This is a genomic window from Ruminococcus sp. NK3A76 (assembly GCF_000686125.1).
GTDB lineage: Bacteria > Bacillota > Clostridia > Oscillospirales > Ruminococcaceae > NK3A76.
The window spans coordinates 922743-1845488 of sequence record NZ_JMMA01000002.1; the positions used below are offsets into that span (position 1 = coordinate 922743).

Genomic DNA, 922746 nt, shown 5'->3' on the forward strand with positions numbered 1-922746 from the left:
GGTGCAAGCGTTGTCACGTCCTTTGCCTTTTCAACGTGCAGCTCTCTCGGCTTGCCGTCCTTGCCGACTCTGCCGTAGTCATATATGCGGTAGGTGGTGTTGGAATTCTGCTGTATCTCGGCAATGAGTATGCCTTTGCCGATAGCGTGCAGAGTGCCTGCCTCGATGAAGAACACATCGCCCTTGTGAACCGGAACGCTCTGTGTGACCTCAAGCAGCGTGTTGTCTGCTATGCGGGAAGCGAACTCGTCCTTGCTTATCTCGCTTTTAAAGCCGTAGAGCAGCTCTGCGCCCTCGTCGCAGTCAACTATGTACCACATCTCTGTCTTGCCGTATTCGCCCTCGACACGCTGAGCGTATTCGTTGTCCGGGTGGACCTGAACAGACAGGTTGTCCTTTGCATCTATGAGCTTGATAAGGATAGGGAAGTTCTCAAACTTCTCGCAGTCAGTACCGAGCACGCCCTTGCCGTGTTTTTCGATGTACTGTGCAAGAGTCAGCCCCTTGTCCTCGCCGTCAGCAACGACAGATGCACCGTCCTTGTGGCAGGAAAGCTCCCAGCTCTCTGCTATCTTTTCAAAGTCACACTGCTTGCCAAAATCGTCCCTGAGCCTTGTTCCGCCCCAGAGATAATCCTTGAAAGCAGGCGACAGCCTGAATATTGCCATAAAATTACATCTCCTAAATATAATTATTCAATTTATTATACCATAAACTATATTATAATGTCAATTACAATTTGGTATAAATTTATAAAAAAACACCCCTTTGCATGATACAAAGAGGCAGTTGCTATTAAGGCAACACCGCCGGGCCACCGGCCAATGCCTTTGTATGCCATCTACTTGCAAATTTTTATGTCATATCACCCAAATACTCCTTGTCTTGCGTCAGCAAAACTTCGTCGCATTTGGGCAATCTGACGAAAAATTTGACGTTTCAGCTTTGCTGAAACAATGTATACTGACATACAATGGTCGTGCGGTATTGCCTTAAAATGTCAGGCTTTGCGCAAAGGCCGTCAGCTCGTCAAGGGTCGTGTCCTTGGTTATCGAGCTTATCTCGGCTCTGAAACCGTCGGGGGTGAGTACATCGACAGTGTATTCAAAGTATATGCTCTCGGTGAAGTGCTCTATCACGGCGCTGTCGGTGATGTCTATCCAGTCACGGGTCAGGTCTGTCGTATCTGCTGATACCTTGTCGTAGAGCGACTGTAAGCTGTCGTATCTGTTATCAAGCATTATTACGACAGAGAACGTCCTGTTAGTGTCGGGGGAGTTTATGTCGCCCTTTACCATGCCGCAGTTGATGCTCGTAAGATTTGCTGCACCGCCCATGTCGCTGACACCCTCGGGGCACTTAGGGATAAGCCTTGACTTGTCAGCGCCGTACCTGCTCTCGTAGTATGCGCCCCAGACTGACTTCCCGATGTCCTGACAGTTGGTGAAGGTCTCGTAATCCTGCACCCACTCGTCGCTGTTCTGCTCTTTCTGTTTCTCGACCTCAAATGGGTCTACCTTCGTGTCGGTGTATTCATAGCTCTGCGGCTGCTCTGTTTCTGCCGCCGATGAGCTTTCCCTGCCTGCTGTCGCCTGTGCTGCCGATGAGCTCTCGGCAGTCTTGCCTGTCTCCTGTGAGCTTATATCATCGCCGCACCCTGTCAGCAGCACAGCCGCCGCCAAAAGGGCAAGTATATTCCTTTTCATATTGTTCTCCTTGTTTTGTTCTTTTTCTACGGCAATATTATAGCACACAGAAAATGATATGTCAACAGCGAATAATGCAGATATATAGGCAACACTGCACAAAGACCGCCTGAAGGCTTTGTACGCAACTTACTTGCATCTTTTCCGTCATATTACACATTTTTTCCTTGAAATACGGTAGTATTCCTTCGGAAAATCTGTGCAATCTGACGAAAAAGCTGACTGCGCAATTTGCGCACAATCTTCGTGCGGTGTTGCCTATAAAGAAAGAACAGACAGCCCGAAGACTGCCTGCTTGTATACTTTATGATGAAAGCCCCATTACATTTATGAGCAGTATCCAGCTCATGCCGTAGTAGGTCACGACTGCCACAAGGTCGTTTATCGTGGTTATCAAAGGCCCTGATGCGACTGCCGGGTCTACCTTTATCTTCTTGAAGAAAAGCGGTATCAGCGTGCCTGATGCACTCGATATTATCATGGCAAGCAGCAGCGATACGCCTATGCACCCCGAAACGGCATATGCAAACCCGAAAGGCCGCCCCTTGAAAAGCATGATGTAAAGCCCTATCAGCCCGAAGGATATGCCGCCTAAGATGATGCCGTTGAAAAAGCCTATGCGCATCTCCTTGCCGACAAGGTGCAGCTTCTGCCCGAAGGAAAGGTTCTCATCGGTAAGCACCCTGATAGTCACCGCAAGCGACTGTGTGCCGACGTTACCTGCCATGTCAAGTATCAGCGACTGGAAAGCCATAATAAGCGTCAGCTGTGCGACCACCTTTTCAAACACGCCCACAACGCTTGAAACGGCGATGCCTAAGCCTAACAGTATAAGCAGCCAGGGCAGGCGCTTTTTCATGCTGTCCTTCAAAGGCTCTTTGAGGTCTTCCTCCGCAGTAAGACCTGCAAGACGTGCGTAGTCTTCGCCCATCTCGTCGTCAACTGCTTCTATGATGCTCTGCGCCGTGATAACGCCGAGCAGCTTGTTTGAATTGTCAAGCACGGGTATCGTGCTCTCCGAGTAGTCCTTCAGCCGCTCTATGCAGTCGCCTATGTCTTCCGTTGCATACACATAGGGGAAAGATGTCGCAATAAGCTCTGACAGCTCGTCTGTGCTGCGTGCGGTGATAAGGTCTTTGAGGTCTATCGCCCCGTAGAACTCCTCGTTCTCATCTACCACGAACAGGGTGGATATGTTGTCGTTGTCCTTTGCCTGCGATATAAGCTCGGTCATCGCCTGCTTTATCGTCAGGCCGTCGCCTATGATTATGCAGTTGGTGGTCATTCTGCTGCCTATCTCGTCCTCGTCAAAGGAAGCAATCAGCTTTATCTCCTTCTGTATCTCGGGGTTGATAAGCTCGATTATGAGCGAGCGCTTTTCCTTTTCGACCTCACGCAGGATATTTACTGCCGTGTCTGTGTCAAGCTCGCTGACAAGGTCGGCAGCCTTCTTGATGTCCATATCGACAAGATATGTGCCTGCGTTGTCCTCGTCGATGAATTCAAATATCCCGGCAAGCATCTGTGCCGGGCAGATGCGGCAGAGCTTCTTTCTTGCCGCAGGATCGAGAGCTTCAAAGGCCTGCGCTATGTCGTTCTCGTGATAATCCTCAAGTGCAGCGAGCACTGCCTTTGGCGAGCGGTCGCTCGTGATGATGTCTGTTATCTCCGATATGTAATCGGGTCTTACGTTCTCGACCGTTTCGGTCATTACTGTTTCTTCCACTGTTATCCCTCCGCTTCGTAAAAATGCAAAGGGTCACAAAAGCAAAAACCCACGGCCTATGAGCCGTGGGGGAAAGCTGTTCTTTTATATGCTCACAGCAAACAAAGCGCCGCACGTTTTAGCACAGCCGCCGTTGTGAGTATATGAAAAAATACGTTTTCGCCCTTCCGACCCATAACTGTCACCTGCTGACACTTCGTTCACCTCCTGTGTTTTTGGTTTACATATATATTATACCACCACGCCTATCAATTGTCAATAATTTTTACAGATTTTCAGCGTTACTTTTTTGCTTTTTGTCCGCTTGACTTGATGTATCAAAAGTGCTATAATCAAACCATACTATATATAAAGGATTGATATGATGAAGATAATGGCAGTAGATTACGGCGATGCAAGAACAGGCCTTGCAGTCTGTGACAGGACAGAGTTCCTTGCTTCCCCGGTCGGTACTATAGAAGAAAGAAATATGCAGCTTCTCGCTATGAAGGTGTCGCATATGGCAGAGCAGTATGAGGTGGGCGAGATAGTTGTAGGCCTGCCGCTCAATATGAACGGCTCGTTCGGCCCGAGGGCTGAAAAGTGCAGGCAGTTTGCCGATATGCTCAACGAGATCGCTCCCTGCCCTGTGAATATGTGGGACGAGCGCTCGACGACCGTTTCGGCGCATAATATCTTAAACGAAACAAACGTCAGAGGCAAAAAGCGCAAGGCGGTCGTAGATACCGTGGCTGCTACTCTGATACTGGAGGGCTATCTTGAATACAGAAAAAACAAAAAAGCCGCTGAGCAGGAAACGTAAGATAGCTTATGCTATTATCCTCGTCTTTTTCCTGCTGCTCGGCGGTGAGATGGTAAGGTCAAATACTGTTATTCAGGTCGAGGACTTTGAGTATAAGAGAGATTCTGTCCCCGACAGCTTTGACGGTGTTAAGATAGTCTCTGTGACCGACTACCACAACCACGGCGGCAGCTATGAAGACAAGCTGATAAAGACAATAAAAGACCAGTCGCCTGACTATATCTTCCTTGTCGGCGATATTACCGACCGCCACAGGACAGACCTTGATGATGTCGGGCGGTTTTTCAAAAAGTGCGTTGACATAGCGCCCTGCTATCTTGTCTACGGCAACCACGAGCTTGCCTTGCAGCAGAAGTCGGGCGAGTTTGAAAGGTATAACGAAAAGGCAAAAGATGCAGGCGTTACCATACTTGCAGGCGATATCATTGAGCTTGACCGTGGCGAAGACAGCATTTACCTCGCCGGCATTGATACTATCACATCGCTCAATGACCTTGATGAGCAGATGGAAGGCCTTGACACATCAAAGCCGCTGCTCTGGCTGCACCACTACCCGGAGAATTTCGAGCAGCTTACGGCTTATGCAAAAGACCACGGCTTTAAAGACACGCTCTTTTTCTGCGGCCACGCACACGGCGGGCTGATAGAGTTGGGGCCAACCTATATAGGCCTTTATGCACCGGGGCAGGGGATATGCCCGAAATACACCTCAGGTGCCTACTACAGCGGCAGCAGCGAGATGCTCTTAAGCCGTGGCTGCGGCAACAGCGGCTATACGCTCAGGGTGTTCGACCCGTTCCACCTGATAGTATGCACGCTGAGAAAATAAAAAAACAAAAGAGGTATCGCATCTTATCAGTATTTGCCGATAAGATACGATACCTTAATAATTTATTATTATAGTGGCGGCACTGCCGCTGTGCTCAGTTATTCATCATAAAGGTTTTCAAGGAAAGCCACAGTGCGCTCGTCAAACACGATGTCCTGCGCTGTCATGTCTTCCTCAAGCTGCCAGAGCTTTGATACTGCAAACACCGATGCAGTCGGGAAAGGCTGCGAGTTTAAGTATGCAAGAGTTATAACAGCCGGCGAATAGCCTGTCTTGTCGGATAAGCGCTTTACCTTTGCGAGCCTTGCTAAGTTGGCAGTCGTCGCATAGCTGCTCTCGAGCTGATTGGTCGCGCTCTGCCCTGCTGCGAGCTTTGAGAAAAAGCCCTTTGCCTGCGGCGAGAATGCCATGACAGGGAAGTGGTTCTTCTCGTACCACATATACTCCCTCATGTCCATGCTGACCTGTGTGTCGTCGCCTAATATGTCAGCGCTCGAATGTGCAAGGCTGTAGTTTATCTGGCTCACCGAGAAAGGTGTCAGCCCGTTTTTGAGTGCGAACTTGTTTGCCTTTGCTATCCTTGCAGCCGACCAGTTTGAAGCCCCCAGTATGTGTACCTTGCCGGACTTGACGAACTTGTCAAGATACGGCATTATCTCCTCGACAGGTACCGATGTGTCATCTCTGTGGAGCATATATATGTCGGTGTAGTCAGTCTTTAGCGCTTCGAGCGACTGCCCGAGGTCTTCCGTCACGGACTTCTCGTCTATGCGGTGGATAGTTTCTTCCTCTGTGAAATACGGGTGGCCGCCCTTTGTTGCGATGAGAATGTCAGAGCGGTTGCCCCTTTTCTCCATCCACCTGCCTATAACCTGCTCGCTCGCACCGTCGCCGCCCTCAATCCAGTTGCAGTATACACGGGCGGTGTCAAGACAGCTGCCGCCAAGCTCGCAGTATCTGTCAAATATCTCAAAATAGCCCTCGTCATTGTCCTGTCTGTCGATGTTTGCCGTGCCGAGGACGAGCCCGGGCATCTCGATAGAGTAATCGTCATTCTTTAAGGTGTACTTTAACATTTGTCTTCCCCTCGAAGTATTCATTATTTATTATAACTATATTTTCTAATAGTATGATTATATTATATTGTATCATATTTTTCTAATGATAGTAATAAATTTTTTGTAAACAAATATATTTTGTGAAAAAGCACTTGACAAGTCGGGAAAAATGTTATATAATACATAAATGTAAAGTATGATAGCTTTACAGCTTGTAAAAAATTTGTCGTTTACTTATGTAAGGCGGTGTGCTTATGTCAAAAAATCTTGAATACGGTATACTGCTTGATGTTTACGGCTGTCTGCTGACGGATAAGCAGCTCGAAATGATGGAGCTTTATTATAATGAAGACCTTTCGCTCTCCGAGATAGGTGAGCAGTTCGGTATTTCGAGGCAGGGCGTTCATGACAGTATAAAGCGCTCTGAGCAGGCTCTTGATGAATTCGAGTCAAAGCTCGGTATCCTTAAAGCAAGGCAGGAGGAGATAAATGCGCTCCTCAGTGTCAAGAGCGATGCGCTCGAAGCACTGGAGCAGTGCAGGAAGGTGTCCTTCGGCAAGAATATAGCAGATAAAGTGATAAATACGCTTGAAAATATAGATTCCCGCCTGGCAGAGCTCGGTGAGGAGCAGGAATAGAGGGGGTAAGCACATGGCATTTGAAGGTCTTTCGGATAAGCTCGGTAAAGTATTCAAGGGCTTGAAAAACAGAGGTAAGCTCTCAGAGGCTGATGTAAAGGCAGCTATGCGAGAGGTAAGGCTCGCACTGCTCGAAGCAGATGTAAGCTATAAGGTCGTTAAGGACTTTATAAATAAAGTAACAGAGCGCAGTATCGGTGAAGAGGTTCTTAAGAGCCTGACCCCCGGCCAGCAGGTGATAAAGATAGTTAATGAGGAGCTCATAAGCCTCATGGGCGAGTCGAACTCCAAGATAAACTTCCCCAATAAGCCGCCTTGTATCATCATGATGTGCGGTCTCCAGGGCTGCGGTAAGACTACACACTCTGCAAAGCTCGCAAAGTATTTCAAGGCACAGGGCAAAAGGCCGCTGCTTATCGCTGCCGACGTTTACAGACCTGCTGCTATCGAGCAGTTAAAGGTAGTCGGCGAGAGAGCTGATGTTGCAGTTTTCGAGATGGGTCAGATCGACCCCCGCAAGATAGTAAAAGAAGGTATCAGGCACGCCAAGGATTACGGCAATGACCTTGTTATCATAGATACAGCAGGCCGTCTGCATATAGACGAGGAGCTCATGCAGGAGCTCAAGGACATAAAGGCTATAGCTGAGCCTAACGAGATAATGCTCGTTGTCGATGCTATGACCGGTCAGGACGCTGTAAACGTTGCGGCTGCATTTGACGGTGCGCTCGGTATCGACAGCGTTATCTTGACAAAGCTCGACTCTGACACCCGTGGCGGTGCTGCACTGTCTGTACTTTCAGTTACAGGTAAGCCTATCAAGTTCGTCGGTATGGGCGAAAAGCTCGACGAGTTCGAGCCCTTCCACCCCGAGAGAATGGCTTCCCGTATCCTCGGTATGGGCGATATGCTCACACTTATCGAGAAGGCAACAGCATCTGTTGACGAGGAGGAGGCTAAGAAGCTCGCAGATAAGATGGCTTCCGAGGGCTTTGACCTTAATGACCTGCTCGAACAGATGAAGACTCTGCAGAAGATAGGCAACGTCAAGAGCATTATCAGAATGCTCCCCGGCGCTAATAAGATAAACGATGAGCAGATGGAGCAGGGCGAAAAGGCGCTGCGCAAGACCGAGGCTATGATAAATTCCATGACCAAGGCCGAGAGAAGAAAGCCCTCTATCATCGACCCTAAGAGAAAAAGACGTATCGCTGCCGGCTCAGGCACTGAGGTGGCTGATGTAAACCAGCTGCTTAAGCAGTATGAGCAGATGAAGAAGATGATGAAGCAGTTCGGCATAGGCGGTAATCTGCACGGCAAGAAGCAGCGCAAGGCAAGAGCCAACCTGCTTAAAGGCCTTGGCGGCAACGGCATGAACTAAAGCATTACCTATGGTATTTTCGCTTGTGCGATGATATACAACAAATATATTATGGAGGTGAAAGAAAAATGGCAGTAAAGATCAGACTGAGAAGACTCGGTGCTAAGAAGAAGCCCTTCTACCGTGTTGTTGTTGCTGATTCCAGATACCCCAGAGACGGTAGATTTATCGAGGAGATCGGCTACTATGATGCTACTAAGGAGCCTTCCGTTATCAACATCGATCAGGAGAAGGCTAAGAGCTGGATAGCTAACGGCGCACAGCCCACAGAGACAGTAAAGGCTCTCCTTAAGAGGATCGAGAAGTAATTATCGTGTGATGTAATATAAAGGCGGCGTACATATATAATGTACGTTTGCCTGATGATTACAGCTTACCGGGGCTTACGGCACTTATCCTGCAAGATGCGCTGTAGGCTTTTTATTTTTCAGGAAAAAGAGGTAAATTAAATGAAAGAATTACTCGAAGCAATAGTAAGCGAGCTTGTTGAAGACAAGAGCGCTATCGTTATCACTGAGGACGACCCCGATGAGGAGGGCGTAATAACCTTCCACCTGCACGTTGCCGAGCCTGATATGGGCAGAGTTATCGGCAAGCAGGGCAGGATAGCAAAGGCTATCAGAACTGTTATGCGTGCATCGGCATCCCGCCAGGATCAGAAGATAATGGTCGAGATAGACTGATATAATAAAAAATACCCTTTATACAGCTTTTATCGGCTGTATAAAGGGGTTTTTTGTTTGTATTCAAACAAAATGACTTGTTTTTCATCATTATTGCCGTTTTCAAAGCTGTGCAAATGTGGTGAGATGCAGTTTTTTGATAAGATTTTTTTACCATTCTATGCTAAGTATAACTAAAGCGGAATCGTTTCCGAAAAATCCGGTAGCATTGATTTTTCCGATAGGTGTATTTTCCCAGCAGCAACTAAGATCTGTAGCATTGCTTGTTATTGCTTTGAGTACATCCTTTGTTATAGTATCACCCTCATTCCAGGAATAAACCTCGGGCTCATAATATATTCCGCTATTTGTCGCTTTAGGCTCTCCATATATGTCAATAAGTGCAGTTACTATTTCGTAGTAGTTGTCGGCAGAGATCTTTTCCATTGCCCGAATTCCGTCGTAGTCATCACCTTCGAGAGTACTTGCGAAAATATTTGTCATTTCCGGTTTGCTGGGTGAAAATTCGTATTTATAAGTTTTTCCGTAAAAATTGCCCGTGTTGCCGTTAGCTTTGCTGTATTGATCAAAGCTGTAAGAAAAAGATAATCCATTTGCCGATTCACCATATCCTATACTTGAAAGCTCACGTCCGAATAATAGCGGTACGGTATCATTGTTTTCGGTGTAGTGAAAGGGAATTGAAAAGTATTTTTGTTGAGTTATGTATGAATCCGTTTCTGATGTCGGATAGTTTGATAAAGTATTGTTTTCCAAAAGCTCGTCAAAGAGGGCGGATCCGGAGTCGGGTTCAAACAGGAAATTCTTGAATGCCGATTCAAGATAACTCTTTCCGCCTTCATAATCTGTGGCTTTAAGATTATTAACTATCTCCTCTAATTCCTTCATTCCAAGTTCCTTTTCAAATGCCGACACGCCGGAGACAGATGTGTCATTTTGTGATTCTTCTGTCATAGTTTCGGAACTGCTGTCTGTCACAGCATCGGTTGTTCCCTCATCTGTTGATGAAGAACTGCTCTCGCTCTCCACCACCGAGCTTGAATCCGCCTTGTCTTTCTTTGACTTGCTCTTGCTGCTGCCCTCGCTGTCACCGCAGGCGGTGAGTGCAAGCATTGCCGCTGCTGCAAGAAAGCTTATTAGTCTTTTCTTGTTCATATTGTTTTCCTCCAATCATAACATATATGAACTAGTATAGTTTATATGTATATATATACTGTTAAGAAATGATGAACGCGCCGTAAATCCACAAAATGTAAGCTCATACAGCAAAAAAAGAACCTCCCAAAGGGAGGCTCTTAAAGCAAATGCTTTTTAATAATAACTAACCGCCTTGCCGCCGCACGAGAAAAGAAAACCCGCACATATGCAGGTGGGTGCCAGCCCAACAGGTTCACGCTCCCTTCGTCCGTAGCCGTGATCAGCCCAAAGGGCGGTCATGGTCGGGAGGTCTGCAATCCGCTGCCGGAGATAACCCAGCTCCCTATTAAGAAGTGTTGGATCATAATGCCCGTGCTTTATCGGACAAGGCAGAAAGAAATCAACTTTTCTTTACTGATATCAGTATACCACATTACAAGCAAAAATGCAATATGTATTTAATACAAATAGATGTTCCAAAATTTGTACATTTCACTAAAATCAAGCTGTTTTGGGGAATGGGGGAGGTTATTCGTCCTCATCGTCGTAGTCAAACATTTCCTCCAGCTTCTTCATGAACACCGCACCGACTCTGTCGTATTCCTCATCGTCGTCGATAGTCACCATTATCTCTTCCTCGTCGGTGTATTCGCTCTTTAAGATTATAACAGCGCCGCTGTCCTCCAGCTGCTCCTGCCCGTCTTCATAATAAGGTGTAAGTGCATAGTATGTCTCGCCCTCGAATTCCATTGAATCGAGCAGCTCGAACATCTGCTCCTTGCCGTCCTCATCTGTAAGCGAATAAAGATCAGGTCTGTATTCCTCGCTCATAGCCTCAGCCTCCTTAAGTCAAAACAAGCAGCGCCCAAAAAACCTTTAAGCACTGCAACACTATAATTATACTACAATAACAAACAAAAGTCAAGCGCCTTTTTGTAAAGGTAATGTTAAATAAAAAAGTTGAAAAAAATTCAAAAAAACTATTGACAAACACCAAAAAGTGTGCTATACTGTATTCAAGGAAAGAGGAAAGGGGCTAAACGAAAGGGGCAGCTCGATACAGACCGCTGGTAAGAGGCCGGGTCGATAAGCTGCAGATCGTGGTCAGATGCCCAAGAGGTCATAGCAATGATCTCCGGAAACGTATATTTCCCTTCCTTATCTAAAGTGGTTCGGAATCAGGCCGGTGGTGGAAGTGAGTCCACTTAATTTGAAAAGTCTGCCACGGTCCCGTTAACATACTTTAAATCTACTGAAAGGAGCTTGAGCCCATGGACAATTTAGAACCAAAGAGCATCCGAAGGCTCGGCGACACAGGACTTGTTTAAAGTGGGGCATAAAGACCCGGGTTTATAGACCGGCTGGCCCAAGTGAATGATAAGAATTTAAGTCTGTCGCCGATACCTTCACAGCTTTCCCACCAATCGTTTATGATGCGGGGTGCTCGAAGTATCAGCGATATTTTTATATCCTTTTTACAACTGAATATTTGAAACTTTTATATAAGGAGTTGGTTTTTATATGATCAGCTTAACGAGGTTTCAGAAAACATTTTAGAATGGAGTGAGTCCCATGTACGACTTAAGTGAGGTTTCGCATAATCTATAGAAATAGGTGAATCCAATGGAACTTTAGTCAGCTCACAGTTTGATCTGAGTCTTCAGACTTGGATCCGGTGTGATAAAATTTAATAAGAATTTCTAAGCGAACCTTTTGAAGGGAGTGGTGGATATGAGTAGTATGATTGTCCACAGGATTTCTCTGAATATCTGAAAGTTAGGGGTGATTCCGCCGAGAAATTCAGCTTGGCGCCTGGAATGACGGGGCGCATAGGATCTAAATTTACACGAAAGGTTTGAGTCCAATGGCATAGCAATTTGGCTTTTAACAATGACCAAATACTTTAAGAAAGGGTTGTTTCCGATGGCTTGACGTAAACGCAGGCTGATGATTTTAAATACGACGAAAGGAAACTATTCCAATGGCTATGTAAATTTTTTCTCGACTAAATTATTATCAAGTAGGAGTGGTGCATATGTTACGGTTTAAATGCACATTAACGAATATCTGAAAGATTGGAGTGAGTCCACCCGAAAGTTTAGTCAGGTGCTAAATGCGGCACAGGAAAATTTGTAAATTCGAGGCAGGCCTTAATTATCTGGTGCCTGCCTCTTTTAATTGCCTTTCACGGCCTTTGATGTGAGTCTGTAAGACCGTGAGTGGCCGCTTTGCTTAACTTTTAACACAGTGTGCGCCTTCGCATATAATGTTCTTACAGGCACGGCCCTGCGAGGATATAGCGATGAAAGTGTTTATCAGTGAGCAGTATTTTCGGCGGCCGCCTGATAATATAAATATCAGCCCGGGGTCTGACCTCGGGCTTTGGTTTTTTTATGAGTTTTTGTTCTTTGCGTTTTCGAGCTTTATCTCACGGCGTATCCTGTCGGCTACTATGAATATGAACTCTGAATTTGTCGGGCTGCTCTCTAAAAGCGTTGAATGAACGCCGAAGTATTTCACCTTTATCTCGGGCGATACCTTCTTCCAGCTGCGGCCTATCGCCGTCCTTACACCACGCTCGATGCAGGAGGGCTTTGCACCGTGTATCTTTGCTACCTTCGGGTAAACAGTCTTTGATATTCTTCTTACCATGTCCGGCTCGCTTATAAGAAGGATAAGTATGCTCCTGAGATATCTGTAGCCGCAGTAGTTGGGCGTTATGCCAAGCTCGCATAAAGCGTAGCTCACCCTCTCGTATAGCTCGCTCTCGTAGCTTATCCTGTGCCCCATGCTGGTGCCCAGCATCTTTTCAAGCGAGTTTATCACGGCCTCAGCATTAGCATCTGCCGGTAAAACTGCATCAGCACCGGTGCTTAAGTACCTGTCTCTCTCGCTGCCGCTGCCGTGCGCTAAGACTATAACCTTAGCCCCCGTGCTGCATTTCTTCGTCTGCTCTATATAGTGTATAGTTTCTTTTACTGTCAGCTGCTCGTCAATGACTGCTGCGTCCGGCTTGAACGTTACGTCCGCCTTATATATCTCGTCTGCGTGCGGGTCGGTGCATTTCACACGCTGGCCGGACATCGCAAGACGGTCTGTCAGTTCATTTTTCGTTAAAGTTTTTGTCGGCAAAAGAAATTTGTAGCTTTGCATTTTACTTCTTACTTCCTCTCGTAACTTGAAATTTTGCGAAAGGTATTATATCACAAAATTTGCCTTTTGAAAAGTGTTTTTCTGAAAAATCGGATTTGTGTTAAAAAATCGGCGGCGCTGTTTGTCGAAATATCAGCTACTTTTTATTTCTGCCGAAAGTATTCTTTGAAAATGTGATGTGCAAAAGCTGTGTAAAAGAATTCATAAAATAGTTATTGACAAACGGGGAATTATGTAATATAATATTTGTGTTATATCAAAAAGGCATTGACGGAGATAGTAGGCGTGTAAAATAAAGCCTCAGCGAGCTGCGGAGAGTGTGAGCGCAGCGCAAGTAGTTGCACGGTGAAGATCACTCCCGAGCTGCAGCCCGAAAGGTGACGAGTAGGCGCTGTCGTATTCCCTGCGTTAAGGGGTGGCATATGATGGTATGTGAAATGGTGGTAATAAGCGTAAGTTTTCCTTGCGTCCGTTTTCGGGCGTGGGGTTTTTATTTTGTAGAAGGAGTGTGTTGTAAGTGTACAGAAAGGTCGAGAACAATCTTAACTTCGTGCAGAGAGAAAAGCAGATAGAGCAGCTGTGGAAGGATAAGGATATCTTCAATAAGAGCATGGATACAAGAAAGAAGGGCGAGAGCTATGTCTTCTACGACGGCCCCCCTACAGCTAACGGCAAGCCGCATATCGGCCATGTTCTTACCCGTGCTATAAAGGATATGATACCGAGATACAGAACTATGAAGGGCTATATGGTGCCCCGTAAGGCAGGCTGGGATACTCACGGCCTCCCTGTTGAGCTCGAAGTAGAAAAGATGCTCGGCCTCGACGGTAAGGAGCAGATAGAGGAATACGGCCTCGAGCCCTTTATCACAAAGTGTAAGGAATCCGTCTGGAAGTATAAGGGTATGTGGGAGGATTTCTCCGGCACTGTAGGCTTCTGGGCTGATATGGATAACCCCTATGTAACATATCATAATGACTTCATCGAGTCTGAGTGGTGGGCTTTAAAGCAGATATACAATAAGGGTCTGCTCTATAAGGGCTTCAAGATAGTTCCTTACTGCCCGAGATGCGGAACACCCCTTTCGTCTCACGAGGTGGCTCAGGGCTATAAGCTCGTAAAGGAGCGCTCGGCTGTCGTTCGTTTCAAGATAGTAGGCCAGGACGCATACTTCCTCGCATGGACAACTACCCCCTGGACTCTGCCCTCAAACGTTGCGCTCTGCGTTAACCCCGACGAGACATACTGCAAGGTAAAGGCTGCTGACGGCTATACATATATCATGGCCGAGGCACTTCTTGATACGGTTTTAGGCAAGCTCGCTGAGGAAGGCGAAAAGGCTTACGAGGTGCTTGAAACTTACAAGGGCTCTGACCTTGAGCATATGGAATATGAGCCGCTCTTTGACTACACAGGCAAGGAAGCAGAGAGACAGAAGAAAAAGGGTCACTATGTAGTAATGGACTACTATGTAACAATGTCTGACGGTACAGGTATAGTTCATATAGCTCCTGCATTCGGTGAAGACGATAACCGTGTCGGCAAGAAGTATGACCTGCCTTTCGTTCAGTTCGTTGACGGCAAGGGCAACATGACTAAGGAAACTCCCTACGCAGGCACATTCGTAAAGGACGCTGACAAGCTCGTGCTCGTTGACCTTGACAAGGCAGGCAAGCTCTTTGATGCTCCTAAGTTCGAGCATGACTATCCTCACTGCTGGAGATGTAATTCTCCGCTTATCTACTATGCCCGTGAGTCCTGGTTCATCAAGATGACAGACGTAAAGGACAGGCTCATAGCAAACAACAACACAATAAACTGGATACCTGAGAGCATAGGTTCAGGCCGTTTCGGCGACTGGCTAAAAAACGTTCAGGACTGGGGCATCTCCCGTAACAGATACTGGGGCACACCCCTTAATATCTGGGAGTGCGAATGCGGCTGCCGTCACTCTATCGGCTCTATCGAGGAGTTAAAGTCGATGTCCGACAACTGCCCTGATGAGATAGAGCTCCACAGACCTTATATAGACGCAGTAACTATCAAGTGCCCTGAGTGCGGCAAGCAGATGAAGCGTGTTCCCGAAGTTATCGACTGCTGGTTCGACTCCGGTTCTATGCCTTTTGCACAGCACCACTATCCTTTCGAGAACAAGGAGCTCTTTGAGTCGCAGTTCCCGGCTGACTTTATCTCCGAGGCTGTTGACCAGACAAGAGGCTGGTTCTATTCGCTGCTCGCTATCTCGACACTCCTTTTTGACAAGGCACCATACAAGAACGTTATAGTTTTAGGCCTTGTTCAGGACGAGAACGGCCAGAAGATGAGTAAATCCAAGGGCAACGCCGTTGACCCGTTCGAGGCGCTTGAAAAGCTCGGCGCAGACGCTATCAGATGGTATTTCTACACCAACTCACAGCCCTGGCTGCCTAACAAGTTCCACGATAAGGTGGTCATCGAGGGTCAGAGAAAGTTCATGAACACTATCTGGAACACATATGCATTCTATGTGCTCTATGCTGAGATAGACCAGTTCGACCCGACAAAGCACAAGCTCGAATACGACAAGCTCTCGGTAATGGACAAGTGGCTGCTCTCCAAGATGAACTCTATGGTAAAGGCTGCTGACGATAATCTCTTCAACTACCGTATACCCGAGGCTGCAAAGGCTATGCAGGACTTCGTTGACGACCTCTCCAACTGGTATGTTAGACGTGGCCGTGAGCGTTACTGGGTTCAGGGCATGACACAGGACAAGATAAATGCCTATATGACCCTCTACACAGCACTCGTTACACTCTGCAAGTGCGCAGCACCTATGGTGCCGTTCATTACAGAGGAGGTATATCAGAACATCGTGGTGACTGTTGACAAGGACGCTCCTGAGAGCATCCACCTCTGCGATTACCCGACAGTTGACGAGTCGCTTATCGACCTTAAGCTCGAAAGCGATATGGAGGAAGTTCTTGATATAGTTGTTCTCGGCCGTGCGGCAAGAAACACAGCCAACATCAAGAACCGTCAGCCTCTTTCGGTTATGTATGTAAGCGCTGACCACGAGCTCGACAGCTTCTATGTTGATATCATCAGAGACGAGCTCAACCTTAAGGAAGTTAAGTTCTCTGATAACGTATCAGGCTTCGTTTCATATAAGTTCAAGCCGCAGCTCAAGACCTTAGGCCCCAGGTACGGCAAGAACTTAGGCGAGATAAGAAACCTCCTCTCAGAGCTTGACGGCCACAAGGCTATGGCAGAGCTTGACGAGACAGGTGAGCTGAAACTCACTATCTCGATAGGTGAGATAGCTCTTTCCAAGGACGACCTGCTCATAGAGACAGAGCAGAAGGAGGGATACTGCACTCTCACACAGAACGGCGTTACAGTCGCTATGGATACAAACCTCACAGAAGAACTCATAAGCGAGGGCTTTGTGCGTGAGATCATCTCGAAGATACAGACAATGCGTAAGGATTCCGGCTTCGAGGTAATGGATCACATCGAGGTAGCTATCGACACAGACGAAAAGCTCGCAGCTGTTATTGATGCAAACAAGGCGCAGATAAGCACCGATGTTTTGGCAAACAGCATAACCTGCGGCGCTGCCGACGGCGGCAAGGAATGGGATATAAACGGCGTAAAGGCTGTTATATCTGTAAAGAAGGCATAATAGTATTCTTGACAGAGGTCTGCAATGCAGGCCTCTGTTTTTGTATGTGAAATTAGACAACCTGAAAACTGTGCAGCGGTCAAAATTGATTTTTGTCACAAATCGTTGTTTCCAAGTTGTCATATTTCTTGAAAACAAGCTAAGAATATGATATAATATCATCGCAGAAAATGATAAAAGGTGATATAAAATGGAACTCAGGATATATTTATACAACAAGCCCGTGTCAGATGTCAGAGCGCTTCATAACGAGGTGTTCGCTGACGAGCTGGGGGCTGAAAACTCATTTGATGACAGCATAGACAATGCGACCTATGTGCTCATATACGACGGAAAGACGGCTGTTGCGACCGGCAGGCTCGTATCTTCAGACGGTGAGCGCTTTGACATAGCCGGTGTGTGCGTAAAGAAAGCCTACCGTGGCAAAAAGCTCGGCAGACGTGTGCTCTCAGCCCTTGAAGAAGACGCAAGAAAAGCCGGCGGCAAGACTGCCTGCGGCGTTGTCAGCGAAGATGTAAAGCCGTTTTTTGAAAAGGCAGGCTATACAGCAGATGAAAGCGGCAAGGCAGGCATTTCAATGGTAAAGAAGCTCAGATAAAGAAAAATATAAGCGAATAAAGCGCTTGCTTCTTTTTTCAAATTTTATTATCTGATTATTGGTGCTTTGTGAAAAATGAATGAAAAATCACCTTAATTCTTGACAAATGCGCTAAAAAAGATTAAAATGTAAAGGTAGAAAAAACGATAACACTTGTTATATAGATAAAGGAGATATTATGGAAAAGGTAAAGGTCATGCTGAAGAGCATACCCGGCAAGATAAAGGGTTTTTGCTCGACGCATATGCTTTTTATACTGTTTGTGTTCTCTGCACTTGTCAATTCCTTTGTGCTCAGGGCATTTACGGTAAAGTTTACATATAATTTCGTAAAGCCTATACTTGCCGATGTTGCGGCAGTCCTGATAATAGGCACATTCGGCTTTCTGATAAAGCCAAAGCGCAGGATAATCTATTATATGATATTCAACTGTATATTTGTTTTCCTGTGTATAACAAACTCTATCTACTATACCAACTATAAGTCATTCGCATCGGTGTCGCTGCTGTCTACGGCTTCCCAGCTCGGCGGCGTTATGGACGCTGTAACAAAGAATATCATGGAGCCCAAAGACCTTTTGTTCCTGTGGTCGGTAGTTGCTATGATAGTTCTCAGCATCTTCATCAAGAAGAAAAAGCCTGACTACTACGAAAACCTTGCCAAGAAGAAAAGGGGCAAGCGGTATTTCCTGTGTACCCTTATCATCGGGCTTGCGTTTGCAGGCACGGCAGCGCTCATGTTCACCGGAACTGACTACAGCCGTCTTAGAAAGCAGTGGAACAGAGAATATACCCTTGCTACATTCGGCCTTTATACCTATCAGATATCTGACACCGTGCAGAGCATCTACTCAAAGGTAAACCTCATGTTCGGATATGACGAGAGCAAGGAGCAGTTTACAAACTTCTACACCGACAAGGACACCAAGGACGCAGTCAGCAAGCAGAACGACTACAGCAATATCTTCAAGGGCAAGAATATGCTCGTTATACACGCAGAGAGCATACAGGGCTTTACACTAAGCACCTGCATGAACGGCGAGGAGGTAACGCCTACCCTCAACAAGCTCGCAAGCGAGGGGCTTTATTTCTCCAACTTCTACGCTCAGGAGAGTGTCGGCACGAGCTCTGACTCGGAGTTTACATTCTCCACCTCGCTGATGCCTGCATCTACAGGTACAGTCGCTATCAACTATTGGGACAGGAATTACACCTCTATCCAGAAGCTCATCAAGGAAAAGGGCTATTATGTGTTCAGTATGCACGGCAACAACGGCTCCTACTGGAACAGAATGAACCTTCATAACTCTCTCGGTTATGATAAGTTCTTTAACTACTCTACGGATTTCGATATCGACGAGACGATAGGCCTGGGTCTTTCCGATAAGTCATTCTTCAGGCAGGCAGTGCCGAAGATAAAGGATATCGACCAGAACAACAAGAACTGGTACGGCGCACTTATCATGCTCACAAACCATACGCCGTTTACCGATATCGAGCGTGTCAGCGATTTTGATGTTGACTTCAAGTATAAGAAGATAAACGAGGAGACAGGCCTTTATGAAGAAGTCTCTGCACCATTCCTTGAAGGCACAAAGCTCGGCAGCTACTTAAAGAGCGTTCACTACGCAGACGAGGCGCTCGCACAGCTTTTGCAGGATATGGATAACGAGGGTCTGCTCGATGATACAGTCGTTATCATCTACGGCGACCACGACGCAAAGGTCAAGGAGGAGGAGTACGACCGCTACTTCAACTACAACCCCTTTACCGATTCAGTGCTTGAGGAGGGCGACCCGGGATATATCCCTGTTGATGATTTCTACTATAATATCAACAGACAGGTGCCTTTCATAATCTGGGAAAAGGAAGCAGATTTTGAACCCAAGGAGATAACTACTGTCATGGGTATGTATGACGTACTGCCCACACTTGGCAATATGTTCGGCTTCAGCGACCCCTATGCGCTCGGTCACGATATCATGTCGATAGACTCTGACAAGGAAAATGTAGTTATCTTCCCGAACGGCAACTTCGTAACAGACTCGATTTACTACAACAGCCAGAAGGATATCTACTTCGACCTTAAGGACTACAAGAACGTTGCTGAGTGTGTCTCCTGCAATCAGAAGTATAAGGATATGCCGATACCCATTTACGACGAAACGAGGGACGGCATCTTCAAGGCCATCGACGACGAGGATTACTCCGAGGCGGCCTGCGAGGCCAGGAAGGACGACGGCGTGGTAGACGAGGCGTATATCCAGGCATACTCGGATTACGCAGAGCTTAGGATAAGTATCTCGAACTCGATAATCTACTACGATATGATAAACAAGACCGCCGACGGCTTCTCAGACCTCGAAGTGAGCGACGAGCCTTATGAGCAGGAGGACGATGAATACTCTGTATTCGCACCGCCTTCCTACCACAAGAAAAAGCATATTAATGCGGCGTAAGCGCTGAAACAAAAGAATAATGATAAAAAGATATGACCGGTTCTGGTCATATCTTTTTTTGTGCCTGCATAAACTTAATCAGAAAACGCTTGTGAACGTGTTTTTTACAGTACATAAGGAGGATGAATGATATGCAGGTAAGTGAACTCAGACAAAACAGCATAAGCCTTGAAAACCTTGTGAGCATATTTGACGAGGGGGTCGAGCAGCTTGTGGAGAAAGACTTCGTGCTGCCGGACTACTGCCCGGATATTTTCAGGGTGCTCAAATGCCGCTGCTGCCCGAGGGTGCTCTCATACAGCCTTGTCGGCAAAAAGCTCAGCTTCGAGCTTTCGGTCACGCTTAAGCTGATATATGAGAGCGAGGGCAGCGCAAGGCTTGGCTTTACCGAGCAGAAGCTGCAATACTCAAAGTCAGTCGAGCTGCCGCAGGAGGCAAAGGACGCATTCGTGCGGCTTACCCCTTCGTGCGATTACGTTGACCCGAGGGTGGTGAACAAAAGGCGCATTGATGTCAGGGGTGCTGTCACAACAAAGGTCAGCATAATGACAGGCGAGCAGATAAGCGTGATAAGCGACTGCACAGGTGCCGGCATAGAGCTCAGAACAAGGAGCATCGCCTGCCCTGCCAAAAGGATAGCGCTCGATAAACGCCTGACTATAGTCGAGGAATTCGAGCTTGGCGAGGGCAAGCCGCAGCCGGCAGCGATAATAAGGAGCGATTGTGCCGTTATCAAGGGCGAGCAGAAGACAGTGCAGGGCAAGCTGGTGCTCAAAGGCGATGCCGAGGTCACGGTGCTCTACAGCACAGCAGAGAACGAAAAGGAAGGCTTTGACACGATACGCTTCACAGTGCCGTTCAGCAGGATAATAGATGCCGACGGGATAGACGACAGCTTTGATGTGTGCTCAGAGATAAGCTGTGCCTCCTGCGAGATAATGCCAAAGAGCGACAGCGCCGGCACTCTTGAATGTGAGATAGTGCTGCTCGCTGAGATAAGCGCAGTCAAGCAGATGACTGCCGTTGCCGCAGAGGACGCATATTCGACTAAGTTTGAGACAGAGGTCACAGCCGGTGATGTCAGGGTCGAGGGCATACCTTTGATGATAGACAAGAGCGTTTCAAAGACGGCATCTGTGCGCTCGGCTGACGAGCAGATAAGCAAGGTCTATGATTGCTGGGGCGAGCTTAACGGGCTGAACACACACTTTGATGACGACAAGAACAGCTGCACGCTGCTCGGCAACATAAGGCTGTGTATGCTCGGGCAGTCTGACAGCGGCAAGCCGCTCTATCTTGAGCACGAGGAGCCGTTTGAAGCGCCGCTCGACGGGGGAGAGTGCGTTCTGGCACAGAGCAGGGTGTATGTAAACGCCTTTGTCAGGAGCACGTCTTTCAGGCTGACAGAATCCGACTCAGCAGAGCTGACAGCGCAGATATGCATAACAGGCCATATCTCCGAATGCCGCACCTACAAGCTGCTGACCTCTGTGAGCGTTGATACCGACAGGCCGAAGCAGAAACAGTCAGGCTGTGCCGTCAAGCTCTGCCGGTGTGATGAGAACACGGATATATGGGATATAGCAAAGAAATATTCCACCTCGGCAAGTGCTATAGAGCAGGAGAACGACCTTGCCGAGATGACTGCCGGCAAGGGCACGATGCTGCTCGTGCCGCTTATATAAAAAGGGAAGGAGAGAACATTATGAGCGATATATACACTGATATTGCCAGGAGAACGGGCGGCAATATCTACATAGGTGTCGTTGGACCTGTCAGAACAGGCAAATCGACCTTTATAAAAGAGTTTATGGAGGAGGCCGTTATCCCCAATATCGAGAGCGACTATATGAAGGAGCGTGCTATCGACGAGCTTCCGCAGTCGGCAGGCGGCAGGACGATAATGACCACCGAGCCTAAGTTTATCCCCGAGGAGGCGGTGAGCGTCACAGTTGGCGAGAGCGCAAAGATGAACGTGCGCCTTATCGACTGCGTGGGCTACATAATCCCCTCGGCTATCGGCTATATCGAAAACGAAGCCCCACGAATGGTAAAGACACCGTGGTTTGAAGACGAGGTGCCCTTTAACATGGCAGCCGAGGTCGGCACACAGAAGGTCATCACCGAGCACTCGACGGTAGGCCTTGTGATAACCACCGACGGCTCTGTGACAGGCCTGCCCCGTGAGGAATACGAGGAGTGCGAGGAACGCATAATCGACGAGCTAAAAGCCATAGATAAGCCCTTTGCTATAATCTTAAACAGCACAGACCCCACAAGCGACGAGGTGCTTGCCCTTGCTGACAGTATGTCGCACAAATACGGCAGGCGTGTGATACCCTTAAGCTGCGCAGAGCTCACTGACAAGGACATAGCAGGCATCATGACCGAGCTTTTGTATTCCTTCCCGGTGCAGGAGATAAATATCGAGATGCCCACCTGGATAAACGCTCTCGATAAGGAGCACTGGCTGCGGCGTGAGATATTCAGCCAGATAAAGACCGCCGCTATGGGCGTATCCAGCCTGCGTGATATGGAGGGCTTTGCCGAGAGGCTTGCAGGGTGCGAACATCTGACACAGAGCGTGCTGAGCGGTATGTCACTCTCGGACGGCACGGCCACAGTATCGGCAAAGATACAGGACAGCCTGTTTTTCAAGATAATAGGCGAGTGTACCGGCCTTGAATGTGACACCGAGAGCGACCTCATGCCGCAGATACTTGCCCTCACCGGCTTTAAAAAGCGTTTTGAGAAGTTCTCATCAGCCCTTGACGATGTCGAGAAAAAGGGCTACGGCATAGTAATGCCGTCTATTGACGAGCTGAGTCTTGACGAGCCGGAGATAATCAGGCAGGGCGGCAAGTACGGCGTGCGCCTTAAGGCCTCAGCCCCTGCCATACATATAATGAAGACCACCGTCAATGCCGAGGTCGCCCCTATAGTCGGCTCGCAGAAGCAGTCGCAGGAGCTTGTGATGTACATGATGAGCGACTACGAGAACGAGCCCGAGAAGATATGGCAGTCAAACATCTTCGGCAAGAGCCTGCACGAGCTTGTAAACGAAGGCCTTATCACCAAGATGAACACCCTGCCCGACGATGCACGCCGCAAACTGCGTGAAACAGTCGAGCGCATGATAAACGAGGGCTGCTCGGGGCTGATATGTTTTATATTGTAGTACAAAAAAAGAGACCGTTTTTAAGCGGTCTCTTTTTCGTGTGTATTTTAGTTTTGTTCTGCCGTGTAGGTCTTGCCATTGAAGGAAACTGATGCGATGTTCTTTGTATCTGTCAGCTTTCTTAAATACTTGACTGTTGCATAGCCGTACTTGTGTGTGCAGTATGCCACAGCTGAATTTGAAAGCTCGCTTTCTTTTATGTCCCGGCTGTAGCTTATCGTCTCAGTCCTGCCGTCGGTGTAGGTTATCGTCATATCAGTCGTGATGTCGTCACAATCAAGGCGACATGCAGTTTCAGGGTCTTTCTGAGTGTTTTCGATGTATACTGCATAGTCGGATAAGTGGATAAGCTCGCCCTTTTCGTTTTTGAGCGTTACAGGCTCAGTGTTTTTCTTTATGTCAAACTCAATTGCCGATATATTCTCAGTGCCGCTCATCATGTTCTCAAACAGCACATCTGAGTCAAGCTCTGCCTGTGCGGTAACGGTATCATCGCCGATATCAGCAAATGATGTGAATGCGATGTATTCAACAAGACAGCCGTTTATACGCTTTCTGCCTATCTCCTCTTGGCAGGTGCCTATCATTCTTCCGTCCTTTGCCTCTATCGTGCTGTTGCCAACGTCTATCTTTCTCGACATACTGATAATTCGCTCGCCCTCCTGGTCAAGCGGCTCTATCGTCAGTATCAGCAGGCCGTTCTCGCCGTCAAATAAAACCACTTCATTCGTCAGCTTTAAATGCCCGTTGTCTGTCTTGATGTTTTCGCCGACGTAGTAGTCCTTGCTCCCGATGTCGTCGCCGAGCACTGCCTGAACTGTCTCGTCGTGTTTTGTGCTGTTATTTTTGTAAGCCGCAACTGCCCCTGCCGTTGCAGTTATCCCCAGCGCTGCCACAAGTGCCGCTGTAATTGCGATTTTCTTTGATGATGCAGTCTTTTTCATTTTTCCATGCCCCTTTCCGTCAAACAGACCTGTGAGGTCGGGCTGCTCTGCGCTCTCTAAGGTGATGTCACCTATCAGCCCGTCAAGCTCTGTTGTGTCCATATCGTCAAAAAGTCTTGTCAGCTTGTTTTCTGTGTCTGCCATTTATGACACCTCCTCTATCTGCTCAGCGAGTTTTTTCAAAAGCCTCTCGCAGCGCTTTCTTGCCGCCGCCTCACTGATACCGAGCGAAGCCGCTATGTCCTTGTATGCCTGCCCGAAGTAAAACCTGCGCATGATAAGCTGCCTGTCATCGTCCGGCAGGGCTCTGAGCCTGGCTATAAGCTCTTTCTTTGTCAGCTCATTATCGACACTGAAGCTGTCCGCCGTGAAGTCGCTTATAAGCTCTAACGGTATCACCTTCTGCGCCCTTGCAAGCTGCTCACGCCGCCGCAGGCTGACACTTTTTGCAAGTACGCAGATGTAGGCTTTCAGGCTGCCTTTTGAGAGGTCTATCTTGTTTCTGCTCTGCCATAGCCTGACAAAAATATCCTGCACTGTCTCCTCGGTATCCTCATCAGAAAACGCCGATAGCTTGTCCTTTACTATGGCATAGACATATCCGCTGAACTGCCTTGCTATCTGCTCCATGCCTGCCTGTGCGTCCTTTTCGGTGAGTGCTAAAAGCTCGCTGTCGGTCATAGCTGCTTCACCTCCTTTGCTTTGTTGAAAGTATTATGATGCATCGTTTGCTTTCTGCAGGTCTTTAAGGCAACACCGCACAAAGACCGCCTGAAGGCTTTGTACGCAACTTACTTGCATCTTTTCCGTCATATTACACATTTTTTCCTTGAAATACGGTAGTATTCCTTCGGAAAATCTGTGCAATCTGACGAAAAAGCTGACTGCGCAATTTGCGCACAATCTTCGTGCGGTGTTGCCTTAATGATGACCTATATATACATATACACCAAATCTTGTTTTGTGACAAGTATTTTTTTAGTTTAAAAATTTACACTTGCAAAGCTGCGCCATTTATGATATAATAATATTTGATTTTGGAAAAATACGGCTTAGTTTATATGTAAAGGAAAGAGGCAGCTATGGCAAAGAAAAAATATACAGATGCGGATATTCAGTTACTCAAAGGTGCTGACAGAGTAAGAAAGCGCCCGGCAGTTATCTTCGGCTCGGACGGTATCGAGGGCTGTAAGCACTCGGTCTTCGAGATACTTTCAAACTCTATCGACGAGGCTCGTGAGGGACACGGCAATAAGATAGTTCTTACTGTCTTTAACGACGGCTCTATCGAGATAGAGGATTTCGGACGTGGCTGCCCCGTTGATTACAACACAGTCGAAAAGCGCTATAACTGGGAGCTCGTTTACTGCGAGCTGTATGCAGGCGGTAAGTTTGACAATAACTCGGGCGATAATTATGAGTATTCCTTGGGTCTTAACGGTCTCGGTGCCTGCGCTACACAGTACGCTTCAAAGTATATGGACGTTACCGTTTACCGTGACGGCTTTAAGTATTCGCTTCACTTTGAAAAGGGCGAGAATATCGGCGGCCTTACAAAGGAAGAATTCAAGGGCAAACGCACAGGCACAGTCACACGCTGGCTGCCCGACCTTGATGTATTCACAGACACGAATATCGAGCGTGAGTATTTTGAAGACGTGCTCAAAAAGCAGGCGGTAGTAAACCCGAATGTAGAGTTCATTCTTAAGATACAGCGTGAGAACAACTCCTTCGAGGAGATAAAATATCTATACGAGAACGGCATCGTCGATTATGTAAAGGAGATAGCAGGCGAGCAGACGCTCTCGTCTGTGCAGCTTTTCACAGGCGACCGCAAAGGACGTGACAGAGAGGACAAGGACGAATACAAGGTAAGGCTCAATGTTGCTTTTACCTTCTCGAATAAGGTGGCAACTACCGAGTATTTCCACAATTCGAGCTTCCTTGAACACGGCGGCTCACCCGAGGACGCAGTAAAGCTCGCATTCACAAACCAGATAAGCACATATATCAAGGACGCAGGCAAGTATTTAAAGAACGAGAAGGCTATCAAGTTCGAGGACGTGTCAGACAGCTTGGTGCTCGTGTCAAGCTCATTCTCGACGGTGACGAGCTACGCCAACCAGACCAAGAAGGCTATAACAAACAAGTTCATCAAGGAGTGCATGACAGAATTTTTAAAGCACAACCTTGAAGTGTATTTCATAGAGAACCCCGACGAAGCAAACCGTATCGCAGAGCAGGCGCTTATCAACAAGCGCTCCCGTGAGAAGGCTGAAAAGTCGAGGATAGACATAAAGAAGAACCTCCAGGGCAAGATAGACCTTGCAAACCAGGTGGCTAAGTTCGTTGACTGCCGTTCAAAAGACCTTGCAAAGAGAGAGCTTTATATAGTTGAGGGTGATTCGGCTCTCGGCTCTGTAAAAATGGCAAGAGATGCCGAGTTCCAGGCTGTTATGCCGGTGCGAGGCAAGATACTCAACTGCCTTAAGGCCGACTATGACCGTATATTCAAATCTGAGATAATCACCGACCTTATAAGAGTTCTCGGCTGCGGTGTTGATGTCAAGACCAGCAAGAACAAAGACCTTTCATATTTCAATATCGACAACCTGCGCTGGAACAAGATAATAATCTGCACCGATGCCGACTACGACGGCTTCCAGATAAGAACGCTCATCTTAGCTATGCTCTACCGCCTGACACCACGTCTTATCGACGAGGGCTATGTGTATATCGCAGAGACACCGCTTTTTGAGATAACCGCAAAAGAGGGCAAGAAGGAAAAGAAATACTTTGCCTACGACGAGCCCGAGAAAAACGAGATACTAAGCAGGATAGGCGATGCAAAGTATACTATCCAGCGTTCAAAGGGTCTTGGTGAGAACGAGCCCGAGATGATGGCGCTCACGACCATGCACCCTGACACACGCCGCCTGATAAAGGTCGAGCCGACCGATTCGGAGATGACCGAGTGGATGTTTAATATCCTGCTCGGCGACGACCTTGCAGGAAGAAAGGAATTCATCACCAATAACGGCGCTGATTACCTTGATATGGCTGATATCAGCTGATACAAATACTTAGGATAATAATATAAAGGAATAAGAACTATGCCAAGAAAAAAGAAGACAGAAGAACCCAAGCGCCCAGTTAACGCTATGGACGCATATATCGCAGGCGCAGGACAGGTCGCTTACGAGCCTATAACACAGACGCTTGAAAAGAACTATATGCCCTACGCTATGAGCGTAATAGTTTCACGAGCTTTCCCCGAGATAGACGGCTTCAAGCCCTCGCACAGAAAGCTGCTGTACACCATGTACAAAATGGGGCTTATCACCGGCGGGCTTACAAAGAGTGCTAACATCGTCGGCCAGACTATGCGCCTTAACCCCCACGGCGACCAGGCTATCTATGATACAATGGTGCGTCTTGCAAGGGGCAACGAGGCACTGCTGCACCCGTATATAATGAGCAAGGGCAACTTCGGTAAGGCGTATTCTGCAAATATGGCCTGCGCTGCCCCCCGTTATACCGAGGCAAAGCTCGAACCTATCTGCAACGAGCTTTTCAAGGATATCGACAAGAACACAGTCGATTTCGTGCCTAACTACGACAACACCATGCAGGAGCCGCTGCTTCTGCCGGCATCTTTCCCCTCAATTCTTGTAAACGCAAACGTCGGCATAGGCGTTTCTATGGCGTCGGCTATCTGCCCCTTCAACCTCAAAGAGGTCTGCGAGGCGGCTATCGCACTTATGCGTGATAAGGACACAAACCTCCTTGAAATAGTCAAGGGCCCCGACTTCCCGGGAGGAGCTTTCATGCTCTACGACGAGGCCGAGCTTGACAAGGTATACCGCACAGGCCGTGGCTCTATAAAGCTGCGTGCTAAATATGAGTATATCAAGGACGGCAACCTTATCGAGATAACCGAGATACCTGCTACCACGACTATTGAAGCGATAATCGAGAAGATAGTCGCACTTGTCAAGGCCGGCAAGATAAGAGAGATACAGTATGTGCGTGACGAGACTGATATCACAGGCTTAAAGATAGCAATTGACCTTAAGCGCGGCACAGACCCCGACAAGCTCATGCAGAAGCTCTACCGCCTGACCCCCTTGCAGGACGCATACCCCTGCAATTTCAACGTGCTCGTTCACGGCTACCCGAAGGTTATGGGTGTGTACGAAATTCTGGACGAATGGATAGCCTTCCGCACCGACTGTGTCAAGAGACGCACAGCTTACGATATCGAGCGCAAGAAGGAAAGGCTGCACCTGCTCAAAGGTCTTGGCAAGATACTTCTTGATATCGACAAGGCTATAAAGATAATCCGTGAGACCGAGGAAGAATCGGAGGTCATCGGAAACCTTATGATAGGCTTCTCTATCGACGAGGTGCAGGCTGAGTATGTCGCAGAGATAAAGCTGCGCCACCTGAACCGTGAGTATATACTCAAAAAGACTGCCGAGACTGACGAGCTCGAGCATGACATTGCAGAGCTTGAAGATATCTTAGGCAGCGACAGAAAGATAAAGAAGCTCATCAAGAGCGAGCTTGAAGAAGTCATCAAGAAATACGGCCAGGAGAGAAAGACACAGTTCTACTACTCGTCAGATGTTGAGGAGGTCGAGGAGGAGGACGACACCCCCGATTATCAGTGTACATTCTTCATGTCGCAAAGCGGCTATTTCAAGAAGATAACCCCTCAGTCGCTTCGTATGTCAAGCGAGCAGAAGTGCAAGGAGGGCGACTTTATCAGCCAGACAGTCGAGGCTACAAACAAGACCGAGATACTTTTCTTTGCTGATAACGCCACAGTATTCAAATCCCGTGGCTCTGACTTCTCAGACACAAAGGCAAGCACGCTTGGTGACTTTATCCCTGCAAAGCTCGGCTTTGACGAGGGCTCTAATGTAGTCAAGATGATAACCACGACTGATTATTCAGGCTATCTTATCTTCGTGTTTGAAAACGGCAAGTGCGCTAAGGTGCCGCTGTCTGCATACGCTACAAAGACCAACCGTAAGAAGCTCGCCAATGCCTACGGCACAAAGGCAAAGCTCATTGATATATTCTTTGTCGAGGAGAACGGCCTGCTCATGCTGCGCTCGTCAAACGGCAGAATGATAATCTTTGACACAGCGCTCATAAACCCCAAGGCTGCAAGAGACACTCAGGGCGTTCAGTGCATGACCCTCAAAGCCAAGAGCCTGCTCGATAAGGCGTTTATGGTGGACGAGCAGACGGCAGGGGAGCTCTCAAAGTATGTCGTCAAGAATATCCCCGTTGCCGGCAGCTTTGCAAAGGACGTTGAAGACCCCGACCAGCTGCATTTTTAGTAATGGTTATTGCATACTTTTGTGATGTAATATTATAAAAGATGAGAGTAATGCACCTGCAAGTATTACAGCTGTTAATGCAACGCCGATAAATAAAGAACGAGGCTAAGGTTTAGCTTATGTTTTATACTTGAATGAGGGGATAATATGAGCGATGCTAATTCATTTAAAGAAATGATTTTCTTCTTTTGCACGGTGATAAAGCCTTTGACGAAAAATACGGAACAAATACAGTTGAAAGACTTAAAGATCCGCTTGTGAAGGACAACCGTAAAATCTGCCCATATTGTGAAGGCAAACTATATAGATTAAAGAATGAGTATAATGGGAAGTCATATCAATGTACTCGTTGTTATAAGTATTATTAAAAATGAGCAAGAATAGCCCATTCATTAGGGGCTATTCTTGCTTTCTGAAATATATTTGACATTTTTATCTTTTTGTGCTATTATAAGATTGAGCATATATATGCCGTGATATGTGCGGCTATGAACGGGGGATAGGAAATATGGAATGTCCGAAGTGTCATAAGACAGTCGGCGATAACGATGCCGTCTGCAAAAACTGCGGCCTTGTGCTTAAGGAAGACAGCGGCAAGTCAAAGGTGTCGCTCTTTTCGCCGAAAAAAAGCAGCGAGCGTAAAAAGGAACGCACAGAGCTCTCGCTTTTTGGCAGGTCAAAGGGCTCGCTGTCATCGTCAGGCGAGGCTGCGTCCGATAAGGGGCAGCTGCTCAGAAAGCTGAAAATATTCGGTATAGCTGTCGGTGCTCTGGCGATAATTATACTGATAATCGTGATAATCGTCAAGGTCATGGGCGGCGGCGGTGAGAAGACTGCCGAGAAGATAGCCGAGTATATCAATAAGCCTGTCACGACCGCTGAGGACAAGCTCGACCTCCACCTGAAAGAGGAGTCGGATTTCGACGGTGTCAACTATGCCTTCGGGTTTGACTATATCTATGAGTCTGAGGACGATGTAAAGGTAGATGAGGTCAAGTACCCCGAATGGGCTATCACAGTCAGCGTCGATGATGATAATGATATCACCAGCGTTACCTATACAAATATCAAGCTGCTCGAAAAGAACCATAAGGGTGTCAAGACCGACGGCAAGATATCCATAGATAACTTTGACGAGGGCGACAAGCTCTCAAAGGTGCTCGATACTCTCGGCATCGACCCCTACAGCATAACCTACCGTATCCTCGGCAAGACCTATGTCTTCAAGTATTACTACCATGCAGACAACGGCGACAGCTGGGCGGTAGTCATCACGGCAGTGTTTGACCCTGATGATAAGCTCGAATATATAACCTCCGCCGATGTTTTCCCGACGGATATGAGCTTTTCGTGATATAAGATAAGTAACAGGCACTTTTGTCAGTCGTATGGCAAATGTGCCTTTTTGTATGCGGTATTATGCGAGCGTATACGGTCGTATGTTTTCGTAGTACGAAAAAGTACGAAACGATACTGATAATGTAAATGATAATGTAAATGATAATGATAATGCTAATGACAATGTGAATGAAAAAGATAATGAAAAGGAAAATGATAATGACAATGGAAATGAAGAAGACAAGGTAAATGACTTATTGTCTTCTTCTTCGTCTTTGTCGTCTTTGTCGTCTGTCTTGTGAGTACAGTGTCTTTTTCGTTTCCTTTATATGGATACAGTTTATCATTTGTTCAAGAATTACAAAAATGCTACAAATTATTGCTCAAATCTCACAAATGACGGGTTTTCCTTGACTTTGTCAGGGATTATTGGTATTATAGTATTGTGCGATATTTTGTAAAGAAAGGGGTGGGCGTCAATGGAAAGAGCAATAAGACTCTGTATGGGCTGTATGAATGAGCTCGATGAGAACGGCGTGTGCCATTATTGCAAATATACCGATGATGCAGCCTACCTGCGTTCCTACCTTGCACCTCGCACGGTGCTCGATAACAGATATATCATAGGCAAGATGCTCTCATATAACGGCGAGGGCGCTTCGTATATATGCTATGACTCGGTGGCTAAAGAAAAGGTAGTATGCCGTGAATATATGCCCGATACCCTCTGCGAGAGAGACAGGGGCAGCAATAATATCATAGTCAATTCCGACTGCCTGGCTAAGTATAAGACCTTTATGCAGGAGTTTGTCGAGACGAACAAGGCTCTCTCACGCATGAGGAACCTCAATCACATGGTCACAGCCAAGGATATGCTCTATGAGAACAATACGGCTTACGTTATCCTTGAATATATCGAGGGCGTATCTTTAAAGAAGTTCTTGCAGTCAAATACAGGCTTCCTCTCGTGGGAGCAGGTAAAGAAGCTGTTCGTGCCGGTGTTCACGACGCTTTCTATAATACATAACGCAGGGATAATCCACAGGGGGCTTTCTCCTGAGAATATAATCGTAACTATAAACGGTGAGCTCAGGCTCACAGGCTTTTGTATAAGCTCGATAAGAACCTCGAATACAGCGCTTTCGCCTGAGTTCTATTCAGGCTATGCCGCTCCCGAGCAGTATTCCTCGCTCGACTGGCAGGGCACATGGACAGACGTTTACGCTATCTCGGCAGTGCTTTACAGGATACTTACCGGCACTGTGCCGCTCGATGCGCTGACCAGGATAAACAACGATACCATGCCCGAGCCTGCAAGGGTCAACCCGCAGGTGCCGCCGAGAGTATCAAAGGTGCTCATGAAAGGCCTTGCTGTAAGAGGCGAGGAGAGGATACAGACTATCACCGAGCTCGTGACAGCGCTTTTCGAGCAGCCTGAGTATGTCGAGCACAGAAAAGGCCAGACGCAGACTATTCCGATAGCCAAGGCAAACGCCGAGGTGAGGAATTACAGAAACAACAACGAAAGACCCAGACAGCAGGCAAGGCAGCAAAAGGAAGAGCCTAAAAAGCCCAGCAATAAGGTAGTCATAGCAGGCTTTGTGGGGCTTGTGGCACTTCTTGGTGTGGCGCTGGTGCTGCTTTATCAGATAATGTCAAACGACAACGGCAGTTCATCGAGCCTGGCCGACAGCAACCCGGCAGTCAAGACGACTGTTACCTCGGAGAAGATCGCAGAGCCCGACAGCAGCTCGGAAACACCTGAAGAATCATCTGACAGCGGCTACGGCACGGGCGCATTCATGCCTGACCTTGTGGGCTACAGATATGACGGCGTGACCGAGAAGCTCGGCAATTCGTTTGAGGTCATAGTTGAGCCTTTCTATTCTGACGAGTATGACGCAGGCATAATAACCGAGCAGAGCATACCGGCTAATACCGAGTATGACCCGACAAAGCGCCATAAGCTGACCCTTAAGGTGTGCCAGGGCTCAGAGTATTCAACCGTTCCTGATTTTGCAGGCTATACGCAGGAGAATTATCTTAAGCTGCTTGGCGAGCTGAGGATAAAGTATAACGTCGTTGAGACTGAGAGCAGCGAGTCAAAGGGCAGCATCGTAAAGCTCAGCAAGAATGTTAATGACCAGATAAACGTCAAGAACGGCGAGGAACTTATAGTATATGTCTCTACCGGCGAGCAGGAGACCTCTATCGTGACGACGACGACCGAGGAGGAAACTACCACCACCACCGAGGAGACGACGACTACGACCGAGCCTGAGACGACAACTGCCCCCGAGGAGACCGAGCCCCCTGAGGAGACGGAGCCTGACAACGAGGAGCAGGATAATGAGTAAACAACACACTCGCCCCGCAATGGGGCGATTTGTGCGTGTCGGGGCAGGATTTATATAGTTTAAATAAAGTGTAAAATAAATTTTAAAGCCTTGACATCGCACCTGCTTTGTGTTATGATATAACTTGGTGATTAAGAAAACGTTTGCGTAAATTGTATAACAAAGGCTTGCTTTGGTTATGGAAAATGTCCAAATCAAGGCAGAATCTTCGTAAAAGGATGGAGAATGATTATGGCAAAGAAGATCGGTATTCTTACAAGCGGGGGCGACGCTCCGGGAATGAACGCCGCAGTAAGAGCGGTAACAAGATCAGCTCTTACCAAGGGTATTGAGGTAATAGGTATACAGAGAGGTTATGTAGGCCTTCTCAATAAGGAATTCGTTGAGATGAACGCAAGGACTGTTTCCGGTATCATCCAGCGTGGCGGTACCTGCCTTTATACAGCAAGATGCCCTGAGTTCCGCAATATGGAAGGTGTTATGAAGGGCAAGGCTGTCTGCGATGAGCTCGGCCTTGAAGGTATTGTTGTTATCGGCGGCGACGGCTCTTTCAGAGGCGCCGGTGACCTTTCAAACGCAGGCATTCCCTGTATCGGTCTTCCCGGTACTATAGATAACGATATACAGTGTACAGAGTATACTATCGGCTACGACACAGCTATGAACACAGCTATGGAGATGATAGACAAGCTCCGTGACACAACTCAGTCTCATGACCGCTGCTCGGTAGTTGAGGTAATGGGCAGAAAGGCAGGCTATATAGCTGTCAATGTCGGCATCGCTGTTGGTGCTGAGGCTGTTATCACACTTGAGCGTGAGTATGACCTTGATGCTATCGCTGCCAAGATGGTAAAGGTAAAGAATTCCAAGAACGGCAAGCACCACTTCATCATCGTTGTTGCTGAGGGCGTTGGCCAGACTGAGAATATAGCCAAGTCTCTCCAGGAGATGACAGGCATCGAGTCAAGAGTTACTATCCTCGGCCACGTTCAGAGAGGCGGCTCGCCTACACTTCGTGACAGAGTTCTTGCTACTGAGATGGGCTACCATGCTGTTGAGCTGCTCGAACAGGGCATAGGCAACAGGATCGTCGGCCTTAAGGACGGCAAGGTATATGACATCGACCTGCAGGAGGGTCTTGCAATGAAGAAGCCCTTCCTTGACCACAGGTATGATGTATTCTATGATACAGCATATTGATATTTCAGGATATTGATATAAAAAAACAGAGTAGAGCTACGAGCGTCAAGTGCCGTCGGAACGGGGAGTTGTCCGTCGGACGAAAAAGCAGATGATATCTGCCTTTGCGGTTCGTAACTCGCATCCCGCTGAATGTATTAACAAGGCTTTATTGCGGCTTTGCGTTCATTTTCGGGTGATCGCAAGGCCGTTTTACTTTGTTATCTCAGCATGACACAAAGGAAGGAAGATGTGTAATGAAAAACTTTTTCAAGATGTTCGCTGATTCTGCTAAGGAATTCAAGTCGGTAAAGACTATCACCGTGACGGGTATGTTTATCGCCCTGTCTATGATAATCGAGATGTTCTCGATCGATATCGGCTATGCAAAGCTCAACTTCGCATTTATCGCTATCGCAGTTATAGGAATGCTCTTCGGGCCTACTGTGGGCTTCGGCGCAGGCCTTGTGTGTGACGTTGTGGGCTATATCGCTCACCCGACAGGCGCTTTCCTGCCGATGTATACACTCGTTGCAGGACTCCAGGGTCTTATCTACGGCATATGCCTCTACTACAAGCGTGAAACTCCTATGGAAGTAAAGGGCAAGGATATCTCCCTCTTTGTCAAAGCAACTGTAGCAAGACTGCTTGATGTTATCATCATAAACCTGCTTATCAACACAAAGCTCAATATGCACTACGGCTTTATCCCTGCGGCTGCATACAGCACAGCTATCAAGGCAAGAGTTTTAAAGAACCTTATCGAGCTTGCAGCCGATCTGCCGCTGCTGTTCATACTTCTCCCCATATGCCTTGCAGCATACAAGCGCACATCAAAAAGCAGTGCTAAAGCATCATAAATAACACATAAAAGCCCCGAGGAAAAACCTCGGGGTCATTCTTTATTCTGTATTCTGAATTTTTCAGCATACGAAGTATGCGCTGCTTACCTCTTGTCGCCCATAAAGAACAGTGCTATCGTTCCGGGGCCTGAGTGTGCGCCTATTACTGCACCTGTGTAGCAGATGTTGACCTTTGTCTTTTTGCCGAAAAGCTCACGCATCTTGTCAGCACAGTATTCTGCGTCCTCAATGCAGTCACCGTGGCAGATGCATACCTCGCTGTTGTCCCAGTCGCCGCAGCGCTCCTTGATAAGCTCTATCAGCTTGTTGAGCGACTGCTTTCTGCCCCTTATCTTGCCAAGGGGGATAAGATGACCCTCGTTGTCAACGTGCAGCACGGGCTTTATGCCGAGTATTGACCCTGCAACGGCAGCAGTCCTCGAAACACGGCCGCCGCGCCTCAGATATTCAAGGTCATCGACTGTGAATACATGGCAGGTGTGGAGCTTGTTCTCCTCCAGCCACTCGCCGAGTTCTGAAAGCCCCATGCCCTCACGCCTCAGCCTGTCAGCCTTTATCAGCAGCAGCCCCTGCCCGGTGGAAGCACACAGCGAATCTACCAGCACTATCTTTGCATCGGGGTATTTTTCAAGCAGATTGTCCCTTGCTATGCAGGCCGCCTGATAGCTGCCGCTAAGACCCGATGAAAAGCCGAGGTGCAGAATGTCAAAGCCTTCGTTTATGCACCTTTCAAACTCCTCCTCATAGGTCTGAGGGGATACCTGCGAGGTCTTTGTCATAGCGCCGTTTCTCATGGCGTTGTAGAATTCAGGCAGGGTCATCTCGTCACCTATATATGTTTTCCCGTCTACCTCAAAGGCGAGGTTGAACAGCTTGACGTCCATTGTGTCAAGTATCTCCTTTGAAAGGTCACAGGTCGAATCCGAATAGAGCCTGTAGCTTATATCACTCATTTTAATGCCCCCAAATCGTAGATTATCCATATGATTATACATATGTATAAAAATATTATAGCATATTTTTAGACATTTGTATAGTTCTTTGAGAAGTCAAATGTAAATTTTATGTTAACTTGGGAATAGTTGCATAAAAGCCCCTGAAAACACGCTGCTGCGACGCAAATATAGATAAATTACTGTACGCTGTTTTGTATGATGTGACAAATTGTAATATTGCTGTAATATTTAGCTAAATTTGCTTGACAAAGTGAATTTTTTGTGATAAAATATTTAGTATGAATGAATGAAAATAGGTGAGCTGTGTCCTGATGCAGCCTGCGTGTTTTTGATTCAGGTCAAATTTTTTATGTGAAAGGACTGTTTATAAGTTGAAGAGTATTAAGAGAACTATGGCAATGTGCGCAGCTGCGACCCTCGTATTCTCCACTATGGGCGTAATGCCTGCAGCCGCTGCCGGCGATTCCGTTGACGTAAAGCTTGTCGCTTCAAAGACAGTTGTTGAACCCGGTGATGAGATCACCGTTACAGTTGATCTAACAAACACTACCGGCGGTCTGGGCGGTTTCATGTTTGATATCACATATGATGATAAGGCACTTGAATTCGTTCCTACAAAGGATACTGAGAATGGTACATATCCTTATATCGAAGTTCCGTCTGACATCACTTCTGCTTCCAAGAGAAATAAGTACATAGCTGATAAGATGGATGAGTTATATGACGAAGGCAGATTCATGTTCGGCCAGATAACCGGCCCTAAGGAAGCTACTTCAGGCTCTGCTCACTTCCTCTGGATGCCTGATCCGGATGACGGCAACTACACTGATTCAGGTGATGTCCTTGAGGTAACATTCAAGGTAAAGGAAGGCGCTTCTGCCAAGACATATTATATCGACCTTGACAAGGTTCAGTTCGAGCAGCTTATCCCTGCATCTGAGGGCGGCGGTTCCAAGACTGTTGATGCTAACGTAACAGCTGCTTCCGTTAAGGTAAATGCCGCTGAGGTCGCTGTTAAGGACGTAACAGTTACTCCTTCTATCATCGAGTTTGCAAAGGCAGGCCTTACAAAGGCTATCTCTGCTGTAGTAGATCCTGATAACGCAACTGACAAGACAGTTACATATAAGAGCGGCAATACAAAGATCGCTACAGTTGACGCTTCCGGCGTTGTTACCGCTGTTGCTGAGGGTGTTACAAACATCACAGTTACTGCCGGCAAGGTTTCCAAGACAGTTAAGGTAACTGTTGCTCATACACATACTCTTACTAAGGTGGACGGTTATGATTCTACCTGCACAGAGACAGGCATCAAGGAGCACTATGAGTGCAGCGACTGCGGCAAGCTCTTTGCTGATGCTGAAGGCAAGACAGAGCTTACTGAGGCTGATATAGTTATACCTAAGAAGGCACATGACTTCACCAAGAAGGACGTTTCTGCCAAGTACCTCAAGACAGAGGGCACCTGCACAGAGAAGGCTGTTTACTACTACAGCTGCTCAATATGCGGTGAGAAGGATACAGAGACATTCGAGGGCGAGACATCTCCTTCCAACCACGTTCATACAGAGGTTAGAGACGCTGTAGAGCCGGGACTTTTCAAGGAAGGCTACACAGGCGATACTTACTGCTCTGACTGCGGCGTTAAGCTCAAGTCCGGCGATAAGATCGAGATGATCCTTCCTGATCGTGTAGAGCCTAAGGATCCTACTTGCACAGAGGACGGCAACATCGAGTACTACAAGTACGGCGAGAAGCTCTATGACAGCAACGATCCTGCAACTGCTAAGGAGATAACACTTGCTGCCGTAACTATCCCTGCTACAGGCCATGACTACTATGAGCCTACATATGAATGGGGCGCAAACAACAAGACCTGCACAGCTAAGAGAGTCTGCAAGAACGATTCTACACACGTTGAGACTGAGACAGTTGACGCTGTAGAGACAGTTATCACAGAGGCTACATACGAAGCAGGCGGCGAGTCCAAGTTCACCGCAACATTTACAAACCCTGCATTCGCAGAGCAGACAAAGACTGAGGCAACTGCTGCTAAGAACCATACATATGAGGCTGTTGAGGCTAAGGATCCTACCTGTGAGGAAGACGGCAACATTCTCTACTATGTAAGAGACGACGGCAAGCTCTTCAAGGATATGGCCGGCACTGAGGAGATAACTGAGGAAGACACAGTTGTTCCTGCTATAGGCCATGACTGGGAGCTCGATGAGGAGAGCGTAACATTCAACGACGATCACACTGCTTGCAAGGCAACTCTTGTCTGCAAGAATGATCCTTCTCATACAAATGATCTCGAAACAACTGATATCGAAGTTGTTGAGTCTGTAGATGCTACCTGCACAACTGACGGTTCTGTAACATACCTTGCTAAGTTCCAAGACGGCTTCGAGGCTAAGGTCACAGAGACAGTTGAAGCTACCGGCCATGACTGGGGCGAGTGGGAAGTAACTAAGGAAGCTACAGAGGACGAGGAAGGCGAGAGAACCCGCACCTGCAGCATCTGCGGCGAGACTGAGACAGAAGTTATCCCTGCACTCGGCAGCGAAGATGAAGACGGTGAAGGCGACGACGGCGATGCTGACGCAGACGGCGACGAGGACGGCGACGAGGACGGCGACACAGACGGCGACAAGGACAGCAAGTCTGACGGCGGCAAGTCCAACGGCGGCAAGTCCAACGGCGGCAACAACGGCGCTACAACTCCTTCTACAAGCAACCCTGTAACTGGTGCAGCTGCAGCATTCGGCGCACTTGCAACAGCTATCGGCGCACTTGCTATCTTCAAGAAGAGGAAATAATGTAAAATAGCTTTTTAGCTTGATAAAAAAGCAGCAGGGCTCGCTCTGCTGCTTTTGTTATGGTGATATTATGTTTAAAAGATTTTTCAGCGCGGCAGCGGCTGCTGCACTTGCCTGTGCTTGTGTGCCGTGTGTGAGCGCATATGACGGGCTGTTCTCCGTCTCCTCGGGGTCTGTCAAGGCAGGCGACGAGGTGACTATAGATGTAAGTGTCAGCGACAGCACAAAGCTCACGGCTGCAAGGCTGTTTGTAAAGTACGATGCTTCCGTATTCACGCTCACGGATGCGCAGGAGGTCGATTTCAGCGGCGTTGTAATGGGTAATAAGGACTACGAGCCGTTTACCTTCCTGTGGATAGACCCGTCAGGTATGGGCGTGGCTGATGAAGGCACATTTGCAAGGCTTACATTCTCGTGTGACAGGGACGCAGTTTCGGGCGACTATGATTTCTCGCTTTTCTATGAGGAGGAGGACTGTATAGACGCTTACGGCTATCCGCTTGACTTTGATGTGTCAGAGGGCAAGGTGACTGTCACCGGCGGAAAGTCTGCCGAGACGACAAAGCCTGTTACGACCACCACGTCAGCCGATACGACCACTGCAAAGGAAAAGAAGACGACGACCAAGGCCGTGACCACAAAGGGCAAGGATACAGATACAACGACTACCAAGCCGAGCGAGACGCAGTCTCAAACGAGCAGTACGTCGTCTGAGACAAAGAAGTCCGAGTCTACCACCAAGGACAAGGACGACTCGTCCGAGCCTGATAAGACGAGCAAGACTACCAGGACATCAGACTCGCAGACCGAGACTGTATCTACAGATGTGACGGTAACAGAGCCCGGCGACATATCAGATACTACAACGACCACCGTGTCTGCTGCGGCTTCGTCTGACAGCTCCTCATCGCCTGATGATAAGGATACCGGCAGCAAGAAAGGCATCATAGCAGTGCTGGCATTTGTCGGCCTGTGCGGCATCGTGCTCGCTGTGTGGCTTGTGTTCAGAATAAAGAAAGAAAAATAATACTAAAGGCAACACCGCACGACCCGCGGCTAACGCCTCTGCACATCATCTGCTTGCCAGCTTTCCGTCATATTACCCAAATTCTCCTTGACTTGCGTCAGCAAGCCTGCGTCGAATTTAGGCAATCTGACGAAAATCTGGACGGCGCATCTGATGCACAGGGGTCGTGCGGTGTTGCCTAAAAGGTCTGTGCGTGATGCACAGGCCTTTTTTGCGTAAAAATAAAGGCCTGCAATATGCAGACCTTTAGGTTTATTTTATTCTCTTGCCTTTTTTCTTTGGCTTTTTTTCTTCCTCGATAGGTGCTTCCTTGCCGCCCATGTCCTCAAACAACGCTTCTTCGTCGTTTTTGAGATAGTCAAACTCAGGATTGTCCTCGCCGAGCTTGTCGTAGTAGGGCTGGATAACGTATTTTCTTATTACCGGATAGCAGTTGAAGCAGGTCACAAAGCATAAGAAGCTCGATGTCCAGAAAAGCATGATAAACAGCGAGAAGGGCAGCATGGTTATCATCATAAATGATATCATCAGCCATACCAGCAGCGTAACGAGCGACTGCTTAAGCCCGAGGCTGGTTAAGAAGAATGCGTTTTTGAATATCTGACGCAGGCTCAGTGTCGTTGATACTATCATCAGGTAGATGTAAAAATGCATCATAAAGAAGACGATAACGCACATAAGACACATCACAAAGGGGATATACATCATCTTGTTCTGCTGCGCCCATATGCTGTATGAAGGCACTGCTACTATGAATGCCACCACGAAGATAATGTCTATCAGCCCCATGATGAAGCTCTGCTTGAAGTTTTTCTTGAAGGCCTCCCAGAAATCCTGCCATACAAAAGCGTGGCGCTCCTGCGAGTAGTTTCTTGCGACCTTGGTCATGCCTGCGGTCGCAGGGCCTATGGTTATAATCGGTATGCAGGCGAGCAGATATATGAGGTTGAGCCCCATGAGCACCCACATCCTGCGCCCGTAGACTTCCATAAACTTGAAAAGCCCCACCTTTTCCTGCGGCGCCTTAGGCACGCCGGGGCCTGCGCTGTTGTAGTTTGAGAATAATCCCATAATTTCACTTTCCTTTGTTGTTTGTAATGCCGCTATACGGCAAATATCATTTTATATATTATTGTTATCACGCTCTGCAAAAGAGCTGCCGCCCCTGTGCATGAGAGAAGTACGAGCATCTTTACCGAGTAGAGCTTTGTGATGTCGCACAGCTGCCTGTCGGTCGTGCTGCCGGTAAGCGTTTTGAAAACTATGCCCGACATGGATATCGACTCTCTTGCAGCGAGAATGAGTATCATAAGCCCTGCTGCGCTCTCAGGCAGAAGCAGGAACGAGAAGACTTTAAGCCCCTCCTTGCCGTATGCCGAGAACACCGAAGCCGCCGCCGCACCTATGCCGACCGCCCTGCAAACGAGCACCAGCACAGTAAATGGCTGCCCCAGAGCACACAGCCCGAGCAGGAAAACCGCCGCCATGAACAGCGCCCCTGTCCCGAAAGACTTGAGTATCATAGGCCCGAGCCCGGAGCTTAGCCGTGAGCTTAGAAAATCATCATTTATCAGCCCGAGCGAGCGCTGTGTATCATCACTTGCATAGCAGCAGACAAGCGTGCCGAAAAGCACACCTAAAAGTGCCGCCGCCATGAGGAACACGAACATATCGAGCCTTGCGTTTGAACGCCTTTGCATATATATCACCCCGAAAATATCTATAGATAATATATATGCTTACTTGTCCGCCTGTATTACTTTGAAAGCTCGTATGCTCTCTTTGTGCAGGCCTTGCAGCAGTCGTCAACTGCCTTTTTGAGGTCGTTAGCTCTCAGCTGTTCAAGCCCTGCGATAGTCGTGCCGCCCTTTGATGAAACCATTGTTATGAGCTCATCAAGTGTCTTGCCGCTGTCGGTTATCATCTTTGCAGAGCCTATGAGAGACTTTGCAAAAAGCTCTGTTGCAGCCGCAGCATCAATGCCCACGCTCTGCGCATACTCTATGAAATACTGTGCGTAAAGGTAGATAAAAGCAGGGGAGGAGCCGTTGATAGCGATGATCTCCTTCATCTTGTCCTTGGGAACGACCGAGTAGATGCCGCCGGAAGCGAATACCTTGCACACAAGCTCAAATTCCTCGTCAGTCACGCTGTCAGAGTGTGAAAGAGCTGTAGCACCCTCTCCGAGCAGAAAAGGAGTGTTGGGCATAACGAGCACTACCTTTGCGTTTTCAACAGTTCTCTTTGCGTAGTATTCGTCAGTCACGCCTGCAAGTATAGACACGATAACAGTGTCGCTGTCAACCTCGGAAGCCACCTCGTCGAGCACCTCGTCGAGCTGCTGCGGCTTTATTGCAAAGAACACATACTTGCACTGCTTAACAACGTCCTTTGCATCGCCTGTTGCTGTAACACCTGCTGCCATAGCCCTGTCAAGTGCAGCCTCTGACTTGTCAAATGCGAAGAGCTTTACATCATTCTTCATATCACTTGAAAGAATACCCTTCATTATGGCATAGCCCATGTTTCCTGCACCAATAAATCCTACATTTGTCATATTATCAAGTCCTTTAATTCTTATCTATTTTTCCGAGCGAGAGGTCTTTGAGGTATGCGTTTATGAACCCGTCAAGGTCGCCGTCCATAACTGCCTGTACCTGTGTAGTCTCATAGCCTGTTCTTGTGTCCTTAACAAGGGTGTAGGGCATGAATACATACGAGCGTATCTGCGAGCCCCATGCGATCTCCTTCTGCACGCCCTTGATGTCGGATATTTTGTCAAGGTGCTCCTGCTCCTTTATCTTAACGAGCTGTGCTGTCAGGAGCATCATAGCGTATTTTCTGTTTTGCACCTGCGAGCGCTGTGTCTGGCAGGAAGCGACCAATCCAGTCGGGATATGTGTAAGTCTTACAGCAGAGGAGGTCTTGTTGATGTGCTGACCGCCGGCACCGGATGAACGGAAAACGTCCATCTTGATATCCTCAGGACGTATCTCTACCTGGATGCTCTCGTCTATCTCAGGCATAACATCAACTGCCGAGAATGAGGTGTGTCTGCTTCCCGAGCTGTCGAAAGGCGATATACGCACAAGCCTGTGGATGCCTGCCTCGCTCTTTAAATAGCCGTAGGCGTTCTCGCCCTCAATGAATATAGATGCGCTCTTGTAGCCTGCATCGCCGCCTTCGAGGATATCCATCACCTGCACCTTGAAGCCGTGCTTGTCTGCCCAGTGGGTGTACATTCTGTAGAGCATCTCTGTCCAGTCCTGCGCCTCTGTGCCGCCTGCACCTGCGTGCAGCGTGAGGATACAGTTGCGGCTGTCATACTCGCCCTTAAGGAGAGTTTCGAGCTTTATCTTTTCAAGCTCCTCGCCGAGCTTTTTGAGCTCCTCGTTTATCTCCTCCACCATAGAGTCGTCGTCTTCCTCAGCGGCCATTTCTATCATGACCTCTATGTCATCTACGGCAGCGGTGAGCTTGTTGTATTTTTCGACCTTGTTCTCCAAGCTCCTTGTCTGCTGGAGCACCTTCTGCGAATTCTCCGTGTCGTCCCAGAAGCCCGGCTCGGCTGCTTTCTCGTGCAGCTCGTCTATCTTTTCCTTAGCATTCTCGATGTCGTAGACCGAATACAGCTCCTCGACCTGCGGCCTGTATTTTTCAAGCTCGGACTTTAAGTTTTCTAAAAATACCATAACTCTCTCCTTATTTCACATAAAAATATACCATACCATTATATTATATAACAAACTTAGAAAAAAGTAAAGAAAAATTTGTGAAAACTCTTTCCTTTTTTTATAAAGTATGGTATAATAGATATCTAAAGTGTTTTTATTGTATCATTTTACAAATAAATATCTTTTATTGAGCTAAGATATTAAAAATGAGGTCTGTTATAATGCAATGTCCTGTGTGCGGTGCAGAAAATCTAACTGAAAATGCTAACTTTTGTACCGGGTGCGGTGCGCCGCTCGGCGGCTATGCTTACAGTCGGCCTGCTGCCCCGGCGGTGAATGAGCAGATGCTCAGACAGCTCGGCAACGATATGGGCAACTACTGCAAGGTAAAACGTGTTCCTAAGCTGGGCGTAGCGCCTGTTCTGATAGTCCTGTTTGAGTTTGCTGCGATATCTGCTTTATGCATCGTGGCGGCCGGTGTTGCCGCAGGGCTTTTTATAGGAGCTTTCTTTGGCGGGGTGTTTGCACTTCTCGTGTGGCTCGTTTACAGGCTGCGTGTCGGGGCATCAAAAAGGCTCAACACATACTTTGGCACAGACGGCGAAGTGAACGTGCTGCTCGATTTCGCATCGGCAGAGCCCTTTGTAAATGACCAGTTCAGGCTCGGTATGAAATATCTTTTTATCAGAAACAGCGCAGTGCTGCGGTTAGTCAATATAACCGATGTAAGGATAATAGTGCATCATTACCGTATCATTCCGACAGGCTTTCACCTGACAGCTATTGTAGACGACGAGAACGGCAGTCTGGCTTTTCCGCTGTGCAGGCTGCATATGTTTAAATTCAGGCCGGAATCAGAGCAGGTGATATCAACTATTATGCAAAGGCGTGACTTTGCGAGAAATAATATGAGACAGATATAATACCATAAGAGACATAAAACGAGACAGAAAATGAAAGGAGAACTGTATAGTGGAAGTAAACAGATTTTACGGCTCACGCTGTATATCCTGCAAGGAAGAGTTCAGGCATGGTGACGATATAGTCGTTTGCCCCGAGTGCGGTACTCCTTATCACAGAGAGTGCTATAAAAAAGAGGGCAGATGCATAAACGAGGCTCTTCACGCTTCAGGCTACAGCTGGAAGCCCATAACCGAGGAGGAGGCAGCAGCTGCCAAGGTGAGCGAGAGCGGGACTATCCGCTGCTTCCGCTGCGGCGAGGAGAACCCGTCGGATATGCTGTTCTGTACAAAATGCGGCCTGCCGCTTCATCAGAACGAGCCGCCCGAGCGCCCCTTCAACAATATGTACACCCCCAACCGCTATCCGGATATGAACAGCACAGGCCAGCAGCCCGGCCAGCAGCAGGGCGTGCCGCCTTTTACCAACACGATAATGCTTGACAAGAATTCCGAGATAGACGGCATCACGATAGAGGATTACGCTTGCTTTGTCAGGAGCAATCCGATATACTTCATAACGACATTCTTCCGCTTTTTCAAGCTGAAGACCAAGATATCATTCAACTTCGGAGCAGTGCTGTTCCCTGAGTTCTATATGCTATACCGCAAGATGTACGTCAGGGGAATGATAATGCTTATCCTGAGCTTCCTGCTCTCGGTGCCTTCGTATATCTACCTCGGCACGCAGGAATTCATGGGTCAGGTGTTCATCAAGAGCGCCCCGTTCGTCGAGGGCAAGACCTTCCAGCTGATATATCAGGCTTCCTATTACGCTTTCTGGGCGATAAGGCTGCTGCTCGGCTTCTCGGTCAACTATATGTATTATTCCTCGGTCAAGAAGCGGATACGCCGTATCAAGGCCGAAAACCCCGATAATATGCAGGCCCGGCAGATAATGGCTCTTGCAGGCGGTGTCTCATGGCCGGCTGTGATACTTGGCGGAACGCTCATGTTCGGGCTGTTCACAGGGCTGATGTTCCTGATAAATAATGTCATCGCATAACGTGAATTTACAGAAAATTTACAATATATCAGATATCAAGGTTGACAAAAAGCTCGGCCTGTGATATAATAATTAAGTTATCCTTGCTTGTGATAAACACAGGCGAAATCCAAAGGGAGGTGCATTTAAAATGGCAAAGTTAACTGAAAACTACGAGGCAATGGTCGTATTCAGTCTGAAGAAGGAAGAGGAGGAGATCAAGTCCCTCATCGAGAAGTTCACAGGCATGATCAATGCTGAGGCTGAGGATGTTACAACAAACGAGTGGGGCAAGAGAAAGCTCGCTTACGCAATCAACTACGAAAACGAGGGCTACTATGTTCTCTGGAACTTCACAGCTAAGCCTGAGTTCCCGGCTGAGCTTGAGCGTGTACTCGGCATCACAGACGGCGTTATTCGTTTCCTGATAACACTTAAGTAAGCTAAGACCCTTAAAGAATGGAGAATGTTTAGATGCTTAACAGAGTTATTATAATGGGCAGGATCACACAGGATCTTGAAGTAAAGCAGGCAGGAAGTCAGCCTGTTCTGAGTTTTACCGTGGCAGTTGAAAGAAACTACACTGACCAGAACGGCCAGAGACCTGTTGACTTTATTGACTGTGTTGCATGGAGACAGCAAGCTGAATTCATAGGCCGATTCTTTGGCAAAGGTAGAATGATCTGTGTTGAAGGTGAACTTCGCAAGAGAGATTATACCGATAAGAATGGTAATAAGCGCTATGTTACAGAGGTTTATGTTGACAGTGCTTATTTCACCGGTGAGCCTAAGAGAGACGGCGGCAACGGCGGCTATGGCAACCCTTATCAGGGCGGCAACAATTATAACAACGGTTATAATAACAACAGCTACCAGCAGAACAGCTACCAGCAGCCCCAGCAGAATAACTACCAGCCTCAATACAATCAGCCTCCGCAGCAGGACAATATGTCCATAGGCGGAATGGAGGATTTTGAGGAGATAATAAGCGATGACGGCGTTCCGTTCTGACAAAAACGTAACATTCGATACAGTTAGGAGGATAGATCAATGGAAAATCAGAGACCTGCAAGGCCTGTAAAGAGAGGCCGTAAGAAGGTATGTATGTTCTGTGTTGACAGAGCTGAAACTATAGACTACAAGGATATAACAAAGCTCAGAAAGTGCATGACAGAGAGAGCTAAGATTCTCCCCAGAAGAGTTACAGGCACTTGCGCTTATCATCAGAGAGAGCTCACAAAGGCTATCAAGAGAGCACGTCACGTTGCACTCCTGCCTTATGTAGCTGACTGATCAATATAGTCTATCAAGCGGAGATATCCTTTTTCGGGTGTCTTCGCTTTTTTATTATTTTCCAGTATCCAAGCCTTAAATTAATACTTGCAAAATCCCTTGAAATATGCTATTATAATATATACAATATGTGACGACCAACTATGGAAAGGAGAACGGTTTTATGACTGAAATAAAGATAGAAAAGGATAAGCTCATTCCCTGCGTGCCTACAAGAGACCTCGTGGTGTTTGAGGATATGACCGTTAATTTCGAGGTCGCAAGAGGCTTCACTATAAGCGCTGTAAAAAAGGCAATGAACGGTGACGGCTTTGTCTTCCTTATAGCACAGAGAAGCGTTGCTGTTGAGGAGCCTGAGAAGAAGGACCTGTATAAATACGGCATACTCGGCGAGGTAAGACAGGTCATCAAGTCGCCTAGCGGCGTTTACAGATGCCTGGTGCACGGTATATCAAAGGGCAAGCTGTTAGACCTTGTCAAGGTTAGGGACAATTGCCTTTATGCATCAATAAAGCTCGTGAATATTGGCCGTGAAAAGGTCAGCGAGGTCGAGCTCACAGCACTTATGCGCCAGGTGAGCGAGGCTTTTGAGAACTATCTCGAGGTGATACCCCGTATTCCCAAGGAGCTCTACTACGATGTTGCATCAGCCGAGACTCCTAAGGAGCTTTTTGAGGCTATAGCATACAATATACCCCTGCCGACAGACGACAAGCAGATAATGCTCGACCTTAATACATACGGCGAGCGCCTTGCTTACCTGCTCTCGACCCTCAGCCATGAGATAGAGGTGAGTATGCTCGAGCGTGAGATCCACGAGCACGTTTCTTCAACTATAGATAACCAGCAGCGTGAGTATTTTATCCGTGAGCAGATAAGGGCTCTGCATAACGAGCTCGGCGACGGCGGCGATGTTGACGAGAGCGATGAGGCTCAGCAGTATCTTGCAAAGATAGGCGAGCTGTCTGCAAGCGACGAGGTCAAGGATAAGCTCACAGCAGAAGCAAAGCGCCTTGTCAAGATGCCCTCGGGTACTCAGGAGGCTGTCGTTATAAGAAACTACCTCGACACCTGCCTTGCTCTCCCTTGGAGCGAGACTACCGAAGACAGGCGTGATATAAAGAAGGCAGAGAGCATACTTGAAAAAGACCACTACGGTATGAAAAAGGTCAAGGAGCGTGTGCTTGAAAACCTCGCAGTAAGAATGATGACCCCTGATATCAAGGGTCAGGTGATATGCCTCTACGGCCCTCCCGGTGTCGGTAAGACATCAGTCGGCAGGAGCATCGCAAGAGCGCTTGACAGAAAATATGTCAGAGTTTCTCTCGGCGGCGTAAGAGATGAGAGCGACATAAGAGGCCACAGAAAGACCTATGTCGGCGCTATGCCCGGGCGTATAATAGACGCTATGAAGCAGGCAGGCACCAAGAACCCTGTGATACTCCTTGATGAGATAGACAAGATGAGCAACGACTTCCGTGGCGACCCTTCAAGCGCTATGCTCGAAGTGCTCGACGGCGAGCAGAACTCAGGCTTCAGAGACCACTTTATCGAGCTGCCGTTCGACCTCTCGGAGGTGCTGTTCATAACCACCGCAAACTCGCTCGACACAGTTGCACCCCCTCTGCTTGACAGAATGGAGGTCATCGAGCTTGCAAGCTATACAAGAGAAGAAAAATTCAACATCGCAAAGCTGCACCTTATCCCCAAGCAGCTCAAAAAGCACGGCCTTAAGCCCTCTCAGATGAGGATAAGCGCTGATGCGATATACTCGCTGATAGATTTCTACACAAAGGAAGCCGGCGTCAGAAAGCTCGAACGCTCGATAGCTTCTCTTTGCAGAAAGGCTGTCAAGCAGCTGCTTGAAAATGAGGACGACAAGAAGATAGTTTTCAAGGCATCAAACCTTGAAGAATACCTCGGCCATAAGAAATACCTGCCTGACCTTGCTTCTGAAAAGGACGAGGTGGGTCTTGTAAACGGCCTTGCGTGGACATCTGTCGGCGGCGTGCTCATGCCGCTCGAGGTGCTGGTGCTTGAGGGCAAGGGCAAGGTAGAGCTTACAGGCTCGCTCGGCGACGTTATGAAGGAATCGGGTCAGATCGCTGTAAGCTACTGCCGCAGCGTGTGCGACAAGTACGGCATCGCTCCTGATTTCTACGAGAAGAAGGATCTGCATATCCACGCACCCGAGGGCGCTGTTCCCAAGGACGGCCCTTCTGCCGGTGTTACTATGGTAACGGCTATGGTGTCGGCACTTTCGGGTATACCGGTAAGAAAAGACATTGCCATGACAGGCGAGATAACGCTTCACGGCAAGGTGCTGCCGATAGGCGGCCTGCGTGAAAAGCTCATGGCAGCTTACAAGGCAAAGATAAAGACTGTTATCATACCTGCCAAGAACAAGGGCGACCTTGACGAGGTAGACGATGTGGTAAAGAACGGCCTTGAAATAATCTTCGCTGACAACTTAGCCACAGTGCTTGAAAATGCGCTTGTCAAGGTAAACAAGCCTGCAAAGCCCGTAAGGAGCGCCAAAAAGCGCAAAGAGGCCGTGCTGACGGCTAACTGATAACAAAGGACATAATATGAATTACCAGAACGCAAAGTTTTATACATCCTTCGGCAGGCTGTCGCAGATGCCGAAGTCTGACAGGATAGAGATAGCATTTGCCGGCCGCTCGAATGTCGGCAAATCATCGCTTTTAAACAAGATACTAAACCGCAAGGCGCTTGCCCGTGTAAGTGCCATGCCGGGAAAGACAGTCACGATAAACTTTTTCAGTCTGGAGAATGTTTACTTCGTTGACCTTCCGGGCTACGGCTACGCTAAAGTCTCAAAGCGTGAAAAGGAAAAGTGGGGCGAGCTGATAGGCGGCTATCTCAATGACGGCGAAAGGCGGCTGGAGCTTGTTTTCCAGCTTATCGACATACGCCACGCACCGTCAAAGGAAGATATCATGATGATAAACTTCCTGATAGACAACGAGATACCCTTCGTGATAATCTTCACAAAGGCCGATAAGCTGAAGCCCTCCAAGCGTGATGAGAGAATGCAGGGCTTTTCGCAGGAGATACCGTGCTTCTCGCAGATAACGAGCATCGTGGCCTCAGCCGAGACTGGCGAGGGGATAGATGAGATACGCTCTATCATCGAGGAGGTCGCCGACGGTCAGGAGGTATACCACCTGCCGCCCGATGCAAATGACGATTACGAGGATTTCTATGACGAGCCTGAGGACGACGAGCCGCAGGCAGGCTTTCAGGGCGGATATCTGCGCCCTAACAGCAAATAACAAGAGGTGAGATAAAATGCTCGGTGTGTGCTTGCTTTTTGTGGGCATCGTGCTGATAAACAACGGCGCCTGTGCGCTTATGAAGGTGAATCCGAAGTCCGCCGCCGTGATGGATATTTTTGTGGGTGCGCTCTCGGTATTCATAAACTTTGTAAGCCTTGTCAGGGGCGAATACTACGCCGCAGGCACAGGTCTGCTGTTTGGGTTTACATATCTTTTTGTGGCGATAAACAACATCTTCTCGCTCGACACCAAGCCTTTTGCGGTGTTCTCATGCTTTGTGGCGGTCAATGCCGTTATCTTCGGCATTGTTGAGGGCATCACGGGCAGCGAAGCTCTCGGCATCACTGCCGACATCAGGTGGGCGCTTATCTGGTGGGCGTGGGCTGTGCTGTGGGGGAGCGCATTCTTCACGGACATATTAGGCAAAGACCTTAAAAAATTCGTTCCCTGCCTGCAAATAACCGAGGGTATACTCACCGCATGGATACCCGGCGTGCTGCTGCTTCTCGGGGAATGGTGAAATAGTTTTCAAAGCCACGGCTTCTCTGACCGGTTCGGAGAGCTGTGGCTTTTTTGTGAAAATGCTTGAAATTATTTTTTCGATGTGGTATAATCATATCAGAATGCTAAGGCAACACCGCACGAAGATTGTGCGCAAATTGCGCAGTCAGCTTTTTCGTCAGATTGCACAGATTTTCCGAAGGAATACTACCGTATTTCAAGGAAAAAATGTGTAATATGACGGAAAAGATGCAAGTAAGTTGCGTACAAAGCCTTCAGGCGGTCTTTGTGCGGTGTTGCCCTAAACAAAGGAAGTGTTTTTATGCTTAAAAAGATATTATCAGCAGCCCTTGCACTGTGCATGGTTTTCGGCACTGCGGCTGTTCTGCCTGAGGGAGCAGCATCTCTTGGCTCGCAGATAAATGCAAGTGCGGAGGACTATGATTCCGGCGAGGACTTTGATTGCACCGTATTGGATGACGGAACAGTCGAGATATTCAGATATGTGGGCGGGGATACGCAGGTGACAATACCGTCTGTTATTGACGGCAAGAAGGTCACAGGCATTGGCGGCGCTTCATTTCTTAGCTGCGGATCCATTACAAGCGTTACCATACCCGACGGCGTTACAAGCATTGGTAATTTAGCGTTTGCTAATTGTTCAGCTCTTACAAGCATAACCATACCCGGCAGCGTTGAAAGCATTGATTATAATGCATTTGAGAGCTGCAGAGCTCTTAAAAGCGTAAACTTGTCAAACGGCGTTAAGAGCATTGGCTCAAGTGCATTCATGAATTGTACGAGCCTTGAAAGCATAACGATACCTGACAGTGTTACAAGTATTGAAGATGATACTTTTTTGGGTTGCACAAGCCTTACAAGTATAAATGTAGGTAAAAATAATACACAGTATTTATCGGTCGACGGAGTGTTATATAATAAGGATAAAACAGAATTAATATACTGTCCCCAGGGGAAAACAAGTATAACGATACCTGACAGTGTTACAAGTATCGGTGATAGTGCATTCTATAGCTGCACAAGCCTTACAAGTATAAATGCAGGAAATAATAATACACAGTATTCATCGGTTGACGGAGTGTTATATAATAAGGATAAAACAGAATTAATATGTTGTCCACAGGGGAAAACAAGCATAACGATACCTGACAGTGTTACAAGTATCGGTGATATTGCATTCTATAGCTGCAAAAGTCTTACAAGCGTGACCCTGCCTGACGGCGTTACAAGCATTGGCAATAGTTCATTTGCCGACTGCACAGGTCTTACAGGCATAACTATTCCGGACAGCGTTACATATATCGATAGTTGGGCATTTGATGCCTGCGCAAGCCTTAAAAGCATAAAAATACCCGACAGCGTTGAAAGTATTGGTCATGGTGCATTCAATGACTGCGCAAGCCTTACAAGCATAAAAATACCCGACAGCGTTACAAGTATTGATTATGGTGCATTCTATTATTGCATAGGATTAAAGAATGTGATCATCTCAAACAGTGTTCAAAGCATTGGAGACGATGCATTTAGATTTTGCGAAAGCCTTACAAGTATAACTATTCCTGACAGTGTTAAGATCATTGGTTCTGATGCATTTGAAAGCTGTGCAGATAGCTTTACAATAAAATGTCGCAGCGGCTCTTATGCCGAAGGATATGCAAAGTCGAATAATATCAAATATGAGATCGTAGAGAATACCGACCACATCCACTCCTACACCTCAAAGGTGACAAAAGCCACCTGCACAGAGGACGGTGCGAAGACCTTCACCTGCTCGGTTTGCGGCGACAGCTACACCGAGACGATCAAGGCAACAGGCCACAAGTACACCTCAAAGGTAACAAAGGAAGCCACCTGCACAGAGGACGGTGCGGAGGCCTTCACCTGCTCGGTTTGCGGTGACACTTATACAGAAGCGATCAAGGCAACAGGCCATAAGTATGTTGACAAGGTCGTAAAGCCCACCTATGATGCACAGGGCTATACTCTCCACACCTGCTCTGTATGCAGCGACAGCTACAAGGATAACTATACCGATAAGCTCGTCAAGCCCCATACCCACTCCTACACCTCAAAGATAACAAAGTCAGCCACCTGCACGCAAACAGGCACAAAGACCTACACCTGCTCCTGCGGTGATTCATACACCGAAGTCATACCCATGACGGCGCACAAGTACACCGCCAAGGTCGTAAAGCCCACCTATGACGCACAGGGCTACACCCTCCACACCTGCTCTGTATGCAGCGACAGCTACAAGGACACCTACACTGCCAAGCTGACACGCACAAGCATTGCAAAGGCAGCAGTTTCGGGTCTTTCAAGCAAATACTACACCGGCAAGGCTATAACTCAGAAGCCGGTAGTCAAGCTCGGTTCAAAGACATTAAAGAGCGGCACAGATTACACCGTTGCTTACAAGAACAACAAGGCAGTAGGTACTGCGACAGTCACTATTACCGGCAAGGGCGCATACACAGGAACTGTCAGCAAGACATTCAAGATTCTCCCGAAGAAGACTACACTCAAAACTGCCAAGTCGCCCAAGACCAGGCAGCTCAAAGTGACCTACAGCAAGGTATCGGGTGTTACCGGCTATCAGGTGACATACTCGACATCTTCTAAGTTTACCAAGGCAACGACAAAGTCTGTCAATGCAAGCGGCACCTCCAAGACGATAGCCAAGCTCACCAAGGGCAAGACCTACTATGTAAAGGTGCGCAGCTATAAAACAATCGGCAAGACCAAATACTACAGCGGCTACAGCGCTGTTAAGAAGGTCAGAATCAAGTAAATATCATGCAAAGACTAAAGCCTCCGCTATACCGCGGAGGCTTTTTGCATCAACTGCCAGTCATGTCAGAGGATAACTTCACTTGCAGCGCTCTCGATAGTCGAGCCGGGCATCCGGCAGGACTTTGCCCCGAAGAAAAAGGTGCTTTTATCCCTTAAAGACATTACAAAGGAATTCCCCTCAGGAGAGAGAACAATACAGGTGCTTAAAGGCATAAACCTTGATATATACGAAAATGAGCTTGCTCTGCTTTATTCTATTGAGTTTGATCGGCTTTTTCTGATGATCTGATAATAAGACTATATATTTCGTACAGTTTCTTTCAAAAAATGTAAATAAATTCATTTATCATTGACAAATTAACTAAGCTGTGATATAATATTATTATTAAATTGAGAATTGTACGCAAAAAGAGGTGATGATATGCTGTTTGGCAGGGATAAAAGCCCGGATGAAAGATGTGCCGAGTGGCGCAGAAGGATAATCCGTATACTTTTGTCGGAAATGCAGGCGTCGGCAAAGTCGCATCAGCTTGAGAGTGTATTTGATATACCGCAAGAGGTCAGCGGCAGCTATGAGATAGAGGAGATACTCAATATCCCGTATATGAACCGCCACGAGGTCGCACTCGGTATGGATATCTATAAGCCGGTGATGCCCGAGACTGCCGAGATGCCGGTCATAGTCACGCTTTACGGCGGAGGGCTTGTGCAGGGCGACAGAAAATCATCACGCCCGTATGCAAGGGAGCTTGCAAGCAGGGGATATCTCGTTTTTGCTATCGAATACAGGCTTGTGCCAAAGGTCAACTGCACCGAGCAGTTTGATGATGTGTGCGCAGGGCTTGACCTTGTAGGGCGAAAGCTCATTGACTTCAATGTCGATTTTTCAAGGCTGTTTCTTACCGGGTCGAGCGCAGGGGCGTTTCTGGCGCTGTATGTCGCAGCTATGAAGAAGTCGGAAAAGCTGCAAAAGGCTATCGGCCATAAAGCAAGCAGGTTCAAATTCAAGGCAGTCGGGCTCGACTGCGGAATGCTATACACCAATAAGCAAGATCCCGTAGGGCTGCTGCTTGCCGACCTGTTTTACGGCGAAAAGCGAGACGACCCCGAGTTCTTAAGATACACAGACCCCGAAAATCCCGAGATTATCGACAACCTGCCGCCTGTGTTCCTTAACACATCAAGGGGCGATTTTATCAACAAATACACGCTTACCTACCACAAGGCGCTGAAGAAAGCCGGCAAGCCGAGCAAGCTCGTCTACTACGGCGATAAAGGCCTTTTCCACGCATTTGTCGGCTCGTTCCCCTGGCTTGACAAGAGCCGTGATGCGATAGACAAGATGCTTGCCTGGTTCGAGGAGCAGGCAGACATAGCAAGAGAACGTTCATGGGAAGAAAAGCCCTCTGATAAATAATAAGTATACTAAGGCAACACCGCACAAAGACCGCCTGAAGGCTTTGTACGCAACTTACTTGCATCTTTTCCGTCATATTACACATTTTTTCCTTGAAATACGGTAGTATTCCTTAGGAAAATCTGTGCGATCTGACGAAAAAGCTGACTGCGCAATTTGCGCACAATCTTCGTGCGGTGTTGCCCTAAAACTTTCGGAAGGAGTTGTTTAATTATGAAACGCAGAAAACTACACTTAGCACCGTTTGGCTTTATGAGGCAGTTCGCACCGCCACGCAAGGGCAAGGGCAAGGGCAGAAAGCCTAAGATGCCTAAGCCGCCTATGATGATGCTGCCCCCTCCGCCTAAGCCGAGAAAGGGCGCTCGCAGGCCTGTGATGCCTGTGTTCCCGCCTCCGCCGTTTATGCCACGCCCGAGAAAGGGTGCGCCGATGCCTTTTATGCCGCCGATGCCCTTCCCGCCGAAGCGCAAGCCACGCAGACCCGGCAAGCCCGGCAGACCTGCCCCTTCAAGCGCTTTAAATAAGCATACACGACTGAAAGGAATGTTTGACAATGGCTACTGAAAAGAATAAACAGACTACAAAAAAAGCTACCAAGCCCGACAGTCTTGAAGCACGCATAGAGAGCGGAGCAATTACCGAGCAGAGACTAAGCAGCATGATAAGAGAGCTCAATTCCCAAAGCCCTGAGCGCCTTAATGCTATAGCTATATCTGACGGTATCCGTGAATATACATACAGGCAGATGTTCCGCCAGTGGGATAAGTATGCCGAAGTCTTCTCGGCACTTGACATCACAGGCGAGAACGGCTCCCGTGTATTGCTTTCACCTTTGCCCACATCTTCGGTGATATTTTCTGTATATGCTCTGAATATGACGGGTGCATCTGTTTCTATGATGATAGAGACAAATCTTATTGACTGGAAGGAGCTTAAGGATACTATCCGTGTTGAGGGTATAACTGATGTCATACTGATGGATATCGCTATTGTACCCGAGCTGTATTTTAAGCTCATACGAAATCAAAAAAAGCTCGGGATACGCAATATCATAATCGTACACTCAGACAGGCATATGCCTTATGCTATTCCTCAGATAAGGGAATATGCAAAGATCAGTCAGGCGTTTATAAGACACCGCAAGGACTGCCTGTTTATGGACGAGCTTATCGAAAAATACGAAGCGACCGAGATAAAGGGCAATGTGGAGACTTCCGAGAATGCCGCTATAATACTGCACACGAGCGGAACTTCAAACGGCATTCGCAAGCCCATACCCTTTACCGACAAGGCGATAAACGAAGCTGTCGCAAAGTTTATGCGTGTTCCCAAATACCGTGAGATGTTTGAGGGAACGGCCGTATGCGTGAGCGGTCTGCCGCTGTGCGCCTGCTACGGCTTTATCGACCAGACGACTCTGCCGTTAGTTTTCGGCGGAAAGCTGATACCGCAGCCGCTCGTCGAGGGTTCGCCGTTATATGCAAAAGCACTGTCAGATTATAAGGCTACTATAACCTTCGGTGCTTTCTCTAACAGCATACTGGAAAACAAGGATAAGAGCTTAGACCTGTCGTCACTTAAAATGATATGCATTGGCGGTATGTATTTTTCGCCGGACTTTATCGAGAAGATAAACAAGGCATTAAGGCGAATGGGCATGGAGGGCGAAGGCTGCTCTATGGGCTACGGCCTGTCAGAGGTAGGCGGTGCCTGCTTCCTTGCTCCGCCCGGTGTCAATGATGAATCCTTTGGCTACCCACTGCCCGGTGTCAAGGCTAAGATATATGACGAGCAGGAGGACAAGTTCTTTGAGCTGACCGACGGCGAGCACACAGGTGCGCTGTTTATCAGTACACCCTCGCTCAGCAGCGGCAAGATAGGCGACAAGACATTCTTTGAGCTTGATAATATTGACGGCGAGGCATATTACAACACCAACGACCTTGTTCATGTCAACGCAAACGGCAGCCTTTCATACGTCGGCAGAACAAACAAGTTCTTTGTCAACAATGACGGCGTGCGCTATGAATCGAGCATCGTCGAGCGTGATGTTTCGGCACAGAAGGGCATAGTTGCCTGCGGCATAGTCGGCGAGTATCTTAAGTCAATAAGAGATACTGTTCCGATACTCTATGTCAAGACCGACAAGAAGTGCGGCAGGCCGGAAGAAGTGTTAAGAAAGGCTCTTAAAAATATCTTCGTCACCGAAAAGCTGCTTAGCGAGAACGATCTGCCTTATCAGTGCGTTATCGCTGAGATGCTGCCGCTCAACACAATGGGCAAGGTAGATACCAACAAGATAAAGAGCATGAAGCTCGGCGGCCTGAGATTTGACATCAGGCTCATAAAAGACGGCGACGAGCCCAAGGACTTAAAGCTCAGGAAGGGCACTATAATAAGGAACGCACCGCCTGTAAGACTTGGCCGTATGAATATATTTGAAATGCCGGATATGCTTGGCCAAATAGCTGGCAATTCAGGAAAGAAACCTGATGATCCGAATAAGAAAAAACGCCCTCCCTTCGCAAAAGAAATGCCGTTCGGAAATGCTATGCCGTTCGGTATGCCTATGCCGGACTTCGGCGATATGCCGCATTTCAAGGGCTTTGACGGTAAGCAGATGCCGTTTATGATACCATGCATTCCTGTGATGATGCCGTGTATGGCTATGCAGCCCTTTGGCGATATGAGTAAATTCCGTCCGCCGTTCTTTGACGATGATGACTACGACGAAGACGATGAAGATGCAGACGAAGACGACTGCGATGAGCGCAGATGTCACGGCTTCCCTCCGTTTGGCAAAATGGGAAGTTTCCGTCCGCCGTTCTTTGATGATGAGGACGATGAAGACGATGAAGATGCAGACGAAGACGACTGCGACAAGCGCAGATGTCACGGCTTCCCTCCGTTTGGCAAAATGGGAAGTTTCCGTCCGCCGTTCTTTGATGATGAAGACGACGAAGATGAAGATGCAGACGACGATGAATGCGACGACGAAGATGATGACGATATGCCTCCCTTTATGCAAATGGGCAGGCACGCACCCCCCAGGCCGCCGTTTGCCAAGGCTATGAAAAAACGCAGGTCCGGCAAAGCCAAAAAGCCTGAGAATATGAACAGCCCCTATGAAATGCTCGCTGACAGCCCTATAGGGCAGATAATTCGTAAGATGTTTGACGCAAGCGAGTGTGACGAGGATTACGAGGACTAATAAAATAAGGCTTTCCTCTCATTATCAAAAGAGGGAAGCCTTATGTATTTTTATACAGCCTTTAGTTTCCACTTGCCCTTGAAATAGCGGTGACAGCTCACAGCGGCAGTCACCACCCAGGTGATGCTGGTGGTTATCCATATGCCCCAGAAGCCTACTGCGGCAATGTTTGTAAGGATAAGCGAGAAGCCTATCCTGCTTATGACCTCGGAAAGGCCGTTTACTATCGCATAGGCCGTGTCTCCGGCACCGTTTAAGAAGCCTCTTACAGTGTGTATCATGCCTAACGGTATGTAGAATGCACCGGTCAGTATCAGCGCTTTGCCGGAGATAGAGATAACGTCCTGCCCTGAGACAAAGAAGGCGGAAATGTTCTTGCCAAGAATCAGGAACACCACAAACATCATAACAGCAAAAACGGAAGACAGCATCACACCCGAGCGCAGGCCTTTAACTGCTCTGTCCTGCTTGCCTGCGCCGATGTTCTGGCCTGTGAATGTTGAGATAGCGGCGTTCATCGAAGCAAACGGCTGCTGTACGAACTGCTCTATCCTCATGGACACGGTATATGAAGCCATTACAGTGTTGCCAAAGCCGTTTGTCACCCTCTGCAAGGCTATCATCGAGACAGATACAAGACCGTTCTGAATGGCTATCGGAATGCCCATAGTCATGCACTTTTTCATAAGCACAGCGTCAGGTCTGAATTCATCGCCTTTGGGGCGAATGTTCTTGTTTGAGCCAAAGCAGTAGACAATGCACCCGACAGCCGAAAGCCCCTGAGCCATTATAGTCGCTGCCGCAGCACCTCCTACTCCGAAGCCGCAGACCATGACAAACAAAAGGTCAAGCCCTATATTGAGCACAGTCGATACGCCAAGGAATACCAGTGGAACAGTCGTGTTGCCGAGAGCTCTCATAATGGCGTTTATCCAGTTGTAGGCCGCAACGCAGATAGTTCCAGAGCAGGCTATACGCATATACGTCACCGAGCGCCCGAGCAGGTCAGGGGGGACGTTTAAAAACTGCAAAACAGGCTTTGCGGCAACAGCAGAAACTATGCTGACAACGACACCGAATATCGCCGTGACTGCCCCCGAGCTTATTATCGAGCGGCGGAGCCTTTCAAGCCTTCCTGCGCCGAAAAGCTGTGCTGCGAGTATCCCCGAGCCGATAGACAGGCCGATGCAAAGTGTGTAAAAGAAATATGTTATCGAGCCTGTTGCCCCGACAGCCGCAAGAGCGTCGTCTCCTAAGTATTTGCCGACTATCAGCGTGTCGGCGGCATTGTAGGTCTGCTGCAGCAGATTGCCTGCAAGCAGCGGCAGCGCAAACCGTATAAGATGCTTAGTCTCGCTGCCTGTTGTCATGTCTCTGGTCTTTATCATCTTGTCTTGTGTGTCTCTCCTTTATTTGTTCCTGCGCCTTTTTCTTATTATGACAGCCGCCGCACCTGCCAGAGCTAAGCCTGAAGCCGCAGCAGCTATCGCCTTTGAAGATAAGCCCTTTTTGCCGCTGCTATCTGAGCTGTCAGTTTCTTCTTTTTCTTCGGCTGCTTGGTGTTTTTCATTTAAACCAAACACTTCAAGCGCATCAAGCTGTATCTCGCCCTGCTTGACAGTGATGACCGCCGTGTGCTCGCAGTCTTCAAGGCCGTTTGTCAGGCAAACGATACCTCTTGCATCGCAAGACGGTGCGGTAAGCTCTTTTGCCTCACCGCCGTCGATGCTGAGAGTTATGACAGACGAGTCCTTGTTATCCCCGGTCAGAGCAAAGCCTGTGCCGTTTAGCTTTATCGTCACCGAGCAGCCGTCAACGCCCTTTGAAATCGTCCTTCTGTAATTTGTAAAGCTGCTCATGCAGTTATGCTCCCAGCTGCCGTCGTAGGTGAGCAGGTCGTCTGTCTGGTCGTAGCGTGTTATGCAGCTTTGATCACCAAGCGGCTCGATGCTCACGTTATCAAAGCAGTTGTTGTCAAATGAGCTGTAAAGCGCCGCCCTGCCTGCCGAGCCGACATATTCATCGTCTGAGTGGGTGTATTCAGCAAGCTGTTCGCCGTTTAAATAGACCTTGATGTTGTTCCAGAGCGCTTCTATCTTCACCCTGTTCTTCTCAGGCGAGAAGTTAGCAGTCTTGCCATTGGCAAGGCTTTTTCTGTTTAAAAACAGCTCCCAGCTGCCGTCTTCTCTTACCACAAACCTGTAACCGCTCTCGCCCTTTGCGCCGACATTGTACCGAAGACCTACGCCTGCGTAGTTCTTGTCGGGTGTGTCGGAATGAACGAGCATTATGTCTGCGCTCACCGAATAATTGAACCACCTGTCATCACCGAAATTGGTGGTGGGGGAGGGTGTCCTGCCCCAGTCGTCGGCCTTGATGTCACGGGTTATCTTTTGCATGAGCACCTTGCCGCCGTCTTTGCTTACCACCTCAAAAGCGCCGCCCTGGTCGGTCGTGTAAAGCGGTGCGCCGCCCCTCTCGGCAAGAAAAGCATCGTCATACTCAAAATCATCACTATACGGCAGACTGAGAAGCGTGCTCTCTCTGCTGTTTGAGTAGTCCCTCTCCTCGCATTCAAGAGTTGTAACAGTCACAAGCGAGTATGGCTTGACAGTTACGCTGTAGGTATATCTGCCGCCCTTTTCGGTCGGGGTGATAGTCTCAGTCTTTTTGAAATAGTTCTCATCATATGTACCGCCCTCAGGGCCTCTTGTTTCCCAGACGCAGACTTGGCTGTTTGCCTTTTCAAGGTTCTCGACCTCGAATTTATATGTTATCGGCTTGTCTGTCGTGTTTGTCAAGGCTGTCGAATAGTCGCCTGTCTTGGTGTCTGTCGCCGTCATGTAAGTGTAGGTCGCATCAACAACAGCGTGGCCGTCGCCGCCTGCGACACCGTCTGCAAAGCACGCATCATCAATGAACGCCCAGCCCTTTTTGAAAAACTGCGAGAAATGCAGCCCCATAAAATAACCCGTGTCAAGCAGATAGTATCCGCTCCACGGCTCGTCGGCTCTTATAAGCTGCTTCTGCGTGTACTGCGCACCGCTGTAATATGCCGCAACGGCAGGCTGATATTCGTAAAGCGTCATATGTCCGCCGGGATACATCGTGATAAAGCGGTTTGCGACATCGAGCATACCGTTTATCTCGCTAAGGCCTGTTTTTGTCGCATCGTATTTGTATGTTCCCTGCGCATACTCCATAGGCGGGCAGGCCTCGCTGAACCACAGCTCCTTGCCGAATCTGTCAGCAAGCCCCTGCGCTTGCTCTGTTGACCAGCTCGTGTAATGGCTGCCGATGACATCAATTGCGTTTCTCAGCTCCTTGTCTTTAAGCATCTCATCAGCGCAGTTCCATGTCGTCACTTCCTCGCCGGCGACTATCTTTATCTTTGAATAGTCGTATGCGCAGTCCTTTTCTTCCTTAAGGTTTTTTGAGAGATACTTTATCCAGTCGTTATCGGCTGCACGCTCGTTTCTTGTGGCGCTTACATAGTCAAACACAAGGCCGTATTTCTCATAGGCCGCATCAAGCGTTTTCTTGTACCACTTGTATCTTGATGCATATACGTCTTCCGAATCCGTCACCCACTTAGGCTCGCTCCAGTAGAGCATATCAAGCGTAAGGTCGGGGTTAACAGCCTTCGCATCGGCAGCAAGCATGAACCCTGCCCCCCTTGTGACATCAGGCTCCTCGTCCTCTGTGCGCATAATGCATGGCTCAGTGCCCGATGATGAGTTTACATCGCTTCCCATTTCTATCTTAAGATGATTTATCCCAAGACCGCCCTCGCCGAAAAGATGCTCCAATATCTCCTGATAAGCCTCGGGCGACTGGGTCTTGTAATCCATGAGCAGCCTTGAAGTGTTGTTTGCAGACACCATGCCGCTGCCCCTGTAGAGCATATTCTCTTTTGTGTTTGCCTTGCTCCCGTCGATAGTTACCTTTCTCACATCGTTCACCGCCCCTTCTGCATATACTCTGTTGTCTGTGAGACCTGCCGCTGCACACAGCGTCATCAGCGCAGCCGTTACCGCTGCTGTTATCCGTCTTATTCCTTGCATAATTGACCTTACGTTGTTACTTAAGGCAATACCGCACGACCACCGGCACAAGCCTTTGTACGCCATACACTTGCAGATTTTCCGTCATATCACCCAAATTCACCTTGAAATACGATAGTATTCCTGCGGTTAATTTGGGCAATCTGACAAAAAATCCGACTGCGTGTCTGACGCACAATGGTCGTGCGGTATTGCCTTGACGATAGCTTATGTATACATACTATCATATACAACGGAGGTATTCAATCTGATATTTATGTCAAACTCTTACGATTTGAAACTCAGCTGCGGCGCTGCCTGAATTCTCTCGGCGAAATGCCGGTCGCTCTCCGAAACACTATGCCAAAGTAGTTATTGTCCCTGAAACCGACCTTTAGTGCTATGTCCGTTATTATCATGTTTCCTGAAACAAGCAGCAGCTTTGCTTCGCTGACTCTTTTATTATTGATATATTCAACAGGCCGCATACCCGTGCAGCCATGAAACACCCTGCAAAAATACTGCGCCGACACACCCGACAGCTCCGCCAGCTCGTCAAGTGCTATATCCTCGCTGTAATGCTTGTCGATATAGCTTATCGCCCTTTCGGTCATCATGTTTTTGATGTCATCAGACGGCCCTGTGAGCATATGCTCTCTTGCAAGCATGATGAATTCATACAGCAGCGGTGATGACCTTTCGCCGCCGTTTACAGGCTCTTTTGCGCAGCTCATTATCTGCGAAAAGAGATTAGTCATTCTTTCACTTACAGGCGCATCACATACCACACAGCCGTCAAAGCCCATGCGCTTCATCATATCATCAGCGTGCCCGCCACGAAACACCAGCCATCTGGTGTTCCATTCAGCGCTATGCGGCATATACTCATGCGGCAGGGCGGGGGGGAGATAAAAGATGCTTCCCTCTTTTAGGATATACTCACTGTCGTTAACCTTAAGGCAACACCGCACATAGACCGCCTGAAGGCTTTGTACGCAACTTACTTGCATCTTTTCCGTCATATTACACATTTTTTCCTTGAAATACGGTAGTATTCCTTCGGAAAATCTGTGCAATCTGACGAAAAAGCTGACTGCGCAATTTGCGCACAATCTTCGTGCGGTGTCGCCTTAAGCCTTCCGCAGCCCGAGGCAGTTATAAGAAACTGGTGCGACACAAGCCCCTGCGGCCTTGAAACATAGTATTCAGGCACGCAGATACCTATCCCCGAAACATAAAACGGAAGCACCGTCTGCTTACCGAGCACAGGATAAACAGCTTTCAGCATAGTATCACACCTCCCTTTCATTGATAATACTGATTATATCACACAACAGCGGATTTGTAAAGAAAGACATGATATTACCCCTGCTGGTTAGCTGCTGAGGATAAGGCGGCCGGCTGATAACAGTAAAAGCCTCCGCAGCAAAGGCGGAGGCTTTTAACCTAACTGTCAGTCAGATCAGTGGTTGCCCTGTGTCTTGTAGGAATCTATCATCTTCTTGATGATAGGGGCAGAACAACAGTACATATTAAGGCGCCAAAGTATGCGTAATTACGGGCATTTTGTGGAATACACTATTTTTGCTCAAATGGGAATTTAAGGAAGATCTATATGGTTTTTGGCCGAATTTTGCCTTTTATAAGGAGTAGCTAAATAAATCATTATGATACCGTGACGATTGCCTTTCCAACCAGCATTCGATAAAAGTATATGTAAATGATAATCAAGAGAAAGAGTATATTTCAGATCTGTACCTGTTTTATTCGACTTTTCATTTGCCTCTATATCCTGATTATAGCACAAACGGCGGTATATTGCAATGGAAAAGGCGTGAAAAAGTGTGTGGAGATTGACTTTTTCGGGGTGGTTTGGTATAATAGTGTGATAGTTGCGATCTGTATTATGAGTGAGGGTGAGAATAATGGAATTAAATGAAAAAGATCTTAAGCTGATAGATGAGTGCTTGGGATGGATTTGCAGGCACAAAACAACTTCTATATTTATGGATGATCTTAAAGGTTTTTCACAAGGGCGAGGTATCGCCGGTGAGATGTGCCCTGCAAATATACTTTTATTAAAAGCTGAAACGATGGACGAAGAGGAGATCGAACTGTATGGCGGAAAAAGGTTCGATGGAGTAGTCTTTGATGAAGGGTGCGATGTTTTTGATACTACCCCTGTTATCCTCACTTATCAGGAGTTTTACGACTTTTTATGTAAATACGTTGAGGAAACAATTAAAGATATGGACGCTGAGTTTCAGACAGAAGCAAGGAGGTATCTGCTTCTGTTCAAGGAAAAGTATAGCTTGAAATAACCTTATAACTCTAATATTTCATGCAAACACAGATAGCCCCATAGATTGACTTTTTCAGGGCGGTTTGGTATAATATGGGCAAGAGAAAGCATTGCAGCTTTCTTTGCAATTCAGAAACAGGGGTGCTGAAAATGAAAGAAGCGCTATTGAATTATAAACAAAAAACACTTAAACGTGGACAGTTTTGGCTGCCTGATGATTTTAGTGATGTAATTCTAGAAATGGCAGAGGAATTCAAAAGAAATTTCCTTATTCCAAGAACAACCAATACCGATTTTTCGCCGTTCAGAGATCGTTTTGGATATGAATTGCCTGATGAAATCAAGGAATATATGAGCCTATACTGGCATCCGTGTGTAAATGGCGCTTATGATTGTATGCAACAGAATGAAAAAGGATATTATAAGCTTGATGATAGTATCGTGCTGTTTTCTGTGATGAAGAATAACAATGAATCTGATGACGATGTTCTTTTTCATAAGTATGGGATAATTGATCTTACTGAGGAATGGCTCAAATCGTGTAAAGAAGATGCTGAGTCTCAGCCAGAGCTTGCAGAATTTGCAAAAGAAGCTATTGACTATATCCCGATCGGGTGGTCAAGCTATTACGCTTACGATATACTATTCAGAAGATCAACAAAGAAGATCTATTTGGGAGCAGATAGCGCAGACAGATTTGTCTGTGAAGAACCCATTGCCAATTCACTGCCCGAACTGATAAACGGATTATATTTTTATAACCATTGAATACACTCAAACACGGATAACCGTCCTCATCAGACGGCTATCCGTTTCTTATTATTCCGCATACCCTGGGTCCGTAACGGTCAGCTCGGTATGCTCGCTGTCCTGCGGATCATAAATATCATAAATCACTGAACTGCACCCCATAGACTTGCAAAACTCTGTTGCCTTGTTCAGAACATCAGACGGTTTTAAATAACTGTCGATATGGTACAGCTTTTGTTTAAAAGGAGTTGTAATGGCAAAGGAAACAACGATATGAACGTAGAAGACTCCCCCGCCACCGACCACTGTGCTTATGTACGAAAAAGCGTACTGTTTAAAGCTTGAGCATTTACAAAACATTTTATTTCACTTCCTATTGATTTTAACAAGCAAATATGGTATAATATATTTAAAGAAAAAAAGGGGTAAGCTATGGACAGACAGAAAATTGAAAACGCCATTGACAGAATGACTTTATGTGCCAGGTCTTTGATGAAAACTACGCAGGGGTCGAGCTGGTGCTGAGTATCATACTCAAACAGCCTGCGATCAAGGTCAAAAAGATAACCGTTCAGCACGAATACAGAAATCTCAAAAAGCGCTCGGTAAGGTTAGATATAACCGCCGTGGACTCGGCTAACAGAGTTATGGACATTGAAGTCCAGCGTGATAATGACGGCGCTGATATCCGCAGAGCTCGCTACAACAGCAGTATGCTCGATACACGTCTGCTTGACAAGGGGCAGGCGTATTCCGAGCTTGTTGACAGCTACGTTATTTTCATAACCGAGCATGATGTGCTTGGGCGTGACCTGCCGCTTTATCACATCACAAGAAGGATAGAGGAAACAGATGAGCCATTTGGTGACGGAACACATATTATTTATGTAAACGGCGAACACGACAAAGAAAACACACCGCTTGCAAAGCTGATGCACGATTTTAAGTGCCTTAAATCGCAGGATATGAACTATCCTCAGCTTGCCGAGGGTGTAAAGTATTACAAGGAAACAGAAGGAGGTCGGGAGAAAATGTGTAAGATAGTTGAAGAATTAAGAGATGAGGCCAGAAAAGAACATATGATAAAAACCGCTCAGGCGATGATCGAGCTTGGAAAGCTTTCCTATGAGGAAATTGCCATTTGCTCCGGTCTTAGTCTTGACGAAGTAAAGGCGCTTGCCGAGGGCAGGCCTGCATAGTGTAAAAAAACAGCTCGTTCCGTATTTGGGACGGGCTGTTTTTAGTTTGTATGACGGCCAATAAATATACAGTTTAATCATCGTTTTAAAGCTTTTTACATAAGCCAAATATATGCGGCGTGTAGTTTTGCTTGCGGTTATCATTGTTTTTGACTTATTATATGATGATTGATGTTCTTTTGCTTTGTTTATTTGCGGTTAGTTTCGCATTTGACCGTCATTTATTATCGAAACGGCTCAGCTGCTGCCCGGGGCAGAGCTTTTCACTCAGATAGTTACCGCCGCCGATAAGGGTGCAGCTTGGATAAGAGGAATTGTAAGCAAGCGCAAGGACTACATCAGAAAAATAGATAAAATGAAACCCGCCGAGATACTTGAATGGCTCCCCGCATTCTTTTGTGCCGATATGGCTGATAATCTGGAGGACAGCAAGAAACCCTTTGTTATTTTTCTTGACACCTACGAGAGCTTTGTCAACGAGCTTAATTCTGTAGGTATAGCTTCACAAAAAGATGAATGGCTAAGAGGAAAAAACGGACCCTTGACTGCGTGAGCGAGACTGCCGCCGCCGATATGAGAGCAGCATACAAGGTTGGCTTCAAGGACGGTGTATCTATGATGCGAGAGATTCAGGAATAAAGCAAGGATAGCTGATGCCAACAAAAAGCTAAACGGGCTTTATTTCAGAATCGGCGGTCTTAAGGCAGCACTTGTTGATTCGTTTGATTATGACAACTTGGATAGACCTTGCTATTCTTGGTGACCCCGAATACACCAAAAAGTACATTGGCGATTATAAGAAGAAAGAGCAATGGAATGACCTTTCAAACGCTATCTATGATAGCCGCAAGGATTTCAAGAGAATGTTTGATAACTGCAAGGACTGGAAGAGCCTTGTAGACCTTAGCAAAAAGGCACTTTCACCCTCGGCACTCGAAATGTCCTTTGAGCTTAAGAGCGTAGGGCAGAAGCTGGAGATTGAGGAGCAGACAAGCATCAACATCGAGGCGCAGAAAGCCATTGAAGCACAAAAGAACAACGGCTTGAACAAGGGCGAGAAATAAGGGCAAGGGTAATCTTCTAAATCACCCTTTTAACAAAAGTGTTCATAAGATAAATAAAGCATATACTGTTTAAGGGCTTGCACCGTTTGGCACAAGCCCTTAGCTATGTGTTCATTATCAAAGCTTACCCATAATACTTAAGCCCCAGCATCGTTAAGTCGTCAAATTGTTCTGCGCTGCCGACAAATCCGTTTACGGCGTTCTTGACAGCTGCAAGAATAGCTTCTGTGTCCTTTTCCATATTTGCGTTCATCGCTTCAAGCAGCCTGTCTGTGCCGAAAAGCTCCTCAGCAGCATTTGTGGCTTCGGGCACACCGTCGGTGTATAGGAAGATCATTCCGCCCTTTTCAAGCCGGAACTCATAATCCTTGTACTTAGCGCCGGGTAGACCGCCTATGACAAAACCGTGCTTATCCCTGAAAATCTCAAAATCGCCGTTGGCCTTTCGTATAATGGGGAACTCATGCCCCGCATTTGCAGCGGTTATCCTGCCTGTGGAGATCTCAAGCACACCGAGCCAGACAGTTACGAACATCTCCTCCTCATTGTGCTCGCAGATCACATCATTTGCAAGCTCGAGCGCCCTGCATAGCGTAGTTGCCTATGAGGTTTTTTGACATCATCATAAACAGCGCCGCAGGCACACCCTTTCCGCTGACATCTGCCATTACCATTCCAAGGTGGTCATTATAGATCAGAAAGAAATCGTAGAAATCGCCGCCGACCTCTTTTGCGGGAGTCATTGATGCATAAATGTCAAACTCTGTCCTATCTGGAAAGGGCGGGAAGATAGCAGGAAGAGAGTCAGCCTGAATCTTTCGTGACAGATCCAGCTCCACGTCAATGCGTTCCTTTGCTTTTGCAATAAGCGTTATGTTGTTGAGTGTGATAAGGTAGCCCCGCCTATTGCCCGTTTCGTCCCTTTCCTCTTCGATATGTACACCGTAGCGCTGCTCACCGATAGTCATATACCCCTCGCCCGAATCCGAAAGCTCTTTTTTGATATATTCTGTGACCGTGTCGGGGTTTTCGTCATAGAGCCATGGCAGCAGCCTTTTTGCGCTGTTATTTGCGTAGGTGAAATGGTACCCCCTATCAAGGATAATAATGCCGTTTTCAGCATATTCAACGGCCTGCTCTTTGATCTGCGGTGTCGTCACCGTGATATCATAGCGTATCATAAGTATCATGATAAGGATACATTGCAGCATATATGTCATGTGATTCAGGATAGAACCGTCAAACAGATCGAGAATGTGAAGTATCTGCATACTCAGGTGAATTGCAGGCAGTATGATTATAATACGTATTATCTCCATTTTTCTGCCCTTTTGGTGAACGATCTTGACAAGCATATGCAAAATTATAAATGAGAAGAACACAACCCCGTATACACTCAAAGCATAGTACATCCATGCCTTCTCGGTCTCATGACTGTACAGCCCCGCCCCCACATCTATCGGCACCACCTTGACGTCGGAATAAAACCACTTGTGTAAGCCTATAGTAAGGTTTACTATACAGTAAAAATGGGCAAAAAAGTAAACTGACCTGCGAAACCTTTGCGACAACGATATCCCGCATACCTCATAGAGCCCAAGCAAAAGCGATATATTCATCCACATAAGCGAATCATATTTTAATTCCTTGGTGTACATATAGATTCGTACAGTCATGGCATGACACATAAAGATCTCTGAGATCATATACAGCATTGCCCCGACAGAGGAACCCATAAACCATTTCTGTGTTTCCGAGCTGTGGCTGCGCATCACGACCGCACACGATATAAATGCGACCAGTAAGCCTACTATCAAAACATAATATTCAGTCATATTTCCTCCATTAACAGTCAATAGCTTTCATTAGGGCGACACCGCACGGTATTTCCATAAGTCTAAATTTTATGCTTTTAATGCAATTATAAAGATAAATCAAAAAAAATTTGCACCCAATATGCAAGATGCAGGGTATTATATATAGAAACCAAAAAATAATAAAGCTATGGAGGAATTAATCATGCCAATCAAAACATATCAGCAGTTTATAAAGGATACCAATAATAAAGGTCTTTCTACGGAGCAGATCGACACGCTCACTAAGTTCAAAAATAATATGAGTAATATCTGCAATAACGCTCTTTCATATAATCCACCCGGTAATAGTATGGCTTCTTTGCAAAACCATCTGTGGGGCAATACGATAACCCTCAATATGCTCAATAAATTTGGCAAACAAGAAGAAATATCAAAGAAGTCAGCGGAAGAAATAGCAAGTGATGATAATACCTTCCGGGAGCGTGCAAATCACATAAACAATGTATTTGCCGATCTTGCAAGCCCCGATCTCATGCCTCACTTTATAAAGGGCGTTTTAGGCGGTAAGAAGCCGATCGAAAACGGCGAAAAGCTGCTTTTAGATACTATTGCTATACTCAATGTTATGTATGGCATGAATATTGATATAAACGCTTTCCAGAAGGCAATAGATAAAGAAAAGAAGATAGAACAGCCGCAGATCGATGAAAACGGCCTTACACCCGCAGATAAGGCAGTCCTTAAGGTGGAGCAGGACAGCTTTTCGGTACAGCTTGACGGTGTATCCGCAGGCCTTAGCACAAAGCACAGAACAGGTCTTGGCTTTGGCGTTGGTACGACATCAGACGAGCTTCAGGCAACAAAGGATGCCCTTGCTGACTACAAGGCTTATTTAGCTGATCCCAAGAACCCGAAGTTTGAGGGCAAGAGTGAGCTTGATATGCTCACAGCCCTTAAAGGTGCTGCCGATAACTATATGACTATAAAGCGTCAAAACGGCAAGGGAGATACTTCATCACCAGACTGGCTGCCTAAAACAAACATGGGGCAGGAAAGGTTCAAGGCTAACAAGAGTATATCGGAGCTTGCAGGCAAAAGAATAGCCGAGCTACAGGAAAAGGCAAAAGCATTGCAGGAAAAACAGGCCGCCGAAAATATGACTGTAAGCGAGAAAATAAATGATATTTCCAAGAATATTGATGAAAACAGTATAAATATCGTAAATCCCGATGAGCAGAAGAGGGCACGTGAAAGATATGTAAGAAATGCCACAGCCGATATGCTTGCGTGGAAGGCACTTGAGAAAAAGCATGGGAAAGAACCCTTTAAGAACTTTGAACAGCTTCATGCGCAGGAAAAGGAAAAGATCATGGGCACTAAGGCGTTTGAGGCATTACAGAATAATCTTAAGGATCTAAGTGCGATAGAACGTGAGCGTATACTGAAAAAGCCCGAGGAGCTTGCCGGCATTTACACAAGAAATGAAGCTTTTTATGATGATATAACAGCAAAAATAAACAATGCCCCCGAAGGCTCTATAGCTCGTATTCAGTACGAATTATCGGAGAATTACCATAAGAGTAACGTTTATTCATATGGTGACATAAAGAGATGTATCGCTCTGGAAATGTACAAGCAGGAGGCGGGCGCAAACACAAAATTCAATAATTCGGAATTAGAGAAAACCTATTTGCCGCTTGTTGACGAGCAAATAGTAAAAACTATGATGAATGGCAAGACACAGAAGGCACTTGAAGCCTATCTGTCCGATCCGTCAGAGCTGCTTTATGACTATGATCAGACTTTGTCGAAAACATTTGGCAATAAGGTCAATGACGAAAAGCAGAACCAAATGCCCGGAAGCATTTCAGAGTATCAGGATAATATAAGAGATCTTATTAACGAAGAACCGCCGGCAGAGGATTTTGAATACGTAAAGAATGAAATAATGCGCAACACTGCCCGTATAATCGCTACAAGAAGTATTTGGCCCAAAACCGATACACGAACCGAAGAGGAGATAAAGATTGACCTTGGCAAGAATGTCATGGGAATAGATGACGTGTCAGGCGAGGGAAAGCTATTTGGTAAAAATACCAAAGAGCTGCCTGAAAGTATAAAGGGTAAAAAAGCTAAAGTGAACTGGAATAAAATGTCCTTAAAGGAAAAGGCGATAGCATACGGCGAAGATGTGTATGACGGCTACAAGAAGGATCTGGGTAATAAGATACAGCAGCGTGAAGAAATTGCTCAGGAGCTATATTCTGAAAGAGATGACTTCCAGTATATGTTTGACAAGGCAAAGACCTGGAAGGACGTTGTTGATCTTTCAAAAAAGGTGCTTGCCCCGAATACCAAGAGCGTTATGCACGAGCTGTACAGGTCATCAAAAGAGCTTAAAAATCTTAAAGAACAGTCAGCCAATGCGGACAAGAGTATTGCTAAGACCAATGTAGTTGAAAAGAAAGGCGCTGTAATACAGTAACTTCGTGAATAAGCCTTTTCAAAGAACTCCATACTTCCTGGCTTACTATCATCAAACTTTAATAAAGATCTGCCACCACCTTTTGTGTGGTGGCTTTTTTCTGCTGTCTTATCCTTGTATATATGATTTCTTCTTATAACTTCAATTGATTGACTTTGATCCTGAAATATAGTATAATAAATTAATAAGCTGCTAACGGGTCAATCGGTATCGATCTTGGAAAGGAAAAATATGTCATCAATCAATAAAAAAGCAAAACGTTGGGCGTTGGTGGATCAAAGCTTTCTGTCACTGTTCATCACTTTTTCTCTTATTGAACTTACAAATATCGGAGCAGGTATCATTGACGGACTTGTAGTAAGTAATTTTTTCGACCCAGACTCTCTGGCGGCGGTCGGCATAGCAAGCCCGATGTTCAGTATCAGCGGCATCATCAGCGGTCTGTTTGCAACAGGTATGCAGACAATGTGCGCCCAGGAGCTTGGAAAGGGTAATATCAAAGCACTTAACAGGGTCTTCTCGGCAGTATTCTATATCAGTATTGCTGTATCACTTGTATTTATGACAGCAGAGCTTGTATTTGCACCGCAGCTTGCATTTCTGTTCGGAGCTTCCGGCAATGGTGCAGGTCTTGCAGAGCTTTCATCTCAATACATAAGAGGATTAGCGATAGGTTTCCCTGCGATCGTGCTTTCTGTTGTTGTTTCGGCATGCTGTCAGCTTGACAGCGACAGGAAAAGAGTCATGCGTGCCACTATCGTTTATTCGGTCGTTAATATCATTTCCGATCTTATTGTAGTTGTGCTGAAACTTGGAGTTTTTGGTATAGGTCTTGCAACATCTATTGGCATTTATGTGCAGCTCGGGTATCTGCTGCTGCATTTTAAGACTAAGGACAGAATGATCCGCCTGACAAAGCTCGATACAAGCTTAAAAGAAATGCTTGAGATCATGTCACTTGGAACAGAAAAGGCTTTGCGGCGCATAGGAAATGTCATTGCCCCTGTTGTTGTAAACAAGATGATGATACATTACGGTGGTCTACTTGCTATGTCTGCAATGGCCGTTCAGAATAATGTGATGGATTTTGTAGATTTTATGGCAATAGGTCTTGCTGATGCGACTGCTTTACAGGTCGGGGTATTCTATGGCGAAAAAAATGACGAGGCTATCAAAGAAACAGTAAACTGTATTCACCGCAATGCCGTATTATTTCTCGGCACATTATGTATCATTTTACTGATACTTTCAAAACCGATAACCTCTATTTATATTTCCGAGCGAGGAGAGCTTTTCAATATGTCACTATTCGGTGTATATATGACAGGCTTGCTCGCTGTACCGAATGCATTAGTCAGAACAAGAATATCTTATTTGCAGTCTGTACACAAAACAAAAAATATGCAGGCAATGACCTTTCTATTCTTTATCGTTTTTACTATTTTGTGTGCCCTGATACTCGGTAATTTGTTCGGTGCCTACGGTATCCTCGGAACAAAGCTGTTTTCAGCTATACTCACACTTATAACAGTGTGGCTATTCTATGCTGTAAAATGCAAAAAGCTGTTCCCCTCACGGGACAACTATCTGGCACTGCCCGACAGCTTTAAATTAAGCCCCGGAGATGTCATATCTCTTGACATACAAGACACTAATGACGTAATTATTGTTTCCGAGCAGATACAGCTTTTCTGCAAGGGTCACAAGACGGACAGCAAAACAGTAATGAGTGCAGCACTGTGCTTTGAAGAACTGGCTATCAATATCATAAACTTCGGTTTTCCAAAATGCAAGCGCAAGCCCTGTATCGACCTTCGTCTTGTATTTTCAAAAGATGAAATGGTCATGCGTCTGCGTGATAACTGCCCGATGTTCGATGTTGAGCGGTATATTGCCCAGGCTATAGACAGGACGGATAAATCTACTAAAAAAAGGTTTGGCTTGAAAATTATAAGCGGTTTAGCAGACAATATCAGTTATGTTCATTCACTTGAAAATAATAACGTAATTATCAGATTTCCAAATCATTGATATATCGGATAAATATATGAAAACTGCCCCCCCGCTCCTGCCTTTATGGTAAGAACGGGGGCTGAATTTTATTATATGGTTATATATTTAACGCACCATTTAAAGACGAAGCCCTCCCCCGTCCGTTATCTTCTTCATTGTCACGGCTCTCACCCCGTCAATAAGACCTATAATGACAACTCTGTCGCCTTTTTTAAAGCTATTGGCAGCATATTCTGCCGTTTCCTTCCATGCTGTGCAAACGACCACGTCATTCCTGCCGTTTCGTTTGAGATACAGATTAAAACGTGTGAACGTTATCCCGTTTTGTGATTGACGCAAGGTCACATCAGTACATATGATGCCCTCGACCGTGATAGGGGTACTGAATCTCTTTTGCGTACTCAACTGCACCTTTACTTCATTTTTTTCATTAGCAAGCTCCCTGCGCAGTTTGTCAATTTCCTCGTCCTTGTACTCTATGATAGACTTCAGCGCATCTATATATTTCCATGTGGCATCAAGGCTCATTCTTTCACGGAACTGTTCCTTCCATTCATGGGGCATATTCTGAAAGGATTGCAGCTGCATAAGAGTGTCGTATGCAGAACTTACTATCGTTCTGTCAGCCTCTGCCGAGGCTGTGACATATTCCGATACACCTACAGACTCAAAGCGCTCGGGCTTCTCTGCGGCACCTGAGAACAAGGCATTCATTCTCCTGTCGAATTGATCTGCCTCGTCATCACTTAACGGCGTTGAAAATGTAAACTCACTCATAGAATTTTCCTCCTTTTGATACTCCATTCCTTTCGGTCAGAACTGTCTGATTTTCAGCGTATCTATCAGCTTTTATAATTCTTCAAGGTTTTCATCACTCTTGCTGCCGAATTCTTCAAGCCCGAAATTCACACTTATGCCCTCATCAATAATAATGTAATAGCGTGTGTAATAATCGTTGCCCTCGGGCTCTTCGGGGTATTCATAGGCGTAGTTTATTATAACTGTTTCATACCCGTTAATTTTCGTAGTTTCGGTGCTTTTTACTTCAAGTCCGCCGTGAGGTGCGAGTGCGTCTGCATTTATCAAAAGATGATCTGCGTAGGAATCGCCTGCAAGCCTTGTTTCAATACCACCGTTGTTTGAAACAGCCATTGATATTTGCGTGCAGGACGCCGATCGCAGCACTCCACCATATTTTGAAAACGGCGTAAAATCGCCGTTTCCTTATATACTGAATTTCACCTCAATGCCATTTTCATCACTCACATAGACCGCTTCAAGCATAACCGCCGCAAGCTCGTGCTTTTCAGGAATGGAGAGCTTGTCCCAATGCTTCATCGGCTTTTCCAAAGGCGCGGTATCAACCGTCCTGCGCTTGCGAGCCTTAGCTTGCATCTTTCGCTCCAGAGCCGACTTCTGTTCGTGTAGCTCATTGACCGTGTTTTGAATATACTCAAACAGCACCGTATCGGCATCACCGAGCTTTTTCATCAGCTTGCGAATTTCTTCATCTATCTTGATTATCTCAGCCCTCAACGCTTCGGTGTCGGCATCGGGAGCGTCTGCACTTCGCTTTGCGATAACAAGCCGATCGATACGGTCACGCATCGCCTGCAGGGCAGCACTCTCGACTTCTTCGGGACGAAGTTTCAGGAACTTTTTTACACAACCTTTCTTACGGTATGCTCCCGAATCTCTGAGGTATCTGTAACGCTTTCCGCTGTTAGCATTGTCATAGTAGTGAATTTCCAAATGATAGCCGCAGTGACCGCATTTCAGAAATCCCGTCAGCCACGAATGATTGGCGTTCGCATTGTTCGGGATACGCTTGTTATGGGCTTTCTTGTCCTGAACGGCAAGCCATACGCTCGCATCGACCAGCCCCTCATGATACCCGACCTTAACAAAAGTCACTCCCGAACTTCTATGAATAAACACCCCGTGAATACCGTCATACGCTTCAATATCATCGAGTATCTCATAGCCTTTGGAAACGAAAAAAGCGTATACCTCTTTGTCGGCTCTCACATACAGCGGACTTTCAAGAATACGGCTGATGTGACTTCTGTCCATATTGTCTTTTACTTCGCCGTTATGCTTAGAAAGCGTGTAAATATCGTTCTCCTTGAAGTATTCGATCACATCTTTCAGCGAGGTTGACGGCTTCTGATACAAGTCGTAGGCGATCTTTACCGACTCTGCCTGCTCCGATGGGACAAGCACCGAGCCTGTTTTGCAATTCACCGTTCTGCGCTCGGAGGTAAATCCATAGTAGGTCTTACCACCCTGATAGAAGCCTGTTTCCCTTGCTCTTGTGCTGTACGCATCAGCGACACGAGCGGCGATAGTTTCACGCTCAAACTCCGCAAAATTCAGCAGATTGTTTCGCATCATACGCCCTTCTTTTGTCTCCGTATTGAAAGGCTCTGAAAGAGAATAAACGGTCACACCATAGCGGTCAAGTTCGTCCGTGATATTCAAGTATTCCCTCATATTTCTGCTGAAACGGTCATACTTCTTCACAACAATTCTGCTGATAAGACCGTCACGGGCGTCCTGCATCATCTGCATAAATGCGGGACGGTGCTGAACATCTTTTCCCGATTTTCCATCGTCACAATATACCTGATATTCGCAGTCTCCAACGAACCTGATACATTCCTCCCTCTGTGCGGAAATGGACAGCGAATTGTTGCCCTTATCCTTGTCGCTCACGGAACGGCGGACATAGATTGCCGTAATTCCGTTATTGTTAGTTGTTGTCTTTTTCATATTATCGACCTCCGATTAGTATCAACTTGTTGATACGGCAATCGTACAGCCGATATTGCGGTATCTATATTGTAGCGCATATCGGCTGAGATTGCAAGTTTTTTTCAAAATTTTACTCAGCGATATACTTTGTGAGAATGTCATAGATACGGTTGATCTTCGCTACCCGAATCGTTTCGGGGACACTCTCGGGACAGGTGACTTTTACTTTAAACGCCTTGCCCTTATCGGAGATCATAGTACCTGCCTTCTCTCTGTCTACGGCAGTAGTTGTCTCTTTCAAATTTTTCCTTTCCGCCTGCGATATTTTTCTCTCTACACGCAATGGCTTTTAGTTGCAGGGTCGTTACTCCTGCACGGAACGTTTTGTTGTCGGATATATATTTAATCCGAGTAAGGATCATTCTTCTCAAAGAAAGAAGTCTGACCGAGCATTTCTTCCTCGTCATCATCATCGGCATAGCTGTTATCCGACACAGGTTCATCATCAGCACCGGACGTAGCCGCCTGCTCGTGTTCTCTTGCAATCATATCCGCAAGAGCCTGTCCCTCACAGCTATACTGTTTGCAAAGCGACTGATAGATCAGCAGAGCTTTCTGCTCACTCAGTTTTTCACATTCAGCCGTATCAGTCTTGATACGCTCTTTCAGCTTGCCGATCTTCTCATCGAGCTTCATGATCTTCTTTGCGATGTCAGCCATATCATCACCACCGTTCATTTCGATTTCGGGATTATACCCGATGATAATATTATAGCGCGCAATACCTTACTTTGTCTATTGGCAGTGCGCATGAACTTTGGTGTGCCAGATGAGTTTTGCGTTCGACAAGTTGTTATGGGGAATTTGATTTTATCACGAAGTCGCATAGCTCCAAACGTTCTAAGGAGTGACTATGCGACTATGAGAGTTCGCTCAGAAATATTTTCACGAAAGCGATAAAAATAAACCATTCCGACCTGAACGGTCGGAAGAATATCAAAATCAAACCCAGCAAGCTCTGCATATTGTGTACACAAGTTCACAATATGCGCTGGCTTTCAAACCCAGCAAGTAGGAACGCCCAAATGGAGACGTGTCATTACATTTATACTAATGCGTTCTGTTTGTTTGAAAGTGCCTTGTCAAGGAACTTGTAATAGATATGGATTTTTCTCGGCGTGTTACGGTTGTCAGGAGCATCTTCAATTGTGATATACTCCACAAGGTCGAGAATCATTTCACGGGTGAGAACCTCAAAGCCTGCATACTTTTTCAGTCGGCGGATAAACTCGTCAACATCTCGTTCGTCCTGATTATTTGCTTCAAGGCGTTCATGTATAAAGTCAAGCTCTGCCTGCAAGGTCGTGTTTTCTTCCTGATACTTGTCTATCAGTTTAACGCATACCTCTTCGGGTACTTTGCCGAGAACCATGTTTTCATAAACGCTCTGCGTAAGTGTGTCAAGCTCTGTGATACGATGCTCAATCTCACGCTTACGCTTGGTGTCAATAGCTGTCTGCGAGGTACGATCTCCCGACTTCTTTTCGATGAACTGTTTCCTCGCCTTATCCTCATCAATAATAAGGTTCAGTTTGGACTGAATATCGGCAATAACAAGTGTTTCAAGAACCTTGCCGTTTATGGTATGTGTCGTGCAATAGTTACTGCCGTAACGTGCGTGATAACCGCAGGTGTATCCCGTGCCGTGTTCCTTATTCCTGCGGTTCACCCATATCTGCTTCATCTTGTAACCGCAATCGGCACAATAGAGCAGACCTGAAAATGTCGGAACAAAACCTCTGCTGTCTTTCTTTCCTCGGCTTACGGATTTTTCATACTCACGAACCTTATCCCACAATTCCTGAGAAATAATCGGCTCATGGTTGTTTTCAATTACGATCCAGTCCTCTTCGTTTGTAGGGATACGCTTATGGTTTTTGTAGCTGACGGTCGGTCTCCGCTGCTGTGCGAGTGTTCCGATGTAGATCGGATTCCTGAGAATATGATAAATACACTCTTTGCTCCACAGGTGTGTCATAGAGATTGGATTTGTCTTGCCGAGTTTCTGATAAAGATAATCAGAGGGCGGCAGGATTTTTTCTGCATTGAGTATCTCGGATATTTTCTTTGTGCCGATCCCCTTTGCTCTCAGCTCAAATATACGGCGGACAACGGCAGCGGCTTCGGGGTCAATGGTAGGTGTATACTTTCCGTCATCTGCTTTGGTATATCCGTATGCTGCAAAAGAACATTTGTATTTTCCAGCCTTTGCTCCTGCTTCTGTGACAGCACGGAGTTTCTTGGAAGTGTTGGCGCTGTGCCATTCGTTGAAAATGTTCATGATAGGCATCATGTCCATTCCTGCACTCTGCGAATTAGCGGTATCCACATTATCCGTGAGAGCTATGAAACGGATATTATACATTGGAAATATGTAGTCCGTGTACTGCCCCACTTGGATATAGTTGCGTCCAAAACGAGAAAGGTCTTTACACAAAATCAGATTGATCTTGCCTGCCTTTGCATCGTCAAGCATACGCTGTACGCCGGGTCTGTCGAAGCTCACGCCCGAAATTCCATCGTCGATATACTCGTCATAAATCGTCCAGCCCTGTTCCGAAACATAGTCGGTAAGTATCTTTCTCTGGTTGTCAATGGAGAGTGATTCTCCTGCGCGTTCATCATCTTTGGAAAGTCGCATATAGATGCCCACGTTGTAATTATTCTGCTTTGGTAACATATAACTCCTTTCTCCCAAAGCAACTACTTTTGATATATACTATTATAGCATAGATCATCAGAAGAGTCCAGTGCTTTGGAAGCTGTTTTTCTTTTGTTCTGTATTTTTTTCAGGCGTGAAGAACTTCGTCCATTGCCTGATTGTAGGCGTTCCTGTATACAACTTCATCGAGGTCTTTCTTGCCCGTGTAATGGCTGATGATTATATATTTTCTCCCCTCGATTTCAAACTCCTGTTCCTGTGTCGGGCAGTCCTTGTACTGCTCGTTAAGCTCTTTTGCATTTGTAGTTTTCATTGTAATGTTCCTTTCTATCTCTCTATAGGATTACAACTTATGTTTATGGCGTATAGGCGTATATCTGCCTTTGTTACGGGGTTTTCGGCGTATATGCAGGGCGTATGATTTTGATAACGGCGTATTTTTATACGCCATTTTGTAAGGCATACGCCGTTACTATACGCCGATTATCCTTATTCTATGGGCTTTATACGCCTATACGCCGTTTTTGACGGTCGGCATATTATTGGTAGCTGAACGTAAGAGCGATACCTTTGAAACCTCTGACATTCCTGCCATTGCTTACAATATTCGTGGAATATGCGATGCTGTATTTATCCTCATTCTGCTTTACCCATGAAATGAATGTCTCACGTTTCAAAGCAGTCAGAGCGTTATCCTCGCACCAACGATTGTAACTGTCATACAGTGCCGATGATGTAACGCACAGCTTTTCACCATAGTTCACACGGCTGCTGTCTGAAAGATAATCGGGGATATTACAGCTATCCTGCATTGTCTCCTTGACATTCAGCTTTGCCTTGTCCGAGATCGTGAAGCGGTAATTATTCGCTACCAGTCTGCGGAGACCGTCGAACATCCAGCAGAATATTTTGTCTTTCTCTGCGATAAACTTGTCTGCGATGTGCGGATCAACAACACGGTTCTCAGGCGGTGTCAGCGTTGTGAGAATGATCATTCGGCGTGAAAATCCCTGACTCTTATCATAGAGCGCTTTCGGGCTGCCGTTGCCGAAACATAACAGACGGGTGTATAACAACGCCTGTTCCGACTGCTTGCCTTTGGCTTCAACATCTATCGGTATCTCTGCTGTTACAAGGTTTTTGATGTACCCCGTGGACGGTAATGCCGACATCTGCATATCATCATCGACCATGAGGAGCTTATCTTTCAGATTGTAGCGGAAAAAGCGGTCGTTTTCGATACGCTGAAAATTGCCCGTTATCATGTTATCCCCGAATATCTCACGGAGAACGATTGCTATTCGGGACTTGCCCTCGCCGCCCTGCCCGATAATGAACATCATCTTCTGTCCTTTGGTGGACGGTATCAACAGATAGCCGAGATACTCCTGCAAGGTATTCACATCTTCGGGCGTGAGAAGCTCCAGCAGGAACGTCAGGAACTTTTCTGGGTAATATGCACCACTGTTCCATATTTCAGGCTTGTACCACACATTCAGGCGGTTGATGCAGAATTCCTTTCGTGGATAGAAATTGCCGTTCAGGTCGAGCTTTCCGTTCAGCAGATGTATGTACCGTGTGTCGGGCAGAAGCGGTTTGCTGTAACAATAGTGACGGAGGGTGTCCATGATGAGCGTTACCTTTTTCGGCAGTCCGAACCATACCGCCTGTCTGAGCATTCTGTATATCTCATTGCCCAGTGCGTTTTCATCAACAAGCCCGTCATAATCATAGAACCGTCCGCCGATACATTTCAGAGGGTGTTTCTCCGTGAACATCTTGCAAAACTTCATCTCGTTGATCGTCAGCTTGTCCACCATCCAGTCAGGTAACTCACGCTCCTGTTTTTTCTTTTCAGCAGGTGGTTCGGGAAGCGGTGCATCATTTTGAACTTCATCAGACGGCATTGCTGCAATATCCTGTTCCATTTCTGCTTCGACCTCTGCCCGCAGTCTTTCAAGCTCCTGTTCTTCATTCTCCCCATTCATCAAGAATTCGTTTGTATTCTCGCTCAATCCTGTCTACCTCCATCTTTATTTCTTGCTGCCCCACCACATCGGTGCGGTTGAATGTTTCAAGCAGATACTCAGCATAGCCGATATTCTGCAAAGCGTATACGAAACGCTTGTCCGTTTCCTCATCGGGAGAAGTCGGAACATAGAGCATTCTGTACTTGTCCAGCAAAGTAAAGTACCTGAGCAGAACATCATACATATGCTCCACCCTTGCTTTCTCTGCCTTGCGTTCGGCGATCTCCCTGCGCCGTCTGTTGACTGCTTCCATATCGGGCGGTTTGTCCACGTCCAGACCAAGCCCGAAATCGGAGTTGAGCTGTTTCACCGCTTCGATCGGTTTCAGCCCGAAAAGCTCCTGCACGAGCTTAATAACATCGCCGTGTGCCTGACAGCCGAAACAGTAATAATGGTCGTCATACAGCTTGCAGGACGGGTGGCGCTCCATGTGGAACGGACAGAGAGCCATGTTGCCACGGTGTAATTCAACACCATAGTGACGAGCTGCTGTCGGAACATCGACAAGCTCTTTTACTTCTTCAAAAATAGTCATGTTTTACCTCCCTATGACTTGAAACAAATAGCGCTTTATGCTATAATATATTTTGGAAAATTATGCGACAGGAGTGAAAGCTATGTACTGTGATTTTAGTAATGTAACAGACATTCTTTATCGAAACAGAAAGTCATCTAAATACATTACCTACAACAATATCGTCAATACATTGTTCGGTACATATTTAAAGGATAATAATATCTATGAATTTCCTGATTATACGCTTACTAAACTCCATAAAGGCAGCATCGGAGTATCTCCTGAGTTAAAAGACTACTATCAAGATGCCGCACCTGATAAAATGAAAGAAAATATCAAGTCTGCACTGGAATATATTTTCGATAAGCCAAATACTTATCATGAATTATACCGTCTTATTCAGTATGACGATACACTTTCATCTTCCATGCGCCGTAGTATTTTAAGCAGTTTTTCTGTAGACTTCACTGATGACTCTGCTCTGATTGACCTTATCTATGAATCAATCTATATCGCTGTGACTCGTCTTTATTACAAAGACGAGGGCATTGTTGCAGCCAAATACTTTTACGATGATCTCATAGCAGTTGATGATGTGCTTTTTAAAAATAACGAATATGTCCCGCCCTGCAAGCATTTCTGCGGACGTTCCAAAGAACTGGACGAACTTCATGCTGTTGTATCTGATAATTCTACCGTTATCATAACGGGCGTTGCAGGCATTGGTAAGAGCGAGCTTGTCCGTGCCTACGCCAAAGATCACCGAAAAGAGTATCAGTATTTTGGGTACTACTTTTACGGTGGCAGCCTGAAAGATATTATTGCAAATGTTGTTCATGATGCTCTGGCTACGGAATCAGACCTGAATACCCGTTATCAGCGTAATCTTGAATTGCTGTCCTCTCTCGGAGAAAAGGCATTGCTGATCATCGACAACTACAATGTTACTCCCGATGAAGATGAATGCTTCGATGATGTATGCGACCTGAAATGCAAGGTGATCTTCACATCGCATATGCGTTTCGAGGACTATGCAACATATGAACTGCGGGCATTCCGTCATGCCGATGATGTAAAGACGCTCACAAAGTATTTCTATCAGTATAAGGAAGATGAATGGAAATGCTTGTTGCAGATATACGGCGTTTTCGATATGCATACATTCTGCGTTGAGCTGTGTGCAAAGGCATTTACAAAGGGTGCGTTCTCTCCGAAAACACTGTATAAGAATCTCAAATCTTTTAAAATCAGGGATTTTGCCGAAAAGCTGTCAGCAAAAAAGGATAAGCACCCAAAAAAGAAAACATATTTCGATCATATCAGAGAACTGTTCAATTTGTTGGGGCTTCCTGAACGCCATAAGCAGGTTTTAAGGGTCATGGTATTTGCTCCTGTTTTTGGGTTCAGAAAAGACTTTCTTGCTAAGATCATGAACCTGAAAAATATGGTGATAGTTGAAGACCTGATAGATGTTGGTCTACTCTATGAGAACTATAAAGGCAGGGTCAATATTCAGTCTGTTGTTGCGGAGGTTGTCCGCTCGGAACTGGAAACCAATAATGAGACCTGTTCCGATTTTATTGAGACAGTTCGTGCGCTTTGCCTGAATGAAGAAAACACGATCAAGGCTGGCGAAAGAACGATCTTGCAGATGGTCGCTGCTGTTTTTTGGAGTATGGATTTTAGCGATACCGATTTTCAGCTCCGTTTTGTCCATGATTGTTTCAAATTTACGGAGCATATGGGAGAAAGCAGTCTGAATGATGCGATGATCGCTTTTGAGCAAAACAATCACAGAGAGTCTCACGAATTAAAAACGCTGTATCTTTCCGATGCTGCAGCATATGAAATGATAAAAAAGCATTTGGATAATGCAATTTATTATCAGATGCAAGCCGTAGAATGTTCAAAAAACTGCGATAATAATGTTCTATTACAAGCAAATACCGTGAACACCTACGGCTATTATCTGAACCTTGCCGACCGGAAGGAAGATGCGTTAAAGGAAATGCAGATAGGGCTTACCCTGTTCGATCAGCTTGACGGTGACGGCGTGTTTTATTTTGATAAGTATCGTGCAATCATCAATTATGGTGATCTGCTGTTCTCTCTCGGTTATACCGATGAAGCTATAAAGCAAGTATCCGCCGCCGTAAGCTCATTGCGTGAATTGGAATTGCAGGATACAGAGGTCTATGCGGATTGCATTTATTCCCTCGGTCTGTATCATGTTTGTGTGAATGATACCTCAGCAGGTGATGAGCTTGTGAGTGCATTCCGCATTTTCATTGACCTCTACGGCAGGGATTCCGACTTCGTGCAGACAAGAGCTGCGGAGCTTCTAAGCTACATCGAAACTGCTCATATCAACCTTACTGACTATGAGCCACTAAAGCAACTACTCGGAGAATAATGTCTACTGCCACAAGGACAGGAGAAGCATAGTACAGTAAATCCTTGAAAGTCTTTACTTTGCGGAAACGCTCCACTGACCTGGCAATCTTTCTTGAAGCCTTTTCCGCCGCTTCGGTTGCGTTTTTCACATTTTCGGTGCAGGAAGTTATATCCTTCTCCATCTGATCGCTGTTCGCCTGCACATATTGCATCAGCTCGTTGATGGCTTCTTTCTCCTGCACCTTGACCTGATGATAGATGCTGTAAACGCTGTCAGCGACCTCTGTCCTTACGCTTTTTGCGTACTGCTCTTGCAGGCTCAGGTTCTGCATCTGATGTTCGGACAACCTTTGTATTTCGGCGTTTATAGCTGTCGAATAGTTCTTCAAAAGTTGGCACATCTTTAACGTTGCCGTTACCAGAAGGAGAACCCTCTCGTCCCTCTGTGCGTCCACCGAGGATACTCCGATCTCCTCCGCCATTTCCCGAACTCTCGTTTCTATTGCGTTCAGTTCCGGAAGCGGTGTTTCCTGCTTGTGCGTTTTCTGAGATTCCATTACTGCTGCCCCCTGTCTCTGTGCTTTGAGCGAGCGTTCGTACTCCCTGTGGATACGCTCCGCTTCTTTTATCATCTGTTCCCGTGTGAAGAGTGCTGTTTGCTGTTTGGGTTCTGTCGGTGGTTTGCCTTTTGCCTCTTGTGGTAACTTCTGCGAGGTCTCGTTCTTCATGTCCTCGCCAAATCTTGGTAAGCTCATAGTTGATTCCTTTCACTGTGTATTTATCACCCAGCTTACTGCCTCTGACCGAGACAAGTTTACCGTTCTTGTCGGTAAAATTCGGGTGACGGTAGGATATGGTGTTGCCCTTGACACGGCACTCCACATGATAATGCTTCATCAGGGCAGCTACTACATCTTCTAAAGTCTTGTTGTTCGGGTCGGCGCACTCGATACGAATAACCTCCCGAAGTTCATCTTTGAATGTTTCCTTGCCCTTGGCTTTCATCTGTATCTCTGCAAAGGTTTCCTTGTCACGGTCAGGATTTTCATTGAAATAATCCTTGCGGACGGAGTTTACAAGCCCTCGCTTCATGCATTGCTCTCCGAAAAACTCACACATATCATAAAGGTCACGCTGGTTGCGGCGGTATGCTCTGCCTGTCTCGATATGACAGTTGCCTATCAGGAAGTGAACGTGCTTGTGCGGTTTATCAGTATGAACAGCAAATAGCACCTCATATCCCTGAAAATACTTATCAGCGAACTCCTTTGCGATGCGAAACACTTCATCGTAAGTGAGCTTGTCGTTATCATTGGGAGAGAAGGATATTGACATCTTGAAAGCAAGATTATTCTTGCCGTTCGGACGTTTACCAAACAGGTTCCTTGTCATGAGAACATCACGGGCGTAGTTATCACGGTCGCAGCCCATGCCCCAATAGAGGTTGGGGGCAGTCTTTACCACTCCGTCCCGTATCTGCTCAGGCAGTCTGCCCAGCATATAGTCTGCTGCCTTTTGAAGCTGAACGGCTGTTTTGCAGGGCTGATAATCGACATTGACGTTCCCGAACATTATTTACTGCCCTTGATACTGAACATCGGGTCGCTGATGAAGTCGGCAAGCTGTGCCATGACCTTATCATTAGTACGGCGAATAGCTCCGATCTCGGCTCTGACCTTATCGTCCTGTCCGATGTTTGAGAAGTAGGCAAGCTGATTGAGGTTTGTACCTATCTTCCTGATCTCATGGATAAGAGGATTGATGCTCTCTTCGATGGAGTAAATACGCACCTCACTGTTGCGTATTGCCTGCATCAGATAGTCGGTCTTGCTCAGTCCACTTGCCTTGTGCTTGGTATTCCAAAGCTGAAGCTCCTCGTCAGTTAGTTTCAGGCTGATAGAGTGATAGCGTTTGCGATTAACCATTGTCGCTCCTTTCTGCCGCTGTGCGGCTCTTGGGGGAAGGTCTCGGAGGGGGAACGTCTCTGAGCAGGTAGCCGATGTGTCACTACATCGGTCCTACCTGCCCGGCGCAAATCCGAGCCGGACTCTCGTCTTGTTCCTACAAGACTTTCGATCTTAAGTATCGAATTTAAGCCTCGCTCTTCTGAGCGTTAGGCGCTCGATCCTGCAAATTCTTCATGATATTTGCAGGATTTCTTTTTACGCATAAAATGCTATCAGGCATTTTTGCGATATGCACCTTACTTTTTCATCATATATCATTTCACTTCCGAAACAATATTCCCCGATATATGTTTGTGTGTATTAGTAAATCAACCGCCGATAAAACCGAAGTCGATGGCAGAATAGTCCACATTATCGCCGTTCTCGGTGTTATTATTACTTTCTGTCACTGAGGAAACAGCAGTCTGCGGTGTCGGTATAGGATAACCTGCACTGAGACCGAGCATCAGACTTGCAAGGAACTTTGGCATTTCAGCGATAAACGCCTTGCCGACCTCGCTGACGATCTGCTGAACGAAACGCTCCTCACGCTGTCGGTTCTCGAAATAGGGATCATCCGAGAGTTTCTGCATACGGTCGAAATACTCGTTGACTGCCTTGACAACGGCGGTGTTGCCCGACTTCACCTTATCCTTATCAATGCTGTGCAGATATTCCCACGCCTTAGCGTGTTCGGGATTGTCAAGGTTGAAGCGAAAACAGGTCATCTTCACCATATTACTTGCCCTCCTTCCTGAGCTGTGCAATAGCAAACTCCTCGTAGCCCTTAGCCGATGCACATATATCTCCGATGATCGTCACACGGTCATGCTCGTATGTACCGAAGTTCTCAATGAGCTTACCGCCGCCGCCCGTGATGTAGAGCCGCATTAGCTTCGGGTCATACTCATACTTACGGAGCAAAGAGAAGATGCCGTCAGCATAATCCGAGATAGCCTGTCTGAGAATCTCGGCATACTCGCTGTCAATATCAGCGTTTCCATAGCGAATCATGCTCTGAATGATTGTCTCGTCTACGGTTACACCGAGCTTGTTCATCATGGCATTGGATGCAGCCTTGACACACTGGTTCACGCCCATTTTCTCGGTGTAGCTCTGCGTGGTGATCGGCTTGCGGTTGTTGATCTTCATGATGTTGACTGTGCCGTTGCCGATGTCTGCGAGCATATTCAGCCCTGTCATGTCTTTCAGATACGGAACAACAGCGGCATAGCCCTGCGGAAATACGGAACAGCCCACAATGCGGACGGAGTAGAGCTTGTCCTCATACTTGAAGTCCACGCTCTCCCTCTGGAGCATATACTTGCGGAAGTCCTCTCTCTGACGATTAACCCAGGTTAGCGGCAGTCCGACTGCGAGATGTACGTCTGCGGAAGCGATGCCCTCACGGTTCAACTCACGAGCGATGCCCATAAGAGTAAAAAGGTAGTTGTCATTGTCCTGCCACTTGTCCGGCAGATACTCCTTGTGTCCCTCACCAATCAGATAGTAGCTGCCGTCATAGTACAGCGTGTTCTTTGTGAAGGTCGGTGCGGCATCGAGCTTCGTGATGCCTGTGGGTGTGACCGTGTTGGCGGTCTTGATGTTTCCGTAACCGTGGTCAATGCCTACGATCAGGAAGTTGTTGTATCTTTTCATTTGATACCCTCCGTATATAAATGTTGTAGTCGGCTCTGAGATATTGTCGCTATCTCTTGAACCTGAAACCATTATATATCATTTCGGCGGTCTTGTGCTTGCACGGCACTTGCACAGGACTTGCACGAGAAACGTGAAAAAAATATTCAAGAAGAATTATGACATAAAAAAAGCACCCACAGAACAGTGTTTCTGTTCTGCGAGTGCAAATATCTGTATTCACTTACTGTATTTTTTGAAGTTTTCCGCCTGTTCCAGCACTTCCTTGTACACATCATCAATGGTGACCGGGGGATAATCAAACTCATCAAGCAAAAGAATCAAGTCAACTTGCAGATTTGCTTTGATATCTTCACGGGTTGCCCAATCAGTATACCTCGCCTTATCATCTACAATGATTTTTATACGCTTTGAAAGCTCTATCATTTTATCTTCGGGATATTCAAACTCATACTTCTTGGCTACGGAGCTTAGAATATCATAGAACGCTTTCTCCTCAAAGTCAATCCCCATATCCATAAAGGAATTTTTTTCGTTTTTTAACTCTGAAAGGAGTTTGGCGAGCTGATCGGCAACATCGTCAAGGACTTCGTTGGCATATGCTTCATCACGCCTGCGGTTATTATAGTCATCAACAACCTGTTTAAGACGTTCGGAGAATTCTATACCTTTGATCTTATTGACTTTCTTGTATTCCTCTATTGCCTGAGACAGTAATCTTTGCAGTATTTTTATCTTGGTGTTCTGAAGCTGAATAGCATTGATCCTGTTCATGTATTCATCGCTGAATATATCAACTTCAATATGCTTGCCCGATTCAAACAGTTCCTCAATACCGTCAGACTGAATCGCACCCTCCAACAGTTCACGAACACGGGCGTTCATCTGAGAAATATCGGGAGCATCGCCTTTGGTCAATTTGAAGAGTATAGAACGAACAGCACAGTAAAAATGAATATAATCTTTATCCTTATCCATGAACTTTTCGCTTGAGCTGCAAAGATTGAAAGCCTGCTTCATTCTTCTGACTGCTGCCATGAACCTTGTTTCAAGTTCATTGGATAGCTGAACATATTCTACCGCTCTGTTTATGCAATCAAGCTGTTGCTTTGGAGTACCTATAAAGAAATCATCGCTATTGAAATTATGGAACATCTGACCGAGAACTTCGAGTTGGTCTTTGACTATTTTCACAGACTGCTCTATTCCCTCAAATTCGTCACATTCAAAATTGGTGTACTTCTTCAGGGCGATGTTCATGTTCTTTTTTATGCCGATATAGTCAACGATTAAGCCTTTATCCTTGCCCTCGTATACACGATTGACACGGGAAATAGTCTGTATCAGTGTATGCTGCTGAATGGGCTTATCTATATAAATAGTGTCAAGTGCAGGAACATCAAAACCTGTGAGCCACATATCTACTACAATGGCGATCTTGAAATTAGACTTGACGTTTTTGAATTGGCGGTCAAACTCTTTTCTATCGTCTTTTGTTCCGAGCATATCATACAGCTCAGGCTCATCGTCTTTGTTTCGTGTCATAACGAGCTTTACCATTTCGATAGGTTTAAGCTCTTTCTTGTCTTTCTCTGTCAGCTCCGTTCCGTCAGGACATAGCTTCTTTTCAGTCCATTCAGGTCGAAGCTCTTTTATTATTTTATAGAAACGATATGCAATATGCCTGTTGGAGCATACGAACATAGCTTTTCCTGCTACAGTAGCGCTCTCTGCAACACGGGTCTCATAGTGATTGATAAAATCTTCAGCGACAGCTCGAAGGCGGTCAGGATCACCGATAATAACATCAAGTTTTGCAACTGCCTTTTTGCTTTCTTCTATCTGGTGTTCATTAGAGCCTTCCTCAGCACACTGATCGTAATAATCCTCTATTTCCTGAACTTTTGCCTGATTGAGAGTTACCTTAGCTGCACGTCCATCATATACAAGATTTACAGTGATACCGTCCTCAACAGCTTCTGTCATGGTATAGGAATCCACAACAGCACCGAAGACCTCTATTGTAGCATCAATAGGCGTTCCTGTGAAGCCTACATAAGTGGCATTAGGCAGGGAGTCATGAAGATATTTTGCAAAGCCATAAGTCCTGTTAACTCCCTCAGTAGTGATTCTCAGCTTCTGGTCAAGGCTGACCTGACTTCTGTGTGCTTCATCAGATATACAAATCACATTACTGCGGTCGGTCAGCAATTTAATGTCCTCTGTGAACTTTTGAATTGTTGTAAGATATACGCCGCCGCTTGTTCTGCCCTGCAATTCCTCTCGGAGCTTTTCACGGGACTCTATGCTGACAACGGTATCATCACCGATATATCGCTTGGAGGATAAGAACTGCTTGGAAAGCTGATCGTCCAGATCGGTGCGGTCTGTGATTACAACAATAGTCGGGCTGTGCAGAGATCTTGACTTCATCAACATACGGGTAAGAAACAGCATTGTATAGCTCTTACCGCAGCCTGTTGCGCCAAAATATGTACCGCCTTTACCATCTCCGTCGGGGCGGAGATGTGCCTTGATATTTTCAAGCAGCTTGGTAGCAGCGAAGAACTGCGGATAACGGCATACTATCTTTACATCTCTATCCGAGTTATCGGGGAAATATACAAAGTCTTTGATTACAGCTAAAAGGCGATCTTTTCGGAACATACCTTTTACCATTGTCAGCAAGGAGTTGATGCCGTTAAGTTCTGTATCGGTTGCCTCGATCTTTCTCCACGCATAAAAGAAATCATACGGTGAAAAGAAAGAACCATACTTATTATTTGCACCGTCACTGATAACCACAAAGGCATTATACTTGAACAGTTCGGGAATATCTCTGCGATAGCGAACAGTCAATTGAGTATATGCGTCCATAATTGTGGTATCTTCACGGACAGCATTTTGAATTCAAAGACTACAACAGGGATACCGTTTATAAAGATAATGGCGTCAGGTATGCGTGTCTGATTATTCATGCCGGAAATCTCAAACTGATTAACGATTTTGAATATATTCTTCTCAGGTGCTTCAAAGTCGATAAGGCTGATATACAGGTCTTTCTGTAATCTGTCCTCACGGTTAAGGATAAAGCCGTCACACAAGAGCTTATATACCGCTTTGTTTGCTTCATATATCGTTCCGGAAATACTGCGGAGATTGAGAATGATTCCGTCGATCTCGCTGTCGGTGATGCCTTCAGAAGAATAACGGTCATGCAAATATTTCCGCAGATCATCGGCAAGAAGAACATCAGACTTATCCCTGATAATACTTTCTCCGTTTATGTAGGTGTATTCCTCGTCTTGGAAAAGCTCCATAATGGACATTTCTAAGGCGTGTTCGTTGAAAAGTTGCATTTAATCACCTTCTGTCATCAGGCTATTAATTGTTGATATGAATGTATCTCTTTTCTTTTCCCAACGATTTGAAGGGACTGAAATGCCAAATTCATTTGAAATAATATCTTTTAATTCTCCAAGTCTTACCTTCAATTCGTCAATATTGTCATTGTCAAGTTTCAAAGATATTTGAGTGGGATTAACTGCACCCTTAATAGCAGAGAAATCAAATTTAGGCAGTAAAACAGTAGAGTAACGCTTTCTTAAAACCCATGAAGCTCCCATCTCATTCAAGCAAGCAGCACTTTGGTAGTAATTATCAGACAACATAAAGACCACATGAAAATCATAGTTGTCAAACAAACTCTTTAGGTAATCATAAATATCATTATCCATTGGGATATGATAATCAGGTACGGATGAACAGAACATTGTCTCATTGTTCAGCCCTATATCTGCTAACAGTTCAACGAGCGGTTGTACATATTTTATATCAGCAGAAGCATGACTGATAAACAACATAGGTTTCTTCATTGTAAAATCTCCTTTTGAACTTGATTCAGAATAATACCTGTCTGCGTTTTGCGCAATTATATTCAAGGAACTTTTCAGTTTGTTGAATAGTTCGCGCTCGTCGCCACTCTTTCCATTGAATTTGTGTATAATACCTGTTGGATTAATAATATCCCATACATACTTATCATTTGATTTATCATATATATCTTGCAGTACATATTTGATATTTTCTAACCAACTAATAAAATCGGGATCATTATAAATCAAATCGCACTCGGGAATAATCAGACCTTTTGATGGTGTAAAATGTTTGAATCTTGCTTCAATTCTCGGTATGTCATCAACAAGATGAATCAATTTTTCTTTCATAGGATTAATTATACTCCTATCTTCTAAATCATTTTTGTGGTTGGTAGGAATTTTCACAATTTTTTTCATCTTCACCTGGTAATGAGGAGGAATACCATGACCGCTTCCGCCACAATATCCGTTATCTGTTACAATATAGTTTTCAACTAATCCATTTGGTAGAATACGAACAATATAATCGTTTTCCTCAATAACTATCGTAGCGTCTTCAATTAAAGCTGTTGAATCACCAATTAACGCATCAATTTGGCAGAGCTTTTTTCCATTCTGTTTTATTATGTCAATTTTTTCTCTTGGAAATCCAGACATCATTTTGAACACTAACCACACCTCTTTTCATTGTGATTAACACTTTTTGTTTACTTATTCTTCTTTGGCGATTTTACTGGTGGCATTGGCGGCTTTTTCTTCGGCGTAGGTATATTAGAACCTCTTGAATATGTACTACTTGGCTCTTTTCTGGCATTAGATGAACTATTATTGTTATTCACATCAGGCATATTTATTTTCCTCCATATTGACGTTCAAAGTATAGCATCATTTTATCTTCAGCATAATCGTAGCATTTTTTATTTTGCGGCAGTGAATCCTCTTGGAAATATTTATCATCAGCTTCATTCCATTCTTTTTCAAATTGAAATAATAGATCATTTATTTCGCCTTCCGTCATATTTCCGTTTGAAACATTAAGCCACTCTTTTTCCATTGACAAGAAAATTACTGACCATTCAGATTTAAGGCTTGAAATATCTTCAATTCTTTTTTGGTAAGGTAAATACTCGTTTATAACTCCGACTACTTGGGAAATTGCTATAATAACGCCCCATACAAAAGCAAGTTGTTTCCATATAGCCCAGGCAGCAATGGAAGAACATGATGCTATTGCCATGATGATTTTTATTGTTCTATTTATCTGTATCGACTTTGCGAAATGAGCATCGATATAATACAAAGCAAATTTCTTATCTGTCAATGAAGACCAATATCTTTCTTGAATAAAAGATGATTTACTCATTATACACCTCCGACTATTTTGAGTAATCAAATGATAATTTAGCTGAAACTGAGCAAGTAATGTTAAAGAAAACGACCTCAACAGAAGATACTTCATTAATATCTCTCGGAGATATAGTTGAATTTATCGATGGCGATAGAGGAAAAAACTATCCGACCTATGATGAATTTGCAAAAGAAGGATATTGTTTATTCTTAAACGCTTCAAATGTCACTGGTATTGGATTCGATTTTAGTGACTGTATGTTTATAACAAAAGAAAAAGATGAACTAATGAACAAAGGACATTTGGAAAGGTTCGATATTGTACTAACATCTCGTGGAACTCTTGGAAATGTAGCGTTCTACAACAACCATATTCCTTATGAGAATGTAAGAATAAACTCTGGAATGCTTATAATACGCAGTAAATCCGATAAAATCAAGTCTTACTACCTATATGCGCTACTAAAAAGCTCTTATATGAAGTCAGCTATAGAACAATATCGCTCAGGATCGGCACAGCCGCAATTACCGATTAAAGATTTACAGAAAATATCACTTAATATTCCAAACTCTGAAAGCGTTCTTGAAAAAATCAATGCAGATTTCAGGCGAATTGAAAACATTATATCACAGAATGGCAATGAGATATCTAATCTTAAAGCTCTACAATCCGTCTTACTCTCAGAATTAAGCCGCTAAATTATCATTTATCCGCTGTTTCAATGCTATTCTATCGGTAATAGTCTTATAAGCCTTAACGATCTTACGCTGTTTTTCTATATCAGGAATAGGCAGTTCAACAGCGCACATCTCATCCCACCCGAAAATTTCTCTTACACTACCATGAGAACGGTATCTTGCATATCTGTCAAATTCGGGTCGGCTGAACCATAACATCAGATATTCAGGCTCAAGTTCATCTTTGCGTGTCACCTCAAAAACAGTGTACGAACTTGAGATAATACAATCTTCTCCGTTAAGTAAAGCAATAGAAATCTTCTCACCGTTTCTTGAAGTAACCGGACCGTATGCGAATTGTCCGTTCTTCACGACCTTATAATTTGACAGGTCGGTTCCGACAATGTTCGCAATAGACGGGATAAAACGTTTTTCAATGCTTACACCGAGAAGATTGGTTATCCCTAATTCTCTATTTCTAAGGTCAACAGGATTTATATAATCTCCTAAAACCTTGTATTCCATATAATCACCTCAACCAATATATTTGCGGTGAGCAATCTTGACATTGCTCTGATTAACCATAGCATAATGCATAGTTGTTTCTATTTTCTGATGACCGAGGAGCCGCTGAACCTGTTCAATCGGCATTCCTTTGTCAATAGCTCTTGTTGCCAATGTTCTGCGGAACTTATGCGGATGCACCTTTGTGATTTCAGCCTGTTTCCCCAGTGTGCGGACTATCCGCTGTATCGCTCCGATAGTGAGCCGTGTGTGCGGAGCATTCTTTGACACGAACAAGGCAGGATCGCTGTCTGTCCGCTGTTTAAGGTATTCCTGCAAATGCAGTTTTGTCCTTGCATCAAAATAGACCTCTCGCTCCTTATTACCTTTACCGAGGACAATGCAGGAGCGTTCTGTAAAGTTGATGTCTGCTTTGTTCAGTTTTACAAGCTCTCCCACACGGACACCCGTGGAGGTGAGCATCTCAATAATAGAAAGATCACGAATATTATCACAAGTATCTCGCAGCACTTCCAGGTTTTCATCGGTCAGTGTATCCTTTACGACTTTTGCAGTTTTAACTTTATGTATCCTGCGGACAGGGCTTTTTACGATATAGTCCTCATCCTCAAGCCATGAAAAGAAGCTCGACAATATACGGCGAACATTGTCAACTGTCACCTTGCTTGCGTTGTTCTGCTGTTGGTATTTCGCAAGATACAGCCGAAGATCATCGGTCGTGATTTCTTTTATCCATTTGCTTGTAGTGGATAATAGTCTCTCTATCGTTGTCTGATAGTATTTCAATGTATTTTCGGAACAGCCCTCAACACGTTTTGCTGAGATAAACATTTCAAGAAAATGGCTGTTCTCCTGCCTATTCTTTTCAGAGGTATCTGCGCTTTCTGTCATATCCACGCTTTTCAGCCTTGTTTCAAGCACAGAACGCAGCTCGTCCAACTGCCTGCTATCAAGAAGCCCTGCAACATCATGTAATATCTCCCGTATTATCGTTTCCTTCATCATTACTCGCTCCGATCTATGGTATATTTCTATAATTATAGCATAGATCGGTGCTAAATGATAATTTAGCGGCTTGAAATCGTCATAAGGATAAATTCTTGCATCTTTTGCAGTTGTTCAATCTCAGTGTTGTTCTTTTCCATAAATACGATGAGTTTCATAATTTTTTTGGCGAAAGATTGCTGCAATTCAAGAGGTGGGACAGCAATAGGATAGGCATGGACATCGTTCCGATTTAGTGTGGGTACAGCACTTCCTCCAACAAAACCATCATAGTTTAGATTTTTGAGCAAATAGAATATCCAAATGCACTCAGCATTAAAAATCTGCTTAACATATAGGGATGTATTGTGTGTCCAACAATCACAAAGGTATAATCTTGGATTTCCTATATTTCCGCTTCGCCCCATTACAATTACTGGTGCTTTCGCTGTATATTGATTATGATAACCTATTGTTCCTGTTGAACCTGCAACCGGATATTCTCCTCCAAGCATTTCAGCTCTTGGGAGATCATGTCCCCTTTGAAGTTGTAATACATCGCCAACTGTTCCTTGTTTCCATGAATTGTTATCTGCCCTATCAACAAACACTTCTTGGTACAGTGATTGTGCAGTTGCTTCTAAATTATCATTTATCCGCTGTTTCAGTGTAATTCTGTCGGTAATTGCTTTATAGCTTGAAACTATTCTTAACTGTTCATCCAATGGCGGTACGGGCAATTCTATACGGCATATATCGTTCCATGTTATACCACCTCTGACGCTGCCGTCTGTTTTAAGCCAACATATTCTGTCAAACTCAGGTCGGCGAAACCACATCATAAGAAATTCTTCGTTGAGCTTCGTATTATCAACTACCTCGAACATAAAATATGCAGGAGATACGATTGCAGGAGTATCATCAGTATACAAAGCTACCGGAAGGCGCTCATCACGTCCGACGTGCATAGGATTACAAGCGAACAAGCCTTTGCTGATAAGCTTATATTTGCTCAAATCTGTTCCGATAACATTAGCAACAGAAGGCATAAAAAACTTATCAATATTTATTCCCAGCACCTTATCACTTACAAGATCACGATTGCGATAATCTACAAGACGGATATGATTTCCTAAAATATCATAACTTGATTTCATACCCCAACTCCTTAAACACATCCAGCAGATCAGCCTTAGACTTTTCTTCTTCGATCAACAGCTCTTTCAGTTCTGCCTGTAAGCCTTTCATCTTAGTATCGAAATCTATGTTTTCATCACGGTTTACGAACTCGATATATCGGCTCGGTACAAGAGTGAAGCCCTTTTCAGCAACTTCATCGTAAGAAGCACTGTAGCAAAACTCAGGAATATCCTGATAGTTTTCTTCATAGCCTGTCTGCTGCCAAGCATGATATGTAGCTGTGACTTTGGCTCTGTCTTCCTCGGTCAGCTCCACATATTTCTTTTCAAACGGACTGCCCATCTGACGCAGATCCATAAACAGTATTTCACGCTCACGGTCACGATAATGAATAGTCTCGCCGTTTTTTTCAACATCACGGGCTTTCTTGTTTTTATTCAGTATCCAGAGCGTAACGCTTATATCCGTCGTATAGAACAAGCTTCTCGGCAGAATAATAATAGCTTCAACAAGGTTGTTGTCAATGAGCTGCTTTCTGATTTTCAGCTCCGTGCCGTCATCAGATAAAGCACCATTGGCAAGCAGGAAACCAGCAACACCATTCTGAGACAGCTTTGATACGATATTCAGGATCCAGCCATAGTTTGCATTGCTGGTAGGCGGTACTTCATATCCATTCCAACGGGGATCATCGACAAGCTCGTTCTCAGCTCTCCATTCCTTCTGATTGAATGGAGGATTTGCCATGATGTAATCTGCTTTCAGATCTTTGTGCTGATCGTTAGTAAAGGTATTCGCAGCCATTTCGCCCAGGTTAGCAGAAATACCACGGATGGCGAGGTTCATCTTAGCAAGCTTGAATGTAGTGTTGGTATACTCCTGACCGTAGATAGATACTTTCTTTTTGTTGCCGCTGTGGGCTTCAACGAATTTTATTGACTGTACGAACATACCGCCTGAACCACAACAAGGGTCATACAGTATGCCGTCATACGGCTCTATCAGCTCGGCAATAAGATTAACGATACATTTCGGAGTATAGAATTCGCCCTTGCCTTTACCTTCTGCGAGAGCAAACTTGCCGAGAAAATACTCATAGATACGCCCGATAATATCATTCTCGGAATCATCGGTATTGATCTTATCAATCTCATCAAGCAGCGATGCGAGTTTGCTTGTATCTATATGTAAACGAGAATAGTAGTTATCAGGGAGTGCGCCTTTCAGTGCAGGATTTGTTTTCTCTATCGTAAAGAGCGCGGTATCTATTTTCAGTGCAATATCATCCTGCTTTGCATTTTCCATGATAAAGCTCCAGCGGCTCTCGGCAGGAAGATAGAAAACATTGTCTTTCGTATAGAAAGCAATATTGTCTACAAATTTATCCCCATATTTCTCAACGATCATTTTACGCTGAGCTTCAAATTTATCACTTGCGAATTTCAGGAAGAACAAGCTCAGAACAACGTGCTTATACTCAGCAGGCTCAACAGAGCCACGGAGCTTGTCCGCAGATTTCCATAAAGCTTCTTCCATTGAAACAACTTTTTTCGGTTTAGCAGCTTTTGCCATGTTATGACCTCCATGCCCCTCAAATGTTTCAGGGTATTATCTTATATATTATACCACATTCCGCAATGTTTTTCAATGGGGAAACTACATATTTTTATATCTTTCTACTAAATTAGACCATATTATCATTCGATAAACTACAAAAGCCGAACTCCTCAAAAACTGAGAGTACGGCTTTTGTATTGTTGTATATGATTCAGCTCTTTTTATTCATCAGAACACTCATCAAGACCATGTAGAAGTTGAATATAAACACACTCCGCACGGTCACGTTCCTCGCCATCGGTGGTCATCATGAGTTCAAGGTAATACGCTTTAGCCTGTTCGTAGTCCGTCCAGACTTCACGTATGCCGTTATAGACCGTAGTGACTGTATTTGATTTTGGCATTGCCAATTCAGGTATAGATAACATATGATTTACCTCCATTATTCGATTACGATATAGTCCTTCTATTAGTGTTATATCAAAGGTAGCTGTTTGGGCTGAGGTCTCCATAAGAAATACCTAATAAGCACGGTATTCATGGGGTACATTTTGAAAAATGACCACCCTGAATACAGGAGCTTGTCAGAGGTTTTTGCACCCCTAAGACCCCGCTTGAAAAATAAAAGAAAAAGTGATATAATTGATAATGAAAATGGGCGAATACTAAGATTTTGGAGGTTTGTCTATGAACGTAAAATCAGACGAGGAACGGAAGTCAAAGGTGCTGAAATTCCGCTTGAATGACAGGGAGTTTGCCAAGCTGAAACAATACAGGGAGGAGAGTGGTCTGCGCTCAATGTCGGAGTATATTTACAATTCGATTCTTGCCACTCCCATAATCGAGATCACGGACGAAGAGCTTGCACCCGAAAAGGCAAGATTCAAAGAGATTGCCGACCGCATAAATTCCATAGCAATTCAGGTCAATCAGACGGGGAATATTTATCCCGAAGATATGCAGGAAATACAGCAGGGAGTTGAAGAAATTTCGGCAAGGCTTGCAGAGTACCAATCAAAGTTGGAACGCTTGCTGTGACACCGCAGACGTTCAGAGCGATAGTCGACAAGGCTCACGAGGACGTGAGAAAATAAGGGAAAAAATGCACCAAGGAAAATGCTTTTATTGCTGCGCCCTGAACAAGAATTATTACAATTATTTCGCAGAGCTGGACTCCGAAAACGGAATAGGCTATAATAAACTTACAATACTTTTTGGAGGTGCAAGATATGTTAGCAATTCCCGAATTGGCAATGCCGAGAACAAACAAGGTCACGACCGTATGCAACGGCAGGCGTGAGGTCTGGACGGACTACGAACAAGCAAAGGCATATTTCCTTGAACTCATGATGACCGCCGAGGGCGAGGAACATGTCCGAGCGGAGTGCGTTTATATTCAGCTATTACACGGACTTGACGAGTGCAGTGATGAGGACGAATAATCAAAAAAGGCTTTGCAGAAATGTAGAGCCTTTTGTTATGTCCTCAGACGAACGGAAACGTGCTTCAGAGCCGTCCGAACTTAACTAATTGCCTGAAAAGAAAAGACCTGAGAAATGCTTGTATGAGCAAATCTCAGGTCTTTGTCTGCTATTCAGGCAGTTATTTCGTTGCACGCCATAATGCCGATCTGAACATCAGCGTAACGGAAAGGGAGTGTGTCATTAGACTTTTGGCTAATGGAGCATCATTATTTTCATAATTTGCATTATGAGAAGTTCTCCGACGGCACGGTAAAGTGTATTGAAGATGAGATACCGTTTGAGCTGCCTAACGGGTGGGTTTTTCTAAGATTGCAATCGTTTGTATCATTTATAGGTGGTAATCAGCCTCCAAAAGCAACATTTGAATATAAACAAACGCCTGATAACATACGATTGATACAAATTAGAGATTATAAAACGGATAAATTCAAAACATTTATCCCTAAAGATAAAGCAAAACGCTTGAGATATACAAAGTTTTTTACCCGCACCACGAAGAAAATATGGCTTATCCAAATCCTCCAACAGCGGTTTATTATATTTCTTAAATATAGCTTTTATATAATCCTTATAATATTCCCTGCGTTCAGGATTTGCCTTTATATCCGCTAAGATCCTGTTATATTCATCAATTGCACAAAGCGCCCTTGCGTGATGAAGGTCAGCATCGTGGTTCATTTGCTCTTTTGAAAGCACAGTTTCCCTACCGTCGGCAATTGCCTGACGCATATATTTATTCAGAATATCGCCGTATAGGGTGCGTATAATCGACCACATATTCACCCGTTGCCTTACATACAGCCGCAAGCTTTAAGTTTATAGTGTTCGGTGAGTCGCCTTTGGTTATAAGCGAGTTAATATATGGTTGTATATATTTAATGCTGTCAGATATAGAAACCCTGCTTGTACCCGTCTGTATATATACGAAATTCGCAAAATCCCTAACAAAACGTATATAATTCTTCATCGTGCTATAACTAAAGATTTTATCTTTGGCAGCGTCTATATGTAAAATCTCTTTATATATATCTGACTTTGAAGCGCCTATATTTATAAGTTCTCTATATGCTCAACAAGAGAGTTCATTCGTGTTAACGGCTCCAATACTCCAACCGATGTTGTCAGAGCTCAATTTCTTAAGCTCAATAACGACAATATCCAGCATATCCTCACTAATCTTAATGACCATGCTGTAGATGTTACAAATGTAAGAGCATATATAATCACTATGCTCTATAATGAAATAACAACCCGCAATATTGCAGATTCAATCGAATTTAACGAGTAATATGAACAGAAAGGAGCATTCATATGTCATACACACCAACCTCACTTTCTCGCCTTATCTGGTGCCGTATCAGATTTTTCCAACGTCTTAATGAGGTAAGCAATGAGAACCTCGCCAAAACCCTCGGCGTAATGCCGAGGACGCTCTATACATACGACAAAACAGCCGGAAATATAACCTTGAATCAGCTTGAGAGCTTTATCGACGAATACTCGCTTTCTATCGAGCAATTAATATCAATTTAGGGAATAGACCAATACATTTTGGCCAATACTCAAAATAAAACGGAGGCAGCCACCATGACAAAAACCAACAAAACCGCCGAGCTTGCCCTAAAGAAAGCTACCCTCGAAGCGTGGGCTCGCATTCTCTATAACGAGGGCATGATCGACCTGAAAAGATGCAATATGATGATCGCCCACATACAGAAGCTTTCATCATGATCCCGACAGGACTGCTGCTTTAAGGCAGCGGTCCTTGATTTTTAGTGCTTCAAGCTTGACAGCAAAGCAGACTCTATGCTATAATAATTATAATCGGTATGGAATCATAATTAGTTTAATAAAAAAGGAGATAATAATGGATATATACAGCGCAGCCAACAAAATGAAAACGGAAGGGAAAAATATTTTTGACCTGGATATTCGTGTTACCTTTTACGCCCGAGTTTCCACCACCCGTGAGGAGCAGGAAAACTCTATCGACAATCAGATAAACTTCTTTACCGAGTATATAAAAAGCAACCGCCACTGGACGTATGTTGAGGGCTATGTTGACAGGATAAGGGGCGAGTCTGCCGAAAACAGAACTAACTTTATGAGAATGATAGCCGACGGCAAGGCAGGTGTTTTTGACCTCGTAATAACAAAGGAAGTCAGCCGTTTTGCAAGAAACACTATCGACAGCCTTACCTATACAAGGGAGCTTTTAAGAGCAGGTGTCGGTGTGTTTTTCCAAAACGATAATATAAACACTATCGACACCGACTCGGAGCTTAGGCTTACCATAATGTCATCTATCGCAGCAGATGAGGTAAGGAAGCTTTCCGAGCGTGTGCGCTGGGGTCATAAGCGTGCTATCGAAAGCGGAAATGTCTTGGGCAACAGCCGCATTTTCGGCTATGATAAAAATGACTGCAAGCTCGTCATCAATGAAGAGGAAGCCAAAATGGTAAGAATGATCTTTGAGCTTTATGCAACGGGCGATTACAGCTCACGAAAGCTTGAAAGGGAGCTTTACGAGCTCGGCTACCGTGGGCGTGAGGGTACAAGGATACATCACAACACGATAAACGGCATAATCCAAAACCCAAAATACAAGGGCTGGTACTGCGGCAATAAGGTCAAGATAATCGACTACCGCACAAGAGAGCAGCGCTTTCTTCCCGAGAGCGAATGGATAACTTACAAGGACGAAAGCGGCGAGGTAGTTCCTGCGATAGTTAGTGAGGAGCTTTGGGATAAGTGCAACGAGATCTTCAAGGAGCGCAGCACTGCAATCAAAAGCCGAACACGCTCGTTCAAGGATAAGAGCGTGTTCACAGGAAAAATATGGTGCAAGGCACACGATGTTCCATATTGGCGGACAAGCTACTCTAACTCCTCCACAAAGGGAAAGCCCGTTTATCAATGGATATGCTCCGAGAAAAGGCGCAACGGATCACATAGCTGCTCGTCATTCTCGATAATGGAAAGCGATCTTTACAAAATGCTCTCCGAGCAATTTAAGAACGTGGCGGGAAATATTGAAGAATATGTCAGCGACTTCCTTAAGGTGTATGACGAAACAGCCTTTGAAAACAATACCGCAGCACAGCTCGGTGAGCTTCAGGCAAGGCTTGAAAAAGAAAGAACTAAGCGTGAAAAGCTGCTTGACCTTTACACCGAGGATATTATAACCCGTGCGGAATTCAAAAAACGAAACGATAATCAAAACGTTCTGATCGAACAGCTTGAAGAGGATATCAGAACACTTAAGCAGTCGGCAGCAGATAAGCAAGACTATGCAATGGAGCTTAAAAAAATAGAACAGTACTTCAAAACGATGTACTGCCCCGAGGGTGATATGACAAAAGAACAGGTCGATGAGCTTGCAAAAACGATCATCGACCATATAGACGTTATACCTGTAAACGATACGACGATGAAGCTTGAAATAAAGCTCAAAACCTCGCATTCTACGGACTTTTCCTATGTTAGACACGGCAGCGGAAGATACGGCTGTCGTTGTGGACACATCATATTGACCATCTGGCCGCCGATAGAGCCTGCCTCACGGGATGTGAGGTCGCCGTTGTAGCCCTGCTTGAGGTTTACGCCTACTTCGTTGGCTGCTTCCATCTTGAATCTGTTAAGAGTATCTCTGCCCTGCTGTGTTGTTAAACCTTTCATTTTTAAGTCTCCTTTGTTTGAAATTGTATCTTAACGGGCTTGCGATTATATTTTGCGCAGCATCTTCCTTTGTATGTGTGGGAATTTTTGGACAGTTTGATGATAAATGCATTTTAGGCAACACCGCACAACCACCGGCGGATACCTTTGCACGCCATCCACTTGCAAATTTTCCGTCATATTACCCAAATTTACCTTGAAATACGTTAGTATTCCTGCGGTAAATTTAGCCAATCTGACGAAAAATTTGACTGCGTGTCTGACGTACAATGGCCCAGCGGTGTTGCCTTTATGATAAAGCATTTTCTTTATACATTCAGCAGATTTGTGATATAAATGTATCTGCGTTCTGCTTTAGTGTTGTGATAACGCCTATAATGTGTAAAAATTGTTGACTTTTCGCTTGTGCTGTGATATAATATCTGTGTATGTGAAATTTTGTATAATTCGAGGAAAGCGGTCGGTAAAATGATAACTGATGTGATAAAACAGCTTGAAAAAACAGCTTTGAAATACCCCGATAAGAGAATGTTCTCTGATGAGAACGGCTCGCTCACATTCTCGCAGGTGAGGGATAAGGCAAAGAGCCTTGCTTCGGCGCTTATACCGCTTACCGAAGGGAGGAGCCCTGTTGCTGTCATGAGCAGCCGCTGCTCGCTCACGCCGGCAGTCTTTTTGGGAATAGCTTATGCCGGGTGCTTCTATGCGCCTATGGATTCTACTCAGCCGCAAAAGCGCCTTGAGGGTATCCTCGGTGTGCTTGACCCGAAGCTGCTTATAGCCGACAGAGAAAACGCCGAGCGTGCAAAGTCGATGGGCTTTAAGGGCGAGGTGCTCATAGCCGAGGAACTTTTTGAGACTGAGGTAAACGAGCAGGCGCTTGCAGACAGGCATAAGACCGCCTGCGTTGATGACCCGCTCTATGTGATATTCACCTCCGGCTCGACAGGCGTTCCCAAAGGCGTTATCACGAGCACACTGTCACTTTGCAGCTATATAAACGCTTACCGTGACGTAATGGGAATAGATGAAACAGACGTGCTCGGCAACCAGTCGCCGCTTGATTATATCGCAGCGATAAGAGATATCTACCTGCCTGTGTTCACAGGTGCATCTACATATATTATCCCCAAGCAGTGCTTTGTGATGCCGGCTGAGCTTTTCAAAACGCTTAACGAGCAGAGGATAACTGCTGTCGGCTGGAGCGTTTCGGTGTTCACTATCGCTGTGAAGGTCGGCGCATTCGAGGGCGGCAGGCCTGAGTATCTAAAGAAGATATGCTTCTCAGGCTCAGTAATGCCCTGCTCTGTGCTCAGAGTATGGCAGGAGAACCTTCACGATGCTAAGTTCGTCAATCAGTATGGTCCTACCGAGTGTACAGCTTCCTGCACCTGCTATGAGGTGACTGAGAAGGTAAACGATGAAGACACGCTACCGATAGGCAAGCCCTACAGCAATTACCGTGTGTTCCTGCTTTCCGAGGACAACACACCCACTCCGCAGGGCGAGATGGGTGAGATATGCGTCAGCGGCCCTGCTGTCGCACTTGGTTACTATAACGCACCCGAGCTCACAGCCGGGACCTTTGTGCAGAACCCTCTCAACAAGGCGTTCTGTGAGCGCATCTTCAAGACGGGCGACTACGGCACTATGCGTGAGGACGGCGTGCTGCTCTTTAACGGCAGAAAGGACAGGCAGATAAAGCACCTCGGCCACCGTGTCGAGCTCAGCGAGATAGAGGCGGCAGCTTTGAAGCTCGATACCGTGTCTGACTGCTGCTCGATGTACTGGAAAGAAAAGGAGCTTATCTACCTTTTCTACACAGGTGATGCGACAGTCAAGGAGCTTGCAGGAAGCTTAAGAGGCGTTCTCCCGGGCTTTATGGTGCCGAGAAAGTTCGTGCAGCTTGAAGCTATGCCGCACCTTGCAAACGGCAAGATTGATATGCAGAGCCTCAAAGAATACTATTAATTCAGTTAACAGTTAACAGTTAACAGTTAAGGTGTCGTATCTTATCGGCAAAGCCGATAAGAAGAAAGTTTTGCTATGCAAAACATTTCCCTTCGGCGGACTTATGGCCATTCGGCCTTTTATCAAATATGCATTGATGTTCGGTGCTTCTTATGTGAAATGAATACAAATCAAAAAGGAATTTTAAGGAGGAAAACAAAATGAAAGAACAGCTTATGGAAATACTCGAGGAGCTTCGCCCTGATGTTGACTTTGAGTCGGAGAAGCAGCTTATAACAGACGGCGTGCTCGACAGCTTTGATATCGTGTCGCTCGTCGGCTCTCTTAATGATGAGTTCGATATCGAGATACAGGTAGGCAACCTTGTGCCTGATAACTTCAACAGCATCGAGGGCATGATGGCGCTTATCGAAAAGCTCCAGGACGAGGATTGATATTAAATGAACAAAAGCATTTTAAAAGAGATAACAACAAAATATCAGACGCCCTGCTATGTCTTTGATACAGATATATTTGAAAAGCGTGCAGGCAGGGTCAGGCAGGCTTTCGGGGAAAAGGTCGGTATATGCTATTCGATAAAGGCCGACCCGTTCATGACCGAGTTTTTGCCTGATGTGTTTGACTATATCGAGGTCTGCTCGCCAGGTGAGCTGTCGGTCTGCGAGAAGGTCGGCGCTGATATGGGCAGGATAATCTTCTCCGGCGTCAATAAGACCAAGGAAGACGTTGCCCGTGCTTTTGCCGACGGCGTGGCTGTTTTCACCGCCGAGAGCAGAAAGCATCTTGACCTCGTAAACCAGGTCTCCGCTGAGAACGGCGCTGTTTCAAAGGTGATACTCCGCCTTGCACACGGCAGCCAGTTCGGTATCGACAGGGGAGAGCTCTGTGAGCTCATAAGCCGCAGAGATGAATATAAAAGTGTACATATTATTGGTCTGCACTATTTTACCGGCACCCAGAAGACCAAGGCTAAGACTATAGAAAAGGAGCTCACTCTTTTAGACGAGCTGCTTTGCGAGCTTAAGGATAAATACGGCTTTGAAGCCTCGCACGTTGAGTACGGCACAGGCCTTGCTGTTGAGTATTATAAAGACCCCGGCGAAGATACTGAGCTGTCGCTCCTTGACGAGGCGGCTGAGTTTGTGCGCTCCTTCGGCGAAAAATACCCCCTCACAGTCGAAATGGGCAGGTTCTTCGCAGCTCCCTGCGGCTTCTATCTCACATCGGTGAATGATATAAAGACCACAGATGATATAAACTACGTTATATGCGACGGCGGTATCAACCAGCTCAACTACTACGGGCAGAATATGGCCATGAAGGTGCCGCCCATTGAGCTTCTTGACGATAAAGAGGGAGAAATAACGGACTATTGCCTCTGCGGCAGCCTCTGCACCACGGCGGATATCCTTGTCAGAAAGGTCAGCCTGCCAAAGCTTACTATAGGCGATACGCTCGTCTTCTCAAAGTGCGGTGCATACTCGGTCTGCGAGGGCATAGCGGTGTTCCTTTCAAGAAAGCTGCCGGCGGTGTGCGTCTACAGCGAAAAGGAAGGCTTAAGACAGCTCAGGCCGCATCTTGATACATATATGTTAAACTGCGGAGGTGTCGGCTCTTGACTTACACCTCTGTCAGCTTTTTATTTTTTACACTCGGCTGTATGCTCGTTTATTACTGCACCCCGAAGCAGCGCCGCTGGTGCGTGCTTCTCGCAGCGAGCATGGGGTTCTATGCGATAGTATGCCTTAAGTATATCGCATTTATCCTTCTCACAGGTGCGACGACATACGGCGGCGGTATAGCCCTCGGGCGCTATATCGACAAGACAGACGGCATACTCAAACAAAACAAAAAGACCTGGGACAAGGCGCAGAAGGACAGCTTCAAGGCAAAAGTCACCCGCAACAAGAAGCTGATATGTGCGTCTGTGCTGGTGCTGAATTTCGGGATACTCTCGTTTCTGAAATACTATAATATGTTTGCGCTGACCTTCGGCGCACCGTCTTTAAAGCTCTTTTTGCCGCTCGGTATCTCGTTTTATACCTTCCAGTCTATGGGGTATATAATAGATATCTACCGCAAAAAGTTTGCCCCTGAGAAAAATCCCTTGAAGCTGCTGCTCTTTGTCAGCTTCTTCCCTCAGATAGTACAGGGACCTATCAGCTTTTATTCAAACCTCTCAGGTCAGCTCTATGAAGGGCATGACTTTGACTTTGATAACCTGAAACAGGGCGTGCTGCTCGTGGCGTGGGGCTTTTTCAAAAAGCTCGTCATCGCTGATACTCTGGTCGGCGGCATAAACCTCGTCGCTAACGACCATAAGAGCTATTCCGGCACCTATGTGCTCACAGTTGCGCTTTTCTATGCATTGCAGCTGTATGCCGACTTCTCGGGCGGCGTTGATATCTCCCGTGGCGTGTCGCAGATGTTCGGCATCGACCTTGCCGAGAACTTCAGGCGCCCCTATAAGTCACGCAGTATCTCTGAATACTGGCGCAGGTGGCATATCACCCTCGGCGCATGGCTCAAGGAATACCTTTTCTACCCGATAGCCATGTCAAAGACCTTTATGAACTTCTCCAAGTGGTTAAAGAAGCACTTCGGCATGAAGATAGCAAAGGTGCTGCCTGTCAGCATAGCATCGCTTATCACCTTTATCATAATCGGTATCTGGCACGGCGCTAACTGGAAATACGCAGCCTTCGGTATCTGGAACGGCGGTATCATAATGTTCTCGACACTTCTTGAAGAACGCTTCGGCAAGTGGAAGCAAGCCCTTAAGATAAAGGATACCAACAGGCTTTTTATAGCATTCCAGGTGATAAGAACGTTCCTGATAGTGCTTGTAGGCTATTATTTTGATATAGCGCCCGACTTCGGCTCGGCACTCGATATGATGGCCAAGAGCATCACAGACTTCCATTTCACAGAGCTTATGCATACAGAGTTTTATAGAACGCTGCTGATATCCTTCAGAGAGCTTTTAATGGTAATGGCAGCAGCAAGCGTGCTCGCAGTTATCTCGCATATGCAGGAAACAAGCACAAAGACTGTCAGGGAGCGTATTTGCGCAAAGGGCTTTATTTTCGAGTCGGCAGTTTTTGTCGTGCTCGTGTTCTCGGTCGTTGTGTTCGGCCACTACGGCCCCGGAACGAACCCTGCCGACTTCTACTATATGCAGTTTTAGGGGGTGAGAGGATATGACAAAAAAACGTGTTAAAAAGCTGCTCATACTGGCTTATGTTATGCTCGTCGTGTATCTGTTTCTCTCATGGTTCCTGATCAGGACGACGACCTCGTGTGAGTCGCATATCAAGAAATTCTTCAAAGAGCCAAAAAACTCTATGGACGTAGCATTCATAGGTTCGAGCGAGATGTATGCAGATTACTGCGCACCGCTTGCCTATGACAAATACGGCTATACCGGCTATAACTTATGCTATGAGGGCGCACCCGGCCAGCTTTATCCTGCGATGATAGAGACATATCTCAGCCGTCAGGAGCCTCAGCTGTTCGTTATCGAGATAAACGGCTATCTCTACGGCGACGATGACTGCCTGCATGATGCGAATTACCGCAGGCTGATAGATAATATCCCCATGTCGTCTCTTAAGATAGACCTTATCGAGAAATATGCCCCCGAGGACGACAAGCTCAGCTTCTATGTGCCGCTTATCAAGCACCATGAGAACTGGAAAAGTCTGTCTTACCAGACCTACCGTGCCGGCAGGCTTATAATGTCTGACCTCAGCGGCCCGGCAAGGCTCAAAGCATTCAGCACAAGAACGACTACAGACTCAAAGGTGTCAACGATCAGAAAGCGTAAGCCTGCAAAGCTCAGCAACGTCGGCAGGCAGGCGCTCTACGATACAATAGAGCTCTTGCAGGAGAAGGGTGTAAAGAATGTGCTTTTTCTGCGTGCGCCGCATAAAAATCCACTGTCTGAGGAAGCCTCGGCCGAGGTCGCAAAGGCTGCTGCCGATGCTGGGTTCGACTACCTCGACTGCTCGGATATTTCTGACACAGAGATAGGCATCGACCCAAAGACAGATTACTATAACAGAGAGCACTTAAACTCTATCGGCTGTGAGAAGTTTACCGATTTTCTGGGCGGCTATATCACCTCGCACTACGATATATCGACCGACCATTCCGATGATGTCGATGAAGAGTGGAAGGAGTCGGCAGATTTTGCCAAGGAGCTGTTTGTTGACCTCAAAGAGCGTACCCTTCGGGAGGAGGACGAGTTCTACTTCGAGGGCGACTTTGAATACCGTGACAAGATAGACTGATAGTTAAGGCAACACCGCACAAAGACCGCCTGAAGGCTTCGTGCGGTGTTGCCTTAAAACCAATATGTCTTTTAGCCTCCTCGATCCCGGGGAGGTTTTTTATGTATTTTATGTTAATATGTATTGACTCTCTTGGCGAAATGTGCTATAATATACTAAAATAAAGCAATTATTTTATAAAGGAAGTATAGATATGCTGGTAAAAAATCTTAAAATGGGTATAGTTATCTGTATATGTATAGGCCTTGTGTCGCTTTTGTGCATGACAGGCTTTTATCTTGTGCTCAGAAACAGCGTGTCAAATGCTGTTGAAAAGCAGGCAGAGGATAATATGCTCACCGTTATCGACGGGCAGACAGAGCTTATCGACCTTTTTGTTAAGGACTCCGAGACGATGATGCGTGAGTATGCATCGGCCGATGAGATAAAGGCTCTTATAAAATCCCCCGATGATGAAAAGGCAGTAAAGCGTGCCCAGATATACACCGAGAAGTATTATTCCCAGCTGAATAAATGGGAGGGTGTTTATCTTTCCGACTGGAATACAAAGGTGCTCGCACATTCTAACCCCTCGGCAGTAGGCATGGTAACAAGAAAGGGCGATGAGCTCGACCCCTACCGCCAGACAATGACAAACAGCACTGACGGCTTCTATAACGGCGGTGCGTTCGTATCCCCGGCTTCAAAGATGCTGATTCTCAACCTCCGTATGGCAGTCTATGACGACGACGGCAGGACACCGATAGGCCTTGTAGGCGGCGGTCCGTTCCTTTCGAGCCTTAATGACCTGCTTGCCCAGCAGAGGACCACCAGCTTTGACAGCGAGCAGTATGCTATACTTGACACCAATGCAAAGATATATACATATCACTCCGACAACGACATGATAACCAAGGAGATAGAGGATTCACGCCTTCTTGAGATACTTGACAAGGTCGGCGATGATGATATGGCCGGCATCTATACCGACGGTGATTTCACCTACGCCTATAGCTATATGCCCGACCAGCACCTTGTCGTAACTATGCGCTGCGATACCGATGAGCTGCTTGCTGACAGCTATAAGATACAGCACAGCTTCATCGTTTTCATTATCATAGCAGAGCTTATCATAATCATAGCCACAGTCGTTGTATCAACTATCATCACAAGGCCGCTCAATAAGGTCACATCGGCTGTTGATAAGCTGTCTAACCTTTCACTGGTCGGAAGCGACAGTATTGAAAAGTATAACGGCAAAAACAGCGAGGTCGGCAGGATAGCAACGTCTGTCAGCTCGCTTACCGGCACATGGCAGGAGATAATGTCCACCCTTTCAGGCTGTTCTGAACAGCTCGGCGACGGCTCTGAAAAGATGATAGTCGCAGTTAATGCTCTTTCAGGCTATGCAACAAATAACACCAAGACCACCCAGCAGCTTGCAAATGAAGCACGCTCGGCATCGCAGGCGCTTCACTCTGTGAGCATGGAGATAGACGGCATTTCCGAGATAATGGATCAGAGCAAGATATCAAACAACGAGCGTGTTGAGGACGCAAAGGAGATGCTAAGAAGCGCTGATGAGATGTTTGATTCTGTTTCTCAGAAGACCGCCGAAACGGAAGAAAACATCAAGACATCTGTCGGCTACCTCGATGCACTGTCTGATATCAACGAGAATGTTGAGCTCATAGGTCAGATAGCCAAATCAACGAACCTGCTCGCTATCAACGCATCTATCGAGGCATCAAGGGCAGGCGACGCAGGCAAGGGCTTTGCAGTCATCGCATCAGAGGTAAAGACACTCTCTGACAACACAGCGAGTGCTGCTGCGAGCATAGCAAGAGTATGCGACGAGATGAACGCAAATGTTTCAAACATCAAGCATTGCCTTGATGATATCATACTCTTTATCAAGAATGATATCACGGGTATATTCAAGGATATGCACACGATATCCGACAAGCTGTCTGATTCGATAAACGCCGCCAATGACGACATCGACTCCATGACGACTATCCTTGGCAGGATAAGGGGAGAGACAGGCAGGCTCGATTCGATAGTCGGCAAGAACGAGGAAGGTGTGCTCGACATAAACGGCAAGGCACACACCACCTACGAGCTTGTTTTGGAGCTGAACGAATACATCGAAAAGAACCGCCAGACCGCCGAGGACATAAACGAGATAATCTCACGGTTTGAAAAGTGATGAAAACAAAAAAGGCACGGCTGTAAGAAGTGCGCCGATAAAGAAGTATTTAAGATTTTAAGATGAGGTTGCGTAACTGCCTTGGTTACGCAACCTTTCTCTTTTTGTCGTACTTCATACTGTCAGCGACCGCAGTCGATACTGCGACATCGAAGCGATAATAAATGTCGATCTGCTGTGTATGGTGACCACTGCTCTTGTCAGGAGTGTGAACGACGATTTTTTCGATAAGCTCATGCATGATTTCAGGTGTCAGCTCCGTGATATGCTCATACTTCTGTACTGCCCTGATGAAAGCAGTCACATCGGAGGACTTCTGCTCTGCCGTTTCGATGAAGTCAGTAAGCTCTGCTACGGTTGCCCTGAGCTTTTTCTGCTCGTTTTCATATCCTGCCGACATTATGGCAAATCGCTCATCGGAAATTTTCCCTGATATATTGTCCTCATAAAGCCTTGTGAACAGCTTGTCAAGCTCAATGATACGCGCTTCAGCCTGTTTCAGGGCTTTCTTTGCTTTTGTAAGTTCCGAGGACTGCTTCTGAACGGAATTGTCCATAGCCGCCTGCACAAACTCGTCCTCATGTTCCTTAACCCTGACAAGTAGTTTGTTCAGCTCGTTCAACACGATTTCATTCAGCACAACAGTTCTGATGAAGTGGGCAGAACAAGCGTCCTTGTCTGAGGAATATGTGGAACACTTCAAATGTTCCTGATCGACGGTCAGACTTGTTGCTCGGCACAGATACATCTTCTTTCCGCAGTCCGCACAGTAGACCATACCCGAAAATGGATTGACTTCCTCATGTTTGGTTGGGCGGCGCTTGTTCTTACGAAGCTCCTGCACCAGATCAAACTCCTGCTGGGAGATAATTGCTTCATGGGTATTCTCGAAGATCAGCCAATCCTCTTTTGGGTTATCCACACGCTTCTTGTTTTTGTAGGACTTCACATGAGTACGGAAATTCACTGTATGACCTGCGTATTCGGGCTTTTCAAGAATACCTGAGATTGTTTCCATTCCCCAGCGATTGAGGTTAGCATTCTTGTGACCGTTGTCTCTGCCTTGCGAAAGTGCATAGGCTGTCGGTGTTGGGATACCTTCTTCCGTCAAAATGCGTGCAATCTGCGCTGGACCATATCCTTCAATGCAAAGGCGGAAAATCTTGCGAACGACTTCGGCTGCTTCATCGTCAATCACCCACAGGTTCTTATCCGTTTCCGAGTGCTTGTAGCCATAGATCGGATTGGAAAGATGCTTACCCGATTGTCCCTTAGCCTTGAAAACGGCTCTGATCTTCTTCGACGTATCCCTGGCGTACCAGTCATTAAAAATGTTCTTGAAAGCCATCAGCTCATTCTCGGATTTGAATGTATCCACGCCGTCATTGATCGCAATGTAGCGGACATCGTAATCGGGAAATATGATCTCGATGTACTCGCAAGTTTTCAGATAGTCACGACCTAAACGGCTTAAATCCTTAGTGATAACAGTTCCGACTTTTCCTGCTTCTACGTCAGCCATCATAGCCTTGAAGCCTTCACGATCAAACGTCGTACCCGAAACTCCGTCATCGACATAATAAACCGTATTGCCAAAGCCGTTATCATCGGCGTACTTCTTGAGGATAGCCTTCTGGTTGGTGATACTGTTGCTCTCGCCCTGTAACATATCGTCCTGGCTCAGACGACAATACAATGCTGTGATCTTGTCTGTCATAATTTACCTCTCTTTCCGACAGATACAGCAAGCTATGTTATCATTATAGCGCGCACCGAAAATAAATACAATGCGCCGATATTCCAAAGTTACACAGCCTGCTTCTCGGGTTCTTGTCCGGATTCACCGAGGAGTTTTTCGCTCTCCCTGATGATCAGCCTTTTCAGAGTATCCGAAAGGGTTTCCTTTGAAGCAGGGTTGAACACGGTTGTCACCGTGTAAAGGGTATGTCCAATTTTGTATTCGGACGTTGTATTAAAAGTTGTCTCTGCCTTTTCTTTCTCTACGGCAGTATCATTTTTATTCATAGCGAATTTTACTCCTTTAGCTTCTCTTTCTCTATGCTTTAGAGTCGAGGGCTTCGCTTTCTATCTCTCACCCTCATAATAGCCGTAAGATCGGCTCAGTGTTTTGAGCCGACTGAGTATTTTACGGCTACACTTTTTGTTACCGGATAGTTTTAATCCTCATAGGGATTCGCTTTGTCCGTAAAGATCATCTGCTGACCGAAGTCAGTGGCAAGATCGGCGGAATTGCTTTTCTCATTCTCAGAGTTTCCGCCTCCGACCAGTTTCAACAGCTCGTCATCGGACAGACCGCTTGCACGGAGTTTCTGCAACAGCGAATGCTCCGAGGTGATGATCTCATCAAGCTCACGGGGCTTGCAGTTGTACTCCTCCGCCATCGCCAGACGAGAAACTTCTTTCAGCTTGTCCTCCAGAGTTTTCTTCTTAGCCGTATCGCTGGCGATACGCTTTTCCAACCCTTTGATCTTCAGGGTGAGCTGATCTCTCTTTTCTGTATAGATGCCCATAGAAAAATCACAACCTTTCATTTTTTGTTCTCAGCAGGCAGAGCCGAGTGACCGAAGCTCAACTGCCATGATCCAATTATAGCGCGCTCTACATTTGAAATACAAGCCGCATTGCGCACAAACTTTTGTTCATACTTTGTTAACAAATGTCCGGGGAATTTTTAGATTCAAAAAACTGAAATCACGCTATTACACCATTTACGCTATCCGGGCATTTTGACGAAGCGATTTTGAGCGAACATAAAAAATCTGAAATTTATTATTGACGTGATCGGGAAAGTGCGCTATATTGATTATGGGGAGCGACGATATAGAGAAAGTCGCACAGCTCCAATTCTCGGAATCGAGAAAAAAGACCGAGCTGAAATGCTCGGAAATGACATTCGCTCCACAGGGGCGAAACTCTACCAGCAAGCACGGTGAAGTGTGGGCGCAAAATGCGACTACACACACTTCACAAGGCTTGGCAGAGGGCGCTGCCCCTACGACCCCGAATTGAGAAAAATAAAAATGGAGAATAAAAGAAATGAAAGACGAAAAGAAGCGTACACTGTACCTGAAAGTCCGTGTCAGCCCCGAAGAAATGGCGGCTATCAAGAAGAAGTTTGCTAACAGCTGTATGAGCAGTCTCAGTGGATTTGTAAGAGCCATGATCTTCGAGGGTTACATCGTCCATATCGACGAAAACGAGCTAAAACGGCTCACTGTACTTGCGAATAATATCGCAAACAATATCAACCAAATTGCCCACCGAGCAAATGTCACAAACAAAGTTTACAAGGAAGATATTGAGGAGATCAAGGAGCTTGGCGATAAGCTCTGGCGTCCGTTGATGTTTCTGCAAACAAAGGTGGCTCAGCTAAAGCATTGAGCAGAAATTGAAAATCGCCGTCAGGATAATTCCCGACGGCGATTAAATACGATATGTGCGCTATGTACCGGACTGGCTTTTGAAATTGCTGCGCACTTCACAAGAATGGTTACAATTATTCCGCAGAGCTGGCCCCCGAAAGAATTATGGTATATACTGTATCTACAATATTGATTTGGAGATCAGCACGACAGTCACAGTTATCACACCTTTGTCAGCCTTTGCAGAGATCTCCCCGCCGTGCAGTTCAATGATCTTCTTTGCTATCGCAAGCCCAAGACCTGCGCTGTCGGTGTCTGTCCTTGACTGATCGTCACGGTAGAAGCGGTCAAACATATCCTCGGTGCTGACCTCTGCCCCTTTGCGGATCGTGTTGGACAGCGAAATGCTGATACTGCCCGTGCCGACCTTGCTTTCAAGCCTTACATCGGTGTGAGGCTCGGCATATTTTATCACGTTCGCAAAGAGGTTTTCCATGACCCTTGCCAGCCTGTCAAAGTCCACTTTTGTGATGAACGGCTCATCATCAATGCGAGTTTCAAGATTCAGACTGTTCTGATGCAACAGTGCTTTCATTTCATAGCCGAATTGCTTGATGAAAGCCGTCACATCGCCCTGCTCTGTATTCAGGCGGAAGTCGGGCGAATCCATTTTCGTCAGCTCAAACAGCTCATTTATCAGTCCATTCAGACCTTTTAGCCGCCTGTCAGTGACCTCAATATACTCGGAAAACTTCTCGTCGTTGCGGTCGCTGTAACCTTTCAAAAGCTGAACATAGCCCATGATAGATGTCAGCGGACTTCGCAGATCGTGGGATACATTTGAGATCAGTTCGTTCTTCTGCTGTTCGGCTTTCTGCTGGCGGAGCTTGTTTTCTTGTAAATCTGCGTTCATCTGGTTGATGCTTCGGCTGAGGACTGTCAGCTCGTCATTGCCTTTTTCTTCCACATGAATATCCGCACCGTTTTCAGCTATCCTGCTGACATCATCGGAAATTTTCCCGATATACTCCGACTTGTGCTTTGTTATCAGCCCGAATATCACAACAAAAATAATTATGCTCACAAGCAATATACCGTATAAAACGATAAGCCCGAACACGCTGTTCTGCTCATCTGAAGAATACTTTGCCAGCTTTGTGATAAGCCCCTCGCCCACACCTAAGACAATTCTTGTCAGCACGATAAGCGAGTCGAATGCCAGCACAGCAGACAGCAGATAAAAGTTTTTCAGCGTCTGAAAACGCTTTCTTGACACGATAAACTGTATCAGTGCAAACACCCCTATTGCTGCCAAAACGAAGGGTATCATCATCAGGCGGCTGTTATAAATGCTCATGCAGGCAGAACCCAGCGACAGGAACGGCGTTGCCGCCAGCAGTCCCGTCAGGATACCGCCGATCAGGAAAACAGGCTATTTCTTCATATTTTGTAACCCCGTCCCCAAACCGTCTTGATGATGTTTCTGCCCGACTTGTCGAAGTCCAGCTTTTTGCGTAGGTTTGCAATGTGCATCATCACGGTATTCTCTGCACCGATGAATTCCTCGTGCCACACCTTTTCATATATCTGACCCATTGACAGCACATTGTTTCGGTTGCGGAGGAGAAGTTCAAGTATTTCATACTCCTTGAACGTGAGCTGTATCTCCGTGCCGCTGACCCATACCCTGTGTGTTTCGGTGTTCAGCGTAATGTCATCATATTGCAGAGTGTCGGGCTTGTCGGCAGGGGCGTTGTATTGCTTGAACCGCCGGATCTGTGCTTTCACTCTCGTCATCAGCAGAACGGGGTCAAAGGGCTTTGTGACATAATCATCGCCGCCCGACATCAGCCCGTTTACAATATCCATATCCTCGGCTTTTGCGGAAATGAAAATGATCGGTGCGTTGGTTTTCTCCCTTATTTTCATGCAGGCGGAAATGCCGTCCATCTGCGGCATCATCACATCAAGAAGTATCAGCACGACCTTAGACTTATCAAGCACATCGAGTGCCTTCAAAGCGTTGTCGCATTTGATATAGCTGTATCCCTCGTTTTCAAGGTAGATTCCCAGCAGATTTCGTATATCGCTGTCATCGTCAACTATCAGTATGTATTCATCAGACATTTTTCTTCCTCAAATATATAAAATTTTCTTTAGGTTTTGAGCCTTACTTCTTATAATTATAACATATACGGCGGTTTTCGTCAATTCATCGGGCTTTTTGTAGGCTTGACAACGAATGAAATAATCTGATATACTTTTAATAGTACAGCACGAAAGGAGAACACCATGGCAAAGAAAACTGATACAGAACAAAACCGCAAGATAAAAGCGGTCGTTGATATGATGTTTGACGACATTCCCTATTCCGAGGAGGTCACGCAGGCACAGGAAAAGATTGAATCTGCTCTCAATTCGGAGTTTGACAGGATAAAGGCTGACCGCCACGAGGACGAGGCTTTGGAGGAGCTGCTCGGCAGATACGGCAAGCTCTCGCAGATGGCAGAGCTTGCAGGCTACCCTGCGGACAGTGCGGAAAAATGGCGCGGCGAAACGCAGGCTGTTGATATTCGTCCGCTGAAAAAGGAGATATGGAAACAGCGTCTGAGGATATATTTCACTTCGGCATTTGCGGTGTTTGCGCTGCTGCAAGTGTTCTGGCTGATCTACAACATCACAGCTAAACCCATTGCCGTCATTGGAAATGTGTTTGTTATATCAGTAGATCTATTTATCGCATCATTTCCGTTCCGCAAATATCTGAAAACCGAGAAAGCCGCCGTGGGGAGCAAATACGACACCGATTCCTACAAATATCTCCGTACCCGAAGTGACAAGTACGCAAAGCGTCTTCTCAACGGAATTGCGCTGCTGTTTGCAGTGGTGTTCGTGTTTGTGGCATCAGAACTGAGCTTTTACTTCTTCGGCAACTCCAAATCGGCAGAGTTTGCGGAAAACTTCTTCAATAACAGCATCGTTATCGAAATTCCCGTATTTCTGCTGATAAAAAATATCCTCAGCCTTAAAATGATAAGGCGGAGGATAAACATTCCCGATAAGGGCAAGTACAAAAAGCACATCATTGGCATAACGATATTTTCGGCGGTCTACTGGCTTGCCGTGACAGCATTTACGGTCATAAAGAGCAAGGATATCGCATACCCCGGAAATGTGTTTATGATCGCAGGGATATTCTTCGGACTGCTCGTTATAGTCTATGATTTCACATTAAGACGCAAGGTCACATTCAGAAATATCGTCATCAACAAGCCGAGAATAGCGGTATATACGGCAATTGCAATTGCGGCATCGGGCTTTATGATCTTACAGCAGGACACATGGTACACCCAAAACTACATCAATTCCGTTCCCGTTGTCGAGCATAACACTCACAAGATAGAGTACAATGACGAAACGGGTGTTTACACTATAACCAAAACCACCGATGATTTCAAGATACTCCACCTTACCGACATTCACATCGGCGGAAGTCTGTACTCCTACCGCAAGGACATAAAGGCGCTGAAGGCTTGCTATGCAGAGATAGAGCATACCCACCCCGACCTTGTTGTGGTCACGGGTGATCTGAGCTTCCCGATGGGGATAATGTCCATGTCGCTGAACAACACCGCACCTGTGGGGCAGTTTGCGGCATTTATGCGAAATACCGGCATTCCGTGGGCTTTCACCTACGGCAACCACGACACGGAATCTCTGGCATCTGCAAACAAGCAGGAGCTGAATGAGGTATACAAGTCGCTGTCTTTCAAGACCTCGGGCAATCTGCTTTACCCATATACCCAGCCCGATGTCATGGGCAGAAACAATCAGCTGATCGAGATAAGAAATGCTGACGGCTCGCTGAACACGGGGCTTTTCATGATAGACTCAAACGCCTACACGGGCGAGGGCATCAACGTCTATGACTATATCCATGACGATCAGGTGGACTGGTACGCCGATGAAGTCAGGAGAATGAATGCTGAGGCAGGTCACACGGTAAACTCAATGGTGTTTTTCCATTTCCCATTGCAGGAGTACAGGACTGCGACGGAGCTTTACAACGAGGGCAGCGACGAGGTCAAATATTTCTACGGTGAGAACCCCGGCGATCACGGCGGTATCACCAATTACCTTGTGTGCTGTTCGGACTATCCGAGCAAGATGTTCGATACCGCCCTTGAACTTGGCAGCACGACGGGATTCTTCTGTGGTCACGACCACTACAACAATGCGTCTATCGAATATAAAGGTATCCGCCTGACCTACGGCATGAGCATTGACTACCTTGCAATGCCGGGCATTGAAAAAGAGACAAAACAGCGCGGTGCTGAACTGATTACCATTCACGCCGACAGCACATGGGAGTCAGAGCAGATCCCGCTTGAGTCTATAACATAGCAAAAAGCAGATGCTTTCACGGTAGAAAGCATCTGCTTTTTTATAGCTTGCTGTAAAGGTCTTGTATATAGTAGTTTGGAAAACTTCTATGTGAGCGCACTTTTTATTGGCCGTGTCTTTTTTATGCAGTAAAAGTAGCAATAAAAAACGCCCCGTATCAAACAGGGCGTTGGAGCTACTAACCGGATTTGAACCGGTGACCTCGTCATTACCAATGGTTATGGATAGAATTTGTTAAATCTTGTAATGTCGAGTTTTGCCCTATAATACGCCATTTTATGCGTTCATAATTTAATAATATTTAGTAATAAAAGCTTGCTTTTTGTAAAGTTAGTGTACAAATAGTGTACAAAATTGCAGTACATATTATTGTACAAAAGAAGAAAAGCAGGCTTTTTACGCCTGCTTGACCTCTTTATCGGAAATATCATTTGTTTTATGTGTGATAAGCATATTTTGTAAAATATTGGCACTTTCGCTGTCGGCTTCTGCTATGTAGTGCAGATATTTGTTTGTAGTTTCAATATCACCGTGACCTAAACGCCCCTGAACCTGCTTGATACTTGCACCGCCGTATAATAAAAGTGTAGCTGAGGTATGCCTCAGACTGTGGAATTTGCGGTGTTTTAAGCCGTTTTTTGCAAGAAACTTTTCAAACCACTTTGTAGGTGTCATAGGGTTCATTATTTCACCGTTCCATTGTGTAAAAATCCAGCCGCCCTCTATCCATTGATCGCCGAGCTTTTCAGCCTCTTGCTCTTTTTCCGTTTTAAGCTCTTGTATAAGCTCTATGCACTCAGTCGGAACAACTACCGATCTGACCTCATAATCCTTCGGGGGCTTGGTGGTTATCGGCTGACCTGTCAGCTTTACGGCTGCACGTTCTATTGTTATGCGCCCTGTATTATAGTCAATATCAGAGAATTTGAGAGCTACAAGCTCACCTCTGCGTGCGCCAGTCATTATTGCAAGCTGTACTAATACTTTGAACTGTAAAGGTTCATCTTCAAGGCATTCAAGCATTTGTGCCGCCTCTTGTTTGGTGAATATCTCAACCTTTGGAGTGGCTGCTTTGGGGATTGTCAGCTTTTCAGCCTTTGCAGGGTTATAGGGTATTATTTCGAGCTTTACCGCTTGATTGAGTATTGACTGCACAATAGCAAGATAACGCCTAACTGTTGAGGCTGACGGCTTTTTACCCTGCTTTTTGGTTTCACCGTTCTTGAAAACAAATACACATTCACTTTCTGACAGGTATTTGATAAAATTCTGTATGTGTATAGGTTTTATAGCTGTCAGCTTTAAATGTCCGAGCTGTGAAAGCCCTGAGTATATCCTTTGGGACAGCATATCACGCCCATAGACAAAGCACAAAGCCCTCTGACGGCTTTTAGGTCAAAAAGTGATAAACTACACCCCCATATATAAAAACGCCTGAAACGGGCGTTATATTTGCAATTTAGGCATAAGAAAACCCCTCAATTGGTCTGAGGGGCTGCTTATGTTCTTTTTATTATTGGGAAAGTATTATCTCATTAGCTGTGTGGCTGCGTGAAAGACTGCTCTGAATGCAAGCTGCTTTTCATCATATACAACGGATATAAAATCTTCTACAAGGTCATCTTTTCCTGTCTGCTTTTCGTCTTTTTCAAGCGTTCTTTCGTATTCGTTCCAATGTGAGGAGCAATCGAAAGAGTTTTCCGCATATTCACGGTAGATAACATTGATAAGTGTTTCATAGTTTAAATCTGTCATTTTTCAAAACCTCCATTTAATATTGTATAGTGTTTTGCAATAATCTTTATTGCTATTTAATATTATACACTCAAAATAGGTGTATGTCAATTAGTAATGCTATACAAAAGTTATATTATAATAATGTGCATATTATACACTTGAATTGTGTGCATATATATGTTATAATGGTGTCTGAGGTGATGATATATGCCGATAAGGTATAAAATAGATATTCTGTCAGCCTTGAAAGATAAAGGCTATTCAACATATAGGCTCAGAAAAGAAAAGATAATGGGGGAGCGAACTATTCAGAAATTCAGAAACGGTGAAATAGTTTCAAGTGATAACCTTGCACTTATCTGCAAGCTGCTTGAATGTCAGCCGGGTGATATATTAGAGTATGAGGAATAAAAAAGCGGCTGATCGTTCGACAGCCGTTTACTCATTTATACCCATTTTTGGTGTACAATTTCTATCATAGTGTACAAATAGTGTACAAATCGCTTTTCAGACGTTTATAATAAAAACACCCGACCTCACGCAAACAGCGTAAAATCGGGCATTTTCTATGGAGCTACTAACCGGATTTGAACCGGTGACCTCGTCATTACCAATGACGTGCTCTACCTACTGAGCCATAGTAGCTTTTTTTTATTGCTTATATATTATACACTATTTTGAGGGCTTTGTCAATAGCAAAAAAGAAATTTTTTCTTCTTATTTGTTTAAAAAATGTTCATAACTTTTTGGCATAATAAATGCAATACATGAGTGAAAGGAGGGAGCAGTGTGGATGAAAACAAGCGCTTGTTTGAAACAATATATAACAGAACAAAGGAAAACACATACAGATTCATAACCGCAAAATGCTATAATATCGATGATATCGACGATATTTACCAGAATACATATATCAGTGTATATGACGCACTATGTAAGAAGGATAGCGAGCCGGAAAACTATGAGGCTTTCGTGATACTTATCGCAAAGCGGGAACTGTTCCGGTACTACGGTCTGATAAAAAAGCTCACCGCTCACTTTAAAAATGCTCCGCAGCCCGAGGAGATAAAGGAGGATGCAGATACCTTCGACCTTGAGGACAGCGTTGTAAATAAAGAACTACTTGAAAAGGTGAATGAACACCTGTCGAGAATGGATCTCACTACTCAGAAGATATTTTTTATGTATTATTATAAAGGGTATACATTATGCGAGATATCAGGTCTATTGGAAATAGGTGAGAGCAGCGTCAAACGTAAGCTCTACGGTGCGCTTGGCCGGTTAAGGCGGATCTATGGAAAGGAATGATAACTTATGAAGGAGAAAGATATGCTTAAGAATATGTTTGAACAGGAACACAAGTCCACCGCCCTTGATCTGAGCGCAGATGAGGTGTTGAATGCCAGGCTCGGCAAAGGGGCAAGAGTAAAGTCACATACTGCTGCTATCGTAGCAACGGCTGCAGCAGCTATCCTTGCAGTGGGTATAGGCGTTTATGCGCTTAACTCAAACCTTGAGACTGCTGACCCTGAATTTACAGCAACTAATTCTTCGCAGGCGGAGACAATAACTACAACGACCAAGTCAACAGACGGCAGCTCGTCTGGTGCTGAGACCACAACAGTAACAGAAGACGGCACTTCAAAGGAAACTGACAGCACCACAAAGATCACTGACGGTTCGTCAGATGATCCTGATAATGCTAAAGTCACCACTTCGGTAGTAAAATATCAGACAACACCGAAGACAGAAGAAACATACGGTGATGATATTCAGATCGCTCTTTTAAACAATGCCGGCGTGACCTGCGAGTATGATATAACTGACAGCGATATCCTCAGCAGGCTCTGGGCTTATGCAGACGGCTTTATTAAAAAACCGTATTCTGATTATAAGGCATCTGATGTCGATATGGCTTCGTTCAATGACTGTAAAATAACTTTTCGTGACAAAAAGAATGACAGAGCTTTTCTTGTAAGAATGAACAGCAGCAATGTTATCGAGATACATTTCGCTCTCGGAGACGAACAGAGTGATGATTATTATATCGACGGCAGCAAGAACAAAGAGCTTTACGATATCATCGCAGAATGCAAAGAAGCAGGCAGCAAGAAGCTCGATGAACAGAACAGGGTCAACCCGTATAATCTGAGCATCTATATTTATAATGAGGGTGATTATATCACCAATGTAGATCTTGATAAGTGCGGTATTGATTATTCTGATGTGACCGGCAACATCGAGGCTTTCTATAATGCCTACAAGGCCGGCGAACTTCCTGAAGATGTAGACGTAAGTGAGGAAGAAGACTGGGATCCTTATGATAACAATCACGTTGTTGCTATTTCTATCGGTAATGCAAAGCTCAGATTCGATATCGGCAGTGAAGAGAATGCGACTCTGTATATGTTAGAGACCGTTTATGATGGTGCAACCTACAAGAGTATGTCAGGATACTCGATATCTGACAATGCCGAGATCTATAAGTATCTGAAAGATATGTGGAGCAAGGTCGGGAATAAGAACAAGACACCGGAAGAAAAGACCGTTACATCTGACGAGGATACGACCACTACCACAACTCAGCAGACAACAAAGAAGACCACTACAAAGAAGAAAACAACTACAAAGACAGCAAACAACACGGCTAAAAAGACATCTAAGGTGACTACTGTATCATGGACACCTGATATGAAGTATTCTTCCGACGAGATAAAGCCCCTTTCGTTTATAGATAACTACCCCGAGGATATGACGGTAGTGCATTTCAGGCGGCCAAGAGATACGGAAAACTCGCAGTCAGCCATGAGCTTTGAGCTTATTGATGAGTATGAAGACCTCATCAAGGGCGTGTATGATTCATACAAGTCAGGCGAGATAAAGCCTGCCGAGACATTTACTCCTGTCGATGATCCGCTTACAAAAACATGGGGCACGATGATGTACGTTTTCTGGTACGACGAAAGCGACGGTGGTTTAGTCCAGCTTTTAGGTGCTAATATAAACGAGGATGCAGCTTTTATCCGCCTGACAGACCTTGACAGCCGTGATGACGACTGCGAGACCGGCAACGTATTCTATTTCGACAAGCAGAGCGAAGTTTACAAGCAGATGAAGGCAATATGGGATTTCTATTATCCCGTATATGAAAGTGTTAAGTGATACACTGATTGCAGAACAAAAGATAAAGATATAAAGATAAGCCCCTGAACGATCAGGGGCTTTTCATTATGTTCTCGTAAATTTTCTTCGTCACAACGATGTTCTTGCCGTTTTCCTTGCCGCAGTAGAGATAATCGTCTGCAAGGTTTATGCTTAGCTCATAGTCCTTGTTTATGTCTGCCAGAGTAAGCCCGAAGGTCATCGAGATGCTGAATTCCACACCGTGTGATGTAAAACGCAGACGGCAGATGTCATTTCTTATCTGCTCGCTGATTATCGCTGCACGCTCCTCACGGCAGTCGGGGAGTATGTAGAGTATCTCCTCACCGCCCCAGCGGCATATGTAGCCCTCGCTCGGCACAAGTGAGCTTATCGTCGAGCTTACCTTTTTGAGCACCTCGTCGCCTATAGAGTGGCCGTAGTTGTCGTTTATCTTCTTGAAGTTGTCGATATCCGCCAGAATTATCGCATACGGCCTGCCGGTATCCTGCGCTGATTCGTGAACTGACTTGATGTACTCGGTCATGGCACGCCTGTTGAAAAGCTGCGTCAGCGGGTCGATAGATGCAAGCTGTCTGAGCTCCTCGTTTTTCTCGTTCATCATCTTCTTGCTGATGATGCTCGATATAACGTACATCATAGCTATGAATACGAGCATGAATGATGTTATCACGACATTGAGTATGCAGACCTTTGTCATCTGGTCGTTGTTGTCTATGCGGTGGGTTATCACCTCAGGGTCGCTTACATAAAGCCTTGTGAGCACGAACGACACCGCTATCACAATTCCTGTGAACACAGAAGCCGACAGCTTTGCCTCCGGCATGAAGAACGGCGCCGGGAGTATTACCATAAGGTACAGCGCAAAGCCGCATTCCCAGCCTACAGCCACAGTCGAGACTATCGAAAAGACCATTACCTCGCCGAGAACTATGTCTAACATCGATAGCGTCTTTTTCTTCACAGCCGTGACAGCTACCAGCAGGCTTATGTAGAACAGCACCGAGCCGATGTTGTAATACATCATCACATCTACTCCGTAGCCGTAGAACAGCATAACCATGATAGAATGTATGACTATGCAGGCGGCATAGATTATCTGCTGACAGAGCCGTCCGCTCAGCGCCTTCATAAGGTCTGCCTGGACTTCCTTGCTCTGGAAGTAGAATTCTATCGACTTTATTCTTTTTGAAAGGTATTCTTTTATCGCTGCCGCCCCCTTTCACAATGGCATAATATCTCATAGTACATATCTATTATACACCAAAACGTCAACGATTGCAACACCTTTTCTTAATATTTTGTATGTTTTTGTTTCTTTATCCTGCGACATCCGGCACTAAACTGTTAAAATAGCTATTGAAAAAGTATTGAATATATGGTATAATATTATAATGTGAAAATATGCATTGATCGAAGGGTTTGTTAGAATGAATGAGATAAAGAAGGTTGCCGCTATACAGGATATCTCGGGTGTCGGGCGCTGCTCGCTCACTGTGATAATACCTATCCTCTCGGCAATGGGCATACAGGTCTGCCCGGTGACTACCTCGGTGCTGTCGGCGCATACCGGCTTCGGCGAGTTTGTCAAGCGTGACCTTACAGACTATATGCTCCCGGCACTTGAACACTATAAAAAGCTCGGGGTAGAGTTTGACTGTATCTACAGCGGCTTTTTGGGCTCTATAGAGCAGATAGACCACTGTCTTGAATATTTCACGACCTTTGACAAGGCGCTCAAGATAGTTGACCCGGTAATGGGTGACGACGGCAGGGCGTATAAGACCTATACCAAGACTCTCTGTGAGAGAATGGGCGAGCTTGTGGCAGTTGCTGATATCATCACCCCCAATCTCACCGAAGCGGCTATCCTGCTCGGGGAGGAATACCCCACAGCACCTATGCGCCACAGCGAGATAAAGTCATGGCTCGTGCGGCTCTCTGAAAAGGGTGCGGGCATAGTGGTCATTACAAGCGTGCATCTCGGCGGCGGTGAGATAGCTACTGTCGGCTATGATAAGGCAACGAGCACCTTCTGGAAGGTCGCAAATGACTATGTGCCCAAGAGCTATTCCGGCTCGGGCGATATGTTCGCAAGCGTGCTCGCAGGCGGTGTTTTAAACGGCGACAGCCTGCCGATAGCTATGAACAGGGCTGCGTCTTTCACCGAGCTTGCTATAAAGACGACCTACAGCTACGGCACCTCATGGGAGGAAGGCATAATGTTTGAAAAACAGCTGCCGTGGCTTATGAGCTATCAGGTGCTCGACGATTATGTCAGCTTTTGATGCAAAGAGGAGATAATAATGCTTAATATAGTTCTTGTCGAGCCTCAGATACCGCAGAACACCGGGAATATCTCCCGTACCTGTGCGGTCACAGGGGCGGCGCTGCACCTTGTTAAGCCCTACGGCTTTGTGATAACGGATAAGCAGCTAAAACGTGCCGGGCTCGATTACTGGGATAAGCTCGAAATATATGAGTACGAAAATCTGGACGAGTTTTTTGAAAAGACCGAGGGCGTGTACTACTATTTCACGACCAAGGGCAAAAACGTTCATTCGCAGATAGACTATCCCGAGGATAAAAACGTGTTTCTGGTCTTCGGCAGGGAGGATAAAGGCCTTCCGGAAGACTTGCTGTACAAAAATGGGGACTTCTGTTCCCGGATACCCATGCGTCCCACACTCAGGAGCCTTAACCTCTCGAACTCCGTCGCAATAGCGACCTATGAGGTGCTCAGACAGTGGGATTACCCTGACCTCGGGCGAGAGGGCAGGCTTACACAATATGAATGGTAAAGGAGATGTTGATATGGCTAAAGTCATTATTATGACTGATTCGGCAAGTGATATAACAAGGGAGGACGAGCAGATATACGGCATAAGAGTGCTCAACTTCAAGCTCGCAGTCGGTGAAAAGAGCTATACTGCAAGAGTCGATTTTGATAACGAGGGGCTTTATAAGATACTTGACGAGTATGACGGCATACCCTCTACTTCGCAGATAACAAAGTTTGACTTCTATGACGAGTATAAGGCGCTTTACGAGGAAGGCTATACCGACGTCATATATGTATCTATCAACTCAAAGGGCTCGGCTACATATTCAAACTCAGTCCTCGCAAAGGAGGAGCTATATGAGAACCACCCCGAGATAAAGGATAAGATGAATATCTACAACATCGACGGCAGGAGCTATACAGGCGGCTACGGCTTCCCGGTGGTTCAGGCTGCTGCAAAGGTGCAGAAGGGCGCATCGGCTGATGAGGTAGTCGCATTCATAAACGACTGGGTGGATAACTGCGTTATCTTCTTTGGTATGTACAGCCTTAAGTACGCCAAGAAATCCGGCAGGATACCGGCTGCTGCGGCATTTGTCGGCGAGGTGATGGGTCTTCGCCCTGTTTCACGTATCCAGCATAATCAGATAACCACAGAGGCCAAGGTCAGGGGAGATAAGACACTCGTTCCCAAGATACTCGACCTCACGGTAAACGAGATGATACCCAAGACACCCTACTGCATAGTATACGGCAGCGACGAGAGCGTGTGCGAGGAAATGAAGGCCGCTATGACCAAGAGTGTCGGCTATCCGCCTGAGATGACCTTCCGCATAGGTGCTGAGATAGCTGTAAATGCAGGCCCCAAGGTTGTCGGAGTAATATTCAAATCACAGAACAAATAATAGTTTTACTGCTCATTTCTCATTATTTATCTAATTGTTTTTTATCTAAATAAAGAGGAGATGTTTTACTATGAGAGCTGTTTTTAAGAAAATGTCCGTTATAATGCTGATAACAGCGCTTCTTGCTGTGTGCTTTTGCAGCTGCGGCGAGACCTTCACCAAGAAAGAGGACGTAAAGCTCAAAACGGTAATGGAGACTAAGGACTATATAAAAAAGAACCTTCCCGGTGCGAATTATGTAAAGACCGAGGAAGAGTCGGACGATAAGGTAGTCTACACCTTTATGGACAAAGAATGCGGCTTTAAGTTTCAGGTGACGAGCGAGAAGTACCGTAAGGAAATGGAGGGCGCTGACCTCGGCTATGCTGAGAAGACGACAGATAACTGGGCTAAGGCGTACAACGAGTATATCCAGAGCAAACTGTCCGAAAAAGAGGACGAGTTAAAGGAAAGCATGGGCTTTGAGTATGAACACTACGACGGCCTTGACAGCGACGTGTTTATGGCTGTCTTCACAGATAAGCCTGCAAGCGATATCGAGGCATCTGTCAGGGAGCTTGCCGATATCATCAAGCAAGCCGACAAGCACAAAAAGCTCACCGACAAGGAGATATGGTGCTGGAAGGGCGAGAAGGACGACAACTACGATAACCTCACCGGCTGCTATCTGCTTGCTGAGAACAAGATCGTTGATAAGAAGACAAGAGACGAGCTTGTAAAGGATAAAGACAGTTCAAGTAAATAATCATACACCGCCCTGATGCTCCGGGGCGGTTTTTTCCTGCCTTTGTGAATAAACCATATTTTTCCGCCAATAATATAATCACAAAACATTAAGGAGGCGGTTGACTATGACCGATAAAGAGCTGCTTTATATCGAAGACGTGCTCGGCCACGAACAGTTTATCAGACAGATGTGTAACGACGCATCGCAGAGGGTGCAGGACGAAAGGCTCAGAAACATGATAAACGACTGCGAGCGCAGACACGCAGAGCTTTTCTCGCACTTTTACAGTCTTCTGGGCAAGTAAGGAGGTATCACTATGAATATGCAGTCAAATGATGATAAGACGATAGCTACAAATCTTCTCAACCTCGAAAAGGGCGTGTGCGACCTTTATATGCACGGCGCAGTCGAGAGCGCTACCGACAGTGTGAGGAGCGTCTTCAGCTCCGGGCTCAACGAGAGCCTGAATATGCAGAAGAATATCTATGAGACAATGTCCTCGATGGGTATGTATCAGATGTGCAGCGCCCCTCAGCAGAAGATAGACTCAGTCAGACAGAAATTCTCGGCCTGAGAGCAGCCTTGCCTCCCCGCTTAAGGGGAGGCTTTTTTGTGCAAGTGCTGCTCAGTATTTGGGGGAATTCTAAGGTCGTGGGGCGAGCGCAAAGCCCTACATTGCAGCGCAGGATAGCGAGAGCGCCCGCTTGAAGGTAAGCCTCCCGGTAACACGTCCGAATGAGCCTGCGTCTGCAAAGCCGACACCTTAATTATGTATTATGCATCCTGCATTATGAAATTTTTAAAAACCTCTTGATTTTTCCGGCAAAGTATTATATAATAGTATTTAGAGTTGTTAAACCATTAACAACATGACGTAACCGATTTATCGGAAATAATTTATGAGAGGTGTCAGATTATGGCAGGTTTAAACAAGGTAACAGTTGAGGATCTTAATGTCAAGGGCAAGAAGGTCTTAGTCAGAGTTGACTTCAACGTTCCGCTCAAGGACGGCGTTATCACAAACGATAACAGGATCACAGCAGCACTCCCTACTATCAATAAGCTCACAGAGGGCGGCGCAAAGGTAGTTCTCTGCTCGCATCTCGGCAAGCCGAAGAACGGCCCTGAGGCTAAGTTCTCCCTTAAGCCGGCAGCAGACAGACTTGCTGAGCTCGTTAAGACAAAGGTTACATTCGCAGCTGACGATACAGTTGTAGGCGACAACGCTAAGGCAGCAGTTGCAGCTATGGCTGACGGCGAGATCGTTGTTCTTGAGAATACACGTTTCCGTGGCGACGAGGAGACAAAGAACGGCGAGGGCTTTGCTAAGGAGCTCGCAGATCTCGTTGACGACGAAGTATTCGTAATGGACGCTTTCGGTTCTGCTCACAGAGCACACGCATCAACAGCAGGCGTTACAAAGTTCGTTAAGGAGACAGCAGTAGGCTATCTTATGCAGAAGGAGATCAACTTCCTCGGCAACGCAGTTGAGGATCCGGTTCGTCCTTTCGTAGCTATCCTCGGCGGCGCTAAGGTAGCTGATAAGCTCAACGTTATCAATAACCTCATCGAGAAGTGCGATACACTTATCATCGGCGGCGGTATGGCATATACATTCCTTAAGGCACAGGGCAAGGAAGTCGGCACATCTCTCGTTGACGATACAAAGATCGACTACTGCAAGGAAATGATCGAAAAGGCAGCAGCAAAGGGCAAGAAGCTCCTTCTCCCTGTTGACACAACTATCGCTAAGGCTTTCCCTGATCCGATAGATGCTGAGATCGCTGTAGAAATAGTAGACGCTGACAAGATCCCTGCTGACCAGATGGGTCTTGATATCGGCACAAAGACAGCAGAACTCTATGCTGAGGCTGTTAAGAGCGCTAAGACAGTTGTATGGAACGGTCCTATGGGCGTGTTCGAGAACCCTGTACTTGCAAAGGGCACAATAGCAGTTGCTAAGAGCCTTGCTGAGACAGACGCTACAACTATCATCGGCGGCGGCGACAGCGCAGCAGCAGTTATCCAGCTCGGCTTCTCTGATAAGATGAGCCACATCTCCACAGGCGGCGGTGCTTCCCTTGAATACCTCGAGGGCAAGGTTCTCCCCGGCATTGATGTAATAGCTGACAAGTAATCATGCACTTTCAAAGAGGTGAGAGGTGAGAGCCTCTTGCCTCTTTTTTCGTGTACGATTGACATCGTATGAGTTTCACATCATTTGCGCCCGAATGTGCATATCACCGGCGCATACGATACAATGACCGTTAACTCTTAACTGCAAATAAGGGGGGGTATATCGTGACCAAAAACTCAATAAAATATGCATCTATCATCGTATTCGGCTATAACGCCGTTCTCGGTATCATCTTTGCAGTATTCTGCTCGCAGGACGAGCAGTTTGACTATAAAACATTCAGGACCTGCCTTGCTATGTTTAACGGCGTGGGCGCTGCGTTTATTTTTGCGTGGATTGTAAAGATAATGTTTGTCCAGCGTGAGTCTTTGAAGATATTCAAGGCAAAGGGTATATGCCCCGAGTATGTCGATGCTCTGCGAAAGCAGTTTGTAAAGAATAAACTATCAAATATCCAGCTTGTCAACTACGCAAACGCCCTCTGCTTCCTTGAACGCTACGATGAGGCGGAGCAGGTGCTTAACAGAACGCCCGGTGAGTCTCTCCAGGGGCCGCTGTCAAAGCCTTGGTACTATAAGACCTATATATGGCTCTACCTCTGTACAGGCCGCTATAGACAGGCGCTCGATATATTCGATGCGAGCCGTGGCCAGCTTGAAAAGTTCTTCTGCGGCGAGGGCGGCAGTGCCTGCTCTTTCTATGATGATGCCGCACTCTGCTCAGCGATAAGACGTGATTTCCAGACTGCCGAGGGCTTCCGTATCAAGGCGGCTGAGGCAGCAGCGGCTCACCCCGACCGTGCTCACAGCCCTTATATGATAATGGCCGAGCTGTTTATCCTTGACGGCAACGAGTTTGAAGCACAGCGTGCTATCGAAGCTGCTCGCCAGGCTGCAATAAACTGCCAGAAGTATAAATACCCCTGGCAGCGTGACAGCGTGCTGCACTCGCTTGATATCAGCTTTGCCCTTGCAAGAAAGATAAGACACGATGTCTTTGAGTCACAGATGCAGTAGGCTCTGCCCCTTTATCAATACCAATAAATATGCTCTCCCGGACGGCTCTCTTATGCTTTGACCGCCGCAGGGGGAGCTTTTTGTCTGCCTGGTGTGTCTGAGCACCTGAAAAGATTAATGTGTGCGTATTAAGACTTTAGTTTTTATTGACTTTTTCATTTGATTGTGATATAATTTTACTATGAGTAATTATAGGCAAAATCATAAGGAGAGTGACCCATGCGACGTGTAGGTAAGACAGCTGCTTTAATAGTGTCGGCAGCGATGACGCTTGCTCTTAGCTCGTGTACGCTTACGGGCTTTTCGGCTGAGGGCGCACTTACAGCACCTAAGCTCTCCGAACAGCAGAGCCTGATACATAAGGCGCTGATAAACAGCGTCGGCGGCAGTATAACGCTCAAATACCCCCGAAACGGCGACAACCGCTCGGCGTATGTTATCGCCAATATCGACGATGAGCCTGATAACGAGGCGCTGGTCTTCTACCAGTATACCTCGATGATTGACGGCTCTGAGGGCATACGCTTAAACCTTCTCGATACCGACGGCGAAGGCAACTGGTATTCGGTAAAGGAGCTTGCAGGCGCAGGCACAGATGTTGACAGGGTAATGATATCCAACGAGGGCGCAAGCTCTGCTGCAAATATAGTCGTCGGCTATCAGAATATCGGTACTGCTGATAAGTCTCTTGAAATATACAGGTATAAAGACGGCAGCTTTGACCGTATCGGCTCAGACAGCTATACGATACTCGAATCTGCCGATATAGACGGCGACGGGTATAAGAATTTCATAACAGTCAAGTCATCAACTGACGAGAACGGCTCTCCGTCCGGCGCATCGGCTTCCTTGCTCAGGATAAGGAATAACGAGATAGTCAGCGAGGGCAGTATCTCGATGTGCGATAACATGGTCGATTATGTCAGAAGCTCGGTCGGCAGGCTTGAAGACAGCTCGTATGCTGTGTATGTTGACGGCATAAACTCCAAAGGCGAGCTCCAGACAGAGCTGCTTTTCTACCGCTACGGCTCGATGCAGGACCCTGTAGCGCAGAGACAGTCAAAGCTCGCACCGCATACTGTCAGGCTTCCGGGCTACTACAGCGCTGATATAGACGGCGACGGCGTGGTCGAGGTGCCGCATACAACGGTCATGAAGGGGTATGAGAGTATCTCTAACGAGGATAAGCTCTACCGCACCGAATGGTATGTTTACAGAGATTTCTATAACTTCGAGCAGAAGTATTCAGGCTTCTATTCGCTGTCTGACGGATATTTTCTCAACTTCCTCTCACGCTGGGGCGATGAGGTGACAGTCAAGAAGGACGCTTTGTCAGGCGAGTATGTATTTTGCCGCTATACAGGCGATATATCGAGCGATATGACGGAGCTTATGCGTATTGCAGTGCAGTCGGAAAACGACAGCGAGAAATTCATTGACAACGGCTATGAGATAATAGCAAAAAAGGGTCAGATGAACTACCTCGTCAAGCTGCCGACAGTAAGGCGTGAAAAGCTGATACCGACAGTCGATGAGGTCAAAAACAGCCTGCTGATAATAAGCTGATGAAGCTGTTTGCAAACAGCAGGGAAGTTGTTTATCATTATGTATTGTGGAAATAACAGCAAAACGAATGAAAGGCAGGTAATTCTTTATGAAAAAGGTTCTTGTTTGCGAGGATGAGGATTCAATAAGAGAGTTCGTCGTCATCAACCTCAAGCGCAGCGGCTATGAGGTCGTAGATGTCAACTGCGGCGAGGAAGCTCTCAAGGTCTTTGAGGAGCAGGGAAATTTCGATGTAGCTCTGCTCGATATAATGATGCCCGGCATCGACGGTATGAAGGTGTGCAAGAAGATAAGAGAAAAAAACACCACAATGGGTATCATCATGCTTTCTGCCAAGAGTCAGGAAATGGATAAGATATCGTCTCTTATGATAGGCGCTGATGACTATATCACAAAGCCCTTCTCTATCTCCGAGCTTATCGCAAGAGTTGACGCTGTGTGCAGGAGAGTGGGTATGTCTCACGTCAAGCCCGAGGAGCAGTCGCTTCTTACATCAGGCCCCTTCACACTTAACCTTAAGAGCAGGACAGTGTTCAAAAACGGCAAGCAGATAGACCTCACACAGGTCGAGTATCAGATAATGGAGTATTTCTTCAAGAACCAGAATACAGCGCTTGACCGTACATCTATCCTCAACCATATCTGGGGCGAGAGCTACTACGGTGATGATAAGATAGTAGACGTAAATATAAGAAGAATAAGAATGAAGATAGAGGACGAGCCTTCAAGCCCGAAGTATATCCTGACTATATGGGGCTTCGGGTATAAGTGGAGCGCTATGAATTGAGTGTGATATAGTTTTGAAAGCATTTAAGGCAGGCAGAAAAAGTATAACCACCCACTGGCTGATAAACGGCGTGGGCGTTATAATAGCTGTGCTCATAATCATAGAGATACTGCTTATCGTGTCGATAAGGAGCTATTACTACAGCTCTGTCAGACAGTACCTGAGCTCCAAGATGAACGTCATCACAGGCTCTATCCTCAATGAGAAGGAACAGTCGGTAAACTATAACTCCGAGATACGCTCGCTCGTTGCAGGCTATGCCGATAAGGATAAGATAGAGCTTATGGCGATAGACCAGAAGGGCGAGGTGGATATCACCTCCTCAGGCTTCAAGCCGGTGGAGAAGACCTTTGCCGACTACGAGAGCGCTAAGGCTTCATCAACAGGCAGCGGCTATGAGGTCTACAGAACATCGACCGGCGAAAAGGTGCTGGCTTTCACGACAGTCTTTTCGGTCAAGGGCTGTGAGTATGAAGCGCTCAGAATGATAGTGTCACTCAGCGAGATAGACCGTAAGGTGCTCAGCTTTGCGGTCATTATCACGCTCATAGGCGTGCTTATCATTCTTATAGTCTTTTTCTCGGGTATGTTCTTTATCAAGGGCATAGTTCACCCTGTTATCGAGATAGGCGACGTTGCACGACAGTACGCAAAGGGCGACTTCTCAAAGCGACTTGAAAAGCAGACCAACGACGAGCTCGGCGAGCTGTGTGATTCGATAAACTATATGGCGGACGAGCTGTCAAATACCGAGCAGATGAAAAACGAGTTCATCTCCTCAGTCTCGCACGAGCTCAGGACTCCGCTCACGGCTATCAAGGGCTGGAGCGAGACGATGATGAGCATAGACGACAGAGAGACATTCATCAAGGGTATGCGTGTTATCACCAGCGAGACAGAGCGCCTTTCGCAGATGGTCGAGGAGCTGCTCGACTTCTCCCGTATCCAGGACGGCAGGCTGTATCTGCAAAAGGCTAAAATGGATATCCTTGCCGAGCTTGGCGAGACGGTGCTCATTTACCAGCAGCGTGCCAAGGCTCTCGGCATTACTTTAAACTACTACGAGCCCGAGATGCTGCCCTTTATCTACGGCGACAGAAACAGGCTCAGACAGGTGTTTATCAACATAGTCGATAACGCCATAAAGTATTCCGACAAGGGCGATACCGTGTCGGTCGAGGCTTACCAGCAGGGCGATATGATAGTCATATGCGTGTCTGATACAGGCATCGGCATAAGCAAGGAAGATCTGCCGAAGGTAAAGCAGAAGTTCTTTAAATCAAACCAGACAAGACGTGGCTCGGGCATAGGCCTTGCCGTGGCTGACGAGATAGTGAGGATGCACGGCGGCTCGCTCGATATCAGGAGCGAGGAGAACGTCGGCACGACTGTTATCATGGAGCTGCCCTTTATAGACGAGGGCAAGTCGTCAGGCGCTGACAATGAAAAGGTCAATGTTGAGATAATCTCGACCGAGAACAGCGGCGAGTTATAAAGTTTATACATACAGATAGAAAGAGGACAAAAGATATGAGCAATCAAAGCTCTAACGAGAAATTCAAAGCTAAAACAGGCGGCCAGGCGGTCATAGAGGGCGTTATGATGAAAAGCATCAAAAAAGAGGCTATGGCTTGCAGGCTCCCGAACGGCGAGATAGACCTTGAGGTGTGGGATCTCAAATATACACCCGATAATATGCCGTTTTACCGCAAGGTGCCTTTCCTTAGGGGGATATTCAACTTCCTCGACAGCCTGATCGACGGCTATAAGTGCCTTTCCAAGTCGGCCGACAAGCAGATGACGGACGACGACGAGGAGGAAATGACAAAGTTTGAAAAATGGCTCACAGAAAAGCTCGGCGATAAGCTGATGCCGATAGTCTCGGGCTTGTCAATGGTGCTGGGGCTTGGTATCGCCGTGGTGCTGTTTATGATATTCCCGGCATTTATCTCAAAGCTGATAGATAAGCATATCATATCCCTCTCACCGTTTGCTAAAAACTGTATCGAGGGCGTTCTGAAGATAAGCATTTTCCTTGCATATACAAAGCTGACATCGTTTATGAGCGATATAGCGACTACCTACCGCTACCACGGTGCAGAGCATAAGACGATAGCCTGCTACGAGAGCGGCGAGGAGCTGACAGTCGAGAACGTCAAAAAGCATATCCGCTTCCACCCGAGGTGCGGCACAAGCTTTATATTCCTTGTGCTGTTTATAAGCATTTTCGTGTTCACCGTTGTGGGCGTGCCGTGGGATAATATATTTGTGAGAATGCTATTTAAGCTCGCACTCCTGCCGGTCATCGTGGGTATAGCCTATGAGCTTATAAGGCTTGCAGGCAGGCATGATAATATCGTCACACGCATTATCTCAGCCCCCGGCCTGTGGATACAGCGCATAACCACAAGCGAGCCGAACGACGGCCAGATAGAATGTGCCATAGCCGCACTTAAAGCAGTCGTTCCCGAAGATACGGAGGAAGACCGTTGGTAAACAAGGATATTTTGGAAAGTGCCGTCAAAGCCCTTGAAGACTGCGGCAACGATAACGCAAGGTTTGATGCGGCACAGCTCTTTGAGAAAGCATTCGGAGTAAAATATGAGCTCACCTGTAAAAGCGCCCCTGCCGATGAAAAGGCGGCAGGGCTTTTTAATGAGTATATAACTAAACGCTGCGAGGGTTATCCCTTGCAGTATATTTTAGGCGAGTGGGAGTTTTACGGCCTGCCTGTCAAAGTGGGCGAGGGCGTGCTTATCCCAAGACAGGACACCGAAACTCTTGTCGAGACTGTGATAAGGAAAAACCGCACCCCTGACCCTCTTATCATCGACCTGTGCTCGGGCAGCGGCTGTATTTCACTTGCTCTTGAAAAGGAGCTTTCGGCAAAAGAAGTCCACGCAGTCGAGATAAGCGAAAAGGCAGCAGGATACCTTCGTGAGAATATCACACTTAATAGATCAAATGTCAGACTTACAGTCGGTGACTGCCTTGACAGCGAGGTGATATCCCATCTGCCAAAGGCTGATATAATAGTCTGCAATCCGCCATACCTGACAAAGCAGGATATGGAGCAGCTTCAAAAGGAAGTCACGCACGAGCCGGCACAGGCACTTTTCGGCGGCGAGGACGGGCTTGACTTTTACCGTGACATCACACGAGCCTATAAGACACGCCTGAATAATAACGGTATGCTTGCCTTTGAGGTAGGGCACACCCAGGCCGAGGAGGTCATGGAGATACTTATTCAGGCGGGTTTTGAAGACGTGCGCTCGTTCGTTGACTACTGCGGCATAAAGCGTGCAGTGATAGGCTTTTATGTTGAGGGAACTAATGTTAAGGTCTACTGACAATGCATAATTGTTGTGCGCCTGCATTTAAAATCCGTCCTGCGAAGCAGGACACCTTCATTATGCATTATGAATTATGCATTATGCATTAAATTTTTGCTGTCCAAAAAAAGTTACCCACTTTTTTGAAAAGTATGTTATAATATATATGAGGCAAGGGGAGAACCCTTAGCAAACACCGAAAGGAGAAAAAGATATGGCTATCGACAAGAAGAAGAAGGAAAAGGAAAAGGTCACTAAAATAACCGACGAGGCTGAAAAGAAAAAGGCGCTCGACTCGGCGATATCAGTAATAGAAAAGCAGTTCGGCAAGGGCGCTATCATGCGTCTCGGCGAGGATAAGGCTATGGACGTTGAGGCTATCTCAACAGGCTCGATGACGCTCGATATGGCGCTTGGTATAGGCGGCGTTCCGAGAGGCAGAGTTATCGAGATATACGGCCCTGAGTCTTCCGGTAAGACGACTGTTGCGCTGCATATCGTTGCTGAGGCTCAGAAGCTCGGCGGCAACGTTGCATTTATCGACGTTGAGCACGCTCTTGACCCGGTGTATGCAAGAAAGCTCGGCGTCAATATCGACGATATGCTCGTTTCGCAGCCTGACTGCGGCGAGGACGCACTTTCGATCGCAGAATACCTCGCACGCTCCGGTGCTGTTGACGTAATAGTTCTCGACTCGGTCGCTGCTATGGTAACAAAGGCCGAGATAGACGGCGAGATGGGCGATGCACACGTCGGCCAGCTTGCAAGACTTATGAGCCAGGCTATGAGAAAGCTCACATCAGTTATCAGCAAGTCAAACTGCGTGGCTGTGTTCATCAACCAGGTAAGAGAGAAGATAGGCGTAATGTACGGCAACCCCGAGACTACCCCTGGCGGCAGAGCGCTCAAATTCTACGCATCTGTCCGTATCGAGGTAAGACGTGGCGAGCAGATCAAGGACGGCTCTGAGGTCATAGGCAACCGCACACGCTGCAAGGTAGTCAAGAACAAGGTCGCACCGCCGTTCAAGGAGGCAGAATTCGACCTGCTCTACGGCAAGGGTGTTTCCCGTGTCGGCGAGATACTTGACGCAGGCGTTGAGCTCGGCTTTATCAAGAAGGGCGGCGCATGGTTCAGCTATGAGGATAACAAGCTCGGCCAGGGCAGAGAGAATTCCAAGGAGTTCCTGCTCGCACACGAGGATATCATGAACGAGATACTCCATAAGATAATGGACACTGTCAAGGATTCGGACGACCTTGTTTCAAGAGACGACGAAAAGAAGACAGAGCTCGAAAAGCGTGCCGAGGCTGCTGCGGCTGCTGCACCTGCTGCTGAGAGCAAGCCGGCAGGCAGAGCTTCAAAGGTCGATGTGACAGTTTCGGCCGATGAGGATTTTGAGGAGTTTTCGCCTGTTGATGTATAAGGAGCAGTTATGCCAAAAATAACCGACATCGCCCCCTACAAGGGCAGCACCGTCAAGGTGGAGCTTGAAGACTGCGAGCCGCTGTTTTTAAACAGCGAGGTGGTGTATTCCGCCAATATCAAAAAGGGCATGGATATCCCGCAGGCGGCTGTTGACCAGCTTATCCACGACAACGACCTGCGCAAGGCCAGAGAGCGTGGGCTGTATCTTATGGACTACGGCGATAACACCTACGTTCAGCTTTTTGGCAAGCTGCGCCGCAATTATTCCGAGGATATCTGCTACGAGGTTTGCGATAAGCTCGCCGAGATAGGCGTTATAAACGACAGGCGCTATGCCGAGAACTTAGCACGCCGTCTGGTCGAGGTCAAGCTCATGGGGCGCTACAGGGCAGTGAATGACATGAAGCAGAAGGGTCTGCCAAAGAGCCTGATAGACGAGGCCTTGGAGCCCTACGCTGACGGCTACAGGGAAAGGCTCAGACAGCTGATAGAAAAGAAGTATATGTCTAAGCTCGACTATGAAGACCGCAACCGCAAGGTGACAGCCTCGCTCGTGAGATACGGCTACAGCTTTGATGATATCAGGGCTGTGCTGAAGGAGATAGAGGAAGAAATCGGCTGATAACATCAGACACGCCCTTGGATAATGCCCCCTTCACGAAAAGTATTCAACACATACCCCCTTGCCGAGCGGCAGGGGGGCGTTTTATGCCTGCCCTTGCTTAAGGCAACACCGCACAAAGACCGCCTGAAGGCTTCGTGCGGTGTTGCCTTAATAATGCTCCCAAAAGGCTTGACAAACCGCCTGTTATAGTGTATAATTATATTTTGAGATATTGTCTTAAAATCTATTTAGGAGTTGATAAATATGGCAGAGAATAAGGGTCGTACAGTATCTAAGGCAGGTTATGCGAAATTACAGGAAGATCTCGAATATCTTGTTACCGTCAGAAGAAGTGAGGTGGCTCAGAAGCTGAAGGAAGCCCGCTCTTTCGGTGACTTATCCGAGAACGCTGAGTACGATGAAGCTAAAAACGACCAGGCTATACTTGAAGCAAGGATCAATGAGCTTGAATATATCATCGCAAATGCTAATGTTGTTGACGATGATGATATCTCTGTTGATGAGATAGGCGTAGGCTCTGTTATCAAGCTGCGTGACCTTGAGCTCGACGAGATAGAGGAGCTCCAGATCGTTGGTTCTACTGAGTCTGATCCCGACGAGGGTAAAATTTCGGACGAGTCGCCTATAGGCAAGGCAGCTCTCGGCAAGAAGCTCGGCGAGGTGTTCGAGGTAGAAGCACCTATGGGCACTATCAAGTTTGAGGTAATAGATATCTCTAAGTAAGCTACGCTTACAATGCATAATGCATAATTGAGGTGTGCGCCTGACGGCGCAGGGATTATAAAAAGTGTTTCGATGGCATTGTGTAAATCAAGTGCATTGAAAATAATCAGATCACAGCAAAGATCAGAATTAGTTGACATAGTTCGGTTTGAACGCCCGAATGGGCATCTGTCCTGCGCTGAGCAGGACACAATAATTGTGCATTGAAAAGGACAGGTGTAAAACAATAAATGAGTGAAGAAAAGAAGGTAAATGCTGCTCCCGAGGAGGAGGCAGAGCTTACCGCTGAGCAGGTAAACGGCCTGCGTCAGGTAAGGATAGACAAGTTAAATGACTTAAAGGCTCAGGGCAGAGACCCGTTTGAGATAACAAAGTATGACGTAACTGCAAGCTGCGCTAAGGCAAGGGCTGACTATGAGGCTCTCGAAGCAAGACTTAAGGACGAAGCAGGCGACGACGAGGAAAAGCTCGCACAGCTGCTTGAAGAAAACAAGGTAGAAGTCAGCATCGCAGGCAGAGTAATGTCAAGAAGACTTATGGGCAAGGCAGGCTTCTTAGACCTTCGTGACAAGTCAGGCAAGATACAGTCGTATGTCAAGCGTGACGATGTAGGCGTTGAGGCTTTCCAGGACTACAAGAAGGGCGATATCGGCGATATCATAGGCATAAAGGGCTTTGTTTTCCGTACAAGAATGGGCGAGATATCCGTTCATGCGCAGGAGATAACACTGCTCTCCAAGTCGCTGCTCCCTCTTCCTGAAAAGTGGCACGGCCTTAAGGATCAGGACACACGCTACAGACAGCGCTACACAGACCTTATCTGCAACCCCGAGGTAAAGGACACATTCATCAAGCGCTCAAAGATAATCTCCGCTATAAGAAGATATCTTGACGAGCTGGGCTTTATGGAGGTCGAGACTCCTATGCTCGTGTCCAATGCCGGCGGCGCTGCTGCAAGGCCTTTTGAGACACACTACAACGCTCTTGACGAGGACGTTAAGCTGAGAATTTCCTTAGAGCTCTATCTTAAGAGACTTATCGTCGGCGGCTTGGAGCGTGTTTACGAGATAGGCAGAGTTTTCAGAAACGAGGGCGTTGATGCAAGGCACAATCCTGAGTTCACACTTATGGAGCTCTACCAGGCATACACTGACTATCACGGTATGATGGATTTGACTGAGAATATGTTTCGTTATCTTGCCGAGACTGTATGCGGCACTACAAAGATAATCTACGGCGAGAACGAGATGGATCTCGGCAAGCCTTTTGAGCGTCTTACAATGACCGAGGCTGTTAAGAAGTATTCCGGTGTTGATTTCTCACAGATAAGAGACCTCGAGGGCGCCCGTGCTGCTGCAAAGGAGCATCACATCGAGTTTGAAGAAAGGCACAAGAGGGGAGACATCTTAAATCTCTTCTTTGAGGAGTTCGTTGAGAAGCACCTCATTCAGCCGACATTCATCATGGATCATCCGATCGAGATATCGCCGCTTACCAAGCGCAAACCCGACGACCCCGATCATGTTGAGCGTTTTGAGCTGTTCATGAACGGCTGGGAGATGTGCAATGCATACTCCGAGCTCAACGACCCGATCGACCAGCGTGAGCGTTTCAAGGCTCAGGAGGAGGCTCTTTCGCAGGGCGACGAGGAAGCAAACCGCACCGACGAGGACTTCCTGCGTGCTCTCGAGATAGGTATGCCCCCCACAGGCGGCATCGGCTACGGCATTGACAGACTTGTCATGCTGCTTACCAACTCGCCTGCTATCAGGGATGTGCTGCTGTTCCCGACGATGAAGTCGCTGGATTAAAACACCCCCTATTTTCAAGGCTTTTGAGCACACGGCACGGTGATTTGACACCAATCTGACACCAATTTTTTGAAAATTGCAAAAAGGGTCTTGGTATAACATAATATAATTAACTCCCGAAGTTGACTTGTGGTGTCAGCTTCGGGAGTTATCTTATATGTATTAGTTTTCATCTGCAAGGTTTACTATCTTCTTGCCTTGTTTCTCAGCGTATTGTATCGTGCGGTATGCTCCACCGCTTTTGTGTTGAATACAGCACACTATAAGGTCTGATCGGTCAATCATGCTCCGATTGCGGACTTGGATAGCAGACTTTGGGTGAGCTTCGGACGATTCGGTACACACCTCGACTTCATCATAATAGTCAAGGTACTCCTTTTCGTTGTCACGGTACTCCGCTTTCATGTATGGCAGAACGAGCGTAAAATGGGTATTGCCGTACCCGTAACTGCGGATAGCTCGCTTAATGGCAGCAGAAGCAAGCAAATCAAACTCTCCGTCCCGTCCGATCAGGAAGTCAACATACTCCTTCTGCGTTATCAGGTCATGCAGGAGCTTGTCAAGGCGGCTTTCTATCTCCGTTCCACGCTCTATGTATCTATGGCCGAAAAAGCTGACGGTGTAGATGTTCATGGTTATCCCTCCAAATTGTCTTTTATCTATTATAACGCAAAATAAGTGCATTTACAACGCTATACAGCACTTATTTTTTGCGTGGTGCTGTACTATAATAGATAAAGAGAGGAGATGAGCCTGATGGACATAGCAGAGCGGCTGAAAAAAGCCCGAACAGCAAAGAATTTGAGCGTATACAAGCTGTCCCAGATTTCGGGAGTATCGGAAACGCACATAAGAGATTTGGAGCGTGGTGATCGCAATCCCTCTTTCGATACGCTTAGTCGCTTGGTAAAACCTTTGGGGTTATCTCTTGCGGAGATGTTCAGAGACTCGGAAGATGTGTCCTACCTGAACAGTAACGAGAGGGAGCTTGTAGAGTGCTATCGTATGCTTTCCGATGAAAGGGCAGAAAAGCTCCTGCAATTCTTGAAAACGCTTGTCTGAGTGAATAATGGCAAATCAAAGGCTATTGCGGAATGCGATAGCCTTTCGTTTTATCTGCCGAAATCGTATAATTGCGAAAAATCCCCAGTGAAAAATATAGATTTTTCGCTGTCGAATCATTGACTATTTGTGCAGATTGTGCTATAATATAATGGATAATACCTCGCTGTAAGCGTAGGTTTAAGAGGTGTAAATACTATGGCTGAAAAGAATACCGCCAATATTGGCTTTGAGAAGCAGATTTGGGATGCTGCCTGCGTGTTGTGGGGGCATATTCCGGCTGCCGAATACAGAAAAGTTATCGTGGGACTTATCTTCCTGCGTTACATATCAAGTGCTTTTGAGAAGCGTTATAACGAGCTTGTGGCTGAGGGTGACGGCTTTGAGGACGAGCCTGACGCATACCTTATGGACAATATCTTCTTCGTGCCTGAAAAGGCACGGTGGTCTGTGGTGTCTGCTGCCGCCCATACGCCTGAGATTGGCTCGGTCATTGATGATGCTATGAGAGCTATCGAGGAAGAAAACAAGACCTTGAAGAATGTTCTCCCAAAGAACTATGCAAGCCCCGATCTCGACAAGCGTGTTCTCGGTGATGTGGTCGATTTGTTCACCAATATGGATATGACCGACACGGAGGACAGCAAGGACTTGCTCGGTCGCACCTACGAATACTGTATTGCTCAGTTTGCAGCCTATGAGGGCGTTAAGGGCGGTGAGTTCTACACGCCTTCAAGTGTTGTTCGCACACTGGTTGAGATACTGCGCCCGTTTGAAAACTGCCGTGTTTACGATATAAAAACACCGAGATTGATACAATTTAATTATCCCTCCGCCGATTTTGCCGCTTGAGGGGTAAGTTGGCGTTTGAGGGGTAAGTTGTGGAAGTCGGTGTGTCCCGGCTGTTTTTATCAGTAGAAATGTTCATACATCGTCGGTATAATAGACGACAAGAAATCGGGATTTCTCTTAGAGATATTTGATGGACGAGAATTACCAGAGTATATGACAATGAATAAGGGGAAGATATGTGGCTGATCATGGCGGCTTTGTCCGCGCTCTTTGCCGGACTTACGGCGATACTTGCGAAATGCGGGATCAAAAAGACTGATTCAGACGTGGCGACTGCTCTGCGGACGGTCGTTGTACTCCTTTTTGCCTGGATCATGGTGTTTATCGTTGGCTCTGCCGGAACGATCACGGAAATATCGGCAAAATCTATCCTCTTCTTAATTCTGTCCGGCCTTGCGACAGGAGCCTCGTGGATCTGCTATTTTAAAGCCCTGTCCGTCGGCGATGTGAACAAGGTCGTTCCCGTCGATAAATCCAGCACGGTTCTGACAGTGCTTCTCGCAATCATCCTTTTCAGTGAGACAGAACATCTGGCGGTCAAGCTGATCGGTACTGCGCTTCTTGCGGCAGGCGTGTTTCTGATGATCGAAAAGAAGAAAACTGAAGCAAAGGACACAAAGCGCACGTGGCTGCCCTACGCAATCGGTTCCGCTGTTTTTGCTACCCTGACCTCTATTCTGGGAAAGATTGGCATAACGGATGTAGAATCAAATCTCGGGACGGCGATTCGTACAGGTGTTGTTCTTGTTATGGCTTGGCTGATCGTTTTCGTTAAAGGCAAAGGTGCTGAACTGAAAAATACTGATTCCAAAGAACTTGTATTCATAGCTCTGTCCGGGATTGCCACAGGCGCATCATGGCTCTGTTACTATTACTCCATACAGAACGGCGTCGTCAGCGTTGTCGTACCGATCGATAAGCTCAGCATTATCGTTTCCGTCGCTTTTTCCTATTTCGTATTCAAAGAAAAGTTGAGCAGAAAGGCGCTTGCCGGGTTGATTCTGATCGTTGTCGGCACTTTGGCGATGGCAATCTGGGCATAGGAAACAAATAACGGCAAATTCTAGTTTAACGAGGTGACCGCCCATGAAGCAAATCACAAATAAGGAATACGAAGTGTGGCAGAAATACAAAGCGGAGAAAGCAAAGGGCCACATCCTTTTGCCGGATACAGTTCGGTTCATCTGCGAGGCAAACGGATATGACGCAGAAAAGATCGGTCAGCACTTCCTTGAAATCCTGCCGAATCCTGCCGAAGATCTGTCCGCCTAAGCAGAAATAACAAAACGCCTCCGAGCCGATGTGGTTCAGAGGCGTTTCTCTGTTTCGGTGATATATATTATTCATTTATCTGGAAGAGTGTTCACAGTTTATCCATTGACAAAAACACTCCTATATAGTAGAATTATAGAAACTACGATATAGGAGTATCTGTGATGAATGGTGGATTTTTAGTAACGAAAATAAAACAGCTTGGGGACAGGGTTTTCGAGCGGATTTTATTAAAAAAAGGCATCGACGCCTTCAATGGCGCACAGGGACGTATTCTTTATGCGCTATGGCAGGAGGACGGTGTGCCAATCAAAACCGTGTCGGAAAAATGTGGTCTTGCCATCACATCGCTTACTACCATGCTTGAAAGAATGGAGAAAAGCGGCCTTATCCGCCGTGAACAGGATCAGCAGGATAAGCGAAAAACACTTCTCTATCTTACTGAAAAAGCACATAAATTAAAAGTTGATTATGACGATGTCTCTGCCGGAATGGGCAGGATCTATTATAAAGGCTTTTCGGAAAACGAGATTGTGCAGTTTGAGTCATATCTCGAACGCATTCAAAAAAATCTTGAAGGGTGGCGTGAAGAATGAGCGTTTGTATAAAGGACCAGATACAGAACATGAATCTGGTCATCGGCTGTACTGTTGGCTGTCAATACTGCTACGCCCGTAACAACGTGAAACGCTGGCATATGATCGATGATTTTGCCAAACCGGAGTTTTTTCCGGGGAAGCTCAAAATGATGGAAAAAAAACGTCCGCAGAATTTTCTGCTAACCGGTATGAGCGATCTTGCCGGTTGGCAGGATGAATGGCGGAACGAGGTGTTTGCGAAGATACGTGAAAACCCACAGCACCAGTTTCTCTTTCTGAGCAAGCGACCCGATTTGTTAAATTTTGATACAGACCTTGATAATGCGTGGTTCGGAGTGACGGTAACGAGAAAGTCAGAACTATGGAGAATCGATGCTCTTCGGAAGAATATCCGGGCAAAGCATTATCATGTGACATTTGAACCGCTGTTTGATGATCCCAGTGAAGTAGACCTTTCCTGCATTGATTGGCTCGTTGTCGGTACCATGACCGGAGCGCAAAGCAAGAAGGTGCGTACCGAGCCGGAATGGGCATGGTCACTTACGGATCAGGCACACGAAGCCGGAATTCCCGTTTTTATGAAGGAAGATCTTGAACCTATCATTGGGGATGAAAATATGATTCAGGAGCTGCCGGAGTCTTTTAATAAGGTATTGGAGGAACAAAGAGCATGGCACAGATAAATATGGACGGCGTTCTCATCGGTGAGGTCGAAACAAAAAATATCATGACAAAATCCAGTCTGCCCGTGGGCGGATATTCTGTGAATCCCTACGTGGGATGTACCCATGCCTGTAAGTACTGCTATGCTTCATTTATGAAACGCTTTACTGGACATGCTGAAGAATGGGGAACCTTTCTCGATGTTAAGCGTTGGCCTAAAATAAAAAATCCGAAGAAGTATTCCGGTCAGCGAGTGGTAATCGGCTCGGTCACTGACGGATACAATCCGCAAGAGGAGCGGTTTGGCAATACAAGAAAGCTGTTGGAGCAGCTTATCGGCAGCGGTGCGGATATCCTGATCTGCACGAAGTCCGATCTGGTAGTGCGTGACATTGATCTGCTGAAAAAGCTGGGACAGGTTACCGTTTCGTGGTCGATAAATACGCTTGATGAGAATTTCAAAAACGAAATGGATGCCGCAGTCAGCATTGAACGCAGAATTGCCGCCATGAAAAAGATATACGATGCAGGTATCCGCACAGTCTGTTTCGTATCTCCCGTATTTCCCGGCATCACAGACTTGGAAGCCATTTTTGAGCGTGTGCATAATCAATGCGATTTGTTCTGGCTTGAGAATCTGAATCTGCGAGGCGGCTTCAAGAAGACAATTATGGATTATATTGCCGAAAAGCGTCCTGATCTTTTGCCACTTTATGATGAGATATACAACAAGCATAATCGCAGCTACTTTGAAGCATTGGAGAAAAAAGCGGAAGAAATGGCAAAGACATATGACTGTCCGTTCGTGGATAATGAAATGCCATATGGCAGGGTTCCGCAGGGGCATCCAGTAATAGTGGATTATTTCTACCACGAAGAGATCAGAGGGTCGGATAATACTGGAAAACGAAATAAATTAGAAATATAACGTAGAAACGCATCCGAGCCGATGTGGTTCAGAGGCGTTGCTGCGTCTGTTGGGTTATGCTTTGATCTCGGTGCCGTCCTTGAAGGTCACCCGGATGTCGTCCTTGCTGTGAACGGTGATGTAGTCCACCATCGCCAGCCAGTCTGTTTCCCGGAACTCCGTCACTCTCGCTGTGTTCCTCTATCGCTGAGGAAGATGAACGTGAAGAAGCCGCATTCTTTGAAGCGGTGCGTGTTCTGCTGATGCGTATTCTCAATCAGGGCGGCGGCAAAAAGCTCTCGCTCCCTGAGATAAATGCTAAGATCAATGAACTGTTGAAGCAGAGCATCAAGAGCGACGGCGTTATCAACCTTTTCTCCGACAAGGAACAGGACTTCTCGCTGTTTGATCCGAAATTCTTGGAGGAGATCTCCAAAATGAAGGAAAAGAACCTTGCTGTTGAGCTTCTGAAACGCCTGATTGCTGAACAGGTGCATATCTACAAGCGGACAAACCTTGTAAAATCGGAGAAATTCAGCGAGATCATGCAAAGTGCTATGAACCGCTATCTCAACGGTATGCTGACCAATGAGGAAGTCATTCAGGAAATGCTCAATCTTGCAAAGCAGATCAGAGAAGCCCAAAAAGCAGGTGAAGATCTCGGTCTGACTGCTGATGAGCTTGCTTTCTACGATGCACTCACCAAACCGCAGGCGATAAAAGACTTCTACGAGAATGAGGAACTTATCGCTATCACAAAGGAGCTTGCCGATAAGCTTCGCCGTAATCGAACGATCGACTGGCAAAAGCGTGAGAGTGCAAGAGCCAGAATGCGTATGATGATAAAGAAACTTCTGAAAAGTCATCGCTATCCGCCGGAGGGAATGGACGATGCGGTGGCAACAGTTATGAGCCAGTGCGAATTGTGGGTAGATAATAGCTTTTTTGCAGAAAACAAGCATTACTAATAATCATTATGTAGGTGTAGATTATGAAAATAGGAAAACTTCAAGAAGTAGAGATTAGGGACTTATGGCATTATGAGCAGTATGACTTCTCCGCTTGGCTTGTTAAGGACGATAATATTGCCCTGCTGAACGAAAAGCTCGGTTTAACGCTCGTTGATATTAACACCGAAGCCTACGTCGGAGCATATAGATGTGATATTGTTGCCGTTGATGAAACAACAGGTATCAAGGTAATTATCGAAAATCAGCTTGAAAACTCAAATCATGATCATCTCGGTAAGATCATAACATACGCTTCGGGGCTTGATGCAAAAGTCATTGTATGGATCGTAAAGGAAGCAAGAGATGAACATAGAAGTGCTATCGAATGGCTGAATAACAACACTTCAAAGGATATAAACTTTTTCCTGATCGAGCTTCACGCATACAAGATCGGGGACTCTGATCCTGCACCAATGTTTCAGATCATTGAGCAGCCCAATGATTTCATCAAAGAGTCCAAAAACAACAAATCCGCTGATGCTATGAATAAAAGGCAGTCTGAACGAGTTGAATTTTGGACTATGTTTAATGAGCATATCATTGATCGTGGAAAACCGTTTAGTGTAAGGAAAGCCACAACAGACCATTGGTATGATATTGCAATTGGCACAAGTGCCGCACATATCAGCGTAACTCTTGTAAACAAGGATTCATATGTAGGTGTGGAACTCTATATCAATTCCAACAAAGCATTATTTGATAAGCTATATGAAGATCGGGAAGAAATAGAAGAACGGCTCGGTTTTAAGTTAGATTGGCAGAGGCTTGATAACGCAAAGGCAAGCCGAATACTTTATAGGATAGACGGCTTGAATTTTGATGACCATAGCAATTATGATGCTCTAATTGACGAAGCGATAGATAAGGTTATCAAGATGAAGTCGGTATTTAAGGATAGAGTGAAATAATAATTTACAAACCATTAGTCTATTGGCACATCTATAAATAGTTCAACACATATTAGTTTTGTATTTTTTACGCATACCACGATAACAACATACTCTATTTTATCAGAATAACAATGAAGCCCTAAGATTTGCTTGAAGCATTTCTCAGGGCTTTTCATTTTGGACGACAAAAAATCCAATTCGTAAGAGAGCATGCTCAAGAAATTCTGACATAACAACTCACATTGTTGGTTATTCGTTATCATCACTGCACTTGTAAAGCTCCTCATATAAATGAATATAAAGCTAACAGGACGCTGGGTTCGCAAATGAACCAGTGGCCTGTTTCTGTTTTATTAGGGTGGAATTCTGTTGTAAATCTAAATATTTTGTGAACGATGCTGATTTTGCCTTAACTTTTTGCCCGAAATCCTAGGTATAAGTGAGAGGCTATTATTTTCGATGAATATTTATCTTTATCAAACCGCTAGAGCCCTCTTTAATCAAAATGCTGTGCAAGTCGCACATTTTCCATAGGGCTGATTTGTTGAATACAGAGAATTTGTATCGTGAGAGCAAAATATCACTTAAAAATATGCTGCATTATGTAGTGTCTTATGAAGAGTAGTCTTACTAAGTCACGATAAAGACCATGTTCAGAAAGGTGGGGCGACTACTCCGCAGCAGCTATATGCAAACCATACATTTTTCGCAGGGCGGATTTGTTTAATACTGAGATAATTATTACAATTTTCTCGAAACCGCTTATATAATCGGCTCAAACTGTCCTTACTATTGGAAAGCAGTTTAGTCACGGCTGCATACGCAGCAAAGAATGCATATCAATCAACATCCCATACGGGCAAAGCAGTTATTCAGGAGGTTTTTCCAATGGTCATTTGAAATGACAAATCATAATGCAATAATCAAAATTCAGCCCTATCGGGCAAAGGTATAGCTGTTTGAAAAATCGCATTTTTACCCTAATTTCACAGCTATCAGATAGCAAGCATAGATTTTTCCGTACACCGAAAAAATCCGTATCCCGATTTTGCGATACCCTCGCAAAATCGTTGTTTAGGGAACCCGCCGCCCTAAACCGAAAGCCCTCATTCGAGGGGAACACAAAGAAGATCACCAAAAGAAAGGATTGATAAAAATAGCAAGAAAATACAAACAAGTAAAACGCAAGGAACTGACATTTGACCTTAGTGACTGGGAGAAAATCGAGCGTCGGGCTGAGGCTTGTCACACCGACACAACGAAATATCTCCGCAGAATGATACTTGACCATGAGCCGATCTTTTACGATATGAAAAATGTCGCACCGATGATAAACGGAATGCGAACTATCTCACGCAACATCAACCAGATTGCAAAAAAGGCGAACGAAACAAACACGCTCAACGCTGAGGACTACGAAACTTTGAGAAAAGAGGTGGAATCGCTATTCCGTACTGTAAATCTATCGCTCTCCACGCTACTGTCGAGAAAAGTCTGAGGTACATTCTCAACCCCGACAAGACCGAGGACTTGCTTTACACGGCATCGGTAAATTGCATGACCGACGCTGAATCCGCTTACTTGCAGATGCGGCTGGTCTATGACCAATTTGCCAAAGACCATTTTAACAGCCCTCCGCCGCTGCAAGGCAAAGGCTCGGTAAAAGCTATCCACTATATACAGAGTTTCGCTACTGATGACAATGTCACGCCCGAACTCGCCCACAAGATTGCAAAAGCATTTCTCCGCAAGGCTTTCGGTGATGATGTGCAGGCGGTCATCGCAACGCACGTTGACAAGGATCATCTTCACAGCCATATCATCATAAATTCCTATTCGCTGTCCGGGAAGAAATATTATGCGAACCGCAAGTCTTTGAAGAGAATCCGTGAAATATCGGACGGAGTGTGCAAGGCATTTAGCATAGACATTCACCCCAACCTCACAGGCAAGGACAAATCAATAAACCATAAAGAATGGGAGCACAAGAAGAACGGCACCTCTTGGAAACAGCAAATTCGTGATGAGATCGACAAGCTGATACCTACTGTCAATTCGCTTGACGAACTCTTGCAGATGCTCGAAGAACATGGCTATGAAGTCAAGCGTAGCAAGTATATCTCAATCAGAGCTCCCGGGCAGGAACGCTTTGTAAGAACGAAAACGCTGGGCGATGAGTACACCGAGGATAGCTTGAATACCCGCATTCGCTATCGTGAGGTGGGTGCTGGAAATACGCCCGAGCAAACTGAAAACTCAAAGTTGCAGGCTGCCTATGTTGCTATAATTGGTGACGTTCGCATACTTGCCGCCCAACGAAAGAAAGTCCCTCGCAAGAGAATCGTCACAGCTGCATACTCTGTTGAAAATGATCTTGATGTGTATAAGTTGTCGGCACAGATTGCGGTAATAAACAAGGATAATATCAAATCCGTTGGTGACCTGCAAGGGAGAATTGCTAAGCTGCGTGCTGACTATGAAAAACAGAGGAGAGAGATCAATAACTATATTGATGCACACAACAGGCTTGTAAGCCTATGGGAGCAGGCACAGCTTTTTGATGAATTATCATCTAAGGACAAGCTGTTAGACGCCGAGCAGCTTCAACTCACAATTTGCAGGCAGGCTATGGAACAGAATAACATTCACAGCAAGGCAGACATTGACCACCTGCGTAATCAAACCTACAGCCTGCAAACAAAGATCAATGCCCTAAAAGATACGCTTGAAAAGACTCGCCAGCGCTATGACGTGTACTGCGATATTGCCAAAACCTATGGGGAGATTTCAAAGGGTGACTATATCAGCAATCTTGTCGAAGAAGAAAAGCATCGCAAAACACAGACAAACAAAAAGAAACCACACAGATAAAGAATAGCAGAGAAGGTGATAGAAATGCACTATTTCAATTGCACCAATAAGAGAGAATAACTATTTATAAGGGGGAAGATATTTGAACAAAAAGACAACAAACGAAGTGCCAATTTGGGAGAAAAGTAATCTAACGCTCGCTGAAGCCGCACTCTATTCCGGTATCGGGATAAATCGGCTGAGAGTGCTTTCAGATGAAAAGAACTGTCCATTCGTGCTGTGGGTCGGCAGTAAGAGGCTCATCAAGAGAAAGAAGCTGGACGAGTTTCTTGAAAGGCAGTTTTCTATATAAAAAATATGTGTAACTATTTCAAATCGGGAACCGGTGTGCTATAATACAGATATACCAAGTTTCCTTTTTGCATTCATGAAAGGAGTATAAAAATGCAGAAAAGGAAAGATCATAAAGGCAGAGTTTTGAAGGATGGCGAATCCTACCGTAATTCCGAAAACAGGTATTCCTACCGTTGGACCGACAAGCAGGGTAAACGTCACAGCATATATTCGCAGACGCTGGAAGGACTCCGCAAAAGAGAAGCTGAGATCACGAATGATATTTATGAGGGTATCCGCACCGACTCAAGAAACATCACGGTGAATGATATGTTTCAGGCATGGAAAAATGATAAAAAGGGTCTGCGCTCCTCCACAAGAGGAAACTACACTTATATGTATGAACAGTATGTCAGGGACGGATTTGGAAAGACTAAATTGAAAGATGTACGCAAGTCCGATGTCCGCAGATTTTATAACGAGCTTCACGATACACGAAATTTATCTTTCAATACTATCGAGATCATTCATAATGTGATACATCAGTTGTTTGCACTCGCAGTCGATGATGAGTATATCAGGAACAATCCGACCGATATGGCATTAAAGGACTGCAAGCTGGCTCACAACTATCAGCGGCCTAAGCGTCACGCTCTCACGATACCCGAACAAACAGCGTTCATCGAGTACATAAAGAACGATCCCAAGTTCAGGCACTGGCTGCCGCTGTTCACGTTCTTTCTCGGTACGGGCTGTCGTGTGTCGGAGGTCATCGCACTTCGCTGGGAGGATATTGATTTTGATGATGGTATTATCAACATCAATCACGGTATCACATATTATCAGCGTGAGGAGAACAAATGCTATTTCAGCATTTCCGAGGACACCAAGACCGAAGCAGGCAAAAGGATAATACCTATGCTTTCAGAGGTCAGGCAGGCGCTTCTGAACGAGCGTGAGTACCAGAAGGAAGCGGAGATCACCTGTCAGGTAACTATCGACGGTTATACAGATTTTGTGTTTCTTAATCGCTATGGCAATGTTCACAATCCGCAGACGATAAATCGGGCGATCAGCCGGATAGTGCAGGCACACAACATTGAAGAGATAGAGCTTGCCGAAAAGCAGAAGCGTGAGCCGGTCATCATACCTCATTTCTCCTGCCACAATTTAAGACACACATTCGCCACTCGCTACTGCGAGAATGAGAACAACATCAAGGTCATTCAGGAGATCTTAGGTCATAAAGACATAGCGACTACGATGGACGTATATGCTGAAGCCACAAAGGACGCTAAGAAAAAATCGTTCACCGAGCTTGACGGCAAGATCAAAATAACCTGATGACACCACCGCTGACACCAATTTGACACCAATTTTTATAAACGAGCGTAGATCAGCGTAGAGATATGTGTCAGGCGGTATTATAAAAAGCTTGAAAAATAGAGCGTTGGAGAGCTGTGAAGGGTTATGTTATGATCTGAAAAGCAATCCCGACGATGAAGTCGCTGGATTAAGAAACGGCGTAAATACGCAGATTTTTTGACCTGATGGACGAGATTTACGACCAATTTACGACCGAATTATTGAGGACACGTTTGATATGAAACAGAATACCGAAGCTGACGAGGAATGAAATGCTCCCCTTTTGTTAGACAATGTGGTATAATAGAAACATACCAATTAGGAATCTAACGAAAGGGGAGCATTTCAGTGGTCGGCTTCGGGATTTTTTTGTAATATGTATTTTTGGCGATATTCGTTGATATGCATTTATCTTTCATTTCTTACTCCCTTCAACTTCTCCAGCGCATCATACACCTTGTGATACTGCTGCTTTATGTTTGCGAAGGCAAGAGCCTTACGGAGATATCTGCGATCAGGGATTCCAATGTAATGCGCATAAAACAAATCCTTGACAAATCCGAGCGTATAATTAAGTATAGAATAAAAAACATCGGCAATAAGTATATAAGCGACGATCTTGACAGAACGGAGGACAACGTATGAAATCTTTTTTGCTTGACATACTCGTCACCCTGTGTTAAACTAAGAATAACAACACCCAAAACGGAGGAAACCCAAGCAATGGTTGTTTTAGAATAAAGGGGGAGAGATAATGGGCAAGGTAATGACAAACAAGGAGCTTGCTGCAAAGCTGATCGACATAGTAAAAAACTATAAAACGCTGTATATCATGGGCTGCTACGGCGCACCGATGACCGCCGAGAACAAGAAGATATATATTCCCAAATACAGCTTCAATATGCGCCCCGACAGGGTCGAGAGGATAAACGCTGCCGATGACGAGACTTTCGGCTTTGACTGCGTCTGCCTTATCAAGGGCGTTCTGTGGGGCTGGTCGGGCGACAAGACGCACATTGACGGCGGAGCTGAGTATGATTCAAACGGCGTGCCTGATATCTGCTCTGATGTTATGATAACCGTCTGCGAGGAGCTGTCTGAGGATTTTTCTCACATCGAGATAGGCGAGGCCGTGTGGGAGCTCAACCATATAGGCATATACGTTGGCGACGGCCTTGTGGTCGAGTGCAGCTCACGGTGGGAGGACGGCGTGCAGCTGACCGCCTGCAACCGGGACATAGAGGGCTACCCCCGGCGTGACTGGGTCAAGCACGGCAAGCTGCCGTATATTGAATATCTATAGAAGAAATAACCGGCTGCTTGACGAGGGCAGCCGGTCTCTTATGTCTCGAAATACCAAAATCTAACTTTCATATCCTTACATATATGTTAATAAAAATGAATATGTTGCAGAAAACCATTGCAATATGTATTTGTTTGTGGTATAATAAAACCATATACTAATGATGAATTAATATTTTTCCATAAACTGTATATAACAGACTACGAGTTGGGCATATGAATGATACTAACCAAAATACAGCCCTTATCAAGGATCTGACACTTTTCTTCGGCGGTTTTCTGCTGTTTACTGATGTATTCTTTCTTTTATCCGGTATGTGATATATGTAAAGCTCGTTGTAAACACTTCAAATATCTACCTGATACTGAAAAAGCACTATCTTATATCCACGCTGATAATCTATACCGTGATACTTGCGATGATGATAGCCGGTGTTGTGAGTATGGGTACACGGCCTGCGTTTCAGATATATGCGCTGGGTATGCTCGTTTGTATAAGCTATAACAGCTATATGCATAAACGAGTGCTCAAAAAGTAGCTGCCCTTCGTGCCTATACTGGCAGTACACGTCCTCGCTTACGCAGGCGTATATGCCTATGCAAGAAATAATGAGCCGCTTTACGATGTGCCTCAGAGTGCGGTGGATATACTTGTGCCGTTTAATTCGGTAGCTTGTTCAGTATAGTTATGCTCTATGTGTGGATGTTCCATAACGTTGCTATCAGGTCGGAGGAGAAGCTCGAAGAAATGGCTATGAGAGATAATCTCACAGGGCTTTATAACCGGCATTTCCTGCTGGGTACACTTGATAATATGAGTATAGGTGCATCTAAGGAGCGCTGGCTCGCACTGCTTGATATTGACGATTTCAAGAACGTCAACGATACCTACGGCCATAACTGCGGCGACTACATACTCCATAGGGTCGCAGAGATAGCTCAGGAGGTGTGCAGCGGCTGTATCATATGCCGCTGGGGCGGTGAGGAGTTTATTATCCTTTCCTCAGTAAATGACAGCACAGGCCTTGTAGAATCGCTCAGACAGAGGATATCCGACGAGGAGTTCAGCTACGACACGACAACGCTGCATATAACTGTTACTATCGGTGTGGCAAGCTATGATGAGGAAATGACTAACGACGGCTGGATATCAAAAGCCGACGAGAGGCTCTATTCAGGCAAGAATAAGGTCGTGACATAAAAGCGCAGCCGATGAAATAAGAAATAATAAAGAAGATAGAATAATGAAAAATAGAGGTATCGTCTTTGTCGATGATTTTAAATATCATCGTCTGTGGGACGATACCTCTGTTTTTATTATTTATTCATTTGGCAGGCAAACTACATAATTGCGCCTGCGCTGTGCTTTCGGGTCTTGTTGTTTATCATTTATCGGCAACTTCCTGCTTTTTGCGTCTCAGCGCAAGTATGTATACTATAAACGCTGCAGCCGAAGCGGATATACCTGCTATGACTGAAACATTGTAGTCAAGCCCGAAGCCTTCTTTGGCGGTGAGTATGTAGGTCAGGCTCACAGCGGTCATAAACGATGCCGGCAGGGCTGTAAGCAGCGAGCCGAAACGGTATTTGCCCTGCTTTAAGAGGTAGGCTGTTGCAGTCCATAGCGCAACCATTGCAAGCGTCTGATTGCTCCATGAGAAATAGCGCCATACCGTCTGAAAGCCGTTGTCGTTTATCACCGCGAACCATGTCAGCAGTCCGCCGATGATAAGCAGGGGAATAGTTATGAGCAGGCGGTTCTTTATCTTCTTCTGTTCAAGGTTGAATGTCTCGGCGATTATGAGCCTTGCGCTCCTGAATGCAGTGTCACCCGATGTGATAGGGCAGATAACCACGCCTGCAACGGCGAGTATGCCGCCGAAGGTGCCGAGCACGCCTGTTGAGATGTCATATACGACGTTAGATGCGCCCTTTGACAGCGCTTCACTGAGCAGCTGTGTGGTGCCGTAGAATGACACGCCTGCCGCCGCCCACACGAGAGCAATGACCGACTCGGATATCATAGCGCCGTAGAACACCTTCCTGCCGACCTTCTCTGTGGTGATGCACTTGGCTATCATAGGAGACTGTGTTGCATGAAAGCCCGATATCGCACCGCAGGCGACCGTGATGAACATATAAGGCCACACCGGCGTGCCGTCAGGGGAGATGTTTTTGATCGACAGCTCAGGGATAGTGTATTCTCCGCCCGAGAATACGATGCCGCCGATGACTGCCCCTGCCATGACTATGAGCAGCACGGCAAACACCGGGTAAAGGCTGCCGATGAGCTTGTCTATAGGCAGCAGAGTAGCAAGTAGGTAGTATGCAAGTATGATTACAGCCCACACTGTCGAGCTCATCCAGTCGGGGGTGAGCTTGTCAAGAAGACCGGCAGGGCTCGTGACGAAGACGGTTCCGCACAGCACGAGCAGCACGACCGAGAACACACGCATGACCCACCTTGCACCCTTGCCGAGATATGTGCCGGACAGCTCGGCTACAGATGCGCCGCTGTGGCGTGAGCTTATCATACCGCTCATATAGTCATGTACAGCTCCGCCGAGTATCGAGCCGAAGACTATCCACAAAAACACCACCGGCCCGAACACAGCCCCCATGAGTGCCCCGAAGATAGGCCCCGTGCCTGCAATATTTAGCAGCTGCACCAAAAACGCCTTCCAGGTCTTCATAGGCACGCAGTCCACGCCGTCGTTTATTGCGACAGCCGGTGTCTGCCTGTCATCAGGCGAGAACACCCTCTCAGCAAGTCTGCCGTATATCAGATATCCCACTATCAGCACAGCAAATGAAACAAGCAGCGATATCATCATAAAACCTCCTTTATTATTCGTTGATATAAGTATACCACAAATTGTAAGAGTTTTCAAGAGGCGCGTTATAGGGGAGCAAGGGGACAGAAAAAGCCCCGAAGCGTAAGCTGAACCGCTCAGGGAAAAAACGTACAATGACAAAAAAGACCTCCTATGGTAAAATAGAAACCATAGGAGGTTTTGTTATGGAAAGAAGTTACAGACACATGGCGCATTTGTCATGCCTAAGAATAGCAAATCTATAATTCTTTTTGCCTTCAATCTATTATTATAAATACAGGAGTGCTACCGTCAGGTTTTAAGCAGTTTCCAGCGTGATTTTCATGCATAAAGAAAACCTCGCAAACGTGGTGTTTACGAGGTTTTTCGTTGTTTTTGATAAAAATACGTTCGGGAATGATTATCTCTTGCTGAACTGCGGAGCACGTCTTGCAGCCTTGAGACCGTACTTCTTTCTTTCCTTCATTCTGGGGTCACGAGTGAGGAAGCCTTCCTTTTTGAGGACAGCTCTGAACTCGGGATCAGCCTGAAGAAGAGCTCTTGAGAGGCCGTGTCTGATAGCACCAGCCTGACCGGTAACGCCGCCGCCTGCAACAGTGCAAACGATGTCGTACTTGCCGTTAGTGTCAGTAACGCCAAAGGGCTGACGAACGATGAGCTTGAGAGTTTCAAGACCAAAGTAATCATCAATGTCTCTGCCGTTGATGGTTATTTTACCTTCGCCCTCGTAAACACGAACTCGTGCTACAGAGTGCTTTCTTCTTCCTGTGCCGTAGAAGTAGGGCTTCTTAGATTCGTACATTTAAAACTCTCCTTTCATTAAAGCTCGTATTTCTCAGGCTTCTGAGCAGCGTTGTTGTGCTCAGCGCCGATGTATGTTCTGAGTCTTGTAGCAGCCTTTCTGCCAAGAGTGTTGTTGGGGAGCATACCCTCAACAGCGATCTTCATAGCTCTGTCAGCCTGCTTTTCCATGAGATCCTTGTAGCTGATCTCCTTAAGGCCGCCTATCCAGCCTGTGTGCCATCTGAAATACTTCTGCTCGAGCTTCTTGCCTGTGAGAACAGCCTTCTCGCAGTTGATGATGATAACATGATCACCGCAGTCAGCGTGGGGAGCATAAGTTACCTTGTGCTTGCCTCTTAAAATGTGAGCAGCCTTAGCAGCAACTCTACCGAGAGACTGGCCTTCTGCATCGAGGATGTACCACTTGCGTGCATCAAGATCAGCGGCCTTGGGCATATATGTTGCCATAGTTTATTCCTCCGTTTCTTATTGTGACATACTGTAAAATGTATGCCTTTGGGTCATCAGGCATAAAGCCTGCGTTTTCACAACAAAGCCTATTATACAGTATTTCTCCACGCTTGTCAATAGTCATTTTGCCTGAAATTTAATTTATATCCCTCAATCTCTTTAATTCTCTTTAAATCTCTGCGTTTTTCTCTCGTTCTCGTCTGTCATTCCAGTTTTGCATTTTTGGTGAAAATGCCCCGAAATGTCGTGCTTTGTTATCCTAAAGGTGTTAAATTTTACCCAGAAGATTTGACAAGAGATCAGATTTGTGGTATAATAACTATATCATTTGTTGAAGATGATGTAATGTTATTTTACGCAGCAGGGGAGTGGAGCTATGGCTCATGAGCATTTAAAAGCAGATATCAATGCAATTGACAGTAAAATGCCTGTCGAGGAGGAGGTTCTTGACCTCTCGGAACTCTTTAAGGTGCTCGGCGACCCTACCCGTATCAGGATACTCTGCGCCCTGAAAAACGGCGAGCTCGGCGTTTCTGATATTGCTGCACTTCTTGGAGTTACCCAGTCGGGTATATCACACCAGCTGCGTGTTCTCAAACAGGCAAGACTCGTGAAATACAGACGTGAGGGTAAGGCAGTCTACTATTCGGTATCGGATGACCATGTGCATACTATTATGTCTATGGGTCTTGAACATATCAATGAATAACTGCCTGCTGTGTGAATACTATAATTATATATAGGCGAAGTATCGAAAGGAAGATAAACTATGCAATGGCGTGAGATAGAGATATTTACTACCAAGGAGGGTCTTGAACCGCTTACAGGCTGCCTGGAGCTTCTTGGTATCAATGGCTTCGTGATAAACGACAGCGAGGAATTCAAGGCCTTTACAGAGGATAAGTCGGCTAACTGGGATTATATCGACGATTCGCTCCTCGGCCTTAAGAATAAGGAAAACAGCGTTACCTGCTACCTGCCTGAAAATGAGCAGGGCGAGCAGATGCTTAAAGACCTCGGCGCTGAGCTTGCGGCTATGAAGCAGCGTGATACTGAGGGTAAGTTCGGTAAGCTCGAATATGTCGAGAAGACTGTAAATGAGGAAGACTGGGCAAATAACTGGAAGCAGTATTTCAAGCCCTTCGCAGTCGGTGAGAGGATAGTCGTCAGCCCCTCGTGGGAAAAGGTCAACGTCGCTCCCGACAGGAGAGTTATCTATATCGACCCTGAATCCAGCTTCGGTACAGGCCAGCATGATACTACTAAAATGTGCCTTGACCTGCTTGACGGCAGAGTGTGTGAGGGCGATAAGGTGCTCGACCTCGGCTGCGGCAGCGGTATTCTGTCTGTGGCTATGGCAAAGCTCGGTGCAACAAAGCTCACGGCTGTCGATATCGACCAGAACTCGGTCAAGATAGCAAGACAGAACCTCGAAAAGAACGGTATCCCTGCTGAGAGCTATGAGCTCTACTGCGGCAATATCTGTGAAGACGAGGAGCTCAGGAAAAAGATAGGCGGCGGCTACCAGCAGGTGTGCGCTAATATCGTGGCTGATGTTTTGATAGCTATGAGCGACTATTTTGCAGATTTCCTCAGCGATGACGGCGTGCTTATCGTGTCAGGCATCATAAGGGAAAGGGCAGAGGAAGTCCATAAGGTGCTAAAGTCAAAGGGTCTTATCTCCTGCGGCGTGAGAATAAGCAACGACTGGGTGGCAGGAATGTTCACCACCCCGAGAAACCCTAATCTAAGTGACTATACCGAAGATGATGAGGAAGAAGGCTAAGGCGTAAAAAAGCGGAAATGAAAAATGATGGAGGGAGTTACAAATGCAGCTGCTATTTATAATCATAAAGAGAACGGAACTGCTTGACGATATAATGAAGTCTCTTGCAGCTTCCGGTATACATGGAGGCACAGCGCTCGATTCAACGGGCATGGCAAAGTCTATCTCGGGTATGGATAACCTGCCGGCTATATCGGTGCTGCGTGAGATACTTAAAGGCAACGACGAGGCTCAGAAGGGCAAGACTATCTTCGTCGCAGTGCATGATGACCAGCTCGATACAGCTATAAAGGCAGTCAAGAGCGTGACAGGTGAGTTCGATAAGCCCAATGCAGGCGTGCTATTTGCACTTCCTATCACCTATTCTGAGGGACTTAATTGAGCAGATTGTACAAAATTTTAAGGAATTATAAAAAATCCTGAAAACCCCTTGCATTTTCCGGGGATAAATGTTATAATATATTTTGTTGTGAATATTAGTTAATCAGTTATTTTTAAGAAGGGGGTGCAACCTAATGGCAAAATGTGATATTTGCGGAAAGGGTGTAACTTTCGGTATCAAGGTATCTCACTCACACAGAAGAACAAACAGGACATGGAAGCCTAACGTAAAGAGAGTTAAGGCAGTAGTAGCAGGCTCGCCTAAGCATATCTATGCTTGCACAAGATGCTTACGTTCAGGTCTTGTTGAGAGAGCTTGATAACAAGTAGTAACACAGATAATATTGACCGTTCACTTTGATGTGTGCGGTCTTTTTATTTTGTGTGTAAAGGCGTGAAATGGTATTTTGTAAAAATATTTGGCAACGTTGCATAATTGCTTAAACGTTTTTTGTGCAGCTTTACAAGTGTGGTTACAGTTGTGTAATAATGTCTTGCAAAAATCATCATGAGCATTTATAATGTTTTCAGCGGATAAAAATTAAAGGGAGGTATCGGTCATGAGAAAGTATGTTATAACAGCCGCAGCATTCGTTCTGGCGTTCGTTGTCGCCGCATATTCTGAGGAGGCTGAGTCTCAGCCCGATAACACCACGCAGAACTATCAAGTGGTTCAGTTCCTCTGATATGAGATAAAAAACACCTGCCGTAAGGATAATAAGCTCCTTGCCGGCAGGTTTTTCATTTTCAGTCTTCAAGCGATGCCCATTCGTCCATCTTCTCATCAAGTGATGCCCTGGCAGCATCAAGCTCGCTGCACTTTTCGCTCATCACCTCAAAATGAGAGGATATCTCAGGGTCGGCTATCTCGTTTTCAAGCTGGAATATCTTTACTTCAAGCGCTTCTATCTCCTTTTCAAGCTCGGAGATACGCAGGCGTTTTTTTGCACTCTCGGCTCTCTGCTGCTTCGAGCGGTACTGGTTCTGCTTCTTCTGCTCGTATTCAGCCCTCTGCTGCTGCTCACGCTTTTGCTGCTCGGTCATCGCCATAGCCTGCGCTGCGAGCTTCTTCTGCTCAAAGTAGTCGTCGTAGTTGCCCTCAAACTGTTCTGTGCCGTCTTCTGTCACCTCTATGACCTTCGTTGCGACCTTGTTTATCAGGTATCTGTCGTGCGATACGAGGATAATAGTACCCTCAAACGCCGCCAGTACGTCGTCAAGCACTTCCTTTGTCGCAAGGTCAAGGTGGTTGGTCGGCTCGTCGAGAATGAGCACGTTGCCCCTTGTGAAAGCCATTATCGCAAAGCATAGCTTGGCTCGCTCGCCGCCGCTGAGCACTGATGTAGGCTTTGTCACGTCCTCAGCGCCTATCAGAACGGCTGCTAAGGCGCTCCTTGCGTCCTTCTCAGTCAGCCTCGGGAAGCGGTGCATTATCTCGTCAAGCACAGTCGAGTGCGGGTTGAGTGTCGTGTTCTCCTGCTCGAAGTAGGAGAGCTTTACGTTTCCGCCCCAGCGTATAGTGCCGTTCTCGTGCGGTATTATGCCCTGTATCACTTTGAGCACAGAGGTCTTGCCTATGCCGTTTGCCCCGACAATGGCTATGTGCTCGCTCCTTCTGACGTGCAGGTCAAGACTCTTTATCAGCTCACGCCGTTTCTCGCCCTCGCCTACAGCGACCTCAACGCCCTTTATGTCGAGTACGTCCTTTACAGGCTCTATGTCGTATTCGAGCTTTATCCTCGGCGGCTTCTGATACATCAGCGGCTTGTCTACTATCTCCATGCGGTCGAGCATAGCCTGCCTGCTCTTTGCCATTTTTGCGGTGGAAGCCCTTGTCTTGTTGCGTACTATGTAGTCTTCGAGCTTGGCTATCTCCTTCTGCTGTGCCTCGTATTCCTTTAGCTGACGCTCGTTCTGCATCTCCTTCTGTACAAGATACGCCGAGTAATCGCCCTTGTAGCTTGTGAGAACACAGTTTTCTATCTCGCATATCCTTGTGCAGAGCTTGTTTAAAAAATATCTGTCGTGCGAGACTATCAGCACGGAGCCCTTGTAGCCCTTTAAATGGTCTTCCAGCCAGCCGAGCGTTCTGAGGTCAAGGTGGTTGGTCGGCTCGTCAAGTATCAGCAGGTTGGGCTCTTCAAGCAGCAGCTTCGCCATAGCAAGCCTTGTCTTCTCGCCGCCCGACAGGGTAGATATTATCCTGTCCTTGGGCGTGTTCTCAAAGCCCATGCCGTTAAGTATCGTGTTTATCTTGACTTCTATCCTGTAGCCGTCTCTTGCCTCGAAGTAAGCCGACAGTTCAGCATATCTCTCTGCCGCCTCGTTCATCTCACCGTCAACCGACATCACCTGTTCGAGCTCTTTCATCTGCTTCTGTATGTCAATAAGCTCCTTGAAGGGGAGGTGCATCGCCTCATCTATCGTGGAATCAACGTCAAGGCCGCTGTTCTGCTGTAAAAAGCCTATAGTCGTCTTGCCCGATATGTTCACAGAGCCCTTGCCGTCAACTGTCCTGTCAAGCTCCTCCATGCCGGTGATTATCCTGAGCAGCGTGCTCTTTCCGCAGCCGTTTCGCCCCACTAAGCCGACTGTCTCTCTGTCTTCTATTGTCAGGCATATATCTTTGAGTATCAGATTTCCGTCAAAATACTTGTATACGTTCTGAAGATCTATCAGCATTTTGTTTTCTCCTTGCGCTAAGTGTCTTATGTTATACTTTTATTATACATTATATCCATTTATTTTTCAAGATGATATTAATATTAAAATAATAATCTGCTCAAAAAATCAAGTACAAAAAGCTACAAATTGAAACCGTTTCATTTGTGTATTTATACAATAATTATGAAATTATGAATTTTTGCTCATTTACCCCTTGAAAAATACAGTGAAATGTGATATAATTATGAATAACAAAAGAATTGTTCGAGGAATGGGGTGTCTGCGTTGTTTGGAATGGGTAAGAATGAAAACTATGATCCTTCGTATAAATATATGACTGCTGCCTGCACCGGTGTGGTTATCCCTATCTCCGAGTTGGGCGACACGATATATTCTACAGGTGTCCTCGGAGACGGCTATGCGGTAACTACCGAGAGCGATGAGGTGTTCAGCCCTGTGAGCGGTATCATCGAGAAGATATCGAATAACGGGCATTCGTATAATATCATATCCGACGACGGCATGAAGGTGCTCGTCCACGTCGGGAAGGACAGTAAGTGTGACTCTATGCAGCCGTCGACCCCTCATATAGTCGAGAAGGAGACTATAGCCCAGGGGCAGCGGCTCTGCGTGATAGGCTGTAAGCAGCCTGATGAGGATAATAAATGCACAGTCGAGGTAGTTGTCAGCAACAGCGATAAGTTTGATACCTTCGAGCTTTTGCCGCAGAAGGTGCTTGATGTCAAAAGCTCCGTGCTGCGCTATAAATAATTGAAAAGCTTTGTTTTTATATTAGAATGAGGCCTGCAGGACCTGAACCACCCTGCAGGCCTTGCTTTTTTGTAAAAAAAGTCTTAAAAGGACTATACATTTTCATAATTATATGTTATAATATATCGTATATACGATAAATATGAAGGGGCGGGATGTTTAACATGGAACAGAAGCTGACTCTTTATGGGTTCAATAATCTCACCAAAACACTGAGCTTTAATATATATGATGTCTGCTACGCAAAAAGTGAGCGTGAGCAGAAGGATTATATTGCATATATAGATGAACAGTATAACAGCGAGCGTCTGACTAAGATACTGTGCGATGTGACCGAGATGATAGGCGCAAGGGTGCTCAATATCTCAAAGCAGGACTATGATCCTCAGGGTGCATCGGTAAACGTGCTCATAGCCGAGAAGGAGCTTGATGAGAGCTCTATTGATATCTCCTGTAACCAGGGCAACTATAAGGCAGCACATAAGTCAGTACACGCTCACCTTGATAAGAGCCACGTTACCGTGCATACCTTCCCTGAATACCACCCGGATAACTCTATATCCACCTTCCGTGTCGATATAGACGTTTCCACCTGCGGTATGATATCACCGCTTAATGCCCTCAATTACCTTATCGCCAGCTTTGACAGCGATATCATCACTATCGACTACAGGGTAAGGGGCTTTACGAGAGATGTGCTCGGCAAGAAGTATTTCATCGACCACGATATAAAGTCTATCCAGGATTATATCGACAGGTCAACTCTCGAGAAATACGATGCAATTGATGTTAATGTGTATCAGTCAAATATATTCCATACCAAGATGCTCATAAAGGATATCGAGCTTCAGAACTATCTCTTCAATAAGGACGTGTATGAGCTCTCGCCCAAGCAGAGGCTCGATATCACAGACAGCCTCAGGCGTGAGATGATAGAGATATTCAGCGGCCAGAATATATACTGATAAAAAAGGAGCATTTGATAAATTGGGCAAAGACCAGAACACAGCACCGATATATGATGCACTTAAACGCCACCTGAGAAACAGGGTGGTAAGGCTCGATGTCCCCGGTCATAAGGGCGGGCGTATGAATAAGGAGCTTCGGGACTTTCTGGGGGAGAACTGCCTTAAGGTAGACGTAAACTCCATGAAGCCCCTTGATAACCTCTGCCACCCGGTCTCTGTTATCAAAGAGGCTGAGGAGCTCGCAAGCGAGGCCTTCGGCGCAGAGCATACGTTTTTTATAGTCAACGGCACAACAGCTGCCGTGCAGGCAATGGTCTTCACAGCCTGTAAGGCAGGGGATAAGATAATCATGCCCCGTAACGTCCACAGAAGCGCTATAAATGCGCTCGTTGTGTGCGGCGCTGTGCCTGTTTATGTTAATCCCGGTACGAATAAGCAGCTCGGTATCCCTCTCGGAATGAGCGTAAGGGACGTTGAAGCTGCTATCCTTGCAAATCCCGATGCCAAGGCGGTGCTTGTAAATAATCCGACCTACTACGGTGTCTGCTCGGATATAAGAAAAATATGCGAGATAGCCCACGCCCACGGTATGCTCGTGCTCGCTGACGAAGCGCACGGCACCCACCTTTATTTCGGCGAGGGGCTGCCTGTCAATGCTATGGCGGCAGGGGCTGATATGGCGGCTGTTTCTATCCATAAGACAGGCGGCTCGCTTACACAGTCTTCATTCCTGCTTTGCAGTAAGAGCATCAGCGAGGGCTATGTTAGACAGATAATCAACCTCACCCAGACGACCAGCGGCTCATACCTGCTCATGGTGTCTTTAGACCTTGCAAGAAAGAACCTCTGCTTAAACGGCAGGGAGATGTTCAGAAAGTCGGTCGATTACGCCGACTATGCAAGAGAGGAGATAAATAAGATAGGCGGCTACTACGCCTTCGGCCGAGAGCTTGAAAACGGTGATGATTTCTTCGCATTCGACAGCACCAAGCTGTCCGTCCATACAAGAGAGGTCGGGCTCGCAGGCGTTGAGGTGTACGATATTCTCAGAGATGACTACGATATTCAGATAGAGTTCGGCGATATAGGCAATATCCTCGCTATCGTCTCGGCAGGCGACAGAGAGCTCGAAATAGAGCGCTTTATCTCCTCGCTCGGCGAGATAAAAAGGCTCTACGGCAAAGACCCCTCGGGAATGTTCGACCACGAATATATAAACCCTCAGGTAGTCCTTGCGCCGCAGCAGGCTTTCTACAGCGAGAAAAAAAGCGTGCCTATAGGCAGCTCGGAGGGCATGATATGCGGAGAGTTCGTTATGTGCTATCCGCCCGGAATACCTATCCTTGCCCCCGGCGAGAGGATAACAGGCGATATCCTCGACTATATAGCCTACTGCAAGGAAAAGGGCTGCTTCCTCACAGGTACAGAGGATCTTGAGATAAACAATATCAACGTTGTAATATAAGGGAAGGCACATTATGGATCTTTGGTTTACAGAAAAGCATACAGATGATGTCAATTTCACTATCAAGGTGAAAAAACAGCTTTACTCGGGCAAGAGCTATTATCAGGATATAGATGTGTTCGATACCTATGAGTTCGGCAGAGTGCTCGTGCTTGACGGGTTTATAATGCTCACCGAAAAGGACGAGTATATCTACCACGAAATGGTGACGGCTGTTCCTATGGCTGTCAACCCGGATATAAAGAATGTTCTCGTTATCGGCGCAGGCGACGGCGGCACGATAAGAGAGCTGACACGCTACCCGACTATCGAGCATATAGATATGGTCGAGATAGACAAGCAGGTGGTCGAGGTCTGCAAGCAGTACCTCCCTCAGACAGCCTGCAAATTCGACGACGAGAGGGTCGAGCTCTATTTTGAGGACGGGCTAAAATATGTCCGCAGAAAGCAGAATGAGTATGACCTCATAATCGTTGATTCGACTGACCCCTTCGGCCCGGGCGAGGGTCTTTTTACAAAGGAATTCTACGGCAACTGCTTCAAGGCGCTCACAGATACAGGAATACTCATAAACCAGCATGAGAGCACCTACTACGACAGCTATGTCGATATGGTAAAGCGCACACATAAGCGTATAGGCTCGGCTTTCCCGGTGACAATGGTCTACCAGGCGCATATACCGACATACCCTTCGGGGCACTGGCTCTTTGGCTTTGCATCAAAGAACCTGCACCCGGTGTACGATATGCAGGCTGAGAAGTGGGAGCAGTTCGGCCTTAAGATGAAATACTATAACACAAAACTGCATCAGGGCTGCTTCGCACTCCCGAATGATGTGCTGGAGGTGCTTGAAGATGCTTGATAAGAATGTTTCGACCTTTATCGGGTGCGACTGCGAGTATGAGGACGCAAAGATAGTCCTTTTCGGCGCTCCCTTTGACAGTACGACCTCTTTCAGACCCGGCACACGCTTTGCGTCAGCTGCTATGAGGAGCGAGAGCTTCGGTATAGAGACTTTTTCTCCCTATCAGGAGAAGGACCTTCTCGATGTCAGGGTGTTCGACAGCGGTGACCTTGAGCTGCCATTCGGTGAGCCGACACAGGCTCTTGCCGATATCGAAGAAAGAACTGCGACGATACTTAATGACGGAAAGATACCCTGCATGATAGGCGGCGAGCATCTTGTCACCCTCGGCGCTGTAAGGGCGGTTGCTAAAAAGTACAGTGACCTGCATATGATCCACTTCGATGCCCATGCAGACCTGCGAGATGACTACCTCGGTGTCAAACTCTCACACGCCTGCGTGCTGCACAGATGCCACGATATAGTGGGGGATAATAAGATATTCCAGTTCGGCATCAGGTCGGGCGACAGAGATGAGTTTGAGTTTGCAAAGGCTCATACCACAATGCATAGATTTGACCTTGAAACGCTTGATGAGGTCGTCAAAAAGCTAAAGGGCAAGCCTGTTTACTTCACGCTTGACCTTGATGTGCTCGACCCCTCGGAGTTCCCCGGCACTGGCACTCCCGAGGCAGGCGGTGTCAGCTTCAAGGAGCTTCTGAAGGCCGTTATAAGCCTTTCAGAGCTTGATATAGTAGGCTTTGATGTCAACGAGCTTTCCCCTGTGTATGACCAGACAGGACGCTCGACAGCCCTTGCCTGCAAGATACTAAGAGAAATAATACTCAGCTTTATAGGTTAGAATATAATAGAAAGGAATGATGCTAAATGTCAAGAGCACTTATAATCGGTGCAGGCGGCGTTGCAGGTGTTGTAATACACAAGTGCTGCCAGAACAGTGAGGTGTTTACCGATATCTGTATCGCAAGCCGTACAAAGGCAAAGTGCGATAAATTCAAGGAGGAGCTCCAGGGCAAGACTAAGACCAATATCACTACTGCACAGGTAAATGCTGATAATGTCCCTGAGCTTGTGGCTCTTATGAAGGAGTATAAGCCTGATATATGCATAAACGTTGCACTCCCGTATCAGGATCTGCATATAATGGACGCTTGCCTGGAATGCAAGGTCGATTACCTTGACACAGCAAACTATGAGCCCGAGGATACAGCTAAGTTTGAATACAGCTGGCAGTGGGCATACCGTGAGAGATTTGAAAAAGCAGGCATCACAGCCGTGCTTGGCTCAGGCTTTGACCCCGGCGTTACAGGCGTGTTCTGCGCTTATGCTCAGAAGCATTATTTCGATGAGATAAACTATATAGATATCCTCGACTGCAACGGCGGCGACCACGGCTACCCGTTTGCTACTAACTTTAACCCCGAGATAAATATCCGCGAGGTTTCCGCTAAGGGCAGCTATATCGAGGACGGCAAGTGGGTAGAGACAGAGCCTATGGAGATAAAGAGAGTATATAACTTCGACCAGGTGGGCGAGAAGGATATGTATCTTCTCCACCACGAGGAGCTTGAATCTCTCGCTCTCAATATCAAGGGCATCAAGAGGATACGCTTCTTCATGACCTTCGGCCAGAGCTATCTTACACACCTTAAGTGCTTAGAGAACGTCGGCATGACATCTATCGAGCCTATCATGTACGAGGGCAAGGAGATAGTTCCGCTCCAGTTCTTAAAGGCTGTTCTGCCTGACCCTGCATCTTTAGGCCCCAGAACAAAGGGCAAGACCAATATCGGCTGTATCTTCCAGGGCAAGAAGGACGGCAAGGACAAGACCTACTATGTATATAACGTCTGCGACCACCAGGAATGCTATAAGGAGGTCGGCTCGCAGGCTATATCCTACACCACAGGCGTTCCTGCAATGATAGGCGCTATGATGGTGCTCACAGGCAAGTGGAAGAAGCCCGGCGTTTATAACGTCGAGGAATTCGATCCCGATCCGTTCATGGAAGCGCTCAATAAGTGGGGCCTGCCCTGGACAGAGAATTTCGATCCCGTGCTCGTAGACTGATGAGAGGAGTTTTATATCATGACTTTATTATTGGATGACGCTATTTTTCAGAATAAGGATAATTTTTTCTATTACATAAACAATAACTTCGGCGACAGAGATGTGTTTGATACCGATGCTTTATTCAACGTTCTTTCCGATGATGACCCGGATATCGAGGTCATTCTGAGCGATTTTGATGATCTCAAAGGCGAGGCAAAGGAGTTTGCAAGTGAGATACTTAAGGTATTATACGATGCAAAGAATGCAAACCCCAACCTTAAGATTATAAATATGAGCGTTAAGAGCATCAACTCAAAAATGGAAGTACCTAACGACTGATGAAAACGGATCTTTATGATAAGGTAAAAACCCCATGCTATGTCATAGATAAGCAGCTGCTTGAAAACAACTTAAAGATTTTAAAAGATGTCAGAGAGCAGAGCGGCTGTAAGATACTCCTTGCGCAGAAGGCTTTCTCGATGTACAGCGTGTATCCGCTTATCATGCAGTATCTTGACGGTACTGCCGCAAGCGGCCTGTATGAAGCCATGCTCGGCCGTGAGGAGGCAGGCGAGGGCGAGGTCCACGTCTACAGCCCGGCGTTCAAGGCTGATGATATGGCAGAGCTTGTCAAGATATGCGACCATATCGTGTTCAACAGCCCTTCGCAGTACAGAATGCATAAGGACACTGTCTTGCTAAGCGGCAGGCATATCTCCTGCGGCCTGAGGGTCAATCCTGAGTACAGCGAATCAGAGCACGAGATATATGACCCCTGCGCCCCCGGTTCAAGGCTCGGCACAGTTGCGGCAAATCTCACGGAAGCTGACCTTGAAGGCATAGAGGGGCTGCATTTCCACTGCCTGTGTGAGCAGGGCGAGGACGTTTTAGAAAGAACGCTTCCGCACTTTGAGGAAAAGTTCGGAAAATATCTTAGCAAGCTCAAATGGGTCAACTTCGGCGGCGGTCACCATATAACTAAAGAGGGCTACGACACAAAGGCTCTAATCGGGCTTATCAAGCGATTTAAGAGCAAGTACGGCGTCGAGGTGTATCTTGAGCCGGGCGAGGCTGTTGCGCTCAATGCAGGCTTTCTTGTCTGCGAGGTGCTCGATACCCTCAAAAACGGCATGGATATCGCAATAGTCGATACCTCCGCTGCCTGCCATATGCCCGATGTGCTTGAAATGCCATACCGCCCGAATATCATCGGCGCCGGCCAGCCGGACGAAAAGAAATACACCTACCGCCTTGGCGGCCCTACCTGCCTTGCAGGGGATATAATAGGTGACTACTCCTTCGATGAGCCGCTTAAGCCCGGCGACAGGCTGGTGTTCTGCGACATGGCTATCTATACGACAGTCAAGAACAACACCTTCAACGGTATGCCGCTCCCGTCTATTTATCTCAGTGATGAAGATGGTATTAGGCTTATAAAGAGCTTCTCATATAAGAATTTTAAATCAAGAATTTGAAAAAAATCAGCCTTTCCCCGGTCAGCTTCGGGGAAAGGCTTTTTTGCATATCCTATGTTTATGATGCATAAAATCAAAAGAGCAGCCACTTAGTTGACCGCTCTTTGTAATACATTTATTTGCTTGCATTCAGTTCTTTGATACAGTGTGCGCATACCATCTTGCCCTTGTATTCTGTAAGGCCGTCAGTTGAGCTGCAAAATACGCAGGCCTGCTGAAACCTTTTAAGAATAATGGCATCGTTGTCTGTAAAGATCTCTACGGAGTCCTTTACGTTGATACCAAGAGTACGCCTCAATTCTATTGGAAGAACTATTCTGCCAAGATTGTCAACATCACGAACTATGCCGGTCGATTTCATAACTATGCTTCTCCTTCCATTGATCGTTATGGCTATTTTGGAACTTTTTCCAATTAAATTATACATAAAACACCACAAAATGTCAAGAGTATATACAATTATTTTACAACTCGATATAAATATATTAAACAGCAGAATATGCAAATTGCAAAACGCGGAATTGAGAAAATGTGTAAAATGTTTTATTGTCACACAAAACCCATTAGAATGGTGATATATATGCAAATGAGGTGGTATATGATGATAGGTAAACTGACGTGCGGAATTATGGTATTTTCTGTGATTTTTTCAGCCTTTTACGGTACCCTTGACAAAGTCTGCGAGAGCGCTCTTGGCAGTTGTGATGACATTTTGCAATTGTCATTGACACTTTGTGCCGTCATGGCGTTCTGGGGAGGAATAATGAATATAGCCCATAAAGCGAAGCTGACAGATAAGATAGCGTATCTTCTCTCGCCGGTGATAAGGCTGCTTTTTCGTGGTGTAGAGCGTGGCAGCAGGGCGTATAATGCGATAAGCATGAATATCACAGCTAACCTCCTTGGCCTCGGAAATGCTGCAACACCGCTCGGAATCGAGGCTGTCAAGGCACTCGATGACAACAGCCGCCACTCACGCAGGAATATCTCTATGCTCGTTGTTATAAACACAGCATCTATCCAGCTTATCCCTGCAACAGTCGCAGCTATACGCCTTTCTCATGGCTCGCAGCACCCCTATGAGATAATCCCGGCGGTGCTGCTTACATCTCTTGTCTCTGTCATGGCAGGCTGTGTCATGACTTGCATTATGTACCCGGGGGAGAAGCGTCATGACAGGTGAGTTATTTGCAGTAGGCGTGATATGCTTTATCTGTATCTATGGCCTTGCTAAGGATAAGGATATCTTCTCCGCCTTCACCGAGGGTGCTAAGGAAAACGCCAAGGCCGCTTTTGATATCTTCCCGGCACTGCTTATGCTGCTCACAGCCGTTTCAATGCTTCGTGCAAGCGGCGCTATCGACTTTCTGGCAGATAAGCTGTCATTAGTCTTTGCAAGCATCGGCTTTCCGGCCGAGTGCCTGCCGCTTGTTATGATAAGGGGCATCTCCGGCAGCGGCGCTCTTGCTGTGCTCGGCGATATCTTAAGCGATGTCTCGCCCGATTCGTTCACAGGCCGTGTGGCAAGCGTTATGATGGGCAGCACCGAGACTACCTTTTATACTATAGCAGTTTATTTCTCAGCAGTAAAGCTCAGATGCACCGGCAAAACTGTTATCCCGGCTGTCACGGCTGATATCTTTGGCTTTATCTTCTCGGTCATATTTGTAAGGCTTTTATTCTGAAAAAAGAAGACTGCCGAACCCGACAGTCTTCCATGTTTTCCTATTATTCGCCCAGAAGGTCTCTGAACGTGTTCTGTGCAAGCTGCACCCTTACAGAATCGGTTATCTTTTCAAATACCTTCCTGTAGCAGCAGCCGTCAGAATTGCCCATAGTGCATACCGACTCGTTCTGCAAGCATTTCGAGAAGCGGTATGTACCCTCTATCGCCTCGATGACTTCGAGCAGGGTAGTCTCCTGCGGCTCCTTGGCAGCGATGTAGCCGCCGTGTGTGCCCTTGAATGACTTCACCAGCCCTGCCGATACGAGCTTTCTGAGTATCTTGAGTGTGAAGCTGGGCGTAACACACGCACGCTTTGATATCTCGCCGGCATCAGTCCTGACATTGCCTGCTTTGCAAAGCACCTGCATTATTCTTACTGCATAGTCGGCTTCAAGTGTCAAATGCATATCATGCTCCTGTTCATTATCAGTCGAGATAATCTCTTACTCTGTTGCTTCTGTTGGGGTGGCGGAGCTTTCTCAGAGCCTTTGCCTCTATCTGTCTTATACGCTCTCTTGTTACCTTGAACTGCTGGCCTACTTCTTCGAGAGTTCTCGATCTGCCGTCCTCTAAGCCGAAGCGCAGTCTGAGCACCTTTGCCTCTCTGTCAGTAAGAGTAGAGAGCACCTGGTTTATCTGCTCCTTAAGAAGTACGAGCGATGCAGCCTCAGCAGGTGCAGGAGCGTCCTCATCAGGGATAAAGTCGCCGAGGTGTGAATCCTCCTCCTCGCCGATAGGTGTTTCAAGTGAAACAGGATCCTGAGCTATCCTCATTATCTCTCTTACTCTCTCAACAGGCATCTCAAGCTCCTCAGCTATCTCCTCAGGTGTAGCATCGTGGCCGTTCTTGTGGAGAAGCTGGCTCGATACCTTCTTTACCTTGGTTATAGTTTCTACCATGTGAACAGGTATTCTGATAGTTCTTGCCTGGTCGGCTATAGCTCTTGTTATAGCCTGTCTTATCCACCATGTAGCATATGTCGAGAACTTGAAGCCCTTTGTGTAGTCAAACTTCTCAACAGCCTTGATAAGACCCATGTTGCCTTCCTGTATAAGGTCAAGGAAGCTCATGCCTCTGCCGACGTATCTCTTAGCTATAGAAACAACGAGCCTGAGGTTAGCCTCTGCAAGTCTCTTTCTTGCAGCAGCGGCCTCTTTTTCGTTGCCGCTCGACATCTTCTCAGCAAGCTGTATCTCCTCCTCAGAGGTAAGAAGCGGAACACGGCCTATCTCCTTAAGGTAGATCTTTACCGGGTCATCAATAGCGATGCCGTCAGTCGAGAGGGATATGTCGTCCATATCAGGCGAGAGCTCCTCCTCGCTGGTGGTAAGAAGATCAAGCGGATCCTCAGGGATAATGTCGTCGATTATCTCGATGTTGTATTCTGTGCAGTTGTCGTAGAATGCGTCCATCTGCTCGACATCGTAATCGACCTTTTCAAAAGCATCGGTTATCTCCTTGGCTGTGAGCTTACCGGTGGTCTTGCCCTTTTCCATAAGGTTTTCCATTACAGTCTTTTTGCTTTCATTCATTAGCTTTAACACTCCGTTCCTTTTTTCAGCCTGTGAAAAGGGGAGAATGACCCCCGTTTGGCAGATGCTGATATATATTGTTATTTATCCTTATATTCCTTTGGTAGAATAAAATGCCTTTAAAAACTCGTCGTCTGAAAGCTCACTTGCTTTCTTTTCCCGCAGCGAGCTGAATTTCTTGTTTATAACAGCCGCATAATCCTCAGCGACCTCGAGCGTTATGCCCATATCGTATCCTGAGCTGAGTATCTCGGTTATTTTACCCATCTCATCGGGAGAAAATTCACCGTTGAAGGCCGACACCGAGAAATCCTCTCCTGAGTTTATCTTGTCAGTCAGGCTTTTGTATATCCTGCGGTTGAGCTCTGTCACAAAACACTCAGGCGGTATCAGCGCCATTATCTCTTTGGTGTCGTCAGGGTTGTTGAACAGGTAATAGATTATTCCCTGCTCAGCTATGACCTCTTTCGGGTAAAGATAAGCATCCGGATTGAGCGGGTCACGGGTCCTGTCGGTAAAAGTCATCAACTCACGGTCGGTCTTTTTCTTCTGCTGCTTGCGCCTTGAATTGATTATTGAGTTTACCTCTCTTGTGATGCTCTCGGTCGAGATGCCTTCTTCTCGTGAGAGCTTGCCGATGTACACCTCACGCTCTGAGGGCGACCTCAGCTGAGATATCACCTGGTAGGCCTTTTTGAGATACTCTACCTTGTCAGTCTCCGTTTCAAGGTCAAGCCCCTGCTTTGCGGTCTGTAACTTGTAATTCACAGCCCCGTCAGCCTTGCCGAGCAGGTTCTTGAATGCCACCGGCCCGAACCTCTGTATGTATTCATCAGGGTCCTTAGCCTTTTCGATTTTTATAACTCTCGGCTTTAGCCCTGCGTCTGTCAGTATTGGTATCGCCCTGTTGGTCGCCTTCTGGCCGGCCTCGTCAGAGTCGTAGCAGATTATCACCGTGTCGGCGTAATTCGAGAGCAGCTTTGCCTGCTCAGGCGTGAGCGCCGTTCCGCAGGAAGCCACAGCATTCTCTATCCCTGCCTGGTTAAGCGATATAACGTCAAGGTTGCCCTCGCAGAGCACTATCTCTCTCGTTTTCACGCTTGCGTCCTTGGCGAAGTTCATGCTGAAAAGAAACCTGTTCTTGTTATACCCCACAGTGTCCTTTGAGTTCAGATACTTGCGCTTGTCATCGCTGCTGAGCGCTCTGCCGCCGAAGCCCACGATGTGCCCTGTCAGGTCAATAAACGGGAAAACTGCCCTGTTCATGAAAAAATCGTATGTCTTCTTGTTCTTCTCGCTCCTAAACAGCAGCGAAGCATCAACAAGCTCCTTTTCGCTGTACCCCTCTGCAAGCATATAGTCCTTAAGTGCTGTGAAGCTGTTTTTTGCATAGCCCATGCCGTATTTCTGTATGGTCTTGCTCGTCAGCCCACGCATTTTAAGATACTGCCTGCACGGCGCACCCTCTGGCGAGCGCAGGTTCTCAAAGAAAAACCTCGCTGCTACCTTGTTTATCTCATACAGCCGCTTTTTTTGCAGCCCCTGAGGCTTTCTCTGCGAGTATTCGTCCTCAGGCATAGTGATGCCGCCCCTCTCGGCAAGCATCTTTATAGCCTCGACATAGTCAAGGTTGTGGTATTTCATTATAAATGTTATCACGTCTCCGCCTGCGCCGCAGCCGAAGCAGTGGAAGTATTCCTTGTCAGTGTGTACATGACAGGAGGGTGTCTTTTCATTGTGGAACGGGCAAAGACACACAAAATCTCTGCCGCTCGATTTCTTCAAAGACACATATGAGCCTATAACATCGGCTATAGGGTTCGCTGTTTTCAGCCTGTCAATAAACTCGGCCGGAAAAGCCATCGTGTATCAGCTCCGTTTTTATATCTATATCTAAGGCAACACCGCACTAATTGAAATACTGCCAGCCCTTCGGCACGAAGATATCCTCAAACACCTGTGTTGCATAAACGTCTGTCATGCCGGCTATGTAATCGCACACAGCCTGGTCGATGCCGAACTGGTAGGCGAGGTTCATGTACAGTGCAGGCAGCTTTTCAATGTGCGCCGAGAAATGCTTGTAAAGCTCGGCTATCATCGCCTGCGCCTTTGTTTCCTCCGATTTGCACTTGGGGTTTGTGTATACACTGTCAAACATAAACCTGTGCAGCGTCTCAAAGGCCTTGCTTATCTCATCATCTTTAATGGATATAGTCTCAGCGCCGCCGTCTATAACAGCGCTTACGAGATTTGTTATCCTCTCGCTCTTTGAATGTCCTAAAACATCAGTGATGCTTTTTGGTATGTCAGCCTCGGTGATTATGTTTCCTCTCACCGAGTCGTCAATGTCGTGGTTGATGTAGGCTATCACATCAGCTATCCTGACTATGCAGCCCTCTCTTGTAAGTGCAGTCTGGTTGGTGTGCTTAAGTATGCCGTCTCTTACCTCATATGTAAGGTCAAGCCCCTTGCCGTCCTTCTCGATAAAGTCAACCACCCTTAAGCTCTGCTCGTAGTGGTGGAACCCGCCGGGGGAGAGCTCGTTTAGTATCCTTTCTCCTGCGTGCCCGAAAGGCGTGTGCCCGAGGTCGTGCCCTAAAGCTATAGCTTCCGTCAGGTCTTCATTGAGCCTCAGCGCCCGGGATATTGTCCTTGCTATCTGCGCCACTTCAAGCGTGTGGGTAAGCCTTGTGCGGTAATGGTCGCCGGCAGGGCTTAAGAACACCTGCGTCTTGTGCTTCAGCCGCCTGAAAGAATTGCAGTGTATTATCCTGTCACGGTCACGCTGGAATTCTGTCCTGAGCTTACACTTTTCGTCAGACCTTTTCCTGCCCTGTGTGTCCTTGGAGAAAAAAGCATACTCGCAAAACAGCAGCTCTTCATTCTTCTCGGTTATCTCTCTCGGAAGCATAGCATCACCCTTTTGTATTTTGTCTGTACTATAATATACAATACAGCTTCAAAAAAGCCTTTTTTTATACGAAAAAAATATCCTGTCAGGCAAAATCTTCCCACAGCCCGTCAGTTTCGTCAATAACTATCCTGCCGTTTGTAAGCTCTGTCAGTTCCTTTTTCAGCTCATCACACTGCTCGGCCTTTACAAAGAAGCTGAGCTTGACATTCTCCTCAAACAGCTCGTCTTTCATCTTAACGCCGAATTTCGGCAGCAGGAAAGAGAGCTTTGAATACATATTGTAGTCAGTCACAGCCTCAATGAGCGAGCATTCGCAGAATTCCTGCCGCTGTGCCGAGTCAACTGCTATCTTGCAGGCATGAGAGTAAGCCCTCACAAGGCCGTTTGCACCGAGCAGCACGCCGCCAAAGTACCTCGTCACGACAACGCATACATCGACAAGGCCTTCCTTGTTAAGCACATCGAGCACCGGCACGCCGCCCGTGCCCTGCGGCTCTCCGTCGTCCGAGTAGCGTGAGAGGTTAGATGCCCTCAGCCTGTAGGCGTAAACATTGTGCCTTGCCTTTCTGTTCTTTGCCTTTATGGCATTGATGAAGGCCACAGCCTCCTCCTCGCTCTCGACGTGGCAGATATATCCTATGAATTCTGACTTTTTCTCGGTAAAGCTGTCAGATGAATGTCCGCTGACGGTCAGGTATCCCATATCTATACTCCTAATAGTCTCGTTTAGATAAAAATAAAGGGCGGAATAACCGCCCTCTTTGCCGAAATTGATATCAGTCCAGCTTAAATCTCTTCTTGAACTTGTCTACACGGCCGCCCACGTCGTTGAGCTTCTGCTTACCTGTAAAGTAAGGGTGGCACTTGGAGCAAACCTCGACCTTGATATCCTTCTTTGTTGAACGAGTCCTGATAACATTACCGCAAGAGCAAGTAATAGTTGTCTCCTCGTATACAGGATGTATACCTTCTCTCATCTTGAAACGTCCTCCTTTCTGAAATTGGCTTATGACTCATAGAAGCCCATCATCCTAACTTCAGACAGTAGTTCTATGTAGTATTCTTAATTGTATGATTTATCATACCCAAATATTATATCAGATTTGCCCTTATTTGTCAATACCTTTTTGCAAATTTACGCAGGAATTTGTGATTTGTACAATTTAAAAAGTTACAGTTTGGTGAAAATCATTAAAATTACAAAAAAACTGATGACAAATCTATAAATATATGATATAATATGCTTTGGAAGTGAATAAGCTAATATGTGTTTTTGCGGAGGTGAATGAATGACATATAAAAGAATATTGCTCAAAGGTGCAGCGCTGATGCTCTCGGCTTCTATGCTTGCGGCCACAGGCTGTGACAGCTCAGACAGCAGCGGCAGCTCGGACAGTGAGCCTAAGGTCTATTCCGAGTGCGAAAAGGCTCAGAAGGCGGTCGATAAATTCGGTGCCGGCTGGAATCTCGGCAATACCCTTGATGCCACAGGCGGCAGCCGTGACGATGTCTTTTCCTGTGAGACCTCGTGGGGCAACCCGGAGACGACCCAGGAGATGATAACGCTTGTCAAGGAGTCGGGCTTCAACGCAGTCAGGGTGCCTGTCACCTGGAACAACCATATCGACGAGGACGGCACAGTCGATAAGGAATGGATGGACAGGGTGCAGGAGATAGTCGATTATGTTGTTTCGGAAGACCTTTACTGTATCATAAACGTTCATCACGACGGCGGCGAGAACGGCTGGGTAAAGGCTACCAACGAGAGCTATGAAAAGTATGGCGACCGTTTCGGAAAGATATGGGAGCAGGTGGCTGAACGCTTTGCTGACTACGACGAGAAGCTGCTCTTTGAATCTATCAATGAGATACTTGATAAGAGCAATAACTGGAACGGCGGCGGAAGAGGCGAGTCGGTCGAGGCGCTTGCCAAGTATAATCAGAAATTCGTCGATACCGTCAGGGCAGGCGAGGGCTATAACAAGACAAGAAACCTTGTTATCATGACCTATGCCGGCAGCTACGGCAAGATAAAGAACCTTGAGCTCCCGAAGGATACCGCTGACGGCCATATGCTCCTTGAGGTGCATGACTACGACCCGCAGGGCTTCTGCTGGAAGAATGCCTCGTGGACTAATATGACTGATGAGTGGGGCTCTGATGAGGATAAGCAGGCGATAGACGCTTCTATGAAGCAGATAGCAGACGATGCTAAGGAAAAGGGTCTGCCTGTCATCATAGGTGAGTACGGCTCGCAGGATAAGGGCGGCAATGAGGACGCAAGAGCGTTACACGCAGGGTATTTTACAAAGGCCGCCAAGGACAACGGCATCAAGTGTTTCTGGTGGGACTGTGAAGCATTTGCGATAATCGACAGGACGATGCTTGAACAGAAATGCCCCAAGATAGTCGAAGCTATCATCGAGGCAGTAAAGTAAGGATTATATCAGGCGACTGATAGGATATATTTAACAAAATTGGAGGAATCAATAATGTTATTGAAAAGATCACTGACAGCTTTAGGCGCAGCAGCTATCCTTGCTGCAACAACGGTAATGCCTGCATTTGCAGACGAAGAGCTCCCTGTTCCCAAGGCAGATGAAAACGGCGTTTACTGCCAGGCAGGTATCATCTGGCAGATAAGAGACCAGTGGGATCACAAGACCGAGATTGACCGTGAGCCTACCGACGAGAAGGAGACCGTAACTCTTGACGGTACCTACAAGAATGTTAACATCACAGGTAACGGCGAGTACACTGTTGAGATGAGTGGTTATCACGTTGAAGATGACTGGATCGAAGCTGGTATCCAGGTAGGTTATCTCGGCGTTGAGCTCAACCTTGACTTTGATACATACTCTGATGTTGAGGAGCACAAGGGTGTTCTCTTCGAGATAAAGAAGGCTACTATCGACGGCGTTGAGTACACATTCACAAACGAGAAGAACGAAGAGGGCGAATATCCTCAGGTATTAGAAGACCCCGAGAACACAACAGACGGTCAGAAGGTAATCAAAGTAAAGAACAGCTGGGGCTGGACTGAGCCGCCCGCTCACATCACACCTGCAATGACAAATGATGCATGGACAACTACCGATCCTATCACCATTACATTCGAGGTAACAGGTCTTCCTACCGATAAGATAGAGGGCTATGAGAACGAGTTCTATGAGCAGGTTTACGGCAACGGCACAATAGATGCTGCCGGCGGCGATGACGCATCAAGCGAAGAAGAGGCTTCCTCCGTTGAGGAGAGCAAGGCTGATGAGTCTGTTGCAGAGTCTAAGGCTGCTGATTCTTCCAAGGCTGACGCTTCATCTACAGCTTCATCTTCTTCTGACAGCAGCTCCAAGTCTGACAGCAAGGACAGCAACATAGGCCTTATCGCAGGTATTGCCGGCGGCGCTGTACTGGTAATAATCATAATCGCTGTTATAGTTAAGAAAAAGTCCTGATAATTCAAGACAATGAATAACAAAAGCCCGGGCATCTGTCCGGGCTTTATCTTTTGTGAGGATATAAACAAAGCCCGGAACAGACTTCCGGGCTTTTTGTGTATATCACATCTTTTCAGGAACAGTGACCTTCAGCATAGTGAGAATGTTGAATATCAGCTGCTTTACAGCAAGACAAAGTGTCAGCCTTGCCTGCATTATCTCGCTGCTCTCGCCGATTATGCGGCAGTTGTTGTAGAACTTGTGGTAAAGTGTCGCAAGCTCTATGACATAGCGTGTCATTCTTGCCGGGTCGTAGTTTTTAGCAGCATCGTTTACCGCATCGGGAAGAGTTGCTATAAACTTTATAAGCTCCTGCTCGTCAGATGTGCTGAGTACGGAAAGGTCAGCGTTGCTGCCTATCTCAATGCCTTCTTCCTTTGCCTTTGCAAGGATAGAGCATATCCTTGCGTGAGCATACTGAACGTAGTAAACAGGGTTCTGTGAGCTCTCTGATGCTGCAAGGTCAAGGTCAAAATCAAAGTGTGAGTTTGCCTCTCTTAAGTTGAAGAAAAATCTTGCTGCATCTATCGGCACCTCGTCAAGCAGCGTTGCAAGTGTTATAGCCTTGCCGGAACGCTTTGAGAGCTTGTAAACCTCGCCGTCACGCACAAGCCTTACCATCTGCATGATGACAACATCGAGCCTGTTCTCGTCAACGCCGAGCGCTTTGAGGGCAGCCTTCATTCTCGGAACATAGCCGTGGTGGTCAGCACCGAGCACGTCTATAGCCTTGTCAAAGCCTCTTGTCACGAGCTTGTTATAGTGGTATGCGATGTCGGGAACAAAGTATGTAGGCACGCCGTTTGCACGCACGAGCACTCTGTCCTTCTCGTCGCCCAGCTCAGACGACTTGAACCATAATGCCCCTTCGAGCTCGTAGGTGTAGCCGCTTTCCTTGAGCTTTTCAACTATTTCCTTTACAGCGCCGCTTTTGTGCAGCGAGCTCTCTGTGAACCACTTGTCGTAGTTTATCCTGTACTTGCTAAGGTCGTCATGGAGCGTCTGTATGTTCTTGGGAAGCGCAAAATCGCACAGCGCCTGCCTTCTCTCCTCGCTGTCAGCATTGACATACTTGTCGCCGTATACCTCGTTGAAAGCCTTTGCGTGCTCAACAATGTCCTGACCCTGATAAGCGTCCTCAGGAAGCTCAGTCTCGGGCTTGTATATCTGTAAGTATCTCACTTCAAGAGATGTCTTGAATTTCTCTATCTGGTTGCCTGCGTCGTTGACGTAGAACTCTCTTGCAACATTGTAGCCTGCCTTTTCAAGTACAGCCGACAGACAGTCGCCTATAGCGCCGCCTCTTGCGTTGCCTATGTGCATAGGCCCTGTGGGGTTTGCAGAAACGAACTCAACGAGCACGCTCTTGCCCTTGCCAAGCTCTGTGCTGCCGTAGTTCTCCTTCTCATCAAGCACAGCCTTTACGACCTCGCCGTACCAGCTGCTCGCAAAGAAGAAGTTTATAAATCCAGCCCCTGCTACCTCGCACTTTTCAAAGTATGTCTCGCCTAAGTCTATCTTAGCGACTATCTCCTCTGCTATCTTTCTCGGAGCGCTTCTGAAAGCCTTTGCGCATACCATTGCAGCGTTTGTCGAAACGTCGCCGTTTTTAGGGTCAGCCGGCCTTTCAACATTGAATGGGTTTATCGGCTCAGCCGGGAATATCCCGTCACGGATGCATACTCCGAGGGCATTCATAACAAGCTCTCTTACCTGCCCGAATGCGTCCTGAATAAGATTTGCCATACTTTTATCTTCCTTTCTTTTGTCAGGCTGTTGGTGTCACGTTTACAAATATCCTGAAATCACCGACAAAGCTCGAATTGATGTCTATTACATACGAAAAATCGAGCTGGCCGCCCTTTGAGTCGAGCTCCTTCTTTATGGTCTTGGTGTTCACACCCACCATAAAGTCGCCGTAAGGCGTGCCGTACTGGCAGTGATGCTTGATGCCAAGCTCTGCGATAAGAGTTGACTGCGTAGCGCCTGTGCGCTCCATAGCTATCTTCGTGCCGCTGTCAAACGCCCTTTATCTTGGTGGTCGAGCCGGCATAGCCCGTAGCCTCTGTCTCGTCGTATTCTATTATATAGCCGTCCTTTTCACGGCCGTATTTTCCTCTTGTGATAAGCTCGGTAGACTCGCTTTCCTCGCCGTCGTTCTGAGTGCTTATCAGCTTTATCAAAGCATCCTTCACAATACTGTCCTTTCACGTTTTAAGTATACATTTTGCGATCTGTGCATTGTTGTCCTTGCCTAAGAATGTCGCCGCTGTCTCGGTGAAAAGCTCGACACTGTCTGTGCAGTAGAGCTTTCTTTGCCCCTCTGTCTGCCTGTCGCTGAGAGCATTATCACGGGTCAGCGCATCTACAGCGAACCTTGCAAGCTCAGCGCCAGAGGATATCAGCTTTACATCACTGCCCATAGTGTCCTGTATGATGTCATGCAGGTGAGGGAAGTGCGTGCAGCCGAGTATCAGCGTATCGACTTCGTTTTTCTTCATTATTTCAAGGTATTCCTCAGCTATCAGCTTTGTTACCTTGCAGTCTCTGTCAGTGTAGCCGTTCTCGACGAGCGGTACGAACATAGGGCAGGCCTTTGATGTTACCTCTATCCCGGGGTCTATCGCCTTAATGGCGTTTGCAAAGCTCTGGCTCTTGACAGTAGCACTTGTGCCTAAAACGCCTATGCGCTTGTTCCTTGTAGCCTTGCAGGCAGCCTCGGCAGTCGGTAAAACAACGCCGCTGTAGCTGACAGTCACGTTTTCAAATATCGGCTCGTGCATCATGGCAGAGGATATCGTGCCGCAGGCAACGAGAAGCATCTTTACATCATGCCCGAGCAGAAAGTTTATATCCTGCTTGGCGTATGTGGCTATAGTCGTGCTGCTCTTTGTGCCGTAGGGAACTCTTGCTGTGTCGCCGAGATAAACTATATTCTCGTGCGGCAGCAGCTTTACAAGCTCCTTTACAGTCGTAAGACCGCCGACACCCGAATCGAACACGCCGATAGGATCATTATTCATAGTCAACGTCAGCCCTTTCAAAAGCGTATCTTATGAGCTTTTCCTCCTGCTGCTGCGGAGAAAGCCCTGCATTCTCCATGAGCTTGGGATACATACTGATAGGTGTGTGCCCCGGGAGAGTGTTTATCTCGTTGAGCACAGGCTCATCGCCCTTGCACAGGAAGAAATCCACCCTTGCAAGACCCGAGCAGCCCATAGCCCTGTATGCCTTTATAGCTGTTTCTCTTATCTTTTCGATAGCCTCGTCGCTTATCCTTGCCGGGATAACCGTCTTTGAAGCCTCGTTGTTGTATTTAGCCTCAAAGTCGTAGATGTCCTCATTTGCAGAGCATATCTCGCCGACAGTCGATGCAAACGGCTCGTTGTTGCCCATTACAGCGCATTCGCATTCAAGGCCTGCGATGCCCTGCTCAACTATCACCTTCGAGTCGTGAGCAAATGCGAGCTTGATGCCTGTCTTTAACTGCTCAAGGTCGCAGGCTCTTGAAACGCCCAGCGACGAGCCGCAGTTTGCAGGCTTTACGAACATCGGGTATGAGAGCTTGCTCTCCATCTCAGCGCATCTTTCATCGAGCTTGTCGAGCTCGCAGTCAAGTATCGGCACATAGGGTGCTGTCTTTATCCCATGGGAATCGAGCACGATATGTGTCAGCTCCTTGTCCATGCAGTTAGCCGAGGATATGTGGTCGCACCCTACAAAGGGTATCTGTGCCAGCTCAAAAAGCCCCTGCACAGTTCCGTCCTCACCGTTCTTGCCGTGAAGCATCGGGAATATGCAGTCAACCTTTATGTTCTGATAGCCGCCGTCCTCATCAAGAGCGATAAAGCCCTTGTGCATCGGGTCAGGGGAGAGTATGCACCTTACGTTGTCGGGGTGCTTTACCCACTCGCCGTTCCTTATATTCTCTGTGCTGCCGATATATTTATACCAGCTGCCCTTCTTTGTGATGCCGATGCAGTAAACATCGAATTTATCCTTTGGTATGCTGTCGATAACATGAGCTGCCGAAACAAGCGAAACATCATGCTCGTTTGATCTTCCTCCGAAGATAACAGCGACTTTTAGCTTTGCCATTATTATCACCCTTCCGTACCGATTTTATCATTGACCGGTACAACATATTATTATAACATATTTTATAAAGAATTGCAATTACAATTTTTCATCTTAATTGCGTGAATTTAGTGTATTTTCACCAATTCAGTCATTAAAGCGGCTGCACACTTCTTCAAAACTGAGGCTGCCCCCGAAGATATCGAGTGCCGAGCCTATCGTGTAGTCTGATCTTGACTGTGATATGTCACGCAGCTTCTGAATATCCTCAAAGGAATGTATACCGCCTGCATATGTCACGGGTATCTCGCTAAACGCCCCTATCAGCCCTGCTACATAGTCCTCTATGCCGCTTGCCTTGCCCTCGACGTCTACAGCGTGGATAAGGAATTCATCGCACCACTCGGAGAGCTCCTTCATCGTTTCAAGGGTAAGCTCCGTGTCGGTGAACTTCTGCCACCTGTCAGTCACGATGAAATATCTGCCGTCTTTTTTCCTGCATGAAAGGTCAAGCACCAGCCTCTGCCTGCCTACGGCTTTGTTTATCTTCCCGAGATTGTCGTAATTGATGATACCGCCCTTGAAGACAAAGCTCGTGACGATGACGTGGCTTGCCCCCTTGTCAAGGAACCTGCCGGCATTGCCGTCGTTTATCCCGCCGCCGATCTGCAGGCCGCCGGGGTATTCTTTTAAAGCATCGTATGCCGTTTCAAGGTCTGCACCATAGTATTCCGAGCCCTCGGGGTTGAGGATTATTATGTGGCCGCCTTTAAGCCCGTGCTCCTTGTAAAGGGCTGCGTAATATCCGCCGCCTTTTTGTGATACGAAATTATCCTCAGCCTTGTTTCCGGCATCACTCAGCGACGAGCCGACTATCTGCTTTACGCTTCCGTTGTGTATGTCTATGCATGGTCTGAATCTCATTTTAAACCTCTCTTATGACAGTCTTCTGTATATTATAAGTACAGTCTCACCGTTTATCCTTGTCTTTGCAAACTCCAATACCAGGTCCGGCGCGCCCGTGAGCGCAGCATTTATCAGTATATCAGCATTCTCATCAGCGTCAAAGCTGTAGTCATAGCCCTGCGTCTGTGAATGGAACCTGAGGTTTACCCCAAGCTCACTGCCGGGTCTTATGAACGCCGGGAATTTCTTGCCGCTGGCTGCCATGTCTTTTATCAGTGCTTCGCATTCCTCGGCACTGTTTATCTCAGTCAGCTCGTGCGCAGCGTATGTGTCGCAGTCGTCAGCAGTTTCCGGGCAGTCTTCGTATGGCAAATGGTCGTATAAAAGCTGCGTCTTGTTTATCAGGAAGAATTTGTATCTGTATTCGTCAAGCTCCCTGTCGTCCCAGGTCACATCGACGTAATACCAGTTGCCGCCTATCTTTATGCTGTCGTAAAGATGATCTATGTCATCATTGCCCTGCTCATATTCGTAAACAAGCTCGCACTCGATGCCGCACATATTGCAAAGCAGCTTGAAAGCCGTCGCATACCCCTTGCAGACCGATTCATTCTCTATAAGCACGCCGTAAGGCGACCCTTCATCGACCGTTGACTGTGAAACAGCACTCAGCGCCTCGTCCTTATAGGCGTTGTTCAGGCAGATGTAATCGTGAATGGCCTTTGCCTTGTCGTAGTCGCTCATGCTGTCGGTGATGATGTCAGAGAGTATCTCCTGAGCCTTTACAAGCACTTCAAACTGCTTGTCTGTAAGCTCCGATGTGTCGCCGCTCATGTGAGCCGAGACAATGGGCATAACGTCGTATGGCAGCTCCCTGCCGCTTGCGTCACGTTCAGGCTCGGTGGGCTCTTTTTCCCTGATAATTATTATCTCTGACGAGCTGTCGCCCTCAGATGAGCTCTCTCCCTGCGAAGAGACACTGCTGTCTTTGCCTGATGAGCTTTTTTTGCTGTCAGACACAACAGAGCTGCTCTCGCTGCCGCATATTATAGACGTGTTTGCCGCTGCTATGAATCCTCCGCCGATTGCAAAAGCCGTGAGGACTATTATCAATGATATCTTGTTTATACTCATTGCCGCCGCCTTTACTGTTCTCCTGTTCAAATCAATACTTATGAATATTATACCATTTTATGCATACCTATGTCAAGCAAGGAAACTATTGTTATCTTAAATAATTAATTAAAAAGCTATTGCACTTGGCGTGATTATGTGTTATAATAGTTAAAACTATCATTTTTTAACGAAAGGACAGTGAATATGGAGATACTATTCGGGCTTGCCGTTTTGCCGGCGTTTTTGCTTATGATCTACATACGCAGGAAGGATAAGATCGAGAAAGAGCCGAAGGGTCTTGTTGCCTCGCTCTTTGCGCTCGGCGCACTTACGGTCATATCAGCAGCTTTGCTTGAGGTCTTGATAGATTCGTTTGCTAAGGAGATAGTCGATGAGGGAACGCTTGTCTATGCCTTTATCGAGGCTTTCTGTGAAGCGGCACTTATGGAGGAGCTTGGCAAATTCATAGTGCTTAAGCTGCGCACATGGAAAAACAAGGAATTCAACTACACCTTTGATGCTGTCGTCTACGCAGTTGCCGTATCGCTCGGATTTGCGACGCTTGAAAATATTCTCTACGTTATGGGCGGTTCGGTATATGTTGCCGTCATGAGAGGTATCCTCTCCGTTCCGGGTCACGCTATAGATGCGGTGTTCATGGGCTATTACTACGGCCTTGCCAAGAGATGTGATTCGCTCGGCGATACTGCCGGAAAGAAAAAGAACCTGCGCAAGGCTATCTTCTCGGCAGTGCTGATACACGGCTTCTACGACTTCTGCCTTATGGCTGAAAGAGAAGAGCTTATTGTCGTGTTCTTCATCTTCGAGATAATCATAACCATTGTTTCGGTAAAGAAGGTAAACAAGCTGTCAAGAGAGGATTCTCCTATCGGCCCGCCTATGGGTGTCGGCTTCAACCAGTACGGCAGCTACTTTGCTAATAACCCCTACTATTACGACCCCAACGGCTATTACAGACGCTACGACAACACCGCAGCAGGCTACAACCAGAACGGCTACGGTTATTACCAGCAGCAGGGCTATCAGCAGAATTATCAGCAGCAGGCTTACCAGCAGCAGACCTATCAGCAGCCGACCTACCAGCAGCCTGTCTACCAGCGCCAGTCGTATCAGCGTCAGTCTTACCAGCAGCCTGCATATCAGCAGCAGACATATCAGCAACCTACCTACCAGCAGCAGACTTACAGTCAGCAGGCTGACCCTAACAGATATAACTACAACAACTACTATCAGCAGACACCGAACAACAGCCAGTACAGCGGCTATACGCAGCAGACTGCACAGCAGAGCTCCGGCATTGATTATAACAGCTACTACGGCGGCTCAAGCTCAAACACCGGCTACTACAGCACATCTAACAGCAGCAACAATAACAACAGCTACTATAACCAGTAATAAAGATCAAAAAAGCTCTTGACAAATATACCCCCATATGGTATACTGTATATACCGTATGGGGGTATGCTTTATGGAAAAATATACCGTTACAGGTATGACCTGCGCTGCCTGTCAGGCGAAGGTCGAAAAGGCCGTGAAGGCTGTCGGGGGCGTTGAGTCCTGCTCTGTCTCGCTGCTCACCAATACTCTCGGTGTCGAGGGCAGTGCAGATGAAAAGGATATAATCAAAGCCGTTACCGCTGCCGGCTACGGCGCTAAAAAGCAGGGCGGCGCTGCCGATGCTTCCCCTCAGGACGATTACAGCGCATTGCTTGAAGACCGTGAAACGCCTGTTTTAAAGCGCAGGCTGATATTATCGGCAGGCTTTTTGCTGCTGCTCATGTATATATCTATGGGTCACGGAATGCTTGGCCTTTATCTCCCGGCTGCTCTGTCAAACCCTGCGGCAGTGGGGGTATGTGAGCTCATGCTCGCATCGGCCGTTATGCTTTTCAACAGAAGGTTCTTTGTGTCCGGCAGCAAGGCGCTTTTTAAACGCTCGCCGAATATGGATACCCTGGTGTCGCTCGGCTCGTCGGCGGCTTATATTTATTCGCTCGTGCTGCTTTTTGTGATATTTGATAGGCTGAGCAAGGGCGATACCGGTGCGGCGGCGGATATAGTTATGTCGCTCTATTTTGAGACGGCTGCTATGATACCTACGCTCATAACAGTCGGCAAGCTGCTTGAAGCCATATCAAAGGGCAAGACCACCGATGCGCTCAAAGGCCTTATGCGCCTTTCTCCTCAGACTGCGACTGTAGTAAAAGACGGCAAGGAGCAGACTGTCGATATCTCGCAAGTCAGGGTGGGGGATATAGTTGCCGTCCGCCCGGGCGAGAGAGTGCCTGTTGATGCCGTGATAGTTTCCGGCAGCACTGCGATAGACGAATCAGCCCTTACCGGCGAATCAGTCCCGGCTGATAAGGCAGAGGGCGATGAGATATACGCCGCATCTGTCAACTGCTCCGGCTTTATCACCGCAAGGGCCGAAAGGGTCGGCAAGGACACGGCGTTATCAAAGATAATCGCCCTTGTATCCGATGCATCAGCCACAAAAGCCCCTATCGCCCGAATAGCCGATAAGGTGAGCGCAGTGTTCGTGCCTGCCGTTATAGGCATAGCACTGCTTACCTTTGTGGTATGGCTTGCAGCCGGCAGGGAGTATTCCTACGCTCTGTCAAGGGCTATAGCAGTGCTTGTTATTTCCTGCCCGTGCGCTCTCGGCCTTGCAACGCCCGTTGCGATAATGGTCGGAAGCGGTGTCGGGGCTAAGAACGCTATACTCTTTAAGACCGCCGAGAGCCTTGAAGCCGCCGGCAGGATAAATGTCTGTGCGCTTGACAAGACAGGCACTATAACCGAGGGCAGGCCGCAGGTAACTGACGTTATCCCTCTTGACAGCTGCGATGAGGAGAAGCTGCTCGGTATTGCGTTCTCGCTTGAAAGCCTCTCTGACCACCCGCTCGCAAGGGCTGTAAGCTCATGCTGCGAGGAGCGGGGAGCTTTGAAAACAGCTCTTTCAGACTTCTCGGAAAGACCCGGCAAGGGCGTTACTGCCATAGCTAACGGGGCAAGGGTCTTCGGCGGCTCGGTTAAATATATCGCAGAAGCTGTCGGAGACGATGACCGGACTGCCAAGCTCTGCCGTCAGCTGTCGCAGCAGGGCAAGACGCCGATGCTTTTTGCATCTGATAAAGAGATACTGGGCATAATAGCTGTGAGCGATACGATCAAACCCGATGCTGTGGGCACAGTGAATGAGCTTGCCGGCATGGGTATAGATGTAGTTATGATAACAGGCGATAACGAGCTTACGGCGCAGGCTGTAGCAAAGCAGGCAGGGATAGATCATGTTATCGCAGGCGTTCTTCCTGACGGCAAGGACAGCCGGATTAAGGCTCTGCGCTCTGAGGGTATAACAGCTATGGTAGGCGACGGCATAAACGATGCCCCTGCGCTCACCTCGGCAGATGTCGGAATAGCAGTCGGCGCAGGAGCTGATATAGCAGTCGATGCGGCAGATATCGTGCTTATGCGCTCGGAGCTCAAAGACGTCGCCGCTGCCGTAAGGCTAAGCCGTGCAGTTGTCAGGAATATCCACCAGAACCTTTTCTGGGCGTTTTTCTATAATATCATCTGCATACCGCTCGCAGCAGGCTTTTACTCGGCGCTGTTCGGGCTCGGTTTTGAGATGAGCCCTATGGTGGGCGCTGCCGCTATGAGTCTTTCGAGCTTTACCGTTTGTATGAATGCTTTGCGTATCGACCGGGTGGATATCCACGACCCCGGCCGTGACAAAAAGCTCAGTAATAGACCGGGGAATGATAAAAAGGAGTGTATGACTATGGAAAAAACAATGACTATCGAGGGCATGATGTGCCCCCACTGCGAGGCCGCTGTAAAGAAAGCTCTTGAAGCGCTTGACGGTGTTGCATCTGCACAGGTGAGCCATGAAAAGGGCACGGCTGTTGTTTCGCTCTCGGCAGAGGTAAGCGACGAGGTACTTACAAAGGCAGTAGAGGATAAGGATTATACCGTCAAGGGTATAGCCTGAAAGGTGGCGCTATGTCAGAATGCTGCTGTGAACGTAAAAAGCACAAAGCAAGAACGCCCGAGGAGGTCAAAGCACTGACTGTCCGCCTCAACCGTATTGAAGGTCAGATAAGCGGCATAAGAAAAATGATCGAAGAAAACCGCTACTGCCCGGATATTCTTATTCAGGTGAGCGCTGTGCAGTCGGCTCTCAATTCCTTTAACAAGGAGCTTTTGTCATCGCATATCCGCTCGTGCGTGGTCGATGATATAAGAGGCGGCAATGATGCCGTCGTCGATGAGCTTTGTGAGCTTTTAAAAAAGACTATGAAATGAAAAAAGATCAGGAAGTGCTGCCACTTCCTGATTCTTTTTATATCTTTTTTATCTTAGCAAAGTTTGCCATTATTTTCTTTGTGCCCTTGCTGTCAAAGGCTATCTCAAGCAGCGTGTCATTTGCGACCTTTGCTGCCGAAACGACAGTTCCCTCGCCGAATATCTTGTGAGATACCCTGTCACCGGGGGCGTATTCCTCGCCGCTGCCTGCTTTGTTTGCACGCTTCATGGCAAGCTGCTGCTGTAAGCTCATAGACCTTATGTCACCGAATGCATTGGTTTCGGCTGCTTTCTGTGCGGCAACGTCAATGTCGGTGAGCTTGACCTTAAGCTCGGGCGGCACTTCCTTGACAAAGCGTGATGTCCTGTTGCGGTCGGTCTTGCCGTATAGCATACGCTCTGTTGCTATGGTGAGGTAGAGCTTCTTTCTTGCTCTTGTGTATGCAACGTATGCAAGCCTGCGCTCCTCCTCCAGGTCTGCCTCTGACTCCATGCTCCTTGCCGAGGGGAAAAGGTTTTCCTCCATGCCGGCTGCAAATACATAGTCAAATTCAAGACCCTTTGCCGAGTGCATGGTCATGAGCGCCGTGTAATCGCCGTTCTCGTCGAGATTGTCAATGTCCGTGTAAAGCGCTATCTCCTCCAGAAAGCCCGATAAGCTCGGCTCCTCAGCCTGCTCCTCGTAGGTTATCATGGTGGACTTGAGCTCGCTTATGTTTTCAAGCCTTGTAAGCCCCTCATCACCCTGATCTTCAAGCTCTTTCTTGTAGCCCGAGCGTTCAAGCAGCTCGTCAAGCAGATCACCGAGCGGCATATTCTCAGACATCTCGCTTAAGTCACAGAACATCTGCGCTACGTTTTTGAGCTTGCCTGCTCTCTTTTCAAGCGGAACATATTCGCCCGAATTCTGCATAACTGTTATCGGGTCTTCCCCGAGGTCTGATGCTATCTGTTCAAGCGTTGCGACAGTTGCATCGCCTATGCCACGCTTTGGCTCGTTGATTATGCGCCTTAGCCTTAGCATATCGCTGTGATTGTTTATAACTGCGAGGTAGGAGAGGATATCCCTTATCTCCTTGCGGTCGTAGAATTTAGGGCCGCCGAATATCCTGTAGCTTATTCCTGCTCTGATAAGAGCCTGCTCTATAGTGTTTGACTGCGCATTTGTCCTGTAAAGAACAGCATAGTCATTGTATTTTCCGCCGTCTTCAACGCCCTTCTTTATCGTGTCGGCAATAAACCCTGCCTCGGCACGCTCGTTTGAAGCCTTGAATACGGTTATCTTCTCGCCGTCGCCCTTGTCAGTCCAGAGATTCTTGCCTTTTCTGCCCTGATTGTGGCTTATAAGCTCGTTTGCGGCTGAGAGTATGTTCTGTGTCGAGCGGTAGTTCTGTTCGAGCTTGATAACGTCAGTCTCGCTGCTGCATTCAAAGCTCTCCTCGAAAGAGAGGATGTTCTCGATAGTAGCGCCCCTGAATTTGTATATGCTCTGGTCGTCATCGCCGACAACGCATATGTTGTGGTATTTATCGCTCAGCAGCTTGATAAGCCTGAACTGTACCTTGCTCGTGTCCTGATACTCGTCTACCATTATGTATTTGAAAAGATTCTGATAGTGGTCGAGCACGTCCGGGAACTTCTCAAAAAGCTCGACAGTGTGGCAGATTATGTCGTCAAAGTCCATGGCATTGGCACTTCTGAGCCTCTGCTGATAGGTCTTGTATACCTTGCCCATTACGAGATATCTGTAGTCGCCTGCGGCATTCTCGATGTATTCGTCAGGTGTCATCATGTTGTCCTTTGAAGCCGATATCTCAGACATCAGCAGCTTCGGGGGAAACATCTTTTCATTAATGTCAAGGTCGCTGAGTATAGCCTTTATGACACGCCTTGAATCATCGGTGTCATAGATAGTGAAATGCTGCTCAAAGCCTATATTGTGAGCCTCACGCCTGAGTATCCTCACGCACGCCGAGTGGAAGGTCGCAGCAGTAATGCCCTGCGCCTTTTCGCCGAGCATCTTCTCTATCCTTGCCTTAAGCTCGTTGGCTGCTTTGTTGGTAAATGTTATTGCGAGTATGTTCCAGGGCTTTACACATTCATATGCAACTATGTCTGCGAGCTTCTCACCGTCAGTTTCCCTGCCGGCTGCGTAGTCTTCAAGGTATTTAAGCTCGTCAGCCGTAGCATTGCCGTAGCCGTTCTCGTCAGCATAAGCATTGCCGAAATGTATCATGTTCGCTATCCTGTTTACAAGCACGGTCGTCTTGCCGCTGCCTGCGCCAGCAAGTATTAAAAGCGGCCCTTTTATCTTGAACACAGCCTTTTGCTGCTGTGTGTTCATTCGCTCAAAATATTTTTCAAGTGCTTTGTTTTTAAGGGTGTTGTAATCCATTGCCATAATAAACATCCTTTCGTAATGTATACAAGGATATTATACCATATAAGCGGAGCGCATATGGTATAATTGCCCGATTGCAGGGAGCAGATCTCAAATCTGCGTATCTGCAAGGGCATAAAGATAAAATATAATGAATGCATCGCATTCATTATACCATAAAAACAATATTTTGAAAAGGCTTAAAATTCAATTTTTTATTTAATTGTAAAATAAAAAAGCAAACAAAATATCCCGCATAATAGCGCTGTCTTTTTCCTATAATGATAATATAAGTATTTTTACTTTCAATTTGCTTGACATTTTATCCTAAATGGAGTAAAATAGTTATAGGTATTTTTTGTTCGTGAATGGAATATCACGGCAGTTGTGCCGTGCTTTCCTTAGATGGAGCGGTATATCCGTTCCATAGCAGCGTGCTTTTGTCTGATAATTTGTCTATGCTAAGGCCTGAACGCCGGGCATTGCTGCTTTAAACAAAGATCTCGTGATATATTATCCGCCGGTGTGCATATGCGCAGTCATTTGTGCTGCGTTTTGTTTGCTGTGCGGTGTTTGACAGAAACTAAGGAGTAATCAATGAGTACAAAACAAAACATCAAAAACAGAAGAAACGCCAAATCAGGCCGCTTTGTCGTAATGAAAAGCGATAAAAGGCTAAAGGGCGAAAAGGTCGCAGAGAATAAGAGAAGACCCGGCAATGACCAGAAAAGAAGCGACCAGCAGCGTCTTTCGCCAAACGGCCGTCAGGCAGAGAACAGCGTGAGAACAAACCAGCCGCACAGAAGGACACCCGTTCGTATAATCCCTCTCGGCGGCCTTAACGAGATAGGCAAGAACTTCACAGTCATAGAATGTGCAAACGATATGTTCGTTATCGACTGCGGCCTTGCTTTCCCTGACAGTGAGATGCTGGGCGTTGATATAGTTATCCCGGATTTTACCTATGTTGAGCAGAATAAGGATAAGCTCAGGGGCATAGTTCTGACACACGGCCATGAGGATCATATAGGCGGCCTGCCGTATTTCCTCAAAAAGGTCAATGTGCCTGTTTACGGCACTAAGCTCACCCTCGGCCTTGTCGAAGGCAAGCTCAAAGAGCACGCCCTTCTCGGCGATGTTAAGCTTAATGTGGTAGTTCCGAGACAGACTGTTAAGCTCGGCTGTATGGCTGTAGAGTTTATAAGAGTCAACCATTCTATCCCCGATGCTGTAGGTATGGCTGTCCATACCCCAGCCGGTGTTATTATCCATACAGGTGACTTCAAGGTAGACTATACGCCTATCGAGGGCGGTATAATAGACCTTGCAAGGTTCGCAGAGCTCGGCAACAGGGGAGTTTTAGCCCTTATGTCCGACTCTACCAACTCCGAGCGCCCGGGCTATACCATGAGTGAGCGCAAGGTAGGTGAGAGCTTTGAAAAGCTCTTTGCAAGAGCCGAAGGCAAAAGGATAATCATTGCGACCTTTGCTTCAAACGTACACAGGATCCAGCAGATAGTCAATAACTGTGTGACTCACGGCAGAAAAATGGCTATCTCGGGCAGGAGCATGGTAAATGTTATAGGCAAGGGCATCGAGCTTGGCTATCTTAAAGTTCCCGACGGGCTGCTCATAGATATCGACATGGTGTCAAGGTATACTCCTGAACAGGTTTGTATCGTTACCACAGGCAGCCAGGGCGAGCCTATGTCGGCTCTTACGAGAATGGCCTTCAATGAGCACAGGAACGTTTCCATAACCCCCAACGATTTCATAATAATATCCGCTACGCCTATCCCCGGCAACGAGAAATATGTCACAAGGATAGTAAACGAGCTGCTTCGTCTCGGCGCAGAGGTCATATATGAGGCAATGTACGATGTCCATGTGTCCGGCCACGCCTGCCAGGAGGAGCAGAAGCTGATACTCTCGCTCACCAAGCCGAAATACTTTATCCCTGTTCACGGCGAGTATAAGCACCTTACAAAGCACGCACAGTCGGCTATGAGCGTCGGCATACCCGAGGAGAATATCATCATAGGCGCCAACGGCCGCATTATAGAGTCTGACGGCGTGGATATGAAGATATCGGGCGAGGTTCAGGCAGGAAATATCCTTGTTGACGGCCTTGGTGTCGGCGATGTAGGTGCTATCGTCCTGCGTGACAGAAAGCACCTTGCTCAGGACGGTATCATTATTGCAATAGCCACTATCGACAGAGACTCCGGTATAATCCTTTCCGGCCCCGATATAGTGTCAAGAGGCTTTGTTTATGTAAGAGAGAGCGAGGAGCTTCTTGAAGAAGCAAAGAGCATTCTTTCGGATACCCTGCAAAAGTGCCTTGACAGCAATATAAGAGAGTGGAACGCTATAAAGACAAGGCTCAAAGACAAGCTGTCGGATTTCATATATACAAAGACACAGAGAAACCCGATGATCCTTCCTATCATCATGGAAGTCGAGATATAATGAAGCCGAGATATAATGATGAATAAAGGCAACACCGCACAAAGACCGCCTGAAGGCTTTGTACGCAACTTACTTGCATCTTTTCCGTCATATTACACATTTTTCCCTTGAAATACGGTAGTATTCCTTCGGAAAATCTGTGCGATCTGACGAAAAAGCTGACTGCGCAATTTGCGCACAATCTTCGTGCGGTGTTGCCTAAAAGAAAAAATCTTTTCAGTAATGAAAGGGGATGTGCCCTCTCAGGGCGAGCATTATGAAGATGAATTCAAACGGAGGAATGCAGCTTCTTATCCGTATAACCACGCTTGTGCTTGCTGTCTTTTCGCTTATCGCAGCGTTTGGCTACAGCAGCAGGGCAGGCACGGGCTTTTCGAGAGCTATCATAATTATCATGATACTGCTCATCGTGTTCCTGGTGCTTGAAAATATATCCTACGGCAAGCATCTTAAGCGGACAGTCTCGAAGCTCTCCTCGATGATAAAGAACAACGAAAAGGAATCAATGCGCCATTTCCCGGCACCTGCTGTCATTATAGACGCAGATAACGATATTATCTGGGCTAATGACTTCTTCAAGGACAAGCTCTTTGGCGATACCAACCTTTTCGGCGCAAGGCTCGATTCGCTCATGAATATAGATATGCATAATGTCTATTCCGAGAACGGCGACCTCGTGTGTGTCGGCGGCAGGTTCTATAACGCTATGGCTGTCCACAGCGACAGGACTAAGACGATGACCATGATATATTTTAAGGATACGACAGATTTTGTTGAGCTTGACTACGAAACGAGACAGGCGCATAAATCCGTTATCATTATCCAGATAGACAACTACGACGACCTTGTGAGGAACTCCCTCGAAAGCGAGAAGGCTCATACAATGGTCGAGCTTGAATGCCTTGTCGAGAATTTCGTCAAGGATACGAATTCTATCTCAAAGAAGCTCTCGAATGATAAGTCCTTCGTTATCATGGAGCAGAGATACCTCTCAAAGATAATCGAGAACCGCTTCAAGATACTTGAAGACGCAAGAAATATCAAGGTCGGCGGCAGCCAGAGCGTCACTCTCTCGATAGGTGTAGGCACCTGTGCTGATGACCTTGCGCAGAGCGAGAGCTACGCCAGAGCAGCACTTGATATGTGCCTCGGCCGTGGCGGCGATCAGGCAGCTGTAAAGACCGAGTCAGGCTATGAATTCTACGGCGGCGTATCAAAGGGCAGAGAAAAGAACACCAAGGTGCGTTCAAGACTTATGGCAAGCAAGCTCGCTGAGATAATGCAGGGCAAGGATAAGATACTCGTTATGGGCCACCGCTTCGGCGACCTTGACAGTATCGGCTCGGCAGTCGGCCTTGTGGGCGCTTTCAGGAGCATCAGCAAGGAAGCGTATGTCGTTGTCAATGAAGAAACCTGCCTTGCCAAAAGTCTTATAAAGTATATCAGCGACCATGATATATCAAAGAACTTCATCTCACCGCAGGAAGCACTTAACAAGATGACGAACAATACGCTGCTTATCGTGGTAGATACACATAACAGCGAGATAGTCGATTCAAAGGAAGTCCTCGATGCAGCGAGAGAGATAGTCGTTATCGACCACCACAGACTTATGGTCAAGGCTATCGAGGGTACAGCGCTCTTTTTCCATGAGCCAAACTGCTCCTCCGCCTGTGAAATGGTCGCAGAGCTTTTGCAGTATCTTGATAACGGCATCAAGCTCTCTCCGCTCCACGCAGAAGCGCTGCTGTCAGGTATTATGCTTGACACCAAGAACTTCATCATGCGTACAGGTGTAAAGACCTTCGAGGCTGCGGCTTATCTTAAGAGCTTAGGCGCTGATACGGTAGAGGTCAAGAAGCTCTTTGCAAATTCGATAGAAACATATCAGGAAAAATCGGCACTCATCACAAAGGCTGAGATATACAGAAAGTGCGCAGTTTCGTGTACTACCGAGTCATTTTCCAATATCCGTATAGCTGCTTCGCAGGCAGCTGACGAAATGCTCGGTATCACAGGTGTCAATGCGGCATTCGTTATCTACGGCGACGAGAATAACGCCAATATCTCCGCAAGGAGCATGGGCACATATAATGTCCAGGTGCTTATGGAGGCTATGGGCGGCGGCGGTCACCAGACAATGGCGGCTACCCAGCTTAAGATGTCTGTTTCAGAGGCTAAAAAGAAGCTTTATGAGACTATAGATGATTATATCAGAAATAATACTTAAAATTATAGGAGGAAAAAATCATGAAAGTAATTCTTATACAGGACGTAAAGGGAAGCGGCAAGGCTGGAGACGTGCTCAATGTCGCTGACGGCTATGCAAGGAATTTCCTGCTTGCAAAGGGTCTTGCTGTTGAGGCAAATGCTAAGAACCAGAACGACCTCGCAGGCAAGAAGGCATCTGCTCAGCATAAGCTCGATGTCGAGAAGGCTGAGAATGAAAAGGTAGCTGCCGCACTTGAAGGCAAGAAGGTGACTATCAAGGCTAAGGCAGGCCAGGGCGGCAAGCTCTTCGGCGCTGTCACAGCTTCCTCTGTTGCTGATGCTATCAAGCAGCAGTATCAGCAGAATGTTGATAAGAAGAAGATAAATCTCAACACCGAGATAAAGAGCTTCGGCGATTTCAGCGCTGTTATCAAGATGACACAGGGCGTTTCCTGCAAGATAGATATCAGCGTTGTCGAGGAATAATAGTTTTACCGAAAGGAATTGTTTAAAATGGCTGGCACTGATTCTCTTGAAAAATTATTAGAGGTAGCAGAGATAGATCCGCCTTTTTCAAAGCTGGCCGAGAGATCTGTGCTCGGCGGAATGCTCAGATCCCCTGAGGAGGCTGTGCCTACAGCTATTGAGAACCTTAAGGCTGAGTATTTCTATGTGCCGCTGCATCAGCAGATGTTCTCGCTCATTGTCAATGCATATTCGGATAACAAGGGCTTTACGGTCATTGATATTATCGACGAGCTTGTAAAGCGTGGGCTCTTTACAAATGAGGAAATGGCAAAGACCTTTATCATGGGTCTTTCGGATTTTGTTGCCTCGGTAAAGAATATCGAGAACTTCTGTGATAAGATCATTGAGAAGTATAATATCCGTAAGCTCTTAAGCGTTGCTGTCGAAATGATAGATAATGTCAGGGAGGGCGTGCTTGATTCAAGGTCTATGCTCGATATCGCCGAGCAGAAGATATACGATATCCGCCAGGGCAAGGAGATAGACGGCCTTACAAGGCTCGATTCTATTCTTGTCGAGACATATACCCACCTTGAGGAGATATCAGGCCCCGAAGCCAAGGAGCACCTCGGTGCAAGAACAGGCTTTGCTCAGATAGATGAGATAACTACGGGTCTTAATAATACCGACCTTGTTATACTTGCGGCGAGACCGGGTGTCGGAAAAACGGCATTTGCGATAAATATGGCCACGAATGTGTGCAAGAAGACTATGAAGGATGTAGTTATCTTCTCTCTCGAAATGGGTAAGGAACAGCTTGCTGCCCGTATGCTCTCGACTGAGGCGCTTGTAAACAATACAGCACTTCGCTCGGGCAAGTTTGAAAAGAAGGACTGGGAAAAGCTCGCCGAAGCAACTATAAGGCTGTCAAAGCTGCCTATGTATGTTGACGATACCGGCAGCGTTACCGTGCCGCAGATGAAGGCAAAGCTCAGGCGTGTCAAAAACCTCGGCCTTGTCGTAATCGACTATATACAGCTTATGGAATCGACAAATAAGGGGCAGGGCAGAGTTAACGAAGTGTCTGAGATAACCCGACAGCTAAAGCTCATGGCTAAAGAGCTCAATGTCCCTGTTATAGCGCTTTCGCAGCTCTCCCGTGCTGTTGAAAAGAACGAGAGAAAGCCTATGCTCTCTGACCTGAGAGATTCAGGTTCTATCGAGCAGGACGCTGATATCATCATGTTCCTGCACAGAGACTACTACGGCAACAATGAAGAACGTGCGCAGTCAGAGGCTGACTGTATCATAGCCAAGAACCGTCACGGTACTATGGCAACTGTAAAGCTTGCCTGGATAGGTGAGTATACACTGTTCAGAGGAATGGATATCAGACATGATGACGGATAAGGTAAGTGAGACTATCAGGCGCTATGACTTGATATCAGAGGGCGAGAGCGTTCTTGTGGGGCTCTCGGGCGGCGCTGACAGCGTTTGCCTGCTTCTCTGCTTAAAAGACCTCGGGTATGATGTATCGGCATTTCATGTCAATCATAATCTCAGGGGCGATGAGAGCATAAGGGATAAGAACTTCTGTATAGCCCTGTGTGAAAGGCTCGGTATAAAGATATATACCGCAGATATCGACGTCACAGGCTACTGCGAGAAAAACCATGTCTCTGTCGAGGAGGGCGCAAGAGAGCTCAGATATAAGGAGCTTATGAGTATCGGCGCTGATAAGATAGCCACTGCGCATAATATCAACGACTGCCTTGAAACAACAGTTTTCAACCTTGCAAGGGGCACAGGCCTTAAGGGGCTCTGTTCTATTCCTCCAAAGCGTGATAATATTATTAGACCTCTTATCGAGTGTACAAGAGAGGAGATAGAAGGCTACCTCGCCGAAAAAGGGCAGGATTTCGTTACTGATTCTACCAATCTCGAAGACGAGTACACAAGAAACAAGATAAGGCATAAGGTCATACCTGTGCTTATGGAGATAAACAGCTCGCTCTATTCGTCTTACTCCGCTACAAGAGCTCACCTGACGGACGATGAGCTGTATCTTGATTCCTGCGCCGAGGAAAAGCTCAGCCAGGCTTATATCACTGATAAGACATATGATGCAAAGGCGCTCAGACAGTGCGGCCTGCTTACACCACGGGTCGTGGCAAAGCTGCTTGCTCAAAACGGTATTTCCGTTTCGGCACTTCGCATCAATAATACATCGGATATCATTAAAAACGGCGGAAAGCTCAATATCTGCGGCGATATCCTGATAAGCTGCGATAAAGGCGTGCTTAAGATATCATCTCTTGCGAAAGAGGAGACACCTAAGGTAGAAATGCCTGTCAGCGCTGTCCCAGGCGTATATGATTTCTTCGGCAAGAGCGTATCCCTTGAAAGACGTGATGATATCGTCTTTTCAAAGGGTATCCACAGAGAGTATAATGGTTATATTATAGATAAAGACAAGCTCTGCGGCGGCCTGACACTTCGCAACAGGCGAAACGGAGACAAGATAGCCCTTGCAGGCAGGGGATTTACCTCCAGACTTAAGGTGCTTTTTAATGAGAGCGTGCCAAAGGAGGAGCGTGAAAGGGTAGCCGTGCTCTGCGATGATGAGGGCATCATCTGCGTTGAGGGCTTCGGCGTTGATGAGCGTGTCAAGGTGGATGAAAACACCAGAAGTATAATAATTATAGCTATATCATAAATCTGTCACAATAGTAGGTTATAATCTATTCTGTCAGTTTATATAAATTTTTAATAGAAGGTTGTGATACATTGAAGAAAAACAGCGGTTTCAAAACGCTGCTGCTGTATCTTGTGATATCGGCAGTTGCTATACTCGGTCTTGTCTATGCTCTTATGTCAATGAGCTCAAATCAGGACGAGACTGAATATTCAACAGTTATGCAGTATTTTGATGACCTGAGAATAAAGGAATACGAGTTTGACCTCAATAACGGCAAGCTCACCTATATCCTTAAAGGAGAGGACGAGAAACAGACCTATACCGTGCCGAATGTCTCGCTGTTTGTCAACGAGGTGCTTGGCGGTGATGAAGGCGAGAACTACCGCAGAAGGTATAACGCCGAAAACCCGGACGAACCTCTGAAATATGACCTTATACCTATTTCAGACAACAGCTTCTGGCTAAATCTCTTGCCGACTGTGCTGATGATAGGCGTGATGATATTCTTCTTTATCTTTATGATGCGTAACGCAGGCGTCGGTAAGACCGCCAACTTCGGTAAGGTCAATACCAAGCCGAGCAATAAAAAGGCCACCTTTGACGATGTGGCAGGCGCAGATGAGGAAAAGGAAGAGCTTCAGGAGATTGTCGAGTTCCTTAAGGATTCGCAGAAGTATAATGATATAGGTGCCCGTATACCTAAGGGCGTGCTTCTCGAGGGCCCTCCCGGAACAGGTAAAACGCTCCTTGCAAGAGCTGTTGCAGGCGAGGCAAATGTTCCTTTCTTCTCTATCTCGGGCTCTGACTTCGTTGAGATGTTCGTCGGTGTCGGCGCTTCCCGTGTAAGAGACTTATTCGAGCAGGCTAAAAAGAATTCACCGTCTATCGTGTTTATCGACGAGATAGACGCTGTCGGCAGACAGAGAGGCGCAGGCCTCGGCGGCGGCCACGATGAACGTGAGCAGACTTTAAACCAGCTCCTCGTTGAGATGGACGGTTTTACTGCTAACGATTCGGTAATAGTCATGGCTGCGACCAACAGGCGTGATATCCTTGACCCCGCACTTCTCCGCCCGGGTCGTTTTGACAGACAGATACTTGTCGGTCTTCCCGATGTCAAGGGCAGAGAGGAGATACTCAAAGTCCATACAAGAAACAAGCCCTTGGCCCCCGATGTTGACCTTTCAACTATCGCAAAGACTACAGTAGGTTTTACCGGTGCAGACCTTGAGAACCTTGTAAACGAGGCATCTCTCCTCGCAGCAAGAAAGAACCTTAAGGCTATCACCAAATATGATATCGAGGAGGCTTCTCTTAAGGTCGTTATGGGTCCTGAGAAGAAATCAAGGCTCGTTACCGACGAGGAAAAGAAGCTCACCGCATACCACGAGAGCGGCCACGCACTCTGCCACTACTACTGCCCGACACAGGATAAGGTACACTATGTTACTATTATCCCGAGAGGCCAGGCAGGCGGCTTTACAATGGGCAGACCCGAGAAGGATCAGTCCTACGTCAGCAAGAAGCAGATGGCTGAGAGCATTATCGTGCTTTTAGGCGGCCGTGTCGCTGAGAAGATAATCCTTGATGATATCTCAACAGGTGCATCAAATGACCTTGAACGTGCTACATCTACAGCCCGTAAAATGGTCACAAGATACGGCTTCTCCGATAACCTCGGCCCTGTGGTCTATGGCCACGATGACAGCCAGGTGTTCCTCGGCAGAGACTATAACTCTACACCGAGCTATTCTGACGCAGTCGCTTCCGAGATAGATCACGAGATAAGAAACATCATCGAGAACTCCTTCGAGACCTGCGAGAGCATTCTCAGAGAGCATATCGACAAGCTCCATGAGCTTGCACAGTATCTTATCGAGAATGAGAAGATCGACGGTGAGACCTTTGATATGCTCATGAAGGGCGAGCTCAAAAAGTCCAAGGCTATAGATGTTCAGCCTGAAGAAAAGGCTGCGCTCCCTGAGTCTGAGGAGCCGGCAGAGCCCTTACAGACAGCTGAGGAATACAGCGATGAAGACTATACCGAGCAGACTGATGATAACGAGTCTGACAAGACAAACGCCACCCCGGAGGAAAACCCCGGAGAATAAAAAAATATCAGGAGAGACAAGCTCTCTCCTGTTTTTTTAGGCAATGCTGCAAGATGATTGTACAGTGTTGCCTTTATATGGAAGGGAAAACAATATGAATCTGCTGTTTTTAGGTGATGTCGTAGGCGACATGGGCTGTGATATTCTTGAAAAGAAGATGTATTCGCTCAAACAGAAGTATAAGATAGACCTTGTCGTTGTAAACGGCGAGAACTCAGCCACAGGCAACGGCCTGACACGCTATTCCTACCAGAGGCTCGTTTCTGTGGGGGCTGATGTCATAACCACCGGCAACCACTGCTTCAAGCGCAAGGAAGCGCTTCCACTTTATGACGAGAACGATACGCTCCTCCGCCCGGCAAATTTCCCCAAAGGCGTTCCTGGGCATGGTTATACGACCCTCGACCTCGGCTATTGCCAGATAGCTGTGGTAAACCTTATGGGCACTACCTATATGGAGCCGCTCGATAACCCTTTCTTCTGTATCGACAGTGTGCTTGATGAGATAGATGCCAGGAATATAATGGTCGATATCCATTCAGAAGCCACATCTGAGAAAAAGGCTATGGGCTTTTACCTCGACGGGCGTGTCACAGCTGTTATCGGCACGCATACCCATGTGCAGACCGCCGATGAGATGATACTTCCCAAGGGAACAGCTTATATCACAGATGCCGGCATGACAGGCCCCGAGCTTTCCGTTCTCGGTGTCAAGAGCGAGCTTGCTATTGAAAAAATAAAATACCACGCACCCGTCAAGTTTGAAGAAAGTGAAAATCCTTGCTTTATTAATGGAGTGGTAATAGACTTTGATGAAAACAGTGGCAAAGCTAACAAAATTATAAGAATAATTGAGCGATAATGCACAAAAATATTTAAACGTATTGAAAATGTAAACAATTTGTAGTATAATAATACCATAGCAAAATATGGGAGGTATTCTTTGTGGAAGTATTAAAGGTTTCGTCCAGAAGCGTTCCGAACATGGTTGCAGGAGCTATATCCGCAGTTGTTCGTGAAAGCGGTTGTGTTGAAGTCCAGGCAGTAGGTGCCGGCGCAGCCAACCAGGCTATAAAGGCAGTTGCTATTGCAAGGGGCTATCTTACCCCTGTTGGTATCGACATGGTATGTCTGCCTGCCTTTGCAAGCGTTCAGATAGACGGCGAAGACAGAACAGCTATAAAGCTTATCTGCGAAACAAGATGATCTTGTTTGAAAATATCACCCCCGACAGGTCGTTCTGATTAGACCGTCGGGGGTGTGTTTTTTTAGCTGATTATCCATACAGCGCCCTTGTCATTCGGGTCAAAGCGCCGTATCCTGAGTGCGCCGCTGTTGTTGACTGTTAAGACCTTTTTGTATTTGGTGCCCTGTGTGGTTATCCTGTAGCGCTTGTTGCCGAGCGCTGCCACACGAAAGCCTATCGCCTTGTCCTTGCTCTCGTAATTTGTAAAGCGCCTGAATTTCTTGTCAACATAGCCCTTGTCCTTCATAATAAGTGTAACAGAGCCGTCGCTCTTTAAAAGCAGCGTGAATTTCTGCTGTAAAGAGTCATTTGCCGCATCAAGCGCAACGCCCTTTCCTGTCACGGTGAGCAGGCCGGCAGTCCGCTCGTTCTTTACCGAGTATTCCTTGTTATCAAGCAGATAATTGCCGTTTTCGCCCTGTATGTCGTTGTAAAACCTTATCATGATCCCTGCCGTGTACTGCTGGGCGGTCGGCAGAGTGCTCCTGCAGACCTTGTCGAGCACGTCTTTCTTGACCGTCAGTACGTCAGCTGCGTATTTTGACGAGAATGCTGCGAGCCTGTTGACCGCCTGCTCGATGCTCGTGTCGCAGGCTTTCTTTATCTGCTTGTTTATAGCCTTAGGTGCTTCTATCTCGCTGTAGACTGACTGCGCATACGACTCAAAGGCGTTGTGTGGGTTTTTCTCCCTGTCCATGTACATTATCCCTGAGGAGTGTACAGTGCAGCCTATGTCCTGAATAAAATGCAGCGCCCTGCCGAGCTGATGTATCGCCGCTCTTTCCTCGCCGCTCTTGTAAAGCGACAGCGCCATTGTGTAGTTTTCTTCAAGCATCGTGCGTGCTGTTCTGTTGTAGCGCCTGAGCCTGTTTGCGTAGTATCCGTTGTTTGGCTCTATCTCTCTGCCCTTTCTGTTTGCAGCGCAGTAGTAGTGCAGACCGCTGCCCCTGTCGGTGTCGCCCTTGCAGTCAGGCTCGGTGCAGGCTTTGAGCAGAACGTTTTTGTAGTCTATGTAGAAATCGTAATAGGTCTTGTCGTCAAGGCTGCCAAGAATCACAAGCGCCTTTTCCAAAATGTCCATGTGTGTCTTGCCAAACCATGCGTGTGCTGTTTTGTGTGTTATCGCTGCCCCTGCCGCCATTGCCGCAGAGAATATCAAGAGCTTTTTCATCTGCCTTTTCTCCCTGAGCTGTTTTTGTGCTTTTTCTTCTTTTTCCTGACAGAAAAACCAAATCCGCCAAGCCTTTTGCCCAATGCAAAATAATCTCCGTGAGCATATGCGAGCAGCCCTGCCTTTTCAAGACAAAGCCTGCCGTTTGCATCAATGAATTCCTCCGAAATATCAAGCGCCACAATGTCCGCCATGAACATATCGTGTGAGCCGAGGTGTATTATCTCTCTCACCCTGCATTCTATGTTCACAGGCGACTGCGCTATCAGGGGAGCGTTCACAGCCGATGCATCAGCTGTGATAAGCCCGGTCTTTTCAAACTTGTCAGTATTTCGTCCGCTCCTGACACCGCAGAAGTCAGCCGCAAAGGCAAGCTCCTCGGTGGTGAGGTTTATAACAAATTCGCCGCTTTCCTTTATCATGCCGTATGAATGCCTTTCAGGCCTTACGGAGATATAGGTCATCGGCGGCTGGGTGTTGAGAGTGCCTGTCCACGCCACTGTGAAAACATTTATGCTCTCACCGCTTTTGCAGGTCACAAGCACCGGCGGCACGGGCGATGTGATAACGCTCGGCTTCCATATCTGCTTTTTGTAATTCTTTTCTTCCATTTTCCTGCCCTGTGTCATATGTATTTATAGCTTGTACTGCATGAAGTTTTTGTTCTTTTCAAACCCGAAGTCAGTGTATAGCAATACTCCCATGTCTGATGCAGTTATCTGAACGGTGCCGCAGCCTCTTTTCCTTGCTTCGTCTACCACTCTTGCAAGCAGCTCCTTTGCAATGCCCTTACGCCTGTAGCCGGGGTCAGTGAACATACTTGACAAAAGCCCTATCCTTCCGCTCGGGCAGCCGAAATATGGCGGCTTTTCAACTATCGACATACCGCTTGTTGCGATTATCCTGCCATTGTCTTCGGCTATCCACGATACGAACGTCCCGTCTGCCATGTGTCTGGTGTAGTATTCTCTCAATGCAGGGCGGAGGTCGATGTCTTCCTTTGCCCCTTCCTCACGCAGCTGAGATATCCGCATCTCTATAAACGTTTCAAGCTCATCCGCTGATAGCAGCCTGTATTCTATGCTCATAAATATCACCTAATTTATCTCGTCAAATGATGAGAGCCTTTCAACTATCCTGTCATAATCCTTGTAAAGCGCCTGTGTCTGGTTTTCAAGGAAGTAGTAGTGCTTGATGTAGGGAATCAACAGAGCAAGCAGCAGCACTGCAAGAGGAATAAGCGTCAGCTCGTGCGTTACGGCTATGCAGATTATCGTGCCGCAGGTAACTATCGCAAATAAGCACATGACTATCAGATGAATGAACCTCTCATGCTGGAAAAAGCCGATCTTGGTCTTGTGTATCTTCAAAAGCTCCTCAAGATCAGTGCTCTCATCTTCAAGAGCCTTTGCGATAAAAGCTCTGTAGCGTTTAAAATACTCTGTCATGATAACGCCTCTTAAAGTGTAATGTCTATCGGTTCAGCCTTGTGTATCTTTATGCCCTGCTCACTTTCGATCTGTTTTTTCTTTCTGTGTGCAGAGTATGCAGTCAGGCTGCTGTTTGCAAACTTGTAGTTTTTAGCAGTCCTCTGAATGAAATTTTTTCTCTTTGAGGGCTTTTTTTTCTTGCCGTCAAAAATGATCGCAAGTATCGCTGCAACAGTCGTCAGTATCACAAACTTCTGAGCCTGCTGCTCTGAGCCTGCCTCAGCGTAGAATTGCCTGTAAGCCATAAGATCACCCCTTTTTTCATATGTAATCATTATAACATAACTGCAAGTTTTTTTCAAGTGCGGGGTGTGAGCTTTTTTGAACAATAAAGCAGTAGTGAAAAATTTTTTTTGAAAAAGGGCTTGACAAATAATAAAAAATGCTGTATAATGCATAATCAGTAAGCGCAGGCCTGAATGCTTATAAGTTTTTAAATTTACAGAAAGGACGGTGAGTCTTAAGATGAAACAGTTTATCAGTTTTTATTATCAGATCATCACAACAGAATATACTACAAACCTGAGTCAAGAGATTTGCCGCAGAAATAAACGTTGATCTTTAGCTGCGTAGTTTACGCAGTTTTTATATCAGCTTTTTTGGCGCACTCTCATTCATCGGGGGTGCGCCTTTTTGCGTCAATTTATAAAAATAAGGAGAAAAAATATGATAGAATTAAACGGAAGATACGGCAGCGCTAAGGTCTTCACAGATATAATAGACCAGACTGCCGTTTCACAGATAATAACTCTGCTCAATCAGCCTATGGCAAAGGGGCAGAAAATCAGGATAATGCCTGACGTACACGCAGGCGCAGGCTGTACGATCGGTACGACCATGACGATAACAGATAAGGTCGTTCCTAACCTCGTAGGCGTTGATATCTCCTGCGGAATGGAGACGGTAAAGCTCAAGGAGACACATATCGAGCCTATGAAGCTCGATAAGCTCATCTATGCAAAGATCCCTGCCGGCTTCAATATAAGGGAGAAGCCCCACCACTACGCCGAGCAGATAGACCTGACAGAGCTTTACTGCTATGATAAGATAAACCCCATAAGGGCAGAAAAGAGCATAGGCACGCTTGGCGGCGGCAACCACTTTATCGAGGCCGATAAGAGCGAGGACGGCAGTATATATATCGTTATCCACTCAGGCTCACGCCACCTCGGCGTAGAGACAGCCTCCTACTACCAGCTCGAAGCATACAAGCGCTTAAACGGCAGCTCCAAGGAGGACGCTGACAGGCTTATCAAGGCGCTTAAGGAGGAGGGCAAGCACAAGCTCATAGAATCCGAGCTTAAGAAGCTCTATAATACCAAGCGCACCGACGTGCCCAAGGCGCTTGCCTATGCGCAGGACGACCTCTTTGAGCAGTATATCCACGATATGAAGATAGTCAGCCGCTTCGCAGAGCTCAACAGAAAGGCCATGATGCACGAGATAGTAAAGGGCATGGGCTTCCATGTCACAGAGCAGTTCACGACACTGCATAATTATATCGACACTGATGAGATGATACTCAGAAAGGGTGCAGTCTCAGCCAGGGAAGGGGAGATACTTCTTATCCCTATAAATATGCGTGACGGAAGCCTTATCTGCCGTGGCAAGGGCAACCCCGACTGGAACTATTCAGCCCCTCACGGCGCAGGCAGGCTGCTTTCAAGAGGCGAGGCAAGAAACACCCTTACAGTCTCCCAGTTCAAGAAGGAGATGAAGGGCATCTACACTACCTCGGTAAGCTCCGCAACACTTGACGAGAGCCCTATGGCATATAAGAACATGGAGGACATAGTAAACAACATCACAGATACGGCCGAGATAGTAGATATCATCAAGCCTATCTATAACTTCAAGGCAGGTGAGGAGGAGAAATGAGAGTTTTTGTTTCCTACGACAAGCTGAGCAAGAAGGAAAAGCGCAAGGCTGACCTTAAAAACCGTGGCAGCTGGGGCAGCGTCAAGCCCGTGGATATAGCACACAAGAACAAAAAGGCCTATACCAGAAAGGTAAAGCATAAGGCTGTGATATACTAAGTCCAAGGCATAGCAAAAAGCCCCGGAGCTTTTCCGGGGCATAATATGCTGTTATCTGACTATGTAAACGCCGTCTTCTTTTTCTACATCGCATATATCAAGGACACACTGACCCTTTTTCTTCCTGAGCGTGAAGTAATACTCTTTTTTGAAATCGAGCAAGGTCTTTTTCTCAAATGCCTTTTTCGCATCAGTCGAGATACTTCCGTTTAACAGGAAAGCATTGAGCCGCAGGAATACATCTGCGATGTCGATATAAAAAGTAGCTATCTCTTCAAAATAAGACGTGATGTTGTAGTGCCGCTCGCTTCTCAGGTCATTGTTGACAGAGAATCTTATCTGCTGTTTCCCGACAGAGGGGAGATAAAAGTAGGCTATCTTGTTAAGATCGACCCTGTAGTGGATATCTATCGGCGGCTTGTCACTCTTTTGCAAAAGGATCCTTGCGTTTTTGAATCTTGGAGTGATATCATCGCAGAACCGGATAACGAGGTCGCTGTTATTATACGCCCATTCTTTGAGCAGCCTGTAAGCTGTGTCATCAACTGCGAATATTATCATACCAAGCCCGGCCTTTCATGTTATTTGTTAGATTATACCACAAATGCCGGAGATAGTCAATAAACGGCCTGTGAACATAAAAGAATAAATTTTTTTCAAAAAACTATTGACAAACGCCTGAAAATATGGTAAAATAATTAAGTCGTGAAAATGATATTGTTTTGGACAGGTGTCCGAGTGGTTTAAGGAGCCGGTCTTGAAAACCGGTGATACGGCAACGTACCGTGGGTTCGAATCCCACCCTGTCCGCCAATTAAATATTTATGCGGATTTACCCAAGTGGTGAAGGGGCTCCCCTGCTAAGGGAGTAGGTCTCGAAAGGGGCGCGAGAGTTCAAATCTCTCAATCCGCGCCAAACGTCCGAAAGAACGCACTTTCGGGCGTTTTTATTATGCTCTAAAATTTTCTTATGTTTTTAAAAATTTCATTCTATTACTGAGCCGGTTACTTATTTTTTTTATAATTCAAAGATTACTGCTATAATCTAATTTAGCTTACAATATAGACGGTGACTAAGCCCCTACTCAACCGAGCAGGGGCTTTATCTATACATTTTTAACAAGTTTATTTCTTCGGCTTTGTGCAGCTATACAAAAATGCACGCTTGTTTAAGTGCATATACACCTATCTTACTTATCGTAAGTACCTAACACGTTTCTTTCTGCTCTGTCCTCAACTCTGCGGTTCATCCACATCAGAGCTTCTTCAATGTGGGTAAGAGCACAGGCGTTTTCTCTGCAACTGAAATCTCCAGACTGGAACCCTTTCAGGCGGTCTCTTACTATTTCAAGAAGGTCAACATCAAGAACGCCTCTTGTGCTTTCAGGATCCATGCGAGGTCCTTTCTGAAAAGCTATGACAACAGGCTCATCATCACACTTGATGAAATAAACATGATTTGCATTGCCGGGGCCTGTTTCATCTGCTGCATATACTTCATTGAGGTTGTTCCTCTTCTGTATTGTACTAAGTTCTCTCATAATATACACCTTTCTTTATTTCAGCTTCGCAATCTCTTTCTTGAGCCGCTTGATGAGATTAGCTCCGGCAATACCTGTCTGCTTATAACCCCATTTCTTTAAGAGCTCGTTGGTCGCCTTCTCTGTACCTTCGCCAAAGCACTCGTCTTCTTTGACCCCCTGCTTGATATATCCCTTTTCCTTGGCATATATAAGCCATTCCTTGTAGGCCAGTACGCCCGGTGTTTTCTTGCCGAGAGTGTAGCCGCTCTTGTCGAGTACCGGCAGTGCCTTCGCCGCCGTCTCGGGATATCTGAGTACCACGTTCCACGGATAATTGTAGTAAGAGCGTGTCGCTATCTCATACCCCGTCTGATCGCCGACCTTGCCGCCGCTGATGCCGCCCTTCTCGTCGATGCTTGCCTGAGCAAGCTGAGAGGTGGATATCATCATAGCCGTGTGGTTCTGATGATTAAGCAGCACATCGCCTGCGATAAGCCCCGAGCCGGTCGCAAGATTGACCTTGTTCGTCACGTCCTTGAAGCCGCACTGTAAGAACACCGAGTACATATTCCCGGTGTACGTTGCGCCTTTGTCTTTGACCGGTATGCCTGCGGCCTGATATGCAGATATCACAAGCGAGCTACAGTCGTAGTCGCTCCATGTGTCAGGATTGCCATTACGGTTTGTCTGCGAGTAGCCGTGCTTTGGGTCATTTGCGACCTTTACCATGTATTCAACGGCCTTGCTTACCTTACTCATTATCATTTCCTCCCTTATCTTCAATATTTTTTTGTAGTTTTTTAATGCCCTTTATCAGAAACGTTGGCAGCGGTACGCCGAGCTCCCCGAGGTTTTCGAGTATTGATATGCACTCGTTGATGATGAGCCATATCGTGACTATAAGGCCAAAGTAGTACGAGCCGTCGAAGCTCACGCCCACGCCCTTTAGCCCTGAGTATATCAGCCAGTCAAACACCGCAGCAACGATGACTACTCCCATGTAGCCGACTTTTTTGACGATGCCCCTGAGCCCGACCTTGCTGCTCCACTCACCCTTCGTGAAGGCATTAGCCACGCCTGAGGCATAGTCGATGAGCATCACGACAACCAGCAGCGCCACCGGCACGGCTATTACCTTAAAATACGCCGTCAGCCCTGCCACAACGGCAGAGCAGAGGGCTTTTATTGTGTTATGCTTGTCCATACGGCTCACCCACTATCATTTCATACTCCTCCGCCGTTATCCAGCCTTTTGTTGTGCTATGCTTGCTCATACGGCTCACCCCTCCAGCGCATTTCGTATCTGCTCTAAGTCCTCATCAGTCAACTTCGGATAATCAGCAGCTACTTCATCAAATGTTTCACCTGCTGCCATTCTCCTTGCAAAAACAGATACCATTAACTTTAATTTAGCATTGCTCATTATCATTCACCTCCATACAACATATCAGCTAAGACTTCTTCTACATCAGCTACTTGTTCATGCAAAAGAGCTATATATTCATTTTTACTTATCATAGCTTCATCATAGTGATATTCTGTGCGTGTTTCTTCTCTCTCTGGGTCAGTTACTTCCACCTCTGTTACATTTTTACGGAGATACACAGTAGTAGGAGAAGAAGTTATATCTACTAATATAGGATAATCATTGCTTATTGATTTTTGATATTGCATATTTTATACCTCCTTTTTATGGTGCGCTATAACAGGGCGAACCGCCTCTATCCCAATAGTTGCTGTTGGATGCATAGACCAGAGTCCAATAACGACCAACTGACAGTTTATCGTTGGCATTACCACCAAACTGAGCAAGGGCTGTACTATATATATTTTTATAGAAATTGTTGGCAAATCCAGTAGTGCTACTTGCACCAACTTCTGTTGGAACATCACCATATATTCCAGATGACACATTTTTTAGCCAACCAGTTGTACTTGATGGAGATGATACGCTAAGAGTTGTATAAGTGCTATCACTATCAAGAGCATAAGGAGGTGTCATCTTAACTTTATATTCATCGCTTACAAGATTAAATCCTAAACACCTATCATTTCTATTGCCCCATAAGTCTTCAATATAAAAAGCTATCATATGATGCTTACCGTAACTTGTAATTTCTGTGCCTTCATAACCGTAAAACTGAGCATTAGCAGAACGTGTCGAACCATCAGTTTCATAGCCTGATTTCATCATGCCCTTATAAGTATCAGATGATTTATAAGTATTACAGTCACCATTACCTATTTTGGCTCGGCAATTTGTGGATTTTGTAATCAAAACAATTAAATCCATTATAAGGTCTATTTTAGCCTTATCCCATAATTGCCAGCCACTACCGCAATTATTTACATAACTTACTTCGAGTGAAGCAGTCGTGTTTCCTGCGGGATAAGCACCCATAAGAGAACGTAACTTGCTACTTCTATCCACACATCCTTTAAACATTGGTAAAAAAATGTATGAATTTACAACGCCATTAGCATTAGTATGTGCTTGAGCAAGATAATCACTATCAATTTGGACTTTACTAAATGCCAAAGGAAATGTACTCGTAAACGGAACTGACTATACAGTATCTTACAGTAATAATACTAATCTAGGACAAGCGACCGTTACAGTAAAGGGCAGGGGCAAATACTGCGGCAAGATAACTGCTACTTTCAAGATATACCCCCAAAAAACGACTCTTAAGAGCGTTACCTCGCCCAAGACCAAGCAGATAAAAGCAACTTACAGCAAGGTGTCCGGTATTACAGGCTATCAGATATCCTACTCAACATCAAGCAAATTTACCAAGAAGACCACTAAGACAGTAAATGCTACAGGCACATCAAAGACAATAAAGAAACTCACAAAGGGCAAGACTTATTATGTAAGAGTTCGTACTTACAAATCCGTTGCAGGTGTAAAGATTTGCAGCGGCTGGTCAGAAGTGAAGAAAATCAAGGTCAAATAATAGTTAAAGGCACGCCGATAATTGACGTGCCTTTTTGGCTCTGCGAAAAAACTCTGTAAAAACCGAACTGTGATATTACAAGAGCGACAGTGAAAAAGACGCTCCGAGTTTTACAGTATATAATGGATATTGTAATTTGTAAAAAATACTAAGATTATCACAATAAGAATTATGAGATTATCTTTTTTGATAGCTAACTATCTCACTTCAAAGACATCACATAGATCTGACAGGGAGAGCCTCTGAAAAAAAGTCTGTAAAAAGTCAGCAAACTGTGATAAAATAGAATTAATATCACAGGAGGCTGATTTTTTATGGCAAGAAGAAAAAGAGAACCGATGAGCGAGGGCAAGAAGAACATCATAGGAATGCTGCTTGAGGAATACGACATCAAGTCGGCTAAGGATATTGAGGATGCCCTGAAAGACCTTCTCGGAGGAACAATTCAGGAAATGCTTGAGTCCGAAATGGACGAGCATCTTGGATATCAGGAATATGAGCGTTCCGACAATCCCGACTCTCGTAATGGTAAGAAAACCAAGAAGATCCGCGGAAACTTCGGAGAAACCGAAATAGAAGTGCCGCAGGATCGTGACGGCAGTTTTGAGCCAAAGGTCGTAAAGAAGCGTCAGAAGGACATCTCAGGGATTGAGCAGAAGATAATAGCTTTGTATGCTAAAGGAATGACCACACGCCAGATAAGCGAAACTATCGAAGATATCTACGGATTTGAAGTCAGCGACGGTATGGTATCAGATATCACAGACCGCCTTCTGCCGCAGATAGAGGACTGGCAGAAACGTCCATTGGACGAAGTATATCCGATAGTATTCATCGATGCAGTACACTTCTCAGTGCGTGATAACGGACAGATCAGGAAGCTTGCCGCATATGTGATCCTTGCTGTCAGCATGACAGGTCACAAGGAAGTTCTTTCAATACATATCGGTGAAAACGAGAGCGCCAAGTACTGGCTCGGCGTTCTGAACGAGCTGAAAAATCGCGGAGTTAAGGATATTCTCGTCATCTGCGCAGACGGTCTTACAGGCATGAAAGAAGCTGTATCAGCAGCTTTTCCGCAAACTGAGCTACAGCGCTGCATCGTTCATCAGGTAAGAAATACACTGAAATACGTCGGAGAGAAGAACAAGAAGGAGTTGGCAAATGACCTTAAAACGATCTATCATGCGCCTTCCGAGGACGCTGCTCTGGAAGCTCTTGATCGCATTACTGAGAAATGGGAGGACGATTATCCTAACGCTATGAAGAGCTGGTACAAGAACTGGGACGTAATATCACCGATCTTCAAGTTCTCAGCTGATGTCAGAAAGGTGATTTATACCACCAACGCTATAGAGAGTCTTAACAGCGGCTATCGCCGTCTGAACAAGCAGAGAAGCGTATTTCCAAGCGATACAGCGCTCCTGAAGGCTCTGTATCTTGCAACGCATGAGATAGCTAAGAAATGGACCATGCCGCTGCGAAACTGGGGCAAAGTCCTGGGCGAGCTTGAGATCATGTACCCCGACAGGATCGGCTGATATCCAAAGAACCTTGACAAATTACAGTATCTATTGTATACTGTAAAAAAATCGGAGCGGCTATTTTCAAGCCGCTCACAACTTAACGTTTTTATCACAGTTTTTGAATTTACAGAGTTTTTTTCGCAGAGCCTAATTTGTAAAAAATACTAAGATTATCACAATAAGAATTATGAGATTATCTTTTTTGATAGCTAACTATCTCACTTCAAAGACATCACATAGATCTGACAGGGATTTGCCTCATCCCAAAGGAGCGGAAATACTTCTAATTCCTTGAAACCACAGCTTATGTAAAAATGATTTGTCCTGTCATAGTCCTCATACATTCCCATCTTCACAGTCTTAACCTGCATAAATTCGTATCCGTCAGCCATCGCCACTTCTTTAGCCTTCTCTACAAGCTTATGACCAACACCGTTTCTATGGTATTCCTTCATTACTCCCATAACAGCAAGTTCAACAGTGGCGTTTCCTGTTTCCTTTAGGCATAGAAATCCTATTATAGTATCATCGTTCTTAGCTGCTAAGAAAATCCAGTCAGCACAGTCCCGGATATAAGCTTCACGGCTATCTTCGACCTCAAACCATTCCGTAAGGGTCTCAAGCACCATTCTTGCAATCATTCTTTTTTCATTCGGATCGTTTATAGCTATGACCATTGTTTTCTTCTCCTTTTCTTATTTCTGTGTTTCATCGGGATAATCCCAGAAACCGCCGGTATGAAAATTTTCATTTCCCAGAGGAATTGCCGTCAGTCTGAAAAACACGCAGCCATCTGGACACACAACTGTTTTTATGTGCTTTCCATCACCGCCGACTCTGGTAAGATCGCCACCGCTTCTGACAGCTTCCATCAAAGGATATAACATCATCATTGTCTTTGAACAGATACCGTATCCATCCTCATTGACCGGACATCAATAGGTGCATTTATAAACATCACCGATTTCTTCACCATTATGGCAATATCTTTCTGTATTTTCTCCATGCAAAAAGTTAACTACCTCCACCGAGAATTCATATTCTTCGTCATAGCATTTTTTCATAATCTCTCACCATCAGTCAGCTAATATAGCATAATTGGTCAACATATTCTGATTTACACGAGCAAGTCGAGTGCTTACTCTCACTTTTACATTATACTACACCGCAACCGAAAAAGCAACCCCAACTTTCTTCAAACTGCCACCCAAACTGCGCCGTACCAGTTTACAATTTCAAGAGTGATGATATAGAGAGCATCACGCAGGAGCGTGAGCGAATATGACCGCCGACCAAAGCGGCGTCGGAGATAAGTCGCTGTCGCTCCAAATTCGATGACAAAGCATCGAAAGCCTGAGCGGAAAGAAACGCTCAGGCGAGAAAAAATGCGCCATAGCGCAACAAAAATAACAAGCATTGTTTTCGTATGCAGCTTTTATGTTATTATTTTCTAAATCGCAAGTCGCTGTAAATTCAAGTAAAATGTTATCCCTGTTGCACCCGAAAATCTTATTGACCGTATATTCCCATGATTTCCGGTTATCTTCTTCTTCCGATGAGAGTTTTTTCTTTGTATCTACATTAAGGTGGTGTGCTTCGTCGGAGATAAGAACAACTTTTTGACTTTCAAAATCATCAAATGATACACTATTCTCTTTTGTACCCCACATATCGCTATGTAGCCCTTGTCCTAAAACTTCTATATTAGTACCGACTTGACTGTGTCAGGGCATTTTTTCTGAAAAAGCTAAAATGACAACACACATATCTAAGACGTGTAACAGACAGTCCTGCAGCGGCTCTCCTGACCCGAGATGATGAAAATCACCGCCGTTTCAAAAGAAACAGCGGTGGTTTTTAGCTATTCAGTTGTCATGCCGTCTGGCAAGAGATCATCAGCTCCTGCTATCAACATAAGCCTTTGCAGCTGTGTAGTAAGAATACATAGCCTTGACCATGTTCTTAGCATCTGTGGTCTGCTTGTTGCTGCCTGCAACAGCCTCGCAGTAGTCGATGACGTTGTAGTTTTCGATGCTGATTGCATTTTCGCTGTCTGCTGTTTCAGCACCTGCGAAACCGTAAACAACTATCTTGTCATTCTCCTTGTCAAGCTCGTATGCAAGCTCGGGAGACATTTCACAGTAATAGCCTATGTTGTTCTTTTTGAGCTTAGACATCGAAATGGGGGCATTGTCGCCGACCTTTACCATAACTGCATTAAGTTCCGAAGCAGTCATGCTTGAATCAACTGTGAAGTAATGACGTACATACAGATCACTTGTTGTCATTGCAGTCGAGCCCTTGTATGTGACCTTTGCACCGTTGGTGGCTGTGGGTCTTACAAATGTTGTAGCGCTCTTGGGTGCTACACTTGATACATCAACTGCTATGCCTTCACCACTATTAGCGAGGAGAGCGGTGTTATTGCCGAGTGCCGTCTGAGTATAACCACCATAATTGAGCATTGCCTTAAGAACTTCTGCACCGTCGAGGTTGGATTTTATTGCTGCCTCGGCGTAGTTCTTTATGCTTCTTGTCTTGGTATCGACAGGCTTATCAAGTGTCGGGAGGTAGAGTTCAGCCTTGATGTCGATAGCCATTTCAGAGGCTGTCAAAGGTAATCTAACTCTGTAGTACTTTCCGTTCTTGTCTTCCTTGTTGATAGGCTTCTTGACTGTCATCTTTTCACCGTAGTGGTCGTATGTGAAGACTACATATGCGCCCTCTACTGTGTCTGCATCTGTAGCTTCCACGAGGAAGTTGAACTCCACTTTCTCCTTGAAGCTGACTGTATTGCCTGCTGCGAACTTAGCGCCCTTGATAGTGTACTCTACAGATTCGAGCTTTGACGGGTGTGTATCATCGCCGGCAGCTGTTACCCATATGAGATAATCGCCCGGCTCGGTGGGAGCTTCGCTGAGCATAACGCCGGCAGATGTCAGGTATGTATATGTCAGATCGCCGTAGGCTGTGCCGTTTATTGTCGGCTCGTGAGCCGTGCCGTCGTACTCGTAGCTGTCCATTGTGAGCGTCCAGGTCTGTGCCGTAATGCCAGGAGAAACAGTTACTGTAATTGGTTTTGCTTCAACATCTTCATAGTTTGCAGTGCCTGTCACTTTGTACCATACATAGAAAGTGCCGGACTTATTTGCTGTGATCTTGGTAGCATCTGTTTCCCAGCCACTTGTGGGAGCAGTTGTTGCATCTGTTCCGAGTGCATACTCGATCTTGCAGCCTTCCTCTACCTCGCCTGCATTGATAAGCTGAACTGCACTGCTGTAGTAGGTCGGGTTCTTGGAGGACGGGGGAGTTTTCAGAGGATCGCCCTTGGCGATCGATACGCTGAGCGGTTCAGCCGGCACATAATCATTGTGGTTTGCATCGCCGATGAACTTGTATTCGATGGTGTAAGATTTTGCATCAGTTCCCTGCGGGATTTCAGTTGACCAGCCCTCTGTTGCGGACGAGACAAGCACCGCTGTTATGGTTTGGGAATTGTTATCAATTGCTGTAATTTTTAATGCATCTTTAGATGAAGGAAATTCTACAATAATATCTCCATTTCCATAACATAATCCATTTTCTTTTTTGCAGATGTTCAGTACGCCGCCTGCCGCTGGAGTGATTGTCTGTAAAAATTCATCGATATTAGTGTACTGGAGTTTATAATTCTTATATTTTTCCGAGAAGAAAATACCTTGTTCATCTATAGGATTAAGAATATCTCCAACTTTAATATCGCAAGTTCCGGTATGAACAAGCTTGTCGTTATACTTCAACGTACCGCCTGTCGGGGCAGTTGTCGGAGCAGTCACAAGCGCCTGTGCATTTCCGTTATAGGTCGGATTTGTGCCTGTAGGCTTGTTGGCATCTGCAATCGTCAGATTTGCCTTGGCGATGGTGAATTCCTTCGTAACGCCGGTTGTCGGGAGCTTGTAGTTGCCTGCCTTGTCGCCGGTCAGACCGCTTGCCGTTGCGGTGTAAGCGGTATCGCTGGCATTGGTCTGTCCGCCGGTAACGGTGATCGAAACCTGATCGCCATTGACAAGAGAACCTGCTGACGGTGTCGCAGTCGGAACGTGAGATTCACCGTCATAGGTGAAGTGTGTTTCGCCCCAGGTAATGCCGATCTCCTTTTGCTCAACGGTCAGTGTGCCGGAGTTGAATGTGATGTTATAATTGGGATTCGCATTTTCCGTCTGACTCGGCGTGATATTATAGCTGCCAACATTGCTGTACTGTGCATAGCTACAGCTATAACTGATACTTGTCAGAGTATCGTTTCCGACCAGACCGTTTTCACTAACGGTGTATTCGTAAGTCGGAGCAGCATCGCCGTAAGTAACCGTTGCATTATTTGCGGTCACGGTGATCGGCTTTGCGGTGATTGTGAACTTCGGAGCGCCCGCTGCGAGCGAAACCGTATAGTTCGGGTTTGTAAGTTCGCTTACATCGAAATCATAGCGGCCAGCATTTTCACCTTCTGCACGGATCAGCGCACCGCTTAGCGAATCGCCCTCGCAAAGATCGGCTGTTGTGTAAGTAAATGTTGTCGGGTCAGCAACGCCGTAAACCTTGCTTTGATTTTCGTTCGGTGTAATCGTTACAGCCTTCGGTGCAATCGTCACTGTTCCGGCAGAAGTTGCAGAAATATTCGCATAATTATCTCCGCCGTCAACCTTATACCACACATAGTATGTGTTGGCATTGGTCGCCTCGGCTGTAGCTCCCCACGCCGATTCGTCCGTGGGTGCTGTATTGGTTGTAGTGACGGCATATTTCATGGTGCAGCCTGTTGGTACAGAGCCAGTTGAAACTAACAGATTCTTGGATTCTTTGGAGTAGGTAAGATAGGTAGAATCGGAAGCAAGTGTCGGAGGAGTTACACCGCTGGCTGCTGATCCTTTTCCAATCGCAAAGACCCAGCTATTATCATGCAGAACAGGCGTTGTGACAGCGCTGTAGTTAGTGCCCTCTGCAACTGTAATGCCTACATAATATGTGCCAACATTAGTTGGTGCCGTTTCCGTCCAAGTATTGCCGCCATCGCCGGAATAATTTACAGTGATATTGCCCATTCCGGACAATGCGTCTGAATTCGAATTAAATCCAACTGTTGCCGGCTTTGCATTGCCGTCATAGGTCGTACTTCCCGGAGCTGTGAAATTGAAATTGGCTGCGGCAGGTGCTGCCTTTGCGATAGTAAACGCCACGCTTGCGGTCTGCTCACCCCATGTGATCTGCGCAACATAGTTGCCGGCATTCGTCGGTGCGCCGGAAAGAGCCGAACCGCTTGGGGTGGTGCTGCCTGTGCCGGTGGATGCGAAATAAGTGATCGTTGACGGTTCTGCTTCAAGCCCTTCGGGTACGGTATCAGGATAGCCGCTGATCGTTGCTTCCTTTGCCATGCCGTCATAGGTCAGGCTTGTGGGCGCAGTGAGGGTGAGGGTCACCTTGTTATCCGTCAGGTCGCAGGTGCCTGTGCCGCCGCAGGTCGCAGTGATGGTATTTGCATTATCGCCTGTGCCGGCTTCGTAGGTGAAGGTGTGGGTGTGGGTTTCGGTTGAGCCGCCGCCGCTGCCGCTGTCACTTACGGGAACGACAGCAACATCATCAAGCTTGTATCCGCCGCCATATTTGCCATCCGCATAGAAGCCGAACTGCACATTATCCGCTCTCGCTCCGTCCGGCAGAGTGATCTCCGCCTGTGTCCAGTCTGCATGCGCTTCTGTCGTGGTGAAGATCTGTGTCCACTCACCATTGTCCACTCTGTAACACACTTGCAGTTGGTCAACATTTGAATCAGAAGCACAATTCTGATACCAGAACGTCAGCTTAGCGCCATCAGATGCAGAGAGGTTGATCTTGGGCGTAACAAGATATTCACTCCAAGGATATTGTGAATGTACAAGATAATTAGTACCTGTATTGCCCTGATATACATTGCTTCCATCAGCTTCTGTGTGCCATGTGAACATTGTACTCGGCATATGAGTAGCTTCGATTGTCCAACCGGTGGGGAGGTAGTTTTCTTTCACATAGTTTGCATCGTAGCCGAGTGTGAGATTACCGTTTTCATTCTTTACAAGTGTAAAGCTGCCTCCTGCTTCTGGCAGTTTGAAGCTATACATAGGATCAGCATCAACATTTATGAGACCTTCGTAGCTTTCATAATTGAAATGCCTCATTTCAACAGCATCATTGGGAAGAGTAAAATTACCATTTTTACATTGCTCCAAACTGTTGTCAAAAGTAATGGAGATAGACCCAGTCGATGACGGTCCCTCTTGATCCATAGCTGACGATCCCTCAGTATTCATCTCAACATGGCTATAATCAGCAAGATGATATGTTGTGCCTGGAACCATTACGCCGGGTTCACCTGACTCACCGCTGTACCTAAGATTATCACTGCTCAAACCAGAATCACCGGTATAAGCCGTCGCCGATTCAAAATCTTCGGAGAAAAGGGTGGGGGCGGCAGGGGCTGTGAACTGCACCTTTTTGTAAGATAATAATTTCTGCCCAGTAGTGTTGACTGCAATCACCGTTCCGCCACTTGTGTCTGTAGCATTAGTCCAGCCTTTTCCGGGAACTGCATTTTTTACCAAGCCCCCTATAGCCTGATTATTTCCAATTGCAGTAACAGATGATTTGTTGTCAATAATTACATTGCCGGACCACGAAATTCCATAACCCGTCCCTTGTGCGTTTAATGTGCTGCCATTAACAATAATATCGCTATCTGAATTAGAACAAAAGATGCCAATATATGCACCACTGATATCTACTGTTGCACCCTCACTGATAGTGATATCTCCTCCATGGTCAGAATCTTCGTCTTTCATAAAAATACCAGATTCGTCTGCTCCTAAACCTGTATTTCCTATTATTGTAAGAGAACCTGTTCCAGTTATTTCTATAGGTGCTGTAGAATGGATACCGCAACTACCGCCTGCGGAAAAATCTATTTTATTTTCGCCTACCAATACAATTGTCAATTTATCAGTTCCACTATAATCAATGGCTTTATAACTATCATCGCTACCTGTAAAATTCGCACCATTCAAAGTTAAGGTGGTATTATCTTTATTAAATTCCCATGTCGTATTGTTTACTGAACCATTTACAGTACCGCCCTCGATTTTAAGATCGCCGAGACGGTAAGCCGCCTTCGCCACTATCGCCGTACTGTCAAAAAGCCCACCTCCGTCAACGTTTGCAGGCAACGAGCCTGCTACGCAGAGAATAGCCAGCACACCGGCGAGCGTGCGCTTTAAAATGTTTGTTTTCATTCTCTTTTCCTCCTTGAAAATTAAATTTATTGTGATTTTTAACAGCAAAAGCGCACCCTACGCAAAAACGCAGAGTACGCTTAAATAAACATATTTTTTAAAAAGGGCGCAGTTATGCCTTGCTTGCTTGCTTGCTTGCTTGCTTGCGCAATTGTACCGCATAGCCATAACCTTGTCAACTCTTTCTTCCAAAAATTTGCAAAGATTTTACATTTAACAATTTACGCTCTGTAAATCCTTCTAATATTGCTATTATAGCACAAATTCACGGAAAAGTCAATATTTTTATGACATTATATGTGGTTTTGCGCTGAGGAGATTTAAGATTTATTTATACTTTCGGTGAATTAAGCAAGCCCTGTTTTTGTGAATGAACAGGGCTTGCTGTACTTTGTTTAATTATCATCAAGTCTTTGAAACTCATCTATGCGAAGCTCACGTTTCAATTCAAAAGGACGCTGGAGTTCAGGAAGACCAAGCTCACCGGTATCTATTTTTTCAATCAGCTGATTAACTGTTAGTGTTGTAGGACTAAATATCTCTGACATTATATATCATCTCGTATTTTTATTAGACTATATTCGATATTAGTTGTCAAATCACATATCTTCAGTATTATATGTATTTACCGTCTTCACGCCCTTGCTCAAAGCGTACTTTAACGCTTTGTAAGCCCCTCCGGAGTTGTTTTTGACATAACATACCACAAGATCGGAACGGTCGATCAGAGAGCGATTACGCAGCCGTATAGCGGCTTTAAAATGAGCTGATGCGGATTCACTGCAAACATCTACCTCATCATAATACTCCAGATAATATTCTTCGTTATCCCTGTATTCTGCCGTCATATATGGCAGCACAAGTGACAGGTGAGTATTTCCGTAGTCAAGCTCTTTACATATCCAGCGTATTATACCGGCAGCGATCCGGTCAAATTCACCCTCCCGTCCGATAAGAAATTCTACATATGACCTATTCTTAACGAGCTCACATATTATGGGTTCTAACTTGTTTTCAAGCTCAGCAATACTGTCAATGCGCCTATGACCAAATAAGCTGACAGTGTATATTTCCATTGTAACACCCCCATAATAATTATACTATGGTGTCATAGTGGTGCCAATATGGCAGAATACAAAAAGGTGTCATAGTGGTATCATATTTACAAAGGAGGTATCACTATGGCTGTACTTAAAACAAGATTTACACTGCGCCTTGATCTCGAAGATCATGCAAAAATCAAAAAGATTGCTGAAAAGCAGAACCGTTCTATGACAAATATGATCGAAACGGTCATCAAACAGACAATAAATAAGTATGAGGAAGAAAACGGCGAGATAAAACTTACCGAAGAAGATCTATCAATAGAATAAAAATAAGCGGTTACAGATAACTGTGATCGCTTATTTTATAGAAAATCATAAATATTTTAGTAAATGTATTGCAATCTGCGATACAATGTGGTATAATAGTATCAGAAAGGTGGTCGATACTATGGCAACAAGAACCGCAAACGTTACTGCAAGAGTTGAACCGGACATCAAGGCTCAGGCAGAGGCTGTTATGGCAAAGCTGGGTATTCCTGTTTCTACTGCGATAAATATGTTTTACAGGGAGATCATTCTCTGGAACGGGCTGCCGTTTCGCCCGTCTGTGCCTGTAAATGATCTTAAAGCCCGTGACGAGATGACCAGGGAGGAGTTCGATCAGAGAATGGCAGTCGGGCTTGAACAGGCTAAGCAGGGAATGACTTCTTCGGCTGATAAGGTATACAGCAAACTGATAGGAGAACTCGGCGATGAATAAATACGAGGTCGAGGTCACTGCCTTTGCAGAGAATTCTGTGAGGGCAATAGCGTTCTATATCAGAAATGAGCTAAAAGCACCGCAGGCTGCCCGAAACACTGTCAAAATGATCTTTGATGCTATACTCGGGCTTGATACATTTCCAAACAAGGTCAGACTGACAGAAGACGAGCCGTGGAAAACGCTTGGTATCCATCAGATGACGGTCGGCAATTACTATGTCTATTTCTGGATCAATGAGCCGGAGAAAAAGGTCATAGTGACAGATGTTATTTATGCCAGACGAGATCAGGTGGACGCTATGGCTGATATGCCGATGACGTGAATAACATGATCCGGCAAAGTGTTGATTTTATAATCTTAGGGTGTTATTAGGGTGTTATGCTATACCAAAATAGACCTAAATGGGCGTATTCTCACTTCACTGCAACTTATCGAAAACGGCGTAAAATCGAGCTATTCTTAACTACGCCAACCTGCACTAAACCAGCTCCCTATATTTCAAATCTCTCAATCCGCGCCAGCAAAGCACACATTGCGCACGTTAGCGTGATGTGTGTTTTCTTATACCCACTTGTGTATAACAAAAAGCCGACCCCGTAAGGCCGGCTGTGTATTATCAGTTACCTGTTTATCTGTAGGTCGGAAATGTTGAGCCCGTATTTCTCAACGTATTCCTGAGTCGATTTTTCTATCATGTTGTCTCTTACCTTAAGCGACTGCTCGCCGGTAAGATGTATGTGATAGCTGTCAGCTTCGACTTCGAGCATCGCCATGATGATCTTCGAGCTGTGAACTGCTATTCTTTCAAGGTCTGTCAGAAGCTCGCCGTAATCAGAACCCTGCTTGAGTGAACATTCACCCGCCTGTAACCTCTTGACGTGGTTCATCTCAGCTCTGCCGCATAATGCTCTTATTACCTGTGTCAGAGCCGCTACACGACCGTCAGGCTTCCAGCTCTCGTCCATGAATGAGTTCACAGTCAGATCCATGTTCTCAATAACAGCGCTGATTATCACCTGTAAGTCCTTGCCTGCCTTCTGAGAGTAGACGATGTTCTCTTCCTTGTTGTTCTTTGCGATGTAGGCTATGCTCATGCAGTGGTCGGTTATTCTCTCAAAGTCTGTCAGAGTGTGCAGGAACTTGAATACATCAGCATTCTCGCTTTCCTTTAACTCGTTCTGTGAGAGTCTCATCAGGTATGTGCCTATGTCGTTTTCGTACCTGTCAGCAAGGTCTTCGTATCTCTTTACCTTCTCGAATAACTCGTCCGAGTATTCCTCCAGCGCCGTAACTGACTTCTTTACGCTCTTTAAAGCGGTCTTTGCCATGTCGTAGATAGCACTGCGGCTCTGCGATATCGCAAGTGAAGGGTAGGGGATAAAACGTTCTTCGAGCTGTATCTGATTGATGTCCTGCTCGTCGTCGGGGTGCTTGTCCCGTATAAGCGTGCAGGTCAGCTTGTCAAGTGCGCCGATAAACGGCATCAGTATGATGACATTTGCAAGTCTGAACAGCGTGTTGACTGCCGCAATGGTTATGGGGGTCATCTTAACACCCATAAATGTGAAGCCTATCACGGCATTGAGTATGTAGAATACAGCGCCGCATACAACAACGCCAATGATTGATGCGAAAAGATATATGAAAGCCGTTCTCCTGCCTTCAATGCTTGCCTGTATGGCAGAAAGAAGAACAGGAACAGCCGCACCTATCGAGATACCTAAAAGTATAGGTAAAGCCGTTTTGAAGTCGATAGCGCCGGTCGCAGTCAAAGCCTGTAAGATACCGACAGCCGCCGATGCACTCTGTAATACCGCTGTGAATAAAGTACCGACAAGTATGCCGAGCAGCGGATTCTGGAACATAGTTAAAATGTTTATGAACTTTTTGCTTTCCTGTAAAGGTGCCATAGCCGAGCTCATGCTCGAAATACCGACCATAAGCACTACAAAGCCCAGCATAATATCGCCTATGAGCCTGTGCTTTTTGGAAAACGACCTGAGACAAAAGCCGGCAACGGCTATAATACCGACCATCGTGGTAGTCGATAATAAAGACATCCAGCCGCCGCCGCCCTGCACCTCGGAAAGAGCGATTATCCAGCCGGTGATAGATGTACCTAAGATAGAGCCTAAGATGATGCCTATCGACTGGCGGAATTTCATCATTCCCGAGTTAACGAAGCCGACAGTCATTACCGATGTTGCCGAGGAGGACTGAATAACTGCCGTAACACCTGTGCCGAGCAGTATTCCTTTTAATGGGGTGTTTGTTAGCTTTGCAAGCAATCGTTCAAGCTGAGCGCCCGCAGCTCTTTTGAGCCCGTCGCCCATAAGTGACATACCGAACATAAACATAGCCATTCCGCAAAGGAGTTCAAACAGGTTACTGATATCCATATATAATTGCCCTCATTATATTTTTCTCTTATTTATCCATACTATCTCATTATGCGTGTTTAGTATACCATAAATCAGCCCCTATTGTCAATAATCATAATAGCACAAAATAGTCCGCAATTCGTCAAAAAATATGGCGAATTGCGGTACATTTTTAAACAGATAGTGTTATGGTCAGCCGCCCGTTATCAAGCTCTGCACTTAGCTTTGCTCCGGCTCTTGCGGCGAGCGTCTTTGCTATGGAAAGTCCGAGCCCGGTAGATGCTCTTGCATCAGTTACGGTATAGAACCTGTCAAACAGCTTTTCTACCTCAGTTTCGGTAAGAGAAGCCCTGTTTGAAAAGCTGATGCGTCCGCTGCTGTCCATAATAACGGACAAATCACCCTCGCTGTACTTTATCACGTTTGACAGTATGTTTGTAAATATCCTCTCTATCGCCTGCTTGTCGGTAAAGCGGACTACCTTCTCCTTAGTAATGTCTATCTCAGGCGTTATGCCCTTCTCGGTCAGTGCGGCGTACATGGCGGTGATGCTTTCTTCAAGCAGCCGGTTTATGTGTACTTCCTCGGCCTCACTGTCTTCTTTTTTGGACACTATCACCGAGTATTCAAACAGCTCATCAGCCAGCGCCTTCATGGCATCTGTTCTTTCGGCGATTATCCTTACATACTCGGCAGCATCTTCGCTCATATCTTCCTTTTCAAGCAGCCTCAGATAGCCGTTTATCGCCGTCAGGGGAGTGCGTATGTCGTGGGAAATGTTGGTAATGGCAGTCTTTAGCTCGTTGTCGCCCTGCTCAAAGCGTATCTGCCGCATTCTTATCTCGCCAAGCTGCTCGTTTATGCTTAAGGTGAGCTTCTGCATATCCCTGTCTGCTGACGATATGCCGATAAGGGCGTTCGTATCACTGCCGAGCTTTTCCTTAAAGCCTTTGCTTATCTCTCTTGCCGAGCGTTTTAGCAGATATATTTTTACGCACAGCAGGGCTATTACAGCCGTAAGACCTATTATCGCAGCCAAAGCCTGCCATAGCATAAAACCAACTCCTTTATTTAAGATCTGCCTTGTTGAATATCGCCAGCCCGCCTGCTGTAGATGCTGTAGTTAGTATAAGCGAGTAGACTATCTTCCTTACCGGTTCTTCCACTGCCGATACATTTGTAAGTGTCATCAACTGTGCCGAGGGCAGCCATTTGGCGACATCTTTTACCCATTCATACGGTAAGTCCGGCTCTATAGAGAATATGCCGAACGCCATGCTCGCATAGAAGAACATAAATATCGCCAGCGTTCCTGCATTGCTTTTTACTGTCATGCCAAGAAATACTACTATAGAAGCTACAGCTATGAGCATAGGTATGCAAAAGAGCATATTCTTTGTCATTACGTCATAGTCAAGGTTCTTGTCGTCTATCACAGGCACGCCTATGCCGATAGCAACGCCCTCATACAGCAGTATCATGATAAAAAGATAAGCCGTAATGCATATCAGGTTTGAAAGGTATATGTTCACCCTCGTGTGCCCGACTATCAGCTTGTTTCTTATGGTGTTGTGCAGATAATCATGCGCTAAGAATGTGCCTGCCAGCACGCCGAACACCATAGGTATAAAATACAGCCCCTCGATATTTACCGAGCCGTATTCTGTGACACGTGGGTTGTTTTTGGCAAGGATAATGTGTATAGCTGGCTCGGCAATAAAGAAAAGCAACGCAATCTTGAGTATGAACGAGCGTCTCATTCTGACGATATTATCATATAACAGCCTACTCATTTGCCTCACCCCCTATAAGGTTTATAAAGAAGCTCTCCAAGCTCTCTTCTCTCTCGCTTATGTGAAGCACCTCGCAGCCCTTGCTGTCAAGGGTCGTCACGAGCTCGTTTATCCTTATCTGAGAGTAAATGTCTGCACTGTTGTCGTTGGCTATCCTGTAATCAGCACTATTGCTTTCAAGATACTCAGTCAGAGCGCCCATGTCAGACACCGTGACCGATAAACACTTCTTGCACTGGTCTTCAAGCTCCTCAGCGCTCATTTCCTTTACTATCCTGCCCTTGTCGATAAAGCCGTAGTGTGTTGCCAGCCTTGACAGCTCGTCAAGTATGTGGCTCGATATCAGCACGGTGATGTGCTTTTCACGGTTCAGCTTTATTATCAGCTCTCTTATCTCGATAATGCCCTGTGGGTCAAGGCCGTTTATCGGCTCATCAAGTATAAGCAGGTCAGGCTTGTTGCAAAGCGCCATTGCAATAGCCAAACGCTGCTTCATGCCGAGCGAGAAGTTCTTAACTCTTTTCTTTCCGGTGTCGCCAAGCCCTACAAGGGTCAGCAATTCCTTTATCCGCCCGTCTTTTGGCAGCCCCATTATCCTGTACATCGACAGCAGGTTTTCCTCGGCTGTGCAGTCAAGGTGTATCGAGGGCGTTTCGACTATAGCCCCCATTCTTGCCCTTGAAGCATATATCTCCTTAGTGCTGCCCTTAGCGCCGAACACCTCATACTCTCCCTCGCTCTGCGGCTGAAGTCCTGTAATTATCCTTATCAGGGTAGTCTTTCCGGCGCCGTTTCTTCCTACAAAGCCGTATATCGCACCCTTGGGGACATTCATCGTCAGCCCGTCAAGAGCTGTGAATTTCTTGTATCGCTTTGAAAGCGACTGTGTTTTCATTACATATTCCATAGCATTCTCTCCTTTGCTGTTTTCTTTATCCTAAGTATATCATATAAAGGTCAAGAAAGCGGTAAAGAAAACAGTAAAGATTAGGTAAAGATTTCTATTATTGTGACAATAATTGCTTTGCTAAGCTAAATCGGAATTTGCAGGGGCGCAGCCGCTGCAAATTCAGGTAACAGGTAACAGGTAACAGGTAACAGTTGAGGTGTCCGCCTTTGGCGGACGATATGTCCATTCGGACTCTCAACCTAAGTATTTTGCTCATAATAAGAAATATCGTCACCCAAACAGCCCGAATGGGCATCTGTCGGCGCAAGCCGACACATTACCTGTTACCTGTTACCCGTTACTTGTTACCTGTTAAGATAAATTCCGATTTATACAAATAATTTCCCGTAAAAGTCCACACTATAATGAACTATCTCAGCTTGAACCCTATCCCCCAGACAGCCTCTATCCTGTCCTGCCCGTCGGCGGCTTTGAGCTTCTTTCTTAGATTGCTTATGTGCTGCTTTAGCGAGCTTTCGGTGCAGTCGGGGGTGTCCTCGCTTATCCTGTCAAGAATTGTCAGCTTCGCTATCACCTTGTCAGGGCTCTGCATAAGCAGCTTTAGTATCGCAAACTCAGTCCGTGTCAGCTTTATGGGCTCGCCGTCGGCTGTTACCGTGTGCGCCTGTGTGTCAAGTGTCAGCCCTTTGCAGCTTATTATGCCGCTGCCGCTCTCGCTGTGCTTTCTGAGGGCTACCGTTATCCTCGCAAGCAGCTCGCTTATGTCAAAAGGCTTTGTTATGTAATCGTAAGCCCCTCCGAGCAGCATATCTACCTTTGTCGCCGGGTCGCCCTTGGCGCTCATCACTATCACCGGGGTGTCCTTTATCCTGGGAAGCAGCTCTTCACCGCTTAGCCCCGGCAGCATAAGGTCAAGCAGTATCAGAGCAGGCTTTGTTCTGTCAAGCAGCAAAAGCGCCTCAGTACCCGAATAAGCCCTGCACGTTTCATAGCCTTCGTTTGTCAGCGTCTTTTCAAGCATATTGCCAATGCTCGTGTCGTCCTCTATGATAAGTATCTTTGTCATTCTGATTTCCTCTCCGTGTGGTGTACTATATGTATTGTCGTGCTGCTGCGAACTATTCAGTTAACAGTTGAGGTGTCCTGCTTCGCAGGACGGATCTTAAATGCTTTTTCATAGGCTGAATGTGTAGGGCGTATAAGCCTTAGATAGGTTTGCAGGGAGCTTTTATCCCACGCTGCCCGAATGGGCATACATCGCCCGTAAGGGCGATACATTCATTATGCATTTTGCATTATGCATTTTGCATTGAGTTTTATTCAGCACTATAGCAAATAGTCACTGTATTTTAGTATATCATATATTCCTCCATTTTTCAATACACCTACCTGTTGATGATAAAGGGAATGTATATTCTATATATGGTGTTGACAAAATAATATGTATGTGCTATAATAATAAAAAGGAACAAATGTTCTTTATCGTATAATAAGGGGAGGTGTGCCGTATGCAGAAACAATATATAGCAATTGACCTTAAGAGCTTCTATGCTTCTGTCGAGTGCGTTGACAGAGGGCTTGACCCGCTCGATACCAACCTCGTCGTCGCTGATATCAGCCGTACTGAAAAGACTATCTGCCTTGCCGTCACCCCCACGCTCAAAGCATACGGTATCTCCGGCAGGGCAAGGCTGTTTGAGGTCATCGCTGAGGTGACTGATGTCAATAAGATAAGAGAGCGCAACGCCCCCGGCAATAAATTCACAGGCAGCTCGTGTAAGGCAAGCGAGCTTGCAAAAGACCGTTCCCTGAAGCTCGACTATATCACCGCACCGCCGAGAATGGCGCTCTATATGAAAACGAGCGCTGATATCTTCCGTATATACCTCAAATATGTCGCCCCGGAGGATATACACGTCTATTCTGTCGATGAGGTGTTTATCGACGCTACCGCTTACCTTGCTGCATACGGCGGCTCGGCTCATATCATGGCTATGACGATAATACGGGATATCCTTAAAAACACAGGCATCACCGCTACGGCCGGCATAGGCACTAACCTTTACCTCTGTAAGATAGCTATGGATATAGTCGCCAAGCATATGCCTGCCGATAAGGACGGTGTCAGGGTCGCAGAGCTTGACGAGCAGAGCTACCGCCGCCTTTTGTGGGAGCATAAGCCTATAACCGATTTCTGGCGCATAGGCGCAGGCTATGCAAATAAGCTCTCGGCAAACAGGCTGTTCACTATGGGCGATGTCGCAAGGTTCTCCATGAGCGAATACGGTGTTAAGAAACTTCATAAGCTGTTCGGTGTCAATGCCGAGCTGCTTATCGACCACGCATGGGGCTATGAGCCGTGTACTATGCAGGATATCAAGTCATACCGCCCGGGCAGTAATTCCTTAAGCTCCGGCCAGGTGCTCTCGCAGGCTGCTGATTTTAAAACAGCACGCCTTATAACCTGGGAAATGGCCGACCAGCTCGCTCTTGACCTCTCGGGGAAGGGGCTCGTGGCGAAGAAATTCACCCTCACTGTCGGCTATGATATAAGAAACCTGCGTGATGTCAATATCAGCAATTACTACAGGGGAGAGATAAAGAAAGACCACTACGGCCGCCCTGTGCCCAAGCACGCACACGGAACGATAGATACCGAACAGTTCACCTGCTCGGCAAGAATGATAACGCAGGCTGTTGATGAGCTTTTCTGCCGGATATGTGACAGCGAGCTATATTCAAGAAGGCTCTGCATAACCGCCTGCAACGTGATAAAGGAAAAGGATATACCGCCCTCTCAGCAGTATGAGCAGCTCGACCTCTTTTCGCCGATACTCAGCGCTGAGGAGTATGATAATAAGCTCGCAGCTGTCGAACGTGAAAAGGCGCTTCAGGCAGCTATGCTCAGGATAAAGCGCAAATACGGCAAGAACGCCGTGCTCAAGGGCAGCAATTTCCTTGACGGCGCTACAGCTATCGAGCGCAACAGCCAGATAGGCGGACATAAAGCGTAGGTGATATTATGGGTATGTACGATGATATAATAAATGTTGATTATAAAACAGCCGTGCAGCAGGAACATATGACACTGCATGACAGGGCTGCGCAGTTCGCACCGTTTGCGGCACTTACAGGCTTTGATGTGATAATCAATGAGCAGGCACGCTATACCGATGCAAGGCCTGTGCTCTGCGATGACGATGCGGCAGAGCTTGACCGCAGCTTTGGTGAGCTTTTAGAATGCCTTTATGAGCAGCCGCTCGTCAGGCTTACATATTTTGTCAAGGATAAGTATAAGGAGGGCGGCACTCTTTTTGACAAGACAGGCACAGTACGCCTTGTAGATACAGTCAACAGGGAGTTTATCTTTTACGATAAGCAGTCAGTCCCGATAGATGATGTCGTGGCTATAGCCATACTTGAAAAAACATCTGCCGGTATATGAAATGAGGTGTCATCTGCCGCTTGTGCTCAGGTGATGCCTCTTTTTGTGTCTGTAAGCCGGGCGTGAGATTATCCGTTGTTGACATTTTATTAAAAAAGTAGTATAATTTTAGTAAATATACAATGCAATACCACGAGTTTTACACAATTTAAGTATAATATAAACGGAGCGGCATCTATGTTTGGCTATATCAGGGCTTTCAAGCCATATCTCAGGATATGTGAATACGAGACATATAAAGCTATATACTGCGGCCTTTGCAAGGAAATGGCAAAGCGCACAGGTCAGCTCTCACGTCTGACACTCAGCTATGATATGACCTTCCTTGCGGTGATGAATATGGCTGTAAACTCCGTCCCCGTAAAGGCAAGGAGAGAGCGCTGCCCTGTTCACCCGGTTAAAAAGCAGCTTTGTGTGTATGATAACAAGGCACTGAGTTTCCCGGTAGATGCAGCAGCGATACTTGTTCACTATAAGCTGTGCGACAGCATGACAGACGGCTCATTCGCCGAGAGGGGAGCATCGATTGCGGCTATGAGAGCCCTTAATATAGGCTATTACGGCGCAAAGAAGCGCTATCCTCAGCTTGATAAGGCGATAGCAGAGCAGATGAAAAGGCAGCTTGACTACGAGAAAGAAAAGACAGCCCTTCTTGATAAGGCGTGTGACCCTACAGCTAAGATGATGCAGGCTGTGTTCTCCTCGCTTTCGCAGGATAAGGAAAAGGCTGAGCTGCTTGGAAGGTTTGGCTATCATCTCGGCAGGTTCATCTATATCACAGATGCCCTTGATGATGTCAGGAAGGACTGCAAAAAAGGCAGCTATAACCCTCTGCTTCTCATGGAGGGGATAAGCACACGCTCAGGCTTGCTTTCCGCTGATGAGTATAAAAAGATAGCTGAATACTGCGAGTCCTCCGTCCGGCTGACGCTCGGCGAGCTTGCAGACTGCTATCAGCAGCTCGGTATCGTTATGTACCGTGCGACACTTGATAATATAATATATGTAGGCCTGCCGAATGTCTTTGACCTTGTCAAGAAAGGCAGATTCAATAAAAACAAAAGAAATAAGGAGAAGCAATATGAATAAAGACCCATATCAGATACTCGGAGTTTCCCGCAATGCGTCAGACGACGAGATAAAAAAAGCATATAAGGAGCTTGTAAGGAAATACCACCCCGACCAGTATCAGGACAACCCTCTCTCAGATGTCGCTGAGGAGAAAATGGCTGAGGTCAATGAGGCTTACGATGAGATAATGAACAGCCGCCGCTCTGGCAGCGAAAGCTACAGCTACGGCTATAGCAGCGGCAGCTCGTCTTCCTCGTCAAACGGTGTCAGCTACGGCGAGGTAAGACAGATGATACAGAGCGGCCGCATCACAGATGCCGATATGAAGCTCGACAGCGTTCCGGAAAACAGCAGGAATTCCGAGTGGTTCTTCCTTAAGGGCTCGGTGTGCTATTCAAGGGGCTGGCTCGGCGAGGCATCGAGGTATTTCGGCATCGCAGCTCAGATGGAGCCTAATAACCCCGAATACAACGCCGCAAATAACCGCATGAATATGAACAAGAACGGCAACATGAACGGCAGCAGGAACGTCTACGGTGCATCGCAGACATACCGCAGCTCCTCTGATGACTGCTGCGACGGCCTTTCTGCTCTCTGCTGTGCCGACTGCTGCTGCGAGATGATGGGCGGCGACCTTATTCCCTGCTGCTGACAGGGGACAGCGTATGAAAGATAAGGCTTTCAAGGTCTCGCTGTGCGGTGTCACTAGTGCGCTTGCGCTGTTTATAATGTTTCTAAGCGGCGTGTTCCCGATGCTTGACTATGCGCTGCCTATGTACGCAGGCTTTACAATGGTCGTCGTGATAGTCGAAGCTGACCGTAAATGGGCGATCATGACCTATATCTCGGTCAGTATCCTGTGTTTGTTCCTGACACCCAACTATCAGGCGAGCCTTCTGTTTATTCTGTTTATGGGCTATTATCCGATACTTAGGTATTCTCTTGAAAACATACCCATTCGTCCTATAAGCTTGCTTATCAAGTTTTTAGTATATAACGCCGCTATCATCGTATACTATAATATCTTCACAAAGCTCTTTACCGGCGTTGATTTTACAGAAGACCTCGGCTGGCTGGGGGAGTATTCGATATACGCCATGTGGGGCTTTGCTAATGTCCTCTTTGTGGTGTATGACTACCTTCTCGGTGAGCTGACCGGGATATATATGAACTGGTTCCGTAAAAAAATACTCGGGAGAAAATAAAATGGACAAAGAACAAAAAACGGCAAGGAGAAGGCGGATAGTCAGGATCATGAGCCTTGCGTTGTTTTTGGGGCTTATCGCTTTTGTGACCGTTCTCATTTACCCCTATACCAAGGAAATGAAGTCTGCCTCGGGCAGAGAGCAGATCATCGAGATGTTTGATAAGTTCGATACCTTCTGGAGCATCGTGCTGTTTATAGTTATCCAGGCAGTCCAGGTCATCATAGCTGTTATACCGCCTGTACAGATAGTCGGCGGCATGATGTTCGGCTGGCTGTTCGGTGCGGTATTCTCTTTTGCAGGTATCATGCTCGGCACATTCGTGATCTTCGTGCTCGTGCGCTTTCTCGGGCAGCCGCTCGTCGAGGCGTTTGTGGATAATAAGCATCTGGAGAAATTCAGCTTCCTCCACGATGAGGAAAAGCTCATAAGGGTGCTGATAGTGCTCTATCTTATCCCCGGTGTGCCGAAGGACGTGATCTCGTATATAGTTCCCCTGACAAAGGTCGATAAGCGTGATTTCTTTATGTATGTCATGCCGTTTCGTATACCGGCAGTGCTTATGTCAACCGTCTTCGGGCACAGTATCATGACAGGCAGCTATGTGCTGACCTTCGTGCTCATAGGCGTGTTCATACTGATGGCGGTGCTCGGCTTTATTTTCAGGGAAAGGATCATCTCATGCTTTCGTTCAAGAAAGCATCACAGCGATCAATAAGCGGCAGCAGTATTTTTAGCCTGCCGCTTTTTTTTATATCAAAAACCGAGCGGTTTTTATGTAAACCAAATGGTTATCAATAAACCAAATGGTTTTTTTAAAAACCAAAAAAACCAGATATAGAGAAAGACATAGATAAAGACATAGAGAAAGAAAAAGACATAGATAAAGACACAGACATAGAAGAAGACAAAGAAGAACAGTCTGTCGTCATGTCGTCGTCTTTCATGTCGTCGTCTTCTTTGTCGTGTAAGAAATATCTTTTCTTGTCTTCTATTGACAGCTTCTTTTTGTTTACTGTGCTTGACAAATACTTCGCTTTTTGATATACTAAATATGATAAGTTCCCTCACTTATGGGGGGCAGGAACGGAGGAATAACTATGGCTAATTTCAAAATAACAGATTCTGTGACCTATGTAGGTGTCGATGATAAGGATATCGACCTTTTCGAGAGCCAGTATGACGTGCCTAACGGTATGGCATATAACTCATATATCATCTTCGATGAGAAGATAGCAGTAATGGATACCGTAGACGCAAGAAAGACTGATGAATGGCTCGCAAATGTCGAAGCAGCCCTTGACGGCAAGACCCCTGACTACCTTGTTGTAGACCATGTCGAGCCTGACCATTCGGGCAGCTTTATGGCTATCGTTGAGAAATACCCCGATATGAAGGTGGTAGGCAATGTCAAGACCTTCATGTTCCTTTCGCAGTTCTTTGAGAATATGGACATTGACGACAGAAAGGTAGTAGTAGCTGACGGTGACGAGCTGAGCCTTGGCTCGCATGACCTTAAATTCATCTTCGCTGCTATGATACACTGGCCTGAGGTAATGGTGACATTCGAGCAGAGCGAGGGCATACTCTTTGCAGCTGATGCTTTCGGTAAGTTCGGCGCTCTTGATACTGATGAGGACTGGGCTTGCGAGGCAAGAAGATACTACTTCAATATCGTCGGCAAATACGGTCTTCAGGTGCAGGGTCTTCTCAAAAAGGCAGCAGCTCTTGATATAAAGAAGATACTCCCTCTACACGGCCCTGTACTTACAGAGAACCTCGGCTATTATATAGACAAGTATCAGACATGGTCGTCATATACCCCTGAGGATAAGGGCATCACTATAGCTTACGCTTCTATCCACGGCAATACAGCCAAGGCGGCAAAGGAGCTTGCTGATATGCTGGAGAAGAAGGGTGCTGAGAAGGTGTCTCTCTTTGACCTTTCAAGAGACGACGTGGCAGAGGCGGTTGAAGACGCATTCAGATACGACAGGCTCGTGCTTATGTCTTCCTCATACGATTCGGGCGTTTTCCCGGCTATGGAGTATTTCCTTGTCAAGCTCAAGGCCAAGACCTACAGAAAGCGTACTATCGCTATAGTCGAGAACGGCTCGTGGGCTCCCTCGGCAGGCAGAGTCATCAAGTCGTATGTTGACCAGTTCAAGGATATCGACCTTATCGAGCCTATGGTGACTATCAGGTCATCGCTTACAGCCCAGTCAAGAGAACAGCTTGAAAAGCTCGCAGACAAGCTCGTGAACGCCTGATAGTAGATAATAACCTATAAATTTGTATTCAAAACAGCATCTTTTAATATAGATGCTGTTTTTTGTTGCAATTTTATAATTTCACTGTCGGCGCTATTGACAATTTTGTTATAATATGATAAAATATAAAAGGATATATACTGGGTATATATGTATGTTGGAGGTCACGCAGATGTATATAGATAATATGTCAGGAAAAAAGTATAAAATAATAGGTATATGCGTTTGCGGTATCCAGGAGGAGAATTGTCACGATATCGTCAAGAGCATATGCAGGAGTGCCGAAAAATGCGGTTTTAAGGTGCTGCTGTTCTCGACATTTGACGATATGTACAACGATACTCTGTTCACAAGAGCCGCATCGAGCATATTCGGGCTTATCAATACAGGCCTTCTTGATGCGCTTATAATACTCCCTGAGTCTATCAAGTCTGACAGAGTGACTGAGAAGATAATTGGTGACGGCAGAGCGCTCGGAATACCTGTTATCAGTATAGATAAGGATATCGAGGGCTGTTCGAGCATTACCTTTGATTATGCAGATTCGTTTGAGAAGATAGTGCGCCATATTGTTGAAGACCATAAGTGCAGGAGAGTAAACTTCGTTGCAGGCTTCAAGGGCAACCACTTCTCCGATGAGCGAATTGAGGTCTATAAGAAAGTCCTTGCCGATAATGGTATAGAGTTTGATGAGGACAGGTTCGGCTACGGCGATTTCTGGAGCGGCCCTGCCGAGAAGGTCGTTGAGGGCTTCTTGGCATCTGATAAGGAGCTCCCCGAGGCTATAATCTGCTGTAACGACATCATGGCTATAACCGCTGCACAGGTGCTCAGAAGACATAATATAAAGGTGCCTGATGAAATGCTTGTCACAGGCTTTGACGGCATAGCCCTGCAAAAATACTATGTCCCCAATATCACCACGGCTTCTCCCGATATAGCCAAGGTCGGCGAAAAGGCGCTCAAAATGATAATAGCAGCGCTTGACGGCGACAATACGGTATTCAAAGAGGTGATACCCTATAAGGTGCACCCCTCGGAGAGCTGCGGCTGTATGGAGCGTTCAGATGACCTTGCAGGCAACAAGATAGTCGAGCTTTATGATATGATAGCTTCCTATGACGGGCATGAGAAGACGATGTTCAATTACCTGTCAAAGGCTATGGACTGCCGTGATATAGACGATATAACGGCACTTCTCGTCGAGCACGCTGAGTATTACTATACATGGTGCTGTATCAATTCAGACTTCCTGACGACAAAGAAAGACCCTCTGCTTTGCTATGAGCATTTTACGAGCAGAATGATAATACTTGCCGAGATGAACGGTATCAACAAGCGTGACGAGCAGTCGCAGTTCCCTGTAAACGAGCTGCTGCCCGAGCTTGGCTATGCACTTGAAACGCATACGGCGATAATGTTCTCGCCTATGCATTTTATCGGTGAGGTCATAGGCTATATCGCTGTCGATTTTGACGATGATTCGCTTGACCTTAAGAATATGCACCGCTTCATCAGCAACACCAACCAGATACTTGAAAACTATAAGAACCGTGTCAACCTCGAACACGCAAACGAAGTGCTCGAGCAGATGCATATCCGTGATGCTCTTACCGGCATATTCAACAGGCGTGGCTTCTATAAGTATTCAAACCAGATGATAAAGAAGCTGCGTATGCGCAAAAGAGATGTCATAATCTTCTCTATTGATATGGACGGGCTGAAATTCATCAACGACAACTTCGGCCACAGCGAGGGCGACAAGGCTATAAAGGCCGTGTCTGATACGCTTGTCAAATGTGCAGGCGAGGACGGCATATGCGCAAGATTCGGCGGCGATGAGTTCGCTGTTATCATGGAGTCTGTCGGCAGCAATGCCGGCGAGAGCTTTATGGCTGACCTTGAAAACGAGCTTGCACGCCTTAACTCAAAGGGTCGCTACCCGTATACTATCGGCATGAGCTGCGGCTTTGAACAGATAAGCTGCGACGGCAGCGACAGTATAGACGAGGCTCTGCGTAAGGCTGACATCAAGATGTATAAGTCAAAGCGCCTTAAGAAGACAAGAACTGTCACAGAGACAGCCCGTACTCCTATGCCCGGCAGCTTCCGCAACCGTCTTACACAGCTGCTTCTCAATGATACCAACGAGATATATTTCTATATCAACTATGCATCAAATACATGGGTGACTGCTTCCAACAGCCACCTGCTTCCCGAGATAGATTCCTCAGAATATGACCCTGTGACTGCTCTGTCAGAGAGCGGCGTGATACTTGCTGAGGATATGGCAGGCTTCAGAGTGTTCTCGCAGCGTATTTTGCAGGGTGTTGGCGAGGGTACTGAAGACACCAAGCTGTCAGTTTCGTTCAGGGTCGCAAGGGGCGGCGACAGCGAATGGTTCAATATAAAGGTGCTTCTTGTAAAGAACGAAGGCCGTATAACCGAATTGGTAGGCCGTGCGCATAAGCTCACAGAGCGTGAGGTAATGGAGCACAGCATACTGACTAACGCATCGAGCGACACCGAGCCGCTTGCCCTTGAAAAGGCATTCACCCAAAGATTGCAGCAGAATGACGACAAGCTCGCACTGGTGCAGTTCGATATCGCTAAATTCAAGGCAGTCAACGAGCTCTACGGTGTTGAGGCAGGCGATGAGATACTCAGCTTCATCACCAAGTCTCTTTCTACCTTCTGCAATGAAGATGAGCCTTTTGCAAGGCTTGCCGCAGATGTTTTCATAATGCTTGTCAAGTATAACGACAAGTCTTATATCATAGACCTTATCCGTGAGCTCGAAAGAGGCATCAAGGACTATAAGGGCATGAAATATTCCTTTATATTCGGTGTTTATATGATATCTGACAGGACACAGTCTTTCAGATATATGTCTGACTGTGCGACTATCGCAAGAAAATCCGTCAAGGGCAATGCTATAGACAATATCGGCTTCTACAGCGATGAGCTGAAGCGCTCGATAATCCTTCGTAAGTCTATCGAAGACAATATGCACGCTTCCCTTGAAAATGGCCATTTCAAGATGTATCTCCAGCCCAAGTATGATATGCGCACCGACAAGATAATCGGCTCGGAAGCTCTTATCAGGTGGGAGCAGGAGGACGGCTCGCTCATGCAGCCTAACGACTTCATACCTATCTTCGAGCAAAACGGCTTTATCGTAAAGATCGACGAGTATATGTGGGAGCAGGCGTGTATCAACATCAGCAAGCGCCTGAGATCCGGCAAGCATACAGTGCCGATATCCGTCAACGTGTCAAGACTGCATCTTTCGGATAATGCTTATCTTGATAAGCTGAATGGCCTCTGCCGCAAGTACGGCATCGACAAGAGATATATCGAGCTCGAAATAACTGAGACTATCGAGAACGTCAATTCCAACGAGGCTATACAGGCCGCCAAGGCCGAGGGCTTCAAGCTGCTCATGGACGATTTCGGCTCGGGCTATTCGTCACTCGGCACGCTTAAGAGCACGCCGTTTGACGTGATCAAGATAGACACCAAGTTCCTTTCAAGCTCTATGACGAGCGAACGAGGCAAAAAGATAATCGAGCATATAATCTCGATGTCCAAGGACATTCACCTCGAAGTCATTGCCGAGGGCGTTGAAACACAGGAGCAGGCCGAATTCCTTAAGAAATGCGGCTGCGATGCGGCACAGGGGTTCTTCTATTCAAGACCCGTTCCGCCGGAGGTGCTCGGTGCTATGCTTGAGAGCGAATACAGTGTTATCTGGGAGTAGGGTAAATGGATAAGAATTTTAAAATGACATTCGGTGTCGGCTACGATCAGGCCGATACTCTGATACAGATCGACCAGCTTGAAGCAAGGAAAGAAAGGCTGAAAAAAGCTATTGACGACAAAGCTGCCGGCAGGCCTTATGATATGCTGCTTTTGCAGCCGGCTTTCTTTCCGCCGATAAAGAAATGCAAGCCGGGGTTTGATATCGGTCAGGTAGACAGCTTTATGGACGCACTGCGCAAGGAAGTAAAGGCGCTCGAACTAAAGCTGGTCTGACTATAATAGAAATAACAAACAGCCGCACGGTCTGATGCGGCTGTTTTGCATTACATTGAGGCAACACCGCACAACCACCGGCCCCAGCCTTTGCACGCCATCTACTTGCAAATTTCCCGTCATATTACCCAAATTTCCCTTGACTTGCGCCAGCAAACCTGCGGAAAATTTAGGCAATCTGACGAAAAATTTGACTGCGTATCTGACGTACAATGGTTGTGCGGTATTGCCTTGAAAGGGAGAAATATATGAACAAGCTGAGAGTTGCGCTTTTGCAGACAGAGCCGACAGGCACACTTGAAGGAAATCTTAAGAAGGGGATAGACTACTGCCGTCAGGCCGCAAAGAACGGTGCTGATATTGCAATATTCCCGGAGATGTACAGCATCGGCTATGACATCTACGGCCGCCCTGCCGAGGATTGGACAAAGCAGGCGATAGGAGCAGATGATGCGTTTGTAGCTGCTTTCCGTGACATTGCAGCGGAGCTTGAAATGGCTGTAGGCATAACATTTTTAGAAAAGCACGACCCTGCGCCTTTGAACACGGTGATTCTCTTTGACCGGAAGGGTAGGCAGGCGTTAAAATACTCAAAGGTTCACACCTGTGATTTCAGTGCCGAGGCAGCACTCAGCCCGGGGGAGGAGTTTTATGTGTGCGAGCTTGACACAAAAGCAGGCTTAGTGAAGACCGGTTCGATGATATGCTTTGACAGGGAGTTCCCCGAGAGTGCGAGGATACTCATGCTAAAGGGCGCAGAGCTTATCCTTGCGCCAAATGCCTGCCCTATGGAGATAAACCGTCTCAGCGCACTCAGGACCCGTGCCTACGAGAATATGCTGGCTGTCGCCACCTGCAATTATCCTGACACCGTGCCCGACTGCAACGGACACTCTACTGTGTTTGACGGTGTTGCATGGCTGCGTGACGAGCCGGGTGTGCGTGATATGTGCATTCTCGAAGCCGACGGCTCAGACGGGATATTCTATGCCGACATCGACCTTGATATGCTGCGCAGTTACCGTGAGAGTGAAGTCATGGGCAACAAATACCGCAGAGCCGGAGTTTATGGTATACTTACACGGTGAGTGGACAGGCAGCAAAAAAGACCTCTGAGATATCAGAGGTCTTTGGCGGAGAAGGAGGGATTCGAACCCTCGATGAGCTATCAACCCATACACGAGTTCCAGTCGTGCGCCATAAACCGGGCTAGGCGACTTCTCCATATATAAGTGCCTGCCGAAAAGACAAGCACTATGGGGTGGATAATCGGATTCGAACCGATGGTCTTCAGTGCCACAAACTGACGCGTTAACCAACTACGCTATACCCACCATATTTTGTTAAAAAATTACCCCCGTACCCGAGGGTAAATGGCGCGCCTTACTGGACTCGAACCAGTGGCCTACTGCTTAGAAGGCAGTTGCTCTATCCAGCTGAGCTAAAGGCGCATTGGAGCAGGTGATGAGAATCGAACTCACATGACTAGCTTGGAAGGCTAGGGTTCTACCACTGAACTACACCTGCGAAGTGAAAGTCAAGTGACTGTCCTCAATCGACTATGCTATTATATCATATTTTTTTTGCCTTGTCAAGCGTTTTTTTGAAAAAAATACAGAAAGTGTGAAAATAATTTCTTAATGATGATAAATATACCTATAAACAAAAATCCCCCGACATAAAACTGCCGGGGGGAGATGGTGGAGCATACCGGACTTGAACCGGTGACCCCCACACTGCCAGTGTGATGCGCTACCAACTGCGCTAATGCCCCAAAATATAAGCCCCTGCACAAAAAGCACAGGGGCATCTGGCGGAGACGGTGAGATTCGAACTCACGAGCCCGGTTAAGGACTAACGCATTTCGAGTGCGCCCCGTTATGACCACTTCGATACGTCTCCGTTAGTTGTGAGCTGCGATGCTTTGCTACATTAAACAGCTTTAATATTATAACATATATCATTATAAAAATCAATAGTTTTTTGTGGAGTTTATAAAAAATTAATATCTTTACAATTCGTTAAAAACTATTGAAATTTGATTATATTTGTGATATAATAATTGATGTAGAACAAAAATCATAACATATGGTTTATCATTAAGAAAGGAGAAAAAAATGAGCGGAACAATGTTAATAGTCGCATGGGCAATAGCTTTTGCATTTTTTGTGATCGTTGAAGTAGCAACACCGGGTGCGCTTGTATCGATCTGGCTTGGTATCGGTGCGCTTTTTGCTATGTTCTGTGCAGTCGGAGAGCTGCCATTCTGGGTACAGCTGCTCGTGTTCGTCGTTTCATCGACTGTCCTTCTGATAGTCACACGGCCTTTCGTCAGGAAATTCCAGGGCGAGGTCAAGGAAACGAACTATGAGCTCAATGTCGGTAAAACGGCTATCGTTACTGAAGATATAGATAACGAGAAATGTCTTGGCCGTGTCAACCTTGACGGTACTCATTGGGCTGCAGTTTCAGCAGACGATGTGTTTATCCCTGCCGGGACGTCCGTTACTGTCCGTGAGGTGAGCGGTGCAAAGCTCATCGTTGCAAAACAATTATAATCAATAAGGAGAGAAATCAAAATGGGAGTTGGCGGTTATATTTTATTGGGACTTGCGATATTTGTTATCCTTGTTATTATAGGTAATATCAAAATAGTTCCTCAGGCTTATGTTTATGTTATTGAAAGACTCGGTGCGTTCCATGCAGCATGGAATACCGGCCTTCACGTTACAATACCTTTCTTCGACAGAGTTGCCAAGAAGGTATCCCTTAAGGATCAGGTGCTTGATTTCAAGCCCCAGAGCGTTATCACAAAGGATAACGTATCTATGCAGATAGATACTGTTGTCTTCTTCCAGATAACCAACGCTATGCAGTTCACATACGGCGTTGAACGTCCTATCTCTGCTATCGAGAACCTTACAGCTACTACACTCCGTAATATAGTTGGTAACCTCGACCTTCAGCAGACACTTACATCAAGAGATATCATCAATACAAATATCACTAAGATACTCGACGAGGCTACTGACCGTTGGGGTATCAAGGTTCAGAGAGTCGAGCTCAAGAATATCCTTCCTCCCCGTGAGATACAGGAGGCTATGGATAAGCAGATGAAGGCCGACAGAGAGAAGAGAGAGAAGGTAACTCAGGCAGAGGCTGAGAAGGAAGCTCAGATACTCGTTGCAGAGGGTGAAAGAAACGCTAAGATCCTTCGTGCAGAGGCTGATAAGCAGGCTCAGATACTTAAGGCAGAGGCTGAAAAGCAGACACTTATACTCCACGCAGAGGCTGTAAGAGAGCAGAAGATGCGTGAGGCAGAGGGTGAAGCTCAGGCTATCAATATGGTTCAGCAGGCACTTGCTGACAGTATCGTTAAGCTCAATGAAGCTAACCCGAACGAGCAGGTCATCCAGCTCAAGAGCCTTGAAGCATTCTCTAAGGCTGCTGACGGTAAGGCTACAAAGATCATTATCCCGAGCGAGATACAGGGCCTTGCAGGTCTTGCAGCAGGTTTAAAGGGCACTATCGCTGACGGCGGTAATGTCGTAAATACAAGTGTAAGGCAGTAACTTTTTTAAGGGGCAATGCATATTGCCCCTTTTTGTAAATCATCATCAGAAAACGATTGGGGAAATTCTCTTGAAAAAGATCATTTGCCTTGCATTGTGCCTGCTTGCCATGGTGCTGCCGGCCTGTGAGAGTGCTGCGTCATCTTCCGGCTCTGCAAAGTCAACTGACAGCTCGTCGGGGCAGACTTCATCAAAGAGCTCTGCTGACAGCTCAGAGCAGGACAGATCCACAACTGCCACAAAGCAAGAAACACAAGCCCCTGCCGGCGATACTGAGACGGATACCAATACCGCATCACAGGCGGAGTATGACTCTGAGAACTACGTTCTTCCTGCCGATGCTGTGAAGATAGACTTTACAAAAGCTGACCCTTCAAATGACGAGATAAAGTTCTTGTTTGATGAAGAGGGCAGGGTGGTCTCGTATAAGTACTCAGCCAAGGGTAATGATATCATAGTTACGTATAGCTATAAAGAAAACAAAGTAAATGTCTATAGCTTTATAGACGATAACGTCTATGCTTACGAGGAATTCAAGCTGCCTGAATATGATAATAACGGCGGCTTCTGTGAGTATAACGGGTATTATTTCAAAGGCTATTCCTTTGAATGACCATATATTCTGATACCATGTCCTTATAATAAGGGCTAATAAAATATTAGGAGGTATATTTTTATGAATGTAGAAGTTAAGGGTACTCCGTTGCCGGTGGCTATCTGTCACCTCGCATCGGGCGAGCAGATCATCACCGAGAAGGGCGCTATGAGCTGGATGTCTCCCAATATGCAGATGGAGACTAAGGGCGGTGGCCTCGGCAAGATGTTCTCCCGTGCTCTCCAGGGCGAAGCAATGTTCCAGAATATCTATACCGCTATGGGCGGCGAGGGTATGATCGCTATGGGTTCGAGCTTCCCCGGTGATATCATGGTGCTCGACGTTTCCCAGACACCTATCATTGCACAGAAGTCCGCATTCCTCGCAAGTGAGTCAACTGTTGTTCAGGAGATGCACTTCAAGAAGAAGCTCGGCGCCGGCCTTTTCGGCGGTGAAGGCTTCATCATGCAGAAGTTCTCCGGCACAGGTAAGGTCATCCTCGAGATCGACGGCTCTGTTATGATGTATGAGCTCCAGGCCGGTCAGTCTATGCTTGTCGACACAGGCTGTCTTGCTCTTATGGACGCTACAGTTAATATGGAGATCGAGACTGTCAAGGGTCTTGGTAACAAGCTCCTCGGCGGTGAAGGCTTCTTCAATACTAAGGTAACAGGCCCTGGCCGTGTATGGCTCCAGACAATGCCTGCAAGCAACCTTGCAAGCGTAGTTGCTTCTTATATCACGACAAGCAGCTGATAAACTGATGATACTTTGCAGCGCTGCTCCTATTTGTGGAGCGGCGCTGTTTTTTTTTGCGCCCTGATACTTGAAAAAAAAATCCGTTTGTGGTATAATAATAGTGTATGATTTATTATTGAAAGGACTGTGTTTTTTAATGGAATTCAAGTTTTCTGAAAAGGTCGCACATCTCCAGGCATCAGCTATAAGAGAGATACTTAAGCATTCAGCCGATCCGGCTGTTATATCCTTTGCCGCAGGCTCTCCTGCACCCGACGCTCTCCCCGTAAAGGAACTGGAGCAGATCTCAAAGGAGCTTATCGCCGAGGAACCTAATATAGTATTCCAGTACGGCGTTACCGAGGGCTATACCCCTTTGCGTGACGAGGTAAAGAAGATACTCGCCAAGAAGGGCGTTTATAACCCTGAGTATGACGAGGTGATGATCACAAGCGGTGCTCAGCAGGCGAATGAGCTTTCTGCAAAGGTTCTCTGCAACGAGGGCGATACTCTCCTTGCTGAAAAGCCCAGCTTCATCGGCTCGCTCAATGCTTTCAAATCCTACCATGTTGACCTTCAGGGCGTAACACTTGAAGACGACGGCATAAATATCGCAGAGCTTGAAGAAAAGCTCAAAGCCGGGAATGTAAAGCTCGTTTATCTTATCCCTAACTTCCAGAATCCTACAGGCAATACAATGTCCTGGGAAAAGAGAAAGGCTGCATTTGAGCTTTGCAAAAAGTACGGCGCAGTTATCCTTGAAGATAACCCCTACGGCGACCTCCGCTTTGCAGGCGAGGATATAAAGAGCATCAAGACTCTTGACACCGAGGGCAGCGTTATCTATTCCGGCACATTCTCAAAAATTCTTTCACCCGGTATAAGAGTAGGCTATGTATGCGCTCATAAGGATATCGTTCAGAAGATAGTTGTCTGCAAGCAGGTGGCTGACGTTCATACTACCATGTGGTCGCAGATGCTCGCTTACAGGTTCTTAAAGAAGTATGACCTCGATGAGCATATCGAAAAGCTCCATAAGGTATATGAAAGAAAGACAAACCTTATGCTCTCCGAGATAGCCAAGAACTTCTCATCTAAGATAACATATACAAAGCCCCAGGGCGGCCTGTTCATCTGGTGTACTCTCCCCGAGGGCGTGACAACACAGCAGATGCTTGATTTCTGTACAAAGGCTGTCAAAGACTATAAGGTGGCTATCGTTCCCGGTACTGCCTTCTATATCAATGAATCTGACGAGACACGCTCGTTCAGGCTCAATTTCTCAACACCTACAGACGAGAATATCGTAAAGGGTATTGAGATACTCGGCAAGCTCTCAAAGGAAATGTTCGGTGACTGATTAATAATAAGATGAGGTTGTAAATGCAGAGTGCAAGATATCGTGACCTGTTCCGTGAGATAAGAAAGTCTTTCGGAAGGTATTTTTCAATAATGCTGATAGTTGCGCTCGGCTGCGGCTTCTTCTCGGGCATCAAGGCAACTATGCCTGATATGGTAGACAGCGCAAAGGAATATTTTGATGAAAACAACCTTATGGATTACCGCCTTATGTCGTCTATCGGCATCAAGTTTGAAGATGTTGATGCCGTGCGTAAGGCTGAGGGTGTCAGCGGTGCTGCCCCGGGCTATGCAAAAGATGTGTTCTATAACTACGACAACAAAAGCTGTGTGCTCAAAGTCATGTCCTATAGCAACACTATCAAGCCCGACAGCAATAATTACCTGAATTCCCCGGTAGTCCTTGAAGGCCGCCTGCCTGAAAAGTCGGGCGAGTGCGTTGTTGAGAAAAAGCTCTCCTCGCCGTCAACATTTGTTGTCGGCAATACCCTTAAGCTCGAATCAGCCTATGAGAATGAGGATATCCTTTCAACATTCAAGACGGATACATATGAGATAGTAGGTATCATAACTTCACCCCTGTATATCGGCTATGACCGTGACGCTACAGATGTCGGCAGCGGTGAGGTGCTTAGCTATATAATGGTGCCTGAGACTGATTTCGTGGCTGATTACTATACAGAGATTTTCATAAGCCTTGAAGGCCTTGAAGATATGGAGCCTTTCTCTGACGAGTATAAAGAAGCTGTCAGAGAGAAAAAGCAGGCTGCGTATGAAGCCTTTTCAAAAAGCGTTAAAGAGCGGTTCGATGTCCTCAAATCAAGGGGCGAGCGTGATATCACAGTCTTGGAGCGCAATATCAGCGCCCTTGATACAGCGCTTTCTATGTCACAGTCTGACCTGAAAGCTGCCATGCAGAATTATGAAGCACAGCTCTCGCAGCTTGATAAGGATATACAAAAGGCTGATGCTAACGGCCAGAGCTCGCTGCTTCTTAAAGGTCAGCGTGCGCAGATACTAATGCAGTATACTGTTGTAAGCGATATCTGCTCCGGCGATAAGGAGAAGATAGAAAGCTATCAGAAGCAGGCCGATGAACTCAAAGCCCAGGCTAAGGAGTATCAGGAAAGTCTTGCAAATGTCAGTGAACCCACTATCTATGAGTTTGACCGCTTTGATTCAAGCGAGGACTACAGCTCGTTTTATAACGACAGCCAGAAGATCGATAAGCTCTCAAAGGTCTTTCCTGTGTTCTTTATCCTTGTTGCAGCGCTTGTCTGCCTGACAACTATGACCCGAATGGTCGATGATGAGCGTATGCTTATCGGCACATATAAAGCGCTTGGCTATTCAGGGCGTGCTGTGTGCTTTCGGTATCTTTTCTACGGCCTTAGTGCAGCGCTGATAGGCTCTGTCGCAGGCACGGCAGTCGGTATGCAGGTCTTCCCGAAGATAATCTACCGCTGCTATAAGATGATGTATAATATGCCGAGCATAAATACACCCTTCAAGATAGATTACTGTGTCTACTGTGCAGCCGTTTCTCTCGGGTGTGTGGCAGTCTCTGTGCTGTGGGCGTGCTGGGTGTCGCTTCGGTGTGCTCCCTCTGAGCTTATGCGTCCGAAAGCGCCTCCTCCCGGCAAAAGAGTCATCTTTGAAAAAATGCCGCTTATCTGGAGCAGGCTCGGCTTTCTGTCAAAGGTCACAGTGCGTAACCTGTTAAGATATAAAAAGCGTTTTGTCATGACCATAGTCGGTGTTGCAGGCTGTGCGGCTCTTATCATGACAGGCTTCGGGCTTAAGTATTCGATAAGCTCTATGGCGTCACTCCAGTTTTCTGATATATGGCTGTATGACGGGGTGATAGCCTATGATTCCACAAAAGGCTATACCTCTGAGCAGTGCTTTGAGGCGCTTGATGATTACAAGCAGATAACCGATAAGATGCCCTCTCGTAAATATATGTCCCAGTGTACTGATGAAGAAGGCGTTATGCATACAGCCGACCTTGTAATAGTAAGCGAGCCGGATAATTTCGGCAATTTTGTAGAAATGACATCAATTGACGGCAACGTCACGCTTAACGATAATGAGGTGATTATCACCGAGAAGCTGAGCCAGCTGATGAATGTCAGCGTGGGTGACACTATCGGTATCAACATCACCGAGCTTGGCCGCTGTAATGTCAGAGTAGGCGGCATCATGAAAAACTATATCATGCACTATGTCTATATGACGCCTGCGTTTTTTGAAAACACATACGGCTTTATACCTGAGTATAATATGGCTTTCTTCAAAGCAGAGGAGGGCTGCGACACAGAGGAGCTCAAAGCAGACCTTATCAGGGATAAGCATTTCCTCGGCGTTTCGTTTAAGGCGGATTCGTCAGAGGGATTTGTAGATTCGCTGTCATCGCTTGACGGTGTGGTAGTTATGCTGATAGTCTGTGCCGGGTTTTTAGCGACTGTCGTGCTTTATAATCTTGCCAATATCAATATCACAGAGCGCCGGCGTGAGCTTGCGACGCTTAAAGTCCTTGGCTTTTACGACACCGAGACGAGCGCTTATATCTACCGTGAGAATATAGTCGGCACACTGCTTGGTATCCTTGCAGGCTTCATTCTCGGGGCGGTGCTCCACCACTTTGTTGTCATTACCTCAGAGGTCGATATGGTAATGTTCAACCGCTCGCTCGTGTGGTATTCCTATGTATATTCTGCTGCGATAACAATAGTCTTCGCAGTGCTTATAAATATTCTGATGCACTTCAAGATAAGGCGCATCGACGAAGTTGAATCACTTAAATCTGTTGAGTAAAGGAGTTTATTAAAATGGAAGAAAGATTTGAAGATCACAAGATCATGGTACCTTATTTCTGGCAGTGCCTTGCAATGTTCCTGCTGGGTATAATCGTAGGCTTTATCGTTTCACCTGTTAAGAACGGTGTCAGCATCGGCAATAACAATCATATCGTCGGCAATGATGACGACGACGATATCTGCGGCATCGAATGTGATGACGAAACAGAAGAAATTTGATATGGAAGGAAATCATAATATATGAAGTTAGGTATGGTAGGTCTTCCCAATGTCGGGAAGAGCACACTTTTTAATGCACTTACAAATGCAGGCGCTGAGTCGGCAAACTATCCGTTCTGTACTATAGAGCCCAATGTGGGCATAGTATCTGTCCCTGATGAAAGGCTCGATAAGCTCGCAGAGATGTATCACCCTGTAAAGTTTACCCCTGCAACACTTGAATTCGTTGATATCGCAGGCCTTGTAAAGGGCGCATCCAAAGGAGAGGGTCTTGGCAATAAGTTCCTTGCAAATATCCGTGAGGTAGATGCTATAGTTCACGTTGTAAGATGCTTTGAGGACGATAATATTATCCACGTTGATGGCTCAATAAACCCTGCAAGAGATATCGAGACTATTGACCTTGAGCTCGTTTTTGCAGACGTTGAGCTTATCGAGCGCAAGCTCGACAGAACAAAGAAGGCTATGAAAGGCGATAAGTCGCTTGCTCCTATAGTTGATTTCCTTGAAAGGCTCAAAGCTCACCTTGAAGAAGGCAAGGCTGCCCGTGGCTTTGAAATGACCGACGAGGAAAGGGAAGCTCTTAAGGAAACGCCCCTGCTTTCTCTTAAGCCTGTGATCTACGCTGCAAACCTCTCTGAGGACGATTTCAGAAATAATATCGACAACAACGCAAACTATAAAAAGGTCTGCGAGATAGCAGCAGCTGAGGGCTCGGCAGTTCTGCCAATCTGCGCTCAGATAGAAGCCGAGATATCCGATATGGGCGATGAGGATAAGGCTATGTTCCTTGATGACCTCGGCCTTGAACAGTCCGGCCTTAACAGGATCATCAAGGAAGGCTATGCGCTGCTCGGCTATATCTCGTTCCTTACAGCAGGCGAGCCTGAGGTAAGAGCCTGGACTATCGTTCGTGGCACAAAGGCTCCCCAGGCAGCCGGTAAGATACATACCGACTTTGAAAAGGGCTTTATCCGTGCCGAGGTAGTGTCATTTGATGACCTTATGGCCTGCGGCAGTATGGCAGGCGCTAAGGAGAAAGGCCTTGTTCGCCTTGAAGGCAAGGACTATGTGATGCAGGACGGAGATATCGTTCTTTTCCGCTTTAATGTGTAAGGAGCATTCTGATGAGAGAACTTGAAACGCAGCGGCTAAGGCTTCGGTATATCACCGAGGAGGATACACAGCAGATATTCAGCTGCTGGGCGAGTGACCCCGAGGTCGCAAAATATGTGACCTGGAAGGCTCACAGAACAATCGATGACACCAGGGAGATCATGCACTACTGGCTCGATGAGTATAAAAAGCCTGACCGCTACCGCTACGGTATCGAGCTTAAAACAGACGGCACGCTTATCGGTATGATAGATGTCGTGGGCTTTCATAACGGCGCACCTGTCGTGGGCTATTGCATGGGCAGGGCATACTGGGGCAACGGCTATATGACCGAGGCTCTCGGCGCAGTTGTCAAAGAGCTTTTTGAAAACAGCTTTGATACTATAGTTATCGAGGCCGTTGCTGATAATATCGCCAGCAATAAGGTGATCTTAAAAAACGGCTTCAAGCTCGTCGCAGAAAGGGAAGATGCTCTTTCACCTCAGAAGCCTGATGAGAAAGTCAAGATAAACTCCTACAGACTCTATAAGCAATAAAATACACCCGGGAGGCTTTACAATTAAGCCCCTCGGGTGTTTGCTTTTATTACTGTCTTAAGTAAACGCCGTTTTCTTCGATGTAATCCTCCATGTCCTGCTTGTATTCAAGATCAAGAGGGTCGTTGTGCAGCGCCTTGAGCGCACGCTGGCCGATGTCGCTGCGGTGATGCTCGTCCTTCCAGCTTATCTTCTTTACAGCTTCGTAGGACTTGTCAAGCGCACCCTGTAATGTCAGCGCATTGCAGGTAACGCCCAGTACTCTGCCGCCGTTTGTCAAGAACTTTCCGTCAGAGAGCTTTGTGCCTGCGTGGTATACAAATGCGCCTTCTACCTGACCCTTGTCATCAAGGCCGCTTATCTCGATGCCCTTTTCATACTTTACAGGGTAGCCGCCGCTTGCCATAACAACGCAGGTGCAGCAGCCGCTCTTCCACTTTATGTCAAGGTCTGCGAGCCTGTGGTCGTATATCGCCTCGAATATCTCAGCAAGGTCATGATCAAGCATCGGCAGCACTACCTGTGTCTCCGGGTCGCCGAAACGGCAGTTGTACTCAATCACCTTAGGCCCCTTGGGTGTGAGCATAAGGCCGAAATACAGACAGCCTTCAAATGTTCTGCCTTCCTTGTTCATGGCATTTATGGTAGGCAGGAATATCTTCTCCATGCATTCCTTTGCAATGTCCTCTGTGTAGTAGGGGTTGGGAGCAACTGTGCCCATGCCGCCTGTGTTGAGACCCTCGTCGTTGTCGAGCGCTCTCTTGTGATCCATAGAGGATATCATAGGAACAACAGTCTTTCCGTCAGTGAATGAAAGCACAGATACCTCAGGCCCTGTGAGGAATTCCTCGATAACGACAGTCGAGCTGCTATCTCCGAACTGCTTGCCGTCTATCATCGACTTGATAGCCTCAACAGCCTCCTCCTCGCTCTGTGCGAGAATTACGCCCTTGCCGAGTGCAAGACCGTCTGCCTTTATAACAGTAGGGTAGGTGTTCTGCTCTTTTACATACTTGATTGCGCTCTCGCTGTCAGAGAATACCTCGTATCCTGCTGTGGGTATCTTGTATTTTTTCATGAGCTCCTTTGAGAATACCTTTGAGCCCTCGATTATAGCTGCATCCTTCTTGGGGCCGAAGGTCCTGAAGCCCTCTGCCTGAAGTGCATCTACCATGCCTAAAACGAGCGGATCGTCAGGCGCAACTACTACCATGTCAGGCTTGAGCTCCTTAGCGAGCTTTACAACGCCCTCAATGTCAGTAGCACCTACATTAAAGCACTCAGCATATCTGCTGATGCCGCCGTTACCCGGTGTGCAGTAGAGCTTGTCTACCTTGGGGGACTCTGCGAGCTTCATGATTATGGCGTGCTCTCTGCCGCCGCCGCCGACAACTAATATATTCATAACATTCCCTCTTTTCAGATGTTTATAATGTTACCCTGCCGTATGACAGGGTAACCATTTTCTTACGATACCTTGAATGTTGAGAACACCTTTTCAAATTCAGGCTTTATCTTTTCAAATACCGAAGATTCAGAACCGTAGCTTATTATGAAAGCAACACCGCCCTCAGCAATAACTATCTGGTTCATTATCATTTCCATGCCGCTCTTTGTAACAGTCGTCTCGACCTTGTAAGCATCATAGCCGTTAAGAGTTATCTCCTCACTGTTTGAGATGTTGTAGCCGAGTGTGGAGTATTCATCCTTTATAACATCAACAAAATCGGATACCTTTGCATCGCCTATGCCTGTCTTGATGATTATGTTGAAATTAGCTGTTGCATAGTACGGGTCAGAAGTGTCGCCTATGTATGAGTAAGCAACATTCACCAGTGAGTTTTTGGTGTCCGCTGCGGATGAGTCAGCACTGTCAGCAGAGCTGTCGTTGCTGCCGATGTTGTTTGTTATGTTCTTCCAGATCTTTTCATCAACATCAACGGTGTAGCCCTTTACTTCTTCTTTCTCATCAGCCGAAGAAGCATCGCCTTCGCTTGAAGCACCTGAAGAAGCATCACTGCTGCTTTCCGAGCTTGATGAAGAGCTGCTGTCTTCACCGATGAGCGAGCACGAAGCAAGTGAAAATACCATTGATATAGCTAAAAGAGAAGCTAAAAGTTTCTTCATCGTTTTTCTCCTTTGATATGTTCTTTGTTTTGCTGTTTTGTTTGTATATTAATGGTGGAAAAGTCTCATTCCTGTAAATGCCATAGCCATGCCGTATTTGTTGCAGGTGTCTATAACATTGTCGTCTCTTATCGAGCCGCCGGGCTCAGCTATGTACTTAACGCCGGACTTCTTTGCTCTCTCGATGTTGTCACCGAACGGGAAGAAAGCATCAGAGCCAAGGCATACGTCTGTGTTCTTTGCAAGCCATTCCTGTTTTTCTTCCTTTGTGAGAACATCAGGCTTGACCTTGAACAGCCTCTGCCATTCGCCGTCTCTTAATACATCTTCGTATTCGTCAGAGATGTAAACGTCGATAGTGTTGTCTCTGTCAGGTCTTCTTATGTCGTCAACAAACTGTAAGCCCATAACCTTGGGGTGCTGTCTTAACCACCAGTTGTCAGCCTTGCTGCCTGCAAGTCTTGTGCAGTGAACTCTCGACTGCTGGCCTGCACCGATGCCGATAGCCTGACCGTTCTTTACATAGCATACGCTGTTTGACTGTGTGTACTTAAGTGTGATGAGCGAGATAACGAGGTCTTCCTTCTTGTCGTCAGGAATGTCCTTGTTCTCTGTTACGATGTTTGTGAGAAGGTCGTTGTCTATCTTGAACTCATTTCTGCCCTGCTCGAAGGTAACACCGAACACCTGCTTTGTCTCGATAGGAGCAGGAACATAGTTCTCGTCTATCTTGATGATGTTGTATGTGCCCTTTCTCTTTGACTTGAGTATCTCAAGAGCCTCGTCTGTGTAACCGGGAGCGATGATGCCGTCAGATACTTCACGCTGTATCATCTTTGCTGTGGGAACATCGCAGACATCAGAAAGTGCGATGAAATCACCGTAGCTCGACATTCTGTCAGCACCCCTTGCTCTTGCATAAGCGCAAGCCATAGGGGAGAGCTCGCCTAAGTCGTCTACAAAGTATATTTTAGCCTCAGTCTCAGTAAGCGGTCTGCCTACAGCAGCACCGGCAGGAGAAACGTGCTTGAAGGAAGTTGCAGCACACATACCTGTAGCCTTCTTAAGCTCCCTTACAAGCTGCCAGCCGTTGAATGCATCAAGCAGATTGATGTAACCGGGCTTGCCGTTCAGTACTTCGATAGGAAGGTCTTTTCCGTCCTCCATAAAAACTCTTGACGGCTTCTGATTAGGGTTGCAGCCGTATTTGAGTAACATCTCGTTTGCCATTGTAATTACCTCCAGTTTATAAATTATTAGTCACAATCAATATAAAGAAAATGCTTTTTGCAGTGCAGACACCTAAATAAATAGCCCTGCATACTGCCCCCGTTTTGAAGATTTTTCTTTATGTCCTCAAATTCAAAGTAATCAAATTTCTTGTCATAGGTCTCTTCAATTTCCTTTTCAAGCCCCATATCTACTATTTCTTTCCAGCCCACATATCCTACAAAAGCGCAGTAATCATCACAATGAGCCAGCCAGAATTCCTGCTGCCAGCCCATATAACCCGGTGTGCGGTGGATAAGCTCGTCGATCTTTTCAGACTCTAATTTCTTTTCTAATGAAAAGTCGTCTTGAAACATACCGTCAAACTTTTCGGCTGCCTTTCCGCTTGCGATACATTCAGGGCAAAGACATTCTATTTCCTCTTCGCTATAAAACGGGCCTTCATACCAGATCTCTGTTTCTTTTCCGCAGCACTGACAGGTCTGTATCTCACCTTTTATAAATGCACCGGTCCCTATCGGGTCAGGGTGGTATTTAAAAGCAGGAAGCATATTAATTATCTCCTTACTTGCTGTACTTGTTAACTACCTTAGAAACAGCCTTGCCTGTCTCGATGTCGATAAACCTTACAAAGAGCGATACCTTGTTGTCCTCGTTGAGTGCGTCCCAGAGCTTAGCTGTGAACTCGTCAATGTCGTTGGGTATAGCTACCTTCTTAGGCTCGCCCTCAAAGCTCGGCAGGGGAGAACCGTCGCCCATGTATGTGTGTATGAAGTGACCCACACCGCTTAACGGGTCAGAATATGTGTAGGTAAATCTCTCAACACAGTCAGGGTTGCCGTCAGCAGATTTGAGAATGCTCATAGCGTAGTTGTACTTGCCCTCGCCGACGTGCATGATGCCGGAAATTCTGGGTGTGTAGTTGGGAGCATCGTCCTCATACTCTCTTGTTCGCAGGCTCTGCTCAAATGTCTGCTGCTTGTCCATAAGCTCATAGATAGTGTCAGTCTGGTCGCCGTTTGTAACGATAGTCTTGTTTCCGAGTACCCTTACAGGCGAGTATATTATAAGGTGCGGATCTGTCAGCTTGCTCGGGTCAGCAGCCTCGGTCTTTATGCCGTCCTCAGTCTCGGTAAATACTCTGTTTCTCGAATTAACGCTCCTGCCCATGATAAAGTAAGCAGTAACAGCGTTCTTGCCGTCCTCCGACTTTCCTATAACTATGCCTCTGCCGGGGTAGGAGTTGTTTTTAAGCTCCTCGTAAATGTCAAGCTGTTTCATCAGATTTCCTCCTTGTTTTCAAATATGTATTCCATTTCATAAAGGCCCCACTTCTCATCTTTAAACTCAAAGCAGTCCTTGATGTGCTCAGTTACCTTGAAGCCGCTTGAAAGATAGCAGTTGTATGCCGCCTCGTTGTTTTCAAAAACGCCCAGTGTCACTCTGTTTACACCCAGTATGTCATGAGCGAAGCTTACAGCCTTGCACACTATTTCCTTGCCAAAGCCCTTTCCACGCTTCTCGGGTGAAACTATAATAAAACCCATGTGTACACTGTTCTTTTCAAAATCGAGCATTCTGAATATAAAATGCCCCGATACTCTACCGCTTTCATCAAGTGCTGTCATCATAAAAGCATCATTTTCTCTTTCAAAGCCGTAATGCCTTGATACTATCTCCTCAGCCGCTAAAGGATAGTTATATCTGCCCGCTGTGAACATCATGAAGGCCTTTTCGTCTTCACCTATCCAGCGGCAAACCTCGTCAGCATCCTGCGGCTTGAAAGGTCTTAGTCTAACCATTTTTCATACCTCACAGGTCAACGTAAGCCCTGCCGTCCTTTATCGTTATCCTGCCCTCACAGAAAAGCGATACAGCCTTCGGCAGAAGCTTCCATTCAACATTTTCCATAATTCGCCTTTGTAATGTCTCGGGCGTGTCGTCGTTTTTTACATCGACAGTTCCCTGTAATATTATCGGCCCGCCGTCGCATACTTCTGTTACAAAGTGAACAGTAGCGCCCGATACCTTAACGCCGCTTTCAAGCACGGCCTCGTGAACGTGCAGCCCATAAAAGCCCTTGCCGCAGAAGCTCGGTATAAGCGCCGGGTGAACGTTCATCATCTTGTAAGGGAACGCCCTGCATACCTGCTCGTCAAGTATAGTCATAAAGCCTGCATAGACCACAAGGTCTGCCTGCTCCTCGGTAAGTGCATCTTTCATTGCCTTTGAATATTCAGCAATGTCGCTGTATTCTTTCCTTGCGAGCACTCTTGTTTTGATGCCTGCATTCTTAGCTCTCTCTAAAGCATAAGCTCCTTCTTTTGAGGAGATGACACAGGTTATCCTGCCGCCTTTGATATCGCCCCTGTTCTGTGAGTCGATAAGCGCCTGCAGATTAGTTCCGCCGCCCGATACCAGAACAACGATATTCTTCATATTTTCACTCATTTTGAATACTCCTTAAAACCCAAGCAACACCATACAGCTTGCCCGTATAGTGTCGCTAAAAGTATTATCAGCAGATTATTACGCCTTCTTCGCTCTCTACAAGCTCGCCGAGAACATAAGCGTCCTCGCCGGCTGCCTTTATAGCAGCGATGGCAGCGTCAACATCATTCTTGTCAACTACGACTGTCATACCAACGCCCATGTTGAAGGTGTTGAACATATCTCTCTCAGGAATGTTGCCTGTCTTTGCGATAACATCAAATATCGGGAGCACCTGTACGGCATTTCTCTCGATCTTTGCACTTAAGCCGGTGGGGAGAGAACGTGGTATATTCTCGTAGAAGCCGCCGCCTGTGATGTGCGAGATGCTCTTTACATTGACCTTGGAAATAAGCTCCATAACAGCCTTGACGTATATTCTTGTAGGTGTCAGCAGTGTGTCGCCGAGAGTCTTGCCAAGCTCGCTGTAGTGTCTTGCAAGATTCTGCTCGTTTACTGTGAATACCTTTCTTACCAGCGAGAAGCCGTTCGAGTGAACACCGCTCGACTTGATAGCTATCATAACGTCTCCGGACTTCTGCTTCTCGGGGTCGATTATCTTGTTCTTGTCTACAACGCCTACAGAGAAGCCTGCAAGGTCGTATTCGTCCTCGGGCATAAGACCCGGGTGCTCGGCTGTCTCACCGCCGATGAGCGCACAGCCTGCCTGAACGCAGCCCTCAGCCACACCCGAAACGATGCTTGCTATCTTCTCGGGGATATTCTTTCCGCAAGCTATGTAATCAAGGAAGAACTGCGGCTTTGCACCACAGCATATTATGTCATTTACACACATTGCAACGCAGTCGATGCCGACTGTGTCGTGCTTGTCAAGCAGGAATGCTATCTTGATCTTTGTGCCGACACCGTCTGTGCCGGAAACGAGAACCGGCTTCTCAATGCCTGTAAGATCAAGCTCAAAAAGTCCGCCAAAGCCGCCTATGCCGCTGAGAACACCGTTTGTCATAGTCCTCTTGACATACTGCTTCATAAGCTCTACCGACTTGTAGCCTGCTGTTACGTCAACGCCTGCGTCCTTGTAGCTGTCTGAAAAACTCTTCATAGATCTACCTCACTTTTAGTTTCTGCCCTGTTAAGAGCGTATTGAAAGGATCACATCTGCCGCCATATCCGGTGTGTCCACGATATAGTCAGCCGAGTGAGCCTTGAACTCATCATCATTGCCGTAGCCGTATCTTACGGCTATGCATTCCAAACCGAACCGGTGTGCTCCGTCAATGTCATTTGACCTGTCACCGACCATTATCACCTTGCTTTTGTCCTTGATACCGAGCTTGTCGAGCGTGTATCCCAGGACTGCTATCTTGTCGTGCCTGCTCTCGTCAAACGTCGCCGCACCGATAAAGTCAAAGTAATCAATAAGCCCGAATTTCGTAAGTATCCTTACCGCATAATCCTCAGGCTTGCTCGTCGCAGTCGCTAAACATATGCCGGCTTTTTTCAGCCTTTCAAGCATCTCGACAATACCGTCATACGGCCTGTTTTCAAAAAGCCCTGTGTCAGTGTATCTTACCCTGAATAGCCGTGTAGCTTCCGCTGCCTGTTCCTTGTTCATGCCGCACTGCTCCTGAAAGGAAACTATCAGCGGCGGTCCGAGGAACCTTGCGAGCACTTCGTCAGACGGGATATCCCATTTCATCTGTTCAAGCGCATATCTTGCGGATCTGATTATCCCCTCCGCCGAGTCAGTCAGCGTCCCGTCAAGGTCAAAAAGCGCCGTGTCGTATCTGTATGTACTCAAAGCTCTTTTATCTTCTCCTGCATTGCAGCGTCCTTCTGCTTTACGCCTTCGAGCATCTTTGCCTTTTCAGCTTCGAGCTTTTCAGCAAGTCCTTCATCGGTTATCGCAAGCATCTGAACTGCGAGTATTGCAGCATTCTTTGCACCGTCAACAGCAACAGTCGCAACAGGTATGCCGCTCGGCATCTGAACAGTTGCGAGCAGAGCATCCATTCCGTCAAAGTTTGCGCCCTTGCAGGGGATACCTATTACCGGCAGGGTAGTGTGACCTGCCACAACACCTGCTAAGTGTGCTGCCATTCCGGCTGCGCAGATGATAACACCAAAGCCGTTTGCCTTTGCGTTCTTTGCATATTCAGCAGCCAGCTCCGGCGAGCGGTGTGCGCTCATTACATGACATTCGTACTCAACGCCAAAGCTCTTAAGAGTGCTTGCTGCATTCTTGACAACAGGAAAATCGCTGTCAGACCCCATGATAATAGCGACCTTTTTCATAAAAACATCTCACTTTCATAAATCAAAAAACTGCAACTATATCAGGTTGCAGTCTTTTCCGGGTATTTCAAAGCGCAAAAAGAACAGCCTCTAATACAAAAGCCTTTTGATGAATATCCAGCGCCGCCAAAAGTCATCATCATAGCCGTCGTTCCTTTCGCACTTAATGTGTTCTTTACACTACTAATATTATACCTTAAATCGCTTGTTTTTTCAACCACACAGAGAATAAAATTTCCGGGCGATAAAAAGCGGTCTATTGTATATATTTACTATACAGATTTTACTTCTGCAATTTTCTATGAACGTTTTTAAAACATTCTTATCCGCCCGAAGGAATCGGCCGCATCATACAGCCCGTTGACCCGCCCGTTCATGTCAGTTGCAGCTTCATTTCTTATCCCGGCAAGTGCCTTTAATTCGCTGTTGTCAAGGCTCTCAAAAATGCTCAGCACACTTGGGTTCTGTGCCATAGCCATGCTCAGCCCGAGTGGTATGTCCATGCTCGTACTTCTCCTGGATATCATAGGCAAAGCTCTCATCTCCTTACTGATATTATTTTTGGCATATCCGCTTTTATTATTCATCAGCATACTTGACATTTTTTATTATTTTGTGTTAAAATTATATTACGGAGGTGCGTTATGGATAATCTTTCAAATATAAGCGTTGTCAAGGAGCTGCTGTCAAGGCATGGCTTTACATTCTCAAAAGCCCTTGGTCAGAATTTTCTTGTCAACCCCACAGTATGCCCTAAAATAGCTGAAATGGGCAATGCAAAGCCCGGCTTCGGTATCATAGAGATAGGCACCGGTATAGGCGTTCTCACCAACGAGCTCTGTAAGCGTGCCGATAAGGTCGTGGCGATAGAGATAGATGACCGCTTAAAGCCTGTATTAGAGGAAACGTTAAGTGAGTATGACAATTTCAAGCTCATCATCTCCGACGTTTTGAAGGTCGATCTCCATGAGCTTATCAGGCAGGAATTTGAAGGTCTTGACGTTGCCGTATGTGCAAACCTCCCGTATTATATCACTTCACCGATAATCATGTCTCTCCTCGAGAGCAGACTTCCGATAAAAAGCGTTACAGTCATGGTGCAGAAGGAAGCCGGCACACGCCTTCTTGCGAAGGTAGGCTCCCGTGATATGGGCGCTGTCACTGTCGCTGTCAATTATTTCAGTGAACCCAGGCTGCTGTTCAATGTCTCCCGTGGGAGCTTTATGCCCTCACCGAATGTTGACAGCTGCGTTATAAGATTTGATATCAGAGAGTCTACTCCTGCCGGCGTTACCGATGAGCAGTTTTTCTTTAAGACTGTCCGTGCAGCGTTCTCTCAGCGCAGAAAAACTCTTTCCAACTCCGTCTCCTCGGCAATGGGAATTGATAAGTCTGTAGTTGCTTCTGCGATAGAGGCAAGCTCGCTTTCACCCAGCTGCCGCCCCGAGGCTCTTTCGATGGAACAGCTGATACTGTTCTGTGAAAATCTGAGAAAATTACTGTAACCCCACTCTATAACCGACATTTTTCTCGTTTGCCATATGCTATTATGAATTTGCTTTGCAAATAGTCACGCAGAGCAAATTTTTTATGGCGGTGAAGTTTAAAATGCAGAAGGTCATTTCGAGAGTAAAGGATAAAAGCGAGATAAGAGTGCGAAACCCTGCAATGTGTATCATGGCGTTCTCTTTCGGTATGCTGCTATCAGGTGCAAGACTGCTGGGAGAGCATTTCTCGCTCGGTGTCTGCGCAGCTGCGGTAAGCGGCGGCTGTTCGCCCTTTGCTGTTGCCGGAATGGTCGTCTGCTATCTTCTCTCCGGCGAGCTTATGAAATGCTTTGCAAAGGTGTGCAGCGCACTGCTCGTGTCGCTCCTTGCAGTCTTTATAAGAAAGAGAAACTTCTGTACACCCGTGGTGCTCGGTGTCGGCTCTTGCGTCATCATGCTCCTTGTCAATGTCGCAGAAGCGGTCGGCCTCGGCTTTGACGGCTATAGGCTTGCTTTCAGCGTAGTCGATGCTATGATATGCTCGTCTGCGGTGTTTATGTATTGTATCTTATCTGACGAATATACTGTCACCCGAAAGCTGTCACTCAGCGGCTCAAGGGGCGCTTTCGCAGCAGTCATTTTTGTACTGCTCGTGTGTGCTCTTGCATCTGTGCCTTTCCCGCTTGACCTCGGGCGTGTTTTTGCAACTGTCGTTCTCTTGTATTTTGCTAAGAAATACCGTGCTGCCGGCGGTGCGCTCGTTGGTGTGCTCACTGCGTGTGCAGTGGCTCTCTGCTCGCCGTCGCTTGCATCAAATACACTCATCATGTCATCGTCAGGCCTTATCTGCGGCGCTCTTTTTGCACTCAGCGACCTTGCAGCGATATCATCTTTTATAATCACAGTGCTTGTCAGCCTTGCCGCTGTCGGTGTCAACAGCGATACCTTCGTCATGTTCTGGGACATTGTCGCTGGTGTTGTAATAAGCGTTCTTCTTCCGGCCGGGCTTTTCAAGGCAGGCAGGTCGATGCTCACATCAGCTAAAAGCACAGTCGACCTTGTCGGCCAGACGGCATCCTCAAGGCTTGGCTATGCCGCAAAGACTATCTCAGATGTAAGACGTGATATATCTCTTATCTCCCTAAAAATCGGCGACAGGTATAAGCCGCTCTCCCTTGCTTCAAGGGTCGATTCTTCCGTCTGCTCAAAGTGTGACTGCTGCGATATCTGCCGTAAGAAACGCCCGGTGCATGATAAGGCTCTCTCTATACTTGAAAACATCTACGACAGCTACGGCACAGTGACAGACGAGGATATCATGAGCTTTCTGCCTGAGTGTATAAATAAGCCGGTCGTGAAGGCGGCCTTTCTCAGAGCGGCGGACGAGCTTGCCTTTGAGAAAGCCAACGATATCGCCGTCACAAGAATGCGTGAGCTTCTGTGCGAACAGCTCCTGTCAATGGAGGAGCTTCTTAACGATATGTCCGGCAGGGTAGCCCGTATCAAAGAGGTGGACGAGCTTCTGTGTAAGCGTGCAGGCGAGCTGTTCGCTATAAGCGGCTGTAAGGGCGCAAGGGTCTGTGTCTATACCAACGAGAACCGCCGGCTGTTTGTCGAGGCTTTTGTAAACGGCGGCTTTAAGAGCGACCTTGTAAGGCTCACAGTCCGCCTGTCTGATATAGTGGGCTGTGATATGGAGCTTCCGAGCATCAATGTCATAGGCCGTGTCACAAGGCTTGTCTTTACCGAAAAGCCCGAGCTCGAAGCAAATATAGCTACCTTCCAGGCCTCATGCTCCGGCGGCGAGTATTGCGGCGATACAGTTGATACCATTACTCTCAACGAGAGTGAGCGCTATGTTATCCTCTCAGACGGTATGGGCACAGGCGAGCGTGCAAGGCTTGACTCTATGTTCACGGTAAGCCTTGTCAGAAGATTAATATCATCAGGCCTTTCGATGAGCTGTACAGAGCGGCTTATAAACTCCGCTCTCTGCGTCAAGAGTTGGGACGAGTCCTTCTCTACTCTTGATGTAGTCAGGCTCGACCTGTTCTCGCATACAGCCTCTTTTCTTAAGGCAGGCGCTGCCGCTTCCTATATAATCAGAGAGGGGAGCGTTATCAAGATAGCCAGCAACGCCCTCCCGACAGGTATCCTCACACGCTGTGAGCCTGATGTGACACAGCTTAGGATAAATGCCGGCGATATGATAATAATGACATCTGACGGCGTCGATGAGCAGATACTCACAGACGATGAAGATGTCATTCAGAAGCTCGGCTGCCTGTCTCCCGATGCGGCTGCAAAAATGATAGGCGAGCTCGCTGTCGGTGATGACTGTGCATCTGTCAGCGACGATATCACAGTCGCCGCAGTCAGAATAGACAGCTCTGTGTGACAAATCATATAAAAATATTAAATCTGTTCTTTATTATTTCACGATTCCCTTTTTTCACGGCCAAATCGGTTAAATTCTTTTGTGCAATATTAACAATTGGGAGTGTTTAAATATGTGAGATTATGAGAATAACAACTAAAGCTATTGCAAAATAATTCAAAAAAGTTTAAAATAGATATAGAGGTAAATAAAAAAGCTATAATTATGCCATTTCGCAGAAATAGCCGGCGTTTGCCTTAATAACCGTTTGACGGTATGTAAGGAGGATAACATAAAAATGATAAATGATATCGCCAGTGAATATGAGCTTCCGCTGCATTTGTTCCACCAGGGTAACAATTTTGAAGCGTATAGCTTTTTCGGCTGCCATGAAGGGCAGAAGGACGGCAAAAAGGGCCACTTCTTCAGAGTCTGGGCGCCAAATGCCAAGGCGGTTTCACTTGTTGGAGATTTCAATAATTGGGAAAAGGATGCCGATCCGCTCGAGAAGATAGCCGATACAGAGGTCTGGGAGATCTTCAAGACCGGGCTAAAGCAGTTTGATACATATAAGTACGCTATAGACGGTTGTGACGGAAAGCTGCATATGAAGGCTGACCCGTATGGTACACATATGGAAGTCAAGCCGTCAACAGGCTCCAAGGTGTTCAAGTCTACTTATAAGTGGAATGATTCCGAATGGCTCACAGAAAAGGCAAAGAAAAATGTCTATAAGAGCCCGATGAATATCTATGAGGTACACTTCAATTCGTGGAAGCTGTGTACCGAGGGTAAGTATTTCAGCTACCCGAATTTCGCAAAGAGCATTATCCCTTACCTTAAGGAGATGAGCTATACTCATATCGAGTTCATGCCTCTTGCAGAGTTCCCGTTTGACGGCTCGTGGGGCTATCAGGGTATAGGCTACTTTGCTCCTTCTTCGAGATACGGTACACCCGATGATTTCAAGGCAATGGTAGACCTGTTCCATAACGCAGGCATATCCGTTATCCTTGACTGGGTGCCTGCTCACTTCCCGAAGGACGAGGCAGGCCTTTATGAGTTCGACGGCGGCTGTGTATATGAGTATTCCGACCCTAAGAAGAGAGACCACCTCGCATGGGGTACAAGAGTATTCGACTACGGCAAGAACGAGGTCGTTTCATTCCTTGTTTCAAATGCTCTCTACTGGCTCGAACAGTATCATGTCGACGGCCTGAGAGTTGACGCTGTTGCTTCAATGCTCTACCTCGACTATGACAGAAGGGCAGGCGAGTGGACGCCTAATGTTTACGGCGGCCATGAGAACCTCGAAGCTATCGAGTTCTTCAAAAAGCTCAATGAGAATGTTTTTGCAAGAAACCCCAATGCTCTTATGATAGCCGAGGAGTCAACTGCATGGCCTATGGTAACAAAGCCTGCAAGCGACGGCGGCCTTGGCTTCAACTTCAAGTGGAATATGGGCTGGATGAACGATATGCTCAAGTATATGGCTATGGATCCTATACACAGAGCATTCCACCACGATATGCTCACATTCTCCTTCTTCTATGCATTCTCCGAGAATTTCATTCTCCCGATATCGCATGATGAGGTAGTTCACGGAAAGGCATCGCTCGTAAATAAAATGTACGGCGATACAGACCAGAAGTTTGCTCAGGCAAGGCTTTTCCTTTCCTATATGATGGCTCACCCCGGCAAGAAGCTCCTCTTTATGGGCAGCGAGTTTGCGCAGTTCAGAGAGTGGGATTATGAAAACAGCCTTGAATGGTTCCTGATAGACGAGTATGAGAACCACCGCAATTTCCAGAAGTTCTCCAAGAACCTCAATAAGTTCTATCTCGAACATCCTCAGTTCTGGGAGGACGATTTTTCCTGGGAAGGCTTCAGCTGGATAGCTAATGATGACTATAAGCAGTCTATTATAATCTTCAGAAGATTTGATAATAAGAAAAATGAGATCATCACAGTCTGCAACTTCGTTCCTGTTGAGAGAAGATCATACTGCTTCGGCGTTCCTTATAAGGGCAGCTATACTGAGGTGTTCAATTCCACATCTCCCGACGGCTCACCTGTGACAAACGGAACAGTCAAGAGCGTTGATACTCCTATGCACGGCTTCGAGCAGTCAGTGTGCGTTGATATCCCGGCTTTCTCTGTGATGTATTTCACAGTCAAGAAGGCACCTCAAAAGAAGAAGTCTGATGCAGGCGATAAAAAGTCAGCTACAGTCAAGAAAGTAAAAAAAACAGCTAAGAAAGCTGATAAATAAAGATTAAGTGGGTGAATTACAATGTTTAACAAAAAAGAATGTGTGGCAATGCTTCTTGCAGGCGGCCAGGGCAGCCGTCTATATGCATTGACACAGACAGTTGCTAAGCCTGCAGTTCCATTCGGCGCAAAGTATAGGATAATAGACTTTCCGCTCTCAAACTGCATTAATTCCGGTATAGATACAGTAGGCGTCCTTACTCAGTATCAGCCCCTCGTTCTTAATGAGTATATCGGCAACGGCCAGCCCTGGGACCTCGACAGAGTTCACGGCGGCGTCCATGTGCTCCCTCCTTATCAGAAGGCATCTGGTGCTGACTGGTATTCGGGTACAGCAAATGCTATCTATCAGAATATAGCATTTATCGAGAGATACTCTCCTGAGTATGTCGTAGTCCTCTCTGGTGACCATATCTATAAGATGGACTATAACAAGATGCTCGATTTCCATAAGGAAAAGAATGCAGCAGCTACTATCGCTGTTCTGGACGTTCCCAAGGAGGAGGCATCACGCTTCGGTATCATGATAACCGATAACGATGATAATATCATCGACTTCGAGGAGAAGCCCAAGAACCCCCGCTCGACCCTCGCTTCAATGGGTATATATATCTTTACCTGGAGCAAGCTCAGAGAATACCTTATCGCTAACGAGAACGATAAGGAGGCTTCCAAGGACTTCGGTAAGAATATTATCCCCGATATGAGAGAAGCAGGCGAGAAGCTCGTGGCTTACCGCTTCGACGGCTACTGGAAGGACGTTGGTACTATCGACTCCCTCTGGGAAGCTAATATGGATCTTATCAATCCTAATATCCCGATAGACCTTTATGATCCCAACTGGAAGATCTATTCAAGAAACCCTGCACTTCCGCCTCAGTCTATAGGCAAGAACGCAAAGATACAGAACTCTATGGTAACAGAGGGCTGCGTTATAGATGGCTCGGTAGAGTTCTCTATGATATCTGACGGCGTTGTTGTTGAGGAAGGCGCTGAGATACTCGATTCGATACTTATGCCCGGCTGTGTGATAAAGAAGGGCGCTAAAATAGAGTATGCCATAGTCGGCGAGAATTCTGTTGTCGGCGAGAACGCACAGGTCGGCGCAAGACCTGAGACTATCGAGAATAAAGATGAATGGGGCGTTGCAGTTGTCGGCCATAATATCACAGTGTCCGACGGTGCAAAGGTAGCACCCAAGCAGATAATCTCAGAGAATATATGAATGGCAGGTGAGTAATGATGAACGTAAATATGGGTAACGTCCTCGGTCTTGTTTTTGCTAATATGCATGACATGACTATGGGCGAAATGACTAAACACAGAACAATGGGCTCTATCCTTTTCGGCGGCAGATACCGCCTGATAGACTTCCCGCTTTCTAATATGGTAAACAGCGGCATCACTGCTGTTGGCGTTATAACAAAATCTAACTATCAGTCGCTTCTTGACCACCTCGGCTCTGCAAGAGAGTGGGATCTTGCTCGTAAGAAGGGCGGTCTTTACATACTTCCTCCTTTCGGTAACGAAGGCAGCGTGCTCTACCGTGGCAGGATAGAGGCTCTCTACGGCGCACTCAGCTTCATCAAGCACCAGAGCGCTGATTATGTAGTTCTTTCTGACTGCGATATAGTTACTAATATGGACTATAAGCCGATTATCGAGCAGCATATCAAGACAGGCGCTGATATCACAGTTGTTTCTCATACAGGCAACTATACCAGCGAGGAGATAGCTCTTTCAACTGTTTTGAATACAGATGATGATAATAACGTAAAGAGCGTTCTTATAATGCCCGAGCTCAGCGGCACCTGCACAGCAAGCCTTAATATGTTCGTTATCAGAAAGGATCTCCTTATCGACCTCGTACAGGATTCCTTTGCAAGAGGCCTCCTTTCCTTCGAGAAGGATATCCTTCAGGGCAGAGTGAATGACCTTAAGATAATGGCTTATGAGTATTCAGGCTATTTCAGCAAGATAAGCGGTATCAGCAGCTACTTTACAGCTAACCAGCTGCTTTTGGATCCTGAGAATTCCAATAAGATATATCTCCCCAAGAGAGCTATCTATACCAAGATAAGAGATAATGCTCCTGCTAAGTATGACCTTAACTGCGAAGTCAAGAATTCACTTATCGCAGACGGTTGTATCATCGAGGGCGAAGTCGAGAACTGCGTTCTCTTCAGAGGCGTTAAGGTAGGCAAGGGCGCAAAGGTAAAGAACTGCATTCTCATGCAGGATTCCGTTGTCGGCGATAATGCCGAGATGTCCTATGTCATCACCGATAAGAATGTTACAGTAGGCAGCGGCAGGCTCCTTACAAGCAGCCCCGAGTATCCAATGTATGTAGGTAAGGGCGCTTCACTCTAAATTGAATCTGTATTATCGGGCCCAAATAAACTTTTATTTGGGCTCGATTTGGCAACACCGCACGACCATTGTGCGTCAGACACGCAAGTGTATGGCGTATAAAGGCATCTGCCGGTGGTCGTGAGGTTTTGCCTTAATACCCCAGAAGGAGGGAATCGTATGAATATACTTTACACAGCAAGTGAGGCTCTGCCTTACGCAGCATCGGGCGGTCTTGCAGATGTTGCCGGCTCGCTTCCTGCGGCTATAAATGAACAGGGGCATGACTGCCGTGTCGTTATCCCTTACTATAGCCAGATAAGACAGGAGCTTAAAGACGAGCTTCAGTATCTTACTAACTTCACAGTGCCTGTTGCATGGCGTAATCAGTATTGCGGCGTGTTCGTGGGCGTATATAACGGCGTTACATATTATCTTCTCGATAATGAATACTACTTCGCAAGAAATGGCCTGTATGGCTTCTATGACGATGCCGAGAGATTTATATTCTTCTCCCGTGCCGTTCTTGAACTTCTGCATTATATCGACTTCAAGCCTGATGTCATAAATGCAAACGACTGGCAGACAGCTCTTGTTCCTGTTTATTATGATATCTTCTACCGCTACCAGCCGGGCTATGAGGATATAAAGACAGTCTTCACTATCCATAATATCCAGTATCAGGGTCAGTATGGTCTTGAGCTTATAAATGACCTTATGGGTATCCCGCTCTACCATACCAACCTGCTCTCCTATGACGGTGATGTAAACTTCATGAAGGCAGCAATAGAGGTGAGCGATAAGATAACCACAGTTTCTCCGAGCTATGCCTGGGAGATTCTTGACCCCTGGTATTCTCACGGCCTCGACAGAGCACTTGCCAATAAGCAGTATAAGCTCTGCGGCTTCCTCAACGGTATCGACCAGAAGGTATATGACCCTCAGACCGACCCGAATATCGCACGCCACTATTCCGCAAAGAATAAGGCAGGCAAGGCTTACTGTAAGAAGGCTCTTATCTCCGAGTTCGGCCTTGCAGAGGGCAATGAGCCTATAGTCGGCATAGTTACACGCTTTGTATCTCATAAGGGTCTTGACCTTATAAAGTATGTCTTTGAGGATATAATCAGGATAGGCTATAAATTCGTTATCTTAGGCTCCGGCGAGAAGATATATGAAGACTTCTTCAACGAGATGCACTACCGCTATCCCGACAGGGTAGGCCTTAGGATAGGCTTTATCCCCGAGCTTTCCAAGAGAATATATGCCGGTGCTGATATGTTCCTGATGCCCTCACAGAGCGAGCCTTGCGGCCTTGCCCAGATGATAGCTCTCAGATACGGTACTATCCCGATAGTCCGTGAGACAGGCGGCCTGCGTGACAGTATAAAGGATGCCGGCGAGCCTGACGGTTCAGGCAACGGCTTTACTTTCAAGACCTATAACGCACACGATATGCTCGATGCACTCGTCCGTGCAAGAAGCCTCTACGACGATAAGAAGAAGTGGGGCGCTCTTGTTACCAAGGCACTTAAGGAAGATTTCAGCTGGAAGAAGTCAGCTGAGCTCTATATAGGCCTTTATAAGGATATCCACTAAATAGTATAAGCAGCAGTATCCGCTTCGGGTGCTGCTGCTTTTTTGTATCAAGTATTTAAAAATATTTTTAAATACCCCTTGACAATGCAAGACTTTTGTGGTATCATCTATTTAAAGAAATTTTGAAATAGGTGGGTGCCGATGTCAAAAACAAGTATATTCAAGGTGCTGTCAGAAAAGCAGCGCAGAGATATACTCGAAATGCTCAAAGACGGAAGACTCAGCGCCGGTGAGATAGCCGAGCGCCTGAATGTCACGCCTGCGGCTCTTTCGTATCATCTTAAACTGCTGAAAAGCGCAGACCTTGTTATGGAATATAAAGAGAAAAACTTTGTCTACTATGAGATAAACACGTCAGTCCTTGACGAGCTTATCTTGTGGGCAACGCAGCTTGGAGGAGAAAGAAAATGAAAAAACTTATCACCGCACTATCATTCCTTCCGCTTGTCGCCGCTTCGATATCCGTGCAGTTTATGCCACAAAAAGTGCCGATGCACTATGACCTCTCAGGCAATGCCGACCGCTGGGGGAGTAGGTATGAGCTTTTGCTTATCCCTGTTTTCATACTTGTCATTATGCTCGTGTTTGTCGGCATGATAACACGCTTTGAGAAAAAAGCCGCCAACGCCCCCGATGATAAAGAGCGTGTATCTGCCGAGACAAACCGTAAAGTCGCTGTCGGTATGTCGTTTGGCGTTCTTGTTTTGATGTCGGCAGTTCTCGGCCATACGATCTATAAAATACTCGCCACGACAAACTCCGGCGTCTCGCAGCTGGAGATAGATGACCTTAAATTCACAGCACTTCTCATGGGCTTGTTCTTTATAGTCTGCGGCAACCTCTGCGCCAAGACCAAGAAAAACAGCGGCATCGGCCTTCGCCTGTCATGGACTGAGTATAACGATGTTACCTGGAGCAAGTCAAACCGCTTTGCAGGCAAAGCGCTGTGCATTGCAGGAATAATGAGCATTGTCTCAACATCATTTGCAAACGGTATTCTTGCTATAGTGCTCTTGCTTAGTTACCTCACAGCCTGTGTGATAGTCTCCTGCGCTTACGCTCATAAAGTATATCTTGCTGAGACTTCCAAAGCCAAAACAGAAATGATCTAAAAACCAAAAGCAGCAGAAAGAACGCATAAGTTCCTCTGCTGCTTTACTGTTTATGCTCTTACCATTACATAGTAGTCCGTCTTGCTTCCGCCGAACCGGTAGTCGCCGCTTTTCCATTCGATGATAAGATATTCCTTCCCGTCAAATTCCTTTATCTCGTAGGCGCAGGCACAGCTGTTCCACTTGCGCAGCCAGAAGCCCCTTGTCCAGGTGTGCTTATCATCGCCTTCGATCGTCTCATCTGCGTATACAGCCTTTACCTTGCCGCCCTTAATAAACTCTATCTCCCTGAAATAATCTATGCCGTATTCCTTGCTGCCCTTTGGTGGGTTGCTGTAGGGGATAAAGTCATCCTTATCCAGCATTGCCGAGCCGATAAAGCAAAATGCCTTCCACCTGCCAAGCACCCTTTCATCGGGGATAAAAGGCTTGTTTATGTCGTCTTTCTTAGCTATCTGCTCTCTTGTGTAGTGTTTGCTGTCGAGCTTACGCAGAGCGATGGGTGTTGTCTTGCCCGTCTCGCTGTAGTCCTGAGATTTAAAGCTGATTATCATGTACAGCTCGTCATTTCTCTCCTCCAGACGGTAATCGTTTAAAAAGCGGCTCACGCCGTCGTCGTATATCAGCTTGCCCTTGCTCCAGCTAAAGCACCAGTAAAACTCTCCGCCCGGCAGGAAGTATACTATCTTGTTCCTGTCGCCGATGTTCTCACTGACGGCTTCCCATTTGCCAATTACTCTTTCGTCGTTTTCAAATGCTACCTCTGTGTCCTCGATAAGAGGCTTGAAATTATTGTTCATATTGATCCCTCCAGATCTCTTGCTTAGTCTTTCAAGATCCTGAAGCTGGCTTATAAGCTCTGCTTTTCTGCGCTCAAACAGTGCAGCTGTGCTTTCACCCGTATATAGCATCTGCCTTATCTCAGACAGCGTGAAGCCCACAGCCTTAAGCTCTGTTATCCGCTCAAACACTTCTATCTGCGACTCGTCGTAGTAGCGGTATTCAGTAAACCTGTCTATGTACACGGGCTTAAGCAGACCTTCATTGTCATAGTGCCTTAAAACAGATATCTTTGTGCTGCAAGCCTTTGCAAATTCGCCTATCTTCATGATCTGTCCTCCTTGTTTTTTCCTATAAGGTACCCTATGAACATATTATAAGCCTGAAGTATACTTTAGAGTCAACACAAAAATATAATTCTTTTATAAAAAAGACCGACATTTTACTGTCGGCCTTAAGTTTACGTGTTTTTAGCTCTTTGCTTTCTTGTATTTCCCGGTCAGCTTGCCCTTGAAGTAAGACCCCAGCTCGATCATAGCCGAATACTTGTCCATCATAACTATAACATAGCTCTCCGGGTATTTCGGCAGCTTTACTGTGAGAGGCCACATATGCTTGATGATTATGTCCTCCTCACGCTTGTCCAGTTCAAAGTGCTGCCTGGCATTTTCAAGCGCTTTTTTCGGGTGAGTAAAGCCGTGCGGCAGCTCGCCCTTCTTTCTTTTCTCAACTCTCCAGTCATACAGGAACAGATCGTGCAGCATACCTGCTCTTGCAGCCTGCTTGTAGTTGAGCCCTAATTTCTTGCAGACAACATAGTTGTAGTATGAAACATTCAGGCTGTGCTGAAAGCAGGTCGTGCTGTAGTGATGCCTGAAATTTTTCATTTCTTTAACTATATCGCTGTCGAGCAGATCCTTGACTATCTCGTAGTATTCCTTCGAGGTCTCAGATGACTCGATCGTGTATCTTGAACCAAGTGCTTTTGACATAGATCAGATCTCCTTATTGTCCTAAGGCCGCCTTTGTCCAAAGGCTATCAAACGCATGAACAACAATATATAGTTGTCTTCGCATTCCCGACTACTATCATTATACATCAATATTTTGATTTTGTCAATCGTTCTGGAAAAATGTTACCTTTTTGTCATTAAAAAACTGCGGAATGTATACATCGTCAGCCGATGACCTTTGCTGTATAAAGCCTTCAAACCCGTACTTTTCAAGTGCCTTTATTACAGAGTTGTATTCAAAAGTCGTCGTCCTGCGGCAAAGCTCACGGATGCCTTCGCAGTTCTTCGTCGGTGTAAACTGGCTCATAAGGCTTACAAGCACTTCGTCTTTTTCAAAGTTCTGCCCGATCATGTCCATGAGCTTTATAGAATCATGCCTGCCGCCCGGTAATACAAGATGCCTGATGATAACGCCCTTTTTCATTATCCCTTTGTCATCAAACGCAGGCTTCCCGGTCATGGCAGCCATTTCCTTTACAGCGGCAATGGCGTTTTCAAAATAATCCCTTGCCTTTGAGTATCTGAAAGAGAGCTCGCCGTCATAGTATTTAAGGTCGGGGAGGAATATGTCTATGTACCCATTTAGCAGCCTTATAGTCTCAGCCCGCTCGTATCCGCCGCAGTTGTATACAACGGGTATCATGAGCCTGTCCTTTGCAATATCAAGCGCTGTGAGTATCTGCGGAACAAAATGCGTCGGGTTTACAAGGTTTATGTTGTTTGCACCCTTGTCCTGGAGTTTTAGGAAGATATCAGCAAGCTCGCTTTCGGTTATATCATATCCCGTGCTGCCCTGAGATATCTCATGATTCTGGCAGAAAACGCATTTTAAACTGCACCCGCAGAAGAAGACCGTCCCCGAGCCCTCCTTGCCGGATATGCAGGGCTCTTCCCAGTAATGCCTGCCCCACCTTGCAATTCTAAGGCTCCTGCCCTCGCCGCAGAAGCCCTTGCTTTTTGTCCTGTCAATGCCGCACTGCCTCGGGCATAGCCTGCATTCACTTAGCAGAGTCAGATGATCCGTCATTTTTCTTACCGTTCTGTTTGTCGATCATGTCAGTCGTGAATTTCTGGAAGCTTGCCAATCCATCCTTGACCTTTGATGATGAGAAGGAAATATAACAGTCAAATTCATTAGCCGATTCAGGCACCAGGAAAGTCACGAGCATGATGTATTCGCCGCTTTTGTCATTGCTTGCGGTAACTATGCAATCATACCCGTTGCACCAGCACACCTCACCGTCCTTGTTGAACGCATACAGTACGAGACTGTCAGCATTTGGCAGCTCAGCGCCGTGCTCTCCGGTAATGGTGAATTCAAACATCAGCTCAGTAAACTTTTCTTTGCTCATGTCCCACTCTGAGGAAGGATAGCTTTTATCGTTCGTTTCTTTCTTCTTCGGGTCGATCTTCTTGTCGCCGTACTGATAGTTTGTCAGCTTTATCTTGTATTCGCCATAGTCTGCCACAAGCTCCTGCTGTAAGGGCAGATCTATCTTCGGGTTTATCTTGCTCACATCAACAGCACTGATACTGTTTGAGCTGCTCGCTTCCTGCTTCTTTTCTTCGGAGTAATCAGCTATTTCCTCAAATGCGTTGATTATCAGTATGAATATAGCAACGCATATGATAACAACGCCAACAGCCTTTGAGTTGCTGCCCTTTGCATACCGCTGCTGACTACTCCTGCCCTGGAAGCTTGAAAAGCTGTTGTTTGCACTGTAGCTGTTTGCGCCGGGCGTTTTGCCGCCGTTTATCCCATACAGCATCTGCTGATTTGAGGTATAGCCGGTATTAGATGTGTGATGAGAGTAACGAAAGGTCGATTGATCCGGCGTGTCAACACCTGTTATCCTGCTTCTGAGTGTCGGGTCAATAGAATCAAGAAAGCTGTTTACCTGCTGCGATGATGAACCGGCACGAGACTGCGGCTGCTTGTTGTCGGTGAAAACTCTGCCGGGGTTGGTAGTGTCTCTGCTCCTTCGCTCCTGATAGGCCTGCTTGAAGCTCTCGTTCTTGACGTGTGCGCCCTGCTCTGTGAAGCTCCTTGTCTTGGCTGCATCTTCACGGTCAAGGCTCTTTTTCATCGAAATGTCTTCGTGAAGCTCCTGCCTCATCTCATCTGCAAGAAAGCTGCCGAGCTTCTCCTTGCTGCGACTGCTCCAGAGCTCCTCGCTCTTTCTTGATGTGTCAAAGCTCAGTTCTTCCTCCCTCGCCGTAAAGCATTCCGGGCATAAAGAGCCGTCACCGGCCTTGAATTTGTATCCGCATATTTTGCATTTGTAAGCCATATGCTCACCCCTCTGTAATTATCTCAATGCCTTTGCTCTTGCTTTCGCATAGGATCATCTCTTTGTGTTTGTCCTTAATCGCCTTATAGGCTGCCCCTGCGCTCTCTTTGCTGTCATATATCCCGAAAACCGCCGAGCCGCTGCCTGTCATAAGAACGCCCATAGCGCCGCTCTCTTTCAAGGCATTTTTCGCAGCCGATATCTTGTCATCACTTATCACAAGCTCAAATGCATTGAAAAGCCTGCTGCAAATAAGCTCTGTGTCGCCTTTATTCAGCGCATCAGAAAACTCAGCCATGCTCCTGTGCTCGGGCGATGCCAGCCCGTCGTATGCCTTGTATGCCGCAGGCGTGCTTACAGCCGTGTCAGGCTTTATAACTATCATCGGCAGGGGAGTGTCAAATCCAGTGTCACTCAGCTTTTCGCCTATCCCCTGACAAACGCAGCAGCCGCCCTTTAAGCAAAACGGTACATCAGCGCCGATAGCTGCACCGATATCTATCAGCTCATTCTCACTCAGCCCAAGCTCAAAAAGCGTGTTCAACGCCACAAGAGCCGCCGCTCCGTCAGCACTTCCGCCGCCCATTCCGGCCTGAGAGGGGATGTTCTTATCAACCGTCACCCTAAGCCCTGCATTGCTGCCCGTCAGATATTTATCAAACAGCGCCTTTGCCGCCTTGTATATAATGTTGCTCTCATCAAGCGGAAAGCCTTCCTTATCGCATACTATCTCAATGCCCACAGCATCGGTCTTTTCAAATGTGAGTATATCCGCAATTCCAACGCTCATCATCACACTGTCAAGCTCGTGATATCCGTCATCACGTCTGCCTGTTATGTCAAGAAAGAGGTTTATCTTGGCATTGGCTTTGATCTTTATCATGTTCATTGTATGTCTCCTGTGTATTGCTAAATGATAAATGGAAAGCCCGTTTTATCCTTTAAGCTCATCTAAGAATTCGCCTATCCTTCTTATAGCCTCTTTCAGATGCGCTATCGAGTAAGCATAGGATACTCTTATGAACCCCTCTCCGCAGTCGCCGAAGGCATTGCCCGGAACTACTGCGACCTGCTTTTGCATTATCAGCTTTTCGCAGAATTCCTCGCTTGTAAGCCCTGTGCTCTTTATGCAGGGGAATACATAGAAAGCCCCCTTTGGCGTGAAGCAGTCAAGGCCTAATTTGTTGAAAGCATCGACTAAATACCTGCGCCTTGCATTGTATTCGTTGCGCATCTTCTCAATGTCTGCATCACATTCCTTAAGCGCCTTTATGGCAGCATACTGGCTCACCGTAGGCGATGACATTATCGCATACTGGTGCAGCTTTAACATCTGTTCGATAAGCGGTTTCGGTCCTGCAAGATACCCGAGCCGCCAGCCTGTCATGGCATATGCCTTTGAGAAGCCGTTAACTATTATCACACGCTCTTTCATGTCGCCTATCTGTGCAAGCGAGCAGTGCTTCTCGCCGTATGTAAGCTCGCTGTATATCTCGTCGCTGATAACTGCAATGTTAGTTCCTTCAAGTACCTCCGCTATCTTTTCAAGGTCTTCTCTTGTCATGATAGCACCTGTCGGGTTGTTCGGGAAGGGGAGTATCAGCAGCTTCGTCTTGTCCGTTATTTTGGACTTAAGTTCCTCTGCTGTCAGCCTGAACTCATTTTCAGCCTTTGTCTCAATGGATATCACCTTGCCGCCTGAAAGCTCTGCAATAGGCCTGTAGCATACAAACGACGGCTCGCAGATAAGCACTTCATCGCCCGGCTCAACTGTGCATCTTATCGCCAGGTCGATAGCCTCAGAGCCGCCTACAGTCACGATTATCTGATTTTTCGGGTCATAGCTCAGGCCGAGCTTTCTCTGTGTGTAGGCTGCTATTTCTTTTCTCAGATCAATAAGACCTGAGTTCGCCGTGTAGTTAGTCCTTCCCTTGTCAAGAATGTTTATAGCTTCCTGCCTTACCACCCACGGTGTCTTGAAATCCGGCTCGCCGACGCCTAAGGATATAACATTATCCATAGTCTCTGCCATGTCAAAGTATTTTCTTATCCCTGACGGCTTGGCGCTTTTTATCCTGTTGTTGAGCAGCTTGTCGTAGTCGATCATGGACATACCCAGCTCCTCTCGTCCTTTTCTTCACCGTCAATGATAATTCCGTTGTCCTTGTATGCTTTGAGAACAAAGTGAGTTGCTGTTGACTGCACTGCATCAATAGTTGCAAGCCTCTGCGATACGAAAAGCGATACGTCCCTTATGTTTGACCCGATTACTTCCACGAGTATGTCGTAAGTGCCTGACATAAGCCTTACACTTGCCACCTCGTCATAAGAAGCTATCTGCCTTGCTATCTCGTCATACCCCGACTGTGACTGCGGAGTTACGTTAAGCTCTATAAGCGCAGATACACTGTTCGGGTCATAGCTGCTCTCATCGATTATAGTTGAGTAGCCCTTGATTATACCGTCGTTTTCGAGCTTGGCTATCATTTTCTTTACCTCGTCTGCCGGTTTGCCAAGCATTACAGCAAGTTCCTCATCAGTTATCCTTGCATTCTGTCTTAATAATCTTATCAATTCGTCCATACATATATCCTCCTTTGCAAAGTGCCTGTTATCTTAACCGATAACAGCTTGAATTATTACTGTATATACATAGATATATTATATCACAATATTAACTTTTTGTAAACCCCGGAGAGGGATATTTGCTCTTGCTTTTATAACACTTAATCGAATAAATGTTCCACGTAGAACAAATAAAAAAGCGCCCGGTTTTCCGAGCGCTCTGAGTAATATATTCATGATGTAAGGTTGGAATATACCTTGACTATAAAAAAGACCCACAGTGCAATGGATATGCCGTTTACCACAAAGAAATACCAGTGCTTGGTCTTGTGCCTGAAAGCGAACATACCTGCAAGCCCGCCAAGAGCACCGCCGATAAAGCCTGTCATAAGCAGCGTCTGCTCCTTAATGCGCCATTTGTCTCTCTTTGCACGGCTTTTGTCAACACCGTACATGATAAAGCAAACTATGCTCACTATGCATACATAGCCAAGTACAACAAAAAGAAATATCTTCCCCATGTTTTCTCCTTTTAAAAGCATCGGGGCGATATTCTCGCCCCATACTTAGATTTTTTACTTGAAGTATTTAACGCCGCTCTCAAATATCTTCTGATTCTTGTTACCGGGAACATTCTTGCATACGTTGTCGCCGATACGCTCAGAGTGACCCATCTTACCGAATACTCTGCCGTCGGGTGAGGTGATGCCCTCGATAGCGTCGATAGATGTGTTCGGGTTGCACTGTATGTCAAGCGTCGGGTTGCCGTCAAAGTCAACATACTGTGTAGCTATCTGACCGTTTGCAGCAAGCTGTGCTATCTCGATAGAGGAAGCCACGAATCTGCCCTCGCCGTGAGAAATAGCTATGCTGTGGATATCTCCTACCTCGCAGCCTGCAAGCCAAGGCGACTTGTTTGAAGCTATCCTTGTGTTTACCATCTTCGACTGGTGCCTGTTTATCGTGTTGAATGTAAGAGTAGGTGAGTCGTCTCTCATATCTCTTATCTCGCCGTAAGGCACAAGACCGAGCTTTACGAGCGCCTGGAAACCGTTGCAGATACCGAGCATAAGACCGTCTCTGTTCTTTAAAAGGTCGTGTATAGCATCTGTGAGCCTCGGGTTTCTCAGGAAGGATACGATAAACTTGCCGGAACCGTCAGGCTCGTCGCCGCCCGAGAAGCCGCCCGGCAGCATAACTATCTGCGACTGCTTGATGAGCTTCTCCATTTCAACGACGGATTCTTCTATAGCCTGTGCTGTGAGGTTTCTTACAACGAATATCTCAGCCTCAGCGCCCGCTCTTTCAAATACTCTTGCTGTGTCGTATTCGCAGTTTGTACCCGGGAATACAGGAATGAGCACTTTGGGCTTAGCGACCTTTATTGCAGGTGCAACTCTCTTTTCAGCCTTGAAGGAGTATGTCTTGGGCTCGTCCTCAGGCTGCTTTATCTTTGCAGGGAATACAGGCTCGAGCTTGTCCTCCCAGAGCTTTTCTATTTTTTCAAGGTCAACAGTGTAATCCTCGGTCTCAACAGTGTAGAGCTCAGTTGTCTTACCGATAACACGCTCATCAGTCTCAGTGCCGGCCTTGAGCTCGATAACGAATGAGCCGTAGCAAGCTCTGAACAGCTCGGTAGGTGTTACTCTGCTTGTAAATCTGAAGCCTATCTTGTTGCCGAATGCCATTTTGCATATAGCCTCAGAGATACCGCCGAAAGCAACTGTGCGGCAGGAGAGTACAGCGCCGCTCTTTATAAGCGCTTCAACTCTTGCAAATACATTTTTGAGCGAGTTAAAATCTACTATCCTGTTCTCGTCAAACTCAGGTGTGATGACGATAACGTCACTGCCTGCCTCCTTGAACTCGGAGGATACTATATTATCAGTATTTGCAACAGAAACAGCAAAGGAAACAAGTGTAGGCGGAACGTCGATGTTCTCAAATGTACCGCTCATAGAGTCCTTGCCGCCTATAGCGCCGAGACCAAGCTCCATCTGTGCCTTGTAAGCACCGAGAAGTGCCGATAAAGGCTGTCCCCAACGCTCAGGGTCATTCTGTGTTCTCTCAAAGTATTCCTGGAATGTCAGCCAGCACTTGGTGCTGCTGCCGCCTGCTGCAACTACCTTTGCAACAGATTCAACAACTGCCGAGATAGCACCGTGATACGGGCTCTCGGAAGAAACGAAGGGGTTAAAGCCCCAGCCCATGATAGAAGCAGTCTTTGTCTCGCCGCCGAGCACAGGTATCTTAGCAGCCATAGCCTGATTAGGTGTGTTCTGATACTTGCCGCCGAAAGGCATAAGCACAGTGCCTGCACCGATAGTTGAGTCAAATCTTTCAACAAGACCCTTCTGCGAGCATACATTAAGACTCGAGATCATAGCTTCCCAGCGCTCTGCTGTGTTCTCTATATTGCTCTCGCTGCCGAATATAGGCTCGTTTATAACGATATTTGTGTGCTTCTCAGCACCGTTTGAATTAAGGAAGTCTCTTGAAAGGTCAACTATAGTGTTGCCGTTCCACTCCATTTTGAGTCTCGGCTCTGCTGTTACCATAGCAACGAGTGTAGCTTCAAGGTTTTCCTTTGCAGCCTCAGCCATGAATGCAGCAACATCGTTTCTTGATACTACAACAGCCATTCTCTCCTGAGATTCGCTTATTGCGAGCTCAGTACCGTCAAGGCCGTCATATTTCTTGGGAACTGCGTTAAGGTCTATAACAAGACCGTCAGTCAGCTCACCTATAGCAACTGATACACCGCCTGCACCGAAGTCGTTGCAGCGCTTTATCATTCTTGTTACCTTGGGATTTCTGAAAAGCCTCTGCAGCTTTCTTTCCTCAGGAGCATTACCCTTCTGTACCTCTGCGCCGCAGCTTTCGAGCGACTGGAGAGTGTGGGACTTGGACGAGCCTGTAGCACCGCCGCAGCCGTCACGGCCTGTTCTGCCGCCGAGCAGGATAACAACATCGCCTTCCTCGGGTCTTTCACGCCTTACATTGCTCTCGGGGGCTGCACCTATTACAGCGCCTATCTCCAGTCTCTTTGCAACATAGCCGGGGTGATATATCTCACTGACATGACCTGTAGCAAGGCCTATCTGGTTGCCGTAGGAGGAATAGCCGTTAGCTGCTGTAACTACAAGCTTTCTCTGGGGGAGCTTGCCTGCGATAGTGTCTTCAACAGGAACAAGGGGATTAGCCGCACCTGTGACACGCATAGCCTGGTAAACATAGCTTCTGCCGGAGAGCGGGTCTCTAATAGCACCGCCGAGACAGGTAGCAGCGCCGCCGAAGGGCTCTATCTCTGTCGGGTGGTTGTGTGTCTCGTTCTTGAACATGAGCAGCCAGTCTTCATCAACGCCGTCAACGTCCACCTTGATCTTTACAGAGCAGGCATTGATCTCCTCGCTCTCGTCAAGGTCTTTGAGAAGGCCGTCTTTTTTGAGCTTCTTAGCACCGATGCAGGCAAGGTCCATAAGTGTTACAGGCTTGTCTGTTCTGCCGGCATAGAGCTCTTTTCTTGTGTTTATGTAGTCATCATATGTAGCAGCGATATAGTCAGCGCCGATATCAACGCTGTCGATTATAGTGGAGAATGTTGTGTGTCTGCAATGATCCGACCAGTATGTGTCGATCATTCTTATCTCAGTAATGGTGGGGTTTCTCTTTTCAGTGTTCTTGAAGTAGTCACGGCAGAACTTTATGTCATCAAAGTCCATAGCAAGGCCGAGACTTGTGAGCATGATCTTAAGATCATCATCTGTCGAGTAGATAAAGCCGTCTATGGTGTCAACTGTTGTGGGTATATCATACTTGATATCAAGGGTTTCAAAGGTGTCAAGGCTTGCTTCACGGCTCTCAACGGGGTTGATTATATAGTGCTTTATCTGAGCAAGCTCATCATCGCTGACATTGCCCTTGACTATGTATATCTTAGCGCTCTTTACAGCAGGCCTGTTGCCGCCTGTAAGAAGCGAGATACACTGAGCGCACGAGTCAGCTCTCTGGTCAAACTGACCGGGGAGATACTCTACAGCAAACATCTTCTCATCATTTGCAGTATCGGGCAGGCAGTCATATGTAACATCAACAGCCGGCTCTGAGAATACAACAGGTGTTGCAAGCTCGAAATCCTCTCTTGAAAGACCCTCGGCATCGTATCTGTTGATAATTCTTATAGACTTAAGGCCGCTCATGCCCAGAGCCGACCTGATGTCATTAAGAACAGATGCCGCTTCAACAGCAAAATCCTTTTTCTTTTCGACATAAATTCTGTAAACGGACATTGAAAAACTCCTCCATTCAAAATAATGGTTATAAGCATTCTGCGAGTACACATCAAAAAGAATACTCATACAAATATATTATACTACATTTCCAAACACCTTGTCAACAAAAAAGGCTTTCAGATATTCAAACATTAAACAAACAATTCGTGAACAATAAATTTAATTATTTTACATTTATTTCAACCTGCCAAAGCAGCAGGTGCCGTCATGCCCGGTTATCACGACATCAAGCATCTGCCGTCTGAGCGTAACATCAGGCGATATCCTGTCAGTTTTTACAAGCGTGTAGTTGTCGCTGTGCCCCTGATGATAGACAGGAGAGCTCTCCTTTTCAAACAGCACCCTCACAGTTTTGCCGAGCATTCCTTCAAGAAAAGCGCTCCTGCTCTCGCTTATCACCTGTGACATTTCAAGAGCACGCTTATGCTTGGCGGCTTTGTCTATCTGCATAGGCAGTTTGTCGGCGACTGTACCTTTTCTTCTTGAATAGGGGAAGATATGCCCGTCAGCAAAGGCTATTTCCCTTGCAAAGTCTAAGGACGAGCGGTGGTCTTCATCGGTTTCTCCCGGAAAGCCGACCATTATGTCTGTGGTTATGGCGCAGTTATCAAACTGCTCTCTCAGGTCATTAACGAGCGTTTTGTATAGCTTTGTATCATAATGGCGCTTCATGGCTTTGAGCGTTTTGTCACAGCCGCTCTGAAGTGACAGGTGAAAGTGCGGGCAGAGCTTATTAAGCGCCGCCATGCGCTCGATATCAGGTTTTGTTATCATCTCAGGCTCGACAGAGCTTAGCCTTACCCTGAAATCGCCGTCAAGCAGGCATACGGCTTCTATCGCATCAATAAGCCTTGTGCTGCCCCCGAGCTCACGCCCGTAGCAGCAGAGGTTTATCCCTGTGAGGATCATCTCCTTATGGCCTGATGCGATAAGCATAGCTGCTTCTTTTCTTATTTCGTCTAAAGGCTTTGAGCTGAGCTTGCCCCGTGCAAAGGGGATAGCACAGTATGTGCAGAACATCTCGCAGCCGTCCTGGATCTTTATGTAAGCCCTTGTCTTTGAACTGCCTGAGCTGCTGCACATAGGCTCTATAGTGTTGTTTTCAGGCGAGCCTAAATCAAATATCCTCTCACCGTCGGCGATATAGCGCCTGATTAGCGAGGGGAGAGCAGTTTTGTTTCTTGACCCGACGATAACGGCACATTCGGGCAGGATATCGTTGCTGCCGGCAGTCTGCGTCATGCAGCCTGCGGCGCAGATGATGCAGGAAGGGTTTTCTTTGGATATCCTTCTGATAAACTGCCTGCACTTTGAATCCGCCGAAGATGTTACAGTGCAGGTGTTTATAACGGCTATATCTGCATTCTGATATGTGTCTGTAGTTTCAAAGCCTTCGGCGTTCATAAGCTGTTCTATGCAGTTTGTTTCGTATTGGTTCACCTTGCAGCCGAAGGTCATAAAAAATGCTTTCATATAATTCTCCCAAGTTTATTTATTGATATGATTATTAATGCGGCCAGTAATATACTGTTGCTTTTATACAAATATTCACAAAATATATTGTGCAATATGCTTATAAATCAAAACTGAGCTTTGTTTCTATTGACTATTATACTATATTTTATTATTTTTTGCAAATATCTCTTGACAAATCGAAAAATATGATTATAATAAAAGCTGTAGAGAAAAGAAGACACTACAAAACAAAGGGCAGGTGCCCGAACCTAATGACAGGAGGAATATATTATGACAAAAAAGAAAATCATGCTCGCTTCTATCGCAGACGTTAAGAAGTTCGTAAGCGTTGTATCCATGTACGATTTTGAGGTAGACCTTTCATCAGGCAGATATGCAGTAGATGCTAAGTCTATCATGGGTATTTTCTCCCTTGACCTTTCAAATCCTATTACTCTTACTGCACACACTGATTCCGGTGAGAAGTTCTTCGCAGAGATCAAGGACTTTATCGTAGAGGATTAATAAACTACAAAAACAATATAAGCGGCAGATCTTAAGCGGTCTGCCGCTTTTTTGTATATAAGGAGCTCTGACTGAATAAAATGGTCAAAAAGGGGGCTTGCCTTAATGATAAAAAAGATAGTATGTATAATTGTAACGGTGTTAATGATAGTGACAGGGTACGGCGAAGATGATACGGTATCGGCAAAAGACGACGGATATGAAAGCATAAAAGATCTTATGAAAGCCTGTAAATCAGAGAGCATAGCCGTTTATGAAGCAAATACCGGCACTCTGATAGGCGGCAGGAAGGAGAATAAAAAGAGATACATATCTCACCTTACAAAGCTGATGACGGCGCTGATAGTTTATGATACTATTGAAGCGGGGGATATCGAGCTTTCGACTAAGCTGAAAACATCTGAGCACGCAAACTCTATGCAGGGGGTGCAGATATGGCTTGATGTGGGCGAGGAGATAACAGTTGATGAGCTTGTCAAGGCTATCACAATAAGTAATGCCAATGATGCGGCTGTAGTGCTTGCTGAGGGGTGCTGCACAAGTGAGGAGAGCTTTGTAAAAAGAATGAACGACCGGGCAGCCAGGCTTGGCATGAAAGATACTGTGTTTGCAGACTGCACAGGAATAAGTCATGAAAATGTCTCGACCGCAAAAGATATGGCGCTGCTTGCAGGGGAGCTTGCGAGGAACAGTGTATTTGAGGAGTATTATAAGACGAGAATTGCCGAAGTTGGTTGTAAAGGCTCGCAACTTGTCACACAAAATAGGCTTATCGGTAACTATAAAGGCTGTGTGGGATATAAATTCTGCGACGACGGAGAGGGTGAAATGATGCTATGTGCTGCTTCAAAGCAGCGTGATATGGCGGTTTGCGTCGTAGTGCTTGGTGAAGATGATAAAGATGCTATATTCTCAGATGCGAAAGCTGTAATGGATTTTGCCTTTACACATTGCGAGATATATTATCCTGAGATACCAGAGGAAGCTCTTGAAGAAATAGCCGTTGAACATGGCCGTGAAGTTTCCTGCGGTACCGAGATAGCAGACAGCCGGGATATCATCATCGAGCGTGGGACATACAGGCAGATATACACTCGCTTTACCCGTGAGGAAAAGCTCACTGCCCCTGTGCAAAAAGGCGATAAAGTCGGTGAGCTTGTTTTTTATAATGATACCGGTGAGATACTAAGATGCACTATAGCTGCGGCAGAAGATGTCAAAGAAATGGATATGTTTTACGCTTTCAGGTGCTTGTTGTATAATTTGTTTAATATTTAGTTTTGTATTTTGTTTATATTTCCCAAAACTTTTTCCTTAATAAATAACCCCTTGAAATTTTACCGTTTTTAATGTATAATAAATTCATAAAGTTATATTTGAAAGGATTGACAATCTTGGCTATTAAACTTAATACGAAATACCTCGAAGGATTTATCAGACCTGATGAGTACGAGGGTATGGCTCCTATGATCTCGGCTGCTCATAATACACTTGCAGGCGGCAAGGGTCTCGGAAGCGATTTTCTTGGCTGGACAGATCTTCCTGCTAATTATGATAAGGAAGAGTTTGAAAGGATAAAGGCTGCTGCTGCAAGGATAAAGGAGAAGGCTGATGTTCTTATCGTTATCGGTATCGGCGGTTCCTACCTCGGTGCAAGAGCTGCTATCGAGCTTTTAAAGTCTCCATTCTACAATAATCTTAAGAAGGATACACCTGACATCTACTTTGTCGGCAATAATATCAGCCCCACATATCTTAATGAAGTTATTTCTATATGCGAGGGCAGAGATGTATGCGTAAATGTTATCTCCAAGTCCGGTACTACTACCGAGCCTGCACTTGCTTTCAGGATCTTCAAGAAGATGCTCGAAGACAAGTACGGCAAGGACGAGGCTAAGACAAGGATCTTTGCTACAACTGACAAGGCTAAGGGTACTCTTAAGGAGCTTTCTGATACAGAGGGCTATGAGACATTCGTTATCCCGGATAACGTAGGCGGCCGTTTCTCGGTGCTCACAGCTGTAGGTCTTCTTCCGATAGCTGTTGCAGGCGCTGATATCGACAAGCTCATGAAGGGCGCTGCTGATGCAATGGCAAAGTATGCTGATGATAAGGCTGATAATGACTGCTACAAGTATGCACTTATCAGAAATGTTCTTTATAATAAGGGCAAGAGCGTTGAGATGCTCGTTACATATGATCCTTCATTCACAATGATGGCTGAATGGTGGAAGCAGCTCTTCGGCGAAAGCGAGGGCAAGGATCAGAAGGGTATTTTCCCGTCTTCCGCTACTTTCTCTACTGACCTTCATTCTCTTGGCCAGTTCATTCAGGACGGTTCAAGAATAATGTTCGAGACAGTCGTTGACATCAAGAAGCCCAAGCAGGATCTCTTCCTTGAAGACGACAAGGAGAATCTTGACGGTCTTAACTTCCTGACAAATCAGAATATGTCTGTTGTTAACAGAAAGGCATTTGAGGGTACTGTTCTTGCACATACTGAGGGCGGCGTTCCCAATATAATCATCGAGATGGACGAGATAAACGAGGAGAACTTAGGCGAGCTCATCTACTTCTTCGAGAAGGCTTGTGCGATTTCCGGCTATGCACTCGGCGTTAACCCGTTCAATCAGCCCGGTGTTGAGAGCTACAAGAAGAATATGTTCGCTCTCCTTGGCAAACCCGGCTATGAGTCGATGAAGGCAGAGCTTGAAGCTAAGCTCGGTTAAATCAAAGGATTTTTTTGAAAGCCCAGCTTTCATGAAATTAATAATGCCCCCGGGCAGATTGGAGTTTGAATTATGATCAATCTTATAACAGGTAAAAAGGGTACTGGTAAAACAAAGGTGCTTGTAGAGGCTATAAAGGAGTCTGCTGCTAAGGCAACAGGTAACATCGTTTGCATAGAGAGAGGCATGAAGCTCACTTATGATATCCCGCACAGCGTAAGACTTGCTGATGCTGAGGAGTACGGCGTAAACAGCTTTGACGCACTCTACGGCTTTATCGCTGGCCTTCTTGCCGGCAACTACGATATCCAGGAGATATTCGTTGACGGTATCCTCAAGATAGGCGGCAGAGACTATGAGGCTCTCGGCGCTATGCTCGAAAAGGTAGCAATGCTCACAAAGGATGTCAAGATGACATTCACTATCTCTGCTGATGCAGATGAGCTTCCTGCTAAGGTAAGAGCATTTATTAAATAATTTTAATAGTTTCAAAAAAACTATTGACAAAACCGTTTAATTAGTTTATAATGGAATTTGTGATGTTTGAGGTGTTAAAATGATCTTACGGCTCAGAAGTGTTTTTGAATGCCCCGGTAAGAAGCAGGATTTTGATTATGATATCCTGCCGGAGTCGCTTGACTATCTTACCGACAAGACGTTTTGTTCACCGATAAATGTATCCGGCGCTGCCGAGAACCATGCAGGCGTTGTCCTTCTTAAGGTATGCTGCAGGTTTGCCATGCAGCACGAATGTGACAGGTGCCTGAGTAAGTTTGAAAGGGAGTATGTCAAGGATTTTGAGCATACACTTGTGCTTAAGTCCTATACAGATGATGATGAGCTTGTAGTGTGCGAGCATTCAGAGCTTGACCTCGATGAGCTTGTTATCGGTGATATACTGCTTTCGTTGCCCACGAAAATACTTTGCAGGGAGGACTGTAAGGGTCTTTGCCTGACTTGCGGAAAGAATTTGAATGAGGGCGACTGCGGCTGTGATAACTGACAGCCGGGGCTTCAGGGCAGAATAACAATAGCTTTATAGAGGAGGTGCCACGATGGCAGTACCGAAGAGAAAAGTATCAAAGCAGAGAAGAGATAAAAGACGTTCACAGGTATGGAAGCTCGATGCTCCCGCACTTTCAAGATGCTCAAACTGCGGAGAGCTTACAGCACCCCATAAGGTTTGCAAGAACTGCGGCTTTTACAAGGGTGTACAGGTAATCAAGGTTGAAGAGTAATTGATTACCCGTTTTGCGATAACAGCAAATGCAAGTAGGGCAGAGGGGTAAATGATTTTACCTCTCTGTTTTTTATTGTAATTATTAAGGAGCAATCAGATGTCTGTATTGATAAGTTCCGTCATTAAAGGAAGCAAGGCTGACAGAGCCGGCATAAAAAGCGGCGATATGCTTGTATCTATCAACGGCAATAATATAGAAGACGTTCTTGACTATATGTTCTATATAGCTGTTGAGAAGGTCGTTTTGTGTCTTGAAAGAGATAATGAGCCGTATGAGAAGACTGTCAGAAAGAGCGAATATGACGATATTGGCCTTGAATTTGATACATTCCTTATGGATAAAAAGCGTTCCTGCTCGAATAAGTGTATATTCTGCTTTATAGACCAGATGCCCAAGGGCATGAGAGAAACGCTCTATTTCAAGGACGATGATGCAAGGCTTTCCTTTTTGCAGGGTAATTATGTCACGCTTACAAACCTTGATGAGAAGGATATCGAGCGTATCATCAAAATGCGCCTTAATATCAATGTTTCTGTTCATACCACTAACCCTGAGCTCAGATGCAAGATGATGAATAACCGATTTGCCGGTGAAAAGCTGAAGTTTTTGAAAATGCTTACCGACGGCGGGATAGAGCTCAACTGCCAGATAGTCTGCTGCCCGGGGATAAACGACGGCCCTGAGCTTGTTAGGACGCTTACTGACCTTGCAGGAATGATGCCGAATATCCAGTCGGTCGCTGTTGTGCCGGTCGGGATAACGAAATTCCGTCAGGGGCTTTTCCCGATGAAGATATTTGATAAGGATTCAGCAGGTGCGGCGATAGATGTCATAGAATCTGTGCAGAAGGATTGTCTTGAAAAATACGGCACAAGAATGGTATTTGCGTCTGATGAGTTTTATATAACCGCAGGCAGGCCTATACCTGATACCGAATACTATGAAGAATATCCTCAGTACGAGAACGGCGTCGGTCTTCTTCGCTCGCTAAGCGATGAGCTTGACAGCGCTCTCGATATGCAGGATGATTATGATAGAAAAAGAAAAGTTTCTCTTGCTACAGGTACTCTTGCAGGGGACTTTCACAAAGAATTAACTAAGAGAATAAGAAAAAAGTTTCCGACATTTGAATGTAACGTATACCCTATAGTCAACCACTTCTTCGGCGAGACTATCACTGTTGCAGGCCTTGTTACCGGCGGCGACCTGATAGACCAGCTAAAAGGGAAAGACCTGGGCGAGGAGCTTATTATCCCGAAGGTCATGTTAAAGGCCGATGAGGATATATTCCTTGATGATGTTACGCTCGATGAGGTCAGAAAAGCGCTTGATATAAAGATAACACCCATAGCGAACGACGGGTATGACTACCTCGATGCGCTGCTGGGCAACATATGACGAAAGGTAAGGGATATAAATGGCACTACCGATAGTAGCTGTTGTAGGCAGACCTAATGTCGGCAAGAGCACTCTTTTTAATAAGCTGATAGGCCAGCGCCTCTCTATCGTTGAAGATACTCCCGGTGTCACAAGAGACAGGATATATTCAAAGTGTGAATGGCTCGGCCATGAGTTCATGCTCGTGGATACAGGCGGTATCGAGCCTGATTCTGACGATATCATTCTTTCTCAGATGAGAAGACAGGCAGAGCTTGCTATCACAAGAGCCGATGTTACGATACTTGTAACAGACTTAAGAACCGGCGTTACTGCAAATGACTATGAGGTGGCCTCGATGCTACAGAAGTCGGGCAAGCCGATAGTTCTTTGCGTAAATAAGTGTGACAGTGTCGGCGAGCCGCCTATGGAATTCTATGAGTTCTATAATTTAGGACTTGGTGACCCTATAGCTGTATCATCAGTACACGGTCACGGAACAGGTGACCTGCTCGATGAGGTGATAAAGTATCTTCCTGAAAACGATACTGAGGAATATGACGATGATGTTATAAAGGTTGCTGTAATAGGCAAGCCGAATGTCGGTAAATCGTCTATTATCAACAGGATATGCGGCGAGGAGCGTGTTATAGTTTCTGACATTGCAGGCACAACAAGAGATGCTACCGATACTGAGATAGAAAACGAGAACGGAAAGTTCGTGTTTATAGATACTGCCGGCATCAGACGCAAGTCAAAGGTGCTTGACAGTGTCGAGAAATACAGCGTGCTGCGTTCGTATATGGCTGTGGACAGGGCTGATGTTGCCGTTATCGTAATTGACGCTACTGAGGGCTTTACTGAGCAGGATTCCAAGGTGGCAGGCTATGCTCACGAAAAGGGCAAGGCGTGTATAGTTGCTGTAAATAAGTGGGATGCTATTGAAAAAGAGACGAACACTATGGACGAATACCGCAAAAAGCTCCAGGATGATTTTTCGTTTATGAGCTATGTGCCGTTCGTGTTTATCTCTGCAAAGACGGGCCTCAGAGTGGAAAAGCTGTTTGACTTTATCAAATATGTTGCCGAGCAGAATGCTGTCAGGATACCTACAGGCAGGCTCAATGATGTGCTTGCATATGCTACGGCAAGGGTACAGCCGCCCTCTGATAAGGGCAGGAGGCTCAAGATATACTATATGACACAGGCATCTACCAAGCCGCCTACGTTCATAGCTTTTGTCAACAGAGCTGACCTTTTTCATTTCTCCTATCAGCGTTATATAGAGAACCAGATAAGAGAGACATTCTCGCTCGATGCGACACCTATCAGACTCAAAGTCCGTGAGCGTGATACTAAAGATGTTAAGTAAGGAGTATTATAATTAATGGATTATTTAGCTATACTGTTTACTGTTGTGTTTTCATACCTATTTGGCAGCCTTAATTCGGCTATCATAGTTTGCCGGCTGTGGAAGAAGCAGGATATCCGTGACTACGGCAGCAAAAACGCAGGCCTTACCAATGTTCTGCGTGTTTACGGCAAAGGGCCTGCACTCGCAACGCTTATGTGCGACCTTGCAAAGGGCGTTATCGCAGTCGTTGTATGCCGTATCGTAGTTCATCAGGCTATGGGCGTTGAGTTTTTTGACGACCCGAGGTTTATCGGCTATGTTGCCGGACTTACAGTAATGCTCGGACATTGCTTCCCTGTATTCTACGGTTTCCACGGCGGAAAGGGCGTTCTGCTCGCAGCCACAACACTGCTTGCTATCGACCCTCTCACCTGTGTGCTTTCGGTAGGTGTATTTGCAATTCTTGTGGCTCTTACAAAGTATGTGTCTGTCGGTTCAATTTGTGCCGCAGTAGCATATCCTACATTTACCTTTATCTTACAGAACTTTGTTTATGATGACGGCTATGCTGTCATACCGAATACGATTGTGGCTTTTCTTATCTGCGTGCTCATAATCTACCTGCACAAGCCTAATATCCAGAGGCTTATGGCAGGCACAGAGAATAAATTCGGCTCAAAGAAAAAAGAGCAGGGCAGCAGCAAGGAATAACGGCTTGTAATTATTGGAGGTGTTTTTATGGCAAAGATAACTATTCTCGGCTCAGGCGGCTTCGGCCTTTCACTCGCTGTAATGTGTGTCAGCGGAGGACATGATGTTACCGTCTGGAGCAAATTCCGGGACGAGATCGACACGATAAAAAGATCGGGCGAGCTCAGATCAAAGCTCCCCGGTGTCATGATACCCAAAGAGGTAAAGCTGACCACTGATATTTCCGATGTCAAGGGCTCTGATATCGTTATTCTCGGCATACCTACACGCTTCTGCCGTGAAGTCTGCGAGGAGGCAAAGCCTTTTGTGAGCCGTGAATCTATCATTGTAAACACCGCAAAGGGTCTTGAACCTGAGAGCCTTAAGCTCATGAGCGAGGTCACAGATGAGAGCTTCCCGGATAACAGGACGGCTATCCTTTCAGGCCCTTCGCACGCTGAGGAGATAGGCAGGGGCATCCCGACGACTGTTGTCGTGGCATCTGAAGACAGAGAGGTATCCTACTATGTTCAGAATGCGCTTTCAAACCAGACATTCAGAGTGTATGTCAATGATGATGTTGTGGGCTGTGAGATAGGCGGCTCGTTAAAGAATATAATTGCTCTTGCTGCCGGTGTTTGCGACGGTCTCGGCCTTGGCGACAACACAAAGGCTGCTCTTATGACGAGAGGTCTTACCGAGATAGCAAGGATAGGCATAGCTATGGGCGCTGACAGGAACACCTTTGCCGGACTTACAGGCCTTGGCGACCTTATAGTTACCTGTACAAGTATGCACAGCCGCAACAGGCGTGCCGGCATACTTATCGGCCAGGGAGTAGCGCCTGACGAGGCTGTAAGACGCATTGGAACAGTCGAGGGATACGAGTGTACAAAGAATGCCTACGAGCTTTCAAAGCGCCTTGGCATCGAGCTTCCTATAACCGAGCAGCTTTACGGGATCCTGTTTGGAGGTATATCGCCTAAGGATTCTATAAGCACTCTTATGTCAAGACCTAAGAAAAACGAGACAGAAGACGGCTTCCTCGGGAGGAGATAATATGGTTTACAGCTATACTTTAAAGACCGAGAAGGAAAACTTCTACAATATCACAAGCTATGTAAGGCAGGCTGTCAATGAGAGCATGGTCGAGAGCGGCATCGCTGTTGTATACTGCCCTCACACCACAGCCGGCATTACAATAAACGAGAACGCTGACCCTGACGTAGTGACTGACCTTCTGTATGCACTTGATGCGACATTCCCTGACAGGTATCAGTTCAAGCACGCTGAGGGCAACTCGGCAGCACATCTTAAGTCAAGTGTCATCGGCAACAGCACCACCGTTATCATCGAAGACGGCAGGCTGCTGCTCGGCACATGGCAGGGGATATATTTTACAGAATTCGACGGCCCGAGAACAAGGAACTTCTTTGTAAAGATCATCAAGGGGTGACTGTGAATGACAAGGGCATTAAAGGTCACGGGCAAGGTGCTGCTTATTATCCTTGGCATCGTGATAGCTCTGCTGCTTGTGATATTTGTGTATCACAGGATAATGCTTGCAAAAGAGGAGAGCCTGATCGAAGAGCCTATAGGGCAGATGGTCGAGGTAGACGGCAAGAAAATGTGCGTTTACAGCAGCGGATCGGGAGAGCATACACTTTTGTTCCTTTCCGGTTCAGGCACTGCATCGCCGATACTTGATTTCAAGAGCCTTTATTCACAGTTTGAGGATCAGAGGATAGTCGTTATCGAGAAATTCGGCTACGGCTACAGTGATATATCCGGTGATGACAGATCCTTTGACACTATTCTCCGTCAGGACAGAGAGGCACTTTCAAAAGTCGGTATCACGGGGCCGTATGTGCTCTGTCCGCACTCTATGTCAGGCCTTGAAGCTATACTCTGGGCGCAGAATTACCCTGATGAGGTAGAAGCTATAGTCGGGCTCGATATGTGTGTGCCGAGGTCTTATGACAGCTATGATGTCAAAGCTACCGTGAGGTATGAAATGCTCGGCGCTTTTGCTCGGGAGACTGGCATAATCAGGTTTTTCTATACCGACAGTATGCTGCCGGAAGGACTTTCAAAGCAGGAAAAGAAGATATATAAGGCTATAGCTGCCAAGAAGGCGGTCAATGCCGATATCATGAGTGAGAGCAAAGCCATTGAGGACGCTGTCAAAGAGATAGACAGCAAGCCTGTGCCTGATGTGCCTATGCTGATGTTTAGCTCAGACGGTAAGGAAACCGGCCTTGACAACTGGATCGGTTTGCAGAAGGATTACGCCAAAGGCCTTAAGAACGCAGAGCTTATAGAGCTTGACTGCGGGCATTATGTGCATAACCATGAGCCGGAGCGGATAAGCAGGGAGATAGTTGCTTTTTTAGGCGGTCTATCTGACAAAAAATAACATATGAACATCTGACAGCCGTATGCTTATGCGGCTGTTTTGTTTTTAATAAAAACAATTAAAAAACGGTAAAAGCACTTTACATTTGACAGGAAATATTGTATAATTATAATTGGGTATGTAATAATCAAAAATGAAGGAGTGTTGAGTATGGAACCGAAATATAAGAGGATACTTTTAAAGCTCAGCGGCGAGGCTCTCGCAGGCGATAAGAAGACAGGGCTTGATTACGAGGTGATAAACAAGTTCGGTCAGAGCATCAAGAAATGCGCTGATGCAGGAGTTGAGATAGGTATCGTCGTTGGCGGCGGTAATTTCTGGAGAGGCAGATCGAGCGGTGCTATGGACAGGACAAGGGCTGACCATATCGGTATGCTCGCAACTGCTATGAATGCACTTGCTGTTGCAGACGGCCTTGAGCATCTTGGCCTTGAGGTAAGAGTTCAGACTGCTATATCTATGCCGGCTGTTGCAGAGCCTTATATCAGAAACAAGGCAATGCGTCATTTCCAGAAGGGCAGAGTAGTTATTTTCGGCTGCGGTACCGGCAATCCCTTCTTCTCAACAGATACAGCTGCTGCTCTCAGAGCTGCTGAGATAGAGGCCGATATATTCTTCAAGGCTACTATGGTTGACGGTGTTTACGATAAGGATCCGCACAAGTTTAAAGATGCTGTGAAGTATGACAAGCTCACATTCAATGAGATCCTCTCTAAGGGTCTTAAGGTAATGGACGCTACTGCTGCGGCACTTTGTCAGGACAATAAGGTCCCGATACTCGTATTTGATCTTTCAAGACCTGATAATATATACGATGCCTGCATGGGCAAGGATATAGGCACTTTAGTAATGGAATAACAGAAAAGAGGAGATATTATGAATACAGTTATTAATAAAGCACAGGAAAAAATGGAGAAGTCGATAAACGTTCTGGTGTCTGACTACGGCACTATCAGAGCCGGCAGAGCAAATCCCGGCGTTCTTGACAAGGTAACGGTTGATTACTACGGCACACCTACTCCCATAAATCAGCTCGCTACAGTTTCTGTTAGCGAGGCAAGAGTGCTTGTTGTTCAGCCTTGGGACAAGACGCTTCTCGTTCCGATACAGAAAGCTATCCAGGCATCTGATATAGGTATCAACCCTCAGAACGACGGCTCTGTTCTTCGTCTTATGTTCCCTCAGATGACTGAGGAAGACAGAAAGAAGATAGTTAAGGACGTCAAGAAAATGGGCGAGGACACCAAGGTGGCTGTTCGTTCCATAAGACGTGATGCTATGGATAAGATAAAGAACATGAAGAAGAACAACGAGATAACCGAGGACGATGTAAAGACCGCTGAAGAAAAGATCCAGAAGTTAACAGACAAAATGGTCAAGAAAGTTGACGAGACTGTTGCTGCAAAGGAAAAGGAAGTTCTTTCTATCTGATAAAGGGGCGGTGTTTGTATGGCAAAGCCTATTGTTACCTCTCTGCCTGAGGGGATGACTGTTCCTGAGCATATAGGCATTATAATGGACGGCAACGGCAGGTGGGCAAAAAAGCGTGGTATGCCGAGAAAGATAGGCCACCGTGAGGGTGCCAAGAATTTCAGGACTATCACGAGATATGCCAAGGCGCTTGGTGTCAAGTATGTGACCTACTATGCTTTTTCTACCGAAAACTGGAAAAGGCCAAAGGACGAGGTCGATGCCATAATGGATCTCTTTGAAAAGTATCTTGACGAGGTCAGAGACTTTATCGAGGAGAACATAAGAGTGCGCTTTATCGGCGACCGCTCGATGCTTTCTGAGACCTTGCAGAGAAAAATGAAAAGTGTGGAAGAAGATTCGCTGCATTTTGACTCAATGACGCTCGTGCTTGCTATAAACTACGGCGGCAGAAATGATATATGCCATTCGGTCAAGAATATAGTAAGGCTCGCACTTGACGGTAAGATCACCGAGCAGGACGTTACAGAAGCTCTTATCGAGCAGAATCTTTACACAGAGGACATTCCTGCGGCTGACCTCATAATAAGACCAAGCGGTGAGCAGAGGCTTTCCAACTTCCTTATTTGGCAGTCGGCATATGCTGAATTCTATTACACCAATATCCTGTGGCCTGACTTTAAAGGCAAGGATCTTGAAGATGCGATAATAGCGTTCAATGACAGAAACAGAAGATACGGGGGCATTTGATCTTTAATGAAAACAAGAATAATCTCGGCAGCCGTGGCGATAGTCATCGCTGTTATCGTGCTGGCACTCCATAAGACCTTTATTTTCGAGCTTGCGATAGGCTTTCTTGTGGTCGTGGCTCTTTGGGAGCTGTTCAAGGCTACAAAGCTCGACAAGCTGAAAGTCCAGACTTATATATGCTATTGCTATGGTGCTCTTGTGTGCATAGGGCATATATTTGACTCGGCTTATAAGATAGGGTACAGCCGGCTGATATTCATACTGTTCATACTTGCGATGCTCGTCAGCTTTTTCAGAGAGCATGAGAGCATTAAGTACGAGCAGATATTGCAGATGTTTGCATTCGGCTATTTTGTGCCTTTTGCGTTCGAGTCGCTGCTCAATATGAATGCACACGAAGAATGCGGCCTGTTTATGATAGTTATTACCCTCTGTGGTGCATGGCTCGCTGATTCAGGCGCATACTTTGCAGGAACCTTCTTCGGCAAGACAAAGCTCTGCCCGAAGATATCTCCTAAGAAAACAGTCGAAGGGCTTATTGGCGGCGTTCTTACAAACGGCGTGCTTATGATACTGATAGGCCTTGTGTATGATTATGCACTTGACGGTCCAACGCTCAACTATTTCGTGCTGTTTTTATGCGGTATGCTTTGTGCTCTGCTCGGCCTTGTGGGTGATCTTGGTGCATCACTTATCAAAAGGCAGACAGGCATCAAGGATTACGGCAATATAATGCCCGGCCACGGCGGTGTTATGGACAGGTTTGACAGCGTACTTATCGTTGCTCCGTTTATGTATTACATCTTCGCCATGGGCTGGATAATCTAAATAATTCAGGGGGAGTTCGTATTTCGGGCTGCCCCTTTAAGTGTTATAATGAGGTAATATGATTTTTACTGTAAGAGAACTAAAAGAGCAGGAATACCACCTGTTGTCTGATTTTCTGTATGAAGCTATATTCATTCCCGAGGGTGTAGAGCCGCCGCCGAGAGATATGATCATGCAGCCTGAACTGAGGGTATATACAGATGATTTCGGCAGTGTCAGGGGTGATATGGCTCTTGCGGCTGAGGTTGACGGCAGAGTAGTCGGTGCTGTCTGGGTCAGGATAATGAATGACTACGGGCATATTGATGACGAAACGCCTTCATTTGCGATATCGCTTTATAAGGAATACCGTGGAATGGGCATAGGCACCGAGCTTATGAAAAAGATGCTTGAAAAGCTCAGAAATAATGGTTATAAGCGTGCATCGCTTGCCGTGCAGAAAGAAAACTATGCTGTGAAGATGTACAGGAAAGTCGGATTTGAAGAAATTGATGAGAATGAGCAGGAATATATAATGCTCTGCAAATTAGAATAACAGAAGGATATGATGGTAATGAAAACGATGTCTGTTCTCGGCTCGACAGGGTCGATAGGCACACAGTCATTAGAGGTGGCTAAAAAACATAAAATAAGAGTAGCTGCTTTATCTGCGAACAATAATGTCAGACTGCTTGCAAAGCAGGCCAGGGAATTTGATGTGCAGTATGCCTGCATAGCTGATGAGAGCAAGGCCTACGAGCTGACACAGCTGTTAGAGGGCTCTAATACAAGGGTGCTATCGGGGCATGAAGGGCTTATGCAGATAGCAGAGCTTGACGGCGTTGATATAATGCTCAATTCGCTTGTCGGAATGGTAGGTCTGGAACCCACACTCAGAGCGATAGAGCACGGCACTGACATAGCTCTTGCCAACAAGGAAACGCTTGTTGCTGGCGGCAAGCTCGTTATAGACCTTGCAAGAAAGAAGAATGTAAGGATCTACCCGGTAGACAGCGAGCACAGTGCGATATTCCAGTGCTTGCAGGGGAATAATATCAAAGAGCTGAGAAAGATAATCCTCACTGCATCGGGAGGGCCTTTCTTCGGCAAGAAAAAGTCAGAGCTTGAAAATGTGACTGTTGAGCAGGCGCTCAACCACCCGAACTGGTCAATGGGTAATAAAATAACTATCGACTCTGCTACACTTATGAACAAGGGGCTTGAATTCATCGAGGCCATGTGGCTCTTTGACCTGAAACCTGAACAGATAGAGATAGTTGTTCACAGGCAGAGCGTGGTCCATTCGGCTGTTGAATACAATGACCATTCGGTCATCGCACAGCTTGGTGTGCCTGATATGAAAATACCTATTCAGTATGCACTGATATTCCCTCAAAGGGTCGATTGCCCGACAAGGGAGCTTTCGCTTACTGATTACGGCACACTTACCTTTGAAAAGCCGGATTTCGAGACATTTGATTGTCTGACCGCTTGTATAAAGGCTATCACAAAGGGCGGCAACCTGCCTGCATCAGTCAACGGTGCAAACGAGGAGGCTGTAAGGCTGTTTTTAGAGAAAAAGATAGGCTTCCTTGATATAGGCAGGCTCGTGACCAAGTGTCTGGAAACTACAGAATATAAAGAAATAACATCACTTGATGATGTTCTCGCTGCTGACAGGGCGGCAAGAGAATTTGTAATGGAAAACTACAAAAAGATAAACTGAAAAGAGGACAAATGAATGGGAGCAATAAGTATTGTAATAGCCGTACTGATTTTTAGTATGATAATAGCTATTCATGAATTCGGGCACTTTGCTGTTGCAAAGCTCTGCGGCGTCAAGGTGAATGAATTCTCTATCGGCATGGGGCCATGCCTTCTGAAAAAGAAAAAGGGCGAAACACAGTATTCACTCAGAGCGCTGCCAATAGGCGGCTACTGCGCTATGGAGGGCGAGGACAGCAAGAGTGAGGACGGAAGAGCATTCTGCAACAAGTCTGTTCCAAGGCGTGTGGCTATCGTCGTAGCCGGTGCTGTGATGAACCTTATCCTTGGATTTATACTGCTTATCATAAGCACGGTTGTCAATGCACCTATCACTACAACGCAGGTAAGCTGGTTTGAGGAGAACGCATCCTCGCAGTCTACCGGCCTTGAAATTGGCGATAAGATAATAGAATGCAACGGTATGAGGATATTTACTGACATGGATCTTTCATACCAGTTCCAGAGTGATGAGGACGGCAAGTTTGATTTTGTGGTAGAGCGTAACGGTGAGAAGAAAACGCTTGAAGATGTTGCCTTTGCAAAGAATGACGGTGTGCTGCATATTGATTTCAAGGTCGCCCCTCAGAAGGCTAACCCTCTGACTGTTATATCATACGCAGGCCGCTCGACAGTGTCATACGGAAGGCTGATATATATTTCTCTCGGTGACCTTATAAGCGGCACATATCACCTAAATGATCTTTCAGGCCCTGTTGGTATCGTTAATGCTATCGGCGATGTAATAGAGGACGAGGCAAAAGAGGAGACTATCGACTGGAAGGCACTCTGGAACAAGATGCTTTCTATGGCGGCGTTTATCACTATAAACGTAGGTCTTTTCAACCTTCTTCCGCTTCCGGCGCTTGACGGCGGCAGGCTTATGTTCCTCATCTGCGAGGCTATAACAAAACACCCGGTCAAGCCGGAGCACGAGGGCATGGTGCATTTTGTGGGCATTGTTCTGCTGATGCTGCTTATGCTGGTAGTAACATTCAATGATATCAGAAAACTGTTTTAGAGGGGGAAGCTGTTATGCGTAAATGCAAGCCCGTAAAGGTCGGCGGCCTTGTGCTCGACGGCAAGAGGATTTATATCCAGTCGATGCTGAATGTGCCTTCCACAGATATTGAAGGCTCTGTAAGACAGGCCGAGGCTCTTGAAAAGGCAGGCTGTGAGATAGTAAGGGCAGCTATACCCGATATGGACGCTGTGGCTCTTATCCCTGCGATAAAAGAGAAGATAAATATACCGCTCGTTGCGGATATACATTTTGACTACAGGCTTGCCATTGCTGCTGCACAGGCCGGAATCGACAAGATAAGGATAAATCCAGGAAACATCGGCAGCAGAGACAGAGTACATGCTGTCGTTGACGAATGCAAAAAGCGCAGTATCCCGATACGAATCGGCGTAAACGGCGGCTCGCTCGAAAAGCCATTGCTCGAAAAATACGGCCGCCCCTGTGCCGAGGCGCTGGTCGAGAGCGCTATGGGGCATATAAAGATACTTGAAGAATGTGACTTTGAGGATATAGTTATCTCGATAAAATCATCTGATGTACCTACTATGATATCAGCATACAGGCTGCTTAGTCAGCAGTGTGATTATCCGCTGCATCTTGGCGTTACAGAGGCGGGGACTGAGAGAATGGGGCTTATAAAGTCATCTGTCGGTATCGGTTCGCTGCTCTGCGACGGCATAGGCGAGACGATAAGAGTATCGCTTACTGATGACCCGGTAAAGGAGATATATGCCGCAAAGGATATACTCAAAGCTATCGGCAGGGGCGAGGGGATAAAGATAGTTTCCTGCCCGACCTGCGGCAGAACGAGGATAGACCTTGTGTCTCTTGCAAAAAAGGTCGAGCAAGCGACAAAGGACATAAACAAAGACCTGACAGTAGCTGTTATGGGCTGCGTTGTAAACGGCATAGGCGAGGCCGGCGAAGCTGATATAGGCATTGCAGGCGGAGACGGCTGTGCTGTATTATTCAAAAACGGAAAGAAACTTGCAAAGGTTGATGAGAGCGAGGCTCTGTCAGCTTTGCTCAGTGAGATAGAGAAAATGTAAGTAAGGAGGGCTTCCGCAAGGAAACTGCTATGCCTGATAAAAGACTTATTGACCTCTTTGGCAGATTTGATGATATGATCCCCAAGGAGATCGAGGACGGAAGGATATTAAGGCTCGTATATCACGAGCATGACAACAGGCTTGAGGTGACGGCTGCTTTTGGCAGCGTTATCAGTGCCGATAATAAGGATATGTTTGAATACAGGCTGGCAGATGCTCTGCGTCTTAAAAGCCTGACTCTGCACCCACGCTTTACACCGGATATGCTTACAGCTGAGGTAATGCCGCTCGTTTTCGGGCATCTCAGGTCAAAGTTCCCGTTTGTCAACGGCTTTTTTGATGGCTGCGAGTGTGAGCTTGAAGGGGATAAACTAAAGGTGTCGCTCAGGATAGGCGGCCTCAGGATATTAAAGGAGCACGGAATAGAAAAAGTGCTCCCTGAACTTATCTATGAGCTTTTCGGCAGAAAGATAGAGGTAGGATTTGACGGAGTTCTCGAGCTTGATGATGATGAGCATGATTCACGCCATATCCAGATGGTAAGCGATGCTTCTTCTTCAAATGCGCCGCTTTATACCAATGATGCTGAGAAAAAGCCCAAGGAAAACAAGCAGACCTCCGCACCGGCAGCAAACGGCGCTGAGATAACATACAGAACATATAATGCTGATTTTACAAGGCTCTCGCTGCTTGCTGAGAATGCACTTGTTGTAAAGGGTGCGCCTGTTTCTTCTGATTCAGTAGTTACTCCAATGAAGGAGCTACCTCTTGAACCGGCTCAGAACATAACCGTATGGGGCGATATATTCAGCGTTGAGACTAAGGATACCAAAACAGGTATGCTTATAGCTACTATTATGTTTACTGACTATACAGGTTCTTTTTCGATAAAGCTCATAGGCTCTGTGAAAAAGGGCAAGTATGTCAGATACACAAGAGCTCAGCTTGAAGCAGCTCTTGAAGAACTCAAAAAGGGCAAGACGATAATCGCTAACGGCAATATCGAGCAGGATGATTTCGACCATTCGTTAAATCTTATGGCTGAGAACATTATGGTCGTTAAAAGGATAAAGAAAAAGGACAATGCCGAACATAAGCGTGTTGAGCTTCACTGCCACACCAATATGTCCAGCATGGACGCACTTACCCCTGCGGACAAGCTCGTTAACCGTGCTTTTGAATGGGGTCACAAGGCGATAGCTATAACCGACCACGGTGTCGTTCAGGGTTATCCTGATGCTATGAATGCAACTGCCGATATAAGAAAGAACGACGGCAACTTCAAGACTATCTACGGCATCGAAGCCTATCAGATAAATGATGAGATAGAGATAATGAAAGGCAGCGACAGCAGGAAGCTGACTGACGAGATAATAGTCTTTGACCTTGAAACGACAGGTACTTCTGCGACAACTGAAAGGATAATCGAGATAGGTGCAGTAAAGCTCAATAACCTTGAAGTAGTCGATACATTTAACATTTTTGTAGACCCTGAGCGTGAGATAACACCGTTTATCACAAAGCTGACAGGTATATCAAATGAAATGGTGCAGGGCGCTGACAAGGAAAAGGAAGCACTTGAAAGATTTATGGCATTCTGCGGTGAAAAGCCTGTGCTCGTAGCACACAATGCCGACTTTGATACCGGCTTTATAAGCACCTGTGCTGATAGAAACAATGTGGATTTTGAGTTCTCGGCTATAGATACACTCCCTATGTCAAGATGTATGCTGCCTGAGCTTTCAAGACATAAGCTCGATACAGTTGCAAAGCATCTTCAGGTAGGTGATTTCAACCACCACAGAGCCTGCGACGATGCAGATGTTCTCGGCAGGATATTCAGAAAGCTCTGCGAGCGTCTTATTGCAGAGAACCCTGATGAAACTCTCACCTGCGACAGACTGAACACACTGCTTAAGATAGAAGACCCGAACTCTATCAAAAACAGCTTCCACCAGATAATTCTTGTAAAGAACAATACAGGCCTTAAAAATCTGTACAAGCTCATTTCGATGTCTAACCTTAAGTATTTCAAGGGCAACCCGAGGATTCCCAAGTCTGAGCTTTCAAAGCACAGAGAAGGCCTTATCGTCGGAAGCGCCTGCGAGGCCGGCGAGCTTTTCAGAGCTGTATATGCAGGAAGACCATGGGCAGAGCTCTGCAAGATAGCAAGCTATTACGATTACCTTGAAATACAGCCTGACGGGAACAATATGTTCATGCTCAGAAAGGGAGACGTTTCCAATGTTGAGCAGCTGCATGATTTCAACAGAACGATAATCAGGCTCGGCGAGGAGCTTGGCATACCTGTCTGTGCAACAGGCGATGTGCATTTCATGGACAAGGGCGATGCGATATTCAGAGCGATATTGCAGTCTGCAAAGTATTCTGACTGCGACAATCAGCCGCCGCTTTATCTTAAAACAACTGATGAGATGCTCTCTGACTTTGAGTATCTCGGTAAGGAAAAGGCATTTGAGGTCGTTGTAACTAATACAAACCTCATCGCTGATATGATAGACCCTGATGTAAAGGCATTCCCGAACGGTACATACACCCCGTTTATCGAGGGTGCGGTAAGAGAGCTCCAGGTCATCTGCTGGAGAAGATGCTGCTCGATATACGGTGACTGCGAGCCTGAGAGTATTGAGATACCCGAGGGCGAGGACGTTGATGTATCAAAGTATTTTGAGGGGCATATCCCCGAAATAGTATTCAAAAGGCTCAAACGTGAGCTTGATTCTATTATCAAGCACGGTTTCGCTGTGCTCTATATGATATCCCAGAAGCTCGTTAAAAACTCTAATGACAACGGCTATCAGGTGGGCTCCCGTGGCTCGGTCGGGTCTTCCTTCGTTGCGTCTATGTCGGGTATCTCGGAGGTAAACCCCCTCCAGCCGCATTATGTCTGCCCTAAGTGCAGATACAGCGAGTTTATAGACGACGGTTCGGTAGGATCGGGCTTTGACCTTCCGCCTAAAGCCTGCCCTAAGTGCGGCGAGGATATGCAGCGTGACGGCCATGATATCCCATTCGAGACATTCCTTGGCTTTGACGGTGATAAAGCGCCGGATATCGACCTTAATTTCTCGGGTGATTATCAGTCAAAAGCTCATAAATACACCGAGGAGCTTTTCGGTCAGGATCACGTTTTCAAGGCAGGAACTATCGCAGGTGTTGCTGATAAGACTGCGTTCGGCTATGTAAAGAACTACCTTGAAGAAAGGCACATTTCAGTTCACAAGGCCGAGGTTCAGAGAATGATAAACGGCTGCCTGAACGTCAAGCGTACAACAGGCCAGCACCCGGGCGGCATGGTTGTTATACCGAGCGATTATGAGGTTTATGACTTTACCCCTGTACAGCACCCGGCAGAAAAAGCTGATTCAGATATAGTTACAACACACTTTGACTTCCATTCGCTGCATGATACTATCCTTAAGCTCGATGAGCTGGGGCATGATGTTCCTACAATATATAAGTATCTTGAAAAATTTTCCGATATGGATATAACCAAGGTGCCTATGTCTGACCCGAAGGTGTATTCGCTCTTTACTTCTCCTGAGTCTCTCGGCGTTACACAGGAGGACATCTTCTGCCAGACAGGAACGCTTGGTATCCCGGAAATGGGCACGCCTTTCGTAAGAGGAATGCTTCTTGAATCACGCCCGAAGAATTTCTCAGATCTGCTGCAGATATCCGGCCTTTCGCACGGAACTGATGTATGGCTCGGCAATGCGCAGGAGCTTATAGCAAACGGCATCTGTGACATTTCAAATGTTATCGGTACCCGTGACAGCATCATGACATACCTTATATATCATGGTGTTGAGCCCAAGCTGTCATTCAAGATAATGGAGATAACCCGTAAGGGCAAGGCGCCAAAGCTGCTGACCGAGGAAATGAAGCAGAATATGAGAGACCACAATGTACCCGAGTGGTATATCGAGAGCTGCCTTAAGATCAAGTATATGTTCCCGAAGGCACACGCTGCTGCTTATGTTACGGCAGCTATCAGGCTTTGCTGGTTCAAGGTGCATAAACCGCTGGTATTCTACGCATCTGTGTTTACTGTAAGAGGTGAGGACTTTGATGCCGAGACAGCCGTTAAGGGCGTATACCAGGTAAGAAACAAAATGGAAGAGATAAGAAACAAGCCCAAGGAGGAAAAGACAGCCAAGGACGACGGCGTTCTTGAAACGCTGATGCTTATCAACGAGATGCTTTCCCGTGGGTATGAGTTCCTACCTGTAAATATACATAAGTCGCATTCTAAGATATACCAGATAGAGGACGGAAAGATAAGACTGCCTTTCTGCTCGATAAAGGGAGTGGGCGGTGCCGCTGCCGAGAGCCTTTATGAAAAGGCACAGGGCGGAGACTTTATCTCTGTCGAGGAATTCAGACTGCAAAGCGGTGTTTCGAGTGCAGTTATAGATACACTCGTAGAGAACGGCGCTTTTGGTGATATGCCGCTTGAAAACCAGATGACCCTGTTCTGATAAGGGCATATATAACAAAATATCGGTGGGGTATTAGTATAGTTTGTCTAAAATTGCGTCTTGACAAATGTGTTGTCTTGTGATAATATATTACTATGCTAATACTTTACTACAATAAAGCGAAATGGAGATAAATGATGAAAAGATATGACCTTATAACCCCAGAGGGGACAAGAGATCTTTTGTTTGAAGAATGCCTTGCAAGAAGAAGCGTTGAGAAGAATCTGAAATGTCTTTTCTCGCATTTTGGCTACAGCGAGGTCGTAACTCCGGGACTTGAATTCTATGATGTTTTTTCCGGAAGTACAAGAAATTTCAGAACAGAGAATCTTTATAAAACTTTCGACTCAAAGGGCAGGATAATCGTTATGCGTCCTGACTCGACGATACCGATAGCAAGGCTCGTTGCAACAAGGCTCAAAGATGCAAAGCTGCCGCTTCGCCTTTACTATAATCAGAGGATATATGAAAACAGCGCTCTGCTTAAGGGGCGTTCTGATGAGACGGTTCAGGCTGGCATCGAGCTTATAGGCGGCAAAAACAGCAAGCGTGCTGATTATGAGGTGCTTTGTACAGCAGTTGAAGCACTTGCTATGTTCGATAAGGATAATTTCAGGCTTGAGCTTGGTCATATAGGCTATTTCAAAGAGCTCGTAGCAAAGCTCGGCGCTGATGATGATGTCAGGGAAGAGATAAGAATGCTCATCTCAACAAAGAACTACCCAGCCCTTAATGACCTGCTGATGACCTTCGGCGATAATGACGTTACAAGAGCGCTCAAACAGCTGCCGAGACTCTTCGGCGGTGCTGAGGTGTTTGAAAAGGCTGCAAGCATTTATACAGATGATAAGATAACTGCTATCCTTGATGAGACTAAGGAGGAGTATGAGCGTCTTTCAAGCCTTGGCTATGAGGGCAAGATATCCGTTGACCTTGGTATCGTAAGCCATACTGATTATTATACCGGTATCGTGTTCAAGGGCTATCTGTCCGAGGTTGGCAAATATGTGCTCAACGGCGGCAGATATGATAAGCTGATGAGCGAGTTCGGTTTCGACTGCCCGGCTGTTGGCTTTGGCGTTAATGTTGATGCTGTTGCACGACATCTTACCAAGATAGGAGAAGAATTTGAGCTTAAGACAGCTGATGCAGTTGTTTACGGTGAGAAGGGCTATGTCGTTGAAGCTATAGCTTATGCCAAAAAGCTCACAGAGCAGGGCATGACTGTTGAAAATTCTCTTTTCGACACAGTTGAGGAATCGGCTGAATATGCCAGGAGCAAGGGCATTGCCAAGCTCATAACTGTAGGCAAGGAAATCAAAGAAATAAACGTATAAGGCAGGAATCATGATGAATAAACCGCTTAGGATAGCCCTTACCAAGGGCAGACTTGAAAAGGACACGATAGGTCTTTTTGAAAAGATAGGATTTGACTGCACAGCCGTAAGAGAAAAGGGCAGAAAGCTCATTCTGCCGGTTGACGGCGGCAGGATAGAGGTCGTGCTTGCTAAGGCAAACGATGTTATCACATATGTTGAGCATGGTGTATGTGATATGGGCGTTGTCGGCAAGGATACTATAATGGAGATGCAGGGCAAGTTCTTTGAGCTTGCAGACCTTGGCTTCGGCAGATGCAAATTTGCTCTTGCTGCCAAAAAGGGCGAGAAGTTTTACGGCGGCTACGGCGTAAAGACTATCGCTACAAAGTACCCGAACATTACAAGAAACCATTTTGAGAGCAAGGGTATGGACGTTGAGATAGTTAAGATAGAAGGCTCTGTCGAGCTCGCACCGCTTCTTGAACTCTCTGATGGTATAGTAGATATTGTAGAGACCGGCACTACTCTTAAGGAAAACGGCCTTGAAGTAATAGAGGATATTTGCCCTATCTCTGCAAGACTTATCGTAAATATGGTAAGCATGAAGCTCAGACAGCAGGAGATAGAGGAGCTCGTTGAGCTGATAGATAAGAATTTGAAAAAGGACTGATATTAATGGCACTTGTAAAGAAGATATATGTTAATGGCGTTGATGATGTTCAGTTTTTCAAGACGCTTGAAAAGCGCTCGGGTGAGACTGACAAGAAGGTCACAGCGACTGTTACTGATATAATTGATAATGTAAAGGAAAACGGTGACAAGGCTGTCAATGAGTATACCCTCAAATTTGACGGCAAGCTGCCGCAGTATTATGAAGTACCCAGAGAGGTAATAAACGATGCGCTCACAGAGGCAGATCAGGATTATGTTGATGCGCTCTTAAATTGCGTTGAGAATATCACAGCTTTTCACCAGCGCCAGAAGTCACAGAGCTTTATTGACCCTCAGCAGGGCGGTATAATCCTCGGCCAGAGGGTAAGGGGCTTACACAGAGTTGGCCTTTATGTTCCAGGCGGTACAGCTGCATATCCTTCATCAGTTCTTATGAACGCTATCCCTGCAAAGATCGCAGGCGTTGGCGAGATAATCATGGTAACACCGCCTCTTAAGGACGGCACACCCAATAAGGATATACTTGTTGCAGCTGCACTTTGCGGCGTTGACAGGATATTCATGGCAGGCGGCGCACAGGCGATCGCAGCTTTGGCTTACGGCACAGAGCAGATACCCAAGGTTGACAAGATAGTCGGCCCCGGCAATATATTTGTTGCAACTGCAAAGAAACTGCTTTACGGCACTGTAGATATCGACATGGTTGCAGGCCCGAGCGAGGTGCTTGTTCTTGCTGACGAAACAGCTGACCCGAAGTTCGTTGCTGCTGACCTTATGTCTCAGGCGGAGCACGACAGACTTGCCTCTGCAATTCTCGTTACTACCTGCGAGGAGCTTGCAGACAAGGTGAATGCTGAGTTTGAAAGACAGCTTGAATACCTTGACAGAAGAGATATAATCAGAGAGTCTCTTGAAAACTACGGCGCTATAATGATATGCAGTAATAAGGACGAGGCTGTTGAAATGGCTAACAAGTGTGCTCCCGAGCACCTTGAAGTGCTTTTCGAGAATCCTATGGAATATGTTGGCAGGCTTGACAATGCAGGCTCTGTATTCTTAGGCCAGTATGCTTCCGAGCCTCTTGGTGACTACTATGCAGGCCCCAACCACGTTCTTCCTACGAGTGGCACTGCAAGGTTCTTCTCGCCTCTTGGTGTAAACAGCTTTGAGAAGCGTTCGAGCTTTATCTACTACACAGAAGACGCACTCAGAAACGCTAAGGACGATATCGTACTTGTTGCTGAGAGAGAGGGTCTTACTGCTCACGCTAATGCTATCAAGGTAAGATTTGAGTAATACTTAATGAGGTTTTATGAAAACTGTTATTATCCACGGTCAGAGCCATGAGGGCTCGACCTGTAATATCGCAAGGCAGCTTGCAAACAAGCTCGGCGGTGAGCTCACGGAATTCTTTCTTCCCCGTGATTTTGGTGAACTGTGTCTGGGCTGCACAAACTGTTTTACAAAAGGCGAGAATTATTGTCCGCATCTAAAACGGCTTGATCCGATAACTAAGGCTATTGACGATGCGGATGTTCTGATACTTGCAAGCCCTGTTTATGTATATCATGCAACAGGTGCTATGAAAGCTTTGCTCGACCACTACGGCTACCGCTGGATGCCGCATCGCCCTGATGAGAAGATGTTTTCCAAGCAGGCTGTGTGCATCTCTACTGCCGCAGGCGCAGGAATGAAAAGCACGAACAAGGACATGGCAGACAGTGCATTTTACTGGGGCTGTGCAAAGGTATACACGCTTGGCGTTGCCGTGGCAGCGACCAGCTGGGATAGTGTCAGCGACAAAAAACGTGCAAAGATAGATAGCAAGACCACGGCTATAGCCGGCAGCATCAAAGCAAGAGTCGGCAAAGTCAAACCGGGCTTTAAGACCAGGTTTATGTTTGGCATCATGCGTATGATGCAAAAAAACGGCTGGAATGAGCTTGATATGGAATACTGGCGCAATAAGGGCTGGCTCGATGACAAACGCCCGTGGAAATGACAATATAGGTGATTAATATGAGAACAGGTGAAATAACACGCACAACTAAAGAAACAGATATCAATATACGCCTTGATCTTGACGGCTCAGGTAAGGTGAATATCAATACAGGCATAGGCTTTTTTGACCATATGCTCACAGCACTCGGCGTACACGCAGGGTTTGACCTTGATGTGACTGTCAAGGGCGATCTTGAAGTCGATGCTCATCACAGTGTAGAAGACACAGGCATTGCTCTCGGTCAGGCTTTTGCAAAGGCTATAGGTGATAAAGCAGGTATTGCCCGTTACGGCTCGTTTTTTATCCCTATGGACGAAGCACTTTGCTTCTGCTCGCTCGATATAAGCGGCAGACCTTTCCTTGTGTACAATGCACAGCTTACAAATGAAATGGTAGGGGAGTTTGATACCTGCCTTGCTGAGGAGTTCTTCCGTGCTTTTGCTTTTAATGCTGGGATTACACTGCATATCCGTGAGGAATACGGTAAAAACGATCACCACATAATTGAGGGAATGTTCAAGGCACTCGCTCATGCGCTTAAGGCAGCTGTCAGCCAGACTGGCGGAGGAGTGCTTTCAACAAAAGGAGTTCTGTAAATGATAGCAATAATCGACTATGGTGCAGGAAATATATTTTCAGTAAAGAATGCACTTGATTATCTCGGCTTTGAGAATAAACTCACCGATAAAAAGGAAGACCTTGAAAAGGCAGATGCACTCATACTTCCAGGTGTCGGCGCTTTTCCTTGGGCAATGAATATGCTAAGAGTTAGCGGCCTTACAGATACAATAAAGGTACAGGCAAAGGAAAAGCCTTTTCTCGGCATATGCCTTGGAATGCAGCTGCTCTTTGAAAAGAGCTACGAGTTTGAGGAGTGTAAGGGTCTTTCGCTTATCGGCGGCTATGTTGATAAGATGAATGAGCCCGGGCTTGTTATACCGCATATGGGCTGGAACAAGCTCGAATATAATCACAACTGCAAGCTCTTTGACGGGCTGACTGATAATGAGTATGTGTATTTTGTTCACTCATACAAGGCGTTTTTAGATGACAAGGATCTTTATGCTTACAGCACTTACGGCTCAAAGGTGCCGGCTGTCGTATCTGACGGAAAATTTGTTTACGGATGCCAGTTCCACCCGGAAAAGAGCGGTAAGACCGGACTGAAGATACTTGAAAACTTCGCATCATTATCAAGGTGATAATATGGAAATAACAAGAAACAACATCGACGGCGGTGCTGCCTTTGACTGGGGCAGAGCCTCCGCCGATTATGCAAGATACAGGGATATTTATCCTGATGAATTCTATCAGCGCATAGCTGATATGGGCTTGTGCATTTCAGGCCAGAGCGTGCTTGATATCGGCACAGGCACAGGTGTGCTGCCGAGGAATATGTACAGATTCGGCGCAAAATGGACGGGAACGGATATCAGCGACGGCCAGATATCACAGGCAAAGCAGCTTTCAGAAGCACTTGGTATGGACATAGACTATGCTGTGTCTCCTGCTGAGGAGCTTAAGTTTGCTGACGGCAGCTTTGATGTGATAACAGCCTGCCAGTGCTATTGGTACTTTCTGCATGAGAAGACTGCACCGCTTTTTGCAAGGCTGTTAAAGGACGGCGGCAGAGTGCTTTTGCTGCTTATGAACTGGCTGCCCTTTGAAGACGAGATAGCAAGAAAGACAGAGGACCTTGTGCTGAAATACAACCCAGGCTGGAGCGGCTGCAATGAGACTTTCCATTCACTTGCTGTGCCTGAGGAATATGGCAAGTATTTTGAAATAGAGCGCACTGGTGAATACAGGCTGCCTGTTCGTTTTACCCGTGAAAGCTGGAACGGAAGGATAAAAGCGTGCAGAGGCATCGGTGCATCATCACTTACCGAGGAGCAGAAGGCTGCTTGGGAGAAGGAGCACCTTGAAATGCTCTCTCATTATCCCGAGGAATTTGATATAAAGCACTTTGCAGCATTTGCTGTTTTGAAGAAGAAATAAAGGAGTAACACAATGCTTGCTAAAAGAATAATCCCATGCCTTGATGTAAGAGACGGCAAGGTGGTAAAGGGTGTTAATTTTGAAGGAATAAAAGAGGTCGGAGACCCTGTTGAGTGCGCTTATGAGTATAATCTTCAGGGCGCTGACGAGATAGTATTCTATGATATCACAGCTTCTCACGAGGGCAGGGGTGTTATGCTCGATGTTGTCAGAGAAACTGCAAAGAAAGTCTTCGTACCCCTCACTGTCGGCGGCGGTATCAAAACTGTTGATGATATAAGAGAAACTCTGCGTGCCGGTGCTGATAAGGTGTCGGTCAATTCGCAGGCTGTGCAGAACCCTCAGCTTATCAAAGAGGGCGCTGATATTTTCGGCAGTCAGTGTATATGCGTTGGCGTAGATGCAAAGGCTATCGGGGATAAAAAATGGACAGTTTTCATCAACGGCGGAAGAATTGATATGAAGCGTGACCTTATCGATTGGGTCAAGGAGTGCGAACAGCTCGGTGCCGGCGAGATATGCCTTAATTCTATCGACACTGACGGTGTGCGTGGCGGGTTTGATATAGATATGCTCAAAGCCGTTGTCGATGCGGTCAAGATACCTGTTATTGCCTCAGGCGGTGCAGGCAAGCTCGGAGATTTTGCTGATGCTTTCTTAAAGACCGATTGCTCTGCTGCACTTGCGGCTTCGCTTTTCCATTTCAGAGAGCTTACTGTGCAGCAGGTCAAGGACGACTGCCGTAGCAAGGGTATAATCGTGAGGTAATACTATGAATGATGAGAAAAACGAGCTTGTAGAGAAGCCGGAGGAAACCGATAAGGAAAACACCGACGAAAATGAAAGCAATAACGGCTTGATACTTGGTATGTGCTTAGGCCTGTCTGTCGGTTCGATGATAGGTATCATGAGAGAAGACATGGCTCTGTTTACTGCAATGGGCTTAGGTATCGGGCTGTGCATTGGTGCGGCGATAGATGCTTTAAATCGAAAGAAAAAATCCAGGAGCACTAATAGTGATGATGACAAGGCTACAGACAAAGAGGAAGAATAATGGCTGTTGAATACAAGGATATACATGATTTTTCGGCCAAGGAGCTTGAAAGGCTGTTTCTGTCTGTCGAATGGTCATCAGGGCATTTTCCTGATAAGCTCGTCACGGCTATGAAGAATTACGATACGGTGTTTTCAGCGTGGGACGGCGATAAGCTCATAGGTATGATATGTGCTCTTGATGATGGAGTTATGACTGCATATGTGCATTATCTTCTTGTTGACCCTGAATATCACGGGCAGACGATAGGCAGAACGCTTGTCGATATGGTCAAGGAAAAGTATAAAGACTATCTGCGCATCGTGCTTGTGGCTTATAAGGACGAAACGCATTTTTACGAGAAGTGCGGCTTTAAGATAGAGGATAAATCATTGCCTATGTGCATAACAAGTCTTTGGACGTAAAGGTTTGATACTATGAAAAAATATATGCGTATACAAGGCCGTGAACTTGCTTACAGGACCGGCAAGCCTGTCGGTGTCTTTATACTTAACTGGCGAAGGGTCAGAGACGGTGTATACTCGCAGGAAGACTGTGAGCTTTATGATAAAACAGAAGAATGGTTCAAGCAGCATCTGCCTGAGCCGCCTTTTTACGGCAAGGATAATGAGAACCCTCAGGGCGCTGTAACTTATTTCAAGACTGAAAAGTATGATGATATGCGTGAGAAAGCGGAGATCCTTATGTCGCTGCTTGATAAGTATAATGTGCCTTATGATATTGTATTTACCGATCATGTCGGCAGGATAATCTATGAGGACGATTATCAGGTCGCTGTTGTTGATGAGTAAAGGAGTAATTATGAGTAAGATAAAAGTTGATCTGAATGATCTTGACAAATACTTTGCAAAGGGCGAGCTTATCCCTGCGATATGCTATGAGGTCGATACAAAGACCGTGCTGATGCTTGCCTATATGAACAAGGAGAGCCTGAAAAAAACACTTGAGACTGGCTACACCTGGTTCTGGAGCAGGTCAAGGCAGGAATACTGGAACAAGGGTGCAACGAGTGGTCATCTGCAAAAGGTGATATCAATTTACTCGGACTGCGATGATGATACGCTGCTTGTAAATGTCAGACAGACAGGAGTTGCCTGCCATACAGGTGCTTACAGCTGCTTTTTTAATGAAATGTATAATGAGGAGGAAGAATAAATGACAGTTTATCAGGAAATATTTGAGGTATTAAAGGCAAGAAAGGAACAGTTCGACAAGGGCGAGGCTCCCGAAAAGAGCTACACCTGCTATCTCTACAGCCAGGGTGTTGATAAGATCTGCAAGAAGATAGGCGAGGAGGCTTCCGAGACTATTATCGCAGCAAAGAATAGTGATAACGACGAGCTCAAAAACGAGATAAACGATCTGCTTTATCACGTTATGGTGCTTGCTGTTAATCAGGGTCTTGACTGGGCTGACGTTGAGAAGGTGCTTGACGAGCGCAATGAAAAGATAGGCAACTTAAAGCAGTTCAAGACGGTCGATAAGAACACCTGATATGAGAGGAAAGGGTAATTTCAGCTTTAAAAAGCTCGGTATCGTTGTTATGGCGATAAGCGGCACTGCGATGCTGTTTTGTGTTTTCCTGCTGATATTCGGTATGCGCACAGACGCAGAGCTTACAGATATAAAGGCAAATAAGAATAATTATAGTCTTGTTTACAGCTATACTGTTGACGGCAAGGAGTACAAGACATCAGAGCGAATCAAATCAAGCAAATATAATGAAGCTGATTCAAAGTCGATCGAAGTAATCTGTCTTAAACAGGTGCCGTCTGTCAGATATGACAGAGATCTTCTTATACTTAGTGCTATGTCTTTTGCTATCGGCTTTGGCTTTTTCTATCCTAACAGGACAGTAAAAAAGATAACCGACTGATAAATGCACACAATTAAACCCAAATGAATATAATTTAGAGAAGTAAGAAAAATACTTCTCTATTTTTATTATCAGGAGGGTAAACCTATGTTAGAAAACACCACCAACAGGCAGTTCTCCGAAGCAGTGTGTGTTGATGCTATGAGAGTTTTTGACTCGTGCTCGGCACAGGATTGTCTTGAAGACCTTCAGTTTGTATTCTCCACGGAGGATCAGGCGACAGTAAATGCCGCAGATTACATCAAGTCAAAGGATATCACTATAACAGGTGTTACATTCACGATCGACCCTGTGCCGTTTAATAAGGGCTTCTATACGGTCGATATCACCTATTCATTCAGGGCTGAGATAGATGCATACACCGCCGATGCACCGCTTCCGGACACTATATACGGCACATCTACCTTCAGCAAAAAGGTGATACTCTACGGCAGCGAGGGCAGCACACAGCGCTTTGTATCGAACGAGCCGGCAGCGGCAGTAGCTTCTTCAACAACAAGCGGCTGTGCCTGCAACTGCGACTGCGGCGCTATGCCTGTGGCATCTGTCAACGTTGCATCGCCTATGTGCCTTGATGCTAAGCTCGTGCCTGATACAACGCAGGAGGGTGAGCAGGACGTTCTGATAACTATTGGTATATTCGCCATAGTTCAGCTATCACGCCCTGTGCCTATACTCATTCCGTCGTATGACTATTGTATGCCGGGCAAGGAGTGCTCTACCAACACCGATACGCCGTGCGAGCTTTTTGAGGCGTTGCAGTTCCCGACGAATGAGTTTTTCCCAAGACCTATCAGCCCGAACGGCTGCTGCTGCCAGAATAACAGCAACGATAACACCACCTCCGGCGGCAATACTGACACCGCAAACAGCTCACAGCAGGCTCAGAGGAGATAATCCAAGCTGTAAAACAAGCCATAGCATTTCCTTAAAATGGAAAGGCTGTGGCTTTTTCCATGTTTTTTTCAAAAATATGATGACAAATCAGTTTTAATGTGCTATAATATAGTTATAATGAATAACGGGAGGGGCATATATGAACTACGCTGAGATCAAGAATAATGATATCGCAAACGGCGAGGGTGTAAGGGTAAGCCTGTTCGTTTCGGGCTGCACGCACCACTGTGAAGGCTGCTTTAATCCTATGACATGGGATTTTGGCTACGGGCAGGAGTTTACCAATGAAACTATCGACAGTATATTAGAAATGCTTTCTCCGCCTTATATAAAGGGTCTTACGCTTCTCGGCGGCGAGCCTATGGAGCCCGATAACCAGCGTGCGCTCCTGCCTTTGCTCAAAAGAGTCAGGGAAAGGAATTCTCAGAAGACTATCTGGTGCTACACAGGATATCTGTTTGATAAAGAGCTGCTCTCTCCAAGCCGAGCAAGGTGCGAGGTGACTGATGAACTGCTTAGTATGATAGATGTTTTAGTGGACGGTGAGTTCGTGCTTGCAAAGAAGAACATCATGCTGCAATTTCGTGGCTCTGAGAACCAGCGTATTATTGATGTAAAAAAGTCGCTTTCAAGCGGTGAGGTAGTTATGTATACTCCTGTCAGCGGAAAGCTGTGATAAAAAAAGGCGGGGGATACCCGCCTTTTTCTTATACTTTCCTGAATATCTGAGCCTCTGAAAAAAAGTCTGTAAAAAGTCAGCAAACTGTGATAAAATAGAATTAATATCACAGGAGGCTGATTTTTTATGGCAAGAAGAAAAAGAGAACCGATGAGCGAGGGCAAGAAGAACATAATAGGAATGCTGCTTGAGGAATACGACATCAAGTCGGCTAAGGATATTGAGGATGCCCTGAAAGACCTTCTCGGAGGAACAATCCAGGAAATGCTTGAATCCGAAATGGACGAGCATCTTGGATATCAGGAATATGAACGTTCCGACAATCCTGACTCTCGTAATGGTAAGAAAACCAAGAAGATACGCGGAAGCTTCGGAGAAACTGAAATTGAAGTGCCGCAGGATCGCGACGGCAGTTTTGAGCCAAAGGTCGTAAAGAAGCGTCAGAAGGACATCTCAGGCATTGAGCAGAAGATAATTGCTCTGTATGCCAAAGGAATGACCACACGCCAGATAAGCGAAACTATCGAAGATATCTACGGATTTGAAGTCAGCGACGGTATGGTATCAGATATCACAGACCGCCTTCTACCGCAGATAGAGGACTGGCAGAAACGTCCATTGGACGAAGTATATCCGATAGTATTCATCGATGCAGTACACTTCTCAGTGCGTGATAACGGACAGATCAGGAAGCTTGCCGCGTATGTGATCCTAGCTGTCAGCATGACAGGTCACAAGGAAGTTCTTTCAATACATATCGGCGAAAACGAGAGCGCCAAGTACTGGCTCGGCGTTCTGAACGAGTTGAAAAATCGCGGAGTTAAGGATATTCTCGTCATCTGCGCAGACGGACTTACAGGCATGAAAGAAGCTGTATCAGCAGCTTTTCCGCAAACTGAGCTTCAGCGCTGCATAGTTCATCAGGTAAGAAATACGTTGAAATATGTCGGAGAGAAGAACAAAAAAGAGTTCGCAAACGACCTGAAAACGATCTATCATGCACCTTCCGAGGATGCTGCTCTTGAAGCTCTCGATCGTGTTACTGAAAAATGGGAGGACGATTATCCTAACGCTATGAAGAGCTGGTACAAGAACTGGGACGTAATATCGCCGATTTTTAAGTTCTCCTCCGACGTCAGGAAGGTCATTTACACCACAAATGCCATCGAGAGCCTGAACAGCGGCTATCGCCGTCTGAACAAGCAGAGAAGTGTATTTCCGAGCGATACAGCGCTCCTGAAGGCTCTGTATCTGGCGACGCATGAGATAGCTAAGAAATGGACCATGCCGCTGCGAAACTGGGGCAAAGTCCTGGGCGAGCTTGAGATCATGTACCCCGACAGGATCGGCTGATATCCAAAGAACCTTGACAAATTACAGTATCTATTGTATACTGTAAAAAAATTGGAGCGGCTATTTTCAAGCCGCTCACAACTTAACGTTTTTATCACAGTTTTTGAATTTACAGAGTTTTTTTCGCAGAGCCGAATATCTTAAACTTTATCTCGCCGACAGAGAACTTTTTGCCCTCGATCTTTTCGGAAAGCTCTCTGCTCTCTAAAAACTCACTTGTAACAAGCACAAGGATCTGCTTGTCTGCGTCTTTCACAAGGAAATACTGGTTGTCAATATCATCAAGCTGCTTTATCAGCTTCGGCAGCCCAAAGGACGCACCTGTTCCAAAGCCTATGATATTGTCTATAATGTGGTCTTTTTTGGTCTGCTTGTCGGCGAGCAGGCTGAATATTTCTGCCTGTGGGTATTTATCCTTTATCAGCCGCTCCCTGCGAGTATCATTCAGCTTCTTTTCACCGTAGATGCTCAGGTCTATCTTTTCACGCAGCACTGTCTTGACTGCTGACTGCCCGTCATCGAGCAGATAATCGACAGACACATTCAAAAGCTCCGACAGTGCTTTGAGGTTTTGTATATCCGGCAGCCCCTTGTCTGACTCCCATTTTGTGACAGCCTGCCTTGATATGACCAGCTTATTTGCGAGCTGTTCCTGGGTCAGCCCTGCATTTTTTCTTGCGTCCTTGATCTTTTCTCCGAGTGTCATAATGATTCCTCCTTTTATTCCGGGGTGTTCCCCTTGCTATGTCTTCATCATAGCACACCCTGACCGATAACGCAAGAATTTATCCGTATCATTCATGCAACGCTTTGTAGCATCGCCGCAAATGGCGCAGAATAGGGGAGTTGTGGGTTTAAGGCAACACCGCACAAAGACCGCCTGAGAGCTTTGCGGCACATCTACTTGCAGATTTTCCGTCATATCACCCAAATTCACCTTGAAATACGTTAGTATTCCTGCGGTAAATTTGGGAAATCTGACTGCGTATCTGTACCACAATCTTTGTGCGGTGTTGCCTTAATAAAAAAAGCAGGCTCCTGACGTATCACATCAAGAGCAATAAAAGAAAGCAATAAAAGAATGAACCCCATAGCATAAGCTACGGGGTGTTTCTGGCTGGGGTGGAAGGATTCGAACCTTCGGAATGACGGAGTCAGAGTCCGTTGCCTTACCACTTGGCGACACCCCAATAAAGATGTTATGGTTGGGATAGATGGATTCGAACCATCGAAATGACGGAGTCAAAGTCCGTTGCCTTACCGCTTGGCTATACCCCAGAGTAATGGCATCGCCCATCCATTTTTATTCGCTGTCCTCACAGCTATTATATTATAGCAAATTTCAATGGAAATGTCAATACATATTTCTGAGAGTTTACAATTTATTAATATAAATCGTTTCAAATAATATGACCTTGTATTTCCGGGCGCAATATGATATATTTACGCATTAACGAAAAAGAATCGGCCGGGACTTAGCCCAGCCGATATGTTATATTACTTGGAAAGTGTGCTCTTTCTGTAGATGATATCCTCTCTCTTAGGGCCGTTGGATACCATAGTGATCGGGAAGCCTATCTGCTTTTCAACGAACTCTATGTACTTCTTGCAGTTCTCGGGGAGGTCTTCGTAGTTCTTGATGCCTCTGATGTCGCTGTTCCAGCCGTCAAGCACTTCAAGAACAGGCTTAGCCTTTTCAAGTCTTGTAGTTGTGGGGAAGTCAGTTGTTACTTCGCCGTCTATCTCATAGCCTACGCAAACGGGGATCTTGTCAAGATAACCGAGAACGTCTAAAACTGTGAATGCTACATCAGTTGTGCCCTGGAGTCTGCATCCGTACTTTGAAGCTACGCAGTCAAACCAGCCCATTCTTCTCGGTCTGCCTGTTGTAGCACCGTACTCGCCGCCGTCACCGCCACGTCTTCTGAGCTCGTCTGCTTCTTCGCCGAATATTTCGGAAACAAATGCGCCTGCGCCGACTGCTGATGAATAAGCCTTGACAACAGTAACTATCTGCTTGATCTCATAAGGCGGAATACCTGCACCTATTGCACCGTATGCAGCAAGTGTGGAAGAAGAAGTTACCATAGGATAGATGCCGTGGTCAGGATCCTTAAGTGTGCCGAGCTGACCTTCAAGAAGGATAGTCTTGCCTTCCTTTATAGCATCTGCAAGATAAGCGGAAACGTCGCAAACATAAGGCTCGATCATTTCCTTGTACTGCATAAGGGTATCAAAGATCTCCTGCTCATCGAGCTTTGGCTTGTGGTAGAGGTGCTCTAAAAGAACGTTCTTCTGAACGACCACTCTTGCGATGTGAGCCTTAAGTGCTTCTTCATCAAAGAGCTCCTGCACCTGGAAGCCTATCTTTGCATATTTATCGGAATAGAAAGGAGCTATACCCGACTTTGTTGAACCGAAGCTCGCTTTGCCGAGTCTTTCCTCCTCATACTGGTCAAAAAGAATGTGGTAGGGCATAACCATCTGAGCCCTGTCAGATATAAGTATCTTAGGCATCGGAACACCCTTTGATGTTATATCATTTATCTCACCGAAAAGAACAGGAACATTAAGTGCAACGCCGTTGCCTATAATGCTTGTGGTATGGTCATAGAAAACACCGGAAGGAAGTGTGTGAAGTGCAAATTTACCATAGTTGTTGACAATTGTGTGTCCTGCATTTGCACCTCCCTGGAATCTGATGATGATATCCGACTCCTGTGCCATCATATCGGTGATCTTACCTTTGCCCTCGTCGCCCCAGTTGGCGCCTACGATCGCTCTTACCATTTTTATCCTCCGTTCAAATTATCAAAAAAGTCTATTGGTGATATTTTCAGGCATATCACTTATATATTATATCACAGATGTAGGTCAAGCACAATAGTTTTTTGAAATTTTACATTTTGTATATAATTACCTAAATTCTCGTTTATCTGAAAAAATTCAAATAAACTCTTGACATTGGTGAAAAAAAGAGGTATAATATATATACTGATTTTTGCCGCTGTGGCGAAATTGGCAGACGCAAGGGACTTAAAATCCCTCGGTAGAAATACCGTACCGGTTCAAGTCCGGTCAGCGGCACCACATCAAAGCACGCAGTTTAGCGTGCTTTTTTTATTACACGTTGTGAGGTGAATCCATTGAGATCATCCTTTGAGGAGGAGCTTTTAAAAAACGGCAGGCTTATCTATACCAACAAGGGCGACAGTATGTTTCCATTAATTCTTGAAAACAAAACGCTTCTTATTATAGAAAAAAAGCCGGAGGGCAGGCTTAAGAAGTATGATGTCCCGCTTTATAAAAGAGACAGCGGCCAGTATGTTCTTCACCGTATCCTTGAAGTCAGAAAGAATGACTATGTTATCTGCGGTGACAACCGCTGGGGCAGGGAATACGGCATTACCGACAGGCATATCATAGGCGTGCTTACAGGCGTTGTCAGAAAAGGCAAAAAGATCTCAGTTGATGATCCTATGTACAAGCTGTATGTTCATATATGGTGTGATGCATTCCCGGTCAGGGCATTTATTATCCGTGGCTGGCAGTTTGTTAAGAAGCGTTACAGACGAATAATTAAAAGAATCAAAGGGCAGTCATAGGGCTGCCCTTTGTTTATGCTTATATTCTTTTATCAATATCCGAAGAAATCACTCGGGATATCAAATTCCTCGAAGCCACCGTACTGGTCGCTGCCGCTGCTTCTTCTCTGACGGCCTTCTGACTGATAATTGTTGCTGCTTTCTGTGTCAGCCTTATCAGAGCTGTCCTGCTTTGTCTCGTCAACTATTACGGATATTTCTGTGTATGCGCCGTTTCTGTATACCTTGCACACAAGCTCATCGCCCTTGCTTGATGCCTTGACAAGGCTTATAAGCTCGCTGCTTGACTTTATCTCCTTGCCGTTTACTTCAGTTATGATATCATTTACCTCAAGGCCGGCCTTCTCAGCAGGTGAGTCGTCGTTTACCTTCTTTATTGCAACACCCTCAGGAACGCCGTAATCCTTGACTTCGCTGCTTATCTCTGAAACTGATACACCGATGTATGACTTAACAACATAGCCGTTCTTGATTATGCTTTCGATAAGAGACTTTACATTGTCTATCGGTATAGCAAAGCCTATATTGTCGATAGATGCCTGAGTTGATAAGCCTGAGCTTGAATACTTGGCGTTGGTTATGCCTACGACTTCACCGTACATATTGAAAAGCGCACCGCCGGAGTTGCCGGAGTTTATAGCTGTGTCTGTCTGGATAAGCTGCATGGTGTTGTTCTCGGTTGTGACTGTCCTGTCAAGCGCACTTACAACACCTGCTGTGAGCGAGAATGTGAGCTCGCCTAATGGGTTGCCTATAGCAGCAACATCGTCACCTACGCTGAGGTCAGATGATGAGCCGAGAACAACAGGTGTCAGCCCGTCAGCATCTATCTTTAGTACTGCTATATCATTGCTCTCATCGCTGCCGATGAACTTGGCTTCATAAGATTTGCCGTTGTAAAGTGTTACGGTTATCTTGTTTGCGTCTTCAATTACATGGTGGTTGGTAACGATGTAGCCGTCAGCCGAGATTATAAATCCAGAACCAGAAGCTGCAGCTGTTGTCTCATAACCGAAATAGTTAGTGGTAATAGAAGTATTGATACCTACTGTGGAGTTCACATTTGCCTTGTAGACTTCCGATGCAGTCATAAGGCTGCCTGTGCTTACAGCAGTTTCTGTGATGCCGCTGGCTTTTCTGTTTGATGTTAAAAGAACAGTGTCGTTGTCGCTCTTTGTATCTTCATCATCAGCAGCTGCTGCTGATGATGTATTGTCATTTAAGTATCTCATGCCGGCATATGTGCCGCCTGTGCCTAATGCTCCGCCTAAAAGTGAGAAGCAAAGTGCCATTGCGACCACCTTGCCGCTGCCGCCCTTTTTCTTTGTCTTGGCTGCCGCTGACGGCTGATAGTAAGTATTTATCGGCTCCTGTGTGAGATCCTGTCTGTTATAGTATTCATTCATAATGATTACTTCCTTTCTTTGTTTTGTTATATATATGATAACCCCTTTTCTTTAAGGTAAGTTTAAATGCAGATGAAAACTATGAGAAACGGTTTTCACATAGTTTTAACAATGTGATAAATGCTTACACATTTTGACAAAACTTTTCACAAAAGCTCTGTATGCGATATTGCTATTGAAAATCAAAGAATAATATGATATAATAATCCTTGTAGGGGGCGATGATAAATGTTAGTAAGAAAGGCCGTCAGGGAAGATATCCCGGCTATACTCAGGCTTTTGTCTCAGGTGCTTGAAGCCCATGCGGCGATAAGACCCGATCTTTTCGTCAGCGGTACTGTCAAGTATAATGCAGATGAGCTTGCAGTTATAATAGATGATGAAAAAACGCCTGTGTTTGTGGCACAGGGCGATAACGGTGATATACTGGGTCATGCATTTGTTGTTATGAGTGTTAACACATCGCAGAATATGCCTATTGGCATGAAAAGTATGTATATCGACGATATATGCGTTGATGAAAATGCAAGAAGAATGAATGTCGGCACTGCTCTTTATCAGCACTGTATAGCTTATGCAAAGCAAGCAGGCTGTCACGATGTTTCTCTCAACGTCTGGGAGGGCAATGAAAGTGCTGATAAGTTCTACAGATCTATGGGGTTAAAACCCAGAAAGACTACTCTTGAATATATCCTTGACTAAAACACATAGTCTATAATGAGGAGGTGTGCTTATGAGAAGAATAAAAAGAATCCTTGCGCTGACGCTTTGCGTTTTATGTCTTCTGTGTTCGTGCGCTGAAAAAGACAGCTCATCACAGGCTGAAACAGCAGATACATCTTCAGACAGCAAGACCGAAAGCTCATCAGCAGCACCTGACGATAGTTCAGAACCTGAGCTGTCTTCCACATCTGACAGACCTCAGTTAAAGCAGGTCATCAATGACAATATATCAGATATGAAAGGCAAGATAAAACAGGACGATACTATAACCATAGACAAAGAAACAGTCGGAGAAGACATTGCAGGTATGTATGACTATATCAATCAGACTGGCTGTTATCCTGTGTACAGATGCGAGGGAGTGGAGTATTACCCAATGGGTGAGCTTGCTATTGATGCTATGATCGAGGAGCTTGAAAAAGCCGAGAGCTTTATATTCTTTGAATTTTACATCCTCAATGAGGGCGAGATGTGGGACAGGATTTATGAAGTCCTAAAGAGAAAAGCAGCAGAGGGTGTTGAAGTCAGGGTGATGTATGACTGGCTCATAAGCGGCCTTGATCTGCCGGAGGGCTTTCCGCAGCAGCTTGAAGAAAATGGAATTAAATGTGTGCCGTTTTCCGAGGCCGGCGGAGATCAGTCTTATGACTACAATATCAGAGATCATAGAAAGATTCTTGTCATAGACGGCAAGGTGGCCTTTACCGGAGGCATAAATGTTGCCGATGCATACGTTAACATCACACATGAATTCGGTGTCTGGAAGGACAATTCGATCAAGATCACAGGAAGTGCTGTCAACAGCTTTACACTGATGTGCTTACAGCTATGGAACAGCTGCTCGGGCGATACTGAGGTAGATAAATATCTTACAGCAGAAAGTGATGATGATAAATCCAAAGGCTACATCATGCCGTTTTCTGAGAACCCGTGTGATGAATATCTTGTTTCAAAGAGCCTGTATATGTCGATGCTTGAAAATGCAAAGGACTATATTTACATAATCACACCTTATCTCATACCTGATGAGGAGCTTGAAAAAGCGCTTGCAGATACAGTTGCAAGGGGCGTTGATGTAAGGATATATGTTCCCGGGATATCTGACCTTGTAATGGCTGGGACGCTTACCAAGGCGCAATATCAGCAGATCATTGAAAGCGGTGTCAGGATATTTGAATACAACAAGGGCTTTATCCACTCAAAGGTCGTTGTATGCGATGATAATAAAGCTGTTGTAGGAACGATAAATGTAGACAACCGCAGCTTTATATACGATTTTGAGTGCGGCGTGTACCTCTATGGCAAGGATCTGATAACAGATATCCTCGCAGAGTTTGACAACAAGGAGGATTTTACCGAAGTGACTGCAGAAGACGCATCTTCAAACTCAAATGTCGGAGGGTATATTCTTAAAGGCTTTGAAGGCCTGTTTTAGATAATAACAAAAGGAGCCTTGGAATAGGCTCCTTTTTTATGTATATTCTTTAATTATCTTCCAACTTTCATACAGCCTGTCAAGCGAGCAGGCAGCATTTGCCGGGCTTGTTGACGGCAGCTTTATAGCTTCGATATTTACAGCCGGTCTTATATGCTTGCAGTAAAGATCATAAGCTCTTGCCCCGTTGCAGAATATTGCTTTTATGTCAGCTGTACCGAGTATGATGCTTATATCGTTCACAACGACATCGGTTATGCTTGAATCGCTCGAGCCCTTTATCTCGCAGCTTGCTATCACGTCCCATAAAGCTATCCTGTTTGCTGTGAGAAGAGCTTTTTTCTGCTCCGTTGTCTGAGGGGTGTCTGTGTTATAGATCCTTGCTATCAGCTTCCAGAACCTGTTCTGAGGGTGGCCGTAGAAAAACTTTGCTTCCCGTGATCTGACTGAGGGGAATGAGCCGAGAATCAGTATGCTGCTGTTTTCGTTATACACAGGCTCAATGCTGTGAAACTGCTTTTGTGAATTCATATCAGCCCAAACCTTTCCATCGCCTTGGCAAGTCCGTCGTTGTACAGTGTATCAGTTACGAATTCGACCTTGTCTTTTAATGCGTCAGGGCAGCCGCCCATTGCAGCACTGTGTGCGGCATATTCAAGCATCGGCAGGTCATTCGTGCTGTCGCCGAAGGCATAGCTGTTTTCGTGTTTTATCCCAAGCTCATCGAGCATGAACTTCATGCCTGTCGCTTTGCTGAAACCGTGAGGCACAATCTCGCAGCGCATTATTCCGGGGGAGTCGCCCCTTCTTATTACCTGGAAATCCTTTGAAAGCTCACGCTCGAATATATCAAATCTGCTGTCATCATGCGCCCAGCAGAAAAACTTGTCAAAGTAAAAGCCCTCATCGTGTGCTTCATTAACATTAAACTGCTGTGATCTGAAATGGGTCAGCATATTTTCAAGCTCGGGGTGAATATAAGTATTGCTGTTATATCTCATGCTTTCTGCGCTTTCGTATATCGCAGGGATCTTAAGCTTTTCAAGCAGGTCTCTTATTTTCAGGCAAAGTGCCGGGTCATTTCGGTTTCGCAGAAGCTCTTTGCTGTCAAGTATAATATTCGTGCCGCAGCCGCATACATACCCTGAGAAGCCGAGCTGTTTTATCCTGTCCTCAATGATCAGTATAGTCCTGCCTGTGTTTACCATTATTATATGGCCGTTGTCTCTTGCGGCTTTCAGTGCGGCTTTGGTGCTTTCCGGAATAAACCTGTTCTCGTCCTCCGAGACCACCGTGCCGTCAATATCAAAAAAGAGTATCGATTTATCCATGTATAACTTCCTTTCGTAAACATAGCTATTATATCATAAGCCTGTCTGAATGTAAATATCGCACTCCGGCTTTTGACAAATTATACAGATATTTCATATATGTCATTGACTTTATTGAGAAAAAGTGATATTATATAAATAGTTTTTTTATGAGGAGATAGTCTTATGCATAAGGAATTTTTGATGGGCAATGCCGCTATAGCAAGGGGCGCTGTTGATGCAGGGCTTAACGTTATATCCGGCTATCCGGGTACTCCTTCAACAGAGGTGCTCGAAACTGCCGCTAAAGGCAATGACGGCTCTTTATATGTAGAGTGGTCGGTAAATGAAAAGGCGGCGCTTGAATTATCCGCCGGTGCTGCATACTGCGGCGCAAACAGTATGGTCACTATGAAGCAGGTCGGGCTGAATGTGGCTTCTGATCCGCTTATGAGCCTTGCTTATATAGGCGTTAAGGGTGCTATGGTCATTCTTGTAGCTGATGACCCCGGCCCTATATCCTCCCAGACCGAGCAGGATACAAGGCATTTTGCAGCATATTCTAAGCTGCCCTGCTTTGACCCTTCCTCTGTTCAGGAGGCTTATGATATGATACAGGATGCTTTTGAGTATTCTGCAAAGTACAAGACCCCTGTGCTTTTCCGTCCGACAACAAGGGTTTGCCACGGTTATGCTTCTATCACAGTTAAGGACAAGGAGGAGCGCAAGACAAATACCCCTGAGGGCTTTGTTAAAGACCCTTCAAAGTGGGTCATTTTCCCGAGACTTTCATACAATGCGCATATCCATATAGAAAAGCGAAACGCCGAGCTTTCGCATGAATTCTCTGCTTATAAAAAGAATTTGATAATTCCCGAGGATAAGAAAGGCTGCACCAAGGGTATTGCTACCCACGGTATAAGCTATGCATACACTACAGAGGCTTTAAACGGTAAAGAAGCCCCCCGTATACTTAAGGTATCAACGCCTTTCCCGTTCCCGGAGGCCAAAGCGCTCAAATTCCTTGAAGGGCTTGATGAGGTGCTGTGTATCGAGGAGCTTGACCCTGTTATCGAGCGTGAGCTTATCTACATCTGCGGCAAATATCATCTTGATGTAAGGATATACGGAAAGCTTAGCGGCAATGTAAAGCCTGCCGGAGAGAATACCTGCGGCTCGGTGTATAACAATATAGCAGAATTTCTGGGCTTTGAGCCTGCTGAATCTAAGCCCGATGAAAATGCTCCCGAGCTTCCTGTAAGACCGCCTGTTCTTTGTGCAGGCTGCCCTCACAGAGCGTCATTCTACGCTGTTAAAAAGGCAATGAAGGGTGTCAAGAGTGTTTTCTGCGGCGATATTGGCTGTTATACTCTCGGCAACGCCATGCCGCTCGATATGGTAGATACCTGCCTGTGTATGGGCGCCGGTGTCAATATCACTCAGGGTATCGGCAGGATAGAGCCTGATACAAAGTGCTTTGCGTTCGTCGGCGATTCGACATTCTTTGCATCGGCTATAACAGGTGTTGTAAATGCAGTATATAATCAGGCTGATATGACACTTATCGTTCTTGATAACTCGACTACAGCTATGACAGGCCACCAGCCGCACCCCGGTACAGGAAGGACTATGATGGGGCAGGTAGTGGATAAAGTTGATATCACCGCCGTATTAAAGGGTATAGGTGTCAAGACAGTCGAGACTGTTGACCCGCTCAGACTTGATGAAGCTGTTGAGTGTGTAAAGCGTGTTTGTGCTCTTGACGGAGTAAAGGCTATAGTATTCAAGTCGCCCTGCGCTGTGCTTATCAAGCCTGAAAAGCCTGCCGTTATCGACAGCAGCAAGTGCAAGCAGTGCAAGGTGTGCATAAAAGAGCTTGGCTGTCCGGGTATAGTTTTAAAGGACGGCAAGGTGACTATCGAGCGCTCATTATGCTCTGGCTGTGGGCTTTGCTCGCAGGTATGCCCGTTCGGTGCGATAGGAGGTGCTGATAATGCAGACTAATATCATGCTTTGCGGCGTAGGCGGTCAGGGTATCGTGCTTACATCAAAGCTCATTGCAGCTGCTGCAATGGAGGAGGATATCCCTGTTATGAGTGCTGAGACTATCGGCATGGCACAGAAGGGCGGAAGTGTTTTCAGCTTTCTGCGGCTGGGTGAGGACGTAAGTTGCCCTATGTTTGCCCCTAAGAGTGCTGATATACTCATAGCCTTTGAGCCTGCCGAGGCTGTAAGAATGCTTGGCTATTTAAAGGAAGGCGGAAAAGTAGTTGTCAACACACACGCTATAATGCCTGTGACAGCTGCACTTAAAGGCTCTGACTACAAGGGCGAGCAAATGCTTGAATACTTAAAGTCAAAGGTCGAAGATATTCTTCTTATTGACGGCGACAAGGCCTGTGAGGAGATAGGCTCGCCGAAGGTGCTCAACATGGTAATGCTGGGTGCTGCCATAAGAAGCGGTGTGCTGCCCTTTGACGTAGAGAAGATAGAGCAGACTATGAAAAATACCGTTAAACCGCAGTTCCACGAGCTCAATTCAAGAGCATTAAGATACGCAAAGTAACACTGGAGGTAAAGAATATGCAGATAACACAAAAACAGCTTGAACAGGTCAACGACCGTATTAAGGCGCTTGTTGCATCAAACAGCTTTTACGGCAAAAAGCTCGAAGAAGCAGGGATAACTGAGGTCAACAGCTATGAGGATTTCCTTAAGCTGCCTTTCTCGGAAAAGAAGGATCTTCGTGATGCTTACCCCCTCGGACTTATGACTGCGCCTGAGGAGGAGATAGTAAGGATACATTCTTCATCGGGCACAACAGGCAAGCCTGTAATAATACCATACACAGCAAAGGACGTTGACGACTGGGCTATTATGTTCAAGCGCTGCTATGAAACAGCCGGCATAACCAATATGGACAGGATCCAGATAACCCCCGGCTACGGCCTGTGGACTGCCGGTATCGGCTTCCAGAACGGCGCAGAAAAGCTCGGCGCAATGGTTATCCCTATGGGTCCCGGCAATACTGAAAAGCAACTTGAGATGATGCAGAGCATGGAGAGCACTGTTCTCTGCTCAACATCTTCCTATGCACTGCTGCTTGCTGAGGAGATAGAAAAGAGAGGTATCAAGAAGAATATCAAGCTCAAAAAGGGCGTTATCGGTTCTGAGCGCTGGAGTGAAAAGATGAGAAAGCGCATTTCCGAATCACTCGGTATCGAGCTTTATGATATCTACGGTCTTACCGAGATATACGGCCCCGGTATAGGCATCAACTGTGAGCACAACACAGGTATGCACATCTGGGACGACTATCTTTACCTCGAAATAATCGACCCGAAGACCGGTGAGCCAGTGCCTGACGGTGAAATGGGCGAGATAGTAATAACCACACTCGTTAAGGAAGGTGCTCCGCTTATCAGATACCGCACACACGATCTTTCACGCATTATTCCCGGTGAATGCCCCTGCGGCAGAAGCTACCCGAGAATAGATGTTATCATGGGCAGAACTGATGACATGATGAAGATAAAGGGCGTTAACGTATTCCCGAGCCAGATCGAGGAAGTCCTCGGAACATTCAAAGAAGTAAACAGTGAGTATCAGATTAGGATATCTCACCTTGACGGTAAGGACACAATGCGTATCTATGTTGAGACTACCGGCGATAATGACTTCAATGCTCTTGCACAGCGCATTGCCGAAAAGGTTAAGAGCGTTATAGGCTTTACACCGATTGTCAAGATAGTAGAGGTCGGCGTTCTCCCGAGAAGCATGAAGAAGACTGCAAGAGTAATTGATGAGAGATACGATAATTAACGTATAAGTCCCTCTTGACAATCCTGCATAAAACTGATATAATAACTATATAGTAATGCAACGGTGCTGAACTTGTGTCAGTGCCGTTTTTCTTTTGGGGTGATAGGATGACTGCTAAAGCGCTGCCGCCAATAGGCGGACGTATAATCAAATCATCAGTCTCAGTGGCACTTTGTATGGTGATATATCTTGTGCGCACAAAGCTGCCTGTTGGCAACGGGATTCCATTTTACAGCGCACTTGCTGCACTGTGGTGTTTGCAGCCGTACCATGATACTGCAAGGATAAATGCCGGCCAACGTACAGCAGGCACTGTCGTCGGGGCTCTGTTTGGGCTGTGGTTTTTAGTGATACTTCGTGCAGCCGGGATATATAAACCGGCTGCGGTGTATCTTATTGCATCGGCTGTTGTGATACCTGTGATATACCTGACAGTTCTGCTCAAAAAGCAGAACGCAGCATTCTTTTCCTGCGTGGTGTTTTTAAGTATAGCGCTGACCCATTCTTTTGATGATGACCCATATACTTTTGTGCTCAACCGTGTGCTTGATACATTCATAGACATTGGTGTCGGCTTGCTGTGAATAACTTCCGTCTGCCAGTCCGTCACGACAGCGACACGCTTTATGTCAGCGGAATAGACAGTGTGCTTATACCTGATGATGATTCGGCTATTACATACAGCAAGGTCGAGCTCAACCGTCTTATCGAGGCAGGGGTGAGGTTTACCATATCGACCGTACATACTCCTGCGGTGGTCATGTCGATTATGAAAGGCGTTGACCTGCGCCTGCCGCTTATAGTTATGGACGGGGCTGCAATGTATGATATAAAGGAAAAAGAATACATCGAAGCTGAATTTCTTCCGTCGCAGATAAGCGACGAGGCTGAGAGCATTATAGCAGAGCAGGGGCTTCATTGCTTTGTGAATGTGATGTATGATTCAACGCTGCTGATATTCTACGGTGACTTCAATAACGATGCCGAGCGTGAGCTTTTTTCGTCCTACAAGCACTCGCCGTACAGAAAATATATCCACTCAGCGTGCAGGCGTTTTGATGAGTACGAGAGGATACTTTACATGACAGTTCTTGAAACAGCTGACAATATCCATGCCCTCGAAAAAGAGCTTGATGCCCGATTGGGCAACAGTGTGCGTATCACAGTATCAGATTCGGGGTATGAGGGATATCTGTATCTTAAAGTGTTTTCACCCCTTGCATCAAAGCAGCATATGCTAAAAAAACTCAAAGCGTGTTGTCACATTCGGCAGCATCAAGGGAGAATATGATGTCTATATAGGCGACGGCGGCGGAAATACGACCGTTAAAAAGCTCAAAAAGCTCTACAAAAATGATATATACCGCTAAAATGCGTTTATTTAGTGCTTTAAAGTCGCAAAATTATATGAATATCTCACTTGACTAAAAAAGTGATATATGGTAAAATTTATATATAGGCAGCACCGCACAAAGATTGTGGTACAGATACGCAGTCAGATTTTTCGTCAGATTGCCCAAATTTACCGCAGGAATACTAACGTATTTCAAGGTAAATTTGGGTGATATGACGGAAAATCTGCAAGTAGATGTGCCGCAAAGCTCTCAGGCGGTCTTTGTGCGGTGTTGCCTATAGTAAAGTTTAAGCAAAGGTGCTTGTTCCATACTGGGGCAAGCACCTTTTTTATGTATATGAACGGAGTGGTCGATATGAATGAACTAAAGCAGACGCATTTTACAAAGGCAGTCGGCAATGCAAATGAGATCAACGAGCTGCTGAGAAGATACGGTGTATAATTCGGCATATATAAAAACGGCGTGTTCAATGAACAGTTCTTTCCTTTTGACCCGATACCGAGAGTGATAACGGCGGAGGACTTTGCAAGCATCGAAAAGGGACTTGTTCAGCGTGTTGATGCCCTGAATGAGTTCCTTTTTGATATATATCATGATAAAAGGATAGTCCGTGACGGCATTATCCCCGAGGATTATATATATATAACCAAGGGCTATCTTGCCGAGTGCGAGGGGCTGACACCGAAGAACAGGATATACAGCCATATCTCGGGAATTGACCTTGTTCAGGCAAAGGACGGCGAGTGGTATATCCTGGAGGATAATCTGCGTATCCCATCAGGTGCATCATATCCTCTGATTGCACGAGAACTGACAAGAATTGCCGCACCGCAGGCGTTTGAGGAAAACGAGATAGTCGATAACCGTGGCTATGCACAGCTTTTATAGGAAACTATGGACTATGCAAACTGCGGCGGAATAAGAGCTATTCTCACACCTGGACGTTATAATGCAGCATACTTTGAGCATTCATACCTTGCCGAGCACACAGGCTCGGTACTTGTGCAGAATGATGAGCTGTTTGTCGAGGACAATGTGCTCTATCACCGCACCTATTCAGGCGGCAAGACAAGAATCGGCGTGCTTTATCGCAGGATAGCTGACGAGTATATTGACCCGCTGACATTCCTGCCGGAATCGCTTATAGGCATACCTAATCTTATGGAAGCCTACCGCAGCGGAAACGTCGGCATAATTAACGCCCCGGCAACGGCGTGGCTGACGAGAAGGGCATATACTATTTCGTGCCGAAGATTTCCGTGACTGCGCAATCGACAGAGGCGTGATGTTCGGAAGATACACAAGACAGCTGCAGCTCGTAAGGTCTGTGCTGTCATAAACAGGAAGTGAAAAATATGACACAAACTGTCGCAAGCATACCGCTTGCAGTACATGAAAGCCTTAAGATACAAAAGCGACGCATACAAAACGGCAGCAGCAAAAAGCGCCTGAGCCTTGTAACAGGAACTCATGGCGACGAGCTCGAAGGCCAGTATCTTGCATATATGGTAGGAAGCTACATTGACGAGCATATAGACCGTCTTGACGGCATAATTGATATATACCCGGCGCTCAACCATATGGGTATCGACAGCATAACAAGGGGCATACCTATGTTTGACCTCGATATGAACCGTGTATTCCCAGGGAGCCGTGACGGCACTATGGCCGATGTCGTTTGTGCAGCTATTGTTGACGATATAAGCGGCTCAGACGTGTGTATAGATGTACATTCGAGCAATATATTTTTAAAAGAGATACCACAGATAAGAATGAGTGTGCCGACTGCGCCTGCGCTTTTGCCTTATGTAAAGATGATGAATGTTGATTTCCTTTGGATACACGATGCAGCAACCTTGCTTGAATCGACGCTTGCCCACACTCTTAACAGCAGGGGCACAAAGACCCTCGTTGTGGAAATGGGAGTTGGTATGCGCATTACAAAGGAATACTGCACACAGCTTTTTGACGGAGTTCTTAATCTGATGAAGCAGCTTGGTATGTGGAAAGGCGAGACAGCGCCGGTTCGTGAGCCTGTGATATCCGAGGGGCGTGAGGTCGGCTTTGTAAACTCAGATGCTGCCGGGATATTTGTTCCTTGTGCAAATTTCGGCGATATCGTGAAGCAGGGTGATCATATCGGAGATGTGGTAGACCCGCTGACTTCAAAGGACGTCGAAAATGTGTTTGCTGTATGTGACGGAATGATATTTACGCTGCGTGAATATCCCGTTGTCTACGGCGGCTCGCTGCTTGCGAGGATATTACAGCTGGCAGGAGGTGAGCGTATTTGAAAAAGAAGATACTCTTTTCACTTCGCTCGCCCTACCGTGAACAGCTTGATGTCGTAGGCTACAGCTTCGGGCATGGTGAAAAATCGCTTGCAATAGTCGGCGCTATGCGTGGCAATGAGGTGCAGCAGATGTACGTCTGCTCACGCATGGTGCAGGAACTCAAAAAGCTCGAAAGTGAAGGCAGGATAGCTGATGACAAGTCGATACTTGTCGTACCCTGCGTGAACTATTATTCAATGAACATCGGCAAGCGCTTCTGGGCAATGGATAATACCGATATAAACCGTATGTTCCCGGGCTTTGACCAGGGCGAGACGACACAGCGTATTGCTGACGGAGTCTTCCAAAAATTGCAGGGCTATGAATATGGGATACAGCTTGCGAGCTTTTATCAGCCAGGCAATTTCCTGCCGCACGTCAAGATAATGGACACAGGCTTTACCGACCCTGATATCATGAAAGATTTCGGTCTTGAATTCGGTATCATACGCAAACCCCGTCCTTACGATACTACAACGCTAAACTATAACTGGCAGGTGTGGGAGACAAAGGCTTTCTCGGTCTATGCAAATGCCACTGACGAGATAGACGAGCACGGTGCAGAGGAAGCGGTCAATGCTATTCTTCGCTTTATGAATAACCGTGGTATAGTAAGTGTTAAAACACCGCCCGGCTATATCACAGACATTCTTGATGAGAGCGTTACAAGACAGGTGCGCTCAGAGCACGCAGGGGTGTTTTTCAGTATGACTGAGATAGGCAGGCGTGTCGAGCGTGGTGATCTCCTTGGCAGGATAACAGATCCCTTTGACGGCGAGCTTGTTAGTGAGATACGATCACCAGTTTCAGGAACGGTGTACTTTGAATACCACAGCCCGCTTATCAATGGTAAGACGGTTTGCTTTAAGATAATCACCTGACGGAGGGGAATAATATGGTGTCACTTAACGATTATCTGTTTTCAGGCGATACGGTGCTTAAGATCCTGCACCAGTATTCGGCAGATCTGAAAAAGTCGGCGATAGATACTCATAACTCTGTAGATCTTGCGCACAGCAACTTTCTGATACAGATAACCGAACTGCTTGAGCATAACGACTTCCTTACCTCGCAGTCGCAGAGGATAAAGGATTTTTATAAGTACATGACGCAGGAATATCCCTTTCTTGCCTTTACATTCAAGGGGCGTATAAAGTCGCTTATCAGGGCGGAGGAGAAGTTCAACGGATATATCTTAGATTATATCTACGGATATTACAAGGAACACGGTGAGTTCCCGTCGGAGGCAAAGATCAAGAGTAATCTTATCTGCTTTCGTGACCTCATAGCATACAGGATAGTTATATCTCTGCCAGAATGTCATGTTACTGAGATCGAGAAAAAGAGCGACACCGAGCAGCGCTATCTCTACGAGATAGCAAACACCTTGCCTGCATTTCTTGAAGAAAGGGGCTTTACGGCAGAGCTGTCCGGCTTTGGCGAAGACCAGTATTCCGGCTTGCTCAAAGAGGCTGTAAGGCCTTACTACCGTGACTATGTGACATATCCACGAAGCTCAGGCTATCAGTCGTTGCATATATCTTTTTATGATAACCTTGCAAGGTGTTATACCGAATTGCAGCTGCGCACAAAGGATATGGATGATTTTGCGGAGATAGGCGATGCAAACCACTTTGGCTATGAAAGGTCGCAGGAGGAGAGCCGTGCAAAGCGTGACATTATCCCTGAGGGTGAATGTATCTGCTTTGATGAAGCATACGAGCGCCTTACTAAACTACAGAAGCTGGAGCTTGCAGATATAAACGTGAATATGTTCAAAGCTCTGAACAACCAGCTTATAAACGACGGCTGCGGACTTTTCCGAGGGCGGCAGATCTTGCCTTTTGAGCATCTTTCTCGTTTCCAGAATGACCTGATAGATTGAATTTATAAGAGAAAAAAATGCTGATGTCTGCAAACTGCAAGCATCAGCATTATCTTAATCATTTTATAAACAGCCCTGCTATAAATACAGCAGCGGAAGAAGACAGAGCAACGACTATCAGCGGCAGATCAAAAAACGCAAGCAAAACTGCAACTGCTGTGCCTGCCACCGCAGCTGCCATACTTGAAGTGCAGTAGAAAATGGCAGGTATTGTCATAGCACTCAGTACAGCATAGGGGATATAGTGCAGAAAGCTCCTCACAAAGCGTGACTTTATCTTCCTGGTGAAGAATGTGAAAGGTATCATTCTGATAAGATATGTGGTTATTGCCATTACGGCTATGTATACAGCTATCATCATTCATCTTCCTCCTCATCCTTGACAGGGAAGATTAGTGCCGATATCACCGAAGCGGCAATGGCGCTTAGTATAATGGCAAAGCCCCTTGATACCTGTGTGAACAGATATCTGAACAGTATGCTGAATGCTGCTGCTGCAATAACAGTAATCGCCACGCTGAGGCTCTTGCGTGCAGGCGGTATGATGATCGCTATGAACATTCCATACAGCAGTATACCCATAGCGGAAGTCACCGACAAAGGCAGCAGGTCGCCTGCCGCTGCACCGAGCACTGTTCCGCTCGTCCAGCCGAGAACGGCTACTGATATCATGCCGTACATATACGAGGGCTTCAGCTTTTCTTTCTGTGAAGCACACACAGCGAATATCTCATCAGTGATACCGTATGATGCTATCAGCCTGTGTATCGGGGAAAAGCTCTTGTCGAGCCGTTGTGACAGCGTAAGCGCCATCAGCGAATAGCGTATATTTATCGTTATCTGAACGAGTATCATTTCAAGTATGGTGCCTGATGCAGCGATGACCTCGATGCCTGCGGCCTGCCCGGCAGATGTGACGTTAGTAAGCGAGATCATGCCCGATGCAAACACCGACAGCCCGTACTGTGCAGCCAGAAGCCCGAACCCGAACGATACCGAAAGATACCCGAGCGCAATAGGTATGCCGTCATACATTCCTTTTCTGAAATTAAGTTTCATTATATTACCTTCTTAGATCATTTACAGCATATACCATTCTATCATATCATAAGAACGTTGTCAAGAAAAAGTGCAGACCCGTTAAGATCTGCACTTTATTGTCTTTATTTGCTATTGCCGCCTTTTTGCTTAGGCTCCGGAATACTGTCTGTCTGCTCGCCGTTTATTATTATCGTTCCGCCGTTGTATTCAGCCTTGCCGTCATAGTCAAATGCTGACTGGCAGGATATGTTGATGTAACCGCCGTTTACAACAATATCTCCGTTTGAATCAATACCGTCTGTATCGCCGCTGCCTATCACAAGTGTTAGCTCACCGCCGTTTATCTCAATCAGGGTGCTGTATGATTTGCTGGCTGTTGTACCGTTTAAGCCGTCATCTGTCGCATCAATGTTTATCTTGCCGCCGTTAAGCTGGATATATGTGGCTTCAATACCTTCGTGACACTTTGCTGTGAGCTCACAGTCGTCTATCTCAATTACCGAGCAAGCCTGGAATGCATCGTCCTGCGCTGTTATATCAAATGTTCCGCCGGAAATGTAAATATATCCCTTTTTGTCATCATCACTGTTTTCGCAGTGGAACGCATCGTTGGCATTGATACTAAACTCGCCGCCGCAAACAGCTATCGAATCATTTGCATCAAACGCCTGGCTTGTTGTTGATATGCTGTATTTACCGCCGGTTATCCTGAGGTCGTCCTTTGCAGTAACGCCGTTGTCGGTCGATTCGATATTCAGTGTACCTACTCCGTTAAATGCGATATCGTCCTTTGAGTAAATGACAGCATCTGTTTTGAGCCCCTCTGTTTCTTCAAATGAACCTTTGACTTTGAGCGTGTTCTCACTGTCGGTAGTTGTCACATAGCACTTGTCAGCTGATGAAACAAGAATAGCAGGGGAGCTGCTGTTGGTTATGCTTACCGAATCAAGCACAAGCTGCACTTTTGCATCTTTTCCGGCGTTAACTATCACCGTGCAGTTTTCAGCTGAGCCGTTTATAGTATATACACCTTCTTCGGAAATCGTTATGTTCTTTCCGCTTATAAGTTCGATAGCCGTGGCTGACGATGTGTCGGCTTGCAGTGCAAGCTCACGCTTTTTGAACATATCCTTTATCTCAAGAGCTGAGGTGTACTGGGCATTTGTGTATGATGTGCCATCAGATGCCGTTGTGCTCGATGACTTGTCAGAGCACCCTGCAAGGCTTAATGATGCAGTTACCACGGCTATTGCTGCGGCTGTTATTCTTGTTATTATAGGTTTATTCAAGGTGTTCACCCTTTCATTATAATATATCATATCAGCAATTATAATATGTCAACTTAAATTTTAGTTTAAAAAACTTAAAGAATGTAAGTGAATAAATATTAACATTTTATAAATTTCAAATAAATATTATAAAAACGCTTGCAATCTGTGATAATATGTGTTATAATATTATGGTAAATAAGAAAGCTAACTATTCGTTTTACGATTGGAGGATATTATCGTGGAAATGTGGGAAATAATCGGCGGAATATTGCTCATTCTTTGCAGCATTATCATAGTTGCTGTTGTTATGGGTCAGGAAACTAAGGATCAGGGCCTTACTTCAGCTATCGGCGGCGGCTACAACGAGTCATTCTATGGCAAGAACATGGCACGCACCAAGGATGCAAAGCTCTCAAAGCTCACAAGGAACTGTGCAATACTTATGGTAATAATCACTATTGCTATGAACATAGCATCACAGGTAGTGAAATAATTACAAAAGCTACGCCCTGCCCGAGTGCAGGGCTTTTTGTTATCTCGATAATTAAACCACCTGCTATGCAGGTGGAATGTATAAACTTTAGTAAGAGCATGGAACTGTGGGTTGACAAAAAACCTCCTTGATGTACAATAGTAATAAGGCTACCAACCGTATTACAAATAATCAAGGAGGTACATTAGAATGGAAAACAAATCTAATGATACATATAGTTTATCACACACAAGCTGGAAATGTCAATACCAAATATCATTTAAGGAATACATGGATCCTTTTAAAGACGTAATGAAGTAGAAGTAACAACAAATGCGGTAGGTAGCTTCAGCTTCCAACGTGCCCCTTAAGGGGCGGCTGGTAAAGTGCCCTTTTAGGGCTGTTATAAAACCACCGGCTCTGCCGGTGTGATGTTTATTAAAAGAAAGGAACATAAATGGGAAAGAAAAAACATTCAAAGAAAAAGACAGGCAAGGTCACTTTAAGTGACAAGATACTTGCTGAGATAAAAAGAAACGGCAAAAAAGCTATCAGCTTTAAAGCACTTCTTAAATCCTGCCGGAATTTCAAAGGCTTTGATTTTGATGCTTTTACAAAGTGTATAGATAAGCTCAAAAAGAACGGTAAGATAGAGGAAAACAAGCTGGGATTTGTATGTGTTGATACGGCAAAGCTCACTCCCTGTAAGATAGTAAAACTTAGCAAGACGTTTGGCTTTGCAAGAGAAGACGCAACAGGTGAGGATATCTTTATCCCCGGAAAAAGGCTTATGGGTGCTATGCCGGGTGACAGCGTGCTTGTAAAGATAAGCAAGCATAAGTCCGGCGAGAGCCGTGAGGGCGAAGTAATGAGTATTACTGAGGAGGCTTTTTCACGCTTCTCCGGCGAGATAGTCAATGAATTCGGTGAGCTTAAGATAATGCCTGACAGTCTTTCAAAATTTGCTCTCAGCTTTGATAAGCCGGCCGAGCTTGAACTTCATGAGGGCGACAAGGTAACTGCTATGATAACCGAAAGGGGCAAGAGCCATAAGGATCACCGCTGTGAGATACTTTCAACATTCGGCAGCTCTATGAAAGCGAGTGCCTGTGCGCTTGCTATACTCGAGGTCAACGGTATTATCCCTGTTTTTCCGGCAGAGGTCATAGATGAGGCAAGACGTGTGAGTGATTACCGTCTTATTGAGAAAGAAGCAGAAAACAGGCTTGATCTTCGTGATATGCCTATATTCACTATCGACGGAGCAGACACAAAGGATATCGACGATGCAATATCTGTTGAGCGTGACGGTGACGGATATATATTAGGAGTGCATATTGCTGATGTATCCTTCTATGTTAAGCCGAGGAGCGAGCTTGATAACGAGGCAATGAACAGGGGAACGAGCGTTTACTATGCTAACAGAGTTATCCCCATGCTGCCAAAGGAGCTTTCAAACGGCATATGCTCCCTCAACCCGAATGAGGATAGGCTGGCATTTTCTTGTATTTGTAAGCTCGACGCTAATGCCGAGATAAAGAGCTATAAGTTCGCAAAGACAGTTATCCGTTCCAGGGTCAAGGGTGTTTACAGCGAGATCAATGATTATCTTGACGGTTATAAAACAAAAGAGACCGAGGAGAAATACAAGGAAGTATCTGGCTGCTTTGAGATAATCAAAGAGCTTGCCGATAAGCTCTATAATAAGAAGAAGGCAAGGGGAGTTCCTGAGCTTGAAACTGCTGAGAGCAAGCTGATAATCAACGAGCAGGATATCTGCGTGGGTGCTGTTTCAAGAGAACGTGGCAGAACAGAGCAAATAATCGAGGACTTCATGCTGATAGCCAATGAATGTGCTGCACGCTTCGGTGTGGAAAATGAGCTGCCATTCGTATACAGGATTCATGAGCCGCCTACAGAGCAGAAGCTCGAAACCCTTAAAGAGGGGCTGACAGCGCTCAATATCCCGTTCAATTTCGGTGCTGAGATAACACCCGATAAGATAAGTGCTATACTCGACAGCGTAAGCGGCAAGCCTGAAGCACCTATAATCAATAATCTTGTGCTCCGCTCGATGACAAAGGCGCAGTATTCTACCGAGCCGCTTGGACATTTCGGGCTTGTGCTTAAGGATTATGCTCATTTTACATCACCTATCAGAAGATATCCTGATCTATCTATACACAGGATAATGTCTGATCTCCTTGAAGGAACGCCTGTCAGCGAGATAAAAACAAGATACAACAAATTCGCATTTGCATCTGCTGAAAAGTCAACAGCCGCTGAAATAAAGGCGATGACCGTCGAGCGTGACTGCGAGGATTGCTACAAGGCTGAATTTATGAGCGAGATGATAGGTGAGGAGTTTGACGGTGTCATATCCTCAGTTATGGATTTTGGCGTGTTTGTTATGCTTGATAATACCTGCGAGGGTCTGCTGCCTGTTGAGGAGCTCGGCGAGGGAATGTATGTCACAAATTCATTCATATCGCTTAAGAACATGACAAACGGAAACGAATACCGTGTCGGTCAGCCTATCAGGATAAAAGTCAAGAATGCAAATGTCAATTCCGGCAGGATAGACTTTGAGCTTGCATAATACTATATGTGTATCATAGCACACCTTTTCATTATTGGGAAGGTGTGCTGTTTTGTTGTCTGTTTGTGGTTATGCACAGTTTTATGCACAGAAACTATTGAAAATCACCATGAACCCGTTATAGTCAATATGCGAACTGGCAAAGAATGGGTATACGGCTACCTTTTTATACCATATTCGGGTATTTTTCGGAGAGATATACAAAAATATATTGCTTTTTTCTTCCGAATGTGATATAATAAATATGTTTGTAAAAATATATGAGTAGTGTAAAAACAATTTGGCGTTTTATATCGCCGTTATTTGAAAGTGAGGTAATCAGTTTATGAACAAGCTCATGCTTGGAAACGCAGCCTTTGCAAGAGGTCTTTACGAGGCAGGCTGTACATTCGTATCCTCCTATCCCGGTACACCTTCTACTGAGGTGACTGAGGAGGCTGCAAAATATGATGAGATGTATGCTGAATGGGCACCCAATGAGAAGGTAGCTATGGAGGCTGCTCTCGGTGCATCTATCGCTGGTGCAAGGAGCTTCTGCGGAATGAAGCACGTTGGTCTTAATGTTGCAGCTGACCCGTTATACACAGCCGGCTATACAGGTGTTAATGCAGGTATGGTTATATGCGCTGCTGATGATCCGGGTATGCATTCTTCTCAGAACGAGCAGGATTCACGTCATCATGCTATCGCATCTAAGGTCTGCATGGTAGAGCCCTCTGATTCTCAGGAGTGCAAGGAGTTTACCAAGGCAGCTTTCGAGCTGAGTGAACAGTTCGATACTCCCGTTATTGTAAGAATGACAACAAGAGTCGCTCACTCCCAGTCTATCGTTGAGCTTAACGACAGACAGGAGACAGGCCTTAAGGAGTATAAGAAGGATATCGGAAAGTTCGTCATGATGCCGGGCAATGCTATCAAGCGTCACCCGATAGTTGAAGACAAGCTCGCAAGGCTTGCTGAATACAGCGAGACATCTCCTCTTAACAGAGTAGAGTATAACGATACAAAGATAGGTGTTATCACAAGCGGTATCTGCTATCAGTATGCAAGAGAAGCCCTTGGTGATAAGGCAAGCTATCTTAAGCTCGGTATAGTTGTTCCGATGCCTACAAAGATAATAAAGGACTTTGCTTCAAAGGTAGATAAGCTCTATGTAATAGAAGAGCTTGACCCGATAATCGAGAACCACTGCAAGGCACTCGGTATAGAGGTCATAGGCAAGGAGCTTTTTGGTATGTGCGGCGAGATATTCCAGTCGGGCGTTGCCGAGAAGATACTTGGCGAAAAGAAGACTTTTGAAGGCTTTGATGAGCCTGTTCCGCCACGTCCGCCTGCAATGTGCGCCGGTTGTCCTCACAGAGGTCTTTTCTACTGTCTCTCTAAGCTCGGCGTTTATGTATCAGGCGATATAGGCTGTTATACTCTTGGTGCTGCTGCACCTCTCTGTGCAATGGATACTACTATATGCATGGGCGCTTCCATATCTGCACTCCACGGCTATAACAAGGTAAGAGGCGAGCAGAGCGAGAAGAAGGCTGTTGCCGTTATCGGCGATTCCACATTCATGCACAGCGGTATGACAGGTCTTGTTAATGTTGCATATAATGCTTCCAATACAGTTACTATTATCCTTGATAACTCTATCACAGGTATGACAGGCCACCAGCAGAACCCCACAACAGGAAAGAACCTTAAGGGCGACCCTGCTGCTGCTGTTAACCTTGAAGAACTCTGTAAAGCGATCGGCATTAAGAGCGTAAGAGTCGCTGACCCCTACAATATGGCTGAGACAGAGAAGATAATCAAGGAAGAGCTTGAAAAGGACGGCCCGTCTGTTATCATTTCAAGAAGACCTTGTGCTCTGCTCAAGTATGTCAAGCATAATCCTCCGCTCAAATGCGATAAGGATAAGTGCGTAGGCTGTAAGCAGTGCTTAAAGATAGGATGCCCTGCAATTAGCATACATAATGGCAAAATGGAGATAGACCACACCCTCTGTGTAGGCTGCGGCATCTGCAAGGAAATGTGCAAGCTTGGCGCTATCGGTGAGTAAGTAAATACAGAAAACAACAAGTAACTCTTAAGGAGATATTTTTATGGAAACTAAATCAATTATGATAGTCGGCGTGGGCGGCCAGGGCTCGCTGCTCGCAAGCCGAATAATAGGCAACGTGCTCCTCGAGCAGGGCTATGATGTAAAGCTCTCCGAGGTTCACGGTATGAGCCAGCGTGGCGGCTCGGTAGTCACCTACGTTAAATACGGTGATAAGGTGTATTCGCCTGTCGTTCAGAAGGGCGAGGCTGATATAATAATCAGCTTTGAGCAGTTAGAGGCTGCAAGATATGTCGAGTTCTTAAAGAAGGGCGGCCATATCGTTACATCTACCCAGTCTATCGACCCGATGCCTGTCATCACAGGTGCTGCTGTATATCCTGAGGATGTTATCGGTAAGCTCAGAGCAAAGGATATAGACGTAACTGCTGTTGATGCTCTTACACTTGCAGAGCAGGCTGGTACAGCTAAGGCTTCTAATGTCGTTCTTATGGGCGTAGTGTCCAAGAAAATGGACTTTGACAGAAGCGTTTGGGAAAAAGCTCTTGAGACTTGCGTTCCTGCAAAGTTCTTAGAGCTCAATAAGAAAGCCTTCGAGCTCGGCGAGCAGGCAGCTGTCTGATAATAAATTTTTGTCTTATTACATATTTTGTATTCAGACTTAGTATATATCAAATAATAACAGGAGGATTGTAAATTGGCTAAATACTGGAACGAAGAGATCGAAACTATGGACAGAGAGTCTATGAAAAAGCTGCAGAGTGAGCGCCTTGTTAATCAGGTCAAGCACGTTTATGACAATGTGCCCTATTACAAAAAGCTCATGGACGAAAAGGGTGTCACACCTGATGATATCAAGGGTATTGATGACCTCTATAAGCTGCCCTTCCTTTCTAAGGCAGACCTGCGTGATAATTACCCTGACGGCCTTGTGGCTGTTCCTAAGTCTGAGTGTGTGCGTATCCATGCTACAAGCGGTACAACAGGCAAGCGTGCAATAGCATTCTATACTCAGAACGATGTAGATATCTGGGAAAACTGCGTTGCCCGTGCTATCACAGCAGCAGGCGGCACAAAGGAGGACGTAGTACACGTTGCTTACGGCTACGGCCTTTTCACTGGTGGTCTTGGCCTGCACGGCGGCTCGCATAAGGTCGGCTGTCTTACACTTCCGGTTTCATCAGGTAATACTGAGAGACAGATACAGTTTATGCAGGATCTTGGCTCGACGATCCTTTGCTGCACACCTTCATATGCTGCATATATTGGTGAGACACTTGCTGAAATGGGTCTTACACCTGATGATATCAAGCTCAAAGCCGGTATCTTCGGCGCTGAGCCCTGGACTGAGGAGATGCGTCAGTCGATAGAGAAGTCACTCGGCATCAAGGCATACGATATCTATGGCCTTACCGAGACAAGCGGCCCCGGAGTTGCTTTTGAATGCGAGTGCCAGACAGGTATGCACATAAACGAGGATCACTTTATCGCTGAGATAATTGACCCTGACACAGGTGAGGTTCTTCCCGAGGGCGCAAAGGGTGAGCTCGTATTCACAAGCATAACAAAGGAGGCATTCCCGCTTCTTCGTTACAGAACAAGAGATATCTGCGTGCTCACAAGAGAAAAGTGTTCCTGCGGCAGAACGCTTGTCAAAATGTGCAAGCCTATGGGCAGAAGCGACGATATGCTCATTATCAAGGGCGTTAACGTATTCCCGTCTCAGATCGAGACAGTTCTTCTTAAGGACTTCGGTGCTACACCTAACTATCAGATAGTAGTTGACAGAGTCGGCACTACAGATACATTCGAGATCAAGGTCGAGCTCTCTGACGGTATGTTTGATGATACTATCAGAAGCATCGAGCAGCTTGAGAGAAAGCTCTCTGCTGATATCGTTCAGATACTTGGTATCAAGGCAAAGATCAGCCTTGTTGAGCCTAAGAGCATTCCTCGCTCTGAGGGTAAGGCTGTAAGAGTTATAGACAAGAGAAAGCTCGTGTAAGGGGGTATTCATTATGACAGTTAAACAGCTATCAGTTTTCGCACAGAACAAGCCGGGCAGACTTTCTGCCCTTACAGGTATCCTTGCCCAGAACGGTGTCAATATCAGAGCCGTATCTGTAGCAGATACGAGTGATTTCGGTATTCTCCGTCTGATCGTAAGTGATATAGAAAAGGCAAAGGCTGCTCTTAAGGACAGTGCTGTCGTATCTGAGTCGAATGTGCTCGCCGTTATCGCAGAGGATAAGCCCGGCGGTATGGCAAGAATGATGGAGACTCTTTACAAGGCAAATATAAGTGTTGAGTATATGTACTCTGCTTTTCTTAACCCCTCAGAGTCAAGTGCCTGCCTTATCCTGCGTGTTGATAACAATGAGAATGCAGTTGCTGCACTCACCGAAGGCGGCTTTAAGCTCCTTTCGCAGGAAGATATGGCAAAGATCTGATATGACTAAGCCCTGCCTTAATGGCGGGGCTGTTTGTTAAATATAATTACTTATGACTTGGCAAAAATGAGGTGCTTTTATGACAAATAAGCGTAAAATGCTTGCTGTGCTAATAGTTCTTCTGTCGGTCGCAATGAATTATTATGGCAGGCTGCTGTCAGTGACATTTGATCTCCCGGTGTGGTTTGACACCTATGGAACAGCAATAACCGCATATGCTTTTGGGCCGGTATGGGGTGCGCTTGTCGGTGCAGTCAGCAATATTATCTATGGTATTATCAATAATACCAATGTGATCTACTATTCGCTTACAAATATTGCTATAGGCATAATTATAGGCTTGGGTGCAAGAAACAAACGCTATGAGGATATCTTTGGCGCTATATCTGCAAGCATCATGCTCACTATTGCTTCAGTTGCGATATCAGTTCCGTTCAATATAATGATAAACAACGGCAAGACGAGCAATATCTGGGGAGACGGGGTCATAGACTATTTTTCCGAGAGAGGTGTTCCGAAAAGTCTTTGCTGGATAGTAGGGCAGTTCTATGTTGATTTTCTTGACAAGGTGCTCTTGATGGTTGTGCTTTATCTGCTGATAAGGCTTAAAAATGACTATTTCAAAAGCAGCAGTGAAAAGGCAGAAAAGGCCGAAAAAGCTGCAAAGGTTCTGAGCATGGCAGTTGCTGCTATTATGACATTCTCGCTTTTCGGGATGCTGCCTGCGACGGCTGAAAGTGCGCCTGAAAACGAGCCTGTATCAGCGTCTGAGCTTGATTCGTATATTCAGACGACTTACGGTAAAGCAGAAGGTCTTGAATGCGGCGAGGCAAATGATATAGCTATCACCTCTGACGGTGTAATGTGGATAGGCACATATGCAGGCCTTTATCGCTATACCGGCAAGGAATTCAGGATGGTTGATGAGTATTCTACTGTTAAAAACGTCAACAGGCTCTATGTTGACAGAAACGACAGGCTATGGATCGCCACTAATGATAACGGTCTTGCTGTTGCAAAAGACGAGAAGATACTTGTTACTCTTGATGAAGAAGAAGGGCTCAGCTCGAATTCTGTAAGAAGTATCTCGCAGACTGACGACGGGCTTTATTATGTCGGCACTGCCGGTTCTCTTATGATACTTGAATTTGACAAGGAAAGCGAACTTAAGGTGGTAGGCGAGATTAGTGAAGCTGGTACAGGCGACTGCGTAGCATCAAAAGGAAACAATGCTGCCTGTGTCACAGCATCAGGCACGCTTTTGCTTATGAGCGATAAGAAGGTGCTTGACCAACTCAATCTCGGCAGTGACGAGCTTGAATTTGCCTGCTGCCAGTTTGTCGGAAATGAGCTTTATGCCGGAATGAGTGATAATACTATAAGGGTATATGACATTTCAGGCGGCTCACTTAACGAGAAGGATACCATTGAATGCGGCGGCCTTATATATGTTAATGCTATTGAGCAGGTGGCTGACGGCAGAGTGTTTATCTGCGCAGATAACGGTGCCGGATATATTGACAAGCAAGGCAAATTCTCTCAGATAAACACAAATGCTTTCAATAACTCTATAGACAATATCGAAATAGATTTCCAGGGTAATATTTGGCTCTCATCTTCAAGGCTTGGACTTATGAAGCTGTCTGCATCTGTGTTTACTGATGTTTTCACGATGCATGGCATTAAAAACGCTGTTGTTAATGCTGTTGAGCGTTCAGGCGGCAAGCTGTATTTCGGAACAGACAATGGGCTTAAGATACTTGATGAAAGCACAGGTGAACTGGTAGAGAATAAGCTCACTAAGCTGCTTGACGGTGTCCGTATACGCTGTATAAACACAGATAAGACAGGTAATCTTTGGGTGAGCAGCTACGGCATGGGGCTTGTTCTTTATTCACCCGGCGGCCAGATAAAGGTATATGACGCCAATCACGGCGCTTCCGGAAACTGGGCGAGAGTTACGGTAGTAATGAATGACGGTACTATCGCTTCTGCCGGTGATACTGGTGTTTCCTTTATCAAGAACTATGAGATCACTGATAATATAGGTTATGGTGATGATTTTACTTCTTCGTCTGTTCTTTGTCTGCTTGAAGGCGAGAACGGCGAGCTTCTTGCAGGAAGCGACGGTGACGGCGTGTTCGTGCTCAAAGACGGTAAAGTTGCAGGACATCTTACAAGGCATGACGGTCTTTCTTCAGGTGTTATACTCAGGCTTGCACACTGTTCAAAGGGCGGCTATTTCGCTGTAACAAGCAATGGGCTTTGTTATATCGACAAGGATAACAAGATAAGCACTCTTTCGGAATTCCCGTATTCAAATAACTTTGATATCTGCGAGGACGGCACCGGCAAGCTGTTCGTGCTTGGCAGTGCGGGAATCTATGTCGTTGATGAAGAGGAACTTCTCAGCGGAGAGACACCGTCATACGATAAGCTCGATGCCAAGCGAGGGCTCAATTCCTCGATAACCGCAAACTCCTGGAATTACTGTGATGAAAACGGTGATCTTTATCTCTGCTGCGACAGCGGTGTTTGTGTGTTCAGCATGAAGGATTATCTGCTGAGTGCTGAGCAGTTTAAAATGAAGCTGACAAATATCAAGCTCGACAAGTCACTTGTCACAGTCGACTCCAGTGAGCCTATAGATATTGCAAGAAACGTTCAGAGGATAGACCTTTATCCCGAGGTCATCAACTACTCAGTAGAAGACCCGACGATAAGCTATATGCTCAAAGGCTTTGATTCTGAGCCTACTGTTCTGTCAAACAGTGAGCTTGACAGTATAACATATACCAACCTGCCTGTAGGTAACTACACCTTTGTTCTTAGCGTGCTCGATAACAATGGAGATGCCATTGAGCAGATGAGTGTTACCATAATCAAGCGCAAGGAGATATATGATAACGGCTATTTCAGCGTATATTTAGTAGCTGTTGCTATGCTTGCTGTTGCATGGATCACATGGTACATTGTACGCAGGCAGACCCGGAAGGCATTTGTGCGTCAGAGGATCCAGTTAGAGCTTGCTGAGAAGCAGGTCGAAATGGGCAACCAGACGATCCTCGCAATCGCTAAGGCCGTTGATGCAAAGGACGGCAGAACAAGCAGACATTCATTCAGAGTTTCTCAGTATGCTGTGCTTATGGCGAAGGAACTCGGCTGGTCTGACAGTGAATGTGAAAATCTGCGTCGTGCGGCACTTCTCCATGATATAGGCAAGATAGGTATCCCGGATAAAATACTCAACAAGGATTCACGTCTTGATGATGATGAGTATAAGATAATGAAAACTCATGTTACAAGAGGTGCTGAGATTCTTAAGGACTTTACACTTGTAGATCATGTTGTTGACGGCGCACTGTATCATCACGAGCGCTATGACGGCAAGGGCTATATCAACGGTCTTAAGGGTGAGGAAATTCCTGTTTACGGTAGGATAATCGGTGTTGCTGATGCATTTGATGCAATGACTGCTAACAGAGTTTACCGTAAGCGCCTTGATATGGACTTTGTCAGAAATGAGTTTGCTGAGTGCAGCGGTTCTCAGTTTGACCCGAAAATGGTCGAAGTGCTGCTAAAACTCATAGACAACGGCACTATCGACGTGGAAAAAATATACAATAAGAAAGATTCTGAAGACTGATAGTCTCAGACCGTTCCTTGCAGCAATGTTAGGGGCGGTCTGTTTTATATTATGCCAAAAAATAACGCTCTTTTGTATTGACAGCAGTGTGTAGAATTTGGTATAATATTATAGATGTGTTTGTTTTTTTGAAGTGAGCTATCTTAACGGATAAATGCTCATAAAAGAGCTTTATCATATACCATGAGAGCGGTTGGGGCGCTTATTACCAAAGCCGACCCTGAACTCAATGAAGAATATATCGTCCCTCTGTCCGGGGTAATGGGTAAAATATCAATAGAAATAAGGGAAACGAAATGAAGACTTATAAAATAGCAGACAGATGTTTTGCGCTCGAAGCGATAAATAATGATGTGTATGAACTTTATGAAAAGTTTGCCTATCAGGGCGAACCTGAATTTGTGATAACCACTAATGATGAGGATATATTATTTGAGCGTGAGAAATCAAGGCGTGAACGTGAATTTGAAGGCCTTAAGCCTTATGAATTCAAGGACGGCTATCTTGAAACGCTTGCAGCTTACCGTAAGCTCGCTGTTAAGATGACGGAATATGATACATTTCTTTTCCACGGCTCGGTAATCGCAGTTGACGGAAAGGCGTATCTGTTCACTGCAAAAAGCGGCACCGGCAAATCCACTCACACAAGGCTCTGGCGTGAACTGCTCGGTGAAAGGGCTGTTATGGTCAACGACGACAAGCCGCTTCTTAGGGTAGGCGAGGACGGTGTCACTGTATACGGCACACCTTATAACGGCAAGCACGACCTCGGATGCAATATGTCAGCACCACTCAAAGCCATATGTATAATTGAGCGTGGTGAGCAAAACAGTATTGATAAGATAAGCGCATCTGATGCTTATGATATGCTTCTCCAGCAGGTTTACCGCCCTTCTGACGGGCTTGCATTGTCAAGGACGCTTGATCTTATAGACAAGGCCTGCACAAAGACCGGGCTTTACCGCCTTAAAGCCAATATGGATATTTCAGCTGCCGAGCTGTCATTCTCGACTATGAGCAAATAAAAGAATCACCCCTGTATTGTCTTATATGACATACAGGGGTGTTATGTTCTTATTCTCTTTTTCCTGCGCACCTTGGAAACGGGAGAAGGGTTTCTGCTCATAAAGCTCTCGATTATCATTTTTTCTTTGTCTTCATAATGATAGCTTTTGTAGCTTATCTCGCCGTCAGAAGGCTTGATGAACTTAGGCTTTTCTATCAGCTTTATCGCCGTATGGTGTTCGCTGCTCTTGAAATTGAGCGCTACTATATCACACCCTTCGGGGAGCTTTTTGTAGCCTTCTTCTATTTTAGAATGCAGCTTGATAAGCAGGCTCGCACCCTTTTTATTGCCCTTTTTGATAAGCTGGTCATAAAGCTCACGCTCTTTGCCCGTCATTGTATCTATAACTTGCTTACGGCGTTCTTCAATAGCCTTGCGCTGTTCTTCCTCACGCTGTCTTTTAAGCTCTAAACGTTCACTGAGCAGGCTGTATACCTTTTCACAGCCTATATCAGGCCTTAACGAATGAGAGTATATACATTGCAGAGCCTGTGCATCGACCAGAGCATTATGAAAGCTCCCGTCAGGAACAAAATCAAGTGCTGACGAAAGATCTTTGACATTGATTATATCCTTAGTGCCAAAACGGCTCATGACTATATCCTGAACATTTGTTACAGCCTTTGCTGTGCGTTCTATTGGCGTGCAGTCAAGAGACAGCCTCTCATAATTGCTTACAGTCGCATTGAGCCCTACAACGTCGTAATTGCCCCATACAAGTATATTGTCAATACCGTGCTTATCAAGCATGGCATTGGCTTTTTTGCATACAAAGTGTGCATCAAAAGAAGCGTCAATGATAGTCTGTGTAAGCCCTGTCAGCTTGCGGCACTGTTTTGTGAGCTTGGGGTGCTTTATTGGGCGCACTGTGTCATAGAATGTATCAAGCACATTCTGTGCATCGTCATCGGTTATAACAAGGCCTATGCTCAGTAATTCGACCTTGTCGCCTGTAATATTGCCGCCGCAGGTAAATTCAAAATCCGCAAAGCATAGTGCCATTTAGTCCGCCCTCCTTTTTTATAAACGCTCTCAACAAATGATATTATATCATAAACTGCACTCAGATGTCAAGCTGTGAAACTTATTAGCTAAATATATAAATTATTGTCATAATAACTTGATTTTTTGGTAATTATGTGATATAATATAAATTGGCAAATAACAAATTAATCATAATGTGGTGATATGATATGTTAAAAAGAAAAACTAAGATCAAATATAGGGTAATGAGACTTGGCATCATTTCGGTTATAGTATCATCGGTCGTTCTTACGATCGCTTCAACTATCATTACCCAGGCAATACAGGTGGCGAAGTTTGACGAGGAGCTTGAATCGCTTTCTGATGCTTATGTGACGAATATCTCATCATTGACAAATACTATCAAGATGCAGATAGAAAGCACTGCCGCATATCCTAAGCTCGTTGATACAAGCCTGTCTGATGCCGAGATCAAGAAGATACTTGAAGAACTGGCGACTACTACATATTTCCATGATTTCAGTATTGCAAACCCTGACGGCACTACGATGAATAACACCAATATCTCAGAGCGTGAGTATTTTCAGCGTGCGCTCAACGGCGAGACATTTATTTCAAGCCCTGTTGTCAGACTTACCGACAGCAGTATCACGACTATGGTCGGTACAAAGATGCCTGACGGCCGTGTGCTTTACGGTGCGCTTGAATCAGAGCTATTCTCAAACGGCCTGAAATCCAAGACCGATGATTCGAGACTTGTTCTTGTGCTTGATAAAGACGGTATGGTCATCGCTTCGAGTGACCCTTCGCTTGTTGAGGAGCAGAAGAATTACTATGCAGATAAAGACGAGGTTTACGGCGACCTGTCCGAGAAGATGATAAACGGTGAAAACGGTAACTATAAATTATCCAGAGACGGTGAATCCTGTGGTTCATACTTCCAGACAATAGACAAAAGCAACGGCTGGAGTATCTGTGTCATAGGTTCTTACTCAGATGCTCTCAACGGTGTTTATAAGGCTATCCTTATATCAGCCGGTATGTCTATCCTTCTTATAGTTATAGAAATAATCGTTGCATTCAAGGTGGCCGGCAGGATTACCGGTTCTGTTTCGTATTCTGCTGAAAGACTTAACCTTCTGTCATACGGTGATATCCATTCTGATGCAGAGGTCAAGTATACTAATGACGAGACGGAGGATATGACAAGCTCGCTGTCTCTTGCTGTAAGTAAGCTGCGACAGTATATCAATACTATCACGGAAAACCTTCAGGGAATGGCTAACGGCGACTTCTCGATATCGAACGATATGGAATTCAACGGCGATTTCGTAAAGATAAGCGATGCTTTCTCTGAGATAAACGATACGCTCGGTAAACTCATAACCGAGATAAATATCGCAGCATCTGATGTTCTTAAGGGCGTTCGTCAGATATCTAATGACTCTGCCGCTCTTGCAGACGGTTCTACAAAGCAGTCAACTGCTGTTGAGGAGCTCAACACCACAATGTCAAAGGTCGCAGAGCAGGCTGAGAATGCCGCTAAGAACGCCGAATACGCAGCACATCTTACCGCTACATCTGCTGAGAAGGTCAATCAGCAGGAGGAAGAGATGCAGAATATGCTCTCTGCTATAACCGAAGTTAAGGAAAAGTCAAACGAGATAAGCTCTATCATCAAGACTATCGAGGATATCTCGTTCCAGACAAATATCCTTGCGCTAAATGCTTCTATCGAGGCGGCAAGAGCCGGTGACGCAGGCCGAGGCTTTGCAGTCGTTGCTGATGAAGTAGTTGACCTTGCTAATAAGTCTTCACAGGCAGCTCAGGACTCGGCAGATCTTATATCTCAGACATTAAGTGCTGTTAACAGAGGCTTCAAGGCAGCTAATGAGAGTGCTGCCAAGATGACAGAAGTAAGAAAGATGTCAGAAAAGGTCAGCGAGCTCGTTACGGATATAGCCCAAACTTCTACAGATCAGGCAACTGCTATATCGCAGACAACTGCCGGTATCGAGCAGATATCAGAAGTCGTTGCACAGAACTCTGTTACTGCTATCCATACAGCATCTTCTTGTGAGCAGCTTACAGTTCAGGCGAACTCGCTCAGAGATAAGATAAGTGTGCTTAAGGTATAACAAAGACGAAAGGGTTTGATAAAATGTCAAAAAACATCACAGTATGCTTTTCAGCGAGCGGTGTCACAAAAAGAGCTGCACAGCTGATAGCAGATACACTAAATACCGAGCTTATAGAGATAACTCCTAAAACCGCATATACCAAAGAGGATCTCAACTGGAGAGACAAGAATTCACGTTCAACTCTTGAAATGAGCGATAAGTCATCTCGCCCTGAGATAACCAATGAAAAGGTCGATCTTTCAGGAGTGGATACCGTTTTTCTCGGATTCCCTGTATGGTGGTATATTGCGCCGACGATCGTAAACACATTCCTTGAAGCAAATGACCTGTCAGGCAAGCGCATAGTATTGTTTGCGACCTCCGGCGGCTCGGATTTTGGCAAGACAGTGCAGTTCTTAAAAAACAGCGTAGCATCTGATACAGTGATATCCGAGGGCAGGGTGTTCTCAGGCAGATTTGAGGATAATGATGTAGTTGAATTTGCCAGACAGTATATCTGAGTATGATATTATAACTGAAATGACCCCCACAAAATCTGTGGGGGTCTTGCTTGTTATATTTCAATGTGTGTAAAACATCCGTCTTCGTAGATCACAGCACTGTGAGCTGAGCCGTTCTTTGGTATCGACACCGAGCCGGGATTTACTGCTTTGAAAGTAGAGTGATCCTTGTTCTCGGGAATGTGCGTGTGCCCGTAAAGCAATATATCACCCTTGACAAGCGGCGGGGGAGTATCAGGTGAGAACTTGTGCCCGTGTGTTGCAAATATCCTTACCTTGCCGTCGTATATCCAAGCATATTCGGCCATGATAGGGAAGTCAAGCACCATCTGATCTACCTCAGTGTCGCAGTTCCCTCTTATTGCAAGTATCTTGTCTTTGAGCGGATTAAGAAGCGCTATGACTTCTTTTGGTGCATATTCCTCAGGCAGGTCATTTCTCGGGCCGTGATAAAGAATGTCGCCAAGAAGTATCAGCTTTTCAACTTTGCTGTTTTTGAATGCCTCCAGCATTCTTCTGCACCATTTTGCTGAGCCGTGTATGTCTGATGCAATAAATAGTCTCATTTAGTATCGCCTTTCTGCTTTTTTCTTGTTGCAGCAATAGTCACTGCTGATACACCGGCTGCAAGAGATGCTACAGCTATCGTAGCTATAACGATTATCTTGTAGTCATCATCCTGCTTGTCTTTGCTGCCAGTGCTGCTTTCAGTTTTATCTGCATCTGCCTGAACAGCTTCAGCCTTGGGTTTTTCGACCTTTATTGTAAATGACTTTTGCCTTATAACGCCGTTTATAGTCTCATATATTTTCTTGTGACCGTCAGCATTGGGGTGAATGTCTATCTTTGCGATATTTGTCAGCTTATCGCCCTGCCCGGAAAATGCTGTGAATACATCTGCTATCTCATAGCGTACATTTCCCTGCTCGTCTTTGGCATTGTTGTTTATCTTTTCATTTAGAGTGTCTATCTTGCTTTTTACAAAAGCCATGAACAGCTTGGGCTTCTCTTTTGTATCAACAGGGTTGTAAAGCGTCTGTACTATAACTCTTGCATCGCACTTGTCGTTGATGTAAGTTGTTATATCCTTGATATTATCATCATATGCTGCGAGCTTTTCTTCAAGCACCTTTGAAAGGTCGGTGTAAATACTCATTATTTCGCCGACAGAATGATTTGAGAGAATATCCTTGATGCTTATCCCATAATCGGTATTTTCAGAGAAGAAGCCAAACAGCGTATGAAGCAGATCGTTTCCTCCTATCGAGATAAGAACAAGATCGCAGCCTTCAAGGTCGCTGTCGTATTCACCTTTCTGGAGGTCTTCAAGAAGCTCAGGCGAAGTCTGGCCGTCTATTGCCTTGTTGGTAAAATCTTCTTCTCCTTGCTTAAGCTCTTTCTCAAAGTCTTTCTTAAGCATATTTGCATATGATTCAACGTTTTCTCTGCCGTTGTCATAACCTTCAAGACCATAGCCAGTTGCTATCGAATCTCCGATCACAAGCACTTTCTGAGGAACAGCCGATTCTACACTTTCATATTCAGTATCATCTGCTGCCACACTTATAGTGCCTATCAAAAGCAGTGAAGCGGCGGTTAAAGCTGATGTCAGACGTTTAAAAAGTAAATTGGTGTGTTTCATAACTGACCACCTTTTCTTATTATTGATGTCATATATATTATATCACAGTTTTGCAGAAAATACAATATTATGATACTTAGTTTTATTTGCGTAAAATATTAAAGTAAAACATAATATACACGCTAACCATATACTGTAAATTACAGGCTGTATAATTGTGATAACATATAAATATTCTTTGAATTTTTGTGTGAAATAATAAAAATCAGACAAAAACCCTTGACAATTCTTTGGTGTTGTGTTATTATAAAATAGGACAATATGAAAGCCATTGCAAATAATGCATTGCAGAAAGGGTGAAATATATGACCGATTATTGTTACCCTGTTCTTGGTGAGGAGGCTGGCCTGCCGATGTATGTTCTCGGTGCCGGCGCAAGAGATCAGGAGTTTCATTTTATAAGAGAGGAAGGCTATCCCAATCATCAGATAATATATTGTGTCAGAGGCAAGGGTGTGCTCAAAATAGATGATGAGTCGTTTGAGATCACTGCCGGCACAGGCTTTTTCCTGCCGCAGGGCAAGCCGCATGAGTATTATCCTACAGATGATGTTTGGGAAACTCATTGGGTGACGTTTGCCGGTAATGAGGTGGATAATATACTTGGATTTATCAAGCTCGACAAGGCTCGTGTCTTTACTATCCACGACATCAATCAGCTTGATGCTATATTCAAGAAGATGCTTTACCTTATGAAGACAAATTATTATTATTGTGGTATCCAGTGCTCTGTCTTGCTGTATCAGTTCTTTATGGAGCTTCACAGGGTAGTTAATCTGCAAAACGGTTCTCAGGACAGCCAGAAGCTGAATCAGCTCGCTCCTGTTATGGAATATATCGACAAGAATTATAAGAATGATATTACTCTTGTTGAGCTTGCGGACCTTGTTGATCTTTCACCACAGTATCTGTGCAGGCTGTTCAAGGAATGCCTGAGTATAAGGCCGTTTGAGTACCTTGCAAGAAAGCGTGTTCAGCAGGCGAAGATTCTTCTCCTTGAAGGCAAGTGGAATATCAACGAGATAGCTTCAATGGTCGGTTATAATGATTGCAGTTATTTCTGCGCTGTTTTCAAAAGACATGAGATGCTGTCGCCGGCTGAATTCAGAAGCCTTCACAGAAAAGCCAATAAGTAAACATAAGCCTGAGCGTTATGCCCGGGCTTTTCTTATATCTTTTTAATGGGGTGCCTGATAACTGTCTTTAGCTTTTCAGGTGGTGTTTTTCTTGCATCACTGAGATATATCTCGTGATGAAGCCTTTTATCATTTATGTCATTCTTAAAGCCATTTTCTGCGATAAAACTGTCCATAAGAGCGACTGATGCCGGTTCATCATCATAGCTCCCAACGTGCATTATCTGAACGCACAGCCCTTCTTCAATGGTAATCATCTTTACAGACGAGCAGTCGAGCTTTTTCTTTTTCAGCGCAGTTTCCTTAGCCCAGTCGATATCAGCCTGAGTTATGAAATCAGGTATCCTGATAACAGATATCCAGTTGAACGAGCTCTTATCAGAATAGTCTATTCCCTCAACGCTCTCCTGCCACCAGAAGCCTTCAAGCGGCGGAACGACGTATTCAAAGAACCCTTCGATACAGTGGTCTGTCTTGTAGCTCATTTTGAAGGTATATGCAATAGCGTAAAGCATTTCTATAGCTTTTTTATAGTCGCCGTCTTGTTCGTTCGGGTCGCCCTTGCCTGTAACAGATATATAGTTTGCTTTGGGAACATCTACTATCTGCGGTCTTTCTTTGGGCATATAGAATTCCTTGTATTCCTTCTTGAAGTCAAACGCCATACTTACTCCACCTTTCCGTATTGTTTTCTTATGTAATGGAAAAGATACTGCTGTGCTATGCCCTCGATACCCTTTGTGCAGTCAGGCAGCCCGTTTGGGTAGTATTCACTCAGAACTCGTTTTACCCATACATCAACGGGGAAGGCATCGAGCTTATAAAAGCCGAATAACAACGCACAGCTTGCGACCTTAGGGCCTACGCCTTTGATAGACATCAGCTTTTTTGTAGCATCTTCAAGTGATGCTTGTCTGATGCCTTCGATAGTTATCTCGCCTCTGTACAGCTTGTCTACAGCATCAACAAGGTATTTTGCCCTGAATCCTGCCCTGAGAAAAGAAAGACTATCAGCTGTTTCATCTGCCATGTCATCTATGGAAGGATATCTGCCGTAATGCTCAACAAGCCGCCCGATTATACCCTTTATTCGTGGAATATTGTTGTTCTGAGATATGATGAATGACGACAGAGCCTCCCAGCTGTCCTGCCTTAATATCCTTATGCCATATGCAAAGTCACAAGCCTTGCTTAAAGTCTCGTCCTCGCTGAGCCTGCGCTTTAATTCACTGTAATCAGTTGTGAAGTCAAAATAATCATACCATATATTCAAAAGCTCATCTTCGGAGATGTCGTGGAGCATAAATGTGCAGTCCTTGATATCGACCGTGCTTATTCTTAGCGGCCTGTTAAGATAAGCTCCTGTGAATGAGCCGTCTTCCTGCTGCTCCCATCTAAAGGCCTGTCCGCAGTCAAGCGTCTGAGACAGCTCAAAGTCAGACTGCTTTATGATAATGTCGTTGCCTTTAACAGAATAATCCATAAGAAGTACCTCTTTTTATGTAATAATACTTGAAAAAATCCTTAAAATATATTATACTATATATATTGCAATAATATGTTACTTATTCTTGAATTTTGGAGGTCATTATGAGAGAAAGCATACTTACCATACCCGTAAGCGAGATTTTCGAGCCTAAGTGCGGCTGCCCTATATGTACAATGCGTGATATGCTCGAACAGCGCACGGTAGACTACATAATGGGCGCTGCTATGATGGAGCCTGATGTCAGGATAGAGACTAATAAGCAGGGGTTTTGCAAGACGCATTTTGAGCAGATGCGTGCCTGCAAGAACAGGCTCTCGCTCGCACTTATGCTTCAGACGCACCTACAGACTCTTGATAAGGAGATATTCTCACGCAAGAGTATTTTTGAAGGGAAGACTGCCAAGCAGAAAAAGGTGTCAGTCATAAACAACGACTGCTTTGTCTGCAATAAGATAGAGTGGGGAATGAGCCGCCTCATGGTAACGACATTAGAGCTCTTTTCAAAGCAGGCTGATTTCAGAAAGCTGTTTGCAGAGCAGGAGATGCTTTGCCTGCCGCATTATGACCTTCTTGTTTCAATGAGTGAGAGCGTCGATAAAGCAAGCCGTTCGGCATTTATTGATTGCTGTAATTCACTTGTTAAAAAACAGCTTGATCTGCTTATTGAGGACGTTTCGCATTACTGCAATATGTATGATTACAGGAACTCCGGCAAAGACGGTGACTGGAAGAATTCAAAGGATTCGATTGAACGTGCTATCAAATTTTTAACCACACGGTGATTTTTTGTCAAGGGGTCATCTTGTAAATTTTTCGGCTAACAAATTCATATAGGTCATTTTTCTTGCCTTTTCGGGGGAGAAAAATCTCATCTTATTTTATGGGATTTTTATTAATTGTATATTCATATTTGTAGAGTCATAAAATGATAAAATAGTTGCATAAAGCAATATGCCTATATGATTGATATTGTCAAACACTTCTTTTCAACAAAACGCAAACCGCCGAAAACACTTACTTTTCAACGCTTTCAACAGACTTTTAAACACTTTTGAAGTCTGAAAATTGTCGGAAAGCAGATCTTTCAACAAAAACGGCGTACTTTTCAACACTTTTAAACATTTTTGCATAGTTTTAAACAATCGGGCAATTAAATGGACTTAAAGAAAAATGTAACTGAAAAGCACTTGTGAAATATTAATAATTCATACTATATATGTGAATATAAAATTAAGTTTAGTTTAAAGTTTTGTTTCACATAGGCCGGCTTTTGCCTAAAACGATCATGACATTTTATACTTATTGCAATCCCCCTAAAATGCGAAGAATACAATCATATGTCAGAATATGGCATTTATGTCGGTTAATGTGATATTTTATTTTTGATACTTTTTTATTCCAATATGATATAATCCCTTCTAATGAGGATTATTGAAAAATAATTATAAAATAATTAATTTTAATAAAAACTATTGGCATATCGTGAAATTTGTGGTATAATATAAAATGGTTTATTTTGAACTGTTAGGAGACCAAGATGAAAAGAAATAATGATAGAGAATATAAAGTGCATGAGACCCCCGAGGAGCGTGGGCTCATCGTAGGGCGCAACCCGGTCATAGAGGCACTTAAGGCTGATAAGCTGATAGATCTTATATTTGTCAACCCCGAAGCAGAGGGCTCTGTAAAGCTGATCCTCAAGCTCGCAAGAGACAGGAATATCCCAATAAAACAGGTCAGCGAGCAGAAGCTAACTTCTATGTGTGACGGTATGTCGCATCAGGGGGTTATCGCTATGGGCGCCTGTGCTGAGTATAAGACCCCGGAGGAGCTGCTTGATATCGCAAGAGAAAAAGGGGAGGATCCCTTTATTATCATTTGCGATGAGATAGAAGACCCTCACAATCTCGGCGCTATAATCAGAACTGCTGAAACAGCCGGCGCTCACGGTGTTATCATACCCAAAAGACGCAGCGCATCACTCAACCAAACGGTCTTCAAGACCTCAGCCGGTGCTGCAAGCTGGCTGCCGGTAGCAAGGGTCGCTAATATTGCACAGACTATAGATATGCTTAAGAAAAACGGTGTTTGGATATACGGCACAGACGGAAGCGGTGCGAACTATACTGATGAACGCCTTGAAGGGCCTATAGCTCTTGTCATTGGTTCAGAAGGGTATGGTATGAGCCGGCTTACAAAAGAAAAATGTGACGGCCTGTTATCATTGCCGATGAAGGGTAAGATAACATCGCTCAATGCATCTGTTGCGGCCGGTATATTTATGTATGAAGTTGTAAGACAGCGTGCTTTGAAATAACAGCATACTGCCTTTAAAGGAGTGACTGATAAAGTGGCGGATAAGTTTTCCGTAGAGGATATAATCGAGGAATACAGCTCGAATAATAATAATACTGACGATTCTGAAAAGACTGAGCCGGAAGAAGCTGTAGCACCTGTCATTGCTGATAAGGCTGAGCAGTCTGATAATAAGGAGAGCGAAACTGTTCGTCAGCTTGGTTCTCCGGTCGAAGAACGCAAGGAGATAGGTGATATCAGCTTTGAGGGGCAGAGCGTTACTGTTACTGAGGCTGAGGAGAAGACCGAGGCGGCTGTTTCATCTGACGAGGTTTCTTCTGATGAAATAAAGGAAGAAGCTGCCGAAGCTCCGGCCAATGAAGCTAAAGAAGCACAGGAAGAAAAGAAGCCAGAACCTGTAGCAGAAGAAAAGTTCCAGCCTGAGACAAGCAGAGCAAGTGTTGAGCGCAAGCGCAGGGAAAAGGCGGCAAACTTTGAACTTAATACCGATGCTACGGACGACAGTGAAGATATATCGGAAACTGATAATGAAGATACAGACGATGATGATGATAGTCCTATTGCTCTGGAATATGAGCGATTTGAGGACACACCGAAGATAAAGTCTCATATCAACGCTTTGAAGGATAATCTTAATCTTCGTATGGGTGTTACGGCTGTATGCGGTGCTGTAAGCCTATTCATCACAATGGCGAATGACCTTGGCTGGAAAATGGTTCAGGTCTTTGACAAGAACCTAAGCCCTTCGGCATTCACGTTTACAAATACACTTATGGGGCTTATAGCCATATTTGTCGGCTATACAGTTGTAGTTGCCGGCCTTAAGAACCTTCTTGACAGAAAGCCTGACGGTGACACTATCGCCTCAATGGGAATCGTCGTTTCGGTAATACTTGGTGTGGCAACACTCTTTTCGCCGGATATCGCAAGACAGAATTTCTATAATATATACATTTGCTCGGGTATTCTCGGACTGATGTTCAATACCCTTGGTAAAATAATCATTGCCAAGCGTACTGCTGAGAATTTCCGGTTCGTTTCAGGTGATTTTGAAAAATACGCAGTTACTACGATAAAAAGCAAGGACGCATCTGAAAAGCTCGCTGATTTGCCTTCTCCGAATGTGGTATGTGCAAGAAAGACGGATTTTGTCAGTGGTTTTATGAAGAATTCCTACAGCTCAGATACTGCTGATGAAACGGCCAAGAGGATATCTCCCATGATACTTATTGCTGCCGTGGTTATAGGCGCAGTAACTTACCTCCTGGACAAGAATGGCGCAAACACGACTGAAAAAGTCCTTATAGCTCTTGCAGCTTTTTCGGGAACGATATGTATTTGCTCCTCTCTTTCGATAATGCTTGCAGTAAACCTTCCGCTTCTTCGTGCCTCTCAGAAGGCTACAAAGAACAGCTCAGTCATCCTTGGCTATAATGCCGCTCAGAAGCTCGCAGATACCGACTGCATAGTTACAGATGCAGCAAGGCTTTTCCCGAGAGGAACTGTAGACCTTGTAAATCTTAAGATAACAAGCCGCACATCTGTCGAAGAATGCATACTTATGGCGGCAAGCCTTTCCTTTGCAGCAGGAAGCGTTTTACAGCCTACCTTCTATCGCATGATAAAGGGTAACACTGATATGCTTTATCCTGTTGAGAGCTATGTTATTGAGGACGGCCAGGGAATATGCGGCTGGATACAGAACAAGCGTGTATTGCTCGGTACAAGAGAACTGATGATAAATCATTCAATAGAGGGTCTGCCCACTCTTGCCAAGGAAGCAGAATATGCCAAGAAGGATCAGGTACTCTATCTGTCGATATCGGGTATCGTATCTACATTATTCGTAGTCAGTGTAGAAGCCGATTATGATGTGACTATGGCACTTCGCAGGCTTGAATATGAGAATATACATATCTCTGTCAGCAGCGTTGACGGATTCCTGAACAACTCATTTATATGCAATTTGTTTGGCGTTGACAAGGCTATGGTCTATATGATACCTCACAGTTATAAAAAGACAGCTGAAGAAAACACAGGCTATAAGAAAAAAATTGAAGCCGGCTGCATGACCTCCGGCAAGTTCTCATCGCTGGCATCACTTGTTATAATGGCTCGTAACCTGCGCTCTGTCGCTTCAAGCGGAATGATCTTCCAGTATGCAGCAGCTATTATGGGTGCAGCACTCACTGTGGGTATGCTTATATTCGGCGGCATAGGTGAGCTTTCTGCTACCGTTGTCTGCATTTATCAGCTTATAATGCTCATTATAACGCTAATATATCAGCATTTCAGAACAGTCTGATAATTAAAAAACACATATTTGCTTCATTTTATGTAGCAAATATGTGTTTTGTTTTTGTCATTTTCTGTATGCAAGAGCTTTTGCAGCGGTCAGGTCACTGATAGTTGTGAGCTTTATGTTTGTGTAATCGCCCTCAACAATGTGTATCCTTCCGCCGGTGAGAGTAATTACCGAGCAGGTGTCTGTTATCGAAGCACGTTTTTTATCATCTAAGCTCTCATATGCGCCAATAAGCCCGTCAAGCATAAACGTCTGTGGGGTCTGGGCGTTGTACAGCGTTTTTCTGTTCGGTACGCTGTCAACAGTCAGCCCGTCAGAAGAAATTGCTATCGTATCTGTTGCGGCAACATATGTCCCGGCAAATCCATGTTTTTTGCACGCTGTGATGTTATTCCTTATTATTTCCGGTGTGACAAAAGGTCTTACGCCGTCATGCGTGATGAAAATTTGCCCTTTATCACCGTATTGTTCTTTTATCTTATATGCACACCCGAGGATAGTATCGTTCCTGTCCTTTCCGCCGTCTATGACCTCTGTTTTATCTTCGGCATTGGTCTGTTCCTTTATCATATCTCTCAGATACTGTGCCCAGTCTTTATGACAGCCGATGTATATTTTGTCTATCTCATCGACCTTCAGGAATTGTTCAAGCGTATAGATAATAATGGGCTTTCCACTTATCTTTGCAAATTGCTTAGGAATATCGAGCCCCATTCTGCTGCCGGTGCCTCCGGCTGCTATGCAGGCAAATACCATATCCTCACCACCTTTTTATATTATGTTGTTATGAATATTATAAAACTATTTTTTGATTTTGTCAAGGGAGATATTTCACAAATAGTAAAATAAAACGCTCCTCGTTAAAAGGAGCGTTTTGTTTTATATCAGATCATGTCATACTTTTTAAGAAGGTTCTGTATTTTCTCGTGGGGGTCGATAACTTCGGATATCGACATATCGTGGTTAAGAGTTGTGATGAAGTATGCGATATACTTAGCACAGTCGACCTCATAGAACCAGGGCTTAGCAAGAAGCTCAGGGCTGCGGTAGGTGAGGTTTGTACCAAATACGCCGTCTATCACGCCGTCTTTATATGCCTTGTCGAATTTTTCAAAGCCGTTTGTGAAGATAGCATATGTAGCGTAGCAGTAGATCTTGCCTGCATTTCTCTTTTTGAGCTCTGCTGCGACCTCAAGCATACTCTCACCGGAGGAGATGATGTCGTCTGCAATGAATATATCCTTGCCGGTAACGTCATTGCCCATATACTCATGAGCGACAATGGGGTTTCTGCCGTTGACTACAACAGAGTAATCACGTCTCTTATAGAACATACCCATATCAACGCCGAGAACTGATGCATAATACATATTTCTGTTGATAGCGCCCTCATCGGGAGATACTATCATGAAATGCTCCTTATTGGGCTTGAAGTCGGCGAGGTTCTTAAACATTGATTTGAGCACCTGGTAGGAGGGGATTATGTTATCAAAGCCCATAAGCGGAACAGCGTTTTGAACTCTCGGGTCATGTGCATCAAATGTGAGGACATTTGAAACGCCCATCGACTGGAGCTCCTGTAAAGCAACTGCACAGTCAAGGCTCTCACGGTAGTTTCTTCTGTGCTGTCTGCCGCCGTAGAGAGAAGGCATTATAACATTTATTCTGTAAGCCTTGCCGCTTGCAGCCTGGATTATTCTCTTAAGATCCTGATAGTGGTCATCGGGAGACATCCAGTTCTCATGGCCGAAATAATCGTACTTGATGCTGTAATTGCCCATATCGCAGAGAATAAACAGGTCGTTGCCCCTGATAGTCTGCTTGATAAGACCCTTGCCGTCACCTGATGAGAATCTGGGACAGTCGCTCTCGATAAGGAATGTCTCATTTTCAAAGCCAGCCTCAGCTGCCCAGCGTGAAAGGTAAGAATTAACCTTATCACCAAGCTCGCTCGCACCTCTCATAGCGATAAGGCCGAGGGGAGCTACTCTTGTCGTAACGTCAAAAAGGACCTTCTTTTCATTTTGTATCGACATAAATCTACCTCCGAATCTAAAATATCTGAGATAATTATACTATATTTCGCCCCTGTTTACAATAGCTTACTATGTATGTTTACATTTTTTTATTGATTTTTGGCATTTTATCAAAATAATAAACCTATTTCGCCGAAAATTTGCTTTATTAGTCCATAAAGCCTGAGTTTGAGTAAAAAATATATAAAGCTTTGGAAAAACCCTTGATATTTTTTCCTTTTTATTATATAATAGAATTGATAAACTATGTAACCATAGTAAACGACAATGATTTCTAAACATTCAGCGCTCACGTCTGCATAATGCGCAGCATACGCAAGCGCTGAATGTAGAAATCATATTGTTGTTTACTATGTGAAAAGGAGAAATGATTGTAATGACAAAGGCAATGAAGTTTTTTAACAGCATCAAAGATAAAAGAGTGGCATTTATCGGCGTAGGCGTAAGCCACAATGACCTTATCAAGCTCTTTCTTACAAAAGGTATCAAAGTAGTTATCTGTGATAAAAAGAGCGAAGACGAATTTGACGAGGCTCTTTACGAGGAATTCTCTGCAAAAGGTGCAGAATTCTCTCTCGGCGAGAACTATCTTGATGAGATATTCAACTGTGATATAGTTTACCGTACACCTGGCTTCTACTATAATAACGAAGTGCTTACAAAAGCAAGAGAAAAGGGCATTATCATTACCAGCGAGATGGAGACTTTCTTTGATATATGCCCCTGTAAGATATATGCTATGACAGGCTCTGACGGTAAGACGACAACAACTACCCTTATCAGCGAGTTCTTGAAGGCTGAGGGCAACCGTGTACATATCGGCGGCAACATCGGCAAGGCACTTCTTCCGATAGTTGAGACTATATCTGACACAGATGTTGCAGTTGTCGAGCTTTCGAGCTTCCAGCTTATTTCGATGCGTGAGTCGCCTGATGTTGCAGGTATTACAAATATCACTCCAAATCACCTTAACGTTCACGGTACTATGGAGGAGTATATCGAAGCTAAGACTAATATCTTAAGGCATCAGAATGCTTTTTCAAGGACTGTTCTTTCATATGATAATCAGACAACAAAGGATCTTTCTCCGCTCGTAAGAGGCAGGCTCAGCTATTTCAGCAGATATGATAAGCCAGAGTGCGGTTCGTTCCTTCGTGAGGACGGTATGCTTTGCTATAATGATTATGGCAAGGTGACTGAATTTGTGAATAAGAAGGATATCCGTATACCCGGTATGCACAATGTCGAGAATTTCCTTACAGCCATTGCTATGACATTTGGTGACGTATCTCCTGAGACTGTAGCAAAGGTCGCAAAGGAATTCGGTGGTGTTGAGCACAGAATAGAGTTTGTAAGAGAGCTTGACGGCGTAAGGTATTATAACGACTCTATCGCTTCAAGCCCTACAAGAGTTTTAGCAGGGCTGAGGAGCTTTGACCAGAAGCTCATACTCATTCAGGGCGGCTCTGACAAGGGCATATCCTTCGAGCCTATGGCAGACGAGATATGCCAAAAGTGCAAGATACTCATACTCATGGGTCAGACAAAGGAAAAGATAAAGGATGCTGTGATGTCATCTTCTCTTTATAAAGAAGGCTCTCCGAGGATCGTTATAGTAAACGATATGAAGGAGGCAGTTGAGACTGCTCACAAGCTCGCCGAAAGCGGTGATATCGTATCTCTATCACCTGCGTGCGCTAGCTTTGATATGTACAGAATGTTTGAGGAAAGAGGCTGTCACTTCAAGCAGCTCGTAAATGAATTATAAGGATAATCTGATATGGATACTTTTGATCTTTTAAACAAGCTGTGCCCTGCTTTCGGAGTTTCCGGCGAAGAAATGGAAGCTGCTGAGGCTGCCCTTGAACTTCTGTCGCCATACGGTGAGGGGTACTTCGATAAGAAAACAGGCAACGCAGTTTTCAGGCGAAAGGGTTTTGATGATACAAAGAAAACCGTTTTGCTCGATGCACATATTGATGAGATAGGCTTTATTGTTACATATATAACTGATGACGGCTTTTTGAAAGTGGCACCTGTCGGAGGTATAGACAGGCGTATGCTGCTTGCGAGCGAAGTAACGGTTTTCGGGCGTGAGAAGATAAAGGGTGTTATCACATCAACACCTCCGCACCTTGAAGATGATAACAAAAAACTGCCTGAGGTGAGTGATATTTATATCGACACCGGCATGACAAGTGAACAGCTGAAAAACGTCGTTTCTCTCGGTGATAAGGTTTGCGTGGATAACGCTCCCGTAAAACTGCTTGGCAGCCGTGTCAGCGCAAAGGCTCTTGATGACAGATGCGGTGCTGCGGCACTTATAAAGACAATAGAGCTGCTTAAGGACAAGCCGTTTAGTGTAAATGTAGTGCTCCTGCTTTCCTCAAAAGAGGAGATAGGTGAAGTTGGCGCTAAGACAGGTGCTTTTGACATATCACCGGATATTGCGATAGCTGTCGATGTATCATTTGCATACACAATGGGCGAGGACAAAGAGGAATGCGGCGAGCTTTCCAAAGGCGCTATGATAGGCATTGCTCCCTCGCTTTCAAGAGAGCTTTCCGATAGCCTGATACAGTGTGCAAAGGATAAGAATATACCGTATCAGCTTGAGATAATGAACGGTAAAACAGGTACTAATGCTGACATGATAACTGTATCCAAGGGTGGTGTCAAGACTGTCACAGTTTCGATACCTGAGAGATATATGCATACTCCTGCCGAGGTCGTTGACCTTGACGACATTGATAATACAGCTCTGCTGCTTGCAGAGTATATCGGAGGGCTTGAATAATGGATATCATCACAGAACTTAAGACCCTTTGTAATATCAATGGCATATCCGGCGATGAGGGCGCTGTAAGAGAATACATAATATCGCAGATAGATGACTTATGTGAATACAGTGTCGATGCACTCGGAAACATAATTGCCTTTTGCAAGGGCAAAAATCAGACTGATAAAAAGCTCATGATATCAGCCCATATGGATGAAGTGGGCTTTATCGTGACATATATAACTGACAGCGGACTGATAAAATTCGCTCCTGTCGGTGGTATTGACCCGAGGATAGTTTTCGGAAAACGTGTTGTTATCGGCAAAAACAAAGTCGCCGGAGTTGTCGGCGGCAAGGCTTTACATCATCTTGAAGGCGATGAAAAAAGCAAGGCCGTGCCTTTTGACAAGCTGTATATCGACATAGGAGCTGTCAACAAGGAACAGGCGCTTGAAGTAGTATCACCTGGTGACAGTGTTTGCTTTGATAACAGCTTTATCACCCTGGGCGACAATAAGCTCAAATCAAAAGCTATTGATGACCGTGCAGGCTGCGCTGTAATGCTTGATATGATAAGGCAGGGCGTTTTGTATGATACATACTTTACGTTTGTAGTGCAGGAGGAGATAGGGCTTCGTGGCTCGACTGCCGCTGCATACACTGTAGCTCCTGATTATGCGATAGTGTTAGAATCAACTACCGCCGCTGACATACCTGCAAGCAGTGAGGATAAGCGTGTCTGCGAGCTTGATAAGGGTGCTGTTGTTTCATTTATGGACAGAAGCACTATGTATGACAAGGAGCTCTACAGGCTTGCATTTGATATCGGTGCTGAGAAAAACATACCTGTTCAGACAAAGACTATGGTCGCCGGCGGAAATGATGCAGGGGCTATACATAAGTCGGGCAGCGGCGTAAGAACAGCTGCAATATCTGTGCCGTGCAGATATCTGCACAGCCCGTCATGCGTTATAAGCAAAAGCGACCTGATGAGTGTTAGAGCACTTGCAGGTGAGCTTTCAAAAAGGATATTTGAATTATGATAACACAGATCACTACAATAGATCACCTGATACCTAAAATGCGCAAGGATCACTATTCAAGGCGTATCCGCTCGCATTATCAGGCATACGGCGGAGAATATGATTTTTGCAGGTTTTTTCTTATCAAGAATGATGAGAAGGAGCTTGGGATAGTCGTTCTTTTTAACTCATCAATGCTCGCATCTACTCTTGAAGACTGCGTTTTATCTGATGATGAGATAGCTGAGCTTACTATGTTTATTGCTATGAACAAGCCGCTTTCCTGTGAGCTTGAAAAGGTGTATGTCTCTGCTCTTTTAGAGGGGCTTCCGGAATACAAGACTGATAAGAGAACGCAGTTCCGCTTCAAGCCGAGAGGAGATATGCCCAGGCTCGATGTTGATGATGTTCCGTCACTTAATGACGTATATAAGATACTTGCATCGTCTTTCCCGGCTATTGCTAACAGCTATGAACTGTGGCTGACTGATATGTCGCACAGGGTAAGGCGAGGGCTCGCACAGTCATTTTTGCTCGGTGATTATACAACAGCTACTATACAATATATAATCGACAGAGTGGTGCTTGTCGGCCATGTTGCTACTATTCCTGAGGAGCGTGGCAAGCTGCACGCAAGAAAGCTGCTCTACTGGATAGGTGAGCGACTTTCAAAGGACGGTTTTGAGGTCATACTGTTTGCAAGACCTCACAGAGTATCATATTATAACGAGATAGGCTTTGAGCCTGTTGGCGTTGATCTTGTTTTAGAGAGGAAAAACGAAGGACATGAGTGATTTTTTTGATCTTGACAGCAGAATAGAAGCTCTTGCAGAACAGGCCGAGAATGAGTGCTCGGACAGCTTCCGTGAAATAGAAAGAATAGCACAAAAAAACGGACAGAAAGTGCTTTCTGCTTTTATAAACAACAAAGTCAGCGATGTATGCCTTAAGGGCACAACGGGCTATGGCTATGATGATATGGGTCGTGAGACTATAGATAGGGTCTATGCTCAGGTGCTCGGCGGCGAAGATGCTCTCGTCCGCCATACATTTGCAAACGGCACACACGCTATATCTACTGCTCTTTTTGGCGTGCTTCGTCCCGGTGACACGCTGCTTGCCTGCACCGGAAAGCCTTATGACACGCTCGAAGAAGTCATAGGTATCCGCTATAAGAAAGGCAATGGCTCGCTTCGTGACTTCGGTGTGCTGTATGATGAAGCACCTCTTACAGAGCAGGGGCTTCCTGACTATGAGCTTATAGCTCAAAAGGCTAAAAATGCATCAGTTGCTCATATCCAGCGTTCAAGGGGCTATTCATTAAGGCCTTCATATGATATCGCTGTTATCGAAAAGATCATAAATGCCGCAAGAAGCTCTAATCCGGATATAATAGTTCTTGTAGACAACTGCTACGGCGAGCTTGTCGAGGAACGTGAACCGCTTGCTGTTGGTGCAGACCTTATCGTGGGTTCGCTTATCAAGAATCTTGGCGGCGGTATTGCATCTACAGGCGGCTATATCTGCGGAAAGAGCGAGCTTGTGAATAAGTGTGCTGACAGGCTTTACTGCATAGGCATGGGCAAGGAGATAGGCGCTACACTGTCTATGAACAGGGAGATACTCATGGGTCTTTTCTTTGCACCTGAGGTGGTTGCAGCAGCACTTAAAACAAGCGTGTTTGCTTGCAGGCTATTTGAAAAGCTGGGCTTTGGCACATTGCCTAAAAGTACAGAAAAGCGTACAGATATAATTGCATCAGTCCTTCTTGAAAATGAAGAGAACCTTGTTGCTTTCTGTCAGGGTATACAGAAAGGCTCACCGGTTGATTCATATGTTACTCCCGAGGCGTGGGATATGCCCGGATATGACAGCAGAGTAATAATGGCTGCAGGCGCATTTACTATGGGCGCTTCAATTGAGCTTTCGGCAGATGCACCGATAAGAGAACCTTTTGCTGCATGGCTTCAGGGCGGTATAACATATCCGACCGGAAAAGCCGGAGTAATGATAGCAGCACAGAATATGCTCGATAAGGGATTAATAAAATTATAATAAAGGGAGAAAGAAAAAATGGCAGATATTTTCAGCGTATCAGTAAAAGAGATCGTTGACGAGCACAAGCTCGAGGTCATCTATGCACCCAAGGACATTTCGGAGATACTTGTTTATGACAATGACTGTAACCGTCCTGGTCTTCAGCTTATGGGTTTCTATGAGTATTTTAATGCGGAGCGTATCCAGATCTGCGGCAATATGGAGTTTGCATACCTTGCATCACTTGATGAGGAGGTAAGAAGAGCCCGTATTGAAACACTGTTCAAGACTAAGATTCCGCTTTTTGTTGTTGCAAGAGGCCATGAGCTTTATCCTGAGATGATAGAGCTTGCAAAGGAGTATGAGATACCGATCGTCAGAACTCCCGAGAGCACAACGACTTTTATAGCAGCACTTATTGCGTTCCTTAACCTGCGTCTTGCCCCGAGGATCACAAGACACGGCGTTCTGATAGAAGTCTATGGTGAAGGTGTGCTCATTGTCGGCGAGAGCGGTGTTGGTAAATCAGAGACCGCTATCGAGCTTGTCAAGCGTGGCCACAGGCTCGTTGCTGATGATGCCGTTGAGATAAGGCGTGTATCAAGCATTTCGCTTGTTGGTTCGTCGCCTGATAATATAAGACACTTCCTTGAACTGCGTGGTATCGGAATAATCAATATCCGCCGTCTGTTCGGTATAGGTTCTGTTAAGGTAACTGAAAAGATAGACCTTATCGTAGAGCTTGAGCCCTGGGAGAAGGATAAGATATATGACCGTATGGGTATCGACAACGAGTATACAACTATCCTCGGCGTTAAGATACCGAGCCTGACTATACCGATCAAGCCCGGCCGTAATCTTGCTGTTATCCTTGAAGTTGCAGCTATGAACAACAGACAGAAGAAAATGGGCTATAACGCTGCACAGGATCTTCTTGATAATCTCGGCCTGCAAATGGACACAAAGGATAAAGTCAAGAACTGGGACAGCTTTTAATTGATAAGATCATAAGTAAGAGGTTTTATTTTTGATGAACGAAAAGTATTTTGATATAATTACACTTGCGCTTAAATATGACTGCGAGGTCAGAGAGCGTGAGCCGCTTTCTGCACACTGCACGTTCCGTGTCGGCGGTGACTGCGATGTGTTTATTGAGATGGCTTCAGCCGAGGCATTAAGTGAGCTCGTTCGGTATGCCAATTCGGAAGGTGTACGTTATTTTGTACTCGGAAACGGCTCTAATGTGCTTTTCTCTGACGAAGGCTTTGAGGGCGTTATCCTCCATGTCGGGCAGAAAATGAATAAGATCGAGCTCAGAGACGGAGACACGATATATGCACAGGCCGGAGCAAGCCTTACAAGAGTGTGCAGCTGCGCACTTGATAATTCGCTGACAGGCCTTGAATTTGCGTATGGTATACCGGGCTATGTAGGCGGTGCAGTGTTTATGAATGCAGGTGCTTACGGCGGCGAGATAAAGGATGTTATAGTTTCTGCCGATGCTATAACGCCAAATGGGGATATAATAACAGTTCCTGTGGCTGATCTTGATCTGTCATACCGTCATTCAAGCCTTATGAATAACGGTTGTCTTGTTGTGTCTGCTTTATTCAAGTTAAGCAGCGGAGATAAGACCGAGATAAAAGCCAAAATGGATGAGCTTATGGGCAAGAGAAAGGTAAAGCAGCCTATCGAATATCCCTCCGCTGGCTCGACCTTCAAAAGGCCTGAGGGTCATTTTGCAGGCGCTCTTATCGAACAGAGCGGCTTGAAAGGCTACAGCGCAGGCGGTGCTTGCGTTTCTGAAAAGCACGCCGGATTTGTTATCAATAAAGGCGGCGCTTCTGCAAAGGATATAATGCAGGTCATCAAAGACGTACAGAGAATAGTCAAGGAGAAAACTGGTGTTACACTTGAACCCGAGGTGCGCCTTATCCCTGCAAGAGAGGACTGAATGTCATGAAATTCGTTATAGTAACAGGTCTTTCCGGAAGCGGTAAATCAACAGCGGTTGATGTGCTGGAGGATATAGGCTATTATTGTATTGATAATATGCCTCCTGAGCTTATCGGCAAATTCGCTGAGGTAAGTGCCAAGGCCGGCAGCAAGCTTGAAAAGGTTGCTTTTGTTGCCGATATAAGAGGCGGAGATTTCTTCTTAAAGCTCGATGAGACTATTGCCCAGCTCCGTGCTGAGAATGAGGATATAAAGGTGCTGTTTCTTGATTCGACCGACGATGTTATCGTCAGAAGATATAAAGAAACAAGGCGTAAACACCCTCTCGATGAGGTAACAAACGGCAATATCAGAAAAGCTATCAGCACTGAGCGCAAAATGCTTATCCCGATAAAGGAACAGGCAGACTTTTACATAGACACTTCGCTTACATCTACTTCTAAATTCAAGGAGCGTGTGTATTCGCTGTTTCTTGAATCAGGCGAGGATTTCTTAAGGATAGACGTATGCTCTTTTGGTTTTAAGTACGGTACTATGAACGAGGCCGACCTTATATTTGATGTAAGATGCCTGCCTAATCCTTTCTATATCCCTGAGCTTAAAGAAAAGACGGGCCTTAATAAAGAAGTCTATGACTATGTGCTCAGCTTTAACGAGGCTAAAGAGCTTCTTAATAAGCTCGAAGACCTGCTTGATTTCCTTATCCCGCTTTATAAGAGAGAGGGCAAGAGCCAGCTTATAATCGCCTTCGGCTGTACCGGAGGCAAGCACAGAAGTGTTACCTACGCCGAAGCTATCGGCCGGTATCTTGAAAACAAGCTCGGCAGGATAAGGATAACTCACCGTGACATCGAAAAACATTAAGGAGTGATCTCGTGCACTCATTTTCCTATAATATAAAGGAAGAGATACTATCAGGTATCAATTCAAGAGACAAGGCTGATGCTGCGCTTCTTGGGCTGCTTACCTTTGCAAATGCGCTTGATGACAAGCGTATAATGCTACTTACTGAGAATGAGCTCGTCAAGGATTTCTTCAAGAATAATGCCGAGCGTATCTGCGGCGAGGGCTGTGTAAGTGTCGAGCGAAGCTCAAAGCGCGGCGAGCAGACCCTTTATACTATCGACATCGTAGGCGATGATAACCGTATTGAACTTCTCAGCTACTTACAGATAGATTCAAGCAGACGGCTCGCCGAAGATGATCTTCCCAAGGATAATCTATGCCCCTATGTTATCGCAGGGGCTTTTCTTGCTTGCGGAAGCGTTAATAACCCCATGAAAAAATACCACCTTGAATTTGTTGTCCCGACACTTGATCTGTGCAATGATCTTGGCTTTCTGCTCGTTGAAAAGTACGGTATACTCTGTAAGCACGCCGAGCGTGGGCAGTCAAATATCGTTTATCTCAAAGAGAGCGAGAATATCATTGATATGCTTACCCTTATGGGCGCATCAAACGGCTCTATCGAGCTTATGAACGTCAAGATAGAAAAGGATATGCGCAATAAGATAAACCGTGCAGTCAATTGTGACAATGCCAATATCGAAAAGGCACTCAGGGCTTCTGAAAGACAGATAAAGGATATTGAACTTATCGACAGCACAGTAGGCCTTTCTGCATTATCCGAAAGCCTCAGGGAGATAGCTCTGTTAAGATATGAGAATCCCGACCTTAATCTTTCCCAGCTCGGCGAGCTTGTGACGCCTTCGATATCCCGCTCTGGCGTAAACCACCGCTTTCAGAAGATAGCAGCTCTGGCAGACGAGATACGAAGCAATAAAGGCACAGCGGCAAAATAAAGGAGAAGACCCATGAAGGATTTTGTTCACCTGCATCTTCATACTGAATACTCGCTTCTCGACGGCGCCTGCCGTATCGGGGAGCTTATTTCTCATGTCAAGAATATCGGTCAGAAAGCTGTTGCCATGACCGACCACGGGAATATGTTCGGCGCTATAGAGTTTTATGATGAATGCAAGGCGCAGGGTATAAAGCCCATAATCGGCTGCGAAGTCTATGTGGCACCCGGCTCACGCTTTGAAAAAGATACCAGATATGGCAGGAAATACTATCACCTTGTTTTGCTCTGTGAAAACATGACAGGCTATAAGAATCTTATCAAGCTCGTGTCTCTTGGCTATATGGAAGGCTTTTATGTCAGGCCACGAATAGATTTAGAATTGCTCCAAAAGTATCACGAGGGGCTTATCTGCCTTTCTGCCTGTATGGCAGGTGAGATATCTGTGCTTCTTTCCGAAAACCGATATGATAAAGCCGTTGAGACTGCAAAGCTGTATGAGAGCATTTTCGGAAAAGGTAATTACTATATTGAGATACAGAATCAGGATTTTATCGAACAAAAAAGGCTTTTCCCTCAGCTTATAAGGCTTTCAAAGCAGACCGGCATACCTCTTGTTGCCACCAACGACTGCCATTATATCAAGCGTGAGGACAGCGAGTATCAGCAGATTCTCATGTGTATATCCACCGGCTCGACTATCAAAGACACCGATAAAATGTCTATGCCGACCGACCAGTTCTATGTCAAAAACACAGATGAGATGTACGATGCTTTTCCGGGCTTCGAGGAAGCTCTCGAAAACACTGTAAAGATCGCCGACCGCTGTAATGTGGAGTTTGAATACGGCGTTACAAAGCTGCCCTATTTCAAGCTCGATGGTGTTGACGATAATGAAAAATTCCTGCGTGATATGTGCAGCGAAGGCTTGTATAAGCGCTATAAAGAGCCTACACCACAGGCAAAGGAACGTATGGAGTATGAGCTTTCGGTCATTTCACAGATGGGGTATGTGAATTATTACCTTATAGTCTGGGATTTTATACACTTTGCTAAGAAAAACGGTATTCCCGTTGGCTGCGGCCGTGGCTCGGGCGCAGGAAGCCTATGCGCTTATCTTATCGGCATAACTGATATCGACCCGCTTAAATATGAGCTCCTTTTTGAGAGGTTTTTAAACCCTGAACGTGTGTCTATGCCTGACTTTGATGTTGATTTCTGTATCGAAGGCAGACAGCGTGTCATTGACTATGTTATCAGACGTTACGGCGAGGAGCACGTCAGCCAGATAATCACTTTCGGCACTTTGCAGGCAAAGCAGGCTGTCCGTGACTGTGCAAGGGCTATGGGGCATACTGTTGCTTTAGGTGATATGATAGCAAAGACTGTGCCAAGAACAATAGAGCTTGCAGAGGCAGTAGAGAGTGTAGAGCCTGTAAAGAAACTATATCATTCAAACGCTGATGCTCATGAAATAATTGATATGGCTATTCGTATCGAGGGCTTGCCGAGAAACGCATCGACTCACGCTGCCGGTGTGCTTATCACAAAAGACCCTGTAGTTAGCTATGTTCCGCTATATGCAAGAGACGGGCAGGTGCTTGCGCAATACACAATGACTGCACTTGAACGCCTTGGCCTATTGAAAATTGATTTTCTTGGCCTAAGAAACCTTACTATTATCAAGCATTGCTGCGAAGAGATAAGAAAGACAGAGCCCGGATTTGATATTTCAAGTATCCCTCTTGACGATAAGAGCGTATATCAAATGCTCTCAAAAGGCCGTACTCTCGGCGTTTTCCAGTTTGAGAGCCCCGGAATGACTGCAAATCTTATGAAACTGCGTCCTGAGCGTCTTGAAGATATGATAGCAATGAACGCACTGTTCCGTCCGGGTCCAATGGATTCTATACCGACATATATCAGAAACCGCCATAATCCTTCACTCGTGACATATAAGCACGAAAAGCTAAAGCCTATCTTAGAGATAACCTATGGGTGCATAGTTTATCAGGAGCAGGTCATGCAGATATTCCGAAGTCTTGCAGGGTATTCATACGGCCGTGCTGATATCGTCAGACGTGCTATGGCAAAAAAGAAAAAGTCAGTCCTTGAAAACGAAAGAAAAGCGTTCATCTACGGTGACGCTGAATGCTCCGGCTGTATTGCTAACGGAGTAGATGAAAAAACTGCAAGTGAAATCTTCGATGAGATGTCGTCGTTTGCATCATATGCTTTCAATAAATCCCACGCTGCGGCTTATTCGACTATCGCATATCAGACTGCTTATCTTAAGTGCCACTATTTCTCGTCATATATGGCTGCTCTGATGACATCGGTCATAGGAGACAGCGCTGACAAGCTCTACTCATATATTGAAGAATGCAAAAACAACGGCGTTTCAGTTCTTCCTGTAGATATCAACAAGAGCTTTTCCACATTTACGGCCGAGGGCAGCAGTATCCGCTTTGCGATGCTTGCTGTCAAGGGAGTAGGAGAGGGCGCTATCGAGCATATCGTAAATGAGCGTGAGAGTAACGGCCTGTACACATCTTTTCAGGATTTCTGTAAGCGTAATATATGCTTTGAAGTCAATTCCCGTGCTATAGAGAGTCTTATCAAATGCGGCGCCTTTGATTCTCTTGGCAATAACAGACATGAACTGCTTGATTCATACATTTCTGTTCTTGACAGCGTTGTTGAGCAAAGCAGGAGTGTTATCGACGGTCAGCTTGATTTCTTTGCGCTCTGCGGTGAAAAGACGGCAGATATTATAAGTATCCCTTCAAAGCCCGAATATACAGCACCCGAACTGCTGGAGCTTGAATATCAGTCGCTTGGTATGTATATATCAGGTCACCCAATTGATAAGTATCTTCCCTTTGCAAGTGCAGCCGGGCTTACAGGCCTTTCTGTAGTTTCTCAGATAGACGAGGAAGGTGACGAGCGTCGTGACGGCGAATGGATAAACGTTATGGGAATAGTATCAAACAGGCGGCTATTAAAGACTAAAAAAGGCGACAGAATGGCCTTTGTCACAATTGAAGACAAAAAGGCCGGCTGTGAGCTTATATTCTTTCCCGATACGTTCAGCTTGTATGAAAACCTGACACTTGTCGGCAGCATGATATATGTTACCGGAAAGCTGAATGTCAGAAGCGATGAGGGTGCAAAGATAATCGTCAGCACTTGTGAGACAGCCGAAAAATACGTAAACAGCCTTAAAGGAATAAGACTTTTTATCAGACTCAGGTCTTCTGAAAAAGAAAAAATGCAGCTAATAAAAGAAGCTGCATCTGAATTCTGTGTTCAGTCGGGCGGAAACCCTCTTGTTATCTATTTTGATGACCTGAAAAAGATGACGAACATAAAGGGAATCCCTGCTATAGAGCTTGATTATTCATCACTTTCAAAGCTCATAAGCATTGCCGGAGAAGGCAATGTGTTATTTGAAAAAAAGAAAGGGGGCAGATGATATGGAATCAAGAAGGTATCTCGTAGTGCTTATCAATGGCGATTATGTTCAATTAACAGATATAGAAACAGGTGAGCCAATAACCATAGCTATGGCACTTCTCCCGGAGGAGATAGAGGAAGGCGGCATTGTACTATACGAGAATTTCTGCTATGTATATTTAGGATAAAACAAGAGGCTGTTGTGGTTGCAACAGCCTCTTGATGTTATATGTTATGTATCTGCCAGTTTATTGGTTCTATCCCGTTTGCAGTCAGGAACGAATTGACCTTTGAAAAATGCCTGCACCCGAAAAAGCCGTTGTATGCCGACAGCGGCGACGGGTGAGCCGCCATGAAAACAGCGTGCCTGGGGTTTGTTATAAGCCCTCTTTTTGTTTTGGCGTTGCCGCCCCAGAGAATAAACGCAGTCGGAACATCTCTTTCATTGAGTTTTCTTATTATCTCATCAGTAAGTAGTTCCCAGCCTTTGCCTTTGTGGCTGTTTGCCTGCCCTTCACGAACAGTGAGCACTGTGTTTAACAGCAAGACGCCCTGCTTTGCCCAGTCTGTGAGCTCTCCGTTATTCGGCTCGCTGATGCCAAGGTCCTGATAAAGCTCCTTGAAAATGTTTTTCAGGCTCGGGGGAGGCATAACACCTGCCTTTACCGAAAAGCAAAGTCCATGCGCCTGCCCGGCTCCGTGATAAGGGTCCTGCCCGATAATGACTGCCTTGACATTGTTGTAGTCGGTATATTTCAGAGAATTGAATATATCATACATATCAGGATATATCCTTTGTGTTGAATACTCCTGCTTTAAAAACTCTCTCAGCTTTAGATAATAAGGCTTTTTGAATTCGTCCTTTAGTATTTCGTCCCAGCTGTTGCCTATGTGTACCATATCAGAATGCCATTCCTGCTACAGCAGATGCTACAAGACCGAGCACCATGAGTGCGCACAGTGTGAGTACGAGTATTCTGAGTATCAGGGGCTTCTTGTTGGGGTTAGATACTTTTTTGCTCATTTTGATTATCCTTTCTTTTATCAAAGTCCGTTAGGGTTCTGTTTTGTGAAGGTCCAGCCGTCTCTGCACATATCGTCAAGATCGAACTGCGCTTCCCAGCCGAAAAGCTCTTTTGCTTTCTTGGGATCGGAATAGCACCATGCGATATCGCCTGCACGTCTTGGCATCACCTTGTAGGGCAGCTCCTTGCCGCAGGCCTTTTCAAATGCGTGCAGAACGTCAAAAACGCTTGAGCCCTTACCGGTACCGAGGTTTACTGCTTCAACGCCTTTGTGTTCAAGAACATACTTAACAGCGCATATATGGCCTCTTGCAAGGTCAACAACATGGATATAATCTCTGACACCTGTGCCGTCAGGTGTATCATAGTCGTTGCCGAATACACCTAAGAATTCACGCTTGCCTACAGCCACCTGCTGAATGTAGGGGAAAAGGTTGTTCGGAATTCCGTTAGGGTCTTCACCGATAAGGCCACTGCTGTGAGCACCTATCGGGTTGAAATAGCGAAGCAGTGATATGCTCCATTCATTATCGGCAACAGCTACGTCTTTGAGTATCTGCTCTATCATGACCTTTGTGAAACCATAAGGATTAGTTGATGTGTGTGTAGGCATCGTCTCAACATAGGGAACAGGGTTTTCGTTGCCGTAAACTGTAGCAGACGATGAGAAAACTATCTTCTTGCAGCCATGCTCTCTCATAACCGATATAAGGTTAAGCGTACCTGTGATGTTGTTGTGGTAGTATTCAACAGGCTTGGCAACGCTTTCACCGACAGCCTTAAGACCTGCAAAATGTATAACAGCATCTATCTCATTCTCGGCAAACACCTTTTCAAGGTCTTCTGTGTTGAGCAGGTCGCCCTCATAGAAGCCGAAATCTTTGCCTGTGATCTTCTTTATTCTTTTAAGAGCCTCAGGCTTTGAATTGGAGAAATTGTCAAAAACTACGATATCATAGCCGTTTTCAAGAAGCTCTACGCAGGTGTGGCTGCCGATAAAGCCTGCACCGCCGGTAACAAGTATCTTTCCCATAGTATTATCAGTTCCTTTCAGTTTTGTTGTTTTTGATTATTGCAATAGCACATGGCATCCTTCCGTCAGCAAGCTCATAGCTTATGTCTTCATAGCCTGCCCCTTCAAAGAATGCTTTATAGCAAAACAGGTCAAAGTCCGTCTTGAAATCAACGCCCATAATGCTTAGGATCTTTTCAGCCATCTTAGAGGAGCTTTTGCCGGCATTGACGTATGTCGGGATAATTATAAGCCCGCCCGGTCTGCAAACACGCTCAAATTCCTTAAGAGCTGCATACGGGTCATCAAGCAGGTGTATGACATTTCCTGCCACAACTGCATCAAAGCTGCTGTCTTTGACCTTGAGCGAGGTGATATCAGCTTTTCTGTATATGATATTATCATACCTTCTGCACTTTTTCTCAGCCACCCTGAGCATCTTGCTTGAAAAGTCAGTAGCAACGAGCTTTTTGCATACAGGGGCAATATGAACTGATATAGCACCCGTTCCGCAGGCACATTCCAAAACTGTATCGCTGCTGCCTATATAGCCTGCAACTATTTCGCCTGTGTGCTTGTAAACATCGCCGTTGTATGCATTTTCAAAGACATCATAAACGCCCGAAACTTTATCCCAGAACATATATACCTCCCGATAAAACAATATTCAATAATATTATATCACATTTTGAAAATAATGCAAGCCTAAATAAAAATAAAGTTGCATATTTTGTGCTGTTGTGGTATAATTATCTTAATAAATATCACATTATTGGCAGGTGAGCAGCTTTGAGCGAGCAGTGGCGTGGTGTAAGGGGAGATATAGCAAAATTTTGCAAGGATAATAATATTCCCGAAACACAAATAAAGTTACTTGGGATAACTCAGTGGCAGAATGTATATAAAAAAGTTCTTGACAGCTTTGTTGACCATTCATATTCTTATCATAACGGGCTGCATTGGGCAAATACAAATAACGGCATACGCCGTGATGTGGATATGGTTTTTGCATTTCGTGAGGGAATGCCTGATACTGCATCATACGAGTGGCTTGAAAGGCTTCCTGAGATAGTCGGCGATCAAAAGGTCTACCTGCTTATCGAGGAAAGTTATGATAAGTACTGTATTTGTGAATGTGACAGTTCAGCGGTTTTTCTTGTCATTAATGAAGCGATATATCCAAGGGATTATTATATCACCGATAAAAAGTTCAACTGGCTCATATCTGAAAATCATCATGATGTTGTATTGTTTTTGGGAAACAGCCTTAATGAAGAAAAGATAAGGTCAGTCTGCTGTAAATAAAGGAGGGGCAAAAATGAAATACATCATGTCAATAGACCAGGGCACAACTTCTTCCCGTGCAGTTATCTTTGATAAGGGCGGCAATATCGTTTCTATCGCTCAGAAAGAGTTCACACAGTATTACACAGGTGACGGCTATGTTGAGCATGACGCTGAGGAGATATTCGACACTCAGATAGAGGTGTGCCGTAAAGCTATGGAAAAGCTCGGCATCACGGCTGATGATATAGCCGCTATCGGCATCACCAATCAGCGTGAAACTACCGTTGTCTGGGATAAGAACACCGGCAAGCCTGTTTATAATGCAATAGTCTGGCAGTGCAGGCGTACAGCGCCGTTTTGTAAGAATCTTGAATCACAGGGGCTTACACAGTTTTTCTCATCAAAGACAGGCCTTCTTATCGACCCGTATTTTTCCGCAACCAAGCTGCGCTGGATACTTGATAACGTAGAAGGTGCAAGAGAGAAGGCTTTGGCAGGGGAGCTTTTATTCGGAACGATCGACTGCTGGCTTATCTGGAAGCTCTCCGGCGGAAAATGCCACGCTACTGACTACTCCAATGCATCAAGAACGATGCTGTTTAATATAAATACACTAAAATGGGATAATGAGATACTTGGCCTTCTCGGTATCCCTGCGTCTATGATGCCTAAGGTCGTCGATTCGTCAGGCATCATCTGCGAAACTGAAGGATCTGTTTTCGGTGCGCCGATAGTGATATCCGGCTGTGCAGGGGATCAGCAGTCTGCACTATTCGGACAGTGCTGCTTTGATGAGGGCGATGTAAAAAACACCTACGGCACAGGCGGATTTCTGCTTATGAATACTGGCGATAAGCCTGTCCGTTCAAAGAGCGGTCTGCTCACTACTATTGCATGGGGCATAAACGGCAAGGTGACATACGCTCTTGAAGGCTCGGTGTTTATAGCAGGTGCTGTTGTCAAATGGCTTCGTGATGAGCTTGGTATGGTAAACTCAGCTCCCGAGACCGAGCAGCTGGCGCTCAAAGTTGATGATACGAACGGTGTTTATATAGTTCCTGCCTTTGTCGGGCTTGGTGCTCCTTATTGGGACAGCGATGCAAGAGGCATAATCACCGGCCTTACAAGAGGTGCCAACAAAAACCATATCGTCCGTGCAGCTCTTGAAGCAATCGCTTATCAGACCTGCGATGTGCTCGAAGCTATGGAGAAGGATACCGGCAGTCTTAAAGCTATCAAGGTCGACGGCGGTGCAAGCTCAAATAATTTCCTTATGCAGTTTCAGGCAGATGTGCTGAACAGACCTGTCACAAGGCCAAAGAATGTCGAGTCTACTGCTTTTGGCGCTTTCCTGCTTGCCGGGCTTGGCTGCGGATACTATAAAGATATTGCCGAGGTCACAAGGCTTCTTGGCAGCTTTGAGACATTCAGCCCCAATATTGATGATGCAAAGAGAAAAGCGCTTCTTGACGGCTGGGCAAAGGCGGTACAAAAAGCTAAAAGCGATTGACAATCAACTAAAAATGTAATATAATAAATATAAGAAATATGTCGAAAGGAAGTGATAAACGCTATGGCTAAAAAGTATCTTGAAAACCGTGAGCTTTCGTGGCTCAAATTCAATTACAGAGTGCTTGAAGAAGCAAGGGATAATTCTGTTCCGCTTCTTGAACGCCTTACATTTGCGTCTATCTTCCTTTCTAATCTTGATGAATTCTATAGGGTCAGAGTCGGTGCTCTTGTCAGACAGTCGCTTGATGATGATAACCAGCGTGAAGCAAGAACTGGTCTGCGCCCCTCGACCCAGCTTGAAAAGATATATAAAAGAACAAGAAAGCTGTATGAGCTTTTTGATATCACTTTTTCAGATATTGAGCTCGGCCTTGCAGCAATGGGCGCTGTCAGAAAGACAAGGAAGACCCTTACCGACGGTGAAAAGACCTACTGTTCGTCTTTTGCCGAACACGAGCTCAAACCAAAGCTCAGAATGTATGAGAACGCCAAGAGCTTCTTTGCTGAAAACGGCAGGGTGTATTATGCTGTTATGTGTGATAACGGTATACATATCCTTGACTATACAGGCGATCATTCGCCGATGATAGGCCTTAATGTAACAGACAAAGCCTATATACTGATAAGTGAGCTTGTAAGAAAATATGCAGCCGATATCGTTGGGAGCAAACCGTTGGCATTTTGTACATTCAGAGTTACAAGAAGTGCAGCGCTTGACCTTGATACAGACTATATGGCAGAACGTGACAGGCGTGAGGAAATGCGAAAGCTCGTTCTTCGCCGTAAAAAAATGCCGATAGTAAGGCTTGAGATATGCGGCTGTACAGATAAGTCGTTAAAAGATGCAGTTTGCAGGCTTCTCAGGACAACTGATGATATAACCTTTGAAAGAGTATCTCCGCTTGATTTTGGTTTTGTCGGTGACCTCAGAGACAGATTCAAGGATAACAGCTCGCTTTTCTATAAAAAGCAGCCGCCATGTCAGTCGCCCCTTGTAAGCAGAGATGAGACCATGATGTCTCAGATAGAAAAACGTGATATACTGCTTTTCTATCCTTATGAGGATATCATGGATTTTGTAAGGCTCCTTGACGAGGCAGCAGCCGACCCGAGGGTAAAAAGAATAAGCATTACCCTTTATCGTGCTGCATCTGATTCAGCGATAATTGATGCATTATGTAATGCCGGCAAAAATGGCAAGGACGTTCTTGCACTTGTTGAGCTGCGAGCACGTTTTGATGAAGAAAATAATATATTCAAGGCCGAAAAGCTCGAAGCATCTGGCTGCCGTGTAATATTCGGCCTCCCGGGAATAAAGGTGCATTCAAAGCTGTGTCTTATAGAATACACCGACGGCGATGAGACAAAGTATATAACTCAGATAGGTACAGGAAATTATAACGAGAAGACTTCACGTTTATATACTGATCTCTCGCTTATGACATCAGCGCAGGATATTGCCGCTGATGCTGTTGAAACGTTCAAGAAGCTCGAAGAAGGCAGGCTTGTTGAGAGCTCTGATACACTTATGATATCGCCGCTGTGCTTAAAGAGCAGGATAATCGATATGATGGACGCCGAGATAACTGCTGCCCGTTCAGGCGGTGAGGGCTATATCGGCGCTAAGATCAACTCTCTGACAGACAGTAAGGTAATTAAAAAGCTCGTCGAGTGCTCTCAGGCAGGCGTAAAGGTCGAGTTAGTCGTAAGAGGTATTTGCTGCCTTGTACCTGGTGTCGAGGGAAAGACTGATAATATAAAGGTCATCTCTATTGTCGGCAGATATCTTGAACACGCAAGGATATACATATTCGGCAACAGCTCACGCAGAAAGGTTTATATCTCATCGGCAGACTTTATGACAAGAAACCTATCACGCCGTGTTGAGGCTGCTGCTCCGATAAGAGATGAGGAGCAGAGAGACAGAGTATTTGAGTATTTCAGGACTGAGCTTTCTGATAAGGTCAGAGGCAGAGTTCTTTGTCCTGACGGGATATACCGCCGTGAGAATTATGACGACGGTGACAAGGACAGCCAGCAGATACTCTATGATCTTGCAGTCGAGAATGAGAAAGGCATTACATCAGATGTAATTCTGGAACAAAAGCCGGTTACTAAATCTGAGCCGGCCGTTCAGCCGGAAACTCCTGCTATTGAGCCAAAGGATATCGTTGAAGCTGATATCCCACAAGCTCCTGAACCCGTAAAGCCTGACCCTGCACCGGCAGCTGCTATACCGCAGGCAGATATGCCGATAGTCGTTACACCTGCAGAGCCGATACAGCAGCCAAGAAAAAGAGGCTTCTTAGCATGGCTCAAATCAATATTTTCAAAATAAAACGGGACGCAGCTTTTACACTCGTCCCGTTCATTAACTAATAGGAGTTTTTATTATGTTTGGTCTGTTTAAAAAGAAAGCCCCTGAGGAGACCGCTCTTGAAAAGCGCCTCAGAGACCTTAAGCTGCGTAAAATAAGCTATGTTGATACAGATTTTGATGAATTTACACGCATGATGCGCTCAGATGTAAAAAACTGGCTGAAACTCAAACCTGTCAATTATTATGCAACGAAGCGTGAATACATAATGGGAAGCGTTTATACAACACCTGACTACAGCGAAAACTATGTCAGTTTTGAGCGCTATGAGCAGGAGCGAAGAACGCATAAGAGCGAGATATATCAGATAGAGTTTGACCTGCTGTCAAAGGCTCTTGCCAAGGTCGGCATCATAATCACTCAGCCTGTGTCGGAGGAACAGTAACTGCCTCGTCTTCATTTTCATTGCTGTCTGCTTCAGCAGCTTTGGCTTTTTCAGCAGCCTTCCTCTCGTCACGCTGCTTTAGCTTAGCTATCACTATCTTGTCCATTATTATACCGCAAAAGACTCCTATCGCAGCTCCTGTCAGCACATCGGTAGGGTAGTGGACGTAAAAATACAGCCTTGAAAAAGCAATGAGCACCGATGTGGCAAGTGATATAAGCCCGTATTTCAGGTTGTGCCTTGCTATGACAGTCGATACTACAAAGCTCGCTCCGGCGTGCCCGGAGGGGAAAGAGTAATCGTTAGGCACAGATACTATCGTATCAATAGTTCTGCTTGTATTAGCGTAACAGGGTCTTATCCTTTTGATTATAGGCTTGAGCGTTACGTTCACTATTAAGAATTCAAGCAAGATAGCGGCTGCGGCGCTTATCCCGACACGCCGTGTCTTTGGGTAAGCGATCAGTATTATGACTACTGCTATCCAGAAAATGCCCGCTTCACCAAGCAAGGTGAAAAAGTGCATCAGGTAATCGAGCAAAGTGCATCTGATGTCATATATAGCATCAAGAATGTCAAATTCGTTCAAAAAGTAATTCATTATTTATCATTCCATATTCAAGATTTATTATATTATACCACATCTTTAACAATTTTGCAATAATAATATAAACATAAGTTACCATTTATTTGTTATAATTCTTTGGTCAGATTTAATATATCGGGAGGTGACGGGCTTGTTCAGGCTTGCAAGGTTTTTAAAGCATTATAAGGCGCAAAGCATATTCGGCCCTCTGTTCAAGCTGACCGAGGCTGTTTTTGAGCTGCTCGTACCTGTAGTTATGGCCAGAATGATAGACATAGGCGTTAAGAATTCTGATAAATCTTACATCTATCACAGCGGTGTAATACTCGTTGTTCTCGGTGTCCTTGGCCTTACAGCATCACTTACTGCGCAGTATTTTGCTGCAAGAGCTTCTACAGGCTTCGGAACAGAGCTTCGCAATGCCCTGTTTAAGCATATAAACTCACTTTCTTTCAAAGAACTCGATAAATTCGGGACACCATCTCTTGTGACCCGTATGACTAATGACTGTGACCAGGTACAGACCGGCGTTAATATGATACTAAGGCTGTTTCTGAGAAGCCCTTTTATTGTTGTAGGTGCTGTTGTTATGGGTCTGACTATCAGCGTCAAGCTGACGCTGATCTTTCTGATAGCTTCGCCTGTGCTTGCTGTTATAATACTGCTGATTATAAAAAAGACTGTTATTCTCTATAAGACCACTCAGAAAAAGCTCGACCGTGCATCTACCCTGACCCGTGAAACTCTTACAGGTGCAAGAGTCATAAGAGCATTTTCTCGTCAGGCTGATGAAGTCAAGGATTTTGAAGAAAACTCAAATGAGCTCTATATTCATCAGCTTATTGCCGGCAAAATATCTGCTTTGATGAATCCTTTTACTTATATTGTGGTAAATCTTGCTATTATTGCAATAATATGGTATGGCGGCAAAAGCGTTTATTCCGGCTCTATCACTCAGGGCGAGGTCATAGCGCTTGTAAACTATATGAATCAGATACTGTTGGCGCTTGTTGCCCTTGCTAATCTTATAGTTATTATCACAAAGGCTCAGGCTTCTGCTGTCAGGATAAATGAGGTATTTGAAGTATCGACTTCCGTTTCTGACGGCACGGAAATTGTGAAATCTGATTCTGATATTGCTGTGGAATTCAAAGATGTCAGCTTTTCATATTATTCATCGAGTGATGATGTGCTTGAACATATCTCATTCTCGGTCAAAAAAGGCGAAACTGTCGGTATTATCGGTGCTACTGGCTCCGGTAAATCTACTCTTGTTAATCTTATCCCGAGATTTTATGATGCAGTATCAGGTGAAGTTATCGTCAATGGACAAAACGTCAAAAACCTGACGCTTAAGTCACTTCGCAGCAGTATAGGTATAGTTCCGCAGAAAGCGGTGCTCTTTAAAGGCACTATCAGAGAGAATATGCGCTGGCGTGATAAACAGGCGACAGACGAGCAGATAGAAAAAGCACTTGAAATATCTCAGTCACTTGACTTTGTCAAGGAAAAGCACGGCTATCTTGATCACAAGCTGCTTCAGGGCGGAAAGAACCTCTCAGGCGGACAGCGTCAGAGACTTACAGTAGCACGAGCACTTGTCGGCTCACCTGAGATACTTATTCTTGATGATTCCTCATCAGCACTTGACCTTGCGACAGATGCACGGTTAAGAAAAGCTATTCGCCAGAGCACTGATGATATGACTGTCTTCATCGTTTCTCAGCGTATATCGTCTGTAAAAAACGCTGATAAGATAATAGTCCTTGATGACGGCAGGCTTGCAGGTATCGGAACGCACGCCGAGCTTACAAGCTCGTGTGATGTGTATAAAGAGATATGCCGGTCGCAGGGTCTCGGGATATCTGAAAAGGGGGCGATGTGATGCAAAAATCCAGACTGTCTTCTTCACCGCTTCGTTCTGTTCTTTTGTATGCAAAGCCTCACATGGCGTTTTTGCTGTTCGGGCTTGTATTCTCAGTTATCTCAGTTTCACTGACACTTTATGCACCTATCCTTACCGGCAGAGGTATAGACCTTATCATAGAAAAGGGCAGAGTTGATTTCAAGGCTCTTTCGCCTGTACTTATAAAGCTCGGTGTTATAGCCGGTGTTGTTGCGGTATCTCAGTGGCTGATGTCGCTTTTTATCAATAAAGTAACATATCTTACAATAAGAGATATCAGAAATGATGCTTTCAGGCGGCTTGAATATCTTCCGCTAAAATATATTGATTCAAACCCTCACGGCGATATCCTTTCACGAATGATAAATGATATGGAGCAGATATCTGACGGGCTTATTATGGGCTTTGCCCAGCTTTTCACAGGTGTAGTTACAATATTTGGAACACTTGGCTTCATGCTATCAGTCAATGTAAGGATAACTCTTATAGTTGTTATCATCACGCCGCTCTCGTTGTTTGTAGCAAGGTTCATTTCCAAAAACACCTTCCTGCTTTTTAAAGACAGGTCTGTTACAAAAGGCGAGCTGACATCGATCGTTGAAGAAATGACAGGGGAGCAGAAAACTGTTTCTGCCTTCTGCCACGAAGATGAAGCCTATGAGCAGTTCTGTGAAGTCAACGAAAGGCTCCGCACCATAAGTGCCAAGGCGATATTCTTTTCTTCTCTTACTAATCCGTGTACACGCTTTATAAACGGGCTCGTTTATTCGTTTGTCGGTATATTCGGCGCTCTTGCAGTAATAAGCGGCTCAGGCTTCACAGTAGGTAGTCTTTCATGCTTTCTGACATACGCAAACCAGTATACCAAGCCTTTTAACGAGATATCAGGTGTTATAACCGAGCTGCAAAGTGCAATAGCATCGGCAAAGCGTGTGTTTGAGCTTATTGACGAGCAGGAAGAAATATCTGACAGCGGTAATGCTGTTCTTTCTGACTGCGAAGGCAATGTATCGCTTGAAAATGTATCTTTCTCATATAGCTCAGAAAATCCTCTTATCGAGGGGCTTGACCTTGATGTATCAAAAGGCAAGAGAATAGCTATCGTTGGCCCTACAGGCTGCGGCAAGACGACTATAATCAATCTGCTCATGCGTTTTTATGATGTTACAGGCGGCAGAGTGTGCGTTGACGGAAAAGATATCAGAGAGCTCACAAGAAGCTCGCTTAGGTCACACTACGGCATGGTGCTTCAGGAAACATGGCTGAGGTCGGGCACTATATTTGAGAATATAGCCTATTCAAAGCCCGGAGCTACCCGTGAGGAGGTCATAGCCGCCGCAAAGACCGCCCACGCCGACAGCTTTATAAGACGTTTGCCTGACGGATATGATACAGTGATATCCGACGACGGCTCCAATATCTCGCAGGGGCAGAAGCAGCTGCTGTGCATAGCACGAGTAATGCTCATGGTGCCGCCTATGCTTATCCTCGATGAAGCGACTTCTTCTATCGACACTATGACAGAGATACGCATTCAGCGAGCTTTTACCAAGCTGATAAAGGGCAGGACGAGCTTTATTGTTGCTCACAGGCTCTCGACCATAGTTGAATCCGACTGTATACTGGTCATGGATAAAGGCCATATAATCGAGCAGGGAACACATGAACAGCTGCTTGACAAAAAGGGATTTTACTATGATCTGTATATGTCACAGTTTATTGATGACCAAGGAGGGGCATTATGCTCAAAGCAGTAATATTTGATATGGACGGCCTGCTTGTTGACACCGAAAAGCTCTTGCAGCGTTTCTGGGTCGAGGCGGCGCAGTTTTACGGCTACCCGATGAAAAAGGAACACGTTTTGCAGATACGCTCTATGTCCGCAAAGCTCGCAGGCCCTCTTTTACAGAGAATAGTATGTGAGGATTTTGATTACCCGAAAGTGCGTCTTAAGCGCCTTGAGCTGATGAACGCATACATAGCAGAAAACGGCATCGAAAAGAAAAAAGGCATTGACGAGCTGCTTGATTACCTCGATACAACACCACTGAAAAAAGCTGTATGCACTGCGACTGACGATAAGCGCACAAAGCTCTACCTTGAAAGCATCGGCATTTATCACCGATTTGATGCGCATATCAGCGGTAATATGATAGCTAATGGCAAGCCTGCCCCTGACATATACCTTTATGCCTGTGAGCAGTTAGGACTTGTGCCGGGAGACTGTATGGCTCTTGAGGACAGCCCGAACGGCATTACCTCGGCCTATGATGCAGGCTGTATGCCCGTTATGGTGCCCGACCTCACTCAGCCCGATGATGTGACACGCCCCAAGACTATCGCTGTGTGCCAGAGCCTTGATAAGGTGATAGATGTTATAAAGAATATGCTGTGAAAAAAGCTCTGTACCGTGATTGGTACAGAGCTTTAATACTATTCGTATATACTCTTCCTCAACAGCCCCTTAGCCTCATCAAAATCAATATCCAGTGTCGAGCCAACACCGTCGTGATTGCCGTATGTGAACTTGTCGTCCTCAGGTATTCTCTGCGAAACTATCTCGTATTTCGCAATAAACGGCACTCTGTATGATAAGAAGTAAAGCTCACTGCTCGTGTAGTTGGTAGTAAGGCTTTCAAGGGAAGTCTCGATAAAGCTGTTGAGCTCTATCGGGTTAAGGGTCTTTGCCTTTTCAACTATCTTTGAAATAACGGTGCGCTGACGCTGCGTTCTCTCAAAGTCGGCATTTCCTACATATCTGAGTCTTGCGTATGCAAGCGCCTGGTTGCCGTTGACGTGCATATTCTTGCCGCCTTTTGAGAGGTAGTCAGTGCCTTTTTTGTTTCCGAAGATGTTGTTCTGTTCGCCCATAGGGTCTTCCATGCCCTGTGCTTCTTCATCGGATATGTCAAGCTCAATGCCGCCCACCGCATCAACTATCTTAGCAAACGAGAAGAAATCAACATAGAAATATTTGTCGATGCGTATGTCGAAGTTGTATTCTATCGTGTCGAGCAGCAGCTCAGGGCCGCCGTAGACGTTTGCGGCATTTATCTTGCCCATGTCATCAACACCGTCACCGTCTCTGTCAAGTCCTGGGAATGTGACATAGGTGTCTCTCATAAACGAGGTCATGGTCGTCTTTTTCTTTTTGGAGTCGATAGAGAGCAGGATTATCGAGTCAGTTCTGCCACGCTCTTCCATGCTTCTTGTGTCAGAGCCTACAAGCAGGATATTGAGTACATCATCACTTTGCATAGTACCGCTCGTGTAGTGCCTGTCGCCAGTCTCGACCTTCTTTACATCGCCAATGTATTTCCAGATGAATACCTGTAACAGTATAAACAGTATCAATGCTATAACGAGCAGGATAACAAAGAATTTCTTTACAGGGTTCATCTTCTTTTTCTTTTCCTGCTTGTGTGAACCGAAGTTATTCTTTATGTCATATTTGCTGCTCTTTTTGCTGCTTTTTTTCTTCTTCTGAGGCTGCTTTGAAGGCTTTTCTTTTGAAGGTCTTTCTCTCGATGGCCTTTCTTTAGAGGGTCTGTCTCTTGACGGCCTGTCTCTTGACTGGGAAGGGGGCTCATATTCGGGCTCGTCTGCTTCCCCGTATTCCTCATAGTCCTCGTCAAAATCATCGTAATCGTCATTTTCGTAGACGTATTCTACTTTTTTTCTTCCGCCCTCGGATAATCTGTTGTATCGTTCGAGCTGTCTTCTGTATTGCTCGGCGTAGTCGTTGTTGTCTGCGCCGTCGTATATATCATCGTCATATATTTTTTTGCCCATTTTTAACGCTCCTTGGTATTGTTATTCATTGTCTTTTGATATTATATTATATTTTCCCATAATTGTCAATCTGCTTTAACATATTTGCCTAAAGCATATCGTAAAACAACTTCTTCTTTGTTAAAATGTCCTTATTGAAAATGCGATGGAAATAGTGTATAATTATTATGTATGTAAATATATAAGAATTGAGGTCATAGTTTTGAGCGATATAAACAGCGAGATCAAGAGAAGGCGTACCTTTGCCATTATCTCCCACCCCGATGCAGGTAAGACGACACTTACCGAGAAATTCCTGCTTTACGGCGGTGCTATACAGCAGGCAGGTATGGTAAAGGGCAAAAAGAATATGCGCCACGCCGTTTCCGACTGGATGGAGATAGAAAAGCAGAGAGGTATCTCTGTTACATCGTCCGTTTTGCAGTTTGAATATGAGAATTTCTGCATAAATATACTTGATACCCCTGGTCACCAGGACTTTTCGGAGGACACCTACCGTACACTTATGGCAGCTGACTCAGCAGTCATGGTAATCGATGCTTCAAAGGGTGTTGAGAACCAGACAAGAAAGCTGTTCAAGGTCTGCGTTATGCGTCATATCCCGATCTTTACATTTATAAATAAGATGGACAGGGATTCAAGAAATCCATTTGACCTGATCGACCAGATAGAGAACGAACTTGGCATCAGTACTTACCCTGTCAACTGGCCTATCGGTTCAGGAAAAGAATTCAAGGGCGTTTTTGACAGATTTGAAAGGCATATAATCAGCTTTGAGTCAAATGGCGCTGCGCATCAGGCAGGTGCTAAGATATCAGACCTGACTGACCCGTCACTTGCCGAAACTCTCGGCGAGGAAAACCATAACACACTTATTGAGGATATCGAGCTGCTTGACGGCGCAAGTGATGATTTTGACCTTGACGCTGTTCATAAGGGTGAGCTCTCACCGGTGTTCTTTGGTTCTGCGCTTACTAATTTCGGTGTTGAGCCGTTTCTGGAGAGCTTCCTGAAAATGACTCCTCCGCCAATGCCCCGTATGTCTTCTGAGGGCGAGGTAGATCCTTTTGACGATAACTTCTCAGCTTTTGTATTCAAGATACAGGCTAATATGAATAAAGCTCACCGTGACAGACTTACGTTTATGCGTATATGCTCCGGCAAGTTTGACAAAGATATGGAAGTTCTGCACGTTCAGGGCAACAAGAAGATGCGTCTTTCACAGCCTCAGCAGATAATGGCCGAGCAGCGTGAGATAGTTAACGAGGCTTATGCCGGAGATATCATAGGCGTATTCGACCCGGGCATATTCTCTATCGGTGATACAGTCTGCTCACCTAAGAAGAAATTCGAGTTTGAGGGGATTCCTACCTTTGCGCCTGAGCATTTCCAGCGTGTCCGCCCGAAGGATACGATGAAGCGCAAGCAGTTCGTCAAGGGCGCAGAGCAGATAGCGCAGGAGGGTGCTATACAGATATTCCACGAACCTATGATGGGTATGGAAGAAGTCATAGTCGGCGTTGTAGGTGTCCTCCAGTTTGATGTTTTCCAGTATAGAATGAAGAATGAGTATAATGTTGACCTTGTGATCGAGGGCCTGCCTTACTCGTATATCAGGTGGATAGATAAAATGAATGTATCCGAGCCCAAGGATCTTAAGATAAGCTCTGATACAAAGATAGTACAGGATTTCAGAGGAAACTACCTGCTGCTGTTCTCAAGCGAGTGGAATATCCGCTGGGCGCTCGAACGAAACGAGGGTCTTGAGCTTTCAGAATTCAACAGAGGCGAATTACAGTAAAGGAGAGTCATACTATGAAGGTTATTATAGGTAACGACCATGCTGCACCGCTTTTAAAAAAGTCAGTGTGCGAGCATTTAAAGGATAAGGGTATTGAATATGATGATATGGGTGTCGCTGCCGGCGAGAAGTGCGATTATCCCGATAAGGCGCAGGAGGTCTGCGAAAAATATCTTGCAGGCGGTTATGATGCTGCAATACTTATCTGCGGTACAGGTGTCGGCATGAGCATGGCAGCCAACAAGATAAAGGGCATTCGTGCTGCTTGCTGCTCAGATGTTTTCTCTGCTCGTTTTACAAGACTGCATAACGATGCAAACGTTCTTTGCTTCGGTGAGAGAGTTGTCGGCGCAGGTCTTGCAAATGATCTTGTAGATGTTTTCCTTGAAACACCGTTTGAGGGCGGCAGACACAAGAGAAGAGTAGATAAGATAATGGCTTTAGAAGAGCTCTGATAGTGATATTTCGGCAGTGTTGTTTACGCTGCCGATTATTTTTTAAAAAAATGTGAGTGAAACACACCAATTCTCTCGTATAATTATATGAAGCGGTAAAACGCTTATCTTTCATGAAAGAGTATCCCCTTAAGGAATGGCGGTGAAGATTTTGAGCGATGATGAAATAGCAAAGATGCTTGTTAACGATAACGGCGGACTTGAAGCAGCAAAGGAGAAATACACACCTCTTGTTATGAAAATATGCAAAGGCTTCCTGTTCAGTGATAATGATGCTGAGGAAGCGTGTGCTGATTGTTTTATTAGGCTATGGAAAACACGCAGGCAGATAGACACCGCAAAAAGCTCGCTCAAAACATATATCTGTATGCTTGCACGTCATGCAGCTATAGACAAGGCAAGGGCAGTGGGTAAGACCGAGACTGAAACTCTTGAAGATAATGACCTGGGCATAGATGTCGATTATGAAGACGAGGCTGCAAAGCGTATAAATATGCAGGTCATTGCTAAATGCGTAAGCTCGATGAGCTCGCCTGCCCGTGAGATATTTATTGACCGCTATTATTTTCAGATGTCTGTAAAGACTATAGCTGACCGCTATGATCTTAAGCCTAAAAAGGTAGAAAACACCCTTGCAAGGGAAAAGAAACGGCTAAAGGAAGCATTGTTGAAAGGAGGCATAATTATATGAGAGATATAGAAAAGCTGCTGCATGAGATACCGCTTGACGAGCTTATGGGTGAGACTGATACCGAAATAATGACACAGCCCATTATCTGTGAAGAAGGCGGCAAGCAGCATGGTGCGGCAAGGGTCAAGACACACAAGGCAGGAGCTTTTGTAGCAGTAGCTGCGGCTATGGCACTTGTGGTAGGCGGCGCAGCATACTGGGGCATGAGCCGAAATAAGCTAAATCCCATGAGCTACAACAGCAAAAACGGTGTCAGCAGCCCGACTGAGAACCAGAACCGGTCGCTTATCGAGCAGAATATCGAAAAATGCTGCGGCGACCCTAAGCTCTGGGGCGACAGACTTGTGGCATTTGATAAGAATATCATTCCGCAGTATTATCTTGACGATGTGGAGGATGTTGATTTTCAGATACTCGGCTATACCTATTCGGGGCAGTATGCACAGGTGTATTTCGCTTTTGAGAACAGAAAGGCTGAGTTCTATCTTAGCAAATATGAGGACGACCCCGACAGTATCGAAGGGACAGTTCAGCATTACGAGGCTGAGATCAAAAAAGCCACCGAAGAGGGCGACTATCAGCGTGCCAAGTATCTGATAGAGCATAAGCCCGAGGGTCTTGTAGACGGCGAGATATCTTACACAAGAAGGAGCTTTGAGTTTTCAAAGCTGCAAATAAAAAATAGCTCGGGAGAAATTATCGCGGGAACGAATATCGAAGACAGCTATACGATTTGCAGCTATCAGCAGCTCGGAGATTATTCGGTCTGGTATGAAAATATTGATATGAGCAAGGCGCCCGACAAGAAGCTGACCTTTGAGTGTGAGTTTGGCAACAGGAGCTGCAAGCCAATTACCTTTAAGCTTGATAAGTATGAAAACGACGGCTATACCGAGATAAACTGCGATGCGCCGACAATAGTCGCATTTCAGTCATCAGCAGGCGAGGTGCTTGATGCAAGAGTCAGCAGGATAAGCTACTCTACAGGCAATACCGTCATAGAGCTTGAAACAGACAAAAAGCTTGCAGACAATGAGAAGATAGTTAAGCTCTACGGCAGCTTTATCCACTTGGAGAACGGTGCTATGTTCTCGGGCGATGTGGTAGTTCCCGTATATGATGATAACAGCTCGCCTTTTTCAAATTCTTTCCTGACCTCTTATCAGGAAAACGGGAAGATATATCTTGTATTTGTCAACGCAAGTATGCCTATGGATATTTCAAGGTTAGAAAGCTTTATAGTCGGTACAGCAAGAGTTAATAAAGACGGCACAAGCGTTGCACCCTACGGCGTTTTGGGCGACCCGTCACCTACTATGACAGATTCCTATGCTGATGACCAGTGTGCATTTATAGATAGTATAAACGGCGAGGTCTATTCAGAAAAATACAACGGCAAGGACACCTATTTCATCACAAACGGGCTTGACAAGATACAGTCTCTTGTTGACAGCATTTCTTCATATGATGAGATAGATCCCTCGGGCTTTGAAGCGGTAATACCGCAGACTATGAAGCTGACTGTCTATGATGAGAACGGCAGTATTAAGTATATCATCGAGCAGGTGCTGATGCTTAAAGAATATAACAAGGATACAACAGATTACAGCAATTCGGTAAAGGCAATAAGAATAAACGGCAAGTGCCTTAAGGTATCGGAAAAAGAATATGCGCAGTTCGGAGAGTATATAGAAAAGCTCAGAAAAAACGAGCTGTGAGCAAAAATGTAGAACGTGATTATATATAATGCAGGGCGGCAGACTATCTGCCGCTTTGTTTTTGTGTAATATACGAATTGACAAATAATACTTGGGGTGGTAAAATAAGATACTAAGGCAACACCGCACGACCACCGGCTCTGGCCTTTGTGTGCCATCTGCTTGCCGAATTTCCGTCATAATACCCAATTTCACCTTGTTTTACGCCAGTAAAACTGCGGCAAAAATGGGCATTCTGACGAAAATTCGGACGGCGCATCTGACACACAATGGTCGTGCGGTGTTGCCTTAAGTTAAAAATATATGTTTCAGGGAGTTGTTATAATGGATAATTGTATCATATTAGCAGGCGGCCAGGGCAAGAGAATGAAGACCAATAAGCCTAAGGTGCTTCTTGAAGTGCTTGGCGAGCCTATGCTTGAATGGGTAATAAAGGCCTGTGAAAGTGCAGGGATAGGCAATATCTGTGTAGTAAAGGGCTACGAGGGCGAGCAGGTCGAAGCATACGTTTCGGGCAGAAACGGCAGCGCTGATGTACAGACTGTATTGCAGAGCGAGCGCCTTGGCACAGGTCACGCTGTAATGATGGCAGCTGATTATCTTAAAGAGCGTATCGGCGGCAATACTCTTATCCTCTGCGGCGATGCACCTTTTATCGACAGAGAGACTATAAGCGGATCACTTGCGCTCCATAAGAAGGCAGGCAACGCTGTTACAGTCGTTACTTCCGAAATTGACGAGCCTAAGGGCTACGGCAGGATAATAAGAACAGCTGACGGCATCAGCGGAATTGTTGAGGAAAAGGATTGCACAGACGAACAGCGCAAGATAAAGGAAATAAACAGCGGCTGCTACTGGTTCGATACAAAGGCTCTGCTTGGTGTGCTTGGTGAGCTTAAGCCCAACAATGCACAGAAGGAATATTATCTTACTGACTGTATCTCACTTCTGCTTAGTAAGGGCTTAAAGGCCGGGGCATTCACCTCCGAGAATAAAAACGTTTCTCTCGGCGCAAATGACCGTAAGGGTCTTCTCGCACTTAACGATATCGCAAGACTCGGAGTGATAGATAAGTGGCTTGATTTCGGTATTGAGTTTACCTGCACTGACGGCGTTTCTATAGGCACACAGGTCGAGATAGGTGCAGGCACAGTTATCGACAGCAACGTCAAACTCTCCGGCAAGACAAAGATAGGCGAGGGCTGCCGTATAATGAGCGGTTGTCTGCTCAATAACACGATAGTTGGCAATAATACTGTACTTAATTTTGTACAGGCAAACGATGCAAGAGTGGATGATAATGTCAAGATAGGCCCCTGGGTACAGCTTCGTCCTGATTCTCATGTCCTCAGCGGCGCTAAGATAGGCGACTTTGTAGAGATCAAGAACTCCACGATAGGCGAGGGCACAGCTGTTGCTCACCTGACATATGTCGGTGACAGTGATGTTGGCTCTAATGTCAACTTCGGCTGCGGTGTTGTCACAGTCAACTTTGACGGTGAGAAGAAATTCCGCACAACTATTGGTGATAATGCTTTCATCGGTTGTAACACAAATCTTGTTGCCCCTGTCAAGGTCGGCACAAGCGCTTATACAGCAGCAGGCACAACAGTCACACACGATGTTCCCGACGGCGCACTTGCTATCGACCGTGGCAAGCAGGCAAACATCGAGGGCTATGCCACACGCAAGCTCAAGGCAAGAAATGAAAAGATAGCAATGCAGAAGAAAGCATAATTGAATTTTGTTATCCTTTTAATATTAATAATATAAATGCAAAGCGGCTAAGCTGGATCTTAGTCGCTTTTTTATATAATTATCAGGTTTTGACACATTACATTTGTTATTTTATTGTATTGATGTTACGCTGTATCTATGGTATAATGTTTGTACTATATATATTAACAAAGGGTGATATTGATATGAAAAAAGTATTATCGTTCATGTGCTGCCTGATGCTTTCCTTATCATTATGTACTGGATGTAATTCAAGTGACAGCAGCGAAGACGAATCATCAGCTTCAAGCTCCGAAACCGAGTCTGCTGTAAATGACGATAGCAGCAGTTCTGATACTTCTTCGGATGTAAGTGATAGCTCATCTGAGTCATCAGATAGCGATACAGATCCTAAGGATAGTTCAGATACTGATTCTGATGCAAGCTCTGATGAATCTAAAGACAGCACTGACAGTTCCACCGACAGTTCAGATGCCGGCACTGAAACAGATACCACCGCCGGTACTGGTAGTGGTGGTGATACAGATACCAACACCGGAGTGATATCAAAGGATGACTCCTCAAAGTCAGATTCTACCGGAAATAATAAGACTGATAATAATTCCGGTTCAACTGAGAAAAAGACTGATGTCTCCAAAATAATAGGAAAAAAGACCGTCAAAAAAGTATCTAATGATAAAGTAGATATAAAAGAATACTTATTTAAGGATTCGATAGGCGGATGCAAGTATTTTCTGATAGTTACAAATAATTCTGACAAATCTATCTCATTTAAGGCTGACGGCACAGCTGTTAACAAGAAAGGCGAAAATGCTGATACATCGGCTATGACGATCGATGTGATCGGAAGTCATGAGACATCTATCGGCAGCTTCTACTTTGGCGATGCAAAAGACGTTGAAAAGGTAAAATATGATTACAGCTGCAAGGAAGAAACGACCTATAAGCCGGTAATCAGTAATCTGTCTGTTGAACAGAACAAGAATGATAAAAACGTCACACTTGTTGTAACAAACAAGGCTGATATCCCTGCTCAGTTCGTTCAGGCATATGCTATATTCTTTGATAAGAATAACAAGATCATTAATTGCCAGAGCAAGTTTATTACAGACGCTGACAGCGAGATAAAACCCGGTGCTACAGCTTCTGCACAGATCGACTGCTATGAAAAATTCGATCATGTAGAGATCTATTATACAGGAAGATCTGGTGGTTTCAGTATGTCAAAGAATAATGCAGCATCTTCTGACAAGGACTTCACGATTAAAGAGTATAAGTACGAGAACAACTTCGGAACATACTATTACTTAGTATACACAAACAATTCAAAAGAAACAGTGTCGATCGCCGCAAATGCGACAGCTAAGGACAAGCAGGGCAATGTATTAGGCTCTGCTGATATGAATATATCTGTTCTTGCACCCGGTGAAACATCTATAGGCAGCCTTTCGTTCTATGATGTTAAGGGCGTGGATAAGATCGAGTATCAGTCATCATATAAAGAACAAACAGCAATATATCCTGTTATCAAGGATCTGTCGGTAGAGTACACCAAGAACAAAGACAATATCGCTGTAACAGTAGAAAACAAGGGCAAAAACCCTGCTGAAATGGTTCAGGCTTATGTTGTTCTGTTTGATAAGAACAACAATGTTTTAGCTGTTGAATCAAAGTTCATTACAGATAGCGACTTTGAAATAAAGCCCGGTAAAAAGGAATCAGAAAAGATCAAAACATTCAAGGAATATGATCATGTTGAGATATATCTGACCGGAAAGTATCTGAATATGAACTTCTGATTGGGCTGATATTTGACAATCGAAAGAATAATTTTCTGATTAACGATAGTTCTGTCTTATGTAAAGACAGGGCTATTGTTTTTAATGAATAAAAGGCATAAATAATACCGCAGGCTTTAACAATGAAATGAGCTTGCGGTTTTTATTTGTTTATCTGCTTGTTGTTTGTGCGCCCAAGAATGTAATCGACCGAAACACCGTAAAAATCTGCGAGTATCAGAAGGTGTTCTACGGGGATGGTCAGTACCCCACGTTCATATCTTGAATAAACCGTCTGGCTTGTGAACAATAGTTTTGCAACTTGTGTCTGATTAAGGTCGGCATCTTCTCTTAAATCCCGTAATCTTTGAATATACAAAAATCTCACCTCTGGATTTGTTTAATATATACAAAAAGTGTATTAGTACCATTCGGTACTATTGACTTTACCATTTTTTTTAATGTAAGCGAAGATAATTCTTATGAGTTTAATCTATATGTAACGGAAGATGGTAGTTATGTTACTTTAAAAAAGGATAATATGTATAATATACAAGTTCCAAGAGATATTGCCAGATTAGAAATACATGTTTATTGTGGTATAGTTAATAATCAAGAATTAGCTGATAAAGTAAAGTCCATATCTGTAGGGACCCCTGTTAGAGTAAAAGGTAAAATTGTTAATACATCGGATATAAAACTACCTGAAAGTCGTGAATTTGGTCGAGAGTACTATTATGGAAATATTGCTATTGAAATATGTGATATAGAGTTTTGATGTATAACATTTGACATTCCCCAAAAAATCTGCTATAATATAAAAAAACACACCCCGTCTTTTTGTAAAGGCGGGGCAATTGTGCGTTATCAAAAAAGGAGACAAAGGAGTCATTTTATGAGTATTTGGGACGCTTTTGAGAGAATATCAAAAAAATCGGACAGTATGGGTAAAATAGATTATATAATAGTCGGCCTCGGCAATCCGGGTGTGTCATATGAGAATACACGCCATAATGCCGGATTTATCGCAGTTTCACGGCTTGAAGAAAAGCTTGGCTTTAAGGTCGACAGGCATAAGTTCAGAGCATTAGTCGGTGAAGTGACTGTTGCAGAAAAACGCTGCCTTGTGATGAAGCCGGAGACATTTATGAACCTAAGCGGCGAAGCAGTCACAGAAGCAGCTGATTTCTATAAGATACCGCCCGAGAATATAATAGTGATGTTTGACGATATATCCCTCGAACCCGGTAAACTGCGCATCAGGCGTAAAGGCTCGGCAGGAGGTCATAACGGTATCAAGAGTATTATCGAGTGCCTCGACAGCGAGGATTTCCCACGTATTAAGCTCGGTGTTGGCTCAAAACCGCATAAGGACTATGATCTCGCCGACTGGGTGCTCTCACGCTTTTCGGATGATGAGATGAAGCTCATGCAATCATCGGCGGATAATGCCTGCAAGGCGCTTGAATATATCGTTTCCGGTCAGACTGACAAGGCAATGAATGAATTTAACTAAGGTGAACTATGAATATATTTGATAAGATCTTTAAAAGCCTGCCGTTCTGTGCCGATATCGACAGGGTTGTTGAAGGCGGCTATACTCCTGCCTGTGTGACAGGCCTTTCTTCTGTCCATAAGGCGCAGGCTGCTATGTACCTCGGTGAGAGATCGAAGTGTATTATCCTGTGTGATGATGAAGCCTCCGCTACCAGAATGGCTAATGATATAAACGAGCTCTCACAGCAGGAAATGGCAGTGATTTTCCCTGCAAAGGACTTGAACTTTACATACCTCGAAGGTGCATCAAGGGAATATGAGCACCGCCGTATCGGCGCATTGTCAGCTATCGTCAGCGGCAAAGCAAGTGTTCTGATATGTTCAGTTGAAGCAGCTATGCAGCTTACTATCCCTGCATCTAAGCTCATCGAGCATACATTTACCCTGTCTCAGGGCGATGAGATATCTGTAGATGAGCTCTCACAGCGGCTTATCGGCTGCGGCTATTCTCGCTGCGATCAGGTCGAGGGCGCTGCACAGTTTTCTGTAAGAGGTTCTATAGTTGATATTTTCTCAGTATCAGATAAACAGCCTTTCCGTCTTGAACTCTGGGGCGATGAGATAGATTCACTTTGCTATTTCGATACACAGACCCAGCGCCGCACTCAGTCGCTTGACTGCATCACTATAGCACCGGCCGCCGAGATAATCTGTAAAAGCGATGAACTTATAGACAAGATACACGCCCTTCATTCAAAAGTCAGAGGAAGGCTTTCGGATAAGATAAGATCACTTCTTGAACGTGATATCGACGCTCTGAGCAGCGGCCTTACTCTGAATAATATGGATAAGTACTACAACTCCGTCTATAGCGACAGGACAGGTGTACTTGATTATTTTGATAGCGATGATATCTGTATCATATGCGAGTATTCTAACTGCCTTGAAAAATCAAAGGCACTTACAATACAGCTTCGTGAGGATACAAAGATACTTCTTGAAGAGGGCGTGCTTTTTAACCAGACAGCAGATTATTTCTCAGGCTTTGAGCTTGTCATGAAAAAAGCTCTCGATAAAAAAGCTCTTTTTATGGATACCTTTATGAGAAGCCATAATGATATGAAATTCAAAAGGCTGATCAATACCGACTGCCGCCAGACAGCTGGCTGGGGCGGCGATATGAAAATGCTTCTTGAAGAACTGAATACCTTCTGTGATGCAGGTTACTGTACTGTGCTCCTTGCCGGAAGTGAAAAGACGCTTCCTATACTTGTCCGTGACCTTAATGACAGCGGCATAAACGCTGAAGTATTATCAGAAAACAGCGAACTTATCCCTTCAAAGGTGTATGTAAGAACAGGCTGCGTTTCAGGCGGTTTTGAATATCCCGATATCAAGTGTGCCATGCTCACACAGATGAAAGCTCTCGATTCAAGAAAAAAAGCAAAGCCCAAACGCCCTGAAAACAGCAAGCGTATCAACAGTATCGCTGATATCACATCTGGCGACCTTGTAGTTCATTCAATGTATGGTATTGGCCGGTTTGCAGGCATTCGTAATCTGGAGACAAACGGCGTCAAAAAGGATTATATCACTATAAAATACGCCGGTACTGATGTTTTATATGTTCCTGTAACACAGCTTGACCTTGTTTCAAAGTATGTTGCCCCGGGTGACGAGGAAAGAGTCAAGCTCAGCAAGCTCAATTCAATGGAATGGAGCAAGACGAAATCCCGTGTACGCAAGGCTGTTAAGGATATGGCCGAACAGCTCACTAAGCTGTATGCTCAGAGACAGCTTGCTAAAGGTATAGCATTTTCCGAGGATACCGAATGGCAGACAGAGTTTGAGGAAAGATTTGAATATACCGAGACTGACGATCAGCTTCGTTCGATAAATGAGATAAAGCAGGATATGCAGAAGGCCGTGCCTATGGACAGGCTGCTTTGCGGCGATGTCGGCTTCGGTAAAACAGAAGTCGCTCTGAGAGCTGCATTTAAGTGTATGCTTGATTCTAAGCAGTGCGCTATACTTGTGCCGACTACCGTTCTTGCATGGCAGCATTATCAGACAGCTGTCAAGCGATTTGAGCATTTCCCTGTGAAAGTCGAGCTGCTTTCACGTTTCAGAAAGCCCAAAGAGCAGAAGGATATCCTCAAAAAGCTCGCAAGGGGAGAGATAGACCTTATAATAGGAACTCACCGTATAGTTCAGGACGATGTGACTTTTAAAGACCTCGGGCTTGTTATAATCGACGAGGAGCAGCGCTTCGGTGTGGCTCATAAGGAGAAATTCAAGGAGAAATATAAGAATATAGATGTTCTTACCCTTTCAGCAACACCTATTCCGAGAACTCTCAATATGGCTCTGTCGGGTATCCGTGATATGTCTGTAATCGAAGAACCGCCGCAGGACAGACACCCTGTCCAGACCTATGTTCTTGAACACAATGACGGTGTTATAGCTCAGGCAATAGCCAAGGAGCTCCGCCGTGGAGGACAGGTGTATTACCTCTATAACAGAGTTGAGACTATAGCTCATAAAGCCGCAAAGCTCTCGCAGCTTCTCCCGGAAGCAAGAATTGGTATCGCACACGGTCAGATGAACGAGCGTGAGCTATCAGAGATTTGGCGTCAGCTTATCGAGCACGAGATAGATATTCTCGTATGTACGACTATTATCGAGACAGGTGTCGATGTGTCTAATGTCAACACGCTGATAATAGAGAATTCTGACAGAATGGGTCTTTCACAGCTTTATCAGCTTAGGGGCAGGGTAGGGCGCTCAAATAAGAGAGCTTTTGCTTACTTTACATTTACAAGGGGCAAGGTGCTTACCGAGATAGCTGAAAAGCGCCTGAACGCTGTTAAAGAGTTTACACAGTTCGGTTCAGGCTTCCATATTGCTATGCGTGACCTTGAGATAAGAGGTGCAGGCTCAGTCCTCAGCGGACATCAGCACGGGCATATGGAGGCAGTCGGCTATGATATGTACCTACGCTTGCTGAGTGAAGCTATGGCATCACTTAAGGGCGAGGCTATGCCTCATTCACCTGAGGATTGTCTTGTGGATATAGCTATTGATGCATATATCCCCGAAAAGTATATAGAGAGCCTGCCGCAGAGGATAGATGCTTACCGAAAGATAGCTCTTGTCGTGACTGAGGAAGACAGCAGAGATGTAGTAGATGAGCTTATCGACCGCTACGGAGACCCGCCAAAGGCTGTTATGGGGCTTATAAATGTAGCACTGATGCGAAATACAGCCGCCAGACTGGGTATCAAGGAAATATCACAGAAAGGCGACGGCATCTATTTCTATATCGACAGCCCTGAGGTAACACAGATAACAGCGCTTATGACAAAGTATAAGAGCCGTGTTAAATTCAACGATAAGCAAAAGCCTTATATCTCTGTCACACTTACAAAGCATCAGAAGCCTATGGTGCTGATGAATGAAGTCATAGGTATTATGAAGGACAATGAGACTGAGGCGTAAGTGGTATTTTTTCTGTACTTGTGATGTTTAAATTGCATATATGACGGCACTTTTGCGGCCGTTTATATGTGATATATACCAAATCGAAGTGTGCAAAATCAACAAAATGCACAACGATTTGTATGAAACATTGTGCAATATTTACTTGTTAAAATTTATTGAAATGTATAGTAATTTTTCCATAAATCTGTTATAATATTAGTTGTAAACCGTAAGAATGGCTTTGTGAGCTGTAATAATTTTACAATTGCTGTTTGCGGATTTCAAAAAATCTATTTGGAGGTAGAAAACCAATGGCAAAGAAGTATTGTTATCTTTTCTCAGAAGGCAATGCAAACATGAGAGAGCTTCTCGGCGGTAAGGGCGCAAACCTCGCTGAGATGACAAACATCGGCCTCCCTGTTCCTCAGGGCTTCACTATCACAACAGAGGCTTGCACTCAGTATTATGAGGATGGCGGCATCAGTGATGAGATCATGGCTGAGATCAATGAGTATATCGTAAAGATGGAGGATATCACCGGCAAGAAGTTCGGCGATAAGGAAAATCCGCTCCTCGTTTCTGTACGTTCCGGCGCAAGAGCATCTATGCCCGGTATGATGGATACAATCCTTAACCTCGGTCTTAATGAGACTGTTGTTGAGACTATCGCTGCTAAGTCCGGTAATGCAAGATGGGCTTGGGACTGCTATAGAAGATTTATCCAGATGTATTCTGACGTTGTTATGGAAGTTGGTAAGAAGTACTTTGAAGAGCTTATCGACGAGATGAAGGAGAAGAAGGGCGTTAAGCAGGACGTAGAGCTCGACGCTAACGATCTTAAGGAGCTTGCCGGCCAGTTCAAGGCTGAGTATAAGGCTAAGATCGGCAATGACTTCCCGGACGATCCTAAGGAGCAGCTAATGGGCGCTATCAAGGCTGTATTCCGTTCATGGGATAACCCGAGAGCTAACGTATACAGAAGAGATAACGATATCCCGTTCAGCTGGGGTACTGCTGTTAACGTTCAGTCAATGGCATTCGGTAACATGGGTGATGACTGCGGTACAGGTGTTGCTTTCACAAGAGATCCTGCTACAGGCGAGAAGAAGCTCATGGGCGAGTTCCTGACAAACGCACAGGGCGAGGACGTTGTTGCTGGCGTTCGTACTCCTATGCCTATCTCTCAGATGGCTGAGACATTCCCTGAGGCTTTCGAGCAGTTCAAGAATGTCTGCAAGACACTTGAGGATCACTACAGAGATATGCAGGATATGGAGTTCACTGTTGAGAACAGAAAGCTCTATATGCTCCAGACAAGAAACGGTAAGAGAACTGCACAGGCTGCTCTTAAGATCGCTTGCGACCTCGTTGATGAGGGCATGAGAAGCGAGCAGGAAGCTGTTGCAATGATCGACCCCAGAAACCTCGATACACTTCTCCACCCGCAGTTCGATGCTAAGGCTCTCAAGGCTGCTACACCTATCGGCAAGGGTCTCGGCGCTTCACCTGGTGCTGCTTGCGGTAAGATCGTATTCACAGCTGACGATGCTGTTGAGTGGGCTGAAAGAGGCGAGAAGGTAGTTCTCGTAAGACTTGAGACATCCCCTGAGGATATCACAGGTATGAAGGCTGCTCAGGGTATCCTCACAGTTCGTGGCGGTATGACATCTCACGCAGCAGTTGTTGCTCGTGGTATGGGTGAGTGCTGCGTTTCCGGCTGCGGCGACATCAAGATGGACGAAGCTAACAAGAAGTTCGAGCTCGGCGGCAAGACATACGTTGAGGGCGACTACATCTCTATAGACGGTACAACAGGTAACATCTACGGCGAGATCATTCCTACAGTTGACGCTCAGATCGCTGGCGAGTTCGGCAGGATCATGGAGTGGGCTGACAAGTACAGGAAGCTCAAGGTTAGAACAAATGCTGATACTCCTGCTGACGCTAAGAAGGCAAGAGAGCTCGGCGCAGAGGGTATAGGCCTTTGCCGTACAGAGCATATGTTCTTTGAGGCTGACAGAATCGCAGCATTCAGAGAGATGATCTGCTCCGATACAGTTGAGCAGAGAGAAGCTGCACTCGCTAAGATCGAGCCTATGCAGCAGAGCGACTTCGAGGCTCTCTATGAAGCACTCGAGGGTAATCCTGTTACAATCAGATTCCTGGATCCTCCGCTCCATGAGTTCGTTCCTACTGAAGAGGCTGACATAAAGGCACTCGCAGATGCACAGGGCAAGAGTGTTGAGGATATCAAGGCTCTCATCGATTCTCTCCACGAGTTCAACCCGATGATGGGTCACCGTGGCTGCCGTCTTGCAGTTACATATCCTGAGATCGCTAAGATGCAGACAGCTGCTGTTATCAAGGCTGCTATCAACGTTCAGAAGAAGCATCCTGACTGGACAGTTAAGCCTGAGATCATGATCCCGCTCGTAGGCGATGTTAAGGAGCTCAAGTTCGTTAAGAAGGTAGTAGTTGAGACTGCTGACGCTGTTATAGCTGAGGCTGGTGCTGACCTTAAGTATGAGGTTGGTACAATGATCGAGATCCCGAGAGCTGCTCTTACAGCTGACGAGATCGCTGCTAACGCTGACTTCTTCTGCTTCGGTACTAACGACCTTACACAGATGACATACGGCTTCTCCAGAGACGATGCTGGTAAGTTCCTCGGCGCTTACTATGATAAGAAGATCTTCGAGAACGATCCTTTCGCTAAGCTCGATCAGACTGGCGTTGGTAAGCTCATGGAGATGGCTATCAAGCTCGGTAAGCCTGTAAATCCTAAACTTCACTGCGGTATCTGCGGCGAGCACGGCGGCGACCCGACATCTGTTGAGTTCTGCCACAAGATCGGTCTTGACTATGTATCTTGCTCACCGTTCAGAGTTCCGATTGCAAGACTTGCTGCTGCTCAGGCTGCTATCGCAGAGGCTAAGTAATTTAGACTCTGTACGGTTTTCACAGTGATGTGAATTTCTGAAATGACACTGACCCTTCATAGCTTCGGCTGTGAAGGGTTTTTGTGTATTGACTATTCTGAAGCTTCATGTTGTAATGTTTTACATAAAGATTTATACTCTGAGAGAGGAATATAAAATGACTAACGAGAAACTGACCAAGCTTATGATCGAAGGAATAAAAACAGCTATATCCCATGTTCTTGAAGAATACGGCGAGGAAGATATTTATATCCTCTCGCTCCAGGCTGATAACCATTCGACTCCCGACGGAGATTATACGCTTACGTTTTATGTGAATATAGAAGAAAACCATGCTCAGAATATGGTAGACCCCTGTGACGACCCTTGGTATTATCGTTTCTGCGAATATGAGTGGTATGTAATTGCTGATTCTCCTGAGTATTTTGATAAAGCACTTGAATACATCAATTCTGCTGATGATGAAGTTGACGGCGATGATGTATATGAGTGTATTGTGCAGGCAGTTGTAAAACTGCGTGAAGAATGCTATTATGAATCGGTTTTTCCGCACTTTGTTTTCTTCTCGGTAGAAGCACTGGAGTATTTTGAACCTGATGATATCATTGATATGGTAGTCAGAATGAACGGAAAAGAAAACTGCAAGGATTATATCGAAAATTCAGAAGCATTTCTCTAATTTTCGGTCATGAATAATAAAAAACGCAGGGCAAGAAGTTTTATGCTCTGCGTTTTTGGTTACTGTTCTCTGTTGCAAATATCTGCATATATATCTTCCGGTATCATCGGTGAGCAAATTTTCGCAAACAGATCGTCATCTATCATTCCATTCTCAGCATACTGAATCCCGGCCTGTTTTACAAGCTCTAACCTCGGAATCGTCACTTCTGCTGCTTCGGGTGCATTAAACATCGGGCTTTCCGGTATAGTAATGATAGTATTACTGCTTGGAAACATCAGCCTGAACTGCATAACAGCCGGCTCAAAATTCTGCTTGCTGTTCGGAAAGCCGCAGCCGCATATCATCATAAATCGCTGCTTTGAAATGTCAGTCTGCCTTATATGAACATATCTGTCGCCTTGCTTTTTCATAGCTAAAGTCGAAAGCGGCATTGTACGGTCAATAAATGCTTTCAGCGGCGCAGGCATACCGTAAGCATAAAGTGGAAAACTGAACAGCACAAGATCACTCTCTGTAAAACTATCCAGGAGCACCTTCATATCATCATTGTGTATACACTTTACGCCATTGCGCTTGCAGGAAAAACAGCCGGTGCAGTATTCTATATGCTTGTCAATAATATCGACTGTCCGTATTTCCTGCGGCGCTGATTCTTTCATTCCGTCAAGAAATGCCCTGGTAATGTGCATCGTATCGCTCTTTTCACGCTTTGGGCTGCCGTTTAAGACCAGTATCTTCATGCGATCATCTCCTGTTCGGGCGAATGTCCTGATAGAGCAGACCGCACTGTGTGCAGAACCATACCAGCCGTCCGTATCTGAATAAAGGCATGGTCAGCTGTACATTCCATTCCGGGTATTGCTTGAACATCATTATACTGCTGTCGCTCTGATATGCGATGAACGAAATATAATGCTCCTTTGTCATAGGGTGCTCCGATGAAATGTATAACTCGCCGCCGATATCCTCAACGCTAAGCCGCTCATTTTCCTCAGCCTTTTTAGGTTCAAGAGGGGAGAGTTTGCTTCCGCAGCAGGTTATGGCAGCATCTGATGTTGCAGTCACTATATTGCCGCATTCTTTGCATACATAGAATCTCATTTTCTTCATGTTTCCCACCTCGCTTTCATTTTTGTTTACCTCGCCATTAAGCAGTACCTGAATATCAGTCCCAAATACATCAGCTAATGCCGAAAGTAAAGATATATCAGGGCAGCCGTTTCCACGCTCCCACTTTGATACAGCCTTGTCGCTGACGTTTATTCGCTCTGCAAGCTCTTTCTGTGTCAGCCCGAGCTCACTCCTGAAACGCTTTATAAGCTCACCTGTCTTTGTCTGATCCATTGTGATCACCTCTTTATAGTCTTGTGCGCTGTCTATATATGTATTATATCCTAAATCTGCGATCCCGTCAATCCACGCTCCGTAGAGTTATTGTAATGTCCGCTATTGACAAAGCCTTATATATATGGTATAATATCTATGTTATATGTTTAAAAGCCGTGACGGAAATAAGTAGTATCTATAGCGCTTTTTAAGAGAGTCTGCGTTTGGTGTGAGCAGATATTGTGCATAGTTTAACGAATTACATTCCTGAGCTTGCTGTAAAGAAAGGCCGATGCCAAATACAGCACGTTTTGCATACGTTATAATGCTTAAGAGGTCGGCTCACAGCCGATAAATTGAGGTGGTACAGCGGTATTTCGCCCTCGGGAGCTTTGGCTTTCGGGGGCTTTTGTTATACAGAAGGTGATGTATAGTGCATTTCGGCTTTTCCTATGTCGGGCTTGTTTTTCTGATTATGCTTTTTGTCCCTAATATCATCTGGGGCAAGAACCAGCCGAAGGATTATGAAAAATATGCTGCAAATGAAAATAAGCTGCTTTTGATGTTTGAAAGAACAGGTGAAGTGCTTGTAAGCTCACTATGCCTGATATTCAGTGATTTCAATATCGGCAGTATCAGCAAATGGAGCATTGTATTGCTGATTGCATTCCTGCTTATGGTGCTGTATGAAATCTATTGGATAAGGTACTTTAAAAGTGAAAAGACTATGCAGGATATGTATTCCTCGATAATCGGCATACCTGTTGCCGGGGCGACACTGCCGGTGATAGCATTTTTCATACTCAGTATATACGGCGGCAATATATTTATGCTCGTTTCGGTCATTATACTTGGTATAGGCCATATAGGCATACACTTGAACCACAGAAAGGAAGCATTGGATAATACATCTGATAAAAAATCTGATAAGACCCATTGTGAAAGGTAAAATATAACAAATATAAAGATTTAAAATGGAGAGCCTATCATGAAAGAACTGAGATTCAGAGATTATTACGAAAAAATGCTCGACCTGCTATCGCTTGAGCTGAACTGTGACCCCTCCGACCTTTGTTCAGAGGAAAACACCCTCACACTGCCAGAGTATAAGGAAGGCAGGCGCAGATATCACCCCGGAGTGCCGTTTTTGCAGATGGCTACGGCGGGCAGGGGAGCCGTCTTCTCCGCCGACGGGCAGATACACGATTTCCTGCGGGAACTGGTGAAAGACAAAGAGGGGCACCGTCTTTTCGAGCTGGGCGATCTCGCAAAGATAGACACGGAACTGAGAAAATACGGCTGGGAGCTTCACCCCACGCACCATATGTTCCTGCCATGCCGCCAAACGGAGACGGACGGGCGATTCAAGGTGAAGTGGTTCTTTGACGACGAGATAAAGCCCTTCTATGGCGACGACCGCTTCCCCAATGCCATATGCTACCCCCAGCCCAATCCCGGCACCCCCGACCGCATGATAGTATGTGCTTACGACGGCGATAAGATCATGGGAATGTCCGGCTGCTCCGAGGACAGCCCCGGCTGGTTCCAGATCGGAATTGACGTGCTCCCCGAGTACCAATCTCGTGGCTTGGGTTCCTACCTCGTGGCCCTCGTAAAAAACAAGGTAATCGAGTGCGGCGGTATACCATTTTACGGCACTGCCACTGCCAACGTCTTCTCCCAGAGCATAGCCATCAACAGTGGTTTCCGTCAGGCCTGGGTCGAGACTGACGCTAAACCTATAGGAATTGAGTGAGTGCTAAGGCAGGGGCTCCTTGCCACCAAGCAAAACACCCACTGATTAATCACAGGAAAACTTTAATTAAATGAGATAAAAAGGAGTAATGTAAGATGACAGTATTTGAAGAACTCAAAAGAAGAGGCCTTTTAGCCCAGCTGACTGATGAGGAGGAGATAAAGGAGCTTATCAACACAGGTAAGGCAACTTTCTATATCGGCTTTGACCCTACAGCAGACAGCCTTCATGTAGGCCACTTTATGGCACTCTGCCTAATGAAAAGACTTCAGATGGCAGGCAACAAGCCGATAGCTCTTATCGGCGGCGGTACAGGTATGATAGGTGACCCCTCCGGCAAGACTGATATGAGAAAGATGCTCACAAAGGAAACTATCGAGCACAATGTTGCCTGCTTCAAAAAGCAGATGAGCCGCTTTATCGACTTTTCTGATAATAAGGCTATGGTAGTAAACAACGCCGACTGGCTTTTAGACCTCAACTATGTAGATGTTCTGCGAGAGGTAGGCGCTTGCTTCTCGGTAAACAAGATGCTTGCTGCTGAATGCTACAAGCAGAGAATGGAGAAGGGTCTTTCCTTCCTTGAATTCAACTATATGATAATGCAGAGCTACGACTTCTACAAGCTCTATCAGGATTACGGCTGTAATATGGAATTCGGCGGTGACGACCAGTGGAGCAATATGCTCGGCGGTACTGAGCTTATCAGAAAGAAGCTCGGCAAGGACGCTTATGCTATGACTATAACCCTGCTGCTCAACTCCGAGGGCAAGAAAATGGGCAAGACAGAAAAGGGTGCTGTATGGCTCGACCCTGAGAAGACTTCTCCTTACGATTTCTATCAGTACTGGAGAAATGTCGGCGATGCTGACGTTATCAAGTGCCTCAAGATGCTCACATTCGTTCCTATCGAGGAGATAGAGGAAATGGAGAAGACAATGGAGGGCGCACAGTTCAACAAGGCTAAGGAGCTACTTGCATATGAGCTCACAAAGCTCGTACACGGCGAGGAAGAAGCTAACAAGGCTGACGCTGCTGCTAAGGCTATCTTCGGTGCAGGAAGCGGCGACAGTGCTGATATGCCTTCTACCACATTCAAGGCTGAGGAGCTTACAGACAATAAGATAGGTATTCTCGAACTTCTTGTCAAGACAGGCCTTGCACCGTCCAACAGCGAGGGAAGAAGACTTGTAACACAGAACGGTATAGCTGTAAATGATGTGAAGTTTACAGACCCCAAGGGTATGGTTGACCTCAGCGAGCCTGTTATAATCAAAAAGGGCAAAAAGGTCTTCCACAAGGCACTTATAGGCTGACAAGTAAACTATCTTTACAGGATATTTTGGTGAAATAATATGAGCAAACCTGTTCCATATCATTCCTATGAGCAGTTTTCATTAATGGCAAGAGCTCAGAAAAGGCGTATATATCAGCGAGACAAAAGAATGATAACTTTTCTATCGACTATCCCTGCTATTGTATGTGTTTTTGCCGCATTTGTATATGGTCTTATAGGCTGGTTAAGTGTTGCGGAAACGCTTTATACTCACGAAAGAGCAACAATGAATGTGCTGGGCTTTTTCGACTTTCTCGCATTTGCGATAGCATCGGCAGCAATGTCGGTGCAGGGAGAGAGCAGAATAAAAGTTCCGGCCGCCTTCGGGGTGTATATGATTTTTGATTTTGGCATTCATCTTCAGGTATCAGGTATACTCTGTGGTATGCTTATCTATCTGATACTCGCATCAATCAAAGTCGCAAGGCACGAGGCAGATATCAATATTTTAAAGCAGTTTGAGGATTTCCCTTTTCTCGGTACATCTGAAGACGTCAAGCTCGGTACATACCGTAACGACGACATCATAAAAGACCTTGAAATGGCTGCTGAAAAGAGTATGCGTAACTACGTACCCGAGCCCAAGAAAGAGAGAGAAGAATACACCACAAGACGTTGGTAGCCAATTGAATCCGCCGGGTAAGAGCCCGGCGGATTCTTTATATAACACTATATATTGTGGTCGGGTATTATTCTATAAGCGAGCCAAAACGCCTGTTAGGATATGCTTTTTACTCGTATATGCCTGTAAACAGGGGATATCGAGCCATTAAATACGGTCAGCCTTTCTGAAACGTTTCAGACGGTATATTGTGTTTGTATATACTATCCATATACTATATATTGTGGTTGTAACGTTATTTTTGTAACACTGTATAGTGCAATCTTGTTTATCTCGTACAAATAGAACTAACAAATTTGGGTATTGTGACAAAAAGAAATCCACCCCCTTGAAATTAGTTAAAAACAGTGTTATAATACAATATGTTGTATGTGATATATAAAACAAATACAGCATAGTGTGAAAATATGGGGTAATTAGTTAATCAAAGAGAATTAAAAATATGCACTTTCCAATTAGAATAGGTTCGTGCATTATTTTGACCCTTGATGACGATGAAATAAAGCCAATGAGACAGTCACAAAGAAAAATGACACAACTGGTATTATAGGTGAGAGATCTAAAGGGGGATTTTAAGTGAACATCATCAAGAGAAACGGCGCAGAAGAGACATTTAATATTGATAAGATAGTTAATGCCGTTGCAAAAGCAAATAAAGCCACAGAGAAAAACAAGCTGCCTGAAGAAGAAATAAGAGACATAGCTGAATTTGTAGAGTATAAGTGCAATAAAATGAACAGAGCTGTATCCGTCGAGGAGATACAGGACCTTGTCGAGAACCAGCTCATGGCAAAGGGCGCTTTTGACCTTGCAAGAAACTATGTTAGATATCGTTATAACCGTTCACTTGTAAGAAAGTCGAACACAACTGATAATAAGATACTTTCGCTCATAGAGTGCGCAAACGAGGAGGTAAAGCAGGAGAATTCAAATAAGAATCCTACTGTTAACAGCGTGCAGCGTGACTATATGGCAGGTGAGGTGAGCAGGGATCTTACTGATCGTATTCTTCTGCCGCAGGATATTGTTGAGGCTCATAAAAACGGCCTTATCCATTTCCATGATTCAGATTATTTTGCACAGCATATGCATAACTGTGACCTTGTTAATCTCGAAGATATGCTCCAGAACGGCACTGTTATCAGCGAGACGCTTATCGAGAAGCCCCACAGCTTCTCTACAGCCTGCAATATCGCCACACAGATAATCGCACAGGTCGCATCAAATCAGTATGGCGGCCAGAGCATAAGCCTTACACACCTTGCTCCGTTTGTTGATATAAGCCGTAAGAAGATCAGAGCAGAGCTGCTCGAGGAGATAAAGGAGCTCGGTGCTTCTCCTTCTGAGGAAAAGATCAGAGAGATCACAGAGGAGCGCCTTAAGAAAGAGATCACAAGGGGAGTACAAACTATACAGTATCAGGTTGTTACACTCCTTACAACTAACGGTCAGGCTCCTTTCGTTACGGTATATATGTATCTTAACGAAGCTAAGGACGAGCAGGAGAAGGCTGACCTCGCAATGATAATCGAGGAGACCTTAAGACAGAGATATATAGGCGTAAAGAACGAAGCCGGCGTGTGGGTAACACCTGCATTCCCAAAGCTCATATATGTTCTTGAAGAAGATAATATTTATGAGGGTAGCAAGTATTATTACTTGACAGAACTTGCAGCTAAATGCACAGCTAAGAGAATGGTTCCTGACTATATCTCAGAAAAGGTAATGCTCCAGCTTAAGGTCGATAAGAACGGTGAAGGCCATTGCTATACCTGCATGGGCTGCCGCTCCTTCCTTACACCTTATGTAGATGAGAATGGCAAACCTAAGTATTACGGCAGATTCAACCAGGGCGTTGTAACACTCAACCTTGTTGATATAGCACTTTCCTCACATAAGGATATGAACAGGTTCTGGGAGATATTTGACGAAAGACTCGAGCTCTGCTATCGTGCTCTGATGTGCAGACACAAGAGACTGCTCGGCACCCTCTCAGATGTAGCACCTATACTCTGGCAGTACGGTGCTCTTGCAAGACTTAAGAAGGGTGAGAAGATAGATAAGCTCCTTTTCGGCGGCTATTCTACAATATCTCTCGGATATGCCGGCCTTTGCGAGTGTACTGTCTATATGACAGGCAAACCGCATACTGACCCTGATGCAACACCTTTTGCTCTTGAAGTTATGCAGCATATGAACGATGCCTGCGCAAAGTGGAAGGCTAAAGAGAATATTGACTTCTCGCTTTATGGCACACCGCTTGAGAGCACGACATATAAATTTGCTAAGTGCCTCCAGAAGCGTTTCGGCATAGTAAAGGGCGTTACTGACAGGAATTATATCACAAACTCCTACCATGTACACGTTACCGAGGAGATAGATGCATTTACCAAGCTCAAATTTGAGTCACAGTTCCAGCGTCTTTCACCCGGCGGCGCTATCAGCTACGTTGAGGTTCCTAATATGCAGCAGAATATCCCCGCTGTACTCGATGTAATGAGATTTATATATGACAATATCATGTATGCAGAGCTCAACACCAAGAGCGACTACTGTCAAGTATGTGGCTTTGACGGCGAGATAGTCGTTACGGAAGACGAAAACGGCAAGCTCGTTTGGGAATGCCCCAACTGTCACAATAGAGACCAGAATAAGATGAACGTTGCAAGGCGTACCTGCGGCTACATCGGCACACAGTTCTGGAATCAGGGCAGAACACAGGAGATAAGAGAAAGAGTACTGCATCTTTAATGTAATGCGAAAATACTTTACGCCTGACTTTACAATAAGTCAGGCGTTTTTTGTAATCTTTATAACAATGTGGTTAAAAACATTTACAATGAATGCGTTTTTATTGATAATCTTAATAATATGTGATACAATTTGTTTATCAACATAGAATAATTGTTTTGATTCATGATATTAAAATGCTTGCGGGGAGGTAAGTGTATATGAACCGCATTTTATCAAATAAAGAACTGCTAATATCAATATTTGCAGTTCTTGGAATAATAGTGTTGATTTCGATTTATTTTCTCATTACAATTATTTTAAAGTATTTTTCTCCTGACAAAGAGCCTGCATATGAGTTGATATCAGACCACTACGGCGTGCTTGATTCATCATATAGCTGCGAGTATAAGGGCAAGCTCTATTATGCAGACAATAACAGCGTATATTCCTACCCCGACAAGGCACAGGTCGGCGAGTTTGATTCATACTGCCTGTTGTCAGAAAACGATGAAAGTATGATTATCTATGAAGTGAAAACAGGGCAGTTATATTCCTATGACGGAAGCGCTTTGAATAAGATGTTTAAGATAGAGATACGCTACGATCACATCATAACGCTTGATGATAAGCTGATAGCCGTAAGCAGTGATATGGAAAGCGCAAGGGTGTGCTTTAAAATATACGATCTTAAAACGGGTGAGGATATCGCATTTTCTGATATGACAGGTCAAAAGATTTTTTTTGATGAGAAAAACAAAGACGATCCGTCATTTTATTTGAAACCTGTCAATAATAGATACACCATTATTGCAAAAAAAGACAACACAGAGATGATATTCTTTGAGATCTATGATAATAAAGAGCAATGCCCTGCATTTATCATCTCATTTAATGGGTTTTGTATTTACAGGCTGAATGATAATGGCTTTATCTCGACTGAGTATTTAAACTCTGCCAGCGAAACGATGTGTGAGTATTCTATTCATGATGATGGATTTGCTGAATGCCAAAACACTATTCGCAAAGAAGTAAAGCAAAGCTATCAAGCAAGATACTTTTATACCGATAATGACAAGCTAATAACCATAGGGCAGCCCTCGGCAGACCATACTCACCTGACGGGAAAGAACAAGGCTTTTTCTGATAACACACAGGACTCTATGTATAGCAGTATTTCTGTGTATGATAAAACCACGCTTGATTACAAATACAGCCTTGAGTTCAAGGATAAACTTATAGCAGTAAAAGACGACACATATATTACCTTTATTGATGGTAAGTTGATTTATTTAAACTCTGACAGTGAAAAGACTGCTGAGAAAGAACTTGATGATATTAAAGAGGGCGGAAGCTATGTTTTTGAAATGAACGGTGATTGTTTATTTGTATTTCAAAACTTGGCTCTGCGAAAAAAACTCTGTAAATTCAAAAACTGTGATAAAAAACGATATATGGGAGCGGCTTGAAAATAGCCGCTCCGATTTTTTTACAGTATACAATAGATACTGTAATTTGTCAAGGTTCTTTGGATATCAGCCGATCCTGTCGGGATACATAATCTCAAGCTCGCCCAGAACTTTGCCCAAGTTTCGCAGCGGCATGGTCCATTTCTTAGCTATCTCATGCGTCGCCAGATACAGAGCCTTCAGGAGCGCTGTATCGCTCGGAAATACACTCCTCTGCTTATTCAAGCGGCGATAACCGCTGTTAAGACTCTCTATTGCGTTGGTAGTATAAATGACCTTCCTGACGTCGGAGGAGAACTTAAAAATCGGCGATATTACGTCCCAGTTCTTGTACCAGCTCTTCATAGCGTTGGGATAATCGTCCTCCCATTTTTCAGTAACACGATCGAGAGCTTCCAGAGCAGCGTCCTCGGAAGGCGCATGATAGATCGTTTTAAGGTCATTTGCCAACTCCTTCTTGTTCTTCTCTCCAACGTATTTCAACGTATTTCTTACCTGATGAACGATGCAGCGCTGTAGCTCAGTTTGCGGAAATGCAGCTGATACGGCTTCTTTCATGCCGGTAAGTCCGTCTGCACAGATGACCAGAATATCCTTTACGCCTCGATTTTTCAGCTCATTCAGAACGCCGAGCCAGTACTTGGCACTCTCGTTTTCGCCGATATGTATCGAAAGAACTTCCTTGTGACCTGTCATGCTGACAGCAAGGATCACATATGCGGCAAGCTTCCTGATCTGTCCGTTATCACGCACTGAGAAGTGTACAGCATCGATGAATACTATCGGATATACTTCGTCCAATGGACGTTTCTGCCAGTCCTCTATCTGTGGCAGAAGGCGGTCTGTGATATCTGATACCATACCGTCGCTGACTTCAAATCCGTAGATATCTTCGATAGTTTCGCTTATCTGGCGTGTGGTCATTCCTTTGGCATACAGAGCAATTATCTTCTGCTCAATGCCTGAGATGTCCTTCTGACGTTTCTTTACGACCTTTGGCTCAAAACTGCCGTCACGATCCTGCGGCACTTCAATTTCAGTTTCTCCGAAGTTTCCGCGGATCTTCTTGGTTTTCTTACCATTACGAGAGTCAGGATTGTCGGAACGCTCATATTCCTGATATCCAAGATGCTCGTCCATTTCGGATTCAAGCATTTCCTGGATCGTTCCTCCGAGAAGGTCTTTCAGGGCATCCTCAATATCCTTAGCCGACTTGATGTCGTATTCCTCAAGCAGCATTCCTATTATGTTCTTCTTGCCCTCGCTCATCGGTTCTCTTTTTCTTCTTGCCATAAAAAATCAGCCTCCTGTGATATTAATTCTATTTTATCACAGTTTGCTGACTTTTTACAGACTTTTTTTCAGAGGCTCCAAAACTTAAATAATGATGTATTAAAACTAATTACTGTGATTTGAGTATATAAAAAAACCGGTACACATTAGGTGTACCGGCCATTTTTATACTAAGTATCTGATTACTTGAGCATAGATGCAACCTCATCAGCAAGGTTGTCTTCCTTCTTTTCAACGCCCTCGCCACGCTCAAATCTTGCATACTCTACTACCTTGATAGAGCCGCCGAGCTTCTTAGCAGCGTCAGCAACATACTTGCCAACTGTGCCCTCGAAGATGTCAGATCTTACGAATGTCTGCTCAAGGAGGCAGTTCTCAGAATAGAACTTGCCGATCTTACCCTCAACGATCTTGATCTTTACCTGCTCAGGCTTGTTTGCCATCTTAGGATCCTCAGCCATCTGAGCAAGAAGTACCTTCTTCTCCTCGTCAAGAGCAGATGCAGGAACGCTCTCCTTGTTGAGGTAAGAGGGGTTCATAGCTGCGACCTGGAGTGCGCAGTTCTTACCAACCTCGAATACCTTGTCAGCAGCGAGATCGCTCTCGAGCTTTACCATAACGCCTATGCTGCCGCCGCCGTGAACATAAGGAACGAGGATGCCCTCAAATCTCTTGAAACGACGGATAACCATGTTCTCTCTGATTTTGATGAAGAGCTCCTGGAGAGCCTCGTCAACAGTCTGTGTGCCGCCGCTTATTGTTGTAGCCTTAAGAGCATCAACATCAGCAGGATCCTTCTCTATAACTGTCTTAGCAACTGCAGCAACGAAAGCCTTGAACTCCTCGTTGTTAGCAGCGAAGTCTGTCTCGATGTTTACTTCAACAACAGCACCTACATTGCCGTCAACTACAGCTGTGCAGATACCCTCAGCAGCAACTCTGCCTGCCTTCTTAGCCTGTGTAGCAAGACCCTTCTCACGAAGAATGAGAACAGCCTTTTCCATATCGCCGTCAGCCTCAACGAGTGCCTTCTTGCAGTCCATCATGCCAACGCCTGTAGCTGTCATAAGCTCTTTTATTTCCTTAACGCCTATATTTGCCATTTTAGTTTCCTCCTGTTTTTATCAAAATCAGGGCAGACACAATAAATTATGGTCTGCCCTTTAAAGCTCTTAAATTATTCAGCGTCTGCCTCAGCAGCCTCAGCCTCTTCAGCAGAAGCCTCCTGCTCGCCCTGTCTGCCCTCTATGATAGCATCAGCCATGCAGCCTGCGATGAGCTTTACAGCTCTTATAGCATCATCGTTGCCGGGGATAACGTAATCAACGTCATCAGGGTCACAGTTTGTATCTACGATAGCAACTACCGGTATACCGAGCTTCTTAGCCTCAGATACAGCGATCTTTTCCTTCCTCGGGTCAACTACGAAAAGTGCGCCGGGGAGGTCGTTCATGTTCTTGATACCGCCCATGAACTTCTCGAGCTTCTCGATCTCGAGCTGGAGCTTAACAACTTCCTTCTTGGGGAGGAGGTCGAATGTACCGTCAGTCTCCATAGCGTGGAGCTGCTCAAGTCTCTTGATCCTTCTCTTGATGGTCTTGAAGTTTGTCATCATACCGCCGAGCCATCTTGCGTTTACATAGTGTGCATTAGCTCTTAAAGCCTCTTCCTTGATAGAATCGCCTGCCTGCTTCTTAGTACCTACGAAAAGTACTTCCTTGCCCTCAGCAGAGATCTCTCTTACGAAGAGATAAGCCTCTTCGAGCTTCTTTACAGTCTTCTGAAGGTCGATAATGTAGATACCGTTCCTCTCTGTGAAGATGTAAGGTGCCATTTTCGGGTTCCATCTTCTTGTCTGGTGGCCAAAGTGTACACCAGCTTCAAGAAGCTGCTTCATTGATACTACTCCCATTGTAGTAACCTCCTGTTTTGGTTTATTATTTTGCCCTCCGCATGACCTGTAATACTTGCCTTACCCAGTCGGGAACCACAGGCAAAGAACCATGCGTGCGAATTGCTTTAATATTATATCATATTTCAACACCGTTTTCAAGAGTTTTCATGAAATTGTCTTGACAAATTTTCGACAGTGATGCTTCTTGATTTTGTGCATATCGCCGAGTTCTCAAATCTCACAAGTATAGTGTCCTCGCCGATGACCTCTATATCCTCGCATTTTATAATGATATCGTCATCTCTGCCCATAAGCCCGAAAGCTCTCGGCCTGCCGAATATAATAATTGATGTGACATTTCCTGTGACTGTATCAAATTCAATATCATCAACGTACCCAAGTTTTATCCCTGTCCCGGCGTTGATGACTTCTTTTGTTCTGAGTTCACTGAGCGAACATACCATGGCCTATCGCCTCCATATCATATTATTCAATGATATGTGCTATAGGGGAGCTTTATTACCATTTTGTCATAAAATGCTCTTTGATAGCCTTTCTTTTATCACTGTCTGCTCTTTCTGTAAACTCTGTGTAGTTCTGACGGTATTGCAGTTTGAAATTGTCTGATATTTTCTTTATAAAGTTCGTAGTCGTGTACTTTTTGCTCTTGTCAGCGCTGAGATCCATGTAGTAAAGCCTTATCAGAGTGTCCATTTTATTCTGAAAATCATTCATGCATCTTCTTATCGCCGGCTCTATCTGCGTATATGTAGCATTATACTTGTCTTCAAGCACTTTGTATATGCCTGCCGAGAAGTTCTTTTTGTAATTCTCGTCCGCAAGTATAAGAAGCGACGCCTCAGTTATCCACCTGAACCCTTCGTGTGTTCTGTTTATACCAATGTAACCGCATTCGTAGTTGACCTTTTTCTTTAAAAGGAATAAAAGCCTTTCACAGCTCATTGATCTGTAGTTCTCATACTTTTCCAGTTCCATTATGATACTTCTTTTTTCGCCCGTGGGAAATATATTGTGAAAGAAGCTGTGCTCATTATCCAGTCTGTCAGTAATGACCGACGGATATCCTGGCTCGTTGAATAAAACGGGAATGTGTTTGTCTGCATTCTTCTGAAAATACTTCACTATCTCAACAAGCTCATTTATGTTTTCAAAGTCTTTTTCAGATAGCAGCAAAAGATCACAGTCGGTCATTATAGCCTTGGCAATTATCTCAGAGCCATTTACATCGCAGTGTGTTATGCTGTATCCGAACTCAGAGAGATCCTTCTCATATACCTTGAATCTTTTATTTGTGCTGTTAACGATTATTGCATTCAATTCAAAATCCATCTTATCAAACTCCTATAAAGTTTACTTATACGACTATTATACCATATAATATCCTATAAATCAAAGAGATATTCACTAAATCGGAAAATATTCAGTTTGCATTTTACAGCAAGTAATATTCTGTTAATAATCGCCGAATATAGCGCCCATTTTATGGTAATTCAAATTGCTTTTTGATCTTATTCAGTGCACCTTTCTCCAGTCTTGATACCTGAGCCTGGCTTATTCCGACCGAATTAGCCACTTCGACCTGCGTCTTTCCGAGAAAGTATCTCAGATACAATATATCCTTTTCACGCTGCGGCAGCTTTTTAATAGTTTCCTTTACGCTTATCTCGTCGAGCCAGTTATTAGCGCTGTCTCTGTCGCTCAGCTGGTCAATGACATACAGCGTATCTCCTGCATCTGAGTACACTGGCTCATATATAGAAACTGGCTCGTTTACTGCTTCAAGCGATTGTATTATATCTCTCCGTGGTATCTGCGTTATCTCAGACAGTTCATCTACAGACGGCTCCTTCTGGTATTTCTCAATATAGCTTTCCTTTGCCTTGAACACCTTATATGCTATATCTCTGACTGATCTGCTGACTCTGAGAGCTCCTCCGTCACGAAAGTAGCGCTTACATTCTCCAAGTATCAGAGGAACACAGTATGAGCTGAATTTCACACCCATATCGACATCAAACCTCTCCACAGCCTTTAAAAGCCCGATAGTTCCTACCTCAAATACATCATCAGGGTCATCTCCTCTTGATAAAAACGGCTGTATCGTGCGCAGCACAAGTTTCAGATTGCACATCACCATTTTATCCTTTGCCGCCTTGTCGCCTTTTTGTGCCCGTCTGATAAGTTCTGTCTTTTCTTGCTCTGTCAGCACCTGTATCTTGGAAGTGTTTATTCCTGTTATCTGTACCTTAGAGTAATTCATATAAATAAGCCCTTTCTTTACGGAAAATATCATTTTATGATATTATTCCCATTAAGAAAGGGCATTATACAGCCTATCTCAGCATATCTTCTCTAAGTTTTTTCTTATAGAATTGATAATACGCTTTTCAAGCCTTGATATATATGATTGCGATATCCCCACAATATCGGCTACCTGCTTCTGGGTAAGCTCTTTTCTGCCTCCAAGCCCGAAACGCATCTCCATTATCTGACGCTCTCTGTCATTGAGCTTTTCTATCTCGCTGTTTAAAAGCTGTCTCTCGACTTCGCTTTCTATCCCTGCACCAAGGCTGTCATCATTTTCCCCGAGTATATCAGAAAGCAGCAGCTCGTTCCCGTCCCAGTCAACATTGAGCGGCTCATCTATTGAGATCTCATTTCTTCTGTTGCTCGATTTTCTCAGAAACATAAGTATTTCATTCTCAATGCATCTTGAAGCATATGTAGCCAGCTTTATGTTCTTGTCCACGCAGAATGTCTTTACAGCCTTGATAAGACCTATCGTTCCTATTGATATAAGGTCTTCCATGCCGATGCCTGTAGATTCAAATTTCTTTGATATGTATACCACAAGCCTCAGATTGTGAACGATCAGTAGGTCTCTGGCTTTTTTCTCATCTGTTTTCATAAGCTCAAATACTCTTGCTTCTTCCTCTTTGCCTAGCGGCGGAGGAAGAGAGTCAGCACCGTTTATATAATCGACACTGTCATCAGCCTTGATAAATATCGAAAACAGCCTTAAAATGTACCTCTTTATTCTTTCCTGCATATGACCCATCTCCCTGCTATATTATCAGACTCGGGCTGAATATCGCCCTTGTCCTGTTGCCGCCGCATGATACTATACCGACAGCGCAGTCAATATCCTTCATGCGTTTATCATTGTCAATGACTGTAACGCTTGCCCTGTCAGTCACATTAATTAATCCTTCACCGTTGATAGTCGAATAGGGGATACAGTGAAAGCCCATTTTGCAGGCTATCTCCTCTCTGTCAAGCTCAAAGTGATAATAAAGCTCATCAGATACAACTATAACCACAGGCTTTCCCGTAAACACATCAGTCAGGCTGTTGCCGGTGTCAGCGACTGCCGGCAAGAAGTATTCAAGATGCTCTATCTTAAGCAGTATATGATACCTTTTTACCGGGCTGAAGCTCTTTCTCTGTATGTATTCATAAAGGCTGAGCGCTAAGTATGTCACAGTCGATGCAGCCATTAGCTTACCCAGTGAAATATCAAGATATATCGTCAGCGTGTTTATGTATATGATACGCCCTTTTCCTGTTCTCCACAGCAACACACACAGCCCTGCAAAGAACAGATTTGCTGAAATATATATAACAGAGTATTTTATCAGCTTATCAATAGACTTAGTCTCAAACACTATAAATACACAAAGGAAGATAGTACCGAGCTTTATGAGTGAGAGCAAAACTCCTTCAAAAAAGCTCTCAGCATACAGTATCGCAAGCATAGAAGAAAGTCCGCCGATAAGAGCCCCTGCCGCCATTCTCTTTTTCTTAGGTCTGTTATGAGTAAGCCTTGCAGTGCAAAGAATAAATACAGCAGTCAGACAGATATTGGTTATAACAAGCACATCAAGATATATCTTCACGCTCATCGCTCCTTCCATTAGTATTATAACTCTCAGCCATAAAAAAGACTGTCGATTTGAGCAAACAGGCAAAAAGATATCCGCAGGCTTTAAGATAAGACCTGCGGATGAATACACTATTTAATTACTTATCCTCAAAGAAGCAGAGGAATGCTTTATAACCGTTATATATATCATTCTTGGCAGTTATCTCAAAAGGAGCGTGCATAGAAAGCACAGGAACACCTACGTCGATAACGTCAATGTTAAGGTTTGCTACAAACTGAGCGACTGTTCCGCCGCCGCCTGCATCTACCTTGCCAAGCTCGCCTGTCTGCCAGATAACACCGTTTTTGTCCAAGAGCATCCGTACTCTTGCCACAAATTCAGCAGACGCATCAGATGTGCCGGATTTACCCCTTGAACCTGTAAACTTTGTAACACATATGCCGTAATTCATGTGTGCTGCGTTGTTTTTCTCTGTAGGTTCAGGGAATGTCGGGTCATATGCTGCGTTAACATCAGCAGAAAGACATTCAGAGTTGGATATTACCTGTCTTTCATCAAAGCCGTGTGTTTTGGCAAGGTCAAATATGAAATAGGGAAGATATGAGCTGTTAAGGCCTGTGTTGCCGTCGCTTCCTGTTTCTTCCTTGTCTGTAAGAACTGTAAGAGCAGTCTTTTCGGGAGTCTTGCAGTCAAGAATAGCTTCAAGAGCAGGGTATGCGCATACTCTGTCGTCCTGACCGTAGGAGCCTACAAGGCTTCTGTCAAATCCTACATCAGCAGCTCCGAATGCAGGAACAGCTTCAAGCTCTGCTGAGATGAAATCATCTTCTACTATACCATATTTTTCATTAAGTATAGACATAATGTTGAGCTTGACCTTTTCTGAGATATCATCATCTCTGAAAGGCCTTGAACCGATAAGCACATTGAGCTCCTCGCCCTTGACGATAGCAGGAGCCGGGCGCTTCATCTGCTCGGTAGCAAGGTGCGGAAGAAGATCGGTAATGCAGAATACAGGGTCGTTCTTGTCCTCACCGATGTTTACTGTAACTTCCTCACCGTCAGCCTTGATTATTACACCGTGAAGCGAGAGCGGAATAGTTGTCCACTGATACTTCTTGATGCCGCCGTAGTAATGTGTCTTGAAAAGCGCAAGCTCGTCAGCCTCGTAAAGCGGATGCTGCTTTAAATCGATCCTCGGTGAATCGATATGCGCTACAGCTATCCTTACACCCTCGCTCAGAGGCTTTTTGCCCATAACGCCAAGGATAACAGCTTTCTTTCTGTTGACATAGTAGAACTTGTCGCCGGCCTTGTATTTCTTGCCGTATTCGTATTCTGCAAAGCCCTTTTTCTTTGCCAGCTTAACAGCCTCTATCACAGCTTCACGCTCTGTTTTTGCGCTGTTAAGGAACTTTTTATAGCCCTCGCAGAACTTGTCTGCCTTTGCTATCTCCTCATCGCTCATAATGAGCCCTGAATTCTTCGAGTTTGAGAAGAGCTTATCCTTCAGCTTTTTTGCTTTGCTCTTTTCTTCCTTTTTCTCCATTATTGTTTTCCTCCTTTAAAATAATTTTGTATGCATCATATGCTTTTCTTATCTTATTAATATAGTGGCTCGTCTGGTCGTTTTCCTCAGGTATCTGTTCGACTTTGAAATTCTGAGGGTCGATAGTGCCCTGCTCTATCCAGCTGTCAACAAGCCCAAGGCCGCAGTGATAAGCGGCAGCCGCAAGATCTATAGAGCCGTCGTACTTTTCAAGCAGAAAGCTCAGATAATATGTCCCGTATCTGATATTCGTCTCCGGGTCAAACATCACATCAAAATTGTATTCGCTTTTATCATCAAGCCTGTATTTCACCCAGCTGTATGCGTCCTCCATAAGCTGCATGAGCCCTCTTGCACCAACATTAGAAACAGCATTCTCATCAAATCCGCTCTCTGTTTTTATAACTGCATATATGAATTCCGGCTCAACATTGTATTCTCTGCTGTATTTAAGTACATATTCCTCATACGAGGTAGGGTAGGTGAATTCCTGAGGGCCTATGTATCCTTTCTTTTGATAAAACACATATCCTGCAAAGATAGCAATAGCTATGCATACTGCCAGTATCGCAAGCATTGCACTCTTTGCAGATCCGTTTTTTCTTTTTTTAGCCATTTATCATTGTCCTTATAGTTTCTGTTATTTTTAGTATTTCGCTTATGAGCTCCTGCTCTCCGGCATTGTTGGATATTATGTATCCGCACCGCTTAATGAAAAACTCCTCGTCTCTCTGTGATGAAAACCGCTTTTCTATAAGCGCATCATCTATGCCGTCACGAGCCATTATCCTTTTCTTTCTTATATCTTTAGCAGCAGTAACACCTATAACAATATCACAAAGCCCTTCCATTCCGGCTTCAAATAAAGTCGGCGCATCAAGCACTATGGCCTGATATCCGTTTGAGCTGTAAAGTGATATAAGGTCATTAGTCACTTGAGTAATGTAGGGATATATAATGCCTTCATACAGCCTCAGCTTATCCATGTCTGAAAACACTGTCTCAGCCATTTTTCTTCGGTCAAGAACGCCATCTTCTGAAACAGCCTCCGGAAAATGCTTTCTTATCTCCATATTGCAAAGGCTTCCGTCAGCCGTCACTTGCTTTGCGACCTTGTCACAGTCTATAACTGCAAAGTCCTCCTGTTTTCTCAAAGTGTCGCTGACGGTTGTTTTACCGGCTCCGCTTTGTCCTGTAAGTCCTATTATCATAGCTTTATCACCTGAAAGCCTGCCGCACGCAGCAGCCTGTTATATACAGCAAGCCCTACACCTGTTTTCTCGGGGCAGCGAGCGTAAGCCTTTTTAGCGCCTATCTCATCAAGCTGTCTCAGTGCGTCAAAGAGCTTCTGCGCCTGCTGCTTGCTGTCTGCGCCGTAGTTTATGTATCGAAGTGAAGTCCCTTCGCAATCACTGTCAGAAAACACAAGACAAACAGTCTCACTGTCGCCGTGCTCACTGACATATGCTCTGAACTTGTCAGCATCTGCGTCAATTATCGTAACATCAGCCGTAGGGGAGTAGTGCTTGTATTTCATTCCCGGAGAACGCACAACAGCATCTGCTGAGAGCTGCTCTAAAACGCCCTTGTCTATCAGAACATTGTCTGTTACTTCACAAAGGTCTTCTTTTGAAATGAAGCCGGGCCTGAGTATGCGAATGCTGTCACCCTCAAAGCAGATAACAGTCGATTCAACGCCTACAGCACTCATTCCGCCGTCAACTATCGCCGGGACACGGCCGTTCATATCCTTGAAAACGTGCATCGCCGTGGTAGGTGAAGGGCTCCCCGAAAGATTTGCCGAAGGCGCTGCAATGGGAACACCTGCATAGCTTATTATCTTTCTTGCATATTTGTTTGAAGGCATCCTTATGCCTACCGTATCAAGCCCGCCGCTCGTAGTATCTGGTATTATCGGTTTCTTTTTAAAAATCATAGTCAGCGGCCCCGGCCAGAACTGCTCAGCACATTTTTTTGCAAGCTCGGGTATCTCTTCAACGAGCCCTTCAAGCTGAGAAAGCTCGCTTATATGCACTATCAGCGGATTGTCCTGCGGCCTGCCCTTTGCTTTGAAAATGTCACCTACAGCCTTTGTGTCAAGAGCATTTGCTCCCAGTCCGTATACAGTCTCTGTAGGTATGCCGACGACCTTGCCTTCTCTTAAAAGCCTTCCCGCAAGCCTCAGTGACTCGTCATCGGTGTTTAACAGCTTTGTTTCCATTAGTTTGCGCCTTCCTGCTTTGAGAGCTTGGCTGCCTGGTCTGCTGTGGCCAGAGCATCTATGACCTCATCAAGATTACCGTTGAGAACACTTTCGAGCTTGTATATCGTAAGACCTATCCTGTGGTCTGATATGCGGTTCTCAGGGTAGTTATATGTTCTTATCCTTTCAGAGCGGTCGCCAGTACCTATCTGTGAACGCCTGTCTGATGCTATCTTGTCATCATGCTCACGCTGCGCTATGTCAAGAAGCCTTGAACGCAGCACCTTAAGCGCCTTGTCCTTGTTCTTGTACTGTGAACGTTCGTCCTGACATTCAACGACCATGCCGGTCGGGATATGTGTTATTCTTATAGCAGACGAAGTCTTGTTTATGTGCTGACCGCCAGCACCCGACGAACGGAATACATCTATCTTGAGGTCTTTTTCTTCATTGAGCTCAAGCTCAACATCCTCAGCCTCAGGTAAAACAGCTACAGTTACAGTAGAAGTGTGTACTCTGCCCTGTGACTCTGTCTCAGGCACACGCTGTACCCTGTGAACGCCGCTTTCGTATTTGAGCCTTGAATATGCACCCTCGCCCTCTATCATGAAGGATATTTCCTTAAATCCTCCAAGTTCGGTCTCGTTAGCATTCATTACCTCGGTTTTCCAGCTGCGTGAGTTTGCATACATGGTGTACATTCTGTAAAGTGAGTTCGCAAAAAGTGCTGCTTCTTCGCCGCCAGCCCCGCCTCTTATCTCAACGATAACATTCTTTTCATCGTTGGGATCCTTGGGCAGGAGAAGTATCTTAAGCTCCTCGCCGAAGGTCTGCATATCCTGCTTTGACTGCTCCAGCTGTTCCTGCACCATTTCCTTGAAATCCTTATCCAGACCGCCCTCATCGAGCAGCATAACAGCTTCTTCGTTAGCTTCTTTTGCCTGAACGTATTCCTTGTACTTCTCAACTATAGGAGTAAGGTTTTTATATTCCTTCATAAGCTCTTTGTACAATTCCTGATTATTGACAGTATCAGGCTCGCTGAGCTTCTCACTTATCTCACTGTATCTTTCTTCAAGTATCTTTACTTTCTCTATCATAAATGAACGTCCTTTCGTTATAAATATCAGTCTGTCATATAATTCTGTTCAGTAAACACAGCTATGACTCGGCCGCTTTTATAACGCTCTTGACGTTCTTTTCTGCCTTGTTCCTCGGTATCATAAACTCTCTGCTGCAGCCCTCGCATCTTAATTTGAAATCCATTCCTGAGCGGAGCACAAGCATTCTGTTAGCACCGCAGGGGTGTTTTTTCTTCATAAGCAGAATATCGTTTTTCTCAATATCCATAGTTTATCCTTTCATAAATCAGCTGCCGCAGCATATCCTAAAGCTCTTTTGCAAAGCATACGTTATGTCCATATCCTGTTCTCCGTAAACTATACAAGATAAAAAACCAACTTATATTATAGCATATTATTTGGTTTTTGGCAACTGTTTTTAATAACGATACATATATTATAGCTAAAAACAAATGCTAATTTTAATAATTTTATCTGTTTTTATTAAATTTCTCGTATATTCTTGACGAATTTGCCTGAAAATGTTATTATTATAGTGTATTTTTATTAGTGAAAGGATATGCTTTGTTATGAAAACACCGTTTATCACAAAGGAAAAAGCACAAGAGATCAAGGCTCAGTTCCCGACACCTTTTCATGTATATGACGAAAAGGGTATAAGAGAGAATGCAAGAAAGCTCAATAAGGCTTTCTCATGGAACAAGGGCTATAAAGAGTATTTTGCAGTAAAGGCTACACCCAATCCGTTTATTCTCCAGATACTTAAGGAGGAGGGCTGCGGCGTTGACTGTTCGTCGCTCACAGAGCTTATGATGAGCGAATGCTGCGGTTTCAGCGGCTCTGATATCATGTTTTCTTCAAACGTTACTCCCGAGGAGGATATGAAGAAGGCATTCGAGCTCGGCGCATATATAAACCTTGATGATTTCACACATATCGAATTTCTTGATAAGCTCTGCGGTATCCCTGAGAATATCTGCTGCCGTTTCAATCCCGGCGGTGACTTTGCTATCTCCTCGCAGATAATGGATACTCCCGGAGACGCAAAGTACGGCTTTACAAGAGAGCAGCTTTTCGAGGGCTTTAAGATTCTCAAAGAAAAGGGTGCAAAGCATTTCGGCATACACGCATTCCTTGCATCTAACACTGTTACAAATGAGTATTATCCCAAGCTCGCAAGGATCCTTTTTGAGCTTGCAGCAGAGCTCCATGAAAAGCTCGGTGTAGATATCAAGTTCGTAAATCTTTCAGGCGGTGTCGGTATCGCTTATGAGCCTGACAAGCCTCAGAACGACATCATGGCAATAGGCGAGGGCGTTCATAAGGCATTTGATGAAGTGCTCGTTCCTGCAGGACTTGGCGATGTTGCTATATTTACAGAGCTTGGCAGATTTATGCTTGCTCCTTACGGCCACCTTATCACAACAGTCACCCACTTCAAACACATCTATAAGGAATATGTCGGCGTTGATGCCTGTGCCTGCAACCTTATGAGACCTGCTATGTATGGCTCGTATCACCATATTACAGTTCTCGGCAAGGAAAACGCTCCCTGCGACCATAAATATGATGTTACAGGCGGTCTTTGCGAGAATAACGATAAGTTTGCTATCGACAGAATGCTCCCTGAGATCGAAAAGGGAGATATCCTCTGTATCCACGATGCAGGTGCTCACGGCTTCTCAATGGGCTATAACTATAATGGCAAGCTGCGCTCAGCTGAGATCCTTCTTAAGGAAGACGGCAGCTTTAAGATGATAAGACGTGCAGAAACTCCTGCCGATTACTTCGCAACATTTGATTTCTGCGACATAATGGATAAGTATCTGAATAAATGAATGCACTCGTGATAAACTGCAGCCCCGTCAGAAACGGCGCCACTGCAAGGATAACTGAAGTGATATCAGACGAGCTGTCAAAAAGATATGCTGTTAAAAGTGTATGCATCGACGATTATAGCTTTGCATTCTGTTCAGGCTGCCGTTCATGCCATGAAACTGCAAAATGCATACATAACGATGATATCGACCTGATAATGGGCGAGTTTGAAAAAGCAGACATTATAATCTGTGTTTCTCCGTCATACTGGGCGGATATCCCCGGCCAGTTCAAGGCATTTATCGACAGATGTACTCCGTGGTGTGATACTCACGAGCCGCATCGTTCGCTCAGCAACGGTAAGAAAGGCTATGCTGTTGCGCTTCGTACAGGCGGCAGTATGGGGGAGTGTGAACAGATAATCAGAACGATATCTCATTACTTCGGCCATCTTCATATAGAGCTGTGCGGCAGCAAAGGCTTTTGCAGTATAGAGCACAGAGAACAGGTCGCTGAAATAACACCTGAGATACAAGCTTTCTGCAGCAATATTTAATTTGTAAATAGTTATTTCGGCCGGGGTAATGCTCACCTCGGCCGGTTTTGCTTAAAAAACATAAAATTTTCCTCAAAAACTCTTGCAAATGCCCTGTAAATGTGGTATAATATTAAATTGAGTTAGTTTGTAAACTTGCATTTTTATGAATGGAGGATATATATGGACTTAAATACCGTAAAATACTTAGCCGACCTGAGCAAGCTCGAATATACCGATGAAAAGCTCACTAAAACGGCAAGTGAGATGACAAGCATAATGGAGCTTATGGATACCATTAAGGATATAGACATAAGCTATGATGCATACAAGGATAATCATAATGTTTTCCTTGACGGCTTAAGGCGTGATGAGGTTATGCCTTCTATGCCTACAGAAAAGGTGCTCTCAAATGCAGTCAATTCAAAGAATTGCTTTGTTGTACCTAAGGTCGTTGAATAAGGAGGCATTATAATGGATATCAGTACAATGACAGTTCATCAGCTCAGAGAAGCGCTTGATAAAAAAGAGCTCTCCGCAAAAGAAGCTGCTCAGGGCTATTTTGACAGGATAGAAAAATACGATAGCGAGCTTGACTGCTATATAACCCTTACACAGGAAAAGGCTATGCAGCAGGCAGAAAAGGCTCAGGCAAGGATAGATAAGGGCGAGGCTGCTCCTCTTACAGGTATTCCTATGGCTATTAAGGACAATATCTGCACAGAGGGCGTAAAGACTACCTGCTCGTCAAATATCTTAGAAAACTTCATTCCGCCTTATAATGCAACAGCAATGGAAAAGCTCGATTCGCAGGATATCGTTATGCTCGGCAAGGTGTCTATGGACGAGTTCGCTATGGGCGGCTCAACTCAGACATCCGCTTTCAAGAAGACAAAGAACCCTTACGATAAGGCTTGCGTTCCCGGCGGTTCATCCGGCGGCTCGGCAGCTGCTGTTTCGGCTGACCTTTGTGCAGCAGCACTTGGTTCTGATACAGGCGGCTCTATAAGACAGCCTGCTGCATTCTGCGGCGTTACAGGTATCAAGCCCACATACGGCAGAGTATCCCGTTTCGGCCTTGTAGCATTCGCTTCGTCTCTTGACCAGATAGGCCCTGTTGCTAAAGACAGCTTAGACTGCGGTATCATTCTTAACGCTATCTGCGGCAATGACCACCACGACAGAACAACTTCTCTCGAAGCAGTTCCCGATTTCACAGCTAAGATAGGCAAGGATCTTAAGGGAATGAAGATAGCAGTTCCTTCCGAGTTCTTTGCTGAGGGTATCGACGATGAAGTCAGAAAGACTGTTTTAAAGGCTGCTGACGAGTATAAGGCTATGGGCTGTGAGCTCGTTGAGTGCTCTATGCCGTCACTTAAATATGCTATCCCTTGCTATTATATCCTTGCCTGCGCTGAGGCCGCATCAAATCTTTCGAGATATGACGGCATCAAGTACGGTCACAGAACAGCAGAAGCTGCTGAGAGCTATGAGGAGCTTATAGTAAAATCCCGCTCCGAGGGCTTCGGCGACGAGGTCAAGAGAAGGATACTTCTCGGCAACTACTGCCTTTCAAGCGGTTATTATGATGCTTATTACAGAAAGGCACTTGCCCTGAGACAGCTTATCAGAAAAGAATACAATGATATATTTGAAAAATGCGATGTTATCCTGACACCTACAACACCTTCCGTTGCATACAGGCCTGACGAAAAGGTAGATGACCCGGTAAAGATGTATCAGGCAGATATCTGCACAGTTACTGTAAATATCGCCGGTCTTCCTGCGGCTTCTACGACCTGCGGATATAACGACAAGGGTATGCCTATCGGTATGTCGGTTATCGGAAGAAGATTTGACGAAGCAACGATCTTACAGGTAACAAGCGCATTTGAAAACGGCTTTAAGACCGTTAAGCCCAAGCTTTGAAATGGAGGTAAAGACAAATGAGTGAATACAGAACCGTCATAGGTCTTGAGATCCATGCTGAGCTTTTGACTAAGACAAAGATATTTTGTAACTGCTCTGCCGAATTCGGCGGCGCACCTAATACAAGAGTATGCCCTGTATGTACAGGTATGCCGGGTACACTCCCGATAATCAACCAGACAGCTGTTGAGTATGCTGTCAAGGCAGGCTATGCTCTTGGCTGCGAGATAAATAAGTTCTCTGTTTTTGACAGAAAGAACTATTTCTATCCCGACCTTCCAAAGGCTTATCAGATATCACAGCTTTACTACCCGATAATCGGTGCAGGCGCTGTAACTATCGAGGTAGGCGGCAAGAAAAAGGATATCAGGATAAACCATATCCACCTTGAAGAAGATGCCGGTAAGCTCGTTCACGATGACTTCAACGGCGTGTCTTTAGCAGACTATAACCGCTGCGGTATCCCGCTTATCGAAATAGTTACCGAGCCTGATATGGCATCTGCTGAGGAAGCAATGGCTTTTGTTGAGCAGATATCACTGCTCTTGCAGTATGCAGGTGTCTGCGACTGTAAAATGGAGCAGGGCTCACTAAGATGCGATGTCAATATCTCTATAATGAAGCCTGATGCAAAGGAATTCGGTACCCGTGCCGAGATAAAGAATATCAACTCGATAAAGAGCGTTGGCCGTGCTATCAAGTACGAGGAAAGAAGACAGGCTCTTCTGCTCGACGCAGGTAAGAAGGTCGTTCAGGAGACAAGGCGTTATGACGCTAACCGTGATAAGACTACTTCCATGCGTTCAAAAGAGAATGCTAATGACTACCGTTATTTCCCCGAGCCTGATATTCTCCAGGTAAACCTCACAGATGAGCAGTTAAAGGAGATAAGAGCAAAGCTGCCTGAGCTTCCTAACAGCAGAATGAAGAAGTATACCGAGCAGTATGGCCTTTCGGCTGTTGATGCTAATATCCTTATACAGTCCAAGACTGTATCTGACCTGTTTGAGGATTCGGTAAAGGTCTATAATAACCCCAAGAGCATATCCGTGCTCATACTCGGTGAGTTTATGAGACGTGTCAACTTAGGCGAGATAGACCCTGCAAATATCACCTTCACCCCTGAAGACTTTGCTTCACTTGCACGCCTTGCTGATGAAGAAAAGATATCCAAGTCAGATGTTAAGTCTATATTCAGGATAATGGTCGATAAGGGCGGCAAGCCTGAGGATATCGCAAGAGAAAACGGTATGCTCATTACAGTTGATACTGCAAAGGCAGAAGCTGTTATCGACGATGTGCTTAAGACAAATGAAGCACAGGTCGCTCAGTATATAAACGGCGAGCAGAAGGTATTCGGCTTTATTATGGGTCAGTGTACCAAGGCTCTTAAGGGCGTTGCTACACCTAAGGTCATCAAGGAGATACTTGATTCAAAGCTCAAAGCACTCTCAGCAAGCGTTACTGCCGAGAAGACAGAAGAAGCTGCCGAGGAACAGACAGCCGGTATATCCAAGCTCACCCCTTATGAGAACAAGGATAAGTATGTTCCCGAAGTAAGCGGCAATATGGTAATGGTATCGCCTGAAAAGCTCGTAAAGGAAATAACCATTGCAGATATTCTTGATAATGTAGGCAAGGAAGTTGAATTCAGCGGTACAGTACACAGAGTAAGAAAGTACGGAAGCATATCATTCGTTGTTATCAGAACAGCATTCAGCGTTATACAGACAGTTTACTCTGCTGACACCTGCAAGGACAGCATCGAGGGCGTAAAGGAAGGCCAGTTCGTATTCGTCAAGGGTTCTGTAAAGGAGAACACCAAGGACTATAACGGCGTTGAAGTCGTTCTTTCTGAGCTTAAGCTGATAAGCGCTCCTAAGTATGATTATCCGCTTAAGATATCTCAGGGCAGACTTAACTGCACTATAGACGTTAACCTTGATAACCGCTCAGTTTCTCTCAGAAACCCATATGAAAAGGCAACATTCAGACTTCAGGAGGGTATCGTTCAGGGTATGCATAAGTTTATGCAGGCAAACCACTTTACTGAGATACATTCTCCTAAGATAGTTGCACAGGGCGCAGAGGGCGGCGCTAATATCTTCAAGCTCGACTATTTCCAGAAGAACGCATTCCTTAACCAGTCTCCTCAGTTCTATAAGCAGACAATGGTAGGCGTGTTCAACAGAGTATATGAGATAGCTCCTGTTTACAGAGCAGAAAAGCACGCAACATCAAGACATCTTAACGAGTATATCGGCCTTGACTTTGAAATGGGCTTCATTGACTCGATGTATGATGTAATGGCTATGGAAACAGCAATGCTCAAATATATCTGCGAGTATATAAAGACAGAGTACGCTGACGAGGTTCGCTTCCTTGAAGCAGATATTCCTACTATCAAGGAAATACCTTCTATCAAGTTCATTGATGCTATAACAATGCTCAGAGGCGATAACGGCGGCACAGGCAAGAAGTTTGACCTTGACCCCGAGGACGAGGTAAATCTCTGCAAGTACGCTAAGGAAAAGTATGACAGTGACTTTATCTTCGTTACACACTTCCCGTCATCCAAGCCTCCGTTCTATGCCATGAATTCAAGAGAAGACCCCAGAGAGGCTTATAAGTTCGACCTTCTGTTCAGAGGGCTCGAGATAACCTCCGGCGGCCAGAGAATACATGACTACGATGAGCAGGTGCAGAAGATGATAGACCAGGGTCTTGACCCCAAGGACTTCGAGAGCTATCTTGAAGCTCATAAGTATGGTCTGCCACCTCACGGCGGCCTCGGTATCGGCCTTGAAAGACTTCTCATGAAGATGCTCAACCTCTCAAATGTAAGAGAGACTTCGCTCTTCCCGAGAGATCTTAACAGACTTATGCCTTAATAGTATATCACAGCACCGGTGTCATTTCATAATGATGCCGGTGCTTTTTGTCATAATTCTTTAAAGCCACGCATATGATAAATATGGGTGATAATATATGATGAAACACAGAACTCATCTCAGGCGAATAAAAAGAATAAAGCCCGACCCGGTGCTGCTTATAATACTTGCAGGTGTGGCAGGGTATGTGGTCGTTTTTGCAATGATCACGGTGTTTTCAGCACTTTCTTCAAGAGCATCGCCGGATGATGACTTGATGAGTGTTTTCACAGCGCTTGCTCTGTTTGCAGGTGCATATGCCGGAGGTTATATCAGCGCTAAAAACAGGCATAAGAACGGTCTTTTAATGGGAGTGTGCTGTGGATTATTCATGTTTTTGATAATACTAATAGTAGGAACTGTCATTTCACATCATACAAACGGCTTCGGCGCACCGGTAAAGTTCCTTATAACAGTTGTTGCCGGGGGAGTCGGCGGCCTGATAGGAGTAAATTCAACCACCTTCAGATAAATATTTAACTGCTGTTCATACTTACATAATAAAAATGGTCGCAAAATATGGTATAATGAATAAAATTGATATACGGAGGAATGGATTATGAAACATATCAAGACCATTAATAAGGCTAATTTAAAGGCTACAGCTGCAAAGGGCGGCTGCGGTAAGTGTCAGGCTTCCTGCCAGTCTGCTTGCAAGACTTCTTGCACAGTTGCTAACCAGAAGTGCGAGAAAGAGGCTTGATCTTTAGATCGTGCTAAAAAATGTCATTGTATTAAAGGGGATCGGATTTATCCCCTTTAATTTTTTATTTGTGTAATGAAAGGAATACCCAGAATGATACATAAGTTTAAAATTGACGGATATAATATAGTTCTCGATGTCAACAGTGGGGGAGTTCATATCGTTGATGACCTGACATATGATATCCTTGAAAATGTCGAGCCGCCTTTCACAAAAGAGTGCCCCCCGGAAGTGCTCAAAAAGCTCGGCAAGCTCTATAACCAGCAGGATGTTATCGAATGCTATGAAGAGATAGTAAGCCTTTATAATGATAAGATACTTTTTTCTGAGGATGACTACGAGAAATTTGCTAAAACGGCAGTTTCCTCTCCGGTAAAGGCTATGTGCCTACTTATCTCTCAGGACTGTAATATGAGATGTAAGTATTGCTTTGCATCTACCGGCGATTACGGTAAGGGCAGAAAGCTCATGAGCGTTGAGACAGGAAAAAAGGCGCTTGATTTCCTTATTGAAAAATCTGAGGACAGAAAGTTCCTTGAAGTCGATTTCTTCGGCGGCGAGCCTATGATGAACTTTGACGCTGTAAAGGAAATAGTTGAGTACGGCAGACAGCGTGAAAAGGAGACAGGCAAGGAGTTTCGCTTCACTATCACGACAAACGGCATTATAATGAACGACGAGCAGCTCGATTTCATAAATAAGGAAATGAAAAATGTCGTTCTTTCAATAGACGGCAGAAAAGAAGTCCATGACAGAATGCGCCCGACAGCCAACGGTAAGGGCACATATGACCTCATAGCTGATAATTTCAAGCGTTTCAGAGCAGTCAGAGGCGATAAGGAATACTATGTCAGAGGTACATACACCAAGTATAACCTCGACTTCTCAGAAGATGTAATGCACCTCTATGAAATGGGCTTTGACCAGATATCTGTTGAGCCTGTTATGGCTGATCCTAAAGAGCCGTATGCGATCACAGAGGGTGATCTTGCAAGGATATTCAAGGAGTATGAAATACTTGCTCATAAGATAAGCGAAGTGCTCAACAGCGGTAAATTCATCAACTTCTTCCACTTTATGATAGACCTCGACCAGGGTCCGTGTGCTATCAAGCGCCTCAGAGGCTGCGGAAGCGGTAATGAGTATATCGCTATCTCACCGGACGGTGACATATATCCCTGCCACCAGTTTGTCGGTATCGAGAAGTTCCATATGGGAAATATCCACGAGGGAACATTTGACCTTGATATCAAGAAGGAATTTGCAGGCTCTCATGTTTACTCCAAGCCCGAATGCAAGAAGTGCTGGGCTAAATTCTATTGCAGCGGCGGCTGTAATGCAAATAACTATCTGTATGCCGGCGATATACATAATTCACATAAGCTGTCATGCCAGATACAGAAAAAGCGCCTTGAATGTGCTATCATGATGAAAGCAGTCAAGCTGCTTGATAATGCAGAATAAACATAAATAATTACAGGACACAGAGCTTACTTAAAGTCTGTGTCCTGTTTTTTGGTTTAATATAGATTTGCGATTATCACAGCGCCGAGCTTTTTAATGGGATTGAGCTTCTGACTCGTTTCTTTAACGATAGAAGAAAGAGCCTCTCTGCATTTTGAACTTATGCTCTCATCAGGCTCGCTCTTGCCAAAGTAAGTCGATATCGCATTCTCAGACAGGAATTCAAAGCTGCTGCTCGATTCCTCTGAATAGCCATGATCCTTCATCTTCTCGATTATCTTTGTCAGATCCTTGGAATCGCTCTGATTCTCGCTTTCCTTGATGCCCATAAGGCTCAGATACCTCAGCGATGCATTGTAACAGCTCTTTACAGCCTTGCCCATATCGCTGCTGTTTATTGAACCGTTGAGCTTTTTAAGATTATATGCACGCCTGAGTATTATTATCACGATAAGAAGCAATATGATTGCTATATATATGATTATCATATTGACACCGCTTCCGCCGTCACCGCTGAATGGCCCGCCGATAACACCGCCAGCGCTATCTGAGCCTGAACTGTCCGAATCGACTGCTTTATCGGTAGATACAGCCTTTGTTGTAGTCGAGGCTTTTGTCTCAGAGCCGCCATTGCCGGTCTGCTTTGTCGTAGTTGTTGCAGGCTTTGAATCGGTGTCCTTTGTGTTTTTGGTCGTTGTGGTAGTCTTAGGAGCTGCCGTTGTAGTCGTTGTAGTACTTCCGTCAGGCTTTTTATCGTCTTTCTTGTCTAAGTTCGGGTTAGTATCTTCATATCCAGGAGTAAACTCGATCGGTATCCAGCCAAGCTCTCTTGTGTAGATCTCTGCCCACGCATGAGCACTCTTATCCTGGACTTCGACTTCGTTCATGTTGTCCTCATTGTGCTCTCCAAGTTGGTCAGGGTGGATTATATAACCCTCAACATACCTTGCAGGTATGCCGTAATGCCTGAGCAGCATAACACCTGCCGATGCAAAATATGAACAGTAGCCCACCTTCTGCTCTGATATGAAATAATCAATAAAATCTCTGTCAGATGGTGTTTTGCCGGGGTCAAGAGTGTATTTGAAGTTATCGTCAAAGTAGTTCGATATAGCGTTGACTATATTTATATAGCTTGAATAATTCGCAGAACCGGATTCATATACCGCCTGATAACCCTTCTGACCAAGATAGACTGAATCAATATTATCCACAGCCTCTGCCAGACCGTCAGATTCTGTTACATCAAGGTAAGTATTGATGACATATTCATAGTAATCATACTCATATTTAGTCTCAGTCGCATCTCTTAAGTATTCAGAGTTATAGCACATCCTCAGAAGCCCTGTGTCGGCATTGCCGCCGAATTGCCTTAAGTAAGATGGGGCTTTTGATAAATTATAATAATTCATCAGATAATTTCTCGCACGAAGCCCGACATAGCCTTCCACAGAAGGCTTGCATTTGTCGCTTCCGTCGTTATTATCACTCGCATAGGAAGTAAAATATGGGGCGTAGGCATATTTCTTGCTTGCGCCTTTTATTGTTACTGAGAACTCAGAAGGGGAGTACTTTACATTCTCGACCTTTGTCATTCTTGTCAGCTTGTTGAAACCGATATCCTGGATATAACACTCATTCTCATCTGCAAAGTCCTCAAGACTGTCGCCCGGGTCTATCTCGTCCCATGAATTGTCGTGATAATCACCGGCAACAAAGCCTTTGAGATATATCGGATAATCAGAATCATCTATCGTCACTTCAAGAGCTGTCGAGCCGTTAAAGCTGATCTTATCCACCGTACCGAGCTTGCCGCCGTTCGTGCCGCCGATATTGGTGTTTCCGAGAAGTGTGTCATTAAGGTCGGAAAGCGTGTTGGTCAGCGAACGGTAAGACATATCCTCAATAAAGTTTGAAAGGTCTCTTCTTGCCTGTATCATCTTGTCAGGCCTGTCCTTGCCTACAGCCGAAACGATAGAATACAAGAGCAGCACGATACATACACATATAATGAACATCGAGTATATGTACTTTGTAAAGAAGCCCTTTTTCATCTTGTCAGAAGTGAAATAAAAGGTCTTTTTCCGTGGGTGTATGGCAAAAGTATTCCTTATGCCGGCCTTGTTTGCCGAATAATTGACAAGTTGAAGTGCAAATACCGTTGTCCAGCAAACAAGAAGAAGTAAAAAGCAAAGCGTCGAAGGCTTCCAGCCCCAGTAAGCACCTATCTCAAACAAAGGGAAGGAGAACAGCACCATACACGGCAGGTTTATCTTGTAATAGCAGGAAAATACCATGCCAAAGCAGATTATCAGTGCTAAAAGAATGATAAACAGATTAACGTCAGAGCTTCGCTCAGATCTCGGTATATCCTCCACCATAGCTGAAAGCACCGAGTTTGGTTTGTTTGCTTTTTTCATGTACTCTGAATAGAGTACTATAAACCCGTTGGCTATCTTTCGGTAAAACAGAGCAAACGGTATAATATGCAGCCCGATGACCACAAGGCCTATAAATCTTAAAAAGCTCTCCTCGCTTTTTACTATTGCAAATGAGGTACACAGAACGATTATCGAGAATGACACCAGAGCCAGATTAGCTTCCGTGTCAAAATATGACAGCCCCAAAAACATTGTCGAAAATGCCGCTACAACTGATATAAAAAGCAGCAGCAGCCCGGAATGGTCTTTCATTGGCTTGTCGATATGCAGCAGTATGTCGCCGTCGATCTTCATTCCGTCTATCAGAATGTAGTCACGCTCATGCTTGCGTTTTTTCTTGGTTTTGTTATCTTTTGTCTTGTTCATTTTGTCACCTGTTCATAAACGCCTTTACAGTAGCAGCTCATTTATCGAGCTCTCGATCTTTGAAGGACGAATGCTGATTATATCTATATTGTCATATGTTCCTTCAAATGAATTGTTTTCATCGCCTGAGTAAAGAATCGTATATCTCATAGCTATCTCACAAGATGAGATAAGCTCTATAGTTTTGTCACTGAGTGTATTTGTTATATAAATAAAATGCCCGAACCGTGTGCTTTCACTCGCAGTTGCAAAGTATTCAGTAAGCACCTTGTTATCCTCAGAAGACCTTGCACATTTAAGATAGTCTCTGATGCTGTCAGTATCATCTTCTATTTCCTGCGAGAGCTTCTCTGTGAGCTTTTTGCCAATCTCGTCATACCATATCATTGTATGAGGGCAGGCACTTTCGGAAAGATAAGCACCTATCGCATAGAACGCCTCGATCACAGCGTCGTATTTTTCAAGCTCAGCCGTAGTATTGTTCTTCATGCATACATTGGCCGCAAGACAGATAGAATTCGCTATGGGCAGCGAGTATTCCTTTACATATGTAGTATCTGTCTTGGCGGTGAGCTTCCAGTGGATCCTGCTCATTTTGTCGCCGTATTGATACTCATGTATACCGAATATCTCTGACGGATCATCGCCCTGCTTGTGCTCTGAGAACCTGTCGGATTCGAGCCCGTAATCCGCATAGTTGGTCACGTTGTTTTCAAGAGGTATATATTCCGGAATAAACGTCACGCTCACAGGAGTGCTCTGGAAATTCTTTTTTGACAGCCTTATCCTTGTCAGCTTCATGATATCATACAGCTTGATCTTTTCGATCTTTGCTGAGATAGAGCCGTAATGGTCACTTGTGGCACTTAGCCTCAGAAGCTGTACGTTATTGGAATATATAGGCGTAACGACTTTTATGATCGAGCCTTTGTTGGTAAGCGAATTGATATATCTGATATAAATAACAGCATTGGATATCAGAAATGGTGATCTGTTTTCAAGCCGCAGCATAAACGGGCTGTCATGCCCTCTCGGATAAACCCTGCTGTCGGATTTGAAAGAGACAGTAGTTTTTCTTGAAGATATCAGTATCCTTATAAATCCAAATACCGGCAGCACCAGCAAAAAGAAAAACAGATAGTATGATATCGGCCCTAAATACAGGATATAAAACAGAAAAGCTACTATCAGAAGCAGAAAGTAAACAAAGATCATTTTCTGCCCTCCGTTATCACTGTACCTTGGGAACAGGAACAGTCGAGAGGATATCCTTGAGCACCTGCTCGCCTGTAAGACCGTTTATCTTGGACTTTGACCCAAGGATAACTCTGTGCAGCACGACATCATTAAAGCTGTAGTGTATATCATCAGGGATAACATAATCTCTGCCCTTTAATAAAGCAGTTGCCTTTGTCATCTTAAGAAGTGCTATAGTACCTCTCGGAGATAGACCGAGCTTAAGATACTGGTTGTTTCTGGTAGCGTCTGCAAGCCTTACTATGTATTCAAGCACGGCATCATTGATATAGATAGCATCGACTATCTCCTTAGCCTTGATAAGCTCAGCAGCTGAGACTACCGGCTGAACACTGTCTACCGAGACATAATTCTGCTTGGTCTTAAGCATCTCGACCTCGCTTGAAATGTTGGGATAACCCATTGTAAGACGAACAATAAATCTGTCCATCTGAGACTCGGGGAGCATCTGTGTGCCTATCGAGCCTACAGGGTTCTGTGTTGCGATAACTATGTACGGGTCAGGCAGCTTGTATGTCTTGCCGTCAACAGTCACCTTGCCTTCTTCCATGAGTTCAAGAAGCGCAGACTGTGTCTTTGACGACGTTCTGTTAATCTCGTCCGCAAGGAAAAGATTTGTCATTGCAGCGCCTTTTTTATACTCAAATCTGTTTGTCTCTTTATTGAGCATAGTAAAGCCCACAACGTCTGACGGCAGCACATCAGGTGTAAACTGCATTCTTTTATAGTCAAGGCTCAAAGCCTTGGACATAGCAAGAGCAAGCGTTGTCTTACCGACACCGGGTATATCTTCAATAAGGATATGTCCTCCGGCAAGAATTGATAATAACACCTTGATTATTATCTCGTCCTTACCGATAACGACCTTTCTCACCTCAGATATAACGCTTTGTGAAAGACTTAAAACTCTTGCCTGTTCTCCTGTCAAACTGTTTTGCATTTTATTATCTCCTTTGTTTTTATTTATAATTATATCATATCATATTTTAACATATTTTTCAAGCCTTATTTCAAATATTTATGTATTTTACGTTATATTTTAAACAGCCGTTTCATAAAATGATAATGGACAAACCAAATGGAGTGGATATCCTATGCAAAAAGAGAAAAACAAGTTAAATTTCGCAGCAGATCTGCTTACACCAAGAGTCTCAGCGGCAGTTATGAGCATACCGGAGATCGAAAGACAAAGGATAAACGAGATACGCTTAAGGCTCTCAAAGCCGCTCTCCTGTACGATCTTTTCTAAGGAATACTTTGTGACCCCGACAGGCAGGCTTACAAACTCCCCGCAAGACGGCATTATCATTTCTCAGGAAGATATAGCCGTAACGTATGATAAAGCCTTTGAAAGCTCGCTTCACAGCTATCAGAAAGAGATAAGACAAGGCTATATCACTACAGAAGGCGGCAATAGGGTAGGCTTCTGCGGAACAGCAGTATTGTCAAACGACCGCCAGTCAAGAGTGGAGAATGTCAAGCATATATCTTCAATAAATATCAGGATAGCACGAGAGGTCATAGGCTGTGCGGAATCACTATATAAAAGGGCTTTCGCCGACGGTGCTGTAAGCCTGCTGATAGGCGGCAGCCCATCAAGCGGAAAGACTACTATACTGCGTGACCTGTGCAGGCTTTGCAGCAGAGACTACCGTGTATCACTCATAGACGAAAGGAATGAGCTTTCAAACTCTAAAAACGGTATACCCTGCAACGATGTCGGCAGCAAATGCGATGTCTTCTGCGGTTATACCAAATATGATGCAATAATGACTGCCGTTAAGGTCATGACACCGCAGATTCTTATCTGTGACGAGATAGGTTCAGAAGACGACCTCAGAGCTCTGCGGTATGCGATAAATTCAGGTGTCAAGCTCATAGCGACAGCCCATTGCAGCAGTCTTGACGACCTGAAAAAGCGCCCTGTCGTATCCAAGCTGATAAAGAACGGCTGTTTCGATATGGCTGTTATTCTGAATAACGGTGCTGCCAGCGGCACCGTTAAGAGTATAAGCAAGCTGTAGGTGATATGATTGATTAAACTGTTGGGTATAGGCTGTGTATTCTTGTTCTGTGCATTTTTGGGCAAGTATTATGCATCATCATATGAAAGCGAGTATAAAAGAGTAAGCCTGCTGTGTGATATGCTGTTTGATATCAAGACTTATATAGGCTTTGAGAGCATGACACTATCTGAGATAACAGACAGACTCAGCCAAAAAACCGAGTATAAAGCAATTAGCTTCATATTGACAGACCACAACAAAAAGGATATAAGAAGTAAGATATTATATTCTCTTGAAAGATACCCCATATTCAAAGCAGGGGAGTATAACGAACGATTAACAAGGCTCTTTAGCAGGCTCGGCACAACGGATAAGCAGTCTCAGATAGAGCTTATAACCGGCACAGTCAGCTATTTTGAAGGACAAGCAGATATGCTCAGAAACGACCTTGCCGTTAAGAAACACCTTTATAACAGTCTCGGCATAGCTGCCGGTGCGCTTATATCAATACTATTGCTGTAAAGCGGAGGAATATTATGGAAGTAGACCTTATATTTAAAATAGCAGCTATCGGGATAATAGTATCAGTCCTCAATCAGCTTCTCAAACGTGCCGAAAGGGACGAGCAGGCGATGATGACAACACTTGCAGGGCTCATCGTCGTCCTGCTTATGATAATAAACGAGATAGCCAACCTTTTTGAGACTATAAAATCCGTTTTCGGGCTTTACTGATATGAATATCATTGCAATATGTGCAGTATGCATCATCACGGCTCTGCTGTGCAGAGTGCTGGCAAAGGACGGTGCCGGGTTTTCGGCTCTGCTGTCACTGTGCGCTGTGATAATGATAGGTGCTGTATTTCTCTATAACGCATCAGATGCACTGTCTCTTGCCAAAAGGCTATATGACAGTTCTGTGACTGACAGTAAGTATTTTGACATAATGATTAAAGGTGCAGGCATATGCATCATCACAAAAACAGCATCAGACAGCTGCCGTGACTGCGGTGAAAACGCTCTTGCTTCTGCCGCCGAAACAGCAGGCAGACTTGCTATGCTGATGACGGCAATGCCTCTGTTCAGTGGAGTGCTGTCACTTGTTGAGGAGTTGATTGATTGATAAAAAAGCTATTTTTGATACTGCTGGTATTTTTGCTGTATCAGCCGATAAGCTGTCATGCATACGATGATGATACAGCCGCAAAGGTCCAGGAATACCGTGAGGAGATAGACCGTTCGCTTGAAGGCGCATACGACGATGATACCAAAGAAACACTCGATCAATACGGTATATCCGCCGATAACCCTGCAGCTGCTTCACAGCTGCGGATATCTGATATAATACAAAGCATATGGCAGAGTTTTATAAATGCACTAACCGAGCCACTAAAGATACTCGGCAAGCTGACAGCGATATGCGCATTCACAGTAATGATAAAAAGCGTTGGCGGCGACAGTCCGCTCGGCGATACATATGATACTGCCGGAGTTCTTGTATGCATAATGATACTCTATGACAGTACAAGCAGTGCCCTCAGCTTTGTAAAAAGCTCACTTGAGGATATATCTGTGTTCATGACGACATATATCCCCGTGTTTTCAAGCGTGCTCGCTTCAAATGCCAATCTCTCATCAGCGGCAGGGTATTATTCAGTAATGTTTGTTCTGTGTGAGATAATAAGCTATGCTGCTTCAAATATCCTTCTTCCTTTTTCAGGAATGGTGTTTGCTCTGAGTATAGTCAGCTCGGTAAACGGCGCCTTACAGCTTGACGGAGCTATCAATTCGATAAAAAGTGCTGTAAAATGGCTGCTCACCGCACTTATGACGATATTTACTGCTGTGATATCAATAAAAGGCATCGCCGGAGCAGCGGCGGATTCAGTTGCAAGCAGAACAGTCAGATTTGCAGCATCGAGCTTTATACCTATTGTCGGTGGCTCGGTATCAGAGGCGTATTCCACAATATACGGCAGCCTCGGTATAATACGCTCCGGTGTGGGGCTTATAGGTATTGCCGCTGTTGCAGTAATAGCACTCAGACCGATAATCACAATAGCTGCATTCCGGCTCGTGATAACCATAGCAGGCATCATCAATGACCTTTTCGGCCAGAAGCGGTTTTCGGCACTTCTGAACGGTCTTGGCGGAGTGCTTACTATATCACTTGGCATAATAACAGCCTTGTCTATGATATTCATAATATCCACAGCCGTGATAATGCTCACTTCAATGAATTCAGTGTAGGGGTGTGAAATCCATGGACACATTCAGGCAGATAGTGCTTACAGCCTGCATAGTCGGTATTTCCGACAAGATAGTCAGTATTGTCTGCGGTGACAGGTATATGCCGCAGATGAGGCTGATAACCGCAATGGTAATGATACTCAGCATAGGCTCACATTTAAGCGGAGGAATAGAGCTGCCTGATACATCATATTATGAACAAGAGCTTGAATACGCTGAAAACCGTACAAGCGAGGATTATCTTGATTGCATTGAACAGTCGATATCAAACAGGGTAGGAGAGATATACAAAAATGAAGGGATAACACTTGAAAACATCAGCATAGCAGTCTCATATGATGAATATAAATATATAAACGTAGATGAGATAACTCTTTACACAAGTGACGCTCAGGTAACAGACAAAGAACTGAAAAAGATCATTCTGCCGTATTTTCCGGATTCGGAGATCAATATTATCAGATAAAGGAGGATGTTTATGCTTGGGATACATTGATATTCAAAACAGGATAAAAGCAGCTTTATCAAAGCTCGACAGAAAGAAACTGATAGTATTCATCGGAATAGCCGGTATGCTGCTTATACTACTCTCAGAACTTATTCCTGACAGCAAAAAGGAAACCGGCAACCAGCCCTCACAGCAGGATGATGACCCCGATTCTGAGATATATAAGCAGCAACTTGAAGACGAGCTCGGAACGATACTATCAAGAATCGACGGGATAGGGGATGTGAGCATAATGATAACACTTGACGGTACAACGGAGTACGTTTATGCAGAGGAGCTTGACACAACTACTGACAGCAACGACGGCAAGAAACGTGAGAGCTACCGGAGCAGTATTGTAATAACAGAGAACGGCGGTGATAAAAAAGCGCTTATAAAGAAAATAATCAGACCGCAGGTGACAGGAGTGCTTGTCGCCTGCACAGGAGGTGACGATATAAAGATAAGGGAACAGGTGATAGGCGCAGTCAGCGCTGTTCTCGGGATACCCGCAGGCAGGGTATATGTATCAAAGCTATCACAAGAATAATCTATGAAAGAGGTAACAAATATGAAAAAGCCAACACTTATTATCGGAAAAAAACAGATAATCCTTGCAGGAATGACACTGCTTCTCGGTGCTGCTATATATGCAAACTACGCCGTAACGGCAAGTGAGGGGATAAAGACAACAAAGGTGGTTGACAGCAAGACAGTTAATTACGGCGAAGCTGAGCTTGTCAGCACATCTGATGCGTCAAGCGACTATTTTGCGCAGGCAAGGATAGACAGAATGAAGTCAAGAGGAGAAGCCGTTGAAACGCTCAAATCAATTATGAACGGCGGCGATGCAACAGAAGAAGAAAAAAGCGTAGCATCAGAGCAGGCAGCCAATGTTTCCGGCCTTATTGAGACCGAGAGCAAGGTCGAGGATCTTATAAAAGCACAGGGATTTGATGACTGCGTCGTTTATCTTGACGGGGCAAACGCTAACATTGTAGTAAAGTCTGACGGGCTCGATACAAACGAAGCCGCTCAGATAAAGGATATACTATTGAGCGAAGTCAATGTTGCCAATGAAAATATAAGAATAGTCGAACAAAACTGAGATAATTTACATATAACAGCCGGTGATAGAAGCCGGCTGTTTTTGTTTTTATCAATTAACATAACAACAAAAAATATTTACCAAAAAGGTTGATACCTTGAAAAAAATATGTTATAATAAACTATATATGTTAAATTAATCTCAGGGAGGTCAATATCATGAGCGAAGTACAGTCAAATGCACAGGGCAGCTTAAAGGTCAGCAAGGGCGTTATAGCTGATATCGTATCAAGCTGCGTCAAGGAGACCGAGGGTGTTGCAAGAGTCTCGGGCTCAAACGAGATAGTCAGAAGGCTCGCAGGCTCAAAGAATGAGGAGACTATAAAGATAGCGCTTATCGACGATGTTCTCAGCGTTTCTTTCGGTGTCATAATCAAAAACGGATATAATGCCGTGAAGACTGCCGAGACTATCCAGGAGAATGTCAAGAATGCAGTAGGCTCTATGCTTGGCCTTACTGTTGCAAAGGTCAATGTAAATATCGTAAATGTAGAATTTTCGCAGTAACGCAATTTTAAGGAGTGTTTTGCTTGTCAGTAAACAGAAGAGAAGTCAGAGAATCAGTTTTTATCCTTTCCTTTGAAAAGATGTTCCGTGAGGACAGCACCGATGATATCATCGAGCTGGCTGAGGAGCTTGGTGACCTTACTATCAATGATGAGGTCATACATAATTTCAAGGGGATAGTCGATAAAGCAGACGAGCTCGACGAAGTCATTCAGAAATTCAGCAATAAAAGGACTATCGACAGGATACCTAAGATAAACCTTGCTCTGCTGCGCCTTGCTATATATGAAGCAAGATATGATGAAAAGGTGCCGATAAATGTTGCCATAAGCGAGGCAGTTGCTCTTGCCGGCAAATATGCGCAGGAGGCTGACATCGCATTTATAAACGGTGTGCTCGGCGCATATTCAAGAAGTGACGAGGCGCAGAGTGTCTAAGATATTAGGGATAGATACAAGCAACTATACTACGTCAGCTGCGCTGCTTGATACAGATACTATGTCTGTTATACAAAGCAAGCAGCTTCTGCCTGTCAAGCCGGGAGAAAAAGGCGTTCGCCAGTCAGAAGCGGTGTTTCATCACACAAAGCAGCTGCCCGATGTTATCGGAAAGCTGATGGGGCAGGGGAGATGTATCCCGGACGGTATAGGCGTTTCTGTAAAGCCAAGGCTTGAAGAAGGCTCATATATGCCGTGTTTCCTTGTCGGCGAGGGATTTGCCGATTCGCTTGGCTCGGTGATAGGCGTTTTGCCTGATAAATCGTCACATCAGATAGGACATATACTTGCTGCAATATACAGTTCAGGGCGTTTTGATCTGATAAAAGACAAAAAGTCATTTGCTGCATTTCATGTCAGCGGAGGAACGACCGATCTGCTATACTGCGAGCCCGATGACGATAATATCCTTAAGATTAGCCGTATAGGCGGTTCTGATGATCTTAAGGCAGGGCAGGCGATAGACAGATGCGGCGTTATGCTCGGTCTTAAATTCCCGTGTGGGCAGGAGCTTGAAAGGCTTGCTGAGAATAGCAGCAGTTCTTTTAAGATAAAGCCTTCTGTCAGGGGGCTTGATTGTTCTTTGTCCGGCCTTGAAAACAAATGCAGGGATATGATAGACAAGGGCTGCCCTAAAGAAGATACAGCAAAGTTTTGTATAAGCTATGTGCTTGAAAGCATAAAGGCTATGACAAAAGCGTTTTATGAAAAATACAGCGAAAAGACTGTGATATACGCAGGGGGAGTCATGTCAAACAGCATGATAAGATCTGCCCTTGAAGCCGAGCAGCGTGTATTCTGCGAAGGTGAGTTTTCAAGAGATAACGCCTGCGGTGTGGCGGTCTATTCTGCGATCAAGAGGGGACTGATCTTATAAATGGCATCTGTGCTGAGCGTTTCACAGCTCAATAAATATGTTTCATTCAAGCTCTCCTCGGATATCAAGCTAAAGGGCGTTGCCATAAAAGGCGAGATATCAAATTTCGTATGCCACTTCAAATCAGGGCATATGTACTTCACACTTAAGGACTCAGCATCTCAGGTAAGGGCTGTTATGTTCTCATCAAACGCCTCACGCCTTAAGTTCGAGCCGGAGGACGGCATGAATGTGCTCGCCGTGGGTAACGTTGAGCTTTACGAGCGTGACGGCGCTTTTCAGATAGTTGTTACCGAGCTTGTGCCAATGGGCGGAGGCGCTGTCAGTGACGGTATCGAAAAGCTGAAGAAAAAGCTGCTCGATAACGGCATTATTGACGAGAAAAGCAAAAAGCCCATACCCCGTGTTCCCAAAAAGCTCGCAATAGTCACATCGGCAGATGCGGCAGCACTAAGAGATATACTAAGTATCACCAAGAGAAGATACCCTGTTTGCGATATAGAGATATATCCTGCACTTGTGCAGGGCGCATCGGCGGCCGATTCGATATGCAGCTCACTTAAACAGGCTGACATGAGCGGTGCTGATACGATAATTCTTACAAGAGGCGGCGGCTCGGCGGAAGACCTTATGGCTTTTAACAGTGAAAGCGTCGCTATGGCTGTCCATACTTGTAAAACACCGGTTGTTACAGCTGTCGGCCATGAGACTGATACTACGATAGTTGACTATGTTTCTGATATGAGAGCGCCTACACCGTCAGCTGCGGCTGAGCTCTGCACACCGGATATCAGTGAGGTCATATCAGCTATATCACTTCTCGAACGTAGGCTTAACAAAGCATTTGAGTATATTCTTGACAAAAAGCTGTCTGCACTTAATGAGAGCACATCTATACTTAAAAGTCTCTCACCCGAAAGATGGCTTGAAGCTATTGATAACGAGCTTGCAAGACGTCTGGACAGGTTAAGATATGCTATGGAAAGCAAGCTGACAAATGCCGAGAGCAGGCTGATGAAAGACCATGCAATGCTTACAGCACTAAGCCCCTTCGGAGTTATCGACAGAGGATATTCTATAACTACAAAGGACGGAAAGGTCGTTTACGGCAAGAATGACATAAATGCCGGCGACAGCATAGATATCAGATTATCAGATGCTGTTTTGACAGCCAAAGTAAACACTATAAATGAAATAAAGGACAAATAACATGAGTTTTGAAAAATCAATGAGCAGACTTGATGAGATAATAAGATCACTTGATAACGACAAGCTGCCGCTTGACGATGCACTTGAATTGTACAAAGAAGGCATAGCACTCAGTGCCGAGTGCAAAAAAGCCCTTGAATCTGCTAAACAGCAGGTAAAGATAATTGATACCAATAATTCATCGGAGGAAGAATGATGCAGCAGCATAATATATCAAAGCTCAATGATTATTGCGATACAATTAATAGAGAGCTGATGCAGATAAGCAGCTTCAAGCCCGAGTCATCAAAAAGTGTGTGTGATGCTATGGAGTATTCACTAACGGCAGGGGGCAAGAGGATAAGACCTCTGCTCGCTCTTGAATTTTGCAGGATATGCGGCGGCGATACCAAAAAGGCGCTCCGCTCGGCCTGCGCTCTTGAGCTAATACATACATATTCGCTCATTCATGATGACCTCCCTTGTATGGATGATGATGATTACAGGCGTGGGCGTGAATCGTGTCATAAGAAATACGGCGAAGATATTGCCCTGCTTGCCGGAGATGCGCTCAATTCACTGGCTTTTGAAGTCATTGCCAGCGAAGCAGAAAAGGGCAGCATTTCCTTTGAAACAGGAATAAGACTTATCTCTGTGCTGTCAAAGCGTATAGGTGCTGACGGCATGATCGGCGGCCAGGTCATCGACCTTGAATCCGAGGGCAGAGATATTACTATAGATACTCTTGATGAGCTCCAGGAGAAAAAGACCGGCGCTCTGATAGAAGCCGCCTGCCTTATGGGCTTTGTGCTCTCAGGCAGCGAAGACGAAACAAAACGTGAAGCAGTCAGGAATTATGCATTCTGCCTTGGCAAAGCGTTCCAGATAGTTGATGATATTCTCGATGTAGAAGGCAGCTTTGAGGAGCTTGGCAAGCCGATCGGCAGTGACAAGGAGCAGGGTAAGAACACCTACGTCACATTCCTCGGCCTTGACGGCGCTAAGAAAAAGGCCGCAGAGCTGACAGATAAGGCTCTTAAGTATCTTGATGCATTTGACGATAATGAATTTTTAAAAGAGCTTACAGGCGAGCTTCTTACACGAAAAAAATAACGAAAGGCAGATGATCGGATGTCTGCGTTTGATAAATACAAACTAAGCTCAATGGAGCTGCCAAAAGACCTTAAGAAGCTCAGTACAAAAGATGCTGCCGAGCTTTGCGCCGAGGTCAGAGAGATACTTATAGACACAGTATCCAAAACAGGCGGCCACCTTGCTTCCAATTTAGGAACAGTCGAGCTTACAATGGCGATACACAGGGTCTTTGATTCGCCAAAGGATAAGATAGTATGGGATGTTGGCCATCAGGCTTACACCCATAAAATACTTACAGGCAGACTTGATAAATTCAGTACACTCAGACAAGATAACGGTCTGAGTGGCTTTTGCAGGCCTGATGAATCGGTGCATGATGCATTTATCAGCGGCCACAGCTCGACAGCTGTATCGGCAGCTCTTGGCATAGCGTGTGCTATGAAAGCATCAGGTGACAAACACCATGCATTAGCGGTCGTAGGTGACGGTGCCGCAACAGGCGGCCTTTTCTTTGAAGGGCTTAATAACGCCGGCAAAAGTGATACCAATATTATAGTTATTCTCAACTGCAATGAGATGTCGATTTCCAAAAACGTCGGTGCAGTTGCAAAATATCTTTCTCAGCTGAGAACAAAGGATTCATACCATAAGACAAAGTCAGCTGTTGAGCGTGTGCTTGACAAGACACCGCTTATCGGCTCACCGGTCAAGAAGACTATACGTTCCTCAAAGAACGCATTCAAGGATATCCTGCTCCATAGCACTATGTTTGAGGATTTCGGCTTTGAATTTGTAGGTCCTCTTGACGGACATAACCTCGATGAGCTCGAAAAGGGGCTGAAGGCTGCAAAGTCTATGAACAAGCCGGTCTTCGTCCATGTTAATACCACCAAAGGCAAGGGCTACCCGCCGGCAGAGAAAAACCCCGGCGAATTCCACGGTGTTGGTTCTTTTGAGATAAAGACCGGCAACCCTGATGTTGTCACATCTGACAGCTATTCGTCTGTTTTCGGAATGCAGCTTACAGAGCTTGCAAAAAAGAATAAGCGTATCTTTGCTGTCACAGCTGCAATGAAATATGCAACAGGTCTTCATACCTTTGCAAAGGCTTACCCTGACAGGTTTTTTGATGTCGGTATAGCCGAGCAGCACGCTGTAACATTCTGCGGCGGCCTTGCAGCTTCCGGCATAATACCTGTGTTTGCTGTATATTCGACTTTTCTTCAGCGCTCATATGACCAGATAATACATGATCTGTCAATAACCGATTACCATATGGTTTTCGGCATCGACAGAGCAGGTATAGTCGGTTCGGACGGTGAAACACATCAGGGCATATTCGATGTCGGTCTTCTGACATCTGTCCCGAATACTACGATATATTCTCCCTCATGCTATGATGAGGTCAGGCTGTGTCTTTCAAAAGCTATCAACGAAGACACGGGCATAGTTGCTGTCAGATACCCAAGAGGCAGCCAGAAGCAGACATTCGGAGAACCCACTACAGAGTATTGCCTTGAAGGAAACGGCGCAGATACACTTATTGTCACCTATGGAAGACTAAGCTCAAATGCGGCAAGAGCAAGGGCGATACTCAGCAATAAGGATATAAAATGTGATATACTCAGACTTGTGAGCATTTACCCCATAAGCCAGAAGATACTTGAGATATTTTCAAAATATAAACGGGTAATCTTCTTTGAAGAGAGCTATTTCAGCGGCAGTATCAGCGAAAAATACACTGCACTGTGCTCAAATGTCGTGCCTGTAGCGCTTACAGGCTTTATAAGGCACGCACCTGTTGATGTCCTGCTTGATGAAAACGGCCTCTCTGCTGAGAAAATGGCAAAGAAAACTGAGGATATGATAAATGCGACTTGACAGGATAATAGCAGAAAAAAGCCTTTCACCAAGCAGAGAACAGGCAAAAAAGCTCATAGAGCAGGGCCTTGTCACAGTTAACGGCAAGACTGTCACCAAACCTTCGTATGAAGCAAAAGAAGATGATGATATACAAGTCACCGGTGAGCTTTGCAGATATGTCGGAAGAGGAGGACTAAAGCTCGAAGGAGCGCTAAAGGCCTTTGGCGTTGATGTTTCCGGACTTGTATGTGCTGATATAGGTGCATCTACAGGAGGATTTACAGACTGTATGCTGCAAAACGGTGCAAGCCTTGTGTATGCTGTCGATGTCGGCCACGGCCAGCTTGATAAAAAGCTGCTTGATGACCCGAGAGTAATAAACATCGAAGGGGTAAACGCCAGGTATATCGAGCCGGGTTTGTTTGAAAAAAAGCCTGCACTCATGACCTGCGACCTTTCGTTTATCTCTCTCAGGCTTGTTGTAGATAAGCTGATACCATGCCTTGATGAAGGCGGCAGGATAATAACACTTATCAAGCCGCAGTTTGAAGCCGGCAAATCAGCTATCGGCAAAAACGGCATAGTAAAAGACAAAAAAGCTCATATAAGGCTTTTAGATGAGCTTTCGGCATATTTTTTCGGGATAGGGCTCATTATCAAGACTATTACCCATTCACCGATAAAAGGCGGCGACGGCAATATAGAATACATTGCACTTCTTGAAAAAGCAGGAGACTGTAATGTTATAATGCCTGACAGCAAAAGTATAGCAGATGCTGCATTTTCAAAGCTAAAATGATACAGCTTAACGGAGTATTGATATGAAAGCATATATTTTTCCTAATTTTGATAAAGCCAACAGCAGGGAATACACTGTTGAAGCGTGCAATGTTCTTCACCGAAGCGGCATAGGCATAAGCATCGACTCAGATTATAAAGACCTTATAAGCCTAGAATACGATGTCGAATACGGTGATGAAACCGAGCTGATAAAAGACTGTGACGTAGTAATCGCTATCGGCGGTGACGGCACTATCATCAGGTGTGCAGGTCTTGCAGCAGTCTGCTCCAAGCCGATAGTAGGCATCAACTGCGGCAGGCTCGGATTTATGGCTTCGCTTGAAAGAAGTGAGCTCGGGCTGCTTTCGAGACTTAAAAGCGAAGACTACATAAGAAGCAAGAGAATGATGCTCAAAGCGCTTATCTATAAAGAGGGTAAGCTCAAGGGCAGGTTCCATGCACTCAATGATGTGGTAATATCCAAACGCCACAACAGCAAGATAGCTGATTTTGAGGTCTCAAAGGAAGGTATCGTAATATCATCGCTCAGAGCTGACGGTATAATCTTTTCTACACCCACCGGTGCTACAGCATATTCTATGTCGGCAGGAGGCCCAATAATCGAGCCTGACCTGGAATGCATCGAATTTACGCAGATATGTCCTCACTCTTTATTTGCAAGGTCTATGATATTCTCGGCAAACAGTGAGCTTACAGTCAAGTGTCATGCAAAACTTGATGCAAAGGCCGTTGTAAACATCGACGGTGAGAATGTATTTGAAATAGGTGTCAACGACAAGATAGTCATATCAAGGTCAGAATACTCTATTGAGCTTATTGATCTTGTAGGTGGCAGCTTCTTTAATTCAGTCAATTCAAAGCTCATGCAGCCGCTCAAAGGCACGGGAGAAGGCTTATAATAATGAAAAGCAAAAGACTTAATGATATAGTTGATATTATCCTTTCAAATGATATCGACACACAGGAAACGCTCCTTAAATACCTTAAAGAGCGTGGATATAACGTGACGCAGGCGACTGTTTCAAGAGACATAAATGCTCTGTCGCTTGTAAAGATACCCACCGACAGAGGTTCAAAATACGCTCTGCCGAAGAAATCCGAAGCGCTGCTGCGTGATACAAAGGAGCTGTTTGATGAACTTATAGTATCATCAATGATAAGCGTTGACCATGCGCTTAACACTGTTTGTATCAAATGCAAAAGCGGTATGGCTCAGGCTGTGTGCGCAAGGATAGATATGGCGCAGCCTGTAAATACTGTCGGAACACTCGCTGGTGAGGACACAATATTCGTTCTTATGAGAACAGAAAACGATGCAGCGATACTTACTGCTGAGCTTAATTCACTATATAAGGAAAAAATGGGGAACGTATAATGCTTAAGGAACTTTATATCGAAAACCTTGCTGTTATAGAAAAGGCATCAATAGAATTCTGCGACAAGCTGAATGTCTTTACAGGTGAGACAGGTGCCGGTAAATCTATACTTATAGGCGGCATAAATGCGATCCTCGGGCAGCGTGTCAGCAAAGATATCGTAAGATCAGGTGCAAACAAAGCAGTTGTTTCGGCTTCTTTCTATAATATCTGCCCGGAAGCCGTTTCGTTCCTTAGTGATAACGGCATTGAATGTGAGGAAGGCGAGCTGCTTATAACCCGTGAGATACGTTCTGACGGCGGCAGCACAGCGAGGATAAATTCAAGGCCTGTGAATATCTCTCTTTTAAGAGAACTTGGGCAGATGCTTGTAAATGTTCACGGTCAGCATGATAACCAGATACTTATGACAAGCGAGCGCCATATAGATATCCTTGATGAATACTCAGGGGCAGGGGAGATGCTTGAAGAATACAGAAGATCGTTCCATTCGCTTCAGGCACTTGCAAGAAAAATAAATGAACTGAAAAAACAGGCTAATAACAAGGCCTTCAGAATAAATGAGCTTCAGGATATAATAGCAGATATCGACAGCCTTGACATAAAGCCGGGCGAGGACGAGGAGATAGATAAAGAACTTGACATCTCAAAAAATGCTGTTATCCTTTCAGAAGCTATATACAAAGCACACAGCATCTTAAAAGGCACAGATGATGCCGACGGCACGGTAGTCATGGTTAGCGAAGCAAGGGATTCTGTAATGCCGTATTCCGAGCTTTTCAATGAGCTTGCCCCGTTGTCAGAAAGACTCAGCTCTGCTGTTATAGAGCTTGATGATATTGCACAGGAGCTCAGTTCGCTCTCCGACAAGCTCGATGTTGACCCTAAAAGATATGATTATCTTAACGAAAGATCGACAGCATTAAGGAAGATAAAGAAAAAATACGGTCCTGAGCTTGATGATGTTCTCAGAACACTTGAAGACAGCCGCCGTGAGCTCGATGAACTGCTTTCGGCAGACCAGAGCCTCAGCGAATACGAAGAACAGATGCAGCAAATGCTCTCAGAAGTATCTGTAAAGGCGAAAAACTTGTCAGAATTCAGAAAAAAAGCAGCCGAGAAGTTTGTCTCACAGGTCACTGCCGAGCTTGAATTTCTTAATATGCCGAATGTTAAGCTCGTTGTATCACAGACTGCAGGCAAGCTCACAGTAAACGGCCTTGATACGATAGAATTCCTTATTTCTGCCAACCTCGGTGAAGAACCAAAGCCTATCGCCAAGATAGCATCAGGCGGTGAGCTTTCAAGAATAATGCTTGCACTGAAAAACGTTACTGCCGAAAAGGACAGCATTGATACGCTTATTTTTGATGAGATAGACACAGGTGTCAGCGGCAGAGCTGCTCAGAAAATAGGCCTTAAGCTCAAAGAGATAGGCAAGATCCGTCAGGTGCTGTGCGTCACACATCTTTCTCAGATAGCTGTCATGGCTGATGAGCACCTTCTTATCGAGAAAAACGATATCGACGGCAGAACTGTGACCTCTGTCAAGCCTCTTGATATCGAAGGAAGAAAGCTTGAGATCGCCAGGATAATGGGCGGCGATAATATTGATGAGCTTATGCTTGAAAATGCTGAGAATCTAATCAACACATATAAAGCATAAAATAAAGGCGTAGATATTGACTAAACGCATAAAAAATGGTATAATAGTATAATGATTTGATAAAATAATGAAAGGAAGCTGAAAATGAAAGTCACCCTTATAACTCATACTCCCGAGCCTGAAAAGGTAATAGCCACCGCTGCAAAGCTCTGCTATGCAAGCGCTGACATTGATACTCTTATGGACGGGCTCACACAGGAGAAGATCGACAGCTTCCTTGATATGCTCACAAATATCGGCCATGAGAGCCCGATAGAGCACGTTACTTTTACTTTTGGTATCGAGGGCGTTTCACGTTCTCTGCTTGCACAGATAACAAGACACCGTATTGCTTCTTTCTCTGTACAGAGCCAGAGATATGTCGAGGAGAACAGGTTTGAATTCGTAACTCCTCCTGAGATAGCTGCTGATGAAACAGCTGTTAAGCTTTACAATGAGCAGATGCAGTCTTCTATCGACTCGTATAACAAGCTCGCTGATATCTTAAAGGAAAAGCATTTCAAGACATTTACCGAGCAGGGCGATGATGAAAAGACTGCAAAGCGCAAGGCTCAGAAAAAGGCTATTGAGGACGCAAGATTTGTTTTACCCAATGCCTGTGCTACTAAAATGCTCGTTACAATGAACGCAAGAAGCCTTATGAATTTCTTCTCACTCAGATGCTGCAACAGAGCGCAGTGGGAGATACACGAGCTTGCTGATAAGATGCTCAGGCTGTGTGTAGAAGCCGCTCCTACGCTGTTTGCTAAAGCCGGCCCTTCGTGTGTAAGAAGTGGGCGCTGCGGCGAAGGTGCTATGACCTGCGGCAAATTCAAAGAGGTAGTATCAAGGTATAAAGAGCTTAAGGGGCAGAAATGATGACAGGTAAACCAAGACTTGCAGTTATTGAAGGGCTTGACGGCTGCGGCAAAAGCACACAGTTTGAGCTGTGCTCTAAAAAGCTCGCTGCTGACGGAATTAGTGTAAAGCCTATCAGTTTTCCTGATTACGAGCAGCCTTCGAGTGTGCTTGTAAGAATGTATCTTGACGGCAAGCTGTCAGATTCAGCAGATGATATAAACGCATATGCAGCAGCGAGCTTTTACGCTGTTGACAGATATGCAAGCTTCAAGCAGTTCTGGGAAAAGGATTATCTTGAAGGCAAGTTTATACTTGCAGCAAGATATGTTACCTCAAATCTGATTTATCAGATGAGCAAGCTCGATAAGGAATACTGGGAAGAATTCACCGATTGGCTTTATGATTACGAATATGAGCGTCTCGGGCTGCCGAAGCCTGATAAAGTGCTTTTTCTTGATATGCCGCTTGAAGTATCTCAGAAGCTGCTTGCAGCAAGATATGAGGGCGACGAAAGCAAAAAAGACATCCACGAGGCTGATATGGAGTATATGAAAAGATGCAGAGAGGCTGCATATTTCTCAGCCGAAATGCTCGGTTGGGAAATGATAGACTGCTCTGACGGCAAAGCTCCGCTGCCTGTTGATGTTATAAATGATAAGATCATGAACAAGCTCAAAGGGCTTACTAAATAAAAAGAAAGGAATGTTTTGTATGGTATATGTTTTTCTTGCAGATGGGTTTGAAGATGTCGAGGCTATTGCTCCGATAGATATTCTGAGGCGTGCAGGCGTTAATGTCGTAACAGTCGGTGTTACAGGAAAACAGGTGACTACCTCGCATAATATTCCGATAATTGCTGATATAACCGTTGACGAGATAAAGCTCGGCGATGATCTTGATATGATAATTCTCCCGGGCGGTATGCCGGGAACGACTAACCTCGAAAACAGCTCTGAAGTTCAGGCTGCAATAGATTTTTGCTATGAAAGCAAGAAATTCATCGCAGCAATATGCGCAGCACCGACGATCTTAGGTCATAAAGGTCTGCTCACAGGCGTTAAAGCCACCTGCTTCCCGGGGTGTGAGAGCGCTCTTAAGGGCAGTGCTCATATGCCCAAAATGGTCATTCAGGACGGTATATTTATTACCGGTAAAGGCCCCGGCGCTGCTTTCAAATTTGGTTTTAAGCTCGCAGAGCTTCTCTGCGGCAAGGATAAGAGCCTTGCTGTTGAGTCAAATATGCAGTGCAGAGAATGAACAAGCAGGAATTAAGAGCCCGTATGAAGGCTTACCGTTTGTCGCTTGACAGCGCTGAGCGCAAAATCCTCGACAGAGCCATAGCTGACAGGCTGATAGAGCTTGTTTCGCCTTATGACACAGTGCTTTGTTATGTATCTTCTGAAATTGAGGTAGATACAAGGTATGTGTTAAGCGAGCTTTTTAAGGATAGCAGCAAAAAGATACTTGCCCCGAAATGCGTCAAAGGTACAAATATCATGCATTTCTATCCGATAACGGGCTTTGATGATCTTGAAGAAGGCAGCTTCTCTATATATGAGCCGAAAGATGGCATTTCAATGCAGACTGATTTTTCTGACAACAGCTGCTGTATAGTGCCGGCGCTATGCTATGACAGCAAAGGCTACAGAGTAGGCTTCGGCAAGGGATTTTATGACAGGTTTCTTGCAGAGTTTTCAGGTAAAAAGATCGGCATATGCTACAGCGGCTGTATCGTTGACAAGATAGAACATGATGATACAGATATTAAAGCTGATATAATAATAACAGATAAAGGTGTAAGCTATACATAAATGAAAGGAAGATAAGATCTAATGGATGATAAGGACTTTAAGCTCGATGACATTATAAATCAGTATAGTAAAAAAGCTGAAAAAGTCGAGAAAAGCGCTGAAACCTCCGAGCAGCCTGAGCCGGTTCAGGAGGCTGCTGATGAGATCAAAGAAGAGATCAAGGAAGTAGCAGAGGAAGCGGTCACAGAAGCGGCCGCAGACGAGCCCGAGGAAGAAAAGCCGGCTGAAGAAAAAGAAGAGAAAGAAGAAATAGCCGACATTTCCTTTGGCAGTGCTGAGAATAAGGAAAAAGAAGAATTAGGTGAAGATGAGGATATCTCTCTTGAAGCTGAGACTTCTGAGCCTGAGAGTGACAGTGACCCGATAATCCCTGTCTCTGAAAAAACTCGTGCTGTTATATCTGATAACAGCGAGGACAGAACGAAGAAGACTGAAAATGTCAGACCTACAAAAAGCTATGTCCGTGAAGAAGAGGATCTTAAGATCGTCAGATCGGGCAAAAGCAGTTCTTCAAAAAAGCACAAGAAAAAGAAGCGAAAAAAGTCAGGCTTCAATAACTCAGTATTTGGCGGCCTTATCATAATTTCAGTTATTCTCACTGCGTCGATAGTTATTGCATATAACGGCATCAGACTTGGTATGGAATACTTAGGTATCGGCAAGAACTCAAATGAGATCACATTCAATATCCCTGACGGTGCAACATCAGACGAGGTAATAGATCTTTTAAAGGACAATGATATCATCAAAGAGCCTAAGCTGTTCAAGCTGATAATGAAGATGAAAAATCTTGATTTCTACCCCGGTGATATCACGCTTCGCCCCTCAATGAGCTATACACAGATAATCGAGGAGCTATCAGTCAACCGTGCTAACAGAGAAACGGTATCTATTACATTCCCCGAAGGCATAACGCTGAGAGAAGCTGCTCAGATGCTCGAAGAGAATAAAGTCTGCACTAAGAAAGACTTTATCTTCCAGTTCAATAAAAAGCAGGATTTCGCCTTTGAAAACCTCATTGACGAATCAGATCTTACATTCTATAAAATGGAAGGCTACTTCTTCCCGGATACATATGATTTCTATGTAAACGACGATGCATATAATGTTGCGAGAATAATTAAGGAGCATTTTGCTGAGAAATTTACAAGCAGCATGGAAAGCAAGATGAAGCAGAGCGGAATGACGCTTAATGAAGTAATAACCCTCGCTTCTATGGTACAGAAGGAAGCAGGTACTATCAAGGATATGCCTATAGTAGCAAGCGTATTCCTTAACAGACTTGACGAATCCGACCTTTTCCCGTCGCTTGAATCAGATGCTACATCAAACTATATCAAACACGTTATCAAAAAGGAAGCCGATACCAACGTATCTATCAAGTACTACACAGAAGGCTATGATACATACCACTGTAAAGGCTTGCCAGCAGGCCCGATATGCAACCCCGGCCTGGACGCAATAAACGCAGTGCTCAATCCAGAGCAGACAAACTATTACTTCTTCTGTAATAATCTTGACACTGGTAAGGCATACTATGCTGAAACTCTTAAGGAGCATGAAAAGAACCTTGTCAAGGCGGGTCTGGTTGAGGCTGACTAAGCAAATATAGTTCATTACCTGTGCTTTCCGTTCCGGCGGGAAGCACAAGGTTTAATAGGCTTTTTTCGGAGAGTAATATGAAAACACTTATCCTCAACGGTTCACCAAGAAAAAACGGCAATACAATATCGCTGATACACAGGCTCACCGATAAGCTGAACGGGGATATACTTGTAGTTGATGCCTACAGCGGCGATATATCTCCCTGTATTGATTGCAGATATTGCAAAGACCACCCCGGCTGCGCAATTGACGACGGTATGCAAAAGGTTTACAGATATATTGAAAGCTGTGATAGTATCGTTATAGCGTCGCCTATATACTTTAATGAACTGACAGGCAGACTGCTTGATGTTGTAAGCAGGGCTCAGATGTATTTCTGTGCCTCACATTTCAGAAATGAAAAGCTGATCGTCAATTCAAAAAAGGGTGCTATAATACTGACAGGCGGCGGAATGAATAAGTATAAGACCGCTGAAGAAACAGCTGCTCTTATACTTCATACGCTCGGCTGCAATGAGATATTTGATACTGTGTGCAGCCTTGCTACTGACATTATTGACGCTAAAGACGATGCAAAAGCGCTTGCAGATACTGACAGGCTGGCTGAATATTTAAACAAATAAAGGAACTGATAAATATGAACAGAACACTTGAAATACTTGCTCCTGTAGGTGATATGGAAAGACTGTATGCTGCCCTTGACTACGGTGCAGATGCAGTTTACCTCGGCGGAACGATGTTCGGCATGAGGGCAGGTTCAGCAAAATTCGATGCACAGAGCTTAAAGATCGCCTGCAACGAAGCTCATTCAAGGGGCAAACGTGTATATCTCACCTGCAACACATTGCCGCATAATAACGAAATGCCTATGCTTGAAGGCTTTATTAAAGATGCGACAAATGCCGGTGTTGACGCAATGATAGCCAATGATATAGGCGTTTTCTCACTGATAAAGAAGTATTCACCTGATATGGAGATACATATTTCAACTCAGGCCGGTATCGTCAACTATGTAACAGCTAATGAGTTTTATAATATGGGTGCTAAGCGAGTGGTGCTCGCAAGAGAGCTCTCACTTGAAGAAATAGCCGAGATAAGAGCCAAAACACCTAAGGATCTCGAAATAGAGTGCTTTGTTCACGGTGCTATGTGCGTCAGCTTTTCGGGAAGATGCCTTCTGTCACAGTATCTTGTAAACCGTGATGCCAACCGTGGTGAATGCGCTCAGCCTTGCAGATGGGGTTATCATCTTATGGAAGAAAAAAGGGTAGGGGAGTTCTACCCTATCTTTGAGGAAGAAAAGGGCAGCTACATTCTTAACGCCAAGGATATGTGCATGATCGACCATATCGACAAGTTAGCACAGGCAGGTGTTGACAGCTTCAAGATCGAGGGCAGGGCTAAGTCTTCATACTATGTATCTGTAGTGACTAATGCATATCGTATGGCTATGGATATCTATAAAAAAGACCCTGAAAACTACAAACTGCCTGAATGGATACACGATGAAGTGTTCAAGGTAAGCCACAGAGCTTACTGCACAGGCTTTTTCTTCGGCCACCCCAAGGACTGCCAGTACTATGAAAACAGCGGCTATATCAGAGAATATGATGTTGTGGCAATAGTCGATAAGTGCGAAAACGGCAGGATATATGCCACACAGCGAAACAAATTCAACAAGGGCGATAAACTTGAGGTGCTTGCACCATACAGTAAGCCGGTAGCTCTGACAGCTGATGAGCTTTTTGATGAGCATGACAATACAATTGACACCGCAAATCACGCAATGATGAGATTTTCTATCGCATCTGATCTGGAATTTCCCAAAAACTCTATAATAAGAAAAGAGGTATAAGCAATGCGTGATATTATAGAGATAGTTATTTTTGTATTACTAAATCTCTTGTTTGCCTATATCTGTATTATATGCTCGATCAAAGCGATCAAAAAGCTGAAAGGTCTCAGACATGGCAGTGTTCATAGAATGAGGATAGTCAAATATGAGCGTACAGAAAATCATCTTGGCGGCAGATACAGAGTGATACTCCATACAATAATCGTCAGTTCCGAAGATGATGACCCGGCTGTATTCTTATTGTCAACAAACAGTCATAAAGGCGCACGCTATAAGGATATGGAGTATGCCGATATATACACTTTACAAGGTCAAAAAGAAGCTGTTCTTAAAGAAGACATACCGCATCTCTACTTTGATGCTATTTTAGGGCTTGTTGTCGGTATGTTATGTCTGTTGTTAGTTTTATTCATAGCTCTTGCTCTGATAGATAAATGTATCTATAATTTCGGCTTGTTGGACTCTATTCAAGATCATTTCTATTAAAATAACGGCATACCACATATGCAGGTATGCCGTTATATACCTTATTCATCGTCCGTTTTGGGCGATTTTTCGTTTGTTACTTTTTTAACATTTGCCAGAGGGTTAGCTTCGGCAGCGTTTTTGAGGTTTTCGTTCGATAAATGCGTGTATATCTCGGTCGTGGCAATGCTCTTATGACCTAGAATATCCTTTAAAACAAGGGTATCCACGTTTCCGTGCTGATACATCAGCGTAGCGGCAGTATGACGCAGCTTGTGGGTCGTTATGCCCTTATTTCCAAGCCCTGCATTATTGAGATTTTCCTCAACTATCTGCTGAACACGCCTTTTGGCTATCCTTGTACGGTTAGATGAAAAGAACATGGCGTTCTTATGCTCGGCGAATTTAGGCTTTATCTGATTTCTGACCTGTAGATAATCATTCAGTGCCGATCTGCAAGCATTATTAAGATAAACTATGCGTTCCTTATTACCCTTACCAAGCAGGCGCAGAGTGCTGTTTTCCTCGCTGTAATCATTAATATTCAATCCCACAAGCTCGCTCAGACGCATTCCGCAGTTTAAGAAAAGAACAAGTATACAATAGTCTCTGGTGTAGTTCTTTGAATCCTTGTTCATGTTATCAAGCAGTTCTAAGCTCTCATCAAGTGTCAGATACTTAGGAAGCGCCTGCTTGATACGAGGAAGCTCCAGGTCAGTAAGCGGATCCTTTTCAAGAGTTCCTGATTTTTTATGCAGGAAACTAAAGAACTGCTTCAGCGCAGATGCCTTGCGTGCTCTTGTCTTAGCAGAATTATTTCTTTCATCTTTAAGATATTTTAAATACTGGTATGCATCAGTCAGTTTGAATTCTTTGATCCAGCTTATAGGAACATTCTTGATCTCAATACTTTCAAACTCCACATCAGGCTCAGCGTCATTATGTATCAGCCTAAGATATCTTAAGAACGTTCTAATATCGATATAATATGCTTCTTCAGTTCTGTCCGCTCTGTCCTTGATCACCTTAAGGTTCACCAGAAAGGCCTCCAGGTAATCCGGGCAGTCTTTATAATACTCTTTTTTCATTCCCCTAACTTGCACTAAATTTGTATTTAGTGCAACTCCTTGTATATTCATTCCTGCCCTTACGGTTACAGGTTTATAGGTTGATTTGGTGGTGAGTGGTCGTTCCATTGCTAAAATGTGAGCCACAGAAGGTTGCCATTTGGCAAAACCGAGCCTGAGGTCTCGGTTTTGACTTCGTGAGCCAACGAGTTGTCTCACTGCGCGGCAACAGGAGATTGCCTTGCGAGTCGAAATTGCCCTGAAGGTCAAGTTCTTGCCGCATTTGCAACAGCGCAAATGCTGACGGTCGACCTCGCTACGCGACCCCTTCGGGGCTTTGGGTCTCCAAGGTAGATTTATTTTGAATGGGGCTGCGCCCCATACCCCTTGTTGCCTTACTCTATCAGCTCGGCAGCAGTGATTTGTGCGTCAAGCAGTGTGGTTTTGAGGCATATGAGGACAAGGCGGTGGTTCTCTATGACATATACTCTGTAGAAGTCATGGAAGACGGTGTATGATGACGGTCGTGTTATTCATAGATATCATCTACCACTATACCGTCTATTTCTTTATCATAACGTATTTCTTTTCCGTGTTCGTAGAAATTTGCCTGTATATCATGTATAGCATCTAAACAAGAACGAAGTTCTGATGTTTCGTCTTCGTACACATCAAAGAAGTTCGCATTGTTCTTTTCCAGTTCTTCAACGATGTTGCTTGTACGTCTGAACAGGTCACTCATTCCATTCCAAGACAGCATTTTGTCCGAACGCATATCTCTTGCAAACTCTACACGCTTTTCGGCGTTGTCAAGGTATTCACTCTTGTGACCATATATGTTGAGGTATGAATCGGTGTAGATGTATTCGTTAAGGTTCTGGTCATATATCCTGCACGATATATCCTTATCGTTCATATCGTACCATGTCTTAATACGGCGGTAGAGCTGTTTGATGTCCTCTCCCTCTTTGGAGTAGAAGTTCTTGTACCACTCGTTAAGCGGTTTGACCGAGGTTATTATGAAGTACTGGCAGTTGAGTACCTGGTCAACAAAACGGGCTTTCTGTGTGCTTGACCAGTGGTTATCGAGCATGGTGTGTATCTGTGCAGGCTTGTACACGTCATCTCTCGCATCCGACCATATGATGACATCCTGTCCCATATAGTCGTCAAAGGGTGATTTGTCGTTGTTGCCTGTTGTGAAATACGAAAGACCTTTGTCTTTGCACCATTCTCTCGCAAAGGTGTCTTTACCAACTCCGCTCTCGCCCGATATGAAGATTACTTCCATATTGCGCTCGTTCTTGAGTTTGAGGTCTCTTGTTCTTCTGTTAAAGGCGGTCTTTATAGCTTTGCTGTAGAGGTTTTCTTCGTATGAAGTTATGTGTTCGCTCAGGTTGAACAGGCGTATCTCTCCGCTGGCGATTGCTTCGACGATTTCCTTTTCTCTCCCCTTGTCGGCTCTTAACTGTTTAGCCTGATGTGCGCTCTCTGACTCTAACTGCCAGTCGAAGTTAGAGATAACTTCGGCAGTGTCATAGACGTGTTTCCACGGTTTGTGTTCATCTCTGTGTGTAAGGTAATTGAGAGCAGCAGACCAAGACTTCATTTTCTGTATGCGGTTCTCTGTTATGCAATCGGCAGGAATACCTACCTTTTTGGCTCTTGCGAGTATATTTGATGTATGTACTGCACAGCTGAACCTGAGCATGAGGTGAATGTGAGGTTCTCTCGGTGTTGTGTTATCGTCCTTTTTGTCCTTATCGTGCAGTATGTATGCATAGTCTTTGACCGATGACCAGCCGTCTATGAATTTATGAACGTTTTCGGGTGTCCAGCCGTAACAGCAGTCCTGTGTTATCTCGCAAGTTCTCCATGATTTGTCGGGCATTGTGATTTCTCCTTTCTGGTGGTTTATCTACTTTTTTGGGGTTATATCTACTTTTTTGGGGGTTATATCTACTTTATCTACTTCTGCACGTTCCTTAGACAAGCCCAAGGAACGTGCGTATTTACTTATGTTTTTATATGTTTATACTACATTTACTACATTTACTACATACATTATATACTTTGTTTCGTGATTTGTCAATACCTAATTGTAAACATTCTGTAAATTACATCTAACTCCCTGCGGTGGCAAAGCCACTCGGCAAGGGAGCGATGTATATATATACGGTCTTTCGACCAAGAAAGGAGACGTTGTTTCATTGTTGTAGCTTTAGCCCTGCGCACTAAGGCTCGTCTATACAGCGAGAGCAAGCTCGCTGTATATCCTCAGCGTGCGTGTATTACAGTGGAAGGACGCCAAAGGCGTCTATTCTTTCCAAGGGGTGTAAAGATTTTAGTTTTATAGTGTGTGCCGACAAATAGATTGTTTCTTTAACCTGTTACTGCAAAGGATAATACACTTTCGTGTATTCAGGAAAGGTTATTCAGGGAGTTGACACTATAATATCTGTTTAGTGCAACTTGCAGCCTCCGCTTCGCTTCGGGTATTTTGCGAGTATTTGGGTAAGTACTGCTTTTCTTATGCGCACAGCGCACGGCTTGCGCCGTGTGCAATGTGAGCAGTACTTACTCTGGTTCTCGCAAAAGTTGACACTAAACTTGTTTATATTTAGTGCAACTCCTTTACTGTATTTTACATTGAATATATTATATCACGTTTGCAAGAGCTTGGCAACCCCCCCTGCCTTCATTGCATTTTCGATAGATTAATCAATGGCATTTTGCCAAAAATAAAAGACACCACTGACGGTGTCTTTTAAATAAACCAATATTAGATTACTCACTTCTTAAGCTCGACAATAGTTACGCCATCTTCGCCTTCACCGTATAGACCGGGTCGAGCGCTCTTGACCTGCGGGTGTCGCTTAAGATGTGTTCTTATAGCATTTTTGAGTACGCCTGTTCCTTTTCCGTGGATTATTGTCACAAGCCCTACGCCGGACATAACAGCACTGTCAAGGAAATTATCCACCTCGTAAATGCCGTCATCAGATGCATAACCTCTGATATCGAGCTCAGTGCTGACTCTCCTTGTCATTCGGCTCTCAACGCCCTTTGTGGACACCGAGCCACGTTTCTTGGGCTTCTTTGTATCTTTTTCCTTTTCTACAAGACGCAGCTTCTTTACATCGAGCTTGGTTTTCATAACACCGACCTGCACAAAGCACATACCCTTTGCATCAGGCGGATTAACAACAATACCCTTTCTGCCTGACTCGGCAATTATAACATTGTCACCCTTTTTAAGAGGCCTCGGCAGTACATAGCTGTCATCGTCCTTGGAAATAACAGGGTTTGCTTCTAAATACAGCTTGTTCATTGACGAACGCTGTTTCTGCTTGGCTTCAAGTGCCAGCTTTGAGAAATCCTGGCTTTCCTTTTCCTTGCGAACCTTTTCAAGCTCCTCAACAAGTGCCTGGCTCTCACGTTGAACACGGTTAACTATGTTCTGTGCTTCGGCTCTCGCCTTTTCAAGCTCCTGCTCACGCCTGAGTGCAAGCTCCTGTTTTTCGTGTTCAAGCTCTGCTCTGAGCTTTTCAGCAGTTCTTCTGTCAGATTCGGTCTTGCGCTTGTTTTCCTCAAGCTCAGTCCTCAGCTTGTCAAGGTCGTCAATAATAGCCTCAAACCGGCTGTTTTCATCAGTTACAAGCTCTTTTGCGTGCGCAATAACATCATCAGCAAGCCCCAGACGCTTTGATATGGCAAAAGCATTAGACTTTCCGGGTGTGCCGACTATCAACTTATATGTAGGCATAAGCGTGTTGACATCAAACTCACAGGAAGCGTTCTCGACTCTTTCTGTATCTATAGCATACATCTTAAGCTCCTGATAATGCGTTGTTGTTACAAGTGTAGCACCCTTCTGACGGAGCTTTTCAATTATAGCAACAGCAAGTGCTGCACCCTCTACAGGGTCAGTGCCCGAGCCAAGCTCATCAATAAGCACAAGACTCTGAAAATCAGCCGTATCAAGTATCTCGACTACCCTGTTCATATGCGATGAAAAAGTAGAAAGGCTCATCTCAATAGACTGCTTGTCGCCGATATCAACCAAGATATCATGAAAAACAGAAATCCTGCTGCCGTCAGTTACAGGGATAAGCAAACCGCACATAGTCATAAGAGTAAGCAGGCCGACAGTTTTCAGAACAACAGTCTTACCGCCGGTATTAGGACCTGTGATGATAAGAGATGTGTATCCCTCACCTATTTTGAAATCGACAGGTACAACGCTTTTTGGATCAATAAGCGGGTGTCTTGCTTTGTTAAGGATAATTACCCCGTCATCGCCTATCTCAGGCTTGCAGGCTCTCATGTCAGCTGCAAGATTGGCTTTTGAAAAGTATATATTGAGCTTTACAGCAGCCTCAAAGCTCGACATGAGCTGTTCGCTCTGTCCGGATATCTCAAAAGAAAACTCCCTGATGATCCTTCTTATCTCATCAAGCTCACGCCCTTTGAGTATCCTTATCTCATTGTTGGCTTCAACAACTGCAGCCGGCTCGATAAACAGAGTATTACCGCTTGCAGATGTGTCATGCACCATACCGCTGACGCTTCCCTTATGCTCTGTCTTTACTGGCAGGCAATATCTTCCGTCACGGATAGTTACTATAGCCTCCTGAAGATATTTCAGCGTTGATGCCGAGCGTATCATCTTATCAAGAGTCTCCCTGATCTTCAGCTCTGCATTTGATATCTTTCGTCTGATAGATGCAAGCTCGCTGCTCGCTTCATCGGCAAGATTGTTTTCATCAATTATCGACACATCAAGCCTTTGCTCTAAGTATCTGTCAGGATAAAGCATCTCGAAAAGAAACTCAAGGCTGCATTCCTCCTTGAGCTCTTTATGCCATTCTTCAAGCATTCTTATCTGATAAAGAAAACGCCTTATCTCAATAAGCTCCTTTAATGACAGCTCAGCACCTGAAACAGCGTGCTTTACTATCGGTGTAATATCTGTAAAGTTTATAAAATGCGGTGTTCCGTGCTGTATGGTAAGGCTAAGTGCATTATCTGTCCGCTCGACCTCACGCCTGACGTCGTCTATATCGACCGATGGCGTTATTTCAAGCGAAAGCTGCTTTGATACAGCATTTGAGCACAGATCACTCAGCTTTTGCAGTATTTTATGTAGTTCAAGTGTTTCAAAATATTTATTCATTTATTGCGCCTTATGCGGCACACTCCTTTCAGACAAGGTTGATCATTTTAAAGAAACTGCGGGCGTTGAAATGTCCTTTGAAATAGTAATTTACAAATGATTCCGAAAACTTTGTAAGCCATTTCTGAGCTTTGTCAGATAGTTTGAAGCTGAAAAGCTCATGATAATCACTAAGCGCAATATATCGAATGATATAAAGCATCTGCTTATCAAGGACAAAGTCAAAGCCATTGTTTCTGTCTTCCTCGGAGATGCAGTCATCACAAAGCAGCTTGCCTGTCTTTATGTTGAAATGCATCGAGTCAGACTCATACAGGTAGCAGTTATTGCAGGCTACAAGATTAGGACGAAAGCCAGTCTCGCAGAGCAGACGTATCTCATATATAGATTTTAAAAGCTCCGGCGGCTGCCTGTCCTTATCAAGTGAATAGAAGGTGTTGAGCGTAAGCCTTAGCACCTCGCCGTTATTGCTCTCAGCTATGCCGCAGTAATCAAGCAGCTCAGCAATATAAGCCGCAAGTGCAGAGCTTATCACATCAAGCCTTATACGGTAAAAGATAGTATCAGAGCTGCTGCTGTCAAGATAATACCTTTTCAATCCCTTAGAATCTGTCTTTTCGTCCACACAGAAATCGGAATAGGAAAAAAGCTGTGTAGCGCCGAGGTTTTTAGACTGCGGCTTGAAACCGCCGTTGCAGAAAATGCTTATAACGCCAAGCTCCTTAGTAAGCACAACTATGAGCTTGTTGTCACCTATTCTCTTTTCCTTTATCACCAGACCCTTGAATTTGATTAGGTTCTTCGACATTCCTTTTCTCTTCCTTCAGCTTATAGTTAAGATAATCAGAAACTGCTCCTGTTTTGATAAATTCCTGCCAGTAATCCATAATACATTTTCCTTTGCAATAAAGATATTGTAATAATATTCTTGGCAGAAATCCAGGTATTTATGTATACGTTTATATGTTATTTTAAGGAAAGGCCGAAATTCCTTATCATGCCTTCCCTATTGCGCCAGCCTTCCTTGACCTTGACCCAGAGATTGAGATTAACTTTTATCTGGAAAAACTCCTCCAGTTCTTCTCTTGCATCTGAGCCTATCTTTTTGAGCATACTGCCGCCTTTTCCGATAACTATCCTCTTATGAGACTCTCTCTCACAGAAAACTGTCGCTTCGATATCAAGAATAGCTTCACCGTTTCTTGAATCACGCTCATCAAGCCGCTCAATAGTCACAGCAATTCCGTGTGGGATCTCCTCGTTAAGATTATTAAGTGCCTTTTCTCTGATGATCTCAGCCATGATAACCTTTTCAGGTTGGTCGGTGAGCATATCATCAGGGAAATAGTGAGGGCCGTCTACAGCATACTTTTCAAGTGTTTCCATAACGATATCAAGACCGTCGTTTTCCTTGACACTTATAGGTATCACATCATCAAAATCAGCAATCGAGGAATACTCAGCTATCTTCCCTATAAGATCCTGCTTGTCCTCGATAAGATCTATCTTGTTGATAATTAGTATCTTCTTTGTATTGGCACTGCCTGAATTTGCAGCAAGAGCCTTATCTGTATCACCGAGCTTCTTAGTAACATCAACTACCAGCATAATCGTATCTACATCAGCAGCCGATTCGTTTATAGCTTCTATCATGTGCTCAGACAGTTTGTTCTTGGCCTTGTGCATACCGGGAGTATCCATAAACACATACTGCGTGTCTTCTTTAGTTACAACGCCGGTTATCTTTGTTCTTGTTGTCTGCGGCTTGTCACTTACTGCGGCTATCTTTTCCCCTACCAAAGCATTGAGGAGCGATGATTTGCCGACATTAGGTCTGCCTATTATAGTAACGAATGAGTTTTTTGTCTGTCTTTCCTGCATTTGCTATTATCCTTTCATTTGTCATAAAGCATAAAACGGCATATCATCTGCCGTTTTATAAGAATATTTTATTCGTGTGCGTGCTCGTCGATAACAAAGGTAGCATCTCTTGAAATGCCGAGGCTTTCAAGTATCTCCTCTTCCTTCTCACGCATTATGCGCTCATGAAGGCTGTCCTGCTCATGGTCATAGCCAAGAAGATGCAGCATCGAGTGAACTGTAAGAAAACCTATCTCTCTCTCAAGCGAATGGCCGTAGGCTGATGCCTGTTTAAGAGCCGTTTCAAGAGAAATAACTATATCACCGAGAATATATGCACCTGTCTCATTATTGAGGTCATATTCACCGTTCTCGCCCATCGGGAAGGACAGAACGTCTGTCGGGCGGTCAACATCACGGTATTCCTTATTGAGCTCGTGTATACGCTCATCATTAACGAACGAAACGCTTACCTCGCTGTCGCCCTGAAACTTCTCGCTTTCAGTAACGGCATGGCAGCATTTACGAATAAGCAGCCTTATTCCTACAGGCACCTTGACCTCGGTCTGATTATTCATTATTGATACTTTTACCTTACCCATATCACGCTTTCCTTCCTTCATTATATTTTTCATAAGCCTTGATAATATCCTGAACGAGCTTATGTCTTACTACATCCTTTTCAGTAAACCTATTAATAGAGATATCCGACACATTTTTAAGCACCTTGACTGCTTCAACAAGACCCGAACGCCTTTTATCCGGCAGATCTATCTGTGTGACATCGCCTGTTATAACTATCTTTGAATTGAACCCAAGCCTTGTCAGAAACATTTTCATCTGCTCAGGCGTGGTATTCTGTGCTTCGTCAAGTATTATAAACGAATCATCAAGCGTTCTTCCTCGCATATATGCAAGCGGAGCAACTTCAATAGCGCCCTTTTCTTGCTGCCTTGTAAAGCTCTCAGGCCCTAACATCTCAAACAGAGCATCATAAAGCGGCCTGAGGTAAGGGTCAACCTTGTTCTGAAGGTCACCGGGCAGAAAACCCAGCTTCTCCCCTGCTTCAACAGCAGGCCTTGTAAGGATTATCCTGTTGACCTCATGCGCCTTGAACGCTTTTACCGCCATAGCCACAGCAAGATACGTCTTACCTGTGCCGGCAGGGCCAATACCGATCGTTATCGTGTTTTCCTTTATTGCGCTTACATAACGCTTCTGCCCAAGTGTCTTAGGCTTTACCATTTTTCCGCCGACAGTTATGCAGATACCGTCACTCGTGAGCTTTTCTACCTGATCGGCACTGCCTTCATCTATAAGAGAGAAAATATACATCAGATTCTGTGTGCTGATACGTTCTCCCTTTCTGATAAGACCAATCAGAGAATCTATACATCCAGCCGCCTTATCAACATTTTCCTGCTCACCGGAAACTCTTATATCAGTTCCCCGGCAGAGGATAACAACACCGTACTGCCGCTGTATCAGATTTATATTCTCATCATAATCGCCGAAAACAGCCAGAGTCTCCTCCATGCTGTCAAGGCTGATATTCTTCTCTGTCATTAAACAGCCCCTATTCCTTTGTTTACTCTCCTTTATTATAACACATATTTTAGAAAAAAGCAATTACTATTCTGATAAATTATACAGAAATATTACTCTTTGTTTAAATAAATATCTGCCTGTTCACCAATTTCACCGTATAATGTATATATCAGTTTTACAGTTACACCGTCATCAGCCCTTGAAACAGTTTTCTTTAAATCCTTTATCTCATACCCTGTAAGAAGCTCTGTCTCATAGTTTCTGATACTGCTCTCAATCTTTTCATCTATCTGCTCATCGGTAAAGGTATTGATAGCCTCGGTATATTCGCTGTATTCGACCTTTGTTATGGCAACAGGCAGCTCTATACCAAAAACAGACACAGGTTCCCTAATGGCATTGTAAGTGTATGTGCCTTCAATATCCCTTATAAACAGTGGGATATCCGCATCAAATATATTTAGATAGTTTACTGTGATCTCCTTCCCTGTAGGAGTGTTGATGCACTGCTCATACGGGAAGAAAAACTCCGCCTGCTTTTCAAATGTTCCATATACACGTCCACTTGCACGCATATACTGTGTGACTTCTGTCTCTTTATTGTCCTTGCCTGAACTGATGAGCTTTTTTCGCTCACCGCTTATAAGAATATCCCCTGCCCTTACGCCGCTGCCTATCTTTACATTAAGATCACCGCAAAAAACCTCTGCTTTATCGACCACACAGTCATGAAGTGCCACAACATTACAAGGCAGCCGCTTATTATCGGAAACAGGCTTGGGGATATTATCAATAGTATCAATAACAAGTGTGCTGCCCTGTTCAGATATCCCTACCCAGCTTATCCCATTCACTTTGCGCTTTAGCTCACGTTCGAGCTTGACATAATCAAACCCGTCCTTGAAGCTGCCTATGTGAAGTCCGTTTTCATCGAGCACACTTAGAATATCCGCCCTGACCTGTTCGCTGTCATTTTCAATATTTATTCTCAGTATCATATGAGAAAACACACTGCACAGAATAATTGATATCACTATCCCGACAACAAGCCCCGAATGAAGCATAACATTCTTTATAAGTCTGCGCCTGATGCTGATATGTTTGTCCTGAAGCTGAGTTACGCTGCCATATTTTGCCGCAAGTCTCTCTATCCTCTTTATATTTGATGTGTGGGTCGATATAAACAGCATTTCATTCCTATCTTGTATCTGCTCACATTCAATACCGCATTTGACGATATTGTCTAATAGCTTATATCTTTTTACACCGCTGATCATTAGCACACAGCAATTTTTATCCTTTCTCATAATATCACTTCCCTGAAATACGGCGCTGTTTTTCAAGCTCAATACCGGTTATGTTCCCATTCACTTCAACTATACTGTATTCATAGTTTGAAAGCGTAAGTCCGCTGCCCCACACTTTTATACTGAAACCAGAGGCTTCAATGTTTACATATATCTCATTACATTCAACTATATTCTGCACATTCTCTATAACTGCGCATCTGTCATCAACAATACTGATAAAAGCATTGATAAAAGCAAGATCTCTGAGCTTTTCTTTTAAATGCGATTTCATACCTGCACCCCTCCAGCTTTATATTAGATTATATTAGCCAGAGGACTGACATATACATTATAAAAAAGAAAAGGCAGGTAAACAACATGGAAAACATCAGAAAAGCAGCTGTATACTTTACTGCGATATCATTGTGCGTAATGCTGACAGTTTACGCAGATACTTCACTAACTGCTGCAAAGGAAGCGATCGAGAGATGCCTGAATATACTTATACCCTCACTCTTTATATTTATGGCCGTGTCAGGACTGCTTATCAGGACAGGGGCATACAAGATACTATCCCTCCCCTTTTACCCGATAGCAAGATTTGTCTATAAAATGCCATATGAGCTGTTTTCAGTGATGCTAATATCAAATCTTGCCGGCTTTCCAATAGGCGCATCAATGCTTGGTGAGCTGACTGATAACGGCAGCATTGACAAAAGGACCGCATCAGTTATGCAGTGCTTTTGTTACGCCGGTGGGCCGTCATTCTCAATTGGTGTTATCGGATTGTTTTTATACAACGACAAGCGAATAGGCCTGATCGTCTGGCTAAGCACTTTTCTTTCAAATCTAATTGCTGCACTTATTCTATGCAGGATATTCAGACTAAAACCTGTCAGACAAACTGAGCGAACAGCTTTCAGCTCCGAAGATCTTATAAAATGCACCGAGAACGCCGGAAGTTCAATGCTGATGATATGCGGCCTTGTTATCATATTCTGTGTCTGTATGGCTGATGTACAAAGGCTGTTTGACAGTTTTCTTCGCATAAACTCTCAGAAAAAGTCGCTTATCAAAACTGTATTTGAGCTATCAAGCATTACTTCACTTAATAATGCAAGCTATGAACTCATCCCGATAATAACAGCACTTTTCAGCTTTGGCGGTGTATGTGTGCTTATACAGATGATCTCAACCGTCAAAGGCAGATACCCGCTTACGCTGTTTTTTATCACAAGACTGCCGATATCTTTGCTCAGTGGCTTTATTGCCGGCAGAATGACCGATCACTTTATAGAAAAGGCTGAATACTGCATATCTGCAAGAAAAGATTTTATAGTCAATTTCAACAATTTTATACCGTCGGTTTGTTTGATATTAATGATTTTTTTACTACTTTTCAAAAAAGGGGTAGCATTTTTTCGAGATATGTGATATAATTTACTATGTAAGATTTTAATTACTTTTTCAAAGGAGTTGTATATAAAAATGGCAAAGAAAAAGAATTATTTCGGCAACGAGATCTCTCCCTCGTGCTCATATTGCGCTTTTGGTAATCGTTCAAGAGAAGGTAATAAGGTGCTTTGTGAGAAGCAGGGTCTTGTTGATGCGGATTACAGCTGTAAAAAATGGGTCTATGATCCTATAAAGAGAATTCCTAAGAAGCAGCTCAACATACCTAATCAGGAAGATGATGTAATATAAATATATAAAAACAGACGGTTCATTGGCCGTCTGTTTTCTTTATATTATCTATCTGCTTATTGGCTGTAACAGCTCTTTCACTATCAGTAGGAAATAATGAGATGTAGTTATAGAATGCATAGCCGCTGTATCTTTCAAGCCCTCTGGTGCTGTTTATCTGAAGTGATAGTATATCGCTCTTGTCAATAAACTCCTCATCGGTATATATCTTATATGCTGCAAGGCCGATTATAAGGCTTACACTCTCATTTTTCACAAGCTCGTTCCATTCCTGGGCGCAGCTTTCAAATGGCAGCACGCTGTTTTCAAAACCAAAATATATCTGAGGCGCAATATAATCAATATATCCATTCTCACTGCACCATTTTCCCACATCTGCATACATATACTCGTAGTTATTGTTTATATTTCCCTGAGGAGATATGCCAAACAAAATGCTTTCATCTAAGCTCTTGACTGTTTTATATACTGATGAAACGAGCTTGTTGATGTTCTCAGTCCGCCAGCTTTTAAGGTCACTCTCTCCGGAAAGCTCAAAAGCCATTGCATCAAAGCTCTCGTCTGTCGTGGGATAAAAGTAATCATCAAAATGTATGCCGTCAACATCATAATTATCGATTATCTCTTTTACACCGTCACAGATAAGCGTTATAACATCATCATATGCCGGGTCAAGCCAGTAGTGGTCGTCAGTCGTAACATATTTTAGCCTGTCATCATCGGAATTATACCACTTTGTTATCTGTAGCTCATTGTCAGCTTTATCAAGCTCCTGCTTAGTCTCGCATCTAAGCGGATTTATCCATGCATGAACTGATAATTCATTATTATGCGCAATATCCGTCATAAGCTCCAACGGGTCATAATCTATGTCGCCAAATGTCTTTGTTTTCTGAAATAGCGACGAATCATAAAAGGCATCACCGAATGCTCTGCAATGTATATATAACGTGTTTACCCCTATCGACTTACAGCGGCGGCATACTTCCTCAAAGCCTTGTATAAACTCCTCTTTGCTTTTCTGATAAAACAGTTCATTAAGGTCGATATATGACAGCCATATCGCCTTTTGTTCACTGTAGTTTAGTTTGTCATTGCTTTTGTTCAGCGTTGAGATAGGCGTTATCATTTCATTGCCAAGCTGAGAAAGCATACCTGAATTGTCTTGCAATATCAGCTTATTGTAATTATCTGTTTCACCGATTCGCTCACCGCAGCTGCAAAGTGTCAACGCCAGCAGCACCGGCAATACCTTTATTTTATTATTCATCACTATCCCTCCGCACACTTTTTACTATAAGTATACGCAGGAAAATGAACATATATACAAAAACGGCGGACAACCTGTGTCCGCCGTTTTATGTAGTCAACTACTTATCGTCTTCGTGAGTTGTCAGGTTCTGAGCAATAGCCCATTTCTTAACTCTTATCTTGCTTCTGTCACCGCCGGTCTCGATAACAACAGTGTCTTCCTTGACCTGGAAAACTATACCTACAATACCGCCGTTTGTAACTACCTCATCGCCTATCTCAAGGTTCTCTCTCATTGCCTTGTCTCTTTTTTCCTGGTTTCTCTGAGGTCTTAATATAAATAAATAGAAAAACACAAAGATAAGTGCTAACGGTAAAAAAGTTACAAGCATCTGTGTTGTCGAGCTAGCCTGTGCCTCTGCTAAAATCGCTGCGTTCATTAATAATTCCTCCGTTTCAGTTGTTCTTATGTTTTATATATTCATCAATATGAGCAGCGGCCTTTTTGCCGGCACCCATAGCAAGAATCACTGTAGCTGCACCTGTCACGGCATCTCCGCCGGCATAAACAGCATCTTTTGAAGTTCTCATGCTTTCTTCATCTACCACAAGGCAGCCACGCTTGTTTGCTTCAAGCCCGGGTGTAGTCGAGCGTATCAGCGGATTAGGAGATGTACCTATTGCCATAATTACTGTATCTACATCAAGCTCATATTCAGAACCTTCAACAGCCACAGGGCTTCTTCTGCCGCTCTCATCAGGCTCTCCAAGCTCCATTTTAATGCAGGTCATACCGCATACATTACCGTTCTCATCACCGTCTATCTTGACAGGATTATTGAGTACAAGGAATTCTATCCCTTCCTCCATTGCGTGATGAACTTCTTCCTTTCTTGCAGGCATTTCATCAAGCGAACGTCTGTATATGATATAAACGTGCTCAGCGCCAAGACGCATAGCACTTCTTGCAGCGTCCATAGCCACATTTCCGCCACCGCATACAGCGACCGAGCGGGAACGCTTTATAGGTGTGTCGTAGTCATCAAGATACGCCTTCATAAGATTTATTCTTGTGAGGTATTCATTTGCTGAGTAAACGCCTACAAGGCCTTCGCCCTCTATTCCCATAAACCTGGGAAGCCCGGCACCGGAGCCTACAAAAATAGCCTCATAGCCTCTTTCAAGAAGCTCATCTATAGAAAGCACCTTGCCTATAACCATGTTTGTTTCGATATCAACACCGAGCTCCTTAAGACCGTCTATCTCATGAGAAACGATAGCCTTGGGAAGACGGAATTCGGGTATGCCGTACATCAGTACGCCGCCTGCTGTATGGAATGCCTCAAAAACCGAAACATCATATCCCAGCTTTGCAAGATCTCCTGCACAGGTAAGACCGGAGGGGCCTGCACCTACAACAGCTACTTTATGACCGTTTAAAACAGGCTTTTCTATTGAAGCCGAGGAGCAGTTCTCTCTTACATAGTCAGCGCAAAAACGCTCTAATCTGCCTATTGCAACAGGTTCGCCCTTTACGCCTCTTACGCACTTGCTTTCACACTGACGCTCCTGCGGACAAACTCTGCCGGTGACAGCAGGAAGGCTGTTTGTTGACTTGATAACAGCATATGCTTCCTCAAACCTGCCTTCAACGACCTTAGCAATGAAATCCGGTATCTTTACACCGACCGGACAGCCTGTAGTGCATGGTCTGTTCTTACAGTTGAGGCATCTTGATGCTTCGAGCATTGCTTGCTCTGGTGTATATCCAAGAGTTACTTCCTTGAAATTTCTTGCCCTTACTTTCGGGTCCTGTTCAGTTACAGGGGTCTTGTTAGGTGACATATTCGGCATATTACCTCACCTCCCCTGTAAGATTGCATACATGAGACTTTTCCTGATTCCTGTATGTGCCGTTTCTTCTCATAAGCTCATCAAAATCGACCTTATGGCCGTCAAAATCAGGGCCGTCAACACAAGCATACTTTATCTTGCCGTCAACAGTTACACGACAGCCGCCGCACATACCTGTGCCGTCTACCATGATAGGGTTGAGAGAGACTAAAGTTTTTATTCCATAAGGCTCAGTTACCTTGCAGACGAATTTCATCATCGGTACAGGGCCAATTGCAATGACCTCATCATACTTTGCTCCGCCGTCGATAAGCTCCTGCAGTTTGTTTGTAACAAAGCCATGATAGCCGTATGAACCGTCATCTGTGCAAATATGAAGTGCATCACTGGCTTCTTTCATTTCGTCTTCTATAATGACGATATCCTTACTTCTGAAGCCTGCGATAAGATCAACATAAACTCCCATATTATGCAGCTTTTTAGACTGCGGATATGCTATAGCACAGCCTACACCGCCGCCTACTACTGCAACACGCTTTATATCCTTTTCATACTCAGTAGCAACACCAAGAGGTCCCACAACATCAAGTATATAGTCACCCTCATTGAGTGCAGCGAGCTTCTGAGTCGAGCCTCCTACTGTCTGGAATATGATAGTGATAGTTCCGTTTACCTTGTCACTGTCAGCAACTGTGAGGGGAACACGCTCTCCTCTCTCATCTACTCTGTATATTATAAACTGTCCTGCATCTACCTTAGCCGCTATATATGGTGCTTCGATCTTCATCAATATGACCTGATCGTTAAGAATACGCTTTTGTGCGATCCTGAACATATCTGCGCCTCCTTTATTCCATCATCTTTAAGAATTCTTCCTCGGAAATGACCGGAACACCAAGCTCCTGTGCTTTTACGAGCTTGCTACCGGCTTCTTCTCCTGCAAGAACGTAGCTTGTCTTTTTTGAGACAGAGCCGCTTGCCTTCCCACCATATTTTTCAATAAGTTCCTTTGCCTCGTCACGCTTCATAGTAGGAAGTGTGCCTGTAAGAACAAAGGTCTTTCCTTCAAATCTGTTATCTACACGGGTCTTACTGTATGAAGTGTTGACCCCTCTGGCTTTGAGTCTTTCAACAAGCGAGAGCAAATGCTCATCTCTGAAAGCATTGTAAACACTCGCAGCCATTATATCTCCAAAGCCGTCTATCTCTGCTATCTGCTCAGATGTAGCAGATATTATATCATCAAGGCCGCCGAACCTCTCGCAAAGCAGCTTAGCAGAAGCAGCGCCTATATTTCTTATCCCAAGACCAAAAAGCAATCTGTCAAGCGAATTGCTCTTAGATGCATCAATCGCTTTTATAAGATTATCAGCCGATCTTTCTTTAAAACCTTCCAACGAAAGCAGCTTCTCAGCAGTCAGATCATAAAGATCGGCAATGCCGTTGATCAGGCCGCTGTCAAGCAGCTGTCTAACTATCTGAGGGCCAAGTCCGTCGATATTCATAGCGCCCTTTGACGCAAAATGCACAAGCTGCCTGAAAAGCTGTGCAGGACATTCTACATTTGTACATCTGATAGCAGCCTCGTCCTGTATCCTTTCAACAGAGCCGCCGCAAACAGGGCATCTGTCAGGCAATACAAAATGTGCATCGCCGGATAGTTTCTGGCTTACGCTCAGCACCTCAGGGATAATATCTCCTGCTTTTCTGACAGTGATGATATCACCGACTGATATATTCTTTTCAATGATAAAATCCTGATTATGAAGTGTAGCCCTTGAAACGCTTGTGCCTGCAAGGAATATCGGCTCAAAAACAGCGACAGGTGTCAGAACGCCAGTCCTGCCGACGTTGACTTCGATATCGAGCAGCTTAGTATCCTTCTCCTCGGGCGGGAATTTATAAGCGACCGCCCATTTCGGCACTTTAGCTGTAGCGCCCAGCAGCTCACGCTGAGAAAAGCTGTCAACTTTTATTACCACACCGTCTATATCAAACGGAAGATCAAATCTGTTTTTGCCTATCTCCTCGATACAACTGATGATCTCATCATATGTCTTTACTTTTTTATAATCAGGAACAGTCTTGAAACCCAGTTCCTTGATAAAATCAAGAGACTGCTTATGCGATGTAAGTTCCTCGCCTTTGATCTGCTGGATATTGAAGCAGAAAATATCGAGCTTACGCTTTGCTGTGACCTTTGAATTCTTCTGCCTTAGAGAACCTGCCGCAGCATTTCTTGGATTTTTGAAAGGCTGTTCGCCGTTTATCTCCTGCTCCTCAACGAGCTTTTCAAAAGCATTTCTCGGCATATAGACTTCGCCTCTTACCTCTATAAGAGGAAGCTCTTTTTTAAGTTTGAGCGGTACTGAGCGGATAGTCTTTATGTTGGCAGTAACATCTTCACCAACAAATCCGTCGCCTCTGGTCGAGCCGACTGTAAGCTCGGAATCCTGATACATCAGTGATACAGACAAGCCGTCGATCTTTGGCTCAACAACAAACTCAGGATCACTCACCTGCGAAGCGACTCTCTCAAAGAAAGCTCTGACCTCGTCAAACGAGAATACGTCCTGCAATGAGCCCATCTGCACCCTGTGCTCGACCTTTTCAAAGGAAGATAATGCCATTCCGCCTACACGCTGTGTCGGAGAGTCTTTTCTGATAAGCTCCGGGAACTGTTCTTCAAGACCTCTGAGCTCACGCTGAAGCATATCATACTCATAATCATCTATCTCATTCTGATCAAGGACATAATATAGATATGCATGATGATTTAAAAGCTCAACGAGTTCATCTATTCTATTTTGAGCAGTCTGCTTATCCATAACACACACTCCAAAACACTAATATATTTATTTTACCACAAATCAGTTTTTATTTCAAGTGTTTAAGGGAAAATTAATCATTATTTAAATAAACACCCGGTATTTTTCCGACAATTACCGTCTCAGATATAAGAAACTCCTGGCTGACCTCGATATTTATATCTTTCCCCGGCATCACAGCATTAATCTCTGCTTTAATAAGCAGCTTTAGACAATGCTTTGTCTGGTTGATACCACAGCTTTCAAATGTACTTACAAGCTCAGTCTTTACATCAGATATATTGTGATAGTAAACGTCAATATCAAAACCCTTTCCGCTAAGCACATCTATTCCGCTAAGCGCCCCGACAGGAACAGATGTCTTATTGTCTTTAATACTGTTCAGCGCTTTCGAGATCCTTGACCCGAGATCGCTGTTTATAGCATTTATCCTTACACTGTCTGTAGTTATACCTGTTATTACACCTTCATCGTCATAGCTTATGTGTATAAGCTCACCCATATCACCTTTTTCTTTAAGAAAATCATCAAGCTCATCATATATTATATCACTTGTCTGCTGCGCTGCTGCATCTGTTACGATAGTTCTCAGCTTCCTGTCAAATGCTGTCAACACAAGAATAACTGTAAAAAGAACTACTGCCGCTGCAATAATAAGAATATAAGACAGCCTGAGCCTTACCGAACTGTATTTTCGCATAATTTCACCCCCTGACTATAATATAGCAGAGGGCGTAAAAAAGTGAAAAACGGACAGGCTTTAGAACCTGTCCGCCGATAATTATTTTGCTTTAACTGCGTCTGTAGCTGTCTTAACGATATTGTCAGCGCTGAGACCGAACTGCTTAAGAAGCTCAACAGCAGGGCCGGAATGACCAAATACATCGTTGACACCTATCTTGATTAGCTTTGTAGGACACTTAGCTGCAAGAACATCTGCAACAGCAGAGCCAAGACCGCCGATAACGGAATGCTCCTCAACTGTGAGCACAAGGCCAGTCTTCTTAGCAGCCTCGATGATGATATCCTCATCAATAGGCTTGATAGTGTGGATATTTATAACTGTAGCCTTGATACCGTTTGCTCTGAGGACCTTTTCTGCTTCAAGAGCTTCGTTGACCATAAGGCCGGAAGCGATTATAGCAATATCCTCACCGTCAGCGAGCTTGATGCCCTTGCCAAGTTCAAACTTGTATGTTGCAGGGTCATTGAACACAGGAACAGCAAGTCTGCCAAATCTCATATATACAGGACCATTATGCTGAATAGCAGCCTCAACAGCAGCTCTTGCTTCAACGTCATCAGCAGGATTGATGATGACCATGCCGGGTATAGTTCTCATAAGTGCTATATCCTCATTACACTGGTGTGTTGCACCGTCTTCACCGACAGAGATACCAGCGTGTGTAGCACCTATCTTGACATTGAGGTGGGGGTAGCCTATAGAGTTTCTAACCTGCTCAAATGCTCTGCCAGCTGCAAACATTGCAAAAGTAGAAGCAAAAGGTATCTTGCCTGTAGCAGCAAGACCGGCAGCTACGCACATCATATTGCTCTCTGCGATACCGCAGTCAAAATGTCTCTCAGGGAATTTCTTCTTGAAAATACCTGTCTTTGTAGCAGCAGCAAGGTCTGCATCAAGAACGTAGAGATTCTCATATTTATCGCCGAGCTCAGCAAGTGCGTTGCCATAGCTCTCTCTTGTAGCTATCTTTTTAACATCAGCCATTTGTAAACACCGTTCCTTTCTTAGTTAGCTTCAAGTGCTGCAAGAGCTGCCTCAAGCTCGCTCTTTGCCTGCTCGTACTGCTCAGCATTCGGAGCAGCACCATGCCATGAAACGTTGTTTTCCATATATGATACGCCCTTGCCCTTAACGCTCTTCTGAATGATAGCTACAGGCTGGCCGCAGATCTTCTCTGCTTCGTCAAAAGCCTTCTCGATCGAATCAAAATCATGTGCGTCCATTTCAATAACGTGCCAGCCGAAAGCCTTGAACTTGTCAACTATCGGGTAAGGCGACATAACGTCCTTGATATTGCCGTCGATCTGGAGACCGTTATTATCAACAACAGCGATAAGATTATCGAGCTTGTAGTGAGCTGCAAACATGGCAGCCTCCCATACCTGACCTTCCTGTATCTCGCCGTCGCCAAGAACTGTGTATACCTTATATGTATCGTTGGAAATCTTAGCAGAAAGAGCCATGCCGCAAGCTACAGATATGCCCTGGCCGAGAGAGCCGGAAGACATATCAACACCGGGAATAGTGATGCAGGGATGACCCTGGAGCATAGCGCCTATATGACGCAGCGACTTAAGCTCATCTGTAGAGAAGAAGCCCCTGTTAGCAAGTGTGGAATAAAGCGCCGGTGCTGTATGACCCTTGGAAAGAACAAATCTGTCTCTGCCGGGTTCGTCGGGCTTATCAGGGTAAACATTCATTTTTGCAAAATAAAGATATGTAAGTGTATCAGCTATAGAGAGCGACCCACCCGGGTGCCCCGATTTTGCATTAAAAACACCCTCAATGATCCCAAGACGTACTTTACAAGCCTGAATCTCAAGCTTCTTTTTTAATCCTGCGTCCATACAATAAACCTCCAAAAAATTATTAAAAGCCAAAATAGGCTTCAGCCTAACTGTGAATATATGTAGTCAATAACTGCCGCTATAGCGTTCTCCTCGCATGAGACATCAAGAACGATATCACATATATCCTTGACATCTTTAACTGCATTTGAGGGGCATATACCAATATCAGCAGTTTTGAGCATTTCTATATCGTTGTTGTAATCACCTACTGCGACCACAGTAAAGTCCTGCATTCCGCACACTTTACGCATCGCATCAAGACCGGCTCCTTTTGTGATGTTCTGAGGAAGTATCTCATAATACTCCTTTGCAGAGCGCACAAAATCTATCCCCTGCCAGTTCTTGCTCTCGACATAGCTTATCAGCCGCTGCATTCTCTCCGGCTCATAAGCAAACAGCACCTTATACCAGTTATCAGGTATATCATCAAGATCACACAGCACAGGGTCTACCTTGCAGATGACATTATGCTGCGCCTCGACATCATTCATCTGAGGAACATACACATTGTCAAGCGTTAGAACCTCGCAGCCAACATCAGGATTATCAGCAAGTATCTGCCTTACGATATCCTTGGTAAAAGCCGGCACATAAACATCACTTATCTGCCTTTTGTTATTCATATCATAAACCATGCCGCCGTTGCACATTATAATGGGACAATTCACTTTGAATGCCCCGAAATACTGTGAAGCAGCCTGCAATGCTCTGCCGGTAGCTATCGAAAACAAGCCGCCTTTTTTCTGAAAGCCGGCAATAGCATCAAGACTTTTCTGCCCGGGCTTCTTTGAAGCAGGTAAAAAAGTTCCGTCCATATCAGTTATAAGCAGTACCCTGCTTATGCTTTCAAACATCTGTATACCTCTATCTGATCTTATTTAAAACCCCGGTGAAATAATCGGGAAGCTCACTTTCAAACTCCATATACTCCTTTGTCTGAGGGTGGATAAAGCCGAGCTTTTTTGCATGAAGGCACTGCCCTTCTAACCCCTTGAACGGTTTGCCGTAAACATCATCGCCAAGCACAGGGTGCCCGATATACGCACAATGCACTCTTATCTGATGAGTTCTTCCCGTTTCAAGGATAAACTTCATATATGCATATTTATCATATTGCTCTATTACTTCAAAATGCGTCACAGCGTTCTTGCTGTTTTGCATACAAACACACATTTTCTTCCTGTCACGCTTGTCACGGCCGATAGGCGCATCTACAGTACCGCTTTGCTCGCCAAATCTACCGCAAACGACCGCCCTGTATTCCCTTGTAAAGGAATGCTCGCTTATCTGTTGTGCCAGAAAATTATGTGCATTATCAGTTTTTGCAACAACGAGCAGACCGCTCGTGTTCTTGTCTATCCTGTGGACTATGCCGGGTCTTATCACACCGTTTATCGACGAAAGCCTGCCCTCACAATGAAAAAGCAGCGCATTGACGAGCGTTTTGTCAGGATTTCCGGGAGCCGGGTGTACGACCATACCTTTTGGCTTGTTGACAACAAGCAGCTCATCGTCTTCATAGACAATATCAATTGGGATATCCTGTGCTTCGACATCAAGCTCTTTAGGCTCAGGGATATCTATAAGCACCGAATCTCCATTTCTCAGCTTATAGCTTTTGCCGACAGGTGAGCCGTTTACTGTAACACCACCGTCGTCTATCAGCTTCTGCAAAGAATTCCTTGTAATATCTATTTCCTTTGATATCAGCCATTTGTCTATCCTCGTGCCGACATCTTCGATACCGGCAATAAAACTATAGCTATTCATCAGTCTTTGCCTTTGTATCATCTGTGGCTTTATCTGTCTTCTCTTTCTTATCCTTATCACTTTCCGAGAAGAAAATATAAGCTACAAGCAGTATTTCACCTACGACCACGCATATATCAGCAAAATTGAAGACCGGAAAGTCTATCAGCTTGAAGCTGATGTAGTCAACGACCTCTTTAATGCGTATCCTGTCTATCAGATTGCCGATACCGCCGGCGATTATCATTGATATAGATATCGCCTCTATCTTTTTCAGGCTCTTGCGCCTTACAGTCATATACGCAACGCCGGCAATAAGAACGATTATCGGCAGAACAACAAGAAACCACGTTTTGCCCTGCATGATGCTCCATGCAGCACCGGTGTTTCTTATATGCGTCAGTTCAAGCACCCTTGTGTCGCCGAAAGATATCAGGTTTTTGATCTCTCCGATAGAGAAGTTCTTTACAACGACATACTTGATAAGCTGGTCAACAGCAGTAAGAACAGCTATCAGGACAAATGCGATTATCAGCATCATCAGTTATTCATTCCGAACTTAAGCTCGGAAACATCATTCTTCGGGATAACAGGCTCTACAGAATCAGCACTAAGTGCCTCATCAAGCCTCTGTACACTGTCAGAGAGCTCCTCGTCATCAGATCCGGCATCTACTTCTGCCTCATCTTCTGTATACTCGCCCTCATCATAGTCTTCATACTCTTCATCAAGGTTATCTTCATACTCATCGAGCTCTTGCTCAGTCATTTCAGGTATCTGCATAATGAGCTGGAGCTGCTGCTTGTAAAGCTCGGTAAGATTAGCCTTGAAATATGTCACCTCTGCCTTGAGCTTCTCATAGTTTGCCTGCTCCTCGGCATACTGATTCTTGACATCAACGATATATCTCTGAGTTTCCTCTGTGTTTTCCTTAATAAGTGCAGCACACTTTTCCTTGTGCTCCCTGACGATCCTCTCGCACTCAGCAGAGCTCTCCTCGGATATCCTGATCTGCTCTGTCTTTGCAGATTCGATCATATCCCTTGCTTCAGTCTTGGCATTATTAAGGATCTTGTTAGCTTCCTTCTGAGCTGTAAGAAGTGCGTCCTTGATAGCATCTTCATCAGCTCTGTATTCATTTATCTTTTCAACGAGAGCTACGATCTTTTCTTCGCTCTCTCTGTTTTTTGCTTCAGCTTCTTCGAGTGCAGCAGCAGCCTTCTTTAAAAACTCTGCTACCTCAGCTGTATCAAAACCATATTTTGTTGTCTCAAAGGTCTTTGCCCTTATCTCTCCTGCGCTAAGCATAATAACATCCTCCTAAAGATATTTTTTTACAACAATATTTATCCTGCCCTTTTTGGTCTCACGGCAGCTTTCAAGCTCAAATTTACCGTGCCCCCGGACAGAAAACACTCCTCCGATATCTATTTTTTGAGAAGCGGAGCTTACCTCTTTATGATCAAGGCTGACAAGCGACGATCTGATAAGTGCTGATGCCTTGTCTCTTGAAACACCGGCAGCAGCTGATACAACACCGTCGATCCTAAGCGAGCTGACAGTTGCATTTATCAGCTTAAAGCTCACCAGCGGTACGACAGACTCATCAAAACCCTCAGACACTTTAACACCGACCCTGCCTATCTTGCTGACAGACAATACATCATCTGCAACGGTTTCATAGACAAAAGTGCAGCTCTTTCCATCACCGACGAGTATGTCGCCTATGCACTCACGCTTTATATCAAGCGACATAAGAGCACCAAGTATATCACGGTGCGTAAGCCTGTCCACACTGCGGTATGTAAAGGTCACAGGCTTTAAAGGAAAATCAGCGTTCTCAGGTCTGCTATATTCATCAAACACAGCAAGTATCTTTCTCTGTGCGTTTTCATATCCGCCATAGAAAGAAAAACCTTCCGCCTTTATTGAAGCAAGCACAGTCTGAGCAAGCTGCTGTTTTCTTTCGTCAAGAAAAAATGTATAAAGCGGCCTGTATATCTGCTGTGCCTTCTCGTATTTATCGGTTATGTTTCTGAGAAGTATCTTTTCATCGTCACTAAGCCCGGGAATAAACGAAAAGTCTTTATTCCCCATTAAAAGCTATAGCCGTTATTTTCTATCTCATTGAGAAGATCCTTGCCCTCGAACTTTACGTTGTCAGGATAAATAGCAAAGGTCTTCTGAGCCATCATCTTGATAGTTGCATCGTTGGCATAAGCAACGCCCGAAAGAAAATCAAGTATTCTTCTTGCGTCCTCGCTCTTTACAGTCTCGAGGTTGAGAAGAACAGTCTTTCCGGCATTAACATCATTACCTATATTTGTAACCTCAGAAAAATCATTGGGTCTTGCAAGAACAAGTGCCAGCGAGTCCTTTGTGGAGCTGTTGGAAGTTATCCTTGTCTCTCTTGCCTTAGCCTCGCCGTATGATGTGCTGATAGGTCTTTCCTGTGCCATTTTTGGTTCCTCCTCATAATAATTCTCACTATAATTTCCGTTTTCGTATGCATTATCTTCGGTTTCCGGGTCCGGTATTATCTCACTTCCGAAGAATATGCTCTTGAATGAATTGCCAAAGCCCATTTTTCAATCAACCTTTCAAATAATTTCTTGCGCCGAACAGCTTAGTGCCGATCCTGATAAGATTTGAGCCATGCTTTATAGCCATTTCATAATCGCCCGACATACCCATTGAAAGTATATCCATAGACACATTTTCAAAGCCTTTTTCCTTTGTCAGGCAAAACAGCTCATTCATCTTTTCAAATACATCCTCTCCGGCACCAATGGGAGGAATAGCCATAAGGCCCTTTATCCTTACATTTTCAAGCTCGGATATCTGGGAAACGAGCTCAAAGAGCTGAGACTTGTCGATACCGCTCTTTGATATCTCTTCACCAATATTTATTTCTATAAGTATATCCATTATCCTTGAGACTTTTCCGGCCTGCTTGTTAATCTCATTTGCGAGCTTAAAGCTGTCAACAGACTGTATAAGCGATACGCTGTCAGCGATATACTTGACCTTATTAGTCTGAAGATGCCCGATAAAATGCACCTGAGCACGTTTATCATAAAACTCCTTTTTGGAAAGATATTCCTGAACTCTGTTCTCACCGAGCAGGCAAAGCCCGTTTTCTATTGCGAAGTTTACCTTCTCATAAGGAACAGTCTTAGTAACTGCCATAATGTCAACTTCACCCCTGCCGTATTTTTCACGGGCATTATTTACATTATAGCATATCTCTTTATAATTTTCAAGGATATAGCTAAAATCTTCTCTGTCATTCACTGTTTCCATTTTTAACCGCCTCCAGAAGTATCTGGTCATACAGGAGCAGGTAATCCTCATTTGAGGTGTTCTTAGAAAGGACATAGTCCTCGCCCTCATAGACGATATCTATCTTCTTGAACTGTACGTCCTGCCCGAGAATAACATATACGCCTTTTTCCTTTTTGCTGTTAAAACGTATAGCCTCTCTTGGCACCTTAAGTCCTGTATAATCATCAAAAACAAGCTCTATTCGCTGAACACGCTCGCTTACAAGCGCCGAGTCAAGACTGTCACAGGTGAGTATCACAATGCTCTGCCCGTCTCCTGCATCTTTTACAGACTCAACGTAAACATTGTATGTCTCCTTAGATGCACTGAGCATGGCCTTGAGCTCTATCCCGGACACGACTCTCTCATCATTGTCTATTACCATGAGTATCTTGCACGAATAGTCCTTTAATAGCTTTCCTGCCGAATTCGGCGGCTTAGCAACAGAATCATTGCCTTCGATAATATCAACTATCTGCTGCTTATTAAGATTCACGCATTTTTCTTTATTAAGTATCGCCTCATACCCGTCAGCATAGCTCACAAAATAGCCTGTTTCAGAAGCATCTATCTTTTCCTTGGGCTTTTTGACACTTTTTTTGAGGTCTTTAAGCTCTTTCTTAAGCGAAGCAATCACTGAATCATAGCTGTCTGTAGCATTAGTAACAAGATTGTATATGCTCATTATCTGAGAGATCTCACTCTCATACTTTTTCACGGTATCGAAATCATTATCTATCGAGGCGCTTATCAGCAGCTTGTATTTTGCATCTATCTGTGATTTTAACGATTCCGGCTGTATATAGTCGGTCGTACCCGGCTGCTCGGCTCTTTCAAGCTCTGCAATACGGTTTTCGAGCTGCTCTATACGGTTAACGTTCAGAATATCCTCTTCGCTGGCATAGACATTTGCAACAGTGCTTCCTACAGACACTTTGCTTGCATCAGCGTAGTTGTATTCAAGCACGCCGTCGCCCGAATAGGTTATCACGTTTTCGTCCCTGACAAAAACGCCTCTGGCTGTAACATTATCATTATATGTATAAAGCTCAGCCTCAACGGTATCACGTTTCTCGTTAAAATGATAATAGACCTGATAAGCGACCATAACCACTACAAACAATGACAGCAATACCGTCATTACCTTGATAGTTGCCGATGATCTCATTATCTATTCCTTCTTCTTATTCCTGATTGTTATCTGCGGATTCAAGCAGATTGATATATGCTGCCGGAACTATTGTTGAAATAGCGTGCTTGTAAACAAGATACTGCTTGCCCTCAACATCAAGTATGACAACATAGCTGTCAAAGCCCTTTACAGTACCCTTGAACTGGTAACCGTTTGTAAGGAACATCGTAACAGCTATCCTTTCCTTTCTTGCCTGGTTTAAAAAAACATCCTGCAGATTAATATTCTTATTCATTGTATATCACCTTTCTTTTTGATTATCTTTCCATTTTTTTACACATACTCTTTGCACTATAAGTATCAACTTATATTATATCACAAAAAAATAGTTTTGGCTACAATTTTTTGAACATTTCTTAAAAAATTTTCAAAATCACTGCTTTCAGACGGGTCGACCCAGTTTATACCTTCCATTCTGCGAAACCACGTCAGCTGTCTTTTGGCGTAATGACGTGTCTCCTGCTTAATAAGCTCAACACATTCATCAAGCGGCTTTTCACCTTTAAAGTAAGGGATAAGCTCTTTATAACCTATCGCTTGACAAGCTGTCTCAAGGGTGCAGCTTTCATAAACTGACCTGCATTCTTCTATCAGCCCGTCTTCTATCATAATATCGACACGCCTGTTTATCCTGTCATAAAGCACCGCTCTGTCCTTAAAGCCAAGCCCTATGATACAGCTTTTATAATCGCTTTCTTCAGTTATGCTTTCCTTTCTCAGCTGCGAGAGCTGCTTTCCGGTAAGCATATATGCTTCGATACCCCTTATTACACGAGGCACATTGTTTTCATGAACGCTGTTTGCAGTCTCGGGGTCGATTTCAAGCAGTCTCTGCCACATCGCATGAGCACCAAGCTCCTTGTACTCAGCTTCAAGCCTTGCTCTTAGCTGAGGGTCAGACTTGATCTCCTCAAACCTGACATTATTGATAAGTGAAGAAATATATAGCCCTGTGCCGCCGCATATTATCGGCTGCTTTCCTCTGCTGTATATATCGCTGATACACTCTCTTGCAAGCGGCAGATAATCAGCGACGCTGAATTTCACATCAGGTTCGACAAAATCTATAAGATGATGTGCGATACCCTGCATTTCTTCTGCTGTTGGCTTGGCCGTTGCGATAGACATACCTTTGTATATCTGCATCGAATCTGCCGAAACGACTTCTCCGTTATACAATTTAGCCAGCTCGACAGCAAGTGCTGTCTTTCCTGATGCTGTAGGCCCACAAACAACTATAAGCGGTATCTTATTATCCATAGTTTATCACACTCAGACAATTCTTCTGAATTGCTTCTCAATATCCTTCTTTGTCAGCTTTATCATAACAGGCCTGCCGTGCGGACAATACCTGATATCATTGTTGCCGTATACAGCATTCACAAGCGACTGAAGTTCCAATATATCATTATCATCATTAGCCTTGATAGCAGCCTTGCACGCCATAGAGTGAAACATCTCATCAAAGAGTTCGAGCTTTGGGTCAGCCTTGCAGTCAATGAAGTTCTTAGCAAGCTCAGGTATTATATCCGCCGGGTTCATATCGCCCAACACAAGAGGCATACCCTTGACTGCAACAGTAGGGGCTACATCACACTCGATCTCAAATCCAAGCGTGCGTATCTTTTCTGTGTTCTCAGAAATAGCATCATACTCGTCATACGACAGCAGCACCATAACAGGTTCAAGAAACAGCTGCGGTTCAAGCTCGTCAGCCTTATGGCGTATCTTTTCAAAAAGCACTCTTTCGTGAGCTGCGTGCTTATCTATCATATACATATCATCGCCGGCCTGTAGTATGATGTAAGTCTTGAAGACCTCGCCTATTATCACAGGCTTTACAGGCTCCGGCTCCTCATCTGAGACTATCTCGACTATTGGCTTTTCAAAAGACTTGCCGCTTATAAACTGATACTCGTTCTCATCATTCTCAAAGTCCACAGGTGCAGCACTTGTAATGACCTCATCCTTTTTATCAGATACAGGTATCGGCTCATTGACAGGTTCAGGCTGTATATCAGCCTTTTTCTCAGGCTCAGGTTTTTCATCAAAAACAGGCCTGTCCTTGTAAGGCACACTGTTTATATCCCTCAGGGTCTTTAAAAACAGGTCTTCATGGACATCATTTTTCTGCGCTTTATTATCAACAGGCGGTTCATCATTCTCTATGACGACAGAAGGCTTGTTTCTTGCAGGCTCCTGCCTTAATACAGGCGGAACAGGTATTGCAGCCTTGACAGGTGTCTTGCTTTCAGGAACAGTGCTGTCTGATCTCTTATCATCAAATGAGAATCTAAGCTGCTCACTCTTTACGATATCGTGATCTACATAAAGCTCCTTATCAGTGAAATTGCGTTTTTGCTCAAAGACCATCTTCTCGGTCTTATCTTTTGTCATGAGAGAATTCTTGACAGCAAAATACACAGCCTCTCTTACAAGAGCGTTATCCGAAAACCTGACTTCTATCTTAGTCGGGTGGACATTGACATCTATGATATCAGGCGGAACATCGAGGTATAGCACACACGAAGGAAACCTGCCTACCATGATAGTATTCGTGTAGGCTTCTTCCAATGCATTGACGCATATATCCGACCGCACATATCTGTTATTTACAAAGAAACGCTGAAACTTGCGGTTTGGCTTGCCGCAAAGCGGCTTGCATATATACCCTCCGACATGAACACCGTTATGTGTATAATCCACAGGCAGCAGACCGCCTGCAAAATCTCTGCCGAAAACCGAATATATCGAGGAAAACACCTTGCCGTCTCCGGCTGTGACCAGCTCCGGCTTATTGTCTCTGATATACTTGAACGAAATCTCGGGGTGAGAAAGTGCCAGCTTTGTTACTATCTCAGAGACTTTATTTGCTTCTGAGATGTCTTTTTTAAGGAATTTAAGCCTTGCAGGGACATTATAGAATATATCCCTTATGATAAATGTTGTGCCGTCAGGACAGCCGGCAGGCTCATAAACAGTCTCCTCCGAGCCGCTTATCTCATACCTTGTGCCAAGCTCATCTTCTGCTCTTTTTGTAAGCACCGATACCTTTGCAACAGCACATACAGAAGCAAGCGCCTCACCTCTGAAGCCAAGCGTGCCTATAGCATTGAGGTCGTCCTTCTCAGCGATCTTGCTCGTTGCGTGCCTTAAAAAGGCAGTAGGAACGTCCTCAGAAGCTATGCCGCAGCCGTTGTCTGTTATCCTGATATAAGTTCTTCCGCCGTTTTTTATCTCGACGGTTATGATATTCGCACCGGCATCAATGGCATTTTCAAGCAGCTCCTTTACAACGGAAGCAGGCCTGTCAATTACCTCGCCGGCTGCGATAAGCTCTGAGACCTCACGGCTCAAAACATTTATTTTCGGCATTGTTTATCTCTTTTCTATGTTACAAGTATTTTAAAAGCTCCTTATGGAATTCACGAAGCTCCTCATCGGTCATCTCATCAACATTTGTCCTTTTTATCCTGTTGATGACCTCTTCATGGCCAAGATTGGAAAAACTGAGCTGCGAAGTATCTTCCTTTTTCTCGCTGTTAGCGATAAGTCTGAGGCTTTCCTCTTTCATCTGGTCAAGAAGCTCCTTCGAGCGCTTGATTATCTTGTTAGGAAGCCCTGCGAGCTTAGCGACCTCGATGCCGTAGCTCTCGTCAGTACCGCCCTCGACTATCTTACGAAGGAAAATAATATCCTCGCCTTTTCTCTTTACAGCGACAGAATAGTTCTTTACACCTTCGAGCTCGTTTTCGAGCTCGATAAGCTCATGATAATGCGTCGCAAACAGAGTTTTGCAGCCTAAGCTCCTGCTCTGTGAAATAAACTCACATACACTCTTTGCAATAGAGATACCGTCAAATGTCGAAGTACCTCTGCCCACCTCGTCAAGTATAACAAGGCTGTTCTTAGTTGCGTGCTTGACGATATCAGCGACCTCGCTCATCTCGACCATGAAGGTTGACTGGCCGGCCGTAAGATCATCTGAAGCACCTATTCTTGTAAATATCTGATCTACAACAGATATCCTTGCGTGATCGGCAGGCACAAAACAGCCTATCTGTGTCATAAGAGTAATAAGTGCGACCTGACGCATATATGTTGATTTACCCGACATATTAGGACCCGTGATTATCGACATCCTGTTAGTCGTGGTATTCAAGTAAGCATCATTAGGAACGAACAGCTCGTCCTTCTGCATAAGCTCAACCACCGGGTGACGGCCGCCTTTTATCTCGATATTACCGTCGAGAGCGACCTCGGGCTTTGTATAGTTGTTATTGATAGCAGCTGTAGCAAATGAACACAGCACATCTACCATAGCAACAGCACCGGCAGTCTCCTGAACAAGACGAAGCTGAGTCGAGACAAAGTCTCTTATCTCGCAGAATATATCAGCCTCTAAAGTCTTTACCTTATCGCTTGCACCGAGAATAGTGTTCTCGGCTATCTTAAGCTCCTCGGTGATAAATCTCTCACAGTTAGTAAGCGTCTGCCTTCTTGTATAGTTATCAGGAACAAGGTCATAGTATGACTTTGTGACCTCGATATAATAGCCGTAAGGTCTTGAATAACCGACCTTAAGGTTTTTGATACCGGTCTTTTCTCTTTCCTTTTCCTCTATATCCTTAATGATATCCTGACCGCCGGAGATGATATTTCTCAGACTGTCAAGCTGATCGTTAAATCCGTCTTTGATTATTCCGCCGTCCTTGATATTTACAGGCGGCTCATCAACTATTGCATTTTCAACAAGGTTTGAAATAGCATCAAGTGTTGATATCCTGCTGTTGCAGTCTTTTAGCAGCTTTGTGTCAAATGAGGAAAGGATGCTCTTTATTGCAGGAAGTTTAAGCGCAGTGAGCGAAAGTGATTTAAGATCTCTCGGATTAGCTGTCTTATACATGACCCTTGTCATCAGACGCTCTATATCATAAACACCTGAAAGAAGCTCCTTAAGCTCACCAAGCTCGACAGGAGTAGAAGTCAGCACCTCTACAGCATTGAGTCTTTCGATTATCTTAACAGGATTTATAAGCGGCTGCTCAATGCAGGTCTTGAGCATTCTCTTGCCCATTGATGTCTTGGTGTGGTCAAGCACCCATATGAGAGAGCCTTTTCTCTCTTTATTCCTGAGAGTTTCTACCAGCTCAAGATTTCTTCTTGCTGTAAAGCCTATAGTCATTACAGGGTCACTTTCGTGCTTTTGCAGCTTTGAAAACCTGCCCACGACTGTCTTCTGCGTTTCCTTAATATATGTAAACAATCCGCTGACTGCGCAAGCGCCGACAGAGTTTTCATCAAGCCCTATCATATCAAGGCTATCGACCGAGAACTGCTTGCATATATCATTATAATGTCTTGAAGCTGAGAACTGGCCTTCTTCAAGCAGTGTGACAGATGCCTTTATCTTCTGCTTGATAAATGACATACAGTCCTTAAGTGATAGCACACCGTCATTTATCAGAACCTCAACAGGTGAAAACCTTGCAAGCTCATTTATCGCAGATGTAACGAGCTCCTTGCCCTCCACCTCAAAAAGATGTGCTTCACCGGTAGAGATATCCGCCAGACAAAGCGATGCTTGCTTAGCTTTGACATAAAAGCAGCACAGATAATTATTCGATGTCTCGTCAAGCATACTGTCTTCTATGACAGTACCCGGTGTGATTACTCTTATTACATCACGTTTGACAAGTGTTTTGGTGTTTGCAGGGTCTTCGAGCTGTTCGCAAACTGCGACCATAAAGCCTGTTTCTATGAGCTTTTTTGCATATTCATCGCAGGCGTGGAAAGGCACGCCGCACATAGGCGCACGGTCATCAAGACCACAGTCCTTACCGGTAAGAGTAAGACCTATAGCCTTTGATACCATAACAGCATCATCAAAAAACATCTCATAAAAATCGCCCACTCTGAAAAAGAGAACATAGTCTTTATAATTATCCTTGATATCAAGGTATTGCTTCATCATAGGCGAAAGCCGTGATCTGTCGATATCCTCTATCCTCATCAAAAAGCCTCTTTCTATATGCACCAGTTTGTGCATAACATAAAACTAAAACCTATTACACGCTTATTATCAGCCGCAGCCGCCGCATGAAGCGCATGAGCCCGAGCAAGATGATACAGGCGGCTCGTCAGGAAGCTCCATAGGGTCTTTGCCGTTTGCGCTGTTTGTAATGATGTAATTAACAGCTGTGAGCATCTTCTCAAATGCTTCCTTTGTCTCGTTATATTTTACCATGCAGGGATTAGCCATTATCTCCTGATATATCTCACCTATCTCATCATCAAGAGAGGTAAGTATCTCAGCGCTCTTGTCCTCCTTGCGCATCTGCTCATTAAGAGCACGTCTTTTCATATTGAATACACCGATAAGTCTCTGAAGCTCAGGGTCATTATCGTTAGCTCTTGCTGCATCGTAGAATGCAGTGTATCTCTCGTCCTGCTGTATTATTGCTCCAAGCTCCTTGGCTTTTTCTATAACTGTCATGATCATTCAGTCCCTTTCTTTTATATCAGTTCGCCAAACAATGCCCAGTTGGCGAATTTATTTATCCTGACTGTGACAAAGCTGCCTATGAGGCTATCGTCACCGTCAAATTCCACTATTATGCCTTCGGTATTCCTTGCAGCAAGCTGCATCTGTCTGCCCTTGCTTTCAACAAGAACAGTTATCTCCTTGTCAAGAAATCTTGAAAACAGCCGCTGTGTGTTCTCACGCTGTTCAAGCAGCAGCTCACGAAGCCTCAGGCCCTTTGTTTTATCATCAGTATCATCGGGCATCACTGCCGCAGGTGTACCGCTTCTTCTCGAATAAACAAAGGAATATATATTGTCATATCCCACACGCCTGATAAGAGTCTTTGTCATTTCAAACTCTTCCTGTGTTTCACCGGGGAAGCCGACTATCAGATCGGTCGTAAATGAGAAATCGCTCTTTTTATTTCTTGCATAGTCTATTATCTTAAGATAATCCTGCGCTGTATACCGCCTGTTCATCAGCTTTAATATCCTGTCAGAGCCAGCCTGAACGGGAAGATGAAGATGCTTGCATATATGCTTGCTTTCAAGTATCGTATCAATAAGCTCATGTGTCGCATCTTTCGGGTGAGAAGACATAAACCTTATCCAGTAGTCACCCTCTATCTTATCTATCTCCCTAAGCAGTTCAGGGAAACCATAACTATATGAGTTGACATTCTGCCCGAGAAGTGTTATCTCTTTATAACCTTCCGAGATCAGCTTTCTGACCTCGCTGATGACAGCCTCAGGTTTTCTGCTGCGTTCTCTGCCACGAACATACGGAACGATACAGTAAGTACAGAAGTTATTGCACCCGTACATTATAGGAACAAAGGCCTTTATCCTGCTGTCTCTGATCTGAACAAAATCCTCAGAGATCTCTGATACCCTTTCACTCAGCTCGAAGACACGCTTTTTGCTGTTGATAACAGTATAAAGCATCTCATACAGTCTGTCATAAGCAAATGTACCGAATACAAGGTCTACCTGCCTGTATGATGCCTTTATCTTTTCTGCAACGTGTTCAAGCTGTGCCATACAGCCGCAGACACCTATTATAACGTCCTTGTTCTTTTCTTTCAGATGCTTAAGATCGCCAACTGCACCATAAACAGTGTTCTCAGCATTCTCTCTGACAGCACAGGTGTTGAAAATAATAAGCTGCGCTTGCTCGTTATCATCAGTAAACTCATAGCCTATAAGCGAAAGCTGACCTTTGAGCTTTTCACCGTCAGAAACATTCTGCTGGCAGCCAAAGCTGTATACATATGCAAGCGGCCTGTGCCCGTTTGTTTCAAGATAGTCATCACAATACCGCCTAAGACCTGCCTGAGCATCTGTTTTTACGGTGTTTTCCAAAGCATACAGCCTCCCATTTTACAGTTAGTGGCACTAAATACCCAATATACATTTAATTATACACTTTTTTAAGAGATTTGTCAATATCTTAAATACATACCAACTGCATTCACGCATTTGCACAACACAGAACCAAAATGTACCCTGTTTTCCTCCTTTAGTCACAATCAACAAACAAGACTGCCGAATTTTGTGAGAATAAGCAATTGATTATTTGCGCTAAACAATTTATAATGAAAGCAGTAAAAAAATGGCTGTATTGTCGAAATTCAATCTTGCTAAAGGAGGGTGCGCAATGCCGGAAAAAGCATCAATAATCAAGGCAATATCTCTGATAGCCGCTGCTGGTTTATTTGCAGCGTGTCTTGTTATGTTCTATGTCAAAAACGAACATGAAAGTATCGAAGGCGAGCCGGCCGAGTCTGTACCTGCCGCAATCACATCTTTCAGCAACGAGCACTCATCACATGAGCAAGATAATTCACCTATAGATATAAACAAAGCGACACTTAGCGACCTTATGAACATTGACAGTATAGGAGATGTCACTTCACAGCGTATACTAAACTACCGGACAGAGCACGGCATTATCCATGACATAGCAGAGCTGACCGAGATAGACGGGATCGGTGAAGAAACAGTTTCACTGCTGATGAAGTATTTCTACGTAGATGAAAAAGACTATATAGAGTTCACCACCACAACATTCTCAACTACTCATAAAAGGACGACTACCCACCGCACGTCCACATCCCGCAGAGAAACGACCTCGACCACACGAAAGACTACAACCGCTGCATCTACCACAAAAGCAGCCGTCTTCCCTATTGACATCAACAAGATAACCTGTGACGAGCTTATGCAGATAGACGGCGTGGGTGATGTGCTCGCAGATAAGATAATATCCTTCCGGACAGCAAAGGGCAAGATAACCGACATGGAGCAGCTGCTTGAAATATACGGCATAGGCGAAGGCACGCTTGATAAGCTGTGTGCATATCTCTATGTAGATACGGCAGACTATTCCAAAGCATCGACCACCACCACAACAGTTACAACTTCTAAAGCGACCGAAACAACAGCAAAGACTACGCAGACAGCCACAATTTCAATATCGACCACTGCTCCTGAAAAGCAAAAGCGGCGTGTCAACATAAACGAAGCAGATGCCGCCGAGATAGCCGATGCCTTGCTTATAGACAATGAAGCAGCTGATATGATAGTCTGGCTGCGGGTAAAGATACACGGCTACAGCAATATTCTCGAAGTGCTCTATCTTGAAGAATTTGATGGAAGGTATGATGTTGATTTTTATAATGGGATAAAAGACTATATCTATGTATGATATGTCATTCCTGTAGCTTTATCATATGGGTATTACGGCCGCCTCTGAATATCAGGGGTGGCTTTGTTATTTGCTTTATTGTAAAATCATGCTCCTCATATAGGTATAAAATGTAAATCACAGGAGAGAATAATTGTAAAATTTCTGTCCCGGTACTTGTAACGGAGGTAAATATGTTGTATAATAAAATATATACACGCTTTTGCTCGGTAGATATACCCATGCTAATGTGTTCGTTCGCATTATGCAGCGTGTCGCTGTATTCACTGTATACGCTCAGCATGAACAACAGCATGAACAGGCTGACAGGCGGCGTATCAAGGCAGACTGCACTCACCCAGGCTGTAAGCATACTTATTGGCATAATAGTGTTTGTCACAATTATCCTTGCAGGCAAGAAGACAGCAAAGCGACTCTCCCCTGCTGTGTTTATCATTTGCATTGTACTATGTGCATTAACACTCACTCCGCTCGGAGTGACAGTAGATGATGACAGAGCATGGCTCTCGTTTGCCGGAATATCTTTTCAGCCCTCTGAGCTGTTGAAGATAGGATATATAATGTGTGCATCATTTATTCTCTCATCAGTCGGGAATAAACGAATAAGGTACACACTGTTCTGTCTATGCTCGACAGCTTCAGCAGTAATAATATTCCTTCAAAGGGATATAGGCACTCTGATGATATTCGTTCTTATAGCTGTGTGTATGCATTTCTGCTCAGGCTCAAGCAAAAAACTGTGGGCACTTGGTATACTGCTGTCTCCTGCATTTTTATATATTGTATGGAGAATCATTCTCAACAGCGACCAGCGTGCAAGGATACTTTCAGCAATAGACCCGTCGCTTGACCCATATGGCATAGGCTATCAGCAGATAAGCGCATCAAATGCCATTGCAGAGGGCGGCTTTACAGGCAGGCTGTTCGGACCAAAAGGCAGCTTTGTATATGTATCATCAGCACACAATGATTTCATACTGTCGTTTATAGCTCAGCTTTTCGGAAGCATAGGCATATTTGCAGTGTGCATGATGCTTTGCTTTGTAATTGTAAGATCAGCGCCCAAGTCCGGCATCGGCAGTTATGTGTATTATCTCAGATCAGGAGTGTTCATGATGCTTGCATCGCAGGCAATAATAAACACAGCAATGAACCTGTCACTTTTCCCGGTAGTGGGGATAACACTGCCATTCGTTTCAGCAGGAGGAAGCTCTGTAGTGTCGGCATTTTCCGCACTTGCGCTTATATCCTTGCCTGAAAACAATGAAGCATCACCCGAAGGGGTAATATAATAAAACAATAGAGGAGGAGTAATCATGGCAAAATATACGCTTAGACAAATATATCTTTCAGATGCAGATGCACAGAGAGAAAGATTTTCAAAGGCCATTGAAAAATATGAAAGGATCTTCGGTGAAAAGCCTGAGCGTTTCTTTTCTGCATCAGGCAGAAGCGAGGTAGGCGGCAACCATACAGACCATAACTGCGGAAGGGTGCTTGCTTGTGCAGTCTCACTTGATGTTATCGCCTGCGTTACTCCAAGAAACGATAACATCGTAAGAGTGAAATCAGAAGGTTTCCCGGAGGACGAGGTCGATCTGTCTTCCCTCGAACCCTCACAGAATGAGCTTGGTATATCTTCCTCGCTTATAAGAGGCGTTGCTGCAGCACTCACAAGAATGGGCTACAAAGCAGGCGGCTTTAACGGATATACCACATCAAGCGTGCTCAAAGGCTCCGGCATATCTTCATCAGCAGCTTTTGAAGTGCTGATAGGCAATATATTCAATTCACTCTACAACAACGGCGAGATAGACGCTGTTAAGATAGCTATGGCATCTCAGACGGCTGAAAACGAGTTCTTTGGTAAGCCCTCCGGCCTTATGGATCAGATGGCTTCATCAGTCGGCGGTTTTATCACTATCGATTTCAAGGATCTTAAAAATCCTGAGATCAAGGCTATCAGCTTTGATTTTGCAAAAGCCGGCTACAGCTTATGTATAGTTGACACAAAGGGCTCACACGCAGACCTAACCTCTGAATACGCCGCTATACCTGCTGAAATGAAAAGCGTGGCTGAATTCTTCGCAAAGGACTGCCTTAGAGAGCTTGACAAGAGCACCATACTCAAAAACTACGAAGCACTGAGAAGACGCTGCGGAGACAGAGCTGTTTTAAGAGCACTTCATTTCTTTGATGACAACGACCGTGTGGTAAAACAGGCACAGGCGCTTGAAAACGGCGATTTTGAAACATTCCTTAAGCTCGTTAATGAGTCAGGTTATTCAAGCTACTGCTATTTGCAGAATATTTATGCAAGCTCCGATCCCAGAAATCAGGGCATGAGCTTAGGCCTTTACACCGCAAAGAATGTTCTCGGCGACAGAGGTGCTTGCAGAGTACACGGCGGTGGTTTTGCGGGTACTATACAGGCATTTGTCCCGAATGATCTGCTTGATGAGTTTATCAGCGCTCAGGAAAACCTGTTCGGCAAGGGTGCGTGCTTTGTCCTTTCGATAAGGCCTGTCGGCGGAACCGAGGTAGATCTTACATAATGAAGAACAAGAATAACAAAGGCGGTCTCCTTAACGCCACCCAGCAGAAGCTGATATCGAACATGACCAAAAAGTTTATGGGCAGCGATGTAAAGCTCAGGCTGCTCCCAAACAACGGTATAATGATAAACGGCCTTGAATTTACTGTTATAGGTGAGAGCATAGGGCGTGAATCATCAAAAGGCTTTGCTATCAGCATTACCGGTGATGAGATAGATAAAGACAGGCTTAAGTTTACAACTATCACTATGAAAGCCGGCAGCGGGGCTAAAAACACTGCAATCACAAAACGCCTCACAAGGGCTTTGAAAAGTGACGGAAAATATGCATATCAGGCAAAATTCCCGAACACATTTATCCCCGAGGCGGAAGACCTGAGCGGAATGGACAAGCTCGAACAGCTTATGGCAGGCAGCAGAAATCAATTCGTATTCAAACTCACCCCATATTACGAGGGTGAGAAGGAAACAGAAGTGATGATAGCATTCTACCCGTATGAGAGCGTTCTTACAGGGGCTGCAACGCTTTATAAAAAAGTTACGAGCAATTCAAACTACTATGCTGACAGCTTAAAAAAATAGAACAAAGGAATCAAACGCTATGAGAATGAGAAGAAAAAAGCATCTTGAAGAAAGACTTGAAGCCTGCGGCGACAAGATAATCTTTATGGACAGAGACGACCGCAACTTTGAAGTCAAAACAACAGAAAGCATTCTTGACCTGAAGTCATTATTCGGGAATGATAACCCGATACATATGGAGATAGGCTGCGGAAAAGGCAAATTCGTCTGCGATATAGCAAGACAGAACCCGGATATAAACTATCTTGCTGTCGAAAAAGCAAGCAATGTTATAGTCGATGCAGCAGAAAAAGCTATCGGGCTCGGTATTCAGAATGTTATATTCTTAAGAGGCGGCGCTGAATACCTTGACAGCTATATCCCTCAGCACAGCATCGGAAGGATATATCTGAATTTCAGCTGCCCGTTCCCCAAAAAATCCTATGCATCGCACAGACTGACACACCACAGATTCCTTGAGATATACAAGCGGATAATGCTCCCTGAAGCCGAGATACATCAGAAGACTGATAATATGCAGCTGTTTGAGTTCTCTATCGAACAATTCTCACATTCAGGATTCGGCATAAAGAATGTTTCTCTTGATCTGCATAAGTCTTCTTTCGAGGGCAACATCATGACAGAGTATGAAACACGCTTTGCAGAGCTTGGGCAGCCGATATACAGGCTCGAAGCAGAAATACTTAAATAACAGCAAAAGACGGGACATATAGAATGCCCCGTCTTTTTTATTTCCGCTTAGTTGCAGCCGCAGCCGTTACCACAGCCATTGTTGCCGCAGCCGCAGCCACAGCCGAAGCCGCCCATTGCGATTATGAGGATAAGAATGATTATCCACCAGCAGTTGTTACCACACATAGTATTTATCTCCTTATACTTATTTAAAGCGTCGGGCTTGCGTCCTGCGCTTTATAGTACAGTTTATGTGAGGTGTCTGATTTGTGTTACTGTGCTGTTGTATGCAGATTTTATGAAAGTAAGATTTGTCCTGTGCATAGAATTTATAAAAACAAATATCACCTGATTATTATATCTGTTTTCAGTCAATAATACAGGTGATATAAATATCTGTATAGGCGGTGTTTGATTTGGCACTAACAGGCAAGCAGCCCGATCTTGAGGGTTTTACTAAAAAGGCAAAGGATATAATTAGACAGAGCACACAAAGCGCAGGACGGCTCGGGTGTGAATACATCGGCAGCGAGCATATCCTGCTGAGCATACTTGAAGACGGAACAAGCGGTGCAGCTGCCCTGCTGATAAGAAACGGTGTAAGCTATAAATCCGTTCTTGATGAGATAATAGCAGATACACCTCCCCTGCCGCCTGTAAAGCTCACACTTGCACAGCTTACAATCAACGCAAAGACGATAATATCATCTGCCGTGAGCATTTCAAAGACTATCGACTCGGTGCCGGCATCGACAGAACTGCTCCTTGCTGCTATCCTTGACAGAAAAGAAAGCTATGCCTGTGAGATCCTCTCCACTCTTGGGGTCAACACCTCTGGATTGTTTAATTACCTGACATTAGGCGACAGCAAAGCACTCGGCAAAAAGGAGAAAAGAGTTTTTAAGTCACTTGAACGCTACGGCAGAGAACTCACAGGCAAAGCATCGCTATCATTTGATACAGTAAGTGAGCGTGATGAAGAACTTGAACAGATAATGGAGATCCTCTCACGCAGAATGAAAAACAACCCTTGCCTTGTGGGAGAAGCAGGTGTCGGTAAAACTGCGATAGTTGAATGTCTTGCCAGAAGAATATATGAGGGCAATGTACCTGCCGCACTAAAAAGCACAAGAATATTTGCTCTTGACCTTATATCACTTCTTGCAGGAGCAAAATACAGGGGTGATTTTGAAGAAAGGCTAAAAGCCTGCATTGAAGATGCGGCAAGTGATAAAAACGTAGTACTTTTCATAGACGAGCTTCACGGAATAGTAGGCACAGGGGCAGCCGAGGGTGCAATAGATGCCGGAAATATCCTAAAGCCTCAGCTTGCAAGAGGAGAGATAAGACTTATCGGTGCTACGACCTATTCAGAATACTCAAAGACCATAGAGCGTGACCGAGCACTTGAAAGGCGTTTTGCAAGAGTGGATATAAAAGAGCCTTGCTTGGAAAAGGCTGTAACCATTCTAAAAGCAGCAGCTCCGAAATATGCATCATTTCATAAGCTGGCGATACCTGATGATATCGTTGTATATATCTGCGAAATGGCACAAAGATTTATAACCGACAGGAGCTTTCCCGACAAAGCTATCGAGATACTTGATGAAGCGTGTGCATATGCAAAGCTGAGCCACGAAAGAGACAGATGTCAGCTTAAGATATCAAAACCGCTTGAAGAATACCTTGCAAACAAAATAAGCAGAGACAGGTATATGCAGCTGATAAGCAGCACATCAGATGAGATAAGGCTCAAAAGAGAGCATATAGCATATGTCATATCAAGAAAAACCGGTATCAGATGCATCAATGAGCTGTCAGACAAAAGATCTAAAGTAATGCAGCTTGAAGACAAACTCTGCCGCACTGTCATAGGACAGCAAGAAGCAATAAGACTTGTATGCGCCGCAGTTAAACGCAGCTTTGCAGGGCTTGACAGAGGAAAACGCCCCTGTGCAGGATTTGTATTTGCAGGGCAGAGCGGCGTCGGTAAATCACTGCTTGCTAAAGCATTAGCCTGTGAATTGTACGCCGCCGAGGGCTCACTGATAAGACTTGATATGTCCGAATATTCGGACAGAATGAGTGTATCAAGACTTTGCGGCGCAGCGCCGGGTTATGTCGGATACGAGCAAGGCGGCCAACTGACTGAGAGAGTAAGAAAATGTCCATACAGCGTAGTTGTATTTGACGAACTTGAAAAAGCGCACAGAGATATCTGGAATATCCTGCTACAGATACTCGAAGAAGGTGAACTGACCGACTCGCAGGGAAGACGTGTCAGCTTTACAAATACAATAATTATCCTAACCACCAACCTCGGAAGCACGCCGAATGACAAATCGGGGAAAATAGGCTTTGGTGCATCTGATGCAGACAAGGAAAGGAATAAAATCATAAAAGCAGTTTCTGATTATCTGTCACCTGAGATAATGGGAAGGCTTGACGGAGTTGCGGTATTCAGACAATTAAGCAGGCAGGCTCTCATAAGCATTGCGGAAAAAGAGCTTGGCAGCCTTAAAGAGCGTCTTACAGACAAAGGAATGTGCTTTGATTACTCGCAAGACTCAGCAGCCTTGCTCGCTGACAGGTCACTGAATGACCCTAAGGGTGCAAGAGCTGTGAGAAACCTTATCGAAAACACTATTGAGCCGCAAATAAGCGAATATATCCTTAATGATGCAGAATGTACACTGACATTGACTGCCGAAGGAAACGAATTACTTGTCACCAACAAGATAGATGAATCAGCCGACGAGCTTGAACTCAGCAGCTGAAAAATAGACTGTGCAGATAATACACTGCACAGTCTTAAGTATTTATTTTCTATTCTATCTCTCCGCCGCCAAGCACATGATCACCGATATAGAAAACAGCAGCCTGCCCTTTGGAAACAGCCCTGTGTGGTTTATCGAACCTGCACAGCACCCTGTTATCATCAAGCGGTGATATAACGCAATCAGCCGGGGTCTGATGATATCTTGTCTGAGCCTTGCATCTTACAGACTCATTTAGTTTATCTATCATAATGAAATTGCAGTTTTTAGCTACAAGCTCATCAGAATATACTTCCTCACTCGTGCCGAGAATAAGGGTATTGTTCTCCGTGTCTTTCTTAACAACGAATAAAGGCTGCTCGTAGGAAACACCAAGCCCTTTTCGCTGACCGATAGTGTAGTGGATAAGCCCTTTATGTTCGCCGAGCTTTCTGCCGTCAGTAAGTACGATATCTCCCGAAGGCTGCTTGCCGGCTGATCTTTCGATAAATGCAGCATAATCACCGTCAGGAATAAAACATATATCCTGTGAGTCAGGCTTTCCGGCGTTGACAAGATCATTCTCCAAAGCTATACCTCTGATATCGGTCTTATTCATCTCACCGCACGGGAAAAGTGTATGCTCGAGCTCGTCCTGTGTCATATTGTAAAGCACATAGCTCTGATCTTTTGAAATATCAGGTGAACGCATTAACAGCCACCTTGCTTTGCTTTCATCATATTCTCTCACAGCATAGTGTCCTGTAGCGATATACTCATATCCGAGTATCCTTGCACGCTTTAAAAAGCTGCCGAATTTCAGATGCTTATTACACTCAATGCAGGGATTTGGCGTTCTGCCGCCGACATACGAATCTACAAAGTGTTTGATAACATAATGATCAAAATCCTCTGACATATTAAAAACAAAGTACTCGATACCGAGCTTTAAAGCTGCGAGCTTTGCATCAGTTGTATCATCAAGCGAACAGCAGGTCTTTGATTTATCCTGACCTATATCCTCATTTGAATACAGCCGCATGGTAGCGCCTGCACATTCATAGCCCTGTGAAAGCAGGAGCCTGACAGCAACCGAGCTGTCAACACCGCCGCTCATAGCCACAAGAACCTTTTTATTATCCATTAGTATGTTCCTCTTATCTGTATAGCTTATCTCCTCTGCAGATCTCTTCTTTCTTTATATCTGAAAGAAAAAGCCCCACATTGTCACCCATGCTTGCCGACTGTATAGCCTTGCGGAAGCTCTCGATAGCAACAACATTAAATTTACCGTTTTTCTTACGCCCGTTGAGATTAACAGTATCACCCATGTTTATAGTTCCGCTCTCGATAACACCTGTAACCACAGTTCCTCTGTTTTTTATGGCAAAAACATCTTCAACAGTAAACATGAAGTTTCCTTCGTTGGCATAAGTATAGCTGTCAGCGGCGGTATAATTCTCGCTCTGAGCAGCATCATTGTTTAGTGCTTCATTATCACTGTTGTAATCACACCTGACCTGATACATCGAGTCAAAATCATTCTCATCAGGCAAACCAAACAGTTTTTTCAAAAAACCCATTTTTCTATTCCTTTCATCAAGACAGCTCTCTTAGCCTTTCAATAGCTTTGGGGAGCTTATCAAGTATATATTCTATATCTTCATCAGTATTTTCTTCATTTATAGTTAAGCGCAGCGATCCCTTAGATGCATTGTCATCAAGGCCTATGCTCTTTAAAACATGAGAAGGGTCAAGAGATGAGCTCTCGCAGGCTGAACCTGACGAAGCACAAATCCCTTCCATGTCAAGAAGCATAAGCAGGCTCTCACCTTCTATGCCCTTTATTGATATATTCACGTTGCCATCAAGCCTTGAAGTCATGTCGCCGTTGAGCGTAATATCAGGAACCCGTTCAAAAAGCCCGTCAATAAGCCTGTCACGCATAATACGCACCCTGTCTGTACGCTCAGCTATCCCACTTACTGCATCGCCGATAACAGCACCAAGAGCTGCAATAGCAGGCACATTCTCAGTACCGGCACGTCTGCCCCTTTCCTGAGAACCGCCGTGGATAAGCGGTGTAGTCTCTGAACGCTTGCTTGCGTAAAGAACACCAACACCCTTAGGAGCGTGTATCTTATGCCCTGACAGTGAAAGCATATCTATATTCTGAGTCTTGACATTTATTTCTACATGGCCGAATGCCTGCACAGCGTCAGTGTGGAATGTCACACCTTTTGACCTGCATATCTCGCCTATCTCCGAAACAGGCTGAATCGTGCCTATCTCGTTATTAGCATACATAACAGTCACAAGGCAGGTGTCTTCTCTAATGGCATCAGCTATCTGAGATGGCGAAATAAGACCTTTGCTGTCAGGTCTTATATAAGTCACATCAAATCCCTGTTTTTGTAAAAACTCACAGGTGCGCAAAACAGCATGATGCTCAAATGAAGTCGTTATGATATGCTTCTTACCTGATTTAGCACCTGCAAAAGCGGCAGACCTTATCGCCCAGTTGTCAGCCTCAGAGCCGCCGGATGTGAAGTAAATCTCCTGCACATCAGCACCAAGAGAGTCTGCCACTCTTTTTCTCGCTTCAAGAACAGCTTTTGCAGCATTTCTTCCAAGTGAATACACACTTGAAGGGTTACCAAACTGCTCCCTCAGAAACGGGATCATAGCCTCATACGCCTTCACTGAAAGTCTTGTCGTTGCAGCGTTGTCTGCATATACAATGCGCTTGTCTTTATTATTCATCAGAATTTCCTGCTTTCATTTACAGCAAGAGTGTCACAGCGCTCGTTTTCAGGATGCCCGGCGTGACCCTTCACCCACTCAAAGGTGACCTTATGCTTTTCTAACAGGATAAGCAGCTTTTCCCAGAGATCAGCATTAAGGGCCGGCGACTTGTCAGCTTTTTTCCAGCCCCTTGCTCTCCAGCCGACAGCCCAACCTTTAGTCACACTGTCGATTATGTATTTTGAGTCAGAGTATAGAGTTACCTCACAGCTTTCCTTAAGCGCAGAGAGAGCGGTAATAACAGCTGTCATCTCCATACGGTTATTAGTAGTCTCACGCTCACCGCCGGAGAGCTCCTTTTCAATACCGTTAAACCGAAGTATAGCCCCCCAGCCCCCCGGACCGGGATTGCCGGAACAGGCGCCGTCAGTAAATATATCAACGTGCTTCATAGCATAAACTCCTTTTAAGTAGTAACTATTATTATACTACAATTCACTTTATAAATCAAGGTCTTTAGTATTATATTTTATTGACAAACGATCTATAGTATTATAGATCAAGCAGTGATACTGTAATACATATTCCTATACAATAAGCAGTTTTACATAGGCTAAAAAATGAAACAGCCAAATATAAACATATTATCCTTTGACGGCTATATTAGTTTTTATAAGGGGGAATGCACGATCTGTTGTCAGATATGCACAAAACATAATGCAACAGTCTGTTAAAACAGCAGATTGACAACAAGAGAATTAATTGATATAATATAGATGCAGTAATATGGATACTTATTAAATCAAAGGAAAATATTGATTTTATAAGGCAATATGAAACAGATATCACTATATGGAGGTAAGCAAAATGAAAAGAATAAAGAGAGCTTTTGCACTTACTCTTTCACTAATCACAGCTTTCGGCGTTGCAGCGTGCAGCAATTCTGACAGTTCGTCATCTAACTCAGATGAATCATTTGAAGCAACAGATAACATTGAAGTTGCTGAGAATATGGAAATATCAGCTATTCCTGACGGAGCTGAAAAGACTATCCTATATCTCGGCGAGAACGACCTTAACCCAACAAAGGCAAACCCTGAGATATCGACAGAAATGAAGCTCTTCCAGCAGAAGGGCGGTTCTATCGAATGGCACAGATGCACAAACGAGGGAAGATTTGATGCTCTTGCAAAGGCAATAGCCGCAAATTCTGACGTTCCTGATATATTCAACTACGAATGGCTCTCATTCCCAGCACAGGTAGTCAACAAGATGTTCCAGCCGGTTGACGATATAGTTGATTTTGATACTCCTATGTGGAATAATTCAAAAACCACAGCAGATCAGTTTGTGCTTAACGGCAAGCACTATGTAGCTCCTCTCGGATATGACCCTTCAGCACTTATTACATACGATAAGAAAAAAGTCGAAGAGTTAGGTATGGAAGATCCTTATGATCTTTATAAGAACGGTGAATGGAACTGGGCTAATTTCAAATCCATTATGGATGAGTATGTTTCCGGCGGTTCAGCTGACGATGAAAGATACGGCATCAACGGTTTCTTTAAGCCGCATATCACTCAGCAGACAGGTAAGACACTTGTTTCATTCGATACATCAACATCTACATTTGCAAGCAACCTGAATGACCCCGATATAGAAGCCGCTCAGCAGTTCCTCTATGACATAAAGAAGGAAGGCCTTGTTCTTGACGGCTGGATAGGTTCTGCTTCTGAATGCTTCCAGAAGAATTGCTTCTTCTATGGTATGGGCGCATGGGCTATAAAGCCTGAGGACGGCGACGAGTGGGGCATTGTTCCTATGCCGCAGTATGATAAGGATCCTCAGAAGATAACAACATCTGATATGAAGGCATTCATGTGGGTAAGCGGTTCAACAAAGAAGGACGCTGTAAAGTGCTGGCTCGAATGCTACAAATCAGCAAGAACAGACCCTGAATATGAGCAGACCAATAAGGATAAGTTCTTTGAGAACAACCCCAACTGGACAGAAGAAATGTACGGTGTATTCCAGGACGTTACATCTGATGATTACTTTATGATATTTGACTATGCATTCGGTGTATCCTTCAAAATGGGTGACAGAACTCAGTTTGACGGAAACCAGTGTCTTGTTGATGCACTCTATGGTTCTTCTTCATCTGAGGACGATGACGGCGTTCAGATGACATGGACTCAGGTAAGAGAGACCTACTCCTCGACCGTTGATTCCGAAGTAAGCAAGCTCAATGATGCTGTTAAGAAGTATATAGCAGAAAACAACTGATTATAATTTCAAAGACCGCCTGAGGCTCAATTGCCCCGGCGGTCTGTTTTGTTATTTACTTAGCCTGTCTCTTGCCATCTGTAGGAAGCTCTTTCCCTGATCCTTAGGGTCAAGATCTACGTCCTTGGCGTTGGCTTTCCACTTGCTCGAATCAGGCAGGACAGAATATGCCGTGTTGTGCTGCTCCCATTCATAAGCAAGGTCTTCCGGTGTGCGGTACCCCTCATAATCATTTGTATGTATCGGGTGAATGTCAGATAACGCTTTGCAGATGATAATCATGTCGTTCTTGTTAGTTATCTTGTATGAATCAACTATCTTCCAGTTGTCGGTAGTGTAATATGCATTATAGCTCTCACCCGAGTAGGTAAATGTGTAACTCCCCTCACCCGTTTCGGTAAGACCTATGTCATCAGTGCTGCTCAGCAAGCCGGAATCCTTCTTTCCTTTTTTGCCGGTCTTCTTTGCCGTAGTTGTAGTTGTCACGGTGGTTTCAGACCCGGAAACAGAACCGGTAGGAGACGCAGTTTCAGCAACTGATGATGCAGCAGTTGTATTAGTATCAGCCTGTGTCTGCGAAACAGATATCTCATTTCCTAAACTACACGAGCATACTGAAATTGCAGCAACTAACAGCGCAAATATGCATACTGACCTGAATACAGTTTTCATGTCATATCACTCCGTCAGTCTATGTTCGCCGGTATGCCGTTAATCTCGACCGCAGCATCATCAAGTGCAATAACTATGCATCGCTTTCCGTCAACCATCTGAGTGCGCACCTTATCAACAGCTTCTTTCTTGACATTTACTGTAACGCTCGGCATTGTGATGGTCGTTTTCTTTTCTATAAGATTATACGCAGTAAAAGGCTTTTTCTCCATTGCCTTTTCATATGCCTGCGGCAGCTTTTCAAGGTTTTCCTGACTTACACCTGCCTCCCAGAGTATTGTATTGAGCCGCCTTTCATCAATCTTGGGTATCTCTGTATCATTGGCGTTCTGAGCAGCAAAATCCTGTATCTTCTCATTTACCTTAGTAACTATCTCATAGTCAAGCTCTTCACCAACGACATTATTTATAAGAGCCTTGAAAACAGTCTTCTCGCCCTCGCTTGAAAACTGGAATTCACAGTCAAGCATATCCTGAACAACAGAAGCATTCGGCTTTTTGGCATTTTTTGAATAAACCATAACCGCATTAACATCAGGCATTCTGTCAGAAAAAACAGGGAAAAGAAAACCGTCAGTTGGCAGCTCAACTATCTTATCAGCTGTTGCTTTCTTGATAATAGAATTCGACTCATCATCATATATCAGCCCGTCAAATCGGGTATTCACAGGCGAGATAGCTGTAATCAGGAAATTATAGTTCATCTCGCTTTCTTCTGTAAGCTCATCATTCTTATTCTTTGCAAAAACACTGTATGTACAATGAGCCGAGAATATAGCATAAGTCGATACATAAGCCACCTTTTCAGTTATCCTCTGCAAAAAAGCATCAATAAGCGTTTCATCTTTAAACTTAGCCATCATGTTATCATAAAGCAGCTTCTGAGCTCCGCCCTCAGCATATGAGCTCTGAGGAAAAGCAAATTCATTGAGGTTTTTACCAAGCTGACCACTGAGGACTTTTTTTAGGTTCAGTATTATCTGTTCGCTCTCGTCCTGAGAAAGCGTGCTGTACAGATCTACAGATTTATACTTTATATTCTTCTCACTGTCCACAAAAGCGGACACTACATTGCTTATCGTAAAATATCCGCAGTCGTCAGAGAAGTTCTTTTTAAGCTCGTTTATTTCTTTTTTATTCATCAAAATCTCTCCGTTTGTTTTATTGTTAAAAACTCAGCATTGCCGACAGGTCAACTCTCATGACCCCACAAGCTATAAGAGCAGCCGTTCCTACAGCCCACGCTGCAAGGAAGGCAGCAAGCTCGCTCTTGTTCTTTTTTAGCTTTAATACGGCTGTTATCATAACTATCAGCCATATAAGCATCATAACAAAGCCTATCGGTGATGTAAACATATCCTCTTCATAGTCCTTTGAGTCCTTTGATGTTCCGGGAAATGCAAAGGCATACCCGAGCAAAGCCCAATATGAACCGAAAAAGCCATGCAAAAGACCGAGAAAAGCAAATAGAACCTTTTTCATTAGTTGCTCCTATAACTAAGGGACTGTATTTAACAGTCCCTTTTTATGTGCTTTATACTACGGGATGAACCTTGTTTGCTGCATCGCTGTGCTCGGAATCAACACCGTATTTCTTGTCTCTCCTCTGCTTGAAGAACTTGGGTGCTACCTTCGGGAACATAGCATATGTGAGGATATCCTCCTCCTGCTCTGTCCACTCAGCAGCCTCTTTCTTCATTGTCTCAAACTCAGGCTCGAGCTGGTCTGCCGGACGGCAGGTTATAGGCTCTTCGTCGCCAAGTATCTTCTTCTGGAAGTCCTTATCTATCTCAACAGGTGTCTTACCGTATTCGCCCTTAACAAGACCCTTGAATTCCTTTGTAACGGTCTTGTAGCGCTCGCCCATGATAACATTGAACACAGCCTGTGTACCAACTATCTGAGATGTAGGAGTTACGAGCGGCGGGAAACCTGAATCCTTTCTGACCTTTGGAACTTCTCTTAAAACTTCATCGAGCTGGTCAGCCTTGCCTGCCTGCTTAAGCTGCGAGAGGAGGTTTGAAAGCATACCGCCGGGAACCTGATAAAGCAGCGCATTTGTATTTGTAGCAAGCATCGAGGGGTCAAGAAGACCACTGTCGATATACTTCTTTCTGAGACCCATGAAATAATCTCTTATCTCATTGAGCTTTACAAGATCAAGACCTGTGTCATACTCAGTGTCCTTAAATGTAGCAACTATACTCTCTGTCGGTGCATGAGATGTACCAAGTGCAAGAGGAGACATTGCTGTGTCAACGCCGTCAACGCCTGCCTCAACAGCCTTTATGATGCACATAGATGCAAGACCTGATGTATAATGTGTGTGAAGCTGAATCGGTATCTTGACAACGCTCTTGAGCTCCTTGACCAAAGCCTCTGCCTCATAAGGAGTAAGAAGCGCAGCCATATCCTTAATGCAAATAGAGTCAGCACCGGCATCTTCTATCTGCTTAGCATAGTTCTTGTAATACTCATGTGTAAATACCTCACCAAGAGTGTAAGAGATAGCTACCTGAGCATGGCCGTTTTCCTTCTTTGCAGCCTTGATAGCTGTATCAAGATTTCTTATATCGTTGAGCGCATCGAATATTCTTATAATGTCGATACCGTTAGCAATAGACTTCTGAACGAAATACTCAACAAGGTCATCAGCATAGTGGCGGTAGCCAAGCATATTCTGGCCTCTGAAAAGCATCTGCAGCTTTGTGTCAGGCATTTCCTTTCTGATTATACGAAGTCTCTCCCAGGGGTCTTCGTTAAGGAATCTTATGCAGGAATCAAATGTAGCGCCGCCCCAGCATTCGCAGGAGTAGAAGCCTATCTTATTCATTTCCTGAAGAATAGGACGCATATCGTCCATACTCATTCTTGTTGCAAGCAGTGACTGGTGAGCATCACGAAGCACTGTTTCGGTTATTCTTAGCTTTCCCATTTTATTATACCTCCGTACATCAGCCTACTACTACAAGAACAGCACCTGTCTCAACAGACGAGCCCTTTGTAGTGTTTATGCTCAGTACCTTACCGTCAACGGGCGAGTTTACATCGTTCTCCATCTTCATAGCCTCGAGCACGCATACAGCCTGACCGCTCTTTACGCTGTCACCTACTGCTACCTTGATATCAAGGATAGTACCGGGCATAGGAGCTGTTATCTTAGTACCGTCTGCAACAGGAGCAGCAGCCGGAGCAGGAGCAGCAGCTGCAACAGGTGCTGCAGCAACAGGAGCAGGAGCAGCGCCAGCATCAAGCTCCTCAACAGCTACATCATAAGCCTTACCGTTTACTGTGATATTATATCTTTTCATGATTGATTACCTCCGTTATGTGTTTAAGCATTAAAGCTGTATATTGCTGTGTTTCTTAGGCAGTCTCTGTGAACGCTTGCCTGCCATTATCTCAATGCTCTCTCTGAGAGCGCTGCGGAGCTGTGAAGCAGCTACTACGCCGTCAACTGCACCGTTCTGTGCAGCTGCAAAAGCGGAGCATTCATTCTTGACATACTCATCAGCGAGTGCCTTTCTTGCAGATGCAAGGTCAGCAGCACCGGCGAGCTTGTCATGAGCCATAAACTCAACAGCTGTGAGCGGGTCAAGTGCTGAGATAACTGCGCTGTCAACAGCGAATGTCATATCAGAGTTTGCACCCTTGCCTGCAAGAGCCATAAACGCTGTACCATAAGCCTTGCCGGTAACAGCAGCGACCTTAACAGTTGTTGCCTCAGCATATGCGTGCGAGAGCTTAGCCATTGCCTTAACTGCGCCGCACTTCATAGCCTGCTCGTCGTTCTTGAAGCCTTCTGTATCAACAAGAGTTACGGCAGGTATATTGAAGCAGTCGAGCATTCTTATAAATCTTGCGAGCTTTGCACTGTCGTGAACTGTGAGCTTGTCAGCTGTCTTGTTTGTAGCAAGAACACCTACACAGTTGCCGCCGAGTGAAGCAAGTGCTGTATATGCAGCTTTACCAAAATCAGCGTAGAGCTCCTTAACTGAACCTTCATCAAATATTGCAGCAGCCTGTGAAGCAGCATCTGTACCAAAAGCAGCTGTAGGCTCTTCAAACTCATACATAGGAACAGGAGAAAGGTTGTTCTGCGGAACTCTGCCAAGAAGACTCTTAACAGCTGCAAATGCAGATGCATCGTCGTCAGCAACAAGTGCAGCAACGCCGGTATTGGCAGCATTCTGTGCAAGATCCTTGATGCCGGAGTTAGGAGAAACGTAAAGCTCGCTGTCCTTGGTAACTATAACAAAATCAGCATTAACAGCAAGCATAGCAGCAGCACCTGCACAAACGCCGCATACTACAGAAACTGTAGGAACAACGCCCGAAAGGTTAGCGCTCTTTAATAACAACTCGCCGTATGAAGAAAGAGAAGAAAGAGCATCGGAAACATCTGCGCCGTAGGAATCATAGATACCTACAACAGGTGCTCCGGTCTCAGCAGCAAGCGAATAAAGCTTGCTTATCTTATCAGCACCCTCTTTTGTAAGAGCGCCGCTCTTAGCTGAAATATCCTGTGAAAAAGCATAAACGGGCACTCCCTCAACGTAGCCGAAAGCTGTAACAACGCCCGAAAGAGCATCGCCAGACTTTACAAAACGCCCTGTCTCGGTAAACTTCCCGTCATCAAACAAAAATGTAAGTCTGCTCACTGCCTTCTGTGATGCGCCCGAAAGCGCTTCAAGCTCAGCAGCTGTGCTAAGATTAATAGACATACAGATATCCTCCGTTTCAATTTTGCATAATCATACATATTAATTATACTATTTTTTTTCAAACATATCAAGGGGCGAGCTGTAGTTTCTTCAAATTTTACTTTTAGTTCATAATTTAAAATAACAAAATACAGCCCGGGATCTCCGGACTGTATTAACCAGAATATTACTTAAGCAGCTTCGTTGAATGTAAACTGTATTTCAATTGTATTAACAAGATCACTCTTTTTAAGCGGCATAGGAACAGCAGTTGCATTTTCTGTAGCACCTCTGATATCATCAGGGAGCTCATTCACCCATGCGTTATAGAGATTTACTCTTGTGCAGCTTCCGTCATCTGATGCGGTGTAATAGCCTGTGTCAAGAGTATACTCATTGCCATTTATCAGCACCTTGTTGATAGTGATAGTATTCTTGGGGAAGAGGTCTTCACCGTTTGAGATACCGAGTGCCGAGAAAGCCACACCCTTTGCAGCACCGCAGCCTGTAAAATCGAGCTTTACAGTGTATTCGCCTGAACCTGTTATCTCTGCGTTTGTCGCTTCAAGGCCGGCAGTTGCAGATGTCGGGTCATATTCATCGCCCACACTGTATGTCTTTGAATAATCATTGCTCTGATACATTATCCACGCTATAGCCTTGTTGTCATCAGGCATTAGTACACCACTGTCTGTAAGCTGACCCTGAGCTGCCGCATAAGCATCATCAATTATCTTCTGAGCGTTTTTCTTAATATCATCGTCTGACATATCCTTCTGCTTTGCGTAAGACTTTTCAAGGAAAAGATTCTTCATATCAGCATTGGGCATATCACAGTCACGTCTCTGATAAAGATTATTGCAATCCCAAAGCATAGGGCAGAAGTTATACAGGTCACAGTTTGCAAGGAAATCCGTGTAGAACTTGTCAGTGTCATTCTTCGGCTCTGAGCTGTTTGTCAGAACAGCATACTCACCTATTACCACACCGTATCCTGCCTCAGTGAATTTTGAGAGCTTCTTCATCAGCTCGTTCTGCTCCTCATAATCTTTTACACTGCCCCAGCTGTTGACACCGTCAGTTCCGCAGTAATCCCAGGGAGTATAATAGTGCACTGAGAGCAGCAGCTTATCCTTTGCCGTATCAGTCGGCATCTTGAATTTATCATCACAGGTCATGGTTATATCTGTATTATAACCGGCAATAAGCAGAAAACGCTGTTCATTGTTGCCGCCCGTGCTCCTGATAAGGTCAACGAAAGTCTGGTTTATCTCGTTTGTCTTTTCATAGCACTCGGTCTTTTTGAGCTTGCCCTTTTTGCCGTCTATCTCGTCATTAAGTCTGTCACCAAGCTCCTCGTTAGCAGATTCAAATATCAGCTTGTCAGAGTAATCCTTAAAGCGCTCGGCTATTTGTGTCCACATAGACTTGTACATTTCCATGGCAGCAGTTCTCATAGCTTCGTCTTCAGCACCGAAGCGCCCCCACCAGCCGCCGTCCCAGTGGTCGTTTATGATAACATACATATCGGCATTTATGGCATAGTTGACTATCTCCTCTACCCTGTCAAGATATGCCTTGTCGATATCGTAATTGCCGTCTTCATAAAAGCTCATGGCATTTGTCCATGCGACCGGCACTCGAAGCGAATCAAATCCACAGTCTTTCATGCCCGTTATCATTTCCTGAGTGGTTATCGGCTGTCCCCACGCTTGCTCGCTCTCATCAGGGAAGATATCCTCCTTGCCGTGACTATGTGTGTAAGCCTCCATAGTATTGCCAAGATTTATGCCGTTGCCCATTATCTTTACAAGCTCAAGACTTGTCAGATCCTTGTTAAGAGAGCCGTCGTCATTTGTCTGCACCTTGCTGTCACCTCCGCTGTCAGTCTGAGAAGCCGCCGAACTGTCACCGCTTCCGGCCGATGATGAGCTGCCATTACCACAGGCTGTAAACATCATGCTTATACCCAACAGCGCCGATAAAGCTGATGTAAATGCCTTTTTTCTCCTTTTAAGTATCATAATGCTTCCTCCGTTCAGTAATCAAGGGTGGTCATTTCATAAAAGTAAAATCCAAAAGCTCAAATAAAGATTTGCTGTCAAAATACGGTGCAGTCCAGCCCTCTGTCTCATGTGTGACCTTGAAGAATACAGCGTGCCTGCCTGTAATTGCTTTAACTTTACCTTTGTATACTCCGTCACCAAGCCCCACATTGACCGAGCCTATGACCTCGCCGCTCTCATAGTCATCAATAATCACATCAACTCTCGAATAGCACCCCTGCCCTCTTGTTTTAAGCGCAAGAGTGTATTCCTTGCTTGAAAAGTCATCGCCGAAGTCAAAATACTTATACCCTATCACTGAACCTTTTTTGATGTTGACAATCGGCCTTGTGAAAATATCAAGCTCAGTTATAAAGCACTCGCCTATCAGTACACAGGCTATCTCGGCAGGAGTAGGCTTGTACGGATCAAGCGCTTTTTCAAAGCCGAGAGAGGTCATCTCGACAGGCGATATCGTTCCGTCAGCGAGTATCTCAATAGGCTCAACGCACGCACGTCTTGACATGATAGTGTTATTCGTCATTCTGTGATAGAAAACATACCACTGCCCGTTTATGCAAGCCACCGAGCCGTGATTATTGCCGCCTGGGTAATCAACACCGTTATCTACGATGTAACCCTTATACTCAAAAGGCCCTCTCGGCGAATCAGATATAGCATAAGCAAGACGGCTGCCCCTTCTTGGCGAATATATCATATAATACCTGCCGTTTATCTTCCTTGGCGAGCTCGCCTCAAAGAATCGCTGCTCCTCGGGAGCGTTATCTGTATCATCAATTATCGGGCGCATATATGAGCCGTCGATTATCTCATACATATTTGCAGGATTTATCTCACCAAAATTGCTCTCAGTAAAACCGTAATAGATATACACTCTGCCGTCATCATCGACAAGCACTCCGGCATCATTGAAAATGCCGTCATCTCCTGCATCCTTTTCGTTATATTTATAACGTGAAAGCAGCCTGAACGGCCCCTCAGGCTTTTCGGCAACGCCCACACAGCCCTTTGAACCGACAATGTATGCGTAAAGATAATACTTTCCGTCATTTTCTATAACATCAGGAGCAAAGAGCTCGGCCTGTGTCCATTCCTTCGTATCAGACGGACGGTCAGCCTTGTCCTTTGTAGAAAAGCTCACGCCAGAGCATTTGAAATCATTAAGGTCATTAATGTCTGCATACCAGACCTTTAATCTGAAATCGCAAAATGCATCACACCCAACTCTATCATGTGAGCCGTAAAGATAAACTCTGTCACCGAAGACTCTCGGTTCGCCGTCAGGTATGTATTCCCAAAGCGGTAATATAGGATTAGGCATTATTCAGGCTCCTCTCATTTAGTATTTTTAGTTTCAAGCCTGTATTCAGTCGGCGTTTTTCCGGTCTTGTTCCTGAATTGCCGCATAAATGAATACGAGCTCCTGTATCCGCAGCTCAGGGATACCTCCTCAACGCTCATAGAAGTACCCGAAAGCAAGCGCTTTGCCTTGTCAAGGCGTGAAGTTATGATATCAAAGATAGGGCTAACGCCAAACATCTTCTTATAGCTGTGCTGAAAGCCTGATCTGCTCATGCCTACCTCAGCCGCCAGCCTGTCTATGCTCAGCTCGGCCTCGGGTACTGAGTATATCTTTGTCCTGATATTAGTAAGGCTCTCAGATTTTGCAGAATGCTGTCCCGGTGAAGATTCACTGCTCCTGTGTGTAAGCCTTGCGAGCTTATAGAGCATACATTCAAGCAGGGCACCTTCAAGCTCTTCGTTAAACCGTTCTGTGCTGTAATGTTCATATGCAAGCATTCTGAAAAGCTGTGCTATCTCACCCGATGCATCAATATATACAGGGATATCAATACCTATACCGATGCGTGAAAGCCATTCAAGATCACGTTCATCATAATCAAAATAAAACCAGTCATCAACATATTTTTCGCCCTTTGCACTATACTTTATAGGCGTATCACGCCTGAGCAGGACAAAGGAATTTGCTTTCACGTCATAAGCCTCACCTGCAATAACAAATGATGCCTCTGTTTTTACAAACAGGAAAAGCCCGGCACCGGCTCCGTTAGGCCTGTCCATAACAAAGGAGGAATCATGAGAATAATCACAGCCAATCGAACCGATCTTCATTTTCACATTCCTCCCTTTATTCAGTATTACATTACAGGCTCGTACTCAACTCTTACAGCAGGCAGCTTGTCAATAGTCGTATATGTATTGTAAAGCCCGTCCTCAGTAGAAATATCATTCATACCGCTTGCAGGGGGCGCAAATATACGCATTGTTAGGTCAGCTGCACCATCAAGAGGTCTTTCAAAGAAAGCGCTCATAAGGTCTATCGTCTTAGCTTTGGGTGATTTGTAGAACCACTTGCCGTTTATCTCTATCATAAGATTTAGTTCATTGTCAAAAGTCACCTCGCAGAAGTGAGGGTTCTTTTCAAAATGCATTGGTATCTCCAGGCCCTCAGCATCTTCTGCACCGCCCCAGCGCAGCTTTACAGGGAAAGCAACTTCTTCACCCTTAGTCATAGAAGGCATAAAGAAATCATCATGGATTATCTCCTTGTATGTCTTCATAACAGGCTGCTCGATACCGCAGTCAGGATAATTGGGGTCTTCTATCTCAAGACCGAGCCTGCCCCTGTCACGGAACTGATAGAAAGTAAATGCCGAGAACCATTCCTCCGGGTCAGCCTTCAGCATATCGCAGAAGCCCTTTACCATTTCAGCCTGCTCGTAAGCACCGGTAACATCGCCGTCAGCATTAAACTCACTCATGACCATAGGCTTTCTCACACCGCCGTTTATCTCCTTGAAACGGTTATAGCTCATCTTGGTAAGAGTATAAGTATCCTCGACCGTGCTTCTTCCGTACTGCTTGTTCTCATTGTCCTTAAGCGCCACATCATAAGGCCAGCCCCAGTGAAGCGCCATATACTTGTCAACGCTCCAAATATCAGTTGCCTTTACAGCCTCAGAGAACTCCTTCTCCATTATTATCTCAGTAGCATTTTTGTCCTCGATACCGCCAATGCAGAGAATAGTAGAAACGTTAGGTGCATATTCCTTAAGTATCTTATGGAATCTCACATAGAAATCTGCAACGCCCTGATATGTAGTTCTCTTAGTGAACGAGAACCAGTTGCCGGTAGCCTCATGATTTATCCTGAGCAGAAGTCTGCCGTAAGGACGGAGATCATTTGCTATAGCAATAAGATGTTCATCAGATACGTTAGGGTCGATAGTAAGTGTAAGAGTAACGTCCTGGCCGTGACGGCGGACATCTCTCATATAATTGAAAGGCTCAGCCTCAGTGTCGCCGTTAAGGCCGCCCTTATATGTAAAGTAATCATCATAAGGATAATCCCACTGGAAAGACACCTCAGCATCCTTCATAGCCTCAGATATCCTTGCAGGCCATTGCTCGTCGAGCGGATAGTAGCAGTACATAAGGCTGATGCTTCTGTGAGGTCTGCCGAGCTTATTGAGGATATAATCCTGATTTACATATTCTCCTCTTTCAGAACCGTCACCGAGATCGACAGCGCACTTTGCCTTGCCCATATTCACCTTATAAGCCTTGTATTCATTTGCCATATTATTACTCCTTTCAAGTCAATAATAATTATCACCTATATTAATGCAAGTGACATTTTATGTTCTGCACAAAATTCAACTTACCTCTTATAAAGTAATATAACACAAAGTATATATATTGTCAAGCCTTGCAAAATGGTACAAAACGTGTCTGAAAACCTTTTCACAGCACAAAAGTATACCTGATATAAATGATAATATGACTATATGAAACAGTGATTATTTTATTTACCGAATATTTGTTGATTATCTACAAATAATCATACTAAATTTCGTCACTCATACGATCATATTTTTGCACAAAAAAGCCGCCCTGCATAAGCCGGACAGCTTTTGATACTATTCATAATCTTCGTCATCTTCATCATCTGCAGGACGCTTAACATATTTATGCTGTAGCTTATATATAAACATTGATGTATAAGCCACAAACAAGAATACAATACCGCCAACACAAAGCCTGAACTCCTTTGAGCTGAAAAACGACTTTGCTATTCTGACTTTTTCATCACTCTTTGACCTGTCAACAGAGCTTGTTGCTATCAGATCGACTGACGCCAGCTTTTCGCCTTTGTAGCTAAGTGTAAGTGTTCCGAGCTTGTCGCCCTCATAAACAGGAGCAACTACATTCTCATAAAGCTCTATATCCTTTTTGATATCCTTGAGCTTGATATTGTCAGGCCAGTCACGCTTGAAGCCGTCAGCAGGCTTAAGGTTGACACTGTCACCCTCCTCAGCAAACTCCACCTTGACATCTGTTATCTCAGAATTGACATTGATAAAGTCAGTCTCAACAAGATGATAGAACGCCCATTGATATATAGCCTTATGGTCAATAAGATTATAATACTCCGGTTCCTCTGTGCCTTCTTTGTACAGAGGTGCGCCCATAGTGACCAGCATATAGTTTTTGCCGTTCATTGATGCTGTAGAAACAAGGCACCTTCCGGCATCGTCAAGTGTTCCTGTCTTTACACCCTTTACAGGGCTGTAATAGTAATCAGATGTTTCATCAAGCATCTCATTGGTGTTCACGATAAGCGTGCCGTCAGGGTGCTCGTCTGTCGGAGGGAGATTATAGGTAGGCTTAGAAACTATCTCACCAAACACAGGAAAAGTATCAAGCGCATACTGTGTCAGTATAGCCATATCCCTGCATGAGGAATAATTCTTTTTGGAAAACAGCCCGTGTGCATTTGAAAAGTGTGAATTCTTCATTCCCAGCTTTTGGGCTTCTTCATTCATAAGATCACAGAAATGCGGAATACTGTCGCTGATATTAAGTGCGATTATATTTGCAGCCTCGCATGAAGAAGGCAGCATGAGCGCACAGAGCAGATCATAATAGCAGACATCTTCAAACGGCTGTATATCCGCTGTAGAAGCGCCTGTTCCGTACAGCTCGTCAAATGCAGTATTGTCGCCGTGAACATATTTCTCTTTGAGCTGGTCAGGGTCGTCCTTGAACTGTTCAAGACAAACAACAGCCGTCATTATCTTTGTCAGCGATGCAGGCACCCTTGCTTCATCTGCATTGATATCAACTATCACATCTCCGGTATCAGTGTTTACCATATACACTGCCTCAGAATAGATCTTGATAGGCTTTGTTTCTCCGTCGTCATTGGATACATACGGAGTAAAGTTATAAGCCTCTGCACCAGGCGGAGTGATGCATACAGTCATCATCACAGCACCCAATAAGGCACAGAGGAGTTTTCTTATTCTCATTTATATTATCCTTTCGGTCATTCATTTACAATATAAATAATCTCGTTTCCTTTTCTTCTTCCGACACGCTTTACAGCGCCGACATAAGTAAGTATATTAAGCGTACTCTGCGATAGCTTTCGGTCGATTCCTGCGGCCTTTGCAAAATCGGCAGATGTAAACTCCCCTTCCAGCTGCGGTGGAACAAGCATCATATAATCCTCAGCACATTCAAACCAGTATTCCCCAAGGATATCAACAGGATATCTGTCAAACTTAGTTGAGCCACGCTTTTTATCCTTAGAATAGCCGTCAAGCAGCCGCATATCCTCTGCCTCGATAAGCACAGCCGCAAAAGTAAAACGTGGATTATCAAGCGCATACTTCAGATACATAAGCTCGCCCATAGCTGTATATATGTTGTCTCTTTTGGGAGAAAGCCTTCTTGAAACGACCTCTCCTGTCACAGGGTCTAACCAGTTTATATATTTCTTTGCAATAACCGGGTACACAACTGTAACATGAGTGTATTCAAGAAAACAGTCGAGCTTTTTCCTAAGGCGGTACAAAGCCCTCGTCTGTATCTCGATTATCCCGTTCTCGCCTGCAATATCAGCAACAAAGGAACCTATCTTTATTTCAGTATTGTCCGCCTGAGGCTCAAAATAAGCCTTAAGCGTTGCATGGACAGAACGCTCACCGAGCGTGCCTATACCTTTGATGTCACGCTGCTTGCCGCTGCATTTTTCAACTGCTGCCAGAAAACTCTCCCTGTCCAACAAAAACTTCCTTTCATTGCTTCTCAATGATTATATGCTGCAATATGCAGATCATGCCTTTATAATGTTTTTAACAGCTTCGTATATCCTTTTTGCAACATATGGGTTGTTCATCGTGTAAAGATGTATTCCGTCAACGCCGTTTGCAATGAGGTCGGTTATCTGATCTATCGCATACGCAATGCCTGCATCTCTTAATGCATCATCGTTGAATTCATATCTGTCAAGAATCTTCTTGAACTTTTCCGGCAGAGAAGCGCCGCACATCTTTGTCATGCGCTCGATCTGTCTCTTATTGGTAACAGGCATTATACCTGCCTCCACAGGAACATTTATCCCTGCGATATCACACTTTTCAAGGAATGAATAGAAATAGTTATTATCAAAGAAAAGCTGCGATATAAGCTCATTGCAGCCACAATCGACCTTATACTTCAGATGCTTGATATCCTCAGCAGGAGAAGATGCTTCAAGGTGAGTCTCAGGATAGCACGCACCTATAACATTGAAGCCGCCGTAAACATTTATAAACTTTACAAGGTCACTCGCATATTCAAACTCATTTACAGGAGGCATATCAGGATTAAGGTCACCCCTGAGTGCAAGAATATTCTCAATACCGTTTGCCTTAAGGTCTTCAAGTATCTTTGCAGCATCAGACTTAGTAAGATAAATACAAGGCAGATGAGCCACGCTCTCGATACCGTACTTTGTCTTTATATCAGATGCTATCTGCACTGTAGTGCTGTTATTCACCGAGCCGCCTGCACCAAAAGTCACAGATATAAAATCCGGGTGAACATCAGAAAGCTCATCAAGTGTCGCATATATCGTTTCTATCGACGAAGTCTTCTTAGGCGGGAATATCTCAAGTGAAAAAATAGCTGTATCTTTTTTGAGTTCATTTATCTTCATAGTGTGGTTTACCCCTTTAAAGTATATAGATATATTATACAGCCTCAGTCGGATTTTTGCAAGAGCTAAAGTAAAAATAGTACAAATAACACAAATAAACTGCCACGAAAACATCATGGCAGTTTATTTTAACCAATATTAATTATTGTGGAAACCGCCCTGTGAAAGTGTAAAGTCTTCAATATCAGGTCTTACATCATCACGAACCTTTCTGATAGAGCCGGTAAACTTGATATCCTCGCTCGAATCAGACTTAAGGAAATCTTCAAAGTCATTGACCGGTTCACGCTTGGGTGTAGGATAACTGAAGTTCTCAGCCGACTCATCAGGTCCATTGTTTATTTCCTCAGCCGGAGCATCAAGATGACCGGTGTGATACTTGCTGCTGTTATAATCATCGTCGTCATCATAATCATCGTGATGTCTGTGGCTTGAATGGTGGCTGTGTGCCTTCTTGCGTCTGTGAGCCACAAGGATGAAGTATTCAATTATGAGCAGTATGAGCGCAAGACATACTACAACAATTACAACAGTTATCTTAACTGTATTTTTCTTTGAATTGCTGTCGTCCTCTGTAAGATTACCCTTGGCAGAATCGCTTGATGATTCTTCTGAAACGTCAGTGCCTGCTTCCTCAGATGCAGCAACACTTATCTCATAATAGCCCTTTGAACCGTCTTTATAATTTACGGTCATCTTGCAGGAACCAGCGCCGTTGAGTATTATCCTGCCGTCAGAAACAGATGCCACAGTTTCATCATCAGTTTCTATCGACTTGTAATCAGATATGCCAATACTGTCGAGCTTTATCTCCTTGTCTGAAAGTGAGAGCTTGATAGGGATGTATGTACGTTCCTGAACACCTGATTTAGAATCATCATCACTGTCATCATCATCCTTTACATCAGGTATGGTAATGATAGCATTGGTAGTAGATGCATTGGAAATATCCTTATCCTCTTCGTCTTTAAGAGAATCAATTACAGCCATAACAGCAGTCTGATCAGCGGAAGTCTTTTTCAGCTTGAATTTTACAGTAACATATGTACCGTCAAAGTCAGAACCGCTCGAATTCGTATATTCAAATGTATACCTGCCGTCAGAACACTTATCAGACGAGATACCGCCTGTCTCGTCATCGTTTATCTTGCTGCTTTTGTATTCAAGTATGCTTTCATCAAAGTCCATATAGATCTTTGCTTTGGTTATCATCGCATCAGAATCCATTTTGAGCTTGATGTTTATCTCATTGTCTTCATCAAACCCGGCATGAGAAAGGTCTACACTTGCACTGTGATAGCTTGTCTTATCCTCTTCTTCGGTAGTAGTTGTTGTTTTGTCCTCTTCCGGTTCTTCAGTTACAGCTGTTGTAGTGGTCTTTTTCTTTGTTGTCTTCTTGGTGGTCTTTTTTGTAGTCTTCTCAGTCTCCTCAGGCTCTTCGGTAGTAGCCTCAGTCTCGGTTGTAGCCTTTGTCTGAGTCTGAGTTTTCTTTGTCGGCTTGGTATCCTCTGTATTCTGTGTCACCGGAGCCTCAGTATCAGCAGTAGACTCAGTTTCTGACTCTGTCGGCTGCTCAGGTTCTTCAGTCACCACATTTGATTCTGTTCCTATCTGCACAGCAGCAACACTCATTGCAGTCGGAAAAATCATTGTCAGGGCAGTCATCGCTGCCGCAGCAGAAGCTATTAGCTTTGTTTTGCTCATTTTTAACCTATCTCCTGTTCTTATATATATTTATCTTGGCGTTTGCCTTGTTAATTGCTTTCTTTCCTTTTTTCTCATATACATTCGTTCGTCAGCAAGACTGATTATCTTATCTATCTTGTCAAACGTGCATCTGTCGCTTACGATACCTATACTTGCAGCTATCTCATACGGCGCCTTTGATGCGCTGTTCTGATTTGAGATATAGAGATTGAATTTCTGCTCGAATTCCTCTGCAAGCCCGATATCATATTCACCGGCAGCAATGAATTCATCGCCGCCAAATCGTGCGCATACGCATCTGTCTCCGCAGGCATAAGTAAGTGCAGAAGCGATTATCTCTATTGCCCTGTCGCCCTCGTTGTGGCCAAACTTATCATTTATCTCCTTAAGCCCGTCAAGATCGGCAGAAACGACCATCAACTCGGTATCCTGTCTGCCCGAGAAACGTCTGCTCATTTCTTTAAAGAAACCTCGCCTGTTGAATACACCTGTCATAGAATCGTGTATATACATATTCTCAAGCTGCTCGTTAGCCAAACGCAGATGCTGCTGATTTCTGATAACATCAAACATACTGCAAAGATTCATAGAAAACGTGTACCACTGATCGACAGCCACAGTTGACATGAATTCCCTTGCCATATATCCTATTGTTGCATTCTTGATATGAAGCGGAATAAAGAGAATGCTCTTATTATCCTCAATGCAGTTATCCAGATCAGGAAGAAGCTCCGATGTCGGGAACATATCCTTGCAAGTTGTCGATGTATACACATCTTTATGCATCACAAGCTCCATTTCATCTGAATACTCAGTATTTATATCAATGGTATCAAAGAAGCCCTTGTTGACACATATCCACATTTCCCTGCACCATGCACGCTTGCAATATGAAGCTATCATCGAAAGCGATTCTTCAAACGTAGGCGCAGAAGTCACGTTATTTGAAAAGCGTATCATATGCTTATCAAATGTATTTATAATATCTATCTTGAATGCAAGATCAGTAGCACGCCCGTTTATCCGGCTCTTGATAAGCCCCTCAGAGCAGCAGCCGCATGAATCAGCAAATACGAGCTCATTGCCAAAAACGATCCTATTGCTGACCGGCTTGCCGGCCCATATATCTCTTAACTGATCTATAGCCGAAGCGATCCCCTCACTGTGTTTGAAACGAGCGGTAGTGATCTTTGGAATAAAGCACTCAGCAGATATAAGAGAATCTATTCCCGTCACCTTAACGTCCTCAGGAACTCTGAGCCCATGGTCAAACAATTCATCAGCCGCAGCCATTGCCATATTATCGTTTGCACATACTATTGCATCAAATACCATACCGTCTTCAAGCCAGCGGTCGGTCATTTTCTTGGCACCGCCTGCCCACCAGCCGCCGTCAGCGACTCTTTCAGGCTCATACGGTATGCCATATTTCGACAAAGCACTCTTGTATGATTCAAGCCTTCTGTCAGAAACAGGCTGGCCGGCATTTCCAGCAAGGAAATTTATCTTCCTGCAGCCGTGAACAGTTATAAGATGCTCAGTAATACTCTCAACAGCACCGCAGTCATCAAACACGATATTGCAGGCAGCATCAGACATCTCTTTGTCAAAACATACTACGGGGACATCACGCAGCTTAGCTTCTCTTACGATACCCGAAAGTACCGCAGGATCCTTAATAGTCTCACTAAGGATAATTATGCCGTCGAGCTTTTCGTAGCAAATGAGCTTGAAAATGCTGTACTCACCGTCGTCATGCTGCCTGTTGCCATACTTATTATCAAGGCAGGCAAAAAAGAGCAGACGTATATCCAATGAGCTTGCATACTCTATCAGAGAGTTGATTATCTTGATCTGATATTCCTCGCCTGTGCCGGAAAAACACACGCCGATAGTTCTCTTTTTCATACTGTCAGCCCTCCCCGATCGCATAGATTGTCTATTCTATATAATTATACAATATAATTTATGATTAGTCAACCTTTTTTTAATATTTTTTATCAGGAATATATTACAAAACGATATCAATAAACTATGCATATTTCTCCTTATTATTTCCGGTATATGATCTTACAAAAAACAACTCCCTGCCGGATGACAGGGAGCAGATTATTATTCAACGGTAACGCTCTTTGCGAGGTTTCTCGGCTTGTCAACATCAAGACCTCTTGCAACAGAAACATAGTAGCCTATAAGCTGCAGAGGAACAACAGCAAGAGAAGCAGCAAAATGCTCATCAACTCTGGGAACATAGGTCACAAAGTTGCAGCTATCCTCTATCTCATACTTGCCGTAGAATGTAAGTCCGCACAGATATGCACCACGGCTCTTGCACTCTACCATGTTGCTGACAGTCTTTTCATAAAGATCAGACTGTGTAAGTATACCGATAACAAGTGTGCCGTCTTCAATAAGCGAAATAGTACCATGCTTTAATTCGCCGGCAGCATATGCCTCCGAGTGGATATAGGATATTTCCTTGAGCTTAAGGCTTCCCTCCATGCTAACTGCATAGTCGATACCTCTGCCGATAAAGAACACGTCCTTAGCATTTGCATACTTAGATGCAAACCACTGCAGGCGCTCCTTATCATCAAGGATCTTAGTTATCTTGTTAGGAATAGTCTTCAGCTCATCTATGAAATACTTGTACTGTTCATCATTGATAGTGCCTCTGATCTTGGCAAACTGTACTGCAAGAAGATATCCTGCAATAAGCTGACAGCTGTATGCCTTTGTAGTAGCAACAGCTATCTCAGGGCCTGCAAGAGTATAGAAGCATGAATCAGCCTCACGGGCAATAAAGCTGCCGACAACATTAACGATACCAAGAGTCTTTATACCCATTTCCTTTGCAAGGTTGAGTGCTGCCTTACTGTCAGCTGTCTCACCGGACTGAGAAACTACTATAACAAGACCATTCTTGTCAAGCAGCGGCTTGCGGTATCTGAACTCACTTGCAAGCTCGACTCTTACAGGAATCTTTGCAAGGTCTTCAATTACATACTGCGAAGCAACGCCGGTATGATATGCTGAGCCGCAGGCAACAATATATATCTGCGAGATGCTCTTAATATCCTCATCGCTAAGACCAACATCAGAAAGATCTATCTTTCCGTCCTTTACAACAGAGTTGATAGTATCAGCTATAGCTTTAGGCTGCTCGTGAATCTCCTTCATCATGAAATGCTCATAGCCGCCCTTTTCAGCGCTCTCAGCGTCCCATGTTATCTCAGTTGATTCCTTTGACACTTCATCACCGTCGAGGTTGTAGAAAACAACATCGCCGCAGGAGAGCTTAGCTATTTCAAGATCGCCGATATAATAAACATTTCTTGTATACTTAAGTATAGCCGGTACATCAGATGCTACATAGCTCTCGCCGTCAGCAACACCGATTATCATAGGACTGTCCTTACGGGCTGCCCATATCTCACCGGGGTGATCCTTGAACATGATAGCAAGTGCATAGGAACCTCTTACTCTTACCATTGTCTTTGCAATAGCATCAACAGGACCCATGCCGTACTTTTTGTAGTAGTAATCAACGAGCTTTGTCACTACCTCAGTGTCAGTCTGAGAATAGAATGTATATCCCTTGCGTATCAGCTTTTCCTTAAGCTCCTGATAATTCTCGATTATACCGTTATGTACAGCTGTTACATTGCCGTCATCACTTGTATGAGGGTGAGCGTTTATCTCACTGGGCTCGCCGTGAGTAGCCCACCTTGTATGACCTATGCCTATAGAGCCTTTTATTGCCTTGCCAAAGTCTGTCTTCTCCTTAAGCACCTGGAGCCTTCCCTTAGCCTTGACAACAACGACCTCTTTTTCACCGTCACGGACAGCTATACCGGCCGAGTCATAACCTCTGTATTCGAGCTTTTCAAGACCGTCAAGAAGCACAGGTGCAGCCTGATGCTTTCCACTGAAGCCTACTATACCACACATAATATTTTCCTCCGATTCAAATACTAATACTCATATCAAAATATAGTACAATAAAATGTACTTTAGAACTCGTGGTAACAATATACCATTTAATATTATAACAGATTATCCGTCATTTGTCAAGGAAAAATCATGGATGATCCATATACATAAAACAAAACCGCCCATACAGGACGGTTTTATCATTATTGGTGGAGCTGACGAGAATCGAACTCGTGTCCGAAAGCAGATCCCTGCGAATTTCTACGGGTGTAGTCTGTTATTTCGGCGCAAGCCGTTTCCCCTTGATGCCGCAAGCAGACACGCAGCATTCGCAGGTAGCCCGGTATACATACATAGGCTACGGGCGTACCCTATGCACGTTCACCACTAATCGACGCCGAGACTAAAGCCGTGGTACTCTAAAGCCCGACGAGCGCTGACTTAAGCAGCAGCTAATTCAAAATTAGATTCGTCGTTTATTTTTAAAACGTTCGCCGTTTAAAGAGTGTGCGATCCTCTACCCGCTTATCACACTTCACCACCCCCGTCGAAACCATTGCAGCCCCGGTTTTAATGCATGATGCTTAGCAAAATGCATAATATTTGGGTATAGTGTTTATAAAGCATTTTTTTAGTGATTCCTCTCCTTCATCGCCCTGTCAATCTCCCTCGCAGCAGCCTTGTTTGCCATGTCCTGCCGCTTGTCGTGAAGATTTTTGCCCTTGCAAAGACCAAGTGCGACCTTGACCCTGCTGCCCTTGAAGTAGAGCGCCATAGGTATCAGCGTGAGCCCCTCCTGCTTTACCTTGCCGAAAAGACGCATTATCTCACGCTTGTGCAGAAGCAGCTTTCTGACCCTCATAGGGTCACGGTTGAATATATTGCCTTGCTCGTAGGGAGAAATGTGCATACCCTTGACCCACATCTCGCCGTTGTCTACCGAGCACCACGCATCTTTGAGATTGACCCTGCCCGCACGGATGCTCTTGACCTCAGTGCCGACAAGCTCAATGCCGCATTCTATCTGCTCAAGCACGAAGTAATTGTGCCTTGCCGCCTTGTTATCGGCTATCTGCTTTGTTCCTTTTTTGTCTATTGCCATGATATTATCCCTCTTAATGTGTTTTCATATTATAACACATAGCCAAATGTTTGTCAAGGCGAAAAATGTTATTTGCTGCCTTTCTTGGTAATGGCAGTCCTTATTGCTCTGAGCTCATCAGGCTTAAGGTCACGCCAGTCCCCGGGTTGGAGCATACCGAGCTTTATGGGTCCCACTGATGTGCGCTTGAGTCTTGCAACCTCTAAACCAACAGCCTCGCACATTTTTCTTATCTGCCTGTTTCTTCCCTCGTGTATCGTCATTTGAAGTACTACTCTGCCCTGCTGCTTTTCAAGCACTAAAACAGTACAAGGTGCAGTCTTTCTGCCGTCTATCTCAACGCCCTCAGAAAGCTGAACAAGCTGTTCGTCATTTATATCAGGACGTACAGTTACACGATAAGTCTTTGAGATATGCCTTGACGGGTGCATAACATCATTTGCAAATGCGCCGTCATTCGTAAACAGCAAAAGCCCCTCAGAATTTCTGTCAAGCCTTCCGATAGGGTAAACTCTCTCACCGACACCTTCGAGCAGATCAGTGACAACACGCCTGTCAAGCTCGTCGCTCATGCTTGTAACATATCCTCTCGGCTTGTTGAGCATTATGTAGCGGAAGCTCTTTTTGCGGCTTATGTACAGCCTTTCGCCGTCAACAGTGATTACGTCACGGTTTGGGTCTGCCTTGTCTCCAAGCTTTGCCGGGTGGCCGTTTACCTTTACCTTGCCGTTTTGTATCAGTTCCTCTGCCTTGCGGCGTGAGCACACACCTGCCTCAGCTATTATCTTTTGAAGTCTTATTGGTTCCATAGTACCTCTTTTCTTTATGTAAGCGGAGCAGTCGTCTGCCCCGATCGTCTATCTTGTTATAAACGCTTTGATCTTTTCAAAATAGTATTCTGCCGCACCTACCGACTGGCTGCTCTCGGAATCGACACTGAGCTTTGTAAACACCGGCGATGATGCTATCTGCCTTCCGTTGTAATAGTACCGTACTGTGCCTACCTGCTGTTTCTGCACAACAGGTGCATATACAAAAGGCTTTACAGCAATGACCGAAGTGACACTGTCATTCTCACCTATCGGTAGACTTAGCTTTACATCAGGGCTGTAGCAACCCACCTGCTCGCAGCTTGCTCCTACAACATTGACATTTATATCTTCCTGCCCGAATGAATAGCTCTCGCATTTGCCAAAACATAAGTCATATAACGCCTTATGGTCTGCCCAGTCGTTACGGTCATTAAGAGTTACGCAGATAAGAGTTGCACCGTTTCTTTCACAGGCCGAAACAAGACATCTTCCGGCCTTGTCAGTAAACCCTGTCTTGACACCTATCACTCCGTCAAGAGAAGTCAGCAGCTTGTTTGTGTTAACAAGCCACCTGTCATAGGGTGGGGCACCATAACACAGCTTTGCTCGCTGACAGCCGCATATCTCCCTGAAAACGCCGTTATCAAGTGCAGCTCTTGTCAGTATAGCCATGTCATACGCCGTCGAATAATGCTCATCTGTATCATCATCAAGCCCCGAAGGAGTTACAAAATGAGTATTTCTGAGCCCTAACTGCTTCGCTTTGTCATTCATCAGCTGCACAAATTTCTGTACACTTCCCGATACGGCTACAGCAGCCGCATTAGCAGCATCATTACCGCTTGGCAGGAGCATACCATACATAAGTATCCTTTTTGATACTATGTCACCCTCCTGCAAGCCCATTGACGAGCCCTCGACTTTTATAGCATCACTGTCAACAGTGAACCTCTCATCAAGACCACCGCTCTCAGCAGTAAGAAGCGCCGACATTATCTTTGTCGTGCTCGCCATTGGCAGCTTTTCACCGGAATTCTTTTCATATAACACCTTGCCGGTCTTAAGCTCTATAACAACAGCGCCCTTAGCGGATATATCACAGCTTTCAGCACTTGCCGTTATATCAGCATCAAATGCAAAGCAGCAGATCAACGCCGCTAAAAACAGGCACATCAGCTTTTTCATAACAACGCACATTCCTTTCAAGTGTTTTTTCGCACTTATATAATGTGTCATTATCTGAAAATAAACCAAAGAAAACAAAGCCTGTTTTTGAAAAAAATGAAATATCACATACCCCTTGATGCAAATATTATACCAACAAATATAAAGAAAGCGCCTATCATAAGAAAAGCAAGTGCTCCAAAAGAGACTTTGCCTTTCATTTCCTGTGGAAAATAGAATATATCCGATATCCTCGGGTCAACATATACTATAAACTCCTCACCAAGGCCAAATCTCTCGATATGGTCGGAATAATATACAAATTCGTGATGATATGCCCTTTGCTCGAAACTGTCACCTTTATATACTATCTCTGCCCTGTACATCTTTCTTAAAATACCAGACCTGAGAACAGTCTTTTCCTCCATGGCAATAAGCCTTGCCTCACGGGGTTTGGCGTTTTTTATCCTGTCATTTCTTGCATAGACGACAAAACACCCGGCAAGCACAGATATTATACCCATTATCAAGAAAAACATATATCTCCTCCGGTATTATGCAAACTGCATGATGATGCCGTAAACTATAAGAACAGCAGTAATGGCAAAATATATCTTCGCTTCCGTTGTGTGCCTGTTTATCTCCTCAGGAAGATAAAAGCCCTCTTTCATATCAGGATTTACATATACTGTAAGCTCATCGCCGACATTTCACCTGAACCTGCGACAGACACAGATCTCGCTATATGCGGCACAGTTCCCTGGTGCATCTGGTTTTTCATGAATAGACGGTACAGACCTCTGATAATAAAGGCAATACTTACAGCAATAAGCGTGATTACTCCTCGCTTTCACCGCCGTTTTTCTTCTTGCCGATGAATTCTGTTATTTTGTCAATTACCTCAGGCACCATATTGATAGCGCTGTTGGAAGGTGCAGCCTCCATTGTAAGCTGGAGCAGCTTAACATCACCATTGCAGATAGTGATAAAAGCAACAGGTGTTATAGATATGCCTGCACCGGAACCGCCGCCGAACTGATCCTTGGGGTTCTTTGTAGGCAGATCAGAGCCGCCCGATGCAAAACCTACAGATACCTTTGATACAGGTATTATTGTTGTTCCGTCAGCAGTAGTCACAGGCTGGCCTACAACTGTCTGACAATCCACCATTTCGTGGATCTTTTCCATAGATGCTTTGATAAGGTTTTCAAGATTGTTCTCTGCCATAATGATTACATCCTTTCATATTATTTCTCATGCCGATAATTTTTCTTCTGTTTTCTCGTTTGAAACTATATCCTTTGCTTTATTAGCTTCTTTTTTCTTCCTGTGTCTGAATAACAGGTAGTTTATCAAAACGCACACTGCAATAGCTATGACCGTCGAAGGCCTGAGCCTTACCTTGCAGGCTGCGTGATAATCGAGCTTGTCATCATTGAATTCACATCTGACACCTACGCTTTTGAGTCTTACGGTAAAAATACCGCATATCAGCGCAAGAGCATTATTCAGTGCCAGCTGCAGCTTACCGTAGAACAATGCGCTCTCATACGCATCAGGCTTAGCAGTCACAAGCAGTATATCCGTGTCAGATATGCGAATTGCCTTCAGCAGCTTTTTAAAGTACTTCCACCCCATAGGCAGAAGCGGCTTATAGTAGTTGAATTTGTCTAACAGCCCGCTTTTCTTTTTTGACTTTGGCTGCTTCTTTTTATTATCCCTTGCTTCTTTTTTGGCAGCTTTCTTTGCCTTTTTCTCTTCCTTTTTAAGGGCTTTCTGCAACTTCTTATCTGCCTTTGCCGACTTTTTATTATCAGCCATATTCACAGGCTCTATACTGTCAACAATCTCAGGCAGATCATCTTCAAAAGAATCGTCAAAACCATCAATATCTTCTTTATCAAGCCTTTCGAGCTCAGCTGCAAGCTCTTTTTCATCAAGAGGAACTATTTCCTGCTTTGAATCTTCCTCCTGCTGCTTTTTTTTCTTGCGTTTTTTGGCTTTCCCGGGCTTGGGCTTTCTCGGATATAGTGTAAAGAAAAGATACTTTACGCTGTATTTTATACCCTCTTTGCTGTCTGCCACAACATCAACAGTCACAGATATATGAAGCAAAATGACAATAAAGGCTATAAGCCCCAGTATGATATATAAAGCTATCATTTGTCATTATCACTTCCTTTTATAGCGAAAGTATTATTCTTCCCTTTCCTCGCTGTCTTCGTCCTGCTGCTCACTCAGGCTTTCAGGTGTAATTATCTCCGGCAGGTCATCAAGGCTTGACAGCTTGAAGCAGCGAAGGAAATTATCAGTCGTTTTGTAAGCTATCGGTCTTCCCGGAAGATCAAGCCTGCCGCATTCCTCCAAAAGCTCCTTCTCGACCAGCGAATTGACAACACCCGAGGAATCAACACCTCTTATATTCTCAATAAACGATTTGGTCACCGGCTGGTTGTACGCAGCTATCGCCAGTGTTTCCATTGCCGCATTTGAAAGCGCTGTGTTCTTTTTCTCATCAAGCGTTTTTCTTATATGCTCGCTGTAATCAGTCTTAACAGCTATCTGATATGCTCCGTTTATAGTCAGTATCTCCAGCGCACCGTCTCTGACAGCATATGAACGCTGGAGCTTTCTTGCAGCAGCGTGCGCTTCGGCAGTTGATACCCCGGCGCCTCTTGCAATGCGGTCAGCCGTCACAGGATCACCGTTTGCAAATATTATCGCCTCGGTTATCCTCAGAAGCTCATCGCTTACATCTATCTCAGACATTTCGTTATCCTCTCTTTGTCGTCATGATCTCTTTAGCCGCTACATAAAGCCCTATGCCCACAGCCGCAACACATACTCCTGTAAGCACGCCGTTTATGTACGATCTCTTTCGGTCGGCAGATTTTGCTCTGCGCTTTTTGTAAACAGCTTTAGCTTTTGTCTTTTTAACAGGCCTGGGCTTTTTCTCGGCTGTTTTGATCTCCGGTTCAGTGTTAACAGAGGTTTCTGTTTCGTTTTTCTCAGAGGCCTCGTCCACCTGCTCATTTTCGACCGTAGGCTCGATCTCCGGCTCCGGATCATCAAGTACGATTATATCAAGCGCAGACCTTGGCATGACCTTTTCCATGCTCACCCTCACAGGCATTTCTCTGCGCTGTTCTTTTGTGATAAACGGCTCAAAGACTGCATACTGCTTGTCCTCTGGTATCTCAGGGACTTCTTCATCATCGGGGATAAACTCTCCCTCTTCTTCAAGCAGCCGCTGTTCCTCTGTCTTTACAGTATTCTTTTCAAGAGCACGCTCTTCCTTTGTGCGGCGCTTGAAGTATATGACAGAATTATCATCAGAAAGAGTTATCCTTCCTGATTTTGTAAGTTCAAGTATAGCCAGAAAAGTTGCTATTCGCTCGGATTTCACTTTCATTCCGTCGTACAGCCTGTTCATATCAAAGCTGCCGGTCTTGTATAGCTTCTTAAGTACAAACAGTATCTTTGAAGTAACTGAATATATCTTGTGTGAAACTATCCCGCCAAAATCCTTTGCCTTTATCTGTGGCTCAGGTATGGCCTTTTTCTTTCCGGCGGATAATAGCGCAGTTACAAGCTCCTCAGGCGCATGAGTCAGCTCATATGCCTTTGAGCCTTCTTCAAGCACAAGCTCCTTGCGGACAAAAACACCGTTTTCGATATACATTCCACGCAGCTTATCTGCAAGCTGCTTGCATATAGAGTATTCAAGTATCCTGCCCTGTAATTCCTGTTTGAGCTCCTGGGCTTCCTCAGCCTTTGGAAGAAGTGAGACAGTTTTGATGTATATAAGTCTCGCAGCCATTTCAAGGAACTCGCCGGCGTACTCATAATCCTCATGATCGAGCTGTTCAATATATTCAAGATACTGCTCTAACAGCAGGGATATCTCTATATCCATAATATTTAGCTTGTGCTTTTGTATCAGATGCAAAAGCAGATCGAGAGGCCCCTCGAACATATCAAGCTTGAATGAAACAGCTTCCAATTCTGATTACTCCTTAATATTGCCATAAGGCTTTATAGTATTACCTCCATAAGTGAAGGCACCCAAACAGTCATCATATCAATAATAAAGAATGCACCGCTTCTTAGCAATCCAAGCGGTATATCAAGCAGTCCTGTCATAAGGACAACTATAAATCCGATATAAAAATACATCTGATACTCGTACATCTTATACATCGTCTTGTCAGGCAGGAAGAACATCAGTATCTTCGAGCCGTCAAGCGGCGGAACAGGTATGAAGTTAAACACCGCAAGACCTACATTTATCATAACAAAATAAAACAGTATAAACTGCAGCCAGAAAAGCGCATCATTTCCGGCGTGTATCTGATAGTACGCAGCAGTTGAAAACCCACTTGTGTTTTCTGTTATGTCGGTAATGGAAAAACCAGCCTTTACCCAGTAGCAGCAAAGCGTTATCTTCCAGAGAATAGCACCGAAAAATGCTAAAAACAAATTGGAAATAGGGCCTGCCGCAGCAGTGATAGCCATATCACGTTTGAAATTCTTGAACATTCGTGATTCTACCTGAACAGGCTTAGCCCAGCCAAATCCTGTAAGAAATAGACATACTGCGCCAAACAGGTCAAGATGTGCCAGCGGATTGAGCGTAAGCCTTCCCTTATGATCCTGAGTAGTATCGCCGAGCTTCCGTGCGCTCCAGGCATGAGCAAATTCATGCACAGGAAGACAGAGGAATATTACTATCAGCTTGACTCCGTATTTCAAAATATCCTGCTGTGTCATTCTTTCACCTGCTTACATATAAGTTCAAAAAGATAGTTTACTCATCAGCATTCCCACGAAGACTGAATACTGCCTGAGACATATTCTGAGCCTTAAAAAGATAAGAGCCCGAAACAAGTACATCAGCACCTGCAGCCCTTGCAAGAGCAGCAGTCTGCTCGTTGATGCCGCCGTCTACCTGAACGTGAGTGTCAAGGCCTATCTCCTCGATAAAAGCTCTTGCCTCTGTGACCTTCTTAAGAGTTGCCGGGATAAAGCTCTGGCCGCCGAAACCGGGATATACTGTCATAATAAGTACATTCTCTACTGCAGGTATAAGGCTTTCTATATCATCAACAGGCGTATCAGGCTTGACAGCAATGCCTGCCTTTTTCCCTAGAGCGTGTATCTTGTCGATCACAGCCCTTGGGTTATCAGTTGACTCAACATGAAAGGTTATCATATCGGAACCGAGCTTTGCATAATGCTCAACATAACGCTCAGGCCTTGTTATCATAAGATGAGTGTCAACGAAGCCCTTTGTGCATTTTCTTGCATATTCAAGTATCGGTTCACCAAAGCTGATGTTAGCAACAAATATACCGTCCATAACATCAAAGTGTATCCAGTCGCAGCCGGCTTGCTCTGCACGGCTGATATCTCTGCCCATTTCTGAAAAGTCGCAAGCAAGCAGCGAAGCAGAAATTATCGTACTCATGTATTAAATCCTTTCTATGCCTGTTCATCAAGTGTAAGCCCGTATGCCGGCAGGAATTCCCTAAGGAATTCATCAGCCTCGGCACATTCAAGCCTTTGTATAGCGACAAGAGTAGAGCTCTCTGCCTTTTTAAAATCATTATTGCCCATATTGCGCTCGTCAATGCACTTAATAAGTGCCGATATCTTATCAGCAGCCTTAACAAGCTGCCAAAGTTCCTTTTCCTTTTCCGTAGGAACAAACAGTGGCTCGTATTCGTCCTTAAGATCATCCGGCAGATAGCCAAGCAGCTTGTTCTTGGCATTTTCTTCTATTTCACCGTAAGCATCTCTGATCTCAGGGTTATAGTATTTGATAGGCGTCGGCAGATCGCCTGTTATTATCTCTGTGCAGTCATGATACATCGCAAGCAGCGCACATCTTTCAGGGTCAACATTGCCGCCGTGTCTTTTGTTTCGCATAACAGCAAGAACATGAGCGATATATGCCGTTTCGAGCGTATGCTCACTAAGGTTCTCCTGAATTGTATTTCTCATCAGTGCCCAGCGGTTTATGTACTTCATTCTTGAAATGACTGCAAAAAAATTATTTTTCATATTATTGATCCTTATAAAATATGGCGGATAGAGCTAATTATCCGCCATAATATTTTTAGTGTGCAACTACGCTCAGAAGTACGCCGGCCGCAACTGCAGAACCAATAACGCCTGCAACATTCGGACCCATTGCGTGCATGAGCAGATAGTTTGTAGGAACAGTCTCCTGACCGACCTTCTGTGAAACTCTTGCTGCCATAGGAACAGCAGAAACACCGGCAGAACCGATAAGAGGATTGATCTTGCCGCCTGTAGCAACGCACATCAATTTACCGAGGAGCACACCGCAGGCAGTACCGATACTGAATGCTATAACACCAAGTATGATGACCTTTGCAAAGGAAAGAGTCATGATAGAGCTTGCAGTTGTTGTAGCACCAACAGTAGTACCGAGGAATATAGTGATTATATTCATAAGCTCATTCTGAGCAGTTTTAGCTATTCTGTCGCAGACACCGCTCTCCTTAAGAAGGTTGCCGAACATGAGCATACCCACGAGCGGAGCAGCAGAAGGGATCATAAGAGCTATAACGCAGGTAACAAGTATCGGGAAAAGTATCTTCTCTACCTTGGATACAGGTCTTAACTGACCCATAACTATAGAACGCTCTTTCTTTGTGGTAAGAGCTCTCATTATAGGCGGCTGGATGATAGGAACGAGCGCCATATATGTATATGCAGCAAGTGCTATTGTACCAACGCCGATAGAGTCTTTGTTAGAAAGAAGAATAGACGAAACATAGATAGCTGTAGGGCCGTCAGCACCGCCGATGATAGCGATAGAACCGCACTCAGCAGCAGTCATGCCAAGAGCAGCTGCGCCGATGAAGGTGAAGAATATACCGCCCTGTGCAGCAGCACCGAGAAGGAAGCTCTTAGGGTTAGCAATAAGCGGACCGAAGTCTGTCATTGCACCTATGCCAAGGAAGATAAGCGGAGGATATATCTGCAGCTTTACGCCCATATACAGGATATCCAATAGTCCCCCGTGTTGTAGTATATGCCCGTAATCTATGTAGTGTTCGTTCTCAACACCGTCTTCAATAACGGTCTTATATACCCAGAAATCAGGATGATAAAGCCCTGCCTCGGGAAGGTTTGTCAAAAGCATACCGAATGATATCGGAAGAAGCAGAAGCGGCTCAAAGCCCTTTGCTATTGCAAGATACATAAATAAGAAAGAAATAAGTATCATTACAAGGTTTTTCCAGCCGCCCTCAACGAAGAAGCCGGCAAGTCCGGAGGTATTTGCAAGCTCTGCAATAGTACCCAAAAACTGATCCATTATCTCACTGTCCTTTCAAACACCTGTGATTTGATTAAAACGGTCTTGTAAGCTCTGCTCTTGCAGCAGAAGACCAAGCATTAGCACTGCCCTTTGAGCCACCTGCTCTCTTGATACCGGCAACTCTGAGCTTTTTACCGCTTGCAGCGCCGTAAGCCGATATAGCAGCCATAATGACCGCCACCGTCTCCTCCTCGATGCCGCTTTCTATCTTAGCAGCAGGAGCGGCGGGCTTGGGGGCAGGCTTAGGAGCCGGCTCTTCCTTTTTAACAGCGGCAGCCTTCGCAGCGGCAGCTTTTTCAGCCTTGCTTTTATTCAAGCTTTCAAATATTTTACCATAGAGCATTACGAGCACAATAAGAATAACAAGCCCTGCGAAAACGACACTCATACCCGTAAGCACCACTGCTACTATATCAAGGGCATCATAGTCATTACCGCTGAGCTGCTTGCTCATAACGGATAATAGATTGATATCCATACATTAACTCCTTTTTTGATATTTGTTCCTTCTTTCGTCAGAACACCAATTACTATTATTATACTACAATTCAAAAAAAATTACAAGCCCCTGACGTGTTATTTTTTTAACATAATAAAAACTTTTTTATCTGTTGTTCTTACCGTAAACAAATTCCTATACTAAACTCTGCTTATTTGACTAAAAGTATAAAATGTGTTATAATGTATCCAGCATTATATTATAAGGAGGATCACATCTATGAGCGAAAAGCTGTTAGAAAAAATGCTCTCCTGGCTTGAACATATGGGACCTTTGTTCCTTGAAGCCGCTGTTATACTCTTAGTCGGAAAGATAACCGCAAAGCTCGTCCTTAAGATAATGTCAAAGGGTCTTAAGAATAAGCATATAGATAATACTGCACATACCTTTATGATGTCTATCGTCAAGACGCTTATCTATATATTTGCCACTATCATGGCACTTTCAGCACTTAACGTCCCGATGTCATCTATCGTTGCAACAGTAGGTGCGGCAGGTCTTACATTAGGTCTTGCACTTCAGGGAAGCCTTTCTAATGTTGCCGGCGGATTTATTATCCTTTTCTCAAAGCCATTCCAGTGCGGCGACTATGTTGAGATCAATAATTACGAGGGCTATGTCACAGCCATTTCGATACTGTACACAAGGATACTGACGATGGACAATAAATCTGTTTTCATCCCAAACGGCACTGTATCAAGCTCAACTATCACAAACTACACAAGAGAAAAGCACAGACGTCTTGAGCTGACCTTCTCTATTTCCTATTCAAGCGATTTTGACAAAGCCTGTGATGTTATCAGGCAGGTCATAGAAAGCTCTCCCCTGTCGCTCGATACTCCTGCAAAGCCTCTCATCGTTATGTCTGAACACGCAGATAGCGCAATAAAGATACTCACCCGAACATGGGTCAAGACCGAGGATTACTGGGATTTCAGGTTCTATATGTTCGAGCACGTCAAAAAAGAATTTGATGCAAATGGTATTGTTATTCCTTACAGTCATGTTGATGTTACACTGATAAACAAATAATTACGCACAAAACGGCACGGGGTCATAAATCGACCCGTGCCGTTTATTCATCGTAGTATTCACTTTCGTGATCTTCCTCATACTCATCATCAGCGAGCTTTTTCGGGGTGATGCATATCGAAACACATATTACCGTCTCAAAACCAATTGATTTTAAAAGCCCTGCACATACATCAAGCGTCGAGCCTGTTGTAAAAACATCATCAGCAAGAATACACACCTTATATGAAGGATCTTTTTTCTTATTCCCGAGCATATATGTGTTCTTGGCGGCATCTCTCCTCTCACTTCCTGTCAGCTCGTGCTGTTGGGAAGCGCTTTTTCTGTGTGCGAGCATTCCGTCTGCAACAGGTATTTTCAGCGCTTCGGATAACACCTTTGCATATTCTTCAGCCTGATTGTATCCACGCTTGTATTCCTTCTTAGGATACATCGGCACATATGTGATACAATCCACCTTATCAAGAAGACTGTATTTTTCGAGCTGTTTATAAATATACGGCGCACTGAGCTCTGCAAGGTTAAAAGCATATCTGCGCTTGAAGTTGTACATAGCCTTCTTGCCCTTGTCTTTATACCACATAGCCCCGAAAACAAAGTCATAGCTGTGCTCGCCTTCACATTTATCATCAGGGGCGTGCTTTCTGCCGCATCTGCCGCATAAGGCATCTTCTTTGATAAACGGGATATCCTTTATACAGTCGTCACATATCAGCTTGTCCCACCTGATAGCACGCATACACACCGGGCATCTGTTCGGGAATATCAGGTCAAGAAGAAACCTTTTTGTCTTCTTAGATAATATCTGTTTCATCGCTGTCATGCTCCTTAAGCATATCCTTAAGACAGGTAAACCGCTGATTTCTCACGTTATTGTTTATCATAAACTCAACTCGCTTGCTCGAACCTACGATTATAAGCAGCTTCTTTGCCCGTGTGACGGCGGTATACAAAAGATTTCTGTAGTACAGCTTATCATATCCGGTAAACACAGTTAGAATAACAGCATCAAATTCGCTGCCCTGGCTTTTGTGTACAGTAACAGCATAAGCAAGCTCTATATTTTCAAGCATCTGGTAATTGTATACAGCCACTCGCCCGTCAAAATCAATTACAGCCGTCTTCAAAAACTTGTTTACTGAGACTATTTGCCCGATATCACCGTTGAAGATGCCTGTACCCTGCTCCTTTGTATCATCTGTCTCTCTTGACCAGACGATATCATAGTCGTTCTTGGTCTGCATAACCTTGTCGCCTGTGCGGAAAGTATAAATAAACGCTTTTATCTCGCTCTTTTCCTTACTTGGCGGGTTGAGCTCACTTTGCAGCTTCTTGTTGAGTTCAATAGTCCCTGCTCCGCTCTTTCTTGTAGGCGAAAGCACCTGTATATCAGTTATCGGGTCAAAGCCATATGCATTAGGGAGCCTTTCTTTGCAAAGCTCGACCACAAGCTGCTGTATTCCGGCCTGATCCAGCCTTTGCATAAAGAAAAAGTCCTTGCTGTCCTTGCTCGATAGGTCTATCATTTCGCCGCTGACTATCTTGTGAGCATTTGTGACTATAGCACTCTCTCTTGCCTGACGAAATATCTCAGTAAGCCTTACCACAGGCATAACACCGCTGTCAATTATATCTCCGAGAATGTTTCCTGCCCCGACTGACGGAAGCTGATCACTGTCGCCAACAAGTATCAGCTTGCAGCTTATGGGCAATGCACGAAGAAGCGCTTCAAAAAGCTCCGCATCGACCATAGACATCTCATCGACTATCATCACGTCGCAGTCAAGGAGATTAGACTCTTTGTGCAGAAATATCAGCTTGCCGTCTGTACCATGCCCAACTTCAAGGAGCCTGTGAATAGTCTTTGCTTCATAGCCTGTCAGGTCTGATATCCTCTTTGCAGCCCTGCCAGTGGGCGCTGCAATAAATACAGTCAGCGCCTGCTGTTCAAACAGCGATATCATCGCATTAAGAGTAGTCGTTTTGCCTGTACCCGGGCCGCCAGTAAGGACAAGAAAGCCCTTTGATAATGCAAGATTAATAGCCTCACGCTGTTTTGTTTCATATTCTATGTTGTTTTCCTGCTCGTCGATATCAATTATAGCCGAATAGTCTGTGCCTGTGTCAAAAGAAATGCTGCTCATAACACTCAGTCTTCTTGCTATGTAGTGCTCTGCCGAATAGTATCTCTTAAGCGCCACATAAGTCTTTTTATCCCTTATGTGGTAATACAGCTCTTCATCATCAGTCAGCTCTTCAAGAACGCTCATAAACAGCTCTTCATTTATGTTCAGAAAACGGCAGCTGACCTTTTTGAGCGGCCCAAGCGGAACACAGGTATGCCCTGTAGCTGCGTTCTCCTTAAGCACATACCTGATGCCTGCCGATATCCTGTTTTTGTCATCTGTGCTTACGCCGAGCTTCTCTGCGATATTGTCACACACATCAAAATCGAGCCCGATATCATCATCTGCAAGGATATACGGGTTACTGCTGATATATTCCTTTGCATATTTCCCCCACTGCTTCCACGCCCTTACACTGTATATCGTTTCTACACCGAGTTCGTTCATATACATCATAAGTATCCTTGCAGCAAGGTTTTCCTTAAGGTCTTTGTTTATCTGCTTGGCTTCACGATTTGAGATACCGCTTATCTCGGTAAGTCTCTGCGGTTGGTTTTCTATTACATCAAGCGTATCCTCACCGAATGTATCAACTATCTTTTTAGCAAGCACACGTCCTACACCCTTGATAAAGCCGCTTGAAAGGTATTTCTGTATAGCCCCGAGAGACTCAGGCAGGCTGCTGACACACATCACAGCATTGAACTGCAGTCCGTATTTATAATGCTCAACAAATCTACCCGTCAGCTCGACCGATTCACCCAGATCGACCAGTCCAAGCTCACCCACGGCAGTAACAGGCTCATTGTCAACATCGAGCAGCAAAACAACATATCCGTTATCCGGGTTTTTATACTGAATATCTTCGACTGTACCTTTTATCACAACAAGCTCATCAGATAGTGCTTTGTTCATCTGTCTCTGTCCTTTTTCTTAAATACTCATCAATCTCGCCCATAAGAAGATAATCCGCAAAACCAGTATCATCACACATCTTTGATAACTCCTCCCGGAATATATCATCAACTATAATGATCTTTCTTGCGCCGTTCTTTCCGGCAAGTGATTCTTCGTAGTAGATCTCCTTTATTCTTTTGCCTATCCTCTTTATATCGTTCTCACCAGATACAAGATAAATAATATATTCATCGCTCTGCTTTACACTCATCGAAAACATTCCGAGCACAAAAGCCGATATAAAGAGCACAAACACATAGATGATCAAGACATAAATATAATACATATACATCACCCGTATATTCTATGCAATGTATATGATCTTTGCCAATGCCTTTTATAAAAACACCGCAAGGTTATTATCCCTTGCGGTGTAAGTATTTGATTTATGCGTTCTTCTTTGCTTCGATATCAGCAAGAGCGTCCTTTCTTGAAAGGTTGATCCTGCCCTGATCGTCGATCTCCATTACCTTTACAACGACCTCGTCGCCAACGGAAACAACGTCCTCTACCTTGCCGACTCTCTGCTTGTCGAGCTTGGAGATGTGTACAAGACCTTCCTTGCCGGGTGCGATCTCAACGAAAGCACCGAATGTCATAAGCCTTGTAACCTTGCCTCTGTAGATAGAGCCTATCTCAGGGTCATTGCCGATAGTATTGATTATGGATATAGCAGCCTGTGCCTTTTCAAGATCAAGACCGGAAACAAATACATTACCGTCTTCATTGATGTCGATCTTGACATCGCACTCAGCGCTGATCTTCTGGATAACCTTACCGCCGGAACCGATAACTTCTCTGATCTTGTCAACAGGCACCTTAGTAGTAAGCATCTTGGGAGCCCACTTGTTAACAGTAGGTCTTACCTCAGGAATAGCCTTGAGCATTATCTCATCAAGGATATACATTCTTGCCTTGTATGTCTTCTCAAATGCTTCAGCAATTATATCATATGTAAGGCCGTCTACCTTTATATCGACCTGGATAGCTGTGATACCATTCTTAGTAACGCCAACCTTGAAGTCCATATCGCCGTAGAAGTCTTCAAGACCCTGGATATCTACCATAGTCATGTAGCTGCCGTCTTCCTTGGTGATAAGGCCGCAGGAGATTCCGGCAACAGGATTCTTTATCGGAACACCAGCGTCCATAAGAGCAAGTGTCGAACCGCAGATAGAGCCCTGCGATGTAGAACCATTGGAGGAAAGGACCTCAGATACGCATCTTATAGCATAGGGGAATTCCTCAACAGAAGGAAGAACAGGAACAAGTGCTCTCTCAGCGAGTGCGCCATGACCTATCTCACGTCTGCCGGGGCCTCTTGAAGGCTTTGTTTCACCTACAGAGTAGGACGGGAAGTTGTACTGATGCATATATCTCTTGGAAGTCTCTTCATCAAGACCGTCAAGCTTCTGAGCATCGGATACAGGGCCGAGTGTTGCGATAGTCATTACCTGTGTCTGACCTCTTGTGAACATACCCGAACCATGTACTCTCGGAAGAAGACCAACCTCAGCAGCAAGAGGACGGATCTCGTCAATACCTCTGCCGTCAACTCTCTTGCCCTCATAGAGCCAGTCTCTTACGATAGTCTTCTGGAGCTTATACATTACCTCACCTATTATCTCAGGAAGGTTCTCATACTTCTCGCTGAACTTTTCAAGAATTGCGTCCTGAATAGGAACAAGTCTTGCATCTCTTACATTCTTATCATCTGTATCAAGAGCATACTTAAGCTGTTCACCGAACTCGGAATTAAGCTCATCAAGCATATCATGGTCAAGCTCCTGCGACTCAAACTCAAACTTAGGCTTGCCTATCTGAGCCTTGATATCGTTGATAAAAGCAACCATTTTCTTTATCTCAGCATGGCCGAACTTGATAGCATCGAGCATAAGCTCGTTAGGAATCTCCTTAGCGCCAGCCTCGATCATAACTATCTTCTCAGCAGAGCCTGCAACTGTGAGGTTGAGGTCATTCTTTGCTCTCTGTTCAAGTGTCGGGTTTAAAACGAGCTCGCCGTCAACATAACCTACATTGATAGAAGCAACAGGGCCGTTCCACGGGATATCAGAGATAGAAAGAGCGATAGATGTAGCTATCATACCAGCGATCTCAGGTGAGTTGTCAGGGTCAACAGCCATAACTGTCATAACAACAGAAACATCATTTCTCATATCCTTGGGGAAAAGAGGTCTGATAGGTCTGTCAACGCATCTTGATGTAAGGATAGCCTTCTCGGAAGCCTTGCCCTCACGCTTTGTAAAGCTGCCAGGTATACGGCCTACAGAATACATCTTCTCCTCAAAGTCAACAGAAAGCGGGAAGAAATCAACGCCCTCTCTCGGCTTGGGGCTTGCTGTAACATTGCCGAGTACAACAGTTTCGCCGTATCTTACAAGGCAGGAACCGTTTGCAAGACCGCACATCTTGCCTGTTTCAACAACAACAGGCCTACCTGCGTATGTTGTTTCAAAAGTTCTGAAATTCTCAAACATTTTATAGTCCTCCGTTTTTAATTTCACCGGTCAAGACTTTAGCAATAAATACAGCACACAAGCCCTTATGCACTCTATTTAATGCTAATACCTTTTCCGGCGCAGTTTTTAATAAACACCGAAAGGCAAAGGCGACACTTCGCCCTTGCCTCCCGTGATTATTGCAAAATTAGCCTCTGATACCGAGCTTCTCGATGATTGCTCTGTATCTGTTGATGTCCTTCTTCTTAAGGTAAGCAAGAAGGTTTCTTCTTTTACCGATCATCTGGAACATACCTCTTCTGGAGTGATGATCGTTCTTGTGGCTCTTGAGGTGCTCAGTAAGGTCAGCAATTCTCTTGGAAAGAATAGCTATCTGTACCTCAGGCGAGCCTGTGTCCTTTTCGCTGGTTCTGTTAGCTTCGATAACAGCTGTTTTTTCTTCTTTTCTCATCATGGTGTTTTACCCCTTTTCTTGATTTTCCTTCGTAAAAGGGTACGGCAGGTAAATCTCCCCTTTGGGGCTTGACCCGTACTCTGTTGCGAGGATACTGATTATTGCTGTGTTTTCACAACAAATAATATTATACTATAATAATAAGCACTTGTAAATAGAGTTTACAGAAAGTTTACATTATTTCTTGACCCTACTTATCTGTGTTCTGTCAGTGGTTATTATAATAGTTTTTTATAAAACCCACCTCTGTTACAACATAACCGTTTACAAAACAGTATGTTCAACATCAATAGCAGTTATAAAGAAACTTGATTTAGTTGGGTTTACAAGTGTTTAGCAATTATTTGCACTTATGTTCCTTACCGGCAGTAAGAGTATTCTGCATAAGCATAGCTATAGTCATAGGCCCTACACCGCCGGGAACAGGTGTTATGAACAATGCCTTATCCTTGCAGTCCTCAAAATCAACGTCACCACAGAGCTTGCCGTTTTCATCTCTGTTCATGCCGACATCAATTACAACAGCGCCTTCCTTGATGTATTCCTTGGTTATCATCTTAGCTCTGCCGACAGCAGCTACAAGTATATCAGCTCTTGAACATACCTCAGCAAGGTTCTTTGTCTTTGAGTGGCATACAGTTACTGTACCGTTCTTATGTAAAAGCAGCATAGCCTGCGGCTTGCCAACTATATTGCTTCTGCCGATAACAACGCACTCCTTGCCTGCTATCTCTGTGCCTGTTGAAGCGATAAGCTCCATAACACCAGCCGGTGTGCAGGGCAGGAAGCTGTAATCACCTATCATTATCTTTCCGACATTTACCGGGTGGAAAGCATCAACGTCCTTGTCAGGACGGATATTGTCTATAACGACCTTGTCATTTATGTGCTTAGGCACAGGCAGCTGCACAAGTATACCGTCTACCTTGTCGTCATTGTTGAGCTTATCAACAAGCTCCAAAAGCTCCTGCTCTGTAGTCTCAGCAGGGAGCGCATACTCATAGGAATTGAACCCCACATACTCGCAGGCGAGCTTTTTATTTCTTACATATACCTTAGATGCAGGATCATCGCCTACTATTACTACAGCAAGGCCTATCTCTATACCCTTAGCCTTAAGCTCTGCGACCTCAGCCTTTATGCTGTCCTTAACACTCTGTGAAACAGCCTTTCCGTCAATTATCTGTCCCATATCATTTTCCTCCTGTGACGCTTACTTGCGAGATTTCTTACCTTTTCCTTTGTTATTTCCTTTGTTTTCCTTTTTTGGCTCTGTTTTTTCTTCTGTCTTGTCCTCGGCTTCGGTGTTTTCTTTTTCCTCAGACTCAGAAGGAGCTTCATCTTCTTCCTTGCTGTCGGATGTGCTGTCGTCATTCTTTTCAGTATCTTCCTGCTCGTCCTCATCATCGCCTAAGATAGAATGATACTCAGGATCCTTGCTTTCAGACTTGTCCTTCTCAATGGCATCCTTTTCCTTATCCTTAGCGCCCTTGCCGAACTTCTCGTCATATTCCTTTTCAAGCTCGATAAAGCTCTCGCCCTTTTCCTTGGCTTCTCTTATCTTCTTTTTGAGCTCTTTCTTTTCCTTTTCGTTCTCCTCATATGAATCATACGCCTTAAGCTGCATCTTGGAAAGCTCTGTCTGATAGAAGAACTTATAATCGCCGTCACGCTTTACCATGCTTCTGAAGATAATAATAAGTATGAGCGAAGCCACGAAGCAGGCACCTGCAAGCAGCTGTGAGACCTTTATGTTCATAAGATAGAGACTGTCGGTTCTTGTGCTCTCAATGAAGAATCTGCCAAGACCGTAAAGGCCTGTATACATAAGGAACAGCTCGCCGTCAAACTTGCGGCGGTTTGTATAAAGATGTATTATCACAAAGCAAAGCAGACACCAGAGCGATTCATATAAAAAGCACGGGTGAACAGGTGCATAGCACGAAACACTTACACCTGAGTTTGCTGCAATAGTCTCACGGTTGTCTGCGAGGAAAAACATGGTGTTATAGCTCATCATGCCCCAGGGAGCATCTGTGTTTGCACCAAAGGCTTCCTGGTTAAAAAAGTTGCCCCATCGGCCTACAGCCTGGCCTATCAGGAAGCAGGGAGCTACTACATCGAGCATAGCTGTGAGTTTGAGATTTCTCAGCTTTACAATAATACCGCCGACAAGTATCGCACCGATAATACCGCCGTAGATTGCAAGACCGCCGTCTCTGAACTTGAAGAAGTCCTTGAAGGTCAGGCCTGTGGTGTTAAAAGCGATATAATAAAGCCTTGCGCCGAGTATAGCACCGATAAGTCCGCCTATAACGCCGTCAGTGGCCCTGTCAGGGTCGATGCCGAACTTTCTCATTCTCTTATAGCCATAAATCATAGCCAGAAGTATACCAAGAGCTATAAGGAAGCCGTACCAGTATATGGTAAAGTTCGTGCCAGGTATGGTAAACATTTTTCTGTCAACAGTAATACCGTTAGTAAAGATGTTATCTCCGCCGAGATTAGGGAAATAGACTTTGTCCTTGTTTTCCCTGACCGTCTGCTGCATTTCCTCACTTACGTCCTGAGCTAAAATTGTCGGTAAAAACATTAAGATGCCTCTTTTCAATTAGTTTTGTATAATAGAGACTGAGACCCGTTTCGTATCAAACAATGTATCCAGACTCTCCATAAGATCATTCTCTGTAAGCTCTGCGAGCATATCTATAGTATCAAAAAGGTCAACGCCCATGAGCCCCGAGCCCACAAGATTATTCACACATATCTCCGTGTTGTTGAATTCCCACACAAGAGCACCGTATATCGACTTTTTGATAATCTCAAATCTTTCGCTGTCTATGCCTTCTTTTCTGACCCTCTCGATCTCATCAATTATCATATCACGGACCTTTAACGGCTCATTTGACTCTCCGTCAAATATGCAGGAAAAGTATCCGTCACCAAAGAAGACCTCGCTTGAAAAGGCATTATTTATAAGCCCCTGCTCATACATATTCTTATATAAAGGGCTTGCAGAATTCGATATCAGCTGTAAAAGAACATTCGCGTAAAGCTGCTTCTTTAAAAGCTCTTTCCCACTTGCAGGGTCGCACTTGAAGCCGATATTGAAAAGCGGCATACCTACAGTAAAGCTCTCGGAAACTACTTCCTGAGCAACATCATAAGGCTCATCAGGAAAGCTGACTTCAAGCTCGCTGTCCTTTGAAGGCTTTAAATGCTCATCACAGACCGCAAGCACTTCTCCCTCATCAATATCACCGGCTATAACCAGTATCATATTGTGAAGATCATAAAAAGCATTATAGCATTTATATAAAAGGTCTGCATCTATCTCCTGTATCGACTCAACAGTACCTGCAATATCATATCTCACAGGGTGGCCGGAATACATCGCCTTAAGCAGATTATAAAAGCACTGCCTGTCGGGTGAATCAGCGCACATCTTGATCTCCTGTGCTATTATTCCACGCTCTTTTTCAACTGTCTGCTCAGTAAAATACGGGTCCTGAACAAAGTCAAGCAGTATCGCAAGCGAGTCAAGATAATTATCTGTACAGCTGAAAGTGTATACCGTCTGATCGAATGAAGTGTAAGCATTGCCGTTAGCGCCGGTCTTTGCATAAAGCTCGAACACATCACAGTCTTCATTCTCAAAGAGTTTGTGCTCCAGATAATGGGCTATACCCATTGGCACCGTGACAAATCCTTCATCGTCCGCTGTCTTGAATGTCGTGTTCACAGAACCGTATCTTATCGCAAACGCCGCATTGACAGTCGAAAAGCCCTCCATTTTCATCAGATATATCTTTAACCCGGAGGGGTGTTGAAAGACTGTATACTCTGCGCCTATCTTTTCGTTCTTATAAACTATCTTCTCAGTTTTCATTCTCGCCCTCCGTTATCTGAATCGGGTGAAACAACATATACTGTGTCAAGTCTCATAGCCGCTGCAGATTCTATTATCTGCTCTCTTGTGATCTTGTTCAGTCTTTCACATATCTCCTCAGGCGTACAGTGCTCATTTCTTGTAAACTGAGTAAGATACCATGCCGTCATATCAGAAACAGTGTCGTTGTTTGATTTAAAGCCTGTACATAGCGCAAGCCTTGCATTGTCAAGCTCCTCATCAGTAAAGTCGCCCTCCGCAACGGCTTTCAGCTGAGCGAGTATCTCATCTTTAGCTCTGTCGCAGTTTTTCTTTTCAACGCCGCTGTCAACTATCATAACATTCTTAGTGTCAGCAAAGCCTGCTGCACAGTAATAGCACAGAGACAGCTTTTCCCTGACATTGGTATACAGCTTTGAAACAGATGAAGCACCGTAAAGCATTATCATGAGCTTGTTTACATATATGTCATCATAAGATGTCTTGAAAGCCATGACGAGCTTTGTCTGGTTAACATCAATGCTTTCCTCAAAGAAAGCAGGTTCAGGCTTGATAGGAGAAAAAGACCTGTAGTTGATATCAGGTATATCATCACGTCTGATCTTATCAAACGCATCAAGGATACGGGATACATTCTTTTCAGCATCACTGTGACCGGCGACGAATATCTCAACTCTTGCGGTTCTAAGAAGCTCTTTATACTCCTCAGCCAACGCCTTATTGTCAAGCTTCATCGCTTCTTCAAGCTCTCCGTAAGCTGAATTCTCAGCAGGCTCGCCTTTGTATATCTCTTTTCTTGCCTTTATAAGAGCATAACCACGTTTATCGTTAACGGAAGATTTGACAGTATCAATTACATCCTGCTTCCTTATCCTGAAATACTTTTCATTAAACCCGTTTTCGTCAATATCAGGAGAAAACAGGCAGTCGAGCAGCATATCTGTCACCTTGCCGGATATCTCCTCACCGCCGATCGTGTATTTATCACACAGGCAGCTTGCACAAAGGCCTATCATCTGATGATCCCCCGCCCTTGTAGATGCTACAGCTATCGACGAGCCATATAATCTCATAAGCTCTTTATTAAAAGCTGTTCTTGACTTGATCTTGCTGTTGGAAGTTATCAGCAGCTTTGATATCAGAGCATTTGATGAGATATTATGCTTATCTATCTTTGTAACAAAGAAAACATAGGCGGAAACTGATTTGAACTTATCATCATATATCCTTGTAAGACCTATACCTCTGCCGCATTCCGTCTTGCTGAAGCTAACCGACATAAATAAACTCCTTTTCACACCGGCAGATACCGCCGGACGTTAACATACATCAACTTTATTATTATACCACAACTCAAAGGCTTTTTCCATAGTTTTCACAAAATTTTCATATATTATCGCAGTCTCTTTTTAAAAGGCAGTACAAAATATATACTTATGACCCGAAAGCGGCCAAAAATGAACGCTTACGGGTCATGAAATAATAGTCAGAAGCTATACTCCCTCTGTAATATGAAGCCTGCGCTTATCCTAAAACTATTTCAGCAGCTTCTTAAGATATTGCCCGGTATATGATGCCTTGCATTTGCATATATCCTCAGGAGTGCCGGTGCAGACAACTGTTCCTCCGCCGCTGCCGCCCTCAGGCCCGAGGTCGATTATATGGTCACATACCTTTATGACATCAAGATTATGCTCGATGATAAGGACGGTGTTTCCGCCGTCTGCGAGCTTCTGAAGAACATCTATCAGCTTGTGAACATCTGCCGTATGAAGACCTGTAGTAGGCTCATCAAGGATATATACCGTTCTGCCGGTCGAGCGCTTTGAAAGCTCAGTTGCGAGCTTTACTCTCTGCGCTTCACCACCTGAAAGCGTCGTTGCCGGCTGGCCTATCTTGATATAGCCAAGACCCACCTCATAAAGCGTATCGAGCTTTCTTTTTATCTTGGGGTGGTTGGAGAAGAACTCAACACCCTCCTCGACTGTCATTTCGAGAACATCATATATGCTCTTGCCCTTGTAGCGGATATCAAGGGTCTCCCTGTTGTATCTCTGCCCCTTGCAGACCTCGCAGGGAACATACACATCAGGCAGGAAGTGCATCTCTATCTTGATTATACCGTCGCCCTCGCAGGCCTCACAGCGCCCGCCCTTGACGTTAAAGGAGAACCTGCCGCTGCTGTAGCCTTTCATTTTTGCATCATTAGTCTGTGCAAAAAGGTCTCTTATATCCGTAAAAACGCCTGTATAAGTCGCAGGGTTTGAACGGGGCGTTCTCCCGATAGGCGACTGGTCTATGCAGATCACTTTATCAAGATTCTCGTCACCAAGGATATCATCAAAATCGCCGGAACGTATCTTGGCACGGTTAAGGCGGCAGACAAGCTCTTTATAGATTATCTCATTGACAAGAGACGATTTGCCTGAGCCTGAAACACCTGTAACACAGGTCATTGTTCCAAGAGGTATATCGACATTGATGCCTTTGAGATTATTTTGTCTTGCACCTTTAACTGTAAGATACTTGCCGTTGCCTTTGCGTCTTGTCTCTGGAACAGGTATCTTGCGCTTTCCGCTCAGATACTGGCCTGTCATAGATTCCTTGCATTTCTTGATATCGTCAACTGTTCCCTGGCAGACTATCTCGCCGCCGTGAACGCCTGCTCCGGGGCCTACATCAACGATATAGTCAGCAGCATACATAGTATCCTCATCGTGTTCTACGACGATAAGGGTGTTTCCAAGATCACGCAGGCGCTTAAGAGTTGATATCAGCTTGTCATTATCACGCTGGTGAAGACCTATAGACGGCTCATCAAGTATATACAGAACTCCCATAAGATACGAGCCTATCTGCGTTGCAAGCCTGATACGCTGGCTCTCGCCGCCGGAGAGAGTTCCGCTCGAACGTGAAAGTGTCAGATATTCAAGGCCTACGTTTCTTAAAAAGCCGAGCCTTTCCTTTATCTCTTTGATAATACGCTCGCCTATCAGCTTTTCTCTGTCGGTAATGCTGATATTCTCAAAGAAATCAAAGGCCTCGGAGACTGACAGCTTAGTAAGCTCAGCGATATTTAGTCCGCCGACCGTCACTGAGAGCGATTCTTTTTTGAGCCTGTTGCCCTTGCAGTGAGGGCATTCTTCGTCAGACATATAGTTTTCGATCTCATTCTTTGCATAATCGCTTGCCGTTTCTCTGTAGCGGCGTTCAAGGTTATTGACTATGCCCTCGAACTCTGCATTGAACTGGCCGCTGAAATAGCCGTTCTCTCTTGTCATCGTCAGCTTCTGACCCTGTGTACCATAGAGAAATATATCAAGAGCATCCTTATCCATATCCTTTACCGGCTGGTCTATAGATATGCCGTAATTCTCAGATATAGCCTTAAAATACATCATGGCTATAGAATTATCATCAAGGCTGTTCCAGCCGCTCGCTTTGATAGCTCCTTCTCTGATAGACAGGTTCTTATTCGGGATTATGAGCTCGGGATCTATCTTCTTGAAAACGCCAAGACCTGTACAATGCTCGCAGGCACCGAAGGGGTTATTGAACGAGAACATTCTCGGAGTAAGCTCATCTATAGAGATATTATGCTCGGGACAAGCATAATTGAGCGAGAAATGCATTTCCTCGCCGTCTATAACATCAACAGTGAGAGTACCGCCGGTAAGTGACGTAACGATCTCGCAGCTGTCCGCAATTCTGGACTCAATTCCTTCTTTGATGACAAGTCTGTCAACAACGATATCAATATTATGCTTCTGATTCTTATTGAGCTTGATAGTCTCGGAAAGGTCGTATATTATGCCGTCTATCCTTACTCTTACATAGCCTGATTTTCTCGCCTGGTCAAGTTCCTTGGCATACTCGCCCTTTCTTCCCTTGACTATAGGAGCAAGCAGCTGTATCTTAGTGCCCTTTTCAAGCTCCATGAGCTTATCGACTATCTGGTCTACCGTCTGCTGTTTAATCTCTCTGCCGCATATAGGACAGTGCGGAACGCCTATCCTTGCATAGAGAAGTCTGAGATAGTCATAGATCTCTGTGACTGTACCGACTGTCGAGCGAGGATTCTTTGATGTCGTCTTCTGGTCTATTGATATAGCAGGAGAAAGACCTGAGATAGAGTCAACATCAGGCTTTTCCATCTGCCCGAGGAACATTCTCGCATAGCTTGAAAGCGACTCCATATATCTTCTCTGGCCGTCGGCGTATATAGTATCGAACGCAAGCGACGACTTACCCGAGCCGGAAAGCCCCGTAAAGACGATCAGCTTGTCTCTCGGAATCGTAAGATCTATGTTTTTGAGGTTGTGCTCTCTTGCACCTTTTATGGTGATCTCATTTACCGTCATGTTGTCACTTCTCCCCCTTTAGCTCTGCTATCTTATCACGCAGGAAGGCTGCGTGCTCAAATTCAAGCAGCTTTGCAGCTTCCTTCATCTGTTTTGTCAGCTTATCAATAAGAGCCTGCTGGTCACGCTTGCTCATCTTTGTCTTCTGACGTGCTGAATACTCGACTTCTTCCTTAGTCGATATTTCTATTACATCTCTTATATCCTTGACTATCGTCTTAGGTGTTATACCGTGGTCTTTGTTAAAACGTTCCTGTATCTCACGTCTTCTTGCCGTCTCAGTGATAGCGCTCTCCATTGAGCGTGTGACTGTATCGGCATACATTATTACCTCGCCCTCGGAGTTTCTCGCAGCACGGCCTATCGTCTGGATAAGCGAGCTTTCCGATCTCAGGAAGCCCTCCTTATCGGCGTCAAGGATAGCGACGAGCGATACCTCCGGCAGGTCAAGACCCTCTCGAAGGAGGTTTATCCCGACAAGCACATCAAACTCACCAAGTCTCAGGTCACGGATTATCTCCATACGCTCGATAGTGTCTATATCATGGTGCATATAGCGCACTTTGACGTTCATACCCTTAAGGTATTCTGTAAGATCCTCGGCCATTTTCTTGGTAAGCGTTGTGACGAGCACACGCTGGCTCTTTTCGATACGCTTATTTATCTCACTGAGCAAGTCATCTATCTGACCCTCGGTGGGCTTGACGGTTATCAAAGGATCAAGCAGGCCTGTAGGTCTTATAAGCTGCTCGACTATCTGAGCCGAACGCTCCTTTTCGATAGGGCCGGGTGTTGCTGATACGAACACTGCCTGGTTTATATGGCTATAGAATTCATCAAATGTAAGCGGCCTGTTGTCAAGTGCTGACGGCAGGCGGAAACCATAGTCAACAAGCGTCTGCTTTCTTGCACGGTCGCCTGCATACATTCCCCTTACCTGCGGCAGCGAAACATGAGACTCGTCCACCATTAGCAGGAAATCCTCAGGCAGGTGGTCAAGGAGTGTATAAGGCACAGCGCCGGGCTTACGTCTTGCAAACACACGGGAATAGTTTTCTATACCCGAGCAGAAGCCTACCTCCTCAAGCATCTCGATATCGTAGTTTGTGCGCTGCTCGATACGCTGGGCTTCTATGAGCATATCCCTGTCCTTGAAATACCTGATACGCTCATCAAGCTCCTGCCTTATCTCCTCGATCGCCTCACGCATCTTTTCCTTGCCGACGATATAGTGAGATGCAGGGAATATGACTGTATGCGAAAGGAAAGCGAGCACCTCGCCGGTGATGACATTTATCTCGCATATCCTGTCTATCTCGTCACCGAAGAATTCGACTCTTATAGCAGTATCGGTAGATGCAGCAGGATATATCTCGACCACATCGCCCCTTACACGGAACTTATTTCTTGCAAAGGCTATGTCATTACGCTCATACTGGATGCCCACAAGGTCTGCGAGCAGCTGCTCACGGGATTTTTCCTGACCCTTGCGGATAGAAACACACATCGAACGGTATTCCTCGGGGTCACCGAGCGAATAGATACAGGAGACTGATGCTACTATTATAACATCACGTCTCTCAAACAGCGCAGAGGTGGCCGAGTGGCGCAGTTTGTCTATCTCGTCATTTACCGAGCTGTCTTTTTCGATATAAACGTCCTTGCTCGGGACATATGCCTCGGGCTGGTAGTAGTCATAGTAAGAAACAAAGTATTCCACGGCATTATCCGGGAAAAACTCCTTGAATTCGGAGCAGAGCTGGGCTGCAAGTATCTTGTTATGCGCAAGCACCAGTGTCGGGCGGTTGACACGCTCGATGACATTTGCCATAGTAAATGTCTTACCGGAGCCTGTAACGCCGAGCAGCGTCTGCTCCTTCATGCCGCTTTGAATGCCCTTGACGAGCTTATCTACCGCCTCGGGCTGATCACCTGAGAGCTTATAATCGGAAACGAGCTTGAATCTGTCCACAGCCTTTCTCTCCTTTACAGAATATAGAACAATCGTTTTTATATTATAACATATATATTTTTAAATGTAAAGCATTTTTTATGAACAATGATACCCCGATATTTGACGATTTGAGAAAGATATGGTATAATAATACCAACATATAACAGACAGGTAAACAGGAGAAACTATGAAACAGCTGATAATATACGTTCACGGCATGGGCGGCAGTGCTGATGAAGCGGAGCATTACAAATCGCTTTTCCCGGGCAGTGATGTGGCAGGATTTGATTACAAGTCACAGACGCCGTGGGAGGCAAAGGAAGAATTCCCGGAATATGTCAGAAAAGCAAGCGAGGGGTATGATGATACAATACTTATCGCCAACAGCTTAGGGGCATATTTTTCGCTTATGTCGCTTGGGGGTATCCCGATATCAAAGGCATTTTTAATATCGCCTGTAGTAGATATGGAAAGAATGATAGCAGGCATGATGAAAAATGAGAACATAACAGAAAAAGAGCTCAAAGAAAAAAGTGAGATAAGATGCACGAGCGGAGCTGTGCTTTCGTGGAAATATCTTTGCTATGTAAGGAATAACCCGATAGAATGGGAAATACCCACATTCATTCTCTACGGCAGCAATGATATGCTGGTGGAGGCTGACACGGTGAGGAGCTTTGCTGACAGGACAGGTGCGCCGCTCACCATAATGGAAAACGGCGAGCACTGGTTCCACACAGAAGAACAAATGAGATTTCTTGACAAATGGATAGAGGAAATGATCAGAAATGAAGAATGAACACATACGCCGGGCCACGGCAGAAGATGCAGGCAGGATAGCTGAGCTGATAGTTACAAATTACAGGGTCAATTTCTATCGGTTCTTTAAGAATGATGAATTCTATTTCAAAGAGCTGAATGTGTTAGACACCGCTAAGGAATACACAGAGGAGCCGGGTGCGATAGAAAACACATACGTCTATGACGACGGCGTGGTAAAGGGGCTAATATACATCAACGGCAGCGAGATAGTAAAGCTATATGTCGAGCCGCAGTTTCAAAGCTGCGGGATAGGCAGAGAGCTGCTGAGATTTGCAGTCGAGGACAAGCAGGCAGACTGGCTATGGGCGCTTGAATTTAACAAGCGTGGGATAGCATTTTACAAACGCAACGGCTTTGAGCTTACAGGCGAAAAGATGATAGAGGACGAATGGGTGCCTCTTGTAAAACTCAAACTAAAAAAGGACAGCGTATGAAAGAGTTTATTATAAACAAGAATGACTCAGGGCAGAGAGTGGACAAATTCCTGACAAAGGCTGTGCCGAAGCTGCCGAAAAGCCTTATGTACAAGTATCTCAGGCTCAAAAGGATAAAGCTGAACGGCAAGCGCTGCGAGATATCCACAAGGCTGAATGAAAATGATGTTATGCAGCTTTACATCAATGACGAGTTCTTTGAGAATGACAACACAGAGCAGGTGTTTTTATCTGCTCCGGCTGATATTGATATAGTATACGAAGATGAGAACATTCTCCTTGCAAACAAGAGAGTAGGGCTGGTAGTACACGAGGACGAGAGCGGCACTGCTGACACGCTGATAAACAGGATAACGCACTATCTATATCTGAAAGACGAATACGACCCGGACAAAGAAAGCTCCTTTGCGCCGGCGCTTTGCAACAGGATAGACAGGAATACGAGCGGCATAGTGATAGCCGCAAAGAATGCCGAGTCTCTGAGGATACTCAATCAGAAGATAAAGGACAGAGAGCTTCACAAGAAATATCTATGTGTAACGGTAAGTGTACCTGAGAAAAAGCAGGCTGAGCTGAAAGCCTACATGATAAAGGACGAGAGCACAAAAATGGTCGCTGTATTCGACAAGCCGAATGACAGGACAAAGACCATGATCACAAAATACCGTGTACTCAAAGAGAACACAGAGCTCGGGCTGGCGCTGGTCGAGGTAGATCTCATAACGGGCAGAACACATCAGATAAGGGCTCACATGGCACACATAAACTGCCCACTGTTAGGCGACGGCAAATACGGCTCGAACAGGATAAACAGGCAGCTCGGTGTCAAGACACAGGCTTTATGCGCATACAGCTTAAGATTTGATTTTACGACCGATGCAGGCATACTTGGATATCTGAACGGCAAGGAATTTACGGTAGATAATGTATGGTTTAAGGACAAGCTGTTTTGAATAATGCAACAAGCAGACAAAGTGTGCTGTTAAAAGCAATAAAAATATAACGTCAAATTTGTGCAGGAATTACAATCTTGTGCTTTTTTGACGTATTTTTATGTCATTTTAAATAATTTCTATTGTAATTGGTCAGAAATTATGGTATAATTATTTGTGATATTTTGAATACCTATATAAAAAGAGAGTATTTATACATATCTGATAAGCATATTTCGATTTGAAAGGAGCATTTAAAATGGCAGGAGATCTGCATTGCCACACGACACTTTCTGACGGCTCACTTGGCATAGAAGAGGTAATAGCCCAAGCAAAAAGAGTTGGGCTTGATTATTTAGCAATAACAGACCACGACACACTTTCATCCTACAGCAGGGCTAAGATACTTGCGGAGAGATACGATATTGAAGTTATACCGGCCGTTGAGCTTTCGGCATGGGACAAGAAAAGAAATCAGAAGGTACACATACTTTGCTATGCGCCTCAGAAGCCTGACAGGCTGGAGGGTCTTTGTCTCAAGTCCTGCCAGATAAGAAAAGAATGTGCAAAGGAAATGCTTGAAAAGGTAATGGCGCTTTATCCTATTACCGAGGACATGGTATACAAATATGCAAAGAGCTCAAAGAGTCTTTACAAGTCGCACATAATGAGAGCTCTTATCAACTACGGCTATGCTACCGAATTCTACGGCTCGATAAACGATGAGCTTTTCAAATACCCGGACGGCAAATGCCTTGTACAGAGAGAATATCCTGATGTAAACTTTGTAGTTGACCTTATACATTCCTCAAAGGGCGTGGCTGTAATGGCTCACCCATATCATTTCGGCAATATCGAGCTGCTTGAAGAGCTTATCGCTGCCGGGAAAATGGACGGCATTGAGGTAAATCATCACTCGGCAAACGAGGAGCAGAAGGAATATTTAAAGAAGCTCTGCACTGAGAATAACCTTATAATGACAGGCGGCTCGGATTTCCACGGGCTTTACAATGACAGAGTGACATACATCGGAAGCAATGTATGTGACGATGAGAATATCGACAAGCTCAAAAAGCTGATAAATTTAAATTCACAGAAAGCTTACAAAACAGTCCCTAAATCAGATGAATAATATGGTATAATAGATATTTGTAAGAAATACTGTGAAAGGACGTTTTAAAATGGACATTATGGAAGCATCGCTCAAAAAGCATGAAGAATGGCAGGGCAAGATCGAGGTCATTTCAAGAACAAGGATAAATGACAAGGAAACTCTTTCTCTTGCATACACTCCCGGTGTTGCAAAGCCCTGTTTAGAGATACAGAAAGACCCCGAGCTCTCTTACACATACACAAGGCGCTCAAACCTTGTAGCTGTTATAACAGACGGCTCGGCTGTACTTGGTCTTGGCAACATCGGCGGCATAGCAGGTATGCCTGTTATGGAAGGCAAATGCGCTCTTTTCAAGGAGTTTGCTGATGTTGACGCTTTCCCGCTCTGCATAAAGAGCAATGACACAGACGAGATAGTTAGAACTATCGAGCTTATATCTGACAGCTTCGGCGGAATAAACCTTGAAGACATTTCCGCGCCGAGATGCTTTGAGATAGAGCAGAGACTTAAGGATAAGCTCGACATACCTGTATTCCATGACGACCAGCACGGAACAGCTGTAGTCGTATCAGCAGCACTTATTAATGCTTGCAAGCTCTCGGGCAGAAAGCTCGAAGACCTGACGATCGTTATGAGTGGTGCAGGTGCAGCTGGTATAGCTATTGCAAAGATGCTTCTTGCTATGAATGTCAAGGAGATAATCATGTGCGGAAGCCGTGGCATAATCTGCGAGGGCGAGCCGCAGAAATACTCCACACACGAGGAAATGGCAAAGATAACTAACAGACAGCACAAGAAGGGCACTCTTGCTGATGCTTTTAAAGGCGCTGATGTATTTATAGGTGTTTCTATGCCCGGCCTTGTTACAAAGGAAATGGTAGAGAGCATGAACAAGGATCCGTTCATTTTCGCTATGGCAAACCCGACACCCGAGATCATGCCTGATGAAGCAAAGGCAGCAGGCGCTTACATCATAGGCACAGGCAGATCGGATTTCCCGAACCAGATAAACAACGTTGTTGCATTCCCCGGAATATTCAAGGGCGCACTCAGAGTAAGAGCAACACAGATAAACGAAGCTATGAAGATAGCTGCTGCAAATGCTATCGCAGGCTGTGTAGCTGACGATGAGCTTGCTCCTGAATACATTCTCCCCAACGCATTTGACAGAAAGATAGCTGATGCTGTAAGCGATGCTGTTGCAAAGGCTGCTGTTGAATCCGGCGTTGCAAAGTTAAAAGCATAAAGGAGCAGCATAATGACATACAGCTTTATACCGAGCGGTGTATGCTCACGAATGATAAACATAGAGCTTGACGAAAACGGCGTTATTGAAAAGGTACAGTTTATCGGCGGCTGCAACGGCAACACCAGCGGCATATCTCAGCTTGTAAAGGGTATGCAGGCTGAAGATGTGATAAGCAGGCTCAAAGATATAGACTGCAACGGCAAGGGTACATCATGCCCTGCACAGCTGGCTATTGCTTTAGAGCAGGCACTTGAGGAGATATAGCTTCTTCTCAGACATAGAAAGGAGGGGCTGATAATGAAGGTCACAGATATACACAGTCATTGTTTGCCCGGGATAGATGACGGAGCCAAGGACATAGATGTGTCTTTACAGATACTTGAGACTATGGCCGAGAACGGCATTGAAAGGCTCGTTTGCACTCCGCACTTTTATCCGCATGAGAACACTATAGAAAGATTTATCTACAACAGAAACAACGCATACGAAAAGCTGAAGCCGCATCTGACAAACGGAATGCCCAAGCTCTATCTCGGAGCTGAGGTGCTTTATTCAAGCAAGCTGCTTAGTGACCCGAAAATACATGATCTCTGCCTTGAAGGCACGGATTATCTTTTCCTGGAGATGCCTTACAAAAAGCTCTCGGGCAGATACATTCAGGGTGTATCTCAGTTAGTTGACAACATGGACGTAAAGATACTTGTTGTTCACATTGAAAGATATCTGAACTTTACTGACTGGGACGATCTGATGAATCTGATGTCGCTCGATGTACTGGGGCAAATAAATGCAAAATCGCTCACATCTATGAGGTCAAGGAAATATGCGATAAAGCTGTTCAAGGAGAATTATGCGCAGTTTCTTGGAAGCGATATGCACAACATGAAGCGTGGAGACGTAACTGTTAACAACGCTGAGAAATACTTAGAAAAGAAGGTAGGCAACGGTTTCTACACGCACATTATGCACAACTGCGACAAGCTGTTTGCCAATAAGGACATATACGACATACGTTAAAAGAAAATTTACATTAGATATTATGTCGTATATTGACAAATAATAATCAATGTAGTATAATTTATAATGTTATAAAACATAAGTTTTGTAATACCTTATCAAGAGCGGCGGAGGGAACAGGCCCGACGATGCCCGGCAACCTAACAATTACTGTTAAGGTGCTAAATCCTGCGGAGATCTCCGGAAGATGAGGAATTATTACGTTTAATTCAGGCGTTCCGGTATGGAGCGCCTTTTTCATGCCTAAAAGGAGGAAACAAAATGTCAAGATTTTTATTCACATCAGAATCGGTAACAGAGGGACACCCCGATAAAATATGCGACAGAGTATCAGATGCTATACTTGATGCTATGCTGGAGCAGGATCCCATGTCAAGAGTTGCCTGCGAGACTATAGCCACAACAGGCGTTATCATGTGCATGGGCGAGATAACAACAAAGGCTATTGTTGACATTCCCCAGATAGTAAGAGACACAGTTGTAGAGATAGGCTATGACAGAGCAAAATACGGCTTTGACGGAAACACCTGCTCGGTATTCACAACCATAGACAAGCAGTCGCCTGACATTGCTATGGGCGTTGACAATGCGCTTGAAGGCAGAGAGGAAAATGCCAACGACACCGGTGCAGGAGACCAGGGCATAATGTTTGGTTTTGCGTGCAACGAGACACCCGAGCTGATGCCTATGCCTATAAGCCTTGCTCAGAAGCTCGCTAAGAAGCTGACTGATGTCAGAAAGCAGAAAGTTCTCCCCTATCTCCGTCCGGACGGCAAGACACAGGTGACTGTTGAATACGTTGACGGAAAGCCCAAGAGAATAGATGCAGTCGTTGTATCTTCACAGCATGACAGCGCTGTAACTTTAGAGCAGATAAGAGCCGACATAATCGAAAAGGTAATAAAGACTGTTATCCCGGCTGAGCTGCTTGATGAAAATACAAAGTATTTCATCAACCCTACAGGCAGATTTGTTGTAGGCGGCCCTCAGGGCGACAGCGGCCTGACAGGCAGAAAGATAATAGTTGATACATACGGCGGTTATTCAAGGCACGGCGGCGGCGCATTCTCCGGCAAGGACCCGACAAAGGTAGACCGTTCGGCTGCATATGCTGCAAGACACGTTGCAAAGAACATTGTAGCAGCCGGTCTTGCTGACAAGTGCGAGGTAGAGCTTGCTTATGCGATAGGCGTTGCCAACCCTGTATCAATAATGATAGACACATTCGGCACAGGCAAGGTAGATGATGACAAACTGTCTGAGGCTGTAATGAAGGTATTTGACCTCAGACCTTCGGCAATAATCAAGGCTCTTGATCTGAGAAAGCCGCAGTACAAGGCACTTTCGGCATACGGCCACATGGGCAGAGAGGATCTTGACGTTGCCTGGGAGAAGACTGACAAGACAGCTGAGCTTCTGGAGGCTGTAAAATGATGATGTGCCACAAGATAGGCGGCGGCTGGGTGATAACTCTGCCGGACAGCTTCAAGGCTGAATACGTTGAAAGTGATAAAATGTACCAGCTGACTGATGAACAGAATGGTGTGACAGTAAGGCTTGCGCCGATGTCTGCAAGAAAGGAAAACGGCGAGCTCATACCCAAGGAAGGACTTGGAAAAGCATATGCTCACTCGCTTGATTCGCTCGGCGGAAGGGCTTCGGTAAAGGAAGCTGAGCACGACATAGGCAACGGGTTTCTTTCTATGTCGTTTGAATACACACAGTTTGTAAAGGGCGAGCTTAACTTCTTCATCAGTTGCGGTATCTACTGCGACGGGGCTATCCTTTCGACAAGCATCAGCGGCACTGTAAGAGAAGACTGCGAAAAGGTACTTGAATACATAAAGGAAGTAGTCAGGGAATGATCTTTGCTTTGATAAAAAGGTAGCATGGATCTTCACACAAGTCAATAGCAAAGCATAACAGATTTTCGTCAGACTACTATGCAACAAATGAACAGAACATACAAACACCGCTCGGACAAATAGCCGGGTGGTGTTTGTGCATTATAGCTAAAATTAATTCACAAGCAAGAATAATATTTTATCATAATTTCATTAATTATTAATAGAAATATGTTATAATACTGTAAAGGAGCTGATAATATGAAAAAAATGAACATACAAATGAGCTTACTTATGGCTACAACCATGAGTTTTTTCCTGTCAATGACCGGGCTTTTATCGGCTGGAAAGTTTACAGTACCGGCATTTATAATCAGTTTTATTGAGAGTTTTTTCATAAGCCTTATCATCGGGTTCTTTATTCCCATGAAAAAAATCGGTGATTCTGCTGTTGAAAAGGCCGGCATTGAGCCGCACAGCTTAAAGGCAAGGCTGCTTGAAACTCTGATATCCGATCTGATATACACGCCTGTTATGACATTCTGCATGGTATTCATGGCATACAAACAGGCTTCAAAGGAAGGCACCCCTCCCCCATTCGGGATAATGTTTGCAAAGTCTTTAGTTATTAGTCTGGTAGTTGCTTACATAATCATATTTATTGTACAGCCGATATTCATCAAATTCCTGATGAAGAAAAACGGGATCGGCGGACCGCCGGAAATGGGCGGAAGGCCTCCTATGGGTGGAAGACCGCCTGAGGAATAAGTGTTAAAAAGCCCTTAAGCAAGATACGCTTAAGGGCTTGAGTTTATATTTGGGTTAGTCGTTCTTGGACTTTAATATCGGAGACAACGGCTTATAGATAAGGACAGTCACGAGAGCACAGAGCACGCCCTTGATAAAGGTAAAGGAAAGGTTGAAAATGCAGAGTGCTTCAAATGTCGAATCAGTCGAAGGTCTTATAGCCTTATATGCACCGAGGATAGCTTCTTCACCGCCGTAAGCCTTGAAGTAGATAGGATAAACGATAAAGTAGTTTAGCGGCAGGCTGATAAGAGTGAAGACGATAACGCCCACGATACAGCTGATTACTGCGCCCTTTTTTGTCTTATTCTTAAGATAGATAAAGCCGGCAGTAAGAGCGAAAGCTGCGCTTGTAACGAAGTCAAAGATATCGCCGATACCCATTGTAGTACCGAAGCCCTTGATAACAAGGTGAACTACATTCTTGATAAGGCAGACGGTTATACCAGCCACAGGACCCATTGCAAAACCTGCAAGGAGCGAGATAACATTTGACAGGTCGAGCTTAATGAAAGAGGGCATAAACGGTACCGGGAAGTCAAAATAGTAGACCACTATTGCCACAGCGCTCATCATAGCTGTGATGACCATTTTCCTTGTTGAGAAAAGCGTCTTCTTGTTGTTGATTGTATTTTTGTTGTCGATCGTGTTTGTCATAATTGATTCCTCCTGTTGATACCAAGGAGAAACAGCAGGTGTTTAAAACAAAAAGCCCCCGTAAACGCACGGGGGCTTGGTTGCATAATGCAGCTGTTGCTTCTTCCATCCGGACTATACCGTCGGTTTCGGAATTTCACCGAATCAGCGCATAAAATGCGGTAGAGGACTATCACCTCCGGTGTGGAATCTCACCACCCCTTGAAACAAATATTGATATTAATTAAAAACGAGAATTACTCCTCGTCTTCAAGCTCGGAATAATCGAACTCTATCTTCTCTCCGCAGTTAGGGCAGTCAATAGAGCCAAGCTCTACCATGCTCTCGCCCATACGGATAGAATCGCCGCAGTTAGGGCAGATGCACTCATAGAGAGCATCTTCGTCAAAATCATCGGCAGGATCATAATCGTCATCGTCGATCTCGTCGTAGTCGTCAAGATCATCGTCATCATAGTCATCGCCGAAATAAACCTCTTCCTCAACATCGCCGAGGTCTTCATCTATCTCGTCTATGATATCGACCATTTCATCGACTTCGTCTGCAACGTCCTCAATATAAACTGCCATATCCTCAAGGATATCAGCCATGAGCTTAAGTATCTTGCCCTGGTCGGTAGAATCATCTATCTTCAGACCGTCCATAAGACCCTTAAGATATGCAACTCTCTGTGAAAGCTCCATTTATTACCCCTCCTTACTGAAAGCTGAAAATTGTGGTTTATGCACGCTCCATGTACTCGCAGGTCCTTGTATCGATCCTGATCTTATCACCTGTATTGATAAAGAGCGGAACCTTGAGCTCAGCACCTGTCTCAACAGTTGCAGGCTTTGTAGCATTAGTAGCTGTATCACCCTTGAAGCCGGGGTCTGTATCAGTTACTTCGAGCTCTACGAATGTAGGCGGCTCAACACCGAAAACCTTACCCTTATAGGAAAGGATCTTACATACCATATTTTCTTTAACGAACTTAAAGTTATCGGAAAGCTCGCTGCCGTTTACGGGAACCATATCGTATGTCTCGGGATCCATGAAATAGTAAAGATCGCCGTCAGCATAGGAGAACTCCATATCCTTTCTCTCGATGAAAGCAGTCTCGAACTTAGCACTGGGGTTATAAGACTTTTCAATAACAGCGCCTGTAATAACATTCTTAGTCTTTGTTCTTACAAATGCTGCGCCCTTACCAGGTTTAACGTGCTGAAACTCTACGACCTGCAGAACGTTGCCGTCCTCTTCAAAAGTTACACCGTTTCTGAAATCACCAGCAGTTATCATAAATTTACCTCCAAATCAGTTTTACAGACACTATTACACAGTATCTCTATAGATATTTTATCATATTTTCCATTACATTGCAAGAGCTTTTTCTGCATTTTTTGCATTCTACACGAAAACTTTACAATTACAATATGATAAGCTGTTTCGGAGCTTTTGTCATATTTACGCAGCCGTCATTTTTAACTATCACAAAGTCCTCTATACGCACACCGAATTCATTTTCGATATAGATACCAGGCTCGACTGTCACGATACTGTTTTCAGGCAGCGGTTTATCATAGCTTTTAGCGGCATAGGGCGGCTCATGAATCTCGACACCGACACCGTGGCCGAGAGAGTGGCCGAACTGCTCGCCGAAGCCTTCTGCTGAGATGATATCTCTTGCTATCTTATCAAGCTCACGCCCTGTTATACCTGCTTTTACTGCGTCAAGTGCAGCGAGCTGTGCCTTAAGGACAATATCATACACACGCTTCATTTTTTCAGAAGGCTCACCGACACAGACTGTTCTTGTCATATCACTATGATAGCCGTCTACAACTGAGCCGAAATCAAGGAGCACGAAGTCGCCTTTCTCGATCTTTTTATCACCGGGGACGCCGTGAGGGAGCGAGGTATTCTTTCCAGAGAGAGCTATGGTATCAAATGAGAGTGCTTCTGCGCCGTTTTTTAGCATGAAATAATCAAGTTCAAGCTGGAGCTCACGCTCAGTCACGCCCTCATGGATAAATTCGAGCATATGCTCAAAGCCTGTCTCGGCGATACGCTGAGCCTGTATCATTTTTTCAGTCTCATCAGGGGTCTTTATCATTCTTATTGTATTTATACTGTCAGACAGGTCATCAGATGACACGACCTCGGCTGAGAGCTTATTCTTATAGCTTTCAAGCTGGCTGACAGTCACCGTCATAGACTCGACAGCGATAGTTTCAGCGCCGTGCTTCGCTATAAGGGAATTAATCTGCTCATAGAGCTTATCCTGCAAAACGACCTCGATAAACGGGTCACCGGCGAGGAGATTTTTAGCTTTTTCAATATAACGGAAATCTATTATAAGATATGCCTTATCCTTAAAAAGGAGCACCGTGCCTGCGCTTGACTTCATACCTGTGAAATAGCGTCTGTTTATGTCAGAGGTGATGAGGGCGCAGTCGGTCTTTATCAGCTTTGAAAGGCGGTCAAGTCTGCTCATTTCTTTGCAAGCCCCCAGCCTTCTTCGCCGCCGAAGACCTCAAAGAGCGCTTCTATAGCAAGGAAATATGATGCCTTACCGAAGCCGGCGATAGAGCCCTTACATACAGGAGCTATAACTGACTTATTCCTGAACTCATCTCTTGCGGCGATATTGCTCAGGTGTACCTCGATAACAGGTATCTTGATAGCCTCGATAGCGTCTCTGATAGCATAGCTATAGTGGGTATAAGCACCTGCATTGAGGATAACGCCGTCATAGACATTTCTCGCTTCATGGAGCTTATCAATGATAGCACCCTCGAAGTTTGACTGAAAGATATCGCAGGAAAAATCCTTACGCTCAGCACGGGAAACTATCTGGTTATTGATGCTCTCGAAAGTATCGTTTCCGTAGTGCTTAGGGTCACGCTCTCCGAGAAGGTTAAGGTTAGGTCCATGGATAACAAGTATTCTTTTCATGATCATCACTCCATTATTTGTTTTACAGTATGTTTAAATCCCTGCCAGTACGACAGGGATATAGTTACATCATATTTACAGGCATATTATACCTTGCAACGACTCTGTACGGCTCACACCTGACAAGTGCTGATGATCTGAACCGACAGGAAAAAGGCTCGAAAAAGCCCTTAAGACATTCACGAAGTTCAAGCGCATCTTCATAGCAGGGCTCATAGCCGACAGTGATATAAGGCTTCCAGCAGGACGGAAGAAATCTGCCATTGAAGCCTGCATCAAAGTGTTTGGAAAAGGTAGCATAGGTCTTATAGAAATCAGACTTAAGCCTATCGTCCATAACAGGACTAAGATAGACCGTGCCGTTTTCAAAAACGCCGATATCGGTAAAATCAAGCACGAACGGCTCTAAGATATGAGCAAGGCCGCTATAGAAATCCAGAATGACAGACTCTCTTTCACTCACAAATGCGCCGATATTGATACTCGGGCGTATCTTTTTATTTATGATAGATTCAGAGCTGACATATTCAAGCAGCCTGAGCAAGCCCTTATTATCAGGCTCGAGCAAAACGCAGTACAAAGCCATGAGCTACTCCTTAAAGGACAGATAGCAATTCTTCATTGTAAGTGCATCTTTATCCTGAGTGCCGGCGCTTTCACAGATAAACGTCGGGGCAAGGCCTTTCTTTGCTACAAGCTCCATAAGCGGCTCATAGTCAGGCCCGAAGCCCTGGTTATCATCGAATGTGAGGTGCATTTTCTCACCGCCGGGTATGGTGAACATTATCTTTGAAAAATGGCTATGGAAGACCTTAAGGCGGTCATAGCCGAGGGCGTTCTCTACATCAGAGAGCATCTTCTCATAGTCTTCCTTGCCGTTAATACAGCCGAAGCCTCTTGCATTAAGGTGGCCGAAGTCGATAGTCGGGAGGAATGTATCATCGAGCTTACAGAGCTCGATAACTTCTGCAAGGTCGCCGAGCTGGTTGACCTTACCCATAGTTTCAGGGCAGAAAACAATATCCTCAAAGCCCTGGTCGATAGCAGCCTTTCTTGCACGGGAAAGAGTATCCTTAGCAAGTTCGAGAGCCTGCTCTCTTGTTATCTTTGCGCAGGAGCCGCTATGTATAACTATCCTTTCAGCGCCGAGACGCTTTGCAGCATCGCAGGTCTGGAGAATATAGTTTATACTGTTATCACGCTTTTCCTCCTCAACGCTTGAAAGCGAGATAAAATACGGCGCATGGACTGAAAGGGTTATACCGTATTTTTCAGACTCAGCCCTGAGCGACTGGGCGAGCTTATCTGAAACACGCACTCCCCTGCCGCACTGGTACTCGTAGTGGTCAAGCCCTATCTCATTTAAGTATTTTGGGACATCGACTGTTGATTTATGCGTTTTGGAATAGGCATCACTATTACCGGCCGGGCCGAATTTTGCAAGCATTATAACATACCTCTCTGATCGTTTATAGGACTATTAGCTGTCATCTGCATCTTTTTAGCATAGGCTGCTTCTACGACCCTGGCAAATTCCTTACCGTTTTTAGTCGATGTCGGGACAGATATCGGTGTACCGTCTGAAAGCTCGACACGAAGCGTGTTCTTATTGGTATACATAAGGCTGAATATCTCGTCGTAGCTGACATCACGGGTCTTACCGAAGACATTGGTATAGGAAAAGCCGTTTTCATCAAACTCATACTTTATCATAAAGTACATAAGTATAACAGCTATACCTATAACAGCGCCCAGAATACAGAATATATAATCAGAGTGCTGCTTATTGACATCATTCTCGGAAAGACCGTGTACAAACTCAAAAGCACCAAAGCATAGAAAGAGCAAGCCAAAAAACAGCGAAGCTATATGGCTTCTGACAGTTATTCTCTCATTCATGCCTATCAATTTTTAGTGTCGATAGGATTATTCTTTACATCATCTTCCTCAACGAGCGAGGGAGATACCTTGATAACGAAATCAAGGTTGATATACTGGATATAGCCCTCACAGTTGAGCTTGATCCAGCCGTCATAGACATCGAGCACAAGGCTTGAAGCGAAATAATCGTTAGTTGTTTCGATATCGTACTTACCGCCGATGAATTCTCTCATAAATCTGTTCATAATGATCTTCTCCTTTATATTTTATTTATTTGGGAACTTAGGTAAAAACGGGCGCTCACACCAGCGCTTGAAGCGGAACGGGCGGCTCGTTTCAGGCTCTATAGGGAACACAAAAAGCGAGCGGATACCCTTAAGGTTACAGCCAAGGACATCGGTAAATATCTGATCGCCCACAGATGCAACATATTTTTTAGGGATACCGAGGCGCTTTATTGCCCTTGTATAGCCGAAGGTAAGCGGCTTTTTGCCCTCACATTCAAAATCGACACCGAGCTTATCAGCAAACGGTCTCACCCTTGGGGGGTGGTTATTTGAAACTATGATAAGGGCTATACCGGCTTTCTTCATAGTATTTATCCAATCGAGGCTCTTTTGAGGCACCTCGGGGTTATTATGTGTAGTAAGCGTATTATCAAGGTCAAGTATAAGCGCCTTGATATGCTTATGCTTTAAGAACTCGGGGGTGATATCCCCGACCTTATCAAAAACATAGGTTGGCTTGAATAACATTTAACTCTCCAATCAGACAAAGCAAAAAGCGGACAAGAAACTTGCCCGCTTTTGATCACTTATCAGTATTTACGCTTACGAGCAGCTTCGGATTTCTTCTTACGCTTTACCGAAGGCTTTTCGTAGTGTTCTCTTTTACGAACCTCGGCAATAACGCCGTCCTTAGCACAGGACCTCTTAAAACGCTTAAGAGCTGTATCTAATGTTTCGTTCTTACCAACACGAACTTCTGCCAAAATTATTCCCTCCCTTTGCCACCTTTAACAGAGGTAACAAGTATTGGTGTATCGGAGCTCTCGGTGTTTAGTGAAGGCGCTTGCTGTGCAAACAATATGAACGCTTTTACACGTTCGCTTTTCTCTGTTACTAAAAAGCTCAAACACATTACCCAATATGATTACATCTTATATTATACTATAATTTTATCACAAAGTCAATAGCTTTAGAGGAAAAATTTAAAATTATTTTATGACGATATTAACGAGCTTACCGGGAACGTAGATCTCCTTGACTATGCTCTTGCCTGCCATTGCTGCGGCAACTGCTTCATCAGCCTTTGCCTGGGCTATGATATTCTCCTTAGAGTCATCAACTGCAATATTTATCCTGGACTTGATCTTACCGTTGAGCTGAACAACTATCTCGACGGTAGCATCAACACAGAGAGCTTCATCGAAGGATACCCACTCCTGCTCATCGAGCTTGCCCTCAAAGCCGCAGATCTCATAGAGTTCCTCTGTGAGGTGAGGTGCAAAAGGATAAAGGATAACGAGAAGGTCTCTGTATTCCTTCTTTGTGATAGAGCCTGCCTCATATATCTCATTAAGCAGCGACATCATAGCAGCTATAGCAGTATTGAACTTCATAGCCTCGATATCCTCTGTGACCTTCTTGATAGTCTTATGCATAGAGGAGCGGAGCTTTTCGCTGTACTCATCACCGTCGGTGAGCTTATCCTGGAGAGCCCAGATCCTGTCAGCAAAACGCTTACAGCCCTTGACGCTCGACTCGCTCCAGGGAGCAGCCTTTTCATAGTCACCCATAAAGAGCACATAGAGTCTCAGGACATCTGCGCCGTATTCATTTACAACATCGAGCGGGTCGATAACATTTCCACGGGACTTACTCATCTTTTCGCCGTCAGGTCCTAAGATAAGACCCTGAGCTGTTCTCTTTGCATAAGGCTCAGATGTAGGAACAAGGCCGAGGTCATAGAGGAACTTATGCCAGAAGCGGCTATAGATCATATGTCTTGTAACGTGCTCCATACCGCCGTTATACCAGTCAACAGGCATCCAGTACTTAAGAGCCTCAGCAGATGCGAACTCATTATCATTATGCGGATCGCAGTATCTGAGGAAGTACCAGGACGAACCTGCCCACTGAGGCATAGTATCTGTCTCACGTCTTGCGTCTTTACCGCACTTAGGACACTTACAGTGAACGAAGCTGTCTATTCTTGCAAGAGGGCTCTCACCGTCTGTACCGGGGAGGAAATTCTCAACAGGTGGGAGCTTAAGAGGGAGCTCGTCATAAGGAACAGCTACCATACCGCAGGTATCGCAGTGAACTATCGGTATAGGCTCGCCCCAATAGCGCTGTCTGTTGAATGCCCAGTCCTTCATCTTATACTGAACGCCTGCCTCGCCGCAGCCGAGCTTTGCAAGCTCATCAAGCATACGGGCGATAGCGTCCTTCTTATTAGTGATACCGTTAAGGACACCGGAGTTTACCATTTCGCCGTCGCCTGTATAGGCTTCCTTAGAGATATCGCCGCCCTTAATAACTTCGATGATATCTATACCAAACTTCTTAGCGAACTCATAGTCTCTTGTATCGTGAGCAGGAACAGCCATGATAGCGCCTGTACCGTAGCCCATCATTACATAGTCGGAAATATATATCGGTATCTCTTTATTTGTGATAGGATTGATAGCTGTGAGACCGTCTATCCTTACACCTGTCTTATCCTTAACGAGCTGTGTTCTTTCAAATTCGCTCTTTTTAGCGCACTCTGCCTTATAAGCATCGAGGTCAGCTATATTCTTTATGCTGTCTCTGTACTTTTCGATGACAGGGTGCTCAGGTGCGATTACCATAAATGTTACGCCGTAGAGTGTATCGGGACGTGTGGTATATATCCTGAGCTGCTCGTCCTGCTCTTTGAGCTTGAAGTTTACGAATGCGCCTGTAGACTTACCTATCCAGTTCTGCTGCTGGAGCTTTACATTGGGAAGGTAATCTACTTCTTCAAGACCCTGGAGGAGCTTATCAGCGTACTCGGTAATTCTTAAATACCATACTTCCTTTGTCTTCTGAACGATATCGCTATGGCAGATATCGCACTTACCGCCCTGAGAATCCTCATTTGAGAGAACGACCTTACAGCTGGGGCAGTAGTTGACAAGTGTCTTATCACGAAAAACAAGGCCGTTTTCAAACATCTTAAGGAATATCCACTGTGTCCACTTATAGTAGTTCTCATCTGTTGTATCAACTACTCTTGACCAGTCGAAGGAAAAGCCTACCTTTTTGAGCTGGCCTGTGAACTTTTTGATATTTCTGTCGGTAACGATACGGGGGTGGATATTATCCTTGACAGCAGTATTCTCGGTAGGAAGGCCATATGCGTCAAAGCCTATCGGGAAGAGGACATTATAGCCCTGCATCCTTCTCTTACGGCTGACAACTTCAAGGCCGGAATAAGCCTTGATATGGCCGACGTGCATACCGTGGCCCGAGGGGTAAGGAAACTCAACGAGCGCATAGAACTTCTTCTTTGAGTGGTCATCGCTCGCCTTGAACGTTTCGTTTTCGTCCCAGTATTTCTGCCATTTTTCCTCAATGGCTTTGAAATTGTAATCCTTCATTTATATCATATCCTTTACAATAAATTACTTGAAATATTCTCTTACGTCCTTATTGGCGACAAGTGTGAATGCGCACACGCAGTCGATTGCCGCTTCGGCAAGATAGAGCACCTGAAAGCCCTTGATATTATCCTTGATATGGATAAGCACGATAGCAACAAGAAGAACAGCTGTTATATAGTTTGTCATAGGCTTTTTTTGCAGCATAAGATATGCAAGTGCTGCGAAAACCACAAGGATAACTATATTGCTGAAGCTAAAGCCAAGCACGAGGTTAAGTATACCCTTTATGACAAAATACACACCGCAAAGACCGATAAGGTTTCTGCCGTTAACTGAATGACCCATACGGCATTACTCCTTGACAACAAAGGGAGAAATATCTATCTCCTCGCCGTCTGCCCAGAGGCGCTCTAAGTTATAGTGGTCTCTTGTCTGTGTATAGAACACATGGACAACGATATCCTCATAGTCGAGGACTATCCAGTTTGATGCGCTGTAGCCTTCGGTATGATGAGGATCGACACCGAACTTCTGCTTCATCTGATACTCCACCTCATCGGCAAGAGCCTTAGTCTGAGTTGTGGAGTCACCGTTTGCTATTACAAAATAATCAGCAATAATTGTAAGATCCCTGATACCTATCGCCTTGATATTCTCAGCCCTCTTGGAATCGAGTGCGGAGATTATACATCTGAGCTTTTCATTGGCAGCATCGTTTTTCATTCAACCTGCTCCTTTCCTTGCTTTATCATTTTTTTCCTTTTTTATTGTTTCAGTTAGAAATCTGTTATATGCTTCAAGGGTTGACACGGGGATAGTATTACCCTTTACAACAGAATCAGTTATCGAGAATTTAAGCGCTTCGAGCATTGCCCTTTCAAGGCCGCTGACTGCGAGCTTACGCATACGCTTAACGTCTTTATAATCTCTGTCAGCCGATATCAGGTCAGCAAGATATACGATAGCCGCAAGTCTTGACATATCCCCTGCCGCTACGGTATGATACCTGATAGCGAGGATAACATCCATATCTTCTATACCGAAGACGAGCCTTGCAAGCTCTGCACCTGCGACTGCATGGAAAAGTGCGTGGGAAACTTTTTCCACCGCATCTACATTCAGATACGACTTCAAAACATACTCACGCTGTTTTTCTATCGGCAGCTCCTTTGCAACATCGTGCAGAAGGCCTGCAACAAGAGCCTTATCGGGGTCTTCGCCGTATAGCTTTGCAAGCTCAACAGCTGCATCTGACACATTGACAGAATGGTTATACCTTTTCTTTGAAAGGTTAGCCTTAAGGTATTCCTTATACCTTGTTATCAGTTTTTTATCAGTCAATTCAATACTTCTTTCTGATAGAGTGAATTCTCATATATATATTTTACTACATTTTTATCCAAATAGCAAGATGGGTCATCACCGCTTAAAAACATTTTTCTTATTTCAGATGATGATACCTCTAAAGGCTCGGCATCACAAATAACGACTCTGCCGCCCTTTTGCTCCAGGGTTCGCTTTGCATCTTCAAGTGCTGCTCTGTCGCCGTTAAGGCGGGAAACACACACCAGAGTACAAAGCCTGAGTATCTGCTCATACTCATACCATTTATGAAAATTACAAAGGCTATCGCTGCCGACGATGAAATAGATATCAAAGTCGGGACAGCTTTGATGAAAATGCTGTATCGTAAAGAGCGAATAGCTTTTGCTCTCACGCTTAAGCTCATAGTCAGAAAACTCTGTATTCTCACATGAACCAAAAGCAAGACGGAGCATATTCATTCTATGCTCACCCGATACAAGGCCGGTGCTTTGTTTATGAGGCGGTATGGCATTTGGAATGACGATACAAAGATCAGGCTCAACAGCTGCCCTTGCAGCATCAAATGCATTTTTATGGCCGTTATGAACAGGGTCAAAAGTACCGCCGTATATGAGCAGTTTTTTCATATCACTTATTCTTCAGCTTGATGACAGGCTCTTTTTCATTGCGCTTATAGAGTATAGCTTTTGAGCCGATACACTGCACCACCTCGGCGCTTATACGCTCTGCTATATCTATAGCCGCCTCCTTAGCTGTAAGGAGGGAATTATCGAGCACCTTTATCTTTACAAGCTCATGCACTCTTAAGTAATCGTCTATCTGAGCCACCTGAGCGTCATTGACGCCGCCCTTGCCTATCTGGAACACGGGCTCAATTGAATTTGCTAATGCTTTGAGCTCTGCTCTCTGCTTTGGTGTTATCATACATTTTCCCCTTTATCAAGTTGTTCAAGAAGTGCCTTAAGAGCGTTTGCTCTATGAGACACGCTGTTTTTTACATCGCTGTCCACATCGGCAAAGCTGACACCGTCATACAGGAAAACAGGGTCATAGCCAAAGCCGTTACTGCCGGAGGGAGTGTGGGCGATAGTTCCGTATACCCTGCCCTCGACTGCAAGCTCACGGCCATCGGAATAGATAAAGCAGATAGTACACATAAAGTGAGCACCACGCTTTTCATCGGGAACGTCTTTGAGCTTTTCAAGAAGCAGTGCAGTACGCTCAGCATCGGTAGAAAGGCCGCCGAAGCGTGCGGAATATATACCCGGAGCCCCGTCAAGAGCATCAACGCAAAGACCGCTGTCGTCAGCGAGAACACACTCGCCGCTGAGTTCATGGATAGCCCTTGCTTTAAGTGCTGAGTTTTCGGCAAAGGTAGTGCCTGTTTCCTCGACTTCGACATCAAAGCCTGCCTCCTTTGCAGAGACGACCTCATAGCCGAGAGGAGAAAGCAGCTGAGAATACTCTCTGAGCTTACCCTTATTCGAGCTTGCTATAATAAGTCTCATCATCACACCTCGTTAATGATCTCGCTCTTTCCCTGCGAGAGCTTTTCAAGGAATTTCTTTTCCTTTTCAGTATCCATAGTACCTATGCAGGCCTCGTTATAGATCATATACAGATCATACTCAAAGCCGCCGACTGCTGATGCACCGACAGAGTTGCCGCCGTCAACGCCGCATATCTCGACCTTCTTGACATTACGGGCTCTCATAAACTCACCGAGAGCGTCATTAAGGAAAGCATTAGGCTTTGACTTGGTATACATATTCTTTGAAACGACCTTAAGGCCTGTAACTATATCAGACTCAGCAGCCTTGCCGTTAGGCATATTGCTTTTGAAAAGTCCCTTGGCAACTGTTCTTACATAGAATACTTCCTCAGGAGCATACTTTTCTATACGCTTATTGATATTATCAATGAGCTTTTTACGGTCGTAGTTATACAGATCTTTATTTCTGAATTTACCTACATAGTATTCCTGCATATTGATTATAAGCAAAACGTTATCCATTATATGTTCCTCCCTATATTTCTTATTTAGAATTATTTATTCAAAAAGTGCATTTACAAAATCCTTTGCAACAAACGGCTGGATATCCTCGATCTTTTCGCCGACTGTAACGAGCTTTACAGGGATCTTCAGTTCGTCTGTGATAGAGATTATGATACCGCCCTTGGCTGTACCGTCGAGCTTTGTAAGGATAATACCTGTGATATCAGCGACCTCATTGAACTGTCTTGCCTGGTTGACTGCGTTCTGGCCTGTTGTGGCGTCGAGTGCCAGAAGCACCTCGAGCGAGCAGCCTTCTGCCTGCTGATGAACTATCCTTGCTATTTTTCTGAGCTCATCCATAAGGTTCTTTTTATTATGAAGTCTGCCGGCGGTATCACAGATAACTATATCTGCATTTCTTGCCTTGGCAGCGTTAAGTGCATCATACACAACAGCCGCAGGGTCAGAGCCGGCATTATGCTTGACTATATCAACGCCTGCACGCTGTGTCCAGACTTCGAGCTGGTCGATAGCTGCTGCACGGAAAGTATCTGCTGCTGCAACGATGACCTTTTTGCCCTGCTGAGAGAGCTGGTACGAGAGCTTACCTATAGTAGTGGTCTTTCCGGCACCGTTAACGCCTATAACAAGTATTACAGAAGGCGTTGTTGAAAGGTCAAGAGGCTGATCCTCGCCGAGCATATCGGTTATTACCTCTTTGAGCATATCCTTGATAAGCGAAGGGTCTGTAATCCCCTGCTTCTTGACACGGTCTCTGAGCTCCTCGCATATAGCGACAGAGGTATTGACACCTATATCGCAAAGGATAAGTGTCTCCTCGAGTTCCTCGAACAGCTCGTCATCTATTTTGGTAAAGGAATGAAGAAGGCGCTCTATCTTGCCCATCATAGAGTCCTTGGTCTTTTTTAGTCCTGCTTTGAGTTTTTCAAAAAATCCCATTTAAAAAACTACCTCCGATCATTGTTCATTATCCATATCGTAAGCCTCATCGGGGCTCATACGCAGCAGCTTTGATATACCCTTCTGCATGGTGACACCGTAGAGCACGTCGGCTTCTTCCATAGTACCACGTCTATGGGTAATAGCTATAAACTGCGTCTTATCAGTAAATCTATGCAGATACTGAGCATATCTTGCAACATTGACATCATCGAGCGCTGCTTCTATCTCATCAAGCAGACAGAAAGGCGAAGGACGCAGCTTAAGGATAGCAAAGTATATCGCAATAGCCACAAAAGCCTGTTCACCGCCCGAGAGAGACACAAGGTTCTTGATGACCTTTCCGGGAGGGGCGACTCTGATATCGATCCCACATTCGAGCACATTGTCAGGGTCAGCAAGTATAAGCTCTGCCCTGCCGCCGCCGAAAAGCTCGGTGAATATCGCCTTGAAGCTCCTGTTTATCGCATCAAAGCTCTCAGTGAATATCTCCTTCATCTTCTCGGTCAGGTCATCAATCAGCCCTGCGAGCTGGAGCTTGGAGTTATTGACATCATCAAGCTGCGAAGTCATAGTCTCAAAGCGCTCGCTTACCTCCTCGTACTCCTCGATACTTGCGAGGTTGACGTTACCGAGAGCCTTTATCTTGCCCTTAAGCTCGGAAAGGCGCTTATTTGCCTGTGCGACATCTATTGTCATATCAGCAAGCTCCTGAGCCTGCGAGCGTGTGAGCTCATAGTTATCATAGAGCGATGCAACTATCCTGTCGAACTCGGCAGTTTCACTTCTGACGCTTTCTTCAAGGCGTGAGAGCTGACCCTGGAGGTTCTCCTTCTCGTTGAGCTTTGAGCGCTGCTCGCTTCTGAGCTTTTCTGCGCTGTCGCTGAGGGTTGATCTCTTGACAGATCTTGATGTTATATCATCTTCGATCTGCTTGATAACACCAACGCTGTCCTTAAGAGACTGCTGAAGGCTTGATATCATATCATGCTTATCAGCTATCTGCTTATTCAGGTCGTCTATCCTGTCACGGCTGTCGCTGCTGTCAGCGGCGGAGCGTGTGATAAGCTCCTTAGTCTGCTCGATAGTTGACTTTATCAGCTCGATATCCTTTTGTATCTGTACACCTTCTATTCTAACCGAAGAGAGCTTTTCTGTCAAGTCCTCACGCTGGCGGCGAAGACCTTCGAGCTTGCTCTTTGAGCTTGCGAGCTCGCCCTCACGCTCGGCTATACGGGTATTCAGCTCATTAAGAGAAAGGATAGCCTCGTTTATATCATTATCAAGCTGCTTAAGGCGCTTCTTTGACGAATCTATCTGAGCGTCATATTCATCGAGTTTCTGCTCGCAGTCTTTTCGTATCTCGCAGATACGCTTTATCTCCATATCGAGCTTCAAGGTCTCACCGGAGAGGGTGTTTATTGTTTCACGCTCACCCTCAGCCTGAGCGGAAAGGTTTGCACATTCTTGTCTGAGCTGTGCTGTGCCAGACTTCATATCATTGAAGGATTTTTCAAGTGCTGCGCATTTTGCAGAGAGGTCGTCTATCTCATTCTTTCTTGAAAGCAGGCCGGCTGTCTTTGAAGCAGAACCGCCCGTGAAAGAACCGCCTGCATTTATGACCTGGCCGTCAAGAGTACATATCTTGAAGCGGTAGTTATACTTTTTAGCGATATTTGATGCGAGATCGATATTCTCGGCGATACACACCTTTCCAAGAAGATATCTTGCTATGACATCATATCTGCTGTCGCAGGTGACGATATCGCTTGCAATGGCGACAAAGCCTTCTTCATTTTCAACTCCCTGCGCATCGAGCCTGCCGACCTTGACAGATGTGAGCGGAAGGAAAGTCGCCCTGCCCGCCTTAGTTTCCTTTAAGAACTTGATAGCACGTTTAGCACCCGACTCATCGTCTGTAACGATATTCTGCATTGCTGCACCGAGGGCAGTTTCTATTGCAAGGTCATATTCTTTTCTTGTGGATATTATCTGGGCTACAGAGCCGCAGATGCCCGAAAGCCTTCCCTGCTTTTTAGCTTTAAGGACGCTTTTAACGCTATAGGCAAAGCCTTCCATATTGCTTTCGAGGTCTTTGAGGATATTAAGGCGCTGAGATGTCTGTATAAGCTCACTCTCGGCCTGTCTTATCTCATTCTCCTGTTTTTCGAGCTTCTGGGCTTTATTCTTAAGAAGCAGCTCGAAGCCGGATAGTTTATTCTTATGCTCATTGAGGTTTTCCTCTGCCTTGGCAAAGGCTGACCTTTTAGCTTTAAGCTCATCGGAAAGCTGCTGCTCGTCCTTCTCGCCCTGAGCGAGATCTGCTGTGAGCTTTTCAAGGCTTTCTTCAAGCTCATCAGTAAGATTCTTATTATTCTCTATCTTAAAGCCGAGAGAAGACTTTTCAAGGTAGAGCTTACTGAGCTCGTCGTTGGAATTCTGTAGTTCCTTATCAAAATCCTCTGTACTTGAAAGGAGCTTTGAAAAGCTATCCTCCGTCTTCACTTCGAGTGATTTATTCTCATCGAGCTTTTTCATAAGTGCTTCGAGAGATGCGTTATGCTTAACAAGCTGTTCATCGAGGTAGCCGGCGTTTGTTTTAAAGGCTTCTATCTGCTCCTCAAGCTGTGTTATACTCTCTTTTAGATGCTCGATATCATTTTCACAGACGGCAATTTTTGATGTGGCCTGTGTATTATCAAGCTCTGTCTGGTGTATCTTTTCACGGAGCTCTGCTATCTCCTGCTCACAGGCAGCGCTCTGTTCAAAGGCCGACTGTATCTTATCATCAAGCTCATTGACTTCCTTTTCCAAAACATCATACTGCCCTCTGACAAGAGTGAGCTTTTCATTTGTTTCATCTATACTTTTTGTTGACTTATCGAGTTTCTGCACCCAGACGGATATTTCAAGGCCACGTTTTTCTTCTTCAAGAACGATGAATTTCTTAGCCTTTTCCGATTGGGTCTTTAAAGGCCCGAGGCGTGAGCTGAGTTCCGAGAGGATATCTGTTATCCTTGATATATTATCCTCAGCTGCAACGAGCTTACGCTCGGCTTCTTCTTTTTTATAGCGGAATTTGGAGATACCGGCGGCTTCTTCAAATATCTCACGCCTGTCAGTAGACTTACTCGAAACTATCTCCGCTATCCTGCCCTGACCGATGATAGAATAACCGTCACGGCCAAGACCTGTATCCATAAACAGCTCGACGATATCCTTAAGGCGGACATTCTCGCCGTTGATGATATATTCGCTGTCGCCGTTTCTATACAGCTTACGGGAAACACGAACCACATCGCTGTCAACATTAAGTGCTTTATCTGTATTATCTATCGTGAGTGTGACCTGTGCAAAGCCTACAGACTTTCTCTGCTCTGTTCCGGCAAAGATAACGTCCTCCATCTTTCCGCCTCGGAGCGTTTTAGACGACTGCTCGCCCATTACCCAGCGCATAGCGTCACCTATATTGCTCTTGCCCGAGCCGTTAGGCCCGACAACAGCTGTGATGCCCTTATCAAAATCAAGGGATATCTTATCGGGGAAAGACTTGAAGCCCTGCATTTCAAGACCTCTCAGGTACATTTTCTCACTTCCCTTACTGCCAAATATTTATTACCTGATATTTATCATTGGTATCATCAGAAGGCACGAGCCTAAGTTCAAAGCCTTTATCTGCAAAGTACCCGACGTTGCTCTTTTTCTGGCCGAGTGCTTTACTAAGGTTCTTTGAAGGGACAGCAAATTCTGCGATGCCCTTTGAAAGACCTGTTTTATTTATTTCTGCATCAAATGCCTTACGGTAGCAGACCGCCTCACAAAGCTCCCGGAAAGCCGGGTGGTAGAAGCCGCCGAGCATATCACGCTCAACAAACTCGCTTGCGTGAAGGCCGCATTTGATGACCTTTATATCTGCATTATCAAACTCGGTGAGCATATCTGCACAGAGTTCAACAACATCGTCAAAGCTCATAGTCTGGTATTCACCTGACTGATACAACGAACCGAGCTTTGTGCCCTTTAGTATCACTACGGGGTAGATACGGACTGTCTGCGGGCGGATATCAATTATCTTACGCATAGTTGCAAGCTCTTTTTCACGGGTGCTTTTATACAGGCCGACCATCATTTGCAGGCCAAGCTCAAAGCCATATCGGCGGATAAGTTCACTTGCATCAACAACATCCTGTGCTGTATGGCCACGCTCATTTGCTGCAAGCACTTCATCGTCAAGAGACTGAGCGCCGAGCTCTATTGCTGTAACGTTATACTTTTTCAAAACGCCAAGCACGTCGTCATCAATATAGTCGGGACGTGTTGAAAGTCTTATGCCACGAAACTTACCCTCGCCGACAAACTCATTGGCGGCTTCAAGCAGTGCTGTCATATAATCATGCCTTATAGCAGTAAAGCTGCCGCCGAAGAAGGCTATCTCAGTGTTTTCAGGTGATGATATCTCATCAAGAGCCTGAGCGCATATACGCCTTACATCATCAGGCTTAGGGGCTTTATCCTCACCGCTTATCGTGCGCTGGTCGCAGAATGCACAGAGGTGGGGACAGCCGATATGCGGCACGAAAATGGATATATTACTATGCTTCATTGACGCCCATAAGTGCAAGAGCTTCTTTTGCAGCGGCCTGCTCTGCTGATTTCTTAGAGCGGCCTGTGCCCTCGCCTATCACATTATTATTCAGGAGCACCTGTATAGTGAACTTCTTGTCATGGTCGGGGCCTGACTCGGAGCTCAGATGATACTCTATCTTCTCCTCGGGATTATGCTGAATGACCTCCTGAAGGAGAGTCTTATAATCGTGGAATGCATCTGTGCCCTTCGGAGTGATATCCTCAGGGATAAATGACAGGATATAGGGAGCGACCGCCTCCATACCGCCGTCAAGATATATTGCTGCTATAACTGCCTCAAAAGCATCGGAGACTATCGAGGGGCGTGTTCTGCCGCCTGTCTGCTCCTCGCCCTTACCAAGGAAGATATATGAACCAAGGTCAATTCGCTTTGAAAACTCAAAGAGTGCATTCTCACAAACAAGCGAAGCACGCAGCTTTGTGAGCTCACCCTCGGGGATATGCGAAAAATGCTTGAATATATGGTCAGAGACCACTATTGAGAGCACAGAGTCGCCTAAGAATTCAAGGCGCTCGTTCGAGCAGCGTGCTTTCTTGCTCTCATTCGCAAAGGAGGAATGAGAGAGCGCTTCAAACAAGAGCTGCTCGTCTTTGAATGTATAGTTTATCTTTTTCTGAAATTCCTTCAGAGCTGTATTTTCGTCCATTGCTTACGCCTCTTTACTGCTTTTCATTGATGCGAGAGCTTCTGTTATAGTATCTATAACGCCTGTCTCGGTAAAGATCTTTGCCTGTCTTACAGCGTTATAGAAAGCCTTTGCATCAGAGCTGCCGTGTGCCTTTATTACAGGTTTTGCAGTACCAAGGAGAGGTGCACCGCCGTACTCGGAATAATCGACTTTTTTCTTGAAAGCCTTGACGTTATTCATAACAAGAAGTGCTGCGAGCTTGCTCTTGGCATTAGCAGTGAGGAGAGTTTTAAGCTCACCTGCGAAGAATTTAGCCATACCCTCATAGAGTTTGAGCATGATATTTCCTGTAAAGCCGTCAGCAACTACAACATCAGCATCACCGAGGGGCACCTGTCTTGCTTCGATATTTCCTGTAAAGTTAACAGGAGCAGTCTTTAAGAGCTTATATGTTTCAAGCTCGAGCTCTCTGCCCTTTGACTCCTCAGCGCCTATATTTGCAAGGCATACTCTCGGCTTTTTGACACCGAGCACCTTTTCCATATAAGCAGAGCCCATGATACCGAACTGCACGAGCATCTCAGGGCGGCACTCTGCATTTGCTCCGCTGTCAAGAAGCATAGTTGGTGCGCCTGCTGTCGGGAGGACTGTTGCAAGAGCAGGACGCTTGATGCCCTTAAGTCTCTTAGCGATAAAAGTAGCACCGACAACGAGAGCACCCGTAGAACCGGCAGAAACGAAAGCATCGCCCTCACCGTCTGCAAGCATCTGAAGGCCGACTGCCATCGAGCAGTCCTTCTTGCTCTTGATGACCTCTGTAGGTTCATCGCATATCTCGATGACCACAGGTGTATGCTTTATCTTAAGTGATGATATATCTATAGAATTATCCTTGGCACATTTCTTTATCTTTTCCTCATCGCCGACGAGGGTGACATCTACCTTGAAATCGGCAACAGCATCTACTGCGCCTTTTATAACTTCGAGAGGGGCGTTATCGCCGCCGAATGCGTCCATTACAATATTCATTTTCTGACCTCCTCATATATATTATCAGATACCTTCAAGCACCTTGTCAAGGTCTGCAAGACCACGGGTAGCAAGGGCAAGGTATTTTTCTTTCTTATCCTTTATCCTGTCAGGAAGCATGGGAAGGATACCCATATTACAGCCCATAGGCTGAAAATCAACTACTGTATCATCAGAGATATATTTTGTAAGCGCACCGATCATCGTTGTTGCAGGGAGCGATATCTGCTCTTTGCCGGTGAGCTTTCTTGCAAGGCTGAGGCCTGCGATCATACCGCTTGAAGCTGACTCTATATAGCCCTCGACCCCTGTTATCTGCCCTGCAAAATAGATATTGCTGTGTGAGCGCATATTGAAATGCTCATCGAGCAGTTTGGGGGAATTGATAAATGTATTTCTATGCATAACGCCGTAGCGGATAAACTCAGCATTTTCAAGGCCGGGGATCATTGAGAAAACACGCTTCTGCTCGCCGAATTTAAGATTTGTCTGGAAACCGACGATATTATAGAGCGAGCCCTCGGAATTCTCGGCACGGAGCTGAACGCAGGCGTAGGGTCTTCTGCCGGTCGAGGGGTCTGTAAGACCTACAGGCTTAAGAGGCCCGAAACGCATAGTATCCACGCCACGCTTTGCAAGCACTTCTATCGGCATACAGCCCTCATAGACCTTAAAGCCGTCCTTTGAGAAATGCTCCTTATCAAAATCGTGGAGCGGAGCGCTCTCGGCATTTACAAGCTCGTTATAGAATCTAAGATACTCGTCCTTTTCAAAGGGGCAGTTTATATAATCAGCTTCTCCCCTGCCATAACGTGAAGCAAGGAATGCTCGTGACATATCTATGCTTTCCTTTGTTACTATAGGAGCAACTGCGTCGTTGAAATACAGATAATCGCCGACGAGCTCACCTATCTTCTGAGCAAGTGCGTCACTTGTAAGAGGGCCTGTAGCTATAATGACATCGCCATCGGGGATATCTGTGACCTCGCCCTCGATAACAGTTATATTACTGCGTGAGCGGATACGCTCTGTGACAAGGTCGGAGAACCTTTCTCTGTCGACCGCCAAAGCACCACCTGCGGAGACAGCTGTTTTCTCAGCGCACTCCATAGTGAGAGAGCCGAGCCTTCTCATTTCCTCTTTGAGCATACCGGCAGCCGACTCGATACGGCTTGCCTTAAGTGAATTTGAGCAGATAAGCTCTGCAAAGCCTTTATACTTATGTGCAGGGGTGTATTTATGAGGCTTCATCTCATAAAGCTCGGTTTCAATACCGGCATTTGAGAGCTGCCATGCCGCTTCTACACCTGCAAGCCCTGCACCAATCACCTTAGCCTTCATCGCTGAGATCCTTTTCATAGCCGCAGCCGACCTTATGGCAGACGAGCTTGCCGTTCTTGCCGCCCTTCTGGAAAAGCGAGCTGCCGCAATCGGGACACTTATGCTCTGTAGGGATATCCCACGTCATAAAGCCGCAGGTCGGGTTATCCTCACAGCCGTAATACTTCTTGCCCTTCTTGGATTTTTTGAGCAGCACCTTTTTGCCGCAGTAAGGGCAGTCAGCACCGGTCTCGGTAACTATACGCTTGGTATTTGTACACTCCGGGAAGCCGGAGCAGGCAAGGAACTTACCGAAACGGCCTATCTTTATGACCATAGGCTTGCCACAAAGCTCGCACACCTGGTCAGTCTCCTCATCAGGCACCTTGACACGCTTTCCGTCCATAGCTTCCTCAGCCACAGAGAGCTCGCTGTCAAAATCCTTGTAGAACTCATCGAGAGTCTTGACCCAGCCCTTTTTGCCGTTTTCTATCTTATCAAGGTTTGTTTCCATATTAGCGGTAAATCCCACATCAACGAGCTTGCCAAAGTGGTCGCTCATAAGAGAGTTAACCGTTTCACCTAAAGCTGTAGGCTTTAGCTGCTTACCGTCACGCTCGATATAGCTTCTGGATATGATAGTTGTTATTGTAGAAACATAGGTAGAAGGTCTGCCTATACCTGTTTCCTCGAAAGCCTTTACAAGAGATGCTTCGGTATAGCGTGCAGGCGGCTGAGTGAAATGCTGGTTGCCCTTAAGCTCTTTGAGTCTGAGCTTTTCACCCTTTTCAAGAGGAGGGAGAACGTTCTTTTTCTCGTCGTCGTTATCCTTAGTTTCCTCATACAGAACTGTAAAACCGTCAAACTTGACAGAATAGCCTGTGGTCTTGAACATACAGCCGTTAGCAAGGATATCAACAGAAACTGTATCCATGATACAGTTTGACATCTGGCTTGCTATAAAACGCTCCCAGATGAGCTTATAGAGCTTATACTGGTCGTTTGTTACGCCGCTTTCCTTTACTTCATCAGGGGTGAGCTCGGGGTGAGTCGGGCGGATAGCCTCGTGTGCATCCTGAGCGTTGCCTTTTGATTTATACTTCTTCGGTGTATCGGGGATATACTTATCGCCGTATTTGTCTCTTATGAAATTATAGGCAGCTGCCCTTGCTTCATCAGAGATACGAAGCGAGTCGGTTCTCATATATGTGATAAGACCGGTAGCGCCCATGCCCTTGATATCAAGACCTTCGTAGAGCTCCTGAGCTGCCTTCATTGTACGTCTGCCCTGGAAGCCAAGTCTTCTTGAAGCCTCCTGCTGGAGGGTAGATGTAGTAAACGGTGCAGCCGGGGATTTCTTATGCACGCTCTTTTTTATCTTATCAACAACATAATCAGCGTTTTCAAGTCTTGCAAGGATAGCATCTGTCTGCTCCTTATCAGCAAGCTCGACCTTTTCACCGTCAACTGTTGTGAGCTTTGCGCTGAAGGTCTTTTTTGAGCCCTTTGTATGGAGCTTGGCATCTATCGACCAGTATTCAGTCGATTTGAATGCACGTATCTCCTCCTCCCTGTCGCATATCATCTTGACAGCGACAGACTGAACTCTGCCGGCAGAAAGGCCACGTCTTATCTTTCTCCAGAGGAAAGGTGACAGCTTATAACCGACTATGCGGTCAAGGATCCTTCTTGCCTGCTGTGCATTGACAAGGTTAAGGTCTATTGTACGGGGATTCTCCATACCGGCCTTGATACCGCTTGCAGTTATCTCATTGAATGCAACACGGTTCTTATCATTCATATCAAGGCCAAGGAGCTGTGCAAGGTGCCATGAGATAGCTTCGCCCTCACGGTCAGGGTCTCCTGCGAGATAGACATGATCGGCTGCCTTTGCCTTTTTCTTTATTTCCTTGATAAGGGATTCCTTATCCTTTATATTTATATACTGCGGCTCAAAGCTATGGTCGATATCGACACCGAGCTTTGACTTAGGAAGATCACGAAGATGACCCATTGAGGCCACGACTTCATAATCACTGCCGAGGTATCTTTTTACTGTTTTAGCCTTATGAGGCGACTCAACTATAACAAGATCAGACAATATTTACTCTCTCCAATCAAATGTATTGATATCTGCATCAGAGCAGATAGTAATTCTTATTAACGTCCTGTGCGAGCACGTCTTCAAGCTCAAGTTCTGTTATCTCGTTGACCAGCTCCTGTGCAGGAAGACCGAGTTTTATTGAAAGCTCATCTATGCAGAGCGGCTTGGTATCAAGTGCGAATATGATCGAGCGCTGAGTTTCAGACAGCTCCTCAAGCATCTGCGGTGTGAGCAGCTTATGCTCATAGCGCTTATTCTTTTCCATACGCTTGACCTTTTTCTTGGAGCCTCTTTTCACAGGAGGAACTGTAGGATTATACAGATAATTCTCATTGACATCGAGTATACTCAGATCAACGGCAGAGCTGTTATCCTTATTCTGGCCATAGACGATATCAGCCGAGCTGAAAAGCGGAGTAAAGCCCTTTCTGAGAAGGTCTCTCTGCCCGAAATAGCGTGGATCAAATATATCCCCGGGCGGGACTACATACACACGCTTACCGAGTGCTGTAGCATAGCTTATATTATCAAGGCCCTTGCCCCACTCACCCTCCTGGCAGACGACAAGTGCATCTGAAACGCAGGTCATAAGACGGTTACGCAGGGTAAAAGTCCGTGGCGCATGGAGCTTTGCACAGGGTGCGAACTCTGAGATCACTGCGCCGCCCATAGCTATCTTACGATACTCTGTAAAATCGCCGCACTTATCAAGCGGCTCGGCAAGAAAGACTGCATTATCCGCCATATGCTCTCTTGCAAGGTCATTAGTCAGCTTATCAACACCGGCGGCATATCCCGAGATAAACGAGAAGCCGAGCTTTGCGAGCGGTGCTATAATATTAGGCATTATATCCTTTGTATACTGCGAAGGCGAACGTGAGCCGATAAACTGCAGTTTAGTTTTTTCATCGTTTAAAAAGTCAAGGCTACCGAATGAATACAAAACAGCAGGCGGATTAGCAAGCGCCCTGAGCTTTTCGGGATAGCCCTCACTTTCATAACAATAAATATTTATCTTTTCATTATCGCACAGTTTAAGGATACCGTCTATAAGCTCCTCGGGGAGATTCCTTGCAGCGATCATCTCCTGTTCGGTGGCGGTCTTCTCCTCATGATAATAAAGAGCGTAGAAGAAGTTTTCGGCACTAAGGTGATGTCTGAGCATTTTATATAAACGCTTACTGCCATAGCCGAAAACGAGCGACAGCTTTATCCAGCTGAGGTAATCGCCGTCAGCTTCGATCATCTTAGCACCCCTCCTTGGACATTTCCCACATAATAACTGCTGCTGCAACTGATGCATTGAGCGAATCAAGGCGGCCGTGCATATCTATAGTGACTTTTTCGTCACAGAGTGCGATATGTTCTTCACTGAGTCCCCTGCCCTCGTTACCGATAACTACAGCGCACTTTGGAGCAAACCTGTAACGGCTGAGCAGCTCGCCTTCTCTGACGACTGCCGCAACAACGCAGATGCCTGAATCCTTAAAAGCCGAGCAGACTTTCTCGAAGCTATTCTCGACATAGGTATCAGTTCTGCATATACTGCCCATGGTACTGCGTATGACCTTCGGGTTATAGAGTTCAGCGCAGTTATTTGTAAGGATAACACCGTCTGCACCTACTGCATCTGCTGTACGCAGGATAGTGCCGAGATTGCCGGGATCCTGGATATTATCGAGCACTACATAGCGTTTACCGGAAAGAGACTCCGGCAGAGGCTTATGAACAGCCCTTGCAACGACGAAAGCACCCTGGGTATTGCCTTCAAGAGACACCTTATCTGCAAGCTCCTTAGTTATCTCAAAGCAAGCCGAATTGTCAAAGTGTTCAAATACGTCCTTACCGAGGCGTTCTTCAAGATCATTTTTTGCATCATCAGTAAAGTAAAGAGACTCAACATCAAGCGAACCTTCGAGGCTTTCCTTAAGTGCATCAGCACTGCTTCGCACGCCCTCGACAACGAACACGCCCTCGGCAGAGCGATGCTTTTTACTCGACAGAAGTGCTGCAAGTCTTTTGATTTTCGGGTTATCCTTACTGCTTATAAACAAGATATTCACATCCTAATATAACACAAAACACGCAGGTCTATTAAAACTTGCGTGTCGATGTGTTTAGATCAAAGTGCAGCCTTAGCCTTTTCAACGATTGCGCTGAAGCCTGCGGGGTCGCTTATTGCGATCTCGGAAAGCATCTTTCTGTTGAGTGTGATGCCAGCCTTCTTAAGACCATTCATGAATGTGGAGTAGTTAACACCATTCATCTTGCAACCAGCAGAGATTCTTGTTATCCAGAGTCTTCTGAAGTCTCTCTTCTTCTGCTTTCTGCCGATATATGCGTACTGTCCGGACTTCATTACGGCCTGCTTAGCCATCTTGAAGTGCTTGCTCTTAGAACCGAAATAGCCCTTTGCAAGCTTAAGAGTTTTATTTCTTCTCTTACGAGTCATCATTGCTCCCTTAATACGAGCCATAGTAATTCACCTTTCCTTATCTTTGAGTTAGTTTTGGTTGTTTCCCTATACCTCGATATTATTTGTAAGGGATAAGTAACTTGACATTTGCGATATTTGAAGAATCAGCATATGCAGCGCCTCTTAGTATTCTCTTGCGCTTATGATCCTTCTGCGTAAGTCTATGTCTCTTGTTGGTGTGCTGGAACTTAACCTTTCCTGTGCCTGTAACCTTAAAACGCTTCTTTGCACCGGAATGTGTCTTGATCTTTGGCATGATTTATTTCCTCCTTAATTGTTTTTACCCGGTTTGGGAACGACGAACATCACAAGGCTTCGTCCTTCCATTTTAGTAGGCTTGTCAACAGCTCCGTACTCGGATATCTCTGCCTTGAACTTTTCCAAAAGCTCTTCACCGAACTGAGGGTGAGCAACTGTTCTTTTCTTGAAACGGACTGAAACCTTGAGCTTATCGCCGCCCTTCAAGAACTTTACAGCCTGATTGACCTTTGTCTCGAAATCATGAGTATCGATAGTTGAGGACATTCTTACTTCCTTTATATCTATGACCTTCTGATTTTTCTTTGCTTCCTTTTCACGCTTGCCCTGCTCAAAAACGAACTTGCCGTAGTCCATGATCCTGCACACAGGCGGTGTAGCCGTAGGTGCTATCTTGACAAGATCAAGATCCTTTTCATAAGCGAGCTCGAGCGCTTCCTTGGCTGATATTATTCCGAGCTGACCTCCGTCAACGTCGATAACACGAAGCTCCTTATCGGTTATCTCTTCGTTGATCTGATGTTCTTTCTTTGCTATTTTCAAACACCTCCAAATAAAACTAAAACGGGCACAGACTTAAAGACCCGTACCCGTAATATGCAAATAATATTCTTTCAAATACTATGCTATTTCGTTTTTGACCTTGTCGCTTATCGCTCGAGGTGAGAACGGATCAATGTTCTGCTTTGTTTACCAAAATATTATATCACATAGTTTTTCATTTGTCAATACCTTTTTTGAGATTTTTCAAAAAAATATTTCTCTGCCCTTTCCGAGCCAGAATGAATAGATATAACAGCTCTTGACAGGCTTATCAAGCACGAGGTCAAACGCTGCCTTATAGATGCGAAGCTGCGTCTTATACTTATCCATAGCCTGCTCATTCTCGAAACGGTCTGTCTTATAATCAACTATGACATAGCCGTCATCTTCCTCAAATATACAGTCGGCAATACCCTGAACGCAGGCGTCGGTGCCTTCATACTCCTCAAAGCCCTCGCCGAGCGAAAGCTCGGATATCGTCGCAAGGAAGCTGCGCTCACGCATTATCTCAGTGGATGCAGACATTCTCTCAAAGAAAGGAGAAGCAAAGAACATTTCAAGTGCGCTGACATAGACACCCTTAGCCTGAGCCGGGGTGAACATACCAAGAGATGTGAGCCTTTCAAGCTCATCGGAGACGCTTTGTTTTGCCTTGTCATAGTCTGCAAGCTCCATGAACAGGTGGGTGTAAGTACCACGTTCGGCATGAGACAGCCTGCCTATCTCGTCGTCAAGGCGAGGAAGTCGTGGATAGAACTCGGGGTCTTTATCGCCATAGAGCTTTTCCTGCTCAGCTCTTACTATCTCTGTGACTGACAGCTTTGATATGACCTGAGAAAGAGGGTCATTATCGTCATAGGCAAAGCCTTTGATGAGCTTTTCTGTAAGCACTTTATCAGCCGGTCTTGGTACAAAGTCCGGCAGAGCGTTTTCCCTTGGCTTTATATCAGCCGGGCGGACACTGAGCTTTGAGAGGCTGTAGACAGGTTTTATATCAAACTCGTCTTCGGTATTATCCTCAATAAAATGGACAAACGGAGCGAAGTCCTCATGGGCTGAGAGAGCTGCGACTATCCATTCTGCATAGCTGCCGCAGGAGGATACAAGGCCGCTGTCAACACCGCCGAGGGTCTCGGCTGCGGAAAGGAGCGATGAATACTTGTTAAAAGCGTTGGTCTTTTTACCGACCTTGACAGGCAGTATGATAGTCAGGCGTTCCTTTGCACGGGTAAGCGCAACATACAGAAGGCGCATCTCCTCACTTAGTTCTTTCTTAGCAAGCATGAGTGACATAGCGTCATAGGAAAGGTTAGAGCCGTTTGAAAGGTCATACACATTATGATAGCGAAGGGCTGTACCTATATCCCTGTCGATAATAAACTCAGGAAGGTCGCCTGTTCCCTTGAATTTATACTCCATATCACAGAGTATAACGAACGGGTATTCCAGACCCTTTGAGCCGTGCATTGTCTGAATGATAACACCCTCGCCTGACGAGCTGAGAGCTGCCTGCTTGAAGTCCTTCCCTGCACCGGCTATCTTTTCATAGTAGCGCAGGAAACCAGTCAGACCGCCGCTGCTGCCCGAGCTGTCATATGCTGCTGCATATTCAATGAGCATTCGCAGATTAGCACGCATCTGTGTTGAATTCTCAAATGCTGCCGCTGAAGAATAGAGGTCGGTAAGCTGATAAATCTTACCTATCAACGCTTCAAGCGGCATACTTGCAGCGTAGTAGCGAAGGCTCTTGACAAGAGCTACTGCTTTTCTGCACTTTTCTTCGAGCACGGGATCATCTACATTTATCTTGCCGGATTCACGCTCGTGGGTCTCGTCTTCTTCCTTGGAAACAGCATTCATTATCTGATAGAGCTTTTTGCGGACACCGCTGTCAGATGAATCGCACAGGAGCCTTATCGTTGTGACCTCATCAGCTGTGAAGCCCATGACCTGAGAGAGCATGACTGAAAGCATTGCAACATCATTAAACGGAGAATCAATAACTCTCAGCAGGTTTATGATAACAAGTATCTCACGGGCTCTCATATAGCCGTCGGCTGTTTCGTAGAAGGAATCAAGGCCGACTGTTTTGAGGGCGGCAGCTATCTTTGACTGGACTTTATTTGTCCTGACAAGAATACAGAAATCTGACGGGCGGCAGGGGCGCTGTTTTTTCTCGTCGCTGTCGTAAACAAGTGCGCCGCTGTCAAGCATATCACGGATATGATTAGATGCGGCGATATACTCAGGGGCTATGAAGCTATATGAGGAGCTGTCATTAGCTTGTGAGCCGTCGCTATCATCTGAGTCATCTTCTGCGCTGCTGTCATCGCCATAGGAGAAGAAAAGCACATCTGTCGGGATATCTGCGGCAGGATACTCTGCGCCGAGGTAAAGCATCTCGTCATCATCATAGGTGACATCGCCGACATCTGATGACATTATTACGCTGAATATGTCATTTACAAAATCGATGACATTTTTTCTGCTGCGGAAATTTGTACGGAGCCTGATGTTTTCGAGCTTTGCCTGATTTTCAGGGCGTTGAGTATCAGCTATAACATTTAAAAACAGCTTGGGGTTTGCCTGTCTGAAACCATATATCGCCTGCTTGACATCGCCGACAAGAAAGACGTTTGTACCCATTATGCTTATATCATCAGTCTCGGAGACGGCTCTGAAAATAAGCTCCTGAAGGTCATTTACGTCCTGGAACTCATCTATGAGTATCATTTTATAAAGGCGGCTCTTTACTATATCCTCACAAAGAGGGGTACGCACAAAGCCGGTTTCTGTCTTTTCAACAAGAAGTCTGACTGTCATATCCTCGACATCAGCAAATGAAACTGCGTTGCGTTCGAGCTTTTTCTCCCAGAGAAGCTCTCTTGTTCTGAGTGTAAGATCACATATGCCTGAATAGAGCTCGCCTGCAAAAGCAAGGCGCTGCTTCTGAACCGGGACATTGATATCGAGCATGGTGCCGAGCTTATCTATGAGCTTTTTATAAGCATCACGCTCGGTCTTGAAATGCTCGTATGCCTTATGGTATATCTGGCTCTCGTTGACATCAAAGGTCTTATCTGTCGTCTTATCGGTATAGCCATAGAGTGATGCCCACTTGCGGCCGTCACGCAGCTTATGTATCATATCGGTATCACGGTCACCGACCGCCTGACAAAACTTTGTTACAAAGGTAATATCATCATCTATACAGTCGCAAAGCTTAGGGATAAAGCTGAACGTCCTGCGCATAGCTTCATTTGTAGTCATTGCTGCCCTTGCTCTTGACAGCTTGCTTTCGGCATACTCAAAGAGCATATCTGTATAGTGTTTAAAGCCCTCATCGGTAAAGAAAAGCTCCTTCTGAGCCTGCGCAAACGACTCGGGAAAAGGCACTGAGCCAAGAACATAGCACATTTTCCTGATATGTGCTGAAAGCTGCTCGTCTGTTTCCTGGCAGAGCGAGTCGTTGAGCTTTTTCATCATCTCGGGTGAGTTTTTATAGGCTTCTTCAAGGGCTTCGTCTATAGAGCGGTCGAGCAGAAGGCTCTCGTCATCGGGCTCGATGATCTTTACATCGTCACGGATATCGAGAAGGTTGAAATTCTCCTTGACAAAGTCAAGGCAGAATGCATTTATAGTCTTTATCTTTGCAGCTGCAAGCATAGACTGCTGGCTTTGCAGCCAAAGATCATCAGGGCAGGCAGCTATCCTCTTTTCAAACTCGGAGGAGAGCTTTCTTTTCATATTCGCTGCAGCATCTGTTGTAAAGGTAACTGCGAGCAGTCTGTCAGGGGTGACGTCGTTCGAGGGGTCTGCAAGGATATCTATTACCCTCTCGACCAGAACCGTCGTCTTACCGCTGCCGGCAGCAGCAGGCACAGCTATTCCCTTGCCACGAGCGTTTATCGCCTGTATCTGTTCTTGTGTCCAACTCTGCGGCATCAGTTCTCACCCTTTCTTATCTTTTCAATACGAGCAAGCATAGCCTGCTTATCGTTTTGCTTATCAACAAGCCGGTGCTCCTTTGCAAAAGCGTTTCGGCAGACGCCCTTATAATCACACCAGCTGCACGGTGTGCCTCTGTCCTTATGGGGGTTCTTTACGGTATAGAGAGGGTCAGCCTCTATCCTGCCGTCGATGAGCTTATCGGCAGCCTCAACGAGCTTTTCTCTGGCAAACTCTTCAAAAGCCTTTATCTCCTCCTCGGAGAGCATGAGTGAAGCACCGTATTTCTCGGGAGTTTTTGTCTTTCTGTCAACGGAATACTTCAAGAACCTGTTGCCGGCGGCGTCCATAGCCTTTGTGGTTATCTCGTTATCAACAATAAGTCCGAAGCGCCTGAATTTATTATTACGGTAATCGCTGAGCGATTTTTCAAGATCACCTTTAAGGCCGGCGCTGTATGCCTTATCAGAATCCTTATCGGCGTTGATATGTATAGCCGGCATATAGAGAACACCGGCAGGCTTTACATCGCCTGTGGAATTGAGCTCATTATCATTTTCCGTGACAGCAAGGAGATAGATGAGCATCTGCAGGTTAAGGCCGTTATACAGCTCTTCGAGCTTAAGCTCCTTATAGCCGGTCTTATAGTCGATTATCCTGAGATATTTCTGCTTTTTACCTGTTTCATCTGTATGCTCATAGATATCTACTCTGTCGATACTGCCGTATACATTTATAGTATACTTGCCCTGAGAGGTGATTTGCAGGATACTGCCGCCCCCGGCCTTGCTTAAGCTATACTCAAAGCCAACAGGCTTGAACAGCGTATCAACAAGCTCATCACGGAGGTTCTTTACAACGTAGAAAGCAGACTCCTCCCACCTTTTTGTGATAAACTCAAAACGGCTGGTCTTGCCGAAATCACCGCCGAGGTCATTCTTTACATATGACAGGAAGTATTCATGTATCTTTTCTTTCAGTTCTTTATCGGTAAGAGATTTGAAACTCTCGTCATAGACTATGCTGCCGTCCGGGGCTGTCTTTGACAGTATGCCTTCAAGGCAGCTATGCACGAATGTACCACGGTTTTTAGGGTCTATCTTATTACCGGAGGGCGGAGATATCTTTAGGCCGTATTTACAAAAATACATAAACGGGCACTTATAATACGTTTCGAGCCTTGTGGCTGAAAGGTTGATACTGTCGGCGTTGAAAAGCTGTGCTGCGTGCTTTTTATCGAGCGAGAAGGGCTTTCTTGATGCGATATCAGAAAGTCTGCTGATACGGGATGAATAATCCGGGTCGGTAGACAGGGCTTCTTTAAGTGAGGAAGTAATATCGCTGCGGTCGTGGCAGCGTTCGAGGTATTTAGTATATGCACTGCCGAATGTCGGGCAATAGAAATCCACAGGCATATCCTGAGCCCTTATCTCCGTCTTACCGCCGAGCATTGAATCAACTGAGCTGAGCAATGACGAACGTCTTAAGCGGCTGCCCTTTGAATCAGTCTCATGCCAGAGAAGATACAGGCGCTGAGTTGATGATGTAAGGGCACTATAGCAGACGAGCCTTTCATGGGCAAGGCGTGCTTTGATACCACGGGGAAGCTCGATGCCGTCAGCGGAAAGGCGCTGCTTCTCACGGTCAGAAAACAGGCTGTCGCTCTTGACATCGGAGGGGAAAGCGCCGTCATTACAGTTCATAACGAAGACTGCACGCTTTGAGTTGAGTCTTGAATGAGAGGAATCGACTATCATGACACAGCCGAGCTTCTGAGGAGGAGCGGAGACTGTGATATTTGAAAACATGGTAGATATAAGCTCATAATACTGTCTGAGAGAAAGCACCTCGTCGGGGATATTTCTAAACACTGCACTTATACAGGAAACAGCAAGCTCCCACAGCTGGCGGAACTGTCTTGCAGCTATCTTCATATCGTCATCGCCACGCATAGATGCGGCCACCATTGAATAGGACTTCTGCGACAGCTCAACATCGTCGAGCAGCTTATACAACGCACGGCTTATCTCGCCGGCAGTTGCGTTAACACAGGCTGATTTGAAGCGTTCAAGAGGCTCGATGACCTTTCTTCTGATACCGTTAATTATTTCAAGATAGCGGCTGTTATCGCTTATCCTTTTATCCTTGGCTGTAAATTCATAGAGCCACATATCGCCGTCAACATTCCATTCGGTACAGTATTCTTCAAGCATTGAGGCTTCATACTCATAGCAGTTGGAAAGGCCGGATTTGATACAGCGCATGATATTCTCGGTGTTATAGCTCTTACCGAGGACGCATTTGAACAGACCCTCGAAATACATAACGAAGGAATACTGTGTTATAAGCTCAGGGCAGTCAAAGAATACAGGTATGCCGTATCGCTCAAAGACACTTGACACTGCGCTTTTATATGCGGCAGGGTCTCTTATATAAACTGCACAGTCATCAAACGAAAGCCCTTCCTCACGGGTAAGGCGTATTATCTCGGAGCAGACATATTCGCTTTCCTCATAGATATCGCAGCTTTTGACGATAGTTACATCGCTGCTTTTATCAAGCACCTTTTCAGATGACAGGAATATCCTGTCATTTATCACGCTGATATCCTTTGACACATCAGGGCAGCGGGGGGCTTGTGAATACGAGACATCAATGCCGAGCTGAACAGCATAGCTTTCAAGTTCTCTCCTTGTTTTTAGCGGCTCAGCAAACGGTGTGAGCGGAGAAGCTGCATTAGCCCCCGAGCCTATGAGCAGGCCGACTGTGACATTATCCGCCTGCGAGAGCATGACACGGATAAGTCGCAGCTCATCATAGGAGAAGCTATGGAAAGAGTCGATAAAAATATCAGTATTCTCAAAAAGGCGCTGCTTTTGTGCTATCTCGACTGCACGGACAACGCCATGGGTATTATCGCAAAGTCCTCTGCTTTCGAGCTCGTTCATATAATAAGAATAGAGCTTTGAGATATCTGTCAGCTTTTTAGAAAGCATAGAGCCGCTGCCGTCAACAGCAGCTGACAGCATCTCAGGAGTTATACCGGCAGAGCGCAGCTCCTTGATAAGAGATGTCATCTTACCGATAAACGAGCCCTTTTCAAAAGCCTTTTTATAATAAAGAGCACCGCCCTCATGCCTTAAACGTCTGATAGCAAGATACATAAGTATCATCGAGAGATTTTCATCAGCATTCTCGCCGGCAAATCCTTCGTTTTTACGGCCTATGAGTTCACAGATACGGTTAAAGCCGCCTGTTGTCAGTTTATTGAAAGCCTTGACACCGAGGTGCTTATACAGAGCTTTATCATAGTCAAACGAAAACTGGTCAGGGACTATGACAAGACATTTACGCCCCTGAGAGAGGGGGCTTTTTATTCTGTCTGCCATTGCAGATGTTCTGTCGCACAGCGCATCAGCGCATATAAGATCAAGCACATTATTCACCCGTTTCTTAATAGAGTTTTTACACGTTTGTTTCTCTATATACTATTGTACCACATAATAAAAATAAGTCAATAGACAAAACAAAAGCTGTACGATAAAACGTACAGCAAATCATAGCATCAGTCAAAAAGTTCTTTTATCAGCTCATACAGCTTAAAGCCATACTCCACATCATCGGTATCTTCATCATCGCATTCGCTGCTTGAAGGGATAGTAAGAAAAGAGCATATACAGCCATTACTTATCTCAAGACCCTGAGCACCGGCGGACGGCAGATCAAAGCTGCAAAAAGCAAGTGCAGCGGCAGTGGAAATGATAAACTTGTTCATATAAAAAAGTCAACTCCTTAATAATTTCTTACAAGGAGTATTGACATATCAGGCTAAATTATACAGCGGCATCAGTTACTGCTGTCATCACTATGTGTCACGACCTGGACACCACGCTCGTCATAGAGTACTTCTTCAAGGGTAGTAGACATCATGTAGGCACAAAAAGCAAGCAGGAGCGCAATAAAGCTGACAGCTATAAGCAGCCCCAGGCGGTATTTCATTCTTTTTTGCTTAAGCATATTTCTCACTCCAAAAGTTTTTACAATTATGATTATAACACATTTTAAGGTCAAATTCAAGTGGAGTACTGGTTTTTTGCACGAAAAATTAAACTTATGACAGTATTTGGTCTGAAAAATGGGTCAAAATTGTAGGCTTTGCTATTGAAAAGATAATAAAAATATAGTATAATACTAATAGGGCATACCGCACAATGTCGTGCGGCTGTAGGGTCTGCTTGGCAGACTCTTACGGAGTTATGCCTTTTTTTATTTGAAAGGTGAGGTAATTATGTGCGGATTTGTCGGCTTTACAAATTACATCAATGATAACGGCGACACGCTTGGAAAAATGATGGACAGGATAAGACACCGTGGCCCTGACTCTGACGGAAAGTACATTGACGAGAATGTTGCAATGGGCTTTCGCAGGCTTTCTATCATAGACCTGTCAGACAACGGCAGCCAGCCGCTTTTCAATGAAGACAGAAGTCTTGTACTGACCTTTAACGGTGAGATATACAATTACAGAGAATTAAAAGAGGATCTGCTCAAAGCAGGCCACAGCTTTTACACAAAGACTGACTCTGAGGTGCTCATTCACGGCTACGAGGAATGGGGCGAGGAGCTTTTGCAAAGGCTAAGAGGTATGTTTGCTTTTGTTATTTACGACAAAGCAAAGCGCAAGCTCTTTGGTGCGAGGGACTTCTTCGGCATCAAGCCTCTCTACTATGCTAAAATGGGCAACACATTTATGTGGGGCAGCGAGATAAAGGCATTTCTTGACCACCCGGAATTCAAGAAGGAAGTAAACGAAGATGTACTCGAAACATATCTGACTTTCCAGTACTCCCCTACTGAGGATACATTCTTCAAGGGCGTTAAAAAGCTGCCTGCTGCGCACTGCTTCACATATGAAAACGGCATACTCGATGTAAAGAGATACTGGGAGATCAAATTTGACGCTGACGAAAAGCCCACGCTTGAAGAATGGGTAAACAGGATATCAGACACCTTCAACAATTCAGTAGAGGCTCACAAGATCGCTGATGTTGAGGTTGGTTCTTTCCTTTCAAGCGGTGTTGATTCGAGCTATGTTGCAGCTGCTGCAAATGTTGACAAGACATTCACTGTAGGCTTCGGCGAGGACGAGAGATATAATGAGATAGGCTATGCCAAGGAATTTTCAAAATACATCGGCAAAGAAAACACGAGCGAGGTAATAGACCCGAACGAATACTGGGGTAACCTGCCTATGATACAGTATCACATGGACGAACCGCTCGCAGACCCGGCAGCAATCGCACTGTTCTTTGTATGCAGGCTTGCATCAAAGAGCGTAAAGGTATGTCTTTCGGGCGAGGGCGCTGACGAGATATTCGGCGGCTACACTATCTACAAAGAGCCGACAGATGTTGCGATTTACAACCACATTCCGAGGCCTATCAGGCGTGGTATCGGTGCTGTGTGCGAGAAGCTGCCGCAGAAGAGAGGCGTAAATTTCCTGGTAAGGCGCTCACGCAACCTTGATGAGAGGTTTATAGGCAATGCGTATATGTTCTCTGAAAAAGAGAGAAAGCAGCTTTTAAAGATAAAGACCAATGCTCCCGATGCAATGCAGATAACCAAGCCTTTCTACGACAAGGTAAGAGACAAGGACGCACCGACACAGATGCAGTATCTTGATCTGCACCTCTGGATGACCGGTGACATTCTGCTTAAGGCTGACAAGATGAGCATGGCTCACTCGCTGGAGGTCAGAGTGCCCTTCCTTGACAGAAAGGTAATGGACATGGCAGAGGGAATACCTGTACGCTACAGAGTCAACAACGAGAACACAAAGTATGCGATGAGAATTGCAGCCCTTAAGGACTGCCCTCCTCAGACTGCAAACAAGCCCAAGCTCGGCTTCCCTGTTCCGATAAGAGTATGGCTCAAGGAAGACAAGTATTACAACATCGTAAGAGAAAAGTTTGAGAGTGACATATCAAAGCACTACTTTGACACTGATATGCTCATTAAGCTGCTTGACGAGCACAGAGACGGCAAGTTTGACAATTCAAGAAAGATATGGACAGTGTTCTCATTCCTTATCTGGTATGATGTTTACTTTAACGACAAGTGGGAATTATAAAAAATATCGCCTCACCATAGCGGTGGGGCGATTATTTATTCCTGCCTTTTATCTTATCCCAGTAGGCTTTAGATGCCTGTTCGTTCTTATTCTCACCGTAGGTATAATAGGTCTTATTCTTAAGGCTGTCGGGGAGATACTGCTGTTCGACCCAATGATTTGGGTAATCATGCGGATATAGGTAGTGCTGACCCTTTATTGCAGCACCCTCACCGTCAAAATGCTTATTCTGCAAATGTCGTGGGAAATCGCCTGTGATACCCTTTCTGATGTCAGAGAGGGCAGCATCAACTGCAAGGTAAGCGCTGTTTGATTTAGGAGCGGTAGCAAGCAGCACAACTGCATCAGCAAGCGGTATCCTCGCTTCGGGGAGGCCGAGCTGCATAGCGCTGTCAACACAGGCTTTGACTATCGCAATAGCCTGCGGATAAGCAAGGCCTATATCCTCACTCGCTATTACGAGCAGGCGGCGTGAAAGTGATATTATATCGCCGGCTTCAAGGAGCTTGGCAGCATAGAATATAGCAGCGTCCGGGTCAGAGCCACGGATAGATTTCTGTAGGGCTGACAGCTCATCATAGTGCTCATCTCCTGCCCTGTCGTAGCGCATATTACTGCGCTGAGTAAGGGTCTTGACTGTTTCCATACGCACGGTGAGCGTTTCGCCGTCGTTATCTGCTGAAAGAGCGCAGAGCTCGACAGTGTTGATACTCTTTCTTACATCGCCGCCGCAGCCTCTTGCTATATGCTCGACAACGCCGGGCTCCAGCCTTAGCTTCATACCTATATCATCTGCTGCGAGCTGGAAGGCACGCTTGATAGCAGGAATGATATCCTCAGGGGTCACAGGCTTGAACTCAAACACGGTAGAACGGCTGATTATCGCATTATACACATAGAAATACGGGTTCTCGGTAGTTGAGCTGATAAGGGTTATCTTTCCGTTTTCTATATATTCAAGGAGCGACTGCTGCTGTTTTTTATTGAGGTACTGTATCTCATCAAGGTAGAGCAGGATACCGTTATAGCCCATAAGCGTATCAGTCTGCGAGATGATATCCTTAATATCGTTGACTGAGGCAGATGTACCGTTGAGCTTACACAGCTGCATATTGGCATTCTCGGCGATTATCCTGGCAACAGTCGTCTTGCCAACGCCTGATGAGCCATAGAATATCATATTGGGGATAGTGCCGCTCTCAATTATCCTTCTGAGCGGTCTTCCCTCGCCCAGAAGCTCACGCTGGCCTACGACCTCGTCGAGAGTTTTAGGGCGTATCCTGTCCGCAAGGGGGGCCGGCATTACACGTTCTCCTTCCCTATCATATCAATATCAAACGGAGTTCTCTGGTATACGCAGTAATTGAGCCAGTTTGCATACATAAGGTTTGCCGAGCACGACCAGTTGAATATCGGTTTATTCTCGGTGTCATTATCAGGGAAATAGTTATACGGAAGGTCTATCTTAAGGCCTTTTTTCTTATCTCTGAAATACTCCTTTGCAAGAGTACGCCTGTCATACTCCCAGTGACCGAAGACGTAGAAATTGCGCTCGATCTTATCTGACACGACATGAACGCCGGCCTCGAATGATTCTGCGACAACTATAAGGTCATCGACCTTTTCTATATCCTCACGTCTTACCTCGGTATGTCTTGAATGCGGGCAATGGAAAACATCACCGAAACCACGCAGAAGGAGGCTCTTAGGATATTCGATATGGTGTTTGAAATTACCGAACATCTTAGCTTCGAGGGGGTATTTCGGTATACCGTAGCGGTGATACAGCGCCGCCTGAGCGCCCCAGCAGATATGCAGCGAGGAGAAGACATTGGTCTTAGCCCACTCAAACACATCACAGAGCTCGTCCCAGTAGTCAACTTCCTCAAAGTCAAGCTGCTCGACAGGTGCGCCTGTTATGATGAGGCCGTCATACTTATTCTCACGGACTTCATCAAACGACTTATAGAAAGCGAGCATATGCTCCTGAGGGGTATTCTTTGACACATGGTTCATCTGCACAAGGTCGATGTCAACGTGCAGAGGGGTATTACTCAGAAGTCTGAGCAGCTGCGTTTCAGTGGTTATCTTATCGGGCATAAGGTTGACTATAGCTATCCTGAGCGCTCGGATATCCTGATGAGCTGCTCTGTCATTGGGAATGACGAATATATTCTCCTTCTCAAGTGCCGCAAAGGCAGGAAGATCATTTGGTATCTTAATAGGCATTAAGCATCAGTCCTTGTAAATATAATGTATTATATTATTATAGCATACTTTTTTGCATTCTGCAAGGGGTGAGCAAGCTTTTGAAAAACATCTCATTTCAGCAGATATTCATAAACGAATTCCATAAAGTACCAGTATACAAAAATTCCCGCAATAATAAGCATAAACAGCTTTTTCAGAATACCGAGAAATATCTTTTTCCAGTATCTTTTATCGTAATAGTCACGTTCAAGACAGACTGTTCTATGGTCTTTTCTGTCAACTACTATATCTATCGGCAGGTCTTTTTTAAGTGCTTTTCTGAATGCTATATCATCAGCATCGGCGTCATCATCAAGTATATAGCTGTGTTTTTCCTTATCCTTTGAGGCACCGCCACGAACCATTCTGTCATAGTACAGAACGGGAAAAAGGTCGATACGGGCAAGGTGTCTGCTGTTATCTTCAAGATGATACTCTATACGAAGAGTCATATACTCGGTATAAAGGTAGTTTTTCTCTTTTTCGGGTCTATCCCGGACAATTGCTTTTATTTCAGGGTCTGCAAAATCAACGGAAATGAGCCTGCCTGTAGTTTTTTCTCCTCTTATTTTAAGAAAAAGCGGTCTGATATCCTTTCTGACAAACTCGATAGTATTTCCGAGATATAAAATAAAGCCGACAATATAAAGTATAACATAAAACAGATCAAAAAAAGCGTCGCTATTCAATATTCTGACACGTCCTTTTAAAAATGCTCCCCCGAATGACCGAGGGAGCAGCAAATGTTATAAATTATTCGTAAAGCGGATACTTCTTGCAGATCTCAGTAACGCCTGCACGGATCTCATCAGCCTTATTATCAAAATCAGAAGCTGTGAGGTAAATGAAGTGAGCTATCTTCTCCATATCCTCCTCAACAAGACCTCTTGTTGTAACAGCAGGAGTACCTATTCTGACACCGCTTGTTACGAACGGCTTTTCAGGGTCGTTGGGGATAGCGTTCTTATTGACTGTGATGAACACCTCATCGAGCTTCTTTTCGAGCTCCTTACCTGTGATGCTGAAGGGACGGAGGTCAACGAGCATGAGGTGGTTATCTGTACCGCCTGAAACAAGGTCAAAGCCCTTGGAGAGAAGACCCTTTGCAAGAGCCTGTGCGTTCTTAACTACCTGCTCACCGTAAGCCTTGAACTCAGGCTTAAGAGCTTCGCCGAGGCAGACAGCCTTAGCAGCGATAACGTGCATAAGAGGGCCGCCCTGTGTGCCGGGGAATATTGATTTGTTTATCTTCTTTGCTATTTCCTCATCATTTGTGAGTATCATACCGCCTCTGGGGCCACGGAGCGTCTTATGAGTTGTAGTAGTTACTACATCAGCATAAGGCACGGGAGACTGGTGCTGGCCGGCAGCTACAAGGCCTGCGATATGAGCCATATCTACCATGAAATATGCGCCGACTTCCTTAGCGACCTTAGAGATACGCTCAAAGTCGATAGCTCTCGGATAAGCAGAAGCGCCAGCTACGATGAGCTTGGGTTTATTCTCCTTAGCGAGCTTTTCGAGTGCATCATAATCTATAAAGCCTTCATCTGTAAGGCCATATGAAACGAAGTTATAGTTCTTACCGCTCATATTTACAGGTGAGCCGTGTGTAAGGTGGCCGCCGTCAGCGAGAGACATACCCATTATTGTATCGCCAACCTCGCAGAGTGCGAAATAAACTGCCATATTTGCCTGTGCGCCGGAATGGGGCTGAACGTTTGCAAACTTAGCGCCAAAGAGCTTACAAGCTCTCTCGATAGCTATATTCTCTACAACGTCTACGCACTCGCAGCCACCGTAGTATCTCTTAGCCGGATAACCCTCTGCATACTTATTTGTAAGAACAGAGCCCATAGCAGCCATAACAGCAGGAGAAACGATATTCTCACTTGCGATAAGCTCAAGATTTCTTCTCTGTCTTGCAAGCTCAGCGTCCATTGCCTTGCTTACTTCTTCATCAAACTGGCCTACAAAGCCGATAGTATCAACTATTTTCATTTTATGTACCTATCCTTTCGACATTATTTGAAAAATGCTACCCTTTTATTATAACTTATTTTCACCAAAAAGGCAAGAGGAAAAACAGAAAATTTATAAAAAATATCCGCCCCGAAGGACGGATATAATAATTTATGCTGATTTTCTCTTGCCTCTTACTATCTCAGGCTCTGCATCACCGTTGACGCAGTCCTCAGTGATAGTGATAGAAACTATAGTCTTATCGGCAGGGGCTTCAAACATTATCTTGGTAAGGATACCCTCTACGATAGCACGAAGGCCTCTTGCGCCGGTCTTCTGTTCAATAGTCTTCTTAGCTATAGCTGTCATAGCATCGTCTGTTACATTGAACTCGATACCGTCCATCTTAAAGAGCTTGGTATACTGCTTGATAAGCGAATTCTTAGGCTCTGCAAGGATACGACAAAGAGCAGGCTCGTCGAGTTCTTCAAGCACTGTGATAACAGGAAGTCTGCCGACAAGCTCAGGAACGATACCGAACTTCACGAGGTCATGAGGAACGACCTTTTTGAACACATCGTTATCATTCTTCTTATCCTTGATATTGCCGCCGAAGCCGAGGCTGGAGGAATCTGTTCTCTTTTTGATAACAGCTTCAAGGCCGTCGAATGCGCCGCCGCAGATAAAGAGGATATTCTTGGTATCTATCTGAATGAACTGCTGCTGGGGGTGCTTTCTTCCGCCCTGAGGAGGAACGTTTGAAACTGTACCCTCAACTATCTTAAGAAGTGCCTGCTGAACGCCCTCGCCGCTGACATCACGGGTGATAGAGGTGTTCTCAGACTTTCTTGATATCTTATCTATCTCGTCGATATAGATTATACCTCTCTCGGCAGCTTCTACATCGAAATCGGCAGCCTGGATAAGTCTTGTGAGCACGTTCTCAACGTCATCACCTACATAGCCTGCCTCGGTAAGAGTGGTAGCATCAGCTATAGCGAAAGGAACATTGAGCAGTCTTGCCATAGTCTGAGCAAGCAGGGTCTTACCTGTACCTGTAGGACCAAGAAGGAGGACGTTGGACTTCTGTATCTCTACATCGTCCTCATTGCCTTCCTCGTTGGAAAGAATTCTCTTATAGTGGTTATACACAGCGACTGAGAGGGCTATCTTAGCCTCGTCCTGACCGATAACATACTCATCGAGCACCTTCTTTATCTCGGTAGGCTTAACGAGCTTTATACCGCTCTCTTTAGCTTTTTTTATCTCCTTGACCTTTGCGGGAGCCTTAGCGCCTTTATTCTGCTTTGCTAAAATATCATAGCAGAACATAACACATTCATCGCAGATATGATTATCACCTGCTGAAAACAGGTTCTCGACTCTTGTTTCAGGCTTTCCGCAGAAGTTACATCTTTTAATGTCAGCCATTTTACACCGATCCTTTTTACTGTCTGTTGGTTATTATCTTATCAATAAGACCGTATTCGAGCGACTGCTCAGCAGTCATATAGTTATCTCTCTCAGTGTCGATATTGATCTGCTCGATAGGCTTGCCGGTATTCTGGGCAAGGATACGGTTCATTTTTTCTCTTGTTCTCACGAGGTGGTCGGAGTGTATCTTGATATCGGTACACTGGCCGGAAAGGCCGCCTGAGATAAGGGGCTGATGAATGAGTATCTCGCTGTTGGGGAGCGAGAATCTCTTACCCTTAGCACCGCTCGAAAGCAGGAAGGAACCCATTGATGCCGCCATACCTATACAGATAGTAGAAACATCGCACTTGATATAATTCATTGTATCATATATCGCCATACCGGCTGTTATAGAGCCGCCAGGGCTATTGATATAAAGGTCGATATCCTTATCAGGATCCTGACCCTCGAGGTAGAGAAGCTGTGCTACTACCACGCTTGCAACGTTATCGTCGATAGCATCGCAAAGCATTATGATTCTGTCATTGAGAAGCCTTGAAAAGATATCGTAGCTTCTTTCTCCTCTGCTTGTCTGTTCAACTACATAAGGTATAAGTGCCATATTAGAACCTCCATACATAAAATGACATTTTTAGATATTTCTCTTTATAGACAATTTCGCCCGCAGAGCGAGCGAAACCGGATTATCTTATACTATTAGTCCTGCTTGATAACAGCAGCGTTCTTGATGATATCAACTGTCTTGGAAACAGCAATATCCTTCTTAAGCTCCTCAGAGCCTACGAAAGTCTTAACCTGCTCAAGCTCGAGCTGGTAGTTATCTGCCATCTTCTTGAACTCTTCCTCAATCTCGTCATCTGTTACCTGAACATTCTCAAGCTGGGAGATCTTCTCAAGAGCAAGGCGGAGCTTGACCTGCTTTTCAGCCTGCTCAGCATATGCTTTCTTTACAGTGTCGATAGTCTGGCCTGTATACTGGAGATACATATCAAGTGAGATGCCCTGAGGACGAAGTCTCTGCTCGAGCTCGGAGACCATCTCATTTGTTCTGTTATCGAACATCTCCTGCGGGATATCAGCCTTAAGGAGCTCGATGACCTTATCGAATACTGCGTTCTCAACGTCAGCATCAGCCTTCTTCTCAGCATTTTCCTCGAGCTTCTTCTTAACGTCTGCCTTGAACTCATCAACAGTCTCGAACTCTGTAGAATCCTTTACCATTTCGTCATCAAGCTCAGGAAGCTCCTTCTTGGAGATAGCCTTAAGATTGATCTTGAATACAGCAGGAGCGCCCTTAAGATCCTCTACCTGATACTCCTCAGGGAAAGTAACATTGATCTCGAAGCTCTCGCCGGCGTTATGGCCAACGATCTGATCCTCAAAGCCGGGGATAAACTGACCGCTGCCGAGGTTGAGCTCAAAGTCCTCAGCCTTGCCGCCGTCGAATGCTACGCCGTCCTTAAAGCCCTCGAAGTCGATAACAACGTCATCGCCGAGCTCTGCTGCTCTGTCGTCAACTGTGATTATTCTAACATTCTTTTCTCTGAGCTTATCTACTTCCTTAGCTACATCGTCATCTGTAACAAGAGCAACTTCCTTTGTTACCTCGATACCCTTATAGCCGTCGATCTCTACCTCAGGCTTAGTAACAACCGTAGCCTTGAGCTTTACGCCGACTTCCTTGGATATCTCCTCAACATCTACCTGGGGCTGAGCAACGATATCGAGCTTGGACTCATCGAGTGCGCTGTTTACTACAGGGCCGTAAACGAGGTTTACTGCATCCTCAAAGAAAACATTATCGCCGTATGTCTTTTCGATTATCTTTCTGGGAGCCTTGCCCTTTCTGAAACCGGGGATAGCTATATTCTTTCTTGCCTTAAGATATGCCTTCTGGAGAGCTGCCTCGAACTCCTCAGCAGATATCTCTATTGCAAGCTCATACTTATTTGCCCCAACATTATTTACTGACTTTAAACTCATTTTAGATTTCCTCCATTTATAAATATATCCATAACATTATACCATATCGGGAAAGATTTTTCCAGTATTTTTTTATATTTTGGCACTTTGCACAATATTTGTTATATCAAGTGGTACAAATTTAAGATAATCAGCAGAAACAAGCCGCATTTGTATGCCATTATAAAGGCCATTGACTGATTTTGAGTGTGCCACACCGCCGTGAAGGTGGCCATAGAAACAATACCTGATATTATGTTTCATAAGCACATCGAATATCTCAACATTGACGCTGTCGGCAAATACAGGCGGATAGTGCAGAAAAACCACCGGAACGAGGCCCTGTATCTCCGCTGCCGTGATAGACACTTCGAGGCGCTGAGCCTCACGTTTTAAGACCTTTACATCATCAGGGTCGCCCGTTTCGTTTATCCAGCCACGGGAGCCGCAGATACCTATTCCCTCATACTCAAAGCAGTTATTATGCATTATATGAAGTGTGTCAAAGCCGTTAGCCTGAAAGAAGTCTTCCATTTTCTTACGGGAGTTCCAGAAATAGTCATGATTGCCCTTTGAGATTATCTTACGGCCGTTGAGCCTGTTGATAAAGTCAAAATCAGCTTTTGACTGTTCAAGGTTCATGCCCCATGAGATATCACCCGGGATAACCACTGTATCATCAGGGCTGACAAGGCGCTGCCAGTTTTCTTCAAGGCGCTGCACATAATTATCCCAGCCGCCGAAAATATCCATAGGCTTATCAACACCTAATGAAAGGTGAAGATCGGCAATAACGAACAAAGACAAACAAACGCCTCCTTTTTTGAAAGAATAAAAAGCGAAAAACCGCACACAATACTATCAAGCACGAGTGAAAGGAATGATAACATGGAACACAAGGCACTGAGCGGCGTACACTGTGATGTTGAAAGCTGCATCTACAATCAAAGCGGCAAAAAATGCACAGCAAGCTCTATAAGCGTTGACAGCACAAGCAGAAATGCGTGCAGCTGTGATGAGACAGCTTGCAGGACTTTTTTAAGCCGTGACTGACCTAACAAAGACCCCGACAGCATCGGGGTCTTTATTCTTAATCAGTTATCAGATACCGAGAGTCTTGAAGATGAACTTCTTCATATCTGCCTTGTCGATAGTCTCGTTAAATCTTACTGCCTTATCCTTAAGCTCTGCAAGTGATGCAGGGATAGGGAGCTTAGATACCTCAGCGAGCTTATCTACCTTATCGAACTCGTCCTCGCCTGCCTCAACGCCGATAGCCGAAAGCACGCTGCCGGAGAACTTATAAGGAGAAGCAGTAGATGCGATAACTGTTACTGTATCGTCGCCTGTAGCCTTCTTATAGTCCTCATATACCTTTACTGCAACTGCTGTATGAGTATCGCAGGTATAGGAATACTTATCATATATCTCCTTGATAGTAGCCTTTGTCTGCTCATCATCGCAGAAGCCGGCACAGAATTCCTCAGAGAGAGCCTTCTTGACATCGTCGCTTACCTCATATCTGCCTTCCTTTGCAAGAGCGCCGAACCACTCTCTTATCTGAGCGTCATTCTCGCCGCTGAGGTGGTAGAGAAGTCTTTCAAGGTTAGAGGAGATAAGGATATCCATAGAAGGAGAAATAGTTGTATGGAAAGCCCTGTTCCTGTCATAGACACCTGTATTTATAAAGTCTGTAAGAACATTGTTTGCATTTGATGCACAGATGAGCTTATTTACAGGCACGCCCATTTTCTTAGCATAGTAGCCTGCAAGGATATTACCGAAGTTACCTGTGGGAACAACGATATTGATAGGCTCGCCTACATCTATCTGCTGCTCCTTGATAAGCTGAGCATATGTGGAAACATAGTAGATTATCTGAGGTGCAAGTCTGCCCCAGTTGATTGAGTTTGCAGAGGAGAACATAAGGCCGTTGTCAGCAAGCTCCTTGCCTGTTGCAGGGTCTGTAAAGATAGCCTTAACGCCGTTCTGAGCGTCGTCGAAGTTGCCTTTGATAGCGCACACGCCGACATTAGCACCGTCCTGAGTTGTCATCTGCTTCTTCTGCATTGCAGAAACGCCGTCCTCAGGGTAGAATACAAGGATAGATGTACCCTCTACGTCCTTGAAGCCTTCGAGAGCTGCCTTACCTGTATCACCTGATGTAGCAACAAGGATAACTACCTTCTTGTCTGTGCCTATCTTCTTTACAGATGTAGTAAGAAGATAAGGAAGAATCTGGAGCGCCATATCCTTGAAAGCGCAGGTAGGACCATGCCAGAGCTCAAGCATATATGTGCCGTCGAAGAGATGAGAAAGCTCTGCTATATTCTCTGTATCGAAATTCTTTGTATTATATGCACCGTCAACACAGTACTTTATCTCAGCACCTGTAAAATCGGTAAGGAACTTGGAGAAAACGAAAAGCGCTCTGTCAGCATATGAGAGATCACCCATCTGTTTTATCTCATCAAGTGTGAGCCTGGGAAGCTCGCTGGGAACGAACAGACCGCCGTCCTCAGAAATACCCTGTGCGATAGCCTGTGCTGAGGTAACATTTACCTCACTGTTTCTGGTTGATTTGTAATACATACTCTTTACACCCTTTTCATAGTTTTAAATATATTAAAGGCGTTAGCCTTACTTACTTGCATCAAAGGCAGACACATAGTATCTCACCTTTTTTATCCTGCCGCCCTCATGCTCAGCGACTGCCACATCAAAACGTGCGCTGCACGGCTCACTTAGCTTATCAAGATATCTCTGCGCGGCATATATCAGATGCTTTTTCTTATTATAGTTGATAGCATCTTCACCTGACGTGAGCGGATCATGCTTACGGGTCTTGACCTCGACAAAGGCTATCAGCCCGTTCTTTTTTGCAATAATATCTATCTCGCCGCCTCTAACTGTGAAGTTGCGGTCAAGTATCTCATATCCGTGGCGAATAAGCATATCACAGACAGCCTGCTCACCGATATCGCCGGTCTGCCGCCTGCTCACTTGCCTTCCGCCTTTTTAGCGTAATACTTGACAAGGAAGGAGGGTCTGTGGATAGGCGACTCGCCGTATTCATCTATCATCTGATAGTGCAGCTTAGTACCGTAGCCCTTATGTCTGGCGAACTGATACTCGGGATATTTCTTATCCATTTCAAGCATATATCTGTCCCTTGCTACCTTTGCAAGGATAGATGCCGCTGCGACCGACTGGCTCTTTGCATCGCCCTTGACTACTGTCATAGTTTCAACACCGTCAAGGTCGGGAGCTTTATTGCCGTCAATAAGTGCAAGCTCAGGTCTGACACCGAGCCCTGCCACAGCACGCTTCATAGCGAGCATAGCACAGTTAAGGATATTTATTTCTTCTATTTCGGCAACAGAGGCTGTACATATCGCATAAGCCCTTGCCTTCTCGATTATCTCGTCAAAGAGCTGCTCACGCTTTTTCTCGGTGAGCTTTTTACTGTCATTTATCCCCTCGATAACGGTATCGTCATCAAACACCACAGCCGCTGCATAAACATCACCTGCAAGGGGGCCTCTGCCGGCTTCGTCACAGCCGCAGATAACAGAATGCTCTTTTCTTATCTCTTTATCAAACTCATAAAGTGTCATAGCTTACACCGGGAAAATCTTTTCACACACATTGATCTCTGCGCAGTCTTCTTCCGAAATAAAGATCTCAGCCGACTGCGACAGGTCGTTATCGCAGAACTTCTCGCTCTTTATAAGCTCAATGACCTTTTCGGCAGTCTCTTTAGCGTTCTCGGTATCGAGCCACACAGCAATAACGTCGTTGTCAAGGTAATCAAAGCCGTTATCGCTTACCGCATCGTTTGTATACTCCTCAGCCCTTACGGGAAGGTAGGATATTATATCAAGATCGGGATTTGAGAGCTTGCGTGAATCAAGTTTTATAATTATAGTCTGCATGATATCACCTCGTTATATCACTGGGTCTTTCAAGAGAAAACCTGCCTATCTTACCTCCACGGAACTCGTCGAGCACCATAATTGCTGCACGCTCGGTGTCGATATCGCCGCCCTTGATCTTAAAGCCACGCTTTGCGCCAATCCTCTCAAGTATCTCAAAGCCGACAACACAGCCGGCAGACTCATCATCGTTATCTGGGATATCATCAGTCTCTATCTTATATCTCTCACAAAGAGCCTCGTTATAGCTCTCTCTGAGCATTTCAAGCAGGCGGCAGGCAAGATACTCGGTATCCATTATCTGATCCTTAACAGCACCTGTAAAAGCAAGGCGCTCGCCCACCCTTTTATCTTCAAACTTAGGCCAGAGCACTCCCGGCATATCGAGAAGCTCCATATTATTATCAAGGCTGACCCACTGCTTGCCCCTTGTAACGCCCGGCCTGTCCTCGACCTTGGCACGCTTACTGCCGGCAAGAGAGTTTATAAACGACGACTTACCGACATTGGGGATACCGACTATCATTATCCTGATAGGTCGGCCTGCCATACCCTTAGTATTCCATTTTTCTATATCGTCTTTCAGAAGCTCATTAAGAGATGCGGAAAATTTCTTGACATTTCTGCCGCTGCGGCAGTCTGTTGCCAGGACAGACACGCCTTTTCTTTTATAGTAGTCGATCCACATGGAATTGACTGTTTCATCGGCTGCATCGCTCTTATTAAGGAGCACAAGTCTCGGCTTACCGCCGACAAGGTAATCCATCTCAGGGTTTGAGCTCGAATAAGGTATCCTTGCATCAAGTATCTCGACAACGGCATCGACGAGCTTAAGGTTTGATTTCATAACACGTCTGGTTTTAGCCATATGTCCGGGGAACCACTGTATATCATATACCTCACTCAAATTACTCACCTCCTGATCATTTTACAAAGCCTATACTCTTTTTGCCCTTAGGCGATGCATAGCGCAGTATCACCTTGCCTTCTACATCATTAAGGTCGATAAGGCCGAGCGCCCGGCTGTCGGTCGAGGCGTTTCTGTTATCGCCCATTATAAACACATAGCCTGTCGGCACTGTATAGACATATCTGTTATTATCTTTATCAAAATGCTCCTCGCTGAAAAAAGTTTCGGGGTCTTTGATATCAGACTGCTTAAGATAGCCCTCTGCGAGCAGGTCATTCTGCTCAGGCTCTTTATCATTATCACAGACATAGACCTTGTCGCCCTCATAATCAACGACGACCTTCTGCCCGGAAACTGCAATTACACGCTTGACTATCAGCTTATCAAGTATCTTGGATCTGACGACCACTATATCACCGTTTTTAGGGGTATAGAAGAAGTTCCACATAAGAAGCCTGTCGTCATCATAAAGCGTATCCTCCATACTCTCGCCGCTGACAGTCACCATTTTGAAAACAAAGGTGAATATACAGATAACGATGAGCACAGATGTCACGACAGTTTCAAGTGTATCAAGCACCGAATCAAGAGTGGCAGGCGCATCCTTAGCACGCTTCATCAGCTTACCTTACCTATATTATCAACAGGGTATATCCTGAATACAGCCTTACCGAGGATATCATCAGTATTAACAACACCGACTGCTTCACTTCGGCTGTCAGTGGAATGGTTACGGTTATCGCCCATAACGAACACCTGACCCTCGCCTATCTTCAGGTTATCAATATCTCTGCCCTCACGGCGCAGAGTTATCTCTTTTATATAATCTTCCTTAAGTACCTCGCCGTTAAGTGTAACAGTGCCGCTTGTAAAATCTATCGAGATAGTATCACCCTCAACGGCAATAACTCTCTTGATGATTGTTTCATCAAGGCCGGAGCTATTGAGGACAACTATATCTCCACGCTCGGGGGTATAGTTGAAATGTGTAAGCAGCAATCTGTCGCCGTCATGCAGGGTATCCTCCATTGAAGGACCCTCGACCTCAACGACTCTGACAATAAATGTAAGGACGAGTATGACCATAAAGATAGCGAAAACAAAAGACTCGACCCACTCGATAAGTTCATTTACGATATCAAAGCCATGTTCCTTTTTATTATCCTCAGAAGGCTTATTTTCGCTTTCTGTATTCTTATTTATTTCTTCAAGCTGTTCGCTCATAACAAACATTCCCTTCAAAAATCATAAAGATACTTATATATTATAACAAATCGTGGCGTAAATTTCAAGTGATATTACAAAAATTAAAGCCAAACACAGAGAACGTTCAAGTATTTTTACAGTTTATTAATATATATGCAATGAAAAAAGAGCCGGAAAACCGACTCTTTATCACAAGCTGAATTATCTGATAGCTTCTTTGACCTTAGCTGCCTTACCAACTCTCGATCTGAGATAGTACAGCTTAGCTCTGCGAACCTTACCGGATCTTACTACATCTACCTTTTCAACAACAGGTGAATGTACAGGGAATACTCTCTCTATACCGCAGCCGTGAGCAACTCTTCTGACAGTGAATGTCTCGTTGATGCCGCCGTGCTTCTTGGCAATGATAGTACCCTCGAAGACCTGGATCCTCGACTTGTCGCCTTCCTTGATCCTAACGTGTACTCTTACAGTATCACCAACGTTGAGAACAGGAGCGTCCTTCTTAAGGCTTGAATTTGAAATAAGCTTTAAAGCGTCCACTTTAAATACCTCCTATTATTTTCAGACATTCATACACCAAAGCACAGCCTGAGTGCTTATGGCCAGAGGACTATCCGCTTTAATGTCATGCCCGTTCAGGCAAGGCACTAACTCTCGTCGGACCTTCCGACGGTAATTCAAATGCTTATATATTATACCATAATTCCCATTTTGTTTCAAGAGTAGCTCACATAAAACTTTCAAGGTCTTTTGTCAGGATTTTTGTGCGTGTTGTATAAATAAGCCTGTAATCCTCACCGGAGAAGGCTTTAAAGCCGTCCATAAGAAGTGATGAATTGACGGTCTTATCATTACCTGAGGGAAGTCTTACGCAAAGCCTTGCTAGTTCACCTTCCCTGTCAAGCGAAAGAACTGTGACATCAGGCTTTATATCGACATCGACCATTCCTTTTTTCTTGGAATGCTTTTTGACTGTTATGCTTTCCTGAGAAAGATATTGCTCAAACAGCGGCAGAGGGTCATTTCCGCTTATAAGGCAAAAGCGTATCTCATACTCTGAGAATGCTATCTCCTTATGGTTCATCTGCGGCTTATAGACCTTATTGATATGCATTCCCTCAGGCATAACAGCGTTGACACGCTCCATAAGCACATTATCGTCAAGCGGCTCGGTAAGGGAGATATCCATTATCTCGACATCGCTCTCTGTACCGAGAGCAAGCGCAAGAGGAAACATGATATACAGTCTTGGGTTAAAGCCCTGGGTATACCACACAGGTATCCTTGCACGCTTGAATATACGGGAGAAAGTTCTCATAAGGTCGAGGTGAGAGATAAAGCGTGCCCTGCCTTTTTTGGAAAAGACCATACGGTAATCAAAACGCTCGACACGCAGAGCCATATTCTTGGGCTTATTAATGTTTGCCGCCACAGTAAACACCCCCATAGCATTTATCTATGCCGCAGCCCGAGCAGCCCTCTTTACAGTTGCGTGTAGTCACTGCGTCATGGGCTTTCTTATTCTCATTTATAAGAAATCGCTTTGAGACGAGGTAATCAAGGTGATCCCACGGCATAAGCTCATCATACTCACGCTTTCTGTTTGCATAAAAAGCCATATCAAGGCCGCATTCGTTGAAGGCCTCGCACCATTTATCGAATTTGAAATGCTCGCTCCAGCTGTCAAGCTCACAGCCCTTCTGCCACGCCTTATAGACGACCTTGCTCATACGTCTGTCGCCCTTAGCAAGGCAGGCTTCAAGGATAGAAGTATCGTCCTGATGTGTTGAGAGCTTGATCTTCTTTGATTGCAGGCGGCGGACAAGCAGCTTCTGCTTACGGTCTATCTCCTCTGCTGTTGCCTGCGGCTCAAACTCAAAAGGAGTGAAGGGCTTAGGCACAAAGGTCGCTGTAGAAACAGATATCTGTATAGAGCCGCCCCTGAGCTCTCTCGGAGTTTCAAAGTATGCGTCAAGTATCTTATGTGCAAGCTGAGCTATACCCTCGATATCCTCATCGGTCTCGGTAGGAAGGCCAAGCATGAAATAGAGCTTGACGGTTGTATAGCCGCCGGCGAACGCCGTTTTACAGGTGGAAAGGATCTCCTCCTCGGTGATATTCTTATTGATAACATCACGAAGGCGCTGAGTGCCGGCTTCACAGGCAAATGTGAGTCCGCTTTTTCGGATAGTTTTAAGTCTTTCAAGAAGCTCCTCGCTGAAATTGTCTATTCTCAGCGAAGGGAGTGACAGGCTGACATTCTCATCATCGGTATAGTCGGCAAGTGTTTTTAGCAGCTCGGCTATCTTGGTATGGTCGCTGGTTGAAAGCGACGAGAGAGACACCTCATCATAGCCGGTCTGCTCGCAGAGACACTTGGTCTCATTCTTTATCTTATCAACGCTTTTCTCTCTGAAAGGGCGGTAGATAAAACCAGCCTGGCAGAAGCGGCAGCCCCTGATACAGCCACGGAGCACTTCAACTACCGAGCGGTCGTGGACGATACTTGTATAAGGCACCACGAAATATTCAGGGAAATAGACATTATCAAGATCGGCGATAACACGCTTTTTTATCTTTTCAGGTGCCTCGGGGACATTGGGGGTCATGTTTGCAAGAGTACCGTCGGCGTTATACTCGACATCATAGAACTCCGGCACATAGATGCCCTCGATCTTTGCTGCAAGGCGCAAAAACTCCTGCTTGGTGCCGCTGCGCTTTTTGACCTCGTTATATAGATCCATAAGTTCGAGGTTTACCTCCTCGCCCTCGCCTATTATAAAGATATCAATAAAATCAACGAGCGGTTCGGGATTGCAGACACAGGGTCCGCCTGCGACGACGATCGGGGAAAGGCCTGTCCTCTCTGACTTAAGCACCGGGATATGTGCAAGGTCGAGCATCGAAAGGATATTGGTATATGACAGCTCATACTGGAGAGTGAAGCCTATCATATCAAACTCATACAGCGGGTCAAGGCTTTCAAGGCAATAAAGAGGGATGTCGTTATCTATAAGCACCTGCTTATAATCCTTTTCCGGCATAAAGCAACGCTCGCACCAGAAGTTCTCACGGTTGTTTTTAAGTGCATAGAGTATCTTCATACCGAGGTGAGACATACCAATATCATACACATCGGGAAAGCAGAAGGCAAAACGCACATCAACCTTTGATTTATCCTTTATCACGCTGCCGTGCTCGCCGCCGATATAACGGGCAGGCTTCTGCACGTTAAGAAGCAGCTGTTCTATTTTTTCCTTATTATTCATCAGATTCTCCTTATACTGTCATCTGTCAGAAGGCTTATATTAAAGTAACTGTTCATTACAGGTTTTATCTATTATAACACATATCTGCAATGATTGCAAGCTATACAAGTATCTCACAGAGAGCTATATAAACAAAAGTCACAAACAGCGAGATATTGAGGCCTCCCATAAGAGTAACAGAAAAGACAAGGCAGGCAAACATGAGGATAATGATGTTTTTTACAAGCTCGACTGCGGCTGACTGAGGAAAAAGGATATCCGCTATCCTGCCGCCGTCAAAATAGGCAAGCGGCAAAAGGTTAAAAACTGCACAGAACAAATTATACCCGGCAGCACTACTCAGGCCAAGCAAGGCAAGAAACAGCGCCAATGCCGCATTTGCAGCAGGGCCTGCAAGGAGAATGACACAGTCTGAGAGGTTTGATGAATCAATGGTTTTTTTTCGTCTGATAAGCATTCCGCCGCCGTAGAGAATAACTGCTTCTGCCTTTACGCCAAGAAGAAGCATAGCTGTCAGGTGTCCGAGCTCATGAAAAGCACAGCAGCAAAGACATACGAGCAGCTGACTTCCCAGCTCACCTTTACAGACCGTAAGAAAGCCGACAAGAGCCAGGAAACTGAATGAAACGCCGAACGTCATGCCTTTTATCTTAAGACTATACATACTATCACCCATATGATAATATGCAAAAGGCCGTGCAGAAAATGCACAGCCTTATGATTAAGTATGTTTACAGTTCCTTTTCTTTTTTGATGCCGAAAACAAGTCTCAGAATACCTGATAACGGCTTTGGAGCTTTGACAACTACTATTTTCATAATAACACCTCCGTTGATTCGGGCTATCTGATGCCCTATGGCATAATATGAAAACAGCAGGAAAAATGTTATTGATATTCTATTTATCTTTTAGAGCGGATAACGAGAAGCTCACCGCTTTCAAAAGAGATCTTTGCACCGGAAGATGAAGACACATGATTTGATACGGCAAGAGGAAAGCCGTTATCAAGAGTGATATCAGATGCCTCGTACTCTGCACCTGTTATGGAAAGGTGAGTTACCTTTTCAGAATAGGAAAACAGTGACAAGGAGTATCCCTGCATGAACGGCACCGTGTATCTTCCGGGCGGAAGCAGTGAGATAGTATCCCTCTCGCCTGTCATTAGAGCTTTGCCGCCGTGTTTCACTATGAAGCTGAGTGACTGGATATTACCTATCAGGTGGTCAGCGCTGCCGCCAAGGGCACCGTATATTTGAAAATCCTTAGACCCTGCGTCAAGGGCGTGCTTAATTGCAAGCATAAGGTCTGTATCGTCCTTCTGTGTGGGAAATACCAGTACATCATCACGCTCAGGCTTTGGCGAAGAATCATAATCTCCAAGCACGACATCACACTCGATGCCGAGGTCTTTGGCAAGGTAATAGCCCTTGTCTGCGCCGTACACGACAGATGAAACGATATGCTCCAAATCGAGAACTGCCGCCGAAACAGGCTCACCGCCGACGAAGATAGTACATTTCTCAGACATTTTTAAACTCCCACTCCTTAAGCTGTGAGGCTTCCTCATACATCACCTTGTAGCTGTCGTGGCGTGAACTGGGTATCTCGCCGTTTTTAACAGCTTCGAGCACTGCGCAGCCCTTTTCCTTGATATGGGCGCAGTCGGGGAAGCGGCATTTGCCCTCGTATTTTTCAAACTCAGGAAAGCAGCCTGCGAGCTTATCCTTGAAAATAATATCGTATCTGTTCGTATCAAACGAGGAAAAGCCGGGAGTATCGGCAACATATCCGCCGCCTGGCAGATTATATAGCTCAACGTGCCTTGTGGTATGCTTGCCACGGCCGAGCTTTTTGCTCGTCTCGCCGGTCTTGATATCTATTCCCGGGAAGATATTATTAAGCAGTGAGGATTTGCCGACACCGGTATTTCCTGTAAAGGCACAGAGCTTGCCGGTAAGTGCTGCTGCAAGCTCATCGCTGCCCTCGCCGGTAGTATTATCTATCTCATACACATCAAAGCCGCACTGCCTGTATATGCCTGCGAGCTCTCCCGGCTGCGTTCTGTCTATCTTTGTGAAGACAATGACAGGCTTTATGCCTTTGAACTCTGCAATAGCCGTGAGCTTATCTATGATGAGAGTATTAGGTCTGGGGTCTACTGTTGATGAAACGAGCACCAGCATATCAAGATTTGCAAGAGGCGGCCTTACTATAAACGAGCGACGGTCATATATCTTATCAATAACGGCCGAACCGTCCTGCTCGAAGGATATCTCGACATCGTCTCCGCAGACGGGAGAGATGCCTTTCTTACGGAAGATACCTCTTGCGGTACATTCATATACACCCTCGGGGGCTTCTACTGTGTAGCTGCCCCCGAGAGATCTTATTACTATTGCTTTCATATATCACTGCTCGACCTGTTCGTTTTCGTCGTACTGCTGCTGATCTTCGCCGCCGTCGTCAACAGGGGGCTGAGTCTCAGCCGGCTCTGTATCCTGAGGCTCATCGGGCTCATCAGGCTCGGTCACAGCTTCTGTGGTCGTAGTGGTAGTTGTGGTAGTAGTCGTTGTAGTTGTTGTAGGCGTGATATTTGTGAATTCCTTGGTCTTCTCATCGCCTATCTTCTTGACTGTATTAGTGCTGAAGTCAACGTCGAACTTGATATAGTTCTCAACTGTCTTTCTGCTCTCGTCATTTGTGATATAGATAGCGTATGTTGCTGTCTTCTTGCCCTTGACTGTGATATTTGCAGTACCGCCTGCAACTGTCTCAGCCTTGGAGATCTTCTGAGTTACTGCGATATTACCGTTGAGGTAAACGTCGATCCTGTAAGAGCCATGTGCGCCGGCAGGAATGAGTATAGGAAGTGTTGCCTCAGAAGGTGATATCTCACCTGTCGAGATACCGAGAACGATTATCGTATCCTTAGGTACCCATGTATTCGGGTCTTCGGACTGAGCAACTACCTTGCCCTTATTTTCTTCCATCTCAACTTCGTTTATCTCATACTTGAGCTTATTGGACTTAAGAAGCTTGATAGCGTCGTTCTTAGAAAGACCCTGGCAGTCAGGCACCTTAACATCTGTAGAAACAGGGCCGGTGGAAACAAAGACTGTTACTGTTGAGCCCATGCTTACCTTTTCGCCGGAAGCAGGCTGGGTCTTTATTACTCTGCCCTCTTCGATATTCTCATCGTTCATTGTCACCTTAGCGGAAATAAGGTCGAACTTCTGGAGCTCGTTATCTGCCATATCAAAGGTAAGGTTCTTTACATCAGGAACAGTCGTCTTCTTACTGCCCATACTTACCTTGACGCTCATTTTATAGCCTTCCTTGACTATCTTGCCCTGGGTATCGCCCTGCCAGAATATAACGCCCTCGTCATACTCATTGTTATACTCATTGGAAGTATCGAATATGAGCTTATCGCCGAATTCTTCCTGAACTTCAAGAAGATCCTTACCAACAAAGTTCTGTATCTCGACTGTACCGGTACTGCCGGCAGTGCCGAGCTTATCTATAACGCTCATGGCGATGATAACTGCGGCAATGATAACTACAGCAGCTGTTACACCGAGCATTATCGGAACTATATACGAGCGCTTCTTTACCTCATATTCGTCGTCATCATCGTCGTCCTCGTCATCATAATCGTCTTCATCATCATACTCATACTTAGGCTGAGGCTTTGAAGCCACAGGCTTGAAATACTTGGTAGAAGACTCATTATCAGAATTTCTCTGGCCGTACTTATAGCCAAAGGAAACTGAGCGGTTCATCTTGAAAGTATCAAGATCCTTTATCATATCAGATGCTGACTGATATCTTCTGTCAGGGAATCTCTCCATTGCGTGGAGTATTATCTCCTCTAAAGCCTCAGGGATAGAGGGCATTATCTCTCTCGGAGGGATAGCTGTCTCATCTGTATGCTTTCTTGCTATTGCAAAGGCAGTATCACCGTCAAAAGGCTTTTTGCCTGTGAGCATCTCATAGAACATTATACCAACTGAGTAGATATCGCTTCTCTCATCGGTAGTCTCGCCCCTTGCCTGCTCGGGGGATATGTAATGAACAGAGCCTATAGTCTTATCGGAAAGAGTCTTTCCGTCAACTCTTGAAAATCTTGCGATACCGAAATCCATGACCTTGATAGTTCCATCAGGGAAAAGCATGATATTCTGCGGCTTGATATCCCTATGAACTATACCCTTATCATGTGCGTGCTGGAGAGCACGGAGTATCTGTGTGATGAAATGAACGCCGTCCTTCCATCTGAGAACGCCCTGCTGCTCGATAAACTCCTTAAGTGTGATACCGTCTATATATTCCATAACGATAAACTGTATCTCATCTGAAAAGCCCACGTCAAATATCTTAACGATATTGGGGTGGTTAAGAACAGCTATCGCCTTGCTTTCGTTTCTGAAACGTCTTAAAAATTCTTCGTTGTTGGAAAATTCGTCTTTGAGCACCTTAACGGCTACTACACGGTCTTCCATAATATCGTTAGCTTTATACACATCAGCCATACCGCCTACGCCGATAAGCTCAGTGATCTCATAGCGCCCGTCAAGGCGCTTTCCGATAACAGAATTCATTTAGTATTCACTCCTATAAATATATGTTAAAACAGATAATATCAATTAGCAAGCAGAGCGATAGTTATATTGTCCTTACCGCCCTCAAGATTTGCGTGTGCTACGAGCTTAGAGGCAGCCTCATCGAGGTTCTGACCGTAGACCGTATCATACATGAGCTCATTGGTGCAATAGTTATAAAGCCCGTCTGAGCAGAGAAGTATCGTGAAATTGCAGTCATTATCAAGCTCAAAATAGTCAGTCTCAACGTCCTTCTCAACGCCGACTGCCTTGGTAATGACATTCTTCATATAATGGGTATCAGCTTCCTCACGGCTTATCTGACCCTGCTCAAAGAGCATCTCAACGAGTGTATGGTCGTTGGTTATCTGGTCGATACCGTTAGGAGTCATGATATACGCCCTGCTGTCACCTACATTGGCGACGAAGACCTGCTTGCCCCTTACAAGAGCAGCCACACAGGTAGTACCCATTCCCTTATTCTCCTCGTTGCCTACGCTTTCCTGATAAACAAGGGAATTCGCAGCACTAACAGATGTGAGCAGCAGGTTTCTGATGCTGTTCTCATCGGCGTTTTCACGGTAATTCCCGGCTATCTTATCATATACGGCATTAATTGCGATCTCACTTGCAAGCGAGCCTGAGTTAGCTCCGCCCATACCATCGCATACAACAGCAAGGGCTGAATCATTACCGATCATACCGACTCTGACTCTGTCCTGGTTTTCGTCTCTTTTTTGTCCTATATCGCTTTTATATGCAAGAAACATTGAATCGCTACCGTCCTTTCCTTGTCATATTTCATATTCACGCCTTAGCTGACCGCAGGCGGCGTTTATATCAGCGCCGAGAGTACGGCGCACTGTGGCATTAAGACCACGCTCCTCAAGCATAGCACGAAATCTCTGTGCGCTCTTTCTGTCGGAGGTGTAGTTTCTCTCTTTTATCTTATTTACGGGGATTATATTTACATGGCACACAAACCCTCCGAGAAGGGCTGCGAGCTCATCTGCATTCTTCTGCGAATCGTTAACGCCGTCGATAAGCGCATATTCAAAGGATATCCTCCTGCCGGTCTGCGCAAAGTAGTATTTACACGCATCGAGCAGTTCCTCTATCCTGTATGTCTTATTGACAGGCATTATACTTGATCTGGTTTCATTATTTGTCGCATGGAGGGATATTGAAAGCGTAAGCCCCAGCTTAAGCGAGGCAAGCTCCCTTATCCTCGGCACTATACCGCAGGTCGATAGCGACAGGTGCCTCAGCGACATATTCATGCCCTTTTCATTAGACAGAAGGTCTAAAAAGCACACAACATTATCAAAGTTATCAAGCGGCTCGCCGATGCCCATGAGCACAGCACCGCCTATTCTCCTGCCACTGTCACGCTCTGCTGTATAGATCTGCAGAAGCATTTCAGAGGGCAGAAGATCTCTCCTGAAGCCGGCAATAGTCGATGCGCAGAAATTACAGCCCATTTTACACCCGACCTGAGTGGATATACAGATCGTAGTGCCGTGGTTATAATCCATAACGACGCTCTCAACGTGGTTGCCGTCAGGAAGCCTATATAGATATTTTAACGTATTATCGGTATGAGATTCAAGCCTTTTCACAATAAATAGTGATTTTAGACAAAATAGCTCACCGAGCCTTGCACGAAATTGTGTAGAAAGATTAGTCATTTTATCAAAACTTTCCACACGCTTGACGTGCAGCCATTCATACAGCTGAGCGGCACGAAAACGCTTTTCTCCAGCAGCTATGACCTGCTCACAGAGCTCGTCAAAGCTGAGTGAAAGTATATCTATCCTGCCGTCATCGTCTCTTATTATCATATATCAACCGTTCCTTATCAGCTTTGCGATAAAAAAGCCGTCTGAGCCGAATTTATCAGGGGTTATACTTGCCTTGAAGCTGTCACCGAGAGTGCCGCCTATCGGGCAGGGCGAAAAATCCTTGTTCTCGCTTAAAAACCTGTCAATCACATCATCGTTCTCGGCTCTTGAAAGTGTGCAGGTCGAATAGACGAGCACGCCTCCCTTTTTGACATATCCCGAAGAAGCGGAAAGGATAGCCAGCTGGATATCCGGCAGTCTTTCAAACTCCTCAGGTGATTTATACTTTATCTCAGGCTTACGTCTTATTACGCCGAGCCCTGAACAGGGAACGTCGCAAAGCACTCTGTCTGCCTGAGGCATATCGCTTTTGAATATCTTTGCATCATTAGGCTCTGCTGATATTATATCGAGCCCGAGCCTCTGAGCACCTTTTCTAATTAATCGTACTCTGTTCTCGTGAAGGTCGAATGCGAGCAGGCGGCCTTTATTTTCCATAAGCTCTGCCATTGTAAAGCTCTTGCCGCCGGGGGCAGAGCATATATCAAGGACAGTCATACCCGGCTTCGGGTCAACTGCTGCACAACAAAGCTGCGATGATATATCCTGAACATGGAAAAGCCCCTGTCTATATGCTTCAGTGTTTTCAGGCGAGCCGCCGGTTATCTTCACGCAGCCCTCAGGGAAGCTGACTGTCTCACAGCCGACACCCTCACTTATAAGCAGCTCACACAGCTTTTCGGGAGTTGTCTTGGTAGTATAGACCCTTGCTGTGACAGGCGGTCTGCCGGTAGAAGTCCTGAGCATATCCTTTGCTGTCTTTGCGCCGTATTCATCTGTCCACTTCTGCACGAGCCAGAGGGGGCAGGAATACTCATACATCAGCTTTTCAGCTTCATTCTTACCCTCGGGAAGCGGCTTGCCGTCACGGACAAAGCCACGCATAAGGCCGTTTACAAAGCCTGGCAGAGCAGGATTACGTCTTGTATCGACGAGCTTGACGCTCTCATCTACTGCTGTATGGTCGGGAACACTATCCATATACAGGAGCTGATATATACCTGTTCTGAGGATATTTCTGACTTCAAGAGACAGCTTATCTGCACGTCTTACAAGGCGTGAGTCGATTATTCTATCAAGAGTAAGCCTGCGCTCGATACAGCCATAGAAAAGTGCTGTCGCAAAATGCTTGTCTCGCTCATCGAGCTTATACCTGTCAAGCTCCTTATCAAGGAGTATATTTGAATAAGCGCTGTTTTCATCGAGCTTTGTGAGCAGCTTTACTGCTGCCTTACGGGCGTTCGCCATTTGCACTCCCCTTTATCTTCCGAGTATCGTACCTTTTGTAACCGGCTTGCCTCTGAGGTAGTCGGCAGTCTTCATACGCTTGCCGCCCTCAGCCTGCAACTCGGTTATCTTGAACTTGCCCTGCTTACAGGCAACTACAAACTCCCTATCATCTATTATCTCGCCGGGTGCACCGAAGGAACCGGTCTCATCGAGCAGCGAGGAATGATATATCTTTATCCTCTTGCCGTCAAGAAATGTCACAGCACACGGCCAGTCGGAAAGGCCGCATATCTTCTTATGCACAGCCCTTGCAGAATTATCAAAATCAAGCTCACACATATCCTTTGAGAGCATCTTTGCATATGTTGCCTTGCTCTCGTCCTGCTTGACAGGAGTTATCTCACCCTTATCAAGGAGAGGGAGCGTTTTGACGAGCAGCTCTGCACCCATTACAGCGAGCCTGTCAAACAGCTCGGCAGCAGTCTCATCAATGCCAATATCAGCAGTCTCCTGCAACAGGATATCTCCTGTATCAAGACCCTCACCCATAAGCATTGTAGTAATACCCGTCTGAGCTTCATCATCGAGCACCGACTGCTGTATAGGTGCTGCGCCTCTGTACTTAGGAAGCAGAGAGCCGTGGACATTTACGCAGCCAAGCCTCGGAAGCTCAAGAACTTCCTTGGGGAGTATCTTACCATAAGCGGCAACTACTATAACATCGGGGGATATCTTTTTTAATATGTCAAGGTATTCCTCGGCATCTTTTTTCAGGCTGTCGGGCTGATAGACCGGTGTGCCGTGTTCTAAAGCGAGCACCTTAACAGGCGGAGGAGTCAGCTTATATCCCCTGCCCTTGGGCTTATCAGGCTGAGTGAAAACGGCAGCAACTTCATATCCGTCAGCATACAATTTTTCGAGGGTAGCCACTGCAAAATCTGGTGTACCCATAAAAACTATCTTCAATGCATTCTACCTCTTTAGTCTTTAAGATCTTCGGGGTCTGCCCACTCAACGACGAACTCGGTGAAGATATGGCCGTCAAGGTGGTCGAGCTCATGGCACACAGCCTGCGCAAAAAGCTCGCTGACCTCCATTTCATACCACTCGCCGTTTCTGTCCTGAGCCTTGAAGCGAACTGTAACGGGACGTATAGTATAGCCCCACTCATTAGGACATGAAAGGCAGCCTTCGAGAACCTTATGTGTTTCCTCGGACTTTGAGATTATCTCGGGATTGATAAGCTCGTGTATCCCTGTACCGTCATCAACATCTATGATAACGACTCTTCTGAGCACGCCGACCTGCGGAGCAGCAAGGCCTACGCCCTGAGCCTGCACAAGTGTCTGCGCCATATCGTCAAGAAGAGTATGAAGTCTGTCATCGAACTTTTCAACAGGCTTGCATTTTTTATGAAGTGTTTCATCACGTTTATTGAGTATTTTTCTAAGTGCCATTGTTTATCCTCACAATCCTATATCGCCGTTGATATCGGCATATATCCTTACGTCCTTAAACTCGCTCTTTTTGGAGAACTCTTTAAGAAGCGTGCTTATCATTATTCTGAAATTGTTGTTATTTTTGCATTTTAAGATCATTCTGTAGCGGTAGCGGCCGCCCACTCTTTCCAGAGCACAGGGAGCAGGGCCAAGCACACGCAGGAATTTAATACTATCCTGATTTTTGGACAGATAATCATTCATCATATCCGAAAAGCCCTCACTTGCAAGTATCGCCTTGCTTTCAAGCACTGCCGAAAAGCCTACAACGCATATATCACAGAATGGCGGATATATAAGCGCGTGCCGCAGTGCTATCTCCTGTTCGTAGAACTCTTTATAATCCTGTCTTGAGGCAAGGTCGAGCACATAGTGGTCAGGCACGAAGGTCTGAATAAAAGCAGTACCGGGCTTTTTCCCTCTGCCGCCTCTGCCGACGACCTGTGTTATCAGCGAGAATGTTCGCTCATAGCTTCTGAAATCGCCTGCAAAAAGTGCTTTATCAAGTGATATTACTCCCACACAGGTGACATTCGGGAAGTTTAGACCCTTTGCTATCATCTGTGTACCGAGCATTATATCATACTCGCCGTTTTCAAACGAGAGGAACTTTTCCTCATAGTCATATCTTGTCGAGACCGTATCTGCGTCCATACGAAGTATACGGGCTTCGGGGAATATCCTTGCTATCTCCTGCTCTATCCTCTGAGTGCCGACGCCGCTCGAATAGAGCTTTGACGAGCCGCATTCAGGGCAGGTCTCCGGGAAAGGCATTGAATAGCCGCAGCAGTGACACATCAGCCTGTTATTCTTTATATGATATGTCAGCGCTATTGAACAGTTAGGACACTGGATAGGCTTTCGGCAGCCGCTGCACGAGACATAGGTGTTAAAGCCACGTCTGTTTAGCAGAAGTATCGACTGCTCGCCTTTTTCAAGTGTATCCCTTATGCTCTGTGCAAGCTCAAAGCTGAGCACGCCGTCGTTGCCGTCCTCCTTAGGAGATGACATATCGACTATCCTCACATCAGGGAGCGGAGAATCATTATATCTATGGTCAAGCTCAAACAGGCTGAACCGACCGTTTTTAGCATAATAGTAGCTTTCAAGCGAAGGTGTGGCAGATGCCATGAGCAAAACGGCGTTATTGAATCCGCAGCGCTGGATAGCAACGTCTCTTGCATGGTATCTCGGGCTCTGCTCGGACTTATACGTCTGCTCGCCCTCCTCGTCCATTATGATTATACCTATATCTTTAAGCGGAGAAAAGACTGCGCTTCTTGTGCCGATAACGATAGTCGCTTCTCCACGCATTATGCGTTTATATTCATCCATTCGCTGCCCGGGCGAGAGCGAAGAATGGATAACTGCTATACGCTCGCCGAAATACGAGCCGAATTTTTTAAGCATCTGCGGTGTCAGAGAAATCTCCGGCACGAGCATGACCGATGTCCTGCCACGCTTTTGCATAGCGTTTATAAGCCTGATAAACACCGATGTTTTACCGCTGCCGGTAACACCGTGAAGCAATGCGCCTGCCGGCTTACCGCTGTCACACAAGGCCAGTATACCGTCATATGCCTGCTGCTGCTCGTCGTTAAGTATGATAGTCTCGGGGTCTGTCCTTATCTTCTGCTCGCCTATTGCATTTCTGAGCGCTTCTGCCTTAAAGAAGCTGATGATATTCTTATCACCCATTCTTTTGAGCAGCGAGAGCGTACAGCTTGTCATATAGCAGACTTCCTTCTCGCTGATACAGCCGCATTCATCAAGCAGCTTTACAACGAGCGTCTGCTTTGCTGTAAGTGAAATGCCTGCTCTTGCCTGCAAAAAATCATCGGAAAGCCTTATCATCTTCTGTTCACTGTCAGCAGTCTTACGCCTCAGCTCCTGGGATTCCTCGATAACGCCCTTATCAATAAGGCTCATAACAAGAGCTTTTTTCTTCTTATCGCCTGTAAAGTCGAGGTATTCATCAACGTCACGCTGGGAAGTACAGTTTCTGATATACTCAGCAGCGGCCGTTTCTTCCTCGCTAAGGTCACCCTCATTCTTAGAGTTGACAAGAGCATAGTGCGTTCTGCATATATACCCATACCCGGCAGGAACGACCGACCGGAATGCATCATAATAGGTACAGAAGGTATTCTCTCTGAGATAAGAGATTATCTTCAGCTGTTCTTCACTGACGAGTGGCTGCTCATCAACAAGTCTCAGCACAGGCTTGATTTTTTCAGGCCTTTCACCGAACGTGAGCACTCTGAGAACAAAGCCTATGACACGCTTATTGGCTTTTCCGAACGGAACGAGCACCCTGACGCCCGGCCTGATAAGGCTGCTTATCTCATCGGGGACAAGGTAGCTGAATTCGTTATCAAAGCTATAGCTCGCCGCCGACACGGCGACCTGAGCAACTGTAAAGCGAGCCTGCATCGGGCGAACAGTCCTTTCCTTTGAGACTTATCTTCTGAGCTCGGGGTCTTCAATGAATTTATATTCGCCGGAAGCAAATTCATCAACTGCTGTCTTGACAGGCTTTTCATTAAGGGTGATACCCTTTTCGTTAGCCTCATCAGTTATATCTCTTGCTCTCTTTGCTACTGCGAGCACGAGAGAGTAATAGCTCTCATTATTCTTAAGTATCTGTACGATTGCCGGTCTAAGCATTTTTAAGCACCTCTTCAATAGTTTCTTTCATATTCTCAGCCTTGAATTTATCGGCTCTGTTATCATTTGCCTTTACCGAGCTTACAACAAGCTCAAAATCTCTTATTGCGTCTTCAAGCGCATCATTCATTATAACGTAGTCATATCTGGGCGACTTTTCTATCTCGCCTGCGGCCTGAGCAACACGCTCAAGAATCTTTTCCTCAGTCTCTGTTGCACGTTTTCTGAGCCTTCTTTCAAGCTCCTTTATTGACGGGGGAAGAATGAATATGCTGACACTTTCCGGACGGGACTCTTTTACCTGAAAAGCGCCTTTTGTCTCTATTTCAAGAATAGCATCTCTGCCCTGTGATATCGCATCGTCAACAGGCTTTGCAGGCGTGCCGTAGCTCTTGCCGACAAAGCGTGCATACTCCAAAAACGCATTATCGTCTATCATTTTATCAAATTCGTCCTGAGTGATGAAGTGATAGTTCACACCGTTTTCCTCACCCACACGAGGGCCTCGTGTAGTACAGGATATCGAAAGAAAAGCACCTGTTTTCTCAAGCACTTCAGCAAGAATAGTGCCCTTGCCGCAGCCCGAAGGTGCGGATACTATAATGATCTTTGCATCATTCATGGTCCTTCCCCTCCTCTGAGTCATCAATAAGTCTGCCGCCGACCGTCTCAGGAGAAACGGCACACAGCACCACATGATCGCTGTCCATTATTATAACTGCCCTTGTTCTTCTGCCGTAGGTCGCATCAATAAGGGTGCCCTTATCTTTAGCATCGCTTATGATACGCTTAATCGGTGCAGAATCGGGCGCCACGATAGCTATCAGCCTGTCTGATGAAATCAGATTGCCGTAGCCTATATTAAGAAGCTGCATAGACACCCTCCCTCATTACTCGATATTCTGTATCTGCTCTCTTATCTTCTCTATCTCAGCCTTCATATCGACTACCATTTTTGTGATAGTGATATCCTGGCACTTTGAGCCTATGGTATTCACCTCACGGTTAAGCTCCTGCACGAGGAAGTCGAGCTTTCTGCCGACAGGCTCCTTAGCTTCAAGAAGGCCTCTGAACTGTGCGATATGCGAGCGAAGTCTTACCGTTTCTTCATCAACGGCTGTCTTATCAGCAAATATCGCAGCCTCGGTAAGCACACGCTGCTCGTCGATGTTGGTATCCTGGAGCACCTCCTGCAGCTTTGCAAATAGCCTGTCACGGTATTCATCGTTCACCTTGGGCGAGCGGTCTTCTATCTTGGCAACATTATCCTCGATAGCAGCAAGTCGGGAAAGAACATCATCATAGAGCTTAGCGCCCTCTGTCTTTCTCATTTCAAGGAAAAGTGCAAGTGCGCCGTTTGCGACCTCGCTGACATCACGCCAGATCTCCTCCTCATCGTCCTCAGTCTTGACAACTGTGAAGACATCGGGAAGTCTCATGATGCTGGAAAGAGAAAGGTCATCAGCAAGGGCGAATTCGTCCTTGACACTGCGCAGAGCCTTGATATAGCCCTCAGCGATAGTCTTATTTATTGCTATCTCAGCATCAGCGCCCTCCTGTTTATAGATAGAAACGCTGACCTCGACCTTACCTCTTGTTATCTGGGATTTGAAAAGAGCCTTAAGGCGTTCATCAAGGTAGCCATAGTTACGGGGAGTCCTTGCAGAGAACTCACAGAAGCGGTTATTCACGCTCCTTACCTCGACGATTATCTCACGGTTATTAAGTATCTTTCTTTCACGGCCGAAGCCGGTCATACTGTTGATCATAGACATCTGTGCTCCTATTTTTATTTTACATTTCATTATAACATTTTCAGGCAAAAATTGCAAGTAAATTTAATAGAATGTTCACAATAAATTAGGCCAGGGTTTATATATTCAGAAACACCTCAGTAAGCGAATCTCCGACGAACACATTCGGGTATTCAAGCAGCTTATCTTTAGGGGTCGGGCCGGTAGCGACACCGGCAAAATCTATACCTGCGTTATAGGCCGTCTGAGCGTCGATATAGCTGTCGCCGATATAGAGAACATCTTCCCTGTATACCCCGAGCTTATCTGCTGCAAACAGAAGCCCTGCCGGGTCAGGCTTGGGAGCGCCGACATCGCCGAGGCCGACTATAAGATCTACAGGCATTGATGATGTATGGCATTCAAATGTCTCGACAATACGGTAGCGCATCTTTGACGAAACGATAGCGACCTTTCTTTCAGCAGTTACAAGAGACTGGAGGATACCCAGAGCATCGGGATAGAAGATGCTCTCCTTTGCCATGATACCGTCAGCGAAGGCGACATAGGTCTTACGCATCTCCTCCTTATTCGGATTAGGTGTGATACCCGAAAGGATATCAAATGCATCGGTAAGCGGCAGGCCTATCGTGTCGATTATCGTCTTATCATCGGGAATGTCATAGCCGAAGGTTTTAAGTGTATGCTTGAAGCACTTAACGATAGGTGCTGTTGAATCTACAAGTGTAAGGTCAAAATCAAATATAAAGGCTTTATATCTGCTCATATCATCACTCCGGTAAAGAATAATACTATATCAATTATCGCTTATAAATATTAATAATTCAAGCGGATAAGGCAAATATTAAATTACTGTTAAATTACACAAAAAGGGTAGAAAATCAAGTGAAAAAGTGTTACAATTATACTATACTTTTATTAAGGAGAACTACCTATGGACAAAGCAAGATTAAAAGAAATACTATCATCACTGACACTCGAGGAAAAGGCTTCACTCTGCTCGGGTGCGGATTTCTGGCATACTAAGAAGATAGAGGGCAAGGACATACCCGTTATAATGATGTCTGACGGCCCTCACGGACTGAGAAAAATGGAGGGCAATGACAGCATAAAGGCTGTTTGCTTCCCGGCGGCGTGTGCTCTTGCCTGCTCATACGACAGAGAGCTTGTAAGGGAAATGGGCAAGGCGCTCGGAAACGAATGTCAGTCTGAGGGCGTGGCTGTTCTTTTGGGGCCGGGGGCAAACATCAAGCGCTCCCCCCTGTGCGGAAGGAATTTTGAATACTTCTCGGAGGACCCATATCTTGCATCGCAGATGGCAGCAGCACACATAAACGGCGTTCAGAGCATGGGCGTTGGCTCATCGCTAAAGCACTTTGCGGCAAACAATCAGGAGACAAGGCGTTTATCGGTATCGGCTGAGGTAGACGAAAGAGCTTTCAGAGAGATATATCTCTCGGCATTTGAATATGCTGTCAAGGAAGCCAGACCGCAGACTGTGATGTGCTCATACAACAAGATATGGGGAGAATACTCATCACAGAACAAGAGGCTGCTCACAGACATACTGCGTGACGAATGGGGCTTTGAGGGGCTTGTTGTGAGCGACTGGGGCGCTGTTGACGACAGGCCGAAGGGCGTTGCCGCAGGGCTTGACCTTGAAATGCCGGGCAGCATGGGCAAGAACGACAAGCGAATAGTTGAAGCTGTTAAAAACGGCGAGCTTGACGAGGCTGACCTTGACAAGGTGGTAATGCGTGTGCTCGACCTGATATACAAGGGAGATGAAAACAGGCAGTATGCTGCAAAATGGGACAAGGACAAGGACAGAGCCCTTGCAAGAAAGATAGCAGCACAGTGCATAGTGCTCCTCAAGAATGACAAGAAGCTGCTGCCGCTCGACACCAAGAAAAAGATAGCCTTTATCGGCGAATTTGCAAGCAAGCCGAGATTCCAGGGCGGCGGAAGCTCTCACATAAACGTTGAGCAGACTGCAAGTGCCATTGAGGCTTCCAAGGAATATGCAGATGTAAGCTACGCTCAGGGCTACATAACAAGCGAAGACAAGACAGACGAGGCTCTGCTGACGGAGGCTGTTGCGCTTGCTGAGGAAAGTGACACTGTTGTAGTATTCGCAGGGCTTCCCGATTCATTCGAGTCGGAGGGCTTTGACAGGCAGCATATGAAAATGCCGCAGTGCCAGCTCGAGCTCATAGACAGGATACTTGGCGTCAACAAGAATGTAGTAGTTGTTCTACACAACGGCGCACCTGTTGAGATGCCGTTTGCAGACAAGGTAAAGGGCATTGTTGAATGCTATCTCGGCGGCGAGATGATAGGTGCGGCTGTATGCGATGTTCTTTTTGGGAAAGTCAACCCCAGCGGCAAGCTCGCTGAGACATTCCCGAAAAAGCTGTCGGATAATCCGTCTTTCTTGAATTTCCCCGGCGAGGGCGATGTGGTAAGATACAAGGAGGGCATTTTCGTAGGCTACAGGTACTACGAAAAGAAGGACATGGAGGTGCTGTTCCCGTTCGGGCACGGGCTGAGCTACACCGAGTTTGAATACTCGGACATTACGCTCAGTGCAGACGAGATAAAGGACAGCGACATTCTCACCGTAACTGTGAACATCAAAAACACAGGCAAGCGTGACGGCAAGGAAGCTGTACAGCTTTATGTGAGAGACACACATTCCTCAGTGATAAGGCCTGAAAAGGAATTAAAGGGCTTTGAGAAGGTATCTCTTAAGGCAGGCGAAAGCAAAAGGGTCGTATTCAAGCTCGACAAGAGGGCATTTGCTTACTACAACACCGACATCAAGGACTGGTATGTTGAATACGGTCAGTTTGAGATACTCATAGGTTCTTCCAGTGCTGACATAAGGCAGAAAGCAAGCGTTTATGTCGAGACTGACAATGTGATACCCATGCACTTTGACCTTGACTCATTAGGCGGCGAGGTACTGAGCTTCCCTGAGGGCAGGAAGATATTCGGCGAGGTGCTTAAGCTAATGAGCCTGGGCTTTGATTCCTCACAGGCTGATGATTCTGCACAGGCAGCAGCGGAAGCTATGTTCAATGATATGCCGCTGCACGCAATGGTCAGCTTTATAAGCGACGAGCGAATAACAAGAGAGCTGCTTGAAAGCATGGTTGAAAAGCTAAACAAGGCAGCTATAGAATACACAAAATAAACTAAGACAGCAACGACCGCCGCACATATCATGCGGCGGTCTTATTTTACCGATATAAAAGTGAAACGCCGCAGTACAAGCCATACTGCGGCGTTTCTGGTGAGCTATCGGGGATTTGAACCCCGGACCCTTTGATTAAAAGTCAAATGCTCTACCGACTGAGCTAATAACTCACAACAATAGATATTATACCAGTTTACGAAACATTTGTCAAGGGTATTTTGCAATTTTTTTCAATTTTTATTTTTGACGATGCCAAAACATCACTTAAATTATGCCGGATCTTCTGAAATATCGAGTGCAAGTATCAGCTGCTCGACAAAGAAATCACCCATGAGCTTGGTCTGCTCCTCGCCTATTTCCTGCATACCGAGAGCCTTGAATGCGTTAAGAGCCGTTTCGTTTTTCTTGTCTATCTTTATCTTAACAGTCCTTGCGCCGCCCTCTTTAGCCTTTGTCACAATAAAGTTGAGAGCTTTTTTACAGCAGCCCTTGCCACGCTGCTTTTTGATAACGCCTATCTCGGTTATCTCAACTGCCTCGCCGAGTCTCGGAACATATGCAAAAAAGCCAGCCGGTCTGTTATCACACATTATGCTGTAATACTTATATCCGCCGGAGGAGATACGTTCATTGATAGCGTTGAAGCTGTTGAAGCTGTCGAGTATATAATCTATCTGGGGTCTCGGCATGAGCTGAGTATAGTGCTGGCCGAATATCCTGTTTGCAAGGCAGGTTGTCTTTATTATATCAAGTGAGCCGGATATACTTTCAAATTCTGTTGTCATTACTCTTCGTTTCCTTTCAGATATTCAATAAACTGCTTGGCCGTGCGTGGGCTCCTGCCGCCACGCTGTATAGCAAATGCCTCAGCCTGGGTATGCACTGTATCAAGAGGAGTTTTTATCTGATACTCCTTTGCAAGCTCATCAACGACCTTAAGATAAGTCTGCTTATCAGGCTTCTGGAAGCACACTGACAGGCCGAACCTATCGGAGAGCGAAAGAAACTCCTGGAGAGTATCATTAAGATGCACCTCGTCGCCCTCACGGGAGGAAAACGTCTCTCTGACAAGATGTCTTCTGTTAGATGTAGCATAAATAACAAGATTATCAGCAGCCGCAGCAACGCTGCCCTCAAGGATAGCCTTTAAAGCTGCAAAATCATCATCGTCCTCAGTGAACGAGAGGTCGTCGATGAAAATAATGAACTTAAGCGGATTTTCACATACCGTCTCAGTGATATTAGGAAGCTCATGAAGCTGCTTTTTCTTAAGCTCTATAAGGCGAAGGCCTTTGGAGCGGTATTCATTGGCTATAGCCTTGACAGTAGAAGATTTACCTGTGCCGCAGTCGCCGTAAAGGAGGACATTATTGGCAGGCCTGCCTTTTAGCAGAGCGAGAGTATTATCTATCACCTGCTGGCGCTGATACTCATAGCCCGAAAGCTGTGAGAGCTTTATCGGGTCAGGGTTCTTGACTGGCGAGATAGCGCCGTTTTTTATCATAAACACATGGTATTCAGAATAGATACCGTAGCCAAACTGCGAGATAGCGTATATCCTCTGAGCATACACAGCCGAGAAATCAATACCCTCGGACACGGCATAGTGCGGCAGAAAGCCATCAAAGCCTATCTTTCTTTCAAACTCAGATGCAGGGACTTTTGCTATCTCCTCGATAAGTGCGAGCTCATTAGCAAGGCACTCGTCAAGGAAGAAGCCTGTCTTTTTGCCGGCACCTCTTGTGAGCATGAAAATATTCTCGTTTTCAAGCACGAGCTTAAGTATATATTCAGTAAGGTTATCCGAATGCATATAAAGAGCGGCCACGAAATCACAGTAGCACTCAGCGCTTTCATATTCAAGCGCCATGAGCAGCTTTGAAAAGACTGTTCTCTCCTTCAGGCTCTTGAAGACCACAAGCGTTCTTGCGGCAAGAGCGAGCTTTTTAAAATCGGACATACTATCATCTCCGTCTGATACATTTATTTGATTATATCACAAAAGTGTCAAGTTGTCAAATTAAAGCCCCCGGCTCATTTGCAAAGACACAAAGGCACTATTGCCGGTTTTGACAATAGTGCCCTATAAATTTCTATATTTTACCTGCGTTCGGCTTATACAGCCATTCTTGTGAGCTTTTCGGCAATAATATTGGTTGCCTTTACAAGCTCAGTCAGCTCATCATCAGAGAAAACAGCAAATCTTTCCAGAAAATCCTCATGCATCTCACGCTTGATATGCTCAACGAAATCCTTAGCCTCGTCTGTGAGCTTTATCCTGATTATACGTCTGTTTGCACTGTCGTGCATACGCTCGATAAAGCCTTTTTCAACAAGCTGTGCAACCGCACGGGTAGCCTGCTCATTTGAAGTATTTATCTTTGAAGCGAGCCCTGACATCGTAAGCGAGCCGTTAACGCCGAGGGTAAGCATTATCACCTGCTGTGTTCTTGTTATACCATATTTTTTCTTATCAAAGGTATCAAACACCAGCTTACGGCACACGGGGTATATCCTGAAAAGGCTGTTTATATATTCTTTTCTTTCATTCTCAGTCATATTCTTATATCTCCTGCTATTTTATTATACTAAATAAATTATAGCAGAACATTTACTTAAAGTCAATAGTTAAAACTATCAAATATAACCGTATCATAAGTATATAATTATATACTTTTTTAACTAAGGCAACACCGCACGAAGATTGTGCGCAAATTGCGCAGTCAGCTTTTTCGTCAGATTGCACAGATTTTCCGAAAGAATACTACCGTATTTCAAGGAAAAAATGTGTAATATGACGGAAAAGATGCAAGTAAGTTGCGTACAAAGCCTTCAGGCGGTCTTTGTGCGGTGTTGCCCTAAAGCTCTCCCCTATCAATAGCGGCAAGCGAGTCTCTGAGCCTTTGCAGGCCGTCATTTACATATGACAAAGGGCAGGCGACATTCATTCTGAGAAAATCCTTGCCGTTGCCGCCGTATATCTCACCGTTTGAGAGAAAAAGCCCGGAATGTGAGCGTATCTTCTTTTGCAGCACACCTGACGGAACGCCATAAGCCGAAAGGTCGAGCCAGAGAAGATATGTCGCCTCGGAAGGGTAGAGCCTGACCTTTGGCAGCTCACTTTCAAGGAAAGCCTTTACTGCGAGCATATTCTTATAAACATACTCTCTCATTTCATCGAGCCACTGAATACCCTTTCCGAAGGCTGCTATTGTGGCGGCTATTGCAAAGGCATTCGGTTCGCCGACCTCATCGGTATTGAGCGCACGCCATATCTTATGGCGAAGTGTGCGGTTTTCGGCATAGACAGCAGATGTCTGTATGCCTGCTATATTGAACGCCTTGGTAGGTGCTATACAGGTGACTGAGCACATACGGCATTTTTCACTGACGCTGACAAACGGAACGTACTCCTTACCGGGATATGTGATATCGCAGTGTACCTCATCGCACACTATTATTACTCCGTTATCGTAAGCAAGCTCGCCTATCCTTGCAAGCTCATCACAGCTCCATATAATGCCGGCAGGGTTCTGGGGGTTACAAAGCAGGAGCATCGTAGTCTGTCCCATAGAGAGCTTGGCTTCAAGGTCTTCAAAATCAATATGATAACGCTGCCCATCGTATACAAGAGGTGATTCTATGACATTCCTGCCGTTATTCTTTACGCAGTTATAGAAGATATTATACACCGGCGTCATAAGGCAGACATTCTCGCCTGGGGTAGTGAGCTTTCTTACAGCGCTTGATATTGTAGGCACTACACCTGCACTGTAGACAAGGCCTTTACGGTTTAATGTCACATTATGGCGGCTCTGCCAGTGCGAGATATAGGCTTCATACCACTCATCAGGCACATCGGTATAGCCGAACACGCCGTGCTGTGCCCGCTCAACGAGAGCCTGCGTAACAGCAGGGGCTGTTAAATAATCCATATCAGCCACCCACATAGGAAGCTCGCCGTCTTTTATATCCCACTTTGCTGAATATGTGCCGGATCTGTCAACAGGCTTATCAAATATACTTTCAGACATATACTGCTCCTTTATCAAAAACTTATTCAGTCACCCTGAATTCACGCTCATCTTCCTCGACGGGGATATCCTTTACTTCGACATTGTCTATCCTGATGAACGTTCCCTTCTCTATTGCGAGAAACATTTTATCTATACACTCCTCAGGGGCCTGGACCTCCATTTCAACAGAGCCGTCGCTCAGGTTCCTGACAAAGCCGGTAACGCCGTATTCTCTTGCGGCGTAGTATGCACGGTATCTGAATCCCACGCCCTGCACTCTGCCGTAAATGCGGAAACGCCTTCTGATATTATACTTACTGAGCAGACAAAACACCCCCTCATAAAATCTGCCCGTTCATCGCCGGGCAGAAGTAGTTTATTATTTATTGAATATCTCTTCCTTGGTAACAGGCTTTGAATAGAGGTAGCCCTGGAAGCTGTTTACAAGGAAATGCCTGAGAAAATCTCTCATGCTCTCAGTCTCGACACCCTCAACGCACACCTCAGCGGCAAAGGCATTAGCAAGACCGGATATGAACTCTACAGTATTCTGGTCAGACTCGCTGTTTTCTATATTCTTGACAAACTCTCTGTCTATCTTGACAGTATCTACGGGCAGCTCTCTGAGCACGCCGATAGATGAGAAGCCTGTTCCGAAGTCATCGAGTGCGACCTTAATACCGTTAGCACGCAGCGCCCCGAACATCTTTTTGAGCAGTTCGGTATCAAGAAGCCTGCAACGCTCGGTTATCTCAAGGCAGAGGTTTTCAGGCGGGAAGCCTGTTTCCTTGAGAAGGCTCATCACCTCATTGACGAAATCATGCTTTTCTATCTGAGTATAGGAAAGGTTGACATTGATTATTATACCCGGATAGCGTTTTAAGAGGTCAAGGCCGTCTATCATCGCAGTCCTGAGTATCCATGTGCCGAGCTCATTGAAAAGCGAGTCCTGTTCAAGGATAGGGATAAACTGCATAGGCGGAACAGAGCCGTATTCCTCATTTCGCCAGCGCACGAGTGCTTCAAAGCCTTTGAGCGTCTCATTCTTAGCGTCCATTATAGGCTGATAGCAAAGATAGAAGCCTGAGCAGTTCTGGGTTATGCTGTTTCTTATCACGTTTATCTTTTCAACTGTCTGGCGGTTCTCATCAGACAGGGTATCCTCAAACACCACGAGCTCGCCGAGCTTTTTGAGCTTTGAGCGGTAGTAGGAATACCTGAGACAGGAATACGCTGTTTCCTTGGTTATCTCAAAGTTATCCAAAACTATAGCACCTGCATTGAGTGAAAGGCTAAGGTGCTTGCCGTCAACATAGAAATCGTGTGTATGCTTGTCACGGAGCATCTTATACAGCTGTTCGAGTTCGAGCAGGGTCATTTCGCTTGTCAGGACAGCATATTTCGTGCCGTCCATACGATAAACGTTTCCCCTGCCGGCAAATACGCCCTCCAGATACCTGCCAAGGCTCTGGAGCACACGGTTGCCGAAGCTATAGCCGTATACATCATTTATGTCAGAAAAGCCTGTGATGCCGACAAGCATGATAGTTGACCACTTACGCTGCCAGAAGATGCCCTTTAAGTCCTCAAAGAAGCCGTAGAGGTTCTTAAGGCCTGTGAGTGTATCGACAGTGCCGACGCTCTCGTTATTCTTGATAGAGCCGACGAAAAAATCAGGATTTCCGTCGTTATCACGCAGCACTGTGCCCTTACAGGTACACACAACATACTCGCCGTCTGCACGCCTTGCACGGTACTGCATATCGTGGCCGCTGCCGCTGCCGGCAAATATGGATTCTATCTGCTTATTATATACTTCTTTATTATCCTCATGTATATGCCCTGCCCATATCCCACCGGCATTTACCATATACTTTCCGGGCAGGCCGAAATAATCCACCGCACGCTCGCTCCAGCGTGAGTAGTCATATTTGATATCACAGACATACACATAGCAGCCCTCGGCGATCATTGTCATAGCCTCATAGAGCCTGTCTATCATGTTTTTTCGGATATCATTTTTCTCATTCATAGTATCACCCCGATACTCTCAGCGCCATGCTGGAATTATCAATAGACAACGACCTTGTTCTTGCCGGTGTCCTTAGCTTCGTAGAGAGCATTATCCGCTCTCATGACAGCCGCATCGGCAGACTCGCCGCTTTTAACCTTTGTAAGACCGATGCTGACAGTACGCTTGCCGCAGGACGGGAACTCTGCTTCAGAAAATGTCTTCCTTATCTTCTCGGCAACGTCTTCTGCCTTATTTGCATCTTCATTTTCAAGGAGTATCATAAACTCCTCGCCGCCCCACCTACCGGCTCTGCCGTTTTCGGTCATCGAAGCGAGCGTATCAGTCATGATAGAGCTTATACCTCTTATGACATTATCGCCCTCTTTATGGCCGAAGGTATCATTCACGCTCTTGAAATTATCAAGGTCGAGCATCACGAGAGAAACGGTATTGCCTTTCTTGATGCCGCTTGATATCTGTCTTTGTATCTCACCTCTGTTATAGAGCCCAGTAAGAGCATCTGTAACAGCCATTTTTGCAAGTTTGGCATTTGCTTCTTCAAGCTCCTCAGTGGCAGCTTCGATAAATGTTGCAAGGCGGTTTATCATAGACACCTTACCGGAGAAGCTCTCCTCCTTCATCTCAAAGCTGTCATTATAATCGCCAAGGAGCTCACCCTCACGCATAGCTGCAACGACTAAAGTCACATTATGCTGGTTGACATGACCATCAGAGCGCAGGAACTCGCCCGAGGTATAGAAGCCTGACGTCGGTGCAAGCGTCTGGAACGGAATAGTCTCCTTAGACACCTCGTCCTCCCCCCAGAAGGTACGTCTTGCCGCACAGGAGAAAACGTGTATGACCTCAGGCTGGAATGCTCTAATACCCTCTGCACCGCTTCTTACTGATTCGAGGATAGTCCACGGGTCACCGTACGCTATACGGGCCTTTACGTTTTCCTTGATATCGGCTGTCATTTCAAGCGAGCCGTCAGGCAGACTTGCGACAGGCGCTCTGAGTATGGTTATACCGTTATGGTCATATACAAACGGAAATTCAAGAGTATTCGTAAAGAAATGCTCGTCATTCTTGATATTAAGGTATCTGTAGTAGGTATCAAACGCAGGCTTATTATCGAGCTCATTGAGATAGACGCCCTTTGCACGGGTGACATTGAGCTCACGGCCAAGAGGCTTCCAGCCTGTGATATATGTATTGTCGATATGCAGATCATCGCCGCCGATGAACAGGAAAACAACGCCCCTGTCCATATAGCCCTTTTCACTTGAAAATGCGCAGGCATTATCGCCGAAATCAGGCACGAAAGCACCGCCGCCGAAAACGAGCACATCATCTCTTAGCTTATCGAGCCTATCACAGAAGCCTGTCATAGACAGCCCCCGAATGACAACGAGCATCTCAACAGCCTTTACCCACGGATTAGAATCAACATAGCTGATGACCTCATCAGTAACGCTCACCTCAGTCTCGGGAGTGAGGATAAACTGCTTAAGCGCCATTTTTGTATTTGGGTATTCACAAACGGTACAGGTAACGGCGATATCATATTTTGAAAACTCACCGTTAAGGATATTGCCGTTAGTCGAGCAGCCCATATACAGAGCATCAGGCATCTCCTGCGTGATAAGGTCACATACTTTTCTGAGCTTATCCCTTTCTACTGTCTGGGAATAGATCTGGAAAAGGACAGCCGATGTTATCATCGTCTTCCTCCACTGAGCGAGCTTTCTGAGCTCTCTTACAAATGATGTATCATTAACATAGTTGAATTGGAACTGTTTCAAAGCATGCACCACCCTATACATATATATTCATATATATTATACTATATTTTCACCAATTTGTCAACCGGGAATAAATAATTTTTATAATTTTCAAACAAATGCGGACTTGGTCGAATACCAAATCATAGAAAAGAATGACCCCGAAGCAATGAAACTCCGGGGTTTAGCTTATATTCATTTATTAGTGTGAGCCTTTACCTGACAGTCTGTCATACAGGCCTTTCATTATCACATCACGGGCATGGGCTGCCTGCTCCTTTGAAGCAGGCGGGATATCTCCAAGCGGATACGGGATACCGAGGCTCTGATACTTTGACTTTGCCATAGTATGATAAGGCAGGACATCGAGGGCTTTAAGTGTCTTGATACCGCCTATAAAGCGACCAAGCTCAAACAGAAAATGCTCGTCGTCTGTGACACCCGGCACAAGCACATGGCGTATCCACACAGGAATGCCTTTCTTTGAAAGATACTCTGCAAATGCAAGGATGTTTTTATTTTCATGGCCTGTGAGGGCTTTATGGCGTTCGGGGTCGATATGCTTGATATCGAGCATAACAAGGTCTGTCAAGGATATGAGCTTGTCAAACTTTTCGGTATCATCAGGGGTGAATGTTATACCTGAGCTGTCGATACAGGTGTGTATGCCCTTAGCTTTAGCAAGTGTAAACAGCTCGGTAACGAAATCTAACTGCATGAGCGGCTCGCCGCCGGTGACAGTGATACCGCCGTTTTTTAAAAATTCCTTAAGTGATTCATACTCATCAATTAGGCTCTGTGCCGTGCGCTTCTCCCCCTTGCCAACAGCCCAAGTATCTGGGTTATGGCAGTAAAGGCAGCGCATAGGGCAGCCCTGCATGAACACCACAAAGCGCACCCCGGGACCATCGACTGTGCCGAAGGATTCTGTGGAATGGATATAGCCTGTCATCACTGCACGCCCCCGTTATTTAATGCAAAACGGCGCTCGTTCTCGGCGACCTGCTTTAAAAAGCCGTTTCTTGCAGCGAGTATCGCCTTATCAAAGAACTCATTAGCGGCATAGGTATCGCCTTTCTTGGCAAAGACCCGACCCATGCTCTGATAAGCGGCATATTTAAGCTCTTCATACTGCTCATAGGGCTTGATAAGCGCCTCGCAGCGTGCAAGGTCGCCAATGGCGAAGTAGTACTCAAACACCGAGCCGTCTATCATATAATCTATTGCGGGGTTTCTGCCCTTTGTCGAATTATAAAGCCCCTGTGCCTCACTCATCACCTGCTCACAGGCGGGGATATTGTGTGTAAAGGCGGCTATCTGGATCCTATGCCCGTAGTAGATGACCTGCTCCATAATCATTCCTATCGTATTATACCTGAAAAGCTCGGCAGTATTCACAAGGTCACTGTAATAGAGCGCCCTGTCATAATCGTGAGAGATTATCGCAGCATCGGTAAGGTAGAGGGCATAGCCATTTGCATAGCCTACCTTTTTGCTGTCGGCAGAGACTCTAAGGTGATTTTCGGTCATAAACTGAACGAGCGCAGGGGTATAGCCCTCATCACGGATACGCAAAAGCGTTTCTTTATACGCCTTTCTCTCCTTGCCAAGTATTATCGGGAAAACAAGGCTGAACAGCACTACTTCTATGAATATGCCCGCAAGTGCTGCAAATATAAGTCGGTGGACAGTCCTGTCCGTCGGGTCGGGCTCGGTCTGCTTAGTTACAAAGAGCACTGACAGCACCACACCTGCTGCAAAGCAAATAGTATACCAAAGCGCCCACACCATTATTTTCATCTTCCAGTCATGCTTTATCTCGGGTATCTTCTTCTCCTCCATACAAACGCCCCCTTTTGAATTATTATAGCACAAGTAAACCAACAAGTCAACAAAAAAGCCCCTGAAAACAGAGGCTTGAAATCTTTATCAGAGCTGCTCGTGGAAGGTACGGGATATTACGTCGTCCTGCTGCTCCTTTGTGAGCTTTATAAAGTTTACGGCATAGCCGGAAACTCTCACTGTGAGCTGGGGGTATTTCTCGGGGTGAGCCTGAGCATCGAGAAGTGTTTCTCTGTTGAGAACATTTACGTTCAGGTGGTGGCCGCCCTTTTCTACATAACCGTCAAGCAATGAAATAAGATTATCGATCTGTGCATCTGTTACTGCCATGATAAAAACCTCCTGTTTATTATGTTATCAGTCGTCCTGAGAGATCTCGTTCGGCTGGCAGCAGGCTGTCTGTCTGCCTGTGCAGTCACCTGACTGGCAGGTGCTGACCTTTATCCCCTCGCCGTTTTCATCAACGTCTATAACGAGAGATCCTGAGCCGTCTGCCATGAGCCTGTCGATCATATCGACCAGTTCATCTACCTTGCCGTCGTCTTCCTTTTTACTCATCATTCCCATAAGTGCCGAGCTCCTTCGAGATAGAGTCTATATCTATATCGCCTACGAACACCTGATCCTTACCGAGCGCATCGGGGATAACGGTGAAGGTGTTGGATATACCGTCCTGTGCGTGTCTGAAAGGCAGCTTTGCTACTGACGAGAGCGATGCTGCTGCACCGTGTGTATCACGGCCATGCATCGGGTTTGCACCGGGAGCGAGCGGGATGCCCATCTTTCTGCCGTCAGGAGTATTACCTGTCTTCTTGCCGTATACGACATTTGATGTGATAGTAAGTATGCTCATTGTAGGAACGCCGCCACGGTAGGTGTGGTGCTTTCTTATCTTATCCATAAATGTCTTGACAAGGTCAACTGCGAGCTTATCTACTCTGTCGTCGTTATTGCCGTATTTCGGGAAATCGCCCTCGACCTTATAGTCAACGACAACATTCTTTGCAATGTCGATAACTTCGCCGTCCTTATCCTTTATCTCGATATCCTTACGGATAACTCTTACCTTTGCATACTTGATAGCCGAGAGGGAATCTGCAACGACCGAAAGGCCTGCGATACCTGTTGCGAAGTATCTCTTGACATCTCTGTCGTGGAGAGCCATCTGGAGTCTCTCGTAGCTATACTTATCGTGCATATAATGGATAACGTTGAGGGTATTTACATAAAGCCCTGCGAGCCATTCCATCATATCGTCATATTTTTCCATTACGTCGTCAAAGTCGAGGTAATCACCCTCAACAGGACGGTACTTAGGGCCGACCTGTATGCCGAGGCGCTCATCGACACCGCCGTTTATCGCATAGAGCAGGCACTTTGCAAGGTTTGCTCTTGCGCCGAAGAACTGCATCTCCTTACCAACGACCATTGAAGATACGCAGCAGGCGATAGCATAGTCATCACCGTGTGTAACTCTCATCATATCGTCGTTCTCATACTGAATAGCAGAGGACTTGATAGACATCTTAGCGCAGAAGCGCTTGAAGTTGACAGGGAGCCTTGTTGACCAGAGGATAGTCATATTCGGCTCGGGCGCAGGGCCTAAGTTATTGAGTGTATTGATATATCTGAATGATGTTTTTGTGACCATAGGCACACCGTCTACAGAAACGCCGCCGATAGATTCGGTTATCCATGTCGGGTCGCCTGAGAAAAGCGAGTTATACTCAGGAGTTCTTGCAAACTTAACGATACGCAGCTTCATGATGAAGTGGTCGATATACTCCTGAGCCTGCTGCTCAGTGATAAGACCTCTGTCAAGGTCACGCTTGATATAGATATCTACGAATGTAGATGTACGTCCGAGAGACATTGCTGCACCGTTCTGCTCCTTGACAGCTGCAAGGTAGCCGAAGTAGAGCCACTGGATAGCTTCCTTGGCGTTCTTTGCAGGGCGTGAGATATCGCAGTTATATATCTGGCCGAGGGTCTTGAGTTCATAGAGAGCCCTCACCTGCTCTGCCAGCTCCTCACGAAGCTGGATATTCTTTGAGGTCATTCTCACAAGGGAGGTATCTATCTGATGCTTTTTATCTTCAATGAGCTTATCAACACCGTAAAGAGCGATACGTCTGTAGTCGCCTATGATCCTGCCTCTGCCGTAGGCATCGGGAAGACCTGTGATGATAGCGGCGTGTCTTGCCTTTCTCATCTCGGGGGTATAAGCATCGAAAACGCCCTGATTATGTGTCTTTCTGTATCTTGTAAAGAGATCGACCACGCTGTCGTCAACCTTATAGCCATACTGCTCGCAGGCAGCCTGAGCCATTCTGATACCGCCGAAAGGCTGGAGCGAACGCTTGAAAGGCTTGTCCGTCTGTATACCAACTATCTGTTCGAGCTCCCGGTCGAGGTAGCCGGCATTGTGCGAGGTAATGGTAGAGATTATCTTTGTATCCATATCGAGAACGCCGCCTGCTGCTCTCTCCTGCTCGGAAAGGTCACAGACCTTTGCCCAGAGCTTCTTAGTAGCTTCGGTAGGCCCTGTAAGAAAGCTGTCATCACCGTCATAGGGGGTGAAATTCTTCTGGATAAAATCACGCACATTAACCGAGCCGCACCATTTGCCCTGCTCGAAGCCTTCCCACTCGGGTTCAAAAAAATTCTTCATAGCTATCTCTCCTTACCGTCAGTTTGTCAATTATCACAAAAACAGCGACCCATCACGCTGTATTTCTGTATATAGAGACAACTCTATACATCACATACTATATATTGTGGTTTAGCATCCTTAAACATTATAATACACATAACTTAGAATGTCAACACCGCTGCTTAAACTTTTACAATTGAGTAAATTTTTAAAGCATTTTTGATAAGATTTTAACATAGGCAAGATAAAAAAGGCGCACAAAACTGTACGCCCCTAAAATCTTTCAGACTGTTTCGACCTTGATAAGGTTAGTATTGCCGCTGACACCGAGAGGAACACCGGCAGTGATAACTGTCAGGTCACCGTGGCTGAGCCAGCCGTGCTGCAGAGCACACTCGATAGCCGCTGTCATAAGGTCATCGGTGCTTGTCTGCTCTGCGATGAGCCCTGGGATAACTCCCCACGACATACTGAGCTGTCTGAGCGTGGTCGGGTCGGTCGTTAGGCCGATTATCGGGCAGTCCGCCCTGTATTTTGAGAGCATCCTTGCCGTGCCGCCGCCCTTGGTGACTGTGATTATAGCCTTTGCGTTAAGGTCATTTGCTGTAGTAACTGTTGCATGGGAAATAGCCTCAGTGACTGACTCGCTCTTTGTATCCTCACGCATCTTGAAGCGCTTGGCGTAGTTGATATTCTTTTCTGTCGTCTCAGCGATAAGAGCCATTGTCCTGACCGCCTCGACAGGGAATTTACCGGCAGCTGTCTCGCCTGAGAGCATGATAGCTGATGTGCCGTCATAAATAGCATTTGCAACGTCGGTTATCTCAGCACGGGTCGGGCGGGGGTTATTTATCATGGATTCGAGCATCTGTGTAGCTGTTATGACTACCTTACCGGCGTTATATGCCTTATGTATGATATCCTTCTGGATAGCAGGTATCTGCTCAAAGGGTATCTCAACGCCCATATCACCTCTTGCGACCATGACACCGTCAGAGGCTGCAAGTATCTCGTCGATATTCTCAACGCCGTCCATATTCTCTATCTTAGCGATTATCCTGACGTCATACCAGCCGAGCGACTGGGTGAACTTACGAAGATAAACGACATCTGCACCTGTTCTTACAAAAGATGCTGCGATAAAATCATATCTCATCTTTGCGCCGAATTCAAGGTCATGCATATCATCATCTGATATATAAGGCATAGAGAGCTTGACTCCGGGCACGTTTATGCCCTTATGGTCAGAGAGTGTGCCGCCGTGGATGACTTCACAAGTGATATCCTGTCCCCTGACGCTTTTTACCTTAAGCTCGATGACACCGTCGTTTATAAGTATAGCATCGCCCGTCTTAACGTCCTTAGGAAGATGCTCGAAGGTCACGGAAGCCTGCTTTTCATCGCCTTCGATATCACGGGTAGTAAGAACGAACTCATCACCGTCTGCTATCTCAACCGGCTTATTGTCCTTGAAGTTCTTAAGTCTTATCTCAGGACCCTTGGTATCAAGAAGTGTAGCTACAGGTATATCAAGTTCCTTTCTCAGCCTGTCCACCATTTCAAAGCGCCTTTTATGCTCATCATAGCTTGAATGGGAGAAATTGAATCTCGCAACATTCATTCCGCCGAGCATAAGCTCACGGAGTATCTGCTCATCGTCGGTAGAAGGACCTATCGTACACACTATCTTTGTCTTTCTCATTATTATTTCCCTCACTTTTGTTATTATACTCATATTATACACCCATTTATTCCTGATGTCAACAAACAAGGCCATTGACTTTCCGACACATTATATGGTACAATATAGGCGGTAATATATGGTGGGAGGGCACTAATATGATTGATACAGAGCTTAGAAAGAGCCTTGCGGCAGCTGCGGCGATGTTTGAAAGCAGCCGGCGTGGTATAATGATAACCGACGAAAACTACAGGCTGAAATGGACAAATGACATTGATCTTGCCAAAGGGAAATTCATGCGTGATGCATCAGGCTGCGCAGTCAGGCGGCTGAATGAGACTATCCCCCTGATGAAGACCGAGATAACGCTTGGCGGCGAGCCGTTTTATCTGTTCAGCAGATATGACGAGAATGATCTGCTTTCATACATGAGAAGTGACAAATACAATCAGCTTTACGAAAGCTTCAGTGCGAAGCTGTATGTTAAGGCGGCACATTATCTTGAATTGTCTAAGATAATAACTGACCCGGTAGAAGAAAAGCAGCTGAGTGACGGCATAAAGAAGCAAAACATATCTCTTCTGAGCGGATACATAAACGCCTGCGAGCTGAGAAGGCTTATTGATCTTTCAGATGATCTTGACCTGCACAGTGTGAGGTACTACCTAAGGCCTTTTCTTGATAACACTGCGCACATAGCAAAGAAAAACAGGTATGAGTTTACTTACGAGCTTGAAAAGGAGCTGTTTTTGCGCAGCGATATGAAAGTTCTGCTATGCGTTATCGCCAATCTGATAGCAAATGCATATCTGCACAACAAAAGCGAGAACAAGAAAGCTCACATCAGGATATACAAGGAAAACGGGCGCTTTTGCATTCACATGACAGACAATGGCGGCGGTATAGACATGAAGATCGCAGAACAGACCAAAAAGCCCTTCCTCATTAAGAATGACGGCGGCGAAGGGCTCGGACTGTACATGGCAAGGCTATACACTGCACGCTGCGGCGGAGAGATATCTTTAAGCAATGAAAACGGCGGGCTCAGCATACACATTGCTTTATCACCGGAGCTGACACAGGAGCCAATTGATCTGCGCTCACCGCCGTATATTCACTACACGACACTGCTCGATACGGAATACCTCATTCTTGCAAAGGGGCTTGACACCTTTGAGAGCAACTGCTTTTAGCGGCGTGCGCCTATTATATGGATACACCTCGCTTTCTCATAGGAATAGCTGTAAAGCGGTCTGCCATAGGTATCATTGGTATGGGCAGCGACGTATATCATACCGCCCTGAGTGCTTATTACATACAGTGAGTGATAAAAGCCGGCTTCATTACCAAGCTGGATAACGTCTCCCGGGCGTGCATTATAAAGTGGTGTCAGCTCACCGAAGGGGCCTCTGCCTTTATTGCTGACAATAAAGCGGTAGAAATACTCGACACCAGTCCAGGCGGCCGAGCGGTCGCCGAGTGAAACATAGTACCAGCCGAGGTCGGGGGTATAGTTCATGACAGCACCCTCGGCATAGATACACTGGGAAACGAAGTTTGTACAGTCGCCGCCGAGGTGGTCAAAATCATAGAACACGGGGTTTCTTGAATACGCCCACCTGCGGGCATATTCTACCCCGTTTTTTATATTTAGCGGGTATTCGTAATACATACTATATTATATTACCAAAGGCTCTTGGGTGACACCTGGGAGCTATCACAGCCATTTCATAAAGTTTCACCGCAATTTCACATTTGATTTAGTTTGTTTTAAGTTTAGGCGGTTATAATGAATACAACAGCTAAGGAAAGGGCGGGATAAACAATGAAAAATAACAGATACTTATCTTTAACAGCAGCGGCCATAGCAGTAACAATGATACTTGCAGGCTGTTCGGATACAACTTTAGGCAGCAAGACAGTCTCCTCAGACGGCAGCTCATCGTCATCTGTAACATACACATTCGGCAGCAGTGAAAGCACAACTGACTCGGAGCAGACGATAACTGAGAGCGTAAAGCTCAGTGAGGGCAGCGATAATGTAGCATCAAGTGATGACTCTGTACTCGACACTGGCGATATGTTCACCGACCGTGATCTTGAACAGGCAGCTGATACGGAAGATGCAGTAAGCATAACCGCAGAAGACAGCAAAACAGCTGAGATAACAGAAGCCGGCGTATATGTGATAAGCGGCAAGGCAAGCAACTTCACTGTAAAGGTAGAAGCAGGCGATGAGGACAAGGTACAGATAGTACTTGACGGAGCAGATATAACAAACGACAGCACACCTGTGATATATGTTATTAGTGCAGACAAAGTATTTATAACAACTGCAAGTGACAGCAGCTTAAGCGTGACTGGCAGCTTCACAGCAGACGGCGACACAAACACTGATGCAGTCATCTACTCAAAGGACGACATAGTATTAAACGGCACAGCTTCACTGACGATAAGCTCGACCGGCAACGGCATCACAGGCAAGGACGACATCAAGGTTACAGGCGGAACATACAGCATAACATCTGCACTTGATGCAATAGAAGCAAACGATTCTATAAGGATAGCTGACGGCTGCTTTGTTATAAACAGCCAGAAGGACGGGCTGCACTCTGAAAACAGCGACGACAGCACACAGGGTTACATATACATTTCCGGCGGCTGCTTTGACATCACAGCAGCAAGCGATGGCATACAGGGAACGGCAGTCGTACAGATAGACGGCGGAGAATTCAGGATAAGCTCATCTGAAGGCATAGAGAGCACCTGTGTACAGATAAACGGCGGCAGCATAGACATTTCGGCAACTGACGACGGCATAAACACAGCACAGAAAACAAATGCATACACAGTATGCTTTGAGATGACAGGCGGCGAGCTTTCGATATCAATGAACGGCAATGACGTTGACTGCATCGACTCAAACGGAAACGTAACCGTATCCGGCGGAACTATAAACGTTTCCTACCCTGTTTCGGGACCTTCCGAATCATTTGACTATGACGGCACGACAACATTCACAGGCGGCACAATAATCATAAACGGCGAGCAGGTAAGCGAGATACCCACACCCACTATGATGGGCGGCGGCAGAGGCGGCAACATGGGAGACATGGGCGGCTTCGGCGGCAGAGGCGGCAGAATGATGTGATAAAACACGCTTTTTCATAATCTTTTCCTTCAATAAATTTCCTTCCTAAGAGAAAAACGGCACTCGTGATGAGTACCGTTTTTTTCGTTATATTAATTATTTTAAGAAGCCGTTTATTATCTGTTCCTCTGCCTCCTGCTCGGTAAGGCCTAAAGTCATCAGCTTTATCAGCTGGTCGCCTGCTATCTTGCCGATAGCTGCCTCATGAACAAGCATTGCGTCAACGCTGTTTGCTTCAAGCGAAGGAACTGCAAGGATACGGCCGTTATCCATAATGATAGAGTCACACTCGGTATGGCCGGAGCACTCGTCGTTGCCGAGGATACACATATCGAGCTTCTGGTAGGAATTATCTCTTGCGACTGAACGTGATACGATATCAGCAGACGAGCCCTTGCCGTTAAGGTGAACATTATAGATACTGTAGGCCTTCTGCTCGCCATGGGTCATAAGGCGCTCATGCACCACGAGCTTGGCACCTGCCTTAAGCTCTGCCTTTGTGGTGCGCTCAGTCGAATCAACGCCCTTTATCTGCACCATTTCCATTTCCATAGACGAGCCTTCGTCCATATAGACTTCGGTGACAGGGTTAAGGATACGCTTACCCTTGCCGTCGCCCGAGCCGTAGTGCTTTTCGACATACTTTATCTTAGCATTCTTGCCGACAAAGAAGCGGTGGATTCCGTCATGCTCGCTGTCCTGTGTGCCGCAGTTATCAATACCGCAGCCGGCAACTATGAGAACATCGCTGTTATCGCCGATATAGAAGTCGTTATACACTGTTTCCTTGATACCGCTCTGGCTGAGGACAACAGGGATATGAACGCTCTCATTCTTTGTGCCTTCCTTGATTATGATATCAATACCGGGCTTGTCCTCTTTAGTTTTTATATCTATATTCGCTGTTGTATTTCTGCCGGCGAGGGTGCTGTTAGCCCTGAAATTATATGCCCCCTCGGGGATATCATGCAGGTCTGCGACCTCGCTTATAAGGCGCTTTTGTATCTCATCGAGCTGTGTCATTTTCTTACCTCCTTATCAAGCATCTCGCACGAGGTAACTACCGAATCGGTACCTGTTATCGAGGGAAGTATCTCGTCCTTAGGGCCACGCTTCAAGATAGCGCCGTCTGCAAGGACGATTATCTCATCGGCGATATTGAGTATCCTCTCCTGGTGGGATATTACTATGATAGAACGGCCGCTGACCGTTTTACGCATATTCTCAAATATTCTGATAAGGTTCTGGAAGCTCCACAGGTCTATGCCTGCCTCGGGCTCGTCGAATACTGCTATCTTCGGGTCACGGGCAAGGACTGTTGCAATCTCTATCCTCTTAAGCTCGCCGCCCGAGAGAGATGCATTGACCTCACGGTTTATATAATCCTTAGCGCAAAGTCCCACCTCAGAGAGGAAAGAGCACGCTTCGCTGACCTTGATAGGCTTTCCGTAGGCGATCTTTAAAAGGTCGAGCACTGTAAGGCCTTTGAACCTTACAGGCTGCTGGAACGCAAAGCCTATGCCTGCCTTTGCACGGTCAGTAACAGAGAGGTCTGTTATATCCTCACCGTCAAGAAAGATCTTACCGGAAAGAGGCTTCTGTATACCAGCGATTATCTTTGCAAGTGTAGACTTACCGCCGCCGTTCGGGCCTGTTATGACCGTGAATTTATTATCATCAATAGTCAGGGAGATATCCTTGATTATCTGCTTCTCCGTGCCGTCATTATCGGCGGTGAAGGAGATCTGTTTCAGTTCAAGCATCAAAACTCAACTCCTAAAAGTGTACTATATTAGTATTATATCACAGACATTGACCTTAGTCAATTGACAAACAGTTAACAAACTATTGCCTGCAAAGCGAAAGCCGCACGGGGGCGGCTTTACATCAGCCCTGCTTTTGAACAAGGCTGTACATATTGGTATCATCGGGGTCAACAGGCACGCCCTTGGCAAAGAAAAGCTCAGAGCAGGTGACGAATTCATACCCCTGGTCAAGCAGCTCGGGAATTATCCTTTCAAGAGCCTGCACTGTCTGGAAATTGCCTGCCGAATCGTGAAGCAGGATAACAGCGCCGTCGCAGGCCTGCTCTATCGTCTTTTCATAGCGATAGTCGGCGTTGACCTTTGCATCATAGTCATCACAGCCATAGCCGCAGATAAATGTAAGGTCGATGCTGTCATACATAGTCTTGTTGACTGCGATATACGGTGGGCGGAAGAATTTGGGTGTGATACCTATTACTTCCTTTATCTTATCATTTGTGAACTCTATCTCCGCTTTGATATCCTCCTCGGACATCTTATTCATATACGAGTGGGTCTTTGAATGGTTAGCTATCTCACAGCCCATCTGATAGGCACGCTTTATGTTTTCGCTGCTCTGCTCGGTGATATTATCCCCTATCAGGAAAAATGTCGCTCTGACACCGTATTTTTCAAGCACATCGAGCACCTCACCGGTAGTGGAAGTGTTCGGACCGTCATCAAAGGTCAGAGCTATCACCTTTCCGTAGTCCTCAGCCTTTTCGTGACCAATGGGCACGCTTGTTACGACCTCCTGCGCCTGTGTATCGGGGGCGGATGTTACAGGGCTTTGCTGCTCACTGTCAACCGTACAGCTTGTATGTTCACCGCAAGATGTCATAGCTATTATTCCTCCAAGCATCAAAATAAGTAAAGCTCTTCTTATCATTTTACCAGCCCATAGTATCTTTTATGATAGGTGCTATCTCAGCACAGGCGTTGTCGTGTGATTTTCTTATGGGGTGGTAGTCGGCAACCAAGCCGTCCTTCTCGGCATCATGCTCCTTGAAGCAGTGAGCAAGCACTCTTTCATCGCCTGTTTCAGCCTTATACTCATTGACTGCCATTTCAAGTGCTTTATATATACGTGTACCCATTATGCCCACACCGCAGAAGATGAAGGCATCGGGGTTCTTTTCTCTTACGACTTTAAGGAATATCTTATAGTTATCTGCATAGTCACGCTGTCTGTCCTCATGGTCAAGGCAATAGCTGTCGTCGTTTGTGCCGAGATTTATAACTATCGCCTGAGGGACAAACTGCTTGAAATCCCAGGGGATATCCTCGGGGGCGAGCTTATCGGCAAAGCTCTTATAGGAGAAACCGAGCGTGGGATAATAAGGCGGAACTAACTGGTCGGTTATCTTTTCCTCTGCTGTTCCGGTATAGCCGGAGATTATACCGTAGCCGCTAATCGAAACAAGGCTGTAGTCAGCGTCAAGAGCCCTTGCTGCCTTATATGCGTAAGCCGCTGTGCAGTCCTCAGTCGAGGTCTTGAAATGGTGCAGAGGGTCTTCATCATCTACGCCATAGCCGCAGGTGATAGAATCGCCGATAAACTCTATCTTCCTCTCCCTGACAGGGGCAGGAGTAATTGATGCATCGTCATCAGTTTCAAGGCTGTCTATACCCATTGTTGACATAGCGCACTCGGAGAGCTTGATTATCTGAACTCTTGCCTTGACAGGCTGCTCGCTGTTGATAACTGTGAGCTTTGTTACACGCTCGTTAAGTGTACCCTCACATACTCTTTCACCGTTAACATAGACACCGTATCTTGCAACGTTCTCCTTTGCCTCCTCATCGGCGGACTTATCGGCAAGCAGGGTGACATAAAGGGTCTTACCCTCAAAGTCAAACTCAGCACCTGTACCGGAAAAAGCCGACCAGAGAGCATCTTCAAAATAATAAGTTCTGCCTACGGGCTTGATATTATTATTTGTAAGAGTTAATTTTTTCATATTTATCACCTTCGCAGTTATTATTGTCACTACATTAAAACATATTATATCACACATTTACAGTATTGTAAATAGCAAGGATAAAATATTTATACTATTTCAACAAATAATATTGAAAGAAACGAGAATATGTGATATAATATAAAAGCAAAGATATTTCGGGGAGAGTGAATGAAAATGAGAGAAGAAAGGCTTTTCTGTGACGGGTGGCAGTTTGCCAAATGCACGCTTGGAACAGAATACGGCAGCGCTGAGGGCTTTAAGGCTGTTGACCTGCCGCACGACTGGCTGATATATAACACCAACGACCTGTACGAGACATCTACAGGCTGGTATAAAAGAACGCTTACTGTCCCTGAGGACGGCAGGCGGACATCGCTGCGCTTTGACGGCGTGTATATGGACAGCAAGGTATATGTAAACGGCGTACAGGCTTTTGAATGGAAATACGGCTACACGCCTTTTGAAGCTGACCTGACCGACTACCTGAAAGCTGGAGAAAACGAGATAGCTGTAAGGGTAGACTATCAGTCGCCGAACTCACGCTGGTATTCGGGTGCAGGCATATACAGAAAAGTAACTCTCAAAAGATACGAACAGACACACTTCCTCACAGACGGAGTATATGTGAGCGCCGGCACAGACGGCAGGGTGACAGTCATTTCACAGACAGAGCGTCCTGAGGCTGAAACGGCAGAGCAGCTGAGCGTAAAGACGACAATATATTCACAATCCGGCGGCGAACGTGAGGAGGCAGCGGCTGTCACAAACAGCTGCAATGCATTTGACAAGAAAGCTCTCCCGGCTGAGATAGTAAGAGACGGTTTCAAATACACACAGAACACACAAGTCCTTAGCATAAGCGAGCCTAAGCTCTGGAGCGTTGCTGACCCGCAGCTCTACATATTAAAGGCCGAGCTTTACAAGGGCGAGGAGCTTATCGACACATATGAGTGCGAATTCGGCTTCAGAAGTGCTGAATTTACAACTGACAAGGGCTTTCTGCTAAACGGCAGGAGGCTGAAGATACACGGTTCCTGCGAGCACCACGACCTCGGCGCTCTCGGTGCTGCATTCAACAAACACGCCATGAAAAGAAAGCTTTTAAAGCTGCGTGACATGGGCATCAACGCCATCAGAACGAGCCACAACCCTCCTGCTGAGGAAATGCTTGAGCTTTGCGACAGAATGGGATTTCTTGTGCTTGACGAGGGCTTTGATATGTGGGAGCGAAGCAAGACAGAGTTTGACTATGCGAGGTTCTTCCCTGAATGGATAGACAAGGACATATGCTCATGGGTAAGGCGTGACAGGAACCACCCCTGCGTTATTGGCTGGAGCATAGGCAACGAGATATACGACACACACGCAAGCGAGCGTGGGCAGGAGATAACCTCGATGCTCGCAGCACTTGTAAGAAAGCATGACCCACTCTCAAACGGCGTGGTGACTATCGGCTCGAACTTCATGCAATGGGAAGGCGCTCAGAAGTGCGCTGACATATTAAAGACTGCCGGCTACAACTATGCCGAAAGGCTTTATGACAAGCAGCACGCAGAGCACCCTGACTGGGCGATATACGGTTCTGAGACATCGTCTGTAGTACAGAGCAGAGGGATATATCACTTCCCTCTTGAAGAAGCTATACTCTGTGACGACGACGAGCAGTGCTCGGCTCTTGGCAATTCAGCGCCTGCATGGGCTGCAAAGAACACGCTTGCCTGCATAATACCTGACAGGGACGCTGATTACTGCGCAGGACAGTTTATATGGACAGGCTTTGACTACATTGGCGAGCCGACACCCTATTCAACAAAGAACAGCTACTTCGGGCAGATAGACACGGCAGGCTTTGAGAAGGACAGCTTCTACATATTCAAGGCCGAGTGGACTGACTACAAGAAAAAGCCGTTTATACACATATACCCCTACTGGGATTTCAACGAGGGGCAGGACATTGACATATGCGTAGTATCAAATGCGCCGTTCATAAGGCTATTCCTTAACGGTGTGCTTATCGGCGAAAAGGCGCTCGACCACTATCACGGAAAGAGCCTGATACTCAACGTCAAGCACAAATACGAAAAGGGTACGCTCACGGCTGCTGCATATGACGAAAACGGAAGTGAGATAGCAAGAGACGAGAAATGCAGCTTCGGCGACTCGTATTCGCTTTCACTTGCAGCTGACAAGATGACAGCAAAGGCTGACGGCGAGGAGCTGTTCTTCATACAGATCACTGCTAATGACAAGAACGGCATACCTGTAAACAATGCAGTTGACCGTGTGAATATCCAGGTCAGCGGCGAGGGCAGGCTCGTAGGTCTTGACAACGGTGATTCGACCGATTACGAGCAATACAAGACATCATCAAGGAGATTATTCTCAGGCAAGCTGCTTGCCATAATCGCAGCAACAAAGAATGCAGGCTGGATAAAGATAAAGGCTTCATCACCCGGACTGGAGGGTGCAGAGCTTGAGCTCATGACGATATCCTGCACACCTGACGAGGGGATATCCGCAAACAGCAGTATAAGCACTTACACACCGGACTTTGAAAAGTTTGGTGCTGAGACACCTGTAAGAAAGATAGAGCTGACCGGCGATAGAAAGACATTTGACAAGGAGCATGACACACTCAGCTTTAAGACAGAATGCAAGCCTGGCAATGCCACATACAAGGACGACATAACCTATCGCCTGACGACCGTTTCGGAAATAGACACGAACATCGCAGAAATAACAGAGCAGTCGGCAAACGGTGTGACTATCAGGTGCAAGGGCGACGGCGAGATATATCTCAGAGCACTTTGCAAAAACGGAAAGAAGAAGCCCTCGCTGATAAGCGTGCTTAAGCTCACGGCAGACGGGCTTGGCCAGGCATCGTTCGATGCATACAAAGACATCGTGGGCGGTCTTTTCACAAGAGGTGAAAGCGTTACAACAGGCATCGAGAGGGGCGTAAGCCTCAACGGGAAAGATGCTTATGCGGCATTTGACAATGTAGACTTCGGCAAGCACGGAAGTGACAGGATGATCCTTCCGATATACATGAACAGGCAGACGCCTGTAAGCTTTGAGATATTTGACGGTACACCCGAAAGCGGCGAGCTGATAGGCTCATACGAATACTGCAAGCCTTCACAATGGCTGACATACAACGAGCCGGAGGTATTTGCACTTTCAAAGAAGCTGACCGGTATGCACACGATAAGCATACGTTCGTCAGACGGTTTTGAGATAAGAAGCATCAGCTTTAAAAAGCCTGATGTTGAATTCTCAGAGATAAACGCTTGTCTTTATGAAAACATATACGGCGACAGCTTTACTGTCGGCGAGGGTGAGATAACACACATCGGAAACAATGTCGTTATCGACTACGGCGAGTTTGACTTCACAGAGAAGCAGCCGGGCAGGCTTATCATCACAGGCCGCTCGGAGCTTGACATAAACTCGATTCACTTCAAGTTCACCAATAACGAGACAGCGCTGACTCTTTGCGAATTCAAGGGCAGCAGCGAATACACCGAGAGGGCATTTGACATAAGCGGCATAAGCGGCAAGGGCAGAGTTTCGTTCACTTTCCTGCCGGGAACCGACTTTGACCTCAGGTCATTCAGATTTGAATAAAGCACAAGGAGCACACACTGACGGTGTGCTCCTTTTCTATTGACAAAACCTGTTTTACGGAGTATAATACTATCAAACTTCATTGGAGGTGCAATGTATGGAACAGGGTCAAAACAGCATGACTGCCGGCGGCAAGCTGAGGATAGTATTATTCTGTGCTCTGATATTCTGGTGTATGTATCTTGCACTCGGATACACCTTTGAATTCTCGGGGGTGCTCAGACATACCAATTTCATTGACACAGGCGAGATCAATGACATTTATGCTGACGGCGGTGACATCACCTGGGCGGTAGTTCTAATGGGGCATACAGCAAATGCAATGATAGCATTTACGATGCTTATACTATTTATAGGTGTCAGCCTTGTGACGCTGTTTTTCAGTGTTATCCCCACACTGCTGATGACAGTAATAGGGCTCAGAAAAGGCTGTATCGTTTCAACGTTTGAATACACACTCACAAAAAGACTGCACACAGCAGGTGTTATCCTCTCGCTGATAGCCGGGGTGATAGTTACAAAGTTCACTGCACTGATACCGCTCATACTTCTGACGCTGTTATGGGCGCTGGTATTGCACATATATATGTCCAAGCTAAAGAAAAAAGCCGAGGAAGGGCTCGGCTGAGAAATATCAAAGCCTGCGGAGATGATACCGCAGGCTTTGTGTATTATTATGCAGTTATAAGAGAAACAAGGTAGAACGGAACATTATTATCAGGCTGATCTGTGACCCTTATCTCGACTGTATGCTTTGAAGGCTTGTCTGCCTCGAAGACCTTTGTAAGGCAGATAAGATCGCCCCAATCCTCCTCGAAATTTGCGTCCAAGGTGACAGCGTTCTTCTCGTCGCCGTCGATTATCGCAAGGGCTACAGGTGCCGGGCGTTTTATTGTTCTGCGCCACTGAACGCATATGACAGCAGCTTCGACCTCGGCCTTGAATGACGCACCGTTCTCGGTCGAGAACCAGCCGTTTTTAAAGATATCGGTGATATCCCTCTGCGGCTTGGAGTCAGCTGTGAAGCCTTTTATCTCGGGGGTGAAGTTTCTGTTATCAAAACGCTTTGCATTATCATACCTTGCCTTGGTAAGCGGCTTTTTGGGGAACTCAGCAGGCTCATCGGCAGGCTCGGAAGCTATCTCATCAAGTGCGTCGTTTACAAGCATTGCGATTATCTCCATACCCTTATCGTTGGGGTGAAGACCATCGGCTGTGAGGTCATCACGCTTAAGCTCGCCGCTTTGCAGCCTCGGCCAGTCATAATCACGCACACTGACAGCAGGCACACCATAGTAAGCCGCCGCCTCATTATGTATCTCCTGAGCATTAAAGCCTGTATCATAGAAAAGGTTATTGATGACCATACAAGCAGGCTCGGTCTTATAGGTAAGTATCTTTCTCAGGCAGCTCTCATATGTCTCCTGAAAGTGCTTATCGTTATTATCATCGTTTACCGAGAACTCAACAAACACGATATCGGGGTCAAATCTGAGCACATCGTCATAAAGTCTTGCTGCGCCGAACTGAGATGTGGTAGCGCCTATACCGCCGTTTACGAGGGTCATTTCTGACTTTGGGAACATCTCCTGAAAATGGGCAAATATACGGTTTACATATCTTTTGCTCTCATCACTTGCATTACAGCCCATAGTTATCGAGCCGCCGAGGAAGCCGACTGTGATATCCTCTCCCCTGCCTGCCTTTTCAAACAGCTTTTTAAAGCGGTAATTATTTCCCTTAACAGCGAATTCTGCCATAGTGTATCAGCTCCTTTTAAAAAATCGGATCATACGTCTCTTTGTAATACTAATTATATCACATTCACAAGCCAAAAGTCAACAAAAAAATCGGTGCATAAGCACCGATCATAATCATTATTCATTATCAGCTCTCAAGAACCTTTTCAGCAGCGAGAGTTGCTGCATTTTTGAGCATTTTCTTTGATGCATTGCTGTTATCGGAAAGAGTAAGTGCAGCAGGCTCTTCATCGCCGAGCTCGACCTGCTCATAGTTGCTGCCAACGAGCTTATAGATCATCTCGCCCTCAACAGCCTTGGCAAAATCGCCGACCTTGACGCTTGAATTATCCTCATCAAAGTCATAAACGGAGAAGAGATAGCAATCAGCATCTCCGACCTTTTCCAGACCCTTATAGCCATACTGTCTGTTCATACCCTTTTCGAGGGGGCATATCTTCTTGACAGTGTTAATTATTGTATTGAATGCGCCGTTAGCTTCTTCAGGAAGCTCGCAGAGCTTTGCCCTATCGTCCTTGACAGCGTCTGTGACTACTGCCTGAGCCTTATTTGATGTTTCGTTATCGGAGACCGATCCTTCTCCCTTGAATGCACATGAACTGATCCCGACCATAACGCCTGCAAGTACAAGTGTCGCAACAAGTCTTTTCATTTCTATACTGCCTTTCATTTTTTTATATCTTTTTTCTTTTTTATATGATCTTTGTTTCACACATATCGGCACCTATCTTAAGAAACCTATTAAATTATATCACATTCATCACATTCTGTAAATACATATAATATTTTTGTAACAAAAAATCGCCGTTTGCTAAAATCATCAGCAAACGGCGAAAAAATATTTGTGCAATCAGTACAACAATTAATTACAAAGCTGTAACTTATGACCAAACAAGAATAACAAACATAATTACGAATAATCTACAACATCTATCCAGCGCATAAGCAGCTCCTTCTCCTCGGGCTTGTTCTTTATAAGCTGTGCAGCAGCAACGATAGGCAGCCACTGCTGTACATACATCTTGGAAGTACCGCTCATAAGGCAATACTTATCAAGGTATTTATCAGCTATCTCCGGGTGGTGGAGGCAGAGCAGCATATATGTCCTTGCGACATCAGCAGATGCGTTGCCCTGTCTTGCGTTAGACCAGTTGATAACATAAGTACCCTCATCATTGAAAATGATATTCTTAGGCTCGAAGCTGCCGTGGCAGAGCTTGATATGCTTAGGCATAGAGTCAAGGCGGGTAAGAAGCTCATATTTTTTTATCTCGTCTATCTGGCCTATGCTCTTTATCTGTCTTGCCATTTTATCCTTGAGCTTTGAAAGAAGCGGCATGAACTGTGCGTGTATCTCCATCTGGATATCTATCATACGGGTGATATAGGTATCCATCTTATCAGGGTTTTCAGCCATGAGCTGAGAAAGGGTCTTACCCTTTATCCAGTCATGCGAGATAGCCCATTTACCGTCAACTACGCCGACCTCATGCAGAACAGGCACCTTGATATCAGTATTTACCATTGTAGTCTCACATCTTGCATGAGTAAGAGCTGCATAAAGGCACTTCTCTTTATACTCGGGCTTTTTATACACCCTTATAGATCTGTCGTCATCTTCATAAACATCATAGATATCGCCCTCAGCGATGAATTTTTTAAGCTCCATAGCAATACTCCTTTATATTTTAGACAGTTGTCAAAATAAACAAGGCATTATTCCTTGTTTTGTTATACAATAGTATACTACAAAGCATACAAAATGTCAAGGCTTTTTCGTTAAAATCACTAATGTTTATACTTTGTTAAGATATAATATGCTTATAGGTAATTATTCGGACGGAGATTTATTCATTTTAGATATACAGGATGATATCCTTATGTTGAAGATGCACAAAACACAATCTTTTCAAACGATACACTGATAATTCATTATTTGTTGAAAATCAATAACACCACCATAAAAAAACAGACTAAATGCCGTTAGTTTACTCATTGACAAAAAAATAACAATCTGATATAATACTATTATAAGGTAATGAAACTTACATTATTATATGAGAAGTTAAGGCAATACCGCACAAAGACCGCCTATCGGCTTTGTAAGCATCTTACTATCATTTTCCGCCATATCACCCATTTCGGTCTCCGCATACTTTAGTATACGGAATATACGGTAGTATTCCTGCGGCAGATCCGGGTGATATGACAAAAGATCTGACTGCGTGATCTGCGCACGCTCCTTGTGCGGTATTGCCTGAAAATGCAGTTGTTTATTAACGGAGGTAAATGACATGGCGAAGATAATTGACAATGTTGCGGCTCTCGAAGAAAAGATAGCAGAGATAAAAGCAGCTCAGACTATCTATGCAGAGTACACACAGGAACAGGTGGACAAAATTTTCAGGGCGGCTGCACTTGCAGCAAACAAGGCAAGAATATATCTTGCAAAAATGGCTGTAGAAGAAACAGGCATGGGCGTTGTTGAAGACAAGGTCATCAAGAACAACTATGCTGCTGAGTACATCTACAATGCATACAAGAACGTAAAGACCTGCGGCGTTGTCGAGGAGGACAAGGAGTTCGGCACAAAGAAGATACTTGAGCCTATCGGTATCATCGCTGCTGTTATCCCTACTACAAACCCCACATCTACCGCTATTTTCAAGGCTATGCTCGCTCTTAAGACAAGAAACGGAATAATCTTCTCCCCTCACCCAAGAGCAAAGAAGAGCACTATCGAGGCTGCAAAGATAGTTCTGGAGGCTGCTGTTGAGGCTGGCGCTCCCGAAAACATCATCGGGTGGATAGATGTTCCCTCTCTTGACCTTACAAACACTGTAATGAAGGAAGCTGACATTATCCTCGCAACAGGCGGCCCCGGAATGGTAAAGGCTGCTTATTCGAGCGGCAAGCCTGCCCTCGGCGTTGGTGCGGGAAACACTCCTGCTGTTATCGACAAGTCAGCTGATATAAAGGTAGCTGTTAACTCCATTATCCATTCCAAGACCTTTGACAACGGCATGATCTGCGCCTCCGAGCAGAGCGTTATCGTTGACAAGAGCATATATGCCGAGGTAAAGAAGGAATTCAAGGCAAGAGGCTGCCACATTCTTAATAAGGAAGACACCGAAAAGGTAAGAAAGACTATCATCATAAACGGTGCACTCAATGCAAAGATAGTCGGCCAGAGCGCATATAAAATAGCAGAGCTTGCAGGTGTCAAGGTACCTGAGAGCACCAAGATACTCATAGGTGAGGTAACAAGCGTTGACATAAGCGAGGAATTTGCTCACGAGAAGCTCTCGCCCGTACTTGCAATGTACAAGGCAAACGACTTTGAAGATGCCTGCGAAAAAGCTGACAGGCTCGTAAAGGACGGCGGCTTCGGCCACACATCTTCCCTTTACGTTGATGCAGCAAACGAGCAGGACAAGATTGACTACTTTGCACACAAGATGAAGACCTGCCGCATACTTGTAAACACCCCCTCCTCTCACGGCGGCATAGGCGACCTTTACAACTTCAAGCTCGCACCGTCGCTCACCCTTGGCTGCGGCTCATGGGGCGGCAACTCGGTATCCGAGAACGTAGGTGTAAAGCACCTGCTCAACATCAAGACTGTAGCTGAGAGGAGAGAGAATATGCTTTGGTTCAGAACACCTGAAAAGGTATACTTCAAAAGAGGCTGTCTGCCTGTTGCACTTGATGAGCTCAAAAACGTAATGGGCAAGAAGAAGGCATTCATCGTTACAGACAACTTCCTTTACAAAAACGGCTTCACAAAGCCCGTGACCGACAAGCTCGACGCTTTGGGCATAATTCACGAGACATTCTTTGACGTAGAGCCCGACCCGTCACTCAGCTGTGCTGTTGCAGGCGCTAAGCAGATGAGCGACTTTGAGCCTGATGTTATAATCGCTATCGGCGGCGGCTCGGCTATGGACGCTGCAAAGATAATGTGGGTACTCTACGAGCACCCCGAGGCTGACTTTATGGACATGGCTATGAGATTCATAGACATAAGAAAGAGAGTATACACATTCCCGAAAATGGGCGAGAAGGCTTACTTTGTAGCTATACCGACTTCTTCCGGCACAGGCTCTGAGGTAACACCTTTCGCAGTTATCACTGACGAGAAGACCGGCCACAAGTATCCGCTTACTGACTATGCACTTCTGCCCAACATGGCTATCGTTGACACTGACATGATGATGAGCGCACCCAAGGGGCTGACAGCTGCATCGGGTCTTGACTGCATGGTACATGACTTAGAGGCTTATGCATCGGTAATGGCAACTGATTTTACAGACGGCATCGCACTCCGCTCGCTCAAGCAGACATTTGACAACCTGCCCGAGTGCGTTGCAAACGGCCAGACAGCATACAAGGCAAGAGAGAACATGGCACACGCTGCGACTATGGCAGGTATGGCATTTGCAAATGCATTCTTAGGCATAGGCCACTCGCTCGCACACAAGCTGGGTGCTTACCACCACCTCCCCCACGGCATCTGCTGCGCTCTTGTTATCAACAATGTAATGAAGTTCAACGCATCGGAAGCACCGCACAAGATGGGAACATTCTCACAGTATGAGTATCCGCACACGCTTGAAAGATACTGCGAGGTAGCCAACTATCTCGGCATCTTCGGCAAGGACAACAAGGACACATTCAAGAAGCTGCTTGCCAAGATAGACGAGCTCAAAGAGACTGCAGGCTGCAAGAAGACTATCGCTGACTACGGCGTCAAGGAGGAGGACTTCCTTGCAACTCTCGATCAGATGAGCGAAGATGCATTTGACGATCAGTGCACAGGCGCTAACCCGAGATATCCGCTTATAAGCGAGCTTAAGGAGATATACCTCGCCTGCTACTACGGCACTGAGTACACTGGTGAATAATACTGCAAACATCAAAGCCCCGGAGGATTTTCGGGGCTTTTGTTATTGACAGAAAACATCAAACGTGCTATAATTCACATAGGAGGTAGTTACTTATGAGAGAGCCGGTAATGACTTTATATATTAATATCACAAATACCGTCGGGCTCAGCAGTGACGACCTCTCGGTAAATATGCTGCACTTTCACGCAAGGGCTGAGGGTGAGCTCTTTAGCGGCGAGACTGTCACTGACGGAGTTGACACGCAGATATTCAAGGACGGCAGCTTTAGTCTTTCGGCAAGGTATATGCTTGAAGGAACTGACTTTAAAGGGCAGAAATGCCGGGTATTTATAGAAAACAACGGTACCACCCTGCTTGACTGCAAGCCTGTGATATACACTGACAGCAAGGCACTCGCTTTTCTTATGGACAGAGAGCTTTACGCTTTGGGCGAGACTGATATAGAGAGCGTGATAATCAGGATATACCAGAAAGATCAGCAGCAATGACCGGACATTATACATTAGGTGATGATTACCATTAAAAACAAGAGCTTGATAAAAGACAAGGCCATAAAAAACGGGATGATCTTTTCCTGCATATTACAGGGCGTGCTGTTTGCAGCGCCGCTTATCATAGGGTTTATGGTCTACTCTGCAACAAAGAGCCACACGGCCGTTTCATGGATACAGCTGCTTGTATATCTTACCTGCACCTTCGGCTGCATACCGCTTAAGAAGTATTTCAGCTCGAAGTGCGATGATGACAGGCTTTTTGTATGCACATATGCTTTCATATATCTTGCGTTGTCGATATTTGAAGCTGTGATAATGCTGATACTGCTTGTAAACAAGGGCTCGTTTTTGATAACGATGACGCTTGATGAAAAGGTGCTTTTCGGAGGGCTTTCAACGGCGGCTTTTGCTTTCTTCTATGATTTTGAGGTATGTCTGCTCCCCTTTATATTAGGGCTGCACGACATGGCAAGCAAGCACGAAAAGCTTGGGTATGATTTTGCTACAGTAAGCCTGATAGCGCAGTGTGTGGCAAATATACTGTTTGTAAATTTAATACTGTTTTCAAAGACTTGGTAATATACACCCGGCGGTCTTGCAACAGGCTGTCGGGGATTTTTTATAGGAGGAGAACAATATGCGCACATTAACAGACGAACTTAAAATATACGAACTTTCAACAATATGGAAGGAAGCGGAGTACAACTTTGCATTCTGGGATAAGGTGGATATCAACTGGGACGAGGAGTACAAAAAGGTCCTTCCGAGAGTATTGGCGGCAAAGGATATTTATGTCTATTACAAAGAGCTTATGCGCTTTGTATCTATGCTTTGCGACGGGCACACGGGTGTTACAATGCCTATGGATATAATGCAGGATGCGCAGTATTATTCAATGCTGCCGGTTTTGCTTTTCGGGTTTGACGGTAAGATCGCCGTTATTAACACGACCGAGGAATACAAGGACAGAGTGCCGCTTTACAGCGTGCTTAAAAAGATAAACGGCACCAATGCGGCAGAATACATAAAGGATAACTGCTACCCATACATATGGCACGCAAACGAAGCTGCGTGCAGCTTTTCTGCTTTGAACGAGCTGATGCTTGGCAGAGTTGGCAGCACGCTTGATATGACCTTTGAGCATGAGGGAAGAACGTTTGAAGAAACACTCACAAGAGAAGCCCCCGCACAGATGAAATGGTGCAGCATCGACCAGCCGTTCAAGGACGACATATCAAAGGAGCTTATTGCACAGGGCGGCACTTTCAAAGCAGAGATGCGTGAGGACGGGATAGCTGTTTTGAAATTCACATCATTTGATGATAATAATATGCCAGAAGAGATATACACGCACTTTGACAGGCTAAAGGAAGCAAAGGCTTTTATTATAGATGTAAGAGGAAACATAGGCGGCAACAGCGACAACGCTGACAAGATAGCGGCTATGTTCATAGACTATGACTTTGACAGCTGCGGGGCAGAAGAGCAGATATATGAGCCGGCGCACAAGGCGTGGGGAATTTACAGAGATGACCTTAAAGATATCACACCCGGGGAGCTTGAAGAAAGATACTCTGATGAGGAAAGCATAAAGGATTACAAGATGTGCCGCCACATCTACTACAAGAGAGATATTACAAAGAAAGAGAATCACGCTCCCGGCAGGCTGAAAGCACCGATAGCAGTGCTTATGAACGAATACACCTTCTCGGCCGGTGAGGACTTTATTGATGTTATGAAAGCACACACCGATGCTGTTTTCATAGGTACTAACACCTCTGGCTCATCGGGGCAGCCCTTGCAGATAATGCTTGAAAGCGGCGGTTCTTTCCGCATATGCACAAGAAGATGCTTTGCACAAAACGGTGAAGACATATACAACAAGGGCTTCTCACCTGATATAAAAATAGCACAGACCCTTGAAAGCTACGCCGCCGGGGTTGATAAAGCTATGGAAAAGGCTGTGAACATACTCAAAGAAAAGGTGTGATAATACTCCCCTGCCTGTATGCAAATGCTGCAGGCAGGCTTTTTTGTAACCAAAATATTAACATTTCTTGCTTTTTTGAGTGAAAAGGGTAATTGACCTTGAAATTTGTCTAAGCATATGATATAATAAAATAAGTATAATTATTTTGCCAAAGAGCAAAGTTTAAGGTGATATATATGAAAAACTATGACGTTATTATAGCAGGCTGCGGCGCTGCAGGGCTTTATTCGGCCATAAACTTGCCGAGCAATCTTAAGATACTCGTGCTTTCAAAGAGGGAGCTGACGTTATGCAACTCTGCACTCGCTCAGGGCGGCATCGCAGGTGTTTACAAGAGCCCCGAAGATGACCCCGAGCTGCACAAGCAGGACACATTCGTAGCAGGCGGCTTTGAAAATGACCCTGTTTCGACAGACGTGCTCGTACACGAGGCGGCTATCGACATTGACAGGATAATAAAATTAGGCGTTGACTTTGACAAAAAGCCTGACGGCGACTACCACCGCACTCTTGAAGGCGGCCACGGCAAGCACCGAATATTCCACCACAAGGATTCGACCGGCTTTGAGATAGAGACAAAGCTCCTCGCTTACGTTCAGACACTGCCGAATGTTGAGATATGGGAAAACGCCGTTATGACTGATGTCAAGAAGACAGACACGGGCTTTTCCTTCCACATTCTTAAAGATGAGAAGTTCGTGACGGCAAACAGCCACTTTGCCATTTTTGCAACAGGCGGCATCGGCAGAGTTTACGAATACACCACAAATTCGGCTATCGCCACGGGTGACGGTATAGCACTTGCTTACAAGTTAGGCGCTAAGATCAAGAACCTGAGCTACATTCAGTTCCACCCGACGGCGTTCAACAACCGTGACAAGAGAGAGTGCTTCCTTATCTCTGAGGCTGTAAGAGGTGAAGGCGCTTATCTTAAAAACTGCCACCACGAGCGCTTTATGCACAGGTATGACAAGAGGCTTGAATTAGCCCCCCGTGATGTGGTATCGCACTCTATTATATTCGAGTCAAAGAGAACAGGCTCTGATGAATTCTTCCTTGACATATCTTACAAGGACGCTGACTTTATCAGAAACCGCTTCCCGATGATATACAAAAACCTGCTCGAAGCAGGCTATGACATGACGAAGGATCTTATACCGATATTCCCCTGCCAGCACTACCTTATGGGCGGCATAGATGTTGACACATATGCACGCACTACGGTCGACGGGCTTTATGCCTGCGGCGAATGCTCACACACGGGCGTTCACGGAAACAACAGGCTTGCGAGCAATTCGCTGCTCGAAGCACTTGTATTCTCACGCAGGGCGGCTCACGACATTGCAGAGAAAAACAAGACACACACTCAGGGATTCACAGAGGCTGAGTTTGAGAATGTGACTGATGCTCCGCACATTCCTCACGGGATAAGGACAAAGGTAAGGCACATTATGCAGAGCGCTTACTTTGTTATACCTGATGTTGAAGAAGTATTCAAGGGCTACAGAGACATATGCGAGCTTAAGGAGAGCCTTGACAACGGCCACTACAAGGTTGACCGTGATTATGTTGAAGCGTGCTCACTTTGCACCTGTGCTTACATTATCCTTTCAGACTGCATGAAGATCATAACCGAGAATGCAGAGCTTACCACAAGCGAGGGCGAGGATATGTATTCTGAAGACCAGGAGCTCTCTATGAAAAAGGAAGAGACTGACTATTTATTCTGACAACAAGGAGATTTGATATGGCACTTATGCAGTTTCAGATAGATGAACTTATAAAGACCGCACTAAACGAGGATATCAACTACGTTGATGTGACGACAGACTATCTTGTTGATGCTGACAAGGTATCGACTGCAAGATATGTTGCAAAGGCTGACGGCGTGCTGTGCGGAATTGACATTGCCGTGAGAGTATTCACGCTGCTTGACCCGACGGCTACGGCTGAGGTTTACATCAGAGACGGCGAGAAGGTGAAGAAGGGCGACATAATCGCACGCATCACCTGCCACACAAGAGAGCTTTTAAAGGGCGAGAGAACAGCGCTCAACATTGTTCAGCATATGTCGGGCATTGCAACCATGACAAGAGAATGTGTTGAACTCGTTGCCGGAACAAAGGCATCTATAGCAGACACAAGAAAGACATTGCCTGGGCTTAGGCAGATACAGAAATACGCTGTCACAGTCGGCGGCGGCAAAAATCACAGATACAATCTCTCTGACTGCGCAATGCTTAAGGACACACATCTTGATGCATACGGCAGCATGAGCGGTGCTGTTAAGGCTCTGCGTGAGAAAATGGGGCATACCGTCAAGATAGAGGTCGAGGTGGCAAACCTTGATGAGCTTGGTGAAGCGCTCTCTTTAGGTGTTGAGATAATAATGCTTGACAATATGTCTAATGAGGACATGGCGCAGGCTGTAAAGATAACAAACGGCAAGGCTCTGCTTGAAGCATCGGGCAATGTCACAGCCGAGACTATCAGGGGCATAGCTGAGACTGGTGTTGACATCATATCGCTCGGTGCGCTGACTCATTCCGTCAAGGCGTTTGATATTTCAATGAAGATAGATAAATAATACAAGGGGCTCTGGTTTCAGAGCCTTTTGCACAATACAAAAAAGGGAGAATTATCATGGGAGATAAGGATTTTATTCAGGAGCAGTATGAAGCTGAACAGCGCATGGGCAACAACCAGCCGCTGGGTGGCTATCCGCAGCAAGGATATCCGCAACAGAGATACCCTCAGCAAGGCTATCCGCAGCCGCAGGTATATCAGACGCCGGGCGGCGTGAGCGTAAGGGCGAGCATAAACGGCAGGCCTGCAAACAACAGCGCTGATGCGAGCTTTGTTTTCAAGCTGCTCGGCGGGATATTCATGGGGATCGGCATTATACTGGCTCTTGTATGCATACTTGTATCAAATACCATGAACGACAAATACGACCGCTGCACTGAAACGACGACAGGTGTTGTCATAAAGAACGTTATAAATGACGACGGGGCATATGCTCCTATATTCAGATACGAGGTTGACGGTCAGGAATACGAGGACAAAAGCAGTTTCTCGACAAAGCCTGCAAAATATGATGTCGGCGAAGAAGTCGAGGTACACTACAACCCCGACAAGCCGAAGGAATACTACGTTGACAAGGCCTTAATAATTGTGCAGGTGATACTGTATGCTATCGGAGGATTTTTCTTCGTGTTCGGGCTGATATTCTTAATAGTAGGCATAAACATAAAAAGGAAAGAACAGAGTGTATAAGCAATGGCAAAAAAGATAGTAATAACAGACCCTGTAAAGATAAGAAGGTTCATGCTCATATTCGGGCTGGTATTTATCATCGGCGGTGTGTCAGCACTCGGTCTTGGTATATGGTCGGGTCTTAAAACAAAGGAAAAGAACGACAAATGCACAGCAACAGCCGCAGCGACAGTTATTGACTACGAAACATACACTGAGTATCACAAAAAGAAAACTGCCACAAACAAGCATAGAGCATCTACTGATTACAGACTTGTTTACGAATTCGAGGTCGCCGGTGAGACATATGTCGGCAGCGATAATGATGTAGGCTCAAATCTGAAGCCTTACGCTCTTGGCACAAAGCTCGAAATCCACTACGACCCGAAAGACCCTGACAACAGCTATTTTTACGACACATCAAACGTCAAGATGTATGCAGGCATAGGCGTCGGTGTACTGTTTCTGATAATAGGCATATTAGTAGCAAGCGGCAAACTTAAAAAAACAACTGACTGACGTAAAGTTATCATAACAAAGGAGGCATAAGCTATGGCATCAATTATGGACGGTGAGAGGCAATTTCACATCAAGGCAAAACAGGGAGAGATAGGCAGATACTGCATTCTGCCCGGTGACGAAGACAGGGTGCCGGTGATAGCGGCTTACCTTGAAAACGCAAAACAGATAGCAAAGAACAGAGAATTCAATGTATACACAGGCTACCTGAACGGCGAGATGGTGACTGTATGCTCGACAGGCATCGGCGGGCCTTCGGCGGCGATAGCTGTTGAGGAGCTTGTAAAATGCGGTGCTGACACGTTTATCAGAGTCGGCACGAGCGGCGGCATTGACCTGAAGGTATGGGGCGGCGATCTGGTAATTGCAAGTGCTGCTATAAGGGGCGAGGGCACCACATACGAATATCTTCCGAAGGACTACCCGGCTGTGGCGGACTTTGAGGTTATAGAAGCGCTTAAGAGTTCAGCCGAAACCCTCTCTTCCGACGAGGACGGCAACAGGTATCACATAGGCGTTGTACACTCAAAGGACAGCTTTTACGGCGAGGTCGAGCCTGACAACTCCCCTGTCGGCGAGGACATAAAGTACAGGTGGGACGCTTATCTAAAATGCGGCTGTCTGACCTCGGAAATGGAATGTGCGGCAGTTTATGCAGCATCTATTGCAAGGAGAGCACGCTGCGGCGCTGTGCTTACAGCCATATGGAATGTCGAGCGCTCAAAGGCAGGCCTGCCTGACAACATCACAAACGATTCGACAAGAGCGATAAAGTGCGTGATCGGCGCAATAGAGCGGCTTATAAAAGCTGACAAGGCAAAGAAATAATTATGAAAACAGCAGGCAGAGGAATGACCCTCTGCCTGCATTTTTTGCTCAGAATATCTGAGTGGGCAGTTTTTGTTTCACCTTTGGCGGAAAGCCCTTATCAAAGGCCTCTGCCTCGTCATCAGGAACATAATAGCCCTGCGGTGTAAGATAAACGCCCGTCACATCGTCAAGGTAGCCTGCTTTGAGCTCCTTGCACAGAAAGAACGAAGAATCTGCGTCCTCTGGGAGGTCGTGATATCTGATACCGAAGCGTGACGAATAGTCAAATCCGCTCTTGCCGTAGAAGCCGATATTGCCCTCAAACAGCACTGCGCCGAAGCCCATTTCTGCTGCCTTTTCAAGCGAATAGTCAAGCAGCATCTTGCCGTAGCCACGGCGTTTGAGCTCGGGGGTTATACAAATAGGCCCCATTGTCAGCACGTCAACTTCCCTGCCGTCGTCTGCCTTGATGATAGTCTTCATAAACATATTCTGACCTATCAGCCGGCCGTCCTTAAGCATGACAAAGTCAAGCTCTTTGACAAATGCAGGGTCATTTCTTAAAACGTGGATAACGTAATGCTCGGTACAGCCCGGACGGTAAACGTTCCAGAATGATTCTCTTATGAGGTTTTCTACCTCTCTGTGCTCTGTTTCCTTTTCGATGCGAATTATTATGTCATTTTTATTCATTGTTTTTCCTCCTGAAAAATTGTTGACTTCAACTACTTTAACAAAAGCGGGAGGTTTGTTAAGATCGAATGCAAACCTCCCGGTCAGCAGACAATCTCTCGTGAATCGTACTTTTTCAAACAGCACTCTCCTAAGTTATATAATTTATGGCTCACGCCACAGGTATATTATATACCAAAGGCCATTATTTGTCAAGCAAAACAAGAGGCCCAAGGCAGCAAACGAACACTCAGCTCGTTTACCTCCTTAAGACCTCTTGAATCAATATAGGAGTATGTAATTATCCAAAGCCCGGAAAATGGCACCGGGCTTTATGAAGTATGATCTGTCTGTTAGTCAAAAAGTGCTGTGGAAAGATATCTCTCACCTGTGTCAGGGAGGAGAGCAACGATCGTCTTGCCCTTGTTCTCGGGTCTCTTGGCAAGCTCTGCTGCAGCGTAGAGTGCAGCACCGGAGGAGATACCTACGAGCACGCCCTCAGCCCTTGCAAAAGCAGCACCCTTCTGGAATGCGCCCTCGTTAGGCACCTTGATGACCTCATCGTATACCTTTGTATCAAGAGTATCGGGCACGAAGCCTGCGCCTATACCCTGTATCTTATGAGCACCGGACTTGCCCTCGGAAAGGACAGGTGATGTCTCAGGCTCAACAGCTACAACCTTGACATTGGGATCCTGCTGCTTAAGATATCTGCCGACACCGGAAACTGTACCGCCTGTGCCGACACCTGCGATAAAGATATCTACCTTACCGTCTGTATCGTTCCAGATCTCAGGGCCTGTTGTCTCGAAATGTGCCTGCGGATTTGCAGGGTTCACGAACTGGCCTAAGATAACTGCATTTTCTATCTCCTTTGAGAGCTCCTCAGCCTTAGCGATAGCGCCCTTCATGCCCTTGCTGCCCTCTGTGAGGACAACCTTAGCACCGTAAGCCTTAAGAAGGTTTCTTCTCTCAACGCTCATTGTCTCAGGCATTGTGAGGATGACTGTATAGCCCTTGGAAACACCAACTGCTGCAAGGCCGATACCTGTATTGCCTGATGTAGGCTCGATGATAGTTGAACCTGCCTTGAGCACGCCCTTCTTCTCAGCGTCCTCGATCATAGCCTTTGCTACTCTGTCCTTTACAGAGCCTGCGGGGTTGAAAAGTTCGAGCTTTGCGAGTATCTTAGCATCAATACCCTCAGCTGCTGCGAAGCGTGAAGCTTCAAGAATGGGTGTACCGCCTATAAGCTCGGATACATTTGATTTTACGTTTGACATAGTATTCAGTTCCTTTCTTTATAAAAATTCAGAGACACAGCAATAATTTATTCTGTTTTGCTTTCTGCCTGCTGTCTCTGTATTTCATCTTTACTGTGATTACATAATATCATATTATTCCTACTTTGTCAATAGGATTATATGGAATTTGTCAGATAAAACAAAATGCCAGTGCTATTTAAAGCACCGGCTATGCATTTTATACATATTTTCAGAAGCAATACTCTATTACGCAGCAGCTTTTACCCTGCTCATCAGCTATTTCTGTGACAACGTTGTCATCACTTACCCACGCACGGGCAGCTGCTGACTGCTTTTTAAGGGGCTGCTTATACTCTATCCTTACACGGCGGACCTCTCTCCCCTCTGGGATAAAGTCCTCTGACAGCTCGATATATCTGGCGTTATTCACATGGCCGTACATATCGACAAAGCTGCCATAGACTGCGAGCTGTGAAGTTTTATCAGGCTCGCTTTCCGGGAGAGCGACTTTTCGTGAAGTGTATTCCATATCATAAGCCGGGTGCTTTTCGACCTTATCTGCGAGCTCCTGCGGTATCTTTACAGGGCGTGAGGTCGCAGGGTCGGCAAATGCACCTGTCTCATAAGCGCAGGCACAGACATTGCCCGAGCTGTCGGTAATAATTGTATTACGGAAACCATACATTCTCTTAAGCTCATAGCACCATGTAGATACTGTGAGCTGCTCGCCGTAGACAAGAAAACGCTTTATATCTATCTGTCTTGAAACGAGGAACATTACATTTCCTGTCTGTGCAAAATAGGGCTTAAGTGTAGTGTCGGCCTGCAAATGGTCAAAGGCGCAGTCCTGAAGCATATCAACAAGTGCTGACAGGCGTATATGGCCGTTTTGCGCTATATCACTTACCTCTACTCTGCGTGAAATACTAAGCATATTTATTCACCCACATCACAGAGCGTGCATGAAAAAGACCACACACGCCCGTATTTTTTCATATTACAGGGAGGAGACCGTTATCTCTCCCTCATCGTCTGCCGAAATAGCAGCAGCTGATATCTTATCATCAGAATCAATAAGGATAGATGCGATCTTATCCTCGATATCATTTCTGATAACACGTCTGATATCTCTTGCACCGAGGTGCTTATTGTGGCTCTTCTTAGCTATTGCCTTAAGTGCCTTATCGTCATAGGAGAGCTTGATATTCTTCTCCTCAAGCGGCTCCTTCATCTCGTCGAGCATGAGGGCTGCTATCTTTGCATAGTCCTCCTCTGTAAGAGGATTGAAGACGATGACTTCATCTATTCTGCCAAGGAATTCTGGGCGCAGGAAGTCTTTAAGAGCCTTCATAGCCTTATCGTGAGATATTTCAGAGTCGGTCTTATTAAAGCCGACACCTGTATCCTTATCGGTAGAGCCTGCGTTAGAGGTCATGACGATAACTGTATTCTCAAAGGAAACGCTTCTGCCCTGCGAATCGTTTATCTTGCCCTCGTCAAGTATCTGGAGCAGGATATTCATAACGTCCGGGTGAGCCTTTTCTATCTCATCAAAGAGTATTACACTGTAAGGACGGCGGCGCACCTTTTCTGTGAGCTGGCCGGCATCGTCAAAGCCGACATATCCCGGAGGTGAGCCGATGAGCTTTGAAACGCTGTGCTTTTCCATATACTCAGACATATCAACTCTGATAAGCGGCTCTGTAGCGTCAAACAGCGTCTCGCCGAGCACCTTGACAAGCTCTGTCTTTCCGACACCTGTGGGGCCTACGAAGATAAACGATGCAGGTCTTCTGCGCTTTGCAAGCTGAACTCTTGTACGTCTGATAGCGTTGGAGACTTTCTCAATTGCTTCCTGCTGGCCTATGATACGCTTTGAAAGCTCGTCCTTTAAGCCCCTTATCTTGGAATACTCTGTTGTAGCTATCTTATTTGCCGGGATACCTGTCCATAGCTCTATTACCTTTGAGAGGTCTTCTTCTGTGACTGATATCTCAGCGAGCTTATCCTCGACCTCTTTGAGCCTGTTCTCTATACGGGATATCTCAGCCTTTTCTGTAGCAAGTATCTCATAGTCGGGGTTTTCATTCTCCTCATAGCCCTCAACGAGCTCCTTATGCTTTTTGAGCTCCTCGTTGAGCTTATCGAATTCTGCTATCTCAGGGGTGTTGATGCTCTTTAAAGCGCACGCTTCATCGAGCAGGTCGATAGCCTTATCCGGCAGGAAACGGTCATTGATATACCTCTCGGAAAGCACAGCGCACATCTTAAGAGTATATGCGTCGATATGCACTCTATGGTGCTTTTCGTAGTATTTGCTGATGCCTTTAAGCACCTCTGTCGTCTCCTCGACAGTAGGCTCGGTAATAGTCACAGGCTGGAAGCGGCGTTCAAGAGCTGCGTCCTTCTCGATATACTTTCTGTACTCCTTGAAGGTGGTCGCACCTATGACCTGTATCTCGCCTCTTGAAAGAGACGGCTTAAGGATATTGGCGGCATTCATGGTACCCTCGCTGTCGCCTGTGCCTACAAGAGTATGCACCTCGTCGATAAAGAGTATGATATTGCCTTCCTTTTTAACCTCCTCGACAAGACCCTTACAGCGGCTCTCAAACTGGCCTCTGAACTGAGTGCCTGCAACAAGTGCAGTAAGGTCGAGAAGATATATCTCCTTGCCCTGGAGGTGGTATGGCACATTGCCTGCGACTATACGCTGAGCGATACCCTCAGCGATAGCAGTCTTGCCGACACCGGGCTCACCGATAAGGCAAGGGTTATTCTTCTGTCTGCGTGAGAGTATCTGGATAACTCTGTCACATTCACGCTCACGGCCGATAATATTATCGAGTTTGCCCTCTCTTGCACGCTCGGTCAGGTTAGTACAGAAGTTATTGAGGAATTTAAGCTCCTTTTTCTTCTTTTCCTTTGCCTTTTCGCTGCGCTTATCAGTCTTTGCATCACCCTGTGTCTTCTCAGGGTTGAAAGCATTGCCAAAGAGGTTGCTTAAGAAATTGGGCATAGTATTGCTGCCGCCCATTTCAAAGTCATTACCGTCGGTGATATCCATGAGCTGGTCGCTCATAGCCTGCACTTCCTCATCGGTAATGCCCATCTGCTTCATATAATCCTCGACCTGAGATATGCCGAGCTCTCTTGCACAAACAAGACAAAGGCCCTCATTTTTCTTTGCGCTCGGGTCTTTCATATTCATCTGCGATATAAACACAACCGCAGGACGCTTTTTACAGCGTGAGCACATCATCATAATGTCATCAAACCTTTCTTTCTATATTACAAAAAACGTGTATTCCGGTCAACTGAAAAAGCTGTAGAAGAACTTAAGTATAACAGTGTCTTCTATAGTTTCAAGGTCAAACGGTGAGACACCGCCGCCTGTCATCTTTACAGCAAGGCTTATAAAATAAGTATATATCACCACTGTAACAACACCACTGAAAAAGCCTAAAGCTGCGCCTAACAGTGTATCCGTCTTCTTGACGAGCTCAAAGCGCTTCATAACGCCGCTCGCCATGATTATTATGCTTATGATTATCTTAAGCAGCACAAATATCAGGATGATAAGCCCGTCACGCACAAAGCGCTTGACTATCGGCGAGAGTATATGCTCCTCGATATAGCCTGCTGCCCTGTCCTTATCGTCATCGGCAGCGGCTTTAAGAGCTTCCTTCAGGCTGTCTGTGCTGTCCTTTAGTATCTCGTTGAACTGCTCTCTGTCAATATTATACTTTTCAAATGTTTCATCTGAGATATTCGGGCTCTTTGCAAAGTCGTCAACTATCTTATTGATATCCTTATCTGTTTCGATGCCCTTATCATCAAGGTAGCCCTGAACGTTATCGCCCATTTCGCCGTCCTTGGCTATAGCTTTATTGAGCTCATCAGAATCAATATCACCATCGACGCCGTTGTTTCTGAGCACCTCTTCTATCATAGCACCGGTATCGACCTGTTCGACGAAGTTCTTTGCAAACTGTGTCGTGCCGTCCTTGAAATAGGCATCATACACTGCACTGTGAGCGGCAATGCCCACAACAACTGCGATAATAAAAGCCACGATACTGCCGACAACGCCGAATATCGTTTTGACAAAGCCTTTAAGCGCACAAATAAGAGTTGAGAAAAGAATAATAAGGATTATTGCTATATCAAATATGCTCACAGGCTCACACTCCCTTTATTACGTCAGTTTTTGAATTCTATCTTATTGATATCACGGTAGCCTATGAATATTAGTGAATCTTCAAGGTACACAAAGCCAACATAGTCATTTGAAACGGCTGCCGTAGCGGTGAGATGTGCATCAAAATCATAGCATTCGGCGCTGTGCTCGCTGAGCATGAATACATTGTCGTCATTGCTGACAAGAGCCTTTACCCTGCCGGAAATAAGCTCTGCATCGCCTGAAAGGTCAGCATCGTCGCTGTCCCATATCATAAGCTCGGAAGCCCCACGCTTGACTGTGCTGACTGCAACGCTGCACACATTCTCATTAGATGTATATGCGCAAAGCTCACCCTGATAGTCATATTTATCTATCACATCGCCCGTCTTATCAAGCTTATAGAGAGCCGAGTCACCTATAGCCCAGATATCGTCTGAGGCATTCTGCTGAACACTGAGAACAAGCGTATCGAGCTCATCTGAGACCATTGCCTCACCCTCGGAGGAGAAATCAAGCTCTGTTACAGCGCTCTTTGTCTGGCCGTCCTTTGAGCTGAATGTTGAGATAAAGCAGCCCGAGCCGTCGTCATTTATATCAAGGCTCATTATACGCTTATTTGATGCCCACCTGTAGACCTCATTGCCCTCCTCGTCATACACGGTAAGGCAGGAGTCATACTTCACAGCGTCGGTAACGACTGCTATCAGGTCGTCCTCCATAGCTGCTATGAGAATAGTATCATCGAGTTTCTTTTTATACTGCTCACCCTTGGCATTTACTATCTCGAAGGTATTGCCGCCGTTTTCATAGACGAGCATCTTCTTGCCGTAAACGCAGGCTGACGGGTGAGCAAGGTTATGCTGAACGGTATTTATCAGGTTGCCCGAGATATCGAAAAACTTGACAGCCGAGTCATCGACGGTCACGAACATCTCATCACAGGTATACAGCTTTGCCGTGCCGTTATCAGACAGCGAAAGCGGAAAGTTGCCCTCGGCGAGCTTACCGTCATTGACTATCAGACCGTGAGGCTTATCAAATATACCTTTGAGCTTAGGCACCCACATATTTCTCAGAGCAAACACCACCGCTGCTATTGCGAGGATTACAAACACAACTATCAGCCGTTTCAACAGTTTCTTGCGTTTATGCACCTTTCTCGCAGAGCGCAGATCAGTAGACTCTGCTGTACCCTTTGCCATTTATTATTCCTCCAGTTTTGTTTCTTCCCTTTATATCAGTAAAAGACTCTGTTGAGGTAAAGCCCCTGCGGAGGGACGGTCTTACCCGCCTTTGTCCTGTCTTTTGTAAGAAAGATCTTTTCTATATCCTGCTCTCTGAGCTTACCATCGTTGATAAAAAGCAGCGTGCCGACAAGAATACGCACCATATTATAAAGAAAGCCGCTGCCGCTTATGAGAAATTTCACAAGCTCGCCCTCACGCCTTACGTCAAAGGAATATATTTCCCTGACGGTGTTTTCCTTATCACAGTCAGTCGAGCAGAAGGCTTTGAAGTCATGCTCGCCAACAAATAGCTTGGCTGCGTCGTCAAGGCGCTTTTCATCTATAGGATACCAGCTCTTATACGCCCTGTCAGAAAGAAAGGGGCTTTTTATCTCGCTGTTGTGGATAATATATTCATATTCCTTGCCCTTGCAGTCATATCTTGCGTGGAAATCATCACTGACCTGCTCACAGGTATGCAGAGCTATATCCTCCGGCAGACGTGCGTTACTGCCGAAGATTATACCACGCTCGTTTATCGTGTTCCCGGTATAGAAGTTAAAATAGAACTCCCTTGCATGAACGCCTGTATCGGTGCGTGAGCAGCCGAATATCTTTATATCCTCATTCAGAAGCGAGGAAAGAGCCTTCTCGACGGTCTCCTGCACGGTAACAGCGTTATCCTGTATCTGAAAGCCGTGGTAGTTAGTGCCGAGGTAGCTCATTTTCACCTTGAAGTTTCGTCTCATAAGACCTGTATCTCTTCTATGCTGTCAACTCTTTCGATATAGGTCGAATCACCCTTCTTGCCGTGAATCTGAAGCATGATGAATTCAGCATCGACATCTACGACATTACATCTTTCGCTGTCGAGCTGGTCACTTGAAACTATACACTCCTTGCCTATAAGGCCTTTGAGTATCGGTGATACATACATTTCATTCATTGTTTTTCTCCCCTTATCTTTTTCTTCGTTTAATAAACTGGCGGCAATTACTGCGCCTGTAAGTGTGTCAAGCATTATTATAACACCTCTTTGTGAAAGCTGTATGTTCACAATGAAAAGTCATGTTACAAAACTATATTCAGTGTGATAACGCCTGCCAAAAAGAACGCTGTAAAAGCAAATGCAGCACCGTCAACAGCGCTCATATGCAGCTGCTTCATTCTTGTTCTGCCCTCGCCGCCGTGGTAGCAGCGGCACTCCATTGCAAGTGCAAGCTCCTCGGCACGTCTGAATGATGACACAAACAGCGGCACAAGAATAGGTATCAGCGCCCTTGCACGCTTCATAAGCGAGCCTGTTTCCATATCAGCGCCCCTTGCCTTCTGAGCTGACATTATCTTATCAGTCTCCTCAATGAGCGTCGGGATAAACCTGAGCGCTATTGTCATCATCATAGCGAGCTCATGCACGGGGACTTTTATCTTCTTTAGCGGTGAGAGAAGCCTCTCGATAGCATCTGTAAGGTCTATCGGCGAGGTAGTATATGTCAGCAGCGACGAGCCTATGATAAGGCAGATTATCCTGACTGCCATAAACACTGCCGTATCGACACCCTCATCGGTTATCTGAAATATCTTCCACTTAAAATACGGCTCACCTGTCTTAATAAAGAACAGGTTGAGAACTGCTGTGAAAATGATTATGGGAACTATAGGCTTCAAGCTCTTTAGCATCAGCTTGAACGGTATGCGTGATATCAGAAATGACACCACAGTAAATACTGCGCCGACGAGCAGCCCCCATATGCTCTTTGACAGAAAGAGCATCACTATAAAAACGGCAGTAAGGATTATCTTCACCCTCGGGTCCATTCTGTGTACCGGGCTCTTACCGGGGAAATACTGCCCTATCGTTATATCCTTTATCAAAATTATTCTTCCTTAAATCTATATTTGCGCCATGCCGAGACGTTCAAGCACGAGTCTGACGGCATAGGGCGTTGTGAAAACCTGCTTATCAATATTCAGACCCATTTCTTTGAGCCTTAAGAACACGCTCGTTATCTGCGGAACAGAAAGCCCCATTGACCTCAGCTCGTCAGCCCTTGCGAAGACCTTAGGCGTCTCGTCAAGGCAGAAAAGCGAGCCTTTATTCATAACAAGTATCCTGTCAGCATAGCGTGCGATATCCTCCATTGAGTGAGAAACTATCATAACTGTGCTTTTTGTGGTATCGTGATAGTCTTTGAGCATTGAGAGTATCTGCTCTCTGCCCTTAGGGTCAAGACCTGATGCAGGTTCATCAAGAATCAGCACCTTTGGCTTCATAGCCATAACGCCTGCTATAGCAACACGTCTTTTCTGGCCGCCTGAAAGCTCAAACGGCGATTTATCCAAAAGCTCGGGCTTTAAGCCTACCATTTGAGCTGATTCCTTTATACGCTCATCTATCTCACTGTCTGACAGCCCCATATTCTTAGGACCGAAGGCGATATCCTTATAGCAGCTCTCCTCAAAGAGCTGATACTCGGGATACTGAAACACAAGGCCTACCTTGAAGCGGATATCACGAAGCCTTGCCTTATCCTCCCACAGCTTCTCGCCGTCTATATAAACGCTGCCCGAGCTGGGCTTTAAAAGCCCGTTGAAATGCTGGATAAGCGTCGATTTTCCGGAGCCTGTATGCCCTATGACACCTATTATCTCGCCCTCGTTTATAGAGAGTGACACGTTATCTACCGCCCTTTTTTCAAAGGGCGTGCCCTCACCGTAGACATAGGTGAGCTGCTGAGTCTCTATTATTGCCAAGCCTTATTTCTCCTTTAGCTTTTTTCTCATGACCAAATACACAACAAAATTCCAGCCCATTAGAAAGCTGAGCAGTGAATACACGACTGCCTGCGATGATGTCAGTCTGCCGTTTTTCTTCGCCCTGACCGCTGATGCGATACCGAATACGAGCGAGAACAGATAGAGTGCTGTACAGAACAGCCCTATCGAAAACAGCAGCACGATAAGCGTTGAATTCTTCAGCACGAATGCTATACAGAAGAAAAACAGCAGCAGGCCGAATGTAAACACCAGAGCCAGAAACACCATAAGCGGATTGAAATACGCCATAAAGGTATTTACGAGCATATCAAAATACGGTGCTATGAGCAGTATCATCACGACAAAGCTGACAGCGAACAAGAGCGCTGCGATGATACCGAGCGTCAGAAGCCTTAGTGTACATCTTTCGGAATAATCCTTATCGCTCTCAGTTTCAAGCCTTGCAAGAGGCTTTCTGACTATATGCTGGATAATATATATAAATGCAGCCGCAAACGGCACAAAGAGTATTATCTGCATAATAAGCCGCACAACAAGGCCGCCTCGTGATCTGTCGATAGTAACAAGGTTATCAATGACCTCGCTTTTAAATGTATTAGCCAAAGCCCTTATGATGATACACAGCCATTCATAGATATAAAGACCTACAACAGCGCTGACCGAGATCATCATAAAAATGCTTGCGCCCATATTTGAAAGGTTTATGACCTTCTTCTTTTCAAGTATTATAAGCACAAGCAGAACGACAAAAAGACCGAGCGAGATCATAATGACTTCTCCCCCTTTGAAAGGATATCATAGAGCGCTGCTGCACATTCTTCCTCGGTGATGATATCCTGAGGGATATCTATACCGGCTTTTTTCAGTTCATAGCAAAGCTCTGTGACCTGCGGAACATCAAGTCCTAAGTTGCGAAGCGTCTGCACCTGTGTGAATATCTGCTTCGGTGTGCCGTCGAGCATTATCTCGCCTGAGTCTATGACCACCACTCTGTCAGCCTGTGCGGCCTCCTCCATATAGTGAGTTATCAGCACGATAGTCACGCCGAGCTCTTTATTGAGCATCTTTATCGTCTTCATTACCTCACGCCTGCCTGAGGGGTCGAGCATCGCTGTCGGCTCATCGAGCAGGATACATTCCGGCTGCATAGCGATTATACCGGCAATGGCAACACGCTGCTTCTGGCCGCCCGAGAGCTTATGGACTGCGTGCTCACGGTATTCATACATACCGACTGTTTTGAGCGCTTCATCAACACGCCGTCTTATCTCTTTAGGCTCTACGCCCATATTTTCAAGGGCAAAGGCACAGTCCTCCTCGACAATGGTTGCGACTATCTGGTTATCAGGGTTCTGAAAGACCATGCCGACCTTCTGCCTGATATCGAGAAGTCTGCTCTCGTCAGAGGTATCTATTCCGTCTACATAAGCCTTGCCCTTTTCGGGAAGGTTTATCGCATTGAAGCATTTTGCGAGCGTTGACTTACCCGAGCCGTTATGACCGAGCACTGCAACAAACTCACCTTTTTTTATATCGAGGTCTATGCCCTTAAGGACCTCTGTCCTGACAGGCGGCTCCTCGATCTCGTTTATATATGAGAACCAAAGCCCTTCGGCTTTAAGAAAACTGTCCATTATTTTACTCCGTTAAGAGACAACAGCCAAAGTACAGGGAGGAATGAAACGCCCTCCTGCACCTTAGGCTTACATCTCTGCAATGATTAGTCGTCGTCCTTATCAAACTTATCCTTGATCTTTTCGATAACATCGCCGGCCTTATCCTTGACCTTTTCAAGGTTATCCTTGGAAGCTAACTTCTTAGCCTCGTCCTTTACTGAGTCGGGTATCTTATCATCGACCTTATCAAGGGTCTTTTTGATGTCGTCAAGTCCAAATCCCATGGTTATGACCTCCTGTAAATATATTTCAAAAGCTGACAGCTTTTGCGGACTTAGTTTATTCTCTCCAGATTGCAGTTGAGCCGCAGGGCAGAGGCATTTTGCTGCTCTCGACCTTAAGGCCTATCTCATCTGCCGTGACTTCGCCGCCAAAGCGTGGAGAGAGCACTTCGCTTAAGATATAAGCCATTACTGACGGCGAAAGGCCTGTGGTATAGCTGTTTAAAAGGAAGAACAGCGGCTTGTCAGAGAGCACCTGCGAGCAGAGTGACACAAGGTCATACACGCTGTCTTCGAGCTTCCACACCTCGCCGCCTGGGCCTCTGCCATAGGACGGAGGATCCATAACGACTGCATCGTAGAAGTTCTGTCTCTTTATCTCACGCCTTACAAACTTTTCGCAGTCATCGACAAGCCAGCGTATCGGCTTATCTGAAAGGCCCGATACTGCGGCATTCTCTCTTGCCCAGGCGACCATGCCCTTTGATGCATCGACGTGCGAAACCTGAGCGCCGGCGTTTGCGCAGGCAAGTGTAGCACCGCCTGTATATGCAAAGAGGTTCAGCACCTTTATCGGCCGGCCTGCCCCCTTTATCATATCGCCCATAAGCTCCCAGTTGACGGCCTGTTCGGGGAAAAGGCCTGTATGCTTGAAGCCTGTAGGTCTTATCACGAATTTAAGGTCGCCGTAGGAGATATTCCAGCTCTCGGGGAGCTTTCTGCGGTATTCCCACTCACCGCCGCCCTTTGACGAACGGTGGTATATTGCATCTGCCTTATCCCACTTATCTGTTTTATGCGGTGTTTTCCAGATTATCTGAGGGTCAGGGCGCACAAGCGTCACGTCACCCCAGCTCTCTAATTTATCGCCGCACGATGTGTCTAATATTTTGTACTCTTGCCATTTATCGGCTATTCTCATAATATCTTTTCCTTTGTATATATCAGAAGTTGTTGTACTATACTACCTTGTCTGACTGTCTTTATCGCAGTGTCGATATCGAACCACTTGCCTTCAAGCACTTCGCCGGAAAGTTTGAGGGAGTTTTTATGTACTCTTACCACAAATCCGAGCATCAGCTGGTCACGCCCTTCATAAAAGCAGCTTTTTAGGAAAGTGACGCTATCTGCCGAAAGGCCTGTTTCCTCAGCCACCTCACGGGCAGCCGCAATTTCGGCTGTCTCGTTAGGCTTCATATATCCGGCAACGCCGACATACTTGGCAGTGTCGTGGTAGCTCTGCCTTATAAGCAGCACCTCGTCGTCTTCGCCTACGACAACTGAAAGAACGCAGGTGTTAAAGGTATCAAACCACGGTCTGTCACATTTATCGCACCAGGGTACAAGACCCTCATCGCCTACCGGCTTCTCAGAGAGCTTACTGCCGCACTCAGGGCAAAACTTATATCTCATTACTGCATCTCCTCAACGAGCTTTGCGATATTATTTGCATACTCGGTGATAACGCCTGTGAGCTTGCCCTCTATCATTACTCTTACAAGCGGCTCTGTGCCTGACTCACGCACAAGTATACGTCCGTCATTGCCGAGCTTATCTGAGTAGAGCTTTATAGCGTCCTGAACTGCCTTATCTGTTTCCCACTTGCCCTTCTTATCGGGTGTTATCCTGACATTTACGAGCACCTGGGGATAAACCTCCATACATGATGCAAGCTCAGAGAGCTTAAGGCCGGTCTTCTTCATGACATCGATCAGCTTGACGCCTGTGAGCTCGCCGTCGCCGGTATTTGCATAGTCAAGGAAAATGATATGACCCGACTGCTCGCCGCCGATATTATAGCCGCCCTTTAGCATCTCCTCAAGGACATAGCGGTCACCGACCTTTGTGGTCGCTGTCACGACACCGTTTTCCTTAGCGAAGTTGAAAAAGCCGAGGTTTGACATTACTGTGACAACGCAGCAGTTATGTTTGAGCTCGCCGTTTTCTTTCATAAAGCGAGAGAAGATAGCAAGCAGCTTATCACCGTCTACGAGCTTGCCGTTTTCATCGACTGCAAGGCATCTGTCTGCATCGCCGTCAAATGCAAGGCCTAAGTCACATCTTTTCTCGACAACTGTTTTCATAAGGTTTTCCATATGAGTCGAGCCGCAGTTCTCATTGATATTTGTACCGTCGGGCTCATTTGAAACGAATACACAGTCAGCGCCGAGACCCTTGAAGATCTTCTGAGCAGTCTCTGACGAAGCGCCGTTTGCGCAGTCGATAGCTACTCTCATGCCGCTGAAATTGCTGTCAACTGTGCCGATGATATGTCTTACATAATCCCAGTCAGCATTGCCCTCGTAGTAAACTCTGCCGACATCGCAGCCGTCTTTGAGAGTTATATCCTGAGGACGGTCAAGTATAAGCTCCTCTATCTCCTCCTCGACCTTATCGGGGAGCTTGAAGCCTGTGTTTGAAAAGAGCTTTATGCCGTTGAACTCAACGCTGTTATGTGATGCGGATATCATAACGCCTGCATCTGCCTTATACTCCTTGACAAGAAGTGCAACAGCAGGTGTAGGGATAACGCCTAAGATATGCACATCAGCGCCCACCGAGCATATACCTGCAACAAGTGCTGCTTCAAGTATATCGCCTGATATACGGGTATCCTTGCCTATGAGTATCTTAGGGGTGTGGTCGCACTCCTTTGATAAAACTATCGCAGCGGCCTTGCCTATCTGCATAGCGAGCTCTGTTGTAAGCTCTGTTATAGCAATGCCTCTTGCGCCGTCTGTTCCGAATAATCTGCCCATCGTTATTTCTCCTTATTCATCTATTTATTATCTTAAAAATGCAGCTGGCCGTCATCGCTGCCGAGCGGTATGCCTAAGTGCTTATATGCAAGCTGTGTAGCAACCCTGCCCCTCGGTGTCTTTGAGAGGAAGCCGAGCTGCATAAGATAAGGCTCGCACACATCCTCTATAGTGACAGCCTCCTCGCCGATAGACGCAGCGAGCGTTTCAAGGCCGACAGGGCCGCCGCCGTAGCCGTTTATTATCATTTCCAAAAGCCGCCTGTCGATAGAATCAAGACCTATCTCATCGACCTCCATTCGCTTGAGCGCAAGACGTGCTATCTCCTTGGTTATCCTGCCTTCGCCAACTACCTCAGCAAAATCACGCACACGCTTTAAGTAGCGGTTGGCTATTCTCGGGGTACCACGGGAGCGTCTTGCAAGCTCATGAGCACCCTCATCGTCGCAGTAGACACCCAAAAGCACCGAGCTTCGCAGAATGATATCTGCAAGCTGGTCTTCCGAATAGGGCTCCAGGCGCTGGATAACGCCGAATCGGTCACGCAGAGGAGAAGATATCTGCCCCGAGCGTGTTGTAGCACCCACAAGGGTGAATTTATTGAGCTCTATGCGAATGCTCCTTGCAGCAGGGCCTTTGCCCATGATTATATCAAGTGCGAAGTCTTCAAGTGCTGAATAGAGCACCTCCTCGACCTGCTTGGAGAGCCTGTGTATCTCATCAATGAACAGGACATCGCCCTGCTCTAAGTTTGTAAGTATAGCCGCAAGCTCACCGGGCTTTGCTATAGCAGGCCCCGAGGTCTGGCGGAAATTAACGCCCATTTCGTGAGCGATTATCTGTGCAAGTGTTGTCTTGCCAAGGCCGGGAGGGCCATACAGCAAAACGTGGTCTAAGCTGTCCTGTCTGTTCTTGGCTGCCTGGATATATATGCTCAGGTTTTCCTTGACCTGTTCCTGCCCGACATACTCACTAAGAGTCTTCGGGCGCAGGCTGACCTCAAAATCATCAGTCGTCTCTGCCTTTGTCTCGGTAGGGGCGACTATCCTGTTTTCAAAATCGTAATCGCTTTGTTCTATCATAGCTTACCTCGTTTATCTCATTCCCGAAAGTATCTTAAGTGACTGCTTTATCATTTCCTCGACGCTGAGTGAGGGGTCGAGCTTACCGACTGCCGAGGCTGCCTCACCCTGAGAATAGCCGAGCACGCTGAGAGCACATATAGCCTCTGATGCATTATTCCCGGCAATAGGTGCGACATTGAGCGAAGCCCCACCGCCGCCACGGACAGATATTGTATCCTTGGCTATCTTATCCTTAAGCTCTAAGGATATACGCTGTGCTGTCTTAGCACCGATGCCCTTGACGTTTGTGAAAGCCTTTGTATCTCCTGTTGCTACTGCAAGCGCAAATGCGCTCGGGGTCATAGCAGAGAGTATCGAAAGAGCTGCCTTGGGGCCTATTCCCGAAACGCTTATAAGCATTTTAAAGGCTTCAAGCTCCTCACCCGTTGCAAAGCCAAAAAGCTCGACTGCGTCTTCACGCACGTTCAGGTGAGTAAGAAGCATCACATCTTCCTTGCCGGCTATCGCCTGGAGTGTATTGAGCGTTGTCCTGCACGCATAGCCTACACCGCCGCATTCGACAACGGCTGTAAAACTGTCGGTATGTATTACTTTTCCTCTTACGGAATATATCATTATTTCACCTTATTCCTTATCAAATGCCATGACCATATACTCGTCAGACTCTTTAAAGCCCATAGCTTCATAAAGAGGCCTGCCCTGCTCGGTAGCATCAAGGCATATCTCTGTAACGCCCCTTGCCCTTGCATCGGATATGAGCATATTCATCATCTGTCTTGCTATGCCCTGTCTGCGGTGGCCGGTATTGGTATAGACATTCATTATATGAGCTCTCTTACCTGTAGGGTGAGAGAATGTTGGCATTATCTCTATATACGAAATACTTGCACAGGCAACTGCTTTGCCGTTATCTATCGCAAGGACTGTCATCTGATCGCCTTCAAGGAAATACCTTCTTGAATTGTCTACAAGCTCATCGTCAAACCGGTAGTCTGCGCTCTTGCCGTTTACGATCCTTAGCATTTCAAGGCGTATGCTCATGAGCATATCTATATCATTTTTATCTGCAAATCTTATCTCCATATCATATCTCCCCGTCAAAGCCGCCGGCACCGAGCTTTCTCGATGTGACTGTATAGCCATGAGTTATCGCAAGTGCGGCCGCATCGGCTGCATCGTCAGGCTTTATTATTTTTGAAAGGCGAAGGATATTCTTTGTCATCTCCTGCACCTGTTTTTTCTCAGCCCTGCCAAAGCCTGTAAGCGAGCTCTTGACCTGAAGCGGAGTATACTCAAAGACGGGAATACCGCCACGCTTTGCAGCAAGGAGTATGACACCTCTTGCCTGGCCGACGTTTATAACAGTTTTGACATTGGTGTTAGAAAATAGCTCCTCTATCGCCATCTGGTCAGGGCGGAATGTATCTATAAGCGACACCATATCCTCATATATATCATTGAGCCTTGTTGTAAAGGGAACGCCGGCCTTGGTAGATATCTGCCCGATATTCACAGGTGTGAAGCGGTTTGCCTCATAATCGAGCACCGCATAGCCGACTATCGCATAGCCGGGGTCGATACCTAATATCCTCAAAACAGCCGCCCCCTTCGGGTATACTTTCCCATTGTCATCATTAACAATTAATTATAACATATTTTTTACTCTTTTGCAAGCCCCCAAAAGAAAAAATCCCTTTTCAGGGGGATTTTTTGTACTATTTATAATTTATGCCGCTGTCTGCGACATTTCCGAGGTGGGATATATCGCCGAAGCCATGCAGGCGGAAGTTTACCTTATCGCCGAAACGGTCGTCTGTACACAGCGTAGCTACAGCCGTAGGCTCGGCTGAAAGCCCCTGGAGCATGATCACAGGAGACACACCGAGCAGGTACGATATCATAACACAGGTGATTCCGAAATGGCAGAAGAATGCGATAGTCTTATCGTGAGAGTCCGTTTTTACGTACACACCACCCTCGCGCCTGAGGCCGTTGACAGCAAGCACCTCATCAAGCCCCTCACAGGCAGCAGTATAGCGCTTAACAAGCTCGCTCTGCTTTACGGCAGGTACATCTGCAAAGGCTTTCCTGTCGTAGTATCCGGGAATTTCAGTCCAGTTTTTTGGATACAGATCCCACACAGGCACGGGGTCAGGCCAGTCAGGGTCTGAGACTTTAACATCGAATTCACGCAGCCAGTCACAGGTCTTTGCAGGGATTATCTTACCCTTAAGAAATATCCTGCCTGTCTGCTGAGCCCTGCCCATAGACGAAAGGTATGCAGCAGCAACATTCTCCGTCTTATCAAGTCTTTCACTGAGCTTCTGAGCCTGGATAACACCGTTTTCTGTCAGGCAGTCGTGCTCGTAGTCAGGCTCACCGTGTCTTATAAAAAGTAATCTCATATCATTTCTCTCCGATCTTTACAGCATTTATTTCTGTCCAGGCTGGTCTGAAGCCGCTGTTTAGGGCTATTCGCTGGGAATTGAGGTTGCTCATTGCAGAGCCGTAGAAGGGTATCTGCCCACGCTTTAATATCTCGTTTTTCATAAGCGTCACAAGATATGTGCCGACTCCCCTGCTGCGGTATTTTTCAACTACGTCTATGCCTATCTGGAGCCAGCCGGGGGCGTCCTCAGAGCAGGCAGCCATGCCCATTATCTCATCGCCGTCATATGCGCAGACAGCTATCCTGTCAGGGCGCTCGGGAAGATACTTTTCACATATCGCATGGCTAAAACGCTTATCTCCATAAAAAACGTCTATCTCCCTGTCGTTGAACCACTTTACAGGCAGAACAAGCGCAGGCTCGGCTTCTTTATACGGAAGCAGCATATGGTGTGTAGCCGAGAGCTTATAGTCATATTTTCTGAGCTCGCCGTCTATCTTTACAAGGTCGGGGATATTAAAAAGCCAGTGGCCTTTTGTTTCCTCTGATAGCTTTTGCAAAAAGGGCAGGAGCATCTCGTCAGCTGTAATTACAGTATTCTGGCCGAGAGTACAGGCTGAAAAGAAATACTTCTTTCCCGAATAGTTACGGCTGCCGCTTTGCAGCTTTGATACGGTGAGCACGTTTTCGGTTTTTAGAAAATCGTCCGCATTACAGTTATATTCGAGTGCGAGCAGAGCGCACAGTTTATCAAGACAAGTCTTATACATTTACTATCACCTATAGTTTTATGTTATCTGAGGCGGTATTTTATCTTGCCGCCGTTGTTTTCCCGGACGGCTATACCATCAGATACGAGAGCAGAAAGGAGCTCGTTAGACCTTTCAAGCTCTATCCTAAGCAGCAATGCGATATCCTCAGCAGTACAGTAAGCAAAGTCTGTAAGATACTCTATCACCATTATTCTCTGAGTTTCGTTGCTGTCGGCGGAAGTCGGGGTATATATCGCAGGCGAGGAGCGTTTGTTATCCTTCATTCGCCTTATCACTTCGGAGAAGTTCAGCATCGCCTGCACCTGCTCCTTAGTGCAGTGATAATCACCGTCGCCGTTTCTGCGGTATGTTCCGGTAAAAGGGTCTCCTCCGATATAGACCGGCTTATCCTTTCTGTGAGCACGGGGGACGTTTATAAAAAGAATCTGCTTACCGTCAACTGTTTCTATCTGAACGTCCTGCTCGGAGAGGATATTACAGCTTATCCTATTCTTGTCGCCTAAGATCGCCCAAATCTGTTCAAGCATATAGACAGGGTCATCTATACCGACTGCGTGAAGTGATCTGTCACCAAGCTCCTCAACGCCGAGGAGAATGATGCCGCCGAAGGTATTGGCAAACGCCGAATAGCTCTCCCACAGGCTTTTAGGCAGGCCACCGAGAGCTTTTTTAGCTTCGATACAGTTATTCTCTCTGTATTTGCCGAGCATATTCAGATCTATCATTCACGTTCACCTCACCTGACTGCGCTTTGCATTAGCTATAGGCAACACCGCACAAAGACCACCTGAAGGCTTTGTACGCAACTTACTTGTATCTTTTCCGTCATATTACACATTTTTTCCTTGAAATACGGTAGTATTCCTTCGGAAAATCTGTGCAATCTGACGAAAAAGCTGACTGCGCAATTTGCGCACAATCTTCGTGCGGTGTTGCCTATATTTTATTATAACACAGCCGGTGATGATTGTAAAGAGGGAACCGTCCACCGCATTAAGTATTTACACGGCCGACTGAATATGGTATAATAAACCTGACAGCAAACAACAATTAAGGCAACACCGCACGACCATTGTGCGTCAGACACGCAGTCAGATCGCTTAGATCTGCCGCAGGAATACTACCGTATTTATAGGCAAATCCAGATGACATGACGGAAAATATGGGAGCGTATGGCGTACAAAGGCCTGGGTCGGTGGTCGTGCGGTGTTGACTTAAACATATGAGGTGATAAAAATGCAGGAAAATATGAGCATATTCAGCAATGAGAGCGAACAGCAGCGCACGCTCCTTGAAAAGCTGATAAGAGAAAACGCAGGCAGCATGGATATCATGATACACTATCACATACGCCCGGACGGTGACTGCATAGGGTGTGCTTATGCAGCGGCGTTTTTCTTAAAAGGGCTCGGATACAGGGTGAATGTCGCAGGGCACGACCCGGTGCCGGAGGTGTTTGGATATCTGATAAAAGACTTCACACCTGACGAGGTCGATGAGCAGAACCTGATTCGCATAGCAGTTGATACCGCATCGCCTGAAAGACTGGGGCGGTTCGCAGATGAAAAGATAGACATATGCATAGACCACCACCTCGGCAATTCGATAGATGCAGGCATAAAGATAGCAGAGCCGCAAGCCCCTGCCTGTGCGGAGATACTCTTTATTCTGATGAAAGAGCACTTAGCTAAAAACCCATACCGCAGGCAGATAACAGACCTTTTATACATGGCGATAATAACCGACACTGAAAGGTTCTCGCACGAGGACGTGCGTGCGCAGACTTTTATCGCTGCGGCTGAGCTGATAAAGCTCGGGGCGGACAGTTTCAGGATAACTCAGCGGCACTCGGTCATAAAAAGCAAGGCAAAGCTCGAATACGAGCACAGGCTGGCATCGGGCTACAGGTTCTTAAAAGGTCATCAGATAGTCAGTGCTGTTCTCACGCAGAAAGACGCTCTGGAGATAGGTGTAGGGATAAACGCATTTCCTGATCTTAGCTCAAAGCCGCTTGAGCTTGAGACTGTAAAGGCGGCGATTCTGGTAAGAGAGCTTGAAGACGGGTATTCGAGGGTGTCAGTCAGAACAAGGGGCGACGTTGATGCAGATGAGATATGCCGCAAATTCGGCGGCGGAGGGCACAAAAACGCCGCAGGCTGCACACTCAGAGAACCGCCTGATAGGGTCAGAGAGCTGTTTGAAACAGAGACATTAGATCACATATAACAAAACGGCCCGGCACGATAATGTGTCAGGCCGTATTTTGATTTGATTTACACGCTGCGTCTGTCCTTTTCGGGGTGGCTGCGGTAGAATTCTTCCTTATCCTCATACATTCTTGCATCGGCGGTCTGCATGGCACGGTTGATATCATAGTCACCTGAGAGCCACACTGTACCGACTGCGAAGCTGACATCGTCGGAAGCGTCGGCAAGAGCTCGCAGCTGCGCTGTCTGGCGGTCAAAGTCTTTCTTGGTGATGCCCGGGCAGAACACCACGAACTCATCGCCGCCTGCACGGTATATCTCATGGTCGCCAAAGGCGAGCTTAAGAAGTGAGGCTGCACGGGAAAGCAGTTTATCACCTGCGGAATGACCTGAGGTATCGTTTACCGTTTTAAGGCCGTTGAGGTCGGTAAAGGCAACGCCCATAGTTTCGGGCAGCCTTTCTTTTCCCGAGAGAAGTGCGTCTATACGCTCATTCATGGAATTACGGTTATTTACCTGAGTAAGCTCATCGGTGCTGCTCTTTATCTCGAGCTTTGACATGAGCTGATGATTTGAGACTACTGCACCGATAAGGAAAGAAGTAAGCTCCAGAGTTTCCTTTATATGCAGCATCTTTGATCTATCAAAATTAGCCGCCCAGATAAACCCGACAACAGAGCGGTTAAAGCGCACAGAATAGAGAACTATGCTATGTATATTGAACTTACAGAGCGAATCATACCACTGTGGGTCACGTTCTTTAATAATGCTAAGGTCATCAAGCAGCAGGCAGTCGCTGCCGGCAAGATCCTGCTCCCAGGCAAGAGCTACCTCATAAGGGGTGCGCCCCATATCCTTTGCCATGATACCGAGAAGTTCTCTCTGCTCACCGAACTCACTTATCAGCGAACAGCTCTGTGTTGTCTTATCAACAGTATAAAGCGAGCACAGCTCGGAGCCGCAGACCTTTCTTATCTCCTCGACAGTCTCAGACATCGCCTTGACAAAATCCTGCGTTTTATGGAGCTTGATGCTGATATTTATCACCGCAGCGGAGCTCTCGGCAGAACGCTTTGACATAGAGTCTTCATCGACCTTATCTGAGCGCTCCATAACATACATAAGATAGGCTGTCTTTTTGCCGCTGTTATCAGCTGTCTTCTCGTCTTCGGGGATAGTAAACGGAAGGTAGAAGCCCTTTATCCAGAAGCCGTGTGCATTTACATACGAATAGAGCGGAAGGTTCTCGCTGCCGCATTTATAGCAGAATCTCTCGTGGTTTATCTCACTATAATACGCACGCCAGAGCACACCCGGGTAGAAATCGGGTGTATCCGGGATACTTGCAAGCACACGGGCATTATTCTTATTCACTGCAAGGATACGCAGCTCGCCGAAGCTGCCGTCCGGGAAGATATCGAATGAATAAACACTCGCAAGCCCGCTCATATTTTCAAACATCATGCCAAGATCCATACTAAAGCTCACTCCTAATTAAATGCTGAGATAGTAATAGTTTTTTATTATATCTGCCTCTTATCTAAACCGATATACGCTGATACACAAACTCCCCCCGAAAGCACATCTCCCGGGGGGAAAATCATATTCTGATATTGACCGAACACAGGCCAGCTCACAGTATCTTATCCTCTGCGCCGAAGCCCTTTATCACAACGTTGCTGTGCTCGATACATTCAAGGGATATGCGTGCAAGGTCGTCCTTCTCGATGCCATGTGAGATACGGAACTCCTCGACCTTATCCCAGTCGCCCTTGCCATAGGCAATAACAGCGCCGAGTATCTGGCCGGCGAGGGTATCTTCAAGGCGCAAGCCGCTCTTTATATTATCACTAAGCGGCAGGCCTTCTATAACATCATCAGAGCCTAAGAACTTATAGTCAATAACTATCGACATAAGGCCGCAGAGATACATCTCGTCTATGAAAGGCCTATCATTCGGGCTTATCTGTCTTGCTATCTGCCAGCAGAAATCAGCACGGTAGAAGCCTGTGAGTATTATCTCATCAACGCCGTTCTCGTTGAGTTCGGAGAGCGAGTTGAAATAGATGAATTCCTTGGTTTTATTGAGCCCGGCTATCAGCACTGCCTGATGCACGCTCTGTATCTTCTCCATCCAGTCAAAGCGGATAAAGTTGACAAGCCGCAGGAATTTAAGCGTCAGGCCTGCGTCTGTCTGAATGATATCCGACAAGTCCTTAAGGCTCGTCCTCGGGTCATTGAGCTTTGACACAAGGCGCATAAAGGTCGTCTGCATAGGGCTCAGGTTATTATTTGAAACGACTATCGGCTTTTCATAGAAATACCCCTGGAAGAAAACTGCCCCAAGGCTCTTTGCATAGTCGATATCCTCCTGAGTCTCGACCTTTTCTGCAAGGATGAATATCCTGCGCTCTCTGCATATAGCAGCTGTACGCTCTATCTCTTCCTTTGAGTCACGGAAGTCTATCTTGACCATATAGGCAAAGTTTAAGAAAGCCTCGTTATCAGAATTCACCACATAGTCATCAAGTGCTATCTTATAGCCCGAGCGGTAAAGGTCTTCAAGAGCTGTCAGCACCTCGGGGGTAGGCCTTACGTTTTCAAGCACCTCGATAACGACATGGTCAGCAGGCAGCAGATATGCGATACCGTTTGTTATAAGCTGCTCTGTGAAGTTGATATATATCTTCTTTCCGCCGAAGATAGCCTTCGGGTCACCGCCGAAAAGAGCGGTATTGATAACGCTTACAGATGCGAGGTCGCCGTTAAAAAAGCTATACGAGGTCTCATCAAGAGAATCACGGTACAGCAGCTCATAAGCCACTGCGTCATTTTTCAGATTGAAAATAGGCTGTCTTGCGTAGTAGGAATACATAACTTTTTCCTCGTTTCCCATCAGAGCTGCTTAAGAGTAAAGATATATGTCTCGGGGTGATCGCCGTTCTGCACCATGAGCGACTTTTCGAGATCTTTGGTCTTGGGGTTCTTTACCCAGTCCTTCTGAGTTCTCACCTTCATGCCCTGGCCATTTACCCAAGCGGTGACATATGCATTGCTGTCACGTCTTGCAAAGCCGAGCATATCCGCCTCAAATGTACCATCAGCAGATACATTTGTGCAGGGTGTCATCTCGCTCTCCTGCCCGAGTGCTGCGCCGAGCTTCTGTCTTACCAACAGCTGAAATTTCATAACGTATTCCTCCTCGCACGAATTCTTTAAGGCAACACCGCACAAAGACCGCCTGAAGGCTTTGTACGCAGCTTACTTGCATCTTTTCCGTCATATTACACATTTTTTCCTTGAAATACGGTAGTATTCCTTCGGAAAATCTGTGCAATCTGACGAAAAAGCTGACTGCGCAATTTGCGCACAATCTTCGTGCGGTGTTGCCTTAACATCTATTAATATTATAACACAATTTCGCCGTCAAGTCAATAATTTTAATGTATAATTCACAAATATTGTTAATTCACAAGAGTGATATTGCACATCTTGTATCAGCTGCCGATAAGCGACTGATCGAAAGCAAACAGCGCTTCATTTATCTCAAAGACGTTATAATTATGATTTGTGATGAAGTATTCGATGATTATATCAAACTTGCTCGAATGAGTCAGCGAATAGCCGGCTTTTTCGATAAGCTCTCTTGCCTGCGCCATATCGAGCTCAAGCGCAAGGGCAAAGGCGACGGCTGTAGGCTTTTTGGGGTGATAGTTCACATCAGAGCGTATCTTGGAAAACAGCTTGCGGTCAACATTGGCCTTTTTATAGCACTGAGAATCGGTCATGCCCCTCTCGTCTATCAGGCGAAGAAGCATCTGTGAAAAGCTCTCATCAAGATATTTAAGTCTTTCATCGAGCGTATCGGACACTTCACAGCATTCATCTTCAAGAGCCGGTGCGGCTGCGAAAAAGGCTGCCTGTGGTGCAGCGGCGGCTGCTTCAGATGCGCAGCGTTTGTCTTCATCAGGGGGAGAAGTTTTCTTTGCAGAGTCCGATATCCTCCCCAAAAGCGTACCGAACACGCCGGGAGTATCAGGCTTATCTGCCTGCATAGCCTGCGCACGGAGCTTAGGTGTCGGGTCGATATAGCGGCTGCTGATATATTCTGACAGCCCTGAATACAGCCTGTCACTGAGCTTTAATGCGCCGTTTCCGAAAAAGACTATATACACGAGCATATCATGCTGCTCCAGAAACCCCTTTATTGTTGTGACAGCGACTTTGAGAGCTTCCCTTTTCGGGTAGCCGTATACACCTGAAGATATAAGCGGAAAGGCTATGCTCTCACAGCCTTTTTCAAGAGCTATTTCAAGGCTTTTACGGTAGCAGCTTGCCAAAAGCTCAGGCTCGCCGTTATTTCCTCCACGCCATATAGGGCCTACGGTATGTATTATAAATTTACAGGGCATATTATAGCCGAGGGTCAGCTTGGCGTCGCCTGTGTCACAGCCGCCGAGGGTGCGGCATTCCTGTAAAAGCTGCGGCCCTGCGGCACGGTGAATAGCGCCGTCAACACCTCCTCCGCCAAGAAGCGTATTATTGGCAGCATTGACTGCTGCGTCACATTTCACACGGGTAATATCATCATTGATATAAATAAGCGGCATCAGCTATAACTCCTATTCTTTATCTCAAATGTCACAGGTGCAGGCTTGCCTTTGTACACAAGGTCGCTGACTGTAAGGGTGTTATCTTCATCAAATGGCAGGGCTTTAATTTCTGTATCCTTTTGCTTGTAGAGAAGTATATATCTGCCGTTATCATCTGCAACTACGGCAAAGAACATTCTCGGGATATGATATATTTGCATATGACCGGTAAAAAGCGCACGGCTAAGCGTTTCGTTTATAACAGGCACTGTTATATCAAGGCTTTTGTCCTTGCAGGTCTCTCCCTGCCGATAGCCGCCGTCGGAGAAGGCCTTGTCAAATAACGGGACGGCCTTTTTATAGTCGATATTATCCTTTATCATAAGCGTTATCATCAAAAAGCCCGGGTCGATAAGTGCGAGGAGTGCGAGCCATTTGAGCGGAGTAAGCAAAAAACCGGCAGCGATAAAGACCGCCCCTGTAAACGGCACACCGCTCCTGCCGGCACGCGAAGCGCCGTAGCTCATAACTATAAAAAACAGGCCTATAGCACAAAGCAAGGCACAGACGCCATACATTTCCACAGGCTCACCCCCTATCAATTCTTAAGGCAATACCGCACAAAGATGCAAGCAAGTTGTGTACAAAGCCGGCAGTCGGTCTTTGTGCGATATTGCCTTATAATAAGGATATCACAAGAATGGCGGAAAGTCAACATTATCTTATATGGTGACAGCGACGATACACGGCGCTCATTGCAGTTGATTTGAGGGATAATATACTGCAAATCAGGGCACACAAGATATGCATTATGCATTTTGCAATATGTATTTACACTGTTTTTGTGCAACTTGCACTTTGTTGTTGTTATAATTTCGTTCATAATAACGAAAAGAATATTACAAATTTCTATTGCATTTTATGTGGAAATAGTATATAATTAAGTTATGCGATTTGTGGTTTTTTGTTAAATATATCAAATCGGCGTAAAACCAATCAGACAGGAGAGAAACATAATGAAAAGATACGACAACACTCACATCAAGAATATTGCCCTCGCAGGCCACGCAGGCTCGGGCAAGACATCGCTGTGTGAGGCTCTGCTATACTCGGCAGGTGCGTCCGACAGGCTCGGTAAAGTACTTGACGGCAACACCGTTTCCGACTATACAGGTGAGGAGATAAAGAGAAAGTGCTCAGTCTATACTTCGCTTTCCACATTCGAGAAGGACGGGCTGAAGATAAACCTGCTCGACTCCCCCGGTCTTTTTGACTATGAGAACGAGGCAGCTGAGGCTATAAATGCCAGCGGCTGCGTAATGATAACTGTATCAGGCAAATCGGGTGTAAAGGTTGGTACTCACAAGGCCTATGACCGTGCCCGTGCAGAGGGCAAGCCCACAATGTTCGTTGTTACAAAGCTCGATGACGACAATGCAAACTTCTACAACACCCTTACTCAGTTAAAGGCTGAATTCGGCCCGACAGTATGCCCGGTTGTTGTTCCGGTTATCGCTGACAGAAAGATAGTTTCCTATGTCAACCTTATCGAGATGAAGGCTTACAAATACGAGGGCGGCAAGGCTGTTGAGACAGATATGCCCGACGGCGACGTTTCCGAGAAAATGGAATACAGAATAGACGGTCTGAGAGAGGCTGTTTCAGAGGCTGTTGCTGAGACTGATGAAGCACTGTTTGAGAAGTTCTTCTCAGGTGAGGCTTTCTCACAGAAAGAACTCACAGACGGTATACACAAGGGTCTTAACGAGGGCATCATCACTCCCGTTACCTGCGTATCCGCCACCACTATGGCAGGCATAGATATGCTCATGAAGGAGATAGACCTCCTGCTGCCTGCACCGACAGACAACGACACCAAGACCGGCGAAGACAAGGACGGCGAGCTCGTTGAGATAAAGAACGAAGAGAATGCTCCCGTTGCTGCATTCGTTTTCAAGACAGTTGCTGACCCGTTCGTTGGCAAGATGAGCTTTATCAAGGTACACGCAGGCGTGCTCAAGACAGGTGCCGAAGTTGTCAACGCTACAACCGGCGCTGCTGAGAAGGTCGGCAAGCTCTGCTACCTCGTGGGCAAGAAGCAGATAGATGTTTCGGAAGTTCCGGCTGGCGATATCTGCGTTGCCACAAAGATGAACGCAAACACTAACGACACACTCTGCGATGCTTCAAGAGTTGTTAAGTTTGAGGCTATATCAGTTCCCAAGCCCTGCTACAGCTTAGCAGTAAAGGCTAAGGCTCAGGGCGATGAGAGCAAGATCTCGGCAGCTATGCAGAGAATGCTCGAAGAAGACCTTACAATATCCTACAAGCAGGATGAGGAGACACTTGAAATGATACTTTCAGGTCTCGGCAGTCTGCACCTTGACTCCGTTATCGGCAGGCTCAAAGACGTTTTCGGCGCAGATGTTACCACAGCAGAGCCGAAGATAGCTTACAAGGAGACTATCCGCAAGAAAGTTAAGGTACAGGGCAGACACAAGAAGCAGTCGGGCGGCCACGGCCAGTTCGGTGATGTTTGGATAGAGTTTGAGCCCTGCATCTCTGACGAGCTGGTATTTGAAGAAAAGGTATTCGGCGGCGCTGTTCCCAAGAACTTCTTCCCCGCTGTTGAAAAGGGCTTACAGGAGTGCATGAAGAAGGGCGTTCTCGCAGGATTCCCTGTAGTTGGTGTAAAGGCTATACTCGTTGACGGTTCATACCACCCGGTAGACTCGTCTGAAATGGCATTCAAGACCGCTGCATCTATCGCATTCAAGGAAGGCATGAAGCAGGCAGAGCCCATGCTCTTAGAGCCTATCGGCTCTCTGACAGTTACTGTTCCTGATGAAAACACAGGTGACATTATAGGTGAGCTCAACAAACGCCGTGGCCGTGTTCTCGGCATGGAGCCTGCTGACAAGAAGGGCATGACTGTTGTCACAGCAGAAGTGCCTATGGCTCAGATGTTTGACTTCACACTTGTTCTCCGTCAGATGACTCAGGGCAGAGGCTTCTTTGAAATGGAGCGCTCACGCTACGATCAGCTGCCCCCCAACCTCGTTGCTGACGTTATCGCAAAGAATGCAAGCGTAGAATAACTGATAATGATATACCCCGAGAGGAAAATTTGCTCCTCCCGGGGTATTTTTGTTTTCATTTTTATATCAGACGATATATCTCACGGCTTTTACTACTCTAAGATGCTCGTCGTATTCGGCGAGGTCTTCTATTCGGCAGGGGTGGTCTGTCAGACCGTAGGCTGCTGTGAAGTGTGCCATTTTGCCGCTGCCAAGATACATTGCAACGTGGCCTATGCCGTTATCGACATACAAGTCGTTATCAGATGCACTGTTAGTGGACTCCATGAAAAACAGCAGGTCGCCCTTCATAAGCTCCTTTATGTCTACCCTTGACTCCTCGTCTTTAAGGGTGTATGTCTCAACGCCCTGCGATACGCCGGCAGGTTCAAGGTTATCGTATATCACCTTGCCGTAGTTATTTGCCTGTCTGTCGGCGTAGTGTTCGAGGTAATAGCCTATTTGCAGATACGCAAGCTCTGTAAGCCCTGAGCAGTCGGAAACTGTCCTGTCAGCCGTCACGAGCTCGCCGCTGAGCTGGTAGGTCTGGTCGGGTATCTTTGTCATCATGATAGCATAGTCAGTGACGACCTTTCGCACAGCCGCCTGCGTTTTACGGTTGACTGTCGTATTAGGCTCGTAGGAAACGTAGTATGTCCTGTAGGAATACTGCATCTCACCAAGCTCATTCACGCCGTCGCCTATCGGAAGCTCGGCTCTGAGATACTTGGCTTCGTTCTTTCTTGAAGCACCGCTCAGAGGGTCAAGCTCCTCGTCAGTAAGCACTCCCCTGCATATCAGCTCGCCGTCTGCGGTCATAGCCTCAGTCAGGTCACCGTCAGCCTCTGCATAGAGCTGCGTACCCTGATGTATCACCCAATAGCTATCCTGCGAGGTGGCTGCGTTAACTGAAACGCCCTCGCTGGAGCCGCCGTCGTCATACTCGGCAACAAGCTCTATCTCGTAGCCTGTTGACGGAGTGAAATACTGCTTGCCGTCGTTGCTGATATTTATCCTGCCGGAGGACTTTCTGAGAGCTTCTGATGAAACTGTGCCTGCTCGCCTGCCGCCGACATAAACAGCCATTACAGCGTGTGAGCCGTAGTTTTCGTAATTGTCAACAGCCACTCTCACAGCGTCTGCATACACAGCCATAGTGCGCACCTGCGGCTTTATATGCTCATACACGACAGACGGCTGCTCGTCGCTCGTCTGCTGAGCTTCAGCGCCGGGGATAGCAAGAGTTGACAGAAAGCTGGTGCCTGATGCACAGCTGATAAAAGCTGCAAGCAATGCCAGTGATGCTGCGGCAGTAAGTATCCTGTTATTCATTATGTTATCACTTCTTTTCTCCGCTTTTTAGCTTGATGACGTTGTAAACGAATATTTCAAGTGAGATGAGTGCGATGATTATTATAGCGCCGATTATGACATAGAGCCATATGCCGAGGCCGCCCTCATCGTCCTTGTCCTTGCCTGAGCTGTCGTCAGAGCTGCTGTCTGAGCCCTTGTCGTCGTATTTCTTGACTTCCTCGTTTATCTTGTCCTTGTCATACTCGCTTGATGAGTCTGTTTCGGTCACGGTCTTGGTGTCCTCTGCCTTTTCGTCGGATACATAAACTGCGCCTGTCACGATGCCGCCGTTTTGCTGGCAGATAAAGCTGTCAGCCCAGACAAGTGCTGCGTTCCAGTTGATAGTACACTCATTTACGCACCACGCCTCGATATGGTCAAGGTAACATTTCTGAGGAGCTATCTTGCCCTTCTTCCAGCCGCTGCCTTTTACCCAGGGGTCTTCCATACCGCTGTTGGGGCCGCCTGCAAGAACGCCGTTGGGTGCGAGCGGGAAACCGTCAAACTCCTGCCCCGACCAGAAGCGGTGGTGAGGATATGTTGTCGTATGGCTGCCGTAGCCTGTGACATACGAATAATCTACTGCATTGCGTCCGAGGATATAGTCCATACCGCCGATAACGCCGTTTAAATACTTGTCGTCACCGTTTAAGTCATATGCATAGGCCATGACTATCGAATTATCGAGCACGAAGCTGTTTGAGCCCCAGTTATAGCCCTTATCACTGTCAGCAAAGCCTATAGTGCTCTGGCCGTAGGGCACGCCGTAGCCCTGCTTGCTTTCAAGGGTGATATATTCGTCTGCTGCCGAGGCAAAGCTCTTTTTGAGGGAGTCTTTATCGGAGCTGTCGAGCTTGTCTGAATTAAGTGCAAGTGTCATATTGCCAAGCGCTGCCGTGTGACCCCAGTCGAATGTTCCGAGAGTATCAACGCTCTCGCCGTCATCGAGCTTGGTGGGGACTTTTAGGTAGTGCTTGCTTTTTTTCATATCGTCAAGATACTGCTTGTCGCCTGTTGAGATATAGAGCTCGCAGGCTGCCCAGTAAAACTCGTCCTCGGCGTTGGTGTCGCCGTATGCACCGCCGCCCACGCTCTCATCAAGAGGAGCATACATATCGGGGTGCTTCTTTGCAGCTGCGTAGGAGTTCTTTGCAGCTTCAAGGCACTGGTCAGCAAAGGAGCTGTCGTAGTCCTTCCACAGTCTGTACGACTGAGCTGCACAGGCTGAAAGGTTAAGAGTAGCGCAGGTCGTGGGGGGCTTTATGATACGCTCTAAGGTGTCCTCGGCAGGTGTCATGCCGAGCGCTGTCCACTTGATATCGTGTACCTTATGGTAGACCATATCCTTACAGTCGCCGTCCTTGACCATCATCTTAAGCATAAATTCAGTCTCCCACCTTGCTTCGTCCAGAAGGTCGGGATAGCCGTTGTTGTTTTCGGGGATAGCCATTGAGCCGTCATCAAAGGCCTTTGTGTCGCCCTGCTGCTTTGCACGCTCGTACATATTGTTTAGCAGCCACACCGAAAGGCCGCCATTTACGACATACTTGCCGTGGTCGCCTGCGTCATACCAGCCGCCAGAGACTTCCTGCGTGCCTGATGATGCGGAATAGCCCCAGGTCTGCTCGATAGTGGCGTTATCTGTAGTATGGCCTGCGGCTCTTGCGAGGGCTGACTTATCGCCTGAGGTTATATAGTCTGACTTTATCTCGATAGCCGAGCGGTTCTGATAGTAATAGTTGAGCCCGTCATAGAGCATGGCGCTGTAGCTCTCGGCGTTATCCATAATAGTGAATGTGCGGCTCTTGGCACCGTCGGCTGTTTCTATATAATAGCTGCCCGTCTTGTCAAAGTCTGAGAAATCTATTATCTGCACCTTATCGCCCGAGTCTTCGTCATAGCCGAAGGTCTGTGTCTCGCCCGAGTAGACCTCCTTGCCGCTCTCGTCCTTAAGGGTGAACGATGTTTTTTTATCAGAGTCAGTGATAAGGGTAGCCTTTTTGTCACGCTTTGTGAAATAGCCGAGCTGGTTTGCAGCTATCTCGGCACGCTGATAAGGCTCCTCGCCCTTATAGTCATAGTCGGAGCTGCTGTCGCAGGTAAGCGACATATTATCAAAGGTAAACACAGTACCCGCCGGAACAGTATCGCCGCCGATATGGAACGCCCACTCGACATCGGCTGTTCTGTTTGCTGTAAAGCGGCCGGTGACGTGGGTCTTCTGATTGGCCGAGAGCTGCTTTACGTCCCAGTAGTTATTATACTGGCCGCTGTCGGGCTCGCCGTGCCAGTCCTCGGCATAGGGCTCTGCCATATCGCCTATCTTGGTGTAGTAGGTGCAGTTATTTGATGCTGTGATGTCAAATTCCACCGTATAGCTCTGCCCCGAGACTATTTTAAGGCCACGGTAGCGGAACTGGCAGTCCCACCTGTCCTCACCGCCGTTTGATGCGCCGCCGGGATTGACAATGGTTATCTTGTAAACGCCGTTGTCGATCTCGAATTCCATTTTGCCTGTCATGCTCTCGCAGACGTGCCACGGCAGACCTACGCCGTCATCAAAGTTCGTCTGCCCGAGCATCTGCCCGGCATACACAGGCTGTGCAGGCAGATATGCTGCATTCGCAGCACCGAGCACAAGCGCCAAAGCCACGCTTGCGATACGTTTAGTCAGTTTCTTCATAGCTTCCTCCATTTATGTTTATTGCATAGGATCGTTAATGTTCCGGGGCGGTGCAGGGGTCGTATCGAAATTGCGCATCATTATCACTATCTGAAATGCTATGAACACGACCAACGCCAGACACAGCACCGCTTTTGACTGCTTTGAATAGTTCTTTATCACCGCACTATGCTCATCGGTCAGGATAAGCATATCTTTTTCGACATTAGTCAACTGTATGTCCGTGTCGCTCCCATTTTCAAATGATTTGACATAGATATTGTAAATGCTGTCTTTTTTCAGTTCATCATTCAGTTCTGTGCTTTCAGGAATAACAACATATTCATCAGCCAAAGGCGGACCGAAGCCCTTTGTACGGTTATAGCTGAAAATATAAAACCCGTTTTCATTGCCCTCGTAAGTGCATTTTTTCACCTGCCTGATGTATTCACTTGGCTTGTTTATTCTATAATAACACTCTGTCGCAATAGTAGTCACGGCAGGTACAGCCAATATCAGACAGCTTATCAGAAACATTCTGAGCCGCCTGCGCCCTTTGGTCTTGAAGATATTGTTTATCACAAGCGCTGCGACAAGTATGACCGTAAACAGAACACAAAAAACAACTGTCATCAATACCCCGCCGTCTACGCCGTAAACCGTTGCACCGCCTTTTATTAGTTCAAGCATGGTATCCTCCTATTATATCACAAAATGATACACTCACTTAGCCTTTGCCTTTCCGCTGTTTATCACTGTGATGAAAAACCTCACCGTCTGATAGCCGGCAAAGGCAAGATACAGCCACACTAAAGCATAGAGCATTATCTCTGTAAAACAGGTGCGGATAAGCGTTCCCTCTGGGAGCACGACGCACTCATACTCGCCTATCTTCTCCCACTGGGTATTCTCGCTGAGCTTGTCCTTCGGCACGAGCAGCGAGCATTTAGGGGTAAGGCTCATTCCAAAAGGCATATCCACGCTGTCATCAACTGCGTAGTAGATATCCTCGACCTGCTCGCCTTTGCTGTCAAGGCCGATGATGAAGATATGTCTCCCCTGCTCGTCGGTCTTGTAGAAGGCGCAGTCGTCGTATTCCTTGCCTATTATCTGATAATCGTCCTCATAGCCATCAAGCACAAAGCCCTCTGCCACGCCTGCTGCAATAAGCAGCAAAAACAGGATCACAAATATCAGAACTATTCTTTTTATCCGTTTTTTTGTACTGTCTTTATTGGCCTTTATATTATACACTGCAAGAGGTACAGGCATCACCAAAAAGAAGACAGCGAATATCTTACTAAAACTCATTTGCTTTTATTCCTTGTAAAACTCAGTATAGCTTCTATGAGCTCATAAAGCGCAAAAAAGATAAACGAAAAAATCATTCCACTGAAAGCGATATTGAAATATGCAGCCTTTATCACAGCGTTATCGCTCAACTGCGTACAGCTGCGATGTAAGGGCAGCTCGACAGTTCCTATATAGTCTTCATCTTCATCGGGGACGTATAGGTTACATCCGGAGGAGAGCTTTAAGGCAACACCGCACGAAGATTGTGCGCAAATTGCGCAGTCAGCTTTTTCGTCAGATTGCACAGATTTTCCGAAGGAATACTACCGTATTTCAAGGAAAAAATGTGTAATATGACGGAAAAGATGCAAGTAAGTTGCGTACAAAGCCTTCAGGCGTTCTTTGTGCGGTGTTGCCTAAATATAACAGGAAGCTCTACACTGTCAGGTACGGCATATAAATCATTTGAATTGAACAGCTTTGAGTTTGAAATAATATGATAGCCTTCCTCATCGCCAAGATATTTGCAGCCTCCGAGCAGGCCGTCTTCGGCAACTGTGCAATACTCGGTGTGGTATTTCTTTACATTATGATTTGATATCAAGCCCAGACCAAAAGATGCCGCAAATACTGTGACAAAGACCGCCGAAATAATTATTATCCGTTTTTTTGCACTCCTGTTATTAACCTTGATGTTATATACAGCAAGAGCCACAGGGATGACGACTGCCATTCCAAAAGTAAGATCGTTGATCACAATAAATACACCTGCTTTCAGTTCTGATCTGTCAGTTTGTCGATATCAGACATAGAGCGGATATATTGGCTGCTAAGCGGCACAAGGCTGTATTTTGAAAAGCCTATCTTCATAACATAGCCCCAGAAAAGAACGCCTGTTACAAGCAGGATACATAACGCCCTGCCGTTCAGCCCCATAAAAGTACTGCGCATATTATCGCCGTAGTCTGAAAACATAAGCTCCTTGAAATCCTTGATACAGCTCCATGTCGTCTGATGATCTATTATGCGCTTGGCTGCTTTGTAGTGCTGCTCACGCTCGTCAGGGGTGCAGTGATGAAGGTATTTATACTTGCCTATCAGCTCAGTGTCTCCCTCCACAAGAGCATCGTTGTATGGGTTGCCGCCGTTGTTCTCGCTGTCGCAGTATTCAACTATATACTGCTGTTCGGCGGCGTGCTCTTTGTTGAAATCCGCAAAGAACTCTGCGTGCCAGACGGTATTGCCGGCGGCGTATCCAACAAAGCATAGTATAATATTGAGCACGATAGTTATTATGCAAGGCTTGATACGCTGCGCATACATGATTATTGATGCTATGGATATACCGAAAAGGCCGTCTGCTGACGCTATGAAATAGCCCCTTGACGAGCCTGCTGCATAGCGAGCAGATATAAATACCACAAACGCTGCGATGAGCAGTGCAGGAAGTGCAGCTATGACTTTCGGCTTGTGCCTGTTGAGCAGGGAATTGGTCTTATCAACATCGGAATTGACAAGCACCTCACATTCGGGGCATAGGTTTACGCAGTCATGTGCAAACGCAAACAGCTTTGCAGGCTTATGCTCGCCGCAGGTCGAGCAGCAGGGCTCAAACCCCAGTCCGCTCAGAAGGTCATACAGATGACCGAGCATAACAGCCGCCGAGCCCTCGGTGTCATTATCATCAAGCGAGAGCATGGCAGTCACACGCCCGTCCCACATACGGACGAACGAATACTTCTCGTTAGCCTGCGAAAAACTGTATAGCTCATCACGGGCGCTCTTATCGCTGCAGTTTGCGAATATCCTTATTGCAAGTGCATTATCACGCCTGAAATACATCACAGTTGTGTTAAAGCCGTTTTTCACGCCGAAGATAGTTCTTTTTGACTGAGCCTGCGTAAGTGAGGTCAGCTGAGCGAGCGTGGCTGTATTTATACTCATTTATAGTCTCCTTTATTTCGCTTTCTTTCTGTTAGTCATATATAGTTATTATAACATATTTTATTTATATCTGTCAACCAAAACAGCGTGTTTTCTGTGTATGCTGCACCGTGAACAGTTGCCCTGTCAAAGCCTTGACTAATCTCTATATATATGGTATAATGTTTAAAGTTAGTTTATCATAGAGAGGAAGATGGCTTATGAAAATGTCTGCAAGCAAGGCAATGGTAGAGTGCCTTAAGGCGGAGGGGATAAATACCGTCTATGGTTATCCGGGGGCGGCGATATGCCCGTTCTTTGACGCTCTGCTCGATGAGGAGAAGACTATCCGCAATATCCTTGTCAGACACGAGGTCAACGGCGGACACGCAGCATCAGGCTTTGCAAGAATGAGCGGAAAGCCGCAGGTATGCATAGCAACATCAGGCCCCGGCGCTGTCAACCTTATAACAGCAATAGCTACTGCCCATGCTGACAGCATACCGATAATCGCTATCACAGGCCAGGTAGCTACCGAGCAGATAGGCTCTGACGCTTTCCAGGAGGCTGATATCACAGGCGCTGCCGAGCCGTTTGTAAAGCACAGCTACTTAGTCAAGGACGCAAGCGAGATACCCCACATCTTCAAGGAGGCATTCTATATCGCAGGCTCAGGAAGACCCGGCCCTGTACTTATAGATGTTCCTGTTGATGTACAGAGGGCTGTTATAGATTTTGAATATCCCAAGAGCATAAACATACGCTCCTACAAGCCCACCATAAAGGGCAACGCTATGCAGGTAAAACGTGTTGCAAAGGCTCTTAAGGAAGCAAAGAGACCCCTTATATGCATAGGCGGCGGTGTTTTCGCATCGAACGCTGTCGAGGAGATCAGAAAGCTCTCTGAGGTGACTGATATACCTGTTATAACAACAATGATGGGTATTTCCTGCTTCAATGACGACGACAGACGCTTTTTCGGCATGATAGGCACTCACGGTGTAAAGAGTGCTAACAATGCTGCAAACGACTGCGACACCCTGCTTTTAGTAGGCGCAAGAGTCGGCGACAGAGCGGTGAACAACCCTCTCAAGCTCGAAGAGACCACAACTATAATACACATAGACATTGACCCTGCCGAGATAGGCAAGAACATAGGCACTGACATTCCGCTGGTCGGCAATGCAAAGGACGTTCTCGGGCAGCTATTAAAAGTAGTAGAGCCTATGGAGCACAAGGAATGGATAGAGCACCTGAACGCCTACAAGTCCAAAAGAAAGTACTCAAAGGCCAAGAAGGGCACAGTTGACCCGAGGCAGTTTATCGAGAAGCTCTCAGAGGCAATGCCTGCAAACACTACCGTAGTTGCAGACGTAGGCCAGAACCAGATATGGGCAGCAACAAGCTACAAGCTCAAAGAGGGCGGAAGATTTTTAACATCGGGCGGCATGGGAACCATGGGCTACTCACTCCCCTGCGCTATGGGTGCTAAGATGGCCTGCCCCGACAGAACGAGCTTACAGATATGCGGTGACGGCTCTTTCCAGATGCAGTTTATGGAAATGGCGACCTGCGTTCAGTATGGCATTAATGTCAAGATAGTCGTTATGACAAATCAGCGTCTCGGCATGGTGCGTGAGCTTCAGGACAAGGGCTTTGACGGCAGAAAGGTATCTGTTTTCCTTGACGGCTCGCCTGATTTTGTAAAGCTCGCAGCAGCTTATGGCATACCTGCTATGAGAGTTCACGACACCAAGAGCATGAACAAGGCCATAGAAGCCCTCGCAGGTGAAGACAAGCTCATGCTCGTTGAGGTATGTGTTGATGAGGATGCGCCGACTTTATAATGCATAATTCATAATAATGATGCCCATACGGGCAATTGTGCAGCGAAGCAACATTAACGCAATACCAAATGAATATTCACATAAAGTTAATAGTTTAGTGTTATAATACTTTAGTAGTGTAAAGGAGCAGAATATTATGAAGCATACTATTTCGGTACTGGTAGAGAACCACAGCGGTGTTCTTTCGAGAATATCGGGGCTTTTTTCAAGACGAGGCTTTAATATCGAGAGCCTTGCGGTTGGCCCGACTGAAAATCCCGAGGTAAGCCGCATTACAATAATCGCTGACGGTGACGATCACACTGTCGAGCAGATAGAAAAGCAGCTCAACAAGCTCATTGAGGTAATAAAGGTAAAATCCTTCCGCCCGCAGGACTGCATGGCAAGAGAGCTTATGCTCTTAAAGGTCAATGCAACAGCCGAAAAGCGTCAGGAAATAATGACTATCTGCGAGATCACAGAATCAAAGGTAATCGACCTCACAGTCAACACAATGACTTTGGAGATATGCGACAAGTACGATCACCTTGTCAAGTTCGTAGCTCTTCTTGAGCCGTATGGCATAGTTGAAATGGTTAGAACAGGCACTATAGCTATACAGAGAGGCAACGAGACTATTCAGGGCAAGTAAAGACAAGATTTGTTCTTTGTACCTTTGGTACATTGTTACATAATAAAAATTATATTTGGAGGAATTCAAAATGGCAGAGGCAAAAATCTTTTATCAGCAGGACTGCGATATTAACGTATTAAAGGGCAAGCAGGTAGCTATTATCGGTTACGGCTCGCAGGGTCATGCTCACGCACTCAACCTTAAGGAGAGCGGCATCGACGTAGTTGTAGGTCTTTACGAGGGCTCCAAGAGCAAGGCTAAGGCTGAGAAGCAGGGTCTTAAGGTAGTTTCTGTTGCAGAGGCTGTTAAGACATCAGACGTTATCATGATCCTTATCCCCGATGAGAAGCAAGCTGCAATGTACAAGTCTGACATCGAGCCCAACCTCACAGAGGGCAAGACACTTGCTTTCGCACACGGCTTTAACATTCATTTCGGCTGCATAGTTCCGCCGGCTAATGTAAATGTTATCATGATCGCTCCTAAGGCTCCCGGCCACACAGTAAGATCTGAGTATCAGGCTGGCAAGGGTACACCTTGTCTCATCGCTGTTTACCAGGACGCTACTGGCAACGCTCAGGATATCGGTCTTGCTTATGCAGCAGGTATCGGCGGCGCAAGAGCCGGCGTTCTTGAGACAACATTCAGAACAGAGACTGAGACTGACCTCTTTGGTGAGCAGGCTGTTCTCTGCGGCGGTGTCTGCGCTCTTATGCAGTGCGGTTTCGAGACACTCGTTGAGGCTGGCTATGATCCGAGAAATGCTTACTTTGAGTGCATCCACGAGATGAAGCTCATCGTTGACCTCATCTATCAGTCCGGTTTCGAGGGCATGAGATATTCTATCTCAAATACAGCTGAGTACGGCGACTACATCACAGGTCCTAAGATCATCACCGAGGATACAAAGAAGGCTATGAAGAAGGTCCTCGCTGACATTCAGGACGGCAGCTTCGCTAAGGAATTCCTCCTTGACATGAGCAGTGCTGGCTCTCAGGTACACTTCAAGGCTATGAGAAAGCTCCATGCTGAGCATCCTTCTGAGAAGGTCGGCAAGGAGATCAGAAAGCTCTACAGCTGGAACAACGAGGAAGACAAGCTCGTTAACAACTAATTCTTAAGAACAGTTCAAAGCCCGAGGTCAAGTACCCCGGGCTTTTTGTTGTTGTGTTTATACGCCGCTGCTGCGAAGGGGGCGGCGAAGGCGCAGCCGTAGCAGGGGGGCGACCGCAAAGCCCCCTATCCGTAGCGTAGTAATAAGCAAAGATCTTGCCCTGAGCTGATAACCTTCAAGGCGGCTCTCTCGTCACCATAGGGTACTGCGTGGGGGCTTATACCACACCCATTCGCATTGCAAGCCGTTTTCTTTGTCAGGCCACCCACCCCAACGCAAAAAACAACCGCACCGGCTCATCACCGATGCGGTCATTTTTTTGTACTGCTATGCAAGTATCTTCTTAAGTCTCTCCATAGCCTCGACTGTTCTGTCCTTATCGCCGAAGGAGGTAAGTCTGAACCAGCCCTCGCCGTTCTTGCCGAAGCCTGCGCCGGGTGTGCCGACTACGTTTGCTTTCTCTAACAGCAGGTCAAAGAACTCCCAGCTGCCCATGCCGTTCGGGCATTTGAGCCAGATGTAGGGGCTGTTTTTGCCGCCTGTGTACTTAATGCCCAGCTCGTCGAGAGCTGCTGCGATAGTCTTTGCATTGTTCTGATAATACTCGATGTTTACCTTTATCTGCTGCTGACCCTCAGGAGTGAAAACAGCTGCTGCTGCGCACTGAACGGGATAGCTTACACCGTTAAACTTGCTGCCCTCTCGCCTGTTCCAGAGCTGCTTTAAGGATACCTCGCTGCCGTCAGATGCCTTAGCCTTCAGCTCCTCAGGAACTACTGTATAGCCGCAGCGCATACCTGTAAAGCCTGCTGTCTTTGAGAGCGAGCACATCTCGATTGCACAGGTCTTTGCGCCCTCTATAGCATAGATGCTTCTCGGGATATCATCCTCAGTGATGAAAGCTTCATAGGCTGCGTCGTAGATGATCACCGAGCCGTTTTTGTTTGCGTAGTCCACCCACTCCTTAAGCTGAGCCTTTGTGTAAGCCGAGCCTGTGGGGTTGTTGGGCGAGCAGAGGTATATGATGTCTGCCTTTACGTTCTCATCTGGCATTGCAGCAAAGCCGTTGGACTCGTCACTGTCTGCGAAGATGACCTTTCTGCCGCTCATTCTGTTTGAATCAACATACACAGGGTATGCAGGGTCTGTGATGAGGATAGTGTTATCATCGCCGAAGATATCAACGATATTGCCGCAGTCAGCCTTAGCGCCGTCATTAATTCTTATATCGTCGGCAGGCACGTCAACGCCGAAGCTCTTATAGTAGCCTGAAACAGCCTCACGCAGGAAGTCATAGCCAGCGCCCGAGTCCTCATAGCCCTTGAAGGTCTCCTTGACGCCCATTTCATCTGCGCCCTTTTTCATAGCATCAACTGCTGCCTTACAGATAGGCAGAGTTACGTCGCCGATACCCATTCTTATGATATCAGCCTCGGGGTGAGCAGCCTTATATGCGTTCACCTTCTTGGCAATATTTATGAAAAGATAATTCTTTTCCAGCTTTAAGTAGTTTTCATTTACCTTGACCATTGATATTCACTCGCTTTCTGATGAAATTATACAGTTATCTCGCCCTTGAATACAGTCACAGCATTACCTGTCATATAAACTGCATCGTCAGTTACCTTGATAACAAGGTCACCGCCTTTGAGTCTTACTGTAATGTCGGTGTTCTTCGGGCAGTAGCCGTTTAATACAGCTGCAACTGTTGCTGCGCAGGCACCTGTGCCGCAAGCCCATGTCTCGCCCGAGCCACGCTCCCATACACGCATCTTAAGGGTCGTCTCGTCGATCACCTTGATAAACTCGGTATTGACTCTGTCAGGGAACACGCTGTTGAACTCGAACTTAGGCCCGAGCTTTTCTATCTCGATGCTGTCGATATTGTTCATGAACGTTACGCAGTGGGGGTTGCCCATTGATACGCAGGTAACGTTATATGTCTCACCGTCGATATCGAGCGGCCTGTTGACTACAAGACCGTTGTCGTCCTCAGGGAGTGTTGTAGGTATGAGCGAGGGCTTAAGTATTGCCGCACCCATATTTACTGTCGCACCGTTTACCTGGCCGTAGTGGCGCTGGAGCGATACGCTCATAATGCCGCTTAGTGTTTCTATCTTCATCTCGTCACGGTCAACGATGCCGTTGTCACGCATGAATTTAGCCACGCATCTGATGCCATTGCCGCACATCTTGCCCTCTGAGCCGTCAAGGTTGAATATACGCATCTTACCGTCTGCGACCTTTGACGGGCAGATAAGTATGATACCGTCGCCGCCTATGCCGAAGTGTCTGTCAGACAGTTCAAGTGCAAGACCCTCGGGGTTGTCTATAGTCTGCTCGAAGCAGTTGATGTAGATATAGTCGTTGCCGCAGCCATGCATCTTTGTGAACTCTATCTTGTGCTTCTCGGTTCTCATGTGGTTGATATCAACTATCTCGGTAGTCGATTCGGTGAACTTCGAGCGTATAGAGTCTGCTATAGCATTAGCTGTATCTATAGATGTAAGGCAGGGAATATTCCATTCTACTGTCTTTCTTCTTATCTTAACGGAATCTCTTGTGGGTATCCTGCCCTTGGAAGATGTCGAGATAACGTAGCCCACCTTGCCGCTCTCGATGAGGGTAAGTGTGTTATGGTCGCTCTCGTGGATCTTCGGAACAGCCTCGGCAGGTATGCCGTGCTCTTCAAGCACTGCGGCTGTACCCTTTGTAGCGTATATCTTAAAACCTAAGTCATAGAACTTCTTGGCTGTCTGCGGAATCTCTCTCTTGTCAGAGTCACGGACTGTGATAAACACGCCGCCCTTCTTGCCGAGCTTATAGCCGGCAGCGATAAGGCCTTTATAAAGCGACTCCTCAAGTGAGCTTGAAACCGCAAGCACCTCGCCTGTCGATTTCATCTCAGGGCCCAACTGGTTATCAACGTCTATAAGCTTTTCAAAGCTGAACACAGGCACCTTGACTGCAACGTATGGTGAATTTCTGTAAAGCCCTGTGCCGTAGCCCATATCTGCGAGCTTTTCGCCGAGCATACACCTTGTTGCAAGGTCTACCATAGGCACGCCTGTTACCTTGGAGATATAGGGAATCGTTCTTGAAGAACGGGGGTTGACTTCGATTATATAAAGCTCATCGTGGTATGCGATATACTGGATATTTACAAGACCCTTTGTATTGAGCGCAACAGCGAGCTTGCGTGAGCAGTCAACTATACGTCTCATAAGGCTGTCGGAGACATTCCATGCAGGATATACGGCTATCGAGTCGCCGGAGTGAATACCAGTTCTCTCGATATGCTCCATGATACCGGGGATAAGTATCTCCTCTCCGTCGCAGATAGCGTCTATCTCAAGCTCTGTGCCCATGAGATACTTGTCTATAAGCACGGGGTTCTCGATACCCTGTGCAAGTATTATCGCCATATACTCTCTGATATCGTCATCGGTAAAGGCGATTATCATATTCTGACCGCCGAGAACGTAAGAGGGACGCATAAGAACAGGATAGCCTATCTCATTTGCTGCCTTCAATGCCTCGTCGCAGGTCATTACAGTGTCACCCTTGGGGCGCTTTATCTGGAGCCTTTCAAGAAGCTCATCAAAACGCTCTCTGTCCTCTGCGGCATCTATGCTGTCAGGAGGTGTACCGAGGATATTGACACCCTTGCTTGCCAAGAATTTTGTGAGCTTGATAGCTGTCTGACCGCCGAATGCAACAACAACGCCGTATGGCTTCTCGACCTTGATGATGTTATATACATCTTCATTAGTCAGCGGCTCGAAATAAAGCCTGTCAGCTGTATCAAAGTCTGTAGAAACAGTTTCGGGGTTGTTATTTACGATAACAACGTCAAAGCCCTTTTCCTTTAATGCCCACACGCAGTGAACGGAAGCATAGTCGAACTCGATACCCTGGCCTATTCTGATAGGGCCTGAACCGAATACGATGACTGTCTTATTGCCGCTTGCCTTATCGGCGATAAACTCAGCAGCTTCGTCGTCGTTGTCGTAGGTCGAGTAGAAATAAGGTGTCTGCGCAGAGAATTCAGCAGCGCAGGTATCGACCATTTTATAAACAGCCGAGAGGGGCTTTTCGACCATACAGCCGGAAAGGCGCTCAATAACGCAGTCAGGGTAGCCGAGCTTCTTAGCTTCGGTATAAAGGTCATAGGTAAGTATGCCCTTTGCAAGCTCACGCTCGATGTTGATAAGCTTTGTGAGCTTATAGAGGAACCACTCGTCTATCTTTGTGATGCTATGTATCTCATCAACTGTAACGCCACGTCTTAATGCCTCATAAACAACGAAAAGACGCTCATCGTTGCAGTCATGGAGCTTGTTTCTTATCTCCTCATCAGAAAGAGCTTCAAACTTAGGCGAGATAAGGCAGTCGTGGCCTATCTCAGCACCTCTTACAGCCTTCATGATAGCCTGCTCGAAGGTAGTGCCTATAGCCATTACCTCTCCGGTAGCCTTCATCTGAGTACCGAGCTCACGCTTAGCGTAAACGAACTTATCAAACGGCCACTTAGGCAGCTTTACAACTACATAGTCGAGTGCAGGCTCAAAGCAGGCACAGGTCTTGCCGGTAACGGCGTTCTTTATCTCATCAAGAGTATAGCCGATAGCTATCTTTGCTGCTACCTTTGCTATCGGGTAGCCTGTAGCCTTTGAAGCAAGTGCTGACGAACGTGAAACTCTGGGGTTTACTTCGATCACTGCATAGTCAAAAGTCTCAGGGTCGAGTGCGAACTGGCAGTTACAGCCGCCCTCTACCTTTAAAGTATCTATTATCTTAAGAGCTGCCGAACGGAGCATCTGATACTCCTTATCAGCAAGTGTTACGCACGGAGCGATAACGATAGAGTCGCCTGTATGAACACCGACAGGGTCGAAGTTCTCCATAGAGCAGACGGTGATGACGTTGCCCTTTGAGTCACGCATTACCTCGAACTCTATCTCCTTCCAGCCTGCGATACACTTCTCAACGAGGACCTGTGTTATAGGCGAAAGGTAGAGGCCGTTTCTTGTTATCTCACGGAGCTCCTCCTCGTTGTTGACTATTCCGCCGCCTGTACCGCCAAGGGTGAATGCAGGGCGGATAATGAGCGGATAGCCAATACCGGGCTCGTTTGCAAAATCAACAGCGCTCTCAACGTCATTGACAACGAGCGAAGGTATACAAGGCTGGCCGATAGACTCCATAGTATCCTTGAACATCTGTCTGTCCTCAGCCTTATCAATCGTCTCAGGGTTTGCGCCCAGGAGCTTTACGCCGTATTTATCAAGGAAGCCCTCTTTTGCAAGCTGCATGGACAGTGTAAGACCTGTCTGGCCGCCGAGGGTAGAGAGTACCGAGTCAGGGCGCTCTTTCTTGATGACACGCTTTACCGTTTCAAGTGTGAGCGGCTCGATATATATCTTATCAGCCATGTGGTTATCCGTCATAATGGTAGCAGGGTTGGAATTTATAAGGATAACCTCAAGCCCTTCTTCCTTGAGCGCACGGCACGCCTGTGTACCCGCATAGTCAAACTCAGCTGCCTGGCCTATTACTATAGGGCCTGAGCCTATCACGAGAACACGTTTAATATCTTTATTTAAAGGCATTTAAAAAACCTCCAGTTTCTAAGTTAACAGTTATGGTCTTTATTCCCAAAAGCTACAGCTTAAGGGGCAACAGGGCTTGCAAAAACGCAGCACCTGTAAACGGCCTTAAGGCCTACAAACTTACTTTGCCTTGTCGATAAGCTCCATAAACTCATCAAACAGGAACCCGGTATCAAGAGGGCCGCCGCAGGCTTCGGGGTGGAACTGCACCGAGAATGCCGGCATACTGTCATACTTTATACCCTCGCAGGTACCGTCGTTTGCATTTTTGAACCATATCTTTCCGCCCTCGGGGACACTGTCGTTATCGACTGCATAGCCGTGGTTCTGGCTGGTGATATACACTCTGCCTGTCTCAACGTTCTCGCAGGGCTGGTTAGCACCTCTGTGGCCGTATTTGAGCTTACTGGTCTTAGCGCCCTGTGAAAGAGCGAGCAGCTGGTGGCCAAGGCATATACCGAAGGTCGGTATCTTCTTCTCGCAGACCTTTGCAAGCTCGGCGATTATCTCTACATTCTCTGCCGGGTCGCCGGGGCCGTTTGAAAGCATTATACCGTCAGGAGCAAGCTCGAATATCCTCTCTGCCTTTGTGCCGGCAGGGATAACAGTCACCTCGCAGCCTCTGTTTACGAGCTCACGCTCGATATTAGCCTTAGCGCCGAAATCCCACAGCACTACACGTCTCTTGACGCTGACGGGAGTCTCTGTATGCTCTTCCTTGCAAGTTGTGTTCTTCACGGCATCTTTTATGGTATAGTTCTTAAGCTCTGAAAGGCCGAAGCCCGAGCCTGAGCCCTCTGTTACCACCTTGCCGTTCATAACGCCGTATTCACGCACGATCTTGGTAAGTGCTCTGGTGTCGATACCGTAGATACCGACGATTCCTTCTTTCTTTAAAAAAGTGTCAAGATCACCCTCGCAGCGGAAGTTGCTGGGCTCCTGACACCTGTCTCTGACAATATAAGCCTTCAAATGAGGACGCTCGCTTTCAAAATCAGCGGGAATAACGCCATAATTTCCTATAAGAGGAAATGTCTGACAAACTATCTGGCCATAATAGCTGGGGTCGGTAAGTGTTTCAAGATAGCCTGTCATTGCAGTAGTAAAAACTATCTCACCAACAGCTTCACCGGAAGCTCCGAAGCTCTTGCCCTCGAATATAGTGCCGTTTTCAAGTATAAGATATGCCTTTTGCACTATGCTCTCCTCCTTACATTCATGATATCAACTAATATTATAGCATATAACCCCCTATTTGTAAATAGTACATTTATGAATTTTTTACCCTGCTTTCCTGCAAAACAATGCAATTTTAACAATGCGTGCAAAAGCTTAAAAAGCATTTGCAAATGCCGGTAAGGGATGCATATCGCAAGATCAGGTCCGTCTTTGTACAGGCCATTCGCTCAGAATCACTCCGCTTGCAAACACTGATCGTACACGGAAATCCATTTACCGATTTGTAACCATTGCAGCAAACGCCGTATCAAGACTGCATTTTATACTTACCCTACAAATTTTCGTACTCGTTTGGTGAATTTTATGTGAAAGACCTTGACAAAAATTACATATGGGTGTATAATAATTACAAATTGACAACAATCCAGAAGACGTTTAAATGGAGTTTGATACAATGTATATAAAAGCAAGAATAAAGAAAATAGTCGCTATGGCGGCGGCTTTTCTGATAACAGCGACCGTTATAGGCTCGAACATCAATCAGTCTGTGCCGGTGATAAGCGCAACGCCTGACGAGTACAGGCAGAGGCTCGCAAGGCTCGATGAGAAGCAGGAGGAGCTTGACAAGAAGATATATTCCAAGGCTTCTGATATAGAATCTCAGGTAGAAAAGCTCGACGCTATAAAGGAACAGATAGACACCGTAAACGAGAAGATAAAGCTCGTTGAGGACAATATAAAGCAGACTGAGGACGAAATGGCCACCCTCGCAGGTGAGCTCTACGAGACAAAGCATCAGATAGAGGTAAAGACCGAGGAGATAAAGAAGGGTCTTGACGATTTCAGCGGAAGGCTCAGGGCTATGTATGTTGCAGGCACTGAGAGCTACACTGATGTTATCATGAACTCGGAGGATTTCTACGATGTGCTCATGAGACTGGAGCTTATACAGCGTGTGGCAGAGCATGACAATCAGGTGCTTGATGACCTTATCGCTCAGAAGAACGACCTCGAAGCCAAGCAGGTAACGCTTGAAGAACAGTCGGAAAAGTTAAAGGCAAAGAGCCTTGAATTCCAGGAGCAGAATGACGAGCTGACAGAGCAGAAAACAAAGCTCGATTACTTAAAGGAAGAGTCTGACAAGACCTTGCAGGAGCTGACAGCTGACAAGGCAGAGCTCGATGCACAGGCTGAGGAATTAAAGGCCAAGATATCCTCTGTTTCCGAAGAAGCAAAGACTGCAACTACGACTACAACAACTACCACGACTACGACCACAACGACTCCTCCCCCTGTATACACTCAGGGCTGGGTGGATTATTCTGACGACGACGACGATGACGATGATGACTGGACACCGTCGCCCGGAGTATACACAACGACAACACAGGCTCCCGAGCCTTCACGTCCTGCACAGGAGCTTTTAAACGACAGCTCACGTCAGGAGAAGATAGACATCGTACTTAACTACGCTCTCTCGAATGTAGGCGGTGCGTATGTATGGGCAGGCTCGAACTTCAGAGCTACCGACTGCTCGGGTCTTGTAATGCTCTCATACGGTCAGATAGGTATGTCGCTCCCCCACTATGCTGCATCTCAGGCATACTACGGCACGAGCGTTTCATACAATGATATGATACCCGGCGATGTAATATTCTTTGGTTACGGCTCATATGCATCTATCTACCACGTTGGCATCTATCTCGGCAACGGCAGAATGGTCGAGGCTCAGTGTGAGGAAACAGGTATCGTTATATCGAACCTCTCGAATGTTCTTACATACAGCCAGATAACAGCTATCAAGAGATACATTTAATAATGTATTATAAAGGTAAATACTAAAAGAACACATTAAACAATGATCACCCCCGAGGTTTTAAAACTTCGGGGGTCTTGCTTTTCATTAAAGGTATGGTATCTATACATTATTATATAGACCAAAAGCACCCCGACAGATACTTCCGTCGGGGGCTTTTGCAATATTGGAGGTCGTTTTTTATTTCATCGCCTAAGGCGGACCTCAGCTAAACTAAGCTGATTTAGTCATCGCCGCTGTCCTGAAGGGCATCGTAGCCTTCCTCACCGGTACGGATCTTGATGACGTTCTCGATGTCGTATACGAAGATCTTACCGTCACCGTAGCTGCCGGTGTAAAGTGCTGCCTTGGCAGCGTCTATGACAGTTCTTGCAGGTACCTTGCAGACAACTATCTCAGCCTTTACTTTAGGAAGAAGTGTTGTCTCTACAGCAGTACCTCTGTAGTAGTTCTTGGAGCCGCTCTGCATACCGCAGCCCATAACGTTTGTTACTGTGATACCGGTTATGCCTATCTGATCCATAGCGTGTATGAATTCTGCGAGCTTTGTCTGCTTGAATACTACAACTATCTTTGTGAACTTGTTTGTGTCGATGTCTGTTGTGTAGCTCTCTACCTCTACAGCCTTTTCTACAGGAACTACAGGCTTAGCAGGAGCTTCGACCTTTGTTACGCTCTTAGCGTCGTCCTTTGTATAGCCGTGCATTGAGATCTCACCCATAGAAGGAGCGAAGTCTGCATAAGAGGATACGAGGCCGTGCTCTGTAGCGTCAAGACCTATGATCTCTTCCTGCTCGGAAACTCTAAGACCAAGTGTTGCCTTTATAATAAGGAATGTTATTGTGATAGCTATTGCTGCCCAGCCTGCTACTGAAACTACGCCGAGAGCCTGAAGACCTAACTGCTCAAAACCGCCGCCATAGAGAAGGCCTTCTTCCTTGATGCCGCCTGCTTCAAGCTGGATATGATAGCCGGGTGCAGAAGATGTTGCGAAAAGACCTACAGCAAGTGTGCCCCAGATACCGTTCATCATATGAACTGCTACCGCACCGACAGGGTCGTCTATGTGGAGCTTATAGTCAAGGAGCCATACGCCGAAGCATACGAGAAGACCGGAAACAACGCCGACCATTATAGCACCGAAGCAGTCGAGCACGTCGCAGCCTGCTGTGATGCCGACAAGACCAGCAAGAGATGCGTTAAGGCACATTGAAACATCAGGCTTGCCATATTTGAGCCATGTGAATATCATACATACAACTGTTGCAACTGCAGGAGCCACTGTTGTTGTAAGGAAGATAGAGTCGAGCTGACCTACCTCAGAAGCAGCTGCCGGGTTGAAGCCATACCAGCCGAACCAGAGAATGAAGCAGCCGAGTGCGCCGAGTGTGAGGTTATGACCGGGAATAGCGTTTACTTTGATCTCGCCGTCCTTAGCCTTTGTGAATTTGCCTATACGGGGGCCGACCATCTTAGCACCGATAAGTGCGCAAACGCCGCCGACCATATGTATAGCGCAGGAACCCGAAAGATCGTGGAAACCAAGCTCTGCGAGCCAGCCGCCGCCCCATATCCAGTGTGCTTCTACCGGATAGATGAAAGCTGAGATTACTGCTGAGTATACGCAGTAGGATAAGAACTTAGTTCTTTCAGCCATAGCGCCTGATACTATAGTAGCAGTTGTAGCACAGAACACGAGGTTGAATACGAACTGATCCCATGCGAAGTTGTCGTAGCTTGTGAAGATATCAAAGCCGGGCTTACCGATGATGCCCATTGCATCTTCACCGAGAAGAAGGCCGAAGCCTATTGCTATGAACATTACTGTACCGATACAGAAATCCATAAGGTTTTTCATGATGATGTTGCCTGCATTTTTAGCACGGGTAAAGCCCGTCTCCACCATTGCAAAGCCCGCCTGCATAAAGAACACAAGCGCTACGGCTATCATGAACCACACGCCGTATATCGCCGAGTTGGTCTCACTGATGGCCTCCATGATTTTTTCCAGTTCCATAAAAAGATCCCTCCCAAAAAATAAAGAGCGTATAAGTCGAACCTGAAACTTATACACTCCATTGTGTAACTATATACAGCAGCATTTGCGATACCGCAAAAGGCATACAAGACCCGAGCGTTATTACAAAAAAAGACTGCAAGCCAATTCAAGCTCGCAGCCTCGTTGCTGTCTATGTGCAAATTATAAATCAGCCTGTGCGATTTGTCAAGGGGGTTTTTCGCAAATCGTTAAAAATTACAATTTTTTGCATTTTTGAGATTTGTATTTACGTTCATTTTTCACAAATCTTCGCAAATAGCGCCGGAACACTTGACTTTTCAGACTTTTTATGCTAATATTTGTATAAAGAGCAAAGGCGTTCTTTATGGGTGGTGCCCAAAGTATGCCTTTGCTTTTTTGTTTTACAGCGTCTTGCGGTCTGCCCGTAAGGACGCTTTTTTATTTAGGGCAATACCGCACGACCATTGTGTGTCAGATGCGCAGTCGGATTTTTCGTCAGATTGCATAGAAAATTCGCAGGCATACTACCGTATGGCAAGAATTCTCTGTGTGATATGACGGAAAATCCGCAAGTAGATGGCACACAAAGGTATCCGCCGGTGGTTGTGCGGTATTGCCTTAGTTAACAGTTAACAGTGTACAGTTAACTATAAACTTATCATGAGGTGTTGAAAATGGAAAATTTGAGCAGAGAACTCTATCAGCAGAAGGGTATGTATGACAAACGCTTCGAGCATGACAGCTGCGGTATAGGTGCAGTAGTCAATATAAAGGGAAGGCGCTCTCACAAGGTAGTGTCTGACGCTCTTTCTATCGTTGAGAAGCTCGAACACCGTGCCGGCAAGGACGGCGAGGGCAAGACAGGCGACGGCGTAGGTATACTTACACAGATACCTGATTCTTTATATCACAGAAAGTGCAAGGAGCTCGGATTTGAGATAGGCTCTGACGGTGATTACGGCGTCGGTATGTTCTTTTTCCCGCAGAACGAGCTAAAAAGAAGCGTTGCTAAAAAGATGTTTGAGGTGATTCTCTGCAAGAGAGGTATGCAGCTTCTTGGCTGGCGTGATGTTCCGCATGATGCGGATATCTTAGGCTCCCGTGCAAAGGAGAGTATGCCTTTTATATGCCAGGGCTTTGTAAAGAGACCTGAGAATGTGGAAAAGGGTCTTCCCTTTGACAGGCAGCTCTACATTGCAAGGCGCATATTTGAGCAGGCAAATGAGACAAGCTATGTTTGCTCGCTCTCATCGAGAACTGTTGTATACAAGGGTATGTTCCTTGTAGGACAGCTCAGGAGATTCTACAAGGATCTTCAGGAGAAGGATTATGTATCTGCTATCGCTATGGTACACAGCCGCTTCTCAACAAACACGATACCCAGCTGGGAAAAGGCTCACCCCAACCGCATAATCGTTCACAACGGCGAGATAAACACTATCACAGGCAATGCCGACAAGATGCTCGCCCGTGAGGAGACTATGCACTGCAAGGCATTCGAGGACGATATGAGCAACATCCTCCCTGCTATAAACGTTAACGGCTCTGACTCGGCAAGGCTTGACAATGCACTTGAATTCATGGTAATGTCCGGTATGCCGCTTCCGCTCGCAGTTATGATATCCATACCCGAGCCGTGGAGCAATATGCGTGATATCTCAAAGGACAAGTACGACTTCTATCAGTATTACGCAACTATGATGGAACCGTGGGACGGCCCTGCATCTATACTTTTCTCTGACGGTGAGGTAATGGGTGCCGTGCTTGATCGAAACGGTCTGCGTCCTTCAAGATACTGCATCACAAAGGACGGCTTCCTTATCCTTTCATCCGAGACAGGCTGCATAGATGTTGCACCTGAGAATATAGTAAAGAAGGATAGGCTTCGTCCCGGCAAGATGCTGCTTGCTGACACAAAGGAAGGCCGCATAAAGGACGATGCTGAGCTTAAGAAATACTATTCGAGATTACAGCCCTACGGCGAATGGCTCGACAACGGGCTGGTAAGGCTGCATGATCTGCACATACCCAACAAGCACGTTCCGAGCTACGACTCAAAGCAGCTTGAAAAGATGCAGAAGGCATTCGGCTATACATACGAGGATATAATGAATGTTATACTCCCGATGTCGCAGAATGCTGCCGAGCCTATCATCTCAATGGGCTCTGACATTGCTCTCCCCCAGCTCGACAAGAACGATCCGCCGCTGTTCTCATATTTCAGACAGCTGTTTGCGCAGGTAACAAATCCGCCTTTCGATGCGATAAGAGAGCACATAGTAACAGACACAGCTATGTACATCGGCAAGGACGGCAATCTGCTTGAAGAAACAGCAGACAACTGCCGTGTGCTCAAGGTCGAGAACCCGATACTCACAAGCACAGATATGCTCAAGATAAAGGCGCTCGACAACGACTGGCTGCGCTCGGCTGTAATATCAATTACATATTATATAGGTACAACTCTTGAAACTGCTATAGAGAAGCTCTTTATCGAGGCTGACAAGGCTTACAGAGCAGGCGCTAACATACTTATCCTCTCTGACAGAGACATTGATGAATACCGTGCAGCTATCCCCTCGCTGCTTGCAGTTGCGGCTTTACAGCAGCACCTTGTAGCAACAAAGAAACGCACAGCTGTATCAATAGTATTAGAGAGTGCAGAGCCAAGAGCTGTTCACCACTTCGCAACTCTGCTCGGCTACGGTGCCTGCGCTGTCAACCCGTATCTTGCACAGGAGACTATCAGGGAGCTTATCGACACAGGGCTGCTTGACAAGGACTTCTACGCAGCAGAGAACGACTACAACAAGGCTATACTCGACGGCATAGTAAAGATATCCTCAAAAATGGGTATCTCCTCGATACAGTCCTACCACGGCTCGAAGCTGTTTGAGGCTGTGGGCATCTCGCAGGAGCTCATTGATAAATACTTCAAGGGCACTGTCAGCAGGATAGGCGGCATCAAGCTCGACGACATCAGCTGCAGAACAGAAAAGCTCCACCGTGCAGCATTTGATCCGCTCGGCTTTGAAACACCCAAGGGCATCGAGAGCTCGGGCAGCCACAGACTGCGCAGCGGCAAGACAGAGCATCTTTACACACCTGAGATAATACATCTGCTCCAGAAAGCAGCATGGAACAATGACCAGGCAGCATACGATGAATATTCAAGCAAGCTGACCGCAAAGCAGCTGACTATAAGAAGCCTTCTCGGCATTAAGTTTGACGAGAACGGCGGCATACCGATTGAAGAAGTCGAGAGCGCTGAAAGCATCATGAAGCGTTTCAAGACAGGTGCTATGAGCTATGGCTCAATCTCCAAGGAAGCACACGAGTGTCTTGCTCAGGCTATGAACAGCATCGGCGGCAAGTCAAACAGCGGCGAAGGCGGTGAGGACGCTGAAAGGCTCGGCACTATCAAGGGCTCGGCTATCAAGCAGGTCGCATCTGGCAGATTTGGTGTTACGAATGAATACCTCGTTTCTGCAAGCGAGATACAGATAAAAATGGCACAGGGCGCAAAGCCCGGCGAGGGCGGTCACTTACCGAAGAACAAGGTATATCCGTGGATAGCAAAGACACGTCACTCAACGGCAGGCGTTGGTCTTATCTCACCGCCGCCTCATCACGACATCTATTCGATAGAAGACCTTGCAGAGCTTATCTACGACCTTAAGAACGCAAACGACAAGGCTCGTATATCGGTCAAGCTCGTAAGCGAGGCCGGTGTCGGAACTGTAGCCTGCGGCGTTGCAAAGGCAGGCGCTCAGATAATACTTATCTCGGGCTTTGACGGCGGCACAGGTGCAGCCCCCGGAAGCTCGGTATACAACGCAGGTCTCCCGTGGGAGTCGGGCATAGCTGAGGTACACCAGTGCCTTTGCATGAACGGTCTGCGTTCAAAGGTAACTATAGAAACAGACGGCAAGCTCATGACAGGCCGTGACATACTTATAGCAGCACTCTTAGGTGCAGAGGAATACGGCTTTGCTACCGCTCCGCTGGTTACTATGGGCTGCGTAATGATGAGAGTATGCGACAAGGATACCTGCCCTATGGGTATAGCAACACAGAACCCCGAGCTCAGAAAGCGCTTCAAGGGCAAGCCTGAATACGTTATAAACTTCCTGCGCTTTGCAGCAGAGGAGATGAGAGCTTACATGGCTCGTCTCGGAATAAGAACTGTTGACGAGCTCATAGGCAGGACTGACCTTCTCTACTCGAAGGCTGACAAAGACGTAGACCTTTCAAGGATACTTTTCTACTCGGAGAGCGACAAGCAGCATTTCGTTGATGCTGACAAATACGACTTCGAGCTTGAAAAGACACTTGATGAGCGTGTGCTCAAAAAAGGTCTTGCAAAGGCTTTAAAGAGCAAGGAGAAAAAGAGCATAGATGTTGAGGTATCAAACACCGACCGTGCATTCGGCACAGCGCTCGGTTCACAGATAACCCGTGCTTTCGGCACAGACATCGAGGAAGGTACATTCACTATCAACTGTCATGGCTCGGGCGGACAGAGCTTCGGTGCATTTATACCGAAGGGTCTGACACTCAGGCTGACAGGCGACTCAAACGACTACTTCGGCAAGGGTCTTTCGGGCGGCGAGCTCGTACTTATGACACCTGAGAAGTCGGGCTTTGAGGCTGACGAGAACATCATCTGCGGCAACGTAGCGCTTTACGGTGCTACATCGGGCAAGGCATTCATAAACGGCATAGCCGGTGAGCGTTTCTGCGTAAGAAACTCTGGTGCTACTGCTGTATGCGAGGGTGTAGGCGACCACGGCTGCGAATACATGACAGGCGGCGTGGCTGTTATCCTCGGCACGACAGGCAAGAACTTTGCAGCTGGTATGTCTGGCGGTATCGCATATGTTCTCGATGAGAACAGAGACCTCTACATGAGACTGAACAAGGAGCTTGTAAACTCCACAGAGGTAACAGAAAAGCACGACATAAAGAACCTGCGCTCACTTATCGAAGAGCACCTTGAAAAGACAGGTTCTGCAAAGGCAAAACACATTCTTGACGACTTCGGCAGCTATCTGCCCATGTTCAAGAAGATAATACCGCACGATTATTCAAATATGCACAAGGCAATGATAGAGCTTGAAGAAAAGGGTCTGACACACGAGCAGGCAGAGATAGAAGCATTTGAGCTTATAAAGAAGGAGAAATGACCTATGGGTAAGCCGACTGGTTTTATGGAATATGAAAGGCAGGAAAACACTGCCGCAGCGCCTCTTGACAGAATAAAGGATTTTAACGACTTCCACCGCCCTCTTGACGAGCAGTCAAGAAGGCAGCAGGCGGCAAGGTGCATGAACTGCGGTGTGCCGTTCTGCCAGAACGGGCAGCTCATAGGCGGAATGATGAGCGGCTGCCCTTTAAACAACCTCATTCCCGAATGGGGCGAGTTACTTTACAGAGGCAGGCCTGAGCTTGCACTTGAAAGACTGCTGATGACTAACCCCTTCCCCGAGTTCACATCAAGAGTGTGTCCGGCACTGTGCGAGAAAGCCTGCATATGCGGCGTGAACGACTCGCCGGTAACGGTAAGGGACAACGAGAGAATGATAATCGAATACGGCTATGAGAACGGCCTGATAAAGTCCATAGCCGAGCAGCACAAGACCGGCAAAAAGATAGCAGTCATCGGCTCAGGTCCTTCGGGACTTGCAGCTGCTGATATGCTCAGCCGCAGAGGCCACAGCGTAACGGTCTTCGAGCGTGAGGATGCAGTTGGCGGCCTGCTCATGTACGGCATACCGAACATGAAGCTCGAAAAGGACATTATAAGCAGACGTGTCAAGATAATGGAGCAGCAGGGCGTTGAGTTCAGAACAAGCTGCAATGTAGGCGTAGATGTTTCATCACAGGAGATAGCTGATGAATTTGATGCAGTTATCCTTGCCTGCGGCGCTTCAAAGCCGAGAGACATAAACGCACCCGGGCGTGATGCTAAAGGTGTCAGATTTGCAGTGGATTACTTAAAGGACTGCACAAAGACACTGCTTTCAGGCAGCAAGCCCAAGGAAGCAAAGGGCAAGAACGTGATAGTAATAGGCGGCGGTGACACAGGCAACGACTGTGTAGGCACAGCTGTAAGACAGGGCTGCAAGAGCGTTACACAGCTTGAGATAATGCCAAAGCTCCCTGACGAAAGAGCAGCAGACAACCCCTTCCCCGAGTGGCCTAAGGTATGCAAGACAGACTACGGCCAGGAGGAAGCAGCCGCAGTATTCGGCAGCGACCCGAGGATATATCAGACAACCGTCAAGGAATTCATAAAGGACGATAACGGAGCACTTAAGGCCGTAAAGACAGTCAAGCTCGACTTCTCCTCAGGCAGAGGTGTTGAGGTAGAGGGCAGCGAGCAGACGCTCCCCTGCGAGATAGCACTTATCGCCGCAGGCTTCCTCGGCTGCGAGGAATATGTAGCTGAGGCATTCGGTGCAAAGCTAAGTGAGCGCAACAGGCTCACATCTGAAGGACACCGCATCGGCGGCAAGCTCTTCTGTGCAGGCGATGCACACATCGGCCAGTCGCTGGTCGTAAGAGCTATCCGTGAAGGCATCGACTGCGCCCGTGAAGCTGATGAGTTTCTTATGGGCTACACACTTCTTTAAGGAGGAAACACCGTGACAGGACAGTTACACGAGGAATGCGGCGTTTTCGGTATATTTGACAAGGACGCAGGTACTGCAAGCAGTACCTGCTACGGTCTTTATGCGCTCCAGCACAGGGGGCAGGAAAGCTGCGGCATCGCCGTCTGTGATGACGGTATTATGCGCTGTGAAAAGGATATGGGGCTCGTGTCTGAGGTGTTTGACAGCGAGCGTGTGGCATCACTCGGCTCGGCTCAGATGGCAGTCGGCCATGTAAGATACTCGACCACCGGCGGAAACGAGCAGAGCAACATTCAGCCGCTGTGCATAAGGCACATAAAGGGCAACATGGCGCTCGTTCACAACGGCAACTTAGTAAATGCGGCAGAGCTCAGGTCACAGTTTGAGCTGTCGGGTGCGATATTCCACTGCACGACTGACAGCGAAGCGATAGCCTATGCGATAGTACGTGAAAGAATAAACTGCGGCTCGACTGAAGAAGCTATCGCCAGAGCTATGAAAGAGCTTAAGGGCGCATATTCCTGCATAGTAATGACAGCCACAAAACTGATAGCCTTCCGTGACCCGTTCGGGCTAAGGCCGTTATGCATCGGGCAGAAAGAAAACGGCGCATATGTCTTTGTATCTGAAAGCTGTGCGCTTGATGCAGTAAGAGCAAGGCTGCTGCGTGATGTTGAGCCGGGCGAGATAGTCACTGTCAGCGAAGACGGGCTCTCGTCAATAAAGCTGCCGAAGAAAAAAAGAAGTGTATGCATATTTGAGTACATATACTTTGCAAGACCTGACTCGGTGATAGAGGGTGTAAGTGTTCACCATTCACGAATCAAGGCAGGAAGGATACTTGCAAAGAACTCCCCCGTTGAGGCTGATGTTGTAATAGGTGTGCCGGATTCGGGCATTGATGCAGCACTTGGCTATGCTGAGGAGAGCGGCATTCCCTACGGCATGGGTTTCATCAAGAACAAATACATAGGCCGCAGCTTTATCGAGCCTACACAGGCAGAGCGTGCTGACAAGGTAAGGATAAAGCTCAGCGTCATAAAGGAAACTGTTGCCGGGAAGCGTGTCGTGATGATAGACGACTCTATCGTGCGCGGCACGACAAGTGCAAGGATAATAAGGCTGCTGCGTGAGGCAGGGGCTAAGGAAGTACACGTCCGCATAACTGCTCCGCCGTTTCTGCACTCATGCTATTTCGGAACGGACATCGACAGCGAGGAGAACCTTATCTCCAGCAGACTTCACCGTACAGAGGCCGTAGCCAAAGAGATAGGCGCTGACTCTCTTGCATTCTTCCCGAACGAGAAGCTCTGCGAGCTTGCAGGAGAAGGCTTCTGCGACGGCTGCTTCAGCGGAAACTATCCCCTTGATGTATCCGGCGCCGGCAGGAAAGACAAGTTTGATAAAAAAATACACGAGAGTTGACAAGCAAGCGGCTGATAGTGTATAATTATAAAGACCTGTTTTGCACAACGCTTTTAATATCGGAGGACAGATATGAATTACAATGCAGATGAGATAATACAGTATGTCGAGGAGGAGGACGTAAAGTTCATACGTCTTGCATTCTGTGATGTTTTCGGCAGACAGAGGAATATCTCCATAATGCCTACAGAGCTTGAGAGAGCATTCTCCTCGGGTATAACTATAGATGCTTCATCAGTTGACGGCTTCGGGTCGGATATCTACTCTGACCTGCTGCTCCACCCGGATCCTAACACGCTTTCGGTGCTTCCCTGGAGGCCTGAGCACGGCAGAGTTGTGAGAATGTTCTGCACGATAACACGCTCAGACGGCAGCCCATTTGACTGCGACACAAGGAGCCTTCTTATCAGTGCTGTCAAGGAAGCCAAGGAGCTCGGGCTTGAATTTGACTTCGGCTCGTCTATGGAGTTTTATCTTTTCAAGACTGATGAGAACGGCGAGCGCACATTTATCCCCTACGACAACGCCGGCTACATGGACATCGCCCCCGATGACAAGGGCGAGAACATCAGGCGTGAGATATGCCTTACCCTTGAACAGATGGGCATTTTCCCTGAGTCGAGCTATCACGAGAAAGGCCCCGGCCAGAATGAGATAGACTTCCGCTATGCAGATGCTCTGACTGCTGCTGACAACACCTTTGCATTCCAGACAGTTGTAAGAACTGCCGCTGCAAGAAACGGTGTATGGGCTGACTTCTCACCCAAGCCGATAAACGACAAGCCCGGCAACGGATTCCACATCAACCTGTCGCTTCGTGGCGATGCACTCAACAGAGTGCTGCTCACACACGTTATCGCAGGCATTATGGAAAACATCTCAGGCATGACGCTGTTCCTTGACCCGGACGAGAGATCCTACGAGCGTCTTGGCAGCTGCTGTGCCCCGAAATACATCACATGGTCAAGCGAGAACCGCTCGCAGCTGATACGCATTCCCTCTGCAACTGATCTTGGCAGACGTGCAGAGCTGCGCTCACCCGACCCGCTTGCAAACCCGTATCTTGCATTCGCTCTTATAATCTATGCCGGCATCGACGGCATAAAGAGAGAGCTTTATATGCCCAAGATATGCGACTTTGACCCGGCTAAAGCCCCCGAGGAGCTTACCCATGATCTTACAGAGCTCCCCTCCGATATTGAGGAAGCAAAGGCCGCAGCAAAGAGCAGCGACTTTATATCCTCCCGACTTCCCAAAGCTATCATCGACTCATACTGCACGCTTTGAGGTGACGGGAATTGAACTTAAAGGAACTAAGCTACCGTGTGCTCATAGTCTCGTCTTCAAAGAATATGGCACAGAAGCTCGCTTTGCTTCTTGAAGAGGAAAAGCGCTTTGTGCCCGAGACAAAGAGCAGCGCTGCCGCTGCAAGACGTGTGCTTGCAGAGCGGCAGTATGATCTGGTCATCATAACCGACCCCCTGCCCGACGAGAGCGCAGCAGGGCTCGCAACAGAGCTTTGCAGCGATAACCACACGGTCGTGGCACTGATAACCGACATACAAAACTACGATGACGTATCTGACCATGTTTGCAGGTACGGAGTCTTTGTGATGCCCAAGCCTGCCCCCAAACAGCTTCTTTTGCAGGCTCTTGACTGGATGCAGAGCACCCGTGAGCGTCTGCGGCGGTTTGAGAAAAAGCAGCTGAGCCTTGAAGACAAGATGAAGGAGATCAGAACTGTTAACAAGGCCAAGTGGAAGCTGATATCCTCCCGTGGGATGAGCGAAGTCGAGGCTCACAGATACATCGAAAAAGAAGCTATGGACTGCGGCGTGAGCAAGCTGCTTATCGCCTTACAGATTATAAGTGAAGAAGAATAGAAACGGCGTTGATGATATGTTCAGCGTCGTTTTTTTATGCTGTCTTGCCGAAGCCATACCAAAAGTATAATTGACTTTTTTAATTTTTTGTGATATAATATACATTAATATTTAAAATTTACAGGTGATATAAAAATGATCTATTACTATCATTTCAATGTCATATTCTCAGTACTGCTGTCATCGGTGTTCCTGATCCGCTGGAGAAGGGATATCCCGGTACATTTCCCGATGATATTCCTGCTGATACCGATAATCAACCTCGGCTATCTTAAGGTCGCAACAGCTGAAAACGTCAACGAAGCGCTCCTTGCAAACGGCATAGGCTACTTAGACGGGTGCTTTCTGGAGCTGTTTTTCTTCCTGTACATAATGAGCTTCTGCAAACTGAAGGTGCCGAAGGTCATATCGGGCGGTATGCTTGCCGTCGGGGCGGTGACATTCTTCTTTGCAATAAACACAGCACAAAACCACCTGCTCTACACAAGCGCCGAGCTGCGGCAGATAGACGGGGTATCTTACCTTGTCAAGGAATACGGCTTTGTACACACGGTATACTATGTCATAATCGCATTGTATCTCGTAGCAAATCTTTCAGCTATCACATACAGCTTTACAAGAAAGAACGTCTCAAAGATAAACTCTATGCTTCTGCTGACGATGTATATACTGATAATGGTTGCTTTCCTTGCAGGAAAATTCATCAGTCCCGCATTTGAGCTGCTGCCGCTTGCTTACACGATATCGCAGGCGCTGTTCCTTGTGGTGCTGAGCAAGATAACGCTTTATGACGTGTCTGCCAGCACACTGTCAAACCTTGAAGAAAAAGGCGATATCGGCTTTGCGAGCTTTGACAGGAAAATGCGTTATCTCGGCTGCACAGATGCGGCACTTGAATGCCTGCCGGAGCTTGGCACTATCTACATCGACAAGACACTGACTGCCGAGAATGAGACTTTCAGAAAGATACTTGAATGCACAAGGCGCATAAGCGAATGGCTCGAATTGCCTTCATTCACTGTGACAAGAAACAACACAACCTACAAGGTAACGGTCAGCTTCCTCTATTCAGGCAAAAGGATAAAGGGCTATCTGCTGCGCACCGAGGACAACACGCAGGAGTCAAGAAAGCTCGAAGCCCTGAAGCTGCGTGAGCGCCAGAAGGAGCTTGAAGCAAAGATGCTCAGGCTTGAAAAGACTGAGGCTGAGGCTGCGAATGAAGCAAAAAGCACATTTCTTGCGCAGATGTCTCACGAGATAAGGACACCTATCAATGCCGTGCTCGGCATGAACGAGATGATACTTCGTGAGAGCCGTGAGCCTGGCATAAGAGAATATGCCGCAAACATACAGAGCTCGGGCAAGACACTGCTCTCGCTCATAAACAGCATACTCGACTTATCAAAGATAGAAAACGGAAAAATGGAGATAGTCCCGGCAGAATATGACACTGCCGTGATGATATCCGACATAGCTGCAAGCATCTCGCCAAAAGCTGCCGAGAAGGGGCTTGAATTTGAATGCGTAGCAGACGAAGATCTCCCATGCAGGCTTAAAGGCGATGATGTGAGGATAAGGCAGATAATCTTGAACCTCCTTTCAAATGCTGTCAAGTACACCAAGTCGGGCTCTGTAAAGCTCACTATAGGCATGGAAGACAGCTCCGATGAAGGCAGCATCACCCTTAATGTCAGTGTAAATGACACAGGCATCGGCATACGGCATGAGGACATGGACGGGCTGTTTGAATCGTTCAGGCGGCTTGACACTGAGCACACAAGAAGCATCGAAGGCACAGGCCTTGGTATGCCGATAGTCATAAAGCTGCTGGAGCTTATGGGCGGCGAGCTTAAAGTAGACAGCGAATACGGCAAGGGCTCGGATTTCTCGTTCACACTGACACAACAGATAGCTGACAGCACGCCTATGGGCAACTACAAAGAGCACCCGACAGCAATTGCTGCCGCACAGTCAGCCACGCTGCATCTTTATGCACCGGAGGCAAGAGTTCTCGTAGTAGACGACAACGACATGAACCTTAAGGTGGCCAAGAGCCTGCTTCATCTGTTCGGCATCGAAGCTGACACGGCTGACTCGGGCAGAGCGGCGCTTGACATACTTAAGAAAAGCGATTATGATGTGATATTCCTTGACCAAATGATGCCCGGAATGGACGGCATTGAGGTGCTTGGCGAGATAAGAGCTCGTCACCTCACTGACGAGAGCACTGCCATCATAGCACTGACTGCAAATGCCATAGTAGGTGCTAAGGAGATGTATCTCAATGCCGGCTTTGACAACTACCTGACAAAGCCTATCGAGAGCAAAGACCTTGAAAAGCAGCTAAGGCGGTATCTGCCAGAGGATAAACAAAAGCTGCATTCAGCTGATGAAGACAGTGATCTTGCTGAAACTGATGAGTTGAGCATCATTGAGTTAAAACGCATCAGAGATCTATGTCCGGGGATCAATGCCATGACAGGGCTTAAATACTGCATGGATTCAAAGCAGTTCTGGTTTGAGATGCTCGATACATTCGCTGCCGCAGGCACGGGTAAAGAGCTTAACGATGCATTTGAAGCAAACGACACCGAGCGATACAGGATAGCAGTTCACGCAATAAAGAGCACTGCCCTGAACATCGGTGCAGAGCTGCTGTCAGAAAAGGCAAGGCTTCTTGAAGCTGCGGCAAAGGCTGATGACAAAGAGTACATCAATGATAATCACAGCGGCTTCATAAAGGAATATGACGAGCTGACAGAGCAGATAAGACAAATAGTAAATGCGTAAGACCACGACCTCCTGCGATGTATTCTCCGTCGTTAACGGAGAATACCTGAGGAGGCCGTTTACTGCAAGGGCTGAACTTTACAGAAGAATAGTTATCCATAAAGGAGCTGATACAATGAAAAAGGTTATACTCAGCGCAAAGGGGCTTTGCAAGAGCTTTTCGCAGGGCGGCGAGAAGACTGACGTTCTGACAGGGCTTGACCTTGATGTGTATGAGGGCGACTTTACTGTAATAATGGGCGCTTCCGGCTCAGGAAAATCCACCACGCTGTATTCACTCAGCGGCATGGACAGAGCGACCGGCGGCGAGGTGATATACGGCGGTGAAGACATAGTTAAAATGAGCGAAAAGCGCCTTGCAAAGCTGCGTGCAGAGGATTTCGGGTTCATTTTTCAGCAGATGCATCTGGTAAGCAACCTCACGCTGTTTGAAAATATCACAGTTCCGGCTTACCTGGACAAGAGCCGCACGGCAGCCGAGACCGACAAAAGAGCAGATGAGCTCATGGAGAAAATGGGCATAGCACACATAAAAACTCACCTGCCCGGAAGATGCTCAGGCGGCGAGCAGCAGCGCTGTGCTATTGCAAGAGCTGTTATAAACGAGCCGAAGCTGTTATTTGCTGACGAGCCGACAGGCGCTCTCAACAAGCGAAACACCACTGAGGTGCTTGATATGCTCACAGAGCTCAACAAAAACGGACAAAGCATACTCATGGTGACGCACGATGCAAGGGCGGCGTGCAGGGCTTCGAGGATAATATACATAGAAGACGGCAAGGTCATAGGCGAGCTTTCTTTGTCGCCATACGGCAGCGATGATGAAAAGGCAAGGGAAACTCAGGTGAACTCGTGGCTTGCTTCTATGGAGTGGTGAGGAAAGTGTTATGAGAAGTATACTTAAACTCACCAGAGCAAACATTAAACACGGCAGGGGCGCATTCAAAGGGATAATACTTCTTATGATGCTGATGACCTTTTCATTCTCCGGAACAGTGAGCAATGACGACAGGCTCGAAGAAGCACGGCAGGCAAAATACGACCGTGTTCAGGCGGCTGACCTGACCGTGACGATATATGACGAGCTGCTGACAGACGAGATGATAAGCTCAGTCAAAAACAACAGCCATGTCAAGGACGTAAAGATAAAGGAACGTGTTTCATTTGTAAGCGCACCAAGGTTTGACGGCAAGGAGCTCGAACTTGCACTCACTTTAGGCGGCTGGGAAGACACTGTTCAGGTGTTCACTGACGATGCCGAGGATTTTGTGCAGGATTTCACACTAAAAGACGGCGAGATACTTCTCCCTTACAAGTTAAAGCTCGTTGACGGTGTGTCAGACGGTGCGACGCTTGAGTTCAGAACAAAAAACGGCTATGACGAGACCTTCAAGGTTGCAGGGTTCTATGAAGACGTAATGTTCGGTGCCACCACAATGAGCGAAAACTGCTGTGTGATAACACAGCATGACTTAGACAGATTAAAGTCCGAGAAAACGGACAGTATTATGGGTGCTGACAGATATGCCTTCCACCTTGACCAGCTTTGGATATACAGCACAGGCGACATCTCACAGCTGGAGCTGCGGCGTGAGCTCGGCAAGGAAAGCGACCTTATCAGCTCTTCACTCAGCGCTCCGACAAAGCAGATGTTCATTGACAACATCAGTATGTATTCAAACGTCGGCACGAGAGTTGTTGCGATATTCACAGTTTTCCTGCTCGTTGTCGTGCTGATAACGATGCACAACAGCATAAGCTCATCAATTGAAATGGACAAGGGCGAGCTCGGTATTCTCCGTTCGCAGGGGTTCACGGCAAGAATGATAAGTCTTGTGTACGTTTTTCAGTACACTTTGGCAATAGCTATCGGCTCGGTGCTGGGTATTGCGGTGTCTGTTCCTGCCTGCCGGTATCTTATTTCAATGTGGAAAAACATCACCGGCATGAAGGCGGAAACGGGAGTGTCATTCCTCAAATGCGGCGCACTCAGTGTGGGGATACTCGTTATCTGCACGGTGTTCATATTCATATCAACAGCAAAGATTTCACGCATATCACCTGTAAGCGCTATCACAGGTGCCGCATCAGGAAACGACTCAAAGGTACAGAGCAGCTCACGCATAAGGCCGCACCCATTGCAGCTGAGCCTTGCAGTAAGGCAGCTATCTTCCCGCAAGAAAAGCTATATCGGCATAACGCTGATAGTCACCTTGCTTGTATTCTTTATCGTGAGCATAATGATACTGTCAAAGGGGCTCGACCCTGACAGTCTGTTCTCCGAGATAGGCGGCGACATAACCATCACTGACCTTGGCGGCTTCAGGCAGAGCGATGTTGAAGACATAGAGCAGGAGATAAGAAAGATAGACAGTGAGGCATTTATCGAGACAGAGAGCTATCACAGAATGCTCGTTGACGGCGAGTTTGTTGCAGTTCACGCATACCGCTCACAGGAGCCGGCGTTTGACCCGCTCGACGGCAGCCTGCCGCAAAATGACGACGAGATAATGATAACCGAAGCCGTCTCAGAGCAGTGCGGCAAAAAGATAGGCGACACCATAACTGTCAAATATCTTGACAACGAGAAGGAATTCAAAATATCAGGCTACTTTCAGACGATATGGGAATTCGGCGTTGTTACAATGATGACGCCGCAAGCTATTGCAGATATGGGCAAGAACGATCTTGATGCGGCATATGTAAAGCTATCTGACAGCTCAAAGGAGCAGCAGGTCATAGATATGCTCAATGACAAATATTCAGAGCGGCTGCACGCTGAGAGCTACAAGGAAAACAGCACTGTAAAGACCTACAAGAAGATAATCACCGTGATAATGAGTTCGATATCCTACGCTATGGACACGATACTTCTGATATTTGCAGCGGTCGTGGTATCAATGACGAGCAAGCGTGCCTTTATCCGTGAGAGAAAGGATATAGGCATATACAAGGCTACAGGCTTCACGGTTGGAGCATTAAGGTTACAGTTTGCGCTGCGTTTTGCGCTCGTGGCACTTATCGGCTCGGCAATTGGGTGTATATCGGGGCTTTTATGGTCAAGGAAGATACTCACATATGTACTGCGGATAGTCGGGCTCACTGATTTTACATCGGATAACGAGCCTGTGACCTTCATCATACCGGCGGTGCTGATATGCGTATGCTTCTTTGCGGCGGCATATATAAGCTCACGCAGGATAAAGAGTGTCAATGTAAGAGAGCTCATAACCGAATAAAAGAAACGTTTAAGGCAATACCGCACAACTCCTGTGCGTCAGATGCGACGACCAGGTTTTCGTCAGATTGCCTAAATTCGACGCAGGCTTGCTGGCGCAAGTCAAGGAGAATTTGGGTAATATGACGGAAAACTGGCAAGCAGATGACGTGCAGAGGCGTTAGCCGTGGGTTGTGCGGTGTTGCCTTAAGTTTAATATTCTCCCACGCATAAGAATACGGTTCATAAATAATTTACAGTTATATACTAATATAATTCCATAATTTATATTTTTTCTATTGCATTTTGCGGCGATATGCTTTAAAATATAATCAGACGTGTGCGTTTTTGGGTAAAAAGCCCCAAATGAGCACCAGGCTTTTAAAAACTGATGAAAAATTAAAATTTTTGTGTTTTTAAGGAGGAACTGATATGAAATTTGCTGACGGCTTCTGGCTCAACCAGAAGGGCTATGAGGTAAACTACGCACAACAGGCTTTCGAGGTCGAGCCTATAGAGAACGGCTTCCTTGTTGTAGCTACTCCGTTCGTGGTATACAACCGTGCTCAGATGCTCGGCTCTGCCAATTTAGAGATAGCTTACACCTCAACTCAGGAAAACTGCATTAAAGTAAACATACAGCACTACAAGGGCGTAGTAGACAACGGCCCTCACTTTGTACTTAACGAGGGCAGCTTCAAGCCCGAGGTTACAATAGACGACAAGCAGGCTGTCATCGTTTCCGGCGACACAAAGCTCGTAGTTTCAAAGGAGAACTGGAGCTTTACATACTATTACAAGGGCAAGAAGCTCACCTCCGGCGGCTGGCGCTCGACAGGTGTTGTTTTTGAGAGCGAGTTCAAGAGAAAGGCAATCGCAGAGGCTCAGGCTGACGATACATTCTGGAGCTATCCTCACTCTGACAAGAAGACATATATCAGAGAGCAGTTTGACACAACTGTCGGCGAATACTTCTACGGCTTCGGCGAGAAGTTCACGACATTTGCAAAGAACGGTCAGACAGTTGAGATATGGAACGCAGACGGCGGCACCTGCTCAGATCAGTCCTACAAGTCTATCCCCTTCTATGTATCATCAAGGGGCTACGGCGTGTTTGTAAACAGCTCTGACATGGTATCCTACGAGGTATGCTCTGACACAGTTTCTAAGGTATCTATGACAGTTCCCGGCGAGAGTCTTGAATATTTCGTATTCGGCGGCGCTGACATAAAGGACGCACTTGCAGGCTACACCACACTCACAGGCAAGCCTTCACTTCCGCCGGCATTCTCGTTTGGCCTCTGGCTCACAACATCATTCACCACCACATATGATGAGGAGACTATCACCTCATTCATAGACGGCATGGCGGAGAGAAACATTCCTCTACAGGTGTTCCACTTTGACTGCTTCTGGATGAAGGGCTTTGAGTGGTGCAACTTTGACTGGGACAGATCGCAGTTCCCCGAGCCGGAAGCAATGCTCGCAAGACTTCACAAGGACAAGGGTCTGCACACCTGCGTATGGATAAACTCCTACATCGGCCAGCGTTCAAGGCTCTTTGATGAGGGCGTTAAGGGCGGCTACTTCATAAAGAACCTCGACGGCAGCGTGTTCCAGTGCGACAGCTGGCAGCCGGGCATGGCTATAGTAGACTTTACCAACCCCGAGGCAAGAGAGTGGTATGCATCATACCTCAAAAAGCTCTGCGAAATGGGCGTTGACACCTTCAAGACAGACTTCGGCGAGAGAATACCCACAAAGGGTGTTAAGTATTTCGACGGCTCTGACCCTGTAAAGATGCACAACTACTACACATATCTCTACAACGAGACAGTGTTTAACGTATTAAAGGACTTCTACGGCGAGAACAAGGCGTGCCTGTTCGCACGCTCGGCAACAGCAGGCGGTCAGAAGTTCCCTGTTCACTGGGGCGGCGACTGCTCGGGCAACTACAACTCAATGGCTGAGGTCGTAAGAGGCTGCCTGTCTCTGTGCATCTCGGGCTTTGGCTACACCTCGCACGACATGGCAGGCTTTGAGGCTACTGCAACACCTGATATCTACAAGAGATGGGCTGCATTCGGTATGTTCTCATCTCATTCGAGACTGCACGGCAACCAGAGCTACAGAGTGCCGTGGCTGTTTGACGAGGAGAGCTGCGATGTTCTGAAATTCTTCGTTGACCTTAAGGGCAGCCTTATGCCTTACATCTGGTCGCAGGCTATCTACACTCACAACACCGGCGTTCCGGTAATGAGAGCTATGGTTATAGACTTTGCTGACGACCCGACCTGTCTCACACTCGACAGACAGTATATGTTCGGTGACAACATTCTCGTAGCACCCATTCTCAACGACGAGAGCATGGCTGAGTACTATGTTCCCGAGGGCAGGTGGACAGACATCATCACAGGCAAGGTATTCGAGGGCGGCAAGTGGTACAGGCACAAGTGCTCATACTTCGAGATACCTGCTCTTGCAAGACCCAACAGCGTCATTGCATTCGGCAAGTTCGGCAAGGACATCGAGTATGATTATCTTGACGGCACTACATTCAAGATATTCGAGCTTGAAGACGGCAAGAGCGCTAATGCTGTTATCTACGACACCGAGGCAAACAAGGTATTCGAGTTAAAGGCTACAAGAAACGGCAGCAGCATAGAGTGCGAGTACACTGATACCAACGCCTCCTTCACTATTGAGGTCGCAAACACCGACAAGAAGATCGAGGTATCCCCCAACTACGGCGGCAAGGTAATAATCTCACTCTGATAAACACATTAATAGTATAGCAGACCCCCGGTTTTCACTGTATAACCGGGGGTATTATTATAATGAGACATTTATCACACGGCAACATGACAAATGTAATATCCATATAGTTACATTTCACACTTCAAAATCGTTTTCGGCTGTGATATAATCATATCAGAAACTAAGAACGGAGGTCATCAGATATGGCACAGACTGTTGTAAAGATAGACAAACTCGTAAAAAGATACAAGGAGCTCGTGGCAGTAGACCACTTATCACTTGAAATATTTGAGGGCGAGGTCTTCGGGCTTTTAGGACCTAACGGTTCAGGCAAAACAACGACTATCAACTGCCTGCTCTCGCTGCTTTCTTTTGATAAGGGCGACATACAGATATTCGGCAAGGACATGAGCCCCACTGCCTACGACATAAAGAAAGACATCGGCGTAGTGATGCAGAATGTTGCAGTCTTCGACCAGCTGACAGTATACGAGAACATCGACTACTTCTGCGGCCTTTACATCAAGGACAAGGCAGCACGCAAAAAGGCTGTAGAAGATGCCATAGCTTTCACAGGGCTTGAGGATTTTGTGAAGTTTCGCCCAAAGAAGCTGTCGGGCGGTCTGTTAAGAAGACTGAACATAGCCTGCGGCATAGCACACAAGCCAAGGCTTATAATATTCGACGAGCCGACAGTTGCGGTTGACCCCCAGTCAAGAAACAAGATACTTGAAGGGATAATCGAACTGAACAAGCAGGGCGCTACTATAATATACACCTCGCATTACATGGAGGAAGTCGAGCAGATATGCACACGCCTTGCTGTTATGGACAAGGGCAGAGTGATAGCCTCCGGCACGATAGATGAGCTTAAGAGCAACGTAAAATGCTCGGAGACAGTCAAGGTCGAAGCAAGAGATCTTGATGATGAGACATTCGCTAAGATCGGCGAGCTTGACCATGTATTTGAAAAATCATACGAGGGCAGCGAGCTCACAGTAAAGTACACAGGCGGCAAGCACAATGTGGTAAGGCTGCTTAACACCTTACAGAACAACAACATTCACATAGGCCGTGTTTCCAGCGAGCAGCCGACACTCAACACAGTGTTCTTAGAGCTGACAGGCAAGGAACTAAGAGACAAAGACTGATATCATATTTTACGAGAATAGTGAGGAAAAAGATATGTTCCACAACATAAAATACTACACCCTCGCAACGATAAGGGAGAAGGACGTTATCTTCTGGCTGATGATATTCCCGGTGATACTGGCTACCTTCTTTCATGTATCGCTGATAGAGGTTTACAACAAGGATATAGTATACAACAGCATTCCCGTTGCTGTAGTTGAAAAGCAGGAAAACAAGACCTTCCACGATGTAATGGACAGTGTCAGCGAGGGCGACGATGCGCTGTTTGACACCACATACGCAGACGAAGAAAAGGCGCTTGATCTGCTTGACGGCGGCGAGGTCAAGGGCGTGATAATCGCAGACGGCGAGCTTTCACTCAAAGTAACATCACAAGGCGTTGACCAGACGATAATCAGGAGCTTTCTTGACAGATACAGCGTTACAGAATCGGTCATCATCGAAAACGCTGCAAAAGACCCGACAAGCATAAAGGCGGTGTCGGAGGCCTTCACAGAGGAACTTAATGCCAACGAGAGAAAAGATGTCTCAGACGGCAACATGAACACCTACATGACCTATATGTACAACCTCATAGCAATGGTAAGCATACTCGGCACAACGACGGGCATTAGCATAGCATCAGTGAATGAAGCAAACCTCTCATCACTCGGCATAAGAAACTGCGTCTCCCCCACAGGCAAGCTGTCAAAGAACTTTGCAGGGCTCATCTCAGGCTGCTTTGTACAGTCGATATGCTCAGCGATAGCAGTATTCTTTGTAGTATACGTTCTGCGTGACGATCTTGGAGTAAGCACTCCCATGGCGCTGCTCACAGCGATAGTCGGCAGCTGGATGGGCGTTGCGATCGGCTTCTTCTTCGGAACTATAGGCAAGTTCTCTGAGGGCGCAAGAGTCGGTCTTTCGATAGGCTTCTCGATGCTTCTGTGCTTCCTCTCAGGACTTATGGTCGGCGATATAAAGTCGCTCCTCATGGAAAAGCTGCCTTGGTTCAACAATTTAAACCCCGCAGCTTTGGTATGCGATGCACTCTATGTACTGAACGTTGATGATGATCTTAACAGATACACAGTCAAGATGCTGACAATGGTAGCCTTTACGTTATTCTTTACGATTCTGGGCTTTATAATGACAAGGAGAAAGAGATATGCAAGTGTTTAAGGTTTTTATGAAGATACTACGCTCAAAAATAGGCATAGCAATGATGTATCTTTCGATATTCTTATCAATAGGCATAGCATCTGCAAACTCATCGCAGGAACAGGCTGACTTCACAGAGAGCCGTGCAGGCATAGTGATAAACGACCTCGACAAGTCTTCTGCATCTGAGGCACTGTGCGAATACCTTGCAGATTCAAACGATGTGACCTACGGCGCACCTGATGATAAGGAGATATTAGACGGCGTTTACTACAATGCGAGCCGATATTATCTCACGATAAACAAGGGCTTCTCTGACGGCCTTGCAAGCGGTGAGACTAAGAATATAATCACCCACGCCACGCAAAACGGCTCTTATTTTGAAAACCTTGTTGACTCAAAGATAGATATGTATCTCACCACAGCAAGAGCATACATCGCAGGCGGCAGCTCAACTGAAACAGCGCTTGAGCAGGCAGCCAAGGCTCTTGAGAAAAAGACCGAGGTCGAGATGGTATCTGAAAGCGGCAGCGAATATGCAAAGACAGTTTATTCCTACTTCAAGTTTATACCCTACATCTTCATGGGCATATTCATATTCGCCCTCTGCCCTGTTGTCATAGTTATGACAGGCAAGGAGATAAAGAACCGCACATTCAGCTCAGCGATATCACAAAAGATATTCCTGTTTGAAACAGCGCTCGGTGCAGTAGTTTTCTTAACGTTCATATACCTGCTGGTTGTGATATTCGTTCCGCTTGTAGTATTCCGCTGCGAGTTCACAAGTGAGATAGGCCTTGCAATGCTCAACTCACTTGCGTTCACTGTATTCTGCGGAGCGATAGTGCTCTTTATCTCAAATCTTGTTGACTCAGAAAAGCTCGTTTCACTCATAGGAAACATCGTATCCCTCGGCATGAGCTTCCTCTGCGGCGTGTTCGTTCCTCTTGAATTCTTAGGCGATGGTGTCAAGAAGGTGGCAGTATTCCTGCCGGCATACTGGTACGAGGTACTCAACAGCGCTATTGCCGGCACTGACAGCCAGGTATACTCAGACTCACTTATGAAAAAGTGCATACTCATACAGCTTGCATTTGCAGCAGCACTCGTTGTTGCAACGCTTGCAGTAATGAAGGCAAGACAGGCCAAAGTCGGCGAGAGCGCTTCTAAGGCAGAGCCGCAGGCAGCATAAAGCAATATGACAGTAACATACCCCCGGAAACTGAGTTTTCCGGGGGTGTTTGCTTATTATCGGCTTACAGGAACATAAGCATTTTTTCCTTATCACAGAGCGCTGCAAAAAAGAAGACTGAGTACCTTGTGATATAGACAGCGGCGGCAGTCATTGAGAAGATAACACCGGCGCTGACCACGATATACCTCCTGACCGAGCGCACCATAGCAGCGGCTATGATAAATACACCAAAGCATATTACACAGCATATCAGCCCTCGAAGAAACAGCATGAATATTACCTGCGCAACTGTGGCATTCATGTGGATAATATGGCCAGTACTTGCAAAAGGAGCGGTCATGTAACCACTCTGAAAGCTGCCGGAGATCATCATATCGGCAGCAAAGCTGAGTGTATAAAGAGTAAGTATAAGCACGAGCTGTGATGTAAAGTGCGTTATGTGATATCTGCGCCTGTTTTTAGAGATACTTATCTGCCGGTCGATGCCCTTTTCATAGCCGTCTGCGTTGAGTGAGCCGACAAGGAGCATTACCCACACAGGGCTTATATCGTATGCTAAAAGCCGCATGAGCTTTATAAATGCATCTGTGTCGATAACTGTGGGCGTTTCAAGCGAGGCGTAGGCTTCTCTCTCAGTCAGCAGGTCATCAGGCACGAGCTGGTCGGTAAGGCCACGACCGCTCCTTGCATAGTCGGTTATCCCCTTGCTGCGGTAGCACCCACGCAGGAGCGAGGAATAGCGGCCCACTGCTTCGAGCTTATAGGGCGTGTCGGCTGACTGCGTCTTCTCATTTATAAAAACCAGACGTTCATCGAGCGTCATATCTTTTGAATCATCTAAAAGCAGGTTAAAGTATTCATGCGCCTGCTCTGAGAGATAAGGGCTGTATGTTTCTCTGCTCTGGACATACAGGCACACAGCCTTTGACAGTGCTATCATCAGCAGCACTGTGATCAAAAGCCAAGTGTGCTTTATGAATATGCGGTAAAGCTCAAATCCTGTCATCAGAACTCCCTCCTGAGCGACTGTGCATACAGCGTAATATGCAAGATAACTGACACAAACAACGCCGAGACGATATAAAGGTATACGAACGGGTAAGGTGTATCAGCTATGCGTATATACCCCTCGCCGCTAAGCAAAAATGATACCCGACAGCTTGCAAATGCTGCGATATCGCTCTCAGCCGACATAAGCCCGGACATGAGTACAGGCACGCCAAGGCAGACAAGCCCTGCGATGATATTCCTGCGGCAAAGAAATGAAAGCAGCATTACAGCAGGGCACAGCATCAGCACACACAGCAGCTTAAGCATCAGCGCACAAACACAGAAGCCGCCGAAGCTGAGTGGATATGACGACAGTGCATAGCCCTTTAGATACTGCACAGGCATATCCAGACAGGCAGCACCGCCGGTGAAATACATAACTGCAAAAAGCGAAAGATAATAAACAGCCGCACACACAAGGCATATCACACTATATGCGAGCATCCGGCATAGAATAAAACGCCCTGCACCTGACTTTGTGACAGCAAATGCCGCAAGCCGCCTGCTCTGCCGCTCGCCGCTGAATGATGAAAACAGCAGCAGGAACACCAGTGCAAAAATGAGCTTATCCTGCTCTGCGTATTCGGTAAAGGCGTTGGCTGCCCTTGTGTCGTATAGCTTATCAGCCTTGGCCTGCTTATCGAGCACCTTGTTATAATCCTGCGTCAGCACACCTGAGAGCGCAAGCGAATAATCGTCTGTGACTCCCCTTTTGGCATTGCGTGAAAAGCCTGACAGGCGCTCGTTTATAAGCCTTTCGCTGTCTGCACTGTCAGATAGAGAAACCTGCATGAAAGCATACATCTCACGTTTGTCGGCTGTGCTGTTTTCACCGCCCTTTTGCGCTGCCCTTACTGCCTTGCCGGCAAGCCCGTCTGGAAGAACAACAGGCGGCTCGCCGTATTTCTGGCGTGAGTTGATATAATCATTTATGTCCTTTGCAAGCTCATCGCTCTCGGTCTGAAACTGCGCTGTATTTTCTGCGGCAACTGAGTAGGCGGTGTCATTATCAAGCTGTGAGAACACTTCTTTATATTCGTCATCAAAAACATACCCCTTATAAGCTGCAAAGCACAATAGAACAGCCGAGACGGCACTCACGATAAGTGTGATAAGCAGTGCTGGCCTTAATAGCTTCAAAAGCATAAACCCAAACTCTCTCATATCTCTTTGCCCCCTAACAGGCTGCTGTCAAGCTGGCCGCAGAAATACAGATCATTCATTGTCGGCTCACATAGTATGGCGTTTTGCGTGGGTCTTTGCTTTGATATCGTCTTGCACCGGGTATCTTCATAATACAGCCTTTCGAGCGGCAGCTCCCCCATTTCCTCCTCGGGTATCTCCCACACAAGGCCTTTTATCTTACTGTACAGATTTTTGGGCTCATCATTTGCTATCACCGAGCCCTTGTTGAGTATTATCAGCTCGTCGGTTATCGTGTCGATATCAGAGACTATGTGTGTCGAGATGATTATTATGCAGCGCTTTTTCAGGCTGACCATTATGCGCTTGAACTGCTCACGCTCAAACGGGTCAAGTCCTGCTGAGGGCTCGTCAAATATCAGTATCTCAGGGCTGCCGAGGATAGTCTGCGCAATGGCGAGCCGCTGTTTCATGCCGCCTGAGAATGACTTTATCTTGTCGTTTATGCTGTCTTTTAGGTTAACAAGAGAGAGTACACGCTCTATCTCAGAGGGTATGCCTGCATTGTCGATGCCTTTTAGTATGCACATGAATTTCAGGAACTCATAGGCAGTATAGCCCGGGTAAAACGGCTGCGACTGGAACTGAAAGCTGAGCCTTTCACGGTAGCGCTCGCCCATTCTGAACACGTCCTCGCCGTTATACAGTACCTCGCCGCCCGTGCGCTTTATCACGCCGGATATGCAGTTCATGATAGTTGTCTTGCCTGCCCCGTTCGGGCCTAAGAGAGCGTTTATCCCCGTCTTGAAGGTGCAGCTTATTCCATTTAGTGCCTGCTTTTTGCCGTAGCGCTTTGACAGGTCTTTTACCTCCAGGCTGCTCATGATACCACCTCCGGCATTCCGTCTTTCATCTTTTCAAATGCATCATAATCCCACTCGCCGCTTTGCATCAGCATATTGATATGCAGCTGTTTGTCAACAGTATAGACCTTTGTGTCCATATTCTGATCATATGTGATAATGACAAAAAACTCATCATTTCCCGGGAAAGTGCTAATGCTGTATATATACTCAAACCAGTATTTTTTTCCCTCGTTTAACTCCTCGTCGCCTGTTATCCTTACGGGAGTATTTATTTCATCAAGGTAATACAACACATAGCACCAGAACCCGTCAGGCTTCTGCTCACGGACAAGTATAATCATTCTGCCGTCAAAAACTGTGTAGTAGTAGATACGCTTCTCTCCGTCAAAGCCTGCTATATGCTCACTTTGCTTGCTGTTTATGTCATAGCAGCAGAGGTCATAGTCTTCGTCTGTGTAGTATATGCTGTCACCTGTTGGCATAAACATCACACCGTTGTTGTCTGATATCTGACTACCGACGGTAAGCCCTGTATCAGTTAGCTTGTCAGGCTCCTCCCTCGGGGCATAATAAAGCTGCTCTGTATCGCTTTGTGAATTATAGCGTGTGATGTACAGCCGCTGTTTATCAATGTAGTACCAGTCAGCCTGAACGATGAGTGAAGGCTTTTCCCCCTCATGCATGGAATACAGATACGACTCCTGTGGGGTGAAGTGAGCCTTTTCATATCCGTCTCGCTCGTTAAAGAATATCTCACCGTCAAGTGAAAGCGACATACATCTTATCTCACGGCCGTCATCTGCTGTATAGAGCGTTGTCATCTCATGTGTATTATAGTCTATCCTGATTATGTGATAGCGTGTTATGCCTTCATCAAACATACTGGCACCGGCGATGTATTCAATATACACAGCATATATAAAACCACCGTAGGGTGATATGCATCTCAGCCTGTCACCGAGCTCTGAGATATCTGTACATACACCGCTCTGAGTGTCGCACTCAATAAGCTGCTCTCTGCCGCACAGATAAAAAAGTCCGTTTGAAAAAGCATTACTGATGTCATTCTCTGAAAACAGCCCAACGGCTGACCTCATAAGATACCCGTCCTCGCTGTTTAATGCGGCCGCCGGCTCTGTGTCAGTTTCAGGGACGTTTGCCTTTGCTATAGACCATGTTACAGCAAACACCGCAAATGACATCACTGCGGCTATAAGATACAGCAGAAAAATCTTTTTCATATCATTCACTTCCAAAGACTATTTTTATGCCGCAAAGTGTGCCGGATTTTTCGTCAGGTTCAAAGAATACTCCCTCTATGACCTCACCGCCGTCACCACGCCTGATAAGCGCAGCTGAGCCTTTCCTGTATGCATCAACAGGCCATTCATTCTTAAAGCCGTATGACCTGTAATAGTCCTCGACGATAGAGCCGTATTCATCACCCACGCTTAAATCCATAATGCTTATCAGATCGGAGGCTTTATAGGCGCTGCACACATAAAGTGTCGTCACCCTGCTGTCTGCGTCTGCGCTCTTGGCTGTTGCCTTGAAGCAGATATCTTTTGTGCCTTTTTTGCAGAAAACGACTGCCGTTTCACCGTCTGCCTGCTGAGTATTGTATATATCGGCATACTCGCAGAGCGCCCCTATCGTAAGTGGAAGCGATATGGGCTTGCCGTCTATCCTGAGAGTTGATACAGCTTTGTCAAATCTGTTTTTATGGACAGTTTCGTTAGTCTGTATCTGCACATCTGCCACTGATGAGCTGTCTGTCTTGTTAAGCGCCGATATACCGAGAAATACCGCTGAGAACACTATCACCAATACCGCTGCAGCGCTTACAAATGAAAGTCTCGGCTTTACTCTTGCGCCTGACCTTGCAGTCTTAAAGCTCTCAGGCGGAAGATCAAGTATATCAGCGCTGTGATACGTCCTTACCGCCAGACGGATAAGCTGTTCTGCCCTTTTGTCTGTCATCACTTTTCCTCCTTTTCAAGATAGCGGCGTATATCTGCTATCGCCTTGTAATACTGCGCCTTGACTGCCCCCTCACGCTTGCTAAGAGCCTGCGCTATCTGTGCAAAGCTCATATCAAGGCTGTGGCGCATAAAGAATATCTTCTGCACAAATGCGCTTTTTGTAAGCAGCCGTTTGTTTATCTTAAGCAGCAGCTCACGGTCATTGTCATCTGTTGTCTTATCATTCAGGTCAGGCTCTGATGCGGCGAGTGACCTGTGCCTTCTGGCAAGGAGATAATACTTTATCATAACCCTCTTGGCTATAGACAGCACAAGTGCATTCGGGCTTTTTATCTCATCGCTTCCGTGCCTTAGAGTATACTCATAAACGGCTATATATGTATCCTGAAAAATATCATCTATATCGCCTATACTCCTGCAATGTATACAGATGTATCGGTATATATCATTCTTTGTGTTCTGGTATATGCTTTCAAAGTCTGCGCTCAAAGCCTTCCCTCCTTTCCGGGAGATATCTTCTGAATATATTGTACAGCTTACAGACCCAAAGTTATTACGCTTATATTAACATTTTATAAACATTTCAAGCAAAAAAACAGCCTTACACACAGGTGCATAAGGCTGTTATCACATTAATACTTATTCTGAGCTGATGTCATCTGACATAGAGCCCGTTTTCATTTGCATCTACACGCAGTATTTTATCTTCGCTGATGTCTGCTGCAATTATCTTTTTAGCTATAAGCGTCTCAACGCCCGACTGGATAAATCTCTTTAACGGTCTTGCGCCGAATGCAGGGTCAAAGCCGTGGTCGATGATGTATTCCTTTGCCTTGTCAGACACTTCAAGCGACAGCTGCTTGTCAGCAAGTCTTGCTCTTAGGTCTTTGAGCATCAGGTCAACTATCATAACGATGTTGTCCTTGACAAGCGGCTTGTAGTAAACTATCTCATCGAGCCTGTTTAAAAACTCAGGGCGGAAGTGCTGCTTTAAGAGCGCATCTACCTGTGCTCTTGCATCAGCGCTTATCTCGCCGTTTGGCTCAATTCCGTCAAGGATAAACGGCGAGCCGAGGTTAGAAGTCATGATTATGACAGTGTTTTTGAAATCGACCGTCCTGCCCTGCGAATCGGTTATACGTCCGTCGTCGAGCACCTGAAGGAGAATATTGAAAACATCAGGGTGCGCCTTCTCCACCTCGTCAAGCAGTATGACGCTGTAGGGCTTTCTTCTGACAGCTTCTGTGAGCTGGCCGCCCTCTTCGTAGCCGACATATCCGGGAGGTGCGCCTATAAGCCTGCTGACTGAGAACTTCTCCATATACTCCGACATATCAATACGCACCATGTTCTTCTCGTCGTCAAACAGCGCCTCAGCAAGAGCCTTTGCAAGCTCTGTCTTGCCGACACCTGTAGGCCCGAGAAACAGGAACGAACCTATCGGCTTGTTGGGGTTAGCAATACCTGCACGGGACCTGAGTATAGCCTCGCTGACCTTTGTTACCGCCTCGTTTTGACCTATTACACGCTGATGAAGAATACCTTCAAGCCCCAAGAGCTTTTCTCTCTCGCCCTCCATGAGCTTTGATACGGGTATGCCTGTCCAGCGTGAAACTATACGGCTTATCTCCTCCTCTGTCACCTTGTCGTGGAGCAGAGTGTCGTCTGTCTTGTTTTCTGCCTGCGCTTCAAGCTCTGAAAGCTGTGCCTTAAGCTGCGGCAGCTTGCCGTATTTGAGCTCGGCAGCCTTATCAAGGTCATACGAGCGCTCTGCAAGCTCTATCTGCGAACCTACGGCTTCTATCTCCTCTCTTATCTTTTGCAGCCTGCCGATAGAGTTTTTCTCGTTATCCCACTTTGCCTTCATTGAAGCGAATTTCTCTCTGTACTGTGCAAGCTCCTTCTGCACCTCGGCAAGATGCTCCTGAGAGATCTTGTCTGTCTCCTTTTTAAGTGCGGCTTCTTCTATCTCGTGCTGCATTATCTTTCGTGAGATATCATCAAGCTCAGAGGGCATAGAATCCATCTCTGTCTTTATAAGTGCGCAGGCCTCATCGACAAGGTCAATCGCCTTATCGGGAAGGAAACGGTCGGTTATATACCTGTTTGAAAGGGTCGCAGCTGCGATGAGCGCCGAGTCGTGTATCTTGACGCCGTGGAAGACCTCATATCTCTCTTTAAGGCCACGCAGGATTGATATGGTATCCTCGACTGTCGGCTCGTTTACCATTACCGGCTGGAAGCGTCGTTCCAGGGCTGCATCTTTTTCGATGTATTCACGGTATTCATCAAGGGTGGTCGCACCTATGCAGTGCAGCTCACCACGGGCAAGCATAGGCTTTAGCAGGTTGCCTGCGTCCATTGCACCGTCGGTCTTGCCTGCGCCGACTATGGTATGCAGCTCGTCGATAAAGAGGATTATCTTGCCCTCACTCTTTTTGACCTCCTGCAAAACAGCCTTAAGTCTCTCCTCAAATTCGCCCCTGTACTTAGCTCCTGCGATAAGCGAGCCCATATCGAGCGAGAAAAGCGTTCTGTCCTTAAGATTAGAAGGCACATCGCCCTTGACTATACGCATAGCAAGCCCCTCGGCTATCGCTGTCTTACCAACACCCGGCTCACCTATCAGAACAGGGTTATTCTTGGTCTTACGGGAGAGGATACGCACAGCATTTCTTATCTCCGTCTCACGGCCTATCACAGGGTCGAGCTTGTTCTTGCGTGCAAGGTCAGTTAAGTCCTGGCCGTATTTTTTGAGCACGTCATAGGTATCCTCAGGGTTCTGCGAGGTGACACGGGAGTTGCCACGAACTGTCTGCAAGGCCTTTAAAAACTCCGCCTTGTTGATATTAAACGCCGTGAGGAACTTCTGTGTGTCGCTGTCGGCTTCGTTTAAAAGCCCCAAAAACAGATGCTCTACAGACACATACTCGTCCTTCATCTGCTCGGCTGTCTTTTCGGCGTTGGTGAGTGCCTTTTCACACTCGCTTGATACATACACGCTGTCAGCCGGGCGTGAGCCGCCGTACACCTTGGGCATATTGTTCAGCTGAGTGTAGAGATACTGCTTTGCAGCGGTGGGGTCGATACCCATTTTCTCAAAGAGCTGCGGGATAAGGCCGCTTTCCTCATTGAGCAGTGCTGTCATAAGATGCAGCTGTGTTATCGAATTGTTCTGATACTCGGTCACGAAGCCCTGTGCTGCCTGTATAGCCTCGACCGAGCGCTGTGTCATTTTGTTTATGTTCATACCTCTCATCCTTTCTTTATATTTTATCTATTCCGTTTTTAAGTGCATTGCTGTATATCTCAGATACCGTATGAGCGGCCGCCTCAGGCATATCAGCGCTTGCAAAATAGCCCTTGAGTGCTGCGTCAAAGGCCTTGACATACTCACCTATCAGCTCGCCCAGCTGCTCTGAGCTTATGCTTTTTTCGCCCTTGGGGAAGTATATCTCTCTTACCAGCCTGTCGCTGTCGGCAAAGTATTTGACATCACGCTTGTTATGCTCTCGCTCGCTGCTTATCCATGCATTATAGAATGACGACAATATCTGCATAAATGCCTGCGACCTTGTGCGGAAGGATATCTTAAGATTGCCTATATGCTCACCCTCAGGCGTGCGCAGAAGCTCAACACTGTAGCGCACTGTCGGCTTATACTTATATGCGATAGGGCTCCTGAAAGCAAGGGCTGTGTCTGCCGTCGAGCTGTCCTGTATAAACTGCTCATCAAGCAGGCGGAAGATGTTATCAAAAATATCCTTAATCCTGCGCTCGGGAGTAACGACCGACACACGCTCGGCGAGAATCTGATTTATAAGATTGCTCCTGTTTGTCCCCAGTCTCAGAGCCATCAGATCGACCGCTGCTACCACCTCATCACTCAGGACTATACTGTAAACGCTTTTGCTCATACTGTTCACCTCTCATTTCGTGTTCCTTAGTTTATATAAAGTATAACACACGTTTTATAATTTGTCAAGAGGTTTATATAAATTTCTTTACACGTTTTTTAAAAACAGTAAGACCGCCCGGTGATCGAGCGGTCGTAAGAGCTTATATCTTTCTTTTCCTTATCCTCTTTATCAGCTGGGTGCCAGCCTTGTCGAGCCTTTCAAAATCCATTGCGGCAATGTAATACTTCTCTATTTCATCGTGCGCCTGCTTTGCGAGGGTGAGCGTTTTGGCAGCCTCGTCCATAAGTGTGCGTGCAGCGGAGCGGTTGAGGCGCAGGCGTGGGGCTTTAAGAGCTATCACGTCTTCGTTGTAATACTTCATAAGGTTTACTGCCCTGCCGGTGCGCCCGACATCGGTCAGCTTATTTACAGAGATAAACGCCGCATCAAGCTCGGGTATCATTATATGCTCTGTAACGTCGCACCCGAGAAGCTGTGTCACGCAATTGATAACATCATAGCCCCTCTGTGATGCATACTGCGAGAGCTCATCAAGCAGCAGCGAGGAAGCCGCAAAGAATTCATCTGTGAATCTGTATACTCTGCAGCAGCCAAGCAGTGTGTCGATATATGTCTTGCAGCCGTCCATAGTTACTGCCGATAGCTGCCTTGTCATAAGCTCACCGGTGCCGCTGCCGTGGCCGGTTATCACACGCTTTTCTATGCGGCCTGCAAGCGCCTTTATGCCTGAGCGGTCAAGCGCCTCGCTGCCGAGAGAATATGTGTCAAAAGCTATATCAGACAGCGCACATACATATCTGCCCGAGCGTTTGAGATACGATGAGTTTAGCGCCATAGCGTCCATGACCTGAGCGGAATGCTTTTCAAGCTCTGATTCGTTCCAGAAATCTCCGAGGTTGACTATCACCTGTTTTATAGCAGGCACAACAGGGTCAAAGGTATGCGGCGCTGTGCCGTCAACGACGATAGTCTTATAATCATCAAGCACAACTGCATCGAGCGACCCGGGGTCTGACGAGCAGTGGAAAAGCGTTCTGTTGCCCTCAGTGAGCTCGCTGTTTATGCGCTTCATAAGCGTTGATTTGCCCGTGCCGGCACCGCCCTTTAAGATATAAGTAAACCAGCCCTCCCTGCCGATGATACTGCCAAACGATGTGGTAAAGCCGCTTCTTGTTACAGCGCCGAGAAAGTATTCATCTGTTTTGTGTTGTGTTTTCTGCATATTGTTTCCCCTTTCAGTAAATCTGGTATATCCTATGCAGAAAGCACCTCTTAAGTTACATATATAATTGCAGATACCGTGAGAATAACAAAAAATACTGCGTGCATTTTCAGCACACAGTATTTCTTACTTGCGATTCTTATCAGAACCTATTTATAAAGTCCACAGCAAGGTCTACCCAGCCTTCGCAGGTGGGAACGTTATGCCATTCGCCCATTGCTGTGCTCTCGTTGCACAGCGACAGGCCGTGGCCGCCGTAGGGGTAGATATGCGCTTCAAAGTGGATCTTGTTCCTTGCGAGCGAATCCATATAATAAAGGCTGTTCTCGACAGGCACGCAGCCGTCGTCAGCACAGTGCCAGAGGAATGTGGGCGGTGTGTGCTTGCCCACTCTGTCTTCGAGCGAGAGGTATTCACGCAGCTCGTTGTCCTGCTCCTCGCCTATGAGGTTGAGGATAGAGCCTTCGTGTGTCTTTTCACCGCTCGTGAGCACAGGATAGCAGAGCACTGAGCAGTTTACCTTGATATCCTCAGCCTTGCAGCAGAGCGCATATGTGATAGTCGAGCTGTTCCACATATTAGCAAGGCAGCCTGCAAGGTGACCGCCGGCTGAGAAGCCCATAACGGTTATCTTGTCCTTGTCGATATCGAGTTCCTCTGCGTTGTCACGGATATACTTGACAGCTGCTGCAAGCTCTAAGAGTGCTGTAGGGAACTTCTTTTTATAAACTGAATATCTGAGCACGAATGTCGCAAAGCCCTCGCCTGCAAATCTGAGTGCAACAGGCTCTGCCTCACGCTCCGATACAAAATCATATCCGCCGCCGGGAACAACAACGATAGCCTTGCGGTTTCTTCTGCCCATTTCTTCGTTGTAGCCAGGGGTGATTATCTGTAATGTAGCCTTGCAGTCACGGGGAGATACGCCTACTGCTTTATAATCCGGGGTCAGTTCGATAGTCTTATACATATTCTTTTCGTCCTTTCATTATCAAATGAACAATCAACAGCCTGCTATGAAGCTGTTACTTCTTAGGCTCCTCCACCATGCAGCTTATTATAAAGCCTTCCTTTGCATCACCCGATATGCGGTATTTGAGTTCCTTGTCGCCGTCTATCGGAATAGGCACATTGGTGGTCTTGCTCTTGTCTGCCGGAACATAATACACACAGTATTTTCCGCCGTGAGTATCTGTCAGGATAAACTGGTTCTTGTAGTCGTATTTCTTTATCTCCTCGATGTATTCTTCAAGGGTATAGTTGTTGTCATACATTATCTGAGAATCGGGGTAGCCGACGTAGCGGATGTGGTTCTTGTAAGTCTCGTGCCCTGTGATATCCTCCTTGCCTTCGGGATATCTGAGAATAAAGCCGTAGTGCGACATATTTTCAAGAACCCACGAATACTTGTCCTCGCCTGTGAATTCAGGGAAGCTGCCGTCACCCGGGTAGGTCAGAAGGTCTATCGAAGTACCCAGGAAATGCTCCTCGCAGTTGGTCGTCTTGGTATAGCTGCCGTCCCAGTATTCGTTGTTTTTCGTGTCGTCTGAGTCGGGCACATAGCCGTCAGATATCATAAGTGTCGCAAGACCTGTCTGCCCCTTGAAATCCCTTGCAAGAGAATTGAAATGCTCGGCAGTTTCCTTTGTCAGGTATATCTGTGTGCTGCGAGCATTGATTATCTGTGTGCCGTTCTCGCTGAAAAGATACTCGTATATGCTCACAAGGTCCTTAGGGCGCTCGCCTTTGTATTCTATCTCGTAAGCGTAGGGCGTCAGCAGACCTGCATTTAGCTGAGAATCGCTCCTGACATCTATATACTTGAAATCGGTCGCTGCCTTGCCCCTTGTGTAGGTGTTCCTGTCGGGGATAGTATCCTCAGGCTCGGCAGGCTTTTCCTCGACCTCAGGCTCAGAAGCGGTAGTCTCGGGCTGCGCCTTTTCAGGCTTGATATCGCAGGCAGAGCCTATTGCAAGGATCGCCAGCAGCGAGCAGGCAAGCCCGAAGGCAACGTTTTTGTATTTCAGTTTAGAATAGAATTCCTTTTTTGTCAATTTGAAGCCGCCCCCTTCCTGTAAGCTCCTGCGTATTCTGCAAGCTGCCTGATAAGCCACCTGCCGCAGAGCGAGTTTTTAAGCTTATTAAAGTCTGCGCACAGCCTGATTACCTTTGCGTTACTTTTTTTGTACTCATAGACAAGTGCAAGGTCAGCATTGCGCTCAAAATTATCTATCGTGCGTGCTATGACCTCAACCTCACTGCTGTTGACCTTCTCGCTGCGTGATGCAGTCACGATGTCGTACCAGTCGGGTGTGGTGAAGCGCTCGCTGAGAAAGCTGCCAAGAGCCTTGTGCTTATTGTTTATCATAAGCCCCATAGTGCCGACAGGCCGTGGTTTTTTCATCATATCGGATATAGCCTTGAACATCGGGTAGCACCAGAAGTCGGTGCAGTAGGTACCCTCTATGCTCTTTGATTTTGCAGGCTGGCTGATAAGAAGCACGTTTTTGCCGTCGTCAAGATAGCTGTCCGCTTTTTTGGTCAGCTTTGTGAAAATCTCAACATCATCAAGGCTGCATTCAGGATATGCAGAAATTGTATAGCTGTTTTGTATATCAGTTCCCTTGACGCTAAGGCTAAGAGTATATCTTGATGGGATATCCGTTTTGGGGATATTTACAGCGATATCTGCTATGTCGAAATAATTGCTGCCATTGCCTATTGTATATGTTTGTGAGAATATTTTTGTACAGTTGCTATCGGTGAGAGACACATCACATTCCCTGCCCTTTATACTCTCAGGGCGGAAATATGCAAGCTCTATGTGCGCCTTGAAGTCGTCGCCTGCCTTGCAGATGTAGCTCTCAAATCTCGCCATTATGACTGCATCATTGCAAAACTGCCTGTACTGCCAGGGAGTGATAAGGCCTTTTGAGTCCATGAACGCATCGAGCATACCAACAAGTGCCGTACCCTGCCCCGGGAAATCCTGGAGGTCGAGTATCTGACAGCCTGCGAGCAGCCGTGAGCGGAAAACAGCTTCAAGCTCCTCCTTATAGCAGGCGGCTGCAAGAGCACCGGAGCACTCGGAATAATCCTTATCAAGATGCAGCAGACCGGCCTTTTTCAAGCGCTCTCTGAACACCTCGAAATTGCGTGCTTTTACCGAGCCGGTGTATTTATTTACCTCGTCAAAGTCCGGGAAAGTCTCATACTGCCCTATCTCATGTGTGACCACAGGCACAGTCGGTATAAAGTCAGAATCAGCATCTGTCGCCCTGACAGTCTTCATCGTAGTGCCAAACTGTATCTGCACAGTGCCGTCACCGGATGCCTTTGCTGAATGTGCCGGGCTTTTGGGGCGAATGGCGCTGTCATAATCGGTCATTGTTGAGGGGGCTTTTGTCTGTATATGCCCCTGCGGTGCATCGCACATCGCATACGAGCCTCTTATCAGGCGGTCGTTTGCAAGGCGCACGCCGACAAAGAAATCATCGCTTTCAAGCTGCACAGGCCGCCACTGAAAGTTATTCGACCCCTGCGTATACAGGTGCCTGTTGTCGTGCTTTTTATATGCTCTGAGTATCTCATCGAGTTTTTTCTGAGAGCCCCAAAGCTCATTGCCAAGGCTGAAAAGGCAGAATGACGGGTGGCTGCCATACTTATCAAGTATGCGAAAGCCCTCGTTTATCAGATAGTCAAGCTCGTTTTTGTCGTAGCCCTCCTCGCCTTCTTCGTGGATAGTACCCCAGAAAGGCAGCTGCGGCTCTAAGTATATGCCAAGCCTGTCTGCTGCTTCAAAGCAAGCCTCGGGCGGGCAGCAGGTGTGGAAACGGTAGTGGTTGATGCCGTAGCTTTTGGAGATAGAAAGCACTCTGACCCACTCGTCAACACCTGTCGGTGCATATCCTGTCTTGGGGAAAACAAGCCCGTCATGCTTGCCACGCAGGAATGTGGTATTGCCGTTTATGAGGAATTTCTGGCCGTTGTGGGAAAAGCTCCTCATGCCGACAGTGTATTCGTATTTATCGTCACCGTTTGCTATTGTAAATCTGTATAGCGCCGGGCTGTGCTCGCTCCAGAGGAGAAAGTCTTTGCCCATATCGAAACTCAGGCTGAAAGCCCCTTTGCCGACATCAAAGCTCTGCTGTGCCGGAGTGTGTGTCTTTTCTGTGTTAAAGCTCTCAGCACGGACGCTGAGTCTGCATTTGCTGTCTGCTCTGCCCTTTATCGTGACGATGCCCTTCCTGATATCCGGGAAAAGCCTGATATCTTCAAGGCCGACAGAGCCGGTATACTCTATCAAAAATCTGCCTGTGATGCCGTTCCAGTTAGTCTGTGTGTCCTTTGAGGTCAGGTGGCCGCCGCCTGTCGGGTAGCCTTTGTTGCTGATAAGGATACATATCTCATGCTCGCCGCCGTCAGCATAGCGTGTCACATCATAGATATGCGGTGTGTTCAGGCTGTCATAGCTGCCGCATTTTTCGCCGTCTATATAAAGCTCACTCATGCGTGTACGCTCCATGACGAGGTGGGCTTTACCGCCCTCGGCACTTTCTATAACGAGCGACCTTTTAAACCACGCATTGCCCTCGAATTTATATGTATCTGTCAGAAAGCCTGTCTCACGCCTTTTATTCTCTTTTCCCTTTTTGGCGTTTGAGGTGGTATCGGGCAGGGTGATAGTGTCGTCAAAGCGCAGTTTATCTGTTTTCGCCTTGCACGACTTATCCATATAAAGCTGCCATTCACCTGACATGTCGATAGCTTTTATCATACAAAAAATCTCCCCTTTTTTGTGTGAATTCTTCTTCAATCTACATTATAACACAATTTTAACGGTTTTGCAATAGTATTTGAACAAATTTTTTCCCACATAACAAAAAAGCCCGATATGCTCGGGCAGATAGTGTATGTAATGTATTCAGTCTGTAAAGTCCTCTATCCTCATATCATCAGTAAGATCATACAACCTGAACCAGTGGCACCATTCATTACAGCATGAAAGTACAAAATCGTGGTGATGATCATCATTTTTGTTCCCGGTCTTTTTGTAGAACAGATCAAGCCCCATCTGGTCGGACTTATAATAGCCTTTTTCTTCAAAAAGCTCATTATAAAAAGAATACGAATGTCTTCCTATAAAGCGCCCGCTGTCGTCCACAGAAAAGCCCTCGCTCAGATGAAAATACACAAGCGTTGTCTGCGGCAGCTCTTTGATGCCGTAGCCGTAGCTTTTGAGATAATATAAAATACACGCCTCTGTCAAAACAAAGAATAATGCAATAAGTATCGCTGTCGCTGTCAGTGCTTTTTTTACTCTGCCTGTTTTCATTTTGCCGCCTTCTTTCTTTTTTTAAATTTTAACATGAAAGACTATCAATTGTCAACACGCAAAAAGCCCCTCGAAGCCGAGGGGCAATTCTGTCGTCATTATTCTACAATATACATCACCGAGAACACACTCTTTTTCTGTGCGTCGGTAAGGGGCTTTAGCATTCCCTTATCAAGCAGCTTTTCTATAACTCTCGGCAGCATTGTCATAGCGCCGAGAACGTTCTGGTTCCATACCTTGACAAGACCGTGCATATGCCCCGGGTGTTCCTTGATGTTGTGTGCATAGCACTTGGCATCTACCTCGCTGCACAGCGCCTTTATCTCATCGGGAACGGTTATCCAGCCGTCAAGGTGGGTGGTGAGTATGCCGGAAAGCTCATTTTCGGGAACTCTCACGATAACGGGCTGCACCCTGTCCTCATACAGATAGCCCTTGTCAACAAGGCGCTTGTACTGCTCGGGGGTGAGGTTCTCTTTTCCCTTGCGGATAAATGTAAGGAGAGAATCCCAGTCGGAGTCAAGATTGTCACGCCAGTTGCCCTGTCTGTCTGCATATCGGCAGTCTACCTGCAAGCTTATGCTGTCGGTCTCGGGGTCGCCGTTCATATTATCGCGGGTCATATCACCGCACGACCAGTATTCGTCCTTGGGTATCTGTGTGGTGCTGTCGGTGACTGTCGCATAGGCTATAAAGCAGCCGCCGTCGGGGCGCTCGACCATATACTTTGAAAAGTCTTCGTGGTTGATGTCGTTTCTGAGCTTGCGAAGTGCGAGCATTACAAGGTCGTATTTGAGATAATTTGTATCATCACCGTCACAGGAAAGCCCGAAGTGCGCAGGGTCTGCATCAAAGTCTGCAAATACCTTCGGGAAATACTTGTCAGCAAGCACCTCTGCCGCATCGTTGAGGATAACACGGAGCTCCTCCTCAGACTTCCTGTCGCGCAGGTCGCCCATATACACATTAGTCTGATATTTTGGACTCTTGGAGTTATCTAACTTGTCGATAAAGCCAAAGTCAACAAGCGGTTCAAGCTCACTTGCTGCATATATCTGCGGCACTCCTACCGCACGGGCTATCTCCTCAAGAGTTTTCGGCTCATTGTAGCACGCCCACGCTATGTTCTGCTTGAGCATAGTGTCAAACATATCCTTTGTATCTCCCCTGCTGCCTGTGTAGCCGCTATGTCCGCAGCTTTCAAAATGTATGGGGTTTATCTCTAAGTTCTTATCAAAATTCATATTAATACCCTCTTTCAGTTTTGTCCTCGCATCAGACAAGTGCCATTTGACCGTACCTGCGGATATTCCGAGCTTCTGCGCTATCTCGGCGACAGGCAGCTTGTTGTAGTAGTGCATATAGATCACAAGCCTCTGGCGCTCTGACAGGTAGCCTATCTCACGCTTTAATAGCTCCTGCATCTCCTCATCAGAGGAATTGTCCTCGGGCGCTGCTATCTCCATATCGGAAATATCGTCAAACCGTCTGCCAGTTTCAAGTCTGTGAATGTACTGTGCCCAGACGTTGCGGGCTATACGGTAGACATAGCCGTCAGGATTAGCGATATCGTCACGGCGCAGGAACGAGCGGTAGACCTCAAAGATTATATCCGAGGCAAGCTCCTGAGCCTGGTCGATACTGTGCAGCTTATCAAGTGCAAAGCCGAATACCTTGTCCTTGTACTCAAATATCAACTTGTCTGCTATGTGTTTTTCCATTTTTAAAACCCTCCGGAAGCGTTTTCATATATATAGTGCGGGGAAAAAGTGAAAGGTTGGGGAAGTTTGGAATTTTTTTAAAACTATTTTGGAGCAGTTATTTATACAAGCTCCTTAACAATACTGCCAATCAATTTAAGGCACTCATCATTAGATATTTGGGGTTTTATACTATTTTTACTACAAAGCATCTGTACAAGACCCTTAACCATTTTAATCTGCTCATCAGTCATACCGTATGTTGAGATTTGCGAGTTTTTCTCCATTCCGGATAAATAGTCCATTGACACATTAAAAATTGCCGCAAACGAGCGCACTGTTTCAAATGTGGGGCTTTGCAGATTCTTCTCATACCTGCTGATTATAGAGCTTTCTTTGTTTATCTTTCTTGCAAGCTGCTCCTGTGTCATCTTGTGCTCTTTTCTTAGCTTTTGCAGTATAGCACCGAAATTATATGCAGTTTTCACAAAATATCACTCCTGTTAATTTGATTTATAATCAAATTATACAATGAGTTTCTTGACAAATTTGCAGAATTGTGATATAATTATTGATATAGAAACCAATTTGTGTGCCTAAGGTGGTTTTTATATCAAAAATCTTTGTGAATGGAGGGATTTATTATGAAAAAATATGTAACATTAACTGATTCAGATCGTGACAAAGCACTCATTAAACGCATTGAAAAATACCAAAAAGATAAAAAACTAAAAAGTTTTGTTGAAGCTGTCAGAGAGCTTTGTGAAACTGCATTGGATTTTGAGAAGATAAAGAGAAAGTAGGTGTTGCTATGTGAGAAAAGCATTTATCATATTACTTTCCGCCATTCTGATGTTAAGTATGGTATCTTGTGGCGACACGAACCATCAAACCAACTCGACCAATACAGCTTATGAAACCACTACAACTACCGTCGCAACTACCACAACTACATCAAGCACAGAAAGCAGTTCAGAACCTGATGAAGAGCCAATATTTGTTATTCCAAATAATCAACCTTATATGAAAATAAAAGACCCTAAAATCGTAAAAGATACAGGTAAATTCTTTAAAATAAGATGCGGAATGTCTGTTGAAGAAGTTTTCGATTTGTTAGGAGTTCCTTCTATGAGAGGAGAAGTTGTAAATAGTTTCTACTGGTGTTATAAAAAGCCAAAATCAGTCAAAAATATACCAACCAAAGCAGGCATGATTAATTTGGATGGTCATTATACATATGGAATTTCAGCAGGGGCTTATGTAGATTTCAATGCATTAGGTGAAGTTGATCGTTACGAATATAATATAATTATGGATCCAAATGAACCGAGAGGTCATTTTAATGACATAGTTAATACCTTAATTAAAAACAAGGTCATTAGTGACCAGTTCACTCTTGTAACAGATGATAGTTTTTATAACAAACTATTTGATGGATTTGCTTATGATCCAGAAATAGAATCAATAGATATCGATATTGCTTACGATAGATACGATAAAGATGATAGTTTTTATTCTCTAAATGCATTTGGAATTGATGACGAATATTTTGAGGTGACTTATTCTCCAAGCATTTCAAAAATGGGTTATGATTATCCGCAAGAATTTAGGTTTGAATTCTACAACACAAAGTATTTTGATAGTTATGGCTCAGGCTCTTCTTCCGACGGCAAAGTCGCTGACAATAACGGCGACGGCAAGATCGACGAAGATGACTGGGAAATCGAATGGAGAGACTATTTAGACAAAAAGTTCAATGATGCTGGCGTATAGCACACAAAAACCGCCCTCCCGGTTCGGGAGGGCGGTAAAACTCTTTATTAACGGTTTTGATTAACCAAGCTCTGCGAAGTACTTGATTGTTCTTACCATCTGGCTTGTGTAGGAGTTCTCGTTATCATACCAAGAAACAACCTGTACCTGATAGCAAGTGTCGCTGATCTTAGAAACCATTGTCTGTGTAGCATCGAAGAGTGAACCGAACTTCATGCCGATAACGTCAGAAGAAACGATCTGATCCTCGTTGTAGCCGAAGGACTCAGAAGCAGCAGCCTTCATAGCAGCGTTGATGCCTTCCTTAGTAACTTCCTTGTCGCTCTTTACAACAGCTGTAAGGATAGTTGTGGAACCTGTCGGAACAGGAACTCTCTGTGCAGAACCGATGAGCTTGCCATTGAGCTCAGGGATAACAAGGCCGATAGCCTTAGCAGCACCTGTGGAGTTAGGAACGATGTTAGCAGCACCAGCTCTTGCTCTTCTGAGGTCGCCCTTTCTGTGAGGACCGTCGAGGATCATCTGGTCACCTGTGTAAGCGTGGATAGTGCTCATGATACCGCTCTGGATCTCTGCATAGTCGTTAAGAGCCTTAGCCATAGGTGCAAGGCAGTTAGTTGTGCAGGAAGCAGCGGAGATGATCGTGTCATCCTTTGTAAGAGTCTTCTCGTTAACGCTGTAAACGATAGTAGGAAGATCGTTGCCTGCAGGAGCAGAAATAACAACCTTCTTAGCACCAGCATCGATGTGAGCCTGGCTCTTAGCCTTGGAGCAGTAGAAACCTGTGCACTCTAAAACTACGTCAACGCCGATCTCGCCCCAGGGGAGCTCAGCAGCGTTAGCCTTAGCATAGATTGTAAGTGTCTTGCCGTCAACTGTGATTGTACCAGCCTCATCATCAGCTGTAACAGTGTGGAGACCCTCACCGATCTTACCACAGTAACCACCCTGTGCTGTATCATACTTAAGAAGCTGTGCGAGCATGGAAGGCTTTGTAAGGTCGTTGATAGCAACTACCTCATAACCCTCAGCACCGAACATCTGTCTGAAAGCAAGACGGCCTATACGGCCAAAACCATTAATAGCAACTTTTACTGACATTGGAAAATACCTCCTAATAATTTTTATGTATATATTATACACCATTCCCGAGCATTTTTCAAGTCCTTTTACAAAATATATAAAATTATTTCATATAATGCCCGAGAGCAAGCAACACCGTTTAAAAGCATCAAAAATGCGCTGAATAATCGTAAAAACGGGGCTGTCCTGTCTATTTTATGCATCATTACACTTGCAAGATCAAAAAAATTCTTGACTTTTACTCTATTATATAGTATAATATATAGGTTAAAGAAAAAGACTATTTCTAAAAAGAAAGGAATTGTTATAGTTATGTCTATTAGAAAGAGAGCCGCAGCGCTTGTTACAGCTGCTGCGATCACTGCATCTATGGCAGGCTGCTCTGATACGAGCTACATTGCCAAGGCAGACGGTGAGAATATCAATGCAGGTATCTACATCGATTATATGTTAAGCTCAATGCAGTCACAGATCTATATGTGGCAGTACACAGGCGTCACAGAGGATTTCTTCGACCAGAAGGTCGGCGACAAGGACTTTGCAACATACCTGCTCGACACGGCTATGGAAAAGACCAAGCGCTATGCAGCAGTTGAAAAGCTGTTCAAGGACAGCGAGATGAAGATATCCGCTGATGATATGAAGAGCATCAACAACGACATAAGCGACACATGGGAGAGCGTTTCAAAGCTCTATGAGTCTGAGGGCATCAGCAAGGATTCACTCAAAAAGGTCGCTGTAAACTCCAAGAAAGAGGAAATGCTCTTTGATTACTACTTCGGCAAGGAAGGCAAGGAAAAGGTTTCCAAGGACGAACTTGTCAAGTATATGAACGACAGCTATGTCCGCTTCAAGGCTATAACCATCTACAAGTCCACAAACGAGGACGAGACACAGAAGGAAGCAGAGAACAAGGAAAAGCAGGAGCTTTATGAGAAGTACAGCGAGAAGGCAAAGGACGTAAAGTTTGCTGACTTTGATGCTCTTATAGATGAATACAACACAGAGACTACACCTGCTGAGGAAGACGATACCACAGCCGATGATACAGCTGCTGATGATACAACAGCTGACACAAATGATGACAGCAGCAATGCTGACGAGAGCAGCAAGGGTGATGACAGCAGCAAGGCTGATGATGCATCTTCCGACGCTGACAGCAGCAAGGCTGATGAAAGCAGCGAAAAGGAAGTAACCGAGAGCGTTTCTTCATTCGAGGATAAGGCTGAGGACAGCAGCGTTGCTGATGACAGCAGCGTAACAGACAGCAAGTCTGATGACAGCAGTGCAGCAGACGAGAGCAAGGCTGACGAGAGCAAAGCTGATACTGACAGCAAGGCTGATGAGAGCAATACTGACGACAGCGCAGCTGATGATACAGAAACGACCGGTGAGAGCCTCTCTGACCCTGACGAGACAGAAGCAGACATTCCCGACCCTTACACAAATGAAAGACTTATAAACTTTGCAGAGATAGACGAAGACACTCTCAAGGAAGATTACGGCAAGCGTATGCAGGCTGTAAGAGATGCCAAGACAGATGATATCGTGACATACGAGGACGACAGTGCTTACTACATCATGTCGATAGGCGACGTAACCGAGAGAAGCAGCGAATATCTCGATGATGAGACAAACTTTGACACTGTGCTCCACGAAGCAAAGGACAAGGATTTTGAAGCAAAGATAACTGCTGCACAGGACGCTATGAAGTTTGAGGAGAACAAGGACGCTGTTGACAGATACCTCCCCAAGACGGTATACGAAAAGTACAACGACTATTTAAACAAGAATTCAAACTCCAAGGCAAGCTGATAAAAAACACAAAGAGCTGTTGCACAAGCGACAGCTCTTTTTTTGCATAAAAGGCAGTAATATTTTTTTCTGTTTTGCGGTTGACATTTATGCTGAATGCTGATATAATAAAATTAGATAAAAACAAAAATCCAGATATGGTCATTTTTGGCACTTTTGCAAAATGGCCTTACGGTGCAAAGGGCGGTGAGACGTATGATAGTTATACACGGAAAATCAAAAGCTGATGCCAAGGTAAACGGAACGCTCAGCTTTTACAGACGTGATGTTTTTGAACCGCTCATGGAGCACAGGGACGACCCGCAGGCAGAGTTTGAACGCTTCACTGCTGCAAGGGACACATCAATAACCGAGCTTGACGAGCTGCACCGCATCGCCGCAGAAAAAGCCGGCGAGGAAGCGGCAGGCGTTTTCGACATACAGAAGATGATGATAGAGGACGGGGATTTTTCAGACCTTGTCGAGGGCATAATAAGAAGCCAGCAGTGCAGTGCTGAGTTTGCTGTAAAGTGTGCTTCAAAGACTTTCTCCGACTTGCTTCGTTTTTCGGGGAGCGATTATATGTCGCAGCGCTCGGAGGATATATTCTTCATAAGCGACAGGCTGATAAGAAAGCTCGCAGGTGTCGAGAAGCGGCTGGGGCATTACGACAAGGACGTTATCGTGTGTGCCGACACGCTGTCATCGTCTGACATACTGCTGATGCAGAGCCCGTTTATCGTTGCTATCTGCGTCAAGCGTGATGTTGAGATGTCGCACTGTGCGCTGCTTGCACACGGGTTAGGCATACCGCTCATATCCGACTTGGGCGACAAGCTGGACAGGCACTTTGAAGGAATGCAGGCAACAGCTGACTGCACAACAGGAATGCTGATAATCGAAAACTAACAAAAAAGACCATAGGCCGTGATATGAGGCTTATGGTCTTGATTTTTAATACTGTGAAATGCACATCAGCCGTCTATTGCTCGGAAGAAGTATGCCGAGAACGGTGCAAGTCTTAGTGCGAGCCTGCCGCCGTAGGGCTTACGCCTGCCGTGGGTCATGTTCGAGCCGCTGTATATGTCACGGTCAGAGCAGAGTATCTCCTCAAATGTGCGCATATCACGCACCTTGAGATAATATGTCTGAGGCACGCCGGAGAAGTTGAACACGCAGTATACCTCGCCGCCGTTTATGTCGGAGCGTGCGAATGAGAATATGCTCTGGTTTGAATTATCGGCATCTATCCAGCGGAAGTGTGCAGGGTCGTAATCGCACTCATAGAGTGCCGGAGTGTTCAGGTAGATATGATTGAGCGCCTTGATATATTCATGCAGGCTGTCGTGCAGAGGATAGGTGAGCAGGTTCCAGCCGAGCTCCTTGTAGGGACGCCATTCCATATACTCGCCTATCTCGTTGCCCATAAATCCGAGCTTTTTGCCGGGGTGAGCTATCTGGAATGCATACAGCGCACGGATAGTTGCAAACTGCTCGTTCTGCATACCGAACACCTTGTCGAGCATGGTCTTTTTGCCGTGTACAACCTCGTCATGAGAATACGGCAGAATGAACAGGTCGTTATAGAAATAGCTCATCGAGAAGTTCATCTTGTTGTGGTGGTAGCGTCTGTCATAGGCGGGGGTCTTTATGTAATTTATCGTATCGTTCATAAAGCCTAAATCCCACTTATAGTCAAAGCCCAGGCCACCGAACTGCACGGGGGCAGTCACCTTGGGATAATCTGTCGAATCCTCGGCAAAGAGCATAACCCCCGGGTGCGCCTGACGTATATCATAGTTTGTGTTTTTCAAGAACCATATGCCGCTGTCGTTTATGGCGTTCTCCTTTTTGCCCCAGCGATAGAGCAGGCAGGCCACGGCATCATAGCGCAGGCCGTCAACGTGGTACTTTTCGCACCAGAAGTTTATCGACGATTTCACAAAGCTCAGAACGTGCGGCTTAGTATAGTCAAAGAGTGCAGTGTTCCATTCGCTGTAGCGCTCGTTCTCATAGTCGCTCTCAAAGAGGAAGCCGCCGTCATAGATATGAAGCGAGTAAAAGTCTCTCACAAAATGCACAGGCACATAATCAAGTATAACACCGATGCCTTCCTGGTGGCACTTGTCGATAAAGCGCATAAGCCCGTCAGGTGAGCCATAGCGTGAGGTGGCCGAGAAATAACCCGACACCTGATAGCCCCACGAGCCGTCAAAGGGATACTCTGTCATAGGCATGAGCTCGATATGGGTATAGCCCATATCCTTGACATACGGGATAAGCATCTCGCTCATCTCGTCGTATGAATAGAAGCGGTGGTCTTCGTCGGTATCGGGCTTTATACGCCATGAGCCGAACTGCACCTCGTAGATATTCATCGGGCGGTCGTAGTTCTTTGACCTGTCCTTCATCCAGCCCTCGTCGTGCCACTCATACTTGTCTATATCGTAAACTATAGATGCATTCTTTGGCCTTTCCTCGCTGTAGAATGCAAAGGGGTCTGCCCTGTCGTTTATCTCGCCGTCGGGGCCTTCGATAGCGTATTTATAGATATCGCCCTCGCCCGAATCGTGCAGGAAGATGCTCCACACTCCCCTGTCATCACGGTTCATTTTAAAGCGGTCGCCGTTGCATATTAGCTGCACGCTTTTAGCATGGGGCGCAAATGTAGTATAGCGCACGCCGCCGTTTTCGATATGCGAGCCAAGCTCCTCATATGCGTACATTGTACGGCCTTCGATGAATTGTGTTATTATATCCATATTTATTCTCCTACTCCCTCTATATATCCATTCTCAGAATATGCGAAGCCACACGGAAACCGAGCTTTTCATAGAAAGCCTGTGCATCATTCCCGTCAACGACTTTCACTTCGATCGTGCGGACACCGCTTTGCCTGAACACATCAAGTGCCCAGTTTACAAGAGCACTGCCGTATCCGCTGCCCCTGAGTATTTTGCTTACGATAAGATAATCCAGCTTTCCCTCATCGCCTGTGATATCTATCTTACAAAAGCCCTGGATACCGTCATCATCTTCAATGACTGCGATGCGTGAGCTGCCGCTTTCAAGGGCTTTTTCAAATGAAGCCAGAGTCACAGAAACTTCCCTTTTGGGATATTTCCCCGCAAAGTTTACGGACACCTCATTATGATGTGCTGCAAGCTCTTTTAAAAGGCCTTCGAGCTTTGCTGCCTCGCCTTTGCTGAGTTCTCTCACGATGTAACACCTCACACATACCGCACAATTGATAAAACTATTGATTTTCCTGCAAAAAAGTGCTATAATATATATAACATATATCTATTATAACGGAGGTTACATAAAATGTCAAGTTCCGCAATAACAAAAAACACCTTTGCCGAGTCGCTCAAAAGGCTGGCTGTTAAAAAGAATTACGACAAGATATCCATTTCTGATATAACAAACGACTGCCGCATGAACAGACAGTCATTCTACTACCACTTTCAGGACAAGAATGAGCTTTTAAGCTGGATAATGTACAACGACCTGTTTGTATACATCACCCACGGTGTGCGCTTTCACAACTGGTACGAAAAGCTCGAAGGCTTTTTAAAGAGAATGGAGGAGCAGAAGGATTTTTACTCCCGTGTGCTGCAAAGCGGCGACAGGATATTCCACGACTATCTCTTTGACGTAATGCACGGAATGTTCACCTTCTTCTTTGACAACGCCGTTTCAAAGGAGGAGGGCAACAACATCTCGACTGAGTTCTTTGCCGATTTCTATTCACACGGCTTCTGCGGCGTTATCATCGACTGGGCTATCGGCGGTATGCAGACGACACCGCACCAGGTCATACAGTCCATGAAGGATCTCGCACTTGAAAATATCAAGATCGGTGAGGGCTTCAAGGAATATCTCTGATACAAAACCATTTACCCCCGAGGTTATTATTTCCTCGGGGGTATTGCTTTGTTATATACTGCTTAACGCACTTTGTAGTAGCTGTATGTTGCGCCCTTTAGAAATACTATAATACCGTCCATGGCTTTATTGTATTCAAAGTCTGTTGACTGGTCATTATCAGAGAGCACTGAGCCGATAAAAATGCTTTTAACGCCGTCTGACTTTGTGTCTGCGTAGTATGAAGCACCGCCAAGCGGATAGCAGTCGTCAGCATTAATCTGCTTTTTGATGTTTCCGTTAAGATCAACAGCTGTATAGCCTGTATCAGTTTTGATAAAGGCATATTCATCTGTCAGGCTGCAAAGCGGCGAGTCTATGCCGGTGATATACGCCTGCGAATATTCAAAGGTAAGGTGCTGGGGACTGTATTCGTATAATGCATTGCCGTCAAGATCATACAGTCCGAGACACAAGCGCTTTTCATCAGGATAGTAGCGTGCAGCGACCACACGCCCACGGTCAATATCGTAATCGTAGATATCCTTATATACATCGCCCTCATAGATCGTGCCCGAGATAGCGATGTCTTCGTCTATATCCTCATTGAGCAGCTTCTTAGAAGCATTTTTCGGGAATACCACTTTTCCGCCCTCGCCGTATATCACATAAGACGAGCTGTTATTGAACTCATCACGGCGGGCATATATCTCTTTCGTTATTTCCTTCGAGCGGCCGTTCTTAAACACTACATCTGCCTTGCCGACTTTCTCGGAATGGTATTCTGTTTTCGCAGCGTCAGATGGGCTGGAAGAATCAACGTGGCATACCGTTTCATTGCCAAATGTGGAGGATTTGTATTCCAGCTTTTTAGAGGAGATCTTCTTGCCCTCTGTCGTGAGGTAATACTGATCGTCAAAATCATCAGAATTCGGCGTGTAAAAACCCACCTGACAGTCTGTGCAGACTATCACACCCTTGTCCTTATATGTCAGTTTTTCTGTGTATATTATTGTTGTATAGTATTCATCCTCAGGAGTCACAAGGTCGCCATTTTTATCAACGAGCACCCTGCAGCCCTGCTGATAACCGTATGTAGTCATTGATGCTCTGCCGTTTTCAATGACGATATAATCTCCTATAACAGATATGAGCCTGTACTCAGAATCAAACAGCTTTTCAAGCTCATCATTGCCGCCCAGCTTATCAGGTGTATCAGCATTGACATGGAGCTTGACCGACTCGATAGCCTGATCATAAGACTGCTGACGCTGTATGTCACAGCTTCGCATACCGCCGAATACCAAAGCGAGTATTACTATCGCTGCAAACAAAGGCAGCACCACGAAATACAACACAAGCGCAATCACCACTATCTTGATGCCGTTGTTGCTCTTCTGCGGAGGCGGATAAGGCATACCCTGCTGCGGATAAGGCATTCCCTGCTGATACTGCACACCCTGAGCCTGCGGCACCCCCTGCTGAGGATTGCCGTTATAATACTGCTGCTGTCTCTGTGCCTGCTGCTGGTAGGCCTGCTGTTTTAGCTGCTCATACTTTGGCTTTTTGGAATTGCGAATTATCAATACTATGCCCAGTATCACGCCGCCCACGAGGAAAACACTTATAAATGCGCCGATAAAACCTCTGAGCGACTCGAATATTCCATCAAATCTGTCCAAAAAGTTCACTCCTTGATATAGTAGTCGTACTCGTCACCACGCTTGACGCAGATCACGTCACCTGTCGGCTCAAATACCGAGCCGTTGATGCCGGTGCTGTCGATGCTGCGCTTATCAAATCTTTCAAGTGGGATATCGCTGCTTTTTTCGAGTTCATTTATATCCAACTCCCTGCCGGAGAGTGAGTAGTAGGTACTTACCCCTTTAGCGATTATAGTGCCGTCATCAAGCGATATCAGCCTGTTCTCGCAGACGATGACCGGCTCGTTATCGCATAGATATTTAGTCGAAAGGCCTGCGTAGATATAGTACTCATTGCCTCTTGTCAGCAGCCTGCCGTCACGGCTTACAAGGCAACAGGCCTGTGTGTCTTCGTAATCCTTATGACTGTTGCTGGTGACTTTTGACTTAAGCACTATCACATCACCATACTGCCCATAGTAGGCATACCTGCTTGAAAACGCACGGTCAAGCTGCACGCCCTCGGCTGTTATCCTCTCAGGCGCATCGGCCTCGATAGACACAGGCGGTGTTATACGTTCAAATGGGTATTCCCTGTCGTTCGGGCCTGTAAGTATCAAAAACAACACAGCAAATGCGAGCACCTCGCCGGCATTTATCAGACTGCCCGAACAGAACTCATGCTTGTTTTTGCTTACCCATTTTATAAGGGCAGAGAGCAGCTTTGCAAAAAGCCATAACACACCTACCACTATAGCAACTACGAAGATAAAATAAACCATGATATCACCTTCTTAGAGCGACAGATACCGTTATTGCTTTTTAGTGCTGCTGAGTATCTGCGGAGGTATCTGTGATACATCAAAGCTCGATGCACCGCTCGGAACATAAGTCACATCGGCGATCATCGTGTCGTAATAATACATCATGTTATAATAACCGAAGCCTGTCAGATAGTCCTGCTTGACATACCATTCAGGAGGTACGGGCAGGTATTCCTTATCAATGGTACTGTTTCGGGGCAGGTTTATCTCAAGTGCCTGAGTAAAGGGCAGCATATTGTAAAGATAATCCTTGTCCTTTTCGCAAAGGCTCTTTATCTTATGGGTGTCGCAGGTCTTCATAAAGCGCTCAAAGCCCATGAGCCTGTCGTAAAGCCTTTTACCGTAGTGGCTGCGCACCATTTTGATATCGTTGGCGAATACATTGAGTATCAGTGCTGCCGAGAGTGATGTTACGGCGGCTATATAATGAGGATACATCACATGGCTGTTGGTCGGCATAAAGTAGACCGAAAGACCTATCAGCGCAGCTGCTATCGGCGCCTTGACAGGCTTCGGGAAAAGGCCTATCAGCAATAGCCCGGCTATAATACCGGCGCTTACAAAAGCAAATGTCCAGTAGCTGAAATGCTCGTCATCGCCGTTGCCGATAAAGCTGAGAGGAAGTGCGATACCTATTATCGTAAGCAGATAGAGCACTGCCCTGTAGATAATGCGCATATACTTTCCGCCGGCCGTGAAAAGCGTGTTATAAACAGAAGTCTTGTCTTCAAGAGCATATTCATTGATACGCCCGAGGGTGTAATATAGCCTTCCTTTAAGGCTTGTGTCGTCAACGGATATCGGCTCGTCTGAGTCGGGGGCTTTTTTCTTTTTGCCAAAGATACCCTCGACTATCATTCTTTCATCTGGGTGCATACCTGGCATCTCATCGCTTTTTGTATAGGTATAGCTCACGCTGTTGCGGTCAAGCTTTGTGCCGCCTTTTGATATCTCAGTAACTTTGAAGCTCCCTCTTGCCGCAAGATAAGGGATAAGCAGTGCCATTTTTTTATCAGTCAGCTTGCCGAATTTAAGATATGCAGCTTCGGCAGGGTTTAGCTCCTTCGGCGGATAGAAGTCCATAAGGAACGTTTCCTTATTCCGTGAGCGTGAATACATATAAAGTATCATACAGATAATTGCCATGAGCGTTGTTGCGCCAAGGCTTATAAGCGCCGGGATATCATAGCTTCTTGATGCATCTGAGAAATACCCGTCCGGAAGTCTTAGCCTGAACACGACTGACCTGTTGGCGTCGATATGATAATCCGTCTCGCCTGTTATCTTTGTGCCGTCTACAGAGTATGTCAGGATATCTTCCTTTGACTTATCGCCGCACACGAATGTTATCTCGTCCTCATCAAACGCCTTGGGCATCTGTATCTCAAACTGGCATCTGAGCGTAGGCCTGTCCGCTGACGGGGGTATGATATACAAAAGCGCCTCGTCACGCCCGGACAAAACATCGGGGCCGAGGTCAAGGGTATAGTGCAGCCTGAACTGCTCAAAGCCTTTATAGCTGCTCTTTTCGTCGCCGAGCTTTATCGTTATGTCGCTGTCTGTTTCGGTTATCGTCATAGGCGAATCAGAGGATATGCCGGAATACTCCGGATAGCCCATAGTCTTGACACCGTTCAGGTCGGCAACAGGGTTATATCTGGGAAGCGTGCGTGTTATGCCTGTAGCGGTGGAATGGAAATACACATCGACAAGCTCTGTGACATCATAGACGTTCTTATCGGTGATAGTAACGTAAAAGCTCCTGTTATAGTAGAAGTAGTCTATTTCCTTAGGGTCAAAGTCGCCCTCCTTGGTAAGGCCGAACCTCTCAGCAAACTTTTCCGGATCGGTAAAAGGGTCGAGCTCCTGATTGTTGTTATAGATATCCTCGATAGTCTCCTTCTTTTCCTCGACCTGGATACTTGCTGCATACGCATCATATGAGAAAGCTCCCATACACAGCACACATAGCACAAGGCACATGACCTGTCTGATATATAGCCTGAAATGTTGTTTCATATCGTTTTCCTCATTGTTTCATTTGTTGTCTGTTTTAGTTATATATTCTTTTTTATTATACCATAATTTAAAAAATATGTAAATAGGCAGAAGCATTTTTTTGTGATATTATCGACTTTAAGCAAAAAAACTTTTTATCACCCCTTGCCATTACGGAACATTTTTGGTATAATAGATATGGTATAACTAAAAATTATGACTAAAAGGAAGTTTTGCTTCATGGATAATAATTACAATCCCTACGGCAACCAGTACGGTCAGCAGGGCGGAGACGGCGGATATCTCGGCACGCCCGGACAGGGCTACAACCAGCCCTACGGCAGCGGCGGCCAGTGGGGACAGAATGGCGGATACACCAGCCAGCCGGGCACTTACTACCCACAGGGTCAGCCGGGCGGCAGTTATCCTCAGGGACAGCCCGGCGGAAGCTATACAGGCGGCCAGCAAGGCGGATACTACCCTCAGGGGCAGCCGGGCGGCAGCTACACAGGCGGCCGGCAGGGCGGATATTACCCAGGCTCACAGCCGCAAACGCAAAGAGGATATACAACTCCGCCTGCACAGAATCAGTACAACCCCTATGCTCGGAGCGGCTTTGTACGAAATGACAGGGTCGGCTTCGGCGGCGGATACGCTGTGAGAAATCTGCCGATAATCCCCAATGCGCCGATAAACTACATGATATTCCTGCCGCTTTTCGGCCTGTTTTTAGAAAACTTTGCCCCGTCTTTACCGATAGGCATACTGCTTTGGGGGCTCGTGATAGTATTTCTGCGAATAGCAGCCTACACCGATGCAAAGCGTGCAGTTGAAAAGAACATCGTTCAGGACAGTGCGAAGACCGTAGCTGTGCTCGCACCGGCGGTATATCTTTATATGCGCTGTCAGGGACTTTCAAGAGGGATAGGCAAGTTTATTGCACTATGTGTAACGCTTATTATCGCACTGTTTGGAAACGGCTTCACACAGTCGGCAAGAATGAACTCAAGATCATTCATTGCAGCAGCGCAGTCGGTATATCTCAGCCAGCTCAATGTCTTCGATGACTTGGACAATTACCAGGAAAACTACATCTTAGGTGAAAGAGTTGATTATTATATCGACAATGCCGACTGGAGCTACAGCGAATTCGGCGGCAAGAAATGCGTCATCATCAAAGGCACTCTGAACGACGAAGCACCTGATGATTATAAAGATGCCAAGATCGAGATAAAGCTGCTCTCGAATTTTGACGGCTACAATATCAAGTCTTTGAAGTTTACATTTGATGAATGTGAAGTTGACGGTGAGGAGCTTGAGGATGACGACAAGGAAAAGTTCGTAAAGGGGCTCACCCACGACTGGGAATGGGATCAGACTGAGACTGATGACAAAAACGAAGACAGCAGCAGTGACAGCAAGAGCGACAAAAAAGAATAATCTAAACTACAATACCCCCGGGGATAAAGTCCCGGGGGTAAACCATTATCATATCAGTGTTAAGACATACATCAGCCGCCTATGAGCCAGTCGTACATCTCCTTGTATTTAAGAGCACTTGTCTGCCATGAGAAATCCTGCTCCATGCCACGGAACACTATGCCGTTCCAGTCCTCACGCTTATCCTCATAGATATATTTTGCATACATAAGAGTATTATACATCTCGTGAGCGTTATAGTTTGCAAAGCTGAAGCCTGTGCCTGTGTTGTCAAAGATGTTGTAGGGATAAACTGTGTCCTTAAGGCCGCCTGTTTCTCTTACTATCGGCACTGTGCCGTAGCGAAGAGCCATAAGCTGTGAAAGACCGCAGGGCTCAAACAGCGAAGGCATAAGGAAAGCATCGCAGGAAGCGTATATCTTATGAGCCATTTCCTCGCTGTAGTAGATGTTTGCAGATACCTTGTTAGGATACTTGCCTGCAAAGTAGCGGAACATATCCTCATACTTATAATCACCTGTACCGAGGACTACTACCTGCACGTTCTGCTGGCAGATATTCTCCATCATATAAGCGATAAGGTCAAAGCCCTTCTGGTCGGTAAGACGGCTGACTATACCCACAAGGAAGCGGTTGTCATCAAGCTCCAGGCCAAGCTCTGTTTGGAGAGCACGCTTGTTGTTTATCTTCTTTTTGAAGACTGTCTTCTTGTCGTATTTCTGATTTATCATCATATCCTTCGCAGGGTCGAACTCGTTATAGTCGATACCGTTGACGATACCACGAAGGTCATGCTGTCTTGCTCTCATAAGCCCGTCAAGGCGCTCGCCGAAGAACGGGGTCTGTATCTCATATGCATAGGTCTGCGAAACTGTAGTAATAGCATCTGCATACACAAGGCCGCCCTTTAACATATTGCCGTCCTGCTCTGTTCTGAGCTTATCAATGCTGAAATAGTAATCAGAGAGCCCTGAGAGCCACTTGAATCTCGGCACACCGTCGTTGCCCTGGAACTTAAGGTTATGGATAGTCATAACGCTCTTTATACCCTGATAGAACTCACCGCCTGCAAAGCTGTCGTGCAGGTAAACAGGGATAAGGCCTGTCTGCCAGTCGTGGCAGTGTATCACCTGCGGACGGAAGCCGATAACAGGAAGTGCAGAAAGCACTGCCCTGTCGAAATACATGAACTTCTCGATATCCCAGTGATGCTCAGTATAGGGGCGGTCACCAGTGAAGTAATACTCGTTATCAAGGAAGTAGAACTTCACGCCGTCATACTCAGTTTCGAGCACGCCGACATACTGGCTCTTGCCTGCAAAATCCATATAGAAATGGCAGACATACTGAAGTGCGTTTTTATACTGCTCCTTCATGCAGGAATACTTCGGCAGGAACACCCTGACATCATATTCCTTTTTATCAAAGCACTTAGGCAGCGAGCCTACAACGTCTGCAAGACCTCCTGTCTTGATAAAAGGGACGCATTCGCTGGAGACGAAAAGAATGTTTTTCATATATAATATCCTCCATTTCAGGTAATATTTCGGGTCATATATATCCAATAATATTATACCACATTTTTCCCTAACAAGTCAATCGTGATATTTACCATTTTAGCGCACACAAACATGGCACAATTCACAATTCATTAGCGATTGATATAACCAAACAGCAAAAAATATTCCCCAAGGATATCCTCGGGGAATACAATATTATCTGTACTGCTTTAAAAGGTTTATCAGCCTACGAACTCTGCAACTATACCGGCAGCTGCTGCAAGAGCCTCATCTATCTTAGACTTATCAGCAACACCAGCCATTGCGCTCTCAGGTCTGCCGCCGCCCTTACCGCCAGTAACAGCTGCGACCTTGCCGACTATCTTGCCGGAGTGTGCGCCGCCTGAAACAGCAGCCTTGCCGCTTGCGCATACGATGTTTGCCTTTTCGCCGTCGATGCCTGCTAAGATGACGATAACGCTGTCGTCGTTAGCCTTCATATCGTCAGCCATTTTTCTTAATGCGTCAGGCTTTGTACCTTCGAGCTTGCCTGTGATGAGCTTGAATGCGCCCACCTCAACAGCGCTCTGTGCAAGTGCGCCTGCCTTTACGGAAGCTATCTGAGCCTGAAGCTCGTCACGCTCCTTTTCAAGAGCCTTTATCTCAGCCATTACAGCCTGAGCACGGTTTACTAACTCGCTGCGGTTGTTGACCTTAAGTATCTTTGCTGTGTCAGCTATCCTGCGGCTGTTCTCCTCCATAAGCTCATATACGCTGTAGCCTGTTACAGCCTCGATACGTCTTACGCCGCTTGCAACGGAGCTTTCTGATACTATCTTGAAAAGGCCTATCTTTGCAGTATTGTCAAGATGTGTACCGCCGCAGAATTCGATAGATGCAGCGTTATCACTGCTGCCCATTGTTACTACTCTTACTGTCTCGCCGTACTTCTCGCCGAAAAGCGCCATAGCGCCGAGCTTCTGTGCTTCTGCTATAGGCATCTCCTGCATGGTGATATCAAGGCCTGACATTATCCACATATTAACGATAGACTCGACCTTAAGTATCTCCTCCTCGGTCATAGCAGAGAAGTGAGAGAAGTCAAATCTCAGTCTCTTTGAATCAACGAGCTGGCCTGCCTGATGCACATGGTCGCCGAGCACCTGACGGAGCGCTGCCTGTAAGAGGTGTGCGCAGGAGTGGTTTCTCATAGTGTTGAGACGCTGGTCTCTGTTGACCTTGAACTGTGCCTTTGCGCCACGGGTCAGCTTGCCCTCTGTAACCTTTACCTTGTGAGCGAACTTGCCGCCTACTACCTTCTGGACATCGAGCACCTCAGCCTTGAAGCCGTCACCCTCGATGACACCGGTGTCAGCTGCCTGACCGCCGCTCTCAGCATAGAAAGGAGTGCTTGTTGATACTATGTATACTTCTTCACCCTGAGCGGCCTCGTCAACAAGAGCAGTCTCAGTTGCTATGTAGTCGATAACGCCCTCGTCCTCAAAGCGGTCATAGCCTGTGAAGACAGTCGTCACTTCCTTGTCTATCTGGTGGAACACTGTCTCGTCAGCGCCCATATACTTTGAGTCGCCTCTTGCTGCACGGGCAGTTTCTCTCTGCACCTGCATAGCCTTCTCAAAGCCTTCCTCATCGACTGTAAGACCCTTTTCTTCAAGTATCTCACGGGTAAGGTCGAGCGGGAAGCCGTATGTGTCGGAGAGCTTGAAGCAATCCTCACCTGCGAGCACCTTTTCGCCCTTCTTATCAAGCTCCTCTATCATACCGTCAAGCAGCTTCATACCTCTGTCGATAGTCTGGTTGAAGCTCTCCTCCTCGTTGGTGAGCAGCTTTACGATATAGTCGTACTTTTCTTCAAGCTCGTTGTACTCGCACTTGTTGCAGTCAACTACAGTCTTTACGATATCCTTAAGGAACAGGCCGTTGATGCCGAGCAGCTTGCCGTGTCTTACAGCACGTCTTAAAAGTCTTCTCATTACATAGCCTCTGCCCTCGTTTGAAGGGAGAACGCCGTCGCCTGCCATGAATGTTACCGAGCGGATATGGTCTGTGATAACACGGATAGAAACGTCCTTCTTATACTCCTTGCCGTATTCGCAGCCTGCTATCTCGCAGATCTTGTCTCTTATAGCCTTTACAGTATCAACATCAAAGATGCTGTCAACGCCCTGCATAAGTGCAGCAAGTCTTTCAAGACCCATACCTGTGTCGATATTCTTCTGTGCAAGAGGTGTATATGTGCCGTCCTCGTGGCGCTCGAACTGTGTGAACACGAGGTTCCAGAATTCCATATATCTGTCGCAGTCACAGCCGACACCGCAGGTGGGCTTGCCGCAGCCGTACTTCTCGCCACGGTCAAAGTATATCTCAGAGCAGGGGCCGCAGGGACCGTCAACGCCTGCCTCCCAGAAGTTGTCCTCCTTGCCCATGCGGGTGATACGGTCAAGCGGAACGCCGGCCTTTTCGTGCCATATCTTTTCAGCCTCGTCGTCGTCCTGATAAACTGTTACATAAAGTCTGTCCTTAGGGAGCTTGAGCACCTCGGTAACATACTCCCATGCCCATGCGATAGCTTCCTCCTTGAAGTAGTCGCCGAATGAGAAGTTGCCGAGCATCTCAAAGAATGTGCCGTGACGTGCAGTCTTGCCGACATTCTCGATATCGCCTGTTCTGATGCACTTCTGGCAGGTAGTCATTCTCTTTCTCGGAGGCACCTCCTGGCCTGTGAAGTAAGGCTTGAGCGGAGCCATACCTGCAACGATGAGCAGCAGGCTGTTATCGCCCTGAGGTATGAGCGGATAGCTCTTGTGCCTTAAGCACCCCTTGTCAGCAAAGAACTGTAAATACGACTCTCTTAAGTCGTTAAGGCTTGTCCATTCCATTTTATAACTCCCTTTCATTATTATGATACTTTTTTCGCATGGTGGTTATAGCTTCAGATGCAAAGCGAATGACATCGCACGCCCGAATGAGCATAAACAGCGAAGCCGCACATTAACTGTTAACTAAAAAAAGCCCCTCCCCAAACATGGGAAGAAGCGCATACTCCTTGTTACCACCCAAATTGCACATCTTAGCATAAAACTAAAAAATGTGCCGCTCGAACGCCCTTAACGCAGGCATACGCCCGTGCTTTCACACAGATGCTCGGAAGCAGCAGACTGTTTACCGACACAAAGGCTTTCACCTGCCGCCTTTTCTCTGAACTGCCAGTTGTAAACAGCTATCTTCGTCATAGCTTTTCAAACATATATATTTTAGCACTTTAGGCGTTGTTTGTCAAGTATCTTGCGATAAAAGTTAACATTTTCAGCCTGCTAAATGTATACTTTTATTTGTTATTTGTAATTGACTTGCCTGCGCTGATGTGATATAATCATAGTTGGTGATCTTATGAACGTAAACTACCTTTGCCCCGTATGCGGGCAAAAGCTAAAAAAGGGTGAAAAATCGTACATTTGCCGCAACGGACACAGCTTTGACATATCACGCAGGGGCTATGTGAACCTGCTGACGACCAAGGGCAGAAACCCTGTCAGATCAGGCGATAATAAGGAAATGATAAAGGCAAGGAGCAGCTTTCTCGACACAGGGCTGTATGAGCCTTTAGTGAGAAAAATCGGACAGATAGTATCGGAGCTCACCGCCCCTATCAAAGAGCCAGTGATCATAGACTCGGGCTGCGGCGAGGGATATTACACCTGCAATTACGCATCAGCTGTACCGAATGCAACTGTCATAGGCATAGACATCTCAAAGCACGGCATCGACCATGCAGCATCAAGAGCACGCATAAAATCCCTTGACAACGTGAGTTTTGCAGTTGCATCTGCTTTCTCGCTGCCGGTGCGTGACGAGTGCGCAGATGTTGTGATAAGCTGCTTTGCACCTGTTAGCAATGACGAGTATGCAAGGGTGCTGAAAAGGGGCGGAAGGCTCGTGATAGCCTGCCCGACGGAAAAGCATTTATTAGGGCTAAAAAATGTACTCTACGATACACCGTACCTCAATGAGCCCAATAGCTACGCACTGAACAAGTTCACTCACGAGCAGACAGAGGAGCTTGAATATGACATAGAGCTTAGTTCATCAGAGCAGATAATGTCGCTATTTACCATGACACCGTACTACTACAAAACACCGGCAGAGGCCGTCGAGCGGCTGCGCAGGCTTGAAAGTCTTAAAACAGAGGCCGGGTTTGAGATAAGGATCTACAAGAAGCTATAACACACGACACACAAAGGAGACACTAATGGAACTGATAAAAGGCTACACATGGGGCTTCTACTCCGGCAGCGGAGTATTCAACACAGAAAAAGCAGAGCGTTCAATGGAAAGGCTCGCATCAAACGGGCTCAACTGGATATGCATTCCTGTAAACTGCTTTCAGGAGACATTTTATTCACTCAATGTCTTCTCGCTATTCGGTAGGACACAGACAGATGACGAGGTACGCTTTGCGATAAGAAAAGCAAAATCACTAGGGCTCAAAGTATGCCTGAAACCAATGGTAGACTGCCTTGACCGCTCATGGCGTGCAAGGATAAACTTCCCTACCGAGACACCTGATTACTGGGACAAGTGGTTTGCTTCATACACACGCTTCATGCTCTACTATGCAGCACTTGCACAGAGCGAGGGAGCCGAGATGCTCTGCACCGGCTGCGAAATGGCAGGCATGGACTCACAGGCCGAGCGCTGCGAGCTTATGATAGATAAGGTGCGTGAGGTATACAAGGGGCTTGTGATGCACAACATAAACCACGGCGACGAGCTGCGTTTCCCGTGGCTCGGGAAAGTCGATATAATCGGCATTTCGGCATACTACCCTGTATCAACGCCCGAGGACAATTCACTTAAAATGATGCTTTCAAAGTGGGCTGTTCAGCGTGAGCGTGTAAGGCAGTGTCATGAAAAGTACGGCAAGCCGATAATGTTTGCAGAGATCGGCGTGCGAAACGAGCGTGGCTGCACGATGTATCCGTGGGATTTCAAATACTGCCCCGAAGCGCCTTTTGACGAGCAGGAGCAGGCTGACTTCTACGAATCTGCTATGCAGACGATGTGGGACGAGCCGTATTTCTGCGGCTTCTTCTGGTGGGACTGGAAGGCTGTTCTGCCGCCCGAGGAAAAGGCCGGAGAAAACAAGGACTTCACTGTTTTCGGCAAGAAGGCTGAGGGCGTTTTAAAGAAATGGTACACAAAAAAGGACTGATAATTTGAAAGCGAGACACTTGCCTCTAAAGCCATGCGTAATATACGGCGGCTTTGACGAGACTGAAAAAAACAAGCTCAAAAGCATAAGCATAAGATACGGCATTCTGCCTGTCTGCGCTGATACAAGCATTGGCAATGCAACTGTAAAAAGCATCATAAACGGCAGGCCGGACGATACAAAAGAGCCTGTTGCCGATGCAAAATTCATTCTGATAAACGGGGTCAAACTGTCCGCAATATTGGACGAATTGAAAAAGGCCGGTGTGGAGATACCGCTTCGGGCATTTGTGACGCTCCATTCACAGGAGTGGCCGCTCAACAAGCTCATAGACGAGCTCGAAAGAGAACGGAAGGAGCTTGGCGAAAAATGAAAAAGAACAAATACAAGGCGATAATCTACATCATACTGTCGGCGTTTTCCTTTGCCTTCATGTTCGCATTCGTGCGGATGGCAGGCGAGCTGCCGACATTCCAGAAGGTCTTCTTCCGAAACTTCATAGCGATGCTGATAGCCGTTGCCACACTTATCAAGACCAAAACGCCCTTCAAGATCGAGGGCAAGACCAACAAATGGGTGATTTTTGTGCGTGCAGCAGCCGGCACAGCCGGAATGCTCGGCAACTTCTACGCAATAGACAAGTTAGCTCTTTCTGACGCATCTATGCTCAACAAGATGTCGCCTTTTTTCACGATAGTATTCTCATACATCTTCCTTAAAGAAAAGCTGACACCATTCCAGCTGCTGACTGTTATTGGAGCGTTCATCGGGGCGATGTTCATAATAAAGCCGAGCTTTGCAAATGCTGCCCTGTTCCCTTCTGTTTTGGGATTCTTAGGCGGCATGGGCGCAGGCCTCGCATATGCTTGTGTACGATATTTAGGACAGCACGGCGTGCATGGAAAAGTCATCGTGGCTTACTTCTCGGGATTCTCATGCTTAGTCACTCTACCCTATCTCCTGTTTTTAGGCAAGGAAATGTCAATAAGCCAGATACTCTGCCTCATCGGTGCCGGGTGTGCAGCAGCAGGAGGTCAGTTCACAATAACCGCCGCCTACACCCACGCCCCTGCAAGAGAGATATCCGTTTACGATTACTCGCAGCTGATATTCACAATGCTGCTCGGGTTCTTCCTCTTTGGCGACATACCTGATGTATGGAGCTTCGTAGGCTACTTTATAATAGTTACAATGGGCGTGCTCGTGTTCCTCTACAACAACGTATGGCACGCTGAGGAAAAAGGCGAAAAGCAGCCCGGCTGAGCGGTTTTCGCTTGACAATCATACACTTTTATGCTATAATATATTCAATATATATTTACAGAAAGGAACGATCATAATGACGCTGAATAAATCCACAGAGAACGGCAAAGTTCTCATCGCTGTCGAAGGCAGAGTAGATACTACAACATCAGCTGAGCTCGGCGATATGCTCAATACAGCCGTAGATGAGACTGATGAGATAACTTTAGATATGGAAAAGCTCGTATATATATCCTCAGCAGGTCTGAGAGTTCTGCTAACAGCTCACAAGGCAATGAGCAAGAAGGGCGGTTTCCTGCTTTTAAAGAACGTTAATCCTGACATTTACGAAATTTTTGAGATAACAGGTTTTGCAAACATACTCAACATCTGACAAGATATATTTAAGGATCAGGATATGAGATCAGAAACATATAAGATCACAGGTCTCAAGCCAGGAGATGATCACAGCAAGCTGCTTGTGATACTGAAAGAGACCGAGAGGATAGCTTCTTTAAATGAGCTTGATGCAAAGCGATCTATGCAGCTTCGGCTTATCGCAGAGGAGCTTATGAACATGGTGACGCAGCTGATGGATTTCGGCGAGGGCTCATTCTGGCTGGAGAATTACCTCTCCTGCTATGAGCTGCATTTTCGTGTCAAGCCAAAGAAGATCGAAGCAATAGACAAGTCATCAGAACGCAAGGGGCTTGGCAGGGTCTTCGGCAGAAAGCAGGCAAAGGCTGACAAGAGCATAGAAAAGCATTCTATGATGCGCCGCATAGTCAGTGAGGTCGAAAAGGCCATAAACACTCCTCTGCCCGGCGGCAGCTCCTGGAGCCTTAACAGATATGTGACTGACCTTAAAGTGTCTGACAAGGCACACAAGTCTGATGCGTGGGACGAGCTCGAAAAATCGATAATCGCCAACCTCGCAAACGACATAACAGTTTCCGCCGCCGATGATGAGGTGGAGCTGGTAGTTATTAAAGACTTCAGCATATAGAAATATATGTCTTTGTGTACTACAAGACCGGCTGTGTATCAACTGCACAGCCGGTCATATTTTTTATTCAGTTATCTGACGGATAAGATGCGATGACTTCGCCTGATTTTGACTTGTAATCAACGCTTGTCACGGCACCTTTTTCAAACTTAAAGCTAAGATAGCCGATCTTTGCGCTGTCGCCGAGATTATCTGCCATGAACACCTCAAACTCCTCCTCGCTGTCGGGGCGTGTGGGGCTTGAACCTCCATTAAGGAAGAAATGCCAGACCGACCACTATATCATTATAAAACGGCTGTGCCTTCGGGTGCAGCCGTTATTAATTCAAGTAATATCTTTGCTTATGAGTGAGATAAGTCGCTTTTTTATTCTATTAAATTCTGATGAAATATCACTTATTCTTCTTTGTACGATATAATAATTGATTGTATGGTATTCGTCTAATTCTGGAATATATTCACTGTATGGATTTTGGTTACAGTATTCTTCATATTCTCTAATTGTATCATCAGAGCAATACGGTTTCCCGAGAAGATCTTCATAATAGAGGATCTTATCCCATACATCGTTTTTCCAGCCACCATAACCATCAGGTTCACAATATCCCCTGTAGAACTGCATGATTTCGGATATTTGCTTATCCGTTTCATCAATATACAGAAGCAATGAAGAAAAATCTGTAAGTATTCTGGGGCTACCATTAAAGAGAACGCTCATTTCAGCCTTTGATATTTCTGGATTATCGTGGCTAATCTTTTTTGGACAAATATCAAGTTGATAATCAGGCAGTTCATATTTCTCTATTGCTTTAAGGATGTCTAACTTTCTTGAATAAACTGTATCATTTATTGAATTTGGATTATTATGATTTATTGTTTCTTTAAGTTCTTGTGTGCTGTCATCAATTTTTTGTATAACTTCATCTACCGCCATATTGGTATTTATACGTGTGGTGGTATCAACTTGATTTACATAATAATCATTGATAACCTGTAACACCTGCATAATAATAGAACTAACCATATTTTTCGCACCAGAAGTCTTTGCAGAAGCGTAGTTTGTAGCTTTTATCAAAATGTTTTTTTCAGACTCTTTTCTTTGTTGCTGTGTTCCACGAAAGAACATAGTTAGTTCAACCGACATATTTTCTTTTATATATTCTTCTAATCCCTGAAAATCAAATTCATCAGAAAGAGAAACATTCTCAAATTCTACTCGCTTCTTATTAAGCAATTCATTTATCCTATCGCATAATGCTTTTACTTGATTTTTTATTTTTATTTTATCATCAATACCATCAAAAGCTTTGATGAGAAGCCATGAAATAAAGTTTTCTGTAAACATTATCTTGCCCTTTCTTTGATACTAATAGAGAATTATTGCATTATATTTGCTATATCATCTAACTGCCCTGCGATCTCCTCAAATTCCCGATTAAGATCCAGCGTCTTCGCCCCGATACTATTTCCGCCAATCACAAACGGCTCACCTTCGGGAAACACCTCGTCCTCGGTCTTGGCATAGAGCAGCAGTCCCGAAACATTCCCCGTATTCGCAGTATCCATGTTCTTCACGTAAGCAAATATCTGATACAGGTGTGCCGACCGCAGAGTTTCTTTTGAATAGCTTTGCGCCATTGACTTGCCGTAATACTTGGCATCAATGATAAGCGTCTTATCGCCTTTCTGCAAGGTGATATCAGTCTGCATTTTCGGAAGAAACTGTATCATCGTCTGATCTGGTTCCTCGGTCAGATTCCACTTTACCTGAGCAGATTTCGGATCAAGCTCAGGGTGATGCTGTTTGTAATACTCCAATATAAATTTCTCATAAAGCCGTTCCATGTGTTCATCTGAGAAAGAAAGTAGTTTATAACTGCCGTCCTCGGTGGTCTGGAGCATACCATTCAATACGAGATAACAAATATTCAGCAACAGCTCATAATTGCGGTTGTTCCGCTGGTAGATAAGCCTGTTCCAAGCAATGTGGTCGAGCTGTATCAGTTTCACATTCTCAAAGAATACGCTCACCCGTCTAAGTGCCTGTTTCCTTTCGGGCGCAACATCATCGGCACGAATAAGGCGGTGTATCGTGACTTTCAATATCTGATTATAAAGGTTGTCCTCCGAGAACTCGTGGAATTCACAGGCGAGTTTTTGTTTGTTCTGCACTTTCAGACGAATTGTTTCGCCCATGTTCAGCTTGCCACGCATGACGGAAAGGTCTTCCTGCATCGGGACATACTCGCGGTACAGCCCCTGCTTGACCTGTCGTGATACGCCCTTTTCCAGTATCGCTGCAAACAGGTCGTGTATCTTCTCAAACTTCTCGCCTGCGACCTGCTTGTAGTCCTCCTGCTTCAAGATCTGAAAGGCATAGGACAGCATATAGTAGATGTTCTGGATAAAAACGCCCTTATCAACGGTCATTTTGATCACCTATCACCTGATAGAGAGCCTTTGTCCATTCATCGACCTTCTTATCATCATCGAACCAGTACTCCTCTATCAGCGGAATGATTTCATACTCCACAACGCCACGGACCCATTCATCATTTATATCCGATATATTTTCGGGTGCAAAATAGCTGTGACCGATCTCGAAGCCTTTGCCGAGAGTGCTGTCCTTGCGGATAGTATCGTTTAGCTCTCTGATCTTAGCGATAACAGAATGATAAAGGTCGCAAGAAATGTCCTGTGTATATGCGCCAAACCCGTTCTGATCGGCGTTTTCAAAAGCAGGCTGCATCGTATAAAAGCTGAACCGCCTGCGGAGTGCATAGTCGATCATGGCAAGGCTTCTGTCTGCGGTGTTCATCATGCCGATGATATGCAGATTTTCGGGAATATAGAAAGCCGTTCCGCCGTAAACGAGGTTTAGCTTATGCTTCTCGCCACGCTTATCAGTCTCGATCAGCATCAGCAGTTCACCGAATATCTTGCTGAGGTTTCCACGGTTGATCTCGTCGATGATGAAGAAATACGGCTTGTCGGGATTCTCTTTGCATCTGATACAGAAGTTATAAAACACACCGCTTTGCAGTTCAAATCCGCCGCTATCATTCGGGCGGTATCCCATGATGAAATCCTCATAGGAATAGTTCTGGTGGAACTGCACCATACAGATACGGTTTTCGTTTTTCTCTCCGATAATTGAGTATGCAAGCCTCTTCGCAGAGAAGGTCTTACCTACACCGGGCGCACCCTGCAAGATGATATTTTTCTTTCTGAGGACGAGGGAACGGAGTTTGTCATATTCGGGTTCGGTGAGGAAGACGTCTTTGAGGAAATCTTCTTTTGTATACTTGCGGTCAATCTTCTTTTTATAATGCTTTGAAAGGTCTATTTCGGGGATAGGCTCACCTTTACGTTTGGCAGTATTGATCTTTACCCATTTCATATGGATAAGCCCTGCCAGTTCCATTGTCATATCAATATTCATTCCAAGCTCAGTAAGAGCCCATACACCTTTAGTTCCGCTGCTGATAAATCCCTCATGAGCGAGATCGTTACGAGCAAAGTCGATTTGATTCAATACACGGCTTGCACCTGTCTTTTCGTATGTAACACTAAGTTCTTCCTCGGTGATATCCATAAGCTCAATAACCTTTTCATGAGCTTCTTTTCTGGTTGCACTGCCGCCAAGTTCTTTGATTGCTTGTATTAATGGCGCAAAGTATTTGAGAAATTCCGAGTTGGAAGAAGGGAGTATGTCAATAACTGGAGCTTCATTCTTTTCTGCTGAATGATTATCCCAGTTTTCGATAAGCCACTTAGCAGCATCAGGCTTTATTGCAATACCTGAACCCTGTGGGCTCCATTGCTGATTCGGAAATTGTTGTTTAAGTGTTTGCGGTGATATGATTTCATTTGTTCTGAAATCTATAGCTTTAGTAATAAGCACCTCTGCATATCGTGTGCCGTCTTCAACAAAACTATCGGCAATTATATATCCAGACGCAAAAATGCCTTTAGGCTCGGTGCCAACTCTTACGAAGAACACAGTATCTCCGCATCTTATCTTAGTACTTACACAGCGCCAACTTACATAAAAACCTCTGCCGCTCTTTACGGTCTTAAACATAGTATCAAGACTGTATTCTTTGTCTTCATTCTCCCAATCATAGTTTTTGGGATTCCATGCAAGTAGCCACGATGCTGCACGGGCATTATCTTCCTCGATAGATGATTCTTCATCATAATACCTCGCCAGATAAAATCCAAAATCAATAGTTGCCGTAACAAGCTCGGGGTCAGCATAGCAGGAATCCGTCAGTACAGAATCCAGCATTGACCGTATATCATCGTCTGCAAGCAGAGCCTCCCTTATCTCGTCATACATCTTAAATCCGCCGATAACATTATCCACAGTCCCGTTACCCTTTGGGCGATATGTGTCATCAAGCGTCTCAGCACATTTCTTGAAAAGCTCATACTTGTAGATGTAATACTTGTCGGGATACATCAGCCATAGATATGTACTGATATAATTAGTGTTCTGATAATGCTGTTTCCAAGTGCCGTCATTGTACTTGATTCGCAGTTCCTCAGCGGTATTCATAAACTCGGTCACCCTGTCTGAAAGGTCAAGACTTTCATCAAACAGTCTGCGGAACATTTCACGGACAGCAGTATCATCGGCTTTCGCAAATTCAAGGATCATTCCCCTCGGATATGCATATCCGGAAGCGAGAAGATTGAATGTTTTATCTGTTGCTTTCTTAAACATCGTACCAAAATTCTCGGCTTCAATATCCCAGTTATCCTGAAAATGCTTGACAGCTTCCCATTTATACTTTTCATTCTCCCAATGTTCAGGAAAACACTGTTTGTAGCCAGCTATTATATCATCTAACTTGTTATAATTAATCATAATTACCTCCGAATGACGATGGATTTTGTTATATTATAACATATTAGTTTTAGTTTTTCAACTGTTCTGGGATATCTACTTTTATTTTATGTAATCATCGTCAGGTAATATATGTATTGGAATAAAAAAGCATAATCCCTGAAAACAAGCACTCCCGAAGGTCGTTTGATCTGCGGGAGTACACTTGTATACTACTATTTCTGTTTTAGATGTTTTATTATAGCTCCAATAATAGATAGTCAAGATTTCTTCAGGATGCGGCAAAGATTTTTCGTTCTCAATTTTTTCTATGCGTTCCGGAGGAATTGATTCAAGAATTTCACTTGCTTTTTCTCTTGACAGTCCGAGTTCTTCACGACGAAAATGATAAATATTCTTATGTTCTTTCTTTGACGTTCTACCCACAGCGTATTATTCTCCTTTATAATAACAAACATTACCTCAATTATTCTGTCTTAATAAACTCCACCACATCTCCCGGCTGCATTTCGAGCATTGAGCAGATCACATCAAGATTCTTCAGAGTCAGCGAGGTATCCTTATTACGGATCTTTTGTATCGTTGATTCTGATAGGATCTTATTTTTTCTAAGATATGTGGTGTTGTAGCCATTTTCTTTTAATGCTTTAAGTATATCGATTTTAAAAATGATCATAGAATGCTCACCTGTTTATCGCACTAATATTAGTGTATATTTGACAATTGCGCTGTACTTGTTTGTCGAAAATTCGTGTAAATAGTCAGTTGACAGTTACACGATTATTGGTGTATAATGTATATAGTGAAAAACAGAACAAATTGTCCTTTCATCGTATCAATTATATCATATCAGGAAACAAGTGTCAACCGGATAAGGGGGGATCATTATGATTTAGGATAATAAACGAAGCAGGAAAACAAGAGTCAACAACAAATTGAAAAGGAGAATTAACTATGAAAACAAACAACATTCCAACCAACACCAATCCCGAAGCCATGTCACCCGATGCTCTGCTTATATACTTTGATAAAGACTGCAAAATGAAACTCCTCGGCGATACGGCTGACCTGTTCGCAAACGATCTGTATATAAAGGTATCATTAAAGCAGGGGCTTCTTACGCTCACCACAGCTTACGGACTTGATTTTACTGACGATAGAGTAGCATATTTCCCGCACATACTGGACTGCGAGTTTGAGTCGTTTATGCTCAATTATTGTATTTCGCAGCATGTTCCCGGGCTTTATTTACTTCACACAGGAGACGTATATATTGATATGAAATACTCGACATCAGATATTGAGCAGATTGTAAAAGACCACGTTGAGCTGCCCGATTATGGGAACGATGAACCAAAAGAAATAATAAACCTCACAGACATATATTATGAGTCTGGCGAGTATAACAACAAGGATTACCTTATCAAGTCTACCGATTATGCTATGGAAAAGACGGCAATTGACGGTATGCTCCATAAACTCAAGGAAAACAAATCTCCTGTTGAGGCAGCACAGATAGACGCTCTTGAAAGTCTGTATAGTGATTTGATCGAAACAGTTGCAAGATGTGAGTTCAGAAAAGCATTCCACCTTGCTACAATGCTTACCAGTTCTCTTGTTGCAACCCCCGCAGGCAAATGCAGGATAGATATTTCTGACGAGGAATATGCGGAAATGGAGCAATTAGAAGATTTTGGATTTGATGGAAGTTTTGATGACGATGAATTCTAAATAATACCGATTTTGACCTCTGCGGAGGTCTTTTTTTAACTCTAAATGTAAAACTTTTGTGAACAAAGCTCTTAACAAACCACAATATATTGAATTAAAGGGATTTGTTACACAACATGTTGATTACAGCTGAATAAATACTCTCTTTTTCTCGGTTTTCAGCTTTTATGAAAGTAAGTTTTCTAATATGATCTATACAGAGTTCAATAGTGATAACATGGAGATTACAATATTAAAGATCATCTGCGATGGAGTTATTGTGTTAATGGAGTTTATTTGATTGATGACAGCAGATGATCAGGCGGAGAGCAAAACGAAAAGGCTCGTTTAATATCTCCGCCGCTCATAGCAGTTTACCGTTTCAATTATGAAAGGTAAACAGCTATGTATGCCAAAATGTGATTATTAAGCATCAATAGCAATGTTAATATTCTTGCATTTTGGACGGTTGGGACACGAACGCTCTATAACGTCAAAAAGACGCACTAAGCGTGAATCGGGTGACCGAGAATATGAAAGGAGATGTTTTTATGAGTAAAAACAAAAGCATTAAGAATCAAGTAAAGGGTGAGCTTATGAAAAAGCTTGCGATTGGAGAGTCTCATCATCAGGCAAAACTTGCGAGTACAGAAGGTGTATCTGAAAAGATACATTCGTGGAGCACTTACGAAAATTATGTCAAGCACGCAGTTGCCTTCGGCAAGTGGGTCAAGCCGAGATTTGACATCAAGGATATTAAGGATATGAGACCTTATGTTGGGATGTATCTGAATTTTAGGATCGGTGACGGAGTATCACCGTGGACAGTTGCACTTGATGCGGCTGCACTCGCTAAACTTTATGGCTGCAAGTCAACAGATTTCGGAGTCGAGCTGCCAAAGAGAGAAAGATCAAACGTCAAAAGATCAAGAGGCGAAGTAAAAGGATTCAAGGAAGAAAAGTACAAAGATGTTGTTGATTTTTGCAAAGGCTCGGGTGTGAGAATACATGAGCTTAAGGCTTTAACAAAAGAGGATATTTTCTACAAGGACAAGGCTCTTTATATTCATGTTAAGCAGGGCAAAGGCGGCAAGGAGCGTGAGATACCTGTCAGAAAAGGATACGAGAAAGCGGTATTGAATGCGGCAGCAAAATGCAATGATGATAAGGAAAAGATCTTTAAGGAGAAAGAAATACCTGTAAGATTTCCATGCCACAAGTATAGAGCAGAATATGCAAAGGCTCAATACGAAAGTATAGCAAGAGACATATCTGCGATACCCCAAAAAGAAAAGTACATCTGTCGTAAAGACAAGGCAGGTCAGGTGTATGACAAGGTAGCACTGCACGCAGTATCAGTTATGCTTGGACACAACAGAGAGTGTGTTGTGGTTGACAGCTATTTGCATTAAGCTATTACGGTTTGATAACCGTGTTATACAGATATTCGTCAGAGGCGGGCAAGTCGCCAAGAATATCGAAAAATCCATACTATTATAATAACATTTCTGAAAAGGAGAAACGCAGCAACATATATCAAAAACAGTAATTACATCTCAAAGCTCCTTTGACACTGTAATAACACAGCGATTCAAAGAAGGTGTAGTCTATGAAGACTACAAAGAAGATCACATCCGAGATCACTGACGGAAAGCAGATCATCAGGTTTTCAAACACGCTCGGCAAGACCGAGTATATGATCAGCATTATACTTTCCGCAAGTGGAAACGGAGAAAAAGACATTCAAAACAAACTGAAAGCTTTACTGGAAAAAGAGATAAGCAGACAGCTCAATTATTAACATTCAGATTTGCCAGCCCCGACCGGCAGATCTGAATGTCGGTCGGTTTGGCATATCCTTAGAAAGGAAGGATATTATGCCGAATGGAAAAATCACGGCACTATACTGCCGGCTTTCGCAGGAGGATTATTCCTCTGGAGAAAGTAATAGTATAGAAAATCAGAAATATATTTTGACGAAATATGCCGAAGAAAATGGTTTTACAAACACTCGATTCTATATTGATGACGGTGTTTCGGGAATTAGATTTGACAGACCCGATTTTAATCAGATGATGATTGACGCACAATCGGGTGCAATAGGAACTATTATAGTCAAAGACCTTTCAAGACTGGGCAGAGATCATGTTCAGGTCGGCTTGCTGACAGAGGATAGATTCCCGAGAATGGGTATAAGATTTATAGCTGTAAATGACGGCTATGACACCGCTGACCCAAATTCAAACATCATTGCTATAGCTCCGTTTTACAATATCATAAACGAATTCTGGGTACGTCAGACAAGCCAGAAGGTAAGAGTTACCTACAAGGCAAAAGCTCAAAGAGGCGAATGGGTAGGTACGAAACCTCCCTATGGGTATATGAAGGACCCTGTCGCACCAACTAAGCATCTTGTCACAAATCCCGAAACGGCTCCTGTTGTCAAAAAGATTTATGAATGGTTCACTCAAGGAGCAAGGGTCGCAGACATCAAAGCTAAGCTGGAAAAAGAAAAGATATACACTCCTAATTACTATTATTATCTGAAAACAGGCAAGCAGATCACGCCTGTCGATAAAGAACACCCATACACATGGAGCGGACGTACGATCAATGACATTTTGGACAATCCTGTTTACGCAGGTCATACGCTGTCGCTGAAAACAGAGGTGCTGTCATACAAGATCAATAAGCGGATAAAGAATCCTCCCGAAAAGCAGCACTTCACTCCCAACACTCACGAGGCGATAGTCGATCAGAATACTTGGGATATAGCCCATCAGATAAGGTCAAACAGAAAGAGAGTGACAAAATCCGGCTACAAGAGCATTTTCTCGGGACTTGTATATTGTGCAGACTGCGATTCAAAGCTAACGATAAATACAAGCAAGACAAAATCGGGAGAAAGTCATTATTTCATCTGTTCAAAATACCGCAGAGCCAAGAGTGATAAATGCACTACTCACACTATAGGTGAGAAAACGCTTTACGAGCAAAGCCTTACTGCAATAAGACTTGTAACAGCTCTTGCAGGCGGATTTGAAGTTGAATTCAAGGCTATGATAAACGAGTCTACCGACAAGGAAATGAAAAAAGCAGCCGCTTCAAATCAGAGAAGACTTGCCAAAGCAACTGCCAGAGTGGCTGATATTCTCAGGATAACCAAGTCACTTTATGAGGACAAGGTAAAGGGGATTATTACTGAGGAAGAATTCACCGAAATGAATTCTGACTACGCTAATGAAAGAAAAGCTCTTGATGCCGAGATCGCAAAGCTTGAAGCTGCAATTTCCAATATGAAAGAGAAAGCCACAGGAGCAGACAAGTTCATCAAGTTTGCGAAGAAATACACAGAGATACCCGAGCTTAACTCCGAGATAATGAATACTTTTATCGAAAAGATAATAGTTCACGAGAGGGTTAAGTCAGAGGGTAAGACTATTCAGAAGATCGAGTTTGTGTTTAATGGCATCGGGAAGCTTGAATTGGGTAAGCTGAAAACCTAAAGACCTATCCCTGAAAACAGGAATAGGTCAGAAAATAACTATTAGATTATTAATAATTAGGATTTATTCCTTAATGGAGTGCTTGGGGTCAAACTCCCATACCGAGAATGTCACCGAATCGCCTGCCTCGTCCTTGTCGGTGCAGTATTAAGGCAACACCGCACAACCACCGGCGGATACCTTTGCACGCCATCCACTTGCAAATTTTCCGTCATATTACCCAAATTTACCTTGAAATACGTTAGTATTCCTGCGGTAAATTTAGCCAATCTGACGAAAAATTTGACTGCGTGTCTGACGTACAATGGTTGTGCGGTGTTGCCTTAATTGGCGTAGTTGAATGCGTCCTTGCAGTAGGTCTTGTCGCTCAACTCTTTTATATCATCTGACTGCGAGTCGCTCCCGTTCTTGGATAAGCTGCTGTCTGATGTCTTGCTTCTCTCTGATACCGTGCTGCTCTCGCTCTTTTTACTGCTGCTGTCCTTATCCTCGCAGGCTGTCAGAGCACAAAGTACAATCGCCGCTGCAAGAATAGCTGTTATATTTCTTTTCATAAATGTCTCCTTAAAAGAATAGACCGCCGCAAAACTTACGACGGTCATATTCATTCTTATAATTACTTGGAAGCGATAAATCTCTTGAGCTCGCCGATAGAAAGGCACTTTTCAACGGCAACGTCCATGGAGATCTTTCTCTCCTTAACGAGCTTAGCAAGCTCCTGGTCGAGAGTCTGCATTCCGAACTGCTTACCTGTCTGCATAGCCGAACCGATAAGGTGTACCTTATCGTCACGGATCATAGCCTTGATATTATCTGTAGCGTTAAGGATCTCGCAGCAAGCCACACGGCTTGTACCGTCCATTGTACGGCAGAGGGTCTGTGTACAGATACCAACGAGAACTGAAGCAAGCTGAGTTCTGATCTGGTGCTGCTGGTGAGCAGGGAAAACGTCGATGATACGGTCGATGGTGGAAGCAGCGTCTGTTGTATGAAGTGTGCTCATTACAAGGTGACCTGTTTCAGCGGCGGTTACGGCAGCTTCGATAGTCTCGAAGTCACGCATTTCTCCGACGAGTATGATATCGGGGTCCTCACGGAGGGCAGCACGAAGTGACATTGAGAAGCTCGGTACGTCAGGGCCTATCTCTCTCTGGTTTACCATGCATCTCTAGTGAGTGTGCATATACTCGATAGGATCCTCAACTGTGATGATGTGAGCTGACTTATGTATATTAACGTGGTCGATCATAGCTGCAAGAGTTGTAGACTTACCTGAACCGGTAGGACCTGTTACAAGAACAAGGCCACGGGGACGCATAGCGAACTCACCGAGAACAGGCGGCAGGTCGAGGTCAGCAAGTGTAGGGATATCGTTTCTGAGAAGACGGATAGCGATAGCTGTGTTGCCTCTCTGACGATATACGTTAACTCTGTGACGGAAACCTCTTGTTGAAACGAATGTAAAGTCGGTATCAATATGATCCTTGATCTGCTGACGCTGTCTGTCGTTACACATATCGTCACAGATCTGCTGAATTTCGATCTCGGTCATATCCGGGTAGCTGGAGAGCTTTCTAAGAGCACCGCCCTGTCTTACTATAGGGGGTATACCTACTGTAAAGTGTAAGTCCGAGCAACCCAGTGCACGGGATTCATCAAGTATTTTGTTGATATCAACTGCTGCCATAATTGTTTTCCTCCATTGATTATATTTTCGGGGAGTCCTCTCCCTTTAGAGCATTTTTACTACGCATAAAGCGTGATCTTTTATCTGAATGCCGGCACAGTGTAAACTGCACTCAGCAAGTATCAGCTTAAACCGCATATGTTACACGGATAAGCTCACCGATAGATGTTCTTCCCTGCTGAACGAGCTTAGATACGTTATCACGCAGAAGCAGGCAGCCCTGCTCTCTTGCGAGCACCTGTATCTCAGAAGCTCTTGCGCCCGAGGTTATAAGCTCGGTCATCTCAGGGGTGTTGAGAAGGATCTCATGGATAGCCGTTCTGCCCTTATAGCCCATGTTATTACACTTCGGGCAGCCGACTGCCTCATATATCTGAACCGAGTGGTCTATGCCCATAAGCTCATTATCCTGCTCGGTAGACATTACAGGCTTTTTACATTCGTCGCAGAGGACTTTTGTAAGTCTCTGTGCTACGATACCGATAAGCGATGTTGCTACCATGTATGCCTCAACGCCCATATCAACAAGTCTTGTAACTGTCGAAGCGGCATCGTTTGTATGAAGTGTCGAAAGAACCAAGTGACCTGTGATAGCGGCTCTGATAGCGATGGATGCCGTTTCGGCATCACGCATCTCACCGACCATTATGATGTCAGGGTCCTGACGAAGGATAGAACGAAGGGCTGCATCGAACGTCATGCCCGCCTTTTCGTTTATCTGACACTGGTTGATATTATCTATCTTCTTTTCTACAGGGTCCTCAACGGTGATAACGTTAAGATTAGGCTTAGCGATCTCACCGAGAGCAGCGTAAAGTGTAGTAGATTTACCGGAACCGGTAGGACCTGTAACAAGTACAACGCCCTGAGGAACCTTCAGACAGTCAAGGAATCTCTGATAGTTATAGTCGGTCATACCAAGGTCCTGGATCTTTCTTACCGAGCCGTCACCGGCAAGGATACGCAGAACGACCTTTTCACCGTAGACCATAGGCAGGTTAGACACACGAAGGTCAACGGTAGTGCCGTCGATGACCTGTGACATACGGCCGTCCTGAGGTATACGCTTTTCTGCGATGTTCATGCCGCTCAAAATCTTGAAACGTGTTACCAGCGCATTATGCAGCTGGGGCGACAGTGTCATCATCTCGACCAGGTCTGAGTTTATTCTTATTCTTATCTTAGTCTTATCCTTGAAAGGCTCGATATGGATATCCGTTGTATCCTGGCGGTAAGCGTTCTCAACGATAGCCGTTGCGAGCTTAACGATAGGTGCCGAGTCGATTCTCTCTGCGGAAAGGTCAATCGAGTTGAGGTCGAGCTCCTCCTCGTCCTCTGCAAGCTCCTGCTCAGCCTCCTGAACAACGGCACTTGCCTGACCCTCGGAGTACATTTTACCGATAGCCTTGGTAATAGACGACTTTGTTGCGAGAACAGGGTTGATATTACAGCCCGTAAGAACTCTCAGGTCTTCAAACACATAGAAGTTGATAGGGTCATTAGTAGCGACTGTCATTCGCTTGCCCATTTTGCTTACGGCGATAACAGTATACTTTCTTGCCGTAGCCTCAGGTATCTTCTTGACAACATCAGGGATAAGGTTTGTGTTATCAAGATCACAGTAAGGAACATTCAGTCTCTCAGCGAGAACTTGTGCAAAGCTCTCCTCAGAGATAAAACGCATTTCAGTGATGACATCACCGAATAGCTTGCCCTTTGATTCCTTCTGCTTGGCAAGTACCTGCTGGAGCTGTTCCTCGGTAATGAGATTCTTTTCTACAAGGTACTGTCCGATAGGTCCATTTCTCATGGGTTTATTCTCCTTCTCGCAGCGGGGGATTTTTGCAAAGGCATATCCTAAGCCCGGGAGTGCTGCTGCGGTCACTCTCTTTTTATTAAAAATACTTGATTAGTTTACAAAAATATGTTAAACTATATATAACGTTTATTAAGGAGGATTTTCTATGTCTGAGTTTTTACCCTATTACATAGTGATCTACACATTCGTGTTCCTTTTCGGTGCGTCTATAGGCAGCTTTCTGAATGTCTGCATATACCGTCTGCCGAAGGAGGAGTCGCTTATCAAGCGCAATTCTCACTGCATGACCTGCGGAACCGAGATCAAGCGCCGTGACCTTATACCGATAGTCAGCTGGTGTCTGCTCGGCGGCAAATGCCGTGCCTGCAAAGCACCTATCTCCCCTCGCTACACAATAGTCGAGAGCTTGAACGCTGTACTGTATCTTCTGGTATTTTTATGGTTTGATGTAATGCAGACCCCGATACACGCAATACTTGTCTGCCTCTTATACTCTGCACTTATCGTTGTATTCTTTATGGACTGGGACACACAGCTCATTTCAAACTATGTAGTCATCTTCATCGGCATTCTTGCAGTGCTTGAATTCTTCTTCACTGACAAGCTCGACTATATAACTGATGCTAACGGCTACGGTGTCGATAACCCATGGATATCTCAGCTTATCGGAATGTTTGCAGTAAGTGTTCCGCTGCTGCTCATTGAGCTGCTCTCAAAGGGCAAGGCAATGGGCAGAGGTGATGTTTACCTCATGGTTGCCTGCGGAGCATTCTTAGGTGTCGGCGGAGCTTTGATAGCGCTGTTTATAGCACTTATCACAGGCTCTATCGCAGGCATTATTCAGAAGCACAAGAGCGGCGATTCTGTATTTGCATTCGGCCCGTGGCTTTCTGTAGGCGTTGCGATAGCAGCGATATGGGGGCAGGAGCTCAGCAATCTGTACCTGAACTTCACAGGTCTTGGCATTGAGCAGGCTGCCGTATAACAACAATAATATATCCGCCCCGCACATGGGGCGGTCTTTTTTTGCCTTATAAACTCACCAAAAAGAACCTCTTAGCCAATTTTATTCGGTTAAGGGGCTCTTTTCAGCAGACAGGCACGAGGCCTGTCTGAGAAATGATTATTTAGATCAGTGTTGCAGATACAACTGCGAGAGTAGATGCAGCACCCTGATATTTTTCAGCCTGGCCAAGAACCTGGAAGCAAGATGAATAATACATCTGTCCGGGGTCGACCTCAGAACCTGAGAAGGTGTAAATGATAGTCTTATCATCAACCACGGTGATGCTATGACCGGGTGCAAGATAACCGCAGTTAACAGAGTTCCTTATCGACTCATTAAACTTGATCTGAACCTTATATACAGCAGATGACGAACATTTTGCTGAACCTGTGTTCTTGATCGTTAAACTAAGCTGAATAAGATCACAGACCTTATTCTTGCCGGCTGTATTATCCCAACCTAAATGGTTAGCCCAGCCGCTTGTTGAAACCTGATCCATTTCAAACTTAGCGCCTGAAGAAGGAGGTGTTATAGGAGTGGTGATAGTAAGATACTTCGGTGTGATAACTGTATCGCCGTTGATATTTGCAGCACCGTAATTTGTACCGCCAACTACCCACTCACCTGAAGTCTTGAGGGGATTCTTAGATGCCGGAACAGCTATAAGATTGATCTCACCCTTATTCTTTACATACTGGGTATCAATTACTATGCCGTCTTCATCCTTAAATTCGATCTTGAACTTGTTATAGACTTTTGCGTCGAATTCAAAGGTCTGTGATGTAGAACCGGAGCAGATGAATACGTCTATAGGCTGATGTGTTGATCTCTCGATCCACTCATAATACTGTGTTACGTTATCATATGTCGGTGAAGGAGCATAGGCAGTTGCCTTTTCGTTATTGATCGCTGCGAAATCACCGGGGACAAGAGAACCGTCAGTATCATAGAACTTCAGTGTATGCTCAAGATAGTTAGCATCCTTAGCATATCTTACAGTGAAGATAGTGTCAGTATTGATAGCATATGTGGGGATATCATCCCTTGCTATAACATTACCGTCAACCTCAAACTGCGAGAAGGTGAAACCGGCTCTTGTAGGGATAGTAGGTATCATGCTCTCAGGGAGATAACCGCCTGCCTTGACCTTTTGATCAGAACAAAGCGGCTTGTTCTTCCAGCTTGTTACAGGATCATCAGGTGATACAAGGAACTTGACCATGTAGGACTGATCCTCATTTGTCTTGTTGATCTTGTAGAAGATGTAAGTAAATCTGTTATCATCATTTGTATCGAAGAAGCTCTGCTGCTGTGTTGTAAGGCCCGAAGGAGCAACAACCTGCTGAGGATACTTTGTGTAATCATCAGTTGCAGTAAAGTCAACATCATCTAAGATATTAAATGAATCGTTAGGAAGATTGATATTAACAAGATCAAAATATCTTTCAGCCTTATACTCAGGTTCAGCAGTTTTGACATAGCTGCCGCTGCTTAATTCCATAGGATAGGAAGCTACGCTGAAATTAAGTGTCTTTCTTGCATTGGCAAGTGTCTTTGTACAGCAGCTGATATCATATGAATAAGCGCCGTAAACATCGTCACCTATCGTACCTGTATTGAGCTTTGTAAGGTCAAGAGTACCACTCTCGCCTATCTTGCCAATGGTGTAGATAGTGCCTCTGCAATTCTTTCTTGCAGCAAGGGAACCTGTATCGCCCTGATAATCCGAAAGGCCATAGCCTCTGAGATTATGGTTGTCGATTATGATAACATCTGTAAACTCAACAGATGTATTACCAACTCTTGCAGTACCCTTAGCAGTATTTGCATTTATCTGCGGTACGCCCTTATAGTCTCTGAGAATGAGCATATTGGTAGCATACCTTGTTTTATCCTCAACAAAGCTTATCATTGTTTCGCCGACAGTCTTTGTGTTTACCGTATCGAGAGTATCGTGGTAAACATTTCTTATCGGGTCAATAAGCCTGAGTATCGCACCAAGCATTATTGAGAGAAGTGCGACAACGATAATAAGCTCAACGAGGGTAAAACCTGAACGATTAGATTTTTTCATTTATTACCCTCCTTTTACGATATGCTGAGCTCAGGATGCTTAGTCTTGAATGCTGTTTTGTTATATATACCTTCACCGTCATAGTAGAAGTCGATATAACCTGTCAGTTCATAAGTACCGGGATGTTCTTCCGACTCGATAGACTCTTTATAAGAATCTAAAGCACTTGCAATTACCTCGATCTCGCTGGAAGAAGGAGTATATGTCGGGTCGTTATAGAAATCACTGTTCCAGTTACCTACGAAGAAGATGCTGTCAGCATCTGTACCGGTATAGTGTGAAAGATCAAGTCCGAACTGGAAGGAAACTGCACCAGTTGAGTCGGAAAGATCGAGCTTGGAGTAACGGCTTCCGAGAGAGTTACCGTCCTTACCGAACATACCGATACCGAGCGAGTTGTTGATATATACCTCTCTGCCGAGGTCAACGCTGCTGTAGTTATGGAATCTTACCCACCATTTACCAGCAGAAGGATCAAAGAGGTTAGCATTTTCGGGGTCAAAGAATCTCATATTATAAGCAGCAGTTCTGTCTTCAAAACCGGCATTTGCCTGGTATGCATATACATCGCTGTTTGTAAACGAGAAATCATGACCGGTGCCGGTTCCGTCAGAGGTTGAACCGAAGTTTACCTTTAAAAGCACCTTATGCTTACCGTTTGAAAATCTGTATGGTGCCACTTTATTATCAAAAAGTGACTGCTTATTGTTATAGTTCTCGGCGCTGTTCATCTGCATCTGTATCTCTTCGCCGGCATAATGGTTCTCTTTATTATACTTTAATGCGAAGAGTATAGCTGAAAACAGAACAGCACAGGTGATACCGAACAGACATATCGCCACGAGTATCTCAACAAGCGTAAAACCTTTTTCGACCTTTTTCATTTTCATGATAGTCTACGCTCCTTTCGTCATCAGTGGTGATCGTATCTTAACAGCTTGTAGCCGTAAAGATTATCCTGTCTTGCGCCCTTGGCTATTGCAAGCACGCCGCCGTCCTGAGGTGCCTTGAAGAGGTAAGCAGACTCATTCTTGTTATAGAAGTTACCTGCGATTACCATACCGAGCGAGCAGATCTTCCAAGGTCTGTCACCGTCTGCTGTGTGAACTGTAACACCGTTTACACCCTGTGTTGCTGTTCTGTAGTCAGCATCGGGGCCATAGAATACTGCTTCCATGAAGCTTGCATTCTCAAGCTGGAGAGTATTGCCCTTTGTAAAGAGGAATACTGTGCTTGCAGGCTTAGGAGTATATGTTCCGGGAACTTCCTCAGATGTTGAGTTGAGTATGAAGCCGTCTCTGAAGATACTTGTGCCGTCATCGAGTTTAGTTTTGTCAACGAGTGTACCGCTGCACGAATTGAGTACAGAGTCATTGAACATATTTACATATGTGTAGTAGTCGAACCAACCGCAGTTTTCGAACTTATAAGTTGGCGAATATGGTGGTGCTGTATTAAATCCATTCCAACTGTTTACACCGACCTTATTATGTCCGTCTGCATCAAGCTTGGAGGGATCCTGAGTACCGCTGACACCGGAGTCTGATACGAAGTAGCAGAAGTGCGGGTTATCAGAAGGTGAATCATTCTTAACAACGAAATTCACATTAAACTGAGCATCAGCACCCTCCTGAAGTCTTATAAGGATATCCTCGTCAGTGATATGAACAAGTATCTTGCTGGCATTCTGGCCGTCGCCTGCGTATCTGCACTTTTCAAAGTCGCCGGGAGCAACTGTGCAGGACTCTGTTACGCAGCACTTATACTTGGAAACTACACCGTTCTCATCTGTGTAGGTATAAGGTGTGGTGCCCTGTGCCTGTGCAATACTGCCGAGTGTAAGAGTGTTTACGCCGTTATAAAATGCTGTATACTGATTCTTGAGCATACCAACTGTAGTGCCGTTCTCTGACTTATCGCTCATAAGGAAATCCTCAGGGAAGTACTTGTACTCCATAAGGGTCTGAGTGATCTCAGGTCTCTTTGTTCTGCCTTCCTTAGTGATGCTGTCTACCTTGGAAACGCCGCCTGTTGCCTTAATTCTTACCTGGCCGTCAGAGCTCTTGACTTCTGTAGCGCCGTTAGCGAATGTAAGGTTGGAGTCAACCACGCCGCCCGATGTCCAGTCATAAGCAGAGCGCTTAACATTACCGCATACCTGAACAGTACCGTGAACTGTGATAGCGCCGTTCTGCTGAGAAGCGTAGATATCGCCGTCAACAAATACATCGCCCCAGATCTCCATACCGTTGGAGTTCTGAACTATAAGGTTACCGTTGTTGCCTTCCTCACCGTCGTTACGGTAAACGCAGAGGTTGCCCTGGAGCTTGAAGCTGCTGCCGTTGAACTTAGCGTTATGGCAGAAGATGTCGATATCCTTATTAGCGTTCTTGCCTACTGTTGCAGCTACTGTACCGAATCTTTCGATACCGCCTACCTCAGGCTGAGAGTCGGAAACCGTAAATGTTTCACCAACGTTGAGGTAGTTGTAGCCAAGACCCCAGTCAACTGTTGTCTTGAGCAGGTAGTCATTATTTGTTGTGAAGTCGCCCGAGATCGTGAACGAGCTGCCCATTGCATCCTGTGTACGGCTGGGCATAAGGAAGCTTGTTATAGAGTCGCCGTTTCCTCTTGCGGACATATTACCGTAGAGATAGGAGCTGCCGTATACCTTGAACTGGTTGGTAGCGCTGTAGTTCTGGGTCTTATCGTCACCTCTGAGGGTAGCCATATCGCCGAGAACGTTAAGGTTGTTAAAGTCGCCGCCGCAGTCCTGGCAGATCTCGATAGCGTTTGTGAATGTTGCTCTCTTGGGCTGTGTTTCTGTGTAAACATAAGCTGCGCACTGGTCAGTCTCAGAGCCGAACTTAGCTGTCGAGGTAATGATAATTGTGTTAGCATTGTACCTCGAAACTCTGATGGTGCAGCTGCCCATTCTCTCGATGTCTTTCTTGTTGTTGATAAGAACGTCGTACTCATAACCCTTTCCGCCGTTCTCGTTTGCCAGCTGTTCGAGATATTCGATAGCCTTCTGCTGGCTGTCCTTATCGGTAGCAGTCGCACTGTTGGTATCATTCTCGATCTGCTGTACAAAACTCTCAAGGCTCGATGAAGCAGTCATATAAGCCTGTTCCGCCTGGAAAGTCCTGTAGGTTTTCTGAGTTGTCTGGTTGACGAACAAAATCGCTGCACTGACGAGTATTATCATCATTGTCATGATACACAATACAGTCAGGAGAACCGCACCGTTTTCGTTGCGTCTGAATCTTCTTGTCTCCATAAAAACCACCTTTCCGTTAGATTTTTCATAATTCTATAGGGTCGTTTCCTTTTATCGTGTGATCCATAGCCATTTTATACTATAAATTACACGAATAAAATTTTTAATCAATATATAGCACTTTTCGGCGACGGGTAAACACCCGCCACCTACAAGTGAAATATTATCAAATTATTACGAAGCCTTGGAGGAATCGTCCTTCTTGTCGTCCTTAGCCTCATCCTTCTTATCATCGCCGCCGAGAGCCGAAGGCTTGGGGATCTCAGGAGCCATGTAGTAATTGAAGGTCATGTCGCCCTGGATCTTGCCCTTCTCGTTAACGTCCTCGATCTTTATAGTCTGGATAATGAAGGACTGCTGGTCGGAAGACTCGAGAGAGTCAGCGAATGCGAGGAGCTCGTCAAGAGTACACTCATAGTCGGAGCTGATCTCATATGTGCTGATAGATATAGCAACAGGAACGACCTTATTTGCATTGTTAGCAGCAGCAGCTGCAGCGTTAGCAGATGCAGGGTCGTTGATGAGCTTTACCTGCTCCTCAAGTGAGCTGAGAAGCTCAGTCTCAGAATACTCATAAGGAGTAACGATATTGTTTACAAGGTCATCGATCTTATAGTCTGTGTTAACGATCTTTCTCTTGTTTGTATAAAGGAGTTCTCTTACATTATCTGTAACGTTCTCCTTGGTATCGAGCTTATAGAAATACTCATTAGAGTGCTCAACAGCCTCGTCGTAAGCCTTCTGGAGCTGATCCTTAAGATCCTTCTCCTTATCGACCTTCTGCTGAAGTGTAACAACTTCATTATCGAGTGAATCCTTCTTCTTGGAAGTATCGCTCATTGTTGAGAATGCAGGCTTGATTATCAGGAAGATACCGATAGCCCAGATAATAATTACAACTGCACCTACAAGCATTATTTTATCACGGTATGTCAGTTTCATTACTTAGCTGCCTCCTCTTTTGTATCTTCTTTCTTATCTTCAGCCTCTTCATCAGAAGCAGCATCAAGGTTGATAGTTACCTCCAGATCGCCGAGAGAATACTTATTATCATCATCCTTACTGAAGCCATCAAAGGAAACTGCTGTAAAGAACTTGCCGTCCTTCTTGGAGTCATCCTTAACGTCCTTAAGAGCTCTTACGAGGTCAGTAGCATCTTCCTGCTCCTTAACAGTTACCTCTGTAAGTGTTATCTTACCTTCAGAGAGGTCATATTCAAGACCCTTATACTCAGCATTATTTACCTTCTTGAATGCCTCATCGATCTTCTTCTTAAGGTTATTATCGAACTTAGGCCATGATGTAAGAGCTGCTCTCTCGTCCTTTACAGCTGTATCGTAAGCCTGGATAGCTGTGAGCTGTACCTTTAAGAGCTCATTGCCCTTGAGCTTTTCATTAAGATCATCGATCTGCTTTTCATCTTCCTTGATATCGCTTTCAAGAGATGATGTACGGATCTTTACTACTGCTGTGATAGCGCCGATAGCAACTATCGAAGCAACAGCTATGATACCTGCTGTTACCATAAGCGAGCTTACGCCGCCGCCGGAACCCTTGCCCTGCATCTGGTCAACTTCGAGAAGGTTGATACGCTCGGTATCCTTATTTCTTCTGTAGAGAGCACCGATAGCGTTAGCGAAAACGGTGAACTCGAAGTTCTCGAAACCGGAGATCTGGGCAGGAACGCTCAGAACAGATACCTGAGCTACAAGACCGTCGAGAGCATCAACGACCTTGATATAGTCATCAATAACGCCGTAGAGGATAACGTTGGAAAGACCGCTGCCGCCTCTTGCCTTATTGAACTGCTCCATCTTGAAGATGTTCTCGTTAAGAGCTTCAAGTATATAGTCAGCCGAGCCGTAGTCTTCTTCGGAGATAGGAACATATCTTGCGAATGCCATCTGGCCGTTCTCAAAGAGTGTAAGGCCTAAGAAGTTCTTATCGAGCTGGCAAACGAGAAGCGGCATCTTATCAAGATTCGACTTATCTGCCAGAACTATACGAGCGATAGAGTTACAGCCGATGTTGACCGACTTGAGCTGTATATTAAGTATTGTAAAGAGCTTTCTGTAGCTGTCAACGAGCGAGCTCGGGCAGGCTGTAGCAAGTACCTTTACTGCGCCGGGGTTATCCTCGCCTGCTGCACCGACCTTGGTGTAGGAGATAGAGTAATCATCTGTGATACCCATCTCGTGGCTCATGGTATTCTGTACCATTGTGAGGAAAGCCTCACCCTTTGCGTTAGGAACGATTAGTTCCTTGAAAACTACGTTGCTTGATGAGAACGTAACAACTGCGTCCTTATCCATCATATTCTCAGCCTTAAGGTTTGTGAGAATATACTCTGCAAGACCGGTAAGGTTAATTACCTCGCCGTTGAGGATATAATCCTGATCCTCGGGTATCTCAAGGGTAAACGACTTTTCGATCTTGATCTTATTAGCTGCATTGTCGCCCTTGACGATATTGATCTGCTTATCTGAAACGTCAAATGATAGCATTTATCTATTCACCTCATTAAAAATATTATTAACTTACATCCTTAAGTCCGCCGTAGAGCATCGGGAAGATACCGGCAAGAACAAGACCTATGGCAACACCCATGATAATGATCATTGCAGGCTCCATAAGACCTACGAGCTTACCGACAGCAGAATCTGCTTCTTCATTATAGAAGGCAGCAGTCTTTTCAAGGATCTCATCAAGAGCACCGGACTCTTCACCAACGTAGATGATCGAGCAGAACATACCGCTGAATATCTCCGTCTTGCTTATAGCAGATGAAAGTGACTGACCCTGCTTGACTTCATCAACGACCTGTATAAAGCATTCGTTGATATATGAATTGTTAAGAATCCTTGACGATCTCTCAAGACACTCGACCATCGGGATACCGCTGGAGTAAAGCGAGGAAAGTGTCTCTGCGAACTTACCGGTATAAATTGTAACTATCAGAGGACCTATTACCGGGCATTTGATCTTGAATCTGTCCCACTTGATCCTTACTGACGGTACCTTGAGTGCATAGATACAAGCAATAACAATAATTACCAACGCACCAATAAGAATATACCATTTACTCTTTAAGAAGTCAGATATCGCAAACAGCGCCTTTGAGATAGCCGGCATATCTTCTTCTTCCATCATACCTGCGAATGTAGGCATTACGAATGTGAACATGATGATTACGATAGCAACTACCATTACACCGAGCACGCAAGGATAGATCATAGCACCCTTGACCTTGTTGTTCAGCTTATTGGTGTTATCATAGTAATCACTCAGTCTCTGCATTGTGACATCCAGCGTACCGGCTGTCTCACCTGCATCGACCATCGAGATAAAGAAGTCCGGGAAACAGCCTTCTCTTGCTCTCAGGGCCTCAGTAAAGGTCGAGCCCTTGTTTACGTCCTCATAAACGCCCTGCCAGGCTTCCTGAGGGCCCTTCTTCTCTTCCTGTTTGTAAAGGATATCAAGCGCCTTGACGATAGTAAGACCAGAGGTCATCATCGCTGCAAGCTGACGGCAGCAGTATGACATCTCTTTTGCTTTGAACTTATGGAAGCCTTTCTTTCCAAAGCCGCCGCCCAAAGCCTCGGTATAGCTCACGCAATACCAGCCCTGCTCATGGATCCTGTCGAGAACGTCATTTGCGGTCTCTGCCTCCAAGGTGCCTTTTATAGTCTTACCCGAGGTATCCTTTGCAACATAGGCAAATTTTTTCATTTCTTAAGTTACACCTCCAACTGATGACGTGCCTGTCGATACGAGCTGCACGCCGCAAATGGATTAGCGTAAGCAACCAAAACTCATACAAACACACTTTTTATCATTATAACATTTTTTCACAATTTAATCAAGATTTTATTAAAAGTTTTTTCGGGAAAATATGACGAAAAGTTGACGGTATTTTTGTTACTTTTCCCAATTGATATCCCAAAATTAACAAAATAAGGTAAAAACATCCACAAAATGCGAATATCATTTTATTATTAATTAATTAAACTAAACCGTTATCACGAAACTATCACATAAGGCGGTATTATACCATTTATATATTCCGGATATCAGGAATTTATTTACAGCACATCGTCAGGCAAATTCTCTGTCTCCTCCTCGGGTTCAGTTTCCTGCTTCATAGCTTTAAGGATGGAGGGGTGCTGTTTAACATATATCTTGAATGCCGCAACATATGCGCCGAAGCAGAGAGCGAGCTGAATGCCGTTGCCCACGAGGACTGCCACGGTATACGGCAGGCCAAGGCCTTCGGGTGTTTCGTCCTGATATGTCCTTGTCAGGCCTGTGCCCACGCCGTCACAAAGCCAGCTGAGAGGATAATAGAGCCCGTTATACACAACAGTCATAGTAGCGCTTTCCTTATAGGACTCCCTGAATATCGAAGGAACGAATGCAGCCATGAGCATTATCATCATCACTATAAGAATATTCTCCCAGCTCCATTCCTCATAGGCAGCGTGCTTCTTACCGTCGTCACGGAATATCCACACAAGGATAGCCGTCATGACGATATAGCCTATCACAGAGCCGACTATCGGGTTTGTCAGGAACTGCTTGACCGCTCCCTTACCGTCGGTAGGCATGAACGACGCTATTCCGGGGAAGATGACTCCTCCTACGAACATACCGAACAGATCGAGCATAAGCAGCAGTCCGAGCCGGGCAAAGGTATACAGCATGGCTTTGAACGAATCCATACGATCACTCCTTTTTTATCTGCCTTGGCAGACGTTATATAAATATATTCTTCCGGCAGTCAACGATACAATTATCAGATGATACCTGACCAGATGATATTCTGCACGTTATACAGCGGCTCGGGCGACCAGCCGTCAGCCCCCACATCAAAAGGCACGAACCACGCCGCACACAGCTGCTCGTCAAGGTCGATATCGAGCGATGAAGCGCCTGCTCCCTCGTGCATTATCGTATTGTCAGAATAGCAAAATGACGGTGTTCTTCGTATATCAAAGCCGATACCGTAGAGCCTGTTATCCTCTGTTGCGCCCCAGCACCGGTCGGGGATACCGCTTATCTGCACTTTAGCCATTTTCTCGACGCTCTTGCGTCCAAGAAGCCTTGCACCGTCAAGTCTGCCGCCGAAGATAAAGGCATTTCCGAATCTTACAAGGTCGCTGACAGTAGATGTCAGACCACCTGCTGTGCCGGGTATCTTATCCCAGACGGTCCCGCTCGGTCTTCTGCCGTCAATCTCGCCTGAAGCTATCCCGGCAAGCTGACTTCTGAATTTCTCGTCATAGAGGAACATTCTGCCTGCTGTGTCGGCATTAAGATAAAAGCCTGTGCTGTCAAGTGAGAGCGGCTTTAAAATGCCGTTTTCTATAAAGCTGTGGACATTGACACCGCTTACACGGCTTATTATCTCGCCGAGCAGCGCAAAGGCAAATGAGCAGTACTGCCACTCCTCGCCTGCTTTACGGCGCATACCTGTCGATACCGCAGGGGTTATCCAGTCAAAATCGCCCTTGCCGTCCCAGCCGGCAGAGGCCTTTTCTATAAGCTCCCAAGCTGAGGAGTAATTCTCATCAAAGCAGCCTGCATCGGGATAAAGCCCTGAGGTATGGGTCAGCAGGTGAATGAGCTTTATATCTGAAAACGGCTCTTTGGCAAGCGGAGGGAGGTGTTTTCCGGCAGGGTCATTCAGATTCAGCACGCCGTCCTCGACGAGCTGCATTATCGCCGTTGCAGTGAACACCTTTGTGATAGAAGCTATATCAAACACCGTGTCGGGGCGCATAGGCGTGTTCTCGCCTAAGCTGTTGTTTCTGCCGAGTGCTGCGTGAGCTATGACCTTTCCCTTATGGGATATACAGTAGGACGCACCGTGTATCACACGCCTGTCTATCATATCCGCAAGACGCTCGTTGAGCTTATCGAGCCTTGAAGCATCATAGCCGGTCTCGGCAGGGGCACAGTCAGTCTTTCCATAAATGATATCCATATCAATACCCCAGTTCTTCGTTTACGAGTATTACCTTTATCCTGTCCTTGTCACGCTGGAAGCCTGTGACAACATAGCCGCAGCAGATACGCCTGTCGTTCTTGCAGCCGGAGCACATATTGCCGGTGTTTATCCCAGCACACTCTCCTGTCGATGCACAGGGAGTATCGAGCCCGAGCCTGACTGTATTTGCCGGAGCAGACACACGCTTTACATAGTCGATAGCCGCATTTATATCACGCACGACCTTATTTCTGCCGGCGATGATTATAACACGCCTGGGGCCGAAGGTTATAGCCGCCACACGGTTGCAGTTGCCGTCTACATTATAAAGCTCGCCGTTCTCGGTTATCGCATTTGACGAGGAAAGGTAGGTATCGCAGAAGAATACCTTACGGTATATCTCGCCGGTCTCCTCAGGTGTTGTTGCTTTTGACCTGTCCAGAAAATCGTACTTTCCGCTTTTCATGATATCCATGACACCAGTCTCACTGAGCGTTACTGAGCCGCCGCAGGATATCTGCTCGCCGTCTTTAAGAAGACTGCGGACTATCTCGCACGCCTCCTCGCTCGTATCGGCAACGAAGGCCTGCATATTGTTCTTCTCAAGTGCCTTTGCGGCCTTTTCAAGGTGCTTTCTGTAAGCAGCTTTCAGGTTGTTATCCATATTCATCCTCCTTATATAATAGTCTGAATCAGTTCTGTGACATATCATCTTCAAAGAGCCTGTCTATAAGCTCTCTTAGCCCCTTATTCTCAGGGGTCGTCAGCTTTTCATCACGCCTGAGTATTTCCTCGGCGCAGAGCTGGGCTTTTCTGAGTATCTCGATATCCTCGCTCATATCGGCTATCCTGAGCTTTGGCAGGCCGTGCTGGCGTGAGCCGAAGAAATCACCCGGGCCACGCATTTTCAGATCCTCCTCGGAAATGACGAAACCGTCCGAAGTTTTGGACATTATCTTAAGCCTGCTCCTGCTCTCCTCACTGACATTGTCGGTTATCAGTATGCAGAAAGAGCTGTACTCTCCCCTGCCGACTCTGCCCCTAAGCTGGTGCAGCTGCGACAGGCCGAAGCGGTCGGCATTCTCTATGACCATGACCGTGGCATTAGGCACATCGACACCGACCTCGATAACGGTAGTTGAGACTAAAATGTCCGTTTTTTTGTCCTTAAAATCACGCATGACCTTTTCTTTCTTATCAGGCGGCAGCTTTCCATGCAGAAGCCCCACCTCATAGCCTGAGAATGCCCCCTCGGCAAGCTCCTGCGAGTATTTCTTGACGGAGATAAGGTCGCTGTCGCTCTCCTCTATCATCGGGCAGACTATATACGCCTGCCTGCCCTTGTCAAGCTCGCCCTTGACAAAGCCGAATGCTCTCTCACGGAGCTTTCCTGTGACCGCATATGTCTCGGTCTTCTGTCTGCCCTTGGGCATCTCGTCAAGTATCGAGAGGTCAAGGTCGCCGTATATCATAAGTGCGAGCGTTCTCGGGATAGGCGTTGCACTCATTACAAGGCGGTGTGGGTTCTCGCCCTTATCTGACAGGGCGGCACGCTGTTTAACGCCAAAGCGGTGCTGCTCGTCGGTTATTACCAGCCCGAGCTTTTTAAACTGGGTGGAATTTTGTACTAAAGCATGAGTTCCCACAACGACAGAATATTCGCCGTCGGCTATCTGCTCCTTAAGGGCAGCCTTTTTCTTTGCGGGGATACTGCCGGTCAGCAGAGCGCATTTCACCCCCAGCGGCTCCAGAAAGCCCGAGAGCGTTTCATAATGCTGGGTCGCAAGTATCTCTGTAGGTGCCATCATAGCGGTCTGGAAGCTGTTAAGAAATGCAAAGTAAGCCGCACCTGCCGCAACAGCTGTCTTACCCGAGCCGACATCGCCCTGAACGAGCCTGTTCATAGGGCTTTGCTTACACATATCGGCTGTGACCTCGCCGATCGCACGCTTCTGAGCGCCTGTGAGCTCAAAAGGCAGCGAGGAATAAAACTCTGTGATATCGCACTGCTTCATAACGCAGCCCGACTGCTCACGGCTGCGGCTCTTAAGCAGGCGCATACCGAGGCTGAGAGTAAGCAGCTCATCAAAGACGAGCCTTTTCTTGGCGATAGCGCAGGTATTCATATCCTTAGGGAAGTGGATATTTTCAAGGGCATATGTAAGCGAGCAGAGCTGATACTCTTTCATGACCCACTTAGGCAGCGGCTCATAGATAAAATCGCCGAGCAGACCAAGGGCGTTTCTTTCTGCCTGCCTGAGTGCGAACTGGTTTATCCCCTCGGTGAGAAGATAAACAGGCTCGACGCTCTCGCCGGTGCTCATATCGAGCATGAGCGGAGAGGATATCTCCTTTCTCACAAGGTCGCCTGTGACCTTGCCGTAGAGGGAGTATTCCTGCCCGACTTTCAGCATATCAAAGCCGAATTTATTATTGAACATTATAAGTGTGATATCGCTCTGCCCGTCGGTCATGACAGCCTTGAAGATAGACATTCCCGAGCGCAGCACAGCGGCCGAGAGCTTTTTGACAAGCGTTGCCCTGATAACGCAGGGCTCGTCTCTCGGGGCTTCTGCGATAGGAACAGGGCTGTTGAAGTCAATATACCTTCTGGGAAAATGATACAGCAGGTCATACACTGTCTCTATGCCGAGCTTTTTATAGCTCTCGCTTTTCTTAGGGCCTATGCCTTTGAGATAGGTTATCGGCTTATCAAGCTCGGGGCTCACGTTATCACCTCTGATGCTGTGGATTTAATATCAAGTCTATTATAACACATTTTATATAAAAATGCAAATGTCAGAGATATACAAAAAACGCCGCGGGAGATACCGAAGCGGAAAGATATCGTAGAGCAGGCAGGCCATAAGCCGGCAGACATTTTATCCGATTGTAGACAAATTGTCATTTATATAATAATGTATAAGCTACATTTTGTCAATATGACGATTTTCTTAAAAATCCGCCAAAGGGGTTGTATTTTGTCAAAAAATTTGGTAGAATAATATACAGTATGCAAGAACAATCAATGGAGGAAATCAATTATGCCTACAAAGTATGTATTCGTCACCGGCGGCGTTGTTTCAGGTCTTGGAAAAGGCATCACAGCAGCCTCGCTCGGCAGGCTTTTAAAAGCAAGGGGCTACAGCGTGACTATTCAGAAGTTCGACCCCTATATCAATGTTGACCCCGGCACTATGTCGCCCTATCAGCACGGCGAAGTGTTCGTTACAGACGACGGTGCTGAGACTGACCTCGACCTTGGCCACTACGAGCGCTTTATCGACGAGAACCTGTCTATTAATTCAAATGTCACCACAGGCAAGGTATACTGGAACGTGCTCAACAAGGAAAGACGTGGCGATTACTTAGGCGGCACCGTACAGGTAGTTCCCCACATCACAAACGAGATAAAGGAGCGCCTTTACCGCACAGCTAAGACAAACGACCTCGATGTAGTCATCACCGAGATAGGCGGTACTGTCGGCGATATAGAGTCAACACCTTTTCTTGAAGCTATCAGGCAGGCATCTATAGAGCTTGGCAGAGGCAATTCCGTGTTCATTCACGTTTGCCTGCTCCCCTACATATCCGGTTCAAAGGAATTAAAGAGCAAGCCCACACAGCACAGCGTTAAGGAGCTGCTCTCTATCGGCATACAGCCTAATATTCTCGTGCTCCGTTCGGAAATGGAGATCCCTAAGGATATGAAGCAGAAGATAGGCCTTTTCTGCAACGTGCGTGCTGAGGACGTTGTACAGAACCTCACAGCACCCTCGCTTTATGAAGTTCCGCTCTGGCTTGAGCGTGAGGGTCTTGCAGATATTGTCTGCGAGCACTTAGGCCTGGAAAAGCGCAAGCCCAACCTCGACGGCTGGAAGGCTATGATAGAGCGCATCAAAAACTGCGACAAGAGGATAACTATCGGCCTTGTCGGAAAGTATGTCGAGCTGGAGGACGCTTATCTCTCGGTTGCTGAGGCTCTGCGTCACGGCGGCTTTGACAACGGCGCTGAGGTAGATATAAAATGGATACAGTCTGAGGACATCACAGATGCAAACGCCAAGGACAAGCTCGCAGGCTGCGACGGCATAATCGTTCCCGGCGGCTTCGGCGACAGAGGCATCGAGGGCATGATATCCTCTATCAAATACGCAAGAGAAAACGGCGTGCCGATGTTCGGCATATGCTTAGGTATGCAGATGAGCGTCGTAGAATTCGCAAGGCACGCAGCAGGGCTTAAGGGCGCTAATTCCACCGAGTTCGGCGACACACCAAACCCTGTTATAGACATTATGGACGAGCAGAAGGACATTACAGAAAAGGGCGGCACTATGCGTCTTGGCCTGTATCCCTGCAAGCTCAAGGAAGGCACAGTCAGCCGTGAGGTATACGGCCAGGATCTTATCTACGAGCGCCACCGTCACCGCTGGGAGTTCAACAACGGCTTCCGTAAGACATTACAGGACGCAGGACTTGTTCTGGCAGGCATCTCGCCTGATGAAAAGCTCGTTGAGATAGTTGAGCTTCCCAAGAGCGTTCACCCGTGGTTTGTTGGTGTTCAGTTCCACCCTGAGTTCAAGTCCCGTCCCAATCACCCGCACGTTCTGTTCCGTGATTTCATCAGAGCGGCTGTTGAGTATTCGGGCAAGTAAATAAATAACAGCTATCCCCCGTGATATCGGGGGATATTTTTTGCTTTAGGCGATTTTCTTATTTACAATTTTGAAATACTGTGGTATAATGTAATCACAGGCAAGACCTGATCGCCGGAAGGAGGAATAATATGTTAAAGAAATTATCCGCAGCGCTGGCAGCTCTCACACTGATGATCTGTATGCCGCTCTCGGCACTGGCAGACGAGGAGCCGGCAGCAACAGACACCGACACACAAGCCACCACTGAAACAAGCAGCACCGATGACGAACAGCAGGCAGAGTATGCGCTCTCAGTCGAGATGACATCTGACCCGGAAGAATGCACTGTGGGCGATATCATCAAGATCACCGTCATTGCCGCAAACAGAGGCAACACAGCTCTTACAGGGGTAAAGATCTATTTTGAAGACAATATGCTGATAGAAGATCAAACTCTTGCGCCGTCTGAGACAATTACATTCACCTTCAAGTTACAGGCAGATGAGACCGATGTTGACGGCGGCATAGTATACCTCGGCGCCGAAGCAGCTGAGCTTGACGCTCCGGTAACAAGTCAGCTTTATGTTAAGGTCTCGCCTGCAGAAGAAACTCCTGCCACCGAGGAGGAGACTGCTCAGGAGGAAGAATCGGTTCCGGACGAGCAGGAAACAACATCAGAAGAAACTGACGGAGAAGACACTGACACTACAGCTGATACAGCCGACGCAGAAGCAAGCGACCACACCGACGAGCCGGAAGATGAAGATGCTGATGAAGCAGAAGATGAGGAAGAAGATGCTGACGTGCAGCAAGATACAGAAGCTGAGAGCGAGAGCGCAAAGTCAGGCACTACCTCCAGTCCAACAGCCGGTGCAAAGACTTCCAACCCAAAGACTGGCGGAATATATGCGGCTATGATAGCAGCGGCGACACTTGTGACAACTCTTGGTAAAAAGAAAAACAGATGATATATAAATATCCCACCCTCGATAAGAGAGTGGGATATTGTTTATAATATGTAGTTTCAGACTCAGGATACCAGCCAGCCGTGTATCTCGAAGTTTGTCTTGTCGCCGTCAAGCACGGTAACTGTGACTGTATGCTTGGCAGTATCGTCTGAGCTGTAGATCTCGGTGTCTGCGGTATAGTCGCCCCAGCCGCCGGAGAAGTCGCCGCTTACTACTACGCCCTCGCCGTCATCGACCTTGACCTCAACAGAGCCGCTCTCGCCGTTTACTGTCTTATAGTAAAGCATACCGAGGTTGCGGAATTCCATTTCAAAGGTGATAGTGTCGCCTGCATTTACAGCCGACCAGCCGTTCTGGAAGTTCCAGGGAGTGCTCTCCTCTGCAAAGCCCTTGACGTCCTTGACCTCAAAATCCTTTGTGCTCGTATCGGAGATATGAGCATTCTTATATACATCACCTGTGAGCGATTCGCTCGATTCATCGAAAGGCGTTATCTCGCCTGCCTGATCTGCTGTAGCAGCGACCTTGTCGATGAAGTTCTCGATCATCTGAGCCACCATTGCATGACCGCAGTTGTTCGGGTGGGTGCCGTCAGGAGAAAGGCCGTCCTTATCGCCCGGTCTGCCCTTTGAAGACTTGAAGCTGATATTTCCTGCCTGTACTTCGGGGTAGATAGCATCGTGGTATGAAAGCACGGGCACGCCGTACTTCTCAGCAGGGGGAAGGTGCTGTTCAAGTGCATTTCCGCCGCCGTCAAGAGACATCTCGACAAGAACTACAGCAGGGTTAGACTTATATGCGAGGCACTTTCTGATAAGGCTCTCCATAGTCTTCTCATAGAACATATCGCCCGAGTCGTTTATAAACTCGATGAAGATGATATCAGGATCTTTAGAGAGAACGTCTCTGTCTGCCCTGTGAACGCCGAAATATGTGTTTGTCGCACCTATGCCTGCGTTTGTGATGATAGTCTTCTTGTTGTAATTCTGCTTCCACCATTCGGTGAAAAGGCCTACAAAGTTATACTTTGTGCCTGCTGCCGAGCTGCCGGCAGTAATAGAGTCACCAAGGAAGACGATATTCCATGTCTTGTCGTTCGAGGTATCCTTAGCCTCTTTGAGCTTGTTTGCCAGGCGTGTGGTGTCGCCCTCAGAGAGTATCGAGCGTGTGAGCATATTCTCTGTCATGCCCTGTGTGATGTCGATAGCACCGTCAGCAACAGGTGCCTTAAGGTCGGAGCCTGCATCAGCCTGCGACTCATCGCCGCTTGTGCTCTCGGTTTCTGCGGAGCTGCTGCTCTGTGAGGCAGATGATGACTCACCGCCGGACGATGACGAGCTGCTGTCGCCGCAGGCGGTCAACGCCATACCTGCGAGCATTACCGCAAGTGTCATTGCAATTAGTTTCTTCATAGCTTTCTTCTTTCCTTTCAATCAGCCGTGGCCTGCCCTTCAATACAGGCCTTCCGTATATTTGATTATATCACATTTGAATAAAAAAATCAAGACATGACGCACAAAAGTCATACACCACTGATAAATCGCACTGTCGGATATTGACAACTGACCCGGGCGGTGATATAATTCATAAGGTTTGATAATTGTAAAAGGAAGGGTATAAATGCAGAAGGTAAGGAGTTTTATAAAAGACCAGCCAGTGCTGGTGATAGCATTTATTGCGGCTGCTGTTACGATGATGATCGTTCCGCCTGACAGTGAATACTCAGGCTACATAAACAGAGCTGTGCTCATTCAGCTTTTCTCGCTGATGACGGCTATTGCAGGACTAAGGAGCATAGGAGTTTTCGAGCGGGCAACAGGTCTGCTGCTCACAAAAGCCAATACAACAAGACGGCTGGGGCAGGTGTTCGTGCTGGTATGCTTTTTCACATCAATGCTCGTGACAAATGACGTTGCACTGCTGACATTCGTGCCGATAACGCTAATGACGCTTAAAAAAGCCGGGCAGAAAAGCATAATACTCATCGTAGTGCTTGAAACTGCGGCGGCAAATCTTGGAAGTATGCTCACCCCTATCGGCAATCCGCAGAACCTTTACATATACGACTTCTACAAGCTGTCGGCGCTTGTGTTTATAAAGACTATGGCGCCTGCCGGGCTTGCGAGCATTGTGCTGCTCATGCTGCTGACACTGCTTATACCGAATGAAAAGTGCGCACTCCCTCAGAGCAGCGAGCAGAAGGTCGAGCGCAGGCCGCTTATCGGATACACACTGCTTTTTGTGATATGCATACTCACAGTACTTCGTGCAGTGCCTGATCTTGTCTGCCTGCTTGCAGCGCTTTTGTGTGCACTGATACTTGACAAAAAGCTGCTGACAAAGGTCGATTATCCGCTGCTTATGACGTTTATTTGCTTCTTTGTTTTTGTCGGCAACATAGCAAGGATAGGTGCTGTGAACGACCTTGTCTCAACGCTTATCCAGGGCAGGGCGATGATAATATCAACGCTGCTATCACAGTTTATCAGCAATGTTCCGGCGGCGGTGATGCTCTCAGGCTTTACAAACAACGGCACACAGCTGCTGCTCGGCGTGAACTTAGGCGGCTTAGGCACTGTGATAGCATCGCTCGCATCTCTTATCTCTTTTCAGTTTTACAGAAAGACAGAGGGTTCAGACTCGGTCAGATACATGGCTGTATTCTCGGTCGTGGGCTTTGGTATGCTTATGATACTTCTGCTTTTTGAGATGCTGATACTTATGATATAAAATAACGGCTGTACAATAAAATGTACAGCCGTTTGCTATTATCTTCTGTTGTATAAAACGTCCGAGAGCATAAGTTCACGTTCGAGTGAAATAGGTGTTGTGTTTTTGTCTATCACAACAAGCTCGATGTCCATGATGCGTGCAAAATCACGCAGTGCCTGCTCTGTTATATCGTAGGAAAGCACTGTATGATGAGCTCCGCCTGCTATTATCCAGCATTCAAGGCCTTCAAGGAAGCCCGGCTCGGGGCGCCACATTGTTCTTGCTACGGGAAGATTGGGCATATCCTGGAAAGGCTTTTCGCAGTTTACGTCCTGCGCTATGAGCCTGAGCCTGCCGCCCATATCAACGAGCGAGAGCGCCTTTGCCTTGCCTGCTTTGCCTTCAAACACAAGTCTTGCAGGGGGCTGTCTGTCGCCTATGCCGAGTGGGTGTACCTCTATCTTCGGCTTGTCTGCTGCAATGCTCGGGTCAACTTCCAGCATATGAGCGCCAAGAATAAGCTCGTGTTTATAGTCGTATGTGTAGTCCTCCATGAACGACGATGCGCCGTCAGGATACATAGCCTTGATGATACCCTCCATGCCGGCCGTCTTCCAGTCGCCCTCTGCACCGAAGCCGTAGCCCTTATGCATAAGGTGCTGTGCTGCAAGGCCTGGGAGCTGTTCCATTCCGTAAAGATCCTGGAAGGTGTTCGTGAATGCATGAGCGCCCTCACGAATGAGTATCTTCTCGATCGCTATCTCTTCCCTCGCCTGATAGCGAATGGACTTCTCGTCATCGGTATTGATATCGTACAGTTTTTTGTACTCGTTTACAAGTGCATCTATCTCAGGGGTAGTGACTTTCTCCATCTCTTTAACAAGACTGCCAACAGGCCATGTATTGACCTGCCAGCCCAGCTTTATCTGAGCTTCTACCTTATCGCCCTCGGTAACTGCGACCTCACGCATATTATCACCGAAACGGACTATCTTAAGGTTCTTTGAAAAACGTGCGCCCATGCAGGCTCTCTGCCACTGTGCTATCTTTTCCTGAACTGCCGGGTCGCCCCAGTAGCCTGCAACAACAGTTCTCGGAGCTCTGAGCCTTGCGCCTATGAAGCCGTGCTCTCTGTCGCCGTGAGCCGACTGGTGAAGGTTCATATAATCCATATCTATCTCATCATTGGGGATAGATTCATTGAACTGTGTATGGAAATGCAGCCACGGCTTTTGCAGGAGAGTAAGGCCGTTTATCCACATCTTTGAAGGAGAGAACGTGTGGCAGAAGGTTATTATGCCGACACAGTCTTCATCAAAGTTTGCCTGCTTTACGATACTCTCTATCTCGCCTGCTGTTTTGGCTGTCAGCTTATACTCTACGGAGAAAGGCAGCTTTAAGCCGTCAACTATCTTCTTTGAGTCTTCCTCGACCTTTTTAAGTGTCTCCTCGCCGTAGAGAAACTGCGAGCCGGTTATAAACCAGAATTTCAACATAACATATCGCCTTTCTATATCTGTGCCGCAGCACGCTCTGCTGCAAGGCCTGCCTTGTAGATATCCATGTAAGCCTTGATACCGTCGGTATCCCTGGCATCAGGAGAAACTGTGCTGCCGTCCATAGCTCCGAATACCTTCTCATCAAGGAAGCGGTCAAGCGTCATCGACTTATCCTCTCTTGCAGTGAATGCAGCAAGCAGAGCTATGCCCCATGCGCCGCCCTCGCCTGCCGACTTCATAAGGGTTATATCAGTACCCAGTGCGGCTGCAAGGAGATTCTGGCTCGGAACCGGTGTCTTGAAAAGACCGCCGTGAGCATATATCCTCTCAAGCGAGACTTTTTCTTCCTCGGTAAGTATATCCATACCTATCTTAAGGGTTGCAACTGTCGAATAAACAAGGCTTCTTGCCAGGTTTTCTATTGTGAACTTTGAATCAGGGCTCCTGAAAACGAGCGGCTTACCCGAGTCAAGGCCTGTAACAGGTTCGCCTGCGTAGTAGTTATATGCTATCACGCCGCCGCAGTCGGGGTCGCCCTTTGCTGCGAGCGAATAGATAAGGTCATAGAGCCTGCCCTTTGACATATCGCTGCCGGCAGCGCTCAGCAGCGAGCCGAACATAGCCACCCACGCATCAAAGTCGGTGGTGCAGCTGTTGCAGTGTACCATAGCAACAGGGTCGCCGCAGGGAGTAGTAACAATATCTATCTCACGGTGAACTGCGCTGAGTGCCTTTTCCAAAACTATCATCGAGAAGATAGATGTTCCTGCTGAAACATTGCCTGTTTTGGGAGCAATGCTGTTTGTAGCAGCCATGCCTGTCTGTGCGTCGCCCTCGGGCGGGCAGAGAGGCACGCCGGCCTTGAAGCTGCCTGTCGGGTCGAGCAGCTTTGCGCCCTCCTCAGTAAGAGTGCCGGCATTCTCGCCTACCATAACTATCTCAGGCATGATATCGAGCAGCTTTGCGCCAAAGCGTGTGCCGCCGGTCAGTGCATCAAACTTCTCTGTCATGCCCTCATCATAGCAGCAGTTAACAGAGTCAATAGGGAATATTCCCGATGCATCGCCTATGCCTATGACCTTTTTACCGGTGAGCAGGAAATGAACATAGCCTGCAAGTGTGGTCATGAAAGCTATCTTGTCGATATGCTCCTCATTATTGAGTATAGCCTGATAGAGGTGAGCGATACTCCAGCGCTGAGGGATATTGAACGAAAACTCCTCAGTGAGCTTTGCAGCCGCCTGCTCTGTCATGGTGTTTCTCCATGTCCTGAAAGGCACAAGCTGTTTACCGTCTTTATCAAATACGAGATAGCCGTGCATCATTGCAGAAACGCCCATAGCGGCTGCTGATGTGAGCTTTGTGCCGTATTCCTTTTCTACGTTTTTGCAAAGGTCTGCAAAGCAGTCCTGAAGGCCGGCCTTTACCTCATCAAGAGGATATGTCCACACGCCGTCAAGGAGTGTGTTCTGCCAGTCGTGAACGCCTGATGCAAGAGGCTCGTTGTTCTCGCCTATGAGAACGGCCTTTATTCTTGTCGAGCCGAATTCTATACCGATAGAGGCCTTACCTGACTTTATGAACTCAGTCTGTGTCATGACGCAGCCTCCTTTGGTTTGGGTACTTTGGCATTTGCGAGCTTGATGTTTGACTTCTTACGTCTTGCGATGATGATACTCTGAACTACAAGGAATATGCAGAGCATAGCAGCTATTGTTATACCTGTCCACCATGCCTGGTCAAGACCAACTGATGAAACGATGCTCTGTATAAGTGAGAGTGAGAGTACACCAAAGAGTGTGCCTATGATATTGCCGACACCGCCTGTAAGCATTGTGCCGCCGATGATAGCGGAAGCTATAGCGTTCATCTCTGCGCCTGTTGCGTGAGAGGGAGAACCTGAGCCAACGTGCATGAAGTACACAAAACCGCCTATACCTGCAAGCAGGCTGCATATAACGTGCGAGATGAAAGTTGTTCTCTGAGTGTTGATACCGAGCATGAGTGCACTCTGTCTGTTGCCGCCTACTGCGTAGAAGTTACGGCCGAGCTTTGTCCACTTAAGAACACAGAAAAGGATAGCCACGATAACAAGTGCAACTATAACACCTATCTCGATAGTAGCAGGGATAAATCTGCCTCGTCTTGTTGTAGAGCCTAAGAAATCAGGAAGTGTTATCCTTGTATCCTTCAGCTCAACGAAATCCTTATTCTCAACATTGAAGGGGTTTGTGTGAATGATAGTTGTAAGACCTCTTGCGAAGAACATTCCTGCGAGGGTAACTATAAACGGCTGTATCTTCAGATATGCTATAAGGAAGCCCTGAACGATACCGAATGCAAGACCGATGCCTATTGCAAGGAGCATAGCCATATACACATTGCCGTCGTGCATATCAAGGTAAACTGCACAGCTCATAGCTACGAGAGCTGTAACGCCGCCGACTGAGATATCTATACCGCCTGTTATCATAACAAGGCTCATACCGCACGCAAGGATTATAAGATAAGCATTTGTGCTTATAAGATTGAGCATAGTCTGGGGCTTAAGGAAGCCCTCTTTTAAGAATACCATAGAGCCGATATACATCACGAAGAAAACTGCTATCGTTATTGTAGTAAGCAGATTGGTATCTGAAATTTTACTGTGGGGTGCTTTGAGCTTCCCCTCAGGAGAAGAAACACTTAACATCTAAATACCTCCCTTTCGTGATGTCAGGCTGCCTGAGGCGCCGACTCCTTCTTCTTGAGCTTCTTGCCGAGACGAGAGAGCTTCTCTCTTACGGTAGGTGCGCTCAGAACAACGAGGATTATAACTACTACTGCCTTGTATGCAGGAAGTGCTGTAGCCTTTACCTCGAACTTATAAAGAGTCGTAGTCAGGAACTGGATAACGTATGCGCCGAGAACAGACGAGCTTATGCTGAACTTACCGCCGCTCAGTGCATTACCGCCGAGTGCAACTGCAAGGATAGCGTCCATTTCTATATCCTTTGCAATTACTGAGTAGTTGATGGTGGATATACGGCTTACCTTTATAAATGCAGCGATCGCTACGCAAAGGCCAAGCAGAACGTATGTCATCAGCTTGATAAACTCAGGGTTCAAGCCGTTTAGTCTTGATGTTTTTTCATTGACACCGACAGACTGAACATAGAGGCTGATGTTTGTAAACTTCATAAACAGCCATGTCACTATAAAGCAGACTATAGCTATAAGGAATGGTGTCGGGATCGGTATTCCCGGGAGATAGTTGCCGAAGTATGCAAAGCTCTCGTCTTTGAGATTCGGCAGCTCGTTGTTGTTTATCCACGCTGCTATCGAACGTCCCGCCGTAAACAGTATCAGCGTGGCGACCATAGGTTGTATCTTGAAGAAGGCGACCAGGGCACCGTTGAATGCACCGAATGCCATAGATACGAGGCAAGCGATAAGGAGTGCTACGATTATCGGAGCCTGTATCTTATCAGCTGTTGTCTGACCGCCGCAGAGCACACGGAGCATAACGCTGCCGCTTATAGCTATTGCAGCGCCTACAGATATATCCTGTCCTCCTGAGGCTGCTGTTACAAGGGTCATGCCGAGTGCGAGTATCGCAAGCTCAGAGCCGTTGTCTATGATCGAGATTATGTTGCCGCTGAGTATCTTATACCCTTCGGAATTTTCCTTAAGTTCTATACGGAAAAATGACGGGTCTGCTATAAGGTTAAAGAGTGCGAGCAGCAAAAGCGCTGCTATCGGGATAATTATCTGGTGCCTTGCTATTTTTGCCCAGAGCGGAGTCTTGGGCGGCAGTGCTTTACTTGTCGGCATTTTTCTCACCTCCTGCAATCGTGTTCATTACCGCAGCCTGTGTCAGCTGGTCACCTGTGAGCTCTCCTACGAGCTTTCTGTCTCTCATTACAAGCAGTCTTGAGCAGGTACGCAGCATCTCATCTGTCTCAGACGAGATGAATGTAACGCACATACCCTCTGATGCGAGCTTCAGAACGAGCTTCTGGATATCTATCTTTGTACCTACGTCGATACCTCTTGTAGGCTCATCGAGTATGAGGTACTTCGGGTGTGTCAGCAGCCAGCGTGCAAGTATTACCTTCTGCTGGTTACCGCCCGAGAGCGACTTGATAGGTGTATTTACAGAAGCTGTCTTGATATCGAGCAGCTTTATGTATTCATTTGCAAACTCTGTTGCCTTTGCCTTTGAGAACGGCTTGAAGAAGCCTGTCTTAACCTGAAGGGCAAGAATGATATTGTCTCTTACCGACAGATCACCTACGATACCGTCACGCTTTCTGTCCTCAGGGAGATATGCGATACCGTGCTTCATTGCATCACGGGGCTTGGTTATCTTTACCTCCTGGCCGTCGATCTTTATCTTGCCGCCTGTTACCTTATCAGCGCCGAAGATAGCTCTTACGCTCTCACTTCTGCCTGAACCGAGAAGGCCGGTAAAGCCGTTGACCTCACCCTTATGTATCTCGAAGTTATAAGGCCCGATGCCTTCTGAGCTTGAAAGCCCCTCTGCCTGATATACCGGCGTCTGGCTCCTGTCTACATCAGTCTGTACATCTGTCTTGATATCAGCCATATCATCGAGATCCTTACCGAGCATCTTTGATACAAGCTGTATTCTCGGGAGCGTCTCTATCTCATACTCACCTACGAGCTGGCCGTCACGGAGAACCGTTATCCTGTCGCAAACCTCATACACCTGGTCAAGGAAGTGAGTTACGAAGATTATACCAACGCCCTTCTCCTTAAGCTGACGCATGAGCACGAACAGCTTAGCCACCTCTGATTCGTCGAGCGATGATGTAGGCTCGTCGAGGATAAGCACGCTGCAGTCCATATCAACTGCTCTTGCGATAGCGACCATCTGCTGAACAGCTATCGAGCAGCTTGCGAGCTGCTGAGTTGCCCTTACTGCGATACCCAGTGAATCGAGCAGCTCCTGTGCTTTCTTATTCATGCTTCTCCAGCTGACAAGGCCGCCCTTGCCTCTGGCGATAAATATATTCTCTGCGACCGTAAGGTTCGGGCAGAGCGATATTTCCTGATAAACCGTGCTTATACCGTTATTCTGAGCATCCTGCGGGGAATGGATATTGACCTTGCCCTTGCCCTGCAGCGATATATCGCCCTCGTCCTTGACATGAACGCCGGTAAGCACCTTTATAAGAGTAGATTTTCCTGCGCCGTTTTCGCCCATAAGAGCGTGTATCTCGCCCTTTCTTAGGGTGAAATCAACATTCTGCAGCGCCTTGACGCCAGGAAACGACTTATAGATACCCCGCATTTCAAGCAGCGAATCATCTTTCATAGCGATTTCCTCCTGAAATTTTCCTGAATTTGCCATAGATTCCCTGTATTTGCCATAGATTTTTCATAAAGAAGGTGCGGGGGCATCAGAGCACTTCCCCTTTTGCCTCACCGCACCATCTTTGTAGATCCGTGAAATTTATTATGACGTTTTAAGTATTTAGTTATCAGATGCCGTACTTGTCAACATCGTCCTGAGTTATAGTCGAAGCATCGAAGCCCTTCTCGTCCATAACTATGGTCTTCTGCTCGAGCTTCTCGCCCTTTTCGAGCTTGTCGATAACGTCCTTGATGTAAGAAGACTGGAAGGGGTTGCACTGACCGTCGTAGTTCCACTTCTGGTCAAGGAGTTCCTGAAGAGCCCACTTGTTGCAGTCAAAGCCCATAACTATAACGTCCTTGCCTACACCGTGAGAGATGTTAGCCTTATCAAGAGCAGCAACTGCGCCCTTAGCCATATCGTCGTTCTCAGCGTAGATTACGTTGAACTTCTTACCGGAGTCGATTACAGACTGTACGATCTGCTGAGCCTTTTCAGCGTTCCACTCACCTGTCTGCTGAGCAACGATCTCCCACTTGGAGGAGTCGTCAGAAGCAGCCTTGTCGAGAGCACCCGAACGTCCCTTCTGAGCAGCGGAGCCCATAGCACCCTGAATGTGGATAACCTCATACTTATCGAGGTTCTGACCCTTGAGCCAATCAACAGCTGTCTTGCCTTCCTTTTCCATATCGGAAACGATGGAAGCCTCATAGAGATCCTCACTTGCATCTATTGTACGGTCGAAGAGGATTACTCTTACGCCTGCAGCCTGTGCATCCTTAAGAACGCTGTCCCAGCCTGCTGTATCAGCAGCGGAGATGAGGAGATAATCAACCTCGTCCTGTATGAACTTCTGAGCAGCTGCTATCTGCTCGTCGTTCTTCATGCTGTATGCAAAGTCAGCATCATAGCCGTTAGCCTCAGAGAACGCTTCCTTAAGGTCCTTATCGTTAGCTGTACGGTAGCCGGACTCGTTAGGATCGTTATTGATGATACCTACCTTGATGGGGCCGTCAGAGCCGCCTGCACCGCTGTTGCCTGAACCGGAGCTGCTTGTATCGCCGCAGGCTGCGAACATAGCTGTGCAAAGAGCTGCTGTTGACATAACTGCAAGAATTTTCTTCATTTTCATAATTGTTTCCTCCCTGATATTATTTATCAAAGTTATTTGGGTTCTTCGTTTTTGTTTTCAAACGATGTGTTTAACTTGTACTTACATTATAGCGAAAAGGTGCGTACATTTCTACCTACATATTTACTATAAATGTTCAAAATATTACGATTGATTAAACACCGCTATATTTTCATGCCAAAAGCATCATAATATGCACGCTATGTACGGACATTTGCTACTCTTTGGAACTGTCTCGGTGTCTGGCCGGTGTACTTCTTGAATATCTGCCCGAAATACCTGTAATCCTGGAAGCCCACTTCAAAGGCTATCTCATATATCATCTTTGATGTACAGCAAAGCAGCTGCTTGGATTTGTCTATCCTGACCATATTGAGGTAGTTAGACAGGCACTGGCCGGTCTCCTTCTTGAAAAGAGCGCTGAAATATGTAGGACTTAGCCCCACCTCATGTGCTATGCTCTCAAGGGATATGTCATCACGCATATAGTTTGATTCGATATACTTCTTGGCATTTGAAACAACGCCGCATTTATTCGATCTTGCACGCTCGATGCGCCAGCTTATACACTGCTCTATCATTATGATAAGATATTTTTTCGTCGCCTCGACGGTAGAAAGCTGCTCCTCGATACTGTCTGCATCGCCGAGCAGCGATGTAAAACGCCCGTCGCTTATGCCAAGCTCGTTTGCAAAATTTCTGGCCATAATGTATATGTCCGTACAAACGTAGAGTCTGAGCACCATTGACTTGAACTGATCAAAATGTATGTCGTCGAGCATCTGCTCAAATTCTTCACGGCAGGTATCCGGACACCCGCTGCGAAGAAGGTTGTCTATCTTACCTGCATCAAGACGTGTTACACTCAAAAAATCATCTGATACCATAGTCTGTTTCACCGCATACACCCCCAACTATCATTCCACAAACGCCGTACTTATCACAGCTTTCTTACTGAATCCCTCACTATAAGCTCAGGCTCGAATATCTCGTCCTTACAGCTGATATCCTTATTCTCTATCATGCTTATGAGCATCTTGGCAGCGGTAGCGCCGAGCTTTTTGTGCGGATGATGCACACTTGTCAGCGGCACCTCACAAATTGATGCGTACCTCGAATCATCTATCCCCACAACAGACAGATCCTCGGGCACTCTTATCGCATTTTCCTTACAGAATTTCATAAGGTTTATTGCCACCATGTCGTTATAGCAGACAACGCCCGTTGTCCTGTCAAACAGCTCTAACAGTTTATCCTTGCCAAAGGTGAACATCTTGCTCTTATCGGCTGCAAGGAACCAGAAAACATTCTTCTCGGCATCACTTACATTATGCTCTAAGCAGCTCTGCATAAAACCGCTGTAGCGCTTATGCCCCTGGATATCATCGAGTGCAAAGATGCCTGCGATATCCCTGTGGCCGCAGTCAAACAGATGGTCTGTGACCTTTTTGCCGGCGATCGTATCGTCCATAGCCGCATAAGGAAAATCCGCCCACTGATACTTTGCATTGAAGAATACGAGCGGTATGCCGCTTGTTCTTATCTTGTTGTAAAGCTCGGTATTCGGGTTAGGCAGAGCGCTCTTTGAAGGCTCTACGATAAGGCCGCAAACACCTGAGGAAAGCATATTTTCAAGCGCCTGTGTTTCTTCAATCACCTGGTCGTGAGTGATAGACAGCTGCATTGTATAGCCCCTGTCGCCCAGCACACTTTCAATACCTGTAACTATATGCGGAAAAATATAATCGCTGAAATAGGTCGATATAACGCCCACGCTCTTTTTTGCAGGCGCTGCAGCCGCACCCGGAGCAGCTATGCCTGTTGCACGCTCGGTAACAAATGTGCCGCTGCCTCTAACACGGCTGATTATATTCTCACGCTCAAGCGTCATCATCGCCTGTCTTACAGTCTGTCTGCTGACACCGTGTATGGTACACAGCTCCTTTTCAGTGAGAAAACGGTCATCAGGCTTTAAGCCGTTGGTCTTTATATAGTCCTTTGCCCAGTCAACTATCGCCGTATATTTGAAGTTGTCCATATCTTCCCTCCTTTTTATGTGTTAAATTGTCTTGTAAGCACATATCATATGTGCCTTTGCGTACATCACGCATAATTTGTCTGTATTAGTTATGACAATTATAGCACAACAACTTTTATTTGTAAATACAACTTATCCCGATATTTAAAACTTTGTTCACACAAACAAAATATCCGCTCCAATCTTGTGCAAATTTTACAAATAAAGTTCAGTATCTTTACAAGTTAATATCAAAAACATTGAAATAGTCTGCCAAATATGGTATAATGTGTTTAGCCAAATAATAACACCCTTATATTTCCCGGGTGATATAAAGGAGGACACTATGGATCTTCAGGAATTTGCTGATAGTATTGCTTACGGTGCAAGCATTTATTCTTTTGAGATACTCCCCGACGGCAGCTTCGGTGAGATAATGATAACGGCTGCAAACGACGGCTTCAAGGCTTTTTTTGCCATTAATCCGAATGCCCCGAAGTTTGAGCCCGGTATGCCTTACAGGAAGCTGTTTTACGATCCTAACTTTGAGAACTTCTGCTACCGCTGCGCATCAACTAACGAGCCGCTGTATTCTTATGTAAACGCTCACGGCGCATGGCTCAGCGGAATGTATTTTCCCATTGCATCTGATAAGGAAAATATCGTAAACTGCTGCTACATACTTAAGATATCCAAAGAAGTCGAGACAGATGAGCTTTCAAAGCGCTCGGCAGAGATTGGCGCAGATGTACTTAACATGAGCATAAAGCTGCACAAAAAGCAGGATTTCATCCAGTCGATAGCAGATGCTGTAAGTGATATCAAGAAGATCTGCTCATCACAGAAGTGTTCGATCGTGCTCGTTGACAAAAGCAAGCAGAGCTGCACGTTTATCAATGAGGACGGCAAGAATGATGAATATATGATAAAGCTCGCCATTGAAATGGGAAGAACTCCATATGAAACGGCGGTAGCATGGGAGAAGTCTCTTGCAGGAAGCGACTGTCTGCTGCTTGATGATCTGAGTGTCGTAAAAGAACGTGACAAGCTCTGGTATGATTCGCTTGTATGCAACGGTATTGAAAGCATAGTGCTTTATGCCGTGAAGTTCAACAATGAGCTTGTAGGCTTTATATGGGCTGCAAATTTTGATGTTGCAAACATCATGAAGATAAAGGAAACTCTTGAACTCTCGACTTTCTTTATCGGTGCTGTTATAGCCAACCACCAGCTGCTTGACAAGCTCGAAACTATGAGTATGTATGATATGCTCACAGATGTCAAGAACCGCAACGCCATGAACAACCGCACGGACGTACTTGAAGCCGGATTTATTGGAGGTATCGGCATCGTAGTTACCGACCTCAACGGTCTTAAAGAGGTCAACGACCGTCTTGGCCACACTGCCGGCGACAAGCTGCTGATAAAAGCCGCTTCGCTTATAAAGGCGACCTTTGGCGACTGTGAGATATACCGTGCAGGCGGTGACGAATTCGTTATCCTCTGCCCTGACATAACCGAGGATGAGCTTGAACGCCGCACAGAGGAGCTGCGCTCGCTTACATCCCAGACACCTGACGTAAGGATAGCTATCGGCTCACATTACTGCACCGGAAGCGCTGATATACGCCGTTCCATGCAGATAGCCGATAAAAAGATGTATGCTGACAAGCAGCTTTACTACCGTCAGCACCCTGACAAGCGCCGCAAGGACGCACAGGGGCTATAAAAAACACGAGCCTGCACCGGAAAAGATGCAGGCTCTAATAATGGAGTTGAACTAATGGACATTCAGGTGATACGGGCTGCTGAGACATGGCAGCAGGCAGGAGCATACTATGTACGCATACAGGGCATGGCCAGACAGCACGGCATAACGCTCAGGCAGGAGTTTGACGAGCACGACACGCCCGACACAAAATACATCGTGCTGACTGATGACAGCTTCCCCGTTGCGACCTGCCGGTTATATAGGCTGAATGAGAGCAGCGCCATGATAGGGCGTGTGGTAGTGCTTCCCGAATACAGGGGCAGGCAGCTCGGCAGGCGTGTTATCAATGAAGCCGAGGCATGGCTGAGAGAGCTTGGGATAAAGCGTGCCGTTGTCGAGAGCCGTGATGTTGCGGTAGGGTTTTACGAAAAGCTCGGCTACTGCGTTACCGACAAAAGCATTATCCACGGCGAAACATTTGACTGCATACACATGGAAAAGCAGCTTGTATAATGCTATACACATTTGATACTAAGGAGAGGACATCATGAACATTATAGATGCAATATCCGTAAACGAACAAAGCAGCATACGCATAGAAGCGGACAAGACGATATACTTTGACCCTTATCACATAAGCGGTGCACCGCATGATGCGGATATTATATTTATAACGCACGAGCATTACGACCATTTCTCGCCCGGCGATATATCAAAACTCGCAAACGACGGCACACATTTTGTCGCACCCAGAAGCATGGCAAGGAGCATAAGCGCTCTTAAGATACCAAGCGGTAAGCTGACACTTGTAAGCCCGGGTGAGAGCATTTCAGTCTGCGGCATAGTGGCAGAGGCTGTAGCTGCATACAATACAAAAAAGCCTTTCCACCCAAAGGGGAACGGCTGGGTAGGATATGTTGTGACAATTGACGGAGAGAGGATATACATCTGCGGAGATACAGATGACACGCCCGATGCAAGAGCTGTTAAGTGCGACATAGTATGTGTGCCGATAGGCGGAACATTTACTATGGACGCAGCTGCCGCCGCAGCATTTGTAAACGGACTAAAGCCAAAAGCTGCTATCCCCGTTCATTTCGGAACAGCCGTCGGCAGCCCTGCTGATGCTGACAGGTTTGAAGCTGCTGTCTTACCTGAGATAAGCGTCATAAGAAAAATAATACTCTGAAAGGGCAAAGGGGCTGTTGCAGCCCCATCTTTATTCTTACACAGCTATTATAACACTTATCATCACAGAATGCAAGTTATTTTTCAAGAAAATATCTATTTTTTAAATATATTTATTTAAACAGGGAATAACTGTAAATCCATGCCCGAAGCTCCATATATATTGCATAATTATGCTTGACATAAAATGATAAAACTGTTATAATGTAATAAGTAAAGCAAGCGAAAGATATTCACTTTTTGCTCGTGAATATCTTAAAATTATAAACAAATGAAAGGAACATCTCGCTATGAGGATAGATTACAAAGCCGCAAAAAAGCTCGCCGATGATGCCGTTGCAGAAGCAAACAAAAACGGCAGTGACCCGTATCTCCCCGTGCTTGATTCAAAGCCGGAGATAAACAATTCGCTAAAGGTCGTAAAGCTCGGCCTTATCGAGCTGCCGCTCGACCGTATTATAGGCAACAAGGAGCAGGCAAGGAACAATGCCTTTGCAAACAACTTCATGCCGCTTTTTGAGGAAACGACAGAGTTTGCCGTGAAATGGTCAAACCTGTATGACTCGTTTATGCAGGAGGGCATAAGAGATGCCATAATCGTTTATGAGTACATGAACAATTACTATGTTCAGGAGGGCAACAAGCGTGTATCTGTTGCCAAATTCGGCGGAATGGAATTCATTCTTGCTGATGTAAGGCGTATCCTGCCCGAAAAGAGCAACACCAAGGAATACAAGCTCTACGCAGAGTATCTTGATTTCTACGACTCTACAAAGAATCCTTACATAGTTTTCAAGGAGGTCGGAGCATACAAGCGTCTTGCAAAGCTGCTCGACGAGGAACTGAGCTACGAGTGGGACTACAATGCTAAATCAGACCTAAAATCTGCTTTCTTCAAGTTTTGCAGATACTGCCGCACGACACTTAAGATAACCGACTCCCGTGAATTATCGGATGCATTCCTTATTTACATATCCATATTCCCTATCAAGACGATACTGCGTGATTCAGAGGAGCAGATAATCAAGAACATCAAAATGGCAAGCGCTGAGCTCACTACAGGCAAGAGCCTTTCGGAGACACTGCTGCTCGAATCCGTTCCTGAGGAGCCGCAGCAGACCGGGCAGAAGAACCTTATCTACAGGCTGTGGTCTGCAACAAAGGGCTACTCTGCAAATGCACCTCTGAAGGTCGGATTCATCTACGATGCAGACATAGAGGAATCACGTTGGATAGACAGCCACGAGGCAGGCAGGCTATATGTCGATGAGATGACGGGCAGCAACGTTGTTACAAAGGCTTACCAGTGCGGTAAAAACACCACCCTCGACACTATCGAAGCGGCTGTGAACGACGGCTGCAAGGTCATATTCACCGTGTCGCCCTCGATGATAGATGATTCTATCAAGGCTGCTATAAAGTTCACTGGAGTAAAGATACTCAACTGCTCGTTCGGAAACTCTGCTGCGACTGTTAGGTGCTATTACGGCAAGCTCTACGAAGCGGCTTTCCTTATGGGCATACTCGCTGCTGACAGGCTGCTCACCGATTTCCACACTGAATCAAAACGCCGCATAGGATATCTTTCAAGGAGCCACGACAACACAAGCGCAAGAATACTTAACGCCTTTGCGATAGGCGTATCACTTATAGACCCCGAATGCCGCATATCACTCAAATGCGACCGCCCGAATTCCCCTGAATACTACCGCAGAGAGTGGGATCATGAGGGCGTTAAGATGTTTGCTGACTTTGACTACTCAAACAACCAGGACATAGCAGGTCGTGCAGGTCTTTTCATCATTAAGGACGGCAAGGATGTGCGTCTCGGAAAGCCTTTCTTCAACTGGGGCAAGTACTATGTTCAGATAGTACAGTCGGTACTCTCAGGTATGTGGGATATCAACGAGAAGAACAAGACGCAGAATGCTGCGAACTACTGGTTCGGACTTTCGACCGGTGTGGTTGACATTCTCGTATCAGACCTCCCCTACCAGACAAACAAGCTGTTGTCATTTATGAAAAATGCGATAATCAACGGAAACATCGATCCATTCTCAGGTGAGCTGCACAGCCAGGACGGAATGGTGATCCAGCAGAACAATTCACCGAGCAGAAAAGTATCTGCTGAGCAGGAAAAAATGAAGACCTCAGACATCGCTGAGATAACATGGCTCAATGACAACATTGACGGTGAATTTACTTTCCGATACGCTTAACAAGCGAAGGAGAAGAATATGAAGATACTCATAATAGCCGATGAGGAATCAAAATCTCTATGGGATTTTTACACGCCGGAAAAGCTGGCAGGCGTTGACCTTATAATATCCTGCGGAGATCTCAAAGCAGAATACCTTGAATTCCTTGTGACTATGAGCACAGCCCGGCTGCTTTATGTACCCGGCAACCACGACACCAAATACACCACTCACCCTCCCGAGGGCTGCGAGAACATTGACGGCAAGGTATTCACCTTTGGCGGAATAAGGTTCTTCGGGCTCGGCGGCTCGATGAAATACGGTGTTGAGCCATATATGTACACCGAAAAGGAAATGCGCAAGAAGATATGGCATTCAAAGGTATCGCTGATAAACAACGCTGGCTTTGACGTTCTCGTGACACACTCGCCGGCAAGAGGATACGGCGACATGGACGATCTGCCGCACAAGGGCTTTGAATGCTTCAACGAGCTTATGGAGCGCTGCCGCCCGAAATATATGCTGCACGGCCATGTTCATGCCACATACGGAAGCCGTTTCAAGCGTGTTCTCAATCACCCGAGCGGCGCAAGGATAATAAACGGCTTTGAGAGATACATTCTCGAAATTGACGAGAACAACAAGGCTGATATGACAAAGCGTGAGATAATCACAAGACTTATTGGTGCGTTTCTATAGTCTGACAGACAGCAAAAACCACCGCTTTCATTTGGGGAAGCGGTGGCTTTTTAGTTATTCAGTTGTGATCATGCTCGCTTGTCAACATACGCCTTTGCGGCTTTGTAGTAAGCGTAGAGCGCCTTGACCATGTTCTTGTTGGCTGCTGACTGATTTGCATTATTTGCTATGGCTTCGCAGTAGTCGATGACGTTGTAGTTCTCGATGATTATTGCGTTTTCGCTGTCTGCTGTTTCTGAACCTTCAAATCCGTAAACAACTATCTTGCCGTTCTCCTTGTCAAGCTCATATGCAAGCTGCGGAGCAACGTCATAGTAATAGCCGGTCTTGTTCTTGGGAAGGTCTTTGAGTGCTAAGACTTTATCGCCGACCTGTATTTTCACAGCATTAAGCTCTGCGGTTGTAAGAGTTGTGGCAACTGTGAAATAGTGGCGGACAAATACATCGCTTGTAGTAATAACTGTTGAACCCTTGTATGTGACCTTTGCGCCCTGAGCAGCTATAGGTCTGACAAATGGTGTCTCGCTCTTGGGTGCTACATTTGAAACGTCTGTCAAGATTCCTTCCCCACTGTTTGCGAGCAGGGTTGTGTTGTTGCTGAGTGCCGTCTGAGTATAGCCGCCGTAGTTGAGCATTGCCTTAAGGACTTCTGCGCCGTCAAGGTTGGACTTTATTGCTGCCTCGGCATAATCCTTGATACTTCTTGTCTTTGTATCGACCGGCTTGTCAAGTGTCGGGAGATAGAGCTCAGCCTTGATGTCGATTGCCATTTCGGAAGCTGTCAGAGGCAGTCTAACTCTGTAATACTTGCCGTTCTTGTCTGACTTGTTGATAGGCTTCTTGACTGTGGTTGTTGTGCCATAGTGGTCGTATGTGAAGACTACATATGCGCCCTCGATAGAGTCAACATCAGTTGCTTCTACAAGGAAATTGAACTCTACCTTTTCCTTGAAGCTGACGGTATTTCCTGTTGAGAATTTTGCACCCTTGATAGTGTACTCAGCCGATTCGAGCTTTGAATAATGCGTCTCATCGCCGCTTGATGATACGGATACTCTGTAATCGCCCGGCTCTGTGGGAGCTGTATTTCCTAAGCATACACCGGCAGATGTGAAGTAAGTATATGTGAGCTTGCCGTAAGCAGTGCCGTTTATTGTGGGCTCGTGGGCTGTGCCGTCGTAGACATAATCGGGCATTGAAAGCGTCCATGTCTGCTCTGACTTATTGGTGACGGTCACAGTGCCGAGCTTTGTTGGTGCTACGGCGTTCCAGTCTGTGCCCTCGGCTATTTTGTACCAAACATAGTATGTGCCGGCAGCATCTGCTTTGATGTTGTCGTATGTTGTCCAGCTCTCGGCATCAGCGGCAGGGGCTGTGTCTGAGGTCGTAACAGCGTATTTTACGGCTGTAGCTTCGCCGAACCTGGGTGTGCCGGGGGGTGTGATAAGCGGTATTTCTGTGTCGTCATAATACTGGTCGCTTACAAGGACAGGGGCGGTGTTCCAGCTGTTATCAGCTTTGGTGATAGTTATCGTTGCCGAGCCGGTCACTGTGGTGTAGTTTGCCTTAGTGACCTTGTAATAAACCGTCTGTGCGCCGTTTGTTACACCTTGGAATGTAGGGTCAGTTGCAGAATAGTTCACTCCGTCAGTGCTGTAGGTAATAGTTGCCGCAACAGGAGCTGTGACAGTAATGCTGTGCGGGGCGCCGTCATACTGGCCTGTGAAGCCTGTGGCAGATATGCCTGTAAGTGATGCAGGTTTTATCGTCACCGGCACGCAAGCCGCCACGGACGCTTTCTCACCGTTGACCGCCTTATACCACACATAGTATATGTCTGCGTTTTTTCCTGAAGGGATAGTTGTGCTGTAAGTTCCGATAGCTGCTGTATCTGTACCGAGCGCATAGTATATCGTGCCGCTGCTTGCCGTGCCTGCGCTGACAAGTGCCTGTGCAGAGCCGGAGTAGGTCGGGTTTAATGCCGAGGGTGCTGTGGTAACTGTAGGGGCGGTCTGCGTGCTACCGTTCAGTGCTGCTTTTGCGGAATTGAAAGCAGTTTCGAGAGTTGTATATATTTCTTCTCCGTTCTGATCAAGTGAAGATGCATCATCATAAATACTATTCAAATAAACATCTGCGTTCATAATAGCAATATGCAAAGCGTTAAGCAGAGCTGCGCCGCCATTTACTTCATTTAAAGCCGTTGTATTTGAATCATCTGAATACCATTGATTTGCCGATGTGGATAAGGATCTAAGACCACTGGCAGTATGATTTGCAGCCTTAGCTACAATAGATGTATCCCACAGCGCATCTTCCCAGTTGACATTTGCCGGAACTGTACCGGCCACTATAGCAAATGCCAGCAGGCTGGCTGTCATTCGCTTACATGCATTGCCCATTGTTTCTCCCTCCTTGCTTTTTACCGATATTTATTATATTAGTATTATATCATAAAATCATGCATTTGTCTACTCTATTATATGAGCTTGATTGTAAATTCTTCCGTTTCTGCCCGATTTAACTACGTTTCGAGTGAGGGTTGGTAGAGAATATAAGCGTGAATGCTACTTTTTTTCTACCATTTTTTCTACCAAAATAACACGTTTTTTGATTTCTTTTTCTTGATTCCACTTTCGCTGATTATATTTGTAAGCACCAATTATCGAAGATTTCAATGCAGTCTTTTCCGATAAAACTGTATTTGAAAGGAAATAGTACGATGATTGATGCACTTTACAACTACCGCCAGGGTGAAATTCACTCTGCCGAGTTCTCTGTCGAGTAGGGCAAGCTCTGCATTCCGTTTGAAGATTCGCTGAGCGAGGAGCAGATTGATATATTCCACAAGATACTGGACTGCGTGAGCGAGACTGCCTCCGCTGAGATGAGAGCTGCCTACAAGGTCGGCTTCAAGGACGGTGCCGAGATGATGCGTGAGGTAATGGAGTAAACATACAAGTCTAACGATACAAAATAGAGCAGGGATACACGCTCCGATCATGGAGAATGTATCCCTGTTTTCTTAATTATTACTCTGAACCGATTGACGAAACAGTGAAAATATGGTATGATAATATAGGATATTAGTATTTACAGAAAGGCTGATATTATGGCAGGTAACAAAAGTCTAAATGCTGCTGCAAAAGCAAAGCAGGACGAGTTTTATAAGCAGCTCACGGATATTGAAAAGGAACTGCGTTACTATAAAAAGCATTTCAGGGGGAAAACAGTACTTTGCAACTGTGATGATCCCTATGAGAGTAATTTCTTCCGATATTTTGCAATGAATTTCAATTTCCTCGGTCTGAAGAAGCTGATAGCCACCTGTTACACGGGTTCTCCGATCGCAGTCGGCAGCTTTCTTTCTTTGATGCTGAGGAGGGTGAACCGAATCGCCCATACAAGGCTGTCATCACTACGGTATATGACAAGACAGGTGACGGTGGTGTGGATATGTTCGATGTGGCTGAACTGTTCCGCACGGGTGAGAATGAGCTGACGGAGCTTGAGGGTGACGGTGACTTCCGTTCGCCTGAGTGCCTTGCTCTGCTTGATGAAGCGGAAACCTTCCTCAGAACTTTGATACAATGCCCCGCACATGGAAGTGTAGAAAACGGCTTAAAACAAAGGCTTTCAGCAGATTTGAGTGTTCTGCTGAAAGCCGTCTTTTTTTATGTCTTGAAATGAGACTACGATCACAAGAGCTGTTTGAACCATCCTCCGCAGTCAAAATAAAAAGGTATAGGGAAAATAAAAATGTATATTCCGTTTCTTTACACACATTCTCAATATTTTCATTATTCTTGTAGTCATTTTAGAAATATCATCATGAAAACAATCAACGTAATCAGTACACTGATCATCATTGTGGGAGGATATATTGTTGCCGCAATAATCAGCCCTACTATCTTTACTACTAATTCAAGCACAAGAATTGTCATAACAATGGCAAGTACCGCATCAGTAAAGGCAGATAGTCTCTCCTTATCCATATTTCCCCCTGATCATTACCAATTTTCATACCTTTGACCGGTATTCAGTGATGTCATACTCTGCATTTCAGATTCAGACATCTCAACAGTTTTATCATCCTGCGTCCATGTGCCAAGTCCGATTACCGGCATCTTGTACCCGCTGTTTAAGGCAACACCGCACGACCCGCGGCTAACGCATCTGATGCACAGGGGTCGTGCGGTGTTGCCTTAATAAAACCTCTTTTCCTGATACGCTCTTACTGACAAGGGAATTACTCTCAATCCACGGAGCCAGCATCTCATCGATCTCTTCATCTGAAAAGGTATCGGAGCTGTAGTTTGCCGGAAACTGAATGTCCTTATATTCGCCGATCCGTTCCGCTGTCCTTACCCGTTCCTGAAATCCTTCAGATAGCTGCTCTGCCCGGATCCCTGGCTTGTGCTGAATGGTATGACCGTCTTTTCTGAAAGATCCGTTAATTCCAAATACCGGGCAAGAGGCGTAGAAACATATTTCCAGATCAGACCACCTATGATGACCGTGCTGTATTCTTTCAGATCCGGAAGATCATCTACGATCTCCGGTAGATTTCCGGTACGTCGTTCTTCCTGAGCGATATCCGATGTCTCATATCCGTCCTTCGGGTATGCTTTTACCGTCCTGATCTCATAAATATCGGCTCCGGTAGTTTCCGCAATGCGCTTTGCTATGCTCTTTGTGTTTTCCGACCAAGAATAATAGACCACGATCATACTGCCGCTTGATTCATCCTCGGTGACTTCGTTATCTGCATTCTCCTGTGCAGCCGTTGATGTATCAGGTACCTGAGACTCTTCAGATGTCCCGGCAGTAGCCTGGCATGCCGCCATGCACATTAAGCCCAACACTCCTATCAAAACGATGGAAATGACTTTTTCCAATTCATGCCTATGCTCCTCTCTGAAAAGCCATATTAAAGCAGATTTTATATGCTCTCCATATACGCTCTTATTTCCTTCATCCGATCACTCTGCTCTACCTTACTTACCTTTCTATTTTTGATTGCCTGTCCCCCAACCGTGATTCTCGCCGGCATTTGTCCTTTTGTTCTGTGCCATAACGCCCGCCAATGGATGCGGAACATAAGGTTCTTCCAGATAAGCGATCTCGGAATCCTTAAGCTCCATATCCACCGCCTTTACAGCACCCTCAATATGATGGAGCTTTGTTGCGCCCACGATCGGAGCAGTTACTTTTGTAAGAAGCCAAGCCAGAGAAAGCTCTGTCATCGTCACGCCACGCTTCTCGGAAAGCTCCGCCACACGGGAAATGATCACATTGTCCTGATCCGCCGTGGCATTATACTTGAACTCTGCATAGGCGTCCTCTACGGCACGTTTTGTATCGCTTTCTCCCGGCTTTCTGGAAAGGCGTCCGCTTGCCAGCGCACTGTATGGAGTAAGAGCAATTTTTTCTTCCTCACAATACGGAACCATTTCCCGCTCTTCCTCACGGAAGATCAGGTTATAATGTCCCTGAATGGATACGAATTTTGCAAAGCCTTCTTTTTCAGCAAGTGCATTTGCCTTTGCAAGCTGCCATGCAAAGCAGTTGGAAATGCCTATATATCTTGCTTTCCCTGCTTTCACGATGCGGTTCAGCCCGTCCATCACATCCTCTATAGGCGTATTCCAGTCCCACATATGATAGATATATAAATCCACATAATCCATGCCAAGATTCGCAAGGCTTATATTGATCATGTTTTCAATATGCTGCTGCCCGCTGATTCCGTTTTCAATCTCGTCCGGTGTGCGTGGAAGAAACTTTGTCGCAACAACTACATCCTCACGCTTTGCGAAATCCCGGAGCGCACGTCCGACAAACTGCTCACTTGTACCTCCCTGATAGGCAATCGCCGTATCATAGAAATTCACGCCCAAATCAAGCCCCCGCTTGATGATCTCTCTGGAATGCTCCTCGTCGATCGTCCAGCTATGTTGTCCCTTTGCAGCATCACCGAATCCCATACATCCCATACAGATGCGGGACACATTCAGATCGGAATTTCCAAGTTTAACATACTTCATCTCTCATCCCTCCTCGTCATATTGCCTTTGTTACACGCTCGATCCAAGCATTGATGTCCGCCTGCGAAGTCAGCATATCTGATCCTCCCTGTGAATCAAACTGTATCTTCATGTCAGGAAGAAACCTCGCACCGACACAGCCATTCTGTATATCCTTGATCACATGACCCGGCCATCCGCCATGCGTCATAAACGGTATCACCGTTTTCTGCGACCAGTCATTTGCATTTAGGAATGTCAGCACCGCAGGAGCCATCGTGTACCACCATGTCGGCGTACCTATGGCTACCACATCGTAGTCCGCTACATTTACCGAAAGAGGCTTTATTTCCGGCTGAAAGCCCTCATCCACCTCACGCTGTCCCTGACTTACCACCTTACTGTTAGATCCGCCATAAGCCGGATATGGAGTGACGGTCTCTATCTCCGTATAATCAGCCCTCAGTGCCTGCTGTAACTGCTTTGCGATCATTCTTGTATTACCGTTTGAAAAAGAATAACAAACGACTAATATTTTCTTTCCCATATATTGTATGCCTCCTTATTTTACTTTTTCATGTTCCTTTCCCAAAAATCTATTCTCCAACATCTACCTATAACTTCCCGTCAATTTATTTGCTTACTACTTTGATTTCTGCTGCAATTCTTGAATTCAGCTTGTTTTCCCATGACGGATCCCCTATGATCCTTCCGACAGGCACCTCACGAAAAATATCATGGTAATTCCTGCATACGACAACCAATGCATTATACTCTCTGCAATACATCAGTGCTTTTTCTTTTGCCTGCATGACCGTCGCTTTTTCATCAAAGAATGGTCTTTCAGGCAATTCGGCATAATATTCGATATCCGAATATGCCTGCATAGACAATTTCAAGGGCAGCATCTGTATAATATCCGCAGATGTCTTGTTTTCCGCATACTCCATATCATAGGCTTTTCCGTTTATCAGTATCTGAAACATCATTCACCCTGTCAATTTTTCTCTGCCGCCTTATTTACACAGGCAAGCGCATTCAGACTTCTCGGATAGCTAATAAACGGCAGGCACTGAGAAATTACTTTGATCAGAAATTTCTTGTCATTTCCCACATTCATGTTGGCTGAAGCATGAGCGGTAAGCTGTGGTTCACAGCCACCTTGTGCAGCAATGAAGCAAAAGGTGATCATCTCCCTCTGTGCATAGTCAAGCCCCGTCCTTGTGTAGTAATCTCCAAAACAATTATCCGCAAGCCAGTAATTGATATGCCTTGATTCCTCCGGACCGGATCTCCAGTAGTCTTTCATTCCTTCGCCAAAGATATCTACCTGTGCCTGTGTGCCAAGCTCCCTGCGATTCTCCGGTGTCGTAGTTGCCTGTCCTTCAAGTGGAAGTGTGATACCCTTTTCTTCAAACACCTTGTTCGTTGCATCCAAAAACGGAAGCACCCTCCCAAACCCCAGATATGCAGTCGCCTGATAGACGATTTCCTTGATTTCAATCGGTGTGACATCAAAATTCATAGCCGCCGGCAAAAGCCTCCATTAAAGCCAATGATATCACGATAAAACCGCTGTTCTTCATCCTGCTGCTCTTTGGACGCAACCAAAATGCAAGGGATATTTTTCAATTCCTCTACACTCACACAATCAAGTTTAGCAAGCGGACTATGTGTTGCGATCTCCACATAACATACCGTTTCTGTAAGAACAAGATTCTCGTAGGCATCATGAAATGCTCGTCTCTGATCATGAAAGGAAATATCGATCCTGTCATTTACAAGTCCTTCATACAGGTCTTCATGATTTCCGCTTATCACCTTGATATCTACAGTCGGATATTTCTCCGAAAAAGCTGCTACCGCTCTGTTAAACTGATCACCGCTATAGGTAGAAAGTACCCCCAGTCTTAATTCAGCTGCATCTTTTCTGGCTATCCTTACCGTTTCGTGGCAAAGCTGCTCCAAGTCTGCCGTGATGATCAAGCTCTTTTTATAGAAATGCTCTCCGGCTTCTGTAATGAACTGACCCCAAAAAGTTAGACAAACTTTTCAAAGAAAACTTGTGCAAAGCGACTAAGAGAGATCTTGGTCGCTTTTGTTATGCAGCGTTGAGCCTGTATTCAACAGGTGACATACCATCAAGCTTAAGCTTGATGCGCTTTGTGTTGTACCAAGCGATGTATGAATGTAGTTCTGAAATGAAGTGCTCAACAGATGAGAATTCCTGTAAGTAGAGAAGTTCTGTTTTCAGCAATCCAAAGAAGTTTTCTGCACAGGCGTTATCAAGACAGTTTCCCTTTCGTGACATGCTTTGTCTTATGCCTTTATCTTTGAGCATTTTCTGGTACTGCTTGTGCTGATACTGCCAGCCCTGATCTGAATGCAAAATGAGTCCGGTGTTTTCCGGTATCTTTGCAAATGCTTTATTCAACATATCGGTCACTTGATTCAAATTAGGGTGGTAACTCAGGTTGTAGGACACAACCTCTCCGTTGAAAAGATCGATGATGGGCGACAGATACAGCTTGACACCAAACAGAGCAAACTCTGTCACATCTGTGACCCATTTCTGATTTGGCTTATCCGCTTTAAAATCACGTTCCAGAAGATTTGGTGCTATTCTGCCGACTTCACCCCTGAATGAGTTGTATTTCTTCATGCGAACGCGGCAGAATATACCCATTTTACGCATTAAACGCTGTACCGTCTTGTGGTTTATCATATGCGTTTTTCTCAGTCCTTTCGTTATCCTGCGATAGCCATAGCGTCCTTTGCTTTCATCATATATCCTGCGTATATCCTCCTTGATTGCTGCATACTTATCCGGTTTCGGATTATTGAATCGTTTGCTGTAATAGTAATAGGTGCTGCGAGGGATACCGGCAACATCAATGAGCAGACCTATCTTGTGTTCATGCCTCAGTTCCCAGATCACTTGTGCTTTTTCTCTTGCCGTACCCTTTCGGAAACCAAGGCATTCAATTTTTTTAAGTATGCATTCTCCGCACGAAGACGCTGAACCTCGGCTATGAGGTCTTCTTCGACTTCTTTTTTCAGTTTTGGAGGACGACCTGTTGATTTGCGCCCACGACGTTCAACATAAAATCCTTCTTTGCCTTCTTCAAGATAGATGCGCTCCCACTTCGCAACTGTCTTATCTCCTTGTGGAATGTCAAATTGTCTTGCAGTTTCCATATAACTTAATTTCTCGTTCTGCATTGTTTCAACCACTTTGATCTTAAATTCGGGTGTGTATCTCTTATTGGGTATTCCTTTAGGCATAAAAATGCCCCCCTTTCGTTAGATTCCTAATTGGTATGTTTCTATTATACCACATTGTCTAACAAAAGGGGAGCATTTCATAAGTTCAAAGCTACGGTTTTTTCGTATAATGAGCTTTGCCCCTATTTCATCCTCAAGAGACTGTATAGACCGTGAAATCCCTGACTGCGAAATATGGCATAATTCTGCTGCTTCCGTAAAGCTGTTTTCCTGTATTACGGTTTGAAAATGCTGTATCTGACGAAGCATCATAAGACATCACCTCCGGATTTTTTCTTCACATAGATAAGCCGGATATCATAGCCCAGCTTGTCAAGCATCTCGACAAACACTTTATTGATGATGCCTTCTTTTTTATTAATCAACCTGCTAACATACGGTGCAGATGTTCCGACCATCTGTGCCAACTGTGCCTGTGTGACGCCTTCTTCCAAGCATTTCACCTTAACATCGATTTCAAGATTGTTTTTTATCATGCTTAAGCCCCGTTTCGTGCAATACTATTTCATCAATCGGATAATTTATTATACCACAAATTTATGAACATTTCTAAACCTTTGCACAAAAAAGAGCCTGTGAACACGCCCCAAGCGGGAATGTCCACAGGCTCAGATAAACTCAGATGTTCCTCATTATATACGGACGGTATAGCCGGGCGAAATCCAGCCGACGGTAGAGCCTTTGCCGGACTTGACTTCCACGCTGGTGTACACGCCCACGGGAATAAACTGCGTCCTTGTACACCAGCGTGAGAGTTTTGTCATAGGCAATTACACAATTCATCTGCCAGTACATGAACTAAACGTTTTGCTCCAGCTTGTCACATAAGTCCATGAATTGCCGCTTTTCTTCTGCAGCGTCTGTGTAATAACAACCTTAGTGGCTAAACTTGAATCTCCTCGTACTACACTTTTACAGGAAGCCGTGTTATTAGATATTGACATATCTGAGGAGATCTTATTTGTATACTGATAATCCTCAATTATTTCAACATCAACAGGCGTATCCTCTTCAGGATCAGCATAAGCAGTAATACCCATTCCTAAAGTCATAACTAATGACAACAGAATTGCAATTATGCGCCTCATCATTTATCCCCTTTCCTGCACTTGAATTGCATAGATATTTGTGATATAATACTATCAGAGATCTTTCACCGTATAGAAAGGAGTTTTTATATGCTGACATTTATTATAGGCCTTGTCATACTCGCAGTCGGCGCCGCCGTTTACGGGCGTGTCTGTGAGCGTGTGATAAGACCGACAGATGCCGCTACCCCCGCCGTGCAAAAGCAGGACGGCATCGACTTTATCCCCATGAAAAAATGGAAAAACAGCCTTGTCGAGCTTTTAAATATCGCAGGCACGGGACCTATACTCGGGCCTATTCAGGGCGTGCTGTTCGGGCCTGTTGCCTTTATAACTATCCCTATCGGCTGCGTTATCGGCGGCGCTTTTCATGATTTTATGATAGGTATGATAAGTGTAAGAAACGACGGCGAGCAGATGCCGGGGCTTATCAGGCGCTTTCTCGGCAAGTATATGTATGCGTTTTATAATATCGTCGTCTGCCTGCTTTTGCTTCTGGTGGCTGCGGTGTTTGTCTATACCCCGGGCGACCTTTTCGTCTCGCAGATCCTCTCGCAGGACAGCGGCTAAAAAACCCCACTGTGTGGATAGTTTACGGCGTTATCTTCGCTTACTACCTCATAGCTACCCTGCTGCCCATAGATAAGATAATCGGCAAGATATACCCGATTTTTGGCTGTATACTACTGCTATCGGCGCTGGGCGTTTTCATAGGGCTGTTTGTCAAGGGCTATAAGCTTGATGAACTGTGGGAGCAGTCATCATTCTTCACAAACCCCTTCGGTGAGCGGTTTATACCTATCTTCTTTGTTACAGTCGCCTGCGGCATAACCTCAGGCTTTCACTCCACACAGTCAACTATCATCTCACGCACAATGAGCAACGAGCACGAAGGCAGAATGACCTTTTACAATATGATGATCCTTGAGGGCTTTATTGCTATGGTATGGGCTGCCGCCGCTATGGGTGCGGTGAATTTAAGCCTTGTGACAAATGACACCCTGCATACCCAGGCCACAACGGTAGTCGGCACAGTCGCTAAGGATATGCTTGGTTCTGTAGGCGGAATGATAGCCATTATCGGCGTTATCGTTCTGCCGATAACAACGGGCGATACGGCACTTCGCTCGCTCAGGATAATGGCAGGCGATGCGCTTCATATCGACTCGTCAAAGAAGAAAAACAACCTGCTGCTCGCCCTGCCTATCTTTGCAGTCGTGGCAGGCGTGCTGATATTTGCAAAGGCAAACTCTGATTCATTCGGCATACTGTGGAGATATTTCTCCTGGGCAAACGAAACTATCGCAGTGTTCTCGTTCACACTCATCAGCGTTTATATGTCAAAAAACAAGATGCCCTACCTTATGGCGCTCCTGCCGGGAATGTTCTATATGTACGTAGTGTGCGCCTATATCTTAAGCGCAAAAATAGGTTTCGGCCTTTCCTGGACGGAAAGCTATATCACCGCCGCCGCCCTGACCGCCGCCTATACCGCCGCCCTTGTGACGGTGTGCCAGAAGCGTGAAAAAACAGCATAAATAATTTCGCCGCCGCAGCCTACCATTGGCCGCAGCGGCGTTTTATTATGTGTTCTTGTGTCTGAATATTCCCTTTATGCCGCCCTTTGTGCCGCTTGCTTCACCAAGCATCAGCAAGAGCGCCTGCCTGTCAGCTTCGTTGACGCCGCCCGCTTTCCTGACCTGCTCGGTCATTGATGAGCGGTAGCTTGCCTTGACGCACTTCTCAAATGCAGCTTTCAGTATCTTCTGCACCTGTCTGACCCTCTCGCCCTCGTATGAGGGAACGTGCGCATCATCAAGCGTGAACGCCTCTCTCATTCCGAAAAGTAGCTCGCCCAGGTGCTTTGATTTGGCGTTGTCTTTTAGTATCGTGCTTATAAACGCCTCTGCTGTCTCAGCCAGCGCTTTGTCATCATCGCTGTCAAATAAAAACATAGCATACAGATAAAACAGCCCGTCATTGAACTGCACCGCCGAATCGGTAACACGCAGGAACATATCACTCTTTGTGTAGCCCTGCGGCAGGTCAAAGCGAATCTTGATAAACCTCTCGCACGCCCCAAGCGCAGGCCGTGCAGATGTTATAGTTTCAAGCGTTTCGATTAGCAGCTCCTTTTCAAGCACAAGTGACGATATGCAAAGCCGCTCGCTCCACGCTTCGAGCACGCTCAGAAGTTCCTGCGTCAGCGGCTCTTTCCTTGCAAACAAGCGCTTGTTTAGGTAGATATATACTCGCCGCTGAACGTCCTCATCAAGCCCTGCACGCATGGCCTTGCTTATCACCCTCTGCATCATACCCATGTCGTCTGTCAGCTCTATGCAGCAGCGGTAGAATTCAAGCCCCGTGAAATCCTCATCGGGCATTGCGGCAACAGCACACTCAAATATGCTGTGCAGCTTCTCGTCTACTCTGCCAATGCGCTTTGCATATATGCAGAGAATGCTCTCAATTATGTCAACGCTTATGTATGGCGACTTGAAAAGCCTTGCACAGAGCTTTTCGGGGTCGCTGCCGCTGTAGCGCACCAGCACCTCTAACCACTCACGCCTGCCGTTTGGGTCTGTGCTGCCCATAAACTCTGCGGTGTAGCCCGCAAAGAAACAGAAAAGCTCCTCGCTCTTTGAGAGCGTGTCAAGCATTGCCGTGATAAGCCGCTCATCATCAATGCACCCCGAAAGCAGCGCCCCTGCAAGTATGCAAAGTTCCTCGTGATTTGCAAAATGCTCCACATCAGCAGGCAGACCTTCTATAAGCATATCAAAGAGCACCCTGTCGGTGGCGGCGTCTATCATTGACGAAACGATAACGCACCTTTCAACCCTGCGCTCTGTGAAAAGCCCTCTCATGATGCTCTGGCGAAACGCCTCGCTGCCGTTTTTCTCAAAGGCCGCCCACGAGCGGCAAAGCACACCGCTGCTCTCTGGCAGCCTGTCGCAAAGCTGAGTAAACCTGTCAAGCAGCTTTTCCTCTACCCTGCCCTTTTCGCCCAGCCTGTCGGCAAGTGTCGAATACAAACTCAGCAGCCCGTAGCCCTTCTCCTCGTCCTGCTCAAAGAATCTGCCGTAGCCTGCAAGCCCCGTTTCAAAGAGCTTGCAGTCAAGCGCTTCGCTGCCTGTTGCCCTGCCGCCGATAATGCTCTTAAGGGCAGAATAAACTTCGTCATACCCCTTGCGTGCCGAGCCGAGGTCGGTCAGCAGTAAAGCGTATGCATCAAAAAGCGCCGCCACATCAGCCCCCGCCGTGTCAACATAGGGCAGAAACTCCGAGCAAAACTCGGTGATGTAGCCGTCATGCAAAGCTGCGTGTGTAAAATACTGCCGCTGTGTGTATTCGCCCATGTCAGCTGTGAAGCTTCCCTGTGCAGGGTCTGCTATCTCGTAGTTTGATATGGCGGTCTTTCTTATGCCCGCACTCATGGTGTCTTTCGGGTGAATGCCTGCTATCATGGCGTAGGGCAGACGTTCAAGGGTGTTTATCCTGCTGTCGTATGAGCAGACCGCCCCTGTCTTCTGGTTGACGTAGTAAAACAGCTCGCCGTTTGAGTTGTTGCCCGTTATGCCGCTGATGTTGATGTCAAAGCTGATCTCAAGCGCAATTCTTACAGATACGCTCCTCTCGATCGCCGCCACCCATAGCTCGACGTTCTCGGGCGTGTCTTTTATGAGCAGCACTCTGCGCTCGCCAGCAGGCAGCGTCATCTGCTGCAAGATAAATGCGAGCATCTTAACAAAAAGCTCCTGCCTGTTATCGCTTAGAAAATCATCTATCACCTTGTCGGTCACATAGCCGTCGCCTGCTCTGTCGCTCACCTGTGAAAGATACGGCGGCTCGCTCTTCGGGTCAAGGTCGTGGTAATAATCCTGCTGCAGGCGCTTGTGCGCATCAAACACAGCCGAGCCGAACCACTTGTAGGGGTAGTCACAGGGTCTTCCGATAAGGCATTGCTTTATGTAGTTGCCTGTTCTTATGAGGTTGCCGTTTGCACGCTTCTCGCCCGTGTTCTCTCTTGGCACTTCGTAGGTGAGGGCTGTGTTGCCGCCGCCTAAAGACAGTAATGAGTATGAGCAGACATAACCCGCCGCCCGTGTCTTTGAGCAGTTTTGCTTTCTTATAAGGCGGTCAAGCTTTATCCTCTCGGGAATGCTGCTTATAAGCCCCTCGCTCACCGAGTAAAACCCAAGCCCCTCCTTGTGCATGACCTGTCCGTTTTCAAGACTGCGGCAGGGTAAGCAGCGTGTGTATATGACTTGTTCAAGCATAGCCTGCCTCCTTTCAGCTCATTCCTCGTCGGCCTTGCTTATTATCCCCTCGTTATACATCATCCACATAAGCGGGTCAAGTATCCTGTGAGGGGCTATCTCGTCAAGATGCCCGTCGCTGCGTGGCGCAGCGCCAAAGCTCGATATGCCGAAATACTTCACGTTCTTGTCGATAAAGTTGTTGCTTATGTTCTTTAAAAACTGCACGCCGCCGTTTTTCTCTATCCACGAGCGAATCTCCTCATCGACCACCTCACAGTCTGAAAGCACGAAGCCGCCGCTTTTTAAGTGCGGGCTTTCCTGCGTCACAGTTCCCGTGCCGAATTCATCAAGCACCATGTCAAACTTGGTAAACACCACCGCCACGTTTCAGTTTATCAGCTGATTGGGCTTAAGCTTCATGGCGGCCTTTATGTATGTCGTGATGTCGGTCACAAGCTCTGCCGCCGATTTTCTTTGCCCCTGACCGTATGTGCCCGTTGAAGCTGCAAGCTTTTCAGGGTCCATGCGCTGTGCCACCTTGTCAAGTATCAACGGGTCAAAGAGTATAACAAGCGTGTTCGAGCCGTTGATGTAGTTTTTGATGTCATCGCTCATTGATGTTATGTCCTCGCCTGCGCCGTCAAATATGGTAAGGCTGTAGGTGGGAATACTCGTCCTCGTGCGCTTTTTGCCGTTTTGCAGTATCCATTGTTGAGGCTGCGGCCCCTGCCCCGCAAGCGTGTTGTCAACGGGGCGATGTTCCTTGTAGATAGTGTCCTCATTGTGGTGGAAGTTTTCAAGCGTTTCCTGATCCATGTGTGAGCAAGACCAGTAGGTGCCCTTGCAGTTTTGCAGCTCGTGAATCATCGTTATCAGAAAATTCGTCTTGCCCGTGTCGGTCGCACCAAGCAGACAAAAGCGCATATACTCGTCATAATCGAATATCGACGAGGGCAGCTCACGCCCGCAGATAGGGCATGAGATTATAACGGGCTTGTCTCTGTGCGCTGCGTCGGGGCAGTAGTATTTGCCGTTAAAGCCCTGCTTTGTTATGTCAGTTCCGCAGAATGAGCAGTTGTATTTGGCGCTGTTAGTGCTTATCCTTGCAAGAATGTGTCGACCTTGTCGATAAGCAGCCTTATCTTCGCCCCTGCGGGTATGCTGTCCCATACCTCCTTGGTAAGGGGAATGTCGCTGTAGCCCTTTGTGTTAGCATTTGCCGCCGCAGCTATCGTCATAACAGTCACCGTGTCGCCCGATGCTATGTCGGTAGGCACACCGCTTTTGCTGTATACAAGATACATCTCGGGCAGCGAGTCGCACTCGGCCTTTACCCTTAGGCTGTGTTTGTCGCCTATCAGCGAAGTTCCCAGCTTGTAGCTTATCCTCGCTCTCGGGCTGTTGTTGCGCTTAAGCTTTGCGGGCTGTGAGTATATCACATTCCCGCCCGTGCCGTATTCGCCTATTACGGTAATGTATATGTCCTCCTGCGGAGCGTCTGCCGTTATAGCCCCGCCCGCCGCAAGCTCTGCTGCCGCTATTGCGGTAAGCTTTGATGTGCCTATGTCAGCAGTATCAGCCCATGGCACAGCGCTGCTCGTCTTGGTGAGTGCGCAGTAGTGTACCCTTTCAAGCCCCTCGGGCAGCTCTTTCAGCTTTATTGTGAGTATGTTGTTTTTTATCACCGTGTTCACAGGGTCTATCTGTAAGGGTGCGGCGGTGGATACGCTCATCACCCTGCAAAGCCTTGCCGACGAGCCTGAGCGTGTGATAAGTGCTGTGTTGAGCATTCTGTTTTTCGGCAGAGTAACACCACACCTGCCCGCATCCATGTCTGCCGTAACGTGCGTTTCAAACCTGCCAAGCTTTGCATCAAGCGCTGACACAGCACACACTTCGCCTGCTTCCATAAACACCTGCTTGTTTTCAAGCCGCAGTATGCTTATCTTCACAGAGCTATCGTCTGCTTTCCACTTTGCTTCAAGGGCTGTGCCCTTTTGCTTTATGCTGAGCCCGTCAGGCTCCTGCGGCATAGGCTCGGGGCGCAGCGTGAGTGTTAAACCTCTGCTGTATCTCTCGCCCTTTTCGCCTTGGTATATGCATTGAAGCCTGTAGCCGTAGCTGATAACGTCCTGCACCTGCGTGTCGGTAAAGCCGCTGCCCCGCTGCTCGAAAACTTCGCAGCCCTTGTCGGGTGTTTCGGGCGGCAGTGTGCCCTGCTTCTTTATAACTCTTATGCCTAAGGCGTTTTCGGGCAGCACCCAGCTGAATGTGCATCTGCCGCTGACGCAGCCGTAGCTTAAGCCCTTGTCAAGCTCGCCCAGCACCTCCGCCCAAACTGTTGCAGGCTCGGAGAATACTCCCATTCGCTCGGCAAATACCGCATAGCCGTATTTTATGCCGTATCGCAGGCTCTCGTCTGTGAAGCTTACTCCGCTTACCTCCTTGGCGACCGTCTCACCGTCAGATATCGCAGCAGGAAACGCCCCCTGCTTTCTGACTATCCTGTAGCCCACGCCGAGGTCTTCGCCACGCTGCCATATAAGCTCGCAGCCGTGGTCTGTCACGCTCACCTTAAGCTCCGTGGGCGCCTTAAGCTTAACAGTTGCTATCATATCCAAAGCGGGGCGGTAGTCGGCGCATATGCTCAAAACCTGATAGCAGCTGTTGCCCCTCTGCGTCTCGCTCACTCTCGCTTTGGGCATCAAAGCTGCTGCTTTGTCTATCTGCCCTCTTATGCTATCACGCCTGCTGTCAATGTCAAGCTCCTTCATCTTTGCAGCAAGCTCTTCCGTCTTGCGCTGCGCCGCCATAAACTTTCTGCTGCTTATCAGCGCATCAAGCTCTGCAAGCGGCTTTTTGTAGACAGCCGTCTTGTCGGTGTAAAGCTTTCTTAAATTTGCAAGCTCTTTGTTCTTGGGGTCGGCGCTCTCGATGTTCGAGATGAAATACTCCGCTTCCTTGAAATCGAGCCTGTCTATCGCACTCTGCGCCCCCGTGATAAACGAGCCTATGTGCTTAAGCTTGCCTATCTCAAAGCCGCAGCCGCACTTTTCTGCCGATGCAGGAACTTTCTTGGCACACGAGGGGCAGCTTATGTAAAGCGCCGCACCGCAGGCAGGGCATATAGCCTTTGAAGCCTGCGCCGCCGTGGGGTATTCGCTGTAGCTGCCGCAGCATTCGCACACAACGCCCACCGCCGCTTCCTGCCTTACATACGGGTCACGCCCAAGGCCTGCTTTTTCGTTGTATAGGGCAAGTGCTATGCTGTAGTCGGGGAAATGTGACTGTATGCGCTTTATGCAGTTCTCGGCAAAGTCTCTGTCCTTTTTAAAATCAAGGGGCGCCTGCCGCAGCAGCGAAAAGAACTCGCTAAGCTCTTCCTTTTTACGCTGTGAGCATACCTCTCCCTGTCCTCCTCCGAATCAAATACTCTTGAAGCGCCGATAGATACAAGGTCACGCAGTATCGCCGCATAGCTTCTGCTGCCCGAGTCTGATGCAAGTCTGACCGAAAACTTGTCCATTATGTCCTTTAGGGTCTTTGTGGGCTTTTTGCGGTAAACGCTCACTTCCTTCTCCCTGCCCCCGTCAAGTAAGCAGGCAAGGCTGTATAGATCATCAGCCTTTGCAGCGTTCTCATAAGGCGTGCCCTTTATCCACTTGTCATTATGCAGCTTTTCAAAAAGCTTTTGCAGGTTTTCAAAGGTCGCATCATCAAGAAAAGATTTCTTAAGGTCAGCCGCCTTGCGTGGCTTTATAACCTTTATCCCCTTGCTTTCATAGACCTCTGCCGCCTTGTCATATGGCAGCCCCAGCCGCTGTGCTACGTTTTTCACCTGAACTTCCGTTACGTCGGGCAGCTCGCTTTGGCCGTATGTCTGAATATCAAGCAGCTGTGACAGCTTGCCGCAGCATTTTTCTATCATGTCGGCAGCTTCGCTTCTCCTGCTCTTTTTGTCGAGCATTACAGCCCTTATGCCGGCTTCAAGCGCAAGCTCTGCGTCTATCTGCGCCCGCTTTGCAGGGTCGCCTGCCGCAGCGCCGCCTGCCTTTTGCGATTCGAGCCTGCTATTCCATTTTCTTATGGCGGCTTCAACCATTCCCTCGGGGCTTGTTCCCTCTCGCCCGAACATGGCACGGCGAAGATCAGCTTCTTTTGCAAGCTGCTCCTCTATCTTCAATATTTTTGCCTTGTCGGTCGCCCTCGCCTTGTCGGATATAAGCTTGTCACGCCATACCGTAAGGGCACTGTCTATCATCTTGTCGAGCATATCCGTCCTGCCCGCCTTTGCTCTGCCCTCAAGCGAGCCGTCAAAAGGCAGGCCGAGCAGCTCGTAATAATTCTTTCTGTCCAAAGTTTGTCCCTCTTGTATCAGGTCTGCTCTCCCGGTGCAGGCCATGTTTCACACTCTGTTGGTGGCGTTTTCGAGCCGCCGAAGAGCCGCCTGCTCTTGCCGCCCCTGCCGCCGCCAAGCTCCTGCGCTATCTTGCCGAATGTCGGCGTCAGCTCGTCAAGCTCTACCTTTATTGCGCCTATCTCGCCAGAACTTATGGCCTTTAAAAACTCCTCATCAGCTTCGCCAAAGCCCATGCCTATGATGTTTATGCCCATGGCGGCACAGCGCTTTGCCCTTGTTATCGCCTTGTCACGGTAAGACCATACGCCGTCGGCAAGCACCACGCCTACCTTCTTGCCCCTTGCCACCGCAAGGCGGTTGAGTATCTCGTCAAAGGGGTCAGCCTCGTTGCAAAGCCCCGTCATGCAGACCTCTATCCCGCCTACCTTTTTACGGCACGCTGTAAGATCATTAGTCAGCTCGCATACTACCTGCGTTCTGTCAGATACCGCCATAGCGCCTATCTTCACATCACCCGGGTAGCAGGAGAATTCGTCGATAAAACGGCACATGGCTTTTTTTGCTTCCTCCATCGGCCTGCCCGTCATGCTGCCCGAAACGTCCATCGCCATCATTATCCTCAAAGGCTCTGCCTTTGCCTTGGCAGGCGGTGCGCTTATGCCCTCGTAATATCTGCTCATATCATCGGGTGCAGGCAGCTTCTTTGCAGGCAGGTCTTTGTCCGAGTCGCCCTGCCTTGCCTGAACGTGAACTATCCCGTTTGCGTCATAGCTGTACTGAACTTTGAGTATCGTCGGGTTGTGGGTGGGGTCGTGCTCAATTCCGCTGACTATGTATCGGCAGACGGCAGTGCATTCCCTTACAATCTCGCTGCTGCCTTGCAGCATTATTATCTCGCTCTCGTTGCCGCCCTCGCCCTTTGTGTAAAACTGCTCCGCCACCGCTACCTTTACAGGTATCACCGAATTTTCTCGTATTATTATCTGGTTTTTGTAGCCCGTGCCGTCACGGTTTACAGTCACCTTGCCCAAGGTGTGCGCTACAACGTCCGAAACCGAGAGCTTCTGTAAGCTCTCGACCGCCGTTTCCTTTGCAGGCACGCTGCCTTTTCTGAGAGTTCTTATAACGCTCTCGTCATTGGTTATCTTCTGAACAGCATATGGCTGGGCTTTCAGGTTTGCCATAATGGCCGCACCTATCGCCACCGCCTCGTCGGGGTTGACTCGGCTTAATGGCTCACGCCCGCTCATCTGCTTAATGAATTTCTTTATCTGCGGCATTCTTGTCTAGCCGCCCACAAGCACAACAGCGTTGATGTCACGCCAGCTGAGCTTCATCGAGTCAAGAAGATTTTTGCAAAGCCCCCTTGTCTTTTCACGCAGGTGAACCGTCGCATCATCAAACTCCTCCCTCGTGACCTCTACCGTACAGCTGCCGTAGTCATCAAGCGTAAAGTGCGCTCTTGCTTTCATCGCCGATGAAAGGGCTATCTTGACCTTTTCCGCCTCACGTAAAGCAAGGGTGTGTATGTCGCATTCGGTGTACTCAACGTCCTCCTCTATCTTCTGCACCTGCAGCTTTGCAAGCTCCTCGTCCCAGTTCTTGCCGCCGAGCATACTGTTGCCAATTGTTCTTATAACGTCAACACGGTCGTTCTTTTTCATCTGCACAAGCGTCAGGTCAAAAGTTCCGCCGCCCAAGTCGTAGATAAGCACATTTGCGTTCTCACGAAAATGGTCTGCCGCATAGTTCATAGCCGCTGCAGTAGGCTCGCTCACAAGCTGTCTGACATTCAGCCCTGCGTCCTTTGCAGCACGCAGGGTCGGCTCTCTTTGCAGCTCGCCAAAGTATGCTGGCACGGTAACAACGGCTTCGTCTATCCTCTGCCCCGTGACCTTTTCGGCCTGCTTTTTGAGTTCTCGCAGCATTATTTCCGAAAGGCTTTGCGCTGTGTAGTCACGCCCGTAAAAGCTGCAATAAACGCCGCTTTCGCCCATGCTTCACTTGAAGACTGCCGCACAGCCCTCCTCGCCGTAGTCAAGGGCTTCCTTGGCGTCTGCCCCCACTATGTATGCCCCGTCATCAAAAAACTGTATGACAGAGGGCGTCAGCCGCTCGCCCATTTCGTTGGGTATCACGGCCGCCTTGCCCGTCATCACCTATCATTGCAACGGCGCAGAATGTCGTTCCAAGGTCAATGCCTACCTTAATTCCCATAGGGGTTGCTCCTTTAGTTTATTCACCCGATATCTTTCCGAGTACGTTGGCCGCAGCACCGCCCTCGCCTATCTTGAAGTCTATCTCTGCGGGCACTTCCTCGCCTGTTGTGAGGTTTCTGGCTATCAGCTTAACGCCGTTTGTCGTCACCTTGATGTTAACTTCTATCTTGGTGCCCTTGGGCGTGCCGCTCGGCAGGTCAACTCTCATGTCACCAAGCAACCGTACACCCGTCGAGGGGTCAAACTCCTGCTCGTCGCCGTATGCATCAACGCAGGGGCACACCTCGTCATCTGTCAGCCTGTCCTCAAACACACGCAAAACGATGTGCGAAAGTCCGTCCTCGGGCACACGGTATGTCTCGGTGGCGTCTGCTTCATCGTAGTATGTGCCCATTTTTATAAGGTTGTCAACTATATAATCGCCCTTGCCGTTAAGTACTCCCACACCGAATGAGCTGGGCAGCTGCGGCCTTATAACGTCCTTGCTGGGTACGCTTCCACGGCCTTCGGGCTTGTCTGAGGTTTCTCCCTCGGCTGCCGCTTCGCCCTCTGCCTCTGCGGGCGCATCGTCCTTTGCCATAAGTAATGACGCATAGATAGCCGCACCCTTTGCAATAGCCCTGTGCGGGTCTTCCTGCTGCACCTTGCCGGGGAATCTCGCTTCAACTGCACGCTGTATCATCGGCATCATCGTCGAGCCGCCCACGAGAAGTACAGTATCTACTACCTGACCATTAAGCCTGCCCATAACGTTCTCAACAAAACTCATCGTCTTGTCAACGAGCGCACTTGTCAGGCTCTCAAACTCCTCACGGGTGACGGTTATCCTTGTTATCGAGCCGCTGTAGGGTATTCTCACATCGCAGGAATCCGCACGGCTCAGCTTGCGCTTGGTCTTTTCTATCTGGCTTCTTATCGCCTGCCTGTCCTCAGGCTCAAGGTCAGCAGGCTCAATGCCGTTTTCCTCGCAAAGCACCGATTCGAGCTTCTGATAAAGCACATCGTCCCAGTCCTTGCCGCCCAGCATATCCAAGCCGTCAGAGCAGAGCACTACTGCGTGCTGTACCTCCTCGCCGTCAGCATTCGTGTCAAGCCACATTTTCAGCACCGTAACATCAAACGTTCCGCCGCCTAAGTCGTAGACCATTATTATCTTTTCTTCCTTGAATTTCCTTGCGCAGTAGCAAAGCGCCGCCGCTGTCGGCTCTTGTATAATGTCAACCACTTCAAGCCCTGCCAGCTCGCCTGCACGCCTTGTGGCCTCCTGCTCGGCTATTCCGAAGTATGCAGGGCAGGTTATAACAGCCCTGTCAACCTCGTCGCCCTGCGACTGCACCATCTGACGAAGCCTTTTGAGTATCATCGCACTTATGTCGATAGGTGTGTACTCCACCACGAAGAACTCCCTGCTCCAGCCGTCATTCTTGCCGATGTGGCGCTTGATGTATTCAACGACTCTGTCGCCTGCTTCCTCAACGCTCGCCTTGGCGTTGTCGCCGACGATTATGTTGTCCTCCGACTCAAAGAACACCGCCGATGCGAGAGTGTCCGTCTGGTCTTCAAAGTTCTCTATCACGACGGGCGTGCCGTCCTCGTTGAGCTTTGCTATGCAGCTGTAGGTCGTGCCTAAGTCTATGCCGAATATCTTGTCTGATATCTTAGTTTTCCTCCTCTGTATTTACACTTTCATCCACTTTTTCGGACTGTTCATATACATATATATCCACAAGTTCATGTGCAAGCACCATGCGCTCGTTTTTGACTATTCCGGGTTTCCTGCTCACAGCCACCGTTCCTGCAAGGGCTTCATCATCGGTGGGTATCTGCCTTGCTATCTTTGACATTCTCGGCAGTTCTCTCTTTTCGCCTACAGGTGTGCGGAACACCCTCGCATCATAGTCGAGCAGAATGTCTTCAAGCTGCTCAAACAGACTGTCGAGGTTGCCCCTCGCCTTTGGTGATAACTCCTCATCCTCAAACAGCGGCAGGTAGTCGGAATATATCTGCGCTATCTCCTTTAGCAGCGGGTTGAAAATGTCGACGCTCTCTCGTTTCTGGTATTCCTCCAAGCGCTTTTCCATTCGCCCACGCACCTGCTCACGGTATTCAACATTTTCCTTTATGTATTGCCGCAAAAGCCGCCCAAGTGCTGCGGTGTCTTCTCTTGAAGCCGCAATCTCCTGCTTTATCTCGCCGCCCAGCTCTTCAAGTCTGTCAGGCTCGCTCGGCTCGTCGGCAGTTTCTTCCTGCTCATCAAGCGTCATTTCGTCCGCTTGCTCGTTCTCGGTAATTTCAGCCGTAAGCTCTACAGCTATCTCCTCCTCCAAAGGCTCTGCCGTAAGCTCCGCTATCTCTTCAAAGTCGTCCTCGTACATTTTATCACCTCGTGCTCTATTCGTTTATCACATTATATCAAAGAACTGCTTGTCCTTTTCCTTTAACAGCCAGTAAAACGGCTCGCATACGCCCTGAGGGGTAAAGGCCGTGTCGTCATACCCGTGCCCCATTGAGCTTACGGGGAAAAGCTTTGTATTCGTAAACTGCATATCAAGCTTTCTTAAAGCACTTTCAAGGCCAATGTCAGCTAAAAACTCCCTGCATTTTTGGTCGGTAAACTGCGAAAGGTCGCCCTGCCCGCCGCTGTTTTGATAAGCTTTTGCGACAGCCCCCTCGCCAAGCACTTCTGCCACTTCGGGAACATCCGTCTTTGTAACTATCATCGCAATCGGCACGGTGCAGCGCTCGCCCGTCTTTATAAGCCGCAGGTCAACGAAAAAATGTACAAGGTCATCTATCAGCACCGAGATGTCGTCGCTGCAATGGTCGGGCAGCTGTCCGCCGTTTTCAAGCACTCTGTCGCAGAGTATGCTGCTGCAAAACGGGTCGCACATCACGAGCAGCCCGTCGCAGGTGGTAAGCGATACCATGTTGACCGCCGCATTACTGCCCGAGATAGCCTCGCCCGCTATGTCGTAGACTATCAGCTGACGCTTGACGTCAAGGCTCGGGTGGTCTGCCATAAGGGTATATGTCTGTGCGGTGAATTCCACCGTGTTTGGCACTCTCACCCTGCCCTTGAACCACCTGTCAAGGTCACTGAATCTCTGCTCATACCCCTGCGGAATTGAAAGAGTAGTGTCGCCGCTAAGCCCCTTGACACGCTCTTTGAGCATATGATAAAGTGCTACAAGATACACCGTCTTGCCCGACTCTGTTCCGCCTATCATGTTAACGGTAAATGGCTTTGACAAAGCCGAGGTCAGCGGCGTCATGCAGTAGGGGCAGTAGGCCGATTCACGGTAGCGCCCCGTGCCGTAGGTCGAGCCGAGCTTGGCGCCGCACTCGCAGGTGTGGCGGAATATGCCGTATTTGTTAGGCCGCAGCTCCCTGTGAAAGCGTGTGCTGCACCCACGGCAAACAAATGCTGGCAGCCTTATGCGCTTAAAGTATGAGGGACATTGTGCCCAGACTTTGTTCTTGTGTAAAAACAGCCTGTCGGAAGCAGATGTTATGCAAAGCACCAGCGAATACAGCCCCCATAACAAAGACAGTATCACAGCGTGAAAAACCGTGCAGGCCGCACATAAAGCCGTGCCTGCTATCAGCACAACAAGTGTGGCACTTACCACAAAGAAAAGCCCGCCCAGCTTCAGCGGCCAGAGAAAATACTCATGCAGCTCGCTTCTTGTGAAAGTTATGTCATCACGCATTTCATCAGCCTCGTGAAGCGCCGAAAAATTGCTCGCAAAGGCTTCTTTTACGGTGCTCAGAAACTGCTTGTAGGCGTTGCCGTAGAAATAGCTCCTCTTAGCAGGCTCGTGGTCGCCCACGAAAGATACGGGCTTGAAATCGGTGTTGTAGCGCACAGCACGCAGATAGGAATAAAGCCCCCTGTAAACGCCCCAGACTATACCAGCAGCGATAGATGCAGGGATAAGTATCAGCGCTGCGGCAGGCTTTAAAACTATCCCCAGCACAAACCCTATCAAATGTAACATCCGCAGCACCTCGTTCCCTTAACAATTTAAATAGTATTACACAATTATTTTACCATTTATATATATGTTGTCAAGTATTCTCTAAAGATGTGACAATATTTTTAGCATTTTTAACGATAGAGATGCAGCGCTAATGTGTGTGATTTTCGCCCGACAATAAACAAAAACGACACCCTGATAAAAACAGAATGCCGTTAATTCACATATTTCACGCTGCCGTTTGCGCCCTCTTACCCACAAACTGCACTATTGCATCAACTGTCTGCGAGCGCTGCTGCTGTGGAGTTATCTGCGCCTGCCCGTCACCTTTCTGCTCGCCGTAGCTGCCGAACTGTGAGTGGTTGCCGCCGCTTATGATAAGCTCCTCAGCGCTGTCGGGTAGGTTTTTCCTATCATTTGTGTAATCATCAATGTCAAGCACCTTGTCCTCCGAGCCACGTATAAGCAGCACATCTGCCCCGCTTATCTCCTTGACCGAGTATGACGCAAGCAGAATCAGCCCGTCGATTTTGTCAGAGTATGCCGAGCAGTAATTCGCCGCCGCTATGCCGCCCAGCGAGTGCCCCGCAATGTACCAATACTTGTAGCTGTATTCGCCAATCAGCGCATCAGCCCTGTCGATTCCAAGCAGTGCAACTTCAAATGGCATCTCCACCAAAAAGCAATCAATGCCGCCTGCCGCAAGCTCGCTCAATAGCGGCGAATAGGCTCTCGCATCAACCATAGCGCCGGGGTAGAAAACCAGCGCTGTGTCTGTCCCCTTGCCGTCAAAAAACCAGCCGTTGTCGGTCTTTTTAACCTCAACATCAGCCGACCCCTGCATAGCATCAAGGGCGGTGCTGTCGGCATGGTAGACAACTTTCGTCTCAAATAACGCATACAGCCCCACAGGCAGCGCACCCGCCAGAATCAGCACTATCACAGCAAGGGTGCGGGGTATTTTTCTTTTTCGGGCACAAAGCCGCAGAATAAGCGCCCCCAGCCCCACAAACACCAAAGCCGCTATAATAACAACAACTATTTCCAAAGCATCATCTTCTTATCATTTATCACTCACCGCAAGGCAGATATCTCTACGCTACATTATATCACCCATAGGTGTATTCGGTATTTCAGTTTTGTAAACTTTATCCATATTAGGGGTTGATATTTTTGCGGCGGTGTGGTATGATAGAAAAAAGAAATATCATAGATCGGAGGGAAAACTTATGACTTCAAACATCACAGTCAACACCCAAAACAGCATACGCATAGCCGCAGAGAAGATACTGCGCTTTGACCCCTTCGCCCTGCCCTCGGCAGTATATGACGCCGATATTATTATCCTGACCCACGACCACTACGACCACTTCTCCCCCGAGGATATCGCTAAAACAGCAAATGACAGCACGCTGTTTGTTGCTCCTGCAAGTATGGCTGTTGCTATGAAAAATGCAGGCATTCCGCAATAAAGGGTAACATACCTTACCCCCCAACGAGAGCTGCGAGCTTTGCGGCATAAAAATCGAGGCCGTGCCCGCTTATAATCTTACCAAATCATTCCACCCAAAAGCCAAGGGCTGGCTCGGCTATGTGGTCGAAATCGGCGGCAGCATGGTCTATGTCTGCGGCGACACCGACGACACTCCCGAAGCAAGGTCGGTCAGCTGCGACATAATCTGCGTGCCCATCGGCGGAACATTCACCTGCGACGCCAAAAGCGCCGCCGAGCTGGTAAACGCCATTTCGCCCAAGGCCGCCATACCCACCCACTACGGCAAATATGTCGGCTCCACCGCCGACGCCGATGTATTTGAAAGCGCAGTATCTAAGGGGATTGAAGTTGTGAGGAAGATAGAATTTTAAGTTTAAGGCAACACCGCACAACCAACGGCTTACGCCTTTGTATGCCATATGCTTGAAAATTTTCCGTCATATCGCCCAAATCCACCTTGTCTTACGCCAGTAAAACTGCGGCGGATATAGGCAATCTGACGAAAAATTTGTCAGCGCATCTGACATACAATGGTCGTGCGGTATTGCCTTAAGGAAGCAGGCTTTGCAAACATAACCGGCAGCATGATAATTGGGGGCGACTCTGTGGGCAAGGAGCGCAAGACCGTTTCTTTGAAATTCGGGGACTGTCGGGATTACGATGCGGGCGATCTGTTTGACAGGAATGAAAGCTGTGTTGTTTTCTATCTTGCGAGTTATGAGGATATCAGGCAGGCCGATATGAAGGCTATGATAACCGTACCTCACGGCAGCAGCTACTATGTCACATTTGCATGAAAAGGCCGCCGAGGAGTTTAAAAAGTTGGGATTCACAGCTATAACCGTCAAGCCGCACAAGCGCAGAAAGAAAACGCAGAAGGGCGAGCCTGGCACAGCCGCATCAGTTATGATCGTGGGGCTTGACAAATTCAAAAAGAACAACCGCTTTGAAATGAATGCTGATGTTATCATAGAATATGTCGGCTTGGAAAATGAATGAACGCTGCCTTAACAGTTATTGGGACGTTTGATAAAGAAAAACAGTACAGCGCAAAGCTGTACTGTTTTGTTTTATATATGCTTTTACTGCTTGACCGATGATGTTTTAAGGGGGCTGTCATCGTCTTTTTCCACTTGCGGGGGATCGGCGTCTGTAAGCTTGCGTATAAGCAGGCTCTCGGTCATATTTGCCCAGTAATAAGCACTCATATACTCACCGCGGAAGGAATTGACCGCGATCATATCGCCGTTAAAAAAGCGGTACATATCGCAGGAGAGCTTTTCGGGGATTATGCGCATACAAGCGCTTTTAAGCTCAAAAGTATCTTCGATGCCGTATTCTCTGAGCGTATCACGCATAGAGCGGATAAGCGAATCGAGCTTTTTCTGTGCGGGGCGGTCATAGAATGCGTCCTCAAAGAGCACGGCATAGACCTCAGCACGGGTAACGCTGTTCCCTCTCCTGTCAACAAGAAAAGCAAACAGCTCCTTGCATTTTTTCTGCGCAAACAAAACAAGCCTGCCGTCAACGAATACATCAAAGCCGCCGAAGGTCTGCACTACTATGCGGCGGCTCAGATCCTTAAAGCTGATGAGCCTTGCATAGCTTATCTCCTCTAACAGCCTTTTTTCATCAAGGGGCTTTAGCATATAGCCCGTCGCGTGCACCGTAAAGGCGTCTGCGGCATACTGCGGGAAGGTCGTTAAGAATATTATCGCCGTGGAGAGGCTTTTTTGCTTGATCTTTGATGCAAGCTCTATGCCGCTCATACGGGGCATGGATATATCGAGTATCGCTATATCAACGATATGCTCGTCAAAATATTCAAGCGCCGACACGGGGCTTGTAAAGCTGACCGCCTCATCGACCTGCGCAATTTTTTGGCAGGCAGCGGCGGTGCGCTTTGCGGTCTGCGCGTCATCATCAACACAGATTATCGTCATTTTTACCCTCCCCTGCACATATCTCTTGATAACTATTATACCACCTAACGCACCACAATGCAAGAGCTTTTTTCTTACTTCTCACCCTAAAAAAAGCGCCCAAGGCATTGGCCTTAAGCGCTTTACAGATATTCTTTTGTCAGCTGCCGCTAAGTGCCGCAACTACCTCCTCGAAAGTCGCATCGGGTTCAAGCCCCAGCGCACCCATCATTTGGGTCTTTTCCTCCTTTGATGAGTTGAGGATATTTTTGGCACGCTTTTCGGTGAGCTTTTGGAAAGCTTTATCCTTCTGCTCGGCGGTCAGCGGCTCGTAGGCATTCTCTCCGTCAAGATCGACCTCAACGCCGAGACGCATTACCGCTATCTTTTCGGCCTCCTCGTCGCTAAGCTCTCTGCCGTCATCGCCTAGAGCACGTTCCTCGTTGCGTGTGAGCGCCATGCTCTTAGCCTCGTCCTTTATCTTCTTTGTCTTATCCTTAAGATAGTCATTGAGCACGTCTATCTTCACCGACTGCAAATTGCTCTTATCGGCACCCATACCTTCCTTTACCGTGCCCTTGCCGAAGTTCAAGCCCTTAAGGCCAACGCCTATAATCGAACCGATAGAGCCGACTATGCCGAGCGCCGCCCCGAGACCGCCTGCGTTGCCCATAAACTTTGACGCACCTGTGAGCAGCGACCCTGCAAAGCCGAAGCCGCCGCCGATAGCGCTCAAAAGCCCCTTGGTGTTTTCCTTTGCACGCTGGTTATGTATCATCTCGGCCTGCTTCATCGCATAGAGCTGCGCTTTGGCGGTATGGCGGCTCTGACGGGCGTTTTTAAGATCATTCATTTCAACGCCGCTGAGCTGACTATGATCCTTGTCCTTGAATGCCTTAAGGCTTTTACGGCTCGAATCCAATGCTGCATTGGCAGACCTCTTGGTCTTATCCCTTATCTTCATGGCGTCCTTTGCCGTATCCTTATGATGCTGCTTTTCCTTTTTGTTGGCAACATAATCGAGTATATTCGACACAAAGCCAGTAGTGCCCGAAACAATATCCATAGCGCCGCCTATGCTCTTGCCCGCCGTGCCGTCAACTCTGCCGTTTGAGCCGAACATACCGAGATTAGCGCCGCTGCTAAGCCCCGAGGTAATGCTCTGACCCATAGCCAAAGCGCCCGCCGCGGCTCTGTATTTTGCGACATCTCTTGTTTTGCGGTTTTTGCTCTTTTTGGCTCGGTAGATATTTGCGCCCATTTTAAGACCGCCCGCGACAGTACCGAGACCCGCTGTGGCAACATTTATATAATCCGCCGCATTAAGCGAGCCCTCGCCCTCGCTCATAGTCTTAGAATATTCCTCGGAGCCTGCACCGCCTGTCAACGACGCCGCAACGCCGAGACCCTTCGGCACAGTACCTGCCACAGCCGAAACGACACTTGCGCCCGTAAAACCTACACTTGCGTTATCTATTCTGTTAAGATGCTCAAGGCTGCTCGTATGCCCATTGGCTTTTTCACCCACATCGGCAGCCTTGCTGTTGTCGTCATCTTTTTTCTTTTTATGGTCGGTAACGAGCTTTTTCTTAAGCACGTTTTTTCTTGTTATCTTTATGGTAGTCTCTTCGGGGTCTACTCTCTTGCCGTCATTGTTATCAAGCACCTGCTCGGCTATCTGATCGACGACATTTTTATTTTCCTTGCCGCCCTGCTCGGGAGCATCGTCATTCTTCTGCCCTTGTTGCTCGCCCAGTGCCTCCTTGACTTCCTGCTTTTGGGGAGCGTTTTCCGGCTCCTGCGGCACCTCTGCGGGAACATTCGCCTCGGGCAGCGCAGATGATGCTGCCGCCGGCATACTGTTTCTGCCCGCAGCAACGTCTATATCGGCATTGCTCACAGACGGGCCGACTGGCTCAGACACGCTGTTTCTGCCCGATTCGGCCGCTACCTCCACAGAGTCGAGCATAGGTCTTTTCGGCATATTCAAACACCACCTTTACTAAAGGGAATACGGTCAATCACCGAATTTCAGACCGGTAGCTTTTACAAAGCCCGTCCTTCCCTGATATTCACATTTATACCATACGCCCTTATCACCCTGCTGCGAGCCTAATACCTTCACGGGCGCACCCGGCTTAAGCTCTGCTATGACCGCCTTGTTAAAGGAAGCACCCGTCCTGAAATAAACAGCGCCCGACGATGCTATGACCGTACCGTTGCTCGTATTGACAGTCTGCTCCTGCAGCTGCTCGGCTTCGGGCTGCGCTTCTTCGACAGTTTCCTCTGCCTGCGGCATTACCTCGGTCTCCTGCACGGTCTCCTCGGCCTTTTTGGCTTTTCTCGGCATATCTCTCACTCCTTATGTGTTATGTTATTACACAATAAGACCGCTCGCGTGAACGGTCTTATCGCTTAGCATATAGTTTATGATACTCTTGTCATACCCTCGTGAGCGATCTCTATAGCTTCGATAGCAACTTCCGAAGCAGAAGCGTTGAAATCGGGAGCCGTATATCTCATAGGCCAAGCATTGATGACCTGCCATGAAGCTGCGGGAGAGCCCTCTTCATCAAGCAGAGTTATTGTAATGGTCTTTCTTTCAACTGCGCCGTTCACGCCTGTTATCATCCAGTCATAGATAGCAGTTGAGTCAACTAAACCCTGTTTGAGGGTGATATTGCCATATCTCTTAAGGCCGGGTACCTTTGAAGGTGTTGTTTCCATATCGCCTTCTCTGTACTCTACTACATCAATAGATGCGTCAAAGCCTGTCGCCTCGGAAAAGCCGCCGGCATCTATACCGTCTATCTCGACCTTATATCTGAACCGTGTATGTGGATAAATCATGTTTTAAACCCCCTTCAATTATTCCGAATCGCCGGTCTTCTGTGTGATCCTGAAGATCACAAATTCAGCAGGCTTAACAGGTGCAACACCGATCACGCAGACTAAGCGTCCGTTGTCTATATCGTCCTGGCTCATGGTGCTTCTGCCGATATTTACGAAGAATGCTTCGTCGGCAGTAGATCCGGCAAGGGAGCCGTTTCTCCACATTCCGTTGAGGAATACGCTGATAGTTCTGTGTACTCTTGTCCACAGAGCCTCATCATTGGGCTCAAATACAGCCCAGTTGGTGTTTGCCTTGATAGACTCTTCAAGGAAGATGAACAGACGGCGTACATTGACATATTTCCAGCTCGGGTCGCTCGATACAGTTCTTGCGCCCCATACCCTTATGCCCTGTCCGGGGAACGGACGGATAAGGTTAACGCCCTTAGGATTGAGGATATCCTGCTCGCCCTTATTGAACTGGATATCAAGGCCTACGCATGACCTTACTACCTCGTTTGCGGGAGCCTTATGAACGCCCCTTGCATTGTCGCTTCTTGCAAAGATACCAATGATCGAGCCGGACGGCGGGATAGCGATATTCTTCTTATCGAGCGGATCGAAAACTGTGAGCCACGGATGATAGAGTGCAGCATAGCTCGAAGAGAATATATCTCTGTGAGCAACTATCTCATCTACCTTCTTGGCATCCCTCGGAACATCGAGCACTGCAAATCTGCTGCCGAGGTTCTCGCAGTGAGCTACAAGTGTAAGCTGAACGTTGGGATCAGTTATACCCGGAACAGCCATGATAGATACTACATCATTATCAAGGAAGGACTGGATACCCGTTCTGTTGCCTGCACCTTTATCCTCGCCTATGAACGTGCCAGCATCAACATCAGAGGCAGAGCCGTTGCTGCCGCCCGAGAATTCAACGGCAACTACCGTCTCGTCCTCCGAGCAGAGAGTGCCGAAGGGGTTGGTTATCTCGTTGGTGCCATTATACTGTACTGTTATAAGGTCTGACTTTGCGACCTTCTTGGATATGTAGTTGGGCGACTCGATATTGAACGAGAGATTATCGTAATTCTCTGTCGAATCGTCATACTTTACCTCCATAGAGATCTCACAGGTATAGATGACCTTTGTGGGGAGAAGGTTATTATCGGTTATATCGGCAGAGAAATCATTTGCAAATGTTATAACATTATCCTGATTCTTTTCTACCTTGTTGTATTCGATATTCTCGCCGTCTGTAAACGCAACTATATCACCGGGGATAAAGCCTGCGCCGTTCTTTACTCTGTACTTTCTGTCGCCGACAGCATCGAAGGCCTGTGTCTTGGCCTTTGAAGAGGGAGTAAGCTTAAGGCTTATGCTGTCGCCCCAAAGACCGGGATCCTTTGCTGTAAATTCAAGCTCGCCTACCGCGGCTGCTGCGCACTTAGCGCTTGAAGGTGCAACTCTTGAAATGAATGCACGAGTACCGCCGTTGATAAAGAAATGCTCAACTGCATAAGCTAAGAAGCGGTAATCACCGAACTCGTTCTCGGAAAGGAAACCGCCGTATTTTCTTCTGAAATCCGCAAAATTAGTAACAAGCTGCGGAACGCCGCCTATCGGGCCTTTTTCGGCAAGACCCACAAAACCTGCCGTACTTGTTCCGACACCCTCCATAGGCTTACCGCCGGACTCAAACTCCTCGACATATACACCGGGAGATAAATATTCTGCCATAAAGATCGCTTTTACCCGAGCAACGGGTAAAAACCGTTCCCCCTTTCGTTATTTGATCTTGTTATCACGCTGATTTGTGATTACAACATTATTATAACACCGCATTATAACAAAATCTATAACTCAAACTATAATTCATTCTCGTTATTTTCATTATTTGCATCATCATTCTCATCATCATCATTGTCTGCGGCGGCAAGTTCTTCTTTGGTCACAGTCTGCTGCTCCTGCTCGGCCTGCTCCTTGGCGTAGGTCTTTCTGCGTGCCTTGCGCAGCCTTGCCATAAATCTGTCACGGTACTCGGTCTCCTTATGCACCCGCCGCTCGAGCCGCTCACGCTCGGAATAATTATCGTTCTGTGACCCGCTCATACTGCGAAGCTGAGAAAGCTCAGCCTTATCCTCCTCGAGCCGCAAAAGCGGCATGGCATCGCGCTGTTCCTTTGAGACGCGGCGTTTTGCCATTATCTCAAATTCCCTTATCATACGCATTTCGGAAATATTTCTGTCGGCACGGTATGCAAAAGCGCCATGTCTGTCGGCATAGAGGTTGGTATAGAAGTCACCGTAAGCACCTATCCTCTTTTTGCGGCGTGTGCCTTTGAGCTTTTTCTTGTCGCTGTCAAGAGTCACCTCGCCCGGCTCCTTCACGGTGTTCACCGATATGAGCATCTGCCCGTATTTATCGGCACCCACCGAAACGTTGTCAAATGAGTTTTTGATACCCATGACCTCATAGTATTTCTCGTCCTGCGGGTTAGGCTCATAGCCCTCGACCTTTTTCTTGTCCTGCGTCTCGCTCTCGCGCACGTGCTCTGTGCCCTCGGAGAGGTTCAGCTTTTTATCGTAATTATCGTAATCGTCAAATACCGACAATCCCCCTCACCTCACTCGTCAAGGAAGTAGTAATACTCGCCCGCATCTGCCTTGGTAAATGCCTTGCCGCTCTTTGAATATTCATTTTTGAGTGATGCGATGATATGCTTCATACCCACCTCACCGCTGCCCTCGGCAGCCGCAAGGAAAGCGCTGTGCAGGGCAATGTTTTTGATATTGCTGCCCGACAGCTCGAAATTATCAACAAGATAATCGTAGTCGATACTGCTAAGGGGCAGCCTGTCGGGAAATGCTCTTTTCCACATCTCTCTGCGCCTGTCCGCATCGGGGAACGGGAAATCTATCATCAGCTTCATGCGGCGCTTGAAGGCCTCATCGAAGTTCTGCACAAGGTTGGTAGCAAGAATGACTATGCCGTGATATTCCTCTATCTTCTGCAAAAGGAACGCCGATTCCATATTACTGTATTTATCGTTTGAATCCCTGACCTCGGTGCGCTTTGAAAAGAGCACGTCCGCCTCGTCAAAGAAGAGTATCACCTTGCTTTTCTTAGCATTATCAAATATCTCGTCAAGGTTTTTCTCGGTCTCGCCGATATATTTGCTGACCACGTTTGCAAGGCTTATTCGGTATATCTCAAGCCCCAGCTCGTTAGCTATTATCTGTGCTGCCATAGTCTTGCCCGTGCCGGGTGGGCCTATGAAAATCATAGACACGCTCCTGCCGTAGGCTATCTTATCGGCAAAGCCCCACTCATCATAGACCTTATGCCGATAGCGCACCTGATCGCAGGCGGTCTTTAAAAGCCTTTTGCTGTGCTCGGGCAGCACTATATCCTCCCAGCCGAAAACGCAGTTTATCCTGACCGCCTTGCTGCCCATATCGGAGTTTACCGAGCGGGTGCAGCCTGTTTTTATATCGGCAAAGGTGAGCTTATCGCCCTTTGACAGCATAGCCGCAAAGCGCAGGGCTTTCTTTAAGCCGCCGACCGTGAAGGAATACTCGCTCACAAGTTCGGAGATATCGGCGCTTCCGTCGGTCTGATAAAAGCGCAGCTCATTTTCCCATATCCTGTACTGTTCCTGTGTGGAGGGAGCACCTATGCTTATATTCACCGTCTCGATGAAAGAGCCTTCAAAAGCCTCGCCGCAAACAGCCAAAACCACACCCGTTTCCTGCGCAAGGGCACAGGCAAAGCGCCAAAAGCTGCCGCTGTCAGAGCTTTCATCATCAACTATTACAGCAGCTGCACCGAGCCACATCAGCTTTGTCGAAAGCTCCTTGATACGCCTTATATCACAGCGCTTATCTGGGCGTATGAACACACTGTCGATGCCCACAGCTTTGAGTGCAAGAGCAGCCGCCGTGCGTCTGCCGCTGCCCTCCTCGCCCGTGACTGCAATTATGCGGGAAATGCCATTTTTATCGGCCTTTACGGCAGCAGCTATCTCCTGCTCGGCTGCCTTGTTTTGCGATAGGTCTATATAATGCAGCCCCTCGCCGATATCATTTAAAAACAACTCATCATCTATCTCGCCGCAGGCTATGAAACGTGCGGCAAAGGGCTTGATGGTCATAAGGGCATTACAGCGCGGCGCTGTGCCGTCAAACACGCGATCAAGGACGGTATATTCCGACAGAGATCCGCACACAGGCAAAATATCGCTGACCCCCAAAAACAGCTCACACGCCGCCTCAGGGGTGATGCTGCCCGCCGGCAGGCCGTATAGCCTGAGGAGTACATCTGATGCAGGCCTGCTGAAATTTACAAGTGCGCCGAGTATAACTGTCAGGCTCTCAAAGCCGCTGCACCCGTAAAGAATATCGCAAAGCGGCGTATTATCGGCCTTTGGCAGCATACTTAATATACCCTCTGCCCCCGACTTGTCAAAGCCGTTCTTTTCAAACGCCGCAAGATAAGCGTTCATAGCGCAAAACACAGGCTCATATTCAGAAAACATCTTATCTCACCCCTCGGTCTCATTTGCAAACCCCGAAAGAAACTCGTTTTTGAGCCACCTGCTGGGGGCTATGCCAAGCTCCTTATCTATGGTTTTTGCATATTCGTCATATTTTTTCTTGGCTTTATCGGGCATACCGAGCGCAAAGCAGCACTGTATATAGCTGCACACTATCTGCTCGGAGAACGGGTCGGCAGCAGATGCGTTTTTAAGGCAGAGCAGCTCCTTTTCCCTGTCGCCGCTTTCCTTATATATATCCGCAAGCATCTGTGAGGCGCTGACAAAGCACCTGTCGTAATACTCCTTTTTCTCCTGCGAACAAAAGCTCTCGCTGTCGCCTAAATATCTTCCCCAGTAGCTTTCAAGCACGCCTGCGCGGGCTGTGAGCTTTTTGCGCTCGCCCTTTTCCATGGCCTCGCATACCTCTATTATCTCGCTGTCGTCCGGAACTATCTTTGACACATCGAGCATATAGCACTTGCTTTTATAGCTTATGATGTTTTCAAGCCCGTAGGCCGAAAGCTCACGCCGCAGCCCGTAGATTATGTTATGCAGCACAGCCACGGCATTTGCTGGTATCTCGTCCTTCCACAGGGCGTTCATTATATCAGACCGTGAGACAGGCCTGCCATTGCGCTCGAGCATATAGGCTATAAGCTCGGTGCTCCTGCGGCTCTTGCACTGTATCTCGTTATCGTTCACGGTCAGACGAAGTGTGCCGAACCTGTATATATGCAGCTTGCCGCTGTCATCGCCGTCCTGCTCTATCAGTGCGAGAGTGTCCTTCTCCTTTTGGTGCAGGAAGGGCAAAGGCAGCGAGTTTTCTTTTAAATACTCGCACGCACTCCTTACATTTTCAGCATACATCTCACGGTTGCCCTCATATCGAATAAGGCCGTTATATAGCCTGCGGCAGACGCTGTATCTGTTCTCCTTGCCGAAACGGCTGTCGGCCATATTATAGGCGGCCTCCATTTTCGCAAGAGCACCGCTGTAATAATAATACTGCGCGAGTATCCCCAGCACCTCGGGGTCGGTAGTGCGGCGCTCCTTCTCGATGATATTGCCGCAGTAGCCGATAAGCTCGAACTCATAGTTTTCAAGGAACCTCTCGCCGTGCTCCTTCAGTATGCGCTCCGCAGCAGCGGAGTTGCCGCTCACATCAAAGAGCTTTATCGCCTCGGCAAAGCGTTTACGGTCTATGTAGTAGGCCGAAGCTCTGTCGGTGACGGTCTTTTTGGTCTGTTTATCGAGCATACCCGCAAGCACACAGCGAATGACCTGCGGCAGCACGGCAGCGCCGCTGTCATCACGGCGCAGTATGCCCGCGGTCACTATGCGGTCTTCCCTCACGCCGCTGTCTCTGATACGAAACACCGATGCGGAAAACTCGGGGTCTGAGGAATAGATAAACGACATAAGTTTCAGCTGCTCTGCAAGCCCCTCGTCAAGGTCACTGAGCAGCTCGCAGGAGATATACCGTTCAAGCAGCGTTTTGCCGATGCATTTTTCTATATCATCGGCCGAAACTGCGGCCTTTGCGATCTCACACACCCCCGCACACCAGCCGTCTGTATAGGAATAAAGCGTGTTTACATACTTATCATCATACGCCCTGTCAAGAAGGCGCAGGCAGCAGGCGGTCTCGCTGCGTGTCAGCCGCATATCGTCTATGCCGAAAAGGACAGCCCGCCCGTTCATAAGGTAAGAAAGCATATATGCGGGCACGTCACGGCCTGCCGCAAGCAGCCTGAACCTGCCCTGGGCAGCCGCCTCGCACAAAAGCCCGAGCAGCGCTGACGCCGCCCTGTCGGTGACTTGATCGGCATTGTCTATAAGCAAAAGCCCACCCTGCCCCGAAAGGCTCTCAATAAAAAGCCTGACTGTCTGACAGTCATCAAGCCCGTGCGTGCTATCGCTTATATGCTCCGAAAGCAGCTGTGCGACCGAATGTGTGCTGTTATAAAAGGGCGCAAGCTCTATGTGCACGCTGCCCTCGTTATCTTCGGCAAGCTGCTTAAGGTAAGCGCTCTTGCCATAGCCTGCGCAGCAAACGATAACACCGAGCGTGGCGGTTATCTGCGGCCTTTCACGGCGCACAAGGCGCTCGTTTTTATACTCAAATATCTCACTCATAGGTCAATCAAGCTGTATTATCGAGGTGTCGTCATTCAAAAGCTCGGAAAGCTGCACATCGCCGCCTTTGAGCGACTGCAATATCCACACGCCCTGCACGGCTGTGTCGGCGGCTATCTGCCATGTCATCAGAAAGACCTTCATCATCTGCTCTGTGGGGGCGGCGGTATCGGCAAGATACGAGCAGCCGAAATAAAAATAGCCGCCCTCTCTTTCAAGCCCGAAGCTGCCAATCGTCAGGAACTTATTGAGATACAAAAGCAGCTCGTCTATGCTGTCACACAGTTCACTGTCAAGCTCTGCGCCAAGGGTGAACAGAATATCAACGGCGGCGGTCTGCTCAGTGGTCTCGTTTACCGAGATATTGCAGTCATCAAAGGTATCGCTGCTGTGCGGCTCAAGCACCAAAATATCCCTGCCGTCGATATCCTCATGCAGCACGTTCAGCCCGCGTAAAGAGAAAAACCCCTCGGTCTCGGAAAAAAGGCGTGTCTGAAATTCACTGTTCATCATTCTGCCTCCTTTTAAGCTCCTTAAGCAAAGTGTCGTTGCTCTCGCCGTTAAGAGCACGGTAAATAAAGCTGCCGAGGTCTGCGGCTATCGGCTTCATAGCCTCTATCGTTTTTAAAAGCAGCTCTGTTGCCCTTGCGGCGTCCATATCCTCGGGAAAGACCATGCCCTGACAGAACATCACCGAGCCGTTATCATCAAAGAGCCTAAACGACCCGAAAGCCGAGTAGCCGTTGAGACGGTTTATCAGCCTGCTTATATCACTGTATCTATCGGCGTCTATATCGGTAAAGAGGAATATATTCACCTCAAACACACCGAACATCTCATCTGCCGGCTGCACGGCTATCTGATAAGCGACTTCGGCATTCTCGTCAAAGGGCGATGCGACTGTCACGATAAGTACAGGTCCGTCATCGCTGTCGGCTATCTCGGCAGACTTTGCATTTTCGGCAAATGCGTTCATCAAAAGGCCGAGGTATTGTTTTACGGCTTGCGTATCCATTGAATATGACCTCCATTCGGCTTACAGGGCAAGATAACCGAAATCAGCGTCGGTAAGTATCTTGCCGTATTTTGAAAAATTGAGCTTTACAGCCTCGATTATATGTGCGTTGCGTATGCCCTGCCCCTGCGAGGCGGCAAGAAATGCGGCATTTGTGAGTATCTCCTTTATATTGCTGCCCGACAGCTCAAAATGCTCGGCAAAGAACTCGAAATCTATCGGCTCGTCGGTCTTTGCTGCGGCGGGCAGTATCTTCTGCCAAAGCATCAGGCGTATATCGGGTGTGGGGAACACAAAGTTTATCATAAACTTTATCCTGCGCTTGAAGGCGTCATCTATATTGTTGACATAGTTGGTGGCAAGTATGGTTATGCCCTCGTAGTCCTCGAGCTTTTGCAGAAGGAATGCTGTGTCGGCATTGGCGTAGCGGTCATTTGAATCCTTGACCTCCGAGCGCTTTGCAAACATCGAATCTGCCTCGTCAAAGAAGAGCATGGCGTTTATATTCTTGGCCTTATTGAAAAGATTTGAGATATTTTTCTGTGTCTCACCTATATACTTGCTCGAAAGCTGCGACAGGTCTATGCGGTAGAGGTCAAGCCCCAGCTCGTTTGCTATGACCTGCACGGCCATTGTCTTGCCCGTTCCGGGCGAGCCGTAGAAAAGCGCACACAGCCCCCGCCCATACGGCGATTTTTTGCGAAAGCCCCAGTCCTCGTTTACAACACTTCGGTATTTGACCTGATCGCAGATCATCATCATCTTGCGTTTCTGATCATCGCCTATCACAAGATCGTCCCAGGTGAACACGGCGTTTATCTTTGACGCATAGCCGCCAAGCTGGTTCGATGACTGCTGGCGCACGCTCTTAGAGAGGATATCGTTTGTTATCCCCGACCCTTCGGCTGCTGCGATATGATACGCACCCCGAGCAGCCTTGATTATGCCGTCGGGTGTGAGTATATAGCTGTTTGCAAGCACTGTCGTCTGCACCCCGTCATCAAGTGCTGTGTCCCAGAATAGCTTGCGCTCGTTGGCTGTCAGCATGGGCAGCTCGGTGCTCACCACCTCTGTATCGGTACCGATGAAGGTATCGTCCTTTTGGTGTGTGACCCAAAAGACAAAGTCAAAGAGCGTGATGATATACTCGCCCGCTCTTTTGACTGCCAGAGCGGCAGGTGAGCGCTTTACGTTGCCCTCGCTGTCGGTCTCGGTAAGGGGCGTATCTACGGTAAAACAAGGCACAGCCCCGAGCAGCAGCGTCTCGGTATATATGCGGTCTATAATAAGCCTTATATCGTCTCGCTCACAGCTTATGAGCTTGTAAAGATCAATATCCAAAAGCCGCAGACCCTTACGGCTCACGGCATATTCGGCACAGTATCTTCTGCCTATGCCCGCTGGGCCGCAGATGTTCATGACAAACGGCGTGCCGCCCTTAAAGGCATTGTCGGCAAAGAGCTTTTCAACAAAGGAAAAGGTCTCGTTCCTTAGCCTGATATGTCTGCCGCTGTCAAATGCGGGATATATGCGGCAGTATTCGCTGACCGCTTTATCCATAACGCTCTCACCGAGGATATACGATGCGGCCCTCGTGCTAAGCAAAAGACGCTGAGCGCTCTCGCCGCGGTCTAAGCGCCTTTTGCCCTTGTCGCACAAAAAGCGGCAAAGGGGCGACTCGCCGTCGAGCAGCCCCGCATACCCATTCTCCTTGCCGTAAAGGTATGCATACAATTTCTGCGCAAGCCACTTTGAGGGGTATTGATCGGTGCTGTTATTGTGAAGATAGGTAAACACCGCCTCGTATTTTCTGTCATACTCGACCGAGAGAGCAAGCAGCAGGCAGAACCTCTCGAAATCATCAAGGGCGAACTTGCGGCACACTACCTCAAAGCGTGAGATAAAGCCGTTATTAAGCCCGCGCTTTTTTCTTGCCTCTATATGGTAAAATGCGTTTTCGAGCTGGCTCTTTGCAGCAGCAGACAGGCCGCCCTGTCTCCTCTGCCGCCTGCCCGACATAAGCAGCTCGCCGAGGTCTGAGGAGGACACTGACATACCGAGTGCCGCACCTATCTCATTGCGGGGCGGCATATCGCCCGCTGTCAGTCCCTTTGCACCCGCTGCAAGTGTCAGGCTCATATCGAGCAGCGAGAACAGGTCGTCAAGCTCCTCTTTATCGCTGCTGTATGGTTTAAGTGTTTGTGCGAAATCAAAAAATTCGCCGTAGAGCTTTTCTGTCTGCATAAAGCCTCCGTTATCCGAAATATCTGAATGCCACAACTGCGGTGTCCATTGACACCTCGGCGCTGCCGCGGTATTTTTCAAGGTCATCCTCCAGCGCCTTAAGGGTATCGTTGAGCGCATACACGCTGCCGGATATGCTGTTCATTCTGCCAACGAGCCTTTCAAGGCCGTATTTTTTGCCGTTGTCGTTGCTCATCTCGGTCACACCGTATGAGGTAAACAGCACCGTGCTTCCCTGAGACAGCTGTATGGTCTGCTGTTCAAAGGCTATGCCTCGCATCTGCCCGAGGCAGAAGGGCTGGCTGGCCTTATCGGGAGCATAGTCCTCACCCGGTTTTTTTATGAGAATAGGGGGCATACCAGCATTCACATACCTCATAAGACCTGTGCTCAGGTCGATATCGACTATCACGGCGCCCACAGTCATCTCGCTGTCCTTTTTCTCGTTGCTGCAAAGCTGATTGTTTGTATCAAAGGCTATCTTGCAGGGCGCAGCGCCCGTATTTGCAAAGCTCTTGATATACGATACCGAAAGGATAGAGAACACCATAGACGCAAGGCTGCTGCCAAGCGACTCTCCGAGCACTATGAACAGATGATCTGTCTTTGTAAAGAAATAGTTGAAAAAGCTGCATTTGTTATACATCGTATGCCCGAGGCTTGCGAACATATCAAAATCGCTCCGCTCGGGGAATGCGGGGTAGGTTATCTCGCTCGAGACCACGCGGCGCATCTGGTTTGCCACATCAAGGTCTAATTTCAGCCTTTGCTCCTCCGAGGTCTTTAGCTCTAAATTCTTTGTATAATCAATGACGCTCTGCGCCAGCGAATTGAAATCGTCGGCTATCTGCTCTACCTCGTCATTTGTATGTATATCGGTTATAGGCTCATATTCAAGCGTCTCCTTGTTTGAGACAAATTTATTCATATGAGCCGATATGGTGTTTACGGGCTTGACTACCCGAACCTTGATGAATATATACGCTATCGCCCAGAAGAGGATATAGTTTAGCAGCGTATTGAAGAGGATCACGCTGTAATCTTTGAATACTGCCAGAACTATCCTGAAGGCGCTGTATTCTATGCCCGCGACAGCACACACCGTGCCATCGCTGTACCTGACAGGCGCATACGCCACGAGCACAAAGCCCGATTCGTTTATGGCAGTTTTTTCAAGGGCGACGGCCTCATTCGTCTCATAGACCTTTTTTACCGTTTCAAAGGCTCTGCTCTCACCGAAATCGTCGCCGAGATCGTATTCCGAATCACCATTTTTCGGAACATCCATCACTATCACCATATCGTTTTTTATCTCGCCGTTCTCATCAAGCTTGGGTTTATATATGAATATATCATCATATTCATCCTCTTTTATAGAGTCGGTAAGATTATCTTTGACATAATCATAATGATCGTTCTTGCCGTTTTCAAGCCAGTCATCGACAAATTCGCCGTAGCTGGTCATCTGATCCACCATTTTATTCATCTCATCAATGGACATATCGGAATAGTCTTTGTCTTCGAGAGGCTTTGACAGAGCGGCCTGTATCAAAGACGCATTAATGGTCATGTCCTTACGGATCTCCTCGACCTTCTCATCATAAAACCCCATAAAGATAGCCGTCATAGTTGAGGTTATGGCGATAACAAATATGATGAGCATGGTCACGAGCACCTTTCTCTCGAGCTTGCCACGCTTTTTTATCTTATTTTCCAGTTTTTCCTTATGCTTCAATCAAAACACCTCTGAATCAGCCTTACCATATCTCGAGATACTTCTTCTCATTATCGTCAGTCTCGTCTGCCATACAGTTATCGCACTTGAAAACATACTGCTTTGCCGCCGCATCGTTCCTGTCCGCCTTAAGTATCTCTATAAAATACGTTCTTGCCTCGAGATAAGCGCCCTTCAAAAACAGCTTGACGCCTGTCTCGAAAAAAAGCCTGCTGCGCATCTTGCTGTATTTCGTATCGGCAAGATCGCCGTCATAGACATCATATATCTCCTCGGATATGTCTGCAGACTTATGGTATATCATTCCGAGCCTGCGGCTGTTGAACTGCTTGCTGCCCGAGAGCCGCGCCATAGCATCGCCCGTGACAAGTATGCGGGAGTTATATTTCTGAGCGCTCTCGCTTAAAGCCGTCACGGTATCCATAGTTTCCGACATCATAAGCGGCATACACAGATCCTTATAGCCCACAGTCCCCAAGCAAAGGCTGCCGTAGCCTATGCCTATGCCGATACCCTTGAAAAGCTCTCTGCGCTCTCTGAGTGCTGCGTCCTGACAAAGGGTTATGGCAAACTGCAGGGCATCGTTGCAGTCATGCTCGAACATGGCGGCTATCCCGCGTCTGGTTATACACAAAAGCCTTCCGTTATACTTTTCAAGGGTATGGCCGACGTCCTCGGTCTGCATATTTATAAGGGTGATATGCCCCGCATCGGTGCCTATCTTGATCTTATCTCTGAAAAAGGCCGTCGAAACATTCACTATAACGGTCTCGACCACCTCGGACTTTCCCGGCGCAAAGGGTATGCCATATTGTTGTTTTTCCATTTACAGCGTTTCCTTTCGTAGTGTCACGGCACCATGATATTTGTCGTGCCGGGGTTGGTTATCTGAATGACCCCGCCCCAGTTGCACATGAGCTTACAGTTATTGTCAAGCGCAGGCTGCCCGCCTATTAGCACAGTCGGCGCACCCGGCACCCACGGCGCAGTGGTCACAGGCATACAGGGCATAGGTGTGAGCACGCCCATAGCCGCCGAAGTCGCGGCAGCCACCGTAGGGTTTCCAAGGCATGAGCACATACCGAAGGGCATTATATTGACCATAGGCTTATTATCCATGATATTTGCAAGGGGCATCGAGGTAAGTGTTTTGTTCATCGGCAAAACATTAAAGGTAGAGGGGGCTGCCCCGAATGAGCAGGCAAGCATAGCGCCGCCGCACACTGCAATAGCCATATTATGTTACTTCCTTTCCGTGTTCACTTGACAAGCTCTGCTTTCACATAGGTATCATTACCGATGTCGATGGTTTTTTGTATCAACTTACCGTCAGCCGGGCTTTGAGCCTCGCACACAAGTGTTCCGCCGCCTTTTTTGATGAGCAGCATAAAATTCCCGCTGCTGTCTGCCCTGCACTCACACACCTGAATGACTGCCGTACCTATCTTCGGGTAGTCTGCCGTCAGCTCACCCGAGAGCTTGTATTCGCTTCTTTCCTTATTTACGGCAGCAGTCACCCTTACATACTCGCCCTTATCATCGGATGATGCTATCTTTAACAGCCTGCCCTCGATATTTTCATCGGAGCCTGTATATATGCCTATGACGCCGCTGCCCTTTTTCGCATCATGCAAAAGCTTAAGTGCGCCCGATTTATCGCCGCTCCATACCCTGACTGCTGCATCGGGGAAAGCTTTTCCCTCGATCCTGACCGTACCCAACGACACGGGGTAGAGCTTGTTCGGCAGCAGCCTTATTATAAGGTTGCCGCAGGTCTTATCATCAGCCGTGAAGGGCACCTGCGTCCTTGCATACTGCCCGCCCTCTGCGATAATGGTATGCTCACCCGCAGGCAGGTCGGTGAAAATGCTTATGCCGTCACTTTTCTTTATGGGGGGCTTATGGCCTTCTATCCAGACTCTTGCGTTGCTGCCCTTAACAGGCAGGCCTGTCAGGTCGTCTATAAGCTGCACCGCCGCCGAAACACGAGTTAGTATTCGCCTTGAACGCGAGCCAAACCATTCACTCATCAAAACTCACCCTTCTTACTGCTCATACACCGTTTCGGTCACCAAGCTGACCGAATACGAAATCGGTCTCCTTAACTCTTGTGATCTCTCTGATCTTCTCTGATTCTATCTCTACGGGGTATACCTTATAGAATACCGACAGCTTATAGGGCTGATCGGGGATATTCCATATACGGTGCTTTTCCTCGTTATCGAGATCGAGCATCTCTATGCGCGGGAGAAAATGCATATTTTCAAAAACCTTGCCGTAAAGCTCGGGCTTCATAACGGGGTTGCCCTCGAGCAGCTGCATAGCACGCCCTATCATCTTAGCCTCTTCGAGAGAGCGGAACTTTATATCGCTCGACGAATAGGCGGTTATCATATAATAAAGATCGAGAAAGAACGAAGGAGCCTGCATCTTATCGCTGCCTATGGGTATCTCCTTAGGGTCGATATCATTATTGCGTCTCATATCGTAAAGGGTAATGCCGAGGCTTATATCTCCCCTGTCGGAGGGATGGCAGACACCTATCCCCTCGGAATTGGGTATGATATCAGGCACCATGCCTTCACGAAGCAGTCTGACAAGTGCATCACCTATATCTGAAATGATATTATAATTTGCCATATCAAGCACCTCTCACTTTGTTGCTTTGCTTTCGTCTGTCTTGCTGTCTTGCTTGCTGTCATCGGTCTTTTCTTCCTCGGGGGGCTTTGTGGTATCCTTTATCACATCTCCGTTTTGAGAGTAGAGTATGCCCGCATCGTATTGGCCGAGCTTGAAGGTGCCCTCATATTTAAGCTCACCACTTTGGTAAAACTCACGCCCCTCGCCGTCATACTTGCCGTTATAGAAGCCGCCGTCATACAAAAGCTCTCCGTTTTGGTCAAACAGCTTGCCGCTGCCCTGATACTTTCCGCCGTAGGTCTCGCCGTCATATATAAGCGTTCCCTTAGCGTTAAAGAGCTTGCCTGCGCCCTGATACTTGCCCTGATAGAACTCTCCGTCATAGATAAGAGCGCCGCTTTTATCAAACAGCTTTCCCGCGCCCTGATATTTGCCCTGATAAAACTCTCCGTCATAGACGAGCTTACTGTTTTCATACAGCTTGCCCTTGCCGTCATATTTTCCGTCGGCAATCTCTCCCTCGTATATCTTCCTGCCCTTATTATTATAAACGATACCCGTGCCGTTCTTTTTGCCGTCAACGAAATCGCCAGCATACACGAGCTTACCGTTTGAATAGAGCTTGCCCTTGCCGTTATACTTTTTACCTGTTATCTCACCGACATACTTTATCTTTCCGTTTTCATCATAAAGCGTCGTTGTTCCGTCAACCACACTTCCGTTGCCGATAGTGCCGTTTGATAGCACAGCACCCTTTTTGTCATAGAATGTTCCCGTTCCGAGCGGCTTGCCCATAGAGAAACCGCCGCTGTAATACAGTACACCGTTTTTATAAAGCGAGCCGTTTCCGTTATACTGAGAATCGGTAAACTCACCGCTGTAAACGAGCACGCCGTTATCATACTGCTTGCCTTGGCCGTTGAATTTTCCATCCTCAAACTCTCCCGTATACACAACGCCCTGCTCGTTCATAAGCGTGCCGAGACCGTTATACATACCGTTATCGAAGCTGCCGTCATATACGAGGTTATCACCGCTGTAAAGCTTGCCGCTGCCCGAGTATACATTTGACTTGAATTCGCCGCTGTAAACGAGCTTGCCGGTGCTCGTATCGTAAAGCTCGCCCTTGCCGCTGTATTCGTTATTGACAAAGCCGCCGCTGTATTCAACAGCGCCCGACGAGGCAGAATACTTTTTGCCGCTGCCGTTATATACGCCGTTTTCAAACACGCCGTCATATATGACCTTGCCGCTCTTTTCGTCATAGAGCCTGCCGTTGCCGTTATACATACCGCTTGCAAGCTGCCCCGAATACTTTATATTGCCGTTTTCATAGAAGAGCGTTCCCTCGCCCTCATACATATTGGCATTGAAGCTGCCTGTATATTCGATACTGCCGTCGGGGTAATAGAGCTTTCCGTAGCCGGAGTATTCGCCCTTTTTGAACTCACCGACATATACAAGCTCACCGTCATAGTTATAAAGCGTTCCCTCGCCCTCTATGCTGCCGTTTTCAAGCCTGCCCTCAAAGAGCATATCATCAAGCTGCACGGTAGTATATAGACGCACCTTGCCCGTATAGCCGACAGCGTCCTCACTGTTGACCCACATCGACTTTGTGAAGAACTTACTCACGAGCCACGGCACGCCGAGCTGCACAAACAGCGCAGCACCCAATATCATCAGCAGCAATACTATGTAAACGAGCTTTTTGGCTACCAGCTTATCGCCGACCACATAATACTGATCTATCGACGTAGGCTTTGAGGTTATACCCTTTGATTCCTTTTTTACATCGGTCGCAACCTTTGTGACGATATTCTGCGGATTGAGCTGTCTTAAGACTCTTCGCCCGAACAGCGCGATCGGCGTGATGAATATTCTTTCTATTTTTCTAAGAAATAGCTTAAAAGCGCTGAACAGGTCAAACATAATAAAACACTCACTTGTCCTTATCTATCGTTACGGTGCCTATGCTGTCGAAATTCGGCTCCTCATTTTCGGAGCTTTTCGATTTTTTAATAGCAAACACGAGATATGCCACGGCAGCAGCCAAAAGTGCGATTATCAGCACTTTTTTGAGCACCTTCCAAACCTTCTTTATCTTATCCCACAGCTTATACCATATCGACTTAGGCTCCTCATTTCCTGCATTCCTCTCGATAAGAGCCGTCATCATCATATAATACCTGCTGTAAAGCTCTATCATGCCCGCACCGCCAAGCTCGGACATCTCCTTATAAAACTCAATAAGCTCATCGGGCACCTTGCGCTCTATCTCACGTGCAAAGACAGTTTTGAAAAACTGCTCAGCCCTTTTTACGGGGGCGCACTCCCTCTGACCTGTTATATCCTCAATGGGATAATTAAAGCTCAGGGTCATATCGGGGGCAACTATGATATTTTTTTCATCAAAGCATTTATCGAGAAAATAATCGGGTATATCGAGAAGCACCGCCCGCTCGAGTATCTTACGAAACAGCTCGAGCCGTTCTCTTAAGGGTGCGGCCTCGGTATCGCTCTTATCCGCAAGGGTAATCCCCTGAGTATATTTCATCACTATACAAAGAGAGTTATCAAACATAAAATGCTCTTTATAATCGGTGAACACCTCGGGGTCTACCTGCTCACTCAGCCACGCAACAAGCTCGGGTATCTCCGACTTATCCTTAAGTCTGAGCACTCGGCAAAGTCCGCCGGTCTCTTCATCGGAGCATATATATACATCGTATTTGTCGTTGCTTTCGAAAACACTTGTCACGGGGTACTGATGCCCGTAGGTATATATGACCAACTGCTTCGCCTCCTTTGCTTGATGTTTTTAGTATGTGTTTAGAGAGATAAATCGGAAGTTGTGTAACCCCTCCGTCACGGCGGCGGTGGTGGAGGGGTTTCGCAAAGGCAAGGCTTTCGGGCGGGGGGCTTTACGGTCGCCACCCTAGCCCCCTTCGGACTGCCGCTCACACATCTAACCTCTTACCTCTAACCTCTGACCACTACCATAATGGACGCCTTGACGTCGGGGTAAACGGCGCTCTGAGCTATCACCTCGTAAACGCCCTCGACATTGGGAGCGGTATACATACCGTTTGAGTCTATCTCGCCGCCCGCGGCGGGTGAAACAGACCAGCGCACCGTCTTGTTGGTCATATTGCTGCACACAGCCTCCAGATACTTCGTCTCCCTCGGTCTGATGACAAGTGAGTTGGGCTTTATGGTGATCTTCATATTTCTCTTTTCGGCGGCCTTTTCGTCAAAATCACGGATAGCCGTCCATTTTACATCTATATAGCCCTGAAGGGTCGTCGATCTTGTCTTGACGCCCACTATGAAGCTGCCGCGTGCGGGGTCGAGCTTTGCGGCAAGCTCATACTGCGTTTCCTCCTCGCGGAACACAGAGGGGCTGCCATAGATAGTACCCGATTCTGTCACTGCCGCAAGTATTATCGTCACGCTGCCAAGCCCGATACCGTGGTATATCTCGTCAGAGAAGAACACACGGTTTTTAAGGCTGCCCTCGTTGAGATTTATCCTGCAAACGCCGCTTGCGATCTCTGTCGGCCTATATGTGCGGCCGGGCTTATCATCCACAGCAGCGGCAGGAGAATAGCTGCTCTTTTTGCCGTAGCTTCTTTCGTTCCTGCCCAAAGCGCTCAGAAGCATATTGCTCGTAACATACTGCCCGAAGGGAACATTTACGATACTGTCAATTATAGATGTGCCCACCGAGCTTACAAGGTTTATCCTTGCAAGATAGAGCCTCTGCCCAAGGGTTTTTCGCAGCTCGGTATCCATACTGTGATCGAAACTCTCCAAGGCTATCGCATCATACAGATCCCTGTCGGTTATCTTAACTGACGAGCTGCCCGATATCTCGCCCTCGACGGGGGTCTTATCATAAGCTATCTTAAAGGTCGAGCCGTCGGGGGTGGCCGTTGCGTCGGTGTCGTTAACATTGGCGGCGGTAAGATCATAAGTCAGGGTATATTTGCCCGTCTTTTCAAGCAGCTTTTCATCGAAATTGACCTTGAGCACCGAGCTGCCGTCAGCTTCACAGTTAAGGCACACAAGCTGTATATCGTAAGAAAATGCAGTGAACTGCCTTGAATACGTCTCTATCTCTACTCTGAACGGGAATGAGGTATCGGGGTTTACAAATCTCGGCATAACATGGCGTATGCGCACGCTGCCGTTCCAGAACACCGTCACCGACTGTTCATAGACATTATCGGTGCTGTTTATATCGTCCTCAGGCTCGCTCGTGGTGAGATAAAGGTTATAGCCCTCCTTTATCCTGTCCGAGTTTTCGCCGCTGCCCGAGACTATATTATGTGCAGCACCCTTTGCGCCCTCGCTGTACTCTATGCACAAATACACATAAGCGCTGCTGCCTGTATTTAACGAAGTATCAAAGCCGCTGAGCATACCGAGTTTCTTTGTTACGGGCTTATCGACAACTATCTCGCGCCCCGTGGTATCGAATGCCATGCCGCTCTCTACCGAAATGGTGGTATCGTCAACTCTGACGACGTTTAGGCCGCAGACTACGCCCACACCGTGTACAAGGCGATTTATCAGCCTTCTCTTATCGTCCATATACTTCTGCTCGGAATTGAAATCCTCAACGCTTAAAAGCTTTCCGTAAAAATAATTGTTCCTCTCAAATGGATAAAGCTGTGTGTTTTTCATATTATCTCCTCATTTTTCCTGTTCACCGAGAACAGATAGTGTGATGCGGCTCTTTCCGTCAAGGACCGCATTAGTCGGTCTGTTGATAAACGAATTTATACCGAGATAGGAATTTTGCCCCAGAAAGATATACGGCTCGAGCACGGTTATCTCGGGGTCTACCGTCATTGGCATGAATTCCCTCGCTATACGCCAAAGCGCATCAACGTCATTATCGTTTTTTATTAGCTCGCCCGGCACAAGTATGAACACCTTATACGGGTCCTTGCCGTACAGCGGCACAAGTATCTTTTCATACATCTCGCTGCCCCTGTATTTTTGCAGCGAGAAGTTTTCGATGATAAACGGCCTTTCGCCTATATACAGCTCGATAGCCCTTGAAAGGCTCTCTCTTGTGCCTCTGCTGCGGTAAAGGCTGACTGCCGACATCATAAAGTCTCTTAGCTTATCCTCGCTCCACATCGACCGATCTGCGATATCGAGCCACTCTGCGAGCCATTCGAGAAAGTCGGCATCTGCGCTCTCGGGATCGAACCTGTCGGCTATACGGTCTATCCTGTATTCGACCTCTTCGTAAAGCGTCTGGAAAATGCCGAGAAATCTCTCCAAAAACCTGCTTTCCTTATCGCTTTTGCGGTATATATAGGGCAGTCTGTCTATCCATGACTCGGCGGGCAGATAAAGCATAATGTCATTTATAGCCGCAGGCCTGTCGCTCGTGCCGAGCAGCTCGATATACACCCACAGATACCTTCCGCTGACATCGTGCAGCAATATATCATGCACGCCGCCGATACGCTTTTTCTCAAATTGCGAGAGCATCTGCGTTTTTTCGCGCAAACTTATGCTCTTATCATTTATCACCTCATCTGCCGTAAGGGTCTTACCCTTATAGGTGAACTCCTTATCGTTTGCAGCATAAACTATGATACGAAGATCGTCATCGGAGCAGTTTTCTGTGTTTATCACCAGCCTGTGCCAGACATTTCCCCGCTCGAGCGAATCGAACACCTTGGTCATAAAGCAGCTTATGCCCGAGTGTTTATCCGAGCTATACTTAAGCTTATTGTCAATGACCTCCATATTTTCGTATGCACCGCGCTCAAAGTCATAGGCATTGTTCAGTATGAAATATTTAAGTCTTCCCTTCATCTCATACAGCTCTCCTTTGCTGCCCTTATCAGGTATTTATCATTACATCTATATCGGTGAGATATGCCGCCGCATTTTTCATCAGCAGCAGGTCGCCTTCGCCGGTTCTCTCGGCGTTGCTGCCCTCTGTCTGCATAGTGAGCACATTTATTGAGAAAACGCCGTCAACGCTGTCGATAAGCTCATAAAGCCTGCTGTAGACTATCCTCGCACCGAAATCGTCCTTGATCTCTTCAAAAAACGAGGCTATGGCGTTTATAACTCTTTGCCGCAGATCGTGCGTGTTTCTCGCGGCAGTAATATCTGCATACACCATGACCTGTGCATATTCGGGGCGCACTATCCAAAACTGCGCACCGAGCATCCTGTGAGGCTCGAGGGTGTCAAGAATGTTCTTGACATATTCCTCGCTCGGAATGCCCATGCCGTTCTTGGCATAGGGCTTTACGACTATCGGCGTCACAAAGCCGTCACGCCTGCTGTCTGACTTTATCACCTTGCATTTTTCTATCCTGAGCCCCTGCGTGCTGCTGACAAAACGCTCACAGTCCTCATCGGTCACGATAGTATCGGTAGTTTTCAAAAGTCTCTGCGCTCTGAGAGTACATTCCTCCATAGTCTCCTCATCTGTGCCGCCGTATGACGCACGCTGGTTCTCGATTGTTATCTGTGACCTATCAAAGCCCTTAATCTCGTTTATCTTGCCCTTAGTGACATTCCCCTGTGCGCCGCGTGTGAGCGAGCAGGCGATTATCAGTATCTCCCCCTCGGGCGCCATGCCGTGGATACAGTCACCGAAAGTCACTCTGCCCTTTTGGGTGTCAAGCACATAAACAAAATCATCTGTCCCCGCCGCCGCGAAATCATTCACCTTTCTGCACTCGGCATATTTGCCGCCGCTGCCTGGCAGCTCGGTCATTATGGCGAAGGTCTCATATTCAACGTCCTTTGTTTCAAGATCGTACTCCTGGAAGGGCAGCCCCGTGCCGTAGCCCACGGCACCCTCTGCCGAAAAGGCAGCTGTCATATTCACAACGCGCACGCCTTTTGACACTCTGCCGCCGGGTATATTTAATATGACCTCGCCGCTTTGCCCGTCTATACGCTTTTCAAAGCTTCTTACGGGGGTAAAGCAGCCGTTTTCGTCCTTTAGGAACACTCTCGTCTCACCCGTAACTGCAAGCTCGATATCAAGGCGCAGTTCATCACTCGGGCTAAGATCGGTATACTCTGCCTGCGTGTCTCTCTGAGTTACCGGCAGAAGGTTGAAGCATGCCCTTTTTATGACAGGCAGTGCATCGTATTCGCCGCCGCAAACACGGAACCTTACATAATATGCCTCATGCCCGCCTACGCTCAGGCTGCCGTGCTTACCCGCAAGGGTAAACATGATATTTCCCGAAAAAAGAAAACCGTAGGTCTTGTCCTCCCATTTAACGGGGCGCCAGAACAGCCCGTCATAGTATTCCATACACAGGCTCACAAGAGGCGTAAAGCCTGCGGGGGCGGTGATCGGGTTTCTCTCTATGCCGTCCTCACTTGCTATATCGAGCCACAGTGTATGCAGCTCTTTCTCGGCAAGGGGCTTGTCAAATCCGATATAAAACGCCCCGCCGCCATTTTCGTCAAAGGGCAGCATATGAAGATCGCCGCCGAAACGCACCTGCTCGTGCGCCGCGACATTCATTTCTCCGCCGCGGTCGCACACATACACATCTATCGCCGATGACGAGATATATGTGCGCCTGTCAGCCTCAAAGCATATATCGCCCGCATAAAGCTTTGTGCCCCTTGCAGCCGTTATGTCATCATCAAATATCACCGAAACATCTGTCGATGAGGGGGTCTTTGTGCGTCTTTTAAGACCAAGCAGCTTAAGATACTTGCTGATGTTATCGGGGCCTATCTTGTTTAAGTAATACTGCTGGCTCTCTTTGAGCCATGCAAACATTTCAAGCATGGTCATGCCCGGGTCGTGATAGTTGAAATCAGTCCATTCGGGATAGATGCTTGCTATCGAATTGCGTGCATTGTCAAGTATATCGTCAAAGCATTCGTTATCAAGATTTATATCGGGCAGCAAGCTGTCACCTCCCTTTTAATGTCAAACACCGCTCACACTACCGTTACCGAGATATCATGCTCGCCGCTTTGGGCAAGAAGGTAGCTGTAATCGGCTACTGAATCACTGTCTATCTCCTTCTGGCCGCCTGCGGAAAGCACATACATGGTTATATAAAGCCTGCGTATGAGCACTATATCCTTTAAGCGCATAAGCGCACTCCTTATCTGCTGCTCGTTGGGTATCATGCCGAGCCGCCAGAGATTGTCGCCCTCGGTGCCCGAGAACGCCGCAAAATAATCCTCCAAGCATTTCTGCGCGTTCTTTCTGAGCTCGAAAATGCCGTTTATATCCTTTGTCTGTATCTCGGCTCTGACATTTATTTTCACAAATGTCGGCTCGGTGATATACAGCCTGTCGTTTGATACTATATTCCCGGGGAGCCTGTCCTTAAGATACTCGGCTATCTCGTTTCGTATCCTGACAAACTCCGAGTTCTCGCGCTTTAGCACCACAAGCGTAACTGCACCGCTCTCCCTGCTGCCGGAGGCGTTCCTGCCGCTTATGCATCTAAGCTTTTTGATGTTTCTCGACGCATTGAATGTCAGGCTCTCAAGATCGCGGGCGGTCACGGCCTTGCCCTGTGTGCGAAGCATTACGGCGTTTCTTCTCATCGCCTCGTGTATCGTCTCGGTATCGCTCCCGCCGTAAAAGCTCTTTGGATTGACCGTCTCGGACACAAAGCCGTAGGAGCGTTCAAGCCCCGCTATCTTGCCTGCCGGGATATTTGTGCGCTCGCCGCCGCCTGTTGTGTATATCACCCTTATATTGTTTATATCCGATACGGGCGGTATCCTGCCCTTGCGGCCGTTGCCGAAGGTTATCCTGCCCGTGCTGCGGTCAAGCACATAGCTCCTCGAGGCGCTGTTCTCTGCAGCAAATGAGCCTACATCGTCCCACCTGACCCATATCTCGGAGTCAATGCCGCCGCTGCCGCTCACTCTTATTATGCGGCCGAGCTTTTCAAGCTCCGAAAGCTCTGTTTCCTTGATCGAGTCTATCTCATTGACATACAGCTCAAGCTCCAGTACTCCCGCAGATGCAAGAGTGAACACGGCGTCCTCGCTGTATATATTCATCGCAAAGTATTCCTCGTTATGGCTGTCAACATTTATGACCCTGACCGTGTTGAAATATATCCTGTCGATCACGGGCATACCCGCTCTTTTGCTGCGGTACATATCCTCCTTGTCTGATACGGCTATCCAGTAAAGCTCCTCGCCGAAGAGAGTTCGCTTTGCAAAGCCGTGATTATCCAAAAGCACCGTAGAGCCTGCCTTTGAAAAGCCCTCTGTCTCATCAACGATGTTCACAGGACACCAGCCCTTGTCTGTAAGATATGTCCAGATAAGCTTTGGACGTGCCGACGCGGTGCCCTCCTCTATATCCCAAAGTATGCGCATAGGTCCCTTGTCGGGCGGCGAGTTAAAGCCGAAAAGCACCGTTCTGCCGCCAAAGCCGCTGTGTATGAAGGGCGCATAGCCCTCCTCCGCCGCAAAAACAGGGTCATAGCGCTGCTGCGAAATGTTGTTGTATGCCGTTATATCGGATATGCGGCAGCCGTGAGCCTCATAATGATACTCAAAGGAAAGATTGCGCACAAGGGGCGAAAGATACCAGCCCTTGTTTTTGTAAAGGTTCTCGGCTTTGAGTATCCTTGCTCTTATGTAATACCCCGAGCCTGCGCCCACAAAGGTCTCGGCGATGTCATCGGGGCAGGTGAAGGTCATGCTTTTAAAGCAGCTCGTAACGCCTTCCTTTATGCTGAAAATATCGGCAGCATAGCTGTCTTGGAAAAGCCTGCTCCAGCCTATGCCGTTGAAATACTCCCAGATGACGCTCGTTATCGCTATTTTATATGACTCTGCCTCTTTAAAATCCTTTTTGTTGGCGACCCATTTCCAGTTGATGCCGCCGTCATCTATCTGATTTTCTATCGGCACCTCGACTATACTCATATCAAAGCTCACAGTGATCTTTGCGCCGCACTTAGAAAGCACCTCGGACGAGCCGAGATACACCTCGTCAAAAAGCCCGAATCGCTCACCGAAGGGGTGAAACTCATTTATATCGTATTCTACGTTTCCGTTCTGCACGCTGTCGGGAACTATCGCATCACCCGAGGGAAAGGCCTCCATATGCGTAAAGCTCAGGCTCTGCACCCTTGACATATCCTTAACACTAATGCGTATGCTGATACCTTCCTCGTCGGCGGTCACGGGCGGGCGGTCTGCACCCTTTTGCAGTATAAGCTCGCCGTTTTCTTCCCGCACGCTGTCAAACGGGGTATACCCCGACCTCTCGCCGCCGTAATACTCTATGCTTGCAGTACTCTCTTCGGTAAGCGCCCTTATGCTGTCAGTCACCGAGGCGGTGCCGCCCCTGTTAAACAGCCTGAGCGCTATCTGCCCCTTAGAGCTTATGCCGAAGGCATAGGGGTGAGAAAGGCACATTATATGCTTTTGCAGATTTTCGCGCGGAAGCCCGAAGAGCACTGTTTTCTGCTCACCGAAGCCTTCATACTCGCCGATAAACGAGCCTGCATCATCTACGCAGAAGGCCTTGACTATCTTTGCGGGAGAGACAAGGATATCATCGCAGGTCTCAAAGCGCATTGTGTCGCCCTCTGCCGTATATGACGAAAGCACAGCGCCCTTTGCAACCTCGGTCTCCCCGACATCGTCGGAGGACAGCGAAAAGCTCACATAGCCCTCTGAGGGCGATGCGGGCAGAAGTGATGCGTTCATCATATTGAAAAATGCTATCTTGTTTTTGAGGGGGGTGTTATTGACCTTTTTTATCGTGCCTGCGAGCATCTCGGCATAAACAAGTGCAAGAGCCGCGGCTATATCGGGGTTTTCCGTGTCTATGCTCCACTCGGGGGTATAGCTTTTGGCACGCTCCCTTATCTGTGCGATAATATCCTCTTTGCTGCGGTCATCTACCTTTGCCACGTCTCTCACCTCTTTTCGCTGCTGTTATATGCTCTTATCTTTCCGTATCGCCGTAGCCCTCGTTTATATAGAAGGGATAGACGAGGTTGAAAGGGTTATTTGTTGACCTTACCACATAGCTTACATTTATTATCAGCTTGCCGTTATCGTCGGGTGCAAAGGCCACCTCAGCGTTTATGTCCTTTATGCGCGGCTCCCACATTATAAGCGCATTCTCGACCTCGCGCTTCATCATCATAAGCGTGGTATAATCCGAGCCGCTGAAAGCGAATGAGTTTATAGCGCACCCAAACTCGGGCATCATCGGACGCTCACCGGGGGCTGTGCCGAGTATCAGGCGCACCGATTCGCTTATATCCTCCTCATTTGAGGATGTGCGCACTCTGCCGGTATTCGGGTCTACGCTCACGGGGAACTTAAAGCCCGTTCCGAGAAAGCTCTTATCATACATTACGCCGCACCTGCCTTTTATCCGTTGATCTTCACGAGCGCACCCTTAAGCTCACATACTGCACTCGACTGAGCCTTTATGGTGGCATTTGCCTTTATATCAATGTTTGCGCCCTCTATCTTGGTGGTGGCGCCGTTTGTTTTGAGCGTCTGATCTGCCTTCAGCTCAACGGTGCCCCCCTGCATAGAAAGCTTCTTTCCGCTGCCGTCAAAGGTACCCTTAACGCCGCCTGCATCAAGTGTTATCTTCTTTTCGGCCTTTATAGTTATCTCTCCCGCCTTTGAGTCTATCTTGACAAGGTTTTTCTTATCCTTGTCCTGTATTATCATATTATCGTTTTCTTCGTCCAAAACTATTGTCTTGCCCTTGGCAGTCTTTATCTCTATCTTCTGCTTGTCGGCAGTATCGTTTATGAGCACCTCGTTACCCGCCTTGGTGACAAAGCGCTTTATCATGTTCTTTTCCTCGACAGCGCCCTCGGGCTGAGCGTTCTTGCCGCTCCACAGGCTGCCTATGACTATGGGGCAGTTCCTGTCGCCCATTCTGAATGCGACAACCACCTCATCGCCTATCTCGGGCAGCGCATAGCCGCCGTATTTATTTCCCGCATAGGGTGTCATCACAGGTATCCAGCCGGTGACATTCGTTCCGTCCTCGCCGAGGAAAAGCTCTACCTTCACCCTGCCGGGGTTGTCCTTATCATAGTTTTCCTTTACCGTGCCGGTAACTACGCCGCTTATTATGCCGCTTGACGATGCACCCGGGGCAAAGCCCGCCATATCTCCGAAAAGGCTCATTCTATTCCCATCCTCTCGCCTCAAATGATGTGATAAAGCCCGAACTGTTTATGCGGTGCGTGACCTCGCTAAGATAATACTTGTTATCCGCAAGCTTGTCAACATTCTCCACCTGTAAAAACCGTCCCGGAACTATCTCCGGCAGGCCTATCAGCTCGCCCTCTGCGTAGTAGCTGTTTTGCAGCATTTTCTCAGCTATGGCCGCAGCTCTTATCTTTGCCTTCTCCTCGCTGTCGGCATCGGCATCTATAAAAAACTGCTGCTGCGAGGGTGTCATAACCGGGGTGCTGCTCACAGTCGTCTTGGCCTTTGTCTTTGAGGATACGGCCTTACTGTTAACAGGATCATAGCCTATCACGTTTATCTCTGTGTCGAGATAATCAGCCATAGTGCTCAGTCTCATAAGCTCCCTGCCGAGGTTCACGGTCATGATGGGCGTCTTGTTCTTGCAGGGCTTTCTGAAATACGCCTTATCGTAAAGGATAAAAAATTCCCTTTCAGACTTGCCGTGCCCGAGCAGCTCGTTTCTGACAAAGTTATAGTCATTTGTGCTTTGTGAAACGGGGGCAGTCAGATTATCAGTCGTTGCCTCGGCCTCTATACTGCAAAGCTTTGAGTACCTGCCCATGACCTTTTTAAATATGTCCGAATAGTTCTTATCCTCGTAAAGCTGCTTTCTGATGCCGTTTGTCATCATCAGTTTCCTTGCGTCCATAAGCTTTACCACAAGCATCGGCTCATCGTATATCTCGCAGCCTATGCCCGCCACATAGCCCTTGAACACAGGCGTTGTAGCTGAAAGGTAGCCAAGCTCTATCTCTATGACAGTTCCGAGCTTGAAAAGCCCCTTTACCTTGCTGTCAAAGCTGTGCTTCTCAATGTCATAAACGTCTGCTATCTTTATTATTACCATTCCCGCACACTCGAGCGACAGAGTGACTGTAAGCTCGGTGACGGTCAGCTTGTTTTTTGCGATAAGATCGCTGCCGCTTGATTTTATCTTGAAGGCGGGAACTATGAAATTGCCGTACTTGTTTTCAAGCGAGGAATACTTTGCCGTAGCCGTCATCAGATCGGCCATAAGGGATCACCGCCGTTATCTTTTATTCGTCAATGGAAGGCACTCTGAGCATCTCGCCCACGGGTATGTCGAGAGGGTTCATTATGCCGTTTGCGTCTGCTATCCTGCGCCACTCGCGCACATCGCCGTATTCGTTTTTGGCTATATTCCAGATATTGTTATCTTCCGACATCACCCTTGCCTTTGTACGGTCGGGTGACATCAGGGGGCTTTTCTTCTGTGATGCATTGCCGCTTGTGCCCCTCATCGTCAGATCGACGACTGCACGCAGCGGCTTACCCGTTTTGTCAAACATAGTGTATGACACCACTACGCTTTCGGCAAACCCGACAAACTGTGTAGTGCCCCACACGAACGCCGCATTCGGGGGCTTATGCTTATCGCCGTCTATCACGGTGAGCGAGGTTATCTTATTTATCGTCTTGGTGATATCCTTATCCTCGCCGCCCATTATAGCACTCACAGCTCCCGTTAACATAGACGAGACCGATGTCGGCTCGTCGCAGTCAAAATAGAGCTTAACATTGAGCGTATCAAAGGGTTTGCCCTTGAACACACTGGTCGGCTCGTTTTCTTGTCGGCGTTCTTTTTCGGTAAAGTTGCTCCTGTTGGTTATCCTGTAATCCGAGGGGTTGAACTGAACGGGTATCTGCTCGACATTCCCGCCCGCTATGACTATCATAGCCTTAGCGCTTGCGAACTTGCCCGCTATCTTGCTGCCGATATTTGAAAGTGTGCTGGTAAGACCCATTACGATACCCCTTTCTTACTGCGAGAACCTCGATCTGTCAAAGCGAAGCCTGCTGCGCAGTTTTCTTATCATTTCCTCGGATATGCTGTCCATATCTGACGATCTGAGTGTCTGTGTTTCCATTACACGCTGCTTTTCGAGCAGCTGCTCTATCATTTTGGTGTTTTGCTGCACCTTTTCCTCGGTGCGCTCTATGGCCGCCATAGCATCGCCTATCCCGCGTGTGCCCATATCAAAACTCGGTGTCAGTCCTGCGCTTGCACCCTCTATGAGGTTGCCGAACTGCCTCTCAAGCTCAGCCTGAGTGGGCTGATGAGGCGGGGCTGTGCTTATGTCGTGGGCATTTGCCGCCGCAGGCTCACGGTAATGCAGCGTGACCGTATCGTGTACGGCATCGGGCTTTATCATATCCACCCTTCCCTCATCTGTGCGGGGCGCTGTCAGCGTTTTGCCGTTAAGTATGCTTATGCTTTTGCGCCCGATGATATTCTTTGCTGCGGGCACAAGACCCATGCTTTCTATCAGCGTCTGATAGGTCGGTCGGGTGTGGGTTGTCAGAGTATTATTTGATGTGTTGTATACATCGCCCGACTGCGCCGGCTTTTGCTCGGTGAACCGTTCAAGCAGTTCATTTAGTATGACCCTTTCGCCCGCTTGTCGCATTTGCATTTCGGGTGCGGGCAGTACTTTATCTTCGCTCTGTGAAGTCGGGTGATATTTGTTATTTAACAGGCTGATGCTAAGGTTGTTTATGACATTTCTGCTCAGCGGCACAAGACCCATGCTTTCTATCAGCATCTGATAGGTCGGTCGGGTGTAGGCCGTCAGAGTATTATTTGATGTGCTGTATATGTCACCCGACTGCGCCGACTTTTGCTCGGTAATCCTTTCAAGCAGTTCATTTAGTATGACCCTTTCGCCCGCTTCTCGCATTTGCATTTCGGGCGCTGGCAGTGCTTTATCTTCAATCTGTGAAGTCGGGTGATTTTTGCTGTTTAACAGGCTGATGCTAAGGTTATTTATGACATTCCTGCTCAGCGGCACAAGACCCATGCTTTCTATCAGCATCTGATAGGTCGGTCGGGTGTAGGCCGTCAGAGTATAATTTGATGTGCTGTATACATCGCCCGACTGCGCCGACTTTTGCTCGGTAATTCTTTCAAGCAGCTCGTTTAGTATGACCCTTTCGCCCGCTTCTCGCATTTGCATTTCGGGCGCTGGCAGTGCTTTATCTTCACTCTGTAAAGTCGGGTGATATTTGTTATTTAACAGACTGATGCTAAGGTTGTTTATGACATTTCTGCTCAGCGGCACAAGACCCATGCTTTCTATCAGCGTCTGATAGGTCGGTCGGGTGTAGGCCGTCAGAGTATTATTTGATGTGCTGTATATGTCACCCGACTGCGCCGACTTTTGCTCGGTAATCCTTTCAAGCAGTTCATTTAGTATGACCCTTTCGCCCGCTTCTCGCATTTGCATTTCGGGCGCTGGCAGTGCTTTTTCTTCACTCTGTGAAGTCGGGTGATTTTTGCCGTTTAACAGACTGATGCTAAGGTTATTTAAAATGCTCCTGCTCGGAGGCACAAGACCCATGCTTTCTATCAGCGTCTGATAGGTCGGTCGGGTGTGGGTTGTCAGAGTATTATTTGATGTGTTGTATACATCGCCCGACTGCGCCGGCTTTTGCTCGGTGAACCGTTCAAGCAGTTCATTTAGTATGACCCTTTCGCCCGCTTGTCGCATTTGCATTTCGGGTGCGGGCAGTACTTTATCTTCGCTCTGTGAAGTCGGGTGATATTTGTTATTTAACAGGCTGATGCTAAGGTTGTTTATGACATTTCTGCTCAGCGGCACAAGACCCATGCTTTCTATCAGCGTCTGATAGGTCGGTTGGGTGTAGGCCGTCAGAGTATTATTTGATGTGTTGTATACATCGCCCGACTGCGCGGACTTTTGCTCGGTGAACCGTTCAAGCAGTTCTCTTACAGTTTCAAGGTGATAAGCCGCCCTATGCACCGTGGGGACAGCCGCAGCGGGCGCAGCATCTGTGCCGCGCTCATCATCAATGATAATACTATCCGCATTATTACCGCCCGTTTCAATGCGCTTTGGTTCAATAGCAGTTTCGGGGGGCGCTATACCAAATGTACCAACATTATGCACACCGCGCACTTTTGCGGAAGGGAGAGAAAGCCCCGATTGCAGCACGGCTGATTCTTTCATCATCGGGCCGCGCATATTTGCCGTCTGTATGACCCTATGAAGAATACCCCTCTGTTCGCCGCCAACAGCCGTGAAATACAGCTCGGCAAGCTGCGCAGAAAGCTCGTCCTGCATTTTCGGGTCGCTCACAAAAGCTTTGACCTCGCCGATATTTTTGCCAGAAACAAAAGTGATCAGCCGCTGCCCGACAGCCTCTGTGACAGATTTTTTTTCGTTGACAGCCAAAATGACATTTGCTATCGCCGAGCTTATGCGCTCGGTCATGTAGCGGTCTTTGGCACTCGTGTGAGCCGTGCCGCCGGACTGCGCTTGGTCTGTAACGCTGCGTATCATAAGCGAAAGAGCCTTTGTCCTTTCGGCTATACTCATTTTTTCAAGCATTTTATCGGGAGCGGTCTCCCCGTGCTTGTGACTTTCAAGATAGACCTTTGTAACGGCCGTGTCGTATATCCTGCGCTCATCGGGCGTCAGCTCGGCGCCCTCATCAAGCAGCCTTTCAAGCATTGATACCGCAGCAAGGCTATTACTGTTGCGAGGCCGCTCCTGCACCGCTTTCGCCAAAGGTCTTAGCCTGTGGACATACCTTTCCCCGATCCCGGACATATACTCCGCACCGCCCGAAAGGAAGGTATTCATGATAAGCAGCCCAAGCTCTGCAAGCCCGCCCGCCCTCTCGGCATTACCGACGCCTTCAACCTTGTAGTTCGGGTTTTCGGTGTTGTAGGTGAGGTTTTCGCTGTTGAAATTGTACTCCGCGTCGGCGGTGTTGACAACGCTTTCCAACACGTTATTAACAGTCAAATCACCCTCGTGTGTGACTGTTGTATCAGCCGAGTTTGTGACATATGTTGCCGACGAATTATCGGCGATATTCTGCTCTGTGTTTTCGGTCTTGTAAGTGAGGTTTTCGCTGTTGTAATTGTACTCTGTATCTGCGGTGTTGACAACGCTTTCCGACACGTTATTAACAGTCAAATCACCCTCGTGCGTGACTTCTGTATTTGATGTATTTGTAACAGATGTTGCCGACGAATTATCGGCGATATTCTGCTCTGTGTTTTCGGTCTTGTAAGTGAGATTTTCGCTGTTGTAATTGTACTCTGTATCTGCTGTGTTTACAACGCTTTCCGACACGTTATTAACAGTCGAATCGCCCTCGTGTGTGACTGTTGTATCAGCCGAGTTTGTAACATATGTTGCCGACGAATTATCGGTATAATTCTGCTCGTTTGTTTCGGTCTTGTAAGTGAGATTTTCGCTTTTATAATTGTACTCCGTATCGGCGGTGTTTACAACGCTTTCCGACACGTTATTAACAACCGAATCACCCTTATGTGTAACTGTTGTATCAGCCGAGTTTGTGACATATGTTGCCGACGAATTATCGGCGATATTCTGCTCGTTTGTTTCGGTTTTGTAGGTGAGGTTTTCGCTATTGTAATTGTACTCCGTATCAGCTGTGTTTACAACGCTTTCCGACACGTTATTAACAGTCGAATCACCCTCGTGTGTGACTGTTGTATCAGCCGAGTTTGTGACATATGTTGCCGACGAATTATCGGAGATATTCTGCTCTGTGTTCTCGGTGTTGTAGGTGAGGCTTTCGGCGTTGTAATTGTGCTCCGTGTCGGCTGTGTTAACAACACTTTCCGACACGTTATTAACAGTCGAATCGCCCTTATGTGTGACTGTTGTATCAGCCGAGTTTGTGACATATGTTGCCGATGAATTATCGGTGATATTCTGCTCGCTTGTTTCGGTTTTGTAGGTGAGGTTTTCGCTGTTGTAATTGTACTCTGTGTCGGCGGTGTTGACAACGCTTTCCGACACTTTATTAACAGTCGAATCACCCTCGTGTGTAACTGTTGTATCAGCCGAGTTTATAACAGATGTTGACGATGAATTATCGGTATAATTCTGCTCGTTGTTCTCGGTCTTGTAGGTGAGGTTTTCGGTGTTGTAATTGTACTCTGTATCTGCGGTGTTTACAACGCTTTCCGACACGTTATTAACAGTCGAATCACCCTTATGTGTGACTGTTGTATCAGCCGAGTTTGTGACATATGTTGCCGACGAATTGTCGGCGATATTCTGCTCGTTTGTTTCGGTTTTGTAGGTGAGGTTTTCGCTGTTGTAATTGTACTCCGTATCAGCGGTGTTGACAACGCTTTCCGACACGTTATTAACAGTCGAATCACCCTCGTGTGTGACTGTTGTATCAGCCGAGTTTGTGACATATGTTGCCGACGAATTATCGGCGATATTCTGCTCGGTGTTCTCGGTCTTGTAGGTGAGGTTTTCGCTGTTGTAATTGTACTCTGTATCTGCGGTGTTTACGACACTTTCCGACACGTTATTAACAATCGAATCACCCTCGTGTGTAACTTCTGTATTTGCGGTATTTGTAACAGATGTTGCCGATGAATTATCGGCGATATTCTGCTCGCTTGTTTCGGTTTTGTAGGTGAGGTTCTCGCTGTTGTAATTGTACTCCGTATCGGCGGTGTTAATGACACTTTCAGAGACGTTATTAACAGTCGAATCACCCTCGTGTGTGACTTCTATATTTGCAGTATTTGTAACAGATGTTGCCGACGAATTATCAGTGATTGTCTGCTCTGTATTCTCGGTCTTGTAGGTGAGGTTTTCGCTGTTGTAATTGTACTCTGCATCAGCGGTGTTGACAACGCTTTCCGACACGTTATTAACAACCGAATCACCCTCGTGTGTAACTTCTGTATTTGCGGTATTTGTAACAGATGTTGCCGATGAATTATCGGTATAATTCTGCTCGTTGTTCTCGGTCTTGTAGGTGAGGTTCTCGCTGTTGTAATTGTACTCCGTATCGGCGGTGTTAATGACACTTTCAGAGACGTTATTAACAGTCGAATCACCCTCGTGTGTGACTTCTGTATTAGCCGAATTTATAACAGATGTTGACGATGAATTATCGGTGATATTCTGCTCGTTTGTTTCGGTTTTGTAGGTGAGGTTTTCGCTGTTATAATTGTACTCCGTGTCGGCTGTGTTTGTGACGCTTTCCGACACGTTATTAACAGTCGAATCACCCTTATGTGTGACTGTTGTATCAGCCGAGTTTGTGACATATGTTGCCGACAAATTATCGGTGATATTCTGCTCTGTGTTCTCGGTGTTGTAGGTGAGGCTTTCGGCGTTGTAGGTATACTCTGCGATATCGGTATTTACATTACCGTCGACAATATTCGACACCGCAGGCGGCAAAAAATCATCGGGCTGCGGGGCGTCCGCGCCGACTTCCTTTTTATAAACGAGTTCGGGCGAAGAGGTATGCTCGTATATGCCCGAATAAGCATGACCCTCGCTTTGCAAGCCAAAGAAACGCTCGCTGACAGTCTGCGTATCAACAAATGAATAAATGCTGCCGTCGCCGTTGTCAAGCCTTGTTAAAATAAGCTCGCCGTCAAAATCAGCGGAGCTCTCAATAAAAGTCTTTGCCTCGTTTATCCTTATATATGCGTTGTTGTCGGTCATACGCAGACGCTCGATACGGTGCTCGATGTCACGTGAAACCGCCGCGGCATAGCTCTTGCCCACCGTGGGGTCTGTGAGCCTGCCGTCGACAAGCAGCCTGTGTATTATCAGCAAACGAAGGGTATATGCAACATCATGCCGCACAGCCTGCTCCTCTGAGAGCCTGCTGTCGAGCGCATTTAAAAACACCAGCGCATCGCCGCTTATCGGGAAAGGCTCGGTGCCGCTGTATTTTTCAATTATCCCCGCAGCGAATGAGCTTGCGCCGGAGAGCGCATAGAACCGCTGCCTCATAGGTGATATTATCGCAATGTTTCGTGCTGTCATACGCTCCATAGTATCACCTCACAGCTTAAAGGCTAAAGGGCAAAGCAACCTCGGTCAGACCCGTGTGCGCGATCTTGAGAGTCTGAACCATTACCGTGCTTTCCAAAGCATCGAGGGACGAGAATTCCCGCTCAACGATTATACCGCCCGATGCAAAAAACATTCTAACAATGCTGCCGTTTTTCTTTACCGAAATGGTTATAGCATCTATCTTCTTGCCTACCGAAAAAAAAGAAAACGCCGTGTCGGTAAGCGTAGAATGAAGACCTCGCTCAAACAATAGAAAATCGGGAGTGCGTTTTGGCTTTCTGAGTATCACGGGGGACTCGTTGCTGCCGCCCTCGACAATAGTCTCTATCTCGCACGAGCCTGCAAGATTTGAGACTCTGCTGAAGCTGTAATTGAACCCGTCAAGATTCACCGTAAAAGAATAGCCGGGTATAAAATCCTTTGCGGAGGAAACGCCCACAGTAACACTCACCGCCCTTTATCATCAGATGTTGAAAATATTCTCCGGTTCATCGTTGAGCTTGCTGTTGATGCGGGATATCTCCTTGCACCAGCGCTGACGCTCTTTATGGCTGAAACGCGCTATCTCGCTGTTCTGCCAGTGCATATAGTAACCGATGAACGCCATTTCTTCATATATCTTGTCTGCCGGATATGTTACTATTCTCCGGCTTCCAGAAAATTTACTGGTATCTCGATAGGTTGCCCGCAGTGAGGACACACCGATTTATACACGGGCATCTCCATTGTATTTATCTTTGAATAAAGATCCTGAAGGTATGCAAGATCTATGGTGAAAAGCCCCTCTACCACACGTGTGTCAACCGCGGGTAGAGTTCCGAGGCTCTTGATGACCCTTGACAGTATTATAATAGTAAGATAGCCGGGGTTTTGCTGCACTCTCGGATCCTTGAGCGGTATTATCTCATCGCCTGCATTGGCCAGTCTCATAACGCCCTCGCGGTGCAGATTTCCGTTCATATCCATATAGCCCTTGGGTAAAGTAAAGTTGAATTCCGTTTCAAACATCGTTACTGCTCCTTTCACAAAGTGATCATCATGTCCCGATCTCAGGGCATAATTACTTATTTTTATGATACTTTTTCAACTTATTATAACATTATTTGTCCATTAAATGTCCATTAAATGCTACAGGGCTATTTATGTTTTGTGAATAATTCCTAAATTAAAGCCGCATTTTATGCACATTAAACAAAATGTGCAACTTTAAGGCAATACCGCACGACCATTGTATGTCAGATGCGCTGACAAATTTTTCGTCAGATTGCCTATATCCGCCGCAGTTTTACTGGCGTAAGACAAGGTGGATTTGGGCGATATGACGGAAAATTTTCAAGCATATGGCATACAAAGGCGTAAGCCGTTGGTTGTGCGGTGTTGCCTTAAATAACAGGCTCTTCGGGTATACGCCTCTTACACCCGTGTTGAAGACATACATAAGAATAAGCAGACAGACGTGCTTGTGCGGCACATCTGTCTGCCCTAAAAGTGTGTCATGTGACACACTTTTCTATCGTCCTTTACTCTCTGTTGATAATAGTTTCGATCATTTCACAGTAAGTTATGATTATATGCTGTACGCTTTGTTGTACAGCAAAAAGTACATGGTATTTGACTATTCTTCCCTGTTGTGATATGATTTAGATACACAATAAAAACTTAGGAGAAAGTCAATTGATCAATATGGGTGATTATATCTCCAAGCTGGCAGAGGAAGAAAAACTCCGCAGGGAGAAGGAGCAGAAAAAGCAGCCACACAGAAAGAAACTAAAAAGATAAACAGAACAGGAGACCAGCAGCGTATCTTGACTTTAAATCGTAAAAGTAATATAATAAAAGTGCAGAAATACGCCAATGGTCTCCGAAAGGAGGTAGCCACATGGCATCAATTGAAAAAAGAGGAAACAGTTACAGGATCAAGGTATCCTGCGGTTACAAGGTTGACGGAACACAGGTAGTGCATCGAATGACATGGACTCCCGAGCCTGATATGACGCCCAAGCAGATCGAAAAGGAATTGTAGAGGCAGGCGATTCTTTTTGAGGAGGAGTGCGGTCATGGACAGGTCGCTTCGGCGGTCAAATTTGAGGTACTGTCGGAGGAGTGGTTCGAGCAGTATGCAAAGCTCAATCTGAAAAGCACTACATGCACCAGACAACGCCAACTGACCAAACGTGTCTATAAGGCGATAGGTCATATCCGCATCGACAAGCTGACCGCAAGGGATATCCAGAAATTCATCAACAGCCTTGCCGGGGAAGGAGTAAACGAGCATACAGGCAAGCCGCTGTCACACAAAACAATGGTGCATTACTTGTCGTTCATATCGACGGTGCTCGACTATGGTATAAGAATGGATATGCTGTCGGACAATCCGTGCAGGAGAGTGACCGTCCCGAAGGGCAGCAAGAAAAAGCGGCATATTCTTACAATGGAGGAAACACAGCATTTCTTTACGCTGCTTGACGAGCACGCAACGATCAAATGGAAAGCGTTTTTCACGCTGATAATTTACAGCGGTATGCGTCGGGGTGAAATGTTAAGCCTTGAATGGCACGACATTGATCTTCAAACTGGAGTTATCCACATTGAGCGGACGTCGAATTATACAAAGGCAAGGGAAATCTACACCGATACCCCCAAGACCGAAAGCTCGGTGCGTTTCATAAAAGTTCCGATGAATGTGATAGACGTTTTGAAAGAATACAGAGAATGGCAGGATAGTGAGATCAGGCGACTCGGCAGCAAGTGGAACGAAACTGACCGCCTGTTTACAAAGTGGGATGGGCGACCTATGAATCTTCAATCACCTTATGGCTGGCTGAAGGAGTTTTGTGAGGAACACAGCTTCCCATTTTATGGAATTCACCAATTCAGACACTTGCATACCAGCTTACTTATCGGTGCAGGTATCGACCCCACCACGGTTTCGGGAGTTTTAGGCCATGCCCAAGTTTCTACCACAGTCTTTCTTTAGCGATGATATCTGCATCAGCAGCAAGATTGATCATCAAGCATTATGCCGACTTAAACGGAGGCAATATTAAGATCATATATGACCAAACAGTAATACCTTATTCCCACTGTATACTTGGATTTTGGCTATTCTTCACAATATACAAGCTGCTTACAAGATTTGATTCTCTTTCGGACAAGCTATACAACATTTGCAAAACACTTGACAAGTATTCCTATGAAATATACATATGTCACTTTATGTTTTTAGCAGGTGTTCTATCTATGCGTGATCTGACATCTATTATAGCAATAAACATTATTCTAGCAATTATGGCAACTATATGCTATGCGATCATACTCAACAGAATTTCAAGGTATATACTAAACTGCCTTCACAAGTAACCTCCGCTTAAATAAACAGCCTGTATTTTCCATTTTCCGGAGCTCAGGATAATGCAGGCTTTTTTTTGCACCCAAATGAGCTTTTCGGGGGTATTACTATCGGAAAACCCAAATAAAATATTAGGTGGAATAAACCATGACTGTAAAAGAAAGATTACAGGAATTGCGTGAGCAGATAGCAAACACACCGGGTAAAAATGATAAGAAAGGGCTTTTTATAGAGCTTTTGGCTTACAATAATTATGCCGTTGCAAACGGCGACGACCGTGATATTACTTCCATTAAAGAACTTGACAGCTACTGGAAAAAGCCTATAACCAAACACGGTGTATTTGATAAGATGTATGATGACCTGACTGACGAGCATATCATAAACCACGCTAATGATCCGAAAGGCTTCAAATCTGCACTTGAAAAGGCGCAGGATTAATTCGTAAAAGATAGTCTAAAGGCCGAAGAGGATAAATTCTTTAATACGCATGAAAAAATCAGCGATAAAGAATTTGAAAGAAGAACAACTAAAAACGGCTGGGCATTAAAGCAAGACAGCGTTATAGTAGGATATCTGTATAAGATGGCAAAACAAACAAATGATGAAAAGTTAGTTGCAATGTATGAAAAGTTTCTTTCTACAGATGCAAGGGATCCTGCTGTGCGCAAGCAGATGCTCACCGAGGTGAATGAAGCATTTTCCACATATGTCAAGACAAAATATCTTGTTTCGTTAAATTCTGTAGCAATGCGTGTATTTAAAAATAAGGTAAAGGAAGACCCGACCCGTGAGGAGATAGACAAGGCCTGCAAGGAATATGAAGCAATTGAAAAAAAGAATAAGGAAAGAAGCATCAAGGAAGCTAAGAAAGCAGCCGAAGAGAAGGCGCTGAAAGATCGTGAGGCTAAGGAACAGGCAGAACTTGTTAAAATTCTTGCGAAAAACGGCTGGCCGGAGGCGGATCTGGCAGCCGATAAGTTCTACAGAATACTTGTAAAGTCCATACACAGAAAGTTGACAGAAACAACAGACGGCGTAAATGAATTTTTTGAAAAGCTAAAAAGCACAAAGCTTGAAAAAGGCGCTGAACAAAAGCAGATGAATGAGCTTATTGATGAAGGTGTCGCACTGGCTGAAAAAAAAATAATTGAAATATACAAGAATGACGAGTACTTCAAAGCGAAAAGATATCTCTGCGACGTATTTCGTAATTACAATAAGGAAAAAGAGCAGTTTAACAAAAGGCTAAAAGAAAACGGCTGGTTAGACCAAAAAGAGCACAGAGAGACATCTGCCCTGTATGATGCAACACATATTACGACTGCGAAGGTGACCGATAAAAAGCCCCTTATGGCTTTTTATGACAAGCTGTGGAATACAAAGATCGACGAAAAGTTCCCGAAGGCGCATAAGTATGCTTTAATAAAAGAGCTGACAAAAGCATACAATGCTGTAAAGTGGGATAAAAATGCAAAGGCAAAAGATGCTCCGATAGAGATCAAAAATGCAAAAAAGCTGATAACCGCCGAGGAAGTAGAGAAGGAAAAGGAGAATTACTACGGCCTCGGCAAGCTCAAGAATGAGGAAAAAATCGGCGGCAAGTTTAAGGAGCATGAGATCAGAGGAGATCTGCCGACCTTTGATGACCTTGTTGATGAAGAAAAGATAGCACAGCGCAGGCAGAAGGAAGAACAGAAGAGGCTCAGGCAGGAACAGAAGAGGATACAGCAAAGGATCGAGCAGAAAGAGCAGCTTGAACAGCAGAGATTACAGCTTGAACAGCAGGAGGCACAAAAAGTAAGTACAGCCATTATGAACAAGCTGCGTAATTATAAAACGGATATAAATACAGCACCTGCTTTCTATCAGCGCGGGCATCAGGATTCGGACGAGATAAGCATACTTAAAGAAAAGGCTGCCGCAGTTATCACTACAGTAAACACTGCACAGGATACACATGATAACCTTATGGAGAACGAGCTGTTCAAAAGGCAGCTTTTTGAGGCATATACTGCTGCTGAGGCATTCAAAAGGGCAAAGCGCATTGAGGCTAAAAAAGACCCTTATGACAAGAGCTATATTCCCGGCTCAAACATGGGGCAGGCAAGATGGAGGGCTGCCGATACCATTATTGACCTTGCAAAGACATACATAGGCGATACTATCGCAGAGTATGAGACCTTAAAGGAAAAAATGAATGTAACTAAAGAAACCAAGCCAGAAAACAATGTGGTACAGCAGAAGATAAACAAGGAATATGATAAGATAAAGCAGGATATACTGTAAGATCAATGTTCGTGACAGCAGAAATTCATTCATAGAATTCAATAAGGAAAAAGCAAGCGATAACAAGACATTGGTAAACAATACGGCGGCTGTATTGGCGTTACACATGGTAAACAGCCTTTATCAGACAAATGCTCAGGCAGGCGTTACAGATGATTTTGATAAGGAAGAATTTTCAAATAATGTGTTATTCGCAAAGGGTGAGATGCAAGTCCGTGACGACTTTAAGCGCATGATGGATACAAATACCCCCGATGAAATAATCACAGCAGCCACAACAAACGGCGGCAAGCCGCTTATTGACAAGCTCGCAGCCGCTAAAAAGGCACTCGCAGCAGAGGCACAGCTCGCAAATGCCAACAAGGCAGACAAGAATGGTCTTGAAAATGTCAACGAGATCAATAATAACAGCAATATCATCAAAGATGCTGCAAAGAATAGTTAAAGATTTATAACAAAAAGGCGATCTCTACAAAGAGGTCGCTTTTTTGTTTACTTTCCCTTCCCTTTCGTGATCGGCAGTAATATGTTTTTGCGCCAAACCCCTTATACGTACACAGATCTTGCTAAAGCAAAAAAAAAATAAGACCCGTCTGCACCCAAAGGCTTTGTCACAGGGTATTATTAGTAGGAATAATAATATCAGGAGGTAATGATCATGCCGCTAAAAACCGAAGCGCAGATAAGAGCAGAGATCTCTGCGAAAATGAAAAGACTTTTTGACCTTGGCGATACAGTAGGTATGGCCGATCTGTTTGAGGAGGTATTTGAAAAGTACCTTCCCACAGAAAAAAGCGAAAATTCAAATGACATTGAGGCAAGAGCCTTAAAGGATGAATTTGCAAAGCTGTTAAGGACGCAGGACAAGAAAAAAGGCGCCAAACTGACCTTAGACCTCAGAGACGAGCTTGCAAAAAGAAAGATCAAGCATATTATTGAAGCCGCTCCTGTACTGGATGATTTTGAGGGTAAGATCAAAAACCATGAGATCCCCGAAGCCGAAGCGTATGTCGATGACCCGAAAGCAGTTAAAAAGCTTGCCATAATAGCAACGTTAGGCTCCAAGAGCTTTAATATGGTAAAGGTCGATGAATCAGCAAGCTCAATTGTGGCAAACGCTATACGTGACGTTGACATCGACGAAGACGGTGAATTGATAAACTCCGGGTTTAGTGATGCATATGAAGATGAGCTTGCGTCAAGGCAAAGTCTTGAGGATGTCACTAATAAGGTATGGAACGACAGCGGTCTGCCGCCTGAGCAGATAGACAGGATACGCAGCGATCTTGACAGGAACGTAGTCGATCCCATAAGCTACTATGATTTCTACTTTAACGATTACTATGTTGACGGCTCGCCTGTATTCAAGACAGTTTCCGAAGAATCGACACGCTACCTTAACTATGAAAACGAGAGGTTTGAAAAGCGTATCAGCGATATCGAAAACCAGGTCAAAAATGAAGCTGCGAGCAAGGCAGAGAATGACACATACATAGAATACTTTGAAACCACGCAGAAGCTTTCACAGATCCTCAAACTACAGAAGGATCTTGTAATACCTATGCGTATATCAATGATAGGTAACGAGCAGCAGAAGCAAAGAGCAGAAAAGCTGCTTTATGACCCGATAAGTGAGCTTATAAATGCTGATGAAGTAAGAAAAATGACCCCTGCCCGGTATTCCGAAAAGCTTGAGGAAGTTATTGCCGGCATGGAAAAGAGCATTAAGGAACAGGAAGTTTATGTAAGCGCCTCAAACAGCATTTCTGACATGAGCCATGATATTGCAATAGATAAGATCAGCGGAACAGTCACTTCTGCCATTGTTTCCGATAAACCAACAGAAGAGATAATAAAAGACACAAATCAGGCTATCAAAGAATCATATAACAAAGGCATAGAAAGCGCTAATGAGAACATAATCTTAGCCTGCCAGAAGGATCTTCTTGATAACCTCAAGCAGTGGAATGAAAAGCTCAAAGGCTTTGATAACGAAAGTGTCAAGGAGATAAAGGACGAGCCTTTTTCTGCAAATATAGACAGAAAGTATAAGGAACGTCAGAAGCTTCTTGACCGATCTGAAATAGTACCGGACACGATAGAGTACATAAAGCTTAAGGAAGAGCTTGCAGAAAGAAAAAGGATTAAAGCTGCCGGTGATAAGATAACGGGCTATCTTGAAAGTGACCTTAAAAATATTGAAGAATACCCCTGGCTCTCCTGCACGAGCAGCCTTATAGAGGCGAAGCTTTCCGCAAACGGCGGCAGAGTCACCAAGGCAAAGGAAGACGCAATAAACGGGTTCTTCAACAAGCTTGCCGAGAGAAAATACTTTGAAAAAGGAAACGAAAAATTCATCTCACTTCTCGGCAAGGAGCTGAATGAACGCCAGAACGAAGCAGAAAAGTCGTTTAAAAAGAAAGTGCGGGATATCAAGTCAGATATCCTTTCGGGCAAGGTGCCGGGAGTGTTTGCTGAGAGTGATGAAATGGCAAGGGCTATCGCTTCTGACATAGCTTACCATACCACGGACGAGGGTAAGGTGCTAAAAGCAATACATGACACCAAAAAGCAGATCATCGGAGCCCTTTCAAAGGGAAATGGATGGAGATCTTACATAGCAAACCACAAGGGCGATAAAACAGAAAAAGACCTGAGCGCACTGTATCATGTTCAAAAGAATATAGGCCATGAAGCTGAAAAGTTCGGCTATACCGTAACAGATGATATCACAAAACAGACACCTGGCACGGTATTTGAAAAAATACCTTATAAGTTCCGCAGGATAGCCACTGCTGACAATACGGATCTTTTCAATATGCGTAACAGCTACATCGCCAAGCTCAACGATATCGAGCTTTATGATTCTGTTATCGGGAACATGACAGATTATGCAAACAGTGTACTCAAAGTTCTCGGCGAAACAAACAAAACGAACCACGAGAACTCCAAAACATACAACAAAATGGTAGGTGACCTTAAAGCGATCGCCAAGCTCGGTGAGGGTGAAAAGAGGCTTGAGATATCCACAGAAGAAATAGATACACTGATCGGGAACATTAAAAGATCATCGGAGGCATACGAAAAAGAGCACACCGGTATGTTCGTCGGCAGATCCAAAGGCTTTGGCAAAACAAGACTCAACGCATCAAAAACACTTAAGGCCTTTGCCGATGCTTCTATGAACCAGCTTTCACAGCACAAGCAAATGCTTACCCCCGACAGGCCGATAAAAGCACAGCAGATCGAGCTGGAGCAAGGCATCAATGCCATTGACAAAACAGCCCTTGACAAGGGGTATGGTGCCTATGTCCGTAAACAACTGGACCCGCAGGTCTCTAAACTTGAAGAATTTATCAATAATGCAAACGCTCACCAGCACGTCAAAAACGGCAGCGTGCATTACGATAATGCCATTCACGCCGCATATGATCTGAAAAAAGCATTAGAAAATGGTGATGCATCAGAGATCGAAAATGCCGGCAAAACTCTTAAGGAAAGAGTCAACAACTACTTAAACCATAAGAGAAGACAGGTGTTTGACGGCAAGCTGCCTAATGCGAAGGGGCAGCAAAGAATAAACGCTATGACAGACCTTCATCTTGCAGGCGGCTCAGCTGTGGAATATGCTAAAAACCTTGCTGCTGTAAAGAAAGATATGCAAACACTGCCCGAATACGAAAAGGCTATCCGGCAGGAGAAAGAAAACATTATCAAAAGAACTGAACTCGAACAGCAGAAGATAGACCTTGACAATAAGAATATCCTTCAGGCGCAGGTCGAGCTTGGGAAAAAGGGCATTGATAAAATGATAAGCGAAAACGCAGTGATATATGACAAGCGCAACGCAAATCCTTCCATCAGCGGAATAGACAAGGCTTCGGCAAATGCTGCATATGATGCGTTTAATACGCTTAATATATTAGGTAACTCAGGTGCACTTGACAAGGAATCCATGCAGGATGCCAAGGAGAGTATCGCACAGCTGGTCATCGACAAAATGATCCAGCTCGACCACGGCAGGACGATCCACAAAAAGCTTGGGTCTATGAACGAAGAACAGGTCAAGAAGCAGCTTGGCGAAAAAGCCAAGGAGCTTGCTAAAAGCCCCGCATTTGAGGCGGCTGTTCCGAAAAACATCAACTCTACGTATATCAAGAAGCTCCTTGCAGATTACGACGGCAACGGAATAATGCAGGTAAAAAACTCCATAGAAAGCTACCGTAAGGCTGTAAGAAGCATAAACCAAAACGTAGAAAATGTCACGGGAAAGAATGATAACAAGGTCATAGAAAAAAACATCATCAAAAAAGTATAAGCTTTGCCAAGGCAAAATGATAAGAATAAGGCGTACAGCTGCTTAAAACAGTTCTGTACGCCTTGTTTATTTATGTGCTATACAGTCGGGCACCTTTTGTATATGGATGACCGTGCCGGGAAACAGATAATTATTTTTTATGGTTATATACTTGACACACCAATTAAAATGCCTTAGATAATGGGGTTCGGGGCGAAGCCCCGATGGGTCGGTAACGAGGGCGAAGCCCTCCCCCATACTCTCCCGAGCTCGCTGTGAGCGAATGCTCACACCACGAGCAAAAGCACTGCACGTGGCAGCAGAAGAAGACAAGTTTGCTGTAAACGACCACGAGTATTTTGATGTCAAGCTCCCCACTTCAAGACAGAAGCGCATTGATGAGGCACAGTTCAAGGAGTTCAGAGGAAAATTAGCTGCTAGCGGCTGGAACGGCAGCTTTGACAAGAGCTTTGCTAAGTTTCTTTTCGGCGCCAAGAAATATATCAGCGGCAATGAGAAATATGCCAACAATGAGGAGCTCGTAAACGCCATAGAAAAAGCTGAAAAGTCTGATCCGTCGGGCAGATTCAGTAATTATAACAAGGGCGAGGTCTTCAATGAGCTGGTAGATGTATTTGAAAAGCAGGGTCTGATGAATGATCCCGAATTTGATGATACAAAGAGCATTGGCATAGAGTTCAGCGAAAACCTCGAAAAGGCATATAATGAAAGCAAGAAAGAATACCTTAAAGAAAAGGAAAAACTTGAAAGAGAGCAGAGGGAAAAGGAAGAAGAGGAAAGAAGTATCGAGGAGCAGCGCAAAAAGATAGAAGCGTCACGGATAAAGCGTTATACTGTCAAAAATGATATAGATGATGATTTTATCGTTGAAGGCGACGAGGTCATTGAATACCTGAACGACTCAGATGAAGATTTCTACGTTGAGAACGATTCCCTTACAGAAAACGGATCGTCGGGCAAGCCGGAGGAGAGCACAGACAAAAAGACAGATGATGCACAAAACTCCGAGGTGAAGAATGAAGGGGTGATCCCTCCTACCGAGGCTGAAAATAAAGACGCCCCGGAAAAGCCCGAGATCAAAAATGAGGAGAAAGCGCCACAGACTGAAACTAAGAATAATAAGGTATCGGCTAAAGATGCCGAGGAAAAGAAACTTGATGACAGGATAAATGTAAACGGCACGGAGATAAAGGTCCTGATAGACATCAAAAAGCAGCTTGATACAACTCACAGATTCGGCATAGACCATGATGACTCACAGGCTATCATCAATCTGCGTAAGAGTTTGCAGGATCTGATAGATATCAGGCAGAAGCACTTGACAAGAATAGCTGATGAGCAGCCCGACATTTTAGAGGCGACAGAGCGTGTATGTATTGCCAGCAGAGCGTATATCAAAAAGATCCGTGAAAAGGCACACGTCTCAGACACAAACCGCAAATGGAAGCCCACCTCAAATATGGGCAGGGAAAGATACGGCGGTGCACAGGTCCTTGAGGATATCACGGGCAAGGCGCTGGGCTTTGAGGCTATGGGAGAGCTGTTCCCCGATGCAGTAGATACAGCTGAGCCTGAGATCGTTCAGAGAACCGATTCTCTGGCGGAGATTGAGGATTATGATCCGAGACAGAAGGGTGGAGTCCACGCAAACAAATACCTTGAAAAAACTATGGATAATATACGAAGTGAGTTTGAGAATTCTAAAAATCTGCCTGATGCACAGGGTGCCAATGACAAGCCTGCCATCAATTCACCTGAGCACAAGAAGGATGTTGTAAAACGCCTTATCTCAAAAGCGGTGGCTGCACACTCTGCGGCTGAATGGGAGAAAAACTAAATAGAAAACGGCGGAAAACCTCTTTCACAAGCGGCATTTAACGAATTCACGGATAAAATCGCACGGACACTTCCGAATCACAAGGCATTCAAGGTATATGTAAAAGACCTGTCTGCTACAGAGCTTCTTGAAAGGGCGCTTCAGGACGACGGCAAGAGCCTTTATGCAGGAATAATAAGCTCAAATCAAAAGGTGAAAAAACAGAATAACGTAAAGCCGCCGAGAACTGTAAAATCAAAGACTACAGATGATCTTACAAATGCCAATGTGCTTTCCGAGCAGATAAAGAGGGTAAATACCATTAACTAAAAGAAGTAAATAACGGTGCATACTGCATCACATTAAACCAAAACCACCGGTCAGACCGGTGGTTTTGGTTTCTTTATACAGAAAGCCTGTATTTTTCATGATACGAATTGTAAGCGCCAATAAACTGCTCGGAACGCTGTGCTTTCAGTTCACTCAGATATACATGACTTCTCATGCTCGACTTTGCTATCTGTATGATAGATACCGCTATATTTGAGCAGTGGTCGGAAACTCTCTCGCAGTTTATCAGCAGGTCGGACAGGTAAACGCCAAGCTCAGGGCTGCACTTGCCCTTGCGAAGTCTGTCGATATGCTTATCCCTGATCGCAGCGGTGAGGTCGTCGATGACTTCCTCGAGCGGCTCGACATTCATAGCAAGCTCGGTATCATTATCCGCAAACGCCTTGACAGTAAGACCTGAGATCTCTGTAAGTGCGGCAAAAAGCGTGGAGAAATCGGATTTAGCACTGTCTGAAAAGCTCTGGCTGTTACGTTCCATTTCCTGCGCTATCTGTATCATATTTATAGCGTGGTCGCTGATACGCTCAAAGTCGCTGATCGTGTGCAGAAGCTCGGTGACGGTACGGCTGTCCTCGTCCGTCAGGCTGACTGCGGATAATTCCAGCAGGAACGTGGAGAGCTGATCTTCCATTTCATCAAGGAGCTGCTCCTTTTCCTCCACGCTCAGCACAGCCTTGTCTGAATAATCAAACATTGCCCTGAGTGCTTCATGAAGTGCGTCCTTTGCGCCCTGTGCCATGTCCACCGTCTTTTCTCTGCACTGTGAAACAGCGAGGGGCGGTGTGGCGATAAGGCGCTTATCGAGAAGAACAGAAACCTCGGCTTCTTTGGAATCGGGTATCAGCTTTTTTGCAAGACTAACAAGCTGAGTGGAGAACGGCAGAAGTATCAGCGTTGTGAAAATATTGAAGATCGAGTGCACAGCGGCAATTTCTACTGCGCCTATGGGCTTATCCACAAAGCTGAAGTGAATGAATGCATCAAGTCCGTAGAATACCGTAAGGCAAATGACAGTACCTAAGATATTGAACGACATATGTACAACGGTAACTCGCTTTGCGTTCTTATTGACACCTATGGAGGAAAGCAGCGCCGTAACACAGGTACCGATGTTCTGCCCCATAATGATCGGGATAGCCATTCTGTATGAGATCGTGCCTGTCAGAGAAAGCGCCTGCAGGATGCCGACAGATGCCGCTGAGGACTGTATCACGCCTGTGAACACAGCACCAAACGCAACGCTGAGAAGCGGATTTTTGAATGCCACAAGAAGCTTGCTGAAGCCTTCCATTTCGGCAAGGGGCGAAACCGCATCCTTCATCAGCTCCATACCGAACATCAGCACCGCAAAGCCCACCATGATCGTACCTATGTCCTGACGCTTTTTCTTTTTGCTCATCATTATCATGATGATGCCGATAAGAGCCACGATAGGAGCAAAGTTTTCGGGCTTGAGCATTGAGACAGCTATGCTATCGCTTTTGATACCTGCGGTGCTTAGCAGCCACGCTGTCAGCGTTGTGCCGATGTTTGATCCCATGATAACGCCGACAGTCTGTTCAAGCTGCATCAGCCCCGAATTGACAAGCCCGACGAGCATTACCGTCATAGCTGATGAGGACTGCACAGCAATTGTAATACCGGCACCCAGGGCAAGGCTCTTGAATGGATTGGAGGTCATTTTTTTGAGAGTCGCTTCCAGCTTGCCGCCTGCGATCTTCTCCAAACTCTGTGACATAACGTGCATACCGAACAGGAAGAACGCAAGTCCTCCGCAAAGGGTACATATTGAAAAGATGTTCATTTTATTCTCCTATCTGAATGATACTATTATGCTTGTTCCGACACCCACTGTGCTTTCAACATCTATCTTAGCACCGTGATGCTCTGCGATATGCTTGACGATCGAAAGTCCAAGCCCTGTGCCGCCCTTTGCACGGCTGCGGCTTTTATCAATTCGGTAGAAGCGCTCGAAAATTCGTGGTATGCTCTCCTGCGGTATGCCAAGCCCCGTGTCGGTCACAGTCAGCTTTTTGTCGGCGGTTTCTATTTCGATATTGCCGTTCTCACGGTTGTACTTTATTGCATTATCCACAAGGTTATAGACAAGCTCTGTTATCTCCGTCCTGCTGCCTCGTATGACCGAACCTTCTCCGCTGACAGTTATCCTGATGCCGCGCTTTTCTGCCTGCTGTGAGAGACGCTCCTTACAGTCCTCGGCAACGGCTTTCAAGTCGATCTCATCATCAAGAGGCGTGTCACCGATGCTGTCAAGCTCGGAAAGCCGCAGTATATCGCCGATGAGTGCAAGCATACGGTCAGACTCTTTTCTGATCTTGCCCGCAAACTTCACGCTGTCCTCGCCCTTTGCCATTCCCGACTC

The 922746-nt window shown here is 45.9% G+C and carries 842 protein-coding genes, 14 tRNA genes, 2 other RNA genes, 10 pseudogenes, 3 riboswitches and 1 other annotated feature (2 of these 872 running past the window's edge); of the genes and pseudogenes, 385 read left to right on the top strand and 483 right to left on the bottom strand.

Annotated elements, in window-relative coordinates; translation table 11 throughout:
- From CD05_RS0104290 to mgtE, 3 genes are all read right to left on the bottom strand, one after another.
- Window positions 1-668: the 5' portion of a type I phosphomannose isomerase catalytic subunit gene (locus CD05_RS0104290; RefSeq protein ID WP_028509448.1), read on the bottom strand. 277 nt of this gene lie to the left of the window's left edge; the window shows 668 of its 945 coding nt (coding positions 1-668); it begins with the start codon at window positions 666-668; its stop codon lies beyond the left edge, outside the window.
- A gap of 324 nt (window positions 669-992) precedes the next feature.
- Window positions 993-1706: a hypothetical protein gene (locus tag CD05_RS0104295; protein WP_156947299.1), complete on the bottom strand. Its 714-nt coding sequence runs from the start codon at window positions 1704-1706 to the stop codon at window positions 993-995.
- A 304-nt stretch (window positions 1707-2010) separates the two neighbouring features.
- Complete coding sequence (gene mgtE, locus CD05_RS0104300) at window positions 2011-3417, bottom strand: magnesium transporter (RefSeq protein ID WP_028509450.1); 1407 nt, start codon at window positions 3415-3417, stop codon at window positions 2011-2013.
- Window positions 3418-3796: 379 nt separating this feature from the next.
- On the opposite strand from mgtE, the gene ruvX reads away from it, so the two are divergent.
- Together ruvX and CD05_RS0104310 are read left to right on the top strand one after the other, a co-directional pair.
- Complete coding sequence (gene ruvX / locus CD05_RS0104305) at window positions 3797-4234, top strand: Holliday junction resolvase RuvX (protein WP_028509451.1); 438 nt, start codon at window positions 3797-3799, stop codon at window positions 4232-4234.
- Window positions 4191-5063, top strand: a complete 873-nt coding sequence (locus tag CD05_RS0104310) for a metallophosphoesterase (RefSeq protein WP_028509452.1) — start codon at window positions 4191-4193, stop codon at window positions 5061-5063. Before ruvX ends, CD05_RS0104310 begins: the two co-directional genes overlap by 44 nt.
- Before the next feature lie 98 nt (window positions 5064-5161).
- Here the strand turns inward: CD05_RS0104310 and CD05_RS0104315 are convergent, their stop codons facing one another.
- Window positions 5162-6139 carry an aldo/keto reductase gene (locus CD05_RS0104315; RefSeq protein WP_028509453.1) on the bottom strand — a complete coding sequence of 326 codons (978 nt, stop codon included), beginning with the start codon at window positions 6137-6139 and terminating at the stop codon, window positions 5162-5164.
- A gap of 236 nt (window positions 6140-6375) precedes the next feature.
- On the opposite strand from CD05_RS0104315, the gene ylxM reads away from it, so the two are divergent.
- The 4 genes from ylxM (at window position 6376) to CD05_RS0104335 (ending at window position 8823) form a co-directional block, all read left to right on the top strand.
- Window positions 6376-6759 carry a YlxM family DNA-binding protein gene (gene ylxM / locus CD05_RS0104320; protein WP_028509454.1) on the top strand — a complete coding sequence of 128 codons (384 nt, stop codon included), beginning with the start codon at window positions 6376-6378 and terminating at the stop codon, window positions 6757-6759.
- A gap of 13 nt (window positions 6760-6772) precedes the next feature.
- Complete coding sequence (ffh, locus tag CD05_RS0104325) at window positions 6773-8140, top strand: signal recognition particle protein (protein WP_028509455.1); 1368 nt, start codon at window positions 6773-6775, stop codon at window positions 8138-8140.
- Between the two features lie 68 nt (window positions 8141-8208).
- Entirely contained in the window at window positions 8209-8448 is a 240-nt protein-coding gene (gene rpsP / locus CD05_RS0104330; protein ID WP_028509456.1) for a 30S ribosomal protein S16, read from the top strand.
- A 141-nt stretch (window positions 8449-8589) separates the two neighbouring features.
- Window positions 8590-8823: a KH domain-containing protein gene (locus CD05_RS0104335; RefSeq protein WP_028509457.1), complete on the top strand. Its 234-nt coding sequence runs from the start codon at window positions 8590-8592 to the stop codon at window positions 8821-8823.
- Between the two features lie 150 nt (window positions 8824-8973).
- On the opposite strand, the gene CD05_RS0104340 is transcribed toward CD05_RS0104335, so the two are convergent.
- The 4 genes from CD05_RS0104340 to CD05_RS0104350 form a co-directional block, all read right to left on the bottom strand.
- Window positions 8974-9978: a hypothetical protein gene (locus CD05_RS0104340; protein ID WP_028509458.1), complete on the bottom strand. Its 1005-nt coding sequence runs from the start codon at window positions 9976-9978 to the stop codon at window positions 8974-8976.
- 163 nt (window positions 9979-10141) lie between these two features.
- A non-coding RNA gene (gene ssrS, locus CD05_RS20260) (6S RNA) lies at window positions 10142-10359 on the bottom strand.
- 129 nt (window positions 10360-10488) lie between these two features.
- Complete coding sequence (locus CD05_RS0104345) at window positions 10489-10791, bottom strand: DUF1292 domain-containing protein (protein WP_028509459.1); 303 nt, start codon at window positions 10789-10791, stop codon at window positions 10489-10491.
- Window positions 10792-12351: 1560 nt separating this feature from the next.
- Window positions 12352-13113 carry a sporulation initiation factor Spo0A C-terminal domain-containing protein gene (locus CD05_RS0104350; protein WP_028509460.1) on the bottom strand — a complete coding sequence of 254 codons (762 nt, stop codon included), beginning with the start codon at window positions 13111-13113 and terminating at the stop codon, window positions 12352-12354.
- Between the two features lie 517 nt (window positions 13114-13630).
- On the opposite strand from CD05_RS0104350, the gene ileS reads away from it, so the two are divergent.
- The 5 genes from ileS (at window position 13631) to spoIVA (ending at window position 23011) form a co-directional block, all read left to right on the top strand.
- Window positions 13631-16777 carry an isoleucine--tRNA ligase gene (gene ileS / locus CD05_RS0104355; RefSeq protein WP_028509461.1) on the top strand — a complete coding sequence of 1049 codons (3147 nt, stop codon included), beginning with the start codon at window positions 13631-13633 and terminating at the stop codon, window positions 16775-16777.
- 190 nt (window positions 16778-16967) lie between these two features.
- Entirely contained in the window at window positions 16968-17375 is a 408-nt protein-coding gene (locus CD05_RS17460) for a GNAT family N-acetyltransferase (RefSeq protein ID WP_051588824.1), read from the top strand.
- Window positions 17376-17553: 178 nt separating this feature from the next.
- A complete protein-coding gene (locus CD05_RS0104365; RefSeq protein WP_156947301.1) occupies window positions 17554-19833 on the top strand; it encodes an LTA synthase family protein in 2280 nt (759 codons plus the stop codon).
- A gap of 131 nt (window positions 19834-19964) precedes the next feature.
- Window positions 19965-21518: a DUF3794 domain-containing protein gene (locus CD05_RS0104370; protein WP_028509463.1), complete on the top strand. Its 1554-nt coding sequence runs from the start codon at window positions 19965-19967 to the stop codon at window positions 21516-21518.
- A 20-nt stretch (window positions 21519-21538) separates the two neighbouring features.
- A complete protein-coding gene (gene spoIVA, locus CD05_RS0104375; RefSeq protein WP_028509464.1) occupies window positions 21539-23011 on the top strand; it encodes a stage IV sporulation protein A in 1473 nt (490 codons plus the stop codon).
- A gap of 47 nt (window positions 23012-23058) precedes the next feature.
- Here the strand turns inward: spoIVA and CD05_RS0104380 are convergent, their stop codons facing one another.
- Complete coding sequence (locus CD05_RS0104380) at window positions 23059-24099, bottom strand: hypothetical protein (RefSeq protein WP_028509465.1); 1041 nt, start codon at window positions 24097-24099, stop codon at window positions 23059-23061.
- Window positions 24100-24636: a sigma-70 family RNA polymerase sigma factor gene (locus tag CD05_RS0104385; protein ID WP_028509466.1), complete on the bottom strand. Its 537-nt coding sequence runs from the start codon at window positions 24634-24636 to the stop codon at window positions 24100-24102.
- Window positions 24637-25037: 401 nt separating this feature from the next.
- On the opposite strand from CD05_RS0104385, the gene CD05_RS0104390 reads away from it, so the two are divergent.
- From CD05_RS0104390 to CD05_RS17465, 6 genes are all read left to right on the top strand, one after another.
- Window positions 25038-27029: a toprim domain-containing protein gene (locus CD05_RS0104390; RefSeq protein WP_028509467.1), complete on the top strand. Its 1992-nt coding sequence runs from the start codon at window positions 25038-25040 to the stop codon at window positions 27027-27029.
- A 39-nt stretch (window positions 27030-27068) separates the two neighbouring features.
- Window positions 27069-29306, top strand: a complete 2238-nt coding sequence (locus CD05_RS0104395; protein ID WP_028509468.1) for a DNA topoisomerase (ATP-hydrolyzing) subunit A — start codon at window positions 27069-27071, stop codon at window positions 29304-29306.
- Between the two features lie 508 nt (window positions 29307-29814).
- Window positions 29815-30660: a TFIIB-type zinc ribbon-containing protein gene (locus tag CD05_RS0104405; protein WP_028509469.1), complete on the top strand. Its 846-nt coding sequence runs from the start codon at window positions 29815-29817 to the stop codon at window positions 30658-30660.
- 463 nt (window positions 30661-31123) lie between these two features.
- Window positions 31124-33001 carry a protein kinase gene (locus CD05_RS0104410; protein ID WP_028509470.1) on the top strand — a complete coding sequence of 626 codons (1878 nt, stop codon included), beginning with the start codon at window positions 31124-31126 and terminating at the stop codon, window positions 32999-33001.
- 231 nt (window positions 33002-33232) lie between these two features.
- Window positions 33233-34201: a 6-phosphofructokinase gene (gene pfkA / locus CD05_RS0104415; protein ID WP_028509471.1), complete on the top strand. Its 969-nt coding sequence runs from the start codon at window positions 33233-33235 to the stop codon at window positions 34199-34201.
- 24 nt (window positions 34202-34225) lie between these two features.
- Window positions 34226-34334, top strand: a riboswitch (THF riboswitch).
- A gap of 103 nt (window positions 34335-34437) precedes the next feature.
- Entirely contained in the window at window positions 34438-35040 is a 603-nt protein-coding gene (locus CD05_RS17465) for a folate family ECF transporter S component (RefSeq protein ID WP_051588825.1), read from the top strand.
- 86 nt (window positions 35041-35126) lie between these two features.
- Here the strand turns inward: CD05_RS17465 and CD05_RS0104425 are convergent, their stop codons facing one another.
- The gene (locus CD05_RS0104425) at window positions 35127-35996 is read right to left on the bottom strand and encodes a DegV family protein (protein ID WP_028509472.1); all 870 of its coding nucleotides are present in this window, start codon (window positions 35994-35996) and stop codon (window positions 35127-35129) included.
- A 374-nt stretch (window positions 35997-36370) separates the two neighbouring features.
- On the opposite strand from CD05_RS0104425, the gene CD05_RS19510 reads away from it, so the two are divergent.
- On the top strand, window positions 36371-38818 hold the full coding sequence (locus tag CD05_RS19510) for an Ig-like domain-containing protein (RefSeq protein WP_156947303.1): 2448 nt from the start codon (window positions 36371-36373) through the stop codon (window positions 38816-38818).
- Between the two features lie 70 nt (window positions 38819-38888).
- Window positions 38889-39845: a cohesin domain-containing protein gene (locus CD05_RS0104435; RefSeq protein WP_156947305.1), complete on the top strand. Its 957-nt coding sequence runs from the start codon at window positions 38889-38891 to the stop codon at window positions 39843-39845.
- A 252-nt stretch (window positions 39846-40097) separates the two neighbouring features.
- Here the strand turns inward: CD05_RS0104435 and CD05_RS0104440 are convergent, their stop codons facing one another.
- The 4 genes from CD05_RS0104440 to prfB are packed head-to-tail and all read right to left on the bottom strand — an operon-like array spanning window position 40098 to window position 43537.
- Entirely contained in the window at window positions 40098-40916 is an 819-nt protein-coding gene (locus tag CD05_RS0104440) for a YesL family protein (RefSeq protein ID WP_028509474.1), read from the bottom strand.
- A gap of 32 nt (window positions 40917-40948) precedes the next feature.
- Entirely contained in the window at window positions 40949-41545 is a 597-nt protein-coding gene (locus CD05_RS0104445) for a stage II sporulation protein M (protein WP_028509475.1), read from the bottom strand.
- Window positions 41546-41601: 56 nt separating this feature from the next.
- Complete coding sequence (gene proC / locus CD05_RS0104450) at window positions 41602-42402, bottom strand: pyrroline-5-carboxylate reductase (protein WP_028509476.1); 801 nt, start codon at window positions 42400-42402, stop codon at window positions 41602-41604.
- Between the two features lie 13 nt (window positions 42403-42415).
- The gene (gene prfB, locus CD05_RS0104455; RefSeq protein WP_028509477.1) at window positions 42416-43537 is read right to left on the bottom strand and encodes a peptide chain release factor 2; all 1122 of its coding nucleotides are present in this window, start codon (window positions 43535-43537) and stop codon (window positions 42416-42418) included.
- 203 nt (window positions 43538-43740) lie between these two features.
- Between prfB and CD05_RS0104460 the strand changes: the two genes are divergently transcribed.
- The 12 genes from CD05_RS0104460 to CD05_RS19520 all read left to right on the top strand — a co-directional run bounded on the left by CD05_RS0104460 (window position 43741) and on the right by CD05_RS19520 (window position 57998).
- Window positions 43741-44442 (top strand): zinc ribbon domain-containing protein, encoded by a 702-nt coding sequence (locus CD05_RS0104460; RefSeq protein WP_028509478.1) that lies wholly within the window; start codon window positions 43741-43743, stop codon window positions 44440-44442.
- Between the two features lie 49 nt (window positions 44443-44491).
- The gene (locus tag CD05_RS17475; protein ID WP_051588827.1) at window positions 44492-45484 is read left to right on the top strand and encodes an RING finger protein; all 993 of its coding nucleotides are present in this window, start codon (window positions 44492-44494) and stop codon (window positions 45482-45484) included.
- 130 nt (window positions 45485-45614) lie between these two features.
- On the top strand, window positions 45615-45905 hold the full coding sequence (gene rpsF / locus CD05_RS0104470) for a 30S ribosomal protein S6 (protein WP_028509479.1): 291 nt from the start codon (window positions 45615-45617) through the stop codon (window positions 45903-45905).
- A 32-nt stretch (window positions 45906-45937) separates the two neighbouring features.
- Window positions 45938-46474 carry a single-stranded DNA-binding protein gene (gene ssb, locus CD05_RS0104475; protein WP_028509480.1) on the top strand — a complete coding sequence of 179 codons (537 nt, stop codon included), beginning with the start codon at window positions 45938-45940 and terminating at the stop codon, window positions 46472-46474.
- A gap of 39 nt (window positions 46475-46513) precedes the next feature.
- Window positions 46514-46756, top strand: a complete 243-nt coding sequence (gene rpsR / locus CD05_RS0104480; protein WP_028509481.1) for a 30S ribosomal protein S18 — start codon at window positions 46514-46516, stop codon at window positions 46754-46756.
- A 163-nt stretch (window positions 46757-46919) separates the two neighbouring features.
- Window positions 46920-49328: an endopeptidase La gene (gene lon, locus CD05_RS17480; protein ID WP_051588828.1), complete on the top strand. Its 2409-nt coding sequence runs from the start codon at window positions 46920-46922 to the stop codon at window positions 49326-49328.
- Between the two features lie 16 nt (window positions 49329-49344).
- Window positions 49345-50052, top strand: a complete 708-nt coding sequence (gene yihA / locus CD05_RS17485) for a ribosome biogenesis GTP-binding protein YihA/YsxC (RefSeq protein ID WP_084262098.1) — start codon at window positions 49345-49347, stop codon at window positions 50050-50052.
- A gap of 16 nt (window positions 50053-50068) precedes the next feature.
- A complete protein-coding gene (locus CD05_RS0104495; protein WP_028509482.1) occupies window positions 50069-50575 on the top strand; it encodes an AmiS/UreI family transporter in 507 nt (168 codons plus the stop codon).
- 303 nt (window positions 50576-50878) lie between these two features.
- Window positions 50879-53368 (top strand): leucine-rich repeat protein, encoded by a 2490-nt coding sequence (locus tag CD05_RS19515; protein WP_051588829.1) that lies wholly within the window; start codon window positions 50879-50881, stop codon window positions 53366-53368.
- Window positions 53369-53791: 423 nt separating this feature from the next.
- Window positions 53792-54787, top strand: a complete 996-nt coding sequence (locus CD05_RS0104515; RefSeq protein WP_028509483.1) for an alpha/beta hydrolase — start codon at window positions 53792-53794, stop codon at window positions 54785-54787.
- A 213-nt stretch (window positions 54788-55000) separates the two neighbouring features.
- Window positions 55001-55351, top strand: coding sequence for a hypothetical protein (locus CD05_RS0104520; RefSeq protein WP_028509484.1), 351 nt, complete (start codon window positions 55001-55003; stop codon window positions 55349-55351).
- The gene (locus CD05_RS19520; protein ID WP_028509485.1) at window positions 55341-57998 is read left to right on the top strand and encodes a class I adenylate-forming enzyme family protein; all 2658 of its coding nucleotides are present in this window, start codon (window positions 55341-55343) and stop codon (window positions 57996-57998) included. Before CD05_RS0104520 ends, CD05_RS19520 begins: the two co-directional genes overlap by 11 nt.
- A gap of 50 nt (window positions 57999-58048) precedes the next feature.
- Here the strand turns inward: CD05_RS19520 and CD05_RS0104530 are convergent, their stop codons facing one another.
- The 4 genes from CD05_RS0104530 to CD05_RS0104545 form a co-directional block, all read right to left on the bottom strand.
- Complete coding sequence (locus CD05_RS0104530) at window positions 58049-59386, bottom strand: MATE family efflux transporter (protein ID WP_028509486.1); 1338 nt, start codon at window positions 59384-59386, stop codon at window positions 58049-58051.
- A gap of 21 nt (window positions 59387-59407) precedes the next feature.
- Window positions 59408-62062: a glycosyl hydrolase family 59 gene (locus CD05_RS0104535; RefSeq protein ID WP_028509487.1), complete on the bottom strand. Its 2655-nt coding sequence runs from the start codon at window positions 62060-62062 to the stop codon at window positions 59408-59410.
- Window positions 62063-62343: 281 nt separating this feature from the next.
- On the bottom strand, window positions 62344-63072 hold the full coding sequence (locus CD05_RS0104540) for an AraC family transcriptional regulator (RefSeq protein WP_084262099.1): 729 nt from the start codon (window positions 63070-63072) through the stop codon (window positions 62344-62346).
- Entirely contained in the window at window positions 63060-63329 is a 270-nt protein-coding gene (locus tag CD05_RS0104545; RefSeq protein WP_028509489.1) for a hypothetical protein, read from the bottom strand. The genes CD05_RS0104540 and CD05_RS0104545 overlap by 13 nt, the downstream gene beginning before the upstream one ends.
- A gap of 637 nt (window positions 63330-63966) precedes the next feature.
- Here CD05_RS0104545 and CD05_RS0104555 point away from each other — a divergent pair.
- From CD05_RS0104555 to CD05_RS0104580, 5 genes are all read left to right on the top strand, one after another.
- Entirely contained in the window at window positions 63967-64362 is a 396-nt protein-coding gene (locus CD05_RS0104555; protein WP_028509491.1) for a hypothetical protein, read from the top strand.
- 131 nt (window positions 64363-64493) lie between these two features.
- The gene (locus CD05_RS0104560) at window positions 64494-65111 is read left to right on the top strand and encodes a hypothetical protein (protein ID WP_028509492.1); all 618 of its coding nucleotides are present in this window, start codon (window positions 64494-64496) and stop codon (window positions 65109-65111) included.
- Window positions 65112-65569: 458 nt separating this feature from the next.
- Window positions 65570-66292, top strand: coding sequence for an Rpn family recombination-promoting nuclease/putative transposase (locus tag CD05_RS17500; RefSeq protein ID WP_051588830.1), 723 nt, complete (start codon window positions 65570-65572; stop codon window positions 66290-66292).
- 355 nt (window positions 66293-66647) lie between these two features.
- Window positions 66648-66845 (top strand): hypothetical protein, encoded by a 198-nt coding sequence (locus CD05_RS20530; RefSeq protein WP_156947309.1) that lies wholly within the window; start codon window positions 66648-66650, stop codon window positions 66843-66845.
- Between the two features lie 175 nt (window positions 66846-67020).
- Window positions 67021-67356: a hypothetical protein gene (locus CD05_RS0104580; RefSeq protein WP_028509494.1), complete on the top strand. Its 336-nt coding sequence runs from the start codon at window positions 67021-67023 to the stop codon at window positions 67354-67356.
- A gap of 124 nt (window positions 67357-67480) precedes the next feature.
- Here the strand turns inward: CD05_RS0104580 and CD05_RS19530 are convergent.
- Window positions 67481-69191: pseudogene (locus CD05_RS19530) on the bottom strand (SpoIIE family protein phosphatase).
- 184 nt (window positions 69192-69375) lie between these two features.
- Between CD05_RS19530 and CD05_RS0104595 the strand changes: the two are divergent.
- Window positions 69376-71658 (top strand): hypothetical protein, encoded by a 2283-nt coding sequence (locus CD05_RS0104595; protein WP_028509497.1) that lies wholly within the window; start codon window positions 69376-69378, stop codon window positions 71656-71658.
- A gap of 231 nt (window positions 71659-71889) precedes the next feature.
- Window positions 71890-73689, top strand: coding sequence for an MATE family efflux transporter (locus tag CD05_RS0104600; protein ID WP_028509498.1), 1800 nt, complete (start codon window positions 71890-71892; stop codon window positions 73687-73689).
- Between the two features lie 99 nt (window positions 73690-73788).
- On the opposite strand, the gene CD05_RS0104605 is transcribed toward CD05_RS0104600, so the two are convergent.
- From CD05_RS0104605 to CD05_RS0104645, 9 genes are all read right to left on the bottom strand, one after another.
- Complete coding sequence (locus CD05_RS0104605; protein WP_028509499.1) at window positions 73789-74448, bottom strand: single-stranded DNA-binding protein; 660 nt, start codon at window positions 74446-74448, stop codon at window positions 73789-73791.
- Window positions 74449-74520: 72 nt separating this feature from the next.
- Window positions 74521-74823, bottom strand: coding sequence for a hypothetical protein (locus CD05_RS0104610; protein WP_028509500.1), 303 nt, complete (start codon window positions 74821-74823; stop codon window positions 74521-74523).
- 72 nt (window positions 74824-74895) lie between these two features.
- Window positions 74896-76443, bottom strand: coding sequence for a recombinase family protein (locus CD05_RS0104615; RefSeq protein WP_028509501.1), 1548 nt, complete (start codon window positions 76441-76443; stop codon window positions 74896-74898).
- 112 nt (window positions 76444-76555) lie between these two features.
- Window positions 76556-76726: a hypothetical protein gene (locus CD05_RS0104620; RefSeq protein ID WP_156947311.1), complete on the bottom strand. Its 171-nt coding sequence runs from the start codon at window positions 76724-76726 to the stop codon at window positions 76556-76558.
- A gap of 101 nt (window positions 76727-76827) precedes the next feature.
- Complete coding sequence (locus tag CD05_RS0104625; RefSeq protein ID WP_028509503.1) at window positions 76828-77145, bottom strand: hypothetical protein; 318 nt, start codon at window positions 77143-77145, stop codon at window positions 76828-76830.
- Window positions 77146-77530: 385 nt separating this feature from the next.
- Window positions 77531-79165, bottom strand: coding sequence for a recombinase family protein (locus CD05_RS0104630; protein ID WP_028509504.1), 1635 nt, complete (start codon window positions 79163-79165; stop codon window positions 77531-77533).
- Between the two features lie 109 nt (window positions 79166-79274).
- Window positions 79275-79460: a hypothetical protein gene (locus CD05_RS0104635; RefSeq protein WP_028509505.1), complete on the bottom strand. Its 186-nt coding sequence runs from the start codon at window positions 79458-79460 to the stop codon at window positions 79275-79277.
- 226 nt (window positions 79461-79686) lie between these two features.
- Complete coding sequence (locus tag CD05_RS17510; protein WP_242841230.1) at window positions 79687-81162, bottom strand: phage/plasmid primase, P4 family; 1476 nt, start codon at window positions 81160-81162, stop codon at window positions 79687-79689.
- Window positions 81119-81712: a CHC2 zinc finger domain-containing protein gene (locus tag CD05_RS0104645; RefSeq protein ID WP_028509506.1), complete on the bottom strand. Its 594-nt coding sequence runs from the start codon at window positions 81710-81712 to the stop codon at window positions 81119-81121. Before CD05_RS0104645 ends, CD05_RS17510 begins: the two co-directional genes overlap by 44 nt.
- A gap of 82 nt (window positions 81713-81794) precedes the next feature.
- Between CD05_RS0104645 and CD05_RS0104650 the strand changes: the two genes are divergently transcribed.
- Window positions 81795-84107, top strand: coding sequence for an ATP-binding protein (locus CD05_RS0104650; RefSeq protein ID WP_028509507.1), 2313 nt, complete (start codon window positions 81795-81797; stop codon window positions 84105-84107).
- Here the strand turns inward: CD05_RS0104650 and CD05_RS20265 are convergent.
- The 10 genes from CD05_RS20265 to CD05_RS0104685 form a co-directional block, all read right to left on the bottom strand.
- Window positions 84067-84420 carry a hypothetical protein gene (locus tag CD05_RS20265; protein ID WP_084262102.1) on the bottom strand — a complete coding sequence of 118 codons (354 nt, stop codon included), beginning with the start codon at window positions 84418-84420 and terminating at the stop codon, window positions 84067-84069. The genes CD05_RS0104650 and CD05_RS20265 overlap by 41 nt on opposite strands.
- On the bottom strand, window positions 84362-85660 hold the full coding sequence (locus CD05_RS0104655; protein WP_028509508.1) for a relaxase/mobilization nuclease domain-containing protein: 1299 nt from the start codon (window positions 85658-85660) through the stop codon (window positions 84362-84364). The genes CD05_RS20265 and CD05_RS0104655 overlap by 59 nt, the downstream gene beginning before the upstream one ends.
- A complete protein-coding gene (locus tag CD05_RS0104660) occupies window positions 85660-86013 on the bottom strand; it encodes a plasmid mobilization relaxosome protein MobC (protein ID WP_028509509.1) in 354 nt (117 codons plus the stop codon). The genes CD05_RS0104655 and CD05_RS0104660 overlap by 1 nt, the downstream gene beginning before the upstream one ends.
- Window positions 86014-86363: 350 nt before the next feature.
- Complete coding sequence (locus CD05_RS0104665; RefSeq protein ID WP_037322804.1) at window positions 86364-86771, bottom strand: hypothetical protein; 408 nt, start codon at window positions 86769-86771, stop codon at window positions 86364-86366.
- Between the two features lies 1 nt (window position 86772).
- The gene (locus CD05_RS0104670) at window positions 86773-87693 is read right to left on the bottom strand and encodes a ParM/StbA family protein (RefSeq protein ID WP_028509511.1); all 921 of its coding nucleotides are present in this window, start codon (window positions 87691-87693) and stop codon (window positions 86773-86775) included.
- A gap of 219 nt (window positions 87694-87912) precedes the next feature.
- The gene (locus CD05_RS21280; protein WP_278244763.1) at window positions 87913-90570 is read right to left on the bottom strand and encodes an HsdR family type I site-specific deoxyribonuclease; all 2658 of its coding nucleotides are present in this window, start codon (window positions 90568-90570) and stop codon (window positions 87913-87915) included.
- Complete coding sequence (locus CD05_RS21285; protein ID WP_278244764.1) at window positions 90549-91052, bottom strand: type I restriction endonuclease; 504 nt, start codon at window positions 91050-91052, stop codon at window positions 90549-90551. The genes CD05_RS21280 and CD05_RS21285 overlap by 22 nt, the downstream gene beginning before the upstream one ends.
- Window positions 91053-92240 (bottom strand): toll/interleukin-1 receptor domain-containing protein, encoded by a 1188-nt coding sequence (locus CD05_RS19535; protein WP_051588831.1) that lies wholly within the window; start codon window positions 92238-92240, stop codon window positions 91053-91055.
- 38 nt (window positions 92241-92278) lie between these two features.
- Window positions 92279-92419 carry a hypothetical protein gene (locus CD05_RS20830; protein ID WP_198021569.1) on the bottom strand — a complete coding sequence of 47 codons (141 nt, stop codon included), beginning with the start codon at window positions 92417-92419 and terminating at the stop codon, window positions 92279-92281.
- A gap of 2 nt (window positions 92420-92421) precedes the next feature.
- The gene (locus CD05_RS0104685) at window positions 92422-92934 is read right to left on the bottom strand and encodes a hypothetical protein (protein WP_028509512.1); all 513 of its coding nucleotides are present in this window, start codon (window positions 92932-92934) and stop codon (window positions 92422-92424) included.
- Between the two features lie 59 nt (window positions 92935-92993).
- On the opposite strand from CD05_RS0104685, the gene CD05_RS0104690 reads away from it, so the two are divergent.
- Window positions 92994-93617, top strand: coding sequence for a restriction endonuclease subunit S (locus CD05_RS0104690; protein ID WP_084262103.1), 624 nt, complete (start codon window positions 92994-92996; stop codon window positions 93615-93617).
- Here the strand turns inward: CD05_RS0104690 and CD05_RS0104695 are convergent.
- From CD05_RS0104695 to CD05_RS0104715, 5 genes are all read right to left on the bottom strand, one after another.
- A complete protein-coding gene (locus CD05_RS0104695; RefSeq protein WP_028509514.1) occupies window positions 93606-94121 on the bottom strand; it encodes a restriction endonuclease subunit S in 516 nt (171 codons plus the stop codon). The two genes, CD05_RS0104690 and CD05_RS0104695, sit on opposite strands and share 12 nt — an antisense overlap.
- 9 nt (window positions 94122-94130) lie before the next feature.
- Window positions 94131-95123 carry a site-specific tyrosine recombinase/integron integrase gene (gene xerA, locus CD05_RS0104700; protein WP_028509515.1) on the bottom strand — a complete coding sequence of 331 codons (993 nt, stop codon included), beginning with the start codon at window positions 95121-95123 and terminating at the stop codon, window positions 94131-94133.
- Between the two features lie 65 nt (window positions 95124-95188).
- Window positions 95189-96262: a restriction endonuclease subunit S gene (locus tag CD05_RS0104705; protein WP_028509516.1), complete on the bottom strand. Its 1074-nt coding sequence runs from the start codon at window positions 96260-96262 to the stop codon at window positions 95189-95191.
- Window positions 96246-97817, bottom strand: coding sequence for a class I SAM-dependent DNA methyltransferase (locus CD05_RS0104710; protein ID WP_028509517.1), 1572 nt, complete (start codon window positions 97815-97817; stop codon window positions 96246-96248). Before CD05_RS0104710 ends, CD05_RS0104705 begins: the two co-directional genes overlap by 17 nt.
- A 206-nt stretch (window positions 97818-98023) precedes the next feature.
- Entirely contained in the window at window positions 98024-98230 is a 207-nt protein-coding gene (locus CD05_RS0104715) for a hypothetical protein (RefSeq protein WP_028509518.1), read from the bottom strand.
- Window positions 98231-98489: 259 nt separating this feature from the next.
- Between CD05_RS0104715 and CD05_RS17525 the strand changes: the two genes are divergently transcribed.
- Window positions 98490-98840, top strand: coding sequence for a hypothetical protein (locus CD05_RS17525; protein ID WP_242841231.1), 351 nt, complete (start codon window positions 98490-98492; stop codon window positions 98838-98840).
- 191 nt (window positions 98841-99031) lie between these two features.
- Window positions 99032-99244: a hypothetical protein gene (locus CD05_RS0104725; RefSeq protein ID WP_028509519.1), complete on the top strand. Its 213-nt coding sequence runs from the start codon at window positions 99032-99034 to the stop codon at window positions 99242-99244.
- 366 nt (window positions 99245-99610) lie between these two features.
- On the opposite strand, the gene CD05_RS0104730 is transcribed toward CD05_RS0104725, so the two are convergent.
- Window positions 99611-100063, bottom strand: a complete 453-nt coding sequence (locus CD05_RS0104730) for a hypothetical protein (protein ID WP_028509520.1) — start codon at window positions 100061-100063, stop codon at window positions 99611-99613.
- Window positions 100064-100597: 534 nt separating this feature from the next.
- Between CD05_RS0104730 and CD05_RS0104735 the strand changes: the two genes are divergently transcribed.
- The 3 genes and pseudogenes from CD05_RS0104735 to CD05_RS21055 form a co-directional block, all read left to right on the top strand.
- Complete coding sequence (locus CD05_RS0104735) at window positions 100598-100819, top strand: hypothetical protein (RefSeq protein WP_028509521.1); 222 nt, start codon at window positions 100598-100600, stop codon at window positions 100817-100819.
- Window positions 100820-100873: 54 nt separating this feature from the next.
- Window positions 100874-101017 carry a hypothetical protein gene (locus CD05_RS20535; protein WP_156947314.1) on the top strand — a complete coding sequence of 48 codons (144 nt, stop codon included), beginning with the start codon at window positions 100874-100876 and terminating at the stop codon, window positions 101015-101017.
- 163 nt (window positions 101018-101180) lie between these two features.
- Window positions 101181-102287 (top strand): annotated as a pseudogene (locus tag CD05_RS21055) (recombinase family protein); the annotation flags it as partial.
- A 476-nt stretch (window positions 102288-102763) separates the two neighbouring features.
- On the opposite strand, the gene CD05_RS21060 reads toward CD05_RS21055, so the two are convergent.
- A complete protein-coding gene (locus CD05_RS21060; RefSeq protein WP_084262104.1) occupies window positions 102764-102964 on the bottom strand; it encodes an alpha/beta-type small acid-soluble spore protein in 201 nt (66 codons plus the stop codon).
- Window positions 102965-103432: 468 nt separating this feature from the next.
- On the opposite strand from CD05_RS21060, the gene CD05_RS0104750 reads away from it, so the two are divergent.
- From CD05_RS0104750 to CD05_RS0104775, 6 genes are all read left to right on the top strand, one after another.
- Window positions 103433-104935, top strand: a complete 1503-nt coding sequence (locus tag CD05_RS0104750; protein WP_028509522.1) for an amino acid adenylation domain-containing protein — start codon at window positions 103433-103435, stop codon at window positions 104933-104935.
- A gap of 200 nt (window positions 104936-105135) precedes the next feature.
- Window positions 105136-105369 carry a phosphopantetheine-binding protein gene (locus CD05_RS0104755; RefSeq protein ID WP_028509523.1) on the top strand — a complete coding sequence of 78 codons (234 nt, stop codon included), beginning with the start codon at window positions 105136-105138 and terminating at the stop codon, window positions 105367-105369.
- Between the two features lie 6 nt (window positions 105370-105375).
- Complete coding sequence (locus CD05_RS0104760; RefSeq protein ID WP_028509524.1) at window positions 105376-106554, top strand: diaminopimelate decarboxylase; 1179 nt, start codon at window positions 105376-105378, stop codon at window positions 106552-106554.
- Window positions 106551-108122 carry an MBOAT family O-acyltransferase gene (locus CD05_RS0104765; RefSeq protein ID WP_028509525.1) on the top strand — a complete coding sequence of 524 codons (1572 nt, stop codon included), beginning with the start codon at window positions 106551-106553 and terminating at the stop codon, window positions 108120-108122. Before CD05_RS0104760 ends, CD05_RS0104765 begins: the two co-directional genes overlap by 4 nt.
- Window positions 108123-108135: 13 nt before the next feature.
- Entirely contained in the window at window positions 108136-109227 is a 1092-nt protein-coding gene (locus CD05_RS17535; protein ID WP_051588833.1) for a hypothetical protein, read from the top strand.
- A 193-nt stretch (window positions 109228-109420) separates the two neighbouring features.
- The gene (locus CD05_RS0104775) at window positions 109421-111415 is read left to right on the top strand and encodes a methyl-accepting chemotaxis protein (RefSeq protein WP_028509526.1); all 1995 of its coding nucleotides are present in this window, start codon (window positions 109421-109423) and stop codon (window positions 111413-111415) included.
- Between the two features lie 85 nt (window positions 111416-111500).
- On the opposite strand, the gene CD05_RS0104780 is transcribed toward CD05_RS0104775, so the two are convergent.
- From CD05_RS0104780 to CD05_RS0104790, 3 genes are all read right to left on the bottom strand, one after another.
- Window positions 111501-113132, bottom strand: a complete 1632-nt coding sequence (locus tag CD05_RS0104780) for a recombinase family protein (RefSeq protein WP_028509527.1) — start codon at window positions 113130-113132, stop codon at window positions 111501-111503.
- Window positions 113133-113221: 89 nt separating this feature from the next.
- Complete coding sequence (locus CD05_RS0104785; RefSeq protein WP_028509528.1) at window positions 113222-113440, bottom strand: transposon-encoded TnpW family protein; 219 nt, start codon at window positions 113438-113440, stop codon at window positions 113222-113224.
- A 152-nt stretch (window positions 113441-113592) separates the two neighbouring features.
- Entirely contained in the window at window positions 113593-113967 is a 375-nt protein-coding gene (locus CD05_RS0104790; protein ID WP_028509529.1) for a hypothetical protein, read from the bottom strand.
- Between the two features lie 505 nt (window positions 113968-114472).
- Here CD05_RS0104790 and mobC (CD05_RS0104800) point away from each other — a divergent pair.
- On the top strand, window positions 114473-114817 hold the full coding sequence (gene mobC, locus CD05_RS0104800; protein ID WP_028509531.1) for a plasmid mobilization relaxosome protein MobC: 345 nt from the start codon (window positions 114473-114475) through the stop codon (window positions 114815-114817).
- A gap of 162 nt (window positions 114818-114979) precedes the next feature.
- Here mobC (CD05_RS0104800) and CD05_RS0104805 read toward each other — a convergent pair whose 3' ends face one another.
- Window positions 114980-116155: a HAMP domain-containing sensor histidine kinase gene (locus tag CD05_RS0104805; RefSeq protein ID WP_028509532.1), complete on the bottom strand. Its 1176-nt coding sequence runs from the start codon at window positions 116153-116155 to the stop codon at window positions 114980-114982.
- Between the two features lie 83 nt (window positions 116156-116238).
- The gene (locus CD05_RS0104810; RefSeq protein WP_028509533.1) at window positions 116239-116925 is read right to left on the bottom strand and encodes a response regulator transcription factor; all 687 of its coding nucleotides are present in this window, start codon (window positions 116923-116925) and stop codon (window positions 116239-116241) included.
- A 165-nt stretch (window positions 116926-117090) separates the two neighbouring features.
- Here CD05_RS0104810 and CD05_RS0104815 point away from each other — a divergent pair, with 165 nt between their 5' ends.
- A complete protein-coding gene (locus tag CD05_RS0104815; protein WP_028509534.1) occupies window positions 117091-119202 on the top strand; it encodes a metallophosphoesterase in 2112 nt (703 codons plus the stop codon).
- A 170-nt stretch (window positions 119203-119372) separates the two neighbouring features.
- On the opposite strand, the gene CD05_RS20540 is transcribed toward CD05_RS0104815, so the two are convergent.
- The 3 genes from CD05_RS20540 to CD05_RS0104825 all read right to left on the bottom strand — a co-directional run bounded on the left by CD05_RS20540 (window position 119373) and on the right by CD05_RS0104825 (window position 120957).
- Window positions 119373-119474, bottom strand: a tRNA-OTHER gene (locus CD05_RS20540).
- A gap of 124 nt (window positions 119475-119598) precedes the next feature.
- Complete coding sequence (locus CD05_RS0104820) at window positions 119599-120552, bottom strand: site-specific integrase (protein ID WP_028509535.1); 954 nt, start codon at window positions 120550-120552, stop codon at window positions 119599-119601.
- 177 nt (window positions 120553-120729) lie between these two features.
- On the bottom strand, window positions 120730-120957 hold the full coding sequence (locus CD05_RS0104825; RefSeq protein WP_028509536.1) for a hypothetical protein: 228 nt from the start codon (window positions 120955-120957) through the stop codon (window positions 120730-120732).
- A gap of 189 nt (window positions 120958-121146) precedes the next feature.
- On the opposite strand from CD05_RS0104825, the gene CD05_RS0104830 reads away from it, so the two are divergent.
- A complete protein-coding gene (locus CD05_RS0104830) occupies window positions 121147-121350 on the top strand; it encodes a helix-turn-helix transcriptional regulator (RefSeq protein ID WP_028509537.1) in 204 nt (67 codons plus the stop codon).
- A 158-nt stretch (window positions 121351-121508) separates the two neighbouring features.
- On the opposite strand, the gene CD05_RS0104835 is transcribed toward CD05_RS0104830, so the two are convergent.
- A tRNA-Thr gene (locus CD05_RS0104835) sits at window positions 121509-121584 on the bottom strand.
- Between the two features lie 144 nt (window positions 121585-121728).
- Here CD05_RS0104835 and CD05_RS19540 point away from each other — a divergent pair.
- Together CD05_RS19540 and CD05_RS0104845 are read left to right on the top strand one after the other, a co-directional pair.
- Window positions 121729-122247 (top strand): RNA polymerase sigma factor, encoded by a 519-nt coding sequence (locus tag CD05_RS19540; protein WP_028509538.1) that lies wholly within the window; start codon window positions 121729-121731, stop codon window positions 122245-122247.
- 6 nt (window positions 122248-122253) lie between these two features.
- On the top strand, window positions 122254-124101 hold the full coding sequence (locus tag CD05_RS0104845) for a hypothetical protein (protein ID WP_028509539.1): 1848 nt from the start codon (window positions 122254-122256) through the stop codon (window positions 124099-124101).
- A gap of 52 nt (window positions 124102-124153) precedes the next feature.
- On the opposite strand, the gene CD05_RS0104850 is transcribed toward CD05_RS0104845, so the two are convergent.
- Window positions 124154-125233, bottom strand: a complete 1080-nt coding sequence (locus CD05_RS0104850) for a GGDEF domain-containing protein (protein WP_028509540.1) — start codon at window positions 125231-125233, stop codon at window positions 124154-124156.
- A gap of 298 nt (window positions 125234-125531) precedes the next feature.
- Between CD05_RS0104850 and CD05_RS0104855 the strand changes: the two genes are divergently transcribed.
- The 17 genes from CD05_RS0104855 to lysS all read left to right on the top strand — a co-directional run bounded on the left by CD05_RS0104855 (window position 125532) and on the right by lysS (window position 141940).
- On the top strand, window positions 125532-126389 hold the full coding sequence (locus CD05_RS0104855) for a pyridoxamine kinase (protein WP_028509541.1): 858 nt from the start codon (window positions 125532-125534) through the stop codon (window positions 126387-126389).
- A gap of 18 nt (window positions 126390-126407) precedes the next feature.
- Window positions 126408-126902, top strand: coding sequence for a tRNA (cytidine(34)-2'-O)-methyltransferase (locus tag CD05_RS0104860; RefSeq protein ID WP_198021570.1), 495 nt, complete (start codon window positions 126408-126410; stop codon window positions 126900-126902).
- A gap of 13 nt (window positions 126903-126915) precedes the next feature.
- The gene (locus tag CD05_RS0104865) at window positions 126916-127788 is read left to right on the top strand and encodes a DegV family protein (protein WP_028509543.1); all 873 of its coding nucleotides are present in this window, start codon (window positions 126916-126918) and stop codon (window positions 127786-127788) included.
- Window positions 127789-127858: 70 nt separating this feature from the next.
- A complete protein-coding gene (locus tag CD05_RS0104870; RefSeq protein WP_028509544.1) occupies window positions 127859-128533 on the top strand; it encodes a hypothetical protein in 675 nt (224 codons plus the stop codon).
- A 106-nt stretch (window positions 128534-128639) separates the two neighbouring features.
- Entirely contained in the window at window positions 128640-128819 is a 180-nt protein-coding gene (locus CD05_RS0104875; RefSeq protein ID WP_028509545.1) for a hypothetical protein, read from the top strand.
- 12 nt (window positions 128820-128831) lie between these two features.
- The gene (locus CD05_RS0104880; protein WP_242841232.1) at window positions 128832-129089 is read left to right on the top strand and encodes a spore coat protein; all 258 of its coding nucleotides are present in this window, start codon (window positions 128832-128834) and stop codon (window positions 129087-129089) included.
- 342 nt (window positions 129090-129431) lie between these two features.
- On the top strand, window positions 129432-130652 hold the full coding sequence (locus CD05_RS0104885; RefSeq protein ID WP_028509547.1) for a phosphoglycerate kinase: 1221 nt from the start codon (window positions 129432-129434) through the stop codon (window positions 130650-130652).
- A gap of 164 nt (window positions 130653-130816) precedes the next feature.
- The gene (locus CD05_RS0104890) at window positions 130817-131668 is read left to right on the top strand and encodes a hypothetical protein (RefSeq protein WP_028509548.1); all 852 of its coding nucleotides are present in this window, start codon (window positions 130817-130819) and stop codon (window positions 131666-131668) included.
- A gap of 219 nt (window positions 131669-131887) precedes the next feature.
- Window positions 131888-133234: a hypothetical protein gene (locus tag CD05_RS0104895; RefSeq protein WP_028509549.1), complete on the top strand. Its 1347-nt coding sequence runs from the start codon at window positions 131888-131890 to the stop codon at window positions 133232-133234.
- Between the two features lie 88 nt (window positions 133235-133322).
- Window positions 133323-134021 (top strand): response regulator transcription factor, encoded by a 699-nt coding sequence (locus tag CD05_RS0104900; RefSeq protein WP_028509550.1) that lies wholly within the window; start codon window positions 133323-133325, stop codon window positions 134019-134021.
- Between the two features lie 13 nt (window positions 134022-134034).
- Window positions 134035-135516 (top strand): HAMP domain-containing sensor histidine kinase, encoded by a 1482-nt coding sequence (locus CD05_RS0104905; protein ID WP_028509551.1) that lies wholly within the window; start codon window positions 134035-134037, stop codon window positions 135514-135516.
- Window positions 135517-135551: 35 nt separating this feature from the next.
- Window positions 135552-136517 carry a DUF1385 domain-containing protein gene (locus tag CD05_RS0104910; protein WP_028509552.1) on the top strand — a complete coding sequence of 322 codons (966 nt, stop codon included), beginning with the start codon at window positions 135552-135554 and terminating at the stop codon, window positions 136515-136517.
- On the top strand, window positions 136511-137371 hold the full coding sequence (gene prmC / locus CD05_RS17545) for a peptide chain release factor N(5)-glutamine methyltransferase (RefSeq protein WP_051588835.1): 861 nt from the start codon (window positions 136511-136513) through the stop codon (window positions 137369-137371). The genes CD05_RS0104910 and prmC overlap by 7 nt, the downstream gene beginning before the upstream one ends.
- A 196-nt stretch (window positions 137372-137567) precedes the next feature.
- Window positions 137568-138779, top strand: coding sequence for a recombinase RecA (gene recA / locus CD05_RS17550; RefSeq protein ID WP_051588836.1), 1212 nt, complete (start codon window positions 137568-137570; stop codon window positions 138777-138779).
- A 9-nt stretch (window positions 138780-138788) separates the two neighbouring features.
- Entirely contained in the window at window positions 138789-139403 is a 615-nt protein-coding gene (locus CD05_RS0104925; RefSeq protein ID WP_028509553.1) for a regulatory protein RecX, read from the top strand.
- Window positions 139404-139649: 246 nt separating this feature from the next.
- Window positions 139650-140129, top strand: coding sequence for a transcription elongation factor GreA (gene greA, locus CD05_RS0104930; RefSeq protein WP_028509554.1), 480 nt, complete (start codon window positions 139650-139652; stop codon window positions 140127-140129).
- A gap of 230 nt (window positions 140130-140359) precedes the next feature.
- Window positions 140360-141940 carry a lysine--tRNA ligase gene (lysS, locus tag CD05_RS0104935; RefSeq protein WP_028509555.1) on the top strand — a complete coding sequence of 527 codons (1581 nt, stop codon included), beginning with the start codon at window positions 140360-140362 and terminating at the stop codon, window positions 141938-141940.
- 162 nt (window positions 141941-142102) lie between these two features.
- On the opposite strand, the gene CD05_RS20835 is transcribed toward lysS, so the two are convergent.
- On the bottom strand, window positions 142103-142573 hold the full coding sequence (locus CD05_RS20835; RefSeq protein WP_028509556.1) for a hypothetical protein: 471 nt from the start codon (window positions 142571-142573) through the stop codon (window positions 142103-142105).
- A gap of 123 nt (window positions 142574-142696) precedes the next feature.
- On the opposite strand from CD05_RS20835, the gene CD05_RS17555 reads away from it, so the two are divergent.
- The 17 genes and pseudogenes from CD05_RS17555 (at window position 142697) to CD05_RS21070 (ending at window position 156207) form a co-directional block, all read left to right on the top strand.
- A complete protein-coding gene (locus CD05_RS17555; RefSeq protein ID WP_037322809.1) occupies window positions 142697-143002 on the top strand; it encodes a helix-turn-helix transcriptional regulator in 306 nt (101 codons plus the stop codon).
- 198 nt (window positions 143003-143200) lie between these two features.
- Window positions 143201-143797, top strand: a pseudogene (locus CD05_RS17560) (type I restriction-modification system subunit M N-terminal domain-containing protein); the annotation flags it as partial.
- Window positions 143798-144030: 233 nt separating this feature from the next.
- Window positions 144031-144897 (top strand): EamA family transporter, encoded by an 867-nt coding sequence (locus CD05_RS0104955; RefSeq protein WP_028509557.1) that lies wholly within the window; start codon window positions 144031-144033, stop codon window positions 144895-144897.
- A gap of 43 nt (window positions 144898-144940) precedes the next feature.
- On the top strand, window positions 144941-145126 hold the full coding sequence (locus CD05_RS0104960) for a hypothetical protein (RefSeq protein WP_028509558.1): 186 nt from the start codon (window positions 144941-144943) through the stop codon (window positions 145124-145126).
- A 164-nt stretch (window positions 145127-145290) separates the two neighbouring features.
- Window positions 145291-145722, top strand: a complete 432-nt coding sequence (locus tag CD05_RS0104965; protein WP_028509559.1) for a radical SAM mobile pair system MarR family transcriptional regulator — start codon at window positions 145291-145293, stop codon at window positions 145720-145722.
- Entirely contained in the window at window positions 145719-146408 is a 690-nt protein-coding gene (locus tag CD05_RS0104970; RefSeq protein WP_028509560.1) for a radical SAM mobile pair protein A, read from the top strand. The genes CD05_RS0104965 and CD05_RS0104970 overlap by 4 nt, the downstream gene beginning before the upstream one ends.
- Window positions 146396-147316: a radical SAM mobile pair protein B gene (locus tag CD05_RS0104975; protein ID WP_028509561.1), complete on the top strand. Its 921-nt coding sequence runs from the start codon at window positions 146396-146398 to the stop codon at window positions 147314-147316. The genes CD05_RS0104970 and CD05_RS0104975 overlap by 13 nt, the downstream gene beginning before the upstream one ends.
- 161 nt (window positions 147317-147477) lie before the next feature.
- Window positions 147478-148263: pseudogene (locus tag CD05_RS0104985) on the top strand (DUF3387 domain-containing protein); the annotation flags it as partial.
- Between the two features lie 23 nt (window positions 148264-148286).
- Window positions 148287-149213: a DUF4268 domain-containing protein gene (locus tag CD05_RS0104990; protein WP_028509563.1), complete on the top strand. Its 927-nt coding sequence runs from the start codon at window positions 148287-148289 to the stop codon at window positions 149211-149213.
- 1129 nt (window positions 149214-150342) lie between these two features.
- Window positions 150343-150693 carry a plasmid mobilization relaxosome protein MobC gene (gene mobC, locus CD05_RS0104995; RefSeq protein ID WP_242841233.1) on the top strand — a complete coding sequence of 117 codons (351 nt, stop codon included), beginning with the start codon at window positions 150343-150345 and terminating at the stop codon, window positions 150691-150693.
- Between the two features lie 32 nt (window positions 150694-150725).
- Window positions 150726-152066: a relaxase/mobilization nuclease domain-containing protein gene (locus CD05_RS0105000; RefSeq protein WP_242841234.1), complete on the top strand. Its 1341-nt coding sequence runs from the start codon at window positions 150726-150728 to the stop codon at window positions 152064-152066.
- An 82-nt stretch (window positions 152067-152148) separates the two neighbouring features.
- Window positions 152149-152358, top strand: coding sequence for an excisionase (locus CD05_RS0105005; protein WP_028509566.1), 210 nt, complete (start codon window positions 152149-152151; stop codon window positions 152356-152358).
- Window positions 152359-152450: 92 nt separating this feature from the next.
- On the top strand, window positions 152451-153683 hold the full coding sequence (locus CD05_RS0105010; protein WP_028509567.1) for a tyrosine-type recombinase/integrase: 1233 nt from the start codon (window positions 152451-152453) through the stop codon (window positions 153681-153683).
- A gap of 423 nt (window positions 153684-154106) precedes the next feature.
- Complete coding sequence (locus CD05_RS20840) at window positions 154107-154349, top strand: hypothetical protein (RefSeq protein ID WP_028509568.1); 243 nt, start codon at window positions 154107-154109, stop codon at window positions 154347-154349.
- 109 nt (window positions 154350-154458) lie between these two features.
- Window positions 154459-155007 carry a hypothetical protein gene (locus CD05_RS19545; RefSeq protein WP_051588837.1) on the top strand — a complete coding sequence of 183 codons (549 nt, stop codon included), beginning with the start codon at window positions 154459-154461 and terminating at the stop codon, window positions 155005-155007.
- A gap of 316 nt (window positions 155008-155323) precedes the next feature.
- Window positions 155324-155545, top strand: a complete 222-nt coding sequence (locus tag CD05_RS21065) for a hypothetical protein (RefSeq protein ID WP_028509569.1) — start codon at window positions 155324-155326, stop codon at window positions 155543-155545.
- A gap of 134 nt (window positions 155546-155679) precedes the next feature.
- Window positions 155680-156207 (top strand): GGDEF domain-containing protein, encoded by a 528-nt coding sequence (locus tag CD05_RS21070; protein WP_051588838.1) that lies wholly within the window; start codon window positions 155680-155682, stop codon window positions 156205-156207.
- A 184-nt stretch (window positions 156208-156391) separates the two neighbouring features.
- Here the strand turns inward: CD05_RS21070 and CD05_RS0105040 are convergent, their stop codons facing one another.
- The 3 genes from CD05_RS0105040 to rplM form a co-directional block, all read right to left on the bottom strand.
- On the bottom strand, window positions 156392-157840 hold the full coding sequence (locus CD05_RS0105040) for a carbon starvation CstA family protein (RefSeq protein WP_347495030.1): 1449 nt from the start codon (window positions 157838-157840) through the stop codon (window positions 156392-156394).
- Between the two features lie 400 nt (window positions 157841-158240).
- Window positions 158241-158642 carry a 30S ribosomal protein S9 gene (gene rpsI / locus CD05_RS0105045; protein ID WP_028509571.1) on the bottom strand — a complete coding sequence of 134 codons (402 nt, stop codon included), beginning with the start codon at window positions 158640-158642 and terminating at the stop codon, window positions 158241-158243.
- A gap of 17 nt (window positions 158643-158659) precedes the next feature.
- Entirely contained in the window at window positions 158660-159091 is a 432-nt protein-coding gene (rplM, locus tag CD05_RS0105050) for a 50S ribosomal protein L13 (protein ID WP_028509572.1), read from the bottom strand.
- 379 nt (window positions 159092-159470) lie between these two features.
- On the opposite strand from rplM, the gene CD05_RS0105055 reads away from it, so the two are divergent.
- From CD05_RS0105055 to CD05_RS21290, 5 genes are all read left to right on the top strand, one after another.
- A complete protein-coding gene (locus tag CD05_RS0105055) occupies window positions 159471-159803 on the top strand; it encodes a metalloregulator ArsR/SmtB family transcription factor (protein ID WP_028509573.1) in 333 nt (110 codons plus the stop codon).
- Between the two features lie 60 nt (window positions 159804-159863).
- Window positions 159864-160880, top strand: coding sequence for a 50S ribosomal protein L11 methyltransferase (gene prmA, locus CD05_RS17575; protein ID WP_051588839.1), 1017 nt, complete (start codon window positions 159864-159866; stop codon window positions 160878-160880).
- 43 nt (window positions 160881-160923) lie between these two features.
- Window positions 160924-161262: a hypothetical protein gene (locus CD05_RS0105065; RefSeq protein ID WP_028509574.1), complete on the top strand. Its 339-nt coding sequence runs from the start codon at window positions 160924-160926 to the stop codon at window positions 161260-161262.
- A gap of 133 nt (window positions 161263-161395) precedes the next feature.
- Window positions 161396-161581 carry a 50S ribosomal protein L28 gene (gene rpmB / locus CD05_RS0105070; RefSeq protein ID WP_028509575.1) on the top strand — a complete coding sequence of 62 codons (186 nt, stop codon included), beginning with the start codon at window positions 161396-161398 and terminating at the stop codon, window positions 161579-161581.
- 240 nt (window positions 161582-161821) lie between these two features.
- Entirely contained in the window at window positions 161822-161947 is a 126-nt protein-coding gene (locus CD05_RS21290; protein WP_278244766.1) for a hypothetical protein, read from the top strand.
- 61 nt (window positions 161948-162008) lie between these two features.
- On the opposite strand, the gene CD05_RS0105080 is transcribed toward CD05_RS21290, so the two are convergent.
- Window positions 162009-163943: an ABC-F family ATP-binding cassette domain-containing protein gene (locus CD05_RS0105080; RefSeq protein ID WP_028509576.1), complete on the bottom strand. Its 1935-nt coding sequence runs from the start codon at window positions 163941-163943 to the stop codon at window positions 162009-162011.
- Between the two features lie 276 nt (window positions 163944-164219).
- Between CD05_RS0105080 and CD05_RS0105085 the strand changes: the two genes are divergently transcribed.
- The 8 genes from CD05_RS0105085 (at window position 164220) to nspC (ending at window position 171521) form a co-directional block, all read left to right on the top strand.
- The gene (locus CD05_RS0105085; RefSeq protein ID WP_028509577.1) at window positions 164220-164696 is read left to right on the top strand and encodes a PTS glucose transporter subunit IIA; all 477 of its coding nucleotides are present in this window, start codon (window positions 164220-164222) and stop codon (window positions 164694-164696) included.
- Between the two features lie 155 nt (window positions 164697-164851).
- Window positions 164852-165661, top strand: a complete 810-nt coding sequence (gene speD / locus CD05_RS0105090) for an adenosylmethionine decarboxylase (protein ID WP_028509578.1) — start codon at window positions 164852-164854, stop codon at window positions 165659-165661.
- A gap of 22 nt (window positions 165662-165683) precedes the next feature.
- Entirely contained in the window at window positions 165684-167129 is a 1446-nt protein-coding gene (locus CD05_RS0105095) for an aminotransferase class I/II-fold pyridoxal phosphate-dependent enzyme (protein WP_198021571.1), read from the top strand.
- 13 nt (window positions 167130-167142) lie between these two features.
- Window positions 167143-167991, top strand: coding sequence for a polyamine aminopropyltransferase (speE, locus tag CD05_RS0105100; RefSeq protein ID WP_028509580.1), 849 nt, complete (start codon window positions 167143-167145; stop codon window positions 167989-167991).
- Window positions 167984-168835, top strand: coding sequence for an agmatinase (gene speB / locus CD05_RS0105105; protein WP_028509581.1), 852 nt, complete (start codon window positions 167984-167986; stop codon window positions 168833-168835). Before speE ends, speB begins: the two co-directional genes overlap by 8 nt.
- 26 nt (window positions 168836-168861) lie before the next feature.
- Window positions 168862-170064 (top strand): saccharopine dehydrogenase family protein, encoded by a 1203-nt coding sequence (locus CD05_RS0105110; RefSeq protein WP_028509582.1) that lies wholly within the window; start codon window positions 168862-168864, stop codon window positions 170062-170064.
- An 18-nt stretch (window positions 170065-170082) separates the two neighbouring features.
- Window positions 170083-170385, top strand: a complete 303-nt coding sequence (locus CD05_RS0105115) for a barstar family protein (RefSeq protein ID WP_028509583.1) — start codon at window positions 170083-170085, stop codon at window positions 170383-170385.
- Window positions 170385-171521 (top strand): carboxynorspermidine decarboxylase, encoded by a 1137-nt coding sequence (gene nspC, locus CD05_RS0105120; RefSeq protein WP_028509584.1) that lies wholly within the window; start codon window positions 170385-170387, stop codon window positions 171519-171521. The genes CD05_RS0105115 and nspC overlap by 1 nt, the downstream gene beginning before the upstream one ends.
- Window positions 171522-171636: 115 nt before the next feature.
- On the opposite strand, the gene CD05_RS0105125 is transcribed toward nspC, so the two are convergent.
- Window positions 171637-171882: an AbrB/MazE/SpoVT family DNA-binding domain-containing protein gene (locus CD05_RS0105125; RefSeq protein ID WP_028509585.1), complete on the bottom strand. Its 246-nt coding sequence runs from the start codon at window positions 171880-171882 to the stop codon at window positions 171637-171639.
- A gap of 381 nt (window positions 171883-172263) precedes the next feature.
- Here CD05_RS0105125 and CD05_RS17580 point away from each other — a divergent pair, with 381 nt between their 5' ends.
- Together CD05_RS17580 and CD05_RS0105135 are read left to right on the top strand one after the other, a co-directional pair.
- Window positions 172264-172704 (top strand): nucleoside recognition domain-containing protein, encoded by a 441-nt coding sequence (locus CD05_RS17580; protein ID WP_347495381.1) that lies wholly within the window; start codon window positions 172264-172266, stop codon window positions 172702-172704.
- On the top strand, window positions 172694-173206 hold the full coding sequence (locus tag CD05_RS0105135; RefSeq protein ID WP_028509586.1) for a nucleoside recognition domain-containing protein: 513 nt from the start codon (window positions 172694-172696) through the stop codon (window positions 173204-173206). Before CD05_RS17580 ends, CD05_RS0105135 begins: the two co-directional genes overlap by 11 nt.
- A 43-nt stretch (window positions 173207-173249) precedes the next feature.
- On the opposite strand, the gene CD05_RS0105140 is transcribed toward CD05_RS0105135, so the two are convergent.
- The 6 genes from CD05_RS0105140 to rpmE form a co-directional block, all read right to left on the bottom strand.
- Entirely contained in the window at window positions 173250-173654 is a 405-nt protein-coding gene (locus CD05_RS0105140; protein WP_028509587.1) for an Rrf2 family transcriptional regulator, read from the bottom strand.
- A 19-nt stretch (window positions 173655-173673) separates the two neighbouring features.
- Window positions 173674-174780: an RNA polymerase sigma factor RpoD gene (gene rpoD / locus CD05_RS0105145; protein WP_028509588.1), complete on the bottom strand. Its 1107-nt coding sequence runs from the start codon at window positions 174778-174780 to the stop codon at window positions 173674-173676.
- Between the two features lie 90 nt (window positions 174781-174870).
- Complete coding sequence (gene dnaG, locus CD05_RS0105150) at window positions 174871-176643, bottom strand: DNA primase (protein ID WP_028509589.1); 1773 nt, start codon at window positions 176641-176643, stop codon at window positions 174871-174873.
- Between the two features lie 46 nt (window positions 176644-176689).
- On the bottom strand, window positions 176690-177691 hold the full coding sequence (locus CD05_RS0105155; RefSeq protein ID WP_028509590.1) for a deoxyguanosinetriphosphate triphosphohydrolase: 1002 nt from the start codon (window positions 177689-177691) through the stop codon (window positions 176690-176692).
- Between the two features lie 85 nt (window positions 177692-177776).
- Entirely contained in the window at window positions 177777-178397 is a 621-nt protein-coding gene (locus tag CD05_RS0105160) for a YigZ family protein (RefSeq protein WP_028509591.1), read from the bottom strand.
- Between the two features lie 73 nt (window positions 178398-178470).
- The gene (gene rpmE / locus CD05_RS0105165; RefSeq protein ID WP_028509592.1) at window positions 178471-178671 is read right to left on the bottom strand and encodes a 50S ribosomal protein L31; all 201 of its coding nucleotides are present in this window, start codon (window positions 178669-178671) and stop codon (window positions 178471-178473) included.
- Window positions 178672-178983: 312 nt separating this feature from the next.
- On the opposite strand from rpmE, the gene CD05_RS17585 reads away from it, so the two are divergent.
- The gene (locus CD05_RS17585; protein WP_051588841.1) at window positions 178984-180132 is read left to right on the top strand and encodes a glycoside hydrolase family 5 protein; all 1149 of its coding nucleotides are present in this window, start codon (window positions 178984-178986) and stop codon (window positions 180130-180132) included.
- Window positions 180133-180186: 54 nt separating this feature from the next.
- Entirely contained in the window at window positions 180187-181149 is a 963-nt protein-coding gene (locus CD05_RS0105175; RefSeq protein WP_028509593.1) for a hypothetical protein, read from the top strand.
- 105 nt (window positions 181150-181254) lie between these two features.
- Here CD05_RS0105175 and argS read toward each other — a convergent pair whose 3' ends face one another.
- From argS to CD05_RS0105205, 7 genes are all read right to left on the bottom strand, one after another.
- Window positions 181255-182937: an arginine--tRNA ligase gene (argS, locus tag CD05_RS0105180; protein WP_028509594.1), complete on the bottom strand. Its 1683-nt coding sequence runs from the start codon at window positions 182935-182937 to the stop codon at window positions 181255-181257.
- 22 nt (window positions 182938-182959) lie between these two features.
- Complete coding sequence (locus tag CD05_RS21295; protein WP_051588842.1) at window positions 182960-183190, bottom strand: DUF1934 domain-containing protein; 231 nt, start codon at window positions 183188-183190, stop codon at window positions 182960-182962.
- Between the two features lie 19 nt (window positions 183191-183209).
- Window positions 183210-183374: a DUF1934 domain-containing protein gene (locus tag CD05_RS21300; protein ID WP_198021572.1), complete on the bottom strand. Its 165-nt coding sequence runs from the start codon at window positions 183372-183374 to the stop codon at window positions 183210-183212.
- Window positions 183375-183398: 24 nt separating this feature from the next.
- A complete protein-coding gene (gene murI, locus CD05_RS0105190; protein ID WP_028509595.1) occupies window positions 183399-184214 on the bottom strand; it encodes a glutamate racemase in 816 nt (271 codons plus the stop codon).
- Window positions 184207-185289 carry a D-alanine--D-alanine ligase family protein gene (locus tag CD05_RS0105195; RefSeq protein ID WP_028509596.1) on the bottom strand — a complete coding sequence of 361 codons (1083 nt, stop codon included), beginning with the start codon at window positions 185287-185289 and terminating at the stop codon, window positions 184207-184209. The genes murI and CD05_RS0105195 overlap by 8 nt, the downstream gene beginning before the upstream one ends.
- 126 nt (window positions 185290-185415) lie before the next feature.
- Window positions 185416-186192, bottom strand: a complete 777-nt coding sequence (gene hisA, locus CD05_RS0105200; protein ID WP_028509597.1) for a phosphoribosylformimino-5-aminoimidazole carboxamide ribotide isomerase — start codon at window positions 186190-186192, stop codon at window positions 185416-185418.
- A gap of 12 nt (window positions 186193-186204) precedes the next feature.
- Complete coding sequence (locus tag CD05_RS0105205) at window positions 186205-187308, bottom strand: transglutaminase domain-containing protein (protein ID WP_028509598.1); 1104 nt, start codon at window positions 187306-187308, stop codon at window positions 186205-186207.
- Between the two features lie 186 nt (window positions 187309-187494).
- On the opposite strand from CD05_RS0105205, the gene CD05_RS19555 reads away from it, so the two are divergent.
- From CD05_RS19555 to CD05_RS0105220, 3 genes are all read left to right on the top strand, one after another.
- A complete protein-coding gene (locus CD05_RS19555) occupies window positions 187495-188706 on the top strand; it encodes a YhfC family glutamic-type intramembrane protease (RefSeq protein ID WP_051588843.1) in 1212 nt (403 codons plus the stop codon).
- Between the two features lie 73 nt (window positions 188707-188779).
- Window positions 188780-191305: a heavy metal translocating P-type ATPase gene (locus CD05_RS0105215; protein ID WP_028509599.1), complete on the top strand. Its 2526-nt coding sequence runs from the start codon at window positions 188780-188782 to the stop codon at window positions 191303-191305.
- Between the two features lie 11 nt (window positions 191306-191316).
- Window positions 191317-191619 (top strand): metal-sensing transcriptional repressor, encoded by a 303-nt coding sequence (locus tag CD05_RS0105220; RefSeq protein ID WP_028509600.1) that lies wholly within the window; start codon window positions 191317-191319, stop codon window positions 191617-191619.
- A 37-nt stretch (window positions 191620-191656) separates the two neighbouring features.
- Here the strand turns inward: CD05_RS0105220 and CD05_RS0105225 are convergent, their stop codons facing one another.
- Window positions 191657-194020 carry a UvrD-helicase domain-containing protein gene (locus CD05_RS0105225; RefSeq protein WP_347495038.1) on the bottom strand — a complete coding sequence of 788 codons (2364 nt, stop codon included), beginning with the start codon at window positions 194018-194020 and terminating at the stop codon, window positions 191657-191659.
- Between the two features lie 576 nt (window positions 194021-194596).
- On the opposite strand from CD05_RS0105225, the gene CD05_RS0105230 reads away from it, so the two are divergent.
- The 8 genes from CD05_RS0105230 to CD05_RS0105265 all read left to right on the top strand — a co-directional run bounded on the left by CD05_RS0105230 (window position 194597) and on the right by CD05_RS0105265 (window position 205162).
- The gene (locus tag CD05_RS0105230) at window positions 194597-196468 is read left to right on the top strand and encodes a ribonuclease J (protein WP_084262111.1); all 1872 of its coding nucleotides are present in this window, start codon (window positions 194597-194599) and stop codon (window positions 196466-196468) included.
- Window positions 196469-196724: 256 nt separating this feature from the next.
- Window positions 196725-198698, top strand: a complete 1974-nt coding sequence (locus CD05_RS0105235) for a DHH family phosphoesterase (protein WP_242841235.1) — start codon at window positions 196725-196727, stop codon at window positions 198696-198698.
- Between the two features lie 20 nt (window positions 198699-198718).
- Window positions 198719-199165, top strand: coding sequence for a 50S ribosomal protein L9 (gene rplI, locus CD05_RS0105240; RefSeq protein ID WP_028509604.1), 447 nt, complete (start codon window positions 198719-198721; stop codon window positions 199163-199165).
- A gap of 27 nt (window positions 199166-199192) precedes the next feature.
- Window positions 199193-200557: a replicative DNA helicase gene (gene dnaB / locus CD05_RS0105245; protein ID WP_028509605.1), complete on the top strand. Its 1365-nt coding sequence runs from the start codon at window positions 199193-199195 to the stop codon at window positions 200555-200557.
- Entirely contained in the window at window positions 200544-201863 is a 1320-nt protein-coding gene (gene tilS / locus CD05_RS0105250) for a tRNA lysidine(34) synthetase TilS (protein ID WP_051588844.1), read from the top strand. The genes dnaB and tilS overlap by 14 nt, the downstream gene beginning before the upstream one ends.
- Before the next feature lie 71 nt (window positions 201864-201934).
- On the top strand, window positions 201935-203956 hold the full coding sequence (gene ftsH, locus CD05_RS17600) for an ATP-dependent zinc metalloprotease FtsH (protein ID WP_037322814.1): 2022 nt from the start codon (window positions 201935-201937) through the stop codon (window positions 203954-203956).
- 94 nt (window positions 203957-204050) lie between these two features.
- Window positions 204051-204818 (top strand): TIGR00282 family metallophosphoesterase, encoded by a 768-nt coding sequence (locus tag CD05_RS0105260; protein WP_028509607.1) that lies wholly within the window; start codon window positions 204051-204053, stop codon window positions 204816-204818.
- Between the two features lie 83 nt (window positions 204819-204901).
- Window positions 204902-205162 carry a stage V sporulation protein S gene (locus CD05_RS0105265; RefSeq protein ID WP_028509608.1) on the top strand — a complete coding sequence of 87 codons (261 nt, stop codon included), beginning with the start codon at window positions 204902-204904 and terminating at the stop codon, window positions 205160-205162.
- Window positions 205163-205224: 62 nt separating this feature from the next.
- Here the strand turns inward: CD05_RS0105265 and CD05_RS0105270 are convergent, their stop codons facing one another.
- From CD05_RS0105270 to CD05_RS0105290, 5 genes are read right to left on the bottom strand one after another with little or no spacing between them, the layout of a single operon-like run.
- Window positions 205225-206373, bottom strand: coding sequence for a zinc dependent phospholipase C family protein (locus CD05_RS0105270; RefSeq protein WP_028509609.1), 1149 nt, complete (start codon window positions 206371-206373; stop codon window positions 205225-205227).
- Complete coding sequence (locus tag CD05_RS0105275; RefSeq protein WP_037322815.1) at window positions 206370-206984, bottom strand: flavin reductase family protein; 615 nt, start codon at window positions 206982-206984, stop codon at window positions 206370-206372. Before CD05_RS0105275 ends, CD05_RS0105270 begins: the two co-directional genes overlap by 4 nt.
- Window positions 206985-207008: 24 nt before the next feature.
- A complete protein-coding gene (locus CD05_RS0105280) occupies window positions 207009-207461 on the bottom strand; it encodes a GNAT family N-acetyltransferase (protein WP_028509611.1) in 453 nt (150 codons plus the stop codon).
- 9 nt (window positions 207462-207470) lie between these two features.
- Window positions 207471-207821 carry a hypothetical protein gene (locus CD05_RS0105285; RefSeq protein ID WP_028509612.1) on the bottom strand — a complete coding sequence of 117 codons (351 nt, stop codon included), beginning with the start codon at window positions 207819-207821 and terminating at the stop codon, window positions 207471-207473.
- Between the two features lie 11 nt (window positions 207822-207832).
- Complete coding sequence (locus CD05_RS0105290; protein ID WP_028509613.1) at window positions 207833-208108, bottom strand: hypothetical protein; 276 nt, start codon at window positions 208106-208108, stop codon at window positions 207833-207835.
- 421 nt (window positions 208109-208529) lie between these two features.
- On the opposite strand from CD05_RS0105290, the gene CD05_RS0105295 reads away from it, so the two are divergent.
- Complete coding sequence (locus tag CD05_RS0105295) at window positions 208530-209741, top strand: RNA-splicing ligase RtcB (protein ID WP_028509614.1); 1212 nt, start codon at window positions 208530-208532, stop codon at window positions 209739-209741.
- Window positions 209738-209899 (top strand): hypothetical protein, encoded by a 162-nt coding sequence (locus CD05_RS20845; RefSeq protein ID WP_198021573.1) that lies wholly within the window; start codon window positions 209738-209740, stop codon window positions 209897-209899. The genes CD05_RS0105295 and CD05_RS20845 overlap by 4 nt, the downstream gene beginning before the upstream one ends.
- 51 nt (window positions 209900-209950) lie before the next feature.
- Here CD05_RS20845 and CD05_RS0105305 read toward each other — a convergent pair whose 3' ends face one another.
- Complete coding sequence (locus CD05_RS0105305; RefSeq protein ID WP_028509615.1) at window positions 209951-210460, bottom strand: hypothetical protein; 510 nt, start codon at window positions 210458-210460, stop codon at window positions 209951-209953.
- Window positions 210461-210623: 163 nt separating this feature from the next.
- On the opposite strand from CD05_RS0105305, the gene CD05_RS0105310 reads away from it, so the two are divergent.
- Window positions 210624-210712: transfer RNA gene (locus CD05_RS0105310), tRNA-Ser, on the top strand.
- 13 nt (window positions 210713-210725) lie between these two features.
- Window positions 210726-210815 (top strand) — tRNA-Ser (locus tag CD05_RS0105315).
- 274 nt (window positions 210816-211089) lie between these two features.
- On the opposite strand, the gene CD05_RS0105320 is transcribed toward CD05_RS0105315, so the two are convergent.
- The 6 genes from CD05_RS0105320 to CD05_RS0105345 form a co-directional block, all read right to left on the bottom strand.
- A complete protein-coding gene (locus CD05_RS0105320; protein WP_028509616.1) occupies window positions 211090-211440 on the bottom strand; it encodes a hypothetical protein in 351 nt (116 codons plus the stop codon).
- A 15-nt stretch (window positions 211441-211455) separates the two neighbouring features.
- On the bottom strand, window positions 211456-212181 hold the full coding sequence (locus CD05_RS19560) for a peptidoglycan amidohydrolase family protein (RefSeq protein ID WP_051588845.1): 726 nt from the start codon (window positions 212179-212181) through the stop codon (window positions 211456-211458).
- Window positions 212174-212626: a phage holin family protein gene (locus CD05_RS0105330; RefSeq protein ID WP_028509617.1), complete on the bottom strand. Its 453-nt coding sequence runs from the start codon at window positions 212624-212626 to the stop codon at window positions 212174-212176. Before CD05_RS0105330 ends, CD05_RS19560 begins: the two co-directional genes overlap by 8 nt.
- Window positions 212627-212701: 75 nt before the next feature.
- Window positions 212702-212845, bottom strand: coding sequence for a DUF433 domain-containing protein (locus CD05_RS0105335; RefSeq protein WP_242841236.1), 144 nt, complete (start codon window positions 212843-212845; stop codon window positions 212702-212704).
- A gap of 2 nt (window positions 212846-212847) precedes the next feature.
- The gene (locus tag CD05_RS0105340; RefSeq protein WP_028509619.1) at window positions 212848-213096 is read right to left on the bottom strand and encodes a hypothetical protein; all 249 of its coding nucleotides are present in this window, start codon (window positions 213094-213096) and stop codon (window positions 212848-212850) included.
- A 16-nt stretch (window positions 213097-213112) separates the two neighbouring features.
- A complete protein-coding gene (locus CD05_RS0105345) occupies window positions 213113-213961 on the bottom strand; it encodes a hypothetical protein (RefSeq protein WP_156947318.1) in 849 nt (282 codons plus the stop codon).
- A gap of 202 nt (window positions 213962-214163) precedes the next feature.
- Between CD05_RS0105345 and CD05_RS20850 the strand changes: the two genes are divergently transcribed.
- Both CD05_RS20850 and CD05_RS0105355 read left to right on the top strand, forming a co-directional pair.
- Window positions 214164-214379, top strand: coding sequence for a fibronectin type III domain-containing protein (locus CD05_RS20850; RefSeq protein WP_028509621.1), 216 nt, complete (start codon window positions 214164-214166; stop codon window positions 214377-214379).
- Window positions 214380-214693: 314 nt separating this feature from the next.
- Window positions 214694-215920, top strand: a complete 1227-nt coding sequence (locus tag CD05_RS0105355) for an IS256 family transposase (protein WP_028509101.1) — start codon at window positions 214694-214696, stop codon at window positions 215918-215920.
- A 203-nt stretch (window positions 215921-216123) separates the two neighbouring features.
- Here the strand turns inward: CD05_RS0105355 and CD05_RS0105360 are convergent, their stop codons facing one another.
- The 6 genes and pseudogenes from CD05_RS0105360 to CD05_RS0105385 all read right to left on the bottom strand — a co-directional run bounded on the left by CD05_RS0105360 (window position 216124) and on the right by CD05_RS0105385 (window position 224276).
- Complete coding sequence (locus CD05_RS0105360) at window positions 216124-216582, bottom strand: GNAT family N-acetyltransferase (protein WP_028509622.1); 459 nt, start codon at window positions 216580-216582, stop codon at window positions 216124-216126.
- Window positions 216583-216600: 18 nt separating this feature from the next.
- Window positions 216601-216969 (bottom strand): annotated as a pseudogene (locus CD05_RS21080) (TIGR04076 family protein).
- Between the two features lie 195 nt (window positions 216970-217164).
- Window positions 217165-217575, bottom strand: a complete 411-nt coding sequence (locus CD05_RS0105370; protein WP_028509623.1) for a DEAD/DEAH box helicase family protein — start codon at window positions 217573-217575, stop codon at window positions 217165-217167.
- 225 nt (window positions 217576-217800) lie between these two features.
- Window positions 217801-223200, bottom strand: a complete 5400-nt coding sequence (locus tag CD05_RS0105375; protein WP_156947323.1) for an MBG domain-containing protein — start codon at window positions 223198-223200, stop codon at window positions 217801-217803.
- Between the two features lie 395 nt (window positions 223201-223595).
- On the bottom strand, window positions 223596-223748 hold the full coding sequence (locus CD05_RS20550; protein WP_156947325.1) for a hypothetical protein: 153 nt from the start codon (window positions 223746-223748) through the stop codon (window positions 223596-223598).
- A gap of 51 nt (window positions 223749-223799) precedes the next feature.
- A complete protein-coding gene (locus tag CD05_RS0105385) occupies window positions 223800-224276 on the bottom strand; it encodes a hypothetical protein (RefSeq protein ID WP_028509625.1) in 477 nt (158 codons plus the stop codon).
- Between the two features lie 105 nt (window positions 224277-224381).
- Between CD05_RS0105385 and CD05_RS0105390 the strand changes: the two genes are divergently transcribed.
- The 3 genes from CD05_RS0105390 (at window position 224382) to CD05_RS0105400 (ending at window position 225331) form a co-directional block, all read left to right on the top strand.
- Window positions 224382-224573: a DUF6364 family protein gene (locus CD05_RS0105390; RefSeq protein ID WP_028509626.1), complete on the top strand. Its 192-nt coding sequence runs from the start codon at window positions 224382-224384 to the stop codon at window positions 224571-224573.
- A gap of 121 nt (window positions 224574-224694) precedes the next feature.
- The gene (locus tag CD05_RS0105395) at window positions 224695-225006 is read left to right on the top strand and encodes a type II toxin-antitoxin system RelB/DinJ family antitoxin (RefSeq protein ID WP_028509627.1); all 312 of its coding nucleotides are present in this window, start codon (window positions 224695-224697) and stop codon (window positions 225004-225006) included.
- Window positions 224999-225331 carry a type II toxin-antitoxin system RelE/ParE family toxin gene (locus CD05_RS0105400; RefSeq protein ID WP_028509628.1) on the top strand — a complete coding sequence of 111 codons (333 nt, stop codon included), beginning with the start codon at window positions 224999-225001 and terminating at the stop codon, window positions 225329-225331. Before CD05_RS0105395 ends, CD05_RS0105400 begins: the two co-directional genes overlap by 8 nt.
- Window positions 225332-225629: 298 nt before the next feature.
- Here CD05_RS0105400 and CD05_RS0105405 read toward each other — a convergent pair whose 3' ends face one another.
- The 5 genes from CD05_RS0105405 to CD05_RS0105425 form a co-directional block, all read right to left on the bottom strand.
- Window positions 225630-227408 (bottom strand): Na/Pi cotransporter family protein, encoded by a 1779-nt coding sequence (locus CD05_RS0105405; protein WP_028509629.1) that lies wholly within the window; start codon window positions 227406-227408, stop codon window positions 225630-225632.
- Between the two features lie 154 nt (window positions 227409-227562).
- Window positions 227563-228444 carry a HAMP domain-containing sensor histidine kinase gene (locus CD05_RS0105410; protein WP_028509630.1) on the bottom strand — a complete coding sequence of 294 codons (882 nt, stop codon included), beginning with the start codon at window positions 228442-228444 and terminating at the stop codon, window positions 227563-227565.
- 13 nt (window positions 228445-228457) lie between these two features.
- Window positions 228458-229183 carry an ABC transporter permease subunit gene (locus CD05_RS0105415; RefSeq protein ID WP_028509631.1) on the bottom strand — a complete coding sequence of 242 codons (726 nt, stop codon included), beginning with the start codon at window positions 229181-229183 and terminating at the stop codon, window positions 228458-228460.
- The gene (locus tag CD05_RS0105420; protein WP_028509632.1) at window positions 229176-230090 is read right to left on the bottom strand and encodes an ABC transporter ATP-binding protein; all 915 of its coding nucleotides are present in this window, start codon (window positions 230088-230090) and stop codon (window positions 229176-229178) included. The genes CD05_RS0105415 and CD05_RS0105420 overlap by 8 nt, the downstream gene beginning before the upstream one ends.
- Before the next feature lie 412 nt (window positions 230091-230502).
- Window positions 230503-231159, bottom strand: coding sequence for a response regulator transcription factor (locus CD05_RS0105425; protein WP_028509633.1), 657 nt, complete (start codon window positions 231157-231159; stop codon window positions 230503-230505).
- Between the two features lie 442 nt (window positions 231160-231601).
- On the opposite strand from CD05_RS0105425, the gene CD05_RS0105430 reads away from it, so the two are divergent.
- From CD05_RS0105430 to CD05_RS17625, 10 genes are all read left to right on the top strand, one after another.
- On the top strand, window positions 231602-233107 hold the full coding sequence (locus CD05_RS0105430; RefSeq protein ID WP_028509634.1) for a DNA methylase: 1506 nt from the start codon (window positions 231602-231604) through the stop codon (window positions 233105-233107).
- Window positions 233108-233121: 14 nt separating this feature from the next.
- Window positions 233122-233538: a hypothetical protein gene (locus tag CD05_RS0105435; protein WP_156947327.1), complete on the top strand. Its 417-nt coding sequence runs from the start codon at window positions 233122-233124 to the stop codon at window positions 233536-233538.
- 177 nt (window positions 233539-233715) lie between these two features.
- On the top strand, window positions 233716-234627 hold the full coding sequence (locus CD05_RS0105440; RefSeq protein WP_028509636.1) for a DUF5685 family protein: 912 nt from the start codon (window positions 233716-233718) through the stop codon (window positions 234625-234627).
- Window positions 234620-235261: a J domain-containing protein gene (locus CD05_RS21305; protein WP_037322823.1), complete on the top strand. Its 642-nt coding sequence runs from the start codon at window positions 234620-234622 to the stop codon at window positions 235259-235261. Before CD05_RS0105440 ends, CD05_RS21305 begins: the two co-directional genes overlap by 8 nt.
- 13 nt (window positions 235262-235274) lie before the next feature.
- On the top strand, window positions 235275-235814 hold the full coding sequence (locus CD05_RS0105450; RefSeq protein WP_028509638.1) for a hypothetical protein: 540 nt from the start codon (window positions 235275-235277) through the stop codon (window positions 235812-235814).
- 1 nt (window position 235815) lies between these two features.
- Window positions 235816-236532, top strand: coding sequence for a VTT domain-containing protein (locus CD05_RS17615; protein WP_051588846.1), 717 nt, complete (start codon window positions 235816-235818; stop codon window positions 236530-236532).
- A gap of 382 nt (window positions 236533-236914) precedes the next feature.
- Window positions 236915-238084, top strand: coding sequence for an FprA family A-type flavoprotein (locus CD05_RS0105460; protein ID WP_028509639.1), 1170 nt, complete (start codon window positions 236915-236917; stop codon window positions 238082-238084).
- Between the two features lie 172 nt (window positions 238085-238256).
- Window positions 238257-241844 carry an EAL domain-containing protein gene (locus CD05_RS19565; protein ID WP_051588847.1) on the top strand — a complete coding sequence of 1196 codons (3588 nt, stop codon included), beginning with the start codon at window positions 238257-238259 and terminating at the stop codon, window positions 241842-241844.
- 5 nt (window positions 241845-241849) lie between these two features.
- The gene (locus tag CD05_RS0105470; protein WP_028509640.1) at window positions 241850-242119 is read left to right on the top strand and encodes a hypothetical protein; all 270 of its coding nucleotides are present in this window, start codon (window positions 241850-241852) and stop codon (window positions 242117-242119) included.
- Window positions 242120-242367: 248 nt separating this feature from the next.
- Window positions 242368-243207: a carbon-nitrogen hydrolase family protein gene (locus tag CD05_RS17625; RefSeq protein WP_037323420.1), complete on the top strand. Its 840-nt coding sequence runs from the start codon at window positions 242368-242370 to the stop codon at window positions 243205-243207.
- A gap of 43 nt (window positions 243208-243250) precedes the next feature.
- On the opposite strand, the gene CD05_RS0105480 is transcribed toward CD05_RS17625, so the two are convergent.
- From CD05_RS0105480 to CD05_RS0105505, 6 genes are all read right to left on the bottom strand, one after another.
- Window positions 243251-243343 (bottom strand) — tRNA-Ser (locus CD05_RS0105480).
- Window positions 243344-243376: 33 nt separating this feature from the next.
- Window positions 243377-243453: transfer RNA gene (locus CD05_RS0105485), tRNA-His, on the bottom strand.
- Between the two features lie 40 nt (window positions 243454-243493).
- Window positions 243494-243570, bottom strand: a tRNA-Arg gene (locus CD05_RS0105490).
- A gap of 2 nt (window positions 243571-243572) precedes the next feature.
- Window positions 243573-243646 (bottom strand) — tRNA-Gly (locus tag CD05_RS0105495).
- Window positions 243647-243817: 171 nt separating this feature from the next.
- Window positions 243818-243893 (bottom strand) — tRNA-Ala (locus tag CD05_RS0105500).
- A gap of 37 nt (window positions 243894-243930) precedes the next feature.
- Window positions 243931-244021, bottom strand: a tRNA-Ser gene (locus CD05_RS0105505).
- 215 nt (window positions 244022-244236) lie between these two features.
- Here CD05_RS0105505 and CD05_RS0105510 point away from each other — a divergent pair.
- The 9 genes from CD05_RS0105510 to CD05_RS0105550 all read left to right on the top strand — a co-directional run bounded on the left by CD05_RS0105510 (window position 244237) and on the right by CD05_RS0105550 (window position 253073).
- Window positions 244237-244677 (top strand): NfeD family protein, encoded by a 441-nt coding sequence (locus CD05_RS0105510; protein ID WP_051588848.1) that lies wholly within the window; start codon window positions 244237-244239, stop codon window positions 244675-244677.
- A 21-nt stretch (window positions 244678-244698) separates the two neighbouring features.
- Window positions 244699-245691: an SPFH domain-containing protein gene (locus CD05_RS17630; protein WP_051588849.1), complete on the top strand. Its 993-nt coding sequence runs from the start codon at window positions 244699-244701 to the stop codon at window positions 245689-245691.
- A 70-nt stretch (window positions 245692-245761) separates the two neighbouring features.
- Complete coding sequence (locus tag CD05_RS0105520; RefSeq protein ID WP_028509642.1) at window positions 245762-246304, top strand: hypothetical protein; 543 nt, start codon at window positions 245762-245764, stop codon at window positions 246302-246304.
- Window positions 246305-246367: 63 nt separating this feature from the next.
- Window positions 246368-247042 carry a TIGR00266 family protein gene (locus CD05_RS0105525; protein ID WP_028509643.1) on the top strand — a complete coding sequence of 225 codons (675 nt, stop codon included), beginning with the start codon at window positions 246368-246370 and terminating at the stop codon, window positions 247040-247042.
- A gap of 139 nt (window positions 247043-247181) precedes the next feature.
- Window positions 247182-248384 (top strand): PLP-dependent aminotransferase family protein, encoded by a 1203-nt coding sequence (locus tag CD05_RS0105530; protein ID WP_028509644.1) that lies wholly within the window; start codon window positions 247182-247184, stop codon window positions 248382-248384.
- A 23-nt stretch (window positions 248385-248407) separates the two neighbouring features.
- Window positions 248408-251200, top strand: coding sequence for an FtsX-like permease family protein (locus tag CD05_RS0105535; RefSeq protein ID WP_028509645.1), 2793 nt, complete (start codon window positions 248408-248410; stop codon window positions 251198-251200).
- 14 nt (window positions 251201-251214) lie between these two features.
- Entirely contained in the window at window positions 251215-251421 is a 207-nt protein-coding gene (locus tag CD05_RS17635; RefSeq protein WP_037322825.1) for a hypothetical protein, read from the top strand.
- A gap of 21 nt (window positions 251422-251442) precedes the next feature.
- Window positions 251443-252537, top strand: coding sequence for a redox-regulated ATPase YchF (gene ychF, locus CD05_RS0105545; RefSeq protein ID WP_028509646.1), 1095 nt, complete (start codon window positions 251443-251445; stop codon window positions 252535-252537).
- An 11-nt stretch (window positions 252538-252548) separates the two neighbouring features.
- Window positions 252549-253073, top strand: coding sequence for a GNAT family N-acetyltransferase (locus tag CD05_RS0105550; RefSeq protein ID WP_028509647.1), 525 nt, complete (start codon window positions 252549-252551; stop codon window positions 253071-253073).
- Between the two features lie 49 nt (window positions 253074-253122).
- On the opposite strand, the gene purD is transcribed toward CD05_RS0105550, so the two are convergent.
- The 11 genes from purD to CD05_RS0105605 all read right to left on the bottom strand — a co-directional run bounded on the left by purD (window position 253123) and on the right by CD05_RS0105605 (window position 261679).
- Window positions 253123-254478 carry a phosphoribosylamine--glycine ligase gene (gene purD, locus CD05_RS0105555; RefSeq protein WP_028509648.1) on the bottom strand — a complete coding sequence of 452 codons (1356 nt, stop codon included), beginning with the start codon at window positions 254476-254478 and terminating at the stop codon, window positions 253123-253125.
- 62 nt (window positions 254479-254540) lie between these two features.
- Window positions 254541-255200, bottom strand: coding sequence for a hypothetical protein (locus CD05_RS0105560; protein ID WP_028509649.1), 660 nt, complete (start codon window positions 255198-255200; stop codon window positions 254541-254543).
- A 48-nt stretch (window positions 255201-255248) separates the two neighbouring features.
- Window positions 255249-256430, bottom strand: a complete 1182-nt coding sequence (locus CD05_RS0105565; RefSeq protein WP_028509650.1) for a phosphoribosylaminoimidazolecarboxamide formyltransferase — start codon at window positions 256428-256430, stop codon at window positions 255249-255251.
- A 26-nt stretch (window positions 256431-256456) separates the two neighbouring features.
- The gene (locus CD05_RS0105570; RefSeq protein ID WP_037322827.1) at window positions 256457-256981 is read right to left on the bottom strand and encodes a CbrC family protein; all 525 of its coding nucleotides are present in this window, start codon (window positions 256979-256981) and stop codon (window positions 256457-256459) included.
- Window positions 256982-256994: 13 nt separating this feature from the next.
- Window positions 256995-257711: an IMP cyclohydrolase gene (locus tag CD05_RS0105575; RefSeq protein ID WP_028509652.1), complete on the bottom strand. Its 717-nt coding sequence runs from the start codon at window positions 257709-257711 to the stop codon at window positions 256995-256997.
- Window positions 257711-258232, bottom strand: a complete 522-nt coding sequence (locus CD05_RS0105580) for a GNAT family protein (RefSeq protein ID WP_028509653.1) — start codon at window positions 258230-258232, stop codon at window positions 257711-257713. The genes CD05_RS0105575 and CD05_RS0105580 overlap by 1 nt, the downstream gene beginning before the upstream one ends.
- A gap of 10 nt (window positions 258233-258242) precedes the next feature.
- A complete protein-coding gene (purN, locus tag CD05_RS0105585) occupies window positions 258243-258869 on the bottom strand; it encodes a phosphoribosylglycinamide formyltransferase (RefSeq protein ID WP_028509654.1) in 627 nt (208 codons plus the stop codon).
- 79 nt (window positions 258870-258948) lie between these two features.
- Window positions 258949-259983 carry a phosphoribosylformylglycinamidine cyclo-ligase gene (gene purM, locus CD05_RS0105590; protein WP_028509655.1) on the bottom strand — a complete coding sequence of 345 codons (1035 nt, stop codon included), beginning with the start codon at window positions 259981-259983 and terminating at the stop codon, window positions 258949-258951.
- A 30-nt stretch (window positions 259984-260013) separates the two neighbouring features.
- Window positions 260014-260682, bottom strand: coding sequence for an HAD-IA family hydrolase (locus tag CD05_RS0105595; protein WP_028509656.1), 669 nt, complete (start codon window positions 260680-260682; stop codon window positions 260014-260016).
- Complete coding sequence (gene purE / locus CD05_RS0105600) at window positions 260679-261176, bottom strand: 5-(carboxyamino)imidazole ribonucleotide mutase (RefSeq protein ID WP_028509657.1); 498 nt, start codon at window positions 261174-261176, stop codon at window positions 260679-260681. The genes CD05_RS0105595 and purE overlap by 4 nt, the downstream gene beginning before the upstream one ends.
- A gap of 311 nt (window positions 261177-261487) precedes the next feature.
- Entirely contained in the window at window positions 261488-261679 is a 192-nt protein-coding gene (locus tag CD05_RS0105605; RefSeq protein WP_028509658.1) for a hypothetical protein, read from the bottom strand.
- Between the two features lie 141 nt (window positions 261680-261820).
- Between CD05_RS0105605 and rsmA the strand changes: the two genes are divergently transcribed.
- The 8 genes from rsmA to CD05_RS0105645 all read left to right on the top strand — a co-directional run bounded on the left by rsmA (window position 261821) and on the right by CD05_RS0105645 (window position 272371).
- Entirely contained in the window at window positions 261821-262681 is an 861-nt protein-coding gene (gene rsmA, locus CD05_RS0105610; RefSeq protein WP_028509659.1) for a 16S rRNA (adenine(1518)-N(6)/adenine(1519)-N(6))-dimethyltransferase RsmA, read from the top strand.
- Between the two features lie 103 nt (window positions 262682-262784).
- Window positions 262785-265061 (top strand): PP2C family protein-serine/threonine phosphatase, encoded by a 2277-nt coding sequence (locus CD05_RS0105615; protein ID WP_028509660.1) that lies wholly within the window; start codon window positions 262785-262787, stop codon window positions 265059-265061.
- Between the two features lie 277 nt (window positions 265062-265338).
- Window positions 265339-267312 (top strand): 1,4-alpha-glucan branching protein GlgB, encoded by a 1974-nt coding sequence (gene glgB, locus CD05_RS0105620; protein ID WP_028509661.1) that lies wholly within the window; start codon window positions 265339-265341, stop codon window positions 267310-267312.
- A gap of 21 nt (window positions 267313-267333) precedes the next feature.
- On the top strand, window positions 267334-268536 hold the full coding sequence (locus CD05_RS0105625; protein ID WP_028509662.1) for a glucose-1-phosphate adenylyltransferase: 1203 nt from the start codon (window positions 267334-267336) through the stop codon (window positions 268534-268536).
- Window positions 268537-268550: 14 nt separating this feature from the next.
- Complete coding sequence (gene glgD, locus CD05_RS0105630) at window positions 268551-269681, top strand: glucose-1-phosphate adenylyltransferase subunit GlgD (RefSeq protein ID WP_347495051.1); 1131 nt, start codon at window positions 268551-268553, stop codon at window positions 269679-269681.
- A 159-nt stretch (window positions 269682-269840) separates the two neighbouring features.
- The gene (gene glgA, locus CD05_RS0105635; protein WP_028509664.1) at window positions 269841-271259 is read left to right on the top strand and encodes a glycogen synthase GlgA; all 1419 of its coding nucleotides are present in this window, start codon (window positions 269841-269843) and stop codon (window positions 271257-271259) included.
- Window positions 271260-271400: 141 nt separating this feature from the next.
- The gene (locus CD05_RS0105640; protein ID WP_028509665.1) at window positions 271401-271670 is read left to right on the top strand and encodes an autorepressor SdpR family transcription factor; all 270 of its coding nucleotides are present in this window, start codon (window positions 271401-271403) and stop codon (window positions 271668-271670) included.
- The gene (locus CD05_RS0105645) at window positions 271667-272371 is read left to right on the top strand and encodes a DUF1648 domain-containing protein (protein ID WP_037322829.1); all 705 of its coding nucleotides are present in this window, start codon (window positions 271667-271669) and stop codon (window positions 272369-272371) included. Before CD05_RS0105640 ends, CD05_RS0105645 begins: the two co-directional genes overlap by 4 nt.
- A gap of 50 nt (window positions 272372-272421) precedes the next feature.
- On the opposite strand, the gene CD05_RS19570 is transcribed toward CD05_RS0105645, so the two are convergent.
- The 10 genes from CD05_RS19570 to mtaB form a co-directional block, all read right to left on the bottom strand.
- Window positions 272422-273480, bottom strand: a complete 1059-nt coding sequence (locus CD05_RS19570) for a MerR family transcriptional regulator (RefSeq protein ID WP_028509667.1) — start codon at window positions 273478-273480, stop codon at window positions 272422-272424.
- Window positions 273481-273621: 141 nt separating this feature from the next.
- Window positions 273622-274143, bottom strand: coding sequence for an HD domain-containing protein (locus CD05_RS0105655; protein WP_028509668.1), 522 nt, complete (start codon window positions 274141-274143; stop codon window positions 273622-273624).
- Window positions 274144-274267: 124 nt separating this feature from the next.
- Window positions 274268-275191 carry a radical SAM protein gene (locus CD05_RS0105660; RefSeq protein WP_028509669.1) on the bottom strand — a complete coding sequence of 308 codons (924 nt, stop codon included), beginning with the start codon at window positions 275189-275191 and terminating at the stop codon, window positions 274268-274270.
- Window positions 275163-276455, bottom strand: coding sequence for a hypothetical protein (locus CD05_RS0105665; protein ID WP_028509670.1), 1293 nt, complete (start codon window positions 276453-276455; stop codon window positions 275163-275165). Before CD05_RS0105665 ends, CD05_RS0105660 begins: the two co-directional genes overlap by 29 nt.
- Before the next feature lie 4 nt (window positions 276456-276459).
- Entirely contained in the window at window positions 276460-277344 is an 885-nt protein-coding gene (gene ispE, locus CD05_RS0105670; protein ID WP_051588850.1) for a 4-(cytidine 5'-diphospho)-2-C-methyl-D-erythritol kinase, read from the bottom strand.
- A gap of 45 nt (window positions 277345-277389) precedes the next feature.
- On the bottom strand, window positions 277390-278562 hold the full coding sequence (locus tag CD05_RS0105675; RefSeq protein WP_198021611.1) for an aminotransferase class I/II-fold pyridoxal phosphate-dependent enzyme: 1173 nt from the start codon (window positions 278560-278562) through the stop codon (window positions 277390-277392).
- Window positions 278559-279038: an Lrp/AsnC family transcriptional regulator gene (locus CD05_RS0105680; protein WP_028509673.1), complete on the bottom strand. Its 480-nt coding sequence runs from the start codon at window positions 279036-279038 to the stop codon at window positions 278559-278561. Before CD05_RS0105680 ends, CD05_RS0105675 begins: the two co-directional genes overlap by 4 nt.
- A 215-nt stretch (window positions 279039-279253) precedes the next feature.
- Window positions 279254-279541, bottom strand: a complete 288-nt coding sequence (locus CD05_RS0105685) for a DUF1294 domain-containing protein (protein WP_028509674.1) — start codon at window positions 279539-279541, stop codon at window positions 279254-279256.
- A 54-nt stretch (window positions 279542-279595) separates the two neighbouring features.
- The gene (locus CD05_RS0105690; RefSeq protein ID WP_028509675.1) at window positions 279596-283309 is read right to left on the bottom strand and encodes a phosphoribosylformylglycinamidine synthase; all 3714 of its coding nucleotides are present in this window, start codon (window positions 283307-283309) and stop codon (window positions 279596-279598) included.
- A gap of 177 nt (window positions 283310-283486) precedes the next feature.
- Window positions 283487-284785 carry a tRNA (N(6)-L-threonylcarbamoyladenosine(37)-C(2))-methylthiotransferase MtaB gene (gene mtaB, locus CD05_RS0105695; RefSeq protein ID WP_028509676.1) on the bottom strand — a complete coding sequence of 433 codons (1299 nt, stop codon included), beginning with the start codon at window positions 284783-284785 and terminating at the stop codon, window positions 283487-283489.
- 273 nt (window positions 284786-285058) lie between these two features.
- Between mtaB and CD05_RS0105700 the strand changes: the two genes are divergently transcribed.
- From CD05_RS0105700 to CD05_RS0105885, 38 genes are all read left to right on the top strand, one after another.
- Window positions 285059-285292, top strand: a complete 234-nt coding sequence (locus CD05_RS0105700; RefSeq protein WP_028509677.1) for an HPr family phosphocarrier protein — start codon at window positions 285059-285061, stop codon at window positions 285290-285292.
- 105 nt (window positions 285293-285397) lie between these two features.
- Window positions 285398-286570 (top strand): D-alanyl-D-alanine carboxypeptidase family protein, encoded by a 1173-nt coding sequence (locus tag CD05_RS0105705; RefSeq protein WP_028509678.1) that lies wholly within the window; start codon window positions 285398-285400, stop codon window positions 286568-286570.
- Between the two features lie 116 nt (window positions 286571-286686).
- A complete protein-coding gene (locus CD05_RS0105710; protein ID WP_028509679.1) occupies window positions 286687-288021 on the top strand; it encodes a glucose-6-phosphate isomerase in 1335 nt (444 codons plus the stop codon).
- Window positions 288022-288093: 72 nt separating this feature from the next.
- Window positions 288094-288498, top strand: coding sequence for a hypothetical protein (locus CD05_RS0105715; protein WP_028509680.1), 405 nt, complete (start codon window positions 288094-288096; stop codon window positions 288496-288498).
- 79 nt (window positions 288499-288577) lie between these two features.
- The gene (locus tag CD05_RS0105720) at window positions 288578-289024 is read left to right on the top strand and encodes a DUF177 domain-containing protein (RefSeq protein ID WP_028509681.1); all 447 of its coding nucleotides are present in this window, start codon (window positions 288578-288580) and stop codon (window positions 289022-289024) included.
- 52 nt (window positions 289025-289076) lie between these two features.
- On the top strand, window positions 289077-289259 hold the full coding sequence (rpmF, locus tag CD05_RS0105725) for a 50S ribosomal protein L32 (RefSeq protein WP_028509682.1): 183 nt from the start codon (window positions 289077-289079) through the stop codon (window positions 289257-289259).
- Window positions 289260-289358: 99 nt separating this feature from the next.
- On the top strand, window positions 289359-290660 hold the full coding sequence (locus tag CD05_RS0105730) for a DUF512 domain-containing protein (RefSeq protein ID WP_028509683.1): 1302 nt from the start codon (window positions 289359-289361) through the stop codon (window positions 290658-290660).
- A 19-nt stretch (window positions 290661-290679) separates the two neighbouring features.
- Window positions 290680-292011: a ribosome biogenesis GTPase Der gene (gene der / locus CD05_RS0105735; protein WP_028509684.1), complete on the top strand. Its 1332-nt coding sequence runs from the start codon at window positions 290680-290682 to the stop codon at window positions 292009-292011.
- A 15-nt stretch (window positions 292012-292026) separates the two neighbouring features.
- Complete coding sequence (gene plsY / locus CD05_RS0105740) at window positions 292027-292704, top strand: glycerol-3-phosphate 1-O-acyltransferase PlsY (protein WP_028509685.1); 678 nt, start codon at window positions 292027-292029, stop codon at window positions 292702-292704.
- Window positions 292705-292731: 27 nt separating this feature from the next.
- On the top strand, window positions 292732-293742 hold the full coding sequence (locus CD05_RS0105745) for an NAD(P)H-dependent glycerol-3-phosphate dehydrogenase (protein WP_028509686.1): 1011 nt from the start codon (window positions 292732-292734) through the stop codon (window positions 293740-293742).
- A gap of 1 nt (window position 293743) precedes the next feature.
- Entirely contained in the window at window positions 293744-294139 is a 396-nt protein-coding gene (locus tag CD05_RS0105750; protein ID WP_028509687.1) for a secondary thiamine-phosphate synthase enzyme YjbQ, read from the top strand.
- A gap of 6 nt (window positions 294140-294145) precedes the next feature.
- Window positions 294146-295099 (top strand): alpha/beta hydrolase, encoded by a 954-nt coding sequence (locus CD05_RS0105755; protein WP_028509688.1) that lies wholly within the window; start codon window positions 294146-294148, stop codon window positions 295097-295099.
- A gap of 150 nt (window positions 295100-295249) precedes the next feature.
- Entirely contained in the window at window positions 295250-295957 is a 708-nt protein-coding gene (pyrH, locus tag CD05_RS0105760; RefSeq protein WP_028509689.1) for a UMP kinase, read from the top strand.
- A 15-nt stretch (window positions 295958-295972) separates the two neighbouring features.
- Window positions 295973-296530: a ribosome recycling factor gene (gene frr / locus CD05_RS0105765; protein ID WP_037322831.1), complete on the top strand. Its 558-nt coding sequence runs from the start codon at window positions 295973-295975 to the stop codon at window positions 296528-296530.
- An 18-nt stretch (window positions 296531-296548) separates the two neighbouring features.
- Window positions 296549-297280: an isoprenyl transferase gene (locus tag CD05_RS0105770; RefSeq protein WP_028509691.1), complete on the top strand. Its 732-nt coding sequence runs from the start codon at window positions 296549-296551 to the stop codon at window positions 297278-297280.
- A 6-nt stretch (window positions 297281-297286) separates the two neighbouring features.
- A complete protein-coding gene (locus CD05_RS0105775; RefSeq protein ID WP_028509692.1) occupies window positions 297287-298108 on the top strand; it encodes a phosphatidate cytidylyltransferase in 822 nt (273 codons plus the stop codon).
- Between the two features lie 58 nt (window positions 298109-298166).
- Window positions 298167-298643 carry a GNAT family N-acetyltransferase gene (locus CD05_RS0105780; RefSeq protein WP_028509693.1) on the top strand — a complete coding sequence of 159 codons (477 nt, stop codon included), beginning with the start codon at window positions 298167-298169 and terminating at the stop codon, window positions 298641-298643.
- An 18-nt stretch (window positions 298644-298661) separates the two neighbouring features.
- Window positions 298662-299813, top strand: a complete 1152-nt coding sequence (locus tag CD05_RS0105785) for a 1-deoxy-D-xylulose-5-phosphate reductoisomerase (protein WP_028509694.1) — start codon at window positions 298662-298664, stop codon at window positions 299811-299813.
- A 15-nt stretch (window positions 299814-299828) separates the two neighbouring features.
- Window positions 299829-300872 carry a site-2 protease family protein gene (locus CD05_RS0105790; RefSeq protein ID WP_028509695.1) on the top strand — a complete coding sequence of 348 codons (1044 nt, stop codon included), beginning with the start codon at window positions 299829-299831 and terminating at the stop codon, window positions 300870-300872.
- Between the two features lie 14 nt (window positions 300873-300886).
- Window positions 300887-301924, top strand: coding sequence for a flavodoxin-dependent (E)-4-hydroxy-3-methylbut-2-enyl-diphosphate synthase (gene ispG / locus CD05_RS0105795; RefSeq protein WP_028509696.1), 1038 nt, complete (start codon window positions 300887-300889; stop codon window positions 301922-301924).
- 29 nt (window positions 301925-301953) lie between these two features.
- Window positions 301954-306426, top strand: coding sequence for a PolC-type DNA polymerase III (locus CD05_RS0105800; RefSeq protein WP_028509697.1), 4473 nt, complete (start codon window positions 301954-301956; stop codon window positions 306424-306426).
- 137 nt (window positions 306427-306563) lie between these two features.
- Window positions 306564-307763 carry an ATP phosphoribosyltransferase regulatory subunit gene (hisZ, locus tag CD05_RS0105805; protein ID WP_028509698.1) on the top strand — a complete coding sequence of 400 codons (1200 nt, stop codon included), beginning with the start codon at window positions 306564-306566 and terminating at the stop codon, window positions 307761-307763.
- Window positions 307764-307776: 13 nt separating this feature from the next.
- On the top strand, window positions 307777-308415 hold the full coding sequence (gene hisG, locus CD05_RS0105810; RefSeq protein ID WP_028509699.1) for an ATP phosphoribosyltransferase: 639 nt from the start codon (window positions 307777-307779) through the stop codon (window positions 308413-308415).
- A gap of 5 nt (window positions 308416-308420) precedes the next feature.
- Window positions 308421-309713: a histidinol dehydrogenase gene (hisD, locus tag CD05_RS0105815; RefSeq protein WP_028509700.1), complete on the top strand. Its 1293-nt coding sequence runs from the start codon at window positions 308421-308423 to the stop codon at window positions 309711-309713.
- 16 nt (window positions 309714-309729) lie between these two features.
- Window positions 309730-310419, top strand: coding sequence for an NAD(P)H-dependent oxidoreductase (locus CD05_RS0105820; RefSeq protein WP_028509701.1), 690 nt, complete (start codon window positions 309730-309732; stop codon window positions 310417-310419).
- Window positions 310420-310436: 17 nt separating this feature from the next.
- Entirely contained in the window at window positions 310437-311015 is a 579-nt protein-coding gene (gene hisB, locus CD05_RS0105825; protein WP_028509702.1) for an imidazoleglycerol-phosphate dehydratase HisB, read from the top strand.
- Entirely contained in the window at window positions 311016-311621 is a 606-nt protein-coding gene (gene hisH / locus CD05_RS0105830; protein ID WP_028509703.1) for an imidazole glycerol phosphate synthase subunit HisH, read from the top strand. It abuts the gene before it with no gap.
- Between the two features lie 4 nt (window positions 311622-311625).
- Entirely contained in the window at window positions 311626-312417 is a 792-nt protein-coding gene (locus tag CD05_RS0105835) for a class I SAM-dependent methyltransferase (RefSeq protein ID WP_028509704.1), read from the top strand.
- Between the two features lie 12 nt (window positions 312418-312429).
- Window positions 312430-313185: an imidazole glycerol phosphate synthase subunit HisF gene (hisF, locus tag CD05_RS0105840; protein WP_028509705.1), complete on the top strand. Its 756-nt coding sequence runs from the start codon at window positions 312430-312432 to the stop codon at window positions 313183-313185.
- Window positions 313186-313189: 4 nt separating this feature from the next.
- Window positions 313190-313471, top strand: coding sequence for a hypothetical protein (locus CD05_RS17645; protein ID WP_037322834.1), 282 nt, complete (start codon window positions 313190-313192; stop codon window positions 313469-313471).
- Window positions 313471-313875: a GNAT family N-acetyltransferase gene (locus tag CD05_RS0105850; protein WP_028509706.1), complete on the top strand. Its 405-nt coding sequence runs from the start codon at window positions 313471-313473 to the stop codon at window positions 313873-313875. Before CD05_RS17645 ends, CD05_RS0105850 begins: the two co-directional genes overlap by 1 nt.
- A 12-nt stretch (window positions 313876-313887) precedes the next feature.
- Window positions 313888-314262 carry a hypothetical protein gene (locus CD05_RS0105855; RefSeq protein ID WP_028509707.1) on the top strand — a complete coding sequence of 125 codons (375 nt, stop codon included), beginning with the start codon at window positions 313888-313890 and terminating at the stop codon, window positions 314260-314262.
- 10 nt (window positions 314263-314272) lie between these two features.
- Window positions 314273-314626, top strand: coding sequence for a phosphoribosyl-AMP cyclohydrolase (hisI, locus tag CD05_RS0105860; protein ID WP_037322837.1), 354 nt, complete (start codon window positions 314273-314275; stop codon window positions 314624-314626).
- Window positions 314627-314965, top strand: a complete 339-nt coding sequence (gene hisE / locus CD05_RS0105865) for a phosphoribosyl-ATP diphosphatase (RefSeq protein WP_028509709.1) — start codon at window positions 314627-314629, stop codon at window positions 314963-314965. It begins immediately after the preceding gene.
- 1 nt (window position 314966) lies between these two features.
- A complete protein-coding gene (locus tag CD05_RS0105870; protein ID WP_028509710.1) occupies window positions 314967-315347 on the top strand; it encodes a hypothetical protein in 381 nt (126 codons plus the stop codon).
- A gap of 87 nt (window positions 315348-315434) precedes the next feature.
- Window positions 315435-316244, top strand: coding sequence for a hypothetical protein (locus tag CD05_RS17650; protein ID WP_198021574.1), 810 nt, complete (start codon window positions 315435-315437; stop codon window positions 316242-316244).
- 139 nt (window positions 316245-316383) lie between these two features.
- Window positions 316384-316920 (top strand): anaerobic ribonucleoside-triphosphate reductase activating protein, encoded by a 537-nt coding sequence (gene nrdG / locus CD05_RS0105880; protein WP_028509711.1) that lies wholly within the window; start codon window positions 316384-316386, stop codon window positions 316918-316920.
- A 129-nt stretch (window positions 316921-317049) separates the two neighbouring features.
- Window positions 317050-318276 (top strand): IS256 family transposase, encoded by a 1227-nt coding sequence (locus CD05_RS0105885; protein ID WP_028509712.1) that lies wholly within the window; start codon window positions 317050-317052, stop codon window positions 318274-318276.
- A 109-nt stretch (window positions 318277-318385) separates the two neighbouring features.
- On the opposite strand, the gene CD05_RS0105890 is transcribed toward CD05_RS0105885, so the two are convergent.
- The 4 genes from CD05_RS0105890 to CD05_RS0105905 all read right to left on the bottom strand — a co-directional run bounded on the left by CD05_RS0105890 (window position 318386) and on the right by CD05_RS0105905 (window position 321066).
- Entirely contained in the window at window positions 318386-318982 is a 597-nt protein-coding gene (locus CD05_RS0105890; RefSeq protein ID WP_028509713.1) for a helix-turn-helix transcriptional regulator, read from the bottom strand.
- A gap of 408 nt (window positions 318983-319390) precedes the next feature.
- Window positions 319391-319466, bottom strand: a tRNA-Gln gene (locus CD05_RS0105895).
- A gap of 12 nt (window positions 319467-319478) precedes the next feature.
- Window positions 319479-319554, bottom strand: a tRNA-Gln gene (locus tag CD05_RS0105900).
- 219 nt (window positions 319555-319773) lie between these two features.
- A complete protein-coding gene (locus CD05_RS0105905) occupies window positions 319774-321066 on the bottom strand; it encodes an adenylosuccinate synthase (RefSeq protein WP_028509714.1) in 1293 nt (430 codons plus the stop codon).
- A gap of 213 nt (window positions 321067-321279) precedes the next feature.
- Here CD05_RS0105905 and CD05_RS0105910 point away from each other — a divergent pair.
- A tRNA-Leu gene (locus CD05_RS0105910) sits at window positions 321280-321366 on the top strand.
- A 56-nt stretch (window positions 321367-321422) separates the two neighbouring features.
- Entirely contained in the window at window positions 321423-321881 is a 459-nt protein-coding gene (locus CD05_RS0105915) for a S24/S26 family peptidase (RefSeq protein WP_037322838.1), read from the top strand.
- 32 nt (window positions 321882-321913) lie between these two features.
- Here the strand turns inward: CD05_RS0105915 and CD05_RS0105920 are convergent, their stop codons facing one another.
- Window positions 321914-323287, bottom strand: coding sequence for a trypsin-like peptidase domain-containing protein (locus tag CD05_RS0105920; RefSeq protein WP_037322839.1), 1374 nt, complete (start codon window positions 323285-323287; stop codon window positions 321914-321916).
- A gap of 228 nt (window positions 323288-323515) precedes the next feature.
- On the opposite strand from CD05_RS0105920, the gene CD05_RS0105925 reads away from it, so the two are divergent.
- Together CD05_RS0105925 and CD05_RS17655 are read left to right on the top strand one after the other, a co-directional pair.
- Window positions 323516-323989 (top strand): GNAT family N-acetyltransferase, encoded by a 474-nt coding sequence (locus CD05_RS0105925; protein ID WP_028509717.1) that lies wholly within the window; start codon window positions 323516-323518, stop codon window positions 323987-323989.
- Between the two features lie 31 nt (window positions 323990-324020).
- Window positions 324021-325445 (top strand): phosphatidylserine/phosphatidylglycerophosphate/cardiolipin synthase family protein, encoded by a 1425-nt coding sequence (locus tag CD05_RS17655; protein WP_051588851.1) that lies wholly within the window; start codon window positions 324021-324023, stop codon window positions 325443-325445.
- Between the two features lie 36 nt (window positions 325446-325481).
- Here the strand turns inward: CD05_RS17655 and CD05_RS0105935 are convergent, their stop codons facing one another.
- Both CD05_RS0105935 and CD05_RS0105940 read right to left on the bottom strand, forming a co-directional pair.
- Window positions 325482-325976 carry a DNA-deoxyinosine glycosylase gene (locus CD05_RS0105935; RefSeq protein ID WP_028509718.1) on the bottom strand — a complete coding sequence of 165 codons (495 nt, stop codon included), beginning with the start codon at window positions 325974-325976 and terminating at the stop codon, window positions 325482-325484.
- A complete protein-coding gene (locus tag CD05_RS0105940; RefSeq protein ID WP_028509719.1) occupies window positions 325973-326776 on the bottom strand; it encodes a Cof-type HAD-IIB family hydrolase in 804 nt (267 codons plus the stop codon). The genes CD05_RS0105935 and CD05_RS0105940 overlap by 4 nt, the downstream gene beginning before the upstream one ends.
- 165 nt (window positions 326777-326941) lie before the next feature.
- Between CD05_RS0105940 and iorA (CD05_RS0105945) the strand changes: the two genes are divergently transcribed.
- From iorA (CD05_RS0105945) to CD05_RS0105990, 9 genes and pseudogenes are all read left to right on the top strand, one after another.
- Window positions 326942-328759 carry an indolepyruvate ferredoxin oxidoreductase subunit alpha gene (gene iorA, locus CD05_RS0105945; RefSeq protein WP_028509720.1) on the top strand — a complete coding sequence of 606 codons (1818 nt, stop codon included), beginning with the start codon at window positions 326942-326944 and terminating at the stop codon, window positions 328757-328759.
- Entirely contained in the window at window positions 328749-329321 is a 573-nt protein-coding gene (locus tag CD05_RS0105950) for an indolepyruvate oxidoreductase subunit beta (RefSeq protein WP_028509721.1), read from the top strand. The genes iorA (CD05_RS0105945) and CD05_RS0105950 overlap by 11 nt, the downstream gene beginning before the upstream one ends.
- Window positions 329322-329338: 17 nt before the next feature.
- Window positions 329339-330577 carry a phenylacetate--CoA ligase gene (locus tag CD05_RS0105955; protein ID WP_028509722.1) on the top strand — a complete coding sequence of 413 codons (1239 nt, stop codon included), beginning with the start codon at window positions 329339-329341 and terminating at the stop codon, window positions 330575-330577.
- A 107-nt stretch (window positions 330578-330684) separates the two neighbouring features.
- Window positions 330685-331161, top strand: coding sequence for an FUSC family protein (locus CD05_RS21090; protein ID WP_242841237.1), 477 nt, complete (start codon window positions 330685-330687; stop codon window positions 331159-331161).
- A complete protein-coding gene (locus tag CD05_RS21095; RefSeq protein ID WP_242841238.1) occupies window positions 331158-331868 on the top strand; it encodes an HAD hydrolase family protein in 711 nt (236 codons plus the stop codon). The genes CD05_RS21090 and CD05_RS21095 overlap by 4 nt, the downstream gene beginning before the upstream one ends.
- Window positions 331869-332436: 568 nt before the next feature.
- Window positions 332437-333195, top strand: a pseudogene (locus CD05_RS17665) (circularly permuted type 2 ATP-grasp protein).
- Between the two features lie 92 nt (window positions 333196-333287).
- The gene (locus tag CD05_RS0105980) at window positions 333288-334226 is read left to right on the top strand and encodes a M14 family metallopeptidase (protein ID WP_028509725.1); all 939 of its coding nucleotides are present in this window, start codon (window positions 333288-333290) and stop codon (window positions 334224-334226) included.
- Entirely contained in the window at window positions 334223-335146 is a 924-nt protein-coding gene (locus tag CD05_RS0105985; protein WP_028509726.1) for a M14 family metallopeptidase, read from the top strand. The genes CD05_RS0105980 and CD05_RS0105985 overlap by 4 nt, the downstream gene beginning before the upstream one ends.
- Before the next feature lie 14 nt (window positions 335147-335160).
- Complete coding sequence (locus tag CD05_RS0105990) at window positions 335161-336150, top strand: guanosine polyphosphate pyrophosphohydrolase (RefSeq protein ID WP_028509727.1); 990 nt, start codon at window positions 335161-335163, stop codon at window positions 336148-336150.
- Between the two features lie 58 nt (window positions 336151-336208).
- Here CD05_RS0105990 and CD05_RS0105995 read toward each other — a convergent pair whose 3' ends face one another.
- From CD05_RS0105995 to CD05_RS0106005, 3 genes are all read right to left on the bottom strand, one after another.
- Window positions 336209-336511, bottom strand: a complete 303-nt coding sequence (locus CD05_RS0105995; RefSeq protein WP_028509728.1) for an AzlD domain-containing protein — start codon at window positions 336509-336511, stop codon at window positions 336209-336211.
- A complete protein-coding gene (locus tag CD05_RS0106000) occupies window positions 336508-337209 on the bottom strand; it encodes an AzlC family ABC transporter permease (RefSeq protein ID WP_028509729.1) in 702 nt (233 codons plus the stop codon). The genes CD05_RS0105995 and CD05_RS0106000 overlap by 4 nt, the downstream gene beginning before the upstream one ends.
- A 104-nt stretch (window positions 337210-337313) precedes the next feature.
- Window positions 337314-338480, bottom strand: coding sequence for a carbohydrate-binding domain-containing protein (locus tag CD05_RS0106005; RefSeq protein ID WP_028509730.1), 1167 nt, complete (start codon window positions 338478-338480; stop codon window positions 337314-337316).
- A gap of 226 nt (window positions 338481-338706) precedes the next feature.
- Here CD05_RS0106005 and secG point away from each other — a divergent pair, with 226 nt between their 5' ends.
- From secG to CD05_RS0106050, 8 genes are all read left to right on the top strand, one after another.
- On the top strand, window positions 338707-338955 hold the full coding sequence (gene secG / locus CD05_RS0106010; RefSeq protein WP_037323433.1) for a preprotein translocase subunit SecG: 249 nt from the start codon (window positions 338707-338709) through the stop codon (window positions 338953-338955).
- A 436-nt stretch (window positions 338956-339391) separates the two neighbouring features.
- A complete protein-coding gene (rnr, locus tag CD05_RS0106020; protein WP_028509732.1) occupies window positions 339392-341533 on the top strand; it encodes a ribonuclease R in 2142 nt (713 codons plus the stop codon).
- Window positions 341534-341858: 325 nt separating this feature from the next.
- Window positions 341859-343586: an indolepyruvate ferredoxin oxidoreductase subunit alpha gene (iorA, locus tag CD05_RS0106025; RefSeq protein WP_028509733.1), complete on the top strand. Its 1728-nt coding sequence runs from the start codon at window positions 341859-341861 to the stop codon at window positions 343584-343586.
- A 43-nt stretch (window positions 343587-343629) separates the two neighbouring features.
- Window positions 343630-344208 (top strand): indolepyruvate oxidoreductase subunit beta, encoded by a 579-nt coding sequence (locus tag CD05_RS0106030; RefSeq protein WP_028509734.1) that lies wholly within the window; start codon window positions 343630-343632, stop codon window positions 344206-344208.
- A 75-nt stretch (window positions 344209-344283) separates the two neighbouring features.
- Window positions 344284-345591, top strand: a complete 1308-nt coding sequence (locus CD05_RS0106035; RefSeq protein WP_028509735.1) for a phenylacetate--CoA ligase — start codon at window positions 344284-344286, stop codon at window positions 345589-345591.
- A gap of 13 nt (window positions 345592-345604) precedes the next feature.
- Entirely contained in the window at window positions 345605-346036 is a 432-nt protein-coding gene (locus CD05_RS0106040; protein ID WP_028509736.1) for an ACT domain-containing protein, read from the top strand.
- Between the two features lie 79 nt (window positions 346037-346115).
- Window positions 346116-349682, top strand: a complete 3567-nt coding sequence (locus tag CD05_RS0106045) for an HD domain-containing phosphohydrolase (RefSeq protein ID WP_028509737.1) — start codon at window positions 346116-346118, stop codon at window positions 349680-349682.
- Window positions 349683-349978: 296 nt separating this feature from the next.
- Window positions 349979-350707, top strand: a complete 729-nt coding sequence (locus tag CD05_RS0106050; RefSeq protein WP_037322842.1) for a hypothetical protein — start codon at window positions 349979-349981, stop codon at window positions 350705-350707.
- A 41-nt stretch (window positions 350708-350748) separates the two neighbouring features.
- Here CD05_RS0106050 and CD05_RS0106055 read toward each other — a convergent pair whose 3' ends face one another.
- Window positions 350749-351750: an exonuclease domain-containing protein gene (locus tag CD05_RS0106055; RefSeq protein WP_028509739.1), complete on the bottom strand. Its 1002-nt coding sequence runs from the start codon at window positions 351748-351750 to the stop codon at window positions 350749-350751.
- Between the two features lie 191 nt (window positions 351751-351941).
- Between CD05_RS0106055 and CD05_RS0106060 the strand changes: the two genes are divergently transcribed.
- Both CD05_RS0106060 and CD05_RS0106065 read left to right on the top strand, forming a co-directional pair.
- Window positions 351942-353870, top strand: a complete 1929-nt coding sequence (locus tag CD05_RS0106060; RefSeq protein WP_028509740.1) for a methyl-accepting chemotaxis protein — start codon at window positions 351942-351944, stop codon at window positions 353868-353870.
- 23 nt (window positions 353871-353893) lie between these two features.
- Window positions 353894-354373 carry a flavodoxin gene (locus CD05_RS0106065; RefSeq protein WP_028509741.1) on the top strand — a complete coding sequence of 160 codons (480 nt, stop codon included), beginning with the start codon at window positions 353894-353896 and terminating at the stop codon, window positions 354371-354373.
- Between the two features lie 53 nt (window positions 354374-354426).
- Here CD05_RS0106065 and yfcE read toward each other — a convergent pair whose 3' ends face one another.
- Entirely contained in the window at window positions 354427-354939 is a 513-nt protein-coding gene (yfcE, locus tag CD05_RS0106070) for a phosphodiesterase (protein WP_028509742.1), read from the bottom strand.
- The gene (locus tag CD05_RS0106075) at window positions 354936-356015 is read right to left on the bottom strand and encodes an SGNH/GDSL hydrolase family protein (RefSeq protein WP_028509743.1); all 1080 of its coding nucleotides are present in this window, start codon (window positions 356013-356015) and stop codon (window positions 354936-354938) included. Before CD05_RS0106075 ends, yfcE begins: the two co-directional genes overlap by 4 nt.
- Window positions 356016-356320: 305 nt before the next feature.
- Between CD05_RS0106075 and CD05_RS0106080 the strand changes: the two genes are divergently transcribed.
- On the top strand, window positions 356321-357151 hold the full coding sequence (locus CD05_RS0106080) for an AraC family transcriptional regulator (RefSeq protein WP_028509744.1): 831 nt from the start codon (window positions 356321-356323) through the stop codon (window positions 357149-357151).
- A 32-nt stretch (window positions 357152-357183) separates the two neighbouring features.
- Here CD05_RS0106080 and CD05_RS0106085 read toward each other — a convergent pair whose 3' ends face one another.
- Together CD05_RS0106085 and CD05_RS0106090 are read right to left on the bottom strand one after the other, a co-directional pair.
- Window positions 357184-357816: a GyrI-like domain-containing protein gene (locus CD05_RS0106085; RefSeq protein WP_028509745.1), complete on the bottom strand. Its 633-nt coding sequence runs from the start codon at window positions 357814-357816 to the stop codon at window positions 357184-357186.
- Window positions 357817-357818: 2 nt separating this feature from the next.
- On the bottom strand, window positions 357819-358634 hold the full coding sequence (locus CD05_RS0106090) for a DNA glycosylase (protein WP_028509746.1): 816 nt from the start codon (window positions 358632-358634) through the stop codon (window positions 357819-357821).
- 107 nt (window positions 358635-358741) lie between these two features.
- Here CD05_RS0106090 and CD05_RS0106095 point away from each other — a divergent pair, with 107 nt between their 5' ends.
- From CD05_RS0106095 to CD05_RS17670, 3 genes are all read left to right on the top strand, one after another.
- Complete coding sequence (locus CD05_RS0106095) at window positions 358742-359422, top strand: DUF6062 family protein (protein ID WP_028509747.1); 681 nt, start codon at window positions 358742-358744, stop codon at window positions 359420-359422.
- Between the two features lie 755 nt (window positions 359423-360177).
- On the top strand, window positions 360178-360957 hold the full coding sequence (rlmB, locus tag CD05_RS0106100; RefSeq protein ID WP_028509748.1) for a 23S rRNA (guanosine(2251)-2'-O)-methyltransferase RlmB: 780 nt from the start codon (window positions 360178-360180) through the stop codon (window positions 360955-360957).
- Window positions 360958-360990: 33 nt separating this feature from the next.
- A complete protein-coding gene (locus CD05_RS17670; protein WP_051588852.1) occupies window positions 360991-363261 on the top strand; it encodes a hypothetical protein in 2271 nt (756 codons plus the stop codon).
- 57 nt (window positions 363262-363318) lie between these two features.
- Here the strand turns inward: CD05_RS17670 and CD05_RS0106110 are convergent, their stop codons facing one another.
- Together CD05_RS0106110 and CD05_RS0106115 are read right to left on the bottom strand one after the other, a co-directional pair.
- Window positions 363319-364017 carry an IspD/TarI family cytidylyltransferase gene (locus tag CD05_RS0106110; protein WP_028509749.1) on the bottom strand — a complete coding sequence of 233 codons (699 nt, stop codon included), beginning with the start codon at window positions 364015-364017 and terminating at the stop codon, window positions 363319-363321.
- Window positions 364018-364145: 128 nt separating this feature from the next.
- A complete protein-coding gene (locus CD05_RS0106115) occupies window positions 364146-365297 on the bottom strand; it encodes a ribose-phosphate pyrophosphokinase (RefSeq protein ID WP_028509750.1) in 1152 nt (383 codons plus the stop codon).
- 376 nt (window positions 365298-365673) lie between these two features.
- Here CD05_RS0106115 and murD point away from each other — a divergent pair, with 376 nt between their 5' ends.
- From murD to CD05_RS20855, 11 genes are read left to right on the top strand one after another with little or no spacing between them, the layout of a single operon-like run.
- Entirely contained in the window at window positions 365674-367065 is a 1392-nt protein-coding gene (gene murD, locus CD05_RS0106120) for a UDP-N-acetylmuramoyl-L-alanine--D-glutamate ligase (protein WP_028509751.1), read from the top strand.
- Between the two features lie 12 nt (window positions 367066-367077).
- Window positions 367078-368094 (top strand): M20/M25/M40 family metallo-hydrolase, encoded by a 1017-nt coding sequence (locus CD05_RS0106125; RefSeq protein ID WP_028509752.1) that lies wholly within the window; start codon window positions 367078-367080, stop codon window positions 368092-368094.
- A complete protein-coding gene (locus CD05_RS0106130; RefSeq protein WP_156947329.1) occupies window positions 368094-369119 on the top strand; it encodes a M42 family metallopeptidase in 1026 nt (341 codons plus the stop codon). The genes CD05_RS0106125 and CD05_RS0106130 overlap by 1 nt, the downstream gene beginning before the upstream one ends.
- Window positions 369116-369892, top strand: coding sequence for an N-acetyltransferase (locus CD05_RS0106135; protein WP_028509754.1), 777 nt, complete (start codon window positions 369116-369118; stop codon window positions 369890-369892). Before CD05_RS0106130 ends, CD05_RS0106135 begins: the two co-directional genes overlap by 4 nt.
- A complete protein-coding gene (locus tag CD05_RS0106140) occupies window positions 369885-371153 on the top strand; it encodes a methionine gamma-lyase family protein (protein ID WP_028509755.1) in 1269 nt (422 codons plus the stop codon). The genes CD05_RS0106135 and CD05_RS0106140 overlap by 8 nt, the downstream gene beginning before the upstream one ends.
- 18 nt (window positions 371154-371171) lie before the next feature.
- On the top strand, window positions 371172-372131 hold the full coding sequence (gene hprK / locus CD05_RS0106145) for an HPr(Ser) kinase/phosphatase (RefSeq protein ID WP_028509756.1): 960 nt from the start codon (window positions 371172-371174) through the stop codon (window positions 372129-372131).
- Window positions 372132-372165: 34 nt separating this feature from the next.
- A complete protein-coding gene (gene murB, locus CD05_RS0106150) occupies window positions 372166-373089 on the top strand; it encodes a UDP-N-acetylmuramate dehydrogenase (protein ID WP_028509757.1) in 924 nt (307 codons plus the stop codon).
- Between the two features lie 5 nt (window positions 373090-373094).
- Entirely contained in the window at window positions 373095-373955 is an 861-nt protein-coding gene (gene rapZ, locus CD05_RS0106155; protein WP_028509758.1) for an RNase adapter RapZ, read from the top strand.
- A gap of 11 nt (window positions 373956-373966) precedes the next feature.
- On the top strand, window positions 373967-374893 hold the full coding sequence (whiA, locus tag CD05_RS0106160) for a DNA-binding protein WhiA (protein ID WP_028509759.1): 927 nt from the start codon (window positions 373967-373969) through the stop codon (window positions 374891-374893).
- Between the two features lie 12 nt (window positions 374894-374905).
- A complete protein-coding gene (locus CD05_RS17675) occupies window positions 374906-378367 on the top strand; it encodes a DNA polymerase III subunit alpha (protein ID WP_037322844.1) in 3462 nt (1153 codons plus the stop codon).
- Between the two features lies 1 nt (window position 378368).
- Window positions 378369-378536: a hypothetical protein gene (locus CD05_RS20855; protein ID WP_198021575.1), complete on the top strand. Its 168-nt coding sequence runs from the start codon at window positions 378369-378371 to the stop codon at window positions 378534-378536.
- A 37-nt stretch (window positions 378537-378573) separates the two neighbouring features.
- Here CD05_RS20855 and CD05_RS0106175 read toward each other — a convergent pair whose 3' ends face one another.
- Genes CD05_RS0106175 through CD05_RS0106190 form a run of 4 tightly spaced genes read right to left on the bottom strand, consistent with a single transcriptional unit; the run spans window position 378574 to window position 381028 of the window.
- Window positions 378574-379248: a uracil-DNA glycosylase gene (locus CD05_RS0106175; RefSeq protein ID WP_028509760.1), complete on the bottom strand. Its 675-nt coding sequence runs from the start codon at window positions 379246-379248 to the stop codon at window positions 378574-378576.
- 1 nt (window position 379249) lies between these two features.
- Window positions 379250-379372, bottom strand: a complete 123-nt coding sequence (locus tag CD05_RS21310; protein ID WP_278244767.1) for a hypothetical protein — start codon at window positions 379370-379372, stop codon at window positions 379250-379252.
- 20 nt (window positions 379373-379392) lie between these two features.
- Window positions 379393-380406 carry a UDP-glucose 4-epimerase GalE gene (gene galE, locus CD05_RS0106185; protein ID WP_028509761.1) on the bottom strand — a complete coding sequence of 338 codons (1014 nt, stop codon included), beginning with the start codon at window positions 380404-380406 and terminating at the stop codon, window positions 379393-379395.
- Window positions 380407-380413: 7 nt separating this feature from the next.
- Window positions 380414-381028 (bottom strand): class I SAM-dependent methyltransferase, encoded by a 615-nt coding sequence (locus CD05_RS0106190; RefSeq protein WP_028509762.1) that lies wholly within the window; start codon window positions 381026-381028, stop codon window positions 380414-380416.
- Window positions 381029-381174: 146 nt separating this feature from the next.
- Between CD05_RS0106190 and CD05_RS0106195 the strand changes: the two genes are divergently transcribed.
- The 4 genes from CD05_RS0106195 to CD05_RS17685 all read left to right on the top strand — a co-directional run bounded on the left by CD05_RS0106195 (window position 381175) and on the right by CD05_RS17685 (window position 385946).
- Window positions 381175-381690 carry a DUF6756 family protein gene (locus tag CD05_RS0106195; RefSeq protein ID WP_028509763.1) on the top strand — a complete coding sequence of 172 codons (516 nt, stop codon included), beginning with the start codon at window positions 381175-381177 and terminating at the stop codon, window positions 381688-381690.
- Between the two features lie 13 nt (window positions 381691-381703).
- Window positions 381704-383182 (top strand): glycerol kinase GlpK, encoded by a 1479-nt coding sequence (glpK, locus tag CD05_RS0106200; protein WP_028509764.1) that lies wholly within the window; start codon window positions 381704-381706, stop codon window positions 383180-383182.
- Between the two features lie 63 nt (window positions 383183-383245).
- Window positions 383246-385522: a polyphosphate kinase 1 gene (gene ppk1 / locus CD05_RS17680; protein WP_051588853.1), complete on the top strand. Its 2277-nt coding sequence runs from the start codon at window positions 383246-383248 to the stop codon at window positions 385520-385522.
- A gap of 55 nt (window positions 385523-385577) precedes the next feature.
- The gene (locus tag CD05_RS17685; protein WP_037322846.1) at window positions 385578-385946 is read left to right on the top strand and encodes a hypothetical protein; all 369 of its coding nucleotides are present in this window, start codon (window positions 385578-385580) and stop codon (window positions 385944-385946) included.
- Here the strand turns inward: CD05_RS17685 and CD05_RS17690 are convergent.
- Complete coding sequence (locus CD05_RS17690) at window positions 385918-386547, bottom strand: phosphatase PAP2 family protein (protein WP_051588854.1); 630 nt, start codon at window positions 386545-386547, stop codon at window positions 385918-385920. The two genes, CD05_RS17685 and CD05_RS17690, sit on opposite strands and share 29 nt — an antisense overlap.
- Window positions 386548-386683: 136 nt before the next feature.
- Here CD05_RS17690 and CD05_RS0106225 point away from each other — a divergent pair, with 136 nt between their 5' ends.
- The 3 genes from CD05_RS0106225 to CD05_RS0106235 all read left to right on the top strand — a co-directional run bounded on the left by CD05_RS0106225 (window position 386684) and on the right by CD05_RS0106235 (window position 390833).
- A complete protein-coding gene (locus tag CD05_RS0106225; protein ID WP_028509765.1) occupies window positions 386684-388417 on the top strand; it encodes an ABC transporter ATP-binding protein in 1734 nt (577 codons plus the stop codon).
- Window positions 388418-388479: 62 nt separating this feature from the next.
- Window positions 388480-390195 carry an ABC transporter ATP-binding protein gene (locus CD05_RS0106230; RefSeq protein WP_347495382.1) on the top strand — a complete coding sequence of 572 codons (1716 nt, stop codon included), beginning with the start codon at window positions 388480-388482 and terminating at the stop codon, window positions 390193-390195.
- A complete protein-coding gene (locus CD05_RS0106235; RefSeq protein ID WP_028509767.1) occupies window positions 390180-390833 on the top strand; it encodes an HAD family phosphatase in 654 nt (217 codons plus the stop codon). Before CD05_RS0106230 ends, CD05_RS0106235 begins: the two co-directional genes overlap by 16 nt.
- 38 nt (window positions 390834-390871) lie before the next feature.
- Here the strand turns inward: CD05_RS0106235 and CD05_RS17695 are convergent, their stop codons facing one another.
- Window positions 390872-392230, bottom strand: coding sequence for an LCP family protein (locus CD05_RS17695; protein ID WP_051588855.1), 1359 nt, complete (start codon window positions 392228-392230; stop codon window positions 390872-390874).
- 202 nt (window positions 392231-392432) lie between these two features.
- Here CD05_RS17695 and CD05_RS0106245 point away from each other — a divergent pair, with 202 nt between their 5' ends.
- From CD05_RS0106245 to CD05_RS0106270, 6 genes are all read left to right on the top strand, one after another.
- Window positions 392433-394031 carry a peptide chain release factor 3 gene (locus tag CD05_RS0106245; RefSeq protein WP_028509768.1) on the top strand — a complete coding sequence of 533 codons (1599 nt, stop codon included), beginning with the start codon at window positions 392433-392435 and terminating at the stop codon, window positions 394029-394031.
- Between the two features lie 14 nt (window positions 394032-394045).
- Entirely contained in the window at window positions 394046-394486 is a 441-nt protein-coding gene (gene rpiB / locus CD05_RS0106250; RefSeq protein WP_028509769.1) for a ribose 5-phosphate isomerase B, read from the top strand.
- A gap of 151 nt (window positions 394487-394637) precedes the next feature.
- A complete protein-coding gene (locus tag CD05_RS0106255) occupies window positions 394638-395177 on the top strand; it encodes a sigma-70 family RNA polymerase sigma factor (protein WP_028509770.1) in 540 nt (179 codons plus the stop codon).
- Window positions 395174-396895, top strand: a complete 1722-nt coding sequence (locus tag CD05_RS0106260; protein WP_028509771.1) for a hypothetical protein — start codon at window positions 395174-395176, stop codon at window positions 396893-396895. Before CD05_RS0106255 ends, CD05_RS0106260 begins: the two co-directional genes overlap by 4 nt.
- A 324-nt stretch (window positions 396896-397219) precedes the next feature.
- Window positions 397220-398632 (top strand): bifunctional UDP-N-acetylglucosamine diphosphorylase/glucosamine-1-phosphate N-acetyltransferase GlmU, encoded by a 1413-nt coding sequence (gene glmU / locus CD05_RS0106265; RefSeq protein WP_037322849.1) that lies wholly within the window; start codon window positions 397220-397222, stop codon window positions 398630-398632.
- Window positions 398633-398817: 185 nt separating this feature from the next.
- Window positions 398818-400431, top strand: coding sequence for a hypothetical protein (locus CD05_RS0106270; protein ID WP_028509773.1), 1614 nt, complete (start codon window positions 398818-398820; stop codon window positions 400429-400431).
- Window positions 400432-400573: 142 nt separating this feature from the next.
- Here CD05_RS0106270 and CD05_RS0106275 read toward each other — a convergent pair whose 3' ends face one another.
- Window positions 400574-400789 carry a helix-turn-helix transcriptional regulator gene (locus CD05_RS0106275; protein WP_028509774.1) on the bottom strand — a complete coding sequence of 72 codons (216 nt, stop codon included), beginning with the start codon at window positions 400787-400789 and terminating at the stop codon, window positions 400574-400576.
- Here CD05_RS0106275 and CD05_RS0106280 point away from each other — a divergent pair.
- The 5 genes from CD05_RS0106280 (at window position 400778) to CD05_RS0106300 (ending at window position 409005) form a co-directional block, all read left to right on the top strand.
- On the top strand, window positions 400778-401188 hold the full coding sequence (locus CD05_RS0106280; RefSeq protein WP_028509775.1) for a hypothetical protein: 411 nt from the start codon (window positions 400778-400780) through the stop codon (window positions 401186-401188). The two genes, CD05_RS0106275 and CD05_RS0106280, sit on opposite strands and share 12 nt — an antisense overlap.
- A 117-nt stretch (window positions 401189-401305) precedes the next feature.
- Window positions 401306-401926 carry an aminoacyl-tRNA hydrolase gene (pth, locus tag CD05_RS0106285; protein WP_028509776.1) on the top strand — a complete coding sequence of 207 codons (621 nt, stop codon included), beginning with the start codon at window positions 401306-401308 and terminating at the stop codon, window positions 401924-401926.
- An 8-nt stretch (window positions 401927-401934) separates the two neighbouring features.
- The gene (gene mfd, locus CD05_RS0106290) at window positions 401935-405405 is read left to right on the top strand and encodes a transcription-repair coupling factor (protein ID WP_028509777.1); all 3471 of its coding nucleotides are present in this window, start codon (window positions 401935-401937) and stop codon (window positions 405403-405405) included.
- A gap of 293 nt (window positions 405406-405698) precedes the next feature.
- Entirely contained in the window at window positions 405699-408326 is a 2628-nt protein-coding gene (gene ppdK, locus CD05_RS0106295) for a pyruvate, phosphate dikinase (RefSeq protein ID WP_028509778.1), read from the top strand.
- 157 nt (window positions 408327-408483) lie between these two features.
- Complete coding sequence (locus CD05_RS0106300) at window positions 408484-409005, top strand: DUF4303 domain-containing protein (RefSeq protein WP_198021576.1); 522 nt, start codon at window positions 408484-408486, stop codon at window positions 409003-409005.
- 59 nt (window positions 409006-409064) lie between these two features.
- Here the strand turns inward: CD05_RS0106300 and CD05_RS0106305 are convergent, their stop codons facing one another.
- Both CD05_RS0106305 and CD05_RS0106310 read right to left on the bottom strand, forming a co-directional pair.
- Window positions 409065-409748, bottom strand: a complete 684-nt coding sequence (locus CD05_RS0106305; RefSeq protein WP_028509780.1) for a flavodoxin family protein — start codon at window positions 409746-409748, stop codon at window positions 409065-409067.
- A 4-nt stretch (window positions 409749-409752) separates the two neighbouring features.
- On the bottom strand, window positions 409753-410352 hold the full coding sequence (locus CD05_RS0106310; RefSeq protein WP_028509781.1) for a helix-turn-helix domain-containing protein: 600 nt from the start codon (window positions 410350-410352) through the stop codon (window positions 409753-409755).
- 149 nt (window positions 410353-410501) lie between these two features.
- Window positions 410502-410722 (top strand) — a binding site (T-box leader).
- Between the two features lie 87 nt (window positions 410723-410809).
- Between CD05_RS0106310 and CD05_RS17700 the strand changes: the two genes are divergently transcribed.
- The 6 genes from CD05_RS17700 to CD05_RS0106340 all read left to right on the top strand — a co-directional run bounded on the left by CD05_RS17700 (window position 410810) and on the right by CD05_RS0106340 (window position 418247).
- Window positions 410810-411283, top strand: coding sequence for a hypothetical protein (locus CD05_RS17700; RefSeq protein ID WP_242841239.1), 474 nt, complete (start codon window positions 410810-410812; stop codon window positions 411281-411283).
- Between the two features lie 39 nt (window positions 411284-411322).
- A complete protein-coding gene (locus tag CD05_RS0106320) occupies window positions 411323-412090 on the top strand; it encodes a GNAT family N-acetyltransferase (protein WP_028509782.1) in 768 nt (255 codons plus the stop codon).
- A 95-nt stretch (window positions 412091-412185) separates the two neighbouring features.
- Window positions 412186-413406 carry a tyrosine--tRNA ligase gene (gene tyrS / locus CD05_RS0106325; protein ID WP_028509783.1) on the top strand — a complete coding sequence of 407 codons (1221 nt, stop codon included), beginning with the start codon at window positions 412186-412188 and terminating at the stop codon, window positions 413404-413406.
- Between the two features lie 39 nt (window positions 413407-413445).
- Window positions 413446-414048 carry a hypothetical protein gene (locus CD05_RS0106330; RefSeq protein WP_156947331.1) on the top strand — a complete coding sequence of 201 codons (603 nt, stop codon included), beginning with the start codon at window positions 413446-413448 and terminating at the stop codon, window positions 414046-414048.
- A gap of 576 nt (window positions 414049-414624) precedes the next feature.
- Window positions 414625-416799 carry an anaerobic ribonucleoside-triphosphate reductase gene (gene nrdD / locus CD05_RS0106335; protein WP_028509785.1) on the top strand — a complete coding sequence of 725 codons (2175 nt, stop codon included), beginning with the start codon at window positions 414625-414627 and terminating at the stop codon, window positions 416797-416799.
- A 200-nt stretch (window positions 416800-416999) separates the two neighbouring features.
- A complete protein-coding gene (locus CD05_RS0106340; protein WP_028509786.1) occupies window positions 417000-418247 on the top strand; it encodes a hypothetical protein in 1248 nt (415 codons plus the stop codon).
- 66 nt (window positions 418248-418313) lie between these two features.
- On the opposite strand, the gene CD05_RS0106345 is transcribed toward CD05_RS0106340, so the two are convergent.
- The 14 genes from CD05_RS0106345 to CD05_RS0106410 form a co-directional block, all read right to left on the bottom strand.
- Complete coding sequence (locus CD05_RS0106345) at window positions 418314-419540, bottom strand: IS256 family transposase (protein WP_028509787.1); 1227 nt, start codon at window positions 419538-419540, stop codon at window positions 418314-418316.
- Between the two features lie 182 nt (window positions 419541-419722).
- Complete coding sequence (tsf, locus tag CD05_RS0106350) at window positions 419723-420643, bottom strand: translation elongation factor Ts (RefSeq protein ID WP_028509788.1); 921 nt, start codon at window positions 420641-420643, stop codon at window positions 419723-419725.
- Between the two features lie 74 nt (window positions 420644-420717).
- Window positions 420718-421452 carry a 30S ribosomal protein S2 gene (rpsB, locus tag CD05_RS0106355; protein WP_028509789.1) on the bottom strand — a complete coding sequence of 245 codons (735 nt, stop codon included), beginning with the start codon at window positions 421450-421452 and terminating at the stop codon, window positions 420718-420720.
- Window positions 421453-421589: 137 nt separating this feature from the next.
- The gene (locus CD05_RS0106360; RefSeq protein WP_028509790.1) at window positions 421590-421898 is read right to left on the bottom strand and encodes a YlmC/YmxH family sporulation protein; all 309 of its coding nucleotides are present in this window, start codon (window positions 421896-421898) and stop codon (window positions 421590-421592) included.
- A gap of 55 nt (window positions 421899-421953) precedes the next feature.
- Entirely contained in the window at window positions 421954-422784 is an 831-nt protein-coding gene (locus tag CD05_RS0106365) for a sporulation initiation factor Spo0A C-terminal domain-containing protein (protein ID WP_028509791.1), read from the bottom strand.
- A gap of 151 nt (window positions 422785-422935) precedes the next feature.
- A complete protein-coding gene (locus tag CD05_RS0106370; protein WP_028509792.1) occupies window positions 422936-423715 on the bottom strand; it encodes a SigB/SigF/SigG family RNA polymerase sigma factor in 780 nt (259 codons plus the stop codon).
- A gap of 78 nt (window positions 423716-423793) precedes the next feature.
- Window positions 423794-424513: an RNA polymerase sporulation sigma factor SigE gene (gene sigE / locus CD05_RS0106375; RefSeq protein ID WP_028509793.1), complete on the bottom strand. Its 720-nt coding sequence runs from the start codon at window positions 424511-424513 to the stop codon at window positions 423794-423796.
- Between the two features lie 7 nt (window positions 424514-424520).
- Window positions 424521-425357: a sigma-E processing peptidase SpoIIGA gene (locus CD05_RS0106380; RefSeq protein ID WP_198021577.1), complete on the bottom strand. Its 837-nt coding sequence runs from the start codon at window positions 425355-425357 to the stop codon at window positions 424521-424523.
- Between the two features lie 118 nt (window positions 425358-425475).
- A complete protein-coding gene (locus tag CD05_RS0106385) occupies window positions 425476-426888 on the bottom strand; it encodes an aminopeptidase (protein WP_037322851.1) in 1413 nt (470 codons plus the stop codon).
- Complete coding sequence (locus CD05_RS17705; RefSeq protein ID WP_084262118.1) at window positions 426842-427504, bottom strand: lytic transglycosylase domain-containing protein; 663 nt, start codon at window positions 427502-427504, stop codon at window positions 426842-426844. The genes CD05_RS0106385 and CD05_RS17705 overlap by 47 nt, the downstream gene beginning before the upstream one ends.
- Window positions 427497-428099 carry a dephospho-CoA kinase gene (coaE, locus tag CD05_RS0106395; protein WP_028509796.1) on the bottom strand — a complete coding sequence of 201 codons (603 nt, stop codon included), beginning with the start codon at window positions 428097-428099 and terminating at the stop codon, window positions 427497-427499. Before coaE ends, CD05_RS17705 begins: the two co-directional genes overlap by 8 nt.
- Window positions 428096-429109: an L-threonylcarbamoyladenylate synthase gene (locus CD05_RS0106400; RefSeq protein WP_028509797.1), complete on the bottom strand. Its 1014-nt coding sequence runs from the start codon at window positions 429107-429109 to the stop codon at window positions 428096-428098. Before CD05_RS0106400 ends, coaE begins: the two co-directional genes overlap by 4 nt.
- Window positions 429109-430191, bottom strand: a complete 1083-nt coding sequence (gene prfA, locus CD05_RS0106405; protein WP_028509798.1) for a peptide chain release factor 1 — start codon at window positions 430189-430191, stop codon at window positions 429109-429111. Before prfA ends, CD05_RS0106400 begins: the two co-directional genes overlap by 1 nt.
- 61 nt (window positions 430192-430252) lie before the next feature.
- Window positions 430253-430441, bottom strand: coding sequence for a DUF951 domain-containing protein (locus CD05_RS0106410; RefSeq protein ID WP_028509799.1), 189 nt, complete (start codon window positions 430439-430441; stop codon window positions 430253-430255).
- Window positions 430442-430742: 301 nt separating this feature from the next.
- On the opposite strand from CD05_RS0106410, the gene CD05_RS0106415 reads away from it, so the two are divergent.
- The 8 genes from CD05_RS0106415 (at window position 430743) to scfB (ending at window position 439552) form a co-directional block, all read left to right on the top strand.
- The gene (locus CD05_RS0106415; protein ID WP_037322853.1) at window positions 430743-432011 is read left to right on the top strand and encodes a diaminopimelate decarboxylase; all 1269 of its coding nucleotides are present in this window, start codon (window positions 430743-430745) and stop codon (window positions 432009-432011) included.
- Window positions 432008-432547, top strand: coding sequence for a flavodoxin family protein (locus CD05_RS0106420; protein WP_028509801.1), 540 nt, complete (start codon window positions 432008-432010; stop codon window positions 432545-432547). Before CD05_RS0106415 ends, CD05_RS0106420 begins: the two co-directional genes overlap by 4 nt.
- Before the next feature lie 162 nt (window positions 432548-432709).
- Window positions 432710-432988: an Asp-tRNA(Asn)/Glu-tRNA(Gln) amidotransferase subunit GatC gene (locus tag CD05_RS0106425; protein WP_028509802.1), complete on the top strand. Its 279-nt coding sequence runs from the start codon at window positions 432710-432712 to the stop codon at window positions 432986-432988.
- Window positions 432989-433000: 12 nt separating this feature from the next.
- The gene (gene gatA, locus CD05_RS0106430) at window positions 433001-434455 is read left to right on the top strand and encodes an Asp-tRNA(Asn)/Glu-tRNA(Gln) amidotransferase subunit GatA (protein WP_028509803.1); all 1455 of its coding nucleotides are present in this window, start codon (window positions 433001-433003) and stop codon (window positions 434453-434455) included.
- 17 nt (window positions 434456-434472) lie between these two features.
- Window positions 434473-437346, top strand: a complete 2874-nt coding sequence (gatB, locus tag CD05_RS21385; RefSeq protein ID WP_198021578.1) for an Asp-tRNA(Asn)/Glu-tRNA(Gln) amidotransferase subunit GatB — start codon at window positions 434473-434475, stop codon at window positions 437344-437346.
- A 97-nt stretch (window positions 437347-437443) separates the two neighbouring features.
- Entirely contained in the window at window positions 437444-437857 is a 414-nt protein-coding gene (locus CD05_RS19575) for a TIGR04086 family membrane protein (protein ID WP_051588858.1), read from the top strand.
- An 87-nt stretch (window positions 437858-437944) separates the two neighbouring features.
- The gene (scfA, locus tag CD05_RS20295; RefSeq protein WP_084262119.1) at window positions 437945-438088 is read left to right on the top strand and encodes a six-cysteine ranthipeptide SCIFF; all 144 of its coding nucleotides are present in this window, start codon (window positions 437945-437947) and stop codon (window positions 438086-438088) included.
- Between the two features lie 93 nt (window positions 438089-438181).
- Window positions 438182-439552: a thioether cross-link-forming SCIFF peptide maturase gene (scfB, locus tag CD05_RS0106455; RefSeq protein WP_028509804.1), complete on the top strand. Its 1371-nt coding sequence runs from the start codon at window positions 438182-438184 to the stop codon at window positions 439550-439552.
- Window positions 439553-439608: 56 nt separating this feature from the next.
- Here the strand turns inward: scfB and CD05_RS0106460 are convergent, their stop codons facing one another.
- Genes CD05_RS0106460 through CD05_RS0106470 form a run of 3 tightly spaced genes read right to left on the bottom strand, consistent with a single transcriptional unit; the run spans window position 439609 to window position 444556 of the window.
- Window positions 439609-442359, bottom strand: a complete 2751-nt coding sequence (locus CD05_RS0106460; RefSeq protein WP_028509805.1) for a transglutaminase-like domain-containing protein — start codon at window positions 442357-442359, stop codon at window positions 439609-439611.
- 24 nt (window positions 442360-442383) lie between these two features.
- Window positions 442384-443574: a DUF58 domain-containing protein gene (locus CD05_RS0106465; RefSeq protein ID WP_028509806.1), complete on the bottom strand. Its 1191-nt coding sequence runs from the start codon at window positions 443572-443574 to the stop codon at window positions 442384-442386.
- Between the two features lie 16 nt (window positions 443575-443590).
- Window positions 443591-444556, bottom strand: coding sequence for a MoxR family ATPase (locus CD05_RS0106470; RefSeq protein ID WP_028509807.1), 966 nt, complete (start codon window positions 444554-444556; stop codon window positions 443591-443593).
- A 154-nt stretch (window positions 444557-444710) separates the two neighbouring features.
- On the opposite strand from CD05_RS0106470, the gene CD05_RS17725 reads away from it, so the two are divergent.
- From CD05_RS17725 to CD05_RS0106605, 27 genes are all read left to right on the top strand, one after another.
- Complete coding sequence (locus CD05_RS17725) at window positions 444711-445640, top strand: hypothetical protein (protein ID WP_051588859.1); 930 nt, start codon at window positions 444711-444713, stop codon at window positions 445638-445640.
- 9 nt (window positions 445641-445649) lie between these two features.
- Window positions 445650-446144, top strand: coding sequence for a stage III sporulation protein AB (locus CD05_RS0106480; protein ID WP_084262120.1), 495 nt, complete (start codon window positions 445650-445652; stop codon window positions 446142-446144).
- A 14-nt stretch (window positions 446145-446158) separates the two neighbouring features.
- The gene (spoIIIAC, locus tag CD05_RS0106485) at window positions 446159-446356 is read left to right on the top strand and encodes a stage III sporulation protein AC (RefSeq protein WP_028509809.1); all 198 of its coding nucleotides are present in this window, start codon (window positions 446159-446161) and stop codon (window positions 446354-446356) included.
- Between the two features lies 1 nt (window position 446357).
- Window positions 446358-446744, top strand: coding sequence for a stage III sporulation AC/AD family protein (locus CD05_RS0106490; RefSeq protein ID WP_028509810.1), 387 nt, complete (start codon window positions 446358-446360; stop codon window positions 446742-446744).
- Window positions 446741-447871, top strand: coding sequence for a stage III sporulation protein AE (locus tag CD05_RS0106495; protein ID WP_028509811.1), 1131 nt, complete (start codon window positions 446741-446743; stop codon window positions 447869-447871). Before CD05_RS0106490 ends, CD05_RS0106495 begins: the two co-directional genes overlap by 4 nt.
- Before the next feature lie 13 nt (window positions 447872-447884).
- Window positions 447885-448337 carry a hypothetical protein gene (locus CD05_RS0106500; RefSeq protein WP_028509812.1) on the top strand — a complete coding sequence of 151 codons (453 nt, stop codon included), beginning with the start codon at window positions 447885-447887 and terminating at the stop codon, window positions 448335-448337.
- Window positions 448338-448353: 16 nt separating this feature from the next.
- A complete protein-coding gene (locus CD05_RS0106505; RefSeq protein WP_051588860.1) occupies window positions 448354-448908 on the top strand; it encodes a hypothetical protein in 555 nt (184 codons plus the stop codon).
- 21 nt (window positions 448909-448929) lie between these two features.
- Window positions 448930-449466 carry a SpoIIIAH-like family protein gene (locus CD05_RS0106510; RefSeq protein ID WP_028509814.1) on the top strand — a complete coding sequence of 179 codons (537 nt, stop codon included), beginning with the start codon at window positions 448930-448932 and terminating at the stop codon, window positions 449464-449466.
- Between the two features lie 158 nt (window positions 449467-449624).
- Window positions 449625-449972: an Asp23/Gls24 family envelope stress response protein gene (locus CD05_RS0106515; protein ID WP_028509815.1), complete on the top strand. Its 348-nt coding sequence runs from the start codon at window positions 449625-449627 to the stop codon at window positions 449970-449972.
- Window positions 449973-449995: 23 nt separating this feature from the next.
- Window positions 449996-450409: a transcription antitermination factor NusB gene (gene nusB, locus CD05_RS0106520; RefSeq protein ID WP_037322855.1), complete on the top strand. Its 414-nt coding sequence runs from the start codon at window positions 449996-449998 to the stop codon at window positions 450407-450409.
- Complete coding sequence (locus CD05_RS0106525) at window positions 450402-451346, top strand: peptidase M22 (protein WP_028509817.1); 945 nt, start codon at window positions 450402-450404, stop codon at window positions 451344-451346. Before nusB ends, CD05_RS0106525 begins: the two co-directional genes overlap by 8 nt.
- Window positions 451347-452555 carry an exodeoxyribonuclease VII large subunit gene (gene xseA / locus CD05_RS0106530; protein ID WP_028509818.1) on the top strand — a complete coding sequence of 403 codons (1209 nt, stop codon included), beginning with the start codon at window positions 451347-451349 and terminating at the stop codon, window positions 452553-452555.
- Window position 452556: 1 nt separating this feature from the next.
- A complete protein-coding gene (gene xseB / locus CD05_RS0106535) occupies window positions 452557-452751 on the top strand; it encodes an exodeoxyribonuclease VII small subunit (RefSeq protein WP_028509819.1) in 195 nt (64 codons plus the stop codon).
- Window positions 452748-453647, top strand: coding sequence for a polyprenyl synthetase family protein (locus CD05_RS0106540; RefSeq protein WP_242841240.1), 900 nt, complete (start codon window positions 452748-452750; stop codon window positions 453645-453647). Before xseB ends, CD05_RS0106540 begins: the two co-directional genes overlap by 4 nt.
- Window positions 453648-453665: 18 nt before the next feature.
- Window positions 453666-455510 carry a 1-deoxy-D-xylulose-5-phosphate synthase gene (gene dxs / locus CD05_RS0106545; RefSeq protein WP_028509821.1) on the top strand — a complete coding sequence of 615 codons (1845 nt, stop codon included), beginning with the start codon at window positions 453666-453668 and terminating at the stop codon, window positions 455508-455510.
- Window positions 455500-456291, top strand: a complete 792-nt coding sequence (locus tag CD05_RS0106550; RefSeq protein ID WP_028509822.1) for a TlyA family RNA methyltransferase — start codon at window positions 455500-455502, stop codon at window positions 456289-456291. The genes dxs and CD05_RS0106550 overlap by 11 nt, the downstream gene beginning before the upstream one ends.
- Before the next feature lie 22 nt (window positions 456292-456313).
- A complete protein-coding gene (locus CD05_RS0106555; RefSeq protein WP_028509823.1) occupies window positions 456314-457192 on the top strand; it encodes an NAD(+)/NADH kinase in 879 nt (292 codons plus the stop codon).
- Between the two features lie 2 nt (window positions 457193-457194).
- Window positions 457195-457668 carry a hypothetical protein gene (locus CD05_RS17730; RefSeq protein WP_037322859.1) on the top strand — a complete coding sequence of 158 codons (474 nt, stop codon included), beginning with the start codon at window positions 457195-457197 and terminating at the stop codon, window positions 457666-457668.
- Window positions 457668-459335 carry a DNA repair protein RecN gene (gene recN / locus CD05_RS0106565; RefSeq protein WP_028509824.1) on the top strand — a complete coding sequence of 556 codons (1668 nt, stop codon included), beginning with the start codon at window positions 457668-457670 and terminating at the stop codon, window positions 459333-459335. Before CD05_RS17730 ends, recN begins: the two co-directional genes overlap by 1 nt.
- 84 nt (window positions 459336-459419) lie before the next feature.
- Window positions 459420-460193 (top strand): FAD-dependent thymidylate synthase, encoded by a 774-nt coding sequence (gene thyX / locus CD05_RS0106570; RefSeq protein WP_028509825.1) that lies wholly within the window; start codon window positions 459420-459422, stop codon window positions 460191-460193.
- The gene (locus CD05_RS0106575) at window positions 460193-460867 is read left to right on the top strand and encodes a deoxynucleoside kinase (RefSeq protein ID WP_028509826.1); all 675 of its coding nucleotides are present in this window, start codon (window positions 460193-460195) and stop codon (window positions 460865-460867) included. Before thyX ends, CD05_RS0106575 begins: the two co-directional genes overlap by 1 nt.
- 19 nt (window positions 460868-460886) lie before the next feature.
- The gene (locus CD05_RS0106580; protein WP_028509827.1) at window positions 460887-461432 is read left to right on the top strand and encodes a DJ-1 family glyoxalase III; all 546 of its coding nucleotides are present in this window, start codon (window positions 460887-460889) and stop codon (window positions 461430-461432) included.
- The gene (locus CD05_RS17735) at window positions 461429-461986 is read left to right on the top strand and encodes a 5-formyltetrahydrofolate cyclo-ligase (RefSeq protein WP_037322860.1); all 558 of its coding nucleotides are present in this window, start codon (window positions 461429-461431) and stop codon (window positions 461984-461986) included. Before CD05_RS0106580 ends, CD05_RS17735 begins: the two co-directional genes overlap by 4 nt.
- A gap of 21 nt (window positions 461987-462007) precedes the next feature.
- The gene (mltG, locus tag CD05_RS0106590; protein ID WP_028509828.1) at window positions 462008-463588 is read left to right on the top strand and encodes an endolytic transglycosylase MltG; all 1581 of its coding nucleotides are present in this window, start codon (window positions 462008-462010) and stop codon (window positions 463586-463588) included.
- 77 nt (window positions 463589-463665) lie between these two features.
- Entirely contained in the window at window positions 463666-464214 is a 549-nt protein-coding gene (locus CD05_RS0106595) for a flavodoxin family protein (RefSeq protein ID WP_028509829.1), read from the top strand.
- Window positions 464215-464228: 14 nt separating this feature from the next.
- On the top strand, window positions 464229-465446 hold the full coding sequence (locus CD05_RS0106600; protein WP_028509830.1) for a U32 family peptidase: 1218 nt from the start codon (window positions 464229-464231) through the stop codon (window positions 465444-465446).
- Window positions 465447-465449: 3 nt separating this feature from the next.
- On the top strand, window positions 465450-465932 hold the full coding sequence (locus CD05_RS0106605; protein WP_028509831.1) for a hypothetical protein: 483 nt from the start codon (window positions 465450-465452) through the stop codon (window positions 465930-465932).
- A gap of 41 nt (window positions 465933-465973) precedes the next feature.
- Here the strand turns inward: CD05_RS0106605 and CD05_RS0106610 are convergent, their stop codons facing one another.
- Entirely contained in the window at window positions 465974-466999 is a 1026-nt protein-coding gene (locus CD05_RS0106610) for a tyrosine recombinase XerC (protein ID WP_028509832.1), read from the bottom strand.
- Window positions 467000-467343: 344 nt separating this feature from the next.
- Between CD05_RS0106610 and CD05_RS20865 the strand changes: the two genes are divergently transcribed.
- On the top strand, window positions 467344-467496 hold the full coding sequence (locus CD05_RS20865; RefSeq protein WP_198021579.1) for a hypothetical protein: 153 nt from the start codon (window positions 467344-467346) through the stop codon (window positions 467494-467496).
- A gap of 11 nt (window positions 467497-467507) precedes the next feature.
- On the opposite strand, the gene CD05_RS0106620 is transcribed toward CD05_RS20865, so the two are convergent.
- The 8 genes from CD05_RS0106620 to CD05_RS0106655 form a co-directional block, all read right to left on the bottom strand.
- Window positions 467508-468869, bottom strand: a complete 1362-nt coding sequence (locus CD05_RS0106620) for a Rep family protein (protein WP_028509833.1) — start codon at window positions 468867-468869, stop codon at window positions 467508-467510.
- Window positions 468870-469769: 900 nt separating this feature from the next.
- Window positions 469770-472154 (bottom strand): endonuclease MutS2, encoded by a 2385-nt coding sequence (locus tag CD05_RS0106625; protein ID WP_028509834.1) that lies wholly within the window; start codon window positions 472152-472154, stop codon window positions 469770-469772.
- 28 nt (window positions 472155-472182) lie between these two features.
- On the bottom strand, window positions 472183-472962 hold the full coding sequence (recO, locus tag CD05_RS0106630) for a DNA repair protein RecO (protein WP_028509835.1): 780 nt from the start codon (window positions 472960-472962) through the stop codon (window positions 472183-472185).
- A gap of 158 nt (window positions 472963-473120) precedes the next feature.
- The gene (era, locus tag CD05_RS0106635) at window positions 473121-474035 is read right to left on the bottom strand and encodes a GTPase Era (protein ID WP_028509836.1); all 915 of its coding nucleotides are present in this window, start codon (window positions 474033-474035) and stop codon (window positions 473121-473123) included.
- Window positions 474036-474103: 68 nt separating this feature from the next.
- Complete coding sequence (ybeY, locus tag CD05_RS0106640; RefSeq protein ID WP_028509837.1) at window positions 474104-474616, bottom strand: rRNA maturation RNase YbeY; 513 nt, start codon at window positions 474614-474616, stop codon at window positions 474104-474106.
- A gap of 1 nt (window position 474617) precedes the next feature.
- Window positions 474618-475580: a PhoH family protein gene (locus CD05_RS0106645; protein ID WP_028509838.1), complete on the bottom strand. Its 963-nt coding sequence runs from the start codon at window positions 475578-475580 to the stop codon at window positions 474618-474620.
- Window positions 475581-475672: 92 nt separating this feature from the next.
- Entirely contained in the window at window positions 475673-476869 is a 1197-nt protein-coding gene (locus tag CD05_RS0106650; protein WP_028509839.1) for a sporulation protein YqfD, read from the bottom strand.
- Between the two features lie 4 nt (window positions 476870-476873).
- Entirely contained in the window at window positions 476874-477143 is a 270-nt protein-coding gene (locus CD05_RS0106655) for a YabP/YqfC family sporulation protein (RefSeq protein WP_028509840.1), read from the bottom strand.
- A gap of 86 nt (window positions 477144-477229) precedes the next feature.
- On the opposite strand from CD05_RS0106655, the gene CD05_RS0106660 reads away from it, so the two are divergent.
- A complete protein-coding gene (locus tag CD05_RS0106660) occupies window positions 477230-478285 on the top strand; it encodes a hypothetical protein (RefSeq protein ID WP_028509841.1) in 1056 nt (351 codons plus the stop codon).
- 54 nt (window positions 478286-478339) lie between these two features.
- The gene (locus CD05_RS0106665; protein WP_028509842.1) at window positions 478340-478555 is read left to right on the top strand and encodes a hypothetical protein; all 216 of its coding nucleotides are present in this window, start codon (window positions 478340-478342) and stop codon (window positions 478553-478555) included.
- A gap of 19 nt (window positions 478556-478574) precedes the next feature.
- Here CD05_RS0106665 and CD05_RS17740 read toward each other — a convergent pair whose 3' ends face one another.
- From CD05_RS17740 to miaB, 22 genes are all read right to left on the bottom strand, one after another.
- Window positions 478575-479825 carry a family 10 glycosylhydrolase gene (locus tag CD05_RS17740; RefSeq protein WP_051588861.1) on the bottom strand — a complete coding sequence of 417 codons (1251 nt, stop codon included), beginning with the start codon at window positions 479823-479825 and terminating at the stop codon, window positions 478575-478577.
- Window positions 479826-479925: 100 nt separating this feature from the next.
- Complete coding sequence (yajC, locus tag CD05_RS0106675; protein ID WP_028509843.1) at window positions 479926-480246, bottom strand: preprotein translocase subunit YajC; 321 nt, start codon at window positions 480244-480246, stop codon at window positions 479926-479928.
- A gap of 16 nt (window positions 480247-480262) precedes the next feature.
- Window positions 480263-481660 carry an NADPH-dependent glutamate synthase gene (gene gltA, locus CD05_RS0106680; RefSeq protein WP_028509844.1) on the bottom strand — a complete coding sequence of 466 codons (1398 nt, stop codon included), beginning with the start codon at window positions 481658-481660 and terminating at the stop codon, window positions 480263-480265.
- A gap of 1 nt (window position 481661) precedes the next feature.
- Window positions 481662-482495 (bottom strand): sulfide/dihydroorotate dehydrogenase-like FAD/NAD-binding protein, encoded by an 834-nt coding sequence (locus CD05_RS0106685; RefSeq protein ID WP_028509845.1) that lies wholly within the window; start codon window positions 482493-482495, stop codon window positions 481662-481664.
- Between the two features lie 13 nt (window positions 482496-482508).
- A complete protein-coding gene (gene ligA / locus CD05_RS0106690; RefSeq protein ID WP_028509846.1) occupies window positions 482509-484488 on the bottom strand; it encodes an NAD-dependent DNA ligase LigA in 1980 nt (659 codons plus the stop codon).
- Window positions 484489-484561: 73 nt separating this feature from the next.
- Window positions 484562-485188, bottom strand: a complete 627-nt coding sequence (yunB, locus tag CD05_RS0106695) for a sporulation protein YunB (protein WP_028509847.1) — start codon at window positions 485186-485188, stop codon at window positions 484562-484564.
- A gap of 81 nt (window positions 485189-485269) precedes the next feature.
- Entirely contained in the window at window positions 485270-486217 is a 948-nt protein-coding gene (locus CD05_RS0106700) for a transketolase family protein (protein ID WP_028509848.1), read from the bottom strand.
- Between the two features lie 20 nt (window positions 486218-486237).
- Window positions 486238-487080 (bottom strand): transketolase, encoded by an 843-nt coding sequence (locus CD05_RS0106705; RefSeq protein WP_028509849.1) that lies wholly within the window; start codon window positions 487078-487080, stop codon window positions 486238-486240.
- Between the two features lie 41 nt (window positions 487081-487121).
- A complete protein-coding gene (locus tag CD05_RS0106710) occupies window positions 487122-487937 on the bottom strand; it encodes a Cof-type HAD-IIB family hydrolase (RefSeq protein ID WP_028509850.1) in 816 nt (271 codons plus the stop codon).
- Window positions 487938-487947: 10 nt separating this feature from the next.
- Window positions 487948-488853: an RluA family pseudouridine synthase gene (locus CD05_RS0106715; RefSeq protein ID WP_028509851.1), complete on the bottom strand. Its 906-nt coding sequence runs from the start codon at window positions 488851-488853 to the stop codon at window positions 487948-487950.
- Window positions 488846-489373 carry a signal peptidase II gene (lspA, locus tag CD05_RS0106720; RefSeq protein WP_156947335.1) on the bottom strand — a complete coding sequence of 176 codons (528 nt, stop codon included), beginning with the start codon at window positions 489371-489373 and terminating at the stop codon, window positions 488846-488848. The genes CD05_RS0106715 and lspA overlap by 8 nt, the downstream gene beginning before the upstream one ends.
- A complete protein-coding gene (locus CD05_RS0106725; protein WP_028509853.1) occupies window positions 489373-490140 on the bottom strand; it encodes a DivIVA domain-containing protein in 768 nt (255 codons plus the stop codon). Before CD05_RS0106725 ends, lspA begins: the two co-directional genes overlap by 1 nt.
- A gap of 12 nt (window positions 490141-490152) precedes the next feature.
- A complete protein-coding gene (locus CD05_RS0106730) occupies window positions 490153-490929 on the bottom strand; it encodes a YlmH/Sll1252 family protein (RefSeq protein WP_028509854.1) in 777 nt (258 codons plus the stop codon).
- Window positions 490929-491291: a cell division protein SepF gene (locus CD05_RS20300; RefSeq protein ID WP_242841241.1), complete on the bottom strand. Its 363-nt coding sequence runs from the start codon at window positions 491289-491291 to the stop codon at window positions 490929-490931. The genes CD05_RS0106730 and CD05_RS20300 overlap by 1 nt, the downstream gene beginning before the upstream one ends.
- 133 nt (window positions 491292-491424) lie before the next feature.
- Window positions 491425-492135: a YggS family pyridoxal phosphate-dependent enzyme gene (locus CD05_RS0106740; protein ID WP_037322864.1), complete on the bottom strand. Its 711-nt coding sequence runs from the start codon at window positions 492133-492135 to the stop codon at window positions 491425-491427.
- A complete protein-coding gene (locus tag CD05_RS17750) occupies window positions 492119-493324 on the bottom strand; it encodes an HlyD family efflux transporter periplasmic adaptor subunit (protein WP_037322866.1) in 1206 nt (401 codons plus the stop codon). Before CD05_RS17750 ends, CD05_RS0106740 begins: the two co-directional genes overlap by 17 nt.
- A gap of 16 nt (window positions 493325-493340) precedes the next feature.
- Complete coding sequence (hfq, locus tag CD05_RS0106750) at window positions 493341-493583, bottom strand: RNA chaperone Hfq (protein WP_028509856.1); 243 nt, start codon at window positions 493581-493583, stop codon at window positions 493341-493343.
- Window positions 493584-493663: 80 nt separating this feature from the next.
- Entirely contained in the window at window positions 493664-494608 is a 945-nt protein-coding gene (miaA, locus tag CD05_RS0106755; protein ID WP_028509857.1) for a tRNA (adenosine(37)-N6)-dimethylallyltransferase MiaA, read from the bottom strand.
- Window positions 494609-494620: 12 nt separating this feature from the next.
- Complete coding sequence (gene mutL / locus CD05_RS0106760; protein ID WP_028509858.1) at window positions 494621-496723, bottom strand: DNA mismatch repair endonuclease MutL; 2103 nt, start codon at window positions 496721-496723, stop codon at window positions 494621-494623.
- Between the two features lie 19 nt (window positions 496724-496742).
- Window positions 496743-499361 (bottom strand): DNA mismatch repair protein MutS, encoded by a 2619-nt coding sequence (gene mutS / locus CD05_RS0106765; protein WP_028509859.1) that lies wholly within the window; start codon window positions 499359-499361, stop codon window positions 496743-496745.
- 69 nt (window positions 499362-499430) lie between these two features.
- Window positions 499431-499844: a YlbF family regulator gene (locus CD05_RS0106770; RefSeq protein ID WP_028509860.1), complete on the bottom strand. Its 414-nt coding sequence runs from the start codon at window positions 499842-499844 to the stop codon at window positions 499431-499433.
- 20 nt (window positions 499845-499864) lie between these two features.
- A complete protein-coding gene (gene miaB, locus CD05_RS0106775; protein ID WP_051588862.1) occupies window positions 499865-501235 on the bottom strand; it encodes a tRNA (N6-isopentenyl adenosine(37)-C2)-methylthiotransferase MiaB in 1371 nt (456 codons plus the stop codon).
- A gap of 295 nt (window positions 501236-501530) precedes the next feature.
- On the opposite strand from miaB, the gene CD05_RS19580 reads away from it, so the two are divergent.
- From CD05_RS19580 to CD05_RS17760, 6 genes are all read left to right on the top strand, one after another.
- Window positions 501531-502580, top strand: coding sequence for a helix-hairpin-helix domain-containing protein (locus tag CD05_RS19580; RefSeq protein WP_051588863.1), 1050 nt, complete (start codon window positions 501531-501533; stop codon window positions 502578-502580).
- Window positions 502581-502753: 173 nt separating this feature from the next.
- Complete coding sequence (locus CD05_RS0106790) at window positions 502754-503872, top strand: FtsW/RodA/SpoVE family cell cycle protein (protein WP_084262123.1); 1119 nt, start codon at window positions 502754-502756, stop codon at window positions 503870-503872.
- A gap of 24 nt (window positions 503873-503896) precedes the next feature.
- A complete protein-coding gene (locus CD05_RS0106795; protein ID WP_028509863.1) occupies window positions 503897-505135 on the top strand; it encodes a galactokinase family protein in 1239 nt (412 codons plus the stop codon).
- Window positions 505135-505716, top strand: coding sequence for a hypothetical protein (locus CD05_RS0106800; RefSeq protein ID WP_028509864.1), 582 nt, complete (start codon window positions 505135-505137; stop codon window positions 505714-505716). Before CD05_RS0106795 ends, CD05_RS0106800 begins: the two co-directional genes overlap by 1 nt.
- A gap of 19 nt (window positions 505717-505735) precedes the next feature.
- Entirely contained in the window at window positions 505736-506407 is a 672-nt protein-coding gene (gene trmB / locus CD05_RS0106805; RefSeq protein ID WP_028509865.1) for a tRNA (guanosine(46)-N7)-methyltransferase TrmB, read from the top strand.
- A gap of 397 nt (window positions 506408-506804) precedes the next feature.
- Window positions 506805-509165: an ATP-dependent Clp protease ATP-binding subunit gene (locus tag CD05_RS17760; RefSeq protein WP_051588864.1), complete on the top strand. Its 2361-nt coding sequence runs from the start codon at window positions 506805-506807 to the stop codon at window positions 509163-509165.
- 49 nt (window positions 509166-509214) lie between these two features.
- Here CD05_RS17760 and mnmA read toward each other — a convergent pair whose 3' ends face one another.
- From mnmA to rnhA, 4 genes are read right to left on the bottom strand one after another with little or no spacing between them, the layout of a single operon-like run.
- The gene (gene mnmA / locus CD05_RS0106820) at window positions 509215-510288 is read right to left on the bottom strand and encodes a tRNA 2-thiouridine(34) synthase MnmA (protein WP_037322868.1); all 1074 of its coding nucleotides are present in this window, start codon (window positions 510286-510288) and stop codon (window positions 509215-509217) included.
- Between the two features lie 13 nt (window positions 510289-510301).
- Window positions 510302-510727: an EF-Tu/IF-2/RF-3 family GTPase gene (locus CD05_RS20870; RefSeq protein ID WP_198021580.1), complete on the bottom strand. Its 426-nt coding sequence runs from the start codon at window positions 510725-510727 to the stop codon at window positions 510302-510304.
- A 16-nt stretch (window positions 510728-510743) separates the two neighbouring features.
- Window positions 510744-511907, bottom strand: coding sequence for a cysteine desulfurase NifS (gene nifS / locus CD05_RS0106830; protein ID WP_028509867.1), 1164 nt, complete (start codon window positions 511905-511907; stop codon window positions 510744-510746).
- Window positions 511907-512341: a ribonuclease HI gene (gene rnhA, locus CD05_RS0106835; RefSeq protein ID WP_028509868.1), complete on the bottom strand. Its 435-nt coding sequence runs from the start codon at window positions 512339-512341 to the stop codon at window positions 511907-511909. Before rnhA ends, nifS begins: the two co-directional genes overlap by 1 nt.
- A 415-nt stretch (window positions 512342-512756) precedes the next feature.
- Here rnhA and CD05_RS0106840 point away from each other — a divergent pair, with 415 nt between their 5' ends.
- Window positions 512757-514175, top strand: coding sequence for an extracellular solute-binding protein (locus CD05_RS0106840; RefSeq protein WP_028509869.1), 1419 nt, complete (start codon window positions 512757-512759; stop codon window positions 514173-514175).
- Window positions 514176-514226: 51 nt separating this feature from the next.
- Here CD05_RS0106840 and CD05_RS0106845 read toward each other — a convergent pair whose 3' ends face one another.
- The 30 genes from CD05_RS0106845 to CD05_RS19585 form a co-directional block, all read right to left on the bottom strand.
- The gene (locus CD05_RS0106845) at window positions 514227-514847 is read right to left on the bottom strand and encodes a hypothetical protein (RefSeq protein WP_028509870.1); all 621 of its coding nucleotides are present in this window, start codon (window positions 514845-514847) and stop codon (window positions 514227-514229) included.
- Window positions 514848-514861: 14 nt separating this feature from the next.
- Entirely contained in the window at window positions 514862-515989 is a 1128-nt protein-coding gene (locus tag CD05_RS0106850; protein ID WP_028509871.1) for a DUF4317 domain-containing protein, read from the bottom strand.
- Between the two features lie 25 nt (window positions 515990-516014).
- The gene (locus tag CD05_RS0106855; RefSeq protein WP_028509872.1) at window positions 516015-516329 is read right to left on the bottom strand and encodes a hypothetical protein; all 315 of its coding nucleotides are present in this window, start codon (window positions 516327-516329) and stop codon (window positions 516015-516017) included.
- Window positions 516330-516381: 52 nt separating this feature from the next.
- Window positions 516382-517782: an oxaloacetate decarboxylase subunit alpha gene (locus CD05_RS0106860; RefSeq protein WP_028509873.1), complete on the bottom strand. Its 1401-nt coding sequence runs from the start codon at window positions 517780-517782 to the stop codon at window positions 516382-516384.
- Between the two features lie 19 nt (window positions 517783-517801).
- Entirely contained in the window at window positions 517802-518158 is a 357-nt protein-coding gene (locus tag CD05_RS0106865) for a biotin/lipoyl-containing protein (RefSeq protein WP_028509874.1), read from the bottom strand.
- Between the two features lie 30 nt (window positions 518159-518188).
- Entirely contained in the window at window positions 518189-519571 is a 1383-nt protein-coding gene (locus CD05_RS0106870) for a carboxyl transferase domain-containing protein (protein WP_028509875.1), read from the bottom strand.
- Between the two features lie 170 nt (window positions 519572-519741).
- Entirely contained in the window at window positions 519742-521574 is a 1833-nt protein-coding gene (locus CD05_RS17770) for a glycoside hydrolase family 5 protein (RefSeq protein WP_051588865.1), read from the bottom strand.
- Between the two features lie 31 nt (window positions 521575-521605).
- The gene (locus CD05_RS0106880; protein ID WP_028509876.1) at window positions 521606-522937 is read right to left on the bottom strand and encodes a family 43 glycosylhydrolase; all 1332 of its coding nucleotides are present in this window, start codon (window positions 522935-522937) and stop codon (window positions 521606-521608) included.
- A gap of 14 nt (window positions 522938-522951) precedes the next feature.
- Entirely contained in the window at window positions 522952-523749 is a 798-nt protein-coding gene (locus CD05_RS0106885) for an AraC family transcriptional regulator (protein WP_028509877.1), read from the bottom strand.
- Between the two features lie 26 nt (window positions 523750-523775).
- Window positions 523776-525218, bottom strand: coding sequence for a hypothetical protein (locus CD05_RS0106890; protein WP_028509878.1), 1443 nt, complete (start codon window positions 525216-525218; stop codon window positions 523776-523778).
- A gap of 339 nt (window positions 525219-525557) precedes the next feature.
- Window positions 525558-526949 carry a serine hydrolase gene (locus CD05_RS17775; RefSeq protein ID WP_051588866.1) on the bottom strand — a complete coding sequence of 464 codons (1392 nt, stop codon included), beginning with the start codon at window positions 526947-526949 and terminating at the stop codon, window positions 525558-525560.
- Between the two features lie 17 nt (window positions 526950-526966).
- Window positions 526967-527707 carry a hypothetical protein gene (locus CD05_RS0106900; RefSeq protein ID WP_051588867.1) on the bottom strand — a complete coding sequence of 247 codons (741 nt, stop codon included), beginning with the start codon at window positions 527705-527707 and terminating at the stop codon, window positions 526967-526969.
- A 51-nt stretch (window positions 527708-527758) separates the two neighbouring features.
- Entirely contained in the window at window positions 527759-528622 is an 864-nt protein-coding gene (gene metF, locus CD05_RS0106905; RefSeq protein WP_028509880.1) for a methylenetetrahydrofolate reductase [NAD(P)H], read from the bottom strand.
- 138 nt (window positions 528623-528760) lie between these two features.
- A complete protein-coding gene (locus CD05_RS0106910; protein WP_028509881.1) occupies window positions 528761-530326 on the bottom strand; it encodes a hypothetical protein in 1566 nt (521 codons plus the stop codon).
- Window positions 530327-530356: 30 nt separating this feature from the next.
- Window positions 530357-532237, bottom strand: coding sequence for a GGDEF domain-containing protein (locus tag CD05_RS0106915; RefSeq protein ID WP_028509882.1), 1881 nt, complete (start codon window positions 532235-532237; stop codon window positions 530357-530359).
- A gap of 204 nt (window positions 532238-532441) precedes the next feature.
- The gene (glmS, locus tag CD05_RS0106920) at window positions 532442-534280 is read right to left on the bottom strand and encodes a glutamine--fructose-6-phosphate transaminase (isomerizing) (protein WP_028509883.1); all 1839 of its coding nucleotides are present in this window, start codon (window positions 534278-534280) and stop codon (window positions 532442-532444) included.
- A 189-nt stretch (window positions 534281-534469) separates the two neighbouring features.
- Window positions 534470-534828, bottom strand: a transfer-messenger RNA (tmRNA) gene (ssrA, locus tag CD05_RS20305).
- Window positions 534829-534893: 65 nt separating this feature from the next.
- Entirely contained in the window at window positions 534894-535364 is a 471-nt protein-coding gene (gene smpB, locus CD05_RS0106930; protein ID WP_037322871.1) for an SsrA-binding protein SmpB, read from the bottom strand.
- A 68-nt stretch (window positions 535365-535432) separates the two neighbouring features.
- On the bottom strand, window positions 535433-536173 hold the full coding sequence (locus CD05_RS0106935) for a pseudouridine synthase (protein ID WP_028509886.1): 741 nt from the start codon (window positions 536171-536173) through the stop codon (window positions 535433-535435).
- 48 nt (window positions 536174-536221) lie between these two features.
- On the bottom strand, window positions 536222-537361 hold the full coding sequence (locus CD05_RS0106940) for a D-alanyl-D-alanine carboxypeptidase family protein (RefSeq protein ID WP_028509887.1): 1140 nt from the start codon (window positions 537359-537361) through the stop codon (window positions 536222-536224).
- Between the two features lie 104 nt (window positions 537362-537465).
- On the bottom strand, window positions 537466-537879 hold the full coding sequence (locus tag CD05_RS0106945; RefSeq protein WP_028509888.1) for a DUF3592 domain-containing protein: 414 nt from the start codon (window positions 537877-537879) through the stop codon (window positions 537466-537468).
- Window positions 537880-538177: 298 nt separating this feature from the next.
- Window positions 538178-538567 carry a GerW family sporulation protein gene (gene ytfJ, locus CD05_RS0106955; protein ID WP_028509889.1) on the bottom strand — a complete coding sequence of 130 codons (390 nt, stop codon included), beginning with the start codon at window positions 538565-538567 and terminating at the stop codon, window positions 538178-538180.
- A gap of 27 nt (window positions 538568-538594) precedes the next feature.
- On the bottom strand, window positions 538595-539503 hold the full coding sequence (locus CD05_RS17780) for a hypothetical protein (protein WP_051588868.1): 909 nt from the start codon (window positions 539501-539503) through the stop codon (window positions 538595-538597).
- Window positions 539504-539536: 33 nt separating this feature from the next.
- Window positions 539537-540109, bottom strand: a complete 573-nt coding sequence (gene scpB / locus CD05_RS0106965; protein WP_037322872.1) for an SMC-Scp complex subunit ScpB — start codon at window positions 540107-540109, stop codon at window positions 539537-539539.
- A 4-nt stretch (window positions 540110-540113) separates the two neighbouring features.
- The gene (locus CD05_RS20310; protein WP_084262126.1) at window positions 540114-541343 is read right to left on the bottom strand and encodes a segregation/condensation protein A; all 1230 of its coding nucleotides are present in this window, start codon (window positions 541341-541343) and stop codon (window positions 540114-540116) included.
- 32 nt (window positions 541344-541375) lie between these two features.
- Window positions 541376-542110 carry a site-2 protease family protein gene (locus CD05_RS0106975; RefSeq protein ID WP_028509891.1) on the bottom strand — a complete coding sequence of 245 codons (735 nt, stop codon included), beginning with the start codon at window positions 542108-542110 and terminating at the stop codon, window positions 541376-541378.
- A gap of 37 nt (window positions 542111-542147) precedes the next feature.
- Window positions 542148-542807 (bottom strand): ribulose-phosphate 3-epimerase, encoded by a 660-nt coding sequence (rpe, locus tag CD05_RS0106980; protein WP_028509892.1) that lies wholly within the window; start codon window positions 542805-542807, stop codon window positions 542148-542150.
- Window positions 542808-542821: 14 nt separating this feature from the next.
- On the bottom strand, window positions 542822-543403 hold the full coding sequence (gene yfbR / locus CD05_RS0106985; RefSeq protein ID WP_037322874.1) for a 5'-deoxynucleotidase: 582 nt from the start codon (window positions 543401-543403) through the stop codon (window positions 542822-542824).
- 55 nt (window positions 543404-543458) lie between these two features.
- The gene (locus CD05_RS0106990) at window positions 543459-544688 is read right to left on the bottom strand and encodes a sodium ion-translocating decarboxylase subunit beta (RefSeq protein WP_037322876.1); all 1230 of its coding nucleotides are present in this window, start codon (window positions 544686-544688) and stop codon (window positions 543459-543461) included.
- A gap of 34 nt (window positions 544689-544722) precedes the next feature.
- Window positions 544723-545169: an OadG family protein gene (locus CD05_RS19585; protein ID WP_051588869.1), complete on the bottom strand. Its 447-nt coding sequence runs from the start codon at window positions 545167-545169 to the stop codon at window positions 544723-544725.
- Between the two features lie 240 nt (window positions 545170-545409).
- On the opposite strand from CD05_RS19585, the gene CD05_RS0107000 reads away from it, so the two are divergent.
- Window positions 545410-546222, top strand: coding sequence for a mechanosensitive ion channel (locus CD05_RS0107000; protein WP_037322877.1), 813 nt, complete (start codon window positions 545410-545412; stop codon window positions 546220-546222).
- 43 nt (window positions 546223-546265) lie between these two features.
- Here the strand turns inward: CD05_RS0107000 and CD05_RS19590 are convergent, their stop codons facing one another.
- The 11 genes from CD05_RS19590 to uvrB all read right to left on the bottom strand — a co-directional run bounded on the left by CD05_RS19590 (window position 546266) and on the right by uvrB (window position 562461).
- Complete coding sequence (locus tag CD05_RS19590; protein ID WP_051588870.1) at window positions 546266-547036, bottom strand: ComF family protein; 771 nt, start codon at window positions 547034-547036, stop codon at window positions 546266-546268.
- A complete protein-coding gene (locus CD05_RS0107010; protein WP_028509896.1) occupies window positions 547017-549263 on the bottom strand; it encodes an ATP-dependent RecD-like DNA helicase in 2247 nt (748 codons plus the stop codon). Before CD05_RS0107010 ends, CD05_RS19590 begins: the two co-directional genes overlap by 20 nt.
- Window positions 549244-549591 carry a hypothetical protein gene (locus CD05_RS0107015; RefSeq protein WP_028509897.1) on the bottom strand — a complete coding sequence of 116 codons (348 nt, stop codon included), beginning with the start codon at window positions 549589-549591 and terminating at the stop codon, window positions 549244-549246. The genes CD05_RS0107010 and CD05_RS0107015 overlap by 20 nt, the downstream gene beginning before the upstream one ends.
- Before the next feature lie 100 nt (window positions 549592-549691).
- Window positions 549692-551803 carry a polyribonucleotide nucleotidyltransferase gene (locus CD05_RS0107020; RefSeq protein WP_028509898.1) on the bottom strand — a complete coding sequence of 704 codons (2112 nt, stop codon included), beginning with the start codon at window positions 551801-551803 and terminating at the stop codon, window positions 549692-549694.
- Between the two features lie 169 nt (window positions 551804-551972).
- Window positions 551973-552239, bottom strand: a complete 267-nt coding sequence (gene rpsO, locus CD05_RS0107025) for a 30S ribosomal protein S15 (protein ID WP_028509899.1) — start codon at window positions 552237-552239, stop codon at window positions 551973-551975.
- A gap of 340 nt (window positions 552240-552579) precedes the next feature.
- Window positions 552580-553431, bottom strand: a complete 852-nt coding sequence (gene folD / locus CD05_RS0107030) for a bifunctional methylenetetrahydrofolate dehydrogenase/methenyltetrahydrofolate cyclohydrolase FolD (RefSeq protein WP_028509900.1) — start codon at window positions 553429-553431, stop codon at window positions 552580-552582.
- A 21-nt stretch (window positions 553432-553452) separates the two neighbouring features.
- A complete protein-coding gene (gene lgt / locus CD05_RS17800) occupies window positions 553453-554832 on the bottom strand; it encodes a prolipoprotein diacylglyceryl transferase (protein WP_084262128.1) in 1380 nt (459 codons plus the stop codon).
- A gap of 18 nt (window positions 554833-554850) precedes the next feature.
- The gene (locus CD05_RS0107040) at window positions 554851-556128 is read right to left on the bottom strand and encodes a pitrilysin family protein (protein ID WP_028509901.1); all 1278 of its coding nucleotides are present in this window, start codon (window positions 556126-556128) and stop codon (window positions 554851-554853) included.
- Window positions 556125-557408 (bottom strand): insulinase family protein, encoded by a 1284-nt coding sequence (locus tag CD05_RS0107045; RefSeq protein WP_028509902.1) that lies wholly within the window; start codon window positions 557406-557408, stop codon window positions 556125-556127. The genes CD05_RS0107040 and CD05_RS0107045 overlap by 4 nt, the downstream gene beginning before the upstream one ends.
- Before the next feature lie 255 nt (window positions 557409-557663).
- Window positions 557664-560489, bottom strand: coding sequence for an excinuclease ABC subunit UvrA (uvrA, locus tag CD05_RS0107050; RefSeq protein ID WP_028509903.1), 2826 nt, complete (start codon window positions 560487-560489; stop codon window positions 557664-557666).
- 4 nt (window positions 560490-560493) lie between these two features.
- Window positions 560494-562461, bottom strand: coding sequence for an excinuclease ABC subunit UvrB (gene uvrB / locus CD05_RS0107055; RefSeq protein WP_028509904.1), 1968 nt, complete (start codon window positions 562459-562461; stop codon window positions 560494-560496).
- Between the two features lie 169 nt (window positions 562462-562630).
- On the opposite strand from uvrB, the gene CD05_RS0107060 reads away from it, so the two are divergent.
- The 10 genes from CD05_RS0107060 to CD05_RS17810 all read left to right on the top strand — a co-directional run bounded on the left by CD05_RS0107060 (window position 562631) and on the right by CD05_RS17810 (window position 570623).
- Window positions 562631-563242, top strand: coding sequence for an alpha/beta hydrolase (locus CD05_RS0107060; RefSeq protein ID WP_028509905.1), 612 nt, complete (start codon window positions 562631-562633; stop codon window positions 563240-563242).
- Window positions 563232-563699: a GNAT family N-acetyltransferase gene (locus tag CD05_RS0107065; protein WP_028509906.1), complete on the top strand. Its 468-nt coding sequence runs from the start codon at window positions 563232-563234 to the stop codon at window positions 563697-563699. The genes CD05_RS0107060 and CD05_RS0107065 overlap by 11 nt, the downstream gene beginning before the upstream one ends.
- Window positions 563696-564652 (top strand): RluA family pseudouridine synthase, encoded by a 957-nt coding sequence (locus CD05_RS0107070; RefSeq protein ID WP_028509907.1) that lies wholly within the window; start codon window positions 563696-563698, stop codon window positions 564650-564652. Before CD05_RS0107065 ends, CD05_RS0107070 begins: the two co-directional genes overlap by 4 nt.
- Before the next feature lie 238 nt (window positions 564653-564890).
- Complete coding sequence (locus CD05_RS0107075) at window positions 564891-565763, top strand: PHP domain-containing protein (protein WP_028509908.1); 873 nt, start codon at window positions 564891-564893, stop codon at window positions 565761-565763.
- A 49-nt stretch (window positions 565764-565812) separates the two neighbouring features.
- Window positions 565813-566991 carry an NADP-dependent malic enzyme gene (locus CD05_RS0107080; protein ID WP_028509909.1) on the top strand — a complete coding sequence of 393 codons (1179 nt, stop codon included), beginning with the start codon at window positions 565813-565815 and terminating at the stop codon, window positions 566989-566991.
- A 12-nt stretch (window positions 566992-567003) separates the two neighbouring features.
- Complete coding sequence (locus CD05_RS0107085) at window positions 567004-567258, top strand: TIGR03905 family TSCPD domain-containing protein (RefSeq protein WP_028509910.1); 255 nt, start codon at window positions 567004-567006, stop codon at window positions 567256-567258.
- A 33-nt stretch (window positions 567259-567291) separates the two neighbouring features.
- Entirely contained in the window at window positions 567292-568011 is a 720-nt protein-coding gene (locus CD05_RS17805; protein WP_051588871.1) for a CpsB/CapC family capsule biosynthesis tyrosine phosphatase, read from the top strand.
- A gap of 92 nt (window positions 568012-568103) precedes the next feature.
- Window positions 568104-568205, top strand: a riboswitch (SAM riboswitch).
- 67 nt (window positions 568206-568272) lie between these two features.
- Window positions 568273-569445 (top strand): methionine adenosyltransferase, encoded by a 1173-nt coding sequence (gene metK, locus CD05_RS0107095; RefSeq protein ID WP_028509911.1) that lies wholly within the window; start codon window positions 568273-568275, stop codon window positions 569443-569445.
- Window positions 569442-569876: a hypothetical protein gene (locus CD05_RS0107100; protein ID WP_028509912.1), complete on the top strand. Its 435-nt coding sequence runs from the start codon at window positions 569442-569444 to the stop codon at window positions 569874-569876. The genes metK and CD05_RS0107100 overlap by 4 nt, the downstream gene beginning before the upstream one ends.
- A gap of 240 nt (window positions 569877-570116) precedes the next feature.
- Window positions 570117-570623, top strand: coding sequence for a hypothetical protein (locus CD05_RS17810; protein WP_051588872.1), 507 nt, complete (start codon window positions 570117-570119; stop codon window positions 570621-570623).
- A 54-nt stretch (window positions 570624-570677) separates the two neighbouring features.
- Here the strand turns inward: CD05_RS17810 and CD05_RS0107110 are convergent, their stop codons facing one another.
- From CD05_RS0107110 to CD05_RS20555, 35 genes are all read right to left on the bottom strand, one after another.
- Entirely contained in the window at window positions 570678-571319 is a 642-nt protein-coding gene (locus CD05_RS0107110; RefSeq protein WP_037322879.1) for an ECF transporter S component, read from the bottom strand.
- 93 nt (window positions 571320-571412) lie between these two features.
- A riboswitch (FMN riboswitch) is annotated at window positions 571413-571532 on the bottom strand.
- Between the two features lie 23 nt (window positions 571533-571555).
- Entirely contained in the window at window positions 571556-572002 is a 447-nt protein-coding gene (locus CD05_RS0107115) for a CD1247 N-terminal domain-containing protein (protein ID WP_028509914.1), read from the bottom strand.
- Window positions 572003-572039: 37 nt separating this feature from the next.
- Window positions 572040-572597 (bottom strand): elongation factor P, encoded by a 558-nt coding sequence (gene efp, locus CD05_RS0107120; RefSeq protein ID WP_028509915.1) that lies wholly within the window; start codon window positions 572595-572597, stop codon window positions 572040-572042.
- Window positions 572598-572724: 127 nt separating this feature from the next.
- Window positions 572725-573792 (bottom strand): aminopeptidase P family protein, encoded by a 1068-nt coding sequence (locus CD05_RS0107125; protein ID WP_028509916.1) that lies wholly within the window; start codon window positions 573790-573792, stop codon window positions 572725-572727.
- A complete protein-coding gene (aroQ, locus tag CD05_RS17815) occupies window positions 573789-574253 on the bottom strand; it encodes a type II 3-dehydroquinate dehydratase (protein ID WP_051588873.1) in 465 nt (154 codons plus the stop codon). Before aroQ ends, CD05_RS0107125 begins: the two co-directional genes overlap by 4 nt.
- A 64-nt stretch (window positions 574254-574317) precedes the next feature.
- Window positions 574318-574839, bottom strand: a complete 522-nt coding sequence (locus CD05_RS0107135; RefSeq protein ID WP_028509917.1) for a hypothetical protein — start codon at window positions 574837-574839, stop codon at window positions 574318-574320.
- 3 nt (window positions 574840-574842) lie between these two features.
- On the bottom strand, window positions 574843-575700 hold the full coding sequence (locus CD05_RS0107140) for a TIM barrel protein (RefSeq protein ID WP_028509918.1): 858 nt from the start codon (window positions 575698-575700) through the stop codon (window positions 574843-574845).
- Window positions 575700-576152 (bottom strand): hypothetical protein, encoded by a 453-nt coding sequence (locus tag CD05_RS0107145; protein ID WP_156947341.1) that lies wholly within the window; start codon window positions 576150-576152, stop codon window positions 575700-575702. The genes CD05_RS0107140 and CD05_RS0107145 overlap by 1 nt, the downstream gene beginning before the upstream one ends.
- 5 nt (window positions 576153-576157) lie before the next feature.
- Complete coding sequence (locus CD05_RS0107150) at window positions 576158-576379, bottom strand: hypothetical protein (protein WP_028509920.1); 222 nt, start codon at window positions 576377-576379, stop codon at window positions 576158-576160.
- Between the two features lie 21 nt (window positions 576380-576400).
- Window positions 576401-576889: a YqeG family HAD IIIA-type phosphatase gene (locus CD05_RS0107155; protein WP_028509921.1), complete on the bottom strand. Its 489-nt coding sequence runs from the start codon at window positions 576887-576889 to the stop codon at window positions 576401-576403.
- Between the two features lie 62 nt (window positions 576890-576951).
- Window positions 576952-577125 carry a 30S ribosomal protein S21 gene (gene rpsU / locus CD05_RS0107160; RefSeq protein WP_028509922.1) on the bottom strand — a complete coding sequence of 58 codons (174 nt, stop codon included), beginning with the start codon at window positions 577123-577125 and terminating at the stop codon, window positions 576952-576954.
- Window positions 577126-577350: 225 nt separating this feature from the next.
- On the bottom strand, window positions 577351-579759 hold the full coding sequence (gene leuS, locus CD05_RS0107165) for a leucine--tRNA ligase (RefSeq protein ID WP_028509923.1): 2409 nt from the start codon (window positions 579757-579759) through the stop codon (window positions 577351-577353).
- 24 nt (window positions 579760-579783) lie between these two features.
- Entirely contained in the window at window positions 579784-580107 is a 324-nt protein-coding gene (locus tag CD05_RS0107170; RefSeq protein WP_028509924.1) for a hypothetical protein, read from the bottom strand.
- Between the two features lie 6 nt (window positions 580108-580113).
- Window positions 580114-580485 (bottom strand): ribosome silencing factor, encoded by a 372-nt coding sequence (rsfS, locus tag CD05_RS0107175; RefSeq protein WP_028509925.1) that lies wholly within the window; start codon window positions 580483-580485, stop codon window positions 580114-580116.
- Window positions 580486-581103: a bis(5'-nucleosyl)-tetraphosphatase (symmetrical) YqeK gene (yqeK, locus tag CD05_RS0107180; protein WP_028509926.1), complete on the bottom strand. Its 618-nt coding sequence runs from the start codon at window positions 581101-581103 to the stop codon at window positions 580486-580488.
- Entirely contained in the window at window positions 581100-581714 is a 615-nt protein-coding gene (gene nadD, locus CD05_RS0107185) for a nicotinate (nicotinamide) nucleotide adenylyltransferase (RefSeq protein ID WP_037322882.1), read from the bottom strand. Before nadD ends, yqeK begins: the two co-directional genes overlap by 4 nt.
- Window position 581715: 1 nt before the next feature.
- Window positions 581716-582012, bottom strand: coding sequence for a YhbY family RNA-binding protein (locus CD05_RS0107190; RefSeq protein WP_028509928.1), 297 nt, complete (start codon window positions 582010-582012; stop codon window positions 581716-581718).
- Entirely contained in the window at window positions 582009-582599 is a 591-nt protein-coding gene (rdgB, locus tag CD05_RS0107195; RefSeq protein ID WP_028509929.1) for an RdgB/HAM1 family non-canonical purine NTP pyrophosphatase, read from the bottom strand. Before rdgB ends, CD05_RS0107190 begins: the two co-directional genes overlap by 4 nt.
- Window positions 582599-583102, bottom strand: a complete 504-nt coding sequence (locus tag CD05_RS0107200) for an isochorismatase family protein (RefSeq protein ID WP_028509930.1) — start codon at window positions 583100-583102, stop codon at window positions 582599-582601. The genes rdgB and CD05_RS0107200 overlap by 1 nt, the downstream gene beginning before the upstream one ends.
- Window positions 583103-583138: 36 nt before the next feature.
- Complete coding sequence (ftsY, locus tag CD05_RS0107205) at window positions 583139-584044, bottom strand: signal recognition particle-docking protein FtsY (protein ID WP_028509931.1); 906 nt, start codon at window positions 584042-584044, stop codon at window positions 583139-583141.
- 18 nt (window positions 584045-584062) lie between these two features.
- Window positions 584063-587629, bottom strand: coding sequence for a chromosome segregation protein SMC (gene smc, locus CD05_RS0107210; RefSeq protein WP_028509932.1), 3567 nt, complete (start codon window positions 587627-587629; stop codon window positions 584063-584065).
- A 13-nt stretch (window positions 587630-587642) separates the two neighbouring features.
- On the bottom strand, window positions 587643-588647 hold the full coding sequence (locus CD05_RS0107215; protein WP_028509933.1) for a radical SAM protein: 1005 nt from the start codon (window positions 588645-588647) through the stop codon (window positions 587643-587645).
- Window positions 588637-589338 carry a ribonuclease III gene (rnc, locus tag CD05_RS0107220; protein ID WP_198021581.1) on the bottom strand — a complete coding sequence of 234 codons (702 nt, stop codon included), beginning with the start codon at window positions 589336-589338 and terminating at the stop codon, window positions 588637-588639. The genes CD05_RS0107215 and rnc overlap by 11 nt, the downstream gene beginning before the upstream one ends.
- 3 nt (window positions 589339-589341) lie before the next feature.
- Complete coding sequence (plsX, locus tag CD05_RS0107225) at window positions 589342-590349, bottom strand: phosphate acyltransferase PlsX (protein ID WP_028509935.1); 1008 nt, start codon at window positions 590347-590349, stop codon at window positions 589342-589344.
- Between the two features lie 24 nt (window positions 590350-590373).
- Window positions 590374-591708, bottom strand: coding sequence for a methylenetetrahydrofolate--tRNA-(uracil(54)-C(5))-methyltransferase (FADH(2)-oxidizing) TrmFO (gene trmFO / locus CD05_RS0107230; RefSeq protein ID WP_028509936.1), 1335 nt, complete (start codon window positions 591706-591708; stop codon window positions 590374-590376).
- On the bottom strand, window positions 591680-593770 hold the full coding sequence (gene topA, locus CD05_RS0107235; protein WP_028509937.1) for a type I DNA topoisomerase: 2091 nt from the start codon (window positions 593768-593770) through the stop codon (window positions 591680-591682). The genes trmFO and topA overlap by 29 nt, the downstream gene beginning before the upstream one ends.
- Window positions 593771-593807: 37 nt before the next feature.
- A complete protein-coding gene (locus CD05_RS0107240; RefSeq protein ID WP_028509938.1) occupies window positions 593808-595019 on the bottom strand; it encodes a DNA-processing protein DprA in 1212 nt (403 codons plus the stop codon).
- 1 nt (window position 595020) lies between these two features.
- Complete coding sequence (locus CD05_RS0107245; RefSeq protein WP_028509939.1) at window positions 595021-595827, bottom strand: RNA methyltransferase; 807 nt, start codon at window positions 595825-595827, stop codon at window positions 595021-595023.
- Between the two features lie 68 nt (window positions 595828-595895).
- A complete protein-coding gene (gene rplT / locus CD05_RS0107250; protein ID WP_028509940.1) occupies window positions 595896-596249 on the bottom strand; it encodes a 50S ribosomal protein L20 in 354 nt (117 codons plus the stop codon).
- 58 nt (window positions 596250-596307) lie between these two features.
- Window positions 596308-596505, bottom strand: a complete 198-nt coding sequence (rpmI, locus tag CD05_RS0107255) for a 50S ribosomal protein L35 (RefSeq protein ID WP_028509941.1) — start codon at window positions 596503-596505, stop codon at window positions 596308-596310.
- 14 nt (window positions 596506-596519) lie between these two features.
- On the bottom strand, window positions 596520-597050 hold the full coding sequence (gene infC, locus CD05_RS0107260) for a translation initiation factor IF-3 (protein WP_028509942.1): 531 nt from the start codon (window positions 597048-597050) through the stop codon (window positions 596520-596522).
- Window positions 597051-597254: 204 nt separating this feature from the next.
- Window positions 597255-600995, bottom strand: coding sequence for a UvrD-helicase domain-containing protein (locus CD05_RS0107265; RefSeq protein WP_028509943.1), 3741 nt, complete (start codon window positions 600993-600995; stop codon window positions 597255-597257).
- Entirely contained in the window at window positions 600995-604435 is a 3441-nt protein-coding gene (locus CD05_RS0107270) for a PD-(D/E)XK nuclease family protein (RefSeq protein WP_028509944.1), read from the bottom strand. The genes CD05_RS0107265 and CD05_RS0107270 overlap by 1 nt, the downstream gene beginning before the upstream one ends.
- Before the next feature lie 128 nt (window positions 604436-604563).
- Complete coding sequence (locus CD05_RS0107275; RefSeq protein ID WP_028509945.1) at window positions 604564-604773, bottom strand: hypothetical protein; 210 nt, start codon at window positions 604771-604773, stop codon at window positions 604564-604566.
- A gap of 71 nt (window positions 604774-604844) precedes the next feature.
- The gene (locus CD05_RS20555; protein ID WP_156947343.1) at window positions 604845-605015 is read right to left on the bottom strand and encodes a hypothetical protein; all 171 of its coding nucleotides are present in this window, start codon (window positions 605013-605015) and stop codon (window positions 604845-604847) included.
- A 271-nt stretch (window positions 605016-605286) separates the two neighbouring features.
- Here CD05_RS20555 and asnB point away from each other — a divergent pair, with 271 nt between their 5' ends.
- Window positions 605287-607128, top strand: a complete 1842-nt coding sequence (gene asnB, locus CD05_RS0107285) for an asparagine synthase (glutamine-hydrolyzing) (protein ID WP_028509946.1) — start codon at window positions 605287-605289, stop codon at window positions 607126-607128.
- A 31-nt stretch (window positions 607129-607159) separates the two neighbouring features.
- Here the strand turns inward: asnB and CD05_RS0107290 are convergent, their stop codons facing one another.
- The 8 genes from CD05_RS0107290 to CD05_RS0107325 all read right to left on the bottom strand — a co-directional run bounded on the left by CD05_RS0107290 (window position 607160) and on the right by CD05_RS0107325 (window position 615546).
- Complete coding sequence (locus CD05_RS0107290; protein ID WP_028509947.1) at window positions 607160-608431, bottom strand: replication-associated recombination protein A; 1272 nt, start codon at window positions 608429-608431, stop codon at window positions 607160-607162.
- Window positions 608431-609357 (bottom strand): homoserine O-succinyltransferase, encoded by a 927-nt coding sequence (gene metA / locus CD05_RS0107295; protein ID WP_028509948.1) that lies wholly within the window; start codon window positions 609355-609357, stop codon window positions 608431-608433. The genes CD05_RS0107290 and metA overlap by 1 nt, the downstream gene beginning before the upstream one ends.
- A 92-nt stretch (window positions 609358-609449) precedes the next feature.
- Complete coding sequence (locus tag CD05_RS0107300) at window positions 609450-610067, bottom strand: hypothetical protein (RefSeq protein ID WP_028509949.1); 618 nt, start codon at window positions 610065-610067, stop codon at window positions 609450-609452.
- A 64-nt stretch (window positions 610068-610131) separates the two neighbouring features.
- The gene (gene glyA / locus CD05_RS0107305; RefSeq protein ID WP_028509950.1) at window positions 610132-611379 is read right to left on the bottom strand and encodes a serine hydroxymethyltransferase; all 1248 of its coding nucleotides are present in this window, start codon (window positions 611377-611379) and stop codon (window positions 610132-610134) included.
- A 132-nt stretch (window positions 611380-611511) separates the two neighbouring features.
- A complete protein-coding gene (clpX, locus tag CD05_RS0107310) occupies window positions 611512-612771 on the bottom strand; it encodes an ATP-dependent Clp protease ATP-binding subunit ClpX (RefSeq protein WP_028509951.1) in 1260 nt (419 codons plus the stop codon).
- 16 nt (window positions 612772-612787) lie between these two features.
- Window positions 612788-613378 (bottom strand): ATP-dependent Clp endopeptidase proteolytic subunit ClpP, encoded by a 591-nt coding sequence (gene clpP, locus CD05_RS0107315; RefSeq protein ID WP_028509952.1) that lies wholly within the window; start codon window positions 613376-613378, stop codon window positions 612788-612790.
- A 95-nt stretch (window positions 613379-613473) separates the two neighbouring features.
- Window positions 613474-614760 carry a trigger factor gene (tig, locus tag CD05_RS0107320; RefSeq protein WP_028509953.1) on the bottom strand — a complete coding sequence of 429 codons (1287 nt, stop codon included), beginning with the start codon at window positions 614758-614760 and terminating at the stop codon, window positions 613474-613476.
- A gap of 72 nt (window positions 614761-614832) precedes the next feature.
- Complete coding sequence (locus tag CD05_RS0107325; RefSeq protein WP_028509954.1) at window positions 614833-615546, bottom strand: metallophosphoesterase; 714 nt, start codon at window positions 615544-615546, stop codon at window positions 614833-614835.
- An 81-nt stretch (window positions 615547-615627) separates the two neighbouring features.
- On the opposite strand from CD05_RS0107325, the gene CD05_RS20315 reads away from it, so the two are divergent.
- Window positions 615628-615792 (top strand): DUF1540 domain-containing protein, encoded by a 165-nt coding sequence (locus CD05_RS20315; protein ID WP_084262132.1) that lies wholly within the window; start codon window positions 615628-615630, stop codon window positions 615790-615792.
- A gap of 48 nt (window positions 615793-615840) precedes the next feature.
- On the opposite strand, the gene thrC is transcribed toward CD05_RS20315, so the two are convergent.
- From thrC to CD05_RS0107465, 25 genes are all read right to left on the bottom strand, one after another.
- Window positions 615841-617331, bottom strand: a complete 1491-nt coding sequence (gene thrC, locus CD05_RS0107335) for a threonine synthase (protein WP_028509955.1) — start codon at window positions 617329-617331, stop codon at window positions 615841-615843.
- Window positions 617332-617379: 48 nt separating this feature from the next.
- Window positions 617380-617742, bottom strand: coding sequence for a YraN family protein (locus CD05_RS0107340; RefSeq protein ID WP_028509956.1), 363 nt, complete (start codon window positions 617740-617742; stop codon window positions 617380-617382).
- Window positions 617739-618356 (bottom strand): ribonuclease HII, encoded by a 618-nt coding sequence (locus CD05_RS0107345; protein WP_028509957.1) that lies wholly within the window; start codon window positions 618354-618356, stop codon window positions 617739-617741. The genes CD05_RS0107340 and CD05_RS0107345 overlap by 4 nt, the downstream gene beginning before the upstream one ends.
- A gap of 3 nt (window positions 618357-618359) precedes the next feature.
- Window positions 618360-618674 (bottom strand): hypothetical protein, encoded by a 315-nt coding sequence (locus CD05_RS0107350; protein WP_028509958.1) that lies wholly within the window; start codon window positions 618672-618674, stop codon window positions 618360-618362.
- 4 nt (window positions 618675-618678) lie between these two features.
- The gene (gene ylqF, locus CD05_RS0107355; protein ID WP_347495114.1) at window positions 618679-619590 is read right to left on the bottom strand and encodes a ribosome biogenesis GTPase YlqF; all 912 of its coding nucleotides are present in this window, start codon (window positions 619588-619590) and stop codon (window positions 618679-618681) included.
- Between the two features lie 7 nt (window positions 619591-619597).
- The gene (gene lepB / locus CD05_RS0107360; RefSeq protein ID WP_037322885.1) at window positions 619598-620203 is read right to left on the bottom strand and encodes a signal peptidase I; all 606 of its coding nucleotides are present in this window, start codon (window positions 620201-620203) and stop codon (window positions 619598-619600) included.
- A complete protein-coding gene (gene lepB / locus CD05_RS0107365) occupies window positions 620203-620808 on the bottom strand; it encodes a signal peptidase I (RefSeq protein ID WP_037322887.1) in 606 nt (201 codons plus the stop codon). Before lepB (CD05_RS0107365) ends, lepB (CD05_RS0107360) begins: the two co-directional genes overlap by 1 nt.
- A 183-nt stretch (window positions 620809-620991) precedes the next feature.
- A complete protein-coding gene (gene rplS / locus CD05_RS0107370; RefSeq protein WP_028509962.1) occupies window positions 620992-621336 on the bottom strand; it encodes a 50S ribosomal protein L19 in 345 nt (114 codons plus the stop codon).
- Between the two features lie 187 nt (window positions 621337-621523).
- A complete protein-coding gene (locus CD05_RS0107375; protein ID WP_051588874.1) occupies window positions 621524-622228 on the bottom strand; it encodes a TIGR03936 family radical SAM-associated protein in 705 nt (234 codons plus the stop codon).
- Window positions 622212-624065 carry a TIGR03960 family B12-binding radical SAM protein gene (locus tag CD05_RS0107380; protein ID WP_028509964.1) on the bottom strand — a complete coding sequence of 618 codons (1854 nt, stop codon included), beginning with the start codon at window positions 624063-624065 and terminating at the stop codon, window positions 622212-622214. The genes CD05_RS0107375 and CD05_RS0107380 overlap by 17 nt, the downstream gene beginning before the upstream one ends.
- Before the next feature lie 100 nt (window positions 624066-624165).
- Window positions 624166-624729 carry a hypothetical protein gene (locus CD05_RS0107385; RefSeq protein ID WP_198021582.1) on the bottom strand — a complete coding sequence of 188 codons (564 nt, stop codon included), beginning with the start codon at window positions 624727-624729 and terminating at the stop codon, window positions 624166-624168.
- Window positions 624730-624966: 237 nt separating this feature from the next.
- Window positions 624967-625593 (bottom strand): thiamine diphosphokinase, encoded by a 627-nt coding sequence (locus CD05_RS0107400; protein ID WP_028509966.1) that lies wholly within the window; start codon window positions 625591-625593, stop codon window positions 624967-624969.
- Window positions 625586-626470 carry a ribosome small subunit-dependent GTPase A gene (gene rsgA / locus CD05_RS0107405; protein WP_028509967.1) on the bottom strand — a complete coding sequence of 295 codons (885 nt, stop codon included), beginning with the start codon at window positions 626468-626470 and terminating at the stop codon, window positions 625586-625588. Before rsgA ends, CD05_RS0107400 begins: the two co-directional genes overlap by 8 nt.
- Window positions 626471-626473: 3 nt before the next feature.
- Complete coding sequence (gene pknB / locus CD05_RS17820; RefSeq protein ID WP_051588875.1) at window positions 626474-628666, bottom strand: Stk1 family PASTA domain-containing Ser/Thr kinase; 2193 nt, start codon at window positions 628664-628666, stop codon at window positions 626474-626476.
- A 41-nt stretch (window positions 628667-628707) separates the two neighbouring features.
- On the bottom strand, window positions 628708-629436 hold the full coding sequence (locus CD05_RS0107415; protein ID WP_028509968.1) for a Stp1/IreP family PP2C-type Ser/Thr phosphatase: 729 nt from the start codon (window positions 629434-629436) through the stop codon (window positions 628708-628710).
- A 24-nt stretch (window positions 629437-629460) separates the two neighbouring features.
- Window positions 629461-630507 (bottom strand): 23S rRNA (adenine(2503)-C(2))-methyltransferase RlmN, encoded by a 1047-nt coding sequence (gene rlmN, locus CD05_RS0107420; protein WP_028509969.1) that lies wholly within the window; start codon window positions 630505-630507, stop codon window positions 629461-629463.
- 3 nt (window positions 630508-630510) lie between these two features.
- On the bottom strand, window positions 630511-631815 hold the full coding sequence (gene rsmB, locus CD05_RS0107425; protein WP_028509970.1) for a 16S rRNA (cytosine(967)-C(5))-methyltransferase RsmB: 1305 nt from the start codon (window positions 631813-631815) through the stop codon (window positions 630511-630513).
- Between the two features lie 12 nt (window positions 631816-631827).
- Window positions 631828-632763, bottom strand: coding sequence for a methionyl-tRNA formyltransferase (gene fmt, locus CD05_RS0107430; RefSeq protein ID WP_028509971.1), 936 nt, complete (start codon window positions 632761-632763; stop codon window positions 631828-631830).
- Between the two features lie 14 nt (window positions 632764-632777).
- The gene (gene def, locus CD05_RS0107435) at window positions 632778-633254 is read right to left on the bottom strand and encodes a peptide deformylase (protein WP_028509972.1); all 477 of its coding nucleotides are present in this window, start codon (window positions 633252-633254) and stop codon (window positions 632778-632780) included.
- A 9-nt stretch (window positions 633255-633263) separates the two neighbouring features.
- Window positions 633264-635729: a primosomal protein N' gene (gene priA / locus CD05_RS0107440; protein ID WP_028509973.1), complete on the bottom strand. Its 2466-nt coding sequence runs from the start codon at window positions 635727-635729 to the stop codon at window positions 633264-633266.
- Window positions 635730-635756: 27 nt separating this feature from the next.
- Window positions 635757-635963, bottom strand: a complete 207-nt coding sequence (rpoZ, locus tag CD05_RS0107445) for a DNA-directed RNA polymerase subunit omega (protein WP_028509974.1) — start codon at window positions 635961-635963, stop codon at window positions 635757-635759.
- On the bottom strand, window positions 635956-636585 hold the full coding sequence (gene gmk, locus CD05_RS0107450; RefSeq protein WP_028509975.1) for a guanylate kinase: 630 nt from the start codon (window positions 636583-636585) through the stop codon (window positions 635956-635958). The genes rpoZ and gmk overlap by 8 nt, the downstream gene beginning before the upstream one ends.
- Window positions 636578-636838, bottom strand: a complete 261-nt coding sequence (locus CD05_RS0107455; protein WP_028509976.1) for a DUF370 domain-containing protein — start codon at window positions 636836-636838, stop codon at window positions 636578-636580. The genes gmk and CD05_RS0107455 overlap by 8 nt, the downstream gene beginning before the upstream one ends.
- Window positions 636839-636853: 15 nt before the next feature.
- Window positions 636854-637732, bottom strand: a complete 879-nt coding sequence (locus CD05_RS0107460; protein WP_028509977.1) for a YicC/YloC family endoribonuclease — start codon at window positions 637730-637732, stop codon at window positions 636854-636856.
- Between the two features lie 103 nt (window positions 637733-637835).
- Window positions 637836-638483: an HAD-IA family hydrolase gene (locus CD05_RS0107465; protein WP_028509978.1), complete on the bottom strand. Its 648-nt coding sequence runs from the start codon at window positions 638481-638483 to the stop codon at window positions 637836-637838.
- Between the two features lie 168 nt (window positions 638484-638651).
- Between CD05_RS0107465 and CD05_RS0107470 the strand changes: the two genes are divergently transcribed.
- A complete protein-coding gene (locus CD05_RS0107470) occupies window positions 638652-640913 on the top strand; it encodes a glycoside hydrolase family 3 C-terminal domain-containing protein (RefSeq protein WP_028509979.1) in 2262 nt (753 codons plus the stop codon).
- A gap of 97 nt (window positions 640914-641010) precedes the next feature.
- Here CD05_RS0107470 and CD05_RS0107475 read toward each other — a convergent pair.
- From CD05_RS0107475 to pyk, 14 genes are all read right to left on the bottom strand, one after another.
- Window positions 641011-641086: transfer RNA gene (locus CD05_RS0107475), tRNA-Lys, on the bottom strand.
- 99 nt (window positions 641087-641185) lie between these two features.
- On the bottom strand, window positions 641186-641701 hold the full coding sequence (locus CD05_RS0107480) for a GNAT family N-acetyltransferase (protein WP_028509980.1): 516 nt from the start codon (window positions 641699-641701) through the stop codon (window positions 641186-641188).
- The gene (locus CD05_RS0107485) at window positions 641701-642876 is read right to left on the bottom strand and encodes an ATP-binding protein (RefSeq protein WP_028509981.1); all 1176 of its coding nucleotides are present in this window, start codon (window positions 642874-642876) and stop codon (window positions 641701-641703) included. Before CD05_RS0107485 ends, CD05_RS0107480 begins: the two co-directional genes overlap by 1 nt.
- A 155-nt stretch (window positions 642877-643031) precedes the next feature.
- Complete coding sequence (locus tag CD05_RS0107490; RefSeq protein WP_037322890.1) at window positions 643032-643475, bottom strand: MarR family transcriptional regulator; 444 nt, start codon at window positions 643473-643475, stop codon at window positions 643032-643034.
- Window positions 643476-643774: 299 nt separating this feature from the next.
- Window positions 643775-644950: a MalY/PatB family protein gene (locus CD05_RS0107495; protein WP_028509983.1), complete on the bottom strand. Its 1176-nt coding sequence runs from the start codon at window positions 644948-644950 to the stop codon at window positions 643775-643777.
- A gap of 22 nt (window positions 644951-644972) precedes the next feature.
- Window positions 644973-645266, bottom strand: a complete 294-nt coding sequence (locus CD05_RS0107500; protein WP_347495121.1) for an acylphosphatase — start codon at window positions 645264-645266, stop codon at window positions 644973-644975.
- A gap of 45 nt (window positions 645267-645311) precedes the next feature.
- Window positions 645312-646964, bottom strand: coding sequence for an EAL domain-containing protein (locus tag CD05_RS0107505; protein WP_028509985.1), 1653 nt, complete (start codon window positions 646962-646964; stop codon window positions 645312-645314).
- 38 nt (window positions 646965-647002) lie between these two features.
- Window positions 647003-648751, bottom strand: a complete 1749-nt coding sequence (locus CD05_RS0107510) for a diguanylate cyclase (RefSeq protein ID WP_028509986.1) — start codon at window positions 648749-648751, stop codon at window positions 647003-647005.
- A 181-nt stretch (window positions 648752-648932) separates the two neighbouring features.
- Window positions 648933-649682 carry a pyruvate formate-lyase-activating protein gene (pflA, locus tag CD05_RS0107515; RefSeq protein WP_028509987.1) on the bottom strand — a complete coding sequence of 250 codons (750 nt, stop codon included), beginning with the start codon at window positions 649680-649682 and terminating at the stop codon, window positions 648933-648935.
- Window positions 649682-650572, bottom strand: coding sequence for a hypothetical protein (locus CD05_RS0107520; protein WP_028509988.1), 891 nt, complete (start codon window positions 650570-650572; stop codon window positions 649682-649684). Before CD05_RS0107520 ends, pflA begins: the two co-directional genes overlap by 1 nt.
- Window positions 650573-650659: 87 nt before the next feature.
- A complete protein-coding gene (grcA3, locus tag CD05_RS0107525) occupies window positions 650660-650902 on the bottom strand; it encodes an autonomous glycyl radical cofactor GrcA3 (RefSeq protein ID WP_028509989.1) in 243 nt (80 codons plus the stop codon).
- A gap of 27 nt (window positions 650903-650929) precedes the next feature.
- Window positions 650930-651139 (bottom strand): hypothetical protein, encoded by a 210-nt coding sequence (locus tag CD05_RS0107530; protein WP_037322892.1) that lies wholly within the window; start codon window positions 651137-651139, stop codon window positions 650930-650932.
- The gene (gene pflB / locus CD05_RS0107535; protein ID WP_028509991.1) at window positions 651123-653243 is read right to left on the bottom strand and encodes a formate C-acetyltransferase; all 2121 of its coding nucleotides are present in this window, start codon (window positions 653241-653243) and stop codon (window positions 651123-651125) included. Before pflB ends, CD05_RS0107530 begins: the two co-directional genes overlap by 17 nt.
- A 265-nt stretch (window positions 653244-653508) precedes the next feature.
- Window positions 653509-654927 carry a pyruvate kinase gene (gene pyk / locus CD05_RS17825; protein ID WP_037323499.1) on the bottom strand — a complete coding sequence of 473 codons (1419 nt, stop codon included), beginning with the start codon at window positions 654925-654927 and terminating at the stop codon, window positions 653509-653511.
- 137 nt (window positions 654928-655064) lie between these two features.
- Here pyk and CD05_RS0107545 point away from each other — a divergent pair, with 137 nt between their 5' ends.
- On the top strand, window positions 655065-656099 hold the full coding sequence (locus CD05_RS0107545) for an ATP-binding protein (protein WP_028509992.1): 1035 nt from the start codon (window positions 655065-655067) through the stop codon (window positions 656097-656099).
- Here CD05_RS0107545 and CD05_RS0107550 read toward each other — a convergent pair.
- Entirely contained in the window at window positions 656096-656578 is a 483-nt protein-coding gene (locus tag CD05_RS0107550; RefSeq protein ID WP_051588876.1) for an amidase domain-containing protein, read from the bottom strand. The genes CD05_RS0107545 and CD05_RS0107550 overlap by 4 nt on opposite strands.
- 153 nt (window positions 656579-656731) lie before the next feature.
- Here CD05_RS0107550 and CD05_RS0107555 point away from each other — a divergent pair, with 153 nt between their 5' ends.
- Window positions 656732-658057, top strand: a complete 1326-nt coding sequence (locus CD05_RS0107555; RefSeq protein ID WP_051588877.1) for a carbohydrate-binding domain-containing protein — start codon at window positions 656732-656734, stop codon at window positions 658055-658057.
- Between the two features lie 96 nt (window positions 658058-658153).
- On the opposite strand, the gene CD05_RS0107560 is transcribed toward CD05_RS0107555, so the two are convergent.
- The 4 genes from CD05_RS0107560 to CD05_RS0107575 form a co-directional block, all read right to left on the bottom strand.
- Window positions 658154-659080 (bottom strand): SufD family Fe-S cluster assembly protein, encoded by a 927-nt coding sequence (locus CD05_RS0107560; protein WP_028509995.1) that lies wholly within the window; start codon window positions 659078-659080, stop codon window positions 658154-658156.
- The gene (locus CD05_RS0107565) at window positions 659077-659820 is read right to left on the bottom strand and encodes an ATP-binding cassette domain-containing protein (protein WP_028509996.1); all 744 of its coding nucleotides are present in this window, start codon (window positions 659818-659820) and stop codon (window positions 659077-659079) included. Before CD05_RS0107565 ends, CD05_RS0107560 begins: the two co-directional genes overlap by 4 nt.
- Before the next feature lie 124 nt (window positions 659821-659944).
- Window positions 659945-660703 carry a polysaccharide deacetylase family protein gene (locus tag CD05_RS0107570; RefSeq protein ID WP_084262135.1) on the bottom strand — a complete coding sequence of 253 codons (759 nt, stop codon included), beginning with the start codon at window positions 660701-660703 and terminating at the stop codon, window positions 659945-659947.
- A gap of 49 nt (window positions 660704-660752) precedes the next feature.
- Window positions 660753-661823, bottom strand: coding sequence for an SGNH/GDSL hydrolase family protein (locus CD05_RS0107575; protein WP_051588878.1), 1071 nt, complete (start codon window positions 661821-661823; stop codon window positions 660753-660755).
- Between the two features lie 171 nt (window positions 661824-661994).
- Between CD05_RS0107575 and CD05_RS0107580 the strand changes: the two genes are divergently transcribed.
- Window positions 661995-665453, top strand: a complete 3459-nt coding sequence (locus CD05_RS0107580) for a glycoside hydrolase family 2 TIM barrel-domain containing protein (protein WP_242841242.1) — start codon at window positions 661995-661997, stop codon at window positions 665451-665453.
- Between the two features lie 97 nt (window positions 665454-665550).
- Complete coding sequence (locus CD05_RS0107585; RefSeq protein ID WP_028510000.1) at window positions 665551-666081, top strand: hypothetical protein; 531 nt, start codon at window positions 665551-665553, stop codon at window positions 666079-666081.
- A gap of 46 nt (window positions 666082-666127) precedes the next feature.
- Here the strand turns inward: CD05_RS0107585 and CD05_RS0107590 are convergent, their stop codons facing one another.
- The 4 genes from CD05_RS0107590 to CD05_RS0107605 form a co-directional block, all read right to left on the bottom strand.
- The gene (locus CD05_RS0107590; RefSeq protein ID WP_028510001.1) at window positions 666128-667213 is read right to left on the bottom strand and encodes a GDSL-type esterase/lipase family protein; all 1086 of its coding nucleotides are present in this window, start codon (window positions 667211-667213) and stop codon (window positions 666128-666130) included.
- A 127-nt stretch (window positions 667214-667340) separates the two neighbouring features.
- The gene (locus CD05_RS0107595) at window positions 667341-667865 is read right to left on the bottom strand and encodes a hypothetical protein (RefSeq protein ID WP_156947347.1); all 525 of its coding nucleotides are present in this window, start codon (window positions 667863-667865) and stop codon (window positions 667341-667343) included.
- Between the two features lie 258 nt (window positions 667866-668123).
- The gene (locus CD05_RS0107600; RefSeq protein WP_051588879.1) at window positions 668124-668882 is read right to left on the bottom strand and encodes a phosphotransferase; all 759 of its coding nucleotides are present in this window, start codon (window positions 668880-668882) and stop codon (window positions 668124-668126) included.
- A 396-nt stretch (window positions 668883-669278) separates the two neighbouring features.
- Window positions 669279-669527 (bottom strand): hypothetical protein, encoded by a 249-nt coding sequence (locus CD05_RS0107605; RefSeq protein ID WP_028510004.1) that lies wholly within the window; start codon window positions 669525-669527, stop codon window positions 669279-669281.
- On the opposite strand from CD05_RS0107605, the gene adhE reads away from it, so the two are divergent.
- The 9 genes from adhE (at window position 669508) to CD05_RS0107650 (ending at window position 679206) form a co-directional block, all read left to right on the top strand.
- On the top strand, window positions 669508-672117 hold the full coding sequence (gene adhE / locus CD05_RS0107610; RefSeq protein ID WP_028510005.1) for a bifunctional acetaldehyde-CoA/alcohol dehydrogenase: 2610 nt from the start codon (window positions 669508-669510) through the stop codon (window positions 672115-672117). The genes CD05_RS0107605 and adhE overlap by 20 nt on opposite strands.
- Before the next feature lie 95 nt (window positions 672118-672212).
- The gene (locus tag CD05_RS0107615; RefSeq protein ID WP_028510006.1) at window positions 672213-672608 is read left to right on the top strand and encodes a hypothetical protein; all 396 of its coding nucleotides are present in this window, start codon (window positions 672213-672215) and stop codon (window positions 672606-672608) included.
- 21 nt (window positions 672609-672629) lie between these two features.
- Window positions 672630-673193 (top strand): hypothetical protein, encoded by a 564-nt coding sequence (locus tag CD05_RS0107620; RefSeq protein WP_156947349.1) that lies wholly within the window; start codon window positions 672630-672632, stop codon window positions 673191-673193.
- A 58-nt stretch (window positions 673194-673251) separates the two neighbouring features.
- Entirely contained in the window at window positions 673252-674604 is a 1353-nt protein-coding gene (locus CD05_RS0107625; protein WP_028510008.1) for a S41 family peptidase, read from the top strand.
- 176 nt (window positions 674605-674780) lie between these two features.
- Window positions 674781-676334, top strand: coding sequence for an FAD-binding protein (locus tag CD05_RS17830; RefSeq protein WP_084262136.1), 1554 nt, complete (start codon window positions 674781-674783; stop codon window positions 676332-676334).
- 17 nt (window positions 676335-676351) lie between these two features.
- Complete coding sequence (gene nadC, locus CD05_RS0107635) at window positions 676352-677191, top strand: carboxylating nicotinate-nucleotide diphosphorylase (RefSeq protein ID WP_028510009.1); 840 nt, start codon at window positions 676352-676354, stop codon at window positions 677189-677191.
- 56 nt (window positions 677192-677247) lie between these two features.
- Window positions 677248-677880, top strand: a complete 633-nt coding sequence (locus CD05_RS0107640; protein ID WP_028510010.1) for a DUF3592 domain-containing protein — start codon at window positions 677248-677250, stop codon at window positions 677878-677880.
- Between the two features lie 3 nt (window positions 677881-677883).
- Window positions 677884-678378, top strand: a complete 495-nt coding sequence (locus tag CD05_RS0107645; protein ID WP_028510011.1) for a DUF3592 domain-containing protein — start codon at window positions 677884-677886, stop codon at window positions 678376-678378.
- Between the two features lie 33 nt (window positions 678379-678411).
- Window positions 678412-679206 carry a nucleoside phosphorylase gene (locus CD05_RS0107650; protein ID WP_028510012.1) on the top strand — a complete coding sequence of 265 codons (795 nt, stop codon included), beginning with the start codon at window positions 678412-678414 and terminating at the stop codon, window positions 679204-679206.
- A 48-nt stretch (window positions 679207-679254) separates the two neighbouring features.
- Here the strand turns inward: CD05_RS0107650 and CD05_RS0107655 are convergent, their stop codons facing one another.
- The 23 genes from CD05_RS0107655 to CD05_RS20320 form a co-directional block, all read right to left on the bottom strand.
- On the bottom strand, window positions 679255-679881 hold the full coding sequence (locus tag CD05_RS0107655) for an N-acetyltransferase (RefSeq protein ID WP_028510013.1): 627 nt from the start codon (window positions 679879-679881) through the stop codon (window positions 679255-679257).
- Window positions 679882-680213: 332 nt separating this feature from the next.
- On the bottom strand, window positions 680214-681143 hold the full coding sequence (gene cysK / locus CD05_RS0107660) for a cysteine synthase A (RefSeq protein WP_028510014.1): 930 nt from the start codon (window positions 681141-681143) through the stop codon (window positions 680214-680216).
- Window positions 681144-681354: 211 nt separating this feature from the next.
- Entirely contained in the window at window positions 681355-682059 is a 705-nt protein-coding gene (locus CD05_RS0107665) for a thioesterase family protein (protein WP_028510015.1), read from the bottom strand.
- A 63-nt stretch (window positions 682060-682122) separates the two neighbouring features.
- Window positions 682123-684387 carry an ATP-dependent Clp protease ATP-binding subunit gene (locus CD05_RS0107670; RefSeq protein WP_028510016.1) on the bottom strand — a complete coding sequence of 755 codons (2265 nt, stop codon included), beginning with the start codon at window positions 684385-684387 and terminating at the stop codon, window positions 682123-682125.
- 51 nt (window positions 684388-684438) lie between these two features.
- On the bottom strand, window positions 684439-685305 hold the full coding sequence (locus CD05_RS0107675; RefSeq protein WP_028510017.1) for a hypothetical protein: 867 nt from the start codon (window positions 685303-685305) through the stop codon (window positions 684439-684441).
- A gap of 23 nt (window positions 685306-685328) precedes the next feature.
- On the bottom strand, window positions 685329-686510 hold the full coding sequence (locus CD05_RS0107680; protein WP_028510018.1) for a DUF5711 family protein: 1182 nt from the start codon (window positions 686508-686510) through the stop codon (window positions 685329-685331).
- A 35-nt stretch (window positions 686511-686545) separates the two neighbouring features.
- Window positions 686546-687283, bottom strand: coding sequence for a tRNA pseudouridine(38-40) synthase TruA (gene truA, locus CD05_RS0107685; RefSeq protein ID WP_037322895.1), 738 nt, complete (start codon window positions 687281-687283; stop codon window positions 686546-686548).
- Entirely contained in the window at window positions 687280-687555 is a 276-nt protein-coding gene (locus CD05_RS0107690) for a hypothetical protein (protein ID WP_028510020.1), read from the bottom strand. The genes truA and CD05_RS0107690 overlap by 4 nt, the downstream gene beginning before the upstream one ends.
- Before the next feature lie 50 nt (window positions 687556-687605).
- Complete coding sequence (locus tag CD05_RS0107695; RefSeq protein WP_028510021.1) at window positions 687606-688409, bottom strand: energy-coupling factor transporter transmembrane component T; 804 nt, start codon at window positions 688407-688409, stop codon at window positions 687606-687608.
- A gap of 18 nt (window positions 688410-688427) precedes the next feature.
- On the bottom strand, window positions 688428-689288 hold the full coding sequence (locus CD05_RS0107700) for an energy-coupling factor transporter ATPase (protein WP_028510022.1): 861 nt from the start codon (window positions 689286-689288) through the stop codon (window positions 688428-688430).
- A gap of 3 nt (window positions 689289-689291) precedes the next feature.
- Window positions 689292-690080 (bottom strand): hypothetical protein, encoded by a 789-nt coding sequence (locus tag CD05_RS0107705; protein ID WP_028510023.1) that lies wholly within the window; start codon window positions 690078-690080, stop codon window positions 689292-689294.
- Window positions 690077-690949 (bottom strand): energy-coupling factor transporter ATPase, encoded by an 873-nt coding sequence (locus CD05_RS0107710; RefSeq protein ID WP_028510024.1) that lies wholly within the window; start codon window positions 690947-690949, stop codon window positions 690077-690079. The genes CD05_RS0107705 and CD05_RS0107710 overlap by 4 nt, the downstream gene beginning before the upstream one ends.
- 83 nt (window positions 690950-691032) lie before the next feature.
- Window positions 691033-691212, bottom strand: a complete 180-nt coding sequence (locus tag CD05_RS0107715; protein WP_028510025.1) for a hypothetical protein — start codon at window positions 691210-691212, stop codon at window positions 691033-691035.
- Window positions 691213-691267: 55 nt separating this feature from the next.
- Entirely contained in the window at window positions 691268-692131 is an 864-nt protein-coding gene (locus tag CD05_RS0107720; protein ID WP_028510026.1) for a class I SAM-dependent methyltransferase, read from the bottom strand.
- Window positions 692128-692622 (bottom strand): NUDIX domain-containing protein, encoded by a 495-nt coding sequence (locus tag CD05_RS0107725; RefSeq protein ID WP_028510027.1) that lies wholly within the window; start codon window positions 692620-692622, stop codon window positions 692128-692130. Before CD05_RS0107725 ends, CD05_RS0107720 begins: the two co-directional genes overlap by 4 nt.
- On the bottom strand, window positions 692622-693968 hold the full coding sequence (glmM, locus tag CD05_RS0107730; protein ID WP_028510028.1) for a phosphoglucosamine mutase: 1347 nt from the start codon (window positions 693966-693968) through the stop codon (window positions 692622-692624). The genes CD05_RS0107725 and glmM overlap by 1 nt, the downstream gene beginning before the upstream one ends.
- Window positions 693969-694000: 32 nt before the next feature.
- Window positions 694001-695050 carry a Holliday junction branch migration DNA helicase RuvB gene (ruvB, locus tag CD05_RS0107735; RefSeq protein WP_028510029.1) on the bottom strand — a complete coding sequence of 350 codons (1050 nt, stop codon included), beginning with the start codon at window positions 695048-695050 and terminating at the stop codon, window positions 694001-694003.
- A gap of 12 nt (window positions 695051-695062) precedes the next feature.
- On the bottom strand, window positions 695063-695668 hold the full coding sequence (ruvA, locus tag CD05_RS0107740) for a Holliday junction branch migration protein RuvA (RefSeq protein WP_028510030.1): 606 nt from the start codon (window positions 695666-695668) through the stop codon (window positions 695063-695065).
- Window positions 695669-695677: 9 nt separating this feature from the next.
- Window positions 695678-696136, bottom strand: a complete 459-nt coding sequence (locus tag CD05_RS0107745) for a GNAT family N-acetyltransferase (protein WP_028510031.1) — start codon at window positions 696134-696136, stop codon at window positions 695678-695680.
- A gap of 1 nt (window position 696137) precedes the next feature.
- Entirely contained in the window at window positions 696138-696647 is a 510-nt protein-coding gene (ruvC, locus tag CD05_RS0107750; protein WP_028510032.1) for a crossover junction endodeoxyribonuclease RuvC, read from the bottom strand.
- A 121-nt stretch (window positions 696648-696768) separates the two neighbouring features.
- Complete coding sequence (locus tag CD05_RS0107755; RefSeq protein WP_028510033.1) at window positions 696769-697458, bottom strand: histidine phosphatase family protein; 690 nt, start codon at window positions 697456-697458, stop codon at window positions 696769-696771.
- Between the two features lies 1 nt (window position 697459).
- Window positions 697460-698212, bottom strand: a complete 753-nt coding sequence (locus tag CD05_RS0107760) for a GNAT family N-acetyltransferase (protein ID WP_028510034.1) — start codon at window positions 698210-698212, stop codon at window positions 697460-697462.
- 23 nt (window positions 698213-698235) lie between these two features.
- Window positions 698236-698940, bottom strand: a complete 705-nt coding sequence (locus CD05_RS20320) for an ATP-binding protein (protein ID WP_084262137.1) — start codon at window positions 698938-698940, stop codon at window positions 698236-698238.
- Window positions 698941-699451: 511 nt separating this feature from the next.
- On the opposite strand from CD05_RS20320, the gene CD05_RS0107770 reads away from it, so the two are divergent.
- Complete coding sequence (locus tag CD05_RS0107770) at window positions 699452-700441, top strand: DHH family phosphoesterase (RefSeq protein ID WP_028510035.1); 990 nt, start codon at window positions 699452-699454, stop codon at window positions 700439-700441.
- Window positions 700442-700488: 47 nt separating this feature from the next.
- Here CD05_RS0107770 and CD05_RS0107775 read toward each other — a convergent pair whose 3' ends face one another.
- From CD05_RS0107775 to CD05_RS0107795, 5 genes are all read right to left on the bottom strand, one after another.
- Window positions 700489-701898, bottom strand: a complete 1410-nt coding sequence (locus CD05_RS0107775) for a GGDEF domain-containing protein (protein ID WP_028510036.1) — start codon at window positions 701896-701898, stop codon at window positions 700489-700491.
- Between the two features lie 157 nt (window positions 701899-702055).
- Complete coding sequence (locus CD05_RS0107780; protein ID WP_037322898.1) at window positions 702056-703318, bottom strand: HDOD domain-containing protein; 1263 nt, start codon at window positions 703316-703318, stop codon at window positions 702056-702058.
- A complete protein-coding gene (locus CD05_RS0107785; RefSeq protein ID WP_028510038.1) occupies window positions 703318-703611 on the bottom strand; it encodes a hypothetical protein in 294 nt (97 codons plus the stop codon). The genes CD05_RS0107780 and CD05_RS0107785 overlap by 1 nt, the downstream gene beginning before the upstream one ends.
- A 308-nt stretch (window positions 703612-703919) precedes the next feature.
- The gene (locus CD05_RS0107790; RefSeq protein ID WP_028510039.1) at window positions 703920-705032 is read right to left on the bottom strand and encodes an O-acetyl-ADP-ribose deacetylase; all 1113 of its coding nucleotides are present in this window, start codon (window positions 705030-705032) and stop codon (window positions 703920-703922) included.
- Entirely contained in the window at window positions 705032-705598 is a 567-nt protein-coding gene (locus tag CD05_RS0107795) for a hypothetical protein (protein ID WP_028510040.1), read from the bottom strand. Before CD05_RS0107795 ends, CD05_RS0107790 begins: the two co-directional genes overlap by 1 nt.
- Before the next feature lie 432 nt (window positions 705599-706030).
- On the opposite strand from CD05_RS0107795, the gene CD05_RS0107800 reads away from it, so the two are divergent.
- Entirely contained in the window at window positions 706031-708112 is a 2082-nt protein-coding gene (locus tag CD05_RS0107800) for an elongation factor G (RefSeq protein WP_028510041.1), read from the top strand.
- A 66-nt stretch (window positions 708113-708178) separates the two neighbouring features.
- On the opposite strand, the gene CD05_RS0107805 is transcribed toward CD05_RS0107800, so the two are convergent.
- The 6 genes from CD05_RS0107805 to CD05_RS0107835 form a co-directional block, all read right to left on the bottom strand.
- Window positions 708179-709423 carry an NlpC/P60 family protein gene (locus CD05_RS0107805; RefSeq protein ID WP_028510042.1) on the bottom strand — a complete coding sequence of 415 codons (1245 nt, stop codon included), beginning with the start codon at window positions 709421-709423 and terminating at the stop codon, window positions 708179-708181.
- Between the two features lie 7 nt (window positions 709424-709430).
- Window positions 709431-712127, bottom strand: a complete 2697-nt coding sequence (locus CD05_RS0107810) for a glycoside hydrolase family 9 protein (RefSeq protein WP_028510043.1) — start codon at window positions 712125-712127, stop codon at window positions 709431-709433.
- 18 nt (window positions 712128-712145) lie between these two features.
- A complete protein-coding gene (locus tag CD05_RS0107815) occupies window positions 712146-712796 on the bottom strand; it encodes a hypothetical protein (RefSeq protein WP_028510044.1) in 651 nt (216 codons plus the stop codon).
- A 33-nt stretch (window positions 712797-712829) separates the two neighbouring features.
- Entirely contained in the window at window positions 712830-713417 is a 588-nt protein-coding gene (locus CD05_RS0107820; protein WP_028510045.1) for a hypothetical protein, read from the bottom strand.
- 373 nt (window positions 713418-713790) lie between these two features.
- Entirely contained in the window at window positions 713791-714156 is a 366-nt protein-coding gene (locus CD05_RS0107830; protein WP_156947351.1) for a hypothetical protein, read from the bottom strand.
- Window positions 714157-714173: 17 nt separating this feature from the next.
- Window positions 714174-715343 (bottom strand): hypothetical protein, encoded by a 1170-nt coding sequence (locus tag CD05_RS0107835; RefSeq protein WP_028510047.1) that lies wholly within the window; start codon window positions 715341-715343, stop codon window positions 714174-714176.
- A gap of 200 nt (window positions 715344-715543) precedes the next feature.
- On the opposite strand from CD05_RS0107835, the gene ilvB reads away from it, so the two are divergent.
- The 3 genes from ilvB to ilvC all read left to right on the top strand — a co-directional run bounded on the left by ilvB (window position 715544) and on the right by ilvC (window position 718896).
- The gene (gene ilvB / locus CD05_RS0107840) at window positions 715544-717169 is read left to right on the top strand and encodes a biosynthetic-type acetolactate synthase large subunit (RefSeq protein WP_028510048.1); all 1626 of its coding nucleotides are present in this window, start codon (window positions 715544-715546) and stop codon (window positions 717167-717169) included.
- A gap of 136 nt (window positions 717170-717305) precedes the next feature.
- Window positions 717306-717800, top strand: coding sequence for an acetolactate synthase small subunit (ilvN, locus tag CD05_RS0107845; protein ID WP_028510049.1), 495 nt, complete (start codon window positions 717306-717308; stop codon window positions 717798-717800).
- Between the two features lie 70 nt (window positions 717801-717870).
- The gene (gene ilvC, locus CD05_RS0107850; RefSeq protein WP_028510050.1) at window positions 717871-718896 is read left to right on the top strand and encodes a ketol-acid reductoisomerase; all 1026 of its coding nucleotides are present in this window, start codon (window positions 717871-717873) and stop codon (window positions 718894-718896) included.
- 327 nt (window positions 718897-719223) lie between these two features.
- On the opposite strand, the gene CD05_RS0107855 is transcribed toward ilvC, so the two are convergent.
- The 3 genes from CD05_RS0107855 to CD05_RS0107865 form a co-directional block, all read right to left on the bottom strand.
- A complete protein-coding gene (locus tag CD05_RS0107855) occupies window positions 719224-720426 on the bottom strand; it encodes an LL-diaminopimelate aminotransferase (RefSeq protein WP_028510051.1) in 1203 nt (400 codons plus the stop codon).
- 26 nt (window positions 720427-720452) lie between these two features.
- Window positions 720453-724508 carry a carbamoyl-phosphate synthase large subunit gene (carB, locus tag CD05_RS17840; protein WP_084262138.1) on the bottom strand — a complete coding sequence of 1352 codons (4056 nt, stop codon included), beginning with the start codon at window positions 724506-724508 and terminating at the stop codon, window positions 720453-720455.
- A 120-nt stretch (window positions 724509-724628) separates the two neighbouring features.
- Complete coding sequence (locus tag CD05_RS0107865; RefSeq protein ID WP_028510052.1) at window positions 724629-725708, bottom strand: carbamoyl phosphate synthase small subunit; 1080 nt, start codon at window positions 725706-725708, stop codon at window positions 724629-724631.
- Window positions 725709-726141: 433 nt separating this feature from the next.
- Here CD05_RS0107865 and CD05_RS0107870 point away from each other — a divergent pair, with 433 nt between their 5' ends.
- Window positions 726142-727503 carry a C40 family peptidase gene (locus tag CD05_RS0107870; RefSeq protein WP_037322900.1) on the top strand — a complete coding sequence of 454 codons (1362 nt, stop codon included), beginning with the start codon at window positions 726142-726144 and terminating at the stop codon, window positions 727501-727503.
- A gap of 223 nt (window positions 727504-727726) precedes the next feature.
- Here the strand turns inward: CD05_RS0107870 and CD05_RS0107875 are convergent, their stop codons facing one another.
- Window positions 727727-729520 (bottom strand): ammonium transporter, encoded by a 1794-nt coding sequence (locus CD05_RS0107875; RefSeq protein WP_028510054.1) that lies wholly within the window; start codon window positions 729518-729520, stop codon window positions 727727-727729.
- Window positions 729521-730197: 677 nt separating this feature from the next.
- Between CD05_RS0107875 and gltB the strand changes: the two genes are divergently transcribed.
- From gltB to CD05_RS0107935, 12 genes are all read left to right on the top strand, one after another.
- Window positions 730198-734709 (top strand): glutamate synthase large subunit, encoded by a 4512-nt coding sequence (gene gltB / locus CD05_RS0107880; RefSeq protein ID WP_028510055.1) that lies wholly within the window; start codon window positions 730198-730200, stop codon window positions 734707-734709.
- Window positions 734710-734712: 3 nt separating this feature from the next.
- Complete coding sequence (locus CD05_RS0107885) at window positions 734713-736158, top strand: glutamate synthase subunit beta (protein WP_028510056.1); 1446 nt, start codon at window positions 734713-734715, stop codon at window positions 736156-736158.
- 12 nt (window positions 736159-736170) lie between these two features.
- The gene (gene purF / locus CD05_RS0107890; protein ID WP_028510057.1) at window positions 736171-737583 is read left to right on the top strand and encodes an amidophosphoribosyltransferase; all 1413 of its coding nucleotides are present in this window, start codon (window positions 736171-736173) and stop codon (window positions 737581-737583) included.
- Between the two features lie 72 nt (window positions 737584-737655).
- Complete coding sequence (locus CD05_RS0107895; protein WP_028510058.1) at window positions 737656-738870, top strand: glutamine synthetase family protein; 1215 nt, start codon at window positions 737656-737658, stop codon at window positions 738868-738870.
- A gap of 11 nt (window positions 738871-738881) precedes the next feature.
- Window positions 738882-739466 carry an ANTAR domain-containing protein gene (locus tag CD05_RS0107900; protein WP_028510059.1) on the top strand — a complete coding sequence of 195 codons (585 nt, stop codon included), beginning with the start codon at window positions 738882-738884 and terminating at the stop codon, window positions 739464-739466.
- A gap of 135 nt (window positions 739467-739601) precedes the next feature.
- The gene (locus CD05_RS19595; protein ID WP_051588880.1) at window positions 739602-742256 is read left to right on the top strand and encodes a response regulator; all 2655 of its coding nucleotides are present in this window, start codon (window positions 739602-739604) and stop codon (window positions 742254-742256) included.
- Between the two features lie 115 nt (window positions 742257-742371).
- Window positions 742372-743133 (top strand): ABC transporter ATP-binding protein, encoded by a 762-nt coding sequence (locus tag CD05_RS0107910; protein WP_028510060.1) that lies wholly within the window; start codon window positions 742372-742374, stop codon window positions 743131-743133.
- A gap of 10 nt (window positions 743134-743143) precedes the next feature.
- Window positions 743144-745495: an FtsX-like permease family protein gene (locus tag CD05_RS0107915; protein ID WP_028510061.1), complete on the top strand. Its 2352-nt coding sequence runs from the start codon at window positions 743144-743146 to the stop codon at window positions 745493-745495.
- Between the two features lie 410 nt (window positions 745496-745905).
- A complete protein-coding gene (gene yicI / locus CD05_RS0107920) occupies window positions 745906-748248 on the top strand; it encodes an alpha-xylosidase (protein ID WP_028510062.1) in 2343 nt (780 codons plus the stop codon).
- A gap of 185 nt (window positions 748249-748433) precedes the next feature.
- Window positions 748434-749381 (top strand): ABC transporter ATP-binding protein, encoded by a 948-nt coding sequence (locus CD05_RS0107925; RefSeq protein ID WP_028510063.1) that lies wholly within the window; start codon window positions 748434-748436, stop codon window positions 749379-749381.
- 34 nt (window positions 749382-749415) lie between these two features.
- Entirely contained in the window at window positions 749416-750543 is a 1128-nt protein-coding gene (locus CD05_RS0107930) for an ABC transporter permease (RefSeq protein WP_028510064.1), read from the top strand.
- The gene (locus tag CD05_RS0107935) at window positions 750530-751714 is read left to right on the top strand and encodes an ABC transporter permease (protein WP_028510065.1); all 1185 of its coding nucleotides are present in this window, start codon (window positions 750530-750532) and stop codon (window positions 751712-751714) included. The genes CD05_RS0107930 and CD05_RS0107935 overlap by 14 nt, the downstream gene beginning before the upstream one ends.
- A 64-nt stretch (window positions 751715-751778) precedes the next feature.
- Here the strand turns inward: CD05_RS0107935 and CD05_RS0107940 are convergent, their stop codons facing one another.
- From CD05_RS0107940 to CD05_RS19605, 15 genes are all read right to left on the bottom strand, one after another.
- On the bottom strand, window positions 751779-752723 hold the full coding sequence (locus CD05_RS0107940; protein ID WP_028510066.1) for a hypothetical protein: 945 nt from the start codon (window positions 752721-752723) through the stop codon (window positions 751779-751781).
- Window positions 752723-753931: an ABC transporter permease gene (locus CD05_RS0107945; RefSeq protein WP_028510067.1), complete on the bottom strand. Its 1209-nt coding sequence runs from the start codon at window positions 753929-753931 to the stop codon at window positions 752723-752725. Before CD05_RS0107945 ends, CD05_RS0107940 begins: the two co-directional genes overlap by 1 nt.
- Window positions 753928-754794, bottom strand: coding sequence for an ATP-binding cassette domain-containing protein (locus CD05_RS17850; protein WP_051588881.1), 867 nt, complete (start codon window positions 754792-754794; stop codon window positions 753928-753930). The genes CD05_RS0107945 and CD05_RS17850 overlap by 4 nt, the downstream gene beginning before the upstream one ends.
- Window positions 754791-756017, bottom strand: a complete 1227-nt coding sequence (locus tag CD05_RS0107955) for a hypothetical protein (protein WP_028510068.1) — start codon at window positions 756015-756017, stop codon at window positions 754791-754793. Before CD05_RS0107955 ends, CD05_RS17850 begins: the two co-directional genes overlap by 4 nt.
- A gap of 1 nt (window position 756018) precedes the next feature.
- Window positions 756019-756756: a hypothetical protein gene (locus CD05_RS0107960; RefSeq protein WP_028510069.1), complete on the bottom strand. Its 738-nt coding sequence runs from the start codon at window positions 756754-756756 to the stop codon at window positions 756019-756021.
- The gene (locus CD05_RS0107965) at window positions 756756-757247 is read right to left on the bottom strand and encodes an RNA polymerase sigma factor (protein WP_028510070.1); all 492 of its coding nucleotides are present in this window, start codon (window positions 757245-757247) and stop codon (window positions 756756-756758) included. Before CD05_RS0107965 ends, CD05_RS0107960 begins: the two co-directional genes overlap by 1 nt.
- A 166-nt stretch (window positions 757248-757413) precedes the next feature.
- Window positions 757414-760008, bottom strand: coding sequence for an ATP-dependent chaperone ClpB (gene clpB, locus CD05_RS0107970; RefSeq protein ID WP_028510071.1), 2595 nt, complete (start codon window positions 760006-760008; stop codon window positions 757414-757416).
- A 16-nt stretch (window positions 760009-760024) separates the two neighbouring features.
- A complete protein-coding gene (locus CD05_RS0107975; RefSeq protein ID WP_028510072.1) occupies window positions 760025-760675 on the bottom strand; it encodes a hypothetical protein in 651 nt (216 codons plus the stop codon).
- Window positions 760676-760817: 142 nt separating this feature from the next.
- Window positions 760818-761900, bottom strand: coding sequence for a hypothetical protein (locus tag CD05_RS0107980; RefSeq protein ID WP_028510073.1), 1083 nt, complete (start codon window positions 761898-761900; stop codon window positions 760818-760820).
- A gap of 142 nt (window positions 761901-762042) precedes the next feature.
- The gene (locus tag CD05_RS0107985; RefSeq protein WP_028510074.1) at window positions 762043-762870 is read right to left on the bottom strand and encodes an alpha/beta hydrolase; all 828 of its coding nucleotides are present in this window, start codon (window positions 762868-762870) and stop codon (window positions 762043-762045) included.
- 55 nt (window positions 762871-762925) lie between these two features.
- Window positions 762926-763954, bottom strand: coding sequence for a D-alanyl-D-alanine carboxypeptidase family protein (locus CD05_RS19600; protein ID WP_028510075.1), 1029 nt, complete (start codon window positions 763952-763954; stop codon window positions 762926-762928).
- Entirely contained in the window at window positions 763951-766677 is a 2727-nt protein-coding gene (locus tag CD05_RS17860) for a hypothetical protein (RefSeq protein ID WP_051588882.1), read from the bottom strand. The genes CD05_RS19600 and CD05_RS17860 overlap by 4 nt, the downstream gene beginning before the upstream one ends.
- Before the next feature lie 147 nt (window positions 766678-766824).
- Complete coding sequence (locus CD05_RS0108000; protein ID WP_028510076.1) at window positions 766825-767235, bottom strand: hypothetical protein; 411 nt, start codon at window positions 767233-767235, stop codon at window positions 766825-766827.
- A 98-nt stretch (window positions 767236-767333) separates the two neighbouring features.
- Complete coding sequence (locus tag CD05_RS0108005; RefSeq protein WP_028510077.1) at window positions 767334-768956, bottom strand: sigma-70 family RNA polymerase sigma factor; 1623 nt, start codon at window positions 768954-768956, stop codon at window positions 767334-767336.
- Window positions 768957-769057: 101 nt separating this feature from the next.
- On the bottom strand, window positions 769058-769423 hold the full coding sequence (locus CD05_RS19605; protein WP_051588883.1) for a helix-turn-helix transcriptional regulator: 366 nt from the start codon (window positions 769421-769423) through the stop codon (window positions 769058-769060).
- A 156-nt stretch (window positions 769424-769579) separates the two neighbouring features.
- Here CD05_RS19605 and CD05_RS20875 point away from each other — a divergent pair, with 156 nt between their 5' ends.
- Both CD05_RS20875 and CD05_RS0108020 read left to right on the top strand, forming a co-directional pair.
- A complete protein-coding gene (locus CD05_RS20875) occupies window positions 769580-769738 on the top strand; it encodes a hypothetical protein (protein ID WP_198021583.1) in 159 nt (52 codons plus the stop codon).
- A 10-nt stretch (window positions 769739-769748) separates the two neighbouring features.
- Window positions 769749-770708 (top strand): hypothetical protein, encoded by a 960-nt coding sequence (locus CD05_RS0108020; protein WP_028510078.1) that lies wholly within the window; start codon window positions 769749-769751, stop codon window positions 770706-770708.
- A 60-nt stretch (window positions 770709-770768) separates the two neighbouring features.
- On the opposite strand, the gene gap is transcribed toward CD05_RS0108020, so the two are convergent.
- Entirely contained in the window at window positions 770769-771809 is a 1041-nt protein-coding gene (gap, locus tag CD05_RS0108025) for a type I glyceraldehyde-3-phosphate dehydrogenase (protein ID WP_028510079.1), read from the bottom strand.
- Window positions 771810-772103: 294 nt separating this feature from the next.
- On the opposite strand from gap, the gene CD05_RS0108030 reads away from it, so the two are divergent.
- A complete protein-coding gene (locus CD05_RS0108030; protein WP_028510080.1) occupies window positions 772104-773606 on the top strand; it encodes a hypothetical protein in 1503 nt (500 codons plus the stop codon).
- A 195-nt stretch (window positions 773607-773801) separates the two neighbouring features.
- Window positions 773802-774494: a phosphoenolpyruvate-utilizing N-terminal domain-containing protein gene (locus CD05_RS0108035; protein WP_028510081.1), complete on the top strand. Its 693-nt coding sequence runs from the start codon at window positions 773802-773804 to the stop codon at window positions 774492-774494.
- 65 nt (window positions 774495-774559) lie between these two features.
- Here the strand turns inward: CD05_RS0108035 and glgB (CD05_RS0108040) are convergent, their stop codons facing one another.
- Entirely contained in the window at window positions 774560-776347 is a 1788-nt protein-coding gene (gene glgB, locus CD05_RS0108040) for a 1,4-alpha-glucan branching protein GlgB (RefSeq protein WP_037322904.1), read from the bottom strand.
- Between the two features lie 19 nt (window positions 776348-776366).
- Window positions 776367-776804 carry a GNAT family N-acetyltransferase gene (locus tag CD05_RS0108045; RefSeq protein ID WP_028510083.1) on the bottom strand — a complete coding sequence of 146 codons (438 nt, stop codon included), beginning with the start codon at window positions 776802-776804 and terminating at the stop codon, window positions 776367-776369.
- 108 nt (window positions 776805-776912) lie between these two features.
- Between CD05_RS0108045 and CD05_RS0108050 the strand changes: the two genes are divergently transcribed.
- Window positions 776913-777473 carry a TetR/AcrR family transcriptional regulator C-terminal domain-containing protein gene (locus tag CD05_RS0108050; protein ID WP_028510084.1) on the top strand — a complete coding sequence of 187 codons (561 nt, stop codon included), beginning with the start codon at window positions 776913-776915 and terminating at the stop codon, window positions 777471-777473.
- Window positions 777474-777535: 62 nt separating this feature from the next.
- On the opposite strand, the gene CD05_RS0108055 is transcribed toward CD05_RS0108050, so the two are convergent.
- Genes CD05_RS0108055 through CD05_RS0108065 form a run of 3 tightly spaced genes read right to left on the bottom strand, consistent with a single transcriptional unit; the run spans window position 777536 to window position 781938 of the window.
- Window positions 777536-779134 (bottom strand): hypothetical protein, encoded by a 1599-nt coding sequence (locus CD05_RS0108055; protein WP_028510085.1) that lies wholly within the window; start codon window positions 779132-779134, stop codon window positions 777536-777538.
- Window positions 779135-779139: 5 nt separating this feature from the next.
- Complete coding sequence (locus tag CD05_RS0108060; protein ID WP_028510086.1) at window positions 779140-779877, bottom strand: hypothetical protein; 738 nt, start codon at window positions 779875-779877, stop codon at window positions 779140-779142.
- 30 nt (window positions 779878-779907) lie between these two features.
- Window positions 779908-781938: a DUF2207 domain-containing protein gene (locus tag CD05_RS0108065; protein WP_028510087.1), complete on the bottom strand. Its 2031-nt coding sequence runs from the start codon at window positions 781936-781938 to the stop codon at window positions 779908-779910.
- Window positions 781939-782157: 219 nt separating this feature from the next.
- On the opposite strand from CD05_RS0108065, the gene CD05_RS19610 reads away from it, so the two are divergent.
- A complete protein-coding gene (locus CD05_RS19610) occupies window positions 782158-783357 on the top strand; it encodes a proline-rich domain-containing protein (protein WP_028510088.1) in 1200 nt (399 codons plus the stop codon).
- Between the two features lie 71 nt (window positions 783358-783428).
- On the opposite strand, the gene glgA (CD05_RS0108075) is transcribed toward CD05_RS19610, so the two are convergent.
- From glgA (CD05_RS0108075) to CD05_RS21315, 3 genes are all read right to left on the bottom strand, one after another.
- Entirely contained in the window at window positions 783429-784874 is a 1446-nt protein-coding gene (glgA, locus tag CD05_RS0108075; protein ID WP_028510089.1) for a glycogen synthase GlgA, read from the bottom strand.
- A gap of 224 nt (window positions 784875-785098) precedes the next feature.
- The gene (alaS, locus tag CD05_RS0108080) at window positions 785099-787756 is read right to left on the bottom strand and encodes an alanine--tRNA ligase (protein WP_028510090.1); all 2658 of its coding nucleotides are present in this window, start codon (window positions 787754-787756) and stop codon (window positions 785099-785101) included.
- 228 nt (window positions 787757-787984) lie between these two features.
- Window positions 787985-788110, bottom strand: a complete 126-nt coding sequence (locus CD05_RS21315) for a hypothetical protein (RefSeq protein WP_278244773.1) — start codon at window positions 788108-788110, stop codon at window positions 787985-787987.
- A 157-nt stretch (window positions 788111-788267) separates the two neighbouring features.
- On the opposite strand from CD05_RS21315, the gene CD05_RS0108085 reads away from it, so the two are divergent.
- The 6 genes from CD05_RS0108085 (at window position 788268) to CD05_RS0108110 (ending at window position 792337) form a co-directional block, all read left to right on the top strand.
- Window positions 788268-789101 (top strand): methyltransferase domain-containing protein, encoded by an 834-nt coding sequence (locus tag CD05_RS0108085; RefSeq protein ID WP_028510091.1) that lies wholly within the window; start codon window positions 788268-788270, stop codon window positions 789099-789101.
- A 25-nt stretch (window positions 789102-789126) separates the two neighbouring features.
- On the top strand, window positions 789127-790089 hold the full coding sequence (locus tag CD05_RS0108090) for a hypothetical protein (protein WP_028510092.1): 963 nt from the start codon (window positions 789127-789129) through the stop codon (window positions 790087-790089).
- Between the two features lie 19 nt (window positions 790090-790108).
- A complete protein-coding gene (locus CD05_RS0108095; RefSeq protein WP_198021584.1) occupies window positions 790109-790462 on the top strand; it encodes a DUF3783 domain-containing protein in 354 nt (117 codons plus the stop codon).
- On the top strand, window positions 790459-791352 hold the full coding sequence (locus CD05_RS0108100; protein ID WP_028510094.1) for a DMT family transporter: 894 nt from the start codon (window positions 790459-790461) through the stop codon (window positions 791350-791352). Before CD05_RS0108095 ends, CD05_RS0108100 begins: the two co-directional genes overlap by 4 nt.
- 76 nt (window positions 791353-791428) lie before the next feature.
- A complete protein-coding gene (locus CD05_RS0108105) occupies window positions 791429-791725 on the top strand; it encodes an STAS domain-containing protein (RefSeq protein ID WP_028510095.1) in 297 nt (98 codons plus the stop codon).
- Window positions 791726-791749: 24 nt separating this feature from the next.
- Window positions 791750-792337, top strand: coding sequence for a hypothetical protein (locus tag CD05_RS0108110; RefSeq protein ID WP_028510096.1), 588 nt, complete (start codon window positions 791750-791752; stop codon window positions 792335-792337).
- A gap of 67 nt (window positions 792338-792404) precedes the next feature.
- Here the strand turns inward: CD05_RS0108110 and CD05_RS21320 are convergent, their stop codons facing one another.
- The 6 genes from CD05_RS21320 to CD05_RS0108140 all read right to left on the bottom strand — a co-directional run bounded on the left by CD05_RS21320 (window position 792405) and on the right by CD05_RS0108140 (window position 797865).
- Window positions 792405-792536, bottom strand: a complete 132-nt coding sequence (locus tag CD05_RS21320; protein ID WP_278244774.1) for a hypothetical protein — start codon at window positions 792534-792536, stop codon at window positions 792405-792407.
- A 126-nt stretch (window positions 792537-792662) separates the two neighbouring features.
- On the bottom strand, window positions 792663-793682 hold the full coding sequence (locus tag CD05_RS0108120) for a hypothetical protein (RefSeq protein WP_028510097.1): 1020 nt from the start codon (window positions 793680-793682) through the stop codon (window positions 792663-792665).
- A gap of 32 nt (window positions 793683-793714) precedes the next feature.
- Window positions 793715-794767, bottom strand: coding sequence for a 5-methylcytosine-specific restriction endonuclease system specificity protein McrC (mcrC, locus tag CD05_RS0108125; protein WP_028510098.1), 1053 nt, complete (start codon window positions 794765-794767; stop codon window positions 793715-793717).
- Window positions 794757-797210 carry an AAA family ATPase gene (locus CD05_RS20880; RefSeq protein WP_051588884.1) on the bottom strand — a complete coding sequence of 818 codons (2454 nt, stop codon included), beginning with the start codon at window positions 797208-797210 and terminating at the stop codon, window positions 794757-794759. Before CD05_RS20880 ends, mcrC begins: the two co-directional genes overlap by 11 nt.
- An 81-nt stretch (window positions 797211-797291) precedes the next feature.
- Window positions 797292-797615: a helix-turn-helix transcriptional regulator gene (locus CD05_RS19620; RefSeq protein ID WP_028510099.1), complete on the bottom strand. Its 324-nt coding sequence runs from the start codon at window positions 797613-797615 to the stop codon at window positions 797292-797294.
- 40 nt (window positions 797616-797655) lie between these two features.
- A complete protein-coding gene (locus CD05_RS0108140; protein WP_028510100.1) occupies window positions 797656-797865 on the bottom strand; it encodes a helix-turn-helix transcriptional regulator in 210 nt (69 codons plus the stop codon).
- Between the two features lie 278 nt (window positions 797866-798143).
- On the opposite strand from CD05_RS0108140, the gene CD05_RS0108145 reads away from it, so the two are divergent.
- From CD05_RS0108145 to CD05_RS0108160, 4 genes are all read left to right on the top strand, one after another.
- Entirely contained in the window at window positions 798144-798920 is a 777-nt protein-coding gene (locus CD05_RS0108145) for a hypothetical protein (RefSeq protein ID WP_028510101.1), read from the top strand.
- 530 nt (window positions 798921-799450) lie between these two features.
- A complete protein-coding gene (locus CD05_RS17890) occupies window positions 799451-800311 on the top strand; it encodes a tyrosine-type recombinase/integrase (RefSeq protein WP_051588885.1) in 861 nt (286 codons plus the stop codon).
- Window positions 800312-800508: 197 nt separating this feature from the next.
- Window positions 800509-800700 carry a hypothetical protein gene (locus tag CD05_RS0108155; protein WP_028510102.1) on the top strand — a complete coding sequence of 64 codons (192 nt, stop codon included), beginning with the start codon at window positions 800509-800511 and terminating at the stop codon, window positions 800698-800700.
- Between the two features lie 76 nt (window positions 800701-800776).
- Window positions 800777-802405 carry a recombinase family protein gene (locus tag CD05_RS0108160; protein WP_084262141.1) on the top strand — a complete coding sequence of 543 codons (1629 nt, stop codon included), beginning with the start codon at window positions 800777-800779 and terminating at the stop codon, window positions 802403-802405.
- A gap of 323 nt (window positions 802406-802728) precedes the next feature.
- On the opposite strand, the gene CD05_RS0108165 is transcribed toward CD05_RS0108160, so the two are convergent.
- The 3 genes and pseudogenes from CD05_RS0108165 to CD05_RS0108175 form a co-directional block, all read right to left on the bottom strand.
- Window positions 802729-802959: a hypothetical protein gene (locus CD05_RS0108165; RefSeq protein ID WP_028510104.1), complete on the bottom strand. Its 231-nt coding sequence runs from the start codon at window positions 802957-802959 to the stop codon at window positions 802729-802731.
- A 62-nt stretch (window positions 802960-803021) separates the two neighbouring features.
- Window positions 803022-804092, bottom strand: a pseudogene (locus CD05_RS17895) (type IV pilus twitching motility protein PilT).
- A gap of 127 nt (window positions 804093-804219) precedes the next feature.
- Window positions 804220-805902, bottom strand: a complete 1683-nt coding sequence (locus tag CD05_RS0108175; protein WP_028510105.1) for a GspE/PulE family protein — start codon at window positions 805900-805902, stop codon at window positions 804220-804222.
- Window positions 805903-806056: 154 nt separating this feature from the next.
- On the opposite strand from CD05_RS0108175, the gene CD05_RS0108180 reads away from it, so the two are divergent.
- Entirely contained in the window at window positions 806057-806896 is an 840-nt protein-coding gene (locus CD05_RS0108180; RefSeq protein ID WP_028510106.1) for an A24 family peptidase, read from the top strand.
- A gap of 142 nt (window positions 806897-807038) precedes the next feature.
- On the opposite strand, the gene CD05_RS0108185 is transcribed toward CD05_RS0108180, so the two are convergent.
- The 10 genes from CD05_RS0108185 to recG form a co-directional block, all read right to left on the bottom strand.
- On the bottom strand, window positions 807039-808991 hold the full coding sequence (locus CD05_RS0108185; RefSeq protein ID WP_028510107.1) for a prepilin-type N-terminal cleavage/methylation domain-containing protein: 1953 nt from the start codon (window positions 808989-808991) through the stop codon (window positions 807039-807041).
- Between the two features lie 14 nt (window positions 808992-809005).
- Window positions 809006-809881 (bottom strand): type II secretion system protein, encoded by an 876-nt coding sequence (locus CD05_RS0108190; RefSeq protein ID WP_028510108.1) that lies wholly within the window; start codon window positions 809879-809881, stop codon window positions 809006-809008.
- Between the two features lie 23 nt (window positions 809882-809904).
- Window positions 809905-812271 (bottom strand): hypothetical protein, encoded by a 2367-nt coding sequence (locus CD05_RS0108195; RefSeq protein WP_028510109.1) that lies wholly within the window; start codon window positions 812269-812271, stop codon window positions 809905-809907.
- A gap of 174 nt (window positions 812272-812445) precedes the next feature.
- Window positions 812446-813213, bottom strand: a complete 768-nt coding sequence (locus CD05_RS0108200) for a hypothetical protein (protein WP_028510110.1) — start codon at window positions 813211-813213, stop codon at window positions 812446-812448.
- A complete protein-coding gene (gene pilM / locus CD05_RS17900; protein WP_156947355.1) occupies window positions 813213-814775 on the bottom strand; it encodes a pilus assembly protein PilM in 1563 nt (520 codons plus the stop codon). The genes CD05_RS0108200 and pilM overlap by 1 nt, the downstream gene beginning before the upstream one ends.
- Window positions 814776-814803: 28 nt before the next feature.
- Window positions 814804-816000 (bottom strand): type II secretion system F family protein, encoded by a 1197-nt coding sequence (locus CD05_RS0108210; RefSeq protein WP_028510111.1) that lies wholly within the window; start codon window positions 815998-816000, stop codon window positions 814804-814806.
- Between the two features lie 353 nt (window positions 816001-816353).
- Window positions 816354-816989: a hypothetical protein gene (locus CD05_RS17905; RefSeq protein ID WP_051588887.1), complete on the bottom strand. Its 636-nt coding sequence runs from the start codon at window positions 816987-816989 to the stop codon at window positions 816354-816356.
- Window positions 816990-817063: 74 nt separating this feature from the next.
- Window positions 817064-818254, bottom strand: coding sequence for a serine hydrolase domain-containing protein (locus CD05_RS0108220; protein WP_028510112.1), 1191 nt, complete (start codon window positions 818252-818254; stop codon window positions 817064-817066).
- A gap of 1 nt (window position 818255) precedes the next feature.
- Complete coding sequence (locus CD05_RS0108225; RefSeq protein WP_028510113.1) at window positions 818256-818921, bottom strand: lactate utilization protein; 666 nt, start codon at window positions 818919-818921, stop codon at window positions 818256-818258.
- 28 nt (window positions 818922-818949) lie between these two features.
- Window positions 818950-820986 carry an ATP-dependent DNA helicase RecG gene (gene recG / locus CD05_RS0108230; RefSeq protein WP_028510114.1) on the bottom strand — a complete coding sequence of 679 codons (2037 nt, stop codon included), beginning with the start codon at window positions 820984-820986 and terminating at the stop codon, window positions 818950-818952.
- A 315-nt stretch (window positions 820987-821301) separates the two neighbouring features.
- Between recG and CD05_RS0108235 the strand changes: the two genes are divergently transcribed.
- Window positions 821302-822912, top strand: coding sequence for a CTP synthase (locus CD05_RS0108235; RefSeq protein WP_028510115.1), 1611 nt, complete (start codon window positions 821302-821304; stop codon window positions 822910-822912).
- A gap of 131 nt (window positions 822913-823043) precedes the next feature.
- A complete protein-coding gene (locus tag CD05_RS19625; RefSeq protein WP_028510116.1) occupies window positions 823044-823862 on the top strand; it encodes a hypothetical protein in 819 nt (272 codons plus the stop codon).
- A gap of 62 nt (window positions 823863-823924) precedes the next feature.
- Here CD05_RS19625 and CD05_RS0108245 read toward each other — a convergent pair whose 3' ends face one another.
- A complete protein-coding gene (locus tag CD05_RS0108245; RefSeq protein ID WP_028510117.1) occupies window positions 823925-825274 on the bottom strand; it encodes an SGNH/GDSL hydrolase family protein in 1350 nt (449 codons plus the stop codon).
- A gap of 208 nt (window positions 825275-825482) precedes the next feature.
- Here CD05_RS0108245 and CD05_RS17915 point away from each other — a divergent pair, with 208 nt between their 5' ends.
- The gene (locus CD05_RS17915; RefSeq protein WP_037322907.1) at window positions 825483-826592 is read left to right on the top strand and encodes an SLC13 family permease; all 1110 of its coding nucleotides are present in this window, start codon (window positions 825483-825485) and stop codon (window positions 826590-826592) included.
- Between the two features lie 38 nt (window positions 826593-826630).
- Here the strand turns inward: CD05_RS17915 and araA are convergent, their stop codons facing one another.
- The 8 genes from araA to CD05_RS0108290 all read right to left on the bottom strand — a co-directional run bounded on the left by araA (window position 826631) and on the right by CD05_RS0108290 (window position 836602).
- Complete coding sequence (gene araA / locus CD05_RS0108255) at window positions 826631-828070, bottom strand: L-arabinose isomerase (protein ID WP_028510118.1); 1440 nt, start codon at window positions 828068-828070, stop codon at window positions 826631-826633.
- 14 nt (window positions 828071-828084) lie between these two features.
- On the bottom strand, window positions 828085-829671 hold the full coding sequence (locus CD05_RS0108260; protein ID WP_028510119.1) for an FGGY-family carbohydrate kinase: 1587 nt from the start codon (window positions 829669-829671) through the stop codon (window positions 828085-828087).
- Window positions 829668-830765, bottom strand: a complete 1098-nt coding sequence (locus CD05_RS17920) for an ABC transporter permease (RefSeq protein ID WP_051588889.1) — start codon at window positions 830763-830765, stop codon at window positions 829668-829670. The genes CD05_RS0108260 and CD05_RS17920 overlap by 4 nt, the downstream gene beginning before the upstream one ends.
- Window positions 830766-830788: 23 nt before the next feature.
- A complete protein-coding gene (locus CD05_RS0108270) occupies window positions 830789-831886 on the bottom strand; it encodes an ABC transporter permease (protein ID WP_051588890.1) in 1098 nt (365 codons plus the stop codon).
- On the bottom strand, window positions 831873-833393 hold the full coding sequence (locus tag CD05_RS0108275; protein ID WP_028510121.1) for a sugar ABC transporter ATP-binding protein: 1521 nt from the start codon (window positions 833391-833393) through the stop codon (window positions 831873-831875). The genes CD05_RS0108270 and CD05_RS0108275 overlap by 14 nt, the downstream gene beginning before the upstream one ends.
- Before the next feature lie 166 nt (window positions 833394-833559).
- Window positions 833560-834564: an ABC transporter substrate-binding protein gene (locus tag CD05_RS0108280; RefSeq protein ID WP_028510122.1), complete on the bottom strand. Its 1005-nt coding sequence runs from the start codon at window positions 834562-834564 to the stop codon at window positions 833560-833562.
- 200 nt (window positions 834565-834764) lie between these two features.
- A complete protein-coding gene (locus CD05_RS0108285; RefSeq protein WP_156947357.1) occupies window positions 834765-835463 on the bottom strand; it encodes a helix-turn-helix domain-containing protein in 699 nt (232 codons plus the stop codon).
- A 41-nt stretch (window positions 835464-835504) separates the two neighbouring features.
- On the bottom strand, window positions 835505-836602 hold the full coding sequence (locus tag CD05_RS0108290) for a GntR family transcriptional regulator (RefSeq protein ID WP_028510124.1): 1098 nt from the start codon (window positions 836600-836602) through the stop codon (window positions 835505-835507).
- 325 nt (window positions 836603-836927) lie between these two features.
- On the opposite strand from CD05_RS0108290, the gene CD05_RS0108295 reads away from it, so the two are divergent.
- The 5 genes from CD05_RS0108295 (at window position 836928) to CD05_RS17925 (ending at window position 842377) form a co-directional block, all read left to right on the top strand.
- The gene (locus CD05_RS0108295) at window positions 836928-838310 is read left to right on the top strand and encodes a GGDEF domain-containing protein (protein ID WP_051588891.1); all 1383 of its coding nucleotides are present in this window, start codon (window positions 836928-836930) and stop codon (window positions 838308-838310) included.
- Between the two features lie 54 nt (window positions 838311-838364).
- Entirely contained in the window at window positions 838365-838805 is a 441-nt protein-coding gene (locus CD05_RS0108300) for a GNAT family N-acetyltransferase (RefSeq protein WP_028510126.1), read from the top strand.
- A 34-nt stretch (window positions 838806-838839) separates the two neighbouring features.
- Window positions 838840-839481, top strand: coding sequence for an MBL fold metallo-hydrolase (locus CD05_RS0108305; protein WP_028510127.1), 642 nt, complete (start codon window positions 838840-838842; stop codon window positions 839479-839481).
- A 289-nt stretch (window positions 839482-839770) separates the two neighbouring features.
- The gene (locus CD05_RS0108310; protein WP_028510128.1) at window positions 839771-841699 is read left to right on the top strand and encodes a hypothetical protein; all 1929 of its coding nucleotides are present in this window, start codon (window positions 839771-839773) and stop codon (window positions 841697-841699) included.
- 18 nt (window positions 841700-841717) lie between these two features.
- Window positions 841718-842377: a metallophosphoesterase gene (locus CD05_RS17925; protein ID WP_051588892.1), complete on the top strand. Its 660-nt coding sequence runs from the start codon at window positions 841718-841720 to the stop codon at window positions 842375-842377.
- 68 nt (window positions 842378-842445) lie between these two features.
- Here the strand turns inward: CD05_RS17925 and CD05_RS0108320 are convergent, their stop codons facing one another.
- Window positions 842446-844779, bottom strand: a complete 2334-nt coding sequence (locus CD05_RS0108320; protein WP_028510129.1) for a hypothetical protein — start codon at window positions 844777-844779, stop codon at window positions 842446-842448.
- Window positions 844780-845099: 320 nt separating this feature from the next.
- On the opposite strand from CD05_RS0108320, the pseudogene CD05_RS17930 reads away from it, so the two are divergent.
- The 3 genes and pseudogenes from CD05_RS17930 to CD05_RS21330 all read left to right on the top strand — a co-directional run bounded on the left by CD05_RS17930 (window position 845100) and on the right by CD05_RS21330 (window position 846067).
- Window positions 845100-845330, top strand: a pseudogene (locus CD05_RS17930) (DUF6809 family protein).
- 159 nt (window positions 845331-845489) lie between these two features.
- On the top strand, window positions 845490-845879 hold the full coding sequence (locus CD05_RS21390) for an adenine-specific methyltransferase EcoRI family protein (protein ID WP_198021585.1): 390 nt from the start codon (window positions 845490-845492) through the stop codon (window positions 845877-845879).
- Complete coding sequence (locus CD05_RS21330) at window positions 845792-846067, top strand: adenine-specific methyltransferase EcoRI family protein (RefSeq protein WP_278244787.1); 276 nt, start codon at window positions 845792-845794, stop codon at window positions 846065-846067. Before CD05_RS21390 ends, CD05_RS21330 begins: the two co-directional genes overlap by 88 nt.
- Window positions 846068-846189: 122 nt before the next feature.
- Here CD05_RS21330 and CD05_RS17940 read toward each other — a convergent pair whose 3' ends face one another.
- The 13 genes and pseudogenes from CD05_RS17940 to CD05_RS0108400 all read right to left on the bottom strand — a co-directional run bounded on the left by CD05_RS17940 (window position 846190) and on the right by CD05_RS0108400 (window position 852779).
- Entirely contained in the window at window positions 846190-846372 is a 183-nt protein-coding gene (locus tag CD05_RS17940) for a TMEM175 family protein (protein WP_037322909.1), read from the bottom strand.
- A gap of 369 nt (window positions 846373-846741) precedes the next feature.
- Window positions 846742-847224 (bottom strand): flavodoxin, encoded by a 483-nt coding sequence (locus CD05_RS17945; protein WP_198021586.1) that lies wholly within the window; start codon window positions 847222-847224, stop codon window positions 846742-846744.
- Between the two features lie 162 nt (window positions 847225-847386).
- The gene (locus tag CD05_RS0108355) at window positions 847387-848424 is read right to left on the bottom strand and encodes an aldo/keto reductase (protein ID WP_028510132.1); all 1038 of its coding nucleotides are present in this window, start codon (window positions 848422-848424) and stop codon (window positions 847387-847389) included.
- Window positions 848425-848440: 16 nt separating this feature from the next.
- A complete protein-coding gene (locus CD05_RS0108360) occupies window positions 848441-848950 on the bottom strand; it encodes a flavodoxin (RefSeq protein ID WP_028510133.1) in 510 nt (169 codons plus the stop codon).
- An 85-nt stretch (window positions 848951-849035) separates the two neighbouring features.
- Window positions 849036-849392 (bottom strand): cyclophilin-like fold protein, encoded by a 357-nt coding sequence (locus CD05_RS0108365; protein WP_028510134.1) that lies wholly within the window; start codon window positions 849390-849392, stop codon window positions 849036-849038.
- 8 nt (window positions 849393-849400) lie between these two features.
- Window positions 849401-849943 (bottom strand): annotated as a pseudogene (locus CD05_RS17950) (carboxymuconolactone decarboxylase family protein); the annotation flags it as partial.
- Window positions 849925-850389, bottom strand: a complete 465-nt coding sequence (locus CD05_RS17955) for a LysR family transcriptional regulator substrate-binding protein (RefSeq protein WP_347495154.1) — start codon at window positions 850387-850389, stop codon at window positions 849925-849927. The gene CD05_RS17955 and the pseudogene CD05_RS17950, both read right to left, overlap by 19 nt.
- A 115-nt stretch (window positions 850390-850504) precedes the next feature.
- Window positions 850505-851341 carry an IS3 family transposase gene (locus CD05_RS0108380; RefSeq protein WP_028510135.1) on the bottom strand — a complete coding sequence of 279 codons (837 nt, stop codon included), beginning with the start codon at window positions 851339-851341 and terminating at the stop codon, window positions 850505-850507.
- Window positions 851338-851688, bottom strand: a complete 351-nt coding sequence (locus CD05_RS0108385) for a helix-turn-helix domain-containing protein (RefSeq protein WP_028510136.1) — start codon at window positions 851686-851688, stop codon at window positions 851338-851340. Before CD05_RS0108385 ends, CD05_RS0108380 begins: the two co-directional genes overlap by 4 nt.
- Before the next feature lie 18 nt (window positions 851689-851706).
- A complete protein-coding gene (locus tag CD05_RS17960) occupies window positions 851707-851940 on the bottom strand; it encodes a LysR family transcriptional regulator (protein ID WP_156947365.1) in 234 nt (77 codons plus the stop codon).
- The gene (locus CD05_RS0108395; RefSeq protein ID WP_028510137.1) at window positions 851937-852164 is read right to left on the bottom strand and encodes a helix-turn-helix domain-containing protein; all 228 of its coding nucleotides are present in this window, start codon (window positions 852162-852164) and stop codon (window positions 851937-851939) included. The genes CD05_RS17960 and CD05_RS0108395 overlap by 4 nt, the downstream gene beginning before the upstream one ends.
- A 156-nt stretch (window positions 852165-852320) precedes the next feature.
- Entirely contained in the window at window positions 852321-852458 is a 138-nt protein-coding gene (locus tag CD05_RS20565; protein ID WP_156947367.1) for a hypothetical protein, read from the bottom strand.
- A 9-nt stretch (window positions 852459-852467) separates the two neighbouring features.
- Window positions 852468-852779, bottom strand: coding sequence for a hypothetical protein (locus CD05_RS0108400; protein ID WP_028510138.1), 312 nt, complete (start codon window positions 852777-852779; stop codon window positions 852468-852470).
- Window positions 852780-852866: 87 nt separating this feature from the next.
- Between CD05_RS0108400 and CD05_RS21395 the strand changes: the two genes are divergently transcribed.
- Window positions 852867-853346, top strand: a complete 480-nt coding sequence (locus CD05_RS21395; RefSeq protein ID WP_347495159.1) for a carbon starvation CstA family protein — start codon at window positions 852867-852869, stop codon at window positions 853344-853346.
- Window positions 853347-853357: 11 nt separating this feature from the next.
- Window positions 853358-854314, top strand: coding sequence for a carbon starvation CstA 5TM domain-containing protein (locus tag CD05_RS17965; protein ID WP_347495160.1), 957 nt, complete (start codon window positions 853358-853360; stop codon window positions 854312-854314).
- 45 nt (window positions 854315-854359) lie between these two features.
- Here CD05_RS17965 and CD05_RS0108410 read toward each other — a convergent pair whose 3' ends face one another.
- From CD05_RS0108410 to CD05_RS0108465, 11 genes and pseudogenes are all read right to left on the bottom strand, one after another.
- Window positions 854360-857056 carry a hypothetical protein gene (locus tag CD05_RS0108410; protein WP_028510139.1) on the bottom strand — a complete coding sequence of 899 codons (2697 nt, stop codon included), beginning with the start codon at window positions 857054-857056 and terminating at the stop codon, window positions 854360-854362.
- A gap of 18 nt (window positions 857057-857074) precedes the next feature.
- A complete protein-coding gene (locus tag CD05_RS0108415) occupies window positions 857075-857413 on the bottom strand; it encodes a hypothetical protein (protein ID WP_156947369.1) in 339 nt (112 codons plus the stop codon).
- 12 nt (window positions 857414-857425) lie between these two features.
- The gene (locus CD05_RS0108420; protein ID WP_028510141.1) at window positions 857426-858208 is read right to left on the bottom strand and encodes a hypothetical protein; all 783 of its coding nucleotides are present in this window, start codon (window positions 858206-858208) and stop codon (window positions 857426-857428) included.
- On the bottom strand, window positions 858136-860226 hold the full coding sequence (locus CD05_RS0108425; RefSeq protein ID WP_156947371.1) for a hypothetical protein: 2091 nt from the start codon (window positions 860224-860226) through the stop codon (window positions 858136-858138). Before CD05_RS0108425 ends, CD05_RS0108420 begins: the two co-directional genes overlap by 73 nt.
- A 110-nt stretch (window positions 860227-860336) precedes the next feature.
- Window positions 860337-861395 (bottom strand): hypothetical protein, encoded by a 1059-nt coding sequence (locus tag CD05_RS0108430; RefSeq protein WP_028510143.1) that lies wholly within the window; start codon window positions 861393-861395, stop codon window positions 860337-860339.
- Window positions 861396-861412: 17 nt separating this feature from the next.
- Window positions 861413-862078 (bottom strand): vWA domain-containing protein, encoded by a 666-nt coding sequence (locus CD05_RS21110; RefSeq protein WP_347495383.1) that lies wholly within the window; start codon window positions 862076-862078, stop codon window positions 861413-861415.
- A 48-nt stretch (window positions 862079-862126) separates the two neighbouring features.
- Window positions 862127-863554: pseudogene (locus CD05_RS21115) on the bottom strand (Hsp70 family protein); the annotation flags it as partial.
- A gap of 79 nt (window positions 863555-863633) precedes the next feature.
- Window positions 863634-865295 carry an Hsp70 family protein gene (locus CD05_RS17970; RefSeq protein WP_347495384.1) on the bottom strand — a complete coding sequence of 554 codons (1662 nt, stop codon included), beginning with the start codon at window positions 865293-865295 and terminating at the stop codon, window positions 863634-863636.
- Complete coding sequence (locus tag CD05_RS0108455; RefSeq protein WP_028510146.1) at window positions 865276-865992, bottom strand: hypothetical protein; 717 nt, start codon at window positions 865990-865992, stop codon at window positions 865276-865278. Before CD05_RS0108455 ends, CD05_RS17970 begins: the two co-directional genes overlap by 20 nt.
- A 27-nt stretch (window positions 865993-866019) precedes the next feature.
- Window positions 866020-867615: a hypothetical protein gene (locus CD05_RS0108460; protein ID WP_156947375.1), complete on the bottom strand. Its 1596-nt coding sequence runs from the start codon at window positions 867613-867615 to the stop codon at window positions 866020-866022.
- A 208-nt stretch (window positions 867616-867823) separates the two neighbouring features.
- Window positions 867824-868642, bottom strand: coding sequence for an alpha/beta hydrolase (locus CD05_RS0108465; RefSeq protein WP_051588895.1), 819 nt, complete (start codon window positions 868640-868642; stop codon window positions 867824-867826).
- A 181-nt stretch (window positions 868643-868823) separates the two neighbouring features.
- On the opposite strand from CD05_RS0108465, the gene CD05_RS21120 reads away from it, so the two are divergent.
- The 4 genes from CD05_RS21120 to CD05_RS20575 all read left to right on the top strand — a co-directional run bounded on the left by CD05_RS21120 (window position 868824) and on the right by CD05_RS20575 (window position 870088).
- The gene (locus tag CD05_RS21120; protein WP_051588896.1) at window positions 868824-869066 is read left to right on the top strand and encodes an MBL fold metallo-hydrolase; all 243 of its coding nucleotides are present in this window, start codon (window positions 868824-868826) and stop codon (window positions 869064-869066) included.
- Window positions 869067-869127: 61 nt separating this feature from the next.
- Window positions 869128-869460: an MBL fold metallo-hydrolase gene (locus CD05_RS21125; RefSeq protein WP_051588897.1), complete on the top strand. Its 333-nt coding sequence runs from the start codon at window positions 869128-869130 to the stop codon at window positions 869458-869460.
- Between the two features lie 159 nt (window positions 869461-869619).
- On the top strand, window positions 869620-869886 hold the full coding sequence (locus CD05_RS0108475; RefSeq protein ID WP_028510149.1) for a hypothetical protein: 267 nt from the start codon (window positions 869620-869622) through the stop codon (window positions 869884-869886).
- A gap of 25 nt (window positions 869887-869911) precedes the next feature.
- Window positions 869912-870088, top strand: coding sequence for a hypothetical protein (locus tag CD05_RS20575; RefSeq protein WP_156947377.1), 177 nt, complete (start codon window positions 869912-869914; stop codon window positions 870086-870088).
- A gap of 83 nt (window positions 870089-870171) precedes the next feature.
- On the opposite strand, the gene CD05_RS17980 is transcribed toward CD05_RS20575, so the two are convergent.
- The 30 genes from CD05_RS17980 to CD05_RS0108630 all read right to left on the bottom strand — a co-directional run bounded on the left by CD05_RS17980 (window position 870172) and on the right by CD05_RS0108630 (window position 909248).
- Window positions 870172-871032: a response regulator gene (locus CD05_RS17980; protein WP_051588898.1), complete on the bottom strand. Its 861-nt coding sequence runs from the start codon at window positions 871030-871032 to the stop codon at window positions 870172-870174.
- 139 nt (window positions 871033-871171) lie between these two features.
- Window positions 871172-872995 (bottom strand): hypothetical protein, encoded by a 1824-nt coding sequence (locus tag CD05_RS0108490; protein WP_028510150.1) that lies wholly within the window; start codon window positions 872993-872995, stop codon window positions 871172-871174.
- 33 nt (window positions 872996-873028) lie between these two features.
- The gene (locus CD05_RS0108495) at window positions 873029-873361 is read right to left on the bottom strand and encodes an SH3 domain-containing protein (RefSeq protein WP_028510151.1); all 333 of its coding nucleotides are present in this window, start codon (window positions 873359-873361) and stop codon (window positions 873029-873031) included.
- Window positions 873362-873438: 77 nt separating this feature from the next.
- A complete protein-coding gene (locus tag CD05_RS0108500; protein ID WP_028510152.1) occupies window positions 873439-873861 on the bottom strand; it encodes a phage tail protein in 423 nt (140 codons plus the stop codon).
- An 18-nt stretch (window positions 873862-873879) separates the two neighbouring features.
- Complete coding sequence (locus CD05_RS0108505; protein ID WP_028510153.1) at window positions 873880-875583, bottom strand: phage tail sheath subtilisin-like domain-containing protein; 1704 nt, start codon at window positions 875581-875583, stop codon at window positions 873880-873882.
- A 128-nt stretch (window positions 875584-875711) separates the two neighbouring features.
- Window positions 875712-876458, bottom strand: coding sequence for a hypothetical protein (locus tag CD05_RS0108510; RefSeq protein ID WP_028510154.1), 747 nt, complete (start codon window positions 876456-876458; stop codon window positions 875712-875714).
- Between the two features lie 11 nt (window positions 876459-876469).
- Window positions 876470-878380: an ATP-binding protein gene (locus tag CD05_RS21130; protein ID WP_051588899.1), complete on the bottom strand. Its 1911-nt coding sequence runs from the start codon at window positions 878378-878380 to the stop codon at window positions 876470-876472.
- A 6-nt stretch (window positions 878381-878386) separates the two neighbouring features.
- Complete coding sequence (locus CD05_RS0108520; RefSeq protein WP_028510155.1) at window positions 878387-880516, bottom strand: BTAD domain-containing putative transcriptional regulator; 2130 nt, start codon at window positions 880514-880516, stop codon at window positions 878387-878389.
- A 3-nt stretch (window positions 880517-880519) separates the two neighbouring features.
- Window positions 880520-881026, bottom strand: coding sequence for a hypothetical protein (locus CD05_RS0108525; RefSeq protein ID WP_028510156.1), 507 nt, complete (start codon window positions 881024-881026; stop codon window positions 880520-880522).
- On the bottom strand, window positions 881016-881531 hold the full coding sequence (locus CD05_RS0108530; RefSeq protein WP_028510157.1) for a hypothetical protein: 516 nt from the start codon (window positions 881529-881531) through the stop codon (window positions 881016-881018). The genes CD05_RS0108525 and CD05_RS0108530 overlap by 11 nt, the downstream gene beginning before the upstream one ends.
- Before the next feature lie 21 nt (window positions 881532-881552).
- Entirely contained in the window at window positions 881553-883775 is a 2223-nt protein-coding gene (locus CD05_RS19655) for an ATP-binding protein (protein ID WP_028510158.1), read from the bottom strand.
- Between the two features lie 10 nt (window positions 883776-883785).
- The gene (locus CD05_RS0108540) at window positions 883786-885510 is read right to left on the bottom strand and encodes a SpoIIE family protein phosphatase (protein ID WP_028510159.1); all 1725 of its coding nucleotides are present in this window, start codon (window positions 885508-885510) and stop codon (window positions 883786-883788) included.
- A 22-nt stretch (window positions 885511-885532) separates the two neighbouring features.
- Window positions 885533-886336: a hypothetical protein gene (locus CD05_RS0108545; protein WP_028510160.1), complete on the bottom strand. Its 804-nt coding sequence runs from the start codon at window positions 886334-886336 to the stop codon at window positions 885533-885535.
- 23 nt (window positions 886337-886359) lie between these two features.
- Entirely contained in the window at window positions 886360-886746 is a 387-nt protein-coding gene (locus tag CD05_RS0108550) for a DUF4280 domain-containing protein (RefSeq protein WP_028510161.1), read from the bottom strand.
- Window positions 886747-886769: 23 nt separating this feature from the next.
- Window positions 886770-887540 (bottom strand): hypothetical protein, encoded by a 771-nt coding sequence (locus CD05_RS0108555; RefSeq protein ID WP_156947379.1) that lies wholly within the window; start codon window positions 887538-887540, stop codon window positions 886770-886772.
- A gap of 22 nt (window positions 887541-887562) precedes the next feature.
- Window positions 887563-888150 carry a DUF4255 domain-containing protein gene (locus CD05_RS0108560; RefSeq protein WP_028510163.1) on the bottom strand — a complete coding sequence of 196 codons (588 nt, stop codon included), beginning with the start codon at window positions 888148-888150 and terminating at the stop codon, window positions 887563-887565.
- A gap of 12 nt (window positions 888151-888162) precedes the next feature.
- Window positions 888163-890082, bottom strand: coding sequence for a hypothetical protein (locus CD05_RS19660; protein WP_028510164.1), 1920 nt, complete (start codon window positions 890080-890082; stop codon window positions 888163-888165).
- A gap of 10 nt (window positions 890083-890092) precedes the next feature.
- Window positions 890093-890944 (bottom strand): hypothetical protein, encoded by an 852-nt coding sequence (locus tag CD05_RS0108570; protein ID WP_028510165.1) that lies wholly within the window; start codon window positions 890942-890944, stop codon window positions 890093-890095.
- A gap of 188 nt (window positions 890945-891132) precedes the next feature.
- The gene (locus CD05_RS0108575) at window positions 891133-892839 is read right to left on the bottom strand and encodes a hypothetical protein (protein WP_028510166.1); all 1707 of its coding nucleotides are present in this window, start codon (window positions 892837-892839) and stop codon (window positions 891133-891135) included.
- A 9-nt stretch (window positions 892840-892848) separates the two neighbouring features.
- The gene (locus CD05_RS0108580) at window positions 892849-893991 is read right to left on the bottom strand and encodes a phage tail protein (RefSeq protein WP_028510167.1); all 1143 of its coding nucleotides are present in this window, start codon (window positions 893989-893991) and stop codon (window positions 892849-892851) included.
- Window positions 893992-894019: 28 nt separating this feature from the next.
- Window positions 894020-896074 (bottom strand): baseplate J/gp47 family protein, encoded by a 2055-nt coding sequence (locus tag CD05_RS0108585; RefSeq protein ID WP_028510168.1) that lies wholly within the window; start codon window positions 896072-896074, stop codon window positions 894020-894022.
- Between the two features lie 32 nt (window positions 896075-896106).
- A complete protein-coding gene (locus tag CD05_RS0108590; protein WP_028510169.1) occupies window positions 896107-899067 on the bottom strand; it encodes a baseplate J/gp47 family protein in 2961 nt (986 codons plus the stop codon).
- Window positions 899068-899101: 34 nt separating this feature from the next.
- Window positions 899102-899518 carry a GPW/gp25 family protein gene (locus CD05_RS0108595; protein WP_028510170.1) on the bottom strand — a complete coding sequence of 139 codons (417 nt, stop codon included), beginning with the start codon at window positions 899516-899518 and terminating at the stop codon, window positions 899102-899104.
- Between the two features lie 17 nt (window positions 899519-899535).
- On the bottom strand, window positions 899536-900315 hold the full coding sequence (locus CD05_RS0108600) for a phage baseplate assembly protein V (RefSeq protein ID WP_028510171.1): 780 nt from the start codon (window positions 900313-900315) through the stop codon (window positions 899536-899538).
- A 1-nt stretch (window position 900316) separates the two neighbouring features.
- Window positions 900317-901396 (bottom strand): hypothetical protein, encoded by a 1080-nt coding sequence (locus CD05_RS0108605; protein WP_028510172.1) that lies wholly within the window; start codon window positions 901394-901396, stop codon window positions 900317-900319.
- A gap of 22 nt (window positions 901397-901418) precedes the next feature.
- Window positions 901419-902147 carry a hypothetical protein gene (locus tag CD05_RS19665; protein WP_051588900.1) on the bottom strand — a complete coding sequence of 243 codons (729 nt, stop codon included), beginning with the start codon at window positions 902145-902147 and terminating at the stop codon, window positions 901419-901421.
- 15 nt (window positions 902148-902162) lie between these two features.
- Complete coding sequence (locus tag CD05_RS0108615; RefSeq protein WP_028510173.1) at window positions 902163-908219, bottom strand: hypothetical protein; 6057 nt, start codon at window positions 908217-908219, stop codon at window positions 902163-902165.
- A 16-nt stretch (window positions 908220-908235) separates the two neighbouring features.
- Window positions 908236-908679, bottom strand: a complete 444-nt coding sequence (locus CD05_RS0108620) for a hypothetical protein (protein ID WP_028510174.1) — start codon at window positions 908677-908679, stop codon at window positions 908236-908238.
- 24 nt (window positions 908680-908703) lie between these two features.
- Window positions 908704-908940 (bottom strand): DUF6760 family protein, encoded by a 237-nt coding sequence (locus CD05_RS21400; protein ID WP_347495173.1) that lies wholly within the window; start codon window positions 908938-908940, stop codon window positions 908704-908706.
- On the bottom strand, window positions 908880-909248 hold the full coding sequence (locus CD05_RS0108630; protein WP_028510175.1) for a hypothetical protein: 369 nt from the start codon (window positions 909246-909248) through the stop codon (window positions 908880-908882). Before CD05_RS0108630 ends, CD05_RS21400 begins: the two co-directional genes overlap by 61 nt.
- A gap of 871 nt (window positions 909249-910119) precedes the next feature.
- Between CD05_RS0108630 and CD05_RS20585 the strand changes: the two genes are divergently transcribed.
- From CD05_RS20585 to CD05_RS0108670, 7 genes are all read left to right on the top strand, one after another.
- Window positions 910120-910263 (top strand): hypothetical protein, encoded by a 144-nt coding sequence (locus tag CD05_RS20585; protein ID WP_156947383.1) that lies wholly within the window; start codon window positions 910120-910122, stop codon window positions 910261-910263.
- 69 nt (window positions 910264-910332) lie between these two features.
- On the top strand, window positions 910333-911217 hold the full coding sequence (locus CD05_RS18010; RefSeq protein ID WP_278244791.1) for a site-specific integrase: 885 nt from the start codon (window positions 910333-910335) through the stop codon (window positions 911215-911217).
- A gap of 519 nt (window positions 911218-911736) precedes the next feature.
- Window positions 911737-912030, top strand: coding sequence for a hypothetical protein (locus CD05_RS0108650; RefSeq protein ID WP_028510177.1), 294 nt, complete (start codon window positions 911737-911739; stop codon window positions 912028-912030).
- A 144-nt stretch (window positions 912031-912174) separates the two neighbouring features.
- Entirely contained in the window at window positions 912175-913878 is a 1704-nt protein-coding gene (locus tag CD05_RS0108655; RefSeq protein ID WP_028510178.1) for a hypothetical protein, read from the top strand.
- 106 nt (window positions 913879-913984) lie between these two features.
- On the top strand, window positions 913985-914323 hold the full coding sequence (locus CD05_RS0108660; protein ID WP_028510179.1) for a hypothetical protein: 339 nt from the start codon (window positions 913985-913987) through the stop codon (window positions 914321-914323).
- A gap of 213 nt (window positions 914324-914536) precedes the next feature.
- Window positions 914537-918196: a hypothetical protein gene (locus CD05_RS0108665; protein ID WP_028510180.1), complete on the top strand. Its 3660-nt coding sequence runs from the start codon at window positions 914537-914539 to the stop codon at window positions 918194-918196.
- A gap of 292 nt (window positions 918197-918488) precedes the next feature.
- A complete protein-coding gene (locus tag CD05_RS0108670) occupies window positions 918489-920033 on the top strand; it encodes a hypothetical protein (protein WP_028510181.1) in 1545 nt (514 codons plus the stop codon).
- Window positions 920034-920415: 382 nt separating this feature from the next.
- On the opposite strand, the gene CD05_RS0108680 is transcribed toward CD05_RS0108670, so the two are convergent.
- Window positions 920416-922167 (bottom strand): Na/Pi cotransporter family protein, encoded by a 1752-nt coding sequence (locus tag CD05_RS0108680; protein ID WP_028510182.1) that lies wholly within the window; start codon window positions 922165-922167, stop codon window positions 920416-920418.
- A 9-nt stretch (window positions 922168-922176) separates the two neighbouring features.
- A protein-coding gene (locus tag CD05_RS19670) for an ATP-binding protein (protein ID WP_242841244.1) crosses the window boundary here: on the bottom strand, window positions 922177-922746 show its 3' portion. The gene runs 501 nt beyond the window's last position; 570 of the gene's 1071 nt are visible here — the last part of the coding sequence; its start codon lies off the right edge, out of view; it ends in the stop codon at window positions 922177-922179.

What these genes read in the sequence shown, in the direction of transcription:
- CD05_RS0106665 (WP_028509842.1), top strand. Translation starts at nt 478,340, where the DNA reads ATGGCAAAGAAAAAGAATTATTTCGGCAACGAGATCTCTCCCTCGTGC.
- CD05_RS0108305 (WP_028510127.1), top strand. Translation starts at nt 838,840, where the DNA reads ATGAACATTATAGATGCAATATCCGTAAACGAACAAAGCAGCATACGC.
- ispG (WP_028509696.1), top strand. Translation starts at nt 300,887, where the DNA reads ATGCGTAAATGCAAGCCCGTAAAGGTCGGCGGCCTTGTGCTCGACGGC.
- gatA (WP_028509803.1), top strand. Translation starts at nt 433,001, where the DNA reads ATGGATATCAGTACAATGACAGTTCATCAGCTCAGAGAAGCGCTTGAT.
- CD05_RS0105730 (WP_028509683.1), top strand. Translation starts at nt 289,359, where the DNA reads ATGTCTGTATTGATAAGTTCCGTCATTAAAGGAAGCAAGGCTGACAGA.
- CD05_RS0105950 (WP_028509721.1), top strand. Translation starts at nt 328,749, where the DNA reads ATGCAGACTAATATCATGCTTTGCGGCGTAGGCGGTCAGGGTATCGTG.
- CD05_RS0104780 (WP_028509527.1), bottom strand. Translation starts at nt 113,132, where the DNA reads ATGACAGACAAGATCACAGCATTGTATTGTCGTCTGAGCCAGGACGAT.
- pyk (WP_037323499.1), bottom strand. Translation starts at nt 654,927, where the DNA reads ATGAGAAAGACAAAGATAGTGTGTACGATAGGTCCTTCTACCGACGAT.
- CD05_RS0105920 (WP_037322839.1), bottom strand. Translation starts at nt 323,287, where the DNA reads ATGAATGAATACTATAACAGACAGGATCTCACACAGGAGCCGATAAAT.
- CD05_RS0106645 (WP_028509838.1), bottom strand. Translation starts at nt 475,580, where the DNA reads ATGACAGAGAAGAATATCAGCCTTGACAGCATGGAGGAGACTCTGGCT.
- CD05_RS0107155 (WP_028509921.1), bottom strand. Translation starts at nt 576,889, where the DNA reads ATGTTATTCAAGCCAACCTATGTTTTTGATAAGGTCGGGGATATCACC.
- CD05_RS0107945 (WP_028510067.1), bottom strand. Translation starts at nt 753,931, where the DNA reads ATGAGAGAGTTTGGGTTTATGCTTTTGAAGCTATTAAGGCCAGCACTG.
- CD05_RS0104710 (WP_028509517.1), bottom strand. Translation starts at nt 97,817, where the DNA reads ATGGCAAAAGCTGCTAAACCGAAAAAAGTTGTTTCAATGGAAGAAGCT.
- CD05_RS0106040 (WP_028509736.1), top strand. Translation starts at nt 345,605, where the DNA reads ATGACAGTTAAACAGCTATCAGTTTTCGCACAGAACAAGCCGGGCAGA.
- CD05_RS0107615 (WP_028510006.1), top strand. Translation starts at nt 672,213, where the DNA reads ATGAGAGAGCCGGTAATGACTTTATATATTAATATCACAAATACCGTC.
- hisG (WP_028509699.1), top strand. Translation starts at nt 307,777, where the DNA reads ATGAATAAACCGCTTAGGATAGCCCTTACCAAGGGCAGACTTGAAAAG.
- CD05_RS0107290 (WP_028509947.1), bottom strand. Translation starts at nt 608,431, where the DNA reads ATGCCGGCCCCCCTTGCGGACAGGATACGCCCTAAAACTCTCGACGAG.
- CD05_RS0107705 (WP_028510023.1), bottom strand. Translation starts at nt 690,080, where the DNA reads ATGATCTCGCTCGGTCTTTTTGTCGTTCTGCTTGTGCTTATAATACTT.
- CD05_RS0107940 (WP_028510066.1), bottom strand. Translation starts at nt 752,723, where the DNA reads ATGACAGGATTTGAGCTTTACCGCATATTCATAAAGCACACTTGGCTT.
- rpsB (WP_028509789.1), bottom strand. Translation starts at nt 421,452, where the DNA reads ATGGGAGTAGTATCAATGAAGCAGCTTCTTGAAGCTGGTGTACACTTT.
- CD05_RS17615 (WP_051588846.1), top strand. Translation starts at nt 235,816, where the DNA reads ATGGACAAAGAACAAAAAACGGCAAGGAGAAGGCGGATAGTCAGGATC.
- CD05_RS0104970 (WP_028509560.1), top strand. Translation starts at nt 145,719, where the DNA reads ATGAGCGTTTGTATAAAGGACCAGATACAGAACATGAATCTGGTCATC.
- CD05_RS0104370 (WP_028509463.1), top strand. Translation starts at nt 19,965, where the DNA reads ATGCAGGTAAGTGAACTCAGACAAAACAGCATAAGCCTTGAAAACCTT.
- CD05_RS0105080 (WP_028509576.1), bottom strand. Translation starts at nt 163,943, where the DNA reads ATGCTGATAGATCTTCAGAACGTATACAAGTATTTTGACGGAAATCTG.
- CD05_RS0104730 (WP_028509520.1), bottom strand. Translation starts at nt 100,063, where the DNA reads ATGTGGTCGATTATACGCACCCTATACGGCGATATTCTGAATAAATAT.
- CD05_RS0107080 (WP_028509909.1), top strand. Translation starts at nt 565,813, where the DNA reads ATGGACATTATGGAAGCATCGCTCAAAAAGCATGAAGAATGGCAGGGC.
- hprK (WP_028509756.1), top strand. Translation starts at nt 371,172, where the DNA reads ATGGCAGATATTTTCAGCGTATCAGTAAAAGAGATCGTTGACGAGCAC.
- CD05_RS0107780 (WP_037322898.1), bottom strand. Translation starts at nt 703,318, where the DNA reads ATGGGAAACGAGGAAAAAGTTATGTATTCCTACTACGCAAGACAGCCT.
- CD05_RS19610 (WP_028510088.1), top strand. Translation starts at nt 782,158, where the DNA reads ATGGATAATAATTACAATCCCTACGGCAACCAGTACGGTCAGCAGGGC.
- CD05_RS20320 (WP_084262137.1), bottom strand. Translation starts at nt 698,940, where the DNA reads ATGATAGATCTGAATATGCTCGGCAAATACAGAGAGAATAACTGTATC.
- CD05_RS0104885 (WP_028509547.1), top strand. Translation starts at nt 129,432, where the DNA reads ATGGCAGGTTTAAACAAGGTAACAGTTGAGGATCTTAATGTCAAGGGC.
- CD05_RS0107415 (WP_028509968.1), bottom strand. Translation starts at nt 629,436, where the DNA reads ATGTTTCTTGCATATAAAAGCGATATAGGACAAAAAAGAGACGAAAAC.
- CD05_RS0108100 (WP_028510094.1), top strand. Translation starts at nt 790,459, where the DNA reads ATGAAAAAGAACAAATACAAGGCGATAATCTACATCATACTGTCGGCG.
- CD05_RS0108500 (WP_028510152.1), bottom strand. Translation starts at nt 873,861, where the DNA reads ATGATTTATCCACATACACGGTTCAGATATAAGGTCGAGATAGACGGT.
- rpsR (WP_028509481.1), top strand. Translation starts at nt 46,514, where the DNA reads ATGGAAAATCAGAGACCTGCAAGGCCTGTAAAGAGAGGCCGTAAGAAG.
- CD05_RS0105270 (WP_028509609.1), bottom strand. Translation starts at nt 206,373, where the DNA reads ATGAAAAAGCTCTTGATATTCTCTGCGGCAATGGCGGCAGGGGCAGCG.
- CD05_RS0104670 (WP_028509511.1), bottom strand. Translation starts at nt 87,693, where the DNA reads ATGAAAAGATACAACAACTTCCTGATCGTAGGCATTGACCACGGTTAC.
- CD05_RS0104605 (WP_028509499.1), bottom strand. Translation starts at nt 74,448, where the DNA reads ATGAGTGAGTTTACATTTTCAACGCCGTTAAGTGATGACGAGGCAGAT.
- CD05_RS0105285 (WP_028509612.1), bottom strand. Translation starts at nt 207,821, where the DNA reads ATGACAGAGTATTTTAAACGCTACAGAGCTTTTATCGCAAAGGCTCTT.
- recO (WP_028509835.1), bottom strand. Translation starts at nt 472,962, where the DNA reads ATGTCGAAGAACCTAATCAAATTCAAGGGTCTGGTGATAAAGGAAAAG.
- CD05_RS0104775 (WP_028509526.1), top strand. Translation starts at nt 109,421, where the DNA reads ATGCTGGTAAAAAATCTTAAAATGGGTATAGTTATCTGTATATGTATA.
- CD05_RS0106415 (WP_037322853.1), top strand. Translation starts at nt 430,743, where the DNA reads ATGAAAACACCGTTTATCACAAAGGAAAAAGCACAAGAGATCAAGGCT.
- CD05_RS0107595 (WP_156947347.1), bottom strand. Translation starts at nt 667,865, where the DNA reads ATGAAAAGACTTGTTGCGACACTTGTACTTGCAGGCGTTATGGTCGGG.
- ilvC (WP_028510050.1), top strand. Translation starts at nt 717,871, where the DNA reads ATGGCAGAGGCAAAAATCTTTTATCAGCAGGACTGCGATATTAACGTA.
- trmFO (WP_028509936.1), bottom strand. Translation starts at nt 591,708, where the DNA reads ATGAAAAGGATCTCAGCGATGAAGGCTAAGGTGATTGGTGCAGGGCTT.
- hisB (WP_028509702.1), top strand. Translation starts at nt 310,437, where the DNA reads ATGAGAACAGGTGAAATAACACGCACAACTAAAGAAACAGATATCAAT.
- CD05_RS0105135 (WP_028509586.1), top strand. Translation starts at nt 172,694, where the DNA reads ATGACAGGTGAGTTATTTGCAGTAGGCGTGATATGCTTTATCTGTATC.
- CD05_RS0106115 (WP_028509750.1), bottom strand. Translation starts at nt 365,297, where the DNA reads ATGTCGATACAAAATGAAAAGAAGGTCCTTTTTGACGTTACGACAAGA.
- CD05_RS0107480 (WP_028509980.1), bottom strand. Translation starts at nt 641,701, where the DNA reads ATGACAACAGAATTTGAAAGTATATCCGGCTCACTTGATATAATAAAG.
- CD05_RS0108320 (WP_028510129.1), bottom strand. Translation starts at nt 844,779, where the DNA reads ATGGGCAATGCATGTAAGCGAATGACAGCCAGCCTGCTGGCATTTGCT.
- CD05_RS0108560 (WP_028510163.1), bottom strand. Translation starts at nt 888,150, where the DNA reads ATGGCAAATTATAATATCATTTCAGATATAGGTGATGCACTTGTCAGA.
- xseA (WP_028509818.1), top strand. Translation starts at nt 451,347, where the DNA reads ATGGCATCTGTGCTGAGCGTTTCACAGCTCAATAAATATGTTTCATTC.
- CD05_RS0107925 (WP_028510063.1), top strand. Translation starts at nt 748,434, where the DNA reads ATGGCACAGACTGTTGTAAAGATAGACAAACTCGTAAAAAGATACAAG.
- rpsI (WP_028509571.1), bottom strand. Translation starts at nt 158,642, where the DNA reads ATGTACGAATCTAAGAAGCCCTACTTCTACGGCACAGGAAGAAGAAAG.
- CD05_RS19580 (WP_051588863.1), top strand. Translation starts at nt 501,531, where the DNA reads ATGCCGGAAAAAGCATCAATAATCAAGGCAATATCTCTGATAGCCGCT.
- CD05_RS0106700 (WP_028509848.1), bottom strand. Translation starts at nt 486,217, where the DNA reads ATGGCTGATGTTAAAAAGATAGCTACAAGAGAGAGCTATGGCAACGCA.
- CD05_RS0107665 (WP_028510015.1), bottom strand. Translation starts at nt 682,059, where the DNA reads ATGCTTAGTATTTCACGCAGAGTAGAGGTAAGTGATATAGCGCAAAAC.
- rpmF (WP_028509682.1), top strand. Translation starts at nt 289,077, where the DNA reads ATGGCAGTACCGAAGAGAAAAGTATCAAAGCAGAGAAGAGATAAAAGA.
- CD05_RS0107385 (WP_198021582.1), bottom strand. Translation starts at nt 624,729, where the DNA reads ATGTATAGTCTTAAGATAAAAGGCATGACGTTCGGCGTTTCATTCAGT.
- CD05_RS0105785 (WP_028509694.1), top strand. Translation starts at nt 298,662, where the DNA reads ATGAAAACGATGTCTGTTCTCGGCTCGACAGGGTCGATAGGCACACAG.
- CD05_RS0105790 (WP_028509695.1), top strand. Translation starts at nt 299,829, where the DNA reads ATGGGAGCAATAAGTATTGTAATAGCCGTACTGATTTTTAGTATGATA.
- CD05_RS0105440 (WP_028509636.1), top strand. Translation starts at nt 233,716, where the DNA reads ATGTTTGGCTATATCAGGGCTTTCAAGCCATATCTCAGGATATGTGAA.
- CD05_RS0105335 (WP_242841236.1), bottom strand. Translation starts at nt 212,845, where the DNA reads ATGAGCAATGCTAAATTAAAGTTAATGGTATCTGTTTTTGCAAGGAGA.
- CD05_RS0105155 (WP_028509590.1), bottom strand. Translation starts at nt 177,691, where the DNA reads ATGCTTCCGAGAGAGATAACCGAGAAGAATGAAGAGCTGCTGTTTTGC.
- greA (WP_028509554.1), top strand. Translation starts at nt 139,650, where the DNA reads ATGGCAGAGAATAAGGGTCGTACAGTATCTAAGGCAGGTTATGCGAAA.
- clpB (WP_028510071.1), bottom strand. Translation starts at nt 760,008, where the DNA reads ATGAACATAAACAAAATGACACAGCGCTCGGTCGAGGCTATACAGGCA.
- CD05_RS0107010 (WP_028509896.1), bottom strand. Translation starts at nt 549,263, where the DNA reads ATGAACAAAGCACTATCTGATGAGCTTGTTGTGATAAAAGGTACAGTC.
- metF (WP_028509880.1), bottom strand. Translation starts at nt 528,622, where the DNA reads ATGAAGATAAATGAACTCAAAAAAGATACAGCTATTTTTTCACTTGAG.
- yajC (WP_028509843.1), bottom strand. Translation starts at nt 480,246, where the DNA reads ATGAACGCAGCGATTTTAGCAGAGGCACAGGCTAGCTCGACAACACAG.
- CD05_RS19595 (WP_051588880.1), top strand. Translation starts at nt 739,602, where the DNA reads ATGATCTATTACTATCATTTCAATGTCATATTCTCAGTACTGCTGTCA.
- CD05_RS0105525 (WP_028509643.1), top strand. Translation starts at nt 246,368, where the DNA reads ATGAATGTAGAAGTTAAGGGTACTCCGTTGCCGGTGGCTATCTGTCAC.
- CD05_RS0107550 (WP_051588876.1), bottom strand. Translation starts at nt 656,578, where the DNA reads ATGTATTACGAATACCCGCTAAATATAAAAAACGGGGTAGAATATGCC.
- purD (WP_028509648.1), bottom strand. Translation starts at nt 254,478, where the DNA reads ATGAATATATTAGTTGTCGGCGGCGGCGGCAGAGAGCACGCCATAATC.
- CD05_RS0106090 (WP_028509746.1), bottom strand. Translation starts at nt 358,634, where the DNA reads ATGGATTATTCTGTTAAAGGCAACGACATTATCATAAAGCAGTCTGAC.
- CD05_RS17690 (WP_051588854.1), bottom strand. Translation starts at nt 386,547, where the DNA reads ATGAATTACTTTTTGAACGAATTTGACATTCTTGATGCTATATATGAC.
- CD05_RS0107770 (WP_028510035.1), top strand. Translation starts at nt 699,452, where the DNA reads ATGCAGGAAAATATGAGCATATTCAGCAATGAGAGCGAACAGCAGCGC.
- CD05_RS0107530 (WP_037322892.1), bottom strand. Translation starts at nt 651,139, where the DNA reads ATGGGAATGATGAGTAAAAAGGAAGACGACGGCAAGGTAGATGAACTG.
- CD05_RS0105390 (WP_028509626.1), top strand. Translation starts at nt 224,382, where the DNA reads ATGGCTGTACTTAAAACAAGATTTACACTGCGCCTTGATCTCGAAGAT.
- scfB (WP_028509804.1), top strand. Translation starts at nt 438,182, where the DNA reads ATGATACATAAGTTTAAAATTGACGGATATAATATAGTTCTCGATGTC.
- asnB (WP_028509946.1), top strand. Translation starts at nt 605,287, where the DNA reads ATGTGCGGATTTGTCGGCTTTACAAATTACATCAATGATAACGGCGAC.
- CD05_RS0106135 (WP_028509754.1), top strand. Translation starts at nt 369,116, where the DNA reads ATGATAACACAGATCACTACAATAGATCACCTGATACCTAAAATGCGC.
- CD05_RS0106330 (WP_156947331.1), top strand. Translation starts at nt 413,446, where the DNA reads ATGAGCAAACCTGTTCCATATCATTCCTATGAGCAGTTTTCATTAATG.
- CD05_RS20300 (WP_242841241.1), bottom strand. Translation starts at nt 491,291, where the DNA reads ATGGCACAGGAAAGACCTATCAGCACATCATACGGCGAGGCTAAGGCA.
- CD05_RS0108495 (WP_028510151.1), bottom strand. Translation starts at nt 873,361, where the DNA reads ATGCCGAGAAAAGCCAAAAAGGCCGAGGAGACCGTGCAGGAGACCGAG.
- CD05_RS0105560 (WP_028509649.1), bottom strand. Translation starts at nt 255,200, where the DNA reads ATGAAGAAACTTTTAGCTTCTCTTTTAGCTATATCAATGGTATTTTCA.
- CD05_RS0106740 (WP_037322864.1), bottom strand. Translation starts at nt 492,135, where the DNA reads ATGGAAACAGTGAATGACAGAGAAGATTTTAGCTATATCCTTGAAAAT.
- CD05_RS0106130 (WP_156947329.1), top strand. Translation starts at nt 368,094, where the DNA reads ATGGATATCATCACAGAACTTAAGACCCTTTGTAATATCAATGGCATA.
- yfcE (WP_028509742.1), bottom strand. Translation starts at nt 354,939, where the DNA reads ATGAGACTATTTATTGCATCAGACATACACGGCTCAGCAAAATGGTGC.
- CD05_RS0107680 (WP_028510018.1), bottom strand. Translation starts at nt 686,510, where the DNA reads ATGGCAAAGGGTACAGCAGAGTCTACTGATCTGCGCTCTGCGAGAAAG.
- CD05_RS20875 (WP_198021583.1), top strand. Translation starts at nt 769,580, where the DNA reads ATGAAAAAATATGTAACATTAACTGATTCAGATCGTGACAAAGCACTC.
- CD05_RS20265 (WP_084262102.1), bottom strand. Translation starts at nt 84,420, where the DNA reads ATGCAGAACCTGAGCCTGCAAGAGCAGTACGCAAAAAGCGTAAGGACA.
- CD05_RS0104850 (WP_028509540.1), bottom strand. Translation starts at nt 125,233, where the DNA reads ATGAAGGCGCTGAGCGGACGGCTCTGTCAGCAGATAATCTATGCCGCC.
- CD05_RS0106360 (WP_028509790.1), bottom strand. Translation starts at nt 421,898, where the DNA reads ATGGTATGTTCGCTCAGTGAACTCAGAACAAAAGAAGTCATCAACGCC.
- CD05_RS0106515 (WP_028509815.1), top strand. Translation starts at nt 449,625, where the DNA reads ATGAGCGAAGTACAGTCAAATGCACAGGGCAGCTTAAAGGTCAGCAAG.
- hisF (WP_028509705.1), top strand. Translation starts at nt 312,430, where the DNA reads ATGCTTGCTAAAAGAATAATCCCATGCCTTGATGTAAGAGACGGCAAG.
- lepB (WP_037322887.1), bottom strand. Translation starts at nt 620,808, where the DNA reads ATGAGCGAACAGCTTGAAGAAATAAATAAGAATACAGAAAGCGAAAAT.
- CD05_RS0106940 (WP_028509887.1), bottom strand. Translation starts at nt 537,361, where the DNA reads ATGAAAAAGCTGATGTGCCTGTTTTTAGCGGCGTTGATCTGCTGCTTT.
- CD05_RS0107645 (WP_028510011.1), top strand. Translation starts at nt 677,884, where the DNA reads ATGGCAAAAAAGATAGTAATAACAGACCCTGTAAAGATAAGAAGGTTC.
- CD05_RS0107190 (WP_028509928.1), bottom strand. Translation starts at nt 582,012, where the DNA reads ATGATAACACCAAAGCAGAGAGCAGAGCTCAAAGCATTAGCAAATTCA.
- folD (WP_028509900.1), bottom strand. Translation starts at nt 553,431, where the DNA reads ATGGGACAGATAATTGACGGAAAGGCTGTTTCACAGAGTGTTAAGGAC.
- CD05_RS0107065 (WP_028509906.1), top strand. Translation starts at nt 563,232, where the DNA reads ATGAAGAATGAACACATACGCCGGGCCACGGCAGAAGATGCAGGCAGG.
- CD05_RS0108475 (WP_028510149.1), top strand. Translation starts at nt 869,620, where the DNA reads ATGGTCGTGCGGTATTGCCTTAAGGAAGCAGGCTTTGCAAACATAACC.
- CD05_RS17645 (WP_037322834.1), top strand. Translation starts at nt 313,190, where the DNA reads ATGAATGATGAGAAAAACGAGCTTGTAGAGAAGCCGGAGGAAACCGAT.
- CD05_RS0104785 (WP_028509528.1), bottom strand. Translation starts at nt 113,440, where the DNA reads ATGAATAAAAATGATACTGCCGTAGAGAAAGAAAAGGCAGAGACAACT.
- dnaB (WP_028509605.1), top strand. Translation starts at nt 199,193, where the DNA reads ATGGCTGGCACTGATTCTCTTGAAAAATTATTAGAGGTAGCAGAGATA.
- CD05_RS0107380 (WP_028509964.1), bottom strand. Translation starts at nt 624,065, where the DNA reads ATGAATAATAAGGAAAAAATAGAACAGCTGCTTCTTAACGTGCAGAAG.
- CD05_RS0108155 (WP_028510102.1), top strand. Translation starts at nt 800,509, where the DNA reads ATGAAGACTACAAAGAAGATCACATCCGAGATCACTGACGGAAAGCAG.
- rpe (WP_028509892.1), bottom strand. Translation starts at nt 542,807, where the DNA reads ATGAGTACGATAATTTCTGCTTCGCTGCTTGCTTGCGACTTTTCAGAA.
- CD05_RS0105215 (WP_028509599.1), top strand. Translation starts at nt 188,780, where the DNA reads ATGGAAAAATATACCGTTACAGGTATGACCTGCGCTGCCTGTCAGGCG.
- CD05_RS0107580 (WP_242841242.1), top strand. Translation starts at nt 661,995, where the DNA reads ATGAAAATGAGAGAAGAAAGGCTTTTCTGTGACGGGTGGCAGTTTGCC.
- rpsF (WP_028509479.1), top strand. Translation starts at nt 45,615, where the DNA reads ATGGCAAAGTTAACTGAAAACTACGAGGCAATGGTCGTATTCAGTCTG.
- CD05_RS19655 (WP_028510158.1), bottom strand. Translation starts at nt 883,775, where the DNA reads ATGCAGACAGAAAAGCTCTACGGCGAATTTTTTGATTTCGCACAAACA.
- CD05_RS0106300 (WP_198021576.1), top strand. Translation starts at nt 408,484, where the DNA reads ATGACTAACGAGAAACTGACCAAGCTTATGATCGAAGGAATAAAAACA.
- CD05_RS0108260 (WP_028510119.1), bottom strand. Translation starts at nt 829,671, where the DNA reads ATGACACAGACTGAGTTCATAAAGTCAGGTAAGGCCTCTATCGGTATA.
- CD05_RS0106575 (WP_028509826.1), top strand. Translation starts at nt 460,193, where the DNA reads ATGACAGGTAAACCAAGACTTGCAGTTATTGAAGGGCTTGACGGCTGC.
- rsfS (WP_028509925.1), bottom strand. Translation starts at nt 580,485, where the DNA reads ATGAAAAACGATGCTGCCAATGAAAAGCTCAGATGTATAATCTCCGCA.
- thyX (WP_028509825.1), top strand. Translation starts at nt 459,420, where the DNA reads ATGAAAGTCACCCTTATAACTCATACTCCCGAGCCTGAAAAGGTAATA.
- CD05_RS0107725 (WP_028510027.1), bottom strand. Translation starts at nt 692,622, where the DNA reads ATGAGATATAAGTTTTGCCCTGAGTGCGGCAGTAAGCTCTCTGAGAAG.
- CD05_RS0107760 (WP_028510034.1), bottom strand. Translation starts at nt 698,212, where the DNA reads ATGTATAAGACTTGTCTTGATAAACTGTGCGCTCTGCTCGCACTCGAA.
- mcrC (WP_028510098.1), bottom strand. Translation starts at nt 794,767, where the DNA reads ATGACCGTTGATAAGGGCGTTTTTATCCAGAACATCTACTATATGCTG.
- CD05_RS19555 (WP_051588843.1), top strand. Translation starts at nt 187,495, where the DNA reads ATGGAGATACTATTCGGGCTTGCCGTTTTGCCGGCGTTTTTGCTTATG.
- CD05_RS0108220 (WP_028510112.1), bottom strand. Translation starts at nt 818,254, where the DNA reads ATGGATATCATTTATGGAAAGACTGACTGTGCCCCTGCCGAGACCGGC.
- CD05_RS0105435 (WP_156947327.1), top strand. Translation starts at nt 233,122, where the DNA reads ATGTACGATGATATAATAAATGTTGATTATAAAACAGCCGTGCAGCAG.
- prmA (WP_051588839.1), top strand. Translation starts at nt 159,864, where the DNA reads ATGCAATGGCGTGAGATAGAGATATTTACTACCAAGGAGGGTCTTGAA.
- efp (WP_028509915.1), bottom strand. Translation starts at nt 572,597, where the DNA reads ATGATAACTGCTGGTGATTTCAGAAACGGTGTAACTTTTGAAGAGGAC.
- CD05_RS17905 (WP_051588887.1), bottom strand. Translation starts at nt 816,989, where the DNA reads ATGGATTCGTTCAAAGCCATGCTGTATACCTTTGCCCGGCTCGGACTG.
- CD05_RS0107895 (WP_028510058.1), top strand. Translation starts at nt 737,656, where the DNA reads ATGAATTACAATGCAGATGAGATAATACAGTATGTCGAGGAGGAGGAC.
- CD05_RS0106790 (WP_084262123.1), top strand. Translation starts at nt 502,754, where the DNA reads ATGTTGTATAATAAAATATATACACGCTTTTGCTCGGTAGATATACCC.
- CD05_RS0106075 (WP_028509743.1), bottom strand. Translation starts at nt 356,015, where the DNA reads ATGAAACACACCAATTTACTTTTTAAACGTCTGACATCAGCTTTAACC.
- CD05_RS20840 (WP_028509568.1), top strand. Translation starts at nt 154,107, where the DNA reads ATGCATTTATCTTTCATTTCTTACTCCCTTCAACTTCTCCAGCGCATC.
- CD05_RS0108160 (WP_084262141.1), top strand. Translation starts at nt 800,777, where the DNA reads ATGCCGAATGGAAAAATCACGGCACTATACTGCCGGCTTTCGCAGGAG.
- CD05_RS0104535 (WP_028509487.1), bottom strand. Translation starts at nt 62,062, where the DNA reads ATGCAAGGAATAAGACGGATAACAGCAGCGGTAACGGCTGCGCTGATG.
- CD05_RS0106935 (WP_028509886.1), bottom strand. Translation starts at nt 536,173, where the DNA reads ATGGAACCAATAAGACTTCAAAAGATAATAGCTGAGGCAGGTGTGTGC.
- CD05_RS0104345 (WP_028509459.1), bottom strand. Translation starts at nt 10,791, where the DNA reads ATGAGCGAGGAATACAGACCTGATCTTTATTCGCTTACAGATGAGGAC.
- CD05_RS0105700 (WP_028509677.1), top strand. Translation starts at nt 285,059, where the DNA reads ATGACAAAAAAGAAAATCATGCTCGCTTCTATCGCAGACGTTAAGAAG.
- CD05_RS0108420 (WP_028510141.1), bottom strand. Translation starts at nt 858,208, where the DNA reads ATGGGACAGCATACCCGCAGGGGCGAAGATAAGGCTGCTTATCGACAA.
- CD05_RS0107805 (WP_028510042.1), bottom strand. Translation starts at nt 709,423, where the DNA reads ATGAATAACAGGATACTTACTGCCGCAGCATCACTGGCATTGCTTGCA.
- CD05_RS0104625 (WP_028509503.1), bottom strand. Translation starts at nt 77,145, where the DNA reads ATGGCTGACATCGCAAAGAAGATCATGAAGCTCGATGAGAAGATCGGC.
- mutL (WP_028509858.1), bottom strand. Translation starts at nt 496,723, where the DNA reads ATGCCGAAAATAAATGTTTTGAGCCGTGAGGTCTCAGAGCTTATCGCA.
- CD05_RS0104790 (WP_028509529.1), bottom strand. Translation starts at nt 113,967, where the DNA reads ATGAAAGGTTGTGATTTTTCTATGGGCATCTATACAGAAAAGAGAGAT.
- CD05_RS20585 (WP_156947383.1), top strand. Translation starts at nt 910,120, where the DNA reads ATGGCATCAATTGAAAAAAGAGGAAACAGTTACAGGATCAAGGTATCC.
- CD05_RS0106310 (WP_028509781.1), bottom strand. Translation starts at nt 410,352, where the DNA reads ATGGATCAGACAAAGACAGGTGAGCTTATAAAGCGTTTCAGGAGTGAG.
- CD05_RS17705 (WP_084262118.1), bottom strand. Translation starts at nt 427,504, where the DNA reads ATGGCTAAAAAAAGAAAAAACGGATCTGCAAAGAGTGCAATGCTTGCG.
- CD05_RS0105655 (WP_028509668.1), bottom strand. Translation starts at nt 274,143, where the DNA reads ATGTCAAAAGCACTTGGTTCAAGATACACGATCGAGTCATCTGAGACC.
- CD05_RS0104315 (WP_028509453.1), bottom strand. Translation starts at nt 6,139, where the DNA reads ATGTTAAAGTACACCTTAAAGAATGACGATTACTCTATCGAGATGCCC.
- CD05_RS0104855 (WP_028509541.1), top strand. Translation starts at nt 125,532, where the DNA reads ATGAATGAGATAAAGAAGGTTGCCGCTATACAGGATATCTCGGGTGTC.
- CD05_RS0106095 (WP_028509747.1), top strand. Translation starts at nt 358,742, where the DNA reads ATGAGAGAAAGCATACTTACCATACCCGTAAGCGAGATTTTCGAGCCT.
- rnc (WP_198021581.1), bottom strand. Translation starts at nt 589,338, where the DNA reads ATGGACGAAAATACAGCTCTGAAGGAATTTCAGAAAAAGATAAACTAT.
- CD05_RS0106795 (WP_028509863.1), top strand. Translation starts at nt 503,897, where the DNA reads ATGGCAAAATATACGCTTAGACAAATATATCTTTCAGATGCAGATGCA.
- CD05_RS0106840 (WP_028509869.1), top strand. Translation starts at nt 512,757, where the DNA reads ATGAAAAGAATAAAGAGAGCTTTTGCACTTACTCTTTCACTAATCACA.
- CD05_RS0105450 (WP_028509638.1), top strand. Translation starts at nt 235,275, where the DNA reads ATGAAAGATAAGGCTTTCAAGGTCTCGCTGTGCGGTGTCACTAGTGCG.
- CD05_RS19585 (WP_051588869.1), bottom strand. Translation starts at nt 545,169, where the DNA reads ATGGATATCAATCTATTATCCGTTATGAGCAAGCAGCTCAGCGGTAAT.
- gatB (WP_198021578.1), top strand. Translation starts at nt 434,473, where the DNA reads ATGAGTGAATACAGAACCGTCATAGGTCTTGAGATCCATGCTGAGCTT.
- CD05_RS0105385 (WP_028509625.1), bottom strand. Translation starts at nt 224,276, where the DNA reads ATGGAAATATACACTGTCAGCTTATTTGGTCATAGGCGCATTGACAGT.
- CD05_RS0108065 (WP_028510087.1), bottom strand. Translation starts at nt 781,938, where the DNA reads ATGAAACAACATTTCAGGCTATATATCAGACAGGTCATGTGCCTTGTG.
- CD05_RS0106655 (WP_028509840.1), bottom strand. Translation starts at nt 477,143, where the DNA reads ATGAAATCGCATTTAAAAGAAAAGCTCAGAGATCTTGCTTTTATCAAT.
- CD05_RS0105040 (WP_347495030.1), bottom strand. Translation starts at nt 157,840, where the DNA reads ATGATGATATCGCTGCTTGTTTCATTTGCTGTGCTGATAGTGGGATAT.
- CD05_RS0108400 (WP_028510138.1), bottom strand. Translation starts at nt 852,779, where the DNA reads ATGATGAGGCGCATAATTGCAATTCTGTTGTCATTAGTTATGACTTTA.
- CD05_RS0107600 (WP_051588879.1), bottom strand. Translation starts at nt 668,882, where the DNA reads ATGGAGCTTAAAAAATTCATCGCTGAGGGCGATATCTATGATGTTTAT.
- CD05_RS0105870 (WP_028509710.1), top strand. Translation starts at nt 314,967, where the DNA reads ATGAGAGGAAAGGGTAATTTCAGCTTTAAAAAGCTCGGTATCGTTGTT.
- CD05_RS0107060 (WP_028509905.1), top strand. Translation starts at nt 562,631, where the DNA reads ATGAAACAGCTGATAATATACGTTCACGGCATGGGCGGCAGTGCTGAT.
- CD05_RS0107625 (WP_028510008.1), top strand. Translation starts at nt 673,252, where the DNA reads ATGCGCACATTAACAGACGAACTTAAAATATACGAACTTTCAACAATA.
- CD05_RS0107930 (WP_028510064.1), top strand. Translation starts at nt 749,416, where the DNA reads ATGTTCCACAACATAAAATACTACACCCTCGCAACGATAAGGGAGAAG.
- CD05_RS0108310 (WP_028510128.1), top strand. Translation starts at nt 839,771, where the DNA reads ATGAGGATAGATTACAAAGCCGCAAAAAAGCTCGCCGATGATGCCGTT.
- mnmA (WP_037322868.1), bottom strand. Translation starts at nt 510,288, where the DNA reads ATGGATAATAAAAAGGTTCTTGTGGCTATGAGCGGCGGTGTTGACAGC.
- CD05_RS17830 (WP_084262136.1), top strand. Translation starts at nt 674,781, where the DNA reads ATGAAAAACTATGACGTTATTATAGCAGGCTGCGGCGCTGCAGGGCTT.
- CD05_RS0104295 (WP_156947299.1), bottom strand. Translation starts at nt 1,706, where the DNA reads ATGAAAAGGAATATACTTGCCCTTTTGGCGGCGGCTGTGCTGCTGACA.
- CD05_RS0104615 (WP_028509501.1), bottom strand. Translation starts at nt 76,443, where the DNA reads ATGAAAAAGACAACAACTAACAATAACGGAATTACGGCAATCTATGTC.
- rplM (WP_028509572.1), bottom strand. Translation starts at nt 159,091, where the DNA reads ATGGCAACATATATGCCCAAGGCCGCTGATCTTGATGCACGCAAGTGG.
- era (WP_028509836.1), bottom strand. Translation starts at nt 474,035, where the DNA reads ATGCAGGAAAGACAGACAAAAAACTCATTCGTTACTATAATAGGCAGA.
- glpK (WP_028509764.1), top strand. Translation starts at nt 381,704, where the DNA reads ATGAAATACATCATGTCAATAGACCAGGGCACAACTTCTTCCCGTGCA.
- CD05_RS0108490 (WP_028510150.1), bottom strand. Translation starts at nt 872,995, where the DNA reads ATGCCGAAAAGACCTATGCTCGACTCTGTGGAGGTAGCGGCCGAATCG.
- CD05_RS0106945 (WP_028509888.1), bottom strand. Translation starts at nt 537,879, where the DNA reads ATGTTTTTCTTGATAATGGGTATAATATCTGTGCTTGCCGGGTGTTTT.
- CD05_RS17730 (WP_037322859.1), top strand. Translation starts at nt 457,195, where the DNA reads ATGAAAAGCAAAAGACTTAATGATATAGTTGATATTATCCTTTCAAAT.
- CD05_RS0104735 (WP_028509521.1), top strand. Translation starts at nt 100,598, where the DNA reads ATGTCATACACACCAACCTCACTTTCTCGCCTTATCTGGTGCCGTATC.
- CD05_RS0104630 (WP_028509504.1), bottom strand. Translation starts at nt 79,165, where the DNA reads ATGTTACCAAAGCAGAATAATTACAACGTGGGCATCTATATGCGACTT.
- CD05_RS0107460 (WP_028509977.1), bottom strand. Translation starts at nt 637,732, where the DNA reads ATGATCAACAGTATGACCGGCTTCGGCCGTGAAAGAAAGATACTTAAT.
- CD05_RS0106715 (WP_028509851.1), bottom strand. Translation starts at nt 488,853, where the DNA reads ATGAATAGCTATAGTTTTATTGCCGGTATCGAAGATGTCGGCACGAGG.
- CD05_RS0107400 (WP_028509966.1), bottom strand. Translation starts at nt 625,593, where the DNA reads ATGTCTGAGAAATGTACTATCTTCGTCGGCGGTGAGCCTGTTTCGGCG.
- CD05_RS0105680 (WP_028509673.1), bottom strand. Translation starts at nt 279,038, where the DNA reads ATGGACGAATTGATAAGATTATTAAGACAGAATGCAAGGATAACTGAT.
- gap (WP_028510079.1), bottom strand. Translation starts at nt 771,809, where the DNA reads ATGTCAGTAAAAGTTGCTATTAATGGTTTTGGCCGTATAGGCCGTCTT.
- rpmI (WP_028509941.1), bottom strand. Translation starts at nt 596,505, where the DNA reads ATGCCAAAGATCAAGACACATTCCGGTGCAAAGAAGCGTTTTAAGGTT.
- CD05_RS17780 (WP_051588868.1), bottom strand. Translation starts at nt 539,503, where the DNA reads ATGATAGCTTTATATATCATACTGGGGCTTATAGCCTTTATTGTCATT.
- glgA (WP_028510089.1), bottom strand. Translation starts at nt 784,874, where the DNA reads ATGAAAAACATTCTTTTCGTCTCCAGCGAATGCGTCCCTTTTATCAAG.
- CD05_RS0108630 (WP_028510175.1), bottom strand. Translation starts at nt 909,248, where the DNA reads ATGTTTGAAACGGAATTCAACTTTACTTTACCCAAGGGCTATATGGAT.
- CD05_RS21060 (WP_084262104.1), bottom strand. Translation starts at nt 102,964, where the DNA reads ATGAAAGGTTTAACAACACAGCAGGGCAGAGATACTCTTAACAGATTC.
- nifS (WP_028509867.1), bottom strand. Translation starts at nt 511,907, where the DNA reads ATGAATAATAAAGACAAGCGCATTGTATATGCAGACAACGCTGCAACG.
- CD05_RS0104530 (WP_028509486.1), bottom strand. Translation starts at nt 59,386, where the DNA reads ATGATAAAGACCAGAGACATGACAACAGGCAGCGAGACTAAGCATCTT.
- tsf (WP_028509788.1), bottom strand. Translation starts at nt 420,643, where the DNA reads ATGGCAAATATAGGCGTTAAGGAAATAAAAGAGCTTATGACAGCTACA.
- CD05_RS0105400 (WP_028509628.1), top strand. Translation starts at nt 224,999, where the DNA reads ATGAATAAATACGAGGTCGAGGTCACTGCCTTTGCAGAGAATTCTGTG.
- CD05_RS0108575 (WP_028510166.1), bottom strand. Translation starts at nt 892,839, where the DNA reads ATGAAAAACACACAGCTTTATCCATTTGAGAGGAACAATTATTTTTAC.
- CD05_RS0107875 (WP_028510054.1), bottom strand. Translation starts at nt 729,520, where the DNA reads ATGGAACTGGAAAAAATCATGGAGGCCATCAGTGAGACCAACTCGGCG.
- CD05_RS0106000 (WP_028509729.1), bottom strand. Translation starts at nt 337,209, where the DNA reads ATGAAACTTAATTTCAGAAAAGGAATGTATGACGGCATACCTATTGCG.
- CD05_RS0106610 (WP_028509832.1), bottom strand. Translation starts at nt 466,999, where the DNA reads ATGAAAAAAGAGTATTATAAAGACTGCCCGGATTACCTGGAGGCCTTT.
- CD05_RS0106085 (WP_028509745.1), bottom strand. Translation starts at nt 357,816, where the DNA reads ATGGCGTTTGACTTCAAGAAGGAATACAAGGAATTCTATATGCCCAAA.
- hisH (WP_028509703.1), top strand. Translation starts at nt 311,016, where the DNA reads ATGATAGCAATAATCGACTATGGTGCAGGAAATATATTTTCAGTAAAG.
- CD05_RS0107200 (WP_028509930.1), bottom strand. Translation starts at nt 583,102, where the DNA reads ATGGATAACGTTTTGCTTATAATCAATATGCAGGAATACTATGTAGGT.
- CD05_RS0105175 (WP_028509593.1), top strand. Translation starts at nt 180,187, where the DNA reads ATGTTATTGAAAAGATCACTGACAGCTTTAGGCGCAGCAGCTATCCTT.
- smc (WP_028509932.1), bottom strand. Translation starts at nt 587,629, where the DNA reads ATGTACCTGAGAGGTCTTGAAATGCAGGGCTTCAAGTCTTTCCCCGAT.
- dxs (WP_028509821.1), top strand. Translation starts at nt 453,666, where the DNA reads ATGTCTGCGTTTGATAAATACAAACTAAGCTCAATGGAGCTGCCAAAA.
- CD05_RS0105660 (WP_028509669.1), bottom strand. Translation starts at nt 275,191, where the DNA reads ATGACGGATCATCTGACTCTGCTAAGTGAATGCAGGCTATGCCCGAGG.
- lspA (WP_156947335.1), bottom strand. Translation starts at nt 489,373, where the DNA reads ATGATGCTGATAATCGCATTTGTCCTGATAGCTGTTCTTACTGCTGTT.
- CD05_RS19570 (WP_028509667.1), bottom strand. Translation starts at nt 273,480, where the DNA reads ATGAAGATAGGCGAATTTGCAAAGGCTTGCAGCACAAAGATATCTGTT.
- CD05_RS0107720 (WP_028510026.1), bottom strand. Translation starts at nt 692,131, where the DNA reads ATGAGAATAGCCGATAAATGGCAAGAGTACAAAATATTAGACACATCG.
- CD05_RS0106540 (WP_242841240.1), top strand. Translation starts at nt 452,748, where the DNA reads ATGATGCAGCAGCATAATATATCAAAGCTCAATGATTATTGCGATACA.
- rnr (WP_028509732.1), top strand. Translation starts at nt 339,392, where the DNA reads ATGGGAAAGAAAAAACATTCAAAGAAAAAGACAGGCAAGGTCACTTTA.
- CD05_RS0106595 (WP_028509829.1), top strand. Translation starts at nt 463,666, where the DNA reads ATGAAAACACTTATCCTCAACGGTTCACCAAGAAAAAACGGCAATACA.
- CD05_RS0105430 (WP_028509634.1), top strand. Translation starts at nt 231,602, where the DNA reads ATGCAGAAACAATATATAGCAATTGACCTTAAGAGCTTCTATGCTTCT.
- CD05_RS0106845 (WP_028509870.1), bottom strand. Translation starts at nt 514,847, where the DNA reads ATGAAAACTGTATTCAGGTCAGTATGCATATTTGCGCTGTTAGTTGCT.
- CD05_RS0105690 (WP_028509675.1), bottom strand. Translation starts at nt 283,309, where the DNA reads ATGTCCGTTTACAGAATTTATGTCGAAAAGAAAAAGGATTTTGCTGTT.
- CD05_RS17890 (WP_051588885.1), top strand. Translation starts at nt 799,451, where the DNA reads ATGAGTAAAAACAAAAGCATTAAGAATCAAGTAAAGGGTGAGCTTATG.
- CD05_RS0104460 (WP_028509478.1), top strand. Translation starts at nt 43,741, where the DNA reads ATGCAATGTCCTGTGTGCGGTGCAGAAAATCTAACTGAAAATGCTAAC.
- metA (WP_028509948.1), bottom strand. Translation starts at nt 609,357, where the DNA reads ATGCCTATTAAGATACCAAATGATCTTCCTGCCTTTGCGGCACTTGAG.
- CD05_RS0105460 (WP_028509639.1), top strand. Translation starts at nt 236,915, where the DNA reads ATGGCTAATTTCAAAATAACAGATTCTGTGACCTATGTAGGTGTCGAT.
- CD05_RS0106270 (WP_028509773.1), top strand. Translation starts at nt 398,818, where the DNA reads ATGAAAAAAGTATTATCGTTCATGTGCTGCCTGATGCTTTCCTTATCA.
- CD05_RS0107980 (WP_028510073.1), bottom strand. Translation starts at nt 761,900, where the DNA reads ATGCAGAAAACACAACACAAAACAGATGAATACTTTCTCGGCGCTGTA.
- CD05_RS17740 (WP_051588861.1), bottom strand. Translation starts at nt 479,825, where the DNA reads ATGAATAATAAAATAAAGGTATTGCCGGTGCTGCTGGCGTTGACACTT.
- rplI (WP_028509604.1), top strand. Translation starts at nt 198,719, where the DNA reads ATGAAAGTAATTCTTATACAGGACGTAAAGGGAAGCGGCAAGGCTGGA.
- CD05_RS0107485 (WP_028509981.1), bottom strand. Translation starts at nt 642,876, where the DNA reads ATGTCCGATTTTAAAAAGCTCGCTCTTGCCGCAAGAACGCTTGTGGTC.
- CD05_RS20845 (WP_198021573.1), top strand. Translation starts at nt 209,738, where the DNA reads ATGAGAGTTTTTGTTTCCTACGACAAGCTGAGCAAGAAGGAAAAGCGC.
- rlmB (WP_028509748.1), top strand. Translation starts at nt 360,178, where the DNA reads ATGAAAAGAAATAATGATAGAGAATATAAAGTGCATGAGACCCCCGAG.
- CD05_RS0107745 (WP_028510031.1), bottom strand. Translation starts at nt 696,136, where the DNA reads ATGGAGATAAGATTTGCAGATAAAAATGATATAGATATGCTCATGAGC.
- CD05_RS0106400 (WP_028509797.1), bottom strand. Translation starts at nt 429,109, where the DNA reads ATGGAAACAAAGCTGTTAAACACCGATGACGAGTCACTGAGGCTTGCG.
- CD05_RS0108355 (WP_028510132.1), bottom strand. Translation starts at nt 848,424, where the DNA reads ATGAAGTATGTTAAACTTGGAAATTCCGATCTGAATGTGTCCCGCATC.
- argS (WP_028509594.1), bottom strand. Translation starts at nt 182,937, where the DNA reads ATGGCAAATCTTATTCAGGACGCATTCGGGCAGGTAAGAGAGCTTGTT.
- adhE (WP_028510005.1), top strand. Translation starts at nt 669,508, where the DNA reads ATGGCGAAGATAATTGACAATGTTGCGGCTCTCGAAGAAAAGATAGCA.
- CD05_RS0108660 (WP_028510179.1), top strand. Translation starts at nt 913,985, where the DNA reads ATGGTAAACAGCCTTTATCAGACAAATGCTCAGGCAGGCGTTACAGAT.
- CD05_RS0106510 (WP_028509814.1), top strand. Translation starts at nt 448,930, where the DNA reads ATGAAAAAGCCAACACTTATTATCGGAAAAAAACAGATAATCCTTGCA.
- CD05_RS0108175 (WP_028510105.1), bottom strand. Translation starts at nt 805,902, where the DNA reads ATGAGAAATGGACCTATCGGACAGTACCTTGTAGAAAAGAATCTCATT.
- CD05_RS17460 (WP_051588824.1), top strand. Translation starts at nt 16,968, where the DNA reads ATGGAACTCAGGATATATTTATACAACAAGCCCGTGTCAGATGTCAGA.
- CD05_RS0104545 (WP_028509489.1), bottom strand. Translation starts at nt 63,329, where the DNA reads ATGCTGAAAGCTGTTTATCCTGTGCTCGGTAAGCAGACGGTGCTTCCG.
- CD05_RS0105205 (WP_028509598.1), bottom strand. Translation starts at nt 187,308, where the DNA reads ATGAGTATAAACAAGATATCATTGATAATAGTCCTCACGGCTTTTGCA.
- iorA (WP_028509720.1), top strand. Translation starts at nt 326,942, where the DNA reads ATGCATAAGGAATTTTTGATGGGCAATGCCGCTATAGCAAGGGGCGCT.
- lysS (WP_028509555.1), top strand. Translation starts at nt 140,360, where the DNA reads ATGAGTGAAGAAAAGAAGGTAAATGCTGCTCCCGAGGAGGAGGCAGAG.
- yfbR (WP_037322874.1), bottom strand. Translation starts at nt 543,403, where the DNA reads ATGAAAAATAATTTTTTTGCAGTCATTTCAAGAATGAAGTACATAAAC.
- thrC (WP_028509955.1), bottom strand. Translation starts at nt 617,331, where the DNA reads ATGTATTACAAATCAACCAGAAACAGTGAGGTAAATGTTACCTCAGCA.
- CD05_RS0107815 (WP_028510044.1), bottom strand. Translation starts at nt 712,796, where the DNA reads ATGCTTGAACTAATAAAAGGCGGTGCAACGGTTTACGGCGTAGACGGC.
- CD05_RS0108165 (WP_028510104.1), bottom strand. Translation starts at nt 802,959, where the DNA reads ATGAAAAGAAATATAACAGCTATTCTTGCAGCGGCGATTGTACTTTGT.
- CD05_RS0105775 (WP_028509692.1), top strand. Translation starts at nt 297,287, where the DNA reads ATGAAAACAAGAATAATCTCGGCAGCCGTGGCGATAGTCATCGCTGTT.
- CD05_RS17650 (WP_198021574.1), top strand. Translation starts at nt 315,435, where the DNA reads ATGTTAGAAAACACCACCAACAGGCAGTTCTCCGAAGCAGTGTGTGTT.
- CD05_RS0106125 (WP_028509752.1), top strand. Translation starts at nt 367,078, where the DNA reads ATGGATACTTTTGATCTTTTAAACAAGCTGTGCCCTGCTTTCGGAGTT.
- CD05_RS0105800 (WP_028509697.1), top strand. Translation starts at nt 301,954, where the DNA reads ATGCCTGATAAAAGACTTATTGACCTCTTTGGCAGATTTGATGATATG.
- rplT (WP_028509940.1), bottom strand. Translation starts at nt 596,249, where the DNA reads ATGGCTCGTATTAAGGGAGCAATGATGACTCGTAAGAGAAGAAATAAA.
- CD05_RS0107125 (WP_028509916.1), bottom strand. Translation starts at nt 573,792, where the DNA reads ATGAGCAGACTTGACCGCCTTTCAAAGCTGATAAAGACCGACTGCGCC.
- hfq (WP_028509856.1), bottom strand. Translation starts at nt 493,583, where the DNA reads ATGAATAAGAATATTAATCTGCAGGATGTTTTTTTAAACCAGGCAAGA.
- purN (WP_028509654.1), bottom strand. Translation starts at nt 258,869, where the DNA reads ATGAAGAATATCGTTGTTCTGGTATCGGGCGGCGGAACTAATCTGCAG.
- CD05_RS0107240 (WP_028509938.1), bottom strand. Translation starts at nt 595,019, where the DNA reads ATGATCGAAGCTGACGGCGATTACCTCAGCTGGATAAAGCTGTCGCTC.
- CD05_RS0108105 (WP_028510095.1), top strand. Translation starts at nt 791,429, where the DNA reads ATGACGCTGAATAAATCCACAGAGAACGGCAAAGTTCTCATCGCTGTC.
- CD05_RS0107000 (WP_037322877.1), top strand. Translation starts at nt 545,410, where the DNA reads ATGAGCGAAAAGCTGTTAGAAAAAATGCTCTCCTGGCTTGAACATATG.
- CD05_RS0108085 (WP_028510091.1), top strand. Translation starts at nt 788,268, where the DNA reads ATGAACGTAAACTACCTTTGCCCCGTATGCGGGCAAAAGCTAAAAAAG.
- CD05_RS0106320 (WP_028509782.1), top strand. Translation starts at nt 411,323, where the DNA reads ATGAAAGAACTGAGATTCAGAGATTATTACGAAAAAATGCTCGACCTG.
- CD05_RS0104825 (WP_028509536.1), bottom strand. Translation starts at nt 120,957, where the DNA reads ATGACAGATTTAAACTATGAAACACTTATCAATGTTATCTACCGTGAA.
- glgA (WP_028509664.1), top strand. Translation starts at nt 269,841, where the DNA reads ATGAATATACTTTACACAGCAAGTGAGGCTCTGCCTTACGCAGCATCG.
- pilM (WP_156947355.1), bottom strand. Translation starts at nt 814,775, where the DNA reads ATGCTATCATTTGACGTTTCAGATAAGCAGATCAATATCGTCAAGGGC.
- CD05_RS0106260 (WP_028509771.1), top strand. Translation starts at nt 395,174, where the DNA reads ATGAGAGATATAGAAAAGCTGCTGCATGAGATACCGCTTGACGAGCTT.
- CD05_RS0105570 (WP_037322827.1), bottom strand. Translation starts at nt 256,981, where the DNA reads ATGCTTCCTGCTTTTAAATACCACCCTGACCCGATAGGGACCGGTGCA.
- xseB (WP_028509819.1), top strand. Translation starts at nt 452,557, where the DNA reads ATGAGTTTTGAAAAATCAATGAGCAGACTTGATGAGATAATAAGATCA.
- CD05_RS0105855 (WP_028509707.1), top strand. Translation starts at nt 313,888, where the DNA reads ATGAAAAAATATATGCGTATACAAGGCCGTGAACTTGCTTACAGGACC.
- CD05_RS0107045 (WP_028509902.1), bottom strand. Translation starts at nt 557,408, where the DNA reads ATGTCGGTTAGCTTCAGCAAGACGGAATGCGGCAGAGGTATAGGTCTT.
- CD05_RS0104440 (WP_028509474.1), bottom strand. Translation starts at nt 40,916, where the DNA reads ATGGGATTATTCTCAAACTACAACAGCGCAGGCCCCGGCGTGCCTAAG.
- rsmA (WP_028509659.1), top strand. Translation starts at nt 261,821, where the DNA reads ATGGATAATCTTTCAAATATAAGCGTTGTCAAGGAGCTGCTGTCAAGG.
- CD05_RS0106915 (WP_028509882.1), bottom strand. Translation starts at nt 532,237, where the DNA reads ATGAAAAAGAGAACTATCGGCGTGTGTTTTTCCGGCACAGGCGAGGAA.
- CD05_RS0106770 (WP_028509860.1), bottom strand. Translation starts at nt 499,844, where the DNA reads ATGACAGTTATAGAAAAAGCCAAGGAGCTTGGAGCAATAATACAGCAG.
- CD05_RS0107585 (WP_028510000.1), top strand. Translation starts at nt 665,551, where the DNA reads ATGGAACAGGGTCAAAACAGCATGACTGCCGGCGGCAAGCTGAGGATA.
- nadD (WP_037322882.1), bottom strand. Translation starts at nt 581,714, where the DNA reads ATGAAAAAACTGCTCATATACGGCGGTACTTTTGACCCTGTTCATAAC.
- CD05_RS17500 (WP_051588830.1), top strand. Translation starts at nt 65,570, where the DNA reads ATGTGCCAGGTCTTTGATGAAAACTACGCAGGGGTCGAGCTGGTGCTG.
- CD05_RS0108185 (WP_028510107.1), bottom strand. Translation starts at nt 808,991, where the DNA reads ATGAAAAAATCTAATCGTTCAGGTTTTACCCTCGTTGAGCTTATTATC.
- CD05_RS0106725 (WP_028509853.1), bottom strand. Translation starts at nt 490,140, where the DNA reads ATGCTTAGCGCAGGAGAGATAAGGGCAAAGACCTTTGAGACAACAAAA.
- CD05_RS0108210 (WP_028510111.1), bottom strand. Translation starts at nt 816,000, where the DNA reads ATGAAAAAATTTGCCTATGTTGCAAAGGATACCTCGGGTAAGACTATA.
- CD05_RS0106605 (WP_028509831.1), top strand. Translation starts at nt 465,450, where the DNA reads ATGCGTGATATTATAGAGATAGTTATTTTTGTATTACTAAATCTCTTG.
- CD05_RS0104955 (WP_028509557.1), top strand. Translation starts at nt 144,031, where the DNA reads ATGTGGCTGATCATGGCGGCTTTGTCCGCGCTCTTTGCCGGACTTACG.
- CD05_RS21395 (WP_347495159.1), top strand. Translation starts at nt 852,867, where the DNA reads ATGCTGACATTTATTATAGGCCTTGTCATACTCGCAGTCGGCGCCGCC.
- xerA (WP_028509515.1), bottom strand. Translation starts at nt 95,123, where the DNA reads ATGAAGGAAACGATAATACGGGAGATATTACATGATGTTGCAGGGCTT.
- CD05_RS0108200 (WP_028510110.1), bottom strand. Translation starts at nt 813,213, where the DNA reads ATGAAACTGACATACCGTGATAAAATAATGCTTGTAGGTGCAGTTGTA.
- CD05_RS0105940 (WP_028509719.1), bottom strand. Translation starts at nt 326,776, where the DNA reads ATGGATAAATCGATACTCTTTTTTGATATTGACGGCACGGTGGTCTCG.
- CD05_RS0104655 (WP_028509508.1), bottom strand. Translation starts at nt 85,660, where the DNA reads ATGTTCGGGAACGTCAATGTCGATTATCAGCCCTGCAAAACAGCCGTT.
- mutS (WP_028509859.1), bottom strand. Translation starts at nt 499,361, where the DNA reads ATGAGGATAGAGGATATCGACAGATCACGGCTTTCGCCTATGATGAAG.
- CD05_RS0105370 (WP_028509623.1), bottom strand. Translation starts at nt 217,575, where the DNA reads ATGTGGGGTACAAAAGAGAATAGTGTATCATTTGATGATTTTGAAAGT.
- recN (WP_028509824.1), top strand. Translation starts at nt 457,668, where the DNA reads ATGCTTAAGGAACTTTATATCGAAAACCTTGCTGTTATAGAAAAGGCA.
- spoIIIAC (WP_028509809.1), top strand. Translation starts at nt 446,159, where the DNA reads ATGGAAGTAGACCTTATATTTAAAATAGCAGCTATCGGGATAATAGTA.
- CD05_RS0107855 (WP_028510051.1), bottom strand. Translation starts at nt 720,426, where the DNA reads ATGGTCAAGGTAAATGAAAACTACTTAAAGCTGGAAAAGAATTATCTT.
- CD05_RS0106045 (WP_028509737.1), top strand. Translation starts at nt 346,116, where the DNA reads ATGACAAATAAGCGTAAAATGCTTGCTGTGCTAATAGTTCTTCTGTCG.
- CD05_RS0104865 (WP_028509543.1), top strand. Translation starts at nt 126,916, where the DNA reads ATGGCTAAAGTCATTATTATGACTGATTCGGCAAGTGATATAACAAGG.
- CD05_RS0107715 (WP_028510025.1), bottom strand. Translation starts at nt 691,212, where the DNA reads ATGGGATTTGGACTTGACGACATCAAAAAGACCCTTGATAAGGTCGAT.
- CD05_RS0106580 (WP_028509827.1), top strand. Translation starts at nt 460,887, where the DNA reads ATGGTATATGTTTTTCTTGCAGATGGGTTTGAAGATGTCGAGGCTATT.
- CD05_RS0107275 (WP_028509945.1), bottom strand. Translation starts at nt 604,773, where the DNA reads ATGAACAAGTTTATCATTTCCACTGCCGCTGCACTTGCTTTTTGCAGC.
- CD05_RS0107790 (WP_028510039.1), bottom strand. Translation starts at nt 705,032, where the DNA reads ATGCCGCTTATTTATATCAATGATGATATTACCCGTGTGAAATGTGAC.
- CD05_RS0104365 (WP_156947301.1), top strand. Translation starts at nt 17,554, where the DNA reads ATGGAAAAGGTAAAGGTCATGCTGAAGAGCATACCCGGCAAGATAAAG.
- CD05_RS0107915 (WP_028510061.1), top strand. Translation starts at nt 743,144, where the DNA reads ATGAGAAGTATACTTAAACTCACCAGAGCAAACATTAAACACGGCAGG.
- CD05_RS0105260 (WP_028509607.1), top strand. Translation starts at nt 204,051, where the DNA reads ATGAATCTGCTGTTTTTAGGTGATGTCGTAGGCGACATGGGCTGTGAT.
- CD05_RS0107670 (WP_028510016.1), bottom strand. Translation starts at nt 684,387, where the DNA reads ATGATGTGCTCACGCTGTAAAAAGCGTCCTGCGGTTGTGTTTATATCG.
- CD05_RS0104580 (WP_028509494.1), top strand. Translation starts at nt 67,021, where the DNA reads ATGACAACTTGGATAGACCTTGCTATTCTTGGTGACCCCGAATACACC.
- CD05_RS0108275 (WP_028510121.1), bottom strand. Translation starts at nt 833,393, where the DNA reads ATGAAAGATGATTCGCTGCTTGAAATGCGGGGTATCTATAAGTCGTTT.
- CD05_RS0108110 (WP_028510096.1), top strand. Translation starts at nt 791,750, where the DNA reads ATGAGATCAGAAACATATAAGATCACAGGTCTCAAGCCAGGAGATGAT.
- iorA (WP_028509733.1), top strand. Translation starts at nt 341,859, where the DNA reads ATGAACAAGCTCATGCTTGGAAACGCAGCCTTTGCAAGAGGTCTTTAC.
- CD05_RS0105115 (WP_028509583.1), top strand. Translation starts at nt 170,083, where the DNA reads ATGACTTTATTATTGGATGACGCTATTTTTCAGAATAAGGATAATTTT.
- CD05_RS0106620 (WP_028509833.1), bottom strand. Translation starts at nt 468,869, where the DNA reads ATGCCCGACAAATCATGGAGAACTTGCGAGATAACACAGGACTGCTGT.
- CD05_RS0106710 (WP_028509850.1), bottom strand. Translation starts at nt 487,937, where the DNA reads ATGTTTGAAAGCATAAGCAGGGTACTGCTTATAACTGATATGGACGGA.
- CD05_RS0105980 (WP_028509725.1), top strand. Translation starts at nt 333,288, where the DNA reads ATGACACAAACTGTCGCAAGCATACCGCTTGCAGTACATGAAAGCCTT.
- CD05_RS0105405 (WP_028509629.1), bottom strand. Translation starts at nt 227,408, where the DNA reads ATGGATATCAGTAACCTGTTTGAACTCCTTTGCGGAATGGCTATGTTT.
- CD05_RS0106705 (WP_028509849.1), bottom strand. Translation starts at nt 487,080, where the DNA reads ATGGACGCAGGATTAAAAAAGAAGCTTGAGATTCAGGCTTGTAAAGTA.
- CD05_RS0104690 (WP_084262103.1), top strand. Translation starts at nt 92,994, where the DNA reads ATGTTAAAGAAAACGACCTCAACAGAAGATACTTCATTAATATCTCTC.
- CD05_RS0106190 (WP_028509762.1), bottom strand. Translation starts at nt 381,028, where the DNA reads ATGTTCTGGGATAAAGTTTCGGGCGTTTATGATGTCTTTGAAAATGCA.
- metK (WP_028509911.1), top strand. Translation starts at nt 568,273, where the DNA reads ATGTCAAGATTTTTATTCACATCAGAATCGGTAACAGAGGGACACCCC.
- CD05_RS0108030 (WP_028510080.1), top strand. Translation starts at nt 772,104, where the DNA reads ATGTCTATTAGAAAGAGAGCCGCAGCGCTTGTTACAGCTGCTGCGATC.
- CD05_RS0106890 (WP_028509878.1), bottom strand. Translation starts at nt 525,218, where the DNA reads ATGGCAAATGAATACAAGGCTTATAAGGTGAATATGGGCAAGGCAAAG.
- CD05_RS17625 (WP_037323420.1), top strand. Translation starts at nt 242,368, where the DNA reads ATGAACAAGCTGAGAGTTGCGCTTTTGCAGACAGAGCCGACAGGCACA.
- lon (WP_051588828.1), top strand. Translation starts at nt 46,920, where the DNA reads ATGACTGAAATAAAGATAGAAAAGGATAAGCTCATTCCCTGCGTGCCT.
- CD05_RS0107650 (WP_028510012.1), top strand. Translation starts at nt 678,412, where the DNA reads ATGGCATCAATTATGGACGGTGAGAGGCAATTTCACATCAAGGCAAAA.
- CD05_RS0106730 (WP_028509854.1), bottom strand. Translation starts at nt 490,929, where the DNA reads ATGGGGAATAAAGACTTTTCGTTTATTCCCGGGCTTAGTGACGATGAA.
- uvrA (WP_028509903.1), bottom strand. Translation starts at nt 560,489, where the DNA reads ATGACGGTAAATGAGATCACCATAAAAGGTGCAAGAGAGCACAACCTC.
- CD05_RS0107870 (WP_037322900.1), top strand. Translation starts at nt 726,142, where the DNA reads ATGTATATAAAAGCAAGAATAAAGAAAATAGTCGCTATGGCGGCGGCT.
- CD05_RS0107140 (WP_028509918.1), bottom strand. Translation starts at nt 575,700, where the DNA reads ATGCTTGCAAAATTCGGCCCGGCCGGTAATAGTGATGCCTATTCCAAA.
- CD05_RS0107115 (WP_028509914.1), bottom strand. Translation starts at nt 572,002, where the DNA reads ATGGAGCTTTCACAGAGAGTTGCATATCTTAAGGGTCTTATGGACGGT.
- CD05_RS0107820 (WP_028510045.1), bottom strand. Translation starts at nt 713,417, where the DNA reads ATGAGTTTTAGTAAGATATTCGCTGTCTTCTTTTTGGTGATGCCTGTA.
- CD05_RS0106340 (WP_028509786.1), top strand. Translation starts at nt 417,000, where the DNA reads ATGAACCGCATTTTATCAAATAAAGAACTGCTAATATCAATATTTGCA.
- mobC (WP_028509531.1), top strand. Translation starts at nt 114,473, where the DNA reads ATGAAAGACGAAAAGAAGCGTACACTGTACCTGAAAGTCCGTGTCAGC.
- rlmN (WP_028509969.1), bottom strand. Translation starts at nt 630,507, where the DNA reads ATGATAATAAGAGACGATGACGGCAGGATAGATATACTTTCACTCAGC.
- CD05_RS0105470 (WP_028509640.1), top strand. Translation starts at nt 241,850, where the DNA reads ATGGATAAGAATTTTAAAATGACATTCGGTGTCGGCTACGATCAGGCC.
- CD05_RS0107910 (WP_028510060.1), top strand. Translation starts at nt 742,372, where the DNA reads ATGAAAAAGGTTATACTCAGCGCAAAGGGGCTTTGCAAGAGCTTTTCG.
- CD05_RS0104755 (WP_028509523.1), top strand. Translation starts at nt 105,136, where the DNA reads ATGAAAGAACAGCTTATGGAAATACTCGAGGAGCTTCGCCCTGATGTT.
- CD05_RS20830 (WP_198021569.1), bottom strand. Translation starts at nt 92,419, where the DNA reads ATGCCTGATGTGAATAACAATAATAGTTCATCTAATGCCAGAAAAGAG.
- CD05_RS21390 (WP_198021585.1), top strand. Translation starts at nt 845,490, where the DNA reads ATGGCAGGTAACAAAAGTCTAAATGCTGCTGCAAAAGCAAAGCAGGAC.
- prfB (WP_028509477.1), bottom strand. Translation starts at nt 43,537, where the DNA reads ATGGTATTTTTAGAAAACTTAAAGTCCGAGCTTGAAAAATACAGGCCG.
- rdgB (WP_028509929.1), bottom strand. Translation starts at nt 582,599, where the DNA reads ATGATGAGACTTATTATAGCAAGCTCGAATAAGGGTAAGCTCAGAGAG.
- CD05_RS0108555 (WP_156947379.1), bottom strand. Translation starts at nt 887,540, where the DNA reads ATGAGTGAATGGTTTGGCTCGCGTTCAAGGCGAATACTAACTCGTGTT.
- glmM (WP_028510028.1), bottom strand. Translation starts at nt 693,968, where the DNA reads ATGGGCAGATTATTCGGAACAGACGGCGCAAGAGGCATTGCTATAACA.
- rpoD (WP_028509588.1), bottom strand. Translation starts at nt 174,780, where the DNA reads ATGAATGAAAGCAAAAAGACTGTAATGGAAAACCTTATGGAAAAGGGC.
- glyA (WP_028509950.1), bottom strand. Translation starts at nt 611,379, where the DNA reads ATGAAAATAGTTGATACTATCGGCTTTGTAGGCCAGTTTGATGAAGAA.
- purE (WP_028509657.1), bottom strand. Translation starts at nt 261,176, where the DNA reads ATGAAAAAGGTCGCTATTATCATGGGGTCTGACAGCGATTTTCCTGTT.
- CD05_RS0104925 (WP_028509553.1), top strand. Translation starts at nt 138,789, where the DNA reads ATGCCAAAAATAACCGACATCGCCCCCTACAAGGGCAGCACCGTCAAG.
- CD05_RS0107640 (WP_028510010.1), top strand. Translation starts at nt 677,248, where the DNA reads ATGGGAGATAAGGATTTTATTCAGGAGCAGTATGAAGCTGAACAGCGC.
- CD05_RS17805 (WP_051588871.1), top strand. Translation starts at nt 567,292, where the DNA reads ATGAAGGTCACAGATATACACAGTCATTGTTTGCCCGGGATAGATGAC.
- CD05_RS0105715 (WP_028509680.1), top strand. Translation starts at nt 288,094, where the DNA reads ATGATCAATCTTATAACAGGTAAAAAGGGTACTGGTAAAACAAAGGTG.
- CD05_RS0105235 (WP_242841235.1), top strand. Translation starts at nt 196,725, where the DNA reads ATGAAGATGAATTCAAACGGAGGAATGCAGCTTCTTATCCGTATAACC.
- CD05_RS0108120 (WP_028510097.1), bottom strand. Translation starts at nt 793,682, where the DNA reads ATGTTTACAGAAAACTTTATTTCATGGCTTCTCATCAAAGCTTTTGAT.
- glgD (WP_347495051.1), top strand. Translation starts at nt 268,551, where the DNA reads ATGATGAACGTAAATATGGGTAACGTCCTCGGTCTTGTTTTTGCTAAT.
- secG (WP_037323433.1), top strand. Translation starts at nt 338,707, where the DNA reads ATGTGGGAAATAATCGGCGGAATATTGCTCATTCTTTGCAGCATTATC.
- CD05_RS0108550 (WP_028510161.1), bottom strand. Translation starts at nt 886,746, where the DNA reads ATGGCTATTGCAGTGTGCGGCGGCGCTATGCTTGCCTGCTCATTCGGG.
- CD05_RS0106380 (WP_198021577.1), bottom strand. Translation starts at nt 425,357, where the DNA reads ATGAGCGTGAAGATATATCTTGATGTGCTTGTTATAACCAATATCTGT.
- CD05_RS0105330 (WP_028509617.1), bottom strand. Translation starts at nt 212,626, where the DNA reads ATGGACAAGCATAACACAATAAAAGCCCTCTGCTCTGCCGTTGTGGCA.
- CD05_RS21110 (WP_347495383.1), bottom strand. Translation starts at nt 862,078, where the DNA reads ATGAGCAGATATTACGAGGGCATAAGCGCACCGCCTGCCAAGGCAAAG.
- CD05_RS0106800 (WP_028509864.1), top strand. Translation starts at nt 505,135, where the DNA reads ATGAAGAACAAGAATAACAAAGGCGGTCTCCTTAACGCCACCCAGCAG.
- CD05_RS17685 (WP_037322846.1), top strand. Translation starts at nt 385,578, where the DNA reads ATGTTTGGTCTGTTTAAAAAGAAAGCCCCTGAGGAGACCGCTCTTGAA.
- murB (WP_028509757.1), top strand. Translation starts at nt 372,166, where the DNA reads ATGAACGAAAAGTATTTTGATATAATTACACTTGCGCTTAAATATGAC.
- CD05_RS0107075 (WP_028509908.1), top strand. Translation starts at nt 564,891, where the DNA reads ATGGCAGGAGATCTGCATTGCCACACGACACTTTCTGACGGCTCACTT.
- CD05_RS0104425 (WP_028509472.1), bottom strand. Translation starts at nt 35,996, where the DNA reads ATGAGTGATATAAGCTACAGGCTCTATTCGGATTCGACCTGTGACCTT.
- CD05_RS0104895 (WP_028509549.1), top strand. Translation starts at nt 131,888, where the DNA reads ATGCGACGTGTAGGTAAGACAGCTGCTTTAATAGTGTCGGCAGCGATG.
- CD05_RS0105905 (WP_028509714.1), bottom strand. Translation starts at nt 321,066, where the DNA reads ATGGTAAGAGCGATCGTAGGCGCCAACTGGGGCGACGAGGGCAAAGGT.
- def (WP_028509972.1), bottom strand. Translation starts at nt 633,254, where the DNA reads ATGGCACTTAGAAAAATACTCAATAAACGTGATGAAACACTTCATAAA.
- rpiB (WP_028509769.1), top strand. Translation starts at nt 394,046, where the DNA reads ATGAAGGTTATTATAGGTAACGACCATGCTGCACCGCTTTTAAAAAAG.
- ytfJ (WP_028509889.1), bottom strand. Translation starts at nt 538,567, where the DNA reads ATGGCAGAGAACAATCTTGAAAACCTTATCAAAGCATCTATGGAAAAG.
- CD05_RS0106550 (WP_028509822.1), top strand. Translation starts at nt 455,500, where the DNA reads ATGCGACTTGACAGGATAATAGCAGAAAAAAGCCTTTCACCAAGCAGA.
- lgt (WP_084262128.1), bottom strand. Translation starts at nt 554,832, where the DNA reads ATGTTTTTACCGACAATTTTAGCTCAGGACGTAAGTGAGGAAATGCAG.
- CD05_RS0107955 (WP_028510068.1), bottom strand. Translation starts at nt 756,017, where the DNA reads ATGAAAAAGATTTTTCTGCTGTATCTTATAGCCGCAGTGATGTCATTT.
- CD05_RS21320 (WP_278244774.1), bottom strand. Translation starts at nt 792,536, where the DNA reads ATGGCAGATAATCTCGGCGACAGCGCAAAGATCGGCTATCTTAGCTTT.
- recA (WP_051588836.1), top strand. Translation starts at nt 137,568, where the DNA reads ATGGCTATCGACAAGAAGAAGAAGGAAAAGGAAAAGGTCACTAAAATA.
- CD05_RS0105935 (WP_028509718.1), bottom strand. Translation starts at nt 325,976, where the DNA reads ATGAATTCACAAAAGCAGTTTCACAGCATTGAGCCTGTGTATAACGAA.
- ispE (WP_051588850.1), bottom strand. Translation starts at nt 277,344, where the DNA reads ATGAACATGATAAAGATCAAAGCCAATGCCAAGATAAACCTCTTTCTT.
- CD05_RS0104405 (WP_028509469.1), top strand. Translation starts at nt 29,815, where the DNA reads ATGGAATGTCCGAAGTGTCATAAGACAGTCGGCGATAACGATGCCGTC.
- CD05_RS0106990 (WP_037322876.1), bottom strand. Translation starts at nt 544,688, where the DNA reads ATGGATCAGTTTTTGGGTACTATTGCAGAGCTTGCAAATACCTCCGGA.
- CD05_RS0104495 (WP_028509482.1), top strand. Translation starts at nt 50,069, where the DNA reads ATGCTCGGTGTGTGCTTGCTTTTTGTGGGCATCGTGCTGATAAACAAC.
- nrdG (WP_028509711.1), top strand. Translation starts at nt 316,384, where the DNA reads ATGAACTACGCTGAGATCAAGAATAATGATATCGCAAACGGCGAGGGT.
- CD05_RS0108300 (WP_028510126.1), top strand. Translation starts at nt 838,365, where the DNA reads ATGGACATTCAGGTGATACGGGCTGCTGAGACATGGCAGCAGGCAGGA.
- CD05_RS0108410 (WP_028510139.1), bottom strand. Translation starts at nt 857,056, where the DNA reads ATGCTTGAACAAGTCATATACACACGCTGCTTACCCTGCCGCAGTCTT.
- der (WP_028509684.1), top strand. Translation starts at nt 290,680, where the DNA reads ATGGCACTACCGATAGTAGCTGTTGTAGGCAGACCTAATGTCGGCAAG.
- CD05_RS0106370 (WP_028509792.1), bottom strand. Translation starts at nt 423,715, where the DNA reads ATGAATTACTCTAAGGTACAGATAACAGGAATAAACACTTCCAAGATA.
- CD05_RS21305 (WP_037322823.1), top strand. Translation starts at nt 234,620, where the DNA reads ATGAATAAAGACCCATATCAGATACTCGGAGTTTCCCGCAATGCGTCA.
- CD05_RS17860 (WP_051588882.1), bottom strand. Translation starts at nt 766,677, where the DNA reads ATGATAAAAGCTATCGACATGTCAGGTGAATGGCAGCTTTATATGGAT.
- CD05_RS0108190 (WP_028510108.1), bottom strand. Translation starts at nt 809,881, where the DNA reads ATGAAAATGAAAAAGGTCGAAAAAGGTTTTACGCTTGTTGAGATACTC.
- coaE (WP_028509796.1), bottom strand. Translation starts at nt 428,099, where the DNA reads ATGATAATAGGACTTACAGGACAAAGCGGAGCCGGTAAAACAACCGTC.
- CD05_RS0108600 (WP_028510171.1), bottom strand. Translation starts at nt 900,315, where the DNA reads ATGAGCCTTTTCGGAGATATGGCGGGCTTTGCCCCGGGTGCATCGTCA.
- CD05_RS0108290 (WP_028510124.1), bottom strand. Translation starts at nt 836,602, where the DNA reads ATGGACAACTTCAAATATACGGCGATAGTTGACTGGGCAAAGGACTAT.
- CD05_RS0107975 (WP_028510072.1), bottom strand. Translation starts at nt 760,675, where the DNA reads ATGAGCAAAAGCGTTTACAGTATAGTCCTGAGTGATGAGGTGGTAGCA.
- CD05_RS0106885 (WP_028509877.1), bottom strand. Translation starts at nt 523,749, where the DNA reads ATGAAGATCGGTTCGATTGGCTGTGATTATTCTCATGATTCCTCCTTT.
- glmS (WP_028509883.1), bottom strand. Translation starts at nt 534,280, where the DNA reads ATGTGTGGTATAGTAGGCTTCAGTGGAAAGCATCAGGCTGCACCTGTG.
- glgB (WP_028509661.1), top strand. Translation starts at nt 265,339, where the DNA reads ATGATAAATGATATCGCCAGTGAATATGAGCTTCCGCTGCATTTGTTC.
- CD05_RS0104540 (WP_084262099.1), bottom strand. Translation starts at nt 63,072, where the DNA reads ATGTGTAATATGACGGAAAAGATGCAAGTAAGTTGCGTACAAAGCCTT.
- CD05_RS17915 (WP_037322907.1), top strand. Translation starts at nt 825,483, where the DNA reads ATGCAGAAGGTAAGGAGTTTTATAAAAGACCAGCCAGTGCTGGTGATA.
- mgtE (WP_028509450.1), bottom strand. Translation starts at nt 3,417, where the DNA reads ATGACCGAAACGGTCGAGAACGTAAGACCCGATTACATATCGGAGATA.
- CD05_RS0107110 (WP_037322879.1), bottom strand. Translation starts at nt 571,319, where the DNA reads ATGACAAACACGATCGACAACAAAAATACAATCAACAACAAGAAGACG.
- CD05_RS0105230 (WP_084262111.1), top strand. Translation starts at nt 194,597, where the DNA reads ATGAGTACAAAACAAAACATCAAAAACAGAAGAAACGCCAAATCAGGC.
- speD (WP_028509578.1), top strand. Translation starts at nt 164,852, where the DNA reads ATGTTTAACATGGAACAGAAGCTGACTCTTTATGGGTTCAATAATCTC.
- CD05_RS0105340 (WP_028509619.1), bottom strand. Translation starts at nt 213,096, where the DNA reads ATGCAATATCAAAAATCAATAAGCAATGATTATCCTATATTAGTAGAT.
- rnhA (WP_028509868.1), bottom strand. Translation starts at nt 512,341, where the DNA reads ATGAAGCACGTTGATATATTTACTGACGGCGCCTGTTCCGGCAATCCC.
- CD05_RS0107135 (WP_028509917.1), bottom strand. Translation starts at nt 574,839, where the DNA reads ATGGCTTTGTACTGCGTTTTGCTCGAGCCTGATAATAAGGGCTTGCTC.
- CD05_RS0108060 (WP_028510086.1), bottom strand. Translation starts at nt 779,877, where the DNA reads ATGGTTTATTTTATCTTCGTAGTTGCTATAGTGGTAGGTGTGTTATGG.
- CD05_RS0107070 (WP_028509907.1), top strand. Translation starts at nt 563,696, where the DNA reads ATGAAAGAGTTTATTATAAACAAGAATGACTCAGGGCAGAGAGTGGAC.
- CD05_RS0105425 (WP_028509633.1), bottom strand. Translation starts at nt 231,159, where the DNA reads ATGACAAAGATACTTATCATAGAGGACGACACGAGCATTGGCAATATG.
- CD05_RS0106050 (WP_037322842.1), top strand. Translation starts at nt 349,979, where the DNA reads ATGAAGACTTATAAAATAGCAGACAGATGTTTTGCGCTCGAAGCGATA.
- CD05_RS0107985 (WP_028510074.1), bottom strand. Translation starts at nt 762,870, where the DNA reads ATGTATAAGACTATCGAACTGACCCCGGATTATAAAGCAGTAGGCGTA.
- CD05_RS0104560 (WP_028509492.1), top strand. Translation starts at nt 64,494, where the DNA reads ATGAAAGAAGCGCTATTGAATTATAAACAAAAAACACTTAAACGTGGA.
- tyrS (WP_028509783.1), top strand. Translation starts at nt 412,186, where the DNA reads ATGACAGTATTTGAAGAACTCAAAAGAAGAGGCCTTTTAGCCCAGCTG.
- cysK (WP_028510014.1), bottom strand. Translation starts at nt 681,143, where the DNA reads ATGTCAAACGTAAAATCAAATGTATCCGAGCTTATAGGCGGTACACCC.
- CD05_RS0107590 (WP_028510001.1), bottom strand. Translation starts at nt 667,213, where the DNA reads ATGGCAGAATTCGCTGTTAAGGGAAATAATTACCGCTTTAAAAAGCTG.
- rpsP (WP_028509456.1), top strand. Translation starts at nt 8,209, where the DNA reads ATGGCAGTAAAGATCAGACTGAGAAGACTCGGTGCTAAGAAGAAGCCC.
- CD05_RS0104820 (WP_028509535.1), bottom strand. Translation starts at nt 120,552, where the DNA reads ATGCTGTCCCAAAGGATATACTCAGGGCTTTCACAGCTCGGACATTTA.
- speB (WP_028509581.1), top strand. Translation starts at nt 167,984, where the DNA reads ATGCTTGATAAGAATGTTTCGACCTTTATCGGGTGCGACTGCGAGTAT.
- CD05_RS0105275 (WP_037322815.1), bottom strand. Translation starts at nt 206,984, where the DNA reads ATGGAAGAAAAGAATTACAAAAAGCAGATATGGAAGCCGAGCGTTATC.
- CD05_RS17810 (WP_051588872.1), top strand. Translation starts at nt 570,117, where the DNA reads ATGAAAAAAATGAACATACAAATGAGCTTACTTATGGCTACAACCATG.
- CD05_RS0105580 (WP_028509653.1), bottom strand. Translation starts at nt 258,232, where the DNA reads ATGGTTAGACTAAGACCTTTCAAGCCGCAGGATGCTGACGAGGTTTGC.
- CD05_RS0104965 (WP_028509559.1), top strand. Translation starts at nt 145,291, where the DNA reads ATGAATGGTGGATTTTTAGTAACGAAAATAAAACAGCTTGGGGACAGG.
- CD05_RS17700 (WP_242841239.1), top strand. Translation starts at nt 410,810, where the DNA reads ATGCTTTTTGTCCCTAATATCATCTGGGGCAAGAACCAGCCGAAGGAT.
- CD05_RS0107570 (WP_084262135.1), bottom strand. Translation starts at nt 660,703, where the DNA reads ATGACATCTTGCGGTGAACATACAAGCTGTACGGTTGACAGTGAGCAG.
- CD05_RS0104990 (WP_028509563.1), top strand. Translation starts at nt 148,287, where the DNA reads ATGAAAATAGGAAAACTTCAAGAAGTAGAGATTAGGGACTTATGGCAT.
- CD05_RS0107495 (WP_028509983.1), bottom strand. Translation starts at nt 644,950, where the DNA reads ATGTCTGAAAGTATATTTGATAAGCCTGTTGACAGATCCGGCACATAT.
- CD05_RS0105850 (WP_028509706.1), top strand. Translation starts at nt 313,471, where the DNA reads ATGGCTGTTGAATACAAGGATATACATGATTTTTCGGCCAAGGAGCTT.
- CD05_RS0105705 (WP_028509678.1), top strand. Translation starts at nt 285,398, where the DNA reads ATGATAAAAAAGATAGTATGTATAATTGTAACGGTGTTAATGATAGTG.
- CD05_RS0108270 (WP_051588890.1), bottom strand. Translation starts at nt 831,886, where the DNA reads ATGCCGACAAGTAAAGCACTGCCGCCCAAGACTCCGCTCTGGGCAAAA.
- CD05_RS21120 (WP_051588896.1), top strand. Translation starts at nt 868,824, where the DNA reads ATGACTTCAAACATCACAGTCAACACCCAAAACAGCATACGCATAGCC.
- CD05_RS17945 (WP_198021586.1), bottom strand. Translation starts at nt 847,224, where the DNA reads ATGGCGGCATGCCAGGCTACTGCCGGGACATCTGAAGAGTCTCAGGTA.
- CD05_RS0104380 (WP_028509465.1), bottom strand. Translation starts at nt 24,099, where the DNA reads ATGGCAGACACAGAAAACAAGCTGACAAGACTTTTTGACGATATGGAC.
- CD05_RS0105835 (WP_028509704.1), top strand. Translation starts at nt 311,626, where the DNA reads ATGGAAATAACAAGAAACAACATCGACGGCGGTGCTGCCTTTGACTGG.
- CD05_RS0105550 (WP_028509647.1), top strand. Translation starts at nt 252,549, where the DNA reads ATGAGAGAACTTGAAACGCAGCGGCTAAGGCTTCGGTATATCACCGAG.
- CD05_RS21090 (WP_242841237.1), top strand. Translation starts at nt 330,685, where the DNA reads ATGACTGCTAAAGCGCTGCCGCCAATAGGCGGACGTATAATCAAATCA.
- rsmB (WP_028509970.1), bottom strand. Translation starts at nt 631,815, where the DNA reads ATGGCGAACGCCCGTAAGGCAGCAGTAAAGCTGCTCACAAAGCTCGAT.
- CD05_RS0105395 (WP_028509627.1), top strand. Translation starts at nt 224,695, where the DNA reads ATGGCAACAAGAACCGCAAACGTTACTGCAAGAGTTGAACCGGACATC.
- CD05_RS0107565 (WP_028509996.1), bottom strand. Translation starts at nt 659,820, where the DNA reads ATGCTTGAACTGAAACAGATCTCCTTCACCGCCGATAATGACGGCACG.
- CD05_RS0108140 (WP_028510100.1), bottom strand. Translation starts at nt 797,865, where the DNA reads ATGATCATTTTTAAAATCGATATACTTAAAGCATTAAAAGAAAATGGC.
- CD05_RS0108525 (WP_028510156.1), bottom strand. Translation starts at nt 881,026, where the DNA reads ATGAACAGTGAATTTCAGACACGCCTTTTTTCCGAGACCGAGGGGTTT.
- glmU (WP_037322849.1), top strand. Translation starts at nt 397,220, where the DNA reads ATGGATAATTGTATCATATTAGCAGGCGGCCAGGGCAAGAGAATGAAG.
- ilvN (WP_028510049.1), top strand. Translation starts at nt 717,306, where the DNA reads ATGAAGCATACTATTTCGGTACTGGTAGAGAACCACAGCGGTGTTCTT.
- ylxM (WP_028509454.1), top strand. Translation starts at nt 6,376, where the DNA reads ATGTCAAAAAATCTTGAATACGGTATACTGCTTGATGTTTACGGCTGT.
- lepB (WP_037322885.1), bottom strand. Translation starts at nt 620,203, where the DNA reads ATGAAGCGTGCTAAGGATGCGCCTGCCACTCTTGATTCGGTGCTTGAT.
- CD05_RS0105355 (WP_028509101.1), top strand. Translation starts at nt 214,694, where the DNA reads ATGGCAAGAAGAAAAAGAGAACCGATGAGCGAGGGCAAGAAGAACATC.
- CD05_RS0107170 (WP_028509924.1), bottom strand. Translation starts at nt 580,107, where the DNA reads ATGGGTCATTCAGTTAACGGCAGAAACCTTATCGGTCTTTGCGGTGTG.
- ftsY (WP_028509931.1), bottom strand. Translation starts at nt 584,044, where the DNA reads ATGGGATTTTTTGAAAAACTCAAAGCAGGACTAAAAAAGACCAAGGAC.
- CD05_RS0105360 (WP_028509622.1), bottom strand. Translation starts at nt 216,582, where the DNA reads ATGGTCATAGCTATAAACGATCCGAATGAAAAAAGAATGATTGCAAGA.
- CD05_RS0107265 (WP_028509943.1), bottom strand. Translation starts at nt 600,995, where the DNA reads ATGCCGCAGAGTTGGACACAAGAACAGATACAGGCGATAAACGCTCGT.
- clpP (WP_028509952.1), bottom strand. Translation starts at nt 613,378, where the DNA reads ATGGCACTTATACCTTATGTAGTTGAACAGACAAGCAGAGGAGAAAGA.
- CD05_RS0107575 (WP_051588878.1), bottom strand. Translation starts at nt 661,823, where the DNA reads ATGAAAAAATTAACTCTTACAAATAATAATATCAAGCCCGTAGGCAGA.
- CD05_RS0107345 (WP_028509957.1), bottom strand. Translation starts at nt 618,356, where the DNA reads ATGACACTTTATGAGTTTGATAAAGAGATAAGAAAAGAGCATTCTGTT.
- CD05_RS0106065 (WP_028509741.1), top strand. Translation starts at nt 353,894, where the DNA reads ATGTCAAAAAACATCACAGTATGCTTTTCAGCGAGCGGTGTCACAAAA.
- CD05_RS0106625 (WP_028509834.1), bottom strand. Translation starts at nt 472,154, where the DNA reads ATGAATAAATATTTTGAAACACTTGAACTACATAAAATACTGCAAAAG.
- CD05_RS17940 (WP_037322909.1), bottom strand. Translation starts at nt 846,372, where the DNA reads ATGGATAAGGAGAGACTATCTGCCTTTACTGATGCGGTACTTGCCATT.
- CD05_RS17675 (WP_037322844.1), top strand. Translation starts at nt 374,906, where the DNA reads ATGAAGGATTTTGTTCACCTGCATCTTCATACTGAATACTCGCTTCTC.
- CD05_RS0106365 (WP_028509791.1), bottom strand. Translation starts at nt 422,784, where the DNA reads ATGGATTTTGAATTGAATGCAATAATCGTTAACAGCACAAATAAAAGA.
- CD05_RS0105995 (WP_028509728.1), bottom strand. Translation starts at nt 336,511, where the DNA reads ATGATGATAGCTGTATACATAGCCGTAATGGCAATAACCACATATCTT.
- CD05_RS0104685 (WP_028509512.1), bottom strand. Translation starts at nt 92,934, where the DNA reads ATGAGTAAATCATCTTTTATTCAAGAAAGATATTGGTCTTCATTGACA.
- CD05_RS0104395 (WP_028509468.1), top strand. Translation starts at nt 27,069, where the DNA reads ATGCCAAGAAAAAAGAAGACAGAAGAACCCAAGCGCCCAGTTAACGCT.
- ruvX (WP_028509451.1), top strand. Translation starts at nt 3,797, where the DNA reads ATGAAGATAATGGCAGTAGATTACGGCGATGCAAGAACAGGCCTTGCA.
- CD05_RS0106055 (WP_028509739.1), bottom strand. Translation starts at nt 351,750, where the DNA reads ATGGCACTATGCTTTGCGGATTTTGAATTTACCTGCGGCGGCAATATT.
- CD05_RS19660 (WP_028510164.1), bottom strand. Translation starts at nt 890,082, where the DNA reads ATGTTTGACCTGTTCAGCGCTTTTAAGCTATTTCTTAGAAAAATAGAA.
- CD05_RS0105140 (WP_028509587.1), bottom strand. Translation starts at nt 173,654, where the DNA reads ATGCATTTGACACTTGAAGCCGACTATGCAGTAAGAATAATGCAGGTG.
- CD05_RS17695 (WP_051588855.1), bottom strand. Translation starts at nt 392,230, where the DNA reads ATGGGCAAAAAAATATATGACGATGATATATACGACGGCGCAGACAAC.
- CD05_RS0104445 (WP_028509475.1), bottom strand. Translation starts at nt 41,545, where the DNA reads ATGCAAAGGCGTTCAAACGCAAGGCTCGATATGTTCGTGTTCCTCATG.
- priA (WP_028509973.1), bottom strand. Translation starts at nt 635,729, where the DNA reads ATGCAGGCTCGCTTTACAGTTGCTCAGGTCGCCGTGTCGGCGGCGAGC.
- tig (WP_028509953.1), bottom strand. Translation starts at nt 614,760, where the DNA reads ATGAGTTTAAAGTCAGTAAATAATGTTGGGGCAAATAAGTATGAGCTT.
- CD05_RS0107755 (WP_028510033.1), bottom strand. Translation starts at nt 697,458, where the DNA reads ATGAGATTACTTTTTATAAGACACGGTGAGCCTGACTACGAGCACGAC.
- CD05_RS21315 (WP_278244773.1), bottom strand. Translation starts at nt 788,110, where the DNA reads ATGACGAAGATAGCTGTTTACAACTGGCAGTTCAGAGAAAAGGCGGCA.
- dnaG (WP_028509589.1), bottom strand. Translation starts at nt 176,643, where the DNA reads ATGGCTTTTCCGGCCGAGTTTATTGACAGGCTGAAAACAGCGAACCCT.
- plsX (WP_028509935.1), bottom strand. Translation starts at nt 590,349, where the DNA reads ATGAATATTGTAATGGACGCATTCGGCGGCGATAACGCCCCTCTCGAA.
- CD05_RS0106230 (WP_347495382.1), top strand. Translation starts at nt 388,480, where the DNA reads ATGGCGTTTTTGCTGTTCGGGCTTGTATTCTCAGTTATCTCAGTTTCA.
- ssb (WP_028509480.1), top strand. Translation starts at nt 45,938, where the DNA reads ATGCTTAACAGAGTTATTATAATGGGCAGGATCACACAGGATCTTGAA.
- CD05_RS0105750 (WP_028509687.1), top strand. Translation starts at nt 293,744, where the DNA reads ATGGTTTACAGCTATACTTTAAAGACCGAGAAGGAAAACTTCTACAAT.
- CD05_RS0108505 (WP_028510153.1), bottom strand. Translation starts at nt 875,583, where the DNA reads ATGGCAGAATATTTATCTCCCGGTGTATATGTCGAGGAGTTTGAGTCC.
- CD05_RS0105110 (WP_028509582.1), top strand. Translation starts at nt 168,862, where the DNA reads ATGTCAAGAGCACTTATAATCGGTGCAGGCGGCGTTGCAGGTGTTGTA.
- CD05_RS0105645 (WP_037322829.1), top strand. Translation starts at nt 271,667, where the DNA reads ATGAAAAAACTTATCACCGCACTATCATTCCTTCCGCTTGTCGCCGCT.
- CD05_RS0104900 (WP_028509550.1), top strand. Translation starts at nt 133,323, where the DNA reads ATGAAAAAGGTTCTTGTTTGCGAGGATGAGGATTCAATAAGAGAGTTC.
- CD05_RS0105415 (WP_028509631.1), bottom strand. Translation starts at nt 229,183, where the DNA reads ATGAGTAGGCTGTTATATGATAATATCGTCAGAATGAGACGCTCGTTC.
- pth (WP_028509776.1), top strand. Translation starts at nt 401,306, where the DNA reads ATGAGTATTTGGGACGCTTTTGAGAGAATATCAAAAAAATCGGACAGT.
- CD05_RS0107100 (WP_028509912.1), top strand. Translation starts at nt 569,442, where the DNA reads ATGATGATGTGCCACAAGATAGGCGGCGGCTGGGTGATAACTCTGCCG.
- CD05_RS21295 (WP_051588842.1), bottom strand. Translation starts at nt 183,190, where the DNA reads ATGGAGCGCACAGGCGCTACGCAGTCAACTCTTATCGCAGAGCTTGGC.
- ychF (WP_028509646.1), top strand. Translation starts at nt 251,443, where the DNA reads ATGAAGTTAGGTATGGTAGGTCTTCCCAATGTCGGGAAGAGCACACTT.
- hisD (WP_028509700.1), top strand. Translation starts at nt 308,421, where the DNA reads ATGGCACTTGTAAAGAAGATATATGTTAATGGCGTTGATGATGTTCAG.
- CD05_RS17580 (WP_347495381.1), top strand. Translation starts at nt 172,264, where the DNA reads ATGGCGTTCTGGGGAGGAATAATGAATATAGCCCATAAAGCGAAGCTG.
- CD05_RS0104960 (WP_028509558.1), top strand. Translation starts at nt 144,941, where the DNA reads ATGAAGCAAATCACAAATAAGGAATACGAAGTGTGGCAGAAATACAAA.
- hisE (WP_028509709.1), top strand. Translation starts at nt 314,627, where the DNA reads ATGACAGTTTATCAGGAAATATTTGAGGTATTAAAGGCAAGAAAGGAA.
- CD05_RS0106600 (WP_028509830.1), top strand. Translation starts at nt 464,229, where the DNA reads ATGAACAGAACACTTGAAATACTTGCTCCTGTAGGTGATATGGAAAGA.
- scpB (WP_037322872.1), bottom strand. Translation starts at nt 540,109, where the DNA reads ATGTCTGAGATAGATGTAAGCGATGAGCTTCTGAGGATAACCGAGGCG.
- CD05_RS17525 (WP_242841231.1), top strand. Translation starts at nt 98,490, where the DNA reads ATGAACGTAAAATCAGACGAGGAACGGAAGTCAAAGGTGCTGAAATTC.
- mfd (WP_028509777.1), top strand. Translation starts at nt 401,935, where the DNA reads ATGAATATATTTGATAAGATCTTTAAAAGCCTGCCGTTCTGTGCCGAT.
- gmk (WP_028509975.1), bottom strand. Translation starts at nt 636,585, where the DNA reads ATGAATGATGCAAAGATCATTATAGTATCCGCACCTTCGGGCTGCGGC.
- CD05_RS0105295 (WP_028509614.1), top strand. Translation starts at nt 208,530, where the DNA reads ATGATAGAATTAAACGGAAGATACGGCAGCGCTAAGGTCTTCACAGAT.
- CD05_RS0107555 (WP_051588877.1), top strand. Translation starts at nt 656,732, where the DNA reads ATGAAAAATAACAGATACTTATCTTTAACAGCAGCGGCCATAGCAGTA.
- hisZ (WP_028509698.1), top strand. Translation starts at nt 306,564, where the DNA reads ATGAAAAGATATGACCTTATAACCCCAGAGGGGACAAGAGATCTTTTG.
- CD05_RS21285 (WP_278244764.1), bottom strand. Translation starts at nt 91,052, where the DNA reads ATGCAACTTTTCAACGAACACGCCTTAGAAATGTCCATTATGGAGCTT.
- CD05_RS0105605 (WP_028509658.1), bottom strand. Translation starts at nt 261,679, where the DNA reads ATGGACATACCACTCGGGCTGAGCATGGCTATGGCACAGAACCCAAGT.
- CD05_RS19515 (WP_051588829.1), top strand. Translation starts at nt 50,879, where the DNA reads ATGCTTAAAAAGATATTATCAGCAGCCCTTGCACTGTGCATGGTTTTC.
- CD05_RS0108605 (WP_028510172.1), bottom strand. Translation starts at nt 901,396, where the DNA reads ATGGCCGATCTGATGACGGCTACGGCAAAGTATTCCTCGCTTGAAAAC.
- CD05_RS19520 (WP_028509485.1), top strand. Translation starts at nt 55,341, where the DNA reads ATGGCTACTGAAAAGAATAAACAGACTACAAAAAAAGCTACCAAGCCC.
- spoIVA (WP_028509464.1), top strand. Translation starts at nt 21,539, where the DNA reads ATGAGCGATATATACACTGATATTGCCAGGAGAACGGGCGGCAATATC.
- CD05_RS0105615 (WP_028509660.1), top strand. Translation starts at nt 262,785, where the DNA reads ATGCAGAAGGTCATTTCGAGAGTAAAGGATAAAAGCGAGATAAGAGTG.
- rpmB (WP_028509575.1), top strand. Translation starts at nt 161,396, where the DNA reads ATGGCAAAATGTGATATTTGCGGAAAGGGTGTAACTTTCGGTATCAAG.
- CD05_RS0104870 (WP_028509544.1), top strand. Translation starts at nt 127,859, where the DNA reads ATGAGAGCTGTTTTTAAGAAAATGTCCGTTATAATGCTGATAACAGCG.
- CD05_RS0105305 (WP_028509615.1), bottom strand. Translation starts at nt 210,460, where the DNA reads ATGATAATATTCGCAGTTGATGACACAGCTTACAGGCTGCTCAAAGAA.
- trmB (WP_028509865.1), top strand. Translation starts at nt 505,736, where the DNA reads ATGAGAATGAGAAGAAAAAAGCATCTTGAAGAAAGACTTGAAGCCTGC.
- tilS (WP_051588844.1), top strand. Translation starts at nt 200,544, where the DNA reads ATGATGACGGATAAGGTAAGTGAGACTATCAGGCGCTATGACTTGATA.
- ppk1 (WP_051588853.1), top strand. Translation starts at nt 383,246, where the DNA reads ATGGCTAAAAAGTATCTTGAAAACCGTGAGCTTTCGTGGCTCAAATTC.
- CD05_RS19545 (WP_051588837.1), top strand. Translation starts at nt 154,459, where the DNA reads ATGGGCAAGGTAATGACAAACAAGGAGCTTGCTGCAAAGCTGATCGAC.
- CD05_RS0104830 (WP_028509537.1), top strand. Translation starts at nt 121,147, where the DNA reads ATGCCGATAAGGTATAAAATAGATATTCTGTCAGCCTTGAAAGATAAA.
- CD05_RS0104645 (WP_028509506.1), bottom strand. Translation starts at nt 81,712, where the DNA reads ATGACTATTTTTGAAGAAGTAAAAGAGCTTGTCGATGTTCCGACAGCA.
- CD05_RS20315 (WP_084262132.1), top strand. Translation starts at nt 615,628, where the DNA reads ATGGAACACAAGGCACTGAGCGGCGTACACTGTGATGTTGAAAGCTGC.
- CD05_RS0108385 (WP_028510136.1), bottom strand. Translation starts at nt 851,688, where the DNA reads ATGCCTAAAGGAATACCCAATAAGAGATACACACCCGAATTTAAGATC.
- CD05_RS17750 (WP_037322866.1), bottom strand. Translation starts at nt 493,324, where the DNA reads ATGAGATCATCGGCAACTATCAAGGTAATGACGGTATTGCTGTCATTG.
- rpmE (WP_028509592.1), bottom strand. Translation starts at nt 178,671, where the DNA reads ATGAGAGAAGGTATACATCCTGTATACGAGGAGACAACTATTACTTGC.
- plsY (WP_028509685.1), top strand. Translation starts at nt 292,027, where the DNA reads ATGGATTATTTAGCTATACTGTTTACTGTTGTGTTTTCATACCTATTT.
- speE (WP_028509580.1), top strand. Translation starts at nt 167,143, where the DNA reads ATGGATCTTTGGTTTACAGAAAAGCATACAGATGATGTCAATTTCACT.
- CD05_RS17555 (WP_037322809.1), top strand. Translation starts at nt 142,697, where the DNA reads ATGGACATAGCAGAGCGGCTGAAAAAAGCCCGAACAGCAAAGAATTTG.
- CD05_RS20535 (WP_156947314.1), top strand. Translation starts at nt 100,874, where the DNA reads ATGACAAAAACCAACAAAACCGCCGAGCTTGCCCTAAAGAAAGCTACC.
- CD05_RS0104650 (WP_028509507.1), top strand. Translation starts at nt 81,795, where the DNA reads ATGTACTGTGATTTTAGTAATGTAACAGACATTCTTTATCGAAACAGA.
- hisI (WP_037322837.1), top strand. Translation starts at nt 314,273, where the DNA reads ATGAGTAAGATAAAAGTTGATCTGAATGATCTTGACAAATACTTTGCA.
- CD05_RS17775 (WP_051588866.1), bottom strand. Translation starts at nt 526,949, where the DNA reads ATGAGAATAAGAAAACTCCTCTGTGCCTTATTGGGTGCTGTGATGATG.
- CD05_RS0105575 (WP_028509652.1), bottom strand. Translation starts at nt 257,711, where the DNA reads ATGAAACAGCTTGACATTTACGAGGAGCTTAAAAACAACTCCTACCCC.
- pknB (WP_051588875.1), bottom strand. Translation starts at nt 628,666, where the DNA reads ATGAATTCTGTTATCGGAAAGCGCCTTGACGGGCGCTATGAGATCACT.
- CD05_RS0108280 (WP_028510122.1), bottom strand. Translation starts at nt 834,564, where the DNA reads ATGAAAATGAAGAAAATTCTTGCAGTTATGTCAACAGCAGCTCTTTGC.
- CD05_RS17735 (WP_037322860.1), top strand. Translation starts at nt 461,429, where the DNA reads ATGAACAAGCAGGAATTAAGAGCCCGTATGAAGGCTTACCGTTTGTCG.
- CD05_RS0104555 (WP_028509491.1), top strand. Translation starts at nt 63,967, where the DNA reads ATGGAATTAAATGAAAAAGATCTTAAGCTGATAGATGAGTGCTTGGGA.
- CD05_RS0108235 (WP_028510115.1), top strand. Translation starts at nt 821,302, where the DNA reads ATGCCTACAAAGTATGTATTCGTCACCGGCGGCGTTGTTTCAGGTCTT.
- ffh (WP_028509455.1), top strand. Translation starts at nt 6,773, where the DNA reads ATGGCATTTGAAGGTCTTTCGGATAAGCTCGGTAAAGTATTCAAGGGC.
- CD05_RS0108050 (WP_028510084.1), top strand. Translation starts at nt 776,913, where the DNA reads ATGTCAAGTTCCGCAATAACAAAAAACACCTTTGCCGAGTCGCTCAAA.
- CD05_RS0106650 (WP_028509839.1), bottom strand. Translation starts at nt 476,869, where the DNA reads ATGAGAAAGGATAAAAATTGCTGTGTGCTAATGATCAGCGGTGTAAAA.
- pflA (WP_028509987.1), bottom strand. Translation starts at nt 649,682, where the DNA reads ATGACAGGCTATATCCATTCCACAGAATCCTTCGGCACAGTCGATGGT.
- CD05_RS0108360 (WP_028510133.1), bottom strand. Translation starts at nt 848,950, where the DNA reads ATGGGAAAGAAAATATTAGTCGTTTGTTATTCTTTTTCAAACGGTAAT.
- CD05_RS0106910 (WP_028509881.1), bottom strand. Translation starts at nt 530,326, where the DNA reads ATGAGCAAAACAAAGCTAATAGCTTCTGCTGCGGCAGCGATGACTGCC.
- CD05_RS0104435 (WP_156947305.1), top strand. Translation starts at nt 38,889, where the DNA reads ATGTTTAAAAGATTTTTCAGCGCGGCAGCGGCTGCTGCACTTGCCTGT.
- CD05_RS0107085 (WP_028509910.1), top strand. Translation starts at nt 567,004, where the DNA reads ATGACATACAGCTTTATACCGAGCGGTGTATGCTCACGAATGATAAAC.
- murI (WP_028509595.1), bottom strand. Translation starts at nt 184,214, where the DNA reads ATGAATAATGATCCTATCGGCGTGTTCGATTCGGGTGTCGGCGGTCTT.
- CD05_RS0105820 (WP_028509701.1), top strand. Translation starts at nt 309,730, where the DNA reads ATGAAAACTGTTATTATCCACGGTCAGAGCCATGAGGGCTCGACCTGT.
- CD05_RS0108145 (WP_028510101.1), top strand. Translation starts at nt 798,144, where the DNA reads ATGAAAACAAACAACATTCCAACCAACACCAATCCCGAAGCCATGTCA.
- CD05_RS0107145 (WP_156947341.1), bottom strand. Translation starts at nt 576,152, where the DNA reads ATGAATGAGAGAATAACTGTCAGAAGCCATATAGCTTCGCTGTTTTTT.
- ilvB (WP_028510048.1), top strand. Translation starts at nt 715,544, where the DNA reads ATGAAAATGTCTGCAAGCAAGGCAATGGTAGAGTGCCTTAAGGCGGAG.
- CD05_RS0106410 (WP_028509799.1), bottom strand. Translation starts at nt 430,441, where the DNA reads ATGGATATTGAGAAAAACGATATTCTGCTTATGAAGAAAAAACACCCC.
- galE (WP_028509761.1), bottom strand. Translation starts at nt 380,406, where the DNA reads ATGGGAAAGATACTTGTTACCGGCGGTGCAGGCTTTATCGGCAGCCAC.
- gltA (WP_028509844.1), bottom strand. Translation starts at nt 481,660, where the DNA reads ATGCCGAATATGTCACCTAACAAGACCCCTGTAACTGAACAGGACCCG.
- CD05_RS0107960 (WP_028510069.1), bottom strand. Translation starts at nt 756,756, where the DNA reads ATGACAGACAAAAGGGCAGAACAGCTTATCCGTCTGGCGGTAAGGACG.
- CD05_RS0108615 (WP_028510173.1), bottom strand. Translation starts at nt 908,219, where the DNA reads ATGGAGCGTATGACAGCACGAAACATTGCGATAATATCACCTATGAGG.
- CD05_RS0108665 (WP_028510180.1), top strand. Translation starts at nt 914,537, where the DNA reads ATGCCGCTAAAAACCGAAGCGCAGATAAGAGCAGAGATCTCTGCGAAA.
- CD05_RS0106880 (WP_028509876.1), bottom strand. Translation starts at nt 522,937, where the DNA reads ATGCCTAATCCTATATTACCGCTTTGGGAATACATACCTGACGGCGAA.
- CD05_RS17920 (WP_051588889.1), bottom strand. Translation starts at nt 830,765, where the DNA reads ATGTTAAGTGTTTCTTCTCCTGAGGGGAAGCTCAAAGCACCCCACAGT.
- CD05_RS0106470 (WP_028509807.1), bottom strand. Translation starts at nt 444,556, where the DNA reads ATGCAAAACAGTTTGACAGGAGAACAGGCAAGAGTTTTAAGTCTTTCA.
- CD05_RS0104385 (WP_028509466.1), bottom strand. Translation starts at nt 24,636, where the DNA reads ATGACCGACAGCGAGCTTTTAGCACTCACCGAAAAGGACGCACAGGCA.
- CD05_RS0105010 (WP_028509567.1), top strand. Translation starts at nt 152,451, where the DNA reads ATGCAGAAAAGGAAAGATCATAAAGGCAGAGTTTTGAAGGATGGCGAA.
- CD05_RS0107545 (WP_028509992.1), top strand. Translation starts at nt 655,065, where the DNA reads ATGATTGATACAGAGCTTAGAAAGAGCCTTGCGGCAGCTGCGGCGATG.
- CD05_RS0105280 (WP_028509611.1), bottom strand. Translation starts at nt 207,461, where the DNA reads ATGAGCATAGAATACAGGCTGCTATCAGCGGATGAGCTTGAAACGTTT.
- CD05_RS0105755 (WP_028509688.1), top strand. Translation starts at nt 294,146, where the DNA reads ATGACAAGGGCATTAAAGGTCACGGGCAAGGTGCTGCTTATTATCCTT.
- nadC (WP_028510009.1), top strand. Translation starts at nt 676,352, where the DNA reads ATGGCACTTATGCAGTTTCAGATAGATGAACTTATAAAGACCGCACTA.
- smpB (WP_037322871.1), bottom strand. Translation starts at nt 535,364, where the DNA reads ATGGCAATAGACAAAAAAGGAACAAAGCAGATAGCCGATAACAAGGCG.
- CD05_RS0108000 (WP_028510076.1), bottom strand. Translation starts at nt 767,235, where the DNA reads ATGAAAACAGGCAGAGTAAAAAAAGCACTGACAGCGACAGCGATACTT.
- clpX (WP_028509951.1), bottom strand. Translation starts at nt 612,771, where the DNA reads ATGGCTGACATTAAAAGATGTAACTTCTGCGGAAAGCCTGAAACAAGA.
- proC (WP_028509476.1), bottom strand. Translation starts at nt 42,402, where the DNA reads ATGACAAATGTAGGATTTATTGGTGCAGGAAACATGGGCTATGCCATA.
- CD05_RS0104880 (WP_242841232.1), top strand. Translation starts at nt 128,832, where the DNA reads ATGAATATGCAGTCAAATGATGATAAGACGATAGCTACAAATCTTCTC.
- grcA3 (WP_028509989.1), bottom strand. Translation starts at nt 650,902, where the DNA reads ATGGCAGTAACAGATGCACAGATCGATAATCTTATTTCATTGCTTGAC.
- CD05_RS0108595 (WP_028510170.1), bottom strand. Translation starts at nt 899,518, where the DNA reads ATGTATGATAAGAGCTTTCTCGGAACGGGCTTTAAGTTCCCCGTGAGC.
- CD05_RS0106660 (WP_028509841.1), top strand. Translation starts at nt 477,230, where the DNA reads ATGGAAAACATCAGAAAAGCAGCTGTATACTTTACTGCGATATCATTG.
- CD05_RS0106460 (WP_028509805.1), bottom strand. Translation starts at nt 442,359, where the DNA reads ATGAACAAGACAAAAGATAACAAAACCAAGAAAAAACGCAAGCATGAG.
- CD05_RS0107505 (WP_028509985.1), bottom strand. Translation starts at nt 646,964, where the DNA reads ATGAATGAGAAAAATGATATCCGAAAAAACATGATAGACAGGCTCTAT.
- CD05_RS0105745 (WP_028509686.1), top strand. Translation starts at nt 292,732, where the DNA reads ATGGCAAAGATAACTATTCTCGGCTCAGGCGGCTTCGGCCTTTCACTC.
- CD05_RS0105720 (WP_028509681.1), top strand. Translation starts at nt 288,578, where the DNA reads ATGATCTTACGGCTCAGAAGTGTTTTTGAATGCCCCGGTAAGAAGCAG.
- CD05_RS0107885 (WP_028510056.1), top strand. Translation starts at nt 734,713, where the DNA reads ATGGGTAAGCCGACTGGTTTTATGGAATATGAAAGGCAGGAAAACACT.
- CD05_RS0106235 (WP_028509767.1), top strand. Translation starts at nt 390,180, where the DNA reads ATGCTCAAAGCAGTAATATTTGATATGGACGGCCTGCTTGTTGACACC.
- CD05_RS17630 (WP_051588849.1), top strand. Translation starts at nt 244,699, where the DNA reads ATGGGAGTTGGCGGTTATATTTTATTGGGACTTGCGATATTTGTTATC.
- CD05_RS0105565 (WP_028509650.1), bottom strand. Translation starts at nt 256,430, where the DNA reads ATGGCAAACGAGATGTTACTCAAATACGGCTGCAACCCTAATCAGAAG.
- yunB (WP_028509847.1), bottom strand. Translation starts at nt 485,188, where the DNA reads ATGCGAAAATACAGTTCGGTAAGGCTCAGGCTGTCTTATATTCTTATT.
- CD05_RS0106030 (WP_028509734.1), top strand. Translation starts at nt 343,630, where the DNA reads ATGGAAACTAAATCAATTATGATAGTCGGCGTGGGCGGCCAGGGCTCG.
- leuS (WP_028509923.1), bottom strand. Translation starts at nt 579,759, where the DNA reads ATGAAGGATTACAATTTCAAAGCCATTGAGGAAAAATGGCAGAAATAC.
- CD05_RS0104705 (WP_028509516.1), bottom strand. Translation starts at nt 96,262, where the DNA reads ATGAAATCAAGTTATGATATTTTAGGAAATCATATCCGTCTTGTAGAT.
- CD05_RS0104410 (WP_028509470.1), top strand. Translation starts at nt 31,124, where the DNA reads ATGGAAAGAGCAATAAGACTCTGTATGGGCTGTATGAATGAGCTCGAT.
- CD05_RS0104760 (WP_028509524.1), top strand. Translation starts at nt 105,376, where the DNA reads ATGAACAAAAGCATTTTAAAAGAGATAACAACAAAATATCAGACGCCC.
- CD05_RS0104520 (WP_028509484.1), top strand. Translation starts at nt 55,001, where the DNA reads ATGAAACGCAGAAAACTACACTTAGCACCGTTTGGCTTTATGAGGCAG.
- araA (WP_028510118.1), bottom strand. Translation starts at nt 828,070, where the DNA reads ATGTTGAAATTCTGGTTTATAACCGGCTCGCAGTTTCTCTACGGCGAG.
- miaA (WP_028509857.1), bottom strand. Translation starts at nt 494,608, where the DNA reads ATGGATAATAAGATACCGCTTATAGTTGTTTGTGGGCCTACAGCATCA.
- CD05_RS0106175 (WP_028509760.1), bottom strand. Translation starts at nt 379,248, where the DNA reads ATGGTACACATAGGCAACAGCTGGGACGAAATACTAAAGGACGAATTC.
- pfkA (WP_028509471.1), top strand. Translation starts at nt 33,233, where the DNA reads ATGGCAAAGAAGATCGGTATTCTTACAAGCGGGGGCGACGCTCCGGGA.
- CD05_RS0106420 (WP_028509801.1), top strand. Translation starts at nt 432,008, where the DNA reads ATGAATGCACTCGTGATAAACTGCAGCCCCGTCAGAAACGGCGCCACT.
- CD05_RS0106500 (WP_028509812.1), top strand. Translation starts at nt 447,885, where the DNA reads ATGGACACATTCAGGCAGATAGTGCTTACAGCCTGCATAGTCGGTATT.
- CD05_RS0106850 (WP_028509871.1), bottom strand. Translation starts at nt 515,989, where the DNA reads ATGAATAAAAAAGAAATAAACGAGCTTAAAAAGAACTTCTCTGACGAC.
- CD05_RS0104350 (WP_028509460.1), bottom strand. Translation starts at nt 13,113, where the DNA reads ATGCAAAGCTACAAATTTCTTTTGCCGACAAAAACTTTAACGAAAAAT.
- CD05_RS0108395 (WP_028510137.1), bottom strand. Translation starts at nt 852,164, where the DNA reads ATGATAAAAAACAATCTTGAAATCGATGTTAAGGTGAAATGCTTGGAA.
- CD05_RS0108180 (WP_028510106.1), top strand. Translation starts at nt 806,057, where the DNA reads ATGTCTGAGTTTTTACCCTATTACATAGTGATCTACACATTCGTGTTC.
- CD05_RS0105290 (WP_028509613.1), bottom strand. Translation starts at nt 208,108, where the DNA reads ATGGCTTACAGGCAATTCTACGCTGAGGCAGGCTCAGAGCAGCAGGCT.
- CD05_RS0106305 (WP_028509780.1), bottom strand. Translation starts at nt 409,748, where the DNA reads ATGAAGATACTGGTCTTAAACGGCAGCCCAAAGCGTGAAAAGAGCGAT.
- prfA (WP_028509798.1), bottom strand. Translation starts at nt 430,191, where the DNA reads ATGATAGAGAAAGTAAAGATACTTGAAGAAAGATACAGTGAGATAAGT.
- CD05_RS0106555 (WP_028509823.1), top strand. Translation starts at nt 456,314, where the DNA reads ATGAAAGCATATATTTTTCCTAATTTTGATAAAGCCAACAGCAGGGAA.
- CD05_RS0106855 (WP_028509872.1), bottom strand. Translation starts at nt 516,329, where the DNA reads ATGAAAAAGGTTCTATTTGCTTTTCTCGGTCTTTTGCATGGCTTTTTC.
- CD05_RS0108530 (WP_028510157.1), bottom strand. Translation starts at nt 881,531, where the DNA reads ATGGATACGCAAGCCGTAAAACAATACCTCGGCCTTTTGATGAACGCA.
- CD05_RS0107620 (WP_156947349.1), top strand. Translation starts at nt 672,630, where the DNA reads ATGATTACCATTAAAAACAAGAGCTTGATAAAAGACAAGGCCATAAAA.
- pyrH (WP_028509689.1), top strand. Translation starts at nt 295,250, where the DNA reads ATGGAACCGAAATATAAGAGGATACTTTTAAAGCTCAGCGGCGAGGCT.
- CD05_RS0105770 (WP_028509691.1), top strand. Translation starts at nt 296,549, where the DNA reads ATGGCAAAGCCTATTGTTACCTCTCTGCCTGAGGGGATGACTGTTCCT.
- CD05_RS17960 (WP_156947365.1), bottom strand. Translation starts at nt 851,940, where the DNA reads ATGATGCTTCGTCAGATACAGCATTTTCAAACCGTAATACAGGAAAAC.
- CD05_RS0104635 (WP_028509505.1), bottom strand. Translation starts at nt 79,460, where the DNA reads ATGAAAACTACAAATGCAAAAGAGCTTAACGAGCAGTACAAGGACTGC.
- CD05_RS0107350 (WP_028509958.1), bottom strand. Translation starts at nt 618,674, where the DNA reads ATGCAGACTATAATTATAAAACTTGATTCACGCAAGCTCTCAAATCCC.
- CD05_RS0107935 (WP_028510065.1), top strand. Translation starts at nt 750,530, where the DNA reads ATGCAAGTGTTTAAGGTTTTTATGAAGATACTACGCTCAAAAATAGGC.
- CD05_RS0105890 (WP_028509713.1), bottom strand. Translation starts at nt 318,982, where the DNA reads ATGACACTCGGAGAAAAGATCAAGGACGCAAGAAAAAATGCAGGGCTG.
- rpoZ (WP_028509974.1), bottom strand. Translation starts at nt 635,963, where the DNA reads ATGCTTAGACCGGCAATCGTACAGATACTTAAGAATAATGAGAGCTAT.
- CD05_RS0108520 (WP_028510155.1), bottom strand. Translation starts at nt 880,516, where the DNA reads ATGAGTGAGATATTTGAGTATAAAAACGAGCGCCTTGTGCGCCGTGAA.
- scfA (WP_084262119.1), top strand. Translation starts at nt 437,945, where the DNA reads ATGAAACATATCAAGACCATTAATAAGGCTAATTTAAAGGCTACAGCT.
- CD05_RS0107800 (WP_028510041.1), top strand. Translation starts at nt 706,031, where the DNA reads ATGAAAAGATACGACAACACTCACATCAAGAATATTGCCCTCGCAGGC.
- CD05_RS0107015 (WP_028509897.1), bottom strand. Translation starts at nt 549,591, where the DNA reads ATGTATTATATTTATGTCTTGATCATCTATGTGTTTGTGCTCTTTATA.
- CD05_RS0108580 (WP_028510167.1), bottom strand. Translation starts at nt 893,991, where the DNA reads ATGAAGGGAAGACTTAAATATTTCATACTGAACAATGCCTATGACTTT.
- CD05_RS0104860 (WP_198021570.1), top strand. Translation starts at nt 126,408, where the DNA reads ATGCTTAATATAGTTCTTGTCGAGCCTCAGATACCGCAGAACACCGGG.
- murD (WP_028509751.1), top strand. Translation starts at nt 365,674, where the DNA reads ATGACAAAGGCAATGAAGTTTTTTAACAGCATCAAAGATAAAAGAGTG.
- CD05_RS0107690 (WP_028510020.1), bottom strand. Translation starts at nt 687,555, where the DNA reads ATGCTTGACACACTTACAGGCGCAGTAATTGCCGCCAGTTTATTAAAC.
- CD05_RS21290 (WP_278244766.1), top strand. Translation starts at nt 161,822, where the DNA reads ATGAGAAAGTATGTTATAACAGCCGCAGCATTCGTTCTGGCGTTCGTT.
- CD05_RS0104600 (WP_028509498.1), top strand. Translation starts at nt 71,890, where the DNA reads ATGTCATCAATCAATAAAAAAGCAAAACGTTGGGCGTTGGTGGATCAA.
- CD05_RS0105885 (WP_028509712.1), top strand. Translation starts at nt 317,050, where the DNA reads ATGGCAAGAAGAAAAAGAGAACCGATGAGCGAGGGCAAGAAGAACATA.
- CD05_RS0104715 (WP_028509518.1), bottom strand. Translation starts at nt 98,230, where the DNA reads ATGTTATCTATACCTGAATTGGCAATGCCAAAATCAAATACAGTCACT.
- CD05_RS19625 (WP_028510116.1), top strand. Translation starts at nt 823,044, where the DNA reads ATGTTAAAGAAATTATCCGCAGCGCTGGCAGCTCTCACACTGATGATC.
- CD05_RS20835 (WP_028509556.1), bottom strand. Translation starts at nt 142,573, where the DNA reads ATGAACATCTACACCGTCAGCTTTTTCGGCCATAGATACATAGAGCGT.
- CD05_RS0105410 (WP_028509630.1), bottom strand. Translation starts at nt 228,444, where the DNA reads ATGCTATGGCAGGCTTTGGCTGCGATAATAGGTCTTACGGCTGTAATA.
- CD05_RS0107490 (WP_037322890.1), bottom strand. Translation starts at nt 643,475, where the DNA reads ATGACTGAGAATGAAAGAAAAGAATATATAAACAGCCTTTTCAGGATA.
- CD05_RS0106345 (WP_028509787.1), bottom strand. Translation starts at nt 419,540, where the DNA reads ATGGCAAGAAGAAAAAGAGAACCGATGAGCGAGGGCAAGAAGAACATA.
- CD05_RS0104910 (WP_028509552.1), top strand. Translation starts at nt 135,552, where the DNA reads ATGAGCAATCAAAGCTCTAACGAGAAATTCAAAGCTAAAACAGGCGGC.
- truA (WP_037322895.1), bottom strand. Translation starts at nt 687,283, where the DNA reads ATGAGACGAAACTTCAAGGTGAAAATGAGCTACCTCGGCACTAACTAC.
- CD05_RS21130 (WP_051588899.1), bottom strand. Translation starts at nt 878,380, where the DNA reads ATGTTTTCTGAATATGAGCCTGTGTTTTGCGCTATGAACGCTTATCTT.
- CD05_RS20865 (WP_198021579.1), top strand. Translation starts at nt 467,344, where the DNA reads ATGGGGCTGCGCCCCATACCCCTTGTTGCCTTACTCTATCAGCTCGGC.
- CD05_RS0104515 (WP_028509483.1), top strand. Translation starts at nt 53,792, where the DNA reads ATGCTGTTTGGCAGGGATAAAAGCCCGGATGAAAGATGTGCCGAGTGG.
- CD05_RS0104975 (WP_028509561.1), top strand. Translation starts at nt 146,396, where the DNA reads ATGGCACAGATAAATATGGACGGCGTTCTCATCGGTGAGGTCGAAACA.
- CD05_RS0108455 (WP_028510146.1), bottom strand. Translation starts at nt 865,992, where the DNA reads ATGTACGAGGACGACTTTGAAGAGATAGCGGAGCTTACGGCAGAGCCT.
- CD05_RS0105675 (WP_198021611.1), bottom strand. Translation starts at nt 278,562, where the DNA reads ATGATCGACTACGACAAGCTGCTCAACAACAGGATAAAAAGCGCCAAG.
- CD05_RS0107775 (WP_028510036.1), bottom strand. Translation starts at nt 701,898, where the DNA reads ATGGATCTTGGCATGATGTTTGAAAATATGAGCGGGCTTGCGAGTGTT.
- CD05_RS0105065 (WP_028509574.1), top strand. Translation starts at nt 160,924, where the DNA reads ATGCAGCTGCTATTTATAATCATAAAGAGAACGGAACTGCTTGACGAT.
- CD05_RS0107020 (WP_028509898.1), bottom strand. Translation starts at nt 551,803, where the DNA reads ATGTTTGAGAATTTCAGAACTTTTGAAACAACATACGCAGGTAGGCCT.
- yihA (WP_084262098.1), top strand. Translation starts at nt 49,345, where the DNA reads ATGAATTACCAGAACGCAAAGTTTTATACATCCTTCGGCAGGCTGTCG.
- CD05_RS21280 (WP_278244763.1), bottom strand. Translation starts at nt 90,570, where the DNA reads ATGGACGCATATACTCAATTGACTGTTCGCTATCGCAGAGATATTCCC.
- CD05_RS0104750 (WP_028509522.1), top strand. Translation starts at nt 103,433, where the DNA reads ATGATAACTGATGTGATAAAACAGCTTGAAAAAACAGCTTTGAAATAC.
- CD05_RS0104595 (WP_028509497.1), top strand. Translation starts at nt 69,376, where the DNA reads ATGCCAATCAAAACATATCAGCAGTTTATAAAGGATACCAATAATAAA.
- CD05_RS0105420 (WP_028509632.1), bottom strand. Translation starts at nt 230,090, where the DNA reads ATGGAATATGTAATGAAAACACAGTCGCTTTCAAAGCGATACAAGAAA.
- CD05_RS19590 (WP_051588870.1), bottom strand. Translation starts at nt 547,036, where the DNA reads ATGAAACAGATATTATCTAAGAAGACAAAAAGGTTTCTTCTTGACCTG.
- CD05_RS0105780 (WP_028509693.1), top strand. Translation starts at nt 298,167, where the DNA reads ATGATTTTTACTGTAAGAGAACTAAAAGAGCAGGAATACCACCTGTTG.
- CD05_RS0104665 (WP_037322804.1), bottom strand. Translation starts at nt 86,771, where the DNA reads ATGGTGAAGATGACCTGTTTTCGCTTCAACCTTGACAATCCCGAACAC.
- CD05_RS0104805 (WP_028509532.1), bottom strand. Translation starts at nt 116,155, where the DNA reads ATGAGCATTTATAACAGCCGCCTGATGATGATACCCTTCGTTTTGGCA.
- CD05_RS0105535 (WP_028509645.1), top strand. Translation starts at nt 248,408, where the DNA reads ATGCAGAGTGCAAGATATCGTGACCTGTTCCGTGAGATAAGAAAGTCT.
- mtaB (WP_028509676.1), bottom strand. Translation starts at nt 284,785, where the DNA reads ATGAAAGCATTTTTTATGACCTTCGGCTGCAAGGTGAACCAATACGAA.
- CD05_RS19575 (WP_051588858.1), top strand. Translation starts at nt 437,444, where the DNA reads ATGATGAAACACAGAACTCATCTCAGGCGAATAAAAAGAATAAAGCCC.
- CD05_RS17465 (WP_051588825.1), top strand. Translation starts at nt 34,438, where the DNA reads ATGAAAAACTTTTTCAAGATGTTCGCTGATTCTGCTAAGGAATTCAAG.
- CD05_RS0108005 (WP_028510077.1), bottom strand. Translation starts at nt 768,956, where the DNA reads ATGGAAAAACACATAGCAGACAAGTTGATATTTGAGTACAAGGACAAG.
- CD05_RS0105510 (WP_051588848.1), top strand. Translation starts at nt 244,237, where the DNA reads ATGAGCGGAACAATGTTAATAGTCGCATGGGCAATAGCTTTTGCATTT.
- CD05_RS20550 (WP_156947325.1), bottom strand. Translation starts at nt 223,748, where the DNA reads ATGTCAGAGATATTTAGTCCTACAACACTAACAGTTAATCAGCTGATT.
- CD05_RS0105925 (WP_028509717.1), top strand. Translation starts at nt 323,516, where the DNA reads ATGTTAGTAAGAAAGGCCGTCAGGGAAGATATCCCGGCTATACTCAGG.
- CD05_RS0108365 (WP_028510134.1), bottom strand. Translation starts at nt 849,392, where the DNA reads ATGATGTTTCAGATACTGATAAACGGAAAAGCCTATGATATGGAGTAT.
- CD05_RS20855 (WP_198021575.1), top strand. Translation starts at nt 378,369, where the DNA reads ATGGAATCAAGAAGGTATCTCGTAGTGCTTATCAATGGCGATTATGTT.
- CD05_RS19565 (WP_051588847.1), top strand. Translation starts at nt 238,257, where the DNA reads ATGTATATAGATAATATGTCAGGAAAAAAGTATAAAATAATAGGTATA.
- CD05_RS0106080 (WP_028509744.1), top strand. Translation starts at nt 356,321, where the DNA reads ATGACCGATTATTGTTACCCTGTTCTTGGTGAGGAGGCTGGCCTGCCG.
- CD05_RS0104610 (WP_028509500.1), bottom strand. Translation starts at nt 74,823, where the DNA reads ATGGCTGTTTCAAACAACGGTGGTATTGAAACAAGGCTTGCAGGCGAT.
- glgB (WP_037322904.1), bottom strand. Translation starts at nt 776,347, where the DNA reads ATGGATATAATAACACAATTCATCGAAGGCCGTACAATGTACGCATAT.
- CD05_RS0106975 (WP_028509891.1), bottom strand. Translation starts at nt 542,110, where the DNA reads ATGACACAGCAGGATATTTTGAAATACGGAGTCAAGCTGATAGTAATA.
- CD05_RS0107215 (WP_028509933.1), bottom strand. Translation starts at nt 588,647, where the DNA reads ATGAAGCATAGTAATATATCCATTTTCGTGCCGCATATCGGCTGTCCC.
- CD05_RS0108295 (WP_051588891.1), top strand. Translation starts at nt 836,928, where the DNA reads ATGGATCTTCAGGAATTTGCTGATAGTATTGCTTACGGTGCAAGCATT.
- pflB (WP_028509991.1), bottom strand. Translation starts at nt 653,243, where the DNA reads ATGAAGAATTTTTTTGAACCCGAGTGGGAAGGCTTCGAGCAGGGCAAA.
- CD05_RS0106685 (WP_028509845.1), bottom strand. Translation starts at nt 482,495, where the DNA reads ATGTTCAGGATCGCACAAAAGCGTATTCTTAACGATCAGGTCATATTG.
- CD05_RS0104875 (WP_028509545.1), top strand. Translation starts at nt 128,640, where the DNA reads ATGACCGATAAAGAGCTGCTTTATATCGAAGACGTGCTCGGCCACGAA.
- ybeY (WP_028509837.1), bottom strand. Translation starts at nt 474,616, where the DNA reads ATGGGTAAGGTAAAAGTATCAATAATGAATAATCAGACCGAGGTCAAG.
- CD05_RS0105055 (WP_028509573.1), top strand. Translation starts at nt 159,471, where the DNA reads ATGGCTCATGAGCATTTAAAAGCAGATATCAATGCAATTGACAGTAAA.
- CD05_RS0108655 (WP_028510178.1), top strand. Translation starts at nt 912,175, where the DNA reads ATGGCAAAACAAACAAATGATGAAAAGTTAGTTGCAATGTATGAAAAG.
- CD05_RS21310 (WP_278244767.1), bottom strand. Translation starts at nt 379,372, where the DNA reads ATGAGCAAAAAAGTATCTAACCCCAACAAGAAGCCCCTGATACTCAGA.
- ppdK (WP_028509778.1), top strand. Translation starts at nt 405,699, where the DNA reads ATGGCAAAGAAGTATTGTTATCTTTTCTCAGAAGGCAATGCAAACATG.
- CD05_RS0104815 (WP_028509534.1), top strand. Translation starts at nt 117,091, where the DNA reads ATGGCAAAGAAAACTGATACAGAACAAAACCGCAAGATAAAAGCGGTC.
- CD05_RS17535 (WP_051588833.1), top strand. Translation starts at nt 108,136, where the DNA reads ATGACAAAAAAACGTGTTAAAAAGCTGCTCATACTGGCTTATGTTATG.
- CD05_RS0108090 (WP_028510092.1), top strand. Translation starts at nt 789,127, where the DNA reads ATGGAACTGATAAAAGGCTACACATGGGGCTTCTACTCCGGCAGCGGA.
- CD05_RS0105320 (WP_028509616.1), bottom strand. Translation starts at nt 211,440, where the DNA reads ATGAGAGAACTTAGTACAATACAGAAGAGGAACAACCTCAATGAAGTA.
- ruvB (WP_028510029.1), bottom strand. Translation starts at nt 695,050, where the DNA reads ATGATAGAACAAAGCGATTACGATTTTGAAAACAGGATAGTCGCCCCT.
- CD05_RS0106385 (WP_037322851.1), bottom strand. Translation starts at nt 426,888, where the DNA reads ATGGAGAAAAAGGAAGAAAAGAGCAAAGCAAAAAAGCTGAAGGATAAG.
- CD05_RS0106425 (WP_028509802.1), top strand. Translation starts at nt 432,710, where the DNA reads ATGGACTTAAATACCGTAAAATACTTAGCCGACCTGAGCAAGCTCGAA.
- CD05_RS0105665 (WP_028509670.1), bottom strand. Translation starts at nt 276,455, where the DNA reads ATGGCTTACAAATGCAAAATATGCGGATACAAATTCAAGGCCGGTGAC.
- CD05_RS0108245 (WP_028510117.1), bottom strand. Translation starts at nt 825,274, where the DNA reads ATGAAGAAACTAATTGCAATGACACTTGCGGTAATGCTCGCAGGTATG.
- CD05_RS0107040 (WP_028509901.1), bottom strand. Translation starts at nt 556,128, where the DNA reads ATGAAAACTGAGAAGATAGTTTATAAGAACGAAAAGATAGGCGCAGAG.
- rapZ (WP_028509758.1), top strand. Translation starts at nt 373,095, where the DNA reads ATGAAATTCGTTATAGTAACAGGTCTTTCCGGAAGCGGTAAATCAACA.
- CD05_RS0106870 (WP_028509875.1), bottom strand. Translation starts at nt 519,571, where the DNA reads ATGTCTATTAATCTTAGCACAGCTGCTGAGCTTGAAGCGCTTTCGGGC.
- CD05_RS0104340 (WP_028509458.1), bottom strand. Translation starts at nt 9,978, where the DNA reads ATGAACAAGAAAAGACTAATAAGCTTTCTTGCAGCAGCGGCAATGCTT.
- CD05_RS0104725 (WP_028509519.1), top strand. Translation starts at nt 99,032, where the DNA reads ATGTTAGCAATTCCCGAATTGGCAATGCCGAGAACAAACAAGGTCACG.
- CD05_RS17655 (WP_051588851.1), top strand. Translation starts at nt 324,021, where the DNA reads ATGAGAAGAATAAAAAGAATCCTTGCGCTGACGCTTTGCGTTTTATGT.
- CD05_RS0104845 (WP_028509539.1), top strand. Translation starts at nt 122,254, where the DNA reads ATGAAGGAGAAAGATATGCTTAAGAATATGTTTGAACAGGAACACAAG.
- CD05_RS17585 (WP_051588841.1), top strand. Translation starts at nt 178,984, where the DNA reads ATGACATATAAAAGAATATTGCTCAAAGGTGCAGCGCTGATGCTCTCG.
- CD05_RS0106110 (WP_028509749.1), bottom strand. Translation starts at nt 364,017, where the DNA reads ATGGTATTTGCCTGCATAGCAGCCGGAGGCACCGGCAGCAGAATGGGG.
- CD05_RS0107785 (WP_028510038.1), bottom strand. Translation starts at nt 703,611, where the DNA reads ATGAAATTTCAGCTGTTGGTAAGACAGAAGCTCGGCGCAGCACTCGGG.
- CD05_RS0105195 (WP_028509596.1), bottom strand. Translation starts at nt 185,289, where the DNA reads ATGGCAAAGCTAAAAGTCGCTGTTATCTTCGGAGGAAGATCAAACGAG.
- CD05_RS19560 (WP_051588845.1), bottom strand. Translation starts at nt 212,181, where the DNA reads ATGAGTAAGGTAAGCAAGGCCGTTGAATACATGGTAAAGGTCGCAAAT.
- CD05_RS20880 (WP_051588884.1), bottom strand. Translation starts at nt 797,210, where the DNA reads ATGATTAATTATAACAAGTTAGATGATATAATAGCTGGCTACAAACAG.
- CD05_RS0108225 (WP_028510113.1), bottom strand. Translation starts at nt 818,921, where the DNA reads ATGGATAACAACCTGAAAGCTGCTTACAGAAAGCACCTTGAAAAGGCC.
- yicI (WP_028510062.1), top strand. Translation starts at nt 745,906, where the DNA reads ATGAAATTTGCTGACGGCTTCTGGCTCAACCAGAAGGGCTATGAGGTA.
- CD05_RS17770 (WP_051588865.1), bottom strand. Translation starts at nt 521,574, where the DNA reads ATGATACTTAAAAGGAGAAAAAAGGCATTTACATCAGCTTTATCGGCG.
- CD05_RS0108680 (WP_028510182.1), bottom strand. Translation starts at nt 922,167, where the DNA reads ATGAACATCTTTTCAATATGTACCCTTTGCGGAGGACTTGCGTTCTTC.
- CD05_RS0105160 (WP_028509591.1), bottom strand. Translation starts at nt 178,397, where the DNA reads ATGGGATACCTGACCGTCAGCGGACATTCATCTGACAGCTTTACCGAG.
- CD05_RS17725 (WP_051588859.1), top strand. Translation starts at nt 444,711, where the DNA reads ATGCAAAAAGAGAAAAACAAGTTAAATTTCGCAGCAGATCTGCTTACA.
- ruvA (WP_028510030.1), bottom strand. Translation starts at nt 695,668, where the DNA reads ATGATATATTCCGTAAGAGGAAAAGTAATACATACCGACAGTTTTACA.
- CD05_RS0107470 (WP_028509979.1), top strand. Translation starts at nt 638,652, where the DNA reads ATGGACAAAGCAAGATTAAAAGAAATACTATCATCACTGACACTCGAG.
- CD05_RS0104335 (WP_028509457.1), top strand. Translation starts at nt 8,590, where the DNA reads ATGAAAGAATTACTCGAAGCAATAGTAAGCGAGCTTGTTGAAGACAAG.
- CD05_RS0108195 (WP_028510109.1), bottom strand. Translation starts at nt 812,271, where the DNA reads ATGGAGACAAGAAGATTCAGACGCAACGAAAACGGTGCGGTTCTCCTG.
- CD05_RS0107150 (WP_028509920.1), bottom strand. Translation starts at nt 576,379, where the DNA reads ATGAACAGATTTATGAGAGAATTCATCGGCGGTAAGTACGATATCGAA.
- CD05_RS0106860 (WP_028509873.1), bottom strand. Translation starts at nt 517,782, where the DNA reads ATGGGAAAGCTAAGAATAACCGAAACAGTGCTTCGTGATGCTCACCAG.
- CD05_RS0107655 (WP_028510013.1), bottom strand. Translation starts at nt 679,881, where the DNA reads ATGAATAAAAATGACATAATAATTCGCATCGAAAAGGAAACAGAGCAC.
- CD05_RS0107465 (WP_028509978.1), bottom strand. Translation starts at nt 638,483, where the DNA reads ATGAGCAGATATAAAGCCTTTATATTTGATTTTGACCTTACACTTGTA.
- CD05_RS0108460 (WP_156947375.1), bottom strand. Translation starts at nt 867,615, where the DNA reads ATGTTACATTTGATAGGGTTTGTGCTGGGGATAGTTTTAAAGCCTGCC.
- alaS (WP_028510090.1), bottom strand. Translation starts at nt 787,756, where the DNA reads ATGGAATGGACAAGCCTTAACGACTTAAGAGAGTCGTATTTACAGTTC.
- purM (WP_028509655.1), bottom strand. Translation starts at nt 259,983, where the DNA reads ATGAAGAGTTTTTCAGACAGCTACAAGGACGCAGGCGTTGACGTAACA.
- gltB (WP_028510055.1), top strand. Translation starts at nt 730,198, where the DNA reads ATGGAAAATTTGAGCAGAGAACTCTATCAGCAGAAGGGTATGTATGAC.
- CD05_RS0104390 (WP_028509467.1), top strand. Translation starts at nt 25,038, where the DNA reads ATGGCAAAGAAAAAATATACAGATGCGGATATTCAGTTACTCAAAGGT.
- CD05_RS0106865 (WP_028509874.1), bottom strand. Translation starts at nt 518,158, where the DNA reads ATGAAAAGATATAATATCACAGTAAACGGTAAGGCTTATGATGTAGCT.
- aroQ (WP_051588873.1), bottom strand. Translation starts at nt 574,253, where the DNA reads ATGAAAAGAATACTTGTTATCCATGGACCTAACCTTAACCTTCTCGGA.
- sigE (WP_028509793.1), bottom strand. Translation starts at nt 424,513, where the DNA reads ATGGGTCATATGCAGGAAAGAATAAAGAGGTACATTTTAAGGCTGTTT.
- CD05_RS0104695 (WP_028509514.1), bottom strand. Translation starts at nt 94,121, where the DNA reads ATGGAATACAAGGTTTTAGGAGATTATATAAATCCTGTTGACCTTAGA.
- CD05_RS0107810 (WP_028510043.1), bottom strand. Translation starts at nt 712,127, where the DNA reads ATGAAGAAACTGACTAAACGTATCGCAAGCGTGGCTTTGGCGCTTGTG.
- CD05_RS20555 (WP_156947343.1), bottom strand. Translation starts at nt 605,015, where the DNA reads ATGCTTAAGCAAAAAAGAATGAAATACCGCCTGGGGCTGCTTATAGCT.
- CD05_RS0105640 (WP_028509665.1), top strand. Translation starts at nt 271,401, where the DNA reads ATGTCAAAAACAAGTATATTCAAGGTGCTGTCAGAAAAGCAGCGCAGA.
- CD05_RS0108545 (WP_028510160.1), bottom strand. Translation starts at nt 886,336, where the DNA reads ATGGAAAAACAACAATATGGCATACCCTTTGCGCCGGGAAAGTCCGAG.
- CD05_RS0105225 (WP_347495038.1), bottom strand. Translation starts at nt 194,020, where the DNA reads ATGGCAATGGATTACAACACCCTTAAAAACAAAGCACTTGAAAAATAT.
- CD05_RS0106060 (WP_028509740.1), top strand. Translation starts at nt 351,942, where the DNA reads ATGTTAAAAAGAAAAACTAAGATCAAATATAGGGTAATGAGACTTGGC.
- CD05_RS0107520 (WP_028509988.1), bottom strand. Translation starts at nt 650,572, where the DNA reads ATGGAGGAGAAGAAGATACCCGAGATAAAGCATGACTGGAAGATGAAA.
- CD05_RS0105530 (WP_028509644.1), top strand. Translation starts at nt 247,182, where the DNA reads ATGGAATTCAAGTTTTCTGAAAAGGTCGCACATCTCCAGGCATCAGCT.
- CD05_RS0105220 (WP_028509600.1), top strand. Translation starts at nt 191,317, where the DNA reads ATGTCAGAATGCTGCTGTGAACGTAAAAAGCACAAAGCAAGAACGCCC.
- CD05_RS0105990 (WP_028509727.1), top strand. Translation starts at nt 335,161, where the DNA reads ATGGTGTCACTTAACGATTATCTGTTTTCAGGCGATACGGTGCTTAAG.
- CD05_RS0108650 (WP_028510177.1), top strand. Translation starts at nt 911,737, where the DNA reads ATGACTGTAAAAGAAAGATTACAGGAATTGCGTGAGCAGATAGCAAAC.
- ligA (WP_028509846.1), bottom strand. Translation starts at nt 484,488, where the DNA reads ATGGATAAGCAGACTGCTCAAAATAGAATAGATGAACTCGTTGAGCTT.
- CD05_RS0106465 (WP_028509806.1), bottom strand. Translation starts at nt 443,574, where the DNA reads ATGATCTTTGTTTACTTTCTGCTTCTGATAGTAGCTTTTCTGTTTTAT.
- CD05_RS0105955 (WP_028509722.1), top strand. Translation starts at nt 329,339, where the DNA reads ATGCAGATAACACAAAAACAGCTTGAACAGGTCAACGACCGTATTAAG.
- rsgA (WP_028509967.1), bottom strand. Translation starts at nt 626,470, where the DNA reads ATGAAAGCAATAGTAATAAGATCTCTCGGGGGCAGCTACACAGTAGAA.
- rpsO (WP_028509899.1), bottom strand. Translation starts at nt 552,239, where the DNA reads ATGATGAGAAAAGAAGAAAAAACAGCTGTTATCGAAGCTAACAGAACC.
- CD05_RS20530 (WP_156947309.1), top strand. Translation starts at nt 66,648, where the DNA reads ATGAAACCCGCCGAGATACTTGAATGGCTCCCCGCATTCTTTTGTGCC.
- CD05_RS0104660 (WP_028509509.1), bottom strand. Translation starts at nt 86,013, where the DNA reads ATGGTTAATCGCAAACGCTATCACTCTATCAGCCTGAAACTAACTGAC.
- CD05_RS0107835 (WP_028510047.1), bottom strand. Translation starts at nt 715,343, where the DNA reads ATGAGTATAAATACAGCCACGCTCGCTCAGCTGACCTCACTTACGCAG.
- hisA (WP_028509597.1), bottom strand. Translation starts at nt 186,192, where the DNA reads ATGAGATTCAGACCATGCATAGACATACACAACGGAAGCGTAAAGCAG.
- CD05_RS0108035 (WP_028510081.1), top strand. Translation starts at nt 773,802, where the DNA reads ATGATAGTTATACACGGAAAATCAAAAGCTGATGCCAAGGTAAACGGA.
- CD05_RS0105625 (WP_028509662.1), top strand. Translation starts at nt 267,334, where the DNA reads ATGTTTAACAAAAAAGAATGTGTGGCAATGCTTCTTGCAGGCGGCCAG.
- CD05_RS0106490 (WP_028509810.1), top strand. Translation starts at nt 446,358, where the DNA reads ATGAATATCATTGCAATATGTGCAGTATGCATCATCACGGCTCTGCTG.
- CD05_RS0106140 (WP_028509755.1), top strand. Translation starts at nt 369,885, where the DNA reads ATGAGTGATTTTTTTGATCTTGACAGCAGAATAGAAGCTCTTGCAGAA.
- carB (WP_084262138.1), bottom strand. Translation starts at nt 724,508, where the DNA reads ATGCCTTTAAATAAAGATATTAAACGTGTTCTCGTGATAGGCTCAGGC.
- nspC (WP_028509584.1), top strand. Translation starts at nt 170,385, where the DNA reads ATGAAAACGGATCTTTATGATAAGGTAAAAACCCCATGCTATGTCATA.
- CD05_RS0105085 (WP_028509577.1), top strand. Translation starts at nt 164,220, where the DNA reads ATGGGTAAGAATGAAAACTATGATCCTTCGTATAAATATATGACTGCT.
- CD05_RS20870 (WP_198021580.1), bottom strand. Translation starts at nt 510,727, where the DNA reads ATGGGTTTTTTGAAAAAACTGTTTGGTTTGCCTGATGAGAATGATTTT.
- CD05_RS0105125 (WP_028509585.1), bottom strand. Translation starts at nt 171,882, where the DNA reads ATGAAATCGACCGGCATAGTTCGTGATGTTGACAATCTTGGCAGAATA.
- CD05_RS17635 (WP_037322825.1), top strand. Translation starts at nt 251,215, where the DNA reads ATGGAAGAAAGATTTGAAGATCACAAGATCATGGTACCTTATTTCTGG.
- CD05_RS17925 (WP_051588892.1), top strand. Translation starts at nt 841,718, where the DNA reads ATGAAGATACTCATAATAGCCGATGAGGAATCAAAATCTCTATGGGAT.
- CD05_RS17850 (WP_051588881.1), bottom strand. Translation starts at nt 754,794, where the DNA reads ATGAGCAGCCTGGAGGTAAAAGACCTGTCAAAGCGCTACGGCAAAAAG.
- CD05_RS17980 (WP_051588898.1), bottom strand. Translation starts at nt 871,032, where the DNA reads ATGACGATAATCTGTGTTGATGATGACGCGCAGACCGCAAAGCGCACC.
- CD05_RS0105375 (WP_156947323.1), bottom strand. Translation starts at nt 223,200, where the DNA reads ATGAAAACAAACATTTTAAAGCGCACGCTCGCCGGTGTGCTGGCTATT.
- mltG (WP_028509828.1), top strand. Translation starts at nt 462,008, where the DNA reads ATGGATGATAAGGACTTTAAGCTCGATGACATTATAAATCAGTATAGT.
- CD05_RS0107560 (WP_028509995.1), bottom strand. Translation starts at nt 659,080, where the DNA reads ATGACACAGCTCGATGAGATACAAAAGCGCCTTATAAGCGAGGTCGCA.
- CD05_RS0105685 (WP_028509674.1), bottom strand. Translation starts at nt 279,541, where the DNA reads ATGGGGAAGATATTTCTTTTTGTTGTACTTGGCTATGTATGCATAGTG.
- CD05_RS0104810 (WP_028509533.1), bottom strand. Translation starts at nt 116,925, where the DNA reads ATGTCTGATGAATACATACTGATAGTTGACGATGACAGCGATATACGA.
- CD05_RS0107455 (WP_028509976.1), bottom strand. Translation starts at nt 636,838, where the DNA reads ATGCAGCTTCTTAATATAGGCTACGGCAATCTGATTTCATCAGACAGG.
- CD05_RS19665 (WP_051588900.1), bottom strand. Translation starts at nt 902,147, where the DNA reads ATGGGTCTTACCAGCACACTTTCAAATATCGGCAGCAAGATAGCGGGC.